At 72.5% G+C, this 694,788-nt stretch carries 630 protein-coding genes, 46 pseudogenes and 1 riboswitch; of the genes and pseudogenes, 302 read left to right on the plus strand and 374 right to left on the minus strand.

Going from position 1 to position 694,788, the window contains the following annotated elements; genetic code table 11:
- Window positions 1–223 precede the first annotated feature (223 nt).
- The 5 genes from Prum_RS45175 to Prum_RS45195 all read left to right on the plus strand — a co-directional run bounded on the left by Prum_RS45175 (window position 224) and on the right by Prum_RS45195 (window position 5,689).
- Complete coding sequence (locus Prum_RS45175) at window positions 224–1,039, plus strand: matrixin family metalloprotease (protein WP_173085355.1); 816 nt, start codon at window positions 224–226, stop codon at window positions 1,037–1,039.
- A 23-nt stretch (window positions 1,040–1,062) separates the two neighbouring features.
- Window positions 1,063–1,533: a hypothetical protein gene (locus Prum_RS45180; RefSeq protein WP_173085357.1), complete on the plus strand. Its 471-nt coding sequence runs from the start codon at window positions 1,063–1,065 to the stop codon at window positions 1,531–1,533.
- A gap of 76 nt (window positions 1,534–1,609) precedes the next feature.
- Entirely contained in the window at window positions 1,610–2,350 is a 741-nt protein-coding gene (locus tag Prum_RS45185; RefSeq protein WP_173085359.1) for an ABC transporter ATP-binding protein, read from the plus strand.
- Entirely contained in the window at window positions 2,347–4,806 is a 2,460-nt protein-coding gene (locus Prum_RS45190; RefSeq protein ID WP_173085360.1) for an FtsX-like permease family protein, read from the plus strand. The genes Prum_RS45185 and Prum_RS45190 overlap by 4 nt, the downstream gene beginning before the upstream one ends.
- Before the next feature lie 22 nt (window positions 4,807–4,828).
- Window positions 4,829–5,689 carry an aminoglycoside phosphotransferase family protein gene (locus Prum_RS45195; protein ID WP_173085361.1) on the plus strand — a complete coding sequence of 287 codons (861 nt, stop codon included), beginning with the start codon at window positions 4,829–4,831 and terminating at the stop codon, window positions 5,687–5,689.
- A gap of 66 nt (window positions 5,690–5,755) precedes the next feature.
- Here the strand turns inward: Prum_RS45195 and Prum_RS54260 are convergent, their stop codons facing one another.
- On the minus strand, window positions 5,756–5,890 hold the full coding sequence (locus tag Prum_RS54260) for a hypothetical protein (RefSeq protein ID WP_281369163.1): 135 nt from the start codon (window positions 5,888–5,890) through the stop codon (window positions 5,756–5,758).
- A 60-nt stretch (window positions 5,891–5,950) separates the two neighbouring features.
- Between Prum_RS54260 and Prum_RS45200 the strand changes: the two genes are divergently transcribed.
- Complete coding sequence (locus Prum_RS45200) at window positions 5,951–6,790, plus strand: PhzF family phenazine biosynthesis isomerase (protein ID WP_173085362.1); 840 nt, start codon at window positions 5,951–5,953, stop codon at window positions 6,788–6,790.
- Window positions 6,791–7,590: 800 nt separating this feature from the next.
- Here the strand turns inward: Prum_RS45200 and Prum_RS45205 are convergent.
- The 7 genes from Prum_RS45205 to Prum_RS45235 form a co-directional block, all read right to left on the minus strand.
- The gene (locus Prum_RS45205) at window positions 7,591–8,583 is read right to left on the minus strand and encodes a zinc-dependent alcohol dehydrogenase family protein (protein WP_173085363.1); all 993 of its coding nucleotides are present in this window, start codon (window positions 8,581–8,583) and stop codon (window positions 7,591–7,593) included.
- Window positions 8,580–9,371 carry a carbohydrate ABC transporter permease gene (locus Prum_RS45210; RefSeq protein ID WP_173085364.1) on the minus strand — a complete coding sequence of 264 codons (792 nt, stop codon included), beginning with the start codon at window positions 9,369–9,371 and terminating at the stop codon, window positions 8,580–8,582. The genes Prum_RS45205 and Prum_RS45210 overlap by 4 nt, the downstream gene beginning before the upstream one ends.
- The gene (locus Prum_RS45215) at window positions 9,368–10,300 is read right to left on the minus strand and encodes a carbohydrate ABC transporter permease (RefSeq protein WP_173085365.1); all 933 of its coding nucleotides are present in this window, start codon (window positions 10,298–10,300) and stop codon (window positions 9,368–9,370) included. Before Prum_RS45215 ends, Prum_RS45210 begins: the two co-directional genes overlap by 4 nt.
- The gene (locus Prum_RS45220; protein ID WP_173085366.1) at window positions 10,297–11,646 is read right to left on the minus strand and encodes an ABC transporter substrate-binding protein; all 1,350 of its coding nucleotides are present in this window, start codon (window positions 11,644–11,646) and stop codon (window positions 10,297–10,299) included. The genes Prum_RS45215 and Prum_RS45220 overlap by 4 nt, the downstream gene beginning before the upstream one ends.
- Window positions 11,647–11,680: 34 nt before the next feature.
- Window positions 11,681–12,442: a DeoR/GlpR family DNA-binding transcription regulator gene (locus Prum_RS45225; RefSeq protein ID WP_218577891.1), complete on the minus strand. Its 762-nt coding sequence runs from the start codon at window positions 12,440–12,442 to the stop codon at window positions 11,681–11,683.
- A gap of 229 nt (window positions 12,443–12,671) precedes the next feature.
- On the minus strand, window positions 12,672–13,703 hold the full coding sequence (locus Prum_RS45230) for a FecCD family ABC transporter permease (protein WP_173085368.1): 1,032 nt from the start codon (window positions 13,701–13,703) through the stop codon (window positions 12,672–12,674).
- Window positions 13,700–14,710, minus strand: a complete 1,011-nt coding sequence (locus Prum_RS45235; protein ID WP_173085369.1) for a FecCD family ABC transporter permease — start codon at window positions 14,708–14,710, stop codon at window positions 13,700–13,702. Before Prum_RS45235 ends, Prum_RS45230 begins: the two co-directional genes overlap by 4 nt.
- 26 nt (window positions 14,711–14,736) lie before the next feature.
- Here Prum_RS45235 and Prum_RS45240 point away from each other — a divergent pair, with 26 nt between their 5' ends.
- From Prum_RS45240 to Prum_RS45260, 5 genes are all read left to right on the plus strand, one after another.
- Window positions 14,737–16,407 carry an ABC transporter ATP-binding protein gene (locus tag Prum_RS45240; RefSeq protein WP_173085370.1) on the plus strand — a complete coding sequence of 557 codons (1,671 nt, stop codon included), beginning with the start codon at window positions 14,737–14,739 and terminating at the stop codon, window positions 16,405–16,407.
- On the plus strand, window positions 16,404–18,146 hold the full coding sequence (locus Prum_RS45245; protein WP_218577892.1) for an ABC transporter ATP-binding protein: 1,743 nt from the start codon (window positions 16,404–16,406) through the stop codon (window positions 18,144–18,146). Before Prum_RS45240 ends, Prum_RS45245 begins: the two co-directional genes overlap by 4 nt.
- 123 nt (window positions 18,147–18,269) lie before the next feature.
- Window positions 18,270–18,434 carry a hypothetical protein gene (locus Prum_RS45250; RefSeq protein ID WP_173085371.1) on the plus strand — a complete coding sequence of 55 codons (165 nt, stop codon included), beginning with the start codon at window positions 18,270–18,272 and terminating at the stop codon, window positions 18,432–18,434.
- Window positions 18,435–18,489: 55 nt separating this feature from the next.
- Entirely contained in the window at window positions 18,490–19,266 is a 777-nt protein-coding gene (locus Prum_RS45255) for an AfsR/SARP family transcriptional regulator (RefSeq protein WP_173085372.1), read from the plus strand.
- Between the two features lie 149 nt (window positions 19,267–19,415).
- Window positions 19,416–22,247 (plus strand): immune inhibitor A domain-containing protein, encoded by a 2,832-nt coding sequence (locus Prum_RS45260; protein ID WP_173085373.1) that lies wholly within the window; start codon window positions 19,416–19,418, stop codon window positions 22,245–22,247.
- Here Prum_RS45260 and Prum_RS55600 read toward each other — a convergent pair.
- Window positions 22,177–22,530, minus strand: a complete 354-nt coding sequence (locus Prum_RS55600; protein ID WP_371871440.1) for a TetR-like C-terminal domain-containing protein — start codon at window positions 22,528–22,530, stop codon at window positions 22,177–22,179. The genes Prum_RS45260 and Prum_RS55600 overlap by 71 nt on opposite strands.
- Window positions 22,413–22,907 carry a TetR/AcrR family transcriptional regulator gene (locus tag Prum_RS55605; RefSeq protein WP_371871433.1) on the minus strand — a complete coding sequence of 165 codons (495 nt, stop codon included), beginning with the start codon at window positions 22,905–22,907 and terminating at the stop codon, window positions 22,413–22,415. The genes Prum_RS55600 and Prum_RS55605 overlap by 118 nt, the downstream gene beginning before the upstream one ends.
- Window positions 22,908–22,965: 58 nt before the next feature.
- Between Prum_RS55605 and Prum_RS45270 the strand changes: the two genes are divergently transcribed.
- Window positions 22,966–24,447: an MDR family MFS transporter gene (locus Prum_RS45270; protein WP_173085375.1), complete on the plus strand. Its 1,482-nt coding sequence runs from the start codon at window positions 22,966–22,968 to the stop codon at window positions 24,445–24,447.
- On the opposite strand, the gene Prum_RS45275 is transcribed toward Prum_RS45270, so the two are convergent.
- From Prum_RS45275 to Prum_RS45285, 3 genes are read right to left on the minus strand one after another with little or no spacing between them, the layout of a single operon-like run.
- Window positions 24,416–25,054: a response regulator transcription factor gene (locus tag Prum_RS45275; RefSeq protein ID WP_173085377.1), complete on the minus strand. Its 639-nt coding sequence runs from the start codon at window positions 25,052–25,054 to the stop codon at window positions 24,416–24,418. The genes Prum_RS45270 and Prum_RS45275 overlap by 32 nt on opposite strands.
- The gene (locus Prum_RS45280; protein WP_173085379.1) at window positions 25,051–26,289 is read right to left on the minus strand and encodes a sensor histidine kinase; all 1,239 of its coding nucleotides are present in this window, start codon (window positions 26,287–26,289) and stop codon (window positions 25,051–25,053) included. The genes Prum_RS45275 and Prum_RS45280 overlap by 4 nt, the downstream gene beginning before the upstream one ends.
- Complete coding sequence (locus Prum_RS45285) at window positions 26,199–27,038, minus strand: hypothetical protein (protein WP_173085381.1); 840 nt, start codon at window positions 27,036–27,038, stop codon at window positions 26,199–26,201. Before Prum_RS45285 ends, Prum_RS45280 begins: the two co-directional genes overlap by 91 nt.
- Before the next feature lie 131 nt (window positions 27,039–27,169).
- Between Prum_RS45285 and Prum_RS45290 the strand changes: the two genes are divergently transcribed.
- Window positions 27,170–27,829, plus strand: a complete 660-nt coding sequence (locus Prum_RS45290; protein WP_173085383.1) for a DUF4386 family protein — start codon at window positions 27,170–27,172, stop codon at window positions 27,827–27,829.
- A gap of 65 nt (window positions 27,830–27,894) precedes the next feature.
- On the opposite strand, the gene Prum_RS45295 is transcribed toward Prum_RS45290, so the two are convergent.
- The 12 genes from Prum_RS45295 to Prum_RS45350 form a co-directional block, all read right to left on the minus strand.
- Window positions 27,895–28,053 carry a hypothetical protein gene (locus Prum_RS45295; RefSeq protein WP_173085385.1) on the minus strand — a complete coding sequence of 53 codons (159 nt, stop codon included), beginning with the start codon at window positions 28,051–28,053 and terminating at the stop codon, window positions 27,895–27,897.
- A complete protein-coding gene (locus tag Prum_RS45300) occupies window positions 28,050–29,192 on the minus strand; it encodes a hypothetical protein (RefSeq protein ID WP_173085387.1) in 1,143 nt (380 codons plus the stop codon). The genes Prum_RS45295 and Prum_RS45300 overlap by 4 nt, the downstream gene beginning before the upstream one ends.
- A gap of 10 nt (window positions 29,193–29,202) precedes the next feature.
- Window positions 29,203–30,264, minus strand: coding sequence for a hypothetical protein (locus Prum_RS45305; protein ID WP_173085389.1), 1,062 nt, complete (start codon window positions 30,262–30,264; stop codon window positions 29,203–29,205).
- A 291-nt stretch (window positions 30,265–30,555) separates the two neighbouring features.
- Window positions 30,556–31,308, minus strand: a complete 753-nt coding sequence (locus tag Prum_RS45310) for a hypothetical protein (protein ID WP_218577893.1) — start codon at window positions 31,306–31,308, stop codon at window positions 30,556–30,558.
- Window positions 31,309–31,320: 12 nt separating this feature from the next.
- On the minus strand, window positions 31,321–32,202 hold the full coding sequence (locus Prum_RS45315) for a phage distal tail protein (RefSeq protein ID WP_173085391.1): 882 nt from the start codon (window positions 32,200–32,202) through the stop codon (window positions 31,321–31,323).
- Window positions 32,199–33,167, minus strand: a complete 969-nt coding sequence (locus Prum_RS45320) for a hypothetical protein (RefSeq protein WP_173085393.1) — start codon at window positions 33,165–33,167, stop codon at window positions 32,199–32,201. Before Prum_RS45320 ends, Prum_RS45315 begins: the two co-directional genes overlap by 4 nt.
- Window positions 33,168–33,192: 25 nt before the next feature.
- On the minus strand, window positions 33,193–33,834 hold the full coding sequence (locus Prum_RS45325; RefSeq protein WP_173085395.1) for a hypothetical protein: 642 nt from the start codon (window positions 33,832–33,834) through the stop codon (window positions 33,193–33,195).
- 11 nt (window positions 33,835–33,845) lie between these two features.
- Window positions 33,846–34,124 (minus strand): DUF5361 domain-containing protein, encoded by a 279-nt coding sequence (locus Prum_RS45330; RefSeq protein ID WP_218577894.1) that lies wholly within the window; start codon window positions 34,122–34,124, stop codon window positions 33,846–33,848.
- A 106-nt stretch (window positions 34,125–34,230) separates the two neighbouring features.
- On the minus strand, window positions 34,231–34,530 hold the full coding sequence (locus Prum_RS45335) for a hypothetical protein (RefSeq protein WP_173085397.1): 300 nt from the start codon (window positions 34,528–34,530) through the stop codon (window positions 34,231–34,233).
- Window positions 34,531–34,539: 9 nt separating this feature from the next.
- A complete protein-coding gene (locus tag Prum_RS45340; protein ID WP_173085399.1) occupies window positions 34,540–35,112 on the minus strand; it encodes a phage tail tube protein in 573 nt (190 codons plus the stop codon).
- Between the two features lie 21 nt (window positions 35,113–35,133).
- Window positions 35,134–35,541, minus strand: a complete 408-nt coding sequence (locus Prum_RS45345) for a hypothetical protein (protein WP_173085401.1) — start codon at window positions 35,539–35,541, stop codon at window positions 35,134–35,136.
- 81 nt (window positions 35,542–35,622) lie between these two features.
- Window positions 35,623–37,425 carry an AfsR/SARP family transcriptional regulator gene (locus tag Prum_RS45350; protein WP_173085403.1) on the minus strand — a complete coding sequence of 601 codons (1,803 nt, stop codon included), beginning with the start codon at window positions 37,423–37,425 and terminating at the stop codon, window positions 35,623–35,625.
- A gap of 200 nt (window positions 37,426–37,625) precedes the next feature.
- Between Prum_RS45350 and Prum_RS45355 the strand changes: the two genes are divergently transcribed.
- On the plus strand, window positions 37,626–38,594 hold the full coding sequence (locus Prum_RS45355) for a DUF4386 domain-containing protein (RefSeq protein ID WP_173085406.1): 969 nt from the start codon (window positions 37,626–37,628) through the stop codon (window positions 38,592–38,594).
- Here the strand turns inward: Prum_RS45355 and Prum_RS45360 are convergent.
- The 4 genes from Prum_RS45360 to Prum_RS45375 all read right to left on the minus strand — a co-directional run bounded on the left by Prum_RS45360 (window position 38,539) and on the right by Prum_RS45375 (window position 42,047).
- A complete protein-coding gene (locus Prum_RS45360; protein ID WP_173085408.1) occupies window positions 38,539–38,799 on the minus strand; it encodes a hypothetical protein in 261 nt (86 codons plus the stop codon). The genes Prum_RS45355 and Prum_RS45360 overlap by 56 nt on opposite strands.
- A 215-nt stretch (window positions 38,800–39,014) precedes the next feature.
- A complete protein-coding gene (locus Prum_RS45365; RefSeq protein ID WP_173085410.1) occupies window positions 39,015–40,250 on the minus strand; it encodes an HNH endonuclease signature motif containing protein in 1,236 nt (411 codons plus the stop codon).
- Between the two features lie 113 nt (window positions 40,251–40,363).
- Window positions 40,364–40,753 (minus strand): hypothetical protein, encoded by a 390-nt coding sequence (locus tag Prum_RS45370; RefSeq protein WP_173085412.1) that lies wholly within the window; start codon window positions 40,751–40,753, stop codon window positions 40,364–40,366.
- Between the two features lie 409 nt (window positions 40,754–41,162).
- Window positions 41,163–42,047 (minus strand): dihydrodipicolinate synthase family protein, encoded by an 885-nt coding sequence (locus tag Prum_RS45375; protein WP_173085414.1) that lies wholly within the window; start codon window positions 42,045–42,047, stop codon window positions 41,163–41,165.
- Window positions 42,048–42,118: 71 nt separating this feature from the next.
- Between Prum_RS45375 and Prum_RS45380 the strand changes: the two genes are divergently transcribed.
- On the plus strand, window positions 42,119–43,003 hold the full coding sequence (locus tag Prum_RS45380) for a LysR family transcriptional regulator (protein ID WP_173085416.1): 885 nt from the start codon (window positions 42,119–42,121) through the stop codon (window positions 43,001–43,003).
- Between the two features lie 34 nt (window positions 43,004–43,037).
- Window positions 43,038–43,592 carry a GNAT family N-acetyltransferase gene (locus Prum_RS45385; protein WP_173085417.1) on the plus strand — a complete coding sequence of 185 codons (555 nt, stop codon included), beginning with the start codon at window positions 43,038–43,040 and terminating at the stop codon, window positions 43,590–43,592.
- Between the two features lie 8 nt (window positions 43,593–43,600).
- Here Prum_RS45385 and Prum_RS45390 read toward each other — a convergent pair whose 3' ends face one another.
- From Prum_RS45390 to Prum_RS55610, 12 genes and pseudogenes are all read right to left on the minus strand, one after another.
- Entirely contained in the window at window positions 43,601–45,202 is a 1,602-nt protein-coding gene (locus tag Prum_RS45390; RefSeq protein ID WP_173085419.1) for an FAD-dependent oxidoreductase, read from the minus strand.
- 3 nt (window positions 45,203–45,205) lie between these two features.
- Window positions 45,206–45,982: an ABC transporter ATP-binding protein gene (locus tag Prum_RS45395; RefSeq protein ID WP_173085421.1), complete on the minus strand. Its 777-nt coding sequence runs from the start codon at window positions 45,980–45,982 to the stop codon at window positions 45,206–45,208.
- A complete protein-coding gene (locus Prum_RS45400; RefSeq protein ID WP_218577895.1) occupies window positions 45,975–47,066 on the minus strand; it encodes an ABC transporter ATP-binding protein in 1,092 nt (363 codons plus the stop codon). Before Prum_RS45400 ends, Prum_RS45395 begins: the two co-directional genes overlap by 8 nt.
- On the minus strand, window positions 47,063–48,562 hold the full coding sequence (locus tag Prum_RS45405) for an ABC transporter substrate-binding protein (RefSeq protein WP_173085423.1): 1,500 nt from the start codon (window positions 48,560–48,562) through the stop codon (window positions 47,063–47,065). Before Prum_RS45405 ends, Prum_RS45400 begins: the two co-directional genes overlap by 4 nt.
- Window positions 48,563–48,589: 27 nt before the next feature.
- Window positions 48,590–49,225: an ABC transporter permease gene (locus Prum_RS45410; protein ID WP_173085425.1), complete on the minus strand. Its 636-nt coding sequence runs from the start codon at window positions 49,223–49,225 to the stop codon at window positions 48,590–48,592.
- A complete protein-coding gene (locus Prum_RS45415; RefSeq protein WP_173085427.1) occupies window positions 49,186–49,425 on the minus strand; it encodes a hypothetical protein in 240 nt (79 codons plus the stop codon). The genes Prum_RS45410 and Prum_RS45415 overlap by 40 nt, the downstream gene beginning before the upstream one ends.
- Window positions 49,422–49,916: an ABC transporter permease gene (locus tag Prum_RS45420; protein ID WP_173086517.1), complete on the minus strand. Its 495-nt coding sequence runs from the start codon at window positions 49,914–49,916 to the stop codon at window positions 49,422–49,424. The genes Prum_RS45415 and Prum_RS45420 overlap by 4 nt, the downstream gene beginning before the upstream one ends.
- On the minus strand, window positions 49,897–50,349 hold the full coding sequence (locus Prum_RS45425; protein WP_173085429.1) for an ABC transporter permease: 453 nt from the start codon (window positions 50,347–50,349) through the stop codon (window positions 49,897–49,899). Before Prum_RS45425 ends, Prum_RS45420 begins: the two co-directional genes overlap by 20 nt.
- Complete coding sequence (locus Prum_RS45430; protein ID WP_173085431.1) at window positions 50,346–51,593, minus strand: MGH1-like glycoside hydrolase domain-containing protein; 1,248 nt, start codon at window positions 51,591–51,593, stop codon at window positions 50,346–50,348. The genes Prum_RS45425 and Prum_RS45430 overlap by 4 nt, the downstream gene beginning before the upstream one ends.
- Window positions 51,515–52,372, minus strand: coding sequence for a hypothetical protein (locus tag Prum_RS45435; RefSeq protein WP_173085433.1), 858 nt, complete (start codon window positions 52,370–52,372; stop codon window positions 51,515–51,517). The genes Prum_RS45430 and Prum_RS45435 overlap by 79 nt, the downstream gene beginning before the upstream one ends.
- Window positions 52,369–53,259, minus strand: a complete 891-nt coding sequence (locus Prum_RS45440; RefSeq protein ID WP_173085435.1) for a LacI family DNA-binding transcriptional regulator — start codon at window positions 53,257–53,259, stop codon at window positions 52,369–52,371. The genes Prum_RS45435 and Prum_RS45440 overlap by 4 nt, the downstream gene beginning before the upstream one ends.
- A 41-nt stretch (window positions 53,260–53,300) precedes the next feature.
- A pseudogene (locus tag Prum_RS55610) lies at window positions 53,301–53,414 on the minus strand (LacI family DNA-binding transcriptional regulator); the annotation flags it as partial.
- A 217-nt stretch (window positions 53,415–53,631) separates the two neighbouring features.
- On the opposite strand from Prum_RS55610, the gene Prum_RS45450 reads away from it, so the two are divergent.
- From Prum_RS45450 to Prum_RS45460, 3 genes are read left to right on the plus strand one after another with little or no spacing between them, the layout of a single operon-like run.
- Complete coding sequence (locus Prum_RS45450; RefSeq protein WP_173085437.1) at window positions 53,632–54,585, plus strand: dihydrodipicolinate synthase family protein; 954 nt, start codon at window positions 53,632–53,634, stop codon at window positions 54,583–54,585.
- Complete coding sequence (locus Prum_RS45455) at window positions 54,563–56,653, plus strand: golvesin C-terminal-like domain-containing protein (RefSeq protein WP_173085440.1); 2,091 nt, start codon at window positions 54,563–54,565, stop codon at window positions 56,651–56,653. Before Prum_RS45450 ends, Prum_RS45455 begins: the two co-directional genes overlap by 23 nt.
- Window positions 56,650–58,527, plus strand: coding sequence for a glycoside hydrolase family 127 protein (locus Prum_RS45460; RefSeq protein ID WP_173085442.1), 1,878 nt, complete (start codon window positions 56,650–56,652; stop codon window positions 58,525–58,527). Before Prum_RS45455 ends, Prum_RS45460 begins: the two co-directional genes overlap by 4 nt.
- A 221-nt stretch (window positions 58,528–58,748) precedes the next feature.
- Here Prum_RS45460 and Prum_RS50390 read toward each other — a convergent pair whose 3' ends face one another.
- Both Prum_RS50390 and Prum_RS45465 read right to left on the minus strand, forming a co-directional pair.
- The gene (locus Prum_RS50390; protein ID WP_218577896.1) at window positions 58,749–59,645 is read right to left on the minus strand and encodes a hypothetical protein; all 897 of its coding nucleotides are present in this window, start codon (window positions 59,643–59,645) and stop codon (window positions 58,749–58,751) included.
- Window positions 59,645–62,437 carry an ATP-binding protein gene (locus Prum_RS45465; protein ID WP_218577897.1) on the minus strand — a complete coding sequence of 931 codons (2,793 nt, stop codon included), beginning with the start codon at window positions 62,435–62,437 and terminating at the stop codon, window positions 59,645–59,647. Before Prum_RS45465 ends, Prum_RS50390 begins: the two co-directional genes overlap by 1 nt.
- 211 nt (window positions 62,438–62,648) lie before the next feature.
- Between Prum_RS45465 and Prum_RS45470 the strand changes: the two genes are divergently transcribed.
- The 7 genes from Prum_RS45470 to Prum_RS45500 all read left to right on the plus strand — a co-directional run bounded on the left by Prum_RS45470 (window position 62,649) and on the right by Prum_RS45500 (window position 78,235).
- The gene (locus Prum_RS45470) at window positions 62,649–63,101 is read left to right on the plus strand and encodes a hypothetical protein (protein WP_173085444.1); all 453 of its coding nucleotides are present in this window, start codon (window positions 62,649–62,651) and stop codon (window positions 63,099–63,101) included.
- On the plus strand, window positions 63,008–64,900 hold the full coding sequence (locus tag Prum_RS45475; RefSeq protein WP_173085446.1) for a metallophosphoesterase family protein: 1,893 nt from the start codon (window positions 63,008–63,010) through the stop codon (window positions 64,898–64,900). The genes Prum_RS45470 and Prum_RS45475 overlap by 94 nt, the downstream gene beginning before the upstream one ends.
- Before the next feature lie 208 nt (window positions 64,901–65,108).
- Window positions 65,109–66,380, plus strand: a complete 1,272-nt coding sequence (locus tag Prum_RS45480) for a hypothetical protein (protein ID WP_173085448.1) — start codon at window positions 65,109–65,111, stop codon at window positions 66,378–66,380.
- Window positions 66,381–66,433: 53 nt separating this feature from the next.
- Entirely contained in the window at window positions 66,434–68,641 is a 2,208-nt protein-coding gene (locus Prum_RS45485) for a DUF6603 domain-containing protein (RefSeq protein ID WP_308785462.1), read from the plus strand.
- Window positions 68,638–72,255: a hypothetical protein gene (locus Prum_RS45490; RefSeq protein ID WP_173085452.1), complete on the plus strand. Its 3,618-nt coding sequence runs from the start codon at window positions 68,638–68,640 to the stop codon at window positions 72,253–72,255. The genes Prum_RS45485 and Prum_RS45490 overlap by 4 nt, the downstream gene beginning before the upstream one ends.
- On the plus strand, window positions 72,252–76,562 hold the full coding sequence (locus Prum_RS45495; RefSeq protein ID WP_173085454.1) for a hypothetical protein: 4,311 nt from the start codon (window positions 72,252–72,254) through the stop codon (window positions 76,560–76,562). The genes Prum_RS45490 and Prum_RS45495 overlap by 4 nt, the downstream gene beginning before the upstream one ends.
- 2 nt (window positions 76,563–76,564) lie before the next feature.
- Window positions 76,565–78,235, plus strand: a complete 1,671-nt coding sequence (locus Prum_RS45500) for a hypothetical protein (protein WP_173085456.1) — start codon at window positions 76,565–76,567, stop codon at window positions 78,233–78,235.
- Window positions 78,236–78,290: 55 nt separating this feature from the next.
- Here the strand turns inward: Prum_RS45500 and Prum_RS45505 are convergent, their stop codons facing one another.
- Together Prum_RS45505 and Prum_RS45510 are read right to left on the minus strand one after the other, a co-directional pair.
- Window positions 78,291–78,899, minus strand: a complete 609-nt coding sequence (locus Prum_RS45505; RefSeq protein ID WP_173085458.1) for an alpha/beta hydrolase — start codon at window positions 78,897–78,899, stop codon at window positions 78,291–78,293.
- The gene (locus tag Prum_RS45510) at window positions 78,827–79,507 is read right to left on the minus strand and encodes an alpha/beta fold hydrolase (RefSeq protein WP_173085460.1); all 681 of its coding nucleotides are present in this window, start codon (window positions 79,505–79,507) and stop codon (window positions 78,827–78,829) included. Before Prum_RS45510 ends, Prum_RS45505 begins: the two co-directional genes overlap by 73 nt.
- A gap of 259 nt (window positions 79,508–79,766) precedes the next feature.
- On the opposite strand from Prum_RS45510, the gene Prum_RS45515 reads away from it, so the two are divergent.
- From Prum_RS45515 to Prum_RS45525, 3 genes are all read left to right on the plus strand, one after another.
- Window positions 79,767–80,603 (plus strand): helix-turn-helix transcriptional regulator, encoded by an 837-nt coding sequence (locus Prum_RS45515; protein WP_173085462.1) that lies wholly within the window; start codon window positions 79,767–79,769, stop codon window positions 80,601–80,603.
- A 100-nt stretch (window positions 80,604–80,703) separates the two neighbouring features.
- Window positions 80,704–82,101 (plus strand): family 43 glycosylhydrolase, encoded by a 1,398-nt coding sequence (locus Prum_RS45520; RefSeq protein ID WP_218577898.1) that lies wholly within the window; start codon window positions 80,704–80,706, stop codon window positions 82,099–82,101.
- A 10-nt stretch (window positions 82,102–82,111) separates the two neighbouring features.
- Window positions 82,112–83,566, plus strand: a complete 1,455-nt coding sequence (locus Prum_RS45525) for a glycoside hydrolase family 43 protein (protein ID WP_173085464.1) — start codon at window positions 82,112–82,114, stop codon at window positions 83,564–83,566.
- Here Prum_RS45525 and Prum_RS45530 read toward each other — a convergent pair.
- Window positions 83,561–84,436: a sigma-70 family RNA polymerase sigma factor gene (locus Prum_RS45530; RefSeq protein ID WP_173085466.1), complete on the minus strand. Its 876-nt coding sequence runs from the start codon at window positions 84,434–84,436 to the stop codon at window positions 83,561–83,563. The two genes, Prum_RS45525 and Prum_RS45530, sit on opposite strands and share 6 nt — an antisense overlap.
- A gap of 42 nt (window positions 84,437–84,478) precedes the next feature.
- Here Prum_RS45530 and Prum_RS45535 point away from each other — a divergent pair, with 42 nt between their 5' ends.
- On the plus strand, window positions 84,479–85,240 hold the full coding sequence (locus tag Prum_RS45535; RefSeq protein ID WP_173085468.1) for an SDR family oxidoreductase: 762 nt from the start codon (window positions 84,479–84,481) through the stop codon (window positions 85,238–85,240).
- A 3-nt stretch (window positions 85,241–85,243) separates the two neighbouring features.
- A complete protein-coding gene (locus tag Prum_RS45540) occupies window positions 85,244–86,026 on the plus strand; it encodes a class I SAM-dependent methyltransferase (RefSeq protein WP_173085470.1) in 783 nt (260 codons plus the stop codon).
- Between the two features lie 50 nt (window positions 86,027–86,076).
- On the opposite strand, the gene Prum_RS45545 is transcribed toward Prum_RS45540, so the two are convergent.
- The 3 genes from Prum_RS45545 to Prum_RS45555 are packed head-to-tail and all read right to left on the minus strand — an operon-like array spanning window position 86,077 to window position 87,198.
- Entirely contained in the window at window positions 86,077–86,616 is a 540-nt protein-coding gene (locus Prum_RS45545; RefSeq protein ID WP_173085472.1) for an alpha/beta fold hydrolase, read from the minus strand.
- Between the two features lie 44 nt (window positions 86,617–86,660).
- Complete coding sequence (locus tag Prum_RS45550; RefSeq protein WP_173085474.1) at window positions 86,661–86,873, minus strand: hypothetical protein; 213 nt, start codon at window positions 86,871–86,873, stop codon at window positions 86,661–86,663.
- 19 nt (window positions 86,874–86,892) lie between these two features.
- Window positions 86,893–87,198 (minus strand): hypothetical protein, encoded by a 306-nt coding sequence (locus tag Prum_RS45555; RefSeq protein WP_173085476.1) that lies wholly within the window; start codon window positions 87,196–87,198, stop codon window positions 86,893–86,895.
- Window positions 87,199–87,521: 323 nt separating this feature from the next.
- On the opposite strand from Prum_RS45555, the gene Prum_RS45560 reads away from it, so the two are divergent.
- On the plus strand, window positions 87,522–88,736 hold the full coding sequence (locus Prum_RS45560; protein ID WP_173085478.1) for an MFS transporter: 1,215 nt from the start codon (window positions 87,522–87,524) through the stop codon (window positions 88,734–88,736).
- Between the two features lie 50 nt (window positions 88,737–88,786).
- Here Prum_RS45560 and Prum_RS45565 read toward each other — a convergent pair whose 3' ends face one another.
- Entirely contained in the window at window positions 88,787–88,945 is a 159-nt protein-coding gene (locus tag Prum_RS45565; protein WP_173085480.1) for a hypothetical protein, read from the minus strand.
- A gap of 282 nt (window positions 88,946–89,227) precedes the next feature.
- Between Prum_RS45565 and Prum_RS45570 the strand changes: the two genes are divergently transcribed.
- The 3 genes from Prum_RS45570 (at window position 89,228) to Prum_RS45580 (ending at window position 90,830) form a co-directional block, all read left to right on the plus strand.
- The gene (locus Prum_RS45570; RefSeq protein WP_371871441.1) at window positions 89,228–89,443 is read left to right on the plus strand and encodes a three-helix bundle dimerization domain-containing protein; all 216 of its coding nucleotides are present in this window, start codon (window positions 89,228–89,230) and stop codon (window positions 89,441–89,443) included.
- Window positions 89,444–89,578: 135 nt separating this feature from the next.
- Window positions 89,579–89,851 (plus strand): GlsB/YeaQ/YmgE family stress response membrane protein, encoded by a 273-nt coding sequence (locus Prum_RS45575; RefSeq protein WP_173085483.1) that lies wholly within the window; start codon window positions 89,579–89,581, stop codon window positions 89,849–89,851.
- 91 nt (window positions 89,852–89,942) lie between these two features.
- Entirely contained in the window at window positions 89,943–90,830 is an 888-nt protein-coding gene (locus tag Prum_RS45580) for a mechanosensitive ion channel family protein (protein ID WP_173085485.1), read from the plus strand.
- 89 nt (window positions 90,831–90,919) lie between these two features.
- Here Prum_RS45580 and Prum_RS45585 read toward each other — a convergent pair.
- The 5 genes from Prum_RS45585 to Prum_RS45605 all read right to left on the minus strand — a co-directional run bounded on the left by Prum_RS45585 (window position 90,920) and on the right by Prum_RS45605 (window position 94,620).
- A protein-coding gene (locus Prum_RS45585) for an IS3 family transposase (protein ID WP_173079142.1) occupies window positions 90,920–92,127 on the minus strand; the annotation gives its coding sequence in 2 pieces (ribosomal slippage) (window positions 90,920–91,830 and window positions 91,830–92,127; 1,209 coding nt in all).
- 333 nt (window positions 92,128–92,460) lie between these two features.
- The gene (locus Prum_RS45590) at window positions 92,461–92,658 is read right to left on the minus strand and encodes a hypothetical protein (protein WP_173085488.1); all 198 of its coding nucleotides are present in this window, start codon (window positions 92,656–92,658) and stop codon (window positions 92,461–92,463) included.
- 147 nt (window positions 92,659–92,805) lie between these two features.
- Window positions 92,806–93,138: a DUF3887 domain-containing protein gene (locus tag Prum_RS45595; protein ID WP_173085490.1), complete on the minus strand. Its 333-nt coding sequence runs from the start codon at window positions 93,136–93,138 to the stop codon at window positions 92,806–92,808.
- 109 nt (window positions 93,139–93,247) lie between these two features.
- Window positions 93,248–93,973 carry a hypothetical protein gene (locus Prum_RS45600; RefSeq protein WP_173085492.1) on the minus strand — a complete coding sequence of 242 codons (726 nt, stop codon included), beginning with the start codon at window positions 93,971–93,973 and terminating at the stop codon, window positions 93,248–93,250.
- Window positions 93,970–94,620: a hypothetical protein gene (locus Prum_RS45605; RefSeq protein ID WP_308785455.1), complete on the minus strand. Its 651-nt coding sequence runs from the start codon at window positions 94,618–94,620 to the stop codon at window positions 93,970–93,972. The genes Prum_RS45600 and Prum_RS45605 overlap by 4 nt, the downstream gene beginning before the upstream one ends.
- 154 nt (window positions 94,621–94,774) lie before the next feature.
- On the opposite strand from Prum_RS45605, the gene Prum_RS54265 reads away from it, so the two are divergent.
- Window positions 94,775–95,002: a DUF6458 family protein gene (locus tag Prum_RS54265; protein WP_173085494.1), complete on the plus strand. Its 228-nt coding sequence runs from the start codon at window positions 94,775–94,777 to the stop codon at window positions 95,000–95,002.
- A 93-nt stretch (window positions 95,003–95,095) separates the two neighbouring features.
- Window positions 95,096–96,094, plus strand: coding sequence for a magnesium transporter CorA family protein (locus Prum_RS45615; protein ID WP_173085496.1), 999 nt, complete (start codon window positions 95,096–95,098; stop codon window positions 96,092–96,094).
- A 37-nt stretch (window positions 96,095–96,131) separates the two neighbouring features.
- On the opposite strand, the gene Prum_RS45620 is transcribed toward Prum_RS45615, so the two are convergent.
- Window positions 96,132–96,710 carry a DUF5994 family protein gene (locus Prum_RS45620; RefSeq protein ID WP_173085498.1) on the minus strand — a complete coding sequence of 193 codons (579 nt, stop codon included), beginning with the start codon at window positions 96,708–96,710 and terminating at the stop codon, window positions 96,132–96,134.
- Window positions 96,711–96,801: 91 nt separating this feature from the next.
- On the minus strand, window positions 96,802–97,155 hold the full coding sequence (locus Prum_RS45625) for a lipopolysaccharide assembly protein LapA domain-containing protein (RefSeq protein WP_173085500.1): 354 nt from the start codon (window positions 97,153–97,155) through the stop codon (window positions 96,802–96,804).
- Between the two features lie 226 nt (window positions 97,156–97,381).
- Here Prum_RS45625 and Prum_RS45630 point away from each other — a divergent pair, with 226 nt between their 5' ends.
- Window positions 97,382–97,705, plus strand: coding sequence for a GlsB/YeaQ/YmgE family stress response membrane protein (locus Prum_RS45630; RefSeq protein ID WP_173085502.1), 324 nt, complete (start codon window positions 97,382–97,384; stop codon window positions 97,703–97,705).
- 487 nt (window positions 97,706–98,192) lie between these two features.
- On the opposite strand, the gene Prum_RS45635 is transcribed toward Prum_RS45630, so the two are convergent.
- The gene (locus Prum_RS45635; RefSeq protein WP_173085504.1) at window positions 98,193–98,576 is read right to left on the minus strand and encodes a hypothetical protein; all 384 of its coding nucleotides are present in this window, start codon (window positions 98,574–98,576) and stop codon (window positions 98,193–98,195) included.
- A gap of 291 nt (window positions 98,577–98,867) precedes the next feature.
- Between Prum_RS45635 and Prum_RS45640 the strand changes: the two genes are divergently transcribed.
- The 3 genes from Prum_RS45640 (at window position 98,868) to Prum_RS45650 (ending at window position 101,623) form a co-directional block, all read left to right on the plus strand.
- On the plus strand, window positions 98,868–99,683 hold the full coding sequence (locus Prum_RS45640; protein WP_218577900.1) for a SigB/SigF/SigG family RNA polymerase sigma factor: 816 nt from the start codon (window positions 98,868–98,870) through the stop codon (window positions 99,681–99,683).
- A 309-nt stretch (window positions 99,684–99,992) separates the two neighbouring features.
- Window positions 99,993–100,373 carry a YciI family protein gene (locus Prum_RS45645; protein ID WP_173085508.1) on the plus strand — a complete coding sequence of 127 codons (381 nt, stop codon included), beginning with the start codon at window positions 99,993–99,995 and terminating at the stop codon, window positions 100,371–100,373.
- Between the two features lie 8 nt (window positions 100,374–100,381).
- Window positions 100,382–101,623: an RNA polymerase sigma factor gene (locus Prum_RS45650; RefSeq protein ID WP_173085510.1), complete on the plus strand. Its 1,242-nt coding sequence runs from the start codon at window positions 100,382–100,384 to the stop codon at window positions 101,621–101,623.
- Here the strand turns inward: Prum_RS45650 and Prum_RS55960 are convergent.
- The 7 genes and pseudogenes from Prum_RS55960 to Prum_RS45680 form a co-directional block, all read right to left on the minus strand.
- Window positions 101,592–101,978: a phospholipase domain-containing protein gene (locus Prum_RS55960; RefSeq protein ID WP_486357952.1), complete on the minus strand. Its 387-nt coding sequence runs from the start codon at window positions 101,976–101,978 to the stop codon at window positions 101,592–101,594. The genes Prum_RS45650 and Prum_RS55960 overlap by 32 nt on opposite strands.
- A gap of 92 nt (window positions 101,979–102,070) precedes the next feature.
- Window positions 102,071–103,450 (minus strand): annotated as a pseudogene (locus Prum_RS45655) (phosphocholine-specific phospholipase C); the annotation flags it as partial.
- A gap of 150 nt (window positions 103,451–103,600) precedes the next feature.
- Window positions 103,601–105,544 (minus strand): potassium transporter Kup, encoded by a 1,944-nt coding sequence (locus Prum_RS45660; protein ID WP_246278770.1) that lies wholly within the window; start codon window positions 105,542–105,544, stop codon window positions 103,601–103,603.
- Between the two features lie 215 nt (window positions 105,545–105,759).
- Window positions 105,760–108,090, minus strand: coding sequence for an alpha/beta hydrolase family protein (locus tag Prum_RS45665; protein WP_173085514.1), 2,331 nt, complete (start codon window positions 108,088–108,090; stop codon window positions 105,760–105,762).
- Between the two features lie 249 nt (window positions 108,091–108,339).
- On the minus strand, window positions 108,340–108,837 hold the full coding sequence (locus Prum_RS45670; protein WP_218577901.1) for a hypothetical protein: 498 nt from the start codon (window positions 108,835–108,837) through the stop codon (window positions 108,340–108,342).
- Window positions 108,834–109,853: an RHS repeat-associated core domain-containing protein gene (locus Prum_RS45675; RefSeq protein WP_173085518.1), complete on the minus strand. Its 1,020-nt coding sequence runs from the start codon at window positions 109,851–109,853 to the stop codon at window positions 108,834–108,836. The genes Prum_RS45670 and Prum_RS45675 overlap by 4 nt, the downstream gene beginning before the upstream one ends.
- Window positions 109,850–112,501 (minus strand): DUF6531 domain-containing protein, encoded by a 2,652-nt coding sequence (locus Prum_RS45680; protein WP_173085520.1) that lies wholly within the window; start codon window positions 112,499–112,501, stop codon window positions 109,850–109,852. Before Prum_RS45680 ends, Prum_RS45675 begins: the two co-directional genes overlap by 4 nt.
- Before the next feature lie 276 nt (window positions 112,502–112,777).
- Between Prum_RS45680 and fxsT (Prum_RS55615) the strand changes: the two are divergent.
- A pseudogene (gene fxsT / locus Prum_RS55615) lies at window positions 112,778–114,841 on the plus strand (FxSxx-COOH system tetratricopeptide repeat protein); the annotation flags it as partial.
- A 98-nt stretch (window positions 114,842–114,939) separates the two neighbouring features.
- Window positions 114,940–115,731, plus strand: a complete 792-nt coding sequence (locus tag Prum_RS45705) for a tetratricopeptide repeat protein (protein WP_281369172.1) — start codon at window positions 114,940–114,942, stop codon at window positions 115,729–115,731.
- On the opposite strand, the gene Prum_RS45710 is transcribed toward Prum_RS45705, so the two are convergent.
- Together Prum_RS45710 and Prum_RS45715 are read right to left on the minus strand one after the other, a co-directional pair.
- Window positions 115,721–117,310: a xylulokinase gene (locus Prum_RS45710; RefSeq protein ID WP_173085528.1), complete on the minus strand. Its 1,590-nt coding sequence runs from the start codon at window positions 117,308–117,310 to the stop codon at window positions 115,721–115,723. The two genes, Prum_RS45705 and Prum_RS45710, sit on opposite strands and share 11 nt — an antisense overlap.
- A gap of 4 nt (window positions 117,311–117,314) precedes the next feature.
- Entirely contained in the window at window positions 117,315–119,531 is a 2,217-nt protein-coding gene (locus Prum_RS45715; RefSeq protein ID WP_173085530.1) for an aminotransferase class III-fold pyridoxal phosphate-dependent enzyme, read from the minus strand.
- A 94-nt stretch (window positions 119,532–119,625) separates the two neighbouring features.
- Here Prum_RS45715 and Prum_RS45720 point away from each other — a divergent pair, with 94 nt between their 5' ends.
- Window positions 119,626–120,777 carry a PucR family transcriptional regulator gene (locus tag Prum_RS45720; RefSeq protein ID WP_173085532.1) on the plus strand — a complete coding sequence of 384 codons (1,152 nt, stop codon included), beginning with the start codon at window positions 119,626–119,628 and terminating at the stop codon, window positions 120,775–120,777.
- 6 nt (window positions 120,778–120,783) lie between these two features.
- On the opposite strand, the gene cobF is transcribed toward Prum_RS45720, so the two are convergent.
- On the minus strand, window positions 120,784–121,557 hold the full coding sequence (cobF, locus tag Prum_RS45725) for a precorrin-6A synthase (deacetylating) (RefSeq protein ID WP_173085534.1): 774 nt from the start codon (window positions 121,555–121,557) through the stop codon (window positions 120,784–120,786).
- A 93-nt stretch (window positions 121,558–121,650) separates the two neighbouring features.
- Here cobF and Prum_RS55845 point away from each other — a divergent pair.
- From Prum_RS55845 to Prum_RS45750, 5 genes and pseudogenes are all read left to right on the plus strand, one after another.
- Window positions 121,651–122,997, plus strand: a pseudogene (locus tag Prum_RS55845) (methylmalonyl-CoA mutase subunit beta); the annotation flags it as partial.
- A 63-nt stretch (window positions 122,998–123,060) separates the two neighbouring features.
- On the plus strand, window positions 123,061–125,697 hold the full coding sequence (gene scpA, locus Prum_RS50400; RefSeq protein ID WP_443094372.1) for a methylmalonyl-CoA mutase: 2,637 nt from the start codon (window positions 123,061–123,063) through the stop codon (window positions 125,695–125,697).
- On the plus strand, window positions 125,694–126,683 hold the full coding sequence (gene meaB / locus Prum_RS45740; protein ID WP_173085538.1) for a methylmalonyl Co-A mutase-associated GTPase MeaB: 990 nt from the start codon (window positions 125,694–125,696) through the stop codon (window positions 126,681–126,683). The genes scpA and meaB overlap by 4 nt, the downstream gene beginning before the upstream one ends.
- A 62-nt stretch (window positions 126,684–126,745) precedes the next feature.
- Window positions 126,746–129,094, plus strand: coding sequence for a ribonucleoside-diphosphate reductase subunit alpha (locus Prum_RS45745; RefSeq protein ID WP_173085540.1), 2,349 nt, complete (start codon window positions 126,746–126,748; stop codon window positions 129,092–129,094).
- A complete protein-coding gene (locus Prum_RS45750; RefSeq protein WP_173085542.1) occupies window positions 129,091–130,089 on the plus strand; it encodes a ribonucleotide-diphosphate reductase subunit beta in 999 nt (332 codons plus the stop codon). Before Prum_RS45745 ends, Prum_RS45750 begins: the two co-directional genes overlap by 4 nt.
- A 7-nt stretch (window positions 130,090–130,096) precedes the next feature.
- On the opposite strand, the gene Prum_RS45755 is transcribed toward Prum_RS45750, so the two are convergent.
- From Prum_RS45755 to Prum_RS45765, 3 genes are all read right to left on the minus strand, one after another.
- Window positions 130,097–131,482, minus strand: coding sequence for a M1 family metallopeptidase (locus Prum_RS45755; protein WP_218577903.1), 1,386 nt, complete (start codon window positions 131,480–131,482; stop codon window positions 130,097–130,099).
- Window positions 131,483–131,560: 78 nt separating this feature from the next.
- The gene (locus Prum_RS45760; RefSeq protein WP_173085544.1) at window positions 131,561–131,776 is read right to left on the minus strand and encodes a DUF8691 family protein; all 216 of its coding nucleotides are present in this window, start codon (window positions 131,774–131,776) and stop codon (window positions 131,561–131,563) included.
- A gap of 75 nt (window positions 131,777–131,851) precedes the next feature.
- Window positions 131,852–134,476 (minus strand): winged helix-turn-helix domain-containing protein, encoded by a 2,625-nt coding sequence (locus tag Prum_RS45765; RefSeq protein WP_246278773.1) that lies wholly within the window; start codon window positions 134,474–134,476, stop codon window positions 131,852–131,854.
- Between the two features lie 83 nt (window positions 134,477–134,559).
- Here Prum_RS45765 and Prum_RS45770 point away from each other — a divergent pair, with 83 nt between their 5' ends.
- Entirely contained in the window at window positions 134,560–135,435 is an 876-nt protein-coding gene (locus tag Prum_RS45770; protein WP_246278774.1) for a class II glutamine amidotransferase, read from the plus strand.
- Here the strand turns inward: Prum_RS45770 and Prum_RS45775 are convergent.
- The 7 genes from Prum_RS45775 to Prum_RS45805 all read right to left on the minus strand — a co-directional run bounded on the left by Prum_RS45775 (window position 135,375) and on the right by Prum_RS45805 (window position 141,791).
- The gene (locus Prum_RS45775; RefSeq protein ID WP_173085548.1) at window positions 135,375–135,860 is read right to left on the minus strand and encodes an RDD family protein; all 486 of its coding nucleotides are present in this window, start codon (window positions 135,858–135,860) and stop codon (window positions 135,375–135,377) included. The two genes, Prum_RS45770 and Prum_RS45775, sit on opposite strands and share 61 nt — an antisense overlap.
- Complete coding sequence (locus tag Prum_RS45780) at window positions 135,857–136,384, minus strand: hypothetical protein (protein ID WP_173085550.1); 528 nt, start codon at window positions 136,382–136,384, stop codon at window positions 135,857–135,859. The genes Prum_RS45775 and Prum_RS45780 overlap by 4 nt, the downstream gene beginning before the upstream one ends.
- Before the next feature lie 125 nt (window positions 136,385–136,509).
- Window positions 136,510–137,049 carry a hypothetical protein gene (locus tag Prum_RS45785; RefSeq protein WP_173085552.1) on the minus strand — a complete coding sequence of 180 codons (540 nt, stop codon included), beginning with the start codon at window positions 137,047–137,049 and terminating at the stop codon, window positions 136,510–136,512.
- A gap of 3 nt (window positions 137,050–137,052) precedes the next feature.
- Window positions 137,053–137,292: a DUF8691 family protein gene (locus Prum_RS45790; RefSeq protein WP_173085554.1), complete on the minus strand. Its 240-nt coding sequence runs from the start codon at window positions 137,290–137,292 to the stop codon at window positions 137,053–137,055.
- 69 nt (window positions 137,293–137,361) lie between these two features.
- Window positions 137,362–137,868, minus strand: a complete 507-nt coding sequence (locus Prum_RS45795) for a hypothetical protein (RefSeq protein ID WP_246278775.1) — start codon at window positions 137,866–137,868, stop codon at window positions 137,362–137,364.
- Window positions 137,865–138,338 (minus strand): DUF6069 family protein, encoded by a 474-nt coding sequence (locus tag Prum_RS45800; protein ID WP_173085556.1) that lies wholly within the window; start codon window positions 138,336–138,338, stop codon window positions 137,865–137,867. Before Prum_RS45800 ends, Prum_RS45795 begins: the two co-directional genes overlap by 4 nt.
- A 201-nt stretch (window positions 138,339–138,539) precedes the next feature.
- Entirely contained in the window at window positions 138,540–141,791 is a 3,252-nt protein-coding gene (locus Prum_RS45805; RefSeq protein ID WP_173085558.1) for an AfsR/SARP family transcriptional regulator, read from the minus strand.
- 17 nt (window positions 141,792–141,808) lie between these two features.
- On the opposite strand from Prum_RS45805, the gene Prum_RS45810 reads away from it, so the two are divergent.
- The 3 genes from Prum_RS45810 to Prum_RS45820 all read left to right on the plus strand — a co-directional run bounded on the left by Prum_RS45810 (window position 141,809) and on the right by Prum_RS45820 (window position 146,147).
- Complete coding sequence (locus Prum_RS45810; protein ID WP_173085560.1) at window positions 141,809–142,840, plus strand: ADP-ribosylglycohydrolase family protein; 1,032 nt, start codon at window positions 141,809–141,811, stop codon at window positions 142,838–142,840.
- A 516-nt stretch (window positions 142,841–143,356) separates the two neighbouring features.
- On the plus strand, window positions 143,357–145,294 hold the full coding sequence (locus tag Prum_RS45815) for a fibronectin type III domain-containing protein (protein ID WP_173085563.1): 1,938 nt from the start codon (window positions 143,357–143,359) through the stop codon (window positions 145,292–145,294).
- 4 nt (window positions 145,295–145,298) lie between these two features.
- Entirely contained in the window at window positions 145,299–146,147 is an 849-nt protein-coding gene (locus Prum_RS45820; RefSeq protein WP_173085565.1) for a cyclase family protein, read from the plus strand.
- A gap of 6 nt (window positions 146,148–146,153) precedes the next feature.
- On the opposite strand, the gene Prum_RS45825 is transcribed toward Prum_RS45820, so the two are convergent.
- Both Prum_RS45825 and Prum_RS45830 read right to left on the minus strand, forming a co-directional pair.
- Window positions 146,154–146,624 (minus strand): hypothetical protein, encoded by a 471-nt coding sequence (locus Prum_RS45825; RefSeq protein ID WP_173085567.1) that lies wholly within the window; start codon window positions 146,622–146,624, stop codon window positions 146,154–146,156.
- Window positions 146,621–147,415 carry a hypothetical protein gene (locus Prum_RS45830; RefSeq protein ID WP_173085569.1) on the minus strand — a complete coding sequence of 265 codons (795 nt, stop codon included), beginning with the start codon at window positions 147,413–147,415 and terminating at the stop codon, window positions 146,621–146,623. The genes Prum_RS45825 and Prum_RS45830 overlap by 4 nt, the downstream gene beginning before the upstream one ends.
- A 30-nt stretch (window positions 147,416–147,445) precedes the next feature.
- Between Prum_RS45830 and Prum_RS45835 the strand changes: the two genes are divergently transcribed.
- Window positions 147,446–147,838 (plus strand): MmcQ/YjbR family DNA-binding protein, encoded by a 393-nt coding sequence (locus Prum_RS45835; RefSeq protein WP_173085571.1) that lies wholly within the window; start codon window positions 147,446–147,448, stop codon window positions 147,836–147,838.
- On the plus strand, window positions 147,835–149,040 hold the full coding sequence (locus Prum_RS45840; RefSeq protein WP_173085573.1) for a hypothetical protein: 1,206 nt from the start codon (window positions 147,835–147,837) through the stop codon (window positions 149,038–149,040). Before Prum_RS45835 ends, Prum_RS45840 begins: the two co-directional genes overlap by 4 nt.
- On the opposite strand, the gene Prum_RS45845 is transcribed toward Prum_RS45840, so the two are convergent.
- On the minus strand, window positions 149,003–149,431 hold the full coding sequence (locus tag Prum_RS45845; protein WP_173085575.1) for a hypothetical protein: 429 nt from the start codon (window positions 149,429–149,431) through the stop codon (window positions 149,003–149,005). The genes Prum_RS45840 and Prum_RS45845 overlap by 38 nt on opposite strands.
- A 48-nt stretch (window positions 149,432–149,479) precedes the next feature.
- Complete coding sequence (locus Prum_RS45850; protein WP_173085577.1) at window positions 149,480–150,361, minus strand: oxidoreductase; 882 nt, start codon at window positions 150,359–150,361, stop codon at window positions 149,480–149,482.
- Between the two features lie 81 nt (window positions 150,362–150,442).
- Here Prum_RS45850 and Prum_RS53210 point away from each other — a divergent pair.
- A pseudogene (locus tag Prum_RS53210) lies at window positions 150,443–150,601 on the plus strand (TetR/AcrR family transcriptional regulator); the annotation flags it as partial.
- Between the two features lie 122 nt (window positions 150,602–150,723).
- Window positions 150,724–150,984: a hypothetical protein gene (locus Prum_RS53215; RefSeq protein WP_246278776.1), complete on the plus strand. Its 261-nt coding sequence runs from the start codon at window positions 150,724–150,726 to the stop codon at window positions 150,982–150,984.
- 7 nt (window positions 150,985–150,991) lie between these two features.
- Here the strand turns inward: Prum_RS53215 and Prum_RS45860 are convergent, their stop codons facing one another.
- The 5 genes from Prum_RS45860 to Prum_RS45880 form a co-directional block, all read right to left on the minus strand.
- Window positions 150,992–151,963: an alpha/beta hydrolase gene (locus Prum_RS45860; RefSeq protein ID WP_173085579.1), complete on the minus strand. Its 972-nt coding sequence runs from the start codon at window positions 151,961–151,963 to the stop codon at window positions 150,992–150,994.
- Window positions 151,861–152,274 carry a hypothetical protein gene (locus Prum_RS45865; protein WP_173085581.1) on the minus strand — a complete coding sequence of 138 codons (414 nt, stop codon included), beginning with the start codon at window positions 152,272–152,274 and terminating at the stop codon, window positions 151,861–151,863. Before Prum_RS45865 ends, Prum_RS45860 begins: the two co-directional genes overlap by 103 nt.
- A gap of 111 nt (window positions 152,275–152,385) precedes the next feature.
- Window positions 152,386–153,039 (minus strand): response regulator, encoded by a 654-nt coding sequence (locus Prum_RS45870; RefSeq protein WP_173085583.1) that lies wholly within the window; start codon window positions 153,037–153,039, stop codon window positions 152,386–152,388.
- A 7-nt stretch (window positions 153,040–153,046) separates the two neighbouring features.
- Window positions 153,047–153,601 (minus strand): hypothetical protein, encoded by a 555-nt coding sequence (locus tag Prum_RS45875; RefSeq protein ID WP_173085585.1) that lies wholly within the window; start codon window positions 153,599–153,601, stop codon window positions 153,047–153,049.
- A gap of 91 nt (window positions 153,602–153,692) precedes the next feature.
- Window positions 153,693–155,177 (minus strand): histidine kinase, encoded by a 1,485-nt coding sequence (locus tag Prum_RS45880; protein WP_173085587.1) that lies wholly within the window; start codon window positions 155,175–155,177, stop codon window positions 153,693–153,695.
- Between the two features lie 34 nt (window positions 155,178–155,211).
- Here Prum_RS45880 and Prum_RS45885 point away from each other — a divergent pair, with 34 nt between their 5' ends.
- Together Prum_RS45885 and Prum_RS45890 are read left to right on the plus strand one after the other, a co-directional pair.
- Window positions 155,212–156,219: an NAD(P)-dependent alcohol dehydrogenase gene (locus Prum_RS45885; protein WP_173085589.1), complete on the plus strand. Its 1,008-nt coding sequence runs from the start codon at window positions 155,212–155,214 to the stop codon at window positions 156,217–156,219.
- A gap of 175 nt (window positions 156,220–156,394) precedes the next feature.
- The gene (locus Prum_RS45890; protein WP_246278777.1) at window positions 156,395–157,201 is read left to right on the plus strand and encodes a polysaccharide deacetylase family protein; all 807 of its coding nucleotides are present in this window, start codon (window positions 156,395–156,397) and stop codon (window positions 157,199–157,201) included.
- Window positions 157,202–157,278: 77 nt separating this feature from the next.
- On the opposite strand, the gene Prum_RS45895 is transcribed toward Prum_RS45890, so the two are convergent.
- Genes Prum_RS45895 through Prum_RS45910 form a run of 4 tightly spaced genes read right to left on the minus strand, consistent with a single transcriptional unit; the run spans window position 157,279 to window position 160,770 of the window.
- Window positions 157,279–157,551 (minus strand): amphi-Trp domain-containing protein, encoded by a 273-nt coding sequence (locus tag Prum_RS45895; protein WP_173085593.1) that lies wholly within the window; start codon window positions 157,549–157,551, stop codon window positions 157,279–157,281.
- Between the two features lie 14 nt (window positions 157,552–157,565).
- A complete protein-coding gene (locus Prum_RS45900; RefSeq protein WP_173085595.1) occupies window positions 157,566–158,831 on the minus strand; it encodes a diacylglycerol/lipid kinase family protein in 1,266 nt (421 codons plus the stop codon).
- A gap of 7 nt (window positions 158,832–158,838) precedes the next feature.
- Window positions 158,839–160,230, minus strand: coding sequence for a DUF2252 domain-containing protein (locus Prum_RS45905; RefSeq protein WP_173085597.1), 1,392 nt, complete (start codon window positions 160,228–160,230; stop codon window positions 158,839–158,841).
- A 30-nt stretch (window positions 160,231–160,260) separates the two neighbouring features.
- The gene (locus Prum_RS45910; protein ID WP_173085599.1) at window positions 160,261–160,770 is read right to left on the minus strand and encodes a DUF1269 domain-containing protein; all 510 of its coding nucleotides are present in this window, start codon (window positions 160,768–160,770) and stop codon (window positions 160,261–160,263) included.
- A 171-nt stretch (window positions 160,771–160,941) separates the two neighbouring features.
- Between Prum_RS45910 and Prum_RS45915 the strand changes: the two genes are divergently transcribed.
- From Prum_RS45915 to Prum_RS45925, 3 genes are read left to right on the plus strand one after another with little or no spacing between them, the layout of a single operon-like run.
- On the plus strand, window positions 160,942–163,515 hold the full coding sequence (locus Prum_RS45915) for a winged helix-turn-helix domain-containing protein (protein WP_173085601.1): 2,574 nt from the start codon (window positions 160,942–160,944) through the stop codon (window positions 163,513–163,515).
- Window positions 163,516–163,531: 16 nt separating this feature from the next.
- Window positions 163,532–164,080: a hypothetical protein gene (locus Prum_RS45920; protein WP_173085603.1), complete on the plus strand. Its 549-nt coding sequence runs from the start codon at window positions 163,532–163,534 to the stop codon at window positions 164,078–164,080.
- The gene (locus Prum_RS45925) at window positions 163,969–164,865 is read left to right on the plus strand and encodes a hypothetical protein (RefSeq protein WP_173085605.1); all 897 of its coding nucleotides are present in this window, start codon (window positions 163,969–163,971) and stop codon (window positions 164,863–164,865) included. Before Prum_RS45920 ends, Prum_RS45925 begins: the two co-directional genes overlap by 112 nt.
- On the opposite strand, the gene Prum_RS45930 is transcribed toward Prum_RS45925, so the two are convergent.
- From Prum_RS45930 to Prum_RS45945, 4 genes are all read right to left on the minus strand, one after another.
- On the minus strand, window positions 164,862–165,728 hold the full coding sequence (locus tag Prum_RS45930) for a hypothetical protein (RefSeq protein WP_173085607.1): 867 nt from the start codon (window positions 165,726–165,728) through the stop codon (window positions 164,862–164,864). The genes Prum_RS45925 and Prum_RS45930 overlap by 4 nt on opposite strands.
- Window positions 165,729–165,788: 60 nt before the next feature.
- On the minus strand, window positions 165,789–166,940 hold the full coding sequence (locus tag Prum_RS45935) for a cellulose binding domain-containing protein (protein WP_173085612.1): 1,152 nt from the start codon (window positions 166,938–166,940) through the stop codon (window positions 165,789–165,791).
- Between the two features lie 60 nt (window positions 166,941–167,000).
- The gene (locus Prum_RS45940) at window positions 167,001–168,647 is read right to left on the minus strand and encodes a pectinesterase family protein (RefSeq protein ID WP_173085613.1); all 1,647 of its coding nucleotides are present in this window, start codon (window positions 168,645–168,647) and stop codon (window positions 167,001–167,003) included.
- A 103-nt stretch (window positions 168,648–168,750) separates the two neighbouring features.
- Window positions 168,751–169,851 carry a DUF4429 domain-containing protein gene (locus tag Prum_RS45945; RefSeq protein WP_173085616.1) on the minus strand — a complete coding sequence of 367 codons (1,101 nt, stop codon included), beginning with the start codon at window positions 169,849–169,851 and terminating at the stop codon, window positions 168,751–168,753.
- A gap of 25 nt (window positions 169,852–169,876) precedes the next feature.
- Here Prum_RS45945 and Prum_RS45950 point away from each other — a divergent pair, with 25 nt between their 5' ends.
- Complete coding sequence (locus tag Prum_RS45950) at window positions 169,877–170,386, plus strand: GNAT family N-acetyltransferase (RefSeq protein WP_173085619.1); 510 nt, start codon at window positions 169,877–169,879, stop codon at window positions 170,384–170,386.
- A 10-nt stretch (window positions 170,387–170,396) separates the two neighbouring features.
- Here the strand turns inward: Prum_RS45950 and Prum_RS45955 are convergent, their stop codons facing one another.
- Window positions 170,397–171,095 (minus strand): UCP032817 domain-containing protein, encoded by a 699-nt coding sequence (locus Prum_RS45955; RefSeq protein ID WP_173084851.1) that lies wholly within the window; start codon window positions 171,093–171,095, stop codon window positions 170,397–170,399.
- 126 nt (window positions 171,096–171,221) lie between these two features.
- Window positions 171,222–172,262 (minus strand): phosphotransferase enzyme family protein, encoded by a 1,041-nt coding sequence (locus Prum_RS45960; protein ID WP_173085620.1) that lies wholly within the window; start codon window positions 172,260–172,262, stop codon window positions 171,222–171,224.
- A 462-nt stretch (window positions 172,263–172,724) separates the two neighbouring features.
- On the opposite strand from Prum_RS45960, the gene Prum_RS45965 reads away from it, so the two are divergent.
- Window positions 172,725–173,960, plus strand: a complete 1,236-nt coding sequence (locus tag Prum_RS45965; RefSeq protein WP_173085621.1) for an HNH endonuclease signature motif containing protein — start codon at window positions 172,725–172,727, stop codon at window positions 173,958–173,960.
- A gap of 267 nt (window positions 173,961–174,227) precedes the next feature.
- On the opposite strand, the gene Prum_RS45970 is transcribed toward Prum_RS45965, so the two are convergent.
- Together Prum_RS45970 and Prum_RS45975 are read right to left on the minus strand one after the other, a co-directional pair.
- Window positions 174,228–175,100 (minus strand): alpha/beta fold hydrolase, encoded by an 873-nt coding sequence (locus Prum_RS45970; protein ID WP_173085622.1) that lies wholly within the window; start codon window positions 175,098–175,100, stop codon window positions 174,228–174,230.
- A 69-nt stretch (window positions 175,101–175,169) separates the two neighbouring features.
- Window positions 175,170–175,763 (minus strand): TetR/AcrR family transcriptional regulator, encoded by a 594-nt coding sequence (locus Prum_RS45975; protein ID WP_173085623.1) that lies wholly within the window; start codon window positions 175,761–175,763, stop codon window positions 175,170–175,172.
- Between the two features lie 66 nt (window positions 175,764–175,829).
- On the opposite strand from Prum_RS45975, the gene Prum_RS45980 reads away from it, so the two are divergent.
- The 8 genes from Prum_RS45980 (at window position 175,830) to Prum_RS46015 (ending at window position 184,079) form a co-directional block, all read left to right on the plus strand.
- Window positions 175,830–177,500 (plus strand): FAD-binding dehydrogenase, encoded by a 1,671-nt coding sequence (locus tag Prum_RS45980; protein ID WP_173085624.1) that lies wholly within the window; start codon window positions 175,830–175,832, stop codon window positions 177,498–177,500.
- A gap of 99 nt (window positions 177,501–177,599) precedes the next feature.
- Entirely contained in the window at window positions 177,600–178,373 is a 774-nt protein-coding gene (locus Prum_RS45985) for a DUF1932 domain-containing protein (protein ID WP_173085625.1), read from the plus strand.
- Between the two features lie 35 nt (window positions 178,374–178,408).
- Window positions 178,409–179,125, plus strand: a complete 717-nt coding sequence (locus Prum_RS45990) for a PIG-L deacetylase family protein (protein WP_173085627.1) — start codon at window positions 178,409–178,411, stop codon at window positions 179,123–179,125.
- Complete coding sequence (locus Prum_RS45995; protein WP_173085629.1) at window positions 179,122–179,739, plus strand: RraA family protein; 618 nt, start codon at window positions 179,122–179,124, stop codon at window positions 179,737–179,739. Before Prum_RS45990 ends, Prum_RS45995 begins: the two co-directional genes overlap by 4 nt.
- 54 nt (window positions 179,740–179,793) lie before the next feature.
- Window positions 179,794–180,480 carry a response regulator transcription factor gene (locus Prum_RS50410; protein WP_218577905.1) on the plus strand — a complete coding sequence of 229 codons (687 nt, stop codon included), beginning with the start codon at window positions 179,794–179,796 and terminating at the stop codon, window positions 180,478–180,480.
- A gap of 94 nt (window positions 180,481–180,574) precedes the next feature.
- On the plus strand, window positions 180,575–181,366 hold the full coding sequence (locus Prum_RS46005) for a patatin-like phospholipase family protein (RefSeq protein ID WP_246278778.1): 792 nt from the start codon (window positions 180,575–180,577) through the stop codon (window positions 181,364–181,366).
- A gap of 78 nt (window positions 181,367–181,444) precedes the next feature.
- Window positions 181,445–182,260, plus strand: a complete 816-nt coding sequence (locus Prum_RS46010) for a class I SAM-dependent methyltransferase (protein ID WP_173085631.1) — start codon at window positions 181,445–181,447, stop codon at window positions 182,258–182,260.
- 205 nt (window positions 182,261–182,465) lie between these two features.
- Entirely contained in the window at window positions 182,466–184,079 is a 1,614-nt protein-coding gene (locus tag Prum_RS46015; protein WP_173085633.1) for an AfsR/SARP family transcriptional regulator, read from the plus strand.
- A gap of 17 nt (window positions 184,080–184,096) precedes the next feature.
- Here the strand turns inward: Prum_RS46015 and Prum_RS46020 are convergent, their stop codons facing one another.
- The 3 genes from Prum_RS46020 to Prum_RS46030 all read right to left on the minus strand — a co-directional run bounded on the left by Prum_RS46020 (window position 184,097) and on the right by Prum_RS46030 (window position 186,208).
- Window positions 184,097–184,285, minus strand: a complete 189-nt coding sequence (locus Prum_RS46020) for a hypothetical protein (RefSeq protein WP_173084853.1) — start codon at window positions 184,283–184,285, stop codon at window positions 184,097–184,099.
- A gap of 82 nt (window positions 184,286–184,367) precedes the next feature.
- Window positions 184,368–185,024, minus strand: coding sequence for a response regulator transcription factor (locus tag Prum_RS46025; protein ID WP_173085635.1), 657 nt, complete (start codon window positions 185,022–185,024; stop codon window positions 184,368–184,370).
- The gene (locus tag Prum_RS46030; protein WP_173085637.1) at window positions 185,024–186,208 is read right to left on the minus strand and encodes a sensor histidine kinase; all 1,185 of its coding nucleotides are present in this window, start codon (window positions 186,206–186,208) and stop codon (window positions 185,024–185,026) included. The genes Prum_RS46025 and Prum_RS46030 overlap by 1 nt, the downstream gene beginning before the upstream one ends.
- Window positions 186,209–186,329: 121 nt before the next feature.
- Here Prum_RS46030 and Prum_RS50415 point away from each other — a divergent pair, with 121 nt between their 5' ends.
- Window positions 186,330–186,653 carry a hypothetical protein gene (locus Prum_RS50415; RefSeq protein WP_218577906.1) on the plus strand — a complete coding sequence of 108 codons (324 nt, stop codon included), beginning with the start codon at window positions 186,330–186,332 and terminating at the stop codon, window positions 186,651–186,653.
- On the plus strand, window positions 186,650–187,867 hold the full coding sequence (locus tag Prum_RS46035) for an alpha/beta hydrolase (protein ID WP_218577907.1): 1,218 nt from the start codon (window positions 186,650–186,652) through the stop codon (window positions 187,865–187,867). The genes Prum_RS50415 and Prum_RS46035 overlap by 4 nt, the downstream gene beginning before the upstream one ends.
- A gap of 4 nt (window positions 187,868–187,871) precedes the next feature.
- Here Prum_RS46035 and Prum_RS46040 read toward each other — a convergent pair whose 3' ends face one another.
- Genes Prum_RS46040 through Prum_RS46045 form a run of 3 tightly spaced genes read right to left on the minus strand, consistent with a single transcriptional unit; the run spans window position 187,872 to window position 190,880 of the window.
- Window positions 187,872–188,915: a LacI family DNA-binding transcriptional regulator gene (locus Prum_RS46040; RefSeq protein ID WP_246278779.1), complete on the minus strand. Its 1,044-nt coding sequence runs from the start codon at window positions 188,913–188,915 to the stop codon at window positions 187,872–187,874.
- A 58-nt stretch (window positions 188,916–188,973) separates the two neighbouring features.
- Window positions 188,974–189,477 carry a hypothetical protein gene (locus Prum_RS50420; RefSeq protein WP_218577908.1) on the minus strand — a complete coding sequence of 168 codons (504 nt, stop codon included), beginning with the start codon at window positions 189,475–189,477 and terminating at the stop codon, window positions 188,974–188,976.
- Entirely contained in the window at window positions 189,417–190,880 is a 1,464-nt protein-coding gene (locus Prum_RS46045; protein WP_218577909.1) for a DUF2264 domain-containing protein, read from the minus strand. Before Prum_RS46045 ends, Prum_RS50420 begins: the two co-directional genes overlap by 61 nt.
- Before the next feature lie 150 nt (window positions 190,881–191,030).
- Here Prum_RS46045 and Prum_RS46050 point away from each other — a divergent pair, with 150 nt between their 5' ends.
- From Prum_RS46050 to Prum_RS55620, 3 genes and pseudogenes are all read left to right on the plus strand, one after another.
- Window positions 191,031–193,754: an exo-rhamnogalacturonan lyase family protein gene (locus Prum_RS46050; protein ID WP_173085639.1), complete on the plus strand. Its 2,724-nt coding sequence runs from the start codon at window positions 191,031–191,033 to the stop codon at window positions 193,752–193,754.
- Window positions 193,751–195,502, plus strand: a pseudogene (locus tag Prum_RS50425) (rhamnogalacturonan lyase family protein); the annotation flags it as partial. The gene Prum_RS46050 and the pseudogene Prum_RS50425, both read left to right, overlap by 4 nt.
- Window positions 195,503–195,594: 92 nt before the next feature.
- Window positions 195,595–195,969: a rhamnogalacturonan lyase family protein gene (locus Prum_RS55620; RefSeq protein WP_371871434.1), complete on the plus strand. Its 375-nt coding sequence runs from the start codon at window positions 195,595–195,597 to the stop codon at window positions 195,967–195,969.
- 65 nt (window positions 195,970–196,034) lie between these two features.
- On the opposite strand, the gene Prum_RS46060 is transcribed toward Prum_RS55620, so the two are convergent.
- Window positions 196,035–196,256, minus strand: a complete 222-nt coding sequence (locus Prum_RS46060; protein ID WP_173085641.1) for a hypothetical protein — start codon at window positions 196,254–196,256, stop codon at window positions 196,035–196,037.
- Window positions 196,257–196,720: 464 nt separating this feature from the next.
- Window positions 196,721–197,092, minus strand: coding sequence for a hypothetical protein (locus Prum_RS46065; RefSeq protein WP_173085643.1), 372 nt, complete (start codon window positions 197,090–197,092; stop codon window positions 196,721–196,723).
- A gap of 432 nt (window positions 197,093–197,524) precedes the next feature.
- Between Prum_RS46065 and Prum_RS46070 the strand changes: the two genes are divergently transcribed.
- Window positions 197,525–198,970, plus strand: coding sequence for an NsdA family TPR-like regulatory protein (locus Prum_RS46070; protein WP_173085645.1), 1,446 nt, complete (start codon window positions 197,525–197,527; stop codon window positions 198,968–198,970).
- A gap of 96 nt (window positions 198,971–199,066) precedes the next feature.
- Here Prum_RS46070 and Prum_RS46075 read toward each other — a convergent pair whose 3' ends face one another.
- Together Prum_RS46075 and Prum_RS46080 are read right to left on the minus strand one after the other, a co-directional pair.
- Complete coding sequence (locus Prum_RS46075) at window positions 199,067–199,441, minus strand: VOC family protein (protein ID WP_173085647.1); 375 nt, start codon at window positions 199,439–199,441, stop codon at window positions 199,067–199,069.
- 191 nt (window positions 199,442–199,632) lie between these two features.
- On the minus strand, window positions 199,633–200,304 hold the full coding sequence (locus tag Prum_RS46080) for a siderophore-interacting protein (protein ID WP_218577911.1): 672 nt from the start codon (window positions 200,302–200,304) through the stop codon (window positions 199,633–199,635).
- Window positions 200,305–200,390: 86 nt separating this feature from the next.
- Between Prum_RS46080 and Prum_RS46085 the strand changes: the two genes are divergently transcribed.
- Genes Prum_RS46085 through Prum_RS46095 form a run of 3 tightly spaced genes read left to right on the plus strand, consistent with a single transcriptional unit; the run spans window position 200,391 to window position 202,173 of the window.
- Window positions 200,391–200,903 (plus strand): SigE family RNA polymerase sigma factor, encoded by a 513-nt coding sequence (locus Prum_RS46085; protein ID WP_173085649.1) that lies wholly within the window; start codon window positions 200,391–200,393, stop codon window positions 200,901–200,903.
- Complete coding sequence (locus Prum_RS46090; RefSeq protein ID WP_173085651.1) at window positions 200,900–201,673, plus strand: hypothetical protein; 774 nt, start codon at window positions 200,900–200,902, stop codon at window positions 201,671–201,673. Before Prum_RS46085 ends, Prum_RS46090 begins: the two co-directional genes overlap by 4 nt.
- The gene (locus Prum_RS46095) at window positions 201,598–202,173 is read left to right on the plus strand and encodes a hypothetical protein (RefSeq protein ID WP_173085653.1); all 576 of its coding nucleotides are present in this window, start codon (window positions 201,598–201,600) and stop codon (window positions 202,171–202,173) included. The genes Prum_RS46090 and Prum_RS46095 overlap by 76 nt, the downstream gene beginning before the upstream one ends.
- A gap of 42 nt (window positions 202,174–202,215) precedes the next feature.
- On the opposite strand, the gene Prum_RS46100 is transcribed toward Prum_RS46095, so the two are convergent.
- From Prum_RS46100 to Prum_RS46120, 5 genes are all read right to left on the minus strand, one after another.
- A complete protein-coding gene (locus Prum_RS46100; RefSeq protein ID WP_173085655.1) occupies window positions 202,216–203,082 on the minus strand; it encodes an ABC transporter ATP-binding protein in 867 nt (288 codons plus the stop codon).
- Between the two features lie 9 nt (window positions 203,083–203,091).
- Entirely contained in the window at window positions 203,092–203,574 is a 483-nt protein-coding gene (locus Prum_RS46105) for a hypothetical protein (protein ID WP_173085657.1), read from the minus strand.
- Between the two features lie 301 nt (window positions 203,575–203,875).
- The gene (locus Prum_RS46110; protein ID WP_173085659.1) at window positions 203,876–204,574 is read right to left on the minus strand and encodes a hypothetical protein; all 699 of its coding nucleotides are present in this window, start codon (window positions 204,572–204,574) and stop codon (window positions 203,876–203,878) included.
- Complete coding sequence (locus Prum_RS46115; RefSeq protein WP_173085661.1) at window positions 204,571–205,458, minus strand: anti-sigma factor family protein; 888 nt, start codon at window positions 205,456–205,458, stop codon at window positions 204,571–204,573. The genes Prum_RS46110 and Prum_RS46115 overlap by 4 nt, the downstream gene beginning before the upstream one ends.
- A complete protein-coding gene (locus Prum_RS46120) occupies window positions 205,455–206,003 on the minus strand; it encodes an RNA polymerase sigma factor (RefSeq protein WP_173085663.1) in 549 nt (182 codons plus the stop codon). Before Prum_RS46120 ends, Prum_RS46115 begins: the two co-directional genes overlap by 4 nt.
- A gap of 58 nt (window positions 206,004–206,061) precedes the next feature.
- Between Prum_RS46120 and Prum_RS46125 the strand changes: the two genes are divergently transcribed.
- On the plus strand, window positions 206,062–207,087 hold the full coding sequence (locus tag Prum_RS46125) for an NADPH:quinone reductase (RefSeq protein ID WP_173085665.1): 1,026 nt from the start codon (window positions 206,062–206,064) through the stop codon (window positions 207,085–207,087).
- Between the two features lie 10 nt (window positions 207,088–207,097).
- Window positions 207,098–208,042 (plus strand): glycerophosphodiester phosphodiesterase family protein, encoded by a 945-nt coding sequence (locus Prum_RS46130; RefSeq protein ID WP_173085667.1) that lies wholly within the window; start codon window positions 207,098–207,100, stop codon window positions 208,040–208,042.
- A gap of 79 nt (window positions 208,043–208,121) precedes the next feature.
- Here Prum_RS46130 and Prum_RS46135 read toward each other — a convergent pair whose 3' ends face one another.
- The 3 genes from Prum_RS46135 to Prum_RS46145 are packed head-to-tail and all read right to left on the minus strand — an operon-like array spanning window position 208,122 to window position 215,169.
- Window positions 208,122–208,442: an ankyrin repeat domain-containing protein gene (locus Prum_RS46135; protein WP_218577912.1), complete on the minus strand. Its 321-nt coding sequence runs from the start codon at window positions 208,440–208,442 to the stop codon at window positions 208,122–208,124.
- Window positions 208,443–208,459: 17 nt separating this feature from the next.
- The gene (locus Prum_RS54270) at window positions 208,460–212,752 is read right to left on the minus strand and encodes a polymorphic toxin-type HINT domain-containing protein (RefSeq protein WP_281369173.1); all 4,293 of its coding nucleotides are present in this window, start codon (window positions 212,750–212,752) and stop codon (window positions 208,460–208,462) included.
- 8 nt (window positions 212,753–212,760) lie between these two features.
- On the minus strand, window positions 212,761–215,169 hold the full coding sequence (locus tag Prum_RS46145) for a S1 family peptidase (RefSeq protein WP_173085673.1): 2,409 nt from the start codon (window positions 215,167–215,169) through the stop codon (window positions 212,761–212,763).
- A 928-nt stretch (window positions 215,170–216,097) separates the two neighbouring features.
- Here Prum_RS46145 and Prum_RS46150 point away from each other — a divergent pair.
- Window positions 216,098–217,492: a cellulase family glycosylhydrolase gene (locus Prum_RS46150; protein WP_173085675.1), complete on the plus strand. Its 1,395-nt coding sequence runs from the start codon at window positions 216,098–216,100 to the stop codon at window positions 217,490–217,492.
- 21 nt (window positions 217,493–217,513) lie between these two features.
- Here Prum_RS46150 and Prum_RS46155 read toward each other — a convergent pair whose 3' ends face one another.
- From Prum_RS46155 to Prum_RS46180, 8 genes are read right to left on the minus strand one after another with little or no spacing between them, the layout of a single operon-like run.
- Window positions 217,514–218,614 (minus strand): hypothetical protein, encoded by a 1,101-nt coding sequence (locus Prum_RS46155; protein ID WP_173085677.1) that lies wholly within the window; start codon window positions 218,612–218,614, stop codon window positions 217,514–217,516.
- Window positions 218,608–219,549: an enolase C-terminal domain-like protein gene (locus tag Prum_RS46160; RefSeq protein WP_218577913.1), complete on the minus strand. Its 942-nt coding sequence runs from the start codon at window positions 219,547–219,549 to the stop codon at window positions 218,608–218,610. The genes Prum_RS46155 and Prum_RS46160 overlap by 7 nt, the downstream gene beginning before the upstream one ends.
- Window positions 219,550–219,566: 17 nt before the next feature.
- A complete protein-coding gene (locus tag Prum_RS50430; protein ID WP_218577914.1) occupies window positions 219,567–219,845 on the minus strand; it encodes an enolase-like domain-containing protein in 279 nt (92 codons plus the stop codon).
- The gene (locus Prum_RS46165) at window positions 219,842–220,768 is read right to left on the minus strand and encodes a 5-dehydro-4-deoxyglucarate dehydratase (RefSeq protein ID WP_173085679.1); all 927 of its coding nucleotides are present in this window, start codon (window positions 220,766–220,768) and stop codon (window positions 219,842–219,844) included. The genes Prum_RS50430 and Prum_RS46165 overlap by 4 nt, the downstream gene beginning before the upstream one ends.
- Window positions 220,769–220,770: 2 nt before the next feature.
- Complete coding sequence (locus Prum_RS46170; protein ID WP_173085681.1) at window positions 220,771–221,643, minus strand: carbohydrate ABC transporter permease; 873 nt, start codon at window positions 221,641–221,643, stop codon at window positions 220,771–220,773.
- Window positions 221,644–221,673: 30 nt separating this feature from the next.
- Entirely contained in the window at window positions 221,674–222,552 is an 879-nt protein-coding gene (locus Prum_RS46175; RefSeq protein ID WP_173085683.1) for a carbohydrate ABC transporter permease, read from the minus strand.
- Window positions 222,552–222,911: a type 2 periplasmic-binding domain-containing protein gene (locus Prum_RS50435; RefSeq protein WP_218577915.1), complete on the minus strand. Its 360-nt coding sequence runs from the start codon at window positions 222,909–222,911 to the stop codon at window positions 222,552–222,554. The genes Prum_RS46175 and Prum_RS50435 overlap by 1 nt, the downstream gene beginning before the upstream one ends.
- On the minus strand, window positions 222,830–223,882 hold the full coding sequence (locus tag Prum_RS46180; protein WP_218577916.1) for an ABC transporter substrate-binding protein: 1,053 nt from the start codon (window positions 223,880–223,882) through the stop codon (window positions 222,830–222,832). Before Prum_RS46180 ends, Prum_RS50435 begins: the two co-directional genes overlap by 82 nt.
- A 117-nt stretch (window positions 223,883–223,999) precedes the next feature.
- On the opposite strand from Prum_RS46180, the gene Prum_RS46185 reads away from it, so the two are divergent.
- The 8 genes from Prum_RS46185 (at window position 224,000) to Prum_RS46215 (ending at window position 232,812) form a co-directional block, all read left to right on the plus strand.
- The gene (locus Prum_RS46185) at window positions 224,000–224,773 is read left to right on the plus strand and encodes an IclR family transcriptional regulator (protein ID WP_246278780.1); all 774 of its coding nucleotides are present in this window, start codon (window positions 224,000–224,002) and stop codon (window positions 224,771–224,773) included.
- The gene (locus Prum_RS46190; RefSeq protein WP_173085687.1) at window positions 224,773–225,567 is read left to right on the plus strand and encodes an NAD-dependent epimerase/dehydratase family protein; all 795 of its coding nucleotides are present in this window, start codon (window positions 224,773–224,775) and stop codon (window positions 225,565–225,567) included. The genes Prum_RS46185 and Prum_RS46190 overlap by 1 nt, the downstream gene beginning before the upstream one ends.
- 9 nt (window positions 225,568–225,576) lie before the next feature.
- Window positions 225,577–227,007, plus strand: a complete 1,431-nt coding sequence (locus Prum_RS46195; protein WP_173085689.1) for an aldehyde dehydrogenase family protein — start codon at window positions 225,577–225,579, stop codon at window positions 227,005–227,007.
- Window positions 227,008–227,054: 47 nt separating this feature from the next.
- The gene (locus Prum_RS46200) at window positions 227,055–228,110 is read left to right on the plus strand and encodes an aldo/keto reductase (RefSeq protein WP_173085691.1); all 1,056 of its coding nucleotides are present in this window, start codon (window positions 227,055–227,057) and stop codon (window positions 228,108–228,110) included.
- A 589-nt stretch (window positions 228,111–228,699) separates the two neighbouring features.
- On the plus strand, window positions 228,700–230,766 hold the full coding sequence (locus Prum_RS46205) for a glycoside hydrolase domain-containing protein (RefSeq protein ID WP_246278851.1): 2,067 nt from the start codon (window positions 228,700–228,702) through the stop codon (window positions 230,764–230,766).
- 334 nt (window positions 230,767–231,100) lie between these two features.
- Window positions 231,101–231,670 carry a hypothetical protein gene (locus Prum_RS53230; protein ID WP_246278781.1) on the plus strand — a complete coding sequence of 190 codons (570 nt, stop codon included), beginning with the start codon at window positions 231,101–231,103 and terminating at the stop codon, window positions 231,668–231,670.
- Window positions 231,667–232,164, plus strand: coding sequence for a glycosyltransferase (locus tag Prum_RS53235; RefSeq protein WP_246278782.1), 498 nt, complete (start codon window positions 231,667–231,669; stop codon window positions 232,162–232,164). The genes Prum_RS53230 and Prum_RS53235 overlap by 4 nt, the downstream gene beginning before the upstream one ends.
- A 9-nt stretch (window positions 232,165–232,173) precedes the next feature.
- Window positions 232,174–232,812 (plus strand): LysE family translocator, encoded by a 639-nt coding sequence (locus tag Prum_RS46215; RefSeq protein WP_173085693.1) that lies wholly within the window; start codon window positions 232,174–232,176, stop codon window positions 232,810–232,812.
- 6 nt (window positions 232,813–232,818) lie between these two features.
- Here the strand turns inward: Prum_RS46215 and Prum_RS46220 are convergent, their stop codons facing one another.
- The 14 genes from Prum_RS46220 to Prum_RS46275 form a co-directional block, all read right to left on the minus strand.
- A complete protein-coding gene (locus tag Prum_RS46220) occupies window positions 232,819–234,264 on the minus strand; it encodes a cellulose binding domain-containing protein (protein WP_246278783.1) in 1,446 nt (481 codons plus the stop codon).
- An 8-nt stretch (window positions 234,265–234,272) separates the two neighbouring features.
- The gene (locus Prum_RS54275) at window positions 234,273–234,395 is read right to left on the minus strand and encodes a hypothetical protein (protein WP_281369165.1); all 123 of its coding nucleotides are present in this window, start codon (window positions 234,393–234,395) and stop codon (window positions 234,273–234,275) included.
- A 121-nt stretch (window positions 234,396–234,516) separates the two neighbouring features.
- Complete coding sequence (locus Prum_RS54770) at window positions 234,517–235,494, minus strand: cellulose binding domain-containing protein (RefSeq protein WP_173085695.1); 978 nt, start codon at window positions 235,492–235,494, stop codon at window positions 234,517–234,519.
- Window positions 235,495–236,225: 731 nt separating this feature from the next.
- Window positions 236,226–237,755: a phenylacetic acid degradation bifunctional protein PaaZ gene (gene paaZ, locus Prum_RS46230; RefSeq protein ID WP_173085697.1), complete on the minus strand. Its 1,530-nt coding sequence runs from the start codon at window positions 237,753–237,755 to the stop codon at window positions 236,226–236,228.
- A gap of 29 nt (window positions 237,756–237,784) precedes the next feature.
- Window positions 237,785–238,303, minus strand: a complete 519-nt coding sequence (locus tag Prum_RS46235) for a gamma carbonic anhydrase family protein (protein ID WP_173085699.1) — start codon at window positions 238,301–238,303, stop codon at window positions 237,785–237,787.
- A complete protein-coding gene (locus Prum_RS46240; protein ID WP_173085701.1) occupies window positions 238,303–239,163 on the minus strand; it encodes an amidohydrolase family protein in 861 nt (286 codons plus the stop codon). The genes Prum_RS46235 and Prum_RS46240 overlap by 1 nt, the downstream gene beginning before the upstream one ends.
- Window positions 239,163–239,498: a ferredoxin gene (gene fdxA, locus Prum_RS54280; RefSeq protein WP_173085702.1), complete on the minus strand. Its 336-nt coding sequence runs from the start codon at window positions 239,496–239,498 to the stop codon at window positions 239,163–239,165. The genes Prum_RS46240 and fdxA overlap by 1 nt, the downstream gene beginning before the upstream one ends.
- A gap of 15 nt (window positions 239,499–239,513) precedes the next feature.
- A complete protein-coding gene (locus Prum_RS46250; protein ID WP_218577917.1) occupies window positions 239,514–240,305 on the minus strand; it encodes an NAD(P)/FAD-dependent oxidoreductase in 792 nt (263 codons plus the stop codon).
- Window positions 240,302–241,816 (minus strand): benzoate-CoA ligase family protein, encoded by a 1,515-nt coding sequence (locus tag Prum_RS46255; RefSeq protein WP_173085704.1) that lies wholly within the window; start codon window positions 241,814–241,816, stop codon window positions 240,302–240,304. Before Prum_RS46255 ends, Prum_RS46250 begins: the two co-directional genes overlap by 4 nt.
- Window positions 241,817–241,836: 20 nt before the next feature.
- Window positions 241,837–243,255 carry a benzoyl-CoA 2,3-epoxidase subunit BoxB gene (boxB, locus tag Prum_RS46260; protein ID WP_173085706.1) on the minus strand — a complete coding sequence of 473 codons (1,419 nt, stop codon included), beginning with the start codon at window positions 243,253–243,255 and terminating at the stop codon, window positions 241,837–241,839.
- Window positions 243,256–243,258: 3 nt separating this feature from the next.
- Complete coding sequence (gene boxC / locus Prum_RS46265; RefSeq protein ID WP_173085708.1) at window positions 243,259–244,944, minus strand: 2,3-epoxybenzoyl-CoA dihydrolase; 1,686 nt, start codon at window positions 244,942–244,944, stop codon at window positions 243,259–243,261.
- 49 nt (window positions 244,945–244,993) lie between these two features.
- Window positions 244,994–245,884: an aldehyde dehydrogenase family protein gene (locus Prum_RS53250; protein ID WP_246278784.1), complete on the minus strand. Its 891-nt coding sequence runs from the start codon at window positions 245,882–245,884 to the stop codon at window positions 244,994–244,996.
- On the minus strand, window positions 245,800–246,456 hold the full coding sequence (locus Prum_RS53255; protein ID WP_246278785.1) for an aldehyde dehydrogenase family protein: 657 nt from the start codon (window positions 246,454–246,456) through the stop codon (window positions 245,800–245,802). The genes Prum_RS53250 and Prum_RS53255 overlap by 85 nt, the downstream gene beginning before the upstream one ends.
- Window positions 246,457–246,467: 11 nt before the next feature.
- The gene (locus tag Prum_RS46275) at window positions 246,468–247,994 is read right to left on the minus strand and encodes a GMC family oxidoreductase (RefSeq protein WP_173085710.1); all 1,527 of its coding nucleotides are present in this window, start codon (window positions 247,992–247,994) and stop codon (window positions 246,468–246,470) included.
- A 121-nt stretch (window positions 247,995–248,115) separates the two neighbouring features.
- Between Prum_RS46275 and Prum_RS46280 the strand changes: the two genes are divergently transcribed.
- The gene (locus tag Prum_RS46280; RefSeq protein WP_173085712.1) at window positions 248,116–249,054 is read left to right on the plus strand and encodes an AraC-like ligand-binding domain-containing protein; all 939 of its coding nucleotides are present in this window, start codon (window positions 248,116–248,118) and stop codon (window positions 249,052–249,054) included.
- 9 nt (window positions 249,055–249,063) lie between these two features.
- Here the strand turns inward: Prum_RS46280 and Prum_RS46285 are convergent, their stop codons facing one another.
- From Prum_RS46285 to Prum_RS46310, 6 genes are read right to left on the minus strand one after another with little or no spacing between them, the layout of a single operon-like run.
- The gene (locus Prum_RS46285; protein WP_218577918.1) at window positions 249,064–249,771 is read right to left on the minus strand and encodes an ABC transporter ATP-binding protein; all 708 of its coding nucleotides are present in this window, start codon (window positions 249,769–249,771) and stop codon (window positions 249,064–249,066) included.
- Window positions 249,768–250,535, minus strand: a complete 768-nt coding sequence (locus Prum_RS46290) for an ABC transporter ATP-binding protein (protein WP_218577919.1) — start codon at window positions 250,533–250,535, stop codon at window positions 249,768–249,770. Before Prum_RS46290 ends, Prum_RS46285 begins: the two co-directional genes overlap by 4 nt.
- Complete coding sequence (locus Prum_RS46295; protein ID WP_173085714.1) at window positions 250,532–251,128, minus strand: branched-chain amino acid ABC transporter permease; 597 nt, start codon at window positions 251,126–251,128, stop codon at window positions 250,532–250,534. The genes Prum_RS46290 and Prum_RS46295 overlap by 4 nt, the downstream gene beginning before the upstream one ends.
- Window positions 251,128–251,517 carry an ABC transporter permease subunit gene (locus Prum_RS46300; protein ID WP_173085716.1) on the minus strand — a complete coding sequence of 130 codons (390 nt, stop codon included), beginning with the start codon at window positions 251,515–251,517 and terminating at the stop codon, window positions 251,128–251,130. Before Prum_RS46300 ends, Prum_RS46295 begins: the two co-directional genes overlap by 1 nt.
- A complete protein-coding gene (locus tag Prum_RS46305; RefSeq protein WP_173085718.1) occupies window positions 251,514–252,398 on the minus strand; it encodes a branched-chain amino acid ABC transporter permease in 885 nt (294 codons plus the stop codon). The genes Prum_RS46300 and Prum_RS46305 overlap by 4 nt, the downstream gene beginning before the upstream one ends.
- A gap of 13 nt (window positions 252,399–252,411) precedes the next feature.
- A complete protein-coding gene (locus tag Prum_RS46310) occupies window positions 252,412–253,599 on the minus strand; it encodes an ABC transporter substrate-binding protein (protein WP_173085720.1) in 1,188 nt (395 codons plus the stop codon).
- A 185-nt stretch (window positions 253,600–253,784) separates the two neighbouring features.
- On the opposite strand from Prum_RS46310, the gene Prum_RS46315 reads away from it, so the two are divergent.
- Window positions 253,785–254,642, plus strand: coding sequence for a PaaX family transcriptional regulator (locus Prum_RS46315; protein WP_173085722.1), 858 nt, complete (start codon window positions 253,785–253,787; stop codon window positions 254,640–254,642).
- 3 nt (window positions 254,643–254,645) lie between these two features.
- Here the strand turns inward: Prum_RS46315 and Prum_RS46320 are convergent, their stop codons facing one another.
- Window positions 254,646–255,557 (minus strand): PaaX family transcriptional regulator, encoded by a 912-nt coding sequence (locus tag Prum_RS46320; RefSeq protein ID WP_173085724.1) that lies wholly within the window; start codon window positions 255,555–255,557, stop codon window positions 254,646–254,648.
- A gap of 179 nt (window positions 255,558–255,736) precedes the next feature.
- Between Prum_RS46320 and Prum_RS46325 the strand changes: the two genes are divergently transcribed.
- The 5 genes from Prum_RS46325 to Prum_RS46345 are packed head-to-tail and all read left to right on the plus strand — an operon-like array spanning window position 255,737 to window position 260,169.
- Window positions 255,737–256,927, plus strand: coding sequence for an ABC transporter substrate-binding protein (locus tag Prum_RS46325; RefSeq protein ID WP_246278786.1), 1,191 nt, complete (start codon window positions 255,737–255,739; stop codon window positions 256,925–256,927).
- On the plus strand, window positions 256,924–257,706 hold the full coding sequence (locus Prum_RS46330; RefSeq protein WP_246278787.1) for an ABC transporter ATP-binding protein: 783 nt from the start codon (window positions 256,924–256,926) through the stop codon (window positions 257,704–257,706). The genes Prum_RS46325 and Prum_RS46330 overlap by 4 nt, the downstream gene beginning before the upstream one ends.
- A complete protein-coding gene (locus tag Prum_RS46335; RefSeq protein ID WP_173085726.1) occupies window positions 257,703–258,359 on the plus strand; it encodes an ABC transporter ATP-binding protein in 657 nt (218 codons plus the stop codon). The genes Prum_RS46330 and Prum_RS46335 overlap by 4 nt, the downstream gene beginning before the upstream one ends.
- Window positions 258,356–259,216 (plus strand): branched-chain amino acid ABC transporter permease, encoded by an 861-nt coding sequence (locus Prum_RS46340; RefSeq protein WP_173085728.1) that lies wholly within the window; start codon window positions 258,356–258,358, stop codon window positions 259,214–259,216. The genes Prum_RS46335 and Prum_RS46340 overlap by 4 nt, the downstream gene beginning before the upstream one ends.
- A complete protein-coding gene (locus Prum_RS46345; protein ID WP_173085730.1) occupies window positions 259,213–260,169 on the plus strand; it encodes a branched-chain amino acid ABC transporter permease in 957 nt (318 codons plus the stop codon). Before Prum_RS46340 ends, Prum_RS46345 begins: the two co-directional genes overlap by 4 nt.
- A gap of 37 nt (window positions 260,170–260,206) precedes the next feature.
- Here the strand turns inward: Prum_RS46345 and Prum_RS46350 are convergent, their stop codons facing one another.
- From Prum_RS46350 to Prum_RS54785, 4 genes are all read right to left on the minus strand, one after another.
- On the minus strand, window positions 260,207–261,259 hold the full coding sequence (locus tag Prum_RS46350; RefSeq protein WP_173085732.1) for a S1C family serine protease: 1,053 nt from the start codon (window positions 261,257–261,259) through the stop codon (window positions 260,207–260,209).
- A gap of 73 nt (window positions 261,260–261,332) precedes the next feature.
- Entirely contained in the window at window positions 261,333–261,455 is a 123-nt protein-coding gene (locus tag Prum_RS54775; RefSeq protein WP_308785464.1) for a hypothetical protein, read from the minus strand.
- A gap of 167 nt (window positions 261,456–261,622) precedes the next feature.
- Window positions 261,623–262,051 (minus strand): DUF222 domain-containing protein, encoded by a 429-nt coding sequence (locus Prum_RS54780; RefSeq protein WP_371871435.1) that lies wholly within the window; start codon window positions 262,049–262,051, stop codon window positions 261,623–261,625.
- Window positions 262,012–262,566: a DUF222 domain-containing protein gene (locus Prum_RS54785; RefSeq protein ID WP_308785456.1), complete on the minus strand. Its 555-nt coding sequence runs from the start codon at window positions 262,564–262,566 to the stop codon at window positions 262,012–262,014. Before Prum_RS54785 ends, Prum_RS54780 begins: the two co-directional genes overlap by 40 nt.
- Window positions 262,567–262,754: 188 nt before the next feature.
- On the opposite strand from Prum_RS54785, the pseudogene Prum_RS53260 reads away from it, so the two are divergent.
- Window positions 262,755–263,105, plus strand: a pseudogene (locus Prum_RS53260) (toll/interleukin-1 receptor domain-containing protein); the annotation flags it as partial.
- Between the two features lie 277 nt (window positions 263,106–263,382).
- Entirely contained in the window at window positions 263,383–264,546 is a 1,164-nt protein-coding gene (fxsT, locus tag Prum_RS46365; protein WP_246278788.1) for an FxSxx-COOH system tetratricopeptide repeat protein, read from the plus strand.
- Between the two features lie 31 nt (window positions 264,547–264,577).
- On the opposite strand, the gene Prum_RS46370 is transcribed toward fxsT (Prum_RS46365), so the two are convergent.
- Genes Prum_RS46370 through Prum_RS46385 form a run of 4 tightly spaced genes read right to left on the minus strand, consistent with a single transcriptional unit; the run spans window position 264,578 to window position 268,277 of the window.
- Window positions 264,578–264,970 carry a YbjQ family protein gene (locus Prum_RS46370; RefSeq protein WP_173085738.1) on the minus strand — a complete coding sequence of 131 codons (393 nt, stop codon included), beginning with the start codon at window positions 264,968–264,970 and terminating at the stop codon, window positions 264,578–264,580.
- 15 nt (window positions 264,971–264,985) lie between these two features.
- Complete coding sequence (locus Prum_RS46375; protein ID WP_173085740.1) at window positions 264,986–266,320, minus strand: MBL fold metallo-hydrolase; 1,335 nt, start codon at window positions 266,318–266,320, stop codon at window positions 264,986–264,988.
- Window positions 266,321–266,328: 8 nt separating this feature from the next.
- Window positions 266,329–267,327: an LLM class flavin-dependent oxidoreductase gene (locus Prum_RS46380; RefSeq protein ID WP_173085742.1), complete on the minus strand. Its 999-nt coding sequence runs from the start codon at window positions 267,325–267,327 to the stop codon at window positions 266,329–266,331.
- A complete protein-coding gene (locus Prum_RS46385; RefSeq protein ID WP_173085744.1) occupies window positions 267,324–268,277 on the minus strand; it encodes an NAD(P)/FAD-dependent oxidoreductase in 954 nt (317 codons plus the stop codon). Before Prum_RS46385 ends, Prum_RS46380 begins: the two co-directional genes overlap by 4 nt.
- Before the next feature lie 51 nt (window positions 268,278–268,328).
- On the opposite strand from Prum_RS46385, the gene Prum_RS46390 reads away from it, so the two are divergent.
- Both Prum_RS46390 and Prum_RS46395 read left to right on the plus strand, forming a co-directional pair.
- Window positions 268,329–268,907: a helix-turn-helix domain-containing protein gene (locus Prum_RS46390; RefSeq protein WP_173085746.1), complete on the plus strand. Its 579-nt coding sequence runs from the start codon at window positions 268,329–268,331 to the stop codon at window positions 268,905–268,907.
- Between the two features lie 16 nt (window positions 268,908–268,923).
- Window positions 268,924–269,607: a maleylpyruvate isomerase family mycothiol-dependent enzyme gene (locus Prum_RS46395; protein ID WP_173085748.1), complete on the plus strand. Its 684-nt coding sequence runs from the start codon at window positions 268,924–268,926 to the stop codon at window positions 269,605–269,607.
- A 115-nt stretch (window positions 269,608–269,722) separates the two neighbouring features.
- Here the strand turns inward: Prum_RS46395 and Prum_RS46400 are convergent, their stop codons facing one another.
- The gene (locus Prum_RS46400; protein ID WP_246278789.1) at window positions 269,723–270,853 is read right to left on the minus strand and encodes a LacI family DNA-binding transcriptional regulator; all 1,131 of its coding nucleotides are present in this window, start codon (window positions 270,851–270,853) and stop codon (window positions 269,723–269,725) included.
- Window positions 270,854–271,077: 224 nt separating this feature from the next.
- Between Prum_RS46400 and Prum_RS46405 the strand changes: the two are divergent.
- The 11 genes and pseudogenes from Prum_RS46405 to Prum_RS46440 all read left to right on the plus strand — a co-directional run.
- Window positions 271,078–272,711 (plus strand): annotated as a pseudogene (locus Prum_RS46405) (beta-galactosidase); the annotation flags it as partial.
- A gap of 99 nt (window positions 272,712–272,810) precedes the next feature.
- Window positions 272,811–272,978 carry a Beta-galactosidase C-terminal domain gene (locus Prum_RS53265; protein WP_246278852.1) on the plus strand — a complete coding sequence of 56 codons (168 nt, stop codon included), beginning with the start codon at window positions 272,811–272,813 and terminating at the stop codon, window positions 272,976–272,978.
- Complete coding sequence (locus Prum_RS53270; RefSeq protein ID WP_246278790.1) at window positions 272,975–273,268, plus strand: ABC transporter permease family protein; 294 nt, start codon at window positions 272,975–272,977, stop codon at window positions 273,266–273,268. Before Prum_RS53265 ends, Prum_RS53270 begins: the two co-directional genes overlap by 4 nt.
- Entirely contained in the window at window positions 273,256–273,861 is a 606-nt protein-coding gene (locus Prum_RS46410; RefSeq protein ID WP_246278791.1) for a carbohydrate ABC transporter permease, read from the plus strand. Before Prum_RS53270 ends, Prum_RS46410 begins: the two co-directional genes overlap by 13 nt.
- A gap of 13 nt (window positions 273,862–273,874) precedes the next feature.
- A complete protein-coding gene (locus Prum_RS46415; RefSeq protein WP_246278792.1) occupies window positions 273,875–274,702 on the plus strand; it encodes a carbohydrate ABC transporter permease in 828 nt (275 codons plus the stop codon).
- A gap of 19 nt (window positions 274,703–274,721) precedes the next feature.
- A complete protein-coding gene (locus Prum_RS54285; protein WP_281369166.1) occupies window positions 274,722–275,333 on the plus strand; it encodes an ABC transporter substrate-binding protein in 612 nt (203 codons plus the stop codon).
- Window positions 275,237–276,052, plus strand: coding sequence for an extracellular solute-binding protein (locus Prum_RS54290; RefSeq protein WP_281369175.1), 816 nt, complete (start codon window positions 275,237–275,239; stop codon window positions 276,050–276,052). The genes Prum_RS54285 and Prum_RS54290 overlap by 97 nt, the downstream gene beginning before the upstream one ends.
- A gap of 154 nt (window positions 276,053–276,206) precedes the next feature.
- Entirely contained in the window at window positions 276,207–277,697 is a 1,491-nt protein-coding gene (locus tag Prum_RS46425) for a cellulose binding domain-containing protein (protein WP_173085750.1), read from the plus strand.
- A 48-nt stretch (window positions 277,698–277,745) separates the two neighbouring features.
- Window positions 277,746–278,723, plus strand: a complete 978-nt coding sequence (locus tag Prum_RS46430; RefSeq protein WP_218577920.1) for a Gfo/Idh/MocA family protein — start codon at window positions 277,746–277,748, stop codon at window positions 278,721–278,723.
- Window positions 278,724–278,790: 67 nt separating this feature from the next.
- Window positions 278,791–279,609: a maleylpyruvate isomerase family mycothiol-dependent enzyme gene (locus Prum_RS46435; RefSeq protein WP_173085752.1), complete on the plus strand. Its 819-nt coding sequence runs from the start codon at window positions 278,791–278,793 to the stop codon at window positions 279,607–279,609.
- A 9-nt stretch (window positions 279,610–279,618) separates the two neighbouring features.
- A complete protein-coding gene (locus Prum_RS46440) occupies window positions 279,619–280,104 on the plus strand; it encodes a VOC family protein (RefSeq protein WP_173085754.1) in 486 nt (161 codons plus the stop codon).
- On the opposite strand, the gene Prum_RS46445 is transcribed toward Prum_RS46440, so the two are convergent.
- On the minus strand, window positions 280,029–280,712 hold the full coding sequence (locus tag Prum_RS46445; protein ID WP_246278853.1) for a helix-turn-helix transcriptional regulator: 684 nt from the start codon (window positions 280,710–280,712) through the stop codon (window positions 280,029–280,031). The genes Prum_RS46440 and Prum_RS46445 overlap by 76 nt on opposite strands.
- 146 nt (window positions 280,713–280,858) lie before the next feature.
- Between Prum_RS46445 and folE the strand changes: the two genes are divergently transcribed.
- Both folE and Prum_RS46455 read left to right on the plus strand, forming a co-directional pair.
- Entirely contained in the window at window positions 280,859–281,452 is a 594-nt protein-coding gene (gene folE / locus Prum_RS46450) for a GTP cyclohydrolase I FolE (RefSeq protein ID WP_173085756.1), read from the plus strand.
- 25 nt (window positions 281,453–281,477) lie between these two features.
- Window positions 281,478–282,671, plus strand: coding sequence for an NAD(P)/FAD-dependent oxidoreductase (locus Prum_RS46455; protein WP_173085758.1), 1,194 nt, complete (start codon window positions 281,478–281,480; stop codon window positions 282,669–282,671).
- A gap of 563 nt (window positions 282,672–283,234) precedes the next feature.
- Here the strand turns inward: Prum_RS46455 and Prum_RS53275 are convergent.
- On the minus strand, window positions 283,235–283,606 hold the full coding sequence (locus Prum_RS53275) for a YcxB family protein (RefSeq protein ID WP_173085760.1): 372 nt from the start codon (window positions 283,604–283,606) through the stop codon (window positions 283,235–283,237).
- A 26-nt stretch (window positions 283,607–283,632) separates the two neighbouring features.
- Between Prum_RS53275 and Prum_RS53280 the strand changes: the two genes are divergently transcribed.
- The gene (locus Prum_RS53280) at window positions 283,633–284,025 is read left to right on the plus strand and encodes a hypothetical protein (RefSeq protein WP_246278793.1); all 393 of its coding nucleotides are present in this window, start codon (window positions 283,633–283,635) and stop codon (window positions 284,023–284,025) included.
- A gap of 53 nt (window positions 284,026–284,078) precedes the next feature.
- Here Prum_RS53280 and Prum_RS55625 read toward each other — a convergent pair.
- From Prum_RS55625 to Prum_RS55630, 4 genes and pseudogenes are all read right to left on the minus strand, one after another.
- A pseudogene (locus Prum_RS55625) lies at window positions 284,079–284,489 on the minus strand (FAD-dependent oxidoreductase); the annotation flags it as partial.
- 65 nt (window positions 284,490–284,554) lie between these two features.
- The gene (locus tag Prum_RS50445; RefSeq protein ID WP_218577923.1) at window positions 284,555–284,950 is read right to left on the minus strand and encodes an FAD-dependent oxidoreductase; all 396 of its coding nucleotides are present in this window, start codon (window positions 284,948–284,950) and stop codon (window positions 284,555–284,557) included.
- A complete protein-coding gene (locus Prum_RS46470) occupies window positions 284,943–285,131 on the minus strand; it encodes a ferredoxin (RefSeq protein ID WP_173085762.1) in 189 nt (62 codons plus the stop codon). Before Prum_RS46470 ends, Prum_RS50445 begins: the two co-directional genes overlap by 8 nt.
- A 184-nt stretch (window positions 285,132–285,315) precedes the next feature.
- A pseudogene (locus Prum_RS55630) lies at window positions 285,316–285,798 on the minus strand (fumarylacetoacetate hydrolase family protein); the annotation flags it as partial.
- On the opposite strand from Prum_RS55630, the gene Prum_RS53290 reads away from it, so the two are divergent.
- On the plus strand, window positions 285,763–286,062 hold the full coding sequence (locus Prum_RS53290) for a hypothetical protein (RefSeq protein ID WP_246278795.1): 300 nt from the start codon (window positions 285,763–285,765) through the stop codon (window positions 286,060–286,062). The pseudogene Prum_RS55630 and the gene Prum_RS53290 overlap by 36 nt on opposite strands.
- On the opposite strand, the gene Prum_RS46480 is transcribed toward Prum_RS53290, so the two are convergent.
- Window positions 285,984–286,859, minus strand: a complete 876-nt coding sequence (locus Prum_RS46480; RefSeq protein ID WP_173085764.1) for a 3,4-dihydroxyphenylacetate 2,3-dioxygenase — start codon at window positions 286,857–286,859, stop codon at window positions 285,984–285,986. The genes Prum_RS53290 and Prum_RS46480 overlap by 79 nt on opposite strands.
- Window positions 286,852–288,312 (minus strand): aldehyde dehydrogenase, encoded by a 1,461-nt coding sequence (locus Prum_RS46485; RefSeq protein WP_173085766.1) that lies wholly within the window; start codon window positions 288,310–288,312, stop codon window positions 286,852–286,854. Before Prum_RS46485 ends, Prum_RS46480 begins: the two co-directional genes overlap by 8 nt.
- An 80-nt stretch (window positions 288,313–288,392) precedes the next feature.
- Between Prum_RS46485 and Prum_RS46490 the strand changes: the two genes are divergently transcribed.
- A complete protein-coding gene (locus tag Prum_RS46490) occupies window positions 288,393–289,853 on the plus strand; it encodes an aldehyde dehydrogenase (protein ID WP_173085768.1) in 1,461 nt (486 codons plus the stop codon).
- The gene (locus Prum_RS46495) at window positions 289,850–290,509 is read left to right on the plus strand and encodes a gamma-glutamyl-gamma-aminobutyrate hydrolase family protein (protein ID WP_173085770.1); all 660 of its coding nucleotides are present in this window, start codon (window positions 289,850–289,852) and stop codon (window positions 290,507–290,509) included. Before Prum_RS46490 ends, Prum_RS46495 begins: the two co-directional genes overlap by 4 nt.
- Before the next feature lie 40 nt (window positions 290,510–290,549).
- On the opposite strand, the gene Prum_RS46500 is transcribed toward Prum_RS46495, so the two are convergent.
- Window positions 290,550–291,128 carry a MarR family winged helix-turn-helix transcriptional regulator gene (locus tag Prum_RS46500; RefSeq protein WP_173085772.1) on the minus strand — a complete coding sequence of 193 codons (579 nt, stop codon included), beginning with the start codon at window positions 291,126–291,128 and terminating at the stop codon, window positions 290,550–290,552.
- Between the two features lie 27 nt (window positions 291,129–291,155).
- Complete coding sequence (locus Prum_RS46505; protein WP_218577924.1) at window positions 291,156–291,782, minus strand: acetoacetate decarboxylase family protein; 627 nt, start codon at window positions 291,780–291,782, stop codon at window positions 291,156–291,158.
- A 293-nt stretch (window positions 291,783–292,075) separates the two neighbouring features.
- On the opposite strand from Prum_RS46505, the gene Prum_RS46510 reads away from it, so the two are divergent.
- From Prum_RS46510 to Prum_RS53300, 4 genes and pseudogenes are all read left to right on the plus strand, one after another.
- Window positions 292,076–293,413 carry a glutamine synthetase family protein gene (locus Prum_RS46510; protein ID WP_246278796.1) on the plus strand — a complete coding sequence of 446 codons (1,338 nt, stop codon included), beginning with the start codon at window positions 292,076–292,078 and terminating at the stop codon, window positions 293,411–293,413.
- 3 nt (window positions 293,414–293,416) lie between these two features.
- Window positions 293,417–294,673 carry a cytochrome P450 gene (locus tag Prum_RS46515; protein WP_246278797.1) on the plus strand — a complete coding sequence of 419 codons (1,257 nt, stop codon included), beginning with the start codon at window positions 293,417–293,419 and terminating at the stop codon, window positions 294,671–294,673.
- A gap of 256 nt (window positions 294,674–294,929) precedes the next feature.
- Window positions 294,930–295,127 (plus strand): annotated as a pseudogene (locus Prum_RS55635) (LLM class flavin-dependent oxidoreductase); the annotation flags it as partial.
- 47 nt (window positions 295,128–295,174) lie between these two features.
- Window positions 295,175–295,615, plus strand: coding sequence for an LLM class oxidoreductase (locus tag Prum_RS53300; RefSeq protein ID WP_246278799.1), 441 nt, complete (start codon window positions 295,175–295,177; stop codon window positions 295,613–295,615).
- A gap of 480 nt (window positions 295,616–296,095) precedes the next feature.
- On the opposite strand, the gene Prum_RS46525 is transcribed toward Prum_RS53300, so the two are convergent.
- Window positions 296,096–296,932 carry a Sco1979 family transcriptional regulator gene (locus Prum_RS46525; protein WP_503826949.1) on the minus strand — a complete coding sequence of 279 codons (837 nt, stop codon included), beginning with the start codon at window positions 296,930–296,932 and terminating at the stop codon, window positions 296,096–296,098.
- A 55-nt stretch (window positions 296,933–296,987) separates the two neighbouring features.
- Window positions 296,988–297,803, minus strand: a complete 816-nt coding sequence (locus Prum_RS46530; RefSeq protein WP_173085776.1) for an SAM-dependent methyltransferase — start codon at window positions 297,801–297,803, stop codon at window positions 296,988–296,990.
- A gap of 176 nt (window positions 297,804–297,979) precedes the next feature.
- On the opposite strand from Prum_RS46530, the gene Prum_RS46535 reads away from it, so the two are divergent.
- Window positions 297,980–298,147 carry a hypothetical protein gene (locus Prum_RS46535; protein ID WP_173085778.1) on the plus strand — a complete coding sequence of 56 codons (168 nt, stop codon included), beginning with the start codon at window positions 297,980–297,982 and terminating at the stop codon, window positions 298,145–298,147.
- Between the two features lie 28 nt (window positions 298,148–298,175).
- Here Prum_RS46535 and Prum_RS46540 read toward each other — a convergent pair whose 3' ends face one another.
- A complete protein-coding gene (locus Prum_RS46540) occupies window positions 298,176–299,642 on the minus strand; it encodes an APC family permease (RefSeq protein WP_173085780.1) in 1,467 nt (488 codons plus the stop codon).
- A 139-nt stretch (window positions 299,643–299,781) separates the two neighbouring features.
- Here Prum_RS46540 and gabT point away from each other — a divergent pair, with 139 nt between their 5' ends.
- Both gabT and Prum_RS46550 read left to right on the plus strand, forming a co-directional pair.
- Entirely contained in the window at window positions 299,782–301,053 is a 1,272-nt protein-coding gene (gabT, locus tag Prum_RS46545; RefSeq protein ID WP_173085782.1) for a 4-aminobutyrate--2-oxoglutarate transaminase, read from the plus strand.
- Window positions 301,046–302,428 (plus strand): NAD-dependent succinate-semialdehyde dehydrogenase, encoded by a 1,383-nt coding sequence (locus Prum_RS46550; protein WP_173085784.1) that lies wholly within the window; start codon window positions 301,046–301,048, stop codon window positions 302,426–302,428. Before gabT ends, Prum_RS46550 begins: the two co-directional genes overlap by 8 nt.
- A gap of 59 nt (window positions 302,429–302,487) precedes the next feature.
- Here Prum_RS46550 and Prum_RS46555 read toward each other — a convergent pair whose 3' ends face one another.
- The 3 genes from Prum_RS46555 to Prum_RS46565 form a co-directional block, all read right to left on the minus strand.
- Complete coding sequence (locus Prum_RS46555) at window positions 302,488–304,374, minus strand: amidohydrolase (RefSeq protein ID WP_173085786.1); 1,887 nt, start codon at window positions 304,372–304,374, stop codon at window positions 302,488–302,490.
- A gap of 562 nt (window positions 304,375–304,936) precedes the next feature.
- Window positions 304,937–305,923 carry an intradiol ring-cleavage dioxygenase gene (locus Prum_RS46560; RefSeq protein ID WP_173085788.1) on the minus strand — a complete coding sequence of 329 codons (987 nt, stop codon included), beginning with the start codon at window positions 305,921–305,923 and terminating at the stop codon, window positions 304,937–304,939.
- A gap of 127 nt (window positions 305,924–306,050) precedes the next feature.
- The gene (locus tag Prum_RS46565; protein WP_173085790.1) at window positions 306,051–306,674 is read right to left on the minus strand and encodes a TetR/AcrR family transcriptional regulator; all 624 of its coding nucleotides are present in this window, start codon (window positions 306,672–306,674) and stop codon (window positions 306,051–306,053) included.
- 101 nt (window positions 306,675–306,775) lie between these two features.
- Between Prum_RS46565 and Prum_RS46570 the strand changes: the two genes are divergently transcribed.
- Window positions 306,776–307,327, plus strand: a complete 552-nt coding sequence (locus tag Prum_RS46570; RefSeq protein ID WP_173085792.1) for a cysteine hydrolase family protein — start codon at window positions 306,776–306,778, stop codon at window positions 307,325–307,327.
- A gap of 186 nt (window positions 307,328–307,513) precedes the next feature.
- A complete protein-coding gene (locus Prum_RS46575) occupies window positions 307,514–308,749 on the plus strand; it encodes an HNH endonuclease signature motif containing protein (protein ID WP_173085794.1) in 1,236 nt (411 codons plus the stop codon).
- 48 nt (window positions 308,750–308,797) lie between these two features.
- On the opposite strand, the gene Prum_RS46580 is transcribed toward Prum_RS46575, so the two are convergent.
- On the minus strand, window positions 308,798–309,610 hold the full coding sequence (locus Prum_RS46580) for an alpha/beta fold hydrolase (RefSeq protein WP_173085796.1): 813 nt from the start codon (window positions 309,608–309,610) through the stop codon (window positions 308,798–308,800).
- A gap of 123 nt (window positions 309,611–309,733) precedes the next feature.
- Between Prum_RS46580 and Prum_RS46585 the strand changes: the two genes are divergently transcribed.
- Window positions 309,734–310,030, plus strand: coding sequence for a hypothetical protein (locus tag Prum_RS46585; protein ID WP_173085798.1), 297 nt, complete (start codon window positions 309,734–309,736; stop codon window positions 310,028–310,030).
- Between the two features lie 128 nt (window positions 310,031–310,158).
- On the opposite strand, the gene Prum_RS46590 is transcribed toward Prum_RS46585, so the two are convergent.
- The 3 genes from Prum_RS46590 to Prum_RS46600 are packed head-to-tail and all read right to left on the minus strand — an operon-like array spanning window position 310,159 to window position 312,610.
- Window positions 310,159–310,467, minus strand: coding sequence for a hypothetical protein (locus tag Prum_RS46590; RefSeq protein WP_173085801.1), 309 nt, complete (start codon window positions 310,465–310,467; stop codon window positions 310,159–310,161).
- Entirely contained in the window at window positions 310,464–311,537 is a 1,074-nt protein-coding gene (locus tag Prum_RS46595; RefSeq protein ID WP_173085803.1) for a CHAT domain-containing protein, read from the minus strand. The genes Prum_RS46590 and Prum_RS46595 overlap by 4 nt, the downstream gene beginning before the upstream one ends.
- Entirely contained in the window at window positions 311,444–312,610 is a 1,167-nt protein-coding gene (locus tag Prum_RS46600) for a CATRA system-associated protein (protein ID WP_173085805.1), read from the minus strand. Before Prum_RS46600 ends, Prum_RS46595 begins: the two co-directional genes overlap by 94 nt.
- 110 nt (window positions 312,611–312,720) lie before the next feature.
- Between Prum_RS46600 and Prum_RS46605 the strand changes: the two genes are divergently transcribed.
- The gene (locus tag Prum_RS46605; RefSeq protein ID WP_173085807.1) at window positions 312,721–314,094 is read left to right on the plus strand and encodes a hypothetical protein; all 1,374 of its coding nucleotides are present in this window, start codon (window positions 312,721–312,723) and stop codon (window positions 314,092–314,094) included.
- On the opposite strand, the gene Prum_RS46610 is transcribed toward Prum_RS46605, so the two are convergent.
- Genes Prum_RS46610 through Prum_RS46620 form a run of 3 tightly spaced genes read right to left on the minus strand, consistent with a single transcriptional unit; the run spans window position 314,095 to window position 318,493 of the window.
- On the minus strand, window positions 314,095–316,533 hold the full coding sequence (locus tag Prum_RS46610; protein WP_173085809.1) for a CHAT domain-containing protein: 2,439 nt from the start codon (window positions 316,531–316,533) through the stop codon (window positions 314,095–314,097).
- Window positions 316,530–317,621, minus strand: a complete 1,092-nt coding sequence (locus Prum_RS46615; protein ID WP_173085811.1) for a VWA domain-containing protein — start codon at window positions 317,619–317,621, stop codon at window positions 316,530–316,532. The genes Prum_RS46610 and Prum_RS46615 overlap by 4 nt, the downstream gene beginning before the upstream one ends.
- Window positions 317,618–318,493: an AAA family ATPase gene (locus Prum_RS46620; RefSeq protein ID WP_246278800.1), complete on the minus strand. Its 876-nt coding sequence runs from the start codon at window positions 318,491–318,493 to the stop codon at window positions 317,618–317,620. Before Prum_RS46620 ends, Prum_RS46615 begins: the two co-directional genes overlap by 4 nt.
- A 318-nt stretch (window positions 318,494–318,811) precedes the next feature.
- On the opposite strand from Prum_RS46620, the gene Prum_RS46625 reads away from it, so the two are divergent.
- Genes Prum_RS46625 through Prum_RS46655 form a run of 7 tightly spaced genes read left to right on the plus strand, consistent with a single transcriptional unit; the run spans window position 318,812 to window position 325,640 of the window.
- A complete protein-coding gene (locus tag Prum_RS46625; protein WP_173085815.1) occupies window positions 318,812–319,063 on the plus strand; it encodes a hypothetical protein in 252 nt (83 codons plus the stop codon).
- 11 nt (window positions 319,064–319,074) lie between these two features.
- On the plus strand, window positions 319,075–320,844 hold the full coding sequence (locus tag Prum_RS46630; protein ID WP_173085817.1) for a ThiF family adenylyltransferase: 1,770 nt from the start codon (window positions 319,075–319,077) through the stop codon (window positions 320,842–320,844).
- Complete coding sequence (locus Prum_RS46635; protein WP_173085819.1) at window positions 320,844–321,272, plus strand: hypothetical protein; 429 nt, start codon at window positions 320,844–320,846, stop codon at window positions 321,270–321,272. The genes Prum_RS46630 and Prum_RS46635 overlap by 1 nt, the downstream gene beginning before the upstream one ends.
- A 2-nt stretch (window positions 321,273–321,274) precedes the next feature.
- Entirely contained in the window at window positions 321,275–321,772 is a 498-nt protein-coding gene (locus tag Prum_RS46640; protein WP_173085821.1) for a hypothetical protein, read from the plus strand.
- Window positions 321,753–322,853 carry an MPN domain-containing protein gene (locus Prum_RS46645; RefSeq protein ID WP_173085823.1) on the plus strand — a complete coding sequence of 367 codons (1,101 nt, stop codon included), beginning with the start codon at window positions 321,753–321,755 and terminating at the stop codon, window positions 322,851–322,853. The genes Prum_RS46640 and Prum_RS46645 overlap by 20 nt, the downstream gene beginning before the upstream one ends.
- A 13-nt stretch (window positions 322,854–322,866) precedes the next feature.
- On the plus strand, window positions 322,867–323,541 hold the full coding sequence (locus tag Prum_RS46650; RefSeq protein ID WP_173085825.1) for a Mov34/MPN/PAD-1 family protein: 675 nt from the start codon (window positions 322,867–322,869) through the stop codon (window positions 323,539–323,541).
- Window positions 323,535–325,640, plus strand: a complete 2,106-nt coding sequence (locus Prum_RS46655; RefSeq protein WP_173085827.1) for an AAA family ATPase — start codon at window positions 323,535–323,537, stop codon at window positions 325,638–325,640. Before Prum_RS46650 ends, Prum_RS46655 begins: the two co-directional genes overlap by 7 nt.
- Here Prum_RS46655 and Prum_RS46660 read toward each other — a convergent pair.
- From Prum_RS46660 to Prum_RS46685, 7 genes are read right to left on the minus strand one after another with little or no spacing between them, the layout of a single operon-like run.
- Entirely contained in the window at window positions 325,624–325,971 is a 348-nt protein-coding gene (locus Prum_RS46660; protein WP_173085830.1) for a hypothetical protein, read from the minus strand. The genes Prum_RS46655 and Prum_RS46660 overlap by 17 nt on opposite strands.
- A gap of 3 nt (window positions 325,972–325,974) precedes the next feature.
- A complete protein-coding gene (locus Prum_RS46665) occupies window positions 325,975–327,348 on the minus strand; it encodes a hypothetical protein (protein WP_173085832.1) in 1,374 nt (457 codons plus the stop codon).
- Complete coding sequence (locus Prum_RS46670) at window positions 327,345–328,049, minus strand: ABC transporter ATP-binding protein (protein WP_173085834.1); 705 nt, start codon at window positions 328,047–328,049, stop codon at window positions 327,345–327,347. Before Prum_RS46670 ends, Prum_RS46665 begins: the two co-directional genes overlap by 4 nt.
- Window positions 328,046–328,783 carry an ABC transporter ATP-binding protein gene (locus Prum_RS46675; RefSeq protein ID WP_173085836.1) on the minus strand — a complete coding sequence of 246 codons (738 nt, stop codon included), beginning with the start codon at window positions 328,781–328,783 and terminating at the stop codon, window positions 328,046–328,048. Before Prum_RS46675 ends, Prum_RS46670 begins: the two co-directional genes overlap by 4 nt.
- A complete protein-coding gene (locus tag Prum_RS46680; protein WP_218577926.1) occupies window positions 328,780–330,360 on the minus strand; it encodes an ABC transporter permease in 1,581 nt (526 codons plus the stop codon). Before Prum_RS46680 ends, Prum_RS46675 begins: the two co-directional genes overlap by 4 nt.
- On the minus strand, window positions 330,345–330,659 hold the full coding sequence (locus tag Prum_RS50450) for an ABC transporter permease (protein WP_218577927.1): 315 nt from the start codon (window positions 330,657–330,659) through the stop codon (window positions 330,345–330,347). The genes Prum_RS46680 and Prum_RS50450 overlap by 16 nt, the downstream gene beginning before the upstream one ends.
- A complete protein-coding gene (locus tag Prum_RS46685) occupies window positions 330,656–332,044 on the minus strand; it encodes an ABC transporter substrate-binding protein (RefSeq protein ID WP_173085838.1) in 1,389 nt (462 codons plus the stop codon). The genes Prum_RS50450 and Prum_RS46685 overlap by 4 nt, the downstream gene beginning before the upstream one ends.
- 184 nt (window positions 332,045–332,228) lie before the next feature.
- Between Prum_RS46685 and Prum_RS46690 the strand changes: the two genes are divergently transcribed.
- Window positions 332,229–332,816, plus strand: coding sequence for a hypothetical protein (locus Prum_RS46690; protein ID WP_173085840.1), 588 nt, complete (start codon window positions 332,229–332,231; stop codon window positions 332,814–332,816).
- Between the two features lie 21 nt (window positions 332,817–332,837).
- Here the strand turns inward: Prum_RS46690 and Prum_RS46695 are convergent, their stop codons facing one another.
- Both Prum_RS46695 and Prum_RS46700 read right to left on the minus strand, forming a co-directional pair.
- Window positions 332,838–334,283, minus strand: coding sequence for a hypothetical protein (locus Prum_RS46695; protein ID WP_218577928.1), 1,446 nt, complete (start codon window positions 334,281–334,283; stop codon window positions 332,838–332,840).
- Between the two features lie 477 nt (window positions 334,284–334,760).
- Window positions 334,761–336,998, minus strand: a complete 2,238-nt coding sequence (locus Prum_RS46700; RefSeq protein ID WP_246278801.1) for an MDR family MFS transporter — start codon at window positions 336,996–336,998, stop codon at window positions 334,761–334,763.
- 92 nt (window positions 336,999–337,090) lie between these two features.
- On the opposite strand from Prum_RS46700, the gene Prum_RS46705 reads away from it, so the two are divergent.
- Window positions 337,091–338,161 (plus strand): LacI family DNA-binding transcriptional regulator, encoded by a 1,071-nt coding sequence (locus Prum_RS46705; RefSeq protein ID WP_173085842.1) that lies wholly within the window; start codon window positions 337,091–337,093, stop codon window positions 338,159–338,161.
- 85 nt (window positions 338,162–338,246) lie between these two features.
- Window positions 338,247–339,707 carry an RICIN domain-containing protein gene (locus tag Prum_RS53305; RefSeq protein WP_173085844.1) on the plus strand — a complete coding sequence of 487 codons (1,461 nt, stop codon included), beginning with the start codon at window positions 338,247–338,249 and terminating at the stop codon, window positions 339,705–339,707.
- A gap of 18 nt (window positions 339,708–339,725) precedes the next feature.
- Here Prum_RS53305 and Prum_RS50465 read toward each other — a convergent pair whose 3' ends face one another.
- The 4 genes and pseudogenes from Prum_RS50465 to Prum_RS46730 all read right to left on the minus strand — a co-directional run bounded on the left by Prum_RS50465 (window position 339,726) and on the right by Prum_RS46730 (window position 343,927).
- Window positions 339,726–340,859 carry an NAD(P)/FAD-dependent oxidoreductase gene (locus Prum_RS50465; RefSeq protein ID WP_246278802.1) on the minus strand — a complete coding sequence of 378 codons (1,134 nt, stop codon included), beginning with the start codon at window positions 340,857–340,859 and terminating at the stop codon, window positions 339,726–339,728.
- 164 nt (window positions 340,860–341,023) lie between these two features.
- A pseudogene (locus Prum_RS53310) lies at window positions 341,024–342,742 on the minus strand (FHA domain-containing protein); the annotation flags it as partial.
- On the minus strand, window positions 342,742–343,191 hold the full coding sequence (locus Prum_RS46725; protein ID WP_173085848.1) for a Crp/Fnr family transcriptional regulator: 450 nt from the start codon (window positions 343,189–343,191) through the stop codon (window positions 342,742–342,744). The gene Prum_RS46725 and the pseudogene Prum_RS53310, both read right to left, overlap by 1 nt.
- 58 nt (window positions 343,192–343,249) lie before the next feature.
- Entirely contained in the window at window positions 343,250–343,927 is a 678-nt protein-coding gene (locus Prum_RS46730; RefSeq protein ID WP_173085863.1) for an aggregation-promoting factor C-terminal-like domain-containing protein, read from the minus strand.
- Window positions 343,928–344,189: 262 nt separating this feature from the next.
- Between Prum_RS46730 and Prum_RS46735 the strand changes: the two genes are divergently transcribed.
- Complete coding sequence (locus Prum_RS46735) at window positions 344,190–345,572, plus strand: IS1380 family transposase (RefSeq protein ID WP_173074717.1); 1,383 nt, start codon at window positions 344,190–344,192, stop codon at window positions 345,570–345,572.
- 157 nt (window positions 345,573–345,729) lie between these two features.
- On the opposite strand, the gene Prum_RS46740 is transcribed toward Prum_RS46735, so the two are convergent.
- On the minus strand, window positions 345,730–347,064 hold the full coding sequence (locus Prum_RS46740; RefSeq protein ID WP_173085865.1) for a GH25 family lysozyme: 1,335 nt from the start codon (window positions 347,062–347,064) through the stop codon (window positions 345,730–345,732).
- Between the two features lie 82 nt (window positions 347,065–347,146).
- Complete coding sequence (locus Prum_RS46745) at window positions 347,147–347,572, minus strand: calcium-binding protein (RefSeq protein ID WP_173085867.1); 426 nt, start codon at window positions 347,570–347,572, stop codon at window positions 347,147–347,149.
- A 187-nt stretch (window positions 347,573–347,759) separates the two neighbouring features.
- Here Prum_RS46745 and Prum_RS46750 point away from each other — a divergent pair, with 187 nt between their 5' ends.
- Window positions 347,760–348,362: a hypothetical protein gene (locus Prum_RS46750; protein ID WP_173085869.1), complete on the plus strand. Its 603-nt coding sequence runs from the start codon at window positions 347,760–347,762 to the stop codon at window positions 348,360–348,362.
- 17 nt (window positions 348,363–348,379) lie between these two features.
- On the opposite strand, the gene Prum_RS46755 is transcribed toward Prum_RS46750, so the two are convergent.
- The 3 genes and pseudogenes from Prum_RS46755 to Prum_RS46765 form a co-directional block, all read right to left on the minus strand.
- On the minus strand, window positions 348,380–349,786 hold the full coding sequence (locus Prum_RS46755; RefSeq protein ID WP_173085871.1) for an alpha-galactosidase: 1,407 nt from the start codon (window positions 349,784–349,786) through the stop codon (window positions 348,380–348,382).
- Window positions 349,768–350,187: a hypothetical protein gene (locus Prum_RS46760; RefSeq protein WP_173085873.1), complete on the minus strand. Its 420-nt coding sequence runs from the start codon at window positions 350,185–350,187 to the stop codon at window positions 349,768–349,770. The genes Prum_RS46755 and Prum_RS46760 overlap by 19 nt, the downstream gene beginning before the upstream one ends.
- Window positions 350,188–350,393: 206 nt before the next feature.
- A pseudogene (locus Prum_RS46765) lies at window positions 350,394–351,217 on the minus strand (hypothetical protein); the annotation flags it as partial.
- A gap of 466 nt (window positions 351,218–351,683) precedes the next feature.
- On the opposite strand from Prum_RS46765, the gene Prum_RS46770 reads away from it, so the two are divergent.
- Window positions 351,684–352,415, plus strand: coding sequence for a DUF4118 domain-containing protein (locus tag Prum_RS46770; RefSeq protein WP_173085875.1), 732 nt, complete (start codon window positions 351,684–351,686; stop codon window positions 352,413–352,415).
- Window position 352,416: 1 nt separating this feature from the next.
- Here Prum_RS46770 and Prum_RS46775 read toward each other — a convergent pair whose 3' ends face one another.
- The 8 genes from Prum_RS46775 to Prum_RS46805 are packed head-to-tail and all read right to left on the minus strand — an operon-like array spanning window position 352,417 to window position 362,095.
- Window positions 352,417–353,781, minus strand: coding sequence for an outer membrane protein assembly factor BamB family protein (locus Prum_RS46775; protein WP_218577931.1), 1,365 nt, complete (start codon window positions 353,779–353,781; stop codon window positions 352,417–352,419).
- Window positions 353,664–354,281, minus strand: coding sequence for an outer membrane protein assembly factor BamB family protein (locus Prum_RS50475; protein ID WP_218577932.1), 618 nt, complete (start codon window positions 354,279–354,281; stop codon window positions 353,664–353,666). The genes Prum_RS46775 and Prum_RS50475 overlap by 118 nt, the downstream gene beginning before the upstream one ends.
- A gap of 8 nt (window positions 354,282–354,289) precedes the next feature.
- Window positions 354,290–355,000 carry an ABC transporter ATP-binding protein gene (locus Prum_RS46780; protein WP_173085877.1) on the minus strand — a complete coding sequence of 237 codons (711 nt, stop codon included), beginning with the start codon at window positions 354,998–355,000 and terminating at the stop codon, window positions 354,290–354,292.
- The gene (locus Prum_RS46785) at window positions 354,997–356,814 is read right to left on the minus strand and encodes a branched-chain amino acid ABC transporter ATP-binding protein/permease (RefSeq protein WP_173085879.1); all 1,818 of its coding nucleotides are present in this window, start codon (window positions 356,812–356,814) and stop codon (window positions 354,997–354,999) included. The genes Prum_RS46780 and Prum_RS46785 overlap by 4 nt, the downstream gene beginning before the upstream one ends.
- Complete coding sequence (locus Prum_RS46790) at window positions 356,811–357,680, minus strand: branched-chain amino acid ABC transporter permease (protein WP_173085881.1); 870 nt, start codon at window positions 357,678–357,680, stop codon at window positions 356,811–356,813. The genes Prum_RS46785 and Prum_RS46790 overlap by 4 nt, the downstream gene beginning before the upstream one ends.
- Before the next feature lie 57 nt (window positions 357,681–357,737).
- Window positions 357,738–358,895, minus strand: coding sequence for an ABC transporter substrate-binding protein (locus Prum_RS46795; protein ID WP_173085883.1), 1,158 nt, complete (start codon window positions 358,893–358,895; stop codon window positions 357,738–357,740).
- Window positions 358,896–358,901: 6 nt separating this feature from the next.
- On the minus strand, window positions 358,902–360,632 hold the full coding sequence (locus Prum_RS46800) for a thiamine pyrophosphate-binding protein (RefSeq protein ID WP_173085885.1): 1,731 nt from the start codon (window positions 360,630–360,632) through the stop codon (window positions 358,902–358,904).
- Entirely contained in the window at window positions 360,629–362,095 is a 1,467-nt protein-coding gene (locus Prum_RS46805; RefSeq protein ID WP_173085887.1) for an aldehyde dehydrogenase family protein, read from the minus strand. Before Prum_RS46805 ends, Prum_RS46800 begins: the two co-directional genes overlap by 4 nt.
- A 169-nt stretch (window positions 362,096–362,264) precedes the next feature.
- Between Prum_RS46805 and Prum_RS46810 the strand changes: the two genes are divergently transcribed.
- The 4 genes and pseudogenes from Prum_RS46810 (at window position 362,265) to Prum_RS46825 (ending at window position 366,028) form a co-directional block, all read left to right on the plus strand.
- Complete coding sequence (locus Prum_RS46810) at window positions 362,265–363,065, plus strand: IclR family transcriptional regulator (RefSeq protein ID WP_246278803.1); 801 nt, start codon at window positions 362,265–362,267, stop codon at window positions 363,063–363,065.
- Window positions 363,066–363,077: 12 nt separating this feature from the next.
- Window positions 363,078–364,253 carry a CaiB/BaiF CoA transferase family protein gene (locus Prum_RS46815; protein ID WP_173085891.1) on the plus strand — a complete coding sequence of 392 codons (1,176 nt, stop codon included), beginning with the start codon at window positions 363,078–363,080 and terminating at the stop codon, window positions 364,251–364,253.
- The gene (locus tag Prum_RS46820; RefSeq protein ID WP_173085893.1) at window positions 364,250–365,038 is read left to right on the plus strand and encodes a citryl-CoA lyase; all 789 of its coding nucleotides are present in this window, start codon (window positions 364,250–364,252) and stop codon (window positions 365,036–365,038) included. Before Prum_RS46815 ends, Prum_RS46820 begins: the two co-directional genes overlap by 4 nt.
- Before the next feature lie 36 nt (window positions 365,039–365,074).
- Window positions 365,075–366,028 (plus strand): annotated as a pseudogene (locus Prum_RS46825) (ThuA domain-containing protein).
- Window positions 366,029–366,053: 25 nt separating this feature from the next.
- Here the strand turns inward: Prum_RS46825 and Prum_RS46830 are convergent.
- On the minus strand, window positions 366,054–366,947 hold the full coding sequence (locus Prum_RS46830) for a shikimate dehydrogenase (RefSeq protein WP_173085895.1): 894 nt from the start codon (window positions 366,945–366,947) through the stop codon (window positions 366,054–366,056).
- A 143-nt stretch (window positions 366,948–367,090) separates the two neighbouring features.
- Between Prum_RS46830 and Prum_RS55640 the strand changes: the two are divergent.
- The 4 genes and pseudogenes from Prum_RS55640 to Prum_RS46845 form a co-directional block, all read left to right on the plus strand.
- A pseudogene (locus Prum_RS55640) lies at window positions 367,091–367,465 on the plus strand (sugar phosphate isomerase/epimerase family protein); the annotation flags it as partial.
- A 143-nt stretch (window positions 367,466–367,608) separates the two neighbouring features.
- Window positions 367,609–367,728 (plus strand): annotated as a pseudogene (locus Prum_RS55645) (hypothetical protein); the annotation flags it as partial.
- A gap of 202 nt (window positions 367,729–367,930) precedes the next feature.
- A complete protein-coding gene (locus tag Prum_RS46840) occupies window positions 367,931–368,584 on the plus strand; it encodes a sugar phosphate isomerase/epimerase family protein (RefSeq protein WP_173085897.1) in 654 nt (217 codons plus the stop codon).
- 4 nt (window positions 368,585–368,588) lie between these two features.
- Window positions 368,589–369,239 carry a TetR/AcrR family transcriptional regulator gene (locus Prum_RS46845; protein ID WP_173085899.1) on the plus strand — a complete coding sequence of 217 codons (651 nt, stop codon included), beginning with the start codon at window positions 368,589–368,591 and terminating at the stop codon, window positions 369,237–369,239.
- Window positions 369,240–369,251: 12 nt separating this feature from the next.
- On the opposite strand, the gene Prum_RS46850 is transcribed toward Prum_RS46845, so the two are convergent.
- The gene (locus tag Prum_RS46850) at window positions 369,252–370,697 is read right to left on the minus strand and encodes an amidohydrolase (RefSeq protein ID WP_218577935.1); all 1,446 of its coding nucleotides are present in this window, start codon (window positions 370,695–370,697) and stop codon (window positions 369,252–369,254) included.
- Between the two features lie 84 nt (window positions 370,698–370,781).
- Here Prum_RS46850 and Prum_RS46855 point away from each other — a divergent pair, with 84 nt between their 5' ends.
- From Prum_RS46855 to Prum_RS54295, 3 genes are all read left to right on the plus strand, one after another.
- The gene (locus Prum_RS46855; RefSeq protein WP_173085901.1) at window positions 370,782–371,564 is read left to right on the plus strand and encodes a class I SAM-dependent methyltransferase; all 783 of its coding nucleotides are present in this window, start codon (window positions 370,782–370,784) and stop codon (window positions 371,562–371,564) included.
- Between the two features lie 106 nt (window positions 371,565–371,670).
- Window positions 371,671–372,513: a GNAT family N-acetyltransferase gene (locus Prum_RS46860; RefSeq protein ID WP_173085903.1), complete on the plus strand. Its 843-nt coding sequence runs from the start codon at window positions 371,671–371,673 to the stop codon at window positions 372,511–372,513.
- On the plus strand, window positions 372,513–374,192 hold the full coding sequence (locus Prum_RS54295) for a PucR family transcriptional regulator (RefSeq protein WP_173085906.1): 1,680 nt from the start codon (window positions 372,513–372,515) through the stop codon (window positions 374,190–374,192). Before Prum_RS46860 ends, Prum_RS54295 begins: the two co-directional genes overlap by 1 nt.
- Before the next feature lie 4 nt (window positions 374,193–374,196).
- Here the strand turns inward: Prum_RS54295 and Prum_RS46870 are convergent.
- From Prum_RS46870 to Prum_RS46890, 4 genes and pseudogenes are all read right to left on the minus strand, one after another.
- A pseudogene (locus Prum_RS46870) lies at window positions 374,197–375,794 on the minus strand (ABC transporter substrate-binding protein).
- A 22-nt stretch (window positions 375,795–375,816) separates the two neighbouring features.
- A complete protein-coding gene (locus Prum_RS46880; protein WP_173085912.1) occupies window positions 375,817–376,551 on the minus strand; it encodes an ABC transporter ATP-binding protein in 735 nt (244 codons plus the stop codon).
- Window positions 376,548–378,371 carry a dipeptide/oligopeptide/nickel ABC transporter permease/ATP-binding protein gene (locus Prum_RS46885; protein ID WP_173085914.1) on the minus strand — a complete coding sequence of 608 codons (1,824 nt, stop codon included), beginning with the start codon at window positions 378,369–378,371 and terminating at the stop codon, window positions 376,548–376,550. The genes Prum_RS46880 and Prum_RS46885 overlap by 4 nt, the downstream gene beginning before the upstream one ends.
- A gap of 1 nt (window position 378,372) precedes the next feature.
- Window positions 378,373–379,338 carry an ABC transporter permease gene (locus tag Prum_RS46890; protein ID WP_173085916.1) on the minus strand — a complete coding sequence of 322 codons (966 nt, stop codon included), beginning with the start codon at window positions 379,336–379,338 and terminating at the stop codon, window positions 378,373–378,375.
- Between the two features lie 118 nt (window positions 379,339–379,456).
- Here Prum_RS46890 and Prum_RS46895 point away from each other — a divergent pair, with 118 nt between their 5' ends.
- Together Prum_RS46895 and Prum_RS46900 are read left to right on the plus strand one after the other, a co-directional pair.
- On the plus strand, window positions 379,457–381,007 hold the full coding sequence (locus Prum_RS46895) for an N-acyl-D-amino-acid deacylase family protein (protein ID WP_246278805.1): 1,551 nt from the start codon (window positions 379,457–379,459) through the stop codon (window positions 381,005–381,007).
- On the plus strand, window positions 381,004–381,801 hold the full coding sequence (locus tag Prum_RS46900; RefSeq protein WP_218577936.1) for a serine hydrolase: 798 nt from the start codon (window positions 381,004–381,006) through the stop codon (window positions 381,799–381,801). Before Prum_RS46895 ends, Prum_RS46900 begins: the two co-directional genes overlap by 4 nt.
- A gap of 186 nt (window positions 381,802–381,987) precedes the next feature.
- On the opposite strand, the gene Prum_RS46905 is transcribed toward Prum_RS46900, so the two are convergent.
- From Prum_RS46905 to Prum_RS46915, 3 genes are all read right to left on the minus strand, one after another.
- On the minus strand, window positions 381,988–383,094 hold the full coding sequence (locus Prum_RS46905; RefSeq protein WP_173085918.1) for a DmpA family aminopeptidase: 1,107 nt from the start codon (window positions 383,092–383,094) through the stop codon (window positions 381,988–381,990).
- Window positions 383,091–384,572 (minus strand): amidohydrolase family protein, encoded by a 1,482-nt coding sequence (locus tag Prum_RS46910; RefSeq protein WP_173085921.1) that lies wholly within the window; start codon window positions 384,570–384,572, stop codon window positions 383,091–383,093. The genes Prum_RS46905 and Prum_RS46910 overlap by 4 nt, the downstream gene beginning before the upstream one ends.
- Before the next feature lie 80 nt (window positions 384,573–384,652).
- A complete protein-coding gene (locus tag Prum_RS46915; protein ID WP_173085924.1) occupies window positions 384,653–385,858 on the minus strand; it encodes an NAD(P)/FAD-dependent oxidoreductase in 1,206 nt (401 codons plus the stop codon).
- 365 nt (window positions 385,859–386,223) lie between these two features.
- On the opposite strand from Prum_RS46915, the gene Prum_RS46920 reads away from it, so the two are divergent.
- Window positions 386,224–387,459 (plus strand): HNH endonuclease signature motif containing protein, encoded by a 1,236-nt coding sequence (locus tag Prum_RS46920; protein WP_173085926.1) that lies wholly within the window; start codon window positions 386,224–386,226, stop codon window positions 387,457–387,459.
- 273 nt (window positions 387,460–387,732) lie between these two features.
- Here Prum_RS46920 and Prum_RS46925 read toward each other — a convergent pair whose 3' ends face one another.
- The 4 genes and pseudogenes from Prum_RS46925 to rho all read right to left on the minus strand — a co-directional run.
- Entirely contained in the window at window positions 387,733–388,155 is a 423-nt protein-coding gene (locus Prum_RS46925; protein ID WP_173085928.1) for an SSI family serine proteinase inhibitor, read from the minus strand.
- Window positions 388,156–388,243: 88 nt separating this feature from the next.
- Window positions 388,244–389,155 (minus strand): hypothetical protein, encoded by a 912-nt coding sequence (locus Prum_RS46930; RefSeq protein WP_173085930.1) that lies wholly within the window; start codon window positions 389,153–389,155, stop codon window positions 388,244–388,246.
- Window positions 389,156–389,227: 72 nt separating this feature from the next.
- Complete coding sequence (locus Prum_RS46935; RefSeq protein WP_173085932.1) at window positions 389,228–389,368, minus strand: hypothetical protein; 141 nt, start codon at window positions 389,366–389,368, stop codon at window positions 389,228–389,230.
- Window positions 389,369–389,377: 9 nt separating this feature from the next.
- A pseudogene (rho, locus tag Prum_RS46940) lies at window positions 389,378–390,481 on the minus strand (transcription termination factor Rho); the annotation flags it as partial.
- 191 nt (window positions 390,482–390,672) lie between these two features.
- Between rho and Prum_RS46945 the strand changes: the two are divergent.
- Window positions 390,673–391,617: an ABC transporter permease gene (locus Prum_RS46945; RefSeq protein WP_173085935.1), complete on the plus strand. Its 945-nt coding sequence runs from the start codon at window positions 390,673–390,675 to the stop codon at window positions 391,615–391,617.
- Here Prum_RS46945 and Prum_RS46950 read toward each other — a convergent pair.
- Window positions 391,614–392,542, minus strand: a pseudogene (locus Prum_RS46950) (phosphatase PAP2 family protein). The gene Prum_RS46945 and the pseudogene Prum_RS46950 sit on opposite strands and share 4 nt — an antisense overlap.
- Window positions 392,543–392,660: 118 nt before the next feature.
- Here Prum_RS46950 and Prum_RS46955 point away from each other — a divergent pair.
- The 7 genes and pseudogenes from Prum_RS46955 (at window position 392,661) to Prum_RS46985 (ending at window position 401,420) form a co-directional block, all read left to right on the plus strand.
- A complete protein-coding gene (locus Prum_RS46955) occupies window positions 392,661–394,397 on the plus strand; it encodes an ABC transporter substrate-binding protein (protein ID WP_246278806.1) in 1,737 nt (578 codons plus the stop codon).
- Window positions 394,394–395,376: pseudogene (locus tag Prum_RS46960) on the plus strand (ABC transporter ATP-binding protein). The gene Prum_RS46955 and the pseudogene Prum_RS46960 overlap by 4 nt, the downstream one beginning before the upstream one ends.
- Entirely contained in the window at window positions 395,373–396,362 is a 990-nt protein-coding gene (locus Prum_RS46965; protein ID WP_173085939.1) for an ABC transporter ATP-binding protein, read from the plus strand. The pseudogene Prum_RS46960 and the gene Prum_RS46965 overlap by 4 nt, the downstream one beginning before the upstream one ends.
- Window positions 396,359–397,330: an ABC transporter permease gene (locus tag Prum_RS46970; RefSeq protein ID WP_246278807.1), complete on the plus strand. Its 972-nt coding sequence runs from the start codon at window positions 396,359–396,361 to the stop codon at window positions 397,328–397,330. Before Prum_RS46965 ends, Prum_RS46970 begins: the two co-directional genes overlap by 4 nt.
- Before the next feature lie 3 nt (window positions 397,331–397,333).
- Window positions 397,334–398,293 carry an ABC transporter permease gene (locus Prum_RS46975; RefSeq protein ID WP_173085941.1) on the plus strand — a complete coding sequence of 320 codons (960 nt, stop codon included), beginning with the start codon at window positions 397,334–397,336 and terminating at the stop codon, window positions 398,291–398,293.
- 8 nt (window positions 398,294–398,301) lie between these two features.
- Window positions 398,302–398,380: riboswitch (S-adenosyl-L-homocysteine riboswitch) on the plus strand.
- 17 nt (window positions 398,381–398,397) lie between these two features.
- On the plus strand, window positions 398,398–399,858 hold the full coding sequence (gene ahcY / locus Prum_RS46980) for an adenosylhomocysteinase (protein WP_173085943.1): 1,461 nt from the start codon (window positions 398,398–398,400) through the stop codon (window positions 399,856–399,858).
- Window positions 399,859–399,962: 104 nt separating this feature from the next.
- Window positions 399,963–401,420: a family 43 glycosylhydrolase gene (locus tag Prum_RS46985; protein ID WP_173085945.1), complete on the plus strand. Its 1,458-nt coding sequence runs from the start codon at window positions 399,963–399,965 to the stop codon at window positions 401,418–401,420.
- 13 nt (window positions 401,421–401,433) lie between these two features.
- Here the strand turns inward: Prum_RS46985 and Prum_RS46990 are convergent, their stop codons facing one another.
- Entirely contained in the window at window positions 401,434–402,606 is a 1,173-nt protein-coding gene (locus Prum_RS46990; protein WP_173085947.1) for a hypothetical protein, read from the minus strand.
- Between the two features lie 99 nt (window positions 402,607–402,705).
- Between Prum_RS46990 and Prum_RS46995 the strand changes: the two genes are divergently transcribed.
- The 3 genes and pseudogenes from Prum_RS46995 (at window position 402,706) to Prum_RS53325 (ending at window position 405,261) form a co-directional block, all read left to right on the plus strand.
- Window positions 402,706–403,683, plus strand: coding sequence for an ABC transporter ATP-binding protein (locus Prum_RS46995; protein ID WP_173085950.1), 978 nt, complete (start codon window positions 402,706–402,708; stop codon window positions 403,681–403,683).
- Window positions 403,680–404,468 carry an ABC transporter permease gene (locus tag Prum_RS47000; RefSeq protein WP_218577937.1) on the plus strand — a complete coding sequence of 263 codons (789 nt, stop codon included), beginning with the start codon at window positions 403,680–403,682 and terminating at the stop codon, window positions 404,466–404,468. Before Prum_RS46995 ends, Prum_RS47000 begins: the two co-directional genes overlap by 4 nt.
- A 128-nt stretch (window positions 404,469–404,596) precedes the next feature.
- Window positions 404,597–405,261 (plus strand): annotated as a pseudogene (locus tag Prum_RS53325) (ABC transporter permease).
- Here the strand turns inward: Prum_RS53325 and Prum_RS47010 are convergent.
- The 3 genes from Prum_RS47010 to Prum_RS47020 are packed head-to-tail and all read right to left on the minus strand — an operon-like array spanning window position 405,258 to window position 409,256.
- The gene (locus tag Prum_RS47010) at window positions 405,258–405,902 is read right to left on the minus strand and encodes a LuxR C-terminal-related transcriptional regulator (protein ID WP_173085952.1); all 645 of its coding nucleotides are present in this window, start codon (window positions 405,900–405,902) and stop codon (window positions 405,258–405,260) included. The pseudogene Prum_RS53325 and the gene Prum_RS47010 sit on opposite strands and share 4 nt — an antisense overlap.
- A complete protein-coding gene (locus tag Prum_RS47015; RefSeq protein WP_218577992.1) occupies window positions 405,890–407,101 on the minus strand; it encodes a sensor histidine kinase in 1,212 nt (403 codons plus the stop codon). The genes Prum_RS47010 and Prum_RS47015 overlap by 13 nt, the downstream gene beginning before the upstream one ends.
- A 43-nt stretch (window positions 407,102–407,144) precedes the next feature.
- On the minus strand, window positions 407,145–409,256 hold the full coding sequence (locus Prum_RS47020) for an MMPL family transporter (RefSeq protein ID WP_173085956.1): 2,112 nt from the start codon (window positions 409,254–409,256) through the stop codon (window positions 407,145–407,147).
- Window positions 409,257–410,118: 862 nt separating this feature from the next.
- On the opposite strand from Prum_RS47020, the gene Prum_RS47025 reads away from it, so the two are divergent.
- Window positions 410,119–410,961 (plus strand): ROK family protein, encoded by an 843-nt coding sequence (locus tag Prum_RS47025; RefSeq protein ID WP_173085958.1) that lies wholly within the window; start codon window positions 410,119–410,121, stop codon window positions 410,959–410,961.
- Here Prum_RS47025 and Prum_RS47030 read toward each other — a convergent pair.
- Complete coding sequence (locus Prum_RS47030; protein WP_173085960.1) at window positions 410,942–411,748, minus strand: hypothetical protein; 807 nt, start codon at window positions 411,746–411,748, stop codon at window positions 410,942–410,944. The genes Prum_RS47025 and Prum_RS47030 overlap by 20 nt on opposite strands.
- Window positions 411,749–411,849: 101 nt before the next feature.
- Here Prum_RS47030 and Prum_RS47035 point away from each other — a divergent pair, with 101 nt between their 5' ends.
- Together Prum_RS47035 and Prum_RS47040 are read left to right on the plus strand one after the other, a co-directional pair.
- Window positions 411,850–412,170: a YciI family protein gene (locus tag Prum_RS47035; protein ID WP_173085962.1), complete on the plus strand. Its 321-nt coding sequence runs from the start codon at window positions 411,850–411,852 to the stop codon at window positions 412,168–412,170.
- Between the two features lie 26 nt (window positions 412,171–412,196).
- Window positions 412,197–412,772 (plus strand): cadmium resistance transporter, encoded by a 576-nt coding sequence (locus Prum_RS47040; RefSeq protein ID WP_173085964.1) that lies wholly within the window; start codon window positions 412,197–412,199, stop codon window positions 412,770–412,772.
- Between the two features lie 25 nt (window positions 412,773–412,797).
- Here the strand turns inward: Prum_RS47040 and Prum_RS47045 are convergent, their stop codons facing one another.
- Genes Prum_RS47045 through Prum_RS53335 form a run of 3 tightly spaced genes read right to left on the minus strand, consistent with a single transcriptional unit; the run spans window position 412,798 to window position 414,682 of the window.
- Complete coding sequence (locus Prum_RS47045) at window positions 412,798–413,454, minus strand: response regulator transcription factor (protein ID WP_173085966.1); 657 nt, start codon at window positions 413,452–413,454, stop codon at window positions 412,798–412,800.
- Window positions 413,436–414,023: a sensor histidine kinase gene (locus Prum_RS53330; RefSeq protein ID WP_246278808.1), complete on the minus strand. Its 588-nt coding sequence runs from the start codon at window positions 414,021–414,023 to the stop codon at window positions 413,436–413,438. The genes Prum_RS47045 and Prum_RS53330 overlap by 19 nt, the downstream gene beginning before the upstream one ends.
- A 35-nt stretch (window positions 414,024–414,058) precedes the next feature.
- Window positions 414,059–414,682 carry a sensor domain-containing protein gene (locus Prum_RS53335; protein ID WP_246278809.1) on the minus strand — a complete coding sequence of 208 codons (624 nt, stop codon included), beginning with the start codon at window positions 414,680–414,682 and terminating at the stop codon, window positions 414,059–414,061.
- Window positions 414,683–414,772: 90 nt separating this feature from the next.
- On the opposite strand from Prum_RS53335, the gene Prum_RS47055 reads away from it, so the two are divergent.
- The 3 genes from Prum_RS47055 to Prum_RS47065 are packed head-to-tail and all read left to right on the plus strand — an operon-like array spanning window position 414,773 to window position 417,556.
- Window positions 414,773–415,513, plus strand: a complete 741-nt coding sequence (locus tag Prum_RS47055) for an ABC transporter ATP-binding protein (RefSeq protein ID WP_173085968.1) — start codon at window positions 414,773–414,775, stop codon at window positions 415,511–415,513.
- Entirely contained in the window at window positions 415,510–416,886 is a 1,377-nt protein-coding gene (locus tag Prum_RS47060) for a DUF1349 domain-containing protein (RefSeq protein WP_173085970.1), read from the plus strand. Before Prum_RS47055 ends, Prum_RS47060 begins: the two co-directional genes overlap by 4 nt.
- Window position 416,887: 1 nt before the next feature.
- Entirely contained in the window at window positions 416,888–417,556 is a 669-nt protein-coding gene (locus Prum_RS47065; RefSeq protein ID WP_173085972.1) for an ABC transporter permease, read from the plus strand.
- On the opposite strand, the gene Prum_RS47070 is transcribed toward Prum_RS47065, so the two are convergent.
- From Prum_RS47070 to Prum_RS47080, 3 genes are all read right to left on the minus strand, one after another.
- Window positions 417,534–417,887, minus strand: coding sequence for a hypothetical protein (locus Prum_RS47070; protein ID WP_173085974.1), 354 nt, complete (start codon window positions 417,885–417,887; stop codon window positions 417,534–417,536). The two genes, Prum_RS47065 and Prum_RS47070, sit on opposite strands and share 23 nt — an antisense overlap.
- Window positions 417,888–417,895: 8 nt before the next feature.
- The gene (locus tag Prum_RS47075; RefSeq protein ID WP_173085976.1) at window positions 417,896–418,684 is read right to left on the minus strand and encodes a hypothetical protein; all 789 of its coding nucleotides are present in this window, start codon (window positions 418,682–418,684) and stop codon (window positions 417,896–417,898) included.
- A gap of 80 nt (window positions 418,685–418,764) precedes the next feature.
- The gene (locus tag Prum_RS47080) at window positions 418,765–420,150 is read right to left on the minus strand and encodes a hypothetical protein (RefSeq protein ID WP_173085978.1); all 1,386 of its coding nucleotides are present in this window, start codon (window positions 420,148–420,150) and stop codon (window positions 418,765–418,767) included.
- Between the two features lie 61 nt (window positions 420,151–420,211).
- Here Prum_RS47080 and Prum_RS47085 point away from each other — a divergent pair, with 61 nt between their 5' ends.
- Both Prum_RS47085 and Prum_RS47090 read left to right on the plus strand, forming a co-directional pair.
- Window positions 420,212–420,661, plus strand: a complete 450-nt coding sequence (locus Prum_RS47085; RefSeq protein WP_173085980.1) for a bleomycin resistance family protein — start codon at window positions 420,212–420,214, stop codon at window positions 420,659–420,661.
- Window positions 420,662–420,988: 327 nt separating this feature from the next.
- Window positions 420,989–421,657: a phytanoyl-CoA dioxygenase family protein gene (locus tag Prum_RS47090; RefSeq protein ID WP_173085982.1), complete on the plus strand. Its 669-nt coding sequence runs from the start codon at window positions 420,989–420,991 to the stop codon at window positions 421,655–421,657.
- 11 nt (window positions 421,658–421,668) lie between these two features.
- Here the strand turns inward: Prum_RS47090 and Prum_RS47095 are convergent, their stop codons facing one another.
- The 3 genes from Prum_RS47095 to Prum_RS47105 form a co-directional block, all read right to left on the minus strand.
- Complete coding sequence (locus Prum_RS47095) at window positions 421,669–421,950, minus strand: hypothetical protein (RefSeq protein WP_173085984.1); 282 nt, start codon at window positions 421,948–421,950, stop codon at window positions 421,669–421,671.
- Window positions 421,947–422,639 (minus strand): SanA/YdcF family protein, encoded by a 693-nt coding sequence (locus Prum_RS47100; protein ID WP_173085986.1) that lies wholly within the window; start codon window positions 422,637–422,639, stop codon window positions 421,947–421,949. The genes Prum_RS47095 and Prum_RS47100 overlap by 4 nt, the downstream gene beginning before the upstream one ends.
- A gap of 606 nt (window positions 422,640–423,245) precedes the next feature.
- Window positions 423,246–424,145, minus strand: coding sequence for a TIGR04222 domain-containing membrane protein (locus Prum_RS47105; protein ID WP_173085988.1), 900 nt, complete (start codon window positions 424,143–424,145; stop codon window positions 423,246–423,248).
- Window positions 424,146–424,293: 148 nt separating this feature from the next.
- On the opposite strand from Prum_RS47105, the gene Prum_RS53340 reads away from it, so the two are divergent.
- The 3 genes from Prum_RS53340 to Prum_RS47115 are packed head-to-tail and all read left to right on the plus strand — an operon-like array spanning window position 424,294 to window position 425,262.
- Window positions 424,294–424,605: an anthrone oxygenase family protein gene (locus tag Prum_RS53340; protein WP_246278810.1), complete on the plus strand. Its 312-nt coding sequence runs from the start codon at window positions 424,294–424,296 to the stop codon at window positions 424,603–424,605.
- Complete coding sequence (locus Prum_RS53345; RefSeq protein WP_246278811.1) at window positions 424,554–424,766, plus strand: anthrone oxygenase family protein; 213 nt, start codon at window positions 424,554–424,556, stop codon at window positions 424,764–424,766. The genes Prum_RS53340 and Prum_RS53345 overlap by 52 nt, the downstream gene beginning before the upstream one ends.
- 37 nt (window positions 424,767–424,803) lie before the next feature.
- Window positions 424,804–425,262, plus strand: coding sequence for a hypothetical protein (locus tag Prum_RS47115; RefSeq protein ID WP_173085990.1), 459 nt, complete (start codon window positions 424,804–424,806; stop codon window positions 425,260–425,262).
- On the opposite strand, the gene Prum_RS47120 is transcribed toward Prum_RS47115, so the two are convergent.
- On the minus strand, window positions 425,249–426,538 hold the full coding sequence (locus Prum_RS47120) for a hypothetical protein (protein WP_173085992.1): 1,290 nt from the start codon (window positions 426,536–426,538) through the stop codon (window positions 425,249–425,251). The genes Prum_RS47115 and Prum_RS47120 overlap by 14 nt on opposite strands.
- Window positions 426,539–426,563: 25 nt before the next feature.
- A pseudogene (locus Prum_RS47125) lies at window positions 426,564–427,087 on the minus strand (DNA mismatch repair protein MutL).
- 35 nt (window positions 427,088–427,122) lie between these two features.
- On the opposite strand from Prum_RS47125, the pseudogene Prum_RS47130 reads away from it, so the two are divergent.
- The 7 genes and pseudogenes from Prum_RS47130 to Prum_RS47160 all read left to right on the plus strand — a co-directional run bounded on the left by Prum_RS47130 (window position 427,123) and on the right by Prum_RS47160 (window position 432,316).
- Window positions 427,123–427,805, plus strand: a pseudogene (locus Prum_RS47130) (response regulator transcription factor).
- Window positions 427,802–429,085, plus strand: coding sequence for a sensor histidine kinase (locus Prum_RS47135; RefSeq protein ID WP_173085994.1), 1,284 nt, complete (start codon window positions 427,802–427,804; stop codon window positions 429,083–429,085). Before Prum_RS47130 ends, Prum_RS47135 begins: the two are co-directional and overlap by 4 nt.
- Before the next feature lie 69 nt (window positions 429,086–429,154).
- Window positions 429,155–429,907 carry a lytic polysaccharide monooxygenase gene (locus tag Prum_RS47140; protein ID WP_173085996.1) on the plus strand — a complete coding sequence of 251 codons (753 nt, stop codon included), beginning with the start codon at window positions 429,155–429,157 and terminating at the stop codon, window positions 429,905–429,907.
- Window positions 429,908–429,951: 44 nt separating this feature from the next.
- A complete protein-coding gene (locus Prum_RS47145) occupies window positions 429,952–430,476 on the plus strand; it encodes a DUF305 domain-containing protein (protein WP_371871442.1) in 525 nt (174 codons plus the stop codon).
- Window positions 430,473–431,198: an SDR family oxidoreductase gene (locus Prum_RS47150; protein WP_173086000.1), complete on the plus strand. Its 726-nt coding sequence runs from the start codon at window positions 430,473–430,475 to the stop codon at window positions 431,196–431,198. Before Prum_RS47145 ends, Prum_RS47150 begins: the two co-directional genes overlap by 4 nt.
- 18 nt (window positions 431,199–431,216) lie before the next feature.
- Complete coding sequence (locus tag Prum_RS47155) at window positions 431,217–431,888, plus strand: hypothetical protein (RefSeq protein ID WP_173086002.1); 672 nt, start codon at window positions 431,217–431,219, stop codon at window positions 431,886–431,888.
- A gap of 20 nt (window positions 431,889–431,908) precedes the next feature.
- Window positions 431,909–432,316, plus strand: coding sequence for a hypothetical protein (locus tag Prum_RS47160; protein WP_173086004.1), 408 nt, complete (start codon window positions 431,909–431,911; stop codon window positions 432,314–432,316).
- Window positions 432,317–432,329: 13 nt separating this feature from the next.
- On the opposite strand, the gene Prum_RS47165 is transcribed toward Prum_RS47160, so the two are convergent.
- A complete protein-coding gene (locus Prum_RS47165) occupies window positions 432,330–433,103 on the minus strand; it encodes an aminoglycoside phosphotransferase/kinase family protein (protein ID WP_173086006.1) in 774 nt (257 codons plus the stop codon).
- Window positions 433,104–433,122: 19 nt separating this feature from the next.
- Between Prum_RS47165 and Prum_RS47170 the strand changes: the two genes are divergently transcribed.
- Together Prum_RS47170 and Prum_RS47175 are read left to right on the plus strand one after the other, a co-directional pair.
- Window positions 433,123–434,469, plus strand: coding sequence for an ankyrin repeat domain-containing protein (locus Prum_RS47170; protein ID WP_173086008.1), 1,347 nt, complete (start codon window positions 433,123–433,125; stop codon window positions 434,467–434,469).
- Between the two features lie 315 nt (window positions 434,470–434,784).
- Window positions 434,785–436,137, plus strand: a complete 1,353-nt coding sequence (locus tag Prum_RS47175) for a carbohydrate-binding protein (RefSeq protein WP_173086010.1) — start codon at window positions 434,785–434,787, stop codon at window positions 436,135–436,137.
- A gap of 4 nt (window positions 436,138–436,141) precedes the next feature.
- Here the strand turns inward: Prum_RS47175 and Prum_RS47180 are convergent, their stop codons facing one another.
- Both Prum_RS47180 and Prum_RS47185 read right to left on the minus strand, forming a co-directional pair.
- Complete coding sequence (locus tag Prum_RS47180) at window positions 436,142–437,143, minus strand: NAD(P)-dependent alcohol dehydrogenase (RefSeq protein ID WP_173086012.1); 1,002 nt, start codon at window positions 437,141–437,143, stop codon at window positions 436,142–436,144.
- Window positions 437,106–437,765 carry a DUF2306 domain-containing protein gene (locus tag Prum_RS47185; protein ID WP_246278812.1) on the minus strand — a complete coding sequence of 220 codons (660 nt, stop codon included), beginning with the start codon at window positions 437,763–437,765 and terminating at the stop codon, window positions 437,106–437,108. The genes Prum_RS47180 and Prum_RS47185 overlap by 38 nt, the downstream gene beginning before the upstream one ends.
- Before the next feature lie 97 nt (window positions 437,766–437,862).
- Here Prum_RS47185 and Prum_RS47190 point away from each other — a divergent pair, with 97 nt between their 5' ends.
- The gene (locus Prum_RS47190) at window positions 437,863–438,603 is read left to right on the plus strand and encodes an alpha/beta fold hydrolase (protein ID WP_173086016.1); all 741 of its coding nucleotides are present in this window, start codon (window positions 437,863–437,865) and stop codon (window positions 438,601–438,603) included.
- On the opposite strand, the gene Prum_RS47195 is transcribed toward Prum_RS47190, so the two are convergent.
- Window positions 438,581–439,162 carry a TetR/AcrR family transcriptional regulator gene (locus tag Prum_RS47195; protein ID WP_173086018.1) on the minus strand — a complete coding sequence of 194 codons (582 nt, stop codon included), beginning with the start codon at window positions 439,160–439,162 and terminating at the stop codon, window positions 438,581–438,583. The genes Prum_RS47190 and Prum_RS47195 overlap by 23 nt on opposite strands.
- 68 nt (window positions 439,163–439,230) lie before the next feature.
- Between Prum_RS47195 and Prum_RS47200 the strand changes: the two genes are divergently transcribed.
- Together Prum_RS47200 and Prum_RS47205 are read left to right on the plus strand one after the other, a co-directional pair.
- Window positions 439,231–440,067: an NAD(P)/FAD-dependent oxidoreductase gene (locus tag Prum_RS47200; protein WP_173086020.1), complete on the plus strand. Its 837-nt coding sequence runs from the start codon at window positions 439,231–439,233 to the stop codon at window positions 440,065–440,067.
- Window positions 440,068–440,088: 21 nt separating this feature from the next.
- Window positions 440,089–440,496 (plus strand): FAD-dependent monooxygenase family protein, encoded by a 408-nt coding sequence (locus Prum_RS47205; RefSeq protein ID WP_218577939.1) that lies wholly within the window; start codon window positions 440,089–440,091, stop codon window positions 440,494–440,496.
- On the opposite strand, the gene Prum_RS47210 is transcribed toward Prum_RS47205, so the two are convergent.
- Both Prum_RS47210 and Prum_RS47215 read right to left on the minus strand, forming a co-directional pair.
- Complete coding sequence (locus Prum_RS47210; protein WP_246278813.1) at window positions 440,438–441,505, minus strand: LLM class F420-dependent oxidoreductase; 1,068 nt, start codon at window positions 441,503–441,505, stop codon at window positions 440,438–440,440. The two genes, Prum_RS47205 and Prum_RS47210, sit on opposite strands and share 59 nt — an antisense overlap.
- Window positions 441,502–442,590, minus strand: a complete 1,089-nt coding sequence (locus tag Prum_RS47215) for a Zn-dependent alcohol dehydrogenase (RefSeq protein WP_173086024.1) — start codon at window positions 442,588–442,590, stop codon at window positions 441,502–441,504. The genes Prum_RS47210 and Prum_RS47215 overlap by 4 nt, the downstream gene beginning before the upstream one ends.
- A 102-nt stretch (window positions 442,591–442,692) precedes the next feature.
- Here Prum_RS47215 and Prum_RS47220 point away from each other — a divergent pair, with 102 nt between their 5' ends.
- The 4 genes from Prum_RS47220 to Prum_RS47235 are packed head-to-tail and all read left to right on the plus strand — an operon-like array spanning window position 442,693 to window position 445,487.
- On the plus strand, window positions 442,693–443,313 hold the full coding sequence (locus Prum_RS47220) for a TetR/AcrR family transcriptional regulator (protein WP_173086026.1): 621 nt from the start codon (window positions 442,693–442,695) through the stop codon (window positions 443,311–443,313).
- A 43-nt stretch (window positions 443,314–443,356) separates the two neighbouring features.
- Window positions 443,357–444,118 (plus strand): glucose 1-dehydrogenase, encoded by a 762-nt coding sequence (locus Prum_RS47225; RefSeq protein WP_173086029.1) that lies wholly within the window; start codon window positions 443,357–443,359, stop codon window positions 444,116–444,118.
- An 11-nt stretch (window positions 444,119–444,129) separates the two neighbouring features.
- Window positions 444,130–445,038 carry an SDR family NAD(P)-dependent oxidoreductase gene (locus tag Prum_RS47230; protein ID WP_173086031.1) on the plus strand — a complete coding sequence of 303 codons (909 nt, stop codon included), beginning with the start codon at window positions 444,130–444,132 and terminating at the stop codon, window positions 445,036–445,038.
- Complete coding sequence (locus Prum_RS47235) at window positions 445,035–445,487, plus strand: pyridoxamine 5'-phosphate oxidase family protein (protein WP_173086033.1); 453 nt, start codon at window positions 445,035–445,037, stop codon at window positions 445,485–445,487. Before Prum_RS47230 ends, Prum_RS47235 begins: the two co-directional genes overlap by 4 nt.
- A gap of 183 nt (window positions 445,488–445,670) precedes the next feature.
- On the opposite strand, the gene Prum_RS47240 is transcribed toward Prum_RS47235, so the two are convergent.
- On the minus strand, window positions 445,671–447,179 hold the full coding sequence (locus Prum_RS47240; protein ID WP_173086035.1) for an aldehyde dehydrogenase family protein: 1,509 nt from the start codon (window positions 447,177–447,179) through the stop codon (window positions 445,671–445,673).
- Window positions 447,180–447,212: 33 nt separating this feature from the next.
- Entirely contained in the window at window positions 447,213–447,974 is a 762-nt protein-coding gene (locus Prum_RS47245; RefSeq protein ID WP_173086037.1) for an SDR family oxidoreductase, read from the minus strand.
- A 46-nt stretch (window positions 447,975–448,020) separates the two neighbouring features.
- Between Prum_RS47245 and Prum_RS47250 the strand changes: the two genes are divergently transcribed.
- The 4 genes and pseudogenes from Prum_RS47250 to Prum_RS47265 all read left to right on the plus strand — a co-directional run bounded on the left by Prum_RS47250 (window position 448,021) and on the right by Prum_RS47265 (window position 451,388).
- Window positions 448,021–448,776: an enoyl-CoA hydratase family protein gene (locus Prum_RS47250; RefSeq protein WP_173086039.1), complete on the plus strand. Its 756-nt coding sequence runs from the start codon at window positions 448,021–448,023 to the stop codon at window positions 448,774–448,776.
- Between the two features lie 5 nt (window positions 448,777–448,781).
- Complete coding sequence (locus Prum_RS47255) at window positions 448,782–449,624, plus strand: CoA transferase subunit A (protein WP_173086041.1); 843 nt, start codon at window positions 448,782–448,784, stop codon at window positions 449,622–449,624.
- Window positions 449,625–449,635: 11 nt separating this feature from the next.
- Window positions 449,636–450,342: pseudogene (locus tag Prum_RS47260) on the plus strand (CoA-transferase subunit beta).
- Window positions 450,339–451,388, plus strand: coding sequence for an NAD(P)H-dependent flavin oxidoreductase (locus Prum_RS47265; protein WP_173086043.1), 1,050 nt, complete (start codon window positions 450,339–450,341; stop codon window positions 451,386–451,388). The pseudogene Prum_RS47260 and the gene Prum_RS47265 overlap by 4 nt, the downstream one beginning before the upstream one ends.
- Here the strand turns inward: Prum_RS47265 and Prum_RS47270 are convergent.
- A complete protein-coding gene (locus tag Prum_RS47270; protein ID WP_173086045.1) occupies window positions 451,372–452,523 on the minus strand; it encodes an acetyl-CoA C-acetyltransferase in 1,152 nt (383 codons plus the stop codon). The two genes, Prum_RS47265 and Prum_RS47270, sit on opposite strands and share 17 nt — an antisense overlap.
- A 16-nt stretch (window positions 452,524–452,539) precedes the next feature.
- Here Prum_RS47270 and Prum_RS47275 point away from each other — a divergent pair, with 16 nt between their 5' ends.
- Together Prum_RS47275 and Prum_RS47280 are read left to right on the plus strand one after the other, a co-directional pair.
- Window positions 452,540–453,721: an acyl-CoA dehydrogenase family protein gene (locus tag Prum_RS47275; RefSeq protein ID WP_173086047.1), complete on the plus strand. Its 1,182-nt coding sequence runs from the start codon at window positions 452,540–452,542 to the stop codon at window positions 453,719–453,721.
- A 19-nt stretch (window positions 453,722–453,740) separates the two neighbouring features.
- Window positions 453,741–454,775 carry an acyl-CoA dehydrogenase family protein gene (locus Prum_RS47280; protein ID WP_173086049.1) on the plus strand — a complete coding sequence of 345 codons (1,035 nt, stop codon included), beginning with the start codon at window positions 453,741–453,743 and terminating at the stop codon, window positions 454,773–454,775.
- Window positions 454,776–454,784: 9 nt separating this feature from the next.
- Here the strand turns inward: Prum_RS47280 and Prum_RS47285 are convergent, their stop codons facing one another.
- Both Prum_RS47285 and Prum_RS47290 read right to left on the minus strand, forming a co-directional pair.
- A complete protein-coding gene (locus tag Prum_RS47285) occupies window positions 454,785–455,885 on the minus strand; it encodes an NAD(P)H-dependent flavin oxidoreductase (RefSeq protein ID WP_173086051.1) in 1,101 nt (366 codons plus the stop codon).
- A gap of 12 nt (window positions 455,886–455,897) precedes the next feature.
- On the minus strand, window positions 455,898–457,487 hold the full coding sequence (locus Prum_RS47290; protein ID WP_173086053.1) for an acyl-CoA synthetase: 1,590 nt from the start codon (window positions 457,485–457,487) through the stop codon (window positions 455,898–455,900).
- A gap of 63 nt (window positions 457,488–457,550) precedes the next feature.
- On the opposite strand from Prum_RS47290, the gene Prum_RS47295 reads away from it, so the two are divergent.
- Window positions 457,551–458,339 (plus strand): crotonase/enoyl-CoA hydratase family protein, encoded by a 789-nt coding sequence (locus Prum_RS47295; RefSeq protein ID WP_173086055.1) that lies wholly within the window; start codon window positions 457,551–457,553, stop codon window positions 458,337–458,339.
- A gap of 298 nt (window positions 458,340–458,637) precedes the next feature.
- Here Prum_RS47295 and Prum_RS47300 read toward each other — a convergent pair.
- A pseudogene (locus Prum_RS47300) lies at window positions 458,638–460,182 on the minus strand (acyl-CoA synthetase).
- Between the two features lie 89 nt (window positions 460,183–460,271).
- On the opposite strand from Prum_RS47300, the pseudogene Prum_RS53350 reads away from it, so the two are divergent.
- The 4 genes and pseudogenes from Prum_RS53350 (at window position 460,272) to Prum_RS47325 (ending at window position 465,093) form a co-directional block, all read left to right on the plus strand.
- Window positions 460,272–461,229, plus strand: a pseudogene (locus Prum_RS53350) (Zn-ribbon domain-containing OB-fold protein).
- Between the two features lie 7 nt (window positions 461,230–461,236).
- On the plus strand, window positions 461,237–462,304 hold the full coding sequence (locus tag Prum_RS47315) for a thiolase family protein (protein ID WP_173086060.1): 1,068 nt from the start codon (window positions 461,237–461,239) through the stop codon (window positions 462,302–462,304).
- On the plus strand, window positions 462,301–463,455 hold the full coding sequence (locus tag Prum_RS47320; RefSeq protein WP_246278814.1) for a thiolase family protein: 1,155 nt from the start codon (window positions 462,301–462,303) through the stop codon (window positions 463,453–463,455). The genes Prum_RS47315 and Prum_RS47320 overlap by 4 nt, the downstream gene beginning before the upstream one ends.
- 12 nt (window positions 463,456–463,467) lie before the next feature.
- On the plus strand, window positions 463,468–465,093 hold the full coding sequence (locus tag Prum_RS47325) for a GMC oxidoreductase (protein ID WP_173086062.1): 1,626 nt from the start codon (window positions 463,468–463,470) through the stop codon (window positions 465,091–465,093).
- Window positions 465,094–465,343: 250 nt separating this feature from the next.
- Here the strand turns inward: Prum_RS47325 and Prum_RS47330 are convergent, their stop codons facing one another.
- Window positions 465,344–466,570 carry a cytochrome P450 gene (locus Prum_RS47330; RefSeq protein WP_173086064.1) on the minus strand — a complete coding sequence of 409 codons (1,227 nt, stop codon included), beginning with the start codon at window positions 466,568–466,570 and terminating at the stop codon, window positions 465,344–465,346.
- 109 nt (window positions 466,571–466,679) lie between these two features.
- Here Prum_RS47330 and Prum_RS47335 point away from each other — a divergent pair, with 109 nt between their 5' ends.
- Both Prum_RS47335 and Prum_RS47340 read left to right on the plus strand, forming a co-directional pair.
- Window positions 466,680–467,843, plus strand: a complete 1,164-nt coding sequence (locus Prum_RS47335; protein WP_173086067.1) for a steroid 3-ketoacyl-CoA thiolase — start codon at window positions 466,680–466,682, stop codon at window positions 467,841–467,843.
- Window positions 467,844–467,861: 18 nt separating this feature from the next.
- Complete coding sequence (locus tag Prum_RS47340; RefSeq protein WP_173086069.1) at window positions 467,862–468,029, plus strand: hypothetical protein; 168 nt, start codon at window positions 467,862–467,864, stop codon at window positions 468,027–468,029.
- On the opposite strand, the gene Prum_RS47345 is transcribed toward Prum_RS47340, so the two are convergent.
- Window positions 468,014–469,135: a glycosyltransferase family 4 protein gene (locus tag Prum_RS47345; protein ID WP_173086567.1), complete on the minus strand. Its 1,122-nt coding sequence runs from the start codon at window positions 469,133–469,135 to the stop codon at window positions 468,014–468,016. The two genes, Prum_RS47340 and Prum_RS47345, sit on opposite strands and share 16 nt — an antisense overlap.
- Window positions 469,136–469,236: 101 nt before the next feature.
- Between Prum_RS47345 and pgfA the strand changes: the two genes are divergently transcribed.
- Complete coding sequence (gene pgfA / locus Prum_RS47350; RefSeq protein ID WP_173086071.1) at window positions 469,237–470,286, plus strand: cell envelope lipid trafficking protein PgfA; 1,050 nt, start codon at window positions 469,237–469,239, stop codon at window positions 470,284–470,286.
- Window positions 470,287–470,344: 58 nt separating this feature from the next.
- Here the strand turns inward: pgfA and Prum_RS47355 are convergent, their stop codons facing one another.
- Together Prum_RS47355 and Prum_RS47360 are read right to left on the minus strand one after the other, a co-directional pair.
- Window positions 470,345–471,106, minus strand: a complete 762-nt coding sequence (locus Prum_RS47355; RefSeq protein ID WP_173086073.1) for an SDR family oxidoreductase — start codon at window positions 471,104–471,106, stop codon at window positions 470,345–470,347.
- Window positions 471,103–472,242: an acyl-CoA dehydrogenase family protein gene (locus tag Prum_RS47360; RefSeq protein ID WP_173086075.1), complete on the minus strand. Its 1,140-nt coding sequence runs from the start codon at window positions 472,240–472,242 to the stop codon at window positions 471,103–471,105. The genes Prum_RS47355 and Prum_RS47360 overlap by 4 nt, the downstream gene beginning before the upstream one ends.
- A 66-nt stretch (window positions 472,243–472,308) precedes the next feature.
- Here Prum_RS47360 and Prum_RS47365 point away from each other — a divergent pair, with 66 nt between their 5' ends.
- The 7 genes from Prum_RS47365 to Prum_RS47395 all read left to right on the plus strand — a co-directional run bounded on the left by Prum_RS47365 (window position 472,309) and on the right by Prum_RS47395 (window position 479,554).
- The gene (locus tag Prum_RS47365; RefSeq protein WP_173086077.1) at window positions 472,309–473,829 is read left to right on the plus strand and encodes a FadD3 family acyl-CoA ligase; all 1,521 of its coding nucleotides are present in this window, start codon (window positions 472,309–472,311) and stop codon (window positions 473,827–473,829) included.
- On the plus strand, window positions 473,826–474,665 hold the full coding sequence (locus Prum_RS47370) for an enoyl-CoA hydratase (RefSeq protein WP_173086079.1): 840 nt from the start codon (window positions 473,826–473,828) through the stop codon (window positions 474,663–474,665). The genes Prum_RS47365 and Prum_RS47370 overlap by 4 nt, the downstream gene beginning before the upstream one ends.
- Window positions 474,662–475,780 carry an acyl-CoA dehydrogenase family protein gene (locus tag Prum_RS47375; protein WP_173086081.1) on the plus strand — a complete coding sequence of 373 codons (1,119 nt, stop codon included), beginning with the start codon at window positions 474,662–474,664 and terminating at the stop codon, window positions 475,778–475,780. The genes Prum_RS47370 and Prum_RS47375 overlap by 4 nt, the downstream gene beginning before the upstream one ends.
- Window positions 475,777–476,736, plus strand: coding sequence for an acyl-CoA dehydrogenase family protein (locus Prum_RS47380; protein ID WP_173086083.1), 960 nt, complete (start codon window positions 475,777–475,779; stop codon window positions 476,734–476,736). The genes Prum_RS47375 and Prum_RS47380 overlap by 4 nt, the downstream gene beginning before the upstream one ends.
- A 2-nt stretch (window positions 476,737–476,738) precedes the next feature.
- Window positions 476,739–477,776: an acyl-CoA dehydrogenase family protein gene (locus tag Prum_RS47385; protein WP_371871443.1), complete on the plus strand. Its 1,038-nt coding sequence runs from the start codon at window positions 476,739–476,741 to the stop codon at window positions 477,774–477,776.
- A gap of 206 nt (window positions 477,777–477,982) precedes the next feature.
- Complete coding sequence (locus Prum_RS47390; RefSeq protein WP_218577940.1) at window positions 477,983–479,053, plus strand: ArsR/SmtB family transcription factor; 1,071 nt, start codon at window positions 477,983–477,985, stop codon at window positions 479,051–479,053.
- Window positions 479,054–479,095: 42 nt separating this feature from the next.
- Complete coding sequence (locus tag Prum_RS47395; protein ID WP_173086087.1) at window positions 479,096–479,554, plus strand: hypothetical protein; 459 nt, start codon at window positions 479,096–479,098, stop codon at window positions 479,552–479,554.
- Window positions 479,555–479,643: 89 nt separating this feature from the next.
- Here the strand turns inward: Prum_RS47395 and hsaB are convergent, their stop codons facing one another.
- The 4 genes and pseudogenes from hsaB to hsaA all read right to left on the minus strand — a co-directional run bounded on the left by hsaB (window position 479,644) and on the right by hsaA (window position 483,117).
- On the minus strand, window positions 479,644–480,183 hold the full coding sequence (gene hsaB, locus Prum_RS47400) for a 3-hydroxy-9,10-secoandrosta-1,3,5(10)-triene-9,17-dione monooxygenase reductase subunit (protein ID WP_178132700.1): 540 nt from the start codon (window positions 480,181–480,183) through the stop codon (window positions 479,644–479,646).
- Window positions 480,180–481,082, minus strand: coding sequence for an iron-dependent extradiol dioxygenase HsaC (hsaC, locus tag Prum_RS47405; RefSeq protein WP_173086089.1), 903 nt, complete (start codon window positions 481,080–481,082; stop codon window positions 480,180–480,182). Before hsaC ends, hsaB begins: the two co-directional genes overlap by 4 nt.
- The gene (hsaD, locus tag Prum_RS47410) at window positions 481,079–481,945 is read right to left on the minus strand and encodes a 4,5:9,10-diseco-3-hydroxy-5,9,17-trioxoandrosta-1(10),2-diene-4-oate hydrolase (protein WP_173086091.1); all 867 of its coding nucleotides are present in this window, start codon (window positions 481,943–481,945) and stop codon (window positions 481,079–481,081) included. Before hsaD ends, hsaC begins: the two co-directional genes overlap by 4 nt.
- 3 nt (window positions 481,946–481,948) lie before the next feature.
- Window positions 481,949–483,117: pseudogene (hsaA, locus tag Prum_RS47415) on the minus strand (3-hydroxy-9,10-secoandrosta-1,3,5(10)-triene-9,17-dione monooxygenase oxygenase subunit).
- A gap of 182 nt (window positions 483,118–483,299) precedes the next feature.
- Here hsaA and Prum_RS47420 point away from each other — a divergent pair.
- The 3 genes and pseudogenes from Prum_RS47420 to Prum_RS47430 all read left to right on the plus strand — a co-directional run bounded on the left by Prum_RS47420 (window position 483,300) and on the right by Prum_RS47430 (window position 485,696).
- A complete protein-coding gene (locus Prum_RS47420; RefSeq protein ID WP_173086093.1) occupies window positions 483,300–484,445 on the plus strand; it encodes a 3-ketosteroid-9-alpha-monooxygenase, oxygenase component in 1,146 nt (381 codons plus the stop codon).
- The gene (locus tag Prum_RS47425; RefSeq protein WP_173086095.1) at window positions 484,442–484,705 is read left to right on the plus strand and encodes a hypothetical protein; all 264 of its coding nucleotides are present in this window, start codon (window positions 484,442–484,444) and stop codon (window positions 484,703–484,705) included. Before Prum_RS47420 ends, Prum_RS47425 begins: the two co-directional genes overlap by 4 nt.
- Window positions 484,702–485,696, plus strand: a pseudogene (locus Prum_RS47430) (2Fe-2S iron-sulfur cluster-binding protein). Before Prum_RS47425 ends, Prum_RS47430 begins: the two are co-directional and overlap by 4 nt.
- Before the next feature lie 12 nt (window positions 485,697–485,708).
- Here the strand turns inward: Prum_RS47430 and dmpG are convergent.
- The 5 genes and pseudogenes from dmpG to Prum_RS47450 form a co-directional block, all read right to left on the minus strand.
- Window positions 485,709–486,743 carry a 4-hydroxy-2-oxovalerate aldolase gene (gene dmpG / locus Prum_RS47435; protein WP_173086097.1) on the minus strand — a complete coding sequence of 345 codons (1,035 nt, stop codon included), beginning with the start codon at window positions 486,741–486,743 and terminating at the stop codon, window positions 485,709–485,711.
- On the minus strand, window positions 486,712–487,629 hold the full coding sequence (locus Prum_RS47440; protein ID WP_173086099.1) for an acetaldehyde dehydrogenase (acetylating): 918 nt from the start codon (window positions 487,627–487,629) through the stop codon (window positions 486,712–486,714). The genes dmpG and Prum_RS47440 overlap by 32 nt, the downstream gene beginning before the upstream one ends.
- Window positions 487,630–487,640: 11 nt before the next feature.
- On the minus strand, window positions 487,641–488,111 hold the full coding sequence (locus Prum_RS53355) for a 2-keto-4-pentenoate hydratase (protein ID WP_246278815.1): 471 nt from the start codon (window positions 488,109–488,111) through the stop codon (window positions 487,641–487,643).
- A complete protein-coding gene (locus tag Prum_RS53360; RefSeq protein WP_246278816.1) occupies window positions 488,003–488,413 on the minus strand; it encodes a 2-keto-4-pentenoate hydratase in 411 nt (136 codons plus the stop codon). Before Prum_RS53360 ends, Prum_RS53355 begins: the two co-directional genes overlap by 109 nt.
- Window positions 488,407–490,013 (minus strand): annotated as a pseudogene (locus Prum_RS47450) (FAD-binding protein). Before Prum_RS47450 ends, Prum_RS53360 begins: the two are co-directional and overlap by 7 nt.
- 24 nt (window positions 490,014–490,037) lie before the next feature.
- On the opposite strand from Prum_RS47450, the gene kstD (Prum_RS47455) reads away from it, so the two are divergent.
- Window positions 490,038–491,678: a 3-oxosteroid 1-dehydrogenase gene (gene kstD / locus Prum_RS47455; protein ID WP_173086101.1), complete on the plus strand. Its 1,641-nt coding sequence runs from the start codon at window positions 490,038–490,040 to the stop codon at window positions 491,676–491,678.
- 1 nt (window position 491,679) lies between these two features.
- Window positions 491,680–492,507, plus strand: a complete 828-nt coding sequence (gene chsH3 / locus Prum_RS47460) for an enoyl-CoA hydratase ChsH3 (protein ID WP_173086103.1) — start codon at window positions 491,680–491,682, stop codon at window positions 492,505–492,507.
- Window positions 492,508–492,626: 119 nt separating this feature from the next.
- On the opposite strand, the gene Prum_RS47465 is transcribed toward chsH3, so the two are convergent.
- The 6 genes and pseudogenes from Prum_RS47465 to Prum_RS47490 form a co-directional block, all read right to left on the minus strand.
- Window positions 492,627–493,790, minus strand: a complete 1,164-nt coding sequence (locus tag Prum_RS47465) for a lipid-transfer protein (protein WP_173086106.1) — start codon at window positions 493,788–493,790, stop codon at window positions 492,627–492,629.
- Window positions 493,787–494,176, minus strand: coding sequence for a MaoC family dehydratase (locus tag Prum_RS47470; protein WP_173086108.1), 390 nt, complete (start codon window positions 494,174–494,176; stop codon window positions 493,787–493,789). The genes Prum_RS47465 and Prum_RS47470 overlap by 4 nt, the downstream gene beginning before the upstream one ends.
- Window positions 494,161–495,053, minus strand: a pseudogene (locus Prum_RS47475) (bifunctional MaoC family dehydratase N-terminal/OB-fold nucleic acid binding domain-containing protein). Before Prum_RS47475 ends, Prum_RS47470 begins: the two are co-directional and overlap by 16 nt.
- Before the next feature lie 10 nt (window positions 495,054–495,063).
- Window positions 495,064–496,209, minus strand: a complete 1,146-nt coding sequence (locus tag Prum_RS47480) for an acyl-CoA dehydrogenase family protein (RefSeq protein WP_173086110.1) — start codon at window positions 496,207–496,209, stop codon at window positions 495,064–495,066.
- Complete coding sequence (locus Prum_RS47485; RefSeq protein ID WP_173086112.1) at window positions 496,194–497,219, minus strand: acyl-CoA dehydrogenase family protein; 1,026 nt, start codon at window positions 497,217–497,219, stop codon at window positions 496,194–496,196. The genes Prum_RS47480 and Prum_RS47485 overlap by 16 nt, the downstream gene beginning before the upstream one ends.
- Window positions 497,219–499,285: an acyl-CoA dehydrogenase family protein gene (locus Prum_RS47490; RefSeq protein ID WP_173086114.1), complete on the minus strand. Its 2,067-nt coding sequence runs from the start codon at window positions 499,283–499,285 to the stop codon at window positions 497,219–497,221. Before Prum_RS47490 ends, Prum_RS47485 begins: the two co-directional genes overlap by 1 nt.
- Before the next feature lie 163 nt (window positions 499,286–499,448).
- Between Prum_RS47490 and kstR the strand changes: the two genes are divergently transcribed.
- On the plus strand, window positions 499,449–500,078 hold the full coding sequence (gene kstR / locus Prum_RS47495; protein WP_173086117.1) for a cholesterol catabolism transcriptional regulator KstR: 630 nt from the start codon (window positions 499,449–499,451) through the stop codon (window positions 500,076–500,078).
- Between the two features lie 10 nt (window positions 500,079–500,088).
- Here the strand turns inward: kstR and Prum_RS47500 are convergent, their stop codons facing one another.
- On the minus strand, window positions 500,089–500,523 hold the full coding sequence (locus Prum_RS47500; RefSeq protein ID WP_173086119.1) for a type II toxin-antitoxin system Rv0910 family toxin: 435 nt from the start codon (window positions 500,521–500,523) through the stop codon (window positions 500,089–500,091).
- A 67-nt stretch (window positions 500,524–500,590) separates the two neighbouring features.
- Window positions 500,591–502,246, minus strand: coding sequence for a 3-oxosteroid 1-dehydrogenase (kstD, locus tag Prum_RS47505; protein WP_173086121.1), 1,656 nt, complete (start codon window positions 502,244–502,246; stop codon window positions 500,591–500,593).
- 127 nt (window positions 502,247–502,373) lie between these two features.
- On the opposite strand from kstD (Prum_RS47505), the gene Prum_RS47510 reads away from it, so the two are divergent.
- Together Prum_RS47510 and Prum_RS47515 are read left to right on the plus strand one after the other, a co-directional pair.
- Complete coding sequence (locus Prum_RS47510; RefSeq protein ID WP_173086123.1) at window positions 502,374–503,096, plus strand: PaaI family thioesterase; 723 nt, start codon at window positions 502,374–502,376, stop codon at window positions 503,094–503,096.
- Window positions 503,097–503,306: 210 nt separating this feature from the next.
- Entirely contained in the window at window positions 503,307–504,176 is an 870-nt protein-coding gene (locus Prum_RS47515) for a TIGR03619 family F420-dependent LLM class oxidoreductase (RefSeq protein WP_173086125.1), read from the plus strand.
- Between the two features lie 365 nt (window positions 504,177–504,541).
- Here the strand turns inward: Prum_RS47515 and Prum_RS47520 are convergent, their stop codons facing one another.
- The 3 genes and pseudogenes from Prum_RS47520 to Prum_RS47530 all read right to left on the minus strand — a co-directional run bounded on the left by Prum_RS47520 (window position 504,542) and on the right by Prum_RS47530 (window position 507,632).
- The gene (locus Prum_RS47520) at window positions 504,542–505,678 is read right to left on the minus strand and encodes a sulfotransferase family protein (RefSeq protein ID WP_173086127.1); all 1,137 of its coding nucleotides are present in this window, start codon (window positions 505,676–505,678) and stop codon (window positions 504,542–504,544) included.
- A 16-nt stretch (window positions 505,679–505,694) separates the two neighbouring features.
- Window positions 505,695–506,470 (minus strand): annotated as a pseudogene (locus tag Prum_RS47525) (SDR family oxidoreductase).
- A 4-nt stretch (window positions 506,471–506,474) separates the two neighbouring features.
- Window positions 506,475–507,632, minus strand: coding sequence for a hypothetical protein (locus tag Prum_RS47530; protein ID WP_173086129.1), 1,158 nt, complete (start codon window positions 507,630–507,632; stop codon window positions 506,475–506,477).
- A 54-nt stretch (window positions 507,633–507,686) separates the two neighbouring features.
- Here Prum_RS47530 and Prum_RS47535 point away from each other — a divergent pair, with 54 nt between their 5' ends.
- From Prum_RS47535 to Prum_RS47550, 4 genes are all read left to right on the plus strand, one after another.
- Window positions 507,687–508,736: an alcohol dehydrogenase catalytic domain-containing protein gene (locus Prum_RS47535; RefSeq protein ID WP_246278817.1), complete on the plus strand. Its 1,050-nt coding sequence runs from the start codon at window positions 507,687–507,689 to the stop codon at window positions 508,734–508,736.
- A 136-nt stretch (window positions 508,737–508,872) separates the two neighbouring features.
- Complete coding sequence (locus Prum_RS47540; protein WP_173086131.1) at window positions 508,873–509,970, plus strand: Gfo/Idh/MocA family protein; 1,098 nt, start codon at window positions 508,873–508,875, stop codon at window positions 509,968–509,970.
- Complete coding sequence (locus Prum_RS47545) at window positions 509,967–510,878, plus strand: DUF6807 domain-containing protein (RefSeq protein WP_218577941.1); 912 nt, start codon at window positions 509,967–509,969, stop codon at window positions 510,876–510,878. The genes Prum_RS47540 and Prum_RS47545 overlap by 4 nt, the downstream gene beginning before the upstream one ends.
- On the plus strand, window positions 510,875–511,594 hold the full coding sequence (locus tag Prum_RS47550; protein WP_218577942.1) for a cupin domain-containing protein: 720 nt from the start codon (window positions 510,875–510,877) through the stop codon (window positions 511,592–511,594). Before Prum_RS47545 ends, Prum_RS47550 begins: the two co-directional genes overlap by 4 nt.
- Here Prum_RS47550 and Prum_RS55650 read toward each other — a convergent pair.
- Window positions 511,568–512,103 (minus strand): annotated as a pseudogene (locus Prum_RS55650) (DinB family protein). The gene Prum_RS47550 and the pseudogene Prum_RS55650 sit on opposite strands and share 27 nt — an antisense overlap.
- 11 nt (window positions 512,104–512,114) lie before the next feature.
- Window positions 512,115–513,071: a TetR/AcrR family transcriptional regulator C-terminal domain-containing protein gene (locus Prum_RS47560; RefSeq protein WP_173086135.1), complete on the minus strand. Its 957-nt coding sequence runs from the start codon at window positions 513,069–513,071 to the stop codon at window positions 512,115–512,117.
- 125 nt (window positions 513,072–513,196) lie between these two features.
- On the opposite strand from Prum_RS47560, the gene Prum_RS47565 reads away from it, so the two are divergent.
- Window positions 513,197–514,300, plus strand: coding sequence for an FAD-dependent monooxygenase (locus Prum_RS47565; protein WP_173086137.1), 1,104 nt, complete (start codon window positions 513,197–513,199; stop codon window positions 514,298–514,300).
- A 19-nt stretch (window positions 514,301–514,319) separates the two neighbouring features.
- Here the strand turns inward: Prum_RS47565 and Prum_RS47570 are convergent, their stop codons facing one another.
- Window positions 514,320–515,378 (minus strand): porin PorA family protein, encoded by a 1,059-nt coding sequence (locus tag Prum_RS47570; RefSeq protein ID WP_173086139.1) that lies wholly within the window; start codon window positions 515,376–515,378, stop codon window positions 514,320–514,322.
- A gap of 78 nt (window positions 515,379–515,456) precedes the next feature.
- Between Prum_RS47570 and Prum_RS47575 the strand changes: the two genes are divergently transcribed.
- Window positions 515,457–515,861 carry a DUF1622 domain-containing protein gene (locus Prum_RS47575; protein ID WP_218577943.1) on the plus strand — a complete coding sequence of 135 codons (405 nt, stop codon included), beginning with the start codon at window positions 515,457–515,459 and terminating at the stop codon, window positions 515,859–515,861.
- Here Prum_RS47575 and Prum_RS47580 read toward each other — a convergent pair.
- The 3 genes from Prum_RS47580 to Prum_RS47590 all read right to left on the minus strand — a co-directional run bounded on the left by Prum_RS47580 (window position 515,858) and on the right by Prum_RS47590 (window position 518,666).
- Window positions 515,858–516,430: an AI-2E family transporter gene (locus tag Prum_RS47580; RefSeq protein ID WP_173086141.1), complete on the minus strand. Its 573-nt coding sequence runs from the start codon at window positions 516,428–516,430 to the stop codon at window positions 515,858–515,860. The genes Prum_RS47575 and Prum_RS47580 overlap by 4 nt on opposite strands.
- A 65-nt stretch (window positions 516,431–516,495) precedes the next feature.
- The gene (locus tag Prum_RS47585; RefSeq protein WP_173086143.1) at window positions 516,496–517,560 is read right to left on the minus strand and encodes a molecular chaperone DnaJ; all 1,065 of its coding nucleotides are present in this window, start codon (window positions 517,558–517,560) and stop codon (window positions 516,496–516,498) included.
- On the minus strand, window positions 517,557–518,666 hold the full coding sequence (locus Prum_RS47590) for an SPFH domain-containing protein (protein ID WP_173086146.1): 1,110 nt from the start codon (window positions 518,664–518,666) through the stop codon (window positions 517,557–517,559). Before Prum_RS47590 ends, Prum_RS47585 begins: the two co-directional genes overlap by 4 nt.
- Before the next feature lie 133 nt (window positions 518,667–518,799).
- Between Prum_RS47590 and Prum_RS47595 the strand changes: the two genes are divergently transcribed.
- The gene (locus tag Prum_RS47595; protein WP_173086148.1) at window positions 518,800–519,558 is read left to right on the plus strand and encodes a GNAT family N-acetyltransferase; all 759 of its coding nucleotides are present in this window, start codon (window positions 518,800–518,802) and stop codon (window positions 519,556–519,558) included.
- A gap of 74 nt (window positions 519,559–519,632) precedes the next feature.
- On the opposite strand, the gene Prum_RS47600 is transcribed toward Prum_RS47595, so the two are convergent.
- A complete protein-coding gene (locus Prum_RS47600) occupies window positions 519,633–520,085 on the minus strand; it encodes a hypothetical protein (RefSeq protein ID WP_173086150.1) in 453 nt (150 codons plus the stop codon).
- 91 nt (window positions 520,086–520,176) lie between these two features.
- The gene (locus Prum_RS47605) at window positions 520,177–520,998 is read right to left on the minus strand and encodes a hypothetical protein (RefSeq protein WP_173086152.1); all 822 of its coding nucleotides are present in this window, start codon (window positions 520,996–520,998) and stop codon (window positions 520,177–520,179) included.
- Between the two features lie 218 nt (window positions 520,999–521,216).
- Between Prum_RS47605 and Prum_RS47610 the strand changes: the two genes are divergently transcribed.
- The gene (locus Prum_RS47610) at window positions 521,217–523,508 is read left to right on the plus strand and encodes an ATP-dependent Clp protease ATP-binding subunit (RefSeq protein ID WP_173086579.1); all 2,292 of its coding nucleotides are present in this window, start codon (window positions 521,217–521,219) and stop codon (window positions 523,506–523,508) included.
- 4 nt (window positions 523,509–523,512) lie between these two features.
- On the opposite strand, the gene Prum_RS47615 is transcribed toward Prum_RS47610, so the two are convergent.
- From Prum_RS47615 to Prum_RS47665, 13 genes and pseudogenes are all read right to left on the minus strand, one after another.
- Window positions 523,513–524,742, minus strand: coding sequence for a lactate racemase domain-containing protein (locus tag Prum_RS47615; RefSeq protein WP_173086154.1), 1,230 nt, complete (start codon window positions 524,740–524,742; stop codon window positions 523,513–523,515).
- 35 nt (window positions 524,743–524,777) lie between these two features.
- Window positions 524,778–525,755: a 2-hydroxyacid dehydrogenase gene (locus Prum_RS47620; RefSeq protein WP_173086156.1), complete on the minus strand. Its 978-nt coding sequence runs from the start codon at window positions 525,753–525,755 to the stop codon at window positions 524,778–524,780.
- Between the two features lie 17 nt (window positions 525,756–525,772).
- Window positions 525,773–526,540 carry an IclR family transcriptional regulator gene (locus Prum_RS47625; protein ID WP_173086159.1) on the minus strand — a complete coding sequence of 256 codons (768 nt, stop codon included), beginning with the start codon at window positions 526,538–526,540 and terminating at the stop codon, window positions 525,773–525,775.
- A 60-nt stretch (window positions 526,541–526,600) separates the two neighbouring features.
- Window positions 526,601–527,650, minus strand: coding sequence for an L-idonate 5-dehydrogenase (locus Prum_RS47630; RefSeq protein WP_173086161.1), 1,050 nt, complete (start codon window positions 527,648–527,650; stop codon window positions 526,601–526,603).
- Window position 527,651: 1 nt separating this feature from the next.
- A pseudogene (locus Prum_RS50495) lies at window positions 527,652–528,403 on the minus strand (SDR family oxidoreductase).
- Window positions 528,400–529,281, minus strand: coding sequence for an NAD(P)-dependent oxidoreductase (locus Prum_RS53375; RefSeq protein ID WP_173086163.1), 882 nt, complete (start codon window positions 529,279–529,281; stop codon window positions 528,400–528,402). Before Prum_RS53375 ends, Prum_RS50495 begins: the two are co-directional and overlap by 4 nt.
- On the minus strand, window positions 529,278–530,150 hold the full coding sequence (locus Prum_RS47645; RefSeq protein WP_218577945.1) for an NAD(P)-dependent oxidoreductase: 873 nt from the start codon (window positions 530,148–530,150) through the stop codon (window positions 529,278–529,280). Before Prum_RS47645 ends, Prum_RS53375 begins: the two co-directional genes overlap by 4 nt.
- Window positions 530,147–531,322, minus strand: coding sequence for a substrate-binding domain-containing protein (locus Prum_RS47650; RefSeq protein ID WP_173086165.1), 1,176 nt, complete (start codon window positions 531,320–531,322; stop codon window positions 530,147–530,149). The genes Prum_RS47645 and Prum_RS47650 overlap by 4 nt, the downstream gene beginning before the upstream one ends.
- Window positions 531,319–532,410: an ABC transporter permease gene (locus Prum_RS47655; RefSeq protein ID WP_173086168.1), complete on the minus strand. Its 1,092-nt coding sequence runs from the start codon at window positions 532,408–532,410 to the stop codon at window positions 531,319–531,321. Before Prum_RS47655 ends, Prum_RS47650 begins: the two co-directional genes overlap by 4 nt.
- 33 nt (window positions 532,411–532,443) lie before the next feature.
- The gene (locus tag Prum_RS50500) at window positions 532,444–532,719 is read right to left on the minus strand and encodes a hypothetical protein (RefSeq protein ID WP_218577946.1); all 276 of its coding nucleotides are present in this window, start codon (window positions 532,717–532,719) and stop codon (window positions 532,444–532,446) included.
- Entirely contained in the window at window positions 532,716–533,117 is a 402-nt protein-coding gene (locus Prum_RS55655; RefSeq protein ID WP_371871436.1) for an ATP-binding cassette domain-containing protein, read from the minus strand. The genes Prum_RS50500 and Prum_RS55655 overlap by 4 nt, the downstream gene beginning before the upstream one ends.
- 305 nt (window positions 533,118–533,422) lie before the next feature.
- Window positions 533,423–533,917: pseudogene (locus Prum_RS55660) on the minus strand (ATP-binding cassette domain-containing protein); the annotation flags it as partial.
- Window positions 533,914–534,804 carry an SMP-30/gluconolactonase/LRE family protein gene (locus Prum_RS47665; RefSeq protein WP_173086170.1) on the minus strand — a complete coding sequence of 297 codons (891 nt, stop codon included), beginning with the start codon at window positions 534,802–534,804 and terminating at the stop codon, window positions 533,914–533,916. The pseudogene Prum_RS55660 and the gene Prum_RS47665, both read right to left, overlap by 4 nt.
- A gap of 399 nt (window positions 534,805–535,203) precedes the next feature.
- Between Prum_RS47665 and Prum_RS53380 the strand changes: the two genes are divergently transcribed.
- The 4 genes from Prum_RS53380 to Prum_RS47685 all read left to right on the plus strand — a co-directional run bounded on the left by Prum_RS53380 (window position 535,204) and on the right by Prum_RS47685 (window position 539,187).
- Window positions 535,204–536,355 (plus strand): fibronectin type III domain-containing protein, encoded by a 1,152-nt coding sequence (locus Prum_RS53380; RefSeq protein WP_173086172.1) that lies wholly within the window; start codon window positions 535,204–535,206, stop codon window positions 536,353–536,355.
- Window positions 536,340–537,089, plus strand: coding sequence for a hypothetical protein (locus Prum_RS53385; RefSeq protein ID WP_173086174.1), 750 nt, complete (start codon window positions 536,340–536,342; stop codon window positions 537,087–537,089). Before Prum_RS53380 ends, Prum_RS53385 begins: the two co-directional genes overlap by 16 nt.
- Window positions 536,999–538,486: a choice-of-anchor L domain-containing protein gene (locus Prum_RS55965; RefSeq protein WP_503826951.1), complete on the plus strand. Its 1,488-nt coding sequence runs from the start codon at window positions 536,999–537,001 to the stop codon at window positions 538,484–538,486. Before Prum_RS53385 ends, Prum_RS55965 begins: the two co-directional genes overlap by 91 nt.
- Window positions 538,487–538,878: 392 nt before the next feature.
- Window positions 538,879–539,187, plus strand: coding sequence for a hypothetical protein (locus Prum_RS47685; RefSeq protein WP_218577948.1), 309 nt, complete (start codon window positions 538,879–538,881; stop codon window positions 539,185–539,187).
- A 120-nt stretch (window positions 539,188–539,307) separates the two neighbouring features.
- On the opposite strand, the gene Prum_RS47690 is transcribed toward Prum_RS47685, so the two are convergent.
- The 11 genes and pseudogenes from Prum_RS47690 to Prum_RS47740 form a co-directional block, all read right to left on the minus strand.
- Window positions 539,308–539,520 carry a hypothetical protein gene (locus Prum_RS47690; protein WP_173086186.1) on the minus strand — a complete coding sequence of 71 codons (213 nt, stop codon included), beginning with the start codon at window positions 539,518–539,520 and terminating at the stop codon, window positions 539,308–539,310.
- A gap of 14 nt (window positions 539,521–539,534) precedes the next feature.
- Complete coding sequence (locus Prum_RS47695; RefSeq protein WP_173086188.1) at window positions 539,535–540,020, minus strand: aromatic-ring-hydroxylating dioxygenase subunit beta; 486 nt, start codon at window positions 540,018–540,020, stop codon at window positions 539,535–539,537.
- Window positions 540,020–541,297, minus strand: a complete 1,278-nt coding sequence (locus tag Prum_RS47700; RefSeq protein WP_173086191.1) for an aromatic ring-hydroxylating oxygenase subunit alpha — start codon at window positions 541,295–541,297, stop codon at window positions 540,020–540,022. Before Prum_RS47700 ends, Prum_RS47695 begins: the two co-directional genes overlap by 1 nt.
- Before the next feature lie 24 nt (window positions 541,298–541,321).
- Window positions 541,322–542,509, minus strand: coding sequence for an NAD(P)/FAD-dependent oxidoreductase (locus Prum_RS47705; protein ID WP_173086192.1), 1,188 nt, complete (start codon window positions 542,507–542,509; stop codon window positions 541,322–541,324).
- Window positions 542,506–542,700, minus strand: a complete 195-nt coding sequence (locus Prum_RS47710) for a ferredoxin (RefSeq protein WP_173086194.1) — start codon at window positions 542,698–542,700, stop codon at window positions 542,506–542,508. The genes Prum_RS47705 and Prum_RS47710 overlap by 4 nt, the downstream gene beginning before the upstream one ends.
- A 15-nt stretch (window positions 542,701–542,715) precedes the next feature.
- A complete protein-coding gene (locus Prum_RS47715; protein ID WP_173086196.1) occupies window positions 542,716–544,491 on the minus strand; it encodes a thiamine pyrophosphate-binding protein in 1,776 nt (591 codons plus the stop codon).
- A complete protein-coding gene (locus Prum_RS47720; protein WP_218577949.1) occupies window positions 544,484–545,935 on the minus strand; it encodes an aldehyde dehydrogenase family protein in 1,452 nt (483 codons plus the stop codon). Before Prum_RS47720 ends, Prum_RS47715 begins: the two co-directional genes overlap by 8 nt.
- A 33-nt stretch (window positions 545,936–545,968) precedes the next feature.
- Window positions 545,969–547,009, minus strand: a complete 1,041-nt coding sequence (locus Prum_RS47725; RefSeq protein WP_173086198.1) for an ABC transporter substrate-binding protein — start codon at window positions 547,007–547,009, stop codon at window positions 545,969–545,971.
- A complete protein-coding gene (locus Prum_RS47730; RefSeq protein ID WP_173086200.1) occupies window positions 547,006–547,857 on the minus strand; it encodes an ABC transporter permease in 852 nt (283 codons plus the stop codon). Before Prum_RS47730 ends, Prum_RS47725 begins: the two co-directional genes overlap by 4 nt.
- 418 nt (window positions 547,858–548,275) lie before the next feature.
- Window positions 548,276–548,677: pseudogene (locus tag Prum_RS55670) on the minus strand (ATP-binding cassette domain-containing protein); the annotation flags it as partial.
- A gap of 175 nt (window positions 548,678–548,852) precedes the next feature.
- Entirely contained in the window at window positions 548,853–549,770 is a 918-nt protein-coding gene (locus Prum_RS47740; protein ID WP_173086202.1) for a VOC family protein, read from the minus strand.
- 109 nt (window positions 549,771–549,879) lie between these two features.
- Between Prum_RS47740 and Prum_RS47745 the strand changes: the two genes are divergently transcribed.
- The 3 genes from Prum_RS47745 to Prum_RS47755 are packed head-to-tail and all read left to right on the plus strand — an operon-like array spanning window position 549,880 to window position 552,633.
- Entirely contained in the window at window positions 549,880–550,869 is a 990-nt protein-coding gene (locus Prum_RS47745; RefSeq protein WP_173086204.1) for an ornithine cyclodeaminase family protein, read from the plus strand.
- A 21-nt stretch (window positions 550,870–550,890) separates the two neighbouring features.
- Window positions 550,891–551,895: a dihydrodipicolinate synthase family protein gene (locus Prum_RS47750; protein WP_173086206.1), complete on the plus strand. Its 1,005-nt coding sequence runs from the start codon at window positions 550,891–550,893 to the stop codon at window positions 551,893–551,895.
- Between the two features lie 36 nt (window positions 551,896–551,931).
- Entirely contained in the window at window positions 551,932–552,633 is a 702-nt protein-coding gene (locus Prum_RS47755; protein ID WP_173086208.1) for a GntR family transcriptional regulator, read from the plus strand.
- 3 nt (window positions 552,634–552,636) lie between these two features.
- Here the strand turns inward: Prum_RS47755 and Prum_RS47760 are convergent, their stop codons facing one another.
- From Prum_RS47760 to Prum_RS47785, 6 genes are read right to left on the minus strand one after another with little or no spacing between them, the layout of a single operon-like run.
- Window positions 552,637–553,989, minus strand: coding sequence for a carboxyl transferase domain-containing protein (locus Prum_RS47760; protein WP_218577950.1), 1,353 nt, complete (start codon window positions 553,987–553,989; stop codon window positions 552,637–552,639).
- On the minus strand, window positions 553,989–555,140 hold the full coding sequence (locus Prum_RS47765) for a CaiB/BaiF CoA transferase family protein (protein ID WP_173086210.1): 1,152 nt from the start codon (window positions 555,138–555,140) through the stop codon (window positions 553,989–553,991). Before Prum_RS47765 ends, Prum_RS47760 begins: the two co-directional genes overlap by 1 nt.
- The gene (locus Prum_RS47770; RefSeq protein WP_173086212.1) at window positions 555,137–555,967 is read right to left on the minus strand and encodes a fumarylacetoacetate hydrolase family protein; all 831 of its coding nucleotides are present in this window, start codon (window positions 555,965–555,967) and stop codon (window positions 555,137–555,139) included. Before Prum_RS47770 ends, Prum_RS47765 begins: the two co-directional genes overlap by 4 nt.
- 11 nt (window positions 555,968–555,978) lie before the next feature.
- On the minus strand, window positions 555,979–557,424 hold the full coding sequence (locus Prum_RS47775; protein WP_246278821.1) for an NAD-dependent succinate-semialdehyde dehydrogenase: 1,446 nt from the start codon (window positions 557,422–557,424) through the stop codon (window positions 555,979–555,981).
- Complete coding sequence (locus Prum_RS47780; RefSeq protein ID WP_173086214.1) at window positions 557,421–558,383, minus strand: cyclase family protein; 963 nt, start codon at window positions 558,381–558,383, stop codon at window positions 557,421–557,423. The genes Prum_RS47775 and Prum_RS47780 overlap by 4 nt, the downstream gene beginning before the upstream one ends.
- A 1-nt stretch (window position 558,384) precedes the next feature.
- Window positions 558,385–559,203, minus strand: coding sequence for a prephenate dehydratase domain-containing protein (locus Prum_RS47785; protein ID WP_173086216.1), 819 nt, complete (start codon window positions 559,201–559,203; stop codon window positions 558,385–558,387).
- Between the two features lie 86 nt (window positions 559,204–559,289).
- Between Prum_RS47785 and Prum_RS47790 the strand changes: the two genes are divergently transcribed.
- Together Prum_RS47790 and Prum_RS53400 are read left to right on the plus strand one after the other, a co-directional pair.
- Window positions 559,290–559,508: a hypothetical protein gene (locus tag Prum_RS47790; RefSeq protein WP_173086218.1), complete on the plus strand. Its 219-nt coding sequence runs from the start codon at window positions 559,290–559,292 to the stop codon at window positions 559,506–559,508.
- Between the two features lie 538 nt (window positions 559,509–560,046).
- Window positions 560,047–561,420 (plus strand): MFS transporter, encoded by a 1,374-nt coding sequence (locus tag Prum_RS53400; protein ID WP_173086220.1) that lies wholly within the window; start codon window positions 560,047–560,049, stop codon window positions 561,418–561,420.
- Between the two features lie 27 nt (window positions 561,421–561,447).
- Here the strand turns inward: Prum_RS53400 and Prum_RS47800 are convergent.
- A pseudogene (locus Prum_RS47800) lies at window positions 561,448–562,605 on the minus strand (MFS transporter); the annotation flags it as partial.
- Window positions 562,606–562,710: 105 nt separating this feature from the next.
- On the opposite strand from Prum_RS47800, the gene Prum_RS47805 reads away from it, so the two are divergent.
- A complete protein-coding gene (locus Prum_RS47805) occupies window positions 562,711–563,928 on the plus strand; it encodes a S8 family peptidase (protein WP_173086222.1) in 1,218 nt (405 codons plus the stop codon).
- Window positions 563,929–563,932: 4 nt separating this feature from the next.
- On the opposite strand, the gene Prum_RS47810 is transcribed toward Prum_RS47805, so the two are convergent.
- Window positions 563,933–564,811 (minus strand): maleylpyruvate isomerase N-terminal domain-containing protein, encoded by an 879-nt coding sequence (locus Prum_RS47810; protein WP_173086589.1) that lies wholly within the window; start codon window positions 564,809–564,811, stop codon window positions 563,933–563,935.
- 192 nt (window positions 564,812–565,003) lie between these two features.
- On the opposite strand from Prum_RS47810, the gene Prum_RS47815 reads away from it, so the two are divergent.
- Genes Prum_RS47815 through Prum_RS47825 form a run of 3 tightly spaced genes read left to right on the plus strand, consistent with a single transcriptional unit; the run spans window position 565,004 to window position 567,165 of the window.
- The gene (locus Prum_RS47815; RefSeq protein WP_173086232.1) at window positions 565,004–565,438 is read left to right on the plus strand and encodes an SgcJ/EcaC family oxidoreductase; all 435 of its coding nucleotides are present in this window, start codon (window positions 565,004–565,006) and stop codon (window positions 565,436–565,438) included.
- A 2-nt stretch (window positions 565,439–565,440) separates the two neighbouring features.
- Complete coding sequence (locus tag Prum_RS47820; protein ID WP_173086234.1) at window positions 565,441–566,403, plus strand: LLM class flavin-dependent oxidoreductase; 963 nt, start codon at window positions 565,441–565,443, stop codon at window positions 566,401–566,403.
- 12 nt (window positions 566,404–566,415) lie between these two features.
- Window positions 566,416–567,165, plus strand: a complete 750-nt coding sequence (locus tag Prum_RS47825; protein WP_173086236.1) for an SDR family NAD(P)-dependent oxidoreductase — start codon at window positions 566,416–566,418, stop codon at window positions 567,163–567,165.
- A 65-nt stretch (window positions 567,166–567,230) separates the two neighbouring features.
- On the opposite strand, the gene Prum_RS47830 is transcribed toward Prum_RS47825, so the two are convergent.
- On the minus strand, window positions 567,231–568,100 hold the full coding sequence (locus tag Prum_RS47830; RefSeq protein WP_173086238.1) for an NAD(P)H-binding protein: 870 nt from the start codon (window positions 568,098–568,100) through the stop codon (window positions 567,231–567,233).
- A gap of 24 nt (window positions 568,101–568,124) precedes the next feature.
- Window positions 568,125–568,667 carry a thiol peroxidase gene (gene tpx / locus Prum_RS47835; RefSeq protein ID WP_173086240.1) on the minus strand — a complete coding sequence of 181 codons (543 nt, stop codon included), beginning with the start codon at window positions 568,665–568,667 and terminating at the stop codon, window positions 568,125–568,127.
- Window positions 568,668–568,834: 167 nt separating this feature from the next.
- Between tpx and Prum_RS47840 the strand changes: the two genes are divergently transcribed.
- From Prum_RS47840 to Prum_RS47850, 3 genes are all read left to right on the plus strand, one after another.
- The gene (locus Prum_RS47840) at window positions 568,835–569,803 is read left to right on the plus strand and encodes a sigma-70 family RNA polymerase sigma factor (protein WP_173086242.1); all 969 of its coding nucleotides are present in this window, start codon (window positions 568,835–568,837) and stop codon (window positions 569,801–569,803) included.
- Between the two features lie 240 nt (window positions 569,804–570,043).
- On the plus strand, window positions 570,044–571,486 hold the full coding sequence (locus tag Prum_RS47845; protein ID WP_173086244.1) for an MFS transporter: 1,443 nt from the start codon (window positions 570,044–570,046) through the stop codon (window positions 571,484–571,486).
- A gap of 18 nt (window positions 571,487–571,504) precedes the next feature.
- The gene (locus Prum_RS47850; protein ID WP_173086246.1) at window positions 571,505–572,749 is read left to right on the plus strand and encodes a glycosyltransferase; all 1,245 of its coding nucleotides are present in this window, start codon (window positions 571,505–571,507) and stop codon (window positions 572,747–572,749) included.
- A 60-nt stretch (window positions 572,750–572,809) separates the two neighbouring features.
- Here the strand turns inward: Prum_RS47850 and Prum_RS47855 are convergent, their stop codons facing one another.
- The 4 genes and pseudogenes from Prum_RS47855 to Prum_RS47870 form a co-directional block, all read right to left on the minus strand.
- Window positions 572,810–573,565, minus strand: a complete 756-nt coding sequence (locus Prum_RS47855; RefSeq protein ID WP_173086248.1) for a VOC family protein — start codon at window positions 573,563–573,565, stop codon at window positions 572,810–572,812.
- Between the two features lie 82 nt (window positions 573,566–573,647).
- Window positions 573,648–574,418 carry an SDR family NAD(P)-dependent oxidoreductase gene (locus Prum_RS47860; protein WP_173086250.1) on the minus strand — a complete coding sequence of 257 codons (771 nt, stop codon included), beginning with the start codon at window positions 574,416–574,418 and terminating at the stop codon, window positions 573,648–573,650.
- A 96-nt stretch (window positions 574,419–574,514) separates the two neighbouring features.
- Window positions 574,515–575,680: pseudogene (locus Prum_RS47865) on the minus strand (acyl-CoA dehydrogenase family protein).
- Between the two features lie 109 nt (window positions 575,681–575,789).
- Complete coding sequence (locus Prum_RS47870) at window positions 575,790–576,596, minus strand: SDR family NAD(P)-dependent oxidoreductase (RefSeq protein WP_173086252.1); 807 nt, start codon at window positions 576,594–576,596, stop codon at window positions 575,790–575,792.
- A 162-nt stretch (window positions 576,597–576,758) separates the two neighbouring features.
- Here Prum_RS47870 and Prum_RS47875 point away from each other — a divergent pair, with 162 nt between their 5' ends.
- The 4 genes from Prum_RS47875 (at window position 576,759) to Prum_RS47890 (ending at window position 580,280) form a co-directional block, all read left to right on the plus strand.
- A complete protein-coding gene (locus Prum_RS47875; RefSeq protein ID WP_173086262.1) occupies window positions 576,759–577,199 on the plus strand; it encodes an SgcJ/EcaC family oxidoreductase in 441 nt (146 codons plus the stop codon).
- 8 nt (window positions 577,200–577,207) lie between these two features.
- Window positions 577,208–578,587 carry an FAD-dependent monooxygenase family protein gene (locus Prum_RS47880; RefSeq protein ID WP_246278822.1) on the plus strand — a complete coding sequence of 460 codons (1,380 nt, stop codon included), beginning with the start codon at window positions 577,208–577,210 and terminating at the stop codon, window positions 578,585–578,587.
- A gap of 19 nt (window positions 578,588–578,606) precedes the next feature.
- The gene (locus tag Prum_RS47885; RefSeq protein WP_173086264.1) at window positions 578,607–579,842 is read left to right on the plus strand and encodes a cytochrome P450 family protein; all 1,236 of its coding nucleotides are present in this window, start codon (window positions 578,607–578,609) and stop codon (window positions 579,840–579,842) included.
- Between the two features lie 63 nt (window positions 579,843–579,905).
- Complete coding sequence (locus Prum_RS47890) at window positions 579,906–580,280, plus strand: peptidase inhibitor family I36 protein (RefSeq protein WP_173086266.1); 375 nt, start codon at window positions 579,906–579,908, stop codon at window positions 580,278–580,280.
- Window positions 580,281–580,430: 150 nt separating this feature from the next.
- On the opposite strand, the gene Prum_RS47895 is transcribed toward Prum_RS47890, so the two are convergent.
- From Prum_RS47895 to Prum_RS47915, 6 genes and pseudogenes are all read right to left on the minus strand, one after another.
- A complete protein-coding gene (locus tag Prum_RS47895) occupies window positions 580,431–581,597 on the minus strand; it encodes an epoxide hydrolase family protein (RefSeq protein WP_173086268.1) in 1,167 nt (388 codons plus the stop codon).
- A gap of 27 nt (window positions 581,598–581,624) precedes the next feature.
- A pseudogene (locus Prum_RS54800) lies at window positions 581,625–582,988 on the minus strand (FAD-dependent oxidoreductase).
- A gap of 333 nt (window positions 582,989–583,321) precedes the next feature.
- A pseudogene (locus Prum_RS54805) lies at window positions 583,322–584,350 on the minus strand (FAD-dependent oxidoreductase); the annotation flags it as partial.
- A 33-nt stretch (window positions 584,351–584,383) separates the two neighbouring features.
- Window positions 584,384–585,978, minus strand: a pseudogene (locus tag Prum_RS47905) (GMC family oxidoreductase).
- A 5-nt stretch (window positions 585,979–585,983) separates the two neighbouring features.
- Window positions 585,984–587,186 (minus strand): epoxide hydrolase family protein, encoded by a 1,203-nt coding sequence (locus tag Prum_RS47910; protein ID WP_173086272.1) that lies wholly within the window; start codon window positions 587,184–587,186, stop codon window positions 585,984–585,986.
- A complete protein-coding gene (locus Prum_RS47915; RefSeq protein WP_173086274.1) occupies window positions 587,183–588,565 on the minus strand; it encodes an aminotransferase family protein in 1,383 nt (460 codons plus the stop codon). Before Prum_RS47915 ends, Prum_RS47910 begins: the two co-directional genes overlap by 4 nt.
- Window positions 588,566–588,741: 176 nt before the next feature.
- Between Prum_RS47915 and Prum_RS47920 the strand changes: the two genes are divergently transcribed.
- Window positions 588,742–589,407, plus strand: coding sequence for a cyclase family protein (locus Prum_RS47920; RefSeq protein ID WP_173086276.1), 666 nt, complete (start codon window positions 588,742–588,744; stop codon window positions 589,405–589,407).
- A 106-nt stretch (window positions 589,408–589,513) separates the two neighbouring features.
- Window positions 589,514–590,164 carry a response regulator transcription factor gene (locus Prum_RS47925; RefSeq protein ID WP_173086278.1) on the plus strand — a complete coding sequence of 217 codons (651 nt, stop codon included), beginning with the start codon at window positions 589,514–589,516 and terminating at the stop codon, window positions 590,162–590,164.
- A 6-nt stretch (window positions 590,165–590,170) separates the two neighbouring features.
- Here Prum_RS47925 and Prum_RS47930 read toward each other — a convergent pair whose 3' ends face one another.
- The 5 genes from Prum_RS47930 to Prum_RS47950 form a co-directional block, all read right to left on the minus strand.
- Window positions 590,171–591,949 carry an ABC transporter ATP-binding protein gene (locus tag Prum_RS47930; protein ID WP_173086280.1) on the minus strand — a complete coding sequence of 593 codons (1,779 nt, stop codon included), beginning with the start codon at window positions 591,947–591,949 and terminating at the stop codon, window positions 590,171–590,173.
- A complete protein-coding gene (locus Prum_RS47935) occupies window positions 591,946–593,838 on the minus strand; it encodes an ABC transporter ATP-binding protein (RefSeq protein WP_173086282.1) in 1,893 nt (630 codons plus the stop codon). Before Prum_RS47935 ends, Prum_RS47930 begins: the two co-directional genes overlap by 4 nt.
- Entirely contained in the window at window positions 593,835–594,752 is a 918-nt protein-coding gene (locus tag Prum_RS47940) for a glycosyltransferase (RefSeq protein WP_173086284.1), read from the minus strand. The genes Prum_RS47935 and Prum_RS47940 overlap by 4 nt, the downstream gene beginning before the upstream one ends.
- Before the next feature lie 71 nt (window positions 594,753–594,823).
- Entirely contained in the window at window positions 594,824–596,164 is a 1,341-nt protein-coding gene (locus Prum_RS47945) for an ATP-grasp domain-containing protein (protein ID WP_173086286.1), read from the minus strand.
- Window positions 596,161–597,588, minus strand: coding sequence for an MFS transporter (locus tag Prum_RS47950; protein WP_173086288.1), 1,428 nt, complete (start codon window positions 597,586–597,588; stop codon window positions 596,161–596,163). Before Prum_RS47950 ends, Prum_RS47945 begins: the two co-directional genes overlap by 4 nt.
- A gap of 319 nt (window positions 597,589–597,907) precedes the next feature.
- On the opposite strand from Prum_RS47950, the gene Prum_RS47955 reads away from it, so the two are divergent.
- The 14 genes from Prum_RS47955 (at window position 597,908) to Prum_RS48020 (ending at window position 612,552) form a co-directional block, all read left to right on the plus strand.
- Window positions 597,908–599,164, plus strand: coding sequence for a glycosyltransferase (locus tag Prum_RS47955; protein ID WP_173086290.1), 1,257 nt, complete (start codon window positions 597,908–597,910; stop codon window positions 599,162–599,164).
- 11 nt (window positions 599,165–599,175) lie between these two features.
- On the plus strand, window positions 599,176–599,538 hold the full coding sequence (locus Prum_RS47960) for a VOC family protein (protein WP_173086292.1): 363 nt from the start codon (window positions 599,176–599,178) through the stop codon (window positions 599,536–599,538).
- A 189-nt stretch (window positions 599,539–599,727) separates the two neighbouring features.
- Complete coding sequence (locus tag Prum_RS47965) at window positions 599,728–601,008, plus strand: glycoside hydrolase family 6 protein (protein WP_173086294.1); 1,281 nt, start codon at window positions 599,728–599,730, stop codon at window positions 601,006–601,008.
- Between the two features lie 343 nt (window positions 601,009–601,351).
- Window positions 601,352–602,563, plus strand: coding sequence for an aspartate aminotransferase family protein (locus Prum_RS47970; protein WP_173086593.1), 1,212 nt, complete (start codon window positions 601,352–601,354; stop codon window positions 602,561–602,563).
- Entirely contained in the window at window positions 602,560–603,510 is a 951-nt protein-coding gene (locus Prum_RS47975; protein WP_173086296.1) for an inositol monophosphatase family protein, read from the plus strand. The genes Prum_RS47970 and Prum_RS47975 overlap by 4 nt, the downstream gene beginning before the upstream one ends.
- Complete coding sequence (locus Prum_RS47980; protein WP_173086298.1) at window positions 603,507–604,526, plus strand: zinc-dependent alcohol dehydrogenase; 1,020 nt, start codon at window positions 603,507–603,509, stop codon at window positions 604,524–604,526. Before Prum_RS47975 ends, Prum_RS47980 begins: the two co-directional genes overlap by 4 nt.
- Window positions 604,523–606,469, plus strand: a complete 1,947-nt coding sequence (locus Prum_RS54300) for a beta-galactosidase (RefSeq protein WP_173086300.1) — start codon at window positions 604,523–604,525, stop codon at window positions 606,467–606,469. The genes Prum_RS47980 and Prum_RS54300 overlap by 4 nt, the downstream gene beginning before the upstream one ends.
- The gene (locus Prum_RS47990; protein ID WP_173086302.1) at window positions 606,466–607,359 is read left to right on the plus strand and encodes a ScbA/BarX family gamma-butyrolactone biosynthesis protein; all 894 of its coding nucleotides are present in this window, start codon (window positions 606,466–606,468) and stop codon (window positions 607,357–607,359) included. Before Prum_RS54300 ends, Prum_RS47990 begins: the two co-directional genes overlap by 4 nt.
- Window positions 607,352–608,254 (plus strand): amidase, encoded by a 903-nt coding sequence (locus Prum_RS47995; protein ID WP_173086304.1) that lies wholly within the window; start codon window positions 607,352–607,354, stop codon window positions 608,252–608,254. The genes Prum_RS47990 and Prum_RS47995 overlap by 8 nt, the downstream gene beginning before the upstream one ends.
- Window positions 608,251–608,727: an amidase family protein gene (locus Prum_RS48000; RefSeq protein ID WP_173086306.1), complete on the plus strand. Its 477-nt coding sequence runs from the start codon at window positions 608,251–608,253 to the stop codon at window positions 608,725–608,727. Before Prum_RS47995 ends, Prum_RS48000 begins: the two co-directional genes overlap by 4 nt.
- The gene (locus tag Prum_RS48005; RefSeq protein WP_173086308.1) at window positions 608,724–609,935 is read left to right on the plus strand and encodes a cytochrome P450; all 1,212 of its coding nucleotides are present in this window, start codon (window positions 608,724–608,726) and stop codon (window positions 609,933–609,935) included. Before Prum_RS48000 ends, Prum_RS48005 begins: the two co-directional genes overlap by 4 nt.
- 27 nt (window positions 609,936–609,962) lie before the next feature.
- Window positions 609,963–610,340, plus strand: coding sequence for a nuclear transport factor 2 family protein (locus Prum_RS48010; protein WP_173086310.1), 378 nt, complete (start codon window positions 609,963–609,965; stop codon window positions 610,338–610,340).
- Window positions 610,341–610,381: 41 nt separating this feature from the next.
- Window positions 610,382–611,146 carry a helix-turn-helix domain-containing protein gene (locus Prum_RS48015; RefSeq protein WP_173086312.1) on the plus strand — a complete coding sequence of 255 codons (765 nt, stop codon included), beginning with the start codon at window positions 610,382–610,384 and terminating at the stop codon, window positions 611,144–611,146.
- Window positions 611,146–612,552: an NAD(P)/FAD-dependent oxidoreductase gene (locus Prum_RS48020; protein ID WP_173086314.1), complete on the plus strand. Its 1,407-nt coding sequence runs from the start codon at window positions 611,146–611,148 to the stop codon at window positions 612,550–612,552. Before Prum_RS48015 ends, Prum_RS48020 begins: the two co-directional genes overlap by 1 nt.
- A gap of 14 nt (window positions 612,553–612,566) precedes the next feature.
- On the opposite strand, the gene Prum_RS48025 is transcribed toward Prum_RS48020, so the two are convergent.
- From Prum_RS48025 to Prum_RS53415, 10 genes and pseudogenes are all read right to left on the minus strand, one after another.
- A complete protein-coding gene (locus Prum_RS48025) occupies window positions 612,567–613,922 on the minus strand; it encodes a cytochrome P450 (RefSeq protein ID WP_173086316.1) in 1,356 nt (451 codons plus the stop codon).
- Window positions 613,923–613,929: 7 nt separating this feature from the next.
- A complete protein-coding gene (locus Prum_RS48030) occupies window positions 613,930–614,463 on the minus strand; it encodes a flavin reductase family protein (protein ID WP_173086318.1) in 534 nt (177 codons plus the stop codon).
- Between the two features lie 2 nt (window positions 614,464–614,465).
- Window positions 614,466–614,903: an acyl-CoA thioesterase gene (locus tag Prum_RS48035; protein ID WP_173086320.1), complete on the minus strand. Its 438-nt coding sequence runs from the start codon at window positions 614,901–614,903 to the stop codon at window positions 614,466–614,468.
- Window positions 614,904–614,905: 2 nt separating this feature from the next.
- A complete protein-coding gene (locus Prum_RS48040) occupies window positions 614,906–620,668 on the minus strand; it encodes a type I polyketide synthase (protein ID WP_173086322.1) in 5,763 nt (1,920 codons plus the stop codon).
- Window positions 620,665–621,666, minus strand: a complete 1,002-nt coding sequence (locus tag Prum_RS48045; protein ID WP_173086324.1) for an RnfABCDGE type electron transport complex subunit D — start codon at window positions 621,664–621,666, stop codon at window positions 620,665–620,667. The genes Prum_RS48040 and Prum_RS48045 overlap by 4 nt, the downstream gene beginning before the upstream one ends.
- Before the next feature lie 6 nt (window positions 621,667–621,672).
- A pseudogene (locus Prum_RS48050) lies at window positions 621,673–623,690 on the minus strand (CRTAC1 family protein).
- Window positions 623,691–623,693: 3 nt separating this feature from the next.
- Window positions 623,694–624,713: a DUF1702 family protein gene (locus Prum_RS48055; RefSeq protein WP_173086326.1), complete on the minus strand. Its 1,020-nt coding sequence runs from the start codon at window positions 624,711–624,713 to the stop codon at window positions 623,694–623,696.
- 98 nt (window positions 624,714–624,811) lie between these two features.
- Window positions 624,812–625,879, minus strand: coding sequence for a carboxymuconolactone decarboxylase family protein (locus Prum_RS48060; protein ID WP_218577954.1), 1,068 nt, complete (start codon window positions 625,877–625,879; stop codon window positions 624,812–624,814).
- Window positions 625,880–625,913: 34 nt separating this feature from the next.
- Window positions 625,914–626,375, minus strand: a complete 462-nt coding sequence (locus Prum_RS53410) for a hypothetical protein (protein ID WP_246278824.1) — start codon at window positions 626,373–626,375, stop codon at window positions 625,914–625,916.
- Window positions 626,342–626,899 (minus strand): hypothetical protein, encoded by a 558-nt coding sequence (locus tag Prum_RS53415; RefSeq protein ID WP_246278825.1) that lies wholly within the window; start codon window positions 626,897–626,899, stop codon window positions 626,342–626,344. The genes Prum_RS53410 and Prum_RS53415 overlap by 34 nt, the downstream gene beginning before the upstream one ends.
- Before the next feature lie 204 nt (window positions 626,900–627,103).
- Between Prum_RS53415 and Prum_RS48070 the strand changes: the two genes are divergently transcribed.
- Window positions 627,104–627,697, plus strand: a complete 594-nt coding sequence (locus Prum_RS48070) for a hypothetical protein (RefSeq protein ID WP_173086327.1) — start codon at window positions 627,104–627,106, stop codon at window positions 627,695–627,697.
- Window positions 627,698–627,701: 4 nt separating this feature from the next.
- Window positions 627,702–628,238 carry a copper resistance CopC family protein gene (locus Prum_RS48075; RefSeq protein WP_173086329.1) on the plus strand — a complete coding sequence of 179 codons (537 nt, stop codon included), beginning with the start codon at window positions 627,702–627,704 and terminating at the stop codon, window positions 628,236–628,238.
- On the opposite strand, the pseudogene Prum_RS48080 reads toward Prum_RS48075, so the two are convergent.
- Window positions 628,233–629,230: pseudogene (locus tag Prum_RS48080) on the minus strand (DUF1702 family protein). The gene Prum_RS48075 and the pseudogene Prum_RS48080 sit on opposite strands and share 6 nt — an antisense overlap.
- Window positions 629,231–629,493: 263 nt before the next feature.
- On the opposite strand from Prum_RS48080, the gene Prum_RS48085 reads away from it, so the two are divergent.
- The 5 genes from Prum_RS48085 to Prum_RS48105 all read left to right on the plus strand — a co-directional run bounded on the left by Prum_RS48085 (window position 629,494) and on the right by Prum_RS48105 (window position 634,744).
- Window positions 629,494–630,063: a DUF5987 family protein gene (locus Prum_RS48085; protein WP_173086331.1), complete on the plus strand. Its 570-nt coding sequence runs from the start codon at window positions 629,494–629,496 to the stop codon at window positions 630,061–630,063.
- Window positions 630,060–631,697: an FAD-dependent oxidoreductase gene (locus tag Prum_RS48090; protein WP_173086333.1), complete on the plus strand. Its 1,638-nt coding sequence runs from the start codon at window positions 630,060–630,062 to the stop codon at window positions 631,695–631,697. Before Prum_RS48085 ends, Prum_RS48090 begins: the two co-directional genes overlap by 4 nt.
- 61 nt (window positions 631,698–631,758) lie before the next feature.
- On the plus strand, window positions 631,759–632,853 hold the full coding sequence (locus tag Prum_RS48095; protein ID WP_173086335.1) for a carboxymuconolactone decarboxylase family protein: 1,095 nt from the start codon (window positions 631,759–631,761) through the stop codon (window positions 632,851–632,853).
- A 382-nt stretch (window positions 632,854–633,235) separates the two neighbouring features.
- Window positions 633,236–633,982 (plus strand): helix-turn-helix domain-containing protein, encoded by a 747-nt coding sequence (locus Prum_RS48100; RefSeq protein WP_173086337.1) that lies wholly within the window; start codon window positions 633,236–633,238, stop codon window positions 633,980–633,982.
- 126 nt (window positions 633,983–634,108) lie between these two features.
- A complete protein-coding gene (locus Prum_RS48105) occupies window positions 634,109–634,744 on the plus strand; it encodes a MerR family transcriptional regulator (RefSeq protein WP_173086339.1) in 636 nt (211 codons plus the stop codon).
- A 36-nt stretch (window positions 634,745–634,780) separates the two neighbouring features.
- On the opposite strand, the gene Prum_RS48110 is transcribed toward Prum_RS48105, so the two are convergent.
- The 3 genes from Prum_RS48110 to Prum_RS48120 all read right to left on the minus strand — a co-directional run bounded on the left by Prum_RS48110 (window position 634,781) and on the right by Prum_RS48120 (window position 636,888).
- Window positions 634,781–635,584, minus strand: coding sequence for a TIGR03084 family metal-binding protein (locus tag Prum_RS48110; RefSeq protein ID WP_173086341.1), 804 nt, complete (start codon window positions 635,582–635,584; stop codon window positions 634,781–634,783).
- 119 nt (window positions 635,585–635,703) lie between these two features.
- Entirely contained in the window at window positions 635,704–636,153 is a 450-nt protein-coding gene (locus Prum_RS48115) for an SCP2 sterol-binding domain-containing protein (protein WP_173086343.1), read from the minus strand.
- A 114-nt stretch (window positions 636,154–636,267) separates the two neighbouring features.
- Window positions 636,268–636,888: a DUF3267 domain-containing protein gene (locus Prum_RS48120; protein ID WP_173086345.1), complete on the minus strand. Its 621-nt coding sequence runs from the start codon at window positions 636,886–636,888 to the stop codon at window positions 636,268–636,270.
- Between the two features lie 71 nt (window positions 636,889–636,959).
- Here Prum_RS48120 and Prum_RS48125 point away from each other — a divergent pair, with 71 nt between their 5' ends.
- Both Prum_RS48125 and Prum_RS48130 read left to right on the plus strand, forming a co-directional pair.
- Window positions 636,960–637,304, plus strand: coding sequence for a PadR family transcriptional regulator (locus Prum_RS48125; protein ID WP_371871437.1), 345 nt, complete (start codon window positions 636,960–636,962; stop codon window positions 637,302–637,304).
- Window positions 637,301–638,701 (plus strand): hypothetical protein, encoded by a 1,401-nt coding sequence (locus Prum_RS48130; RefSeq protein WP_173086349.1) that lies wholly within the window; start codon window positions 637,301–637,303, stop codon window positions 638,699–638,701. Before Prum_RS48125 ends, Prum_RS48130 begins: the two co-directional genes overlap by 4 nt.
- On the opposite strand, the gene Prum_RS50515 is transcribed toward Prum_RS48130, so the two are convergent.
- The 5 genes from Prum_RS50515 to Prum_RS48155 all read right to left on the minus strand — a co-directional run bounded on the left by Prum_RS50515 (window position 638,698) and on the right by Prum_RS48155 (window position 643,173).
- Window positions 638,698–638,961 carry a haloacid dehalogenase-like hydrolase gene (locus Prum_RS50515; RefSeq protein WP_218577955.1) on the minus strand — a complete coding sequence of 88 codons (264 nt, stop codon included), beginning with the start codon at window positions 638,959–638,961 and terminating at the stop codon, window positions 638,698–638,700. The two genes, Prum_RS48130 and Prum_RS50515, sit on opposite strands and share 4 nt — an antisense overlap.
- Window positions 638,962–639,207: 246 nt before the next feature.
- Window positions 639,208–640,620: an HNH endonuclease signature motif containing protein gene (locus tag Prum_RS48140; RefSeq protein ID WP_308785463.1), complete on the minus strand. Its 1,413-nt coding sequence runs from the start codon at window positions 640,618–640,620 to the stop codon at window positions 639,208–639,210.
- A 171-nt stretch (window positions 640,621–640,791) separates the two neighbouring features.
- A complete protein-coding gene (locus Prum_RS48145) occupies window positions 640,792–641,052 on the minus strand; it encodes an NUDIX hydrolase (protein WP_173086351.1) in 261 nt (86 codons plus the stop codon).
- Between the two features lie 37 nt (window positions 641,053–641,089).
- The gene (locus tag Prum_RS48150; RefSeq protein ID WP_173086353.1) at window positions 641,090–641,938 is read right to left on the minus strand and encodes an alpha/beta fold hydrolase; all 849 of its coding nucleotides are present in this window, start codon (window positions 641,936–641,938) and stop codon (window positions 641,090–641,092) included.
- A 32-nt stretch (window positions 641,939–641,970) separates the two neighbouring features.
- A complete protein-coding gene (locus Prum_RS48155; RefSeq protein WP_218577956.1) occupies window positions 641,971–643,173 on the minus strand; it encodes a PucR family transcriptional regulator in 1,203 nt (400 codons plus the stop codon).
- Between the two features lie 33 nt (window positions 643,174–643,206).
- On the opposite strand from Prum_RS48155, the pseudogene Prum_RS55675 reads away from it, so the two are divergent.
- Window positions 643,207–643,290 (plus strand): annotated as a pseudogene (locus Prum_RS55675) (hypothetical protein); the annotation flags it as partial.
- A 106-nt stretch (window positions 643,291–643,396) separates the two neighbouring features.
- Complete coding sequence (locus tag Prum_RS50525; RefSeq protein ID WP_218577998.1) at window positions 643,397–643,864, plus strand: SDR family NAD(P)-dependent oxidoreductase; 468 nt, start codon at window positions 643,397–643,399, stop codon at window positions 643,862–643,864.
- Between the two features lie 20 nt (window positions 643,865–643,884).
- Here the strand turns inward: Prum_RS50525 and Prum_RS48165 are convergent, their stop codons facing one another.
- The 9 genes from Prum_RS48165 to Prum_RS48195 all read right to left on the minus strand — a co-directional run bounded on the left by Prum_RS48165 (window position 643,885) and on the right by Prum_RS48195 (window position 655,735).
- Window positions 643,885–647,775, minus strand: a complete 3,891-nt coding sequence (locus Prum_RS48165) for an NIDO-like domain-containing protein (RefSeq protein ID WP_173086357.1) — start codon at window positions 647,773–647,775, stop codon at window positions 643,885–643,887.
- A complete protein-coding gene (locus Prum_RS48170; RefSeq protein WP_173086359.1) occupies window positions 647,772–650,321 on the minus strand; it encodes a M4 family metallopeptidase in 2,550 nt (849 codons plus the stop codon). Before Prum_RS48170 ends, Prum_RS48165 begins: the two co-directional genes overlap by 4 nt.
- A 98-nt stretch (window positions 650,322–650,419) precedes the next feature.
- A complete protein-coding gene (locus Prum_RS54310; RefSeq protein ID WP_218577958.1) occupies window positions 650,420–651,049 on the minus strand; it encodes a sulfatase/phosphatase domain-containing protein in 630 nt (209 codons plus the stop codon).
- Window positions 651,001–651,720, minus strand: coding sequence for a sulfatase-like hydrolase/transferase (locus Prum_RS54315; RefSeq protein WP_218577999.1), 720 nt, complete (start codon window positions 651,718–651,720; stop codon window positions 651,001–651,003). Before Prum_RS54315 ends, Prum_RS54310 begins: the two co-directional genes overlap by 49 nt.
- Window positions 651,721–651,736: 16 nt before the next feature.
- The gene (locus Prum_RS48180) at window positions 651,737–652,546 is read right to left on the minus strand and encodes a carbohydrate ABC transporter permease (protein WP_218577959.1); all 810 of its coding nucleotides are present in this window, start codon (window positions 652,544–652,546) and stop codon (window positions 651,737–651,739) included.
- Window positions 652,536–653,213 carry a carbohydrate ABC transporter permease gene (locus Prum_RS48185; RefSeq protein WP_218577960.1) on the minus strand — a complete coding sequence of 226 codons (678 nt, stop codon included), beginning with the start codon at window positions 653,211–653,213 and terminating at the stop codon, window positions 652,536–652,538. Before Prum_RS48185 ends, Prum_RS48180 begins: the two co-directional genes overlap by 11 nt.
- A gap of 80 nt (window positions 653,214–653,293) precedes the next feature.
- On the minus strand, window positions 653,294–653,419 hold the full coding sequence (locus Prum_RS54320) for a hypothetical protein (RefSeq protein WP_281369168.1): 126 nt from the start codon (window positions 653,417–653,419) through the stop codon (window positions 653,294–653,296).
- Complete coding sequence (locus Prum_RS48190; RefSeq protein ID WP_173086597.1) at window positions 653,412–654,749, minus strand: sugar ABC transporter substrate-binding protein; 1,338 nt, start codon at window positions 654,747–654,749, stop codon at window positions 653,412–653,414. Before Prum_RS48190 ends, Prum_RS54320 begins: the two co-directional genes overlap by 8 nt.
- A complete protein-coding gene (locus Prum_RS48195; protein WP_173086361.1) occupies window positions 654,719–655,735 on the minus strand; it encodes a LacI family DNA-binding transcriptional regulator in 1,017 nt (338 codons plus the stop codon). The genes Prum_RS48190 and Prum_RS48195 overlap by 31 nt, the downstream gene beginning before the upstream one ends.
- A 192-nt stretch (window positions 655,736–655,927) precedes the next feature.
- Between Prum_RS48195 and Prum_RS48200 the strand changes: the two genes are divergently transcribed.
- On the plus strand, window positions 655,928–656,362 hold the full coding sequence (locus Prum_RS48200; RefSeq protein ID WP_173086363.1) for a CBS domain-containing protein: 435 nt from the start codon (window positions 655,928–655,930) through the stop codon (window positions 656,360–656,362).
- Here the strand turns inward: Prum_RS48200 and Prum_RS48205 are convergent.
- On the minus strand, window positions 656,348–657,079 hold the full coding sequence (locus Prum_RS48205) for an HAD family hydrolase (protein ID WP_178132701.1): 732 nt from the start codon (window positions 657,077–657,079) through the stop codon (window positions 656,348–656,350). The genes Prum_RS48200 and Prum_RS48205 overlap by 15 nt on opposite strands.
- A gap of 107 nt (window positions 657,080–657,186) precedes the next feature.
- On the opposite strand from Prum_RS48205, the gene Prum_RS48210 reads away from it, so the two are divergent.
- The 5 genes from Prum_RS48210 (at window position 657,187) to Prum_RS48230 (ending at window position 662,249) form a co-directional block, all read left to right on the plus strand.
- Entirely contained in the window at window positions 657,187–658,158 is a 972-nt protein-coding gene (locus tag Prum_RS48210; protein WP_246278826.1) for an alpha/beta hydrolase, read from the plus strand.
- A complete protein-coding gene (locus Prum_RS48215; protein ID WP_173086365.1) occupies window positions 658,151–659,281 on the plus strand; it encodes an acyltransferase family protein in 1,131 nt (376 codons plus the stop codon). Before Prum_RS48210 ends, Prum_RS48215 begins: the two co-directional genes overlap by 8 nt.
- 10 nt (window positions 659,282–659,291) lie before the next feature.
- Window positions 659,292–660,548 carry an ATP-binding protein gene (locus tag Prum_RS48220; RefSeq protein WP_218577961.1) on the plus strand — a complete coding sequence of 419 codons (1,257 nt, stop codon included), beginning with the start codon at window positions 659,292–659,294 and terminating at the stop codon, window positions 660,546–660,548.
- Window positions 660,545–661,213 (plus strand): response regulator, encoded by a 669-nt coding sequence (locus Prum_RS48225; RefSeq protein WP_173086369.1) that lies wholly within the window; start codon window positions 660,545–660,547, stop codon window positions 661,211–661,213. The genes Prum_RS48220 and Prum_RS48225 overlap by 4 nt, the downstream gene beginning before the upstream one ends.
- A 67-nt stretch (window positions 661,214–661,280) precedes the next feature.
- A complete protein-coding gene (locus tag Prum_RS48230; protein ID WP_173086371.1) occupies window positions 661,281–662,249 on the plus strand; it encodes a tetratricopeptide repeat protein in 969 nt (322 codons plus the stop codon).
- Window positions 662,250–662,277: 28 nt separating this feature from the next.
- Here Prum_RS48230 and Prum_RS48235 read toward each other — a convergent pair whose 3' ends face one another.
- Window positions 662,278–662,874 carry an MBL fold metallo-hydrolase gene (locus Prum_RS48235; RefSeq protein WP_173086373.1) on the minus strand — a complete coding sequence of 199 codons (597 nt, stop codon included), beginning with the start codon at window positions 662,872–662,874 and terminating at the stop codon, window positions 662,278–662,280.
- A gap of 40 nt (window positions 662,875–662,914) precedes the next feature.
- On the opposite strand from Prum_RS48235, the gene Prum_RS48240 reads away from it, so the two are divergent.
- A complete protein-coding gene (locus tag Prum_RS48240) occupies window positions 662,915–664,012 on the plus strand; it encodes a hypothetical protein (protein ID WP_173086375.1) in 1,098 nt (365 codons plus the stop codon).
- Here the strand turns inward: Prum_RS48240 and Prum_RS48245 are convergent.
- The gene (locus tag Prum_RS48245; RefSeq protein WP_173086377.1) at window positions 664,009–664,206 is read right to left on the minus strand and encodes an alpha-amylase inhibitor; all 198 of its coding nucleotides are present in this window, start codon (window positions 664,204–664,206) and stop codon (window positions 664,009–664,011) included. The two genes, Prum_RS48240 and Prum_RS48245, sit on opposite strands and share 4 nt — an antisense overlap.
- Window positions 664,207–664,531: 325 nt before the next feature.
- Here Prum_RS48245 and Prum_RS48250 point away from each other — a divergent pair, with 325 nt between their 5' ends.
- Entirely contained in the window at window positions 664,532–665,077 is a 546-nt protein-coding gene (locus Prum_RS48250; protein ID WP_173086378.1) for a hypothetical protein, read from the plus strand.
- 288 nt (window positions 665,078–665,365) lie between these two features.
- Here the strand turns inward: Prum_RS48250 and Prum_RS48255 are convergent, their stop codons facing one another.
- Together Prum_RS48255 and Prum_RS48260 are read right to left on the minus strand one after the other, a co-directional pair.
- Complete coding sequence (locus Prum_RS48255; protein ID WP_173086380.1) at window positions 665,366–665,893, minus strand: hypothetical protein; 528 nt, start codon at window positions 665,891–665,893, stop codon at window positions 665,366–665,368.
- Window positions 665,894–665,915: 22 nt separating this feature from the next.
- Window positions 665,916–666,428, minus strand: coding sequence for a cysteine dioxygenase family protein (locus Prum_RS48260; RefSeq protein WP_173086382.1), 513 nt, complete (start codon window positions 666,426–666,428; stop codon window positions 665,916–665,918).
- A 74-nt stretch (window positions 666,429–666,502) separates the two neighbouring features.
- Between Prum_RS48260 and Prum_RS48265 the strand changes: the two genes are divergently transcribed.
- On the plus strand, window positions 666,503–667,366 hold the full coding sequence (locus Prum_RS48265; protein WP_173086384.1) for a LysR family transcriptional regulator: 864 nt from the start codon (window positions 666,503–666,505) through the stop codon (window positions 667,364–667,366).
- A gap of 418 nt (window positions 667,367–667,784) precedes the next feature.
- Here the strand turns inward: Prum_RS48265 and Prum_RS48270 are convergent, their stop codons facing one another.
- Complete coding sequence (locus tag Prum_RS48270) at window positions 667,785–668,609, minus strand: TauD/TfdA family dioxygenase (RefSeq protein ID WP_218577962.1); 825 nt, start codon at window positions 668,607–668,609, stop codon at window positions 667,785–667,787.
- A gap of 299 nt (window positions 668,610–668,908) precedes the next feature.
- Here Prum_RS48270 and Prum_RS53425 point away from each other — a divergent pair.
- A pseudogene (locus Prum_RS53425) lies at window positions 668,909–670,008 on the plus strand (nitric oxide synthase oxygenase).
- 19 nt (window positions 670,009–670,027) lie between these two features.
- Window positions 670,028–670,582 (plus strand): GNAT family N-acetyltransferase, encoded by a 555-nt coding sequence (locus tag Prum_RS48280; protein ID WP_173086394.1) that lies wholly within the window; start codon window positions 670,028–670,030, stop codon window positions 670,580–670,582.
- Between the two features lie 38 nt (window positions 670,583–670,620).
- Here the strand turns inward: Prum_RS48280 and lexA are convergent, their stop codons facing one another.
- Window positions 670,621–671,265, minus strand: coding sequence for a transcriptional repressor LexA (gene lexA, locus Prum_RS48285; protein WP_246278827.1), 645 nt, complete (start codon window positions 671,263–671,265; stop codon window positions 670,621–670,623).
- A gap of 28 nt (window positions 671,266–671,293) precedes the next feature.
- Here lexA and Prum_RS48290 point away from each other — a divergent pair, with 28 nt between their 5' ends.
- Window positions 671,294–671,854 (plus strand): SHOCT domain-containing protein, encoded by a 561-nt coding sequence (locus Prum_RS48290; RefSeq protein WP_218577965.1) that lies wholly within the window; start codon window positions 671,294–671,296, stop codon window positions 671,852–671,854.
- A 27-nt stretch (window positions 671,855–671,881) separates the two neighbouring features.
- Window positions 671,882–672,295 (plus strand): spore germination protein GerW family protein, encoded by a 414-nt coding sequence (locus tag Prum_RS48295; RefSeq protein ID WP_173086398.1) that lies wholly within the window; start codon window positions 671,882–671,884, stop codon window positions 672,293–672,295.
- On the opposite strand, the gene Prum_RS48300 is transcribed toward Prum_RS48295, so the two are convergent.
- From Prum_RS48300 to Prum_RS55680, 8 genes and pseudogenes are all read right to left on the minus strand, one after another.
- Window positions 672,249–672,722, minus strand: a complete 474-nt coding sequence (locus Prum_RS48300; protein ID WP_173086400.1) for a cytidine/deoxycytidylate deaminase family protein — start codon at window positions 672,720–672,722, stop codon at window positions 672,249–672,251. The genes Prum_RS48295 and Prum_RS48300 overlap by 47 nt on opposite strands.
- Window positions 672,723–672,724: 2 nt before the next feature.
- Window positions 672,725–673,327, minus strand: a complete 603-nt coding sequence (locus Prum_RS48305; RefSeq protein ID WP_173086402.1) for a nitroreductase family protein — start codon at window positions 673,325–673,327, stop codon at window positions 672,725–672,727.
- 17 nt (window positions 673,328–673,344) lie between these two features.
- Window positions 673,345–673,995, minus strand: a complete 651-nt coding sequence (locus Prum_RS48310) for a GTP cyclohydrolase II (RefSeq protein WP_246278828.1) — start codon at window positions 673,993–673,995, stop codon at window positions 673,345–673,347.
- Between the two features lie 89 nt (window positions 673,996–674,084).
- A complete protein-coding gene (locus Prum_RS48315; protein WP_173086404.1) occupies window positions 674,085–675,683 on the minus strand; it encodes a pectate lyase family protein in 1,599 nt (532 codons plus the stop codon).
- A gap of 15 nt (window positions 675,684–675,698) precedes the next feature.
- A complete protein-coding gene (locus Prum_RS48320) occupies window positions 675,699–676,694 on the minus strand; it encodes a pectate lyase family protein (protein WP_173086406.1) in 996 nt (331 codons plus the stop codon).
- A gap of 815 nt (window positions 676,695–677,509) precedes the next feature.
- Window positions 677,510–678,742 carry an MMPL family transporter gene (locus tag Prum_RS48325; protein ID WP_173086408.1) on the minus strand — a complete coding sequence of 411 codons (1,233 nt, stop codon included), beginning with the start codon at window positions 678,740–678,742 and terminating at the stop codon, window positions 677,510–677,512.
- Window positions 678,697–679,806, minus strand: coding sequence for an MMPL family transporter (locus Prum_RS48330; RefSeq protein WP_173086410.1), 1,110 nt, complete (start codon window positions 679,804–679,806; stop codon window positions 678,697–678,699). The genes Prum_RS48325 and Prum_RS48330 overlap by 46 nt, the downstream gene beginning before the upstream one ends.
- Window positions 679,807–680,132: 326 nt before the next feature.
- Window positions 680,133–682,936 (minus strand): annotated as a pseudogene (locus Prum_RS55680) (penicillin acylase family protein).
- Between the two features lie 70 nt (window positions 682,937–683,006).
- Between Prum_RS55680 and Prum_RS50550 the strand changes: the two are divergent.
- Both Prum_RS50550 and Prum_RS48340 read left to right on the plus strand, forming a co-directional pair.
- Window positions 683,007–683,264 carry a hypothetical protein gene (locus tag Prum_RS50550; protein ID WP_218577966.1) on the plus strand — a complete coding sequence of 86 codons (258 nt, stop codon included), beginning with the start codon at window positions 683,007–683,009 and terminating at the stop codon, window positions 683,262–683,264.
- The gene (locus Prum_RS48340) at window positions 683,234–683,965 is read left to right on the plus strand and encodes a glutamate ABC transporter substrate-binding protein (protein ID WP_218577967.1); all 732 of its coding nucleotides are present in this window, start codon (window positions 683,234–683,236) and stop codon (window positions 683,963–683,965) included. The genes Prum_RS50550 and Prum_RS48340 overlap by 31 nt, the downstream gene beginning before the upstream one ends.
- On the opposite strand, the gene Prum_RS48345 is transcribed toward Prum_RS48340, so the two are convergent.
- Entirely contained in the window at window positions 683,953–684,582 is a 630-nt protein-coding gene (locus Prum_RS48345; RefSeq protein ID WP_173086414.1) for a TetR/AcrR family transcriptional regulator, read from the minus strand. The two genes, Prum_RS48340 and Prum_RS48345, sit on opposite strands and share 13 nt — an antisense overlap.
- Before the next feature lie 56 nt (window positions 684,583–684,638).
- Here Prum_RS48345 and Prum_RS48350 point away from each other — a divergent pair, with 56 nt between their 5' ends.
- The 4 genes and pseudogenes from Prum_RS48350 (at window position 684,639) to Prum_RS48360 (ending at window position 687,863) form a co-directional block, all read left to right on the plus strand.
- Window positions 684,639–685,556, plus strand: coding sequence for a carbohydrate kinase family protein (locus tag Prum_RS48350; protein ID WP_173086416.1), 918 nt, complete (start codon window positions 684,639–684,641; stop codon window positions 685,554–685,556).
- Between the two features lie 165 nt (window positions 685,557–685,721).
- A pseudogene (locus Prum_RS48355) lies at window positions 685,722–686,560 on the plus strand (Dyp-type peroxidase); the annotation flags it as partial.
- 92 nt (window positions 686,561–686,652) lie between these two features.
- Window positions 686,653–687,588: a hypothetical protein gene (locus Prum_RS53435; protein ID WP_246278829.1), complete on the plus strand. Its 936-nt coding sequence runs from the start codon at window positions 686,653–686,655 to the stop codon at window positions 687,586–687,588.
- A complete protein-coding gene (locus tag Prum_RS48360) occupies window positions 687,549–687,863 on the plus strand; it encodes a hypothetical protein (protein ID WP_173086418.1) in 315 nt (104 codons plus the stop codon). The genes Prum_RS53435 and Prum_RS48360 overlap by 40 nt, the downstream gene beginning before the upstream one ends.
- Window position 687,864: 1 nt before the next feature.
- On the opposite strand, the gene Prum_RS48365 is transcribed toward Prum_RS48360, so the two are convergent.
- From Prum_RS48365 to Prum_RS48375, 3 genes are read right to left on the minus strand one after another with little or no spacing between them, the layout of a single operon-like run.
- A complete protein-coding gene (locus tag Prum_RS48365) occupies window positions 687,865–688,242 on the minus strand; it encodes a RidA family protein (RefSeq protein ID WP_173086419.1) in 378 nt (125 codons plus the stop codon).
- Window positions 688,243–688,244: 2 nt separating this feature from the next.
- The gene (locus Prum_RS48370; RefSeq protein ID WP_173086421.1) at window positions 688,245–689,552 is read right to left on the minus strand and encodes an amidohydrolase/deacetylase family metallohydrolase; all 1,308 of its coding nucleotides are present in this window, start codon (window positions 689,550–689,552) and stop codon (window positions 688,245–688,247) included.
- Between the two features lie 4 nt (window positions 689,553–689,556).
- Window positions 689,557–690,867: a helix-turn-helix domain-containing protein gene (locus Prum_RS48375; protein ID WP_246278830.1), complete on the minus strand. Its 1,311-nt coding sequence runs from the start codon at window positions 690,865–690,867 to the stop codon at window positions 689,557–689,559.
- A 148-nt stretch (window positions 690,868–691,015) separates the two neighbouring features.
- Here Prum_RS48375 and Prum_RS48380 point away from each other — a divergent pair, with 148 nt between their 5' ends.
- From Prum_RS48380 to Prum_RS48390, 3 genes are read left to right on the plus strand one after another with little or no spacing between them, the layout of a single operon-like run.
- Window positions 691,016–692,077 (plus strand): ABC transporter substrate-binding protein, encoded by a 1,062-nt coding sequence (locus Prum_RS48380; RefSeq protein WP_173086423.1) that lies wholly within the window; start codon window positions 691,016–691,018, stop codon window positions 692,075–692,077.
- A 3-nt stretch (window positions 692,078–692,080) separates the two neighbouring features.
- A complete protein-coding gene (locus Prum_RS48385; protein WP_173086425.1) occupies window positions 692,081–693,721 on the plus strand; it encodes a sugar ABC transporter ATP-binding protein in 1,641 nt (546 codons plus the stop codon).
- Window positions 693,714–694,655, plus strand: a complete 942-nt coding sequence (locus Prum_RS48390; RefSeq protein ID WP_173086427.1) for an ABC transporter permease — start codon at window positions 693,714–693,716, stop codon at window positions 694,653–694,655. Before Prum_RS48385 ends, Prum_RS48390 begins: the two co-directional genes overlap by 8 nt.
- Window positions 694,656–694,788 lie beyond the last annotated feature (133 nt).

Here is a 694,788-nt window from a genome sequence, read left to right on the forward strand (position 1 = left end):
CTTCCATCAAATCGCTTTTGTCAGGGGTGCCGCTGCGAAGCGGGAACCGCCGGCGCCGCAGAGCCGTCAAACCGGGTGGCCAGGAATCTCTGTCCATGATCGACAGTCCCTGATGAACATGGCTCTGCCCGAAAGCTGACATACACCGATCCTGTTGTCGCACCGAACCCCTTGGTAACACTCGGCGCTTGTAGTCACTACAACCGCAGGAAGAAGGGGAATGATGCGACACCGCATCGTCACGTACGGGGGCCTTCTGATGGCTTCGGCACTACTCGCTACGGTGGCCGGCGCACCCGCCGCGTCCGCGAACCCGACGACGCCCATGCCCGCGACCGAGAAGCTCGTGGTGGTGTCCGGCGACGAGGTGATGATCCGCACGCCGCGCCCTGGCGGCGGGCTGATCATCAATCTCTACCGGGCGCCGGAGCAGTCCAGCGGCCTCCAGATGCTGGCCCGGCTCAAGGCCAAGGGCCTCGTGCCGGCCGGCGTAACGACCCAGGTCGAAGCCGACCCCATGGAGTGCACCACCATCTACGCCCAGGCGAAGTACCTCTGCCTCAAGACCGTGCCGCACTACTGGTTCAACTGGCGCTGGAACGGCTTCTCCGATCCGCAGATCTACTTCCGTGACCACACGCCGGCGGCGTGGCCGGTGCGGGCCTCGGTGACCGAGTGGAACAGGGCGGTCGGCGTCGACTCGTACTGGACCACCGGCGCCTGCCCGACCGGTGGCCGCCACTGCGTCCACGTGTGGAACGCCGACTACGGCGACGACTGGGTCGGCCACACCTACATGGAGGTCGACAGCATCGGCTTCTTCATCGACGGCCTGGTGTGGGTCGAGCTCAACGACCGCTTCTCGTCCGCCGAGGACAACCGCAGCACCGCCTGCCACGAGTTGGGTCACGCGCTCGGGCTGGCGCACAACGGATCCGTGTCGAGCTGCATGTACTGGCAGGCCATCGCCGGGCCTGACCCACGGCTCCCGCTCCAGACCGACTACCAGGTGCTCACCAACATCCTCTACCGCGACTAGCGCACGACCCCGCAGGAGGCGGCATGCGTACCACCACCGTGATCGTCACGGTCCTGACCGGAGCGGTCGGCCTGCTGGCCGGCTGCGCGGGTGAGGGACCGGTACGCCAGCCGCCTCCTGCGGCCGAAGGCACCGCGAGCACCACGGCCGCCGTCCCGCCGGCCTCGGTCGCTCCGGTCGACCCGCAACGCCCCCGCGGCGGGCCCGCGGACGCGACCGTCGGCACGCGCTACCCGTTCGACCTGTACGTACACTGCGGCGGCGAGTTCACCCGGTTCGCCGGCAAGGTGTGGCAGACCGACACACCACCCGGCAACCTCGCGCCGCGGCCGGACGCCGAAGGCCGGACCCGGGTCACCGGCTACCTTCCCGGGACGATGGAGCTGGTCCGTACCGACCAGGCCCGGTTCGTCATCGACCTGCACTACGTCGCCGCCGCATCCCCGGTCGTCGCGTTCCACCCGGCCACCACCGCACCGCCGCTCTGCAAGTGAGCGGGGGCTATCCCTACCGTCAGGACGCCGGGCAGCGGGAGTGATTCCGGCACGCCGGGACGGTTCGCTGTAGAGCATGGATCAGTCAGTCGCTCTCCGCGCGGTGCGCAAGGTGTACGGCACCCGGGCCGCCACCGTGACCGCCCTCGACGGGGTCACGCTCGACTTCGCACCGGGCACGTTCACGGCCGTCATGGGGCCGTCCGGCTCGGGCAAGTCCACATTGCTCCAATGCGCGGCGGGCCTCGACCGGCCCACCTCGGGCGAGGTCTTCGTGGCCGGCCAGGACCTGGGCAAGCTCGACGAGACCCGGCTGACCGTGCTGCGCCGGGACCGGATCGGGTTCGTGTTCCAGTCGTTCAACCTGCTGCCGTCGCTGACCGCGGAGCTCAACGTGGCGCTGCCGCTGCGCCTGGCCGGGCGGCGGCCGTCACGCCGGCAGGTGCGCGACGTGCTGGCGTCGGTCGGGCTCGCCGACCGCGGCCGGCACCGCCCGGCCGAGCTGTCCGGCGGCCAGCAGCAGCGGGTGGCCATCGCACGGGCCCTGATCACCCGGCCTGCGGTGCTCTTCGCCGACGAGCCGACCGGGGCGCTGGACTCCACGACCGGCCGCGAGGTGCTGGCCATGCTGCGCGGACTGGTCGACCGGGACGGGCAGACCATCGTGATGGTGACCCACGACCCGCTCGCCGCGTCGCACGCCGACCAGGTCGTGTTCCTGGCCGACGGCCGGGTGGCCGGCGAGCTGCACGCCCCCACGCCGGAGTCGGTCGCCGCGCGGATGACCCACCTCGAGGTCGCCGGCGGTGCGCGGTGACCGGCCTGGCCTGGCACACGATCCGGGCCCGCAAGAGCAGCCTGGCCGGTTCGTTCATCGCGCTCGCGCTGGGCGTGGCCCTGCTCGCCGCCATGGCGCTCACCCTCGCCAGCACCATCGGCGCCGGCCGGGGCGGCCCGGACTGGTACGTCACGCCGGACGTCGTGGTGGCCGGCACCAACACCGTCAGCGTCACCACCGGCTCCGGCGAGGACCGGGAGACCGAGTCGCTGCGCACCACCGCCTCCCGGGCGCTGCCCGCCGACCTACCCGACCGGCTGTCCACGATGGACGCCGACGTCGTCGTGGACTACGCGGGCCCCGCGACGGCCGACGGTGCACCGGGCGACACCGTGCACCCGTGGTCGGCGGCGACGCTGCACCCGTACACCTGGAGCGCGGGCGGACCGCCGCGCGCCCCGACGGACATCGCGCTCAGCGGACCGTCGGGGCACCGCCCCGGCGACCGGATCACGGTCCACACCCTGCGCGGCACCGAGGAGTTCACCGTCAGCGGCGTGCTGGACAGCGCCGCACCGCCCGCCCTCTACGCCACCGACGCCGTCGCCGCCACCCTCGCCAGTGGACGGATCCACGCCGTGGCGCTGACCGCCCGCTCAGGCGACGCCGGCGCGCTGGCCGGCCGGGTACGCGCCGCGGTCGGCGACGCCCCCGCGCAGGTGCTCACCGGCAACGACCGCCGCAAGGCCGAACCGGACCCGGACGGGGAGAAGCTGGAGGTCGCCATCTCCCTGCTCGCGACCACCTGCGGCCTGGCCGGGTTCGTGTCCATCTTCGTGGTGTCCGGCACCTTCGGGTACGCGGTGGCGGCCCGGCGGCGCGAGTTCGGGCTGCTGCGCACGGCCGGCGCCACGCCCCGGCAGGTCCGCCGGCTGGTGCTGGGCGAGGCCCTCGCGGTGGGCGTGCTCGCCTCGCTCGCCGGCGGCGCCCTCGGCACCGTGCTGGCCCCGCCGTTCGCGCACTGGCTGGCCCGGATCGAGTTCGCGCCGAGCAACTTCACCGCGCACTTCATCTTCTGGCCGGTCGCCTCCGCGTTCGGCGTGGGACTCGCGGTCGCGCTGACCGGCGCCTGGCTGGCCGCCCGGCGCGCCGGCCGGGTCCGGCCGGTGGAGGCGCTGCGCGAGGCCGCCCTGGACCGCCGGCCGATGACGCTGGCCCGCTGGGTCGTCGGGCTGGCCGCGATCGGCGGGGCGGTGCCGATGATCGCGGTCTTCTCCAGCATGCGCTCGGCCGACGCGACCGCGCTCGTGCTGCTCGTCGGGATGATGCTGATCGTCGCCTGCGCGATGTTCGCGCCGCTGCTGATCCCGCCGCTGGTCGGGCTGCTCACCGCGCCGCTGTCCGCCGCCCGCGGCGCCGCCGGCATGCTGGCCCGGCACGGCGCCCGCACCTCGGTCCGGCGCACCGCCGCCACCGCGGCGCCCATCCTGGTCACCGTCGGCATCGCCGGGTCCACATTGGTCTCCCTCGGCACCCTGTACGCCGCCCTGGAAAGCGCCGCCCGGGACCGGATCGTCGCCGAGGCGATCGCCGTCCCCGACGGCTCCCCGGGCCTGTCCGACCCGGCCATCGCGGCACTGCGGGCCACACCGGGCATCACCGCCGCCGTCCCCACGACCGACACTCCCGTGTACGTCAGGGACGGTGACAGCCCGGAGGACTGGTCCGGCCGGTACATCAGCGGACCCGACGCGGCCAGCGTGCTCAACCTCCCCCTCGTGGCGGGCGACCTGACCGCCCTGGTCGGCACCGACACGATCGCCGTGCCGGAGGGCCGGTGGGGTCTCGGCGACACGGCCGACCTGTGGCTCGGCGACTCGACGCCGGTCCGGCTGCGCGTGGTCGCGGTCCTCGCCCCGCAGCTCGACCTGGCCGACACCGTGCTGTTGCCGTGGGACCTACGCGCCTCGCACGGGCAGCCGCTCGCCTCCACCGTGTACCTGCGCGGCACACCTCCGGCCACAGTGGATGGTGCCGTCGTCGTCGCGACCGGCAACTACGTCTCCGCCGCCGACGAGGAACAGGCCCGGATCAACCGGCTCGCCTCCATCGCCGTGCTCGGCATGGCGCTGCTCTACACGGGCATCGCGATCGCCAACACGCTCGTCATGGCCACCGCCGACCGGTCCCGGGAGCTCGCCACCCTCCGCCTCACCGGCGCCACCCCGCGCCAGCTACTGCGGATGATCGGCATCGAGGCGGTCCTGGTCACCTGCGTCGGCGTCCTGCTCGCCGGCGTGGTGACCCTGGTCACCGTCGCCGGCATGCGCTCGGGCCTGGCCGGGCTGGCCCCGTCCGTACCCATCACCGCGCCCTGGCCGGCCCTCGCCGGAATCGCCCTGGCCTGCCTGGTCACCGCGGTGCTGGGCAGCCTGATCCCGGCGACGCTGCTGCTGCGCCGCCGCCCGATCGAGCTGGCCGGCATCCGCGAGTAATCCCTCTCTATATGATCAAGGCATGGTCACCACCGCCCCGGACGGCCGCGCCGGGATCGACGCCACCCTGGTGCGGCGCCTGCTCGCCGCCCAGTTTCCACAGTGGAGCGACCTGCCGGTGACACCGGTGGCGGCCGACGGCTGGGACAACCGCACGTACCGCCTGGGCGAGGACATGACGGTACGCCTGCCCACCGCGCCCGGGTACGTCCCGGCCGTGGCCAAGGAGCACGAGTGGCTGCCCCGGCTGGCGCCCGCCCTGCCCGTCGCGGTCCCGCCGGTCCTGGCCATGGGCGAGCCCGGTGCGGGATACCCGTTCCCGTGGTCGGTCCGCGGCTGGCTGCCCGGGGAGCCGGCCGACCCGGCCAGGATCGACGACATGCCGGGGCTCGCGGTGGCGGTGGCGGAGTTCATCCGGGCCCTGCAGCGCTGCGACACCAACAGTGGCCCGCTCGCCGGCGCGCACAGCTTCTACCGCGGCACCCCGCCGGCCCACTACGACGAGGAGACCCGCCGCTGCCTGGTCGAGCTGGCCGGGCAGGTCGACACCGCCCGCGCCGCCGCCGTCTGGGACGCCGCCCTGGCCGCCGAGTCGCGCGGTACGCCGGTGTGGTTCCACGGCGACATCGCCTCCGGAAACCTGCTGGTCGACGGCGGCAAGCTGGCGGCCGTCATCGACTTCGGCACGTCGGGCGTCGGCGACCCGGCCTGCGACCTGGTGATCACCTGGACGATGTTCACCGGGGCCAGCCGCGACGCGTTCCGGGAGGCGGTCGGTCAGGACGAGGGCACCTGGGCCCGGGCGCGCGGCTGGGCCTTGTGGAAGGCGCTGCTGGTCCGGGATTTCCGCGTCCTCGGCGAGGTGCTCGCTAGCGAGGGCTGATCACCTGACGGGAACGGGCCCCGGACGATCCCGTTGAGCGTGATCCGGCCCACCAGGTCATCCGCGTCATCGACGATGAACGCCCGTGAAATAGTCCTCGGCCGGCAGCGGCTCCCAGGGCGCCATGAACGCCCGGTTGGCGCGTGCCAGCTCCGCCAGCGCGACGGCGTCGTCGACGGCGATCAGTCGGGTGTCACTCACCGGCCAAGTCTGCCGGATTGGCCCGCGACGGCCAGCGCGCCCTCGCCGTACGGTCGCGGTGTGGAGATCCTGCGCTACACCGCGTTCAGCACCGACCCGGCCGGCGGCAACCCGGCCGGGGTCGTCCTCGACGCCACCGGAGCCGGCGACGCCGCCATGCAGCGCGTCGCGGCCGACGTCGGGTACTCAGAGACCGCGTTCCTCATCCCGCGCGGCGACCGGCGCTTCGACGTCCGCTACTTCAGCCCCAAGGCCGAGGTGCCGTTCTGCGGCCACGCCACGATCGCCTCCGCCGCCGCGTACGCCGACCGGCACGGACCCGGCGTCCTGCGCTTCGACACCCGGGCCGGCGCGGTGCAGGTGTCCACGGCGGTGACGCCGGACGGCGCGACCACCGCCACCCTGACCAGCGTCCCGCCCAAGACCGCTCCGCTGCCCGACGCCGACCTGGCGGCTCTGCTCGCCGCGCTGCGCTGGGCGCCCGGCGACCTCGACCCCGCGCTGCCGCCCCGGGTCGCCTTCGCCGGTGCCTGGCACCCCGTCATCGCCGCCGCCACCCGCGCGCGCCTCGCCGACCTGGCGTACGACATGGACGCGCTCGCCGCGCTCATGGCCCGCCGCGACTGGACCACCATCGACCTGGTGTACCGCGAGTCTCCGGACGTGTTCCACGCGCGCAACCCGTTCCCGCCCGGCGGCGTCGTCGAAGACCCCGCGACCGGAGCCGCGGCCGCCGCGTTCGGCGGCTACCTGCGCGAGCTCGGCCTGGTGGAGCCGCCCGCGACGGTGACCGTCCACCAGGGCGTCGACATGGGCCGCCCCAGCACCCTGACCCTCACCATCCCCGCCGCACCCACCTCCGGCATCTCCGTAACCGGCCCCGCCATCCCCCTCCCCTAGCCACCCCCGCCGCGACGCCCGCCCCATCGTCGAGCTCGCCCCTCTTGCGCGTCGATCAAGGGCATATGGTCGTGGTTTGATCTCTTTTCCACGACCGTTTGCCCTTGATCGGCGCAGAAGTCCTTGATCGACGCACGAGGCGCGCGGCGGGCGCTTTGCCGGCCCCCGCACGGCAGCGAGGGCACGCGGACAGGCCGGGCGACCCCGCGACTGGAACACCAGTGCTGCCATCCGCACCTCATAACAACACTGGTGTTCCAGTCGCGGGGTCGAAGCGCTTCCCGCCGGTGCCCCGCAGTCCTCCCGACGTGGCGAATCCGGGTGATCAGCAGCAAAGCATCCGGATTCGCCCGCACCTGCCCGGATTCACCGCGCGGCGCTCGGCGGGGCGGCCCTGCATGGGCTGCGGCGTGAGAAGGGGTCCCCTGTTCACGGCATACGGAGCCCTACTCACGCCACAAGCTCCCAAAGGGGGTCCCCTACTGGGGAGTAACGAGCCCACCAACCGCGCCGCCCGCGCCCCGCCAAGCCGGGCCGGCCCACACCGCCGCGCCCCGCCGCCGCAGCGCCCACCATGGCCCGTCGCGCCCGCCGCCGCCGCGTCCGGTCGCGCCGCGCCCCGCCGATCAAGGACTTCCGCGCCGATCAAGGGCAAACGGTCGTGGAAAAGAGATCAAACCACGACCATATGCCCTTGATCGACGGGGACGAGCCCGACGGGGACGAGCCCGACGGGGGCGAGGCCCACGACGAGCGAGACCCACGACGAGCGAGGCCCACGACGAGCGAGGCCCGGGGGGCTAGGGGACTACGGCGATTTTGCGGCCTACGCCCTCGCGGAACTGGGTCATGGCGGCGGCGTAGTCGTCCAGCTTGTAGCGGTGGCTGATGAAGACGTCGGGCGGGAGGATGCCGGTCGCGAACAGTTCCCCCGCGCGGTCGAAGCTCTGCAGCACCGCCATCGACCCGGTAATCGTGATCTCCTGGTTGTAGATCTTGTACGGCTCGATGGTGGCGCGGGCGCCGTACGAGGCGACGCCGAACTGGAGGAACGTGCCGGCCTTGCCGACCCGGCCCAGCCCGTCGGTGATGGCCGCCTCGACGCCGGTGCAGTCGATGACGACATCCCAGCCTCGCGGGAAGCCGTCAAGCGACGAAGCCGACTCGACCGCGTGCGTGCAGCCGAGCAGGCGAGCGGTCGCCAGCCGCGAAGGGTTGATGTCCACCATGGACACCGAGGCGGCACCGGCCCGCTTGGCCAGCTCCATCATCATCAGCCCCATCGTGCCGGCGCCGTAGATGAGGTAGTGGTCGGCCAGGTTTCGGGGCAGCCGGTCGAAGCCCCGCACCGCACAGGACAGCGGCTCGATGAGGGCGGCGTCGGCGACGTTCACGGATGGGGGCAGGCGGAAGCAGTTCGCGGCCGGGGCGAGCGCGTACTGGGCGGCGCCGCCGGGGCGGGTGACGCCGATGGCGTTCCAGTTCTCGCACAGGTTGCCGCGGGCCCGCTTGCACTGGTAGCACTCGCCGCAGTACAACGACGGGTCCACGGCGACCTGGTCCCCCACGGAAACGTCGGTCACGTCGGCGCCGACCTCGACGACCCGGCCGGCGAACTCGTGCCCCGGCACGATCGGGTACGCGGGCGCGAACTCGCCGTCCATGATGTGCAGGTCGGTGCCGCAGATCCCGCAGCTGGCGACCTCGACGACCACCTCCCGGGGGCCCGGGGTCGGGTCGGGCACCTCCTGGACGGCGATCTGCCCGGGGGTGACGATCACAGCGGCCTTCACTTGACGGCTCCCATCGACAGACCCCGCACAAGCTGTTTCTGCGCCAGCCAGCCGGCCAGCACCACGGGCAGGGACACCAGCGTGGCGGCGGCACACAGCCGGGCCAGGAACAGCCCCTCGGAGGAGATGAACCCGACCAGGAAGATCGGCGACGTGCCGGCGCGGGTCGCGGTCAGGTTGACCGCGAAGAAGAACTCGTTCCAGGAGAAGATGAAGCAGATCAGCGCGGTGGCGGCCAGTCCGGGCGAGACGATCGGCAGCAGCACCCGCCGGATGGTCAGCAGCAGCCCGGCGCCGTCCATCTCGGCGGCCTCCAGCACCGAGCGCGGTACCTCCAGCAGGAACGAGCGCATCATCCAGATGGCCAGCGGCAGGTTCATGGCGGTGTAGAGCAGGACCATCGTCCAGATGTTGTCCAGCATGCCCAGCTCTTTGACGACGAGGTAGATGGGCAGCAGGGCGGCGACGGCCGGCAGCATCTTGGTGGAGATGAAGAAGAACAGCACGTCCCGCCACTTCTCCACGGGCCGCAGCGACAGCGCGTACGCCGCCGGGGTGGCCAGCACGAGCACCAGCAGCGTGGAGAACAGGCTGGCCATCAGCGAGTTGAGCAGGTACGGGGTGATGTCCCGGTCGAACACCTGCCGGTACCCGTCCAGGGTGGGGGTGAAGACCCAGGAGGTGGCGTCGACCTCTCGCTTGAACCCGGTCAGCACCATCCACAGCACCGGAAAGAAGAACACCAATCCCGCGAACCACGCGGCGACGGTGGCCAGGGACCGCCTCATCTCGTCACCTCCATCCGGAACAGGCCGGATATGACCCGCAGCGCGAACGTGGCGACCACGATCGTGCCGAACACCACGACCACGCCGGCCGCGGCGGCCTCGCCGTACTCGAACTTGCGGAACGTGGTCAGGTAGATCTCGTACGGCAGGTTCGTGGTCGCGGTGCCCGGTCCGCCCTGGGTGATGGTGAAGACCGCGTCGAACGTCTGCACCAGGTAGATCGAGCCGAGCAGCGCGCTCAGCTCCAGGTACGGCCGCAGGTACGGCAGCGTCACGTACACGAACGTCTGCCAACCGGTGGCCCCGTCCACCCGGGCCGCTTCGAGCGTCTCCAGGGACTGCGCCTGGAGCCCGGCCAGGATGATCAGCATCATGAAGGGGGTCCACTGCCACACCAGCGTGGCGACGACGGCGACCATCGGGTACTGCGAGACCCAGTCGGTGCTGCCGCCCAGGACGCCGTTGATGAGGCCGTAGGCGGGGTTGTAGAAGGCGTGCTTCCACAGCAGCGCCGCCGCCATCGGCATCACCAGGAACGGGGTGATCAGCAGGGTACGCACGACCCCGCGGCCCGGAAACCTACGGTCCAGCAGGATCGCCAGGCCCAGCCCGAGCAGCACCGACACGATGACCGCGCTGGCGGTCAGCACCACCGTGTTGACGAGCGCCGCCCGCAGCCGCTCGTCGGACAGCACGGTGCCGTAGTTGGACAGGCCCACAAAGGACCGTGAGCCCGGCCGCAGCGCGTTCCAGCTCACTGTGGACAGGTAGAGCGTGACCAGGAACGGCACCTGCGTCACCACGATCGCGAACACCAGGGCCGGCAGCAGCGGCGCCCTTCGGGACCACCGGTCCCGCCGGGAGGGCGCCGGCCCGACCCGCCGTGCGGCGTGTCGAGCGGGCGCCTTCACCATCGTGGCGGAGCTCATTTGCGGTACTTCTTCGCCACGTCCTCGGCGAGCTTCTGCCCGTCGGCGAGTGCCTTGTCCACTGTGGTCTTTCCGGCGATGGCGGCCGACACCTCCTGGGACACCTTCGTGCCCAGGTCGGCGAACTCGGGTATGCCGACGAACTGCACGCCGATCGCCGGTCGTGGCTGTACGCCGGGGTTGGTCGGGTCGGCCTCTTCGATCGCCTTGAGCGTGATGTCCGCGAACGCCCCGGCCGACTGCTTGTACTCGGGGATGTTGTACGTCGAGGCGCGTTTGCCGGCCGGCAACCGGGACCAGCCCAGCTTCTCCCCCACCAGCTTCTCGTACTCCTTGCCGGTGGCCCAGGAGATGAACTTCCACGCCGCGTCGGCCTGCTTTGTCGTCTTCGGCATCGCCCACGCCCAGGCCCACAGCCAGCCGGACGACTTCGTCTTGACCACCGGGGCGTACACGTAGCCGACCTTGCCGGCCACCTTGGACGCGGACGCGTCCTCCAGGGTGCCCGCCGCGGACGTCGCGTCGTACCACATCGCGGCCTTGCCCTGCCCGAACGTGTTCAGGCACTCGGTGAACCCGGCCTGCGGCGCGCCCGCCTCCCCGTGCTGGCGCACCAGGTCGACGTAGAATTTCGTCGCTTCGGCGAAGGGTGCCGCGCTCACCTGCGGGTTCCAGTCCTTGTCGAACCAGGTGCCGCCGAACGTGTTCACCACTGTCGTGAGTGGAGCGAAGACCTCACCCCAGCCGGGCAGCCCGCGCAGGCAGATCCCGGCGACGCCGGCCTGCTTGTCGTCGAGCTTGGCGGCGAAGTCGGCGACCTGCTGCCAGGTCGGCCGCTCGGGCATCGTCAAACCCTTCGCCGCGAACAGTTCCTTGTTGTACATCAGGAACGACGACTCGCCGTAGAACGGTGCGGCGTACAGCTTTCCGTCCTCACCGGACAGTGACTGCACCATCGGTTGCAGCAGGTCGGCCTTGTCGTACGCGGAGTCCGCGTCGGCGTACGACGACAGCTCGTGCAGCCAGCCGTTCTTGGCCCAGATCGGCGCCTCGTACGCGCCGATGGTCGCCACGTCGTACTGGCCGCCCTGGGTGGCCACGTCCTGGGTCACCTTGTCGCGCAGTTCGTTCTCCGGCAGGATCGTGAACTTCACCGTGATGCCGGTGGCCTTGGTGAAGTTGTCCGCGGTGAGCTTGGCGATGTCTTCCATCTGCGGGTTGCCCACCATCAGCGCGGTGATCGTCTTGCTGTCACCACCGCCGCCGTCGCTGGAACCACCGCCGGCGCCGGAGCACCCACTGAGGACAAGTACGGATATAACAGCAAATATACGGAGACGCGACACAGCAACCTCCCACGAAAGAGCGTCGCGATGCGATTCAGACCCGGATGATCTGCGGTCCGAGCATGGAATAGCGGTGCGCCTCGGACGCCGGCAGCGCGGTGTCCGTGACGATGGTCTCGAAGTCCCCGACCTCGGCGAAGCGGCAGAAGCTGCTCACCCCGAACTTCGTGTGCACCCCGGCGAACACGCGGCGCCGGGCCACCCGCATGACCTGGGCCTTGACGTCGGCCACGGCCGGATCGGGGGTGGTCAGGCCGTGTTCCCGGGAGATCCCGTTGGCGCCGACGTACGCCAGGTCGATGACGAAGCCGGCGAGCATCCTGGTGGCCCAGTGGTCCACGGTGGCGAGGGTGCGGCCACGCACCCGGCCGCCGAGCAGCAGGACGGTGGTGGACGTGTTCGTGGCGAGGACGGCCGCGGTGCTCAGCGACGCGGTCACCACGGTCAGCGGCCGGTCCGTCGGCAGCGCCTCGGCGATGAGCTGCGGGGTGAACCCCTCGTCCACGAAGACGGTCTCGGCGTCGCCGAGCAGGTCGACGCAGGCGGCCGCGATCCGCCGCTTCTCCGGCACCCGCCGCGTGGTCCGCATCGCGAGGGTGGTCTCGAAGCGGGCCGTCTCGACCGGGTGCGCCCCGCCGTGCGTCCGCTTGACCAGCCCGTGCTGCTCCAGCGTGCGCAGGTCGCGGCGGATGGTCTCGGGCGCCACGGCCAGGTCGGCGGCGAGCTTGCCGACGTCCACGTCGCCGTTGCTGCGCGCCAGGATCAGGATCCGGTGTTGCCGTTCCTCGGCGTTCACGCCCGCCACCTCCCCCCTTTTCTTGCTCCCCTAACCGCGGGGGGCCCGGAAAGCCCCCGATTCGGTAACCACTTTCTAACACCGTCGAAACGGTGTGAGCCGGTTCACAGCCGAGCTTCCTACGCCTGACTTTGCCCGTTCGGGCCACGAGGATCAACGCTTGCTGTGGGATAGATAGGGCACTAAGCCTCTATTCGGTCGCCCGGGTGGGCACAGGGGCCTGCCCGTTTCACGCCCGCGTGTGCCGCCACTCGTGCATGAGCAGCCAGGCCAGGTAGACGCCGCCGACCGCGGCGGTCGCGAGGCCCACCGGCAGCGGCGTCGGCGCGAAGAGCCGCTGGGTGGCCAGGTCACTGCCGGTCAGCAGCAGCGCGCCCATCAACGCCGCCGGCCACAGGCCGGGCCCGGCCGACCGGGTCAGCCGCCGCGCGAGCTGCGGCGCCGCGAGCGCCACGAAGCCGATCGGCCCGGCGGCCGCCGTCGCGACCGCGCTCAGCGCGACGCTCACCACAATCAAGATCGCCCGGGTACGCCCAACGGGCACCCCGAGTGCCCGCGCCGCGTCATCGCCCATCTCCATCATGGACAGTCGCCGCGCGAGGAGGAACGCGATCGGCAGCAGCACCGCCATGGCGAGCGCGACCGGCCGTACGTGGTCCCAGCGGCGCCCGTTGAGGCTGCCGATCAGCCATACCTGGGCGGACATGGCGTCGTCCAGGCTGGCGCGGGCGATCAGGTAGTTGTTCAGCGCCAGGAACATCGCGCTGAGCCCGATGCCGATGAGGATGAGCCGGATCCCGGACAGCGACCGCCGGAACGCCACCCCGTACACCAGCAGCAGCGTGCCCAGCCCGCCGACCACGGCGCCGGCGGCGACCTCGTACATGCCGCCGTCGAAGAGCAGGATGACGATGACCGCGCCGGCCGCCGACCCGTTCGTGAAGCCGATGATGTCCGGGCTGCCCAGCGGGTTGCCGGACAGCCGTTGCATGACCGCGCCGCTGACCCCGAGGGCGGCGCCGACCAGCAGCCCGGTGAGCAGCCGCGGCAGCCGCAGCGTCAGGACGATGAAGTCGGTGCCGGGCGGCCCGTGCCCGGCGATCGCCTTGAGCACGTCGAGCAGCGGCACCGGGTAGTCGCCGGTGGTCATGGTGACCGCGCCGACGCCGGCCGCGGCGACGGCGAGCGCCACGCACACGGCGAGGACCCGGCCGTGCACCCGCATCGACAGCCTGTCCCCCGGCGTCCGCACAACCGTCATAGCCTGGCCAGCTTCCGCCGCCGGCACAGGGCGATGAACGCCGGCGCGCCCACGAACGCGGTCACCACGCCGACCTGCAGCTCCGCCGGCGCGATCAGCACGCGGCCCAGCACGTCCGCGCTCACCAGCAGGATCGGGGCCAGGACCATCGAGTACGGCAGCACCCAGCGCTGGTCCGGTCCGGCGATCATGCGGGCGACGTGTGGCACGGCGAGCCCCACGAAGCCGATCGGCCCGGCCGCGGCGGTGGCCGCCCCGCACAGCAGCGTGACCGCCACCGCGCCCAGCACCCGGGTACGGCCGACGTGCGCCCCCAGGGCCCGGCCCGCCTCGTCGCCGAGCGCCAGCGCGTTCAGCGGCCGGGCCAGCAGCAGCGCGATCACGATGCCCACCACGATGAACGGCGCCACCTGCGCCAGCACGTCCGAGCGCCGGCCGGCCAGCGAGCCCACCACCCAGAACCGGAACTGGTTGAACGCCTGCGGGTCGAGCAGCAGCACCGCGTACGTGAACGCGCCGAGCGCCGCGCTCACCGCCGCACCGGCCAATACGAGCCGCTCCGGCGTGGCGGCGCCCCGCCCGGCCGACCCGATCACGTACACGATCACCGAGACCGCGGCGGCGCCGAGGAACGCGAACCAGACGTACCCGATGACGCTGGTGACCCCGAGGTAGGCGATGGCGACGGCTACCGCGGCGGCCGCGCCGACGCCGACGCCGAGCAGCCCCGGGTCGGCCAAGGGGTTGCGCGTCACGCCCTGCATGAGCGCCCCGGCAAGGCCCAGGGCGGCGCCGACGAGCACGCCGAGGATGGTGCGCGGGATGCGCAGGTCGTGGATGATCGCCGCGTCGCGGGAGCCGTCGTCGTGCCACAGCACGCCCCACACCGCCGCGAACGGGATCTGCTTCGAGCCGATCCAGACGCTGAGCAGGAAGACGAGCAGCAGCGCGCCGCCGGCGATCAGCAGCCCGGCGGCGCGCGTGGCATCCCGTCTTCCCACGGTCACGAGCGTTAGATTAGCCTGCCCTTACTATGCGAGATGATCGAGGAACCGTTCTGGGACGGGCGATCGGCGGGCAGTCGCGCCAGGTGCTCCTCGCCGGCGCCCTCGCGGCCGGCCACCAGGCCGGCGAGGCGCTGGTCCCGGTGCTGATCGGCGTGGTGATCGACCGGGCCGTCAGCACCGGCTCCAGCACCGAACTGCTGCTGTGGCTCGCGGCGCTGGCCGCCGTCTTCGCCGGCCTCTCCGCCAGCTTCCGGTTCGGCGCCCGTGCCGCCGAGCGGGCCTCCCAGCAGGCCGGGCACGAGATCCGGGTACGCCTGACGCGGCGCGTCCTGCACCCGGGCGGCGGCGCCGAGGCGGACCGGCTGTCCGGCGCCCTGGTCAACATCGCGACCGGCGACGCGCGCCGGGTCGGCGGCGTCAACACCGTCGTCTCCGCCGGCATCGCGGCGCTCACCGGGCTGCTGGTCAGCGCGGTCGCGCTGCTGTGGATCTCCGTACCGCTCGGCCTGGTGGTGCTGCTCGGCGCCCCGCCGGTGCTGTGGCTCGGCGGGCTCCTCGGCCGCCCTCTGGAACGCCGCAGCGCCGTCGAGCAGGAGCGCGCCGCGCACGCCTCCGGGCTGGCCACCGACCTGGTCGCCGGGCTGCGGGTGCTCAAGGGCATCGGCGCCGAGTCCGCCGCGGTCGCCCGCTACCGACGTACCAGTCAGGAGTCCTTGGCCGCGACCCTGCGCGCGTCCCGGGCGCAGGCGTGGCACGACGGCGCCATCCTCGCGCTGACCGGGGTGTTCATCGCGGCGGTCGCGCTGGTCGGCGGCCGGCTCGCCGCGCAGGGCGAGATCAGCGTCGGCGACCTCGTCGCCGCGGTCGGGCTGGCGCTGTTCCTGCTCGCGCCGCTGCAGCTGTTCGCGTGGGTCAACGGCGAGTTCGCGCGGGGCCGCGCCTCCGCGGCCCGCATCGGCGAGGTGCTGTCCGCGCCGCCGGCGGTCGCTGCCGGTCCGGGGCAGTTTCCTTCCGTGGTACGCGGGCAGGTGGCACTGGCCGGTGTCACGCACGGGCCGCTGCGGGGCGTCGACCTCGACGTCGCGCCCGGCGAACTGCTCGGCGTGGTGACCCCGGACCCGGCCGCCGCGACCGCGCTGCTGGCCTGCCTGGCCCGCGAGGTGGACCCGGCGGCCGGCGCGGTCACCCTCGACGGCGTGCCACTGTCCACGGTGGACCCGGCCGAGGTGCGGGGCGCGATCCTGCACGCCGCCCACCACGCGGACCTCTTCGCGGGCACCCTCGCCGCGAACGTGGCCCTCGACGACCGCGACGTGCTCCCCGCGATGTCGGCGGCGGCCGCCGACGAGGTGGCGCTTTCGCTTCCGGAGGGCGCCGTCCTCACCGAGCGGGCCCGGTCGCTGTCCGGCGGCCAGCGGCAGCGGGTGGCGCTGGCCCGCGCGCTCGCCGCCGACCCGCCCGTGCTGCTGTTGCACGACCCGACCACCGCCGTCGACACGGTCACCGAGGCCCGCATCGCCACCGGCATCCGCGACGTCCGGCACGGCCGCACCACCATCCTGGTCACCACCAGCCCGGCCCTCCTCGCGGCGGTGGACCGCGTGGTCCTCCTCGATGACGGCACGGTACGTGCCCAGGGCACCCACGAGTCCCTCGTCGCGACGGACCCCGGCTACCGGAAGGCGGTGCTCTCGTGACCGTGTTGTTGCCCACCGCGACGGGGCGGGAGACGTGGGCGGCCGTGCGGGACCTGCTCCGGCCGCGGCGCGCCCTGGCGGTCCTCGCGTTCGGGGTGCTGGTGGCGGCGACGGCGGCGGGGTTGGTCACGGCGCCGCTGCTGGGGCACATCGTGGACCTCGTCGCGGACGGCAAGCCGGCCGGGGCGATCACCACCCCCGTCGTACTCATCGCCGTCGTGGCGGTCGTGCAGGGCCTGTTGACCGCGGTCGGCGTGTCCCTGGTGGCCCGGCTCGGCGAGGGGATGCTGGCGGCGCTGCGCGAGCGCTTCGTGGCGCGGGCCCTGCGGCTGCCGCTGGAACGGGTCGAACAGGCCGGCTCCGGCGACCTGACCGCCCGGGTCACCGCCGACGTGTCCACTGTGGCCGACGCGGTACGCCGCGCGCTGCCGCAGCTGGCCCGCTCCGCGCTGGCCATCGCACTGACCCTCGTGGGGCTGGCCGTGCTGGACTGGCGCTTCCTGCTCGCCGCCCTGCTGGCCGCCCCCATCCAGGTCCACACCGTACGGTGGTACGGCCGCCGCGCGATCCCGCTCTACGCCGAGCAGCGCGTCGCCGTGGGCGCCCAGCAACAGCAACTGCTGGACACCGTGGGCGGCGCCGCGACGGTACGGGCGTTCCGCCAGGCCGACCGCCACGTCGGGCTGGTGACCGAGCGCTCCCGGGCCGCCGTCACGCTGGCCCTGCGCGCGATGGGGCTGCTGACCCGCTTCTACGGCCGCCTCAACCTGGCCGAGTACGTGGGCCTGTCCGCCGTCCTGGTCACCGGCTTCGTGCTGGTACGCGCCGACGCCGCCACGATCGGCACGGCCACGGCCGCGGCGCTGTACTTCCACAACCTGTTCGGCCCCATCAACATCGCGCTCGGTCTGGTCGACGACGCCCAGGTGGCCGCCGCCGGACTGGCCCGCCTGGTCGGCGTGGCGTCGCTGCCGTCCACCGTGGACACGGCGGCACCGTCCCTGGTGGACGCGTCGGTGAAGGCCACCGGCCTCAGTCACGCGTACGTGCCCGGCCGGGTCGTGCTGCACGACGTCGACCTGCACGTCGAGCCCGGCGAGCGGGTCGCGCTCGTCGGGGCCAGCGGCGCCGGCAAGACCACGGTCGCCAAGCTGATCGCCGGCGTCCACCGCCCCACCGGCGGCACCGTGCACCTCGGCGGCGTCGCCTTGGACGAGCTGGGCCTGGCCGCGACCGGCCGTACCGTCGCGCTGATCACCCAGGAGGTGCACGTGTTCGCCGGGCGGCTCGACGACGACCTGCGCCTGGCCCGCCCGGAGGCGACCGGAGAGCAGCTGCGCGCCGCGCTGGACCGGGTGGGCGCCCTCGGCTGGGCCCAGGCCCTGCCGGACGGTCTGTCCACCGTGGTCGGCGAGGGCGGGCACCGGCTCACCGTCGCCCAGGCCCAGCAGCTGGCGCTGGCCCGGCTGGTCCTGGCCGACCCGCCGATCGCCGTACTGGACGAGGCCACCGCCGACGCCGGCAGCGCGGGTGCCCGGCTCCTGGAGGAGGCGGCCGCGAGCGCGCTGGCCGGCCGCACCGCCATCGTGGTGGCCCACCGCCTGACCCAGGCCGCGTCCGCCGACCGGGTCGTCGTCCTGGACGCCGGCCGGGTGGTCGAGTCCGGCACGCACGAGGACCTGATCGCGTCCGGCGGCGCGTACGCCCGGCTGTGGCACACCTGGTCCGCCACCAGGTGACCGCGCTCGAAGGCCAGCCCGGGTGAACATTCGGCGCTGGCCGAATGACGTAGACACCGCCGCTGCCACCGCCTTGCATGGTGGATATCCCACCCTGGAGAGGGGAGCCACATGCCAAGCGAAATGAGCTTGTCCGTCCTGACCGAGATGCTCGGTCTCGGCGAGGACCAGCAAGAAGCGGTGTTGGCCTGGACCGGCGAGCAACCCGGGAAGACCTGGACGCAGGAGGAGGCAGCCGCCCTGGTGGAGAGATGGCAGGCCGAACACCCCGACAACGAACAGGCATAACTGGGTAGTGGTGGTACTCAAGACAGCTGGGCGCCTCGCGCGTAGGACTGGGGGCATGCGGTTTCGGGTGCTGGGGCCGGTGCAGGTCCGTGGAACGGCGGGGTGGTCCACGATCAGGACGACCAAACAGCGGCAGGTGCTCGCCATCCTGCTGGCGCGGGCCGGCTACGCCGTGTCGGCGGACCGGATCGCCACCGAGATCTGGGGCGAGCACCCGCCGCCCACCGTCATCCCCGCCATCCGGGTGTACGTCATGCACCTGCGCCGCACGATCGGCGCCGGCGCCGCCCGCACGCTCGTGACCCGGAACCGCGGGTACGAGATGGCGATCGACGAGTCCGACCTCGACGCCTGGGTGTTCGATCGGCTGCTGCGGTCCGCCCGGCACCGCATGGCCCAGGGCGATCGTCCGGCGGCGGCCGCGACGCTGTCCGAGGCGCTCGCGCTGTGGCAGGGCCCGGCGATGGCCGACGTGCCGTCCGGCGGTACGCCGGCGGTGGCCGCCGAGGTGACGCGCCTGGAGCACCGCCGACTCAGCGCCGCCGACCTGTATTTCGCGGCGCAGCTTGACCTCGGCCGGCACGCCGAGGTGGTGGACGACCTCGCCGAGGCGGTCGCCCGGCACCCGCTGCGCGAACCCCTGCGCGAGCAGCTCATGCTGGCCCTCTACCGGTGCGGCCGGCGGGTCGAGGCGCTGCATTCGTACCGCCGGGGCCGGGAACTGCTGGTGGCCGAGCTCGGCCTCGAACCCGGCCGCCGCCTACACGACCTGCACCAGGCCATCCTGGCCGACCGCGCCCCGTCCGCCCGCGACCTCGCCGCCCGTCCGTGATCGCGTGGACATGGCCTTGACACGTCTTTGGCAGTGGTGGTTGTCCATGGCCCGGGTGTGGCATAGCGTCCCCTGTGGTCACTGCCGTGTCCGGACGGATACGCGGTGTAGTTCATCTCGCTCGAAGACGCGCGGGAAAAGGGGAGGACGTGACAAGCACGAGGATCCGGGCGCTGCTTTCGGTGCCGGTCCTGGTCATCGCGGCGGCGGGGGTCTCGGCCAGCAGCGCCGCGTCGGCGGCCGCCGACCGGCCGGCCAGGTACACGCCGACGGACCGGGACTGGTACATCAACTACGTGGAGCCGAAGGTGGAGCGCCCCACCGACGGCCGGGAAGTGGTCGCCGACGGCGCCAAGGGCAAGCTCAAGCAGGCCCAGCCGGACCCGGTCGCGGCGTACGGACGCAAGTTCTCCGAGGGTAACCCGGTCACGGCGCGCGGCCTGGCCAAGACCGAGGCCGAGGCGATCCGCACCGGCAAGAACCCCCGGCACATCCGCTACAAGCAGGCCGACCAGACGCAGGTCGCGAAGCTGCTGACCATCCTGGTCGAGTTCAACCCCAACGCGAACGACGACTTCAGCGGCGTCATGGTGCCGCAGGCGACGTTCGACGACGCGACCACCCCGCAGAACGAGCGGGCGTGCGTACCCGGCAGCGCGCAGAACGGGCCGCTGCACAACAACATCCCGAACCCGGCGCAGGCGTCGCACCCGGACAACAACTCGATGTGGGTGCCCGACTTCTCGACGGACTTCTACAACAAGATCCTCTACACCAAGGACGGCTACACCCAGCGGGTACGCCCGGACCTGCGTGGTCCGGACGGCAAGCGCGGCATCAGCCTGCGCGGCTACACGATGCGCAACATGTACCAGGAGATGTCCAAGGGCGCGTACACGGTGGACGGACAGGCCACCCCGTGGGTGACCGTCCCGCACTCCGAGGCGTGGTACGGCGCGAACACCTGCACCCTGGTCGACGGCGTCTGGGACGCCGGCGTCAGCCAGAGCATGAACGGGCACCCGGACAACCCGGCGGGCGCGGCGACGCTCGGCGTGGACGCGGTGAACGTGCTGGCCGCGCAGAACCCGAGCTTCCCGTGGGCCGACTACGACATCGAGGACCCGGCGGACGCCGACGGCGACGGCAACATCCTGGAGCCGGACGGCGTGGTCGACCACCTCGTGCTGGTGCACGCCGGTGAGGACAAGTCGGGCGGCGGCGGGGCGCAGGGCCCGTACGCGATCTGGGCGCACTCGTCCTCGATCGTGCCCGGCCACACCATCCCCGGCACCGACAAGATGATCAGCAACTACATCGTCCAGCCGGAGGACTCCGGCGTCGGCGTGTTCGCCCACGAGTACGGCCACGACCTGGGCCTGCCCGACCTGTACGACATCGCCTCCGGCGGCGACTCGGACGTCGACTTCTGGGACCTGATGTCGTCCGGCTCGCACACCGGGCCGATCTTCCAGGGCATCCCCACGCACATGGGCCTGTGGGACAAGTTCGTGCTGGGCTGGGCCGACCCGCTGATCCTCAACCCCGGTGACGCCGCGGCCAAGGTCAAGCTCGGGCAGACGTCCCGCACCCCGGTCGGCACCGAGGACGGCGTACGGGTCAACCTGCCGGCCAAGAACGTGACCCTCTCCGTGCCGCACAGCGGGGACGGCCAGTGGTGGAGCGGCAACGACCAGAGCTGGGCCGACGTACGGCTGACCCGCACGGTCGACGTGCCGGCCGGCGGCGACGTGCGGTTCTGGCTGTGGAACAACTACGTCATCGAGGAGGACTGGGACTTCGGCTTCGTCGAGGTGTCCACCGACGGCGGCGCCACCTGGACCGAGCAGAAGATCTTCAACGCGGCTGGCGCCCTGGTCTCCACCGACGACGGCTACCCCGACCCGAACGGCCGGATGCACGACTACGGCGACAAGAAGTACGGCCTGACCGGCGACACCGGCGGGCAGTACCGGCACGACTACGTCAGCCTGACGCCGTTCGCCGGCCAGAGTGTCCAACTGCGGCTGCGGTACGCCACCGACGCCGCCTTCGAGGCCACCGGCTGGTTCGCCGACGACTTCTCGGTCACCGCCGACGGCGCGACCGTGTGGTCCGACGACGTCGAGGGCGGCGCGAACGGCTGGACGCCGACCGTGTCGACGTTCACCAACACCACCGGCGGCGGCTGGGGCATCTCCCCCGGGCAGTTCACGTTCGCGCACTACTACCTCGCCGAGTGGCGCAACCACGACGGCTTCGACGAGGGCCTGAAGTACGCCTACAACACGAACTACCTGCGGGACGGGGCGTGGAAGGTCAACCGGGTGCCGTACAACGCCCCCGGCATGCTGGTGTGGTACCGCGACACCAGCTACGGCAACCTCAACCTGACCCTGAACAACCTGTTCGACCCGCCCAGCATCGGCACCAAGGGCGGTCTGCTGATCGTCGACTCGCACTTCGACCCGCTCCGGCGGGCCGGCACCGCGGCGGACAAGGACCCGTCGCTGCTGAACAACCTGCCGTCGCGGCCGCAGTCGTCCAACGCGGCGTTCGGGTTCGGTCGCACGTACCCGTTCACGGACTGCTACGAGGCGCCGAACGAGCCGTTCAGCGCGTACTGCACGAACCACAAGTCCCAGTCCGGCAAGACCGCGTTCTCGGACGCGAAGGGCTGGTACCCCGGCATCGAGTACCGGCCGGACCTCAACCCGGCCAACCCGCTGTTCTTCCGCGACGCCGACGCCTCCGTCGTGCTGCCGTCGAAGGGCGGCGCGCCGTACTCGGTGCGGATCGTCGACCAGAACGGCCGGCCGGCGACCGACGTGTACGGCATCGACCTGGGCGGCGGTGTCCTGACCGGTACCGGCAACCCGGGTGACGTCGCGCTGAACTTCGGCGTCCAGTTCAAGCTGCTCTACCCCGGCTACCGCAACCAGTGGGCCACCGTCCAGGTGGTCCCGCCCGCCACACCGTAGATCTTGCAAGGAAGGGCACCTTGTTATGCAAAAAGCGATAACAAGGTGCCCTTCCTTGCACCTGAAGCTCACCGGGGGCGGACCAGGGGAGGAAGATGTCGTCGACGATTTCGGCGATGACCTCCTCCGGCACGGGGTGCAGGGTCATGACCATCTCGTGGCGCATCAGGTCCAGCGCCACGCTGCTGATGCGCGGGGTGAGCCGCTCCGGGTCGATCTCGCCACGCTCGACCCCACGCCGGAGCACCTCGTCGATGCCGAACGGCTGCCGCCGGCCCCGCAGGAACTCCGCCCGCAGGTCGGCGGGGGTCCGGCCGGTCTCCGCGTAGTACTCCCCATCTGCACGCTGAACAGGGCCGCCAGCACGATCCGGCTGGCCGACGCGTCGCGCAGCAGCACGATCATGTCCTCGCGCACCGAGCCGGTGTCGGGCGTGGCCACCGGCTGTCGCGCGCCGTAGTGCCGGATCGCCGCGATCGCCAGCTCCGCGCGGTTGGGCCAGCGGCGGTAGATCACCGGCCGGCTGGTGCCGGCGCGGGCCGCCACGCCCTCCATCGTGAACCGGGCGTACCCGACCGCGGCCAGCTCGTCCCAGGCCGCGTCGAGCAGCGCGTCCTCCAGCTCCTGCCCGCGCCGGCGGGTCGGTGTGACGCCAACCATAGAGTACACCTCTGTATCTTATTGACGGTGACCCCGCGGCGGGAGTACGTCTAGATGCATGAGTGTATCTAAAGTCGCGGAGCGGGAACGCCTCGACCCGGCGTTCATCCGGCTCGCACTCGTCCTGATCACCGGCGTACTCGCCGTCGTCTTCGACACCACCGTCGTCAACGTCGCCCTCGACACCCTCGCCCGCGACCTGCACGTCGGCGTCGCCACCGTCCAGTGGGTCACCACCGGATACCTGCTGGCGCTCGGCATGGCCGTACCGGTGACCGGCTGGCTCATCCACCGGCTCGGCGGCAAGCGCGTCTGGCTGTGCGCCCTGGCGCTCTTCCTCGCCGGCTCGGTCGGCGCCAGCCTCGCCTGGGACGCACCGAGCCTGGTCGCCTGGCGCGTCGTCCAGGGCATCGGCGGCGGCCTCATGCTGCCGGTCCTGACCACACTGCTGGTCCAGGCCGCCGGCGGCCGCTCGCTCGGCCGGGTCACCGCGCTCGTCACGTTCCCGGCCCTGCTCGGCCCGATCTTCGGCCCACTCCTCGGCGGCCTGATCGTGCAGCACACCAGCTGGCGCTGGATCTTCTGGGTGAACGTCCCGTTCTGCGTCGTGGGCCTGCTCCTGGCCTGGCGGCTGATGCCCGCGTTCCCCGGCACCGGCCGGTCGCGGGGCCGGCAGACTCCGGAGCTTGGCGCGGAGCGACAAGCCCGGAATCTGCCGGCAGCCGCGACCGAAGCGAGCGAAGCGAGCCAGCCAGCAGAGTCCCGCCTCGACGCCGCCGGCCTCGCACTCGCCTCACCCGGCATCGCCGCCATCGTGTACGCCCTGGCGCAGGTCGGCGCGGACGGCGGCTTCGGGCACCCGACCGTGCTGGTCCCGCTGCTCGGTGGGCTCGCGCTGCTGGTCGCCTTCACCGTCCGGTCGACGAGCATCGGCGACCGCGCACTCGTCGACCTGCGCCTGCTCCGGGTCACCTCGTTCAGCGCCGCCACCGGGCTGCTCTTCCTGTCCGGCTTCGCCCTCTACGGCGCCATGCTCCTCGTGCCGCTGTACTTCCAGCAGGTCCGCGGCCAGGACCCGTTCGCGGCCGGCCTGCTGATCGCGGCCCAGGGCGTCGGCGTGCTGGCCAGCCGCGGGATCGCCGGCCGGCTCACCGACCGGATCGGCGCCCGGCCGGTCACCAGCGCCGGCCTGGTGGTGGTCGCGCTCGCCACCGTGCCGTTCGCGCTGGCCACCGCCCATACGCCGGAATGGTGGCTGGTCGCGGCGCTGGTCGTGCGCGGCATCGGGCTCGGCGCGGTCACCATTCCGGTGATGGCCAGCGCCTACCTCGGCCTGGACCGGGCCGCGGTGCCGCACGCCAGCATCATCACCCGCACGGCGCAACAGATCGGCGGCTCGTTCGGCACGGCCGTCCTCGCCGTGGCCCTCGAACGCACGACGTTCGACGCGGCGTTCTGGTGGTCGATCGGGTTCACGGTGGCGGCCGTCGTGCTGGCCCGGTGGCTGCCTAACCGCCCAGCCCAGCCGAGCGCGCCTTGACGATCGCCTCGGCCCGGCTGGCCACCTGGAGCTTGGCGAAGATGTTCGAGATGTGGTTGCTGACCGTGTTCGGCGCGAGGCCGAGCCGCGCCGCGATCGCCGCGTTGGCCAGGCCGCCGGCGATCAGGCCGAGCACCTCCCGCTCGCGCGCGGTCAGCTCCGGGAACGCCGCCGCGTCCGAACGCGGCCGGCTCAGGTACGCCAGGGCCCGGCGCGCCACCCCGGAACCGAAGATGGCCTCGCCGGCCGCGACCGAGGCGATCGCCCGGATCATGTCGGCCGGCGCGGCGCCCTTGAGCACGTAGCCCAGGGCGCCCGCGCGCATCGCCGCGAACACGGACTCGTCGTCCTCGAACATGGTCAGCATGAGCACGGCCACCTCCGGCGCGGCCCGAGCGATCTCGCGGGTGGCCTCGATGCCGGTCATCTCCGGCATCTGGATGTCCATGACCACCACGTCGGGCCGGAGCGTGACGGCGGCGCGGACCGCGTCCCGGCCGGTGCCGACCACGTCGACCAGCTCGTAACCGTCCACAGCGGACAGCAGGGCGCGCAGCCCTTCCTGGACGACCGTGTGGTCGTCGGCGACGACGATGCGCAGGCTCATGCGGGCTCCTCCGCGGTCGACCTCACCGGTACCGGCAACGGCAGGTCGACGTCGACCCGGCCGCCGGTCCGGTCGAGCTGGATCACGCAGCGGCCGCCCAGCTCCGCGGCCCGTTCCCGGATCGAGGTCAGCCCGACCCCGGGCTGCCAGCCGTCGCCGACGTTCACCCCGTCATCATGCACCGAGACGCGCAGCTGCCCGTCGCGCACCGCCAGCCCGACCACGGCCGAGCCGGCGCTGGAGTGCCGGGTCACGTTCGTCAACGCCTCGGTGACGATCCGGTACGCGGCGACCTCGACCGCCGCCGGCAGGTCGCTCAGCGGGTCCGGCGCGTCGATCGACACGGTCAGGGGCTCGGCGTCCGCGCGGCGGCCCAGCACCATCGCGTACTCCCGGAGAGCGCCGACGAGGCCGAGGCTGTCCAGCGCGGGCGGGCGCAGCTCGTACACCAGGCGCCGGATGTCGTCGAGCGCGGCGGTGGTGTTCTCGCGCAGCTCGCGCAGCAGCGCCTCGCTGCGGTCCGGCGCGCTGCGCACCAGGCGCAGCGCCGCCTCGGCGTTGAGCACCACCCCGGTCAGCACCGGGCCCAGGCCGTCGTGCAGGTCGCGGCGGATCCGCCGGCGTTCCTCCTCGCGCCCGCTGATCACCAGCTCCCGCGACCGGCTCAGATCCTGCGCCAGGCGGGTGGCGTGCACGGCGACCGCGATCGGCGCGGCGAGCAAGGCGAGCACCCGCTCGTCGTCCGTGTCCAACGTGGACTCCCCGGACCGCAGCCCGACGACCAGCTCGCCGATCCGCTCCTCGCCGCGGCGCAGCGGGATCGCGCGCAGCACCGCCGGCGCCTCGCCGTGGCTGGCCAGCTGCGCGCCGTGCGCCACGATCGCCGCGGACGGGAAGCGCATCACGTCGCACAGCGCCTCCAGCACCCCGTCGAGCCCCTCGCCGCCCAGCCGGGCGCCCACCTCGACCATCGCCCGCACCGGATCGCGGCGGGCGCCGTACACGGCCCGGTCGACGCGGCGCTGCAACCACACCCGGACCGGGTTGAACGCCGCCGCGACCGCCAGCGTGGCCACCACCTCCACTTTGACCAGTCCACTGAGGACCGCCACGATCGCGAGGTACGCGCCGACGGTGATCGCGGTCAGCACCACGTACAGCAGCGAGCGCGAGAACACCAGCCGGATGTCGAACAGCTGGTACCGGAAGATGGCGAGCAGGATGGCCAGCGGCACGAGGGCATCGGGTAGATGCTCAGCACGCTGTCCGGCAGCAGCGGGTCCAGCGCGAAGACCACCACGACCACGAGCAGCGCGAGCATCACCCACAGCAGCTGCCGGCGTACGGCCTCGGAGCCGCGCCGGAAGCGGACCACGATGGCGACCAGCACGCCGACGTACGAGACCAGCAGCCCGACCGCCGACGCGAGACCGATCGGCGCCACCCGCTCCTCGGTCAGTGTCAGGTAGCCCAGCACGCCGACCTCGCCGCTGAAGCCGGACGTGACGCCGAGCGCGAAGAACAGCGGGCCGTTGACCGCCATGACGCCCACCAGCCAGCGCCACCGGCGGCTCGGCAGGTGCCCGTCCGGGAAGAACAGCAGGGCCATCGGGATGAAGAACGCGATCGCCCCGGCCCAGCCGCCACTGACCACGGTCGCCACCGCCCGCCACGCCGGGTGGTCCGCCCCGCCGGCGTTGGCGACGGCGTGCAGCAGCGCCAGCCCGCCCCCGGTCGACGCGTACGTGACGCCGCCGCCCAGCAGCAGCCAGCCGATCCGGTTGCCCGGCCGGTACGCCGCGATCGGCCAGCCGGCCAGCGCCAACGCCAGGCCGAGGGTGGCGTTGGAGAGCACCAGCAGGTCGTTCAGCTCACGGGCGGTCAGCCCGGACAGCGGTCCCAGCACGTACGCCGCGAGCGCCTCGACCACCACCAGGCCGAGCAGCGCGGTGGCGGCGACGCCGGCCCGCCGTGATCTCGTCATGCCCTCCATGGTGGCGGCCCGGCGCCCCCAGGGCGGTAGGGGCGCGCCACCACTCGGCTCGGGAAAACTCCCCGACCGGATGGTTGCCCGCTCCCTGGGCCGGCACCCCCGCCGCGCCGCACGCTGTGCCCATGACAACCATCCAGGCCACTGCGGCCACTGTGGACACCCCGCGCGGCTCCGGCACCCGCGGGCTCCTGCTGCTCGTCGCGATCGTGCTCGGCGGGCTCGGCAACCTGGCCAACCTCCTGGCCGGCTACAACGGCGACCACGTGAGGATCGCGTGGCTCGCGGACCACCAGTCGGCGTGGATCGCCGCGACGTACGGCACCGCGCTCAACGTGCTGGGCATCCTCGCGCTGCTGGCCGCGGTGTGCACCCTGGTCCGCGGGCGCGGCGCGGCCTGGGCCACGGTGAGCCTCGCCGTGGGTGCCCTCGGCACCGCCCTGTACGCGGTCAGCGCCGCTATCCCGATGGCCCTGCTCGGTCTGGGCACGCAGACCACGGTGCCCGCCGCCGACGCGGAGGCCCTGCTCGAGTACGTCCGCGACCAGGACCTGACCCAGGTGGGCGTCGCGTTTCCCGGCTTCCTGCTCCTGCTGGTCGCCCAGATCACCATCACGGTCGCGCTGGTGCGCTCGCGGGCGCTGCCGGCGTGGGTGCCGATCCTGTTCATCGTCGGCGGCGTACTGGCCGTGCTCTTCGCCGGCGGCGGCCCCCTGTCCGCCCTGCTCGCCCTGCCCCAGTACGTCGCGATGGTCGCCATCGGCTGGCACGCCCACCGTTCCTAACCCCGCACGGGCAAACGGTCGTGGTTGGATCGCCAATCCACGACCGTTTGCCCTTGATCGAGGCCCTACCGCTTCGGCGGGGAGTCGTCCGGCTCTTGATCCGTCCTCGTCGCGGCGGCGGTCCGGGCGCTCACCGCGCCGAGCGCCGTCTCCAGCGCGTGCAGCCGCCGCTTGATGTCACGCAGCTCGCTGGCGATGGAGTCCACCCGGCTGACCCTGGTCATGACAGCTCCTCCCGGACCGGCGAGACGGTCAACGCGACCAGTTCCTCGCCCGCGTCGTTGCCCGGCGTGACCTCGATGCCGAGGATCCGCACCCGAAACTCCTTCCCGCCCGGGAAGAAACCGTCCTTCACGACCACCTGGGCGTGGTCACCCACCTGGTACGAGCCGAGCACCGGCTCCCGGTCGGCGCGAACCACCAGCTCGGGCAGGACCACGGGACCGGCCACCGTGCTCAGCTGCGCCGAGGCGATCGAGCCGAGCAGCCCTCGGTCCGCGACGTCGACGTGCGACACCTCGGCCTCGGCGAGGGGCCAGCCGGCGCCGAGCCGCAAGGCATCGTCCGCGACCTCGATCAGCTGCCCCGCGTCGCCGCCGGCGCCGACCGCGTACACCCGGTTCGCCATCGACGCGCCGTCCCACGGCCAGGTGTACGAGACCAGGTTCGCGCCGTACTCCCACAGGTGCGGCGAGCCGTCCTGGCCGAGCTGCGGTTCGCCGACCTGGAGCCGGCGCATCGGGCGACCGGCCGGCCCGAACGTCACGTCGATGAGGAAGTCCGGGCCGCCGTCGAGCGCGGCCAACTCGCGCAGCGCCTCGCCCACGCTCTTCAACTGACTCCCCGGGTACGTCAGCGACCGCGGGCGCCCCGCGACCTGGGACGGCGTCACCGGATCGACCTGCACACCGATGTCCCCGCCCGGGTGAGCTTGCGCGGTGCGGATCAACGACCGGGCGATCTGGGCCTGCTCGACGTCCGTATACGTCGTGACGAGCGTGGCGACGTCGTCCCGCGCGGGGTCGTACGTCGCCGGCAGCACGCGCCGCCGGTCGAAGTAGGACAGGAACCCCGCCGCACCGATCTCCAGCGTCCGGTCCGGCGAGCTGTACTTGATCGTCCAGATGACACCGCCCCACACCAGCACGCCGTCCCGGGCGACGTACAAGGCGGTGCGGCCGGGCTCGGTGACCCGCTGCGGCTCGCGGATGCCGATCCGCCGGTCGCCGATCGCCAGCATTCCGCGGAACTCGCCCGCGTCGTTGAGCACCGTGCCGAACGAGACGCCGTGCAGCGGCAACTCGTCCACCACCGCGCCCGTACGCAGGTCAGCCACGAGGTACGCGTACCGGGAGCCAGACACCCGACACCCCCTACGCCGGTATCGCGAGTACGTTGATCGACGTGTACGGCAGCGCGTGGCCGCCGTTGACCGCCCCGGCGCCGCCCGCCCGAACCAGGTAGAGGTCGAGCACGAGGGCCCTGTTGGCGGGCTGGGCCATGACCGTGGTGACGCCGGCGCTGTTGTAGGCGTCGCCGGCGGCCGGCTGGATGACCGAAATAGCCTTCGCCGGGCCGGTTTCCCCGCTGACCTGGATGCCCAGGTCGTACCGGCCGGTGTGTGCCGTGTAGGTGATCATCGCGTGGCCGGTGACGAAGAGCGTGCGGGTGTACGGCGTGGCCGGCACGGTGACCTTGTTGATCACCAGTTGGGTGGCGGCCGACGTCGGAGCGAGCTTCGGCCAGCCCGGGTCGGCCGGGCCGTAGATCGCCACGCCGCCGCGCACGATCGGGTACCAGTTGGTGCCGTCGGACACCTCGGCGATGTCGTTCTCCCGCACGTAGACGGCCTGTCCGGGGTGTGGCGCCGGGGGGCGGCTCGCGCGGTTCGCCACCGGGATGATGCCACCGGACGCCGCCGTGAACACCCGCAGGTCCGCGATGTTCCCCGCGGTGATCGAGGTCGCGTTCGCGGCGACCGCGACCCTCGCGAGCGGGAGGTAGTCGCCGCTCACAGCCGGGTCGACCGGGGTAGCGGACGCCTCGCCGGGCACGTGCCGGATCTCCAAACCGGTGCGCTGGTCGCCGTACTGCGCGTCGCTCTGGACGGCGACGATGAGATCCCGGCGTGCGTTCGACGGATGCGGAGGCACGGCGAGCACATTGATGCTCTTCACGGCGTCCAGCGTCACGAGGTACGGGCCGGCGGCAGCGGTGCGCGTGCCCTGGATCACGGCCTGGAACGGTTCGACGGTGACCGACCCGGACGGCGTCGGCGTCGGCCGGACGAAGCCGGGCGAGCCCGCGGCCACCTTGATCCCCGACCGGGACTGGATCGGGCCGCTGCCGGGGGCGGCGAGGACACCGGTCGCCAACCGGGCGTCCTCCGCGTCGACGACACCGCCCGACACCCACCCGGAGTCTCGTTCTGCCATGGTTCTTCTCCTCCTCCGGTCGCGGTCAGGGTTCGAGCAGCCAAGAGGTGTTTACGAAGACCAATTCGTTGATGGGCATGGTCCCCTCCGGGAAGATCCACGCTCTGCCGTCGGGCAGAAGACCCCACTCGTAGAACTGCGGTGCGTTGGCTAGGGCTCCCAACCTGCACCCGCCCACCCAGCGGTGTGCCCAGAGCGGACGGAACGGCGCCGGCACCGTGGCGACCACGGCTCCCTGCGACAACACCGTGTTTCGCCGGGTGACCGCGCCGCGCAGGTAGACGGCACGCCCTACTCGCCGGACGCTGACCACCGGGTCGTCGTCGCCCCCGGGGCCGGCCGCGGTCCAGTCGGCCGTGACCGGGACCTCGACCCATCCGGTGTCGTCCTCCAGGGGTGCCCGCCAGGTCCCCCGTCCCAGACCTCGAGCCGGCTGGTGTCCAGGCGGTGCACGTAGAAACCCCAGTACGGGTTGAGCGGCCGGTCCGTCGCGTTGCGGGCCAGCATGATGCCGCCGAGCGCGCTGGTGTACGCGCGGAGGTCCGAGATGTCCGCCTCGGTGATGGTCGTGGCGCCGGCGCGCACCCGGATCCGGGCCAGCTTCAGGTGATCGCCGGGGACGGCGGGGTCCACGGGCGTGGTGCCGGCCGTACCGGTCACCCGCTCCACGACCATGCCGGAACGGGAGTCGGCGTACTGCGGATCGAACTGGCGCGCCACGATCAGGTCGAAGCGTTCGTTGGAGCCGTGCGCCGGTGCCGCGCCAAGCACGTCGACCGTCTTGACCGCATCGAGCGTCACCAGGTACGAGCCCGCGGCCGTCGATCTCGTCCCCTGGATCACCGCCTGGAACGGCCGTACGGTCACGTCCTTCGACGGCGTCGACGTGGCCTCCACGCGTGCCGGGTGACCGCCTGACGGCCGGATACCGCCGCGGCTCTGGAGCGGGGTCGCCCCGGGCGCCGCGAGCAGTCCGGTGGCGAGCCGGGCGTCCTCCGCGTCGACGACACCGCCGGACATCCAGCCCGAATCACGTTCTGCCATCGCTGCCTTCCTTCATGTCCACGCGTCCCGCCACTCGGCGGTAAGCCGGGCCGCCGGCTCGGTCTGAGCCGCGCGGAAGCCGATCCTGTTGCTGCCGGGTCGCAACGCGAACCACTCGGAGTCCGGGAGCAGGAACGAGCGCCGGGACGCGGTGCCCTGGAGCAGCACCGTGCGGGCATCGGTGTCGACCACCAGCACCTCACCCGACTGCACGGTCAACCCGAACGCCAGTTGCTCGCCGGTCTCCGGGTTGATCACGACCGGGTCTGTGCACGGTCCGGCGATGCGCCACACCGGCCAGGTCGGTACGCTGCCGCGGTTCTCCAGCTGGAGCCGGCCACCGGAGGAACCCTGGCCGAAGTCGAGCGGGAAGGTGAGCGGGAACGTGACGCCACCGCTGGACGTCGGCAGCGAGCAGCTCGCCGCGTTGAGCGCCGCGCTGTATCGCAACGGATCGGGCGCGGTCATCTGGAGGGAGAAGTCGAACACACCGTTCTTGCGGTCGCTGATCTTGGTCTCCGCGGAGAGCCGGACCAGCGACTGCCGGGTCAGGTGCGGCTCGGTCACCACCAGCGGCAGCAGAAGAGCGCCGTCGTTGAGGACGGCCGCGAGCCGATCCTTCGCGTACTCCTTGGTCGAGCGATCCGGGGCCACCGCGCTGCCTTCGAGCGTGACCACCCGCGGGCCCCGGTACGACGGCGAGTCGAACGTCCCGTCGCGCTCCGGACGGTCCACAAGGGACAGCCGCAGCGGCGGCGCCGACGACCAGCCCTCCTCCTTCGTCACCCACCACTCGACGCCGAGGTCGTCAACGGCGTTGCCGGCCCAGCCGTCGACGGCGAACACGGGCTCCTGAAGAGTGCTGCCGGGCGCCCGGCCGAGGATCGTGGTCATCGCTTCCCCGCCCAGGCCAGCTCACGGGCGACGATCCGACCGATCTCGTACTCGGACTGCCGCGCCTGCGGATAGACGTTCACGGTGATGGGCTGCTCGGCGCCGCGCCGGGGTCGAAGATCGAGCAGGTCCGGCAGCTTGGACAGCGGCACGATCGCCTCCGGCTGACCCGCTTCGGCGACCGTCACCAGCCGGCCGCCGACCGCGGGCATCGCGATGCCGCCCGCCGCGAGCTGCGGGATCAGCGCCAGGTTGACGCCGAACGTCTTGCCGCCGACACCCGGCACCCAGTCCGGGATCGAGACCCGAACGCTGTTCAGACCGCGGATGGCCGAGTTGACCAGCCCGATGACCGCGTTGATCGGACCCCGGACGGCGGAGAGCACCGCCTCGAACGCCGACCTCGCGAACCCGGACAGGCCGTCCCAGGCGGCCTTCAGCCTGCCCGTGATCTGGTTCCACTTGTCCTGGAGCCAGTCGCCCAGCCGGCCGATCACCTCCACCACGTCGGCTCGGATCCTGTTCCACTTTCCGAACTCCTTGGTGACGAAGTCCATGGCCCAGCCGACGGCCTCGCCGATCTTCTTGAACACCGCCTGCATGACCTTGCGTACGGTCTCCGACTGCATCGCCATGTCGATCAGCTTCGTCACCAGCATCATGACGATGGCGATAATCGCGCCGAGGATGTTGGCCTTCATCGCGGTGTTGAGGCCCCGCTGTGCCACCGTCGCGCCTTCGAGTCCCTTGCGGAATCCACCCATGAGGCCGCCGCTGGTGGCCGCGTTCCGGCCCGCGCGCTGCACCGCGCCCGCCGCCTGGTCCGCCGACGAGCGGAGCTGGCTCGCCGCCGTACCGGCCAGCTGTGCCGACGTACGCAACCTGCCGGCGGCGGTGCTGGCCTGGGTCAGCGCGGTACTCAGCCGGCCCAGCGACGCGGTGACCACCGTAATGTTCCTGTTCACGGACGCTCGACCCTCCTACCCATCGTCATCTGCCCAACGCGGTGTTGAGCACCTCGACCTCGTGCCGCAGCCGCTTGATGGCGCCGCCCGCGACGTCGGCTTGGCCGTACAGCGCCTTCACCTCACGCATGGCATGGTCGGCCCGACCCTTCGCACCGTCCGCGATGGATTTCGCCAGGCCCGCGCGGGTCCATGCCTGGTTCGCCCGCTGCATCGCGTTTTCTGCTCGGCGTTTGCCGTCCTCCGCAACGTTGCGCGCCGCCAGCGCCTTTAGATCCAGTTGCTCGGGCAACTGTTGGAGGGCGGACAGTCTCCGCTTCTCCCTGCGCTCCTCCAGGATCTTGTCCAAGTCCCACTTGACGAACTCGACCTTGAACAGACCCGCGCTGACGTCTGCCAGCCTCCCTTCGAGCTTGACTCCGGTCGCCTCGCCCAGGACCCCGGCAGCCGTGCTGGTCTCGGCGAACGCCTCGTTCTTCGTCCAGCCCCGGTCCTTCTTGAAGAGACTCGCTGCGTCTGTCTCGATCTTCGCGATCCGGGTCGTCAGGTCTGTGATCGCCGGCTGCAATACGTCCTTGAAGCGCGTGCCGGCGTCCGCCTCGACCCGCGCGATCTGCTCCTTCAGGTCCCTGACCGCGTTCTGGAGCTCCTCGATCGGGTTGCCCATGCGTCCTCATCTCATCCAGGCAAGCCAAAGAAGGCCGCTATCTCCGCGGGTGATGCGCCGTCCGGTGTGGGCTCCTCGGGCGATGTCTCCAGGCCCGGTCGGGCCAGTGGCTCGGGGTACGGGATCTGTTCGGCGTCTTCGTCGCGGTTCACCGTGGCGAACATCCAGTTGGCCACGGCCAGCTGGTCCACCACGGCCGCCAGCAGGTGCTCGGTGACGCCCCAGTCCGCCGCCTCGCCGTGCACCGCTCGGGCGAACGACGAGTCGGCCGGGAGGCGTTCGACCAGCACGCGCAGCCGGCGCGAGGAGAGCCGGCCCCGGTACCAGTCGAGGAGGTCGACGCCGTAGTGGCGCAGCAGGTCGGCCTCGAGAGCCTCGGCATGCTCCTCGACGAGGTCACCGAGGCTCAGCCTTCCCCAGGCTCAGCCCGGTCTCGCTGCCGTACGCCTCCAGGACGGCGGCCACGTCCTGGACGCTGAGGTCGTGCGCGGCGAACCGCTCGAACTGCTCCGGGCCGAGCAACAGCTCCAGCAGGCCGTCGACGTCCTGCTCGTCGAGCTGTTGCATCCTCTTCGCGGCGTTCCGCGGAAACTCGGTGGGCAGGCTGTAGATCTCGCCGTCCAGCTCGAACTTCCACTCCCGGCCCAGCGTTTCCAGGCGCTGCGCGCGTGCCGCGTTGACGTTGAAGGTTGGCATCTCGTACTCCTATACCGCGAACGCGGGGTCCTTCATGAGGAAGGTGACCAGTGGGGCAGCCGAGTCGACCGCCAGCGCGGTGAACGTGATGCCGAGCTTGATCGGCGCGGTACGGACCAGCGCGACCTCCTCGGTCTCGGTGACCTGGCCGCGCGCGACGACGAGCCGGTACTTCACGTCGCCGCCATCGGTGAACTCGACGCCGAGCATCCGCTCGTCGAACGACGGGTCAGCGGCCAGGTTGTACTTGAAGTTGCCGGCGACCGCGCCGTTCGCTTCGACCGCGCCGCCGCCGAAGAAGAACGGCAGCGTGTCCTCGTTCAGCTGGAGCAGCTGGAACTTCAGGGTCAGATCGCGGTCGGAGTAGACGAACCTGGCGGCGCTGACGCTCTGCCAGGTGTCGATCGGATCGATCTTGTCCTTCTTCGCCAGCTTGACGCCGTCGGTCGTGGTGTATCCCAGGTCCTTCCAGGCGGCGGCCCACGCGACGGTCGTGTCCGTCGGCGCCGCCGTGTTGAGCGGTGCGACGAGGATCCGGCCGCTGCCAGCGACCCGGATCTCCCTGGCGTTGTTGCCAGCCATGTGTGGCTCCTTCGAGACGTGTCAGGCCGGTCGAATGACGAGCCGGACCGTGGACAGGTACCGGTTGCTGCCGGGGTGGTGATAGTCGGGCAGCCAGCGCGGCCCGTCCTCCTCGACGACGTCGACGACGAGCGCACCGCCGTAGGAGACGCCGCGGAGGCTGATCGTGAGCGCGCGGGCGGCGAGGGCGACGGCGTGCGTCGCCGACTTGTCCGGCCCGTACACCTCGAAGTCGACCAGCGGTTGATCCAGGTGCTCGTCGTCGATCCACGCGCCACCGACCCGGGAGACCAGCACGGCCTTCTGGGTGCCGTTGAAGCCCGGTGGCGGGCGGTTGTCGACGACCACGCCGGCCAGCTCCGGCCGGTCCTTCAGCGTGTCGACGACAAGCCGCTCGACATCCGTGAACGTGACGAGCGGGTCCGGCATGGCGCTCCCTCCTCCGCTGCTTTCCCTCATGACCAGCGTGGCCATCGTGGGTGCAGCGCCGGTGCAGCGCCGGTGCAGTCCTCAGTAGATGTTGGTGGCCGCCTCCCCGCGCTCACGAGCATAAAGCCTGGTCAGCTCGTGGAACTGATACTGGAGCTGGCCGTCCGCCCCGGCCACGACGAGGTCCACGAGCCGGGTCTCGGCGAGGCGGTCGAGCCGCCGCTCGGCCTCCACAGTGGAGACCGATAGCACCCGCGCGGCCACTGATGGCGTGAGGCTGGGCAGTCCGGCGGTGCCGAGGAGCGTGAAGGCGCGGCGCTCCGGCTCGTTCAGGTTGAGATAGCTGGCCTCGAGGCGGACGCGAAGGCACAGGTCGCCGACCGTGAGCTCGTCCAGGCGCCGCGATTCGTCCCGCAGCCGACCGGCTAACGCGGACAGCGACCATCGCGGCCGCGCCGCGAGCCGCGCGCCGGCCGCCCGCAGAGCGAGCGGCAGGTGGCCGCAGTGGACGGCGATCTCCCGCGCCGCGGTGGGATCGGCCCGGACCCGGTCGGCGCCCGCCAGGTGCGCGAGCAGGCGCACGGACTCGGCGGGTGCCAGCACATCGAGGGGTACGTGGCGGGCGCACTCCAGCCCCGCCAGCCTGGCCCGGCTCGCGACGAGGACGGCACTCCCGGGCGTGCCGGGCAGCAGCGGCCGGACCTGGCACTCCGAGCGCACACCGTCGAGCAGGATCAACACCCGCCGGGAGGCCAGGGCGCTGCGGAACAGCGCGGTGCGCTCGGCCGTCGACGCCGGTATGTCCGGGTCGTGGTAGCCGAGCGCCCTGAGGAACCGCGCCAGGAGTTCGCCGGGTTCGACCGCCCGCCCGCCCGCGTCGAACGTCGCGTAGAGCTGGCCGCCCGGAAAGTGGGCGCGCGCGGCGTGTGCCGAGTGGACGGCGAGCGCCGACTTTCCGACGCCCGCAATGCCAGAGATCGCGATCGTCGTCGCGGCACCGCCGACAGTCGCCGCGTCGCGCAGCGCCACGCGGACCGCCTCGACGACGGCATCCCGGCCGGTCAGGTCGATGGTGTCCGGTGGCAACTGGGCGGGGCACGCCGGTCGGGCGGAGATCCGCTCGGGCTGCGCGGTTTCCCGTCCGGTCAGCACCGCCTGGTGTAGGCGTTGCAGCTCGGGACCCGGGTCGAGGCCGAAGTTCTCGTTCAAGAGGGTGCGCCCCCGCCGGTACACGTCGAGCGCGTCGGCCTGCCGTCCCACCCGGGCGAGCGCGACCATGAGCTGGCCGCGCAGCCTCTCCCGCAGCGGATCGGCCGCGACGAGCCCGATCAGCTCGGGCAGTACGGCCGCGGCACGGCCCAACGCGAGATCCGCGGCGATCCTGTCCTCGACCGCGGCGCGGCGTAACTCCTCCAGCCGCTCCCCCTCGGCCAGCAGGTACGACCCGCCGAGCCCGCCGAGCGCCGGGCCCTGCCAGAGCTGGAGCGCGGACTGCAACGCGCGGCTGGCGTCCTCCGGCCGGCCGGCAGACCCGGCCCGCCGCCCCTCCGCCACCAGTGACTCGAACTGATGCAGGTCGAGCGCGCCGGGCCCGACCTGGAAAAGGTAGCCCGGCGGGCGGGTGAGGATGACCGGCGCCGCCCCCCGCAGGTGCAGGACCCGCCGCAGGGCGGAGACGTAGCTCTTGATCAAACCGGGCGCGGTCGCCGGGGCCGCGCCATCCCACAGCGCATCGACGAACCGGTACACCGGGACGGTGCGGCCCGTACTCAGCAGACCGGCGGCGAGCAGCGCCTGCTGTTTCGCCGCCGGCAACGCTAACTGGCGCCCGTCCACCCATGCGCTGACCGGACCCAGGATCCGGAATTGAACAATTTCCTCCATTGCTGTCCCCCGTGCCAACAAAGTGCGTTCGTATCCTCAACAGTCCGTCGCCGCGACGCTTGTCGTGTGGTACGAGCGCTCTCTCGTTGTTACGCCGAACGGGCGGACCCACTCGCCCGAATGGCCATGGATTCCGGGTCCGCGTTCAGCTCTTTCGATGGACGTCACGGCGGCGCCTCGGCCGGGGTAGCGGCCGCGTCATGGGTGGCGGCGACCCCCACTTCTGGATCTACGACACGGACCCCAGCACGTACCCCGGCCAGGACTCCGGGCCCCGCAGCGATGTCCAACAGTTCCGGGCGAGCTTCGCCGATCACGGGCGGGCGACCCACTACTTCAAAGCCGGCCTGTACGGCCGTGCCGGGATGTCCGCGCGGTGCGACGCGTACCTGAAGAACATCAGGATCTACCGCAAGTGGACGTTGCCCGGCCGTTGGACACTCGTACCCATGGCGCAGGCTCGCGCGACGGTGCTGGCCCGGATCGCGGGCGTGTCCTACCTTCTGGTGATCGTGGGTGGGCTCTTCGCCGAAGGGGTGGCCCGGGGATCGCTGATCGTGCCCGGTGACGCGGCCGCGACGGCCGACGCGATCGCCGACGGCGAGTCGCTGTGGCGGTGGGGCCTGGCGGTCCACCTGGTTTACCTGATACCCGCGGTCGTGGTGAACGTCCTCGTCTGCCACCTGTTCAAGCCCGTCGGGCCCACGCTGGCGCGGCTCGCGCTCGTGTTCAGCCTCGTGAGCGTGACGATCGAGGGCGCGAGCCTGCTCCAGCTGTACGTCCCGCTGCTGATGCTCGAGGAGGGCGACGCACTCGCCGCGCTGGACGACCCGCAGCGGCAGGCGCTGTCCTATCTGGCCGTACGGCTGTTCTCCGCCGGCTTCGGCCTCGCGCTGGCCTTCTTCGCGGGTTTCTGCGCGCTGATCGGCGTGCTGATCCTGCGTTCCCAGCTCGTCCCGCGGGTCATCGGCGCGTTGATGGTCGCGGCGGGCGGGTGCTACTTCCTCAACACCCTCGCGCTGGTCGTCTCCCCCAGGCTGTCGGATCTGATCTTCCCGGCCATCCTGCTGCCCTGCCTGTTGGGCGAGCTGTCCCTGGCGCTGTGGTTCGTGGTCAAGGGCGTGCGGACGAATCTCGTCGCGGGCCGCGGGCCGGCTCACGCACCATGAACACGTCCACCGGATCCTCGGTCTCGACGGTGAATCCGTACCGCTCGTACAGCCGCCGGGCCGCACTGCCCCGCAGCACGTGTTCCAGCCAGTGGGCGTCCTCCGCCGGCCGCAGCGACACGCAACCGGCGAACGCGCCGCCCACCTCGATCACCCAGGTGTGCGCCGCCGCCACCGAAGCCGGTCGAATCCCCCAGTCCGCCATGATCGCCAAACTACGCGGCCACGGTCCGGCCCGACCTGCGGGTGTTGGTGGTGAAGCAGGTGATCCGCCGCCGTCGTGGTCGCTCAGGTGCGGTCGCGTCCCCGGGGTGGGGACGTTCCCGACCGCCGATGATCCGCATCGCTGCAGCCCCGGGGTGGCCCGTGTCGGCGCGGGCATCCACGTGCTCACGAAATCTTGAGGCAACGCCGGAGGGGTCATTCGCGTTGGTGGTAGGTGTTGCGGCGTGGTCGGCGCTCCAAATCCACGTACGCGGGTGGGATGAACTCGGGCATCCCGTCCACGGCGATCCGAACCGTCCAATGCCCACGATGGATCAACCGATGGTGATAGCCGCACAACATGACGCTGTTGTCCAACGTGGTGGGTCCGCCGTCGGCCCACGACACGATGTGGTGCCCGTGACACCAGCGCGGTGGCCGATCACAGCCGGGGAACGCGCACCCCTTGTCCCGCAACTCCAGCGCCCGCCGCAACGGCCCGCTGATCAACCGACGGGTACGGCCCAAGTCGAGGATCTGCCCATCGCCACCCAACACGGCCGGAATGATCTTTGCGTCACAGGCCAACCGGCGCACCTGCTCCGGACTGAGCCGCTCACCGGTGTCCAACGTGCCGACACCAAGCGCCAAGCGCAGCACATCGAACGACACCGTCACCACCACATGCGGCCGCTCCCCACCGCTCTCCGGCAAGTCCTCGGTCCGCATCGCCAGGTCGCAGATCTCGACCAACGCGTCGGCCCGGCGCTGGGCCGGGGTGCGCACATCCACGTCATGCCGCGGCGCGCACAACGGATCCAACGCCGCGTTGACGGTAGCGGCGCCGTCCTCGTCCAACCAGCCCGTCAACCGCACCCGACCGTCCCCGTGCCGGGTCAGGTGAAACGCCCGCGTCTGCCGCGCCCGCGCCTCCATCCGCTCCAACGCCTCCGCGTCAGCGGCCTCCGCAAGCTCCGGCGCCACATACGCCAGGATGCCCTCGCCGTAACGGCGCAGCGTGTTCGGCTCAAACTCGGCGGCCCGACCGATCATCGCCTTCTCCGCCTTACCCACCACCTCAGCCGGAAGACGCCGCAACGCGGCCGCGATCACCTGAGCCTGCTCGGTATTGACCAGACCGTCGGCAACCGCCTTGGCCAACACCGGCCGCGCATCCAACGCCTGGGCCAGCTCCAGCATCCGCTTGGCCGCGTGCGGACTGACCCGCAAATGCTCACGCAGCCACGCTTTCGTGCTGGACGCGTGCCGCGTGATGGCCAGGCCCCGGCTGTCGATCTCCCGAACCAGCCGCGACTGCAACGCCGCCACCGCCTGCGTGATCGCGTGCACAGCGTCCAAACACTCGACCAGATCCTCGTCGCGCAACGACCACGTGGGTGTGCTGACGCTCGCGTCGGCCGTGGCCTTGAGCTGCGTCAACACATCCGGCATCACCCAACCATCGTCATACGCGCGTGCGAAGATCACTGTCCCATCCGGCGGCCAATTTGTTGATCAGGGAGCAGCTCGCGCGGGTCGCCGGCGGGTCGGCGAGGATTCTGGGATCAGGGAGTTGACGCGTTGACGGCTGGATGGCTGGTGTCGCCGACTAGCACGGCGTCGACTTTGCGGGTGAACGCCACCAGCTTGTCCGGGCCGATCCCAACCGCCAGGTCGAGGGCGGGCCCGACCGCCGTGCACCACGCCTCGTAGTCGCGAAGGAACGCCCGGAACTCCGCCACCCGCGCGTCGTCCAGCAGGTACTCGTCCGCGCGCAGGTCGCTGCAGCCGTTGCCCTGCGCTCCCGTCGCGTCGAGCCAGAACGCCTGCCAGTCGCGTAGCCAGGCCACCTGCCGGTACCGAGGCTCGGCCTCGACGTACATGGCGGCGAGCGCCATGAAGTGATCCTGCTCGACGTCGTGGGCGTGCGCCCAGTGGCCGCGGAAGACAAACATGGACCAGCTGATCGCGGCCCTCCCTGCACGTGATGGAAAGATCGCGGCACGGCTTCGCCGCCTCAACCCGAGAAGCTGCCGCAACCCGAGGACCTGACGTCACTGGTCCTGCTGACCGACTCTATAGAGCGTTCGGAGTTGGGGTGGCTTCGGTCTCTGCGGCCTCCGACTGCCGATTGAAGATGGAGATTTGAGCTACCGCGAGGTCCGTCGCGGTCCGAGCCGTTGCTCCCGCGGCCGCACCCTCCGCGGTTCACGACCCACGTACCCCCGGGCGGGCTTGTCTCGCGGACCCGGCAGCGTAGGTCGGGGATCTCGGCTCGCTCCGCGAGCCGCCGACCTGCGCGGTGCCCGCGGGAGCATCCGGCCCGCAGGTGACACGGACCGGGGTAAATCTGCCTGAGAATCGCTACGACGCACCGGACCGCGGGTGGGGCGACGACGCGAGCTGAAGCGCCGTCCGTACCAGCTCGGGGTCGGCGGGCAGGAGCGGGAGGCGTACCGATGGGGTCGGGATGCGGCCGTGCGCGTGCAGGACGGCCTTGATGACGGTGGGGTTGGGCGCGGCGAACAGGGCGCCGGACAGGGTGGCGAGGCGGCCGCCGAGGGTTCGCGCGGTGGTGGTGTCGCCGGCCCGCCATGCCGCCGCCAGGTCGACGAAGGCGGCCGTGTCGACGTGCGCCGAGGCGAGGATGCCGCCGTGCGCGCCGAGCGCCAGCAGCGGGGAGATGAACGCGTCGTCGCCGCCCAGCACGGCGAGGCCGGCCGGCGGGTCGGCGAGCAGCCGCACGGCGGTGGCGTCGATGCCGCCGGTGGCGTACTTGATGCCGGCCACGCCGGGCAGCTCGGCCAGTCGGCGGATGCTGCCGGCGGACAGTTCCTGCCCGGTGCGGTACGGGACGTGGTAGACGACGAGCGGGACCGGGCTGGCCGCGGTGAGCGCGGTGAAGTGCGCGATCACGCCCGCTTCGCCGGGGCGTAGGAAGGGTGGCACCAGGCTGAGCGCGGCCACCACCTCGGGCCTGCCGGCCAGCGCGGCGACGGCGTCGGCGGAGCTGGCGCCGACCACGAGCGGGGCCGACCGGTCGCGGCACACCTGCGCGATCGTGTCGAGGGCGGCGCGCTGCTCCGCGACGGTCAGCGACGCCGGTTCCGCGGTGGTGCCGAGCGCCACGATGCCCGCCGCGCCGGCGTCCAGCACGTCGTTTGCCAGGGTGCGCAGCGCGTCGAGGGCGACGGCGCCGGCATCGTCGAACGGGGTGATCAGGGGCACGTACACACCGGAGAGCGTCATAGAACGCAGCGTCCGGCACCCGAACGGTTAGATCCAGTTCAGCTTGCTCACGGTAAACGTAAGCTGGCCTAATGCTTGACGTGCGCCGGCTGCGGCTGCTGTGTGACCTGTCCCGCCTCGGCACGATCGCCGCCGTGGCCCAGGCGCACACGTACACGCCGTCGGCCGTCTCCCAGCAACTGTCCATATTGGAACGCGAGGTCGGCGTACCCCTGCTGGAACGCGCGGGCCGGCGGGTGGTCCTGACCGGGGCCGGGCGGGTCCTGGTGCGGCACGCCGAGACGGTGCTCGCGGCCCTGGAGCGCACGACGGCCGCGGTCGCCGCGCTGGCGGCGGGGGTGTCCGGTCCGCTGCGCATCGGCGCGTTCCCCACCGCGGTTCGCACGCTGCTGCCGGCGACGCTGGTCGCGCTGGGACGCGAGCATCCGGGGCTGGAGCTGCTGGTCACCGAGCTGGATCCGGTGGCGGTGCCGGCCGCGCTGCGCGAGCGCCGCCTCGACGTCGGGCTGCTGCACGACTACGACGCCGTCCCGGTGGAGCCGGATCCGGCACTGGACACCGTGCCGCTGCTGGACGAGACGGTCTTCCTGGCGATGCCGGCGGGGCAGGGCGACGGCGGGCTGGCCGCCGCGAAAGACGCCAGCTGGATCATGGCCACGCCCGGCACGCTCTGCCACACCGCGACGCTGCAGGTCTGCCGCGCCGCCGGCTACACCCCGCGGGTACGCCACCACGCCGACGACTTCGCCACCGTCCTCGCCCTGGTGGCGGCCGACCAGGGAGTATCTCTGGTGCCGCAGCTCGCCGCCGCCCAGCCGCCCGCCGGGGTACGGCTCGTGCCGCTCCCGACCCGCCGGCGTACCCGCGTCGCGTACCGGCGGGGCGCGGCCCGGCACCCGGCCGTCGCCGCGTTCGTCACGGCGATGCACGCCGCCGCGGGCGCGGTCCGGTCGTGAGGCGCCGCTGGACCGGTGTCCATAAGATCGACTGGTGCACCGGCCAGCAGTTCCCCTCACCACCGCCCGCCTGCTCCTGCGCCCGTTCACCGCGGCGGACGTGGACGACGTCTGGGCCTACCAGCGCCTGCCGGAGGTGGCCCGCTTCCTGCTGTGGGAGCCGCGGAACCGGGAGCAGACCCGGGCGGCGGTGCGCCAGATGGCCACCGAGACCGGCCTGGCCCGCGAGGGCGACTGCCTCAGCCTGGCCGCCGTCTGGCCCGAGGCCGGCCACGTGGTGGGCCAGGTCGAGCTGGTGTGGCGCAGCGAGCTCAGCCGGCAGGGCGAGGTCGGATACGTCTTCCACCCCGGGTACCAGGGCAAGGGGCTGGCGACCGAGGCCGCCCGCGCGGTGCTGCGGTGGGGCTTCGAGGAGGTCGGCCTGCACCGGATCGTCGGCCGCTGCCACGCCCGCAACACCGCCTCCGCCGCCCTCCTGGAACGGCTGGGCATGCGCCGCGAGGCGCACTTCGTGGACAGCGCGCTCGTCAAGGGCGCCTGGCGCGGGGAGTACGTCTACGCGATGCTGCACCGCGAGTGGCGCGGGTAGCAGCCGGCTCAGTACCCCTTGACCTCCGGCCAGGCCAGCTCGACGCCGTCGCGTACCAGCTCGTCCTGGAACGCCCGGAGCCGGCCTTCGGCGGCGTGCACCTGGTGCGGCTCGGTGCCGTTGTCCAGGCAGTGCGCGGCGAGCGCGCCGGCGACCTCGCCGACGTTCCACTCCACCGGGTGCAGCCGGTAGCAGCCGTTGGTGATATGGGTGGTGCCGATGTTCTTGCCGGCCGGCAGCAGGTTGCGCAGCCGCACCGGGATCAGCGCGCCGAGCGGGATCTGGAACGGGCAGCTCGCCACGTCGATGTAGGTGTCGCCGCCGGTCGACGGGTGCAGGTCGACGCGGTACATGCCGACGCCGATCGAGTCCGGGTACGCCACCGCGCCGCGGGTGCCCCGGACGGCGAACGACAGGTCCTGCTCGACCACCGTACGCTGGGCCTGGATGCGCCGGGACTCGCGGATGTACGGCGCCTTGGCCAGGCCGTCCGCGGTGCCCATCACGTCGCCGCGCAGCCGCAGCCCGGGCCAGCCGGTGCCGCCGTCCGGGCGGGGCGCCTCGGTCTGTAGCCAGTAGAGCATGCTCAGGCTCAGCTCCCGGGCGCCGTCGAGGTGCTTGGCCCGCTCCTCCTCGCTGACCCCGATGAGGGGGCCGGGCAGGTAGTCGATCATCGGCCAGTTGACGATGGTGATGTCGCTGGCCGCGAAGCCGGGGCGCAGCACGGCCCGGGACAGGATCCGCCGGAAGATCCACAGGTCCTTGTCGCCGGCGTCCTTGCTCTGGTCGGCGACCACCGGCCCGGTGTCGGCGTTGGGCACGAAGGTGCGCCGGACCGGCTGCAGCGTGCGCGGGTCGGGGGCGGTCAGGCTGAGCAGCCGGTCAGGCCACTGTGGTGGCTGGTAGCGCGCCCACGCGGAGTAGCCCGGCGGCCGGGCGATGGTGTGGTCCTCGCCGGCCCGGTGGTCGACCGCGAAGACCCAGGAGAACGCCTGCATGTTGTCCGGCTGGGCCGCGTCCGGCGCGCTGGGCTCGCCGGTCTGCGTACGGGACTCGAAGCCGGTGACGTGCTCGACGCCGGCCAGCGGGAGCAGGTCGCCCAGCTCGGTGGCGTCGATGACGTACGGCGCGGTCAGTTCGACGGTCTGCCCGGCGGCGTCCGCGACGGTGACGCCGGTGATCCGGTCACCGTCCACAGTGGCGCCGACCGGCCGGTGTCCATACAGGACACGTAGCTGCCCGGCGGCCAGGTACGGCCCGAGCATGGCGTGCAGCACCGCGGCGCCGATCCGGGGCTCGTGGCAGAGCCGGCTCACCCGCCCCTGTCCCGGGTTGAGGTCCGGCCGGGCGCGGGCCTCGTCGGTGAGCGGGTACCAGGTGCGGTAGTAGTCGCGGATCGCGTCGCGCAGGGCGCGGTAGCTGCGGGTACAACCGAACTGCTCGATCCACGGGTGTTCGTCCGGCGGGACGCCCTGGCTGGTCAGCTGGCCGCCGAGCCAGTCGGTCTCCTCGGTCACCAGCACGGACCGGCCGCGCCGCAGCGCCGCCAGCGCGGCCGCGGCACCGCCCAGGCCGCCGCCGACCACGAGCACCTCGGTGGATGTCTTCACGGGCTACCTCTCTGCCATGTCGGTGTTCAGCTCCAGGGCCGCGTCGAGCAGGCTCCGGGTGTACTCGTGTTGGGGCGAGCCGAGGACGGCGGTGGCCGGCCCCTGTTCCACCAGCACGCCGCGGCGCATGACGGCGATCCGGTCCGCGATCTGGTGCACCACCCCGAGGTCGTGGGAGATGAACAGCATCGCCAGGTGGTGGCGCTCGCGCAGGTCGACCAGCAGGCGCAGGATCTGCGCCTGGACCGACACGTCGAGCGCGGAAACGGCCTCGTCGCACACCAGCAGCCGCGGCTTGACGGCCAGCGCGCGGGCGATGCTGACCCGCTGGCACTGCCCGCCGGACAGCTCGTCCGCGCGCTGCCCGGCCACGCTCGCGTCCAGGCCGACGTCGTCGAGCAGCCGGTGCAGCGCCGTGGTGCGGTCGCCGGCCGGGGCCGAACTCGGGTGGGTACGCCACGCCTCGTTGACGATCGTGGCGACGGTCATCAGCGGGTTGAGGGACGAGCGCGGGTCCTGGAACACCATCTGCACCGCACGCTGCTGGACCGCCGGGCGCCGGCCGACCGGCCCGAGGCGTACCCCGTCGAGGGTGACGGCGCCGGCGTCCGGCCGGACCAGGCCGACGACCGCGCGCGCGACGGTGGTCTTGCCCGATCCTGACTCGCCCACCAGCCCGACCGTCTCGTCGGCGGCCACGGCGAGGCTGACGTTGTCGACTGCGACGAACCGGGAGCGGCGCCGTCCAAACGCGACGGTGAGGTCGCGGACCTCAAGCATGTGACACCTCTTCGGCGAAGTGGCAGGCGCTCCACCGGCCGGGCGCGACCTGCCGGGCCTGCGGCTGCTCGGTGCGGCACCGGTCGCGGGCCAGCGGGCAGCGCGGGTGGAACGCGCATCCGGGCGGCCGGCGCGCCGGGGTGGCCGGCGTGCCCGGGAGCGGATGCGCGAGGGCGGTCCGGGTCCGCACCGCCGGCACGCTGTCGACCAGCGCCCGGGTGTACGGGTGGGCCGGCCGGCTCAGCACGGCGGGGGTGGGCCCGCGCTCGGCGACCCGGCCGGCGTACATGACGACGACCTGGTGCGCGACGTGCGCGACCACCCGCAGGTCATGGCTGACCAGCAGCATCGCCAGCCCTTCGTCCTGCTGGATCGAGCGCAGCAGCCGCAGGATCCGCGCCTGCACGGTGACGTCCAGGGCGGTGGTCGGCTCGTCGGCGAGCAGCAGCGCCGGGCTGCCGGCCAGGGCCAGGGCGATCATCGCCCGCTGCCGCATCCCGCCCGAGAACTCGTGCGGGTAGTCGCCGGCCCGGCGCTCCGGCTCCGGGATGCCGACCCGGTCGAGCAGTTCGAGGACCCGGCGGCGTACCTCGGCGCGGGGCCGGCCGGCGCGGCGGAGGATCTCCCCCACCTGCCGGCCGATCCGCTGGGTCGGGTTGAGGGCGGCGAGCGGGTCCTGGAAGATCATCGCGATCTCCCGGCCGCGCAGCCGCCGGCGCCGCGCGGCGCCGGCCGGCAGCAGGTCCTCGCCCCGCCAGCGCAGCGCGCCCGCGGTACCGGCGCCGGCGGGGAGCAGGCCGATGATCGCGTTCGCCGTCATCGTCTTGCCGCTGCCTGACTCGCCGATCAGCCCGACGGTGGTCGCCGGCGGGATGTCGAACGACACCCCGTCGACGACCCGGACCGGTCCCGCCGGGCTGCGCTGGCTGGCTCGCTTCGGCCCCGGGAGTGGCCAGCGACGGCCATCCTCGTCGCTACGCTCCTCGGACTGGACGCCGCTGCCCCCGGGGCCGGGCAGGTCGACGACCAGCCCGTCCACGGCCAGCAGGTGGTCCACCGACACCGGCGTCTTCGTGGAGATCAAGAGCCGACCTGCAGACCGGCGAAGCCGGGCAGCCCGTTCGGGTCCGGCGTGAAGCCGGACAGGCGCTTGTTCCAGGCGTACGCGTACTTGACGGCCATCGGGAACATGCCGACCGCGTCCTGCCAGATGATCTTGCTGGCCTCGCCGTACAGCCGGACCCGTTCCTGCTCGTCCGCGCTGGCGCCGGCCTGGGCCAGGATCTGGTCGAGCTGCTGGTTGCAGTAGCCGTTGCGCTTCGCGGCGCACGGGTACAGGCGGCCGATGGTGTTGGCCGCGTCGTACGTCGGGTTGGACAGCTGCTGGAAGTTGATGTCCCAGTTCAGCGCCAGCAGGTCCTTGGTGAACACCGCCTGCTCCTTCTCCAGCAGGTCCACCTGCACGCCGATCTTCTGCAGGTCGGACACGACGGCCTGGTTGAACGGGCGGAACTCGGCGTTGGCGAACTGCAGCCGCAGCTTCTTGGAGAAGTCGAAGCCGGCCGCGGTCAGCGCCGCCTTCGCCGCCGCCGGGTCGTACTTGACCGGCTGCTGGGGCACGTAGCCGAGCGTCTGCGGCGACACCACCGACTCCGACAGCGTGCCGGTCTGCGGGTACAGCTGCTTGATGATGGTCTGGAAGTCGACCGCCTGCCACAGCGCCCGGCGCACCGCGGCGTCCTTGAGCGACGGCGTGGAGGAGTTGAACCACATCGTGAACACGGCCGTGCTCTGTACGGTTTGGACGGTCAGGTTGGACTCGCTCTGCAGCGTCGGGAGCTGGTCGTCGGGGATGCCCCAGGCCACGTCGACCTCACCGGTGCGCAGGGCGGTGAGCCGGGCGGCCAGCTCCGGCATCTTGCGGACCGTCACCTTCGACACCTTCGGCGCGCCGCCGTAGTAGTTGGCGTTGGGCACGAACACGATCTCGTTGGGGCTGAACTTCTCCAGCTTGAACGGCCCGGAGCCGACCGGGTGCTCGAAGAACGCGGTGTCGTTGGCCCCGACGCCGGACGGGAGCACGAAGAAGACCGCGAGCTTGCGCGGGATCGCCGCGTCCGGCCTGGACGCCGTCAGCACCACCTCGGTCTCCGACGTGGCGGTCATCGTGTACCCGGGGAAGTTGGCGGAGTTGGTGCCCTTGAGGTCGATGAACCGCTTGAACGAGTCGACGATGTCCTTGGCGGTCACCGGCTTGCCGTCGTTGAACTTCACGCCCTGCCGGAGCGTGAACGTCCACTGTGTCGCGGTCGCGTCCGGCTTCCACGCGGTGGCGAGGTCGCCGTCCACGGTGCCGTCCGGCTTCGGCCGGACCAGGCGGCTGAAGATGGCCTGTTCGGCCATCTGCGGGCCGGTGCCGCCGCCCTGCGGGCCGTGCGGGTCGATGCTGTCGATCGGGTACGTGCCGGCGACGACGACCTCGCCGCCGCCGGATCCGGACTCGCCGCCGGTGGTGGTCGAGCACCCGCCGAGGGCGACGGACGCGGCGACGACTATGGCTAGTGCGAGCGATCTGCGCATTGTGGGGTTCCCGTCTGTCGAGGGGTGTTAGGACGTGCGTCCGCGCCCGTACCGGGCGGTGAGCTGGTCCCCCAGGATTCCGATGTTGATGATCAGCAGTGACAGTGCGAAACCGGGCAGTGCCGAGATCCACCAGGCGGTGGCCAGGTACTGCTTGCCGTTGGCGATGGTCTGGCCCCACGACACGGCGGAGTTCGGCAGGCCGATGCCGAGGAAGCTCAGCCCCGCCTCGGCCAGCACGACGAGCGCGAACTCCAACGTGGCCAGAGCGACCACCGGACCGGCGGTGAACGGCAGGATGTGCCGCACGATGACGTGGATCCGTGGTACGCCGAGCACCCGGGCCGAATCCACCCAGGCGCGCTCCCTTGTGGACAGGGCGACGCCGCGGGTGACGCGGGCGAAGGAGATCCAGGCGGTCGCGGACAGGGCCGCCACGACGACGGTGACGCTGCGCTGGAACGCGCCCGCGATGACGATGGTGAGCAGGATGGATGGGAAGGCGAGCAGGATGTCGATGCCGCGGGCCAGGACGGTGTCGAGCCAGCCGCGGAAGTAGCCGGCGACGATGCCGACGGCGACGCCGATGACGGCCGCGACGACCACGGTGGACACTCCGATGATCACCGAGGTGCGGGCGCCGTACACGACCTGGGCGAGCACGTCGCGGCCGAGGCCGTCGGTGCCCAGCCACGCGGTCCCGCCGGTCGAGACCCGCGAGCCCGGAGCGAGCAGCCGGTCCTCAAGGGGGTGCGGACCGGGTTGTAGTCGATCAGCAGCGGGCCGATCCCGCCGATCAGCGCGTACGCGGCGAGCACCAGGTACGGGACGCGGCGCAGCACGCGCCGGCGGGCGGCCGTCATGCCGCGCCATCCAGCCGGATGCGCGGGTCCAATTGGGAGTACAGCAGGTCCGCGGCGAGGTTGAACACCATCACGATGCCGGCGATCAGGAAGGTGGCCGCCTGCACCATCGCGTAGTCGCGGGTGGACACCGCGTCCACCACGAGCGAGCCGAGGCCGGGCCAGGCGAAGACGTTCTCGACGATGACCGCGCCGCCCATGAGCCCGCCCATGTGCAGCCCGATGACCGTGACCACCGGGATGAGCGAGTTGCGCAGCGTGTGCCCGGTCAGCACCTGCCGCTCGGTGAGCCCCTTCGACCGGGCCGTCTGGATGTACGGCTCGCGCATCGTCTCGGCGACGCTGGTGCGGGTCAGCCGGGCGACGATGGCGGTGAACGGCAGCGCCAGCGTGACCGCCGGCAGCAGGATGTGCGCGGGCGTGCCGGCCCCGCGCTGGGCAGCATCCGCAGCACCAGCGCGAAGACGAGGATCAGCATGATGCCGACCCAGAACGTGGGAACGACTGCAGCGCGATCGTGGCCGCCGACACCACCCGGTCGACGGCGCTGCCGGGGCGGCCGCCGGCCAGCAGCCCGAGCGTGATGCCGAGGACGACGGCGATGGTGGTGGCCGTGAGCATCAGCTCGGCGCTGGCCGGCAGCCGCTCCAGCACCTCCGGCATCGCCGGCCGGCCGAGCAGGTACGAGTTGCCGAAGTCGAACCGGGCCGCGTCGGCGAGGTAGTTGGCGTACTGGACGATCAGCGGCCGGTCCAGGCCGAGCGACGCGGTCAGCTCGGCGACCTGTTCCCGGCTCGCGTCCGGCCCCAGCAGGATCAACGCCGGGTCGCCGGGGGCGACCCGCACGATGAGGAAGATGAGCGAGGCCGCGCCCCACATCACCAGCACGCCGGTGAGCAGCCGCGTGACGATGACCCGGATCATGATGTGAGCTCCACCGGCGTGCGGCCCTCGGCGGCGACCTCGACGGTGCCGCCCCCCGGCACGCCGATCAGCACCCGACCGGATCCCCGGAGCACGGCCCGCACGCTGTCCGCCGTGCGCGTGTAGTCCTCGACGACGACCTCCGGTGGGGCGTCGAGGAGGACCGCACCGTCCAGGGTGACCAAGAGCCGGTCGGCCGCGACGACGCTGAGCTTCCCCTCGGTCAGCACGAGGTTGGTCAGCTCGGCCGGCCGCCCCGGATGGGCGAACCGCCAGCCGCCGGGCCGGGCGTCGACCAGCTCCTGCATCGCCAGGTACGCCAGCAGGTTGCCCCAGCCCATCAGGAAATCCGAGCGGGCCGCGAACGGGTGGATGTCCTCCTCCGGGTCGGAGAAGTAGTTCTCGTGCACGTGGCTGTGCTGCTCCCACTCGAGCCGGAAGATGGCCAGCAGCTCGTCGACGATCTGCCGGACCCGGTCGTCCATCTCGTACCGGCGCAGCCCCTCTACGACGAGGAACGCGTGCGGCCCCCAGACCCGCCCGCGGCAGTAGTGCCGGTTGTACCCGGGGTCGCTGCGCGAGACGCTGGGCAGCGGCGGCGACCCGCCGAGCAGCTCGGGCACCAGGAGCGTGTCCACCATGCGCCGGGCCCGGTCCGGGTCGGGGATCCGGGCCAGCAGCGGCCACAGCATGGTCGGCGCGAGGTGCACGTCGAACGTGCCGTCGGCGCGGCGGTTGCGGTAGTGGCCGGCGTCCTCGTCCCAGAAGACCTCGTCCATCCGCCGGCCGGCCTCGGCCAGCTCGGCACGCAGCCGCGCGGCGGTGCCGGCGTTTGCGAGCCGGTCGGCGATCAGGGCGAGGGCCTCGCTGTCGACGGCGTGCAGCGCGTTGAGCCCGACGTCGGCCAGGTCCATCGTGTGCGTTCGCGGGTCGTACTGGATCTCGTCGTACATCGGGGAGTCGTCCAGGCCGGACTCCCGGCGGGTGCTGTCCACAGTGGCCGACTTCGGGTCGTCGGTCGGGTCGGAGCCGTAGGCGAGCGCGCCGTGCGGCCCGCGCCGGGCCCTCGTCCACCAGTCGTGCCAGCCCAGCAGCAGCGGGTACGCGTCGGCGAGCAGCCGCCGGTCGCGCGTCTCGTCGGACAGCCCGGTGCTCAGATACGACTTCAGCATCGTGTACGCGCCGACCGGCGGCTGGGACCGGTCGTCGGTGCGGCCCCGCTCGTCGGAGACCCGGTTGGGCACGAAGCCGCCGGGGTGATCTGCTCCAGGATCTGGTCGTAGATGCCGCGTGAGTAGTCGTGGTCGATCCAGGTCGCGGCCAGCCCGCAGAAGAACGTGTCCCAGCCGTGCAGCGCCCAGGTGCCGTAGAAGCCGTCGCGCGCCTGGCTGACGAAGTCGCGCGAGGTGGGCGTGATGACCCGGCCCAGGTCGCTGCGGATGACCGTGTTCCAGGTCAGGGCGCGCTGGTAGCCCTCGGCGGACCGGCCGAGCCAGCCGGAGCTGCCGATCGCCGCCGACTCGGCCCGCTCGCGCGCCGCGTCGAAGTCGAACGCGAGGTCCCCCTCGTCGCCGCCCACCACGAACCGGCACGCCTTCGCGTCCGGCGGGAAGCTCAGCCGTCGCGCTCCGGCATCGGTTACCTCGGCGGTGACCGGCGCGGAGAAGGCGTACGGCCACTCGACGCCGTCGCCGGCGGGCGCGCCGGGCAGCGTGTCCACGATCAGGTGGACCGATCCCGCGCCGTCCAGCTCGGCCAGTCCACACAGGACATCCGGGCGCGGCCGGGCGAAGACGAGCCGCAGCAGCGTCTCCTCGTGGCGCACGGTCACCTCGGCGTACTCGCCGTCGACGGTGTGGTGGCCGAGCCGCTCCAGCCCGCGCCGCCAGGTGAAGTCGTCGACCAGCGCCCCGTCCGGGGTGCCGAGGGCGACGCGTACCCGGGTGCCGGAGGGCAGATGGGCCGCGGCGGTGTGGTACTGGACGTCCCAGGTGTTCCAGTCGGCGGGTACGGGCTGGATCATCGTGACACTCCGGGTTCTCGTGGGCTCGCTACGGTGGCGCCCGGTATCAGGGGGCACGCGACGCTCTCGCTCCGGGTGGGCGCGTCGGGGTCTTCCAACTGCTGGATGAGCAGGCGGGTGGCCTCGCGGCCCATCTGCTCGCGCGGCACGGCCAGGCCGGTCCAGGGAATCTCGCCGCCGCGCGCCCCGGTGGAGTCGCCGAGCACGACCACGCTCAGGTCGTCGGGGACGGACAGCCCGCGCCGCTGGAGGCTGGCCAGGATCTGCTCGGCGAGCAGCTCCTGCTCCGCGACGACGCCGGTGACGCCGCCGTGCAGGATCTCCGCGACGAGACCGTCCACTTCGGTCTCCGCCGCGAGTGTCCACACCGGACCGGCGAGGCGGCCCGGCATGGCCTTGCGGAAGCCCTTCTCGCGGTCGCGGCTGGGCTGCGCGTCGCCGTCTCCGAGCCGCGCGTACGCCACCCGCTCGTGGCCCAGCGCGAAGAGCCGCTCGGTGAGCCGCTGCGTGGTGCTGGCGTAGTCGGCGGCGACGTACGAGATCGGGGCGCCGGAGACCTCGCGGTGCCCGACGTAGACGAACGGGAAGCCGGAGTCGCGCAGCCGCTCGATCTCCTCGACGTTGGGGTCGCGGCCGAGCAGCAGCGCGCCGTCGGCCAGCGCGAGCCGGGTGGCCCCTCGCGGAAGATCTGCCGCTGGCCGCCCGCGCTGGTGAACAGCAGCAGGTCGTAGCCGAGCTCGGCGGCCTCCTGCTCCATGCCGAGCAGGAACGGGAAGTAGAAGTCGACGCTGGTGGTCGGGAACACCGGCTCGAACGTGTAGACACCGATGATCTTGTTGCTCCCGCCGGCCAGCGACCGGGCCGAGGCGTTGGCGACGTAGCCCCACTCGCGCATCACGGTCAGCACCCGCTCGCGGGTCGCCGGGCTGATCCGCACGTCGGCGTCGCGTTCGTTGAGCACGAGCGAGACGGTGGCCTGGCTGACGCCGGCGAGGCGCGCGATGTCGGCCTGCGTCGGCCGTCTCGCCGGTCGTCGAGTCATCGAAGCCCCTCTGCTCGTTCAGTCCAGTGCTCTTTCAGTCCAGTGCTCATTCAGTCCAGCGCTCATGCGGTGCTAATGCGTCCTAGCTCGGATGGCTCAACAGTTTCGGCCCAGGGCTTCGCAACTGTCAATAGGCAACTCATCGGTAACGGCGGCGAATTACTAATACCTATTAGCGTCTGGTGCGCTGATCATGTTGGCGGTAGCGTCCGGGGCCATGCCGACCGCTGACCCCCACGCCGGCCACCCGGTCGCCGGGGTGACCATCCCGCTCGTCACCGCGCTGGACGCGCACGGCCGGCCCGACGCGGCGGCCGTCCAACCGCTGCTGGCGCACCTCGCGGCCGCCGGGATCACCACGCTGATGCTGGCCGGCACCAACGGTGAGGGCCCCGCGCTGTCCGCGAACGCCGTGCGGGCGTACGCCGAAGACGTGTCGGCGCGGTGGCGCGAACTGGCCGGGGCGCCCGCCCGGATCACGGTCACCGTGGCCGGCGCCGGCACCCGCGAAACGCTGGACCGCGTGGCGGCGCTCGCCGACGTCGACCTGGACGCCGTCGTGGCGCTGGCCCCGTTCTACTTTCGACACACGCAACCCGAGCTGTACGCACACTTCCGCGCCGTCGTCGCATGCGGCCGGCCGGTCGTGGTCTACAACAGCCCGCTGTACACCGGCAACGCGCTCACCGTGGACACCGTCGGCCGCCTGCTCGACGAGCCGGGCGTCATCGGACTCAAGGACAGCTCCGCCGACGACGAGCTCCTGGCGAAGCTCTGCGACCTGGCCCGGGACCGGGACGACGTGCATGTGGCCCAGGGCGTGGAGTGGCGGATGGCCAGCGCGCTGCACGCCGGCGCGACCGGGGTGGTGCCCGGCGTCGCCATGCTCGCCCCCGCGCTCTGCCTCGACCTGTTCCGGCTCGGGCTACGCGGCGAGCACGCGGCCGCCGCCGAGCGCCAGCGCGACGTCGACCGGCTACGCGCCCTCTTCGGCGTACGGCCGGGCGCCAGCGGCGTCGTAGCCATGAAGACCGCCCTGCACCTGCTCGGGCTCTGCCCGCCGCACGCCGTACCGCCGTTCCTGCCGTACTCCGACGACGAACTGGCCGCCCTCCGCGCCGTACTCGCCGAGACTTTAGGAGAAGCCCATGACCTCGTCCCCCATCAGTAGACGAACCTTCACCCTCGGGCTCGCCGCCGGCGCCGCCGCGGTCGCCCTGCCGTCCCCGGCCTCCGCGTCCGGCCCGCCCGCCGCGCCGTTCTTCGAGGAGAACACCCTCTGGGACTCGGCCGTCGACCCGCTGTCCAGCTACTTCGTGCACGGGCTGGCCGTACTGCCGGACGACACCATCCTGGTGTGCGTCGAGGGCCGGCACGAGACGTGCGACGCCGGCCCGCACGACCTGCTGCTGCGGCGCAGCACCGACGGCGGGCGCACCTGGACCCCGCAGCAGGTGCTGGCGGAGGCGGTCAACGGCGAGACCTTCGCCAACCCCACCTTCGTCGTCGACCACGTCACCGGCGAGGTGTTCCTGTTCCACAACAACTGCGTCCGGCTGCCGGAGAACACCACCTGCTCGGCCGACTCCAGCACGTTCTACGTCACGTCCAGCACCGACGGCGGCGCCACCTGGAGCGAGCGCCAGGACCTGACCGGCCTGTTCGCCCACTTCTCCTACAACTGGGCGATGCACGGGCCGGGCCCCGGCCACGGCATCCAGCTCCGCAATGGACGGTTGCTGGTCGCCGTCTCGCACCGCACCATCATCACCGGCGTACCGACCGCCGAGCGTAACTACGGCGTCTCCACCGTCTACAGCGACGACCACGGCCGCACCTGGCTGTCCGGCGGCGCGGTGCCGATGAGCCCGGACACCCCCACCGTGGGCGAGGCCCGGGTGGTCGAGCGCGCCGACGGCACCATCGTCATGAACAGCCGGCCCGGCTCCGGGCAGGACTGGCCGCGCAGCATCTCGGTCAGCGACGACGGCGGCATCACCTGGTCGCCGACCCGCAACGACAACGGCGCCGGGCTGTTCAACGGCTGCGACGCCAGCCTCATCCGGTACACCGGCGGCCCGCGCAGCCGGGACGTGGACCGGATGCTCTTCAGCCGCCCGGACGCGCCGATGCGGTGGAACATGACCGTGTCGGTCAGCTACGACGAGGGCAACTCGTTCCGGTACAGCCGGGTCGTCAATCCGGGCCGGTCGTACTACTCGGACCTGGCGCGCATGTCCGACGGCACCATCGTCCTGGCGTACGGCTGCGACGGCGACCTCGACGGCAGCCCGCGCCGGCTGGCCGTCGCCCGCTTCAACCTGGAGTGGCTCACACAGGGCCGGGACACCCCGCGGTCCGGCCCACGCCTGACCGAGGACGCACACGACCTGGGCTGCCCCGCGCCCCGAGCGCGTGTCTCCGGCGGCACCGTGAGCTTCGTCAAGGAGGCCACCGCGCGCGGCGGCGCCCGCGCCGCGTACACGCCCGCGGCAACCGGGGACTTCATCGAGTACCCCTTCGTCGTCGGCCGGGGCGGCGAGTACGAACTGTGGCTGCGCTACTTCCGCACGCTCGACGGCGGGGTCGTCCGGATCACCGTCGACGGCCAGACCCCGCGGGTCTCCACACTGGACATGACCGCCTGGCGCAACAACGGGTACGACGTGGCGCGGCTGGACCAGCTGCGGCTGCGGCCCGGCCGGCACACCATCCGGTTCACGCTCGCCGGCCCCGGACGCGGCGGCGGCACGGCCATCGGGCTCGACGAGCTGAGCCTCGTACAGGCCCCCACCCCGGCCGACGTCCGCGAGGAAATCACCGTCGACAATGGAAACTTCGGCTTCCAGGTGGTGTCCGGCACCTGGCCCAGCAGCCGGGGCGTCGCCGGATACTACGGCTTCAACTACCTCTCGCACGCCGCCGGCACCGGCGCGAGCGCGGTCCGCTGGTGGCCGGCGCTGCCCGGCGACGACCGGTACGAGGTGCTCGTCTCGTACTCACCGGGGACCAACCGGGCGACGAACGCGACGTACACCGTCAACCACGCGGACGGCAGCACCCCGGTGGCGGTCAACCAGAAGCTCGCCGGTACCCCGGACCCGCGCAGCGGCCAGTGGGTCTCGCTCGGCGTGTTCCGCTTCGACGGCGGCGTCGGCGGGGACGTGGTGCTCACCGACGCCGCCGACGCGGTCGTCATCGCCGACGGGGTCCGGTTCGTGCGGCAGGCCGCCGCATGACGCCGGTCTCCCCCAGCCCCGCGGCGACGGTGGCCCTGCGGCCGCTGGACGGCGCCCGCCTCGCGGACGGCTTCTGGGCGCGCCGGGCCGTCACCAACCGCGCCGCGATCCCGGTCGGGTACGACCGGCTCGCCAAGGTCGGCAGCATCGCGAACCTGCGGATAGCGGCCGGTTCACAGGCCGGCGAGGCGGCCGGGCAGAGCTTCCGGGACTCCGACGTGTACAAGTGGCTGGAGGCGGTCGCGTGGGAGCACGGCCGTGATCCCGACCCGGCCCTGCTGGCGTGGCTGCGCGAGTTCGGCGGCACCCTCGCCGCCGCGCAGCGCAAGGACGGCTACCTCAACTCCGCCATCCAGATCTGCGGCGAGGAGCCGTACGCGGCGCTGTGGATGAGCCACGAACACTATTGCGCCGGGCACCTCTTCCAGGCCGCCGTGGCGGCGGCCCGGGCCACCGGCGAGACCGGGCTGCTGGAGGTCGCCACCCGGTTCGGCGACCACCTCGCCGACACGTTCGGTCCCGGCGCCGACCTGCGGCCCGAACTGGACGGGCACCCGGTCGTCGAGATGGGCCTCGTGGAGCTGTACCGGCAGACCGGCGAGCGGCGCTACCTCGACCTGGCCCGGCACTTCGTCGACGCCCGCGGGCACGGCTGGGCCGCCAAGTCCGGCTTCGACCCCTCGCACTACGGCGACCCCGCCCACTACTCCGACCGGGTACCCGTGCGCGAGGCGTCCACGGTGGAGGGTCACGCGGTGCGGGCCATCTACTTCGCCGCGGGCGCCACCGACGTCGCCATCGAGACCGGCGACGCCGAGTTGCTCGCCGCGGTGCGCCGCCAGTACGACGCGATGCGCCGGGGCAAGCAACACGTCACCGGCGCGGTCGGCTCCCGGTGGGACGGCGAGGCGTTCGGCGAGGCGTACGAGCTGCCGCCGGACCGGGCGTACGCGGAGACGTGCGCGGCGATCGGTGCGATGCAGTGGGCGTGGCGGCTGCTGCTGGCCACCGGCGAGCCGCAGTACGCCGACCAGATCGAGCTGCTGCTGTACAACGCCGTCCTGCCCGGGGTGTCGCTGACCGACGCCGACTACTTCTACGTGAACACGCTGCACCGGCGCACCGGCGCCCGGGGCGACCTGGAGCGCTCCCCCGCACACGGCCGGCGGCCCTGGTTCAACTGCGCCTGCTGCCCGCCCAACGTGATGCGCACCCTGGCCAGCCTGCCCGCCTACCTGGCCACCGGCACCGCGGACGGACTCCAGGTGCACCAGTACGCCCCGGCCTCCCTGCGCGCCGGCGAGTTCGCCGTGGACGTCGACACCGCATACCCGTGGGACGGCCAGGTGACCGTGACCGTGCGGGAGGCGCCACCACGGGAGGTGGAGCTGGCGCTGCGGGTGCCGGACTGGGCCCAAGGGTCCACTCTGGACGGACGACCGGTGCCGGCCGGCGCGTACGCCCGGGTCCGGCGGGTGTTCCGCGCGGGCGAGCAGGTGTCGCTGGACCTGCCCATGCCCGCCCGCCTGCTGGTGGCCGACGACCGGGTGGACGCCACCCGCGGCTGCGTCGCGGTCGCCCGCGGCCCGCTGGTGTACACCATCGAGCAGCCCGACCAGCCGGACGGCGCTGTCCTGGAGGACCTGCGCATCGACCCGTCCGCACCACTGCACCCCGAGCACCGGTCGGACCTGCTCGACGGCGTCACCGTCCTGCACGCCGAGGGCGCGGTCCTGGAGCCCGCCGGCTCGCCGTACCGGGCGTACGGCGCACCGGCGCCGCGGACGCGACCCGCGGCGCTCACCCTCGTCCCGTACTACGCCTGGGCCAACCGCGGCCCGCACCCCATGCGGGTGTGGATCCCCACGATCTGAGGGAGCCGCCGGGCGCTCCAGCCCGCGCGGCGCGTTCGCCGCGTCGTCGATCAAGAAGTTCAGCGTCGATCAAGGGCATATGGCCGTGCTTTGATCTCCGATCCACGACCGTTTGCCCTTGATCGACGCACGATCCCTTGATCGAGGTGACGCAGACCGGCGCGAGCTCAAGGTCGCCGTGCCACCCCGCCGCGTCCGTCGATCAAGGACTTCCCCGCCGATCAAGGGCAAAGGGTCGCGGAAAAGAGATCCAAGCACGGCCATATGCCCTTGATCGACGCAGAGGTCCTTGATCGCCGCGGAGAGCGGCGGGCGGGGAGAATGGCGGGAGGGTTAGTCGGCGCCGAGGGCGGCGCGCAGGTCATGGCGGGTGCCGGCGCCCAGGCGCTCACGGATCGTGTCCAGGGTCCGGCCCACCGCGCGGGAGTGAGGAAGAGCGCCTCGGCGATCTCGTGCTCGTCGGCGCCGTCGGCGTACCGTGCCGCGATCCGCTGCTCGCTCGTCGTGAGCGGGGCCGGCGCGGGCGGCGCGGCGGCGCCGTCGTGGCGCAGCGCGTCGGAGATCTGGCCGCACAGCGCCTCGGCGCCGCAGCGCCGCGCCACCTCGTACGCCCGGTACAGCAGCGAGGTCCGCTCCGCCGTGGCGGTCGCGGCGTGCGTGGCGAGCGCGTGCAGAGCCCGGGCGTACTCCAGCCGGCCGTGCGAGCCGGCGAGCAGCGCGACCGCCTCGCGCAGGTGCGGGACGCCCGCGGCGCCGCGCAGCACGCCGAGCTGGCACAGGGTGCGGCCGAGCAGCGCCGGCGCGCCCCACCGGCGGGCCACGGCCAGTTCGTCCGACATAACGTCGATCGCCTCGGCGCGGCGCCCGATGCCGGCGAGCGCCCGGGCCCGCAGCGACCGCGCCGGCCGCCACGTCGGGTTCGCCATCCCGGGTACGAGATGGGCCACCGCGTCCAGCCGGGCCAGCGCCTCGGCGTGCCGGTGCTCGGCGATCAGCACCGCCGCCTCGGCCTCACCGAACAGCCGCGCGCCGTCGGCGATGCGCGGCCGCGGCCGGACCCGCTCCACGAGGGCCCGCGCGCCGCCGAGGTCGCCGCGGTCCACCAGGATGTCGATCATCAGCGCCTCGACGAACGCGTGGGCGAAGGTGGAGCCCCACTCGCGGACTGCTCGTACGAGGTGACGAGCGACTGGTACGCCTCCCGCAGGTCGCCGCGCAGCCACTCGGCGTGCCCGCGCCAGAGGTGGGCGGCGAGCGCCGCGAAGAGCGAGCCCTTGCGATGGGCGTGCGCCTGGGCCGCCTCCCAGAACGCGAACGTGTCCTCCTCAGCGAGGTTCAACGCCGTCCCGGCGGCCGCCCACAGCAGCCCGTTGTCGGCGTCCAAGAGCACACCGTCAGCGATCGCGAACCGCGCCAGCGCCACCGCCCGCTCCCGGTCAGCACTGTCCATCACCGCCTCCCAGGCGAGGTCGGCGGCCAGCATCCGGGCGCCGGGTCCGTCGCCGTGTACGGCCGGTGCCGGCCCGCGCCATCGGCGCTGGTCGACGTCGTGCAGGTAGCCGCCGATCCGGGCCAGGGCGAGCAGCCCCTGCTTGTCGTCGTCGCGCCCGTCGCCGGGCTCGCCGAACAGTTCCGCCGTCGCCCCGCGCGCGAACGTGGACGCCTCGCCGACCGGCCCGGCGAAGACCAGCGTGCGGGCGAGCATCAGCGCCGCCCGGATCCGCGCCGCCCGGTCCGGCAGCGTCTCGTACGCCTCCCGCAGGTGACGAAGGGCGGCCTGGCCGTCCCTGGACGCTTGCACCCGGCCCAGCTCGAGCAGCACCAGCGGGCGCCGGTCCGGCGCGGGCGGCTCGGCGAGCGCCCGGGTCAGATAGGTGGCCGCGGCGTCGGCCGCGCCCCGGTCGCCGGCCCGTGCTGCGGCCCGGCCGAGCACCCGCACCACCCACGGATCGCCGCGGTGCGGCACGTGCAGCAGTTGGGCGCCCACCTGCTCGGCGCTGGCGCCGACCGCATCGAGGGCCCGGGCCGCCCGGTCGTGGTGCATCTGGCGCTCGCCGGGCGGCAGGTCGCGGTAGACCGCGTCGGCCACGAGCGGATGCACGAAGCCCAGCGGGTAGTCGTCGCGGAGCACCTCGGCTCGGGCCAGGGCGGCGACGGCCGCCGCCGCGGCGTCCTCGGGCAGCTCGGCCAGCGCCGCCACGGCGGGGAGCGCGGCGCCGTTGCCGAGCACGGCGACCGCCCGCGCCACCGCGGTCGCGTCCGGCAGCAGCTGGGCGAGCCGGGTCAGCACCAGGCTGGACACGGCTCGCGAACCGATCGCGGTCACCGTTCCGGCGTGTGCCGCGTCCGGGCGTACCCCCTGCGCCTGCACGGCCCGCAGGAGCTGGCGCAGCAGCAGCGGATTGCCCGAGGTGGCGCGGTAACACGCGTTGACGAACGCGCCGTGGGCGCCGGCGAGCCGGCGGCGGACCAGGTCGCCGGTGCCGTCGACGGTGAGCGGGCCCGGCCGCACGGAGGTGGTCTCCGGGCTGTGCGCCAGCTCGGCCAGGAGCGCCTCGTCGTCGTACGGGCCACCGGTCCGCAGCGCCGCGACGATCACGACGGGCAGCCCTTCCATGCGGTGCGCCAGGTAGGCCAGGTACCGCAGCGACGCGGTGTCGCACCACTGCAGGTCGTCGACGGTCAGCAGCAGCGGCCCGTCGCCGGACAGGCGCACGGTGAGCCAGTACAAGCCGTGCAGGACGGCGAGCGAGCCGTCCGGGGCGGCGGCGACGTCGAAGACCGCCTCGGCGGCCCGGGCGGCGCCGGTCAGCAGCCGGGCGCCGCGCTCCGGTTCGGCGACGGCCGGCTCGAAGAGCTGCCGCACCGCGCCGAACCCGTACTCGCGTTCCAGGTGGCCGCCGCGGGCCGCCAGCGTCTCGAACCCGAGGCCGGCGGCCAGCCGCCGGGCCTCGCCCAGCAACCGGGTCTTGCCGATCCCGGCGGGTCCTTCGACCAGCATCAGCCGCGCCCGCCCCTCCAGCGCACCGGCGAGGCAGCCGCGCAGCTCCGCCACCTCGCGTTCGCGCTCGACGAGGTCGTCCACTACCGGCGGCTCCGCCACGGCGTACCCGGGACTGCCGGACCCCGGCGGCGCCGGCACCGGGAGCGACTGGGCCCGGACCTCCTCCTCCAAGGCCCGCAGCGCGGGCCCGGGGTCGACGCCGAGCTCGTCGGCGAGCGTCCGGCGGGCGCGGCTCAGCGCCGCGAGCGCGTCGCCCTGCCGGTGCGCCCGGTAGAGCGCGAGCACGAGCAGCCGCCAGCGCTCCTCGCGCAGCGGCTGCTCGCCCACCAGGGCCTCGATCTCGGGTACGACCACCGCCGCCTCGCCGCAGCACAGGCGCGCCGCCACCAGCTGCTCGCGGGCCACCTCCCGCAGCTCGTGCAGGCGGGCGATCTCGGCGGCTGCCCACGGCTCCCCCGCGTAGTCGGCGAAGGCCGGCCCGCGCCACAGGGCCAGGGCACGGGTCAGCACGGCGACGGCCTCGACCGCGTCGGCGGCGCCGGCCGCCCGCAGCAGGTCTTCGAACTGGCTGGCGTCGACGGTGTCCGGGGCGATCCGCAGGGCGTATCCGGTGCCCTGGCTGACGATGACGGAGCCGCGCGAGCGGGCCGCGCGCCCGGGCTCCAGCACCCGTCGCAGGTGCGAGACGTACGACTGGAGCGCCGCCAGTGGCCGGGGCGGCGGTTCGTCACCCCACAGGCAGTCGATCAGGCGATCGCTGGAGACAGCGTCGCCGCGGGCCGTCACGAGCACGGCGAGCACCGCCCGCTGCCGGCGCCCGCCCAGCTCCAACGGGTGCCCGGCGCGGGTGGCGGTGACCGGGCCGAGCACGTTGAGCCGCAGCTCGTCGTCGAGGCCCGCACGCACAGACGCCGTCCCCCAATCGCCCCCCGCAGCGCCAGACCCAAAAACCTTATGCCACCGGGCGAACGGCGACTGTCGGCCAAGCGACGCTCCGGCTCGGCCGATCGTCCACATCTGACTTGAGCCGCGGCTCAAGTCGCGGTTAACCGTCCACAAAGTACCCCGCAAGTCGGACGCAAGTGGGCCGCAAGTGGGCCGGGGCACGCTGGCGGCCATGACTGACCTGTCGCCGGCGGCCACGGAGCCGCCCTGGAAGCTCGCGCAGCGGCTGGAGAACCTGCCGATCGTGCTCGCCGGGCCGATCGTGCGGCACGCCACCGACACCGAGGTCACCGTGTGGCTGGCGCTCCGGCAGCGGCAACGGGTGCGGCTCGTGGTCTACCGGAATCGGGACGGCTCGGGCGATCCGATCGCCGAGGGCACACGGACGACCGTGGCGGTGGGCGCGCACCTGCACATCGTCGCGGTCACGGCGCGGGTCTCCGGTGACGACGAGATGACGGCGGGCGTCAGCTACCGCTACGACGTACGGCTGGGCGACGGTGCCGGTCAGGGGCTCACGGATCCGGGATCGTGTCGTGCGACGAGGACGACGAGGTACGCCGGCAGGTGCTCGGGTTCGGCGACGAGACGCTGCCCAGCTTCGCCCTCCCGCCCGGCGACCTGAGCCGGCTGCGGATCGTCCACGGCTCGTGCCGCAAGCTGCACGGCAAATTCAACGACGGGTTGGCCACCGTCGGGTACCTCATCGACAAGGCGCGGGCGGAGAGCACCGCCGAGGACCCGTGGTCGCTGATCCGCCCGCACCTGCTCCTGCTCACCGGCGACCAGATCTACGCCGACGACGTCGCCGACAGCGTGCTCGCCATGTGTACGGACTTCGGCGACACCCTGCTCGGCTGGCCGGTACCCGGTGAGTGGCTGCCCGGCGTACCCCTGCCGAACTGGCCGACGGCACTGCCCCCGGGCACCCGCACCGACCTGGCGCTCGACGCCGCCGGCTTCACCGGCGGGCTGAAACACCCGGAACTGGCCAAGAGCCATCTCATGGGACTCGGCGAGTTTCTGGCGATGTACCTGCTCGCCTGGTCACCGACGCTGTGGCCGGACGAGCTGCCGGTCAGCGAGGGCGGTGACTGGTGGGAACGCCAGTGGGTGCAGCAGCTCAGGCAGACCTTGCCACGGGTCCGGCGCGCGCTCGCGAACGTCGTCACCTACATGATCCTGGACGACCACGAGGTCACCGACGACTGGAACCTGAGCCGGGACTGGTGCCGGCGGGTCTGGGGCGAGGAGGAGCACGAGTCCACGCCCAAGCCGCTCGCCCGGCGCATCGTCACCAACGCCCTGCTGGCGTACGCGCTGTGCCAGGCGTGGGGCAACACCCCCGACCGGTTCACCGCCGCGGGCGCGGCCGGCACCCAGATCCTGACCGAGGTCGAGGGCTCGCCGGGCGCGCCGGACCGGCCCGGCTGGAACGGCCAGCCGTACCGGCAGCCGGTGCTCGACCGGATCGCCGACCTGCTGGGCGTGCCGACCGGCCGGCTCCCGGCGGCCCGGCGCGGAGCCTCCGTGCTGCCCAAACACACCAGTGCCCTGCGGTACGACTACAGCGTCACCTGGCCCGGCCGGCCGTTCGAGCTGATCGTGACCGACCCGCGCACGGCGCGCATGTTCGACCCGGACCCGCAGGCGGCGCCCGGTGTGCTCTCGGACGACGCCCTGGTCGCGCAGCTGCCGGCGCCGGCGGCGGCCCCGTACCTGACGATCGTCGTCATCCCGGGACCGGTGCTCGGCGTGCCGGTTGCGGAGCGGCTCCAGCGGAAGCTGACCAGCGAGCTGAACAACTACTATCTGGACGACGAGGCGTGGGCGCTGCGCCCGAAGACCTACCACCGGCTGCTCGGACGGCTGGCGCACCGGCCCCGCGTGCTGATGCTGTCCGGCGACGTCCACATGGGATTCACCATCAAGGCGGGCCTGTGGGCCCGCCAGCCCTACGGCGAGCCCGCTCCGGTGGCCACCCCGCTGCGCAGCGACATCGCTCAGCTCACCGCCAGCTCGTTCCGTCACCCGGCCGGGCACACGTTCGCCCTCACTGCCACCGGCTGGCGGGCGCTGCCCTTGCGGGAACTCTTCCAGGAGAACCTGGAAGACGCGGCGTGCTGGCCCGCGAAGCTGACACCCGAGGTCGACTGGGCCTTCCACCCGGCCGGCATCGGCAACTCCTGGCAGGACTCGTTCAAGCAGGAACCGGCCTGGCTGGACGTGACGGCAGGCCGGCAGCGCCCGCGGGTCTTCGTGCCCGAACACTGGCGGGTGCGGCTGCGGTACATCACGGGCTGGCGGCACAGCCCGGCCGTCATCTCCCCGGTGCGCCGACCCCGGAGGGTGCGACCGCCGGCGCCGTCATCGGCTGGGTCGGGGACGTCCTCGGCGTCGCCGTCACCGCGGCGGAACGCCTAGTCGGTACCGAGGTCGTCGGCTTCAACAACGTCGGCGAGATCCGGCTGGCCTCCGGTGACGGCACCGCGTACGGCGCGCTGCGCGTCACCCACCACCTGTGGTGGGACATCTCGGACACCGGCCGGCCGACCCAATGCACCATCGCGCCGGTGGTCCTGAACCCGACCGACTACTCCGACATCCCCGCGCAGGTCTGGGAGCCCAAGCCATGAGCGACTTCGACGCCGGCCGCGCGCTGGCCCGCGAGATCGGCCTGCTGCTGGAACCGATCCGGGCCGCCACCGACGACCCGATCCGGCTGGCCCGGCTGCTCACCGAGCTGGGCTGGGACCTGAGCAGCCTGACGAACTTCCCGGTGGACCGGTTCCGGCAACTGCTGGACAACGTCCGCGCCGCGGTCGAGCAGTTGCGCAAGCTCGCCGACAACCCGACCACCGACCTGGCCGCGTACAAGCCGCTGCTCGGGCAGCTGCGCACCTGCTTCACCGCGGTCAAGGACCTGCGCAAGGCCCTCGACGGCATCGCCGGCATCGAGCTGCCGGACGCCCCGAAGCTGGGCACCGACCTGGTCAACTGGCTGGTCGTCACGTACCTGCGGCAGCAGCGGCCCACGCTGGGCACGGTGCTGTGGGCGCTCGCGCTGATCGACGGGCCGGCTCCGGCGTCCGCCGTGGTGCTGGACCCGCAGTCCAAGTTCCCGGTGCGGTACGCCTCCTCGGTGCCCCGGGTCCGCCTCGACCGCCTGCCCGACCTGCTCCGCGACCCGCTGGACACGCTGCACGAGCGGTACGTCGGGCCGGACGGCCTGGCCACCCGGGAGCTCACCGACGCGGTAGCCGACCGGGTCCTGCCCGCCCTGGCGGACCTCCTCAACGAGATCGGCGCCGTCGCCACGTACGGGTACGACGTCCCCGAGCTCGGCGAGAGCGCGGAGGCGGCCCGGCACCTGCTGCACGTACGGATGCCCGGCGCCGAGGACCCCGCGGTCCCACCGCTGTTCGAGCTGGTCGCCGGGCTTCTCGGGGACGAGGACGCGGGACTCGGCCTGGTGCTGTCGCCGCGCGGGACGCTCGCGCTGGACCGCGAGTCCGAGGACTGGCGGGTCACACTGACCACCGCGCTGCAGGCGGCCACCGTCATCGCGGTCGGGCCGGACGGCCTGCACACCGACCTGGACAGCACGGACGTCCGGCTGCGCGCCGACCTGCGCGTCGTGCGCACCGTGTCGGCCGGCAAGACGCTGCGCATCGGCGCCGTCGACGGTACCCGCCTGGAGATCAAGGGCCCGTTCACCGTCACCGCGTACGCCGACCTGAGCCGGGACAACCAGGACTTCGGGGTCGAGCTCAGCGCGGGGCGGCCAGGCTGGTCGTCGCCGCCGCCGACGCCGGCGGCTTCCTGCGGGAGGTCCTGCCCGCCGGCGCCAAGCTGGACTTCCAGCTCGGCATCGGCTGGTCGCGGCGGCGCGGGCTGTACCTGACCGGGTCCGGCTCGCTGAAGGCGCGCTTCGACGTCCCCGCCGCCCTCGGCGACATCGCCCGCCTCGACCAGGTGGTCGTCGCGGTCGACGTGCCCAGCGACGACGCCGACCGCGCCATCGGCCTGTCCGCCGTCGCGTCCGGAGAGGTCAAGCTGGGCCCGGTCACGGTACGGGTGGAGGGCGTCGGCGTCGGCGGCCGGCTGGACTTTCCCGAAGGCGGCGGCAACCTCGGCTTCGCCGACCTGGACGTCGGCTTCCGGCCGCCGACCGGGCTCTCGCTGCGCGTCGACTCCCGCGCCGTCAGCGGGGCCGGCTTCCTGTCGTACGACCCGAAGGACGAGTCGTACAGCGGCGGCGTCGACCTGGAGTTCACGAAGCTGCGGCTGTCCGCGCTGGGGTTGCTGGCCACCCGGATGCCGGACGGCCGCAAGGGCTTCTCCCTGCTCGTCGTCGTGAACGCCCGTTTCCCCGAGCCGATCCCGCTGGGCCTCGGCTTCCGCCTGGCCGGGGTCGGTGGCCTGGTCGGCATCAACCGCGCGGTCGACGTGGCGAAGCTGCGCGACGGCCTGCGTACCGGCGCCCTGTCCGCGATCCTGGCGCCCGGCGAGGCGGTCCGCGAGGAGCCGGGGCAACTGCTGCGCGACCTGGCCGGCTTCTTCCCGGTCACGCCGGGGCGGCACGTCTTCGGCCCGACCGCCCGGCTCACCTGGGGCCTGCCGACGGTCGCCACGTTGGACCTCGGCCTCGCGTTGGAGCTGCCGCAGCCGCTGCGGTTCATCGCCGCCGGCCGGGTACGCGTCGCCCTGCCGGACGAGCGCGCGCCCATCGCCCTGCTCAACATGGACGCGTTCGGCGTCCTGGACACCGGCGAGGGCACCCTCGCACTGGACGCCACGCTCTACGACTCGCAGATCGCCGGCTGGCAGCTGTCCGGCGACATGGCGCTGCGGGCGCGGTGGAGCGGCGAGTCGGAGTTCGTGCTGAGCGTCGGCGGGTTCCATCCGCGCTTCACCCCGCCGCCCGGCTTCCCGGCCCTGCGGCGGGTGACGATGGCACTCGGCGATGGCGACGTCCGGCTGCGCCTGGAGGCGTACCTGGCGCTCACGCCCAACACGCTGCAGCTGGGTGCGCGGGTCGAGGTGGCGGCCCGGATGGGCGACGTCACCGCTGACGGGCACTTCTCCTTCGACGCGCTGGTCCGGTTCGTGCCGTTCGGCTTCGAGCTCGACCTGAGCCTGGCCGTACAGGTGCGCTGGAAGGGCAAGCTCCTGTTTGGACTCACCGCCGACCTGCACGTCGAGGGGCCGGGCCGCTGGCACGTGCGCGGCCAGGTCACCATCGAGCTGCTGGGCCTCAAGGCGACCAAGCGCTTCACCGCCACCTTCGGCCAGGCCCAGGAGGTGCCGGCCGCCCCGCCGCAGAACGTCGCGCACCTGATCCGCACCGCCCTCGCCGAGCGCGGCGCGTGGCAGGTCGAGGAGCGCGCGGCGCTGCCCGCGCTGACCATGCGCACCGGCATCACCCTGTCGGACCTGCTGGTCTCGCCGTCGGCGCGGGTCACCGTACGGCAGAAGGTGGCTCCGGTCGGCGGCATCCGCCTCGACCGCGTGGGCCAGGCCCGGATCGAGGGCGACCGCCAGGTACGCATCCAGGGCGCCCGGCTCGGCGGTGCCGCGACGGACTGGTCCGACGTGCACGACGCGTTCTCCCCGGGGCAGTTCCTCGACCTGGACGACGAGGAGAAGCTGGCCCGCCAGTCGTTCGAGGCGATGCCCTCGGGCGTGGCGTTCGACGCGACCGACGCGATCCACTTCGAGCCCGGCGGGCGCACGGTGGAGATCAGATACGAAACGTTCGTGGTGGACGAGCCGAACGCGCCGGCCCGCCGGGTGGACGGCGCCGCCGCGCTGGCCGCCGCCGTCCCGGGCGTCCCGCTCAGCGGCGCGGACCTGGATCGCCTGGCGTACTCCGGAGCGGCCGCGCGGGCCGCCACCCGGTCGACCGGTTCCGCCCGGTTCGACGCGCCGGGCCTGCGGGTCGGCGTCGCGCCGGAGTCCTATGTGGTCGTCGACGCCGCGACGCTGGCGCCGGCCGGACCGCGGCCGGGGCCGGGCCAGCGGTGGAGCCGCACCGAGGCCACCGAGCACCGGCGCCGGTGGCTGGCCGAGCACCCCGCCGGCCCCGAGCTGATCGTCGTCCCCGCCACCGCCGCGCAGGCGGCCCCCGTCCGTACCTCATGGAAAGGTCTGGTGCCCGCATGACCACAGTGGACGACGCCCCGGCGGTGGCCCGGCGGCACTACCTGTCGTGGGTCCGCGACGGGCTCGGCGGAAAGATCACCGGTCCGGACGCCGGCCAGGGAGCCTTGCCCGCACGGGCGAAGGTGAGCACCGGCCTGACCGTGAACGGCGAGGACTTCGACGGGCCCACCCTGGCGCTGCACGGGCCCGGCGACGTCACCGGCCTCGACCCGCGCCAGGTGGTGCGCATGGACCCGACGCCCGGGGCCACCGCGTTCGAGCCGGAGCACCTCGCACTGGTCGAGTTCGACGACCCGGGGCTGCCGTGGCGGCTGACCACCGCGGCGCCCACCGGCCGCGGGCTGCGCCCGTGGCTGGTGCTGGTCGTGGTGGACACGGGCGTACGCGGCGTCGCCCTGTCGACCCGGCCGGGCCACCCGCTGCCGGTGCTGACCTGCCCGATGTCCGAGCTGCCGGACCTTTCCGGCTCGGCGTCGTGGGCGCACGCGGAGGTGGTCGTCGCCGACGACAAGGAGGACCTCGCCACCCTGCTGACCACCCGGCCCGAGCGCAACGTGTCCCGGCTCATCGCGCCCCGCGTGCTCGATCCAGGGCGCCCCTACCTGGCCTGCGTCGTCCCGGCCTTCGAGCACGGCCGCGTCGCCGGGCTGGGCGATGTGCCGGCCGGCGAGACCACGGAGCCGGCATGGAAGTGGGCGCCCACCGGCGGCGGCACGGTGGAGCTGCCGGTCTACCACCATTGGACGTTCAGCACCGGTCCGGACGGCGACTTCGCGGCGCTGGCACGGCGGCTGCGCGCGGCGGTCGCCGACCCGGGCCAGCGGGTACTGTCCTATAAGGACGCCGCCCCGGAGCTGACCGAGGTGCTCGGCGACCACCCCGGCCAGCTGCCGGTGCTGCCCGCGCTGACGGCGCTCGGCGCGGGCCAGGACGGCGACGTCCACCCCGGCTACATCTCCGCCATGGAGGCCATCCTCCGCCGGGCGGGCGCCGAGGTGACGCCGCCGTTCTACCTGGCCGCCCACGCCGGCCGCGGACCGGCATGGGGCTACGGCGAGCCGGGCTGGCTGCGCGAGCTCAACCTCGACCCGCGGCTGCGCGCCGCGGCCGGCCTCGGCGCCGAGGTGGTGCGGATCCACCAGGAGGCGTTGATGTCGTCCGCCTGGCGCCAGGCCGCCGAGCTGGAACGCGCCAACCGTGAGCTGCGTCAGGGCCAGCTCGCCCGGGAGGTCAGCAGGAGCCTGTACCGGCGGCACTTCACGCCACCGCCGGGCACCGGCCGCGCGGCGGCGGCCGAGAAATCCGACGTGGTCGTCCAGCGCGCCGCCACCGCGCTGCGCCGGCTGAAGACCGAGCACGGCACCCTCGCCGGGGAGCTGGCGACCCACCAGCCGACCGCGGACGTCGCCTCGCCCGACGTGCAGCGGGCCGCCCGCCCCACCGGTACGGCCGCGAAGGTCGCCGGGGCGACGGCGAACAAGCCGCTGCCGTCCGCGGTGACGCCGGTGGCGCTGAAGACCATCGTCCCCACGCCGCCGGTCGCGGCCAGCCCGGACACCGGGGTCCTGGACCGCCACACGGGTACGCCCACCGGCTACCGCAGCATCACGGCCGAGCTCGTCGACGCGGCGGCCCCGTGGTGGCGGAACGCGTCGACCCGGCCCATCCTGACCCCGGGACCGGTCGGCTACCTGACCGACGTGGTGCTGATCCGCGAGCAGGCGGCGCCCGCCTGGACGCTCAGCACCGAGGTGCGCCTGGGCATGGACTTCGACGGCCGTACCCGCTGGGGAGGCTGGGCCGTCACGCAGACGCTGCCGGTGGTCGCGCGGCGGCCGAAGTGGATCGGCGCCCTGCTGGCCCGCACGGCGGCCGCGGCCGCTCCCGGCCTGATGCTCGTGGGCCTGCGCCGGGCGACCCAGAACAACGCCTGGGAGCCGGTCTACTGCTCGGTACCGGCGCAGGGCGGCCCGGTCCCGGCGGCCAAGGTGCTCGCGCCGTTCGGTGGCATCGGGACGCGACTGGCCGCCGCCACGATGCGGCCGGGCGCGAGCGGCAGCACGGAGCTTGTCGTGCTCTGGGAGGACTCGTTCGAGCCCACCCTGCGGATCCGCGCCAACTACCTCGCGAACCCGGCCGCGACGACGGACTGGGTGACCAGCCTCGACAAGCGCCCGACGGCGTCGGCCTACGCCGTGTCGACGGTGCCGGCCCTGCCCTCCGGCCAGCCGGGCGACCTGCTGGTCGCCGCCCTCGGCGTGGAGAACGTCCCGCACCCGGTGTGGAAGCTGTCCTGGGCCACCGGTACGCCGCACGGGACCTGGTCGCCGTGGCGGCGGCTCGAGGTCGGCCGGGCAGCCACCGGCACGGCCCCGCTGCCGGCCGACGTGGCCGTCTCGGTGACCGACCTGGACGGCGACGGCAATCTGGACCTGATCGTGACGATGACCTTCGACGACCCGGCACCGGACGGGACGCCGCAGACCCGGGTCACCCGACAGCTGATCGGCTGGGGCCTGCGGCCGGACGGCACGGTGGAGCGCTGGCAGACCGCCCGGGTGCTGAGCACCGAGCCGGCGGGCTCGACCGACCGGGTCCTCAGCGTGGTGGGCGACCTGTCCGACCACCGCCTCGCCCGGCTGGCCGGGCTGGGCGACCGGTTCCAGTCGGCCGCGCTGAGCCACCAGAGCAGGTTGGTGAGCGACGCCACGCTCGGCCAGGCGCAACCCGTCAAAGCCACGTACGACGTGGCCGAGGTGGCCGCGTCGGTCGCGGCGGCCCTGGACCCGGCCACCACGGTCCCGGCCGCGGTGGCGGCCCGCGTGTCCATAGGGGACGGTCCGCTGCCGGCGGAACCCGCGCGGCTCGACGGCACCGGCGACCCGCTGCGCCCCCGGCTGTTCGAGCCGAGCTTCCCGCAGGCGATGGCCGATCCGCTCCGGGAGCTGTTCCCGGACCTGGTTTTCCCCGCCGTGGACGGGCTGCCGGACAACAGCGTGGCCCTGCTGGCCGGCAACGGCACGCTGATCGCGGCGTACCTCGCCGGCCTGAACCACGAGTTCGGCCGGGAGCTGCTCTGGCGCGGGTTCCCGACCACCGGCCGGGCCACCTGGTTCCGGCACTTCTTCGACGGTCGGGGCGCGGCCGGCGGGGCCTCGCCGGGCGACATCGCCGACATCGCGGACTGGGACCCGGACAAGGGCCTGGCCGGGCAGGTCATCGGACCGGCCGCGGCGGACAGCGTGATCCTGGTGGTCCGGGGCGAACTGCTGCGCCGCTACCCCGACCTGGTGGTGCAGGCGGTACGGGGCGTCGCCACCCCGGCGGGCCGGCAGCCGGCCGGCCGGGTGGAGCTGCCCGCGTTCGTCGGGCGGGTCGGCGCCGACGTGAGCCTGTTCAGCTTCCCCATCCCGCGCGGGGAGGTACGCGGGGACCCCGGCTGGTACTTCGCGTTCGCCGAGGCACCCACGGGCTCCCGGTTCGCCGCCCCAGCGGATCCACAGTGGACCGAGGCGGGCGGGCACACCGCGGCCGGGCTGGTCCGCATGCCGTTCCGGATCGCCATCCACGCCTCCGACCTCGTCGCACCGCAGACCCTGGGAGCTTCCGCATGACCACGCCCACCCTCGGCACGCCGCCGCCGCCGCTGCACGTCCCGGCCGGCGTACCCATCGCGCTGCTGCCGGTCCGGCTGGAGACCCGCTACCACGACGGCGTGCTGAAGATCAGGATCTATCCGGACCGGCTGCACGTCGACGCCCACGAGCCGGGCCTGACGGCCGCGGAGGCCGACAACGGCCTGCGGTACTGGGCCGCGGTGGCGCGGGCCGGCGCCGGCGCCACCGCCCTGGCCGGCGCCTGGGCCGGGCTGGCGGCGCAGTACGGCCCGGAGCGGGCGGCGTGGGTGGCCCGCCGCACGCGGGACGGGCGGCCGCCCGGCGCCCCGAAGGCCCTCGAATGGGCCAGCCCTCCGCTCGCGCGGCTGCTGCCCACCCGGTGGCGGGCCGCCGGTTGGGCCCGGCAGATGTCCGAGGACGTGTACACACAGCTGGTGTTCGACGTGGCGGGCCGGAACATCCCGCCCGACCTCGCCGTGGGTCCCGACCCGGCCAGCACCCAGGACCCCGATCCGGACGCGCTGACCGACCCCGGCATGGCCTGGCTGGTCGACTACGCGGAAGCCGAGGCCGCGGGCATGGCCATCACCATCACCCCCGAGCACTACGATCTCGTCGGTTCCCAGAACCTCGACCGGCTCATCGTGTACGGCGTGGACGAGACCGCCGACCAGCCCGGCGCCACGCTGGCCGCCCCGGGTCGGCTGGCCGCGCTGCTGCAGGCGCACCACTACACCGACGGGCTCGGCTTCGTGGCGCCCGGTACGCCCACCAACAACACCGCCACCGAGCGCTCGGGGTACGCCGCGGCCGGCGCCGACCTCGACGAGCATTACCGGCGGACCGACGGCAGCCGTACCCCGGTGCCCCCGATCGGCTCCGGCACCGTCGCCCGCGACCTGGCCCACGCGCTGGGTCTCGGCCCCGCCCGCGCGGTGCTCGCGCTGGCCGGCGGCGGCGACCGGGTCGACACGCAGGCCGCGATGAACACCGCCGTATGGGCCTCCACCTGGGGGTACTTCCTGTTCCACATCCTCGACGGCGTCGGCCTGGACACGATCGGCAAGGTCCGGCGGCACTTCATCGACCACGTCCGGGCCGGCGGCGCGCTGCCGGTGCTGCGGGTCGGGGACCAGCCGTACGGGGTGCTGCCGGTGCTGGCCATCCCGCTGGCCGGGGACGGCGGGCCGCGCCCGATGACCGAGCAGCTGCGCGACCTGCTGACCCAGTGGACCGCGGCGAGCCGGCGCGCCACCGTGGGCGCCACCTGGCCCGACCCGCCCAACAGCACGCCCGACCTGGAGCGCTACTACCAGCTGCTGACCCGGCAGCCGATGGCCACCGCGTACGCCGGCCGCAGCACGATCGGGCCGGAGTACATGAGCGGCCTGTGGCGGTTCCTGCGGCTCGACCTGGCCGACAGCTGGCGGGACGCGCCCCGCGACACGGCGAACGGTCAGCTGTGGCGGTACGGCCTGCCGCTGGACCAGCGGCACACCGGCACCGTCTTCGCCGAGGAGGCGTTCGACATCGACGCCCCGGTGGCCGGCCCGGACACTGCCGCGTTCCTGGACCGGCTGCGCACGCTCGACCCTGCCGCCATCGCCGCCGAGGCGGTGGCCCCGGGCACGCCGCTGCTGCACCGGGTGCTGCGCAACTCCGCGCTGCAAGAGTTCTGGAACGCGGCCCTGCGCGTCAAGGGCGGCGGCCGGGAGCTGGTCGAGGACGAGCTGGTCGACCTGGACACCGAGGCGCCGCCCACGCCGACGATGTGGCGGCTGCTGGCAGAGCCGTACGGCCCGGGCACCCTCGGCGAGTACATCGCCGCCGCCCCGGCCGACGACCCCGCGGTCGCCGACCTGCACGAGTTCCGCGCCGCCCTGGCCACGCTCGCCGGGCAGACCGCGGACGTGCTGGAGACGCTGCTGCGCGGCAGCCTGGACCTGGCGGCGCACCGCCTCGACGCGTGGGTGACGTCGTACGCCAACGAGCGGCTCGCGGCCGTGCGCGGCGCCAGCCCCGACACGCTCGCGATCGGCGGCTTCGGATGGCTGACCAACGTCGGCCCGGCGGAACTGACCGCCGTACCGAAGCCGCCGCGCGACGAGCCCGCGCCGCTGTACCACGACAAGGCCAACGCCGGGCACATTCTGGCGCCGTCGATGCAGCACGCCGCCACCGCGGCGGTCCTGCACGCCGGGTACGTCGCGCGCGGCGGGCGCGAACGCCGGGAGGAGGCGGTCGCCGTCAACCTGGGGGCGTCCCGGGTGCGGCTGGCCCGGCACCTCGCCGAGGGCGTACGCGCCGGCCAGCCGCTCGGCGCCCTGCTCGGCTACCGGTTCGAGCGGGAGCTGACCAGCAACCCAGGCGCGGGCGTGCCGGGGCTGGTCACGGCGTTCCGGCTGCTGGCCCCGTCCACCGCGCAGGTCCTGACGCCCGGCGGGCCGGCCGGCGAGGTGACCCGGCAGGCCGCCGTCGCCGACGGCGTCGCGCTGGTCGAGCGCTGGCGGGTGGGCGGCATCCCGTGGGGTACGGCGCCGGACCCGGACAACCATCCGGACGCCGTGCTGCCGGCGACCGGCACCGAGCCGCACCGGGTCGCGCTGAACGCGCTGGAGACGGCGGCGGACGCCATCGACGCGCTCGCCGACGCCGGCCTCGCCGAGGGCGTACACCAGCTTGTCGGCGGCAACCACGCGCGGGCCGGCGCCGTGCTCGACGCGCTGGCCAAGGGCGAGGCGCCGCCGCCGGACCTGGAGGTCGTCCAGACCCCGCGCACCGGCGCCGTGCACACCCACCGGCTGATCCTGCTCGGCAGCGAGGACCAGGCCGCGGACCTCGCCGTGTGGCCCACCGACGGGTACCAGTTCCGCGCGAACGTCGAACCCACGCTCAACGGCTGGGCCGGGCGGATGCTCGGCGACCCGGCGCGGGTGCGCTGCCGGGGCGTGTGGCGGGCCGGCGACGGCACCGTGCTGGCGTCCGCCGAAATCACCCTCGACCAGCTCCGGCTCTCGCCGCTGGACCTGGTGGCGCTGTGCGGCGCGGACCGGGACGGCGCCGAGTGGGAGCTGCGCCAGCGGTTCGTCAGCCGGTTGCGGCTGGAGCGTCCGGCCCACGTACCGGACTTGATCATGCCCGAGCCGGACTTCGGCCGCCAGCCGGCGTGGCCGCGGGACGTGCTCAGCGTCGCCGAGTTCCGGGAGCTGGCCGGCGCGGTCCGGGCGGTGCTGCTCGGCGCGCGCCCGGTGCGCGGTGCCGACCTCGCCGGTCCGGGCGAGGAGGTCGCCGTGCGGTGGGACGTCGCGGGCGCGGCCAACGGGGTCATCGCCGCCACCCACGCGCTCACCCGGCACCGCGCCGCACTCGCCGTGGCCGCCGACACCGGCGACATCGGGGCGATGGGCGGGCAGCTGACCACCCTGTCGTATTTCGGCGTGACCGGCGCGTACCCCGAGGTGGGACGGGTCTGGACGGACGCGTGGCGGGAGGAGCTGCGGATCGCCGCGAAGTCCACGATCGCCGAGGTCGACCGGCGGCTGGCGGAGCGGGCCGAGCTCGCGGCCGGGTTCGACGACCGGAACGCCACCGACCGGGACCGCGCCGAGCACCAGGCGGCCCAGCTGCGCTGCCTGATCGGGCCGGACTTCCCCGCCGTACCCCGCTTCGTCCCGGTGCGGCCGGCGGAGGTCACCGAGCTGCTGAGCCACTCCGCCGCGCTGCTCGGCGAGGACCCGCTGTCGCCGGCCACCTGGCTGGACCGGCTGGCCCGGGTACGCCCGGCCGCCGACCGCCTGCGCCGCGTGTTCGCGTACGCCGAGGCAACGGGTGTGACGGCGGCGACCGACCTGCTCGTGGCGCAGCTGCCGTACGACGCGCGGGAAGGCTGGGTCGCGCTGCCGCCCCGCGAAGGGCGCGTGCCGGGCCGGACCGCGCTGGCCGTCCACAGTGTCCGGCCGGTCGACCCGTCCCGGCCGCTGACCGGGCTGCTCCTGGACGAGTGGACCGAGCTGGTGCCGAACGACAAGGAGGTCGCCGGGTTGGCGTTCCACTACGACGCTCCGAGCTCGCGGGCACCGCAGGCGATCCTGCTGGCCCTGGCCGACCGGGATCGCGAGTGGGAGCCGAACCGGCTGCTCGACACCATCGCGCAGGCCATGGACGTGGCCCAGGCGCGTGCGGTGGACCTGCAGACGCTCGACCAGTACGGCCACTTCCTGCCCGCGCTGTACTTCGCGTTCAACGAGAGCGGCGCGACGGTCTCCACCGACTTCACCCGGGCCCTCCAGCTGGAAGGAAAGTAGCGATGACGGCGCACGGCGCACCCTCGGTCACCACCTGGACCCGGCTCGAACCGCTACACGGCTCCACCGCCGGCGAGGGCGCCGCCGCCCGGATCGCCGACCCGGCCTGGCTGCTGGCCCGACAGTGGCAGCTCGGCGAGTTCCACGGCAGCGACGGCGGTTCGCCCGCGTCGGCCAGGCTGCGCCTCGACGCCGGCGCGCTGTCCGCCTACCGCGGCCGGGGTCCCGGCTACGATGCCGGGACCCCGCTGCCGTACGACCACGCGGTGACCCCGCTGGAGACGCTGGTCGAGCGCGAGCCGGCGGGCACCGTGGAGCTGGATCTGCGAGCGGATGGCGGACGCCGGTTCCTGCGGCTGCTGACCCGGTACGGCGCGGGCAAGTACCGCGCCGCGTACACGCAGGGGTTCGCCCTGCCGGACCCCGGCGCCGGCGGTCAGAGTGTGTCTGTCCTTTCCGGACGGTTGCCGGACGCGGCGGCGCTGGCCGCGGCGTTCCGGGCGCCGAACGGGACGGTCACCGTGCCGGCGCAACCGCCGGTCTCCGCGGCCGACCGGCCCAGGGTGCTCGGCGCCGCGACGGAGTTCGTGCGGTGGTGGGACTCCTTTGTGGACCGCGGCACGGCGGCGCCCAACGGCCAGGCGTGGGAGCCGACCCGGCTGGAGCACCGGTTCACGCTGGGCACGAACCTCGGCCCGGCGAACGAGGGTTTCTCGGTGGCCGCCGAGGAGTATCCCGGTGGCTCGCTGGAGTGGTACGACCTGGACGAGGCCCCGGACACGTCGTCCGTCTACGCCGAGCGTCCGGGCTCGGAGATCGTCCGCACGGTGCTGCCCACGCCGATCGGCTTCGCCGGCATGCCGGCCAACCGCTGGTGGGAGTTCGAGGACGCCCGGGTGCACCTGGGCGGCATCGAGTCCGGCGCGACCGACCTCGGCCGGATGCTGCTCGGCGAGTTCGCGCTGCTGTACTCGTGCGACTGGTTCTCGATCCCGGTCGAGCTGCCGGTGGGCACGGTGGCCCGGGTGGCGTCCCTGGTGGTGACCGACACGTTCAACGTGCGCACCCTGGTCGGTCCCGCCGGCAACGAGGAGTGGGGCATGTTCGGGCTGACCGGGCACAGCTACTACAACCCGGTCTTCGTGCTGCCGCCCACGCTGGCGCACGGCTTCGAGAGCGGCCCCGTCGAGGAGGTCCTCCTGCTGCGGGACGAGGCGGCCAACCTCGCCTGGGCCGTGGAGTCCATCGTGGAGGATCCGGACGGGAGGCCGGTCGACCGGCACGAGCGCCATCTGGCCACGCTGCGCGAGCCCCGCGCGGCCCCGCCCGCGCCGGCCGGGGCGGACTTCGACTACCGCCTGACCGAGGCCCAGCCGCCCGCGCACTGGATCCCGTTCGTACAGGCGGCCGATGCCGAGCGCGGCCTTCAGCTACGCCGCTCGGCGCTGCCCGGCCCGGACCGCGCCCCACTGGGCGACCTGCTGCGCGAGACGGAGTGGATCGCCGCGGAGGAGTTGGCCGGCGAGGGCGTCCGGGTGGTACGGCACTGGCAGCTGGCCCGGTGGAGCGACGGCTCCACCCACCTGTGGCTGTCCCGCCGCAAGTACGCCGGCCGCGGCCAGGCCTCGTCCGGCTTCCGCCACGACGTCCTCCACCGGGTGACGGGCCGGTAGCGGTCGAGAAACCCCGTGGGTGTGCGCCGCCCCCGTGCCGGCGCACACCCACGGCTCAACCGAGCAGGAAGTCGCGTACCGCCTGGTCGCCGGCGGCGTTCCGGCCCTGGATCGAGTGGCCCATGCCGGGGACGATGACGAGCGTGCCGTGCGGCGTCCGCGCCGCCTGCTCGATCGCCCACTCCACCGGGGTGGACAGATCCCGGTCGCCGTTGATCAGCAGCACCGGCATGGCCAGCCACTCGTGCGGCGCGCGCGGGTTCGGCCGGGACGGCGGCCAATGCCGGCAGCCCTGGATGACGCCCTGTTCGACGGCGGTACGCGGCTCGAAGGGCCATACGTCCTCTGTGGACAGCTTGCGCAGCGCCCGGTCGACGGCGGCGTCGCGCTGCCACAGGGGCGCCGCCGAGTCGCCCCAGGGTGCGTGGGTCAGGTCCGCGCAGAGGGTCGCCACGTGCAGTCCCGCGCTGTACTCGGCGGCCGGGGTGTCCGCACCGCCCTGCAGTGCGTCGACGGCCTCGTTGAGCGGGCCCGGATCGCCGTCCGCGGCCTGGCGCAGTAGGCGCAGGACCGGAAAGAAGCCGTCTCCGGTCAGCTTCGGGTCGACGATGCTGGCGATGACGACCAGGTCGAAGACGCCGACGCCGTTGCCGTGGCGGCGCACGACACCGGCGAGTGCCGCCGCCGGGTCGAAGCCGCAGTTCTGTTCCTGGCACGCCTGGCGCAGGACAAAGGCGGTGCGGCGCAGGCCGGCCACGTACAGCGCGTCCGGGTCGTCCTGCGGGACCACGGAGTCGAGCACCATCCGGCGCACCCGCCCGGGAACGTCAGCCCGTACCGCTGGGCCGTGAACGTGCCGTACGAGACGCCGTCGAGGGTCCACCGTGGAACGCCGAGCGCCCGGCGCAGGTCCTCCAGGTCCGCGACGGTGTCCGCGGTGGTGTAGTGGTGCCGGGTCCGGCCGAGCGTGCGGGCGCACTCGCGGATGGCGTCCGCCGACGGCGGTGTGATGTCGGACGAGCCCACCTCGACCTGCAGCCGCGGGCAGTCGATCGCACCCTCGCCCGTGCCGCGCTGGTCGATCAGGACCAGGCGGTACTCGTTCATCAGGAATGAGAACCGCTGCCGCAGCCGCGGCAGCAGGCCCGGGCCCGGCTGGCCGGGGCCGCCGGTGAGCAGCAGCAGCGTGCCGCGCGGGGCAGCCGCGTTGTCGGCCACCGCGACCCGCAGCCGCAGTTGGCCCGGCAGGCTCCCGCGTCGGTCCAGCGGCACCGTCAGGTACGAGCAGGTGAAGCCCGGCTGCCCGGGACAGGGAGCAGAGCCGGCGAGCCGCGGCCGGCTCCCGGCCGTTGCCTGCGCCGGATTCAATGTCACGCACATGGCGCCGGCCAACACGATGCCCAGCCAGCGCCTCAGCTTGGTTGCTCGCATGCCTCATGCTGCGCCTACCGGACCGCGCCGGCGTTGAACTTTCCTGCCCGGCTTCGGCGTCTACCTCGATGGGAAGGGAGGGCGCGGCGTGGGATTGGGGATGGGCCGGCGACTGGGCAGCCCGGACGGGATGCACCTGTACGAGGCTCGCTGTCTGGTCGACCATGCGGGGTGGCTGGGGCCGGTCCCCGAGTCCGCGTTCCGCGCCATCCTCGCCCGCTCCGGGGCGTACCTGAGCAGGGTCAACGGCCGCGAGACCTTCACCGACGCCCTGTCGGTCCTGCTCACCCGCCCGGGTGACGACCTGAGCGTCGCCCACCCGCTCGGCTGGGGCGACGTGTTCACCGGGCTGGTCGTGCCCACCGAGATGCTCGCCGAGCGCCCGGACGGGCAGGTGTGGCTGGGCCGCACGGGCTGGCAGGGCGCCGTCGACGACCGACTGGACCTGCGCCACCGCGCGCTGGTCGCGGCCTGCCGGCGCGGCATCGACGGATTCGAGACGGCAGAGCGCGTGCACAGCCTCCTGACCGGGCTGCTCGCCGCGTCCGGACAGGACCGCGATGATCAGGCCCGTGCGGCCCGGCGGAGGCCAGCGACCCATGCCGCGCACCGGCGGCTCGCGCACCGGGCCCGCGAGGTGTTTGCTACCGGCGGGTTCCGGCTCGGCCTGGACGACGTGGCCCGCGCTGTGCACTCCTCGCCGTACCACCTCAGCCGCGTCTTCCACGCCGTCACGGGGCAGACCCTGACCGCGTACCGGAACCGGCTGCGGGTGCGTGCGGTCCTCAGCGACCTGCAGGAGGGCGCGCCGTGCCTGCGCGAGCTCGCCGCCGCGTACGGCTTCGCCGACCAGGCCCACCTGACCCGCGTGGTCCGCCGGCACGTCGGCGAACCGCCGGCCGCCGTCCGACGCGCGTTGGCGCCCCCGACCTCTTGACAACCGGCGTCGATGCCTTAACACTTCGACACAATCTCGAAACAGAACGCACACGGGGATATCGCAGGGGCTATGTGAACGCTAACATTGGAGGGTAGCGATGCGTCTCCGCGTGGTGTCAACCCTGTCCGCTCTGGCGGCCGGCTTCGTGGTGGTGCTGACCGGTTCGCCGGCCCAGGCGGCGACCCTGCCGGCCGGCGCGGCGTCCCTGGAGTCGGTCAACTACCCCGGCCGGTACGCCCGCCATCTGAACGCCCTCGGCCAACTGGAGGCGGTGACCTCGGCCAGCGCGGCGCAGACCAAGCTGGACGCCACGTTCACCGTCGTCAACGGGCTCGCCTCGCCGGCGTGTTACTCGTTCCAGACCAAGGCCGGGCTGTTCCTGCGGCACTACAACTACCGGCTGCGGGTCGACGCCAACGCCGGCGACGCGACGTTCCGCGGCGACGCCACGTTCTGCGCGGTCGACGGTTCGGTCGCCGGCTCGGTGTCGCTGGTCTCGTACAACTATCCGGCGCGGCGGATCCGGCACCGGGACTTCGCGCTGTGGCTGGACGCCTACCAGGACACCGCGGCGTTCCGGGCGGACAGCTCGTTCCGGATCACCGCGCCCTGGGCGCCGAAGACGACCGCGAACCCGGTGCTCCCGGGCCTGTTCGCCGACCCGCACATCGCCAACTTCAACGGCCGGTACTACCTGTACCCGACCACCGACGGGTACGCGAGCTGGAGCGGCACGTACTACAAGGCGTTCTCCTCCACCGACCTGGTCAACTGGACCGACCACGGCGTCATCCTCGACCACGGGCCGGACGTGTCCTGGGCCGACAACTCCGCCTGGGCGCCGGCCGTCACCGCCAAGAACGGCCAGTACTACCTGTACTTCAGCGGCGGGCTGGCCAGCGGCAACACCGCCAAGCAGCTCGGCGTGGCCGTCTCCGCCTCGCCCACCGGGCCGTTCCGCGACGCCCTGGGCCGGCCGCTGGTCACCAGTGGACAGTTCTCCGGCGGCCAGGCCATCGACCCGATGGTGTTCACCGACGACAGTGGACAGTCCTACCTGTACTGGGGCCAGGGCGTGGCCCGCGTGGTCCCGCTGAACGCCGACATGGTCTCGTACGACGCGGCGCAGGTGCGCACCATCACGCCGTCCGGCTACAACGAGGCCCCGTTCGTGTTCAAGCGCAACGGCACCTACTACCTCATGTGGTCCGAGAACGACACCCGCAGCGAGGACTACCGGATCGCGTACGCCACCGGAACGTCGCCGTACGGGCCGTGGACCAACCGCGGCGTCGTGCTGCAGAAGCGCCTGGACGCGGGGATCCGCGGCCCCGGCCACCACTCCGTCGTGCGCGCCCCCGGCACCGACACCTGGTACATCGCCTACCACCGCTTCGCCGTGCCCGCCGGCAACGGGACCAACCGGGAGACCGCCATCGACCCGATGCGGTTCAACGCCGACGGCACCATCGCCCCGATCGTCCCCACCCTCTGAGGAGGCCGCCATGTCCCGAGCCCTGACCCGGGTGAGCGCGCTGCTCACCGCCGTGTTCCTGATAGTCGCCTCGTGGGCGGTGACCACCCGGCGCGAGGCCGCCGCGCTCGACCCGTTCACCGGCTACCTGATGGCCCACTTCACCGGTGAGACGGCGGCCGGCGAGCAGATCTACCTCGCCTACAGCACCAACGGGTTGAACTGGACCGACCTGAACTACGGCGGACCGGTGCTCTACTCCACGATCGGCACGAGGGGCGTGCGCGACCCCGCCATCGTCCGCTCCCCCGCCGGCGACCGCTACTGGATCATCGCCACCGACCTGCGCATCGCCAGCGGTACGTCGTGGAGCGACGCCGCGAACGCCGGCAGCAAGTCGCTGGTCGTGTGGGAGTCGACCGACCTGGTGAACTGGTCCGCCCCCTGGCTCATCAACGTCGCCGGCGGCATCTCCGGCGCCGGCAACGCCTGGGCGCCCGAGGCGATCTACAACCCGGCGACCGGCGACTACGTCGTGTACTGGGCGACGAACTCGGCCCGCAACGGCGTCACCAAGCACCGCATCTGGTACGTGCGCACCAGCGACTTCCGCAGCTTCACCGCCCCGCAGCTCTACATCGAGCGCGGCGGCACCCAGGGCATGATCGACACGCAGATCATCGAGGTGGCCAACAGCGTCGGCGGGTACCGCTACTACCGCGCCTCGGCCGACGGGCACATCACCATCGAGGCCAGCAACTCGGTCCTCGGCACCTGGACGACCATCGGGAACCTGTCGCACATGGGCATCTCCAACGGGACCGGCGGCGGCAACGTCGTCGAGGGTCCGATGTGGGCGCAGTTCAACGGCCGCGACGAGTGGAACCTGTGGCTCGACCAGTTCGCCACCGGCCGCGGGTACATGCCCATCACGTCCAGCAACCTCGGCAGCACCGCGAACTTCCGGACCCGCACCGACTACAGCATGGGCACCAACCGCAAGCGGCACGGCTCGATCCTCAACCTGACCGCCGCCGAGCAGAGCCGCGTGCTGGCCAAGTGGAACCTGTCCGCGCCGATCAACCGACTCCAGTCGTACAACTTCCAGGACCGGTACGTGCGGCACGCCAACCTCGACGTCCGCATCGACCCGAGCGTCAGCCCGGCCGCCGACGCCCAGTTCCGGCTCGTGCCGGGCCTGGCCAACAGCTCCGGGTACGTCTCGATCCAGTCGGTCAACTACCCCGGCTACTACCTGCGGCACTACGGGTTCGACTTCGTGCTGGCACCCAACGACGGCACGTCGGCGTTCGCCGGTGACGCCACCTTCCGCCGCGTCGCCGGGCTGGCCGACTCGACCTGGAGCTCGTTCCAGTCGTACAACTATCCCGACCGGTACATCCGGCACTACAACTACCTGCTGCGGCTGGACCCGATCAGCACCGCCACCGCCCGCAGCGACGCCACCTTCCGGGTGACGTCATAGCCGGCTGAGGTCGACGGCGGCGAGGCGGTCCGGATCGGCGAGCACGTCGATCGCCACCACCTTGCCGCCCTTGACGGTGAACGCCATGACGAACAGTGCCCGGCCCCGCGCGGCGACCACGACCCCGGCGGCGCCGTTGATCAGCGCCGGATGCACGAACGGGGACAGCCTGCCGGAGGTGAACGCCTGCTCGGCCACCGACCGCGGGCCGTGCATGGTGAAGGTGAACCGCGACCGCCCGCCGGCGTCGGAGCGCAGCACCACGTCCGGGTCGAGCACGGAGACCAGCGCCTCGAAGTCGCCGTCCCGGGAGGCGGCGAAGAACGCGTCGACCACCGCGCGCTGGCGGGCCAGGTCCGGGTCGGGGGCCGGTGCCTGGCCCTCCACCCGCCGCCGGGCGCGGCTGGCGAGCTGCCGCGTCGCGGTCGCTGACCGCTCGATCAGCGGGGCGATCTCCTCGAACGGCACCGCGAACATGTCGTGCAACACGAACGCGAGGCGCTCGTTCGGCGTCAGCGTCTCCAGGACCACCATCAGCGCGAGCCCGACCGAATCGGCCAGGACCGCCGCGTGCTCCGGGTCGGTCCCGCCGGCCGGGTCCAGGATCGGATCGGGTACGCGCACCTCCAGCGACTCCTCCGGGTGCCGCCGGCGGGCGCGCAGCGCGTTCAGGCACACCCGGCCGACCACCGTGGTCAGCCAGGCGCCGAGGTTGTCCACGCCGCCGGTGTCGGCGCGGGCCGCCCGCAGCCACGCCTCCTGGACGGCGTCGTCGGCCTCGCTGAGCGATCCGAGCATCCGGTACGCCACCGCCCGCAGGTGGGGGCGCTCCCGCTCGAAGCGCTCGGTGAGCTGCGTCACTCCCGTCACACTCCCTGCTCGCTCAGGTTCGAGCCAAGTATGGAGAACACGATGAACTTCCCCGTCCTGGTCACCGGCGGCACCGGCACGCTCGGGCGCCACGTCGTACCGCTGCTGCGCGACGCCGGCCACCCCGTTCGCGTGCTCAGCCGCCGCGGCGGCCCGTCCGGCGCGGGCGTCGAGCACGTCACCGCCGACCTGTCCACCGGCGCGGGCGTCGAGGCCGCGGTGTGCGGCACCGAGATCATCATGCACCTGGCCGGCGGGCAGAAGGGCGACGACGAGGCGACCCGCACCCTGGTCCGCGCCGCTCAGCGGGCCGGGGTCGGGCACCTGGTGTACATCTCGGTCATCGGTGCCGACCGGGTCCCGCTCGGCTGGCTCCACACGAAGCTGGCCGCGGAGCAGGCAGTTGCCGGCTCCGGCCTGCCGTGGACGACGCTGCGCGCCGCCCAGTTCCACGACCTGGTCCTGTCCATGGTGCGGGGGATGGCGAAGCTGCCCGTCGTCCCGGTGCCGGGCGGCCTGCGCCTGCAGCCCGTCGACGCGCGCGACGTGGCGGAACGGCTCGTCGAGCTGGCTCTCGACAAGCCCGCCGGCCAGGTGCCCGACCTCGCCGGGCCCACGGTGTACCCGATGGCCGACCTGATCCGCGGCTACCTGCGCGCGGCCGGCAAGCGCCGCCCGCTGCTCCCGGTCCGCCTGCCCGGCAAGGCCGGCCGCGCCTACCGCGCCGGCGACAACCTCACCCTCCACGGCGCCGACACCGGCACGCGTACGTGGGAGTCCTTCCTGGACGGACTAGGTTTGTGACCCGTGGATCGGCGCACACGACACAACCGTGCGGCCTGGGAGACGGCCTCGCAGAAGCACGTACGCGAGTACCAGGAGCTCCTGGACGAGGCCCGGGACGGCTCGTCCCTCGTTGCCCGGGAGGAGGAGTTGCTGCGCCCGCTCCTCGCGTCCGCGCCGACCGTCGTACACCTGCAGAGCGGCCACGGGCTGGACGACGTCGCGCTCGTCACGGCGGGCGCGCGGCGCGTGGTCGGCATCGACTTCAGCGAGGTGGCCGCCACCGCCGCGCAACGCCGGGCGGACGAGCTCGACGTGGCCTGCCGCTATCTGATCGCCGCGCTGCCCGGCGCGCCCCTGCGGGACGGGTGCGCCGACCTCGTCTACACCGGCAAGGGCGCGCTGATCTGGATGCCTGACCTCGGGGCCTGGGCCCGGGACGCCGCCCGCCTGCTGCGGCCGTCGGGGCACCTGTTCGTCTACGAGTCGCACCCGATGGTGCCGCTCTGGGCCTGGGACCCCGACGAGCCCCGGATCCGCCCCGACCGCAGCTACTTCGCGCGCGGCCACGTGAACGACACGTTCCCCGCCAACGGAGCGACGGAGTGGCAGGCCACCCTGGGAGAGATCATCAATGCGGTGATCTCGGCCGGCCTACAGATCCTGCACGTCGCGGAGTACCCGGAGCCGTTCTGGCGGCCCGGCGGCGTCGACGCGGCCGCCTGGCGAGGACAGCTCCCCAACACCTTCGCCCTGCTAGCCCGCCAGCCACCCACCGCCCCACCCACCGCCGCCCCACCCAGGTGATCATGAAGTTATCGCCCAAGGAGAGCGCTCTCACGACGACCACTTCATGATCACCGTGGGGGCCAGGCGATCTCGTCGAGGAACTCCTCCACGGCGACGACCATCCGGCCGAGCACCGCGATCGAGTCGGTGAGCGGGCCGGGCACGTACATGCCGTGGTCGGCGTCCGGCACCTCGAACACGTGCGGGGTGAGCCGGCGGGCCAGCGCGCCGTCCCAGAGCTTGTCGGCGGTGCCGCCCACCAGCAGCAACGGCGCGGTCGCGCGGGCCAGCGCGGCGGGCACCCACGACACGTTCAGCACCGGCGTGAGCCACACCGCGGGCAGCGAACGCTCGGCGGCCAGCGCGGCGGCGTTGCTGCCGAGCGACTTGGCGATCAGCAGCGGGCGCCCGCCCACCTTGTCCAGCAGCGGCGCGACCTCGTCGCGCACCCAGCGCTCGATCGGCGGGTCGAACGGCGACGGCGACTCCTTCGACCACCAGTGCCGGTGCAGGGTCCCGTCGCGGCGCTCCGCCACGTCGGCGGCGTACATGAGCATCCCCGATGCCGGGCCGAACATGCGGCCGGGAATCACGACAGCGTCAGCCATGGCGCAGACCCTACCGGCCCTCGCATGACCTCACCCTGAGCGCGCTACGCCTCGCCGATGACCACCACGATGCCCGCGAGCAGCATGAAGCCAGCGAAGACGAACAGCACGCCCAACCACCAGTCGGCGCTGCCCTTCTGCGCCAACCCGCCGCCGATCGGGCCCTTACGCACCCAGGTGATGATGCCCGCGACCAGGGCAACGCCCGACGCGACAACGCCGATCAACTGCCCCCACCAGTTCACGCCGTCCATCATGTGGGTACCAGGCAACCGGTCACTGCAGTTTGACCAGCACGGCGAACCCGACAAAGACGGCCAGGACGACCGCGATCCAGAATGGCCACCATTGCTGGAACACGTAAGCGCCGCCACAGGATGTGGCCGACCCGCCCGCGAGGACCAACAGGACGCCTCGTCCTGTTGATTCCGCCGCGTTGCCGACCATCCGGATCACGCCCCAGGCCAGGGCGATCAGTGCGATGCCTCCAACGATCATGGCGGCCACGATCAGCACGACGACCCCAAGGCTCCGGGCACGCCCGGCAGGGTCGTCAGCGATACCCAACGCGACGTCCAGCATGGATCTCTTGGTACTGCACCGCCGGCAACCTCGAATCCGACATCCAGGCGGGACCTCGGTCCGTGCGCACCGCGGCGCGCTCCGCACGGCCGACGCGTTCCCCGAACGGGGCAAGACCGGCGCGTCGATCAAGGAAACCCACGCGGATCAAGGGCATATGATCGCGGATCGGAGATCGAACCACGACCATATGCCCTTGATCGACGCGGGAGCCCTTGATCGACGGGGCGAGAGGGGGGCCACGTCACATGATCAAGAAATAACTGGCAGGAGTCCTTCCAGTAAGGGATGCTCGGCGTCGCGCCGCCGACCGGAAGGACCTCATGGCCACGCTCGCGCCACCCCGCACGCCGACCGGCCTGTGGACCCGAAACTTCGGCCTCTACTTCGTGGCCCGCTCGGTCGCACTGCTCGGCGACGCCATGCTGCCGGTGGCGGTGGCGCTGGCCGTCCGGGGCGCCGGCTTCGGGGACTCCGGCGTCGGTTTCGTGCTCGCCGCGTGGATGGCGCCGTTCGCCGCGCTGGTGCTCTTCGGCGGGGTGTTCGCCGACCGGTTCACCGCGCGGCGGATGATGGTCGCAGCCGACCTGGTCCGGGTCGGCAGCCAGACGGTCGTCGCGGCCGCGCTGTTCTCCGGCCATCCCCCGCTCTGGCTGCTGCTGGCGATGTCCGCCCTGGCCGGCTCGGCCGCCGCGATGTTCCAGCCCGGGGTGGCCAGCATGGTCCCCCGGGTCGCCGCCGACGTCCAACGGGCGAACGCCACCCTGCGGGTGGCCGACGCGGCGGCCCAGCTCATCGGCCCGGCGTTCGCGGCGACGCTCATCGCCGCGTTCCACACCGGCACCGTGTACGTCCTGAACGCCGGCACCTTCGCAGTGAGCGCGGCCTGCCTACTGGCCCTGCGCCTGCCCCCGGCGCCGCCGGTGGGCCGGGGCACCTCGATGGTCCGGAACCTGCGCGAGGGCTGGCACGAGTTCCGGGCCCGGACCTGGATGTGGTCGGTCATCCTGGTCTGGTCGGTGTACGGCGTGCTGCTGTTCGGGCCGATCTACCCGCTGGGCTCCGGGCTGGTCACCGAGCGGCTCGGCGCGCAGGCGTACGGCTTGACCATGTCGGCCCTGGGAGCCGGCACGGTCGTCGGGGGCATCGTCGCGATGCGGTACCGGCCGGCCCGGCCGCTGGCCGCCGGGGCGGTCGCGCTGTTCGGCTTCGCCCTGATCCCGCTCAGCTACGCCGCGCACGCCACGCTTCCCCTGCTGGTCGCCGGGCACGTGATCGGCGGCGGCGCCTGGGCGTTCTGGTCGGTGATGTGGGCGACCAGCGTGCAGACCCAGGTGCCGCCGGACGTGCTGAACAGGGTGAGCGCGTACGAGGTGGCCGGTTCGGTCGGCACCGTACCGATCGGCCAGGTCCTCGCGGGCCCGGCGGCCGGCGTACTCGGTGCGCAGACCGTGCTCGGCGCGGGCGCCGCGGTCGCGGTCGCCGGCTGCCTGGTGCTGCTCGCGGTGCCCGGCATCCGCGGCCTACGCCGGGCGTGAACCACAATGACCCGTCGAAAAAGCCACCGGGCAGCGGGCCGTTGCGCTGACTAGTGGCGCAGTGCCCTACGGCGAAGTCCGCCGATCACGGCAGTGCCGAGGAACAGAATGATCCCGATGATGCCGAGCCACAACAAGCCGTCGATGGCGATCCCGACGATTGCCAGGATGAGCCACAACACCATCAGCACAACGAAGAGTATGAGCATGACAACCTCCCGCGGCCGCAACCCAGCATAAACCCGCCGAGGCGCACACTGCTGGGCTGAACAGCAGCTCCAGCGCGCTCCACAATCAAACATTCATGATCGACTCCCGGGCGGCGGAGGGCTGGCATGCGATGATTGAATCCTTCCAGCTAAGGCCGTGACAGCCATGCCAACACCGCAGGGTCCCCAGCAAGGCTCCGCCCGGCTCGGTCTGCCAACTCCACCCCACGCGGAGACGCCCGCGCGGACGCGGCGGAGACCAGGTCTGCGTACGACGCGGAGATCGCGGGGATCGTCGACCGGATTCAGCAGCGGTACCCGCGCGAGGTGGTCTCCGCCTTTGACCTCGAAGGCCGGGTCCGGGGCGTCTACCGCCAGTTCAGCACCGCCCACCTGCGAACCTTCGTCGCTATCTTCGTTGAACGCCTCGTGCGGCGTTCCATTGAGGAGCCGTCCCCGGCCGTGCCCGACGCAGTCGCGGTGCAGAAGCGGGTATAGATCGCCCCAGCCGGTTGGTCGGCACCCGCAGTGGCGCGTCGTCGGCGGGGGCTGGTTTGGTAGATGTGCCAGAGGGGAAGCCATCGTTGTGGGCCGCCCACTGTGGGCATTGGCCCGCTAGCAATGGAGAAACTCATGGGCGTTATCGCCTGGATCGTGCTCGGCGCCGTCGCCGGTCTCATCGCCGAAAACCTCACCGGAAAGAAGACCGGCCTTCTGCTGGCCACCATCATCGGGATCGCCGGCGCCCTGCTTGGCGGGTTCGTGGCCAAGGAGCTGTTCGGGGTGAAGACGCTGGACACGTTCTTCAACCTGAGCACCTGGGTCACCGCGATCATCGGTGCCGTTGTGCTGTTCTTGCTGTTCGGGGCCGTCAGGGGTCGTGGCCGCCGCTCGCGGCGGGCGTAGCCGTGGGCCGCGCACCCCGCGCCGAGCTGATCGAACGCCGCGGCTACGACGACGCCGGCCGGCCGCCGGCGTGACTGTCGCGAGCCCGGTGATGACGGGTCTGGCAGTGGCTCCGATAACCGATATCACCACGTGGGCTCGCGGCAGCGGCTTGGAGATCGTGCTGTTCGTCAGCGGTGTGATCGTGTTGTCGCGGGCGACCAGGTGGGTGGGCTCCGCGATCACGGGCCGGATCGACGCGAGGTCCGCCCGCGGTGCCGGCTTGGTGCGCACGGAGTCCGCGAAACATGGCCACGTCCTTGTGCAGGTGGGCATGTGGGCGGTGATCGTGCTGCTCTACAGCGTGGCGGCGGTCCTCATCCTGCGGCGCCTCGGCGTGCCGTTCACCAGCCTGGTGGCGCCGGCGGCGGTGGTCGCGGTGGCCCTCGGGTTCGGCGCCCAACGGCTCGTCCAGGACATCCTGGCCGGACTGTTCATCATCGTCGAGCGTCAGTACGGCTTCGGTGACGTGGTACGCATCGCGGCGTTGGGCTCGGAGGTCGGCGTGAGCGGCACCGTCGAGGAGGTCACCTTGCGTGTCACGCGGCTGCGCACCGTCAACGGCGAGGTCGTCATCGTGCCCAACGGGCAGATTGTCCAGGTGACCAACCAGTCCCGCGACTGGGCCCGCGCGGTCGTCGACGTGCCGGTGCCGCGCACCGTCGACGTGAGCCGGGTCCGCGAGATCCTCAGCCGAGTCGGTCTGGACGCCCGCGACGATCCGACGTTGGGTGCGTTGCTGCTGGATCCGCCGTCGGTCCTGGGTGTGGAAAGCCTGGAGGTTGACACCCTCCACGTGCGCATGGTGGCCCGCACGCTACCCGGCAAACAGTTCACCGTCGGACGGGAACTGCGTGCCAGAGTCGCGCTGGCCCTGCAAGCGGAGGGCATCAACGTGCCGACCAGCCTCGACACCGTCGAGTCCGCCGGAGCAAGCTGATGCCCAAACACCTGCGTGGACATATCCGCCTGTCGACGGTGCTGATCGCGCTGGTGTTCGGGGCTTGACCCCTGATCTTGGACACGGGGTTATGCGGCTGATGCCAGGGTAGTTGATGTTGGTCGGAGTGTCTTCTCGTAGGCGATCGGGGATCGTTGTCCGAGCCGGGAGTGGCGGCGGACGGTGTTGTAGCGGTGCAGCCAGCGGAATGCGGTCAGGCGTCCCTCTCGTTCGTCGGTGAAGGCGCGGCGGCCTTGCAGGGTCTCGCGTTTGAAGGTGGCGTTGAAGGATTCGGCGGCGGCGTTGTCCGCGGAGCTGCCGACCGCGCTCATCGACTGGCGAACGCCGGCGGCACGGCAGGCGGCGGCGAACGCTCGGGAGGTGTACTGGGCGCCGTGGTCGGTGTGCAGGATCGCCCCGGCCAGGCTGCCCCGGGTGCGCTGTGCGGCGGCCAGGGCGTCCAGGACGAGGTCGGTGCGCATGTGGTCGGCGATCGCCCAGCCGGCCAGCCGGCGCGAGTGCAGGTCCAGCACGGTGGCCAGGTAAAGAAATCCGCGCTCGCCGACGGGCAGGTACGTGATGTCACCGACATAGCGCAGGTTCGGCGCTGGTGCGGTGAAGTCCCGGCCGATCAGGTCCGGCGCCTTCGCCGCGGCCGGGTCCGGGATCGTGGTGCGCTGCCGGCGACGCAGTCGCAGTCCTTGCAGGCCGATCCCGCGCATCACCCGGGCGATGCGCTTGTGGTTGACCCGCTCGCCGCGGTCGCGTAGCTCGGCGGTGATCCGCGGCACGCCGTAGGTGCCGTCGAAGTCGGCGTGCACGGTCCGGATCCGGGCCGCCAGGGCGGCGTCGTCGGCCTTACGGGCCGCCCGAGCCGCCGCGGTGGCCTTCCAGTGGTAGAAGCTGGACCGGGCCACGCCCAGGACCCGGCACAACCGCTTCACGCCGAAGCGCTGCTGGTGGTCCTCGACGAACTGGAAGCGGTTCACCAGCGCGTCTCCCCGGCGAAATACCGGGCCGCCTTACGCAGGATGTCGCGTTCCTCCTCCAGTTCCCGCACACGGCGACGCAACTGCGCGTTCTCCGCCTCCACCGACCCAGCCGGCGCCGGCGCGGCTTCCGGCCGGATCACCGCCGGGCCGCTGCGCCGCCCATCCGCTAGCCGAATCCAGTTACGGAGCGTCTCCGGGTTCACGCCCAGGTCGTCGGCGACCGACTTGATCGTCGCGTCCGGCCGGGACCGGTACAACGCCACCGCGTCGGCCTTGAACTCGGGCGGGTAGTGCTTCATCACCATCTGTCAGGGACTCCTGTCCACCTGGACCATCAAGATCCAAGTCTCAGGTGTCCAAGATCAGGGGGCAACTCCCTTCGTCGTCACGCTGGCGACCTACCTGCTCGTGCGGCCGGTACCGGCGTCCCTCGTCGTCCCGTCGAGGATCACGACGCCCACTATCCCGACGCGCACAAGCCAATCCTCGACGGAGCCGAGCCCCACCTCGAAACCCAGCCATACCCCACCGGCCACACCATCACCGTCGCGGGCGTCCGCATCGACGCCAACGCCGACCCCAACGTCGGCGCCAACGTCGGGGCGGTATCGGCGTCGGCGGACGGGTGAGCGCGGCGGTTACTGTGATGGTTGCGGCACGGTGCATGTGATCTTCGGGTTGACGCCTACGTAGTTCAGCGGTCCCGCGATGACCGTGACCACGATGTTTCCGGCTTCTGTGCAACTGCTGGAGGATCCGCCGAGGTATCCGCGTTGGCCGGCGGCTACCAGTCCGATGATCAGCCAGATCACGATGATTACTGCTCCGATGCGCACGGGTTGCCTCCTGATGCGGATCCGGACGGTGGTTCCGCGGTGGCCTCGTGCTGCCGCGACCGATGCCATACAGGTACCCAGACCGGCGGTGTTTTAACGGACGTCGATCGGTGCGGCGGTGGAAGCCCCGGCCTCCGGCTGTTCGGGTCAGCCGATATCGGGAACCAGAATGTATAGACCTGCGACCTGGCCTTGAGGGTTGTAGGCGACGCGGCCTTTCATCGGGCCGGTCTCGAAATCCAGCGGCAGGTCGACCATCGTGTGGTCGGCCTCCTGGTGCACGGACGGTTCTCCGGTGCGTCGGTGTGCGCCGACGAGGTCGACGACCTGGGTCCAGGCGTCCGCGATCGCTGCGGCGCTGAGCGTCTGGCTCAGGGTCGGGTCGAAGTCGCGTCGTACCTGCTCCCAGTTCCCGGCGGACCACTGGTCGAACAACGCGATCGCGTGCTCGGCTGCGCCGGGAGCCACTGTCTTGGGCATTGGCGCTCCTGTTGTTGTCGTATCGATTGAACCTGTAGGCGCGCCGGGCGTGCACGCCCGGCGCGCCGTCGAACTGCCGGAGGGCAGGTGTCCAGCGGTTGCCCGCCGCTTACATGGCGAGTAGACGGTCCACGAAGTCGCGGTAGTGGCGGACCGCGACCCGCAGCCGCTCGGTGTCCCCGAAATGCGCGTCGGAGCCGTTGTCGGACTGCCAGTCCTCCAGCCCTGTGCGGTGCTGGTCCACGGCGTCGCGCAGGGCGGTGACCACTTCGTCCGCCAGTGCGCCGGCTTGAGCGGCCGCGGTGTGCGGGTCGTCGATGAAGCGCAGCTGCAGTTGCTGCCACCGGTCCCGGAACCGGTCGGCCGTCGCGCCGTCGAACAACGCGACCGTCCCGGTCGGCACATCGCCGGGCAGTAGGTCGCCCGAGCCCGAGACGTCGTTGATGTCGTCCACCGGCCCGCCGGGGCCGGCCGCTACGGCGACGCCGTCCTGCTCCTGGGCCGCCTGCGAGTCGTCCCCCGGCTCGGCATGGTCAAGATCGGCATGGTCGGCTGCGACAGACCCGTCGACCGCATGCTCAGCGGCGGGCACGTCCGCCTCAGGATCATCGGCAGCGCTCTGCGCGTCCGGCTCGGCGAACGTCCGTTCGGGGACGACCTCGTCGTGTGTGGCACTGTGGTAAACCGCGCCGTCCTCGGCAAAGCGTTCCGTGACGGTCAGGTCCGGCGCCGTACTGTCCTGAGTGGATGATTCCGGTTCGGTTCGGTCCGGATCGGCCAGTTCCATCGTTCGAGTCGGCCGTGTCCACTGCTCACTGGTTCTCTGGTCGGTCATGAAAGGCTCCTCGGGGCGTTCCCAGGTACGGGCATCGGGACGGTGTTGTTGATGGCGTGGTCTGCGGCCGACCCGGTCGCGACCGATCCCACGCCGAGCGGCTCACCGGTCTGTGGAACGGGAGGGTCGCCGAGCAGTTCGGCGAACAGCGCCCGGTATTGCACCAGCGCTCGGCGCAACTGCTCGGTGCTCGCCTCGCCGCGGGCGTTGCGCAGGGAGATCTCGTGCGCGTCGCGGTAGCGGCCGAATGTACCGGCGTGTTCGACGGACAGCAGCGCGAGCCGTTCGTCGTCGCTGTCGGTCGGGTACCCGATGTCGCCGACCAGACGGGTGACCAACTCGTCGCCGTCGCGTACCGCGTCGCTGGGCGAGTCGACAAAGCGGGCCTGCACCTTCGCCCACTCGGCCGCGTACCGTGCCCGGGCGTCCGGCGCCAGTGGCTTCAACTCCAGTTCGGCGTGCTTGCGTTCGCGTTCACGCAGTTCCCGCTCGGCCGCGGCGCGGTTGGGCTGCTCGGCGACCACCCGGTCGTACTCCGGGCCGAACCTTCTCTGCAGGGTGCGTCGCCGGACGGGGCGCCAGCCGGCGACGGCGAGCGCGGCGACCACCACGACGATGATCAGGACGATGATTCCAGCAGTGGACATGATTGGGGTCCTCCTCCGCGGGGAGCTATTCCCTTACCGCGATGAATTCCAAACGGTTCCGCGTGCCAATTCGCGCATCGTCGTCAAATTCGCGAAATCAGATGTGGCACACCGGATGCGATTAGGATGCCTGCCCGGCGGGGACCCCACGGGTATGGGTATTGGTGTAGGCATGTTGCTGATCGTGGTCGGCGCGATCCTGACCTTCGCCGTGGAGACGACGATCGCCGGGCTGGACCTGGACGTGGTCGGCTGGATCCTCATGCTCGCCGGCGTGGCCGGGCTGATCCTGTTCTTCTACATGAGCCGGCGTCGCCGCCCCAATGGCGCGGTCGTGACCGAACGGCGCAGCTACGACGACGTCGGTCAGCCGCCGGCGTGACCCGCGCGGATCGCTCGCTAACGATGCCCGGGCGGGTGCGGGTCGCAGTCCGCGGTATGGGGTGCAGCCGGTGCCGTCAACGGCGACGCACCGGTGAACGGGTCCGGGTCGGACGCCCGGGCCCGTACCCGGCTGTACCGGGACGGCGCCTGCGCACTGGAAGACTTCCCGGTCGCCGACATCTCCGAACACCTGACCGATCCTGGGTCGGTGGTGTGGCTGGACCTGTGCCGGCCGACTGCGGCCGACTTCGACATGGTCAACACCGAGTTCGGGCTGCACGAGCTCGCCGTCGAAGACGCGCTGCGCGAGGCGCAGCGACCCAAACTGGACCACTACGCCACCCACCTGTTCCTGAGCGCCTACGCGGTCACCCTCGACCCCGACAGCGGCCGGTTGGACGTCAGCGAAATCGCGGTGTTCATCACCAAGCAGGCGCTGATCACCGTACGCAAGGACGACCGGTTCGACACCACACCCGTACGCACCCGCTGGGACGCCTCACCCGATCTGACCAAACACGGCGTCGCGTTCCTGCTGTACGGGCTGCTCGACGTTCTCGTCGACGGCCACTTCACCGCCGTGCAGCAACTCGACGCGGGCATCGAACGGCTCGAAGACGCCCTGTTCGACGAGCGCCGCGCCCAGATCCAGATGGTGCAGCGGCGCTCGTTCCAACTGCGCAGGAACCTTGTCGTGCTGCGCCGGCTGGTGCTGCCCATGCGGGAGGTCCTCAACACACTGTTGCGCCGCGACCTACCCACCGTCGGCGAGGCGATGGCACCGTACTACCAGGACGTCTACGACCACGTCCTACGCGCCACCGAGTGGACAGAATCCCTGCGCGACCTGGTCGCCACGACCGTGGAGACGAACCTGACCATCCAGGGCAACCGCATGAACCTGATCATGAAGAAGGTGACCAGCTGGGCCGCGATCATCGCCGTGCCCACCGCCGTCACCGGCTTCTACGGCCAGAACCTGCCCTACCCCGGCTCCGGCAGCCACTGGGGTGTCCTCACCTCAGCCGCCCTCATCGCCGGCCTATCCACCCTGCTCTACGCCACCTTCAAACGAAAGGACTGGCTCTGACCGGCCGATCCTGGGCGCGAAGGCTGCGGCACCGAGGCTAAGCCTCACCGCGTCCTGCGCTCTGGCCGGCTGGTGCACGGTGCCCTGCCGGAGCAAGGACGGGGCCGATCTGGCCGCCTTCGGTCTCCCACTCCTCTTCGGCGGCGTCGACCGGGCGTGGGGTTGGTGTGCTGACGGCGAGAAGGATGTGTTGGGCGTGGACCTTGTTGGTGGTGGCGGCGGCGAGGACCATCGCCGCGTCGGCGGTGCCGGTGGCGGTGCGGGGTGGGACGACAAGCAGGTCGATGCGTTCGTTGGTGCCGCAGATCGCGGTCAATAGGCTGACGGGTTGGCTGGTGAAGTAGCCCAGCCGCAGGACCCGGCCGTTCACGCCGAGGCGGCGCGGGTGGCTGTCCCAGCCCGCCGCGGCCAGGACCAGCCGGGTTACCGGTCCGCGGAGTTTGTCGATGGCCAGGATCAATCCGGGTAGTTCGGCGACCGGGTCGGTCGAGCGGGGCCACCAGGCGCCGTCCAGGAGGGTGCGGCGCGAGCCGGTGGATTCCATCCGCAGCCGCGGGGTGGAGGGCGGCGTCAGCGAAATGACCGGCCTGCGGTCGGCCGTCGTCGTGAGTTTCATGATCGGCTCCTCCGCCCGTCACCGGTCGAGACCGGCGACGGGCTGGTTGGGGGTGCGGTGGCTTAGTGGTGCCGAGGTCCAGGGGCGCGGGTCAGTGGCGCTGGCGGCGGGATTGGCGGCGCAGCTGGGTGATCCGGGCCGCGCCGACCACCATGGTCAGGATCGCGGCGCCCACGCCCGCGATCAGCAACGCCAGAGCCAGCGGCAGGCTGCCGTCCATCCACAGGAAGCTGACCTCCACGCTGCCAGGGTTCTGCAGCATGAACACAATCAGCACCAGGAACAGCAGCGCGGCGACACAGATACCGAACCACGTCGCGCGGATGCGGGTGCGCGGCACCCGACCCGTCCGCGACATGGCTGGCGGGGCGACCGGAACCTGCGGCGGCACCGCGGCGGTCGGGTCGGCCGGTACGTTACGGGTGACGTGTAGGTCGTTGGACATGACATCCCCCTCAAGGGGGTGGGCCGGTGTGGCGGGCACCTCAGGGGTGGGATGTCGTCGAATCCGGGATTACCTTCATCGTACGCCCGTTCGGCCCAGCACGCTTGCCAGCCGACGACCGCCTGATTCGCCGGCGCGCAACCCGTTTAGGGATACGTCGATGAGGGAACCCGCCAGGGTGGGTCGCCCCGCTTCGGGACATCGGCCCACCATCAAGGAGAGCGTCATGGGCGTTATCGCCTGGATCGTGCTCGGTGCCGTCGCCGGTCTCATCGCCGAAAACCTCACCGGAAAGAAGGCCGGCCTGCTGCTGGCCACCGTCATCGGGATCGCCGGTGCCCTGCTGGGTGGGTTCCTGGGCAGGGAACTGTTCGGCGTTCAGACGCTGGACACATTCTTCGACCTGAGCACGTGGATCACCGCGATCATCGGAGCCGTGGTGCTGTTCCTGCTTTTCGGCGCTGTCCGGGGTCGCGGCGGACGCACGCGGCGCACCGGCAGCGGGTGGCGCCGCCGAAGTAGGGCAGGTTCCGGCCGTCGCAACCGGTAACAGCAGGAACGGCCACCGCCCGGCACCGTCCCGACTGTGCCGGGCGTCGCTGCTGGTTGAATCGGCTCGACGCCTACCTCGTCTTGGCACGCAGTCGCGGCGTCCGAAGTAGACACCCTTGGCGGTGGATGTGACACGGCGCGATGGGTACGCCTGGTTGCCGGGTCCCCAAACCCACGATGCATGGCGAAATCCCGCCGACACCGACCGCTCGCAGGTGCAGCTGAACCAAGACTTTCCAGGGGCCGGGGGAAGGGTCCCGGGCGGTTTCCGCCCGGGACCCCACCACGACCGCCCGCATCCGCCCCGATGCCGGTTACCAAGGCCGGTGGAGCCGTTCGGCCAGGACACCCTTAGCCTGCTCGATCAACCGCGGCGAAACCGACCTCAGCGGCGGCGGCGAATCTAGGCCAGCGGCCGGCCACCACGGTCTCCGTCAGGTTTGGGGTGGGGTCGCAGGCGTCGGGCGACCACGTCCGTGGCGACGTCATGCAGCCGCCGCCGCGTTCACCCCCAGCTGCACGGTGACCATCCCGGTGGCCTGGTGCACCTGCGGATACGCGAGGGAGGCCGGCTCCGGCCGGCGCCCATCCGGGTGCGGCCGCTCGTGCTGCACCGCGTCCAGCACCAGCGCGCAGGCGATGTCAGCCAACAGCAGCCCGTCGGCGAGCTGGTCACCATCCAGGCCACCGGGCCGCGCGCGGTAAAGGTCCAGGACACCGACCCGGACCGCGCCGACGTGCAGCGGCAGCGCGAACACCGCACCCGCGCCGGCGGATGCTGCCGCGGGCGCGAACATCGGCCACCGGGCCAGGCAGTCCGCGCCCGTCAGGTCGGTAACCAGCGCCGGACCGCCGTCAACAGCGTCCACACCCGGGCGACTGGCTCCTCGGGCGGCTTGTCACCGCACACCCTACGCCCGCACCCCGGCCTCCGCGCAGCCACCGCCACAGCAGCCCCTGGTGCCTACCGGACATCGGCGTAGAGTGATCCGCAGGACCGCCCCTCTCCTCTACACCGACGCGCCTGTCAGCGTTCACGCTGGCACACCAACGCCGCCCGGACCCCGCGGTCACACCCCAGCAACTTCCCGGCGCTCCATCACGAGCGCAGCTCCTTTGCCGGCACACCGCGGCGACTCCCCTATAGGGCGTTGATCACCATGACCATCCTCGCCGAACCAGCCCCGACTACCGCGCCCACCACCGAACAACTGCTGCACCAGCGCGACGACCTGCCGACCGGACATCCCGACCGGGCCCTACTACGCGCCCGGGCCATCGAGGAGAACCTGCCACTGGCCAACCGACTGGCCCGCCGATACGCCGGCCGCGGTGAACCCCTCGAAGACCTGTCCCAGGTCGCCGCCCTCGCCCTGATCACCGCCGTCGACCGCTACGACCCCCGCCGCGCCGTCCCCTTCACCGCCTACGCCGTCCCGACCATCCTCGGCACCCTCAAACGCCACTTCCGCGACACCGCCTGGGCCATCCGGGTACCGCGCTCGACCCAGGAACTAACCCGCGAGATCGTCACCGCCACCGGCGAACTCAGCCAGCTACAGGGCCGCCAGCCAACCCCCGCCGAACTCGCCGACCACCTCCACGTGACCCTCGACGACCTGCAGGCCACGATCGGCGCCCGGCACGCCTACCACCTAGCGTCGCTGAACACGCCACACACCACCGCAGCCGGCATCGACCTCATCGACCTAATCGGCGGCATCGACCCGCGCTACACCGGCGTGGACGAGCACCTGACGCTGCGGCCGCTCCTGGCAGCGCTTCCCACACGGGAACAGCGCATCCTCACCATGCGATTCTTCGGCCACATGACCCAGACCCAGATCGCCGCCGAAATCGGCCTATCCCAGATGCACGTGTCCCGACTGCTGAAGCAAACCCTTACCCGACTTCGGACCGCAATCACCGCCCCGACCGCCGAACCCCCGGCCGGAACAACACATACGCATTCGTGACGCCCGGCCGCTCGCGCACGCCGCCGCCCGTCACACCACACCCGACGGTCGCGAACCCACAACGGGCGCCGAGGTCAAACCCGATGCGGGCAGACCGAAGAAGGCTGCGTAGCAGTAACAGGCCGCGATGGGTCTTGGCGCCAACATCGGTACGCTGCCACCACCATGGCACCTCGACGCACCGCCAAAGCAGCAACGCGACGATCGCGACGGAGGTCAGGACACCGTGGCTGTCGATCCGGGCGGAAGCTGTTCGTATAGGGGGTGAGAGGCCGGTACGGCGCCGGCCCGGCACGGAGGGAGACGACGATGAAGCAGTACCTGCTCAGCATCTACCAACCGGACGGCGATCCGCCCGCACCCGAGATCCTCGAACCGGTAATCCGGGAGGTGGCGGCCGTCAGGCAGGCGATGAAGGACGCCGGGGTGTGGGTGTTCGCCGCCGCGCTGCACCCGCCGAGCACGGCCACCGTCGTCCAGGCCAAGGGCGGCGACATGCTGACCACCGACGGCCCGTACACCGAGGGCAAGGAGCACCTGGGCGGCATCACGATCATCAGGGTGCCCGACCTGGACGCCGCGCTGGAGTGGGCGCGCGCGCTCGCCCGGGCGGTCCAGCTGCCCGAGGAGTACGGCGGGTTCAGCCTGCCGATCGAGGTACGCCCGTTCGAGGACGACGCGGAGCACTGACAGCCGTCATGCCGGCCGCCAGCACCACCGAGATCGACCGGGTGTTCCGGGCGGAGTACGGCCGCGCGGTGGCCGTCCTGGTCCGCGTCTTCGGCGACATCGACATCGCCGAGGAGGCGGTCCAGGACGCGTTCACGATGGCGGTGCAGCGCTGGCCGTCCGCCGGACTGCCGCCGAGCCCGGCGGGCTGGATCATCACCACGGCCCGCAACCGGGCCATCGACCGGCTCCGCCGGGACGCCTCCCGCCAGGACCGGCACGCCCAGGCCGCCCTGCTGTACGGCGCCGGCGAACCGGAGCAGGAGGGTCCCGTGCGCGACGACCGGCTCCGCCTCATCTTCACCTGCTGCCACCCCGCGCTCGCCGTCAACGCCCAGGTCGCGCTCACGCTGCGGCTGCTGGGCGGGCTGACGACCGCGGAGATCGCACGCGCCTTCCTGGTGCCCGAGCCGACCATGGCGCAGCGCCTCGTCCGCGCCAAGGGCAAGATCCGGGACGCGCGGATCCCGTACCGGGTGCCCCGGGACGCCGACCTGCCGGACCGGCTCCGACCCGTGCTGACCGTCGTCTATCTGATCTTCAACGAGGGCTACGCGGCCAGCTCCGGCGACCGGCTCGTGCGCGAGGACCTCTGCGCCGAGGCCATCCGGCTGGGCCGGCTGCTGGCCGACCTGATGCCCGACGAGCCGGAGGTGCTGGGGCTGCTCGCGCTCATGCTGCTGGTCGAGGCGCGCCGGCCCACCCGCACCACGCCGGACGGCGCGCTGGTCCTGCTGGCCGACCAGGACCGCGCCCGCTGGGACCGGGGCCTCATCGCCGAGGGGCAGGCCATCGTGCGCCAATGCTTGCGGCGCAACCGGCCCGGCCCGTACCAGATCCAGGCGGCCATCAACGCCGTGCACAGCGACGCCCCGACGGCGGCGGACACCGACTGGGGCCAGATTCTCCAGCTGTACGACCAGCTCCTCGCCGTCGACCCCAGCCCGGTCGTGGCGCTGCACCGGGCGGTGGCGGTGGCCGAGGTCGACGGCCCGGCGGCGGCGCTCGACCTCGTCGACGGCCTCGACCTCGACGGATACCACGTGTTCCACGCGGTCCGCGCCGACCTGTTGCGCCGCCTGGGCCGGGGCAGGCAAGCCGCGGAGGCGTACGAGGCGGCGATCGCCCGCACCGACAGCACCGCCGAACGCGACTTCCTGCGCCGACAAGCGGACAGTCTCAGACGAGGCCACCCATCGCGGGGTCGCTGATGCTGTCCTCGCCGTCCTCCAGGTGGCCGGCGTAGCGGTACTCGAACGCCGCGTCGCCCTGGACGGTGACGGTGAGGTCGTACCAGCCGCGGGTGCGGGCCGGCGACCAGGTCCGGCGCTCGGTCTGCTGTGGACGCAGCGACAGCCGCACCGGCCGCGAGCCGTACCGGTCCCGCACGGTCACCTCGACGCGCTCCTGTCCTCCATTGTGGAGTTTGAGGCAGACCGCGCCGTCGTCGTACGACGGCCGGACGTCGAGCGCGGCCGGCCCGCCGGCCTTGAACCGGCGGAAGAACCCGTTCGGGCCGTGTACGGACAGGTCGTACCCGGGCGCGAGCGGCCAGGTGTCGGCCAGTCCCCAGCCGGGTTCGACGGTGTAGCACCGCGGGCCCGCGCCGGGCGTACCCCTCGCTCCTGCGCGGGAAGGCGCTGGTCGACCGGCGGGACCGGCGGCTGGTCGGGGTGCCGCACGAGGTCTTCGGGCTTGAAGTCGTCGGTGTCCGGTAGGTCCAGGCGCCGCGAGCGGTTGGGCGTCTTGAAGTCGAACGCGCTCGTCAGGTCGCCGGCGACCGCGCGCCGCCACGGGGTGATGTTCGACTCGACCAGGTCGGGCCGCCCGGCGGCGAAGCGCGCCTCCAGGAACCTGATCAGCGAGGTGTGGTCGAACAGCTGGGAGTTCACCCAGCCGCCCCGGGTCCACGGCGAGACGACGATCATCGGGACGCGGATGCCGAGGCCGTACGGGCCGGGCGCGTACTTGGCGCTGCCGGGGAAGATCTCGTTCGTGACCGGGACGGTCGACAGCCCGTGTGCGCGGGTCTGCGGCGGCGTCGGCGGCACCATGTGGTCGAAGAAGCCGCCCTCCTCGTCGTACGTGACGAACAGGGCCATCTTGCTCCACACCTCGGGGTTGGCCGCGAGGATGTCGATGACGCGGGAGACGTACCAGGAGCCGAACGACGGCTCCCAGTTCGGGTGCTCGGTGTACGCCTCGGGGGCCGCGATCCACGACACCTGCGGCAGCCGGCCCCGCTCGACGTCCGCCCGGAAGTCGGCCAGCAGCCCGTCCGGGTCGCGGCCGAGCGCCTTGATCTGCGTGCCGGTCTTGGCCTTGTCGGCCAGCGGCGTGCCGGGCACGGCGTGCTGGTACTGGTGGAAGTACAGCAGCGAGTTGTCGCCGTAGTTGCCGATGTACGGGTCGCCGGTCCAGCCCCACGACCCGGCGGCGTCGAGGCCGTCGCCGATGTCCTGGTAGACCTTCCAGGAGATGCCGTTGCGCTCCAGCCGCTCCGGGTACGTCGACCAGTCGTACCCGGCCTCGGCGTTGTCGACGACGGGGCCGCCGCCGTTGCCGTCGTTGCCCACCCAGCCGGTCCACATGTGGTACCGGTTGGGGTCCGTCGAGCCCAGCAGCGAGCAGTGGTAGTTGTCGCACACCGTGAACGCGTCGGCGAGCGCGAACTGGTACGGCAGGTCGGCCCGCGTGTGGTACGTCATCGCCGTGACGCCCTTGTTCGGCACCCAGCGGTCGAACCGGCCGCCGTTCCACGCCGCGTGCCCGTCGGTCCAGCCGTGCGGCGGGTCCGGCAGGTAGGTCTGACCGAGGTCCGGCACGTCCGGCCGGAACGGCAGCAGCTCCCCCGCGCCGTTCGGCTGGTGCCAGACGCTCTTGCCGGACGGCAGCGTCACCGGGTGCGGGTCGCCGAACCCGCGGACGCCGCGCAGCGTACCGAAGTAGTGGTCGAACGACCGGTTCTCCCGCATCAGGAAGATGACGTGCTCCACGTCGCGGATCGACCCGGTGCGGTTGTTGGCGGGGATGGCCAGGGCCCGGCTGAGGTCCGCGGGAAGCGCCGCACCGACCGCGGGGCGCCGACCATCTTCAGAAACGTACGGCGGTTGAGCGCGTCCATGGCGCGGACGCTATCGGCGGCCGGTGGACGCCACATGGCTGGCGGTGGATGGTTCTCCGAACGCCTACACCTCGATGTGGGAACCCATGATGACCGTCCGGTCGCGCGGCAGGCCGAAGTGCTCGGCGGCGTCCGCCGTGATGTACGACGTCGCGATGAACAGCCGCTTGCGCCACGGTGCCATCGTCGGCGCGCTCCCCCGCCGCAGCTCGATCTTCGACAGGAAGTAGGACGCCCGGTCCAGCTGTGGCCGCCCCTCGGCCGTGGCCGGATCCAGCCTCCGCAGCGCGCCGGGCACGTCCGGCGTCTCCATGTACCCGAACCGGGCGATGACGTGGGTGATCCCGTCGTCGGCGTAGCCGAGGTCGTCGACGACGATCCGCTCGTCCGGCGGGACGCGGGGCACCGGCTCGGTCTGGATCGACAAGATCAGGACGTGCTCGTGGCGTACCCCGTTGTGCTCGACGTTGGCCCGCATGGCCAGCGGCGCGGTCTCCTTGCCGCGGTTGAGGAAGACGGCCGTGCCCGGCACCCGGACCGTGGCCAGCTCGCCGGCCTGTAGCTGGTCCACGAACTCGCGCAGCGAGCCCTCGCGCCGGGCGCGCGCCGCCGTGACGATGCGGCGTCCGCGCTGCCAGGTCGTCATGACCGTGAACGCGGTCAGGCCGATCAGCAGCGGCAGCCACGCCCCGTGTACCAGCTTGGTGAGGTTGGCCGCGACGAAGAGCAGGTCCACCAGCAGCAGCACGGCGGCGCCGGCGCCGATCAGCCATACCGGCGTGCGCCACCGCGTGCGGGCGACGTAGAAGAACATCAGCGTGGTGATGGTGATCGTCCCGGTCACCGCCATGCCGAACGCGTACGCCAGCGCCGCGCTGCTGCGGAAGGCGAAGACCAGGGTGAGCACCGAGACCATCAGTAGCCAGTTGATCCACGGGACGTAGATCTGGCCGATGGTCGACTCCGAGGTGTGGGTGACCCGCAGCCGGGGCAGGTAGCCGAGCTGGGCGGCCTGGGACGCGACCGAGTACGCCCCGGTGATCACCGCCTGGGAGGCGATCACCGTCGCCGCCGTGGCCAGCAGGACGAGCGGCAGCCGCGCCCATCCCGGCGCGAGGAGGAAGAACGGGCTGCTGATGTGGGCCGGATCCTCGAGGATCAGCGCGCCCTGGCCGAGGTAGCTGAGCACGCACGCGGGAAACACCAGGATCAGCCAGCCCCGGGTGATCGCCCGGCGGCCGAAGTGGCCCATGTCGGCGTACAGCGCCTCGGCGCCGGTGACCGCGAGCACGATCGCGGCCAGCGCGAAGAACGCGACGCCGAAGTGGCCGGCCAGGAAGCCCAGCGCGTACGTCGGCGACAGCGCCTTGAGGATGCCCGGGTGGTCGGCGATGCCGGCGACGCCGCAGGTGCCGATGGCCGCGAACCAGAGGATCATGATGGGGCCGAACAGCCGGCCGACGGCCGCGGTCCCCCGCCGCTGCACCAGGAACAGCAGCACGATGATCACCGCGGTGACCGGCACGACCAGGTCTTCTAGGGACGGCTCGACGACCTTGACGCCCTCGACCGCGGACAGCACCGAGATCGCCGGGGTGATCATGCTGTCGCCGAAGAACAGCGCGGCGCCGAAGATCCCCAGTCCGGCCAGCACCCCCGCGGCGCGCCGGCCCCGCAGCCCCGTCGACCGCCGCAGCAGCGTGATCAGTGCCATGATCCCGCCCTCGCCGTTGTTGTCGGCGCGCATCGCGAGCAGCACGTAGGTCACCGTCACGATGATCATCACCGACCAGAACACGAGCGACACCACGCCGAACACGTTCTCCGTGCTGACCGGGACGGGGTGCGGGTCGCTCGGGTTGAAGACGGTCTGGAGGGTGTAGATCGGGCTGGTCCCGATGTCGCCGAACACCACGCCGAGCGCGCCGACCACCACCGCGAGGCGCACCGTGTCGTGCGCACCCGGCGCTTGGGCGGCCGGCCCGGCCGGTTCCTGCCGATCGGTCACGGCGCTACTCCCTCCGAGCGGATCGCCACGGACACATGATCCATGGCGCATCCTGCCCGGACGGTACCGACCCGGCGAGCGCTCTGACCTGCGACTCGTCGATCAAGGATTTCCGTGTCGATCAAGGGCGAAAGGTCGTGGATCGGAGATCAAACCACGGCCGTTCGCCCTTGATCGGCGGCAAGAGGGGCCGGGCGCGGGGCCCGGCGGTGGGGCTAGGCGTCGTCGTCTTGGACGGTTAGTTGGCCGTAGGCGTCGCCTACCGCGGCGCCGGTGACGGCCTTGACGGCGACGACGTACGACCGGGTGTCACCGGCCTGCGTGTTGCCGGTCACCTGGATGGGGATGGCGATGGTGGTGCTGCCCGGCGGGACCGACACCACGCTCGCCGACGCGACGCCGGTCAGCGGGTCCACCACGAACACCCGCACCTGGCCGTTGCCGCTGCCGGTGACCCGCGCCGGCACCTGGTACGTCGTGGTCCCGGAGTTGCCCTCCGCGACGGTCAGCTCGCCCAGGTCGACGCGCGGCAGGGACAGCGGCTGCGGCGCCGGCAGGCCGGGCCGCCAGCCCCAGGCGTCGATCAGCCAGATCCGGGTCCAGGTCTGGCCGGTACGCGGGATCAGCTCCAGCGTCGCGATCTGGGCCAGGTTGAGGCCGGCCGCCGTGGCGTTGGTCAGCGGCATCCGGATCTCCTGGGCCCACTCCGAGTTGGTCTGCGTCGGGTACGGCAGCGCGTCCAGGGTCGCGCTGCCGAGGACCGCCCGCCGGCCGGCCGAGTCGGTGATCGCCACGTCGAGGCCCACGCCCGTGTTGTTTCCGGCCAGGGCGACCCGCAGCGCCACCTGCTGGGCGTTCGAGATGGAGACCGGCACCGGCGGCCGGATCGTCACCGGCGTGCCCGGCGCGTCCCAGTTCACCTGGACGGCGTACCGGCCGGCCTCCGGGCGGATCCGCTCGAACCGCGCGAAGTGCGGCGACACCGAGCTGTCACAGGTGGTCGGGCTCGAGTCCGTGGTGGCCACCTGCTCGCACAGCCGGCCGCCGGTGCCACTGACCACGGTGGACGCGTCGGGCACCACCAGGCGCGTCCGGTTGGCGCCCGCGGCGTCGCTGAGCACGACGGCCGGGTCCACCGAGGGCGCGCGCACGCCCGAGCCGTCCAGCAGCGGGCGTACCTGGTCGTTGCCGGCCACGAAGGTGGCCGCGGCCGCGGCGGCGTAGGTGGCGCCGACCTTCTGCTGCTGGTCCGGCGTCAGCCGCAGCGGCGAGACCGCCCGGCAGGTCGGGTCGTGCGGGCTCGGGTAGTCGTCGAACGACGGTGCCGCCGAGAGTCCCGGCGTCCACTCGGTGTTGAAGTAGTTGTGGTTGGCGCCGATCACGTAGATCGCGCCGTGCAGGGCGAATCCGCGGCTCACCGCGCGGGTCGCGTCGACGTACAGCTGCCCTTCCAGGTCGGAGATGTCCCCGTCGCAGCCGGGCAGGATCGTCATCGACGGCACGTCGGGGGCCGGGTTCTGCCCGTTGATGGTCGGGCCGATGAGCGCCAGGCCGCGGATCTGCCAGCGCACCGTCCCGGTGTACCCGTCCTGGCCGGCCGGCGGCGGGGTGAGGCTGTCGACGGCGGCGCGGCTGACGCCTTCCCCGCCCCGGGAGTGGCCGACCAGCAGGACCCGGGTCATGTCGGTCACCGGGGCCGACCGCACGATGGCCGGGGCGCTGGGACGGCCCGAGCCGGCCCAGTCGGCCCAGCGCGCCAGGTGCGTGCGGACCAGCGACGAGCGGGCCTGCGCACCGCCGTCCGCGGGTGGCAGGCCGACGCCGTCCTGGGCGTTGATGCCGTTCGCGGAGATCGACACGGTCACGTATCCCTGCGAGGCCAGCAGCTGCTGCGCCCGCTGGTAGCCGCGGTAGCTGGGCAGCGAGGTCCAGCCGGCCGGGCACGGCCAGGCCAGCGTCGGCTCCGCGGTGCCCTGGTAGCAGGTGGCGTGCCGGCCGTGCAGGAAGAGCACGAGCGGCCGCGACCCGGACGTGCCCTGCGGGGCGATGACCAGGCCGCGCATCTCCACCGGCGCCGGGAACCCGGGCAGAGGCACGTCGGACAGGGCGTACTCGCCGGAGATGGTGGAATACGGACCGGCCACGCCCGGATCGACCGCGTTCGGCGGCAGTTGAGCCGCCGCCAGGGCCGGCTGCGCGGTGCCCGCGCGCGGCGCCGCCGCCTCGACGTCGAGGCGCCGCCCGCCCGCGTGGACCTGCAGGTCGGTCAGGCTCCGCCCGGCGACGCCGTCGACGCTCAAGTGGAAACCGCGCTGGTCCGGCTCCGCCGACGGTCGGCCCAGCAGCCGGTCACCGGCGTAGAACTCGACCATCGCGTCGCCGATCGGCACCCGCTTCGGCGCGTGCCAGCTCACTTCGTACCCTGTCGTGGTTTTGCGCAGCTCCCAGCCGGCCGGCGGATCGGGATCCGCCTGTGCGGCGCTGCCGCCGCCGATCACCAACGCGAGTGCCAACCCAGCCGTCATCGCGGCTCTGCCGACGCGCATCGACGTCCTCCCCCGTGTATTCCGTTGTGGTCGGGGCGCGCCCACCGCTTCGGGAGCGCTCCCACGCCCGCCGATTCTAGGCGCCGGCGCGCACACCGATCAATGCCGATGAGCTCAACGGACGGCGATCAAGGACTTTCCCGCCGATCAAGGGCAAACGGTCGTGGATCCGAGATCAAAGCACGACCGTTCGCCCTTGATCGACGCGGGAGTCCTTGATCGACGCGGGAGGCCCGATCGACGCGGACGTCACAGGGTCTCGCGCCAGCGGACGCTCTGCTTGGTCCAGTGCTCCAGCGGGGCCGCGTCGTGCCCGTCGCCGGCGTTGCCGTCCTTGTAGGTGAAGACCTTCGCCGGGTTGATGCTGCCCGATGCCTGGGTCGAGGCGTTGGTGAGGTTGAACTCGACCACCCATCGGGCGTCCTGGTCGATGCCCACGACCTTCCAATTCAGCTCGTACGAGCCGAGGAACGCCTGCGCCAGCGGCATCCCGAACTGACCGTAGGTCAGGACCGACGTCAGGTTGTCGATCGCGGAGCGTGCGCGCTCGCGCGGCGACTGATGCGCGTAGCGGAACGGCTGCTCGTCCTCGAAGATACAATTCTCGATCTTCGATCGGATGATTCCGCGGGCGGCGGCGACGTGGGGCAGTGCCTGGATCAGCGTCGTGAAGTAGTCGCCGTCGCGGAAATACTCGATGTCGTAGCAGGAGTAGTTCGGCCCGGGATGCGGCAGGAGCGGCATCACGGTGGCAAGACCGCAGCCTTGCGCCTCGGCCTGCACCCACTGCAATCCCAACTCGTACGGCCCGAGGTTGTTGGAACCCGGTGGGTTGCAGTACTCGGGGGTGGCGTCGGAGCAGGTGGGCGGCGCGGGGATGCCGAACTGGGCGCCGCACGGGGGCTTGCCGAGGGCGGCCACCGCCCCCAACAGGCCCCCTGCATGATCGCCCCGCCAATCCCGGCCACGGCCACGCCGACGGCCTCTCCGATCGCCGCGCCGGCCTCGTCACCCAGGGTCGGCACCAGCTGGCCGATCAGCTCGCCCAGACCGCCGAGCACGTCCGGGAACGGCCGGGTGCCCTGCGGATCGACCATGTTTACCGGGTCGTTGTCGGCGTACGCGTACGGGCTTGTCACGTCGCCTTCGCCGAGGCGCGCCACGACCGGGTCCCGGGTACGGAACCGGCCGATCGTCGGGTCGTACGTGCGGGCGCGCAGGTAGACGATCGAGTCGAAGGCCAGTTCGCCACGGTAGCCGAAGCGCGGCGTCCAGGCATCGTCCACATTGGGCTGACCGAAGGCGTCGAAGGCCGACGCCCGCGCCCACGCCGCCGTCTGTTCCGTACGGATGGTGGAGCCGAAGGCGTCGCGGGCGAAGGTCGCCGAGCCGCCGTCCGAGTGTGCGAACAGCCGGCTGTACCCGTAGACGAAATCCGCGTCCCGTTCGCCGTTGTCGTTGCCGCCGTCGACCTCCACGCGCTGGGTGAGGATCTGCGGCGTCGGCTCGGCCACGTTCCACCGGTACCGGAATGTGCGCCGGCGCTCGGGCCGCTGCCGCCCGAGGTCCGTCAGGACAAGGCGGGCGAGCAGGCCGTCACCGTCGTAGGTCGCGTCGACCGTGCGGGTGCGGCCGGCGTGGCCGCCGGGTCCAAAGTGGTCGATCCGGACCGGCAGGCCGAACGCGTCGTACCCGATCGTGAGCCGGCCTTCCGGCCCCACCTGCTCGACCAGCCGACCCAGCTCGTCATGTCGATAGGTCACCCGTTCGGCCCACCGTGGTCGGCGTCGTCCGCGCGGTCGCGATCCCGGTCCGTCTCCGCGGCCTGGATCTGGTCCGCCGCGTCGTAGCTGAGCCGGGTGGTGGTGCGGCGGCGGCCGATCCTGGTCCGGTTGCCCGCCGGATCGTACGCGCAACGGAGCGTGCCGTCGGGCTGGCCGGTCGCGGATATCAGCTGTCCGGCCGGGTCGTACTCGAAGCGCTGCTCACGGCCGTGCTCGGTGACGGCGACGATCCGGCCGTCGGCGTCCCGCGCGACGACCGCGTCGACCTGCGTGCGCTGGCCGCGCCGTTCCTCGTACCGGGCCAGCAGGCCGCCCGCGTCGTACCGGTAGTGGCGGGACCAGCCGTCCGGCAGCCACTCGTGCAGCAGGCGACCGGCGGCGTCCAATGTGTACTCGACCGCGCCGGCCAGCGGGTCCCGCAGCCAGATCAGCCGGTCGTTCGGGTCGTAACGGTAGTCGACCTTCAGGCCGTTCGGGTACTGCAACGCGACCCGCCGGCCGGCGGCATCGTACGTCCACGACAGCACGGACGAGTCCGGACCCACGACCGTGAGGAGCCGCCCGGCCGGGTCGTACGCGTACCTGGTGGTGCCCGTCTGGTCGGTCATCAGCGTGCGGCGACCGAGCGCGTCGTGCTGGAACGACACCTCGGCCGCGCCCTCGGCGAACCGGCGCACGAGGTTCCCCGTGAGGTCGTACGCCATCCGCACCATGGCCCCGGTCGGATCGGTGACGGCGGTCAACCGGTCGCCGCCGGTCGGGTCGGTTCGGGAGATCACCCGGCCGGCGGTGTCATAGGCCGTACGCCAAAGGGCCCCGCTCGCGTCGATCCGCACCGTCATCCGGTCGGCGTCGTCGTACTCGTACCGGGTGGTGCCGCCGGCCGCGTCGACCACCTCCACTACGTTGCCCCGCGCGTCGTACCGCATGGACTCGGCGCCGTCCGGGCCGCCGACGCCGTTACGCCGGCCCGCGCCGTCGTAGGTGTACGTCGTCACGATGCCGGTCGGGTCGGTCACGCTGGTCAGCCGGTCCAGGTCGTCGTAGGCGTACGTCACGACGCCGCCGGACGCGCTCGTGGCGGTGGCGAGCCGGCCCGCGCCGTCGTACCCGTAGCTCGTCGTCCCGCCCAGCTCGTCGACGCGGGCGACCAGGCGATCCTCGGCGTCGAACTCGTGGTGCCTCACCGCGCCGCTCGGGTCGGTGCTGCTCAGCAACATCCCCGACGCGGTGTACGCGTACTGCGTGACCCCACCGGTCGGATCCACCGCCGCGGCCAGCCGGCCGGCGGCGTCATAGCGGTAGCGCGTGGTCGCGCCCAGCGGAGTGATCACCGCGGCGTGCCGGCCCGTCGCGTCGTACTCGTGACGGGTCGTGTCCCCGGCCGGGTTGGTCACCGCCACGAGCCGCCGGCCGCTGTCGTACTCCAGCGTCGTCTTCGCACCCTCGGCGTCGATCACCTCGGTGATCAGGTCGTCCACCACGGTCAGCCGGGTGGTCGCACCGGTCGGATCGACGACCCGCGACGGCAGTCGGTTGCCGGCGTCATAGGCGTGCCGGATCACGGCTCCCGTCGGATCCGTGCGGCTCGTCACCCGGTCCTGTTCGTCATAGGAGTACGCGGTGACGCGACCCCCGTCCGTCTGGCGCAGGACGTTGCCGCGCGGGTCGTACGTCCGGGTGAGCAGCCGCCCGTCCGGCAGCTCGACCGCGGCCAACCGGCCGTCGCCGTCGAACACCTGCCGACGAGCGCGTCCACTCTGATCCACGACGGCCAGCAACCGGCCATCGGCGTCGTGCCGGTACGTGCTCCGGGTGCCGCCGGGCGCGACCGTGACGGTCGTGACACCGTCGCCGCCGTAGTCTAAGTCCAGCGTCCGGCCCCCGAAGCTCTGCCGCGCCACCTGCCCCGAGGCGTCGTACGCGGTCACGACGGCGTCCCGCCCGCCCGGGTCGACCACCCGCTCGAGCTGACCGGCCGGCGTCGTCACGTACCGGCTCACCCCACCGTCCGCACCGGTCACCGCGGACAGCACACCGGCGTCGGTGTAGCTGTACGTGACGATGCGCCCGTCCGAAGCCTCGGCGGCGGCCAGCCGGCCCGCGGCATCGTAGGACAGCCCCAACCGGTGGCCGGTCGAGTGCGCGGCGGACACGAGGCGGCCGGCCGGGTCGTACTCCAGCGCGAGGCGGCCGCCCTGGCCGGCACGCTCGGTCACCCGCCCCGATGCCGCGACCGTCCACGTCTGTCCTGATCGGAACCGCAGCCGGAAACCGTCGCCGTCGTGGCTCAGGTCGGCGTCCAGATCGGCCGGCCGCCGGTAGCCGTCGCCGTCCGGCGCGAACGTGAGGACACGCCCGTCGTCGTCGTGGAACTGCACCGCGCCCTCCTCCTGCACGGCGAGGTGGGCACTGAGTGAAGCCGTCCACCCCACACCGAACAGGCGGCCCGTGAGGTCCCGCGAATTGTACGTGCGCCCCCACACCAGCAGCGCCACCGGAAATCGAAGGTCGGTTATCGCCTTGGTGTAGTTGCCGATCGCCGTGTTGACGCCGTCACCGGCGAAGCCGCAGCTGACATGCGCGCCGAACAATTCCACAGCCGGCCGCGCGAGCAATGATGTCATGAGTTTTCCCCGTGCCTCAGGCCATCAGAAAAGCGAAGGCTATCAATTGACCACAAGGTCGTTCAACGTATTGACGCTTTTACGACCCGCGCGGTTCCCGCGTCGATCAAGGACTTTCGCGTCGATCAAGGGCGAATGGCCGCGGAAAAGAGATCCAACCACGGCCGTTTGCCCTTGATCGACGCGAAAGGGGCCCTGGCGCGGGGAAAGGCGTGTCGCTAAGTGGACAGTGGGGTGTCGGGCGCGGGTGGTGGGCGGTACGGCATGGTGTTGTCCATGTCGCGTACCGAGCCCGTCGACGTGTTCGTCAGCTACGCGGGTCCGGATCGGCCGTGGGCCGAGTGGGTCGCCGCGCAGGTTATCGGTGCCGGGCTGTCGGTCGAGCTGGACGTGTGGGACTGGGCCGCCGGCAGCAACGCGGTGCTGAACATGAACGACGCGCTGGCCCGGGCCGACCGGGTGGTCGCGCTGTACTCGGCGGCCTACTTCGACCGGACCCGGTTCACTGTGGACGAGTGGCCGGCCGTCATGGCGCAGCGCGCCGACGCCAACGGCCGGCGCCGGCTGGTGCCGCTGCGGGTCGAGGAGGTCGCGCCGCCGCCGATCCTCGCGCCGCTGGTGTACAAGGACCTGTTCGGACTGGACGAGCAGCGGGCGCGCGAGCAGGTGCGCACGGCCGTACTCGGTCCGGAGCGCCCGCAGGGGCCGGTCCGCTTCCCCGGCGCGTCCGACGGCGTGCGGGTGCCGGGCACGCGCCCGGCGGTGTGGAACGTGCCGCGGCGGCTGGCCGCGTTCACCGGCCGCACCGCGTTGCTGGCCGGGCTGCGGGAGCGGCTGACCGGCGGGGAGCGGGCCGTCGTGCAGGCGCTGCACGGCATGGGCGGCGTCGGCAAGACGCAGCTGGCCATCGAGTACGCCCACCTGTTCGCCGGGGACTACGAGCTGGTGTGGTGGATCGACGCCGAGCAGCCGGAACTGATCGGCGAGCAGATCAACGCGCTCGCGGTGCGGGCGGGGTGGGTGGACCCGGGAACGCCGGACGCCGCCGCCACCGCGACCGCCGTGGAGCGGTTGCGGGCGCTCTCCCGGTGGCTGGTGGTCTTCGACAACGCCGACTCGGCCGCCCATCTGGGGCCGTGGTTGCCGCCGCAGACCGGCCACACCGTGATCACCTCGCGGAGCGCGGCGTTCGCGGGCGTGGCGGTGCCGGTGGAGGTGGACGTGTTCACCCGCGGCGAGTCGGTGAGCCTGGTCCGGCAGTACCTGCCGGCGCTGTCCGACCGCGAGGCCGGCCGGTTGGCCGAGGCCGTGGGCGATCTGCCGCTGGCCCTGGCGCAGGCGGTCGGGTTGATGGACGAGACCCGGATGCCGGTGACCGACTACCTGACCGAGCTGGTGGCGCACGCCGGGGCCCTGCTGGCCGAGGGCAAGCCGTTGGGGTATCCGGCCCCGCTGGCGGCCGCGGTCGAGATGTCGGCCAGCCGCCTGGAGGTCGAGGATCCCGCCGCCGCCGACCTGCTGCGCATGTCCGCGCACCTGGCGCCCGAACCCATCCCGCTGGCCTGGTTCAGCGCGGCACCCGCCGACGCGCTGGACGAGCCGCTGGCCGCCGTCGTGTCCGCGCCGCTGGCGTTCCGCCGCAGCCTGGGCCGGCTGTCCCGGCTGGGGCTGGCCCGGGTGACCGCGGACACGATCCAGCTGCACCGGCTCACCCAGGCGGTCCTGCGCGACGGGCGCCCGGCGGCGGACCGGCAGCGGGACCGGCAGCGGGCCGAACGCCTGCTCGCCGCGAACGCGCCCGGGGACGACGGCACCGACCCGCAAGCCTGGCCGGCCTGGTCCGCGCTGCTGCCGCACCTGCTGGCCCTCGACCCCGCCACGGTCGGCAGAGCCCTGCGCGGCACCGCCTGCGTCGCGTTGTGGTACCTGCTGATGCGCGGCGACTACCGCGTCGTGCTGCCGCTGGCGCAGTCGTGGCACCCCGAATGGCTGGAGCGGCACGGCCCCGACAACAACCACACCCTCTGGGCCGCCGGCGTGATCGCCACGGCGCACGACTTCCTCGGCCACTACGAGCAGGCCCGCGCCATCAACGCGGACCTCCTGGCGCGCCGCCGCCAGATGCTCGGCGACGACCACATCGACACCCTGTCCGCGGCCAACAACCTGGCCAACAACCTGCACGCGCTGCGGGACTACGAGCAGGCCCGCACGCTGGACGAGGACACCCTGGCCCGCCGGCGCCGCGCCCTCGGCGAGGACCACGCGCACACCTTGACCTCCGCCAGCAATCTCGCCAACGACATGCGGGCGCTGGGCAACGCCGAGCAGGCCCGCGCCCTGGACGAGGACACCCTGGCCCGGCGCCGCAGCGCCCTGGGCGACGACCACCCGACACGCTGTCGTCGGCCAACAACCTGGCCATCAACCTGCGCCGGCTGGGCGATGCCGAGCAGGCCCAGGCGCTGGACGAGGAGACCCTGGCCCGGCGCCGCCGCGTCCTCGGCGACGATCATCCCAGCACTCTCACGTCGGCCAACAACCTCGCCATCAACCTGCGGGCGTTGGGCGATCCCGAGCAGGCGCGCGCCCTGGACGAGGAGACCCTGGCCCGCCGCCGCCGCGTCCTCGGCGACGACCACCCCGACACCCTCTCCACGGCCAACAACCTCGCCGTCGACCTGTACCAGGTGGGTGACTACGAGGGGGCCCGCGCGCTGGACGAGGACACCCTGGCCCGCCGCCGCCGGACCCTGGGCGACGACCACCCGCACACCCTGTCGTCGGCCAACAACCTCGCCATCAACCTGCGCCGGGTGGGCGATCCCGAGCGGGCCCGCGCGCTGGACGAGGACACCCTGGCCCGCCGCCGCCGCGTCCTCGGCGAGGACCACCCGGACACCCTGGCCTCCGCCAGCAAGCTGGCCAACGACCTGCGCCAGGTGGGCGACCACGAGGGGGCGCGGGTCCTGGACGAGGAGGCTCTGGCCGGCCGCCGCCGCAAGCTCGGCGAGGACCACCCGGACACCCTGCATTCGGCCAACAACCTCGCCGTCGACCTGTACCACCTCGGGGACCACGAGGGGGCCTGCGCCCTGGACGAGGACACCCTGGAGCGCCGGCGCCGGACCCTCGGCGAGGACCACCCGGACACCCGCACCTCCGAGAGCAACCTGGCCATCAACCGGCGGAAGCTGGGTCGCGGCGGCCCCGCGGGGGTCAGCGGTTGAGGCGGCGGTAGATCGGGGCCAGCCGCTTGTGCAGGTCCTGGTACACCGCGAAGATCTCGTCGTACGTGGCGTGGGCGGCCGTGCCGGGCTCGAAGACGTGGTCGTTACGCATCAGGCCGGGGATGTCGGCGTACGAGATCATGCCGGCGCCCACCGCGCCGATCCAGCCGGCGCCGCGGGCGTTGACGGCCACGGGCCGGGCGTCCCGGCGCATCTCGATGCCGAGCACGTCGGCGAAGATCTGGCACCACGAGTCCGACCGCGCGCCGCCGCCGGTGATGACCATCGAGGTGACCGGCGTGCCGAGGAACCGGTCCACGGCCTTGGCCAGCCAGCGGGTGTTCAGCGCGACCCCCTCGAATACCGCGCGCAGCAGGTCCGAGCGGCTGGTGTCGAGCGAGATGTTGAAGAAGCCGGCGCGCAGGTTGGGGTCGTCGACGGGGGCGCGCTCGCCGTACAGCCACGGGGTGTAGAGCACGCCGTTGGCGCCGGGCGGCACGGTCGGCAGGATCTTGTCGAACGCGTCGAAGATGGAGCCCTCGTCGCGGCTGATGTGCCCGGCGCCGACCAGCGGGTCGTCCCACTCCACGACCTTGTCGCGCAGCCAGGTCAGGTTGGCGCCGGCGGTCGCCTGCAGGGCGGTCATCAGGTACCGGCCGGGCACCGCGCACGGCAGCGCCGCGATCTGGGCGCGCACGTCGGTCTTCTTGCGCGGCACGTGCGCCGCGATCCAGGACGAGGTGCCCAGGTACAGGTGCGGCTCGTTGTCGCCGACCGTGCCGGCGCCGACCGCGGCGGCGGTGTTGTCGATGGCGCCGGCCACCACCTGGACGGACGGCGGCAGTCCCAGATGCGCGGCGGCGGACGGGGACAGCGTGCCGATCACCTCGGTGCAGGCGACGATCGGGGGCAGCTTGCCGGCGTCGATCCCGCAGTCGGCGACCAGCGCCGGCGCGTACCGGATGTCGCCGGGCCGCCGGTTGTCGGTGACCCACGAGGTGAGGATCGAGTCCACCGTGGCCACCGTGCGGCCGGTCAGCTTGAGGTTGATCCAGTCCAGCACGTTCAGGAACGTGGCGGTCCGCTCGTACACCTCGGGCATCTCGTCCCGGACGAGCAGCATGTGCGCGGCGGGGTCCTTGCCGGTCGTGGACGGCACGCCGCCGGTCAGGCGCAGCCAGCGCGCGACCCGGCGCGCCGACATGCCGCCCACCGACGGGGTCCCGCCGAACTGCTTGCGCAGGTGCGGCGCCCCGCGCATGTCGAGCCAGGTGATGCACCGGGTCAGCGGCGCGCCGTGCGCGTCGACGGCGATGGTGCCCTCGCCCTGGGTGGAGGAGCACACGGTGGTGACGGCCCGCAGGTGGTCGGGGTGGGCCCGGCCGAGGTCGGCCACCGCCTCGCCCAGCGCGTCCCACCACGCGAGCGGGTCCTGCTCGGCGCCGCCGCCCGGCAGCACATGCAGCGGGACCGCCCGCTCGGCCCACCCGGTGACCGTGCCGTCGGCCGCGACCAGGGCGGCCTTCATACCCGAGGTGCCCAGATCGATCGCGAGGATCTGCGGTGCCGTCACTCCCACCCGGTCAGACCCCCTCGACCTGCGCGAACACCTGGTCGAAGCGGTCCAGCGCCGCGTCGATGACCGCGTCGGTGTCGGCCATCGACGTGTACATCCGGGAGCCGGCGAGGGTGATGATGCCGTGCGCGGTGTACGCGGCGCCCATCTGCTCCATCAGCCGCTTGCGGGCCTTGTTCTCCTTGAGGAGCTTGAGCGGGCTGCGCATGTCCAGCAGCATGACGCCGCTGCACTCCAGGTGCACGATCGACCCCTGGTTGTACGCGACGTACGGCAGGCCGTACTTGTCGATGAGGCGCCGCAGGCCGCGGGTGAGCCGGTCGCCGGCCCGGCCGGCGATGACCGGCGCGTTGGTGCGGGCCATCTCCTGGATCGCGAAGTAGCCGGCGGCGCACGAGAGCGGGTTGGCCGACAGCGTGCCGCCGACCTGGATGTGCGCGCCGCTCTTGCCGTCGAGCCCGGAGCCGAACGCGTTCATGATCTCGGCGCGGCCGCCGACCCCGCCGGCCATCGGGTAGCCGCCGGACACCGCCTTGCCGAAGACGGTCAGGTCAGGGGTGACGCCGAAGTAGCCGGCCGCGCCGCCGAGGCCCACCCGGAACCCGGTGACCACCTCGTCGAAGACCAGCATGGCGCCGAACTCGTCGCACAGCGCCCGGACCTTCGCGTTGAAGTCGCGCGGCACCGGTCGGGTGCCGGACTCGGGCCCGAGCGGCTCCACGATGACCGCCGCGGTGCCGCCGCGCAGCCTGTTCTCGATCAGCTTGCGGCGCAGTTCCCCCACGCTGTGCGGGAACGCCTCCCGGGTGCGGGCGGTGGCGCCGAACGGGATGCCCTTGGCGTTCATCCGGAACGAGCCGGGGACGCGCAGGCCGTACACCATGGTGTCGGACCAGCCGTGGTAGGCGCCGCCCACCTTGATCACCATCTTGTGGCCGGTGACCGCGCGGGCGGCGCGGACGGCCGCCATCACGGCCTCCGTCCCGGAGCCGAGCGACCGGTACATCTCCACGTGCGGCATGTACTGGTTGATAATCTCGGCGAGCTTCAGCTCGTACTCGTGGAACAGGCCGGTCACCGGGCCGGACTCCCGGATGACGGCCGCCACCTGCTCGTTCACCGGGGCGTAGTTGCTGCCGAGGATCGTCGGCCCGCCGGCCTGCAGGAAGTCGATGTACGTGTTGCCGTCGCGGTCGGTCAGGTAGGCGCCCTCGGCCCGGTCGATCGCGAGCGGGAACGGGTAGTTGAACGCCAGGTTGTGCTGCACGCCGCCGGGGATGCGCTGCTTGGCCCGGTCGGTGATCTCCTTGCTGCCCCGGCACTTGGTCTCGAAGTAGTTCAGCACGTCGAGCAGAGCGTCGTGCCGCAGCCCGCGCACCGGCTGCGCCACGAGCGCCTTCAGCCGCCGCATGGTGTCCGGCACGTCGAGGTACTCGCTGATGGCATAGCCCGGCGTTTCGCCGGGGTCGGCCTCTTCGGCCGCCACGGCGTCCGCGCTGGGCGGTGCCTCATCATCGGGTACGCGCAGAGGGGTCACCGCCTCGGTGATCTGCGCCGCGATGCGCCGCTCGTCCTTGCGCAGCTTGCTGAAGGCGATCTCCCGGATGGCGGTCGGGATGGTGTAGACCTTCCCGGTCTCGGTGGTGAGCGCCAGCAGGTAGGCGATGGACACCTTCTCCAGCAGCGCCATGTTGAACACGGCCCGGTCCGGGTCGGTGCCGAGGGCGATGATGCCGTGGTTGGCGATGATGAACGCATTGTCGCCGTTGGCGACCTTCTTCTGGACGTTCTTGGCCAGGAACCCGGTGCCGGACGGGGCGTAGTCGACGATCGCGACCCGCTTGCCGAGGAAGCGCACCTGCTCGTCGGTCAGCGCCGGGATCTCCTTGCGCAGGAAGGCCAGCGCCGACGCGTACGGCTGGTGGGTGTGCACGATCGCGTTGACGTCCGGCCGGTCGCGGTAGACGTTGGCGTGCATCCCGCACTCGATCGACGGCTTGAGCTCCACGCCGGAGCCGTCGGGCACGTGCTTGCCGGCGAAGTCGACGATGCAGATGTCCTCCACCCGCATCTTGTCGTAGTCGTAGTTGCTCGGCGTGACCGCGTACAGCTGGTGGCCGGGGACGCGGACCGAGACGTTGCCCTCGGTGGCCTTGAGGTAGCCGCGCTCGAGCATGGTGCGGCACATGTCGACGACGTGCTGGCGGGAGGTGCGGTGCTCCATGAAAGGTATGGTCTCCGCTCTCCGGCCACAAATCACCGTCCCCGGCACCGGAAGAACTCGCCTTCTGTTTAGCACCACGTGACAAAATTGACGAATGACCCCCTGGCAGCGCCTCCCCACCGACCTGGCCACCGCGATGCGCCCCCGCCTGCCGGCGACCGTGCAGGCGGTCGTCACCGCGGTCACCGAGGCGTCGCCGGTGTTCGCGACGATCGAGGACGCCAAGTTCCGGCGCGACGTGCGCACCGCCGTACAGGTGGCGCTGGAACGCTTCCTGGACCTGGTGGGCACCGACGAGCCCGCGCTGCCGCCGCGCTTCCGGGACGTGTTCGTCAGCCTGGGCGCCGCCGAGGCGCGCGAGGACCGCGGGCCGGAGGCGCTGCTGGCGTCGCTGCGGACCGCGTCCCGGCTGCTGCTGCGGATGGCCTGCGAGGCGCTCGCCCAGACCCGCCCGGTCGGCGCCGACGAGCTGATCGACCTGTCCGACGCGGTCAGCGCGTACGTCGACGAGCTGGCCGCGGCGAGCACCGACGGCTACGCGCTGCAGGTGCGCGAGCAGGCCGGCGAGGGCGACCGGCGCCGGCGCCGGCTGGCCGAGCTGCTGCTGCGCGGCGGCGCGCCGGACAGCGTCGCCCGCTCCGCGGCACACGGGGTGGGCTGGAGGGAACTGGACACCGTCGTACCCGTGCTGTTGCCGCTGGCGCAGGCGCGCGACGCGCGGTTCCGGTACGGCGGCGAGGGCGTGGTGATGGAGCGCGGGCAGGACGCCGTGCTGCTGTTGCCGGCCGGCCCGCGCGCGACCCGGCCGGCCCTGGCGGGGGCGCTGCGCGGGCACGGCGCCGTGGTGGGGCCGGCGCTGGGGTGGGCCCAGGTGCCCGAGGCGGTACGCCTGACCGAGCTGGTCTTCGGTGGCGAGCTGGTTCTTGCCGGCCAGCCCGACCCGGTCTTCGTCGACGACCACCTGGCCGCGCTGGCGCTGCGCGGCGAGCCGGGTGCCCTGGCGGTGCTGGCCGCCCGCCGGCTGGCGCCGCTCGCGCCGCTGCGCCCGAACCAGCGCGAGATCCTGCTGGCCACCCTGCACAGCTGGCTGCGCCACTGGGGCTCGCGGGCCGAGGTGTCGGCGGAGCTGTTCGTGCACCCGCAGACGGTCAGCTACCGGCTCGGCCGGCTGCGCGAGCTGCTCGGCGCCGACCTGGACGACCCGGCCGCCCGCTTCGAGCTCCTCCTGGTCCTAACCTCGCGCTGAGTGTGGTTATTGGAACGGCGGTACGGGGTGGCGGCGCAGGAGGTAGGTGTCCATGATCCAGCCCTTGCGCTGGCGCAGGTCGGCGCGGGTCTGTGCAATGTGGTCGATGACCTCGCCGAGCCTGCCCGCGACGAGGATCTCGTCCGCGGTGCCGAGGTAGGCGCCCCAGTAGATGTCGATGTCCTCGTCCCGGTACGCGGCACAGGCCAGGTCGGCGTCGAGCATGACGACAACGTCGTCCGCGTCGTCCGGCAGGCCCTGACTGATCCGGCGGCCGGTGGTGACGTGCACCGCGCCCGCGACCCGGTTGACGGCGATCCGGTGCCGGGCGGCGAGCGCCTGGACGCTGCTGATGCCGGGGATGACCTCGTAGTCGACGGTCAGCGCGCCGCGATCGATGATCGTCTCGATGACCCGGATGGTGCCGTCGTACAGCGACGGGTCGCCCCAGACGAGGAAGCCGCCGACGCCGTGCGCGTCGAGCTCGGCGTCGATGACCTTCTCGAGGCGTTCGGCGCGTTCGTCGCGCCACCGGCGTACCGCGTCGGGGTAGTCGGCGGCGCCACGGTCGCGCACCGGGTCGGTGACGGTGACGGTCCGGTACCGGTCGTGGGTGATGAACTTCTCGCAGATGGCCTGCCTGGCCCGCGCGAGGTCGGCGGCGGCCGGTCCCTTGTCCAGGACGAAGAACACATCGACCGCATTGAGTGCGTTGACCGCCTGGACGGTGACGAAGTCGGGATCGCCGACACCGACACCGATGACCATCAGCTTGCGCACGGACGGAATTGTCACACGACGCCCATCCACCGCCGGCGGTGGATATGGTCACACCCCGGCGGGACTCCGGCGTTACGTGCTTAGGATCCGTTCATGTCCACTCGCGAGTTCCCGCTCGCCGCCGATTTCCCGGCCGCCACGGCCGAGCAGTGGCGGCGGCTGGCGCTGGGAGTGCTCCGCAAGACCGGTGCCGCCGGCGAGGACGCCGGCCCGGAGGCGGTCGACGACCGGCTGGCGACGACGAGCTACGACGGCGTCCGGTCCGCGCCCCTGTACACCCGCGCCGGCGGCCAACCGGTCGCCGGCCCGCCCGGGCTCTTCCCGTACACCCGGGGAGGGCGCGCGGCCGGCGCCGTGGTGTCCGGGTGGGACGTACGGCAGCGGCACGCCGACCCGGATCCGAAGGTCACGAACGACGCGATCCACGCCGACCTGGAGAACGGCGCGACCTCCCTGTGGCTCGTCCTCGGTGACGGCGCACTGCCGGCCGACGCGCTGCCGGAGGTCCTGGCCGGCGTCTACCTCGATCTGGCGGGCGTGGTGCTGGAGCCGGGCGACCGCGCGGTCGAGGCGACCGATGCGTGGTTCGCCGTACTGGGCGCGCACCGGACTCCGGCGGCGGACGTCAGCGGGAGCCTGGGATTGGACCCGCTGGGCTGGCGCGCCCGCACCGGCGCCGAGCCGGACGGTGGGCTCACGACGGCCGCGTCGCTGGCCGGCCGGTGCGCCGAGGGATACCCGCGGCTGCGCGCGATCACCGTGGACGCGACGGTCTACCACGACGCCGGTGGGGCCGACGCGCAGGAGCTGGGTTGCGCCGCCGCCACCGGCGTGGCCTACCTGCGGGCCTTGGCGGGCACCGGGCTGGACGCGGCCACCGCGCTCGGCCAGCTGGAGTTCCGGTACGCGGCCACGGCCGACCAGTTCGCCACGATCGCGAAGCTGCGCGCGGCCCGCCGGATCTGGGCCCGGGTGGCGCAGCTGTGCGGCGTACCGGAGGCGGGGGCGCAGCGGCAGCACGCGGTCACCTCGGCGGCGATGATGACCGCCCGCGACCCGTGGGTGAACATGCTGCGCACGACCCTCGCCTGTTTCGCGGCCGGGGTGGGCGGCGCCGACGCGGTGACGGTGCGGCCGTTCGACGAGCGGCTGGGCCTGCCGGACGGCTTCTCCCGGCGGATCGCCCGCAACACCCAGGCGCTGCTGCTGGAGGAGGCGCACGTGGGCCGGGTCGTCGACCCGGCCGGCGGGTCCTGGTACGTGGAGCAGCTCACCGAGCAGACGGCCCGCGCGGCGTGGGACTGGTTCACGCGGATCGAGCGGGCCGGCGGGATGGCCGCCGCCCTCGACAGCGGGCTGGTCGCCGACCGGCTCGCCGAGACCAGGCAACGACGGGCGGCCGGCATCGCGCACCGGCGCGACCCGATCACCGGCGTCAGCGAGTTCCCGCACCTGGACGAGCGGCTCCCCGCCCGCCGGGCCCGGCGCCCGCGGCACGGCCGGGTGGGCTGCCCCGGTACCACCACGCGCAGGCGTTCGAGCGGCTGCGGGACCGCTGCGACGCGCACACCGCCGCCACCGGTACCCGGCCGACCGTGTACCTGGCGGCGCTGGGGCCGCCCGCGGTGCATACCGCGCGGGCCACGTTCGCGGCGAACCTGTTCGCCGCCGGGGCATCGCCACCGTCACCGGCGAGGGCGCCGGATCGTTCGCCGCCAGCGGCGCGACGGTCGCCTGCCTGTGCTCCTCCGACCGGATGTACGCCGAGGCCGCCGCACCGGCCGCGGCCGAGCTCGCCGGCGCCGGTGCGCGCCGGATCTGGCTGGCCGGCCGGCCCGCCGGGTACGACGGCGTGGACGGCTACCTGTACAGCGGCTGCGACGCCGTACAGGTGCTGGAGACGGCGCTGGGCGACCTGGGGGTGCCGTGACGATCCCGGACTTCTCGCACGCCGAGCTCGGCCCGCCCGCCGCCGGCGCAGACGCTGATCGGTGGGCCGCCGCGGTCCGTGCCGAGACCGGCAAGGACCCGGACGCGTTCACCTGGCACACCCCGGAGGGGATCGCGGTCGCGCCGCTCTATACGGCCGACGACCTGGCCGGGCTGGACTTCCTGGACACCTATCCGGGCATCGCGCCGTTCCTGCGCGGGCCCTATCCGACGATGTACACCACCCAGCCGTGGACCGTCCGCCAGTACGCCGGCTTCTCCACGGCGCAGGAGTCCAACGCGTTCTACCGGCGCAACCTCGCCGCCGGGCAGAAGGGGCTGTCGATCGCCTTCGACCTGCCCACGCACCGGGGCTACGACTCGGACCATCCGCGGGTGGCCGGGGATGTCGGCATGGCCGGCGTGGCCATCGACTCGATCTACGACATGCGGCAGCTGTTCGACGGCATACCGCTGGACCGGATGAGCGTGTCGATGACGATGAACGGCGCGGTGCTGCCGGTGCTGGCGCTGTACATCGTGGCCGCGCAGGAGCAGGGGGTGGCGCCGGAACAGCTGTCCGGGACCATCCAGAACGACATCCTCAAAGAGTTCATGGTCCGCAACACGTACATCTACCCGCCGCAGCCGTCGATGCGGATCATCTCCGACATCTTCGCGTTCACCTCGCAGCGGATGCCGCGCTTCAACTCGATCTCGATCTCCGGCTACCACATCCAGGAGGCGGGGGCGACGGCCGACCTGGAGCTGGCCTACACGCTCGCCGACGGGGTCGAGTACCTGCGCGCCGGGCGGGACGCGGGCCTTTCCATCGACGCGTTCGCGCCCCGGTTGTCGTTCTTCTGGGCCATCGGGATGAACTTCTTCATGGAGGTCGCCAAGCTGCGCGCGGCCCGGCTGCTGTGGGCCCGGCTGGTCCGCGACTTCGGCCCGCAGAACCCGAAGTCGCTGAGCCTGCGCGCGCACTGCCAGACCTCCGGCTGGTCGCTGACCGCGCAGGACGTGTTCAACAACGTGGTACGTACCTGTGTCGAGGCGATGGCCGCGACGCAGGGGCACACCCAGTCACTGCACACCAACGCGCTGGACGAGGCGCTCGCCCTGCCCACCGACTTCTCCGCCCGGATCGCCCGCAACACCCAGCTGGTGCTCCAGCAGGAGTCCGGCACGACCCGGGTGATCGACCCGTGGGGCGGCAGCGCGTACCTCGAACGGCTCACCCATGACCTGGCCCGCCGCGCATGGGAGCACATCGCCGAGGTCGAGGCCGCCGGCGGGATGGCGCGCGCCATCGACGAGGGCATCCCGAAGCTGCGCGTGGAGGAGGCCGCCGCCCGTACCCAGGCGCGGATCGACTCCGGCCGGCAGCCGGTGATCGGGGTGAACAAGTACCGCCCGGACGCCGACCAGCCGATCGACGTACTGAAGGTGGACAACGGCGCGGTCCGGGCGCAGCAGCTGGAGAAGCTGCGCCGCCTGCGCGCCGACCGCGACGAACCGGCCTGCGCGGCGGCGCTGGACGCGCTCACCCGGGCGGCCGGCGCGGCGCTGGCGGGGTCGCGCGGGCCGGGCCTGGAGCAGAACCTGCTCGCGGTGGCCATCGACGCCGCCCGGGCGAAGGCGACCGTCGGCGAGATCTCCGACGCGCTGGAGAAGGTGTACGGCAGGCACGCCGCCCGGATCCGTACGATTACCGGCGTGTACCGCGACGAGGCCGGCCCGGGCACCAGCATCGACCGCGTCCGCGAGGCCGCCTCGGCGTTCGCCGCCGCCGAGGGGCGCCAGCCGCGGATCCTCGTCGCCAAGATGGGGCAGGACGGTCACGACCGGGGCCAGAAGGTGATCGCCACCGCCTTCGCCGACCTCGGCTTCGACGTCGACGTCGGGCCGCTGTTCCAGACGCCGGGCGAGGTCGCCCGCCAGGCCGTCGAGGCCGACGTGCACATCGTCGGCGTCTCCAGCCTCGCCGCCGGACACCTGACCCTCGTGCCGGCCCTGCGGCACGAGCTCGCCGACCTCGGCCGCGACGACATCATGATCATCGTCGGGGGTGTCATCCCGCCGCAGGATCACGACGCGCTGCACGCCGCCGGGGCCGCCGCCATCTTCCCGCCCGGCACCGTCATCGCGGACGCCGCGCTGGACCTGCTCACGCAGCTGTCCACCCGCCTCGGCCACCCCACGGCATGAGGAGCACGGTCGACGTCGAGGAGTACGCCGCCGGGGTCCGGTCCGGCTCACGCTCCTGGATCGGCCGCGCCATCACGCTGGTCGAGTCGACCCGCCCCGAGCACCGCGCGTTGGCCCAGCGGCTGCTGGTCGCGCTCGGCCCGGCCACGCCGGACACCCGCCGGATCGGCATCAGCGGCGTGCCCGGCGTGGGCAAGTCCACCTTCATCGACGCGCTCGGCAGCCGGCTCACCGCCGACGGGCACCGGGTGGCGGTCCTGGCCGTCGACCCGTCGTCGACCCGGACCGGCGGCAGCATCCTGGGCGACAAGACCCGCATGACGCGCCTGGCCGTCGACCCGAACGCGTTCGTCCGCCCGTCGCCGACCGCCGGCACCCTGGGCGGCGTGGCCGCCGCCACCCGCGAGGCGATCGTGGTCGTCGAGGCGGCCGGCTACGACATCGTGATCGTCGAGACGGTCGGCGTCGGGCAGTCCGAGACCACCGTGGCCGACATGGTCGACACGTTCCTGCTTCTCGCGCTCGCCCGCACCGGCGACCAGCTGCAAGGGATCAAGAAGGGCGTCCTGGAGATCGCCGACGTGATCGCCGTCAACAAGGCCGACGGCCCGCACGCCGCCGACGCCCGCCGGGCCGCCCGCGAGCTCGCCGGCGCCCTGCGCCTGCTGCGCGGTTCCGACCGGGGCTGGCAGCCACCGGTGCTGACCTGCAGCGCGCTGGACGGCACCGGCCTGTCCGACGTGTGGCAGCAGCTGACCGGCCACCAGAACGCCCTCGCCGCCTCGGGCGAATTGCAGCGGCGCCGCCACCGCCAGCAGGTCGGTTGGATCTGGGCGACGGTACGCCGCGACCTGATCGAACGCCTGCGGGCGCACCCGGCCGTGACGGCGTTGGCGCCCGCCGTCGAGCGGGCGGTGATCGACGGCGAGCTCACCCCGGCCGCGGCCGCCGAGCGGATACTGGCCGCCTTCACCGACGACGTGTGACCTGGGTCGCACGACACGCCGACACACCATCTGGTGTTGCCACTTTGAACGGACACCCATATATGGTGTTGCCTCCGAAAGAGGGGGACACAGTCATGCAGGTGCGCAAGCGCAACGGTGACACCGAACCGGTCGACGTCAACAAGATCGTTCGGGCGGTCGAGCGGTGGGTGGACGACCTGGACGAGGTCGATCCGCTGCGGGTGGCGACCAAGACCATCAGCGGGCTGTACGACGGGGCGACCACGGCGGAGCTGGACCGGCTCTCGATCCAGACGGCGGCGGAGCTGATCAGTGAGGAGCCGCAGTACTCGAAGCTGGCGGCCCGGCTGCTGGCCGCGTTCGTGGACAAGGAGGTCCGCGGCCAGGGCGTGGCGAGCTTCAGCCAGTCGATCCGGCACGCGCACCAGCAGGGGCTGATCGGGGACCAGACCGCGGCGTTCGTGGCGCGCAACGCGCGCAAGCTCGACGACGCCGTCGATCCGAACGGGGATCTGCGGTTCGAGTACTTCGGGCTGCGCACGGTCGCCGACCGCTACCTGCTGCGCCATCCGCAGACCCGGCTGGTGACCGAGACGCCGCAGTACTGGCTGCTGCGGGTGGCCTGCGGCCTGTCCGAGACGCCGGCCGAGGCGATCGGCTTCTACCGGCTGATGTCCAGCCTGGCCTACCTGCCCAGCTCGCCCACGCTGTTCAACTCCGGCAGCCGGCACACCCAGATGTCCTCCTGCTTCCTGGTCGACTCGCCGCGCGACGAGCTGGACTCGATCTACGAGCGCTACCACCAGGTCGCGAAGCTGTCGAAGTTCTCCGGCGGCATCGGCATCTCCTGGTCCCGGATCCGCGGCCGGGGCGCGCTGATCCGCGGCACGAACGGGAAGTCCAACGGCATCGTGCCGTTCCTCAAGACCCTCGACGCCGGCGTGGCCGCGGTCAACCAGGGCGGCCGGCGCAAGGGCGCCGCCTGCGTCTATCTCGAACCCTGGCACCCGGACGTCGAGGAGTTCCTCGAACTGCGGGACAACACCGGCGAGGACGCCCGCCGCACGCACAACCTGAACCTGGCGAACTGGATCCCGGACGAGTTCATGCGGCGGGTCGAGGCCGACGCCGACTGGTCCCTGATCGACCCGAGCGACGCCCCGGAGCTGCCCGACCTGTACGGCGAGGCGTTCGATGAGGCGTACCGGGCGGCCGAGAAGAAGGCGGTCAAGACGGTCAAGGCCCGCGACCTGTACGGGCGGATGATGCGCACCCTGGCGCAGACCGGCAACGGGTGGATGACGTTCAAGGACCCGTCCAACCGGCTGTCCAACCAGACCGGCGCCCCCGGCAACACGATTCACCTGTCGAACCTGTGCACCGAGATCCTCGAGGTCAACTCGGACGACGAGACGGCGGTCTGCAACCTGGGCTCGATCAACCTGGGCGCGCACGTGGGCGCCGACGGCGTCGACTGGGAGAGGCTGCGGGCGACGGTGCGCACCGCGGTGGTCTTCCTGGACCGGGTCATCGACATCAACTACTACCCGTCCCCGCAGGCCGCGGCCTCGAACCCGCGGTGGCGACCGGTCGGCCTGGGGTTGATGGGCCTGCAGGACGCGTTCTTCACGCTCCGGCTGCCGTTCGACTCCGACGCCGCCCGGGAGCTGTCCACCCGGGTACAGGAGGAGATCTTCCTGACCGCGTTGGAGACCTCGGCCGGGCTCGCCGAGCGATTCGGTGCGCATCCGGCGTACCCGCAAACCCGCGCCGCCCAGGGTGACCTGCACCCGGACCTGTGGGGCGTCGAACCGTCGCAGACCGATCGGTGGGCGGCGCTGCGCTCGACGATCGCGGCGACCGGCCTGCGCAACTCCCTGGTGGTCGCGATCGCGCCGACCGCCACCATCGCCTCGATCGCCGGCTGCTACGAGTGCATCGAGCCGCAGGTGTCCAACCTGTTCAAGCGCGAGACCATGTCGGGCGAGTTCCTACAGATCAACACCTATCTGGTACGCGAGCTGAAGGCGCGCGGGCTGTGGACGGCGCCGATCCGCGAGCAGATCAAGCGGGCCGAGGGATCCGTGCAGGGCATCGCGGACCTGCCCGCCGACGTCCGCGAACTGTTCCGCACCGCCTGGGAGCTGCCGCAGCGGGCCCTGATCGACCTGGCCGGCGCCCGCGCGCCCTACGTCGACCAGTCGCAGTCGCTGAACCTGTTCCTGAGCGCGCCGACCATCGGCAAGCTCTCCTCGATGTACCTGTACGCCTGGAAAGCCGGACTGAAGACGACCTATTATCTGCGGTCGCGTCCGGCGACCCGGATCCAGCAGGCCACCGTCGCCATCACACCGGTGGCGACCGTCACCGACGAGGATGCGCTGGCCTGCTCCCTGGAGAACCCCGAGAGCTGCGAGGCGTGCCAATGAGGTTGCTCGACCCCGGAATGGACCTGACCCTGCGGCCCATGCGGTACCCGCACTTCTTCGACCGCTTCAAGGACGCCATCAAGAACACCTGGACGGTGGAGGAGGTGGACCTGCACTCCGACCTCGCCGACCTGTCCAAGCTCTCCGCCGCGGAGAAGCATCTGGTCGGCCGCCTGGTCGCGTTCTTCGCCACCGGCGACACCATCGTCGCCAACAACCTCGTGCTCAACCTCTACCAGCACGTCAACTCGCCCGAGGGACGCCTCTACCTGTCCCGGCAGCTGTTCGAGGAGGCGGTGCACGTCCAGTTCTACCTGAACCTGCTCGACACGTACGTGCCGGACGAGCAGGAGCGGTTCGAGGCGTTCGCCGCGGTGGAGAACATTCCCTCGATCGCCCGCAAGGCCGAGTTCTGCTTCCGGTGGATCAACTCGATCCACGAGCTGCGCGAGCTGAGGACCCGGGACGACCGGCGGGCGTTCCTGCTCAACCTGATCTGCTTCGCCGCCTGCATCGAGGGGCTGTTCTTCTACGGCGCCTTCGCGTACGTCTACTACCTGCGCTCCCGTGGCCTGCTGCACGGCCTCGCGAGCGGCACCAACTGGGTGTTCCGCGACGAGTCCATGCATATGGCGTTCGCCTTCGACGTGGTGCACACCGTGCGTCAGGAGGAGCCCGACCTGTTCGACGCCGAGATGGCGCAGCAGGTCAAGGACATGCTCGCCGAGGCCGTCGAGTGCGAGGTGCAGTTCGCGGCCGACCTGCTCGAACAGGGCGTGTCCGGGATGTCGCTGGGCGACATGCGCGAGTACCTGCAGCACGTCGCCGACCGGCGGCTCGCCGTGCTGGGCATCGAGCCGATGTACGACAGCAAGAACCCGTTCGCGTTCATGGAACTGCAGGACGTGCAGGAGCTGTCGAACTTCTTCGAGCGGCGGGTCTCGGCCTACCAGGTGGGGGTCAGCGGCACGGTCAGCTTCGACGACGACTTCTGACCCGTCGCTACCAGGTGGTCGGCTTGACCGGCTGGTAGAGCCACACGTCGAAGAACGCGTCGAGTTGGGTGCCGCTGCGCTTCTCGGCCAGCCGGATGAAGTCGGCGGTGGTGACGTTCCCGTCGCGGTTGCGGGCGTACCAGTCGCGCATGATGCGGAAGAACGTCCTGTCGCCGACCTTCACCCGCAGCGCCTGCAGCGTCGCCGCGCCGCGGTCGTAGACGGTGCCGGTGAACAGGAACGCCGGTCCGCCCACATTGGCCGGCGGCCGGGTCCAGATGGAGTTGGTCGGCGGGCGCGCGTACACCTGGTCGAACGACTGCTGCGCGGTCGGCCCGCCGTGCCGCTCGTCGTAGATCCACTCGGAGTACGTCGCGAAGCCCTCGTTGAGCCAGATGTCGGGCCACACGGTCAGGCTGACGCTGTTGCCGAACCACTGGTGCGCGATCTCGTGCACCACGGTGGACGGGTCGGGCGTGTTGTCGTACTGCGACTTGGTCTGCGACTCCAGGGCATACCCGACCTCGGGCGCGTGGTCGACCACGCCGCCGCCGCTGCTGAACGGGTACGGGCCCCACAGGCCGGAGAAGAAGCGGATGACCTCCGCCTCCGCCGCCAGCCGGTCGAACGCGCCGTTGGGCGCCTCGACCGGGTCCACCGCGTGGTACAGCGGGATCTTGCCCACCTTGCTGACCCGCAGCTCGAACACGCCGTTGGTGGCCGTCGCGAGGTACGGCGCCATCGGCGAGTCCTCGTACCAGCGCCAGGTCGTCCTGCCGCCGTGGTCGCGCCGGGACAGCAGCCGGCCGTTGCCGATGGCGGTGATGCCCTTCGGCACGGTGATGGCCATGTCGTAGGTCGCCTTGTCGCGCGGGTTGTCGTTCGCCGCGTACCAGCCCGGCGAGCCCTGCGGCTCGTTGACGACGAAGGCGCCGTCCGCGGTGGTCACCCACCCCTCGCTGCTGCCGTCGGGGTCGATGACCTCGGTCGGCTCGCCGTGGTAGCGCACCTTGACGGTGAACGGCTTGCCGCGCCGCACCGGGACGCGCGGCGTGATGATCAGCTCCTGGCCGTCCCGCTGGAACGCGGCCGGCAGCAGGTTCACCGTCACGCCGGTGATCGTGAACCCGCGCAGGTCCAGGTCGAAGCGCCGCAGGTCCTGCGTCGCCGTCGCGAGGATCGTGGTGGTGCCGTCGAGCTGGTTGCCCGCGCGTACGTAGTCCAGGTCCAGCGAGTAGTGCCGCACGTCGTAGCCGCCGTTGCCGGCGAGCGGGAAGTACGGGTCACCCAGCCCCGGCGAGCCGACGGCGGGACCGCCGGCGCTGGCCGGCGCGGCGACGGCGAGAACGGTGGCGGCGCCCACGGCGGCACCCAGCAGACGGCTTCGCGACACGTCGACTCCTCTCCGCGGCCCGGCCAGCCGATGGTCCCAAAAACAGCGGCACCGGCGCCACGACTCGGCCGAAAAGCGTCAACGGGGATCGGCGGGCACCTGCCGGACCTCGATCAGGCGTAGACCGAGCCCGTGGATGCGGGACAGCAGGCCGAACAGCGCCGACTGGTCGGGCAGCGAGCCGTGCAGCACGGTCTGCGGGGGCTCCACGGTGACGGTCAGATCGCGCAGTTCGCGCAGGAGCTCGTCGGGCAGCGCCCCGGCGACCCGCACCTCGTACGTCGCCTCGCTCATCGGTCCAGCCTTCCCACACCGGCCCGTCCCGCACGTCATCCCGGGCGGGTGACAGTACCCCGGGCGGGTGAGAAGTCAGATGAGCCCGAGGGCGCGGGCCCGCCGGACCGCCTCGTTGCGCCGGGACGCGGACAGCTTGCGCAGGATGCTGCGGATGTGGGTCTTGACGGTGTTGACCGAGACGTACATCGAGGCCGCGATCTCCTCGGTCGGCAGCATCTCCGCCATCCTGCCGAGCACCTCCAGCTCCCGCTGGCTCAGCGGGTCGACGACCAGCACGCCGGACGGGTCGGCACCGACCGACGGGCCCGCACGGTCCGGCCCGCGGCCCAGCGCCCGGTACTGCTCGGCCAGCTCGTCGTCCTCGCGCACCACCCGGCGTACCTGCGACCAGACCTGGTGCGGGGCGCGCCGCTGGCCCTGCGGGGCGGCCAGCCGCAGCGCCCGGCGCAGCGCCTCCCGTGCCCGGCCGACGTCGCCGGCGCCGGCCGCGACGCTGGCGCGCAGCAGCCAGGCGTCCACCGCGACCGGGGTCGGGACGCCCGCCGCCTCGGTGACCGGTGTGACGGCGTCATCGGCCCGCTCCGGCTGCCCCTGGGCCAGCAGCGCGGCGGCCCGCACGACGGTGGCGTCCGCGCGGCTGGGGTCGGGCAGCCCGTCCACCAGCGCCAGGGCCTCGTCCGGGTGTCCGGTCATGGCGAGCAGGCGCGCCTCGCCCAGCGCGATCTCCCGGTCCAGCCAGGCCGGGTGCGCCGGGTGGGCCGGGTCGCCGGGCTCCCCGCGTACCTCCTGGAGGACCCGCAGCGCGCCGCGCAGCTCGCCGCGGGCCTGCAGGCGGCGCGACTTCACCACGGCGTACCCGGCGGCCGCCAGACCGTCCGGCGGGCCGTCGCCGGCGGGTTCGGCGGCGCGCAGGTGCCGCCCCGCGGCGTGCATGTCGTACCGCTCGACGGCGACCCACGCCAGGGCCACCGCCGCCGCGGCCGGCGGGTGGTCCCGCCCGTACGCCTCGGCGAGCCGGACGGCCTCGTGCGCCAACCGCTCGGCGTGGCCCAGCCGGCCCCGGTGCGCCTCGATCACGGCCAGGTGCCCCAGCGCCTCGATCCGCGGGTACTCGCACCCGGCGGCGGCCTGCGCGCCCGCCTCGGCCAGGGTGGCCACCGCGTCGTCGACCGCGCCGAGCCAGCTCTGCGCGGTCCCCCGCGCGGTGCGCACCAGCGCCCGCAGCTCCGGGTGCCGCTCCAGCCGGTCCGCCGGCACCCGGTCGAGCAGCCGCTCGGCGTCCGCCGCCGCGCGCAGCGTCCCGGTGGCGTCCCGGCGGGCCCGGGCCAGCGACATCTCGACGAGCCGGCCGGCCAGCGCGGTGGCGTCGTCGTACCCGCTGGTGGCGGCGCCCGTGCGGGCCAGGCACGCCGCGCCGCGGTCCGGGTCGCCGGCGGCGACCGCGAGGGCCGCCGCGACCAGCGCGGCCGCCGCGCCGTCGGCGTGCTCCGGCAGGTCGCGCAGCAGCGCGCCGAGGCGGCCGGCGCCGCCCTCCAGCAGCAGCCGGCCCACCGCGTGGTCCGCGACGAGCAGCGCGGCGGCGGTGTCCCAGTCACCGGCCTGGACCGCGTGGGCGACCGCGTCCGCGGTCCGGCCGTGCTCGGCCAGCCAGGCGGCCGCGCGGTAGTGCAGCTTGGGCACCTGGTCCGGCTCCTCGAACGCCAGTTGGGCGCGCAGCAGCTCGGCGAAGAGCCGGTGGTACCGGTAGGAGTGCGGCTCCTCGCCGGTACGCCGCACGAACGCGTTCCGGTGCTCCAGGTCGGCCAGGATCCGGTGCGCGTCCGGGCTCCCGGTCAGGGCCTGGGCCAGCTCCGGCGTGAAGGTGCCCAGGACGCTGGTGTGCAGCAGGAAGTCGCGCACCTGCGGGGGCTGCGCCCGCAGCACCTCGCTGGCGAAGTACTCGGCGATGGTCGCCTCTTCGCCGGTGGTGGTCTCGACGAGGCGGTCGGCGTCCCCGTGGCCCGCCAGCGCCAGCGCGAACAGGCGCAGGCCGGCGGCCCAGCCCTCGGTGTGTTCCAGCAGCGCGGCGAACGCGGGCGGGCTCAGCGTGATGCCGTGCCAGGCGAGCAGCTCGGCGGCCTCCTGGCGGGTGAAGGCGAGGTCGCCGCCGCGCACCTCGACGAGCCGGCCGGCCAGCCGGTACCGGTGCAGCGGCATGGGCGGGTCGAAGCGGCCGACCAGGACCAGCCGCAGCCGCTGGCCGGCGTGCCGGGCGACGAACTCCAGTTCGGTGGCCCAGCGCGGGTCGGTGAGGGCGGAGACGTCGTCCAGGACCAGGACGGCCGGGTCGGGCTGCTCGGCGATCTGCGCGGCCAGCCGGGTCAGGAAGGACCGGCTGGGCGCGGACGGCGGCACGGGCGGGGTGACCGCCGGCAACGACATCCCGACGGCCCGCAGCCCGGCCACGACGTATGTCCAGAACATGCCTGTTCTGGCGTCCTCGTCCTCGAGCGTCACCCAAGCGACGTGGTCGGCCGGTCCGGTCTCCCGGGCCCACTGCGCCACCAGTTGGGTCTTGCCGGTGCCGGCGGGCCCGGTCACGACGACCACCGGCGGGGCCCGGTCCGGCGCGAGCGCCCGGATCAGCCTGGGCCGGGCCACCATGAACGGCGGCGGCTCCGGTATCGCGAACTTCGACGCCAGCAGGTCGGTCGTCACGCGAGCAGCGTCGCCGCCGGGCCGGGCGGGGCGCATTACACACACCGGGTAGTTCGCCGTGGAGCCCGATTCACCTGCGCCGGATGATGCGGAAGAGCCGGGCGGCGGGTGTGCTGACCCACATGTGTCGCTGGCTGGCCTACTCGGGCTCCCCCATCCTGCTCGACGATCTGCTGTACAAGCCGCAGCCCTCGCTGATCGACCAGAGCTTGCACGCGCGCCTGGGCGTCGAGACCACCAACGGCGACGGGTTCGGCGTCGGCTGGTACGGCGTGGACGCCCCGCCGGCCCCGATCCTATTCCGCGGCGTCGGCCCGGCCTGGGGCGACCTGAACCTGCGGGAGCTGGCCCGGTCGATCTCCTCGCCGCTGTTCGTGGCGCACATCCGGGCGAGCACCGGCACGCCGGTGGAGCAGACCAACTGCCACCCGTTCCGGCACGGCCGGTGGCTGTGGGCGCACAACGGCGCGATCCGGGAGTTCGCGCTGCTCAAGCGGGACCTGGTCCTGGCCGTCGACCCGAGCCTGTACCCGTCGATCGCCGGCTCCACCGACTCCGAGGTGATGTTCTACCTCGCCCTCACCTTCGGCCTGCACAACGACCCGGTCGCGGCCGTGGAACGGATGGTGGGCTTCGTGGAGTCGGTCGGGCACCGGCGCGGGGTGGCCGATCCCGTCCAGATGACGGTGGCGACCAGCGACGGCGACCGGTTGTGGGCCTTCCGGTACTCCAGCGAGCGGGACAGCCGCTCCCTGTACGTGAGCACCGAGATGTCCACCCTGCACGAGATGTACCCGGACAACGAGAACCTGCACCGGCTCTCCGACGAGACCCGGGCCGTGGTGTCCGAGCCGCTCGGCGACCTGGCCGGCGCCTGGCACCCGGTGCCCGAGTCCAGCTACGCGGTCGTCCAGAAGGGCGCGGACGCGGTCGGCGCGTTCCGGCCCAGAACGTCCTGAACGCGTACCACGGTGGTCCGGGCGAGCTTGTCGTGCACGCCCTGGCCGCGCCGGTCGACCACCGCCCACAGGGCGCCGACCGGGAAGTACGCCAGCACGACCGCGCGGACCAGCGCCGCCAGCCAGGACACCCGCCCGCCGTCGACGGTGACCACCCGCACGCCGAGCAGCGCCATCCCGGGCGTGCGCCCGGCGAGGGTCCAGAAGCACCAGTCGTACAGCGTCAGGACGGCCGGCAGGGCGGCCAGGGTGAGCGGCACGAGGGTCTGCGCGAAGTCGCCCGCCGTGGTGCTCACGGCGGCGCCGACCAGCACCACGACGACCACGGCCCCGCCGGTGGCGACCGTGACCAGGAGCGCGTCGAGCACGTACGCGACCGCCCGGCTGACCACCCCGGCGTACTCCCGGTGCGCCGGCGCGGTCACGGGTGGTCGGGCTGGGCCGGCGCCGGTTGCAGGGTGCGCCGGAACACCCGCGCCGTCCAGCGGTCGACCGCGGCGTCACTGACCGCGGCACCGGTCCTGATGCGCCCGACGAGCTCGTCGACCATGCTCTCGCGCTGCCCCTTGATCAGCGACCGGATCCGCTCCGGTTCCGCCTCCAGCAGCGCGAGCACCTCGTCCAGCACGGCGCCGACCAGCGGCCGCAGCACCCGGTCGACCTGCACGTCGACCACCCGGTCGACGACCGGGGAGGCGGCCACCATGGCGGCCAGCGCGTCGACCAGTTCGGCCGTGCGGCGCTGGCCCCGCGCGTACTCCACGGCACCGCGCTCGGCCGTGGTGACGAGCCGCCGCCGCGCCGCGGCCGCCAGTTCGGCGTACCGCGTCGCGGGGATCGCGGCCCGCCGCCGGGCGGCGGTGAGCAGCACGGCGGCGGCGTCCTCGGCCTCCAGCACCGCGCCGATGGCCACGTGCCGCCAGGACAGCGGCGGCCCGCCGGTCGTCATGGGGTCACCCGCGCGTGCCTACCGGCGGCGGCGCGACACGCGACGCGCCGTCCGGCGGCTGGTCCGCCGGGCGATCCTGCGGGATCCGAACATGTCTGCCTCCGATGGTGTGTTCGCCGCCAACGTCACCGGGCGGCGGAGATTTCCAGGTCGTGTAGTTCCTTGGCCTCTTCCGCACTCACCAGGCCGATGGTGACCAGGTCGAGAGGGCTGATGAAGCCGTCCGCGAGCCGGAAGCCGCCGGCCCGGGCGACGGCGTCGCGCAGCGGCACCGCCCAGTTGTGCTCGATCAGCAGCAGCGCGGCGGCCGTGTCGTTCGGGATCTCGGACAGGACGTCCCAGGCGTCCTCGTCGTCGAAGACCTGCAGGCCCTGCGCGCCCATCTCGGCGCCCACCTCGGCGCCGGCCTCCATGCCTTCCTCGCCGTCGACGCCGAGCCCGATCAGCGCGCCGACCTTGCTGCCGAGCTCGACGGCCTCCTCGGTGGTCAGGTTGCTGAGGTGCTCGACCTCGAATTCGCCGTCGCCGCCCTTGTAGACCGCGAGTGCGTCGATGACCCGGATGGTGTCGCTCTGGCGCAGCCGTTCCAACTCGGCGATGATCTCGCCGTGGAAGTCCGGGTGCCGGAATCCGAGCACGATGAGCTGGACCGGTCCGATGGACATCATTCACCGCCCTTCCTGCGGTTGCGTTGGCGCCGTCCCGCGCGGGTCGTCGGGGCGGCTCACCTGGATGAGCTCGATGCCGAACTGGTCGAACCGCCGGAACAGGTGCCCCAGGTCGTCGGCCGAGAGCCGGCCGCGGATCGTGGTCTGGCGCGGCACGACCTCGCACCGCATGCCCGCGAAGGCGGCCCGCAGGTGCGGTCCCAGAGACCCGAAGACCCGGATCTCGTACGTCTCACCCATGCCGACACCCTCGCCGCCCGGCCGCGGGTCCGCTTCATCCAACCGGGGTGGTTCGGCGCCAGACCCGCCCTAGTGCAGCAGCATTTTGAGCACGATGAACACGACGCCGAACAGGCCGGCCACCGTCGCCGCGGCCAGCCGCTCCACGAGGGCCAGCTCGCCGTGCCGGCCCATGTCCCATCCCGCCCGCCACAGCAGCAGGGTGCTACACACCAGCGCCACGTCGATCGCCACGCCCAGGTCCGTACCCAGCAGCCGGAGCGCCACCAGGACGAGCAGCGGCAGCGCCGAGGCGGTCACGATCTCCCAGCCGGCGGTCAGCTGCCGCCGTACCTGGGACCAGGCCGGCCGCCGCCGGCCGGAGTGCAGCCGCTCGGCCATCAGCCGGGCGAAGCGCTCGGCCGACCAGTAGACCACCAGCGTGCCGAGCACCGCGCCGACGACCGCCATCGCCGTGGCCGCGTGCGAGGCGGCCATCACGGCCGCGCCGACGATGATGCCGTAGATGCCGGCGGCCGTCGCTTCCTTCGTCTTCCCGATCGGGCTCAGCAGGGCACGGCCCGCCCGTCCCGTCACGGATACGTCCGGGGGACCGGCCGGGTCGTCGGCGGCCGCAGGGCGGCGCGGGCGGTGCCGGCGATCAGGGTCCCGATCGCGATGCCGAGGATCAGGTTGAGGCCGGCGGTGCACACCCGCGACGCGAGGCTGGCGTCGCTCATGAACGGCGCCAGGACCCCGACCACGGTGGCGAGCGCCAGCACCCAGCCGAAGAACCGCATCGGCTTGGGCGTGAACAGCAGCAGCACGTGGACCAGCCCGGTGGCGGCCAGGCCGGCCAGGGCGGCGCCGAAGGCGTACCAGCCGGTGCTGGCGTCACCCCACGTGCCCTCCCCCTTCGGCGCGAGGACCGGCACGTCGAACAGGCCGCGGGTCAGCAGGATCCCGACGACCGCGATCAGCGCGGCGACCAGGGCGGTCGCCAGGCCGCCCGCCCACAGCCGGCCGGCGTTCACGGCGGGACGGTTCGGCGCCGTCGACTGGTACATACCGGTCATCCTGTCGACACTCGCCGACGCCGCTGGCCGGCGCCTCATCCGGCGCGGATGAACGGAGCCGGGGCGGGGCGGCGCCAAGGGGGGGTGGGCGCCACCCCGTCCACCGGGGTGATCCTCAGGGCGGTGAGGAACACGGCGGACGGTACCGGCCCGCGCTGATCCGGCGCTGAAACCGCGCTGAATCGCCGCTCCCTACCCCAGCAGGGCGGCGGTGTCCGCGCGTTCCGGGGCACCGATCTGCTCGAAGAGCCGGTCGGCCCGGCGCCACTGGCTCAGCGCCAGGTCGCCCTTGCCCAGGCGCTGGTACGCGTGGCCCATGGTGAGCAGGGTACGGGCGAACGCCAGCCGCTGTCCGGCCCGCCGCTGGGTGGCCACCGCCCGACGGCACTGCTCCAGGCAGCCGGCCGCGTCGTCCACCTGCAGGCAGCCCGCGGCGAGGCGGCTGTGCGCCTGCGCGGACAGCAGCACGTACCCGGACGCACGGGCCAGCTCCAGCGCCCGCCGGGCCCGGTCGGACGCGCCGCCGGGCTCCTTGCGCGCCACGGCCAGGTCGGCCAGGCCGAGCAGCGCCTCGATGGTGCCGCGCTGGTGGCTGGTTTGGTGGGCCAGGTCGAGGGCGGCGTCGAGGCGTTCGGCCGCCTCCTCCAGGCCGCACTGTCTGATCCGGACGGCGGCGAGGCCGGTGTGGGCGTGGATCTCCAGCCGGCTGTCGCCGAGCCGGCGGGCGATCTCGAGGGCGGCGCTGAACGCGGCGGCGGCCTCCTCGTACCGGCCGGTGTCGTGGTGGACGAGGCCGAGGATGTTCAGCGTCGACGCCTCCTCGTGCCCGGCGCCGATGCTCCGGCTGATGGCCAGCGCCCGCTCCAGCGCCTCGCGCGCCTCGACCGGACGGCCCTGCTCCCGCCGTACCACGCCGAGGTTCTCGGTCGCGACCGCCTCGCCCTGGCGGCGGCCGGTCTGGCGCAGCAGCGGCAGCGCCAGCTCGCTGAGCCGGGCCGCCCGCGACAGCTCGCCGACCTGCTCGTACGCGGCGGCCAGGTTGGTCAGCATGACCGCCTGGCCGGTCGCGTCGCCGAGCTCCCGGTCGATGGCCAGCGACCGCTCCATCCGGTGGATCGCGCGCCGGGTCTGGCCCAGCTCGGCGAGCGCGATCCCGCCGTTGCACAGGGCCGCCGACTCGCCCTTGCGCCACCCGGCCCGCCGCGCCAGGGTCGCCGTCATCTCGTACTGCTCGATGGCCGCCGCGTAGTCCGCGGTCCGCCAGTGCAGGAACCCCAGGCTGTGCCGCATCGCGGCCTGGCCGAGCACGTCACCGGCCCGGTGCGCGGCGGCGAGCCCGGTCTGCACGACGGACAGCCACTGCGCCGGCGACGCCTGCAGGCGCATGACGTCGCGCAGCGCGTCCGCCAGGTGCCAGACCACGCGGTCCCGGCCGGACGCCGCCGCGAACTCGACCGCCGCGGTCAGGTTCGGCCACTCCGCGGCGACCCACCGCCGGGCCTCGCCCTCGCCGGCGAAGTCCGCCACCCGCACGCCGGGCGGCAGCGGGTCGCGCGGCAGCCGCAGTCGGGACGCTCCATTGAGGACGGTGGCCGCCCGTTCGACGGAGTGCAGATACCAGTGCAGCAGCCGGTCGGCGGCGGCGCCGTCCCGCTCGTGCGTGACTGCCAGTTCCGCCGCGTACTCCAGCAGCAGGTCGTGGCAGACCACCCGGCCCTGCGCGGTGAGCTTCACCAGGTGGAACCGGGCCAGCGCGTCCACCAGCGGCTCCGCCTCGTCCGCGGTCAGGCCGGCGAGCGTCGCCACCGCCGCCGTGGTCCACCCCGCCGGGGCCGGCACCAGACTCAGCAGCCGGAACACCAGCCGGGCCGGCGGCGCGAGCGCCTGGTACGACAGGTCGAACGCGCCCCGTACCGTGGCGGTGTCGTCGCCGTCGACCCGCAGCCCGGCCATCCGGCCGCGCGCGGCCAACTCCTCGGCGTGCCGGCGGACACCCAGGTGGGCCCGGTCGGCCAGGCGCGCCCCGGCGATGCGCAGCGCCAGCGGCAGATACCCGCACAGCTTCGCCAGCTCCACCGCGGCCTCGGGGTCCGCGCCGACCCGCTCCGGGCCGGCCGCGCGGGCCAGCACCTCCACGGCGTCCGCGGCGGCCAGAACGTCGAGCGTGAGCCGGTGCGCGCCGGTCAGCGCCACCAGCCCGCTGAGCCGGTCGCGGCTGGTCACCACGACCAGGCACCCGGGCTCGCCGGGGATCAGCGGCCGCACCTGCTCCGCGTCCGCGACGTTGTCCACGATCACCAGGACCCGCCGCCCGGCCAGCACCGACCGGTACAGCGCGGTCTGCGCCGCTACGCCCACCGGTATCCGCTCGGCGGCCACCCCGAGCGTCACCAGCACCAGCGGCAGCGCCTCGGCCGGCGACATCCGCGGTCCGGTGTGGAAGCCGCGCATGTCCACGAACAACTGTCCATCGGGGAAGTGCTCGGCGGCCCGGTGCGCCCAGTGCACGGCGAGGGTGGTCTTGCCCGCGCCCGCCGGCCCGACCACCGTCACGATGGCCGGCGCGTTCCGCTCCGCACCGGGGTGCGGCAGCAGCCCGTCGAGGAAGCCCAGCGCCTCCTGGCGACCGACGAACCCCCCGACGTCCGCCGGCAGCTGCCGGGGTACGACCGCGGCCGGCTCGGCATGCGGCGCCGCCTGCGGTCCGGAGCTGTCCGCCAGGATCTGCCGGTGCAGCCCGGTCAACGCGTCCCCCGGCTCGATGCCGAAGTGGTCGACGAGCCGCCGCCGGGTGTCCCGGAACAGCGTCAGCGCCTCCGCGGTCCGCCCGTCCCGGTGCAGGGCCGTCATCAGCAGCACGACCAGGCGCTCCCGGAACGGCTGCTCGGCGACGGCCGTGGACAGCTCGGTGACGCATTCGTGGTTTCGCCCGCGGGCCAGCTCGCCGGCCATCAGCTGCTCGAACGCGCCGAGCCGCTCCTCCTCCAGGGCCGGGCCCATCGTGGCGGGCAGCCAGTCCGCGGCGACGTCGGTCAGGGCGGCGTCGCGCCACAGCGCGAGCGCCCCCCGCAGCCGGGTCGCGGCCCGCTCGTCGCCGCCGTCGGCGGCCTCCGCCACCAGGGCTCTGAACTGGTAGAGGTCGACGTCCCGCCGGTCCACCGAGAGCAGATAGCCGGGGCCCGACGTGGCCAGCACCCCGGCCGGATACGCCTCGGCGAGCAGCCGGCGGAGCTTCGCGACGTACCCCTGGATGGCGTTGCGGGCGGACGCCGGAGCGGTGGCGCCCCACAGCGCCGTGGTGAGCCGCTCCACCGAGACGACCTTGTCGAGGTTGAGTAGCAGCATCGCCAGCAGACTCCGCTGCTGCGCCGTGACCGGACCGAGTCGCCGATCGTCCCGCCAGACACCGACGGGACCCAGGAGGCGGAACTCCACGTCGTTCATCGCTCCACAGGCTAACTATGATCCACGTCGGACGGAGGGGGTGGGCCGTGTCCACTGCTGCGACCGCGTGTCTGTTCGGGCTGGCGTACGGCGACGCGCTGGGCAAACCGACCGAGTTCCTGACGGTCGCCGCCATCCGCGAGCGGTACGGCGACGGCGGCCCGCGCGAGTTGGTCGGCGCTCCCGCCCTGGTCACGGACGACACCCAGATGACGATCGCGGTCGGCAAGGCGTTGCTGGACGCGCCCGCGCCGACCCCGGGTGTCCTGGAGCCGTTGCTGCGCGAGCGGTTCCTGGCCTGGGCCGCCAGCCCGGACAACAACCGCGCACCGGGCATGACCTGCCTGCGCGCCTGCGCCGAACTGTCCCTGGGCGTCCCGTGGACGCGGGCCACGGTCGCCGGCTCCAAGGGCTGCGGCGCGAACATGCGGGTCGCGCCGGTCGGCCTGGTCACCGGGTACGACCTGGACACCCTCGCCGGGGTGGCGCAACTCCAGGCGGGCCTGACCCACGGCCACCCCACCGCGCTCGCGGCCAGCGAGCTCACCGCGTACGCGATCCGGCTGCTGCGCGACGGCGCGGAACCGGCGGCGCTGCCCGCCCTCCTGCGGGCCCGCTGCCACGACCAGCGCGCCACCTACCGCGGCGAATGGCTCGACGACCTGTGGCAGCGGTCCGACGCGGCCGGCGTCACGGACCCGGCCGGGTTCATCGGCCGCGGCTGGGACGAGTGCCTCGACGCGCTGGACCGCCTCGACCTGGCCCTCGGCCTGCCCGACGACGGCGACGACGCGTGCCGGATCACCGGCGAAGGCTGGATCGCCGAGGAGGCCCTGGCCACCGCCCTACTGTGCGCCATCCGGCACGCCGACGACCCGGTGTCCGCGCTGGCCCGCGCCGCCACCACCTCGGGCGACTCCGACTCCATCGCCTGCCTGGCCGGCGCGTTCCTCGGCGCCTGGCAGGGCATGGACGCCTGGCCCGCCCACTGGCGCCACCAAATCGAATACGCCCCCGACCTAGCCGCATTGGGCCGAGCCTGGGACTAACCCCGCCTTTCTCGCCCCCTCTCCTCGCCCTTCCCCTCGTCGATCAAGGGCATATGGTCGTGCTTGGATCTCTTTTCCACGGCCGTTTGCCCTTGATCGGCGAGAAAGTCCTTGATCGGCGCTCGCCTCGCGGTGGCGGCGCGGCGCACGGCCGACCACACACGCTTGCGACCGGACGTCCCCTGACCGCGGTGATCATGAAGTTAGCCTCCGAGAGAGCGCTCTCCCCCGATGCTAACTTCATGATCACCGCGTGGGCCCGCCCAACCCCGCTCGGCGCGACCCGCTCCTCGTTCCCCGCTCGCCGCCACCCCCGTCGATCAAGGACTTCGGCGCCGATCAAGGGCAAAGGGTCGTGGATCGGAGATCGAAGCACGGCCGTTTGCCCTTGATCGACGGGGAGAGCGGGGCAGGAAGGGGCGGGCGGGCGGAGGAACGGCGGAGGAATGGCGGAGGAGTCGGTGGGCGGGGGCGCACGGGGACGTGGGGATCGATTGGAGCCGATATGATTTCGGGATGCTACGGCGATCTGGGGTTTTGCGACTGTGCCTCGTGGCGGCGCTGGTGCTTCCGGCGCAGCCCGCGTCCGCCGCGCCGGGCGGAGGGCGGCCCGACCGCCGACCTCCTGCCGCGCCGACCGGGCTGGCGGCCGCCGCCGTGACCGGCACGAGCGTGACGCTCACCTGGCACCCCGGGACCGACGACGTGGGCGTCGCCGGCTACGACCTCTACCTGCGCGGGGCGCTGGTCCGCTCGGTCGCCGGCACCAGCACGACCGTCGCCGACCTGGTCACCGGGGTGACGTACGCCTTCACGGTGCGGGCGCGCGACGCGGCGGGCAACGTGTCCGCGGCGAGCGCCCCGGCGCTGGCGACCGCCGGCGTGGTCCGCGCGGCCGACTTCGCGGTCTTCGGGTTCAGCCAGTCCGATGTGCACGACGAGGATCCGCAGGTCTACGAGCTGGACCCGGACGTCACCATCCGGGCCATCGGGAAGTGGTCCACCAGCGGCGACGAGGCGGCCGACTACAACTTCGCCCAGATCGCGCGCTACCACGACAAGGGCATCGCGTTCATGGGCAGCGGGACGGCCAGCGTCATCTTCCCGCACGACTTCGCCACGACGGAGATCTTCGACGACATGTCGACGCGCGACGCGGACAACAGCCCGGTGCCGCACGACGAGTTCGGGTTCCCCATCCCCGCGCGCCGGGGCAACATGTTCAACCCGAAGTACCGCCAGTACCTGCTCGGCTGGGCCAAGATCCAGATCGACGGCGGCGTGGACGGCGTCAACCTCGACGAGGTGAACGCCGGGTTCAGCGGCGGCGCGAAGTACGGCTTCAACGGCAACGAGGGGTTCGACGACTACGCCATCGCGGACTTCAACCGGTACCTGCTGGCGAAATACCCCGCGTTCACGGCGGCGGACTGGAAGTCCCGGTTCGGGATGACCGACGACAACATCGTCCGCCGCGACGTGCCGGCCGGCGACCTGGAGCGCAACTTCAACTACCGCACCTACCTGCGGACCAACGGCTGGAACCTCAACCCGCTGGCCGGCGCCAACCCGATGGCCGCCGAGTGGGGCCGGGTGGTCGCCAACCGGATGTACGCCGACGACATGTCCTTCACCGTCACCTACCTGCGGCGGTACTGGAAGCAGATGGTGGACGAGCTGCGGGCGTACGCGTGGCGCACCGCCCACCGGCAGATCCTGATCAGTTCCAACGGCCTGCTGCCCTATGTGGACTTCAACAGCGTCGGGATGTACCCGTGGAACCCGGACGAGCAGACGCCCGACTTCCGGGGCGCCGACTACGTGCCGGTGGTCGACGGCCACCTCAACGGCGCCAAGTCGCTGCAGGCCAACTACCGGTACCTGAAGGACAAGAGCCGCCAGATCGCGGGCGACGTGCCGGTCGCGGTGTTCATCGACTGGCCGAACGACATGATGACCAACTACCTCAACCTGCCGCTGTCCGAGAAGAAGGACTACTGGCAGATCTTCGGCGCGGAGGCGTACGCCAACGGCCTGTTCCCGTCGTTCCACCTCAAGGACACGGTCGGCAGCCCCACCGCCGAGCAGCAGGGGATGCTGGGCTTCTTCCAGACGTACAGCCAGTTCTACAAGGACCACCGGTCGTTGTTCCGCGCGAACACCCCCGCCCCCCAGGCCGTACGCGTCGGGCCGGCCAACGTCGCGGGGAGCCTGCTCGTCCAGCGCGGCACCGGCGCGCGGACACTGCACCTGGTCAACCACAACTACGCCGGGGCGATCGTCCCGCAGACCGGGTTCACAGTGGAGGTTGACGTGGCCTCCTGCCCGCGGCGGGTCACCGTGGTGTCCCCCGACTTCACCGGGTCCCGGGCGGTCGCGTTCGCCTGCCGGAACGACACGCTGTCGGTAACCGTCGACAGGCTCGACTACTACGACGTGCTCGTGCTGAGATAACGCAATGTGTACCGAGGAGTGCCTTCGGCAAAGCCAGCGCGGCGGCAGCCTGACCCGGCGGGTGGCCCTGTTCGGCGCCGCGGCGGTCGCGACGACCGCCGCCACCACGGCGCTGGACGGTCCGGCCCAGGCCAGCGCCCCCGTGGCCACCACGCTGACCGGCGGCCGGCGCGGCCTGCGTGACCTCACGTACCCGCTGACGACGACGTTCCCCGCCTTCGCACCCGGCGAGGAGGCGAGCCGCAGCACGTTCGCGACGATCGAGGACGACGGCTACTACATGCAGCAGTGGCTCGTCCTCGAGCACTACGGCACGCACGTCGACGCACCCGGCCACTTCACCGCCGGCGGCCGCCTGTCCGACGAGATGCACCTGTCCGAGCTCATCACCCCGGCCGTCGTCATCGACATCGCCGACCGCGCGGCCCACGAGCCCGACACCGTCGTGACCGTCGACGACCTGCGCCGGTTCGAGCGCCGCTACGACCGCATCCCCGCCGACGCCGCCGTGCTCATGTACTCCGGCTGGGGCGCCAAGGTCAACGACGCGGACGCGTACCGGGGCACCGACGCGGCCGGCACGCTGCACTTCCCCGGCTTCAGCGCGGACGCGTGCGAGTGGCTGCTGCGCCGCCGCCGGATCCGCAGCCTCGGGGTCGACACGCTCAGCATCGACCCGGGCGACTCCACCACCTTCGACACCCACCTTATCCTGACCGGCGCCGACCGGTACGGCCTGGAAAACCTCGCCAACCTCGACCGCGTCCCCCGCTACGGCGCCACCGTCGTGGTGGGGCTCATCCCGTTCCAGCAGGGCTCCGGCGGCCAGGCCCGGATCTTCGCCACCTGGTAGCTACGGTCAGCTGGTAATCACCCACCACCAACCGTCACCGAGCGCCGCCGTCGCGGTCACGGTGGTCGCCGACATGACGATCGCCTGGCCGCGCTTGGCCGACGGCGCGTACGCGTAGCCGTAGCCGATCCCACTGGTGAGGCTCATCCAGCGCACCTCGCCGCGGTCGCCGGACGCGAACGCGGGGCGGTGCGTCCAGTAGTACGCCTGCGGGTAGGCCAGGTGCAGGTCGGTCCGGGCGATCCAGGTGAACCCGAGGGCCGCGATCGCGAGCAGCAGGGCCGCCGGGCGCCAGCCGCGCCGCCAGAACTCGAACAGCAGGCTCGCCACGGCCGCGGCCAGGCCCGCCGCCCACACGCCGAGCACGACGACCAGCGCGAGCAGCCACAGGGCGATGTCCAGCGGGTAGTACAGGAACTCCACCGTGGCCGTCGCGACGAGAGCGGCCCCGACCAGCAGGACCGGCCAGCGGCTCACCGCGCCACCGGCGGGATGCGGCCGCCCTCGGTGACCAGCCACTCGCCGGTCTCCCACGGCCCGGGGCCGTGGTCCAGGCGGTAGCACAGGTCGAAGCGGATGCTGAGCCCCGGCCACGGGTGGTGCACGCGGACGACCCGGAAGACGTCGGCCAGCTCCGCGAACGTGACGCCCTCCGGCTCGGGAAACAGCCGCTCCAGCTCGGCGCGGGTCAGGTCGGTGCCCAGCGCGAACTGCCACTCCGGCTGCGCCAGCCAGTCGTCGTGGACCAGCTCGAACCGGGGCTCGCGGCCGGCGACGAAGTCGCCGATGCCGCTGTCGAACTCCTCCGCTGTGGACGGCAGCACGAACGGCCACTCCTCGCCGGTCGGGTAGCGGTACATGGTGGACACCGCGGCGACGGAGCCCACCAGGGCGTGCCACTGCTCCGTGGAGGTGGTGGTGGCTGGGAGGTTGACGCCGGTGTGGTCGACCCGGTCGACGTGGCCGGCGAGGCGCCGGGTCAGGTCGGCCATCTCGACTCGGGCCGGCGCGCTGGGCGTACCCGTGATGTCGCCGGACCGGCCGATGACCTGGCCGGTGTCGAGGGTGATCTCGGGCGCGGACACCGGGGCCAGCGCGAAGGTCGTCACCGGAAGGGCGCCGGGCGGACGCGCCGGGGTGAGGGTCAGGCGGTCCGCCGCCTCCCCTGGCGCGGCCACGCCGCGCAGCAGCGTGCGCAGGTCGGCGAGGAAGGCGCGCGATTCCGGCGTCTCGGGCAGGCGAAAGGTGATCTCGGTCAGGCGATCCACCCACCAGACCGTAGGCGCTACGGTACGAGAATGGCCACTCTGGAAGAGACGGCCCGGCTCGCGCTGGCGCTGCCCGAGGTCTCCGAAGGCGAACGGCACGGCCACCGGACCTGGTCGGTTGCCGGCAAGGGGTTCGCGTGGGAGCGACCGTTCAGCAAGGCGGATATCCGGCGATTCGGCGACGAAGCGCCGCCGGAGGGCCCGATCCTGGCGGTCCGGGTCGAGGACCTCGGGGAGAAGGAGGCGGTGCTCGCCGCGCAACCCGCGGCGTTCTTCACGATCCCGCACTTCAACGGGTACGCGGCGGTCCTCATCCAGCTCCGCAAGGTCACCAAGGCGGCGCTGCGCGACGCGCTGGTCGACGGCTGGCTGGCCTGCGCGCCGCCGAAGCTGGCCGACGAGTTCCTCAAGGGACGCTCGTGACGGCGGACCTGCTGGCCAGGTACGCCGAGCGGTTCCACGCCGCCGTGGGTGGCGGGCACCACGTCGCGTCGCCGCTGGGGGCGTGGCTGCTGCTGGCGCTGTGCGCGCCGGCGGCCACGGGTGCGGCACGCGACGAGTTGGCCGAGGTCCTGGGCACGGATCCGGCGACCGCCGCCGCCACGGCGGGCGCCCTGCTCGACCACCCGCACCCGCTGGTGGCCGCGGCGAGCGCGGTCTGGCACCGCCCGGCCGCCGCTGGCGACGGGCTGGCCGGCTGGACGGCCACGCTGCCCGCCTCGACGCGGACCGGTCCGATGCCCGACCAGGCCCAGGCCGACGCCTGGGCGCGCGAGCACACCTTCGGCCTCATCGAGCGGTTTCCGCTGGCGGTGACGCCGGAGGTGGTGCTGCTCCTGGCCAGCGCGCTGGCGACGAAGGTGTCCTGGGAGGTGCCGTTCGAGGTCGCCCCGGCCGCCGCGCTGGGGCCGGGCAGCCCGTGGGCCGGCCGGCTGACCCGGGTGCTGCGCACCCCCGAGCAGGGCCACTGGACGTACGTCGCGGCGACCAAGCGGGCCGGCGACGTCATCGTGCACGTCGCGTCCGCTGACCCGGTGTGGTCCGAGTTCACCTACCTCGGGGGCCTGCACGTCGTCTCGGTCGCCGCCGCGCCGGACGTCGCGCCGGCCGACGTCCTGGCCGCCGCGTACGAGATCGCCCCGATCGCCAACGACCAACGCCGGGCGGGCCGGCGCTCCCTGTACGACCTGCCGCTCGGCGACGGCCCACTGTGGACGATCCGGGACGAGCAGCTGGTCAGCCGCGACGCGGAGCGCTGCACGGCGGTGCTGCCCAGCTGGTCCGCCGGCGGCGAGCACGACCTGCGCGCCCCCGGCCTCGGCTTCGCCACCGCGGGCCGGGTGGTGGCGGACATGCTCGGCCTGCCCAGCCTCGGCTTTGAGGCCCGGCAGGCCGCGGTGGCCGCGTACAGCCGGTACGGGTTCGAGGCCGCCGCCGTCACCGGGTTCGCCAGCGTGACGAGCGCGCCGTCGCTGCGCGCCGTCCGGGTCGCCGAGCTGCGGTTCGGCCACCCGTACGCGGTCGTCGCCGTCGCCACCCAGCGGGACGATGGGCCGTGGGGCGGCGTGCCGGTGTTCTCGGCGTGGGTCAGCGAGCCCGACGACGTGCCCGAATCGCCAGCGTGAGGGCGCGGACCAGGTAGGCGCCGCCGCCCAGGGTGAGGGCGAGGCCGACCGCGAGGGCGGCGTAGCCGGCCCAGGCCGGGCCGTCGAGGGCCGCCGAGTCGCCGCGCACCCGCAGGGTGACCGGTGCGCCGGTGGACTGCGCGTCCCGGCCGAAGTCGACCGACGCGGTGCGCTGCCGGGCCCCATCCGTCCAGGTCACCACGCAGTCATAGTGAATGCGCCGGTCGCGGCCGGTGCCCACCCAGTCGGTCGTGCACGACTGCACCGTGCCGGTCGCCGTGGGCCAGGTCCGGCTCACCGTGAGCTGGACGCCGGTGACCAGCACGATCACGCCAACGAAGACCGCGACGAAGCCCGCGGCCCGCTTGAAGAGCCGCCGCGGGTCGATCATGGCGCTGACGTTAGGGCCCGCCGGTGGCGCTGTCGTCGGGCGTAAGGATTAGCCGCGCTGGTCGGCCAGGCGGCGTTCACGGGCCGCCTGGCGGGTGGCGACCCGCGACAGGTTGCGCAGCACGGCGTCCATGAGGCGGTCGAAGGCGCGGTCGGGCAGGACGCGGCGGGCCGCCAGGATCGGCTTGGCGCCGCGGCCCACGGCGTACCGGGTGCGCGGGCGGCGCGCGGTGGCGGCCTTGGCGACGGCGTTGGCGATCACCGATGGCGGGGACGCCTGCCCGGTCGGGTCGGCCATGAAGAACGCCGCCGCCCGCTCGGCCTGGTCGGCGTACGCGCCCTGGCCGGAGGTGGCGAGCAGGTGCTGGCCGGCGATGCCGGACCACTCGGTGGCGATCGCGCCGGGCTGGATGACGACCACGTGGATGCCGAGCGGGGCGAGTTCCATGCGCATCGAGTCGCTGAGCCCTTCGACGGCGAACTTGGTGGCGTGGTACCACCCGCCGAGCGGCTCGTAGATCTTCCCTCCGATGGAGGAGATGTTGACGATCCGGCCGGAGCCCTGCCGGCGCATGTGCGGCAGGACGAGCTGGGTGAGCCGGGCCAGGCCGAACACGTTGACCTCGAACTGGCGGCGGGCCTCGTCCAGCGGCACGTCCTCGACCGCGCCGTACGAGCCGTAGCCGGCGTTGTTGACCAGGACGTCGACCCGCCCGGACTCGGCGACGACCTGCTCGACGAAGCCGACCATGGAGGCGTCGTCGGTCACGTCGACGCGCACCGGGCGGATGCCGACCTCGGCCAGCGGGGCCATCCGGTCCACCCGGCGGGCGGCGGCGTACACGGTGAAGCCCTGGGTCCGCAGCTTGCGGGCGGTGGCCTCGCCGATCCCCGAGGACGCGCCGGTCACGATGGCAACTTTGTCAGTCATCAGATCCCCATCCAACTAGTTGGTTACCCCAGTGTCGACACCCACCCGCCCGTTGTCAACTAAACAGTTAGAATCCGGATCATGCCGCGCGACTCCACCGCCACCCGGGCCCGGATCCTCGACGCCGCGACCGCCGAGTTCGCCGCCTACGGGCTGGCCGGCGCCCGCGTCGACCGGTTGGCCGAGCGCGCCGGCGCCAACAAGCAGCTCATCTACGCGTACTTCGGCGGCAAGGAGAAGCTCTTCGACGCGACCCTCGAACGGCACATCGAGCAGCTCCTCGACGCGGTGCCGTTCACCGCCGACGACCTCCCGGGTACGCCGCGGCGCTGTTCGACTTCGGCGTGGCCCACCCGGAGCTGGTGCGGCTGCTGCGCTGGCACACCCTCGAACGCCCCGGCGAGCTGGCCCGGCTGGAGCAGACCATGGGCTCGACCGCGCGCAAGCTGGCCGCGCTGGCGCAGGCGCAGGAGGCCGGCAAGGTGGACGCCACGCTCCCGCCGGCCGAGCTGCTGGCCGTGATCGTCAGCCTGGCGCAGGCCGTCGACGACCCGGCCCCGGCGGCCCTCGCCGTACGGCGGGAGACGGTGGCGACCACCGTACGGCGGCTGGTCACGCCGTGACGGCCGGCTACTTCGGCGGCTCGGCGGAGGTCCAGGCCGGCAGCGGGAGCGGCCGGTCCAGCAGGAACGACCGCAGCAGGCTCAGGTACAGCTCCGGCCGGTCGCTGGAGATCGCGTGGCCGGCACCCTTGACGTACACCAGCGTGGCCCGCGGCAGCGTGCGCTTGTAGTCGTAGGTCACGGCCCACTTCTTGTAGTCGCCCTCGGCGCGGACGACCAGCGCCGGCACGGGTACGGAGCGCAGCGCCGGCCGCGGGTCCGGCACCTGCTCGGCGTCCAGGCTGGTGTACTGGTTGACCCAGAACCCGGCCGCGTTGTCCGGGGCGTGCAGCGGCGGGGCACCCGGGTACTGGGCGGCCGGCGCGGCGGTCAGCAGGATCTGGCGCAGCAGCTCGTCGGCCTCGGCGTCGCCGAGCAGCGCGTGCGCGGCCCGCGGGTTGATCGCCTGTAGCAGCGTGGCGGCGATGAAGCGAGGCCGGTACGCCAGCGCGTCGATCGCGTCCTCCTGCGCGGGCGTGAGGCGGTCCCAGATGTCGCCGGTGTTCCCGTCCGGGAACGCGCCCTCCCACAGCGCGCCCGGCGAGGTGAACACCACCCGGGCCACCCGGTCGGGGTGGGCGGCCAGGTAGTACGCGGCCAGGATGCCGCCCCACGACTGTCCGATGAGGACCACCTGCTCGGCGCCGATGGCCTGGCGTACGGCCTCCAGGTCGGCGACGTGCCGGGCGACCGTGTACCCGGTCACGTCCGCCAGCCGGGTGGAGCGGCCGGCGCCGAGCTGGTCGTACTCGTACACGTCGAACCCGTCGGCGGCCAGGGCCCGGCCGGTGGCGTCGATGCCGTCGCCGGGCGTGCCCGGCCCGCCGTGCAGGAAGATCACCGGCGTCGGCCGGGGCGTGCCGCGCGCGGGCGCCTTCGTGTACGCCAGACGCGAGCCGGTGGGCAGGTCCCAGTAGCGGGTGCCGGGCGGCGCGGGCACGGCGGTGGCGGTGGCAGCGGCTGGAAGACCGTCACGGCCGCGAGGCCCGCGGTGGCCAGCGCGAGGACGCCGGCCAGCACGCCGGCCGCGCGGAACGGGCGGCGGCCGGGGCGCAGCAGCGCGAACACCGGCCAGCCGAGCAGGAACGCGACGGCGGCCAGCGCGGCGAGGCCGGCGGCGGACAGCAGCGGGATGGTGGCGGTGGCCGCGGCGGTGCCCAGGAACGCCAGGGCGCCCGCGCCGAGGGCCAGCGGGACGGTCAGGAGCAGCAGCATGCCGCCGGCGGTGCGGCGGAGAAGGGTGCGTGGCATGTGGACCACGCTATGCGGACGAAACAGACTTTCCGTCCTTCCGTGGGACGGTTCTCCGGCGCCTCGGAACACCCGCGCGGCGGGCCCGCTCCCCCGCCGTACGGCGGGGTGTCAGCGCACGCCGGGGCGGATCAGGCCGGCCTCGTACGCGGCGATGGTGGCCTGCACGCGGTCCCGGACGCCGAGCTTGCCGAGGATGACCGCGACGTGGTCCTTGACCGTGGCCGGGCTGATCCCGAGCGCCCCGGCGACCTCCACGTTGGACAGTCCACGCGCGACCTGGCGGAGCACGTCCGTCTCCCGGGGGGTGAGCGCGGCCAGCCGTTCGGCGTCCCCCGGGCCCGGACCGGCCGCGAACCGGTCGATCAGCCGCCGCGTGACCCCCGGGTCGAGCAGCGCGTCGCCGCCCGCCACCACCCGCACCGCGTCGACCACCCGCTCCGGGTCCGCGTCCTTGAGCACGAACCCGGCGGCGCCGGCCCGCAGCGCGGCGAAGACGTACTCGTCCAGGCCGAAGGTGGTCAGCACCACCACCCGGGTGGCCGGCACCTCGGCGATGATCCGCGCGGTCGCGGTCAGCCCGTCGAGGCCCGGCATCCGGATGTCGAGCACGGCCACGTCCGGCCGCAGCGCGCGGACCTGCGCCACGGCGGCCGCGCCGTCGGCGCTCTGCCCGACCACCTCGATGTCGGGCTCGGCGGCGAGCACGGCCGCGATGCCGGCCCGCACAATGGCCTGGTCGTCGGCAACCAAGACACGGATCATGCGCCCATCATCCCGGCAGCCAGACCGTGGCCGCCTCCGGTACGGACCGGGTGACCGCGCCGCCGGCCGCGTCTGCCAGCTCCCGCAGCCGCCCGCCGTCCATGCCGCCGCCCGGCCACGTCGCGGACAGCCGCACGCCGTCCGGCAGGTACGTCACCGCGAGCGCGCCCTCCTCCCGCAGCAGCGCGTCGGCCAGCCGGTAGCCGGCCACCTCCACCTCCCCGGGCAGCGCCCGCCGCTGCCCCGCGTACCGGATCGCGGCCCGGCGCCGGGCGGCCAGCACCGCGGCACCGGCCAGGGTGGGCGGCGGCTCGTCGTCGACGCCGTCCGCGCGCAACTCGGTCAGCAGCTCCCGCATCGCGGCGAGCCCGGCCCGCGCCCCGGCCAGCACCTCCGGCAGCCGCCCCGCCTCCGCCGCCGCCACCGCGGCCGCCGCGTGCCGCCGGGCCGTGCCGCGCAGCCCGGCCGCGATCCGCGCCCGCTCGGCCCGCGCCGCCGCCGCGGCCTCCCCTCGGTCGCCGCCCGCCCCGCCGCGCGCCGGCCCCGCCGGGCCCGCGCCCACACCCCGAGCGCCCAGGCCAGCAGCGCGGGTACGGCCAGCACCGCCGAGAAGATCGCCCAGCCGGCCACGACGTCCCCGGTGATGCCGTTGATCAGGACGAAGCCGTCCACCGCGCCGATCGCGAGCGGCGCCGGCCAGCCGCGCCGCGGAAGGTGAGCCCCACCGAGTACGCCAGCACGAGTTGCACCCACAGCGTGAAGATCAGCAGGTCGGTGCCCTCGTACGGGGTCCAGCCGGCCCGCTCGGCGCCCAGCCAGGCCAGCAGCACCGCCAGGTTGGCGAGCGTGGCGCGCATCGGGGCCACCCGCCGCCAGCGCAGCGGGGCGGCGAAGAGCACCAGCAGGAGCAGCAGCAGCGCGGTCCCCGGCGCGGGCCGCCCCAGCGGGTCGGGGTCGTTGCCGGGCAGCAGGCCGGCTCCGGCCGGCAGCGCCACGGCCAGCACGGTCAGCGCCCAGTCCAGCGCCGCCGGCCCCCGCCAGGCCGGCCGGCGCCCGGCCGCCGGCGCGTCCATCGGCAGGTCGGCCCGCACCGCCCAGCCGCCGTCGCGCGGGCCGGCCGCCAGGGTGCCGCCGGCCGCCTCGACCGCCCCGCGCAGTCCGGAAAGGCCCGCGCCGCTGCCCACGTCCGGCGCGGCCGCCGAGCCGCCACCGTCCACGACGGACACGGTCAGGCGGTCGCCGTCCGGGGCGAGGCGGACGGCGACCGGGGCGCCGCCGGCGTACCGGGCCGTGTTGGTCAGCGCCTCCCGCACCACCCGGTACGCGATCGCCGCCACGTCCGGCGGCACGGTCCCGGCCGGACGGGCGTACGCCACCTCGGGCCGCTCGGCCACCAGCGCGTCGATCCCGTCCAGCCCCGCCGCCTCGCCTTCCCCCGCTTCCTCGACCTCGATCAGGCGGTCCAGCTCGGCCAGCGCCAGCGTGCCGGCCCGCACCGCGTGGTCGGCCGCCTCCGCCGCCAGGTCCGGGTCGCCGAGCCGGGCCGCCGCGGCCGCCGACACCACGATCCCGGTCAGCCGGTGGGCGGCCACGTCGTGCAGCTCGGCGGCCAGCCGGCGGCGCTCCCCCGCCGCCGCGTGCCGCGCGATCGCCGCCGACCCCGCCGCGAACGCCGCCCGCGCGGCCCGATCGGCGCGCCTCCGCCGCCGCGAGCGCCCCCACACCCACACCACCGCCGCACCGGCGACCGCCATCACCCCGTACCCGATGACCGCGCGGACCGACGTGGCACGGACGGCGACGGTCGCGCCGAGCGCGAGCACCGTGGCCGCGGCGCCGGCGACCGCGCGACCGGCCGTGCGCGCGGCGGCGAGCCCGAAGAGCGCGACGCCCGCCGCCGCGAAGCCGACGGGCGCCCGCCACCCCAGGCCCGCGCCGAGCGGCACGGCGGCCGCCAGGGTGGCCGCGAGCGCCAGGCCGGGCGCGGCGCGGCGGCGCACGAGCGCGCCGCACGCCACCGCCGTGCCGAGCACCACCAGCGCCACCCCCGCCGGGGACGCGGGCTCGTCCAGGAGTACGGGGACCACCGGCCACCAGGCGAACTGCAGCACCGCGAACGCGGCCGGGAGCCTCCACACACCACCGATTGTCCGCCCCGCCTATCGTGAACGCGTGCGAGCGGTCATCCAGGATCGGTACGGTGCCCCGGACGCGCTGCGCGTCGACGACGTCGAAACGCCCGTGCCCCGCGACGACGAGGTGCTGGTCCAGGTGCGGGCCGCGTCGGTCCACCCGGACGTGTGGCACGTGGTGACCGGGCGCCCGGCCGCCCTCCGGCTGATGGGCTCGGGCCTGCTCCGTCCACAGTGTAGAGTCCCGGGCACCGATCTGGCCGGCGTCGTGGCCGCGGTCGGCGCGCGCGTGACCGGCTTCCGGCCCGGCGACGAGGTCTTCGGCGACAGCCTGCGCGGGTTCTCCTGGCGCAACGGCGGCGCCTACGCCGAGTACGCGGCCGCCCCGGAGGACGGGCTCGCGCACAAGCCCGCCAACGTCACGTTCGAGCAGGCGGCCGCGGTGCCGACGACCGGGTACATCGCGCTGCTCAACCTCCCGGCCGGCCGGCTGCGACCGGGCCAGCGGGTGCTCGTCAACGGGGCCGCCGGCGGGGTCGGGGCCATCGTCGTGCAGATCCTCAGATCGCACGGCGCGCACGTGACCGGCGTCGAGCACACCCGCAAGCTGGACCTGCTCCGGTCGTTGGGCGCCGACGCGGTCGTCGACTACACCACGGACGACTTCACCCGCGGCGACCAGCGGTACGACCTGATCGTCGACATCCCCGGCAACCACCCGTACGCGGCCGTCCGGCGGGCGCTGGCCCCGGACGGCACGTATGTCCTCATCGGACACGACCACTTCGGCCAGGTGGGCCGGCGCTGGCTGGGCAGCCTGCCCCGGTTCGGCGGGCTGGCCCTGCGGTCGCTGTTCGCACCCCAGCTGCGCAAGGGCGAGCCGGCCAGCCGGCGCAAGAAGGAGGCGATGGCGGCCCTGCGCGGCTACCTCGAGTCCGGGGCGCTCACCCCGGTCATCGACCGCGCGTACCCCCTCGCCGAGGCGGGCGAGGCCATCCGCCACCTGGCCGAGGACGAACCCCTCGGCCGCGTCGTCCTGACGGTGTGACCACGGCCATATGCCCTTGATCGACGGGCAATCCCTTGATCGGCGCGGGCCAGCTCACCGCCGCCCGCCCGGCCCCCTACCCAGGGGTAGGTCTGTGGGGCGATGCGCGGAACATGATCTACCACCTATCCTCGCTCCGCATGGGGAAGATCGACGGGGGCTGCTGCGGCGCGCGTTGACGGTCGCGGCGGGGATTTCGGCGGGTGCGGCGCTCACCCGGATACCGGACCTGGTCACGTCGGACCGGTTGCCGCTGGGCGGCGGCTACGCGCCGGCGGGTGTCGCCAGTGGATGGTCGCCGCGCGGCGGGCTGAACGTGCGCTGGCATGTGCCGACGGAGCAGCCGTTCGTGGCGCTGACGTTCGACGACGGCCCGGGGCCACAGTGGACGCCGATGGTGCTGGACGTGCTCGACCGGCACCGGGCGCCGGCGACGTTCTTCGTGGTCGGGGAGCGGCTGACCCGGCACGAGGACCTGATGCGGCACCGGATCGGCCGGCACGAGTTGGGCAACCACACCTGGGCGCACCGCGACCTGGGCAAGCTTGACGAGGCGGGGGTGCGCGACCAGCTGCTGCGTACCCACGTGGCCATCCGCCGGGTCGCCGGCTACCCGCCGACCCTCATGCGGCCGCCGTGGGGCCACCTGGGCGGCAGCACGCTCGTCATCGCCGACGAGTTCGAGTACGACGTGGTGATGTGGTCGCACCAGATGCGCGAGAAGCGGTACGCCCACAATCCGCCGGCGCAGGCGCGGGACATCGTCGACAACGTCCAGCCGGGCTCCATCGTGCTGGCCCACGACATCGGGGCCCGGCACCGCCTGGTCGCCCTCAACCAGCTCGACGCCATCCTCAATGGACTGCACCGGCGCGGCCTGCGCCCGGTCACCGTGTCCACGCTGATCGCCGCCGCCGCCGCGGGCCGCGCGTCGATCAAGGACTTTCGCGCCGATCAAGGGCAAATGGCCGCGGAAAAGTGATCAAACCACGACCGTTCGCCCTTGATCGGCGAGCGAGCCCTTGATCGACGCGCGGCCCGCGGCGCCCGAGCGGGCCCCTAGCGGGCGCGGCGGCGGGCGGGGCGGGGGTTTGGCCGGGCCGTCGGGGCGGTCGACCACTTCAGTTCCAGCTCGATCTCGATCTCGTCGCCGTCGACCTCCACCTCGAACTCGGTGTGCAGCTCGTCCGGGACGACCAGCTTCACCTCGAGCCCGGCGACCTTCACCTCGACCTCCGGGCCCTCGTCGAGCGCGCTCGCGAGCGCGGACAGCGCCTCTGCCACCTGCTTGCGGGTCAGGCTGGCCTTGCGTTCCACCTTGACGTTCGCCACCGCGGTGCCTCCTGTCACACGACGTAGCGGTCGACCGAATCGCGACCGAGGGCGATCTGGGCGAGGGCCCGGGCGGCGTCCCAGGCACCGGCGGGGGCCGCGGCGGACGGGGAGGCGCCCGGATGCTGGCGCGCCACCCGTACGCGCAGCACGCCGGGCCGGACGCGGAAGCAGAGCGGCGGTTGCAGCACGGCGGCCTCGCCGTCGATGCCGGCCGGCACCGGGGCGCTGGCCTGCACGTCGAACTCCGGCGCGGACCATTCGCGCAAGGGCCGCGCCATCGCTGAGGTGCCGACCACGGTCACGCCCAACACGCCCTCGTCGACGCGTGGCCGGGTGCCGGAGCCGATCGCGTTGCCGAGCCGGTACCGGTTGTTGGAGACCAGGATGGCCGCGCCCAGGTCGTGCTCGTGCCCGTCCGGCTCGGTCCAGCGCAGGGCGACCGGGCGTTCCGGGTCGAGCACCTCCGGCGCCGTCGCGAGCAGCGTACGGATCTTGGTGTCACGGTACTCGGCGCGCTGGACCGCTTCGGCGTACAGGCCCAGCGAGACGTTGTTGACGAACACCTCGCCGTTCACCTCGCCCAGGTCGACGCGGTGTTCGCTGCCGTCGACGAACGCGTCGAGGGCGCCCACCACGTCGTTGCGGTCGACGCCGAGGTCCAGCGCGAAGTGGTTGCGGGTGCCGGCCGGGACGCAGGCGTACGGCAGCCGGGCCTCGGCGGCGATCGACGCGACGACGGCCTGCGAGCCGTCGCCCCCGGCCATGGCGAGCGCGTCGGCGCCGCGCGAGATCGCGGCGCGTACCAGGGCCCGCAGGTCGTCCCCCGGGTGCAACTCGACCGGCTCGATGCCGCGCCGGCGGGCCTCGGCGGCGAGCCCGAAGCGCTCGGCCTTGCCGCCCCCGGACCGGGGGTTGAGGAAGAGCACCGGGTGGCGCGGCCGGTCCGCCGCCGGGCGGCGCACGTGGACCGTGAACGCCACGCGGGCCGCCGCGAGGGCGAGCGCCACCCCGGCCACGACCACGACCAGCACCGGGATCCGGCCGGTGAGCAGCAGCACGGCCGCGACGATCAGCGCCACCAGCGCGACCGCGAGCGCGACCGCCCGGCGGGCGCCGCGGCGCAGGACGCCGTACCAGCCGCTGACCACCGCGAGGACGACGCAGCCGAGCACGGCCAGCCCGCGCGGCAGCTCCTCGACCACGGCGACCAGCGCCACGATGAGCGTGGCCGGCGCGGCCAGCAGAGCCACGATCGCCGCTACCCGCCTGCGGGCCATCGGGGCGTCACGCGGCTTCGGCGGTGATCCGGCCGCTGGACAGGGCCGCCCCGAACGCCTCGAAGTCGCGCTCGTTCTGGTCGGCGTACGCCTCCGCGTACTGGACCAGGGCCCGGTCGAAGGCGTCGCTGGAGCCGAGGTACGCGGCGATCTCGACCGGGTCGCCGGCGCGGGCGTGGGCGCGGGCCAGGCAGTTCCCGCACAGCTGGGCGTAGGCCCGCATGGTGTTCGCCGACATCGTGTCCGGCCGCGCGCTGCCCTTCCAGTCGCGCAGCTGCCGGACGTAGAAGTCGCGCTGGCGGTTGTCGATGCCGGTGATGCGGTCCCAGCCGAGGAAGATGTCGCTGGCGGCCTGCATCAGCCGCTGTCCGGACACGACCCGCTGCCCGTGGTTGGGGTACCCGCTGGCTCCGGCGTACGGGGCGAGCACCGACGCCGCGGCCTCCTTGGCCTGCAGGATGAGCGGGTCACCGTCGTCCCGGCCGAGCAGAAGGATCACCCAGCAGCGGGTGCCCACGCTGCCTACGCCGACCACCTTGCGGGCCATGTCGACCACCCGGAACCGCGCGAGCAGGTCCTGCCGGTCGGCGCCGAGGCTGCGGCTGTACGTGCCGATCAGCCCGCGGAGCCGCCCTTCGAGCTGCTCGCGCCGGGCGTCCGGGAGCAGGTCACCGAGCGGGGTGATCAGTGGCGGGTCGGTGACGATGCGGCGCTCGCCGTCGACGACGTGGGTCAGCTTCGCGAACGCCTCGAGCTGGCCCCGGCCGCGCGCCGCGGCGGTGACCTTCTCGGCCTTCTTCCGGGCCGTGGTGTGCGCCGGCAGCAGGTCCTGCAGCTCGTCCGCCTCGTCGCGGGCGTACCAGATGTCGAGGGTCCGCATCGCGGCCAGCGTGGCCATCCGTTCCCGGTACGACAGGACCGACTCCCGCACGATCGTGGCGCGGCGCTTGTCGTCGAAGCCCCGCGCGCGCCCGGCGACCGCGAAGCTGGCGGCGAGGCGCTTGACGTCCCACTCGAACGGGCCGGGCAGGGTCTCGTCGAAGTCGTTGACGTCGAAGACCAGGCGCCGTTCGGGCGAGGCGAAGAGCCCGAAGTTCAGCAGGTGGGCGTCGCCGCACAGCTGGGTGGTGACGCCGGTGTCCGGCTCCCGGCCGAGGTCGGACGCCATGACGGCGGCGGCGCCGCGGTAGAACGCGAACGGCGACTGCGCCATCCGGCCGTGGCGGATCGGCACCAGTTCGGGTACGCGGGTGGTCGCCTGTTCCTCCAGGATGCTCACGGGGTCGGGCCGCTGGTCGCTGGGGGCGATCCGGGCGTGGGTCGACCGCGGGACTCGGGAGCGCGCCGCCTTGCCACGGGCGGCGCGTTCACCCGCTGTAAGCAGAGCTTGCCCAGTCATCTCAGTTGCCCTGTCCTCTCCGTGGCCCAGTCACCTCGCGACGGCCATCCGGGCCTTCTCGACCGCGTCGCGCAGCTGCTGCTCGGCCTCCGAGCTGAGCGAGCTGCGGATCAGCCGGCCCTCGAACCGCTCGTGGGTCATCTTTTCCACGACCTTGTCGAGCGTGACCTGTTCGACCAGCAGGAACAGCGCGGCGGTGCCGGGCTGCAGCGCCTGGCCGACGTCCTTCATGAACTTGTCGTCCACGCCGACGTCGGTCATCTTGCCGCCGATCGCGCCGCCCGCCGCGCCGAGCGCCATGCCGAGGAAGGGCGCGAAGAACAGCAGCCCGATCAGGCCGCCCCACAGCGCGCCACCGGCGGCGCCCATGCCGGTCAGGCTGGTGCCCTGGTGCAGCTTGACCTTGCCGTTCGGGGTGGCTTCCACGACGGCCGCGTCCTGCAGCTTGATCAGGCCCTGACGCTGCAGCTCGAGCAGCTTGTCGCGGGCGGCCTGCGCCGTGTTGAGGTCCGCGTACCCGATTGCGATCAGATCGCTCATTTCGTCTTCCCCTCAGCTTCGCCAGACTGCGCCCTGGCGCCATGGTGACCCCGAACCACAGAGTCCCGCCGGGGTCAGCTTCGGCCATTACCCGTCGCGGGTAGTGGGATTCCCGCAAAAAGGGCGAACTGGACGTCCACCGCGCCTACTCTGGCCCGGGGTAAGTGCCCGATGACCTGGACACCGTTGACTTCTGCCCGGCTCGCACCGCCGCCTTGCGCGGCGCCGGTGGTCGCCCGCCCACGGCTGTCCCGCCTGCTCAGCCGGTCGGCCGCCGCCGCGGTGACGCTGCTGAGCGCCGGCGCCGGCTGCGGCAAGACGCTCGCGGCGGCCGGCTGGCTCGCCGGCGGCGCGGACGGGCGCTGCGCCGCCTGGCTCACCCTCGACGAGACCGACAACGACCCGGCCACCTTCTGGTACGACGTGCTGCTCGCGCTGCAGGTCGCGGACGCGGTCCCGGCGGGTAGCCAGCTCGGCCTGGGCGCCGTGACCCGGCCGTCGGTGCTGGTCCTGGACGACGTGCACGAGCTGCGCGAGCCGGCCGCCCTCGACGCGCTCGGCCGGCTGGTCGAGCACCGCGGGCCGGCGCTGCGGCTGGTGCTCGCCACCCGGGCCGATCCGGCGATCCGGCTGCACCGGCTGCGGGTCAGCGGCCGGCTCGCCGAGATCCGCGCCGACGCCCTCGCGTTCGACGCGGCCGAGGCCCGGCAGCTGTTCGCGCGGCACGGGCTGCGGCTGACCACGCCGCAGCTGCGGGCGCTGCTGGAGCGTACCCAGGGCTGGGCGGTGGGCCTGCGCCTCGCGGCGATGTCGGTGGACCCGGCCGACGTCGGCGGCGGCATCGCCGGCTTCACCGGCGACCAGCCGCCGGTGGCGGACTACCTGGCCGCCGAGGTGCTCGACCGGCACCCGCCGGAGGTGCAGGAGTTCCTGCTGCGCACCAGCGTGGCGGAGCGGATCAGCGGGGCGCTCGCGGACACGCTCACGGACGGCACCCGCGGCCGCCACACCCTCGAACGGCTGGCCGGCGACGACGGCCTCGTAGTGGCGCTCGACCGCCGGCGCGAGTGGTACCGGTACCACCCCCTGCTGCGCCAGATGCTCCACCACCGGCTCAGCACCGACAACCCGCCACTCGCCGCCGAGATGGAGCGGCGGCAGGCGATCTGGTACGGCCAGCACGGCGCGCCGGTCGAGGCGGTCCGCCGGGCGTCGGTGGCCCGGGACTGGGACCTGGTGGCCCGGCTGCTGGTGGACGCCGCCCTGCCGCGGCTGCTGTCCCCGGAGGCGCCCGCCCTGGTCGCGGCCGTACAGCCGGTGGCCGAGCAGGCGCTGCGGGACCCCTCGATGGCACGCCTGATCTGCTCGGCGGCGGTGCGGTTCCACCGGCACGAGTACGCCGCGATGGACCGGGACGTCGGCGACGCCCGCCGGCGCCTCGGCTCGGTCCCCGCCGACCTGCGGGTCTCCGCCGACGTCGCGCTCACCGTCTTCGAGGCGGCCGCCGCCCGCGCCCGGGGCCGGCCGAGCGACCTGGTCGGCGCCGGCGCGCACGCGCTGGCGCTGCTGGAGCACGCCGCCGCGCCCGACTTCGCGGCGGCCCCGGAGTACCGCGTGATCGTGCTCAACGGCCTCGGCATCGGGCACCTGTGGTGCGGGCACCGGCAGGAGGCCAACGAGTACCTGCTCGCCGCGGCCGGCGAGGCGGAACGGCTCGACTTCGAGCTGCCGTACGTCAGCGCGCTGTCCCACCTCGCCGTCGCCGACGCCGTCCACGGCGAACTGGACACGGCGGCCGAACGGGCCCGGCACGCCGTCGCCCTCGCCGAACGCCACCCACCGGCGCTGCCGGCGAACACCAGCGCCGCCTACCTGTCGCTGGCACTGGTGCACCTGCAGCGGGCCGAGTGGCGCGACGCGGGCCGCGCGATCGCGCTGGCCGCCGCCGCCAGCGATGACGAGAGCGACCGGTCGGCGCGCCTCGCGGTGGCCGCCATCCAGATGCGCCTGCTCGTGGAGGAGGGGCACACCGGCCAGGCACTGGCGATCGGCGCCCGGCTCCGCGAGCAGATGCTGGCCGGCGACGCGTACACCGGTCTGCTGGCCGGCTGGGTCGTCGCGGCGGAGGCGGAGGCGCTGGTCGCGGCGGGGCGGCTGCCGGCCGTGCTCGACGGCCCGGCGCCCGGCGGCCGGGCCCAGCTGTGCGTGGCCCGGGCCCGGCTCGTGGCCGGCCAGTCCGGCCAGGCCGAGACGATGGCCCGCGCGCTCGCCGGCGACCCGGCGGCCGACCTGGAGACGTCCGTGGAGGCGCGGGTGCTGCTGGCGCTGATCGCGGAGCACCGCCGGCACGACCACGCCGCCGTCGAGGCGCTCACCGAGGCGCTGGCGCTGGCCGAGCCGGAGCACGTACGGCGCCCGTTCCTGATCCTGCGGGACCGGCTCGGCGCCCTGCTGCGGCGGCAGCAACAGCTCGTCGGCGGCAGCGCCGACTTCGTCGAGGACCTGCTCGCCCACCTGGTGCCGCCGGACGGACCGGCCGGTTCGCCGCTGGCCGAGCCGCTCACCGACCGGGAGCTCATCGTCCTGCGCTACCTGCCCACCCTGCGCAGCAACAGCGAGATCGGTGAGGACCTCTTCGTGACCGTGAACACGGTCAAGGCCCACCTCAAGAGCCTGTACCGCAAGCTCGGCGTCGCCAACCGGCGGGACGCGGTCAGGCGCGGGCGCGCACTGGGATTCCTATGACGAGTGGGGGGCAGCCATGACGGCACAGAACGAAGCCGCGCCGCTCAGCGGCGACGAGCGCAGCGAACTGGACCGCCTGCGGGCCGAGGTCGCCACCCTCCGCGCCGCGGGGCACCGCCCGCGCCGGCCCGGCCGCGGCCGGCGGTGGGGCCGGACCACCGCGGCGGTCCTGCTCATCGTGCTGGGCTGCGCGCTCGCGCCGGTCTCCGTCGTCTCGGTGTGGGCGAACAGCATGGTCGAGGACACCGACCGGTACGTCGACACCGTCGCGCCGCTGGCCGAGGACCCGGCCATCCAGCAAGCGGTCACCGACAACATCACCCGGGAGATCTTCAAGTACATCGACGTCAAGGGGATCACCACCCAGGCGCTGGCCGCCCTCGGTGAACGGGGCACCCTGCCCCCAACCTGGCCACCCAGTTGCAGTCGCTGGCCGGCCCGATCGCCAGCGGCGTGGAGAACTTCACCGAGGGCCAGGTCAGCTCGGTGGTGCACAGCGACACCTTCGCCCAGGCGTGGGAGACGGCGAACCGCGCCGCGCACGAGCAGCTGGTGGCGGCCCTGACCGGCGAATCCTCCGGCGCCGTCGCGGTCGACAACAACACCGTCTCGGTCAACCTCGGGCCGCTCGTCGACATCGTCAAGCAGCGGCTGGTCGCCGCCGGCCTGGAGATCGCCGCCCGGATCCCCGCCGTCAACACGTCCTTCGTCGTCTACCAGTCCGACGACATCCGCAAGGTGCAGAACGGCGTGGACCTGCTCAAGACGCTGGGCACCTGGATGCCGTTCGTGTGCCTGGTGCTGCTCGGGCTGGGCGTCTTCATCGCCCGCGACCACCGGCTGGCCTTCATCGGCGCCGGCCTCGGCGTGGCGTTCGCGGCGCTGTTGGTCGCCATCGCGTTGCAGGTCGCCCGCGCGATCTACCTCGACTCCGTACCCACGGACGTGCTGCCGGCGGACGCCGCCGCCGTCATGTACGACAACCTGGTCCGCTTCCTGCGCGAGGCCGTCCGGGCCGGCATCCTGCTCGGGCTCGTGGTCGCCGCCGGGGCGTTCCTGACCGGCCCGTCGGTCACCGCGCGGGCGATCCGGCGGGTGCTGGCGGCCGGCATCGCCTGGCCGCGCCGCGGCCTGGACCGGCTGGGCCTGCGGATGGAACGGCTGACCGGCTGGGTCGCCGGCCACGCCACCCTCCTGCGCGGCATCGCCGTGGCGCTCGCGTTCCTGATCCTCATGCTCGTGACCTACAAGACCCCGGCGCTGGTGGCGTGGCTGACGGTCGGCGTCCTCGGCGCGATGTTGGTCATCCAGTTCTTCGCCACCAGGACGACCCAGCAGGAGGCCACTTAGTCCAGCCGCGGGCGCGGCAACGGGAAGTACGGGCCCATCTCGGGCCGGTACCAGTAGGTCGGCGTCTGGAACACGCAGCCGATCTCCCAGTAGAGGTCGTTGAGCGACGCCGCCCGCTTGTCCTCCCACTGCACGCGGGTCGGGTCGTCGTCGCTGCGCCGCGCGTCCACGACGGAGACGTACCCGCCGTCGGGGTGCCGGCGGACGAAGATCAGGTTGGAGTTCTTCTCCGGGAAGACCTGGATCAGGCGGCGCAGCTCGCCGTCGTCGAGGTCGGGGATCGGCGCCTGCTCCGGGCTCGGCTTCGGCCGGCCGGTCAGCCACCGCTCGTCATCGCCCTTGACGCTGAGCCAGTACCGCCACTCGTACCCCTTCACGAGCAGGTTCGGCACGCCGCGCTCGCGCAGGAAGTTCAGGGCCGCGCCGAGCAGCTCGTCGTGGACGGGGTGCTCCCGCTGCTCGCTGGTGAGGACCTCCCACAGCACGCGGGACGCGCCCAGCACCGCCCACCCGCCGACCGGCATCACCTTGTCGCGCAGGGCGACCAGGAAGCCGTCGGGGTCGGCCTGGGCGATCACGTAGAGCGGCGCGATGATCTCGTCGTAGATCGCCGACGGGTCCTCGCCCTGTGCGTTCGGCGGCTCCATCGTGTACCGGCCGAACCGCGCCACCATCGAGATGACGTTCACCGGCAGCCCGTCCGCGCCGCGCGGCTGCGCGGCGTACGACGGCTCCTCGTCCGGCCACGACGCGGTGCCCGACCCGGTGGAATCGTTCTGCCGCAGGAAGTACACGAACGCGCCCACGACCACGGCGACGATCACCAGCACGCAGCACACATTTCCGGTGTCCACGCGCGCCATGAGACCACTCCCCCGGCGGCCGCGCGGCGCTCATGTCGTGTGTGCGACAGGGGTGGCTGGCTATCCGGTGGCGCAGGCGGCGCCGTTCAGGGTGAAGGCCGCCGGCGGCGCGTTGCTCGCCGTCCAGGAGCCCTGCATCCCGAACGTCGTGCTGCCGCCGGCCGGGATGACCCTGTTCCAGTCCGCGTTGCGCGCGGTCACGACGGCGCCGGACTGGGTGTACGCGGCGTTCCACGCGTTCGTGATCCGCTGGTCGCCGGCGAAGGTGAACGCGAGCGTCCAGCCGTCGATCGCCGTGGTGCCCGTGTTGTGCACCGTCACCGACGCCACGAAGCCGCCCGTCCACTGTGACTGCGTCGTGTACGTGACCCGGCACGGCCGGGGCGGGGGTGTCGACGGCGTACCCGTGACATAGACGGTGACCGGGCCGGCGGAGGCCGACAGGTTGCCTACCGCGTCCCGGGCCCGCACGTGGAAGAAGTTGTACGTGGCCGGCAGCGGCACCGTGTAGCTGGTCCCGGTCACGGTGGCCAGCAGGGTGGAGATGTACAGGCCGTCGAACCTGTACACGTTGTAGCCGGTCACGCCCACGTTGTCGGTCGACGGCGACCAGGTCAACAGCGCGCTGGCGCCGGTCTGGGTGGCGGTCAGGTCGGTCGGGGCCTGCGGCGGCACGGTGTCCGGGCCGGTGTCGGTGACCGGGGTGACGACGCGGACGCTGTTCGACTGGTTCGACCGGCGGCCCTGGTCGTCGCGGGCGGTCACGACGAACCGGTACTCCGACGCCCGCGTGAGGGTGTTGATGGTGGCCGTGGTGACATTGCCGAGGCTGACCTGCCAGACGATGTCGTTGAACGCCTGGGTGTACTGGATGTCGTACCCGACGATGGTGCAGCAGCCGCGGACGGAGGCGGTCCAGGTCAGCGTGACCGACCCGGTCGTCACGGCGGTGGCCGCCAGGTTGGTCGGCGGGCCGGGCGGGAACGGCGTCGTGCTCAGCGTCGGCGACGAGGTGGGCGTCGGGGTGGCGGGCAGCGTGCACCCGACCCCGCTCGGGACCGGCGGGCAGGTGTCCAGCAGCGCCGGCGGCGCGGTGCCGGCCGCGGCCGGGATCGTGACGAGGACCGCGCCCATGACCGCCGCGGGCAGTGCCACGACGGCCAGGAGTGCCGGCAAGAGACGACGTGTGTGCTTGGAGAGTCCGCCCACCATGCCCCCGACAATGCGCTAGACATCGACATTCGTCAAGATAGACGAACGTCTAACACACTGTCAGAAGATCGGGTTCCAGCCGTCGCCGCCGGCCAGGTAGCGCTGGGCCGTGTAGGTCGGCGCCTGGGCGTCCGCGAGCTGCGGCCGGTCCGCGGTGACGGTGGCGCCCGCGCCGGTGTTGCGGTACTCGGTGAACCGCGCGTCCCGCCAGGAGAAGCCGGACATGTCGGTCCACGGGGCATCCTTGATGTGGGCGCCCATCGCCGTCTCCCGGTACAGCACCTGCGCGATCGCGTTCACGTCGCCGCCCGGGTGCCACGGCCGTCCAAGGTGGACACTCTTGGCCGCCACGCCGGACGCCGCGGTGAGGCTGCACTGGGTGAACAGGTAGCCGTACGGGTTCGTGTTCGTGGTCGACGCGGCCGTCACGTACCCGTTGTTGCTGGTCGAACCGCGATTGAGCGAGCGGATCTCGCAGCGGTCGAAGACGGCGGTGCCGCGCCCGAAGATGAAGTCGACGTCGCCCTCGATGTAGCAGTTGCGGTAGTACGCCCGGCTGACGGTCGCGGTGCCGGGGCTGCTGGGCTGCAGCGTGTCCTGGTTGCCCAGGATCCGGACGTTGTCGAAGACGAGCCGGTCGCCGCGCGTGGTCACCGCGACCGCCTGCTCCGCGCTGTAGTCGTGCGCGGCCTCGTCGAAGCTGTTGGCGAACGTCAGGTTCCGCGCGATGAAGTCGTTTCCGTCGACGAAGACCGACGAACTGCCGGTCGTGCCGTACGTGCCGCTGCCGTCCGGCTTCGGGGTGCCGCTGGCGTTGTCGTACGTGATCACGACGTCGGCGGCGTTGCCCGTGCTGCCGACGATCGACACGAACGGCTTGTTCGACGGGATGGTGACCAGTTCCCGGTACGTGCCGGGCTTGACGCTGATGGTGCGGCGCTGGGTGTTGTTCGCCGGGACCGCGTTCACCGCCGCCTGGACCGTCGTGTACTGGCCACTACCGTCCTTCGCGACGACCACTGTGGACCCGGCGGGCGGCGGCGTGGTGGCCGCCGGCGTCGTCGGCGGTGGCGTGGGGCTCGCCGTGGGGCCCGCGGTCGAGTCGACGAGCACGTCGTCGAAGGAGGCGCTGGCGTAGTACGTCGCCAGGCCGATCCCGCCGGCCGCGTACTGCGTGTCGGTGGCGGTCAGCGCCGTACCCCCGTTGACGGTGCCGCGCAGCGTGCTGCCCGCGACGGACAGCGACAGGGTGTACCAGGTCCCGGCGGACACCGTCACCGCGGCGGTGGCCAGCGTGGCGGACGAGCCGTTGGTGAGCCGCTTCAGCTCGACGGTGTTGTTCGACCGCAGGGCCAGGTAGTAGTAGCTGGTGGCGGACTGCGCCCGCGCCAGCACCGCGACGAACCGGTTGCTGCCGTTGAACGCCAGCGGCTTGACCCGCGCCGTGACCGTGTAGTCGGTCCACGACGCCGAGCCCGCCCGCGACCGGGCGTCGCTGCTCGTACCGGCCTGGCGCAGCACCCCCGTGCCGTCGCTCACGACCGACCACGTACCACCGGAAGGCGTCCACCCGGCGGAGTCGCCGTCGTCGAAGGTGTCGGCCATGATCGTCGCGGCCTGGGCGCCGCCGGCGAAGCCGGCGAACGCGGCGGTCAGGCCGGCCACGAGTACGGCGGCCAGGGCGGCGACGAGGGCGTGTCGGCGCATGGTGGGTCCTGCCCTTCCACAGGCGGGGTGGCAGACCCCTGGGGAACGCGCTTTCCGACGAACATATGATCCACGATCACGGATGTCAATGTCTGTTGGTTTGCTACCAGCGCCCGAGGAGGTCCCGCTTCTTCGCCTCGTACTCCGCGTCGGTGAGGATGCCCTCGGCCCGCAGCCGGGCCAGCTCCCGCAACTGCCCCGGAACGTCACCCGTCTCACCCTCAGCCGTGTCGGCCTCGGCCGGCCGGGTAAGCCCCTCGTGGGCGCCGGCCGGCCAGTGCGCCGGATCGTTGCCCGGCAGCAAGCCCGGCTCCACCACGCGCGGCCCGGTGATCCGGGCGGCGACATGGGCGGCGAGGTCCTCGCCTTCGCCCTCCTCCCGCCCGGGCTCGATCACGAACGCGTCGTGGTCCCGCTTCGGCTCGGGCGGCCGGTACCCGGCCGGCAGGCCCGCCAGGACGAACCGGACGCTGCCCGCGCGCCACCGGCCCGGCGTGGTGAACTCCACGGCCGCGATGGCGGTCAGCGGCAGCCAGCGGCGCGTGTCCCGCTTCGGACCGCGCTGGAAGTCGAGCAGGACGCCGTTCTCGTCGAGGGTGACCGTGCCCTCGAACGTCCGCAGCTGGACGAACAGCTCGCCCCGCGGCGGCGGCGCGAGCCCCGGCACCCGGGCCTGCGGCGGCAGGAGCTGCGGATCGGGCGTACGCGGTTCGAGCAGGATCCGTTGCCGCACCTCGGCCACGAACGCCTCGGCCTCCTCGCGGCGGTCCGACCAGAGCGTCACCGTGTTGGCGTCGCGTTCGGGATCCCGCCGCCGGTAGTCCGGCGCCTCGCCCACGAGCCGGAACCGGACGTGAACGCCGCTCCGCTTCGGCTCGTACTCCACCGACGCGATGGCCGGCAACGGAATCACCCGCGGGCTACGGGCCTTCTTGACCGACTGCGTCAACGCCCGGTCGAACTGGAGCACGATCCGGTCCCGCTCCAGCACCGCGGTGCCCTCGGCGCCGCTGACCTCCATCCGGAACGGCCCGACCGGCAGCTCGGACGTGAGCCGCTCGATCTCCTCGAGCCGATCCGCGTGCAGGACCGCGGCAAGGAGCCGGTCAAACCCGGCCAGATCCAGCGAGCCCGCCGCCACGGCGTCGTGCAATGCGCGCGCGTAGTGCTGCCGCTCCGCGTCGGTGGGTTGGCGGGTGGTCACGGCGCCAAACAGTACCGTTGATCACGTGACCGCCCCACCCGCGACGCCACGGCTGACGTTCCGCGAGATGACCGCCGACGACCTGGAAGACATGGCCGCTCTCCTCGGTGACCCGGACGTCATGCGTTACTACCCGCGCCCGAAGGGTCGGGACGAGGCGCTGGGCTGGATCCACTGGAACCAGGGCCTGTACCGGCAGGAAGGCTTCGGCCTCTGGGTGCTCACCCTGCGGGCCACCGGCGAGTTCGTCGGCGACTGCGGCCTGACCCCGCAGAACGTCGAGGGCACAGTGGACATCGAGGTCGGCTACCGCGTCCGCGCCCACCTGCAGGGCCGCGGCTACGCCAGCGAGGCCGCGGCCGCCTGCCGCGACCACGCCCGCGACGCACTGGGCGTCCAGCGGCTGATCGCGATCATCCATCCGGCGAACGTGCCGTCCCAGCGCGTCGCCGAGAAGATCGGCCTGCGCCACGAACGCGACGCCCTCGTCAAGACGGGACCGGTCCGTGTCTACGCCGCCGCACTCGGCCGGTGAGCCATCGGTCTCAGCCCCCGCCCCCATCGCCGCCGCCGCCACCGTCGCCGCCACCACCGCCACCACCGTCGCCGCCTCCGCCTTGCGCAGCCGCCCCACCGGCGTAGCCGTAGCGGCCGTCGTTGAACGGAAGGTCGCCGCGAATGCCGGGCGCGCGGAGCCGCTTGCCCGGCCCTGCGAGGTGTTGCAGGCAGACGAGGCCGGGAGCCCGGAAGCATTCGCCGCGGCCGCCGCAGTCGGACAGGTAACGGTTGCCGTCCCGGATGTGGAGATTCTCGTCAACCATGAACAGCAAGGGAAGCCCTGTTGAGCCACCACCCTCGTCCCAGCGGGCGTAGCTGAGCGTGGCCAGCAGCGAGGCGGTGCGGTTGGTATCGGCCGTGTCAGCGTTCATCGCGGACCCCGGCGGGCGGGACAGGGGGCGCCCGAACGCGGCGTCGCAGAATGCGGCGTAATCGCGAGTGTGCAGAGCCAGTTCCTGCCATAGATCGTCCACCACCACCGATGGCATCGACAGCGTTGCCCTGGGACTGCGGGCGACGAGCCGGAACCACTGCCGAGCTGCGGTTTCGACCAGACGATAATCGTCGCCGCTGAGTTGGGGATGCCGATTTCCGAGACGCTGACGCCCACTGGCGGGGAATTGCAGGTCGTCAACGGTGGCAATTCGATGAGCTGTGTGGCGGTTACTCTTTCTGATCCACAACATAACGGCTACTTCTATCCGCCCGGTATCCGAGCGTTCGGGCCCGACTAGCCAAAACGGCGTCGCGGCTTCCTCAGAGTACGCCCACCGGCAAGCCCAGAACCGCGCCAACAATCCGGCCGTACCCGTTCATGTGCCGTCGGCGAGCACGTCCTGAACCTGAGCGATCCGGCTGGTAAGTCGCCGCGCCCATTCGAGCTCTTGTGCGGTGGCGGCGAGGTGGCGCCGGGCCGCGTCCGGGTCGTCGAGCAGGGCCACCCAGACCGAGACGGACCACAGTGGCTGCCGTGCCATGGCCAGCGGTATGGCGGCCCGCTCGTACGGTGACAGCCTCGCGCCGAGGCCGGATTCGTAGGCGCCGACCAGGTCGGTGAGTGGCGTCGGGTCGGTGGTGATGTCGGTGATGTCGACGCTGGTGAAGTACAGGGTGAGCGCGAGATCATCGGTTCGCGGGCGGTCGGCGAGGAAGTCGAAGTCGGTGACCAGGGCGACCTGCCCGTGACGGAACCGGACGTTGTTGTCCCAGAAGTCGCCGTGCACGAGCTGACGGCGGGGCTGGACGGGGCCGTCCCGCTCGTGCTGGGCGAGGGTTTCGGCGAGCTCGTCGGCCAGGTCGGCCAGCCGCGCCTCGGCAGGAGTCGGCTGCCAGCCGCGGATGCGGCCGGTCCCAGCGGCGACGGCCTCCACGAGGCCATCGACGTCGACGTAGTTGGCGAACCGGGCTGCCGCCGTGGCCGGGCTGGACGGGAACGCCCGCAGCAGCGCGTGGATGCGCCCCAGCACCGCCAGCCCCGTTCGTACGCTGGTCAGCGTGTTCATCGTGGCCGGCGCGGCCACGTACGGTTCAACCTCCACGACCCGGCCCTCGAAGGTCTCCCAGCCGCGGCCGCCGGCCGCCGGGATGGGCTCAGCGCAGGGCACGCCATGGCTGGCGAGATGCTGACGGACCGCGTGGAGGGCGGCCACCCGCCGGCCGGTCACAAACGGCCGGTAAACCCGCGCCACCCGCAGCGACCGGCCATCGGTGACCAGCAGGCTCAGATTGCACGAACCGCCCAGGTCCGGCGCCGGTCCGGCCAGCCACACGCCCCAGTTCGCCCGCAGGAACCCTTCGAGACCCGCCGAGACGACGGCCCTGGTACCCCGCTGGCCGCCTGCCGCGTCATCCACGGCCCGAAGCCTAGACCGGACGCGGTCAGGGTCGTCGGGCTTACTTGATCATCGACTGCTGCCGTTGGCGCCGCCTGTCCAACCCACGGCCGTTTGCCCTTGATCCGCGCGGGAGTCCTTGATCGACGACGGTGGGGACATCGCGGTCGGCCCCGAGCCCGCACCGGACCCGCTGGGCTGGATCCGCGCCCGCTATCGGTGATCGCCACGCCCCAGTAGGGACCCTCTTGAGAACGCGGAGCCGCGGGTGAACCCCGGCCACGGATGCGGGTCGCCGCACATGGGTCACCCGCAGCGAGTTCTGTCCGATGTGGACCTCAAGAGCTCCGGATGGCCGGGAGCGGCCCCGTGTCAGAAAGTTCGCCGACCCGCCGGCGACACGCGCGAGCTACTCCCTGATCAACAAATTGGCCGCTCGACAGGGCGGCGATCTTCGGACGCCTGTACGAGAATTGAGGAGTGATGCCGGACGTGTTGACGCAGCTCAAGGCCACGGCCGACGCGAGCGTCCACACACCAACCTGGTCGCTACGCGACGACGAACTCGTCGAATCCTTGGACGCCGTCCACGCCATCACCCAGGCCGTCGTGGCGTTGCAGTCGCGGCTGGTTCGGGAGATCGACAGCCGGGGTCTCGCGGTTGCGCAGCACGCCTCCAGCACGAAAGCATGGCTGCGCGAGCATTTGCGGATCAGTCCGCACGCGGCCAAGCGGATGCTGGAGCTGGCCCAGGCGTTGGACGCGCGGCCGGTGTTGGCCAAGGCGGTCGCCGACGGTCTGGTGAACACCGAGCAGGCGCAGGTGATCGCGGCCGCGCTACAGCGTCTTCCCGCCGACGTGGTGGGCAAGGCGGAGAAGGCCATGATTGGTCGGGCCGCCGAGTTCGAGCCGAACACGCTGCGCCGTTACGGCGAGGGCATCCTCGCGTATGTGGCGCCGGAGCTTGCCGAGGCTGCCGACGCGGAGGCGTTGGAGCGGATGGAGGCCAGGGCGCGGCAGACGCGGGCGTTCCATCTGACCCGGCACGGTGACGGACGGGTGCGGCTGACGGGCTGGCTGGACGAGGACGGCGCGGCGACGGTGAACGCAGCGTTGGATCCGTTGTGCGCTCCGCGTCATGACGTGGATGTGCGCACCCCGGCCCAACGTCGCGCTGATGCGTTGGTCGAGATCTGCGACCTGGCGATGCGGACCGAGGACCTGCCGGAGAACGGTGGGGAGCGGCCGCACGTGGTGGTCACGGTGTCGTTGGACGTGCTGCGCCTGGCCCTTGGCGTAGGCACCCTGGACACCGGTGAGCGGCTCAGTCCGGAGCAGGTGCGCCGGCTGGCCTGCGACGCCAAAATCATCCCCGCCATCCTGGGTGGCGATGGGCAGATCCTCGACCTGGGCCGCACCCGACGGTTGATCAGCGGACCGTTGCGGCGGGCGCTGGAGTTGCGGGACAAGGGCTGCGCGTTCCCCGGCTGCGACCGGCCACCGCGCTGGTGTCACGGGCACCACGTCCGGTCGTGGGCCGACGGCGGGCCTACCACGTTGGACAACAGCGTCATGCTCTGCGGCTACCACCATAGGCTGATCCACCGTGGACATTGGACGGTCCGGATCGCGGCGGACGGGATGCCCGAGTTCATCCCACCCGCCTATGTGGACCTGGAGCGCCGACCGCGGCGGAACACCTACCACCAACGCGAATGAGGGACCAGGCAGGTCGCTCGCTCGCACCCGTCCTCCGGGGCGACAACCACACCATGGCGCCCGAGCTGCTCCTCATCGGCGCGGCGGCCGCTCAGGGCGCCTACGAGCTCGACACGATCGTCGCCGTGGGCGACCGCGACCGGGGAGTTGTTCCCCGTGCGGCCGGTGCCGCCAGGTCCTGCTCGACTACTTCGCCGCCCTCAAGGTCATCGTCGGTGACGGCGACCGCGTCCGAACGGTCCACATCACCGACTTGCTGCCCGAAAGCTACGTCTGGGCCGACCACCAGCTCGACGCCGAGTAAGCCGAGTAAATCGAGCGGAGCCAGTCGAGGGCGGCCACGCCGGAGCCGAGGATCGAGATGTGGCCGTCGTCCGGGCGCAGCCACAGCTCCGCCGAGCGCCAGTGCCGTACCAGCCAGTCGGCGTGCGCCCGCGGCGCGACCCGGTCCTCGGCGCCGTGCACGAACAGGATCGGCGCGGTTGCCCGCTCGCGGTCGTACCCGACCGGCGCGACATAGGCCAGCTCGTCGTCCAGCATGCCGTCGGGGCCGCCCGCGAGGGCCTTCCCGGCGATGGCGCCGAGCCAGGACCAGTCGCCGTCGAGCGCGGCGTGATCCGCGGGCGTGAACTCCTCCGGATCCCACTCGGTGGCCGCCAGGTGGGCCACGAGCGCCGCCCGGCCCTCGGCCGCCGCGCGCAGCAGCGCCACGCACGCCGGGGCCATGCCGGCGTACCAGTCGAGCTCGCCGGCGTCGTACGGTGCCATGGCGGAGACGCACACCGCGGCGAGGACCCGGTCGGGCAGCAGGGCGGCGCAGGCCAGGGCGTGGGTGGCGCCGCCGGAGTGCCCCATCACCGCGAACCGGTCGATGCCCAGGGCGTCCGCGACCGCGGCGACGTCGGCGGCGGCCGCGGCGACGTTGCGGCCGGGGCGGGGCGTGGAACGGCCGTACCCGGGGCGGTCGTATGACACGAAGCGGAGGCCGCGCTCGGCGGCGGCGGGCAGCAGGGGCGCCGGCGGCTCGCCGGTGTTCGGCGTGCCGTGCAGCCAGACGACGGGCAGTTCGCCGTCCGTGGCCGTGTCGTGGACGTGCAGCCGGCGTCCGCCCGCCAGATCGAGATCGCTCTCCGTCGTCATCGGGCCAATCCTAGAAGCCGGCCAACGCCAGAAGTCGGGCCGACCCGAGGGCTAGGGCGTGTCTGGCCGTCAGCGGCTGAGCAGGGCGGCCAGCAGTTGGGCGAGCCAGGCGCGGGCGGCGGGTACGTCGCCGTCGAGGAGGAGTTGGACGGTGACGCCGTCGTAGGCGGCGACGACCGCGCGGGCCGCGGCCGGGATGTCGCCGATGGCGGGCGGCAGGGCGAGGCGGTCGTGGATGGCGTCGAGGCGGCGTTCGATCGCGGCGCGCAACTGGTCGCGGTGCGCGGCCAGCCGCTCAGCGGTCGCCGGGTAGCGGGCCGCGTGGAGCAGGAAGTCGTTCTTGATCAACAGCCAGTCGCGGTCCAGGAGCAGGGTGGCGGTGGCGCGTTCGATGACCACGGTCAAGGAATCGACGGACAGATCGTCGGCGGCGAGGGCCTCCGCGACCTGGCCGGCGATCAGGGCGGCGCGCTCGTCGTACAGGGCGAAGAAGAGCTCGTCGAGGCTGCCGAAGTTGGAGTAGAACGCCCCGCGCGTGTAGCCGGCGGCCTGGCAGACGTCTTCGACGCTGACGTGGCCGAAGCCCTTGTCGGCGAACACCCGGAACGCCGCGTCGAGCAGCCGGGCGCGGGTCTCGGCGCGCCGCTTCGTGACCCGGACCATGACGGAAAGCCTATCCGATACACAGATGTATCCGAGACGCAGATGTATCCGATACAGTTCTGTATCGTGGATGCGGATGTCATCGTCGTCGGCGCCGGCCTGGCAGGGCTGGTCGCCGCCCATGAGCTCACCAGCACCGGCCGTACGGTCGCCCTGGTCGACCAGGAGAACGCGGCCAACCTCGGCGGGCAGGCGTACTGGTCGTTCGGCGGCCTCTTCCTGGTCGACACGCCGGAGCAGCGCCGTCTGCGGGTCCGCGACTCGCTGGAGCTGGCCTGGAACGACTGGCAGGGCAGCGCCCAGTTCGACCGCCTGCACGACGAGGACGCCTGGGCGATCAAGTGGGCCCGCGCGTACGTCGAGTTCGCGGCCGGCGAGAAACGCGAATGGTTGCTCGCCCACGGCGTCCGGTTCCTGCCCACCGTCGGCTGGGCCGAGCGCGGCGACCTGCGCGCCAACGGCCACGGCAACTCCGTGCCGCGCTTCCACGTCGCCTGGGGTACGGGCACCGGCGTGGTCGAGCCGTTCGTCCGCTCCGCCCAGCGGGCCGCGGAGGCGGGCCTGCTCCGCTTCTACCACCGCCACCGGGTCGACGAGCTGGTCCTGACCGGCGGCGCGGCAACCGGCGTACGCGGCGCGGTGCTCGCCGCCGACGACGCGCCGCGCGGCGTCACGTCCAGCCGGGAGGCGGCCGGCGCGTTCGAGCTGTCCGCGCAGGCGGTCATCGTCACCACCGGTGGCATCGGCGCCAACCACGACATGGTCCGCAGCTTCTGGCCGGACCGCCTCGGCCGGCCGCCGGCCCACATGGTGACCGGCGTGCCCGCGTACGTCGACGGGCGGATGCTCGACATCGCGGCCGGCGCCGGCGTACGGCTGGTCAACCGGGACCGCATGTGGCACTACACCGAGGGCGTCCAGAACTGGAACCCGATCTGGCCCGGACACGGCATCCGCATCCTGCCCGGCCCCTCCTCGCTGTGGCTCGACGCCCTCGGCCGCCGCCTGCCGGCGCCATGCCTTCCCGGGTACGACACGCTCGGCACTCTGCGGCACCTGCGTACCGCGCCGGACCTCGCCGGGCACGACCACTCCTGGTTCATCCTCACCCAGAAGATCATCGAGAAGGAGTTCGCGCTGTCCGGGTCGGAGCAGAACCCGGACATCACCAGCAAGGACCGGCGTGCCTTCCTGCGCGAACGCGTCCTCGGCAAGGGCGCGCCCGGCCCGGTCGAGGCGTTCAAGCGGCACGGCGCGGACTTCGTCGTCGCGGACACCCTCGACGAGCTGGTGGCCCGGATGAACCAGCTCACCGACGAGCCGCTGCTGGACACCGCCGCGATCCGCGCCCAGATCGAGGCGCGCGACCTGCAGGTCGCCAACCCGTTCAGCAAGGACGCCCAGATCCAGGGCATCCGTAACGCCCGCCGGTACATCGGCGACCGGCTCGGCCGTACCGTCGCGCCGCACCGCCTGCTCGACCCGGCCGCCGGCCCGCTGATCGGCGTGAAGCTGCACGTGCTGACCCGCAAGACGCTCGGCGGCATCCAGACCGACCTGGACTCCCGCGCGCTCGGCGCGGACGGGCAGCCGATCCCCGGCCTCTACGCCGCGGGCGAGGTCGCCGGCTTCGGCGGTGGCGGCGCGCACGGCTACAACGCCCTGGAGGGCACCTTCCTCGGCGGTTGCCTCTTCTCCGGCCGTACCGCCGGCCGCGCCGCCACCCGCGCCCTTTGACGGCTGGGCCACGGCCGGGCCCAGCCACACCACACGGTTGACTTTGCCGACAAGATTGTCAACACTTTTGCCACCCATCTGTTGACAAGGGGAGCAACCGTGGCGGTGATCGCGATCTTAGGACTGGGCGAGGCCGGCCGGATCTACGCCCGCGACCTGCGGGCCGCCGGGTGCACCGTGCGGGGCTTCGACCCGTACGCGCGCCTCGACATCGAAGACGCCCCTGGCGTCGACCAGGTGCCGACCGCGCCAGACGCGATGGCCGGGGCGGACCTGGTCATCAGCCTGGTCGGCGCCCGCGCCGCCGAGGCGGTCGCCCGCGCGGCACTGCCGCACTGCCCGAGGCACGCCGTGTACGCCGACCTCAACACCGGTTCGCCGGCGTTGAAACGGACCGTGGCGGCGACGGCGGCCGCGCGGGGCGTCGCGTTCGCCGACGTCGCGGTCCTGGCACCGGTCCCCCGCCGGGGTGCCGGCACGCCGCTCATCGCCAGCGGCACCGGCGCCGGCGCCTTCGCCGACCTGGTCCGGCCCGTGGGCGTACCGGTGGAGACCATCCCCGGCGGGGCCGGCGCGGCGGCGTCCCGCAAGCTGCTGCGCAGCGTCTTCATGAAGGGCCTGGCGGCGGTGCTGCTGGAGTGCGAGGCCGCCGCCGTCGCCGCGGGGCAGGAGCCGTGGCTGCGCGGCCAGATCGTCGGCGAGCTGTCCGGCGACGCGGGCGCGCTGATCGACCGGCTGGTCGAGGGCAGCAGGACGCACGCCGCACGCCGGGTCCACGAGATCGACGACGCCGCGGCGTACCTGGACGAACTCGGCCAACCCGCCTGGGTCACGCGCGCCGCCCGCGCCTGGCTCGCCTCTCTCCTCGATTGACCCGCCCCACTCACGACCGGAAGGCACACCGCGACATGACCGTACGCAAGATGTTGGTGGTGGGCGCGCACAGCGCCGACTTCGTCTGGCGCGCCGCGGGCGCGATCGCCAAGCACACCGCGGCCGGCGGCGAAGCCCGGGTGGTGACACTGTCCTACGGCGAACGCGGCGAGTCCGGCGAACTGTGGAAGGAGCCCGGCCAGACGGTGGAGAACGTCAAGCGGATCCGGCACGCCGAGGCCACCGCGGCGGCGCAGGCGGTGGGGGCCAGCTTCACGTGCTTCGACCTCGGCGACTACCCGCTGCACGCCTCGCACCAGGACGTGGACCGGCTCGCCGAGCTGATGCGCGAGTTCGCCCCGCACGTCGTGCTCACCCACCCGCCGAGCGACCCGTTCAACCCGGACCACCCGGTGGCGTACCAGGTGGTCTCGCAGGCCCGGTTGCTCACCTCCGGCGCCGTCGTGGAGGCCGGGTTCCGCACCGCGCCGCCGTCGGAGTTCCTGGTGTTCGAGCCGCACCAGCCCGACCTGTGCGGCTTCGTCCCGTCGGTGTTCGTCGACATCACCGCGGTGTTCGAGGCGAAGGCCGCGGCCATGGCCGCGATGAGCGCGCAGGCGTACCTGCGGCAGTACTACACCGAACGCGCCGGGCACCGCGCCAACCACGCCCGCAAGGTCACCGGCGACAAGGCGATCCGGCACGCCGAGGCGTTCCAGCGGATCGTCCCGAACGTGGTGGGCGCGCTATGAGCCTCGGCGAGCTCGCCCGCCTCGGCGTGGCCACCGTGTACGAGGCGTCCGGCCGGCAGGGCCTGGTCGACGAGGACTTCATCCGGCTGATCCCGGGCAGCGCGGTGGCCGGCCCGGCCCGGATCGCCCGGTGCGGCCCGGCGGACAACCGCACCGTCCACGAGGTCGCGGCCCGCACCCGGCCCGGCGACGTCGTGGTGCTCACCATGGACAACCCGGTGCCGGTGGCGCTGATCGGCGACCTGCTGGCCACCCAGCTCCGGGCCCAGGGCGCCGCCGGGGTGCTGGTCAACGGCGCGGTCCGGGACGCGGACACGCTGCGGGAGCTGGGCCTGCCGGTGTGGACCCGGTGGGTCCGGGTGCGCGGCGCCGGCAAGACGCACCGCGGCACGGTGGACCGGCCCGCCATCGTGGGCGGCACCGGGATCCGGCCCGGCGACGTCGTGGTCATGGATGGCGACGGCGTGGTCGTCGTCGCCGCGGACCGGGTCGACGCGGTGCTGGCCGCCAGCCGGGCGCGGGCGGCGAAGGAGGCGACGGCCCGCGAGCGGTACCTGGCCGGCGGCCTCTCCTACGACCTGCACGGATTCCGCGCCGAGGACGAAGGTGGGTGAACGCAAGTCCCGCACCGCGCGTAAGTACGGGTACGGCGCGAGGAGGCACCTGCGATGAAGACGGACACGACGGTGGTCGAGCACGACCAGGTGTGCCTGGTGTCGACGGCCGAGGAGGCGGCGGCGCTCCCGTCGCTGTCGATCGCGCTGGTCAGCCACGACGGCGCGCAGCCACCGAGCCTGACCCCGCTGCGCCCGCGGGTGACCGGCAACCTGTCCGCCGTACGCGCCACCGACGACGTGGTCGTCTGCTACAGCGAGCGACCAGCCGCCGACGTCATGCACCTGTACCGGACGCTCGGCCGGGACATGCCGGCCGTGCTCGTCGCGGCGCGCGAGTTCGACGCGCAGGACGTGGTCGCCGCGTTCGACCACGGCGCGACCAGCTACCTGGTGCTCAGCCAGACGCCGGAGGTCTGCCTGGTCGGGGCCGCGATCACCACCGCCCGGGGCGAGAGCTGCCTGAGCCCGGTCGCGGCGACCGCCCTGCTGCGGCACGTGTTGCGGGCGCCGTTCGCCGCGTCGACCGAGCCGCTTTCCTCGGGCGACCTCACGCCCCGCGAGCGGCAAATCATGGAGCTGCTGGTCACCGGCCACACCGTCCTGGAGATAGCCGAGCACTTCACGCTGACCAGCAAGACGGTCCGCAACAACCTCAGCACCATCTACGCCAAGCTCCAGGTCCGCCGCCAGTCCGAGGCGATCCTGATGTGGCTCGGCTACCAACCCCAGTCAGCCTGACCTCCCGGCCACGTGACCGGCGGGTACGCTGCGGGCGAGGTGAGGCTCGCATGGCTGACAGGGCACTGGTTCTTGGCGGGGCGGCGTCACCGGGGTGGCGTGGGAGCTGGGTGTCCTGACCGGTCTCGCCGACGCCGGCGTCGACCTGGTGGCCGCCGACCTGTTCGTGGGCACGTCCGCCGGCTCGGTCGTCGCCGCGCAGGTCACCTCCGGGGTGCCCCTCGCGGAGCTGTACGACCTCCAGCTGGCCCCACCGCGGTCGGAGGTCGCGGCGCGGATCGGCGTGCGGACCCTCGCCGGCTGGGGGCTGGCGATGCTGCGTACCCGTGATGGGCGCTCCTTCCGGCGCCGTGTCGGCCGGGCGGCGCTGGCCGCGCGCACGATGCCCGAGGCCGAACGGCGGGCCGTCATCGCTAGCCGGCTGCGCGCGGACGCCTGGCCGGCGGCCCGGCTGCTGGTGACCGCGGTCGACACCGCGACCGGCGAGTTCGAGGTCTTCGACCGGGACGCGGGCGTCGACCTGCTCGACGCGGTCGGGGCGAGCTGCGCCGTGCCCGGGGTGTGGCCGCCGGTCACCATCGACGGCCGGCGGTTCATGGACGGCGGCATGCGGTCGCCGACCAACGCGGACCTGGCCCGGGGCGCGCGGCGGATCGTCGTCATCGCGCCGACCAGCACCGGCGGTGGCGCGTTCGGCCGCCTGTCCGACGAGGTGGCCGCCCTGCGCCGGACCGGCCAGGTGGTCGTCGTCCGGCCGGATCGGGCCGCCCGCCGGGCGATCGGCCGCAACGTGCTGGACCCGGCCCGCCGGGCACCGGCGGCACGGGCCGGGCGCGCCCAAGCGGCCGCCGTCGCCGCGGCCGTCGCCGAGATCTGGAACAGCTGACGGCTCTCACACGCGCTGTCACACGGTTGGGCGGTTTCCTTGCCTTCGAGCCGCCGCCGGCGGCGTGAGGGGACAGTTATGACGAGCACGGCGATCGACTTCGAGTCGATCAAAAATAAGCAGCGGGCGGGCTGGGAGACCGGCGACTACCCGCGGGTCGGCAACACCCTGCAGATCATCGCCGAGCTGCTGGTGGAGGCCGCGGACGTACGGGCCGGCCAGCGGGTGCTGGACGTAGCCAGCGGGCAGGGCAACGCGGCGCTGGCGGCCGCCCGCCGGTTCGCCGAGGCGACCGGCGTGGACTACGCCACGAACCTGCTCGCGCAGGGGCGGGACCGGGCCGCCGCCGAGTACCTGCCGGTGACGTTCACCGAGGGTGACGCGGAGCAGCTGCCGTTCCCGGACGCGTCGTTCGACCTGGTGCTGAGCACGGTGGGCGTGATGTTCGCCCCGGACCAGCAACGGGCCGCGGACGAGCTGGTCCGGGTCACCGCCCCGGGCGGCAAGATCGCGCTGGCGAGCTGGACGCCGGCCGGCATGGTGGGCCACCTGTTCAAGACCGTCGGCACCTGGGCGCCGCCGCCGGCCGGCGTACGGCCACCGACCTTGTGGGGGACGCCGGAACGCCTGACCGAGCTCTTCGGCGACCGGGTCGACTGGGTCAGCCTCACCAAGCGCGAGTACGTCTTCCGGTACCACTCACCCGCCCACTTCTCCCAGTGGTTCCGGGAGTTCTACGGGCCGATCACCAAGCTGTCCGGCACCCTGTCCGGCGCCGACACCGAGCGCTTCGCCGACGACCTGGCCGACGTCGCCCGGCAGTTCAACCGGGCCGACGACGGCACCGTCGCCGCACCCTCGGAGTACCTCGAAGCGATCGGGGTACGGCGCTAGTCATGAAACTGGCGCGGCATGACCACATGGTGACGATCCGGCTGCTCGGGCCGCCCACCATCGAGCGGGACGGCGAGCCGGTCCGCCCGCCTCGGGGCGCAAGGCGTGGGCGCTGCTGGCGTACCTGCTGCTGGCGGAACGGGCGCCGAGCCGCAAGCACCTGGCGGAGCTGTTCTTCGCCGAGGCCGACGACCCGCTGGGCGCGGTGCGGTGGACGCTCGCCGAGCTGCGCCGGGCCCTGACGCTGCCCGGCGCGTTCCAGGGTGACCCGGTGGCGGCGGCGCTCGGCGCCGGCGTGGTCGTCGACGCGCTGTGGGCGACCGGCGCGGACGCCATCGCCGGGCCGGCCGGCGAGGCGGGCGGCGAGCTGCTGGAGGGGGTGCAGCTGCCGTCCTGCCTGGAGTTCGAGTCGTGGCTGCTGGTGGCGCGGCACCGGGTGTCCGCGGCGGTCGAGGCCCGACTGCGGCAGGAGGCGGTCACGCTGCTCGCGGCCGGAGACGCGGACCAGGCGATCGGGTACGCCTCCCGCGCCGTCGCCCACAACCCGCTCGACGAGGGCAACCACGAGCTGCTGGTGCGCTGCCTCGCGGTCAGCGGCGACCAGGCGGCGGCGCTGCGGCAGGTCGAGGTCTGCGCCGACCTGCTGCGCCGGGAGCTGGGCATGGACCCGTCCCCCGCGCTGCGGGAGGCGGCCACCGCCGGCCCCGGCTCGGCGATGGCGTCCCCGCTGGGCGGCCGGGCGGCGGCCGTCAGCCAGCTCGACGCGGGCCGCGCCGCGATCGCCGCCGGCGCCGTGGACGCCGGCATGCAATGCCTGCGGCGGGCGGTCACCGAGGCGGCGCACTGCCGCGACGACGCGCTGCGGGCCCGGGCGCTGGCCACCCTGGGCGGCGCGCTGGTGCACGCCGTCCGGGGCCGCGACAACGAGGGCGCGGTGGTGCTGGAGGAGGCGATCCAGCTGGCCGGGCGGGCCGGTGACCGGGCCACGGCGGTCACCGCCCACCGCGAGCTCGGCTTCGTCGAGGTGCAGGCCGGCCGGCGCCGCACCGCCGACGCCTGGCTGGCCAAGGCGCAGGCGATCGCCGAGACCGACGCGGAGCTGGCCGCCATCTTCGGCGTACGCGGCATGAACGCCTCCGACGCCGGCGACTACCCGGCGGCGTTCGGGCATCTGGGTGAGTCGGTCGAGCGGGCCGCCGCCTGCGGCGACCACCGGCAGCGGGCGTGGTCGCTGTCGCTGCTGGCCCGCGCGTACCTGCTGCGCGGCGAGCGCGGCGAGGCCGCCCGCGCCGTGGGCGCCTCGCTGGAGCTGGTGCACGAGCAGCGGTGGCTGGCGTTCCTGCCGTGGCCGCAGTCGCTGCGCGCCGAGCTCGACCTGGACGCCGGCGACGTGGACGGCGCCGCCGACGGGCTGGCGCACGCCTGGGCGCTGGCCTGCCAGCTCGGCGACCCGTGCTGGGAGGGCATGGCCGCCCGCGGCCTCGGCCGGCTGCACGCCGCCCGCGCCGACGCGCCCGGCGCCACGCAGTGGCTCGGCGAGGCGTCCCGGCGGTGCAGCCGGGTGCCCGACCGGTACCAGTGGGTGCACGGGTACGTCCTGGACGCCGCGATCGGCGCCGCCCTGGACCAGGACCAGCCGGACCGGGCCCGGCCGCTGCTCGACGCGCTGGCCGCCCTGGCCGCCCGCTGCGACATGCGCGAACTGGTCGTCCGCGCCCACCTGCACCGGGCCCGCCTCGGCGACCCGACGGCCCGCGCCTCGGCCCGCCTGCTCGCCGCCGGCGTCGACAACCCCGCCCTCCACGACCTCCTGACCTAGGGGTCGGGGTGGTTGGGTTACAGCAGGGACGGGGCTCGGTCGGGGACCTGGACGTCGTCGCCGTGGGCGCACACGCAGACGCCCAGCTCGGCGACCAGCCTCGCGCGGATCGGGGTGTACTCGTTCTTGTGCAGGGCGGGCAGCGGGCGCCCGCACTGGTCGCAAAGGCGGACACCGAGGTCGGTACCGGCACGGATGTCAGTCATCGTGGCCTCCTCGTGGGGTATCCGTCCACGATTACCCTCCGCACGTCGACCGTGCCAGTCCGTGGAACACAGGTGAGGCAGCTCACCCACCGCCGGGGGATCCCAGATACCGCAGGACCGCGAGCACCCGACGGTGGTCGGCCGGCGAGGGTGGCAGCAGGAGCTTGGCGAAGATGCTCGTGACGTACTTCTCCACCGAGGCGTAGCTGAGGTGGAGGCTGCCGGCGATCGCCGTGTTGGAGCGGCCCTCGGCCATCAGGGCGAGCACGTGCCGTTCCCGTTCGGTCAGCGTCGCCAGGCCGACGGTGCGGCGGCTGGCGCCGATGACCTGGCTGACCACGTCGGGGTCGAGGACGATCTCGCCGCTCGCGACGCGGTGCACCGCCGCGACGAAGTCGGACACGTCGGCGACCCGGTCCTTGAGGAGGTAGCCGACGCCCGCGGCCGGTCCGGCGAGCAGCTGGGTCGCGTAGTGCGTCTCGACATACTGGGACAGGACCAGGATCGCGACGGCCGGGTGGTCACGCCGGATCGCCAGCGCGGCGCGCAGCCCTTCGTCGGTGTACGTCGGGGGCATCCGCACGTCGATCACGGCGACGTCGGGTGGCTCGGCGGCGACGGCCGCCAGGAGGGAGTCGGCGTCGCTGACGGCGGCGACGACCTGGTGGCCGCGCCGCTGGAGCAGGTGGGTCAGCCCGTCGCGGAGCAGCGCGGAGTCCTCGGCGACGACGACGCGCATCAGGCGTGCACCGGAACGTCGACGCTGACCGTGGTGGGGCCGCCGCCGGGGCTGGTCAGGGTGAGGGTGCCGTCGACGGTGCCGATCCGTTCGGTGAGGCCGGACAGGCCCGGTCCGGGGCGGGCGCCGCCGATCCCGTCGTCGCGGACGGTGAGCCGCAGCCAGCCCGGCCTGGGTACGGCCAGCACGAGGGTGACCTGCCGCGCACGGCTGTGCTTGGCCGCGTTGGCGAGCAGTTCGGCCGCGCTGAAGTACAGGATGACCTCGATCGCCGGTGACGGGCGTTCGGCCAGGGCGACCCGCGCGTGGACCGGGACCGCGCTGCGGGCGGCCAGCGACTCGATGGCCGGCTGGATGCCGCTGTCGAGGACCGGTGGATAGACCCCGCGGGCCAGGTCGCGCAGCTCGACGATGGCCCGCTTGGCGCCGGCGTGCGCGGTGTCCAGCAGGGCGAGGGCGGCCGGGGCGTCGCCGTCCGCGAGCTCCTCCCGCGCCAGGCCCAGGTGCATGGCGAGCGCGACGAGCTGGGCCTGGGCGCCGTCGTGCAGGTCGCGTTCGATGCGGCGCAGCCGGGCGGTGGCGTCGTCGACGGCGGCGGTGCGGCTGCGCCGCAGGCGGCTGGCTCGGGTCGGCCCGAGCAGCGAGCGCAACAGCCAACCGTCGAGCGCGGTCACGGCGGCGGTGGCCCGCGGCGCCGCGGCGAGCAGGCCGACGCCGACCAGCGCGAGGATCAGCAGCCGCGGCCAGGTGTCGAGCCCGAGGCCGCCGAGGGAGAACAGGTCGGCCGGGCGCCAGATCGGCGCGGTCACGAAGACCAGTCCGTACCCCCAGAACAGCAGGATCGTGGCCAGCCCCAGCAGGCCGTGCGGCAGCTTCAGCAACAGATACAGCGCAGCCCGCCACGCGTCGGCGTCGGTGAGGCGGGCACGGACCCAGCCGATCAGGCCGGGCCGGAGTACGGGCGGCGATGGCGGCGGCGTGACGTGGACATCGAGCAGCCGCCCGGCGAGGCGGACATGCACCCGGCCGAGGCGGCGCGCGCCGGCCAGCCCGGTGGCGAGCACCGGCAGGCCGACCAGCGTGACCAGCAGCACGCCGGCGGCGGCGATGACCACGTACAGGTAGCCGAAGCCCAGCACGCCCAGCGGCGCGCCGAGCACCAGGTGGAGCAGCCGTCCCCGCACCGGTCCAGCGTGCCGCACGCCAGCCGGGTGGCGGTACCGGGATATCCCGAAAGGACATCCCGAACCCGAGTCTCGGGTCGACCGGCTACCGGCGCGACCGTCCACTCGCGACCGTACTGCCATGACCGAATCACGCTATGCCGTCGCCGCCGTGGTCGCTCTGGCCACGTTCGTCACGGCGGGAGTCCACATCGCACACGCCGAGGTACGACCGGAGCGGATCGCCTGGCACGAGTGCCGGACCGGCCCGGAGGACGAGTACGGGGCGCAGCTGGACGCGGCCGGCGTCCGGTGCGGCGAGGTCACCGTGCCGCTGGACTACACGAGGCCGGCCGGGCGCACGATCACGGTGGCGGTCGCCCGGCGTACGGCGACCGATCCGGTGCGCCGGGTCGGGACGCTGGTGGTCAACACCGGCGGGCCTGGCGAGTCGCTGTCCGGGTGACCTGGCTGGTGCAAGGCATGCCGCCCTGGGTGCCGGGCGGCGCGCCCCAGGTCGCCGCCCGCTTCGACCTGGTGGCGATCGACCCGCGTTTCCACGGGCGCAGCACCCCGCTGGAGTGCGGCTGGCCGACCGCGACCGCCCAGAGCGCCGCCTGGGTGGGGCCGGATCGGCGCAGCTTCGAGGTGAGCGTGGCCCGCAACCGGGACCTGGCGAGCCGGTGCGCCGGGCAGGCGGCGCTCCTGCCGTACGCGTCGACCCGGAACGTGGCCCGCGACCTGGACGCGGTCCGCGCGGCCCTCGGCGAGCCGGCGGTGTCCTTTGTGGGCTGGTCGTGGGGCAGCTATCTGGGCGCGGTCTACGCGCAGCTGTTTCCCGGTCGGGTGGACCGGTTGGTGCTCGACAGCGCGGTGAACCCGGACACCTACGGTCCGGATGCCAGCGGCGCGGACTGGCCGGCGCAGATGGCGGAGCAGCGCAACTGGGCGCGCTGGGCGGCCGGGCACGACGACCGGTACCACCTGGGCGGCACCACGGCGCAGGCGCTGGCGTCCCTGGACGTCATCCGCCGGGCCGCCGACCGCGGCCGGACCCTGCGGGTCGGCCGGCACCGCCTCGACCCCAACGCGATCCGCCGGATCGTCCTCGGCACCGACACCGAGCAGATGTACGCCCAGTGGGGCCACCTGATGCGGCTGTTCTACGACGCGGCCCGCGGCGTGCCGGTGACGCCCACGGCGGAGCAGGACGCGATGTTCGACTGGGTCTCCTCGACCGAGGTGGCCGCCGGGGCGAGCGCGTTCGCCGCGAGCCTGTGCGCCGACCGGGCGGCCCGGTCCCGCGACCCCGAGGTCTACTACCGCGACATCCAGGCCCACCGGGCCGCCGAGCCGATGTACGGGCCGGCCAACCGCAACGTGACCTCGTGCACGTTCTGGCCCACCGAGCCCGCCGAGCCGCCCACAACGATCGGCACCACGGTGCCCGCGCTGATCGTCGGCGCGACCGGCGACCCGACCACCCCGTACGCCGGCCAGCTCGTGATGCGCCGGGCGATGGCCGGTGCCCGCCTGGTGACGCTGCGCGGCGCGTACCGGCATGGGGTGTATCTGTTCGACGGCGACGCCTGCGTCGACGGCGCGGTGAACCGCTACCTGCTCGACGGCGCCCTGCCACCGGCGGACATCACCTGCGCTCGGACCAGCCCGAAGCCCTGACCACCTACCCGACGCGGGGGCGGACCGAGTCCCGTACCACCAGGTGGGTGCCGAGGATGACGTGCGGCAGCGTGCCGCCGTGCGCCTCGTGCTCCAGCGCGAGGCGTACGGCGGTGCGCCCGGCCTCCTCGTGGGGCAGGTGCACGGTGGTCAGGTTGAGGTCGAGCGACGGCTGCAGGTCGTCGAAGCCCACCATGGACACGTCGTCGGGCACCCGCAGGCCGTGCTCGGCCAGCGCGCGGCGCGCCCCGCCGGCGACGAGGTCGTTGAGGGCGAACACCGCGGTGAAGTCCGGGGCGCCGGCGGCCAGCCGCTCCTTCATCATCCGGTAGCCCTCGTGCCACTCCATCGTGCCGTCGCGCTCCAGGCCCGGGTCGTGCGGCACGCGGTGGGCGGCCAGCGCCCGCCGGTACCCGGAGAGCCGGCCCTCGGCCGTGAGGTAGCCGGGGCGGCGACCCAGGCACAGGATCCGCTCGTGCCCGGCGGACAGCAGGTGGCTGGTGGCCGCGAACGCGCCCCCGGCGTTGTCGTACTCCACCACGACGGCCGGCACCTCGGGGCCGAGCGGCGGGCGCCCGCACAGCACCAGCCGGGAGCCGATCGCGGCCAGTGAGTGCGCGTACTGGCCCATCCGCTCGCGGTACTTCTCGTCGGCTATCACGTTGCCGACCAGGATGACCGCCTCGGCGTGCTGCTCCCGCATGAACTTGACCATGGCCAGCTCGCGCTCCGGGTCGCCGCCGGTGGTGCCGATCAGGCAGAGCCGGCCCTGCGCCGCCGCCTGGGTCTCCACGCCCTGGGCGACGCTGGCGTACGCCGGGGAGACGACCGAGTTGAGCACGATGGCGACGCTCTTGCTCGGCGTGCCGGCCAGCGCCCGGGCGTGGGCGTTGGCCACGTAGTCCAGGTCCTTGACGGCGCGCATGACCCGGGCCCGGGTGGCCGGCGCGGCCGGGTAGCTGCCGGTCAGGATCCGGGACACGGTCGCGACGGACACGCCGGCCCGGTCGGCCACCTCGCGGATCGTCGCGCGCCGCGCCATCGTCATCCCGTTCCTGTTCCCGCGGGCCAGTTTCGGAAAACGGTTACAGAAACAGATGGTGGTGTCAACCGGCGGGCCAGCGCACGGGTGTGCCGTCGGCCGGATAGCGGGCGTACGCGGGCTCGGCGCCGAGCGTGACCTCGACCCGCTCCCCGTCGGGGAAGGTCAGGGTCACCCGGTCTCCGTCGACCGCCACCGCGACCGACGCGCCGAGCGCGGCCGGGTCGACGCGGTCGCCGGTGAGCGCGACCAGCGAGACGTAGAACGCGGTGCCGCCGGGGTGGTCGGGCGCGGTCAGGTACGGGGTGGCCGAGCACACGCCGTACGCGTTGGCGTCCACCGCGCGGGCGGCGCCGGCGGCGTGGAAGCCGTGCAGGCCGACCGCCACGCTGGCCAGCCCGTCCGGCCGGACGGCGCGGGCCCACCGGGGTCCGGTATGGACGTCCGGCGGGTGGTCGCCGGCCAGCGCGTAGCCGCCGTCGCGCACCGCGCAGCCCTGCGGCGCGGTCACCCGGTGCACGCGCACCTCCCACGGCCCACGCACCACCGACGCCGTCTCCACGCGCACGGGGTCGTCCTCGTACGCCGAGGCGGCGAACCGGTCGTACGCGGCGACCGGCTCGATGCGGCGCCGCCGGGAGACCGTGCCGTCCGGCGCCACCACGGCGAGGTGGCCGTCCACGGCGCGTACCCGGGCCTGCTCGCCGGCCTCGGGGCGGCGTGCGAGGCGTACCCGAAGCGGGTGTAGTGCGGGTCTTCGAGGCCGTCGGCCGCGAGGTGCCGGGCCCGGTCGCTGCCGTGGTTGACCACCCGGACGACGCCGTCGTGCCGGGTGGCGTGCAGCAGCCAGCCGGGCCCGGACATCGCCACCACCTGGTCGCCCTCGTCGAGCGGCGCGGCGCTCTCCCGCACCGTCCACTCCGGATGGTCGGCGGGCAGCAGCAGGCCGAGGAACGCCTTGGCCGCCCAATACGGCGAGGCCGGCCCGGAGTAGAGCTGGGTGCTCGGCAGGAAGCGCTCGTACCAGCCGAGGCCGAGCAGCCCGCGCTCGTCCGGCGCGCCGCGCTCGGCGAAGTGCCGCAGCACGCCGCTGGCGATCCGCCGGGTACGCCCGGCCGGCAGCGGGCTCGCGTCCACCAGCTCGCCCAGCCACAGCGGGGCGACGCAGGCGAACCGGTAGCACAGCGACCGGCCCTGGTGCACCGGCGCCCCGTCCCGGGCGAACATGTGCTGGTACTGGCCCAGGAACGCGCGCAGCCGCTCCCGGTACTTCTCGCCCCGCTCCCGGTCGCCGGACATGCGCGCCCACAGCAGCGGGTACAGGTGCATCGCCCAGCCGGCGTAGTAGTCGAAGCACCGGCCGGCGCCGTCGGTGTACCAGCCGTCCCCGACGTACCACTGCTCGATCCGGTCCAGCCCGGCCTCGATCTGCGCCGGGTCGTGCGGGCCGCCGATGTCGGCCAGGAACTGCTGGACCATCACCGGGAACAGCACCCAGTTGCTCTGCCAGGTCCGCTTGCCGCCGAAGCCGGCCAGCCAGTCCACGACGCGCTCGCGCACCGCCGGGTCGAGCCGGTCGAACAGCCACGGCCGGGTTTCGTGCAGGGCGAGGGCGATCGAGGCGGCCTCCACGATCTGCTGCGAGCAGTCGGCCGCGGCCGGCCAGGCGTACCGGTGGGCGGGGTCGGTGCCGTGGGCGAGGCCCTGCGCGTACCGCTCGATGAGCGCCGCCGGCACCGCCCCGCCGGCACCGGCGATCCGGAACGCGGCGAGCAGGAACGTGCGGGCGAACCCCTCCAGCCCGTCGCTGGACAGGCCCGCGGTGCTGGGCCGGCCGGGCAGGCGGTACTGGGCGGCGCCGGGCACGGCGTACGGCACGACCGCGTCGAGCAGGTGGTCGGCGGCGGCCTCCCAGTGGGCGCGGGTCCACCCGGTGTACGGCGAGAGGAACCCGTCGCCCGGCGGGAGCACGTAAGTTAAAGCGTTTGCATTGATGATCCAGAGCCTAGAGCACGATCAACGCCAGGTACAGCATGGAAATCCGGGTATTGACAGTCGTGGTTGCGCCTGATTCCCTGCATGGCGTAGTAACCGTTTCCACACCTCACGTGGAGGGCCTCCATGCCCACGCTCCCCCGCCGCACCCTCCTGCTGGGAGCCGCGCTCGCCGGGGCGGCGAGCCAACTCCCGGCGCCATCCCGATCCGCCGCCGCGGCGCCGGCCCGCACCGCCACGGCCGCCCCCGCCGACGTACCCCTGCGCTGGCTCGACGGCGGCACGCCCGCCGCGCTGGCCGGCGCGACCTGGGGCGTGCCGTGGCCGCGCGGCACGCTCACCCGCGAGGCGGAGCTGTCCCTGTCCACGGTGGACGGCACGCCGGTGCCGGTGCAGTCCTGGCCGACCGGGTTCTGGCCGGACGGCAGCGTCAAGTGGACCGCGCACGCGATCGGCACCGAGGTGCCGCCGGCCGAGCGGTACGCGCTGCGCCCCGGCCCCGCGGCCGCGCCGGCCACCCCGCTGCGCGTCACCGAGACCGCCAAGGCGATCGACGTGGACACCGGCGTCATCCGCTGCCGGATCGCCCGCCGCGGCCCGGTGCTCGTGCCGTCGATCGCCCGCGGCGACCGCACCACCGCCACCAACGGCACGCTCGTGTGCCTGCGGACGGACACCGCCGACGACGCTCCCGCCGTCGTGCGGACCGAACGGTTCACCAGCACGATCCGCGCGGTGACCGTGGAGCAGCGCGGCCCCGTGCGCGCCGTGATCCGCGTCGAGGGCCGGCACCGCGCCGAGCGCGGACACCGCGAGTGGCTGCCGTTCACCATCCGGCTGTACCTCTACGCCGGCAGCGACGGCATCCGGATGGTGCACACGTTCGTCTTCGACGGCGACGAGCAGAAGGACTTCATCGGCGGCCTCGGCGTCCGCTTCCAGGTGCCGATGGCCGACGCGCCGCACGACCGGCACATCCGGTTCGCCGGGGACGGCGACGGCGTACTCGGTGAGGCCGTGCGCGGCATCACCGGACTGCGCCGCGACCCCGGCGCGGCGGCCCGCGAGGCACAGATCGCCGGCCGCGCCACCCCGGACCCAGCCACCTGGGACGCCCGCGTCACCAGCCGGCTGCACCTCATCCCGGCCTGGGGCGACTACAGCCTGCGGCAGCTGTCCGACGGCTGCTTCGACGTCCGCAAGCGCACCTCCGCCGGCCACGGCTGGGTCCAGGTCGACACCGGCCGCCGCGCCGGCGGGCTCGGGTACGTCGGCGGCGTCTCCGGCGGCCTCGCGTTCGGCATGAAGGACTTCTGGCAGTTGCACCCGACCCAGCTCGACGTCCGGGGCGCGGCCGGTGACACCGCCGAGGTGACCGCCTGGCTCTGGTCGCCCGACGCCACCCCGATGGACCTGCGCTTCTACCACGACGGCATGGGCCAGGACACGTACGCCGAGCAGCTCGAGGGGCTGGAGATCACGTACGAGGACTACGAGCCCGGCTTCGGCAGCCCGTACGGCATCGCGCGCACCACCGAGCTGTCCCTGTGGGCGCTGGACGCCACCCCGACCGCCGACCGGTTCGCCCAGCTGGCCGCCGCCGTCCGGACGCCGCCGCTGATCGTCGCCCCGCCCGAGCACCTGCACGCCGCCGGCGTCTTCGGCGACTGGAGCCCGGTCGACCGCGGCACCCCCGCCCGGCGCGAGATCGAAGACCGGCTGGACTTCCTCGTCGACTTCCACCGCCACCAGGTGGAGCAGCGCTCCTGGTACGGCTTCTGGAACTACGGCGACATCATGCACAGCTACGACCCGGACCGGCACGTCTGGCGGTACGACGTCGGCGGGTACGCCTGGGCCAACTCGGAGCTGTCCCCCGACCTGTGGCTGTGGTACCAGTACCTGCGCTCCGGGCGGGCCGACGTGTTCCGCTTCGCCGAGGCGATGACCCGGCACACCGGCGAGGTCGACGTCTACCACCTCGGCAAGTACCGCGACCTCGGCACCCGGCACGGCGTCCTGCACTGGGCCGACAGCGCCAAGCAGCTGCGCATCAGCACCGCCGTGTACCGGCGCTTCTACTACTTCCTCACCGCCGACGAGCGGACCGGCGACCTGATGCGCGACCTGGTCGACTCCGACCGGACGTTCCTGGTCCTCGACCCGATCCGCAAGATCCGCACCGAGCCGTACGAGCCGGACCCGCACGCGCTGAGCGTCGGCACCGGCACCGACTGGAGCGGCCTGGCCGCGGCCTGGCTCACCGAGTGGGAGCGCGGCGGAGACCCGATCGCCCGCACGAAGCTGCTCAACACGGCCCGCACCATCGCCGCCATGCCGAACGGCTTCATCCAGGGCAGCGGACTGTACGACCTGGACACCGGCGAGTTCGCACCCGCCGCGCCGGTCGTGTCGGTCGGATCGCTCGGCGCGGTGTTCGGCCTCGTCGAGATGTGCAGCGAGTTGATCGACCTGATCGACATGCCCGAATTCACCGACACCTGGCTGCAGTACTGCCGGCTCTACAACGGCACCGCCGCCCAGCAGATCGCCGAGACCGGCTCCTCGTTCGGCAACCTCAACCTGCGCCAGGCCCACTCCCGGCTCACCGCGTACGCCGCCGCCAAGACGGGCAACGCGACCCTGGCGGCGCGGGCCTGGCAGGAGTTCTACACCGGCCACGCCGGCTACCCGCGCAACGCTCCCTGGCGTTCCACGCGGGTCGAGGGCCCCGCCGTGCTCAAGCCGGTCGACGAGGCCAGCTTCGTGTCCACCAACGCCAGCGCCCAGTACGGCCTGGCCGCGATCCAGTGCCTGGCGCTGGTCGGCGACCACTTGGCGCAGTCGTGAAGCGGCTCGCGACGATCGCGTCGGCCGCGATCCTCCTCTCGGGCGCCGGGGTCTTCGTCGCGCTCACCGCGTCCGCCGCGACCACCCGGTACGAGGCCGAGACCGCGCCGGCCACCTGCGACGGCGCCATCGCCGCCAACCACTCCGGCTACTCCGGCACCGGGTTCTGCGACACCAACGCCGCGGTCGGCGCGGCAACGCAGTTCACCGTCACCGCGCCCAGCGCCGGCAGCGCCACTGTGGACATCCGATACGCCAACGGCGGCACCGCCGGCCGGCCCGCCGACGTCAGCGTCAACGGAACGGTCGTGCAGTCCGCGTTCGCGTTCGACGCCACCGGCGCGTGGAACGCGTGGGCCACGCGCACGCTGACCGTGACGCTGAACGCCGGCAGCAACACGATCCGGCTCGCCGCGACCACCGCCTCCGGGCTGGGCAACGTCGACTACGTCGACGTCACCACCGGCGGCACCACCCCCACGCCGACCGGCCGGGTGCTGGAGAACCTCGGCCGCGGCGTCGTGGCCGTACGGACCGGCACCAGCAGCGTCCTGGTCAGCTGGCGGCTGCTCGGGCTCGACCCGGCCGGCATCGGCTTCAACGTGTACCGGTCCACCGCCGGCGCCGCTGAGGTCAAACTCAACTCCGCGGTACTGACCGGCGGCACCAACTATGTGGACACCACGGCCAACCTGGCCCAGTCGAACGCGTACCGGGTCCGCCCGGTGATCGGCGGCGTCGAGCAGGCCGCCAGCGGGGCGTTCACGCTGACCGCCAACCACGCCACCGAGCCAGTCGTACGCCTGCCGCTGCGCGCCGGCGGGCCGGTGAAGTTCGTCTGGGTCGGCGACCTCGACGGCGACGGCGAGTACGACTTCGTCCTGGACCGGCAGACGTCCCCGCAGACCATCGAGGCGTACCGGAGCAACGGCCAGTTCCTCTGGTCGGTCAACATGGGCCCGAACAGCACCAACCAGGACAACATCGAGGGTGGATCGTCCACCATCGACGTCGGCCACAACGACGGCGTCACGGTGTACGACTTCGACAACGACGGCCTCGCCGAGGTCGCGCTGCGGATCGCCAACGGCGTCGTGTTCGGCAACGGAACCACGTTCACCAACAGCAACAACAACCTCCAGTTCATCGCCATCCTCAATGGACAGACCGGCGCGTTGCGGGCCACCGCTCCGGTGCCGACCGACTACCTGGCCGACGGCCCGCTGTACGCCCGCTTCGGCGTCGGCTACCTCGACGGCGTCAACCCGAGCCTGGTCGCGTTCATGAAGAACCGGATCGGCACCGGCGACTTCAACCTCGTGATGGCCGCCTGGCGGTTCACCGGCGGGGCCGTGACCCAGCAATGGAAGTGGCTGCGCGGCAGCCAGAACGCCCCCGACGGGCACAACACCCGCATCATCGACGTCGACGGCGACGGCCGCGACGAGGTCGCCGAGATCGGGTTCGTCCTCAACGGCAACGGCACTCTGAAGTACTCGCTGGGCCCGCAGGGCATCATCCACGGCGACCGCTTCCACATCGCGAAGATGGACCCCAACCGCGCCGGCCTGCAGGGGTACGGCGTCCAGCAGGACAACCCCAGCGGACTGCGCGAGTACTACTACGACGCGGGGACCGGCGCCATCATCTGGCGGCACGTCGAGGCCGGCGTCGGCGACGTCGGGCGCGGCATGGCCGGCGACATCGACCCGCGCTTCCCCGGCATGGAAGTGTGGTCGTTCTCGGGCCTCTACAACGCCCCACCAACCAGCTCGCCGAGCCGAACCCCACGCTGCGCCCCTGGCCGCACCTGGGCCTGTGGTGGGACGGCGACACCACAATGGAACTGCTCAACGACGGCAAAATCGAGAAGTGGAACCCGGCCGCCCCGACCGCGACCGGCAGCGTCCCCCGGCTGGTCAGCACCTGGAACTACGGCTCCGTCAACGCGTCCGGCGGCCCGAACCCGACGTTCCACGGCGACATCCTCGGCGACTGGCGCGAAGAAGTCGTATACACCAACGCCAGCTACAACGAGCTGATCATCTTCACCACGAACCAGCCGTCAAGCACCCGGCTCTACGCGCTCGCGCACAACCCCGCGTACCGCAACGCCATGACACTCAAGGGATACGTGCAGTCCCACCACGTCGACTACTTCCTCGGCGCCGGCATGGCCACGCCGCCACGCCCGAACATCACCTACGCCCCCTAGAACCGACTCCGACGACGCATGCGGCGTACCGGCGACACTCACGCCGGTACGCCGCGCCGAACTGGTCACTGTCCTCGTTCGAGGCTTGACTCGCCGCCCAGCCGCCCAGCCGCCCAGCCGCCCAGCCGCCCCGTCGCGACCACCGTCACGGTCGTACGCGGGTTGGCCCCGGCGGTCGGTTGGTGGATCCGCGAGGGTGACTGCCGACGGCGGGCGGATTCATCGGCGCCAGCGAGCGACCGCCCGGCCACGGCGGTGCGCCGATCAAGGACCAGGCCGTCGATCAAGGGCAAACGGTCGTGGATTGGAGATCAAAGCACGACCGTTCGTCCTTGATCGGCGGGCATTCCCTAGATCGGCGCCGCGCGGCGGCCCGGGTACAAGGCGCCGGGTTCTTGAATGCCTCAGTCCGCCTCGTCTCCATACCGACGGTGGATCGAGCCTCCAATGTGGACGTGGCCAACCTTCCTCTACGACACGCCCACGACACGCGCGAGATGCTCCCTGATCAACGGATTGGTCGCCGAACGGGGCCAGTGATCTTCGCACGCGTGTACGACAATGGATGGGTGATGCCGGATGTGTTGACGCAGCTCAAGGCCACGGCCGACGCTGCCGTCCACACGCCCACCTGGTCGTTACGCGACGAGGATCTGGTCGAGTGTTTGGACGCCCATGAGGTGCAAAAGCTCCTCCCGCCAGGCCGCCAGCCACGGGGTCAGGCCGAGTACGTGCGGTAACACTGTGGCTGTCATGCCCATGCCATGTACCCGTCAACGAGCGTCAGCAGTACCGGGCGGTCAGCGGCTACGACGACGACCGCTGCCATGCCCGGCATCACGACCAACCGCGTGACCATAGCTTGGGACGGCGCTCCAGCAAATGGCGTAGCGACCGCTTCGTTGGCGGAAGGGGCACCGTGCGCCCAGCCGGACACATGCGAGGGCGCCATGAAGCCAAGCTCGGCATCGGTTGTCACCCTGAGCACCGCGCGAAGGGCGGCGCGGTAGTCGGCCGTCGGATAGCGCCGAACGCCGCGCTCGAGGCGGCTGACATAGTGCGCATTCATGGCAGACACTCGCCCGGTGGCGAGGTAAACATGAGCGTTGACCGCCTCAGCCACCTCTTGACGCGACATTGGCCGCCCGGAGTCGGATGGTGACGGCGTCCTGAGTCGCGCTTGTCGCAACCAGGTATTGGGACGACGCACTCTGGGCCCTATATCGGCGCTACTGGAATCGATCTCGGCAACGGTCACAGAACCTCCTCCGACCTGCGCGGCCTTGCTGACGGCGGCACCCGGCCGGACGGAGTCCATGCGTCGCGTCCGGCCGGGGCCTTTCGGCGGCACCCGGCGGTGGGCGTCCCTGCTCGGAATAGGAACCCCTGGATGCCGTGAACCACTGTGAGTGGGTTGGCTGCCCCATACGGAGACCGAGGAATTCCTAGGCGGGGGTGCGCGAAAGGTGCGCGGCGATTCCCCGACCGCTGCGGCAGAGCTACCTTCTGCGCGACAATTGATATCTATGTCCGGCAAGAACCCCAGGAGGCTGCAGTGAAGCTGCCCAAGCAGGTCGCCAATCCAGGGCTTGCCGCGCTCATTCAGGGCTCAGGCTTTCCATCCCTGGAGCGGTTCGCCAACGCCGTCAACCTGCGCGGCTGGGAGATGCACGGCGTCAAGCTCAGCTACGACCACGTCAGCGTCAAACGCTGGCTGGGCGGAAGCGTCTGCCAGAACCCAGACGTGGTCGCCGCCGTGCTCAGCGACGCCTGGGGCATCACGGTGCCAGCGACCGTCGTCTGGCCCGAGTTGCGCAGTGGCGATGGGCCTACGCCCGCCCACTTACAGCCGTGGGCCACCGCCCGTACCCTGGAAAACCTAGGGGCGTTGATTGGATGCGACATGCTGACCAGGCGGGAAGCGCTAGCCGCAGCGGTCAGCGCTGCGACCGGCGCATCGTTCGTCGACCCGATCGCGCGCTGGCTCACCGTCCCTGTAGGTGGCGTTGACCCCAGCATCGGTAATGGCGGCCGTATCGGGACCGCCGACGTGAAGCGGATCGAGCAGTCGACACGCTACTTCGCGGCCACTGACGCTGAGGTCGGCGGCGGTCTGAGTCGCGAAGCAGCGGTCGGCCAACTCAAGTACGCCGTCGATCTCATGCAGCACGGCAGCTACACCGCGACCGTCGGAAACCAGCTACTCGCAGCCGTCGCCGGACTCGCCGGCATGGTCGGTTGGATGTGCCACGACTCCGGCATGAGCGGCCCAGCCCAGCGCTACCTCACCTACGGCCTCCAAGCGGCCCGGGAATCCACCGACCCCAGAGCACAACTCCTCGTCGTCGGAATCCTCGCCGACATGGCCCGTCACATGCGCTGGCTCGGCCGCCCGGACACCGCAGTCCGGCTCCTGGACCTCGCCCTCAACCAGCTCCCCCAGGACCGCAGCCGCTTCAACACGGTGCGAGCGATCCTCAGCAGCCAGAAAGCCTGGGCACTGGCCTATCACGGGCGCGGCTGCGTACCGGAAGTGGAGAATGCCCTCGCCCTGTCGTTCGACCTCTACGCCCAAGCCGACGACCACGATCGCCTCGCCGCCGATCCGCTCAACCTGGCACACGTACGGCCCTCCATCGACGCCTCCGAAGCCGAGCTGCTGTCGACCGCCTCCTGCGCATATCTCGTGCTGGCCAAGTACGACCGAAGCCTCGCGGGCAAGGCCGAGGACCGCACCCTCCAGACGCTGGCGAGGGCCGGCGAGGGCCGCGGCCGCAACGACGTACTCAACCAAATTCGGCTAGCCCGTGTGCGGTTCGTCGCCGGCGAGCCGGAACAAGCCTGCGACGACGGCGAGCGCGCGGTCGCCCTCGCCACGAACACCGCCTCTGTCATGGTGAGGGTTCGTCTACGCGAGTTGCTCGCCGACTCAGAGCCGTATCACGCTCTACCACGGGTGAACGACCTACGGACTGAGATTCAGACGGTGGCCGCGCGGTAGCGCGCCGAGAGCAAGTTGGTCCTGGATGGAAGTCGCTGCAAGCGGACACGAAGCTGGCCGGGCGCCGCGTGACGGCCGCCCGGCCCGAGGCTGCCGCTACACGTACGGGCGGGTGATCAGTTCGATCGCATGGCCCGCGGGGTCTTTGAAGTAGACTCCGCGGCCGCCATGCCCATTGTTGATTTCGCCGGGGCGGCGCATCTGCGGATCGGCCCAGTGCTCGATGCCGCGGTCGCTCAGTCGCGCGTACGCCCTATCGAAGAGATCGTCGTCGACCAGGAACGCGTAGTGCTGCATTTGAATCTCCACCGGCGGTTCGGCGAACTGGAGCAGCACGCCGTCGCTGAGTTGGACGTTGGTAAACACACCCCAGGACGGCGCTTCCGGAACTTCCAGCAGCTCGCGGTAGAACCGGGCCGATTCGTTGCGATCCTTGGCGGCGATGATGGTGTGGTTGAAACTGACTGCCATTCGGCTGACCTCCCTGTTGTTCGACACGACGATGACGGGACCTGGTGAGCGTCGATCGCTCGGAGGCCCGCGTGCCGAATCGGCCGGGTGCTCACGAAGCACCCGCCGGTCGATCAGCTGTCCACCGGGTCGCCAATCCGTGCGTGGCGTGGCGCCGGTCCGGTGTTCATGACGGCTGACGGTACCGGAGGCTAGTCGAGGCCGCGTTTTCCGGGTGCCCAGAACGCCTTCACGGTCACCGCCTCGCGCGGCCAGCCGCGCTCGGTCCGAAGGTGACGGCGTACCGCCTGGCAGGCGCGGGCCTCGCCGGCGACGTACGCCACGCCCGGTTCGGCGGGCAGGTCGAGGGCGCGGAGCGCGGCGACCAAACCGTCCCGGCCGATCCACTCGAACCCGTCGACGCGGGCCAGCGGCAGGCGGTCGTCCGGCCGTTCGGTCTCGATGACGCCGTACGCCCGGGCGTCCGCGGGCAGCGCGCACAGCATCGGCCCGAACGCCACCGAGGCCGTCTCGTCCCCGACGAACAGGTGGTACGGGGCGTCGTCGCGCAGCGTCAGCCGACCCTGGGGACGGGTGAACGCGACCGGGTCGCCGGCGCCGATACGCCGGGCCCAGCGGGCTCCGGGGCCGCCGGCCGGGTGGTCCAGCACGCACAGGTCCAGGTGCTCGCCGTCGGTGTAGTCCCAGACCGAATAGGAACGCAGGCGCAGGTCCTCGACGCGTACCCGGACGTGCTGGCCGGGGGTCCAGTCCAGACCGCGCAGCGCGTCCCCGACGACGCGGACGCGCCGCATCCGGGGCGTGACGGCCGCCACCTCGGCGACCGTCGCCCGGACAAGAAAGTGATCCATCAGGTTTCGCACGCCGGTAACCGTGCCGGTTCATGTGCGCATGAAGTCAAGTACCCCTCCATCCGGGGTCCGGCGCGCGTGTTCGTAGTGTGCCCGCCATGCCCCCGGCCCCCGAGGACTCGTTCCGCGACTACGTGCACGCACGGGTCGCGGCGCTGTCGCGCTCGGCGTACCTGCTGACCGGCGACCCCCACCTGGCCGAGGACCTGGTCCAGCAGACCCTGGTACGGGTCGCCGCGCACTGGGAGCGGATCCTGGCCGGCGGCGACCCCGACGCGTACGTGCGGCGAACCCTCTACCACCAGCACATCTCCTGGTGGCGGCGGTGGCGGCGGGAGCCGGTGCCGGTCGAGCGGCTGCCCGAGCCGGCCGCGGTCGAGCCGCACGGGCCGCTGGACACCGCGATCGCGGTCCGCGGCGCGCTGCGCCGGCTGGCCCCCAAGCAGCGGGCGGTGCTCGTGCTGCGCTACTTCGAGGACCTCACCGAGGCGCAGACCGCCGTGGCGCTCGGGGTCTCCATCGGGACCGTCAAGAGCCAGACCCGCGACGCCCTCGCCCGGCTCCGCACTCTCGCCCCCGACCTGGCCGAACTCCAGGAGGTGTCCCGATGACCACCCGCCTGTCCCAGGCGCTCGCCGACGCCGCCGAGTTGGCTGTCCGCGTACCCGTGCCGGATGACCTGTGGCGGCGCGGGCGCCGCAGCCGGCGGCGGCGCCGGGCCGCCGCGGCGCTGGCCTGCCTGGTGCTCGCCGCGGCGGTGGCCTGGCTGCCGGTACGCGCGGGGACCGCGCCCGAGCCGGTCGGCGCCGGACCGGAGGTGCTGCCCAGCGCGGTCGCTGATCCGCACCTGTGGCAGCAGACGTTCGTCGGCGACCCGAACGGCCCGGCGAAGCTCGTGTTCACCACCGGCCACAGCCTGAACCTGGAGACGGCGGTGGTGCTGATCGGGACCGACGACAGCTATCGGCTGATCTATCTGCCGCCGGGCGGGGAGCCGGGCTCGCTGTCGCCGGACGGGCGCTGGCTGCTGCGGCACGACCTGCTCGACCTGGCCACCGGCGAGACCCGCGGGCTGGAGCGGCGGCTCACCGGGTACCTGCCGGCGGTGTGGGCGGCGGACAGCCGCACCGCCCTGGGCGTCGTCGGCGGCGACGGCGGCACCTCCTACGGCCCGGACGGGAAGGAGATCCCACCCCGGACGAGGAGGTCGTGCTCGTCGACGTCGCTACCGGCGCGGTGCGGACGCTCACCACGATCCCCGGGAACTCCCGGTGGTGGGCGGCGTTCGCGCCGGACGGCCGCCGGGTGGCGGTCCAGGCGGCGGACGGCGGGGAGACCAGCTCGCTGCGGATCCTGGACACCGCCACCGGTACGACGCTGAGCACCGTCACCCTGACCACGCGGCAGCGGCTGGCCGGGCCGGCCGCGTGGACGCCCGACGGCACCCAACTCCTGCTCGCGGCCGGCGGCTGCGCGTGGACGGACTACTGCCCGGAGCAGACCTGGCGGGTGCAGCGCCTCGACGTCGCCACCGGCGCCGTCACCGACGGGACGGCCGGCGACCGGCCGGGCGACCCTTCCCTGGTCGCCTGGCGTGCGGGTGCACCCGTCATCCAGCAGGACCGCGGCGCCGGCCTCGGCTGCGACATGATCGTCCTCACCGCGGCCCACGCCGAGACCCTGCCGCTCACCGTGGCCGGCCACGGATGCGCCCAGTACGCCCGCGACCTGCTCGAAGAGGGCACGGTCGGCGGCACCGCGATCGAGCCGTCGCCCTGGCAGGCGCAATGGTGGGTGTACGTCCCGGCGTCCATGGTGCTCGCCGGGCTCGTCATGCTGGCCTGGCGCCTCGTACGCCATCGGCGCCGACCGACCCGCTGAGTACGCGGGCTCAGCCGGCGGTGGGTAGCGGCGGCGATCGGGTCAGGACCGGCTCTGGGCCAGCGCCAGGTATCCGTCCTCCAGGTTCGGCTCGACGGACTCCGCCGCGACGGCGGGCGGCGTGGGCGCGACGACGCGGTAGCGCATGCCGCCGTCGTGGGGGACCGCCGAGACGACCGTCCCGGCGGTGGGGGCCGGCCCGGCGGTGACGACCGTCCACACCCGACGCTCGGCCTGCCGGGTCAGCTCGTCCACCGTGCCGCGGAACGTGAGCCGACCGCGGGACAGCACGGCGAGCTCCCGGCAGGTCTGCGCGATGTCGTCGACGATGTGGGTGCTCAGCAGCACCGTACGGGCTCCGGCGAGCTGGGCGAGCAGGGTCCGGAACCGGATCCGCTCCTCGGGGTCGAGCCCGGCGGTGGGTTCGTCGACGATGAGCAGCCGCGGGTCGGCGAGCAGGGCCTGCGCGATGCCCACCCGCCGGCGCATGCCGCCGGAGTACCCGCGCAGCCGCCGGTCGGCGTCGGCGGTCAGCGCGACCACCTCGAGCAGCTCGCCCACCCGGCGCCGCCGGGCCGCCGTGTCGTCGACGCCCTTGAGCAACGCGATGTAGTCCAGGAACTCGCGGGCGGTCAGGTCGGGGTAGACGCCGAGATCCTGCGGCAGGTAGCCGAGCGTGCGCTGGACGGCCTGCCGCCCGGCCCGGGTGGTCACGTCGTGGTCGCCGATCCGGACCCGGCCGGCGGTGGGCCGCAGCAGTCCGGCGAGGATGCGCATCAGCGTGGTCTTGCCGGCGCCGTTCGCCCCGAGCAGCCCGAACATGCCGGTCGGCACGACCAGGTCCAGCCCGTCCAGCGCCGCCACGCCACCCTTGTAAAGCTTGGTCAGCCCGGTGATGTCGATTCGCAACGTGGTCTCCTATCGGGTGGTACGGGCGCGGGCCGCCTCGGCGGCGTACAGCACGAGCGCGGCGATGGCGAGCAGGATGGCGATGGACAGCCACGCGGTGAACGGGGTGGGGTCGGGGCGCAGGAAGTTCAGGCTGGCCCCCGGTTGCGGGCCGACGAGGGTGCCGTCGCGGCTGCTGAAGCCGAACAGCACCCGCATCGGGTAGTCGCCGATCGGCGCGATCACGGTCTGCGCCAGGGTGGGCATCGCGACCGGGCTGATCGCGTTGCCCCAGAACCAGTACCCGACGAACAGCACCCGGAACAGCGGCGCCGGCAGGAGGAGCGGGACGGCGAGCGCGAACGCGCCGACGAACAGCACCGCCGGCGCGACGACCGTGGCGAAGATGGCCAGCGCCCAGGGCAGCGCGGCGTACTCGCCGGAGACCGCCGCGTACACGGCGGCGAACCCGAAGAACAGCAGCGCGACGGGCACCGCGGCGGCGGCGCACACCCCGGCGTACTTGCCGACCAGGCGGCCCCCGGGGACGCGGGGGTGGCGTCCAGGATCGCCGCCACGCCGAGCTTCCGGTCGCGGATCAGCCGGTCGGCGAGCAGGCAGCCGTACCCGACCGGGAGGAACAGGTTGAGCAGCAGCGCGGCCTGCACCATGACGTACTTGGGGTCGTCGTCGCGCAGGAATTCGCGGAACTGCTCAAAGCTGATCACGCCCAGCAGGGCGACCATGATGCCCATGGTGATCCACATGGATCGCTTGCGCAGCATCATGCGCAGCTCGTAACGCGCGGTCGCGGTCACTCCGCCTCCTCACCGATGAGCCGTTCGGCGCGGCCGACCAGCAGCCATCCGGCGTACCCGAGCGCGACCCCGGTGGCGACGAGGGTCAGCCGGTTCGCCAGCCAGTCCCCGGGCACGGTGCCCCGGGTCGTCGCGAACAGGTACAGCAGCCGCGACCACTGGTGCTCCTGCCACCCGCCGGCGAAGAGCTGCTGCAGGATCCACAGCACGGCTACCAGCCCGCTGGCCGGCGCCGGCCCGCGGAACACCGCGCCGGCGAGGAAGCCGGCCGCGGCGAGCCACAGGGTGGGCGCGAGCCACACGAGCTGGCCGACGAACGCGCCGTGCGCCTCCGGCCAGCGCGCCCACCAGCCGGTGACCACGAGCACCGCGACGATGAGGACGGCCACCAGCGCGGTCCAGCCGACCGCGATGGCCAGCCGGCGCACCAGGGTCGCCCGGTACGGGGTCGGCAGGGTCAGGTGCAGTTCGGCGGCCGGGTCGCGGCCGATCAGCGACGCGGCGCCGATCCCGGCCACCAGCGGCATCGCCATCTCGACCGAGTTGAACAGGTTGCGCATGGCCTCGCTCTCGGCGCCGGCGGTGCCGTTGGCGAGGGTGACGGCGACGACGAGGCCGGCGACCAGCGGTGGGGCCAGTAGCGCGGCCCGCCCGGTGCGGCGCACCTCGTGCCGCCACAAAGACAGTGGTTTCACAGCAGGTGGGTAGCGCCGGAGCGCCGGACAGGTTCACCGCGGCCGGCGAGAATCACCGCGACGAGCGCCAGCGCCGCCGCCACCGCCGCGGTGCCCGCGTTGGTGGCCCACACCAGCCGGGACACCTCGACCAGCGCGGTCACGTCCGCGAACGCGCTGCCGGCCAGCACCCGCAGCGCCCACAGCGCCAGCGCCGCACCGATCGCGACGTCCGGGCCGACCCACACCACCAGCACCAGGCACAGCGCCGACAGCAGCGCCATCGGCCCCAGCCAGGCGACCACCAGCGCCCACAGGCCGCCCGCGTCGGCGCCGACCAGGGCCACCGCGCCGGACGCCGCCAAGGCCAGCAGCAGGTCGTACCCGAACACGAGGGTGATCCGCACGAGCAGGATCAGCCGCGGCGACGTCGGTGTCGCCGCGACCACCTCGAACGCCGGGTCGCGCTGCGGCCCGTACGCGCCGCTGATGCCGGCCGCCGCGACGAGCGGCGCGACGAGCGCGAGGATCTCTCCGGCCCAGCCGTCCGCCGTCGCGCCCTGGATGGCGGCCAGGACCACGCCGAGCGCCATCACCAGCGCCGACGCCACAAGCACCGACGGCCGCAGCAGCCGCGCCTCGGCACGTACCAGCGCAAAGGTGAACCACCGCGGGCGCCGCGCGATCGGCTGGGGCTCGGCCAGCGCGCTGCGCACCATCACCCGATACACCAGGTCGTCGGCCGGCGGCGCGCCGGCCGTGCCGGCGCGGGCCGCGGACGCCAGCCCGACCCAGCCGGCCAGGTCCGCGCGGCAGTCGGCGCAGACCGCCAGATGGTCTTCGACGTGGGTACGCTCCGCGGCCGTCAGCGTGCCGGCCGCGTACTCCGCCAGCCGTTCTTTCATTCCGGTACCCCCTGGGTGGCGAGCGTGCGGGCCAGCGCGGCTCGGGCGTGGTGCAGGCGGCTCTTGACCGTCCCCACCGGGACACCGAGGATCTCGGCGACGTCCGCCAACGGCAGTCCCGCGACGAACACCAGCCCGATCACCTCCCGGTGGTGGTCGGGCAGCCGGCGGACCGCCTCCGCGACCGGGGTGCCGCCGGCCGCGGCGATCGCCAGCTCGTCCGGGCCGGGCGCGTGGTCCGGGTGGTCCACGGGCTGCATCGGGGCGGGCGGCGGCGTGCCCCGCAGCCGGTAGTACGCCTGCCGCCGCGCCACCCCGAACAGCCAGGTGGTGACCCGCGACCCGCCCGCGTAGCCGCCGGCGGACCGCCACACCGCGAGCATGGTGTCCTGGAGGACCTCCTCGGCGGTCATCCGGTCACCGGTCAGTCGCAACAGGTAGCCGAACAGTCGCCCGGCGTGCGCCTCGTACAGCCGGGCCAGCGCGGCGCTGTCACCCTGCGCCACCCGCCCCAGCAGCGCGGCGTCCCCGTTCTCTGCCAGCATCACCTGGTGTGTAGCACTCCCGCCCCGGAAAGGTTCACGGCACGGCAAGATGGGTGGAATGCGAGCGGTCGTCTACACGCGCACCGGCGACGCGTCGGTGCTGGAACTGGTCGAACGCCCGGTGCCCCAGCCCGGCCCGGGTGAGGTGCTGGTCCGGGTCGCGGTCTCCGGGGTCAACCCGACCGACTGGAAGTCGCGCCGCGGCGACGGGTCGGGCGCCCCGCCGCCGGCCGGCTGGCAGATCCCCAACCAGGACGGCGCCGGCGTGATCGAGGCGGTCGGCGGGGGCGTCGACGCGGCCCTGATCGGCGAGCGGGTGTGGATCTGGGAGGCCGCCTGGCAGCGACCCTGGGGTACGGCGGCCGAGTACACGCTCGTGCCGGCCCGCCAGGTGGTCCGGCTCGGCGCGGCCTCGTTCGACCTGGGGGCGGGCCTCGGCATCCCGTTCCTGACCGCGCACCGCTGCCTGACCGCCGGCGAGACGCTGCCGGACCGCCTCAACCCCGGCGCGCTGGCCGGCCGGGTCGTGCTGGTGCAGGGCGGCGCCGGCGCGGTCGGCAACGCGGCGGTCCAGCTCGCGCGGTGGGCGGACGCCACGGTGATCGCGACGGTCAGCGGCCCGTCGAAGGCGCAGCTGGCGGCGGCCGCGGGCGCCGACCACGTGATCGACTACCGGCGGCAGGACGTCGTCGCCGAGGTCCACAAGGTCGCACCGCACGGGGTGGACGCCGTGGTCGAGGTCGCCCCCGCCACGAACGCCGAGGTCGACGCGCGGGTCGTGGCCCGCCACGCGGTGGTGTCGGTGTACGCCGACGACGGGCCGCTCACGCTGCCGGTGCGCGCGCTGATGGTGCCGAACGCACGGTGGCAGTTCGTGCTGGTCTACACCCTGCCCGAGGCGGCCAAGGCACACGCGGTCAACGACGTCGCCGACGCGGCCGCCGAGGGCGCGATCCGGGTCGGCCCGGAGGCGGGCCTGCCGCTGCACTACTACCCGCTGGACGAGACCGCGCGGGCGCACGCCGAGGTGCAGGCCGGCGCGGTCGGCAAGGTGCTGATCCTCACCAGCGACGTCAGAGGGTGATACTGGGTCGATGGGCGTTGATGGACACTTCCTCCGGCGCGCCGCCGCCGCCACGACGACCTCGATGACCTCGATGACCGTACTGGCTCTCGCCATCACGCCGGGTGGCCCGGCCCAGGCCGCCGCCGGGCCCGGCAATTCCTGGCTGGCCGAGCGGTTCCTGCACATCGCGCACCAGGGCGGTGAGAGCGAGGCACCGTCGAACACCATGTACGCGTACCGGCAGGCGGTCGCCGCCGGCGCCGACATGCTGGAACTGGACGTGCACTCGACCGCCGACGACGTCCTGGTCGCGATCCACGACGCCACCGTCAACCGCACCACCGGCGGGACCGGGCGGGTCCGCGACCAGACCTACCGCGAGGTGCGCGCCCTGGACGCCGCCTACAACTTCGTGCCAGGTCGCAACGCGGTCCCCGGGCTGCCGCCGGAGTCGTACCCGCTGCGGGGCGTGCGCACCCACGACCGCCGGCCGCCACGCGGCTACCAGGCAGCCGACTTCGCGATCCCGTCGCTGCGCCAGGTGCTCACCGGGTTCCGGCGGGTGCCGATCAGCATCGAGATCAAGGGTACGAGCGACGCCGACACCGAGTCGTTCCTGCACAACGCGCGGTTGCTCGCCGACCTGCTGACCCGCACCGGCCGTACGAAGGACGTCATCGTGACGTCGTTCAACGACGCGGCGATCGCCGAGTTCCACCGACTGGCGCCGCGGGTGCCGCTGGCACCCGGGCTGACCGGGCTGACCAACTACTTCCTCGCCGGCGTACGGCCGATCGACGGCACGGTCGCCCTCCAGGTGCCGATGACCTTCCAGGGCATCCCGGTCGTCACCCCGCAGTTCGTCGCCCGCGCGCACGCCGACGGGTACGCCGTGCACGTGTGGTTCAGCGGCACCGCCCCGAGGACGAGCCCACCTACAACGCGGTCATCGACGCGGGCGCGGACGGCCTGATGACCTCCTGGCCGACCGTGCTGGAGCGGATCCTCGACGAGCGCGGCATCCCCCGCCCCCGGCGCTGCCCGGCGCTGCGCTAGCCGCCGCCACGCCCCCAGCCTTCGAATAGGCATGAGGCGAGCCAGTGACCGTTGACGAAGGCAACGTGCTCGGCGGTGGGACCTACGCCGCCGGCCGACCCCCGGCGCGGGTCGGCGCCGAGAGCCAGCAGCAGCGCGGTCGTGTCGACGTGCAGCGGTCCACCGGTCTGGGTATGGGTGTCCAGCTCCACGTCGATGGCGTGGTGCAGCAAGGTGAGGCCGTCGAACTCCTCGTGGATGTTGGCCTCGCCGGTCCGCAGGAGGCGAGCGAGCGTCTCCAGGTCACCGGACTCGACGGCCTCGTGGGCCGCACTCATCTCCGCCACGACCGCGGCTATCCTCCTCCGGTAAGGACGGTCAGCTCGATGTGAGGGTATCTCTCTCTGAACTGGCGAATCACCCACTCACACGAGGGGCACACGATGCGTTCGGAGTACAGCACGATGGTGCCCCACACGTTCGGCGAGGGCCCGAGCTGGTGCGCGATGTAGTTCAGAATCTTGAACTCGGGTTCGCTCATCCTGTTGTTGTGATCGCCGACCTGCCAGGGAATGAAAATCTGCGGATTGTGCGGGCCGATCTCTGGCACGAACCCGTCACGCCGGCCCAGTCCGCTCACCGCGGACAGCAATTCGGGGATCCCACCGGCGATTTCGGTGCGGGCCACGGCGATGTTGCGTCCTGGTGCGACTGACCCTGAGGCGCGTATCCCGAACGCCTCCATGATTACCTGATCGCATCCGGTGTTGTGGACGAGCAACGGCGCGCGTCCCGCTATCACGTAGTAGGTGTGGGTGTTGGCGACCGTCAGGTCGTACATGATCTTCGAGCCGGTGTAGGAGCGCACGCCGGTGACCGTGACCGGCTCGGCATCTCGGCTCTGGAGTCGAGACCCGGACGCCAGCGCGCTCGCCTCGACCCAAGCGCCGGCCGCCGTCGCCCAGAAGGGATGGGTGGGCGTCGTACGGATCGTTGTCGACGCGCCAGCGCGATCGACGACCCGCACGTCCGTCAGGGCGGTGTCACGATTGCGCCACACACGTGTGACCCGCTCGCGAGTGGTCCGCCCAGAGGCCGGATCGGTCGCCAGGACCTGTTCGCCCACCTTGACGTCGACAATCCGACGACGGGTGCCGTCGGCCATCAGCACTGGGGTGCCCGGATCGAAGCTGTGTCGCCCCAGACAGGACGCCAGCCCGCCGAGGCGCAGCAGGGTGAGGTTGCCGGTTTCACGGAGTCCGGCCTCGGCGACCTTGAGGCCCTGCACGGCGAGGTACATCGCCTTGAGGGCCTGGAAGCCGACGCTGAGCAGCTTGCCCAGGCCGGCCAGGAGCAGCGTCTCCAGCGCGATCGCGCCGAGGTTGATGAGGGTCTGCAGCAGCGACTGGTCGCCGTTGAAGAACTTGAAGACGTTCAGCCCGACGTCGCCGATCGTGAGCAACGCGCCGGCCGCGAGCCCGCACGGGAGCACCAGAATGCAGCCGACGATGCTCGCTGCGGCGCCGACGAGGAATATGTTCTTCGCGAATTCGACCGCTACGAGGAGGAGTGAGATCTGCAGGTTGCCGGTGAACATCGGATCGAACACCGCGTTGGTGCAGTTTTCGTGGCCCTGGCTGCCGGGGGCGTACACGCCGTCGCAGATGACGCCGTGCTTGTACGCCCGGGTGAACATCTCCGTGGGATCGGCGAGCACGTTGCCGGCGCAGTTCGCGAACCACTGGTACTTGGTGCCGTCCATGTACTTTTCCAGGTCCGCCACCGGGCTGTCGGCGTACATCTCGAAGCAGTTATGGATCTCGATCTGCTGCTGGTAGATGTAGGCGTCGTAGGCGCTCTTGGCGGCGTTGGCCGCCGCCTCGGCGCTGGCGTTGGCGGCGACGGCCGAGTCGTACGCGCGCTTGGCCGCGTCGTACGCCTCCTTGGCGGCCTGCACGGCCCGGTCGTTCGAGGCGATGGCCCAGGCGGCGGACCGCACGGCGCTGCGGGCGGACGCGTTGGCCTGGGTGGCGGCGTTCCTGGCGGTGGCGACCGCGGCGGCCGCCTTCTCCACGGACCGCGCGGCGTCGTCGGCGTACGCGTCGGCCCGTTCGGCGGCCTCGGCGGCCTCCTCGGCCGACGCGGCGGCCTGGTTCGCGTAGTCCGCCGCCAGTTGGGCGTCCCCGTGGGCTTGCGCCGCCACGGCCTGCGCCTCCAGCGCGTGCTGCATGGCCGACTCGGCGGCCTGGTTGATCCTCTCCAGCAGGCCGCCGACGATGGCCAGGTGAGCCGCGCCCTCGTGGTCGCGCTCCGCCGCCGCGTACCGGCCGACCTGGAGGAACTCGCGCAGCGCGGTCGGCGGGCCGTCCAGCGCGACCTGGGCGGCCGCCTTGAGTTCCGGGCCGCTGGTGGGGTCGGCGAGGAGCTGGTTGACCCGTACCCGTTCGCCGACCGCGGCCGCGACGAACCGCCCGGTGTCCAGGAAGTCACGCAGCGCCTGCAGGGTCCCGGCGTCCAGCGCCTCCTGCGCCCGCTGCATCAGCACGGTGTCGCCGGCGGTCCGCGCCGCGGCCATGATCTGGTTGACCTTGACCCGGTCCTTCGTGAAGCGGCCAGGGTAGTTCTGGGTCCGCAGGAACGTCCGCACGTCGGCGTCGGTGCCGTCCAGCGCGGTCCGCGCGGCGGCCGACAGCGCGGCGTTGTCGGTCACGGCCAGGTCCATCACCGTCTGGCGGTCGTCCCGGGCGTTGGCCGCGGGCAGTCCGGTGTGGACGAACAGCAGGATCTGGGCGTCGCTGCCGCCGAGCGCGGCCAACGCGGCCTCCCGGGTGTACGTCCCCTGCGCCCCGGCCAGGCTGAGCGCGACCCGGCGGCCGGCGGCGACCGCCTCCGCGGGCGGCGTGGCCGGGTCCCGCGCGAGCGCCAGCAGCCGGTTGGTCTCCGCGGTCCGCTTGGTCGCCTCCTCGGCGTCCCAGTCGGCGATCTGTTGCTGCGCCTCGTACTGTGTCCGTCCGGCCCGAGCCGCCTCCAGCGCCTGGTCCTTGGCCACGGCGAGGCGCTCGTCGTCGGCCTGGCGGGCCGCCTGGAAGACCGCGACCGCCTGGGTCGCCGCGTTGACCGCGTCCTGCGCCGCCAGGGTGGCGGCCTCGGCGTGCGCGGTCGCCCGGCCGGCCGCCTCGGCGGCCTCCCCGGCGTGCTCGGCGGCCTCGATCGCGGCCTCGGCGGCGTCCTGGGCGTTCTCGGCGGCCCGGTTGGCGGCGTCCCGCGCGGCGATCGCGGAGGCGATCGCCACCCGCAGGTACCGCTCGGCCGCCTCGGCCGCACGTGTCGCGCGGGCCGCGTTGTCCCGGGCCCGCTGCGCGGCGGCCACCGCCTCCGACGTGTTGGCGCCCGCCGCGTTCGCGGCCGCAACGGCCTCGTCGTTGGCGGCCGCCGCCAGGTTGGCGTTGTGCGCGGCCGACTTGGCCGCGTCGATCGCGGCCAGACCCGCGCCGATCGCTTCACTGGCGGCGGCCGCCGTGCCGGCCAGGTCGCGCGCCTTCTCCGCCGCGGCGCTGGCGTTCTCCGCCGCGGTGCGCGCCTGGGCGGCCTTCGTCTCGTCCGTCGCCGCGTCCGCGGCCGCCTTGCGGGCGCGCGCCGCGGCGTCGCCCGCCTTCGCGGCCGCCGCGGCGGTACGCGCCGCCGCGTTCGCCGCCGCCCGCGCCGCCCGGGACGCCGCCGCCGCGGCCTGCACGGCCACCCGCGCCGCCTGGGCGGCCTGCTCGGCGGCGAACGCGGCGCGCTTCGCGTGCTCCCCCGCCTGTGCGGCGTTGTCCCGGGCGTCCTCCGTCGCCTGCGCGGCCGCGGCCGCCGCCCGGCGCGCGCCCTCGGCGGCTTCCTTCGCCCGCGCGCCGTCGTCCTTGGCGGCCTGCGTCTCCGCGGCGGCCAACGCGCCGGCCGCCTCCGCCTGCGCCGCCAGGTCGGTCAGCGTCGCGACCTCGTCGTCGCGCGCCGAAGCGACCGCCCAGCCGTACTCCAGGAACTGCTCCAGCGCCTCCGGCGTGCCGGCGTCCAGCGCCCGCTGGCCGGCGGCCTTCACCTGCGGCCCGCCGATGGCGACCGCCTGGTTGACCCGCAACCGCTGGTCGGTCAGCCACTGCGCCTGCCAGCCCGAGTCCGCGAACGCCCGCAGCGCCTCCGGGTCGTTCGAGTCCAGCGCCTCCTGGGCCACCTCGCGCACCTGCGGGCCGCCGGCCGCCATCAGCTGGTTGACGGTCACCCGGGCGTCGATGTCGGACGCGCCCTGCCAGCCGCTGGCCAGGAACCTGCCGATCGCGTCCGGGTCGCCGGCGTCCGCGGCGTCCAGCGCCTGCTTGGCCGCGGCCCGTACCGCCGGACCGCCCTCGCTGATCGCGCGGGCGACCGCGTCGCGCTCGTCCAGCCGCTGCGCCGCCTGCCACCCGCCGTCCAGGAACGCCCGTACCTGGTCGTCCGAGCCGATCAGGGCGGACTCGGCCGCGACCCGGACCTGCACACCGCCGGAACGCCACAGGTTGACCGCCATCGACCGGTCGACGGGCTCGGGCTCGTCCTGCGCCCGGGCCGGCACGGCGTACAGGAATCCCACGAGCAGGGTGAGCACCGTCAACGCGGCGAGCCGAGCACGCATCACCTGAATCACCCCGTCACGGTCAGGCGCAGCAGCATGGTGGGCGAGGCGTCCGGGTCCGTACCGAGACCGACCTGGGTGCTGCCGTCCGGGTCGACGTCGACGGTGATCTCCTCGCCGTCGTCGCTGATCAGCTCGGCGGTGACCTCGTGGCCGGTGCCGGTGCGCTGCCCGTCGCCGCGGATCTCGAACACGCCGGGGACTTCCAGGTTGAGAATCCCGGAGGGCGCCCGCACCTTGAAGCACACCAACCCGAGGCCGTCGGCGCCGATCGTCTGGTCGGTGGTGTAGACCTCCAGCAGCCCGATGTCGCCCTGCGCCGGGGTGTCACAGTCGGCCAGCACGATGTGCCCGTCGCCGGAGATCAGCCGCACGTTCAGGTCTTCCAGGATCTGCGCGGCGTTCGGGTACAGGTAGTCCTCGACCGTCGCACCCGGACTGTCCGCCGCCGCGACGGCGGCCTCCGCGACGGCCTCGTCGACCGGCGCCTCCGCGGTCGACGCTGTCGACGCCGTGGTGCCGACGGTGTCGCCGGGCAGCGGGTTCGCGTACCAGCCTTGCAGGTCCACCAGAATGTGGGCGGTGCCCGCGCTGACGTTCCGGATGCGGATCTTGCCGTCCGTGCCGACCCTGACCACGGCCAGGCCCGACCGGGCGGTCGTGTTCGGACCGGGGTAGTTCGTCAGCGACGCGGCCGGCTCGTTGCCGCCGACCGGCCACGCCTGGAAGTGCCCGTCCGCGTTGTTCTGGAAGACCGTGAGGTTGACCAGCGCAGCCGCGCCGGCGGGCACGCCCAAGGGGGCGTCCACGGTGGCGTCGGCCAGCACCGGCCCGCCCTCGCCGACCGTCCGGGTGTCCAGCTTGCGCGTCCCGGCCAGGGTACGCAGGCCCGCGCCGCCCGTCGCGCTCGTCGTGAAGTAGCCGGTCGCGGTGACGAGGAAGTGAACCGCGGTGGTGCCGTTGTTGGTGATCGTCGCCCGGCCGCTGGCGTCGAGCTTCACGGCGATGCCGTGCGACGTCTGGCCCGGCGCGTAGTCCATGACGCTGCGGTCGTTGGCCCCGCCCGCCGGGTACGCGCCGATCCACCCGTACCCGGTCGCGCCGACGACCACCAGGTCGACGAAGGCCGTGCCCGTGCCCGCCGGGATGACCCCGCCGGTGAGGGTGAACGTCCGGCTCCCCCAGGCCGGCACGACACCGGTGCTGCCGCCCAGCCCGGTACGGGTGTCGACCAACCGGGTGTAGTCGACCGGCACGAACCCGCCACCCGCCGTCGCCGTGCTGGTGTAGTAGCCCTGGACGTCGGCTACGACGTGCGTGCCGGCCACGTGGTTGTAGACGGCCAGCTTTCCGTTCGCGGGGACGGGCACCACCGCGGTGTTGGAGAGGAACTGGTTGGGGGCGGCGTTCACCATCGACAGCGCGGGGTTCAGCGGCGTCCCGTCCGGGAACACCGTCAGATAGGTGTACGCCGTGGTCACGGCCGTCACGTCGAGCAGGACCGCGGTGACGCCGCTGGCCGGTACGCCACCGACCCCGGTCACCTGGAACGATGTGGTGCTGCCGCCGGCCAGCGGTGCGGCGGGCGTACTTCCGGTGCCGCGGGTATCCAGCACCTGCGCGCTGGTGCCCAGCCGCACGAAGTTGCTGCCGCGCACCGTCCGGCGTACCCAATCCTTGATGTTGTCGAGCCGCGCCTCCGTCGCCAGATTGCGCGTCTCCGCGGCGTCCGCGCCGTGGCAGCGCGACTGCCAGGAGGCGCCGTTGACCGCGACCAGCTCGATGGCCGCGCCGGTGCCGCGCAACGCCGGCCCGCCGGCGTCGCCCTTGCAGACGCTGGCCGGCGTCGCCTGGTCGCCGGCGACGTCCAGCGCCGCGGTGGCGACCGACTGCACCGCGAACGACCCGAGGTGCAGCCGGTCCGGCACCCAGTCCGCCGCCGTCCGCCCGAACCCGGCCACCTGCAGCACGTCGCCGACCACCGGCGCGGTGGTGCCGATCTTGACGGGGGCCACGTCGATCACCGGGCTGGCCAGCTTCGCCAGCAGGAGGTCCCGGGCCACGTGCGGCACCACATGGATGACCGTGCGCACCTGCCCCTTCGTGGTGGTGGCCAGGTTCTCCCGGCCCACCGTGACCGTGGTCGGGTACACCGGCGGCCCGACCGGGATCGGCGCGGCACCCTGCGCGAAGCAGGACTTCGCCGTGACGATCCACTCCGGATCGACCAGCGCCCCGGAGCACCCGCGCACCCCGTCACCCACCTTGACGTCGGCCACGAAGCCGTACCCGTCGGCGGGCGCCGGCGCGCCGCCAGCGACCCCGAACGCCGGAGCGGCGGCCGCCAGGGACGCCACCGCCGCAACCACTCCGGCCAGCACACCCGCGGCCAAGCCGCGCCGAATCAGCACACGCATGTACGACCACTCCCCCGCTGCAGCCGACCGTCCACAGTCGGCACCGCACCCATCCGTGACCGCCATCGTGCCCAAGCCCGACTTCAAACCGGCTTCATTCCGCCTTCACCCACCCCACCCGCTCCCGCGCCCCGGCCTGCCCCGCCCCGCGCCCCGGCCCGCCCCGCGCCCGGGCCCGCTCTGCCCCGCGCCCGGGCCCGCGCTTCCCCGTCGATCAAGGGCATATGGTCGTGCTTTGATCTCTAAACCACGGCCATATGCCCTTGATCGACGGGGAAATCCTTGATCGGCGCGAGCGCCTCCACGGTGGTACCGCAGGTGTATGGGTGACCGTGGACGCGCCGTGCCGATCCGTCCACGGTGGTCACGCAGGCTCGCCTGGAACTCGGACCACTTCGGCTACCTGGTTCGCGTCCCGGTCTACTGCCCAGTAGGGGTCCCCTTTGGGGTATCCGCATGTGAGCAGGGCGCCCCTGTTCACGCCCTGGCAGGCAAAGGGGCGCCCCACTCATGTCCCAATTGCCCACAGGGGACCCTACTGGGCAGTAGACGCCCCCTCCGCCCGCCAGGAACCCCCCGCCCACCCGCGAGCCGCCCGTCGCCGCACCGACGCCCCTCCGCCCCGTCGATCAAGGGCTTCCGCGTCGATCAAGGGCAAAGGGTCGCGGATCGGAGATCAAACCACGACCGTTCGCCCTTGATCGACGGGAGAGCCCTTGATCGACGCGCGGGGCGCGGGGCGCACAGCGCACAGCGCGCAGCGCGGGGCGCATGGCGCGGTGGGCAGCGGTCGGGGGTGGACGTGGGGGAGGTATTGACCTAGGCTGATGCCGCTGCGAGCCGGGCAGTGATCGTCGGTCCATCTGGGCAGTGGTTCCGACGGGTCCCTGCCCCGATTCCCGGGCCTCCTTACATCTTGAGGTAGGTCATGCGCAGATTTCCCCGTCCGAGACGGCTCGCCGCCGTCGGCGTGGCGCTCGTCGCCGCCGCCGCTTCCATCCTGCTGTTCGTCAAGCCCGCCGACGCGGCCGTGGGCCTGCACATCAGCGGCACCAACATCGTCGAGGCCAACGGCAGCAACTTCATCATGCGCGGGGTCAACCACCCGCACGTCTGGTACACCGGCCAGACCAGCTCCTTCGCCAACGTCAAGGCGCTCGGCGCCAACACCGTGCGGGTCGTCCTGGGCAGCGGCAAGCGGTGGGGCCCGTCCAACGACGTCGCCGCCGTCATCACGCTGTGCAAGCAGAACAAGCTGATCTGCGTCCTGGAGGTGCACGACACCACCGGGTACGGCGAGGAGGGCGCGGCGGCCAGCCTCGACGAGGCGGTCAACTACTGGATCAGCCAGAAGAGCAACCTGGTCGGCCAGGAGAACTACGTCGTCATCAACATCGGCAACGAGCCGATCGGCAACACCAACGCCGGCCAGTGGACCGCCGCGACCGTGGCGGCGATCCAGAAGATGCGCACCAACGGCTTCGAGCACCTGCTCATGGTCGACGGGCCGAACTGGGGCCAGGACTGGCAGTTCGTCATGCGGGACAACGCGCAGACGATCCTGAACGCCGACACCCAGCGCAACACCGTGCTGTCCATCCACATGTACGCCGTGTTCAACACCGCCACGGCCATCACCGACTACCTGAACCGCTTCCGGACCAACGGGTGGCCGCTGGTGGTCGGCGAGTTCGGCTGGCGGTTCAACACCAACGAGGTGGACCACGACACGATCCTGGCCGAGGCGAACGCCCGCGGGCTCGGTTACCTCGGCTGGTCGTGGAGCGGCAACACGGATCCGATCCTGGACATGGCGACGAACTTCAACCCCAGCCAGCTCACCACCTGGGGGCAGCGGATCTTCAACGGCGCCAACGGGATCAAGGCCACCGCCAAGGAGGCCACCATCTACAGTGGAGTGACACCGACGACGCCGCCGGTGACCACGCCACCCGCCACCACGCCACCCGCTACCACGCCACCGGCCACGACGCCGCCGGTGACCACGCCGCCGGCCGGCACGCGCGCCTGCACCGCGACGTACGCGATCCTGGGCCAGTGGCCGGGCGGCTTCCAGGGTGACGTCCGGGTCACCGCGGGCGGCGCGGCGATCACGGGCTGGACCGTGACCTGGACGTTCGCCAACGGGCAGGCCGTCAGCCAGGCATGGAACGCCACCGTCACCAGCAGCGGGGCGAGCGTGACCGCCCGCAACGTGAGCTACAACGGCAGCCTCGGCGCCGGGGCGAGCACGACCTTCGGGTTCATCGGCTCGTGGAACGGCACCAACGGGGTACCCACGCTGTCCTGCAGCGCCACGTAAACCACCACGGGTCTGGCGCCGTCACCACACCGCGGCCAGGGACGCCAGCAGGCGTTGGCGGTCGGGCGGCGCCAGGCCCAGGTGGTACAGGCTGAGCCGGCTCGCACCGGCCTCGCGCAGGCGCTTGACCCGGCCGGGCAACTCCGCCGGGTCGGCGGGATCGAGCACGGTCACGTACGCGTCGACCGGCAGCCCGGTCGCGGTCGCGGCGGCCACCCGCTCCTCCCCCGCGCTCCAGCACGATACGAGCAGCCCGTCGACGTCCGGCGCCACGCCGGGGGCCAGTCCGGGCAACGGGCCGGTCGCCCATGGGTCCGGGTCGGCGTGCAGGACGATCCGGGCCCGCGGGGCCGCCTCGCGCAGCGCCGCCACCACGTGGGCGCGCAGCTCGGCGGCGATCCGGTGCCGGACGGCGAGCAGGGCCGCGAGGGCAGCCTCGTCCACAACTGAGGCGTCCACGGTGGACCGGCGCAACGCGGCCACGACCGCTGCGGGGTCCAGGCCCAGCGCGGCCCACGACGCGCGGCACGCCGTACAGCAGCACACCGACAGCAACTGGGCCTGCCGCGGCGACCAGGCGCCGCCGGTCTTGTCGTGGTGGCTCGCGTGGCCGGCGCCGAGTTGGCCGCACGCCTCCAGCGACACCTCGTCCGGGTCCGTCCCGTGGACGGCCTCGACGGCCAGGAGTGCGGCGTAGTCGCGTACCTCCGCGTGGGCGGGGCAGAGCGCGTACCGGTACGGCTCGCCGAAGCAGTTGACCACCGCCACGTCCGGGTTCAACGTACCCAGGCGGGTGTTGTGGGTGAGCACGACCCAGGCGGACACCCGCAGGCCGGCGGCCCGCAGCGCGGCGGCCGCCGCGCCGTAAGGGTCCTGATTGGACAGCCACACGGGTACGGCCGGCACCAGCCGCCGCCCGTGCCAGGCCGGCTCCCGCACCGGGCGGTAGAGGGCGGCGTACGGGGCGTCGACGATCCGCCGCGACGGGTGCAGCGGGGTGGCCGCCCGCACCGAGTGGTACGCGGCGGCGAGCACCACCGTGTCCACGCCGAGGTTCGCGACCCGGGCCGGGAAGGCGGGGTCGCCGAGCACGTCCCACGGGTACGCGTGCCCGCTCACCATCGCGGGATCAGCCTCCGGTAGTCGGGGTCGAACCGCTGGTAGTACCCGGTGTCGTCGCGCGCCCGGAGGCCGCAGCGCAGGTAGTCCTCGTGCATGCGGGCCAGCGCGTCGCGGTCCAGGCTGACCCCCAGGCCCGGCGTGGACGGCACGGGCACCGCGCCGTCCACGAAGGACAGTGGATGCTCGACCACGTCCGCGCCGCACTGCCACGGCGTGTGCGTGTCGCTCGCGTACGCCAGGGCCGGTGTGGCGGCGGCCACGTGGGTCATCGCGGCGAGGCTGATGCCCAGGTGGCTGTTGGAGTGCATGGACACGCCCACACCGTACGTCTCGCAGATGCCGGCCAGGCGCTGGGTGGCGCGCAGCCCGCCCCAGTAGTGGTGGTCGGCCAGCACCACGCCGACGGCCCGCTTGGCGAACGCCTCGGGGATGTCGTCGAAGGACACCACGCACATGTTGGTGGCCAGCGGCATCGGCGCCTTCTCGGCCACCCGCGCCATGCCGTCGATGCCCGGCGTCGGGTCCTCCAGGTACTCCAGCAGCCCGGCGGTCTGGTCGGCGACCCGGCGCGAGACCGGGACGCTCCAGGCGCAGTTGGGGTCCAGCCGCAGCGGCATGTCCGGGAACGCGTCGCGCAGCGCCTGGATCGCCTCGATCTCGACCTCCGGCGGGTGCACGCCGCCCTTGAGCTTGAGCGAGGTGAACCCGTACTTCTCCACCATCCGCCGGGCCTGCGCCACGATCCCGGAGGCGTCCACAGCGGAGTCCCACTGGTCGGGTGCGGCGCCGGGATGGGCGGCCCACTTGTAGAACAGGTACCCGGCGAACGGCACCGCGTCGCGCACCTTGCCGCCGAGCAGTGCGTGCACCGGCCGCCCGGTGGCCTGCCCCTGCAGGTCGAGCAGCGCCACCTCGTACGCGGCGAACACCCGCATGAGCGGGCTGTGCGCGCTCAGCCCCACCGTCGCCCGGCCGCGCTCGGGATCCCCGAGGAAGCCAGCCGCGCCCGCAGCCCATTGAGGTCGAACGGGTCCAGGCCGGCGAGGGCCGGGGCCACCTGGCGGACCATGTCCAGGTGGGCCTGGTCGCCGTACGTCTCGCCGAGGCCGACCAGCCCGCCGGCGGACACCTCCACGATCGTGCGCAGCGCCCACGGCTCGTGGATCCCGACCGAGTTCAGCAGCGGCGGGTCCGGGAAGGCGATCGGGGTGACGGAGACGTAGTCGATCACGGCACACCCACCAGCGACAGGGCCGCCCGGCCGCGGGCCAGGATCGCGGCGAGGGCCTCCTCGTGCGCCGGCGTGGTGTCGACCAGCGGCGGGCGCACCGGCCCGACGTCCAACCCGGACAGTCGGGCGCCGGCCTTGACGAGCGCCACCGCGTAGCCGGGGACGCGGTCGCGCAGCTCGACCAGCGGCAGGTAGAACTCGGCGAGCAGGGCGTTGGTGGTGCGCCGGTCGCCGGCCCGGTACGCCCGGTAGAACGCGGTCGCGATGTCCGGCGCGAAGCACAGGACGGCCGAGGAGTAGCTGTCCACGCCGATCGCCTCGTACGCGGCGACGGACATCTCGGCGGTCGGCAGTCCATTGAGGAACCCGAAGTCCTCGGCCCGCGGGTGCCCGCTGGCGCGGATCGCGGTCACCAGGCGCAGCATCGCGTCGACGTCGCCGCGCCCGTCCTTGATGCCCACCACCTGGTCTATGTCGAGCAGTTGCACGGCGGCGGCCGGAGTCAGCACCGCGTTGGCCCGCTGGTAGACCACCAGCGGCAGCGGCGCGCCCGCGGCGACGTACCGGATGTGGTTGACCAGGCCCTGCGCGGTGGACGTGACGAGGTACGGCGGCAGCAGGAGCAGGCCGTCGGCGCCGGCCACCGCGGCGGCGGCCGCGAACTCGCGGGCGACCCGCGGCCCGCCCCCGGCACCGGCGAAGACCGGCAGCCGGCCGGCGGCGACCCGGACCGCGGTGCCGACCACGTCGTGGTACTCCGGCACGGACAGGGCGGAGAATTCGCCGGTCCCGCACGCCACGAACAGGCCCGCCGGGCCGGCCGCGATCTGCCGTTCGACGTGCTCGGCGAAGACCTCCAGGTTGACCCGGTCGTCGGCCGTGAACGGCGTGAGCGGGAACGACAACAAACCTGACAAGCGCATCTCTACCCCTTGATGGCCCCGGACGTGAGGCCCCTCATGAACTGCCGCTGGAATGACAGGAACACCACAATGGACGGCAGCAGTGCCAGCACCGAGCCGGCCAGCAGGACGCCGATGCCCACCTCGGGGTCGTCGCGCAGGGTGCGCAGCGCGAGCGACAGCGTGTACTGGGCCGAGTCCCGGGCCACCAGCAGCGGCAGCATGTACTGGTCCCAGATCATGTTGAATCCGAAGATGCCGATGACGCCGAGCGCGGGCCGGCACAGCGGCAGCACCACCGACCAGAACAGCCGGAACTCCCCCGCGCCGTCGATGCGGGCGGCCTCCTCCAGCTCGATCGGGATCTCCTTCATGAACTCCGTCATGACGAGGATCGACATCCCCCACGCGCCGACCGGCACGATCATGCCGACCAGCGAGTTGAGCAGGCTGACGTGCAGCACCGGCAGGTCGCCCAGGATGAGCGACAGCGGGATCGCCAGCACCTCCTCCGGCAGCATCATGGTGGACAGGATCAGCAGCAGCACCAGCCGGGCACCGGGAAACCTCTTGCGCGCCAGGGCGTACGCCGCGGACACGCTGACCAGCACCTGCAGCAGCAGCCCGCCGCCGACCACGACGAGCGAGTTGAGCAGGTACTTGAAGACGCCGCGGTCGAACGCGACCCGGTAACTGTCAAAGGTGAAGTGCCGCGGGATGAACGACAGCTTGGTCGGGTCGGTGACCCGGTCCAGCGAGCTGACCAGCACCGCGATCAGTGGCCCGGCGAAGACGGCGACCAGCATGGCGTACACGAGGATTTTGGTCAGCGCGGCGACCGGGCCGCGCGGCGTGCCCAGGCCGAGCGCGGTGTCGGTGCGGCCGGAGGCCTTCATTGTCTCTCCTGTTTCACTGTCTCTCCTGCTTCATGATGTGGCCTCCCGGCGCCGGGCGGCCTGGACCGCGAGAGTGAGCACGGCGGTCGCGAGCAGCAGCAGGACCGAGCCGGCCGCGGCCACGCCCAGTTCGTTGCGCTCCAGGCCGAGCTTGTAGATGAGCGTCATGAGGGTCTCCGTCGAGGAGTCCGGGCCGCCGTTGGTGAGCAGGTACACCTCGGTGAAGATGCGCAGGCCGCGCAGCGCCGCCAGGGTGAAGAGGATGGCGAAGACCGGCCGCAGCGCGGGCAGCGTGATGTGCCAGATCCGCCGCGGGATCGAGGCGCCGTCGGCGGCGGCCGCCTCGTAGAGGCTGCGGTCCACGCCGGCCAGGCCGGCGAGGAAGATCATCATGTTGTACGGCGCGCCGTGCCAGACGATCACCGCGAGGATAGACGGCAGTGCGCTGTCGCTGGCGTTGAGGAACTGGCTCGGGCCCAGCCCCACCCAGGCGAGGACGCTGTTGACCGTCCCCTCCGGCGCCGGGTAGTACAGGATCCGCCACACCTCGGCGACGACCGCGCCGGCCGCGACGGTGGGCAGGAAAACCACCGTCCGGATGAACCACAGGTGCCGCGCGGTGCCCTCCAGCAGCAGGGCCAGCAGCAGGCCGAGCACGATGGAGCCGAACGTGCCCAGCACCGCGAACACAAGCGTGTGGCCCAGCGCCGCGAGCACGTCGTCGCTGGTCACCACCGTCTCGTAGTTGGCCCCGCCGACCCAGCGGTCGCCCAGGAACGGGCGTACCTCGTAGAAGCTCATCTCGATCGCCCGGGCCATCGGGATGAACTTGAAGTACGTGAACAACAGCAGGGCCGGCGCCAGGAAGAACCACGCGACGGCGTACCCGCGCAGCCGGGCACGCAGCATTACCCCAGTACCCCCTGCTTCTCCAGCTCCTGCTTGAAGGTGTCGGACAGCTTGGTCAGCTCGGCCTTCGGGTCCGCGGAGCAGTTCGACACGATCGAGTTGAACGAGTCTGCGGCGGTCTGCCGGAACGGCGTCCAGTTGGGCACCCGCGGGGCGAGCTTGCCGCTGTTGGTGTACACGTCGGCGAAGACCTGCCAGCGGGTGTCGGTACGGACGTCGCTCATCTTGACTTCGGTGTTCACCGGCAGCCGGACGAGGTTGCCCTCCTTGTCGCCGTTCATGCCGATGGTCTGGCCCTCGACGGAGGCGGCGAACCCGGCGAACTTGCGCTGCCCGGCCTGGTTGGGCGAGCCGGCCATGAGGTAGATGTTCTCCCCTCGGCCAGGGCCAGGGCCTTGCCGCCGCCGTTCGGGCCGGCTGGGACCGGTACGACCTCGACCTTGCCGGCGCCGACCTTGTCCGCGGCGGCCAGGTTGTACGGGCCGGTCAGGTAGATGCCGGCCTTGCCCGCCTGGAACGCGGCGATGGCGTCGCCGGTGCTCTGGGTCACCGAGCCGGGCATGACCACCTTGTCGGTGCAGAACAGCTGCTGGAACCAGGTGAGCGCGGCCACCGAGTTGTCGCTCGTGACGGCCGGGGTGAACTTGCCGTTGCTGCCGGTCAGGAACTCGGCGCCGTCGCTGAACAGGAAGTTGCTGAAGTACCAGGAGATGTAGCCGCGGGTGGTGGTGCCGGGGATGTCGAAGCCGTACGTGTCGGCCTTGCCGTTGCCGTCCGGGTCGCCGGTGGTGAACGCCTTGCCGAGCGCGACCAGGTCGTCCCAGCTCTTGGGCTCGGCCAGGCCGACCTTCTCCCGCCAGTCCTTGCGGATCAGGATCGCGTACGTCTGGGCGTTGAACGGCACGCCGTACTGCTTGCCGTCGGTGGCCGTGGCCGCGTCCCACGCGGTGGCCGACAGCTTGTCGGCGCCCTCGATGTCGGACTTGTTGACCTGCGTGACCAGCCCCTGGCTGACCAGGTTGCCGAGCTGGGCGACGTCGTTGACGACGATGTCGGGCAGGTCCTTGCTGGCCGCCGCCTGCTGGAGCTTGGTCTCCAGGTCGGTCGAGGCGGTGACATTGGTCGGTATGCCGGTCTTCTCGGTGAACTTGGCGGCGAGCGCCTTGGCGGTCGCCTCGCTCGGCGAGCCCGGCGCGAACCGGACCCAGATGTCCAGCGCGGCCTTCTCATCCTGCTTGGCGTCGGTCGTGGCGGCCGAGTTGCCGCCGCAGCCGGAAAGCGCGAGCGCCATGAGCGCCACGACGGCCACCGCTCTGCGGGTCCGGACCATGACGCCACCTCCTGTCTACATATGTGGACGGTATCTGTTAACCTGGACGGGGTTTAGCGGACAAGGTAGCGTCCGTTAACATGCCGGTCAACAGGTCGACAAAAAGTGGGGAGCGCCGTGCTGGACCAACCAACGCCGCTGGTGAAGTCGGCCGAGCGCACCGTGCGCATCCTGGAGACCCTCGCCTCCGCGCCCGGACTGCTGAGCATCGCGGAGCTCCAGACGCTCACCGGGTACCCCCGATCGAGCCTGCACGCGCTGATCCGGACGTTACGTGACCTGAAATGGGTGCAGGCCGACGAGACCGGCTCGGCCTTCGGGATCGGCCCGCACGCGCTGCTGTCCGGCACCGCCTACCTCGACAAGGACCCCGCGCTCGCGTACGCCGACGCGGCCCTGGAGGACCTGCGCGCCGAGATCGGCTACACCATCCACTTCGCCCGCCGCGACGACGGGCACGTGATCTACCTGGCCACCCGGTCGTCCCGCGACTCCATCCGGATCGTCTCCCGGGTCGGGCGCCGGCTGCCGGTGCACCTCACCGCGCTGGGCCAGGCGCTGCTCGCCGCGCTCACCCCGGCCGAGGCCGACGCGCTGCTGCCGGCCGAACTGGTCCGGTACACCCCGAACACCATCACGGACCGGGCCGCGCTGCACCGCGAGCTGGACGCCGTCCGGGAGCGGGGCTGGGCGTTCGAGCGGGAGCAGGGCACCGAGGGCGTCGCCTGCGTGGCCGTCGCGGTCGACTACCGCATCCCGCCCACCGACGCGATCAGTTGCTCGATGCCGGCCCACCTGGCCGTCGACGACGAGGTCGAGCGGGTGGCCACCGCGATGGTCGCGCACACCCGGCAGCTGGCCGTGTCGCTGCGCCGGGCCGGGATCCGCTGATGGCGCGGGTACTGCTCACCGGCGCCGCCGGCGGCATCGGACGCCTGCTCGTCCCCCGGCTGACCGGCCACGAGTTGCGCCTGCTGGACATCCGGCCACCCGCCGTCGACGGGTGGCTCGCCGCGTCCGCCACCGACCTGGACGCCATGACCGACGCCTGCGCCGGCGTGGACGCGGTCGTCCACCTCGGCGGGCAGAGCCGCGAGGCCCCCGCCGAGGAGGTGCTGCACCACAACGCCTTCGCGGCGTACGCCGTGCTGGAGGCGGCCCGCCGCGCAGGCGTGTCCCGGGTGGTGCTGGCCTCCTCCAACCACGCCGCCGGCTTCTACGAGCGCGGCGACGCGCCGCCCGGCGGGCTGCCGGCCGACGTACCGGTGCGGCCGGACACCCTGTACGGCTGGTCCAAGGCGGCCGTCGAGGCCGCCGGCCGGCTCTACGCGGACCGGTTCGGCATGGACGTGATCTGCCTGCGCATCGGCCTGTGCTGCGAGGTCCCGGACGGGCCGCGGCACCTGGCCATGTGGCTGTCCGCCGACGACTGCGCCCGGCTGGTGGAGGCGTGCCTGAGCGCGCCCGCGCCCGGCTACCGGATCGTCTGGGGGGTCAGCCGCAACAGCCGCCGCTGGTGGTCGCTCGCCGCCGGCGAGGCCATCGGCTACCACCCCAAGGACGACGCCGAGGAGTACGCCGAGCAGATCATCGCGGTGCACGGACCGCCCGACTACGACGGCGACCCGGTGCTGCGCCGCAGCGGCGGCCAGTGGTGCGACATCCCCCTCGGTGTACCGAACTAAGGAGTCACATTGACGCGCGAGGTGCGACACCTCATCGGCGGCGAACGGGTCGGCACGCCCACCGCCGTACGCGAAAACCCGGCCCGCCCCGGCGAGACCGTCGCGGTGTCCGCGGCCGCCGACACGGACCTGGCCGGTCTGGCCGTGGCCGCCGCCCAGAGCGCGCAGCCCGCCTGGGCCGCCACCCCGGCACCGGCCCGCGGCTCGATCCTCACCGAGGCCGCCGCGCTGCTGCTGGCCCGCGCCGACCAGGTCGCCACCGACCTGACCCGCGAGGAGGGCAAGACCCTCGCCGAGGCCCGCGGCGAGGTGCGCCGGGCCGTCGACATCCTGCGCTTCTTCGGCGGCGAGGGCTGGCGCGCGAACGGCCAGACGCTGCCCTCGTCGCTGCCCGACACGTTCGTGTACACCAAGCGCGAGCCGGTCGGCGTGGTCGCCACGATCACCCCGTGGAACTTCCCGATCGCGATCCCGGCGTGGAAGATCGCGCCCGCGCTGGTCTCCGGCAACGCCGTCGTGCTCAAGCCGGCCGAGCTGACCCCGGTCTCGGTGTGGCACCTGTCCGAGGCGCTGCGCGAAGCCGGGCTCCCGCCCGGCGTGCTCAACGTCGTGTACGGCGACGGCGCCGTCGCCGGCCGCGCGCTGGTCGAGGATCCGCGGGTCGGGGCCGTGTCGTTCACCGGCTCGGTCGAGGTGGGCCAGCTCATCCACGCCGCCGTGTCCGCCCGGCGGGCCCGGGTGCAACTGGAGATGGGCGGCAAGAATCCGCTGGTCGTGCTCGACGACGCCGACCCGGCGCGGGCCGCCCGCATCGCCGCCGCGGGCGGGTACGGGCTGACCGGCCAGGCGTGCACCGCCACCAGCCGGGTGATCTGCACGCCCGGCATCCACGACGCGTTCGTCGACGCGCTGCTGGCCGAGGCCGCGCGGTACCAGCCCGGCGACGGGCAGTCCCCCGGCACGCTCATGGGCCCGGTGGCGAGCGCCGAGCAGCTCGCCGTCGACCGCTCTTACCTGCGGATCGCGGCCGACCAGGGCGGCCAGGTGCTGGCCGGCGGCGCCGAGCCGGACGGCCTGCGCCAGAGCGCCGCCGTCGTGGTCGACGTCAAGCCGGACCACCGGATCGCCACCGAGGAGGTCTTCGGCCCGGTGATCGCGGTGCTGCGCGCCGACGACCTGGACGGCGCGGTCGCGGTCGCCAACGCGGTGCCGTTCGGGCTGGCCGCCGGCATCGTCACCAACGACCTGCGGGCCGCGCACCGGTTCGCCGACACCGTCCAGGCCGGCGTCGTCAAGGTCAACCGGCCCACCAGCGGCCTCGACCTCAACGTACCGTTCGGCGGCGTGAAGGGCTCGTCCACGAACACCTTCCGCGAGCAGGGCAGCGTGGCGACCGAGTTCTACACCTGGACCAAGTCCGTCTACATGGGAGTCGACTGAGGCGCAGGTTGACCTCGAGTGCGCTCGAAGTCGTACCGTAGGCCGCCATGCGTTACCGCGTCCTCGGCGGCACCGGAATCCAGGTGAGCGCCCACTGCCTCGGCACCATGATGTTCGGCTCAGTCGGCAACCCCGACCACGACGACTGCGTACGGATCATCCACGCCGCCCTCGACCAGGGGATCAACTTCGTGGACACCGCGGACATGTACTCCGCCGGCGAGTCCGAAGTGATCGTCGGCAAGGCACTGGCCGGCCGGCGCGACGACGTCGTGCTCGCCACGAAGGTGCACTTCCCGATGGGCGACGGCCCCGGGCCCAACCGCGGCGGAAACTCGCGGCGGTGGATCGTCCGCGAGGCCGAGGAGAGCCTGCGGCGGCTGGGCACCGACTGGATCGACCTGTACCAGATCCACCGCCCCGACCACAGCACCGACGTCGAGGAGACCCTGTCGGCGCTGACCGACCTGGTCCGCGCCGGCAAGATCCGGGCGTTCGGCTGCTCGACCTTCCCCGCCGAGGAGATCGTGGAGTCGCACCAGGTGGCCGAGCGGCGCGCCCTGGGCCGCTTCCGCACCGAGCAGCCGCCGTACTCGATCCTCGCCCGCGGCATCGAGTCCGCCGTCCTGCCGGTCTGCCAGCGGTACGGCATGGGCGTGCTCACCTGGAGCCCGCTCGCCTCCGGCTTCCTGTCCGGCGCGATCCGCAAGGACCGGCCGGTGGACCTGACCACCGGGCGGGCCCGGCTCACCCCGGGCCGGTTCGACCCGGCCATCCCCGAGAACGCCGCCAAGCTCGACGCCGTCGAGCGGCTCGTCGGGCTGGCCGACGAGGTGGGCTGCACCCTGCCGCAACTGGCCGTCGCGTTCGCCGCCGCCCACCCGGCGGTCACCTCCGTGATCATCGGGCCGCGCACGATGGAGCAGCTCGACGGGCTGCTCAAGGGCGCCACCGTCACCCTCGACGACGACGCCCTGGACCGGATCGACGAGATCGTCCCGCCCGGCACCAACACGTACCACCCGGACGGCGCCTGGCGCTCCCCGTACCTGGCCGACCCAACCCACCGCCGCCGCCCGCCAGCCGACCGCGCCGCCGCCTAGACGCCCGCCCCGTTACCGCCCGTACCTGGTCACGAGCCCCCGTACCCGGTCCCGCCCCCCCGCACTCTCGCGCGCCGGCCGGCCCGGCCGCGAGCGCGGGCCGTGGGCCGCCGGGCGCCGCCGATCAAGGACTGGTGCGTCGATCAAGGGCGAACGGCCGCGGTTTGATCTCCGATCCACGACCATATGCCCTTGATCGACGCACCAGTCCTTGATCGACGCGCGCCAGGCCGCAGCCGACGCGCACCAGGCCACAGCGGGACGCACGGGCCGACGCACGCCGGACCGCAGACCGGCCCGACCTGGGCGGCCGCCGCTGGACGACCACGCCCACTCGCGGACCGTCGATCAAGGAATTCCTCGCCGATCAAGGGCGAATGGTCGTGGATCGGAGATCAAACCACGGCCCTATGCCCTTGATCGACGCGCAGAGCCCTTGATCGGCGGGCGGGACCTTGATCGAGATCCCCCGGGGGTGGACCCCAGATCCTGGAGTTCATCTATCCGAAACCACGGGAGGGCTTCCACCAGGTAAAGTCCCGCCATTCTCGACGACGTTGACCCGTTCATCGGCACCGCCGCGACGGACCTGCCCAGGGCACATGGTCTCGCCGCCAGTTGGTGGTGGCCAAAACCGCAAGTCGGCAACACCCACCCGGGTGCCACGTCGCCCTTGGGCATGGTGTCGGCCTGCGCGTACTCCGGCGCCTACCCCACGGGGTACGGGCGGTACATGAAGAACACCGAGGGTGTCCCCGAGGTGATGTTCGACCGGCTGCAGGCGTCCGGTTTCACCCACTTCCAGCAGTCCGGTACCGGAGCCATCCGCAAGTACTACAACTACGTGCGGGTCACCCCGATGGTGCAGCCGCTGGACGACCTGGGGCAGGCGTGGCCGCTGTACGACGAGATGGCCGAGGCGGGCTACTACGCGGCCACGCTGGACACCGGGGTGCGCTGCGAGATCACCGTAGGCGCCAAGGTCGCCGTGCACCGGTACACGTTCCCGGAGCACAGCAGCGCCCGGGTGGTGGTCGACCTGTCCTGCGGCGGGCTGGCCATCGAGCTCGGCCGGACCGTGCCGCTGCGGGCCCAGGCGGAGAGCATGGGGCACGGCCGGGCCCAGGGCACGGTGGTGATGGAGGGCGTCCCGCTGTCGGTCTACCTGGAGGTCGACTCCCCCGGCTGGCGGCAGATGCTCTGGTACGACCGGCGGCTCATCCACGGCGGCACCCGCCTGGACTTCGACAGCATCCGGCACACCACGCTGCGCCCGTTCGGCATGATGTTCATGGGTCCGGCCGTGGCGGGGCAGACGATCGAGGTGCGGCTCGGGTTCTCGCTGCGCGGCTGCGAGCAGGCCCGGCAGAACCTGGAGCGCGAGTGCGGGCACGCCCAGCCGGCGTTCGACCGGGTGCACGCGCAGACCCGGGCCCGCTGGGGCGCGCACCTGGACCGGGTCCAGGTCGAGGGCGGTACGCCGGCCCGCCGCACGGTGTTCGCGACGGCCCTGTACCACGCGCTGATCAAGCCGTGCTTCGCCGACGACGAGAGCCCGTACTGGCCAACCTCCGGCCCGTACGCCTTCGACGTCTGCACCATGTGGGACATCTACAAGACGCAGCTGCCGCTGCTCACCGCGATCGTCCCGGACCGGGCGGTGGAGCTGCTGGAGTCGCTCATCCGGGTCTGCGAGGAGGAGGGCAACTTCCCGATCGGGTACCGGATGGCGCGCGGCGCCGACCGGTTCTTCCGCCAGGCCAGCGCGCTCGCGCACACCGTCCTGGCGGACGCCCACACGCTCGGCCTGCCGGGCCTGGACTGGAACTGGGCTCTGGTGCACATGGTCGACGACCTGCGCCGGCTGTACGGCGAGGACTTCTTCGAGCACGGCGTGGTGCACCCGATCAGCCACACCCTCGACCTCGCGTACGCCCACCACTGCACCGCGCAGGTGGCGCGGGCGCTGAACGACCGCCGCCTTGCCGACGACCTGGAGGCGCGCAGCCGGCACTGGGCCAACGCGTTCGACCCCCGCACCGGCCTGCTGCTCGACTCGGACTTCTACGAGGGCGGCAAGTGGAACTACTCGTTCCGGCTGCTGCACGACATGGCCGCGCGGATCAAGCTGGCCGGCGGCGACGAGGCGTTCATCGACAAGCTGGACCGGTTCTTCGGCTTCGGCGCCGCGCCGGTGACGCAGCCGGGCCGGCGCCCGTCGCCGGCCGAGATGGCCGCCGGGTACGCCCTGAACCGCTTCGAGGGGCTCAACAACGAGCCCGACATGGAGGCGCCGTGGGCGTACCACTACGCGGGCCGGCCCGACCGCACCGCGCAGGTGGTCAACGCGGCGCTGACCTGGCAGTTCGGCACCGGGCCGGGCGGGCTGCCGGGCAACGACGACTCCGGCGGCCTCAGCTCGTGGTACGTGTGGGCGTCGCTGGGCCTCTTCCCGGTCGTCGGGCAGAGCATGTTCCTGGTCAACGCGCCCGCGTTCGCCCGGTCGGCGCTGCGGGTCGGCGCCAACGAGTTCGTCATCGAGACCAGCGGTCACCGGGAGGCGCCGATCGGCGTCGACGGCATCGACCGTGACCCACCCACCCAGTACGTCCAGTCGGCGACCCTCAACGGCCGCCCCTGCACACCACCCACCTGAGCGCCGCCGACGTGCACCGCGGCGGCATCCTGCGGCTGCGGTTGGGGACGCGGCCGTCGACCTGGGGCAGCGAGCCCCGCCCCCGTCCCTCTCCGACCTTCCCCTGACCTAGGGAGAGCGCGATGAGCTACCCCCACCGCCGTCTCGTCATCGTGGTCCGGGCCGATCCGGTCATCTGCGGCCACTCCGGCGAGGCGCGCAACCTCGCCGAGGTGGCACTGACCCGCGGGTACGACGACGTCCGCCTGCTAACCTGGCCGATACCGACCCTGCAGGCGGCCGGGCTGCCGCTCAAGCCGCTGGACCGGCTGCTGCCGTACAGCCCGGGATCACGGTGGAGCGGCCCGAGGCGGTCGGCGACTACCGGGTGCCCGACGGGCGCCACCTCGCCGGGCTCACCGGGCGCCTCGTCGAACTGCTCGCCGAGCCGGTGCCGACGACCTGCCTGTCCATGTACCTCGTCCCGCACACCCAGGTGGTCACCGACGCGGTCGCCGCCGCGCGGGCGGCCGGGTTCGCGCCGGACGTGCACACGGTGGCCAAGGCGGTCGGCTCCGACGTGACCAACGTGATCCGGTCGTGCCTGCGGGAGGGGCGGTTCGGCGCGGCGACCGTCCTGTTCACCACGTTCCTGGCCAACGACGAGGTCGTCGCGGTCTCCGACTACACCCGGGACGAGATCGTCGCCTCGGCGCAGGAGGTCGACGCGCACTGCGGCACGACGTTCGCCGAACAGTGCCGGCGCCGGGTGGCGGTCAGCTACCCGCCGATCGACGCGTCGGCGTACCTCGATCTGGATCCGGCCGCCGTGGACGCCGCGCTGGCCCGGCGCGGCCTGGAGCGCGACGGATATGTCCTGTTCCTGTCCCGGGTCGCCCGGGCCAAGGGATCTACGACCTGGTGATCGCGTACGGCCAGATGGAGTGCCGGCCGCGGGTGAAGCTGGTCGTCGCCGGCACCGGGCCGGCGCTGGAGCACGTGCAGGCGATGGCCAAGGAGGACGACCGGATCATCTTCCTCACCGACGTCGACGACCGGGAAAAGCCGCTGCTCATGCGCGGCTGCGCGGCGTACGCCCTGCCCACCAAGCCGGAGCCCGACTTCGTGGAGACGTTCGGCATCGCCCTGGCCGAGAAGATGCTGGCCGGCGGCGGGCCGATCGTCACCACGCTGACCGGCGGGACCGGCGAGGCGGTCGGCGACACCGCGATCACCGTGGAGCCGGGCGACATCGCCGGCCTGGCCGCGGCGGTGGACCGGGTGGTGCTGGACATGTCCACCGCCGAGCGGCAGGCGTTGGAGGCGCGGGCCCGGGCTCGGGCGATGTCGTTCGACCGGGGCGCGGTGTTCGACGACCTGTTCCCGCAGGCGGCGTCGGCGGCCGGGGCGCGTGGATAGGGTAGGCGTATGCCGTCCCTTGATCACCTCTTGGCGTTCACCGTCGCCGCGTTCATCCTGATCGTCATCCCCGGCCCGTCGGTGCTCTTCACGGTGAGCCGGGCGCTGGCGTACGGGCGGCGGGTCGCGCTGACCACGGTCCTCGGCGGTGCGTTCGGCAGCTTCACCGCGGCCACCGCCGTCGCTGTCGGCGTGGGCGCCATCGTGCAGACCTCCGCCGTCGTCTACACGGCGATCAAGTTCGCCGGCGCGGCGTACCTGGTCTACCTCGGCGTCCAGGCCGTCCGGCACCGCCGGAGCCTGCGCGCCGCGTTCGAGGGCCAGACCGCGCCGCTCGGCGGCCGCCGCACCTGGCTACAGGGGTACGTCGTCGGCGTGACCAACCCGAAGACGATCGTGTTCTTCGCGGCGGTGCTACCCCAGTTCGTGGACCCGGCGGCCGGGCACCCGGGCCTGCAGATGGTGATCCTGGGCGCCATCTTCGCCGCGATCGCGCTCGCGTCGGACGCGGTCTGGGGCGTGGCGGCCGGCACGGCCCGATCCTGGTTCGCCCGGTCGGCGCGGCGCCTGGACCTGATCGGCGGCGCCGCCGGGCTCACCATGGTCGGGCTCGGCCTCGGGCTGGCGGTCCAGGGCCGCAAGGACTGATGTGGTCTAGGCGTTCGCGCAGGCGGCGCCGTTGAGGGTGAACGCGGTCGGCTTGGCGTTGGTGGTGGTGAACGTGCCGATGAAGCCGAAGCCGGCGCTGCCGCCCGCCGCGATCGTGCCGTTCCAACTGGCGTTGGTCGCCCGGACGGTCGCGCCGCTCTGCGTGTAGCCGGCGTTCCACGCCTGGGTGACGGTCTGGCCGTTGGCGAAGCTCCACTGCACCGTCCAGCCGTTGACCGCCGTGGAGCCGGCGTTGCGGACCGTCACGTCGGCCTGGAACCCGCCCGACCACTGGTTGGTAATCGCGTACGCCACCGCGCAGCCGCCGGCCGGGGCCGGGGTCGTGGGCGCCGCGGTGGTCGGCGCGGGCGTCGTCGGTGCCGGGGTGGTCGGGGCGGGCGTCGTGGGTGCCGGGGTCGGCGTCGAACCGGCCAGCCTCTGCGACACGATCGGGGCGAGCCGGTCGGTGATCGCGCGGTGGCCGGCGTCGTTGGGGTGCACCGAGTCGGACAGCCCGCCGGACGGGATCCAGCCGGTCGTGTCCACGTAGGACAGGTTCCGGTCGCCGCCGGCGACCACCGTGTTCACCGCCGCCTGGGTCTCCGTCGCGTACCGGCCGATGAACGTGCGCAGCACGACGATGGCCGCGTTCGGGTACTTGGCCCGCACGTTGCGCAGGAACGTCACGTACGTGCTCTGGAACGTCGCGCCGGACACGCCGTGGCTGGTGTCGTTCGTGCCGATGTTGATGACCACGGCGTCCGCCTGGTAGCGGCCGAAGTCCCAGGCCGGGCCGTCGGCGGCGGTGCTCATCTTGAAGAACTGGTTGCTCATCCCGTTGCACCCGTCCGCGGCCGCGACCAGGCAGCCCCCGCCGTACGCGATCTGGGTGTGTCGGGCACCGAGCCGCTCCCCCACCAGCCAGCCGTACGCGGTCAGCGCCGTCCTGCTGGACGTGCTGCCCAGCGTGATGGAGTCGCCGACGAACTCGACCAGCTTGGCCGGCGCCGGCCGCGCGTAGGTGCTCGCACCGGAGTCGAGAACGAGCCCCTGGAACACGGCGTCGCCGTGGTACGAGCCGGCGATCACCCGGTACGACACCCGCAGCGTGTGATTGCCGGCCGCGAGCGGGGTGGGCGTGAGGTTGACCGTGCCGGACACGTTGGTGATGTACACCTCCGGCTGCCCGTCGATGCTGTAGTACAGGTCGATCGCGTTGCGCTGCTTGAGCCGCACCGTCGTACCCGTGAAGCCGGTCTCGAAGTAGGTCCCGGCCCAATGCGGCACGTACGCCGCGCTGTTGGACGTGTCCCAGCGCCCGACGAACCGGATGTTCGGATCGGTGGGCGAGCCGTCCCCCGCCGCGGCGTGCGCGCCGGGCAAGGCGACGAGCGCGCCGGCCGTCAGGGCGACGGCGGCGAGGATGGGCAGGAGCAGGCGGCGGACGGACACGAGGACTCCTATCGCAGGTAGGCGCGCAGGGCGATGCCCTGCTCGCGGATCGCGCCGGCCACCACGCCGGCGATCTCGCGGGCACCGGCGGTCTCGAAGTGGGTGTGGTCGTTGCAGAAGAAGGCGCCCACGGCCCCTGCGTGTAGTCGCCGTTGTTCGGGCACAGCCCGAGCCGGTTGTACGCGGCGACGCTGCGCTGGTGCAGGTCGATCACCGGTACGCCGTTGGCGGTGCCGGCGTCGCGGGTCTCGGTCAGGAAGCCCGGTTGCCGGTGGCGGTGCTGCCGCTGCACGTGATGGCCGCGGCCGGGGTGAGGAAGACCGGGTAGGCGCCGCGGGCCTTGGCCGCGCTGGCCATCACGCCGAGCAGTTCCCGGTACTTCGCCGAGCCGACGTGCCGCGGGCAGGTGGTGGAGCCGTCGTTGATGCCGAACTGGATGAACAGGTAGTCGCCGGCCTTCATCCCGGTCGACGCGTTGAGCATCGCCTGCCAACGCGTCGAGTACGTCTGTGGGCTCACCACGCACTCGCCGGCCGAGTTCATCGTGCTGGTCACGTTCGGGTCGTACAGCCAGGTCTGGATGCTGCGGCCGCCGATCGCGCTGTTGACCACGGTCACGTTGCTGTTGAAGTACGAGGCGAACTGGTTGCCCCAGCCGACCGGGCACGCACCGCTGGACGCCGGGTTGGCCACCGTCGAGTCACCCGCCAGCCACACGGTCACCCGGCTCTGCGGGGCGCTCGTGGTCGGCGCCGGGGTAGGCGTCCCCGGGGTAGGTGTCACCGGGGCCGGGCACGGCGTGGCGTTCGGCGTGCCGGTGCAGGGCGTGCCGTTGACGGCGAACGCCGCCGGCACCGGGTTGCTGCTCGTCCAGGCGCCGTTGAAGCCGAAGCTCACACTGCCGTTGGTCGCGATCGCGCCGTTGTAGCTCACGTTCGTCGCGGTCACCGCCGTGCCGCTCTGCGCCACGGTCGCGTTCCACGCCTGCGTGACGCTCTGTCCCGCCGCGAACGTCCAGGTCAGCGCCCAGCCGGTGACGGGATCGCCGAGATTCGTGATGGCCACGTCGGCACCGAACCCGCCGGTCCACTGGTTCGTGATCCGGTAGTCGACCCGGCAACCGGTCACGGCGGCGCTGGCGACCGCCGTCGTCACCGCGAACCCGCCCATCGCCAACATCCCCGCGGCGAGCGCGCCCGCCACCGTCGTACGCCGCCGCGGTGCTCTCATGCGAACTCCTTAGGGAAGCGCTTTCCCATCCATTAGTAGGGAAAGCGTACGAACACCAATCGATCTCTGTCAACGCCTAGCGCATCGACCACCATCAACGAGCACCCTGATCACCCAACCGACCACCCCCACCACCGCGGTGATCACGGAGCCAGCCCGCCGATCAAGGGCCTCCGCGTCGATCGCGATCCCTCCCCGCCGATCAAGGGCCCTCCGCGCCGATCGCGGGCCTTCCCCGTCGATCAAGGTCCCTCTCCGTCGATCGAGGTCCCTCCCCGTCGATCAAGGGCAAATGGCCGTACTTCGATCTCCAATCCACGACCATTCGGCCTTGATCGGCGCAGAAGTCCTTGATCGACGAGGGCCGGCGCCGCTCCGCGTGCGCGCCGCCGCACGCGGTACGGCCGGACGGCACCGGCCACCCAAGGCACTCCCCTGTGGTGGACAGTCCTTCGTGGACGGTGCGGCCTGATCGCACCGCTACCGCACGGCCGCGGCCACCGCAGCCGCGCGAGCGCACGCCGATCAAGGGATTTCGCGGCGATCAAGGGCATACGGTCGCGGATTGGAGATCGAAGTACGGCCATTTGCCCTTGATCGACGGCGAGGGACCTTGATCGGCGGAGAGGCCCGCGATCAGCGCGGAAGGCCCGCGATCAGCGCGGAGGGACCGCGATCGACGGAGAGGGACCGCGATCGGCGGGGAGCGCGGCGGGGAGCGAGCCCGGGTGTCAGGTGGCGGCCAGGCTCCGTAGGAAGTCCGGATGGCCCTGGACGGCTGTGCGGTGCATGTGGTGCCGCACCGCGCGCAGGCCGCCGAGCTCCTCGCCGCCGCCGGCGCGGCCCGGTCCACCGTGCAGCAGCTGTGGCATGGCGATGCCGTGGCCGGTGGACTCGGCGGCGTCGTCACGGTCCAGGACCAGGAGCCGGCCGTGCCCGGACGCCAGCCCGGCGACCAGCCGCCGGGCGACGTCGGGGTCGTGGGTGACGATCGACCCGGCCAGGCTGCCGCCGCCACGCGCCGCCGCCGCGACGACGCCGTCCACATCGGAGTACGGCAGGAGCGTGCACACCGGACCGAACGCCTCGACCTCGTGCGGCGCGGCGGCGTCGGCGTCGTCGCAGCGCAGCAGCAGCGGGGACAGGAACGCGCCGCGCACCGCATCGGCGCCGGACACGTCCACCCGGTCGGGGTCGCCGAAGGCGAGCTTGGCGACCCGGGCCAGCCGGCCGGCGGCGGCCCGTACCTCGTCCCGCTGGGCGAGGCTGGCCAGCGGTCCCACGAGCGTGTCCGGCCGGCCCGGGTCGCCGACCACGGTCGCGGCGAGGCGGGCGGCGACCGCGTCGGTGACCGACTCGGCGAGGGCGGCGGGCACGAACGCGCGCCGGATGGCCGTGCACTTCTGCCCGGCCTTGACGGTCATCTCGGTGACCAGCTGGTCGACGTACAGGGTGAACTCGGGGTCGCCGGCGCGGACGTCGGGGCCGAGGATGGCGCAGTTGAGCGAGTCGGCCTCGGCGTTGAACCGCACCGACCGCCCGGCCACGACCGGATGGGTGCGCAGGGCGAACGCGGTGGCCGCCGACCCGGTGAAGCTCAGCGTGTCCTGCGCGGTCAGGGTGTCCAGGAGGCCGCCCGGTCCGGCGCACCACAGCGACAGCGCGCCGTCGGGTAGCAGGCCGGACTCGACGATGTGGCGGACGACCCGCTCGGTCAGGTACGCGGTCTGGCTGGCCGGCTTGACGACCGACGGCATGCCGGCGAGGAAGGCCGGCGCGAGCTTTTCCAGCATGCCCCACACCGGGAAGTTGAACGCGTTGACCTGGACGGCCGCGCCCAGCCGGGACGTGTAGACGTGCTGCCCGGCGAAGGTGCCGCCCTTGCCCAGCGGCTCGGCGTCCCCGTCCAGCAGCACGGTCGCGTCCGGCAGCTCGCGGGCGCCCTTGCCGGCGTACACGGCCAGGGTGCCGATGCCGCCGTCGACGTCCACGGCCGTGTCCCGGCGGGTGGCCCCGGTGCGGGTGCTCAGCGCGACGAGGTCGTCCAGTTGGGCGGCTAGGTGCCGGGCGAGCGCCTTGAGGATCGCGGCCCGCTGGGTGAACGTCAGCGCGCGCAGCGCGGGCCCGCCCACGTCACGGGCGTACGCCAGGGCGGCGGCCGGGTCCGGGCCGGTGCTGGGCAGCAGCGCCACGGTCTCGCCCGTGGTGGCGTCGGGCAGCGGCCGGGCCGGCCCGCCACCGTCCCGCCAGCGCCCTCCCAAAAACTCCGCAGATACACCCGAGCCCCCTTTCAGCCGATGCGGCGCAGCTCGGCCCGGTACCGCTGGGCCAGGTCGGCGTACAGGTCGACGGCCTCGGTGACCCAGGTGGCGAGGTCGGGGGCCGGCCGCGGGCGGGCCGGCACGCCGAGGGCGATGTGCCCGGACGGTACGACGGCGTCCTCGACCACCAGCGCCGCCGCGCCCACCGCGGCGCCGTCCTCGACGGTGGCGCGGTTGAGGACGACCGCGCCGGAGCCGATGAGGCAGTCGTCGCCGACCCGGCAGCCCTCCAGGTGGGCGTTGTGGCCGACCACGCAGCGGGCGCCGACGACGGTCGGCCACTGCGCGGTGGTGTGCACGACCGTCCCGTCCTGCACCGACGTGCGCGGCCCGATGGCGATGCGGCCGTAGTCGCCGCGCAGCACCGCGGCCGGCCACACCGACGCGCCGGCCGCGAGCGTGACCGCGCCGATGACGACCGCGTCGGGGTGCACGTAGGCGTCCGGGTCGATGGCGGGGACGAGGTCGCCGAGCGCGTAGACGGCCATCAGCCGGCCGCCTTCAGGCGGTAGACGTGCGCGGCGTTGCCGGCCAGGACGAGCCGGGTGGTCTCCTCGTCCGGGCACAGGTCGGCGACCGCCCGCGCGTTGCGGGCGATCCCGGGGACGCCCGGCCAGTCGGTACCGAAGATCATCTTGCGGGACAGCCGGGCCCAGTTGTGGCGGGCGTAGTACTCGCGCAGCCGGGACGGGGGCAGGCCGGACAGCTCGATCCAGACCCGCTCGTGGGACAGGGCCAGGAACGCGGCCGCGTCGTACCACCAGCCGCGGCCGCCGTGCGCCAGCACCACGGTCAGGTCGCGGAAGTCGTGCAGCACGTCGTCGAGCAGGACCGGGTCGGCGTAGCGGTTGGACGAGCCCGGGAAGCTGCTGGTGCCGCAGTGCACGACGACCGGGATGCCGGCCGACTGGCACACCTCGTACGCCGGGTACAGCCACCGGCTGTCCGCCGCCACCCCGGCGTGCACCGGATGGATCTTGCAGGCGACCGCGCCCAGGTCGAGCTGGCGGCGCAGCTCCTCGTCCACCGGGTAGTGCATGTGCGGGTTGATGTTGGCGACCAGCTTGACCCGGTCGGGGTTGTACGCGGTCAGCGGCAGCACGTCCTCGACCGGCTGGATGCCGGTGGTCTTCGGGCTGTACTCGGTCAGCACGAGCGCGGCGTCGACGCCCTCCTGCGCCAGGTACGCGTCGAAGCGGGCCGGGTCGACGGCCCCGTCGGCGCCGTACAGGCCGTCGAACGCCTCGGCGTCGCCGAACTCGCGGGCCCAGGCCAGCCACGCGGGTTTGAGGGTGGGCAGGCGCGCCGCGTGCACGTGCGCGTCGATGAGCGGGCGGCCGTCGAGCATCACGCCACCCAATACGCGACGAGGTCGGTGTCCACGCCGACGGTGCCGGTGACGCCGGCCCCGCCCGCGGCGCCGAGCGGCTGCTCGCGCCCGGGCAGCGGGTGGCTGAAGAAACGCGCGTTGTCCGCGACGAACGCGGCCTGGTCCTCCGGCACCCGGCGGTCCTGGCTGATCGCCTGCACCGGGCACGCCGGCTCGCAGGCGCCGCAGTCGATGCACTCGGCGGGGTTGATGTAGAGCTTGCGGTCGCCCTCGTAGATGCAGTCGACCGGGCACTCCTCCACGCACGAGCGGTCCATGACATCGATGCAGGCCGCGGCGATGACGTACGGCACGAATCCTCCCTAAGATCAGGCCGCGGCGGGCACGGCGTCGGACGAGTGGCCGGGAAACAGCTGCTCGTCCGGGTTGATCAGGACGGCGGCGTTGTTGACCGCGAGGGCGGCCTCGCCGAAGCCGACGGAGATGAGCCGCACCTTGCCGCGGTAGTCGGCGATGTCCCCGGCGGCGAAGACGCCCGGGATGTTCGTGGACATCGTGGTGTCCACCGGCAGGTAACGGTTGGCCACGACGTCGAGGCCCCACTCGCGGATCGGGCCGAGGTTCGCGGTGAAGCCGAGCGCCGCGATGACGGCCTGCGCGGGCCGGGCCAGCACCGTGCCGTCGCGCCGGGTGATCTCCACCCGTTCGACGTCTTCGGCGCCGAAGACGCCCGACACCTCGGCGTCCGTGACGACGTCCACCGTGGACGACAAGACCTCTTCGACGGTACGCGCGTGCGCGCGGAACGCCGTACGGCGGTGCACCAGGGTGACCGACCGGGCCAACGGCTCCAGCGAAAGCGCCCAGTCGCAGGCGCTGTCGCCGCCGCCGACGACCACCACGTCCTGGCCGGCGTGCGCCCCCAGCGAGGGCACGAAGAACGACAGCCCGCGCCCGGCCCAGCCGGCGGCGGCCGGCAGCGGGCGGGGCGTGAACGTCCCGATGCCGCCACTGATCACGACGGCCCGGCAGCGGAGGCCGGTGCCCGCGTCGGTGCCGACCGTGATGACGCCGTCCGGGTCGCGGGTCAGCGTCTGCGCGCGCTCGCCCAGCACGAACCTCGGCTGGTGCATGAGCAGGTCGCAGTCGATCGTGCTCACCCGAGCAGCCGTTCGGCGGTGCTGCGCAGCTCCACGCGGCGGATCTTCCCGGTGGCGGTGGTCGGGTACGCGTCGACGAACACCACCCGGCGCGGGCGCTTGTACGACTCGATGGCCGTCCGGCAGAACTCGATCAGCTCGTCCTCGGTCACGTCATGGCCGGTCCGGGGCACGACGAAGGCCACCGGCTTGTCCAGGCCGTCCGCGTCGGGCGCGCCGACGACCACGGCCTGCGCCACGGCCTCGTGGGTGAGCAGCCGGTTCTCCACTTCGGACGGTGCCACCCACATGCCGCTGACCTTCAGCACGTCGTCGGTGCGCCCGAGGCAGCGGTAGTAGCCCTCGCCGTCCCGGATGTACGTGTCGCCGGTGCGCAGCCACTCGCCCTGGAAGACTTGCCGGGAGGCGGCGTAGCGGGACCAGTAGCCGGTGGCGGTGGAGGCGCCGCGCACGAACAGCGTGCCGGGGCTGCCGACCGGCACCTCGTATCCCTGGTCGTCGAGGATGCGCAGGTCGTACCCGGGGACGGCGACGCCGGTGGTGCCCGGGTGCACCGCGCCCGGCCGGTTGGACAGGAAGATGTGCAGCATCTCGGTCATGCCGATGCCGTCGATGATGTCGACGCCGAAGTGCGCCGTCCAGCGCTGGTACAGCTCGGCCGGCAGCGGCTCGCCGGCGGACGCGGCCAGCCGTACCCCGGGCAGCGCGTCGGCGGGCAGCTCGGCCCGCAGCATGTTGGCGAAGAACGTCGGGCCGCCGAAGAACAGCGTGGCGCCGTACTTCTGGGCCCGCTCGGCGATCGTGTCCGGTTTGGACGGTCCGGGTTCGAGGATCGCGGACGCCCCGACGGACAGCGGGAAGAGCACCGAGTTGCCCAGCCCGTACGCGAAGAACGCCTTGGCGGCGGACAGGCACCGGTCGTCGCGGCGGATGCCGAGCACCTGCGTGCCGTACGTCTCGCAGACCACCCGGATGGAGCCGTGCCGGTGCATGGCGGCCTTGGGCTTGCCGGTGGTGCCGGAGGTGTAGAGCCAGAACGCCGGCGAGTCCTCGGTGGTGGGGTACACCTCGTCGTCCGGTTCGCCGTGGGCGAGCGCGTCCAGCTCGGCGGGGCCGAAGGTGGCGACCAGTTCGGGCGCGCCCGAGGCGGCGTCCGCGGCCAGGTCGCCGAACTCCGCGCTGACCGCGAGGAACCGGGCGCGGGAGTCGCGCAGCAGCCCGACCAGCCCTTCGGTGCGCAGCATCGTGGACACCGGTACGGGCACCGCGCCGGCGCGCAGCGCGGCGAGGAACACCACCACGAAGTCCGGGGTGTCCGACATGAACATGAGCAGCCGCTGCTCCGGCTGCACACCGGCGCGGCGCAGCCCGGCGGCGGTGCGGCGCACCCGGTCGTGCAGCCGGGCGTAGCTCACCTCGCCGTGCGGGCCGGTCAGGGCGAGGCGGTCGCCGCCGCCGCTGGCGACATGTCTGTCAAGCAGGTACGTGCTGGCGTTGAACGCTTCGGTCATGGCGCACCCCTGGGTCCCGGTCAGGCGAGGTGGACGTAGTCGTAGTCGAACGGCTTGCCGTTGATGCCCTGCCGGGGCGGGGCGATCCACGCGGCGATCTTGCCGCGCTCGTGCACCGGCCGCATCAGCGACCGGACGTGCGTCTTGTCCAGGTCGGTGGGCAGCCAGCCGCTCTTGCGCCGGGCCCATTCCTCGGCGGAGATCGGCGTCCCGTCCGGGGCCGCCTCGATGCCGGCGAACGCGCCGACCTTGCGGTTGAACGCGACGTGCGGCAGCCGAAGCCGCTGCGGCAGTCCGGCGCTGTCCAGGATCTTGTTCCACCGGTTGACGCCGTTCTGGCAGTCGCCGATGTACTCGCGGCGCAGGTCGGTGTTGAGCCCCACGAGCGCGGCGACCTCGGTCTGCCCGATGTCGCCCTCGTCGGTGACGGCGTCGACCATGATCGCCTCGCCGGTCAGCCGGTGGTCGTCCCGGCGCCGCTCCTCCAGCCAGCGCCCCTTCAGCCCGGAGGTGAAGTAGTTGGCGACGTTGGTGGAGGTCTCCGAGCCGAAGAGGTCCAGCGACACCGAGTAGTGGAAGTTCAGGTACTTCTGGATCACGGTGAGCGGGATGCCGCCGCGCGGGCCCACCTCGTCGGTGTCGTGCTCGATCATCAGCTGCACGGTGCGCTCCACCACCCGGTCGATGCCGGTCGTGCCCACGAACATGTGGTGCGACTCTTCCTTGAGCATGAACTCGCAGGTGCGCGACAGCGGGTCGAACGCCGATTCCTTCAGCGTGCCGAGCTGGTACTTGCCGTCCCGGTCGGTGAAGTAGGTGAACATGAAGAACGAGAGCCAGTCCGGGGTCTCCTCGTTGAACGCGCCGAGGATGCGCGGGGCGTCCTCGCTGCCGGAGTTGCGGTGCAGCAGCTCCTCGGCCTCCTCGCGCCCTTCCCGGCCGAAGTAGGCGTGCAGCAGGTACACCATCGCCCACAGGTGCCGCCCCTCCTCCACGTTCACCTGGAAGAGGTTGCGCAGGTCGTACAGGCTCGGCGCGGTGGCGCCGAGGTTGCGCTGCTGCTCCACGGAGGCCGGCTCGGTGTCGCCCTGGATGACGATCAGGCGCTGCAGGTCGGCCCGGTACTCCCCCGGCACCTTCTGCCACACCGGCTCGCCCTTGTGCTGGCCGAACGCGATCCGCCGGTCGCGGTCGCGCTCGGCGAGGAAGATGCCCCACCGGTAGTCGCGCATGGCGACGTGGTCGAAGTGCGCCCAGCCCTCGCGGCCGACGTTGACCGCGGTACGCAGGTACACCTCCTGGGTGGGCAGGCGCGGGCCCATGGACTCCCACCAGTTCAGGAAGTTGGGCTGCCAGGACTCCAGGGCGCGCTGCAGCCGGCGGTCCTCATGCAGGTCGACGTTGTTCGGGATCTTCTCGGTGTAGTCGGCGGTCGTCACGGCTCAGACTCGCTTCCGGTCGAAGTCGGCACGCTGCCCCGTGCCGAACTTGCGCAGCGCCCCGTCCGGCCCCGAGGCGTTGGGGCGGTAGAAGATCCAGTTCTGCCAGGCGGACAGCCGGCCGAAGATCTTCGTCTCGATCGTTTCCGGACCGGCGAAGCGGTAGTTCGCCTCCAGGCCGGTCAGCGCGTCCGGGCTGAAGCTGGACCGCTCCTCGATCGCGATACGGACCTCCTCGGCCCAGTCGATGTCGTCGGGGGCGAACGTCACCAGCCCCAGCTTCTCCGCCTCGTCGGCGGGCAGTGGCCGGCCGGCCTGGGCCTCGACGGCGGCGAGGCCGTCCGGGTCGCCGTAGAAGCGGGTCCGCAGCCGGGTCAGGTCGTTGCCCATGGGCAGCGGCCCGAGGTTCATCGGGCCGACCGTGACGGCGGCCGGCGCCGCGTCCGGATCGACGTCCTCGAAGACGCCGAACAGGTGGTACGACCGGTCGGCCGCCAGCGCCAGCTCCAGCAGCGAACCGGCGAAGCAGCTGCCCGGCTCGATCAGCGCCAGGATGCTGCGGCTGGTCACGTCGAGCCGCTTGAGGGTGCGCTTGAGATACAGGACGATCTCGCCCGCCAGCCAGTCGCCGGCGTGCTCCAGCAGCAGCGCGTCGTACGCCAGCACCCGCTCGGCGTCGCCCTCGGTGCGCAGCACCCAGGTGCCCAGCTCGGCCTCGTTGGTGCGCAGGTCGAGGATCAGGTCGTCCAGTTCCCGGGTGACCGCGAGGGTCCAGAAGTCGGCGCCCTGCCGGTGCACCTGCGCGATGCCGGTGGGCGCCGGTTCGGCCGGGCCGCGGACGGTCACCTCCACGCAGCCGCGGTCCCGGTCCAGCACGGCGTGCAGGTACCGGTAGGCGATGGCCTCGCCGGTGCGGGTCTTGGCCAGCGGCGGCAGCGCGATGCCGGTCGCGCCGTCGGGGCGGCTGGACCGGGCGGCGAACTCGGCGGCCCGGCTGGCGACCGACTCGCTCCACCGGGGCCGGGGCACCGCCTCGTCCACGAGCCGCCAGGCGACCGCCCGGCGGCCGCTGACGCCCTCGGACTTGGTGGAGAAGTAGTCGGCCAGGTCGCGGCGCACGTGCCGCTTGTCGACCACCCGGGTCAGCCCGCCGGTGCCGGGCAGCACGCCCAGCAGCGGCAGCTCGGGCAGCGACACCGCCGAGGAGCGGTCGTCCACCAGCATGATGTGCTCGCAGGCCAGGGCCAGCTCGTACCCGCCGCCGGACGCGGTGCCGTTGAGCGCCGCGATCCAGGTCTGTCCAGAGTGGGCGGTCGCGTCCTCCATGCCGTTGCGGGTCTCGTTGGTGAACTTGCAGAAGTTCACCTTCGTGGCGTGCGCGGCCGCGGCGAGCATCCGGATGTTGGCGCCGGCGCAGAAGATCTTCTCCTTGCCGCTGGTCAGCACGACCGTGCGCACCTCCGGGTGCTCGAACCGCAGCCGCTGCGCCGCGTCGTACAGCTCGATGTCGACGCCCAGGTCGTACGAGTTGAGCTTCAGCTCGTATCCGGGCACCAGGCCGCCCTGCTCGTCGACGTCCATCGTCAACGTCGCGACGGGGCCGTCGAAGGCCAGCCGCCAGTGCCGGTAGCGGCTCGGGTCCGTCCGGAACTCGACGTGGTCGCGGGTCGCGGCTGCCAGGCTGCTCATGCTTCAGACTCTACATCTCTGTCGTGGGTCGTCAAGGCTGTGTAGCACATTAGAACGGGAAGGCGTGCGCTTGCTCGCGGAAGGTGACCCACTGCCACTGGGTGAACTCGTCCCAGCTGCTCTGCGTGCCGAACCGGCTGCCGTTGCCGGACACGCCGGTGCCGCCGAACGGGGCGTACGCGTCGTTGTTGAGCGTCTGGTCGTTGATGTGCACGATGCCGGTGCGCAGCCGCCCCGCCAGCTCCCGGCCGCGCTCCGGCGAGCCGGTCTGCACGGCGGCCACCAGCCCGTACGCCGTGTCGTTGGCGACCGCGACCGCCTCGTCCTCGTCGCGGACGACGACGACCGGCGCGACCGGGCCGAAGATCTCCTCGCGGAACGCGGGCATCGACGGGGTGACGTCGGCGAGCACGGTGGGCCGGTAGAAGAGCCCTTCGTGGGTGCCGCCGGCGCGGACCTCGGCGCCCGCCGCGACCGTCTCCCGCACGATGCGGTCGACGTGGTCGCGCTGCCGCTCGTTGATCAGCGGTCCCAGAGCGACCTGCCCGGTGTACGGGTCGCCGACCGGCAGGCCCTGCGCCCGCTTGGCCAGCCGGCCGAGGTACTCCTCCGCGACCGACTCCAGCACGATGTGCCGGCCGGCGGTCATGCACACCTGCCCCTGGTGCAGGAACGCGCCCCACGCCCCGGCCGAGCTGGCGACGTCCAGGTCGGCGTCGTCGAGCACGATCAGCGCGTTGTTGCCGCCGAGCTCCAGGGACACGCGCTTGAGGGCGCGCCCGGCGGCCGCGCCGACCTCGCGGCCGACCGCCGTCGACCCGGTAAAGGCGATCATGGCGACGTGCGGGTCCACGGTCAGCGCCGCACCCGGCCCGGCGTCGCCCGGCAGCACGTGCAGCAGCCCGTCCGGCAGGCCCGCCGCCTCGAACAGCCGCGCCACCAGCGTGCCCCGGACACCGCCGTCTGCACGTCGGGCTTGAGGACCACGGCGTTGCCCAGCGCCAGCGCCGGGGCGACCGCCCGGATCGACAGGATCAGCGGGAAGTTCCACGGGCTGATCACGCCGACCACGCCGAGCGGCACCCGGCGGGCCACGCTCTCCCGGCCCGGCTCGCTGGCCGGCAGCAGGTGCCCCCACGGCTGGGTGGGCAGCGCGGCGGCCTCCCACAGCTCGCCCAGCGCCAGGTCCACCTCGAAGGCCGCCTTGCCCGGGACGGCACCGCCCTCGCGTACCAGCCAGCGCTCGAACTCGGCGCGGTTGTCGGACAGCACGGCGGCGGCCCTGCGCAGCACGGCGGCCCGCTCGGGGCCGATGGCCGCGGCCCAGCCCGGCTGGGCCGCGGCGGCCCGCGCGGTCGCCGCCGCGACGTCCGCCTCGTCGGCCAGCCCGACCTCGGCCAGCACCGCGCCGGTCGCCGGTTCGACGCTGTCCAGCACGCCGCCGTGCGCCGGCACCCACCCGCCGCTGTAGATCGCGCCCCGCCAGGGCACGCCGTCCAGAAGCTCGCTCATCGCAGATCCCTTCAGTTCACTGTGCCGCGGATGAGGTCCGCGGCCTTTTCGCCGATCATGATCGTGGCGGCGTTGGTGTTGACGCAGACGATCTTGGGCATGACCGACGCGTCCGCCACCCGGAGCCCGTCCAGGCCGTGTACGCGCAGGTCGGGTGCCACCACCGCGTCCGGGCCGGTGCCCATCGCGCACGACCCGACCGGGTGGTAGTAGGTGCCGGTACCGCGCGCCACGTACGCGCGCAGTCCGGCCTCGTCGGTGACGTCCGGGCCGGGCAGCACCTCGCGCGCCCGCCACGGCCCGAACGGCTCGGCGGCGGCGATCTCCCGGGCCACCGCGATGCCGTCCACCAGCCGCCGTACGTCGGAATCCGTCCCCAGGTAGTTGGGGTCGATCAGCGGCGCCGCCCGCGGGTCCGGGCCGGCCAGGCGGACCGAGCCGCGCGCGTCCGGCACGGTGGCCACGCCGAGGGTGAAGCTGTTCTCCGGTGCTTGGAGTGCCGGCGGGTGGAACGGCACGTGGATGAACATCAGCTGCATGTCCGGGCCGGCGAGGGCGGGGTCGCTGCGCCACAGCATCGACGTCTCGGCGTGGTTGGTCTGGCCGGGCGGAATGGGCTGGCTCGCCTCGTACACCACCGCGCACAGCGGGTGGTCGTGCAGGTTGCGCCCGACGCCCGGCAGGTCGTGCACGACGTCGACGCCCACCTCTTCGAGCTCGGCGGCGGCGCCCACGCCGGACAGCAGGAGCAGCCGGGGCGAGTCGACCGCGCCCGCGCTGACCACCACCTCCCGGGCCGCGTACGCGGTGCGCACCTCGCCGTCCTGCTCGTACGCGACGCCGGTGCACCGGGTGCCGGCGAACAGCAGCCGGTGCGCCCGCGCCCCGGTCGCCACCGTGAGGTTCAGGCGCTCGTCGCGCACCGGGTGCAGGTACGCCGCCGCCGTGCTCTGCCGGTGCCCGCCGGTGATGGACAGGTCGTGCCAGCCGGCGCCCTCCGCGGTGGCGCCGTTGAAGTCCGCGGTCAGCGGGTGCCCGACCGCCTCCGCCGCGTCCAGGAAGACCTGCGACAGCGGGTTGGCATGTCCCTGCCCAGCGGGTGCCGGGCGCATCGGCCCGCCGTCCCCGCGGTACCGCGGGTCGCGGCCGGTCACCGTCTCCATCCGGCGGAAGTACGGCAGCACCGACGCGAAGTCCCACCCGTCGGCGCCCGCCTTGGCCCACCCGTCGAAGTCGGCGCCGTGACCGCGCAGGTACACCATCGCGTTGATGCTGCTCGACCCGCCGAGGGTGCGACCCCGCGGCCAGTTGTGTACGACACCGCCGGTGCCCGCCTGCGGCACGGTGTCGTACGAGTAGTCCACGTCGGTGCCCCACAGCGACGGCCAGGCCGGCGGCACCGCGATCGCGGGCGCGTCGTCGGCGTGCCCGGCCTCGAGCAGCAGCACGCGGGTGTCCGGGTCCTCCGAAAGCCGTACGGCGAGCACGCACCCCGCCGACCCGGCACCGATCACGACGTAGTCGTAGGTACTGTCCATGGCCCACCTCTTCGGTTACTGACGTGCTACACACTCTTGTCAGATCGGTTGCCTAGCTGTTGACTATTAGCGCCACGACCCTTGTCGCTCGCTGACAAGTCCGGGGTGGGAGGCGAGCGCGATGGGCGCGACAACTGACACGGCCGCCGAGGTCTGGCGGGAGCAGCTCGGCGGCGCGTTCGGCCGGCTCGTCCCCGAGGCCATCGAGGCGCGGGCCTTGGCGGCGCGCGCGCCGACCGGCTGGATGGCCGGCACGCACCTCGGCGCGCTCGCCGCGTACGAGGTGAGCGGCACGCCCCAGGTGGTCCGGCGCACCCCGACCGCGGTCAAACGGATGCCGGTCGACCTGTTCAAGATCTGCGTCCAGGTGCGCGGGCGGGCCACCGTGTTCCAGGACGACCGGGAGATCGCCATCGAGCCCGGACAGATGGCGATCTACGACACGGGCCGCCCGTACCACCTGCGCCTGGAGCAGCACTGGACCTGTGCCGTGCTGGCCTTCCCGCGCGACGCCCTGAGCCTGCCCGAGCACGCCGTGCTCGCCTCGATGAACCGGCCGTACCCGCTGGCCGGCGGGCCGGGCGCGGTCCTGGCCGGCTTCGTCAACTCGGCCGTCCTGCAACGCCAGCCGGCCCGCGAGGCCGCGGCCGACCGGCTCGGCGAGGCCGGCCTGCACCTCATCGCCGGCACGCTGAGCGAAGCGGCCGTGCCGGACACCGACGCGGCCGCCGACGCGCTGCGGCTGCAGGTCCTCACCTACATCCGCACGCACCTCGGCGAGGCCGACCTGACGCACGCCCGGGTCGCGGCCGCGCACCACATGGCCCCGCGGACCCTGCACCGCCTCTTCGAGCACGAGCCGTGCACGGTCACCGACATCATCCGGGGCCGGCGGCTGGACGCGGTGCGGCGCGACCTGTCCGACCCGCTGCTGGCCCACCGCAGCATCGCGGCGGTCGCCGCGCGCTGGTGCTTCCCCGACCAGGCCCACTTCACGAGGGCCTTCCACGCCCGGTTCGGCATCAACCCGTCGGTCGCCCGCCGCAATGCTGTGAACTAGCCAGGCTGGCTAACCCACGCCGAGCAGGGCACGCGCCTGCCGCTCGTCGCGGCGGAAGTCGACAGTGGACGAACGGTGCACGATCCGGCCCTTGCGCATGACGGCGACCTCGCCGGCCAGTTGGAACGCCAGGTGCAGGTTCTGCTCCACGAGCAGCGTTGCCAGGCCCTGCTCCCGCAGCGTGCCCAGGACGCCGGCGACCTGGTCGACGACCGCCGGCGCGAGGCCGTCGGAGGGCTCGTCGAGCAGCAGCAGGCGCGGGTTGCCCAGCAGGGCCCGGCCGATGGCGAGCATCTGCTGCTCGCCGCCGGAGAGCTGGTCGCCGCGGTTGGCGTGGCGCTCGGCCAGCCGGGGCATCAGCTCGTAGACGCGCGGCACGGTCCATTCGCCGGTACGGCGGCGGGCCGCGATGCGCAGGTTCTCCTCGACGGTCAGCGGGGCGAACACCCGCCGCCCCTGTGGCACGATCGCCACGCCGTGCCGTGCCACCCGGTGCGCGGGCGCCCCGGCCAGTTCGACGCCGGCGACGGTGACGCTGCCGCCGTACGGCTTGAGCATGCCCATGACGGTGTGCACGAAGGTGCTCTTGCCGGCCCCGTTGCGCCCGAGCAGGGCCAGCACCGCCCCGGCCGGCACCGACAGGTCGACGCCGTCCAGGACGGTGGTGCCGGCGTACCCGGCGCGCAGGTCGCGTACGGACAGCAGCGTCTGGCTCATGGCGTGAACAGCTCCTCCGTGCGCGCGGTGCCCAGGTACGCGCGCTGGACCGACTCGTCGGCGCGGACCTGCTCGGCGGTGCCGGTGGCGAGCACCCGGCCCAGGTGCAGCACGCTCACCCGGGTGGCCAGCCGGAACACCACGTCCAGGTCGTGCTCCACGATGACCACGGTCAGCTCCGCCGGCAGCCCGGCCAGCAGCTGGACGAACCGCTCGGTCTCGGCGGCCGACATGCCCGCCGTCGGCTCGTCGAAGAGCACCAGCGACGGCTCGGTGGCCAGCACCATGGCGACCTCCAGCTGCCGCCGCTCGCCGTGCGAGAGCGCGGCCGCCTTGGCGCCGGCCCGCGTGAGCAGGCCCATCTCGGCCAAATGCCGCTCGGACCGCTCGGTGATCCGGCGGAACCGGCGGGCCGGCCGGTCCAGCCGGTGGGCGCGGCGGTGGACCCGCTGCACGGCCAGCGCCACGTTGTCCAGCACCGTGCAGTTCAGGAAGAGGCTGGAGTGCTGGTACGTGCGGACGAGGCCGAGCCGGGCGCGGGCCGACTCGGACAGCCCGGTCACGTCGCGCCCGGCGAAGCGGATCCGCCCGCCGGTGGCGCGCAGCGTGCCGGCGACCGTGGCGAAGAGGGTGGACTTGCCGGCGCCGTTCGGGCCGATGAGGGCGTGCCGGTGCCCCGGCAGGACGTCCATGCTCACCCGGTCGACGGCGGTGAGCGAGCCGTACGCGTGGGTCAGCCCGTCCAGCTCCAGGATCGGTGTCACGCCATTCTCCTTCGCCGCCGCAGGCCGGCGATGCCGCGCGGCATGAGAAACACGACGGCTACGAAGAGCACGCCGAGCAGCAGCGCGCCGCGGCCGGCGACGTACCCGGAAATGGTGTCCCGGACCAGCAGCGCGACCGCGGCGCCCAGGCACGGGCCCCAGAGGCTGCCGGCGCCGCCGATGACGACGCTGAGCAGCGCCAGCGCGGCCACCTCGAAGCCCAGGTCGCCAGGGGCGACGAAGCGGGCCTGCGCGGCCCAGAGCGCGCCGCCGGCGCCGGCCACCGCGCCGGCCAGGCAGAAGACGCCGAACTTGGCCAGCGCCGGGCGGTAGCCCAGGGCCCGCATCCGTGGCTCGTTGTCGCGGATACCGCGCAGGGTACGGCCGTACGGCGAGCTGGCGATCAGCGCGGTGACCGCGAAGACCGCGACGAAGACGGCGAGCACCCACCAGTAGACGTACCCGGCGGCGCGCAGCGGCGGCCCGCCGGCCACGGTGATGGGCGGCATCCCGACCAGGCCGTTGCTGCCGCCGACGACGGACCAGGTGTCGGCGATCTGGTGCAGCGACTCGCCGATGGCCAGCGTGAGCATCAGGAAGACGATCCCTTGGCCCGGATCGCCACCCATCCGGTCGCCGCGGCGGCGAGCAGGCCGGCGCCGACGGCGGCCAGCAGTTGGACGGCCGCGTCGCTGGTCACGTGGATGCCGACCAGGGCCGCGGTGTACGCGCCGACCCCGAAGTACGCCGCCTGGCCGAGCGTCGGCAGGCCGCAGACCCCGGTGAGCAGGTCGACGCTGAGCACCAGCACGGCGAACGCGAGGATCCGGGTGAGCGTGGAGATCGGATACGCCGCGAGTACGAGCGGAAGCGCCGCCAGCACCAGCAGGGCGAGCCCGGCGGCCGCCCCGCGTGCCCGGTTGCGCGGCGCCGGCGCGGTGACCGACGCCGCCACGGTCCGCTCCTTCTCCACAGTGGTCATGCGGGGACCGCCGATCGGGCGGGGAGCAGGCCGGCCGGGCGGATCAGCAGCACCGCCGCCATGGCCGCGAAGAGCAGGAACGAGGCGTACTCGGGGACGAGCGCCACGCCGAGCACCTGCACCTGGCCGATCAGCAGGGCGCCGATGAGGGCGCCGCGGATCGAGCCGAGCCCGCCGATCACCACCACGACGAGGGCCAGCAGCAGGACCTTCTCGTCCAGGCCCGGCTGGGCGCCGAGGATCGGCCCGGCGAGCACGCCGCCGACCGCGGCGAGCGCGGCGCCGCTGGCGAACACGCCGACCACGACCAGGCGGGTGTTGATGCCCAGCGCGCCGACCATGGCCCGGTCGGCGACGGTGGCCCGGATGACGGCGCCGAGCGCGCTGCGCTCGACGATCAGGTAGACCGCCACGGCGAGCGCCGCGCCGAACCCGATGACGAGCAGCCGGTACAGCGGGTACGTCTGCCCGGCGACCTGCACGCTGCCGGCCAGCGGCCGCGGCGCCGGCACGGAGTGCACGTCCGTGCCGAACACCGCGGCCAGCAGGTCGGCCACCACCAGGGCCACGCCCAGGGTGAGCAGCGCCTGGTCCAGGTGGTGCGGCGTGGCCTGGGTCATCCCGGCGAGCGCGCCGCCGAGCAGCGCCCCGACGGCGGCGGCGACCAGCACTGCGGCGACGAAGGCGGTGACCCCGCCGCCGCTGCCCACCAGGGCCACCGCGACGTACGCGCCGACCAGGTAGACCGCGCCGTGCGCCAGGTTGAGCACGTCCATCATCCCGAACACGAGGGACAGCCCCACCGAGATGGCGAACAGCAGCGAGCCGAGCGCCAGCCCGTTGAGCAGGCTCACCAGGTTCGCGTCGAGCCACGCCAGCATGCCCGCCGCCCCGTCAGCTCAGCTCGCGGACGACCGCGTTCACCATGGCACCGCCGCCGGCGCGGACCTCGCGCAGGTAGTACGGCTGCTGCGGGTCGTGGCTGGCGTCGAAGCTCCACTGCCCGCGCGGGCTGTCGACCGGCCCGATCTCGCCGAACGCCTTGACCACCGCCGCGCCGTCGCCGCCGGCCGCCTTGGTCAGTGCCTTGTCCAGCACCGCCGCGGCGTCGTACGCCTGCACCGCGTAGACGGTGGGCGGCGCGGTGAGCGCCTTCTGGTACGCGTCGACGAACTCCTTGTTGCGCGGGGTGTCCAACTCCGTGGAGTAGTGCAGCGAGGTCTTCACGCCGACCGCGGCCTGGCCCTGCGCCTTGAGCACGCCGCCCTCGGTGAGGAATCCGGTGCCGTACAAGGGGATCTTCCTGGCGAGGCCGAACTGCTGGTACTGCTGCACGAAGCTGACCGCCTCGGCGCCGGCGTAGAAGCTGTAGACGGCCTTCGCGCCGCTGGCGAGGATCTCCGACAGGTACGGCTGGAAGTCCTGGGTCTTGCCGAACGGCGTGTACTTCTCCCCCGCCACCGTGCCGCCGGCGGCCTGGAAGGTGCTCTTGAACCCGGCGACCATCTCCTTGCCGGCGGCGTAGTCGGCGGCGATCAGGTACACCTTGCCGCCCGCGACCTCCTGCGCCACGGCCGCGCCGAGCGCCGCGCTGACCTTGCCGTTGGAGAAGCTGGTCCGCCAGACGTAGTCGGACTTCTGCGCCCCGGTGATCGCGTCGGCGCCCGCGTTGGCGATCACCAGCGGCACCTTGGACTCGTCGAAGAGGTTGCGGACGCCGAGCGCGACCGCGGAGTTGACGATCCCGACCACCGCCGCGACCTGGTCCTGGGTGACCAGCTTCTGGGCGGCCGGTACGCCGGTCTGCGGGCCCTCGCCCTCGTCGGCGGTGACCAGCTTGACCGTGCGGCCGCCGAGCTTGCCGCCGTGCTGGTCGAGGTAGAGCTGGAAGCCGTTGCGCATGTCCTGCCCGAGTGGGGCGTAGACGCCGGACAGCGGTACCAGCAGGCCGATCTTCACGTCGCCGGTGGCCTCGGCGCCGCCGGATTCCTCCAGGCTCGAGCCGCCGCAGCCGGACAGCGCGAGGGCAACGGTCAGGAGTCCGGCGCCGGCGATCCGGCCGCCGAGGGGTGGAACGCCCATCGGGGTCCTCCTTCACCCATCGCCCGGCCGGTGCCTGGCCGGGACTGGTGGCCTGAGACTCTACAGAGCCAATACAGAACGTCAAGTAGATGTCGAAGATAGGCTCGTGGATCGTTATGACGTTCCTTGATCGCCACAGTGGAGCGCGGGGTAGGGCGCGGCCGCGTACCGCTACATTTGGCCGCATGGCAAGGGGTACCGACACCACCACCCGGCCGGTGCTGACCCGCCGGCACAGCGTTGGCGCGGCCAGCGCGCGGTCGCTGCTGCTGACCGTGCTCGGCGAGTTCGCGCTGCCGTCCGGCAAACCGGCCTGGACCTCGGCGCTGGTGCACGTCCTCGGCGGGCTCGGCGCCGAGGAGAAGTCCGCCCGGCAGGCGATCGCCCGTACGGCGGCCGACGGGTGGATCGTCTCCGAGCGGGACGGCCGGCGGGTGCGCTGGGTGCTCACCCCGGTGGGCCGCCGACTGCTCACCGAGGGCACCGAGCGGATCTACACCCACGGCGCGTCACGTCAGGTTTGGGACGGACGTTGGTTGATCGTCATGGCGACCGTGCCGGAGACCCAGCGCAAGCTGCGCCACAAGCTACAGACCCAGCTGGCCTGGGCCGGGTTCGGCAACCCGACGGCCGGGATGTGGGTCAGCCCGCACCCCGAGCGGGAGGCCGAGGTCAAGCAGATCATGCACGACCTCGGGCTGGACGCGACCGCGCTGTCGTTCACCGGCCCGTTCGCCGGCGTGGGCTCCGAGCGCTCCCTGGTGCAGCGGGCCTGGGACCTGGACGACGTCGAGGCGCATTACGAGGCGTTCATGGACGAGTTCTCCGGCGTACGCCCCGAGCCCGGCGACGCCACCCTGCTGGCCCAGGTGCGGCTCGTGCACGAGTGGCGCCGGTTCCCGTTCCTGGACCCGCTGCTGCCGGACGAACTGCTGCCGCCGCGGTGGCTGGGCCAGCGCGCCCGCACCCTCTTCGACACCCAGCACGCCGCCTGGCAGGACGGCGCCCGCCAGCGGTGGGAGGAGCTGTCCGCCGCGGGCTAGCCCTTAGGCACGGTCGCGGCTGGTGTGGCCGCGCACCAGGTCGGCCAGCGCCTCGTCGTACCCGGCGACCACCTGGACCACCCGCTGCACGGCCAGGGCGGCGAGGCCGTCGTACAACTCGATGAACAGCTCCCGGGCCCGTGCCCGCGGCCAGCCCGGCGGCAGCAGCGCGGCGGGTAGCTCCGGGTCGAGGCCGGGCATGGTGCGCCAGTCGTCCATCAGCGCGGTCCGCGCCACCAGGGCCTCCGCGGTGCCGACGCGCCCGCCGCGCCACCGCTGCCGGACCGGCTCGTACGCGCTCAGCAGCCGCTCGTACCCGCCCCGCAGCGCGTCGAGGTCCCAGGCCAGGGTGGGGTGGCCGGCGCCCGGACCGCCCCGCGCCAGCTCCGCGGTGAACACCGTTGCCCGGTCGATGCCGAGCTCGGACAGGATCGCGGTCACCTCGGCGATCCGCTCGTGCGGGCAGACCCAGAGCCCGTCGTAGAGCGGCGCGAAGCCGTACCAGCCGAGCCGGGTGCGCAGCGCGTGCCGCAGGTCCCGGCGGCCCTCGGGGACCGAGAAGGCGGCCATCGTCCACCGGCCGGACCACCGCCCCGCCTCGGCCCCGAACGACAGGATGTGCCCCCGACCCTCGGCGAGCACCGCGGCGGCGCGGGCGCTCAGCGCGTACGAGGTGTGCCGGCCCGACTTGGACAGCTCCAGCAGCCCGCGGCGGGCCAGCCGGCTCAGCGCGGCGCGGGCGCTGACCTCCGTGATGCCGAACTCGCCCAGGAGCGCCACGAGCGCGGCGGACGGCAGCGGCGCGCGCCGGCCGTACCAGTAGTCGCCGAGCAACGTCAGCAGCAGGTGCTGCGGGTTGCTGCCGGCCTGGGCGCGGGGAAGGTCCGAGGCGGGCGTCGCGGGCTGGACCGCCATGCGATCACTATACAGATTTCGCATCGCCCGCCAGCCATCGAGCCAACCGGGGAGAGCGGATGCGCACGTCTTTGACCCACTTCCGGTCGAGCAATATTCGGCATGAATGTTGACCAGCGTGCAATAGATGTCTAGCTTCGATGTAACACAACGCTGTCCCCTCGTGGTGGGAGGCACCCGTGCGAGGTACCGCCGTCTGCGTCGCCGCGCTCGCCATGGTGTGTGCCATGGCCGGCTGCGGCGACGACTCATCCACCGGTGACGACGAAGGCCCCATCAAGGTGGGCCAGATCGTGTCGCTGACCGGCAACTACGCACCGCTCGGCACCGAAAACGAGAAATCCGTGAAGCTCGCGGTGGAGCAGGTCAACGCGGCCGGCGGCGTGCTCGGCCGCCAGATCGAGCTGACCGTCCGCGACGACAAGAGCCAGCCCGACCAGTCGGTGCTGGCGTTCAACGACCTCAAGGGCCAGGACGTCGCCGCCGTGATCGGCTCGCCGTTCTCCAACTCCGCGCTGGCCACCATCCCGCTGGTCGACCGGGAGAAGATCCCGTACATCTCGCTGACCCCGGCCGACGAGCAGGTCAACCCCGTCCACCCGTACGTCTTCGTGGTCCCGGCGACCGCCGGCACGTACGCGGACCGGATCCTGCAGTACCTCAAGGCGCAGAACATCACCAAGGTCGCCGTGGCGTACGACGGCAAGAGCTCCTACGCCAAGGCCGGCTTCAACGGCACCAAGAGCAAGGCGTCCGGGCACGGCATCACGCTCACCGCCACCCCGGAGTTCCAGACCACCACCACGGAGTTCTCCGCGGTCTTCAACCAGGTGCGCTCCTCCGGGGCGCAGGCGCTGGTCGTCTGGGCCACCGGCGCGCCCGGCGTGGCCCTGGCCAAGCAGTACGCCACCGCCGGCCTCAACCTCCCGGTCGTGTTCACCGGGGCACAGGCCAGCAAGCTGTGGCTCGACCCGGTCGGCGCGGCCGCGGACGGCGTCCTCGTGGCCAGCTCCATCGGCGTCGTCGGGGCCAGCCTGCCCGACGGGGCGCAGAAGACGGCCATCAACGAGCTCGCCGGCCCGTTCCAGGAAAAGTACGGGTACGCCCCGCCGCAGTTCGCGCAGGACGGCTACACCGGCGTCAAGCTGCTCGTCGCCGCCATCGAGAAGGCCGGCAGCACCGACCCGGCGAAGATCCAGGCCGCGCTGGAAGGGCTCAGCGCCGTCACCCCGAACGGCGCCTACGCCTACAGCGCGACCGACCACGCCGGCCTCAAGGCCGACTACATCTCCATCAACGCCGTCCAGGGCGGCAAGTTCGTCCCCACCGAGTGGGCCATGCAGCAACTGACCGCGGTGGCCGGTAAGTGACCGAACCCCTGTTGCGGGTCGCCGGCGTGTCCCGCGCGTTCGGCGGCGTGTACGCCGTGCGCGACGTCAGCCTCGACGTCGCGCCCGGCGAACTGCGCGGCGTCATCGGGCCCAACGGCGCCGGCAAGTCCACATTGTTCAACCTCATCGGCGGCCAGCTCGCCGCCCAGTCCGGCACCATCGCGTACGCCGGCGGCCGGGTCGACCGGCTGCCGGCGCACCGGCGGGCCCGGCTCGGCATCGCGATCGTCTTCCAGGGCGCCCGCATCTTCCGCGGCATGACCGCCCTGGAGAACGTGATGGTCGGCGCGCACGCCACCACCCGCGGCGGCTTCGCCAGCGCCGTGCTGCGCCTGCCCGCGCACCGCCGGGCGGAACGCGAGATCCGGCACCAGGCCCGCGAGGCGCTGGACCGGGTCGGGCTCGCCGACTGGGCGGACCGGTCGGCCGAGGCGCTGCCGCTGGGCCAGCAGCGGGCGCTGCAGGTCGCCCGCGCGCTGTGCGGCCGGCCGCGCCTGCTGCTGCTCGACGAGCCCGCCGCCGGGCTGCGCGCCGCCGAGCGGGACGCCCTCGCCCAGCTCATCGAGGAGCTGAAGGCCGGCGGCCTCACCATGATCAAGATCGAGCACGACGTCGCCTTCGTGACCCGCCTCGCCGACCGGGTCACCGTGCTGGACCTCGGCCGCGTGATCGCCGAGGGCACGCCCGCCGAGATCCGCGCCCATCCCGCGGTCATCGCCGCGTACCTGGGCTCCTCGGCCGAGGAGGTGACGCCATGATCGAGGTCGTCGACCTCACCGTCCGATATGGAGCCGCGGTCGCCCTGGACCGCGTCAGCCTCACCGTCGGCGCCGGCGAGATGGTCGCGCTCATCGGACCCAACGGCGCCGGCAAGTCCACATTGGTCAACACGCTCTCCGGCATCCTGCGCCCGGCCGGCGGCACCGTACGCGTCCACGGCCGCCTCGCCCACGTGCCCGAGGGCCGCCAGATGTTCGCCGACCTGACCGTCGAGGACAACCTGCGGCTCGGCGGCTGGCGCGGCAGAAACCGGGACACCGCGCCGATCTACGAGATCCTGCCCGACCTCGGACCGCTGCGCCGCCGCCGCGCCGGCCTGCTGTCCGGCGGCCAGCAGCAGATGGTCGCCGTGGGCCGGGCGCTGATGGCCCGCCCGGAGGTCCTGGCCATCGACGAGCTGTCCCTGGGCCTCGCCCCGCTCGTCGTCGCCGACCTGGCCCGGCACCTGCGCGCGCTCAACGCCGGACGCGGCCTAGCCGTCCTGCTCATCGAGCAGAACGCCCGCCTCGCCCTCGACCTGTGCACCCGCGCGTACGTCCTGGAAGCGGGCCGCATCGTCGCCGCGGGTGACTCGGCCGAGCTGGCCGCCAGCCCGCGGGTCGCCGACGCGTATCTGGGAGTGGCGAGATGAGTGAACTGTTGCAGTACCTCATCACCGGGCTCGGCGGCGGCTGCGCGTTCGCGCTCGTCGGCAGCGGCCTCGTCGTCATCCACCGGGTCACCCGCGTGGTCAACTTCGCCCAGGGCTCGTTCGCCGTCATCGCCGCGATGACCGCCTCCACCCTGCTGGCCAGCGGCCTGCCGCACGGCGTGTCGGAGACCCTCGCCGTCGCGGTCGGCGCCGGCGCGGGCCTGCTGGTCGGACTCGTCGCGATCGGCAAGCCGGGCACGCCGCCCGGCGCCTCGCTCATCGTCACCCTCGGCCTCGGCGTCTTCGCGTACGCCGTCGAGGTCCTGATCTGGGGCGACCAGCCGCGCTCGTTCGGCGGCGTGCCCGGCGCGGTCGACGTCCTCGGCGCCCGCTTCCAGGCCCACTACCTGCTCATCATCGGCGCCACGCTGGCCGTGTTCGCCGGCATGGGCGTGCTGTTCGCCCGCACCGACGTGGGCCGCGCGCTGACCGCGTGCTCCGCCAACCCGTACGCCGCCAAGGTCGTGGGCATCGACGTACGCCGGATGGGCCTGCTGTCGTTCGTCATCGGCGGCGCGCTCGGCGGCCTCGCCGGCGTGCTGGTCACCCCCATCCAACTGGTGACCTTCGACTACGACGTCACCCTCATCGTCGGCGGCTTCGCCGCCGCCATCCTCGGCGGCCTGATGCGACCGGCGCTCACCCTGATCGGCGGGCTGCTGCTCGGCGTCGCGCAGGCCCTCGTCGCCGGGTACGGCAACGCCGCGTACCAGATGGAGGTCGCGCTGGTGCTGATGCTGGCCGTCATGATCGGGCAGGCCGCGCGGCGGCCGATCGTCCAGGAGGAGGTCGCTTGACCAGGTGGATCCCCGCGGCCGCCGCGGCCGCGCTCACCCTCGCGCTCCCGCCGCTGCTGTCCAGCAGCCACCTGACCATCTACATCCTGCTCGGCCTGGCCGCGATCGTCACCATCGGACTGTCGCTGCTCATGGGGTACGCCGGCCAGGTCAGCCTCGGCCAGGCGGCCTTCTACGCGATCGGCGGCTACACGGCCGGCCTGCTGAGCGTGCACAGCCTGCCACCCGTGCTCGGCCTGCTCGCCGCGCCGGTCGTGTCGGCCGCGTTCGCCGTCGTGGTGGGCGTGCCGATGCTGCGCCTGCGCGGCCACCACCTCGCCTTCGCCACCCTCGCCACGCAGCTCATCCTGCTCTCGCTCGTCGGCCAGGCCGACTGGGCCGGCGGCGCCATCGGCCTGCAGGGGATCCCCCGCCTGTCCGTCGGCGGCTACGAATTCGCCGAGGACATCTCGTACGCCTACCTGGTCTGGGCCGCCGTCGCCCTCACCATGCTGGTGGCCCGCAACGTCGTCGCCTCCCGCCCCGGCCGCGCGCTGCGCGCGCTCGCCACCAGCGAGACCGCGGCCGCCGCCAGCGGCGTACCGGTCGGCCGCTACCGGCTCACCGTCTTCGCGCTGTCCGCCGCGTTCGCCGGCCTCGCCGGCGGCATCTACGCCTTCTATCTCGGCTACATCGCGCCCGGCTCGTTCCCCGTCCTGCTGTCCATCGAGTACGTCGTGATGGCCGTCGTCGGCGGGCTCGGCACGCTGTGGGGCGCGCTCGTCGGCGCCACCGCCATCGTCCTGCTCGTCCAGGTGCTGAACACCGTCGGCACCCAACCGGGCATGCCGAGCTACGCGCCGAGCGTGCTGTCGTACGCCGTCTACGCGGTGCTGCTCGTCCTCGTCGTGCTCTTCCTCCCGCACGGCATCGTGCCCGCCTTACGGGTCAGAATGTCACGGGTTCGCGGATGATGGGGCAGGTCATGCAGTCGCCGCCGCCGGCTGGCCCTCAGGCCGCGGTCACCGCCGCGGTGCCGGTGCGCTCGACACCGCCGCGCACGTACGTCACCGGCACGGTCTGGCCCGGGTCGTGCCCGCGGATCGCGACCAGCATCTGGTCGACGCTGGTCACCACGGTGTCGCCGATCCGCGTGATGACGTCGCCCGACTGGAGGCCGGCGGCGGCCGCGCCGAGGCGGGGCAACACCTGCTCGACCAACGCACCCCGTGGCAATCCCGTCGCGGTGGCCATCTCGTCCGTCACGGTCACCGCGATGACGCCGATGACCGGGTGCGTGGCCCGGCCGTTCTCGATGAGCTGGCCCGCGACGGAGTAGGCGAACGTGATCGGGATGGCGAAGTTCAACCCGATGCTGCCGCCGCCACCGCCCGGCACCTGGGCGCCCGCCGCGTTGACGCCGACCTGATGCCCGGCGCAGTCCGTGAGCGGGCCGCCACTGTTGCCGGGATTGATGGCGGCGTCGGTCTGCACGGCGTTGATCAGGCTGGCCGGCTGCTGGCCCTGCCCGACGTCGATGTACCTGTTCAGGGCGCTCACGACACCGGCCGTGACGGTGCCGGTCAGGCCCAGCGGGGAACCCGCCGCGACGACCGGCTGCCCGACGACGAGCGCGGCCGAGTCGCCGACCGTGATCGGGGTCAGCGCGCCGTCGCCGGGCTGGGCCCGGACGACGGCCAGGTCGGTCGCCGGGTCGCGCCCGACGATCGTCGCGGGCACCTGAGTACGCCCGCGGGCGAAGTCGACCGTGACGGTACCGCCGGACGCCGCCGCGGCGACGACGTGGTCGTTGGTCAGGATGTTGCCCCGCCGGTCGAGCACCGACCCGGACCCGGTGCCGTCCCCGCCGGCACCGCGCACGTGGATCGTCACCAGCGAGGGCAGCACGCGGGACGAGACCTCGGTGACATCACAGCCCGCCGTCGGGCTCGGCGCGGCGTCCGGTTCGGACCGCAGACCCGCTCCGACCAGCCCGCCCACCAGACCCGCCACCGCCGCCAGCGCCACCGCCCCCAGCACGAGGCGTCCAGTCGTGACGTGCATGCGCAGCGCCCCTCCTCCGCAGGCTACAACCCGTGTCGGGAGGTATGAGGCGGTTTAGCTGGATCGCCGCTGGTCACTCCCGATGGTGGTAGGTGTTGCGGCGTGGTCGACGCTCCAGGTCCACATACGCGGGCGGGATGAACTCGGGCATCCCGTCCACGGCGATCCGAACCGTCCAATGCCCACGATGGATCAACCGATGATGGTAGCCGCACAACATGACGCTGTTGTCCAACGTGGTAGGCCCGCCGTCGGCCCACGACACGATGTGGTGCCCGTGACACCAGCGCGGCGGCCGATCACAGCCGGGGAACGCGCACCCCTTGTCCCGCAACTCCAGCGCCCGCCGCAACGGCCCGCTGATCAACCGTCGGGTGCGGCCCAGGTCCAGGATCTGCCCATCGCCACCCAGGATGGCGGGATGATTTTGGCGTCGCAGGCCAGCCGCCGTACCTGCTCCGGACTGAGCCGCTCACCCGTGTCCAAGGTGCCCACACCGAGCGCCAGGCGCAGCATGTCGAACGACACCGTCACCACCACATGCGGCCGCTCCCCACCGCTCTCCGGCAGGTCCTCGGTCCGCATCGCCAGGTCGCAGATCTCGACCAACGCGTCGGCCCGGCGCTGGGCCGGGGTGCGCACATCCACGTCATGCCGCGGCGCGCACAACGGATCCAACGCCGCGTTGACGGTAGCGGCGCCGTCCTCGTCCAACCAGCCCGTCAACCGCACCCGACCGTCCCCGTGCCGGGTCAGGTGAAACGCCCGCGTCTGCCGCGCCCTGGCCTCCATCCGCTCCAACGCCTCCGCGTCAGCGGCCTCGGCGAGCTCGGGGCCACGTAGGCGAGGATGCCCTCGCCGTAACGGCGCAGCGTGTTCGGCTCAAACTCGGCGGCCCGACCGATCATCGCCTTCTCCGCCTTACCCACCACCTCAGCCGGAAGACGCCGCAACGCGGCCGCGATCACCTGAGCCTGCTCGGTATTGACCAGACCGTCGGCGACGGCCTTGGCCAGCACCGGCCGCGCGTCCAACGCCTGGGCCAGCTCCAGCATCCGCTTGGCCGCGTGCGGACTGATCCGTAGGTGCTCGCGCAGCCACGCTTTCGTGCTGGACGCGTGCCGCGTGATGGCCAGGCCCCGGCTGTCGATCTCCCGAACCAGCCGGGACTGCACCGCTGCGACGGCCTGCACCACCGCGTGCACCAGGTCCAAACACTCGACCAGATCCTCGTCGCGCAACGACCACGTGGGCGTGCTGACGCTCGCGTCGGCCGTGGCCTTGAGCTCCGTCAACACATCCGGCATCACCCAACCATTGTCGTACAGATGTCCGAAGATCACCGCCCCGGTACGCGAGCAATCCGTTGATCAGGGAGTACCTCGCGCGTGTCGTGGGCGTGTCGGGCAGCGAGTCACCTCGCGATCTATGTGCCGGCTGGTGCAGGGTGTTACCCGTGACGGGAAGCGACGGACCGGACCGGCTCGACGCGTTCGTGAGTTACGCCGGCCCGCAGCGGCCGTGGGCGGAGTGGGTGGCCGACCAGTTGCGCAAGGCCGGGTTGACGGTCGAGCTGGACGTGTGGGACTGGGCGGCGGGCAGCAACGCGGTGTTGAACATGAACACGGCGTTGGCGCGGGCCGACCGGGTGGTGGCGCTGTACTCGGCGGCGTATTTCGAGCCGTCCCGGTTCACAACCGACGAGTGGACGGCGGTGCTGGCCGAACGGCCGGGCGCTGACGGGCGGCGCCGGCTGGTGCCGCTGCGGGTGGAGCGGGTGCAGCCGCCGCCGATCCTGGGGCCCCTGGTGTACCGGGATCTGTTCGACCTCGGCGAAGAGCAGGCTCGGCAGGCGTTGCTGTCGGCGGTCTTCGGCCCGCGCCGACCCGACAATGCGCCGTTCCCGGGTGAGCGGGCCACCGCCGCGGCGTCGGACGGCGTGCGGCTGCCCGGTTCGCGTCCCGGGCCGTGGAATGTGCCCCGGCGGCTGCTCGGGTTCACCGGCCGGACCGCGCTGCTCGCGCAACTGCGGGAGCAGCTGATCGCCGGGGAACGGACGGTGGTGCAGGCGCTGCACGGCATGGGCGGGGTCGGCGTGGCTGCCACCGCAGACCGGGCACACCGTGATCATCTCACGCAGCGCCGCGTTCAAGGGCGTCGCCGTGCCGGTTGGGATCCACGTGTTCAGCCGGGCCGAGTCGGTGGCCATGATTCGACAGAACCTGCCCACGCTGTCCGAAATGGACGCCGACCGGTTGGCCGACGCGCTGGGTGACCTGCCGCTGGCCTTGGCACAGGCGGTGGGCTACATGGACGAGACACGGATGCCGGTCCGGGACTACCTGGCCGAGATGTCCGGCCACGCCCGGGACGTGATGGGTCAGAACCGGGCGCCCGGCTACCCGGTGTCGCTGGCCGCGGCGATTGAGATCTCGGTAACCCGGCTGGAGACCGAGGATCCCGCCGGGGTGGCGCTGCTGCGCATGTGTGCACACTTGGCGCCGGAGCCGGTGCCGCTGACGTGGTTTACCCCGACCGCGATCGACGACGATCCCCTCGCCGCGGTGGTGGCCGCGCCGATGGCGTTCCGGCGGACCCTGAGCCGCCTGGCCCGGCTGGGACTGCTCCGGCTCACAGAGGAGACCATCCAGCTGCACCGGCTCACCCAGGCCGTGCTGCGCGACCTAGGCACGCCACAGCAGAACACCGCCACCCGGCAACAGGCCGAGGACCTGGTCGCCAGTGTGGCCGACGACAACGGCACCGATCCGCCCACCTGGCCGCGCTGGGCGGTGCTTCTGCCACATCTACTCGCTCTTGACCCGGCCGACCGTGGACCGGTCCTCCGAGACGCCGCCCATAACGCGGTGTGGTATTTGATCTCGCGTGCGGAGTACCGGACCGCGTTGCCACTCGCCGAGACGTGCCATCAACGCTGGTATACCGACCTTGGCCCGGACAACCTCGACACGCTACGTGCAGCGACAGATCTCGCAGTCGCCCTTTGGGGTATGGGTGAGAATGAACGGGCGCGGGCATTGGACGAGGACACCCTGACCCGCCGCCGCCGCGTACTCGGTGACGACCACCCCGACACCCTCACCTCAGCCAGCAACCTCGCCGCCGACCTGCGTTTGCTGGGAGAGCACGAGCAGGCGCGGGCATTGGACGAGGACACCCTGACCCGCCGCCGCCGCGTACTCGGTGACGACCACCCCGACACCCTCACCTCAGCCAACAACCTCGCCGAAGACCTCCGAGTCCTGAACGAGGACACGCCGGCGTAGCGGCCGGGCCGGCGCACCGCCCCGGCGTCGATCAAGGCTTTCCGCACAGATCAAGGGCATACGGCCGTGCTTCGACCTCCAATCCACGGCCATTCGCGCTTGATCGGCGGGGAAGTCCTTGATCGGCGGGGAAGGGCCGGCCGGGTGGGAAGGCCCAGCCGGGTGGGAGGCCCCTCAGCGGGTGGGGGGTGGGGAGGACGCGGACGGCGGTGCCGGTCATCACGCAGTGGGCGTTCTCGCCGCCGATCACGGTGCGCAGGTCGACGATGCCGTCGGCGCCGAACGCGGCCGCCTGCTCGATCAGCGACTTGACCATCTTCTGGGTGTTGCCTCCGCCGAGTGCGCCGAGGGTCGCCTGGGCGAAGACGAAGCCCCGCACCTCGAACGACCGGCCCGGCAGCTGCGGCAGCGTGGACAACAGCATGGCGCCCCCTTCCGTTCACCCGTCGTGTTCAAGGTAGCTGCCCACCATCACCGCGACCTGGCTATGGCCGGCGCGGCGCAGCAGGGTGGCGGCGGTCATCGCGCGCTCGCCGTGCCCGCACATCACCACCGTCGGCGCATCCTCCACATCGGACGCCCGGTCCGGCAGGTCGCCGAGTTCGATGTGGACGGCGCCGGGCAGGTGGCCCTCCGCGTACTCGCTGTCCTGGCGTACGTCCAAGACGGTGCCGGTTACCTCCTCGGGGCGTACCAGCGGAGTCGTGGCCACGTGTCCGCCGGCCGCGGTCCAGGCCGGGACGCCGCCGGCCAGTTCGCCGACGACGGTGTCGTAGCCGACGTTCAGCGCGGGCCACAGGATACCGCCGGGGTCCTGGTCGGGGTTGCGCACGACGACTATCGGGACGCCGGGGTCGACGACCCAGCCGAGCCAGGTGGCGAACGACGGGCGCAGCGCGATCGCGACCGCGCCGGGAATGTGCCCGGCGGCGACGTCGGCGGTCGGCCGCACGTCGACCAGGACGGCGCCGTACGCCAGCAGCTTGCGCACCTGGCCGGCGTCGAGGGCGGCCAGGACCGGCGGGCGGGTGTCCAGCTCGGGGCCGCGCCGGTTGACCTCGGCCAGCCGGTCGAAGTACGCCGGGTACGAGCCGAGGCCGGCGCGCAGCAGGGCGGTGAAGGTGTCCGCGTCGGGGGCGGCCAGCAGCGGGTTGGTGGCCTTCTCGGTGCCGATCGTCGTGGTGCGCCGCGCCCCGGCGGCGGTGGAGCAGAACGAGCCGGCGCCGTGGGTGGGCCACACCGCGGTGGCGTCCGGCAGCGTCGCGAGCCGGCGCACCGAGGCGTACTGGGCGTGGGCCAGCTCGTCGGCGCGGTCCGGGCCGAGCAGGTCGGTGCGGGCGGCGGAGCCGACGATAAGCGAACCGCCGGTGAACACGCCCACGGGTGCCGTCCCGTCCAGGATCAGGTAGCACAGGTGCTCGTCGGTGTGGCCGGGCGTGGCGAGGGCGCGCAGGGTGAGCCCGCCGAGGCCGATCTCGTCGCCGTCGGCCAGGCCGTGGTGGTCGAACTGGCGCCGGCCGGCCGCCGCGGCCAACACCGTCGCACCATCCTCATAGGACAATTGCCGGGCCGCGGACAGGAAGTCGGCGTGCAGGTGGGTGTCCGCCGCGTACGCCACGCGCAGCCCGCGCCGGTCCGCGGCGGCCCGCAGCGCCCGCAGGTCCCGGGGCGGGTCGACGGCCAGCGCCCGCCCGTCGCCGAGGTCGAGCAGGTAGGCGCTGTTGCCCAGGCCCTCGTCGACCAACGGGACCGGCTCGGTCGGCTCGCCCGCCACGGTTTCCACTATTCCAGCCGCGGGAGCACGTCGGCGCCGATCCGTTCGATCACTTCCAGGACGCGGTCCGGGCCGGCGCCCTCGACCACCAGCAGCACGTGCCGGACGCCGGTGGCGGCGAGCGTGCCGGCCAGCCGCTGGACGCACCGCTCGGGCGGCCCGATCGGGTGGATCGCGAGCAGGTGCTCGACGTACGCGTCGAGGTCGCGGTGCGCGGGCGGGCTGCCGTCCACGCGGACGTACTCGCGGGTGCGGGCCAGCCAGCCCGGCAGGGTCGCGCGCAGCTCGGCGTACGCCTGGGCGGCGGTGCCGGCGACGTGGACCAGGTGCGCCGAGGCGTGCCCGACCGCGCCGGGAGCGGCGGCTTCCGCGTACCGGCGCAGGGTGTCGGCCTTGGCGGCGTCGTCCTGGTGCATGCCGAGCAGCAGCGGCAGCCCGCGCCGGGCGGCGAGGTCCACGGTGGACGGTGAGGTGGCGGCCACCCACACGGGCATGGCCCGGACCGGCCGGGGCACGACGGGCACCGGCCGGAACCGGAAGCGCGGGCCGTCCGCGGCCACGGTCTCCCGACCGGACAGTGCGTCCAGCAGCAGGTCCAGCGACTCGGGAAAGCCGCTGGCGAACCGGTCCAGGCCGGTGCCGAAGACCTCCAGGTCGACCCACGGCCCGCCGCGCGCCACGCCGAGGTCGAACCGGCCCCCGCTGACCGCGTCGAGCAGCGCCGCCTCCTCGGCGAGGGCCACCGGGTGGCGGTTGGACAGGATGGCCGCCGCGGTGCCGACCCGCAGCCGGGTGGTGCGCCCGAGCAGGTACCCGGCCAGCGCCACCGCGGACGGGCACACGCCGTACGAGATGAAGTGGTGCTCGGCCAGCCACACGCCGTCGAGCCCGGCGGCCTCGGCGGCGATCGCGTAGTCGACGGCGTGCCGCAGCGTCGCCGCGTGGTCGGCGCCGGGAAACTGCCCCGCGAGCAGGAAGAGGTCGACCCGCGGCCGGCCAGCCGTCATCGCCGGCGGTACGCGTCGACGGCGATCCGGGTGTCCTCGGCGACGAGGTCGGCGTTGATCGCCGCGCCGGCACCGAGGCCCGCCGCCGCGGACACGACCACCTGGGCGCGTACGTCGGCGACGTTGCCGGCCACCCACACGCCGGGCACGGTGGTGGCCCCGGTCGGGTCGGCGGGGACCTGGCTGCCGACCACGTGCCCACCCATCTCCACGTCGACCGGCTTGATCCCGAGCGACTCCAGCACGCCCGAGCGGGCGGTGAACCGCGGGGCCACGACCACCGCGTCCAGCTCGACCGTCTCGCCGGACGCAAGTCGTACCCCGGTAAGGGTGTCGTCGACGACCGTGAGGCCGGCGACCGGGCCGGGCACGACGGCGATCCCGCGGGCCGCCAGCCGCTCGGCCGCCTCGGCGTCCGGCGGCGCCGCGTCGTGCCCCAGCAGGGTCATGTGCGGGCTCCACTGCCGCCACAGCTCGGCCTGGTGCGCGGCCAGCGGCCCGGTGGCCAGCACGCCGATCCGGCGGTCGCGGACCTCCCACCCGTGGCAGTACGGGCAGTGCAGCACATCCCGGCCGAACCGCTGCGCCAGCCCGGGTACGCCGGGCAGCTCGTCGACCAGGCCGGTGGCCACCAGCAGGCGCCGCGCCCGGACCGTGCGGCCACCGTCCAGCGTCACGGCGAACCCACCGTCCTCCTTGGTGGCGGCCTCGACCCGCCCGGTGACGACCGTGCCGCCGTAGCCGGTCACCTCGGCGCGGCCGGCGGCCAGCAGGTCGGCCGGCGGCGTGCCTTCCCGGGCCAGGTAGTTGTGCACGTGGCCGGCCGGAGCGTTGCGCGGCTGCCCGGCGTCGACCACCAGCACCGACCGGCGCGCCCGCGCCAACGCCACGGCGCCGCTCAGCCCGGCCGCGCCCCCACCGACCACCACCACGTCATACATCTCATCCATGTACGCCACGGTGCTCCGGGGGCCGCGATGGCGGCAAGTAACGTTGCCGGTATGGCAAACGACGAGGCGGCCCTGGCTTCCGTCGGCCCGCACCTGCGGACCCTGCGGCAGCGCCGTGGCCTGACGCTCACCCAGCTCGCCGAGGCCAGCGGCATCTCGGTCAGCACGCTGTCCCGGCTGGAGTCCGGCGGGCGCAAGCCGACCCTGGAGCTGCTGCTGCCGCTGGCCCGGGCGTACCAGGTCACGCTCGACGAACTGGTGGACGCCCCGGACACCGGCGACCCGCGCGTGCACGCCCGGCCGATCGTGCGGCACGGCAGCACGTTCCTGCCGCTGACCCGCCGGCCGGGCGGCGTGCGGGCGTACAAGCAGATCCTCCCGCCGCACAAGGGCGCCGACCCGGAGCCGCAGACCCACGAGGGGTACGAGTGGCTCTACGTGCTGTCCGGCCGGGTGCGCCTGGTGCTCGGCGCGCACGACATGATCCTGACCCCGGGCGAGGTGGCCGAGTTCGACACGCGGATCCCGCACCGCGTGGTGAACCCGGACCCGGTGCCGGCGGAGATCCTCAACCTGTTCGGCCCGCAGGGCGAGCGCATGCACGTACGCGCCCGCCCTGCCAAGGGCTAGCGGCTAACCTGGCGGGGTGATCGACACCGAGGTTGGCGTGGCGTTCGTTGCCGAGGCCACGGCGCTGACCGGTGCCCTGCGTGCGACACCGCTCGCCGGTCTGGACCGGCCCACCTGCTGTCCACCGTGGACCGTCAAGGACGAGTTCGCGCACACCGCCGTGGCCATCTCCCGGACCCTGGAGATGCTCGCCCTGCCGGCGCCGCCCGGCCCACCCGTCACCACCGCCGCCTACTTCGTCGCCGACCGGCGCTTCGAGCCGGCGGTGGACGCCGCGCGGGTCGACAGCGCCCAGCGGTTCGCCGCGGACCGGTCCCCCGGCGAGCTGATCGACTGGTTCGAGCAGCAGTGGCACGCGGTCGCCGCCGCGGTGGACGGCGTGCCGGGCGGCCGGCTCGTCACCACCCGCCACGGCGACCCGATGCGGCTCACCGACTTCCAGATCACCCGGGTCTTCGAGCTGGCCGTGCACGGTCTGGACCTCGCGGACGCGCTTGGCGTACCGCCGTGGCTGACGCCCGAGGCCGCCGCCGTCGTGGAGGGCCTGCTGCTCGGTCCGCACGCGCCGCGCGCCCGCCGGGCGCTGGACACGGACAGCGCCGGCCTGATCCGGTACGCCACCGGCCGCAACCCGCTGACCGCTCCCGCCCGCGACACCCTCGACCGCCTCGACATCACCTGGCTGACCCTCGCCCCGTAGCGCCCGGCCGCCCCTTCCACTCCGTCCGCGCCGTCCGCGCCGTCCGCGCCGTCCGCGCCGTCCGCGCCGTCCGCGCCGTCCGCGCCGTCCGCGCCGTCCGCCTCTTCCGCGCCGATCAAGGACTTCGGCGTCGATCAAGGGCGAATGGTCGTGGAAAAGAGATCCAAGCACGACCATATGCCCTTGATCGACGCGGAAGTCCTTGATCGACGTCGGGCCAGGGACGGCGGGCCAGGGACGGCGGGTCAGGGCCAGCGCGGTCAGGCGGAGGCGCGCCAGACGATGGGGTGGGTAGGAAGACGCCGGCGGTCTCGACGGACTTGCCGGCCAGTTGGCGCAGCACCAGGTCGGCGGCGCGGGCGCCGATCTCCTTGGCCGGTTGGTGCACGGTGGACAGGGCGGGCGCCGTGCGCTGGGCCCACGGGCTGTCGTCGAAACCGACGATGCCCACGTCGGCGGGGACGGCGCGGCCGGCCTCGCGCAGCGCCTGCATGGCGCCCGCGGCGACCGCGTCCGACGCGGCGAAGACGCCGTCGATGCCGGGCTCGCGCTGGAGCAGGGCGCGCATGCCGTCCATGCCGTCCGCGTAGTGGTAGAAGGCGACCTCGGCCACCAGGTCGGGGTCGAAGCGGTCGCCGAGCGCCTGCCGGAAGCCGGTGAGCCGGTCAGCGCCGGAATCGCGGTCCACGGCCGCGGCGATCATGCCGATCCGCCGGCGCCCGGTGCCGGCCAGCCGCTCGGTGATTGCCCGCGCGGAGCCGACGTTGTCGATCCCGACGAACGGGATGCCCTGCTCCAGGTCGGGCGGGTGGCCGACGAACGTGGCGGGCAGCCCGAGGTCGGCCACCAGCTGGGTGATCGGGTCGTGCGCCCGGGCCGACACGATGACGGCACCGTCGACGAAGCCGCCGCTGAGGTACTTGGTGATCCGCTCGGTGTCCCGGGCGGAGTCGATGACCAGGTTGACCATCTGGTAGTCGGCATCGGACAGCACGGCGTTGGCGCCGAGCATGATGGCGCCGATGTTGGGGTCCTCCAGCAGCAGGCTGTGTGGCTCGAGCACGAGGAAGCCGACGGCCTGGGACCGCTGCGTGACCAGGTTGCGCGCGGCGGTGTTGGGCACGTAGCCGACCTGCGCGATGGCGGCCTCGATGGCGGCGCGGGCGGTGGCGGAGACGTACCCGCCGTTGAGGACCCGGCTGACGGTGCCGCGGGATACGCCCGCGGCGGCCGCGACGTCATGCACCGTCGCTCGCTTCGACGCCCCCGCTGCCGGTACACGCGCACACTGTAGCGCCCCTCTTGACCTGAGCGAGCATCCGTGCCTAGTGTGTGCACGTTCACACATGTGCACGTGCACACACCACCTGACCTGGGAGGGAGCCGATGTTAGGTTCGGGCATCGTTCTGGGTTGCGACTACAACCCGGAACAGTGGTCCGCCGACGTCTGGCAGGAGGACGTACGGCTGATGCGACAGGCCGGCGTCGACCTCGTCGCGATCAACATCTTCGGCTGGTCCTACCTGGAGCCGCGGCCGGGCGAGTACGACTTCGCCGGGCTCGACCGCGTCGTGGAACTGCTGCACGAGCACGACATCAAGATCAATCTGGGTACGGGTACCTCGTCCCCGCCGCCCTGGCTGACCACCCTGCACCCGGAGATCCTGCCCACCGCGGCCGACGGCACCACGCGGTACCCGGGCGGGCGCCAGGCGTGGTGCCCCAGCTCGCCGATCTTCCGGCGCCGCGCGCTGGCGCTCGTCGAGCAGGTCGCCCGGCGGTACGGCGAGCACCCGGCCGTGGTGCTCTGGCACGTCTCCAACGAGCTGGGCTGCCACAACGCCCACTGCTACGACGAGGAGACCGCCGAGGCGTTCCGGCGCTGGCTGCGCAAGCGCTACGGCACGGTCGACGCCTTGAACGACGGGTGGGGCACCTCGTTCTGGAGCCAGCGGTACGGGGACTGGTCCGAGGTGGGCCTGCCCCGCCAGGCGCTGTCCGCCCGCAACCCCGGCCAGCAGCTCGACTTCCACCGGTTCAGCTCCGACGAGCTGCTGGACTACTACCGCGACGAGGTCGAGGTGCTGCGCCGGCACTCCACGGTGCCGATCACCACGAACTTCATGGTCACCGCCCACATCCGCAACCTGGACTACTGGACCTGGGCGCCGGAGATGGACGTCGTCGCCAACGACCACTACCTCGACCACCGGCTGGCGGCGCCCACCGCCGAGCTCGCCTTCGCCGCCGACCTCACCCGGGGTCTGGCCGGCGGGCAGCCGTGGATCCTCATGGAGCAGTCGGTCGGTGCGGTGAGCTGGCAGCCGCACAACCTGGCCAAGGCGCCGGGCGAGATGACCCGCAACTCGCTGACGCACGTCGCCCGCGGCGCCGACGCGGTGTGCTTCTTCCAGTGGCGCGCCTCGGCGCAGGGGGCGGAGAAGTTCCACTCGGCGCTGATCCCGCACGCCGGCACCGACACCGAAGCCTGGCGCGAGGTGCTGACCCTGTCGGCGACGCTGGACCGGCTGGACGAGGTCGCCGGCACCACCGTCGAGGCCGACGTGGCCGTCCTGTTCAGCTGGCAGTCGTGGTGGTCGTGCGACGGGGAGAGCCGCCCGTCGCACTCGGTGCGCTACCTGGACCAGGTGCACCGGGCGTACCAGGCGCTGCGCGACCTGGGGGTGACCGCCGACGTGCTGGCCCCGCCGCGGACCTGGACCGGTACCGGCTGGTCGTCGTGCCCTGCCTGCACCTGATCTCGGACCGCGAGGCGGCGGCCCTCGGCGCGTACGTGGCCGCCGGCGGGCACGTGCTCGTCACCTTCTACAGCGGCATCGTCGACCAGGACGACCGGGTACGCCTCGGCGGCTACCCCGGCGCGTTCCGCGACCTGCTGGGCGTCACGGTCGAGGAGTTCGGGCCGCTGCTGCCGGGCGACGAGGTGGCGCTGGACACCGGGGCGCGGGCCGGGCTGTGGACCGAGCGCCTGCGGACCACGACGGCCGAGCCGGTGGCCCGGTACGTCGACGGCCCGCTGCCCGGTGTCGCGGCCGTCACCCGCAACGCGTACGGCGCGGGCACGGCGTGGTACGTCGCCACCGAGCTGCGGCCCGACGCGCTGCGCGACGTGGTCCGCGATGCGGTCGGGGCGGCCGCCGTACGGCCGCTCGGCCCGGAGGGCGACGGCTCGGTGGAGGTGGTGCGCCGCAGCGACGGCCACCGCGGCTACCTGTTCGTCGTCAACCACGGCACCCATGACATCGAGTACGCGGTCACCGGCCAGGAACTGGTGACCGGCGACGCCGTGGACGGCCTGCTGCGGGTGCCGGCCGGCGCGGTCCGGGTGGTCCGGGAGGCGGTCCGATGACGGCGGCGGCGCGCCGGCGCCGGGTCTCGCATCCGGGCGCGATCGCCTTCTTCGTCCTGCCCTTCGGGGTGCTGTTCGCGCTGTTCTTCGTGCTGCCCATCGGGTACGCCGTCGTCCAGTCGCTGTACGTCGTGGAGCGCACCGGGACGTTCGGCCCGGCGCGGGAGGTGTTCGGCGGGCTGGCGCAGTACGCGCAGGTGTTCTCGAACGCGCCGTTCTGGCGGTCGGTCGGCCGGGTGCTGCTCTTCGGCGTCGTCCAGGTGCCGGTGATGCTGGGGTGGCCCTGCTGACCGCCCTGCTGCTGGACTCCGGGCTGGTCAAGGGCGGACGCTTCTTCCGGCTGGCGTTCTTCATGCCGTACGCGGTGCCCGGCGTGGTCGCGTCGATCATGTGGGGCTTCCTCTACTCGCCGAACCTGTCCCCGTTCACGGCGCTGACCCAGCGCGTCGACCTGCTCTCGGCGAACTACGTGCTGTGGGCGATGGCGAACGTCGTGACCTGGGTCTACGTCGGCTACAACATGATCATTATCTACTCGTACCTGCTGGCGATCCCGACGGAGATCTACGAGGCGGCCCGGCTCGACGGCGCCGGACCGGTCCGGGTCGCCTGGTCCATCAAGATTCCGCTGGTGGCGCCGGCCCTGGTGCTGACCACCGTGTTCTCCATCATCGGCACGCTGCAACTGCTGGCCGAGCCGCAGGTGTTCCGCAGCTTCAGCTCCGCGGTGTCCAGCACGTACACGCCCAACCTGACGGTCTACTCGACGTCCTCGATCCCGAACTTCCACCTGGCCGCCGCCTTCTCGGTCGTGCTGGCCCTGGCGACGTTCGCCCTGTCGTTCACCTTCCTCAAGATCACGCAACGAAAGGGGTTGCGGTGAAACCCGTGAGAGCGTGTTCACCCGGTCCGCGGCCATGGTGGTCATGGGGGTCTGCGCGGTCTACACCCTGCTGCCGGTGTGGTGGCTGATCGTCGCGGCGACCAAGAACCGGGCCCAGTTCACCGGCACCAGTCCCCTGTGGTTCGCCAACTTCGCGCTCGTCGACAACGTCCGCGAGCTGCTGACGTACCGCGACGGCGTGTTCCTGCGGTGGATGGCCAACAGCGTGGCCTACACCGGCGGCGCCGCCCTGTTCGGCACCCTGCTCGCGGCCATGTGCGGGTACGCGCTGTCGAAGTACCGCTTCCCCGGCCGGGAGGCGCTGTTCAACGTCGTACTCGGCGGCGTGCTCGTGCCGGCCACGGCGCTGGCCCTGCCGCTGTTCCTCATCTTCAGCTACGTCGGCGCGACCAACACGTTCTGGTCGGTGTTCCTGCCCAGCCTGGTCAACCCGTTCGGGGTCTACCTCGCGCAGATCTACGCCAGCGCCAGCGTGCCGGACGAACTGCTGGAGGCCGCGCGCATCGACGGCGCCGGCGAGGTGCGCACGTTCTTCACCGTCGGCAGCCGGCTGATGTTTCCGGGCCTCGTCACGATCTTCCTGTTCCACTTCGTCGCCGTCTGGAACAGCTTCCTGCTGCCACTGATCATGCTCGGCAACGAGCGGCTCTTCCCGGTCACCCTCGGCCTCTACACCTGGAACACGCAGGTCAACCAGCTCCCCGAGCTGCGCGGCCTGGTGCTCGTCGGCGCGCTGCTGTCCATCGCGCCCCTCGTCATCGCCTTCCTGCTGTTGGAGCGCTTCTGGCGCAACGGCCTCGCCACCGGGGCCGTGAAGTAGCACCCCCGAAAGGAACCCCATGAAACCCACGATCCGCTCGGTCAGCGTCCTGCTGGCCTCGACACTTGCCCTGGTCGCCTGCTCATCCGGCGGGGACGACTCCGCCTCCGGCGGCACCGCCGCGGGCGCCTGCGCGCCGTCCAGCGGCCCGGTCACGCTGACGTTCACCTCCTGGATCCCCGGCATCGAGGACGTGGTGAAGGTCTGGAACGCCAAGAACCCCAACATCCAGGTCACGGTGCAGACCGGCCCGAACGGCAACGGCGGCACGTACCAGAACTTCTTCAACCAGCTCAAGGCCGGCAACGCCCCCGACCTCGGCCAGATCGAGTACGACACGCTGCCGAGCTTCCGGGTCCAGGACGGCCTGGCGAACCTCGCCTCCTGCGACATCGTCACCGGCGCCAAGGACAAGTTCGTCGACTGGACCTGGAACCAGGTCACCTTCGGCGAGCAGAACTCCGTCTACGCCGTGCCCAGGACGCCGGCCCGATGGCGCTGTTCTACCGCGCCGACCTGTTCGAGAAGCACGGCATCGCGGTCCCCACCACGTGGGCGGAGTACGCCGCGGCGGCGGAGAAGGTCAAGGCCGCCGGCGGGTACATCACCAACTTCTCGCAGAGCGACGTGAACCAGTTCGCCGGGCTGGCCTGGCAGGCCGGCGGCCGCTGGTTCAGCAACGACGGTACACAGTGGAAGGTCGACTTCGCGGACGCGAAGACCACCGAGGTCGCCAACTACTGGCAGGACCTGCTCGACCGCAAGCTCGTCTCGGCCGTGCCGCCGTGGACCACCGAGTGGGACAACGCCTACAACACCGGCAAGGCGTGGACGTGGGTCTCCGCCGTCTGGGGCGCCAACTCGATCGCCAGCGGCGCGCCCGCCACCAAGGGCAAGTGGGCGGTGGCGCCGATGCCACAGTGGACCGCCGGCGACAAGTCCGCCGGCAACTGGGGCGGTTCGTCGACCGCTGTCTTCAAGAACTCCAAGCACGTGTACGAGGCGGCACAGTTCGCGCTGTGGCTCAACAGCTCCGACGAGGCGCTGACGCTGCTCAACCAGAAGGCGAACCTCTACCCGGCGACGAAGGCCGGCGCCACGCTGCCCGCGCTGACCAGCGGGGTGGAGTTCTACGGCGGCCAGAAGATCTACGAGGTCTTCGCCGAGGCGTCGGCGCAGGTGTCGCCCACGTTCGTCTGGGGCCCGATCATGACCAAGACGTACGCGGACGCCGCCGACGGCTTCAAGGCCGCCGTGTCCGGCCAGGGCACCCTCGCCGACGCTCTGAAGATCGCCCAGTCCTCCACCATCGAGGCCATGAAGTCCCAAGCCATCCCCGTCGCCGGCTAGCTCTCCCCGCCGCCGCGCCCCCTCGCCGGTAGATCGAGGGGGCGCGGCGCTACGCGCGGGCCACCTCCGATTCATCGAAGATGTTGACAGTCTAGGAAGGGACAGCAAAACTGGGAGCGCTTCCAATTCGTATTCTTCGATTCCTGGAGGGTCGATGAGACGTTTGCTCGCCGCACTGGCGGCCGGCACGGTGGCGGTCGGGCTCGTGTCGGTGGCGCTGCCCCGGGCGTTCGCGGCGGCCGGCTGCCGGGTCGACTACACGGTGATCAGCCAGTGGCAGGGCGGCTTCCAGGGCGACGTCAAGATAACCAACCTGGGCGACCCGGTCAGCAGTTGGTCGCTCGGCTTCGACTTCCCGACCGCGGCGCAGCGCGTCACGCAGGGCTGGAGCGCCACCTGGAGCCAGTCCGGCACCCGGGTCACGGCGACCAACATGTCCTGGAACGGCAGCCTCGCCACCAACGCGGCCACCACGCTCGGCTTCATCGGGGCCTGGTCGGGCACCAACCCGGTTCCCACCGCGTTCGCCCTCAACGGGGTGGCCTGCACCGGTGGCGTCAACCCGACCACGGCCCCGCCCACCTCGGTGCCGCCGACCACGGTGCCACCCACGACGGTGCCACCCACGACGACGCCGCCCGGCGGCCTCGCCCAGGCGCACACCGCCGGGCGGGTCAAGGTCTCCGCCGAGACCGCGCAGTTCAGCTGGCCGGGCGTCTACTTCGAGGGCCGGGTCCGCGGCACCGGCGTCGGTGTCGTGCTCAACGACCACAACAGCGACTACGAGATCCAGGTCGACGGCGCGACCGCCGCCACCCTGGCGTTGCCCGCCGCGGGCACCCACTGGGTCAACAACCTCACCAACACCGAGCACACGGTGCGCCTCGTCAAGCGGAACGAGAGCCCCTGGTCCACCGGCGCGTTCGGCGGCTTCGTCGCCGCGCCCGGCGGCGCGGTCCTGGCCAAGCCCACCGCGCGGACCCGACAGATCGAGTTCATCGGCGACTCGCACACCGCCGGGTACGGCAACATGTCCACCACCCGCGACTGCTCCGGCGACCAGGTCAACCGCACCACCAACGCGGACAAGAGCTTCGGCGCCATGACCGCCAAGCGGCTGAACGCCGACTACCAGGTCAACGCGTTCTCCGGCCGCGGCATGGTGCGCAACTACAACGGCGGCGAGCCCGGCACCGACTTCCGCACCTACTACGACCGCGCCCTGCTCGCCGTGCCCGGCGACGTCTGGACCGTGCCCGCCAGCTGGCGCCCGCAGCTGATCGTCGTCGGCCTCGGCATCAACGACTTCTCCACCGCCATCAACTCGGGCGAGCCGTGGACCGCCGCCAGCCTGATCACCGCGTACCGCACGGCGTACCACGGCTTCCTCGACAAGCTGCGCGCCCGGTACGGCAGCACCGCCGTCATCGTGGTGGTCGCCGCGTACATGTCCAACACGACGGCCCTGTCCGACGCCACCCAGCAGGTCGTCCGGGAGCGCAACACCCAGGGCGACAGCCGGGTGCGGCACTTCGCGTACGGCGAGACCGGCCTGGACCTGCTCGGCTGCCACTGGCATCCGTCGCTGCACGACCACCAGGTCATCTCCGACTCGCTCACCACCTTCGTCGGCACGCTCCCCTGACCTGGTAGCGCATGGCGGCCGGCCCGCAGCCGGGATAGCCTGCGGGCCGTGAGAATAGGTGTGCTCGGCGCCGCCCGCATCACCCCCGCGGCCCTGATGAGGCCCGCCCGGGTCGTCGGCGGCGTCGAGGTCGGAGCGGTCGCGGCCCGGGACCGCCGCCGGGCCGCGACCTTCGGCTCCCGGTACGGCGTCCAGGTGGTGCACGACTCGTACGCCGACGTGGTGGCCGATCCGTCGCTGGACGCGGTCTACATCCCGCTGCCCAACGGCAAGCACGCACAGTGGACACTGGCCGCGCTGGCGGCCGGCAAGCACGTGCTGTGCGAGAAGCCGTTCACCGCCAACGCGGCGCAGGCGCGCGAGGTGGCCGCCGCCGCGGAGCGCACCGGCCTGGTGGTGATGGAGGCGTTCCACTACCGGTACCACCCGGTGGCCCGGCGGATGCTCGAGATCCTCCACAGTGGTGAGTTGGGTGCGGTCCAGCGGGTGGACACGGCGCTGTGCTTCCCGCTGCCCCGGTTCTCCGACATCCGGTACGACTTCGGCCTGGCCGGCGGCGCGCTGATGGACGCCGGCTGCTACGCCGTACACTCGCTGCGCCTGCTGTCCCCCGGCGAGCCGGCGCTCAAGGCGGCGCGCGCCCTGACGCTGCGCCGGGACCGGCGGATCGACCGGGCGATGACCGCGCTGTTCGACCTTCCGGGCGGTGCCACCGGCCGCATCCGGGCCTCGATGTGGTCCTCGACGCTGCTGTCCATGCGGGCCACCGTCGTCGGCGAGCGCGGCACCATGACGGTCAACAACTACCTCGCCCCGCATCTGTGGTCGCGCTTCACGGTGACCGTCGACGGCCGGCGCCGCCGCGAGCCGGTCGACCGCGAGCCCACGTACGTCCACCAACTGCGCGCGTTCGCCGCCGCGGTCGGCGGCGAGCCGGCCAACCTCACCCCGCCCGCGGACTCGGTCGCCACGATGTCCCTGATCGACGACATCTACACGGCGGCCGGCCTCCCCTTGCGCACCTGACCCGGCGTGGACTAGCTTAAAATTTGAATGAACTGCGGAGCGTGACGACAGCCTTCCGGAGGTAGTCATGTCCACCTGGGACGCGACGACATACGAGGCCAAAGACAATCTGCTACGCGTGGTACGCGGTGAGGCCGAGCGCTTCTTCGCGCTCGCCTCCGACCCGGCCCGCTGGACGGCGCCCACCGCGTGCCCGGAGTGGGAGGTGCGGGACCTCGTCGGGCACCTGATCGACGTCACCGAGAGCTACTTCGTGTCCTTCGACGCCGCCCGGAGCGGCGGGCAGGTGCCCGACGCGCTCGGGACGCAGGCGATGCAGACGGGGCTGGACGACGGCGCGAAGGCGCTGCGGCCGCTGAGCCAGGAGGAGGCGGTCGGGCGGCTGCGCGGCGACTTCGCCAAGCTGATGGAGATGTGCGAGGCGCTCGGGCCGGACGAGTGGAGCGGGTTCCTCGTGCCGCACAAGTACATGGGGCCCCTGCCGGCCTACTTCTACCCGACCTTCCAGCTCATGGACTACGGCGTGCACTCCTGGGACATCCGGCAGGGCACCGGCCAGGCCCACGGCCTGTCCGCCGACGCCGCCGACCTGCTGGTGCCGTTCATGTTCATCCTCTGGCAGGCCACCACCAATCCGCCGGTCGAGGCCGAGAAGTGCCAGATCGGGGTACGCGTCAACGGCGGCAACAACGCCGGCTCCTGGCGGATCAGCGCCGGCCCGTCCGGGATGTCGTACGAGCCGGGGTCGGTCGACGACCTGCCCGCCGCGCTCGACTTCGACCCGGGCAGCTTCGTACTCACCACGTTCGGGCGCAGCAACTCGGGCACCATCAGCGGCGACATGGCGGTGGCCGAGCGCTACCTGAACCTCTTCTTCCGGATCTAGGGACCAGCCATGACCGACTACGCGGCGATCGACGCCGACCGGGACGAGATCCGCAAGGAACACCTGCGGACCGACCGGCCGCCGAGCAGCGCGCGGGGCGTGCACCACGTGGCACTGCTCAGCTCCGACGTGCGGCGGACGATCGAGTTCTACCAGGGCCTGCTGGAGTTCCCGCTCACCGAGATCTTCGAGAACCGCGACTACCGCGGCTCCAACCACTTCTTCTTCGACATCGGCAACGGCAACCTGCTCGCGTTCTTCGACTTCCCCGGCCTCGACCTCGGCCCGTACGCGGAGGTGCTGGGCGGCCTGCACCACGTCGCCATCTCCGTGGAGCCGGAGCGCTGGCAGAAGCTGCGCGACAAGCTCGACGCGGCGGCCGTGCCATACCTGCTGGAGAGTGGGTCGTCGATCTACTTTCAGGACCCGGACGGCGCCCGCGTCGAGCTGATCGCCGACCCGCTCGGCGAGATGTACGGCAACGCCGTGCTCTGACCCCACCGCAGCTGCACGCAGCAGGCGCCCGGCGCGGGTACCAGCAAGGCGTCGAGGTCGGCGTCGAGCCCGCGGGTCAGGCCGCGGAGGAAGGCGAGGTTCAGCCCGCAGACCAGGGCCGTCTGGCGGGCCGCGAGGGCGTGGAACGGACAGTTGCGTAGCAGGATACGGTCCGGTTGCGGCGCCGGCTCGTACCCGAGATCGACAAGGACCTCGACGGGGGTGGCGCGGCCGCGCAGGCCGCTCCCGACGGCCTGGCCGCGCTCTTGCGCCAGGCGCTCGGCGGCGCGCGCGCTGTCGTCCGGGTCGGCGGCGACGGCGTCGGCGAGGATCTCGGCGATGAGCTCGTAGCGGCGCTCCGGCACGGTGACCGCCACCCCGTCCCCGGCCGGCTCGTACACCTTCGGGGTGCGCCCGCGCCCGCGCGGCTGGCCGGCGGGGGTCTGATACCCGGCGCGCAGCAGCCCACCCTCCACCAGCTTGTCCAGGTGAAACGCGGCCAGGCCGCGGGACATGCCGGTGGCGTCGGCGGCCTCGTCCCGGCCGACCGGATGGTCCTGGTGCCGCACGTAGTCGTACAGGGCGCGCCGGGACCGGTCGGCCAGCATGGCCACGGCATCCCACCGTGCTCGGTCTTGAGGTGCGCGAGCCATGTGGCGAGAATATCACCAACGGGCGCTGTTGAAATTCCGCGGCGGAAGGGGCAGCATCACCATTAAGACCAACGTCCGTTGGCGGAAATGAGGTACCTGAGGTGACGCTGACGCCGCTGCGGGTCGTCCGGGACCAGGGCCGCGACCTGGAGGCCGCCGAGCGCGCGGCGGCCGACTTCCTCACCGCGCTCGGCGTCGAACTGGACTCCGACAGCCTGGCCGAGACCCCCGGGCGGATGGCGCGGGCCTACGCCGAACTGCTCAGCCCGCGCGAGTTCCGGCTCACCACCTTCCCCAACGACGAGGGGTACGACGAGCTGGTGCTCGCCCGCGCGATCCCGATCCGGTCGGTGTGCGAGCACCACCTGCTGCCGTTCGTCGGCGTCGCACACGTCGGCTACCTGCCCGGCACGCGCATCCTCGGCCTGTCCAAGCTCGCCCGCGTCGTCGAGCTCTTCGCCCACGGTCCCCAGGTGCAGGAGCGCCTCACCAAGCAGGTCGCGGACTGGCTGGCCGAACACCTGCGGCCCAAGGGCGTCGGCGTCGTCATCGAGGCCGAGCACCTGTGCATGACGCTGCGCGGCGTCCGTGCCGCCGGCGCCAGCACCATCACCTCCACCCTGCTCGGCGAGCTGCGCGAGGACCCCCGCTCGCGGGCCGAGTTCTTCATCCTGGCCGGACTGGGCCAGGGCTGACCGTGTTCATGGAACGGAGACCGGCATGGCTTTCGTGATCGTCGGTGCCGGGCTCGCCGGCGCCAAGGCCGCGCAGACACTGCGCGAAGAGGGCTTCGACGGCGACGTCACGCTCATCGGCACCGAGCCGGAGCGGCCGTACGAACGGCCGCCGCTGTCCAAGGGCGTCCTGCTCGGCGACGCCGAACGCGACAGCGTGTACGTGCACCCCGCCGACTGGTACGCCGCGCACGACATCGACCTGCGCGCCGGCACCACCGTCACCGGCATCGACCGGGCGCGGCGGCGCGTGCATCTGGAGGACGGCGAGTCACTGGTGTACGACCGGCTGCTGCTGGCCACCGGGTCGGCCCCGCGCCACCTGCCCGTGCCCGGCGCCGACCTCGACGGGGTGCTGTACCTGCGTACCCTCGCCGACATCGACCGCGTCGCCGCCGCCGCGGTCGACGGCGCCCGGCTCGTCATCGTCGGCGCCGGCTGGATCGGCCTGGAGGTCGCCGCCGCGGCCCGCCACCGCGGCGCCGCCGTCACCGTCGTGGAGGCCGCCGACCTGCCGCTGCAGCAGGTGCTCGGCACCCAGATCGCCGGCGTCTTCGCCGACCTGCACCGCGAGCACGACGTACGCTTCCACTTCGGCGTCCAGGTCGAGCGGCTGAACGGCACCGGCCACGTCACCTCCGTCCGGCTGACCGACGGCACCGACCTGCCCGCCGACGCGGTGCTCGTCGCCGTCGGCGCCCGGCCGCTCACCGACCTGGCCGAGGCCGCCGGCCTTTCGGTCGACAACGGCGTCACCGTGGACGCCAGCCTGCGCACCAGCGACCCGCACGTGTACGCCGCCGGCGACGTCGCGAACCTGCTCCACCCGCTACTCGGCGAGCGGATCCGTGTCGAGCACTGGTCCAACGCGCTGCACTCCGGGCCGGCCGCGGCGCGCGCGATGCTGGGCCAGGACGTGCGCTACGACCGGCTCCCGTACTTCTTCACCGACCAGTACGACCTGGGCATGGAGTACCGCGGCTGGGCCCCGCGCGGGACGTACGACCAGGTGGTGATCCGCGGCGACGGCGACAAGCGCGAGTTCCTCGCGTTCTGGTTGCGCGACAGCCGCGTCCTGGCCGCCATGAACGTCAACATCTGGGACGCCAACGACCACCTCGACGCCCTCGTCCGAGCCGGCCTATCCGGCACCCCCGCCAACCCCAACCTCCTCCCCTAGCCCCCGCCCTCCCCCGTCGCGCCCTCCTCCGTCGCGCGTGGCCCGCCGCGCCCCGCCGCGCCCGCGCCTCGCGCCCCGCCGCGCCCGCGCCTCGCGCCCCCTCTCCTCGTCGATCAAGGGCATATGGTCGTGCTTTGATCTCCGATCCACGACCATATGTCCTTGATCGACGGCCTTTTCCTTGATCGGCGCGGTGGCGGCGGCACCCCGCCGTGCGCCGGCACCCCGCCGTGCGCCGGCACCGCCGCACGCCGCCGCCCGGCCACGCCGTCGATCAAGGGCTTTCGCGTCGATCAAGGGCATATGGTCGTGGATCGGAGATCAAACCACGACCATTCGCCCTTGATCGACGGGCAAGCCCTTGATCGACGAGGGAGCCCTTGATCGGCGAGGGAAAGCGGCGGCCGGACGGCGTGGACCGGCGGTGGGGCGGCGGGATGGTAGGACGATGGGCGGTCAGGTCGAGACGGGTTGCAGTCCGGCGACGAAGGCGGCGAACTCGGCCCGCTGCGCCTCGGTCATCGGCTCCTTCGGGACCGTGATCGCCTGGATCTTGCTGAACATCACGTACCAGGCGTCCGGGTCTCGATGACCTTCCCGAGGCCGGCCCAGCGGAAGCGCGTCTCGGCGAGCGGGTAAGTCACCGTGATCCACTCGTCGTCCATGGTCAGGTGCAGGCCCTCCCGGATGACGTTCGACTGCATGCCCACCGCCCGGGACACCGTGATCGGCCCGATCGCCACCGCGAAGAACAACCCGAGGAAGACGACGCCGTAGGAGAGCACCACCGACGGGTCCAGGGCCACCAGGAGCAGGCCGAGGAGGACCAGCGCCACGCCGATGAGGCGGACGCGCTGCGTCTGCGGGCGCAGGACGAAGGTGAGCGTGCGCCGCAGCCGCGCCTCGTCGTACGGGACCCACACGGAAATCTGCATCCGCCGATCCTAGGGCCTGTGTCGCAGTGGATGACCGGGCTGCGGCGGACCCAGGCGGCGGTCCGGCCCCCACTGCGACACAGGCCCTAGAGAGCCCCACGGTACCGGGCGACGGCGGCGGTCGTCCGGCTGCCGCCGAGGCCGACGACGCCGACCAGGTCGCCGTCGCGGTGGTAGCCGACGACGACGTCGCCGTCCAGGTCGCCGTCCAGTACGCGGATGCCGCCGGCGCCGAGCGCGGGGCGCCGATGGCTTGCAGGCGCTCGGCGTACTGGTCGCTCCAGAAGGTCGGCAGCGGGGCGAACGGGGCGCCGTCGAGCGGCGTGCCGGACAGGCCCGCGACCAGCGTGCGGGCGGCACGCTTGGCGGTGTCGCCGGGGATGCTCCAGTGCTCGACCCGGCGGGGTACGCCGTCGTAGCGGGCGTTCGGGAACCGGGCGACGTCGCCGACCGCCACCGCGTACGGCAGTCCTTCGACGCGGAGGTGGCCGTCGCAGAGCACGCCGTCGGACAGGTCGAGGCCGTTGCCGGCGAGCCATTCGGTGTTGGACTGCGAGCCGACGGCCTCCACCACGACGTCGCAGGACAGCGCGGCGCCGTCGTCGAGGATCACCTTGCCGGTCTCGAACCGGTCCACGGTCCGTCCCAAGTGGAACCTCACGCCCCGGCTCTGGTGGCGGCGCAGCAGGGCGGCGGCCAGCGGCTCGCCGAGCGGGCCGACCATCGGCAGCGGCAGCGGGTCGACGACGGTCACCTCGGCGCCGAGGTGACGGGCCGTGGCGGCCACCTCGCAGCCGATGAACCCGGCGCCGACGACCACCAGCCGTACCCCCGGGGTGAGCGCGGCGCGCAGCCGCACAGCGTCGTCGAGCGTGCGCAGCACGAGCCCGCCGGGGCCTGCGCCCTGCTGGCCGGCTCGCTCCGCTCGCGTCGTCCCCGGCTGCCGGCTCAATTCGGGCTGATCGCTCCGCGCCCAGCCCTGAATTGATCCGGCCCCGGGACGGGCAGCCGGCGCGGCCGCAGCCCGGTCGCCACGACGAGCCCGTCGAACGGCAGCGGCTCACCGTCTCCGAGGGTCAGCACACGAGTAGTGAGGTCTACTGTGGACGCTTTAACACCGAGCCGCCAGGTCACGTCGGCGACGCTGGCCCGCGGCCGGAACGCCAGTGAGTCGAACGGCGCCGCGCCGGCGAGGGCCTCTTTGGACAGTGGCGGCCGGTTGTACGGCATGTACGGTTCGGCGCCGATGACCACAATCTCGCCGGTCCAGCCGGCGGCGCGCAGTTGCTCGGCCGCGCGCAGGCCACCCAGCGAGGCGCCGACGATCGCGATCCGCTCAGCCATCGATCCGGATCGCCTGCAGTGGACAGACGTCGGCGGCCTCCTCCACCGCGTCCCGCAGCGCCCCGTCCGGCTCGGCGACGAAGCCCAGCTTGCCGGCGTCGTCGAGGTGGAAGACCTCGGGCGCGGCGAACACGCACTGGCCGTGGTCCTGGCACTTGGCAAGGTCGACGACGACCCTCATTGCGACCCCCTACGAGGTGGGCGGACGCCGCGGAACTCCCAGTCACCGCCGAGCGCGGTGGACAGGACCTCCTCGGACTCGGTGGGTTGGGCTCCGCAGTCGGCGCGGACGGGCGTGGGCCGGTGACGATGTGGTTGGTCAGCTTCCCGAGGCCCTCGACCTCGACCTCGACCACGTCGCCGGGCTGGACGGGACGGGAGCGGGCCGGCGTGCCGGACAGCAGGACGTCGCCGGGGTACAGGGTGATGGTGCGGGCGATGTCGGCGACGAGGTAGTGCATGTCCCAGGTCATCTCGTCGGTCGAGCCGTCCTGGACGACGGCGCCGTTGACGTACGTGCGCAGCCGCTTGCCGCGGAAGTCCCAGTCGGTCACCAGGCCGGGCCCGAGCGGGCACAGCGTGTCCGAGCCCTTGACCCGCAGCATCGATCCGGCGTCGGTGTCACGGAAGTCGTGCAGGCCGTAGTCGTTCGCGATGGTGTAGCCGGCGATGTGGGCGCCGGCCTCGGCGGGCGCGACGTTGCGGCAGGTGCGGCCGATGACGATGGCGACCTCGCCCTCGTAGTTGAGGTACTTGCAGCCCGCCGGCCGCACGATCGCGCCGCCGTGGGCGTTGAGCGACGAGGTGGGCTTGTGGAAGTACGTGGGCGCGGCCGGCAGGGTGGTCATGAACTCCTCGACCCGGCTGCGGTGGTTGAGGTGCACCGCCACGATCTTGGTGGGCACCACGGGCGGCAGATGGGTGGCCGTTTCGGCGAGGACGCGGCGGCCGTCGCCGGCGACCAGTTCCTCGCCGTCGCGGACGACGTCGACGACGGCCCCGTCGAGCAGGATCCTGCGGTATTCGGGCATCCTCAGCTCCAGCCGTGCGGGGGGCGGTCGAACCAGACGTGCACCTGGCCGGTGCCGACCGCGTTCTCGTACTCGCTGTAGAGGCGGCCGGGCGCCGTGCACCGCTGCTCGCCGAGCGCGCCGATCATCATCAGGTAGTGGCCGAACCGGGCCTCCGGCTTGACCTTCAGAAACTCCGGCATGGTGGAAAGGACCAGGTCGTGCCGGCCCTGCTCGAACCAGCCGATGCGCCGCAGGTCGGCCTCGTGGGCGGCCGCGGTGAAGATGTGCCTGGGGTCGCTGGCCTCGTGGTCGCGGATCTGGCGCAGCGGCCAGAACGTGTGCGACAGCGCGCCGGACGCGATCAGCAGCACCTTGCGGTCGGTGGCGGCGATGCCGTCCGCGAGGGCGCGGCCCAGGCGAAGGCTGTCCTCGCTGTCCGCGGTCTGGCAGACGCCGATGGACATCCACCGCTTCTCCGGTACGCCCAGGTACGTCCACAGGTTCGTGGTGGCGTAGAAGATCGGCAGGTACGGGTCGTCGATCGGGGTGATCCAGGTGCCGTGCTTGTCGGCGTGCGCGGCGATCGCGTGGGCCAGCTCCGGGTCGCCGGGGAAGTCGTACGGCATGCGGCACATGCCGCGCGGCAGTTCCTCGGAGGTGAACAGGCCGGCGCGGCGGCTCTGCGCGGTCACCACGAACTCGACCGTGGTCGCCCAGTGCGAGTCGAGCACCACGACTGTGTCGTAGTCGAGGGTCTCGAACACCTCGGCGCGCAGCCGCTTCAGGCCCGGTACGAGGCTGATCTCCTTGCCCTCGTTGATCTCGCGCCGTTCGGCCTCGGGCAGCACGATCGTGGGTACGTGCGAGAGCAGGCCCGCACCGACGACCTCACCCATGGTTCCGCCATCCTTCCGGTGCCGTGACGGTGTTCTTGACGTCGCAGTAGAAGTCGAAGCTCCAGGTGCCGCCCTCGCGGCCGACGCCGGACTGCCGGGAGCCGCCGAACGGCGCCCGCAGGTCGCGGACGAAGAAGCAGTTGACCCAGACGGTGCCGGCGACCAACCGCGCGCTCACCCGGGCCGCCCGCGACGGATCCCCGGTGACGACCACGGCGGCGAGGCCGAACCGGGTGCCGTTGGCCAGCGCCACCGCCTCCTGCTCGGTGCCGAACGTCTGCAGGGTCAGCACCGGGCCGAAGATCTCCTCGGTGAGCGCCTCGGCGCCGGGTGGGAGCCCGGTCAGCAGCGTGGGCCGGTAGTACAGGCCGCCGAGGTCGGTGTTGGGGCCGCCGCCGACGGCCGCGCGGGCGCCGGAAGCGAGGGCCCGGCGTACGAAGCCGTCGACGCGGGCGAGGTGGTCGGCGTGGATGTTCGGGCCGATGTCGGTGTCCTCGTCGCGCGGGTCGCCCTGCCGCAGCGCGTGGACCCGGGCCACGAAGCGGGCGGTGAACTCGTCCGCGACCGCCGAGTCGACCAGCAGCCGGGTGCCGGACAGGCACACCTGCCCGGCGTTGTCGTACTGCTCGACGGCCAGGTCCACGGCCAGGTCGAGGTCGGCGTCGGCGAACACCAGCAGCGGCGACTTGCCACCCAGCTCGAAGCTGGTCGGCACCAGGTTCGCGGCGGCCGCGGCGGCGATGCGCCGGGCGGTCGGCACCGAGCCGGTGAAGCTGATCCGGCGTACGTCCGGGTGCCCGACCAGGGCGGCGCCGGCCTCCGCCCCGTACCCCTGGACCACGTTGAGCACGCCCGGCGGCAGGCCGGCCTCGGCGGCGATGTCGGCCAGCAGCGAGGCGGTCAGCGGCGACCATTCGGCCGGCTTGAGGACCACCGTGTTGCCGGCGGCCAGGGCCGGCGCGACCTTCCAGGTGGCCAGCATCAGCGGCGCGTTCCACGGCGTGATGAGCACGCACGGGCCGGCCGGGTCCCAGCTGACGTGGTTGGTGTGGCCGCGGGTGTCGAAGTCGTCGTGGCGCAGACCGGTGAGCCAGTCGGCGAAGAACCGGAAGTTGTGCGCGACCCGGGGCATCACTCCGCGCCGGTGCGAGCGCAGCAGCGCGCCGTTGTCGGTGGTCTCGACGATCGCGAGCTCCTCCAGGCGCTTGTCCACCCCGTCCGCGACGGCGTGCAGGATCCGGGCGCGCTCGTCGCGGCCGGTCGCCGCCCAGGCCGGGAACGCATCGCGAGCCGCGACGACCGCCGCGTGCGCCTCGTCCGCTCCGCCGCGCGCGACCTCGGCGAGCAGCGTGCCGTCGATCGGCGAACGGTCGGGGAACGTCTGCGCCGAGGCGACCCGTTCGCCCCCGATCCAGTGCCGCGTGTCCACCGCCACGCCTGCCACCGTGTTCATCCGCGCCTCCACATATCGTTTGGCTCCAAATAACATAGGCTAGAGTTTGGCTCCATAACAAGGAGGGGCTTCATGATCGATTGGATCCGGCTGGCCCGTACCCTCCAGCCGCCCACCAGCCACTACATCGACGGCGCCGACGAGGCCGGGGCGAACGGCGCCTTCGCCGTCGTCTCCCCCGCGACGGCCGCGCGGTCGCCGAGGTCGCGGACGCCGGCTCCGCCGAGGTCGACCTGGCGGTCGCCGCCGCCCGCCGCGCGTTCGACGCCGGCCCGTGGCCGCGCTGGTCACCCGCCGAGCGCGGCCGCGCCCTGCTCCGCCTCGCCGATCTCGTCGAGCGGGACCGGTCCGAGCTCGCGGTCACCATCAGCCTGGAGATGGGCAAGCCCATCACCGAGGCGTACGACATCGAGCTGCGCGCCGTCGTCAACACCTTCCGCTGGTACGGCCAGCTGGCCGACAAGCTGACCGACGAGTCCCCGCGTACGGCCGGCGACGCGCTCGCCCTGGTCACCCGGGAGCCCGCCGGGGTGGTCGCCGCCGTCGTGCCGTGGAACTTCCCGCTCACGCTGGCGTCCTGGAAGGTCGCGCCGGCCCTGGCCGCCGGCTGCACCGTCGTACTCAAGCCGTCCGAGCTGTCCCCGCTGTCCGCGCTGCGCCTGGCCCGGCTGGCCACCGAGGCGGGCCTGCCGCCCGGCGTGCTGAACGTCGTCGCCGGCGACGGGCCGACCGCCGGCCGCGCGCTGGGCCTGCACCCGGACGTCGACGTGCTCGCGTTCACCGGCTCGGCGGCGGTCGGCCGCCAGTTCCTGCGGTACGCCGCCGACTCCAACCTCAAGCGGGTCTGGCTGGAACTGGGCGGCAAGTCGCCCAACATCGTGCTGCCCGACGCGCCCGACCTGGACCGGGCCGCCGCGACCGCCGCCTGGGGCATCTTCTTCAACCAGGGCGAGATGTGCACCGCGCCGTCCCGGCTGCTCGTGCACCGTTCCATCGCGGAGCGGGTCACCGACGCCGTCGTCGCCCGCGCCGAGGCGCTGCGCATCGGCGACCCGCTGGACCCGGCCACCGAGCTCGGCGCGATGGTCGGCGAGGACCACCTGGCCCGGGTGCTCGGCCACGTCGCCGCCGGCCGGTCCGAGGGGGCCCGGCTGCGCACCGGCGGGACGCGGTGGGGCACGGCCGGCTCGTTCCTGCGGCCCACCGTGTTCGACCGGGTCGACCCCGGGATGCGGCTGGCCCGCGAGGAGATCTTCGGGCCGGTGCTGGCGGTGCTGGCGTTCGACACCGTCGAGGAGGCCGTACGCCTCGCCAACGCCACCGAGTACGGCCTGGCCGCGGCGGTGTGGACGGCGGACCTGTCCACCGCGCACCGGGTGTCCCGCGCGCTACGCGCCGGCACCGTGTGGGTCAACTGCTACGAGGAGGGCGACCTGAGCGTGCCGTTCGGCGGCGTGAAGCAGTCCGGCCACGGGCGGGACAAGTCGGCGCACGCCTTGGACAAGTACATGGACCTCAAGACGACATGGATCCAGCTGTGACCCGCCCTCTGGTCGCTATACCGGCCCGGTTCTCCGCGCACGCCTCCGCGCTGCGGTACCGCGCCGAGGTGGCCGCCCGCGCCCTGGTGGAGGCCGTCTACCGGGCCGGCGGCGAGCCGTGGATCATGCATCCGGACGCGGCGGAGGCGGAACAGCGGCTCGCCCGCGCCGACGCGCTGCTGCTGCCCGGCGGCGGCGACCTCGCGCCCCACCGGTACGGCGCCGCCGCCGTCCACGACACCGTGTACGACGTCGACGACGCGCAGGACGCCTTCGACCTCGCCGCCGCCCGGTACGCCCTCGCGGCCGGCCTGCCCACCCTCGCCATCTGCCGGGGCATGCAGGTCGTCAACGTCGCACTGGGCGGCACGCTGCGCCAGCACATGGACGGCGACCACCGGCACCTGGTCCAGCCCGTGGCGCTGGCCCCCGACTCGGCGCTGGCCGCGGCGGCCGGTGTGCCCAAAGTGGACGCCTCCTGCTACCACCACCAGTCCGTAGCCCGCCTGGGCACAGGGCTACGCCCGGTGGCCTGGGCCGCCGACGGCACCGTAGAAGCCCTGGAACTCCCCGGCACTCCCCTCCTCGCGGTGCAGTGGCACCCCGAGGACGCGCCGGACGCCTGGCTCTTCGACGCGTGGCTCCGTCGATCTTGAAGTTGTCATGCCCGAATGTCCGATATGGAACCTGACAACCTCAAGATCGACCGTTGGGGCGGCGGCCGCCCCGCCGCGGCATCGGCGACGCGCCCTTGAGGAGGGCTAGGCGGCGAGCCTCGCCTTCGTCTTCCAGTTGCGAGACGATCTTGCGGAGGGCGGTGGCTACGGCCTCGCACTCGTCGGCGCTCAGGCGGGAGGTGACGAAGGCTTCTTCGGCGTTGAAGGCCGGGAACAGGCGGTTCATCAGCTCCTCGCCCGCCTCGGTGAGCGAGAGCAGGACCATCCGGCCGTCGGACGGATGGTTGGAGCGGACCACGAGGCCGCGGGACTCCAGGGTGCGGGCGACGCCGGTGAGCGTGCCCTTGGAGATGCCGGCCTCGGCGGCGACGTGCCGGGTCTCCATCTCGCCGAAGATCCAGACCACCCACAGCACCACGAACCCGGTCCAGGTCAGCTCGGCCTCGCGCAGCACGGTGTTCTCCACGTGCTGCCGGGTGGCGGCGGCGGCCCGGTAGATGTTGGACACGGCCGCCATGGCCTCGCGGTGCAGCCGGATCGCGCCGAGCTTGGCCTGGACGGCCTTCTCGGTCTCGGTGATCGAACGATGCCCAGTCACCGGACAAGCGTACCGTTTGACTCCGAACTAGACCGCGCCGGACGTGCCGCTCTCCAGCAGGGCACCGCCGTTCCAGGTCACGCCCACCTGCCGGTAGTACGCGCCGATCAGCTCGTCGACCCGCAGGTCGGCCAGCTCCTCGGTGGGCGCGTCGAACAGGCGCAGCTCGGCGTCGGCCGCCCAGGGCGTGCCGCCCTCGAAGGAGGCGGCCCCGGAGGACACCAGCTCGTCCAGCGCCAGGCCCTGGCCCGGCTCGATGGACGGCAGCCAGCGGTGGTGGGCCATCGGGTGGGCGTTCACGAAGCCGTTGCTCTGCGCCGGCTCGCGCAGCGTGACGACGGCCTCGGCGAGCCGGCGGTCGCCCGCGGCCAGCGTCGCGCCGAACACCGCGCCCGCGGCGATCCGCGGCGCCGGGCCGTACGGGTGCGGCCGGGTCTGGTGGATCGACCCCAGCTTCTTCGGGTACCCCTGGTGGATCCCGCGCGCGATGGCGAAGTCCTTGTCCACCCAGATGTAGACGCAGCGGGAGAAGGTCCGGCCCCGGTACGCGCAGCGGACCACCGCGAAGCACTCCTTGTACTGCGCGCGCACCGGGTCCAGCAGTTCCTGCCGGGAGTCCGAGCAGGACTGCCAGTCCGCCCAGATGAGCGCCACCGCGCCCGGGTCGGTGTCGGCGGGCTCCAGCGGCGGGGCAGCAGCGCCGCCACCCGGGCCGGATCCGTCCGGTACTCGATGGTGAGCAGGTCACCGGAGTAGTGCCACGGCGGCGGCGGGACGAGGGCCGAACGGCCGGTGCCGGTCTTGGGTGGGAAAAACCCCCGCACGCTGGACATAAGCTCCCCTTAGCTGCCCCGTATGAACCGATCGTTTGGATCCGTACGATAACCCCTTGTCCAGCGTCGGGCAAGGCATATTGTTTGCACTCAAACGAGCTGAGGGAGGTCGCTGTGAGCGTGCACGACGTGGTCACCGCCCTCGCGGACCAGCGCATCGACGTCATCCGGCTGTCGTACCCGGATCTGATCGGCGTGGACCGCGGCCGCGACATCCTGGCGCACCACCTGCCCGCCGCCTGCGCCCACGGCCTGGCCTTCTGCCGGGCCGTGTACCACACGACGCCGCGCGGCGACGTCGTCGACGTCGCCGGCGGCCTGGACGCCGGACTGCCGGACGTCGTCGTCCGCCCCGACCTCGACACGCTGGTGCCGCTGCCGTGGGAGCCGGGCGTGGCCTGGTGCCTGGGCGACCCGGTGGACCCCGCGACCGGCCTGCCGTGCCCGGAGTCGCCGCGCGACCTGCTGCGCCGGGTCGTCGCCGACCTCGCGGCCGCCGGCCTGAGCGCCGTCGTCGGGCCGGAGCTGGAGTACTTCCTGCTGGACCGCGACGAGTCCGCCCCGGGCGGCTGGCGGCGGTACGCCGACGTGCCCGGCAACGTCTACACCGTGGGCCGCAAGAGCGACCCGGACGGTCACCTGACCCGCACTATGCGCCGGCTCGACGCGCTCGGCGTCGGCGCCATCGCCGGCAACCGCGAGTTCGACGGCGGCCAGTTCGAGATCAACCTGACCCACTCCCCGGCGCTGTCCGCAGCCGATCGGGCCTGGCGGTTCAAGGCCGCGATCAAGGAGCTGGCGCACGCCGAGGGCCGGCTGGCCACGTTCATGGCCAAGCCCTTCAACGACAGCGGTGGATCCGGCTTCCACCTGCACGTGTCGTGCACCGGCGCGGACGGCGGCAACGCCTTCGACGACCCGGCCGGCCCGCACGGCCTGTCCGATATCGCCCACCACGCCATCGCCGGCGTGCTCACCCACGCCCCCGCCATGGCCGCCCTGCTCAACCCGACCGTCAACTCGTACAAGCGGTTCGGGCCGGACACCCTCGCGCCCTGGCTGATCGACTGGGGCCTGGACAACCGCAGCGCGATGCTGCGCGTCCCGCCGGAACGCGGCCCCGGCGCCCGCTTCGAGCTACGCCTCGGCGACGCCTCCGCCAACCCGTACCTGGCCGTCGCCGCGGTCGTGGCCGCCATCGTGCTCGGCGTCCGCGCGCAGGCGCGACCACCGTCCCCGTTGCAGGGCTACGGGTACGACCGCAGCCGCGCCGCCCTGCTGCCGATGAACCTGACCGACGCCCTGGACGCGCTGACCGCCGACACCGCGCTGACCGAGGTGCTCGGCAAGGACTTCGTCACCGCCTTCGTCAGCTACAAGCGCGACGAGATCGAACGGTTCCGCCGGCACGTCACCGACTGGGAGTTCGGCGAGTACGCATACCACCTGTGAGGGGTGTTGACCTTGTTACTGTCCGATGTGGACCTCGCCGACAACGACCGCTTCCTGGACGGCGAGACGCCGTGGCGCATGTTCGACACGCTGCGCCGGCACGACCCCGTGCACTGGCAGCCCGAACCGGCCCCCAACAGCGGCTTCTGGGCCGTCACCCGGCACGCCGACATCGTGCGCGTCGACCGCGATCCGTCGACGTTCACCTCCAGCCGGTTCGTCAACCTGGAAGAGGTCGACGACGACCTGATGGCGATCCGGCGCTCCATGCTGGAGACCGACGGCGCCCGCCACCAGGTCCTGCGCAAGATACTCCAGCGGGACTTCTCGCACCGCGCCGTCGCCCAGTACGAGGTGTTCCTGCGCGGGCTGACCGGGCGCACGCTGGACGCCGCGCTCGCCAAGGGCCGCTTCGACTTCGTCAAGGAGGTCTCCGCCGACTTCCCCATCAACGTGCTCGCCCGCATGCTCGACGTGCCCGAGAGCGACACCCAGAAGCTCATCGACTGGGGCAACCGCATCATCGGCAACACCGACCCCGACTACGCCGACGTGCTGCTGCACAGCGAGGAGAGCGACCGCTACCGCGACCTGCCGTTCCGCAGCCCCGCCGCGCTGGAGGTCTTCGCGTACGGCCGGGAACTCGCCGCCGAACGCCGCGGCGGCACCGGCACCGACCTGGTCAGCAAGCTCGTCAACCAGCCCCCCTCGGACGGCGTGCCGCTGTCCGACACCGACTTCGACAACTACTTCCTGCTGCTCGTGGTCGCCGGCAACGAGACCACCCGGCACGCCATCTCGCACTCGATGCTGGCCCTGCTGCGCCACCCCGACCAGCTCGACCGGCTGCGCGCCGACCCGAGCCTCATCCCGGTCGCGGTGGAGGAGTTCCTGCGCTGGGCCTCACCGGTCTACCACTTCCGCCGTACCGCCACCCGCGACGTCGAACTCGGCGGCAAGCAGGTACGCGCGGGCGACAAGGTCGTGCTGTGGTTCGCCTCCGGCAACCGCGACGAGGACGTCTTCGCCGACCCGTACGCCTTCGACGTCACCCGCTCCCCCAACGACCACGTCACCTTCGGCAAGGGCAGCCCGCACTTCTGCCTGGGCAACACCCTCGCCCGGCTGGAGATCCGGGTCATGTTCTCCGAGCTGCTGCCCCGCCTGGCCGACATCCGCCTGACCGGCGACGTGCGGCGGGTCCGCTCCAACTTCGTCAACGGCATCAAGGAGCTCCCGGTCGAGGTGACGCTCGCGTGAGCCCCGCACCCGTCTCCGGCGCTCCCCGGATGCTGCTCATCCTGAGCGAGAACTGGACCATGACCGACGGGCGGGACCTGCCCCGCCTGGTCCGCTGGGCCCGCGAGGCCGAAGACGCCGGCTTCGACGCCGTCATGCTCAGCGAGCACATCGTGCTCGGCCCCGACGCCGGCGCGCACGGCCTCATGCCCAACCCCGCGAGTACGCCCTGCCCGGCAACCAGGACCCGCGCACACCCTGGCCCAGTTCGCTGCTGTTGCTGTCCGCGATCGCCGCCGCCACCCAGCGGGTACGCCTCGTCGCCGGCGCCGTCCTCGCCCCGCTGCGCCACCCGCTGCACCTGGCCAAGGACCTGGCCACCCTCGACCTGCTCGCCCAGGGACGGCTGGTCGTGCTGCCCAGCGTGAGCTGGAGCCGCGACGAGTACGCCGCGCTCGGCGTCCCGTTCGGCAAGCGCGGCCAACTCCTGGACGAGCACCTGGAGATCTGGCGGGCGGCCTGGTGCGACTCCCCGCCGCGTACGACGGCGCCCACTACCGGTTCGCCGACGTCTACTGCGAACCCAAGCCGTACCGGCCGGACGGCCCACCGCTGTGGTTCGGCGGGGCGGCCATGCACGACAAGCTGCTGTCCCGACTCGTCCGGTACGGCCAGGGCTTCAACCCCCTCGGCCGGCCCAGCCCGGACGACCTGCGCCGGCTGGCCGACGGCATGGCCGAAGCCGGCCGGGACGTACGCGAGCTGGAACTGGTGGGCGGCACCCGCGCGGTCTTCCCCGACGACCACTCCTGCGCCGACCTCGCCCAGGCGCTCGACACCATCCCCGCGCAACAGGCCGACGGCTTCACCACGTTCTGCATCAAGCCGTCCCAGTTCACCGACGACCCCGACGCCGTCGCCACCTTCTGCGCCGAAGTAATGCGCCGCCTCGCCCGCCTATAACCCCCGCCCTCTTCCCGCCCGCCCCCTCTTCCCGCCCCTCCCGCCCTCCCGCCCCCCTTCCCCGTCGATCAAGGGCGAATGGTCGTGCTTTGATCTCCAAACCACGACCATTCGCCCTTGATCGACGGGAAATCCCTTGATCGACGCAGCCTGGCCCCGGGCGCGGGTGGCGGGGTGGCGCGCGGTGTCCGGCCGTGACCTGGCGTCGGGTGGGGGCGAGGTTCGGGCGCGCTGAGGGCGGGCGGGACGGATCACCGCGCCGGGTCGGGACCCGGCTCGGCGCCCGCCGCCCGGCTCGGCGCCCGCCGCCCGGCTCGGCGCCCGCCGCCCGGCTCGGCGCGCGGCGCCCAGCGAGCGCCGATCAAGGAATTCCGCCTCGATCAAGGGCAAATGGTCGTGGGTTGGAGATCAAAGCACGACCATATGCCCTTGATCGACGGGGAAGGGGGGCGGGCGGACATCGCGGTAGCTCTGGGCCGTCTATTCGTCGAGGGCTCGGAGCGCCTTGTGGAGGATCTCCGGTGTGCGTGCGGGCGGTTCGGCCTCGATGAACAGGCGTCCCACGACCGCGGCGTAGGCGTCGATGTCTTCGCGTTTTTCCAGGTAGAGGGCGCTGGTGAGATGCTCGATGTAGACGACGTCCGGCAGTTCCTCGTCGGGGAAGCGCAGGATGCTGAACGCGCCGCCGGCGGCCGCGTGCCCGCCGGCCTCGAACGGCACCACCTGGAGCCGGACGCCGGGTAGCTCGCACGCCTGCGCCAGCGCGGCTATCTGGGCACGCATCACCTGGGGCCCGCCGATGGGTCGGCGCAGCACCGCCTCGTCGATCACCGCCCACAGGCGCGGCGGGTCCGGGCGGGTCAGGAGTTGCTTGCGGGCCATCCGCAACCCGACGCGGCGGTCGATCTCTGCGGCGCCGGCGTCACCGTGCCCGAGCATGATGACGGCACGGGCGTAGCCCTCAGTCTGCAACAGCCCAGGCACGAACTGGATCTCGTAGCTGCGGATCAGGGACGGCGCCGCCTCCAGGTCCAGGTAGTACTGGAACCGGGAGGAGAGAAGGTCACCGTACGGCTGCCACCAGCCAGGCGTGTTGGCCTCGTGCGCCAGCGCCACCAGCGCTGCCCGCTCCTCGTCGTCGACCTCGTACAGCGTGAGCAGATCGGCGATGTCGCGCTCCTTGAAGCCGACCCGGCCCAGCTCCATCCGGCTGATCTTGGATTCGGACGCACGGATGCGCCAGCCGGCGTCCTCCCGGCTGACCCCCTTGGCCTCCCGCAGCCGGCGCAGCCGCGCACCGAGCTGCATGCGCCGCACGGTGGGCCCGCCGGCGGATCCACCGTGCGGGCCTTCGGATCGGAGTCCGTCCGTGTTACGCCTTCCGTCCGACACCGCAGTACTGGTCGATCTCGGGAAGGTCGTCGTTGTCGAGGCCCGGCCGCCAGCGGGTCACCGAGACCACGCCGGGCTCGACCAGCTCCAGGCCGTCGAAGAACCGGGCGATCCGCTCCGGGCTGCGCAAATGGTACTGAGGGTTGGCGGACTGGTTCCAGATGCGGGCCGCCTCCACGACGCCCGGGCTGGTGTCCGTGCCGTCGTACATCGCCACGTAGCTGCCGGCCGGCAGGACGTCCATGATGCCGCGCACAATGGACTGTGCCTCGTCGTCCTCTTTGATGTGTCCGAGGATGCCCATCAGGATCAGCGCGGTCGGCTTGGTCAGGTCGAGCGTCCGCGACGCCTCCCGCACGATCTGATCAGCGTCGCGCATGTCGGCGTCGATGTAGTCGGTGGCGCCCTCCGGCGTGCTCGTCAGCAACGCCCGCGCGTGCACCAGCACCAGGGGATCGTTGTCGACGTACACGATGCGTGACTCTGGGGCCACGGACTGCGCGACCTCGTGCGTGTTATCGGCCGTCGGCAGCCCGGTGCCGATGTCGAGGAACTGGCGGACACCCGCCTCACCGGCCAGGTACCGCACCGCCCGGACCAGGTACGCCCGGGACAGCCGCGCGTTCTCCACGATCTGCGGAAAGGCACCGTAGATCTGGTCGCCGACCTCCCGGTCGACCGCGAAGTTGTCCTTGCCACCCAACCAGTAGTTCCAGATCCGGGCCGTCTGCGGCACCGTGGTGTCCAGGCTGGGCGCTTGCTTACCGTCGCCCCCGGCGGCCGAACTGTCCGACATGAGCGCGTCCTTCAACTCGATAGAAACGGTCGACTCGATCTTCACCGGAAGTCTAGCGATCTCCAATGTAGACCCGATGGGTGAGGCACCCCACTGACCGCGACGGCACCGCGGGATACGCTCCATCCCATGCGGAAAAAGGTGCGTATGGTCGCCCGCTTCTCGCAATCGCCGTCGTGAGCAGCGACTTCGCGTTTTGGAAGGTCGGTGCGGGCGACGCCGGTGAGATCTACGACGGCCTGGCCGACGGTGTCACCGACGCGCTCACGCCGCTTCAGCGGCGTGGCCGGCGAGGCGTTCCCGTAGCCGCGACGGCGCGGACGCGGGGTGGGCGCTCCGTCTGACTCGGGGCGCCCACCGGACCACGGACTCTCAGCTCAGCTCGGCGGCCAGGTCGACCGCGGCGGTCGGGGTGAGCCGGGCGCGGATCGCGCCGTACGCGCCGAAGCCGAGCACGAACGCCGCCGGTACCGTCAGGGCGAGCACCGCGGCCAGCCCGCCGGTGCCCCCGACGAGGGTGTCGAAGTTGGCCAGCACCAGGACCAGCGCGCCGGCCATCGCCACCGCGGAGGCCAGCGGCGCGACCAGGGTGTGCCACACCCGCGCGTCCCGCTCGGGGTGGACCCGGAAGTACCGGAACGTCGCGACCGAGCTGAGCCCGTAGAGCGCGACGATGCCGACCACCGCGACGCCGGAGCCCCAGAAGAACAGGGTGGTGACCGGGTCGGCGCCGGCGAGCATGAACGGCACCATGACCACCAGGATGGACACGGTCTGCGTCACGGAGGCCACGTGCGGCGCGCGGGTACGGTGATGCACTGTGGACAGTCGTGCCGGGAGTACGCCGTCCCGGCCCAGGGTGAAGAGGTACCGGGCGATTCCATTGTGGAACGCCAGGGCGGCGGCGAACATCGACGTGATGACGAAGACGCTCATCGCGTGCGGCGCCCACGCGCCCAGGAACGTGTCGCCGGCGCCGAAGACGTACGCGGCGGGGTCGCCGGATTCGAGCGCCGAGCCGGCCGCGCCGACGGCACCCGCGGGGCCGTGCCCGACGATCAGCGTCCACGACGTGAAGAGGAAGAAGCCGGTGATGAGCACGACCGACAGGTACGTCGCGCGGGCCACCGACTTCTTCGGGCTGCGCGCCTCTTCGCCGTAGATGGCACTGGACTCGAAGCCGAACATCGACGCGAACCCGAAGACCAGCGCCACCCCGGGCGCGCCGCTCATCAGCGAGTCGACGGAGAACACCTGCGAGAGGCCGAGCCCTTCGCCGGCGCCGCCCTTGGCGAGGATCACCAGGCCGAGCAGGAGCATCGTGCCCCACTCCACGATCATCAGCACGGCCAGCACGCGGGCGCCGAGCTCGATGTGCAGGTAGCCGAAGACCTGCACGAGCGCGACCAGGCCGAGGGTGAGCAGCCACCAGGGCACGTGCACGCCGGTCCACGAGTCGAGCGTGGCGCTGCCCACGACGCCGAAGAAGCCGTACACCGATGCCTGGATCGCGGTGTACGACCAGACGGCGACGCCGGCGGCGCCGAGTCCGGTGCGCAGGCCGAGCCCGCGACCGACGTACGCGTACAGGGCCCCGGCGTTGGTCACCTGGCGGGACATGGCGACGTAGCCGACACAGAACAGCAGCAGGACCAGGCCGACCGCGACGTACGCGAGGGGCGCGCCGAGGCCGTTGCCGACGACCATGGCGCTGGGCACGGCGCCGGTCAGCCCGATCAGCGGGCTGGCGGCGGCGAGGACGAGGAAGACGATCCCGGCGGCGGATATCGCGTCGCGTTTGAGACCAGCGCCTTGAGGGGCGGCTTCATGACTGGCCATGACATTCCTTCGGGGGTGGGGGTGACGCTCAGAACGTTTGCATCCGTACGACCTAGGTGGCCGTAACGTAACGGCGGTCACACCAACCCGTCAAGGGGCCGCTTGGCCAAACTCGTTTGGATCCGTACGATCACCTGCCATGGAACCCAGCCCGCGCTCAGCCGAACTACACGCGCGCCGGATCGACGCGGTCGCCCGGGGCGTCGGCAGCGTGCTGCCCGCCTACGTCGAGAGCGCCGGCGGCGGCATCGTCGTGGACGTCGACGGCAACCGCCTGATCGACTTCGGGTCGGGGATCGCGGTCACCTCGGTCGGCAACGCCGCACCCCGCGTCGTCGAAGCCGTCCAACGACAGGTCGAACGCTTCACCCACACCTGCTTCATGGTCGCCCCCTACGAGTCGTACGTCGCCGTCTGCGAAACACTGAACGGGCTGACGCCGGGCACGTTCGACAAACGGTCGGCCCTGTTCAACTCCGGCGCCGAAGCCGTCGAGAACGCCGTCAAGGTCGCCCGGCACGCGACCGGCCGGCCGGCTGTAGTGGTCTTCGACCACGCCTACCACGGCCGCACCAACCTCACCATGGCGCTCACCGCGAAAAACATGCCCTACAAACACCGCTTCGGCCCCTTCGCGCCGGAGATCTACCGGGTACCGATGTCGTACCCCTACCGGGACGGCGGCCTGACCGGGGGGCAGGCCGCCGCCCGCGCCCTGGAACAGATCGACAAACAAGTCGGCGCCGACAACGTCGCCGCCGTCCTCATCGAACCCATCCAAGGCGAAGGCGGCTTCGTCGTACCCGCCGAAGGTTTTCTCCCCGCCCTAGCCGACTGGACCCGACACGCCGGCGCCGTGTTCATCGCCGACGAAATCCAAACCGGCTTCTGCCGCACCGGAACATGGTTCGCGTGCGAGCGGGAGGCGGTGGTCCCCGACCTCGTCACCACCGCCAAGGGCATCGCCGGCGGCCTGCCGCTCGCCGCCGTCACCGGCCGAGCAGAACTCATGGACGCCGTCCACGTCGGCGGCCTCGGCGGCACCTACGGCGGCAACCCCATCGCCTGCGCCGCCGCGCTGGCCACCATCGACACCATGCGCGACCTCGACCTGTGCACCGCCGCCCGCCACATCGAAGCCGCCATGCTCCCCCGCCTACACGCACTGGCCGAGCGTGACCCCCGCATCGGCGACGTACGCGGACGCGGCGCCATGCTCGCCATCGAAACGGCGGCCGCCGACCCGGCGCTCGTGTCCACGGTCGCCCGCGCCTGCCACCGCGAAGGGCTGATCGTGCTGACCGCGGGCACGTACGGCAACGTGCTGCGCTTCCTCCCGCCGCTGGTCATCGACGACGAGACCCTCGCCCGCGGCATGGACATCCTGGAAGGGGCGTTCGCGGATGCCTGACGCGTTCCCGGTGCTCAACCCGTCCACCGGCGAGGTCATCACGGACGTGCCCCGCGCCGGCCGGGCCGACCTGGACCGGGCGCTCGCGGCGGCGCACGCGGCGCTGCCCGGGTGGGCCGGCGCGGCGCCCCGCGAACGCGGCGAGGTGCTGCGCCGGGCGTTCGAGCTGATGACCTCCCGGCACGCCGAGATCGCGCACCTGATCAGCCTGGAGATGGGCAAGGCCCTCCCGGACGCGCGCGCGGAGGTCACGTACGCGGCCGAGTTCTTCCGCTGGTTCGGCGAGGAGGCCGTCCGCGTCGACGGGCAGTTGCGCACGGCACCGTCCGGCGCGAACCGCATCCTGACGTTCCGCCGCCCGGTCGGCGTGGCGCTGCTGGTCACGCCGTGGAACTTCCCCGCCGCGATGGCCACCCGCAAGATCGCACCGGCGCTGGCGGCGGGCTGCCCGGTGATCCTCAAGCCGGCCGAGGACACCCCGCTGACCGCGCTGCTGCTCGCCGACCTGCTCGCCGCCGCCGGCGTACCCCCTGGTGTTGTGACGGTCCTGGCCACCGACCGGCCCGCCGAACTCGTGTCGGCCGCGCTGGCCGACCGGCGGGTGCGCAAGGTGTCGTTCACCGGCTCCACCGGCGTGGGCCGCGATCTGCTGAAGCTGGCCGCGGACCGGATCGTGAGCGCGTCGATGGAGCTCGGCGGCAACGACCCCTTCATCGTGCTCGACGACGCCGACCTCGACGCGGCCGTCGACGGCGCGCTGCTCGCCAAGATGCGCAACGGCGGCCAGGCGTGCACCGCCGCCAACCGCTTCCTGGTGCAGGACGCGGTCGCGGACGAGTTCGCGGCCCGGCTGGCCGGCGCCATGGCGGCGCTGCGCGTCGGGCCGGGCACCGACGAGCGCACCCAACTCGGCCCGATGGTCAACGCCCGCGCCGTCGACCGCATCGCGTCCACAGTGGAGCGCAGCGTCGCCGCGGGCGCGGTGCCACGCCTCGGCGGGACCCGGGCCGGCGGCCCGGGCTTCTACTACCCCGCCACAGTGCTGACCGACGTGCCGCGCGACGCACCCGCCGCGACGACCGAGATCTTCGGCCCGGTGGCACCCGTCATCCGGGTACGCGACGAGCGCGACGCCCTGGCCGTCGCGAACGACACCGAGCTGGGGCTGGCGGCGTACGTCTACACCGGCGACCTGGCCCGCGGGCTACGGGTGGCCGAGCGGCTGGAGGTCGGGATGGTCGGGCTCAACCGTGGGCTCGTCTCCGACCCGGCGGCGCCGTTCGGCGGCGTCAAGCAGTCCGGGCTGGGCCGCGAGGGCGGCTACGAGGGCATCGACGAATACCTGGAAACGACGTACGTCGCCACCACCTGGTAGCTGCAAGGAAGGGCACCTTGTTATCGCTTTCTGCATAACAAGGTGCCCTTCCTTGCACTTCAGGCGCGAAGCTCGTCCGCAAGGCGGCAGCAGCACTTGCCCGCGCGCAGGCAGGCCGCCCCGCGCTCGTGCCCGGCGGCGGCCTCGGTCGTCGCCACGGGGCCCGCGGAACGCTCGTACACGACGCGGCCACCCACGACCGTGGTGGTGACCGGCAGGTTGACCAGCTCGTGCGGGTCGACGCCGAGCACGTCGCCGCCCACCACGCAGACGTCCGCGACCATGCCTTCGGCCAGCGTGCCCTTCCAGCCGCCCGCGTGGTCCTGCCAGGCCGGCGTCCGGGTGTAGGTGGCCAGCGCCTCCGGCACCGTGATCCGCTCGGCCTCGCCCGCGACGCCGCCGCCCGCGCCGCCAAAAACCATGCCCTCGCGTAGCGCGGCCGCCATCACCCCCTGCAGCCAGTTCGGGTACGTCACCGGCGCGTCGGACGCGCTGGTCACCCGCACACCGAGGTCCAGCGCACTGCGGTACGGCCACTGGTAGTCGGTGCGGGCCGGCCCGAGCACCGGGTCGAGCGTGCGGCCGAGCAGGTACTTGATGGTCGCGTTCATGTTCGCGCCGATGTCGTGGCGCGCCATCGTCCGCAGCGTCGCGCGCGGCGTGAGGTCGGCGTGGATGACGTAGTGGCGCAGGTCGGCGCGGCGCCAGTCGCGCCCCATCGCCTTGAGGTAGCCGGCGACGACCGCGTCGATCGTCGCGTCCCCGGTCGCGTGCGTACCGACCTGGAACCCGGCCCGCACCGCGACCCGGATCATCTCGTGCAGGTTGGCGACCTGCTCGGCGACCGTCGTCCCGTCGATGACAAGGCTGCCGTTGGTGCCGTCGAGATAAGGCTCGTGCAGCCACGCCGTCTTGGCCGCGGTCGGGATGCCGTCGGCGAAGAGCTTCACGCCGGCCACCCGCAGCACCCGCGGGTCGATCCCCCGCAACGGCCGGTACGCGGCCAGGACGTCCCGCAGCTGCTGCGGCGCGGTCCCGCCGGACAGCAGCGCGCTGACGCGTACGCCGAGCGTGCCGGCCCGTACCTTGTCGGCGTAGAGCCCCAGCGTGGCCAGGGTGATGCCGGGATCGGTGACGCTGGTGATGCCCTGGGCGTGCAGCAGCGTGACGCCGGCGTCGATGCTGCGCGCCACCTCGTCCGCGGTGAACGCCGGCACCACCGCGCGCACCAGCCCTTGCGCGGTCTCGCGCAGCACGCCCGTCGGCTCGCCGTCGGCGTCCTTCTCGATCACGCCGCCGGGCGGCGGGACGGTGTCCCGGGTGATGCCGGCCAGCCGCAGCGCCGCCGTGTTGACCGCCATCGCGTGGAACGAGAAGTCGGTCAGCACGACCGGGTGGTCACCGGAGACCGGGTCGAGATCGGTACGCCGCGGCGGGCGCGGCAGCCGGTTGTCGTTCCACCCCTGGCCGCGGATCCAGCTGCCGGGCACGGACGCCGCCTCGACCGCCGTGCGCACCACGGCCACCAGCTCGTCGATCGTCGCGGTGTCCACACCGTACGAGAACGGCGGGAAGTTGAGGCCGAGCGCGTTGAGGTGCACGTGCGAGTCGTTGATGCCGGGCAGCACCGTGCCACCGCCGGCGTCGAGCACCTGGGTACGGCGGCCGACGAGCCGGCGTACGTCCCTGGCCCGGCCGACGGCCAGCACCCGCCCGCCGCGGATGGCCACCGCCTCGGCCGTACGGAACCGCTCGTCCAGAACGAGCACCCGTCCATTGTGGATGACGAGGTCCGCGCTCGTGCCGTGGGCGTACGCGGCTCCCGCCGGCAGCGCCCCTGCCGCCACGGTGCCGGCGGCCACGGCGGCCGCGCCGCGGAGCAGTTGCCGGCGATCCAGCTCATAGCCCATGTCCGCATAGCCCATATCGAGATCACCCCGGGTCATCGCCACTCCTCGAGATCGCAATCCGGGAGCCGGCATCACCCGCGGGCCGACACCGGCGTCGGTGACGGCAATACTGTTCGGACCCAAACGATATGTCAAGGGTGGTGGCGCCGCGGCTCGCGCCGACCAGGCTCGACACCGCGTACGCGGCGGTCAAAGCTCGCGCCGCGCGCGGCGCTCAAGACCCGCGGCGTGCGGCGCTCAAGGCCCGCGACGCTCAAGGCCCGCGACGCACGGCCCGCGACGCACGGCCCGCGGCGCACGGCGCACGACCCGCGGCGCACGACCCGCGGCGCACGACCCGCGGCGCACGACCCGCGGCGCTCAAGGCCCGCGGCGTGCGGCCCGCGGCGTGCGGCGCACGGCCCGCGGCGATCAAGGAAAAGGCCGTCGATCAAGGGCAAACGGCTGTGGATCGGAGATCCAAGCACGACCGTTCGCCCTTGATCGACGGCGAGGGCCGGGCGGCCCGGCGGCCAGGGCCCGGCGGGGCCTGGCGGCCGAGCCGGGCGGGGGGCGCCCGGCTCGGCCAGAGCCGGGCGGGGGCCCGGCGGGAGGAGGGTCAGGAGGTGGGCGGCGCGCCGCTCGGGGGTGTGCCGCCGGGGCCCTGGCCGCCGCCCGGGGCGCCGCCGCCGGCCGGGGCCGCGCCGCCCGTGGGGGTCGTGGTGGTGTCGACACCGACGGTCAAGGCCACCGTGTATCCGCTGGTGGCGTCGCCGGTGACGGTGGCGAGCTGCTTCACCCCGCCGTCGTCGCCGAACACGTTGTCGCTGTCCAGGCTGACCTGCGCGAAGGTGCTGACCGACTTCTCGTAGCCGCTCACCGCGTACGCCGTCTTGCAGACGTCGGCGGGCAGCGCCACCTGGGACGTGGCGATGGCCTTGGTGGAGTCGGTGATGCTCGCCTGGTCCGGGTAGACCTCGAAGTGGATGTGCGGCCACCGCCCCGAGTAGCAGGCCGGGAAGATGCTGGTGAAGGTCACCTTGCCGGAGGAGTCCGCGATCTGGACACCACGCAGGTAGTTCTCGTTGGTGATCCCCTCCGAGTACAGGGAGTAGTTGCCGTCACGGTCGCAGTGCCACACGTAGACGGCGGTGCCGGCGAAGGCGGCTCCACCGTTCGCCAGGTCCTGGATGGTCAGCTCCAGCGTCATCGGGATGCCCTCGGCCGTTCCGCTGGCGGAGCCGAAGCTGGACCGGATGTCCGACCGCACGACGCCGCTCTGCTCCAGCACGTCCGGGCCGTTCGACCCGTCGCCCGGGTACGGCCCGGCGGTCTCGTCCGGGATCTCGCCCGAGGAGGTGGAGCTCGACGACGAGGAGGAGCTCGCGGCCGTCGAGCCGCTGCTGGAACCGCTGCCGGAGTTGCCGCCGCACGCCGCCAGGCCGAGGCCGGCGGCGCCGATGCCGAGCGCGCGCAGGAACCTGCGGCGACCCATCAGGGTCCCGATGTCGAAGCCGAGACCCTGGTCGAAGATGTCCTCGTCGGGTTTGGCCAGAGGACGGCCTTCGTACGTCCGTGGCGGCCCAGACTGCCCGCTGCGCTCCATCTCGGGTTCTCCTATCGTGGCTGGTTTGACCTCTTGCCGATGACTCATCCTGGGAAAGGGTCCTAGGCGCCAGCCATGTGCCTTCTGAGAGCCGCCTGTGAAGATGGTGGGGGCCGCGACGGCCCGCTTATGGGCGTGGTGGCCCGAGTAGGGCATCGATGACCTCGTGCAGCGGGCCGGTCAGGTCCTCGGCGGTGGCGTCGCGCAACGGCCGCAGTCCGACGGTGGACCGCAGGACGGCGACGCCGACGCCGAGGGCGACCACCAGCTCCGCCCGCAGGAGGCGCTCGTCGTCGTCCCGCTCCGGCGGCGTACCCGAGGCGGCGAGCACCTGCTGGCTGAAGTCGTGCAGGGCCTGCCGGCGCAGGCTGTCGACCCGCTCGTCGCCGGAGACGCGCAGCAGCATCAGCACCGGGTGCTCGGCGAACTCCGACCAGGCGTGGCCGGACAGCTGGCGGCTGAGGGCCTCGGCGAGCGCGGCGCGATCCTGTGGTGGTTCGCCCGCGCCGCCGAGCGTCCGCGGCGTGGCCGCGAGCGCGGCCTTGAAGAGCCCCTCCTTGGAGTCGAAGTAGCGCTTGATGAGCGCCAGGTTGACCCCCACGTCGGCGGCGACGTCCCGCAGCGTCGTGCGGTCGTAGCCCATCCGGAGAAACCGGCTGCGCGCCGCCTCCAGCAGCTCCTGCCGGGTCGCCTCGGCGTCCCGGCGCCGGCGCTGCGGGGCGGGCTGCCCGGACGTCGTTCTCGTCGCCATGCCGCAGCATAGCCGACCAAGTAATCGCTCGTTGACATGCCTCGAACGGCCGAGCTAGGGTCCAAGTAATCACCTGATGACTTAGCTCTGGAAGGGCGACCGTGACCAAGCAGGCGCTCCTGGTAATGGATGTTCAACAGGTCGTGGTCGACCGCTACCCCGATCCCGGGTACCTGCCACGCCTGGGTACGGCGATCGACGCGGCCCGGACGGCCGGCGTTCCGGTGATCTACGCGGTCGTCGGGTTCCGCCCCGGCTACCCGGAGGTCAGCACCCGCAACAAGATGTTCGGTGCGCTCGCGCTGCGCGGGCCCGCGGCCGGCGGCGACGACGCCACCCGGATCCACCCCGACGTCGCACCCGAGCCGGGCGACGTCGTCGTCACCAAGCGCCGCGTCAGCGCCTTCGCCGGCAGCGACCTCGACCTGGTCCTGCGGGCCGGCGACATCGGCCACCTCGTGCTGACCGGCGTCGCCACGAGCGGCGTCGTGCTGTCCACCCTGCGCCAGGCCGCCGACCTCGACTTCGGCCTCACCGTCCTGTCCGACGGCTGCCTCGACGCCGACCCCGAGGTGCACCGGGTCCTCACCGAGAAGGTCTTCCCCCAGCAGGCGGACGTCACGACCGTGGCCGCCTGGGCGGCGGCAACCTAGCCGGGGCACTTCGATGCTGGCGGCAAAGGCATCCGGTGTTCATCAAGGCGATGCCCCTCGCGATTGTCCGATATGGACGGAGGAATTATTCCACCGCTCGGTGGCTGAAGGGACATTCGGAATACTGGTCTCATACCGCCGGACGGGACAGTGATCTTCGCACGCCTGTACGAGAATGTAGGAGTGATGCCGGATGTGTTGACGCAGCTCAAGGCCACGGCCGACGCGAGCGTCAGCACACCCACGTGGTCGTTGCGCGACGAGGATCTGGTCGAGTGTTTGGACGCCGTGCACGCGATCACGCAGGCGGTGGCGGCGTTGCAGGCCCGGCTGGTTCGGGAGATCGACAGCCGCGGCCTGGCCATCACGCAGCACGCCTCCAGCACCAAAGCCTGGCTCCGAGAGCATCTGCGGATCAGCCCGCACGCGGCCAAGCGGATGCTCGAGCTCGCTGAAGCTCTCGACGCGCGGCCCGTCCTGGCCAAGGCGGTTGCCGACGGTCTGGTCAACACCGAGCAGGCGCAGGTGATCGCGGCCGCGCTACAGCAGCTTCCCGCTGAGGTGGTGGGCAAGGCGGAGAAGGCCATGATTGGTCGGGCCGCCGAGTTCGAGCCGAACACGCTCCGCCGCTACGGCGAAGGCATCCTCGCCTACGTCGCCCCCGAACTCGCCGAGGCCGCCGACGCGGAGGCGTTGGAACGCATGGAGGCCAGAGCGCGGCAGACCAGGGCGTTCCACCTGACCCGGCACGGCGACGGACGGGTGCGGCTGACCGGATGGCTGGACGAAGACGGCGCCGCCACCGTCAACGCCGCCCTCGACCCGTTATGCGCACCACGCCACGACGTAGACGTCCGCACCCCGGCCCAACGCCGCGCCGACGCCCTGGTCGAGATCTGCGACCTGGCCATGCGGACCGAAGACCTACCGGAGAGCGGTGGGGAGCGGCCGCACGTGGTGGTCACCGTGTCGTTCGACCTGCTGCGCCTAGCCCTCGGTGTCGGCACGTTGGACACCGGTGAGCGGCTCAGTCCGGAGCAGGTGCGCCGGCTGGCCTGCGACGCCAAAATCATTCCCGCCGTGTTGGGTGGTGACGGGCAGATCCTGGACCTGGGCCGCACCCGCCGCCTCGTCAGCGGACCGTTGCGGCGGGCGCTGGAGTTGCGGGACAAGGGCTGCGCGTTCCCCGGCTGCGACCGGCCACCGCGCTGGTGTCACGGGCACCACATCGTGTCGTGGGCCGACGGCGGACCCACCACCTTGGACAACAGCGTCATGCTCTGCGGCTACCACCATAGGCTGATCCACCGTGGACATTGGATCGTCCGGATCGCCGCCGACGGGATGCCCGAGTTCATCCCACCCGCGTACGTGGACCTGGAGCGCCGACCACGGCGGAACACCTACCACCGCCGCGAATGACCGCTACGGTGGGGGCTCCACGACATCCCCAGGCCGATCGGCAGGATGCTATGGACGACTGGTCGCCTGCGTGGCGAAGGCCGCTACGTCGGCTGCCGCACGTGCCGGGTCTTCCCAGTAGAAGGCGTGCCCTGCTCCGGGGTAGATCAGTAGCCGGGCGCCTGGGATCGCCGATGTCAGTCGTTCCTGGTCGTGTCTGGTCAGGATGGAATCCTGATCGCCCCAGATCACGAGCGTCGGGGCAACGATCCGGTCGAGCTCGGCGAATGAATCGTCCTCGATCAGACCTTCGAACGTCGATCGCCAGACCCGCGCTGAAACCTTCAGGTTCTCCTGCACCATGGTCTCCATCAGCCCGGCAGGTAGGGCATGCACGACGACACTTTCGGCGAATCCGCGCACCCAGTCGGGATCAACGGGGTCGGTCAAGGTGGAGATGGTCGAGTCCCACAGCTGGCGCAGCGCTGGCTTGTTCGCCAACGTGTCCGGTGAACCCAGCAATACAAGCCCACGCGTGCTGTCCGGGTGATCGATCGCGAAGCGGCGAGCCACGACGCCACCGCTCGAACCCCCCACAACTACCGCCTCGTCAAGGTGCAAAGCATCGAAGAACGACCCCAGGTCAGCGGCGAAATCCTCGGGACGGTAGCCGTTGGTCGGCTCGCTTGCGCCGGCGGAACCACGCTGTGTGAGCGCGAAGGCATGGATTTCCGCGGGCAGGTGCGCCAAGAGTGGTTCAAACGCGCGCCACGAGTCGGCGACGGCGTGCACGAACACGACCGGCACCCCGTCGTGGTCCCCTTGCTCAACGAAGGGCAGCGTCACGCCGGAGGCCACCTTCACCGAGGTGGTAGCCACCACGTGTTGATCATAAGGTGCCCCGGACGCCGTCGGCATCGGCGACTCAGATTTCGCGGACCACGCGCCTCAAGCCCACATCGACGCCGACCCGACCGACTCGATCACGAGGATAGGCTTCGCCGGATGGAGGATCTCCTAGTGTTCCTGGCTGTCGCTGGCGGCTTCGCCGCCATCCTGGGAGCCGTCGCATGGTTAGGAACCCGGATTCGGAGACGCGGCATCGGCGGCGGTCTCATGGGCCCGATCGACGAGATCTACAACCCCGGCGCCCATCGGGCCCGCCTGGACGTCCAGACACACGAGGAACGCGTGGCGCCCATGCCGTCGCCCGACGACCGGTGGAGCCGCGTCCGCGCCCGTCATCCGAAACCAGGCGACGGACCCACCACGGGTGACCCGCCGCCACTGGATGCCGGCTGACCCCGGAACCGCAGCACCGCGATCCAACCGCCAACCGCAAGAGCCTCAGCCCCGTGGGCGGTTGGCACCCGGAGCGGGAGCCTGAGCCGGCGACGAAGACGGCGTCGGCTCTTCGGCGCGGACGCCCATCACCGCGGCCAACGGGGCCCCGCGTCCGTACCGGCCCGCTTCGCGCGGAAGCCGTTGAGCGCGCCGTACAGCACGAAGAACGCCACCATGCCGGCCAGCAGGCCGATGGCGTACAGGCCGAACAGTTCCGTCCCGGGCTCGAAGAGGCCGGTAACCGCGGCGCCGCCGACCACGCCGACCACGCTGGCCAGGTCGCCGATCGCGGCCCGCTCGGTGTTGCGGGCCAGGGTCCGGTAGGTGAGGTAGCCGATGACCAGGCCGAAGCATACGGCTCCGGCCTGGGCGAGCAGGCCCGGTTCGGGGTTCACGGTTCGGTCCTTTCCACAACGTCCTGGGCAGGAAGGCGGGCCGGACGGATCCGCAGGCCCGCCAGGCAGTACGGGGTGTAGGCGAGCCCCGTCACGTTGCCGCGGGCGACCAGGTCCCAGCGTGCCCGGCGCAGGGCGTCGCCGGCGGTCGCGCCGCGCATGAAGCGGGCCAGGAAGGACTCCATGAACAGGCTGGCCAGGCCCTGCTCGACGGCGACCTCGGTGCCGATCATCCCGGCCGCGCCGGCCCGCCGGACGAACGCCTCGACGAAGTTGCCGAGGGTGCCGCTGGTGACGTCGACCGTGTGGCAGCCGTTGAGCACCACCAGCGGCCGGCGGGTCGCCCAGTGCCGGCTCGGCCAGGGCGCGTACGTCCAGGCGTCGACGTCCAGCGGGTCGACGTGCCCGCCGCCGAACACCAGGTACGACGAGGGCGGCTCCCGGTCGCTGGTCTGCCGGTATCCACAGTGGCAGTACAGGTAGGCGACGTCCATCGACTCGCCGGCGAGGGCGTGCGCCAGTGCCGTGGAGGAGTCGATGGTCGGGCTCGCCACGGCCGCGGCGCCCAGGGCGGCGCGCAGCGCGGAGACGTGCCGGACGGTGATCTCCGGCTCCAGGTCGGAGCCGGCGGCGAGCAGCACGGACGCGGGCGGGTCGGTTTCGGTGACGACGGTCGCCGGGTCGCGGTCGCCGGTGGGCGGCTGCTCCAGTTCACAGGACAGTCCCCAGAAGCCGAACAGGCACAGGACGTTGGTCGGCTGCGGGTGCGGGAAGGGGCAGTGCGCCGGCGGCGGGCCGCCCTCACCGCCGGGGCCGAACCGGTACACCGACTCGCACACCTGGTACGTGTCCGGCTCCGAGCCCACCGGCAGGTCGTACAGCATGGCCCAGGGGACGAGGCGCTTGCCCTGGGCGGCGACGGCCTCGGCCACGCTGAGCACGGCGGGCCGGCCGCGCGCCCGCGCCTCCTGGCGGATCAGGTCCGGCAGCGCCCGCTCCACGTCCAGGTGCGGGAAGAGGCGGGTGTACACGCGCCGGCCGAACTCGGCCAGCTTGCGCAGGTCCGCCACGAACTCCTCGCGGGCTTGCGGTACTCCGCGTCGTACCGGCTGCTTTCGGCGCCGTTGGCCGCGGCGCTCAGGTGGGCGTCGTACAGCAGGTCGCGCTCGACGCGGACGGCCGCGTCGGCGAGGTTGGCTTCCACCGCGAACGGGTTGTCCACGAAGGACAGGCCGTTCACGATCAGCCGGGCGGCGGGGTCGTCGGGCACCAGGATGCTCGCGGTGCGCTCGGCGAGCGACCGCAGGTTCGCGAACGTGGTGGTCAGCCGGTAGATCAGGGTGGCGGTCGGGCCGCCGGCGGCGTCGCCGACGGGCAGCGCCAGCCGCTGCACGTGGACCGCGACGGCCTCGTAGTAGATGATCAGCTGGCCGCGCTCGGTGCCGCCGGCCGGCGTCGTCAGGCCGAAGCGCACCCACGGGCGGGGCGCGCACCGGGCGCCGTGCCCGCCGCCCGCGGGGCAGTCGCAGGCGAAGCTCTCCCCCTGTGCCGGCAGCGTGAACGCCGCGACCAGCGGCTGCGGCCGCGAGTCCAGCAGCAGCACCGCCCGCAGCGCCAGGTCGCCGTCCGGGAGCAGGTCGTCGGGCCACCCGCCGTCCGTCGTGGACAGCAGGCTGCCGCGCCGCGGGGCGCCGATGTTGACCAGCAGCTCGTAGCGCGCGTCCGGGTACAGCGGCCGGTCCGGCGGGACCGGCTCGTCGGTGCCGCCGGCGGCGAGCACCGTGTTGACGAACCGGACCGGCGGCGGCGCCACGCGCTCGGCCGACGACGACGGGACGTCCGGCCGGTGGGTGGAGCCCGGCGGCCGCACGACACCGCCGACCCAGGCGGCGTGGCGGCGCACCGGCTCCGGCGCGGATACGGTGCTGTGCGGCTCGAGCCTGCTGTCGCGGGGGCGCAGCCGGTCGAGCTCGTCGAGGGCCAGTGCGAGCGCTTCGACGTCGCCGGCTTCGGCGGCGCGGTCCACCTCGTCGAGGATCTCCTCCACCCGCAGCCAGGCCGCTGGCGTGAGCCTGGCCCTCGCCACCAGGTCGGCGACGGTCGCGCGCAGCAGGGCCAACGCCTTGGCACGGGACACGGTCACGGTGCCGTATGGTATCCGCACCTGGTGGCCGGCGCCGCAGTCGCGAACACGACAGGGGTACAGCACTTGAAAGCCGCCGCCGTGTGGGCTCAGCTAGTTCGATGATGTCTGTGGACGAGCTGCGGGAGCGTGCCGTCGCGTTGCGGGAGCGGCGGGCCGCCGCCGACGCCGACCTGGTCCGGCGGATCGCGTCCGATGTGGAGGAGTACCGCGGCCACGTCGGCGAGCGCCGCACGCCGGAGCCGCCGGAGGAACTGACCCAGCGGCTGTGGCTGATGGGCTGGCTGATCTACGAGGCGTCGTGGGAGGCGGTCCAGCGGGTCGAGCCGGCGTTCGAGTCGCTCGGCGGGCAGCGGCAGGAGGACAGCGCGGCCGCGTACGAGCTGATCGCCCGGACCGCCGACGCCGCGCGGGGGCTGCCGTGGCCGGAGTTCGCGCCCCGGGCGCTCGGCGCCGTCCGCGCCCAGGCGCTCGCCGCGTCCAAACGCGACACCCCCATCGGGTACGACGAAGCGTGGATCCTGCACGACGAGGCGCGCGAGACGCACGACAACTTCAGCGCGGCGCACGCCGGCGTGCGCGGCCCGAAGGACGAGTCCCCCGGGGACCCGGATCACCCGCGGGCCCGCTACCTGCTCGCGTTGGACGAGTTGGTGCTCCAGTTGGCGCTCGCCGAGACCGGCACGGCCTGCCGTACGGCGGAGCGGGTGATCGGCCGCTGGTCCGAGGAGGTGGCGGAGGCCGGCGGGGACTGGACCGAGAACGACGACGCGCTGTGGACCCAGAAGCTGTTCCGCCAGCTGCACCGCGGGCTGCGCTACGGCGAGCAGGCGCTGGAGATCGCCGACGAGATCCGCGACCGGCACCGCTTCGCGGCCAAGGTGGACGAGGACCGCCTCGCGTTGAAGACCGCCTACCAGAACCCGGGCATCATGACCGCCCGGGCGGGGCTGCTGGTGCTGGCGCTGTGCCCGGAGATGGAACGGCTGGGCCGCGACCCGGTGGATGGCTACGACACGTGGCAGCTGGCCCGCAAGGCCATGCTGGCGCGCGCCGCGCACGCGTACGCGAAGATCGGCGAGCGGGACGAGGACGGCGAACCGGTGCCGCTCAACAAGGCCCACCAGCGCTCGGCGGTGCAGCTGCGGCTCAACTTCGCGATCCAGGCCCCCGGGTACGCGCCGGCACGCGAGCCGCTCTTCGACCCGGATCTGGAGCGGGACCCGCTCGACGGCGCGGCCCTGGAGGCGCTGTCGGGGTGGCTCGCCGAGGAGGTCGACGGCCGGCAGCGCGGCGACGCGAACGTCATCGGCAGCGCCACCATGCCGAGCTTCATCCGTTCCGTGGAGGCCGGCCAGGTCGCGTTCGGCGCGCCGGCCGGATACCGGGACTGGCGGCGGCGCTGGCCCCAGCTCGACCGGTACGTCCACGAGTCCGGCCGGGCGGAGCGGGTGGCGCGGGCGCTGGACGCCAGCGCCGCCTGATCAGCGCACGTACGCGGCGAGCAGGGCCCACGCGTACTCGCTGCGCCACAGCATCGTGCGCTGGGCCCGGCGCAGCGCCACGTCCAGCCGTACCCCGCCGGCCCGGACCTGGACGACCAGGTCCGCGGCGAGGCCCGCCGTCGGACGGTCCCACACCGTGTCGATCGCGGCGACCACGCAGCGGCCACCGCCGGTGAGCACCGCCATCACGAAGCTGAGCGGTTCGGCGTCCTCCGGGTTGACCAGCCGGCCGATGTGGCAGGAGGCCATCAGCACCGACCCGGGCCAGGGCAGGGCCAGCGCGTGGCCGGCCGACAGCCGCTCCGGCAGCCGCACGTGCTGGCTCAGGTCCAGGCCGCCGCCGTGCGCGGCGACGTGCACGAACCCCCAGCCGGCCGCCGGATCCGCCAGGGCCTCGGCCAGCCCGCGACCCAATGCGACCGGCGCCGGGTTCGGGTCCGGGGCGACCGTGCAGTGGTGCGGCGGGACCCGACCGCCCGGCCGGATCCCCCAGGCGGCGCACTCGTCGTGGATGTCGATGGCCTTCAGGCCGGCATCCGCGTTCTCGTCGGCGCCGACCAGCCGCACCAGCGCCGGGCCGGTCACCGCCGGCGGGTACGCGTCGGACAGGCAGGTGAGCACCGGGGTCTGGGCCACCACGGCGCGGTCGATCAGGCGGGTGCCCGCGTCGAGCCGCAGCGCCGGCCACGGCAGCAGGCTCAGCGCCGAGTGGGCGCAGATGAGCAGCTCGGCAGGGTCGTCGTCGGTGCGCGCCAGCAGCTGGCCGGTCAGCGCGGCGGGCAGCAGCTCGCCGGCGAGCCCGCGCCAGTCCGGCCCGTCGCCGGGTGTGGCGTCCGCGAGCCGGTTCACCCACGGCCTCCGGCCGGGGGCGTCGTCGAAGTACGCCTCGAACGCGCCGCCGGGCTCGAAGCGCTCGAACGTCACGTCGCCGTCCGGGGTGATCAGGGTCCGGAACCAGTTCAGCGCCGCCGACCCTGCCCGGGGCGGGGTGAGCGTGTCGGGCAGGGCGGCGTAGTCCACCGCGTACCGGCGGCCGACCCGCTCCAGCAGCCGCGGCAGGTCGGCGGGCGTGGGCAGCACGGTGTCGGCGAGCATCGCGGAGAACGCGTTGCGCAGCTCCTGCCGGCGGTCGGCCAGCTCCTCCTCGGCCACCCGGGTCGACGCGCCGCTGGTACGGGGGTCGGCCAGCTCCTCCTCCGCCGTGATGATCTCGTCCAGCACGGTACGGACGCGGTCGTTGACGATCAGCGTCCTGCCTGTCCGCATCCGGCTGGCGAAGCCGGTCTGCTTGGCCGACAGGGTGACCCGCAGCCCCAGCTCGGCGGCCGCCCGGCCGGCCAGCCGCGAGGTGAGCAGGGCGATGTCGCCGTACAGCCGGCGGAAGGCGATCGCCAGCGGCCCCTGGGACCGGGCGATGACGCGCCAGCGGCCCCGGATGCGGTCGGCGATGGCCAGCGCCTCGTCGGCGAGGGCGACCACCGCCGCGGCCTGGGGCTCGTCGCGGGCCGCCAGGTACTCGCCGAGGGCAAGCGTGACCGACAGCAGCCGTACGTCGCGCTGCTCCTCCTGGCTGCGGGTGCGCCGCGGGGGCAGCCCCACGCCGGCCACCAGGTGCTCGCGGGCCTGCACCAGGCGGCCGAGGGCAGCATCGGGACCACCCGGGCCACGCTCGCCGTCCGCCCACGCCGCCAGCCCGAGTACGAAGTGGACGCGGTCCCGGGTGTCCAGGTTGGCCACCCGGTCCTGGGTCCAGTGCAGCTCGTCGGACTCGATCAGCGCCTGCCGCACCTGCGCCGGCTGTCCCTTGCGGATCAGGCAGACGCCCAGCTCGTACTCGTACATCGCCCGGTAGCGCTCGACGGCGCCGGCGAGGAAGTAGTCGTCCGGCCGGGTCGCCAGGTCCTGGGCGCCGTCCAGGTCGCCGCGCAGCCGGCGGTCCCGGACCGTCTCGTACGTGGTCATGACGCCGAGGCCCAGCGAGCGGTCCAGCGGGGCGTCCCACCGCCGGTCCGCGGGGTCGACCAGCTCGGCCGCGGCGCGCTCGTACAGCCGCTCGGTCTCCTCGTCGGGCACCGGCACGCCGTCGACGGTCGGCGTGATGCCGACCAGCCGGCAGAACCGGACGATCACGGCGGCGTGCCGGTAGGCGTGGTTGCGAACCGCCCACTCCTGGGAACTCTCGGCGAGGGTCAGTTGGCGCCGCAGGGCGTACCCGAAAAGGTCCTGCTCGCCGCCGATCACGCGCTCCAGGGCGGCGCGCTGAGCGGCGCCGGCGCCCAGCGGGCGCGCCGGGGCGTCCCGCTCCTGCACGATGCCCACCGCCGCCTCGGCGTCCTGGGCCAGCGACAGCAGGTCGTCGCGGGCCAGCACCCGGCGGACCGGGGCGGAGACGGGATCCTCCGGCGCCACCGCGGTCACCGGCGCGAGACCAGCTCGGCCAGCGATCGCAGCGCGGCGTAGCTGTGCCCCGGCACGACCTCGTGGATGTCGCGGCGGCCGTGCCGCAGCACCGGCGCGGCGTCCACGTGCCCGTGCCGGCCGGCCAGCGGGTTGACCCACACCAGCCGGTACGCCAGCCGGGACAGGCGGGCCACCCGGCGGATCAGGACGGCCGGCTGGCCGCCGTGGTCCCAGCCGTCCGAGGCGATCACGACGACCGCCGACCGGACCGCCCGCCGCCGGTCGCCGGGGCGCAGCAGGTCGGCGAGGCCCGCGCCGAGGCGAGTGCCGCCACCCCGGGGGCGCAACGCGAGCACGCCGCCGAGCGCGGCCTCCGGATCGGGGGTACGCAGCGCGGCGGTGATCGGGACGAGCCCGGTGCCGACCGTGAAGACCTCGGTCGTGGCCGGCCCGGTACGCACCGCCGCGTGGGCGAAGCGCAGCAGCGGGTCGGCGTACGCCGCCACGGACAGGCTGACGTCGATCAGCAGCACCAGGCGGCGGGGGCGGCGGGTCCGGCGCCGGTACCTCAGGCGGGCCGGCTCGCCGCAGGTGCGCAGCATGGCGCGGGCGGTGCGGCCCAGGTCGACGCGGTGCCGGCCGCCGGGCACCTGCCGTACCGCCCGGCGGGTCCCGGGCCTGGGCCGCAGGGCCGCGATCCAGGCGTTCGCCTCGGCGCGCTCGGCCGGCGCCAGTTCGGTCAGGTCGCGTTCGGCCCAGCCGGCGGTGCCTACGGGCGTGGGCTCGTCGGCGGCGGTTGCCGTGCCCGGGACGGGCGCGCCGCCGGCCGGCGGGGGCGCGGCGCCCTCCCCCGGCACCTGGACGGCGACCAGCGGCACCGGCTCGCCGAACCAGGCGCCGAAGACGGCGTCGAACACCGGCAGGTCGTCGCGCCGGGAGCAGAACGCGAGCCGGGTGGCCCAGTAGATGCCCGCCCGCCCACGCGGGCCGAGCTGCAGCAGCGCGCGGGCGGCCAGGCCCAGCCGCGCGAGGTCCGCCTTGAGGCCGGCCGCGCGCAGGGCGTTCGCGAACCCGGTCAGCTCGGCGGCCAGGTCGCCGCCGGTCATCCCGGCATCAGGCGGGGCAGCAGCGCGCGCACCTTCTCCCAGTCGTCGCGGTGCTTCACCACGGTGCCGAGGGCCGCCGCGGTGCGCCGCGGATCCAGCACGTCCGCGCCCAGGGCGAGCACGCCCTGGGCCAGGCAGACCGACTCGGCCACGCCGGGCTGCTTGACCAGCTCGACCCGGCGCAGCTCGACCATCAGGGTGGCGACCTGCCGGGCCAGCGGCTCGCAGCCGTCCGGCAGGTTACGGCGCACGATGTCGGTCTCCCGGTCCAGCTCCGGGTGGTCGATCCAGTGGTAGACGCACCGGCGTTTGATGGCGTCGTGGACGTCCCGCGTCTGGTTGGAGGTGAGGACGACCATCGGCGGCGCGGGCGCGCTGATCCGCTCCCCCAGTTCCGGAATGGACACCGCGTAGTCGTCGAGCACCTCGAGCAGGAACGCCTCGAACTCGTCGTCGGCCCGGTCGATCTCGTCGATGAGCAGTACCACGGCCGGGCTCTCCCGGATCGCCTTCAGGATCGGCCGTTCGATGAGAAACCGTTCCTCGTACAGCGAGGCGCTGGACGGCTTGCGGCCGCCCGCCTCGGCCGCGCGCAGTTCCAGGATCTGGCCGGGAAAGTTCCAGTCGTAAAGCGCCTGGGACGCCTCGATGCCGCCGTAGCACTGTAGGCGGCGAAACGGCACGCCCATCGCGGCGGCGAGGGTACGCGCGAAGACCGTCTTTCCGACGCCGGGCTCGCCCTCCAGGAATAGCGGACGGCCGAGCTTGCGCGCCACGAAGGCGGCGGTGGCGAGTCCTTCGTCGGCCAGATAGTTCTGCACGTCGAGAGCGGCCGCGAGCTCCTCGGGGCTGGCGAAGTCCGGCGCGGTCACCATCCGAGCATCGCGGGACGGAAAGACGATGTCGATCGGCTGGACGGCGGATCCCCGACGGGTACATTCTCCTCAGTGGACGGTGTGCGCAGTCGGGTTTTTGACACCCCGATGTCCGGCGCGTTCTCAAGGACCCCGAGCGGCTATTGCGGAACCTCTCCTCCGAACGTAGGAAATGGCGCTCGTCTTCTCCTTGATCGACAATAACAACGGCGGTAATCGCGGGGCAGCCAACGGGATTGACACGATAGGTAGCCTGTGCTCAATCTTTCGATACCGCGATTGTTCGCGATTCTCGCGTGCTCCAGAAAGGCATTGATGAGCGCTACCGTCACGTTCCGGAACGCGATCACGGACGCCCGCCAGGAGGTCCAGGTCGCCCCGGGACAGACCGTACGGCAAGCCGTGGAAAACAGCGGCTTCGTCGCCGCGGGCAGCGCGTTCAGCGTCCGCGACAAGAATGGCCAGGTAGTCGACGACCAGCCCGCGACCACGCACGCGAACACCGTGCTGTCGGTGGGCCTGCCCGGCGACCGGGTTGTCGGCGGCGGCCTCCGCCCACCCGACTGACAGCCGGGGCCATGGACAGATACGCACGCCAGCGCGGGCTGGTCGCGCAGGACCTCGTCGCCGACGCGGTCGTCGAGGTGCACGGCACCGGGCCGGCCCTGCCGTACCTGTTGCAGTGCCTGGCGCTGGTCGGTGCCGGCACCCGCCACGGCGGCATCCGGCTGCACGTCCCGGACCGGGTGGTCGAGGAGGCCGACCTCGCCCATCAGTTCCTGCTCGACCGCGCCGACGCCGGCCGCCCGCTCGCCGAGGCGCTGATCGACCGCGTCGAGCTGCTCAACCCCACGGTCGACCTCCGTACGGCGGACCACGGCTCGGCGCGTACCCGCGGGCGCGGTCTGGGCGTCGCGGTGCCCGGCGCCGCGGAACGGCCCGCGCTGGTCGCCGCCCTCGGCGCCGACCCGGCGATCGTCGCCTGGGGCGAGGTGCTGCCCACCGCCGTCTACGTGGGACCGGCGCCGCTGCGTGCCGGCACCGGCGGGCACCCGACGCTGCTGACCGCCGCGCTCGCCGCCACCTGCGGCGGCCTGCTCGCCCAGGTGCTGCTCGGCCAGCTCGGTGCGATCATCGACGGCCCCACCGTGCTGTCCCGGTGGTTCGAGGAGCGGCTCTGGATCGCGTACCCGGACATCGGCCGGCACGCGATGGCGGCCGAGGCCGAAGGGGCGCTGGCCCCGGCGCTGCGCGGGGTCCTGGAACGGTTCGACTCGCCCCGGGTGGCCGAGCGCTTCCAGATCCTGCTGGACGGGCGGACGGCCGACCCGCGGGTGACCACGGTCGTCGACCACGACGCCGTCGTCGTCACCGTGCCCGCCCCGCAGGCGAGCATGACCGGCGCCGCCGTCCGGCCAGGGCTGGCCGACCCGCCGCCGGTACGCCCGCTGCTCTGGTCCCCGGTGGACGGCCCCACGCTCGACGGCGGCACGGTCACCGGGATGGCCGCCGCGCCCGTGCCACCGCGGACACCGCCGCGCGTCGTCCTCTGCGGCGCCGGCGCGCTCGGCAGCTGGGCGGCGGCCGTCCTGGCCGCCTCCGGCCTGCCCGGACTGGATCTGTCCATCGTGGACATGGACGACACCGTCGAGAGCCACAACCTCAACCGGCAGGTGCTCTTCGACGACGCCGACGTGGGGCTGCCCAAGGCCGCGCAGGCGATGGCACGGCTCGGCAAGATCAACCCGCGGCTGGCGCTGCGCGCGCTGCCCGTGATGGTCAGCCCGGAGACCATCGAGGACCTGGTCGGCGGCGGCACGCAGTACGAGCTGCTCGCCGACGACCCGCGGTGGCGGGCGTACCGGGAGCAGGTCGACCAGCTCGCCGGTGCCCTGAAGGACGCCACCGCGATCCTGTCCTGCCCGGACAACCACCAGACCAGGTGGAGCCTCAACGTCATCGCCGAACGGCTCGGCATCCCCCTGGTCAACGGCGCGGTGGACGGCTTCGTGGGCCGGGTGCACGTCTGCGACCCGGGCGACCGCGGGCGCTGCCTGGTGTGCTGGCTCGGCGAGTCGATCGCCGACGAGCCGGAACGGCGTTCCTGCACCGACGTGGTGGGCACCGCCCCGGTCCCGTCGATCGTCACCAGCGCCGCGGTGATCGGCGCCGCGCAGGCCGCCACGCTCCTCGCCCAGCTCGGCGGGCCCGCGTCCCGGGTACGCCGGTTCCACGCGTTCGACGGACTGGCCGGCACGCTGGACGGCTACCGGGCCGCGGACCGCGACCCGGACGAATGCCCCGCCCATCTCGTCGGGGCCGGGCCCGACGGCCGGGAGGCGCGCTGATGGCCGTCACACCCGCCGACTTCCACGCCGTCAAGGGCCACTACCTGAGCCTGGACGCGCTGAGCACCGACCAGGACGGCTGGATCACCGCGATCGCGGTGACCGTGCAGGGCATCGTCGGCTCGGCGGCGGAGAAGCACCGGCGGGACCGCATGCAGTACCGATTGCTCGCCTCGGTACAGAACCTCCAATCGGGGCTGCCGGTGGTCTGGATCGCCTCGCCGGACGACAGCCAGATCAAGCACGTCAACATCTTCCGGCCCCGGGAGCGCTGCCCGTTCGTGGGCAAGAAGCTCCCGGACATCTGCTGGGGCACCAGCTCGGCCGCCTGGAAGGCGGCCAGCCCCGGCGAACGCACCCTGGCCAACCTCCTGGAGGCCGCCCGCCAGGTGCTCGACAACGCCAACCTCAACAGCCGAGCCCGCTGACGATGGGGGTGTCCGAAGCGTCCATCGCCCGCCTCCGCCGCGAGTACCCGGACATCGCCGTGCTGGCCCGCGCGAGCGGTCCGGCGCGTCCACGCGGCGGGTTCCGGGCCTGGCTGCACCGCACGTTCCCGAACTGGAGCGCCCGCCGGACCGGAGGCGGTCCGGTCCTCGCCGTCCGGGTCCGGGTCGAGGGCATCCGGGGCATGCGCAGCACCGCCCGCTGCCGGTACGACCTCATCGTCGACACCACCAACCTGACCGCGCTCCTGCCGGCGGTCTGGATCGCGGCGCCACCGGACCACGAGATCAGGCACGTCAACGTCTGGCCCGCCCGGAACAGCTTCTGCCGGTGGTCCGGGCGCAAACTGCCCAGCCTCTGCTGGCACACGTACGCCCGCGGCTGGGCCGAGGCACCGCCACACGCCCGCACGCTGGGCGCCGCCCTGGAGTACGCCAAGCAGCTACTCAATACGGAGAACCATGACAGCCCAGCCCGCTGAGGTCGCCCCTGTCCCCATCGGCCCGCCGTTCTGGCGCCTGGCCTTCGGCACGCTCGGCTGGGTGACGTACCTCGTCACCCTCATCGGGATCTACGCGCTCGCCTACCAACGCGACAGCATGCCCGGCCAGATCGCCGCCGGCTGGGCGCTGTCCATCTCGCTCTCGGTGGCGCTGCTGGTGTTGCCGGTCGCCGCCGGTCACGTGGACGGGCGCGGACTGCGCCTGGGCCGGATCACCCGCCGCGTACCCGAGGTGGTGGCCGTGCTCCTGCTCGCCGCCGGCTCGTTCGCGGTGATCTGGGTGGCGGTGAGCCTGACGCTCGCCGACGAGGCCGCCGGCGCCTGGACGCTCGCCGCGCCCGCGTCCGCGGCCCCCATCGCCGTACTCACCGCGGCGTCCGGGCGGCGACCGCGCAAGCGGGCGGCGCGGCCCGACGGCGCGACACCGCAGCCACCGCCGGACGAGGAGGACGCGCGGCCCCGCGGGCTGCTCGGCCGGGACTGGGCGGCCGGTTTCGCCGAACGCCAACTCTCGGTCGCCCTGGACGACGGCTTCTGGCAGGCGGCGATGGACGAGCTGGCCCTGGACGAGAAGGAACGCGGCGGAGTGGCGCTGCTGGTCCGCCGGGACGACGCCCTGCTCGTGCTCGGCGCGGTGTTCCCGCCGCAGGTGTCCGCCACGTCGGTGCGCTGCGAGTTCTCCACGGTCGACGTCGACCGGATGCGCCGGGCCATGGACACGATCGCCGACGATCTGGGCATCCGGCCCGGCGAGGTCATCGTCACCTGGGTGCACACCCATCCGGGGCTGAGCGTCTTCCTCTCCGGGACGGACGTCGCCACCGCCGACGATTGGCGGCAGCTCGACCCGGACTTCACGCCGATCGTCATCGACCCGCACAAGAGCCACCTGCGGCAACAGATCGCCGTCTTCGACGCCGGCGGCGAGCCGATCCGCCCGATGGGCGTGGTGAAGGGGCTCGTCGACGAGGCCGCGATGGCACGGCTGGCACGGGCGGTCCGGGGCACGTACCGGGCGGACGGGCTCGCCGCGCCCATGGTCCTCTTCGCGGGCGCGTAGGGTGCGTGCGGCGGTGGACGAGACGCGCGGGGACCAGCGCGCCATCGAGGTCCTGTTCGGCCCGGGGCTGGTGCGTTCGCTCCTCGCCTACATCGGCGGTGCCCGCCAGCACGAACGCGGCGGCGTGTTGCTCGGTCGCCGGGACGAGCGTGCCGTGCGGATCGGCGCCGCGGTCTTCCCGCCGCAGCTGGCCCAGGCCCGCGACCACTGCGCCTTCGACGTGACCAGCATCGATGTGATCCGCAAGGCGGTGACCGAGCTGCCCGACCGGCGTACCCGGGAGATGGTCGGCGCCATCGTCGGCTGGGTGCACAGCCATCCGGGCCACGGCCTGTTCCTGTCCCGCACCGACATGGTCACGCTGAGCGCGTGGGCGCAGCTCGACGAGCGGGCGATCGCGGTGGTGGTGGACCCGTTCCTGCACGGCCCGCCGGAGGAGCGGATCGCCTGGTGGCCCGCCGTAGGTGGGCGGGGGCGTACGGCCGGGACAAGCGGCGGAGAGGACGATGGCATGACCGTCACCATGGCGTCCGCCGTGGCCGACCAGATCGCGGACGCGCCGCGGGCGTCGTACGAGAGCTGGGACCTCGTCACGTCGTACTCCATCATCAGCGTGTTTCCGCGGCCGGCGGCGCCGGGTGGCGGCGGCCACCGCGCCACGCCGAAGCGGCGGGAGCCCCGGTGGTAGCCGCGACGGTGCAGGGCGCGGCCGCCGGCGACGTGCACCACGGGCACTGCTTCAGCAACGTGAACGGCCTGCGGGCCGGCGACCCGGTCAGCATCTCGACCGGCACCGCCACGATCTACACCCGGCTGGCCTGGGATTTCACCAACCGGTTCGGCGCGGCCGACCTGGTCGCCCTGGACGGGTGGCAGTGCGCGGCCCTGGGCGTGCAGGACGGCGCCCGCGTCGACGTGACCGGGCTGGACCCGGCCGACCTGCCCGTCGCCGACTTCGCCGAAGTGCAGCTCACCCGCTGGTCCGGGCCGCCGGTGGAGCACCGGGCCGGCCTGCCGGACTTCCTGCGGACCGGCAAGTACCTCCTGCACCCCGGACTGCGGTTCAGCTACACCCCGCTCGGCGGCACCGGCACGGGCGAGTTCCGGGTCACCAGGATCACCGCCGCCGGCGAGAACGCGCCGGTCGCGCTGATCGGCGACGGCCTGTCGCTGGCCGTACGGCGGCTCGCCGGCGTGGGCGACTGGCCACCGTCCTATGAGGACATTGGCGGCCTGGACGCGGTGATCGCCCTGCTGCGCCGGGAGATCGAGCTGCCGCTGCGCCGCCCGCAGGAGCTGCGCGAGATCGGCGTGACCGCGCCCTCCGGGGTGCTCCTGCACGGCCCGTCGGGCACCGGCAAGACGCTGCTGGCCCGCGCCGTCGCCTACCACAGCGGGGTACGCTCCACCGTCCTGCGCGGCGCGGAGATCGCCAGCTACTCGCTGGCGCAGGCCGAGCAGGTGCTCCGGGCCGCGCTCGCCCCCGACGGCGAAGCGGACGCGCCCCACCTGGTCATCATCGACGACCTGGATTTCCTCGCACCGAGCCGGACCCTGCCGCTCGCCTCCACGTCGCTGCTCGGGCTGGTCCAGAGCATGCTGGAGGGCTCGGGCCGGCCGCTCGTGATCGCCACGACCAGCCGCCGGGACGAGATCGACCCGGCCATCCGCCGGCTCGGCCGGATCGGCCACGAGATCCCGGTGCCCGCGCCGAGCGAGGGCGACCGCGCCGCGATCCTCGCCGTGCACACCCGCGGGCTGCCGCTGGCCGACGAGGCGGACGACCGCGACGCGCTCACCGCCGACCTGGCCCGCCGTACGGCCGGGTTCGTCGGCGCGGACCTCGCCGCGCTCTGCCAAGAGGCGGGCCGCCTGGCGCTGCGCCGCGCGTTCCCCGTCGAGACCCTGGAGTCGCAGTCGCCGCAGCCCCAGGCGCCGCTGGTGATCCGGGCCGAGGACTGGACGGAGGCGCTGCGCCTGGTCACCCCGTCGGCCGTCGGCGGCGTCGTCTCGGACGTACCGCCCACCAGCTTCGCCGACGTCGCCGGCCTCGACGCGACCGTCACCACGTTGCGGGAGCGCTTGGTCCTGCCGCTGTCGCGCCCGCACGTCTTCGCCGAGGCCGGGCTACGGATCGAGCGCGGCGTGCTCTTCTACGGCCCGCCCGGCACCGGCAAGACGCTGCTCGCCCGCGCGGTCGCCCACGAGTGCGGCGCGCGGTTCATCTCGGTACGCGGCCCGGAACTGCTCACCAAGTGGTTCGGCGAGTCCGAGCAGGCGGTCCGGGACCTGTTCGAGCGGGCCCGCTCGGTGGCCCCGTGCGTCATCTTCTTCGACGAGATCGAGGCGATCGCGCGCAGCCGCTCCCGCAACTCGCACGACTCCGGCGCCGCCGACCGGGTCGTCAACCAGCTCCTGGCCGAGATCGACGGCCTCGTCGACCTGGGCCAGGTCTCGATCATCGGCGCGACGAACAACCCCGCCAGCATCGACCCGGCGCTGCTGCGACCCGGCCGCCTCGGCCTGCACATCGAGGTCCCCCTCCCCGACGCCGGCGGCCGCCGCGACCTGTTCGCGATCTACCTGAACGCGGACGAGCTGGCCCCGCGGTACGCCGAGTACGCCGCGATGACCCCGGGCCGCTCGGGCGCGGACATCGCCATGATCGCCCGGGAGGCGAAGCTCAACGCCCTGCGCCGCGAGCGGTTCGAGCGGGCGGTGCCGGTGACACACGCCGACGTCGTGGCCGGCATCAACGCGCCGGCGCCGCTCACCGCGACGGACTAGCCGCGCTGCCGTTCTCGACGACCACGGGCAGCAGCTGGGTGGACGGCGGGTCGGCGGCCGGGATCCGGTCGAGCAGCCGCCGGATCAGCTCGGCCTGCTCGCGCTGGAGCTGGATGAGCCGGGCCAGCCACGAGCTGAAGAAGATCAGCGCGCCGCTGACGGTCAGCCCGAGCCCGAAGAGCCCGCCGGAGACCAGGTACGGGACCTGCTCGAACACGTACCCGGTGTGGGCCGTGCCGTACCAGCCGATGCCGATCACGGCGAGGCCGAGCGGCATGAGGAACCCGCCGGCGATCGTGAGGACCTGTTGCAGACGCTGCTCGGATCGCATGGCTCAGCTCTCCTTGGAAGGGTCTCGCAGGTCGGGGACGCCGGCGGGCACGCCGAGGTCGCACCCGCCGGCGCCGAACATGAGGGCCACATATCTACGCAGCCCGTACGAGACCGCGGCGGCCGCGGCGAAGCCGAGGACGAAGGCGTACCAGGGGACGCCCGGGAAGACCGGCCACTGGTGGCCCGCGACCGGCGTGACGGCCTCGCCGGCCGCGTCCCCGGACGGGGTGTCGCCGCCGGTGCCGCCGACGCCGGAGCCGCCGGCCGAGTCGCCCGTGCCACCGGCCGGACCGGCGGCGGGCGGCGCGGCCGGCGGCGGCGCGGCGGCGGCGGCCGCGGGGGTGGCCGTCGCCTGGCTGGTCGCGGTGCCCAGCACGAAGACGAACCGGGGCGCGAGGTTGAGCCATGGGGTCAGCTGGGTGCGCACGTCGGCCGGGAGCAGCGCGAGCAGCGGCTCCAGCAGCGTGGTCAGGTTGAGCCGGCGCAGCAGCGCGCCGGTGTCGAGGGTGACGGTCAGGCCGCGCCCGGTCGCCTTGGCGCCCGCGCCGTCCACCTTCTTGTCCACTGTGGGCACGTTGACGGCCAGGCCCAGGGTCGCCAGCTGCTTGGTGAGGTCGGCCGGCAGCGTCGGCAGCTTGGTCACACCGGTCGGGGCGGCCACGCCGTCCTGGTTGACCGCCACCTTCTGGCCGGCCAGGGTCAGCGACTGCCACACCACGGTGCCGGTGGTGGTGCCGCGGGCGCCGTCGCTGGCCGCCTCGGTGTCCACCCGCAACCCGTCCACCTTGACCAGCCCGCCCAGCAGCGAGACGGAGCCCGCGGTGGCGTACGAGACCGCGGTGGCCCGGTCGCCGGTGACGGTGGTCCTGCTCTGCGACGAGAAGCCCTCCATGGCGACCAGCACCGGCGGGATCGGCAGGCCGGGCACGGCGACGGCGGGGCTGGCGTGCTTGGCCCCGTGCGCCTCCGCCTGGACCGACGTGGCGTCCGCGTGCGAGGTCATCGCCGCACCCGGGGCGATCTCCTGCTTGGCGTCCTTGGGCCCGGACGGGTGTGCGGCGTCGACCTTGACCGGGTAGGTGGCGTCCGGGCTCTGCAGCAGCTCCGGCAGGCCGTACCCGACCGCGTCGCCGGGCCACATCAGGCTGGACACGGCCCGGCCGGTCGGGCCGCTGGACAGCTTCGCCCGGGAGTACGACAGGTTCAGCTCCAGCTGCGGCTCGGCCGGGATCGGGAGGGTCGGCTCGAAGATCTGCACGGCGATCGGCGCCGCGTCCGCGGTGAGGGTGAACCCACCGAGATCAGCGGCCTTGGCCGGTGCCGGCACGGCGAGCAGGGCGGCGCCGACGGAGATGGTCACAAAGAGGCTCTTCATACGGCGCTTCCCAGGTAGAGGTTGGCCAGTTCGTCGGCGATGTCGTCGGGCCCGCCGGCGGCGACGACCCGGCCGTGGACCAGCACGGCGGCGCGGTCGGCGACCGCGAGCGCGGCGTCGGCGAACTGCTCGACCACGAGCACGCTCACCCCGTCCGCGGCCAGCCCGGCGACCACCTCGTACAGCTCGCGCACGACCAGCGGGGCCAGGCCCATGGACAGCTCGTCGATCAGCAGCACGGCCGGGTTGGTGGCGAGCGCCCGGGCCATCGCCAGCATCTGCTGCTCGCCGCCGGACAGCGAGCCGGCGAGTTGGCCGGCGCGCTCGGCCAGCCGGGGAAACCGGTCGAACGCGGTCGCGTACACGTGCGCCGCGCTCACCCCGGCGTAGGAGGCGAGGCGCAGGTTCTCCCGCACGGTGAGGTTGGGGAAGACCGAGCGGCCCTCCGGGATGGTGCACAGCCCGGCCCGGGCCAGCGCGTCGGGTGCGGCGCCGTTCACGTGCGCCCCGCCCACGTGTACGTGGCCGGCGGTGGCCCGCACCTGTCCACTGGCGACCTTCAGCAGGGTGGTCTTGCCCGCGCCGTTCGGGCCGAGCAGCGCCATCACCGCGCCCCGGGGCAGCGTGAGGTCGACGCCGTGCAGCACCTCGATCCGGCCGTACCCGGCCGTGACGCCGACCAGCTCCAGGATGGGCGTCATTCGGCCCCGCCCAGGTACGCCCGCTGCACGTCCGTGTCGGCGCGGACCTCCGCGGGGGTGCCGGACGCGATGACCGCGCCGAAGTTGAGCACGGTGACCCGGTCGCAGACCCGCATGATGAGGTCCATGTCGTGCTCGACGATGAGCACCGCCTTCCCCTCCCCGGCCAGCTCCCGCAGCAGCTCGCCGAACGCCTCGGTCTCGGCCGTGCTCAACCCGGACGACGGCTCGTCCAGCAGCAGCAGGCGCGGGTCGAGGGCGAGCGCGCGGGCCAGCTCCAGCAGCCGGGCGATGCCGGTGGGCACGGTGTCGGCCGGCCGGTGCGCGTACCGGTCCAGGCCCACCCGCGCGATCAGCCGCTCGGCCACCTGCGCCGGCGACTGCTGGTGCCGCCGGCGGCGCCGCCCGTGCCGGTGGTGGATCTCCGCCGCCACGAGCACGTTCTCCCGGACCGACAGCGACCCGAACGCCTCCAGCCGCTGGAACGTGCGGGCGATGCCGCGCCGGGCCCGCTCGTGCGTGGCGCGCCGGGTGATGTCCTCGCCGGCGAACCGGACCGCGCCGCGGGTCGGCCGCTGCAGCCCGGTGATCACGTTGAACAGCGTGGTCTTGCCGGCGCCGTTGGGCCCGATCAGCCCGGTCACCTGGCCGGCCGCGGCGTCCACCGTGGCGGCGCGTACCGCGGTCACGCCGCCGAACCGCACGGTCACGTCGGCCGCCTCCAGCAGCGTCATGGTCGGGCTCCCGCGTTGGAGGGGCGCAGCGCGGGCTGGATGTCCCGCGAGCGCCAGCGGCCCAGCCTGAACAGGTGGCTGACCACGCCGTTCGGGTCCCGGCCGAGGCCGACCGAGGCGATGCCGACGCACAGGTAGACCAGCCCGCCCAGCGCCGGGAACTCGCTGGCCAGCACCGGCAGCAGCATCAGCGCCATCCCGCCCAGCGCCGCGCCGGAAACCGAGGTGACGCCGGCGACCACCGCGAGCAGCAACAGCGGCAGGCTGTTGAAGAGCTGGAAGTCGGTCGCCGCGACGGTCTGCCGCAGGCCGCCGTAGAGCCCGCCGGCGAAGCCGGCGATGCCCGCGGAGAGCGCGAACAGGCGCACCCGGGTCCACCGCATATTCAGGCCGAGGGTGGCGCAGCCGGCCGGGCTGTCGCGCATGGCGAGCAGGATCCGGCCGTACGCGCTGCGCCGCAACGCCAGCACGCCCAGCCCGACCAGGACGAACGCGGCTGCGCAGACCACCAGGTAGGCGCGCTCGCCGCGCAGGTCGAGGCCCGGCAAACCCAGCCGGGGTACGGAGCGGCTGCCGTTGAAGCCGAACGCGAAGCTGGACTGCAAGACGAGCTTGTCCATCAGCAGCCCGAACGCCAATGTGGACAGTGCGAGGTAGAGCCCGCGCAGGCGCAGCGCGGGCAGCGCCACCAGCGCGCCGACCACCGCCGCCACACCGGCCGCCGCCAGCAGGCCGAGCGGCGACGGGGTGCCCAGCCGCGCCACGGTGACCGCGCCGACGCCGACGAAGGTCAGCTGGGTGAGCGAGACGAAGCCGCCGTACCCGGTCAGCGGCACCAGCGACAGCAGCACGATGCCGTACACGAACCCGAGCGCCAGCCGGTCGCTCTGCGCGGCCGGGACGGCGAGCGAGGCGGCCGCGGCCGCGGCGACCACCGCCGCCCCGATGGCGGCGGCCCGCCGGGCGCCCGGCACCGGCACCCCCGCGACTCCCGTGATCTGGCCGACCCGCAGTGGCGCCTGCGGCGACAGCAGCAGCGCGGCGAACAGGAACAGGGCCGGAATCGCCGCGCGCAGTCCACTGAGGACCTCGGAGGGCGGCAGGTAGCCCACGGCGTACGACTGGGCCAGACCGAGCAGCAGCGCGCCTACGAACGTCCACGGCAGGCTGCGCAGCCGGCCCACCACGGCGGCGGCGTACGCGCTGATCACCAGCAGGGTGAGGTCGTAGTAGCTCAGGCCGACGACGGGCGTCAACAGGATGCCGGCGAGCGCCGCCAGCGCCGCGCCGATCGCCCAGCTCAGCGCGGAGATGAGCGAGGTGCGCCCGCCGTACAGGCGGAGCAGGTCGCGGTTGTCGACGGACGCGCGCATGGCCGCGCCGATCCGGGTGTAGGCGAGCAGTCCATAGAGGACACCGGCGGCGGCCACGGCCGCCGCGACCATCACCAGGTCGTGGAACGTGACGAACGCGCTGCCCACCCGGAAGCCGCGCTGGCCGAAGAACGGCTCGACCGGCCGGGCGGTCGCCGGCCAGATCGCCTGCGCCGCACCGATCAGCATCACCAGCAGCCCCACGGTGACAACCAGCGCGGTGCCGTCGGGGCGCCGGCCAGGTGCCGCATCATCACCCGTTCCGCGAACGCGCCGAGCAGCGGCGCCGCGACGCCGACGACCACCAGCACGGCCAGCCAGACCGGCAGTCCACGCTGGACGGTCAGCTCCCAGCACAGGAACGCCATCACCATGCCGATCGCGCCGTGCGCCACGTTGAAGACGCGGGACGTGCTGTACGTGAGCACCAGGCCGCTGGCGGCGACCGCGTACCCGGCGCCGGTGACGAGGCCGAGCACGGTGAACGCCAGGAATCCCGTCATGCGCCGACACCCGTGTTCATCAACTGCCCACAGCGGAACCCGGATCCGGGCGCCTCGCGGGACCACCGCCCGCCCTGGAGGCGGATGAACGCCCAGCACTTCGCGGTCCGCTTGCCGCCCACGTCCTGCGGCGAGAAGAGCCCGTTCGCGGTGTACGCGTGCACGCCCTTGACCGCGTCGAGCAGCGCCTTGCGGGTGAGGTTGGGGCCGATCTTCGCGGCCAACTCGACGAAGAGCTTGGCCGCGCCCCAGGCGAAGAAGCCGAAGTAGTCCGGCGCCGCGCCCGGCGCGACCCGGGCCAGCCAGGACCGGTAGAGCTTCATCTCGGCGTTCTTGCCGCCCTCTTCGAGCAGGGCGGTGTTGGTGAAGACCGCGACGCCGTCGGCCGCGTCGCCGGCCTGCTTGACGAAGTTGGCGTCGTACGCGACCGGGTCCATGACGAAGACGTCCGGCTTGAAGCCCTGCTGCTTCATCGCCTGCAGCAGCCGGGCCGCGTGCTGGTACGAGCCCAGCCACTGCACGTATCGCACGCCGCGGTCCTTCATCTGCACCACGTACGGCGCGTAGTTGAAGTCGGCCACGTCGATCGCCTGCTCGTACACGAAGGAGAAGCCGCGGGAGGTGAACGCCTTGACGAAGCTCGCCTCGTTCTGCTTGGTGACCTCGGAGTTGAGGTAGAGGAAAGCGGCCTTGGACGCGGCGGCCGGGAACTTGCTCTTGAAGTGGTCGGCGACCGCGGTGGACTGGAAGTTGACCTTGTTGGAGTTGACCCCGTACGTGACCGCCACCTTCTGGCGCTGGGCGGTCGTGGTCACCGCCCGCAGGTCGGGGATGCCGCAGCCGCCGGCCGTCGCGGCGCCGCCCTGGTCGTACGCCGACATCGAGCCGACCAGCGCGAACGCCTGGGAGCACGCCTGCGCGGTGCCCTCCTGGTCGCCCCGGGAGTCGGTGCGCGAGTCCAGCGCCATCAGCTCGAGGGTGCGCCCGCAGACCCCGCCGGTGCTGTTGACGTAGCCGACGTACGCCTTGACCGCCTGCTGCGCCGACTCGAACAGGCCCTGCACCGGGCCGCTGACGTCGGAGACGTTCGCAATCTTGATCTTGTTGGCCGTGACGCCCGGCGCGGTCGCGCCGCCGGTGCCCTGGCACTTGACCGGGGCGCCGCCGCCCCCTGGGCCGGCGCCCGGAGCGCCGGCCGGGCCACCGCCACCGGACGCGGGTCCATCGCCGGTGCCGGACCCGGCCACCGCGCCGCCGCCGTCACTCCCGGCACCCGACGCGGCGCCGTCACCGCCGCCGCCGGGCGCGCCGAGCACGTCGGCGCGCTGCTCCGGGGTCAGGGCGGACCCGCACCCCGGCAGCACGAGGCACAGCACAATAGCCATAAATACGCACGATCCTGGTCGCACTAGGACAGTAGAACAGGTTCTAAGAGCTAGAACAAGGGCTGAAGTGCGCCTTACTTAATGATCTAGAAACACGTTCTAGCTGCGCCTACGTCGCCGCCATCTATCTATCGCCGGCGCGGGCCGGAACGTTACCGACGACTTCGCGGATAAGGTGGCGCCCATGTTCGCGCAAGCCCTGAGGGACCTGCTGGCGGCGCTCGGCGAGCAGAGCCCGCCGCCGGACTGGCCCGGCGACCTGCGCGCCGCCGCGCGGCACGCCCTGCGCGGCCGGCCGGCGCGGGACGAGTGGTTCGCGCCCCTGGTGCGGGCCGCCGTCTACGACCCGAACCCGAGCTACAACCGCCGGCTGATCGAGCCGGCGCTGAAGGCGTTCGGCCGCCGCCGAGTGCAGGCCGCGGTGCTCGACTATCTCCGCACCGGCACCAACGCGGAACGCGCCGGCGCGGCCCGCGCCTGGTATTGGACGCAGGCGCCGCTGACCTACATCGGCAGGTCGCCCACGCCGACACCGGAGAGCCAAGCCGAGTACGACGCGGTCGCCGGCCTGCGGCAGCAGTGGCGCGACGCGGCGCTGCACCTGTTCGTCAGCACCGACGACCTCGGCCTGCGGCGGCAACTGTTGCCCGGACTGGACCTGCGCACGGCGCACTACCCCGCGGAACTGCGCGAGACGGTGGCGCAGGCGATCCACATCGCCCGGACCCACCCGGACGAGTACCTGCGCCACCGCGTCGAACAGCAAATCTAAGTAGCGGATCTGAGCATCGACTCAGCCGGCCGGCAATATCCGCGCGATCTTGATCGACGTGCCGCTGCCGGCCGCCGGATAGGCGACGCTCCCATCGGGGTACGCCTTGAACGCCTGGTAGCTGTGGTCCCGCACGCCGATCGTGAACTTGCTCCCCACCGTCTTGCCGGTGCCGGAGTCGTACACCTGGGCGGCCATCGACGAGCCCGACTCCCACGCCAGCAGCATCCGGCCGGTCCCGTAGCTGACCAGGTGCGGATGGCTCGACTTGGCCGCGGTCTTGACGGTGGAGTCGGACGCCCCGGTGGTGAAGTGCTCCAGGCGTACCTGGCCACCCTGGCTCCACGCGGTCCAGTAGCCCTTGGACTTGGCCAGCACGAGGTCGCCGCCGAAGAGCGTGCCGTCACAGGTGCCCGCGGCCACGCCGCGGTACGGGTTGGGCCGCGCGATCCGGCACGCGTTGTCCGTGGCGCAGACCATCACGTAGTGGCTGGTCCGCGGATCCCACACCACGCGCGACGTCCAGCTGTGACTGCACCCCACCTCGAAGCTGTCCCGGTGGTTCGAGGCCAGCGACCCGTTCGCGTTGACCACCTGCATCCGGTCGCCCTCGTGGATGTCGACGCAGTTGCCGTTCTTGACGGTGATCGCCACACCGAAGTACGCCGCGTAGCTCTTGCCGTCCGAGGCGAGCCTGCCGTGGTGCTGGTACCACCAGATGAACCGGGCCCCGTCGTCGTACCCCTGCCGGCTGCCGCTCAGGTTGGTGACCTGCCGCTCCCACACCTGCTTGCCGGAGTTGTCGAACCGGATCATGTGCATCGTGTTGCACGGGCTGGACGAGCCGCCGCACAGCGGCCCGGTGCCGCAGGTGCCCTTGCGGGTCAGCAGCACGACGCCGCCGTTGGCGTCCGCCTGCACGTCCTGCAGGTCGATGCCGACGAAGCTGGTGGGCGTGCCGACCAGCTTGTCGTTGCAGTCCAGCTTGCCCAGGTACACCCGGCCGTTGGTGCCCAGCCACGCCAGCCAGGAGCCGCCGGCCGGCCGGGACGCGATCGCCATCGGCAGCGGGTCGGTGTCCCCCTCCGACCCGTAGCCGGTCACCTTCACCCCCACCTTGACCTCGGTGACCTTCACCGCCGCGGCCGCGCCGACCGTCCGCCCGCACGGTCCCTCCGGCTTGGCCGCCGGCACGCTCGCGCTGGCCGTCGCGGTCGGGATGGGCGTCGCGGCGGCGGTCGCCAGCGTGCCACCCGGGGTGGGCGAGCCGCTGACCTCGGCGGCCGCGGGCGAGGTGGACCCGGACTCGCCGCCGGCCTTCTCGTCCGGGGCGACCGCGGAGAGAGCCGCCGCGGCGCCCAGGACCGTGGCGGCGGCGAGGCCGACCACGGCCGCGATCACGACCCGCCGCCGCGTCGGCACACGCCGTCTACGGCGGCCGGGTGGATTCTCCGGCGTTTCACTCATGTCAATGTCCTTCGCATTAAATTGTCTTTATGAGCGACTTAATTTGTCCTTACGAGCGCGAATTGAATTCACACCCGGAAAGACTTTACCTATCGCTCTCGCGCTTTTGTCGACTGGGTAACCGAGCGCCGGCCTCCGCCGACCTCTTGGCCGTGTCCTGGCCGTGTCCTGGCCGTGTCGATCAAGGACTTCCGCGTCGATCAAGGGCAAACGGCCGTGCTTCGATCTCTAAACCACGACCATATGCCCTTGATCGACGCGGAAGTCCTTGATCGAGAGGGCTCGGCGGTGCAGGCCCGTCCCGCCCGGTCCCGCCCGGTCCCCGGCCCAAAAGGGCCACCCTCTTGGGTGCCGCGACGTGAGTAGGGCTCCCCTATGCCTGCCAGAGCGTGCATAGGGGAGCCCTACTCACGCGAAACCAAGGCCGGCGCCGTGCCGTGGGGCGCCCGCCCACCCGTGAGTGGAACACCATTGCTGTCAAAGGGCGCCCATAACAGCCCTGGTGTTCCACTCACGTCGTCGCGATGCGCACGACCGTATGCCCTTGATCGACGGGGAAGCTCTCGATCGACGGGGAAGCCCTTGATCGGCGCGGCCGAGCCGGCCGAGGCCCGCCGGGGCCCGCCGTAGCCCGCGAGCCGGCCAGCGCGGCCGGGCCGTGGAGGCGGCGGGGTGGCGGGGGCTATGCGGAGTGGACCGGGTCGCGTTCGTGGATGACCAGGCGGCGGGCGATGTTGTCCAGGGCCTGGTCGAGGCGGGCCCGGTCCGCCGGGTCGGTGACGGACCAGTCGTCCAGTTGGCTGTCGAGCCAGCGCCGCCACGCCGAGTACAGCAGGCCGAGCTGGGCGCGCCCGTTCGGGGTGAGCTGGACCCGGTCGCCGTCGCGGGTGGCGTACCCGGCGGCGATGACCCCGGCGAACGTCGGCTCCAGCACGTCGGGGGCAGGTGGTGGGCGCGGGCGACGGCGCCGACGGTGGCCGGCACCTCGGCCCGCTCGCGCATGCGCAGCTGGTGCAGCGTCCACGCCTGGCCGGGGCTGAGCGCGGTACCCGCGTCGACGAAGATCTGGTGCCCGAACTCGGGGTCCCGCTGGGCGCGCCGCATCACCGCGCCGACCGCCCGTTCCAGTTGGGCCACGCGGTCCGCGGATTCCGGCGCGCCGAAGCCCTCGCCCAGGTCGGTGGCGGCGGCGCGGGCGGTGTCGCGCAACGGCACCTGCTTGAGGAACCAGGCGACGACGAAGCCGACCACCGCGACGGGTACGACCCAGCGGAACACGAAGGCGATCGTGTCCGCGTACGCCTGGACGATCGGCGCGGCGAGCTGGGCGGGCAGCGCGTTGAGCGCGGACGGGTTCTGCGCGACCTCGGCCGTCACGCCGGGTGCCTGGGCGAGCGCGGCGCGCAGGTTCGGCTCCAGCTCGTTGCCGTAGAGGGTGCCGAACACCGCCGTACCGAAGGAGCTGCCCAGCGTCCGGAAGAACGTCACGCCGGACGTGGCGGTGCCGAGCTGGGCGTACGGGACGGTGTTCTGCACGACGATGGTCAGCACCTGCATGGCCAGGCCGATGCCCGCGCCGAGCACCAGCATGTACAGCGACTCCAGCCACGCGCCGGTGTCGGTGTCCATGGTGGACATCAGGTACAGGCCGACGGCCATGACGGCCATGCCGGCGATCGGGAACGCCTTGTAGTACCCGGTGCGACTGACGACCGTGCCGGAGATCATCGAGGTGCCCAGCAGCCCGATCACCATCGGGACGGTGCGCAGCCCGGACTCGGTGGCGGACGCCCCGTCGACGAACTGGAGATACGTCGGCAGGTAGGTCATCGCGCCGAGCATCGCGAAGCCGACGATGAAGCTGAGCGTCCCGCAGACCACGAACACCGGGTTGCGGAAGAGCGTCATCGGCAGCATCGGCTCCCGGGCCCGCAGCTCCACCAGCACGAACGCCGCCAGCAGCAGCACCGACACGGCGAACAGTCCGAGGATGACGGGCGATCCCCACGCGTACTCGTTGCCGCCCCACTCCAAGGCCAGGATGAGGCCGGAGGCGCCGAGCGCGACGAGCGCGATGCCGGCGTAGTCGATGATGGGCCGCGTCGCGGCCCGGACCGACGGGATGGTGCGCGCCGCCATTGCGATCATGACAACCGCGATGGGTACGTTGACGTAGAAGCACCACCGCCAGCTCGCGTGGTCGGTGAAGAGCCCGCCCAGCGTCGGCCCGAGGACGGTGGTCACGCCGAACACGGCGCCCAGCGCGCCCTGGTACTTGCCGCGCTCGCGCAGCGGGATCGCGTCGGCGATCAGCGCCATCGCGGTGACCATCAACCCGCCCGCGCCCACGCCCTGGATGGCGCGCGCCACGATCAGCATCAGCATGCTGCCTGAGACACCGGCCAGGGCGGAGCCGGCGATGAACACCACCGCGCTGATCTGGAACACCCGCTTGCGGCCGAACAGATCGCCGAACTTGCCGGCCAGCACCGTCGACACGGTCTCGGCCAGCAGGTACGAGGTGACCACCCACGACATGTGCCCGGCGCCGCCCAGGTCGGCGACGATCGTGGGCAGGGCCGTCGACACGATCGTCTGGTCCAGCGCGGCCAGCAGCATGCCGAGCACGATCGTCACGAACACGACGTTGGTCTGGCGGCGGCTCAGCTCCGGCGGCGCCGGGGCGCTCGGTTCGAGCGTGGCGGTGGTGCTCATGGTGTAGATCTTCGTACCAGTACGCCCGCTATGCGGGGTTATTCGCCAAGGACGCACCCTCGACACCTCGACCTATGGGTCATCATCAATGCATGACGACCGGGCGGCTCTTCGGCGCGCAGCGCCAGGAACTGCTGCTCGCCGAGCTTCGCGGGCACGGCGCCGTACGGGTGCGGGACCTCGCCCGCGAGCTCGGCGTCAGCGAGCTGACCATCCGCCGGGACATCGCCGTCCTCGCCGAGCGCGGCCTGGTGTGCAAGGTCCACGGCGGCGCCACGCTGCCCGCCCGCGACGGCGCCGCGAGCCGGCTCCGGCGGGCCGCGATGCGGTTCACCATCGGCATGGTCGTGCCGTCGCTGGACTTCTACTGGCCGCCGATCGTGGCCGGCGCGCGGGCCGCCGCCGCGGCGCTCGGCGTGAGCATCCAGCTGCGCGGCTCCAGCTACGACCAGGACGAGGACCGCCGGCAGATCGGCCGCCTGGTCGACGCCCAGCAGGTGCAGGGGATGCTGCTGGCCCCGAGCCTGGAGGGGGAACGCGCCGACGAGGTGATCGAGTGGATCGGCCAGCTGCCGGTGCCCACCATCCTCGTCGAACGCCAGCCGCGCCGGTGGACGCCGGCCGCGCGCCACATCGAGTGCGTACGCAGCGACCACGCGCTCGGCATGGAGATCGCCGTGCACCACCTCCGGCAGCACGGGCACCGGCGCATCGGGCTGGTCCTGTCCCCCGGCAGCCCGACGTCGGCGTACCTGCTGCGCGGCTGGCACCGCGTCGCCGCCGATCTCGGCCTGCCGGACGCCCTGGTCGTACGGGAGGCGGTGGCCCCCGCCGTCCTACTCGGCGAGTGCCGGCGCTCGAAGATCACGGCGCTGGTCGTGCACAGCGACCCGGACGCCGTGGCGGTCGCCGAGTACTGCGCCGGACACGGCGTCGCCATCCCCGACGACCTGGCCATCGTGTCGTACGACGACGAGGTGGCCCATCTCGCGGAGCCCGCGCTCACCGCGGTCCGGCCGCCCAAGAGCCACGTCGGCCGGCTGGCCGTGGAGCTCATGGTCGGGCGCCTGCTCGGCGGGGAGCGCCGGCCCGCGCAGCGGGTACTCGTCGCCCCCGAACTGGTCGTGCGCGCCTCCTCGCTGCCACGCTCCCGCGTGCGGTAGCCGCCCGCCTGTTCGTTTGTGAACGTTCCTGAATGACCCGGAACGGATCGTGGTGTATCGATTCAATGTCGGCTACCAAGATGACGTGCGAACGAATAGACGGTTCCTTCCGTTCGGGGTGGCGCTCGCCGTGGCCGCGGGCGCGGTCGTCACGTGGGTAGCCGTGACCACCGCGCCCGCCCAAGCCGCGACCAACGACTTCCGCGGCGTCAACTGGGCCGACCAGCGCGACAACTTCGTCAACGACACCCTCGTACTCGGCGGTCTGGCCACCTCGGACAGCTACGCGACGACGCAGGCCAAGGCCGACCGGATCCTGTCCGGATTCCAGGCCAACCTGGGCGCCAACACGGTGCGCCTGCCGGTCAACTACCCCACCGTCTCGGGGTCCTACTGGAACTCCTACGTCGGCGCCATCGACATGGCCACCAGCAAGGGCATGAAGGTCATCCTCAGTTACTGGGAGGCCGACAACTCCCGGGACGGCCTGGTGGACAACACCACCCAGTTCTGGTCGATGTGGCAGACGATCGTCAACCGGTACGCCGGCAACGGCCTCGTCTACTTCGAGCCGATGAACGAGCCGCACGGCTACAGCGACGCGGACTGGAAGAACGTCGCCGCGCAGTGGCTGAGCAACTACCCGAGCGTGCCGCGCGGCCGGATCATCGTCAGCGGGGCCGGGTACAACACCCGGCTGATCACCATCGGCAGCGACAGCCGCTTCAACGGAACGCTGATCTCGCGCCACATCTACCGGTTCTTCAACAACAACCTCACCACCGAGGCACAGTTCCGGGCCGAGCTGCGCACCAGCGTCGGCAGCTACGCCAGCCGGGTCCTCATCACCGAGTGGGGCTCGTTCATGACCGACGGCCGCAACTACAACCAGCCCTCGGCCGGCGACGCCTTCGTCTCGTTCATCCGCGGCGTCGCCGCCGAGGCCCGGTCGCTGCAGCTGGGCACCGTCTACTGGCCGGGCGTACGCATCGCCGACCCGTACCGGCTGCAGGAGGTCAGCGGCAGCGGCACGAACCTGACGGTGTCGACCACCAACGCCTCCGGGCGCGACCAGCTGCGGTACTCCTGGGGCCTCAACGACAACCTGCCGCCGACGCCGCCCGCACCGACGTACTACCGGGTGGTCAACCGCAACAGCGGCCGGGTCATGGACGTCGTCGGCGCGTCGACCGCCAACAACGCCGAGGTCAAGCAGTACGCCTGGAACGGCGGCGGGAACCAGATGTGGGTCTTCGAGGACGCCGGCAGCGGGTACGTCCGGCTCGTCAACGCGGGCAGCGGCAAGTGCCTGGACGTGGCCGGCGCCGCCACCGCCGACGGCGCCAACATCATCCAGTACACCTGCGGCAGCGCCACCAACCAGCAGTGGCAGTGGCGCGCCACCGGCAGCTACTTCCAGCTGGTAGCCCGGCACAGCGGCAAGTGCCTGGACGTGGTCGGCGCCGGCACCGCCGACGGCGTCGACATCACCCAGTACACCTGCGGCAGCGGCACGAACCAGCAGTGGTCGCGGATCCAGTCGTGAACGGAGGCGACGCCGGGTTCAGGCCGTACGCCAGTGCGTGGAGCGCAGGGCCTCCAGGCCACGGCTGGGCGCGCCGCCCCGTACGGCGGTCACGATCGCCGGGGCCTCGCGGGGCAGGTTGAGCAGCACCGCGCCGGCCACCCGGCCGTCGGACACCACGAGCCGGCCGTACGCGTACCGGTCCGGGTCCTCGTGCGTGAGCACGGCGTCCCCGGCCGCCGGATGCACCCGGCCGACCGAGACGAGGTCGAGGCCGATGCCCTTCAGCAGCATCGGCGTCGCCGTGCCGGGCACCGTCTGATGCTCGCCGAGCGCGTTCGCCGCCGCGGCGGTCGCTTGCGCCACCGCGGCCGGCCATAGCCCGCTCACCTCGCCCCGCACCTCGGCGCAGTCGCCCGCCGCGTAGACGCCGGCACTGCTGGTACGCAGTTCGTCGTCGACGACGATGCCGTGCCGGACCGCGACCCCGGCAGCCCGCGCGAGGTCGGCTTCCGGGGTGGCCCCGATGGCGAGCAGCACCAGGTCGGTCGGCATCTGGCGGCCGTCGGCCAGCGTCGCCACGCGTACCCGATCGGGGCCGTGTATCGCGGCCATGGCCGCGCCCGGCACCAGTGCGATGCCGCGGGCCCGCAGGTAGCTGGTCAGCAGTTGCGCCGAGCGCTCGTCGACGTACCGCCGCAGGACGGCCGGCCCGCGTACCACGATGGACACCTTGAGACCCAGCTCGTGCAACGCGTACGCGCCCTCGACGGCGAGCGGTCCCGCGCCGACCACGACCGCCCGGGTGGCCCGGTGCTCCTGCACGTACGCCCGGATGCGCACGGCGTCGTCGGCGTCGCGGAGCGCGAAGCAGCCGGGCATGGCCACGCCCGGGATCGCGGGCACGTCGGCGCGGGCCCCGGTGGCCAGGATGAGCCGGTCGAAGGCCACCTGCTCGCCGGTGCCGAGCGCCACCGTGCGGCCGGCGAGGTCGATGCCGACCGCCCGGGTGTTGAGCCAGCAGGTGATGTCGTGCCGCTCGTACCAGTCTTCGGCGAGCAGAAACAGCCCGGCCATCGCCGAACGCCCGTAGACCACGCGCGAGATGCCCATCCGGTTGTACAGCGGGTGCGGTTCGCGGCCGACGACGTGCACCTCGCAGTCGGGGTCCATGCGGCGGATCTCCTGCGCGGCGGTGACGCCGGCGATGCCGTTGCCGACCACGACCACCCGCAGGGTGACCGGCCCTCGGCGGCGCACGGCGACGGAGTCCCCGTGGTGGCCGCGGTGCCGCGGGTGTCGAGCGAGACCGTGACCGGTCCCCGGACCCGGGCGCAGCAGGCCATCCGGACGTGTGGGCCGAGGTCGAGGCGCCGCAGCGTGGCCCGTTCGTCCTCGGTCGGCGGGGACAGCTCGTCCGCGCCGGCCAGGATGGCCACCGGATCCGCGCCGCAGACACCCATCCGGCAGCCTGCCTCGATCGGCAGCCCGTCCTTCTCCGCCAGGTCGAGGAGGCTCTCCCCGGCGGCGGCGACCACCTGCCGCCCCTGGGGTTGAAACACCACCTCGCATCCGGTGCCGCCGGCCAGCTTGGCCGAGCCAGCCGGCGCGAGCCGCACCGCCTGCGTCTGCACCGACCACTGCAGGAACAGCCGCCGGATGCCGAGCGTCCGGGCCACCCAGACGGCGGCGAGGCCGAACACCGCGACGCGCAGCGGCCAGGCGACCGCCGCCGGTGGCGCACCGGTGAGGTCGTGCACTGTCGCGCCGAGCACGGCGGCCGCGAACCAGTAGAACGTGGACAGTGCGACGGCCCCGTAGATGACCGCGAGCGCGCTGGCGGGCAGGCGCAGCAGCGCGTCGAGGGCGAAGAACGAGCCGGCGCTGGCCAGGACGGTGGCGAAGAAGATGAGGTAGAACCAGGCGGGCGCGATGGCCGGCGGGCCGGGGACGACGAAGAACCCGATGACGACCCCCGGGAAGCAGCCGGCGAAGAACGCGCGCGGCGCGGTCCACCGCGGGTCCGCGTCGTGCAGGTCCGCCTGGTACGCGACCCGGGGGTTGAAGTCGTAGCAGTTCTTCGCGCACCCCACGCAGGGCCGGCAGTGGCTGTTGGGCACCGTGACGAACGGCGTCTGCCCGTACAGCCGCTGGACCGGCAGCAGCGGGCACACGCTGGAGCACCAGCCGCTCTTGCCCCGGAAGAGCAGCCCGCCGGCGAGCGCGCCGGCCATGACCCCGGCCAGCAGGACGGCGGTTGCCGGGCCGCTGTGGTCGAAGAGCACGCGCCGGCTCGGCACCAGGACGAGGAACAGCACGACCGCCACGACGTACCCGCCGTTGCGCAGCCAGGCCGGCGGCGGCGCCGGACGACCGACGCCGGTCCGTCGCGGCAACTGGTTCGTGGCCGCGAGCGGGCAGCTGTTGCGCCACACGCCCGGCGCGACGACCCACAACAACGGCAGCAGCGGCACCACCAGCTGCCACATCACCCGCAGGCCGATGGCCGGCCGGAGCAGGAGTACGACGCACAGCCCGGCGACCGTGACCACGGCGACGGCCTGCGGCACGACCCAGGCGCCGGCCGGCACCCGGCGGCGCAACTGGAGATAGTTGGGGAACGGCCGGGTCACGGCAGGTGGCTCCGCGGGCGGTTCGGCCGGCCGCTCGGGAGGCTGCGTGGCGGCCTCATGCGAGGTCCGCGCGCCGACCACGACCATGCCGACCGACCCGAGCTTGACGGTGTCGCCGAGCGCCAACCGGGCCAGCCCGCTGACCCGTACGCCGTTGACCAGCGTGCCGTTCATGCTGCCGAGGTCCGTGATGGTCAGCTCGCCGCCGAACACCTGGAGCCGGGCGTGGCGGCGCGACACGCTCGGATGCCGCACCGTGAGCATCCCCGACGCCTCGTCCACCCGCCGCCGGCCCACCTCGACAAGGTCCTCGATCAGCACCCGCCGCGGGTCCCGACCGGGCTCGCGGACCTCCACGAAGTACTCGCGCCGCACGCCGGCCCGCAGGTCCAATGTAGACACCAGCGAGCCATGCGCGCTCATCAGCGCACCACCAGCCTCCGGAGCCGGTGCAGCCGGATCGCGAGCACCCGTGCGAGGTCGAACAGCAGATGCCGGGCGAGCGTCGGGTCCTTGCCGGCCAACACCTCGAAGCCGGCCAGGCTCAGGCGCAGGACCGTGACGTCCGTGCTGGCGTGCACCGTGGCCTGCGCCGGCTCGCCGGTGAGGAAGGTCAGCTCGCCGAACACCCCGCTGGGCCCCAGCTCGTCGACCACGTGCCGGCCCGCGGCGACGGTGACCCGGCCCGCCACCACGATCCACAGACACCGCTCGGCGTCGTTGGCCGCGAGGATCCGCTCTCCCGACTCGTACCGCCGCCGCTGCGCGTGCTCGCCGATCATCGTCCAGTCCGCCATGCTGGCCTCGCGCAGGAGCACGCCGGCGTCGGCGGCGGGCTCGCGGCCCGGGTAGTCGAACAGACCGGAGGCCATTGGCAGTCCTCAATTCGGCTGGACTACCGCAGTATACGAACGCCCCGCAAGGCGCCCCTTAGTAGGAGCCGACGTCCTGGAAGTGGCCCCACGCACCGCAGGGGTCGTCGTACTTGCCCTTGATGTAGCCCAGACCCCACTTGATCTGCGTCGCCGGGTTGTTACGCCAGTCGTCCGCGATCTTCCCCATCTTCTCCGGTGGGTACGCCTGCGGGATCCCGTAGGCACCGGACGACGAGTTGCGGGCCTTGTGGTTCCAGCCGCTCTCCTTCGTCCACAACTTCTCCAGGCACGGGAACTGGTCGATCGTGAAACCCGCGGCGATCATCAGCGCGCAGCCGGTCTTGCGGTTGCCGCTGAACTCGTTGCAGGACGCCGGGATCGGACCGGTGTACGGCGTCGCCGGCTCGTTCCCCGCCGCCTCCTCGCGCTTCTTGCGGCCGGCCGCCTCCTGCGCCTGGCGGGCCCGCTCGGCCTCCGCCCTGGCCGCCGCGGCCGCCTTCTCCGCGGCGATCCGCTCGGCCTCGCGCCGCTGCGCCGTGGCGGCCATGTACTCGCGCTGGCGGTCCTTGAGGTACTGCAATTCCTCCTGGTCCGCCTCGGCGACAAGCTGGGCGCTCACGCCTTGCTGCTCGATCTTCTGGTGCTGACCGAGGTAGACCCCGCCGGCAACGCCCATGAGGAGCAGCACGACGGCGAACGCTCGAAGGCCGAACCGGCTCCACAGCCGACTCACGAAGAGGTCCCTTCGTCGGGGCAAGGACACAATCCGAACCGACGAACGGTACCAGTGGTGCAGTGGTGCCCGCTGGGCACCACTGCGCACAGTGAGACGGATGAGGGTGCCTAGTGGTCGAGGGTGGCTAGCCTGGGTGATTCGTGGTGATCATCAAGATGGGCCGGTTGTCGGCGTGTAGATAAGCGGAAGTGCCTGTCCTGTAAGGGAAACTTGTGATTGCGACATCTACAGGTTTCTCTGTTAGGGAGGCACTTCCGAGGTGCAGTCTACGGCGTGGTCGAAGGATCTGCGGGTTACCGCGGACGGTTCGGGTGTGGTGTCGCACGTCGGTGCGGTGCTGCTGCGGATGCTGGCCGATCGGGCCGGCCTGACCGAGGCGGTCTCCGGTGTTTTGGCTCGACGTGGCTGGTGGCCGGGCCATGATCGAGGTCGGGTGTTGGTCGACCTGGCGGTGATGATCGCCGACGGTGGCGAGGCGATTTGCGACATCGACGTGCTGCGCCATCAGGGTGAGCTGTTCGGACCGGTCGCCTCACCGGCGACCTGCTGGCGGGCCCTGGACGAGGTCGGCGACCGCCAGCTGCGGCGGATCGCCGCGGCCCGTGCACAGGTCCGCGCCCGCGTGTGGGCGCTGCTCGGGCAGCTACCGCGAGCACGGGCCGCCGGCCGGGACATCGGCGACGGGGTAGTCGTGCTCGATGTCGACTCCACGATCGTGTTGGCGCATAGCGACAAGGAAGGCGCGGCGCCGACCTACAAGCACACGTTCGGGTTCCATCCGATCCTGGTCACCTGTGATAACACCGGCGAGTTGTTAGCGGTCAAGCTGCGGCCCGGCAACGCCGGCGCGAACACCGCCGCAGATCATCTCCAGGTCCTGGCGGAGGCGTTCGCGCAGATTCCCGCCGCCCATCGCAGGCACTTGCTGGTCCGTGGTGACTCGGCCGCCGCGACGCACGCCGTGCTGGACTGGTTGGTCGAGCAAGGCAAGCGTCGCGGCCGCGCCGTGGAGTACTCGATCGGCTGGGCGATCGGCGAAGCCGAGCGGACCGCTATCGCCGCCATCCCCACCTCGGGGTGGTCACCGGCCATCAACGCCGACGGCGGCATCCGCGAGGGTGCGCAGGTCGCCGAACTGACCGGCCTGCTCGATCTGCCCGGCTGGCCGGACGGGATGCGGGTGATCGTGCGCCGCGAACGCCCGCACCCCGGTGCACAGCTGACCCTCTTCGAGGAACGCGACGGCTGGCGCTACACCGCGTTCATCACCGGCACCCAGGTCGGTGCACTGCAATGGTTGGAGGCCCGCCACCGCGCCCACGCCCGCGTCGAGGACCGCATCCGCACCGGCAAAGACACCGGTCTTGGCCGACTGCCGTCCCGCGAGTTCGCGATCAACCAAGCCTGGTGCACCGCCGCAGCGATCGCCGTCGACCTGCTCCGCTGGCTCCAACTGCTCGGCCTGGACGGCGATCTCGCCCTGGCCGAACCCAAACGGCTGCGCTACCGCGTGCTGCACACCGCCGCCCGTCTGACCCGCGGCCAACGCCGCCGCTGGCTTCGCATCCCCGCCACCTGGCCCTGGGCCACCCAGATCACCGCCGCGTTCGACCGGATCGCGGCGATCCCCGCACCCGGCTGACCATCTCAGCCCTTATCCCGCCGACCGGAGGACCAAGGAGACCACGCCACCGCCGCGACAGACGGCCCACCACCATGCCCGGAACCTCATCGCATCGATCACCAGCGATCAACGCCACCGGGTCGCAACATCCGACCTCAGGCGCGAATGATCGAGGCTAGTGGAGGATCTTCTCCTTGGCCACGGTGAATTCCTCGTCGGTGAGCAGGCCCGAGTTCTTGAGCTCGCCGAGCCCGCGCAGTTCGGAGAGAAGTTCGGCGCCGTTGCCCGCGGTCACGTCCGCCGGCTCCATCATGCGCACCGGCACGGCCGGCGGCGCGGGCGGAGGCGGCGGTGGCGCCTCCTGGTATCCGGTCAGGTTGATCAGGTCGGCCAGCGAGCCGGCGAACCTGTTCGCGTCCGTGGTGGGCTGGGTGCCGGTCACCGCGTCGCTGGCGAACTGCAGGATGGTGGGCTTTCGCCCGCTGTACGCCGACCATGACGAGGCCGGCACGCCCCGATACTGATCCTTGAACGGCCGTGGAGCGCCGCTGCCGGTGTAGTTGCTCGCCCACAGGTCATAGGGGAACGGCTTGAGTGAATTCTCGTACAGCCAGCGCGGCGCGTAGGCGATGAGATATCCCTTGCCACCGGTGAGCTTCCGCAACTGGTCCATGAAGGTGATAATCTCCGCCCGGTTCGGCGCCCGGTCCATGTAGTCGAACTTTTCGGCGTCGCACTGCCAGATAAACGGGACGTCTTTGAACCAGGGCGTATTCGCCGCGACGTGGTCGAAAAACACCTTCGCTTCGCGTTTGGCGTCACCCGGATGCAGCACGTGATAGGCGCCGAGCACGGGAATCCGGGCGGCGCGGGCGCGGTTTAGCGCCTCTTTGTAGTGCTTGTCCTTGAACGTCACGCCCTCGGATGCCTTGTGCGTGAAGAAGCTGATGCCGGCCGCGCGTGCGGCGCCCATGTTCATCGGGCCACGGCCCCAGTCGTGGTTGCTGGCGTCCCATCCCCATACCGCGGTCGACGCCGCCGCCGCGGGCTGGGTCGCGGGTTGGACCGCCGGACCAGCGCCGCCGAGCTTCGCCAGGATGCGGTCCGCGCTGACCGCCGACATCGCCACGTGTACGTGGTTCAGGTGGGCCGCCATGGTGCCGGGGTCGAAGTTGTGCCACCGTCCGTTCTGGATGTAGAAACCGTTGTCATCCGGATACGGCGTGGTGTGGATCAGCTCGGCCAAATCACGCTTGAACTTGTCGAAAAGCCATTTCGCGAAGTCTCGCATGTCGGCCTGGTCCTTGGAGTTCGGCTCCGGATCGTCGTACGCGCCGAAGTCCAGCGCCGCCGTCGGTGAACCGCCCCAGGACAGCCCGTTGTGGTGCGATCCCGGCTCGTTTCGGAAAGCGCTGGTTACGTAGAGTTGCTTGGCCTTTGGGTACTTTTCTGCGACGGCGAGGATCTTTCGCCCTGTCGGACCAATCGTCACACCCGGTTTAATCTGCATGACCGCTCCTTAAGACCGGTTCCCCCTATAACGAGGCTAGGCCAGCGACACCGGGCGCGTTCGGCAAATCGAGACCCGCTCCTCAGCAGGGCAGGAAGTTGCTGAAGTAGACAATGTCCGGGTACGCGTTGTCGGAGCAGTAGTCATCGCCCTCCCCGCCGTCCAGCACGTCGTTGCCGGAACGGCCGCCCAGCTTGTCGCTGCCGTGGTTGCCGAACAGCCGGTCGCCGCACGCGCTGCCGAGCAGAATGTCGTGGCCCGGACCGCCGACGAGCACATCCCCGCCGCCGTTCCCGTCGATGATGTCGTCCCCCGCACCGCCGAAGATGATGTCGGCCCCCGGGGTGCCCAAGTAGAGGTCGTCGCCGTCCCCCAGGAACACGATCTCGCCCGGGCCCGGATTCTCGCACCCGACCGGGATGGCCTGGGCCGGCGTCGCGACGACCGTCTGCCCGGCGGACATCAGCAGGACCGCCGCCGCCGTCGCGATCAAGGATCGTGGTCGCATGATTCGTTCCCTCCGCTTCCTCCCCGGCCACCTGTTGCCGGCCACCGAACGGTCGCAGCCGGGCATCATCGTGGCGTCAGCGTCGAGGGTGTGAGGTCGCGCTGACGCCGCGCTGACGGCGCCCGCCGACCCTGTTGCCGAACCGCCGCCCCATCCCGTGGGCGGGAGTCGAACAGGGAGGCAACACATGAACATGACCCCCGTACGGCGTGCCGCAGCGTCGGCCGCCGCCATCGCGATCGCCGGGCTGGGAATCCAGGCGGTTCCGGCGCCGGCCCTGGCCAACCCGGAGGACGGCGGCCAGCACTGCGTCGCCCGGGTGACCACCGGAACGCCGGAGGCGGTGTGCTTCGACACCTTCGCCGAGGCGCTCAGCAGGGCCAGCGGCGGCCGGCTCACCTACGGACCGAAGAACGCCGAGGAGGCGGCGCGGACACCCGGGTTCGCGGCGCGGGTGAACGCGGCGAACGCGGCCAACCGGGTCAGCGCCGCCGCGGGGTACGACACCGTCCTCAGCATCCACTACACCGCCAGCAACTGGGGCGGCTCCGACCTGATCTGGGTCGGCACCAGCAACTGCAGCACGTCGACCAACAACACCGACTACGAGATCGACACCATGCCGGCGGGCTGGGTCAACGTCATCACGTCGTACCTGACGTTCGCCAACTGCTGGGTCCAGCACTGGGAGGACACCTTCCAGGGCGGCGACCACGTCGGCTACCACGGCAGCCGCAGCTACATCGGCTCCACCATGGACAACAGGACCAGCTCGCTACGCTGGTCCTGACGCCCGAGCCGCTGGCGCTACACCTGGGTGCGGAGCCAGTGTTGGTTGGTGGTGGTGCCGCAGGTCCATTGGACTACCTGGGCTCCGTCGGTGGTGGCGGAGTTCAGGACGGCGAGGCACTTGTTGCTGTGCCTGGCGATGAGCTGCACGTAGCCGCTGCCCACGTCCTGCAGGCGCCACTGCTGGTTGGTGCCGCCGTGGCAGGCCCACTGGGCCACCCGTACGCCGTCGCCGGTCGCGCCGGTGCCGCCGTACACGTCGAGGCACTTGCCGCTGTTGACGCTGACCACTGTGGAGTATCCACCGCCGGCGTCCTGGAAGCGCCACCGCTGGTTGGACTGCCCGTTCGCGGCCCACTGGACCACGTCCGCACCGTCCGCTGTGGACGCGTTGTAGACGTCGAGCAGCTTGCCGCTGTGCCGGGCCGCCACCGTGTACGTGGCCGGCGTCGGCGTGGTGGTCTGCGGCGCCAGCCGGTACAGGCCGGCGCCGTGGGCCGGGATCGAACGGCTGAACGTGCCGCTCACCGTGCCGAGTCCGGCGCCGGACCACAGGTCGGTCGCGGTGGCCGACCCGATGCCGAGGTCGGCGAGGTTCATCGACACGGTGGCGGCCGCCGCTTCGCGGTTGAACAGGGCGACGTACCGGTGGTTGGTGCCCGGCACGTCGGCGGTCCAGACCTGCCGCGTACCCCCGACGAGCTGGCGGTTGTTGGCGCTGGACTGGTCGACGGCGAGCACCGCGGCGTTGGTCATCAACGCCAGCTCCGCGGCGCGGTTCTCGACCAGGTTGCCGCCCCACATCAGCGGAGCCCGGTTGATCGCCCACAGCGTCATGAGCGTGCGCTGCTCGTCGGCGGTCAGGCCGGAGTAGCGCGGCGAGCCGACCGGCCCGTACTTGGACAGCCGGCCGATCGGGATCATGTCCGGGTCGGGCCAGGCGCCGGTCGCCCGGTACGGCGTCCAGTTGCGCAGTTGGTCGAAGAGGGCGTCGAGGGCGCCCCAGTTGTCCCACAGGTCGTTGACGATCCGCCACATGTGCGCGTTGGCCTGCACGTGCGAGCCGCTGGCCAGCGGCGTCGCGCCGGGCGAGAGGCTCAGCACCATAGGGCGGCCGCTGCGCTGGATCGCCAGCCGGTACCCGTCGACCTCCGCCTGCCGGTAGGTCGGTGCCGCGATGTCGTCGACCTTCACGTAGTCGACGCCCCAGCCGGCCAGCAGCGCGAACACCGAGTCCAGGTACGCCTGCGCGCACGAGTTGGACATGTTCAGGCCCCACATCAGGTTGAGCCAGGCCGCGGTGGTGCTGTTGTTGATCTGGTTGGCCCGGCAGCTGGTGCCGAGGATCGGCACGTTGTCGGCCACGGCCTGGCGCGGGATGCCGCGCATCAGGTGGACGCCGAACTTCAGCCCCTGGGCGTGCACGTAGTCCGCGAGGGCTTGAACCCGTTGCTGCCGGCCGCCGACGGGAAGCGGGTGGTGTCCGGCAGCAGCCGCCCGTTGGCGTCCATCCGCAGCCGCGGGTTGAGGTTGGCGTCCTGGTTGGGGCTGTTGTTGTGCCGGCCGGGGTAGTACCAGGCCCAGTCGATGACGACGTACTGCCAGCCGTGCTGGCGCAGGTTGTCGCGCATGTAGTCGGCGTTGGCCCGGACGTCCGCCTCGGTGACGCTCCAGTTGAACGAGTCGTAGCTGTTCCACCCCATCGGCGGGGTCGAGGCCGTGCCGTTGTCCCACGCCTGCGCCCGTTCCGGCGGGCCGACCGCGAGACCGAAGGCGAGCAGCAGCCACACGATGGCCACGGCCGGGCGTACCTTGACGAGCTTCATCTGACCCTCCAGAGAAGACATACACCCGGCTCTATGTCATTGGTTGGCGCCGATGTTACCGGTCACATCCGCACTGTCAAGCGCCCCCGAGGCGCACCACCCTGGTCCACTCGGGCGGCCACTCCGTCGCCGGGCCCTCCCGTGGAAACAGGCCCACCACGGTCCGGCAGGCCGGCCGCGCGGCGCGCGGCAGCCCGTACCCGGTCGGGCACCAGCGCCGCCGCGACCAGCGGATGGAGCCGGTCGGCGTCGATCAGCCCGGCGCGCAACAACTCCAGGTCGGGCAGCGTCCACGTCGCCGCGTCGGGCAGCACCGGCGCGGTGTCACCCCGTGCCGTGGCCGGCCCGACCCGCAGCAGCAGCCGCCGCCGGCCCCACAGCCGTACGGTCACCGTTCCCGCGGTGCGCCCCTGGGCGCGGAGCAGGATCGCCGCCTCGGCCGCCCACCTGTCGACGGCGCAGCCGCGTTCCCGCAACGGATCCGCGGACGGCACGGCCGGTCGGTCCGCACCGCACCGGGTCCGCAGCTCGTCGCTGCGGCGCGCGTCCCACAGATGGCGGTGCAGGTCGAGCCGGAACCGCCGGTCGGGATGCGGATGCGGGTGGCGGCACGGGCCGGCCCGGTCCCACAGCGCGAGGCTGATCCGCTGGCCGGCGTCCGCCCAGCCCGGCGGGGTCCGCACCACCAGGTGCACCACGCCGTCGCCCGTGTCGTACCGGGCCAGCGCAATAGTCACCCCGGGCGCAGCAACCCGTCGGGAGCGACCCGCGGCAGGTGCCAGCGCAACAGGTCGGGAGCCAGCTGCCGCAGGTCGGCCCGGACCATGGCAGCCAACTCCCGGCCATGGTCGCGCGCCAGCGAGCGCAGACTAAGATCGACATCGACGCGTGCGGCGGCGCACGCGCCCGCCCGGTCCCCGACGCGGCGGCGCGCGGTCGCGGACTCGACCATGGACGGCGGCACGGCGTACTCGCGCACGCGCAACCAGAATGAGAGGCGAGAATCCGCAGTCGCGGCCCGGGAGCGCATCAGCACTCACCTGTCGCGAGCGGGACCCCCAATCTGCGAACAGAAGGAGTCATCATCGCCGACCAGCATAGCGCAGAGGGCGGGCTCCGGCATGATCGTGAATGATTCGCGTCGTCCCAGCGACCCGAATCCTTCACGATGACGTCGCGACCGTCGACCTACGTGGCCGCGCTGGCCGACGCGCTGCTCGCCGAGCCCGACGTCGAGCCGCTGGCGCTTTCCAAGGCGCCATTGTGGCGCTGGCGCAGCCGCCACTATGGGTTGGATCTTACTTGGTGGGCCATACCGGGATCTTGTGCCCGGCTATGTCGGGCATTTCCACCCGCAAGATCTCTCTGTGCCCCACCAAGAAAGATCCGAAGGCAGCAAGGAACGCAAGCCGCTTCGGCGTCAAGATGGCGTCAGGATTTGGGCGTGCGGCGCGGATTCGCGGGCCACGTCGATGCCGGCGCCGTACCGTCGAGGTGTGCCCATCTGGTTGACCCGGGACCGGCTCGCCCTCCTGCTGGCCGGGCTCGCGCCGCTCGCCGTCGCCGCGGTGCTCCTGCCGTTGCGCGGCAGCTTGGAGAACACCCACGTCGCCCTCATCATGGTGGCCGTCGTGGTGGCGGTGGCGGCCTTGGGCAACCGGGTGGCCGGTTACCTGGCGGCGGGGTTCGCGGGGCTGTGGTTCGACTTCTTCTTCACCCAGCCGTACCAGCGTCTCACCATCGACGTACGGTCCGACGCCGAGACCCTCGTGCTCCTGCTGATCGTCGGGGTCGCGGTGACCGAGCTCGCGGTGTGGGGGCGCCGGCAGGCGGCCGCCGCCAGCCGCGACGCCGGTTACCTGGCCGGCATCCAGGCGGCCGCGACGGTCGGCGCCGTCGGTGGCTCGTCCCACGATCTCATCCGGCAGGTGTCCGACCAGCTGGTCACCACCCTGGAGCTGCGGGGCTGCCGCTTCCAGCGGGGCGTGGCCGGCCTGGGCAACCCGCCGAGGCTGCAGCGCGACGGCTCCGTCACCTGGCACCGCGCCGCGTGGGACGCCGACCGCGAGGGGCTGCCCGCCGAGGAAGAGACCGAGCTCCTGGTGGAGAGCGGAGGTCGCCTGCACGGCCGGTACCTGCTCACCGCGACCCCGCACCGGCCGCTGTCGCCGGAGCGGCGCCGGGTCGCGGTCACCCTCGCCGACCAGGTCGGCGCGGCCCTCGGGTGAGCTAGTACACCTCCACCTTGCCGGTGGGGCGAGGGCTGTAGGAGTCGTTGAAGAAGTACTCGCCCTTCTCGGTGAAGGTGTATTGGAACGACTCGCCGGGCCGCAGCCGTACGTCGAAGAGGCCCTCGAAGAACTGCGTCGCGCCGTGCTCGTTGGCGTTGTCGGCCGGGTTGACGAACGTGACCGTGGTGCCGACCGGTACCCGCAGGTGGGTCGGGGCCATCGCGTTCATGGCGGTGGACTCGGTGGTGCCGACCTGGCCGGTCGTCGCGTTGTATGTGCGGGCGAGCACCACCGTGTTGTTGACGGCGCTGCCCTCGACCGGTCCGCCGGCGACCGGCCGGCGGATGACCGGCGGTGGCGGGGTGGGGGCCGGCGGGACGGTGCCGCCGAGCCGGAACGCCCACAGGAAGTCGCCGCGGGGCGCCGACTCGCCGTACGGGATGCCGGTGCCGCCGGCGTACACGGCGATGTACTGGACACCGTCCACTTCGTACGCGATGGGGCTGCTGCTGATCGAGGCGCCGGTCTGGAAGCGCCACAGTTCCCGCCCGGTGCGGGCGTCCAGGCACAGCAGGTTGCCGTCCGGCTGTCCGATGTAGAGCAGGTCGCTGGCGGTGGTGAGGATGCCGTTGCCGTGCGCGAGGGAGTACGGCATGCGCTTCTTCCAGCGCACCTTGTTGGTGCCGGGGTCGACGGCGACGATGCCGCCGGTCTGGTATTCGCCGGGTGGCCGCAGCCCGTTGCTGGCCTCGGTGAGCGAGTGCGCGGCGGCGACGTACCCGAAGCCGGTGTAGACCAGTCCGGTGCTGTGGCTGAAGGACTGGTGGTTCCAGTCGGCGCCGCCGCCGTGGCCGGGGATGGACAGGATCGGTACGTCCCAGTGCGGGTCGTAGAGCGCGCCTTTCACGTAGTTGGGTACGGCCCGGTTGGGCTCGCCCGGTACGGAGGTGCCGAGCGGCTGGTCGACGACGCGCTGCTCGGTCCAGCCGCCCTGGCGCGGGAACGGCTGGGTGGGCCAGGTCTTCTGGCGCGGCTCCTGCGGGACGGGCACCTCGTCGATGCCGAGCGGGGCGGAGCCGTCGGTGCGGTCGAGGATGAAGTACATGCCGGACTTGCTGCCGTACACGACGAGCTTGCGCATCCGGCCGCGGACGCGCACGTCGACGAGGACCGGCGACATGCTGTTGTCCATGTCCCAGATGTCGTGGTGGACGGACTGGAAGTGCCAGCGGTACGCGCCGGTCTTCAGGTCCAGCGCGACGATGGAGTTGGCGAAGAGGTTCTGCCCGCCACGGCGCGAGCCGTCCTGGGAGGAGTTGCTGCCGTGAGCGCGGCGGCGCGCGGGCTGTCGTGCGTGCCGCAATAGAGCATGCCGTCGTGGTAGGTGACGGCGACCTTCTCCATGCTGCCGTAGCCGGTGACCTGCTTCTCCCACACGACCTGGCCGGTCTCCTGGTCGAGCGCGATGAGCCAGCTGCCCCGGCCGTGGGTGAAGACCATGCCCTGGCCGACGGCCACGCCGCGGCGGGTGAGCGTGCCGCGGGTCTGCTGGTACGTCCACTTCGTCGCGCCGGTGGCGCCGTCGACGGCGACGGCGGTGCTCTGGTTGGTGCCGGTGTCGACGCCGCCCTCGATCTGGTTGAGCCAGGCGCCGCCGAGGCGCGACACGTTGCCGCGGTGGACGCGGGACAGCGCGGAGTAGTTCTGGTTGCCGAGGTTGCCGCCGACCTTGGGGAAGTCGCGGCCGCCGGGGGTGCCGCAGGCCGGCATGCCGGAGGCGGCGGCCGCTGGCGAGGCGGGAGTGACGGACAGGCCGACCGCCGTCGCGGCGGCTCCTTTGAGGACGTGTCTACGTTGGACCATGGTTCCCCTTAGAGGCCGAGGTAGATCTGGCGGACCCGGGGGTCCTCGCGGAGTTGTGCGGAGGTGCCGGTCATCGCGACGGCGCCGTTCTCCATGACGAGGCACTCGGTGGTCACCTCGAAGGTGAGCTTGGCGTTCTGCTCGACCAGCAGGATGGCCAGGCCGTCGCGGTTGAGCTTCTGCAGCACGGCGACGATGTCCTCGACGAGCTTGGGCGACAGGCCCATGGAGGGTTCGTCGAGGAGCATCAGGCGGGGCGCGGACATGAGCGCGCGGCCGATGGCGAGCATCTGCTGCTGGCCGCCGGACAGTGCCCCGGCGAGCCGGTGGCGCATGTCCTTCAGGACGGGGAAGAGGGTGTAGACCTCGTCGAGGGTGTCGAGTGTGGACCCCTTCCAGGGCTTGATGTACGCGCCGAGCAGGAGGTTCTTCTCTACCGGCAGGCCCGGGAAGACGTGCCGTCCCTCGGGCACGTAGCCGATGCCGTACCGGACCATCTTGCGGCCGGGCACGCGGGTCAGGTCGTGCTCGCCGAAGCGGATGGAGCGGACGGTCCGCGGCACGAGGCCCATGAGCGCCTTGAGGGTGGAGGTCTTGCCCGCGCCGTTGGCGCCGATGATGCCGACGGACTGGCCGGCGGCCACGGTGAAGCCGATGTCGTGGGCGGCCCGAACTCCTCCATAGTGGACGGAGAGGCCATCCACGGCGAGCGCGGTCATGACGCCACCTCCGTCGGCACGTCGATGACGGTCGAGTCGCCCAGGTACGCCTCGACCACCTCCGGCTTGACGGCCACCTCGGCGGGCGGGCCGTCGGCGATCACGCGCCCGTTCGCGAACACGGTGACCCGGTCGCACAGCGACATGACCAGCCCCATGTTGTGCTCGATGACGACGACGGTGACGCCGGAGGCGCGGATCGACCGGACGATGTCGCCGAGCTGCCGTACCTCCTCGCCGTTGAGGCCGGCGGCCGGCTCGTCGAGCAGCAGCAGGCGGGGCGCGGCGGCCATCGCGCGGGCGATCTCGACCCGGCGCTGGATGCCGTACGGCAGGGCACCGGGCAGGCTGTGCGCGAAGGCAGTCAGGCCGAAGCGGGCCAGGATCGCGTCGGCGTCCGCGCGCAGCGCCCGGTCGTGCCGCCAGACGCCGACCTGCCACAGGGCGTACCGCCAGATGCTGCGGGTGCGGGTGCGGTCCAGGGCGACCAGGACGTTCTCCCGGACGCTGAGCGCGCCGAACAGCCGCAGGTTCTGGAACGTGCGGGCGATGCCGGCCTGCGCCAGCCGGTACGGCGGGGCCGCGGTCACGTCGTGTCCGGCCAGGAAGACGCGCCCGGCGGTCGGCTTGTAGAGGCCGCTGACCACGTTGAACAGCGTGGTCTTGCCGGACCCGTTGGGGCCGACGATGCCGCGGATCTGGCCGGCGTCGACCTCCAGCGAGACGTCCTGCAGCGCCTTGACGCCGCGGAAGTGCTTGCTCACCGCGTCGATCCGCAGCATCACGCCGGTGTCCGACGTGGACGCCTCGTCGTACGGCTGGAAGGGGCCGAGGGTGGCGGCGCCGGCCGGACCGCCGCGCAGCCAGCCGCGCCGGCGCAGCAGGGCCGCCAGCCGGGTCGGCAGGCCGGCCAGCCCGGTGGGCGCGAACACGACCGTCAGCACCACGATGGAGCCGTACGCGACCTGGGCGTACGTCGGGTAGTCGACGAGCAGCTCGCGGACCAGCGCCAGCCCGATCGCGCCGACGACGCAGCCGACCAGGCTCTGCCGCCCGCCGATGATCACCATCGCGAGCAGCAGGAACATGTTGGCGATACTGAACGTCTCCGGCGCCACGTACCGGATCAGCCCGGCGTAGAGCACGCCGGCCAGTCCACCGTAGACGCTGGCGAGCAGGAACGCGGTCATCCGCAGCATTGGCACCTCGACGCCGACCGCGCCGGCGGCGAGGTCGTCGTCGCGCATCGCCCGCATCCGCCGGCCCAGCGGCGTGCGGACCACGAACAGGCCGAACGCGAGCGCGAGCGCGAACACGACCAGTTCGACGTAGTAGAACAGGTACTCGCTGGAGAGGTCGACGCCGGGCAGCTCCGGGCGCGGGATGCCGGTGATGCCCTCCGCTCCCCCGGCGACCTGCGCGTTGGTGACCCAGTTGGTGAACGCCAGGGCCAGGCCGAGCGTGACGATGCCGAGGTAGTGCGACTGCATGCGCAGCGCCGGCGTACCCACGAGAAGGCCGACCGCGGCGGCGGCCAGGACGGCGACGGCGGCCGCGGTCCAGAAGCCCCATCCGCTCTTGGTGGTGAGGATGGCGGTGACGTAGGCGCCGACGCCGAAGAACGCGACCTGGGCCAGGTTGATCTGGCCGGCGATGCCCATCGCGAGGCCGAGCCCGACGGCCAGCAGGGCGTACAGGATCATCACGTTGACCACGTGGATCGCGTACGAGTCCAGTTGGTACGGCAGCAGCCAGGCGGCCACACCGAGCACGGCGATGCCGCCGCCGACCCGCCAAGAACTGTGGTACCTCACGCGCGGTTCACCGTCCTCTCGCCGAAGATGCCGGTCGGCCGGATCATGATGATCACGGTGAACACGAGGAACAGGACCAGTTCGGAGTACCCCTGGAAGTGGCCGGCCGCGTAGGAGTCGAGCACCCCGATGGCCAGGCCGCCGACGATGGCGCCGGGGATGCTGCCGAAGCCGCCGAGGATCGCCGCGGCGAAGCCCTTGATGCCCAGCGTGCCGCCCATGGCGGGGCTGACGTACAGCAGCGGGCCGACCAGCCCGCCGGCGAGCGCCGCCAGCCCTGCGCCGATCATGAACGCGACCGCGTTGCTGCGCCCGACGTGGATGCCGACGGCGGTGGCCGCCTGGTGGTCCATCGCGACGGCCTGCATGGCGGCGCCGCGCTTGGTGCGCTGCAGGAAGAGCACGAGCACGGCGGTCGCCGCCGCCGCGATGGCCAGCACCACCAGGTCGTACGTGCGGATCCGGATGCCGAACACGTCCAGCGGTGCGCCGGGCACCGGGGAGCGCACGGCCCGCCCGGTCGCGCCCCAGATGATGATCGCCAGGGCCTCCAGCACGATGCCGAACCCGATGGTGCCGATCAACATCAGGTCGAAGTCCTTGTTCTCCAGCGGGCGCAGCACCCGCTCGATGACGATGCCGATCAGGCCGGTCACGATCAGGGCGATCACCATCGCCACCGCGAACGGCAGCTTCGCGGACAGGTAGAAGGTGGAGGCGAAGTACGCGCCGATCATCACCACGTTGCCGTGCGCGAAGTTGACCAGGCCCATGGTGCGGTAGACGAGCGAGAAGCCCATCGCCACGAGCGCGTAGATCGCGCCGAGGCTGAGCCCGCCGATGAACGTCTGGATAGTGACTTGCATGGTTCTCCCTGTGGAGCCACCGGGGCGGCCGGGAGCCGGCCGCCCGCGGGGTTGACGTCAGCCGGCCGCGGCGACCAGCTTGCCGCCCGTGATGGTCCCGATCGAGGTGGCGAAGATGCCCACCCCGGTGTCGTCGTAGGCGAAGTCGCCCAGCAGGCCCTGGTGCTTGGTGGCCCGGATGGCGTCGGCGAGGGCCTTGCCGGTGGCCACGTTGCTGTTCTTCAGCGCGGTCAGCATGATCTGCGCCCCGTCGTACGCCTTGGCGCCGTGCATCTCCGCGTCCTCCCCATGGGCGGCCTGGTACGCGGCGGCGAACGTGCGGGAGGCGTCGTCGATGTCGTTGCTCAGGTACGGCGAGCTGACGATGGTGCCCTCGACGTTCGCGGCGCCGGCGGTGTCGAAGAAGACCGGGGTGCCCTGCGGCGCGGCCCCGGCGAACGGCACCTTGATGCCGAGGTCGCGAGCCTGCTTGACGATCAGCCCGGACTGCACCTCCTCGGCGCCGACGAAGATGACCTGCGGGTTCTTCTGCCGGATGTTGGTCAGCGCCGCGCTGAAGTCCTTCTGGTCGTTGGTGACGACCTGGTCGGTGACCGGCTTGACGCCCCGGGCCGCCAGCGCCTTGGTGAACGCGTCGTGCTCGCCCTTGCCGAACGAGCCGTTGTTGGTGATCATCGCGATGTTCTTGAGGCCCTTGGTGTCCACGATGTACTTGGCGAGCGTCTCGTCGTACGTCGTGCTCGTCGGGCCGTTCAGGAACAGGAACGGGCTCTTCACGGCCACCAGGCCCGGCGACTGCCCGGACGTGATGTTCGGGATCTCCTCCTGCTGCAGGATCGGCGCCATCGCGATGGTCACCGCGCTCTCGGCGGTGCCCAGCATCGCGATGTAGCCCTCGCTGGCTATCTTGCGGGCCAGGTTGGTGCCGACCGTCGGGTCACCCTGGTCGTCGAAGACGCCCAGCTCGATCTGCCGGCCGTTGATGCCGCCGGCCTTGTTCCACTCGTCGACGGCCAGCTTGACGCCTTTGAGCTCCCAGGCGCCCAGCGAGCTGAGCTGTCCACTTTGGGCGTTCACCACCGCGATCTTGATGGGGCCGTCGTTCGACGATCCGGACTCCTCGTCCTCGCCCGGGGCCGAGCAGGCCGGCAGCGCGAGCGTGGCGGCGGCCACAGTGGACAGTATGGCGAAACGTCGCCGGGTGAGCAGGGACATGACACATCACCTCTCGAAGACGCCTTGGTAGATGTCCTTGATGTTCCAGTGCCCGGGGGTCGGCACCGGCTCGTTGACCATCGGCACGTCCAGCACCGCCGTGCGGCGGGCGGATACGGCGGCGCGGAGCGCCGCGCCGAGCTCGTCCGCGGCGGCGACGGTGTACCCGTCGGCGCCGCAAGCCCGGCCGTATGCGGCGAAGTCGGGGCTGTACGGCTCACCGTCCGGCCCGACGAAGTCGCAGCCGAAGCTGCGACCGAAGTTGCTGGCTTGCAGGTCCGAGATGGTGCCGTGGGACCGGTTGTTCATCACTACGAAGATCACCGGGGCGCCCTGCTCGACGGCCATGGGTACGGCCGGCAGTTGGGCGCTCATCCCGCCGTCGCCGACGAGCGCGACGACCGTGCGCTCCGGCTGGGCGATCTGCACGCCGACCGCGGCCGCCGGGCCGAAGCCCATGGTGGACGCGCCGCCGGGCGTGACGAACCGGCCCGGCGCGGGCAACTCGTAGCACTGCGCCACGCCGTTCTTGTTCCAGCCGACGTCGGTGACGAGCACGGCGTCGGCGGGCAGGGCGGCGCGCAGGTCGGCGAGGATCCGCTCGGGCCGCAGCGGAAACTGGTCGCTGCGCCCGCGTTCGCGGCTGCCGGCGAACAGGTCCGTGCGGGCCGCGCGGATCCGCTCGCGCAGTTCGGGCCGGCACACCGGCTCGGGCTGCCGGGCGCGGACGGCGGTGCCGATCGCCTCGACGGCGTGGTTGACGTCGGCGACCGCGCCGATCTCGACCGGGTAGTTGCGGCCGATCTCGGCCGGGTCGAGGTCGACCTGGATCAGCCGGCTCGGCGGGAAGCGCCAGGTGTAGCGCGGATCCCAGGAGCTGGCGTCGGTCTCGGCGAAGCGGGTGGCGAGCGCCAGCACGACGTCGGCCTCCCGGGCGTACTCGTTGGTCAGGTCCAGGCCCCAGAAGCCGGTCATGCCGAGCACCAGCGGGTGCTCGTCGGGGATCGCGCCCTTGGCCATCAGCGAGTGGGCGACCGGGATGTCGAGGTGCTCGACCAGCGCGCGCAGGGCCGCGGCGCCGCGCTCGCGGCGCAGGCCACCGCCGAGGTAGACCAGCGGGCGCCGGGCGCCCACCAGGGCCGCCGCGATGCGGTCCGCGACACCCTCCGCCAGCGCCGGCGGCTCCGCGTCTTGCACCAAGGGGTACGGCGTGGCCGTCACCGGGCGCGAGAAGTGGTCCATCGGCACGGTGAGCAGGACGGCGCCGGGCCGCCCGGAGGTGGCGGTCCAGAACGCCCGCTCGGTGCAGCGGGCCAGGTCCTCCACCCGGTGCACGGTCCACGCGCGCTTGACGAACGGGCGGAAGATGGCCGCCTGGTCGGCGTCGGCGTGCAGGTTCACCTCCTGGTGCGGGTGCCGGCCGTAGAAGTAGGACGGGATGTCGCCGGAGATGACGACCAGCGGCACCGAGTCCAGGGCGGCGGTCAGCACGCCGGTGACCGCGTTGGTCAGGCCGGGGCCGACGTGGGTGAGCAGCACGCCGGGCCTGCCGGTGGCGCGGGCGTACCCGTCGGCGGCGTGCGCGGCGGCCTGCTCGTGGCGGCTGATGACGAACCGGATCTTGCTGCGGCCGAGCGCGTCCAGCAGGGCGATGTTGGTGTGCCCGCACAGGCCGAAGACGACCTCCACGCCGTACGACTCCAGCTGGGCAACCATCGCCTCGGCCCCAGTGGTCATGACTGTCCTTTCTGGCCGGTCCACAGCGAGATGTCGCGCAGCATCAGGGTTTTCACGACGGTGTATTCCTCGACCATGTGGCGGGGCGACTCGCGGCCGAAGCCGGAGTCCTTGACGCCGCCGAAGGGCACGTGGTCGAGGCGGAAGTTGGAGGAGCCGTTGACGACCAGGCCGCCGACCTCGAGGTCGCGCCAGGCGGCGACGATGCGCCGGACGTCGTGGGTGAACAGGCCCGCCTGCAGCCCGTACCGGCTCTCGTTGCAGGTCTCTACGACCGCGTCGAAGTCGTCGTACGGCAGGACGCTCACCAGGGCGCCGAAGACCTCCTCGGTGACCACCGCCGCGTCCGCGGGCGGCCCGGCCACCACCGTCGGGGTGACGGTGGCGCCGTCGCGCTTGCCGCCGGTGGTGACCACCGCGCCGCCGGCGGCCGCCGCCGCGGCCCAGCGGACCACCCGTTCGGCGGCCTCGTCGTCCACCATGGACCCGACGTCGGTGGCCGGGTCCAGCGGGTCGCCGACCACCAGCGTCCGGACGCCGTCGGTGAACGCGCCGACGAACTCGTCGTACCGGGAGCGCTGGACGTAGACCCGCTGCACGGAGATGCAGCTCTGCCCGGAGTTGCTGTACCCGGTCCGGGCGCAGACCCGCGCCGCGTACCCGATGTCGGCGTCCTCGCACACGATGGTGGCCGCGTTGCCGCCCAACTCCAGGACCAGGCGCTTGGCGCCGGCGGCCCGCGCCACCGCGGCGCCGGTCGCGGCGCTGCCGGTGAAGCTGATCACGGCGACCTCCGGCGCGGCGCACAGCGCGGCGCCGACCTGGGCGCCGCCGTGCAGCACCTGCACCGCCTCGGGCGGCATGCCGGCCTCCAGCAGCAGCGCGACCAGCGCGGCGGAGACCGCGGGCGCCTGCGGGGGCGGCTTGACGATGGTGCTGTTGCCGGCCGCGAACGAGGCGGCCAGCTTGTGCGCGAGCAGGTTGGCCGGCGCGTTGAACGGCGTGATCGCCAGGGCCACCCCGGCCGGCGCCCGGTACGTCAGGGCGGTGTTGCCGACGCCGCGCGCCCAGCCGGCGACCGGCAGCACCTCGCCGCCGATCCGGCGGGCCTCGGCGGCACAGACGGCGAACGTGTCGGCGACCCGGTCCATCTCCCCGCCGCCGTCCTTGACCGGCTTGCCCAGCTCCAGTGCCAGCAGCCGGGCGAACTCGTCGCGCCGGGTCGCCACCAGGGCCGCCGCGCGCTCCAGCACGTCGGCGCGGTCGGCAGGAGCGAGCCGGGCTACCGCCCTGGCGCCGCGCCGGGCGTACGCGCGGGCGGCCTCGACCTGGTCCAGGTCTGCCTGGCGGACCTTGCTTACCACCCTACGAACCCACGGGCCGGTCCGCTCGGACCACTCGCCGGTCGCGGTCCACTGGCCAGCGACCAGGCAACTGGCCTCGACGACCGAGCTGTCGGGCATCGTCGCCTCCTTTGGCATGGCCACTAGATGTGGTCCGCTAGATGGTACTCCTAGACCGTTCTCCGGACTAGGTGTAACGTACGGGCGGCAAGGCCCCCTGGCAATGGCCGGTTCCGAAACTGTTACGCGGACGTGAAGCCGTCCCGGGAGGCACGAGAGCATGGAGTCCGTGAGCAAACAGCAAGCACCGACGCAGCGGTCCGACGCCGCCGAGGCGTCCGAGACCGGCGGCGTGCGCAGCGTGCAGCGGGCCATGGACATCCTGTCGCTGCTGACCGAGACCCGCCCGGTGGTGAGCATCCGGGAGATCGTCGAGGCGACCGGGCTGGCCAAGACCACCGTGATCCGGCTGGTGCAGACCCTGGAGCAGGCCGGCCTGCTCTGGGCCACCGACAAGGGCTACACCGCCGGGCCGGGGCTGTGGCGCTGGGCGCACCTGGCCAAGCGGGCGTGGGAGCTGCCGCCGGAGACCCAGCAGATCATGCGCGACCTGGCCGCCCGGCAGCGGGAGACGGTCAACCTGTACGTCGCCCGCGACATCTACCGGGTGTGCGTGGCGCAGCAGGAGAGCCCGCAGCCGCTGCGGCACGTCGTGCAGGTCGGCGACGAGCTGCCGATGTGGGCCGGCGCCTCCTCCAAGGTGCTGCTGCGGGACGCCACGCCGGCGCTGCTGACCCGGGTGGCCCGCAGCTCCCCGTACGGGGAGTCGCATGTGGACACCCTGCGCGGCTGGGTCGACGCCGTCCTGACCACCGGCTACGCCACCAGCGCCGGCGAGCGCGAGGCGGGCCTGTCCGCCGTCGCCGTACCGGTCACCGGCCGGTCGGTGGCGGTGGTCGCCGCGCTGTCGCTGAGCGGCCCGACGATCCGCTTCACCGACGACCGGATCGCCGAGTTCGTCGACGACCTCAAACGCGTCGCGGCGCGCATGTCCGAGCGGGGCTTCGACCATCCCCTCGCGACGGTCTAAGGGAGTACGCGCATGCCTGACCGACCGCTCAGCGGTGTCCGGGTCCTCGACCTGACCAACGTCCTCGCCGGGCCGTACTGCAGCTATCAGCTGATGCTGCTCGGCGCGGAGGTGGTCAAGGTCGAGCTGCCGGGCCACGGCGACCTCGCCCGCGGCCTCGGCCCCGAGCCCGAGCTCAACGCCGCCGGCATCGGCGCCTCGTTCCTGGCCCAGAACGCCGGCAAGAAGTCGGTGGAGCTCGACCTCAAGGACGCCGGCGACCGGGCCCTCTTCGAGGACATGCTGCGCGGGGCGGACGTGCTGCTGGAGAACTTCCGGGCCGGGACGCTGGGCCGGATCGGCTACCCCTGGGAGCGCCTGCGCGACATCAACGACCGGCTGGTCTACTGCGCCATCTCCGGCTTCGGCCAGAGCGGCCCGATGAGCCAGGCACCGGCGTACGACCAGGTCATCCAGGGCCTGTCCGGGATGATGAGCATCACGGGTACGTCCGAGACCGCCCCGCTGCGGGTCGGCTTTCCGGTCTGCGACTCGGTCGGCGGGCTGGCCGCCGCGCTCGCGATCGCCGCGGCGCTCGCCGGCCGGGCCCGCACCGCGCGCGGCAGCTACCTGGACGTGTCCATGCTGGAGGCGTCCCTGTCCGCCATGGGCTGGACGGTCTCGAACTACCTCGTCAGCGGCGTGCCGCCCGAGCCCATGGGCGACCAGAACGCCACCGCCGCCCCCTCCGGCACGTTCGACACCGCCGACGGCCCGCTGAACATCGCGGCCAACAAGCAGGAGCAGTTCGCGACGCTCTGCCGCCTGGTGGGGCGCGAGGACCTGCTGACCGACGAGCGGTTCGCCGACCGCGACTCCCGCAAGCGGCACCGGGCCGCGCTCAACGAGCAGGTGAACGCCGCGCTGCGGCAGCGGTCCGCGGTCGAGTGGGAGAAGCTGCTGTCCCAGGCGGGTGTCCCGGCCGCGCGGATCCTGACCGTCCCGGAGGCGGTCGAGCTGGACCAGCTGCGGCACCGCGGCTTCCTCACCGACCTGGCCTTCCCGGACGGGTCCGGGCGCCGGCTGCGGGTCAGCGGCAACGGCGTCCTGGTCGACGGCGCGCCGCTGCGCCCCACCGGGCCGCCGCCGCTGCTGGGCGAGCACAACGCCGAGCTGCGTCATCCCGCCACCTCCGGGGAGCCGGCATGACCGAGATAAAGGACGTCGCGGACTGGTGGGCGACCGCGGTCTCCCGGGTCGAGCCCGGCGTGATCGAGCTGCGCGGACGGCCCATCCAGGAGCTGATCGGCACGGCCAGCTTCGTCTCGGTGATCTGGCTGCTGCTGCGCGGGCAGCCGCCCACCCCGGCACAGGAACGGCTGCTGGAGGCCGCCCTCGTCGCCTCCGTCGACCACGGCCCGCACGCCCCGTCGATCGCGGCGGCCCGGATCGCGGCGACCTGCGGCGTCGGCCTGAACAACGCGGTCGCGACCGGCGTCAACCTGCTCGGCGACACCCACGGCGGCGCCGGCCAGCAGTGCGTCGAGCTGCTGGAGGAGGTACGGCGGCGGGCCGCCGGCGGCGCGGACCTGGACGCGGCGGCCGCCGGCGCGGTGGCGGCCTGGCGCGCCCACACCCGCTACGTGCCCGGCTTCGGGCACCGCTTCCACCCGGTCGACCCGCGCCAGGAGCCGCTGCTGTCCCTTGTGGACGGCGCCGTCGCCGAGGGCACAGTGGACGGTGACTTCCTGCGCGCCGGCCGGGCGGTGGAGGCGGTCCTCAACCGGGGCCGGTCCCGCCGTATCCCGATGAACATCGACGGCTGCACCGCGATCATCTACGCCGAGCTGGGCTTTCCCGCCCCGCTCGCGCGGGGCCTGTTCGTGCTCGGGCGCACGGTCGGGATCCTGGCCCACGCCTGGGAGGAGACCGGCCAGGGCCGGCGCAACAAGGGCCCGATGCCACCGGCGATCCTGCCCACGTATCTCACCTAGCTGGAAGGAGCATCCATGCCGAAGCGCCGTTCCACCATGCTCAGCGCGGCCCTCGGCGCCGCGCTCACCGCCGCCGTCCTGCTGCTGAGCACGGCGATCCCCACCACCGCCAACAAAGCGGCCGACCGCCCCGAGGACCGGGGCGCGCAACACCTCGGCTACGCCGACTACGGCGTCTGCCGGGGCGTCAACCCCTCCTGCTACCACGACTGGGGCAACGTCGACCCGGCGGCCGGGTACCGGGTGCTGGTCTACAGCCGCACCGTCGGCCCGCGCCACGCCCACCTGGGCCCGGCGCTCGGCGCCGGCCTCAACCCCCCGACGACCGAGGCGCACGCCGCCGTCAACGCGCTGCGCAAACTCGGCGCCGACAACGGCTTCGCGGTCGACTGGACCGAGGACGTCACCCAGCTGTCCTCGGCCGGCTCGCTGCGCCGGTACAACGCCGTCATCTTCATGAGCACCACCCGCGACACCCTCGACGACAACGCCCAGACCGCGCTGATGCAGTACGTCCGGAGCGGCGGCGGCTTCGCCGGCGTCCACAACGCGTTCGGCACCGAGTACCACTGGAAGTACGAGGGGCTGCTCGGCGGCGCGAACTTCTACGACCACGGCCCGTACCAGCCGGGCGTGGTGCGGGTCGAGAGCCGCCGGGACGCGTCCACCGCCGGCCTGCCGCGCCGGTGAGACTTCGCCGACGAGTGGTACAACCTGGTGCCGTTCCCGTCGCAGGTGCGGGTGCTGGCCACTGTGGACGAGGACACGATGCTGCGCGGCACCCGGGGCAGCCTCGGCCACCCCGGGCACGGCGACAGCCACCCGGTCAGCTGGTGCCAGTACTACGACGGCGGCCGGTCCTGGGTCACCACGCTCGGCCACGCCGTCGACGCCTGGACCGACGCCCCGACCGAGGGCGACGCGTACTTCCTGGCCCACGTCCTCGGCGGCATCGAGTCCGCGATGGGCCGCGCGCCGTTCTGCCGTTAGCGCCCGTATCGACGAGGGGGTCGGCTCAGCCACGGCCGGCCCCCACGTCGGCGGAGGTGAGCACCTCGAAGTGGCGCAGCATCCGCTCGGCGTCCGGGGCCACCCCGGCGAAGAGCCGGAACGCCTCGGCGGCCTGGAAGACGACCATGCCGCCGCCGCCCAGGGTCCGGCAGCCGATCTCCCGCGCCCGGCGCAGCAATTCGGTCTCCAGCGGCCGGTAGATGATGTCCACGACCCACAGGTCCGGCCGCAGCAGCCGCACCGGCAGTGGCGTTCCCGGGTACGCCGCCATGCCCACCGGTGTCGCGTTGACCAGGCCGTCCGCGCCGGCGAGCCGCTCGGCCAGCAGCTCGGGCCCGCCGCCGTCGACCCGGTCGGCCCCGAACCGGTCGACCAGCGCCGTCACCAGGCGGCCGGCCCGACCGGCGTCCGCGTCGACGACGGTGAGCCGGTCGGTGCCGAGCCACAGCAGCGCGTGCGCGACGGCCGCGCCCGCCCCACCGGCACCGAGCAGCACCACCCGGCGCGCCGCCGCACCGGGCAGCCCCTGCTCGAAGCTCTTGGTGAAGCCGTACCAGTCGGTGTTGTAGCCGACCGACACGCCGCCGGACCACACCACCGTGTTCACCGCGCCGATCGCGGCCGCGTCCGGCGACATCTGGTCGAGGTGGTCGACGGCCGCCTGCTTGCACGGGTGGGTGATGTTCAGCCCGCGGAACCCGAACCGGCGCGCGGCGGCCATCAACTCCCCCACCGCCCCGGCGGGCAGCCCCAGGTCGGCGATGTCGATCACCTGGTACAGGTAGCGCAGCCCCTGGTGGTCCGCCTCCCGCTCGTGCAGCGGTGGACTCAGCGACGTGCCGATGCCGGCCCCGACCAGCCCGACCAGGAACCGCTCGCCCGTGCCCGGTGCGTCCAACGCGTCTCCAAACCGGTCAATGTACGAACCAGTACGTTAGTTATACTGCCCCGGTGAACCCGCACCTGTCCATCGCGACGGTCTGCCTGTCCGGGACCCTGGAGGACAAGCTGGCCGCCGCCGCGGCCGCCCGATTCCACGGCGTGGAGATCTTCGAGAACGACCTCGTCGCGTCGCCGTGGTCCCCGCGCCAGGTACGGCAGGAGTGCGCCCGCCGCGGCCTGTCGATCGACCTCTACCAGCCGTTCCGCGACTTCGAGGCGGTCCCGCCCGACGTGTTCGCGGCCAACCTGCGCCGGGCCGAGCGGAAGTTCGACGTACTGGAGCAGCTCGGCGCCACCACGATGCTGGTCTGCTCGTCGGTGTCGCGGGACGCCGTGGACGACGACGACCTCGCCACCGAGCAGCTGCACGCGCTGGCGACCCGGGCCGAGCGGCGCGGCCTGCGCATCGCCTACGAGGCCCTGGCGTGGGGCCGGTTCGTGAACACCTACGCGCACGCCTGGCGGATCGTGCGGCGCGCCGACCACCCCGCCCTCGGCCTGTGCCTGGACAGCTTCCACGTGCTGTCCCGGGCGACGACCCCGCCGGCATCCGGGTCGTGCCCGGCGCCAAGGTCTTCCACCTGCAACTGGCGGACGCGCCGCGCCTGTCCATCGACGTGGTCGAGTGGAGCCGGCACCACCGGCTGTTTCCCGGCCTCGGCTCGTTCAACCTGGCCGGCTTCGTCGGCCAGGTCCTGACCACCGGCTACGACGGCCCGCTGTCCCTTGAGGTGTTCAACGACGTCTACCGGCAGGCGGACCCCCGGCACGCCGCCATCGACGGGATGCGCTCGCTGCTCGCCCTCGAGGTCGTCGTATTCTTCGAGGTGGTCCAGCGCATCGGCGGGTACACCGGCTACGGCGACGCCGGCAGCGCCCCGGTACGCATGGCGGCCCACCGGGAGCGCCGGCTGCTCACGCTGCGGGACGCGCCCCAGGGTGCGCCTGGCCGCCACCGGCATCGAGGTGCTGGACGTCGAGCTGGCCCGGATCAGCCCGGAGCAGAACCCGCGCGACTTCCTGCGGTTCCTGGAGGCGGGCGCGGAGCTCGGCGCCCGGCACGTCATCACCCAGCTGCCCGATCCGGACCGGGTCCGCAAGATCGACCGGTTCGCGCAGCTGTGCGAGCTGGCCCGGCCGCTCGGCCTCACCGTCGACCTCGAGTTTCCCTCGTGGACCGAGACGCCCGACCTGCGCGAGGCCGTCCGCGTACTGCGCGGCGCCGACCAGCCCAACGCCGGCATCCTGGTGGACCTGTTGCACTTCGCGCGGTCCGGGTCCAGCGTGGCCGACCTGCGCCAACTGCCCACCGAGTGGTTCCACTTCGTCCACGTCTGCGACGCGCCGGCCGGGGTGCCCGCCACCAACGAGGGCCTCATCCACACCGCGCGCTTCGAGCGGCTGTTCCCCGGCGAGGGCGGCATCGACGTGCACGGGATCCTCGCCGCCCTGCCGCCCGGCCTGCCGTACGCCCTGGAGATCCCCCGGGCGACGCTCGTGGCGCAGGTCGGCGGGAAGGAACACGCCCGGCTGGCGATCGCCACCGCCCGCGGCGTCCTGGACCGTGCCACCCTCGAACGTGCGGCACAATGACCCGATGACGGCACCTGCCCCGCCCGACCGCCAGCGGGACGCCGAGCGCACCCGGGGCGAGATCCTCGCCGTCGCCACCCGCGAGTTCGCCGACCGCGGCTACAACGGCGCCCGGGTCGACGAGATCGCCGCCCGCACCCGCACCACCAAGCGGATGATCTACTACTACTTCGGCGGCAAGGAGCAGCTCTACGTCGCCGTGCTGGAACAGGCGTACGCCGAGATCCGCGAGGCCGAGCAGACCGTCGACGTCGGCCACCTCGACCCGGTCACCGCGATCCGCCGGCTCGCCGAGATCACCTTCGACCACCACGAGGCGCACCCGGACTTCATCCGGCTGGTGAGCACGGAGAACATCCACCGCGCCGAGCACCTGGCGCAGGCGCCGGGCCTGGTCACCCTGAACACGCCGGCCATCCGGCTCATCGGCGACATCCTCGAACGCGGCCGGGCCGCGCGGCTGTTCCGGTACGACGTGGACGCCATCGACGTACACATGATGATCAGCGCGTACTGCTTCTTCCGGGTCGCCAACCAGCACACGTTCGGCACCATCTTCGGCCGCGACCTCATGGCCCCGGCCGCCCGGGACCACTACCGCGCCATGGTCGGCGACATGATCGTCCGCTACCTCACCGACACCGGTGCCGGCTGACCACCCCTCACCCTAGGCGGCCAGGTGGGTCGGCCGGCCGGCCAGGAACGTGGCGGTGACCGGGATGTGCCGCAGGTCCTGCGGTGCCACCTCGCCGGGGTCGGTGCCGACCACGATCAGGTCGGCCGGGTCGCCGACCCGTACGCCCGCGCGCCCGCCGCTGGCCGCGCGCAGCGCCTCGGCGAGGGGGATCGCCTGCTCCGGATGCCACGACGGCCGGCCGTCGTCGGAGCGGGTGACCGCCGAGGCGATGCCGTCCCACGGGTCCAGCGGCGACACCGGCGCGTCCGAGCCGATCTCCAGCCGGGCGCCGGCGGCGAGCAGGTCGGCGTACGGGAAGGCGCGGCCGGTGCGCCCGGCCCAGTGCCGGTCGGCCACGTCGCGGTCGTCCGGGGCGTGCGCCGGCTGCACACCGACGGTCAGGTCGAGCGCCGCGAACCGGGCCAGGTCGCCGGGGTGGACCAGCTGGGCGTGCTCGATCCGGCCGGGACAGCCCACCCGGGCGAACGCGTCGAGGGCGATGGCGGTGGCATGGTCGCCGATCGCGTGCACCGCGGGCAGGATGCCGTGCCGGTACGCCCGGTCCATCAGCGGGACGAGCTCCTCCGGCGGCAGCTCCAGCCGCCCGTGGAAGGCCGTCCCCGGGTACGGGTCGTGGCAGTACGCGGTGCGGGTGTTGAGCGACCCGTCCACGAACAGCTTGTACGGCCCGACCGTGAGCAGCCCGTCCGTCTCCCCGATGGGGTCGCCGGTGCGGTGGCCGCGGGCGATGGCGTCGTCCAGCACCGGCCGGGCGATCACGCACTCCACCCGTACGGCGGGCGGGCCGGCCGCGAGCCGCCGGGTCCAGTCGGTGACCGTGTCGGCGTACTCGAAGTCGCGGATCCCGGTCACGCCGCGCGCCGCCGCCGCGGCCGCCGCCTCCAGGACCCAGCGGTCCAGCAGCTCCACCGGCGCCGCGGGCAGCGCCGACGTCGCCTCGTAGCAGTCGTTCTCGACCAGTACGCCGGTCGGGTGCTCCCACCCGATCAGCCGCAGCGCGGCCGGGCTGAGCCACAGCGTGTGCAGGTCGGCGCTGAACAGTGCCACCGGCTGGCCGGGCAGCGCCCGTTCCAGCAGGTCCTTGTGCGGCGCGTCGGGCCACAGCCCGTCCCGGAAGCCGGCGCCCATGAGCACCTCGCCGGGGCCGGCGGGCGGCTGGTTGGCCAGCAGGTCGACGACCGCCCGGGCGGAGGTCGCGGCGTCCAGCGGCACCCGGCGCCGGTGGCTGGCCCACTGCGCGGCGTGCACGTGCGCGTCGACCAGGCCCGGCAGCAGCGTCCCGCCGCGCGCGTCGATGACCCGGGCGCCGCCGGCCGGCTCGCCGGTGCCGATCGCGGCGACGACGCCGCCGGCCAGCCGCACGTCGACCAGCGGGCCGCCCAGCCCGGCCCGGACCCGGCGCAGCAGCACGTCCATCAGGTGCCCTCCCAGCCTCGAACGATCCGATGTCGATCTTTATTTGGTCGCACCACCATATGCGGGCCCGTTAGCGTGTGCGCCATGAGTGTTGATCCGGTGGCGCACAACCGGGCCGCCTGGGACCTTCAGGTCGAGCGGGGTAACGAGTGGTCGCGGCCGGTCTCGGCGCAGACGGTCGCGAAGGCGCGGGCCGGCGACTGGTCGGTCGTGCTGATCGGCTACGAGCCGGTGGACCGGTCCTGGTTCCCGGCCGAGCTGGCCGGCACGGACGTGCTGTGCCTGGCCTCCGGCGGCGGGCAGCAGGGGCCGACGCTGTCGGCGGCGGGCGCGCGGGTCACCGTCCTGGACAACTCGCCGCGCCAGCTCGAACAGGACGCGACGGTCGCCGCCCGGGACGACCTGCCGTTGCGCACCGTCCTCGGCGACATGAGTGACCTGTCGGCCTTCGCCGACGCCTCCTTCGACCTGGTCTTCAACCCGGTCTCGAACCTGTTCGTGCCGCGGCTCGCGCCGGTGTGGCGGGAGTGCTTCCGGGTGCTGCGCCCGGGTGGGGCGCTGCTGTGCGGCTTCGTCAACCCGGACGTCTACCTCTTCGACCACGAGTCCCTGGACACCCGGGGCGAGCTGGTGGTCCGGCACCGGTTGCCGTACAGCGACCTGACGCACGTCCCCGCCGACGAGCGCGAACGGCTGTGGGGCGCGGGCGCGCCGCTGGAGTACAGCCACACCATGGCCGAGCAGGTCGGCGGCCAGCTCGCCGCCGGCTTCGTGATCACCGGGTTCGCCGAGGCGCCGCACCACGCCGACGCCACCGCGGGCTGGCTGCCCGGCTACTTCGCCACCCGGGCGGTCAAGCCGGGCTGACCAGGGCCCCGCGGCCGTGCCGTGTCGTTCATGTCCACGAAACGGGGCGGGGGCGCTCTCGGCGCAGCACCATGCGGGCGGCCCGGCGGGTGCCGAGGATGGCGGCGTGCTTGTCGACACCATCAGCGCCGCCGCGCGCGAGGCGGCCGCGGCGGCCGAGCGCGCCGCCGGGGTACGCGTGCGCGAGCTGGCCGACCGGGCAGAGCTGCGCGCGGCGTCGGAGCTGCTGCGCGCCATCTGGCGGCCGGCGGGCGGCGAGCCGCTGCTGGCTCCGGACCTGATGCGGGCGATGGCGAAGGCCGGCTGCTACCTGGCCGGCGCGTACGACGGGCCGGCCCTGGTCGGCGTCTGCGTGGGCTTCTTCCACCCGCCCGCGGACGCCGCCCTGCACAGCCACGTGGCCGGGGTGGCGCCGCACGCCCAGGGCCGGGGCATCGGGTTCGCGCTCAAGGCGCACCAGCGGGCCTGGGCACTCGAACGCGGCGCCAGCACCGTCTCCTGGACCTTCGATCCGCTGGTACGCCGCAACGCGTACTTCAACATCGCGCGGCTCGGCGCCGGGGTCGCCGAGTACCTGACGAACTTCTACGGTCCGATGGAGGACGCGCTCAACCGGGGCGAGGAGTCGGACCGCGTACTCGTGCGCTGGGACCTGTCGGGCACGGGCCCGGCGGCGGTCGCGGACGGCGCGGACCCGGCGGTCGCGCTGTCCGAGGGGCCCGACGGGTGGCCGGTGCTGGGGCGGGTGGACGCCGCCCGGGTACGGGTCGGCGTGCCCTCGTCGATCGGCGCGCTGCGCCGCGACGAGCCCGGCGCGGCGCGGGCCTGGCGGGCGGCGCTGCGCGAGGTGCTCGGCGGCCTCCTGGCCGAAGGCGCGGCGGTCACCGGCTTCCACCGGGCCGGCTGGTACATGATCACTAAACCCGAGACAGGCCCTAACCTGGGGTGATGCAGCCCCAGACCGGGCCCGAGCGCCGGCTCGACCTCACCCGGATCCTCGACAACCTGGGCGCCACGCTGCTGGCGGCGGCCGGCGGCGACCCGCGCACGGCGGGCCCGGTCGGCGGTGTCGCGATCTACGACCCGGTCGACGAGCCGGTGCTGCCGCCCGGCGCGCTGGTGCTGGGCGTCGGCGTGACCGGCGCGGACCGGGTCGCGGACCTGCTGCGCCGGGTCGCCGCGCAGGGCGCCGCCGCGCTGGTGGTGCGCGCGCCGGTCGAGGTGGACGGCGGTGTGCGGCAGGCGGTCGCCGAGACCGGCGTGGTGCTGCTCGGGCTGGCGCCGGGCGCGTCGTGGGCGCAGATCCACGCGCTGCTGCGGTCGCTGACCGCCGAGGCCGAGCCGGCCGGCCTGGACGCGTTCGCCGGCGACGACCTCTTCGCGGTGGCGAACGCGATCTGCGCCCTCATCGACGCGCCGGTCACCATCGAGGACACCGAGTCGCGGGTGCTGGCGTTCTCCGCCCGGCAGGACGAGGCCGACCACATCCGGATCGAGACCATCCTGGGCCGCAAGGTGCCGGAGCCGTACGCCCAGAAGGACGCCGAGCGCGGCGCGTTCCAGCGGCTGTACCGCACGGACGGGCCGGTCTTCCTGCACGCGATCGAGTCGGGCCACCCGGACGGCACGCTGCCCCGGGTGGCCATCGCGGTCCGCGCCGGGCAGGAGCTGCTCGGCTCGATCTGGGCGGCGGTGCGCGGCCCGCTGACCGCCGACCAGGCGCAGGCGTTGTCCGACTCGGCCAAGCTGGTCGCCCTGCACCTGCTCAAGCTGCGGGCCGGCACCGGCGTCGGTCAGCGGCTGATGGCCGAGCTGGTCGCCGCGGTGCTGCAGGGCGGGCCGGAGGCGACGCGGGCGGCGGCCCGGCTGGGCCTGGAGGGCACGCCCGCGGTGGTGGCGGCCATGGGGCTCGCGGAGCCGGCCGACGCCGGGGCGCCGCTGGATCCCGTCCTGTCGGCGCGCCGCGCGACCGATCTGCAGCACGCCAGCGACGCGCTCGCGCTGCACCTGTCGGCGGTACGGCCGGGTGCGGCGGTGGCGCTGCTGGAGGGCGTGGTGTACGCCGTCCTGCCGGTGGGGCCGCGGGCCGCCCGACCGTCGTCCGGCTCGGGCGGCGACGGCGACCACGACGAGGCCGAGGAGCGGGCCGTACGGCTGTGCCAGGAGTTCCTGGACCGCACCGGCGCCCGGGTACCCACGCTGATCGGCGTCGGCCGGGTGGTGAGCACCGCGGTCGAGCTGCGCCGGTCCCGCGACGACGCCGAGCGGGCGCTGCGGGTGCTGCGTACCACCGGTGGCCGGAAGGTGGTGCGGGCGGCCGACGTGGAGGTGGACGGGCTGCTGCTGGACCTGCGGGACCTGGCCGAGGCGCGCGGCCGCGGCCCGGTCGGCCCGCTGGCCCGGCTGGCGGCGTACGACGCGGCGAAGGGCACCGCGCTGTTGCCCTCGCTGCGCGCCTGGCTGGACGCGCACGGCGACGTCATCGTGGCGAGCACCGCCGTGCACGTGCACGAGAACACGTTCCGGTACCGGTTGCGGCGCATCGCCGAGATCGGCCAGCTCGACCTGGCCGATCCCGAGGTGCGGTTCGCGACCGCCGTCCAGTTGCGCGTCTTCGAGCTGAGCTAGGCGGCTACTCCGCCAGCATGCGTACCGAGTCGGGGTGGATGCTGTCCGAGTACGCGTCGAACGTGGCGCCCTTGCCGAATACCGGCTGCAGGTTGTCCGCCATCGGCACCACGTCGGCCCGGTTCACCAGCGCCGCCTCGGCGGCCACCCACTTGGCGCACGCCTCCGGCTGCGGCAGCGCGGGCGCCTCGCCGACCAGCTTGGCGTACACCGGGTTGTCGATGAAGCCGTAGTTGAGGCCCTTCGGCGGGGTCGCCCCGGACAGGAACGGCACCAGCGTGGCGGGGATGAACACGCGCAGCGCGATCCAACCGGCGTCCCAGCTAGAGCTCTTGAAGAGCGTCTCGTTGAGCCCCGCGGACTGCTGGCCGGTGATCTTCACCTCGGCGCCGAGCGTGGTCCACGCCTTCGACACCAGTTCGGCCGCGGCCGGGTACGTGGAGGTCACATTGGTCTCGTAGATGAACGTCAGGGTCAGCCGCTTGCCGTCCTTGACCCGTACGCCGTCCGCGCCCGTGACCCAGCCGGCCTCGTCCAGCAGGGCGGCGGCGCCGGTCGCGTCGTACGCGGGCGGTGTCCACGGCGCCTGGGCCGGCAGGCACGGGTTGCCGGCCTTGCCGGCGAGCGTGGCGAGGCTGGTCGGCGCGGTGCCCTTGCCGTCGGTCAGCACGGTGCGGATCTCGTCGGCGTTCAACGCCATCGCCAGGGCCCGGCGGACCTTCTCGTCGGCGGCCGGGCGGCCCGGCTGCTCGTTGAAGGCCAGCTCGCCCACCGGCGTGACGCCGCCCTGCCGGAGCAGGTCCATCCGCTCCAGGCGCTGCCGGTCCGGGCCGGCCACCGCCGCCGCGTTGACCTCGCCGCCGAGCAGCAGGTTCGCCGCCGTGGTCTCGTTGGGGACCACGCGGACGACGACGGTGTCCGGCAGCCCGGCGGTGTCGCTGGTGACGCCGTCGACGCCCCACGTGTACCCGGTGCGCTTGCGGAACGTGTACCGGTCGTTGGGGCCACGGACGCCAGCTCGAACAGGCCGGTGCCGATCGTCTTGTCCGTCAACCCCTGCGGGTTGTCCAGCCCCTTGGCGCAGACGATCATCACGTTGCCGCTCTTGACCAGCAGGAACGAGTCCGGCGTCGGCGACGTGACGGTCACCGTGCGGGCCTGGTCGTCGGCGGTGGCCTTGGTGCCGGCGGTGACCTGGCCGCCGAGCTGCATGGCCGTGTTCTTCGGGTCGGCGATGTAGGTGAAGTTGCGGGCCACGTCCGAGGCGGTCAGCGGGCTGCCGTCCGAACAGGTGATCCCCGGCTTCAGCGTGTACGTGATGGCCGTCGGCGTGACGTCCCACTTCTGCGCCAGCCACGGCCGGACCGCGCCGGCGCCGTCGACGCTGATCAGGGTGTTGTACGCGTACGCCGCGACCACCTGGGTGACGGCCATCGGCGAGTGGAAGATGTCCAGGGTGCCCGGGTCGGCGGCGATGGCGTGGGTGAAGGTGCCGCCGCTTTTCACCTGCTGCCCGGTGCCGGAGTCGGAGTCGGATCCGCCGCACGCGGCGGTGCTGGCGGCGAGCGCGACGACACTGCCTATGACGATGTGCTTTCGCATGCTGTTTCCCTTCGATTGGCGGCTATGACGAGCGCAGCTTCGGCACCGCGTCCAGCAGCGCCCGGGTGTGCGCGTGGGCCGGTGCGGTGAGCACCTGGGCGGCCGGCCCGTGCTCGACGAGCCGCCCGCCGGCCATCACCGCGATCTCGTCGCTGACGTACCGGACCACGGCCAGGTTGTGCGAGATGAACAGGATCGTCAGGCCCAGGTCGCGCTGCAGCTCGCGGATCAGGTTGAGCACCGAGCCCTGCACGGACACGTCGAGCGCCGAGGTGATCTCGTCGGCGATCACCACCGCGGGCTCGGCGGCGAGGGCCCGGGCCAGCGCCACCCGCTGCCGCTGGCCGCCGGACAGCGCGCGGGGCAGCGCCCGCCGGACGTCCGGGTCGAGGTGGACGAGCTCCAGCAGGCGGCACACCCGGCCGTCCCGGGCGCCGCGCGGGCGGCGGCCCGGCAGGGCCTCGGCGATCGACGCGCCGACCGGCATCCGCGGGTCCAGCGACGAGTACGGGTCCTGGAAGACCAGCTGTACGGGGCGCCGGCCGCGCACCCGGGTGACATCGGCGCCGTCCAGCAGCACCCGCCCGCCGGCCACCCGGTGCAGGCCCACCGCGGCGGCGGCCAATGTGGACTTGCCGGAGCCGGACTCGCCGACCAGCCCGACGGTGGTGCCGGCGGGCACGGTGAGGCTGACTCCGTCCACCGCCGGGTGGCCGCCGAAGCGCACCGTCACGTCCTGGAATTCGAGCGCGCTCATGACGCGTTCCAGCAGGCGACCTTGTGCTGCCCACTGTGGACGGTCAATGGTGGACGGTCGGTGGCGCAGCGCTCGTCGGCCCGGTCGCAGCGGGGCGCGAACGCGCACCCCGGGGGCCGGCGGGCCGGATCCGGCGGCCGGCCCGGGATCGTCGCGAGTGGACGGTCGCGGTCGGTGTCCAGGTGCGGCACCGACGCGAGCAGCGCCCGGGTGTACGGATGCGCCGGCCCGGACAGCAGCCGCTCGACGGTCAGGTCCTCGACCACGGTGCCGCCGTACATGACCAGCACCCGATCGCACAGGCCGGACACCACCGCGATGTCGTGCGAGATGAACAGGATCGCGGCGCCGGCGTCCGCGCGGGCCCGGGCGAGCAGCTCCAGCACCTGCTTCTGCACGGTCACGTCCAGGGCGGTGGTCGGCTCGTCGGCGACGATGAGGCGCGGCGTGCCCATCAGCCCGGCGCCGATCATCGCGCGCTGCCGCATGCCGCCGGACAGCTCGTGCGGATGCTGGCGGGCCCGCCGCTCCGGGTCGGCGATGCGCACCGCACGCAACCGGTCCACCGCACGGGCCAGCGCCGCCCGCCGGGACAGCCCCTGGTGCACCTCGGCCACCTCGGCGAGCTGGCGGCCCACCCGCAGGGCCGGGTTGAGGGAGGTCATCGGGTCCTGGAAGACCACGGCGAGGCAGGTGCCCAGCAGCGAGCGGGGCGCCCGGTCGAGGTCGTGGCCGAGGAATTCCAGCCGGTCGGCCTCGACCCGGCCGGGCCGCTCGATGAGGCCGGCGCACGCCATCGCCGTGAGGCTCTTGCCCGAACCGGACTCGCCGACAACGCCGACCGCCTCGCCGGGGCGTACGTCGAAGTCCACCCCGTCGACCGGGGTCACCCAGCCGCCATCGGGGGCCGGAAAGGAGACGCGCAGCCCGCGTACCCGCAGAACGGTCTGCTCGGACGGCGCCGCCGGCCGGGCCGCGGCGCGCTGCGGCGCGGACGCCGGGGGTACGCGTGCGGTGCGGCGCCCCACCGCGGCCGCGAGCGCCTCCCCCAGCAGGTTGAACGTGAGGCCGGCGAGCACCACCGCGAGGCCCGGCGCCAGCGCGGCGGCCGGGTTGACGTAGATGCGGTCCAGGCCCTCGTTGAGCAGCCGGCCCCAGTCGTAGCCGGGCGGCTGGATGCCCAGGCCCAGGAAGGACAGGCCGGCGAACGCGAGCAGCGCGCCGCCGGCGCCGATGGTGGCGTTGACGATCAGCGGCTCGGCGATGTTCGGCAGCACGTGGCGGAAGAGGATCCGGGTCCGGCCGACGCCGACGACCCGGGCCGCGGCGATGTAGTCCTGCCCGGCGACCGAGGCGGCCAGGGTCTGGGTGAGCCGGGCGAACACCGGCGCGCCGGCCAACCCGATCGCGAGCACCGCGCCGCGCGCGCCGGCGCCCCAGACGATCGCGAAGAACAGCGCCAGCAGCAGCCCGGGGAACGCGACCAGCACGTTGATGGCGGCGGCGACGAACCGCCCGGAACGCCGGCCGAGCACCGACGGCAGCGCGCCGAGCAGCAGGCCCAGCGCCACCGCGAGCAGGGTGGCCAGCACCGCCAGCAGCACCGACAGGCGGGTCGCGGTGAGCACCCGGGCGAGCACGTCCCGGCCCACCTCGTCGGTGCCGAACGGGTGGGCGGCACTGGGCGGCTGGAGCCGGTCGACGACCGAGTCCCGGGCCGCCGCGTCGCCCCACACGAGCGGGCCTGCGACCACCAGGGCGAACAGCGCGGCCGTGGCGAGGGCGGCGGCGAGTCCGAGCGGGGTACGCGGCGCCCGCATGTCAGCCCTCCCGGATCGTGGAGCGCGGGTCGGCCTTGGACAGCACCAGGTCGACCAGGAAGTTCACCAGCAGCACGGCCGCGCCGTACACGAGCACGATGCCCTGGGCCAGCGAGTAGTCCTTCTGCGTGATCGCGTCGACGAACGCGGTGCCCAGGCCCGGCCAGGCGAAGATCGTCTCGACCAGCACGGTGCCGGCGATCATTCCGGTGAGCATCATGCCGGCGATGGTGAGCCCGGCGGTCAGCATGTTCGGCAGCGCGTGGCGCAGGTAGATCAGCCGGGCCGGCAGCCGCTTGGCCCGCGCGGTGCGCACGTAGTCCTGCCCCAGCACGGCCAGCCCCTCGACCCTGATCACCCGGGCCAGCGCCGCCGCCGGGGCGACCGCGAGCGCGGCGACCGGCAGCAGGTACGCGGCGGCGCCCGCGTTGCCGGCCACCGGCAGCACCGGCCAGGTCACCGCGAACGCGAACACCAGGCCCACCGCGAGCAGGAACTCCGGCACCGCCACCAGCACACCGGTGGCACCGGTGAAGGCCAGCTCGGCGCCGCGCCGCCGCCCGCCCCGGGTCAGCACCGCCATCGCCACCCCGAGCGGCACCGCGACCAGCAGGATCACCACGAACGCGGCGCCGGCCAGGGCGAGGGTGTCCGGCAGCCGCTGGCCGATCACGTCGGCCACCGGCAGCCCGGTCGCCGACGACACGCCCAGGTCACCGCGGAAGAGGCCGCTGACGTACGCCCAGAACTGCTCGTACAGGGGGCGGTCCAGGCCGAGCTGGGCGCGCCGGGCCGCGACCAGGTCTGCCGGCGCGGTCACGCCCAACGCCGCGCGGACCGGGTCCCCGGGGATCAGGTGGATCAGCGCGAACGCGGACGACACCAGCACGGCCAGGGACACCAGCAGCCGCACCGCGCGCCGGGCGACGAACCGCGTCCACGGGTTGTCTCGCCAGCCTGCCACCATCGCCGAAACGTACGGCGGGTCGTCGCGTGTGATCTTCGTCGGCGCGGATGAACGGACGGTCGCCGGGTCGTCGCGAGGCACCAATCATCGCCCGGCCCGGTGCGGTTGACTGGCGATCGTGATTGTTCTGCGTGGCGGCACCGTCTTCGACGGGCTCGGCGCGCCCGGCGTACGGGCGGACGTGCTGGTCGCCGACGGTGTGATTCGGGAGGTCGGTGACGTCCCCGCGGCCGCCCGCGAGATCGACTGCACCGGCCGGTACGTCGCGCCCGGCTTCGTCGACGCGCACGCGCACAGCGACCTGGTGCCGCTGCTGCCCGACCCGCAGCCGTTCAAGCTGCTGCAGGGCGTCACCACCGAGATCAACGGCAACTGCGGGATGAGCTTCGCGCCGGCCACGCCCTCGTCCGCGCCCGTGCTCGCCGCCACGTACGGCCAGATGCTGGCCGGGCCGGCGCCGATCGTGCCGTCCACGTTCGCCGAGCTGCTCGACCGGGTGGGGCGGGCCGGACCGACCAACCACGTGGCGTACCTGGTGGGGCACCACGCGCTGCGGCTGGCCGCGAACGGCCCCGACGCGGACCTGCGCCCCGGCGCCGCCGAGGAGATGGCGCGGCTCGCGGCCGAGGCGTTCGAGGCCGGCGCGCTCGGCTTCTCCACCGGGCTGATCTACCCGCCCGGCTCCTTCGCCGGCGTCGACGAGCTGACCGGGCTGGCCAAGGTCGCGGCCCGGTACGGCGCGGTCTACGCCACCCACATGCGCGACGAGGGCCGGCACGTCGAGGAGGCCATCGACGAGGCGGTCGCGGTGGCCCGGGCCGGCGGCATCCGGCTGCAGATCTCGCACTGCAAGGCCGCCGGCCGGGACAACCACGGCAAGGCGGGCGCCGTCCTGGCCAGGATCGCGGCGGCGCGGCTGGCCGGCGTCGACGCGTACGGCGACCAGTACCCGTACCGGGCGGCCGCCACCATGCTCGCGGCGCTGCTGCCCACCGCGGCCGGCGGCCCGGCGGCGATGGCGCGGCGGCTGGCCGACCCGGACCAGCGCGCCGCGCTGCGCGCCCAAGCGGCCCGCGGCGAGCCCGGCGACGGGATATGGGCGTCCAGCGAACCGGCCGGCGTGCACGTCGTCAAGCACGCCGACGCCTCCGTGGCCGGGCGCACCCTCGCCGACCTCGCCGGGGACGCCGACCCGTTCGACACGCTGTGCGACCTCGTACGCCGGGACAGCACCGCGGCCGTGGTGCTCGACCTGATGGCGGAGGACGACGTGCGGCGCATCATGGCCAGCCCGCTGGTCGGCGTCGGCTCGGACAGCGGACCCCCGTTCGGCCCCGCCCACCCGCGCACGTACGGCACGTTCCCCACCCTGCTCGGCCGGTACGTCCGCGAGACCGGCGTGCTCACCTGGCCGGAGGCGCTGCGCAAGGCGACCTCGCAGACCGCCCGCCACTTCGGCCTGCACGGGCGGGGCGCGGCGCTGCCCGGGTACCACGCCGACCTGGTGGTGTTCGACCCGGAGACGATCGGCCACCCCGGCTCGTACGTCACCCCTGACGAGCCGGTCACCGGCATCCACACCGTGCTGCTGGCCGGCGAGCCGGTGGTCGAGGACGGACAGTTCACCGGCCGGCGCGCCGGACGCGTACTGCGACGAGGAGGATCATGAACCCGGTCGAGAAGGTCTTCGCCGACGCCGGCGTGCGGGGCTGGCTGCACGCCGTCGACATCGACACCGGCGCCGAGGTCGGCGTCGACGCCGACGACGCGGTGGTGACGGCGAGCGTCTTCAAGGTGTTCACGCTGGTGGAGCTGTGCCGGCGGGCCGCGCTCGGCGCGCTGGACCTCACCACCCGGGTGCCGATCCCGGCCGGCGACCGCTCCGACGGCGGCCTCGGCCTGTCCGCGATGCGCGACGCCACCGAGCTGTCGCTGCGCGACCTCGCGTACCTGATGATCAGCATCAGCGACAACCACGCCGCGGACGTGCTGACCCAGCTGCTCGGCGAGGAGCCGATCAACGCGACGCTGCGGTCGCTGGGCCTGACCCGCAGCGGGGTCGTCGGCACCTGCCGCAGCTGGTTCGCCCAGATGCGCGAAGACCTGGGGATCGCCGCGTTCGAGGAGTTCAGCGCGTACGACGACGCGATGGTGGCCCGGCTCCGGGCGGCCCGCGGCCTGAACCCGGCGCACGCCTCGCACACCACCCCGCGCGAGATCACCACGCTGCTGTCCCGGATCTGGCGCGCCGACGGCCTGCCCGCCGACGCCTGCGCCGAGATACGCCACCAGCTGGGCCTGCAGGTGTGGCCGCAGCGGCTCACCTCCGGCTTCCCGCGCGACGACGTCAAGGTCAGCGGCAAGACCGGCACGGTCCCGTTCGTCTTCAACGAGGCCGGCGTCGTCGAATACCCGGACGGCGGCCGGTACGCCGTCGGCGTATTCCTCCGGCTCCCCGGATGACCTTCCGCGACCCGGTCGCCGACGCCGCCATCGGCGCTGCCGCCCGGGTGGCTGTTGATTCGCTTCGGTCGCGGTAGGGGGTTTTGGGGGCCGGGGTGCCTTGCGAAGCCCGTCAGGCTTGATGTCTTCGCAAGCCACCCCGGCCCCAAAACCTGACGTGGTCCATCGACTGCCGCGACTTTATGGCTAGGGTTTCGGGCCGGGGTGACCTGCGGAGACATCAAGCCTGACGGGCTCCGCGGGCACCCCGGCCCGAAACCCCCACACGTCGAGCAGCGCGGGAACGGAGTGATCAGCGCGGCCGGTCATCGCCGAGTTGGACACGAGCGCGTTGAGGACGGACTCCTCGACCGCCTCCACCACCGCGGTGAAGAACGGATCCATCGACTCCCACGGCACGAAGCGCAGCGTCCCGTACCCGCCGTCGCCGGGCCAGCCGTCCGCGTTCCCCACCGAGAACGCCAGGAAGATGTCCCCGGAGAAGTGCGACCCGGTCGTACCCGTGCGGGCCAGCCCGAGCGGCACCCGCCGGGCCAGGGCCCGGCACTGGTCGGGCAGCAGCGGCGCGTCGGTCGCCACCACCGCGATCACCGAGCCGGCGCCGGGCGGCAGTTCATCGAGTACGCGCGGCACGTCGCCGGGCAACCGGCGGCCCACCGGTACGCCGGCGATCACCAGCTCCTCCCGGGTGCCGAAGTTGGCCTGGACGTAGGCGCCCACCCGGTACGCGTCGGCGCCGTACCGCACCAGCCGGGACGCGGTGCCGGCGCCGCCCTTGAGGTCGTAGCAGGTCATGCCGGTGCCGCCGCCGACCGAGCCCTCCGCGACCGGCCCGCCGCGGGCGCCGTCCAGCGCCCGCACCACGTGCTCGCGCCGCACGTGGTCCCCGTTGACGTCGTTGAGGTACCCGTCGTAGGTCTCCGCGACCACCGGCAGCAGCCAGCGCCCCGCGGCGTCCGGGTGGGTGCGCACCGTCCAGTCGATGACGCCGCGGTGGCCGGCGCCGACCGCGTGCGTATTGGTGAGCACGATCGGGCTGCCGAGCGCGCCGGTCTCGGAGATCAGCGTGGTGCCGGTCATCTCGCCGTTGCCGTTCAGCGCGTACCAGCCGGCGGCGCACGGCCGCCACGCGCCGGCCCGGCCGCGCGGCAGCACGGCGGTGACGCCGGTACGCACGTCGTCGCCCTCGATCAGCGTCACGTGGCCGAGCTCCACGCCCGGCACGTCGGTGATCGCGTTCCACGGTCCCGGCTCGCCGCCCAGCGCGATGCCCAGGTCGCGCGCCCGGGTCACCAGCCCACCTCCGCCATCGCGCGGCGGATCGCGTCCGCCGTCGTACCCCAGGTGCGGGCCGCGGCGGACAGCACCGCGGCGGCGAAGCGCTCCCGCAGCTCGTCCTCGTCCACCTCGGTGGCGCGGCCGCCGGACAGCAGCACGCGCCCGCCCACGATCACGGTGTCCACGTCGGTGGAGCCGCCGAGCTGCAGGAACGCGGCCAGCGGGCGGGGCCGGAAGAGGTACCGCCAGTCGGTCGCCGGCACCAGCACCAGGTCGGCCTGCTTGCCCGGCTCCAGGCTGCCGATCTGGTCCGCCCAGCGCAGCCCGCGGGCGGCCAGCCGGGTGCCCATCGCCAGCGCCGTGCTGGGCCGTACGGCCGTGTCGTCCGACCACACCTCGTTGTGCCCGAGCCAGGCCAGCCGCATCGTCTCCGGCATCCCGCCGACCGCCTGCGCCTGCCCGTCGGTGGAGACGGACACGTCCAGCCCGGCGCGGAAGAGCTCGATGATCTGGCGGCTGCCGGACAGGCCGGACTCCCCCGACGTGCCGTACTTGGCCGGCGAGTGGCTGATGTGCACCCGCGCCTCGCGCAGCATCCGCCGCTCCTCCTCGTCGGCGAACGCGCAGTGCACCGCGATGAGCCGGTCGGTGAGCAGGCCGAGCTTGGCGAACCGGCGGATCGGCGTCTCCCCGAAGTACCCGCGCACCACGTCGGCCTCGTTGCGCAGCGCCCCGATGTGCGTGGCGAGCGGGGTGTCGAACCGCCGGGCCAGCTCCCCCAGGCCGGCGCCGAGTTCGTCGATCATGTTCGGCGAGTAGATCACCGACGGCATGGCCCGGATCCGCCCGGTGCCGTCCGCGGCGCAGTCGCGCAGCAGCGCCTCCACCCGCGCCAGCACCTCTCCGGCGTCCCGGGTACGCCGGAACCGGTCCTCGTCGGGCGGGCAGCAGGCGTCGCTGGCCCAGACGCTCAGCACCCCGCGCATGCCCAGCGCCCGCACCGCCGCCACCACCGCCTCCGGGCGGTTCATCGAGCCGACGTCGCCGATCGTGGTGGTGCCGCCGCGCAACTGGGTCCACAGCGAGTACCGCGCGATCGCCTCGGCCTCGTCCGGTTCCAGCGCCGTGGCCCGCTGGTACGCCCGGTCGAAGCGTACCGACATGTCCTGGATGTCCCCGCCGAGCGCCATCCACCCCGGACGGTCGTCGAGGTCGTACACCAGGCCACGCGGCGGCTGACCCGACGCGTACGGGTCAAGCACGGCCGCGAACTGCTCATGCCAGTGCGGGTTGACGAACCCGGGCAGCACCAGGTGGCCGCGCGCGTCGATGGTCCGCGGCCGCAGGCCGGCGGCCACCGCGTCGACCTCCCGCGTCGGGCCGACCGCCGCGATCCGCCCGTCCAGCGCGAGCACCGACCCGCGGACGTGAACGGTGTCGGCGGGGTCGGCGGTGTGGACGAATCCGTCGCGGATGAGTAGCGCCTCGGTCATGCCCGCACCGTATTGACCCGCCCGCCACCCGGTCTTCGTCGCCGCCCACGAACGCATGGCCGTACTCTGGCGGCCGCGGACTACCGCGCGGCGGCCGCCGCCATGATGCGCTGAACGTTGTCCGGCGAGAGGTACTCCCCCACCGGTGTGCTGCCCTGCAGCACGCCGAAGAAGCGGCTCGACTCGGCCGGATCGGCCGCGATCGCGGCGAGCAGGGCGACCCGCTCGGGCGGTGGCGGCTCCATCGCGGCCAACTGCGTGGTCAGATCCAGGTACGGAAGGAACCACCCGTCCCGGCGGGTCACGTAGTCGGCCAGCGCCGCCGCCATGGGCCGGTCCCCCGTCAGTCCGCTGTGGACCGACTCGGTCAGCAACTCCGCGCAGATGAACGCGTCCATGATGCCGGCGGCCAGGCACGGGTCCTTGTGGTAGCCGGCGTCGCCGACCAGCGCCCAGCCCGGCCCGCACGCCGTACGGAAGAAGTTGGGTAGGTCGGCGGTGGCCCGCATCCGCTCGACGCGCTCGCCGGCGCGGACCCGCGCGGCCAGGTCGGGCACCCGGTCGATCGCGGCGAGGTACTCACCCTCCACATCGGTGCGGAACCGCCCGAAATCCTTGGTGGGACAGGCCACGAAGACGCACGCGAGGTCGTCGTTGGTCGGGAAGACCACGACCGCCCGGTCGCCGAGGTTGTAGATCTCCGTGCCACGACCGGAGACGCCACGGTAGTACGCGTAGTAGGTCGCCGTCAGCGCCGGAGTCTCGTGGTAATAGCCGGCACCGACCGCGCGCGCCACCGTCGACCGCAGCCCGTCGGCGCCCACCACGAGCCGGGTCCGCTCGGTGACCAGCGTCCCCGACTGATCCCGACCCTGGATCCCCACCACGGCGCCGTCCTCGACGAGCAGACCCTCCACAGTGAACCGTTCCCGCACCTCGGCACCGGCCTCGGCGGCGGCGTCCACCAGGACCTTGTCCAGCACCGTCCGGCGCACGCAGTACGGGTACCGCTCGCCGTCCACGGCCGGTGGCGGGCCCGCGATGGCGAACGCGCCGAAGTCCATCCGGAAGAACTCGTGCGGCGGCGGACCCGAGGCGAGCACCCGCTCCAGCAGACCCCACCGGCGCAACGTCGCCACCGCCGGCACATGCAGCAGGTGCGTGGAGATGACGTCGCTGGGAAACTGCGCCCGATCCACCACCAGCACCCGATGCCCCTGGCGCGCCAGCAGCATGGCCGTCGGGGCACCGGCGACACGCGCGCCCACCACGATGACGTCAAACATCCACCCAGCTTGACAGATCCCGGGCTCAGCCCGCCGTCCCTCGAACGCGCGAAGCGGCCATAGCGCCGGCGCCCGGCCACCATCGACCTGGTGCTGGAGGCTGGTGACCTACCGTCGCCAGGGCAACAAAAAGTGAGCAAGATCTATGCGTGCGTCGAGGCGATCTGATCCGTAGTCCGTGGTCCGTCGGAGACCTTGATGGCTCTGTCCGATGTGGACCTCAGGACCTCCGGGAGGCCGGGAGCGGTCCCGTGCCAGAAAGTTCGCCGACACGCCGGCGACACGCGCGAACTGCTCCCTGATCAACAAACTGGCCGCCATACGGGGCAGTGATCTTCGCACGCCTGTACGACAATAGATGGGTGATGCCAGACGTGTTGACGCAGCTCAAGGCCACGGCCGACGCTGGCGTCAACACGCCCACCTGGTCGTTGCGCGACGAGGATCTGGTCGAGTGTTTGGACGCCGTGCACGCCATCACCCAGGCCGTCGTGGCGTTGCAGTCGCGGCTGGTTCGAGAGATCGACAGCCGCGGTCTGGCCATCACGCAGCACGCCTCCAGCACGAAAGCGTGGCTGCGTGAGCATTTGCGGATCAGTCCGCACGCGGCCAAGCGGATGCTGGAGCTGGCCCAAGCCCTCGACGCGCGGCCCGTCCTGGCCAAGGCGGTTGCCGACGGTCTGGTCAACACCGAGCAGGCGCAGGTGATCGCGGCCGCGCTACAGCAGCTTCCCGCTGAGGTGGTGGGCAAGGCGGAGAAGGCCATGATCGGTCGGGCCGCCGAGTTCGAGCCGAACACGCTGCGCCGCTACGGCGAAGGCATCCTCGCCTACGTCGCCCCCGAACTCGCCGAGGCCGCCGACGCCGACGCACTCGAACGCATGGAAGCCAGAGCGCGGCAGACCCGCGCGTTCCACCTGACCCGGCACGGTGACGGGCGCGTCCGGTTGACCGGCTGGCTGGACGAAGACGGCGCCGCCACCGTCAACGCCGCGTTGGATCCGTTGTGCGCACCCCGCCACGACGTAGACGTGCGCACCCCGGCGCAGCGCCGGGCTGATGCGTTGGTCGAGATCTGCGACCTGGCGATGCGCACCGAGGACTTGCCGGAGAGCGGTGGGGAGCGGCCGCACGTGGTGGTGACGGTGTCGTTCGACATGCTGCGCCTCGCTCTCGGTGTCGGCACCCTGGACACCGGTGAGCGGCTGAGCCCGGAGCAGGTGCGCCGGCTGGCCTGCGACGCCAAAATCATCCCCGCCGTCCTGGGTGGCGATGGGCAGATCCTCGACCTCGGCCGCACCCGCCGGCTGATCAACGGACCACTACGCCGGGCGCTGGAGTTGCGGGACAAGGGATGCGCGTTCCCCGGCTGCGACCGACCACCACGCTGGTGCCACGGACACCACATCCGGTCGTGGGCCGACGGCGGACCCACCACCTTGAACAACAGCGTCATGTTGTGCGGCCACCACCATCGGTTGATCCATCGTGGGCATTGGACGGTCCGGATCGCGGCGGACGGGATGCCCGAGTTCATCCCACCCGCGTACGTGGACCTGGAGCGCCGACCACGCCGCAACACCTACCACCACCGCGAGTGACACCGCGGCCTCGGCAAGACAATGGAATGTCCAATCGGGGCGATATTCCGTTGCTTGGCACCGGCGCTGTTTGTACCGTCGGCGCGACCAACCGGGAGGACCACCAGCATGAGCATCCATGTGCGCCGTCTCGGACCCGATGACTGGCAGACCTGGCGCGACGTCAGGCTCGCAGCACTCGCCGAGGCGCCGCACGCCTTCGCCTCGTCGTTGGCCAAGGAACAGGGCTACGACGGACGTGTGCAAGCGCATCATGACGCGAGACCTCAGGGGCTAGAACGTGAAGACCCAGCCGAGCTTCTTTCTGGCCTCGCACCAGTTGGCGTGCAGCTCGTCGTAGCTCACCGCTTGTCCGAACCAGTGGCCCGCGGCGGTGGTGCGGATCGCCCAGCCCTGCACGCCCTCACAGCTGAGCAGCCGCCCGGGTAGTGCCTCGAAGTCCCCGCCCGCCGCCGTGAGGTCCCCGCAGGCCAGTACCGGGTCCAGATACCACTCCTCGCCGCCGCCGGCCGGGTGGCAGGTCAAGGTGGTGGTGAACACCTGGTTCGAGGCCGCGGGCGCACTCCACGAAAGGTTCAAGACCGCTCCCGGCTCGTCGACCGACGAGGCGGAAGCACTGGCGGAGGCGGGCGACGCGACCGCCGCCGTGAGAAGCACCGCGGCCGCGTACGTGCTGACAACTCGTAGGAAACGCATACCTACAGCCTGCGCGCCGCGAATGCGGTGACATCGATGCCTGGGGATGACGATCCGGCGACATTCGTGCCAGGAAGTCGGCGAAGTCTCAGGCGTTCGGGACCAGAGCGGCCAGCACCGCGGTCACCAGGGGCGAGGCGACGCTCACCGCGGTGATGGGGCTCCGCAGCACGTTGGTGTCGAGGCGCAGGCGTGCCTCCAGCCGCTCCCGGCCGTCCAGCCAGGTCTGGTCGGGGATGCCGTGCCTCGGCTCGCCGAGCGCGGCCTCGACCAGGCGGAACGCGTGTGAGCGCCAGGCCAGCACGAGCGGCACGACCGCGAGGGCGAGTACGGCGGCGAAGAAGGCGCCGTAGCTGAGCACCGCGGACGCGGGAAAGACGTCGTCGGCCAGGGCGCGAGAGTTGATCAGTGCGAGACGCAGGGCGCCGCTGAGGAAGACGGCGGTGGACACCAGCAGGGCCAGCGACAGCGTGCACCGCTCGATGACCTTCCATACCGCCAGGCTGTGCGTGACGGCGGCCGAGATCGCGGCACCGTCCAGCTTGTCCACGGTGAGCTCTTCGATCAGCTCGGGAGGGCGGACCTTGTCGACCTCGGCGCGCAGGATCCGCAGTTGCTCGTGGGCCAGCCACACGGTCAGCACCCACGGCGCGGCGGCGGTGGCGGCGACCAGCACCAGCGTCCGGGTGATCGTCGGGAAGCCGTCGATCGGTACGACGATCTTCTCGCCGGCGTTGTTCAGCGTCAGCATGGCCAGCACGGACGCCACGAGCAGGGCGTACGCGCCGAAGTGCCAGGTCCACCAGACGCGCCCGCGGGGCCACATCCGGCGGAACTCGTGGACGGTGGACAGGCCCCGGGTGAACAGGGCGGACCAGATGCCCAGCGAGAGGACGGCGACCGCGACCCACCCGCGGAACTGATCGGCGAACTCGTCGTTGGTGGCGTAGCGGTCGGCGTACCGCAGCAGCGCACCGGCCACGATGGCGGCCAGTACCAATGAGCCCACTGTGGTCGTCGCCGGCGACCGCCACTTGCTTCGTCGGGGGAGGTCACCCGGCGTGCCTGCGAACTACCCGCTGCCCTGGATGCCGGCGTGGACGAGGGCCTGCGCGGCCGGGTTGGCGAGGAGGGCGACCGCGGCCGCCAGGACCAGGGCCACCGCGGTGATCACGGCGCGGCGCAGCCCGGGAGTGATTGACATCTGTCGCATAGACGCAGGCTACCGGAAGCGGGCCAGGAACTCGGCGTTGCCGCGGGTCTTGGTGAGCTGCTCGAGCAGCCGCGGCAGGGAGGGCTGGGCGTCCTGGGTGGACAGGGCGCGGCGCAGTTGGCCGATCGCCGCCAGCTCGTCCGGCGCCAGGAGCAGGTCGTCCTTGCGGGTGCCGGAGGCGTGCACGTCCACCGCGGGGAAGACGCGCTTGTCGGCCAGCCGGCGGTCCAGGCGCAGCTCGGCGTTGCCGGTCCCCTTGTACTCCTCGTAGATCAGGGTGTCGCCGGCCGAGCCGGTCTCGACCAGCGTGCTGGCGACGATGGTCAGCGAGCCGCCCTCTTCCAGGGCGCGGGCGGCGCCGAGCAGCCTCTTGGGCGGGTGCAGCGCGGTGGTGCTGATGCCGCCGGACAGGATCCGCCCGCTCGCGGGGGCGGCCAGGTTGTACGCGCGGCCGAGCCGGGTCAGCGAGTCCAGCAGCACCACCACGTCGTGGCCGAGCTCGGCGAGGCGCTTCGCGCGTTCGATGGCGAGCTCGGCGACGGCGGTGTGCTCGTGCGGCGGCCGGTCGAACGGCGAGGCGACGACCTCGCCCTTGACCGACCGGCGCATGTCGGTGACCTCCTCCGGGCGCTCGTCGACGAGCAGCACCATCAGGTGGCACTCGGGGTGGTTGCGGGTGATGGCGCTGGCGATGGCCTGCAGCACCATCGTCTTGCCGGCCTTGGGCGGTGAGACGATCAGCGCGCGCTGGCCCTTGCCGATCGGCATGAGCAGGTCGATGACGCGCGTGGTCAGGATGTGCGGTTCGGTCTCCAGCCGCAGCCGGTCCCGCGGGAAGATGGGGGTGAGCTGGTAGAAGTCGGGCCGGCCGCGGGCCTGTTCGGGGTCCATGCCGTTCACGGTGTCGAGGCGGGCCAGCGGCGCGGCCTTGCCGCCCCGCCCGGCGCCGCCGGCCGGCTCGCCGCCGGCGCGCACGGCGCCGGTGACCAGGTCGCCGGCGCGCAGTCCGTGCCGCCGGATCAGCCCGGCCGGCAGGTACGCGTCGCCGGGGCCGGGCGCGTAGCCGTCGGCGCGGACGAAGCCGGCCGGATCCACGATCCCGGAGATGGGTAGATCTGTCCATTGTGGACTCATAGGGAAACTCCCATGAAGTGAGGTCCGGAGTAAGGAAACCGGAGGAGAGAACCATGCGGGCGAGTCAGATATGCGGGCGGCGAAGCGTCAGCCGGCATCCGCGGATGCGATCAACCAACGGTAGCACGTACCCGCTATGTTCGGGGCCCCCAACCCCCGAAGGAGCGTTGATGTCCCGATACCGGGCGATCCTGCCTCACCTGGTCTGGGAAGGCGTGCTGTTCCTCGTCCTCCTGGTCGCCGTGCTCGTGGTGACCGCCACCGGCGACCTGTTCCGCGGCTCGTTCGTGTGGTTCAACCTGGCCAACGTCGGCCTGCTGGCCAGCGCGTTCGCCCTGTCGCTGCGGACCGCCACACCGAACCTGGCGATCGGCGGGATCGCCGTGCTGACCGGGTGCGTGTACGCCAAGCTCACGCAGGAGGACTGGTCCGGCGTGCTGGCCGGCGTCGCCGCGGTGGCCCTGGCGCTCCTCATCGGACTGGTGCTGGGCGTGCTGACCGGGCTCACCTCGGCCCCGGCGTGGGCGGTCACGCTCGGCGGGTTGGCGATCACGCAGGCAGCGACGTACGGGCTCACCGACGGCCTGGTCCTGCCGCTGGGCAGCGGGCCGCCCGGCACCGGCACCGCCGTGCTGTGGACGCTGCTGCTCCTGGTGATCTCCATCGGCGGCGGCCTGTTGTGGCAGGTGCCGGCCGTCCGGGCGGCGCTCGGCGCCAGCCGTACGCCGGCCGACCTGGGCGGTGACAAGGTTCGCTTCCAACCGTCGCGGCTGGTCGGCGCGCTGGTCGGGATCGGTGGCTCCAGCGTGCTCGCCGCGCTCGCCGGGCTGGTCATCGTGTCGTACCTGGCCGCCGCGGCGCCGGGCGACGACGGCGGGCGGCTCCTGATCGCGATCGGTGCGGCGCTGCTCGGCGGGGTCAGCGTGTTCGGCGGGCGCGGTGGCATCGCCGGCACCGTCCTGGCCAGCGCCGTGCTCGTCGTGGCCAACCACGGCCTGATCCAGACCGAGGCACCGCGCTGGATGACGATCTGGCTGATATCGATCGTGGCGATCCTGCTCGGTGTGCTGGTCAGCCGGACCCTGGAGGCGCTCAGGCCCAACCAGCTGACCTAGGCGGTCCGCCACGGCACGATGCGGTGCACGGTGGCCAGGGTCAGCGCCAGCACCGTGCAGGTGACGCCGGCGATGCCGGCGGCGGCCCCGGCGTACGCGGTCAGCAGCGTGGTCCGGCCCATCTCGTCGACCGGCGTCGTGCTCGCGGCGTCGGTGGCCCGGTACGCCCAGGCCGCCGCCGCGAGCAGCGCCAGCCCGGTGATCATCAGCGCCACCGCCGCGAACGGGTGGGCGTCCCCGGTCCGCACGTAGGCGTCCCGGCCCTGGGCCAGCACCAGCAGCAGCCCGGCCGCGGCCGCCCACCCGCCGACGATCAGCACCGCCCCGGCCACGTCGCTGGGGCGGTGCCAGCCGAGCGACATGGTGGCGACGCCGGCCACCGTGGCGTACCCGGCTCCGGCCACCGCCGCCAGCCCGCGTACCCGGGGCGGCAGCACCAGCACGAGCGCGACGACCACCGACATGGCCACCGTGGCGTGGCCGCTGGGGAAGCTGTTGCCGGCGCTCGCGCGTTCCGGATCGATGCCGAAGTCGGGCCGGTAGAGGCCGTGTTTGAGCACCTGGGTCGTCAGGTTGGCCCCACCACGAACGCGGTGGCCACCAGCGTCAGCAGCAGCCGGCCCCGGGCCAGCGCGACCACCGCGACGATCGCGGTCGCGACGGCCAGCGACGTCAGGGACACCGCGTTGAGTACGGTGTTGGCCAGCCCGTCGACCCGGTCCTGGCCGATGGTGTTGCCGGCCAGGGCGATCGTGTCGAGGAGTTGGCCCGGCTCGCCGCGCACGAAGAAGCGCCACAGCGCCACCAGCGCGGCGGCCTCCGCGGCACCCACCAGGAGCAGCCAAAACGCGGGGAACGCGACGGTACTGCCCCGGACCCGGGTCTGCGTCTCTACGGTCACGGAACCCCTTATTCCCGTTCTCATCGTCGTCTCATCATCCGGGGCGCAACGTCATCTCGTCACCCGATCGGGAAGGAGCGAGATGGCATCCCGGCGACGTGGCCCGGTAACAACCGCGGCCACCGTATCCATCCTGTCCGTCATGGCGGTCACCCTTGCCGCCTGCGGCAGCAGCAGCGGGGGCGGTGCGTCCTCCGGCGACCAGCCGGTCCAGGGCGGTACGCTCAAGCTGCTGGGCAGCAGCGACGTCGACCACCTCGACACCGCCAGCGCCTACTACACGGCAAGCTACACGCTGGTGCGGGCGTTCACCCGCCAGCTGTTCAGCTATCCCGCGACGACCGACACGACCGCGGCGAACACCCCGGTCGCGGACCTCGCCAGCGAACTGCCGACCAAGGACAACGGCGGCATCAGCGCGGACGGCAAGACGTACACGATCCATCTGCGCACGGGCGTCAAGTGGAACACGACGCCGGCGCGCGACGTGACCGCGCAGGACGCGGTGCTCGGCCTCAAGCGGCTGTGCAACCCGGTCAGCCCGGTCGGCGCGCCCGGCTACTACGAAAACACCATCGTCGGGATGACGGCGTACTGCGACGGCTTCGCCAAGGTGCCCGGCACGGCGTCGGCGATCGCGGCGTATGTCAACGGGCACGACATCTCCGGCGTCCGGGCCACCGACGACCACACGCTGGTGTTCACGCTGACCCAGCCGGCCAGCGACTTCGTCAACATCCTGGCGATGCCGTTCGCCTCGCCGGTGCCCAAGGAGTACCTGAACTACGTGCCCGACGACGCCACGTTCCGGCAGCACACCATCTCCGACGGCCCGTACCAGATCGTGAAGTACAAGGCCAACCAGGAGATCGACCTGGACCGGAACCCGGCGTGGGACCAGAGCACCGACCCGCTGCGCCACCAGTACGTCGACCACATCACGGTCACCATGGGCCAGGACGCCGGCCCGGTCCAGCAGCAGATCCAGGCCGGGACGGCGGACCTGGAATGGGACACCGTGGTGCCGACCGCGAACATCCCGGCGCTGCAGGCGGCCAAGGACGACCGGCTGGGCCTCTACCCGGCCCTGGACACCAACCCGTACCTGCTGTTCAACCTGCAGAGCCCGACGTCGAACAGCGCGCTGAAGAACGTCAAGGTGCGCCAGGCCATCGAGTACGCCATCGACAAGGTGGCGATCGGGCAGGTGTACGGCGGGCCGGCCGTCAACACGCCGCTCGGCCAGGTGATACCGCCCGGCAACGTGGGCTACCAGCAGTTCGACCCGTACGCGACGGCGGATAGCAAGGGCGACCCCGGCAAGTGCAAGCAGATGCTCGCCGACGCCGGCTACCCGAACGGGATCACGATCAAGGACGTCTACCGCAACGCCGGCAACCACCCGGCCGTGGCGCAGGCGGTGCAGGCCGACCTGAAGAAGTGCGGCATCACCGACAAGCTCATCCCGGTCAACCAGGGTGACTACTACGGCAAGTACCTCAACAGCCCGGATGCGGCCAGGCGCGGGGTCTGGGACATCACCGAGCCGGGCTGGGTCCCCGACTGGTACGGCAACAACGGGCGGGCCATCATCGAGCCGCTCTTCGACGGCCGGCACTACGGGCCCAACTCCGTCGACTACGGCGACTACGACAACCCGGCGGTCAACGCGCTGATCGACAAGGCGCTGTCCGCGCCCGACCAGGACACGGCCGCGACGTACTGGCACCAGGCCGACGAGCAGATCATGAACGACGCGGCGATCGTGCCGTTCCAGACGCAGAAGACCGCGCTGTTCCGCTCCTCGCGGGTGCACAACGCCATCTTCTGGCCGTTCGCCCAGGCGTACGACGTGACGCAGATCTGGCTGCAGCCATGAGCCTGCTCGACGTCAGCGACCTGTCCGTCTCGTTCGCCACGCCCGACGGCACGGTACAAGCGGTACGCGGAGTGTCGTTCGGCCTGGAGGCGGGCAGGACCCTGGGGATCGTGGGCGAGTCCGGTTCGGGCAAGAGCGTGGCCGCGCTCAGCCTGCTCGGGCTCGCCCGCGGGGCCACCGTCGGCGGCCGGGCGCTCTTCGCCGACCGGGACCTGCTGAGCATGCCGGAGCCCGAGTTGCGGGGCATCCGCGGCGCCCGGATCGCCATGGTGTTCCAGGACCCGCTGTCCAGCCTGCACCCGCTGTACACGGTGGGCTGGCAGATCGAGGAGGCGATCCGCGCACACGCCCCGGTCCGCCGCGCGGAGGCACACCGGCGGGCGATCGACCTGCTCGGCACGGTCGGCATCCCGAACGCGCGGGAGCGGGTCGACGACTACCCGCACAAGTTCTCCGGCGGCATGCGGCAGCGCGTGATGATCGCGATGGCGCTCGCTCTGGACCCGACGATCGTCATCGCCGACGAGCCCACCACGGCGCTGGACGCGACCGTGCAGGCGCAGATCCTGGACCTGTTGATGCGCCTGCGACGGGAACTCGGCATGGCTCTGATCATCATCACGCACGACCTGGGCGTCGTCGCCCAGTTGGCCGACGAGGTTCTCGTCATGTACGCGGGCCGAGTGGTGGAGGTGGCGGACCGGCACACTCTTTATTACCGGGCGCACCACCCGTACACGCTCGGCCTGCTCGGTTCGGTGCCGTCCACTGTGGGCGGTGGACGGCTCCGGCCGATTCCCGGGCAGCCGCCCAGCCCGATCCGCCTGCCGCGAGGGTGCCCCTTCCACCCCGCTGCGAGTACGTGCTGGATCGGTGCCGGGTGGACGAGCCCGGACTACTGCCGGTGGCCGGCGGTGCCGGCCACCGGTCAGCCTGCTGGCTGCCGGCGACGCGGGCACAGAGGAGCGTGGCGGCATGAATCTGCTCCAGGTCGACGAGGCCGTCCGGCACTTCCCGCTCAAGGGCCGCGCCGGCGCGGTACACGCCGTCGACGGGGTCAGCCTGACGGTACGCCGCGGCGAGACGCTCGGCCTGGTCGGCGAGACCGGCTGCGGCAAGTCCACGTTGGCCCGGCTCATCTGCCGGCTCGACGACCTGACCGGCGGGCGGATCGTCTTCGACGGCCGGGACATCACCCGGCTGTCCCGGCGGGAGCTCGCCCCGATCCGCCGCGACGTCCAGATGATCTTCCAGGACCCGTACGGCTCGCTGAACCCGCGCCGCCGGGTGGGGTCGATCATCGGCGATCCGTTCGCCATCCACCGCATCGCCGACGGCCGGGACCGGCGCCGCCGGGTCAAGGAGCTGATGGAGCTGGTCGGGCTGAACCCGGAGCACTACAACCGCTTCCCGGCCGAGTTCTCCGGCGGGCAGCGCCAGCGCATCGGCGTCGCCCGCGCGCTGGCCCTGCGCCCGAAGCTGCTGGTCTGCGACGAACCCGTGTCCGCCCTCGACGTGTCGATCCAGGCGCAGGTGATCAACCTGCTCGACGAGCTGCAGGACCTGCTGGGCCTCACGTACGTGTTCATCTCGCACGACCTGTCCGTGGTACGCCACGTCAGCGACCGGGTCGCGGTGATGTATCTGGGCCGGATCGTGGAGGTGGCGCCCGCGCCCGAGTTGTACGCCCGGCCGCGGCACCCGTACACGGCGGCGCTGCTGTCCGCGGCGCCGGTCGCCGACCCGGACCTGGCCGACCGGCGGCAGCGGATCCTGCTCAGCGGCGACGTGCCGTCCCCTGTGGACCCGCCGAAGGGCTGCCGGTTCCACCCGCGCTGTCCCAAGGCTCAGGATCGCTGCGCTCTGGAGGAGCCGCATCTGGTGTCCCGCGACGCGGATCCGGAAAGCCACGCCACCGCGTGCCACTTCCCGGTCGACTCGACGAGTGAACTGGTCGCGGCGTGAGCGAGCGAGCTGGCGCGGCGGCGTCTGGACTGAGGAGCGCAGCGACGAGGAAAGACGTCGCCTTCAGCGCCGCGCGAGCGAGCGAATCAGCAGGCACAGCCGCCGGCATCGAGGGCCGCGGCCCGCTGCGGCTCGCCTTCGCCCGGCTGCGCCACGACCGGGTGGCGATCGCCTCGGCCGCGGTCATCGTCACCCTCGTCGTGGTCGCGCTCGCCGCGCCGTTGATCGCCCACCTCGTCGGCCACGACCCGGACACCCAGTACCGGGACACCGGCCTGACGCCGGCCGGGCTCCCGGTCGGGCCGAGCCGCCACTTCCTGCTGGGCACCGACAACCTGGGCCGGGACGTGCTGGTCCGGATCGCCTACGGCACCCGGGTTTCGCTGATCGTCGGCGTACTGTCCACTGTGCTCGCCGTGGCGCTGGGTGTCGTGATAGGAGTGACCGCCGGCTACTTCCGCGGCGCCACCGACACCGTCCTGGCCCGGTTCATGGACGTGGTGCTGTCGTTCCCGTTCCTGCTCTTCGCGATCGCGCTGGTGTCGGTCGCGGGGCCGAGCCTGATCGTGTCGATCCTCGTCATCGCGTTCTTCTCGTGGGCCGCGGTGGGCCGGATCGTACGCGGGCAGACACTGTCCATCCGGGAGCGTGAGTACGTGGCGGCCGCCCGGTCGCTGGGCGCGAGCGACCTGCGCATCATGTTCGTCGACGTGCTGCCCAACCTGGTCGCGCCGGTGATCGTGTACACCACGCTGCTGATCCCGACCGCCATCGTCTTCGAGGCGACGCTGTCGTTTCTCGGCATGGGCGTGGTGCCGCCGACGCCGACCTGGGGCAACATGCTGTCCGACTCGTTGCAGTATTACCAGGTGGCCTGGTGGTTCGTGCTCTTTCCCGGGCTGGCGCTGCTGATTACCACCCTTGCCTTCAACCTGCTGGGCGACAGCGTCCGCGACGCACTGGGGTGAAAGATGGTCAGATTCATCGTCCGGCGGCTGCTCTTCGGCGTTCTGGTGCTGTGGCTGATCAGCGTGGCCGTGTTCGCGCTCTTCTTCGTCGCCCCGCACGACCCGGCACGGACGATCGCCGGCCGGCAGGCCACCCCGGAGACGGTCGCCCTCGTCCGGCACCGGCTCGGGCTGGACCAATCGGTGCTGTCCCAGTACGGCCACTTCCTGAGCCGGCTGCTGCACGGCGACCTCGGTTACTCGTACTACAACTCCGAGCCGGTGCGTTCGCTGATCGCCACCCGGCTCCCGGTCACCCTCTCGCTGACCCTCGGCGGCGCCGTACTGTGGCTGATCCTGGGTGTGGGCATCGGGGTGATGGCCGCGCGGCGCCCGCGCAGCCTCCTCGACCGCACGGCGACGGTCTTCGTGCTCGGCGGCCTGTCGATGCCCACGTTCCTGGTTGGACTGTTGCTTTTGTACTTTCTCTTCTTCCGGCTGCACCTGGCCGGCATCGACGCCTTCCCCGGCGGCGGGTACGTCCCGCTGACGCAGAGTCCCGGCCAGTGGGCGCAGCATCTCGTGCTGCCGTGGCTGACCCTCGCGCTGGTGTCCGCCGCCACCTACTCCCGGCTGACCCGGGCGGCGCTGCTGGAGGTGCTGGACGAGGACTACATCCGCACCGCGCGCTCCAAGGGCCTGTCGGAGCGGCGCGTCATCTACCGGCACGCGCTGCGCAGCGCGCTCACCCCGGTCGCCACCCAGCTGGGCATCGACGTGGGCGCGCTGCTCGGCGGCGCCATCATCACCGAGAACGTCTTCGGGCTGCCCGGCCTCGGCCAGCTCGCCGTCCAGTCGGTCACCACCCAGGACCTGCCGGTCATCGTGGGCATCGTCCTGGTGGCGTCGGCGTTCGTGGTGCTCGCCAACCTCGCGGTGGACCTCACGTACGCGGTGCTTGACCCGAGGGTGCGCCCGACGTAACGTCGAAACAGGCCGAGAGGCGCTGCAACGGGTTTCAACAACCCGCCACGCTCGGCCATGCGAAATCCGCAAGGGCGCCTCCTATTACAGGAGGTGCCTTCTTCGTGAGCACCCGTTTGCAACACGTCAATGGCCTCGACTTCGCGGTGGCGGACCTCTCGCTGGCCACCGCCGGCCGGCACCAGATCCGGCTGGCCGAGCACGAGATGCCCGGCCTGATGGAGCTGCGCCGCCGGTTCGCCGCGGACCAGCCGCTGCGCGGCGCCCGCGTCGCCGGCTCGCTGCACATGACCGTGCAGACCGCCGTCCTCATCGAGACCCTCGCCGCGCTGGGCGCGCAGGTCCGCTGGGTGTCCTGCAACATCTTCTCCACCCAGGACGAGGCCGCCGCGGCCGTCGTCGTCGGCCCGACCGGCACCGTCGAGCGGCCGGCGGGCAGCCCGGTGTTCGCCTGGAAGGGCGAGACGCTCGCCGAGTACTGGTGGTGCACCGACCAGCTCTTCGACTTCGGCGACGGGCAGGGGCCCAACATGCTGGTCGACGACGGCGGCGACGCCACCCTGCTGATCCACAAGGGCGTCGAGTTCGAGGCGGCCGGCGCGGTGCCGCAGGCCGGCGAGCACGACCACGAGGAGTACCGGCTGATCCTGGACACGCTGTCCGCCAGCCTGGCCGCGGACGGCCGCCGCTTCACCCGGATCGCCGCCGGCATGCGGGGCGTCTCCGAGGAGACCACCAACGGCGTCGGCCGCCTCTACAAGCTCGCCGCCGAGGGCCGCCTGCTCTTCCCGGCCATCAACGTCAACGACTCGGTCACGAAGTCGAAGTTCGACAACAAGTACGGCATCCGGCACTCGCTCGTGGACGGCATCAACCGCGCCACCGACGTCATGCTCGGCGGCAAGATCGTCGTCGTCTGCGGGTACGGCGACGTCGGCAAGGGAGCGGCGCAGTCGCTGCGCGGGCAGGGTGCCCGGGTCGTGGTCACCGAGATCGACCCGATCTGCGCGCTACAGGCCGCGATGGACGGCCTGCAGGTGGTGCTCCTCGACGACGTGGTCGCCGAGGCGGACCTGTTCATCACCACGACCGGTGGCACCGACATCATCAGCGCCGAGCAGATGGGCCGGATGAAGCACAACGCGATCGTCGGGAACGTGGGCCACTTCGACACCGAGATCGACATGGCGGGCCTGGCCCGCGTTCCCGGGATCGAACGGATCGAGGTCAAGCCGCAGGTGCACGAGTGGCGGTTCCCCGACGGGCACTCGATCCTGGTGCTGTCCGAGGGGCGGCTGCTCAACCTGGGCAACGCCACCGGGCACCCGAGCTTCGTCATGTCCAACTCGTTCGCCAACCAGACCCTCGCCCAGATCGAGCTGTTCACCAAGCCCGACGCGTACGAGAACCGGGTCTACATGCTGCCCAAGCACCTCGACGAGGAGGTCGCCCGGCTGCACCTGGACGCGCTCGGCGCGCGCCTGACCACGCTGACCAAGAAGCAGGCCGAGTACCTCGGCGTCGACGTCGCCGGGCCGTACAAGGCGGACCACTACCGCTACTGAGGCGCGCTTGCATCGATTGATCTGACTGTATAGTTTGAGACTCTCGCGAGTCGGCTCCCGGGCACCGCCTTCGCACCCATCGGCATACCCCCGGGAGTCCTGACATGCGCAAAGCGCGTCCTCGCGTCCTCCTCGCCGCGGCCACGGTGGTGGCCGTCGGCGTGGTGGGAAGCGTTACCGCCGTGACCGCCGCGTCCGCCGCGGCCGGCTGCTCCGTGGCATACACGGTCGGCTCGCAGTGGCCGAGCGGCTTCACCGGCAACGTCAACATCACCAACCTCGGCGACCCGATCAACGGGTGGACGCTGACCTGGTCGTACACCGCCGGGCAGACGGTCACCCAGGCATGGAACGCGACAGTGACGCAGAGCGGCGCCGCGGTGACCGCCCGGAACATGTCCTACAACGCCACCATCGCCACCAACGGCAGCACGGCGTTCGGCTTCAACGGCTCCTGGACCGGCAGCAACCCGGTGCCGACCAGCTTCGCCCTCAACGGCACCACCTGCACCGGCGGAGTTACCCCGACCACCGCGCCGACCACGGCCGCACCGACCACCGCGCCGCCCACCAGCGCCCCGCCGACCACGCCGCCGCCGAACAACCGGACCTTCAACAACCCGTTGAAGGCGCAAGGTCCGGATCCGTGGTTGACGTACTACAACGGCTTCTACTACCTGGCCACGACGACGTGGAACAACACGATCACGATGCGCAAGTCGGCCACGCTCGGTGGGCTGCGCACCGCCCCCGACACCCTGCTGTTCACCCTCACCCGGCCGAACGGTGCCGGCACGATGTGGGCGCCGGAGTTCCATCTGCTCAACGGGCCGAGCGGGCAACGCTGGTACTTCTACTACACCGCCGGCCAAGAGCCCTACAACCTGGGCACCCAACGCATCCACGTGCTGGAAAGCGCCGGCCTGGACCCGATGGGCCCCTACACGTTCAAGGCCGACATGCTCGACCCGACCGCGGACAACACCTGGGAACTCGACCCCGGCATCCTGCAACTCAACGGCCAACTCTATTTGCTCGGCACGTTCTACAACGGATCCCAACCCATGTTCATCCGCCCGCTGTCCAACCCCTGGACCGCCTCCGGCACCCGCCGGACCCTGTCCACCCCCACCTACTCGTGGGAAACCGTGGGTGGCGCGGTCAACGAAGGCGGCGAAGTCCTGCAACGCAACGGCAGAACCTTCATCATCTACTCCGCCTCACACTGCTCCACCCCCGACTACAAACTCGGCATGCTCACCTACAACGGCGGCGACCCACTCCTGTCCTCCTCCTGGACCAAATCAGCCAACCCCGTCTTCCAACGCTCCAACGCCAACGGCGTCTACGGACCCGGCCACAACGGCTTCTTCAAATCCCCCGACGGCACCGAAGACTGGATCGTCTACCACGCCAACAGCTCCACCAGCGGCGGCTGCGACATGAACCGCTCCACCCGCGCCCAAAAATTCACCTGGAACGCCGACGGCACCCCCAACTTCGGCACCCCCGCATCCCTGAACACCGCACTCGCCGTACCAAGCGGCGAACCCGCCTCCTAAGAGCACTCCGCGGCTAGCGCGCCCCGGTCCCGCAGGTCCAGCGGGCCGGGGTGCGCGCGCTGTCGCCGGCGATCAGGGTGCCGTCGGTGTTGAACGCGTTGGCGTTGCTGGGGCCGGAGCCGGCCAGGTGCGGCAGCGTGCGCCGCGTACCGTCCGGCGCTACCAGCGTCGCGGTGCCGTCGGACTGGTTGACCACGAGCAGCCCACCGGCGCTGATCGCACCCGTCCGGCCGGCGGCCACGGCGGTGGCTTCGCCGGTACGCAGGTTCCAGCGGACCGCGATGCGCCGCTCGGCGGGCCGCAGAACGCCGCCCAGCAGGTCCGGCGCCGGCCGGTCCGCGTCGTCGAGCTGCCCGTACGCCCAGTCGCCGCGCACGCCGAGCGCCTCCCCGCCGGCTGTTCCGGGCGGCTGGGCTAGCGGGCCGCCCCGCCCGTCGGCGTCCCACCGGTAGGGGCCGCCGCCGTTCCGCGCGCCGACGACCACCCCGGAGTCGGCGATGCCGAACGCCATCGCCTCGCCCTTCGCGGCCAGCACGACCACCCGGGCGTCCGCGGTGGCGCCGTACCAGACCGCCGCCGCCGTCCGGCCGCCGCCGAACAGCACGCCGGCGACGTGGCCGGCCTTGTTGATCGAGTACGCCGCGGCGCCGTCGAACCCCGCCGGGATGGGCAGTTCGGCGACCGTGTCGCCGGCGTACGCCCAGGCCGTCTGACGGCCATCGGCGCCCAGGGTCCGGCCGACCACGACTCCGCTGTCGTTCACGCCGGTGGCGATGCCCGCGCGGATGCCCCGGATCGGCTGGGGGCGCGGCCCCTCCCAGCGGACCGGCGTCGCCGTCCCGTCCCCGGCGGCGAAGCCGGCCAGGTAGCGGCCGTCCGGCGAGGCGGCGCTGACCGAGCCGTACCGGGTGCCGTCGGGCAGCGCCAGCCGTTCGACGGTGCAGCCGGGCGCGGGCCGCACGGCCGGTGGCCCGGTGTCGCCGCCGCGGGTCGCGCCGAGGCCGGTCACCGCGGCGAACGCGGCGAGCAGGACCGCGAACACGCCCACCACCGCCACGGCCGACCGGGTGCGGCGACGGGCGGCCCGCCGGCCGTTCCGCACCAACTCGGACAGGTCGATCCGGGTGGGTGGCGGGTCCACTGTCGACATCAGGTCGCGCATCATCGTCTCGTCGGACGCCGTCATCGCCGTCTCCTCAGGTTGGCCGCCGGCCCTCACCCATCTGTCGGGTCCAAGGGCCCCGCAGGTTGTCCCCGACCGGGAGAAATGGCAGGGTGTCCAGTCGTGTCGATCATCCGGGTGGAGGGGCTGGTCAAGGAGTTCCGCCGGCCCCGGCGGTACCGCGGCCCGCTCGGCGGGCTGCGTACGCTGTTCTCCCGCCAGTACACGGTGAACCGGGCGGTGGACGGGGTCACCTTCGCGATCGAGCCGGGCGAGCTGGTCGGCTACCTCGGCCCGAACGGTGCCGGCAAGTCCACGACCATCAAGATGCTCACCGGGATCCTGGTGCCGACGTCCGGCGTGGTCGAGGTGGCCGGCGTGACGCCGTGGCGGGACCGGGAGCGCAACGCCCGGCAGATCGGTGTGGTGTTCGGCCAGCGCAGCCAGCTGTGGTGGGATCTGCCGCTGCGCGACTCGCTCACGCTGATCGGCAAGCTGTACCAGGTGCCGGCGGACCGGTTCCGGCGCAACGAGGAACGCTTCACCGAGCTGCTCGGGCTGGGCGAGTTCCTGGACACGCCGGTGCGGCAGCTGTCGCTGGGGCAGCGGATGCGCGGGGACCTGGCGGCCGCGATGCTGTACGAGCCGCGCATCCTCTACCTGGATGAGCCGACGGTGGGCCTGGACGTGGTGGCCAAGGAACGGATCCGCGCGTTCGTGGGCCAGCTGAACGCCGACTCCGGCACCACGGTCATCCTGACCACCCACGACCTGGACGATGTGGAACGGCTGTGCCGGCGCATCATCCTGATCGACCACGGCACGGTCCTGTACGACGGCGACGTGGCGTCGTTGAAGGCCCGCTACGCGCCGTACCGGGAGCTGGTGGTGCACGCGGAGGAGCGGATCGAGGTGCCCGGCGCGCGGACCACCAAGCACGAGGACGGGCGGTCGTGGCTGCGCTTCGACCCGGCCCGCACGCAGGTTGCCGACCTGATCGGGGCGGTGCTCGCGGCGTACCCGGTCACCGATCTGTCCATCGTGGAGCCCGACCTGGAGGGCGTGATCCACCAGATCTACGCCGCCGGCGACCGCTCGTGAGCCGCTACCTGGCCTGCGCCCGGATGCAGTTCGCCACGGTGCTGACGTACCGCGCCGACTTCCTGCTCACGCTCGGCCTGCTGCTGGTGCAGATCTACCTGCTGCGGGTGGTGTGGACCGCGGTCTACGCGGACCGCGAGGTCGCCGCCGGCGTGTCCGTGCACACCATGATCGCGTACGCGACGCTGGTGTCGGTGCAGTATGCCCTGTTCACGTCGTGGCGGTTCTCCCAGATCCCGCAGCGGGTCCGCGAGGGCAAGGTCGCCATGGACCTGCTGCGACCGGTCGGCTTCTGCGGCCAGATGCTCGCCGGGCAGGTCGGCGGCACCGCGGCCACCCTGCCGTTCATCCTGGTGGTCCTGCCGTTCGCGCTGCTGGTGGGCGGCGCGGCGGCCCCGGCCTCGGCGCTCGCCGCGGTCTGCTACGCGGTGAGCCTGCTGCTCGCGTACGTGATCACGCAGTTGCTGGCGCTGACGGTGGGCATGGTCGCGTTCTGGACGCTGGAGACGACCGGCATGTTCATGATCTACCGGGTGGCGGCTCAGTTCCTGTCCGGCGCGCTGGTGCCGCTGTGGTTCATGCCGGAGCCGCTGCGGCTGGTGGCACAGCTGCTGCCGTTCCAGGCCACCGCGTACACGCCGACCGCCGCGTACCTCGGCCAACTGCACGGCTCGGGCTTGGCCGCCGCGCTGGGCGTCCAGGTGCTGTGGGTGGGCCTGCTCGCCGCCCTGGCCCGGCTGGTCTGGTCCCGCGCCGTCTACCGCGTCGTGGTGCAGGGCGGCTGACGGTGCGCGCGTATTGGATCCTGCTCGGGGCGGCCCTGCGCGCCGAGGTGCAGTACCGGGCGAACTTCCTCATCAACGTGATCGGCGGGATCTGCTACCAGGGCGTGGGGCTGGCGTTCATCTGGGCGGTGCTGAGCCGGTTCGGCACCGTCGGCGGCTGGACGCTGGGCGAGGTCGCCTTCCTGTACGCCATCCGGCTCACCGCCCACGGCCTGTGGATCGTGCCGTTCGGGCAGCTCATCAGCGTCGACGAGGTGGTACGCCAGGGCGAGTACGACCGGTACCTGGTCCGCCCCGCGAACCCCCTCGTCCAGCTCGTCACCCGGCGGATCCACCTGACCGCCACCGGCGACCTGGCCGGCGGCGTGCTGCTGCTGGCGGTCGCCTCGCTCCAGGCGCCGGTGGACTGGTCGCCGGCGGCCATGGCGTTCCTGCTGCTCGCGGTGCTCGGCGGGGCGATGGTCGAGCTGTCGCTGCAGCTGGCCGCGTCCGGGCTGGCGTTCCGGTTGCTGAGCACGATGTCGCTGAAGTTCGGCATCGACGCGGTGTTCAACGAGGTGGGCAGCTACCCCTGAAGATCTTCGGCGCGGCGGCCCGGTTCGGGCTGACGTTCGTGTTTCCGCTCGCGTTCGTGGCCTACCTGCCGGCCGCCGTGCTGCTGAACCGCACCGGCGAGTTGGCCGTGCCCGCCTGGCTGGCATGGGCCTCCCCCGCCGTCGGCGGCCTGCTGACGTTCCTGGCGTACCGGTTCTGGCGCTGGCAGTCGCGCTACTACACCAGCTCCGGGCACTAGCTCCCGAGGTACGCGAGCACCGCCAGTACCCGCCGGTGGTCGTCGTCGGCGGGCGGCAGGTCCAGCTTGGTCAGGATGTTGTTGATGTGCTTGCTGACCGCCTTCTCCGTGATCACCAGGCGGCCGGCGATGGCGCCGTTGGAACGCCCCTCGGCCATGACGGCCAGCACCTCCAGCTCACGCGGGGTCAGCGTGGCGAGCTGGGCGCCGCGGCCGCCGCTGCCCAGCAGCTGCGCCACCACGTCGGGGTCCATCACCGTGCCGCCGGCGGCCACCCGCCGGACCGCGTCGACGAAGTCCCGCACCTCGCCGACCCGGTCCTTGAGCAGGTAGCCCACCGCACCGGCCCGATCGGCGAGCAGCTCGCGGGCGTACACCTGCTCGACGTACTGGGAAAGGATCAGCACCGGCAGCGCGGGCACCGCGCGCCGCGCGGCGATCGCCGCCCGCAGTCCCTCGTCGCGGAACGTGGGCGGCAGCCGCACGTCCACGACCGCCACGTCCGGCCGCACGTCCACCAGCGTGTCGGCCAGGGTGGCGCCGTCGTCGACCGCGGCCACCACCTCGAAGCCGTACGCGGTCAGCATGCGGACCATCCCGTCGCGCAGCAGCACGAGGTCTTCGGCGATCACGACGCGCACGGCAGCTCCGCCTCCACGAGCGTGGGACCACCGGCCGGGCTGGTGACCCGCACGGTGCCGTCGAAGGGCGCCAGCCGCCGCTGGATGCCGCGCAGCCCGGTGCCGCCGGCCGGGTCCGCCCCACCAGATCCATCATCGTGTACGCGCAACCGCAGCGACCCCTCATCGTCCACAACGGACACGGCGATGCGGCTGGCTCCACTGTGCTTGATGGCGTTCGCGAGCGCCTCGGCCACCGTGAAGTACGCCGCGGACTCGACCGGCGCGGCGAGCCGCCGGTCCAGCCGCACGTCGAGGTCGACCGGGATCGAGCTGGCCAGCGCCAGCGCCTGCAGCGCCCCGGGCAGGCCGCGGTCGGCCAGCAGCGGCGGGTGGATCCCGCGTACCAGGTCGCGCAGCTCGCTGGTGGCCTGCCGGGCGCCGGCCCGCGCGTCGGCGAGCAGCGCCTTCGCGGCGTCCGGGTCGGTGTCGAACATGTCCTGCGCCATGCCCAGGTTCATGGTCAGCGCGACGAGCCGGGCCTGCGCGCCGTCGTGCAGGTCACGCTCGATGCGGCGCAGCTCGACGGCCGACGCGTCCACCGCCGCGGCCCGGGTCTGCGCCAGGTGCTCGACCTGGGCGGCCAGGCGTGCGGCAGTGGTCGGCGCGAGCAGCCGGCGGGCGAGCCTGCCCTCCCCCGCGAAGTACGCCCGCGGCCCCCAGTAGGCGGCGAGGACGGCCAGCACGCCGATCGGGATGACGAGGAACGCCGTCTTCCAGTCGGTGATCGGGATCCCCTGGTAGTCGAACCGGGTGTCCCGGGGCACCAGCGCGTAGATCAGCGGCATGAGGATGCCCTGCGCCCCGGTGAGCCACAGGCCGGCCAGCACGATCGCCAGGATGCCGGCCGGCACCTGGACCGCCAGCCAGGCCAGGTCGCGCCAGGTGGCCGGGTCGGTGAGGATCGTCCGGACCCGGCCCAGCACCCCGGCCGGCAGCGGCGCGTACGCCGAGGCGATGGCCGGGGTGCTCCGGCGCCGGCGCGCGCCGGCCATCCGGCGGGTCACCCCGACCACCTCGACCAGGACGGGCAGGCCGAGCCCGCCGACGAGGCACAGGACGAGCGCGACCGGCGTGAGCGGCAGCAGCAAGCTGGCCGCCAGGCCCATCCCGCCGCTGATCAGCAGCTCGCGCAGATCGCGCCCGACCCGCCGCCCCATCGTCCTCACCGAACCCATTCTCACCGAACCCGCCCGACACAGATCAGTGGACATCTACTAATTCATGTTGGATCCGATATTCCGGAGCCTGGACCTTTGCTGGCCAGAACGCGGCCCGGCCCAGCAGCGCCGTCAGCGCCGGCACCAGCAGCCAGCTCAGCACGAACGTGGACAGCAGGATCCCGACCGCCACCGCGAAGCCGACCTGCGCCAGCGTCGCCGACACCGTCAGCGCCCCGAACGACGCCGCCAGGATCACCCCGGCCGCGGCCACCGGCGGCCCGGCCCGGCGCAGCGCCACCGCGGCGGCCTCCCGCGCGGTGCGGCCCTCCCGCATCTCCTCGCGGATCCGGGCGATCATCAGGATGTTGTAGTCGGTGCCGATCGACGCCACGAACATGTAGACGATCAGCGGCATGGTGAAGTCCAGACCGGGCCGTCCGGCGGCGCCCTGGAAGACCAGCACGCACGCGCCCAGCGTGGCGAGGAACCCGCCGACCACCGCGCCGAGCAGGTACAGCGGCGCGAACAGCCCGCGCAGCATCACCAGCAGCACCAGGCCGATCAGCACCCCGGCAGCCGGCAGGATCACCGTCATGTCGGCGCTCACCACGTCCCGCACGTCCGCGAACGTCGACGTCTCGCCCCCGACGTACGCGGTGGTGCCGGGCGGGGCGGCGGCATGTGCGGCCGGGCGCAGCTGGTCCACCACCCCGTCGAGCGCCTCCTCGCTCAGCGGGTCCGCCGCCAGCAGCAGGTCGACCTGGGCGACGTCGCCGTTGACCCGTACGCCGCCGACCTCGCCGACGATGGACACCTCGGTGAGCTTGCGCGCGTACGCCACGGCGGCGTCCTCGGTGATGCCCGGCCCGGTCAGGTAGACCGAGGTAGGGCTCAGCGTGCCGGCCGGGAACCCGGCCTCCAGCTGGGTCATCGCGCGGGCGGACTCGGTGCCACCGGGGATGGATCCGATGTCGTAGCTGGCCTGGTATCCGAGCGCGCCCGCGCCGAGTGCCGCGAGGATCGCCACCGCGGCGAACGCCACCCGCACCGGACGGCGGGCCACCAGCGCACCCGTACGCGCCGCGAGCCCCTCCTTCGGCTCCCGCCGCCACGCCTTCGACGGCCAGAACGCCCGGTGCCCGAGCAGCGCGAACACCGCCGGGATCAGGGTCAGCCCGGCGAACACCATCACGAGTACGGCGATCGCCAGCGCCGGACCGAGGATCTGGAACGACCCGAACCCGGACAGCAGCAGCGCCCCGAACGACACCGCGACCGCGACGGCGGACACCGCGATGGCCTCGCCGACCCGGCCGAGCGCGGACACCATGGCGGTCCGCCGGTCCTCGCCGAGCCGCAGCCGCTCCCGGTACCGGAAGAGCAGGAACACCACGTAGTCCGTGCCCACGCCGAAGAGCACGACGGGCAGCAGGCCGCTGACTGACTCGTCAAGCAGGACGCCGGACGCCTTGGCGGCGAGCGCGAGGAGCGCCACCACGCCCTGGCCGACCAGCGCGATGATCAGGATGTTGAGCAACGCCACCCACGGGCTCCGGAAGATCACCACGAGCAGCACGATGATCATCACCAGCATGCCGGCACTGACCAAAATATCCAATATCTCGGTGTCTTTAGCCACCGCCGCCTCGCCCGTGTAGCCGGCGCGCAACCCCGTTCCCCGTACCAAATCCTGTGTCTTGGCGCGCAGGTCGCCGACGGCGGCCAGGGTCTGCTCGTGATAGGCGCCCTTGGTGAAGGCCACCTGCGCCAACTGCACCTTGCCGTTCGGCGACCGGGCCGCGTCCGACGTCGCCACCTCACGCACCCCGGCGACCCGGGCGTCACTCAGCGCCTGCACGACCTCCGCCGCCTTGGCCCGGTCGCGCCCGTCCAGCACCGCCCCGTCGGCCCGCGACAGCACAAGTACGGCGCTCCCGCCCCCGTCGTCCCCGGTCGGGAACGCCTTCTCGGCCAGCTTCATCGCCTGGGCCGACTCGTAGTGGTCCGGCAGGAAGTCCGCCTCGTTGCTGCCCGAGACCGCCGCCGGCCCCTCCTCCCCAGCACGGCGAAGCTCAGCCCACCCAGCGCGACGACCGCCACCACCCAGGCCAGGATCACCCGGACCGGATGGCGCACCACCGCCGATCCCCATCGCACGAACACTCTCCCGCTCCCTTCACATCGACAAGATCGACGCTAGGGATCGACGCCCGCCCGCTCGATGGTGCACGAACGCGTCTTCCTGGTAGTGCCAGCACCCCCACACCACTCCCCCACGCCGCTCCCCTTCTCCGCCCGCCGCCCAGGGCGGGCCCGCCGATCAAGGGCCTACCCCGCCGATCAAGGGCTTGCCCGCCGATCAAGGGCGAACGGTCGTGCTTCGATCTCCAATCCACGGCCATTTGCCCTTGATCGACGCCAAAGTCCTTGATCGACGGACCCCCGGCGAGCGCGGCGCAGGCCAGACGCGGGCCGAGCGCGAGCCGAGCGCGGGCCGAGCGCCGCGCCGCGCCGCGCCGATCAAGGCTTTTCCCGCCGATCAAGGGCGAACGGTCGTGCTTCGATCTCCGAACCACGGCCATTTGCCCTTGATCGACGCGGAAGTCCTTGATCGACGGACGGACGGACGGACGGGCGCGGCGCGGCCGGGCGCGGACTCCGCGGGCGCGGCGGGCGCGGGTGTGGGTGTGGGTGTGGGTGTGGGTTGGGGCCGTGTGGCGGTGGCGAGATCGGTTACCCACCGCGCTGACTCGCAGGGCCGATAATCGACAGATGGCAATGCATTCGGTACCCCTGGCGATCGGCCTGGACCTCGGCGGCTCAAAGGTCGCGGGCGGGGTGGTCGACGGCACCGGCGCGGTCGTGGAGCGGCTCGCGACCAGCCCCGCGGAGGCGCACACCCCGGAGGACGTGCTGCGTACCGTCCTCGACATCGTGGCCGGGGTGCGGCGACGCCACGCGGTCGACGGCATCGGGATCGGCGTCGCCGGGCTGGTCGACTGGCCGGCGGGCGGGTGCGATGGTCGTTCAACACCGGATACGACGGCATGGAGCTGCGCCGGCTGGTGGCGGACGCCACCGGGCTGCGGGTGGTGGTGGACAACGACGCCAACGCGGCGGCCTGGGGTGAGGCGTACCCGCCCGGCGGGGCCGGGCTGGCTGGCTCGCTGCGCTCGCTTCGGCCCCGGCTGCCGGCAGACTCCGCGCCTGTCGCTCCGCGCCAGACTCCGGACTCCGCCGGCCCCGGGGCCGCCGACGGGTACCTGGCGATGCTGTGCGTGGGCTCGGGCCTCGGCGGCGGCTTCGTCCTCGGTGGTGAGGTCTACCGCGGCGCCACCGGCATCGGGGCGGAAATCGGGCACCTGCCGGTCGACAGTGGCAGCACGGAGCTCTGCGGCTGCGGCTGCGGTCTGGCCGGCAACCTGGGCACGCTGGCCTGCGGGCCGGCGCTCGCCCGCGCGGCACGGCGCGCCGCGGCGGCGGACCCGGACGGCCTGATCGCGCGGCTGGGCCGTGGCCCGCAGGGGGTGACCGGCCAGACCGCCACCGAGGCCGCACGCCTGGGCGACCCGGCCGCCCGCGAACTGTTCGCGCGCATGGGCCACTGGCTGGGCGTCGGCGCGTCCGTCCTGGTGACGCTGCTGGATCTGCGCCGGATCGTGGTCGGCGGTGGCCTCGTCGCGGCCAGTGACCTGTACCTCGACCAGATGCGCGAGACGATGCGGCGACACACCTTCGCCCACGAGCATCGCGAGCTGCCGTCGATCACGCCGGCCCGCCTCGGCGCCGAGGCCGGGTGGGTCGGCGCGGGACTGCTCGCCCTGCACCGCCCACCGCCTACGACCGGCGAGCGGTGAGCAGCAGCGGCGTACTGACCCCGTGCCGTGCGCTCAGGTCGGCGAGGAAGCCGCCCAGCCAGCCGAGCGCGTCCAGCGACCACTCGGCGAGCGTGCCGTGAAAGGTCACCCGGTGCCGGGGCGGGCCGTTCCAGAACCAGTCGTCGAACGGGGGCGCCATCGGCGGCGGATCGGACAGGGAATGCGACTCGCACACGAACGTGTCCTGCTCCTGGCTCATCCACTCCCGCATCCCCGGCGCCGCCGAACGGATGGACGGATCCGTGCCACTGTCCAATGTGACCCGCACCGGCGTCCGCGACAGCGGGTCACCGTCGCCGTACCACGCGGCGGTCTGCAGCGACGGCATGTGGCCGTACGCCGGGCGCGACGACGGGTCGAGACCCTGGACGGGCAGCAACACCTGCACCGCCGTCAGCTCCAGGCGGCCCATCCGCGCCACCGCGTCACCCGCGCAGCGCAGGAACGGCTGCACCGGCAGCGGCCGGCCGGCGGGCACCTCCTCGGCCCCCACCTGAAACCACGCGACCAGTGACGCTCCGGCGTCAGCGAGCGGGTGCTCCCGGTCGGCGTCGTTCATGCCCCACAGGCCCGCCGCCCCGACCTCGTCGAGCCACCCCATGGCGAGCGACCGATGGTAGAACAGCCAGTACGCGTCCCGGTCCGTGTCCGGGTCCAGCCACGGATGCGGCACCAACTCGCCGTACAGCGCCGCGAACATGGTGCCCGCGAACGCGCGCGAACCGGGCGCCGATCCGGGGCGGGCCTCGTCGCTGTTGCCTGTCATCGGCTGTCTCTCCACTCCATGATCCATGCGAGAGGGTGTCCATCGCGGGGCATGTCGTTCGTCGTGGTGGTGAGGTAATCACACCGAACCGAGGAGAGGCGATGCGATATTTGATGCTGGTCTACGTGGACGAATCCGTGGATGAGGGCCCGTCGCAGGTCGTGCCCTGGGTGCAGGAGATGGACGACCGCGGCGTGCGGACGTTCGGTTCCCGGCTGCGCCCGGCCAGCGACACCACCACCATCGAGGTACGCGACGGCGAGGTGCTGCTGTCGGACGGGCCGTTCGCGGAGACGAAGGAGCAGATCGGCGGGTTCGACCTGCTCGAGTGCGCGGACCTGGACGAGGCGATCGAGGTGGCGGCCCGGCACCCCGGGGCCACCGGCGGGCGGATCGAGATCCGGCCGCTCTGGGAGGCGTGAGGCGCCGGCCCGTACGCTGACCGCTCGTGGGTGATCTGGTCGGCACCGTCGCGGCGGCGGTGGGGGTGTTCGCGGGTACGAACGTGGACGACCTGGTCGTGTTGACGGTGCTGTTCCTGGCGGCGCGCACGGCCGGGCGGCCCCGGCCCTGGCAGATCTGGGCCGGCCAGTACGCCGGGATCGGGGTGCTGGTCGCGGTCTCCGCCGTCGCGGCGCTGGGCCTGACGATCGTCCCCGACGGGTGGATCCGGCTGCTCGGGCTGATCCCGCTCGCCTTGGGCGTGCGCGGCCTGATCGCGGCGCTCCGCCACGACGACGACGCGCCGGAGCCGGTGACCGCCTCCGGGCTGCTTTCCGTCGCGGGAGTCACCATCGCCAACGGCGGCGACAACATCTCCGTCTACACCCCGCTGCTGCGCACTATCGGGCTCGCCGGCAGCCTGGTGACGGTCGCCGTGTTCGCCGTGTTGGTCGCGGTGTGGTGTGCGGCCGGGTCCCTGCTCGCCTCCCACCCGAAGGTGATCGCGGGCGCGCGCCGGTACGGCCATTGGATCGTCCCCGCCGTGTTCATCGCCGTCGGCGCGCTCATCCTGGCTGGCTGAGCGCACCGAATCGGACAAAGCCCAGTCAGGATGAGCGCAGGTACGCGAGCACGGCGCGTACCCGGCGGTGGTCGTCGGTGTTGTCGGCGGGCAGATCGAGCTTGGTGAAGATCGAGCTGATGTGCTTGCCGACCACCTTCTCGCTGACGATCAGCGCCCTGGTGATGGCCGCGTTGGAGCGGCCCTCGGCCATGAGGGCGAGCACCTCGCGTTCGCGCGGGGTGAGCCGGGCCAGCGGGCTGCGCCGCCGGGCCAGCAGGTGGCGTACGACCTCCGGGTCGATGACGCAGCCGCCGGCGGCCACCCGCTCGACGGCGTCGACGAAGTCGCGCACCTGCAGGACGCGGTCCTTGAGCAGGTAGCCGACGCCACCGTCCGGAGTGGACGCCAAGAGGGTGTCGGCGTACGCGGCGGCCACGTACTGGCTCAGGATCAGGATGGGCAGGCGGGGATGGTCGCGGCGCAGTGCGAGCGCGGCCCGCAGCCCTTCGTCGGCGAACGTCGGGGGCATGCGCACGTCGGTGACCACGATGTCCGGCGCGTGCTCGGCGACGGCGGCGGCGAGCCCGTCCGCGTCGCCGGCGACGGCGACCACCTCGTGGGAGAAGCGGGCCAGCAGCGCCACCAGTCCCTCGCGCAGCAGCACGGCGTCGTCGGCGATGACTAGGCGAAGCCGGGCCACGGCAGCTCCAGTCTGAGCACGGTCGGCCCGCCGACCGGGCTGGACAGGGTCAGCGCGCCGCCGTGCGCGTCGGCCCGGTCGGCGAGCCCGGTCAGCCCGGTGCCCCGGGCCGGGTCGGCACCGCCGCACCCGTCGTCGCGTACCTCGATGACGAGCCGCGCGCCGCGCCGGCCGCCGCGCACCGCGATCTGGGTGGCGCCGGCGTGCCTGGCGGCGTTGGTGAACGCCTCCGCGACCACGAAGTACGCCGTCGCCTCCACTGTGGACGGCGGCCGGTCGGGCAGGTCCACGGTCACGGTGACCGGCACGGTGGACCGGTCGGCCAGCTCGGCGATCGCGGCGGGCAGGCCGAGGTCGGTGAGGACCCGCGGGTGGATGCCCCGGACCAGCTCGCGCAGCTCGGCCAGGACCGCGCCGGCCTGGTCGGCGGCCCGCCGCACCAGCGGCTTGGCGGCCTCGGCGTCGCCGTCGTCCAGCTCCATCCGGACGGCGACCAGGGTCATGCCCAGTTCCAGCAGGCGCTGCTGGGCCCCGTCGTGCAGGTCCCGTTCGATGCGCCGCCGCTCCACCTCGAACGCGTCGACCAGCCGGGCCCGCGAGCGGGTCAGCGTACGGACCGCGGCCTCCTCCCCGGCGCGAGCAGCAGCCGGGCCAGTTCGCCGTGCGCCACCGCGGCGAGCGGCACGGCGTACAGCAGGAGCAGGGCGAACACCAGCAGGGCGAGCGCGGCCAGCGCCGCCACGACGAAGGCGGCCACCACGTCGGCCGGCTCGGCCGCAGCCGGACCGGAGCGGGCGAACGCGCCCGCCCCGATGAGCAGCACCGGCGCGCACACCAGCGCGACGGCGGCCGCGTCGAGCAGCAGGAGCACCGTGCCGTGCAGGACCAGGTAGGCCAGCTCCCGCCAGGTGACCGGCTCGGCGCGCCGGGTGCGCAGCCAGGCCACCGGCCCGGGACGGTCCGGGCGGCGGTGCGGGTCGGGCAGCGCCGGGCCGCCGAGCAGCCGCAGCCGGCGCCGTTCGAGGGCGACCAGCGGCGCGGTCAGCAGCGGCGTGCCCACCCCCAGGCCCAGCACCAGCGCCGCCGGGAGCCAGACCAGCGTGACGGCGCCGGCGACCGCCCCCGAGACGAGGTACGCCAGCGCGCGTGCCGGCCACGGCGAGGCCAGCAGGCGCCACGGTCCGTCACGCAGCGCCTGCCGCGCCGTGCTCGCCCCGGGCCGTGCCATGCCCGACACCGTACGCGGTAGGGCTAGCCCTCCCCCAAGATGCGGCCGCGGCCTCCTGTGCCGGCGGCGTGCGGCGGCTTCGATGAGCCGATGGACACGATCGAGCGGGTCAGCATCGAGTGCCGCGGCCTCCGCAAGGCGTACGGGCGGACGGTGGCCGTGGACGGGCTGTCGTTCACCGTCGAACCTGGCCGGGTGACCGGGTTCGTGGGGCCGAACGGGGCGGGCAAGTCCACCACGATGCGGATGATCCTCGGACTGGACCGGCCGGACGCCGGCGCCGCCCTGGTCGGCGGCCAGCCGTACCGGGACCTGCGGACCCCGCTGCGCCGGGTGGGCGCGCTGCTCGACGCGGGCGCGGTGCACCCCGGCCGGCGGGCCCGCGACCATCTACTGTGGATGGCCCAGTCGAACCGCCTGCCCGCCCGGCGCACCGACGAGGTGCTGGAGCTGGTCGGGCTCGCCACGGTCGCCCGGCGCCGGGCCGGCGACATGTCGCTGGGCATGCGGCAGCGCCTCGGGATCGCCGCGGCGCTGCTCGGCGACCCGCCGGTGCTGATGTTCGACGAGCCGGTCAACGGCCTCGACCCGCAGGGCGTGCACTGGGTCCGCGGCCTGCTGCGCGGGTTGGCGGCCCAGGGCCGGACGGTCTTCGTGTCCAGCCACCTGATGAGCGAGCTGGCCGACACCGCCGACCACCTCGTGGTCATCGGCCGGGGACGGCTGCTGGCCGACGCGAGTGTGCGCGACCTCACCGCCGGAGCGTCCACTTTGGAGCAGGCGTACCTGGAGCTGACCCGCGACGCGGTCGACTACGGGCGGGCGTCGTGAGCCTGCTGCGCGCCGAGTGGACCAAGCTGCGCACCGTACCGGGCCTGGCCTGGTGCCTGCTCGCCGCGGCCGGCGCCATCGCCGCGTTCGCGGTGGTGATCTCGTCCGGCAGCCCGGGGACCTTCGGTGGCGCGGCCTACGTCGACGAGTTCCGCTTCGTCCACCGGCCGCTGACCGGCGACGGCACGCTCGTGGCCCGCGTCCGCACCCAGGACGGCGGCCACCCGTGGGCGATGGCCGGCATCCTGCTCAAGCAGAGCGCCACCCCCGGGGCACCGTACGCGGCGCTGATGGTCACCCCCGGCCACGGCGTACGGCTCCAGTCGGGTTTCACCACCGACCTCGCCGGCAGCCGCCGCCCGGCCCCGCGCTGGCTCAGGCTCACCCGCGCCGGTGCCACCGTCACCGGGTACGAGTCGGCCGACGGCACCGCGTGGAGCACGGTCGGCACCGTCACGCTCGACGCGCTCGGGCCGAGCGCGCAGGCCGGCCTGTTCGTCACGTCGCCGGGCATGACGCGCGTCGTACCCATGCGTCCCGCTCTTGTGCGGATCCGGCCCGGCTCCGCGACGTTCGACTCGGTGCGCCTGGAGACCGAGACGCCGCAGCCGGCGGCGGCCTGGCGCGGCACGGACGTCGGCGGGCCCGCGGACCGGTCCGGTCCCGCCGCGCCCGACCCGGACGGCGCCTTCACGCTGACGGGGTCCGGCGACATCGTCGGCCGGACCGACGACGGCAGCCGGATCGTGGCCGCCACCGCCGGCACGATCTTCGGCGTGCTGCCCATCGTCGCGCTGGGCGCGCTGGTGACGACGTCGGAGTACCGGGGCCACGCGATCCGGACGACGCTGGCCGCCAGCCCCCGGCGCGGCCGGGTGCTCGCCGCGAAGGCGGTCGTGGCCGGCGGCGCCGCCTTCGCCGCCGGGCTCGCCGGCACCGCGCTGGCGCTGCTGGTGAGCCAGCCGCTGCTGCGGCGGCAGGGCTTCCGCCCGCCCGTCTATCCCGATCCGGCCCTGTCCGACCCGGCGGTCTGGCGGGTCGTCGCCGGGACCGCCGCGTTTCTCGCGCTGGTCGCCGTGCTCGGCGTCGGCCTCGGCGCGATCCTGCGGCGCGGCGCCGGCACGATCGCGGTGCTCGCCGGGGCACTGCTCGTCCCGCTGGTCGTCACGCCGTTCCTGCCGGCCGACGCCGGCCGGTGGGTGCAGCGGCTGGCGCCGCTCGCCGGGCTCTCCCTCCAGCAGGTCCGCGAGAGCGACGACGCGCTGCTGCTGCCCTGGGCAGGCCGTCCGTGGACCGGCCTCGCGGTCCTGTGCGGCTACGCCGGGCTCACACTCCTGCTCGGGTACGCCGTGCTGCGTCGCCGGGACGCGTGAGATGCACGCCGAGTGGACCAAGCTGCGTACCGCACCCGCCACGGCCCGGCTGCCGCTGGCCATCGCCGCCCTGACCATCGGGCTGACCCTCGCGGTCACCGCCCTCGCGGAGCCGGGCACCACGGCGTGTGCCGGCGGCTGCGACACCACCGCGCTCGTCCTCTCCGGTGTCCACCTTGGACATGCGCCGGCCGTCGCGCTGGCCGTCCTCGTCATCGCCGGCGAGTACGACAGCGGCCTGATCGCCACGACGCTCACCGCGACCCCGCGCCGGCTCACCGTGCTGGTGGCCAAGGCGGCCGCCGTCGCCGCGGCGGTGCTCCCCGGCGCCCTGGTGGGGGTGGCCGGCGCCCTGCTCGCCGGCCACTCGCACGGGTACGGCGTGCCCCTGCGCGCCGCCGCCACGGCGGTGCCGCACCTGGTGCTCGCCGCGCTGCTGAGTCTCGGCGCGGCGACCGCGCTCCGGCACACCGCGCCGGCCCTCACCACCGTCCTCGGCCTGCTCTACCTGCCGCCGATCCTGGCCCAGTTCGTCGCGGACGCGGCCTGGCGCGCGCGGATCGACGCGTACGCCCCGATGACCGCCGGCCTCGGCGTGCTCGCCGCCGAGGCGGCCGTCGCGCTGGCGGTGGGCGCCGCCTTCCTCCTCACGAGGTCCGCAACGCCCTGATGGCCAGGTCGCACTGGCCGATGACGGCGTAGTCCCACTCGTCCTTGGGCGCGCGGGCCCGGTACGCGCCACGCAGTCGGCGCAGCGGCGCCACGGCCCGCTGGTCGCCGATCCTGCCCAACACGAGTGCCAGGTAGGCCGCCACCTTGGCGGGCCGGCCTTCCAGGTGGCGAAGCAGGTCAGGTACGGCGGCCGGGCCCATTGCGACGAGCTCATCCACGGCCGCGCTCGGCACCAGCACCGGAGTGCCCAGTTCGGACGCGGGTGACTCCAGCCGGCCCAGCGTGTCGAGGAGCTCCTCGACGCGCCGGGGGTGCGCGGTGCCATCCATCGGGCCCGCTAGGAGACGGTCTTCCTGGTGACCGACCCGCTGGTGACCCTGATCGACAGCGACCAGGACACCGACTGGCGGCCGCCCGGGCCGATGAGCGAGGTCACGAAGTCCCGGTCCCACTCCGCGTTGGTGGTCGCGCCGTAGCCAATGCTCGGCGGGTCCGCCATCGAGATGTTGAGGCCGCCGCCGAGCCACTCCTGGCGGAACGGGGCTCGGGACGCGTCGCGGCCGGACTTGGCGATGTCGTCGAACGTCTGCCCCTCGGTGGGGTCGGTGACGCCGTTGATGCGGTCGCGGGTCCGGGTCACGGACTGGGCCAGCGAGAACTTCGACGAATCGCAGGGGCCCGAGATCGTCCCGAAGAGCTGTACCTTGGCCCCGACCCGGCGGCCCGTGTCGAAGGTGCCGGCGGTGCCCGCACCACCGCCCCAGTAGCCCTTGCCCACGAGGTCGGGATAGTAGTCGTCGAGCGAGAAACCGCCCTGGAACGACCCCGACACCACCTTGGTCATGCTGGTCGGCGCGGCGCAGGCGTCCCCGCCCGCTGCCGGCGCCTGGGCCAGTACCGGCCCAAGGCCCGCGTCGGGCGCCTCGACCTTCTCGTCGTCCTGGCCCAGGACGGGGATCGACGCCTCGCCGGGGTCGAGCACGGCGAAGCGGGAAAGGTCGTGTCCGGCGCCGGGCGATTCCGGCCGGCGGCCGGGCCAGACCGCCACCGGTGCCGAGCTCCGCCCGGCCGGTTGCCAGGTGTTGGCGGCTTTCCGGGAACGGCTTGAGGTGTCGAACGCGTACATGATGCCCACCGAAGGATCGGCTGTGTGGCCTCCAGGCTATGCCCGGAGGCCGTCCCGGCAAGGCAACTGTCCGTTCCGCGTCACCCGGGCAGCGCCGGGCCGGCACCGTTGTGGTGCGGCTCGGGCTCCGCCGGCACCGGTACGGGGACCGCCTCCGGCTGCCGCGCGGGCGGGCCGACGGGCAGTTCGGAGGTCACGTCCGCGGGCGGGGCGGCGGGCTGCCGGGCCGCCACCATCGGGAACTCGCCGGTCTGTACGTTCCCCGCGGCGGCGGCCATCACCGCGGCCGCGGCCAGGTCGGCCACCCGCTTCGCCTCGCGCTGCACCCGGGCCCGCACCTCCTTGGCGTGCCGGTCGGCGGACTCGGCCGCGCCCCGCACCTCCTCCAGCCGGGCGAGGTCCGTGGCCAGGTCCTCGCGGACCTCGCCGAGCCGCTGCTGGAACTGCCCGACCTCGTCTTCGAGGGCCGCGGCCTCCTGGCGGGTCTGCGCGAGCCGCTGCTGGGCGGACTCCGTCTCGCCCTGCAGCTGGGTCAGCGCCTGGCGCTGCGCGCGGATCTCCTGCTGGACGGACACGAGGTGCTGCTGGTGGGCGGCGGCCTGCTCCTCCGCGCGGCGCCGCACGTCGGCCGCGTGCTGCTGCGCCTCCGCCAGCAGGGTCGCGCTGCCCTGCTCGGCCACCGAGCGCTGCTGCGTGAGGTCCCGGTCGGCGGCCGCCCGGAACTCCCCGATCTCGTGCTCCACGGTGGCCTGCCACTGCGTCAGCTCCTGCTGGGCCTGGGCGCGGCCGGCGTCGACCTCCTGCTGAAGCTGCGCCCGGGTCGCCTCGATCATGGCCTCCAACTCGGCCCGCGCCTGCTCGGCCCGCTGCGCGCTCTCCTCGCTGATCCGCTGCGCCTCCTGCTGAGCGTGCTGCCGGGCGGCTTCCCCGTCCGCCCGCATCCGCTCCCCCAGCTCGCGCAGCTCGGCGAACTCGGCCTGGGCCGCGGCCCGGCGCTCCTCGCGCCGCTCCTGCTCCTCGGCGCGCCGCGCGGCCAGCTCCTCCTCCAGCTCGTGCAGGGTCTGGGCGGCCCGCTCCCGCGCGTCGACGAGCACCTTCTCGGCCTCGGCCTGCAGGTCGGCCGCCCGCTGCGCGGCGTTGTTGGTGATCGCGTCGGCCTGCTTCTCGGCGAGGGCCAGGATCTGGTCGACCATCGGGCCCAGGTCGCGGAACGACGCCCGGTCGATCTGCGGCGGCCGCTGGCGCAGCTCGTTGAGCTCCATGTGCAACTGCGGGACCTGCTGGTTCAGCTCCTGGAACTGGACCACCACGTGGTCCCGCTCGCCGGCCAGCGCCGCGTTCTCGCTCTCCAGCTGCGAGACGTACCGATCCACCTGCCGCTTGTCATAGCCGCGCATCGTGACGTCGAAGCTCGGCTGCGTCGTCATCCTTTCGGGTACCGCGAACAGCTCGCCACCACGGGACATGCCCATCCTCCATACGACCGCGCCGCCCTGAACCTGGCCACGCTACCGCTAGCCTCGAATCATGAAGGCGCTGGGACTCAACCCCATCCTCAACGTGACCAACTTGCAAGAAAGCTTCCGCTGGTTCGGCATGATCGGTTGGCAGAAGGCATGGGACTGGGGTGATCCACCGACCTTCGGCGCGGTCCGGTCCGGGCACTGCGAGATCTTCCTGTGCGAGGGCGGGCAGGGTGGACGCGGGCGCGGGGAGGCGACAGCGACGTTCGGGCCGGACGGCGACCAGACCGGCGACCGCGGCGTGTGGATGTCGATCTGGGTGGACGACGTCGACGCCGTCCACCAGCAGTGCCTCGCGGGCGGGATCGAGGTCACCTGGCCGCCCACCGATCACCCGTGGGGCGTACGCGAGATGCACATCCGGCATCCGGACGGGCACGTCTTCCGCATCAGCCGGGGCGCCCAGCACGATCATGACCATCCGCACGGTCACGATCATGGCCATGAGCACTAGCTTTTAGCCGCACTCCACCCGCATTCCAGTCGCCCGTCTTAGCCTGGGCCCGCGTACCCAGCAGCGACGAAGGGACAACGACGTGCTCTCGGGAACGGCGGGGCAGGACGTGGACGTCGCCATCTCAGCGCGGGAGCGGGCGTCGGGCGAGTTGTCCGCCGACAACGCCCGGCTGGCCACGCTGCTGTTGCACACCCGGGGGTGCGTGGTCCTGCGGGGCGCGCTGCCCACCGACGTCGTCGCGGCGACCGACGCGGCGTTCACCGATGTCTTTTCCGACTGCCTGGCCAGCGCGGACGGCGACAGCCTGCACATGGCCGGCATCCAGTGCCGGATCGCCCAGCGGACGCGGGCGGTGTTCTGGGAGCGCAACCGCCGCTGGCGCATCTTCCCCGGCTGCGCGCGCCGTTCGACAGCCCGTGGGTGCTGGCGAACCCGTTCGCCATGCAACTGCTGCGGGGAATGCTCGGCCCGAACTACCAGTGCAAGTTCGTCTCCAGCGACACCTGCCTCAACGGCGCGGAGATCCAGTCACCGCACCGGGAGATGGACCCCGGGCTGTCCTGGGAGCCGCGCGGCTACGTCGTCAACGTCCCGCTGCACCGCTGCGACCTGGACAACGGGCCGCTGGAGGTGTGGCCGTGCGGCAGCCACCTGTGGCGCGACGACGTGATCCGCGGGCAGCTGGGCTTCGACGACACCGTCCAAGATGGACGCAACCCGGACTTCGAGTGGCTGGCGTCGCTGTTTCCCTCGCGGCGGGTGGCGCTCGATCCCGGCGACGTGCTGATCCGCGACCCCGCGCTGATGCACCGCGGCACCGTCAACCACACCGACCGGCCGCGGACCATGCTGGCCATCTGCTACTTCCGCGACGGGCTCACGCACAACTACGGGCACCTCGACCTCAACCTGGACCGCGAGCTGTACGAAGGGCTGGCGCCGCACGTCCGGCACCTGTTCTCCGCCGCCCTGGAGGAGCCGGCGACCGTCTGACTCCTCTTTTTTTACAGCTTCTCGGTTAGCCACAGCGCCAGCAGCACCAGCGGGCCGAGCGCGAGGACGGCCAGCAGGAGCGTCCGGCGCCAGTCCCGCTTCGGCGTACGGATCGCGAAGTCCGCCATCTGGCCGTACGCCTCGACCTGGCCGGCGGGCGAGAACGGGTTCGTGGACCTCACCTCCGGCACCGCCTGCGGCGGGGTCACGTCCTGCTCGCTGCCCGTCGGGCGGATCCGCGGCGGCAACCGGCGGTACGGGTTGCCGTCCCGCTCGTCGTCCCCGGCGCTCATCGGGCCAGCGCCTCGTCGACTCCGGGCTCCAGCCGGCCCAGGTGGACCGGGTCGCGGCCGGACACCGCGTCGTACACGGCCTTGACGCAGGCGCCGTGCTCCCGGGTCGAGCTGATCAGCCACGGCACCCGGTACCGCTTGACCGAGTCGTCCCCGACCCCGTAGGCCGCCACGCCCAGCCGCCGGCACAGCGCGACCGCCCGCGGCAGGTGGTACGTCTGGGTCACCACGATCGCCTCCTGCACGCCGAAGATCCGGTGGGCGCGGGCGCACGAGTCGTACGTGTCGAACCCGGCGTGGTCCAGCACGACCTTCTCGGACGGTACGCCCGCGCTGGTCAGCCAGCGCAGCATCGCGCCCGGCTCGTTGTACTCCCAATGCATGTGGTCGCCGGAGACCAGGATCGCGCGCACCTTTCCGGTCTCCAGCAGCCGCTGGGCGACCTCCAGCCGGCCGGCCAGGAACGGCGAGGGCGTGCCGTCGTCGTACACCTGGGCGCCCAACACCAGCGCGACCGGCGCCTCCGGCACGCTCTGCTCGGTGTAGATGTGCCCGTCGGCGCTGATCCGCACCCAGGCCACGCTCGCGGCGGTGGCAGCGACCGCGAACGCCGTGCCGGCCACCCCCATCCGTACGGCCCGGCGCACCCAGCGCCGCACCCAAGGGCGTGCGCGAAGGATCTTCAGCATGGCCCTCACAATCGCACCCCCCGTCAACCCCGCCCCGCCGTGCGTCGATCAAAGGCTTCTCCGCGTCGATCAAGGGCATACGGCCGTGGTTTGATCTCTAATCCACGACCGTATGCCCTTGATCCGCACAGAAGTCCTTGATCGACGCACGCGGGCGGAGCACAGCGGACCGCCACACGCGGGGCGGAGGCGATCGACGCCAACCCGCGCGGTGATCATGAGGTTAGCGTTGGGGAGAGCGCTTGCCCTAACGCTAACCTCATGATCGCCGCAGCAATCGGGCTACCGTCCGAGCGGTCGGGGAACGACGCGGCCACCGGCGCGTCTTGCGCTGTACCGAGGTTCCCCTAACTACCCGGCCTCGGGCGCCCCACTCACGCAGCGGGCTGCCGTCCCACTTCCCCCGCGGCACCGCACTCCACCGATCAAGGAATTCCGCGTCGACCAAGGGCAAACGGTCGTGGATTGGAGATCAAAGCACGACCATTCGCCCTTGATCGACGGCGGGGAGGCGGGCGCGGCGCGCGGCGCGGGCGCGGCGCGGGGCGGGCGCGGGCGCGGGCGCGGGCGCGGGCGGACGAGGGTGGCTGGGAGGGGGAGGGGGTGTTAGCCGCCGCAGCCCCCACCGCCGCCGCCTCCGCCGCTGTCGCTGCCGGACGAGCCGCAGCTGCTGGAGCCTGAGCCGGCGCCGCAGCTGTATCCGCCGCTGGTGCTGCCGCTCGTGGCGCCGCCGGACGAGCCGGCGCCGACGTACGCGGCCGCGAACCGCCTGCGGACGTCGGCCTCGGCGGCGAACGCCGGGTCGGCCGCCCACAGCGCCGGCGTGCCGAAGAGCGCGACCGCCGTGGCAGCGCCGGTCGCGCCGTAGAGGGTCCAGGCCGGGTGCTGCGCGGGCGCCAGGTGCGTGTTGCCGCCGCGCAGCACCGTCAGGACGTGGTCGGCCGCTTGGGTACGCCGTGGCCGCCGGCGGTAGAGCAACACGATTACCACGGCCAGGGCAACCAGGGCCACCACGAGGTACCCGACCGGCCGGTCGTTGGCGATGCCGGCGAACAGCCGGGCCACGCCCAGCAGCAGCACGGCCAGCAGGACGCGCCGGCCGGTGCGCAGGGCACCGAACGCCGCCACGCCGGGCAGCAGGCCCATCTGCTCCAGGCGCTCGCGCAGGCGGGCCAGTTCGGCGGCGACCCCGGCGTCGGCGGCGAGCTGGCCGGTGCGCCGCGAGGTCCCGGCCGCGGCGTACACGGCACGTTCCAGCGGGCTGGCCCCGGCCGGCAGCGCCTCGGTCGGCACCAGGAACCGGTCCGGCGCCGGCGACGTACCGACCGCGCCGGCGCAGCGCAGCGCGGCCAGCGCGGAGTAGATCGCCAGCTCGGGCCCGCCCTGCAAGTAGGCGATCTCCTGCGCGGCCAGGGAGTTGGCGGACACGCCGGGAATGCCGGCGAGCACCCGGTGCCGGTGGACCAGCACCCCGACGACCGTGCCGATCGCCAGCACGAGATACATCACGAGGAACGCGGGCCCGCTGATCCCCAGGTGTTGCCTTCTACCGCGTACCCAATCATGGTGGTCAGTGTGAGTGCGGATCGCGCGATGGGCGCCGCGGGCGCCCCATTCTTGAGAGAATTTTGAAAGGTTCGGAGGAGGCAAGAAAGTGCTCACGGGTACGGTGCTCTTCGCGGCCACCATGACCACGGGGCTCATGGCCGGGGTGTTCTTCATCTACGCCAACGCCTACATGCCGGGGTTGGGGCGCACGGACGACCGGACGTTTGTCGGCGCGTTCCAGGCGACCGACCGGGCGATCATCAACCCGCTGTTCATGGGTCTTTTCTTCGGCTCGCTCGTCCTCATAGGGCTCGCCGCACTGCTGTATCTGGGGAAGGCGCCCTGCCCTGGATCGTCGTGGCGTTCGTGCTGTATCTGGTCACGGTCGGCATCACCGTGGCCATCAACGTGCCGCTGAACGACGCCCTCAAGGCGGCCGGCGACCCGGACACCATCGGCGATCTGGCGCGGGTCCGAAAGGACTTCAACGAGGCGCGCTGGGTGGCGTGGAATTGGGTCCGCGTCGTGTTGAGCACCGGGGCGTTCGGCTGTCTGGTCGCGGCGGTCCGGCAATCATGACAGAAGATGTCAGGGGTACGGCCCTACGGTGGCCGGCATGAGAAACAGTGATTTCGACTTCCTGACCGGTCATTGGACCAGCCGCCAGCGCCGGCTGGTCAAGGCGCTGGCCGGCAGCGACGAGTGGTACGAGTTCGACGCCACCCTCGACTGCCAGGTGCTGCTGGACGGCAACGGCGTCTTCGACGTCCTGCGCGCCCCGGAGCGCGACATGGAGGGCCTCACCCTGCGGCTGTACAACCCGGACGAGGGCGTGTGGCGGATCTGGTGGGCCGCCAAGACCAGCGGCGGGCAGCTCGACGTGCCGGTCGTCGGCCGCTTCGTGGACGGGGTCGGCACCTTCGAGTGCGACGACACCTGGGAGGGTACGCCGATCCGGGTGCGCTACCGGTGGTCCGAAGTGGACACCCCGCGGCCGCGGTGGGAGCAGGCGTTCTCGACCGACGGCGGGCAGACCTGGGAGGTCAACTGGGTGGCCACGTTCAGCCGCTCGTAACCGGCTTGCGGCGGATGGTGTAGTCCAGCACCAGGAACGGCAGCCCGAAGACCCAGAAGGCGTGTTCGGCACGCAGCTCGCCGCCCGCGACGTACACGTCGAGCTGCTCGGCGAAGCCGTGCACCGCCAGGGTGGTCAGCTGCCGGGAGTCCGGGTCGATGTACGTCAGGTAGTGACCGGGCTGGTCCAGGTCGCTGCGGCTGCTGAGCACCAGGCCGCCGTCCGGGCGCGGTCGGGGCTCCAGGGTGGCCGTGAAGCTGGCGTGCGGCAGCGGGAAGCCCACGCTGACGTACCCGCGACCGGCGTGCCGGTAGGTGGTGTAGATGCCGACGTAGATCGGCTCGTCGGTGTCCGCGAACGAGCGGATCCAGCCGCGGACGGCCACCGCACCGTCCTGGCCCGGGCTGATCGTGTCGATGCGGCTGCGCACGCCGCGCTGCGTCTCCTTCTGGTTCATCGGCACGTTGGCCTGCCCGAGCGGGCGCGCCAGCAGGCCGCGGTACAGCAGGTAGCCGGGGCGGACCCACAGCCGCCACCGGGGCACGATGTCCAGCGTGAAGCGGGTGGTGTGCTCGTAGAACTCCCGCACCCGCGGGTCGACGGCGGCCGGGTCGAACCCCGGCCCGGCCAGCTCGTCGAAGTCCGCGACGATGCCGACGTCGGGGGCGTCCGCCCGGTATCCGCCGCCGAGCACCTCGGCAAGCTCGCGCACGTAGCCGGTGCCGACATACGCGGTACGCGATTCCAGCGGCACCACGAACGGGAGCTCCTCCTGGTCGACCTCCTCGGCGAGCAGGCTCACCTGAGGGTCGCGGAAAATCAGGGCGGAAAGAGTCCGGAACGCGACCACCGTGGTGGCCGAGACGATCGCCGCCGGCGCCGCCCAGTCGCCGGCGGACAGCGCCCAGCCGATCGCGGCGCCGAGCACCGGGCCGAGCACCACCTTGTGCGGCCGGACACCCAGCAGCCCGACGACGGCGCCGGTGACCACGCCGACCAGCACCGGGCCCGCGCCGGTCAGCCACCCGGCGGCCCAGCCGAGCGGGGCCACCAGGGCCGCGCTCATGACGATCCGCGACCACAGCGCGGGGATCTCGCCGGGGCGCTGCCGGGCGCGGGCCACCGCCTCGGAAGCCACCAGGAGCGCGGCACCGGCGAGCGCCCCGAGCAGCGCGGCCCGCGTACCCCAGGAGGCCGTGACCGCGGCGCCGGCCAGGGCGCCGATCAGGCCGGCGAGGCCGACGGAGCCCCGGCGTTCGGAACGATCAGCTGGCACGCCCCGAAACCTACCCGGCGGCCCGTCAGCTCCCCACCTCGCTGACCTCGGCGAAGGGGCCGTTGTGCCAGACCGCGTGGATGATGAAGTAGTGGTTGGGCTCGGTGAACTGGACCGCGAGGTTGCCCGGCTCGTTCTGCACGGTGTCGACCGAGTAGCCCGGGTTCGGGTGGCGGTGACCAGCTGGACCCGGCCGGGGGTCATCCGGATCAGCGCCTGGCCGCCGCCCACCCGGAACGACCGGGTGTACGTCGTCTGCCCGTCCGCCCCGGTGGTCACCGTCCATCCGTCCACCGTGGCGGCGGCCGGCGCCGGGGTGGTGGCGGCCCGTGTGGCGGAGGGCTTCCGTGAGGGCGTAGGAGAAGGAGGCGTCACCGGTGGCGCGCCTGTCGTCACGGAGGGTGCCGCCGCGGGCCGTTCGACTGGCGGGGCGGCCACGCCGGGCGTGGCGGTACGCAGCACCGGCTGGAGCGCCACCGTGGCCACGCCGATGCTGGCCAGGGTGGCCGCGCACCAGCCGACCACCGGCACCCACCCACGCAGCCGCATGCGGCCATTGAACCACCGCGCCTATGGTGAACCGCATGGCCCGGATCCTGCTGGTCGAGGATGACCGCATCATCGTCGCGGCGCTGACCCGCGCGCTGGTCGACGCCGGACACGTCGTACGCGCCACGGCACAGGCCGCGGACGCGTTGCGCATCGTCACCGAGGACCGGCCCGACCTGGTGATCCTCGACCTGGGCCTGCCGGACATCGACGGCGCCGACGCGCTGCGCATGATGCGGGGCGTGTCCGACGTACCGGTGATCGTGGCGACCGCCCGGCGCTCCGAGGTCGACATCATCAACCTGCTCAACGCCGGCGCCGACGACTACGTGACCAAGCCGTTCTCCGGGGGCACCTGCTGGCCCGGATCGCCGCGGTGCAGCGGCGCGGGCGGGGCGCGCCCGAGGAGGTGCCGAGCATCACGGTCGGCTCCCTCGTGATCAACCCGCAGCAGCGGGACGTACGGCTGGACGGCGTGCCGATCCGGCTCACCCGGCGGGAGTTCGACGTGCTGGCGTACCTGGCCGGGCGGGTGGGGCGGGTGGTCAGCCGCCGGGAGCTGCTGACCCAGGTCTGGCAGCAGGACCGCATCGGCGAGGAGCAGACCATCGACGTACACATCTCGTGGCTGCGGCGCAAGCTGGGCGAGACCGCCGCGGCGCCGCGGTTCCTGCACACGGTACGGGGTGTGGGCGTGAAGCTGGTCGAGCCCGAATGAGGCTGACGCTGGGCCGGCTGGCGCTGGCCATCACGTCGATGGTGGCGCTGGCGTTCCTGGTGCCGCTGGCCGTGCTGACCCGGCAGATCGCGCACGACCGGGCCCTCGGCGAGGCGCGCCAGGAGGCGACCGCGATCGTGGTCGCCCTGGCCGTCGACACCGACACGCGCCTGCTCGACCAGGCCGTCGCGAGCACCGCCGCCGGCAGTGCCGGGCGGCTCGCCGTACACCTGCCCGGTCAGGCCGCGATCGGGGCGTCGCGCGCCGCGGCGGCCGATGTGGACGAATCGGCGCGCAGCCGGCGGCCGACCACTGTGGAGTACGCCGGCGGCGTGGCCTACCTGCAGCCGAGCCTGCTCGACGGCGGCCGCACCGCGGTGATCGAGGTGTTCGTGCCGGACGCCGAGATGTACCGCGGCGTGTGGCCGGCGTGGCTGGCGCTCGCCGCGCTGGCCGTGGTCCTCATCGCGGGGTCCACATTGGTCGCCGACCGGCTCGGCGGCCGGCTGGTACGCGCCACCCGAGAGCTGGCCGCGGGCGCCCGCCGCCTCGGCGAGGGCGACCTCAGTGTGCGGGTGGAGCCGGCCGGCCCGCCGGAGCTGAGCGACGCGGCGCGGTCGTTCAACACGATGGCCGACGGCATGCGGCGGCTCCTCGACGCCGAGCGGGAGCTGGCCGCCGACCTGTCGCACCGGCTGCGCACCCCGCTGACGGCGCTGCGGCTGGACGCCGAGGCGATCCCGCCGGGGCCGGTGGCGGACCGGATGCTGCAGGCGTTCGACCTGCTGGACGACGAGCTGGAGGCGATCATCACCGGCGCCCGGGCCAGCACCGGCACCCGCGCCGAGCACGCCACCGACCTGGTCGACGTGCTCGCCGACCGGCTGGCGTTCTGGTCGGTGCTGGCCGAGGACCAGGGGCGGCGGTCCACTGTGGTCGGTGGGGAGCAGCCGGTGCAGGTGCCGGTGCCGCGGGGCGAGCTGATTCTGGCCATCGACGCGTTGCTGGGCAACGTGTTCGCGCACACGCCGGAGGGCACCGCGTTTCTGGTCGACGTCTCCGCGCGCGGGCTCATTGTCGACGATGCCGGGCCGGGCATCGCCGACCCGGCCGCGGCGGTACGGCGGGGCGTGAGCGGCAGCGGCTCCACCGGGCTGGGCCTCGACATCGCGCAGCGGATCGCGCAGTCCGCGGGTGGCCGCCTGGAGATTGGCCGGGGACGGCTCGGCGGCGCCCGGGTGGCGCTGTTACTACCCGGCGTTCCGCGCCCCCGCGGTTAGGGGAGTAAGACAGAGATTTATAGGGTCGTTAAGGTCCCGTTATGGTGACCGTCCATAGCGTCCCCGGTCATGCGTAGAGTTCTCATCTATCCCCTCGTGGTCCTGGGCACCGCCGCCGCGGGCCTGGTCGCCACCGGCAGTGCCGCCTCCGCCCACGGGTACGTTTCCGCGCCGCCCAGCCGCCAGGCGCTGTGCGCGCAGCGGGCGGTCCCCGACTGTGGACAGATCCAGTTCGAGCCGCAGAGCGTCGAGGGGCCGAAGGGGCTGCGCAGCTGCGACGGCGGGCTCGCCCAGTTCGCCGTGCTGGGTGACGACAGCCGCGCGTGGCCGGCGCGTTCGGTGGGCTCGTCGGTGACGTTCACCTGGGTCTTCACCGCCCGGCACCGCACCGCGAACTGGGAGTACTTCATCGGGAACACCCGCGTGGCGGTGGTGGACGGCGGCAACCAGCAGCCCGACGCGGTGGTGTCGCACCAGATCGACCTGTCCCGGTTTCCCGGGCGCCGCACCGTGCTGGCGGTGTGGAACATCGGTGACACCGTGAACGCCTTCTACAGCTGCATCGACCTGAACGTCGGTGGCGGCGGAGGCGGCGTCACTCCCCCGCCGCCCACCCAGGCCCCGCCCACACCCGCACCGCCGACGACCGCGCCGCCGCCCACCAAGGCACCCAGCGGTACACAGTGGACCGCCAACCGCGCCTACCGGATCGGCGACGCGGTCACCTTCCAGGGCAAGCGGTACCGCTGCCGGCAGTCGCACACCTCGCTGACCGGCTGGGAGCCGTCCATCTTCACCCTCGCCCTCTGGCTGCCGGTCTGACGATGCGACGAATCCTCCTGCTGGCCGCCGTCGCGGCCCTGCTCCTGAGCGGCTGCTCAGGAAAGCCCGCACCTGAGGTACCGGCCGCGGCGTCCGAGCACAACGCCACCGACGTCATGTTCCTGCAGATGATGATCACCCAAAACCAGCAGGGGCTGGAGATGACCGCGCTGGCCGCCGACCGCGCTGGCCGCGAGGAGGTCAAGCTCCTCGCCGCCGCCATCGACACGACGCAGCGCGCGGAGGTCGGCATCATGCGGTCCTGGCTCCAGGGCTGGAACGAGGTCACCGCCGTCGCCCCGGACCCGGGCGCGCACGCCAACCACGGCGGACTGCCGGCGACCGGACCCGAGCAGATCGCCGCCCTGCGCGACACCGCGGACGCGGGGTTCGAGACCGCGTTCCTGAGCCTGCTCACCGGGCACCAGCACGCCGCCGTCGAGATGACCCAGCTCGTCGCGGCCGGCGGTGTGAACCCGGAGACCCGGGACCTCGCCCAGCGGATCAAGGAGTCCCGCGGCGAGCAGATCGCCCAGATGCTGCGGTTGATGAACGGGGAGAGCGCATGAAGGTCGCGATCGTCACCGGCGGCTCCCGCGGCATCGGCCGGCAGGTCGTCCGCTGGCTGGCCACCGAGGGCTTCGCCGTCGTGGTGAACTACGCCGCCAATCAGGACGACGCCGACCTGGCCGTCAAGGAGGTGGTGGAGGCCGGCCGCCGGGCCATCGCCGTACGCGCCGACGTGGCCGACGAGGTGGCCGTCGCCGCCCTCTTCGACCGCGCCGAGCAGGCGTACGGCGGGGTGGACGTCGTCGTGCACGCGGCCGGCCGCACGGTCCTCGCCCCGATCGCCGACCTCGACCTGGCGGACCTGGACGACCTGCTCCGCGTGAACGTGCGCGGCACGTTCGTGGTGAACCAGCAGGCCGCCCGCCGGGTACGGGCCGGCGGTGCGATCATCAACTTCTCCGCCTCCGCCGTGGCCCTCGCCGCCGAGGGCCACGGCGCGTACGCGGCCAGCAAGGGCGCGGTGGAGGCGATCACGCTGATCCTGGCCCGGGAGCTGCGCGGCCGGGACGTCACGGTGAACACCGTGGCGCCCGGCCCGACCGCGACGGACGGCATGATGGATGACCGGGACGACGTGGCGATCGCCCAACTCGCCACGCAGCCGCCGCTGCAACGGCTCGGCACCCCGGAGGACATCGCCGAGGTCGTCGCGTTTCTGGCCGGGCCGGCCAGCCGCTGGGTCAACGGCCAAGTGGTACGGGCCAACGGCGGGATCGTCTGAGGTCTAGGCTGCACCACTGTGGACGTTGACCTCGTCGCCAAGGCCGCACTCCTGGCGCCGGAGGCGGTGCTGCGGGCACTGGCCGCCGCCAGTGCCGGCACCGAGCTGTCGGAGCGCCCCGTCGTACGGCTGCGGCTTTCGTCCGGGCACGTCGAGGAGGGCCGGCTGATCGGCGTCGGCACCGACCGTACCGAGGAAGTGGTCGTGCTCGGCGCACCGGCGCACCGCTACCAGCTCCCCGAGCAGGCCGTCTACCTGCGGATGCGCGACGTCGTCTCGGCCGGCGTGTTCGAGGCCGAGCGGTTCCGCGACGTGCTCAGCGGCGGCGCGCTGCCGCTGCCGGTGGACGGCGACCCGGTCAGCCGGCTCGCGCTGCGCCGGGAGTACGCGCCGACGGACGAGCTGCCGGTGCACGTGGAGTGGGACGCGGTGCCCGGCTCGCCCGAGGCCACCGCCAACCTGGCGGCGCTGCTGGCCGCGCTGCGGGAGGCCGTGTCCCGGGTCCGGGCCGACGAGACGGGGCAGCGGGCCTGGTCGGCCGTCGCTACAGTGCGGGTCGAGCACCGGCCGGGCGAGATCCTGGCGGTGCGGCGGACGCCCGACGGCGTGGTGGTGTCGGCCGACCTGACCGCGGCCCTGCCGCGCCGCCTGGACGGCGAGGTCGGCCACCAGCTCGACGCCGTCTTGTAGCACCTACTGGAGGAGGACGCATGGGATTGGCCGAACGGCGCGCGGCGGAGCAGTTCAAGACCGAGGAGTTTCCCGGGTGGCAGCGCCAGATTGACGAGGCGGCCGGCTTCGAGGTGCCGGTCGAGGTCGAGTGGGCCGAGTTGGCCGTCGACGACTACGCCTCGCGCTACACCGAGTTCTTCCCCAAGGTCTACTTCCAGCCGCTGGTGCGCGCGTTGGCGGCCATCACCATCGACGACATGGGCAAGGACGCGCTGAAGGACTCGCTGACGAAGATCGTCATCCGGAACACCGACGCGTACGCCAGCGACACCGGCTTCAGCTTCACCGGCGGGGTGCTGACCATCGACCACCGCCCCGCCACCAACCTGGACCACGACGACGACCGCGCGAAGTGGCTGCAAGAGCTCCTCGAATCCGCTCTGTGAGCGGCCGCGGGAGCTAAATCGGGAAATCTTCGAGCTCCCGGACCGCCGCCGCCAGCGCGGCGTCCACACCGCGTTCCACCATCATCTGGTACGCCGGATCGCCGCTCGCCGCGATCCGGCGGATACCCGCGGCGGAGGCGGCGACCCGCTCCCGCACCGTGGCCACGAAGTCCCCGGGCGGCCCCGTCCACCCGTACCCGTCCAGGAAGAGCCGCAGCCGCCGCGGCCGGGCGGCGAAGTCGGTGAAGCCCTCGGCCGCCACGACGTGCCGCGCGTGCAGCGGCACCCAGGCGAACGCGGTGAAGGCCAGGTCCCAATCGGCGGTGACCGGCGCGGCGAAGTCCCAGTCGAAGAAGCCGACCAGGCGGCCGGCGGACCAGGCCGCGTTGTACGGGGCGGCGTCGTTGTGGCCCACGACCAGCCCCGGCTGCCAGGCACCGCCCTCGCGCCACACCGCGTCCGGCGCGGGCACGAAGTCGGCGACCGCGGCGTGCAGGTCCCGCACCCAGTGGGCCACCTGCGTCAGCGCGCCTTCGTCGTACACCCAGATGGGCCACGGCCTGGTCGTGCCGACCACCTCGCCCGGCAGATAGGACAGGACCTCCCGGCCCTGGTCGTCGAAGCCGAGCGCCCGCGGCGCGCCGGCGAACCCGCGACTCTCCAGGTGGCGCAGCAGCGCGTGCACCGACGGCGTCCATGGTCCCGGCGTCCGGCGCACGGTGTCGCCCACCCGGACCGCGCCGCCCGTGTTGCCGCCGGGCAACCTGACCTCCCGCACGCGCGCCATTCTGCTAGCGTCGGCTGCCGTGAAGCGAGCCGATTCCGCGCTCTTCGACGCGGTGCGCCCGAGCAACAAGTCTCGTCCGGAGAAGATCCGGTCCCTGATCGCGGACGGCGCGGACGTCGCCGCCCGGGACGAGGACGGCACCACTCCCCTGCACCACGCGGTCCAGGCGCGCTTCGCGGACGGCGATCCCAAGCCGTCCCCCGAGGTGGTGCGCGTGCTGTTGGAGTCCGGCGCCGACCCCAACGCCCTCGACGGGTACGGGCGGAGCCCGCTCAACGAGGCCATCCCGATCGGCGACAACCGGCCCGCCAAGCGCTCGCTGGCGATAGTGACCCTGCTGCTCGACCACGGCGCCCGGGTCGACGAGGACGGCAGCACGCTGGCGCGGTTCAACTCCACCACGGCCGCCATCTACGCGCTGCTGCTCGACCGCGGCGCCGACGTGACCCTGCGCGACGAGCGGGCCAACACCCCGCTGCACGCGGTGGCACGGTCCGGGCGGGCGCAGTTGATGGAGTTGCTGCTCGCACGCGGCGGCGTCGACCTCGGCGCCGTGAACGACCTGGGCCAGACCCCGCTGTGCGTCGCGCTTCGGCAGCCGCGGTCCGAGGTCGTCACCCTGCTGGAGGCGGCCGGCGCGCCGGTGCTGGCGGACTTCCCCACCGTCGAGGGTGGACCGCTGCCCATCGACATGCCGGCCGTACGCCAAGCCGCGGCGGAACGCGGTGGACCGAAGAAGTTCCTGAAGCCCGTGTACGCCAGCCACCAGGACCTCGTCAACGAGATGCGCTTCATCGACGACCCCGACCACTGCCTGCCCGTGCTGGCGGCCTGCGCGGCAGTCCTCGGCGACGACGGCCGCACGACCCTGACCCTGACCGGCGACCAGGTGTGGCGGCGGCCGTTCTTCCACCACGGCGACATCGTCGTCAAGGGCCACATCGACGTGCTTACCCCGTTCGCGGTCACCGGCTCCCTGCTCGTCGACGGCTGCGTCAGCGACGCCGGCCCCGACTCGTTCATGGTCATCGGCGGCGACGTGCGCGCGTGGGGCGTCAACACGGACGGGGAGTTGCAGGTCTCCGGCACCGTCGAGGCCGAGGTCGTCTACGGCTCGTACAACGACAACAGCCTCGTCGCCGACACGATCCGGGCCCGCCTGCTCATCGAGGACGACCACGCCGTCGAGGCCGACGTGGAGGCCGAGCACCACTTCGACATCGACACGTACCAGCAGGGCTACGGCGACGGCGTACCGGAACGGCTGCGCGCCATACTCATCGACGAGGTGTTCGACGAGGACTCCCAACTGGACCCCGCCGAACTCTTCGACCGCCTCCGCGACCGCCACCCCGTATTCCGCTAACCCCCTGCCGCTCCCCCTCCCCGCCGTGCGCTCCCCGCGCGCTCCCCGCGCGCCCGCCGCGCGGGTGCGTCGATCAAGGACTTGCACGTCGATCAAGGGCAAACGGCCGTGGATCGGAGATCAAAGCACGACCCTTCGCCCTTGATCGACGGGAAAAGCCTTGATCGGCGCGACGCCCGCAGGGCGAGCGCGCGGCGCCCGCGGAGTGCGAGGCGAGGGGCCCGCAGGGCATGGGGGCACGCATCGATGATGTACTTACTTTGAAGAAAGTTAACTGATAACATTCCTTCCCAATCGATGAGGATTGGGGTTCTCATGAGCGTGCGACGTCGGGCCATCGCCCTGGTCATCGGCGCGGCGACAGCCATCGCCACGGTTGTCGTCACCGCCCCAAGCGGCGGTGCGGCCACCCTGGGCGCCCCGACGGTGGCGCTCGTGGTCTGCTCGGCGCCGGCCTGGGCCGAGGGCGTCAGCTACGCCGCGGGCGCCCGCGTGACGTACGGCGGCCGGCTGTACGAGGCCATCGTGGCGCACACCCCGCCGGCCGGCGCCGGCTGGAACCCCGCGGCCGTACCCGCGCTCTGGCGCGACCTCGGCGCCTGCGACGGGACAACCAGCCCGAGCCCGACGCCGACGCCCACCGCCACGCGCACGCCGTCCCCGTCCCCGACCCCGTCCGTCTCCCCCACGCCCACGCCCACCGCCACGGGGAGCACGTGCGCGGTCAAGTCGCGGCCCGGCGGCAAGGTGCTGCACGGGTACTGGGAGAACTGGGACGGCGCGTCCAACGGCGTACACCCGCCACTGGGCTGGATCCCGATCACCGACGCCCGCATCCGCCAGCACGGGTACAACGTGATCAACGCCGCGTTCCCGGTGATCCGCTCGGACGGCACGGTGCTGTGGGAGGACGGCATGGACGCGACCGTGAAGGTCCCGACGCCGGCCGAGATGTGCCAGGCCAAGGCCGCCGGGCTGACGATCCTGCTGTCCATCGGCGGCGCCACGGCCGGCATCGACCTGAGCTCCAGCACCGTCGCCGACCGGTTCGTCGCTACCGTGGTGCCGATCCTCAAGCGGTTCAACTTCGACGGCATCGACATCGACATCGAGACCGGCCTGACCGGCAGCGGAAACATCAACCAGCTCTCCACCTCGCAGGCCAACCTCATCCGCATCATCGACGGCGTCCTGGCCCAGATGCCGGCGAACTTCGGCCTCACCATGGCGCCCGAGACCGCGTACGTCACCGGCGGCAGCGTCACGTACGGCTCGATCTGGGGCGCGTACCTGCCGATCGTGAAGAAGTACGCGGACAACGGCCGGCTCTGGTGGCTCAACATGCAGTACTACAACGGCAGCATGTACGGCTGCTCCGGCGACTCGTACGCGGCCGGCACCGTGCAAGGCTTCACCGCGCAGACCAACTGCCTCAACACCGGGCTGGTCATCCAGGGCACCACCATCCGGGTGCCGTTCGACAAGCAGGTGCCGGGCCTGCCGGCCCAGTCCGGCGCGGGCGGCGGCTACATGTCGACGGCCCTGGTGGCGCAGGCGTGGAACACCTACCAGAACGGGCTCAAGGGCCTCATGACCTGGTCGATCAACTGGGACGGGTCGCGCAACTGGACCTTCGGCGACAACGTCCGCTCGTTGCAGGGTCGCTAACCATTCACACGGTGATGACGACCTTCGCGCGGGCGTGGTCGACCTGCAGGTACCGGATGGCCTCGGGCACCTCCTTGAGCGGGTAGCTGCGGTCGATGACCGGCAGCACCTGCCCGGCCTCGATGAGCTCCCGCAGCGCCACCAGGGTCTGCCTGCCCAGCGGTACGTCGGTGAGCGGCACCAGCCGCTGGCGGGCGAAGCGCGAGCGCAGCATCGCGGCCATCGTGATGCCCATCGGCCCGACCAGGCTGGGGCGGGCACCGGACACGCCGCCGCCGGAGAGCACGAGGGTCCCGGTCGGCGTGAGCGCCCGGCGCAGGTCGGCCAGCTTCCGGTTCGCCACCAGGTCGAGCACCACGTCGTACCGGCCCGCGTCGCGGGTGAAGTCGTCCCGGGTGTAGTCGATGATGTGGTCGGCGCCCAGCGACCGCACCAGGTCCACGTTGCGGGTGCTGCACACGGCGGTGACCTCCGCGCCCAGCGCCTTGGCGATCTGGACGGCGAACGTGCCCACGCCGCCGGACGCGCCGTTGACGAGCACCCGCTGTCCAGCGTGGACCTTGCCGGCGTCGCGCAGCCCCGCCAGGGCGGTGGCCCCGGCCAGCGGCACCGCGGCGGCCTGCTCCGGCGTCAGGTTGGCCGGCATGCGGTCGACCGCCCCGCCCGGTACGCACACGTACTCGGCGAACGCCCCGTCGACGTCCGGGACGTGGCCGAACACCTCGTCGCCGACCCGGTAGCCGGTCACCGCGCGCCCCACCGCCTCCACCCGGCCGGCGAAGTCGCTGCCCCGGATCCTCCACTTCGGACCGCGGAACCCGATCACCTTGCGCAGCACCAGCCGCGCCAGGTACGGGTCGCCGCGCATGAGGTGCCAGTCGCGCGCGTTGACGGATGCCGCGCGCACCCGTACCAGCAGCTGCTGGTCGGCCGGCACCGGCGCGTCGACCTCTTCCAGCCGCAGCCGGTCAGGCGACCCGTACTTGTCCTGGACGATGGCTTTCATTGCGCCTCCTTGAAATTGTCCACTCCGCGATGGTCAGATTCAGCAGCCAGGCCACGGCGCTGAGCAGCGCCCGGGTGAGCGGGCTCATGTCGCCCGCGACCAGCAGCCAGCCGCCGAGGATGACCGCTTGCGTCCCCGCGCCCATCCCGATGGCGTACCCGCGTGCCATCCACGCGCGGTGCCGGGCGATGTCCCGGCGCCGGATGGCCGCGAAGCCGAGTCCGATCGACACCGCCATCGCCGAGCCGAACACCAGCCGGAAGCCGGTCAGCAGCGCGTTGTCGGCGGGCGGGTGCGGGTAGAACAGCGTCATCCACAGCCCGGAGCCGGCCGCGACCAGTCCACAAGGGACCAGCACCCGGCCGGCGGCGCGGTGCCAGCCCGGCCGCCGCCGGCGGAACCCGGCCGCGAACTGGAACGCGCCCAGCACGCAGTACAGGCTGGCGCCGACGATGTGCAGCACCACGGGTACGGGCGCGGCGACGAACCGGGCGTTGGCCGGGGTCACCTCCGGGCCAGCGCTCAGCTCGGCCACCCGGAAGGCGCCGGCGAGCACCGGAACGAGGCTCAACAGGATCAGCCCGGCGGGTACGAGCCAGCCGGCCTTGGCAGAACGGGTCACGACTCGATGGTGACGATCGGGACGCCCACCACTCATCGGCACATAGGCCCGCGCCCTCCCCGCCGGAAGTACGGGCCGCCGCCGTACTTTAGACGTGATGATTGCCTTCGACGCGGCCGGCAGCGGCCCGACTGTGCTCCTGCTGCACTCGACGGTCTGTGACCGGCGGATGTGGGACCCGCAGGTGCCGGCGCTGGTCGCCGCCGGCTACCGCACGCTGCGCTGCGACCTGCCCGGGTACGGCGAGACCCCGGTGCCCGACCGGCCGTACGACCGGGCCCGGGACGTCGTGGACCTGCTCGGCACGGAAACGGCGGCGATCGTCGGGGCGTCCGGCGGCGGCCGGGTGGCGCTGGAGATCGCGGCCCGCTGGCCGGATCGGGTGAGCGCGCTCGCGCTGCTCTGTACCGCGCTGGCCGGCCACCCGCCCAGCGCGGCGTTGGAAGCGTTCGGCGAGCGGGAGGACGCGCTGCTCGAGGCCGGCGACGTCGCCGGGGCGACCGAGCTGAACGTGGACACCTGGCTCGGCCCGGACGCGGACGAGGCGACCCGGGAGAAGGTCCGCCGGATGCAGCGGCACGCGTTCGAGGTGCAGTTGGCGGTGACGGACGAGCCCGAGCCGATCCGGGTCGAGGCCGACCTGTCCGCGATCACCGCCCCGAGCCTGCTCGTCTCCGGCGGCCACGACCTGCCGGACTTCGGGCGGATCGCCGACCAGTTGGCGACGCGCCTGCCCGGCGCCCGCCGGCTGGACCTGCCGTGGGCCGGTCACCTGCCCAGCCTGGAACGCCCGGACGAGGTCAACGAGCTGCTGATCAGGTTCCTGAAGGCCGGGTGAGCGCCGCCAGCACCTGATCCAGGTACGCCCGGCGCTCGTCCGCGGTCGCCGGGAGCAGCTGCGGGGTCGAGTGGGCCAGCTGCGCGTGGCCCAGGTACGCGCTGTACGCCAGCAGCGCCCGGGACCGCGCCTCGGCCAGCGGAAAGCCCAGCCGGGTGAACACCGTCTCGATCAGGCCGATCCGCGCCCGGGTAACCCGGTCCAGGGCGCGGGCGACGGCCGGGTGCGCGGCGCTGGCCTGCAGCGCGGGCTCGACCTGGTCGCGCTCGGCCAGCGAGATCACCCGGACGATCAGCCGGCGCAGCTGGCTGACCGGCTCGTCCGTCGCCTCGACGATCTCGCCGATGACCATGGTGGTGGTCTGCTTCTCCCAGCGCGCCAGGGCCGCGTCCAGCAGTGCCGCGCGGTTGGCGAAATGCCAGTAGAAGCTGCCCTTCGTGGTGCCGAGCTGGGCGGCGAGCGGCTCGACGGCGACCGCGGCCAGCCCGCCCTCGGCGATCGCGGCCAGGGCCGCCTCCGCCCAGTCGTCCGGGGTGAGCCGCCGCCGAGGTGTTGCCATGGCCGTACGCTATCGTATAGTCGAACATACGGTGGCGTATGGAGCGGGCGTATTCGGGTGAGGGCGGGATGAGCTACGACGTGATCGTGGTGGGCGCGCGGGTGGCCGGCGCCGCGACGGCAATGCTGCTGGCCCGGCGCGGGCTACGGGTCCTGGCGGTCGACCGGGCGTCCTTCCCCAGCGACACCATCTCCTCCCACCAGGTCCAGGTGCCGGGCGTCGCCCGGCTACACCGCTGGGGCCTGCTCGATCGGGTACGCGCCAGCGGCGCACCGCCGACCCGCCGGATGCGCGTCGACGCGGCGGGCGTCCTGCTCGAGGGCGACTTCCCGGCGTACGACGGTGTCGACGCGCTCTACAGCCCGCGTCGTACCCTGCTCGACGCCCTGCTGGTCGACGCGGCCAGGGCCGCGGGAGCCGAGGTCCGGGAGCACTTCCGGGTCGAGAAGCTGGTGTGGGACGGCGGCCGGGTCACCGGGATCGTCGGCCGCGAACGGGACGGGATGGCCCGCACCGAGACCGCGCGGCTCGTGGTCGGCGCGGACGGCAAGCGGTCGTTCGTCGCCCAGGCCGTCGGGGCGGCCCACTACCGGGAGTGGCCGGTGCGGGCGTTCGCCTGCTACGGCTACTGGGCCGGGGTGCCGGTCACCGGCGGCGCGCTGTACGACCGGCCCGGCCTCGCGGCGGCCGCCTTCCCCACCAACGACGACCTCACGCTGGTTTACCTGGCCCTGCCGATCGCCGGGTTCGACGCGTTCCGCGCCGACATCGAGGGCAACTACCTCAGGGCCCTGGACCGCTGCGGCGACCTCGGCGAGCGCGTGCGGTCCGGCACCCGCGTCGAGCGGCTACGGACCACGCCGGACCAGCCCAACACGTTCCGTCGCGCGCACGGCCCCGGCTGAGCGCTCGTCGGCGACGCCGGCGTGGTGATGGACTCGGTCACCGCGCAGGGCATCAGCAACGGGCTGCGCGACGCGGAACTGCTCGCCGACGCGCTCACCGCCGGCCTCGGTGGCGGCACGCCGCTGCCGGCCGCGCTCGCCGAGCACCAGGTCCGCCGGGACCGTGCCATCACGCCGATGTACGACTTCACGGTACGGCGCGCCGAGCTGCACAGCCGGCGGGCGTTGCGACTGTTCCTGCGTGCCGCCGCCGGGCGGCCGGAGGAGGTGACCCGGCTGCTGGGCGGGTTCGCCGGCGTCCTGCCGGTCGACGAGGTGTTCTCCACCCGCAACGGGCTGCGCGTCATCGGCGGGTACGGCCTGCGCCGGCTCACCGGCTGGCGACCGGCACCTCGTCCAGCAGACCGCGCAGCGCGCCGATCGCCCTGACCCGCTCCTCGCGGGTCGGCGCCAGCGGGGACGCGAGCAGCGTGGTCACTCCGGCGGCGGCGTACGCGGCGAGCCGCTCGCGCACGTATTCCTTCGGTCCGACGAGGGAGGTGGCCCGGACCAGCGGCTCGGGCACGGCGCCGATCGCCTCGACCTTGCGGCCGCTCAGGTACAGGTCCTGGATCAGGGTCGCCTCCCGCTCGTACCCGTAGCGGCGGACCAGCGCGTTGGAGAAGTTGCGGCTGCGCGCGCCCATCCCTCCGATGTAGAGGGCGAGCTGCGCGCGGTGCCGGACCAGCAGCGGATCGGGGTCGTCGGTGATGGCGAACGGCGCGGACGCCAGCACGTCCAGCGGGCCGAGCGCGGGGTCGCGCTTGGCGAGCCCGTCGGCCAGCGCGGCACCCCACACAGTGGACGCCAGGTCGGGGTCGAAGAACAGGGTGTGCCAGCCCTCGGCGATCTCGGCAGCGAGGGCCACGCTCTTCGGGCCGACCGCGCCGAGGAAGACCGGGATGCGGGACCGCACCGGCGTGTTGATTATCTTCAGCGGCTTACCCAGCCCGGTGCCCTCGCCCGGCGGCAGCGGCACCCGGTAGTGGCGGCCCTCGAAGGTCAGCGTCTCGCGCCGCCACACCCGGCGGCAGATCTCCACCACCTCGCGGGTACGCCCGAGCGGCGCGTCGTACGGCACGCCGTGGAAGCCCTCGATGACCTGCGGGCCGGAGGTGCCCAGGCCGAGCGAGAACCGGCCGCCGGACACGTAGTCCAGCCCGGCCGCGGTCATCGCGGTCAGCGTGGGCGTGCGGGTGTAGAGCTGCATGATGCCGGAGGCGATCAGCAGTTGGTCGGTCCGGGCGGCCACGAAGCCGAGCTGGCTGACCGCGTCGAAGCTGTACGCCTCCGGGACCACGACCATGTCCAGGCCGGCGGCCTCGTGCTCGACCAGTTCGTCGACCGCCTCGGTGAAGCCGCCGCTGTAGCCGAGCGTCATCCCCAGCCGCACGGTCATTCCGTCCCGTGGACGATGACCTGCCGGATCACGTCCCCGCGCCCGAGCGCGGCCAGCGCGTCGGGCAGGTCGTCCAGGCGCAGCCGGTGGCTAATCATGCCTTCGAGGTCGAGCCGGCCGGCCCGCCACAGGTCCAGCAGCCGGCCGTAGTCCCGGTGCGGGTGTGCCGAGCCGTACATCGACGACAGGATCCGCTTGCCCTCGAAGAGCAGCTCGAAGGGGCTGAAGTCGACGTGCACGTCCGCGCGTCCGGCGCCGACGACGACCACCGCGCCGCCCCGGCGCGCGGCGACCCACGCGCTGCGCAGCGTCTGCGGTGCGGCGACGACGTCGAAGACGTAGTCGAAGCCCTCGCCGCCGGTGACCTCTGTGGACAGATCGCTCAGTCCGTTCGGCGTGACCGCGTGCGTGGCTCCGAAGCGGCGGGCCACGTCGAGCTTCGCCGCCGCGGTGTCCACGCCGACGATGACCGCCGCGCCCGCGACCCGGGCGCCCTGGATGGCCGCGAGGCCCACGCCGCCGCAGCCGATGACCGCGACCTTCGCGCCCGGCCGGACGTCGGCGGTGTTGATGACCGCGCCGACGCCCGTCATCACGCCGCAGCCGATCAATGCGCCCACCTCGTACGGCACGTCGTCGCCGATCTTCACGGCGCCCTGCCGGTGCACGACCACCTCTTCGGCGAACGCCCCGGTGCCGGCCATCCCGAACACCGGCGTGTCGCCGACCATGAACCGCGGCTGGACGTAGCCGAGCAATACGTGCGCCATGCACAGGTACGGCTCACCGCGCAGGCAGAAGGAGCAGGACCCGCACGACGGCAGCCAGTTGACGATGACGCGGTCGCCCACGGCCAGGTCCTCGACCCCGTCGCCGACCTCGACCACGTCGCCCGCGGCCTCGTGGCCCAGCACGGCGGGCACGGGTTGCGGCAGCACGCCGTCGCGGGCGGACAGGTCGGAGTGGCACACGCCGGCCGCCCGGACCTGGATCCGGACCTCGCCGGGGCCCGGCGGGATCACTATCACGTCGTCGCGGATCTCGATCTTCTCGTCGCCCACCGTCTGGAGCACCGCTGCCCGCACCACGCACCCCCTGGGAAATTGAAACCTGTTCTACTCTAGGGCGGCACCGACTTGCCGAGCAAGCGTTTGGGCAACACCGTGCCGGCCAGCCATAATGCGCGGGTGAGCACGACGAGATCCACGCTGCCCTCGGAGCGCCGGGCGCACCTGGTGCACCTGGCCGGGGAGCTGTTCGCCGAGAAGGGCTTCCGGGCCACGACCGTACGCGAGATCGCGGACGCCGCGGGCATCCTGTCCGGCAGCCTCTACCACCACTTCGACTCCAAGGAGTCGATCGGCGACGAGATCCTCACCGGCTTCCTGGACGACGTGCTCGCCGGCTACCGCGGCGCGGACGCCGACGACCCGCGCGCCGCGATCGAGCAGATCGTGCGTACCAGCAGCGCCACCCTCACCCGGCACCGGGCCGCGCTGACCATGCTGCAGCGGGACTGGAACCACTTCGGCGCGCAGCCACGCTTCGCGTACCTGCGGGACGCGATGCGCGAGATCGAAAAGACCTGGATAACCCATCTGGAACGCGGTAAGAAGGCCGGCCTCTTCCGCGCCGACCTGGACGCGAAGCTCACCTACCGGCTGCTGCGGGACGTGCTGTGGATGCCGACCTCGTGGCGGCAGGGCGAGGGCGGCTGGGGCACCGACGAGGTGGTCGACGCGTTCCTGCGCCTGCTTTTCGAGGGCATCAACGCACCAAAGCGTCGGCGGATCACCAGTAAAAACTGAAACCTGTTACACTCCCCGAGCAAGCGCTTGGTGGGAGGTGGCTGTGGGCCGACTCGACGGAAAAGTAGCGCTCATCACCGGCGGCGCGCGGGGCATGGGCAAGGCACACGCCCGGCTCTTCGTGGCCGAGGGCGCGCGGGTGGTCATCGGTGACGTGCTCGACGACCGGGGCGCCGCGGTGGCCGACAAGCTCGGCGCCGACGCCTGCCGGTACGTGCACCACGACGTGACCAGCGAGAGCGACTGGGCGGCGGCCGTCGACCTGGCCGTGGAGGAATTCGGCCACCTCGACGTGCTCGTCAACAACGCCGGGATCCTGCAGCCCGCGCCGATCGCCCAGATGTCGCCCGACGACTTCCGCCGGGTACTGGACGTCAACCTCGTCGGGTGCTGGCTCGGCATCCGGCAGGCCATCGCGCCGATGACGGCGGCCGGCGGCGGGTCGATCATCAACATCTCCTCCATCGAGGGCTTCGTCGGCGCGGCCGGGCTGTCGGCGTACAGCGCCAGCAAGTTCGGCATCCGCGGGGTCACCAAGTCCGCCGCCCAGGAGCTCGGCCAGTACGGCATCCGGGTCAACTCGGTGCACCCGGGCGGGGTCATGACCACGATGGCGGTCAGCGCGGCGCAGGCGTTCAGCCACGTCGACCCGGAGGCGTTCCTCAAGGCGCAGCCCATCGCCCGGTTCGCCGAGCCGGTGGAGGTCTCCCGGCTGGTCGCGTTCCTCGCCTCCGACGACTCCTCGTACGCCACCGGCGCCGAGTTCGTCGTCGACGGCGGGCTGCTCAGCGGCCCCAACTACTGATGGAGGCGGGCATGGACGGCCGGGTCGCGATCGTCACCGGCGCCGGCAACGGCTTGGGGCGCGCGGAGGCGCTCTCGCTCGCCGCCGCCGGCGCCCGGCTCGTGCTCAATGACCTGCCGGGCCACGCGCTGGACGCGGTGGCCGCCGAGATCAAGGCGGCCGGCGGCGAGGCGATCGCCTGCCCGGGCGACGTCGGCGAGTGGGCCACCGGCGAGGCGCTGCTGGCCGCCGCCCGCGCGACGTACGGCGGGCTGGACGTGCTGGTCAACAACGCCGGGGTGCTGCGCGACCGGACCATCTTCAACATGACCGCCGACGAGTGGGATCTCGTCCTGCGCGTGCACCTGCGCGGGCACTTCGTCACCACCCGGATGGCCACGGCGTACTGGCGGGCGCTGAGCAAGGAGCGCGGCGGTCCGGTGTACGGCCGGATCGTCAACACCTCCTCCGAGGCGTGGCTGCTCGGCTCGGCGGGGCAGCCCAACTACGCCGCCGCCAAGGCCGGCATCGTGGCGCTGACCGTGGCCACCGCGCGCGCCTGCGCCCGTTACGGCGTACGCGCCAACGCCATCTGCCCGCGCGCCCGCACCACCATGACCGCGGAGCTGATGGGGGACGCGCCGGACGACGTACCCGATCCGATGTCGCCCGACCGGGTGGCGCCGCTGGTGACCTACCTGGCGAGCCCGGCGGGCGGGCGGTTCACCGGCGAGGTGTTCGTCGTGCACAGCGACGTGGTCGCGCTCCTCGGGCCGCCGACCGTACGCGCCGCATTCCACACAGTGGACGGTGCGGGATGGACGGTCGACGGACTGCGTGACGTACTCGGTGATGTCGCGGCGGACGACCCGCCGCAGCCCGGCTTCGTGTGCGAGGAGACGCTGCCGCTGGCGGCCGCGACCTTCGGCGAGGAACGGTGAACGAGCGCGGGCGGGTCGCGATGACCCCCGAAGAGGTCACCGATCTGCTGGCCAAGGCGCGCAAGGTGCAGATCGCCACCATCAACCGGGACGGCACCCCGCACCTGGTCGCCATGTTCTACGCGCTGCTCGACGGCCGGATCGCGTTCTGGACGTACCGGGCCTCACAGAAGGCCCGCAACCTGGCCCGCGACCCGCGGCTGACCTGCCTGGTCGAGGACGGCGAGGACTACTTCGAGCTGCGCGGCGTCCAGATGGCCGGCGTGGTACGGCGGGTCGACGACACGCCCGCGGTGGCGCAGGTCGGGCAGCTGATCGCCGCCCGCCTCACCGGCGTGCCCGCCGGGACGGTGGACGACTACGTGCTGCAGGCGGCCCGCAAGCGGGCCGCCTACTTCGTGGAGCCTGAGCGGATCACCAGCTGGGATCACCGCAAGCTGCTCGCCTGAGCGCCGCCCGCACGGCAGCCCCGCCGCGCCCGATCGGCGGCCCCGCCGCACGCCGATCAAGGACTTTGCCGCCGATCAAGGGCAAATGGCCGTGCTTTGATCTCCAAACCACGACCACTTGCCCTTGATCGGCGGGGAAAGCCTTGATCGGTGCGCGGCGAGCCACGCCCTGGGGGGCGCGTGTCACATCAGCTCTTCGGTCGTGGGGATCAGGACCGTCTTCAGCTCGGTGTACGCCTCGATCGAGGCGCGCCCGCCCTCCCGGCCCAAACCGGAGCGCCCGAAGCCGCCGAACGACGCGTGCGGCTCCAGCTGGTAGCCGTTGATGCCCACGGTGCCGGCCCGCACCGACCGCGCCAGCCGCATGGCCCGCTTCACGTCGGTGGTCCACACGGTGGCGCCGAGTCCATACTGGACGTCGTTGGCCAGCCGGAGCGCCTCGTCCTCCTCGGTGAACGGCACGACGGCCAGCACCGGGCCGAAGATCTCCTCCTGGGCGATCGTCGAACTGTTGTCGACGTCGGCGAAGAGCGTGGGCGCGACGAAGTTGCCGGCGGCGAGGTCGCCGTCGATCCGCTGCCCGCCGCACACCAGCCGGGCGCCCTCCTCCTGGCCCTTGGCGATGTAGCCGAGCACCCGGTCGAGCTGCCGCGGGTTGATCAGCGCGGACGCGGTGGTCTCCGGGTCGAACGGGTCGCCGTAGTTGACGATCGCGGTCAGGCCCTCGGCCACGGCCAGGAACTGGTCGTACACGTCGCGGTGCACCAGCGCGCGGCTGTGCGCGACGCACGCCTGCCCGGACAGCCCCATCGTGACGGTGCCCATGGTGATGGCCGCGGCCGCGTACACGTCGGCGTCGGCGAACACGAGGGACGGGCTCTTGCCGCCGAGCTCCAGACTGACCCGCTTGATGCCGTTGGCGGCGGCCGCCATCACCCGCTGCCCGACGGCGCGGCTGCCGGTAAAGCTGATCTTGTCGACGAGCGGGTGGTTGATCAGCGCGTCGCCGGTGGGCTCGCCGGGGCCGGTGACGACGTTGAGCACGCCCGGCGGCAGGCCGGCCTCCTCGATGAGGCGGGCCAGGCGCAGCGCGGAGAACGTCGCGTACTCCGACGGCTTGAGCACCACCGTGCACCCCGCGGCCAGGGCCGGCGCGACCTTCTGCGCGGTCAGCAGCAGCGGCCCGTTCCACGGGACGATCGCGGCCACGACGCCCACCGGCTCGCGCAGCGTCATCACGAGGTGCTCGCCGCCCTGGTACCCCGGGAGCGTCTCGCCGCCGAGCTTGTCCACCCAGCCGGCGTGGTGGTCGAAGATGTCGGCCACGCAGTCCGTGGACAGCGCGTACTGCGTGCCGAAGCTCAGCGGCACGCCGTTGTCCAGCGCCTGCAGGGCCAGCAGTTCCTCGCTGTGCTCGCGGATCAGATCGCCGGCGCGGCGCAGCACCCGGATCCGCTCCTGCGCCCGGATGCGCGGCCACGGCCCCTCGTCGAACGCCTTGCGGGCGGCGCGCACCGCCTCGTCCACGTCGACCGGCTCGGCGACGGCGAACGCACCGACCTCCTCGCCGGTGGCCGGATGCGTGTGGCTCCAGGTGCGCCCGGCGCGCGGCGGGCGCCAGCCGCCCTCGATGAGCAGCTCACCCTGGGAAAGACCGATCGCGTCCCGCCGCGTCTTGATCGAAAGCACCATGCCGCCACCTCCGAAACTAGAACGTGTTCCACCTTACTGTACGCGCAGGTACGCGGGCCACTCCCCACCGCCATGGATGGTCAGAGTCGCGCCGGTGACGTACGACGCCAGCGGCGAGGCGAGGAACAGGCACGCGCCGGCCACGTCCTCGGGTGTGGCCATCCGGCCCAGCGGCACGGTACGCGCGACCGTCGCCACCCCGTCCGCGTCGCCGTAGTGCACAGTGGACAGCTCGGTGGCCACCATACCGACCGCCAGGCTGTTCAGCCGTACCTTCGGCGCCCACTCCACGGCCAGGCTGGCGGCCAGGTGGTGCAGTCCCGCCTTGGCCGCGCCGTACGCCGCCGTCCCCGGGGACGGGCGCACCCCGCTCACGCTCCCGATCATGACGATCGCGCCGCCCTCGGGCTGCTCCCGCATGACCGCGTTGGCCGCCTGGGATATGTGCAGCGGGGCGATCAGGTTGAGCTCGATCACCTTGGCGTGGAAGCGCGGCGAGACGCTCGCGGCGTCCGCGTACGGCGCGCCGCCGGCGTTGTTGACGACCACGTCCAGCCGGCCGAACTCCGCCACCGCGGCGTCGACCAGTCCGGCCGCCTGCGCGGGGTCCCGCACGTCGGCCGCGACGAACCGGGTCGCCCGGCCGTCCACATCGGGCAGTGCCGCCGGCTCCTTGCGGCCGCACACCATGACCTGCGCGCCCGCGGCCAGGAATGCCCGCGCGATGCCGGCGCCGATGCCGCGGGTGCCGCCGGTGACGAGCACCGCGCGGCCGGTGAAGTCGAGGGGGTCCATCGGCACATGCTAGCCCCCAAGCAAACGCTAGGTTAGTCTTGGCGGCGTGGGCATCCAGGTCCGTACCGACGGGTCCGGCGTCGCCGAGGTGATCATCGACTTCCCGCCGGTCAACGCGCTGCCGTCCGACGGCTGGTTCACCCTCGCCGACGCCTTGACCGCGACCGGCGCCGATCCGGCCGTGCACGCCGTCGTGCTGGCCGCCGAGGGCCGGGGGTTCTGCGCCGGCGTCGACATCAAGGAGATGCAGCGCACGCCCGGCCACGCGGCGCTGATCGCCGCCAACCGGGGCTGCTTCGCCGCCTTCGCCGCCGTGTACGACTGCGCGGTGCCGGTGATCGCGGCGGTGCACGGCTTCTGTCTCGGCGGCGGCGTCGGCCTGGCCGGCAACGCCGACCTGCTGGTCGCCGCCGAAGACTCCACCTTCGGGCTGCCGGAGGTCGACCGGGGCGCGCTCGGCGCCGCCACCCACCTGGCCCGCCTGGTCCCGCACCACCTGATGCGCGCGATGGTCTACACCTGCCGCACGGTCACCGGCGCCGACCTGCACCGCTACGGCTCGGTGCTGCAGGTCGTGCCCGCCGGCGGCGACGTACGCGCCGCCGCCCGCGCGGTGGCGGCCGAGATCGCCGCCAAGGACCCCACCGTCATCCGCCGGGCCAAGGAGTCGCTCAACGGCATCGACCCGATCGACGTGAAGCGGTCGTACCGGTTCGAGCAGGGCTTCACGTTCGAGCTCAACCTGGACGGGGTCGCCGACCGGGCCCGGCAGCGCTTCGTCGACGAGCGATCGGGCGGCTGACCGGCATGGCGGACAAGGTGATGGGCGTCGCCGACGTCATCGGGGAGCTGCGCTCCGGCATGACGATCGGCATCGGCGGCTGGGGCTCGCGCCGCAAGCCGATGGCGCTGGTGCGCGGCATCCTGCGATCCGACCTGACCGACCTGACCGTGGTGTCGTACGGCGGGCCGGATGTCGGCCTGCTGGTCGCCGCCGGGCGGGTGCGCCGGCTGGTGTGCGGCTTCGTCTCGCTGGACAGCATCCCGCTGGAGCCGCACTTCCGCCGGGCCCGCCAGGAGGGCGCCCTCCAACTGACCGAAGTGGACGAGGGCATGCTCTACTGGGGCCTGCTGGCCGCCGCCAACCGGCTGCCGTTCCTGCCGATCCGGGCCGGCCTCGGCTCCGACGTGCTGCGGGTCAACCCGGAGCTGCGGCTGGTGCGCTCGCCGTACGACGACGGCGAGGAACTGGTCGCCATGCCGGCACTGCGCCTGGACGCCGCCCTCATCCACCTCAACCGCGCCGACAGGTACGGCAACGGCCAGTACCTCGGGCCGGACCCGTACTTCGACGACCTGTTCTGCCTCGCCGCCACCCGGCGGTACCTGTCCTGCGAGCGACTGGTCGACACCAAGGAACTGCTCTCCGGAGGCCCGCCGCAGAGCCTGCTGGTCAACCGGATGATGGTCGACGGCGTCGTGGAGACCCCGCGCGGGGCGCACTTCACCAGCTGCGTGCCCGACTACGACCGGGACGAGGCGTTCCAGCGCGAGTACGCCGCCGCCGCGGCCGACCCCGAGGCGTGGGAACGGTTCCGGTCGACCTATCTGGACGGTGACGAGGCCGGCTACCAGGCGGCCCTGTCATGAGCACCCCACACATGACCGCGACCCGGGCGGAAGTCTGCGTGGTGGCGTGCGCCGAGGCGTGGCGCGGCGACGGCGAGATCCTGGCCAGCCCGATGGGCCTCATCCCCCGGATCGGCGCCGGGCTGGCCCGGCTGACCTTCTCCCCGAGCTGGTGCTCAGCGACGGCGAGGCGTACCTGATGGCCGGGGACACCGTGGAGGGCTGGCTGCCGTACCGCGCCGTCTTCGGAGTCGTCGCCGCCGGCACCCGGCACGTGATGATGGGCGCGAGCCAGGTCGACCGGTACGGCAACCAGAACATCTCCTGCATCGGCGACTGGGAACGCCCGCGCTCGCAACTGCTCGGCGTGCGCGGCGCACCCGGCAACACCGTCAACCACGCCACCAGCTACTGGGTGCCGCGGCACTCCCCCCGCGTTTTCGTCGAGCGGGTCGACATGGTGTGCGGCGTCGGCTACGACCGGCCGGGCGGCCGGTTCCACGAGATCCGGGTGGTGGTCACCAACCTGGCGGTACTGGACTTCGCCACACCGGACGGCGCCATGCGAGTGCGCTCCGTCCACCCGGGAGTGTCCGTTGCGGACGTTCGGGCGGCGACCGGGTTCCCGCTGGTCGTACCCGAGGATGTGCCGCAGACCCGGGCGCCGACGGACGAGGAGCTGGCGTTGATCCGCGACCGCCTCGACCCGGACGGCACCCGAGCGCGCGAAGTCCCGTGAAAACCCGTCTCACCGAGCTGTTCGGCGTCCGGCACCCGATCGTGCAGACCGGGATGGGGTACGTCGCCGGCGCCCGCCTCGTCGCGGCCACCTCGAAGGCGGGCGGCCTGGGAATCATCGCCTCCGCCACGATGAGCCTCGACGAGCTGCGCACCGCCGTCCGCGAGGTACGCGAGCGCACGGACGCGCCGTTCGGGGTGAACCTGCGCGCGGACGCACCGGACGCCGCCGAGCGGGTCGAGCTCATCATCGCCGAGCGGGTCCGGGTGGCCTCGTTCGCGCTGGCGCCCACCCGGGACCTGATCCGCAGGTGCGCCGACGCCGGCGTCCTGACTGTGCCGTCAGTCGGCGCGCTGCGGCACGCGGTGAAGGTGGCTGGCTGGGGCGTGGACGCGGTCATCGTGCAGGGCGGCGAGGGCGGTGGGCACACCGGCCCGATCCCGACCGGCCTGCTGCTGCCGCAGGTCGTCGACGCGGTGGACATCCCGGTGGTGGCGGCCGGCGGGTTCTTCGACGGGCGCGGGCTGGTGGCCGCCCTGGCGTACGGGGCGTCCGGGATCGCGATGGGCACCCGGTTCCTGCTGACCAGCGACAGCCCGGTCGCCGACGCCGTCAAGCAGGTCTACCTGAGCAAGTCGCTCACCGACACGGTGGTGACCACGCAGGTGGACGGCGTGCCGCACCGGGTGCTGCGTACCCCGTTCGTGGACCGGCTGGAACGCTCCGGCCGCGTCGCCGGGGCGGTCCGGGCGCTGCGCCACGCGGCGGGGTTCCGCAAGCTGTCCGGGCTGTCGTGGCCACAGCTGCTGCGCGCCGGGCGGGCCGCCCGGCACGGCCGCGAGCTGACGATGGGCCAGCTGCTGATGGCCGCCAACACCCCGATGCTGCTGCGCGCGGCCATGGTGGACGGTCGCCCCGACCTCGGCGTCATGTCTGCCGGTCAGGTGGTGGGGCTGATCGACGACCTGCCGTCCTGCGCGGAGCTCATCGAGCGCGTCATGCACGAGGCCGACGACTGCTTGGATCGCCTTAGAGCCGTTCGATGACGGTGACGTTGGCCTGGCCGCCGCCCTCGCACATGGTCTGCAGGCCGTACCGGCCGCCAGTGCGCTCCAGCTCGTGCAGCAGCGTCGTCATCAGCCGGGTGCCGGTCGAGCCGAGCGGGTGGCCGAGCGCGATCGCGCCGCCGTTGGCGTTGACCCGGTCCAGGTCGGCGCCCAGCTCCCGCTGCCATGCCAGTACGACGCTGGCGAACGCCTCGTTGATCTCGATCAGGTCCATGTCGTCGAGGCGCATCCCGGCCCGGCGCAGCGCGTGCTCGGTCGCCGGGATCGGCGCGGTGAGCATGAGCACGGGGTCGTCCCCGCGGGCGCTCAGGTGGTGTACGCGGGCGCGCGGACGCAAGCCGTACTCGCGCAGTGCCTTTTCGGAGGCCACGAGGACGGCGCTGGCGCCGTCCGAGATCTGGCTGGACACGGCGGCGGTGGTGACCCCGCCGGGGCGCAGCGGGGCGAGCGCGGCCATCTTCTCCGCCGAGGTGTCCCGGCGGGGGCACTCGTCCACCGTGCACTGTCCATAGGCGACGACCTCGGCGGCGAACCGGCCCTGGTCGATCGCGCGGACGGCCCGCCGGTGGCTGGCGAGCGCGTACGCCTCCAACTCGGCCCGCTCGATCCCCCACTTGGCCGCGATGAGGTCGGCGCTGCGGAACTGGGACACCTCCTGGTCCCCGTAGCGCGCCGCCCACCCGGCCGACCCGGCGTACGGCCCGGTCTCCCCCATCGCGCTGGCGATCGGCACCTGGCTCATGTTTTGCACGCCACCCGCGACGACGAGGTCGGCGGTGCCGCTCATGACCGCCTGGGCGGCGAAGTGCACGGCCTGCTGGGCGGAGCCGCACTGCCGGTCGACCGTCACCCCGGGCACGTGCTCCGGCAGGCCGGCCGCGAGCCAGCAGGTACGCGCGACGTCGCCGGACTGCGGGCCGAGCGTGTCGACGCAGCCGAAGATGACGTCGTCCACCGCCGCCGGATCCGCCCCGGCCCGCTCCAGCAGCGCCGCGATGACGTGCCCGCCCAGGTCCGCCGGGTGCGCCCCGGCCAATCCGCCACCGCGCTTGCCCACCGGTGTCCGGACCGCGCCGACGAGATACGCCTCGCCTCTCCCGCTATTGTAGAACACGTTCTAATATTAGCGTGTGGAGCTGCGCTACACACCCGAGCAGGAGCGGTTGCGCAAGGAGTTGCGCGGCTACTTCGCCGACCTCATGACACCGGAGCTGCGCGCGGCGTTCAGCTCTCCCGACGGCGAGTACGGCGGCGGCACCGCGTACCGCGACGTGGTGCGGCGTCTGGGCCGCGACGGCTGGCTGGCGCTGGGCTGGCCGACGGAGTATGGCGGCGGCGGCCGGTCCCGGCTGGACCAGCTCATCTTCCTGGACGAGGCGGCGACGGCCGGGGCGCCGATCCCGTTCCTGACCATCAACACCATCGGCCCGACCATCATGCGGTACGGCACGGAGGCGCAACGCGCCCACTTCCTGCCCCGGATCGCCGGCGGTGAGATCCACTTCGCCATCGGCTACTCCGAGCCGGACGCCGGCACCGACCTCGCGGCGCTGCGCACCCGCGCGGTGCGCGACGGCGACGAGTACGTCGTCACCGGGCAGAAGATGTGGACCAGCCTCATCCAGTACGCCGACTACGTGTGGCTCGCCTGCCGCACCGACCCGGACGCGCCACGCCACAAAGGACTGTCCATTCTCATCGTGCCGACCGACGCCCCGGGCTTCTCCTGGACGCCGGTGCGGACGGTGGCCGGCCCGACCACCAGCGCGACGTACTACTCCGACGTCCGGGTGCCCGCCACGGCGCTGATCGGCACGGAAAACGAGGGCTGGCCGCTGATCACCAACCAGCTCAACCACGAGCGGGTCGCGCTCACCTCGGCCGCCCCGATCCGTACCGCGCTGCGCGAGGTCACCGACTGGGCCCGGGAGACCGAGCTGTCCGGCGGCCGGCGGGTCATCGACCAGGAGTGGGTCCAGGTGCACCTGGCCCGGGTGCACGCCAAGACCGAGTTCCTCAAGCTGCTCAACTGGCGCGTCGCCGCCGACCGGGCCGACGCCCCCGGCCCCGCCGCCGCGTCGGCCAGCAAGGTGTACGGCACCGAGTTCGCCATCGAGGCGTACCGGCTGCTGATGGAGGTGCTCGGCGCCAACGCGTACGTCCGGCAGGGCTCGCGCGGTGCCCTGCTGCACGGCCGGGTCGAGCGCATGCACCGCGCGTCGCTGATCCTCACCTTCGGCGGTGGCACCAACGAGGTGCAGCGCGACATCATCGCCGCCGCCGGTCTCGGCCTGCCCGCCGCGCGCCGCTAGGCTCCTGAAGGAGTACGGGATGGACTTCGCACCCACCGCCGCCCAGCGCGACCTCGCCGAGCTGACCCGGGACATCCTCGCCGACGGCTTCGGGCCGGACGAGTTCGACAAGCCACTGTGGACGAAGCTGGCCAAGGCCGGCGTGCTGGCCGCGACGCTCCCGCCCAGCGCCGGCGGCGACGGGTACGGCGTGCTGGAGCGCTGCTCCGTGCTCGTGGAGCTGGGCCGGGCGGCGGCCCCGGTGCCGTTCCTGCCCTGCATCTCCACCGCCGCCGCGGCGCTGGGCCGCTTCGGCGACGCCGCCCAGATGGAGCGCTGGGTCGCCCCGGCCGGCCGCGGCGACCTGGTGCTCGCGGCGGCGCCGACCGGCTCGGTACGCGCCGACCGCGTCGACGGCCGCTGGGTGCTCACCGGCGACCTCACCGCCGTGCCCGCGGCGCCGTACGCGGATCTGATCCTGGTGCCGGCGGACGGCCCGGGGGTCTTCCTCGTCACGCCCGCGGACGACGGCGTGAGCGTGGAACGGCAACACGTCGCCGGCGGCGCGGGCGCCGGCTGGGTATCGCTCGCCGGCACCCGGCTGACCGACGACCGCCTGCTCGGCGGGGTCGACGTCGCGGACTGGCTGCGCGCGCACGCCACGGTCGGCGCGTGCGCGGCCCAGCTCGGCGTGACCGAGCGCGCCCTGGAGATGACCGCCGAGTACGCCCGCACCCGGGTCCAGTTCGGCCGCCCGATCGGGACCTTCCAGGCGGTGGCGCAGCGGCTCGCCGACGCGTACATCGACGTGGAGGCGATCCGGCTGACCATGTGGCAGGCGGCGTGGCTGCTGGGCGAGGGGTTGCCGTGCGCGGCCGAGGTGAGCACGGCGAAGTTCTGGGCCGCCGACGCGGGTCACCGGGTCGCCCACGCCGCCGTCCACGTCCACGGCGGCGTCGGCATCGACCTGGACGCCCCGCTGCACCGCTACTTCCTGGCCGCCAAGTACTACGAGTTCACCCTCGGCACCGCGACCGACCACCTCCGCGCGCTGGGCGCCACCCTCGCCGGCTAGCGGCCGCGCTCAGAGGGAGCCCAGGCGCTTGAGCGTCTCGTCGGCCTCGGTCACCAGGGCCGCCATCACGTCGGCGACCGGGCGGACCTTGTTCATGCGGCCGACGATCTGGCCCACCGGCATCGGGACCACCGTCGGGTCGCCGGCGCGCATGAGGCGGTTGTGCGCCTCGCTCACCAGCAGGTTCTGCAGCGGCATCGGCAGCGGCTCGGGGGCGCCGGACTCGGTCCACGCCTGCGTCCACCGGTTGCGCAGCAGCCGCGCCGGCTTGCCGGAGTAGACCCGGCTGCGGACCGTGTCGGCGGAGGTGGCGTCCAGCAGGGCCTGGCGCAGCGCCGGCTGGGCCGCGCCGAACGCGTACTCCTCGGTGATCAGCCAGGCCGACCCCATCCACACGCCCACGGCTCCGAGCGCCAGCGCGGCCGCGATCTGGCGGCCGCTGCCGATCCCGCCGGCCGCGAGCACCGGAGCCTGGTCGCCGACCGCGTCCACGACCTCGGGTACGAGGACCATGCTCGCGATCTCGCCGGTGTGCCCGCCGGCCTCGTAGCCCTGGGCCACCACGATGTCGACGCCGCCCGCCACATGGCTGCGGGCGTGGTCGGCACGCCCGGCCAGCGCGGCCACCAGCAGGCCGTGCTCGTGGGCCCGATCGATGACGTCGGCGGGCGGCGGGCCGAGCGCGTTGGCGATCAGCCGCGGCCGGTGCGCGAGCGCCACCTCGACGTGCGACCGGGCGACCGAGTGCAGCCAGCCGAGCACGCCGTCGCCGGCGGACTCCCCGTCGGGCAGCGGCGGCACGCCCAGCTTGAGCAGGGTGCGCTGGACGAAGTCGCGGTGCCCGTCCGGGATCAGCTTGTCCAGGTCGACCGTGGTGCCCTCGGCCGGCCCGTGGGTCGGCATGACGACGTCCACGCCGTACGGGCGGCCGCCGGTCTCTTCGTCCAACCAGGACAGTGTGGCGTCGAGTTCGTCCGGGTCGTTGAAGCGCACGCAGCCCAGCACGCCGAGCCCGCCGGCGCGACTGATGGCCGCGACGACGTGCTCGGACGGGCTGAATCCGACGATCGGGTGCTCGATGTCGAGCAGGTCGCACAGCGCGGTGTGCAAGGGGTGACTCCTTCAGTGTTCGGCGGCGTACCGGTGGGCCCAGCGGTAGTCGGCCTTGCCGGCGGGCGTGCGCCCGATCTCGTCCACGAACCACACGCTGCGCGGCACCTTGTATCCGGCGATGTGCGTGCGTAGGTGGGCGTCGAGACCGGCCTGGTCGACGGTGCGCCCGTCGCGCGGCTGGATCAGGGCGGCCACGCGCTGCCCGAGCCGCTCGTCCGGTACGCCGATGACGAGCGCGTCGAAGATGTCCGGGTGCGCCTTGAGCGCGCCCTCCACCTCCTCGGGATAGACCTTCTCGCCGCCGGTGTTGACGCACGTGTTGCCGCGGCCGAGCAGGGTGATCGTGCCGTCCTCCTCGATGCGGGCGAAGTCGCCGGGCATCGCGTACCGGACGCCGTCCACCTCGATCAGCAGCGCGGCCGTCTTGTCCGGGTCCTTGTAGTAGCCGAGCGGGATGTGCCCGCCGCGGGCCAGCCGGCCGACGACGCCGGGTGGCGCCTTTTGGCCGTGGTCGTCGACCACGATGATGTTCGGGCCGGGCATCACGCGGGGCCCATCCGCCTTTTCGCCATCGCCGGTGACCAGCCCGATCCCGGCGAAGCCGACCTCCGACGCCCCGATCGAGTCCGTGATCATGACGGCGGGGAACGCGTCGACGTACTGCTGCTTGACCGCCGGGGAGAACAGGGCCGCGCTGCTGGAGATGGCGAACAGCGACGAGGCGTCGTACTCGCCGGCGAGGTAGGTCTCGATCATCGGCCGGGCCATCGCGTCGCCGATGAGCACCACCACGTTCACCTTGCGCCGCTCGATGACCCGCCAGATCTCGGCCGGGTCGAACTGCGGCACCAGCACCACCGTGTCGCCGCCGAACATGGCCGCCAGCGCCGCCCACTGCGCGTTGCCGTGGATCAGCGGGGCGAGGCACAGCCGCGCCATCCCGCCCAGCTCCGCGCCGCGCTTGATCTGCGCCCACTCGTCCTCGACCGGGATGCCGGTCATGAAGTCGATGCCGCCGCCCAGCACGCGCCAGACGTCCTCGTGGCGCCAGATCACGCCCTTCGGGTACCCCGTCGTGCCGCCCGTGTAGAGCATGTAGATGTCCTCGGGCGAGCGCTCGCCGAAGTCGCGCACGGGCGATCCGGCGGCCAGCGCGTCCTCGTACGTCACGCCGCCGTAGCGGGCGATGTCGGCGTCGCTGCCGTCGGGGATCGCGACAGCGGTGCGGACGGTGGGCGCCTCCGGCAGGACGGCCGCGACGCGGTCGGCGTATTGCCGGTCGTGCACCAGCGCGGCGACCTCCGCGTCGTCGAAAAGGTACTGCAACTCGTTCTCGACGTACCGATAGTTGACGTTGATGACCACGGCGCGCAGCTTGTACACCGCGATCATGGTCGTTACCGCCTCGATCGAGTTGCGCACGTAGAGACCCACGTGCGTGCCCGGACCGACGCCATGGTCACTCAGGTAGTGGGCCAGGCGGTTGGCGTGGTCCTCCAGCTCGGCATAGGTCACCGCACGCTCGCCGCAGGCCACCGCGAGGCGTTCGGGGAACGCGTCGACGGCGTGCTCGAAGAGGTCGGCTATGTTGGCCACCATCACTAGAAAGTAGAACGTGTTATCGTCCGGGGCAAGGCCCAGCACCGACTGAGGAGAGCGCGCGTGGAAGAGCCTCATGCCCTTGTCGAGCGCCGGGGGCACGTCCTCGTCGTCACGATGAACCGGCCGCATGCCCGCAACGCGCTCTCCGCGCCGATGATGGCCATCATGCGCGAGGCGTGGGACCAGGTCGACAGCGATCCGGACATCCGGGTGTGCATCCTGACCGGCGCGGGCGGCGCCTTCTGCGCGGGCGCCGACCTCAAGGCGATGACGGCCAGCCACCCCGGCGACGGGTTCCGCGCCAACGGCACCGACCTGACCGTCATCGAGCCGCTGCTCAAGGGCCGCCGGCTGACCAAGCCGCTGATCGCCGCCGTGGAGGGGCCGGCGATCGCGGGCGGCACCGAGATCCTGCAGGCGACCGACGTACGCGTCGCCGGCGCGAGCGCCCGCTTCGGCGTCTCCGAGGCGCGGTGGGGCCTGTTCCCGCTGGGCGGTTCGGCGGTGCGGCTGCCCCGCCAGGTGCCCTACACGGTGGCCGCCGACATCCTGCTCACCGGCCGGCACCTGACCGCCGCCGAGGCAAAGGAAATCGGGTTGATCGGTCACGTCGTACCCGATGGGCAGGCGCTGGCGAAGGCGCTGGAGCTGGCCGAGATGATCGCGGCCAACGGTCCGCTGGCCGTGCAGGCGATCCTGCGCACCATCCGGGAGACCGAGGGCATGCCGGAGAACGAGGCGTTCACAGTGGAGGCTCGGCTCGGGATCTCGGTCTTCCAGAGCCGGGACGCGAAGGAGGGCCCACGCGCGTTCGCCGAGAAGCGCACCCCTCTCTTTGAGGGGCGCTGAGGTTGAGTTTTGGGGGGCCAGGGTGCCCAGCGAAGCCCGTCAGGCTTGATGTCTTCGCAGGTCACCCTGGCCCCCCAAAACTGACGTGGTCGAGCACGACCGACAGTCAAGCTTTAACAAGGGAGTTACCGCCGGGGTTTGAGTCCCCGGGGTAGTAAAGGTCGGCGGTAACTCCAGAGCTTTTAAGAGCTTGACTGTCGGTGTTTGCTTGACCGGGTCGGGTTTTGGGGCCGGGGTGACTCGCGAAGACATCAAGCCTGACGGGCTTCGCGAGGCACCCCGGCCCCAAAACCGCTCTTTAGATGGCCCGCTCGCGCCCGACCCAATAGGGGTCGCGCAGCAGGCGCTTGTAGAGCTTGCCGTTGGGATCGCGAGGCAGTTCGGCGACGTAGTCGACACTGCGGGGCAGCTTGAAGCGGGCCAGCCGCCCGGACAGGAAGGCGAGCAGCTCCTCGGTCAGCTCCGGTCCGGGCTCGGCGTCGGCGACCGGCTGCACGACGGCCTTGATCTCCTCGCCCCACTCCTCGTGCGGGATGCCGAAGACCGCGACGTCCTCCACCTTCGGGTGGCAGGCCAGCTCCGACTCGATCTCCGCGGGGTAGATGTTGACCCCACCCGAGATGATCATGTCGCTGCGCCGGTCGCACAGGTGCAGGTAGCCCTCGTCGTCGAGGTAGCCGAGGTCGCCGACGGTGAACATCTTGCCGACCCGCGAGGCGCGGGTCTTCTCCGCGTCGTGGTGGTACTCGAACGTCGCGTCGCCCATCTGGAGATACACCTGGCCGGTCTCGCCGACGGGCACCTGCTCGCCCTGCGCGTCCAGGACGCGCACGGTGGAGCCCGGCCACGCCCGCCCGACGGAGGTGGGGTGGCGCAGCCACTCGTCGGCGGTGATCAGCGTGCCGCCGCCCTCGGAGGCGGCGTAGTACTCCACCACCACCGGCCCCACCACTCGAGCATCCGCCGCTTGACCTCCTGCGGGCACGGCGCGGCGCCGTGGATCATCATCCGCATCGAGGACAGGTCGTACGCCTTGCGCACCGGCTCCGGCAGCGCCAGCAGCCGGCGGAACTGGGTGGGCACCATATGGCTGTGGGTAACCCGGTGCCGCTCGATGAGGCGCAGCATCTCCTCCGCATCCCAGCGGTCCATCACGGCGACCGGGTGTCCAAGTTGGAGGGAGATGGCGGCGAAGTTCAGCACGGCGGTGTGGTAGAGCGGTGAGCAGCACAGGTGCACGTGCCCGTCGAAGGGGCGCAGCCCGAACAGCCCGAAGAACCACGTCGCCACCGGCGGCACCTGGTCCGGGTCGCCGCCGGTCAGCGGGCGGCGTACCCCTTGGGCCGGCCGGACGTACCGGAGGTGTAGGTCATCAGCGCGCCCGGTGTGCGCTCGTCCGGGCGCCCGGACCCGCCGGCGCCGAGGTCGGTCAGCGGGGCGAAGCCGGGAATTGCGCCGACCGCGTACCGTGCCCCGCCGGCACGCCCGCGGCGTCCGCCGCCTCGACCGCACTCGCGGCGAACCGCTCGTGCGCCACGAACGCCCGCGCCCCGCAGTCCTTCAGGATGTACGCCAGCTCCGCCCCCACCAGGTGCCAGTTCAGGGGTACGACGTACAGCCCGGTCTGCAACGCGGCGAAGTGGACGGTCAGCAGGTCGGCCCCGTTGGGCAGCAACATGGCGACGCTGTCCCCAGGGCGCAGTCCGGCCTCTCGCAACCCGCGCGCGATCCGGTCGGCGTCGGCGGTCAGCTCCCCGTAGGTCACGGTCCGCCCGTCCGGCGCCACCACGGCGGTACGCTCCGGCGTCTGCTCGGCGATGGTCCACAGCCCGATGCTGGTCACCCCCGAACTCTATAACGTGTTCCAGTAGCTAGGAAGCGCTGGAGATACGAGCATTGCCCATCGTTCTAGAACGTGTTTCACTATTTCGCGTGGAGACCGCGCTGAGCGCCCCGCTGGAGATCGGCTTCGACTACACCCGCTCGCTCGGGCCGGTCCTGGGCCGGTTCATGACCGGGCTGGCGCAGCGCCGCATCTTCGGCTGCCGCGGCTCCGACGGCCGCGTGCACGCCCCACCGCTGGAGTACGACCCGGTCACGTACGAGCCGCTGACCGAACTGGTCGAGGTGTCCTGCGTGGGCACGGTCACCACGTGGAGCTGGCAGCCGCGCCCGCTGGACGGGCAGCCGCTGACCCATCCGTTCGCCTGGGCCCTGATCCGGCTCGACGGCGCGGACACCGCGATGCTGCACACGGTCGACGCCGGCTCCGCCGACCGGATGCGCACCGGGATGCGGGTGCGCGTGCGGTGGGCGGACAGCCCGATCGGCCACATCCGCGACATCGCGTGCTTCGAGCCGCTGGCCGACGACTCACCGCCCCGGCCGCCGACCCGGTGCGCGCCGCCAGCCCGGTGACCATGGTGACGACGCCGATCCACCTGCACTACACGCACACCACCTCGCCAGAGGAGACCCGCTACCTGCGCGGGCTGGCCGCCGGCAAGCTGCTCGGGCAGCGCTGCCCGTCGTGCGGCAAGGTCTACCTCCCGCCGCGCGGCGCCTGCCCCACCTGCGGGGTACCGACGACCGACGAGGTGGACCTGCCCGGCACCGGCACGGTCACCACGTTCTGCGTCGTCAACGTGCCGTTTCCCGGGCAGCGCATCCCCCGCCATACGTCGTGGCGTACGTGCTCGTGGACGGCGCGGACATCCCGATGCAGCACCTGATCCTGGGCTGCCCGGCCGAGGAGGTCCGGATGGGCATGCGGGTGGCGGCGGTGTGGCGGCCCCGCGAGCAGTGGGGCACCACCCCGCAGAACATCGACCACTTCCGGCCGACCGGCGAGCCGGACGCGCCGTTCGAGTCGTACGCGCAGCACCTGTGAGCCGGCGATGAACCAGGTGGCGGTCGTCGGGTTCGCCCAGTACCCCAACGTGCCCAGCGCGGGCACGACCAGCGGGGTGGAGTTGCTGGTGCCGGTCTTCCAGGAGGTGCTGGCGGACCTCGCGATGTCCAAGCAGGACATCGACTTCTGGTGCTCCGGCTCGTCCGACTACCTGGCCGGCCGGGCGTTCTCGTTCGTCAACGCGGTGGACGCGATCGGCGCCTATCCCCCGATCGTCGAGTCCCATGTGGAGATGGACGCGGCCTGGGCGCTCTACGAGGCGTACGTGAAGCTGCTGACCGGCGAGGCGGAAACCGCGCTGGTGTACGGCTTCGGCAAGTCCTCGGCGGGCCAGCTGCGCCGGATCCTGGCGTTGCAGCTCGACCCGTACCTGCATGCCCCGCTGTGGCCGGACTCGGTGAGCGTCGCCGCCCTGCAGGCCCGGCTCGGCATCGAGGCCGGCCTGTACGGCGAGCGGGACATGGCCGAGGTGGCGGCCGCCAGCCGCGCCGCCGCCCGGGACAACCCGAAGGCCCAGGTGTCCGGCGTGGACAGTCCGGACACGCTCCTCAAGGCGCCGTACGTCGCTGATCCGCTGCGCGCGCACGACTGCGCGCCGGTCACCGACGGCGCCGCCGCGGTCGTGCTGGCGGCCGGCGACCGGGCCCGGGCCCTGCGCGAGCGCCCGGCCTGGATCACCGGCTTCGCACACCGGGTCGACTCCCCCGCGCTGGGCGCGCGCGACCTGACGACGGTGCCGTCCGCGACCGCGGCGGCCGAGGCGGCCGGGCTGCGCGGCGACGACGTGGACGTCGTCGAGCTGCACGCGCCGTTCACCCACCAGCAACTGCTGCTGACCCGGGCGCTCGGCCTCGGCGAGAGCGACGGCGGCGGCGCGCGAATCAACCCGTCCGGCGGGGTGCTGTGCGGCAACCCGATGTTCTCCGCCGGGCTGTCCCGGATCGGCGCGGCGGCCGAGCAGGTGATGTCCGGGCGGGCCGGGCGCGCGGCGGCCCACGCCACCAGCGGCCCGGCCCTGCAACAAAACCTCGTGTGTGTGCTGGAGGGGGCGTGAGAAGGGCAGCCGTGCTGGGCACCGGGCAGACGGAGCACCGCACCCGGCGCACCGACGTGACCATGGCCGGGCTGTGCCGGGAGGCCATCGACCGGGCGCTCGCCGACGCGGACACCGACTGGTCGCAGATCGACGCGGTGGTGCTGGGCAAGGCGCCGGACCTGTTCGAGGGCGTGATGATGCCCGAGCTGTTCCTCGCGGACGCGCTCGGCGCGACCGGCCGCCCGCTGCTGCGCGTGCACACGGCCGGCTCGGTCGGCGGCACGACCGCCATCGTGGCCAGCAGCCTGGTCCGGGCCGGCGTACACAAGCGGGTGCTCGCGATCGCGTTCGAGAAGCAGTCCGAGTCCAACGCGATGTGGGCACTGTCCATCCAGCCGCCGTTCACGATGCCGGTCGGCGCGGGCGCGGGCGGCTACTTCGCGCCGCACATCCGCTCGTACATCCGCCGGTCCGGGGCGCCGCCGCACGTCGGCGCGCTCGTCGCGGTCAAGGACCGCCGCAACGGCGCCCTCAACCCGCACGCCCACCTGCGCCAGCCGGACATCACCCTGGAGTCGGTGCAGGCGTCGCCGATGCTGTGGGACCCGATCCGGTACGACGAGACGTGTCCGTCCTCCGACGGCGCGTGCGCGGTGGTCATCGGCGACCAGGAGGCGGCGGAGGCGAGCGCGCGACCGGTGGCCTGGATCCGGGCGACCGCGATGCGCACCGAACCGACCTCGTTCGCCGGCAAGGACCACGTGAACCCGCGGGCCGGGTACGAGGCGGCGCGGGCGTTGTGGCACGCGGCCGGCATCACCGACCCGCTGAGCCAGATCGACGCCGCGGAGATCTACGTGCCGTTCTCCTGGTTCGAGCCGATGTGGCTGGAGAACCTGGGCTTCGCCGAGCCGGGGCAGGGGTGGAAGCTCACCGAGGCCGGCGAGACCCGGCTCGACGGACTACTGCCGGTGAACCCGTCCGGCGGCGTGATGTGCTCCAACCCGATCGGCGCGTCCGGGCTGCTGCGGTTCGCCGAGGCCGCGATGCAGGTGATGGGCCGCGCGGGCGAGCACCAGGTGACCGGCGCGCGGACCGCGCTGGGTCACGCGTACGGCGGGGGTTCTCAGTTCTTCGCCATGTGGGTGGTGGGCACCACCCCAGCGTGAAAGGGGTCCACTATGGAGGTTTCCCGGCGCGGCGTACTGCGGATCACGGCCTTGGGCGCCGGGGCCGCGGTCGCCGGCGGGTTCCTGGGTACGGAGAAGGCGCTGGCCGAGTACGGCGTGGTGCCGAGCCTGGCCGGCAAGACCGCCGTGGTGGTGGGCAGCGGCTTCGGCGGGGCGGTCGCGGCGTACCGTCTCGGCCAGGCCGGCCTGGTCACCACCGTGATCGAACGCGGTCGCCGGTGGGACGTGGACGGCTCCGGCACGACGTTCTGCACGATCACCAACCCGGACTGGCGGTGTGCCTGGTTCGCCGACCATCCGCCGTTGGGCCTGGACGTGAGCAAGACGATCGAACGCCGGGCCGGCCTCATCGCCACCCACGCCGGCGATGGCATCAAGGTGCTCAGCGGCGCCGGTGTCGGCGGCGGCTCGCTGGTCATCGGGATGTTCCTGCCGCAGCCGCGGCGCGCCGACTGGTCCAAGGTGTACCCGACGGGCCTGAGCTACGACAGCTTCAACGACGTGTACTGGCCGCGGGCCCGGCAGAACCTGCGCGCCACCACACTGCCCGCCGACATCCAGAGTGGACCGAACTTCGCCGGGGCGCGGGCCTGGCTGGAGTACATCGCGGAGTTCGGCCAGACGGCGATACCGATCCCGTTCGCGGTGGACTGGGACCGGATCCGGGACGAGGTCGCCGGCCGGGCACCGGCCTGCCACACGATCGGCGAGGGCCCGTTCGGCAGCAACTCCGGCGCCAAGAACAGCGTCGACCGCAACTACCTCGCCTGGGCCGCGGCCACCGGCAACGTCAGCGTGCTGCCCCTGCACGAGGTGACCGAGATCCGCGAGGTATCCGGCCAGGACAAGTTCGAGGTGATCTGCCGGCAGATCGACGTGTACGGCACCGTCCTGTCGACCAAGACGCTGGTGTGCGACTACCTCTTCCTGGCGGCCGGCTCGGTCGGCACCACGTCGCTGCTGGTCACCTCGCGGGCCCGGGGCCGGCTGCCCCGCCTGGTCAGCACCGAGGTGGGCAAGGGCTGGGGCAACAACGGCGACTTCCTGGTCGCCCGGCTCAACCTGCGCAAGAACGTCGGGTACGCGCAGGGCGGGCCCGGCAACGTGAAGTTCATCGACGACGCCAACCCGTACGCGACCGCGTCGATGGCGTGGGAGAGCGCGCCGGTGCCGAGCTGGCTGACGCCGACGACGGCGCATCTGGTCACCAGCATCGCGTCCGAGCGCGGCGAGATCCGGTACGACGCGGCCTCCGGCGCCGGCAAGGTCTACTGGCCGTACGGGGTGATGGAGACCTCCTCGGAGAAGGCCGGCCGGGACCTGGTGACCCGGCTGTGGTGGCGCACCGAGGGCCGCTACGGGTACCTGTTCAACGGGCTGCCGGACTACGACCGCGGCACCGGCATGGGGCTCGGCTCGGCGAACACGTGGCACCCGCTGGGCGGCATGGTCATGGGCAAGGCGACCGACTTCGCCGGCAAAGTCGCGGGGTACTCCAACCTGTACTGTGTGGACGGCTCCGTGTTGCCTGGGTCCACGTGTCTCGCGAATCCCAGCCTCACTATCACTGCCAACGCGGAGCGCTGCTTGGATCTCTTTGTTGCTTCGGCTGCTTGAGAGTGGCTGAGGTGGGGGGTTTGGGGGCCGGGGTGCCTCGCGAAGCCCGTCAGGCTTGATGTCTTCGCGAGTCACCCCGGCCCCCAAACCCTGACCTGGTCGAGGAAGACCGACGGTTCAACCTTTAAAAAACTCTGACTGTCGGTGTTTCCTTGACCAGGTCAGGGTTTCCGGGGCAGGGTGAGATGCGAAGACATCAAGCCTGACGGGCTTCGCAGCTCGCCCTGCCCCGGAAACCCCCACAGCGCCCTCAGCGATACGTAACCTGGAGCTCCTTGATGCCATGGAGCCACCCACTACGCAGCGGCCGCGGAGAGGCGGCGGCGGCGATGTGCGGCATGTGATCCGCGATCGCGTTGAACATCAGGTCGATCTGCAGCCGAGCCAGGTTCGCGCCCAGGCAGTAGTGCGCGCCGCTGCCGCCGAAGCCGAGGTGCGGGTTGGGGCTGCGGGCCACGTTGAAGCGGTGCGGCTCCTCGAAGACCTCGTCGTCGTAGTTGGCCGACCCGTAGCAGATGGCCACCCGCTGCCCGGCCTTGATGTCCGCGCCGCCCAGCGTGGTGTCGACGGTCGCGGTGCGCTGGAAGGCGTTCACCGGGGTGGCCCATCGAATGATCTCGTCGACGGCGGTCTTGGGCCGCTCGCCCTTGAACAGCTCCCACTGGTCGGGGTGCTGCAGGAAGGCGTGCATCCCGTGCGAGATCGAGTTGCGCGTGGTCTCGTTGCCCGCGACGGCCAGCATCAGCACGAAGAAGCCGAACTCGTCCGTGGACAGGTCGTCGCCGTCGATCTGGGCGTTGACCAGCTTGGTGACGATGTCGTCCTTGGGGTCCTGCTTGCGCTCCTCGGCCAGCTGCATCGCGTACGCCAGCAGCTCGGTCGCCGCGGCGATCGGGTCCATGCCGTATTCGGGGTCGTCGTACCCGATCATCTCGTTGGACCAGTCGAAGATCTTCTGCCGGTCGTCCTGCGGGATGCCCAGCAGCTCGGCGATGGCCTGCAGCGGCAGCTCGCAGGCGACGTCGGTGACGAAGTCGCCGCCGCCCTTCTCCGCGGCGTCCCGCACGATCCGCTCGGCCCGGAGGGCGAGGGCGGTGCGCAGCGCGTTGATCGCCCGGGGGGTGAACCCGCGGGACACGATCGCGCGCAGCTTGGTGTGGTGCGGCGGGTCCATGTTCAGCATGATCAACCGCTGCCACTCGATCTGCTCTCGGGGGATGCCCGGCTGGAAGCGGACCAGCGCGGTGTTGGCCCACGACGAGTACGTCTCGCTGTCGCGGGACACCGCCATGACGTCGGCGTGCCGCGTCACCACCCAGTACCCGTCGTCGTCGAAGCCCGCGCTGCCGCGGACCTGCGGGTTCCACCAGACTGGGGCGGCACGCCGAAGCTCGGCGAACTGCTCGTGCGGGACTCCATGGACCAGGATGTCCGGATCGGTGAAGTCGAAGCCCTCGGGAATGCGCGGCTCGGCCACGGCGCCTCCTTCGATAACATGTTCTAGTTTATTCAAGCACAGGAACTATCGCTCTTGAAGCGCCCGACGTGCTACATATGAGAACGCGTTCTATCAAGGGAGGCTGCCGGTGGGCACTCCGGTGATCGTCGAGGCGGTGCGCACGCCGATCGGCAAGCGCGCCGGCTGGCTGTCCGGCCTGCACGCCGCCGAGTTGCTGGGTGCGGCTCAGCGCGGGCTGGTCGAGCGGGCCGGCATCGACCCGGCCCTCGTCGAGCAGGTCCTCGGCGGCTGCGTCACGCAGGGCGGCGAGCAGTCCAACAACGTGACCCGTACCGCGTGGCTGCACGCCGGACTGCCGTACCAGACGGGGTGCCTGACCCTGGACGCGCAGTGCGGCTCGGCGCAGCAGGCGGCGCATCTGGTCGCCGGCCTGATCGCGGCGGACGCGATCGAGGTCGGCATCGCCTGCGGTGTGGAGTCGATGAGCCGGGTGCCGCTGCGCGCCAATCTCGGCGTGAACGCCGGCATGCCGCGCCCGGACTCCTGGAGCATCGACCTGCCCAACCAGTACGTGGCCGCCGAGCGTATCGCGAAGCTGCGCGGCCTGACGCGCGACGACGTCGACCGGTTCGGGGCGCGCTCGCAGGCGAACGCCGCACACGCCTGGTCGCAGGGGCGGTACGTCCGCGAGGTCGTGCCGGTGCCCGCGCCGGTGCTGGACGCCGACGGCCAGCCGACCGGACAGATCCGCACCGTGGACCGCGACCAAGGGCTGCGGGAGACCACTGTGGAGGGTCTGGCCCGGCTCAAGCCGGTGGTGGAGGACGGCCTGCACACGGCCGGCACCTCCTCGCAGATCTCCGACGGCGCCGCCGCGGTGCTCCTCATGGACGCCGACCGGGCGCGCGCGCTGGGGCTGCGCCCGCGGGCCCGGATCGTCGCCCAGTGCCTGGTCGGCGCCGAGCCGTACTACCACCTGGACGGGCCGGTGGCGGCCACCGAGCGGGTGCTCGCGCGCAGCGGCATGAAGATCGACGACGTCGACCTCTTCGAGGTCAACGAGGCGTTCGCGGCCGTCGTACTGTCCTGGATGGGCGCGCACCGGCCGGACCCGGACCGGGTCAACGTCAACGGCGGCGCCATCGCGCTCGGCCATCCGGTCGGCAGCACCGGCGCCCGGCTGATCACCACCGCGCTGCACGAACTCGAGCGCGGCGACGCAAGTACCGCACTGATCACGATGTGCGCGGGCGGCGCTATGTCCACCGCGTCCATCATCGAGCGCCTCTAACCGAAGGAGACCATACCGATGAAGACGCTCCAGTCGCTGGTGGTGGGGGCCGCGGTCGGCGCGCTGCTCGCCGTCGTCGGCCTGGCCGCGCTGGCCAGCATCCTCGACCCGTCGGCGGCCGACGTCGCCAAGTCGGTCTCCAGCGACCGCGCCGACGTGCCGCCCGCCTTCTACGGCACCCGCTGACCGATCGGCTCGACCACCCGAGCGAAGGCGGCGCCGGCCGCGGCCCAGGTGAAGCTCGCCGCATGCGCGCGGGCCGCCTCGCCCAGCCGGCGCCGCAGCGCGCCGTCGGTCAACAGCCGGCGCAGCTGCGCGACGAAGTCGTCCGGGTCGCCGGCGAGCAGGCCGGTCCGGCCGTCCACCACGGCCTCGCGGACGCCGCCGGCGCCGCGGAAGGCCACCGCGGGCGTGCCGCGCGCGCCCGCCTCCACCACCGTCAGTCCCCAGCCTTCCTTGAGCGAGGGTACGACGACCGCCCACGCCGAGCCGAGCAGGGCGTGCTTGTCGGCCTCGCTCACGTAGCCGGTGAACCGGGTGCGGTCGGCGACGCCCAGCGCGGCGGCCTCCGCCCGCAGCCGGTCCGCCCACCAGCCCTGGCCGGCCACCACCAGCTCCAGGCCCGGCAGTTCCGCCGACAGCGTCGCCAGGGCGCGCAGCGCCAGCTCCACCCGCTTGTGCGGGACCAGCCGGCCGAGCACCAACAGCGACGGGTACGGCGTCTTGCGCACCGGCGCACCGATCACCTCGGGCGTTCCATTGTGGATGACCTCGATCCGGCTCTCCGCCACGCCCAGGCCGGCCAGCTCGTCCCGGGTGGCGGCCGAGACGGCGACGTACCGGCAGCGGCGGTAGACGCGCGGCGCCAGGGCGGACTCCAGCCACCAGCCGAACCGGGCGCGCCCGCGACCCAGCACGACCGGCCACTGCTCCCGGTGGACGTGGTGCACGAGCACGACGGTGGGGCGGCCGGCGTACAGCGGGGACAGGAAGGGCACGCCGTTGCAGACGTCGACGACGAGGTCCGGGCGGCGCCCCGCGAGGGGCCCCGTGCCGAGTCGCCCGGCCAGGAGGGTCAGCGCCGCCGCGGCGTACACGGTGCCGCGCCCGCCCCGGCGGATCAGCCGGATGCCGGACGCGGTGGTCTCTTCGGCGGACCCCTGATCGTGTGCCGCGCACAGTAGTGTCACCCGGTGCCCGCGGGCGACGAGTTCGCCGGCGACGCGCTCGACGTACACCTCGGAGCCGCCGCCTTCCGGGTGGCGGGTGTCCCGCCAGTTGAGGAACAAGATGTCCACACCGGCTCCCAGTTCGCGTCGAAGGGGTATCGCGCTGGATGTGACCGGACGGTAGATTGTAACGTGTTCTAAATCTAAAGGGTCAGGAGCAGATAATGAAGAAGCGCGTCGTGGGTGCCGCACTCTTCGGTACCGGCCTGTTCCTGTTGGTGGTCGCCGTCGCCCTGGCCTTCGTGGTGACGCCGCTCGCCAGCAAGATGCCGTTCGACCTGGAGCCCCCGGTGACCAATCTGGACGCTCCGAATGCGACGTTCGTGCAAGCACGGATGGAAGGCGGGGAGCCGACCATCGGGGTCCAGCAGGCCACCCTGCGCGCCAGCACCGGCATCCAGCCCGACGTGGGTGCCGCCGCCGAGCTTCCTGACTCGCTCGTCAACAAGACAGTGGTCTGGAACGTGTTCCAGAACATCAAGCGGACCGACAACGGTGAGGTCATCAACGCCACGGAGAGCCGGATCGCGCTCGACCGCAAGTCCGGCGCGGCGGCGAACTGGAGCGGCCAGTGCTACACCGACCAGGAGGACGAGCCCTGCCGCGGCGGCAACATCAACTACCGCGGCCAGCTCTACGCCTTCCCGTTCGGCACCGAGAAGAAGACGTACCAGTACTACGACAGCACCCTGCACACCGCGCTGCCCATCAACTATGAGGGCACCGAGACCGTCAACGGCCTAGAGGCGTACCGGTTCCGGCAGGTCGTGCCCGAGCAGCAGGCCACTATGGACGAAGAGCTGAAGGGCGTTCTGCTCGGCGTCTTCGCGCCCGGGTCCACCAGCGGCACCGTGCAGTACAACGCCGCCCGCACGCTCTGGGTGGAGCCGGTCACCGGCAGCATCATCGACTACCAGGAGGAGCAGCACCGCGTGCTGGTCTCCAACACCGGGGTGCGGACGACGCTGCTGGACGCGGTCTTCCGGTACACGCCGCAGACCCGCCAGACCGTCGTCGACAAGGCCGGCGACGGCCGCTCGACGCTGCTGCTGCTGGGCCGCTGGATCCCGATCGGCCTGACGGTACTGGCGCTCCTGCTGCTGGCGTTCGGCTACCTGCTGACCCGCGGGGCCGTGCGCGCCGGCGCCCCGGTCGCGGCCGTGCCCACGCAGCCGGCCACCGGCCCGGACCGCACGGCCGTACCCCAGACCTAACCCCTCCCATGATCAAGGTGTCCCTCAAGTCGTTCCCACGACTTGAGGGACGCCTTGATCATGGGTGCTGGCTGCTGACCGATACCACCTCACCGGTCAGGTAGGAGGCGTAGTCGCTGGCGAGGAAGACCATCACGTTGGCCACCTCCCACGGCTCCGCGGCTCGGCCGAACGCCTCCTGCCCGGCCAGCTTGGCCAGCAGCTCCTCGCTGGTCACCTTGGCCAGGAACGGGTGCATCGCCAGGCTGGGCGCCACCGCGTTCACCCGGATGCCGTGCGACGCCACGTCGAGCGCGGCGCACCGGGTGAACGCCATCACGCCGGCCTTCGCGGCGGCGTAGTGGGCCTGGCCGGGCTGGGCCCGCCAGCCCAGCACCGACGCGTTGTTGACCACGGCCCCGCCGCCGCCCTGCGCGAGCATCTGCCGCAGCGCGGCGCGGGTGCACCGGAACGTCCCGGTGAGCGTCACGTCCAGCACCCGGGACCACTCCTCGTCGGTCATCTCGACGACCGGGCGGGTGCCGCCGAGTCCGGCGTTGTTGATCATCACGTCGAGCCGTCCACAGTGGTCGACCGCGGCCGCGATCAGCGCCTGCACGGCGGATTCGTCGGTCACGTCGCACGGCGCCGCCCACACCCGGTCGCCGTACGCCTCGGCGAGCTGCTCGTGGGTCTCGGCCAGGCGGCGGGCGTGCTGGTCGCTGATCACCACCTCGGCGCCCTCCTCCAGGCACCGTTGGGCGGCCGCCGAGCCGATGCCGGTGCCGGCCGCGGCGGTGACCACGACGACCTTGCCGGCCAACAGGTCGTGGCCCTTCATCGGGACGTTCCCTTCGGTAGGCCGAGCACGCGGGTGGCAATGATGTTGCGCTGGATCTCGTCGGAGCCGCCGTAGATGGTGTCGGCCCGGCTGAACAGGAACAGCCGCTGCCACTCGTCCAGGTCGTACGGCTCGCCCCGCGCCACCGTCCCGGCCGCCCCCCGCACCTCCATGGCCAGTTCGCCGAGCCCGCGGTGCCAGCGGGACCACAGCACCTTCACCACCGAGGCGTCCTGGGGCGACGGCTCGCCGGCCAGCGCCCGCAGCGTGTGGCTGCGCAGCACGGACAGGCCGATCCAGGCTCGGGTGAGCCGGTCGCGGATCAGCGGGTCGGTGTCCGCGCCGGTACGCCGCGCGAGCGCCGCCACGGCGTCCCACTCGCGCTGGAAGCCGATCTGCTGGCCCACGGTGGCCGCGCCGCGCTCGAAGGCCAGCGTGCCCATGGCCACCCGCCACCCCTCCCCCACCTCGCCGACCACCAGGTCGCGCTCGGTGTACGCGTCGTCGAAGAACACCTCGTTGAACTCCGACGTGCCGGTCAGCTGCCGGATCGGGCGCACCGTGACGCCCGGCTGGCGCATCGGCACCAGCAGGTACGACAGGCCGGCGTGGCGTTCGCCGCCGGTACGGGCCAGCACGAAGCACCAGTCGGCGACGTGCGCCAGCGACGTCCAGGTCTTCTGCCCACCCAGCACCCAGCGGTCGCCGTCGAGCCGGGCCTTGGTGGACACCGCGGCGAGGTCGGAGCCGGCGCCCGGCTCGGAGTAGCCCTGGCACCACAGGTCCTCGACGGAGGCGATCCGGGGCAGGAACCGCCGCTGCTGCTCCGGCGTGCCGAAGGCGATGAGGGTCGGGCCGACCAGCGTCTCACCGATGTGGTCGACGCGGGCCGGGGCGCCGGCCCGCGCGTACTCCTCATGGAAGATCACTTGTCGGGCGAGCGGGGCGCCGCGGCCGCCGTACTCCTGGGGCCAGGCCAGGCAGGTCCAGCCGGCGGCGGCGAGCCGCCGGTTGAAGGCCAGCCGTCCCTCGAACGCCTCGTGCTCGCGCCCCGGGCCGCCGACACCGCGCAGCTCGGGGGTGACGTTGGCCGCCAGCCATTCGCGGATCTCGCTGCGGAAGTCATCATCGCGCAACTGGCGCCACCTCCTCGATCGCGCGTAGGCTCACCCTACCAAGCACTTGCTTTGTTGGGAGGATGCGTGACGCTCACCATCCCCTCCGCCGTGGCCGCCGCGGCCCGCGACCACGGCCGGGCACCCGCGCTCGTCCAGCCGGACGGGCCGCGACTGAGCTATGTGGACCTTCACGAACGGGTCCGCACCGTCGCCCGCGCGCTCATCGCCTCGGGCCTGGAGCCCGGCGACCGGATCGCCATCTGGGCGCCCAACACGCACCACTGGGTCGAGGCCGCGCTGGGCGCCAGCTATGCCGGCGCCACCCTCGTCCCGGTCAACACGCGGTTCACCGGCCCGGAGGCGCTGGACGTCATCACCCGCAGCGGGGCGCGCGGGCTCGTCGTGGCGGACCATTTCCTCGGCGTGGACCGGCTCGCGGCACTGCGGGCGGCCGCCGCCGAGGAGGGCGCCGAACTGCCCAAGCTCATCATCCGCACCCCCGGCCCGGACTGGTCCACACTGGACGAGCTGGCCGCCGCCGTGCCGGCCGCCGAGGCCGACGAGCGCGCCGCCGCGGTGTCCCCGGACGACGTCAGCGACATCCTCTACACCTCCGGGACCACCGGCCGCAGCAAGGGCGCGATGAGCGCGCACCGCCAGGCCCTGGCCGTCGCCGAGGACTGGGCGCGGATCGGCGGGCTCGGCCCGCACGACCGCTACCTCGTCATCAACCCGTTCTTCCACAACTTCGGGTTCAAGGCCGGCATCCTCGCGTGCCTGCGCAGCGGCGCCGCCATCGTGCCGCAGGCGGTCTTCGACATCGGCGAGGCGATGCGGCTGGTCGCCGAGGAACGGATCACAGTGCTGCCCGGCGCGCCGACCATCTACACGAGCATCCTCGACCACCCCGACCGCGCCAAGCACGACCTTTCCACACTGCGCCTGGCGGTGACCGGCGCGGCGACCGTGCCGGCCGCGCTGGTCGAGCGGATGCGCGACGAACTGACGTTCGACACGGTGCTGACGGCGTACGGGCTGACCGAGGCGGTCGTCGCCACGATGTGCCGGCCCGGCGACGACCCGCACACCGTCGCGCACACCTGCGGGCGGGCCGCCGCCGGCTTCGAGGTGCGGATCGCCCCGGACGGCGAGGTGCTGCTACGCGGGCCGAACGTGATGCTCGGCTACCTCGACGACCCGGAGGCCACCGCCGCCGCCATCGACGCGGACGGCTGGCTGCACACCGGCGACGCGGGCAGCCTCGACGAGCGCGGCTACCTCACCATCACCGACCGGCTCAAGGACATGTACATCTGCGGCGGCTTCAACGTGTACCCGGCCGAGGTCGAGAAGGCCCTGGCCCGGCTGCCCGGCGTGGCCGAGTCGGCGGTCGTCGGCGTGCCCGACCCGCGCCTCGGCGAGGTCGGCCGGGCGTACGTCGTGGCCCGGCCCGGCCACAAGCTGTCCACTGTGGAGGTCGTGGACTTCTGCAAACGGTCGCTCGCCAACTACAAGGTGCCGCGCTCGGTGGAGTTCCGCGCCGAGTTGCCCCGCAACGCGTCCGGGAAGGTCCTCAAGTACCTGCTCCGGGAGGAGACCCGATGACCGACGAACCCGTGGTGCGGTACGAGCGGCGGGGTGCGATCGCGCTGGTGACGATGAACCGGCCGCGCTACCGCAACGCGCAGAACTCCGCGATGACGTACGCCCTGGACGACGCGTTCACCCGTGCGGTCGACGACGCGGACGTCGCCGTGGTGGTCCTCGCCGGCGCGGGCGACCACTTCTCCGCCGGGCACGACATCGGCAGCCCCGGGCGGGACGTGGACAAATCATTTCCCCGCCGGGCCGTCATGTGGTGGGACCACGTCGACAAGCCCGGCGGCGACCTGCGGTACGCCCGCGAGATGGAGGTGTATCTGGGCATGTGCCGGCGCTGGCGGGAGATGCCCAAGCCGGCCATCGCGATGGTGCAGGGCGCCTGTGTGGCCGGCGGGCTCATGCTGGCCTGGGTGTGCGACCTGATCGTCGCCGCCGATGACGCGTTCTTCGCCGATCCGGTGGTGCGCATGGGCATCCCGGGCGTGGAGTACTTCGCGCACCCGTGGCTGCTCGGCTCCCGCTTCGCCAAGGAGGTGCTCTTCACCGGCGACCGCTTCGACGCCAAGCGGGCGTACGAGGTGGGCATGGTGAACCGGGTGGTGCCCCGCGCCGACTTGGCGGAGACGACGTTCGCGCTGGCGGAGCGGATCGCCACGATGCCACGGTTCGGGCTCGCCCTCACCAAGCGCGCCGTCAACCAGTGCGAGGACCTGATGGGCATGCGGTCCGCGATGGACTCCGTCTTCGGCCTGCACCACCTCGCGCACGCGCACAACGCCGAGGTGACCGGCAACCCGCTGGCCGGCCTGGACGCGCGCGGCATGCGGGACAAGGCATGAACCTCGACCTGGACGCCGACGCCCTCGCCTTCCGGGCCGAGGTGCGCGAATGGCTGGCCGCGCACGTGCCGGGCGTACCACTGCCCAGTGTGGACACCGCGGAGGGCGACGTGGCGCACCGCGAATGGGAGCGGGAGCTGGCCAAGGCGCGGCTGTCGGCGGTGTCCTGGCCCACCGGGTACGGCGGCCGGGACGCGCCGGCCCTGCACTGGCTGCTGTTCGAGGAGGAGTACCACGCGGCCGGCGCGCCCGTGCGGATCGGCCAGAACGGCCTCTTCCTGCTCGCGCCGACGCTGTTCGCGCACGGCACCGCCGAGCAGCGCGACCGGCTGCTGCCCCGGATGGCGCGGGCGGACGACGTGTGGGCACAGGCGTGGTCCGAGCCGGACGCCGGCAGCGACCTGGCCGCCATCCGGTCCCGCGGTACGCGTACCGATTGCGGGTGGCTGCTGTCCGGCACGAAGACGTGGAGCTCCCGGGCCGCGTTCGCCGACCGGGCGTTCGGCCTGTTCCGCACCGACCCACTGGCGGAGCGGCACCGCGGGCTCACCTACGTCATGTTCGACCTGCGCGCCGACGGCGTCACCGTCCGGCCGATCCGCCAGCTGAGCGGCGAGTCAGGCTTCGCGGAGATCTTCCTGGACGGGGTCTTCGTGCCGGACGCGGACGTGATCGGCGCTCCCGGCGAGGGCTGGCGGGTCGCGATGAGCACGGCCGGTCACGAGCGCGGCCTCACGCTGCGCAGCCCGGGACGGTTCCAGGCGGCCGCCGCCCGGCTGGTGCAGCTGTGGCGGGACGCCGGGGACCCGGACGACACCGCCCTGCGTGATCGCGTCGTGGACGCCTGGATCGCCGCGCAGGCGTACCGGATGCACGGTTTCGCGGCGCTGGACGGCACCGCGGCGGCGGCCACCGCGAGCATGGGCAAGGTCTTCTGGTCCGAACTGGACATCGCCCTGCACGAGACCGCGCTGGAGCTGCTGGGTCCGCACGGGGAGCTGCGCGGCGGCTGGCTCGACGGATACCTGTTCGCGCTCGCCGGCCCGATCTACGCCGGCACCAACGAGATCCAGCGCAGCATCATCGCCGAACGGCTGCTGGGGCTGCCGCGATGAGACTCGCACTGTCGGACGAGCAGACCCAGTTCGGCGCGGCCCTGCACGAGCTACTGGACGGGGCCGACGTGGCCGCCGCGGCGCGGGACTGGGCCACCGGAGACCACGCCCGCGGGCTGGCGCTCTGGCGCCGGCTCGCGGCGACCGGTGTGACGGCGCTGGCGATCCCCGAACGCCACGGCGGCGCCGGGGCGGACCCGGCCGACCTGGTCGTCGCGTGCGAGGAGTTGGGCCACCACGCCATGCCCGGTCCGGTGGCCGAATCGGTCGCGGCCGTCCCGACCCTGCTGGCGGCGCTCGGTGATCAGGGCTCGCTCCCCCGGCTCGCCGAGGGCGACCTCATCGCCACCCTCGCCGCGCCGCCCCAGCTCCCCTACGCCCTCGACGCCGACGCCGCTGGGCTCGTCCTGCTCGCCGCGGACGGCGCGTTGCGCATGGGAGTTCCCGGTGCCGCCCTGCGGTCGGTGGACGCCAGCCGGCGCCTCTTCGAGGTCGGTGCCGGCGCGCCCGTCGCCCCGGACGCGGCGGCGGCCATCGCCCGCGCCCTCGACCTGGGCGCGCTGGCCGGCGCCGCGCAGCTGCTCGGCGCCGGCCGGGCCCTGCTGGAGACGGCCGGCGACTACGCCCGGCAGCGCACCCAGTTCGGCCGGCCGGTCGGGCAGTTCCAGGCCGTCAAGCACCAGCTCGCCGACGTCGCGATCGGGCTGGAGTTCGCCCGCCCGCTGCTGTACGCCGCCGCCGTCACGCTCGCGCCCCGGGACATCTCGGCCGCCCGGGTCGCCTGCGCGGACGCCGCCGACCGGGCCGCCCGCACCGCACTGCAGGTGCACGGCGCGATGGGCTACACGCAGGAGTACGGCCTCGACCGCTGGCTGACCAAGGTGCGCGCGCTCCGATCGTCCTGGGGCACCCAGGCGGAGCACCGGGCCCGGGTGATGGCGGCGCTGGCGGGATGACCATGGAACTGACCGAGGAACGGCTGGCGCTGCGCGAGGTGGTCGGCGACCTGCTGGCTCTCACGCCGCCGGAAAAGGTCTGGCCCCGGCTGTGCGGGGAGATCGGCGCCGCCGGCCTGGCCATCCCGGAGCGGTACGGCGGTGCCGGCGCCAGCCTGCTGGAGACCCACATCGTGCTGGAGCAACTGGGCCGCACGCTCACCCCGACTCCCCTGCTCGGCTCGGCCGTGCTCGCCGCCCAGGCGCTGCTGCTCACCTCGCCCGCCGCCGCCGAACGCCTGCTGCCCGGCATCGCGGACGGCAGCCAGGTCGCCGCGCTCGCCTGGGCCGGCGCGGACGGCCGCTGGGACGTACCCGCGGTCACCGCCTCGGACGGCACGCTGCGCGGCACGGCACACTACGTGCTGGACGGCGACACCGCGGGCATCCTCCTCGTCGCGACCCGGGACGGCGCACTGTACGAAGTGGACACCGCCGATCCGGCCGTGACGCGTACCGCCGTCACCACCGTCGACCTGACCCGCCGGCTCGCCGTCGTCGAGCTGCGCGGCGCGGCCGGCCGGCGGCTGGGGCCGTGCCCGCTGGCACACCTGCGCGACATCGCCTGCGTCGCGCTGAGCGCCGAGCAGGTGGGCGCCGCCGCGCGGGCACTGGAGCTGACGGTCGAGTACACCCGCACCCGGGTGCAGTTCGGCCAGCCGATCGGCGCGTTCCAGGCACTCCAGCACCGGCTGGCCGACCTGCACATACTGGTGGAAAGCGCCCGGTCCGCCTCGTACGCCGCGGCGTCGGCGCTGGTGGCCGGCGCCCCGGAAACGCCGGCGCTGGCCGCGGTGGCCAAGGTGCACTGCTCGGAGACGCTACAGGCGGTGGCCGCCGAGATGATCCAGCTGCACGGCGGGATCGGCATCACCTGGGAACACGACGCGCACCGCTACTTCAAGCGGGCGCACGGCGCCGCCCACCTCTTCGGCCACCCCCGCGACCACGTAACCCGCCTATCCACCCTCCTCCCCACCCCCACACCCGGAACGCCCTAGCCGAAGGACTTTCCCGTCGATCAAGGGCGAACGGTCGTGCTTTGATCTCCGATCCACGGCCATACGCCCTTGATCGGCGCGGAAGTCCTTGATCGGCGGGGCGCGGGATGCCGGGCAGCGTCGTCTAGGGGACAGAGGTGGACGATGGCAGTGGTTCTGGTCAATGATGGGAGCGCGAAAGCATCGGTATTCACGGGGGAATCGTGGTGCTTCGACTGCATCTCACGACGGACGACCTTGCCCAGATTCGAGTGGCCACCGCGCCCGATCCCATGTGGGAGATCCTGCTCAGCCTGCACCTGCTCAGGAGCCGCGCCGCACCGGTGGCCTTCGGCGCGTGGCGCCGGGCGATGCGCGGCCGGCTGGCCGGCGCGGAGCGGGCGCGGATCGAACCGCTGGTGCCGCTCGCGCCGCCGGTCGGATACTCGCCGGATTTCCTGACGCCGTCGCCGGGCGCGGCGGGCACGGCGGAGGGCATCGAGCGGGTCCTCGCCACGCCGCGGCGGCACCTGCGCGCCGATCTGACCCGGCTCGCCAGCCAGCGCCGGCTGCCCGGCTGGACCGGCGCGCTAGCCGACGGAGACCCGGCGACCCTACGCCGGCTCGGTACGGCGATCGCCGCCTATCACCAGGTCGCGGTCGCGCCGCACTGGCAGCAGATCCACGCCCGGTTCGACGCCGACCGGGCGCTGCGCGGACGGATGCTGCTCGACGGCGGCGTCGATCGCCTGCTGAACGGCCTCAACCCGGCCATCCGGTGGCGACCGCCGGTGCTGGAGATGCGGCACTACCGCGCGGACCGCGACGTCGTGCTGGACGGACGCCCGCTGCTGCTGGTGCCGTCGTTCTTCTGCTGGCAGCACCCGATCAGCCTCTACGACTGGGACCGCCCACCGACGCTCGTCTACCCGGTCAACCACGATGTGAGCTGGTTCGCCTCCGCCGCGCGCGGCGACCCGGAACGCCGGCTCAGCACGCTGCTCGGGCCGAGCCGCGCCGCCGTGCTCGACGCGATCGCCGCCGGCTGCACCACGACCGAGCTGGCGCGCCGGGTGGGGATCTCCCGGGCCGGCGCGAGCCAGCACGCCACCGCGCTGCGCGACGCCGGCCTGGTCGTGACGGCGCGGCTGGGCAAGGCCGTACAGCACACGCTCACGCCGCTCGGCGCGGCGCTCCTCGACGGTCCTGCCGCGACTAGCCACAGTGGACGAAAAGCCGGCTGCTTTCAGCGTGACGTGAAAGGAGTGGCCCGCTTCCGCGCCACCGGCGGAGGGTGACATCGACAAGAGCACATCGAGCACCGTTCAGAAAGGACGGCCATGTCACTCCTCCGTCGTCTCGGCACCCTTGGCGCCGCCCTCACCATGGGCGCGGTGGCCATGCTGGCCAACGCCGCGCCCGCCCAAGCCGCCGACGCGTACCCGTGCGGCCCGCAGTGGTGGCACTCCGGTCAGGGCCTGTACGTGCAGACCTGTCCCGACTGGTCGCCGAACAACTGGATCCCGGTCTACGAGTACAACGACGCGAACTCGCGCCAGGTGGGCCAGATCTACGCGCCCGGCGACGACTGGTACGTCTGCGACTACCCGGGCGCGTCGCTGACCCGGTACGGCCTCACCAACAACTGGTGGGCGTTGACCGTCGCGGACAACGGCGCGGCCGGCTGGGTCAACGAGATCTACTTCCGCGGTGGCGGCACCAACGAACCCGACGCCACGCTCCGGGTCTGCCCGTTCTTCGCCTCCGGCAAGACCCTGCTGGGCGCGTCCGCCCGCTGAGCCCCTGGCGTCTCGCCCCGTCGATCAAAGTCTTCCGCGTCGACGGGGAGAGGCGCCGGGCCCGCGTGGCGGGCGCACGCGGCCGGCGGCTAGATCCAGTCGTCGGGGCGGGGCCAGATGGGGTCTGGGGGGTCGTATGGGGAGGACTTGGCGGTGCCGGTGTAGCGGCCCTGGTAGAACAGCAGCGGGCGCGCGTCGCGGCACTCCCCCAGCGCCGCGACCCGGCCGATCACGATGTCGTGGTCGCCGCCCGGGTGCACCGCCTCGATGGCGCAGTCGGCCCAGGTCAGCACCCCGTCCAGGACCGGGTGCCCGCGCGGCGAGGGGGTCCAGCCGACCCCGGTGAACCGTTCCCCGCCGCCGGAGCCGAACGCGCGGGACAAGTCGCGCTGCTCCTCGGCGAGCACGTTGACGCAGAACCCGCCGGCCTGGCGGATGCCGCGCCAGGTCTCGGACGTGACGCGTGGGCAGAAGAGCACCAGCGGCGGGTCCAGCGACAGCGCGGCGAACGCCTGGCAGGCGAAGCCCACAGGTACGCCGTCCGCCGTCGCGGTCACCACGGTCACCCCGGTGCAGAAGTGGCCGAGCACCTGGCGGAACCGGTGCGTGTCGACGGTGGCCAGGCTCAATGCAGGCCCCGGGTGAACCGGTGCCCCCACACGCTGTGCGCGGTGGTCTGCCGCGCCACCCAGGTCGCGTCGTCGACGGACAGGCCGTCGGTGCCGTACTCGATGTCGAAGCCGCTCGGCGTCCGCAGGTAGAAGGAGACCATGAAGTCGTTGGCGTGCCGGCCGAGCGACGAGATGAGCGGGGCCTTGTGCTTGGCGCAGCGGTCCATCGCGCTGCCCACCTCGTCGAGCGAGGCCACCTCGATCATCAGGTGGATCAGGCCCGATCGTGCTGGGATCGGCGCGAGGGCGAGGCTGTGGTGGCGCGGGTTGCAGCCCAGGAAGCGCATCCACAGTGGAGTGTCGATGGCCGGCAGGCCGAGCGTCTCGGGGATCAGCCGCATCGAGTCGCGCAGCCGGAAGCCGAGCAGCTCGGTGTAGAAGCGCAGGGCGGCCGCGTCGTCGTTGGCCGGCAGCACCACGTGGCCCATGCCCTGCTCGGCGGTGACGAAGCGGGTGCCGTACGGCGTGATGGCCGGACGGCTGTCCAGGGCGGCGCCGCAGAAGAGCTCCAGCGTGTTGCCGAACGGGTCGTCGACGCTGACCATCTCGGCCACCCGCCGGTCGGCCAGCTCCGCCACGCCGGCCGGCTTGACGGCGACGCCGGCCTCCTCCAGGGTACGCACCGCGCGGGCGAGCGCGGGCGGGTCGGCCAGCTCCCAGCCGCTGGCGGCCAGCCGGTCCCGCTCGCCGGGCACGACGACGATCCGGGCCGGGAAGCCGTCCATGCGCAGGTACAGCGCGTTCGGGTCGGGGCCACGGCCTTCTACCATGCCGAGGACCTTGACGCCGAAGTCCCGCCACGCGCCGATGTCGGTGGCCTCCACCCGCAGGTAGCCCAGCGAACGGATGAGACTCATGCCCTCTCCCCTTCCAGGAAGTCGATGGCCAGCCGGTTGAACTCGTCGAAGCGCTCCAGCTGGGCCCAGTGCCCGCAGCCGCCGAAGATGTGCAGCCGGACCCGGCGGATCAGCTTGAGCGCGACCAGGGCACCGTCCACCGGGTTGACCCGGTCCTCGCGGCCCCAGATGAGCAGCACCTCGTTGGCCAAGCGGTGGGCCTCGCGCCACAGCAGCCCGTCTTCGAGCCGGGCCGGGTCCATGAACGAGGCGCCCATGGAACGCATGGCGCGCAGGCTCTCCACGTCGCTGGCCGCCGCGAACCGCTCGTCGATCAGCTCGTCGGTGACCAGGCGCTGGTCGTACACGAGGGTGCGCAGGAACGCGGCGAGCTTTTCCCGGCTCGGGCCGGGTGGCGCACCGAACTCCATCAGCCGCTTGACGCCCTCGGTCGGGTCGGGGGCGAAGACGTTCAGGCTCAGCCCGCCCGGCCCCATCAGCACCAGCTTGCCGGCGCGGTCGGGGTGGCGCAGCGCGAAGCGGACCGCCGTGCCGCCGCCGAGGGAGTTGCCGATCAGGTGTACGCGGTCGAGGCCGATCTCGTCGAGGAGGGGGGTGAGCGCGTCTGCGGCGTGGGTGAAGTAGTGGTCGGTGATCGACCCGGCTGGCGAGCGGCCGAAGCCGGGCTGGTCGACCGCGAGGGTACGGAAGTGGTGGGCGAGCACCGGCACGTTGCGCCCGAAGTTGCTCCACGCCGAGGCGCCGGGCCCGCCGCCGTGCAGCAGGACCACGGTGGGGGCGTCGTCCAAGCCGGCCTCGTGGTAGTGCAGGCCGCTCGCGGCGTACCGGCTGGTGGTCTCGAAGTCCACAGTAGACGTCGTCACGGCTCACACCATCGTGTCGGTGATCGGCAGGCCGAACTCCCCTTGCCGAACGCGCTCAGCGCCCGCTCCGGGTCGTTGATCGCGTGCACCCGGCCGGCGTGCGCGTCGCGCCAGAACCGCTGGATCGGCGTGCCGGCGGCGAGCGCTCTTCCGCCTGAGTTCTCGAACAGCCGGTCCACCGCCCGGATCGCCAGTTCGGTGCCGCGCACCTGGTCCCGGCGTACCCGAAGGCGCAGCGGCATCGGGAGTTTCTCGCCGGCGGTGGCCAACCTCATGAGCTCGCCCAGGTCGTACTCCAGCGCCAGCCACGCGGCGTCGAGGTCGGCCGCGGCCTCCGCGACCCGGACCTGCGAGTGCGGGTCCTCCGCCGCCTTCACGCCGACGTACGAGACGCGCACCCGCTCCCGGGTGTACGCCACGTGCGCGTCGTACGCCCCGGTGGCCATGCCGATGATCGGCGTGGTGATCGCGTACGAAAAGATGGAGGCGTACGGGATCCGGTACAGCGGGCCGGTGTTGAGCTCCTGGCCGGGGCACACGCAGCGGGCGGTGTCGTTGAAGCTCAGCGACCGGTACGCCGGCACGAACGCGTCCTCGATCACGATGTCGTTGCTGCCGGTGCCGCGCAGCCCGACCGTGTCCCACACGTCCACGATCGCATAGTCGCCCAGCGGCACCAGGAACGTCCGGAAGTCAGCCGGGGTCTCGCCGTCGGGCGGAACGATCCCGCCGAGCAGTACCCAGGTGGCGTGGTCGCAGCCGGAGGAGAAGCTCCACCGGCCACTGATCCGGTAGCCGCCGTCGACCGCGCTGACCCTGCCGGTCGGCGCGTACGACGAGGACATCCGGATACTCGTGTCGGCACCCCAGACGTCCTGCTGCGCCTGGTCGGGGAAGAGTCCGAGCTGCCAGTTGTGCACGCCGACCACCGAGGCGACCCACCCGGTCGAGCCGCACGCGCTGCCGATCAGCCGTACGGCGCGCAGGAACGTGACCGGATCCGCCTCGAGCCCGTCCCACCGGGACGGCTGCAGCAGCCGGAAGAACCCCGTCTCGGCCAGGGCCTTGACGGTCTCCGCGGACAGCGCCCGGCGGTCCTCGGTCTCCTGTGCGCGCTCGCGCAGCACGGGGAGTAGGTCCTGCACACCGGCGACGACACCTTCTGCACTCATCTCGCGCTCCGCCTGGCTAGAAACGAACGCTCCTGACTAGAAACGAACGCCTTGGTTGGTACGAACGCCCGCAGCCACTATAGTAGAACACGTTCTAGATTGGTCTGGCCACCGGCTACGTAGGAAGTCTAGCCGACGTAATAACGTGTTTCAGATCGATGAACAGGCATGTGGAGGAGCCCATGAACGACGGGGAGGCCGTACGCACCATCGACGCCGGCGCGCCGCCAGCCCGGTTCGCCCGGGGTTGGCACTGCCTCGGGCTCGCCGACACCTTCCGGGACGGCGTACCCCACGCCGTCGAGGCGTTCGGCACCAAGCTCGTCGTCTTCGCCGACTCCGGCGGTACGCTGCGCGTGCTCGACGCGTACTGCCGGCACATGGGCGGCGACCTGAGCATGGGCACCATCAAGGGCGACGCGGTGGCTTGCCCGTTCCACGACTGGCGGTGGGGTGGCGACGGCCGGTGTGCCAGCGTGCCGTACGCCAACCGGGTGCCGCCGCGGGCGCGTACCCGGTCGTGGATCACCTGCGAGGAGAACAAGCAGCTCTTCGTCTGGCACGACCCGCAGGGCGCGGCGCCCCCGCCGGAGGTGGCGATCCCGCGCATCGAGGGGTCGTTCTCCGACGAGTGGAGCCAGTGGACCTGGGACTCGGTGCGCATCGACGGGGCGAACTGCCGCGAGGTCATCGACAACGTGGTCGACATGGCGCACTTCTTCTACATCCACTTCGCCTTCCCGACGTACTTCAAGAACGTCATGGAGGGGCACGTGGCGACGCAGTTCCTCCAGACCCGGGGCCGGCCGGACGTGACCAACGGCTCCAACTACGCCGGCGACGCGCAGACCAAGCTGCGCTCGGAGGCGGCGTACTACGGGCCCTCGTACATGATCGACTACCTGTACCACGACTACCACGGCATCACCGTCGAGTCGGTCCTGATCAACTGCCACTACCCGGTCACGCCCACCTCGTTCGTGCTCCAGTGGGGCGTCATCGTCAAGCGGCTGCCCGGACTGACCAGCGAGCAGGCCGAGCGGGTGGCCGGCAAGTTCGCCAAGAGCGTCGGCGTCGGCTTCCTGCAGGACGTGGAGATCTGGAAGCACAAGAGCCGGATCGACAACCCGCTGCTGTGCGCCGAGGACGGCCCGGTCTACCAGCTGCGCCGCTGGTACGAACAGTTCTATGTGGACGTCGAGGACGTCACCGACGAGATGGTCGCGCGCTTCGAGTTCGAGGTCGACACCACCCGCGCGATCCAGGCGTGGGAGGCCGAGGTCGCCGGAAACCTCGCCCAGCGCGCGACGGCGGCGGAGGCACCGTGAGCGAAACGCGGACCTTGGACGATCGCCGCGCCTACCTGGAGGGCGGGCTGGTCGACCTCGCCTGCGGGCACTGCAGCGCGTGGGTGCGGGTGAAGAAGAGCAGCCCGCCGCACACCAGCGTGCAGTGGAGCCGCGAGGCGGTGCGCGCGTGCGCCGAGTTCGCCGGCTCCGCCACCCCGAACGCCCTGATCCGCACCTGCGCGCGGCTGCGCGACAGCATCGAGCACGCGGCCCGCGCGGGCTACCTGGAGCAGGAGTGAAGGCGTACCGGCGGCTGCGCGTCGCCGAGGTCATCGCGGAGACACCCGACGCCTGCTCGCTGGTCCTGGAGGTGCCGCCCGCGCTGGCCGCGGAGTTCGCGTACAAGCCCGGACAGTTCCTGACCGTCCGGGTGCCGAAGGACGCCGGCGGGACGGTGTCCCGCTGCTACTCGCTGTCCAGCTCGCCGCACACGGGGGAGCCCCCAAGATCACAATCAAGCGGGTACGCGACGGGCACGCGTCCAACTGGATCTGCGACAACGTGCGGGCCGGCACCGAGCTGGACATGCTCCCGCCGGCCGGCGCGTTCACGCCTGGCTCGCTGGACGGCGACCTGCTCCTGCTGGCCGGCGGCAGCGGCATCACGCCGATGCTGTCCATCGTCAAGTCGGCGCTCGCGCACGGCACGGGCCGCTTGACCCTGGTGTACGCCAACCGCGACCCCGCGTCGGTCATCTTCGACGCGGAGCTGCGCGCCCTCGCCGTCCGGCACCCGGACCGGCTGTGCGTGGCGCACTGGCTGGACGGCGCGCAGGGGCCGCCCACGGCGGAGGGGCTGGCTCCCCTGCTGTCCGCGCACGCCGGACGGGACGCGTTCGTGTGCGGGCCGGAGCCGTTCGTCGCGGTGGCCTGCCGGTCCCTCGAAGCGGTCGGCCTGCCGGCGGACCGGATCCACATCGAACGGTGGGACTCCACCGTGGACGTGTCCGGCGAGCCGGTGGCCACCGCCGAGGTGGACCTGGACGGGCAGGTCCGCCGGCTGCCGTGGCCGGCCCAGACCCGCCTGCTCGACCTGCTCATCGCGGCCGGCCTGAACCCGCCGTACTCCTGCCGGCAGGGCACCTGCGGGGCCTGCGCGTGCCGCGTGGTCAGCGGCGAGGTGGAGCTGGTGCACAACGAGGTGCTGGAGGACGAGGACTTCGCCGAGGGCTACACGCTGGCCTGCCAGGCGCTGCCGCGCAGCGAGACGGTGGTCGTCACGTACTCGTGACGACCACCTCGCTCAGCGGGCTTCCGCCGCGAGCCCGACCGCGATGTCGATGAGCTGGTCCTCCTGGCCGCCGACCAGCTTGCGCTCGCCCGCCCGGACCAGGATCTCCGCGCCGGACACCTGGTACCGCTCGGCCAGGCTGTAGGCGTGCTTGAGGAAGCTGGAGTAGACGCCCGCGTACCCCATGATGAGCGCGAGCCGGTCGAGCCGGCACTCCTCCGGCATGGCCGGGCGCACCACGTCCTCGGCGGCGTCGACGATCGCGAAGAAGTCCACGCCGGTGCGGATGCCCAGCTTGTCGCAGACGCCGACGAACGCCTCGACCGGCGTGTTGCCCGCGCCAGCACCGAACCGGCGGGTGCTGCCGTCGATCTGGGTGGCGCCGGCGCGCGCGGCGAGCACCGAGTTGGCCACGCCGAGCCCGAGGTTCTCGTGCCCGTGGAAGCCGACCTGCGCGTCGTCGCCCAGCTCCGCGACCAGGGCGGCGACCCGGTCGCCCACCTGGTCGAGCACCAGCGCGCCGGCCGAGTCCACGACGTACACGCACTGGCAGCCGGCGTCGGCCATCAGCCGGCCCTGCTTCGCCAGGGCCTCCGGCGGCAGCGAGTGGGCCATCATGAGGAAGCCGACGGTCTCCAGGCCGCGGTCGCGGGCCAGCCCGAAGTGCTGCGCGGAGATGTCCGCCTCGGTGCAGTGGGTGGCGATGCGGCACACCGCCGCGCCGTGGTCGGCCGCCGCGAGGATGTCGTCCTTGACGCCCACGCCGGGCAGCATGAGGAACGCGATCTTCGCCCGCCGGGCCGCGCCCACCGCCGTGGCGATGAGCTCCTGCTCGGGCGTGTGGCTGAAGCCGTACGTGAACGACGAGCCGCCCAGCCCGTCGCCGTGGGTCACCTCGATCACGGGTACGCCGGCCGCGTCCAGCGCCTCCACAATGGAGCGCACCTCGGCGGCGGTGAACTGGTGGCGCTTGGCGTGCGAGCCGTCGCGCAGCGAGGAGTCGGTGATCCGCAGGTCAAGGTCGGCGGAGAAGCGGCGCGGCAGCATGGGACTCCTTCAGGGATCGGGCCAGTTCCTCGCCGACCCGGGTCGCGGCGGCGGTCATGATGTCGAGGTTGCCGGCGTACGCTGGCAGGAAGTCGCCGGCACCGGTGATCTCGACGAAGATGGCGACCCGCGTGCCGTCCCCGTACGGGTCGAACTGCGGCTCGTTGAGCAGCCGGTAGCCGGGCACGTAGCGGGCCACGTCGGCGGCCATGTCGGCGATCGAGGCGGCCACCGCGTCGGTGTCCGCGCCCGCGCCGATCGCGCAGAAGATGGTGTCGCGCATGACCATCGGCGGCTCGGCCGGGTTGAGCACGATGATGGCCTTGCCGCGCTCCGCGCCGCCGATCACCTCCAGCCCGCGGCTGGTGGTGCGGGTGAACTCGTCGATGTTGGCGCGGGTGCCCGGACCGGCGGACTTCGAGGCCACGGTGGCCACGATCTCGGCGTAGCTGACCGGGGTGACCCGGGACACCGCGTACACCATCGGGATGGTCGCCTGGCCGCCGCAGGTGATGAGGTTGACGTTCGGCGCGTCCAGGTGGGCTGCGAGGTTGACGTGCGGCACGACGGGCGGGCCGACCGCGGCCGGGGTGAGGTCCACGGCACGGATGCCGGCCTCGGCGTACCGGGGCGCGTTGTCCCGGTGCACGTACGCCGACGTGGCCTCGAAGACCAGGTCGGGCAGCGGGTCCTGGGCCAGCAGCCAGCCGGCGCCGTCCACAGTGGTCGAGAGGCCGAGGTCGGCGGCCCGGCGCAGCCCGGGGCTGTCCGGGTCGATGCCGACCATCCAGCGCGGCTCGATCAGGTCCGAGCGCAGCAGCTTGTACAGCAGGTCGGTGCCGATGTTGCCGGACCCGACGATGGCCGCGGTCGCCTTGGCCGCCATGCGCGCCTCCTTCAGAACGTCAGCGACACGTCGCCGAGACCGGTGAACGAGGCCCGGAACGCGTCGCCCGGCCGGGCGTCGACCGCGCGGGCACACGCCCCGGGCAGGATCAGGTGGCCGGCGCGCAGCCGCACGCCGAAGCCCGCGACCGTGCGGGCCAGCCAGGCCACGGCGGTGACCGGGTTGCCGAGCACCGCGTCGGAGCGGCCCTGCGCCACCGGCTCGTCGCCCTTGTAGAGCACGGCGTCGATGGCGCGGATGTCCACCGTGGCGGGGTCGACCCGGGCGGCGCCGACCACGAACCCGGCCGACGAGGCGTTGTCCGCGATCGTGTCCGCCAGGCTGATCCGCCAGTCAAGGATCCGGCTGTCGATCAGCTCGATGGACGGCGCGTACGCCTCCGTGGCGGCGAGCACGTCCTCCTCGGTGCAGCCCGCGCCGGGCAGGTCGGCGCCGAGGATGAAGGCGACCTCGATCTCCACCCGGGATAGCAGTAGCGGCCGGCGTCCACCGGCACGCTCTCGGACAGCCGCATGTCGGCGAGCAGGTGCCCGTAGTCGGGCTCGTCGACGCCCATCATCTGCTGCATCGCCTTGGAGGACAGCCCCACCTTGTGGCCCACCACCTCGGCCGTGCGGCGCCTGATGTTGCGCAGCTGGATCTCGTACGCGTCGGCCGCCCCGAGCTCGGGGTGCGACTCGGTTAGGGGCGGGATCGGCGCCCGGTCCCGCTCGGCGGCGTGGAGCAGGTCGGCCAGTGTGGACTGTTGCACCTCGGTCAGCACTCGGCCTCCTCGGTAGACAGAGCGGCGTGCCGGCCCGCGCGCCGGCCGGAGAAGACGCAGTCGGCGAGCGAGAGCCCGCTGACGTACGAGTTCGAGCAGATGCCCACCGCGGTACGGCCGGCGGCGTACAGGCCGGGCAGGATCGCGCCGCCGGCCCGGCGTACCCCTCCGGTGTCCTCGTCGACCAGCAGGCCGCCCAGGGTGAGCATCGGCGCGGGCTGGGCCGGCCGTGGCCGTACCGAACAGTCGATGAGCGAGAACGGCGGCCGCGCGAGCGGGCGGACCAGGTCGGCGGGCTTGCCCGCCGGGTCGCGCTCGCCGGCCTCGGCGGCGGCGTGGTACGCCTTGACCGTCGCGGCCAGGCCCGCCGGGTCGACGCCGGCGCGGGCCGCGACCGCGGCGAGCGTCGGGGCGCTGACCCGGTCGAACGTGAGCAGCCAGCGGGCCTGCACGCGTTGAAACCACAGCGTCTGCTCGGGCACCTGGGCCCGCGCCTCGGCGAGCACCTCGGCGTCCACGAGCAGCCAGGCCCGCTGCCCCTCGCGCCGCACCACCGCCTCGCCGATCGCGGCGCCGTAGCGGGACTCGTCGCAGACCCGCTCGCCGGCGCGGTCGACCAGCAGGCCCTGGAGCAGGGCCGCGGGCGGGGTGAGGAAGCGCCAGATCGAGACCCGGTCGAGGTGGCCGGTGCCGGCGCCGAGGTCGGTGCCGAGCCGGATGCCGGTGCCGTCGTCGCCGGGCGTGCCCAGGCGCAGGCCGCCCCGGTACGCGGGCGCGTGCTCGGCCAGCATCCGCCGGTTCATCACGAAACCGCCGGCGGCGAGCACCACGCCGCGCCGGGCCGCGACGCGCAGCGGGCGGGCGTACCGGCGCTCCAGCCACGCCACCGGCCGGTGCAGCGCGCGGCCGAGCGCGGGCAGGTACAGGCCGGGCTTGACCGACCAGCGGTGCAGGGCCCGGTGCGCGAACCGGGCCCAGGCCGGGGCTTGCTTGAGGGTGGCGCACTCGATCCCGACCACCCGGCCGCCGCCGTCGGTGAGCAGCCGCCGTGCGCTCGTCTGGGTGTGGACCCGGACCCCGCGGTCGTGGGCGGCGGCGGCGAGCCGGTTGTGCAGCAGCCGGCCGGACGTGCCGCGGCCGTGCGCCCGGTGCCCGCGTGGCGCCGGCGGCGCGGTGTCCGCATAGGACGCCTCGTTGCCGGAGTAGTACAGGTAGTGCCGGTCGGTCGGGTAGGACGTCTTGTACGGGCAGAGGCTGGCGTCGAACGGCACCCCGCGCTCCTCCAGCCAGGCCAGCATGGCGGCGCTGCCGTCGCAGAACCGGCGCAGGGTGGCCGGCGACACGGCATCGCCCACCTCGCGGCTCAGGTACGCGAACATCGCCTCCGGGTGTCCACCACGCCGGCCGCCCGCTGCTGGGCGGTGCCGCCGCCCGCGTACACGACGCCGCCGGACAGCGCGGTCGCGCCGCCGCCGTCGAAGCGGTCGACCACCGTGACGCTGGCGCCCGCCTCGGCCGCCTCGATCGCGGCGCACGCCCCGGCGGCGCCGAAGCCCACGACCACGACGTCGGCCCACTCGTCCCACGGGTAGGAATTCATCGCACAAAACTATAACCTGTTCTAGTGACTGAGGACGAGGCCGAGTTCGATGTCGTCGTGGTGGGCAGTGGCGCCGCTGGTATGACCGCCGCCCTCACCGCGGCGCACTCCGGACTGACCGCCGTGGTGGTCGAAAAAGAGAACGTGTTCGGCGGCTCCACCGCGCGCTCCGGCGGCGGCCTGTGGCTGCCCGGCAACGAGGTGCTGCGCCGCGCCGGGGTCGCCGACACGGCCGAGCGGGCGCAGGCGTACCTGGCGCACGTGGTCGGCCCGGAGGTGCCGCCGGCGCGGCAGCGCGCGCTGATCGAGCACGGGCCGGCGATGCTGGCCTTCGTGCGGGCGCACACGCCGCTCGCCTTCTCCTGGGTGCCCGGCTACGCCGACTACTACCCGGAGGCGCCCGGCGGCCTGCCCGGCGGCCGCACGATCGAGCCGGTGCCGCTGGACGGCCGGCTGCTCGGCCCGGACCTGGCCACCCTCGCCCCGCCGTACGTGCCCGTGCCGGACGGCGTGGTCGTCACCGCACGCGACTACAAGTGGTTGTCGCTGGGTACCCGGCACCGGCGCGCCCTGCTCACCGGCGCCCGGGTGTTCACCCGCGCCGTGGTCAACCGCGCGCTGGGGCGCCGGATGCTCGGCCTGGGCCAGGCCCTCGCCGCCGGGCTGCGGGCCGGCCTGCGCGACGCCGGGGTCCCGGTCCGATTGGGTACACCGATGACGGACCTGGTCGTCGACGGCGAGCGGGTCACCGGGGTACGGGTGAACGGCGGGCATGTGGTACGAGCCCGGCGGGGCGTGGTACTCGGGTCGGGCGGATTCGAGCACAACGAGGCGATGCGCAAGCTGCACCAGCGGGCCCCGATCGGCACGGACTGGACGGTGGGCGCGTCCGGCAACACCGGCGACGGCATCGAGGCCGGCCGCCGGCTCGGCGCGGCCCTGGACCTGATGGACGACGCCTGGTGGGGCCCGGCCATCCCGCTGCCGCACGGCCCGTACTTCTGCCTCGCCGAACGCAGCCTGCCCGGCTCCCTGATCGTGAACACCGCCGGGCAGCGGTTCGTCAACGAGGCGGCGCCCTATGTGGACGCCGTGCACGCTATGTACGACACCGGCAGCATCCCGGCCTGGCTGATCGCCGACCAGACGTACCGGGACCGCTACCTGTTCGCCGGCCGCGGCCCGCGCGCCCCGCTCCCCCGCCGCTGGTACGCCTCGGGCGCCGTCCAGCGCGCCGTCACCCTGGACGAGCTGGCCGTCCGGATCGGCGTGGACGGGGCGGCGTTGCAGGCCACCGTCGAGCGGTTCAACGACTTCGCGGCGGCCGGCCGGGACGAGGACTTCGGGCGCGGCGACTCGGCCTACGACCGGTATTACGGCGACCCGCGCAACCGCCCCAACCCGTGCCTCGCGCCGCTGCGCAAGCCGCCGTTCCACGCGTTCCGGATGGTCCCCGGCGACCTGGGCACCAAGGGCGGGCTGCGCACCGACGACCGGGCCCGGGTGCTGCGCGACGACGGCACCCGGATCGCCGGCCTGTACGCCGCCGGCAACGCCAGCGCCTCGGTCATGGGCCACAGCTACGCCGGCGCCGGCGCCACCATCGGCCCGGCCATGACGTTCGCCTACCTGGCCGCCCTCGACGCCGCCACCCCGGAGGACTGATATGCCCATCGACCCCGCCGTCGCGATCGGTGCCGAGCTGCCCGGCCGCGACCTGTCCTGGACCACCACCGACGTGCTGCTCTACCACCTCACGCTCGGCGCCCGCGCCACCGAGCTGCGGTACGTCTACGAGCGCGACCTGACGGTCCTGCCCACGTTCGCGGTGGTGACCGGCACGCTCGGCGAGACCGAGCCGCCCGCGCTCGACATGCCCGGCGTGGACATCAGCCTCGCCAGCACCCTGCACGGCGGCGAGGAGCTCGTCGTGCACAAGCCGTTGCCGCCCTCCGGCACCGCCCAGTCCCGGTCCCGGATCGCCGACGTGTACGACAAGGGCAGCTCGGCCATCATCGTGATCGAGACCGTCACCGACTACTTCACCATCCGCAGGAGCGTCTTCGTCCGCGGCGAGGGTGGCTTCGGCGGCGACCGTGGCCCGTCCAGCCGGGTGCCCCCGCCGGACCGCGCGCCGGACACCGTCACGCTCAGCCCCACCTGGGCGGAGCAGGCGCTGTGGTACCGGCTCTGCGGCGACCGCAACCCCCTGCACGCCGACCCGGCGTTCGCCGCCATGGCCGGCTTTCCCGCCCCGATCCTGCACGGCCTGTGCACGTACGGGATGGTGTGCAAGGCGGTCGTGGACACGGTGCTGGACGGCGACCCGACCCGCGTGGCCGGCTTCAGCGCCCGCTTCTCCGGCGTCGTCTACCCCGGCGAGACCCTGCGCACCAGCATCTGGCGCCAGGACGACCGCCTGCTCGTCAACGCCACGGTGGTCGAGCGCGACGCCCCCGCCCTCTCCGACGCGGTCCTCACCATCCACGGGTAGCCGTCGGCATGGTTCGATCAAGGGATTCGACGTCGATCAAGGGCATACGGTCGTGGTTTAGAGATCAAAGCACGACCATATGCCCTTGATCGACGGGAAAGGGGCGGCCTGGACCGTGACTATGCGCTGAGGATCAGGCCGCTGGTGGGGACGCCGGTGCCGGCGGTTACCAGGACCGGGCCGGCGCCGGCGACCTGGTTGGCGGCGGTGCCGCGGACCTGGCGTACCGCCTCGGCGATGCCGTTCATGCCGTGGATGTACGCCTCGCCGAGCTGCCCGCCGTGCGGGTTGATCGGCAGCCGGCCGCCCAGCTCGATGGCGCCGTCGGCGATGAAGTGCCGGGCCTCGCCGCGCGGGCAGAACCCCAGCTCCTCCAGCTGGATCAGCACGTACGGGGTGAAGTGGTCGTACAGCACAGCCACCCGGACGTCGTCGGGTGCGAAGCCGGACTGCCGCCACAGCTGCTGGGCCACCACCCCCATCTCCGGCAGGCCGGGCAGGTCGTCGCGGTAGTAGCTGGTCATCACGTACTGGTCGGGCCCGCTGCCCTGGGCCGCGGCGCACACGAGCGCCGGCGGCCGGGGCAGGTCGCGGGCGCGCGCCGCGCTCGTCACCACCAGCGCGACCGCGCCGTCGCTCTCCTGGCAGCAGTCCAGCAGCCGCAGCGGCTCGGCGATCCACCGCGACGCCTGGTGGTCGGCCAGCGTGATGGGCCGCCCGTAGAACCAGGCGTGCGGGTTCGTGGCGGCGTGCCGGCGGTCGGCCACCGCCACCCGGCCGAAGTCCTCGCTGCCGGCCCCGTACTCGTGCTGGTAGCGGCGGGCCACCATGGCGACCATCGCGGCCGGGGTGGCGAGGCCCATCGGGTAGTGCCAGCCGGCGTCCACACCGGACGATGTGGGCGCCCCGGCCACGGCCCGCGACACCTGGCCGAAGCGGCGGCCGGACCGCTCGTTGAGGGCGCGGTAGCAGACGACCACCTCCGCCACACCGGTCGCGACGGCCATCGCCGCCTGCTGCACGACCGCGCACGCCGCTCCCCCGCCGTAGCCGATCTGGCTGAAGAAGGTCAACTGCGGCAGGCCGAGCTCGCGCGCCACCGCGATCTCCAGGTTGCTGTCCATGGTGAACGTCGCGAGCCCGTCCACATCGGATGGCGAGAGTCCGGCGTCGGCGAGGGCGGCCCGTACCGCCTCCACCGCGAGGCGCAGCTCGCTGCGGCCGGAGTCCTTGCTGAACTCGGTCGCCCCGATGCCGGCGATCGCGGCCGTCCGGGCGATCACGCGGGGCCCCGGAGGAGCCGCACTGTCCCGGTCACGTGCGCGCCCAGGCTGTTGCGCCCCACCACTTCCACCACACACTCACCGCCGTCGTCGGAGGCCACACGGCCGGTGAAGGTGAGTGTCTCGTACGGGTAGCACGGCACGCCCAGCCGGATCGCGATGCGGCCCACCGTCGCCTCGGGGCCGGCCCAGTCGGTCACGTACCGCTGCACCAGCCCGGTGGTCGTCAGGATGTTGAGGAAGATGTCCTTCCCGCCCCGGCGTACCGCCCGGTCCCGGTCGTGGTGCACGTCCTGGAAGTCGCGGGTGGCGATGGCGGTGCTGACCACGAGGGTCGGCGTCACCTCGACTGTCCACACAGGTAGCTCGGTCACGACAGCCGCCACGCGGGCAGCGTCAGCTCGTCGTCCACGCGGACGAAGTCGACCCGTACCGGGTCGCCGATCCGCACCAACGCCGGGTCGCAGCCGAGCAGTTCGCCGGTCATGCGTACCCCCTCGGGCAGTTCCACCAGGACGACCACGACGGGCGGTTCGCGGCCGGGCAGTGGCGGATGGTGGTGCACCACATAGCTGTAGATCTCGCCACGGCCGGACGCCACGACGTACTCGGGTCGCAGGGCGCCGCAGTGCGGGCAGGACGGGCCGGGCGGGTGGCGCAGCGCGCCGCACGCGCCGCAGCTCTGGACGCGCAGCTCGCCGACGGCCGTGCCCGCCCAGAAGAAAGCGGTGTCCGCGCTGACGACCGGCCGCAGCACGTCGGCGGGGGCGCGGTCGCCACCGGCGTCTCGGCCGGGCGAAACTTCAGGACGCGGAAGAGCATGGTGGCGACCGGCTCGGCGTCGACGTACCAGGTGCTCTCGGTGGTGACGAACCAGCCTTCGCCGAGCGAGGTGCGCTTCGGCCCGGCCACGTCGGTGAGCCGGCTGCGCACCGCCACCCGCTCGCCGTCGCGCAGATACCGGTGGTACGTCTGCTCGCAGTCGGTCGCCACCACGGAGGTGAACCCGGCCTCGTCCAGCACGGTGGACATGGCGGCCAGCCGGTCTCCGGGATCGGCGACGGGGTGCAGGCCGCGCATCGTCCACACCTGGGTCATCGCCGGCGGGGCGAGGCCGTCCCTTTCGTACACCGGGTTGGCGTCGCCCATGGCCTCCAGCCAGTTGCGGACCATCGGCAGGTTGACCGGGTCGCGGGCCAGCCGGGGCGGCCCCTCGCCCAGGGCCTTGATGCGCTCGGCCGCCGCCGTGATGGTCTCCGCCACACCAGCCTCCCTATCGGGGTACGCGCGGCAGGTGCAGCCCGGCCGTCGCGATGAGCTCCCGCTGGATCTCGTTGGCCCCGCCGCCGAAGGTGAGCACCAGGTTGCGCTTGCTCTGGATGTCCAACCAGGACAGCAGCTCGGCGGTGTCCTGCTCGGCGGGGTCGCCGTACCGGCCGACGATTTCCTCCAGCGCCCGCCCGAGCTCCTGCAGCCGCTCGGAGGCGAACACCTTGGTGGCGGAGGCGTCCGCGACGCGCACCGGGTCGACGGCGGCCACCTGCCAGTTGAGCAGCTCGTTGACGCGCAGGACGGCGTACGCGCGGGCCAGCGCCCGGCGCACGTCCGGCTCGTCCACAAGGGAGCGTGCCGACGCCCAGGCGTGCACCCGTTGGTAGAGCGCGCCCAGCCGGCCGGCCGGGCCGAGCATCACCCGCTCGTGGTTGAGCTGCGTGGTGATCAGGCGCCAGCCGTCGTTCTCGGCGCCGACCCGCATGCCCACCGGCACCCGCACGTCGCTGTAGTAGGTCGCGTTGACGTGGTGGGCGCCGTCGCAGGTGATGATGGGTGTCCACGAGTAGCCGGGGTCCGTGGTGTCGACGATGAGGATCGAGATGCCCTTGTGCTTGGGCGCGTCGGGGTCGGTACGGCAGGCCAGCCAGACGTAGTCCGCGTCGTGCGCCCCGGTGGTGAACGTCTTCTGCCCGTCGACGACGTACGCGTCGCCCGCGCGTACCGCGCGGGTCCGCAGCGCGGCCAGGTCGGTGCCGGCGCCCGGCTCGGTGTATCCGATCGCGAAGTGCACCTCGCCGGCCAGGATCCGGGGCAGGAAGCGCTCCTTCTGCTCCGCCGTGCCGAACGTCATCAGGGTCGGCCCCACGGTTTGCAGCGTCACGGCGGGCAGCGGCACGTCGGCGCGGGCCGCCTCGTTGACGAAGATCTGCTGCTCGACCGGGCCTAGGCCGCGGCCGCCGTACTCGACCGGCCAGCCCACGCCGAGCCAGCCGTCGCGGCCCATCCGGCGGACCACCTCGCGCAGCACCGGGCCGTGCCGTTCGCGCAGCAGCGTGGTGCGCTCCGCGGCGGTCATCAGGCCGGCGAAGTACGCCCGCAGCTCGGCCCGCAGCGCGTGCTGGGCCGGGGTCAGGTCGAGGAACACGGCACCCTCCCGAGCAGGTGCTCGGCCCCGCCGAGCAGGCGCACCAGGTCCTTGATGGTGGACGAGTGCCGGTGCAGCGGGTACGTGACGTCCAGGCCGAGCCCGCCGTGCAGGTGGTGGCAGGCTTGGACGGCCGCGGGCGCCTCGCTCGCCAGCCAGTACGCCGCCACGGCCAGGTCGTCGTCGGCCGGCAGCCCGGCGCCCAACCGCCAGGACGCCGACAGGGCGGCCAGCTCCATCGTGCGGGACACCACGTACGCGTCGGCGATCTGCTGGGCGACCGCCTGGAACCGGGCCAGCGGCCGGCCGAACTGCTCCCGGGTGCCGACGTGCGCGGCGGTCAGCGCGAGCGCCCCGGCCAGCGCCCCGGCGCCGGCCGCGCACGCCCCGGCGATGGCGCACCGGTAGAGGTCGGCAACCGAGCCGCCGATCAGTTGCGGCTGGACGCCGTCCAGCCGCACGGTGTACTCGGGCTCGCCGGTGGCGCTGGGCGTGCGATGCATCCTCAAGCCGGGCGCGGCCGGGTCGACCACGGCGACGGCCGTGCCTCCACTGTCGAGGGTCACGGGCACGAGGATGCGGTGCGCCTGCTCGGCGTACGGGACGCCGACCTTCGTGCCGGTGACGAGCGGCGACGCCGTGGTGCGCGGTACGAGCGGCAGCGGGTCGCCCGGCTCGCGCAGGGCCGCGGTCAGCACGGTGTCGCCAGCGGCCACACCGGCCAACAGCTGCGGCGCGGGGTCGGCCCAGCGCACCACCGGCAGCACGCCGAGCGCCAGAGTGGACAGTGCCGGTACGGCGGCGGCGCGCCGGCCGACCTCGGTCAGCACGAGGCTGGTCTCCAGCACGCCGAGCCCGGAGCCGCCCAGCCCAGGTGGGAGCGCCAGAGCCAGCAGCCCGGCCTGGGCCAGCGCCTTCCAGGCCCGCTCGGGCGCGTCGCCGGCGCCCTCCAGTACGTCGGCCGCGAGGCGTACCACCGCCTCCTGTGCCTCGTCCGGTGTGAAGTCCATCAGCGCTCCTTGTCCCGAGGGAGCCCGAGCACCCGTTCGGCGACCACCGACAGCAGGATCTGCGTGGTGCCGCCGGCGATGCTCAAGCACCGGGTGAGCAGGAACTCGTACGCCGCACCGCCGTCGGCCGCGCCGTCCGGGCCGAGCGCCAGCAGGGCGGCCTCGGCGACCGCCTGCCGGTGCGCGACGCCGACCAGCTTGGCCACCGCCGACTCGGGCCCGCCCGCCTGGCCGTCGAGGCGGCGCAGCATGCCCCGCAGGTCCAGAAGGGACACCGCGAGGCCGTCGGCCACCAGCCCGCCGAGCCGGTCCCGCTGTACCGCGTCCCCGGCGGCGAGCAGCTTCTCGACGCCCTCGCCCAGGGACGAGCCGCGCCCCATGGCCACCCGCTCGTACGCCAGCGTGCCGCGGGCCAGCCGCCACCCGTCGCCGGGCGCGCCGACCACGCAGTCGTCCGGCACGAGGACGTCGTCGAGGAAGACCTCGTTGAAGACCGCTCGCCCGGTGATCTCGCGCAGCGGGCGCACTTCGATGCCCGGCGTGCGCATCGACACCAGGAAGTACGTCAGGCCGCGGTGCTTGGGCGCGTCCGGGTCGGTGCGGGCCAGGCAGATGGCCCAGTCCGCCTCGGCCGCCAGCGAGGTCCACACCTTCTGGCCGGTCAGCCGCCAGCCGCCCGGCACGCGGACCGCCCGGGTGCGCAGCGAGGCGAGGTCGGAGCCCGCTTCCGGCTCGCTGAAGAGCTGGCACCAGGTGAGCTCGCCGCGCAGCGACGGGCCGGTGAAGCGTTCCTGCTGCTCGGCGGTGCCGTGCGCGAGGATGGTGGGCACCGCCCAGCCGGCGATCGCCAGGTCCGGCCGGGTCACGCCGGCCCGGCTCAGCTCCCCGTCGATGGCGAGCTGCTCGGCGGGTGCGGCGCCCAACCCGTACAGGCCGGCGTCGGCCAGCGCGGCGCGCTGCCGCTCCGCGGGGAGGGCGGCGATCTGCTCGACCTTGGCGCGTACGTCCGGGGACGCCGGTGCCTGCCCATCCGGGGCGCGCAGCGTGCGGCGTACCCCGGAAAGGGCCAGCGCGGCGGCGCGCTCGCGCCAGACCGCGCCGTCGCCGAAGAGCTGGCGCAGTGCGACCGCCCGGCGCAGGTAGAGGTGGGCGTCGTGCTCCCAGGTGAAGCCGATGCCGCCGAGCACCTGGACGCAGTCCTTGGCGGTGTCGACGGCGGCGTCGAGCGCGATGGCCGCCGCGGCCGCGACGGCGAGGGGGAATTCGTCCGGCGCCTCGTCGTACGCCCGGGCGGCGTCCCAGGTGGTGGCGGTGGCCCGTTCGAGCCGGCACAGCATCTGCGCGCACAGGTGCTTGACCGCCTGGAACGTGCCGATCGCCCGGCCGAACTGGTGACGCACCTTGGCGTACTCGCTCGCGGTGCGAACACACCAGCCGGCGACGGCGGTGGCCTCGACGGCGGCCAGTAGCGCCGCGGTGTCTTTGACCTGTCCCGTGACGAGCGGGACGCGGCGGTCTTCGGGCAGGGCCGCGGCGCCCGCGTGGACGTCGGCGAGCGGGCGGGAGAAGTCGACCGGCACGCGCGGCGCGACGTGCAGCCCGGGGTGGCCGGCCGCCAGCAGGTACCAGGCGTCGCCGGCGGGCAGCAGCAGGTGGGATGTGCCGCCCGCGCCGAGCACCGGCCCGTCCCCGGTCCTTACGGCCACGGACGCGTCGCCGGCCGCGAGGGCCGGCAGCAGCTCCTTCACCGCCGGTACGTCGGCGTGCACGGCGAGGATCAGCTCGGCGAGGAACGTGGGCAGCAGCGGGCCGGGCACGAGGGCGTCCGCGAGCTGCTCGACGGCGGCGGCCAGGTCGAGCGTGGTGCCGCCCGCGCCGCCGGCCGAGACGGGCACCGCGATGGCGAAAACGCCCAGATCGGCCGCCTCGGCCCAGTGCCGCCGCCAGGAGTCCGGCTCGCGGCCGGATTCGAGGGCGCGCACGGCCGCCACGGTGCCCGCGCCGCCGGCCCAGCGGCGGATCGACTCCTGTAGGGCCCGTTGCTCCTCGGAGATGGCGATCGGCACGGCAAAATTGAAACACGTTTCACCATGGGTATGCCAGCCCGGCTTCCGGCCGGTAACGACCGCCGCGTTGGTAGTCTTGAAGACAACAGGCACTTCACGAGCGTGAAACTTCTTCGCGAGATGATGAAGGGGACGCTCCGAGGCAGGACGACGAGAGGGAAAGATGGCAGCGCCGAGAACAAATACCAGCAGCAACACCGGACTGGTCACGCTCACCGGCGCCGACTCCGAGCAGGGTTCGGCCGCGCAGCGTGACCGCCGCCGCCGGATCCTCGACGCCACCCTGCAGCTGGCCTCCAAGGGTGGGTACGACGCGGTGCAGATGCGGGCCGTGGCGGAGAAGGCCGACGTGGCGCTCGGCACGCTGTACCGCTACTTCCCCTCCAAGATCCACCTGCTGGTGTCGGCGCTGGCGCGGGAGCTGGAGCGCATCCAGGAGCGGCTCGACCGCACCGCCATCACCGGAGACACGCCGCATGAGCGGATGCTCTTCGTGCTCGGCCGGGTCACCCGGTCGATGCAGCGCGAGCCGCTGCTCACCGAGGCGATGACGCGGGCGTTCATGTTCGCCGACCCGTCGGCCGCGGCCGAGGTCAACGCGGTGGCGCAGCTGATGGAAGACATGTTCACCCGGGCCATGCACGACAGCGACCCCACGGCGGACGACCGCGCCAAGGCACGCGTCATCGGCGACGTCTGGCTCTCCAACCTCGTCGCCTGGGTGACCAGGCGCGCCTCCGCGAACGACGTGATAAACCACCTCGAACTGGCGGCGCGCCTGCTGCTGCGTTAGCTAAATCCGGTCACCCGAGCAACGCGGTGAACTTCTCCAGGGAAGCCTTCGCCGCGGTGCCGGCCTGCTTTTCCAGCATCGTCGCCATCGGGCCGGCGAGCGCCGGTCCGGCGAACTCCATCTCGTACGTGATCTGCGAGCCGGCGTCGGCCGGCTCGATGATGAAGCGGTTCTTGGCCTTGACGCCCATCGGGCCGTCACCGGCCAACTCCAGGCGCCCCGTCGGCTCGTCGGCCGTGACGACCTGCCAGGCCATCTCGGCCGGCATGCCCATGAGCTTGACCCGCTGCCGGTACGCCGTGCCCTCGCTCAGCGTCGCCGGCACGTCACCGGTAAAGCCCTCGTGCATGGTGAGCCACTCGGCGTACCTGGGTAGATCTATGACCAGCTTCCACACCTGCTCGGGCCCTGCCGCAGCAACGGCGGACACGCTGACCTTCGCCATAACGAACCTCCTAGGTGCCGGCTCCCGGCAGTGTAACGTGTTCTAGTTCTCGTGGATAGCAACACAATCACGACGCGGCGATGTCCCGGCCGGCGACGTACGCGAATGTCATGGCCGGACCCAGCGTGGAGCCGGCGCCGGCGTAGCTGCGCCCCATCACCGCGCCGCTGGCGTTTCCGGCGGCGTACAGGCCGGGGATCACGGTGCCGTCCGGGCGCAGCGCGCGGGCGCGGGCGTCGGTGCGGATGCCACCCTTGGTGCCCAGGTCACCGGGCACGATCTTGAACGCGTAGTACGGCGGCAGCCACAGCGGCGCCAGGCACGGGCTGGGCTGGTTGGTCGGGTCGGCGAAGTACGCGTCGTACGTGCTGTCGCCGCGGTGGAAGTCGGTGTCCTGCCCGGCGCGGGCCATCGCGTTGAACCGGTTGATCGTCGCGCGCAGCGCCGCCGGCGGCACCCCGATCTTCGTGGCGAGCCCCTCGATGGTCCAGTCCCGGTGTAGCGCGCCGCTGTTGTACCAGGCGTCCGGGTACGGCAGGGCCGGCGAGACGTCCTTGAACAGGTACCGGTTGCGGTACTGCTGGTCGGTGACCATCCAGCACGGGATGTGCGGCGCCTGCGGGGTGTCCTTCTCGTACATCACGTGCACCACGTCGCTGTACGGCGCGGCCTCGTTGACGAACCGGTTGCCGGCGGCGTTGACGAAGATGTTGCCCGGCAGGGTGCGCTCGGACAGGCAGAAGTAGGGCCCCTCGGGCAGCGGGATCATCGGCCCCCACCACGCGTCGTCCATCAACTCCAGCGCGGCGCCGGCCCGCGCGCCGGCCTCGATCCCGTCGCCGGTGTTGGACGCGGCGCCGACCGTCCAGTTCACGCCGATCGGCTCCTGCTGGAACTGCTTGCGCATGCGCTCGTTGTGCTCGAAGCCGCCGGACGCGACGAGCACGCCGCGCCGGGCCCGGACGAGGATCTCGGCGCCGTCCCGGATCGCCCGCACGCCGGCCACCCGGCCGCCCTCGACGTACAGGTCGGTGAGTGGGGTGTTGAGCCAGACCGGCACGTCCGCGGCGATCAGCCCGGCGCGCAGACCGCCGGCCAGCGCCTGCCCCATCGTGATGGGCTTCTGCCCGAGGAACGCGGCCGCCAGGTACCGCCGGACGATCTCGGTGGCGGTGGCCAGGCCGCGCGGGTGGCGCGCGATGAGGGCGAGCCACTTGTAGTCCACCGCCATGACCACGGTGCCGGCCGGGACCGCCAGGTAGGCCGGGTTCAGGTTCGCGTACTCGGTGCCGAGGATGTTGGCGTCCAGCGGCGCCGGCTCGATGGAGCGGCCGTTCGGCATCCCGCCGTACAGCTCGGGATAGTAGTCGGGGTAGCTCTCCATGAAGGAGAACCGCAGCGGCGTCTCGCGCAGCAGAAACGAGATCATCGCCGGCCCGTTGGCCAGGTACGCCTGCTGCCGCGCGGCGGGCACGTCCGGGCCCACCACGGCCGACAGGTACGCCGCGGCCTTGGCGGGCGTGTCCGGCACACCGGCGGCGAGGACGACCTCGTTGCCGGGCACCCAGATGCCGGCGCCGGAACGGGCGGCCGAGCCGCCGTACTTCGCCGCCTTTTCGATGACGAGGGTCCGCAATCCCTGCTTCGCGGCGGCCAGCGCGCCGACCATGCCCGCTCCGCCGGCACCGACCACGACGACGTCGTACTCCACCACGGCTGCCATCGCGCCTCCTTTGTAAACTAGAACAGGTTATAGCGCGTAACACCATGTACACCAGTCGTCTCGCCTCTTCTGTTAGAACGTGATACAGCTCGCTGCCCGACCCCGGGACGGCTGTGATAATCAACAGATGACCGACAGCGGGCGCAGCTACCACACCATCGGGGACCCGGCCGAGGTGGAGGCCGAGACCGAGTCGCTGCGCGACCGGCGCGCGGCGATCACGGAGCTGGGCGACGCGCTGCGCACCCTGGTCGAGCAGGCGGCGGCCACCGAAGCCCCGGCCGACGAGCTGCGTCGCGCGGCGGCGCTCGTCCGGGAGGCGACCATTCCGGTCGGCAAGCAGCAGCGGGAACGCGGTCAGATGCCGACCGCCGACGACCTGCTCGGCGGCGTGCGGATGTACAACCCGGTGTGCGGGTCCGGCAGCGCGCTCGCACCGCCGCTGCTCATCGAGCTGGGCGCCGGCGGCGTCACCGGCAGCTGCACGCTCGGCCTGGCGTACGAGGGGCCGCCGATGTACGCCCACGGCGGCGTCAGCGCACTCCTGCTCGACCAGATCCTCGGGTACGCCACGAGCGCGTCCGGGCACCCCGGCATGACGGTGCGGCTGGACACCGAGTATCGGGCGCCGGTGCCCCTGCAAACCGAGCTGCGGCTGAGCGCCGAAGTAGTCAACGTGGACGGTCGCAAGGTCACCGCCCGAGCGACCATCGCCACCGCCGCCGAGCCCGACCGCGAGTTGGTGGTGGCGACCGGGCTCTTCATCGCGCTGCGCGCCGACCAAGCCATCCGCCTCTTCGGCACCGTACTGCACCCAGACGCCTCAAACCCCGCGGTCGCCCACGACTGACCCCGCCCCTCGCGCGCCCGCGCCGCTCCCTCTGTGCGTCGATCAAGGACTTCGCCGTCGATCAAGGGCATATGGTCGTGCTTTGATCTCTTTTCCACGACCGTTTGCCCTTGATCGACGGCGAATCCCTTGATCGACGCGGGCGGTGCGCGGGCGGACGCGGCGGCGCGGGCGGTGCGCGACGGGAGTAGAACCTGTTACAGTTTTTCTATGAGGTTCACGCTGGGGATCGCGCTCAACCCGCTTGACCAGCTCATTGAACTGGCACGTACGGCCGAGGAGTGCGGCTACTCCGCCATCGCGCTGCCGGACTCGATCTTCTACTCCGAGCAGGTCGCGGCCGCGTACCCGTACACCAAGGACGGCAGCCGGTTCTGGGGCGCCGACACGCCGTGGGCCGACCCGCTGGTCGCCGCGGCCGCGATGGGTGCCGCCACCACCCGGATCCGCTTCTACACCCAGGTGCTCAAGCTCGGCCCGCGCAACCCGGTGCTGCTGGCCCGGCAGGTCGGCTCGGTGGCCGTCCTGACCGGCAACCGCTTCGGCCTCGGCGTCGGGCTCGGCTGGACCCCCGAGGAGTTCGAGTGGTGCGGCGCGCCGTTCACCGACAAGGGCGCCCGGGCCGACGAGTCCATCGAGGTGCTCCGGCTCATCCTCGGCGGCGGCATGGTCGCGTACGACGGCCGGCACTTCCGCTTCGACAAGCTGCAGATGAGCCCGGCGCCGACCGCGCCGGTGCCGATCTACGTGGGCGGGCACACCGACGCCGCCCTGCGCCGGGCGGCCCGCACCGGGGACGGCTGGACGTCCGCCATGATGCGCTTCGACAAGCTGCGCGCGACCATCGCGCGCCTGGCGGAGCTGCGTGCGGAGTACGGCCGGGAGGCCACGCCGTTCGAGGTGCAGGCGGTGTGCGTGGACCGCTTCGGGCTGGACGGCTACCGCCAGCAGGCCGAGATCGGCGTCACCGACGCGATCGTGGTGCCCTGGCTCCTCTACGGCGCAGGCTTCGACGCCACCCTGGCCGAGAAGAAGGACGGCCTCCGCCGATTCGCCGACGACGTCATCGCCGCCCTCTGACCCCCGCGCTCCTCCCCGCGCTCCTCCCCCGCGCTCCTCCCCCGCGCTCCTCCCCCGTCGATCAAGGGCATATGGTCGTGCTTTGATCTCTAATCCATGACCTTTTGGCCTTGATCGACGCGAAAATCCTTGATCGACGGGCGCTCCCGCGACCGGACCGCTAGGCCCGGCCCTTCCGGCCCTCCCGGCCCGGCTCCGTCCCAAGAGGGCAGCCCTCTTGGGACGCAATACTGAGGAGGGGTCCCGCATACCCGTCTGGCGAGGCATACGGCTGCCCTTTGGGGACGCGCGCGCCGCACCCCGCACCGTGTGCGCTGCACCCTCCTGGCGAGCTAGGGGGTGTCCACCGGTCGGAGATCAACTAGCTATGGCATGAAGCGGGCGTCGACCTCGGCTGGGGTTAGGCCGAAGTCTTCCAAGGTGTAGCTGTGGGACGGGCGGTGGGTGCCGGTCTTGCTTTCCGCGTGCAGCGAGGTCATCGCCTCGCGCGCCGGGGCCGACATGGGCGTGTCGAGGCGGGCGTAGATCCGCTCGACCGTCCCCAGTGGATCGGCCACGAACTCTTCGTACTGGACGTCGACGAACTGAGCAGGGTCGTGCGACGCCCGTACCTTGGTGAAGCGCTCCAGGCCGCGCGCCCACAGGTCGAGCTGGGTACGCCCGACGACCTCCGGCGTGAACGCGGTGGACCAGCCCTCGGCGGCCTGCGCGTTGAGGCTGCACACGGAGGCGATCGCGGTGCGCGGGGCGCGATGGGTCTGCACCACGAGCGCGTCCGGGTACACCGCCAGCAGGGCGTCCAGCGCGAACAGGTGGCTCGGGTTCTTCAGCACCCAGCGCCGCCCGGCGTCCGGCAACCCGATGAGCTGCAGGTTGCGCCGGTGCCGGCGGTACGCCGCGGTCCAGTCCCGCTCCCGCAACCAGTCCGAGTACGACGGGACGTACGCGAGGCACTCGAACGAGATGGAGGTCAGCGACTGGCGCAGCAGTTGCCAGCACTCCTCCACCTGGTCCGCCGACGTGTAGTGCACGCCCATGAACTCCGGGTGGGTCACGTGGTGCCGGCGGTACCCCTCCTGGATGGCCGCGAAGATGGGGTTGTCGTCCCAGGTGTCCCGCGGCGGGCGGGGCTGCGGCACCTCGGTCAGCCACATCTCCAGGCCCTGGTGCGCCGGGTCGGCGGTGAGCAGCCGGTGCAGGGCCGTGGTGCCGGTGCGGGGCAGCCCGGTGACGAAGACGGGCCGGGTCACCGGCACGTCCGCGTGCTCCGGGTACTGCCGCCAGGCCGCCTCGCTGAGCAGCCGGGCGGTCAGGGCGCCGCGCAGGAACGCGCGCTTCGTCTTGCTGCCCGCCGGGGTGAGCGCGCTCTCGTGGGCGTACGAGTCGAGCAGCACCCGCAGTCCGTCGAGGTAGTCGTCGTCGCCGAAGTCGTCCAGCCCGGTCATCCTGGTGGCGGACGCGTGCAGGTCCTCGACCGTGCCAACGTCGGTACGAGTGTCCATTGTGACTCCCCGGGACTCAGTGGTGGAACTCGCCGGCGTTGACGTCGAGGCAGTGCCCGGTGATGGCGCGCGCCAGGTCGGAGGCGAGAAACACGACGGCGTCCGCGATCTCGTCGGGCACGGGCAGCCGGCGCAGGTCGGTAGTGGCGGCGATGTCGTCGTACACCTGTTCGGCCGTGACGCCGCGCTTGCTGGCCAGGTACGCGAAGTACATCTGGAGCGTGTCGGCCCAGATGTAGCTCGGCGCGACCGAGTTGACCCGGACGCCACGCGGGCCCAACTCGGTGGACAGGCTCTGGGCGAGCGCGAGCAGGCCGGACTTGGCCATCTTGTACGCGCCGAACGTGCGCCGCGAGTGCCGCAGCACCGCCGAATTGATCATCACGACCGAGCCGCCCGCCTCGACCAGCGCGGGCACGGCCAGCCGGGTCAGGCGCAGCGCGGCCAGCACGTTGATCTCGTGGCTCAGGCGCAGCGCGTCCAGGTCCACAGTGGTCAGCTTCTGCATGGGCGGCATCGCGAACGCGTTGTGCACCACCGTGTCCACCCGGCCGTACTCGGCCAGCGCGGCTTGGACGAGGCGCTCGGCGGCCGCGTCGTCGGTCACGTCGGTCGGGACGACCAGGGCGCGGCGGCCGGTCTCCGCCACCTTCTTGGCCACCTCGCCGAGGTACGACTCGGTGCGCGCGGCGAGCACCACGTCCGCCCCGCCGCCGCGCTGCGTACCGCGATCGCCTGACCGAGCCCCGGCCCGACGCCGGACACGAGCACCACTTTGCCGTCGAGCAGCATCACGTCACCCCAGCATCCGGTCGGCGACCGCCGCCTGCCGGGCGGCGATCCGGGCCTGGTACGTCGCCGGCTCGATCCGCTCGTGGAAGGGCAGCCGCTTGGGCAGTTCGTCGAGCGGCACGAGCTCCACCCGCGGCCCGTCCTCGGGCGTGAGCGCGCGCGCCAGCCGTTGCCAGCGGATCTGCACGTAGCCGCGCCGGTGGCCGGTGCGCTCCAGCCAGTTGGCCACCCCGGGGTCGCGTTCGCTGATGACGAACCGGATCATCCCGTCCGGGTCGGTCACCGCCTGGCGCGAGGTGAGGCTGGTCTGGTGGTTGATGTAGTCCAGCGACAGGTACCACATGCTGCCCAGCTGGATCCCCTGGTACGGCGCGTCGGAGGCCGGCACGGTGACCACCATCGCCCAGTCGTCGTCCAGGTCGTAGTGGCCCACCGAGGAGAACTGGGTGGCCAGGCCGCCCGGCGTACGGCGGGGCTCGGTAAGCGTGTTGACCGGCAGCTTGAGGTAGAACCACTCGGGGAACGCCAGGAACGTCTTGAGCCGGCTGATCAGGATCTTGCCGGCAACGGCGTACCGCTTGGCGGGTGTGCCCGGGGACGGCGCGGGCGGGCTGGCGCCGAGCCGGTCGGCGCGGTGGATGCGCAGGGTGCCGCGCCGCTCGGTGGCCCAGTCGCTGTAGACCTCCCGGACGACGAGCATCGCCGACCCGGGCGCGAGCGAGAACGCGTTCTTACCTTGCAGGCCCGGACCGAAGCGGATCTCGAAGTGGCCGTCGCCGTCGATCTCGATCTCGCGGTCGTCGAACGCGGCGAGGCTGCCCGGCACCTGGACCGGCGAGTAGTCCCCGTCGAGCACCTGGAAGCTCAGGTCGGAGGTGCTGCCCCGCTGTCCGGTCACCACGTACTCGGCGTCGTCGCGCAGGTAGGAGTGGAAATAGAGTGCGTCCGGGTTATCCAGCCCCATCTTGGTGTACGGCCCGGTGGACTGGACGAAGTACGGAAAGTCCCGCTCGTACGCCCAGGCAAGCTGGAGCGAGGCCCGGATGCTGCCGGCGAGGTAGTCGTACCCCTCCGCGAGGTCCTGCTCGGACCGCACGTGCGGCGCCGTCTTGATGATCTTCTCGGCTTCGGCTAATGCGTCGGCGAACGGCTCGGTGACCACCGACCCATGCTAGAACGTGTTCTAGAATCGGGTCAACGAGACAGGAGGATCCGCATGACGGAGACCATGCGCGCGTACCGGATGACGGAGTGGACGGCGCCGCCGCGTGCGGTGGAGGTCGACGTGCCGTCGCCGGGTCCCGGCCAGGTGCTGGTCCGGGTGGCGGGCTGCGGCCTGTGCCGCTCCGACCTGACCATGCGGCAGATCCCCCGGGTCGCCGGCGAGCGGCTGGGCTGGGCGATGCCGTTCACGCTCGGGCACGAGACCGCGGGCCGGATCGCGGCGCTCGGTGCGGGCGCCGGCGGTCTTTCCGAGGGCGACGCGGTCGCGCTCGTCTCCGCCACGTCGTGCGGCAGCTGCTGGTTCTGCGTGCGCGGCCTGGACAACTCCTGTCCACAGGGGACGACCGGCCGGGGGTACGGCCGGGACGGCGGGCTCGCCGACTACGTGCTGGCCGACCGGCGCGCCCTGCTCCCGCTGGGCTCGCTCGACCCGCGGCACGCCGGGCCGCTCACCGATGCGGGCGCGACCGCCTACCACGCCGTACGCCGGGCGCTGCCGCGCATCGCGCCGGGCGGCACCGCCGTGGTGCTCGGGGCCGGCGGACTCGGCGCGTTCGCGGTGCAGTTCCTGCGGGTGCTGACCGCGGCCCGGGTCGTCGCGGTCGATCCGAGCGAGGACCGCCTGGCGTACGCCCGCGCGATCGGGGCCCACGAGGCGCTGCCCGGTGTGGACGGGTCCACTGTGGGCCAGCTCCGCAGGCTCACCGAGCGGCGGGGCGCGGACGCCGTGCTGGACTTCGTCGGCACGGACGCGACGATCGCCGCCGGTGTCGCCTCGGTGCGGCCGGGTGGCGCGTTCGGGCTGGTCGGCTCGGCCGGCGGCGGCCTGGCCACGGGGTGGTTCGGCGCCCTACCGCGCGACGGCGAGGTGTACACGTTCCAGGGCGCCAGCATCGCCGACGCCCAGGAGGTGATCGGCCTGGCCGGCGCGGGCCTGATCCAGAACGAGGTCGAGGAGTTCTCGTTCGACCGTGCCGGCGACGCGTACGCCGGCCTGGCGGCCGGCACCCTGAAGGGCCGCGCCGTAGTGGTCCTCGACTAACGCGCTCCCCGTCGATCTTGAGGTTATCAGGTGCCATTTCGGGCATCCGGGCATGACAACTTCAAGATCGACGCTTGAAGAAGGCGCGGCGGCGTGGTGGAATACGCTTTCCCGAGCCAGATTGATGCCGCATAACATGACGCAACGCACTTACCGTACGGCCATTGTCGGCACCGGAGGGATCGCGGGGGCCCACGCGCGGGCCGTACGCGCGGCCGGCGACCGGGCCCACCTCGTCGCGGCCGTGGACGTCGACGTCGACCGGGCCCGGGCGTTCGCCGCGGAGTGGGGCGTGCCGCGCTCCTTCGCGAGCCTGGGCGAGCTGCTGCTGGAGGAGGAGGTGGACGTGGTGCACGTGTGCACCCCTCCCCGGCTGCACGCCCGGCTGGCGCTGGACTGCCTGGCCGCCGGCGTGACGGCGCTGGTGGAGAAGCCGCCGGCGCTGTCGCTCGCGGAGATGGACGAGCTGGTCGCGGCCGAACGGCGGTCGGCTGCCCACGTCGCCACCGTGTTCCAGCACCGCTTCGGCTCGGCCGCCGTCCGCCTGCGGCGGATGGCGGCCGCCGGGGAGCTGGGCCGGCCGCTGCTGGCCACCTGCGCCACGCAGTGGTACCGCGACGACGCGTACTTCGCGGTGCCGTGGCGCGGCTCCTGGGAGAACGAGGGCGGCGGGCCGACGATGGGGCACGGCATCCACCAGTTCGACCTGCTCTTCTCGGTGCTCGGGCCGTGGCGGGAGGTCACCGCCGTGGCCGCCCGCCAGGCCCGCCCCACGCAGACCGAGGACGTGTCGATGGCGCTCGTGACGTTCGACAACGGCGCGGTCGCGTCCATCGTCAACTCGGTGGTGTCGCCGCGGGAGACGTCCGTGCTGCGGTTCGACTACGAGCGCGCGACGGTGGAGGTGGAGCACCTGTACGGGTACACGGACGCCGACTGGACCGTCACGCCAGCGCCCGGACAGGACGGCGTCGCGAGCCGGTGGACCGCCGCCGGGGCCACCGAAACGGTCAGCGGTCACGACGGGCAGCTCGCGGCCGTGTACGACGCCCTCGACGCCGGCGATCCGCCGCCCGTCACGCTGGCCGACGCCCACCGCACGATGGAGTTCATCGCGGCGCTCTACGCGTCCGCCTTCACCGGTGAAAGAGTTCGATGTGGACAGATACCGCCCGAGTTCACCCAACGGATGGACGGCACCGGCGCGCCGTGGAGCGCGGTGAGCGCCCCGTGACACCGACCCTGCGGGCGAATCACCTCCTCGACCACTCGGTGACCGTCGCGGCTGGCGGCGTCGACCTGTTCACCTACACGTACCGGCCGGACACGCCCACGCTGGAGTCGCCGAAGCCGTACCTGCATCCAATGCGCACGCTGGCGGGTGAGCTGGTGACGCTGTACCGGCCGCACGACCACGTCTGGCACAAGGGGATCGCCTGGTCGCTGCCGCACGTGGGCGAGCACAACTTCTGGGGCGGCCCGACGTACGTGCACGGCCAGTTCTACGTGCAGCAGGACAACAACGGCAGCGCCGTACACCGGGAGCTGACCGCGCTGTCCGCGGGCGGCGACCGTGCGGAGGTCGCGCACCGGCTGGACTGGGTCTCCCAGGCCGGCCGGCCGGTCATCGACGAGCACCGGGCGCTCACCGCGGTCGTGCTGGACGACGCGACGTGGGTGCTCGTCTTCGACACCGCCATGACGAACGTGTCCGGGTCCACACTGGACATCGGCTCCCCCACCACCAAGGGGCGCCCGAACGCCGGCTACGGCGGGCTCTTCTGGCGCGGGCCGCGGTCGTTCACCGGCGGCCTGGTGCAGTCGCCGTACGGCACCGGCAGCGGAAACGACCTGCGCGGCACCCGGGCGGAGTGGCTCGCCTTCCGGGGGCGGCACGACGAGACCGAGACGCAGTCGACGGTCGTCATGGTGGACGACGTGGCCAACCCGCAGCACCCGCCGCTGTGGTTCACCCGCAGCGAGGAGTTCGCCTGCATCTGCCCCGCGCCGTTCTTCAGCGAGGAGGTCCCGGTGCCGGCCGGGAGCACGGTCCGCTTCCGGTACGCCGTCGTCGTGGCCGCCGGCGACCACGGCGACGAGGGCACCGTCGCGCTGGCCGAGAAGGGCCGGGCCCTGCTGTGAACGGGTTTCCCGGCGGCACCTCCGTCACCCGGCTGTCCGTCTACACCGGAGCGTGCGCCGACGGCCTCGAAGGCGGTACGCCGCACATGCACACCGCGTCGACCGAGGCGTACGTCGTGGTCGGTGGCGAGGGCGCGCTGCAGACCCTCGACGCGTCCGGCTTCCGGGAGACCCCGCTGCGGGCCGGCTCGACGGTGTGGTTCACCCCCGGCACCATCCACCGGGCGGTCAACCGGGACGGTCTCGAGGTCGTCGTGGTGATGCAGAACGCCGGCCTGCCGGAGGCCGGGGACGCGGTCATGACGTTCCCGCCGGAGGTGGTCGGGGACGGCGAGCGCTACCGGAACGCGGCGGTCCTGCCGGCGGGCGCCGAATCCACTGTGGAGGACGCCGTCCGGCGGCGCCGCGACCTCGCGGTCGAGGGGTTCCTCCGGCTGGCGGACAGCGCCCGGGCGGGCGACTTCGCGCCGCTGGAACGCTTCTACGACAGCGCTGTCGCGCTGGTGCGGCCGGCGGTCGCGGTGTGGCGCCAGATCTTCCAGGACACCGTCGCCCGCGAGACCCGGCACACCGCCGACGTGCTGGACGCCTTGGACCGCGGGGACGGGGGCCACCTGCGCCGCTCCGAGGTCCTTCTGTCGCCGCCCAGCCCCACGGCGAAGTTCGGCATGTGCGGGCGGCTGCGCCCGCTACTCCCCGGTGAGCCCGTCCACTGACTCGCGGATCAGGTCGGCGTGGCCGTTGTGCCGCGCGTACTCCTCGATCATGTGGCACAGGATCCAGCGCCGGCTCGGCGACCGGCCGTCCGGCCATGTCCACCGCGCGAGGCCGTCCAGGCCGCCGTCGGCCAGCGCCTCCGCGACCACGGCACGGGACCGGGCCACCGCGCCCTGCCACAGCGTGAAGAGCTGCTCGGGGTGTCGCGGGTGGCCGATTGCCAGTCCCAGTCGGGATCGGCGGCCCAGTCCACCGCGTCCCACGGCGGTTGCCGGTCTCCCCCGTGCCAACGGGAGAACCACGCGTCCTCCACGTAAGCCAGGTGCTTGAGCATCCCGCCGAGGGTCATCGACGAGGCGGCGACCGTCGCGTTCAGCCCGGCCGCGTCGAGCCCGCCGCACTTCCAGGCCAGGGTCGCCCGCTGCCAATCCAGGAAGCCCAGCAGGGTGCCGGCCTCGTCTGCCGCGAGCGGTGGCTCCGGGCGCCCGTGCTCGTCGATGTCGATCATGGCTGGAGAGTCTACCGGCGCTGCTCGACGAGCACGGCGAGACCGTCGAGGAGCATCCGCAGGCCGATCTCGAAGAGCTTGTCCAGGTCGAGGTCGTACCCGTCGTGGGCGAAGGTGGCCATGAGCTTGGCGAAGGTCGGGTAACGGCCGCTGCGGGCGATTGCGTTGAGCGCGTCGCCCTGCTGCTCCACCCACTCGTCGTCGGTCAGGCCGGTGGCCGCCTGCGCGTGGGCCTCGCGTTCCAGGTTGGCGGCCAGGCCCTGGATGTGGCTGTAGAGCACGACTTCCAGGTCGAGCGCGGCGGCGGGCTCGAATCCGAGCTCGTCCAGGGCCGCGAGGATCCACTCGCCGTGCAGCAGCAGGCTCGGCAGCGGCAGCGGCCGGGTGAGCGGGTTGAGCTGGGCGAGCCACGGATGCCGCCGGTACAGCGTCCACAGTGTACGGGCGGCGAGCTCGATCCGGGCCCGCCAGCCGGCCGGCGGCGGCTCCGCGTACCCCTGCTCGGCGAACGCGGCGTCGGCCATCAGCAGCACCAGTTCGTCCTTGCTGGCGACGTGGCGGTACATGGACATGGTGGCGGCGCCGAGCCGCGCCGCGACCGCTCGCATGGACACCGCGTCCAGCCCTTCGCTGTCCGCGATCTCGATCGCGGTCCGCACGACGCGCTCGCGGGTCAGCTCCTGCTCGGGCCGGGTGGAAGTGCGCGGCCGCGCCGGGCCGGACGGCGCCGCTTCGTCTTCGGGTACGGCCACCACCGTGCCGACCCGCGGGATGGCCTGGACCAGGCCCTCCTGCCGCAGCGCGTTCAGCGCCTTGGTGGCGGTGGCCAGCGCGACCCGCGACCGCCGGGCGATCTGCCGGGTCGACGGCAGCCGGTCCCCCGGGCCGAGCTCGCCGGCGGCTATCTGCCCGCGGATCTCCTCGACGATGCGCCGGTACGGCGGCTCGGCGGTCGTGGACACGCCCATCCCTCGCTCTCTGTCCTAGTACAAGCAGCTGCCTGTCCTAGCACACATTAGCAGCTCAGAGCGCTTGAATGCACTGTCTGTACGTCGTACATTCAGGTTGCGTACGACGTACCTAGGAGGATGAGATGACGACAGTACTGATCTCCGGCGCCAGCATCGCCGGGCCCGCCCTGGCGTACTGGCTGCGCCGGCACGGCCTCACCCCGACCATCGTGGAGCGGGCTCCCGCGCCCCGGATCGGCGGTCAGGCCATCGACATCCGCGGCGTGGCCCTGGACGTCGTCGACCGCATGGACCTGCTGGAGCCGCTGCGGCAGGTGCGCACCCGGATGCGCGGGATGTCCATGCTGGACGGTGACGGCAACGAGCTGATGCGCTCCACCGAGCACGCCATCAGCAGCGGCCGGCTGGACAGCGACGACATCGAGGTGCTGCGCGAGGACCTCACCCGGATGCTGTACGAGCGCACCGAAAGCGACGTCGAGTACCTCTTCGACGACTCAGTCACCGGCATCGAGCAGGACGCGCACGGCGTACACGTGCGGTTCGATCGGGCCGCGCCGCGCACCTTCGACCTGGTGGTGGGCGCCGACGGGCTGCACTCGACAGTGCGGCGGCTGGCGTTCGGCCCCGAGGCGCGGTTCGTGCACCACCTCGGCACCTACCTCGCGGTCTTCACCGCCGAGAACTTCCTGGACCTGGACAACTGGCAGGTCTGGTTCAACGACGGCGACGCCGGCGGCGGCCTCTACCCCGCCCGCGACAACACCCAACTACGGGTCAACCTCGGCTTCCGGTCCGAGCCGATCGCCTACGACTACCGCGACGTGGACGCCCAGCGCCGGCTGCTCGCCGAGCGGCTCGCCGGCCTGCGCTGGGAGACACCCCGGCTACTCAAGGCGATGTGGCAGGCGCCCGACTTCTACTTCGACGCGATGGCCCAGGTCCGCATGGACTCGTGGTCGCGCGGCCGGGTCACGCTCATCGGCGACGCAGGCTACTGCGCCTCGCCGCTGTCCGGCCAGGGCACCAGCCTCGCCCTGGTCGGCGCGTACGTCCTGGCCGCGGAACTGGCCGGCGCCGGCGGCGACCACCGGGCCGCCTTCGACCGGTACGAGCGGCGCATGCGCCCGTTCGTCGACCTCAACCAGGCCCTGGCCACCGAGAACCCCGGCGGCCCCGCCTCCGACGAATCCATCGATCGCGCCAAGCAAGCCATCGCCCTGTAAGTGTTAGGAAGGGCCCCTGCTATGCAAAAAGCGTTAACAGGGTGCCCTTCCTTGCAGTTCGGGTCAGCAGGAATAGCACGACCGCGGCGAGGATCAGCAGGATGCCGACGATGAGCAGGATCAGCGGCAGCGTCGTATCGGCGAGGTCGAGCGTGTCCTTCTTGTCCTTCGCGTCGCTGGCCGCCTCACCGGCGCTCGCCGACGTGTACGCGACCGCGACGTCGAACACGGGCAGCACCGCCGCGATCGTCCTGCCCTGCACGGACAGCCCGGCCTTGCGGGTCTCCGCGCGCTGGACGTCGACCACGAGCCCGGTCCTCGGTTCCACCCAGTACGTGGTCTGGGCCTCGTAGGTGTAACTGAGCGGCACGGGCTGGGTCACCTGCGGCAGCAGCGCCGCCAGCTGGCTCTTGAGCTCCGGCGTCAGCGGCAGCACCGCCGAGAGCGCCTCCAGGGTGCTGACCGGCAGCGCCGTCGGCAGCGCCTGGAGCACCTGCGGGTCCTTGACCGGCGCGGCCTCCGCGTTGGCCTCGTAGACGTACGTGGTGAGGCCGTTCTTGGTCTCCTCGCGCAGGTACTTCAGCGGCGTGGTGGTCTGCGTCTCCTGCACCCAGCCGGTGTAGTCCTTCTTGTCCGCGCCGATCGGCCAACTCACCGTCAGCCCCTGCGCGGCGGTCACCTGCCAGTCGGACGGATGGTCGGAGGTGGCCTCCAGCGTCTTGCGGTCGACCGCGTAGCTCGCCTGGGTCTGCCCGACCGTCTGGCCGCTGGTGGTGGTCAGCGTGCGGCTGTCCTGCATCTGCGCGGTATCGCCGCTGGTGGCGAGGGTCTTGACCGTGCGGGTGGCCGCCACCGGCGTGTTGACCAGGAGTGCCGACTGCAGGTCGCCGGTGTTCAACGCCTGCGGGTTGAGCAGGACCTTCGCCGTTCCGTCGAACTGGCGGGTCGTGCTCTCGTCGGACGGCACCCGGGCCTGGTTCGGCACGACGACCCACTTGAGGATGGCCGCGGCCGCCAGGCACAGCACGCCCAGAACAGCGAGGCCCACGACGAGCACACGCCGGGAGCTCGATGACATGCCTGAGTCAACCATGATGAAGCGGTGGAAAATGGCGGTTTTGAGATATAGGCGCTAATGGCGGCTTTTACTCGGTTCATGGCTGACGTGGCGGGGCTGACGTTCACCGAGCTGATGGAGCACGTGGCACAGGGCTTCGAGGCGTTCGGCGTACTGGTGCTGATCGTGGGGTTGATCTGGTCGCTCACCGTGGCGGCCCGGATCCGCCGCGCGGAGGGCAACCAGCCCGCGTACCGCGCGATCCGGCGGCTCTTCGGCGGGGTGCTGCTGCTGGGCCTGGAGATCCTGGTCGCCGCCGACCTCATCCGCACCGTGGCGGTTTCCCCGACGCTGGAGAGCGTGGCGATCCTCGGCCTGATCGTGGTGATCCGGACGTTCCTCAGCTTCTCCCTCGAGATCGAGATCGAGGGCGTGGTGCCCTGGCGGCGCGCCCTGATGGGCAGCGGCGCGCGCGGCGATCCGACCCGACGCCCGGACGGCTAGGACGGGCCGGCATCGGTGGCACGGTTCGCCTGCCGTACCCGCCGGACGCTGTGCACCACCACCGCGGTCGCCGGCGTGGCCAGCGCCATCCCCGCGACCCCCGGCCACGGCACCACCCAGGAGCTGTACAGGCCGAGCGCGACGCCGACGACGGTGCCGAGCAGGTTGCTCAGCACGGGCGCCAGGCCGGCCAGGAGAACGTCCGCCGAGCCGTACACCGATTGCGGGTCAACGTCACCGAGCTCGCTGGCGGCCGCGTCGACGTTCGCCCTGATCTCGTCCTTCTGCCGGAGCACTCCCCAGACGACGAGCGCGGTCGCGCCGGCGGCCAGCGCGATCACGATCAGCAGGGCGGCGACGGCGCCGGCCGCCCGGGGAACGCCGCGGTGGTCCACCGCGTCGACGACCGGCATGAACGCGATGGCCAGGAACAACGCCACCACCAGGGCGAGCAGGATCGGCCGCAGCACGACGACGAGGAGCCCCGCCGCGGCGAGCAGCAGGACCACCCCGACGAGCGACCAGGCCACGGCGCCCGCGGCGCGCAGCCGGTCCGCCATCCCCGCCATGCCGGTAAGCATGCCGCCAGACCACGGCCCGCACGCGTCGATCGGCGGGAACGGGGGGCTTGGTGCTACTGGCGGGTGGCGATCAGGGTCACGATCGCGGCGATCACCAGGAGCGCGGCGAGCACGGCGGCAATGATCTTGGGAACGCTGTACGGGCGCTCGCCGGCGACCTCGCCGCTGCGCCCGTTGACCAGGACGGTGTACGTCTTGCCGGCATGCAGGTAGCAGGCGACCCAGACCGGCAGCAGCATGAGCTTGAACATGACGTCGTGGTACGCGGTGTCGACCTGGTGCAGCCGCTGCTCGTCGCCGCCGATGTCGCGCTCGCAGTCGTCCCGGATCACCGAGGCCATGTGGGCCTTCGCCGTCTCCAGACCGCTTTCCGGCTCGACGTCGTAGCGCAGCGTCTCGTGGCCGGCGAGGTATTCGGGCCGGTACGCCTCGGCGTTGCGCAGCGGCCACGGCTCCAGCGCGTCCAGGTGCTTGGGGGTCACCCGGGTCGTACCGGCCACCAGCAGGTCGTCGAAGTCGCGGGACACCGTGCCGCGCGCGGCCCGCCACCGGGTCTTGCGCACCTTGCGGGACTTGGTCTGGCCGTTCTCGGTGTAGTTCTCGGTGTCCCAGTAGTGGTCGCCGCGCTCACCGGAGTAGTCGGAGACGGTCCCGGCGTCGTACGTCCAGTGCGGCAGGTAGGTGCCGCGCGACGACTCGGCCTCGGTGACCTTCTTCAGCCCGTTCGGCGCGAACCAGCGCGACGAGGCCCATCCGCGCAGCGCGGAGCGCATCTGGCCGCGGTCGACGGCGAACGGCAGCACCGCCTCGGGCGTCACCATGTCGCCGTGCGGGCCGCCGCTGACCAGCGGCGCGCCGCAGAACTGGCAGCGGTCGGAGATCTTGTCGGTCTCGGTCACCGCACCGCAGCCCCGGCAGGTGAACGCCTGCGGTGCGAGCGCGCTCACCGGCTTGCGCGGCAGTTGGGCGAACTCGGCGTACGCGTGCTCGCGCACCCGCAGCCCGGTCGGTTGCAGTGGCGTGCTCGCGCCGCAGTACGGGCAGGCCAGGACCGTGGTGCCCGGCGCGTATTCGACGTTGGCCCCGCAACTCCCGCAGGGGTACTGGGTTGGGCTCATGCCTGCGGCGGCAGCGGCGGCGGTACGGCGGCGAAGACGCCGCCGAGCTCGGGCACCTGGCCGGCCGCGGTCCACCCGGCCATGCCGTCGGCCCAGACCAGCGTCTCCCGGGTCAGCGTGCCGGCCCGGGCCTGTCCGGCCAACCCGGCCGCGTCGAACGGGCCGAGTTGCTGCCCGTTGGCGCCGACGAACCACTGCTTGACCGGCAACGGCGGCGGCCCGGCTGTCGGGACCGGTGGCGGTGCCGGCGCCGGCGGGTTGAGCGACTGGCCGGCCCGCTGGGCGGCGGCCATGCCGAGCCCGAAGCCGAACGCCTCGCCGGCGCCGCCCGGGTTGTTCGCCGCGTCCTCCACGGCGTTGGCCGTCTGGAACTTCGCGTACTGGTCCAGGTCGCCGAGCACCCCGATCGAGGCGCGCTTGTCCAGCGCCTCCTCCACCTCGGGCGGCACGGAGATGTTCTCGATCACGAACTTCGGGATCGCGATGCCGGAGCTGGACAGCTCGTCACCGAGCACCGCGGCCAGCGCGTTGCCGATGCTCAGCTGCTGCGCGGCCAGCTCGAGCAGTGGCACGTTGGCGGTGGCCAGCGCGCTGCCGAGGTGGCTGACGACCAGCTGCCGCAGGTACTCGTGCACCTCCTCGGTGCGAAACTGCGCGTCGGTGCCGACCAACTCGCGCAGCAGCGCCGCCGGGTCGGTCACCCGCAGCGTGAACGAGCCGAACGCGCGCAGCCGGACCGCGCCGAACTCCGCGTCCCGCACGATCACCGGGTTCTGCGTGCCCCACTTCAGCCCGGGAAACTGCCGGGTGTTGACGAAGTAGACCTCGGCCTTCCAGGGCGACTCGAAGCCGTACTTCCAACCCTTGAGGGTGCTCAGGATCGGCAGATTCTTCGTGGTCAACGTGTAGGTGCCCGGCGTGAACACGTCGGCGATCGAACCCTCGTTGACGAAGACCGCCGCCTGCGACTCGCGGACGATGAGCTTGGCGCCCATCTTTATCTCGTTCTCGTACCGGGGGAACCGCCACACGATGGTGTCCCGGCTGTCGTCGGTCCACTCGATGACATCGATCAGCTCACCCTTGAGCTTGTCCCACAGACCCACGGCGCCCCTGACGGTCCCCCGACGACTTGATCGACGCGGCGGCAGCGACGCTAGCAACCCTCCGCCACCGTGACCACCCCGGCCGGCGATCCAGAACCCGGCCGGGCCGGGTCCGCCCAGTAGGTTTGCCCGCATGGCACACATCCTCGACCGCGCGCTCTGGGCATCGCTGTCCGGCCCGCACGCACACCTCGCCGAGGTCAACGGGCAGGCCATGCGCTACGCCCCGGACGTCGCGCCGTTCGCCGTACTGCGGCCGGACCACGACGGCCGGGCCTGGGACGACCTGGCCGAGCTGGTCGGGCCGGGTGAGCGGACCGCGCTGGCCGGTGCCGACCCGACCGCCCCGCCGGCCGGCTGGGAGGTGGACGACGCGATCGACGGCGTCCAACTCGTGGACAGCACGCTGCGGGCCACTCCCGACCCGGAGGCCGTCCCGCTGGGCCCGGACGACCTGCCCGAGATGCTCGACCTGGTAGCGCGCACCGAGCCCGGCCCGTTCCGGCAACGGGCCATCGAACTCGGCGCGTACCTGGGCATCCGCCGCGACGGGCAGCTCGTCGCCATGGCCGGCGAACGCCTGCACCCACCCGGCTGGACCGAGATCAGCGCGGTCTGCACCGACCCCGCGTACCGCCGGCTCGGCCTCGCCACCCGCCTGATCCGCGCGGTGGCCGCCGGGATCCGCGGCCGCGGCGAGACCCCGTTCCTACACGCGGCGGCCTCGAACACGACCGGGATCCGGCTCTACGAGTCGATCGGGTTCACCCTGCGCCGCAAGACCGTGTTCCTGTCCGTCCGCGCACCGGGCACACCGTCCACAAGGACTTTCGCGTCGATCAAGGGCAAACGGTCGTGGATCGGAGATCAAAGCACGACCGTTCGCCCTTGATCGGCGGGCATTCCCTTGATCGGCGGGCATTCCCTTGATCGGCGCGGCGCCGGGCCGCCGGGCCGCCGGAACCGCTACCACCGCCGCGAGTAGCGGCGCGCCCCGAAGGTAACGGTGGCGCTGCGTGCGCCGGCTGCGAGCATGTCGTCCAGGACCAGTTCGGCGGCCAGTGCCTGGGCGGCGGCGCCGGGGTCCAGGGCCCGGTCGCCGCGGCGACCCACCGTGCTGTGCCGGGCGTCCACGAGCACGTCGCTGGTGGCCAGCCGGGTGGCGAGCCGGACGGTGTCGGCGCAGACCGGCAGCATCACGCCGGGGTACGCGTTGAGGCGGGCGATCTCGCTGCGCCGGCCGTGCGGGGACCACTTCTCGGACAGCTCGGTCAGCCGGTCGCGGCCGGTGCGGAGCGGGTCGCCGTCGTCGGCGAGCGCCACCAGGCTGACCCGCTCGCCCAGCGCGACGCCGTACCAGCGGAAGGGGTGCGGACGCCGGCTGGCGACAGTCGGTGCGGCGGGCGTCACGATGGTCATGGTTCTGAGCATCGAAGCGGATCCTGTGCCCACCGCGAGTCGCCGCTGTGTGGCGCCTGTGCGGTCAGGAAGCGGTGCCCGGGGGCGCCGGCTATCCGGGCACGATGTGGACGGTCGGGTCGCCGTCGAGGCGCACCTCGTACCCCGTGGGTGGGCCGGTCCGCGACCAGCGGACGCCGACGACGGTGGCGGCCAGATCGCCGACGCGCACCCGCGCGCCCGGCGGGTGCCCCTCGTACGCCTCGACGAGCAGGGCGTCGAGGATGTGCCGGACGCCGTCGACGGAGCCGCGCAGGCTGACCGCGCGCAGCTCCCGGCCGAGGGTGATCGCCACGTCCCGGACCCGCCGGTCGGGCCCGGCCTCGCCGGCCGTGAGCGCGGCCTCGACGCGGGTCCACAGCCGCCAGCGGTCGTCGTCCAGCAGCAGCCGGGCGGCCCGGTCGAGCGCGGCGCAGGGGATGTCGACGGCCGCCTCCTCGCCCAGCTCGGCGACCCAGGTGAGCTCCCCCGCGGTGGGCAGCAGTTGCGGCGACTCGTGGGCGAGCACGGCGTACAGCATGGCGAGGGTCGTCTGACGGCCCGGGCCGTCGTAGAGCGGGTCGACGCCGGCGGCGCGCAGCCGCGGGTATCGGGCGGTCAGGTGCGCGGCCCGGCCCAGCGGCAGGTCGGTGGCCTGGCGGGTGTCGCGGACGCGGGCGTGGAACGGGCGCTGTTCGCGCAGAGCGAACAACCACGCGCGGTGCTCGTCGGTGCCTGCGGGCGGAGCGGTCCAGCGGTGCCCGCCCGCCGGCGTCTGGTCCGTGAGCAGGCGCGCGGCGACCGAGTACGCCACGCCGAGCCGGGTGGCGAGCGCACGGATCGCGCGCCTGCGGGCCCGATCTGGCACGGAGCGTCGGCGCTCGGTAGTGGTCATCGCAGTCCTCCCTCGGCCCATCGTAAGTGTGCCCATCCGGGTTCGTTGTACCCTGGACGGGCAGCGCGCCTGCACGAGCGTAGCGAGGCCCCCCACGCGGGTCGCGTGTCAACGCCAAGAGGCTCCGACTCAGCGCATTCACCCCCTTTCGTTTCCGCGCGCACGCGTGCGTCTGTCGGGTGGGGTGCGTGGGGCCTCGCCGCGAGGACGTGAGTGTCGTGTTCGAACGGTTCACCGACCGGGCCCGCCGGGTTGTCGTCCTGGCTCAGGAAGAAGCCCGGATGCTCAACCACAACCACATCGGCACGGAGCACCTCCTGCTTGGTCTCGTCCACGAGGGCGAGGGGGTGGCGGCCAAGGCATTGGAGAGTCTGGGTATCTCCCTGGAGGGCGTCCGCCAGCAGGTCGAGGAGATCATCGGCCAGGGCCAGCCGGCGCCGAGCCTGCACCTCCCGTTCACGCCGCGGGCCAAGAAGGTGCTGGAGCTGTCGCTGCGCGAGGCGTTGCAGCTCGGGCACAACTACATCGGTACCGAGCACATTCTCCTTGGCCTCCTCCGGGAGGGTGCGGGCGCGGCGGCCCAGGTGCTGGTCAAGCTGGGCGCCGACCGCAACCGGGTACGCCAGCAGGTGATCCAGCTCCTGTCCGGCCACCCGAGCACGGACCCGGTCGAGCCGGGCCCCGGCGTGGTCATGCCCGCGACCTCCGCGCTGCTGGAGCAGTACGGCCAGAACCTGACCCAGCGGGCGCGGGACGGCGGCCTCGACCCGGTCATCGGGCGGGACCGGGAGATCGAGCGGGTCATGGTGGTGCTGTCCTGCCGTACGAAGAACAACCCGGTGCTCATCGGTGAGCCGGGCGTCGGCAAGACGGCCGTGGTCGAAGGGTTGTGCCAATGGATCGTCAAGGAAGCGGTGCCGGAGTCGCTGCGGGCCAAGCAGGTGTACACATTGGACCTCGGCTCGCTCGTGGCCGGCTCCCGCTACCGCGGTGACTTCGAGGAGCGGCTGAAGAAGGTCGTGAAGGAGTGCCGCACCCGGGGCGACATCATCCTGTTCATCGACGAGATTCACACGCTGGTGGGTGCCGGCGCGGCCGAGGGCGCGATCGACGCGGCGAGCATCCTCAAGCCGATGCTGGCCCGCGGCGAGCTGCAGACCATCGGCGCCACGACCACGGCCGAGTATCGCAAGTACTTCGAGAAGGACGCCGCGCTCGCCCGCCGGTTCCAGGCCGTGCGGGTCGACGAGCCGACGCACGCCCAGGCGATCGCCATCCTCCAGGGGCTGCGGGACCAGTACGAGGCGCACCACCGGGTGTCCTACAGCGACGCGGCCCTGTCCACCGCGGTCACCCTGGCCGACCGGTACGTCTCGGACCGCTACCTGCCGGACAAGGCGATCGACCTGATCGACGAGGCGGGCGCTCGGATGCGGATCCGAAACCTGGACGTGGTGTCCGAGGTGGACGACGAGCAGATCGCTGAGGTCCTGGCGAACTGGACCGGGATCCCGGTGTACAAGCTGACCGAGGAGGAGACGTCCCGGCTGCTGCGGATGGAGGACGAGCTGCACAAGCGGGTCGTCGGCCAGGAAGACGCGGTCAAGGCGGTCTCCAAGGCGATCCGGCGTACCCGGGCCGGTCTGAAGGACCCGAAGCGGCCGTCCGGTTCGTTCATCTTCGCCGGTCCGTCCGGGGTGGGTAAGACCGAGCTGTCCAAGGCGCTGGCGGAGTTCCTGTTCGGTAGCGAGGACGCGCTGATCCAGCTGGACATGTCCGAGTTCCACGACCGGTACACGGTGTCCCGGCTGGTCGGTGCCCCGCCCGGGTACGTCGGTTACGACGAGGGTGGCCAGCTGACCGAGAAGGTGCGCCGGCGGCCGTTCTCGGTGGTCCTGTTCGACGAGATCGAAAAGGCCCACCCGGACGTGTTCAACACCCTGCTGCAGATCCTGGAAGACGGTCGGCTCACCGACGGTCAGGGCCGCATCGTGGACTTCAAGAACACGGTGATCATCCTGACCACCAACCTCGGCACGGCGGACATCACGCGGAGCGTACCGGTCGGGTTCCAGCCGTCCCACGGGGCCGGCACGACGTACGAGCGGATGAAGCAGAAGGTCACCGACGCGCTGCAGCGCCACTTCCGTCCCGAGTTCCTGAACCGGATCGACGACACCATCGTCTTCCCGCGGCTGACCGAGGTGGACATGCTCTCCATTGTGGACATGATGGTGGCGCGGATCGACGGCCAGCTACGCCACAAGGACATGAGCGTGGAGCTGACCGAGGCGGCCCGCCGGTACCTGGCCAGGAAGGGCTTCGATCCGGCGCTCGGTGCCCGGCCGCTGCGCCGTACCATCCAGCGCGAGGTCGAGGACAGCCTGGCCGAGCGGATCCTGTTCCAGGAGCTGCGCCCCGGCCAGCGCGTGGTGGTCGACTGCGAAGGCGACCCGGACGACGTCGACGGCGCGCGCCTCGTCTTCGGCGAGCGCGCGCCGGTCGGCTAGCCCTTTACCGCAGGCGGAAGAGGACCTCGCCGGCCTGCGGTACGACCAAGGTGTGCGGGTCGGTGGCGGAAACGTCCACAGTGGATGGCTCGAGATAGTCGAGGTTGGCGCCGCGGACCACGTCTTCGGGGATGCCGGTGGCGAGCGTGACCGTGACCCGGTTGCGCTCGCCGTCCTCGGCGGTCCAGGTGCCGGCGCCGCGCAGGTGGGTGGAGTGCCCGAGGACGCCCCAGTGCTCGTCCCGGAACCGGTCCCACTGCCCGACGAAGTAGTCACGGCAGTGGTAGCCGATGCGCTCGATCTCCGGGTGCATCGCGGACAGCCGGGTGATGTGCGGGGCGTACAGGATGACCTGGCCACCGTCGGCGACGACGGGCTCGACCTTGTAGAAGCCCTTCGCGCCGGTCCACATGTCGTCGTACTTGGCCGGCAGGACCGACAGCACCCGGCGGACCGGGGCGTCCAGGTAGCGGATGTGGGTCTGGGCGGACACCTCGGCGCAGGCGGCCCACGCCTCCTCCGGCGGGCCGAACGACGCGGCGTGCAGGGCGCCGGTGCCGGACTGGACCACCAGGCACAGGGCGAGCCGGCGGGTGGGGATCATGGCGGCGGCCTGGTCGATCAGGGCGCGGACCGGGGTGGTGCCCGGGGTGCCGATGATCTGCCAGCTGGTGATCAGGGCACCGAGCCAGTGCGACAGGTCGATGATGTCCGGCCCGGCCACGCCGGGGAAGAAGTACTTGTTGCCGCCGGAGAAGCCGACCACCTCGTGCGGGAAGACCGGCCCGAGCACCAGGCACACGTCGTGCTCGACCGCGGCCCGGTTGAGCACCACGTCCACCGGCTGGCGCAGGCGGCCCTCGGAGAGCTTGTCCACCTCGTCGGCGCCGATCGTGCCGACCGGGACCAGCGCCTCCGGCCGCCACCACTCGTGGTTGACGACGGTGAAGCCCGGGTACGGGCCGCCGAGGTGGGCGCGTAGCTGCTGCTCGCTCATCGCCGCGTGGGTGCCGAGCGCGATGAGCACGGTGACCCGGGTGGCCCGGCCGGCGAGCGCCTCGTGCACCGCACCCATCAGCGGCGGCAGCGGGCAGCTGCGGGTGCCGTCCGGCACGATCACGCACACGCTGCGCCCGTCCAGGTCGGCCGCGGCCAGCCGGTCGGCGACGAACGCGCGTACCGTCGCATGGTCCAGGATCCGGTCCGCGCCGCCGATGAGGTGGGTGTCCGTCACCCTTGCACGATATGCGGCCCGGTGCCGTGCGGCGGTCAGCCGCGGCGGGCCGGGGTGCCGGGCAGCGGGGTGAGGGCGTCGTGCCCGTCCAGGACGGCGAGGATGTTGCGGGCGGCCAGGTCGACCATGGCGGCGCGGGTGGCCTCGGTGGCCGAGCCGATGTGTGGCAGGACGACCAGGTGCGGCTCGTGGAAGAGCGGGTCGGCCGGGTCGGCGCGCGGCTCGTCGACCATGACGTCGAGGCCGGCGGAGTGCAGGGTCCCGGCGCGCAGGGCGGCCACCAGGGCGACCTCGTCGACGATGCCGCCGCGGGAGGTGTTGACCAGGGTCGCGGTCGGCTTCATCCGGGCCAGCTCGGCGGCGCCGATGAGCCCGGCGGTGCGCCGGGTCAGCGGTACGTGCAGGGAGATGACGTCGCTCGTACGCAGCAGCTCGTCGAAGCCGACCGCGCGCGAGCCGACGGCGTCCTGCGCGTGGGACGGGTCGTGGTGCTGGATCCGCATGCCCAGTCCGGCGGCGCGGCGGGCCAGGGCCTGCCCGATCTGGCCGTAGCCGATCAGGCCCAGGGTGGCGCCGTGGACGTCGAGGCCGAGGAAGCCGTCCATGCGGAAGTGGGTCCACCCGCCGCCGCGCATGGTGTCCACGGCGGCGCCGATCCGGCGGCGGGCCAGGAGGATCAGCGCGAGTGCGACGTCGGCGGTGGTTTCGGCCAGGACGTGGGGAGTGTGGGTGACCAGCACGCCCCGATCGTTCGCGGTGGCCACGTCGACCGCGTCGTACCCCATCGAGGCGAGCGCGACCACGCGGAGCCGGGGCGCGGCGTCCAGCAGGGCGGCGTCGACCCGGTCGGTGCCGAGCACGAGCGCCGCGTCGCAGTCGCCGACCAGCCCGGCGAGCTGCGCCGGCGCGGGCGGGGCGTCGCCGTCCCAGACGGTCAGGCGGCACCGGTCGGCCAACTGGGCGAGGCCGGCGCCGGGCAGGTCGCGGCGGGAGACGGCGACGCGAGGCAGCATGGGTACTCCGTTCGAGCTTAGGGTCGGGCCAGTCGGGACAGGTCGGTGGCGAGCGTCGTCAGGTCCTTGGTCAGCGACTCGCGCAGGTCCGGCGTCACCCGGGCGGTGAGCATGGTGGCGCTGACCGCGGTCGGCGTGTCGGGGCCGCCGGGCAGGGCGACGCCGAAACAGGTGACGCCTTCGGTGTTCTGCTCGTCGTCGAGGGCGTACCCGCGCTGCCGGATCTCGTCCAGGTCGCGGCGCAGCGCGTCCATGGACCGGTGCGAGCGTGGCGTGTAGGCCGGCAGTTCGCCGATGGTCGCGAGCCGGCGGTCCTGCTCGGCCGGCGGCAGGCTGGCGAGCATCGCCTTGCCGAGGGCGGTCACGACGGCCGGCAGCCGGCGGCCGATGTCGCTGGCGAGCCGCACCGGCTGGTTGCCGTCGTGCCGGGCCAGGTAGACGACGTCGAGGTCGTCCAGGACGGCCAGCAGCAGGGTCTCCTGCGCCGCCACCGGCAGCAGCGTCGCCGCCCGGCGGAACTCGGTGACCAGGTCGGTGCCGGCCAGGAAGCCCTGGCCGAGCTCGACGACCTTGTAGCCCAGCGCCCACCGCTGGTCCATCCGGCGGATGAGGTGGCTGTCCTCCAGCGCGGCGCACAGGTTCGCCACGGTCGACTTCGCCAGGTCCAGCGACCGGGCGAGCTCGGTGAGGGAGAGCGGGCCGCGGCGGGCCAGCTCTTCCAGCATGGCCACCGCCCGGGTCACCGCGGGGGCACGGCTGTCGACGTCGCGGAGCGAGCGCGTCACGGTAGGACTCCTTAATTTTCAACGGCACGGCCGGGTGGTGACTTCCGCCAATCTTCGCAGTCAGGGCTTGCCCGCCGCGAAGTCCAGCAGCACCTTGCACGACCGTGCCGGATCGGCGGCCAGCGCGAACCCGTCCGCGACCGCGTCCAGCGGCACCACCTGCGTGACGACCGGCTCGACGGCGAGCCGGCCGGCGGCCAGCGCGTCCAGAACGGCCGCCGGCTCGTGGTCGAACCGGAACGACCCGACCACCCGCAGCTCGCGGGTGATGATCAGGTTCGCGGCGATCGGGCTGTCGCCCGGCGGCAGCAGCCCCAGACCGACCACCAGGCCGCCGCGGTCCACCGCGCGCAGGCAGGTGGAGAAGCCGGCCGGGCTGCCGGACGACTCGATCGCCGCGTCCGCGGCCAGGTCCGCGAGGTCACCGGCCCCGGGAGCACCCACCAGCACGGTACGCGTCGCGCCGGCCGCCGCCGCGACGGCCAGCGGCTGCGGGTGCACGTCGGTGACCACGATCTCGGCCGCGCCGGCCGCCCGCAGCGCGGACACCACGAGGCAGCCGATCGGGCCGGCGCCGGTGACCAGCACCCGCGCGCCGCGTACGTCGCCGCACCGCTGGACGGCGTGCCACGCCACGGAGGCCGGCTCGACCACCGCCGCGTGACGCAGGTCCAGCCCGGGTGGCAGCGCGATGACCTGGTCCGCCCGTACGACCAGCAGCTCGGCGAAGCCGCCCTGCACGTGCGGGAACCGGGCGGCGCTGCCGAGGTACCGGGCGTCGGGGCAGATGTTGGGCCGGCCGGCCTGGCACTGGCGGCAGGCCCCGCACGGGGTCGCGGGGTGGACGGTCACCGGCGCGCCGACGGTCACGGAGTCGACGCCGTCGCCGAGCGCGTGGACGGTGCCGGCGACCTCGTGCCCGAGCACCAGCGGCTCGCGCAGCCGGAACTCCCCGACCGCGCCGTGCCGCCAGTAGTGCAGGTCGGAGCCGCAGATGCCGCCGTAGCGGACCGCCACCGCCACCTCGCCGGGGCCCGGCTCGGGCGCGGGCCGGCGTTCCAGCCGCAGGTCGCCGGCGCCGTGCACCACCACCGCGCGAACGTCCGCCATGTCAGATCACCGCCGTGAGGCCACCGTCGACGGCGACCACCTGGCCGTTGACGAAATCGGAGGCCGGCGCGGCCAGCCAGATCAGGGTGCCCACCAGGTCGTCGGGGTTGGCCCAGCGCCCGGCCGGCGTACGCCCGCGGATCCACGCGTCGAACGCGGGATCGTCGACGAGCGGCTGGGTCAGCTCGGTCACCACGTACCCCGGGCGAGGCCGTTGGCGGTCACGCCGTGCGGGGCCCACTCGGCGCACATCGCCCGGGTCAGCATGGCGAGGGCGCCCTTCGAGGCGGTGTACGCGGCGATGCCCGGACGGGCCAGCCAGGTCTGCACCGAGCACACGTTGATGATCTTGCCGTGGCCGCGCGCGACCATGCCGGCCGCGACCGCCCGGCCGACCAGGAACGCGCTGGTGACGTTGGTGTCCAGCACCCGCCGGAAGGTGTCCACGCCGACGTCGAGCATCGGCTCGCGGTGCTGCACGCCGGTGTTGTTCACCAGGATGTCGACGGGGCCGAGCCGCTCGACTCCATCGTGGACGGCGGCGGCGTCGGTGACGTCGAAGGCGACCGCGTCCACGGTGGCGCCGGTGCGCTCGGCCAGGTCCCGCCGGGCGCGCTCCAGCGCCGCGCCGTCGCGCCCGTTGAGCACGACCCGCGCGCCGGCCCGCGCCAGGCCGGTGGCCAGCGCCGCGCCGATCCCCCGGCTGGAGCCGGTGACCAGCGCCCGGCGCCCAGTGAGGTCGAACAGCTTCATGGGACAGTCTCCTCGATGACCGTGATGACGGCGCAGTGGTCGATGTCCGGGGCGCGGGCGGCGAGCCGGTCGACGACCCGGCCGGCGGCGTCCAGCACCGGGGTGGCGAGCGCCGCGTCGCCGGCCAGCTCCCGGACGATCCGTACGTCCTTGGCGAGCAGGCCGGCCTTGCCCTGCCCGGCGAAGTCGCCGCGCAGCATCCGCCCGCCCTGCAGCTCCAGCACCCGGGATGCGGCGTACCCGCCCAGCAGGGCGCTGCGGACCAGGGCCGGGTCGACGCCGCTGCGCCGGGCCAGCGCCAGCGCCTCGGCGACGGCCACCAGCGTGCCGGCCACGACGAGCTGGTTGCACGCCTTGGCCACCTGGCCCGCGCCGGGCGGACCACAGTGGACGACCGTGCCGAGGTGCGCCAGGACCGGCGCGGCGGCCCGCAACGCGTCCACCGTGGCGCCGGCCATGATGGACAGTGTGCCGGCACGGGCGCCCGTGGGGCCGCCGGAGACGGGCGCGTCGATCGCGGCGTGCCCGCCGGCGCCGAGCCGGGCGTGCAGCTCGGCGGCCTCCCCCGGCGCCGTCGTGCTCAGGTCGACCAGCAGCAGCGACCGGCCGGGTGGCAGCCCGCCGACCAGGTCGGCGGCGACCTGCGCCACCTCGGCGCCGCTCGGCAGGCTGGTCAGCACCAGGACCGGGCCGGCCGCCGCGACCTGCGCCGGCGTACCCCTGATGGCAAGCTGAGGCACGGCGGCGGCCGCCGCGTCGCGCGTGGCCGGGGTCCGCGAGGTGGCGATCACCGGTACGCCGGCCTCGGCGAGCCGCGCGGCGACCGCCCGGCCCATGACGCCCAGCCCGACCAGCCCCACCGATCCGCGCACCGTCACGCCTCCGCACCGCCGGTGTAGTAGAGCATCAGCGCCGCGTTGTCCGAACCGCCGTGATCCCGGGCCACCAGCCAGCGGTGCAGTTCGGAGACCGCGGTGGTCATCGGCAGCGGCACGTTGCGGGTACGGGCGAAGTCGCGGGCGATCTCCAGGTCCTTGACCATGTTGGCGACCCGGCCGGTGGGCGACAGGTCGACCGCGGCGAACTTGGTGAAGAACTCCTGCAGCAGCGCGGAGTCGGCCCGCCCGCCGGTCAGCGCGGTAAGGATCTGCTCGGCGGGCAGGCCGGCGGCGCGGACCAGGGCGGCCGCCTCCGCCAGCGCCGCGAACCCGCAACCGACGAGCACCTGGTTGACCAGCTTGCCGAGCTGCCCGGCGCCGACCGGCCCGAGGTGCGTGGTACGCGAGGCGAGCACGCCCAGCACCGGCAGCGCCCGGGCCACGTCCTCGTCCCGACCGCCCAGCATCAGGGTCAGCTCGCCGCGCAGGGCGCCCGGCGCGCCGCCGGACAGCGGCGCGTCGACCCAGGCGGCGCCGCGGCGTTCGGCCCGGGTGGCCAGGTCGCGGGTGCTGGCCGGGTCGATGCTGGACATGTCCACCAGCAGCGTGCCGTCGGCCGGGTCGGCCAGCACACCGCCGGGGCCGAACACCGCCTGCTCGACGATCGTGGCGGTGTTCAGCGACAGCAGCACCGGCTCGCAGCCGGCCAGGTCGGCCGGGCGCGCGGCGGGCACCGCGCCCTCGGCGGCGAGCTCGGCGACGGCCTCGGGCCGTACGTCGTACACGTGGGTCCGGTGCCCGGCGGCCAGCAGCCGCCGGGCGATGGCCGAGCCCATCACGCCGAGCCCGATGACGGCAACGTCGGTCACTGGCCGGACCAGATCTTCTTGTAGATGTCCCGGTACCCCGACGGCGGGTCGAACACGTCGCCGTCCGGCACGTTCTGCTTGGTGATCAGCGCCGGCATCGGCACGAATCCGGACGGCTGCTGCCCGGCAATGGCCCGGTTCAGCTCGTCGACGAGCTGCCAGCCCTGCAACGGCATCGGCTCGGCGACCGTGGCGGCCTGGTAGTCGACGGTGCGGATGCGCTGGAACTCGGCCGCGTCGCCGTCCCCTGCTGCCACCGCCCACGGCGGGCCCGCCCCGGCCTTGCCGGCGTCGCGCAGCGCGCTCTTCGCACCGCCGAAGTAGTTGCCGTTGATGCCCAGCAGGAAGGTGAGCTTGTCGCCGTTCTGCTGCAGCAGGGACGAGATCAGGGCCGGCATCCGGGCGTCCGCCTCGGCGATCGGGGCGTCCTCATAGGACAGTACGGTGCAGCCGGTGCACAGCTTGACGTAGTCGCGCATGGCGTCCGCCTTGCGCACCGCGATCTGGTACTGGGAGTCGGTGAAGATGGCCACGCCCGCGGTGCCCTCGGACTGCGCCACGGCGTACGCGGCGGCCAGCCAGGAGACCTGCAGCGGGTCGGTGGTCACGTTGGTGAACAGGCCGGCGGACGCGATCGGGCCGGACTCCGGGCCGGCGTGCCAGCCCACCACCGGGATGGACAGGCTGGTCGCCTGCTTGATGGTGGCGGCCTGCTCGGTGGCGTCGAACCCGCCGAGGATGATGCCGGCCGGCTTGAGGGCGATCGCCTGGTTGAGCGCGTTCGTACGGCCCTGGGCGCTGCCCTTGCCGTCGATGACGTTCACCTTCCAGCCGATCGCGGCGCCCGCCTCGGTGACCGCCTTGGCGACCGTGTTGACGCCACCGTTGGTCAGGTCCGCGGCCACGTACGCGATGGTGCTGCCCTTCTTCTGGGCGGCCGGCCCGGTGCTGGACGGGGTGAAGCCCGCGCCGCCGGACAGGCTGTCGGCGACCCGCTTCTTGGCGTCCGCGAGCACGTCCGTGATGCCGGGCGGGACGAGCGCCTGCGCGGCGGCCGACGGGGTCGACCCGGTGGTGGCGGTGCCGGCCTGCTCCGCGGCGGTTTCGCTGGAACATCCGGCGGCGACGGCGAGGACGGCGGCGACTGAAACAACCGCCCGGAAGGTTCTCATACGGTGCTCCCAATGGTTGTCGACTGTGCGGTGTCGGGTGTGGACGGTGTGGCGGCGACCTGGTGCCGTTCGGCGCTGGCGAGCCGCTTGCGGCTGGCCAGGCTCGCGATCGTGATGGCGGCGACCAGGGTGAGCCCGTTGAAGAGCGGGTCGAGGTAGAACCGGCCGGGCAGCAGCTGCTGCAGGCCGGAGATGCCGATGGTGGTGACGACGACGCCGAGGACGGTGCCCCACGCGTTCACCCGTCCCGGCCGGATGGTGGTGGAGCCGAGGAACGCCGCGGCGAGCGCCGGCAGCAGGAAGTCCGGGCCGATGTTGGCCTGGGCCACGCCGCCCTGGCGGGCCGAGAGCAGGATGCCGCCGATCGCGCACAGCACGCCGGAGGTGACCATCGAGCCGACCACGTAGTGGCGGCGCCGGATGCCGGTCAGCTCCGCGGCCCGCGGGTTGGCGCCGACCGCGTACAGGTAGCGGCCGACGGGCAGGAACTCCAGCACCGCCCACAGCCCCACCGCGAGCACGACGGCGATCACGAACGGGCCCGGCACCGGCCCCAACGACCAGGTGGCCAGCGCGTCGAAGTTGGCCGCGCGGCGGCCGTCGCTGTCGACCACCTGCCGCCCGCCGGTGTGCCAGTAGGTGATCGCGAAGATGACCTGGCCGGTGGCCAGGGTGGCGATGAACGCGTCCACCTGCGCCAGTTCGACCAGCGCGGCGTTGACCAGCCCCACCACCGCGCCGCCGACCAGCACCAGCAGGATGACCAGCCGGTAGTCCAGGCCGTTCAGCTGCCACGACAGCGCCAGCACCTGCCACAGCCCCAGCGCGTAGCCGACGGACAGGTCGATCTTCCCGGCGACCATCGGCACGGTCACCGCGAGAGCCAGGATCAGGGGTACGGCGTTGCCGGCGGTGAGCAGCTTGAAGTTCAGCAGGGTGGGGAAGGTGTCCGGCTTCAACACCGCGAACAGCCCGAACAGCAGCACGGTGAGCAGCACCATGCCGTACACCGTGAGCAGCCGGCGCCCGGCGGACCCGCCCTTGCGGGGCTCCAGCGCGGTCGAGCGCACGGACGTGTGCAGAGCCATCTGTACTCCTCTGTCTTCTCTGGCCTGTCGGGGCTACAGGCCGGTCGCGGCGCTCATGAGGGCGGACACGGTCAGGTCGGCGCCGGCCAACTCCCGGCAGACCCGGCCGCGGTGGAAGACCAGGGCGCGGTGGCAGATCGCGGCGACCTCCTCCAGGTCGGTGGAGACCACCAGCGCCGCGGTGCCGCGCTCGCCGGCCTGCCGCAGCAGCGCGTAGATGTCGCTCTTGGCGCCGACGTCGACGCCCATGGTCGGCTCCTCCAGCACCGCCACCGCCCGGCCGACCCCGAACCAGCGGGCGACGATCACCTTCTGCTGGTTGCCGCCGGACAGCGTGTCGATGGGGCGTTCCGGGTCGGCGGGCGCACGTCGAACTCGCGCACCAGGCGCGCGGCCCAGGCCCGTTCCGTGCGGGTGAGGCCCGGCACGAGGAGCCGGCGGCCCCAGACGGACGGGTTCAGAAAGAGGTTCTCGCGCACCGACAGGCCGGCCGCGATGCCGTCGGACTCGCGGTTGGAGGTGGCGAACCCGACCCCGGCGCGTACCGCCATCGCGCTGTGCCGGGGCGCGAACGGGGCCCCGTCCAGCCGCATGGCGCCGCCCCGGGCCGGGAGCACGCCGGCCACCGCGCGGCCGACCTCCTCCTGCCCGGCGCCGCGCAGGCCGACCAGCCCGACCACCTCGCCGGCGCGTACCCGAAGATCCACCGGGCCGACGTCGCCGACCCGGACCCCGTCGAGCTCCAGCCGGACCCGCTCCCCACCGCGCCCGGCGCGCCCGGGCGGGTCTCCCGGCCGACGATGAGCCGGACCAGCTCGGCCGGGGTGAACCGCGCGGTCGGCGCCGCGCCGACGACCCGGCCGTTGCGCATCACCACCACGTCGTCGGCGATCTGGAAGATCTCGTCCAGCCGGTGCGACACGTAGATCATGCCGACGCCGTCCTCCCGGAGCCGGCGCAGGACCGCGAACAGCCGCTCCACGTCGGCCGCCGGCAGGCTCGCGGTGGGCTCATCGAGTACGAGTAGTTTGGCCCCGCCGACCAGGGCGCGCGCGATGGCCAGCAGCGAGCGCTCGGTCCGCGGCAGGTCGAAGATCCGGGTGTCCGGGTCGATGCCGCCGCCGATCAGCGCGAGGGTCTGCTCGGCCTGCCGGCGTACGGCCCGCCAGGAGACCAGCCGGCGCCGGCCGCCCGGAAAGCCGGTGGCCAGGGCGATGTTCTCCGCGACGGTCATCCACTCGACCAAGCCGAGGTCCTGGTGGATGAACGAGATGCCGTCCGGCTTGGTGATCTCCTGCCCGTCCAGGAAGATGTGGCCGGCGTCCCGCCCGTACACGCCGGCGAGCATCTTGATCACCGTGGACTTGCCGGCGCCGTTCTCGCCGAGCAGCGCCACCACCCGCCCGGCCGGTACGTCGAAGGAGACGTCGTCGACCGCCCGGTTGCCGTAGAAGGACTTGACCAGCCCCTGCACCCGCAGCAGCGGGGCGCTCACCGGCGCACTCATCGGGCCGCTCCCTGAGTGCGGGTGGGCAGGCGGTACAGGCCGGTGCCGGCGGCGATGAAGAGCACGTCCCCGTCCGGGCCGCCGAAGCACAGGTTGCCGACCTTCTCCGGCACCGGGATCTTGCCCAGGCGGGTGCCGTCCGGCGCGTACACCTGGATCGAGTCGGCGCTGGACGTCCAGACGTTGCCGTCGACGTCGACCTTGATCCCGTCCGCCAGGCCCGGCGTCACCTCGGCGAAGACCCGGCCGTTCTTGCACCGCCGGCCGTCGACCACGTCGTACACCCGGATCCAGTGGTTGCCCGTGCCGTCGGTGCGCAGGGCCGCCGACGTGTCGGTCACGTACAGCAGCGACCCGTCCGGCGAGAAGGCCAGCCCGTTGGGCTCCTCCACGTCCAGCACGGCCGGGGCCAGCTCGCCGGTGGCCGGGTCGAAGCGAAACACGTAGCAGTCGCCGTACTCCCGCTCCCCGGGGTGGCCCTCGTGCGGCTGCACGATCCCGTACGGCGGGTCGGTGAACCAGATCGCGCCGTCGGCGGCCACCACGACGTCGTTGGGCGAGTTGAGCCGGGCCGCGCCGAAGCGGTCGACGAGCACCTCGCCGGGCTCGCCGGCCGGGCCACCCTCGATCGCCCGCCGGCCGTGTGAGCAGGTCACCACCTGGCCGTCCCGGTCGAGGCAGCGCCCGTTGGTGAACTCCACCCCGGTACGGTCGACGGTCACGGCACCGGTGCCGGCGCTCCACCGCAGGATCCGGTTGCCGGGAATGTCCGACCAGATCACGGCGTCCTCGCCGGGCAGCCACAGCGGTCCCTCGCTCCAGGCGGCGTCGCCGCCGAGCCGCTCGGGCTGCGCGTACGGGTCGACCAGGTCGCCCAGCTTCACCATGTGCCCCTCCCTCTGTGGTGCCACATAGTGAACGCCGTACCACAGGTGGAACGCAAGAGGTCGGGGCGAAGATCTTTAACTCGGCGGAAACAACCGAGCAACCAGCGAGCGTTTCGCGACGATAGCCGGTCTTGGCCGATTTTGTCACCGGTAGCCCGGCCGGGCGGCGGTCGTGATCGATGATCGGGCATCCGCGCACATCCGTCGGTCCATCCGGCGTGTCCTCATTGGACGACCACGTACGTGGCGATCGCGCGGTGTTCCCCCGGATGAGCGAAGCCGTTCAGCTTGAGGTGCGCGCCGGTGGGGCAGGACGGCGAATTCACCATTCTCACCAACACGTAGCGCTGGAAATGTCACCGGTGTGCCGAGCCGCCATCGCCGCCGAGGAGTGACATCGTGAAGTATCCACCATGGACAAAGATCGTGCTGGGGTTGACCACGTCCGTCCTCATCGGACTGCCCGGGTTCGCGACGCCCGCGGGAGCCACGCCGAAAGGTGACCCGGCAACGGGCACCGTACAGGTGAAGATCCATACACCGGACGGCATTCCGGCGACCGTCACGCTGGCCGGCAAGACGCGGCAGGTCGCTGCCAAGGCCCCCACCGGCACGTCCACGCTGGTCTCCCTTTCCCTGCCGGCAGGGCTCTACCATGTGCCGCCGGTGAGCACCACGGTCGACGGCGTGCGGTACGTAGGCCACGCGTCGCCGCCGGTCGCCGTCGTGAAGTCAGGTGCGATGACGACCGTCAACGTGACCTACGCTCCGGATGGCGGGGCGCATCATCTGGTCGCCACGGACCTGACCCGGACCAGCCTGAAGCTCTCCTGGAACGCACCCGCCGGCGCCCGGTTCGTCCTGCGGCGTACGCCCGGTGGTACGCCGGTCTCGCTCAAGACCCTGGGCGTCGGCGTGCCGGTCAAAGGCACCTCGGCCGCCGACCAAGGGCTGAAGCCGGGAACGCGGTACACGTACTCACTGTTCACCCAGACCAAGCACGGCTGGACCGGCCCCCTGGTCAGCTCCATCAGCACCACGCCGCCGGTCGGATCCACGCAGGCCACCTACGTCGCCGCGCCGACGACGCTGCTCGCCGTGCCGGCCGACCTAGCCGCCGCGCAGACCACGGGAACGGGCGTCCAGGTCGTGCTGCGGAGCCAGGTACCGCCGCCGCTATTGGGTTCAGCCGTCGTCCTGCCGATCTCGGCCGCGCTTCCCGGCGGCTTCCTCGGCGTCGTCACCTCCATCACGCCCGACGGCCGCACCCTCGGCCTCGCGGCGGGCGCGCTGATCGACGCGTTCGACTACTACGAGCTCGACGTTCCGGAATTCTCTGTCGCCGCCGCCGGCGGCGGCGGCGCGCCCTCGGCCACGGCCAAGGCCGCGGCGGCCAAGGCGGCCGATGTCGACTGCGGGGGATCGGCGGAACCACCACGATCTCGTTCACGCCCACCGTCACGCTGGCGGGCCATTTCAGCACCAAGGTCGACAAGTACAAGTTCCTGGGCGTCGAGGTCCCCACCGGCGCGTCCGTGGACGTCGGGCTGACGGCCAAGGTGACCGGCGCCGCCCGCATCGAGACCAGTCAGGACCTCCAGTGCGCTCTGGGCCTGAGCAAGTTCTTCAAGACCTTGACGGCGTCGCCCGTGCCGATCTCCGTCTCGTTCGACGCCGCCGCGCAGTTCACCATCGGGGGCGGCCTCAAGATCGAGAACGTCGGGCTGACCGCGACCGGTGGTGTGCGGTTCGCGGGCTCGATGACCGTCAAGAACGGCCCATCGTTCACCGGCCATACGATCATGGAAGCGGCCCCCTTGACGCCGAAGGTGACCAAGAACGGGTCGGTGGGCTTCAAGGTCGGCGGCGAGCTGATCCTCGGGCCGGGTGTCGGAAGCACCGGGGCCGGCGTGATCGCCGGGATCAGCGGGGAGTTGTCTCCGCTCGACGCCAGCCTCAAGCCCTACCACTCCGAGCAGGACAGCCAGTTCAACAACTGCACGATCGCGGCCGCGGCGTTCACCCGCAGCCTTGGCTTGGTCGTCAAGGCGTGGTTGAGCAAATGGTCATTCAGTCAGAAGATCAGCTCGGACGCCCTCACCGGGTCAACACCGTACGGCGGCTCCCCGTGGTCGCTCCCGAAGGACTGCGACAAGAACACCCCCAGCCGGCAGACACGCTCCTCGGTCCCGGGGTGTCGAAGATCGAGGACGCGACGGTCGGTGGCCCAGACCAGTGGGGCCACGTGGACGGCTTCGTGCCGGGCAAGAAGACCTGGGTGCTGAGCACTGGACAGATCGCCGACGCGCTGGGGCCGCCGGAGAAGTTCGCCAGCACCGACCTCGGTCGCGAGGGCGACGCCGAGCTGACCACCCTCGCCGGCCATCCGACCTTCGACGCCGCCGCGTACACCGTCACCCTCAAGCCGGCCGGCTCGACGCTCCACGTCCGATACGTCTTCGCCAGCGAGGAGTACCCGGAGTACGTGGGAAGCGCCTACAACGACGTCATGGTCGTACGGGTCAACGGCAAGAACTGCGCCACCGTGCCCGGCGGCACCGAGGCGGTCTCCGTCAACACCATCAACGACAAGACCAACAACTCGTACTACGTCGACAACAGCGCCGGTGCCGCCGGCTACTCGACCAGCATGGACGGCCTCACCGTGCCGCTGACCTGCTCGGTGCCGGTAACCCCGGCCAGCCGGTCACCGTACAGATCGCCGTCGCGGACACCAGCGACCATGTGTACGACAGCGCGGTCGCGCTCGTCGACGGTGGCATCTGGACCGACTAACCACATGATCCACGCGCGGGGCCGGTGCCAGCACCGGCCCCGCGCTCATGAGCGCATAGTGTATACAGTGTGCAATACTGGGCTAGCCCGGTCCCGACTGGAGGTCAGGAATGTCTCTACACCTGCGCGGCGCCTTCTCCCCCAACCCGCGGGTGACGCCGCTCGTCGACGGCACGGTCCAGCCCACCGGGATCGAGATCTCCTGGGAGTCGGGCCCGCCCGGCGACCTGCACGAGAAGCACCTGCGCGACGGCGCGCACGACGTGTTCGAGTTCTCCATCTCGAACTACATCGTCACCCAGGAGCGGGCCAAGGCCCTGTGGGACTGGGTGCTGATCCCGGTCTTCGCCAGCAAGGCCACGCTCGGCCTGGCCACGCTGGTCAACGCCCACGCCGGCATCGACAGCGGCGCCGATCTGGCAGGGCGCGCGTTCGGCATCCCCGACTACACGATGACCGCTGGCCTGTGGTTCCGCGCCCAACTGCGGCAACTGTGGGGCATCCAGCCGCAGGACGTCGAGTGGTACGTCGCGCGCCAGGGCGATCAGAGCCACGGCCGGCAACTGGGCTTCGACACCGACCCGCCACGCGGCGTGACCCTGCACTGGGCCGGCGCCGGGCAGGTCAACCGGATGCTCCAAGCCGGCGAGCTGGACGCCGCCTTCCCGGCCGCCGACGTCCACATCGACACGTCGACGGGCAACGTACGGCGGCTCTTCCCGGACGGCGGTCGCCGGTTCATGGCGGACTTCAAGCGCCAGACCGGTTTCCTTCCGGTCAACCACGTCGTCCTCGTGAAGCGGCGCCTCGTCGAGAAGGAACCCTGGGTGGCCGAAGCCATCTTCGACGCGTTCGAGGCGGCCAAGCGCGAGGCGTACCGGCGTGACCCTTCGGCCGCCGGCGTCTTCCGCACCGGAAACGACGACCTGGACTGGCAGGCGGCGGAGTTCGGCACCGACCCATTCCCGTACGGCTTCGCCGCCAACAAGGCGATGCTGGAGATGGCGGCGCAACAGTCCAACCTGGACGGACTCACGGTACGGACCTGGCAGCCCGAAGACTCCGTCGCCGAATCGCTCCGCGGCACGTGAAGTCAAGTCTCGAACTTGATTAATTTCGATGCGAAGATAACGCATGCAGACACTTCGCTGGCGTATCGCTCGACGTGCCATCGCCGCTGTACTGGCGGCAATCTGCGCTCTGATCCCCGCCACGGCCGCACATGCCGACGTGATCGTGTCGCCGGGTGGGTCCGGCCACGTCTGCTCCAGTCCCTACGTGTACGTACACCCGGAGATCTACTTCCAGACCTGCGCCTGGGCCGACAACGACGAGGTCTGGTTCACGGTCCACGTCGGCAACACGGGGTCGTACGCCCCGGTGACCATCTGGCCGGGCTACGTCAGGAACGGCGTCTGGACCAGCTGTCCTACCGTCAATTTCAGTCTCGACGCCGGCGTCAAAAGTACGGCCAAGTCCAACTGCGACTTCTCCCGGACTACCGCCGCGTACCAGGCGTACGCGACCGTCCAGCACGATTCGACTGCTGAGTTCAGCATGAGCGACTCGCTCCAGGTGCAAGGGTAGCGGCCACGCCGATCAAGGAATTCGTCGCCGATCAAGGGCAAAGGGTCGTGGATCGGAGATCAAAGCACGGCCATATGCCCTTGATCGACGCGCGGGGCCTTGATCGACGCGACGAAAGAGTTAGTCGGAGACGATGAGGTTGGGGTCGGCCAGGGACTGCATGACGTCGTCGGGCATGTAGATGAGGGCTTCGAGGACCAGGGGGTCGATGTAGCGGGACTGTCCGGACACGACGTCCCGCAGGACGAGGCGAGCGCAGTGGCCGGACGTGTCGACGGACACCTCGATGGACGCGAACTCGTTGCCGACCACCACACCGTGGGCGAAAGCCATGGCGCACACCCCGCTCAGATGAGGAACGTCATGTTGCCCAGCGGTTCATCGGCGTCGAGCAGCAGCACCTTCTTGTGGCGCAGCTTGAAGCCCTCCGGGGTGCGCCGCAGCGTGTAGTGGACACGGGCGGCGTACACGGATTTGCGGCCCAACCGCAGCTCGACCAGGATCGTCCGGGCGGTGGCCTCGACGGTGTCGTCCTCGCCGTGCGGGTTGACGACGCGGATGTTGCCGACGACCCGGCACACCTTCGACCGCGGTTCCTGGGAGTGGGCGCCGCCGGCGGTCAGCCGGAAGCAGCGCTCCTCCAGGCGGGCGCGGTCGTCGTAGATGATCGACACGTGCTTGGTCGGGTCGTAGTCGTCGAGGTTGCAGGGCACCCAGTACGTGCACGGGTCGTCCCACAGCGCGAGCCACTCGTCGTACGCGCTGGCGTCGGCCAACTCGGCCTCCAGGAGGAGGAAGTCGGTCACGTCCCCCACCAGTTCCAGATCCTTCATCACGAAACCTCCGGGGAAGTCATGCTGCGCAGCCACGCCTTCATCTGGGCGCGCTGCGGTACCTCGTCGGTGACGTTGCCGACCGTCGAGCCGTCCTCCTGCGGCGCGACCGTCAGGCCGCGCGCGAGGACCAGCCACGGGATGTAGTCGGCCCGCAGCCCGATCTGGTTGCGCTCGAACACCTCGGTGTCGTCCGGGGTGCCGAAGCTGGCGACGCCGCTGAACCACTCGAACGAGCGGATCCGCTCGGTGTTGATGGAGTCCGGCACACCGTCCAACATGGCCGGATAGCTCATCACCTCGGTATGCCCCGCGGCCAGCGGCCGGATGACGCGTACCTGGGAGCCGATCAGCTGCAGGTTGGGCCAGACGTGGATGTGTACGTCCCGGGAGCGGCGGATGACCTCGTGCGCGCCGTCGCCGTACGCCTCGCTCATCAGGCGCATGTACTCGTGCCCGTCGGCGTTGTCGGGGATGCCGGCGGCGATGGACGTGTTGGACGCGGCCCCGATGGCGACCTTGTCCCGGCCGGTCAGGTCCAGCCGGCAGTGCCCGTTGCCCAGGTCCCAGCTCTCGTTGGCGGACTTGTCGGAGTTGCCGGCGCCCCGGTTGTACGATGCGCCCGCCTTGCGCTGCCGCAGGTCCAGGACCGTCTTGTGGGTGAAGTTGGTGTGGTACCCGTCCATGCCCACGAACTTCCAGTTGCCCCAGAACGCCGACTTGGACGTGCCCGCGGACAGCGAGACGGTGCCCAGCGGCGACGCCTTGACGAAGTCCGCCAGGAAGCCGGCCGCCTTGCCCAGGTGCTCGGCCAGCGGCGGACCGTCCGGCGCCATCGAGGCGAAGATGAAGCCCGCCGAAGTGTCGACGCGGGGCACCCGGGCCAGGCCCAGCGTGCTCTTGTCGAAGCCCTCGCCGTACCGGGACGGGTAGGGCACGCCGACCAGGTCGCCGGCGGAGTTGTACGTCCAGCCGTGGTACGGGCAGCGGAAGAAGTTCGCGTTGCCGTACTCGTCCATGCACACGGCGGCGCCGCGGTGCCGGCAGCGGTTGAAGAAGATGCCGATCGATCCGTCGGCGGCCCGCGAGACGATGAGCTGCTTCTCGCCGATCCACTTGGTGCAGTAGTCGCCGGGTCGCGGGATCTCCGACTCGTGCGCCACGTACACCCAGTACCGGTAGAAGATCTTCTCCAGCTCGTCCTTGTAGATGTCCTCGCTCGTGAAGACCGCGGAGTGCACGCGGTCCGGCTGAACGAGTGCGGCGTAGTCAGCCATCATCCCCACCTCTCTGCTGATCTCTCAAAGCGTGATCCCGTCAAGCCTGGTGCGCGCGGCCAGCGCGCGGCGCAGCGCGAGCACCTGCGACGGTGCGTTCAGCCCGAAGGCCCCGACCAGCTCATGATCACGAACGTACAGCGCGACAAAGCCGTCGTCGTCCAGAACCACCCGCACGTCGTCGGAGGGTCGCGGCCGTCCGACGATCTGCAGCCGGCTGCCGTACTGGTCGGACCAGACGTACGGGACGGGCGCGTAGGGGCGCGGCCGGTCCGGGTGCGCGATGTTCCACGCCACCACGCCGGCCTGCTCCACGGCGTTCGTCCAGTGCTCGACGCGCATCGCCTCGGCGAAGAGCGGGTTGGGCCAGCGGGCCACGTCGCCGACCGCGAAGACACCGGGCGCGCTGGCCCGGCAGAACTCGTCGCACACCACGCCGTCGGCCACGTCGAGCCCGGACCCGGCCAGCCAGTCCGTGGCCGGGACCGCGCCGATGCCGACGACCACCGCCTCGCACCCGAGCGTCGTACCGTCGTCGAGGACGACGCGCTGGCCGCCCGCGCGGTCCGCGCCGATCGCGCTCACCGAGCGGCCCAGGACGAGCTGGACGCCCTGGCTCTCGTGCAGCCGGGCCAGCCGCTTGCCGACGAGGTCGCCGAGCACCCGGCTCAGCGGAAACGCGTACGGCTCGACCACGGTGACGCTCGCGGACCGCGCCGCGGCCGCGGCGGCCACCTCCGAGCCGATGAAGCCGCCGCCCACGACCACGACCCGGACCGGCCCGTCGATGGCCTCGCGCAGCCGCTCGGCGTCCGCGAGCGTGCGCAGGTAGTGCACCCCGGCGCCCGCCGGGGCGGTGGCCAGCCGGCGGGGCGCCGCGCCCGTGGCGATGACGAGATTCGAGTACGCCAGGGTGCCGCCGCCGGCCAGCCGGACGGTACCCGCGTCCAGGTCGAGGCCGGCGGCGCGGCAGCCGCGGCGCAGCTCGATGCGGGCCTTGTCGAGGTCCGCCTGCGTGCGCAGCATGACCGACTCGGTGCTGTGGCCGGCGGCGAGCACCTGCTTGGACAGGGCGGGCCGGTCGTACGGCAGGTCCGGGCCGGCTTCGAGGATCGTGACGCGGCCGTCGAACCCGTGCCGGCGCAGCCCTTCGGCCGTCCGCACGCCGGCGATGGAACCGCCGACGATCAGCACGTCGTTAGACTCTGTCATTCGTCTATCCCGATGGCCTCCGCCGGGCAGGCGAAGGCGGCCGTACGCGCCGACTCCGCGTCGGCCTCCGCCACCGTCCCGTCGCCGAGCAACTGGGCCCGGTTGTCGTTGCCCATCCGAAACAGCGCGGGCGCGAGCGCGACGCACTCGCCGAACCCGCAGCACTTCTCGACCTCGACATACAGCTTCACGAGACCTCCTTGCGATCAGGCGCGGCCGTAGCCGTACGGATTGACCCGGACGTCGACGACGACCGTGCCGCCGGCGACGACCTCGGCGAACGCCTTGGCGAGCACCGGTTGCAGGTCATCGGGGTCCAGGACCGGCCCGTACGCGGTGAGCCCGTGACCGCGCGCGATCGTGGCCGGGTCCGGGTCGGGGTCGCGCAGGTGCTGGCCGACCGTCCGGTTCTCGACCGGGCGCGACCGCCGCTGCGCGACCTGCCGCTGGTGGCCCTCGTCGTTGAAGTACGAGCGGTTGTTGGCCACGACGACCAGCAGCGGGAGCCGGTAGTGGGCGGCCGTCCACAGTGCTGAGCCACCCATCAGGTAGTCGCCGTCGCCGAGCACCGCGACCGGGACGCGGCCCGTGCCGTCCAGCGCCAGCGCGGCCCCGACGGCGATGCCCGGCCCGGAGCCGACGCCGCCGCCCCCGTCCCGGCCGAGGTAGTCCAGCGGCCCGGTGAACACGGCGTCCTCGCCGGACCAGCCCAGCGGAAGCGTGGTGTAGGTGATGTCCCGGTCGCCGGCGGCCTGGCGGATCGCGGCGGCCAGGTCGGACATGAGGATGGGGTCGCCGTCGACCTCCGGGCGGGTGCCGGACCCGGTCGCCGGCAGCGCCGGCGGCCAGCCGGGCCGCTGGACCGCCGGCTGCTCTCCCACCCGGGCCAGCAGGGCCCCGACGACCTGGTCCGCGCCCGCGGTGACCTCCAGGTCGGCGGGGACCAGCGCGAAGTGGTCCTTCGTCCATCCATTGAGGAGGGCGCCGGAGTTCTTGCAGGCGATGACCGGGGGCCGCGGGCCGTCGCCGAACGCGGCGGCCAGCGGGCCGGACAGGTCCGTCCACTGAAGACTGAGGATCAGGTCGCTCTGCCGCATCAGCTCGACGCCGCTCGGGCTCAGCCGGCCCGCGGCGGGCCGGGCGGGATGCTGCGGGTGCGCGGTGGGAAACACGGCCGGCAGGCGCATGTCCGTCAGGCACGCCACGCCCAACGCCTCCACCAGCGCCACGCGCCGGTCCCACTCCTCCCGGGTACGCCCAGCGCGTCCCATGAGTACGAGCGGTCGCTGCGCGGCGGACAGCATCGCGAGGATCTGGTCCACAGTGGACGCGTCTGGCGCCGGCTCGGTCGGTGCCGGGTACCGCGCCGGATCCGGGACCGTCACCGCGTCGATCACGCCCTTCGAAATCTCTGTTTCCTGCAACTCCGAGTCGAGGCACACGTAGACCGGGGCGGACGGCTCGGTACGGGTCAGGCGGTAGCCGCGCAGCAGCGACTCCAGCGCCGCCGGCACCGAGCCGGGCTGGTCGTCCCACTTCACGTAGTGGCGCACGATCGCCGCCTGGTCGGCGGAGGTGTGCACCCAGTCGATCCACGGCCGGCGCTTGGCGGCGTCCAGCGGACCGGTCGCTCCGATGAGGACCATCGGGGCGCGGTCGCAGTACGCGTTGTAGATGGCCATCGCGGCGTGCATCAGGCCCACGTTGCTGTGCAGCCCGACGAGCATCGGCTCGCCGGTCACCTTGGCGTACCCCTGGGCGATGGCGACGGAGTGCTCCTCGTGCAGGCACACGACCAGCTTCGGACCGGTGTTGCCGAGGTAGTTCACGAGGCTGTCGTGCAGGCCCCGGTAGCTGGAGCCCGGAACCATCGCGATGTACGGCAGGTCGAGCCGGCTCAGCAGCTCCGCGATGGCGTCACTGCCCCACCGCATGGCCGGGCGCTCGGTGACCGGCACCGGCAACGGGTCGGCCTCATACATGGACGTGCACCGTCTTCGTCTCGGTGTAGCTGAGCATCTCGTCGAAGCACTCCTCGCGGCCCGTTCCGGAGTTCTTGAAGCCGCCGAAGCCGGTGCCGAGGAAGTGCCGGGACACGCCGTTCACCCAGACGTAGCCGGCGCGGACCTCGCGCGCGGCCCGCATGGCGAGCCTCAGGTCGTTGGTCCAGATGGACGCGGTCAGGCCGTACTCGACGTCGTTGGCGAGCCGCAAGACCTCGTCGATGTCGCCGTCCGGGTAGCGGACCAGCGACATGACCGGGCCGAAGATCTCCTCCCGGAAGATGCGCATGTCCCGGGTCACGTCGGCGAAGACCGTCGGGCGCAGCCAGTAGCCGCGCGCGAACTCGGGGCCCTCGGGCCGGCCGCCGCCGGCGACCAGGCGGGCGCCGTCCTCGATGCCCGCCTGGATGTAGCGCAGCGCCTTGTCGTACTGCGCCTTGGAGTTCATCGGGCCGGCGCCGGTCTCCTCCTTGCCGGGGTCGCCCTGGACGATCGCCTCGGCCTTGGCGACGATGCGGTCGAGCACCGCGTCGTACAGCGAGTCGGGCAGCAGGATCCGGCTCATCGAGCCGCAGGACTGGCCCATCCAGCCGAAGTTCATGCCATTGACCGCGTTGGCCGCGACCACGTCGGGGTCGGCGTCGGCGAACACGATCATCGGGTTCTTGCCGCCCAGTTCGAGGCTGACGTGCTTGACCGCCACGTCGGCGGCCAGGCGCTGGATCGCCATGCCGGTCGGCACCGAGCCGATGAACGAGATGCGCTTGACGAGCGGGTGGCTGACGAGGGGGACGCCGGCGCCGGCACCGTCGCCGGTGACGATGTTGACCACGCCGGGCGGGAGCGTCTCCCGCACGATCTCGGCCAGCACGGTGGCCGACAGCGGCGACTGCTCCGACGGCTTGATGACCACGCAGTTGCCGGCCATCAGCGGGGCCCCGAACTTGGCGGCGAACAGGATCGGGTGGTTGAACGGCACGATCCGGCCCACTACTCCGTACGGCTGGCGTACGGAGTAGTGCAGCGCGTCGGCGCTGGCCGGGATCGTCTCGCCCTTGAGCTCGGTGCCGAGACCGGCGAAGTACTCGATGCCGCGTACCGCGCTCGCCACGTCGTGGCGGAGCTTGGCGATGGTGTTACCGGTGTCGCGGACCTCGATGTCCAGGATCCGCTTGCCCTCCTCCCGCAGGCGCTGCGCGTAGCCGCGCAGGTATTGGGCGCGCTCGGCCATCGACAATCCGGCCCACGCGTCGAAGGCGCCCAGCGCGGCGTCGACCGCCGCGTGCACGTCCTCCGGTCCGGCGGCGGGCACCCGGCCAATGACCTCCTCATTGGCCGGGTTCACCGATTCCAACCAGTTCGCGGTGCGGCTCTGCACGAGCTCACCGCCGATGAGCATGCGCCCATCAACGAACTCCGACACCGGTACTCCTATCCAGCTCAGCGACAGTGCAACTCAGGCGGTGATGTCGACGAAGATCTTGCGCCAGTCGTCCGGTACGGGCTGGCCGGTCGCCTTCATGAAGTTGACCAGCCGTTCCGCGGCGGCGGGGTCGACGTCCGGCGTCTTGGCGATGGCGCCGCCCTCGCGCTGGTCGTTGACGCCCGCCAGCACGGCTTCCTTGGGGCTGCCCTTGAAGTGGTTGGTGTAGATCCACTCGTCGACGACCGAGGAGTTCTCGTAGACGAGCTTCTGCGCCTCGCCGAGCGCCTTCTTGAAGTCGGCGATGAGCTGCTTGTTGTTCTGGTAGAACTGCGGCGTCACGGCGACGACCGACGTCAGGGTGTTGGTCAGCTCGGGCACCTCGCCGCCGCTGACGTTGATGAAGAGCTTCGCGTAGCCCTCCGCCTCGGCCACCTGCGGGTACGGCGAGCCCATGCTGCCGGCGACGACCTTCTTGCTCTTCAGCGCGGCCAGGGTGCCGGTGGCGGAGCCCAGGGAGTTGATTTTGAAGTCCTTGTCGGACAGGCCGGCCAGCTGGAACATGTACTTGGCCATGTAGCTGCTGGAGCCCTGCGGGCTGGACACGCCCCACGCCTTGCCGGCCAGGAACGCCATCTTGTCCTTCAGCGGCGAGGCGTCCGTCAGGCCGCTCTGCTTCCAGGCGTCCGCGGTCACCAGGACCGACTCGGGGAAGCCGTTGCCGATCTGCGCGACGATCGGGAACTCCTGGCCCTGCTCCAGGGCGGCCACCGGGTTGACCGACGAGGTGATCGCCATGTCGGTGCTGCCGCCGAGGGTCGCCTGCAGGCCGCCCGCGCCGTTGATCTCGATGAATTCGGTCTCGATGTTGTATTTCGCGAAGATGCCGTTGCCCTGTGCGTACAGGACGGCCGAATTCATGGTGCTGATGAACGGTGCGGCGATCCGGATCTTCCGGTTGCCGGTCTGCGCGTCCGCCTGGATCGTCGCACCGTCGTCACCACAGGCGGTCAGTACCCCAGCCACGAGCACCGCGCCCACGGCGAGGCTCGTCAGCCGATATATCCCTCTCATCCGCGTACTCCTTCACCCTGCCACAGCGCCACCTTGCGCTGGATGGCTGCCAAAATTGAATCGATGGTCATCGCCGTGACGGTGATGGTCAGAACCGCCACGAGCACCCCCGCGGAGTCGTAACGCTGGCCGGAATCCAGGGCCAGGTATCCCAGGCCCTGCGAGGAAGCCACGAACTCGCCGACCACCGCGCCGATGAGCGCGACGGGGAAGGCGACCCGCAGGCTGGTGAGTAGCCAGGTCAACGCCGACGGCAGGTACAGGCCGACGATGATCTGACGCTGGTTGGCACCCATCAGGCGCATCTGGTCGAGCAGGTTGCGGTCGATGCGCCGGGTGGCGTTCCAGACGTTGTAGAAGATGACCCACATGCAGGCGAAGGTCGCGACGAACACCTTCATGGTCAGGTCCACGCCGACCCACACGACGATGAGCGGCGAGAGCATGATCTTCGGTGTCGAGTACAGCATCGCGGCGAACGGTGAGATCACCCGCGAGATGGACTCGTAGATGCCGAAGAGGAGGCCCAGCGTGCTGCCGATCAGCGCGCCGATGGCGAAGCCCATGCCGCAGGCGCGCATGGTGTAACCCAGGTGCGAGAACAGCTCCCCGCCCTGCATGAAGTCGCCGAAGCGCTCGACGACCAGCGTCGGGCTGGAGACGATGAACACCGGGAAGATCCGGCCGCTGGAGAACTGCCACGCCGAGCAGAAGACCACCACGATGGCGATCCGGATCGCCCAGAGCCGGACGAGGTCCACGACCTTGTCCCGCCGGTCTCCCGGCGTCTGCGCCGGCCTGGCGGGGGCGGCGGGCGCCGGCTTGGCCGCGACGGTCTGCGTCGTCATGAGATCCCCCTTGGCCGCTGACGGCGGGCGCCGCGGCGTCGTTGTGCAGGGCGTCGTTGTGCAGGGCACGGCCGTCGTCGGACAGGTTGCCGGCGATCGTCTTCCACAGCCGGGCCTCGTGCGCGGCGTACGCCGGCGACTGCCGGAGCTGGACGGGCGAGACGCCGCGCGGCAGGTCCTCCAGCTTGTCGATCTGGTCGATGCAGCCCGGCGCCCCGGCCATGGCCACCACCTCGTCGCCGAGGGTCAGCGCCTCGCTCAGGTCGTGCGTCACGAAGATCGTGGTGAGGTCGGTGCCCTCGATCCGCGACTTGAGGAACTCCTGCATCCGTACCCGCAGCACCGCGTCGAGCGCGCCGAACGGCTCGTCCATCAGCAGCAGCGTCGGGTCGGTGACCAGGACGCGCCCGAGCTGCACGCGCTGCCGCATGCCGCCGGACAGCTCCCGCGGGTACCGGTTGAGCCAGTCGCCGAGGCCGACGCTCGCGGCCATCTCGGCGGCCCGCTCGCGCCGCTCCACCCGCGGTACGCCCTGGATCTTGAGCGGAAGCGCGATGTTGCCCACGACCGTCTTCCAAGGCAGCAGGGTCTCCCGCTGGGTGACGTACCCGATGCCCGGATGCAGCTTGCGCCACTCCTTGCCGAGGTACCGGAACTGCCCGCCGGAGACCTTCAGCAGGCCGGAGCAGACGTGCAGGATCGTGGACTTGCCGCAGCCGCTGGGCCCGACCACGCAGACGAAGCTGCCCTTCTGGACGGCGAGGTCGATGCCCACCACCGCCGGACGGGTCACGTGCTTGCCCGGGTATGTGACCGTCACATCGTTGAACTCGACGACTGGCGAAGCGTCAGCCAATTCTCAGCCCTCCTCGCGTGAACTGTATACAGACTACTGACGCCTGCTTCCGCGTCAAGAGTTACAGCAAGATTGCTGTCCTGAGACGGATCATTACCGCGACCAGGCACGATGTGCCAGCGATCTCAGTGGTCAGGACTCAGGCAAGCGCGTTGGCCAGGTCGGCCAGGTCCGACGTGGCGCCCAGCGGCGCGTTCTTGCTCAGTCCCGGGCTGTACGCCTGCCACACGTCCCGGGTGATCGGCGAGCCCTCCAGCAGGCGGGGCCGGTGGTCCGGGTCGACGATGTCGTGCTCGGTGCAGAACTCGAACGAGATGCCGGTCATCGGGTCGGCGATGTACACGCTGATCGAGCCGGACGCGGCGTGCCGGAGCACGTCCTTCTGCAGCTGCGCACCCCGGCGCAGGGCGATGTTCCGGGCCCGCATCACATCGTCGACGTTCTCCACGAGGATGCAGAAGTGGTCCATGGAGGCGGCCCGCTGCGGGCTCGACTTGAAGATGCCCAGCGCGTGGTGGAAGTTGTTCGCCGACCGCATGAACACCGCGTTGCGCTTGATCCAGTCTGAGGCCCGGAAGCCCAGCACGTCGGCGTAGAACCGGTGCGCGGCGACCGGGTCCGCCGAGAACCACACCGCGTGCAGCATCTCGTTCATGCGTACGGCGTCCTGCGTCGGCTTCACCGCGCGGGAGAGCATGTCGGTGTAGACGTCGACCTCGACGCCGTCGGGGTCGGTGAACCGCAGGCCCCGGTCGATCCCGTCGCCGTCCAGGTCACCGATCTCGGCGAACCGGATGCCGCGCTGGTCCAGCCGGTCAGCGACGCCGGACAGGTCCTCCTCGCGGGCGAGCTGGAAGCCCACGCGCACCAGGCCGCGGCGCTGCTGGTGCTCCTCCAGCCGCAGCCAGTGGTGGTCGTAGCCGCCGCCGAGGAAGCTCGTCCCGCCCGCGGCGTCGTGCACGGTGAGGTGCCCGACGTTCGAGTAGAAGTTCGTCGACTCCGCGACGTCCGGGACGCCCAATACGACGTACCCGAGGCGCTGCACTGCCTGCTCCATGATTCCTCCGGGCTTGACGTGCACAAAGTTGCCACTAGAGTGTATACAGTAGCCGGGGCTGGTCAAGGACCGCTCCATCGCCGCTTCCGCTTCCGTGGGGACAGCCATCATGACTCTTCTGCTTGACGACCGTTCGGTCAGCAGCGTGCTCGACCCGGCCTCGCTCGTCGAGGCGATCGAACGCGCCATCCGGCTCGACGCGACCGTCCCGGCCGACGTGCCCGCCCGGCTGAACCTCGCCGGCGCCGGCAGGTTCTTACGCCTGATGCCCGCCGTGGTCCCCCAGTCCGGCGTCATGGGGCTCAAGACCTTCTTCGGCGGTGGCGGCGTCGGCGTCCGCTACCTGATCGTGCTCGCCTCCGTCGAGACCGGCGAGGTGCTCGCGGCCATGGACGCCTGTTACCTGACCGCGGCGCGCACCGCCGCGACGAGTGCGGTCGCCGCACGGGCCCTGGGCGTGAAGGCGACCCGCCTCGGCGTACTCGGATCCGGTCTGGAGGCCGAGACGCACCTGCGCACGTTCGCCGCGGTGGGTGACCTCGACGAGGTCAAGGTCTTCAGCCCGAACCCGGCGAGCCGCGCGCGGCTCGCGGCGCGGCTGCGCGACGAGCTCGGCCTGCCGGTGGTGCCGGCCGCGACGGCCGCGGACGCCTGCGCGGACGTCGACCACGTGATCACCGCGACGAACACCGGCTACGGCGGCCCGATCGCCTGCGAGTCCGGCTGGCTGCGGCCGGGCCTGCACATCAGCGCGATCGGCTCCACCCACCGCGACCTGCGCGAGCTCGACACCGACGTCTTCCGCCGCGCGGGAAACCTGGTCTTCGACGCCGACCCCGAGCAGATCGCCGACGAGTCCGGCGACATCCGGGAGTACGTCGACGAGGGCGGCGGCCTCGGCGGCGTCGTCCGGCTCAGTGACCTGCTCCAGGGCAAGGCGTCGCTGCCCGAGGACCCGCCGGGCGATCTCAGCGTCTTCAAGTCGGTGGGCACCGCCCTGCAGGACATGGTCGCCGCCGACCTCGCCTACCGCCGCGCGATCGAGGCCGGCCTCGGCACCGCCTGGGACGACCTGGCCCGGCCCAAGACCCGCCGCTGACTTTTGAGGAGAAGACCGACCATGACGAAGAACGACGTGCGCGACTGGGCCCTGGAGCACTTCCACGGGGTGAACAACGTGGTCATCCCGAGCTTCTCGGCCGACCTGACCCGGATCAACGAGCGCGGCATCCGGCACGACGTCCGCCGGGTGATCGAGCTCGGGTTCACCGGCACGCTGCTGGTCAGCGAGGTCAACATCACCCTCGACGAGTACGTGCGCTTCACCGAGATCGCGCACGACGAGGCCGGTGACCGGCTGAACCTGATCTTCCACGCGTCGTTCAACACGCTGGAGGAGAACATCGTCGCCGCCCGGCGCGCCGAGGCCGCGGGCGCCCGGCTCGCGCTGCTGTCGTACCCGCCGTGCTTCCACCCGCGGTCGCTGCAGGAGCTGTACGACTACACCAGGGCGTTCTGCGACGCGACCAACCTGGGCGTCATCCTCTTCCCGATGACCCACTGGGGCTTCGAGCGCCTGCACTCCGCGTCCATCCCGATCGACATGATCGAGGAGTTGGTCGACGCCGCGCCGAACGTCGTCTCGGTCAAGGCCGAGGGCGGCTTCCCGTCGGTCGCCGGCTTCGCGCACGCCTGGCACCGCCTGTCGGAGAAGGTGCTGATCACCATGCCGATCATCCAGGAGGCGATCGCCCTGGCGGCGCTCGTCCCGCTCCGGGTGATCGCGACCTCGAACACCGAGTACTACGGCGACACCGCACCGCGGATGCTGGCCCTGGCCCGCGAGGGCAAGGTCGACCAGGCCATGGACCTGCTCTGGAAGATCGCCCCGGCGTGGCGGGCCAACGGCAATGTCGCGCCGGTCCCCCACGCCCACTCGGTGAACAGGGCGGCGTGGAAGTATCAGGCATGGCTCGCCGGCTTCAACGGCGGTCCGCTGCGCGTACCGGCCAACCGGCTGCACAGCGGGGAGATGGCCGCGTTCCGGCGGGCGCTGCAGGCGTCGGAGCTGTGGGTGACGCAGGACCCCGACGAGGAGTACTTCGTGGGTCGCAACCCTGAGTAGTAGCGTTTGGCTACTGTATACTCCTATACTCTGTCTATGCCGAAGAAGCCGCCCACGCTCGAACCGATCGACCAGCCGTCCACGGTGTCGGGCATGGGCACCGTGTCGCGCGCGACGCTCGGCGACCGCGTGTACGAGCGGGTCCGCGACGCCATCATCCGCGGCGAGCTGGCGGCCGGCACCGAGATCAATCAGGTGGAGCTGGCCAGCAGCCTCGGCGTGAGCCGGGTGCCGGTGCGCGAGGCCCTGCGTCGCCTGCAGGCCGAGCGCCTGCTCGACGCGAATCCCTTCCAGCGCTTCGTCGTCACGAAGCTCTCCCAGGAGCAGGTGCTCGAGCTCTTCGACCTGCGCCAGGAGCTGGAGGTCTTCGCCGCGCTCCGGGCCCGGTCGCGTCCCACCTTCCTCGACGCCGACCTGCCGGCGGCCCGCGAGATCGCCAAGGCGATGAACCTGTCCATGTCCGCCGAGGAGTGGCTCCAGGCCGACATGGAGTTCCACCGCACCCTCAACGGCCGCGACTCCGCGGTGTCCTCGATCATCGACGAGGTCCGGTTCCGCATCTACCGGTACGTGCACCTGGCCGCGCCCGACCTGCCGCGCCGCAAGCAGGTGCTCGTCGAGCACCAGACCATCCTCAAGGCGGTCGAGCACGGCGACGAGGACGAGATCCGCACCGTGATCGAGGCGCACGTCGGCCACACCCGCGACCGCCTCGTCAGCATGGCCTGGGCTACCTAGGCCCTAGAGCTGGCGCACCAGCTGGGTGACGATCGCGGCGGACATCCGGCGGCAGAAGCCGTCCGGGTCCTCGTGCGCGGGCACCGGCTCGGGCACCACCTCCTGCACCACGCCGTCCGCCAGCAGCTCGTGCGCGCCGATACGTTGCCGGCGCGCCATCTCGGCCGCCCGCTCCGTGTCGCCGTACAGGATCACGCTCGCGCCCTCCGGCGGCAGCGGTGACAGCCACGCGTGTTCGGCGGCGACACGAACCCGGCTGGGCAGCAGGGCGAGCGCTCCCCCGCCGCAGCCCTGCCCGAGGAGCACGGACACCGACGGCACGGTGAGCTGGCCGAGGTCGGCCAGGCAGCGCGCGATCTCGCCGGCGAGGGCCCGCTCCTCCGCCTGCGGCGACAGCTCCGCGCCGAGGGTGTCGACCACGCACACCAGCGGGCGCCCGAGTTGCTGCGCGATGCTCATCCCGCGCCGCGCGGCCCGCAGGCCGTCGGGGCCGAGCGGGCCGCGCCGGTCCTGGCCGACGACCACGCACGGCATTCCCTGGAACGACGCCAGCGCGCACAGCATGCCGTTGCCCGGCTCTCCCGCCCCGGTCCCCGACAGCGGGAGTACGTCGTCGACGCCGATCCGCAGCAGCTCGCGCACGCCGGGACGAGCTGGGTGGCGACTGAGTTGGATGGACTCCCAGGGATCCGGACGGGCCGGCGGCGTTACCGGCCCAGCCAGCAGCGCGAGGGCCTTCGCGGCGACGGCGGCGAGCTGGTCCGGCTTCACCACCGCGTCGATGACGCCCTTGGCGACCAGGTTCTCGGCGACCTGCACACCGTCGGGAAACGCGTGCCCGTGCAGCGCCTCGTAGACCGAGGGGCCGAGGAAGCCGATCAGCGCGCCCGGCTCCGCCACGGTGACGTGCCCGAGCGACCCCCACGACGCGAACACCCCACCGGTGGTGGGGTGCCGCAGATACACCAGGTACGGCAGCCCGGCCGCCTTGTGCGCCACGACGGCCTGCGAGATGTCCACCATCGTGACGAACGCCGGCGTGCCCTCCTGCATCCGTGTGCCACCGGACGCGGTGGCGGCGATCAGGGGCAGCCGCTCAGCCGTCGCGCGCCGTACGGCCACCACGATGCGCGCGGCGGCGGCCCGGCCGATCGACCCGCCGAGGAAGCCGAACTCGCTGACGATGAGCGCCACCTCGTGGCCGTCGATCCGGGCCCGGCCGGTGACGACGGCCTCGTCCGTGCCGGCCTTCACCATCGCCTTCACGTAGTCCGGATCGGTGCTGGCGATGGGCTCGTCCCACGAGTGCCAGGAGCCCCGGTCGACGTTCGCCTCGATGAGCTCTTCGGCGCGCACTACTCGACCCAGTGCCGTATCGACCGCCCGTGCTGGTCGAGCACCGGTGGCGGGCGGTGCCCGGTCCGGGTGCGCTCCTGGCCGGACAGGTCGAAGAAGCGCAGCGGCGGCCCCGGCAGGCGCAGCGTCCCCAGCGTCTCGTGGGTGACCTCGATGAGCAGGCCCTGGCTCAGCGTCTGCTCCCAGGCGTAGACCTCGTCCAGCGAGCGCACCTTGCCGGCCGGCACGCCCAGCTCGTTCAGCCGGTCCAGGAGTGCGTCGGCCGTCCAGTCGGCGAACACCTTCTCGACCAGCTCGACGACGTCGGCGCGGGCGGCGGCGCGCTGCGGGTTCGTGGCCATGCCCGGCTCGTCGGGGTCGAGGCCGAAGCCGGCGCAGAACCGCCGCCACAGCCCTTCGCTGCCCACCGCGATCTGCACCGCCCCGTCGGCACAGCGGAAGAGCCCGTACGGCGAGATGGAGCTGTGGTGGTTGCCGGCGGCTCGGCCGACCTCGCCGGCGATCGTCCAGCGGGTGCCCTGGAAGCCGTGCACGCCGACGGCCGCGGCCAGCAGCGAGGTGCGCACGACCTGGCCCCGGCCGGTCGACTCGCGCTCCCGCAGCGCCGCCAGCACCCCGTACGCGCCGTACATGCCGGCGAGCAGGTCGCAGATCGGGGTGCCGAACTTCTGCGGGTCGTCCGGCGCCGGCCCGGTCACCGACATCAGCCCGCCCTCGCCCTGCGCGATCTGGTCGTACCCCGGCCGCCCGCCCTCCGGGCCGTCGTGGCCGAAGCCGGTGATGGACAGCTGCACCAGCCGCGGGTTGAGCGCGCCGAGCACGTCGGGGCCCAGCCCGAGCCGCTCCATCACGCCGGTCCGGAAGTTCTCCACCAGCACGTCCGCCCGGCGTACCAGGGCGAGCAGGACCGCGCGGTCGGCGTCGTCCCGCAGGTCCAGGCAGACGGACTCCTTGTTGCGGTTGGCCGACAGGAAGTACGTCGACTCACCGTCCACAAAGGGCGGCCCCCAGCCGCGGGTGTCGTCGCCGCGCCCGGGGGCCTCGACCTTGACCACGCGGGCGCCGAGGTCGCCGAGCATCATCGTCGCGTGCGGTCCGGCGAGCGCGCGGGACAGATCCACCACGAGTACGCCGTCGAGCGGTCCCTTCATGCGTGCCGTGCCTCGTTGGCCACCACCGGGTTGCGGATCGCGCCGAGCCGCTCCACCTCGACCTCCACCTCGTCGCCGGGGCGCAGCAGCCAGGGCGGCGTACGGGAGTAGCCGACCCCCGACGGCGTGCCGGTCGCGAGCAGGTCCCCCGGGTGCAGGGTCAGCGTGCGGCTGATCAGCGCGAGCGTCTCGCCGACGGGGTAGACCATCTCGTCGGTGCTGCCCTCCTGGACCACCGTGCCGTTGACCCGGGTGACCACCTTGAGCCCGTCGCGCAGGTCGCCCACCTCGGCGGCCGGCACGAGCGGCCCGAGCACGCCGGAGCGGTCGGCGTTCTTGCCGAGTGTCCACTGCGACGTGAGCTTCTGCGCCCGGCGGGCCGTCACGTCGTTGAACGCCGAGTAGCCGACCACGGCCGCCAAAGCCTCGTCCGGGGTGGCGTCGACGAGCGCCTCGCCGACCCAGGCCACCACCTCGCCCTCCCAGTCCACACCATCCTCATCGGACGGCACGGGGATGCCCGCCCCGCCGACGGTCAGCGAGCTCGGCCACCGGGCGAACAGCGTCGGGTACGGCGGCACCCCCTCGCCGGCGTACGAGCCCTCGGCGACGTGCTTGAGGTAGTTGAGCCCGATGCAGATGACCCGCGCGCCGGGCAGCACCGGGGGTACCAGCTCGCCCGCCACTACTGTCCTTTGTGGTCTTTCGGCAAGCCAATGCCGTGGTGCGGTCCAGAACTCCTCCACGGACGCGAGGATCCCGACGCCCTCGTCGGTGAGCTCCCCCACGAGAACGTTGCCGGCCTCACGCAGTCCCACGATGCGCATGTCTGTCTCCTTTAGACCGGGATGGCCGCGTAGGTGGTGTCGAGGTATTCCGCGATCCCCTCGAAGCCGCCCTCGCGGCCGAGCCCGGACTGCTTGACGCCGCCGAAGGGCGCCGCCGCGTTCGACACGACACCGGAGTTGACGCCGACCATGCCGGTGGCGAGGCTGCCGACCAGGCGCAGCGCGCGCCGCAGGTCGCGCGTGTAGACGTAGCTCACCAGGCCGTACGGGGTGCCGTTGGCGGCGCGTACCGCCTCCTCCTCGGCGCGGAAGGTGGTGATCGGGGCGAGCGGTCCGAAGATCTCCTCGTCGAGCAGCGCCGTGCCGGGCGCGACTCCACTCAGGACGGTCGGGGTCACGAAGCGGCCGATCGCCGGCACGGCCCCGGTTTCGACCGTGGCGCCGCGGTCGAGCGCGTCGCGTACCAGCCGGTCGAACTTCTCCACCGCCGCGTCGTCGATGAGCGGCCCGACCTGCGAGCCGTCGAGCCAACCGGCGGCGACCGTCAGCGCGCCCATCCGCTTCGCGAGCCGGCTCGTGAACTCGCCGGCCAGCGACTCCGCCACGATGAAGCGGTTGGCCGCCGTACACGCCTGGCCGATATTGCGCATCTTGGCCAGCAGCGCGCCCTCGACCGCCTCGTCCAGGTCGGCGTCCGCGCACACGATGAACGGTGCGTTCCCACCCAGCTCCATCGACGTACGCATGACCTGGGCCGCGCACCGGGCCAGCAGCAGCTTGCCGACCTCGGTCGAGCCGGTGAAGGACAGCTTGCGAGCCAGCCCGGAGTCGATGACCGCGCCGACGGCCTCGGCGGGCCGGGAGGTGGTGAGCACGTTGACCGCGCCGGGCGGGGCGCCGGACTCTTCGATGATCCGCGCGAGCAGCAGGCTGGTCAGCGGCGTCTGCTCGGCCGGCTTGAGCACGGACGGGCAGCCGGCCGCGATCGCCGGGGCTATCTTGCGGGCCCCCATGGCGAGCGGGAAGTTCCACGGCGTGATGAGCAGGCAGGGGCCGACCGCCTTGTGCTGCACCAGGATCCGGGTCAGCCCGGTCGGTGCCAGGCGGTAGTCGCCCCCGATGCGCAGGGCCTCGTCGGCGAACCAGCCGAAGAAGTCGGCGGCGTACCCGACCTCGCCGCGCGACTCGGCGATCGGCTTGCCCATCTCCAGCGTGATGAGCAGGGCGATCTCGTCGGTCCGGTCGCGCAGCGCGGCCTCGACGCGGCGCAGCAGCGCCGCCCGCTGAGCCGGCGAAAGGGCCGCGAGCGCTTGCTGCGCGTCGGCCGCGGCACGGATCGCGTCCAGCGCATCGGGTACGCCGGCGTCGGCGACCTCGATGAGCGCCTGGCCCGTGGCGGGGTTGTCGACCGGGAACGTCGCTCCCCCGGCCGCCGGACGCCAGCTCCCTCCAATGAGGAGGGTGGTCGGCACGTCGGGCAGGGCGGGCGCGCTCACAGGACCGCCACCGCGCCGACCGGGCAGCCGGACGCGCCCGTGATGGGCAGCGCCGGGGCGGTGAACAGGAACTCGTACTTGCCGTGCCGGGCGCAGGCGTCGCCCAGGTCGGCGAAGTCGAAGATCTCACCGATGGCCAGTCCCATGTGGACGAGCGCCACGACGTGGAACGGCTGGAAGCAGTCGATCTCGTTGGGGCGTACCTCGACGCCCCAGGTGTCCGAGGCGACGGCGGCGATCTCCCGCTCGTGGAACCACGGGGCGGTGTGCAGGGACACCCCCGGTGCGGGGCCGCCGGCGTAGTCGCCCCAGGCGTGCCGGCGCGCCTCCAGGAACCCCGTGCGGATCAGCACCGCGTCCCCGCGCCCGACCTGAACGCCCTGGGCGGCGGCGGTCGCCTCCAGTTCCTCGGCGGAGATGGCGTAGCCGGGTTCGAGGGAGTCGACCCCCAGGTGCCGGGCCACGTCGAGCAGCACGCCACGCATCACGAACCGGCCCGCGTAGTGCTCCACGCCGTTGCGGGCGGCGCCGTTGGAGGAGACCAGCCCCGCGGAGTAGCCGTTGTACATCTTCCCCTTCCAGAAGATGTGCGAGAGCGAGTCCCATTGGGTGCCGGCCTGGTTGGGCACGATGAGGATGTCGTCGGACCGCCCGTACCCCTTGGCGGGGCCGAACCCGGCGGGGAGGATGTCCTGCGCGCCGGCCAGGTGGTCGGCGCCGGTCGCGGTCATCACGTTGCGGGGGTTGTTGCGCAGGCTGCCGGTCTGCGGGCCGCGCTGGTCGTACGGCAGCGAGCAGGAGACGGTCACGCCGTGCTCGACGAGGGCCGCGGCGCGCCGTACCTGTTCGGGACCGACGTAGTTCATCGTCCCGAGCGAGTCGTCGTCGCCCCAGCGCCCCCAGTTGGTGCACTGCTTGATGTAGCGCTCCAGGACGTCCGCGCCACGAAAGTCGGACATGTCACCTCCAACTGCGGTAGATGCCGACGACCTGGGGGCCGAAGGCGTCGATGGCCTGGTCGCCGAGCGGCTCGCCAGCGGGGGTACGCAGCACCAGCAGGTACCGGTAGCGGAAGATCTCGCCGGTCGGCGCGTTCGTTATCGTGCGGACGACCAGTCCGAGCCGGGCCACGTGCGCGAGGGCCTCGTTGAGCGCGGCGCTGCCGTCGACGCGTACCGCGAGATGGTCGGCGCCCTGGGGCGCGGCCAGCGTGGCGGCGAGCGCCCACCAACCGCCGGCGCTGCCGCCGTCGACGTCCCGTTCGATGATGTCCAGGCCGAGCGCGGCGGCCGCCGCCTCGGTCCCGATGACGGCGGTGGAGCCGTCGCCGTCGAGCACCTCGCGCGCCGCCTCGACCGAGTTCTGCCGGTGGATCTCGACCGTCGCGTGCGGCAGGCGCTCGGCCAGGAAGCGGCGGCACTGGCGGATCGAGCCGTGCCCGCCCACGTGCGTGATGTCGGCCAGCCGGCTGCCCGGCTTGCCGAGCAGCGCGCAGTGGTACGGGACCACGATCTCCTCGGCGATGAAGAGCCGCTCCCCCGCCAGCAGGCGCGCGGCGGTCTCGGTGCACGCCGTGTGGGAGGTCTCCGACGTCAGCACGCCCACCTCGATCCGCCCGTCGAGCACGGCGGCGGCGACGTCGTCCATGGTCGGGAAGTACTCCGGCCCACCCAGGTCGGGCCGGCGCTCCAGCAGCGCCTGGGTGGCCTGCCCGGCGAACGTGAGCAGGCTGCCCAGCGTGCCGACCCGCCGTACCGGTTGGGGTTCGCTCGCGCCCACCGCACCTCCGCACATGGATAGTGTATTCAGTACGCAGCAATGTAGCACAGCTCCCGGCCTGCGGCGTACCGCGAGGACGGGCATCGATGACGGCGCATCTGGTCTTCGACGCGGCGCTGTACGCCAGCGCCCTGCCGACGCCGTCGATCAACGGCGCGCCCGTCGATCAAGGGCCTCCGCGCCGATCAAGGACCTTCCCTTCGATCAAGGGCTGGCCCGTCGATCAAGGGCTGGCCCGTCGATCAAGGGCTGGCCCGTCGATCAAGGGCTGGCCCGTCGATCAAGGGCGAACGGTCGTGCTTTGATCTCCGATCCGCGGCCATTTGCCCTTGATCGACGCAGAAATCCTTGATCGACGGGTGAGGGCGGCGCCTTCGCGTACGGATCGACCGGGAGTACGCACCGCCGCTCGACGTCGAGGCGTGCCAGCAGAGGTCGTCACAATCCGCGACGCGCTCCGCGAAGCGTGCAGGGCCCTCGCGCGCCGCGCCGGTCCGGGCGCACGCTCGTCGATCAAGGAAATGTGCGTCGATCAAGGACGAACGGTCGTGGATCGGAGATCAAAGCACGGCCGTTCGCCCTTGATCGACGGGGATGTCCTTGATCGGCGCGGAGGTCCTTGATCGGCGCGAGGACCTTGATCGGCGGGGGCGGCAGGGCGCGGGCGGGATCGGGCGTCGGTGGGACGGGCGCGGGCGGGGTTGTGGGATGCGGGGAAAGCGGGAGTGGACGGCGTGGGCGTCGTTTACGGTCGGGGCATGGCACGCTACCGGCGGCTGAGCTACCGTGCATCCCCCGGTTGAGAGCGGCCCTGACGGCCAGCGCTCGGGAGCACTGCGCCGCGTGCTTCTTCCGCTCGCCCTCGCCCAGTTCATCTGTAGCTTCGCCGGCTCCAACATGAACGTGATGATCAACGACATCAGCCAGGACCTGGATACCACGGTGCAGGGCGTACAGATCGCCATCACCAGTTTTCTCCTGGTGATGGCCGCGCTCATGATCCCGGGCGGCAAGCTCACCGACCGCTACGGCCGCAAGCGGTGCTTTACGGCGGGTCTCGTCCTCTTTGGGGCCGGTGCCCTGCTCTGCGCCGTCGCGCCGGGGCTCGGCGTACTCATGCTGGGCTACTCGATCCTCGAAGGGGTGGGCACGGCGCTGCTGATCCCGCCCGTCTACATCCTGACGACGCTGCTGTTCAGCGGGGTCGCCGGGCGGGCGCGCGCGTTCGGTGCGATCAGCGCGATGGGCGGCGTCGGCGCCGCGGCGGGCCCCCTGATCGGCGGGCTGATCACCTCGGCGCTCGGCTGGCGGTGGGCCTTCGTCTTCCAGGCGCTCATCGTCGCGGCGATCGTCTGGCTCAGCCGGCGGGTGCCCGACCCGTTGCCGCCGGATCCCACCAGGCACTTCGACACGCGTGGCGCCGTCCTCTCGGCCGCCGGCCTCGTCCTGGTGGTCACCGGCATCCTGGCGGCCGACAACAGCGGCTGGCTGATGATCGGCCTGATGGCCGCCGGGGCGCTCGTCCTGCTGCTGTTCTTCCGTTGGGTACGCGAGCAGGAGCGCGCCGGTGGGGAGCCGCTGCTGTCCACGGCGCTGTTCCAGAACCGCACGTCCAACCTCGGCCTGGTCACGCAGAACGCCCAGTGGCTGGTGCTGATGGGTTCGTCGTTCGTGGTCGCGGCGTACCTACAGGTCGTCCGCGGCTACAACGCCATCGAGACCGGCCTCATCTTCACCGCGGCGACCGCCGGACTCCTGACGTCCTCGCTGGCCGCCGGGCGCCTGGCGCGGCGGCGCCCACAGCGGAACTTGATCATGGCGGGCTTCGTCGTCACGGCCGCCGGCATCGGCACGCTCCTCGCCATGGTGATCGGCACGCCCAAGGTCTGGGCCTTCGCCCCCGGACTGCTCCTGATCGGGCTCGGGATCGGCCTGATGCTGACCCCGTCGGTCAACGTCGTGCAGTCCAGTTTCGGCGACGACCTGCAAGGCGAGATCTCCGGCCTGTCGCGCAGCGTGTCGAACCTCGGCTCCTCGCTCGGCACCGCCATCGCGGGCACCGTGATCGTCGCGGGAATCACCAAGACGCCCGAGCGCGCGTACGGGCTGGCGATGGTCGTCCTGGCGGTCGTCGCGCTGCTCGGCCTCGCCGCCGCCGCGTTCCTTCCGAAGCCCGGCCTCCCGGTGGCGGGGGCGCCGGTACCCGGCGAGCCGTGACCCCGTGAGCAGCAGGCCGATGAGGCCGAGCAGGCACAGGCCGGTGCACAGGGCGTACGCGAGCCGGTAGCCGTACCGCTGGGAGAGGCCGAGCAGCGGGCCGGCGAGGATCGCGCCGACCGTGTAGGAGTTCATCAACATGGTCGTGGCCTGGCCCGGCTGCCGTGGCCGCAGGTCCTGCATGTACGAGATGCCCACGCTGGACACCGCGGCGATGAAGGCCGCGTTGACGAGCTGCGCGGCGGCCAGCACCCAGACGCCCGACGCCGCGGTGGCCACCGCGTAGTACCCGACACCGCAGCCGGCGCCGGCGAGCACGAGCGTGCGCAGCGGCAGACGGGTGGTCAGGACGCCCAGGCCGAGCATCACCGGGATCTCCAGCGCGGCGCACAGGCCGAGCAGTAAGCCTGCGTCGCTGGCGTCGCCGCCGAGATCGGTGCTCAGGAACAGCGGCAGCGCCTGCAGCCCCAGCGTGAGCGGGCACTGCAGCAGCGTGAACGCGGCCGCGGTCAGCAGCAGGGTCGGCCGCGACACCGCGACCGGTTCGGGCCCGCCCGGCCCGGCCCGATCGCGGTCCGGCACGCCGGTCGGGCGGATCTCGTCGAGCGCGAGGATCGCCACCGCCGCGGTGACGGCGAACATCGCGGCGGCGGCGCCGTAGACGTACCGGAAGCCGCCGGCGTCCAGCAGGAACGCGCCCAGCGGCGGGCCGGCGACCCAGGCCAGCGAGTAGACGGTCCGCAGCGCGCTGATGCCCAGCGCGGCCCGGCCCGGGTCGTCGCGGGTCAGAGCCTCGCGGGCGTACGCGAACATCTGCGGGAACACCGCCCCCGCCAGCGCCATCGCGGTCATCGCGAGCGCGAGCAGGATCCAGTACTCGCGGACGACCGCCGTCGCCGCCGCCCCGGCCACGCCTGCCACCGCCGTGGTGACCAGCAGGGCCCGCCGCACCGGCCGCCGGTCGGACAGCCACCCGACCAGCGTGGTGACGACCAGCCCGGCTACCGGCGAGACGACCAGGAAAAGCGTGACCTGGAACGGGCTGGCGCGCACCGCCGCACTCAGAAACAGCGCCAGGAACGGGAGGGACACGGCGGCGGAGACACCGACGGCCAGCGCGGCCACGCCGAGCGGCAGCAGCGTGCGGGTGGCCCGCCGCCGGCGAAATACGACATCCACCGCCATGATTGGACTCTAGCCCTCGATCGGTTAGCCTGATCGTGATCGATGTTCGGCATGGACACGGACCGATCTGGAGGGACGGGGGAAATGACAGTTTCGCGTGTCATCATGCGCGTATCTCGCGCCATCACCGCAACGGCCGCCGTAGGGGCGGCCGTCGTCGTCGGCGTGGTCACACCGGCGGCAGCGGCACCCAACACCGCCACGCCGGCCGCGATCCGCAACGCGGGCGGGCCCACCGCGATCCCGGGCAGCTACCTGGTCGTCCTCAAGGACGGCACGGCCGCCAAGGCCCGGGTGAGCCTGGCAGCGGCGACCCTGACCGCGCGGTACGGCGGCGCGGTGGGCCACCGCTACAGCGCGGCGCTGCGTGGCTTCTCGGTACGCGCCAACGAGGCGACCGCGCGGCGGCTCGCGGCCGACCCAGCGGTGGCGTATGTCGAGCAGGACCACACCGTCCAGGCGGACAGCACGCAGGCCAACCCACCATCGTGGGGCCTGGACCGGATCGACCAGCGCAACCAACCGCTGGACGCCTCGTACACCTACCCCTCCTCGGGCGGCGCGGGCGTACGGGCATACGTCATCGACACCGGCATCCGGATGACCCACCAGGACGTGGTGGGCCGGGCGGTCACCGGCACCGACGTCATCGACGGCGGCTCCGCCGACGACTGTTACGGGCACGGCACCCACGTCGCCGGCTCGCTCGGCGGCACCGCGTACGGCGTGGCCAAGAGCGTCACGCTGGTCGCGGTGCGGGTGCTGGACTGCATCGGCAGCGGCAGCGTGTCCACAGTGGTCGCCGGGATCGACTGGGTGGCGGCCAACGCGGTCAAGCCGGCGGTGGCCAACATGAGCCTCGGCTTCTACCGCACCACGGACACCGCCGACGCGGTGGGCACGGCCACCCGGGGACTGATCGCGACCGGCGTCGCCACCGTGGTGTCCGCCGGAAACGACGCCTCGATCGCCTGCGACAAGACGCCGGCGTACGTGCCGGCGGCGCTGACCGTCGGCTACACCTGGTACGACGACGTGGTCGCGTACCGCAGCAACGAAGGCTCGTGTGTGGACCTGTTCGCACCAGGGCAGAACATCACGTCCATCGAGTCGGCGTCGGACACCGCGACCGGGATCCGCAGCGGCACCTCGATGGCGGCTCCGCACGTGGCCGGCGCCGCCGCGCTGCTGCTGGCCGCGAACCCGTCGTGGACTCCGGCGCAGGTGCACAGCGCGATCGTCGCCAACGCCACCACCGGCGTGGTCACGTCGCTGGACGACCCCACGTCACCGAACCGGCTGCTGTACGTGCCGCCGAGCTGATGTGTCAGTTGTTGGGCATGTGCAGGGTGCGCAGGAACGCGGGAAGCAGCCACGGGCGCGGACCCCAGACGACGACCTTGCCGGTCAAGGCCACCCGCGCGGCGCTGAGCCGGCCGAAGAGCATCAGGTTCAGCGACGGCGGGTGGAACGAGAGCCGCACATCGTTGTCGGGCCGCGGCGCCTCGACGGTCACCCGGTCGCGATTTCCCGGGCCGTCCAGCGACCCGTCCAGGACGATCGTCGCCGGTGTGGTGTACCGCGAGCGGAACTGCACCGTGATGCGCCGCCGGCTCGCCCGCGGTGTGCTGTCCAGCAGCCCGCCGTAGCCGAAGTGTATGACGCCGAGCAGGAACAGCTCGAAGAACATTCCGGCGTCCGCCGGCGGGATCGTCCACGGTGCACGGATGCCGCGGGCGATGTCCCACCCGTGGATGTGCAGCTCGTTGGTCAGGTGGGCGAGCAGCCCGGCGAGCGGCAGCCGGGAGCCGCCCAGCCAGTCCACCGCCTCGGTCGGGTCGCGTCCGTCGGTCGTTTCGAGCACCGTGGTGACGTCCCGAAGCAGCTGGTCGGTCAGCGCCGCCAGGTCGCGCTCCTCGACGTACTGCCGCAGCAGCAGGTCGTTGAAGTCCCGCACGTTGTCCACATTGGTCGCCCCGAACTGCTTGTCCAGGACGTCGTCGCGGGTGGCGTCCGGGCCGGTACCCGCGATCGTCGTACAGGCCCAGGCGAGCGAGGCCATGTGCGCCGCGGTCTGCGCCACCGACCACGATCTGGTCGCCGGCACCTCGGGATCCGGCACTGCCGAAAGTAGCTCGGCGAACCGGTTGGCCGCGTGGCGGAGCGCGACCCGTGCCTCGACCCATTTCCCGGGCGCGACGTGCATATCCACCAGCATGACTGTGCGACACCTTGCTCCGATAGGGGGTCGAGGCGGGTTGAGCACGATGGAAGACGCCGCGCCAGCCACATTCCCGATGTGTCGGCAACCTCAAAGTTGCCCCGGTACTTCGTGCGTCGCACGATCGGACCAACAGCCCGTTTCACGCCAGTGGGACGCGAGGATTGTGAGGACCAGATGACAACCAGCATCACCGATCTACGCACCGCGGAAGAGGCGGCGCGGGGCGTCGTGAAGGCGGTCGGAAAGGCTTGGGGAGACAACAACCCGGACGGGTTCGCCGACGCGTACACCGAGGACGCCACCATGATCCTGTCTGGCGACCGGTTCTTCCGGGGCCGCGAGGTCATCCGGAAGGTGGCGCAGCAACAGTTCAGCTCCGCCCACAAGGGCACCACCCTCCTGCAGAACGTCGTCGACCTGCGGTTCGTCGGGACGGACACGGCGGTCATCATCACCGAGGGTGGCGTGCTCGCCCCCGGCGAGACCGAGCCGGCTCCGGACCGGGCCATCCGGGCCACGTGGGTGCTGGCCAAGAAGCCGGACCAGAAGTGGTACATCGCCGCCTACCAGAACACCCGCAACGCGGACACCCAACTACCGGGCGCCTAGCTATGCCTGTGCGAATTGGCATCGCGCTGCCGGTGCGGGAGCTGGCGATCCTGGGGAACAACGACGCCGCCCCGCTCATGAAGATGAGCCAACAGGTCGAGGAGCTCGGTTTCGACTCGGTGTGGGTGGGTGACTCGTTCGTCGCACGGCACCGGCTGGAGCCGTTGACCCTGCTGGCCGCCATGGCCATGGTGACCGACCGGGTGACCATCGGCACGGCGGCGCTGACCGTCGCGCTCCGCGAGCCGCTGACCCTCGCCCACACCATCGTCACGCTCGACCAGTTGGCCGGTGGCCGGCTGACCCTGGCCTTCGGCACCGGCGCCCCGCTGCCGGTGCAGGCCGAGTACGACGCGGTGACCATGCCGTACCGGGAACGGGCCGGCCGGGTCGACGAAGCGGTCAAGGCATTCAAGCGGGTCTGGCGCCAGGAGGAAGGCGACCTGGCCGGGGAGTACTACGACCTGTCCGGGCTGCGCCTGCAGTCGCCGCCGACCCAGGTCGGCGGGCCCGACCTGTGGTTGGCCAGCAACGGCAAGCCGGGCGCTGTGGCCCGGACCGCCACGCTGTACGACGGCTGGATGCCCATCAAGATCACGCCGGACGAGTACCGGCAGTCGCTACAGGCGATCCGGGACGCCACCCGGGCCGCCGGGCGCGACCCGGCCGCCATCAGCACGGCGCTGTACGTGACGGTGAACATGAACCAGGACGCGGAGCGGGCCGAGGCGGGACTCAACGACTACACCCACCGCTACAACGAGCTGCCGCTGTCCGCGATGACCCCGTACCAGCTCTACTACGGCGGCTCCGCCGAGGACTTCGCCGCCTGGCTGGGCGAGTACGCCGCCGCCGGCGCACGCCACTTCGTGCTGCGGATCGGCTCGTTCGTCGACTACGAGACACAGGTGCACACGATCGCCGACGGCGTCGTGCCTCGGGTGCACGAGATGACTGCTGACTGAGTGGGGTGGCGGATGCGCTTTACCGACAAGGTGGCCCTGGTCACCGGCGGCGGCACCGGCATCGGCAAGGCGGCCGCGCTCGCCTTCGCGGATGAGGGCGCCACCGTCCTCGTCACCGGGTTCGACGAGGAACCGTTGCGGGAGACGGTCAAGGAGATCGAAGCAAACGGCGGCGGGGCCAGCTGGATGGTCGCGGACGTCCGTCAGGAGGCCGAGGCGCGGAGCCTGGTGGCCACCACTGTGGACCGGCACGGCGGGCTGGACATCGCGTTCAACAACGCCGGGCTCATGGTCGGCGGTCAGGTCGCCGACCTGAACCTGGAGCAGTGGTCGACCGCGCTGTCGGTGGCGACCGGCACGTGGCTGTCGATGAAGCACGAGATCGCCCACATGCGCGAGCACGGTGGCGGCGTCATCGTCAACATGTCCTCGCTCATCGGCCCCCACCGGGCCATCCCCGGGACCGGCGCGTACGGCGCGGCCAAGGCTGCGATCAGCGCGCTGACCCGGACCGCCGCGGTGGAGAACATCGGCCGGGGTATCCGGATCAACGCGCTCAGCCCCGGGCCGGTGGCCGGCCCGTTCTCGCTGATCCGCGGCGAGACACCGGACCAGCAGGCGCAACGGATGAAAACGACGCTGCCGATCGGGCGGGTGGCCAGCCTGGCCGAGGTGACCGGCACCGTGCTGTGGCTCGCGTCGCCCGACTCCGGGTTCGTCGTCGGCGCCGATATCGTCATCGACGGCGGCGCCACCGCCTGACCTACTTCGCGGGTACGCACAAGGCGGCTGCCGTTTCGTACGGCGGCCGCCTCGTTTGTCGGGGGTCAGCGGAAGATGTCGAGATGGTCGTTCACCCATTCGTCGAACGTCCCCGGGCGGCGGCCGACCAATTGCTCGAACGTGGGCAGCGGGTTGGCCGCGTGCCGGCGGAACTCCTCCCGGCCCAGGTTGCCCAGCGTCGTCTCGACCACCAGCGGCTGCCGGCCGGCGCGCGCCGCGGCGTCCCGGGCGTCCGCGATGGGCACCTCGACGAGCTGCAGCGGCTTGCCGAGGGCCTTGCCGAGCTTCTCCACCCGCTCCGGCACGCTGAGCGCCTCGGGCCCGCTGATCCGGTAGGTCTGGGACTCGTGCCCGGGTGAGGTCAACGCGGTGACCGCCACCGCGGCGACGTCGCGCGGGTCGATGACCGCCACTTTCGGCTCCACTTGGGACCAGAAGACCATCCCGCGGCTCTTGATCGGCGCCGCCCAGAGGCGGGCGTTCGACATGAACTCGCCCGGCCGGATGAACGTCCACGCTGGACCGTCGGGCCGGGCGGCGAGCTGCCGCAGCGTCCGCTCGCCGGCCAGGTGCCAAGTGCTGACCAGATCGTCGAACCCGTACTCGGCGCCGATGATGGACAGCTTGACGATGTGCGAGACGTTCGCCTCGTTCGCGGCCAGCGCGAGGTTGGCGTCGTGCAGTGGTGTCTCCGGTCCGCCACCGGAGAGCAGGAACACCTTGTCCACTCCGGCCACTGCCGCGGGCAGCGTCTCCGGCCGTCCCAGGTCGCCGCCCACCACCTTGACCTCGGCGCCCAACCCGGCGTCGCGGCCGGGGTCACGGGTCAGCGCCCGGACGTCCTGGCCCGCCTCGACGAGTTGCTTGACTACCTCTCGACCGACCGTTCCGGTCGCTCCGGTCACCAGGATCACGAGTCCTCCTCCTTTTCGGATCCGCTATCGGGTCGCGTTCTGCGCGGCCGCGGCCAGGCCGGCCGCGGACAGCGCGGCCGGGTAGTCCGGATGCTCGCCCACCTCGGGCACGTACTGGGCGTACGCGATCCGGTCATTCGCGTCGACCACGAAGACGGCGCGGGCCAGCAACCGGAACTCCGAAATCACCACGCCATAGGCCAGCCCGAAGGACAGCTCGCGGTGATCGGAGAGGGTGACCACATTGTCCAGGTCGGCAGCACCGCACCAGCGGCGCTGCGCGAAGGGCAGGTCGACCGAGATGGTCAGCACCGGCACACCGGCCATGCCGGCGGCCTCTTCGTTGAACCGGCGGGTCTGCCGGTCGCACACCTCGGTGTCCAGGGAAGGCACCACCGAAAGGATGCGCACGGTGCCGGCGGACGCGGCCAGCGTCACCGGGGCGAAGTCGTTTCCCACCACGACGAAGTCGGGCGCCCGGTCACCCACGCTGACTTCGGTGCCGATCAGCGTGACCGGCCGCCCCCGGAAGGTCACCACACCGGCGCGCTCGACCGCGATCGTCATGGAAGTCTCCTGTCGCTCGAAAGTGTGGTTCGACGGCCTTAGCATCCCGGGTACGGCGGGCCTACGGCATCTTCAGGATTGGCAAGAATGATGACCAAGAATGATGACGTAGACTCGCGCAGGAGGAGCGCAGGAAGTTGTAATGCAGCACCAGGAAGGCGCCGCATTTGGACAACGACGAGTTCATCCGCCTCACCGATCCGTTCCGGCGTGAGCTGCTGGCCCATTGCTACCGCCTACTGGGCTCGGTGGACGACGCCGAAGATCTGGTACAGGAGACCTACCTGCGCGCCTGGCGCTCGTACGGTGGGTTCGAGGGCCGGTCGTCGCTGCGCACCTGGCTCTATCGGATCGCGACCAACGCCTGCCTGACGGCGCTGCAAAGTCGCAGCCGGCGGGTGCTGCCGTCCGGCATCGGCGACCCTTGCGACGACCCCGACGCCCCGGCCGCCGAGGCCGGGTCGGAGATCCGGTGGCTACAGCCGCTGCCGGACGCGATGGTGAGCACCGACTCGGGGGATCCCGCCGCGATCGTCGCGTCGCGCGACCAGCTGCGGCTCGCGCTCATCGCATGCCTGCAACTGCTGCCACCGCAGCAGCGAGCGGTCCTCATTTTGCGGGACGTGCTCGCGTTTCCGGCGGCCGAGGTCGCCGCGATGCTCGACACCACGACCGCAGCCGTCCAGAGCGCGCTGCAACGGGCCCGGGCCCGGATCGACGACGTCGCGCCGGTCGCCGAGGAGGTCACCCCGCCCGAGGAGCCCCAACTGCGCGCGCTGCTCGACCAGTACGTCGCCGCGTTCGAGAACTCCGACCTGCCGGCCCTGGAAAAGGCGCTGCGCAAAGACGCCACCCTTGAAATGGTCGGGTCCACCACCTGGTTCAGCGGCAACGACACGTGCCTGCGGTTCGTCTCGCGGGTCCTCGGGTCCGCCGGCGACTGGCGGATGCTGCGGACCACGCTCAACGGACAGCCCGGCGTCGCCGCGTACCTCCGCGGTGCGGACGGCGCACTCCGCGCGTTCGGCGTCGCGGTGCTGGACATCACCCCCACCGGCATCGCCGGCATCGTGGTGTTCGGCGATCCACAATTGGTGACCCGTCTCGGGTTCCCGCCGGTGCCGCCGGCGGCCTGACGACCGGCCGGCCCGCACGCCCGGCGTGCCTGGGGAAATGCGCACCTTGAAAGTCGAGCGGGCGGCGCCGCGTGCGGCACGCTGGCGTCAACCTCGCGCGTTCCAATAATTCCGGCCGCCTCGTGGCGATGCGTTTCGGCGTCGGATCCGGTCTGTATTGGTGGGCCAGGTGGCGACGTCCCGTTGCCAGCTGTCCCCACCAACAGAACCGGTCAACCGGCCGAATACGGAAGGACAGCTATGCAGAACCATCGCGCCACCTGGACGCTCGTACTCGCGGCGTTCGGCGCGTTCCTGACCGCGCTGGACGTCGTCGTGGTGACCATGGCACTGCCAACGATCCAGACCCAGTTCGACGCCAGCCTGGCCGAGCTCGACTGGATCGTCAACGCGTACGCGCTGTCCTTCGCGGCCCTGCTGCTCATCGGCGCGGCGCTGGGCGACCGCTTCGGACGCCGCCGCATGTACGTGGTCGGCATCGTGATCTTCACCCTCGCCTCGGTGCTGGCCGCGCTGTCGACGAACGCCGGCATGTTGATCACCGCCCGCCTGGTGCAGGGCGTCGGGGCCGCGGTGCTCGCGCCGCTCTCGCTGACCCTCATCGTCGTCGCGTTCCCGCCGGCGAAGCTGAGCGGCGCGATCGGGATCTGGGCCGGCATCATGGGGCTGGGCGTGGCGATCGGCCCGGTAGTCGGCGGCGCGGTCGTCCAGGGCTTCGCCTGGGAGGCGATCTTCTGGCTGAACGTGCCCATCGGCGCCGTGGTCGCCGTGCTGTGCATGATGTTCCTGACCGAGAGCCACGGCGGCGCCCAGAGGCTGGACATCGTCGGCGTGGTACTGGCCGGTCTCGGCCTGCTCGGGCTGGCCTGGGCACCGGTGCGGGCGCCCGACGCCGGCTGGGGCAGCCTCGAGGTCATCGGCAGCCTCGCCGGCGGCGCCGTGCTGATGGTGCTGTTCGTCCTCTGGGAGCGGCGCTCGGACCATGCGATGCTCCCGGTCGCCTATTTCAAGATCCGCGGCTTCGTCGTAGCCAACACGGTGAGCTTCCTGCAGAACGTGTCGCTCATCGGTGCGGTATTCATGATCACGCAACTGATCCAGATCGGGCTCGGCCACGACCCGCTGTCGGCCGGGGCACGCATGCTGCCGTTGAGCCTCACGCCCCTGGTGGTCTCGCCCATCGCCGGGATGCTGGCCGGGCGATTGGGCGATCGACCGTTCCTCATCCTCAGCATGGCGCTGCACACGATCGGCCTGGTCTGGCTGGCGATCGTCGTGCAGGCCGGAGTCGACTACGTGTACCTGGTGCCGCCGTTCATCGTGGCCGGGGTCGGGCTGTCCATGGGCTTCCCGTCCATCGCGGCCATGGTGACCGGTTCCGTGCCACCGGAGGGGCAAGGCATCGCCTCGGGCACCCAGCGGGCGCTGGCCCAGGCCGGTGGCCTCTTCGGCGTGGCGATCGTCTCGGCGGTCTTCGCCTCGGCAGGTGGCTACGGGTCGGCGCAGAGCTTCATCGACGGATTCACCAAGGCCATGTGGGTGGCCGCGCTGGTGCCGGCCCTCGGGCTGCTCGTGGCGTTGTTCGCCCCGCGGCCCGCTCAAGTCGCGGCGCAGGCGGTGACGCCGCAGGCGGAGCCGGTGCGAAAGGAGGCGGTGTCGCCGCAGGCAAAACAGACGACGTAAGCAGAAAGGTGGAGCGCAATGGCAGGTACGGGCCGGCCGAGGGTCTCGGTCGTCATTCCCACGTACAACCGTCGTGATCTGCTCATCGAGACCCTGGGACACTTCACGCGGCAGAGCATTCCCGCCGACGAGTTCGAGGTCATCGTGGCGGACGACGGGTCGACCGACGACACGAAGGCCGTGGTGGATTCGTTCGCGGACCGGCTGAACATGAAATACACCTTCCAGGAGGATCAGGGGTTCCGGGCCGGCACGGCGCGCAACGCCGGGGCACGGCTGGCCGACGCACCGGTGCTGGTTTTCCTGGACACCGGGGAGATGGCCGGCCCGGACTACCTGAAACACCACCTCGCGGTGTACGCCGACGGGGGACGCCGGGCGGTGGTCGGGTACGGGTACGGCTACCAGTACGTGGAGTCGCTGTCGACCGTTCGCGAGATACTCGACCGGATGTCCCCCGAGGAGGTGATCGCCCACTTCAAGGACGACCCCACCTTCCTCGACGTGCGGCACGAGGAGTGGGCGAAGACCGGCTTCGAGCTGGGCGGCCGACCGATGCCGTGGCTGTACTACTGGTCGCTGAACTGCTCGGCGCGGCGCGACGACTTCTGGGCCGTGGGCGGGTTCGACGAGGAACTGCGGGGCTGGGGACCGGAGGATTTCGAGCTCGGCTACCGGCTGTACCGAAGCGGTGTGGAGCTGGTGCTGTCGCGCGACGCATGGGTGGTCGCCGCGCCGCACGAGCGGGACTGGCCGCGCAACTACCAGGAGGCCATGGTCAACCTGCAACGGATGATGCGCAGGTACGCCGATCCGGTCATGGAGGTCGGCTGGGGCATCACCAGCACTCAGACCGCGGGTGTGCTCTTCCCCTGGGAAGAGGAGTACCACGCGCTGACGGTCTGGCGCCGGAAGGTCCAGGACCTGGACGTCCACGACGAGATCGAGCAGGCGTTGCGGCAGATCCAGCCGGTCGGCCGGGTGGCCGTGCTGGGCTCGGGCGGCCGGGTGCCCGATGCGCTGCCGGCGGGCTCGATACTGCTGGACTTCGACAAGCAGCTGGCGGACCAGGCGGCCAGCGGCACCCCGCACTCCCGGTACCACACGATGGGGCTGCACGTACCGCTGGCGGACCAGAGCGCCGACACGGTCATCATCACCTCCCGGATGGCCGGGCTGTGGGACAAGTGGGGTGAGTTGGTGCTCGCCGAGGCTCGCCGCATCGGCCGCACCGTGCACACCGTCGACTTCGTCCACAAGTGACGGTGGACCGGCGGGCGGCCCGGGACCTAACGGTCCCGGGCTACCCGTACGCGCTGGTTCTCACTCGCTCGTCATGATGGAGAACAGCGCGCCGTGCGGGTCGGTCAGGGTGGCGAGGCGGCCGATGCCCGGCATGCTCTGCGCCGGGCTGACCACGGTGCCGCCCAGCTCGACCGCCTTGGCGACGGTCGCGTCCGTGTCCGGTGACTCGAAGTACGGCCGCCAGCCGACCGCCTCGCCGCCCTCCACCGGGGTGATGCCGCCGAACATGTCGTCCTCGCCGCCGGTGCTCGCGACGGCGTAGATGACGTCACCGATGGGCATGTCCTGGTAGGTCCAGCCGAGCACGCTCTGGTAGAAGGACCGCGCCCCGCCGGTGTCGGCGGTGTGCAGCTCGACCCAGCGCAGCGTGCCGGCCTCGTTCACCACGCCCACGCCGGGGACATCGCCCGGCTGCCACAGCGCGAAGGGGGCCCCGCCCGGGTCGGCGAACAGGCCCATGCGGCCCGCGGTCAGCACGTCGTACGGCTCGGTGAGGATCGCGCCGCCGGCCTGTGTCACGGCCTTCGCGCTGGCGTCCACGTCGCTGGTCGTGAAATACATCGTCCAGGACGGGGTGCCGCCCTCGGCGACCGGGCCGCCGGCGGCGACCGTACGGCCGTCGAGGTGGTAGAAGACGTACTCGGGCGCGTCCGGCCCGCCCGGCACCTCCCGCCAGCCGAAAAGGCCGGTGTAGAAGCGCGTGGTGGCCGCCGTGTCGGGCGAGCTGACGTCCAGCCAGTTCGGGCTGCCGGGGACGAACGAAGTGGTCAGCATGTCTGCTCCTCAAGGACTCGTGAATCGGCTCCATAAGGACAGACCAGGGCCGGGCCCGGAATTAATCGCGGACCGCGGAACCTCACTGCGCGGTGAACCCACCGTCCAGCGCGTACGCCTGCCCGGTGATGTATCCGGCCGAGTCGGACAGCAGGAAAGCCACCAGATCGGCGACCTCGGCGAGGGTGCACATCCGCGGGATCGGGTGGCCCTGCACCGCGCCGTTGAGCAACTCCTCGGGCAGCGGGTCGAGCAGTGCCGTGCGCACCATGCTCGGGCAGACCGCGTTGACCCGGATGTTGTCCCGCGCGTGCTCCAGCGCCGCGGCCTTGGTCAGCCCGACGATGGCGTGCTTGGTCGCGGTGTACAGCGACATCCCGGGCACCGCGATCAGGCTCATCACCGACGCGCAGTTGACGATCGCGCCGCCGCCGGACCGGGCCATCGCGGGCAGCTCGTACCGCAGGCTGTGCCAGCAGCTCTTCAGGTTCGTGTCGACCATCGCGCTCCACTCGGCCTCGTCGGTGGCCGCCAGCGGGACCGCGCCGCTGGCCATCGTGCCGGCGTTGTTGAACGCCAGGTCCAGGTGGCCGAACGTGTCCACGGCGGTGTCCACCACGGCGCGGACCGCGTCCCCGTCGGTGGCGTCCGCGACCACGAACACCGCCCGCCCCGGCTTTCCGGTCTCCTCCTCCACCTGCCGCACCAGCTCGGCGCCGCGGTCCTCGCGCCGGCCGCACGCCACGATCGAGGCACCGGAACGCGCCAGCAACAGCGCCGTCTCCCAGCCGATACCCGACGTCGCTCCGGTCACCAGGGCAACCTTGTCATCGAACGTGAATTGGGCCCTCATCCCACTGCTCCTTAGTTGTCGAGTGGTGTCGTGCCGGCACCGGTATTGGTGGGTCCCCCGCCACCGCGGCGTGGCGGGGGACCCGGGGGAAGGTGGTCAGAGATAGAACGTGTTGGGTTCGAGGCCGCACAGGACCCGGCCGTACAGCTCGTCGTTGGTGTCGGGATTCAGCAGCGCGTGCGTGTTCACCGCCTGGACGTCCCGGGCGATGCGCTGGATCGGCACGTCCGCGTAGATGGACGAGCCGCCGCTGGCCCGCGCGTAGAGGTCCACGGCGTCGCGGGCCAGCCGGCACACCGCGCCGAGGTCGGCTCGCGCCTGGGCCCGCTCCAGCAGCGTCCACGGCGCCGACGCGGCGCACTTGCTGTCCACCAGATCCGCCAGCCGGTGCGCGTGGAAGTCCGCCTCGTCGACGCGGTGCGCGGCCTCGGCCACGTGCAGGTGGGTCACCGGCGCCTCGCGCTGGCTCTCGTACGCGGTGTAGGTGATTTTGCGGTCGGGCAGCCGCTCGAAGAACGCCTCGCGGGCGGCGCGGGCCAGGCCGAGCACGGTGCCGACCGACGAGGCCGCGGCCACCGGCAGTAAGGGTGCCCGGAGCATCGCGATATCGCTGGCCAGATGTCCAGAAAGGACGGTGGGCAGCGGGAGCACCCGCTCGGCGGGGACGAACACGTCCTCGGCCACCGTGGTGACGCTGCCGGTGCCGCGCATGCCCGAGGTGTGCCAGTCGTCGACGATGCGCAGATCCGACATCGGCACCAACGCCATGACCGGCCGCGGCTCCCCTCCGGACCCGGGACGACGGCGATGATCTCCTGCCAGTGGCTGTGCAGCGCGCCGGTGATGAATCCCCACTTGCCGTTGACCCGGAAGCCGCCGTCGACCGGGATCGCCATGCCGCCGGGGCTCAGCGTCCCGCACACCCGCACGTCCGCGGTGCCGAAGACCTCCTTCTGCACCGGCTCCGGGAACAGACACACCATCCAGGTGGGGATCCAGTACACCGCGGCCGTCCAGGCCAGCGATCCGTCCGCCCGGCCCAGCTCGACGGCCACGTCGACCAGGGTGGCGGTGTCCGACTCGTACCCGCCGTGCCTGGCCGGCACCCTCATCTTGAACAGTCCGGCCTCGGCCAGCGCCTCGACCTGCTCGTCATGCAGCCGGCGATGCTCCTCCGTCCAAGCGGCGTGCTTGCCGAGCACCGGCACCAGCTCGGATATCCGCCGGACGAGGTCCTGGCGGGCGGGTACGTCCGCGGTCAACACAACTTGCCTCCCGGATAAGAGACTTGCGAACTTCGACTGGTCAGACCGTCCCATCTGGACCCGGTCACCGGCATCTCTGACGTTGCCCGGTTGAACGGGGATCTAGCTACACCGGGATCCGGCCGACGTTCAGCATGTCGATCATCGCGGGACCGGTGTCGTACGCGGTGACGCCGCCGTCCACGGTCAGGCAGGCGCCGGTGACCATCCGGGCGGCGTCGCTGGCCAGGTAGACGGCGGCGCCCGCGAGGTCGGCCGGCTCGCCCCAGCGGCCCGCGGGCACGCTGCGGATCAGCTCGTCGGCCAGGCCGGGGTTGCCGGCGAAGCTGCGGGTCAGCTGCGTCCGGGTCCAGCCCGGTGCGATCACGTTCACCCGTACGCCGTGGGCCGCCCACTCCACCGCGAGCGTGCGGGTCAGCGAGATGACCCCGGCCTTGGCCACCGCGTACGGCGAGAGCATCGGGACACCGTTGTAGCCACCCACCGACGCCACGTTGATCACCGAACCGCCGCCGCGGCCGGTCAGGTGCCCGCCGACCGCCCGGCACATGTGCGCCACCGAGTCCAGGTTGGTGCGCAGGATCTGCGTCCAGTCCTCCGGCGTCATGTCCAGGAACGGTCCGACGTGCGCGAAGCCGCCGGCGTTGTTGACCACGATGGCGATGTCGCCGAGTTCGTCCCGCGCCGCGGTGACGGCCTGCTCGATCTCCTCGGGGCGGTCGATGTCGCAGGTGAGCACCGCGGCCCGCCGGCCCAGCGCCTGAATCTCCTTCGCCACCTCGGTCAGCGCGTCGGTGCCGCGGGCCAGCACGGCGACGTCGGCGCCCGCCTCGGCCAGCCCCAGCGCGATGGCCCGGCCGATGCCCCGGGACGCGCCGGTGACGATCGCGGTCTTGCCGTCCAAATTGAACACGTGGGTACTCCCTTCCGTCGATCGATTGTCGCCTCGCGCGCCCCAGGCGCCACGTCTTCGTGCATGCGCGGCCACGCACGCTCGGAGATGCACGGCGGCGCGCCGGAACAGCAAGATTCAGGGTGCGCACCCTCCGAAACCGCCATCCGAAGGGAAAGCACCATGACCAACGCCGTCTCCGCCATCCGCCCGGAAGATGAGAAGGCAGTACGCGAAATCGTCCAACGCATCACCCTGTCGTGGAACGAGAACGACGCCGACCGGCTGTCCACCGTCTACACCGAGGACGCCTCCATCGTGTTACCCGGCGCCCATCTGAAGGGCCGCTCGAACATCCGCGACTGGATGGCCGAGGCGTTCGACGGCAAGTGGAAGGGCACCCGCGTGCTCGGCTCCCCGCTGGAGCTGCGGTACATCCGGGACGACGTCATGCTGCTCATCTCACAGGGCGGCGCGTACCCGCCGGGCGCCACCGAGGTCCCGGTCGAGCACGCGATCCGCGGCATCTGGGTGTTCGTCAAGCAGGACGGTGAGTGGATCATCACGGGCTACGGGAACACGCCGGTACGCGCCGCGATCCCGCTGCCGGACGGGCACAAGTGAGCCAGCCGGTGGGCAGTGTCCACGTGGGTGAGCGGGCCCTGGTCCTGGGCGGCAGCATCGCCGGGCTGTTCGCCGGCCAGGCGCTCGCCGAGGCGTACCGGGAGGTTGTCGTCGTCGACCGGGACCGGCCGACGGCCGCGACCGGGACGCGGCGCGCGACCCCGCAGGCGTTTCACGCGCACGCGCTGCTCGCCCGCGGGCAGCGCGCCATCGAGGACCTGTTCCCCGGCATCACGCAGGAGTGCCAGGCGGCCGGGGTGCCGACCGGCGACGTGGGGGCCGATCTGCGCTGGGTGATCAACGGCCGGCGGCTCCCGCCGATGCGTACCGGGTTGGTCTGCCTGGCCACCCCGCGGACCGTGCTGGAGCAGCACGTCCGGGCCCGGGTGCTGGCCCTGCCCAACGTCACCCTGCGCGAGGGCCACGAGGTGCAGGAACTGGTCACCACCCCGGACGGCCGCCGGGTGACCGGGGCACGGCTGTTCGACTTGGTCGGCGGGGAGTCGCGGGTGCTCCCCGCCGACCTCGTCGTCGAGGCCACCGGCCGGGGCTCGCGGCTGCCGCTGTGGCTGGCGGGGCTGGGCTACCGGCCGCCGGCGGAAGAACGGATCAAGATCGGGCTCGGGTACGCGACCCGCCACTACCGGCTGCCGCTGGGCCTGCTCGGCACGGATCTGGCGTACATCGTGGCGCAGACGCCGAGCCATCCGCGCGGCGCGGTGCTCGCCCGGGAGCGGGCCCTGCCGGACGGCGGCGAGCGGTACGTGCTCTCGCTCAACGCCCACCTCGGCGACCATCCGCCGACCGACCCGGACGGCTTCCTGGCGTACGCCCGGACGGTGCCGGTGCCGGAGATCTACGAGGCGGTACGCGGGGCGGAACCGCTCGACGAGATCCGCTCCTACCGCTTCCCGAGCAGCCTGTGGCGGCACTACGAGCGGCTGACCCGGTTTCCGGACGGCCTGCTCGTCATGGGCGACGCGCTGGCCAGCCCCAACCCGGTGTACGCACAGGGCAACACGATCACCGCCGTGGAGGCGCTCGTGCTGCGCGGCCAGTTGCGCCGCGGCGGCGAGCCCCGGCCGGTCGAGTTCTTCGCCGAGGCCGCCCCGATCGTCCGGGCCGCCTGGGACGTCAACGTCTTCGGCGACCTGGCGTACCCCGGGATCCCCGGCCGCCGTACCCCGAAGACCCGGCTGGCCTCCGCGTACCTGTCTCATGTGCACCGCGCGGCCGTGCACGACCCGGCGGTGGCGGAGTCGTTCCTGCGGGTGGCCGGCCTGATCGACGGACCGCAGGCCCTGCTGGGACCGCGCATGGTGGCGCGGGTGCTGCGCCGCAGCCGCCGCCCGGGACCGCGCCCTACCCCCGCCGCCATCCACTCGTGACACTCGCGAAAGGTGAGCCATGGAGAGCAACGGCTGCCCGTACGTCATCGACCGTACCGGGAGCGATGTCCAAGCCGAGGCGGCGCGGCTGCGCGAGCTCGGCCCGGCGGTCCAGGTCGAGCTGCCCGGTGGGGTGCTGGCCTGGTCGGTCACCAGCTACGCGCTGGCCAAACAACTCTTCGCCGACCCGCGGGTGGCCAAGGACCCGCGCCGGCACTGGCCGGCGTTCATCGACGGCGAGATCGGCGACGACTGGCCCCTGATCAGCTGGGTGAAGATGGACAGCATGACCCTTGTGGACGGTGAGGATCACCGCCGCCTGCGGGGGTTGGTGGCGCCGGACTTCGGCCCGCGCCGCATCGAGGCGCAGCGCCCGCTGGTCGAGCGCATCGTCGCCGACCTGCTCGACCGGCTCGCCGAACACCCCGCCGGCCATCCGGTCGACCTGCGGGCGAACTTCGCCGCGCAGCTGCCGGCGCGGATGATCTGCGAGATCTTCGGCGTGCCCGAGGAGGCCCGGCCCGAGGTGCTGCGCGGCCTGGAACTCGCCGTCGACACCACGCTGCCGCCCGAGCAGGCGGCGGCCAACGTCCGCAACTGGCACCTGGCGCTGCAGCAGCTGGCCGCCGCCAAGCGCGCGGCCCCGGCCGACGACATGACCAGCCGCCTCGTGCAGGCCCGCGACGAACGGGCCCAGCTCAACGACTCGGAACTGGTCGGCACGATGTTCAACGTCCTCGGCGCGGGTTCGGAGACGGTGATGAACCTGCTGACCAAGGCCGTCGTCGCGCTGCTGACCCTGCCGGAGCAGCGGGAGCTGCTGGCGACCGGCAAGGCGTCCTGGTCCGACGTCATCGAGGAGACGCTGCGGGTGGAGGCGCCGATCGCCCAGCTCCCGCTACGCTTCGCCGCCGACGACATCGAGCTCGACGGCATCACCATCCACAAGGGAACGCCGATCCTGATGTGCCTGGCCGGCGCCGGCCGCGATCCGCACCGGTACGGCGCCGGCGCGGACGAGTTCGACCTGACGAGGGCCGACAAGGAGCACCTGTCGTTCGGGTACGGCGCCCACTTCTGCATCGGCGCCGCGCTGGCCCGGCTGGAGGCGTCGGTGGCGCTGCCCGCACTCTTCGACCGCTTTCCGGAGCTGACCCTCGCGGTCCCGCCGGACCAGCTGGAGCCGCCCGGCACCTTCATCATGAACGGGCTCCGGTCGCTGCCGGTGTACCTGGCCGGACAGCCTGTTGGCTGATTCTGACACACGGTCATCGATGCACATCCGGTCATCGATTCACGTCCGACATTAGGAGGAAACGTGTCCGTCAACCGCCTGCGTTCGGCCCTCGTGGTCGCCGGTGCCGCCACGGCGCTGCTGATCGGCGCGGCCGGGGTCGCGCCCGCCGCCAGCGCGGCCGCCTGCCCATCGCGCTCCCTGTGCCTGTACGAGGGCACCAACTTCACCGGTGACATGTTTCCGGTGACCTCGCTCAACCCGAGCGGGACCTGCGTCAGCCTGGTCGACCACGGGTGGGGCGACCGCGCCCACTCCGCGGTCAACACGCACAACAACAGCGCCGCCATGTTCATGAACGACGACTGCATCGGCGGCCCGTACCAGGTGCCCGGCAAATCCAGCCTGCCCAACTTCGGCAGCTTCACCCCGGAGAGCGTCTGGGTCCCGTTCTCCTGACACAGCGACAATGCCGCCGCGGAGCCGATCGGCTCCGCGGCGGTTCTCTGTGGCGGAAAGAGAGATGCGGGCCGGTCCGCGCCTGCGTTACGCGGACCGGCCCGCTCGCCGCGGCCCGGGGCGGTAGAAGCTCCGGGCGCGGCGTACCGGTCAAAGCTGGGATGACGAGCCGAGCATGCGGGCGAAGGCGCGCACGTCGGCGATGTACAGGTCCGGCTCCTCCAGCGCGGCGAAGTGCCCGCCCCGGCTGAACTCGCTCCACCGCACGATGGTGGCCAGGTAGTGCTCGGCCAGGCGGCGCAGCGGCTGGAACGGGTCGTGCGGGAACACGGCCACGCCGGCCGGCACCCGCACCGGCTCCGGCCGCTGGCCGGCGGCGGCCGCGCGCATGCCGGCGGCGCCCTCGTAGTAGAGCGCCGCGGAGCTGCCGGCCGTCGCGGTGAACCAGTAGATCGCCACCGTGGTCAGCAGGCGGTCCCGGTCGACCGCGTCCTCCGGCACCTCCTTGGCGTCGGTCCACTCCTTGAACCGCTCCACGATCCAGGCCAGCTGGCCCACCGGCGAGTCGGTCAGCGCGTACGCCAGCGTCTGCGGCCGGGTGGCTTGCAGCTTCATGTAGCCGGACAGTTCCGCGTCGAACCGCCCCATGCGGGCCAGCCGCTCCTGATCCGACTCGGAGAGGTAGGCCAGCTCGGTCGGGTCACCGGAGGGAAACGTCATGAGCATGTTGACGTGCAGACCCGCGACGTGGTCCGGGGCGATCCGGGCCAGTTCCTGCGAGATGACCGCGCCGGCGTCGCCGCCCTGGGCGATGTAGCGGTCGTAGCCCAGCCGCCGCATCAGCTCCGCCCAGGCGGGCGCGATGCGCCCGGCGTGCCAGCCCGGCGCCGCGGGCCCGGAGAAGCCGAAGCCGGGCGGGCTGGCGATGACCAGATGGAACGCGTCGGCCGGGTCGCCGCCGTGCGCGGCCGGGTCGGTCAACGGCCCGATCACGTCGAGGAACTCGGCGACCGAGCCCGGCCAGCCATGGGTGATGATCATGGGTCGGGCGTCCGGTTCGGGCGAGCGCACGTGCAGGAAGTGCACGGTCGCGCCGTCGATCTCGGTGACGAACTGGGGGTACCGGTTCAGCTCCGCCTCGGCGGCCCGCCAGTCGTACCGGGTGCGCCAGTACTCGGCCAGCTCGCGCAGGTAGGCCACCGGCACCCCGCGGTCCCAGGTGTCGTCGCCGAGCGGTTCCGGCCACCGCGTGTTCGCCAGCCGGCGCGCGAGGTCGTCGAGGTCCGCCTGCGGGATGTCGATTGTGTACGGTCGCATGGGTGTCCTCTCTGGACGGTCGGTCTGTCAGGTGGACGCGGTGACCCGCCCGGCCGGCGTGGCGGGCCGCGCGGACCTTAGCTCGCGGGACAGCCGGAGCACCCGGCGGACCAGTCCCGGCCGCATCAGCGCGGTGGGCGGGTCGACGAGGCCGGCCACGCGCATGAACGCCGTGGTGATCGAGGGTTCCTGGGTCGCCGCGTACTGCAGGCGGGCCATGTACTTGTTGCCGAACCGCACCATCGCCGGGCGCTTCCCGGGCACCTCGGGGAAGTCCAGGTCGCCGCTGGTGGAGATCTGCCACGGCACGTCCACGATCTTGCCGATCCGGCGCAGGAACTCGCGCGAGTCCGGCGGCTCGTTGCGCAGCAGCAGCGTGCGCAGCGCCATGACCTCCATCGCCGCGACGGTCATCCCCTGGCCGTACACCGGGTTGAAGCTGCACACCGCGTCGCCGAGGACGAGCAGCCGGTCCGGGAACCGGGACAGCTTCTCGTACCGCCGGCGCACGCTGGCGGGGAACGTGAAGCTCACCGGGTCGGTGAGCGGCTCGGCGTCGTGCACCGCGTCGTAGATGTCGGGCACCGGCAGCGAGCGCACGAACTCCAGGAAGCCATCCGGGTCGGACGGTGGTTGGTCGCCCAGGATGCCGGTGAGGGACAGGATGCACTCGTCCTGGCTGACCTGGCCGAAGAAGGCGCCGCGCGGATGCGCGGGGGAAGCCACCGGGTTGATGGACTGCGTGCCGCCGAACATCTCCGGCCGCTTGCGGTACAGCCTGGTCGTGTACGCCAGCCCGATCTTCATGCGCTCCTCGGCGGGCCGGGCGTACCCCAACTGCTCCAGCCACACCGGGGTACGCGAGCCGCGCCCGGTGGTGTCGACGACGAGGTCCGCGTCGAGGGTGCTCTCCTGCTCCGTCACCGCGTCGCGCAGCGCCACCCCGGTGACCCGGCTGTTGTCGGCGGTGACCAGGTAGCGGGTCAGCTCGGTGCGCTGCAGGTACCGCACGTTGGGCAGCGCGGCCACCCGGGAGCGCAGGTAGTCCTCCAGCACCGGACGCTGGGCGGTGATCGACAGCAGGCCGGTGCGCGCCGGTTGGAGCAGGCGCGCGTCGAAGTACCAGCGCATCTCGCCCAGGTCGCCCACCGGCACTCCCTGGTCTGCAGGTCGGCCCGCAGCCCGGGGAAGAGCTCGGCGAGGATGAGGTAGCCGCGCCCGTGCAGGCCGTGGGCGTGGGCGGTGTGCGGGGTGCCGCGGCGGGGCTGGCTGATCCCGAGCACCTCGTCGCGGTCGACGACGACCACCTCGCGGTAGTGGTCGGCGAGCACGCGGGCGGTGAGCGTGCCGGCGATGCTGCCGCCGACCACGACGGCCCGCTCGCCGACCACGGCGTCCGGCGCGGTCGCCGGGACCGCCTCGGCGTCGACCTGGCGGGCGGTGCGCAGCGCGCGGATGGCCAGGCCCGGCTTCATCAGCGCCTGCGGCGGGTCGAGCAGGCCGGCGACGCGGAAGAACGCGCTGGTGAGGCTGCCGTCGCGCTGCGCCGCGGTGTGCAGGCGGCCGATGAACGCGCCGCCGAACTTGTCCTTGGCGGTGCGCCGCCCCTCGACGCCGGGCAGCGCCAGGTCGCCGCCGACGGAGGTCTCCCAGGGGATGTCCACGATGGACTCGATCGCGCGGAAGAACTCCTTGGGCCGTACGGCTCCCCCGGCGAGGTGCCCCGCCAGCGCCTCGGCCTCCATCGTGGCCACCGTCATCCCCTGGCCGTACACCGGGTTGAAGGCGCACACCCCGTCGCCGATGACCAGCAGGCCATCCGGGAAGCGGGCCAGCTTCTCGTACCGGCGGCGAACGCTGGCCGGCACCCGGAACGACACCGGCTCGGTCATCGGCTCGGCGACGCGTACCGCCTCGTAGATCTCCGGGGCGTCCAGCGTCCGGGCGTACTCCAGGAACCCCTCCGGGTCGCGCGGCGGATGGTCGCCGAGCATCCCGGTCAGGGACAGTAGGGCCACGCTGTCGGGGAACCGGCCGAAGAAGGCGCCGCGCAGGTTCTCCGGGTGCGGCACGGTGTTGATGGCCAGGTCGAGGCCGAACGGGTCGGTGGTGAGCTTGAAGTACCGCGACGTGTAGGCGAGGTCGATCTTCACCTTCTCCTCGTCCGGCCGCTCGTACCCGAACTCGGCCAGCCAGGCCGGTGTCCGGCTGCCCCGGCCGGTGGCGTCGACCACCAGGTCCGCGGCGAGCGTCTCGGGCCGCGGGTCGGCGTCGTCGCCGACCAGGAGTACGCCGGTGACCCGGCCGTGGCCGGGGGTCGTCGTCAGTCCACGTACGATAGTGCGCTCACGAAGTACCACGTTGGACAGTCCGAGGACCCGGGACCGGATGTACGCCTCCAGCGTGGGCCTGTTCGCGGACACGTTGATGGCTCCCGAGTACGCCTGTTGCAGCGCGCGCCCGCGGAAGTACCAGCGCAGGTCGCCGGACAGGTCGCCGACGAGCGCGCCGTTCGCGGTCAGGTCGTCCTGCATGCCGGGAAACAGCTGCTCCATGACCTCGTGGCCGCGGGCCAGCAGGGCGTGCGCGTGGTGGCCCTGCGGGACGCCCTGCCGCTCGCCGGTCACCCCGGTGATGGCGTCCCGCTCGACGAGGACGACCTCGGCGTACCGGTCCGCCAGCACCCGGGCCGCGGTCAGGCCCGCCATTCCACCGCCGAGCACGACGGCACGTGCGCCGAGGTTTGCACCCATGGGATCCTCCAGAAAGGGGTCGTGCGGTGACGGCTACGGGGACTCGGCGCCGGTGGCGGCGAGCGCGGGTTCGGACGCGGCAGCGCGGATGAGGTCGGCCGCGCGCTCGGCGACGGCGACGGTCGGCGCGTTGGTGTTGCCGCGCGGCACCAGGGGCATGACCGACGCGTCCACCACCCGCAGACCGGCCACGCCGTGCACGCGCAGCTCCGGGTCGAGCACCGGACCGATCGCGCACGTCCCGGCCGGGTGGAAGATCGACTGCGTGTGCGCCCGGACGAACGCCGTCAGGTCGGCGTCGGAGTCGGACGCCGGATAGGCCCACGGCCGCACCGTGTACGGGGACAGGGCGCTCTGCCGGGCGATCGCCAGCGCGGTCCGCACGCCCGCGAGCATGGTCGAAAGGTCCGACGCGTCGGTGTAGTAGCGGCACCGGATGCGCGGCTTCGCGGTGGGGTCGTCGGACGCGAGGCTGACCTCGCCCCGGCTGTACGGCCGCAGCACGCACGGACCGAACGAGATGCCGTGCTCGGTCGGCACGCCGAGGGCGCAGTCGACGAACATCACCGGCAGCACGTGGAACTGCACGTCCGGGGCGAGCAGGTCCGGCCGCGTGCGGACGAACCCGCCGGCCTCCGGCACGTTGGACGACAGCGGTCCCGATCCGTCCACTTCGAACTGCCGGACGTAGCGTTCCTGTCCGGCGGCGAGCAGGCTGACCGGCTCGTCGTGGGTGAAGACGAGATAGGTGGCCGGGTGGTCCTGCAGGTTGCGCCCGACGTCGGGCAGGTCGGCCAGGACCGGGATGCCGAGCGCGGCGAGCCGGTCGGCCGGGCCGATGCCGGAGAGCATCAGCAGTTGCGGCGAGTTGTACGCCCCGCCGACACGATGACCTCGCGGCCGGCGCGTACGTCGATGGTCTCGTCCAGCCGCTGGCAGCGCACGCCGCGGGCCACGCCGTCCTGGAGGAGGATCCGGTGCACCTGCAGGTGCGTGCGCACGGTCAGGTTCGGCCGGCCGGAAACCGGGTGCAGGTACGCCGCCGCGGCGCTGCACCGGCGCCCGTCGCGCTGGTTGACCTGATAGCGGCCGAAGCCGTCCTGGGTCGGGCCGTTGAAGTCGTCGTTGGCGGCGAAGCCGGCCTCGATGGCGGCCTGGACGAACGCGGTCGCCATCGGGTTGTGCGAGCGGCCCTCGGCGACCGGCAGCGGGCCACCCACGCCGTGGTACGCCGACGCGCCGCGCTCGTTGTCCTCGCTGCGCAGGAAGTACGGCAGCATGGCGTCGTACGTCCAGCCCGGCTGGCACCACTCGTCGAAGTCCAGCGGGTTGCCCCGGATGTGCACCATGCCGTTCATCGCGCTCGTGCCGCCGAGCACGTGCCCGCGCGGCAGGTACAGCCGGCGGCCGTTCAGGGTCGGCTCGTCGTGGCTGTCGTAGTCCCAGTCGTATTGGGAGCGGCACAGCTTGCCGCCGGCCGCCGGGATGCGGATGCTGTCCGTGTCGTCGGTCGGGCCCGCCTCGATCAGGCACACCGTCACGTCCGGGTCCTCGGTGAGCCGGGCGGCGAGCACGCAGCCCGCCGTCCCGGCCCCCACGATCACGTAGTCGTACTCCTCGGCGTCCACCGTGGTCACCTCCCCGCCTCGGCGGCCGGGGTCAGCTCCCGCCGGAAGAACGCGCGCACGTCGTCGACCAGCACGTCGGGCCGCTCCATCGCGGGGAAGTGGCCGCCGCGGTCGTACTCGGTCCACTGCTGGATGTTCGGGAACTCGCGGTCGGCGAAGCGGCGTACCGGCAGCACCACGTCGCGGCCGAACACCGCGACGCCCAGCGGCACCGGGTTGGCGACCGGGCGGGCGAGCACGTCGCTGACCGGCAGCGTCGCGGCTTCCTCCCGGTAGATCTGGGCCGAGGAGCCGGCGGTCGCGGTGAACCAGTACAGGCTCACGTTGGTGAGCATCTGGTCGCGGTCCAGCGCCTCCTCGGGCGAGTCGGCGCAGTCGCTCCACTCCTTGAACAGATCCACGACCCAGGCCAGCTGGCCGACCGGCGAGTCGGTCAGCGCGTACGCCATCGTCTGCGGCCGGGTGATCTGGACCTTCTGGTAGCCGGACAGCTCCTCGTTGAAGCGCGCCAGCCGGGCCATCCGCGCCTGGTCGGCCTCGTCCAGCTCGGCCAGCTCCGCCGGGTCGGCGGGCCCGGTCATCAGCATGTTGATGTGCGCGCCGACGATGTGCTCGGGGTCGACGAAGCCGAGCTCGAGGGCCACCGCCGAGCCGAAGTCGCCGCCCTGCGCGCCGTACCGGTCGTAGCCGAGCCGGCGCATCACCTCGGCCACCGCCCGCGTCATCCGGGTGACGTTCCAGCCCGTCTCGCGCAGCGGGCCGGTGTACGCGAACCCGGGCAGCGACGGGACGACCAGGTGGAACGCGTCGGCCGGGTCGCCGCCGCACGCCCGCGGATCGGTCAGCGGCTTGATCACCTTGACGAACTCCGCGATCGACCCCGGCCACCCGTGCGCCAGCACCAGCGGCAACGCGTCCGGCTCCGGCGACCGGACGTGCAGGAAGTGCATGGTGACGCCGTCAACGTGCGTGGTGAACTGCGGAAACTGGTTCAGCTCCGCCTCCGCGGCGCGCCAGTCGTAGCCGGTGCGCCAGTGCTCGGCCAGCTCCCGCAGGTATCCGCCCGGCACGCCGCGGCTCCAGCCGCCGCCGTACGGCTCGGCCGGCCAGCGGGTCGCCGCGATCCGGTCGCGCAGGTCGTCGACGGCCTCCTGCGGCACGTCGATCCGGAACGGCGTGACGGACGTGTCTGTCGACTGTGGATTCATCTCGACCTCCCGGCGAGTTCGCCACCGGCCCCGAGCCGGGAGATCACCTCGGCCACCGCCTCGGCGGCCCGGGTGACCTGCGGCTGCGAGATGACCAGCGGCGGGGCCATCACGAGCGTGTTGCCGTAGTCGCGCGCCACCACCCGGTGCACGTCGCGCAGCTCGCGGGCCACCGCGCCGGCCATCAGCGGCTCCCGGGTGCCGCGGTCGGCGACCAGTTCGATGCCCACGGTCGCCCCGGCGATCCGCACCTCACCGACGTGGGGCCGGTCGCCCAGCGGCGCCAGCGCGGCGCCGAACCACTCCCCCACCGTCGCGGACCGGCCCACCAACTGCTCGCGGTCCACGAGGTCGAGGTTGGCCAGCGCGACCGCGCACGCGGTGGCGTGGCCCGAGTACGTGTGCCCGTGGAAGAGGTAGGCGTCCCCACCGGCGACGGTCTCCCCGATCTCGTCGCGCACCAGCACCGCGCCCAACGGGGCGTACCCGCTGGTCAGGCCCTTGGCCACGACGGCGATGTCGGCGCGCATGCCGCGCACGGCGGAGTCGAACCAGGCGCCGGTACGGCCGAAGCCGGTCACCACCTCGTCGGCGATCAGCAGGATGCCGTGGCGGGCCAACAGCTCGCGCACTCGCGGCCAGTAGTCCGCCGGTGGGATGAGGATTCCCGCGCCGCCCATCACCGGCTCGCCGATCATCGCGGCGATGTTGCCGGCCCCGATCTGGTCGATGGTGCCGGCCAACTCGTCCAGCAGGAAGTCCGTGAGGTCCCGGCCGGGAGCCAGATCCGGCGCCCGGTAGGGGTGGGCCGGCGACACCTTGGCCACGTGCGGCAGCCCCAGGCCGATCCCCTGGTGCATGCCGGGAAAGCCGGTGGCGGTGCCGCTGCCGTACGTGGTGCCGTGGTAGGCGAAGTGCCGGGAGATGACCCAGGTCCGGTCGGGTTCGCCGCGGTGGTGATGGTAGAGCCGGGCGAACTTGATGGCGGTCTCCACGCCCTCCGAGCCGCCGTTGGTGAAGAACACCCGATCCAGCCCGTCCGGCGCCAGCGCGACCAGGCGCTCGGCGAGCATGAGGGACTGGTCGTTGGCGAAGATGTCGAAGCCGGTGAAGTACTCCAGCGTGCCCATCTGCCGGGCCGCGGCCTCGGCCAGCTCGGTACGGCCGTGGCCCACCTGGGCGACCCAGTTGCCGCCGCCCATCACGTCCAGCAGCTCGACGCCACGCGCGTCCCATACCAGGCAGCCGGAGCCACGCACCATCGTCCTGCGTTCGTGCTGCGCCCCGTTCTGATGGGGGTGCAGCAACACCCGCCGGTCGAGCTCCTCCAGCTCGGCGGCGGACCGGGTCACGGCCGGCGTCTCGTTGACGGTGGTCATCTCGGTCCATCCTCTTCGGCGGGCCGGCTCTTCGGCGGGGCCGGGTATCAACGCCAGTCAAACTCCCGCGCCCCCGCGGCGTCTGCCTGCCTTTGCGACCTGGCCAGGTGGCTAGGTCGAGATGCCGGACATCCTGGCCTTCCGCCGGCCGGGCACGGTCGCGCAAGGTGACAGCTATGAGCGTCCTGGTCGAGCTCTCCCACGTGGTCCGGCACGGGATGACGACGTACCCCGGCCTGCCCGGCCCGTACATCGAGGACCACCTGTCCCGTACGGCGTCGCGCGAGCGGTACGCGCCGGGCACCGAGTTCCAGATCGGCCGGATCACCCTGGTGGCCAACACCGGCACGTACCTGGACACCCCCTTTCACCGGTACGCCGGCGGCGACGACCTTGCCCGGGTGTCGCTGTCCCGGCTGGTCGACGTGCCGGGCGTCCTGGTCGACGCCGTCGACGCGGACCCGCCCGGGATCTCCGCGAAGTGGTTCGCCGACCTGGATGTCACCGGCCGGGCGGTGCTCGTGCGCACCGGGTGGGACCGGCACTGGGACACCCCGGCGTACGGCGCGGCCGGGCACCCGTTCCTCCGCGCGGACGCGGTCGACTGGCTGGTCGCGCGGCAGCCGGCCGTGGTGGGCATCGACTCGGTCAACATCGACGACATGGCCGACCTGACCCGCCCGGCGCACACCGGCCTGCTGGCCGCCGGCATCCCGATCCTGGAGCACATGTGCGGGCTGGATCGCTTGCCACCGGCGGGTTTCCGGCTGCACGCCGCGCCGGTCGCGGTCGCCGGGATGGGCACCTTCCCGGTCCGAGCGTACGCGCTGGTCGGCGCCTAACGCAGACCGTCCACTGTATACCTACCAGGTCGCGCACTACAGGAGATGAGGTGCACGGCCGGCGATAGCACGATGATTATGTCGCCGAATACCTGGGAGGTCGCCAGTGGACAGCAGCCTGGACGTGGTCGGTGACGCGATCAGCGTCGCCATCCTGGTGCACAACGAGGTGCTCGGCCGGGGCATCGAGGCGATCCTGGACGGCGTGCCGGACGTGAAGATGGTGTACCGCTGCGGCTCCCCGGAGGAGTACGCGGAGTTGCTGGGCATCGGCGGCGCCGACTGCCTCGTCGTCGCCGTCCCGGCGGCGCCCTGGCTGGCGGCGGGCCGTCCGGGGCGGGTCATCGTCCTGGTCGACGAGGCGTCCACGGCCGAACTGGTGCGCTACGCGTCGATCCCCGCCGACGGGTACGTCTCGCAGCAGCACCTGAGCGCGGAGCTGCTGGTCGACACGCTGCGCCGCAGCCGGCGCGGCGAGCTGCCGATGCCGCCCGCGCTGACCCAGGCCCTGCTCGCCCAGGCCGACGATCCGGGCCTCGGCGCCCACGGCTGCACGGTCAGCCTGACCGTCCGGGAGACCGAGGCGCTCACCCTGCTGGTCGAAGGGCTCAGCAACAAGCAGATCGCCCGCCGGCTCGCCATCTCCAGCCACGGCGCCAAGCGCCTGGTCGCCAGCATCATGCTCAAGCTGCACTCGCCGAACCGGACGACCGCCGCCATCAACGCCATCCGCGCCGGCCTGGTGGACGCCCGCTAGCGGCTGTTACCGGTACGCCTGGGCCTGCAGGGCGTACAGCTCGGCGTACTGCCCGCCGCGGCGCACCAACTCCGCGTGGCTGCCCACCTCGGCGACCCGCCCGTCCCGCACGACGACGATCTGGTCCGCCATCCGCACGGTCGAGAACCGGTGCGACACCAGGACCGTGATCGCGCCGGTCGTCTCGCCCACCCGGCGGGCCTGCTCGGCGTACCGCTCGAAAAGGGCGTGCTCGGCCTGCGGGTCCAGCGCGGACGTCGGCTCGTCCAGCACCAGCAGCAGCGGGGTGTCGCGCATCAGCGCGCGGCCCAGCGCGATCTTCTGCCACTGGCCGCCGGACAGCTCCGCCCCGTCGGCGTGGCTCTTGCCCAGCTGGCTCCGCAGGCCGTCTGGAAGGTGGTCGAGCACGTCGGCGGAGCGGGCGCGGTCCAGGGCCGCCCGCACCGCGCCGGCGTCGTCGATCCGCGCCAGGTCGCCGACTCCCACCGCCTGCTGGACCAGGAACTCGTACCGGACGAAGTCCTGGAATCCGGCCGCGATCCGCTGCCGCCAGGCCGGCATCGGCAGCGCGCGCAGGTCGACACCGTCGACGAGCACCCGGCCGCCGGTCGGCTGGTAGAACCCGCACAGCAGCTTGACCAGGGTGGTCTTGCCGGCCCCGTTTTCGCCGACGAACGCCACGATGGAGCCGGCCGGGAGGGTGAGGTCGACGTCGCGGAGCGCGGTGGCCTCGCTGGCCGGATAGCTGAAGGCGACGCCGGAAAGGACGATTCCCTCGCGCAGCCGGTCCGGCGGCGGCTGCTCGGCGAGGCCCGGCGCGCCCACCGCGGCTCGGATGTGGTCCATCCGGCGGTATGCGCTGGCCATCCGCTGCAGGTCCTGCATCAGCGCGACCGCCAACGTGACCTGCTGGTTGACCTGGGCGGCCAGGGCGACGGCCAGGACCACGTCGCCGACGCTGTGCCGGCCGTTCGCCGCGTCCCGCAGGATCAGGAGCACCCCACCGACGTACGCGGCCGCGAAGACCAGCTGGCCGGCGACCCGGATCCCGGCCGCGGCCAGCTGCGCGCGATGCAGCCCGCCGGTGGCCTGCTCCCACAGCTCGGCCCGCCGGCGGCGCAGCTCGTCCTCCAGCCGGAAGACCCGGACCTCCCCGGCGTGGCGGGACGAGGTGGCCAGCCCGAAGAGGTTCAGCGCCAGGCGGACCGGCTCGGCGGTCTTGGTCTTGGCGGCGTCGAGGCGCCCCTCGGCGACGCGGCCGGTGAACAGCGGCGGGATCGCGGCGAGCGGCAGCAGCAGGAGCAGCGGGTGCAGCCGGGCCAGCAGCACGGCGGTGAGCACCATGGCGAGGGCCAGGCCCATCCCGTTGAGCAGCGCCTCCAGCCCGGTGCGGAACCGCCGGCTCTCGTGCTGCAGGACGGTCAGCGAGTCGGCCTGCTCGGCCCGCTCGTGGTGCGCGATGCCCACGGTCCCGTTGGAGAGGGCGATCAGCTGCTTGTCGAAGTCGATCTCGGCCAGTTCGGACAGTTCGAAGTAGAGGATGTGCGCGAAGTGGCTGAAGGTGAGCGACACGATGCCCAGCACGGCGACGAGCGCGCCGTTCCAGGCGGCCTCCCGCCACCGGCCGCCCACGACCGCGTCGGTCATCCACCCGAGGCCGACGGCCAGCAGCGGGGCGGCGACCGCGCCGCAGACCATGAGGATGATCGAGAAGACCGTCCGGGCGCGGTCCATCCGCCACGCGGTGTGCAGCAGCTGCCGGCACCCGGCGAGCACGTTGATCACGTCGCCACTCCCTCGGTCTGGTCGACGTCGCTGAACCGGTCCGCTTGCAGCCGGAACAGCTCCGCGTATCGCCCGGCGTGTGCCATCAGCTCCTCGTGGCTGCCCTGCTCGGCGACCTTGCCCTCGTCGAGCACGACGATGAGGTCGGCCCGCCGCACCGTGGAGAACCGGTGGGAGATCAGCAGCGTGGTGGCGCCCTGGGTCAGCTCGGCGAACTCGTCGAAGAAGCGCGCCTCGGCACGCACGTCGAGGCTCGCGGTCGGCTCGTCCAGTACGACGACGGGCGAACCGTGCCGCAGCGCGAACACGGCCCGGGCCAGGGCGACCCGCTGCCACTGGCCGCCGGACAGGTCGGTGCCGCCGGCCGCCTGCTTGGTCAGCGGCGTGTCCAGGCCACGCGGTAGCCGTTCCAGATCGTCGGCGATGTTGGCGGCGGCGGCCGCGGCCCGGATCCCGGCCTGGTCGGCGGCCTCGCCGACCGCGCCGTAGCCGATGTTGGCCGCGGCGGAGATCTCGTAGCGGGCGAAGTCCTGGAAGATCACGCCGAGCTTGCCGCGCCAGTCCGCGACCGGGTACGTGCGGATGTCGACGCCGTCGACCCGGATCGCGCCGCCGGTCGGCTCGTACAGCCTCGCCAGCAGCTTGACCAGCGTGGTCTTGCCGGCTCCGTTCAGGCCGACGATCGCGGTGCAGCGCCCCACCGGGATCGTGAGGTCGAATCCGTCGAAGATCAGCCGGTCGCGCTGCGGGTAGGCGAAGGACACCCGGTCGAAGTGGATCGTGGAGACCGGGTCGGGCACCGCGCCCGTGCCGGCGGGACCGTTGTGCCCCGACGCGCCGTCGCGCACCTCGGCCGGGTACGCGTCGACCCGCGCCGCGAAGCTCTGGACCGACTCGTACGCGGTCATCCCGATCGCGATCTGGTTGTCCACCTCGGGGTAGAACTCGGAGAGCCGCAGCGCCCCGAGACCGGCCTGCATGACCAGCGCGAAGCCGGTGAGGGTGAGCTCGTCGGCCGCGGTGGCCCCGGTGACGGCGAAGACGAGGCCGCACAGCAGCAGCCCGACCACCGCGTACCGGAAGAACGGCCACAGATAGAGGCGCCGGCGCTCCACCCACAGCGGGGCCAGCCAGTCCCGGTACGCCCGTTCGAGCGTCGACGCGAGCCAGCCGGCCAGCCCGAAGATCCGGATCTCCTTGCCGGCGGCCGGCTGGATGCCCAGGTCGCGCAGGTAGTCGATCGTGCGTTCGGGTCCGTCGAGAGCGACCCGCAGCCGCGCGTACTCGCGGATGCCGTTGCGCTGGCCGTACCGGAACAGCAGGACCACGAGGACCAGCGCGAGCGCCGCCCACCAGGCGAACGCCACGGCGATGACCAGCCCGTAGCCGATCAGCTGCACGTATCGGGCGCCGAGCGCCAGCAGCCCGGCGCATGCCTGCCCGGGGCTCTGGAAGCCGTACTGCACATCGTCGACGGCGATCCGCAGGTCGTGCAGCGCCTGCTGGTCCTCCAGCGGGGCGATCCCCCGCGAGCGCAGGGCGGCGGCCATCAGGTCGTCGAACATCTGCCCGTCCACCCGGCGGGCCATCAGCTCGCCGAGGGCGCCTTGGAACGGCGCGACGACCTGCTGGCCGACGAACGCCGCCGCGGCCACCCCGAACATGACGAGCATCTCCCGCCAGGCCGAAGACCGCGGCCCACCGGTGACCGCGTCCGGCACCTGCCCGAGCACCACGCTGGTGGCGACCACGAACACCACCGGCAGGACACCCAGCAGTACGTTGATCGCCGCGAGGCCGGCGACGAGGCCGAGGCCGGCGCGCGGCAGCATCCGGACGATGCTCCACCTGCTGGCGAATCCCGCGAGCGCGGTCTTCACCCAGGTCATGACGCGGCCCGCGGCCGGTCCGCCAGGCCGGCGTCCGGCGGAAGGTCGAGCACCGGAATGACGTCGTTGATATTGAATGGGTTGATCGTCGGCATGGCCAGCAACAACGGCATGATCGGGGAACGGTATTTCTTGATCATGTATTGGTAGTTGACCAGCGCGGTGTCGAGCGCCTGCGCGAAGTCCTTCGGGTGCGGGTGGTGCACGCCGCTGGCGGCCCGGTTGACCACGAATCGGGCGCCCGCGCAGTGCAACCGGTACGCCAGGTCGAGGTCCTCGCCACCCCAGGTGCGGAAGTGTTCGTCGAACATGCCGACCTCGCGCACCTGGGCGGTGCGGGCCGAGACGTTGCACGACCAATACATCACCCAGGGGGCCGGCAGGTCGGCGAAGTCGTCGTCGTACCGCTCGTAGAACTCGTCGCGGACGTCGGGGTAGAGCTGCTTGGCCGTCATCCGCTCGATGGTGGCGTCGGCGTCCCACGGATCGATGACCTGATCGATCTCGCGGGCGTCGTCGTCGCGGAGGGCGAACCCGTAGACATAGCCGATCACCGCGAGCGGGCCCGGTGAGGCGTCGTTGCTGGCCACGTGGGCGGCCAGGCACCCGGAGTGCGCCAGCACCCCGGAATCGAGCATGACGCAGATGTCGCCGGCCGCCTGCCTGATGCACTCGTTGCGGGACCGGGCGGCACCAAAGCCGTCATGCTCGTGGAAGAAACGCTTGACGTCAATACGATCCCGGTAGCGGTCGACGACGGAAGCGGTGTCGTCGGTGGAACCGTCATCGCCGATCAGGACCTCGAATTGGTCGGTACGCAGGCTTTGCCGCGCCAGCGACTCCAACGTGTACGCCAAGAGATCGGCTCGGTTGTACGTCGGAATAATCACGCTGCATCGCAGCGAGTTGCCCATGTCGTCTCCTCGGTCGGGGTGAATCCCGATATCGACGGCAGCCGCTTGAGGCTATCACGATGGCGTGTTTCCTATGAGCTGTGGCTGACCGAGTTCACCAGGGGAATACCCGCCGAGGCGTTGATCTCGGCGAGGATCTCGCGGACGATCCGCTCGGCCTCGGCCGCACTGGCGCCGGCCGCGACCAGTGCCATGAGCGGATGCGGGAACGACAGCCCGCGCACCGCCGTCGGGTACACGCGCGCCCCGGCCGCCCACGCGCGCCGGAAGGCCGGCCGCACCCGGTCGCGGTACGACACCGGACTAGCCCCCGTGACACCCGCCATGTCGTGCGACGACATGGTCAGTTCCTGTTCGGCCCGCCACGAGGTCAGCAGCCCGATCGAGTGCATCGCGCCGCTGCGCCCCGCGTTGATCTCGGACAGGTAGATGTCGCCGTCGGCGCCGGCGATCAGGTCGACGCACAGCCAGCCGCGGAACCCCAGGGCGCCCGCCTCCGCGCCGATGCGATGGCCGAGCGGCACGATGCGGTCGGCCATTTCCGCCGGCATCGACCCCACACCGACGTTGACGCTGTGGAAGAGGTGTCCCTCCACAGTGGTCACCGCGCTGAGCACCAGGTCCGAAACGCCGTTCTCGTGGACGCGGAAGTCCAGCGCCGGGCAGCCCAGACCCGGGGCGTGCGTGACGAACTCCTGCACGATCAGCGGGTACGAGCGGAAGTAGGGGTCGTCGTGCATGGTGCTCCAGAAGCGCGCCACGCTGTCCCCGCGGGCGTCCACCACGGCCGACCCCTGCCCGGCGACGCCGTACGGGCTCTTGACGATGGCGCGCGGGTGCCGGCGCAGCATCGCGGCGAGCGCGCCGCGCAGCTCGTCCCGACTCGTCACGGTGATCGAGCGGGCCACCTTGATCCCGAGGTCGCGGGCCAGGTCCAGGCAGCTCAGCTTCGAGTCGAGGTAGACGCTGGCCCAGTGGTTGTCCTCGGTGACGCCGTCGACCTCCACCGTCTGCCCCCAGCTGCGGATCGTGTTCACCAGCAGGAACAGTTCGGCGGTCGCGCCCCAGGACAGCAGCCGTACGGGCCGGCCGCCGAGCACCTCGCGCAGCGCCGCCAGCGCGGACGGGTCGTGCAGCAGGTCGGTCAGCAGCCGTTTCGTGCGCGGCCGCGGCGACACGACGGGCGGGGGCGCCATCCGCAGCGCCTTGTGCACGTCCGCGAACCACAGCGGGTCGTACCCGGCCGGCAGGAGCAGCACCCGGTCCGCGGTGCTCCAGAAGACGGCCTGGTCGGCCAGGTAGTTGCCGAACTCCAGATATTCGCCGCCGCCCCGCGGGCCCAGGTCGACGGCGAGGTTGCGCACGTTGAACTCGCCGTTGTTGGGAACGACCAGATCGATGGGCTCGGTCATGGCGTCACCTTTCGGTTTGGCTGCAACGACTCGGTTGACTGAAACGACTCGGTTGACTGAAGCGACGGCAGATCGGTGTCGCCGGACCGAGGCTGGGGAATGGTGAGCGGGACGCCCGTGGTCCGGCTCCCGCGCCGCCGGGAGCCGAGCAGCGCCACGGCGAGCACCAGTCCCACGGCGGATATCACGACGCTGGCGGTGAACCCGGCCCGGAAGCCCTCGGTGAGCGCCTCGGGCGAGGTCGCGTCGCCGGTCCGCGACGCCGCGATGGTCGCCACCACGGCCACGCCGAGCCCGCCGCCGATCATGACCGTGGCGGCGTTGACGCCCGATGCCAGGCCGGCCTCCCGGGCGTCCACATCGGTCAGTGCGGCAGCCGAGGCGGCCAGCGTGCCGGTGCCCAGGCCCGCGCCGAGCAGGACCAGGCCGAAGAAGCTCAGCCCGAAGTACGGCGAGTCCACGGCCACCCGGGTGAACAGGAGCGAACCGGCGCCGAACAGCAGCGTCCCGAGCACCGCGATCGGGCGGTACCCGACGCGGTGCAGCACCAGCTGGCCGAGGTACGCCGCCACGATGACGGTGAGCGGGAAGACCGCGCCCGCGATGGCGTACCGCAGCGGCGAATACCCCAGGACCTGCTGGGCGTAGAGCGCGTACAGATACGTCATCGAGAAGGCGATCGCGGTGACGACGAAAATGACCACGTTGCCGCCGAGCCGCAGCCGGGACCGCAGCATCCGCAACGGCAACAGCGGCGCCGCCGACCGCGACTCGACGACCACGAACAGGGCCAGGGCGGCCAGCGCGACGGCGGTCATGCCGAGGGTCCGCGCGCTGGTCCAGCCCACCGCGGGTGCCTCGGCGACCGTGTAAACGATCAAGCCGAGGCCGGCCGTGACGGTCAGCGCGCCGGCGATGTCCATCGTCCGGGGCCGGTCGGTCGCGCGGTCGGCGGGCAGCAGGACCACGCACAACACCAGCATCGTCGCGGTGATCGGCACCTGCAGGAGGAAGCCCCAGTGCCAGCCGATCCGGTCGACCACCGCCCCGCCCAGCAACAGGCCCAGGGTGGATCCGACGCCTCCCATGCCCGCCCAGAACGCCAGCGCCCGGTTGCGCGGCCGGCCCTCGGTGAACGTGTTCGCCAGTATCGACAGCGCCGTCGGATACATCAGGGCCGCGGACACGCCGTGCAGCGCCCGCATCGCGATCAGCACGCCGCCGTTCCACGCCAGGCCGGACAGCAGCGAGGTGACGAGGAACAGGGCGAGGCCGAGCATGAAGACCCGGCGCCGGCCGAAGTAGTCGGCGGTGCGCCCGCCAAGCAGCAGCAGCCCGCCCCAGGCGAGCAGGGCGGCGCTGACTATCCACTGTGTATCGGTGGCGGACAGGCCGAAATCGCGCTGGATGGACGGCAGGCCCACCCCACGATCTCGGTGTCGAAGATGGCCAGCAGGTTCGCGGCGCACATCAACGCCAGGACCGCGCCCGCGCGCGTCGAGCGATGATGCATGGGCACTCCTTCCTTGTCGTGGCGCCAAACGGCGGCCGGTGCTCGGAACCGGAGTGCATCGCAGCGTGACAAACTCGTCACTGTTCACGCATCTTCACGAATGCGGGACTCGCCGAAGCCGCCGGTCGCGGGCGGATGAGAGCAATCTGGAAGATGCGCCACCTCCGGCCGGCCACCAGGCTTGCTCTTGACGACCTGCCCCGAAGGACTTCCCAGCGCGAAGGATCTCGATGTCGACCTCAGGTGAGGACGCTCCGGAGCTGTCGGTCATCGTCCCGACGTACAACCGCAGCGCGCTGCTGCGGCAGACACTGGAGAACCTGGCCCGGCAACGGCTGCCGGCGGACCGGTTCGAGGTGATCGTCTCGGACGACGGCTCCTCCGACGACACCCGGGCGGTCGTCGAAGACGCGGCGTCCGCGTTGCGGATGCGGTACCACTTCCAGCCGGACGAGGGATTCCGTGCTGGGGCCGCGCGCAACGCGGGCGCTCGCCTGGCGCGGGCGCCGATCCTGGTGTTCCTCGACACCGGGGCGCTGGTCGGCCCAGACCATCTGGAGCGGCACCTCGCCGAGCACGCCGGCGGCGCCCGGGTGGCCGTGGTGGGGTACGCGCACGGCTACGAGGTCGAGTCGGTCATGCCGGGACTGTCCGAGGCGCTCCTCGCGACCCGGCCCGAGGACGTGGTCGCCACGTTCCGGGACCAGCCGCAGTTCGCCGACGCCCGGCACCCCCAGTTCGCCGCGTGCGACTTCGACCTGACCCGGCTGGCCGCGCCATGGCTGCTGTTCTGGACGCTCAACTGCTCGCTACGGGCCGACGACTTCTGGGCCGTGGGCGGGTTCGACGAGGACTACCGCGGCTGGGGGCTGGAAGACCTGGACCTGGGCTACCGGATGCACCGGGACGGGGTCGGGTTCCGGCTGACCCGGTCCGCGTGGGTGGTGCACGCGCCGCACGAGCGCGACCTGGACGCGATCATGGCGGAATGCATGGTCAACCTCGGCCGGCTGCTCAGCAAGCACCCGGAGCCGGCCATGGAGCTCGTCTGGCAGCTGTTGCGCAGCGGCGACCTGCTCGACCTGGAGGAGTGCTACCAGGTCCTGCTGTCCTGGACGGAGCGGGCCAGGACGGTCGACACCGCGCCGGAGCTGGCCGAGACGCTGCGCCGGCTAGCCCCGGCGGGCCGGGTGGCGGTCGTCGGCGCGGGCCCCGCGCGGCCTGAAACGCAGCCCGCCGCGGTGCTGCTGGACTTCGACGCCGCAGTGCTGGCCGCCGGTCACGAGGCCGTCGGTCACCACGCCATCGGCATCCGTACGCCGCTGGCGGACCAGAGCGTCGACGCCGTGATCATCACGTCCCGGTTGGCCGGCCTGTGGCCACGATGGGGTGACGACGTGCTCGCCGAGGCCCGCCGCATCGGGCGTGCTGTCCATCTCACCGATCCGCTGGCCCGGCAGACCACGTCCGCGCCGGCGCACTCGTAACAGGAGGGGCGATGCTCGCGGGATCCAAGGCGTTCAGCGGATTCTCGGTCGACGACATCTCGGCCGCCAAGGCGTTCTACGGCGAGACGCTCGGGCTCGACGTGTACGAGCAGTACGGCATGCTCCACCTGCGCCTGGCCGGAGACCGCGAGGTGCTGGTGTATCCCAAGCCGGACCACCAGCCGGCCACGTACACGATGTTGAACTTTCCGGTCGACGACATCGAGGAGGCCGTCGACGGCCTCACCGAGCGGGGCGTGCGCTTCGAGAAGTACGACCACGTCGACGTCAAGGGCGTCTACCGCGGCGAGGGCCCGCCGATCGCGTGGTTCCGGGACCCGGCCGGCAACATCCTCTCCGTCCTCCAGGAGTGATCACCGCTCGAGCCCGGCCTCTTCGATCGTGCTCACACGCCCGGCGACAGCACTCTCGAAGAACACACCAAGCGTGCCAGTGCTCAATCATGTGGACGTGATCGCGCCGGTGACCGATGGTACCCGCGATATCACACAGTGGTGTCGGCGGCCGCCATCCGCATCAGCCCCTTCACGCATGGAGACATGATGACCCGCACAGCGTTCCGGCGTGCCCTGCCTGTCCTCGGCATGGCCGCGCTCTTGTTGATGTCGCCGGAGGTGGGACCGGGCGCGTACGCCAGCCCCGCCCACCTCGCGGGCAACGCCCGGCTCTACACCCCGCCGCCCAACGCCGGGGCGGTCACCCACATCGCCGAGCTGGCCCGCGCCGGCCGGACCCGCGACGCCGCGCTGCTGGCCACGATGGTCGGAACCCCGCAGGCGGTGTGGTTCACCGGCGGCACTCCGGCACAGGTCAAGGCCGAGGTCCGGAACACCGTCCGGGCCGCCGCCAGACGCGACACCGTCCCGGTGCTGGTGGCGTACAACCTGCCGTTCCGCGACTGCTCCCAGTACAACGCCGGCGGGGCCCTGAACCGGGCCGACTACCTTGCCTGGATCGACGCGTTCGCCAGCGGCATCGGCCACCACCGCGCCATCGTCCTGCTGGAGCCGAACGGGCTGGGCCTCATCCCGTTCTACACCGACCTCTGGGGCGTGCAGGAGTGGTGCCGGCCGGCCGACGACGCCGGGAACCCGCAGCCAGGCGCCTCCCCGGCAGAGCGCTTCGCCGCGCTCAACGGCGCCGTCGACCGGATCGGCCGGCAGCCGGGCGCCCGCCTGTACCTGGACGCCACGCACAGCGACTGGCTGGGCACCGAGGAGGCGACCGACCGGCTGCTCAAGGCCGGCCTCAAGCGGGCGCGGGGGTTCTTCCTCAACGTCTCCAACTTCCAGCCGACGCCGCACGAGCTGAAGTTCGGCACCTGGATCTCCAACTGCCTGGCGTTCGCGGAGAACCCGGAGGACGGCGGCTGGCGGCTCGGGCAGCACAAGCTGTGCGCCAGCCAGTACAACCCCGCCGACCACACCGACTTCAGCACCTGGTGGAAGACCGATGAGTGGTACGCCCAGAACATGGGCGGCGCGGTGCCGACCACCCCGTTCGTCCTGGACACAAGCCGCAACGCGCTGGGCCCGAACTGGATGAGGGCGTACGCGGGCCCGCCGTACCACCAGCCACCCGACGTGGTGAACCTGCTCGCCGAGGGGAACTGGTGCAACCCGCCCGGCCGAGGGCTGGGCCTGCGGCCGACCACGAACACCCGGGTGCCGCTGCTCGACGCGTACCTGTGGGTGAAGAACCCCGGCGAGTCCGACGGCGCCTGTGCCATCACGGGGGCGCACGGGCGTGGGACTTCTCCGCCTACAACCCGTGGCAGGTGCCGGCCGAGCGGCAGCCGACGTTCGATCCACTGTGGGGGATGACGGATCCCGACTCCCGCCAGTGGTTCCGGGAGTCCGCGCTGGAACTCGCGCGGCTGGCCGACCCGCCGCTGAACCGCCGCTGACCCGATACGATCCGTCCCCGCGCGCCGCCCCTGGCGGCGCGCGGGTTTTTGCGTTCCTTCCTGCCTGGCGGAAAAACGCGCACAATTCTGTCGCCACACAAGAAAGCGCGACGGAAAGCAATTGAAGCTTGACTTTGGGTTTGGCCGCTCCAGATGATTGGAGCCGTAGATCACTACGGGCTCGCCAGGAACTCACCAACGGGGTTTTCATGACGCCATCCATCCATGACCAGATCTACTACCCGGTCAGCGCCGAGCGCATGGTACGTGGCGAGGGAGTTTACCTGTACGACGAGCACGGAAGGCAGTACATAGACTGCGCCTCGGCCACATTCAACCTCAGTCTCGGATATTCTCATCCGGCCGTTGTCAAAGCGATCCAAAAGCAAGCGGAATTGCTTATTCATACGACGTCGGCATTTCAGACCGATCCCGTCAACCAGGTCGTTGCGCGGCTCATTGGAGAATCGCCGGCGAATCTGGTCAAGGCCCATCTGAAGGTCGGCGGCGGGTCGGAGGCCAACGAGGGCGCGATCAAGATGGCCCAGTTCGCCACCGGGCGGCGCGAGGTCGTCTCGCTGTTCCGCAGCCACCACGGCCAGACCATGATGATGGCGTCCTACTCCGGCAACGCGTTCCGCAAGGCCCCGTTCCCGATGCCGTACCCCGGCTCGCTGCAGGTGCCGGACCCGTACTGCTTCCGCTGCTTCTACGGCCAGCAGCGCCAGACCTGCGGCCTCATGTGCGTGGAACGCATCGACGACTTCCTGGAGTACGCCAGCGGCGGCCAGGTCGCGGCGATGATCGTGGAGCCGATCTCCGGCAACGGCGGCAACATCGTCGCCCCGGACGGCTACCTGCCCCGGCTGCGGCGGTTCTGCGACGAGCACGACATCGTGCTGATCCTGGACGAGGTGCAGACCGGGATCGGGCGCACCGGCCAGATGTTCGCCGCCCAGCACTTCGGCGTCGAACCGGACGCCATCACCCTCGGCAAGGGACTTGGCGGCAGCGGCGCGCAGGTCGCCGCCATCCTCACCAACGACCGGCTCGCCGGGCTGCCCGCGCACCACCACTCGTTCACGTACGGCGGGAACTCCCTCGCGGCCGCGGCGGCGGTCGCCACGCTGGACATCGTCGCCGAGCCCGCGTTCCTGGCGAACGTCCGCGCGACCGGCGCGCACATCCTCGCCCGGCTGGGCGACCTGCGCGGGCGGCACCGCGCCATCGGCGACGTCCGCGGCGTGGGCCTGATGATCGGCGTGGAGCTGGTGGAGCCGGACGGCGCGCCCGCGGTGGCGCTCACCAACGAGATCGCGCGCCGCGGCATGGCGCACGGCCTGGTGCTGCGTACGTCCCGGTACGGCTACGGGAACGTCCTGAAGATCCGGCCGCCGCTCATCCTCACCCACAGCCAGGCCGACGACATCTGCGACCGGCTCGACGCCCTGCTACGCGAGGTGGCCGCATGAGATCGCTGATCCTGAGCACCGCGCGGGCGGTACGCCAGGCCCTGGGCGCGCACGGCACGCGCCCCGGCGGGCGGCGGGTGCACGGCGACGCGCCCGGCGGCGACGCGCAGTTCGACATCGACAAGGTCGCCGAGCGCGCGGTGTGGGACCACCTGTGGCGGCACGCGCCGGTCCCGGTCGCGGTCTACACCGAGGACGAGGGCCTGCGCTGCACCGGCGCGAAGCCGGAGCACGTCCTCGTCATCGACCCGATCGACGGCACCCGACCGGCGTCCGCCGGGCTGGAGATGGCCACCGTGTCGATCGCCGCCGCGCCGATGGGCGACGGCCGGCCCACGCTCGGCGAGGTCTGCGCGGCGCACGTGCTGGAGCTCAAGAGCGGCGCGTGGCTCTACGCCGACGACAGCCGGCCGGCGATCGCGTCGTCCGGGTACGCGTGGCCGGTGCCGGCGCCCAGCGCCACCACCGACCTGACCCGGATGTTCTGGTCGCTGGAGCTCAACGGGCACCCGATGCGGCTGATGGACGGCGCGTACGGGCACCTGGTGGACGCGTCGGCGAACACCGGCGGCGTGTTCGTGTTCAACAGCGCCTCGTACTCCATCACCCGGATCCTCACCGGCCAGCTCGACGCGTTCGTCGACATCGGAAACCGGCTGCTGCGCGACCATCCCTGGACCGAGCCGGCGTTCCGGCGCGCCGGCCGCGGCAACATCCTGCACCTGTTCGGATACGACATCGCCGCGAGCGTGTACCTGGCCCGCCGGGCCGGGATCACCATCACCGACGCGTACGGCGAGCCGCTGGACGCCATGCCGCTGCTCGCCGTCGACCCCGCCAGCCAGCGGTCCTGCGTCGCGGCGTCCACGCCCCAACTGCACCGCGCCCTGCTGCGCACCATCCGCTGGGACGCAACGGCCCAGCCGACGACCGGAGGAACATCGTGAAGGCACTCGTGTTGCAGGACGACCGGTCGCTGCGCCTCGTGGACCGGCCCCGCCCGGTCTGCGCCGCCCCGACCGACGTCCTGGTACGCGTCGCGCAGACCGGCGTGTGCGGCACCGACCGCGGCGTGCTGCTGGGCAAGTTTCCGGCCCGGCCGGGCGTGGTCATGGGCCACGAGGCGATCGGCGAGGTCGCCGAGATCGGCACCGGCGTGACCACCCTCAAGCCCGGCGACCGGGTCGTCGTCGACCCGACGTTCTACTGTGGACTGTGTGCGCGCTGCCGGCGCGGCGCGCTCAACTTCTGCCTCCACAAGGAGGGCAACGAGCTGGGCATCGACCGGGACGGGGCGTTCGCGCCGTACCTGGCGCTGGACGAGCGCTTCCTGCACCCGGTCCCGGACGGGCTGCCCGACGACCGGGCCGTGCTGATCGAGCCGCTCGCCTGCGTACTCAACAACCTGGAGGCGGCGCGGCTGCGGCCGGCGGACGACGTGCTGGTGCTCGGCGGCGGCCCGATCGGCGTGCTGACCGCGCTGGTCGCGGACCACCTCGCCAGCAAGGTCCGGCTGGTGGAGCGGGACCCGTTCCGCCGGTCCATCGCGGCGCGGTACTTCGCCGGCGTCCCGGGCTGCGCCGTACGGCTGTGCGAGCCGGACGCGGTCGACGGACCGACCGCCTCGGTGGTCGTGGACACCGTCGGCTCGCTGCTGGAGCGGGCCTGCGCGCTGGCTCAGCCGATGGGGCGCGTCGTCGTGATGGGCTTCGACGGCAACGCGCGCGGCGAGCTGCGCCCCCTGGAGCTGCTCCAACGTGGACTGTCCATCGTAGGCGCCGGCGACTACAACGGCCTGATCTTCCCGCGCGCCATCGAGCTGGCCCAGCGCCTGCCGCTGGAGGGCATCGTCACCCACCACGTGCCGATCGACGACTTCCCCCGCGCGCTCGACGCCCTCGGCCTGACCACCGGGTACGCCGGCCTCAAGGTCGTCATCCAGCTAGCCGAGGTGACCCAATGAGCGGTGGCCGCCTGATTAACACTTTCCCGTACGGCTTCACGAGGCCGATCGTGTACGGCGAGTACCCGTACTACCGCGCCGCCCCCGACCGGTGGGGCCCGAACCTGGCCGCCCTCGCCCAGGCCGGCGTCGACGTGGTCACCTGCTACGTGCCGTGGCGCTTCCACGAGATCGCCCCCCGGCGGTACGACTTCACCGGCGCCCGCGACGGGCAGCGCGACCTGCCGCGCCTGCTGGACCTGGCCGCCGCCGAAGGGCTGCGAGTGATGCTGAAGCCCGGCCCGTTCATCCACGCGGAGGTGCAGCTCGGCGGCCTGCCGGACCGGGTGAGCCCCGGCGTCGACGGGCGGTACGCCGCCGTGCTCGACGCGTGGGGCAAGCCGGTCATGTCGCAGGGGTTGCCGCTGCCCAGCCTCTTCGACGCGCGGTACCGGGCGGAGGTCGGCCACTGGCTGGCGGCGGTCCAGGAGTTGGTGCTGCGGCGGGCCCTCGCCCCGCACGGCCCGGTCGTCGCCGTCCAGCTCGGCAACGAGGGCATCTACAGCGACGGCAACCGGCCGGCCGCCGCGCACGACTTCGCCGCGCCCGCCGTCGAGGCGTTCGAGGCCCGGCTGGCCGCCGCCGGGTCGCCGCTCGCGGGCACCATGCCGGCCGGGCCGGCGGCGGACTGGCCGGCCGGCCTCAAGGCGGCCTGGGCCGAGCACAGCGGCGCGGTCCTGCGCGACCAGTACCTGGCGCTGGCCGCCGGCCTGGTGCCGGAGGTCCGGCGGGTGGCCACGGTCAACCTGCCGCTGCCGGCGCTGGCCGGGCCGCCCGAGTCCGGCGCCTCGTGGCTGCTGCGCACCGGCCGGCTCGCCGAGACCGGGCTGGCCGAGGGCTACACGGCCTGGGTCGGCAACGCGGCCCGGTCCCGGACCGCGTTCGGCGCGCACTGGTTCGGCGTCCGCGCCCGCCGGTCCGACAACGTCGAGGAGAACTGGGGCTTCACCTGGACCGATCCGGCGTTCGGGCAGCCCGCCAACGCGCTGTTCCACGCGCTGCTGGCGCTGGCGCTCGGCTCGCGCAGTTGCAGCGTCTACACCGCCTGCGCGACCGAGCACTGGGGGCCGCTGGTCGACCTCGACCCCGAAGGGGTACGGGCGGACGGCGCGGACCCGCAGGACTTCGCGCCGCCGTACTGCCCGGGGGCGCCGCTGCGGGAGGACGGCGGCGCTGGCGCCAACCTCGCAGCGCTGCACGCCCTGCGGGACCTCGTCCGGACCGCGCCCGGCCGGCTGGGCGGTCACTTCCTGGCCGACGCGGCGCTGGTCGTACCCGAGTCTGTGGCCCTGGCCGAGGCGTGGCCGGACGGCGAGCGGCCGGCGGAGGCCGCCGTGCCCGCCGCCGTGCGCACCGCGCTGGAGCTGATGGAGCGCCACCAGTTCCAGATCGAGGTGCTGACCGAGGCGGCGACCGCCGAGGCGGTGCCAGATGGCTCGCTGCGCTCGCGTCGGACCCAGATGCCGTGGCTCGTCGTCTTCGGCCCGGACGGGCCGGGCGCGCGGCTCGCCGCCCGGCTCGACGCGCACCGCCGCAGCGGCGGGACGGTCGTGCCGCTGCCCGCCGGCGGCGCCATGCCGGCCGACGCGCTGGCGCGCCTGCTGCCGGCGCCGCGGTACGCCCACCCGGCCACCGATCCGGCGGTGGTGCTCGTCCACGCCGACGCGGCGGGCGAGCCGGCCGCGGTGTTCGCCTTCAACCTGGCCGCCGAGCACCACACGGTCCGCCGCACGGTGCGCGGCCGGCAGGTGTGCGTCGAGCTGCCGCCCCGGGGAGCGGCCTGCCTGTGGTGGACCGGCGACGCGTTCGCGGTGGCCGCCGGCACGGCCGGGCTCGAACCGCTCCCGCCGCCACCGGTGTCGGCCTTCCCCTCCCGCCCGCACGCCACCAAGGAGACCGCATGAACCCGACCGGGATCACCTTCGACCAGACCGTGCCGCGCGCGCTCGTCGACCGGGGCGACGCGACCACCGTGCTGATCACCAGCTGGGTGAAGGAGGGCAACCGGCTCACCGCGGGCGCGGTGTGGCCCCGGCTGGGCGGCTACTACCGGCTGCTGGACGAGGAACGGCACGACCCGCTGCTGGTGCTGGAGACGTTCCGCCAGGCGGCGCTGCTGCTCGCCCACGTGGTGGACGACGTGCCGCTGGCCACGATGCAGATCCTGCGCTCGACGCACTTCGAGGCGGACCCCGCCGGGCTCAAGGTCACCGACGCGCCGACCGAGGTGGTGGCGACCATCGAGTCCGGCCGCCAGGAGCCGACCGGCCAGTCAATCCTGCAGACGTCCATGGTGTGCCGCCTGTACCGGGACGGCAGCCTCGTCGGCACCGGCGGCGGCCTGGCCGTCATCCCGCCCGCCGACCGCTACCTGAAGGTACGCGGGCGCGACCCGGACAGCGTGGACCTCGGCGGCCGGCCGGGCGCGGGCGTGCCGGCGCGTACCGCGGGCAAGGCGTCCGGCCGCGACGTCGTCATCGCGCCCGGCGACCGGGCCGGCGCGTACCGCCTGCGCATCGACACCGGCCACCCGAACTTCTTCGACAACCCGACCGACCACACCCCCGGCATGCTGCTCATCGAGGCGATGCGGCAGGCGGTGGTGGCCGAGTCCGGCGACCCGGGCTTCGCGCCGCTGGCCATGGGCGTGCGGTTCCACCGGTTCGTCGAGCTGGACCACCCCGGCGAGGTGCTGGTACGGCGCACGGCCGGCGGGTTCCAGACCGACGTACGGCAGTTCGACCGGCAGGCCGCGCGGGCGGAATGGCGGCTGGCGGGCGAGACACATGGATAGCGTCCTGCGGCGCAGCGCGGTGCAGGCGGTCCGGGCGCTGCGGCGCGGCGAGGTGAGCCCGCTCGAACTCGTCGACGCCGCAGCGGACCGGATCGCCGAGACGGAGCCCACGGTGCACGCCCTCGTCGCGCGGTGCCTGGACCGGGCCCGGGACCGGGCCCGCCGGCTACCGGCCGCCCGGAGCGCGGCGGCGGACCACCCGGCCTGGCTCGCCGGGCTGCCGGTGACCGTCAAGGACGTCGTGGACGTCGCCGGCCTGCCGACCACGTTCGGCTCGCCGGTGCGTCGGCAGCCCGCCGGCCGGACCGACCCGCTGGTGGCCCGGATCGAACGGCGCGGCGCGATCGTGGTGGGCAAGACGAACCTGCCGGAGTTCTGCTCCGGCGCGGACACCGTCAGCCCGGTCGCCGGCCGGACCGCGAACCCGCTCGATCCGTCGCTGTCCTGCGGCGCCTCCAGCGGCGGCGCCGCCGCGTCCGTGGCCGCCGGCCAGGCGTGGTGCGCGCACGGCACCGACACCGCCGGGTCGATCCGCATCCCGGCCGCCTTCTGCGGCGCCGTCGGCCTGCGCCCCACGCCCGGACTGGTACCCGCCGGCCACCCCGACCCGGCCGGCTTCGAGGTACACGGCCCGCTCGCCCGCGACGTCGCCGACGCCGCGCTGTTCTTCGCCGCCATGGTCGGCCAGCCGCCACCGGACCGGCCGGGCGGCCCGTTCCCGCGCCGGCTCGCCGCGGTCAGCCTCGACCTCGGCGGCACGGTCCCGGTCGACAGCGAGATCCGGCAGTCCTGCGCGCGGGCCGCCGCGCTGCTGGAGGGCTCGGCTGCGCGGTCGAGGAGGCGGTGCCGGCGCTGGACGTACCCGAATTGCGAACCGTCCACGAGGCCGCCGTGACGCTGCTCGGCCACCGCGCGGCGGTCCTGCACGGCGACCGCGTCGACCGGCACGGGGACGCCATCGGCCCGGCGCTGCGCGCCGAGGTCGCCGCCGGGCGGCGGATCCCGCCGGACCTGCTCGACGCCGCCCGGAGCACGCGGGAACGCTTCCGGCACGCCGTGGTCCGGTTCTTCGACCGGTACGACGTGCTGGTCACGCCGGCGTTCGGGGTGCCGCCCTGGCCGGTGCCGGACGGCGCCGGCCCGTACCCGGACGAGCCGCAGCTGTCCCGGATCGCGGCGGTGTGGCCGCTGACGACGCTCGCGCCGATGGCCGGCTGCCCGGCGATCACCGTGCCGGTGGGCCGGACCGCCGCGGGCCACCCGGTCGGGCTGCAACTGACCGGCCCGCCGATGAGCGACCTGCGCCTGCTGCGCGCGGCGCGGGCGCTGGAAGCGGCCGGTACGCACGCCGGGCAGGCCGCGCGATGAACCGCTACCCGGCCGACCGGTCGTGCCCGTACGAGCCGCCAGAGCAGTACGCGCGGTGGCGCGAGGCCGAGCCGGTCACCCGGGTCGTGCTGCCCAGCGGCGCCGCGGCCTGGCTGGTGACCCGGTACGCCGACGTGCGCCGCCTGCTGCGCGACCCGGCGCTGGCCTCGGACTCCACCCGCCCCGGCTACCCGAGGTTCGGTGCGGCCGTCGAGGTGCCGCCGCTCAACCGCACCTTCATCGGCCTGGACGGGCCCGCGCACCGGCGGCTGCGCCGGATGTTCGCCGACGCGTTCGCCGTGCCCGCGGTGGCCCGGTTCGAGCCGCGCATGACCGCCATCGTGGACGCCTGCCTCGACGACCTCGCTGAGGGCCGAAACGAGCCCGCCGGCCCGGCCCCGGGGTCGGCCGCGGCCGACCTTGTTTCCCGGTTCGCGCTGCCGGTCGCCTCGCGGATCATCTGCGAGGTGCTGGGCCTGGGCTACGAGGCGCACGAACTCTTCGAGCGCAGCACCCACGTGCTCACCGACGGCGCCAGCACCGGCGCGCAGAAGGCCGCCGCCGGCGCGGCGATCATCGAGCTGGTGGCCGACCTGGTACGCGAGCGGCTGCGCCACCCGCGCGCGGACCTGGCCAGCCGGATCGCCACCCGGCATGTACGCGCCGGCGAGCTGAGCGAACCGGAGGCGGTGCACAACCTGGCGCTGGTGCTCGGCGCCGGGCACCACACGTCGGCCAACATGATCTCGCTGGGCGCGCTGGCGCTGCTGCGCGAGCCGGCGTGGGCGGACCGGTTCCGGGGCGAACCGCAACTGCGCGCCAACGCCACCGAGGAGCTGCTGCGGTACCTCACCATCGTGCAGCTCGGGCTGGCCCGGGTGGCGACGGCGGACATCGCGGTCGGCGACCGGCTGGTACGCGCCGGCGACGGCGTGGTGCTCAGCGTGCTGGCGGCCAACCGGGACGCCCGGCGCTTCGCCGGCCCCGACCGGCTCGACCTGGCCCGCGCGGACGCCCGGCACCACCTCGCGTTCGGCTTCGGCCCGCACCAGTGCGTCGGGCACTTCCTGGCCCGTACGACCGTCCGCGTCGCCCTGGCCAGGTTGGTGACGCGACTGCCCGGACTGCGCCTGGCCGGCACGGCGGACCTGAGCTTCACCGAGGCCACGGACTTCCACGGACTGCACCGGCTGCCGGTGACCTGGTGACCCACCCCATCGAACGGAAGGACAGACATGACCGACGCGGAGCGCAACAAGGAGATCGTGCGCGGCTGCTACGAGCAGTTCTTCGTACACCGGCGGCTGGACGCCGTCGCCGACGCCATCCACGAGAAGTTCGTCCAGCACAGCCCCGACGCGCCATCCGGCCGCGACGCGTACCTGGCCCACCTGCGGGAGGCGGCGTTCGCGGGCGGCACCTGCGACATCAAGCGGATCATCGCAGACGGCGACTTCGTGGCGGTGCACCACCACATGACGCTGCGCGACGACGACGGGCCGGGCCTCGCCGTCGTCGACCTCTGGCGCCTGGAGGACGGCAAGCTCGTCGAGCATTGGGACGTGGAGCAGCCGGTACCCGCGGCATCCAGAGTGCCGAACGGCATGTTCTGACACCGCACAGTACCTGCGCACACCGTGAGGAGACCGTCGGCGTGACGATCGACCTGCATGTTGAACGCACCTCCAGTGACCGGGTCTTCGAACTACTCGACGCGCTGGCGTCGCTCGGTCCCGGGCCGCACCGGCTCCAGGACGTGGCCGCGCACGCCAAGCTCGGCGCGTCGACCGCGCACCGCATCCTGCAGGCCGGCATCCGCGCCGGCCGGGTGTCCAAGGCGCAGCGCGGCCGGTACCTGCTCACCAGCCCGGCCGAGCCGCGCGCCGCGACGCCGGCGCCGCCACCCGAACCGGTGCTCCCGGCGAGCCAGCCGCTGGCGGTATCCCGGCGGATCCGGCTCGGCCTGGCCGCGCTGCAGAAGGCCACCGAACAGCCGGTGCTGCTGTATGTCCCACTCATCCTGGACACCCCGATGCGGTACTGCCTGGCGTACGTCCCGCCGCGGCAGGACGAGCTGCTCAGCGACGCGGAACGGCTGCTGGCCGCGGACATGGTGTTCTGCGCACCGCTCACCGTGGACGCGCCGGGGCGGCTCATCATGGCCCACATGGCGCCGCAGCGCGAAAGCGTGCAGGCTCGCGCGATCGTCGGTGCCGGCTACACGTACGGCCCGTCCCCGGTCGCCGGCTGGAACACCCTCGCCGCGCCGCTGCGCCGGTTCGGCCAGATCGCCGGCGTCATCTGCATTACCGCCCGGGCGTCCTGGATGGGCCGGTACCGCGAGCATGGCCTGGGCCGGCTGCTGAGCCTGGCCCGCGAGCTCGGCGACGAGCTGCCGACCGGGGCGGGGCGGTCGTGATGGCTGTACTCCCCCAAACCGGGCACACGGGCGCGGTGGTCCTCGGCGCCGGGCTGGCCGGCATGCTCGCGGCTGCCGCGCTCGCCCGCCACCCCGAGATCGGCGCGGTGACGGTCGTCGACCGGGACCGCCTGGAGCCCGGACCGGCACCCCGGCGCGGCCTGCCGCAGGGCCGGCACGCACACGTGCTCATGTCCAGCGGCGTACGGGCGATCGAGGCGCTGCTGCCCGGCACCACAGACCGATGGCTCGCCGCGGGGGCGCACCGGATCGGCCTACCCGACGGGTACGTGATGCTGCTGCCGCAGGGCTGGCTGCCGCGCTGGCCGGGCGAGCAGTTCGTGATCAGTTGCAGCCGCGGGCTGCTGGACTGGGTGGTCCGGCAGCGGCTGCTCGAACTGCCCGGGGTACGCCTGCTCGCGCGGACCGAGGCCAGCGGGCTGTGCGGCGACACCCGGGCGGTCACCGGCGTCCGCGTTCGGGACGAGACCGGCGCCACGCGCGTACTCGACGCCGCGCTGGTGGTCGACGCGACCGGGCGCGGCTCGCGGGCGCCACGGTGGCTGGCCGCGCTCGGCGCCCCGCCGGTCGCGGAGGACGTGGTGGACTCGGGGCTGCGGTACGCCACCCGGATCTTCCGCGCGCCGCCCGCCGCCGCGCGGGACTTCCCGGTGGTGAACGTGCAGGCCGATCCCGCGCAGGACCGGCCCGGGCAGACCGCCGCGCTCATGCCGATCGAGGACGGCCGGTGGCTGGTCACCCTCTCCGGCACCCGCGGCGGGCAGCCGTCGTCGGACGAGCGGGAGTTCGCGCGGTTCGCCGCCGGGATGCGGCACCCGATCGTGGCCGAGCTCATCGCCGGCGCCGAGCCGCTGGGGCCGGTCGCGGTCACCAACGGCACGGCCAACCGCCGGCGGCACTTCGACCGGCTGCCCGGCTGGCCGGACGGCCTGGTGGTGTGCGGCGACGCGGTCGCGACGTACAACCCGGTGTACGGGCACGGCATGACGGTGGCGGCGCTCGGCGCGACCATCCTCGGCGCCGAGGTGGCCCGCCACGGGCTCGGGCCGGGCCTCGCGGCCGCCGTACAGCACCGGTTGGCCGGCGCCGCGACCGCCGCGTGGGGCCACGCCACCGGCACCGACATCCGGTTCCCGGAGGCCGTCGGGCGGTCACCCACCCGGGCCGAGCGGCTGCTCTGGCGGTACCAGAGCCGGCTGATGCGTACCGCGCTGGACCGGCCGGAGATCGCGCGCGAGGTCATCGAGGTGTTCACGCTGTCGGCGCCGGCGGGCCGGCTGCTGCGGCCGCGGGTGGCGTGGGCGACCCTGCGCGGGCCGCGCCGGCCGCCGCTGGCCAGCCCGCCGATCACCGGAGTGGAACGCGCGATGGTGGACCGGTCGTGATCGGGCTGAAGGGATCAGGCGGGGTGCACGGTCATCGGCAGGCCGCCGCGGATGCGCAGCGACAGCATCGGCTCCGGCACCACCTCGTAGTCCGGCACGCCGGTCAGCCGCAGCTCGCGGGCGACCATGGCGATGACGAACACCGCCTCCATCATGCCGAGGTGGTTGCCGACGCAGAACCGGGGACCGGCGCCGAACGGGATGTACGCGTACCGCGGCCGGCGCCCGTCCTGGGCGCGGGCCGGGTCGAAGCGTTCCGGGTCGAACCGGGCCGGCTCCTCCCAGAAGTCCGGGTGCCGGTGCAGCGTGAACGGGCAGATCAGCACGTCGGAGCCGGCCGGCACGCGGTAGCCGCCCACCTCGTCGGCCTCCTGCGCCAGCCGGGACAGCATCCACACCGGCGGGTACAGCCGCATGACCTCCTCCACGACCATCGTGGTGTACCGCAGCCCGTGCAGGTCCTCGTACGCCGGCGGCCGGTCGCCGAGCACCTCCTGGGCCTCGGCGCGCACCTTCTCCCGTACCTCCGGATGCCGGTCGAGCATGTGGAACGTCCAACCGAGCGTGCTGGCCGTGGTCTCGTGGCCGGCGAGCAGCAGGGTGACCAGCTCGTCGCGCATCCGCTGCCGGCCGACCGCGGGGTCGCTCTCCGACGCGGTCGAGGCGATCAGCCGGGACAGCGCGTCGTCGCCGTCCGGGCGCTGGCCGCGGTCGCGGACCAGCTCGTCGACGATCTGCTGCAACTGGCGGCGGGCGCGCCGGAAGCGGAGCTGGTGCGGCAGCGGCAGCCACATCGGGACGGCGCCCATCGACACCATCTCGAACATCGCCTGGTCCTGCATCGCCTCGAAGGACTGGCCCAGCGAACGGAACGCGCCCAGGTCGGTGTCCAGCAGCGTACGGCCGAGCACGCCGAGGGTCAGCCCGGTCATCTCGCGTACCACGTCGAGCGGCTCGCCGCCCTGGTGGGCGCGCAGGCGGGCGACCAGCCCGGCCGCCTCCTCGGCGATCACGCCGGCCTGTTCGGCGATGCGCCGGTGCTGGAACACCGGCTGGATCACCTTGCGCTGCTTGCGCCACAGCTCGCCCTCGCTGGTCAGCAGGCCGTCGCCGAGGGCGCGTTTGGCCTGGGCGAGGCCGACTCCCTTGTGGTAGTTGCCGGGGTTGTCGGCGAGCACGTGCTTGGCGTGGTCGGGATGGTTGAAGAAGTAGAGGACCTTGGGGCCCATCGCGATGCGCACGGCGTCGCCGTACTCCGCGGCCGCCGCGGTCATCAGCCCGAGCCGGTCCTTGTTCAGCTTCCACAGCAGGCGGGGCGCGGAACGGGCGGGCGGGCCGGGCGGCACCCGGACGGGAACGTTCAGAGACATGGGCGGGTCACCTCGCTGACGTCGGGCGGCGGGCGTCCGGCGAGGTCCGGGCGAACCGGCCCCGCACGAACAGCAGCGCGTCGGCGGTGTCCGGCTGGTCGACGGACAGCACGCTACCAAGGACGATGATGTGGTCGCCGCCGTCGTATGTGCGCCATTTGGCGCACTCGAAGTGCGCGACCGCGCCGGTGATCAGCGGTGTGCCGGTCACCGGTCCGGGCATCCAGTCCACGCTGTCGAACTGGGCCGCGCCCAGCGGCCGCCGCCGGTCGGCGAAGTGCCGGGCGACGTCCTCCTGGTGGGCGCCGAGCACGGACACCCCGAACGTCTTCGCGCCGCCGATGCACTCGTGCATGACCGCCTCGCGGTCGACGCAGATCAGTAGCAGCGGCGGGTGCAGCGACACCGAGGTGAACGAGTTGGCGGTCATCGCGTGGGGCGTGCCGCCGCCGACGGTCACCACCGTCACGCCCGTCGCGAACGCACCGAAGCAGGTGCGCAGCGACTGGACGTCGACGGTTTCACTGGCCTCCAGCGTCATCGCTAGCTCCTCGCCGGCAGGTACGGTTCGAGCGCCCGGGACAGCGACTCCGGCACCCGGGCCGGCGTGGTACGGCCGTTCGGCCCGCGCATGCAGGCCACCCGCTGCCGGCCCCGGGCGACCTGGGTCTCGGTGCCGTCCGGGTCCAGCCGTACGTAGTCGAAACCGAACTCGAGTTGGGTGTGCGCCAGGTCGAGCAGCCGCATCCGGATGGCGATCTCGTCGAAGGCGGTGATCTCCGCGAAGAACTCGCAGTCGACCTTCAGCGTGAACAGCTTGAGGTCGGCCTGCACGTCCGCCAGCACGTCCGGGGCCCGCTGCTTGAGGAACATCTCCCGGCACCGGCCCTGCCAGCGCAGGTAGTTGACGTAGTAGACGTTCCCCACGAGGTTCGTCTCCTCGAACCCGACGGTGTGCAGGTACTCGAAGTACTTGTCCATCGCTACGACCACCCGTCCGTCAGCAAGGCCACCACGACCGGTTCCGGCACCCCGTGCAGTCGGGTGGCGAGCGTGGCGATCCGCAGGGTGCCGGACGCGAGGACCAGCCACCCGTCCCGGCGTACCCCGGTCACGGTGAGCGGGGCGTGCGCCGGCAGGCCGGCCTTGCCGAGGCATTCGACGGCCGCCCAGATCCGGGTGCCGGCGGTGTCCAGGGCCTCGCCCAGCTCCCGCGCGGCGAGTTCGGCCAGGCTGGCGTGCTGGCCGAGCAGGCCCCGCCAGACCGCCGGTTCCCGTTCGGTCACCGGTTCGATGTCGCAGGCGACGGTCCCCGCGGCGGCGGCGCACAGGGTCACGCCCGCGCCGTGCGAGACGGAGATCGCCCGGTCGCCGGCGACCTCCGGCCGCCCGTCCGGCCGGTACCGCACCTCGGTCGGGGCGCCGAGTGCCCGGCCGGCCGCCGTCGCGGTCCGGCTGCGGTCCCGGGCGTCCTGGTCCGGCTCGACCGCGACCGCGATCCGGGCGCCGATCACGTCTTCGAGGGCCCTTTCCAGGTACGGACCGAGCAGCGGCGCCACCCACGGTCCCCGGCCGTCCTTCTTGCGGACGGCGTGCAGCCGCAGGCCGTCCCAGCGTTCGACGACGGTGCCGTCCTGGTCCCGCACCGCGATGTCGTAGACGTACGTGTCGCCGTCGCGGCTGCGTTCGGTGGCGCAGAAGCGCACCTCGGCGGCGCCGTCCACGGCCCGGCCGGCCGGGTGGACCCGCTCGATGCCGGCCGGCAGCAGCGTCGCGTGCGGCACGCAGACCTGGTTGCCGTGCATGAGCGCGTCCCGCATCCCGGGGTCGGCCAGCAGCCGCTCGCCGGGCAGGAACAGCGCGAACCAGTCCACGGCCGGCTTGACCGCCAGGTCGGCGTCGACGTGCCGGGCGGCGGCCCGGTGGTAGCGCCGCAGCCGGTGGAAGCGCCCACCCTGGAAGAGCGTGTCGCCGTACAGCTCGCGGTCCGGGTCCAGCGGCACCGCCGGCAGCCCTTCGGGGGTCTGCCCCGGCGGGCCGTCCGGCACGGCGGCGCCGGTGAAGCGCAGCCGAGCGTGGAAGTGGTCGGCGGAGAAGTCGGTCTCCGCGCTGCGGATGGCCACCGCCACGGTGTCGTCGTCGACGACGGTCGCGGCGATCCGGATCGTGGTGCTGCCGTCCGGCGGCACCACGATGGGCCGCGGGAACTCGACCTGTTCCAGCACCGGCACGGTGTCCCGCCCGGTGACGGCGGTCGCGACCTGCGCCATGGCCTCCATGCCGAAGACGGCCGGGAAGAGCAGGTTGCCGTCCAGCAGGTGGTCGCCCAGGTACAGGTCGGTGGCGGGGTCCAGGTCGACCTCGGTCACCAGTTCGACGCCGTGGTAGCGCACCAGCGGGCGGTCCAGGAACCGCAGGAGCGGCAGGTCGGGGACCTCCCGCCGGACGGTGTCCACGCCGTCCGTGCGGCCGCTCACCACGACCACGCCGGGCGCGTCCGGGTCGGACAGCAGGCGCCGCATCAGCCGTACGCCGTCGTCCGGCGTGATCGGGGTGATGCCGTCCCGGTACAGACCCTCCACAACGGACAGCCGCTCCCCCATCCCGACGCCGGACCACACGGACCACTCCAGGCACAGGGCACGGCATCCGGGGTACGCGTCGGCGAACTCGCCGGTGAGGCCGGCGAGCCACTCGTTGGCGGTGGCGTAGTGCGCCTCACCGCGCAGCCCCGCCCGGCCGATGATGCTGCCGAACGTCACCAGCAGCCGCAGCCGGTCGCGGTCCACCGCGTCGAGGACGGCCCGCAGCCCGTCGACCTTCGGCGCGAAGGTGCGGCGGAACGCGGCGGCGTCCAGGTTGGACAGTGCGGCGGGCTCGTTGCGTCCGGCGCCGTGCAGGACGGCGGTGACCGGCCCGAGCGCCTCCGTCACCTCGGCGACCGCGCGGCGTACCTGGGCAGCGTCGGTCACGTCGGCGCGGGCGTAGTGCACCGGTACGCCGGCGGCCGCCATCCGGCTCAGGTTCGCCGCCAGCTCGGCGTCGCCGACCGGGTCGGAGCGGCCGAGCACGGCCAGCCGCGCCCCGGTGTCGGTGGCCAGGGCGAGCGCGCACTCCGCCGTGATGCCCTTGCCGCCGCCGGTGACCAGCAGCACGTCCGTGCCGTCCAGGGGCGGGGCGGTACGGGCCGGGTGCACCGGCATCGGGCGCAGGGTGGGCACGCGGCGCACCCCGGCGCCGTCGTAGTACGCCTCGGTGAACGTGACGGTGCCGGCCACCTCGGCCACGACCCGGTCGACCGCGGCCGGGGTCGGTGCGGTGTGCACGATCGTGGTGCGGATGTGCGGCGCCTCCAGCCGGAGCGTCTTCACCAACCCCGCCGCGCCGCGGCCGGGCGGCTGGACGAGCACGAACCGGGTCCCGGCCGGCGCGGTCGTCGCCTCCTGGGCGACCCGCAGCACCGGCGCCAGGTGCTCCTCGGCGCAGTTCTCCGGCAGGCACACCAGCACACCGGCGCCCACGCCGGCGCGTTCCAGGGCGTGCCGCAGCGGTTGCGCGAGCGGGCTCTCGCCCGGCGCGTACACCTGCCACGCCCCGCCGGCCTCGGGCTCGCCGCGCCGGGGCGGCGCGGACTCGTCCAGGTCGACCCGGAACGCCCGGGCCCAGGGCGCGGCGCCGGCGACGAACGCGGCCGGCGGGCCGTCCCCAGCCGGCGCGGTCTGCGCCAGCTCGGCCATCGTGTCGGCCAGCTCGCGCACCGTCGCGGTCGCGAAGTTCGTCGGCGCCTGGGGCGCGGACAGGCCGACGTGCTGGGCGAGCTGGTTGACCAGCTGCCCGACGGTGATGGAGCTCAGGTGCAGGTCGTCGAGCAGCCGGCTGTCCTCGCGGACCATGTCCAGCGGCAGCTCCGCGCGCTCCGCGGCCAGCCGCCGCAGGGTGTCCAGAGTGGACTCGCCGGGCCGACCGGACTCTACCGGCGACGCCGGTGGCGGGTTGGCCGGGGCCCGGCGGGCGCCGTGCAGGTCCATCGGCGGCGCCGCCTCGCACGGGTTGGCGAAGAAGGTGAACTCCGCACCGACCTTGAGCGGGCGGATCAGCCGGCCGTGGAAGAGTCCGACGTGGACCGGTGCCGCGCCCACCACGTACGCCGCGGCCACCACGCCGAGCAGGCCGGCGAGCGACTCGCTGTCCGTGTCCAGCGCCACGGCCGGTACGTCGGCGGCGTCGGCCGCCAGCCCGCTGAGCACCCGACCCGGACCGACCTCGACGAACAGGTCGATGTCCTTGGCCGCCAGCGTCACCGCCTGGGTGAAGAGCACCGGGTCGGTGATCTGGCGGCGCAGCAGTGCGGGCACGTCGGTGTCCGGCGCCAGCGGCTCGCCGGTGACGGTCGAGACGACCCGGCCGCCGACCGGGCCGATCCGTTCGTCGGCCAGCCGGCCGGCGAAGACATCCGCGGCCGGCGCGACCAGCGGCGAGTGGAAGGCGTGCGAGACCGGCAGGATCCGCCAGGCGATCCCGGCGAGCGCGGCGCGGCGGCCCACCTCCTCGACGTCCGCGACGGCGCCGGCGACAACCGTCTGGTGTGGACCGTTGAAGCCGCCGATCACGACCGGGAGGCCGTCCAGCAGCGGGCGTACGGCGTCCGGGGACTCGCTGATCCCGGCCATCGTGCCGGACGAGCTGTGCTCGGCCATGGTGCGGCCACGGACCGCGGCGATCCGCAGCAGCGTGTCCTCGTCCAGCGCGCCGGCCCAGTGCAGCGCCGAGAGCTCGCCGAGGCTGTGGCCGACCGCCACCGTCGCCTCGATGCCCAATATGGACAGTGCGCGCAGGCCGGCCATCGAGCCGGTGACGATGCGCGGCTGGGCCACCACGGTGGCCACCATGTCGCCGCTGTTCGGCAGCGCCGCCGCCGCGTACACCTCGGCCACCTCGGCGAAGCGCCGGCGCAGCGCGCCGCCGCTCGTGCCGCGGCCGGACCCCTGCCCGGGGAAGAGGAACGCGACCCGGCCGGGGCCGCTGGCGTGGCCGAGGAAGCCGCGCCCGTCCGAGGTGAACAGCGTGGTCTCGCCGGCGTCCAGCGCCTCGCACAGGCGGCGCAGCCGCTGCTCGGCGTCCTCCGGCGAGGAGACCACGACCGCCGCCCGGTAGGGCCCGCCGCGCAGCTCCCGCTGCAGGGTGGCGCCCAGGTCGCCCAGCTGGGCGTACGCCAGGCTGGGCACGAAGTCGAGCACCAGGCCCAGCCGCGCGCGCAGCTCCGCCGGGGTGACGCCGTCGACGACCAGCAGCTCCACGTCCTGCACCGAGGCTGCCAGCGCGCGGGTACGGGTGTCGAAGGGCACCCGGCGCGGCCGCCCGGTCCGCTCCAGGACGATGTGCGTGTTGATGCCGCCGAACCCCATGGCCGTGACGCCGGCCCGCACCGGGACGCCGGACGGCCAGGCTTCGGCCGTGCGCAGCACCCGCAGCGGCGCCGACTCCTCGCCGAGCAGTTCGTGCGGCTCGACGCAGCCGACGGCCGGCGGGAGCACCTGGTGGTGCACGGCCATCGCGGCCTTGATGAGGCCGGCCACGCCGGCGGCCGCCTTGGTGTGCCCGATCATCGCCTTGATCGAGCTGATCGCGGCCGGCGCGGCGTCCGGGTCGGCCGCGCGCCGGGCCAGCGAGAGCGCCTTGAGCTCGGTGGCGTCGCCGACCGCGGTGCCGGTGCCGTGGCCCTCGAACAGGGACACGGTCTCGATGCCGAAGCCGGCCCGCTCGTACGCGCGGCGCAGCGCGAGCTGGTAGCCGCTGACCTCGGGGCGGGTGATGCCGCCCTTGCCGTCGGAGGAGATGCCCCAGCCGGCGACGGTGGCGTAGATGCGGTGCCCGGCCTGCCGGGCCTCCTTCTCGCGCATCAGGACCACCATCCCGCAGCCCTCGCCCGGCCAGAAGCCGTTGGAGCCGCGGTCGTACACCCGCATCTCGCCGCGGGCCAGCGCGCCGGTCTTGGCGAACCCGATGATCTCGAACGGGTCGATGGACAGGTCCACGCCGCCGGCCACCGCGACGTCCAGTTCGCCGTCGACCAGCGTCTTGCAGGCGGTGGCCACCGACAGCAGCGACGACGAGCAGGCACCGTCCACGGTGTACCCGCCGCCCTTGAGGTCGAAGTGGTTGCAGATCCGCCCGGCGATGGTGTTGGACAGCCCGCCGGCGAGGGTGTCCTCGTCGACCTCCGGGAACGGGCTCTTGAAGGTGGCCTCGAAGTCGTCCAGGAACGTGGTGAGCTGGTCGTCGTCCCAGTCCTGCTCCTTGAGCGCGGCGGCGACCATGCGGCGGACGAACGGCCACCGCAGGCGCAGCTGGTTGGCGCGGGAAAACTCGCCGGTCAGCGTGTTGCCGACGACCACGCCGGTGCGCTCGCGGGGCAACCCTTCGGCCATCGGGAAGCCCGCGTCGGCCAGCGCCAGCGCCGCGACGTCCAGCGCCAGCCAGTGGGTCAGGTCCGTGGAGCGGTACGTGCTCCCGGCGATCTTGTAGGCGATGCGGTCGAACCGGTACCCCTCGATGACGGCGGCGTTGCGGGCGTAGAACTTGTCCGGGGCGGACGGGTCCGCGTCCCAGTAGTCCGCCAGCCGCATCCGCTGATCGGGCAGGCGCCGGAAGGCACGCCGGCCGGCGAGGGCGTTCTCCCACAGCTCCTTCGGCGAGGTGGCGTCCGGGTAGCGGCAGGCCATGCCGACGACGGCGATGCGGGTCATGCGGTCACCACTTCCTTGCCGCTGTGCTCGCGGCCATTGGGCGAGGTGGGCACCTCGATGGCCGGCGCCGGAGAGACCGGTACGGCGGCGGCCGCCTCACGCTGCTCGCGGGCCTTGTTGACGAAGTGGACGGCCCAGTGGAAGCCGCCGCGGATCAGGCAGACGATCGCGGTGGCGAAGAAGATCCCGTACGCGATGCCGGCGCCGGTGATGAGGGCGTAGAGCAGTGCCACGCTGGCGCCGAATATCATCTGCGCGGCCGGGCGCGACGGGCTCGTGCCCGGGTCGGTGACCATGTAGTTGGTGAACAGGACGAACGCGACGCCGGTCATCATCGCCAGCGCGGCCGGGATCGAGGTGTCCAGGATGACGCCGCGGATGATCGCCTGGAGCGCGAACGCGGTCAGCCACCCCAGGATCAGGAACATCCGGCCGGTGAGCATCCCGTTGATCATGGTGCCGCCGAGGATGATGACCGCCGGGATGATCCAGTCCACCGGGCCGCCGACGTGCTCCGTGAAGTGGTACGGCGGCGCGACGCTGGCCCACGGGAAGACCAGCAGGATGACGGCGATGCCGAAGTTCGACGGGTTCATGTAGTGCCGCAGCCGGCCGCGGACCGGTGCGCGCAGCACCCACTTGGCGCCGATGGCGACGGCGATGCCGAAGATCATCGGCAGCAGGCGGTCGTTGACGTAGATCAGCATGTTGAGCGCGAGGCTCGTGATGTGCGCCGGGTAGAGGAACTCGACCATGCCGCGTACGCCGTTGCCGCGGAACCGTGGCGTCCGCCGCTCGGCCCGGGCACCGATGATCTCCAGGCCGATCTCGATCGTGTACCCGGTGAGGATCGCGATGAACGGCCAGGTCCACGCCTGCTCGAAGCCGAAGATCGTGAAGCCGAGGATGTTGAACACGGTGATCGAGATGGCGAAGTTGCGCAGCGCCATTGTCACCTTGGGGTCGTGCCGTGGCGGGGTGATGGTCTTCTCGGCCATGTCCGTTTACCTCTCCAGCGCCTGCGTGCCGAGCTCGAGCGTGTGCCAGCCCGGGTTCAGTCGAAGATCCGTTTGGTGCAGCTGCCCGGTGCGGTCCCGCCATTGCAGGTGGACCTGGACCGGCCCGGTGACGTCGTGGCCCAGCCCGATGTGCACTTCCTGGCTGCGCTTGCCGGAGTGGCCGCTGCCGCCATCCACTCGGCCGAGGAGCTTGCGACCGTCCTGCGTGGTCACCGTCACCTGGGCGCCCACGACCGGGGAGCCGGGTGCCGGCAACGCGCCAACCGTCGGGGCCAGCGCCGGCGTGGTACCCGATGCCGGCGGCGTGCCCTCGTCGCCGGTCGCCGGTGCGGCCGGGTGGATCAGGCGCAGGCCCAGGTAGGCGCCGGTCGACGGGCTCTCATTGTGGTAGTAGACCGGCGCGTCCCACTGCCGGGCGACCGCGAAGTCCAGGCGGCCGTCGCCGTCCGCGTCGCCGGTGGCGATGCCGCGGGTCGGCACCGGTACGGCCAGGCCGAGCGGCTCGGCCAGGTCGCAGTAGCGCCCGGTCGGGTCCTTCACGAAGAAGTGCAGGCGCTGGCTACCCCCGATGTCGTCGCCGGCGACCACCTTCGGCCAGAAGTACGGGTGCTCCAGCAGCCCGTCGTTGGTCATGGCCAGTTCCTGCAGCTGCGGCCAGCGGTTGACCTCGCCCTTGACGAAGCCGGTGGTCTGCGCCACCTGCAGTACGCCGCTGTTGTTGAAGTCGGCCATCTTCACGTCCCAGCCCCACCCGGACCAGGCCAGCCCCAGCGGGGCGCTGCGGTCCTCGAAGGGGGCCTTGCCGTCGCCGAGCCGCGCGCGCAGGTCGTCGACGTCGTTCGCGGTGTTGACGAACGCGAAGTGGCTCTCCTCCAGCCCGAAGGTGGTGGTGATGTTGCTGACGTACATGTCGTAGAGGCCGTCGCCGTCGAGGTCGCCGAAGTCCACGCCCATGCCCTTGAACGAGTCCGCGCCGACCCGCTTGGACTTGGGCACGAACGGCTCGCGTACGCCCTTGACCGCGGCGAACTTGAACTGGCCCGGCGTCGACTGGTTGTACAGCAGCCGGTCCGGTCCGAAGTCGTGGGCCAGGTACACCTCCGGCAGGCCGTCACCGTCGAGGTCGTTGGCCGCGGCGGCGAGCGCCCAGCCCTTCGAGATCTCGCGCGGCAGGGCGTTCGAGACCATCTCGTACGTCGCGGTCGGCCGCGTGCCCGACGTGGCGCCGGTCCACCGGAACAGGTAGTCCTCGCCGCCGTTGTACGCCTTGGACATCGAGCGGTTCATCGAGACACCGGTGTCCTTGGTGTCGTCCAGGACGGGCCCGTGCGGGAAGTAGTTGCCGATGTAGATGTCCATGTGGCCGTCGCCGTCGAAGTCGTCGACCGCGGCCGCGTTGGTGTTCCACAGTGGACCGGTGTAGTCCGCGCCGGTGCCGCCGGGCACCAGCTCGACAGCCTGGTACGCGTTCGGGGCCAGCGCCGTGGCGTCGGCCCGCGCCAGGTAGAGGATCGGGGTACGCCCCACAGGTAGACGAGCAGGTCGGTCCGCCCGTCCTCGTTGAAGTCGTTGGGCACGCAGCCCATCGGGGCGGTCGCCGTGTGCGTCGGCAGCGCCCGCAGGTCCACGGCGAACGGCTCGTACCGGTCCTCGCGCGCGCCGGGCACCGGGGTGACCACCACCTGGTCGATGCGCGGGTCGGTGATGCACAGGTCGTTGGACAGCCCGTCACCGTCGAGGTCGTTCATCGCGACGCCGGCGCCCACCGAGGAGATCCAGGCGTCGATGTGCTTGTAGTCCTTGTTCACCTTGCGGATCGTCTGCTGGTCGAAGCCGCCCGGCATCGAGATGGACAGCGGCGTGAACTCGAACGCGCTCGCCATGCTCTGCAGCCCGGCCGCGGAGGCGGTGGGCAGCCGCGCCGCCTGGAAGAGCGACACCATCAGGATCAGCGCGATGATCCCGGGTAGCTGCCTGCGCAGCCAGCCGACATTCTGGGCCATGTCCTAGCACCTTCCAATAGAGACGAACTCGTTGGCGATGCGCCGCCGCCACACCTCGTACGCGGGCTCGTCGCCGCGGACCGGCCCGTCCGGGCGGTTCCGCTCGCTCAGCTCCGCGGCCTCGGTGGCGGACATGCCGCAGAACACCTGGGCGGCGAGCTCGTTGTGCGGCACCATCAGGCCGGCGCGCAGCCGGGCGGCCGCGCCGAACGCGGCGCCCTGCGCGACCTGGGGCCGGCAGTCACCGGCCGCGTCCCACAGGGCCCGCAGCTCGGACTCGTCCGCGCCGCCCGCGTAGGTGGCCGCCAAGCCGGCGCCGGCGTACAGGTCCGGCCACCGGTGCGCCGGGAACCTCGCGATGGTCTTGGCGAGCAGCGCCGGGTCGGTGCCGCAGACGAACCACATCGCCCGGCCCACGCCCTGGTCCAGCACCCGGCTGGCGTACCAGCTCGGGCCGTCCACGGGCCACGGGAACCGGTCGTGGTGGTACCGCTCGTGCACGTACCGCTGGGTGCGGAAGTACGCCTGGTGGAAGCCGTAGCCGTCCAGCGCGAGCCAGCGCAGGACCGGGTCGGCCGGTGCGATCCGCGACCAGAGCATGCGCGGCAGCCGAGCCATCGCCCAGCCGACGCCGACGTAGACCATGTAGACGTGCGCCTGTCCGCGGCCGGCGAGGAACTTGGCAATGTTGCCCCCGCCGAACGGCAACGCGTCACGAATGGCGAAGCCCATCGCGGCGCCCTCGTACGCGAATCCCCGAAAGCGCGTAGCGATCTGTTCGAGTCGCATTTCGGCGTCGTCGGTGGTGCGCGCTTCCGCGGCATAGGAGAAGCCCGCCAAAAACGTATGGCCGACCCTCTCCAGGACTTCTTTGGAGGCTGCGTCCTTCTCGTGGAAGCCACGCACGTCCAGCCTGGTCTCGGCGGTGTTCGGGGTCAGGATGCGGCGCCGCAGCGCCCGCAATGCACTAGACAACTCTGCTCCCCCAAGGCATTGGCGGCCCCATCGGGCGGTGGTTTGCATTTGAGCTTCGCAGGAGGGCCGATGCGTGTCTTCTTCGGCAGTGCTCCGCTGTTTCTTCAAAATTGCTACTGTTCTTCATAATTGCTGCTTCTACACAATCAAGAAGCGCATTCGATCAAGTGGAAGCTGCCGACCCGGCGGGCGGCCGCGTAGCTCGCCCACGCGGTCACCTCCACCAGGGCGGCGTCCCGGGGCTCACCGCCGCGGAACTCGCGCACGGTGTCCTCGTCGACCTGATGGGAGGCGAACGCGGTCAGCAGCGCCAGGCGCCCGGCGGCCTGGTCCGGCGCGGGCAGGTCGGCGACGAGCCGTTCGCACCACTCCCGGCTCAAGCCCGCCTCCTCGCCCCGCCACTGCGCGAGCCGCTCCTGCACGAGCTGCCGCACCGCGGGTGGGACGGACCGCGCGCCGGCCCGCTCGAACGCGGCGAAGGATCGCGCCGCCGCGGCGGCGACCCCCGGGTGCCCGCGCGCCCAGGCGACATCCGCCGGCAACGGCGCGTCGGGCAGCAGCGCGACGGCCCGGCCCACCGGGCGTATCTCCCGGAGCGTGGGGCTCAGCGCCAGGCTCAGGCCCTGCTTGACCCGGCGCCGGGCGCGCGGGCCGAGCCGGGGCGGCAGGAGGAAGTTCGACAGGAAGACGTTCACCATGCGGCCGAGGTAGTGGAAGCTCACCGCCACCCCTACCAGCTCGGCGCGCTCGGCCTCCGCGAACGGCGGCTTGCGGTGCACCGCCGCGTCCGGCTGGTGGGCGACGCGCGCCCACGCCGCCAGGTCCCGGACGCGGGGATCGGCCACCTCGTCCACCCGGTCGCCGGCGACGGCCTCGGCGTCGTGCTCGTTGGCGAGGTCGTACATGCCGATGCTGTGCATGTCGACGCAGTACGGGCAGATGTTCGCCACCGACACGGCCGCCGCGACCGCCTCCTTCGCCAGCCGGTCGGCGGCGCCCGCGGTCATCAGCGTCTCGCGCATCAGCATCCAGTACGCGGCCAGCGTCTGCGGCGACGGCGAGTGCAGCAGGACCGGCGGCACCACCAGCCGCATCTCGTCCGCCGCCTGCCGGTACACCGCCGCCACCAGGTCGCCGGCGGTGGCGACCGGGACGGTCTTGACGTACTTGACCTGTCGTTGGACCACGGACGCGATGACCCGACGGGCAACCATGTCCCGACTCCTCCCCGTGCGTGTTGTCAGCGGGTCATGACCACGGCGCGGTCGGGTACCACGGGATGATCTCGCGGCGGGCCAGCAGCCGCACGTCCCAGTACAGGAACGTGAAGACGCCGGCCACGATGAGGGCGACCGCGGTGATGACGGCGATCCGGGCCGGCCGGGCGGCGAGCCAGCGGCGCAGGCGCGTCCCGCTCACCAGCGCGAGCGCGGCGAAGATCACCGCCATGATCAGGATGTTGCCGAGCGACTGCAGGATGAACGCGGCCGCGCCGTAGAGCGGGTTGCCGCTCTCCGCCGCGTCCCGGAACAACTGCCGGAACAGCCCGAACGGCCGTCCGATGAGGAACCCGCCGATCAGCACGCCGAGGAACACCATGGGCGCGTTCGGGTACCGCCGCGCGATGCGCTCGAACGGATCCCGCACCAGCCCGAGCGCGGCGAGCCCCAGGTACGTCATGGCCAGGCCGATGACGCCGAACACCACCATCGACTGGATGCTGCGGGCGGACAGCGTGCCGGCGGTGCTCTGCGCGGTCGAGAACTGGGCATGTCGGTGCCCACCAGCCCGACGACGGCGCCGTACGTGGCGGACACCGCGGTCATCCCCACCGCGAGCCAGAGCAGCGGCGTGAACGTGTGCCGGACCCGGCTCCAGCGCCCCTCGGTGCCCAGCATCGGCGCCATCGCGCCGAACGCGGCGATGTTGCAGGCGGTGAACGTGCCGGCGAGTCCGGAGACGAACGCGAACGCGATCCCGGCGCCGATGCCCGCGATCGGCGTCTCCTTGGCGTCGTGCCCGAGCAGGGTGTTGGCCACGTTGTCGCCGATCGTGCTGTCGACGAACTCCGCGGACCAGACGATGGTGAGCAGGAACCCGCCGAGCGCGCTCAACCCGAGCACCAGCCACCGCCGCCGCGGGAAGTGGCCGTTGACCAATGTGGATGTCGCGCGCGGAGCCCGGCGGTTCTCGCCGGTCTCCGGTCGCTGTTCGGCGGTGACCGGACGCGTCATCTCTGCCTCCCCGTGCAGGACCGACTTGCTCGTACCTGGCCAGGATGCGTCGGCGGGGTGTGGCGGGGGTTCTCCTAAGGTGCGGTGACCTTCCGGAAACTGAAGACCCACCCGGAAACTGAGCAATCTGAAAGAACTGTCCAACACCGGGCCACGGTTACGGTCTGGCGGAAGCGGTTGCGCACCCGCGGATGGGAGAAATCCATGGTTAGTGTCCCGGCGGCCGTGCCGTCACCCGGCCTCATCGCGCGAATCAACGGACGGCACCATCGTGCCGCCCTGAACGTGTTCCTGTTCGTCGTCATCGCCCACTGGGCGGAGCACCTCGTGCAGGCGTACCAGATCTGGGTGCTCGGGACAGCGCGGCCGCAGTCCCGCGGCGTGCTCGGCCAGTTCTTCCCCTGGCTGGTCAAGTCCGAGTGGCTGCACTACGGCTACGCGATCGTCATGCTGGTCGCCCTGTTCCTGTTGCGACCCGGCTTCGTCGGGCGCGCGCGGGCCTGGTGGACGGTGGCCCTGGTCATCCAGTTCTGGCACCACATCGAGCATCTGCTGCTGCTCATCCAGGCCCAGGCGGGCGTCACGTTCTTCGGCGCCGCGCAGCCGACGAGCATCCTCCAACTCGCCTTCATGCGGGTGGAGCTGCACCTGTTCTACAACTCCATCGTGTTCATCCCCATGATGATCGCGATGTACCTGCACCTGCGGCCGAACCGCACCGAGCTGGCCGACAGCACGTGCAACTGTGTCGCCAAGTCCAAGTCCACGTCCGTCCGGTCCGCGACATCGGTCGCCTGACCCCATGACCCGCCGCGGTGCCGCGCGTCTCGCGTCGGTTCTCCTCGGTTTCGCCGCCGCCGGTGCCCTGTTGGGGGGCCCGGCGGCGGCCGTCGCGCAGGATGGCCTCGTCGCCAGCGACCCGCGCGACCAGGCGGTGCTCGCCGCCGGGCCGAGCGGCGTCCGATTGACCTTCTCCAGCACGCCCACCGCGGATTCTCACGTGTCCATCGTGGACGGCAACGGGTCGGCGGTGACCACCGGCCCGCTGTCGGCCGCGCCCGGCCGGGCGCTGTGGCAACCGATCGCGATCGACGCGCCGTCCGACGTGATCGTCGCCTACCACGTCGAGCTCGACGGCGGCGGCGAGGCATCCGGCGTGCTGCGGTTCAGCGTCGGCACCGGCAAGCCGCCCGCGCTCACCGGTGCCGTCCCGGACGCCGACCCGCACGCGCACAGCGTCGATCCGCTCAGCGCGTTTCTGCTCGTGGTCGACGGGCTGGTCGTCCTCGGCGTGCTGGCGATGCTGTGGCTGCGCCGGCCCATCCCGCCCTCGTCATGAGGGCGGGTTCGCCAGCCGCAGATCGGCGCCCACGCGCGCCTCGACCCGCTGCCGCCAGACCTCGTAGTCGGGCTCGGCGGACTGCCCGAACCCGTCCGCCGCGACGTCGTCGGCCAGGATCGCGGCGGCACTGACCGAGATGCCGGCGAGGATCTCGGTCGCCAGTTCGGTGTGTGGCGGCACGAACCCCGCGAAGTCCCGGGCCTTGGCCGCGAACACCACGCCCTGTGCCACCTGCGGCAGGCAGGCGCCGGCCTCCCGGCGCAGCACCGCCAGACCCTCCGCGTCGCTGCCGCCGGCGAACGTCGCCGCCAGGCCGACCCCGCTCCAGAGGTCGGCGTGGCGCTCCGTGGCGAAGCGGCCCACCGCCGCGGCCACGTCCGGCGACTGTCCACCATGGATGAACCAGAGCGCACGGCCGATGCCTTGGTCCACCGCACGCGGGAAGTAGTCGGCCCGCCCTGCCACGGGTACGGCGCGGGCCGCTGCTGCCGGGTGACCCAGCGGTCCATCTCGAAGTAGGCGCGGTCGAACCCGTACCCGTCCACGGCCAGCCAGCTCATCGTCGGGTAGTACGGCACGCCGGTCAGGTCGGGAAGCACCTTGCGCCACAACGGTCGCGGCAGCCGGGCCATCGCGAACCCGATGCCGATGTACGTCAGGAAGGTGTGCGGCCGACCCGGTCCGCGCAGCAGATCCCGCGCCCGGTTTCCACGGCCGCCCGCCATCGCGTCGCGCACCGTGTACGCCATCGCCGCACCCTCGTACGCGAACCCGCGCATCTCCGGCTCCACGAGCTCGAGCCGGCGCTCCACCTCCCATTGGTCCCGCACCTCGATCCCCCACTCGAAGCCACACAGGACGGACTGGGGTATGGCCTCCAGCCGCCGGGTCGCGTCGGTGGGGCGGACGGGAAAGCCGCGCTTCGCGAACGACACGTCGGTGAACGACGGGGTCAGCGCCAGGCGGCGAAGCGAACCGAGCATCGGCATACCGGCCTCCTCAATCCTCAGTCGACATCTCATCTCATCGTGCCGTCCTTCAGGAAGGTTGCCGTCTTTTGGCGTGCGCTGATCGGGCCGTGTCTATTTCGTACGCGACGCCACCGCAATGCGGAAGATGCGTTGCGGCGTCGGCCCCGAGAGAATTGTCAGGTAACCGATCTGAAATCTTCCGACCGATCCGCGCGCCTTTCGCCGCGATAACCGATCCGCCGGATTTCACCAATGTGGTCCATCAGTAAGGAGGCGATGCCGTGCAACCCGACAACCACGACGTTGACCCGGCCCGGACCGCCACCATTGAGGCGTACGCCGATACGGTCGTCCCCGGTGCGAAGCGGTCACCGGACGACCGGGCCGTGGCGGGCGCCGCCCTGGGCGGCGGCGCGGTCGCGGCGGGCGCCGTCGAACTGCTCGAACAGCCCGGTGGCGGGCTGGCGGAAGCGTTGGACTCGATGGTCTACACGCTGAACGACCACGCCGCCGGATACGCCACGGCACACGGTCTCGCGCTCGACGACGGCGTACCCGCATTCGTCGCGCTTCCCTTCGAGCACCGCACCGCGCTGGTACTGGAACTCACCGCGCCGGAACACCCCGAAAAGCAGATGTGGGTGGCACTGGCACTGTTCAGCAACATGGCGTTTGACAGCGCCGCCCATCTCACCACCGCGGACGCGTTCGCGAACCGCCATCCCGGACTGTTGACGATCGGCTATTTCCCGCCGGACGCCGATGGGCTTTTCCGCTTTCCCCAGTACTCGTACGGGCGGGCCTTGGCCCCACTCCACCCACAGACCACGGTGACAGGTGATCCAGCATGACTTCCACGGAGTCGACAGACGTCGTCGTGATCGGCAGCGGGTTCGGCGGCGCCATCGCGGCCTACCATCTCGCCGCCGGCGGTGCCCGCGTGTTGGTCCTGGAGCGCGGACCGTGGCTCCAGGCCGAGGAGTTCGAGCACGACTTCAAGCTGGGTTCGTCGTACACCCGGGTCTTCGACTTCGTGGTGGGCGACGGAATGAGCATCCTCGGCGGCAACTGCGTCGGCGGCGGCAGCGTGGTGTATTTCGCCACCATGCCGCGCGCGCCGCGGTTCGTGTTCGAGCGGCGCGGCAGCATCGGCCGTCGCATGTGGCCGGCCAGCATCACCCGGGACACATTGGATCCCTGGTACGACCGGGTCACCGAGGCGCTGCCGGTCACCCGGCAGTCCTGGGAAAAGGTGCCGTACGCGGGCGGCCTGTTCGCGGCTGCCTGCGCGCACGCCGGCCGCACCGCCAACCCGTCACCGTCCGCCGTCGACGTGGACGAGTGCGTCAACTGCAACTGGATGATGGCCGGCTGCCGGTTCGACGCCAAGCGCTCGTTGTTGCTCAACTACCTTCCCGCCGCCGTCGCGCACGGCGCCGAGATCCGGCCGCTGCACGAGGTCCAGCGGTTGACCCGGTTGGCCGACGGCGGCTACCGGGTGCACTACCGGGTCGTCGACGAGGAGGACTACCGGATCCTGCACGACAGCGGCGAGATCGACGCCAAGCTGGTGATCCTCGCGGCGGGCTCGGGCGCGACCCCGGTGATCCTGCAGCGCTCGGAGCCCGACCTCGGCCGGATGCCGCACGCGGTGGGCCGGTACTTCTCCGGAAATGGCGAACGCCTCAACACCGCGATCCTCGACGAGGACAAAGTGCGGGACGTCCTGGGCCTGTCCCGCCCGGACGGTTCCGCCTATGCCGCGTACCAGATCGGTCGCGGACCGACGGTCGCGAGCTGGGACCGGCTGGACGGCAGCCTGCCCGAGTACGAGCGGTTCTCGCTCGAGCAGCTGTACTTCCCGCCGGGCCTCGGCACGATCCTGGCCCAGGTGCCCGGCGCCACCGGCCCGTCGTGGTTCGGCCTGGAGAAGAAGGAGATGCTGCGGCAGTGGCAGTCGTGGCTGACCATCTTCACGATGTCCGAAGACGACAACGAGGGCGTCTTCGGGCCACCGCCGGAGACGGGCAACGCGCACCGGCTCTCCATGCAGATGCTGGGCGACGGCCCGCTGCGGTACCGGCCGACGGCCAACACGTGGCGCGGCTGGTCGTTGTCGGACGCCGCGGTCAAGGACATCCTGGAACGCGACGGGCTGGCCCGGGTGGCGCCATGGACCAACGATCTGGTCGGCGCGTACACGGTGCACCCGTTGGCATCCTGCCGGATCGGCGACGACCCGGCGACGTCGGCGCTGGACGACCGGCACGAGCTGCGCGGGCATCCGGGCATCTTCGTCACCGACGGCTCGGCGGTGCCGGGAGCGCTGACGGTCAACCCGGCGCTCACGATCGCGGCGCTCGCCGAGCGGGCCATGCCCGGCATCGTGCGCGCGGCGCGCGAACGGGGCGTGGCCGTCCAGTACGGCGCGCCCGCGCCGGACGGCTCGACGGCCGCCCGGGTCGCGGTAGCCCCAACAGTCTGACCGTGTTACCAAAAAGACCGTGTTACCGAGAGACCGTGTGACCTAAAAGGAGTGTGGGGTCGTGGGATCGTTGTTCGCACGCGTCGCGCGCCGGATCTCCGCGACGCACATCCGGCACGTCGCCCCGGTCGCACCGGGTACCGAGACCGGCCTGGTGGCGCAGGTGTACCGGCAGATGGAGGCCGACTTCGGCATGGTCGCGCCGCCGATGGCCCTGCACACGCCGGCCCCCACGGCCCTCGCGGCGACCTGGCTGATCCTGCGGGAGACGCTGCTGGCCGGTCCCGCGGTAGGCCGGCCGGCGAAGGAGGCGGTGGCGGCCGCGGTGTCCCTGGCCAACCGGTGTCCGTACTGCGCCGAGGTGCACGGCGCCGCGCTGCTGGGCCTGTCGCCCGGACCGGACGCGACCGCGGTCGCCGCCGGCCGGTTCGACGCCGTCGCGGACCAGGGGCTGCGGGAGTTGGCCGCCTGGGCCGCGGCGACCGCGAGCCAGCAGGCCACCGGCGGGCCGGTACCGTTCCCGGCCCGCCAGGCCCCGGAGATCATCGGTGTGGCGGTGACCTTCCACTACATCAACCGGATGGTCAGCGTCTTTCTCACCGAGTCACCGCTGCCTCCCGTACCGGCGGCGGCGCTACCGGTCGCCCGGCGAGCTGCCCGGCTCATGATGGGCCGCATGGCCCGGCGGCGTCCCGCACCGGGTACGGCGCTGGCGCTCCTGCCGGACGCACCGCTGCCGCCGGACCTGTCCTGGGCGGCCGGCCAGCCGCCCATCGCGGCGGCCTTCGCGCGGGCCAGCGCGGCCTTCGAGGCCGGTGGCCGGCGCTCGGTTCCCGAAGGCGTACGCGCGGTGGTGCTGGCCACGCTGTCCCGCCGCGCCGGTGTCGAGCCGGGGCTCGGTGAGCCGGCCTGGCTGAGCGAGGCGGTCGACGGCCGGCCGGCACGGGAGCGGCCGGCCGCGCGGCTGGCGCTGCTCACCGCGTTCGCGCCGTACCGGGTGACCGCCGAGCTGGTCGCGGAGGTCCGGGCCGGCCTCGACGACGCGGGATTGATCGATCTCACATCCTGGGCCAGCTTCACGGCGGCACGCGCGCTCGGCGCCCGGCTCGGGCGGGCCGAGGAGGCGCCGCCGGCGCCTCAGAACGAGCCGGCATAGCGCGGAAAGAGACTTTTCCCCTGGCGCAGACCAGGTAGCGATACTATCCAAAGCAGTGCGCACCGCTATCCGAATCCCACTTCACGATTGCGCTCCGCATCGGCTTGGTGATTGTCGGCATTGCTACGGGGCGCGGGGTCGGCTAACCTCGACCTGGTCGGGAACGCATCGGCCGGGACGAGAGCGCGAAGCAGCGGGGAAGCGCAACGAGGCATCTAGCTTCGACAGTTTCTATTTTACACATGATTAAGGGCCTATGCCTACGGGACCGGGGCATTCTGGTAGGCATTTCCTTCTCCCGCTTCGTTTTACTCGACCACAGGCACGATTCCAGTGAACCGGTCAAGGCGACTCCGGTTCCTCGAGACACACGGGAGCAGGTGTGGACGAATCGATTCAGCAGGCCGTGAACCGCGCCATCATCGCCATGCGGGAGAACCTGGGAGAACAGCTCACCGTGGACGACATCGCGCGGGCCGCGATGTTCAGCAAGTTCCACTTTACGCGAATCTTCCAACGCGCCACTGGCGTATCTCCGGGGCGCTTTCTCTCGGCACTTCGACTGCAGCGGGCCAAGCATTTGTTGGTATCGACATCGCTCAACGTCGCCGATATCAGCCTGCGCGTTGGATACAACAGCGTAGGCACCTTCAGTACGCGATTCAGCAAGAGCGTCGGCATGTCGCCGACGGCTTATCGGAAACGGGCCGGATTCGCGCCCCATATTCCACTGGATCCGTACTTCGGGCGGGAGCATCGGTCGGCTTCCCACGTTTACGGACGGGTGTGGTCGGCGCAAGCGGAGGCTACTGTTTTCGTCGGCCTCTTTCCCGATCGCATTCCGCAGGGACGGCCGGTGCGGTGCACCATCCTGCCCGGCCGGGGCCAGTACCGCTTCGACAGCGTCCCGCCCGGCACGTGGTACCTGCTCGCACAGGCGGTGACCGGCGCCCTGGACGGCGCGGACGACACGATCTCCGTCGCCACGCGAGGCCCACTGACGATCGGCCGCGATACGGTCGTCCAGGCGGACCTTGGACTCAAGCCGGCGGACACCCTTGACCCGCCGGTGCTGCTCGCCCTGCTCGACGCCCGAAAGCTGGCGCTGGCCAGGACGACCGCTGCGTGATCCGGCCGCGCGCGTCGGCACCCCGCCGGCCGATGCGCCGCTCACGCAGGTCGACGGAGATTGACACCTTCGCATTTGCCGATGCGACACTCTTTCGGAACGAGGGCCACAACCGCGGGGGGTTTGATGCGCATATCCGTTCTCAGCCGACAAACCGGAGTCCCCGTCGCCACGATCAAGTTCTACCTGCGCGAGGGACTCCTTCCCCGAGGCACGCCGATCAGCCGCAACCAGGCCGAGTACGGCGATCTGCACCTGCACCGCCTCCGCCTCATCAGGGCCTTCACGAACGTCGCCCAGCTCGATCTGTCCACCGTGCGGGAGTTGCTGGCGGCCATCGAGGACGAGCGGGTGCCGCTACGCGACCTGTACGAGGTTGTCAACACCGCGCTCTATCCCGAGCACAACGCCGCCGACGACCCCGACGGGGTCGACGGCGTCCGCACGGATGTGGACGAGTTCCTCCAGCAGCTGGGCTGGCAGGTCGATCCGAAAGGGGCCGGGCGGCTGGCGCACGTGGTGGCCACGCTGCGTCACCTCGGCTGCGAATGTGACATGGATTTCTTCGGCTCGTATGCGGACGCGGCCGAACGCCTCGCCATTCAGGAGCTTGACCTGCTCAAGCCGGAGGGCACCGTCGCCGACCGGGCCGCCGCCGTCGTACGCACGGTGCTGCTCGACGTGGCGCTGGCGACCATGCGCCGGATGGCGCAGGAACACCTGGTCGCCCAGCGGTTCGGCGAGCCCTCCGAGCATCGGTAAGGCCCGCCGACCGCTTGCTGGTGCCGGAATCTGGTGCTACCGCACCTGTGCCGCGAACTGACCGGGACGCCGCCCGGGACCGGCCGGCCCACGGTATGCCTGGGCGAGGTCGAGCCAACGGTCGGCCTCGTCGCCCGTCGCCGTGAGCCGGAGGTCGTCGCGGTGCCGGCGCCGGGTTACCAGCAGACAGAAATCGACCGCCGGGCCGCTGATGCGTTGGGTACTGTCGGCCGGCCCGAACGTCCAGACCGCGCCCGACGGCGCGGTGATCTCGAACCGGAAGTCGACATCCGGCGTGGCCAGGCCGCGCGCCTGGTAGCCGAAGTCCCAGGTACGGACCGCGAAGGCGACCAGGTGGCCGATGCTGTCACTGTGCTCGCGCCGCACCCCGAGCGCGTCGGCGACGTCCTGGCCGTGCCCGAACAACTCCATGATGCCGGCGGCCGCCAGCACGGCCACCGGCAGCGGGCGGACCAGCCAGGGCACGATGCGGTCCGGCGGCAGCGCGCCGAGAACCTGCTCGGCCCGACCGCGTTCGGCACGCCATCGGGTCAGCAGGACCGGCGGCGGCTCCGCGAGGAAGTCCGCCATGGCGTTGTCCACGTTCGCGTTGAAGTCGCTGCTCAGCTGCGCCGTGATCGCCGCGAACCGCTCCGCGCTGGACGCCGCCAGCGCGGCTAGCCGGAAGGTGGCGCTCAAGTGGGCGATCTGGTGGGCGATGGTCCAGCCGAGCGCCGGCGTGGGCAGTGCCCATTGGGCCGGGTCGAGGTCGGCAACCATACGGTCCACCTCGTCACCCGCCGCGCTCAGGTCCACGACCACATTTGCTTGATTCATCATCTTCTAGCCCTTCTCGTAAACCGCCGAAATCTCGTCGCGGTCCTTCCGGTACCTGCCGGGCAGAATGAGAAACCGGCGCCATTTCCGCACCGGGCTGGTACGACCTGCCGAAGGGGTCCCTAGACCCGAGGAATATCGAAAAGTTGCGGAAACTTCGCGGTCAGCGCGAGGTCGCCTTTTGTCTTCAACTTCCCCTTCATCGCGAGCGCTATGGGATGGGCGTTTCCGGTCACCATGCGAAGGAAGTCGACGGCGCCGATCGTGAGGGTGAGCTTCGGCTGCCGCCGCGGTGCGGCCGACAGCGCGCACGTCCCGCCCTCGATCACGATCTCGTAGACGTCCACCCCGCCGCCCGGGCCGTCGCCGATCCGCCAGTGCACGACGGCCGACATGGCGCCGGCTCGATCGCCCCGGAAGACGCCGGGCATCCGCCCGACGACCGTGTCCAGCACGGCCGAGCGCCGGCTTCCGGTCATGAGGCCGCGCAGCTCACCGGCAGGGGTGGCCTTGACCAGCAGGGCTAGCTCGCGGGCATCCAGCTTCGCGGGATCGAGATCCTCGATGGGCATCCTGTCGTCCTCCCGTACGGCGGTGCGTGCCCATCGTGGCCGTCGCCGGAACCGCCGCTCAACTTCGTGGTTGCGCCCTTGCCCCGGGCGGACGGACGGGAGCGCTCGACCGGGTTACGACCGGGCCGGCACGTACCAGCTACCGGCCTCGCCGGGCCTGGCCCCCGGCGTGTCGCCGAAGTAGACCGGCCCGCGGACCCGCGCTACAACGCCCATCATGTAGACGTCGGCGATGGCCGCCACGGCGTTGACGATCAGCCCGAAGAGGACGAACATCGACAACCCCGCCGGCCCGAGCGCGACCAGCGGCAGGCCGAGCACCGGCAGCACGACCAGCGGCGCCGCCAGCGCCGCCACCATGGACCAGCGCGGCAGGTACCAGCCGGGCGCGTCGGCGTAGGCGTACCAGCCCTTGAACCCGAACATCGGGCGCGCGCCGGTGAGCGCCCACAACACCGCCCCGTGCGCGGCCTCGTGCGCGACCAGGGTGAGCACCGGCGTGAGGATCAGCCCGCCGGCGAACGCCACCAGGACCACGGCCGCCGGCACGTCCCGCATGTCCAGCGTCCAGCCCTGCGGGCGGACCAGCGCGGCGAGCAGCGCGACGCCGAAGATCGACGCGATCCCCCACGGCACGGACAGCAGCGACAGCGTGCGCCGCAGGCCGCGGTTGCCCTGCAGGCGGACCGTCCCGCCGAGTACGAACCCCTCCGGCAGTGATCGACGCGCACGCATGCCGGAGGGTACCACCGCATCGTCCGAGTGCCGATTGACGGCATATACCGATGACCGGTACGTTGTCCGGCGTGGCACTCCAGGAACCGACGTTCTTCATCCTCACCGCACTGGCCGACCAGCCCTTACACGGGTACGGCGTGATGCAGGCCGTGGGCGAGTTGTCCGGCGGGCGGCTGCGGCTGCGCGCCGGCACGCTGTACGCGGCGCTGGACCGGCTGGCCGACGACGGCCTCGTCGTGGTCGACCGGGAGGAGGCCGTCGACGGGCGGCTCCGCCGGTACTACCGGCTCACCGACCACGGCGTGGTGGAGCTCCAGGCCGAGGTGGATCGGCTGCGGGCCAACGCGAGCCTGGCCGCCGCCCGGCTGCGCAAGGCCGGCCGCCTGCGCCCGGCACCCGGCGGTGTCGGGTGACCCGGGGCTCACACCAGGACGCGCTGGAGCGGTGGTACCGCTGGCTGCTGCGCGCCTACCCGCGCCGGTACCGCAGCCTGCGCGGCACGGAGATGCTGACCACGCTGCTCGACGCGGCCGAGCCGGGCCAGCGCCGGCCGCACCCGCGGGACGCGGTCGACCTGCTCCTGGGCGGCGCCCGCTGCCGGTTCGCGGTCCCGCGCGGCCAGGCGTACCTGGCGGTCGCGGTCGTCGTGGCGGCCTTCGCCGGCCTCACCGCGGCGGCCGCCGCGGGCCGGCTCGCCTGGCCCGCCGCCGCACCCGAGCCCAGCCTGGCGGCGGCCCAGGCCGCGGCGGCCGTCGCGATGCCGCTGCCCCAGTCCGGCCCACCCAGCCGGTACGACGACCCGCTCGCCCTCGACCAGGGCTCGGCCCGAGTGGAGTTTTCCTACGTGGCGCCGGCCGACCGGCCCGTGGCGGACGTCGTCCGGCAGTCCCACGGGCGGCTGGCCGCGGACGGCTGGCGGGTCGGGCCGCTGGAGCCCGGCGACCACCTCATCGAGTTCTCGGCCAGCAAGGGCGACCACCTCGTCCAGGTGCGCGGATACTTTGGACTATCCAATGTAGACTCTCTCACCGTCTGGGTGTCCGGCCGGGTCGCCCACTGGCTCGCACCAGCCGTCGGTGGCGCGCTGTGCGCCGGCGCCGCCGCCGGCTGGCTGCTGGCCGCATGGGCACTGCGCCGATTCCGGCGGCACGGCCTGCGCGCCCGCCTGGCGGCCGGCGTCCTCGCCGCGCCCGGCCTCCTCGCCACCGGCTCCGCGCTGTTCGCGGGCGCCTACCAGGCCCTGGCGGTCGGGCCGAAGGACGGCTGGACGCCCCACGACTCCCTGTTCGCCGCGGCCGCGCTCGCCGCGGTCGGACCGCTGGCCGGGCTCGCCGCCGCCGCGCTGGCGCTGGCCGCCGTCGTGGTCGCCCTCCCGGTCCGGCCCGACCCGCCAGCGCCCACGCCACCCGAGCGGGCCTGGCGCTACCGTCTCTGGGGCATGGCCGGCACCCACCTGGCATTCGCCGCCGCCTGGTGCACGGTGGTCGTCCTGTTCCTGGTACGCGGCCAGCACCTGCTCGGCCCGGTCAACGACCCCAAGGAGCTCATCCCGTTCGGCTACCACCCGATGAACCCGTTCATGTGGCTGTACGCCGCCCTCGCGTTGCTCTACCTGTTCGGCTTCATGGCCAGCCCGGTGCTGCTGTCGATCTCCGTGCCGCTGCTGGTCACCGGCCGGCGGGTGGCCCGCCGAGCCGGCCTGTGGGCCGCCTGGCGGACGCTGCTCCTGGCCGCCGCCACCGCGGTGCTGCTCCCGATCATGACCTTCACCCCGCTCGGCCAGGAGGCGACCACGTGGTGGCTCGACTAGCTCAATGGCAGGTCCGACCGGCTGTCTCCGACCGCCGCGCACAGGCGGAGATCCAACTGCAGCTCTCGTGCCTGCGCGATGGCGAAGTCCCGCTTGTCGTACTCGTCGAAGTGGCGGGCGACGCGGCCCGTGAACCGCCCACCGGCGGTCTCCAACTGCGGCCCACTGAACGAATGGAACCCGAACCGGTCGGCCAGGTAGCCGCCGACCGGGACCAGGCCAGGGTCGCCAGCACGGGCACCAAACCATTGCGCCGACACCACGACACGGTCTCCGCGATGCCAGCAACCAGAGGAAGCCCGGCGAGCCAGCCACGAACCCGCTCCTCGGGCGCCCCTGCCCACCCGGCGGCATCCAGCTCCGAGACCTGCCGGTTGTCCAGCACGCCAGCGGCGTACGCGTCCTCAGCCTCGGCCAACTCCTCGCGATGCCCGAGGAAGCCCGCCAGGAAGACCGACGAGCTCGCCCCGGGACGAGGGTGCCATCGACATCGAGAAAGACAGCGCCTACCTGATCAGATGAGGACACCGGCCAAGGATGCCAGACGGGTCAGGGTGCCCTCGATAACTGGCAGGCCGCCGACGTGGTCGATCCAGCAGGTGCGGTGTGCCCGAGCCCTCCACACCCAGCCAGGTCGTGATATCCATTGACGGCGAGGCCGTTCGCTCGGCACGCCCAGCCCTTACTCGCGATGGTGGTAGGTGTTGCGGCGTGGCCGGCGCTCCAGGTCCACGTACGCGGGCGGGATGAACTCGGGCATCCCGTCCGCGGCGATCTGGACCGTCCAGTGTCCACGATGGATCAGCCGATGGTGGAAGCCGCACAACATGACGCTGTTGCCCAAACGTGGTCGGACCACCATCAGCCCACGACCGGATGTGGTGCCCGTAACACCAGCGCGGTGGCCGATCACAGCCAGGGAACGCGCAGCCCTTGTCCCGCAACTCCAGCGCCCGGCGCAACGGTCCGCTGATGAGCCGGCGGGTGCGGCCGAGGTCGAGGATCTGCCCGTCACCACCCAGGACGGCGGGGATGATTTTGGCGTCGCAGGCCAGCCGGCGCACCTGCTCCGGACTGAGCCGCTCACCCGTGTCCAAAGTGCCCACACCAAGCGCCAAGCGCAGCACATCGAACGACACCGTCACCACCACATGCGGCCGCTCCCCACCGCTCTCCGGCAAATCCTCGGTCCGCATCGCCAGGTCGCAGATCTCAACCAACGCATCAGCCCGTCGCTGCGCCGGGGTACGGACGTCCACGTCATGACGCGGAGCGCACAACGGATCCAACGCCGCGTTCACCGTCGCCGCGCCGTCCTCGTCCAGCCAGCCCGTCAACCGCACCCGCCCGTCACCGTGCCGGGTCAGATGGAACGCCCGCGTCTGACGCGCCCTGGCCTCCATCCGCTCCAACGCCTCCGCGTCGGCAGCCTCCGCGAGCTCCGGCGCCACATACGCGAGGATGCCCTCGCCGTAACGGCGCAGCGTGTTCGGCTCAAACTCGGCCGCCCGACTGATCATGGCCTTCTCCGCCTTGCCCACCACGTCGGCGGGAAGCTGCTGTATTGCGGCGGCGATGATCTGGGCCTGCTCGGTATTCACCAGACCGTCGGCGACCGCCTTGGCCAGGACGGGCCGCGCGTCGAGGGCCTGGGCCAGCTCGAGCATCCGCTTGGCCGCGTGTGGGCTGATCCGCAAATGCTCACGCAGCCACGCTTTCGTGCTGGACGCGTGCTGCGTGATGGCCAGACCGCGGCTGTCGATCTCCCGAACCAGCCGCGACTGCAACGCCGCCACCGCCTGCGTGATCGCGTGCACGGCGTCCAAACACTCGACCAGATCCTCGTCGCGTAACGACCACGTGGGTGTGCTGACGCTCGCGTCGGCCGTGGCCTTGAGCTGCGTCAACACATCCGGCATCACCCATCCATTGTCGTACAGGCGTGCGAAGATCACCGCCCCGTCTGACGGTATGGGGCCACTGTTCCGAATGTCCATTCAGGCGTCGAGCGAGCACCATCACGTCTGTCCAAATCGGACAGTCAGGGAGACCAGAGAGCCACCACGGGCGGACGGCCGCCCACGCCGCAATCACTCGCCCGCCAGAGCGGCGTCGGCGCCGATGGCGAGCGCCAACTGGACGGCCGCGATCGTCCGCGCGTCGCATACCAGGCCGGATCGGAGCGCGGCGCCGAACTCGTCCACCGGCAGCGTCACCACCGAGCTGAGCGACTCTTCCACATCGTCGGGGTCGTCGCTTTCCGGCCGCCCGTCCAGCTTCGTCGGGCCGTCCGCGCGGTAGACGTGCAGCACCTGGTCCATCCATCCGGGGCGGGACGGCAGGCGGCCCACCGGAACGCAGCGCGCGGCCCGTCGGGGGTCTGGAGCGTCATGGACCCAAGGCTACGGAGCGGAGGAACTCGGTCAGGACGCCCGCGAAGTCCTTGGGCGACTCGAAGAACGGGAAGTGTGCGCCGCCCTCGGCGCGGGCGAAGACGCGCAGCCGCGCGCCGGGAATCTGGCTGGCGCTCCACGCCTGGGACGCGGGCGCCACGTGGCTGACCTCGCCACCGACCACCAGCGTCGGTACGTCGATGCGGCGCAGCACGCCGCGCCAGTCCTGCATCACGTGGTCGATCAGCAGCATGGCGCCGTACGGCATCGGGAGCTTGAGGTTCTCCGCGTAGAGCCAGGCGAAATCGTCGTCCGAAACGTCCGGGGTGAGCATCGAGGTGAGGAAGGAGCGGCGGGCGGCGGCCGAGTCGGGGCCCAGCAGGGTCTGGGCGAAGCCCGCGGCGCCGGGGAAGTCGAGGATCGCGCCGGCGTCGGTGGCCTCGGCCGGGTCCATCCAGGGCATGACGGTGCAGACGCTTGGCTGGTCGACGACGACGAGCGACCGGATGCGGGCGGTGCCGTACTGGTCGGCGTACGACCACAGCACGGAGGCGCCCATCGAGTGCCCGAGCAGGTGGGCCCGGTCGATGCCGAGGTGGTCGAGCAGCTCGTGCAGATCGGCGGCCAGCGAGGCGATCCGCGCGCCGTCACCGGTCCGCCCGGACTCGCCGTGGTTGCGCATGTCGTACGTGACGACGCGCAGCTCCGCGTCGAGCAGGCCGGTCAGCCGGCCGAACATCGCCTGCGACTGCGACCAGCCGTGCAGCAGGACGAGGGTGTCGTCGCCGGCGCCGGTGTCGCGGTACTTGATCGTGCACCCGTCACAGGTGGTGAACTCGCCCATGCCCAAGCTTTGGCCTCCTGCCGAGCCGCTCTCTACGGCTCGCTGACGGGATTTCGACGACGGGTTTCCTCTATCTGTATGAAGTCGAGGAGTTGGAGACCCATATGCAGCGTCAGCCGGGTCCGGCCGTCGGACAGGTCCAGCCCGGTCAGCTCCGCGATGCGGTCGAGGCGGTAGTACAGCGTGGTGCGGTGGATATGCAGCGCCACGGAGGCCGCCGGCCCGGAGCCGCCGGTGTCAAGGTACGCCCGCAGTGTGGCGGTCAGGCGCCGGTTGCGGTCCACGGCCAGCAGCCGCCGCAGCTCGTCGGGGAGCATCTCGATCCGCAGCTCCTCGGGCGGCAGCCGCAGCAGGATGCCGAGCGTGCCGAGCTCGGACCAGCGCACCACCGGGGACGGGAGCAGCTGCCCGGCGGCGCGGCAGGCCAGCCGCGCCTGGCGGTACGACGACCAGGCGGCGGACAGCCCGGCGACCGCCGACCCGATGCCGGCCACGCAGGTGAACCGCCCGTCGGAGACGTCTTCGACCCGGTGGATCAACTGGGCGGCGAAGCGGTCCACGTCGTGTTCCGTGGCCGGCGAACTCGTACACAGGACGAGGGCGACCCCGCGGGCGCGTACCCGATAAAGGGCCTTGTGCCCCAGGTCGGTCGCGGCCTGCGCGGACAGCGCGTGGCGCAGGGCGATGGTGACGTGCGACGGTCCGGGCTCGCCGCGGTCCCGGACCTCGGCGGCCACCGCCCGCACGTGCCGGCCGAGCGGTCCGGGCTCGCCGTCCGCCAGCGCCTGGATCGCCGCCCGGCGGACCTCGGGCTCGCCGGCCAGCAGGTCGTCCACCGCGGCCTCCCGGGCGCGGTCCGCGGCCGCCACCGGCGGCCCGTGCACGGCGATCATCAGCGCCGCCAGCTCCTGCGCCGAGGCGGTCATCGCGGCCAGCTCGGAGGTGGTGAGGGCGCCGTCCGCGTCGAGCACGATGAGCAGCCCCAGCAGCCCGCCGCGCCAGCGGATCGGCACGCACACCCGGGCCTTGAACCCGATCTCGGGTTTGGCCGGGATGGTGCCGGCGGTGGTCCAGTTCGTCACGCCCTGGGCCAGCACGTGGCCGACCGCCTTGCCGTCGGCCTGGCGCGTTCCCATGAGGCCCGTCCGGAGCGCGGAGCTGTCGGGTACGGCGGCGGTCGTCTTCGGCGCCGGGTCGAGCGGCCCGGGCTGAGCATCGGGGAGGCGACGGCGCACGCCTACGCGGCGGCGGGCGCGCTGGTCGCCTGCGTGGACCGGGACCACGCCGAGGCCACCCGCGTGGCCGCGGCGATCGTCGCCGAGGGCGGCACGGCGATGGCGGTACGGGCGGACGTGACCGACGAGGCGGACGTGGCCCGGGCGGTGACGGCGGTGGTCGACGCCTGGGGCCGCCCGGGATCCTGCACAACAACGTGGGCCTCCCCGGCGGGGCACGGTCCTGGACCTGTCCCGGGCCGACTGGGACGCGGCGGTGGCGGCCAACCTCACCGGCTGCTACCTGACGGTCCGGCACGCGCTGCCCCACCTGCTGCGGCGGGGCAAGGGCGCCATCGTGAACGTGTCGTCGCTGGCGAGCATCCGGGCGACCGGCTACGTGTACCCCGTGTACAGCGCGGCGAAGGCGGCGGTCAACCAGCTGACCGTCTCGCTCGCGCTCACGTACGCCGACCGCGGCCTGCGGGCCAACGCGATCCTGCCGGGACTCATCGACACCCCGCTCGTGGCCCGGCAGGTGGTCGACGACCCGGCCGAGGTGGTGGCCCGGCACGCGCGCAGCCCCACCGGCCGGATGGGCAGCCCCTGGGACGTCGCCCACGCGGTCGTGTTCCTGGCCTCGGACCGGGCCGCGTACGTCAACGGGGTGTGCCTGCCGGTGGACGGCGGCCTGGCGGCCCGGGCCGGCTGACCCGGGCGGTCACCGGTGCGTCAGGGCGACGTCGCGGGTGACGGTGGCGTACGGGGTGTCCGCGACCACCGGACCGGCCTCGCCGGGTAGTGGTCGGCGTGCGTCACCGCCAGCGTGTACGCGCCCAGCGGCGTCCGCACCGTGTACGTCCCCGACGCGTCCGTCGTGACTTCCTCCTCCACGTCGTCCAGGCGCAGCAGTTGGACGGTCGCGCCGGCCACCGGGGCGCCGGTCCCGGCGGTGGTCACCCGGCCGCTGATGGTGCCCGGCGGCGCGTACGTGATCGCACCGCCCGGCCGCAGCAGATCGGTCTCGACGTCGTCGAACAGGTAGTACCAGTACTCGTTGACGTAGTCGCCGGCGTGGCTCTCCAGCCCCACCGTCGCCGAGGAGCCGCGGGCCCGCGGGTCGTCCGGCAGCGACTGGTACTCGATGGCGATCCGCCCGTTCTCGTGCAGCACGATGTCGAAGCTGATCCGCGTGGCCGTACCGGTGATCAGCACGTCCTGCCACGCGACCGTGAAGCGGCGGTTCGGCGCGGTGCCGCTCGTGCCGGTACGCACGCCGGCGGTCGCGTCGACGGTGAGGTCGTCCCAGAACCCGTAGATGGCCGCGTCCGGGTCGTAGCTGCTCTGCGAGGGCAGCCCGCTGTTCGACGCGGTCTGCCACTCCTGCGGCTCGAACGTCAGGTACCCGTGGGTGGCCACGTACGCGGTCGGGTAGCTGCGGCCGTAGAACGGGAACGCGAACGGCAACGCCACCGCCGTCGACGGACCGATGGCCGCGACCGCGACCGGGGCGCTCGCGGTGACCGGGCTCGCCGCGGTGACCCGGCACTGGTAGCCGTAGCCGTCCGCGCCGTCCACCACGCCCGCCGGGGCGATGACCGTGATGTCGGCGGTCACGTCGCCGCCGAGGATCTCGTCGATGTACACGCGGCCGTCCCGCATGCACTTGGGCACGTCGGCGGACAGGACCGCGGTGATGTCGGTCTCCGGGACCTTCTCGAAGCGGTACGCCCCATCGGGTCCGGTGCGCGGATAGGTCAGGTAGCCGGACGTGCCCATCAGCACCAGCCGCACCTCGGCGCCCTCGACCGGGTTGCCCAGGTCGTCGCGGACCACGCCGCTGACCGTCCGCTCGTTGAGCGCCAGGCGTACGTCGTGCACCACGGTGGCGCCGTCGGTATCCAGGACGAGCGTGGTCCGGTACAGGCCGAAGGTGACCAGCGACGCCTCGAAGGTGAACGTGCCCAGCGGCAGGTGCAGCACGTAGGTGCCGTCGGCGGCGGTGGTCGTGGCGATGGCGGGCGCGTCGCCGGCGCGTACCTGCACCGTCGCGCCGCTCGCGGGCGAGCCGTCCGGCTTGGTGACGGTGCCGCGCAGGGTCGCCGAGGTGCGGAACGCGACGGCTGAGTTGGGGCTCAGCACCTGGACGTCGCGGGCGTACTCCAGGCCGGTGGTGGCCGCCATGTTCTCGATGCCGATGGTGGCGCCGGCACCGCGGGCCACCGGGTCGGCGCTGAGAGCTCCGAAGTGGACGGTGATGCCGCCGTGCTCGGACAGCTCCGCGGAGAACGTGGCCCGGCCGGGCGCGTCGTAGAAGGCCACGTTGCGCCACTCCACCACGAACCGGCGGTCCGGCGCCGTGCCGAGCGTCGCGGTGCGCACGCTGGCGGCGGCGTCCACGATCAGGTCGTCCCAGAGCGCGAAGATGGCCGCGTTCGGGTACGACGAGTTCGGCACCTCGCGGTTGATGGAGTTGTCCGCGGCCCGGTCGAAGGTGAGGAAGCCGTTGGTGGCGATCCACGCCTTGGTGTAGCGGGCGCCGTAGAACGGCATCTCGAACGGCAGCGCGACCTCCAGCGACTCGTCGTCGCCGGTCAGCGGGAGCACGGTGGTGCCGGCGGCGTACGGCGTGGTGGCCCCGTGGCAGTGGTAGCCGGCGGCGTCCACCCGCGCGCTGGGGCGCAGGTCGATCAGCTCGTCACCGTCCACCGTGACCTGTCGCGAGCCGGCGGTGAGGCACCGGCCGGCCCCGAACGACAGCGGGTAGGTGCCGGCGGGTACGCCGTCGAAGCGGTACGCGCCGTCGATCCCGGTGGTGACGGAGGCGAGCGGCGTGCGCAGCAACCGGAGCGTGATGCCCGCGGCCGGCACCCCGTTGGTGTCCAGCACCGCGCCGCTGATCGAGTGCCGGGCCAGCTCGGCCATGGCGAGGTCGACGGTGACCGTGGCGTCGGCGGTGACAGTCACCGGCCCGGCCGAGGCGGACGTGTAGCCGAACGCGGTCCCGGAGACCTGGTACGCGCCGACCGGCACCCGAGCGCTGTACTGCCCGTCGGCGTCCGTGACGGCCACCCGCTCGACCCGGTTGGCGCCGACGAGGCGTAGCCGCGCTCCGGCGACGGCCGTGCCGCCGGCGCGTACCGTGCCGCTGACCGTCCCGAATGGACCGAGCGGTGCCCGGCCCACGGCGGCGCGGATATCGAGCTTGCCCTCGCCCCAGACGCGGTTGTCGTCGGCGGTGCCGCCGCAGGTGGTGTCGTCGACGTCCACGGCGGTGTCGTCGAACAGCGCCCGGGTGCCGGCCACGTCGCCGATGAGGCTGGGCGCGGCCGACCACAGCAGCGCCACCGCCCCGGCGACGTGCGGGGTGGCCATCGAGGTGCCGCTGTAGGAGTCGTACCGGCTGCCGGGCAGGCTGGAGCGCACGGCGACACCGGGCGCGGCGATGTCCGGCTTGATCAGGGCGTTGCTGGTCGAGCCCCGGCTGGAGAAGTCGGCGATCGCGCCGGCGGAGTCGTACGCGCCGACCGCGTACGTGTTGGCGTAGTCGGCCGGGGAGCCGACGGTGCCGCAGGACGGCCCGTCGTTGCCGGCGGCGAAGACCGGCATGATGCCCATCTGCACCCAGCGGTCGACCGCGTCGGTGTAGAACGGGTCGCTGTAGGCGGCGCCCCAGGAGTTGTTGACGACGTGCGGGGCGAGGTCGGGCCGCGGGTTGGACCAGTTCTCGTCGAACGGCGCGACGATCCACTGTGCCGCGAGGAGCAGGGCGAGGATGGCGCAGCCGTTGCCCTGGCAGCCGCGGGCGGCCATCCAGCGCGCGCCCGGGGCCACGCCGATCCGGTTGCCCGCGCCGTCGTCGCCGACCATCGTGCCCATGGTGTGGGTGCCGTGGCCGTTGGTGTCGCAGGGGCCGACGTCCAGTCCACACTGGCCGTACGGGTCGTACCAGTTGTAGCGGTGGTCGTACGTCCCGTCGCCGGTGTTGCCGCGGTACTGCTCGACGAGGGCCGGGTGGTCGTACTGGACGCCGCTGTCGATGCTCGCGACCACGATGCCCTCGCCGCGCACGCCGTACCCGGACCACACCTGGTCCGCGCCGGTGCTCGACACGTTCCACTCCACGCCGCCCGCGGCCGCGGCCACCGCGGCGGCCGGCTGCGCCACCGGCTCCGGCAGGGCGTACGTGCGGGCCGGGGTGACCGACCGCACGTCGGGGCGGGCGGCCAGTTCGGCGGCGAGCTTCGCGTCCGCGCCGCTGATGTGCACGGCGTTGACGATCCACAGTGACCGGTGCCGCACACCGCGCAGGGTGAGCAGGTCGCGCAGCCCGCGCTGGCTGCGCTCGGCCACGTCGACCAGCCGCTGCCGGCCGTACCCGGTGCGCTTGCCGGGCACCTGGCGAGCGCTGGGAAGGGCGCGGGCGCCGCTGAGGTCGGCGCGCTCCTTGAGGGCGACCAGCAGGTCGGCGCGGCGGCCGCCGGCGAGCGCCTGGGCGGTCTCCGGAGCGAGCCCGGCGCCCGGCGCCGCCGTGGCCGGGGGTGCCGGCACGGTGGCGCCGGCCACCACGAGGAGCAGGGCGAGCAGGTATCTTGATCGAGAGAGCCGACGCACTCCGGTCACCCGACCCGGGTGTCGAGGAACGCGAGCGCCTGGTTGACGGTCTTCCCGGCCATCTGGTCGAACGCCGCCCGGTCCAGCTCCTGGCCGATCCGCTCGGCGAAGCCGCCCCCGCCGGCGGCGACGTCGGCCGCGGCGTAGTCGGTGAACAGGTCGCGCAGCTCGTCCAGCATGGCCTGGGTGACCACTGTGGAGTCGCCGTCGGCGGTGCCGACCGTGCGCAGCGCCGGTTCCAGGGTCTGCACCGCGTGCGCGGTGCGCTTGCGCAGCTCGTCGTCGGTGCTCATCAACTCGATCGCGCGCTGGCCGTAGGTGACGTACACGACCTCGTAGTACGCCAGGGCCGGCGTGCGCGCGGATGAGAACAGGTCGCGCACGTGCAGTAGCGCGGCGAGCACCGCGTCGACGCCCGGTCCCAGCGGGTCGAGGCCGTCGAGCCCCGACCCGGCCAGCGACTCGTCCGCGAAGCACGCGCAGTCCTGGCGCGGCTGCTCGTAGACGCCGTCCACGCCGACGGCGGTCCACGCGGCGGCGGTCTCCTTCGCCTCGGTGGAGCCCTTGCCGTAGAGCTTGTTCGCCGACTCGATGAACCCGACCCGCGAGTCGGTGAAGCGCGCCCGCTCGCCCAGGTACGTGGTCAGCGTCCGGTACGCGATCGCCGCCGCCTTGGTGATGCCGATCTGCTGGGACAGCAGGTAGAACGCCTTGTTCTGGATGCCGCTGTTGGTGTGCACGCCGCCCCAGTCCGAGCAGCTGGACTCGAAGTCGCTGTAGTGCGCCGGGTCGCCGTAGAGCGTGGGGTCCGCCATGCTGCGCAGCGCGCCGCCGGGGATCTGCGCGCCGACCAGCCAGTCGACCGCGCCCGTCGCGTGGTGCTCCACCTTCTCGCCGAAGATGTCGGAGAAGCTCTCGTTCAGCGCGCCGGACTGGTACATGTACCACAGGCCCGCGCTGTTGAACGTCACGCCGTGGGTCAGCTCGTGCGCGACCACGTCCACCTTGGTCAGGCCCTCGCCGAACACCATCGTGTCGATGTCGTCGGGGATGAAGGCGGCGTTGCGCATCGGCTCGTCCTTCTTGTTCCGCACCCGGACGAACGCGCGGAGCTTGCCGCCCTTGCCGTCGTAGCTGTCCCGCCCGAACGCGGAGTTGTAGTAGTCGTAGGTGGCGCCGAGGTAGTCGTACGCGTCGTCGACGTCCTCGATGCCGGTCGCCCCCTCCCCCTCGGACCGCTTGGGCAGCACCGGCAGCTCGGTGAGCTTGTTCGCGTCGTAGATGAGGCGCTCCTTGGCGTGCGCGGCCTTCGGCAGCGCGTACACCAGCCGCCCGTCGCGGGCGTCCACGAAGTAGGCGTTGGACACGCCGCTGTCCAGATCGGACAGCCACACGTGCCAGGCCAGCACCGTCGGCGTGGCCCTGTTCGGCGCGGCGGCCGCGGGCAGCAGGTACAGCTTCGCCGGCTCCACCAGGCGCCCGTTCGGCATGGCCAGCCGCGCGGTGCGCAGCGCGTCACCGGCGGCCACCGTCGCCTGGGTGCTGGCCACGTCGAGCGCGGGCTCGGCGCCGTTGGTGACGAACTCGACGTACTGGCCGGTGGGGTCGAGGTGGATACCCACCTTGGAGCCGTAGACCGGCACGCCGCCGACGTGCTGCTCGTACCACAGATGCCGTTCGCCGGTGCGGTCGCGCTCCTCCTTGACGGAGCGCAGCGACCCGACCGGGTCGGCGAGGCCGAACAGGCCGGCGTGCTGGCGCAGCCAGCCGGGCACGCCACCGGTCACCTTGCTGCGGGTGCCCACCATGGACGGTGTGCCGCGCCAGGGATCGTTGGCCACCAACGGTTCCCCGCCCTGCTCCGCGCGGAGCTTGGTCAGCTCGGCGGAGACGCCGGCCCGCTTGTATCCGATCCGCGGCTGGCTCGCGTCGCCGCCGAACGGCTTCACGCGGTCGCCCGGCGGTGGCTCGGCGGACGCCGGCACCGCGATCAGCGCGCCGGCCGCCACCACCGCGGCGACCACGGCGGCCCGGCTCAGCCGGAACGTCCCCGCGATCAGGATCCCGACCAGCGCCCAGACCGCCGCCGCGCCCGCGACCAGCAGCGCGGGTGCGGCCAGGTGTACCAGCGGGTCGGCGGCGAGCGCGCCGCCCGCCGCGACGAAGCCGGCCAGCGCGACCGCATAAGTACCGGCTGCGACGGCCGCGCCGTCCGCGGTCAGTTCTTTGCGGGTACGCGCGCCGAGCACCACGGCGCCCACGAGCGGCCCGGCGACCAGCAGCGCCAGCGGCGAACCGCTCAGCAGCAGCGTCACCGGGTAGAGGCGGCCGTCGAGCCCGGCCACGCTCCAGTCCAGGGGCACACCCAGGCTGGCGGCCACGGCGGCGGCGGTGCCGCCCAGGTCGGCGCCGAGGAACCGGCCGATCAGGCCGGTGGCGGTCGAGTCGCCCGCGAGCAGCGCCAGGATCGCCCAGCACACTGCGACGGTGAGGATGGCCGCGCCGACCGCTTCGAGGGCGAGGCGACGCAGACGTGACCAGCGACGAGCGGACATGGTTGGCCCCGTGGATCAGGTCGGATGATCATTGATGGGCCAGAATGTTCCACCTTTCGATCTTCACGTGCAAGACTTGTTGTCGCGCTCGCGGCGTGCTATCTGTCCACTGTGACCGGGCTGATCACCGGAGCGGGCTCACCGGCGGCCACCATGCGGGCGATCAGGCGGCGGCGCAGGTCCGCGGCGACATCCGCGTACTCCGGGCGCCCGGCGAGGTTGGTCAGCTCGTGCGGGTCGGCGTCCAGGTCGTAGAGCAGGTCCTCGCCGTACTCGGACGCGCCCGGGTCGTCCCAGCCGTCGGCGTCGCGCGCGACGACCGCGTACGTCCACCGCCGGGTCCGGAGCGCCCGGCCCACCTGGGACTCGCTGATCTGCACGAAGACGTCGTCGTCATGGTCGTCGTCGTCCGGCTCACCGGCTTCGGCCAGGATGGACCGGCCCTGCATCTGCGCCGGCACCGGCAGGCCGGCGGCGTCCAGCAGGGTGGGCGGCAGGTCGATGAGGCTGACCAGCCGCCGCGGTGCCGGGCCGGTGCGGCCGGGTACGGACAGCACCAGCGGCACCCGGATCGACGCGTCGTGTGCGGAGCGCTTGTACTCCCCGTTGCGGGTCTTGAAATGGCAGCCGTGGTCGGAGGTGTACGCGACGACCGTGTTGTCGCGCAGGCCGAGGCTGGTCAGCGCGTCCAGCAGCCGGCCGAACGCCTCGTCCACCCGCTTGACCATGCCCAGTACCCGGCCAGGTGCTCCGATGTGGACCCGCCGAGCGCCGCCAGGTCCGGTGGGGTCCAGCGGTCCGCGTACCGGTCCGCGTAGCCGGCCGGTGCGGGATAGTCGTCGCGGGTGTTCTGGTGGTGCGGCTCGATCAGCGACAGGAAGAGGAAGAACGGCGCCTGCCGGGGCTGGGCCAGCCACCGGATGGCGGCGTCCACATAGGCGTCGGCCCGGTAGCCTGGCAACCGCACCTCGGCGCCGTCGCCGTCGTAGAGCCGGGCGTCGTACGCGTCGGAGATGAACTCCACCACGTCGGCGGCCAGCCAGTAGTCGTACCCGCCGCGCAGGTGGGGCGGGACCGGCGCGGAGTCGGTGCCGGCCAGGTGCCACTTTCCGATGTAGCCGGTCTGGTAGCCGGCGGCCGTGAAGTGGTGGGCCAGCGTGGGCACGTCCGGCGGCAGCGGGATGCCGTTGCGGTAGACGCCCGTGCGGTTCTGGTACTGGCCGGTCTGCAGCATCGCCCGCGCCGGCGCGCAGACCGGCTGCGGCGTGAACGCGTGGCTGACCAGCATGCCGCCGGCGGCCGCCCGGTCCAGTTCCGGGGTGAGGTCGAGCGGGTTGCCGTACGCGCCGACCGAGTCGAAGCGCTGCTGGTCGCTCAGGAAGACGAGGACGTTGGTTATTTCAGGCCGGTCAGGGCTATCCCCGCACCAGGTACCGCTGGGTCAGGGCGAACAGCAGAGCCGTGGGCAGGAAGAGCAGGACGGCGCCCGCGGCGGTCAGGTTCCACTGGGTGAAGTACTCCTCGTTGAACAGGGTCAGCCCGATCGGCATCGTCCGCATCTCGGTGCGTGACGTGGCGATGAGCGGCCACAGGAAGTTGTTCCACTGGTACACGAACGTGAAGAGGGCGAGGACGGCCAGCGCGGGCCGGGTCTGGGGCAGGATGATGCGGGCGTAGATGCGCAGCTCCGACGCGCCGTCGACGCGGGCGGCCTCGATCAGCTCGTCCGGCAGCGGCGCGATGTACTGCCGCATCAGGAAGATGCCGAACGCGTCGATGAGGAACGGCGCCACCAGCCCTTGGTAGCTGTCCAGCCAACCGATCTGCGAGAACATCGTGTAGATCGGGATCATCCGCACGAAGAACGGGATCATCAATGTGGACAGTACGGCCAGGAAGATGGTGCGCCGGAACGGGAAGTCGAACTTGGCGAAGACGTAGCCGACCAGCGGGTCGAAGACCAGGTGCGACAGCGTGATGAGGGTGGCCACGACGAGGCTGTTGACGAAGAACCGGCCGAACGGCGCCCGGTCGAACAGCGCGGCGAAGTTGTCGAACCGGAGCGTCTTCGGCCACAGCACCGGGTCGCCGGCGTAGATCTCGGCGTCGGACTGCAGGGCCAGCGACACCATGTAGAGCAGCGGCAGCACGGTCAGCGCGCACAGCAGCAGCACGAACAGGTACGCCACCACCCGGTCGCCGGGAAACAGACGGTCACGCGTCATGCTCTTGCCTTCCCGCCCGCAACTGCACCACCGAGAGCGCGAGGATCACGATCAGCAGCAGGTACGACAGCGCCGAGGCGTAGCCGAAGTCCCGGAAGTCGAACGCGGTCTGGTAGACGCGGAACACGTACAGGTCGCTGGCGTTGCCCGGACCGCCGTCGGTCACCAGGTACGGCAGCGCGAACTCCTGCAGGGCCGAGATGGTGCCGATGATGGAGACGAACACCGTGGTGGGCGCCAGCTGCGGCAGGGTCACGTGCCGGAAGCGCTGCCACGGCGTCGCGCCGTCGACCTTCGCCGCCTCGTAGTACATCTCCCCGATCCCCTGTAACCCGGCGATGAACAGCAGCGTCGCGTACCCGACGTCCTTCCAGACCGCGATCGCGGTGATGGTGGCCACCGGGTGCTCGTTGAGCCAGTTCTGCCCGGGTAGGCCGGCCGCGAGGAGCAACCTGTTCAGGATGCCGAGTTGGGGGTCGAGGATGTTTCTCCACAGGAGACCGACGATGGCGATCGAGGTCAGGTACGGCACGAGCAGGACGCCGCGGAAGACCATCCGCCCGCGCATCCGCTGGTTGAGGATGACGGCGGTGACCAGCCCGAGCACCAGGCTGGCCAGCACCGTACCGACCGCGAACCGCAGCGTCACTCCGAACGCGTGCCGCACCGCCGGGTCGCCGAACGCCTTGACGTAGTTGTCCAGGCCGGCGAACTCGTCGGCGCGTACCCCGGTGAAGGCGCTGGTGGTCAGCTCGCTGCCCAGGGGTAGAAGAACATCAGCGCGAAGAACGCCAGCGCCGGGGTGAGCAGCAGGTACGCGGTGCGGGCGCGCTGGCGGGCCAGCCGGGAGGGCCGCCGTGCCGACCTAGCCAACGGCCCGCTTGGCCGCGTCGGCGAAGGACTTCACCGCCGCGTCCACCGGCTTGTCGCTCAGCACGACCGACTGGTAGAGCGTCTTGTACGCGTCGTCCACTTCGGACTTCTTGCCGGTCTGCGGGAGACCGGCGTTCCAGTCCGTGGCGAACGGCAGCGCCTGCGCCACCGCGTTCATCGTCGCGTCGGCCTTGACCTCGGCGTCGGCCGCCCACGACTTGCGCGGTGCGGTCAGGCCCGCCTCCTTGCTCACCTTGAGCTGGGTTTGCAGGCTGACGATCCGCTTGAGCAGATCCCAGGCGAGATCGGCCTTGCTGGCCTTGGCCGGGATGAAGAACCCGGCGCCGGCCAGGTTGGTGCTGCGCCGCACCTTCCGCAGCGGCAGCGTGAGGCCGAAGTCGAGGTCGGGGGCGCCCTCGCGGATCGGCTTGAGGTCCCACGGTCCACTGAGGATCATCGCGGCGCGCTTGGCGGTGAAGAGCTTCTGCGGGCCGGAATAGTCGGTGCCGGCGGTCGGCACCGGTGCCACCTTGTGCTTGTGCACCAGGTCGGCCTGGAACTGGAGCGCCTCGATCGCCGCCGGGCCCGGCACCAGGAAGTCCTTGGCGGCCGGGTCGTAGTAGCGCACGCCGTTTTCCAGCAGCCACGGCGTGGAGTAGGAGTAGTCCTGGTTGGCCGCGAAGCCGTGTACGCCGCCGCGGGTCAGCTCCTTCGCCGCGGCCAGGAACTCGTCCCAGGTGTCCGGTGGCCGGGTGATCCCGGCCGCGGCGAACATCTGCCGGTTGTAGAAGAGCAGGTTGCAGGTCAGGGCCATCTGGACGCCGTACGTCTTGCCCTGCGACTGCCAGGATTCGACCGCCGCCGCCTGCCAGTCGTCGGGGTACCCGATGGCCGCGCCGTCCTTGGCGATGTAGTCGTCGAGCGCGCGCACGTCGCCGGCGGCCGCCAGGGCGACGGTGGCGGCGCCGCCGGGCTGCTCCACGAGGTCGGCCGGGGTGCCGGCGGCGAAGTCGGTCTGCAGCTTGGTGGCCAGGTCCGGCCACTGGAACTTCTGCCAGTTGACCGTGACGCCGTGGTCATTCTCGAACTGGGCGATGACCTCCTGCCACGCCGCGTACGCGTGGCCGGCGTTGGTGTAGAGCGTGAGCGTGCCGGCGCCGGACCCGCTGGCCTCGGGGCGCGGGAGCAGGCCGACAGCATCGGTCCGGCGGTGGCGGCGGCGCCGATTTGCAGCACGCGCCGGCGGGAGAGGTTGGGCATGGCGTGCCCTTTCGTCGCGGGGGATGGTGTCGCAGGGGCCTATGTGGACTGGCGGACGATCAGTTCCCAGGGCTGGTGCAGGACGGTGCCGGTGCCCGGCTGGTGGATCCGCTCGAAGAGCCGGTCCACCACGGCCGTGAAGTCGAAGCGCGGGGTGCCGACGCTGGTCAGGGCGGGGCTGACGACCGCGCCCTCGTCGGTGTTGCCGACGCCCACCACGGCCACGTCGTCGGGCACCCGCAGGCCGAGCCGGATCGCGGCCCAGATGGCGGCGAGGGCGCCGCGGTCGGAGCCGGAGAAGATGGCGTCCGGCCGGTCGGGGCGGCTCAGCATGGCGGTGGCGGCCTGGTAGGCCGCCGACCGGGAGTCGGCCGCCGCGCGCACCAGCGAGTCGTCACGCTCCAGGCCGCGGTCGGCCAGGACCGTCCGGTACGCGGCGAAGCGCAGGTCGTCTTCGGGCGGCTCGCCCGGCTGGCCGTGGCCGAGGTAGGCGATGCGCCGGCGGCCGGAGTCGACCAGGTGGCTCACGGCGGCGTGGCAGGCGGCCGTCTGGTCCTGCCGGACGACGTCGAAGCCGGCCGGCGGGGTCTCGTCGTCGTACACCACCAGCGCGAGGCCGTGCTGGGCGAGGGCGGCCAGTTCGCTGTCCGGCACCGAGTGGTTGGGCAGCATGAGCGCGCCGTCGACGTATTGCTCGCGCAGCACCCGCAGGACGTTGCCGGTGCGGTCGTCCGGCCCGGCCGGCAGCACGATCACCGAGTACCCCTGCCCGCGCGCGGCCTCGTGGAGCTGGTCGACGAGGCGCTCGCCCCACGGGCTGGACGGCGGCCGGTAGACGACCGCGACGAACTCGGTGCGCTGCCGGCGCAGGCTCCGCGCGGCGTGGTTGCGCTGGTAGCCAAGCGTCCGCACGGCGCTGAGGACGCGCTCGCGGGTCTGTTCCGTGACCGGGTTCGCCCGGTCCCGGCGGCCGCTGAGGATGTACGACACGGTCGCCGTGGACACGCCGGCGTACCGCGCCACATCGCGCTGCGTCGGTGGCTTGGTCGAGCTCATGGTTATACGATTACCCGCTTTGGCCATGATCGTCAAGACGCTCTGAGCAGGGACTACTCGCCGTAATATCTATCGGGTTGATGGGATTAGCAGGCCGCGCATACGCTCCGGCACGGCTGCGCGCCGGCCGCCCATCCCCTACGCTGGTGCACAGCACGATCACATCCCACGGCAGCGCCCTGCGAGGTATAGATGCGGATCAGCGACGTACTGCGGTTCAAGGGCGACCGGGTGCTCACGGTCAGTCCGGACAGCGACGTTCGGCACCTGGTGACGGTGCTCGCCGAGCACCGGATCGGTGCCGTCGTGGTGTCCACCGACGGCACCACGGTCGACGGGATCGCCAGCGAGCGGGACGTCGTGCGGGCGCTGGCCGAGCGCGGCGCCGCCGTGCTCGCCGAGCCGATCACCGCCATCCACACGGCGGAGGTGCACGTCGCGGCGCCGGATACCCACCTCGAGGAGCTGATGCGGCTGATGACCGACCGCCGCATCCGGCACGTGCCGGTGGTGGCGGACGGCGTCCTGTGCGGGATCGTCAGCATCGGCGACGTGGTGAAGAACCGGATCGACGAGCTGGAGACCGAGCGCACCGCCCTGGCCGACTACATCTCAGGCGCCCGCTGACCCTGCCGCCTGCGCCCGCAACCGCGCGGGCAGGTCCACGACCGAGTCCAGGCGGCGGTCGCCGGGCACCGGCGCCCGGCGGTCCGGGTCGATCAGAAACGCGGTCATTCCCGCGCGCTCCGGCCCGGCGAAGTCCGGCTCGAAGGAGTCGCCCACGAACACCGCGTCCCCGGCGTCGATGCCGAGCGCGTCCAGCGCGACTGCGTAGATCTTGGGGTGCGGTTTGCGCCAGCCCACGTCCACCGAGGTGACCACGGCGTCGAAGGAGGACCACAGCCCCATGGCGCGCAGGTGGTTGGGGACCAGATCGGACTGGTGAGTGTTGCTGACCACCGCGAGCCGGTGGTCGCGGGCCAGGTCGCGCACGCACGCGGCGACGCCGTCCTGGTACGTCACGCCGGTGTTCCACTCGTCGACGTACTCGACCACGAACGTCTCGACCTCGGTCGGTGCCGGTGCGCGTCCCAGCACGCCGGCCAGGAACACGGTGCCGACCTCGGTCATCGAGAACTCGTGGTCGTCCCGGTCGCTGAGCCGGTCGAACTGGTCGGTGGTCCGCGACCAGGCACCGAGGAAGTCCGGGTAGCTCAGGTCGGCGCCCCACCGCACCAGCAGGGCGTGCGACCGGGCGTACCCCTGCTCGACGCGGCTGGCGTTGTACGCGACCAGCGTGCCGAAGAAGTCGAACAGGACGTGCGAGTGGCGGGTACCAGGCATCGCTGCATCATCGCTCATGGCCGTACCCGTAGTCCTGTGGAGCTACGCCCGCGGTGCGCTCCGCGGCGGGACGCGGACCACATCGGGTAATCCGTAGCTTCGGTGCCGTGGCAACCCGTACCCAATTCGGCAGACTGCGCCGTACCCTGCTGGCCGCGCTCGTCGGTGCGGCGGTGGTCGTACCGATGTCCGGCGCGGCCCGGTCCGAGTCCGTGCCGGCACCGGCGCCCGCGGCCCTCGGCCCGTTGCGGGCCGCGACCTGCGCGTCCGACGTGGCGGCGCGGTACGCCGCCGACCGGGACGGCGTCCGCGCCGCCGAGCGGATGGCCGCCGGCCACGGCGACCGGCGGCGGGCCGCCGCGCTGCGCGCGCTGGCCGACCCCGCGCGGCGGCTGCTGTGGTTCGACGGCCGCGACGGCGGCCGAAGCGCCGAGGTGCTCGGCGACCTGTGCCGGGCCGACCGGATCGCCGTGCTGGTGCCCGGCTCGGACACCAGCTTCGAGGAGTACGGGCGGCTCCGCGACGGCGCGGTGGCGCTGCACCGGGAGCTGGGCGGCCGATCCGCCGTGATCGCCTGGCTCGGCTACCCGACGCCCAGCATGCTGAGCCTGTCGGTGCTGACGCCGTCGCGCGCCGGCGCCGCCGCCCCGGCGCTGCGCGCGTTCGTCGACGAGGTGAACGCGGCCAGGCCGGCGGCCCGGATTTCCGTGCTGTGCCACTCGTACGGGTCGGTGGTCTGCGCCCGGGCCGCCGCCGGACTGCCGGTGTCCGGCATCGTGCTGTACGGCAGCCCGGGCACCGGCTTCGACGACGTCGCCGCCCTGCGCACCACGGCGACGGTGTGGGCCGGCCTGGGCGCCCGCGACCCGATCGGCCGGGTGCCGCACGTGCGGCTGCGCCTGCCGTTCGTCACCCTCGGGTTCGGCACCGATCCGGTCTCGCCCCGGTTCGGCGCCCGGACCTTCCCGGCCGGCGACGCCGGCCACAGCGACTACCTGGAGCCGGGCTCGGTGTCGCTGGCGAACATCGCCCGGATCGTCCAGGGCCGGTCACCGTCCGAAGGGGACACCCATGCGTGAGCTCGTCTGGCGGATCGAGGCCGCCACCCCGCCGGATCGGGACCGGGCCGTCGACGCGCTGCGCGCGTTCGCCATCGCGGGCGTCGTGCTCGGGCACTGGCTGGTCACCGCGCTGGTCGTGGACAGCGGCGCGGTACGCGGGGCGAGCCCGCTGCGGTACCTGCCGCTCGCCCCGGTGTCCTGGCTGTTCCAGACGCTCGCGGTGTTCTTCCTCGTCGGCGGGCTGGCCGCGGCCTGCGGTTACGCGCGTTCCGGTACCCGCGGCCTGCCGTACCGGACATGGCTGGCGGCCCGGATGGCGCGGCTGTGGCGGCCGGTGGCGGCCGTGCTCGTGGTGTGGACGGTGGTCGCCGGGGCGCTGCTCGCGTCCGGTGTGGACCCGCAGACGGTACGCACGCCGCTGCGGCTGGTGCTCTCGCCGCTGTGGTTCCTGCTGGTGTTCGCCGTGTTGACGGCCGCGACACCGCTGGTCGCCCGGCTGCATCCCGGGTGGCCGCTGGCCGTCGTGGTGCTCGTCGACGTGGTACGGCTCGGCCTCGACGGCCCGGCCTGGCTCGGTTGGGCCAACGTGGCGGCCGGATGGCTGGTCCCCTTCACGCTCGGTGCCGCCTGGGCGCGGGGCCGGCTGCGCGACCGTACGACGTTGTGGGCGCTGGCGATCGGCGGGGCCACGGCGACGGTCGCCCTCGTACGGTGGGCCGGCTATCCGGCGTCGATGGTCGGCGTACCCGGGGAAGGCTTCTCGAACCTGGACCCGCCGAGCCTCGCCGCCGTCACGTTCGGCCTCGCGCAGTGCGGCGCCGCCGGCCTGCTGCTGGGTCCGCTGCGCCGGCTGACGCGGCGCCCGCGCCCCTGGGCGGCGGTGGCGCTGGCCAACCTGTCCGCGATGACGATCTTCCTGTGGCACCAGACCGCGATGATCGCGGTCACCGCGCTGGGCCTGCTCGCCGGCCGCCCCCTGCCCGGCCTGCACACCGTGCCGGACGGCGCGGCCTGGGTGGCCGCCCGGTTCGGCTGGTTGCCACTGTTCGCGCTGGCGCTGCTGGTGTGCTGCGCGGCGTTCCACGCCCACGAGCGGGCCGCGCCCGCCAAGGTCAAGATCACGACTACCGGGAGTACCTAAGATGGACGCGATGAACACGCACGGTGCCATGGGTGCCGTCCGCGCCGTGCCCCGAGCCCTGCGCGACGACCTGTGGACGGTCGCCGCCGACCCGCTGCCGCCCATGGCGCGGCCGCGCTGGCTTGCCCGCCTGCCGCACGTCGCGGTCGTGCTCTGCGCCGTGCTGCTGTTCGCCTCGTTCGAAGGCGGGCGCCCGCTCTCCCTGGTGCTCGCCGCGATCCAGGCCGCCGCGCTGGTCATGGCGCTGTTCCGGCCCGTGCTGGCGTGGTGGATCGTCACGCTCGCCATGGTCGCCGGCGCGCTCACCCACGGCGACCCGTACCCGTGGAGCCCCGCCACGGTCGCCGCCATGGCCGGAGTGCTCTTCCTGCTGGCGCTGCGCGCCCGGGCCCGGGTGGTGGTCGAGGCGCTGGCGGTCACCGTGCTGGTCGGCCTGGTGAGCACCGGGCTGCACATCGACATCAAGAACCCGAACGCCGGCTGGACGGTGGTGTTCTTCTACACCGACGTCGGGCAGACCGTCGCGCTCTGGATCCTGCCCGCGGTGCTGGGCGCGGTGCGGCGGGCCCGGCGGGAGTCCCGGACCAAGCTGGCGGCGCAGGAGCGGATCTCGGCCGAGGAACGGGCCCGGCGCACCCTGCTGGAGGAGCGCACCCGGATCGCCCGCGAACTGCACGACGTGGTCGCCCACCACCTGTCGGTCATCTCCATCCAGGCGCAGGTCGCCCCGCACCTGGTCGCCGACCCGCCCGAGGAACTACGGCAGAACCTCGCCGGCATCCGCGGCAACGCCCTGGAGGCGCTATCCGAGCTGCGCCGGGTGCTGGGCGTACTGCGGGTGGAACGGGAGTCCGCGCACGCGCCGCAGCCCACTTTGGACGTGTTGGACGAACTGGTCGGCAACGTCCGCGACGCCGGGCTCGCCGTGACCGCCCGGACCACCGGCGAGGTGCGCCCGCTGCCACCCGGGGTCGAGCTGTCCGCGTACCGGATCGTGCAGGAGGCGCTGAGCAACGCGATCCGGCACGCGCCCGGCGCCACCGTCACCGTCGAGGTCGCCTACCGCCCGGCGGACCTGGTCATCCGGGTCGTCAACACCGCGCCGACCGCACCGGCACCGTCCCCTTCGGACGGCGGCCACGGCCTGCTCGGCATGCGCGAACGGGTCGCCATGCTCGGCGGGACGCTGGCCACCGGGCCGACCCCGGACCGCGGGTACGAGGTGACCGCGACCCTGCCCGCACCGTCCACTGGGGATACGACATGACGAACATCCGCGTCCTGATCGCCGACGACCAGATCATGGTCCGTCAGGGGTTCACTGTGCTGCTCAACCTCGAACCCGGCATCGAGGTGGTCGGCCAGGCCGTCGACGGCCAGGACGCCGTGGCCAAGGTCGCCGAGCTGGCGCCGGACGTGGTGCTGATGGACATCCGCATGCCGGTCCTCGACGGCATCGAGGCCACCCGCCGGATCACCGGGTCCGCCGGCGCCGCCAAGGTGCTGGTCCTGACCACATTCGACCTGGACGAGTACGTCTACGAGGCGCTGCGCGCCGGCGCTTCCGGGTTCCTGCTCAAGGACGCGTCGGCGCAGGAGCTGGCGCACGCCGTACGGGTGGTGGCGGCCGGCGACGCGCTGCTCGCCCCGGCCCTGACCAAGCGGCTGATCGTCGAGTTCTCCCGGCTGGCCGGCGCGCCGCGTGCCCCGCTCAAGGAACGGGCCGGCGCGCTGACCGAACGCGAGACCGAGGTGCTCGCCCTCATCGCCCAGGGCCTGTCCAACGCGGAGATCGCCGACCATCTCGTGGTGGCCGAGCAGACCGTGAAGACCCACGTGAGCCGCATCCTGACCAAGCTCGACCTGCGCGACCGCACCCAGGCGGCGGTCTTCGCGTACGAGACCGGTGTCGTGCGCCCCGGCGGCGGCTGAGCGGTGGTCCCGAGGCTCGCGCCCACCTGCCAGACTTTGGGGCGGCCGGCGCTGGGGAGGGGACGCGGTGATCGGACGCGATTCGGACGGTGACCTGGAGCAGCGGGTCAACGACCTGCTCGCCGGCGCCCGCGCCGCCGGCGCCCGCCGGGACGTGCGGGAACAGGCCCGCTACTCCGGCGAGGCCATGGACGTGTGCCGAGTGCTGGTCGGGCGCCATCCCGGCAACACCCGGCACGTCGCCGCGCTCGCCGGCGGCCTGTACAACCACGCCTACCGCCTCATCCAGGCGGGCCGCCCGGCGCAGGCCCGCGACACGCTGACCGAGGCGGTGGGACACTACACCACGCTGGTGGCGGCCGACCGGCGGCGCTATACGGTCCGGCTGTGCGACGTACGGCTCCGTGTCGCCCTCACGTACATCATGGAGGGTGGGTACGACGAGGCGGTGCGCGCCGGCCGCGCGGCGCTCGCCGGCTACGAGGCCGTGGCCGGCGGCGACCGGCTGGAGCGGGAGTTCGGGCTAGTCCGGACACACACGCTGATCGGCCGGGCCCTGCTGCTCGGCGGCCAGCCCGGCACCGCCCTGGACGAGTTCGACACGGCGCTGTTCGCCGCGGAGCGGCTGCGCGAGGAGGCCGGCATCGCGGGCACCGACTTCTCCTGGCTGGCGTCCGCGCCGGAGAGCTTCCGGCAGGCGGCGCCGGAATGGCTGGGCGCCGCGGTAGCCGCGATGGAACTGCACGACGCCGCCGGCAAGTGGAGCGTCGCCGCCGGCGCCGCCAACATCGCGATGCGCGTCGCGGGCGGCCTCGCCGCGATCGGCGACGACACCGCGTACCGGCGCTTCGAGGCCATCATGGCGCGGGCCAAGGAGATCTGGTGGGCGGCGGAGCACCCGGTTCAGGCCGCGGCCCGGCGCACCGGCCCCACCGAGGAGTTCATGATCGGCGGTGGCGGGCTCCTCCACGGCCCACGCCTGGAGCCCAACCTCACCGTGATTTCCCGGCTGGCCGGCTGGGGCGACCCTAGCTGAGCGCGGCAGCCAGGTCGTCGCGCGCTGCTTACCCGATCGCCTCACCGGGGGCCAGGTACCGGTAGCCGTCCGTCTCCTGGTCGAGCCAGCCGTTGACGCTGCCCAGGCCGCGATCGTTGATCTGGGCGTCGTGGATCGGGAAGGCCAGCCGCGGTTTGATGGCCTTGACGAAGTCGATCGCCTCGTCCAACTTCATCCACGATCCGTGCGCCGGCACCAGCAGCGTCTCGACCGGCTGCTCCGGGACGTGCAGCGAGTCGCCGGGGTGGTAGACCGCCTCGTCCACGAGGTAGCCCAGGTTCGCGCAGTCCGGTTGGCCGCCGTAGATGAGGGCGTGCCGACCGCCGACCGCGCGCACCGTGAACCCCGCCGCGGTGAACTCGTCGCCGGAGGCCACGCCCGTGGTCTCCAGTCCCGGGATGCTCGCTTCGGCGGGGGCGTAGACGGGCACGTCCAGCCCGGCCAGGCGGTCGACGTCGACGTGGTCGGCGTGTTCGTGCGTCACGAGCACCGCGTCCGCGCCGTCGAGGGCGGCGGGCTCGCTCCACACTCCGGGGTCGATGACGAGCACCCGCCCGCCGAGCTCGAGCCGTACGCACGCGTGGGTGAACTTAATGATCCGCATCGCGTCGTACCGTACCCGACCTGTCTGGCACGCTCAGGGGATGGGCGAGGCGGCAATCTTCGTCGTGGTGGTCGGCGCGCGGTTCCTGGTGCCGCTGCTCATCCCCCGCTTTCCGCTGCCCGCGATCCTCGCCTGCCTGGTCCTCGACGCCGCCGACCAAACCATCTTCCAGTCGTTCGGCTACGACCCGCCCGGCTACCAGGGCTACGACAAGGCGATGGACATGTACTACCTCGCCATCGCCTACCTCGCCACGATGCGCAACTGGACCAGCGAGCCGGCCGTACGCGTCGCCAAGTTCCTCTACTTCTACCGGCTGGCGGGCGTGGTCGCGTTCGAGCTGACACACTGGCGCGCCCTCCTGCTGATCTTCCCGAACACGTTCGAGTACTTCTTCATCGCGTACGAGGTCATCCGGCTGCGCTGGAACCCGGCGCGGTACGGGATGCGCTTCTGGGTGCTGGCCGCGGCCACCATCTGGGTGGTCGTCAAGCTGCCGCAGGAGTACTGGGTCCACATCGCGCAGTTGGACGTCACCGAGACGCTCGACGCGTACCCGTGGCTGGGCCCGCTCGTGGTGCTGGCGCTGCTCGGCCTGGCCGTGGCGGCGTGGATCTGGCTTCGGCCGCGCGTGCCCGCGGTCGACTGGTCGTGGCACGTCGCCGCCGACCCGCTGCCCACCCAGATGGACACGGCGGCCGAACGCGACCACTGGATCGCCACCCACGGCCGGGTGCTGTCCGCCGCCACGCTGGAGAAGGTGCTGCTCGTCGGCCTCCTCTGCGTGATCTACGCGCAGGTGGTGCCGGACCGCGAGTCCTCGAACCTCGACCTCTTCCTCGGCATCGCGGTCTTCGTGGTGGTGAACGCGGCGATCAGCCTCTGGGCCGCCAAGGGGGCGCGCGGCGTCGAGTCGATGCTGCTCGCGTTCGGCGCCCGGGTGCTGCTGAACGTCGGCCTCGTCGTGCTGAGCAGTTGGCTGCTGCGGCGCGGCGACGGCGACCTCCCCCAGGGCGACGCCCTGTTCTTCGTCCTGCTGCTGAGCCTCATCACGCTGCTCGACGACCGCTTCCGCCCCGTACACGACGCACGGCGGGCCGCTCCCGCCGAACAGAGCGGCCCGCCGGGGGTGACCTAGCAGGAGGCGGTGCTCTCGTACTGGTTGATGCGGTACCCAGCGGTGTTGGACTCGTACTTGCTATAGGTGCGGGTGCCCCGGGGGGCGATCGTGTAGCAGGGGCTGTCCGAGCCGTTGTTCACGACGACCTTGCGGTGCACGGTACCCGAGCTGCAGTTGAAGTAGTTCCACGTCCACTTCCGCTGCCAGGTCAACGTGTCCGGGATGTGCGTCCACGAGCCATAGGTGACGCTGGTCCCGCAGGCATACGCAGGGCTCGGAATGACAAGCGCGCCAGCGATGGCGACCGCACTGAACACGAGAGCCAACGACTTTCGACCAATCTTTGGCACGGTAGTTCCTCTCTTCGCTACTGGCCTCCGGTGATCACCGAACTTGTCGCATACACTCGCATCCATGCCCAGCTCCCCCAATCACTTGGTGCGGATCTTGCGGGAATCTTGAGGTTGGCCGGGAAATGGAATGCTTGACACGGCGAGAAATACTGTTATAGCAGCGGTATTACCAAGGGAGATCGACGTGTCGAGCGCGTTGGAAGGTCAGAGCAAAACGGTCGATGTTGTCCTCGCCGAGTTCGTGGCCCTCCGGGCCGAGGTCACCCAGCACCTGGCGGCACGGTTCACAGTCATCGGGCTCAACGTCACGGGCGTCGCGGCCATCGGCGGCATCGTCATCGCCAACCGGGCGGACACCCGTCTGCTGCTACTTCTGCCGTTCCTGTCCGGCGCGCTGGGCCTCTGGTTTCACATCCTCACGATCGACGTCATGGTGATAGCGAGCTACGTCGAAAACGTTCAGCGACCCATTCTCGTCGAACAGCTCGGCGAGGACCGACTCTTTCAATACGAGCATTACTTCCGGTCCCGGATGAAGGGGCGGCGCCTGATACAGGCCATCACGGCAGGGCTGATGTTTCCCGCAGTGTCACTGGCGGCGCTCACCATGACAATAGGTTCGCTTCATTCGCTCTTTGACTGGTCGGTTTGGATTCTCGGCGTCGTGCTATTACTCCTGCAGAACGCCGTTTGGGCAACACGACTGCGCCGGCAACCGGCACCCGACTAAAGAAGGAGGACGACGTGGCCGTGTTTGCGGCTGAACGGCCACGTCGCCGTACAAAACCGTACCCCGCTCGCGTCCGCACAGACCGCGACGCGCGGACGCGGACCTCACGCCACTCAAGGACTCGCCCGTCGATCAAGGCCGCGCCCGCCACTCAAGGGCTTGCCCCTCGATCAAGGGCTTGCCCCTCGATCAAGGGCAGATGGCCGTGCTTTGATCTCAAAACCACGACCATTCGCCCTTGATCGACGCACAAAGCCTTGATCGACGGGCACGGCCTTGATCGGCGGCTCAATCGGCGAACAGGTCGGGTTGCTCGTCGGCCTTGAGGGTGGCGGCGGTGTGCGCCGGTGCCGGTAGGTCGCGGGCCGAGAGCCGGCTGTACCGGTGGTCCTTGTCCGCCGGCCCGCGGCGGGCCGTCACCGCGCACGTCACCATCGTGATCGGGGGTGGCGGGGCCGCGAACTTGCCGGTCCCCCACCGTACCCAGATCGCGACCCGGCCGGCCTCGGCCTCCGCCAGGAGCTTGTCGACGGTGCGCTGGCGGTCGGTGCGGTCGATCTCGACGGCGATCGGCGCGCCGGCCGGCCGGGCGCAGCCGACGTCTATCCACGAGTGACGGTGCGCGTACGGCGGCGGCAGCGCCATGACGCTGGGTGCCCGGCGGTAGGCCCGCCAGCCCTGATCCTCCGCCCACGCCACCACCGAGTCCGCGAGCAGCGCGGTGACCTCGTCGGCGCCCAGGTCGGAAAACGTCAGCGCGGTGAGCCGGTCCGCGAGCGAGGCGGCCACCTGCTCGTCATCAACCGCACGGTCCATGACCGCACGGTACGCCGGGAGTTCAGTTGTAGTAGCGCCGGACACTGGAGCCGATGCGCGTCACGTCGGTGCCGTAGATGTGGATCGAGATCGCGGTCGTGCCGGCCGTGTTGTGGACCCGGTGGATGTCGCCGGGCGGCGCGAACCCGCTGACGTCGCCGGCGTGGTTGTCGTTGCGGCCGACCAGGTTGAGGTCGGCGTCGTACAGTTCCTCGTGCTCGACCCCCTGGATGACGCCGAACACGCACCAGGTCAGGTGGTCGTGGATGCGGGTGATCTGCCCGGGCCGCCACACCACGGCGATGACCGAGAACGAGCCGTCGGGCTCGACGTACAGGGTGTGGCTGCGGTAGCCGTCGGGCGAGCCGAGGCGCTGCTCGGCGGTCAGCACGTCCGGGCTGGGCAGGTGGCGGCGCAGGTGTTCGGCGACGAGCCGCGCGGTGGCCGGCCAGTCGACGTGCGCGGCGACGGCGGCGCGGACCCCGTCGACCAGATCGGTGAGTTCGGTGACGGTGCGGATCTGTGTCGTACCCATGCCCTGAGCGTGCGCCCGATCGACTCATACGTCTAATGCAAAGCTTCGTGCTGATCCATAGATATGCTCGATGCATGCTGGACGTCACGCGGCTGCGCGTCCTCGACGCGCTGGCCCGGCACGGATCGGTCACCGCGGCGGCGAAGGAGCTGCACTACTCGCAGCCGACCGTCAGCCACCACCTGGCCCGGCTCGAGGCCGAGACCGGAGCGCAGCTGCTGCAACGGGTCGGGCGCGGCCTCCGGCTCACCCAGACCGGACAGTTGCTGGCCGACCGGGCGGCCGAGATCATCGGGCGGATCGACGCCGCGGGCGCGGAGCTCGCCGCCCACGTCGGGCTGACCGCCGGACGGGTACGCCTGGCCGGCTTCTCGTCCGCGATCGGGGCGCTGGTGCCGCGGGCCGTGGCGGCGCTGGCCGGCAAGCATCCCGACCTGCGGATCAGCCTGATCGACACGCACCCGCCCGAGGCCTTGGAGCTGCTGCGGGCCGGCAAGATCGACGTCGCGGTCATCTTCCGCTACGACGAGACCGCGCCCGAGCCGGACGGCGTCCGCCTGCACCACCTGCTCGACGATCCGGTGTACCTGCTGTCCACCCGGCGCGGGCACAAGCTGGCCGCGCTGCGGGACGCGACGTGGATCGCCGGTTGCGAGCGGTGCCGCAGCCACCTGCTGGCGCTGTGCGCCGACGAGGGATTCCAGCCGCGGATCGGCTACACGTCCGACGACATGGTGGTCATGCAGGCGCTCGTGGCGGCCGGGCTCGGCGCGACGATCATCCCCGGGCTGGCCCTGCGCACCCACCGCGCCAAGGGCATCGTCGCGACCGAGCTGCCGGGCTCGCGCCGGCACGTGTACGCGGCGACGTACGGCGAGCCGCCCGACCCGCCCGCCACCGCAGCCCTGCTCGCGGCGCTCGCCGACGCCGCGATCTAGGCACGGCCCGGCGCGCACGGAGTGCACCCCGCAGGCATGGACGCGCACCGCGCCTCGGCCACCCCGCGCCGCCCGGCCCACCCCGGCGCCGTCCGGGCCCGGCCCGCGCCGTCCGGGCCCACCCCGCGCCGTCCGGGCCCGGCCCGCGCCGTCCGGGCTCGGCGAACTCCGCGCCGATCAAGGACTTTCGCGTCGATCAAGGGCAAAGGGCCGTGGATCGGAGATCAAACCACGACCATTCGCCCTTGATCGACGGCAAAGCCCTTGATCGGCGCGGACGGCGCGGACCGCGCGCACGGCGCGCACCGCACACACGGCGCGGACCGCACGCACGGCGCGGACGGCGCGGACCGCGCGCCACAGCGCGGACGGCGCGCACGGCGCGGACCCGGCGTAGCCGCTGGCGGTGGCGGGGAGGTCAGCTCACCGCGTACACCGGGTTCTGGTGGTAGCCGTGCTCGCGCCGTTCGCCTGCCGGACGGGGACGCGGCAGCCGGACCAGCGCCCGCTTGACCCATCGGTCCGTGCCGTCGTACCGGGCGCGGAAGGCGACGCGCCCGTGCACCATCGCGTCATTGTCCACAATGAGCAGGTCGCCGGGCGCGAGGTCCACGGTGAACCCACACTCCTCGAAGGCGCCGTCCAGCCGCCGGAAGGCCGCGACGAACCGCGCGTCGTCGGTCATCACGCGGGTGTACGAGGGGTCGTAGCGGACGCAGCGCCCCGCGGCGGTGTGCCAGACCGTGGACATGCCGATCTGCTCGGCCCCCGCCGGTACGCCGCCGCCGTAGCTGTCGTCCGGCTCGATGGTGAGCAGGGGCCGGGCGAGCTGCGCCAGATCCGCCTCGGTGAGTGCGGCGTCCCGGATGCCGGCGAGCCGGGTGCCGATCCGGTCCGGGTTGCGGACGCAGGCCAGCAGCACCAGGTCGGCCCGTTCCGGGTGAAACGCGTCCTCGGTGTGCCAGGCGAGCGGCACGGCGCTGCTGGCGCCCACCTGCTCGTGGCTGTGCTCCGGGCTGGGCAGGATGTTGTGGACGATCCGCCCCGCCTGCTGGTTGGTCCAGCTGTGCACCTGGCCCAGCGCCGCGGCGACCAGGGCCAGCGCCACGTCGATGTGGGCGGTCCGCTCCGGGTCGGCCTCCGCCCAGTGCCGGGGCGTCGGGCCGGGCTCATCCAGGGGCTCATCCAGGCCGCCGAACAGGCCGGGCGCCAATGCGAAGCCACGCGACAGCGCGGGCGCCACGAGGATTTGGCTGAGTGTCGCGGCAAAAGGCTGGGGTAAACGCCAATCAGGCCGGTTGAGGACGGTTTCTCCTAACGCTCCGGCCCCGACCCGATCGCGTACGGCGTGGCTCAGCGCCACTTTTACCTGCTCAGGAACGGGTGCCGCTTGGCTGGTCACCATATAAGTCCCTTTGGCGTAAAGTGCCAGCTCAGGCATCAATCGACGCGCATGGCTGCGGAAATCGCCATTGCAGCACAGATGCCAGGGGAGATCAAGTCTTGTTGGCCACGTATCGGCGCACTACACTGCCCAGGGAAATGAACAAAAGGAGATCAGTGTCGATCGACAAAGTACGGCAAGGTGCGGAGCATTTCTTTGGTCTCCCCGACCTTTCGCACGTGCCGGCAGAGCGCAAAGCGCAGGTGCTGCTCGACATCGAGGAAACCGGCACCTACACGCACACCGCCGAGGAACTGCTCATCGGTGCGCGACTCGCCTGGCGCAACCACGCGCGCTGCGTCGGACGCATGCACTGGCGCTCGCTGAAGCTCCTTGATTTCCGGGACCGCACGAGCGCGGACAGCATCGCGGACGCCTGCTGGGAGCACGTTCGCACCTCGACCAACGCGGGAAAGATCGAGGCCGTCATCTCGGTTTTTCCACCGTGCACTCCGGACGGCGGCGCCATCCGGATCAGCAATCCGCACCTGTTGCGCTATGCCGGATATCGGCAGCCCGACGGCAGCGTCATCGGCGACCCGGCGACCGCCGACCTCACCGATCAGGTCCAGCGCCTGGGCTGGCAGGGCGCGGGCACCCCGTTCGATTTCCTGCCGCTTGTCATCAGCACACCCGACGACGGGTGAAATGGTACGACGTCCCGGCCGACGCGGTGCTGGAAATTCCGATCCGCCACCCGGACCTGCCGTGGTTCGAGGAGCTCGAGCTCAAATGGTACGCCAATCCAGCGCTCTCCGAAATGGCGCTTGAGCTCGGCGGACTCACTTATACCTGCGCGCCATTCACCGGCTGGTATCTGAATACCGAAATAGGTGCCCGGAATTTCAGCGACGAAGACCGGTACAACAAGTTGCCGATCGTCGCCGAGAAGATGGGACTCGACACCTCCAGCGACCGCACCATGTGGAAGGACCGGGCGTTGGTCGAGCTCACCTACGCCGTCATGCACAGCTTCGACCGGGCCGGCGTACGCATGTACGACCACCACACCGCGGCCCGGCACTTCGTGCAGTACGTCGAGCGGGAGGAGCGGCAGGGGCGTACGGTGCCGACCGACTGGTCCTGGGTCAACCCGCCGCTGTCCAGCAGCACGACGCCGGCGTTCCACCGGACCTTCGACGCTCCGGACTTCGACGTTCGGCCCAACTTCGTCCGCCAGCAGCGGCCGGAGATCTGATGCCGGCGGGGAGGCTTCGATGAGGTACGAGTGGCCGAAGGAACTGTCCATCAAGGACATCCGCGAGATGCTCAGCCTGATGAACGGCGTGGCCGTCCGGGAGCGAAACCTCGGCTTCAACGAACCGCTCAGCGACGAGGAAGGGCTCGCGTTGATGCGGGCCTTCGACGACGAGTTGCGCCGCGGCGCGGTGAGGCTGCTGGTCGCCCGCACCGAGAGCGAGCGGATCGTCGGCATGGTCACCCTCGCGCGGGCACCGCAGCCCGGCCGCCGGCACGTCGTGGACCTGCGGCGGTGCGTCATCCACCCGGATTACCGCGGCCGCTTCCTCACCGCCGGCTTCGAGGAGGTCCTCCGGGCGGCCGCCGAGATGGGCTGCGACATCCTCACGCTCGAGGTCCGCGACGACGGCCCGATGCGGCTCTGGTGCCGCATGGGTTTCGAGGAGTACGGGCGGCTGCACGACTACGCACGCAAGGACGGCCGGTCGGTCACCGGCTATTTCCTGTACGCCCGGCGGCCCGACCTCGAAGAACACTTCCGCCGCACGGGCCGATGGTCGTACCGTCGATAGGCTCGACAGCGATGGCGCCGGACGCCGGCTGATCCGGCCTACATCCGGCGCAGCACCGAGACGACCTTGCCGAGCACCACCGCGCGGTCGCCGTCGATCACGTCGTACGCCGGATTGCGCGGCTCAAGCAGGACGTGGCCGCCGCGGCGGCGGAACACCTTGACCGTCGCCTCCTCGTCGATCATCGCGGCGACGATGTCGCCGTTGTACGCCTCGGGCTGCTGGCGCACCACCACGATGTCGCCGTCGCAGATCGCCGCTTCGATCATCGAATCGCCCTGTACCCGCAGGCAGAACAGGGTGCCCCGGCCGACCAGGTCCCGCGGCAGCGTGAGCGTCTCCTCGGACATCTCCTCGGCGAGGATGGGACTGCCGGCGGCGATGGCGCCGACCAGCGGAACGCCCACCGTGCTCGGGTCGCGCTCCTCACGGGTGACCGTGTCCAGGAACATGCGCACGTCGACCGGGCGGGTGACCGTACGGCCCCGGCGCAGGAAGCCGTAGTCCTCCAGCGTGCGCAGGTGCCGGCTGACCGACGACGTCGACGCCAACCCGACCGCGTCGCCGATCTCCCGGGTGGACGGCGGATAGCCGTACCGGACCACCCAGTCCCGGATGACCGTCAGAATCCGCCGCTGCCGGGAGGTCAGCGTGGACGTGTCGAGATCCTCAGCCAGTACCACCGTCAGATCTTGACTCATCGTCCGCCCGGTGGCGGCCAGGCACGCCGACCAGCCGGGTCCTCACCTCGGCCTCGCCTCGACCGGTGGCACCGAAAAATCATCCGCAGCGAACGAGGCGCGCGCCTTCGGCAGCGGCTGTGCTGGATCCGCCGGAGGCACCAATACGGCGCGGAGAGGAGAAAGCGTCATGTATCTCGCCTACGACTACCCGCTTCTGGGCGCGTTCTGGACCATGCTGTGGTTTTTCCTGTGGATCCTGTGGCTCATACTGCTCTTCCGGATCATTCTCGACATCTTCCGGGACGATTCACTGGGCGGATGGGGCAAGGCGGGCTGGCTCGCCTTCGTGATCCTGCTTCCCTTCCTGGGCGTCTTCGTCTACCTCATCGCCCGGGGCCGGAAGATGGGCGAACGCGAGGTGCAGCGCACCCAGGCCCAGCAGCGCGATTTCGACACCTACATCCGCGAGACCGCGGGCACGTCCGGCTCCCACGAGGTCGCCGAGCTCGAACGACTCTCCGAGATCCGGGCCCGCGGCGACCTGTCGGACGAGGAGTTCCAGCGCGCCAAGGAGAAGATCCTGCACTGACAGGTCACCCGGTGGAGGTGGAAGGGCATGAAAGACGCGGCCGCGAGGACGCTGGACCTGCTGAGCAATGTGCGGGAGAGCATGACGGCACGGTCCGTGGTGGCGGAGCCGATCGTGCGGGACGGCCTGACCGTCGTCCCGGTCGCCCGCATCTCGGGCGGTGGCGGCGGAGGCGGCGGCACCGGACCGGGTACGGCCGGCGAGGAGGGCACCGGCACCGGAGCGGGCTTCGGGATCTCCTCCCGGCCGGTTGGCGCGTTCATCATCAAGGACGGCGCGGTGCGGTGGCGCCCGGCGATCGACGTCAATCGCATCATCATCGGCGCTCAGGTCGTCGCCGTCGTCGCCCTCTTGACGTTCCGGGCGATCGTCAAGGCCCGCCGCACTGCGGGCGTCACCGGCCGGACGCGGCGGTCGCGAGACGGAGGACGTGGGCATTGATCTTGGCGACGAGATGGCCGAGTTCGCCGATCTCGGCGACGTCGACGCCGCCCTGGCGCAGGGTTTCCGCGCCGTGGCAGTCGGCGAAGATCGGCGGCTCGCGCAGGGCGAACGCCACACGCCGGATGCCGGCGGCGAGGATGAGGTCGGTGCAGGAGGCCGGCCGCGATTTGCGGGCCGTGCACGGCTCCAGCGAGCTGAAAATGGTGGCGCGCGCGAGGTCGCGGCCGGCCAGCTTCGCCAGGGCGGCCTCCTCCGCGTGCTCGTGGGGGTCGGTCTCACCGGTGTAGCCGGTGGCCAGCACGACACCGTGGTGGTCGACGACGATCGCCCCGACGGCGTAGCGGGTGTGCGAGGGCGGCGACAGCCGGGACAGCTCGATCGCCGCGCTCAGCCACCGGCGGTCCGGCTCGGTGTCCGCGGTCATGGCTAGGCGGCGGCCGGGACCGGAGCCGGCCGCACGGGCAGGAGCAGGGCCTGGATCGGCAGCCGGTCGCGGGCGGCGGCCTCCCGGCCGACGAACGGCTCCTGGAGCCGGACGGCGTGGTCGCGGCGACCGACGGCGACGACGACCATGGGCGTGACGCCGGGTGCGGCCAGCACGGCGGCGATCCTCTCGCGGTCGAAGCCGCCCATCTGGTGTACGGCCAGGCCCTCGTGCTGGGCCTGCACGGACAGGTGGGCGACGGCCTGGCCGGTGTCGTAGGCGGCCCAGGGCTGGGCCTTGCCGTCCGGGCCGGCGGTCTCGGCGGCGACGACGATGAGCGCGGAGGCCGCGTGCGCCCACGCCTGGTTGCCCGGCGCGAGCGCGTCCAGGATGGCGGCGTGCTCGGCGCTGCCGCGCAGCGTGACGGCGAACCGCCACGGCTGCGTGTTCGACGCGCTTGGAGCCCAGCGGGCGGCCTCCAGCAGCGCCGTCACCTGCTGCTCGGTGAGCTGGTGGTCCGGCGCGAAGGCGCGCGGGCTCCACCGCTGGGCGAGCAGCGGGTGCAGCGGTTCGGCCGTGGTGGCGGTCTTGGTGGCGATGCTCATGTGAGGCTCCATGGTGGTCAGGCGGCGAGCGGCAGGTCAAGGGTGTGGCGGGTGTGGCTGACCTTGGCGGCCAGGTAGCGGGCGTTGGCCGCCGACAGGTGCACACCGGTGGGGATCCGCTCGGCGACGTCCACGCCGAGGGCGTCCAGCTGCAGCGCCTTGTCGGGGTTGTTGCTCAGCAGGCGGATGCGGTCGGCGCCGAGCGCGCGCAGCATCTGGGCCGCGGCGGTGTAGTCCCGCTCGTCCTCGCCGCGCCCGAGCGCGAGGTTGGCCTGGTAGGTGTCCAGCCCGGCGTCCTGCAGGGCGTACGCGTCGAGCTTGGCGTACAGGCCGATGCCCCGCCCCTCCTGGCGCAGGTAGAGCAGGAACCCGCCGGCGTCGGTGATGCGTTCGACCGCCTCGCGCAGTTGCGGGCCGCAGTCGCAGCGCTGGCTGCCGAACACGTCCCCGGTCAGGCACTCGCTGTGCGGCCGGACCAGCGGCACCGCGGTGCGCCAGTCGCCGAGGCCCAGGGCCAGGTGCTCCTTGCCGTCCGCGAGCCCGTCGAAGGTGAACACCTCGGCCGTGGTGGCGTACCCGTCCGGGAAGGCCAGCGGCACCACCACCCGGGTACGCACCGCGGCCGGGCGCACGCCGAGGGTCGCCGTGCCGCGCATCATCTCCGTCATCCCAGCCCCCAAGTTGTTGAAGGTTCATCAACAACGTACGCCGACTGAAGTTGAACCTTCAACAACCTGAGGTCCAGGTCACTTATTGATCAGATACGCCCCACGCCGGCCGCCGCCGACACGATGGCCTTGATGTCACATTGCGGTGCCAAGGTGTACGCGTACGACGGGTTGGACACGCTGCCGCCGGTCTCCCCCGCGCCGGAGTTGACCAAGCAGTTGTTGCGGGCCACCAGCCGCCCGTCGCTCGACGAGCCCTCGGCCAGGTGGTACGGGTCGTCGACGTTCTCGAAGTAGTTGCCCTCGACGATGACGCCGGCGTTCTGCGTGGACGCCACGCCGTAGTTGCCGGTGTTGAGGTAGTAGTTGCTGTAGACGTGCACCTGGTCGCCGAAGCGTACGCGCGGGTTGCGCTGGTTGGTGTTGTCGAAGAAGTTGTGGTGGTACGACACCTTCAGCCGGCCGACGTCCTGGGCGCTGTTGTCGTCGTCGTGACCGAGCAGCATGTCCTTGTCGGTGCCGTCGGCGTGGTTGTAGGACACCGTCACGTACGACGAGCCGCGCTTGATGTCGACGCCGCCGTCGACACCCGTCGTCCAGGTGTTGTGGTCGACCCAGACATGGTGCGAGAACATCTGCACGTTGATCGCGTCATCGTCCCAACTGCGGAAGTTCAGGTTGCGGATGATGACGTTGCGCACGGCGTTCGCGGGCGGCGAGGTGATGCTGTCGCTCAGCGGCAGGCCGACGTTGAGCCCGCCGCCGGTGAAGCCGGAGCTCGCCCCCACGCCGATGATCGTCTTGTCGGACGTGACGTCGTGCATCGGACCCGGCAGGTCGATCATGCCCTGCACCCGGATGATCCGCGCGCCCGCGGTGGCCACCTCGGCGAGGAACTCCGCGGCGGTGTCGACGGTCACGGTCGGGCCGCCGGTGCCGCCGGTGGTGCCGTTCTGGCCCCAGGCGTTGACCGAGGCCCACCCGTCCGCCTGGTTCGGCCCGGGGTCCACGGGCGGGGTGGTGGGTGGCGTGGTCGGTGGCGGCGTGGTCGTCGGCGGTGTGGTGACCGAGTCGCTCACCAGAACGTCGTCGAAGTTGGCGCTGCCGTAGAACGTGGCGACGCCCACCCGGCCCGCGCCGTACTGGCTGTCGGTGGCCTCGCCGACCAGCGTCCCGTTGACGTACCCGCGCAGCGTCGTACCGGAGAGGTCCAGACGCAGCGTGTACCAGGTGTTCGTCGCCACCGTCCAGCTAGCAGTGTCCAATGTGGTCGACGACCCACCGACCAGCTTCTTCAGCTCCACCGTGTTGTTGCTGCGCAGCGCGAGATAGTAGTAGCTGGTGTTGCTCTGCACCCTTGCCAGCACGGCGACGAAGCGGTTGCTGCCGTTCCAGCCGGTGGGCTTGACGCGGGCCTGCACGGAGTACGCGGTCCAACTCGCCGTGCCGGCCAGGGCGCGCGCGTCGCTGCTGGTGCCGCCCTGCCGGTACACGCCGGAGCCGTCGGTGGCCACCGACCAACTGCCACCGGACGTGGTCCAGCCGGTGCTGTTGCCGTCCTCGAAGTCGTCGGACAGGAGCGTGGCGGCGTAGGCGTTCGCGCCCATGGCGACGACGAGACCGACGGCGGCCAACGCCGCACCGATGGCCGCGAGGAGTCCCCGGCGCCGAGCCTGAAGTGGTTGCATGCTGCCTCCTCGGAATCAGATCCTGCCGACGCCCGCGCCGGCGGTGACCAATGACGGGACGGACGTGGCGCTGTCGGCCCGGTAGGAGTAGTAGGAGCTCGGTTCGCCGACGGCGCCGTTGGTCTCGCAGGTGCCGGAACGGACGAACGCGTTGCCGCGCTGGACCAGCCGGCCGGGTCCCGAGTCGTCGTAGCCGCTGGCCGAGTGGCAGGCGTGCGCGGTGTCCTCGAAGTAGTTGGCCTCCACCAGCACGCCGGCGTTCTCGGTCGAGGCGACGCCGTACAGGCCCACGCCCCGGTAGTAGTTGTTGTAGACATGCACCGGATCGCCGAACCGTACCCGCGGGTGGCGCTGGTTTGAGCCGTCGAACAGGTTGTGGTGGTACGTAACCTTCAGGTACCCGATGTCGGCGGTGTAGGTGTCGGAGTGGCCGAGCAGCATGCTCTTGTCGGTACCGTGAAACCTGTTCCACGACACGGTGACGTACGTCGACTGGTGCTTGACGTCGACCGACCCGTCGTACGCCGGGTAGAAGTCGTTGTGGTCGATCCACACGTGGTGCGCACCATTGTGGACACTGATCGAGTCGTCCGACGCGCCCCGGAACGTGATATTGCGGATGATGACGTTGTTGCCCGGCCGGGTGGTGCTGCCGAGCACGAGACCGCCGCCGGCGATCTCCGCCGTGGCGCCGACCCCGATGATCGACTTGTTCGCCACCACGCGGACCAGGCCGCTGACCTGGATCCGACCCGAGACCAGGATGGTGTACGGCGTGTTCGCGCCGGCGTACTGGGCCAGTTGCTGGCTCGTGGTCACGGTGACGGTGGGGCCGGCGACCCCACCCGTCGTGCCGTTGATGCCGAGGGCGGAGACGCTGGCGTAGCCGTCCGCCACGCCGGCCATCGCCAGGACATCACCGCCCGCGGCGGCCCCCGCCCCGGTGACGGAGCCGGCGAGTACGGCGGTGAGCCCGGCCGCGAACAGGGCGGCGGAGCGTCGTCTGAACATGGTGGTCCTGCCTCTCCGGACTGCGTGACACAGTCGGGGTGGCAGACCCCGAGCACTGGAAAGCGCTTTCCGGCAGCCTAAGACCGACCACGACAGATGTCAATGTCCAGCCCCATCCCCACCCTGCCGCACCCATCCCCACCCTGCCGCGCCCCGTCCGCGGCGCACGGGGCCGCGCTCTGCGCGTTCCGCGCTCTGCGCTCTACGCTCTGCGCGTCGATCAAGGATTTCTCCGCCGATCAAGGGCAAACGGCCGTGCTTTGATCTCTAAACCACGACCGTTTGCCCTTGATCGACGCGCAAGCCCTTGATCGGCACGCAGAGCGCAGCACACGCAGAGCGCAGCGCGACGTCGCGCGGGGCGCGGGGCGCGGGGCGCGGGGCGCAGGGCCGCACATGGCGCCATGCGCCGGACGCGCCGTCGCACACCGCGCCGACGGCGCACGTCGATCGAGAACCTCTGCGTTGATCAACGGCATACGGTCGTGGATTGGAGGCCGGCTCCAGTGGTCAGTGCACGGCCGTGCGGCGACGACGTGAGTGGAACACCAGTGCTGTTATGAGTGCTCCTTAACAGCACTGGTGTTCCACTCACGGTGGACGGGCACCCCGCGACACGGCGCCGACCTGGTTTCGCGTGAGTAGGGCTCCCCTATGCACGCCCTGGCAGGCATAGGGGCGCCCCACTCATGTCGCGGCCCCCAAATGGGCAGCCCTCTTGGGAGTGGGGACCGGGCGGGAACAGGCCCGCACCGCCGAGCCCACCGATCAAGGACTTTCGCGTCGATCAAGGGCATATGGCCGTGGTTTAGAGATCAAAGCACGGCCATATGCCCTTGATCGACGCGGAGAACGCGCAAGCCCTTGATCGACGCAGCGAGCGCAGCGGACGCGGAGAGCGCGACCGCGCGGGGCAAGGGCAGGGCAGGGCAGGGCAGGGGGTCAGGGTACGGGGATTGCGGGTTTGGGGGTGGGTGGGTGGATGTCGGCGCCCTCGATGTCGAGGCGTGGGAGGATCTTGGCCAGCCACCGGGGATCCACCAGGCGCGGTCGCCGAGGATCGACATCACCGACGGTACGAGGACCATCCGGACGATGCTGGCGTCGATCAGGACGGAGGCGGCCATGCCGACCGCGAGCATTTTGACGGTCGGGTCGGGGTCGATGACGAAGCTGGTGAAGACCACGATCATGATGGCGGCGGCGGTCGTGATCACGCGTGCGGTGCTGCCGATGCCGATGGCCACGCTGCGGTGGGAGTCCTTTGTGGACAGGTACGCCTCGTGCACGCGGGAGAGCAGGAACACCTCGTAGTCGGTGGACAGGCCGAAGATGATCGCGAACATGAGCATCGGTACGAAGGCCGGGATCGGCACGGTCTCGTCCACTCCGACGAGGCTCGATCCCCAGCCCCACTGGAAGACGGCCACCACCACGCCGTACGCGGCGGCGACCGACAGCAGGTTCATGGCGGCCGCCTTCAGCCCGATGGACAGCGAGCGGAACGCCGCGGTGAGCAGTAGCAGCGCGAGGAATACGACGGCGGCGATGAGCAGCGGCATGCGGCTCACCACGCGGTCGGTGAAGTCGACGTTGCCGGCAGTCGAGCCGGTGACGTACGTCGTCAGCTTGGTCGGCGGCAGCACGTCGTCGCGGATGTCGCCGACGAGGTCGGTGGTGGCGGCGTCCTGCGGCCCGGTGGTCGGGATGACGTTGAGGACGGCCGTCGTTCCGGCCTGGTTGACCTGGGGCGTGGACACCGAGGCGACGCCCGCCGTCTTCGCGAGCGTCTGCTGGAGGCTGCTGAGCGTGTTCTGGGTGTCGGTCGAGGACTGGCCGGACGGGAGCGACACGACGACGGTGAGCGGGCCGTTGGCGCCGGGCCCGAAGCCGCTGGCGATGAGGTCGTACGCGCGGCGGTCGGTCTGGCTGGTCGGGTCGGTGCCGGCGTCGACCTGGCCGAACCGGATGGAGAACAGCGGCACGGCCAGCAGCCCGAGAATCACCAGGGCCGCGATGCCCCATGGCCACGGGTGGGAGCTGACCATGCGCCCCAGCGGGCGAACGCGCTGTGCTCGTGGGCCTGCTCCCGAGCCGCCCGGTCAGGGAGGGCGCCACCGGCGCGGCGGGCGCGGCGCTCGGCGAGCCGCTCGCGCAGCGAGCGGACGTTGCCGCGGGCGACGCCCAGGAACGCCGGCACGAGGGTCAGCGACACCAGCATCGTGATGGCGACGACGACGGCCGCGGCCGTACCCATGGCGCTGACGAACGGGACGCCCGCGACGAACAGGCCGAGGATCGCGATGACCACCGTGCTTCCGGCGACGATGATGGCGCTGCCCGACGTGGCGTTCGAGGCGCCCGCCGCGTCCACCGGCGCGAGGCCGGCGTCGAGGCTCTCCCGGTGCCGCGCGACCAGGAAGAGGCCGTAGTCCACGGCGACGCCGAGCCCCAGCAGCGTGGCGACCGTGGGCGCGGTGGTGGGGAACGTGAACGCCGCCGCCAGCAACCCCAGCACCGACAGCCCCGCCATGACGCTGAACACGGCGGACAGCAGCGGGATGGCGGCCGCCACGACGGAGCCGAACATGAAGATCAACAGGAGCAGCGCGCACGCCAGGCCCAGGACCTCGGAGTTGAGGTCCTCGGTGCGTTGGCCGATCTGGCCGGCGGCGCCGCCGTACTCGACCTGGAGGCCGGCCGCCCGCGCCGGTTGCACCGCGGCGTCGAACTGGTCCAGGTAGTCCTGCTCCAGGGTGTTGGTCACCACGTCGAAGTTGACCGTCCCGTACGCGACGGCGCCGTCCTTGGCGACCAAAGGCGAGTTCGCGGCGGCGAACGGGCTGACCGCGCTCAGCACGTGGTCGAGCTTGCCGACGTTGCCCATCGCCTGGTTGATCGCGTCGCTGGCCGCGGAGACCTGCTTGCCGGCCGCCGCGGCGAAGACGACCTGGCCGGCGTTGCCGCTCTGCGCCGGGAACTCCTTCTTGAGCACGTCCGCGCCGCGCTGGGACTCGGTGCCCGGCACGGTGTAGTCGTTGGCGAAGTCGCCGCCCCACGTCGCCCGCGCCAGCAGGAGACCGGCGAGGATCACCAACCACGCGCCGATCACGGCCCAATGCCAGTGGGCGCATCTCCGGCCGACGGACCTGAGGAACGCATGCATGGCGACCCCGACGCAAATGAGCAGTTTCGCCCGATTCTAGGGTCCCGCCGGGTGCCCGGGCCGAAGAACGGCGTTTTCGGGTCGCGTCAGTGGATGTCGACCGGGCCCGGTGCGGCCTTCGTGACGTACCGGAGCTGTTCCTCCCCTGCCGGTCCGAGGCCGGGCGCTACGGCGTACAACAGGCGGACCTCCCGGAACAGACCCGGGCAGTTCGCCTCCGTCGTCGTGACCCAGCTCAGAGAAGCGCCGCCAACGTCGTGGGACCGTCACGATCAGGCATTGGCGCGCCGTTCAGGCAGGTAGTGGGTGACCGAGGCGGTGGCTCTGGCCAGGTCCGCCCGGTCCAGCCGCACCGGGTACGTCTCGTTGGTGAGCCAGCGGGGCAGCAGGTTCTGGTAGTACGGGCTGCCGAGCCACTCGCTGGTGCCGCCCGGCAGTGACGACTCCGCGCGCATCACGCCGCGCGCCGGCTGGGCCACGAACCGCCGTACCGGGCCACCGCCGAACGTGAACTCGCCGGCGGCGTCCGCGCGCACCCCGTGGTTCGCGACGTCGACGGTGCCGAACCCGCCGTCGGTCGGCAACCCCGGCAGGCCGGGCAGCGGGCCGCCGGTGGCCGGGATCGTCCAGGGTGGACCGAGGACCGCGTCGAACGTGACCCGGTGCAGCCGGCCCCAGCGGTAGTCGTCCTGGTCCGTGGAGCCGCCGAACGCCGCGGCGAACGGCGGGCCGGCGAGCAGGTCGAGCGCGCCGGCCAGGCTGCGCAGCACCAGCAGGTCCCGCCGGTCTGCCGGGTCGCTGATTCCGGGTACGGCGAAGAAGTCCACACCGGACACCCCGACGCCGTGCCGCTGGTCGTACGTCTCCAGCAGGTGGCGCAGTGCCTTGAGGGCCTCGCTGCCGCCCGGTTGCGGCAGCCCGTACGGCGCCAGGCGCGCGTCGACGACGTTCCCGACGAACTGGCCGCGCCAGACCGCGTAGATGGTGGCCGCGACGCTGTTGGCGATCTCCCGCGCGCCTGGGCGCGCCAGCCGTCCGTCCACGTCGGACGCGTCGTAGCCCTGCGGTATGCCGGTCGGGGTGGTCCGGTCCCAGCGGGCCAGGCGCCCGACCGCCTCGGTCACCCGCGGGTCGGCGGCCAGCGCGGCCAGGGCCGGCGTGTGGCTGGAGCGGGCCCGCGCCAGGGCGGAGACGAGGTACGGGGTGAAGAACTCGGCGTCGAGCAGCGTCACGTCCGCCTGCTGTGCCTTGACGTCCGCCACCGTCAGCTTGCGGTGCCGGGCGATGTCGGCGCGCAGCCGTTCGGTGATCCGGCCCGCCCGGAACCCGTCGTACCCGACGTTGAGGTAGTAGATGCCGCCGGTGGCCCGGCGCTGGTTGAGCGGGTCGTTGTCGAGGGTGGTGCCGGCGGGGTCGTTGTTGGCGTTGACGAAGAACCCGGCCGGCGGGTCGACGACCTGCGGCATCTCGCCCGGCGGCAGGATCTCGTACGGCAGCGCCTGGCCCGGGTACCGGCGGGTGGCGGGCAGCCACTCGTTGCCGCCGGTGCCGTCCCGCAGCAGGTACGGCGGCGCGCCCCGGACCGCGCCGGCCTCCAGGTCCTCGCGCAGCGGCAGCTCGGCGCTGGTGAAGTACGCGATGTGGCCGTCCACGTCGACGTACGCCCAGTTTTGCGAGCCGACGTCGAACACGTTCAGCGCGGCCCGGAAGTCACGCAGGTCGCGGGACAGGTCCAGCTGCCGGAACGTGTCCAGCTCGCGGGTCGCGGAGAACCCGGTGTACTGCACGGACAGGGCGACGCCGGCGGCGCTGTCGGCGGCGACGATCGGGCCGTTGTTGCGGCGCGGCACGATCAGCGTGGCGGCCGGGATCGCTCCCCCGGGCGGGACGGTGGCGATCGCGTCCGGCTGGCCGGGCGTGCGCAGGTTGACCCGGTACGTCTGCGGGATGGCGAGCACGTGCTCCAGCCCGCCGCGGTAGACAGTGGACAGTCCGCTGGGCGAGGTGGGATCGGGGCGCAGCTGTTCGACGTACGTGTCGGTGACGTCCATCGGGTTCGTGGTCGCCCCCAGGCGATCCGCCGGTTCTGGCCCAGAATCACGTACGGCACCCCGGCGAAGCCCTCCCCCTGCACGTCGAACCCGCCGCCGCGCAATGCCACCGGGTAGAACGTGGACGGTGCGTCCAGGCTCAGGTGCGGGTCGTTGGCGAGGATCGGTTTGCCGGTCGCGGTGTGCCGGCCGCTGATCGCCCACTCGTTGGAGCCGAGCGCGAAGTCGCGGTCCGCGGCCCGGGACAGGAACGGCACCGCCGCCACCCGCGCCTGGTAGTCGCGCGCCAGCCCGATCGCAGAGCTGGCTGGCACCGCCTCTCCTCGCGCAGGCCCTGCCGCAAAAGCAGAGGCCGTCGCGTCCGGGACGGTGCTCGCCGCGCTGAACGGCTGGGTCCGGAACAGGTCCTGGCTGAACAGGGCGGCGCCGTCGAAGCCGCCCGCCGCGCCCGCCTCCCGGTACGCCTGCGCGATGACGGTCAGCTCGGTGTCCAGGTCGAAGGAGAGGCTGAACGCGATGGCCTTGCCGATGACCAGGCTGTCCACCGGCGTCCACGGCGCGAACCGGGTGATGCCCAGCGCGGCGTACTGGGCCGGCAGGCGGTTGCGGGACACCCAGGCGTTGACGCCGTCGGCGTACGCGGACAGGGATTTGCGCCCGGCGGGCGACTGCGCCGGCAGGCTCCGCTCGGCGGCCCGGCGCAGCCCGATGGTGCGGGCCTCCACGTCGCCGGGCAGCGCGGCCTGGCCGAGCAGCTCGGCCAGGGTCCCGGACGCCTGCCGGCGGGTGATGTCCATCTGGAAGAGCCGGTCGCCGGCGTGCAGCCAGCCCTGCAGGAAGATCAGGTCGTGCTCGTTGGCGGCGGCGATGTGGGCGATGCCGTCGACGTCGCGGGTCAGCGACGCGGGCGCGGACAGTTCCGGCAACCGGACGGCGTGGCTGGCGCCACCGCCGTACGCGGGTCGCCCGGGCGCCAGCGGCGCCAGCAGCAGGAGTACGAACACGGCGGACCAACGGGCACGCATGCCCGCAACCTATGACCGGTGGGATGCCGGCACAAGGCGTTGACAGGGTTCATTACGGTGCTCGTTGATGATGTCGTGGCGGCAAGTACGTGGTCCGGTCGCGGGAATGCTGCTCGCCGCGCTGGTCGTACCCGCTGGATGTGTGGCGCAAGGCCCGGCGGAGCGCGACCGGCCGGCGGGCGTCGAGGCCCCCCGCCCGGCCGGCGTGCGTGACCCGGCGTCGCCGCCGGCTGCGGACGACGACCAGTCCTGCGACCCCGGGCGAGCCTGCGGCCGGCCGGCGGCGACGGCCCGGCCGTGGCGCGGATCCGCGCGCGGGGCCGGCTGATCGCGGGCGTCAGCCAGAACGCGTACCGGGTGGGGTTCCGCGACCCCGCGACCGGGCAGCTGGCCGGCTTCGAGATCGACCTGGTCCGGGAGATCGCCCGCGACCTGCTCGGCAGCCCCGACCGGGTGCAGTTCGTGGCGCTCAGCGCCGCCGACCGGATCCCGAGCCTGACCAACGGCTCGGTCGACCTGGTGGTGCGCACGATGACCATGACCTGCCGGGACTGGCAGCAGGTCGCGTTCTCCACCGAGTACTACCGCGCGGCGCAGCGGCTGCTGGTGCCGCGTGACTCCGGCGTGACGAACCTGGCGCAGCTCGCCGGGTCCAAGGTGTGCGCCGCCACGGGCAGCACCTCGATCAGCAACATCGCCGCGTACCCCGGCGTGATCCCGGTGTCCGCGGCCGAGGTGCTCGACTGCCTGGTGCTGCTGCAACAGCAGCAGGTCGCCGCCGTGTCCACATCGGACATCCTGCTCGCCGGCCTGGCCGCGCAGGACCCCACCACCGTCGTGGTCGGCCCGCCGGTCAAGGCGCAGCCGTACGGCGTCGCCGTCGCCCCGGCCGCCACCGATCTCGTCCGCTTCGTCAACCGGGTGCTGGAACGGGTGCGGCGGGACGGCACTTGGCGGGCCAGCTACCAGCGGTGGCTGTCCATCCTGGGCCCCGCGCCGGCGCCGCCGCCGGCCCGCTACCGCCGCTGAGCCGTACCGGTGATCTCGGCGAGGTAGCCACGCAGCATGACCTTGGCGGCGGCGAGCAGGCCCGGGTCGCCGTCGGGGTCGCGCCGGAACGCCTCCTGGGTCAGCGCGTCGGCGGCCAGGACCGCCGCGTCGCACGCGGTCGCCAGGTCGGGGCCGTCCCGGGCGAGGCCGAGGACGAGCAGGACGCGGCGCACGCCCGCGGCCATCCGGCGCTTGTGCTCGCGGTCCGCCGCCCGGGTCTGCTCGGTCAGCCCGCTGGCGAACCACAGCGCGCGGAAGCCGTGCCCGGTGCGGTAGATGTCGGCGAAGCCGTCGATCAGCACGCCGACCGGGTCCGTCCAGCGCTCGGCCGCGGCCACCGAGACGAACGCGTCCATGAGGCGTTCGAGCCGGGTCAGGTACGCGGCGGCGAGCGCGTCGACGATCGCACCCCGGTCCGGCAGGTACTGGTACAGCGAGCCGACCGACATGCCGGCCTCGGCGGCCACCCGGCTGGTGGTCAGCGCCGGTACGCCGTCGCGGACGAGGACCCGCTCGGCGGCTTCGAGCAGCAGGGCGACCCGCGCCTTGCTGCGCGCCTGCTGCGGGGTACGGCGCAATGGTGCGGCTTCGACCACGGCCCATCCAAAGGTGAACGTGACTTTGTTTCAGATTTAACCTAGCATCGTCGCGCATGAAGGTCATCACGATGGGCGCGCACGTGCTGGACGTGCTGGTCCACCCGGTCGAGTCCATCCCGGACGGCCAGGGCGCGCACCTGGTCGAGCAGATCAAGGTCACCGCCGCGGGTGCCGCCGGCGGCACCGCGCTCACGCTGGCCAAGCTCGGCGCGAGCGTGCGCACCGCGGGGGCGATCGGCACCGACGCGGCCGGCGACATGTTGCTGATGCTGCTGGGCCAGGCCGGCGTCGACGGGTCCCTGCTGGTCCGCCGCGACGGCATCCAGACGTCCGCCAGCGTGCTGCCGATCCGTCCGGACGGATCCCGTCCGGCATTCCACGTGATCGGCGCCAACGCCGCGTACGGCGCCGACGACGTGCCCTGGGACGCCCTCGCCGACGCCACCCACCTGCACATCGGCGGGCCCGAGTTCATGGGCGGCGACGCCGCCGCGCGGATCCTGTCGTACGCGCGCGAGCGCGGCGTGGTCACCTCGGCGGACATCCTCGCGCCGGGCGACCCCGGCCTGCTGGAGTGGATCGCGCCCGCCCTGCCCTACCTGGACTACCTGCTGCCCAACGACGAGCAGGTGCTCGGCTTCACCGGCGCCGCCGACCTGGCCGCCGGCTGCCGCGCCCTGCTGGACCGCGGGGTCGGCTGCGTGGCCGCCACCGCCGGCGCCGAGGGCGCGCTGGTCGTCGACGCGCACGGCGCCTCGCCGGTGCCGGCGTACCCGGTCGACGTGGTCGACACCACCGGCTGCGGCGACGCGTTCTCCGCCGGGTTCCTGCGCGGCGTCGCACTCGGCCGCGACCCGCGGGCCGCCGCGGCGCTCGGCTGCGCCGCCGCCGCGCTGGTGGCGCAGGGCCTGGGCAGCGACCACGGCGACTTCGACCTGGCCGCCGCCGACGCCTTCGCCGCCCGCCCTTAAGGGGCTTGTGCGTCGATCAGGGGCTTGTGCGTCGATCAAGGGCAAATGGTCGTGCTTTGATCTCCAAACCACGGCCGTATGCCCTTGATCGGCGCGAAAGTCCTTGATCGGCGCGCGGCCGCGCGCAGGGGGCCGCGCGAGGGACTGCCGCTACGCTCGGCAGCCATGGGGAACGCCGTGCCGCAGCCGGTTCTGAGTCCACTCACGACCGCGGCCATCTTCCTGGTGCTGACCGTCGACCCGGGCGGCGAGGACACCGTCCGCGACCTGCTGGCCGACCTGCCCGGGTTGCAGCGCTCGGTCGGCTTCCGGGTGCCCGAGGAGCGGCTCAGCTGCGTGGTGGGCATCGGGTCGGACGCCTGGGACCGGCTGTTCGCCGGGCCGCGGCCGGCGGCGCTGCACCCGTTCCGGGAGCTGACCGGTCCGGTGCACCGCGCGCCCTCGACCCCGGCGACCTGCTCTTCCACCTGCGCGCCACGCAGTTGTACCCGTGCTTCGAGCTGGCCGGCCAGATCATGGACCGGCTGCGCGGCGCGGCGACCGCCCGGGACGAGGTGCACGGCTTCAAGTACTTCGACATGCGCGACCTGCTCGGCTTCGTCGACGGCACGGAGAACCCGGTCGGGTCCACCGCGGAGCGGGCGGTGCTGGTCGGCGACGAGGATCCCGCCTTCGCCGGCGGCAGCTACGTGATCGTCCAGAAGTACCTGCACGACCTGCGGGCGTGGAACGCCTTGCCGGTGGAGGCGCAGGAGCGGATCGTCGGGCGTACCAAGCTGACCAACATCGAGCTCGACGACGCCGTCAAGCCGGCCAACTCGCACGTCGCGCTCACCGTCATCACCGAGCCGGACGGCACCGAACGCAAGATCCTGCGGGACAACATGCCGTTCGGCACCGTCGGGCGCGGCGAATTCGGCACCTACTTCATCGGGTACGCCCGTACGCCGGCGGTGACCGAGACGATGCTGGAGAACATGTTCCTGGGTGACCCGCCCGGCAACACCGACCGCATCCTGGAGTTCTCCACCGCGGTGACCGGCACGCTCTTCTTCGCCCCGCGCTGGACTTCCTGGACGGGTTGTAGCCTCCCCACGTGCTCACCACCAGCCTGTACGCCTTCCCGTCCGACCTGGTCGCCGAGGGGGTGGACACCGTGCTGCGCCGCGTCCGGGAGCGGGGCGTGGACGCGGTCACGCTCGCCGTCGCGTACCACCGGGCCCGCGACGTGACCCCGCACGGCCCGGCCCGGCTGGTGCACCGGCGGGACGGGCTGTTCCTACCGCACCCGGACGAGCTGCCGGACATCTGGGACGGTGTACGGCTGCGCCCGCCGGTGCAGGATCCGGCCGAGGTCGCCGCCGCGGCCCGGCTGTTCGAGCTGGCCGGTCCGGGCGGGGCGCTGGCGTGGACGGTGTTCCTGCACAACACCACGCTGGGCGCCGAGCACCCGGACGCGGCGGGCGTCAACTGCTTCGGCGACCCGCTGCGGGCCGACCTGTGCCCGGCGCACCCGGACGCCGGCGCGTACGCGGTGGCGCTGGCGCGGACCGTCGTGCGGGTGACCGGCGCGCCGGTCGTCGCCGAGGCGCTGAGCTACGGCACGTTCGACCACGGCCACCACCACGAGCGGTGCTTCGTGCCGCTGGGCGACGGCGAGCGGGCGCTGCTCGGCCTGTGCTTCTGCGCGCACTGCCGGCGCGCGGTCGCCGGGCAGGGCGCGGACCCGGAACGCTTGCGCGCCCGGATCGCCACCCACCTGGAACGGGCGTTGGACGGCGCACCGGCGACGCCGGGCGAGCCGGCCGCCCTGGCCGCGGCGGTCGGCGACGACGTGGTCGCGATGCTGCGGGCCCGGCAGGCCGTGGTCGCCGCGCTCACCGGCCGGGTCGCCGACGCGGTCCACGCCGAGGGCGGCCGGCTGATATTCCTGGACCTCACCGGGCGGTGCTCGGCTACGCCGGTGGCGAGCCGGCCGGCGGTCCGGTGGCCGTGCAGGGCTGGCGTCTCGGCGTCGACCCGGCCGCGCTGAGCGGGCTGGTCGACGGGTACGCCTGCCTGGCGTACGCCCGCGACCCGCAGCGACTGCGGGCGGACGTCGCCTCGGTCGTCGAGGCGGTCGGCGGCCGCTGCCCGGTGCGGGTGGTGCTGCGCCCGGGGTGGCCGGACACCGACGACGCCGGGCACCTCGCCGGCAAGGTCGCCGCGGCCACCCTGCCCGGGGTGGCCGCGGTCGACTTCTACCACTACGGCCTGTACCCGTGGCCGGTGCTGGACCGCATCCCAGCCGCGTTGATCAGGGACTAAGTCACCCCGTGTAGAGGACGGCGTCCACCTCTATGTCGAAGCCACTTAGGGCGACGGGGATGGTGGTGCGGGCCGGGAGGGCATCCGGGCCGAAGAATTCGGCGTAGATCTCGTTCAGCTCGGGGAAGTGGGCGAAGTCGCGCAGGTAGATGCCTACCCGGACGGCTTGGGTGAGGTTGGCGCCGGCGGCCTCGGCGACGCTGGCCAGGTTGGTGAAGCACAGGCGGGCCTGCTCGGCGAACGTGCCGCGTACCCAGGTGCCGTCCGGCAGGACCGGGCAGGCGCCGGCCAGGTAGACGAAGTCGCCGGCGACGACGGCCTGCGAGTACGGGCCGCCGGGCGGTGCGGCCGCCGGGGTAGAAATGATCTTCTTGGGCACGGTCAGCAATCTCCTTCAAACGACGGAACAGACGACGGAACGGACGACGAAACGCGCGGGAACTGCTCGGCGAGCCCGTCCGGGCCGACGAGCGGGGTGGTGAGCAGGTCGCGGATCTCGCGGTCGCGCCGGGCGAGCTCGTCGCGCTGCGCGCCGGTGAGCGGGATCCACGGCTTGGGCGCGGCCGGCAGCCGCGGCGGCAGTGGGCGCCCGGCGACGTAGGTGACCTCGTTGACCAGGCGGCGCTCCGCGGTCCGGTGCTGCTGGTGCGCGTCGGCCAGCTCGAAGGGGCCCTCCGCCAGACGGAAGACCGCGATGTCGGCGGGCGCGCCGACGGCGAGGGTGCCGACGCCGCCGGGCAGGCTCAGCGCCCGGGCCGGGTGGACGGTGGCGGCCGCGACGACGTACTCCAAAGGCAGGCCGACGGCGAGCAGCTTGGTCATGGTCGTCGGCAGGTCGAAGACCGGGCCGAACAGGCAGCGCGCGTGCAGGTCCGACGAGATCGTGTAGGGCAGGACGCCGGCCTTGAGCTGCGCCTCCAGCACGTCGAACGCGAAGCCGCCGGAGCCGTGCCCGATGTCGAAGCGGACGCCGTCGGCGTGGGCGCGGACGACGGCGGGGGCGAGGTCGCCGCCGTCCAGCATGCCGGCCGCGAGGCCGCTGGCGCAGTGCGTGACGATGTCGCCGGGTTGCAGCAGCCCCAGCACCTCGCCCACGGTGGGCGGCGGCACTCCGATGTGGACCATCACCGGCACGCCGGCGGCGTCGGCCACCTCCTGCGCGCGGCGCAGCGGTTCCAGGCCGTGCGTGCCGATCGTCTTGCCGTCCATCCGGACCTTGACGCCGGCGATCAGGTCGCGGTTGGCCGCCACGGTGGCGGTGGCGAGGTCGACGTCGCACAGGTCGAGGTCGCGGCATTCGCCGTGCGGCGCGGTCAGCCCGACCGCCGAGATGTTGAGCAGCGCCTTGACCCGGACCCGGGCCTCGCGCGCCGCCGCGCGCAAGGAGTCGATCGTGTACGCGCCGGCGGAGCCGGCGTCGACCCAGGTGGTGACCCCGGAGTACCACGCCACCGGGTCGGGGTCGATGCCCCAGTAGGTGGCCTCGGGATGCACGTGCGTGTGCATGTCGACCAGGCCCGGGGTGACCAGCCTGCCGCCGGCGTCGACGACCTCGCGGGCCGCGTCGCGGGGCAGGTCCGGCGCGACGGCGGCGATCCGCCCGCCGCGCACGGCGACGTCGTAGCGGCCGACGTGGCCGCCGCCCACGTCGATGACCTCGCCGCCGGCCAGCAGCAGATCGTAGGTCATGCCGCTACGACGTCTCGCCGGTGACGGCGGGGCTGATCGCGAGGCGGTAGAGGCGGGTGGGCCGCCCCTTGCGGTGCATCTGCGCGCTGCCTTCCTCGGTGACCAGGCCGGACTCCCCCAGCTTGCGGATCAGGCGCCGGCCGCTGGGGTCGGTGATGCCCAGCGAGCTGGCCAGGTCGCTGGGTGAGATGGCCCGGCCGGCGAGGGTGCGTTCGAGGGCGGCCAGGCGGGACAGGGTGGCCGCGCTCAGCCCGGCGCGGCGGGCCAGGTCTTCCAGGTCGTCGCCGTGCCCGCGGTAGGTGTACGCGAGCGGGGACGCCGAGCCGCTCATCGGGCCGATGATCACACCGCTGTCCTCGACCAGGTACGCCGACGGCGTGTCCTCCTGCTCGGCCCGCGCCGCCGCCCACTCGGCCAGTTGCACGCAGGTACGCGCGGAGGCGCCGACGCCGAACCCGGCGGCCAGCCGTACCCCGAGGGTCTCCTGGGCCTGGGCGAGCGTGGGCAGCGAGACCCAGCTGTGGGTGGCCTGCTCGAAGAGCGCCTTGTGGGCGAAGACGACCACGCCGCGGCGGTCCCGGTTCTCGATCCAGGCGTCGCTGAACTCGGGGGTGTTGACGAGCAGGTTCATCAGGCCGATCCGGGTGCGGTCCAGGTCGGCCTGGGCCTCCTGGTTGACCACGAGGAAGACGCCGGCCGCGAAGCGCGACGCGGTGGCCTGCCGGGACTGGATGCGCAGGGCCAGCTCGTGCAGGTTGGCCCGGATGGTCGCGGTGCCGGGCAGGGCGTTGAGGACCGGCATCGCGGCGCGCAGTTCGGCGGTGACCGCGGTCCGCAGGCTGATCGCGTAGTCGGCGCCGGTGCGCTCGCGGGCCTGCCGGTGGAACTCGACGATCTGCGCCACGCTCTGCTCCGGGTCGTACGGCAGGCAGGTGACCTGGCGGCGGTCGAGGTCGAGGGCGCGGGTGATCTCGTCGACGGCCTCCGGGTCGAAGGTGTCGATGCTGACCGGGGTGGGGCGCCAGCCGCGGGCGGCGGCGCGGAAGAACGCGATCGACAGGTCGAGGTCGGCGGACCGGACCACGGCCACGGGCAGGTCGGCCGGGAGCAGGTCGCGGGACTTGGCGTACGGGACTGGGCCGAGCAGCAGGCCGTGCACGTGCTCGCGGCCCAGCATCTCCTCGACCCGCGGCCGGATCTCGTCCTCGTGCCGGTAGGCGACCCAGGCCAGCCGTACGCCGGACAGGGTCCGGGTGGCCTCCTCGAAGAGCGACTGATGGCTGGCGTGGACGACGAGCCCGATCACGATCGGCATGGCACCTCATACGGCATGGGTTCGGAAGTAGCTCGTTGCATAAACATTTTACGAACCCCCTGTTGACCGAAGCAGCCCTGCCAGCGCATCCTGATCGCACCCTACTACTACGAACTACTTACGAACATAGCTCGTTAGGGAGATTGTTATGAGAGGCAAGCTCAGCAGACGTGCGTTGGTCGCCGCCGCAGCCCTCGCGGCCGTACTGACCACCGGTGCCTGCAACGTCGACTCGGGCAACGACACGCCCAGCGGCAGCACGACGAGCGCCGCCGCGAAGGCGCTGAAGGTGGGCTGGTCCACCATCTACCTGGCCCCGTCCTGGATGCAGCAGACCCTGAAGATGCTCGAGGACGACGTCGCGACGCTGAAGAGCGCCGGCAAGGTGGCCAGCTACGAGACGTTCAACGCCAACGGCGACACCTCGCAGCAGATCGCCCAGATCCGCGCCATGATCCAGCAGAAGTACGACGTCATCCTCGTCGACGCCGGCTCGTCCACGGCGCTCAACCCGGTGCTGGAGCAGGCCGTCGACGCCGGCATCGTGGTGGTCAACTTCGACAGCCTGGTGACCAGCGAGAAGGTCATCCGGGTCGGCACCGACCAGGTCGAGTGGGGCCGGATGATGGGCCAGTGGCTGGCCGACAAGCTCGGCGGCAAGGGCGAGATCATCGCGATGAACGGCCCGGCCGGCGTCTCGGTCAGCGAGGACCGCTGGAAGGGCGCCGAGGAGGTGTTCAAGAAGTACCCGGACATCAAGATCGTCGCGAACGTGCACAGCGAGTACAACCTCGCGCCGGCGTCCCAGGCGTTCGCCTCCGCGTACTCCGCGCACCCGGGCATCACCGGCGTCTTCTCCCAGGGCGGCGCGCTGTCGGCGGCGGCCCTTTCGACCCTGGTCAAGCAGAACAAAAAGCTCGTGCCGATCACCGGCGAGAACTACAACGGGTTCCTGAAGATGTGGGCGGACAAGAAGTCGGCCGGGTTCTCCTCGCTGGCCACCGCGCAGCCCAACTACCTGTCCGTGATCGCGCTGGAGGCGGCCGTCGCCAAGGCCGGCGGCAAGGCGGTCCCGACGACCATCACGGTGCCGCTGCCCGAGATCACCGACGAGAACCTGGACCAGTACGTCAAGACCGACCAGCCCGACGACTCGTACCCGATCCAGCCGATCGCGCAGAGCGAGATCGACAAGCTCATCGGCGCCTGACAGATGACACTGCTGAGCGTCGAACGGGTGTCGAAGTCCTTCGCCGGCGTGCGGGTGCTGCACGAGGTGAGCTTCGACGTCCGCGCCGGCGAAGTGCTGGCCCTGGTCGGCGAGAACGGCGCCGGCAAGAGCACCGTGCTCTCGCTGGTCACCGGCCTGCTCACCGCGGACTCCGGCACGATCCGGTACGACGGTCAACCGGTTCGGGGTGGGTTCCGGGCGTGGTCACCGCACCGCGCCCGGGCCGCCGGCATCGCCTCGGTGCACCAGGAGCTGAGCCTCAACCCGCACCAGAGCGTGGCCGAGAACGTGTTCCTGGGTTCCTGGCCAAGCAGGCGAGGGCTGGTGCGCCACCGTGACCTGGCGGCGCGCGCCCGCCCGCTGCTGGAACGGGTCGGCCTCGACGTCGACCCGCGCACCCCGGCGGGCCGGCTGCCGCTCGGCGCCCAGCAGCTCGTGGAGCTGGCCAAGGCGCTGAGCGGCGACCCGCGCCTGCTGATCCTCGACGAGGCGACCAGCGCGCTCGACGAGGACCAGGTGCGCGCGGTCTTCCAGGTGGTCGGCGAGCTGCGCGGGCGCGGGCGTTCGGTGATCATCGTCAGCCACCGGATGGCGGAACTGTTCGCCGTCGGCGACCGGCTGACCGTACTCAAGGACGGTGCAGTGGTGGCCACCCGCGAACGTGCGGAGACCGACCACGACGACCTGGTCCGGCTCATGGTCGGCCGGGAACTGACGGACATGTTCCCGGCCAAGGCGTCGGCGGCCGCGCTTGCGGCGCCGGCGCTGGCCGTCCGCGGCCTGTTGGTCTCGGGGCCGGATCAATCCGGAGCTGGGCGCGGAGCGACCAGCTCGGATTGCGCCGGCAGCCGAGGCCGAAGCGAGCGGAGCGAGCCAACCGGCACAGTGCCGCGCGCGTGTGCCGGCGTCGACCTGGAGCTGGCACCGGGCCGGATCGTGGGCCTCGGCGGCCTGCAGGGACAGGGGCAGCGGGAGGTGCTGCGCGCGCTGTTCGGCCTGGCCCGCCACAGTGGACAGATCGAAGTGGACGGCCGGCCGTGCCGCCTCGCGACGCCCCGCGAGGCGATCCGCCGGGGCATCGGCTACGTGCCGGAGGACCGCAAGACCGAGGGGCTGCACGTGGCGCAGAGCGTCCGCGCCAACCTGGCGCTGACCAGCCTGCGCGCGCTGGCCCCGGCCCGCGCGCTGACCACCGTCTCCCGGCGGCGCGAGGCCGCCCTCGTCGAGGAGCTGATGCGCCGGATGCGGGTCAAGGCCGCCTCACCGGCCCAGGAGGTACGCCGGCTGTCCGGCGGCAACCAGCAGAAGGTGGCCCTGGCCAAGTGGCTGCCGTTGCGTCCCCGGGTGCTGCTGCTGGCCGAGCCGACCCGCGGCATCGACGTGGGCACCAAGCGCGAGATCTACCACCTGCTGCGCGAGCTGGCCGGCGAGGGGATGGCCGTGCTGGTCACCTCCGGCGACACGATGGAGCTGGTCGGGCTGTGCGACGAGGTGGTCGTGCTGTACGAGGGCGCGGTCGTGGACCGGTTGGCCGGCGCCGACCTGACCGAGGAACGCCTGGTGCACGCCTCCGTCGTGGGTCACACCGTCGTCGAACACACCGAGGAGGTCACCCATGCGTGACTGGGCCGGGCGCAACCTGGACCTGGTCGGGTTGGGCGCGCTGCTGGCGGTGGTGCTCGTGGCGTACCAGCGGCTGGACCCGACGCTGCTGGAGCCGGCCACCGTCACCATCCTGTCCGCGCAGTTCCTGCCGCTGATCCTGGCCGCGGTGGCGCAGACCATCGTGATGCTCACCGGCGGGATCGACCTGTCGCTCGGGGCGGTGCTCGCGCTGGGCATGGCGGTGTTCGCGGTCACCGCGCCGGACAGCACCGGCGGCGTGCTGGCCGCCATGGCGCTGGCGCTGGTTGTCACCATGCTCGCCGGGGCGGCCAACGGCGCCCTGGTGGCGTTCGCCGGGCTGCCGCCGATCATCGTCACGCTGGCCGCGTCGTTCCTGTGGGGCGGCGTCACCCTGATCGTGCTGCCGCAGCCCGGCGGGCACGTCCCGGCCGGGCTGGTACGGGCGTACAACCAGGGCTGGTACGGCCTGGCGCTGCCCGCGGTCGCGGTGCTGCTGGCCCTGGGCCTGTGGAAGCTGGTCAAGACGACCCGCTTCGGGCTGGCCCTGTACGCGGTCGGCGGCAACGAGCACGGCGCGTTCGCCAGCGGCATCGACACCCGCCGGACCAAGATCCTCGGGTACGCCCTGGCGGGCCTGTTCACCGGGCTGGCCGGCATCGGGCTGGCCATCCAGACCGGCTCCGGCGACCCGACGATCGGCGCGCCGTACACGCTGAACTCGATCGCGGTCGCGGTGCTCGGCGGGATCAGCTTCTTCGGCGGGGTGGGACGGATGCGCGGCACCCTGCTGGGCGCGCTGCTGCTCGGCCTGCTGACCAACCTGCTGCTGTTCACCGGGATCTCGACCTTCTACCAGATGATCCTGCAGGGCGTCGTGCTCGTCGTCGCGGTCGCGATCAAGACCCTGGCGACCAGGGAAAGGGTGGCGTGATGACCACGATCCGGGCCGGACTGCGGCACAACCGGGCCGCGTGGGCGTTCGGCGTGCTGGCGCTGACCTGGCTGGCCGCGATCCTGTTCGCGAACGGGTTCGGCAGCGTCTCCAGCGTGCGCTACCTGGTGCA

Source organism: Phytohabitans rumicis (genome assembly GCF_011764445.1).
Taxonomy (GTDB): domain Bacteria; phylum Actinomycetota; class Actinomycetes; order Mycobacteriales; family Micromonosporaceae; genus Phytohabitans; species Phytohabitans rumicis.

What these genes read in the sequence shown, in the direction of transcription:
- Prum_RS45940 (WP_173085613.1), bottom strand. Translation starts at nt 168,647, where the DNA reads ATGCGCCGACACGCCCTCGTCGCCGCCCTGGCCGCCGTACTCGTGGCC.
- Prum_RS45250 (WP_173085371.1), top strand. Translation starts at nt 18,270, where the DNA reads ATGAGCTTGTCCGTCCTGACCGAGATGCTCGGTCTCGGCGAGGACCAG.
- Prum_RS47910 (WP_173086272.1), bottom strand. Translation starts at nt 587,186, where the DNA reads ATGAATCCACAGTCGACAGACACGTCCGTCACGCCGTTCCGGATCGAC.
- Prum_RS45865 (WP_173085581.1), bottom strand. Translation starts at nt 152,274, where the DNA reads ATGCCACGCACCCTTCTCCGCCGCACCGCCGGCGGCATGCTGCTGCTC.
- Prum_RS54295 (WP_173085906.1), top strand. Translation starts at nt 372,513, where the DNA reads ATGCAGCCCCAGACCGGGCCCGAGCGCCGGCTCGACCTCACCCGGATC.
- Prum_RS53270 (WP_246278790.1), top strand. Translation starts at nt 272,975, where the DNA reads ATGACGGCGGCGGCGCGCCGGCGCCGGGTCTCGCATCCGGGCGCGATC.
- Prum_RS46445 (WP_246278853.1), bottom strand. Translation starts at nt 280,712, where the DNA reads ATGCTGGCCGACCGGTCCCGGCGCGCCCTGTACGACTACGTGCGGCAC.
- Prum_RS45375 (WP_173085414.1), bottom strand. Translation starts at nt 42,047, where the DNA reads ATGACGCTCTCCGGTGTGTACGTGCCCCTGATCACCCCGTTCGACGAT.
- Prum_RS45535 (WP_173085468.1), top strand. Translation starts at nt 84,479, where the DNA reads ATGAACTTCCCCGTCCTGGTCACCGGCGGCACCGGCACGCTCGGGCGC.
- Prum_RS53415 (WP_246278825.1), bottom strand. Translation starts at nt 626,899, where the DNA reads ATGACGCGTCCGGTCACCGCCGAACAGCGACCGGAGACCGGCGAGAAC.
- Prum_RS47920 (WP_173086276.1), top strand. Translation starts at nt 588,742, where the DNA reads ATGAGCGTCCTGGTCGAGCTCTCCCACGTGGTCCGGCACGGGATGACG.
- Prum_RS47715 (WP_173086196.1), bottom strand. Translation starts at nt 544,491, where the DNA reads ATGTATGAGGCCGACCCGTTGCCGGTGCCGGTCACCGAGCGCCCGGCC.
- Prum_RS48310 (WP_246278828.1), bottom strand. Translation starts at nt 673,995, where the DNA reads ATGACGGAGATGATGCGCGGCACGGCGACCCTCGGCGTGCGCCCGGCC.
- Prum_RS46560 (WP_173085788.1), bottom strand. Translation starts at nt 305,923, where the DNA reads ATGGAGCGCAGCGGGCAGTCTGGGCCGCCACGGACGTACGAAGGCCGT.
- Prum_RS46160 (WP_218577913.1), bottom strand. Translation starts at nt 219,549, where the DNA reads ATGCGGGTGTTCGCCGCGTACGAGGTGGCGCTGCTCGACCTGCAGGGG.
- Prum_RS47770 (WP_173086212.1), bottom strand. Translation starts at nt 555,967, where the DNA reads ATGCGCATCGTGGGACTGCGTGAGGCCGGCAACGTTCTCGTGGGGGAG.
- Prum_RS46315 (WP_173085722.1), top strand. Translation starts at nt 253,785, where the DNA reads ATGGCAAGGGGTACCGACACCACCACCCGGCCGGTGCTGACCCGCCGG.
- Prum_RS45815 (WP_173085563.1), top strand. Translation starts at nt 143,357, where the DNA reads ATGCTACGGCGATCTGGGGTTTTGCGACTGTGCCTCGTGGCGGCGCTG.
- Prum_RS47725 (WP_173086198.1), bottom strand. Translation starts at nt 547,009, where the DNA reads ATGAGAGGGATATATCGGCTGACGAGCCTCGCCGTGGGCGCGGTGCTC.
- Prum_RS45805 (WP_173085558.1), bottom strand. Translation starts at nt 141,791, where the DNA reads ATGAACGACGTGGAGTTCCGCCTCCTGGGTCCCGTCGGTGTCTGGCGG.
- Prum_RS45620 (WP_173085498.1), bottom strand. Translation starts at nt 96,710, where the DNA reads ATGAAACTCACGACGACGGCCGACCGCAGGCCGGTCATTTCGCTGACG.
- Prum_RS46985 (WP_173085945.1), top strand. Translation starts at nt 399,963, where the DNA reads ATGCGCAAAGCGCGTCCTCGCGTCCTCCTCGCCGCGGCCACGGTGGTG.
- Prum_RS45185 (WP_173085359.1), top strand. Translation starts at nt 1,610, where the DNA reads ATGGATCAGTCAGTCGCTCTCCGCGCGGTGCGCAAGGTGTACGGCACC.
- Prum_RS48255 (WP_173086380.1), bottom strand. Translation starts at nt 665,893, where the DNA reads ATGGACCGTGCGGTTGATGACGAGCAGGTGGCCGCCTCGCTCGCGGAC.
- Prum_RS48225 (WP_173086369.1), top strand. Translation starts at nt 660,545, where the DNA reads ATGACGAACATCCGCGTCCTGATCGCCGACGACCAGATCATGGTCCGT.
- Prum_RS45335 (WP_173085397.1), bottom strand. Translation starts at nt 34,530, where the DNA reads ATGCCAACCTTCAACGTCAACGCGGCACGCGCGCAGCGCCTGGAAACG.
- Prum_RS46900 (WP_218577936.1), top strand. Translation starts at nt 381,004, where the DNA reads ATGAACCCGGTCGAGAAGGTCTTCGCCGACGCCGGCGTGCGGGGCTGG.
- Prum_RS45560 (WP_173085478.1), top strand. Translation starts at nt 87,522, where the DNA reads ATGGCCACGCTCGCGCCACCCCGCACGCCGACCGGCCTGTGGACCCGA.
- Prum_RS46575 (WP_173085794.1), top strand. Translation starts at nt 307,514, where the DNA reads ATGCCGGATGTGTTGACGCAGCTCAAGGCCACGGCCGACGCGAGCGTC.
- Prum_RS47180 (WP_173086012.1), bottom strand. Translation starts at nt 437,143, where the DNA reads ATGAAAGCCATCGTCCAGGACAAGTACGGGTCGCCTGACCGGCTGCGG.
- Prum_RS47845 (WP_173086244.1), top strand. Translation starts at nt 570,044, where the DNA reads ATGCAGAACCATCGCGCCACCTGGACGCTCGTACTCGCGGCGTTCGGC.
- Prum_RS46040 (WP_246278779.1), bottom strand. Translation starts at nt 188,915, where the DNA reads ATGACGATGGCGCGGCGCGCGACGATCCGCGAGGTGGCCGACCGGGCC.
- Prum_RS45310 (WP_218577893.1), bottom strand. Translation starts at nt 31,308, where the DNA reads ATGGCAGAACGTGATTCGGGCTGGATGTCCGGCGGTGTCGTCGACGCG.
- Prum_RS46745 (WP_173085867.1), bottom strand. Translation starts at nt 347,572, where the DNA reads ATGCGACCACGATCCTTGATCGCGACGGCGGCGGCGGTCCTGCTGATG.
- Prum_RS45345 (WP_173085401.1), bottom strand. Translation starts at nt 35,541, where the DNA reads ATGCCGGACCCGCTCGTCACGTTCACGGATGTCGAGCGGCTTGTCGTC.
- Prum_RS46615 (WP_173085811.1), bottom strand. Translation starts at nt 317,621, where the DNA reads ATGACCGGCGGCGACCTGGCCGCCGAGCTGACCGGGTTCGCGAACGCC.
- Prum_RS47140 (WP_173085996.1), top strand. Translation starts at nt 429,155, where the DNA reads ATGCGTAGAGTTCTCATCTATCCCCTCGTGGTCCTGGGCACCGCCGCC.
- Prum_RS46795 (WP_173085883.1), bottom strand. Translation starts at nt 358,895, where the DNA reads ATGTCCCTGCTCACCCGGCGACGTTTCGCCATACTGTCCACTGTGGCC.
- Prum_RS47810 (WP_173086589.1), bottom strand. Translation starts at nt 564,811, where the DNA reads ATGCACGTCGCGCCCGGGAAATGGGTCGAGGCACGGGTCGCGCTCCGC.
- Prum_RS47540 (WP_173086131.1), top strand. Translation starts at nt 508,873, where the DNA reads ATGACGCAACGCACTTACCGTACGGCCATTGTCGGCACCGGAGGGATC.
- Prum_RS47240 (WP_173086035.1), bottom strand. Translation starts at nt 447,179, where the DNA reads ATGGTGCTTTCGATCAAGACGCGGCGGGACGCGATCGGTCTTTCCCAG.
- Prum_RS47945 (WP_173086286.1), bottom strand. Translation starts at nt 596,164, where the DNA reads ATGACCGAGCCCATCGATCTGGTCGTTCCCAACAACGGCGAGTTCAAC.
- Prum_RS46380 (WP_173085742.1), bottom strand. Translation starts at nt 267,327, where the DNA reads ATGACGGCTGGCCGGCCGCGGGTCGACCTCTTCCTGCTCGCGGGGCAG.
- Prum_RS47580 (WP_173086141.1), bottom strand. Translation starts at nt 516,430, where the DNA reads ATGGCGGGGATGGCGGACCGGCTGCGCGCCGCGGGCGCCGTGGCCTGG.
- Prum_RS46885 (WP_173085914.1), bottom strand. Translation starts at nt 378,371, where the DNA reads ATGCGGGCGCCGCGTACCCCGCTCGGACTCGCCGCCGCCCTCGCCACG.
- Prum_RS47100 (WP_173085986.1), bottom strand. Translation starts at nt 422,639, where the DNA reads ATGCTGAAGATCCTTCGCGCACGCCCTTGGGTGCGGCGCTGGGTGCGC.
- Prum_RS48325 (WP_173086408.1), bottom strand. Translation starts at nt 678,742, where the DNA reads ATGGTCAGCTCCCACCCGTGGCCATGGGGCATCGCGGCCCTGGTGATT.
- Prum_RS53275 (WP_173085760.1), bottom strand. Translation starts at nt 283,606, where the DNA reads ATGCAGATTTCCGTGTGGGTCCCGTACGACGAGGCGCGGCTGCGGCGC.
- Prum_RS45490 (WP_173085452.1), top strand. Translation starts at nt 68,638, where the DNA reads ATGACCACAGTGGACGACGCCCCGGCGGTGGCCCGGCGGCACTACCTG.
- Prum_RS48140 (WP_308785463.1), bottom strand. Translation starts at nt 640,620, where the DNA reads ATGCCGGATGTGTTGACGCAGCTCAAGGCCACGGCCGACGCGAGCGTC.
- Prum_RS47695 (WP_173086188.1), bottom strand. Translation starts at nt 540,020, where the DNA reads ATGAAGGATCTGGAACTGGTGGGGGACGTGACCGACTTCCTCCTCCTG.
- Prum_RS46780 (WP_173085877.1), bottom strand. Translation starts at nt 355,000, where the DNA reads ATGACCGCGCTCGCCGTGGATGGCCTCTCCGTCCACTATGGAGGAGTT.
- Prum_RS47965 (WP_173086294.1), top strand. Translation starts at nt 599,728, where the DNA reads ATGACCCGCACAGCGTTCCGGCGTGCCCTGCCTGTCCTCGGCATGGCC.
- Prum_RS48035 (WP_173086320.1), bottom strand. Translation starts at nt 614,903, where the DNA reads ATGGACAAGTACTTCGAGTACCTGCACACCGTCGGGTTCGAGGAGACG.
- kstD (WP_173086121.1), bottom strand. Translation starts at nt 502,246, where the DNA reads ATGGCAGCCGTGGTGGAGTACGACGTCGTCGTGGTCGGTGCCGGCGGA.
- Prum_RS45315 (WP_173085391.1), bottom strand. Translation starts at nt 32,202, where the DNA reads ATGACCACGATCCTCGGCCGGGCGCCCGGCAGCACTCTTCAGGAGCCC.
- Prum_RS45845 (WP_173085575.1), bottom strand. Translation starts at nt 149,431, where the DNA reads ATGATCGACCCGCGGCGGCTCTTCAAGCGGGCCGCGGGCTTCGTCGCG.
- Prum_RS45340 (WP_173085399.1), bottom strand. Translation starts at nt 35,112, where the DNA reads ATGGCTGGCAACAACGCCAGGGAGATCCGGGTCGCTGGCAGCGGCCGG.
- Prum_RS48170 (WP_173086359.1), bottom strand. Translation starts at nt 650,321, where the DNA reads ATGTCCGCTCGTCGCTGGTCACGTCTGCGTCGCCTCGCCCTCGAAGCG.
- Prum_RS48105 (WP_173086339.1), top strand. Translation starts at nt 634,109, where the DNA reads ATGCGCATATCCGTTCTCAGCCGACAAACCGGAGTCCCCGTCGCCACG.
- Prum_RS48010 (WP_173086310.1), top strand. Translation starts at nt 609,963, where the DNA reads ATGACCGACGCGGAGCGCAACAAGGAGATCGTGCGCGGCTGCTACGAG.
- Prum_RS45995 (WP_173085629.1), top strand. Translation starts at nt 179,122, where the DNA reads ATGAGCCTCGGCGAGCTCGCCCGCCTCGGCGTGGCCACCGTGTACGAG.
- Prum_RS45455 (WP_173085440.1), top strand. Translation starts at nt 54,563, where the DNA reads ATGACCTCGTCCCCCATCAGTAGACGAACCTTCACCCTCGGGCTCGCC.
- Prum_RS46480 (WP_173085764.1), bottom strand. Translation starts at nt 286,859, where the DNA reads ATGGGTGAGGTCGTCGGTGCGGGCCTGCTCTCGCACGTACCCACGATC.
- Prum_RS47280 (WP_173086049.1), top strand. Translation starts at nt 453,741, where the DNA reads ATGGACTTCGCACCCACCGCCGCCCAGCGCGACCTCGCCGAGCTGACC.
- Prum_RS46370 (WP_173085738.1), bottom strand. Translation starts at nt 264,970, where the DNA reads ATGCTGTTGTCCACGCTGCCGCAGCTGCCGGGCCGGTCGTTCGAGGTG.
- Prum_RS47150 (WP_173086000.1), top strand. Translation starts at nt 430,473, where the DNA reads ATGAAGGTCGCGATCGTCACCGGCGGCTCCCGCGGCATCGGCCGGCAG.
- Prum_RS47955 (WP_173086290.1), top strand. Translation starts at nt 597,908, where the DNA reads ATGTCGACCTCAGGTGAGGACGCTCCGGAGCTGTCGGTCATCGTCCCG.
- Prum_RS46010 (WP_173085631.1), top strand. Translation starts at nt 181,445, where the DNA reads ATGACGAGCACGGCGATCGACTTCGAGTCGATCAAAAATAAGCAGCGG.
- Prum_RS50475 (WP_218577932.1), bottom strand. Translation starts at nt 354,281, where the DNA reads ATGGTCCAACGTAGACACGTCCTCAAAGGAGCCGCCGCGACGGCGGTC.
- Prum_RS46700 (WP_246278801.1), bottom strand. Translation starts at nt 336,998, where the DNA reads ATGAGCACCACCGCCACGCTCGAACCGAGCGCCCCGGCGCCGCCGGAG.
- Prum_RS46180 (WP_218577916.1), bottom strand. Translation starts at nt 223,882, where the DNA reads ATGGTCCGGACCCGCAGAGCGGTGGCCGTCGTGGCGCTCATGGCGCTC.
- Prum_RS46910 (WP_173085921.1), bottom strand. Translation starts at nt 384,572, where the DNA reads ATGACCGAGGCGCTACTCATCCGCGACGGATTCGTCCACACCGCCGAC.
- Prum_RS46805 (WP_173085887.1), bottom strand. Translation starts at nt 362,095, where the DNA reads ATGCCCGACAGCTCGGTCGTCGAGGCCAGTTGCCTGGTCGCTGGCCAG.
- Prum_RS45215 (WP_173085365.1), bottom strand. Translation starts at nt 10,300, where the DNA reads ATGAGCTCCGCCACGATGGTGAAGGCGCCCGCTCGACACGCCGCACGG.
- Prum_RS45575 (WP_173085483.1), top strand. Translation starts at nt 89,579, where the DNA reads ATGGGCGTTATCGCCTGGATCGTGCTCGGCGCCGTCGCCGGTCTCATC.
- Prum_RS45800 (WP_173085556.1), bottom strand. Translation starts at nt 138,338, where the DNA reads ATGTACCAGTCGACGGCGCCGAACCGTCCCGCCGTGAACGCCGGCCGG.
- Prum_RS50450 (WP_218577927.1), bottom strand. Translation starts at nt 330,659, where the DNA reads ATGACGGGATTCCTGGCGTTCACCGTGCTCGGCCTCGTCACCGGCGCC.
- Prum_RS47665 (WP_173086170.1), bottom strand. Translation starts at nt 534,804, where the DNA reads ATGGTGAAGCTGGGCGACCTGGTCGACCCGTACGCGCAGCCCGAGCGG.
- Prum_RS45360 (WP_173085408.1), bottom strand. Translation starts at nt 38,799, where the DNA reads ATGGCGGACTGGGGGATTCGACCGGCTTCGGTGGCGGCGGCGCACACC.
- Prum_RS45370 (WP_173085412.1), bottom strand. Translation starts at nt 40,753, where the DNA reads ATGTTTGTCTTCCGCGGCCACTGGGCGCACGCCCACGACGTCGAGCAG.
- Prum_RS47620 (WP_173086156.1), bottom strand. Translation starts at nt 525,755, where the DNA reads ATGCTGCCTCGCGTCGCCGTCTCCCGCCGCGACCTGCCCGGCGCCGGC.
- Prum_RS47690 (WP_173086186.1), bottom strand. Translation starts at nt 539,520, where the DNA reads ATGGCTTTCGCCCACGGTGTGGTGGTCGGCAACGAGTTCGCGTCCATC.
- Prum_RS48380 (WP_173086423.1), top strand. Translation starts at nt 691,016, where the DNA reads ATGAGAGGCAAGCTCAGCAGACGTGCGTTGGTCGCCGCCGCAGCCCTC.
- Prum_RS45850 (WP_173085577.1), bottom strand. Translation starts at nt 150,361, where the DNA reads ATGACTGACAAAGTTGCCATCGTGACCGGCGCGTCCTCGGGGATCGGC.
- Prum_RS48300 (WP_173086400.1), bottom strand. Translation starts at nt 672,722, where the DNA reads ATGACCGCGGACACCGAGCCGGACCGCCGGTGGCTGAGCGCGGCGATC.
- Prum_RS48315 (WP_173086404.1), bottom strand. Translation starts at nt 675,683, where the DNA reads ATGCAACCACTTCAGGCTCGGCGCCGGGGACTCCTCGCGGCCATCGGT.
- Prum_RS47585 (WP_173086143.1), bottom strand. Translation starts at nt 517,560, where the DNA reads ATGAGCCCAACCCAGTACCCCTGCGGGAGTTGCGGGGCCAACGTCGAA.
- Prum_RS46440 (WP_173085754.1), top strand. Translation starts at nt 279,619, where the DNA reads ATGACCGACTACGCGGCGATCGACGCCGACCGGGACGAGATCCGCAAG.
- Prum_RS48045 (WP_173086324.1), bottom strand. Translation starts at nt 621,666, where the DNA reads ATGGCCGAGAAGACCATCACCCCGCCACGGCACGACCCCAAGGTGACA.
- Prum_RS46760 (WP_173085873.1), bottom strand. Translation starts at nt 350,187, where the DNA reads ATGAAGCTCGTCAAGGTACGCCCGGCCGTGGCCATCGTGTGGCTGCTG.
- Prum_RS47030 (WP_173085960.1), bottom strand. Translation starts at nt 411,748, where the DNA reads ATGACAGGCAACAGCGACGAGGCCCGCCCCGGATCGGCGCCCGGTTCG.
- Prum_RS48280 (WP_173086394.1), top strand. Translation starts at nt 670,028, where the DNA reads ATGAGGTACGAGTGGCCGAAGGAACTGTCCATCAAGGACATCCGCGAG.
- Prum_RS45970 (WP_173085622.1), bottom strand. Translation starts at nt 175,100, where the DNA reads ATGACGACGGAGAGCGATCTCGATCTGGCGGGCGGACGCCGGCTGCAC.
- gabT (WP_173085782.1), top strand. Translation starts at nt 299,782, where the DNA reads ATGGAACCCAGCCCGCGCTCAGCCGAACTACACGCGCGCCGGATCGAC.
- Prum_RS46965 (WP_173085939.1), top strand. Translation starts at nt 395,373, where the DNA reads ATGAATCTGCTCCAGGTCGACGAGGCCGTCCGGCACTTCCCGCTCAAG.
- Prum_RS46750 (WP_173085869.1), top strand. Translation starts at nt 347,760, where the DNA reads ATGAACATGACCCCCGTACGGCGTGCCGCAGCGTCGGCCGCCGCCATC.
- Prum_RS47115 (WP_173085990.1), top strand. Translation starts at nt 424,804, where the DNA reads ATGAGAAACAGTGATTTCGACTTCCTGACCGGTCATTGGACCAGCCGC.
- Prum_RS47535 (WP_246278817.1), top strand. Translation starts at nt 507,687, where the DNA reads ATGACGGAGACCATGCGCGCGTACCGGATGACGGAGTGGACGGCGCCG.
- Prum_RS45785 (WP_173085552.1), bottom strand. Translation starts at nt 137,049, where the DNA reads ATGTCCATCGGACCGGTCCAGCTCATCGTGCTCGGATTCCGGCACCCG.
- Prum_RS48240 (WP_173086375.1), top strand. Translation starts at nt 662,915, where the DNA reads ATGGGCGAGGCGGCAATCTTCGTCGTGGTGGTCGGCGCGCGGTTCCTG.
- Prum_RS45975 (WP_173085623.1), bottom strand. Translation starts at nt 175,763, where the DNA reads ATGGTCCGGGTCACGAAGCGGCGCGCCGAGACCCGCGCCCGGCTGCTC.
- Prum_RS47015 (WP_218577992.1), bottom strand. Translation starts at nt 407,101, where the DNA reads ATGGGGCGGCGGGTCGGGCGCGATCTGCGCGAGCTGCTGATCAGCGGC.
- Prum_RS45645 (WP_173085508.1), top strand. Translation starts at nt 99,993, where the DNA reads ATGAAGCAGTACCTGCTCAGCATCTACCAACCGGACGGCGATCCGCCC.
- Prum_RS45965 (WP_173085621.1), top strand. Translation starts at nt 172,725, where the DNA reads ATGCCGGACGTGTTGACGCAGCTCAAGGCCACGGCCGACGCGAGCGTC.
- Prum_RS47085 (WP_173085980.1), top strand. Translation starts at nt 420,212, where the DNA reads ATGAAGGCGCTGGGACTCAACCCCATCCTCAACGTGACCAACTTGCAA.
- Prum_RS47805 (WP_173086222.1), top strand. Translation starts at nt 562,711, where the DNA reads ATGCGCGTATCTCGCGCCATCACCGCAACGGCCGCCGTAGGGGCGGCC.
- Prum_RS46890 (WP_173085916.1), bottom strand. Translation starts at nt 379,338, where the DNA reads ATGGTGGCAGGCTGGCGAGACAACCCGTGGACGCGGTTCGTCGCCCGG.
- Prum_RS47815 (WP_173086232.1), top strand. Translation starts at nt 565,004, where the DNA reads ATGACAACCAGCATCACCGATCTACGCACCGCGGAAGAGGCGGCGCGG.
- Prum_RS47175 (WP_173086010.1), top strand. Translation starts at nt 434,785, where the DNA reads ATGAGCGTGCGACGTCGGGCCATCGCCCTGGTCATCGGCGCGGCGACA.
- Prum_RS45355 (WP_173085406.1), top strand. Translation starts at nt 37,626, where the DNA reads ATGGGTGGCGGCGACCCCCACTTCTGGATCTACGACACGGACCCCAGC.
- Prum_RS48060 (WP_218577954.1), bottom strand. Translation starts at nt 625,879, where the DNA reads ATGGTTGCCCGTCGGGTCATCGCGTCCGTGGTCCAACGACAGGTCAAG.
- Prum_RS46335 (WP_173085726.1), top strand. Translation starts at nt 257,703, where the DNA reads ATGATCGAGGTCGTCGACCTCACCGTCCGATATGGAGCCGCGGTCGCC.
- Prum_RS48115 (WP_173086343.1), bottom strand. Translation starts at nt 636,153, where the DNA reads ATGCCCATCGAGGATCTCGATCCCGCGAAGCTGGATGCCCGCGAGCTA.
- Prum_RS47385 (WP_371871443.1), top strand. Translation starts at nt 476,739, where the DNA reads ATGGAACTGACCGAGGAACGGCTGGCGCTGCGCGAGGTGGTCGGCGAC.
- Prum_RS45470 (WP_173085444.1), top strand. Translation starts at nt 62,649, where the DNA reads ATGACTGACCTGTCGCCGGCGGCCACGGAGCCGCCCTGGAAGCTCGCG.
- Prum_RS47875 (WP_173086262.1), top strand. Translation starts at nt 576,759, where the DNA reads ATGACCAACGCCGTCTCCGCCATCCGCCCGGAAGATGAGAAGGCAGTA.
- Prum_RS45930 (WP_173085607.1), bottom strand. Translation starts at nt 165,728, where the DNA reads ATGGCGCGCGTGGACACCGGAAATGTGTGCTGCGTGCTGGTGATCGTC.
- Prum_RS47380 (WP_173086083.1), top strand. Translation starts at nt 475,777, where the DNA reads ATGAGACTCGCACTGTCGGACGAGCAGACCCAGTTCGGCGCGGCCCTG.
- Prum_RS46385 (WP_173085744.1), bottom strand. Translation starts at nt 268,277, where the DNA reads ATGGATGAGATGTATGACGTGGTGGTGGTCGGTGGGGGCGCGGCCGGG.
- Prum_RS46975 (WP_173085941.1), top strand. Translation starts at nt 397,334, where the DNA reads ATGGTCAGATTCATCGTCCGGCGGCTGCTCTTCGGCGTTCTGGTGCTG.
- Prum_RS47080 (WP_173085978.1), bottom strand. Translation starts at nt 420,150, where the DNA reads ATGTCCCGTGGTGGCGAGCTGTTCGCGGTACCCGAAAGGATGACGACG.
- Prum_RS45835 (WP_173085571.1), top strand. Translation starts at nt 147,446, where the DNA reads ATGGCCACTCTGGAAGAGACGGCCCGGCTCGCGCTGGCGCTGCCCGAG.
- Prum_RS46920 (WP_173085926.1), top strand. Translation starts at nt 386,224, where the DNA reads ATGCCAGACGTGTTGACGCAGCTCAAGGCCACGGCCGACGCTGGCGTC.
- Prum_RS53410 (WP_246278824.1), bottom strand. Translation starts at nt 626,375, where the DNA reads ATGGTGGTGTTCGGCGTCATCGGCCTGGCCATGACGTACCTGGGGCTC.
- Prum_RS47915 (WP_173086274.1), bottom strand. Translation starts at nt 588,565, where the DNA reads ATGACCACCGTCAACGAGACGCCGGCCGTGACCCGGTCCGCCGCCGAG.
- Prum_RS45500 (WP_173085456.1), top strand. Translation starts at nt 76,565, where the DNA reads ATGACGGCGCACGGCGCACCCTCGGTCACCACCTGGACCCGGCTCGAA.
- Prum_RS46050 (WP_173085639.1), top strand. Translation starts at nt 191,031, where the DNA reads ATGCCCACGCTCCCCCGCCGCACCCTCCTGCTGGGAGCCGCGCTCGCC.
- Prum_RS45770 (WP_246278774.1), top strand. Translation starts at nt 134,560, where the DNA reads ATGATGCGGAAGAGCCGGGCGGCGGGTGTGCTGACCCACATGTGTCGC.
- Prum_RS48350 (WP_173086416.1), top strand. Translation starts at nt 684,639, where the DNA reads ATGAAGGTCATCACGATGGGCGCGCACGTGCTGGACGTGCTGGTCCAC.
- Prum_RS45295 (WP_173085385.1), bottom strand. Translation starts at nt 28,053, where the DNA reads ATGACCAGGGTCAGCCGGGTGGACTCCATCGCCAGCGAGCTGCGTGAC.
- Prum_RS46880 (WP_173085912.1), bottom strand. Translation starts at nt 376,551, where the DNA reads ATGAGCGCGCTCGAATTCCAGGACGTGACGGTGCGCTTCGGCGGCCAC.
- Prum_RS46555 (WP_173085786.1), bottom strand. Translation starts at nt 304,374, where the DNA reads ATGACCCGGGGTGATCTCGATATGGGCTATGCGGACATGGGCTATGAG.
- Prum_RS46350 (WP_173085732.1), bottom strand. Translation starts at nt 261,259, where the DNA reads ATGCACGTCACGACTGGACGCCTCGTGCTGGGGGCGGTGGCGCTGGCG.
- Prum_RS46690 (WP_173085840.1), top strand. Translation starts at nt 332,229, where the DNA reads ATGTTCGCGCAAGCCCTGAGGGACCTGCTGGCGGCGCTCGGCGAGCAG.
- Prum_RS50390 (WP_218577896.1), bottom strand. Translation starts at nt 59,645, where the DNA reads ATGATCGACATCCTGGTGGACCGCGGCGACCTCGGCGGCGCGCGGGCC.
- Prum_RS46635 (WP_173085819.1), top strand. Translation starts at nt 320,844, where the DNA reads ATGGCCGTCACACCCGCCGACTTCCACGCCGTCAAGGGCCACTACCTG.
- Prum_RS47020 (WP_173085956.1), bottom strand. Translation starts at nt 409,256, where the DNA reads ATGGGGATCGGCGGTGGTGCGCCATCCGGTCCGGGTGATCCTGGCCTG.
- Prum_RS46855 (WP_173085901.1), top strand. Translation starts at nt 370,782, where the DNA reads ATGAGTGTTGATCCGGTGGCGCACAACCGGGCCGCCTGGGACCTTCAG.
- Prum_RS46190 (WP_173085687.1), top strand. Translation starts at nt 224,773, where the DNA reads ATGGCGCGGGTACTGCTCACCGGCGCCGCCGGCGGCATCGGACGCCTG.
- Prum_RS46455 (WP_173085758.1), top strand. Translation starts at nt 281,478, where the DNA reads ATGGCTTTCGTGATCGTCGGTGCCGGGCTCGCCGGCGCCAAGGCCGCG.
- Prum_RS46255 (WP_173085704.1), bottom strand. Translation starts at nt 241,816, where the DNA reads ATGACCGAAGCGTTCAACGCCAGCACGTACCTGCTTGACAGACATGTC.
- Prum_RS45600 (WP_173085492.1), bottom strand. Translation starts at nt 93,973, where the DNA reads ATGACCGACCAGAGAACCAGTGAGCAGTGGACACGGCCGACTCGAACG.
- Prum_RS45820 (WP_173085565.1), top strand. Translation starts at nt 145,299, where the DNA reads ATGTGTACCGAGGAGTGCCTTCGGCAAAGCCAGCGCGGCGGCAGCCTG.
- Prum_RS46320 (WP_173085724.1), bottom strand. Translation starts at nt 255,557, where the DNA reads ATGGCGGTCCAGCCCGCGACGCCCGCCTCGGACCTTCCCCGCGCCCAG.
- Prum_RS48215 (WP_173086365.1), top strand. Translation starts at nt 658,151, where the DNA reads ATGCGTGAGCTCGTCTGGCGGATCGAGGCCGCCACCCCGCCGGATCGG.
- Prum_RS46485 (WP_173085766.1), bottom strand. Translation starts at nt 288,312, where the DNA reads ATGAACACGGTGGCAGGCGTGGCGGTGGACACGCGGCACTGGATCGGG.
- Prum_RS47160 (WP_173086004.1), top strand. Translation starts at nt 431,909, where the DNA reads ATGGGATTGGCCGAACGGCGCGCGGCGGAGCAGTTCAAGACCGAGGAG.
- Prum_RS46165 (WP_173085679.1), bottom strand. Translation starts at nt 220,768, where the DNA reads ATGCGCTTGTCAGGTTTGTTGTCGTTCCCGCTCACGCCGTTCACGGCC.
- Prum_RS45750 (WP_173085542.1), top strand. Translation starts at nt 129,091, where the DNA reads ATGAGGTTGCTCGACCCCGGAATGGACCTGACCCTGCGGCCCATGCGG.
- Prum_RS47375 (WP_173086081.1), top strand. Translation starts at nt 474,662, where the DNA reads ATGAACCTCGACCTGGACGCCGACGCCCTCGCCTTCCGGGCCGAGGTG.
- Prum_RS47355 (WP_173086073.1), bottom strand. Translation starts at nt 471,106, where the DNA reads ATGAAGGGCCACGACCTGTTGGCCGGCAAGGTCGTCGTGGTCACCGCC.
- Prum_RS48235 (WP_173086373.1), bottom strand. Translation starts at nt 662,874, where the DNA reads ATGCGGATCATTAAGTTCACCCACGCGTGCGTACGGCTCGAGCTCGGC.
- Prum_RS47825 (WP_173086236.1), top strand. Translation starts at nt 566,416, where the DNA reads ATGCGCTTTACCGACAAGGTGGCCCTGGTCACCGGCGGCGGCACCGGC.
- Prum_RS45790 (WP_173085554.1), bottom strand. Translation starts at nt 137,292, where the DNA reads ATGGGTGAGACGTACGAGATCCGGGTCTTCGGGTCTCTGGGACCGCAC.
- Prum_RS45745 (WP_173085540.1), top strand. Translation starts at nt 126,746, where the DNA reads ATGGTGTTGCCTCCGAAAGAGGGGGACACAGTCATGCAGGTGCGCAAG.
- Prum_RS45435 (WP_173085433.1), bottom strand. Translation starts at nt 52,372, where the DNA reads ATGATCCAGCCCGTACCCGCCGACTGGAACACCTGGGACGTCCAGTAC.
- Prum_RS45520 (WP_218577898.1), top strand. Translation starts at nt 80,704, where the DNA reads ATGCGTCTCCGCGTGGTGTCAACCCTGTCCGCTCTGGCGGCCGGCTTC.
- Prum_RS46540 (WP_173085780.1), bottom strand. Translation starts at nt 299,642, where the DNA reads ATGGCCAGTCATGAAGCCGCCCCTCAAGGCGCTGGTCTCAAACGCGAC.
- Prum_RS47650 (WP_173086165.1), bottom strand. Translation starts at nt 531,322, where the DNA reads ATGAGAACCTTCCGGGCGGTTGTTTCAGTCGCCGCCGTCCTCGCCGTC.
- Prum_RS45665 (WP_173085514.1), bottom strand. Translation starts at nt 108,090, where the DNA reads ATGCGCGTCGGCAGAGCCGCGATGACGGCTGGGTTGGCACTCGCGTTG.
- Prum_RS45415 (WP_173085427.1), bottom strand. Translation starts at nt 49,425, where the DNA reads ATGACGGCCGCCCGCCGGCGCGTGCTGCGCCGCGTCCCGTACCTGGTG.
- Prum_RS45365 (WP_173085410.1), bottom strand. Translation starts at nt 40,250, where the DNA reads ATGCCGGATGTGTTGACGCAGCTCAAGGCCACGGCCGACGCGAGCGTC.
- Prum_RS47730 (WP_173086200.1), bottom strand. Translation starts at nt 547,857, where the DNA reads ATGACGACGCAGACCGTCGCGGCCAAGCCGGCGCCCGCCGCCCCCGCC.
- Prum_RS46565 (WP_173085790.1), bottom strand. Translation starts at nt 306,674, where the DNA reads ATGGCGACGAGAACGACGTCCGGGCAGCCCGCCCCGCAGCGCCGGCGC.
- Prum_RS46390 (WP_173085746.1), top strand. Translation starts at nt 268,329, where the DNA reads ATGGCAAACGACGAGGCGGCCCTGGCTTCCGTCGGCCCGCACCTGCGG.
- Prum_RS45255 (WP_173085372.1), top strand. Translation starts at nt 18,490, where the DNA reads ATGCGGTTTCGGGTGCTGGGGCCGGTGCAGGTCCGTGGAACGGCGGGG.
- Prum_RS46130 (WP_173085667.1), top strand. Translation starts at nt 207,098, where the DNA reads ATGGGCGTTGATGGACACTTCCTCCGGCGCGCCGCCGCCGCCACGACG.
- Prum_RS48385 (WP_173086425.1), top strand. Translation starts at nt 692,081, where the DNA reads ATGACACTGCTGAGCGTCGAACGGGTGTCGAAGTCCTTCGCCGGCGTG.
- Prum_RS45810 (WP_173085560.1), top strand. Translation starts at nt 141,809, where the DNA reads ATGATCCACGTCGGACGGAGGGGGTGGGCCGTGTCCACTGCTGCGACC.
- Prum_RS48220 (WP_218577961.1), top strand. Translation starts at nt 659,292, where the DNA reads ATGAACACGCACGGTGCCATGGGTGCCGTCCGCGCCGTGCCCCGAGCC.
- Prum_RS47370 (WP_173086079.1), top strand. Translation starts at nt 473,826, where the DNA reads ATGACCGACGAACCCGTGGTGCGGTACGAGCGGCGGGGTGCGATCGCG.
- Prum_RS47165 (WP_173086006.1), bottom strand. Translation starts at nt 433,103, where the DNA reads ATGGCGCGCGTGCGGGAGGTCAGGTTGCCCGGCGGCAACACGGGCGGC.
- Prum_RS48180 (WP_218577959.1), bottom strand. Translation starts at nt 652,546, where the DNA reads ATGACGCGTGACCGTCTGTTTCCCGGCGACCGGGTGGTGGCGTACCTG.
- Prum_RS46025 (WP_173085635.1), bottom strand. Translation starts at nt 185,024, where the DNA reads ATGCGCGTCGTCGTCGCCGAGGACTCCGCGCTGCTCCGCGACGGGCTG.
- Prum_RS46955 (WP_246278806.1), top strand. Translation starts at nt 392,661, where the DNA reads ATGGCGGTCACCCTTGCCGCCTGCGGCAGCAGCAGCGGGGGCGGTGCG.
- Prum_RS48020 (WP_173086314.1), top strand. Translation starts at nt 611,146, where the DNA reads ATGGCTGTACTCCCCCAAACCGGGCACACGGGCGCGGTGGTCCTCGGC.
- Prum_RS45425 (WP_173085429.1), bottom strand. Translation starts at nt 50,349, where the DNA reads ATGATCCGGGTCATCGTCACGCGGCTGCTCACCGGCGTGCTGGTGATG.
- Prum_RS50415 (WP_218577906.1), top strand. Translation starts at nt 186,330, where the DNA reads ATGACCGAATCACGCTATGCCGTCGCCGCCGTGGTCGCTCTGGCCACG.
- Prum_RS48320 (WP_173086406.1), bottom strand. Translation starts at nt 676,694, where the DNA reads ATGTTCAGACGACGCTCCGCCGCCCTGTTCGCGGCCGGGCTCACCGCC.
- Prum_RS47755 (WP_173086208.1), top strand. Translation starts at nt 551,932, where the DNA reads ATGCCGAAGAAGCCGCCCACGCTCGAACCGATCGACCAGCCGTCCACG.
- Prum_RS47790 (WP_173086218.1), top strand. Translation starts at nt 559,290, where the DNA reads ATGACGGCGCATCTGGTCTTCGACGCGGCGCTGTACGCCAGCGCCCTG.
- Prum_RS47340 (WP_173086069.1), top strand. Translation starts at nt 467,862, where the DNA reads ATGAAGACGCTCCAGTCGCTGGTGGTGGGGGCCGCGGTCGGCGCGCTG.
- Prum_RS45990 (WP_173085627.1), top strand. Translation starts at nt 178,409, where the DNA reads ATGACCGTACGCAAGATGTTGGTGGTGGGCGCGCACAGCGCCGACTTC.
- Prum_RS53255 (WP_246278785.1), bottom strand. Translation starts at nt 246,456, where the DNA reads ATGAGCGAGCTTCTGGACGGCGTGCCCTGGCGGGGCGCGATCTACAGC.
- Prum_RS48055 (WP_173086326.1), bottom strand. Translation starts at nt 624,713, where the DNA reads ATGCAAACCACCGCCCGATGGGGCCGCCAATGCCTTGGGGGAGCAGAG.
- Prum_RS48070 (WP_173086327.1), top strand. Translation starts at nt 627,104, where the DNA reads ATGGTTAGTGTCCCGGCGGCCGTGCCGTCACCCGGCCTCATCGCGCGA.
- Prum_RS46530 (WP_173085776.1), bottom strand. Translation starts at nt 297,803, where the DNA reads ATGTCGGACAGTTCGGCCGCCGGGGGCGACGGTAAGCAAGCGCCCAGC.
- Prum_RS45595 (WP_173085490.1), bottom strand. Translation starts at nt 93,138, where the DNA reads ATGCCCAAGACAGTGGCTCCCGGCGCAGCCGAGCACGCGATCGCGTTG.
- Prum_RS46115 (WP_173085661.1), bottom strand. Translation starts at nt 205,458, where the DNA reads ATGAAAGAACGGCTGGCGGAGTACGCGGCCGGCACGCTGACGGCCGCG.
- Prum_RS47995 (WP_173086304.1), top strand. Translation starts at nt 607,352, where the DNA reads ATGGATAGCGTCCTGCGGCGCAGCGCGGTGCAGGCGGTCCGGGCGCTG.
- Prum_RS47485 (WP_173086112.1), bottom strand. Translation starts at nt 497,219, where the DNA reads ATGGACTTCACACCGGACGAGGCACAGGAGGCGGTGGTACGCCTCGCG.
- Prum_RS54310 (WP_218577958.1), bottom strand. Translation starts at nt 651,049, where the DNA reads ATGGTCAAGCGGGTGGACGAGGCGTTCGGCCGGCTGCTGGACGCGCTG.
- Prum_RS46085 (WP_173085649.1), top strand. Translation starts at nt 200,391, where the DNA reads ATGCCCCCGGCCCCCGAGGACTCGTTCCGCGACTACGTGCACGCACGG.
- Prum_RS47860 (WP_173086250.1), bottom strand. Translation starts at nt 574,418, where the DNA reads ATGAGGGCCCAATTCACGTTCGATGACAAGGTTGCCCTGGTGACCGGA.
- Prum_RS47960 (WP_173086292.1), top strand. Translation starts at nt 599,176, where the DNA reads ATGCTCGCGGGATCCAAGGCGTTCAGCGGATTCTCGGTCGACGACATC.
- Prum_RS54265 (WP_173085494.1), top strand. Translation starts at nt 94,775, where the DNA reads ATGGGTATTGGTGTAGGCATGTTGCTGATCGTGGTCGGCGCGATCCTG.
- Prum_RS45605 (WP_308785455.1), bottom strand. Translation starts at nt 94,620, where the DNA reads ATGTCCACTGCTGGAATCATCGTCCTGATCATCGTCGTGGTGGTCGCC.
- Prum_RS50465 (WP_246278802.1), bottom strand. Translation starts at nt 340,859, where the DNA reads ATGGACCCCGACTGCGAGGTGCACGTCGTCGGCCGCGAACCGCACCCG.
- Prum_RS46850 (WP_218577935.1), bottom strand. Translation starts at nt 370,697, where the DNA reads ATGGACGTGCTGCTGCGCCGGGTCCGGGCCGGGCTGGGCGGCCCGCTG.
- Prum_RS48150 (WP_173086353.1), bottom strand. Translation starts at nt 641,938, where the DNA reads ATGGGCGAGTTCACCACCTGTGACGGGTGCACGATCAAGTACCGCGAC.
- Prum_RS45630 (WP_173085502.1), top strand. Translation starts at nt 97,382, where the DNA reads ATGGGCGTTATCGCCTGGATCGTGCTCGGTGCCGTCGCCGGTCTCATC.
- Prum_RS46705 (WP_173085842.1), top strand. Translation starts at nt 337,091, where the DNA reads ATGACGACCGGGCGGCTCTTCGGCGCGCAGCGCCAGGAACTGCTGCTC.
- Prum_RS45285 (WP_173085381.1), bottom strand. Translation starts at nt 27,038, where the DNA reads ATGACGAGATCACGGCGGGCCGGCGTCGCCGCCACCGCGCTGCTCGGC.
- Prum_RS45405 (WP_173085423.1), bottom strand. Translation starts at nt 48,562, where the DNA reads ATGCGCAGATCGCTCGCACTAGCCATAGTCGTCGCCGCGTCCGTCGCC.
- Prum_RS45325 (WP_173085395.1), bottom strand. Translation starts at nt 33,834, where the DNA reads ATGGGCAACCCGATCGAGGAGCTCCAGAACGCGGTCAGGGACCTGAAG.
- Prum_RS45955 (WP_173084851.1), bottom strand. Translation starts at nt 171,095, where the DNA reads ATGTTGTGGATCAGAAAGAGTAACCGCCACACAGCTCATCGAATTGCC.
- Prum_RS45460 (WP_173085442.1), top strand. Translation starts at nt 56,650, where the DNA reads ATGACGCCGGTCTCCCCCAGCCCCGCGGCGACGGTGGCCCTGCGGCCG.
- Prum_RS45640 (WP_218577900.1), top strand. Translation starts at nt 98,868, where the DNA reads ATGACCATCCTCGCCGAACCAGCCCCGACTACCGCGCCCACCACCGAA.
- Prum_RS45545 (WP_173085472.1), bottom strand. Translation starts at nt 86,616, where the DNA reads ATGGCTGACGCTGTCGTGATTCCCGGCCGCATGTTCGGCCCGGCATCG.
- Prum_RS46145 (WP_173085673.1), bottom strand. Translation starts at nt 215,169, where the DNA reads ATGCGTGTGCTGATTCGGCGCGGCTTGGCCGCGGGTGTGCTGGCCGGA.
- Prum_RS47245 (WP_173086037.1), bottom strand. Translation starts at nt 447,974, where the DNA reads ATGGACCCCCTCGACTTCACCGGCCGCGCGGTGCTCGTCACCGGCGGC.
- Prum_RS47500 (WP_173086119.1), bottom strand. Translation starts at nt 500,523, where the DNA reads ATGGCGAAGGTCAGCGTGTCCGCCGTTGCTGCGGCAGGGCCCGAGCAG.
- Prum_RS45195 (WP_173085361.1), top strand. Translation starts at nt 4,829, where the DNA reads ATGGTCACCACCGCCCCGGACGGCCGCGCCGGGATCGACGCCACCCTG.
- Prum_RS46675 (WP_173085836.1), bottom strand. Translation starts at nt 328,783, where the DNA reads ATGACGCTGCTGGAGGCGGCCGACGTGACCGTGCGGTTCGGCGGCGTG.
- Prum_RS47750 (WP_173086206.1), top strand. Translation starts at nt 550,891, where the DNA reads ATGACGAAGAACGACGTGCGCGACTGGGCCCTGGAGCACTTCCACGGG.
- Prum_RS47605 (WP_173086152.1), bottom strand. Translation starts at nt 520,998, where the DNA reads ATGACCACTACCGAGCGCCGACGCTCCGTGCCAGATCGGGCCCGCAGG.
- Prum_RS48195 (WP_173086361.1), bottom strand. Translation starts at nt 655,735, where the DNA reads ATGAGCTCGACCAAGCCACCGACGCAGCGCGATGTGGCGCGGTACGCC.
- Prum_RS46275 (WP_173085710.1), bottom strand. Translation starts at nt 247,994, where the DNA reads ATGGACAGTACCTACGACTACGTCGTGATCGGTGCCGGGTCGGCGGGG.
- Prum_RS47065 (WP_173085972.1), top strand. Translation starts at nt 416,888, where the DNA reads ATGCACGCCGAGTGGACCAAGCTGCGTACCGCACCCGCCACGGCCCGG.
- Prum_RS45240 (WP_173085370.1), top strand. Translation starts at nt 14,737, where the DNA reads ATGCGAGATGATCGAGGAACCGTTCTGGGACGGGCGATCGGCGGGCAG.
- Prum_RS45920 (WP_173085603.1), top strand. Translation starts at nt 163,532, where the DNA reads ATGACGGCACAGAACGAAGCCGCGCCGCTCAGCGGCGACGAGCGCAGC.
- Prum_RS55605 (WP_371871433.1), bottom strand. Translation starts at nt 22,907, where the DNA reads ATGGTTGGCGTCACACCGACCCGCCGGCGCGGGCAGGAGCTGGAGGAC.
- Prum_RS46640 (WP_173085821.1), top strand. Translation starts at nt 321,275, where the DNA reads ATGGGGGTGTCCGAAGCGTCCATCGCCCGCCTCCGCCGCGAGTACCCG.
- Prum_RS46120 (WP_173085663.1), bottom strand. Translation starts at nt 206,003, where the DNA reads ATGCTGGCAGAGAACGGGGACGCCGCGCTGCTGGGGCGGGTGGCGCAG.
- Prum_RS48265 (WP_173086384.1), top strand. Translation starts at nt 666,503, where the DNA reads ATGCTGGACGTCACGCGGCTGCGCGTCCTCGACGCGCTGGCCCGGCAC.
- Prum_RS47105 (WP_173085988.1), bottom strand. Translation starts at nt 424,145, where the DNA reads ATGTATCTCGTGCTGGCGATCGGCACGGTCGTCGGGGTGCTGGTCCAC.
- Prum_RS45290 (WP_173085383.1), top strand. Translation starts at nt 27,170, where the DNA reads ATGACAACCATCCAGGCCACTGCGGCCACTGTGGACACCCCGCGCGGC.
- Prum_RS45525 (WP_173085464.1), top strand. Translation starts at nt 82,112, where the DNA reads ATGTCCCGAGCCCTGACCCGGGTGAGCGCGCTGCTCACCGCCGTGTTC.
- Prum_RS45270 (WP_173085375.1), top strand. Translation starts at nt 22,966, where the DNA reads ATGAGTGTATCTAAAGTCGCGGAGCGGGAACGCCTCGACCCGGCGTTC.
- Prum_RS47420 (WP_173086093.1), top strand. Translation starts at nt 483,300, where the DNA reads ATGAACGACGGGGAGGCCGTACGCACCATCGACGCCGGCGCGCCGCCA.
- Prum_RS45515 (WP_173085462.1), top strand. Translation starts at nt 79,767, where the DNA reads ATGGGCCGGCGACTGGGCAGCCCGGACGGGATGCACCTGTACGAGGCT.
- Prum_RS54270 (WP_281369173.1), bottom strand. Translation starts at nt 212,752, where the DNA reads ATGCGTGCTCGGCTCGCCGCGTTGACGGTGCTCACCCTGCTCGTGGGA.
- Prum_RS48030 (WP_173086318.1), bottom strand. Translation starts at nt 614,463, where the DNA reads ATGACGCTGGAGGCCAGTGAAACCGTCGACGTCCAGTCGCTGCGCACC.
- Prum_RS46235 (WP_173085699.1), bottom strand. Translation starts at nt 238,303, where the DNA reads ATGGCCGTCTACGCGCTCGGCGACCTCGTCCCCGCCATCGACCCGGAC.
- Prum_RS46125 (WP_173085665.1), top strand. Translation starts at nt 206,062, where the DNA reads ATGCGAGCGGTCGTCTACACGCGCACCGGCGACGCGTCGGTGCTGGAA.
- Prum_RS47600 (WP_173086150.1), bottom strand. Translation starts at nt 520,085, where the DNA reads ATGACCATCGTGACGCCCGCCGCACCGACTGTCGCCAGCCGGCGTCCG.
- Prum_RS45720 (WP_173085532.1), top strand. Translation starts at nt 119,626, where the DNA reads ATGACCCCCTGGCAGCGCCTCCCCACCGACCTGGCCACCGCGATGCGC.
- Prum_RS46170 (WP_173085681.1), bottom strand. Translation starts at nt 221,643, where the DNA reads ATGAAGGCCTCCGGCCGCACCGACACCGCGCTCGGCCTGGGCACGCCG.
- Prum_RS47975 (WP_173086296.1), top strand. Translation starts at nt 602,560, where the DNA reads ATGAGATCGCTGATCCTGAGCACCGCGCGGGCGGTACGCCAGGCCCTG.
- Prum_RS46990 (WP_173085947.1), bottom strand. Translation starts at nt 402,606, where the DNA reads ATGACGGCGTCCGACGAGACGATGATGCGCGACCTGATGTCGACAGTG.
- Prum_RS47560 (WP_173086135.1), bottom strand. Translation starts at nt 513,071, where the DNA reads ATGGGCGTGTCCACGACCGCCGAGCCGCCGTACCGGCGCATCGTCGAG.
- Prum_RS48305 (WP_173086402.1), bottom strand. Translation starts at nt 673,327, where the DNA reads ATGAGCATCGCCACCAAGACCGCCACCACGGCCGAACCGCTGCACCCG.
- Prum_RS46800 (WP_173085885.1), bottom strand. Translation starts at nt 360,632, where the DNA reads ATGACCACTGGGGCCGAGGCGATGGTTGCCCAGCTGGAGTCGTACGGC.
- Prum_RS47655 (WP_173086168.1), bottom strand. Translation starts at nt 532,410, where the DNA reads ATGGCTCTGCACACGTCCGTGCGCTCGACCGCGCTGGAGCCCCGCAAG.
- Prum_RS45450 (WP_173085437.1), top strand. Translation starts at nt 53,632, where the DNA reads ATGCCGACCGCTGACCCCCACGCCGGCCACCCGGTCGCCGGGGTGACC.
- Prum_RS45625 (WP_173085500.1), bottom strand. Translation starts at nt 97,155, where the DNA reads ATGTCCAACGACCTACACGTCACCCGTAACGTACCGGCCGACCCGACC.
- Prum_RS46550 (WP_173085784.1), top strand. Translation starts at nt 301,046, where the DNA reads ATGCCTGACGCGTTCCCGGTGCTCAACCCGTCCACCGGCGAGGTCATC.
- Prum_RS45305 (WP_173085389.1), bottom strand. Translation starts at nt 30,264, where the DNA reads ATGGCAGAACGAGACTCCGGGTGGGTGTCGGGCGGTGTCGTCGACGCG.
- Prum_RS47990 (WP_173086302.1), top strand. Translation starts at nt 606,466, where the DNA reads ATGAACCCGACCGGGATCACCTTCGACCAGACCGTGCCGCGCGCGCTC.
- Prum_RS48260 (WP_173086382.1), bottom strand. Translation starts at nt 666,428, where the DNA reads ATGGGTACGACACAGATCCGCACCGTCACCGAACTCACCGATCTGGTC.
- Prum_RS54785 (WP_308785456.1), bottom strand. Translation starts at nt 262,566, where the DNA reads ATGCCGGATGTGTTGACGGAGCTCAAGGCCACGGCCGACGCGAGCGTC.
- Prum_RS46285 (WP_218577918.1), bottom strand. Translation starts at nt 249,771, where the DNA reads ATGAGCCAGACGCTGCTGTCCGTACGCGACCTGCGCGCCGGGTACGCC.
- Prum_RS47190 (WP_173086016.1), top strand. Translation starts at nt 437,863, where the DNA reads ATGATTGCCTTCGACGCGGCCGGCAGCGGCCCGACTGTGCTCCTGCTG.
- Prum_RS47570 (WP_173086139.1), bottom strand. Translation starts at nt 515,378, where the DNA reads ATGTCATCGAGCTCCCGGCGTGTGCTCGTCGTGGGCCTCGCTGTTCTG.
- Prum_RS45915 (WP_173085601.1), top strand. Translation starts at nt 160,942, where the DNA reads ATGACCTGGACACCGTTGACTTCTGCCCGGCTCGCACCGCCGCCTTGC.
- Prum_RS46630 (WP_173085817.1), top strand. Translation starts at nt 319,075, where the DNA reads ATGGACAGATACGCACGCCAGCGCGGGCTGGTCGCGCAGGACCTCGTC.
- Prum_RS46935 (WP_173085932.1), bottom strand. Translation starts at nt 389,368, where the DNA reads ATGCGACAGATGTCAATCACTCCCGGGCTGCGCCGCGCCGTGATCACC.
- Prum_RS48295 (WP_173086398.1), top strand. Translation starts at nt 671,882, where the DNA reads ATGAAAGACGCGGCCGCGAGGACGCTGGACCTGCTGAGCAATGTGCGG.
- Prum_RS46135 (WP_218577912.1), bottom strand. Translation starts at nt 208,442, where the DNA reads ATGAGTGCGGCCCACGAGGCCGTCGAGTCCGGTGACCTGGAGACGCTC.
- Prum_RS47200 (WP_173086020.1), top strand. Translation starts at nt 439,231, where the DNA reads ATGAGCTACGACGTGATCGTGGTGGGCGCGCGGGTGGCCGGCGCCGCG.
- Prum_RS46815 (WP_173085891.1), top strand. Translation starts at nt 363,078, where the DNA reads ATGCCTGACCGACCGCTCAGCGGTGTCCGGGTCCTCGACCTGACCAAC.
- Prum_RS48040 (WP_173086322.1), bottom strand. Translation starts at nt 620,668, where the DNA reads ATGACCCGCATCGCCGTCGTCGGCATGGCCTGCCGCTACCCGGACGCC.
- Prum_RS45900 (WP_173085595.1), bottom strand. Translation starts at nt 158,831, where the DNA reads ATGGCCCGCAGGCGGGTAGCGGCGATCGTGGCTCTGCTGGCCGCGCCG.
- Prum_RS46075 (WP_173085647.1), bottom strand. Translation starts at nt 199,441, where the DNA reads ATGGCAGTCAGTTTCAACCACACCATCATCGCCGCCAAGGATCGCAAC.
- Prum_RS45870 (WP_173085583.1), bottom strand. Translation starts at nt 153,039, where the DNA reads ATGATCCGTGTCTTGGTTGCCGACGACCAGGCCATTGTGCGGGCCGGC.
- Prum_RS45395 (WP_173085421.1), bottom strand. Translation starts at nt 45,982, where the DNA reads ATGCTTGAGGTCCGCGACCTCACCGTCGCGTTTGGACGGCGCCGCTCC.
- Prum_RS46645 (WP_173085823.1), top strand. Translation starts at nt 321,753, where the DNA reads ATGACAGCCCAGCCCGCTGAGGTCGCCCCTGTCCCCATCGGCCCGCCG.
- Prum_RS47095 (WP_173085984.1), bottom strand. Translation starts at nt 421,950, where the DNA reads ATGAGCGCCGGGGACGACGAGCGGGACGGCAACCCGTACCGCCGGTTG.
- Prum_RS48205 (WP_178132701.1), bottom strand. Translation starts at nt 657,079, where the DNA reads ATGCCTGGTACCCGCCACTCGCACGTCCTGTTCGACTTCTTCGGCACG.
- Prum_RS48025 (WP_173086316.1), bottom strand. Translation starts at nt 613,922, where the DNA reads ATGTCTCTGAACGTTCCCGTCCGGGTGCCGCCCGGCCCGCCCGCCCGT.
- Prum_RS47255 (WP_173086041.1), top strand. Translation starts at nt 448,782, where the DNA reads ATGGCGGACAAGGTGATGGGCGTCGCCGACGTCATCGGGGAGCTGCGC.
- Prum_RS46915 (WP_173085924.1), bottom strand. Translation starts at nt 385,858, where the DNA reads ATGTTTGACGTCATCGTGGTGGGCGCGCGTGTCGCCGGTGCCCCGACG.
- Prum_RS47325 (WP_173086062.1), top strand. Translation starts at nt 463,468, where the DNA reads ATGGAGGTTTCCCGGCGCGGCGTACTGCGGATCACGGCCTTGGGCGCC.
- Prum_RS45380 (WP_173085416.1), top strand. Translation starts at nt 42,119, where the DNA reads ATGCTTGACGTGCGCCGGCTGCGGCTGCTGTGTGACCTGTCCCGCCTC.
- Prum_RS48110 (WP_173086341.1), bottom strand. Translation starts at nt 635,584, where the DNA reads ATGATGAATCAAGCAAATGTGGTCGTGGACCTGAGCGCGGCGGGTGAC.
- Prum_RS50410 (WP_218577905.1), top strand. Translation starts at nt 179,794, where the DNA reads ATGAAGACGGACACGACGGTGGTCGAGCACGACCAGGTGTGCCTGGTG.
- Prum_RS46435 (WP_173085752.1), top strand. Translation starts at nt 278,791, where the DNA reads ATGTCCACCTGGGACGCGACGACATACGAGGCCAAAGACAATCTGCTA.
- Prum_RS46240 (WP_173085701.1), bottom strand. Translation starts at nt 239,163, where the DNA reads ATGCTCGACGGCCGCCCGCTCATCGACGCGCACGTGCACGCGGCGCGC.
- chsH3 (WP_173086103.1), top strand. Translation starts at nt 491,680, where the DNA reads ATGCCCATCGACCCCGCCGTCGCGATCGGTGCCGAGCTGCCCGGCCGC.
- Prum_RS46670 (WP_173085834.1), bottom strand. Translation starts at nt 328,049, where the DNA reads ATGACGCCCATCCTGGAGCTGGTCGGCGTCACGGCCGGGTACGGCCGG.
- Prum_RS46925 (WP_173085928.1), bottom strand. Translation starts at nt 388,155, where the DNA reads ATGCGTTTCCTACGAGTTGTCAGCACGTACGCGGCCGCGGTGCTTCTC.
- hsaC (WP_173086089.1), bottom strand. Translation starts at nt 481,082, where the DNA reads ATGAGTCTCATCCGTTCGCTGGGCTACCTGCGGGTGGAGGCCACCGAC.
- Prum_RS45715 (WP_173085530.1), bottom strand. Translation starts at nt 119,531, where the DNA reads ATGGAGCACCGCACCTCCCGCCAGCACGTCGTCGACATGTGCCGCACC.
- Prum_RS47895 (WP_173086268.1), bottom strand. Translation starts at nt 581,597, where the DNA reads ATGCGACCGTACACAATCGACATCCCGCAGGCGGACCTCGACGACCTC.
- Prum_RS46665 (WP_173085832.1), bottom strand. Translation starts at nt 327,348, where the DNA reads ATGAAGAGCCTCTTTGTGACCATCTCCGTCGGCGCCGCCCTGCTCGCC.
- boxC (WP_173085708.1), bottom strand. Translation starts at nt 244,944, where the DNA reads ATGAGCAGCCTGGCAGCCGCGACCCGCGACCACGTCGAGTTCCGGACG.
- Prum_RS48090 (WP_173086333.1), top strand. Translation starts at nt 630,060, where the DNA reads ATGACTTCCACGGAGTCGACAGACGTCGTCGTGATCGGCAGCGGGTTC.
- Prum_RS47070 (WP_173085974.1), bottom strand. Translation starts at nt 417,887, where the DNA reads ATGGATGGCACCGCGCACCCCCGGCGCGTCGAGGAGCTCCTCGACACG.
- Prum_RS47970 (WP_173086593.1), top strand. Translation starts at nt 601,352, where the DNA reads ATGGTACGTGGCGAGGGAGTTTACCTGTACGACGAGCACGGAAGGCAG.
- Prum_RS46295 (WP_173085714.1), bottom strand. Translation starts at nt 251,128, where the DNA reads ATGCTCACGCTGGCCATCGGCGAGTCGCTGCACCAGATCGCCGACACC.
- Prum_RS46200 (WP_173085691.1), top strand. Translation starts at nt 227,055, where the DNA reads ATGCGTTACCGCGTCCTCGGCGGCACCGGAATCCAGGTGAGCGCCCAC.
- pgfA (WP_173086071.1), top strand. Translation starts at nt 469,237, where the DNA reads ATGAAGAAGCGCGTCGTGGGTGCCGCACTCTTCGGTACCGGCCTGTTC.
- Prum_RS47630 (WP_173086161.1), bottom strand. Translation starts at nt 527,650, where the DNA reads ATGGCGGACGTTCGCGCGGTGGTGGTGCACGGCGCCGGCGACCTGCGG.
- Prum_RS55620 (WP_371871434.1), top strand. Translation starts at nt 195,595, where the DNA reads ATGGAACTGCTCAACGACGGCAAAATCGAGAAGTGGAACCCGGCCGCC.
- Prum_RS47565 (WP_173086137.1), top strand. Translation starts at nt 513,197, where the DNA reads ATGACGACAGTACTGATCTCCGGCGCCAGCATCGCCGGGCCCGCCCTG.
- Prum_RS46660 (WP_173085830.1), bottom strand. Translation starts at nt 325,971, where the DNA reads ATGCGATCCGAGCAGCGTCTGCAACAGGTCCTCACGATCGCCGGCGGG.
- Prum_RS48075 (WP_173086329.1), top strand. Translation starts at nt 627,702, where the DNA reads ATGACCCGCCGCGGTGCCGCGCGTCTCGCGTCGGTTCTCCTCGGTTTC.
- Prum_RS46020 (WP_173084853.1), bottom strand. Translation starts at nt 184,285, where the DNA reads ATGACTGACATCCGTGCCGGTACCGACCTCGGTGTCCGCCTTTGCGAC.
- Prum_RS45580 (WP_173085485.1), top strand. Translation starts at nt 89,943, where the DNA reads ATGACGGGTCTGGCAGTGGCTCCGATAACCGATATCACCACGTGGGCT.
- Prum_RS45555 (WP_173085476.1), bottom strand. Translation starts at nt 87,198, where the DNA reads ATGCTGGACGTCGCGTTGGGTATCGCTGACGACCCTGCCGGGCGTGCC.
- Prum_RS45350 (WP_173085403.1), bottom strand. Translation starts at nt 37,425, where the DNA reads ATGGAGGAAATTGTTCAATTCCGGATCCTGGGTCCGGTCAGCGCATGG.
- Prum_RS47035 (WP_173085962.1), top strand. Translation starts at nt 411,850, where the DNA reads ATGCGATATTTGATGCTGGTCTACGTGGACGAATCCGTGGATGAGGGC.
- Prum_RS47440 (WP_173086099.1), bottom strand. Translation starts at nt 487,629, where the DNA reads ATGGCGGCCAAGGCGACCGCGGCCATCGTCGGGTCCGGCAACATCGGC.
- Prum_RS47075 (WP_173085976.1), bottom strand. Translation starts at nt 418,684, where the DNA reads ATGTACGCGTTCGACACCTCAAGCCGTTCCCGGAAAGCCGCCAACACC.
- Prum_RS46625 (WP_173085815.1), top strand. Translation starts at nt 318,812, where the DNA reads ATGAGCGCTACCGTCACGTTCCGGAACGCGATCACGGACGCCCGCCAG.
- Prum_RS47745 (WP_173086204.1), top strand. Translation starts at nt 549,880, where the DNA reads ATGACTCTTCTGCTTGACGACCGTTCGGTCAGCAGCGTGCTCGACCCG.
- kstR (WP_173086117.1), top strand. Translation starts at nt 499,449, where the DNA reads ATGGCAGCGCCGAGAACAAATACCAGCAGCAACACCGGACTGGTCACG.
- Prum_RS46215 (WP_173085693.1), top strand. Translation starts at nt 232,174, where the DNA reads ATGCCGTCCCTTGATCACCTCTTGGCGTTCACCGTCGCCGCGTTCATC.
- Prum_RS45495 (WP_173085454.1), top strand. Translation starts at nt 72,252, where the DNA reads ATGACCACGCCCACCCTCGGCACGCCGCCGCCGCCGCTGCACGTCCCG.
- Prum_RS46300 (WP_173085716.1), bottom strand. Translation starts at nt 251,517, where the DNA reads ATGACCACTGTGGAGAAGGAGCGGACCGTGGCGGCGTCGGTCACCGCG.
- Prum_RS46340 (WP_173085728.1), top strand. Translation starts at nt 258,356, where the DNA reads ATGAGTGAACTGTTGCAGTACCTCATCACCGGGCTCGGCGGCGGCTGC.
- Prum_RS48390 (WP_173086427.1), top strand. Translation starts at nt 693,714, where the DNA reads ATGCGTGACTGGGCCGGGCGCAACCTGGACCTGGTCGGGTTGGGCGCG.
- Prum_RS45275 (WP_173085377.1), bottom strand. Translation starts at nt 25,054, where the DNA reads ATGAGCCTGCGCATCGTCGTCGCCGACGACCACACGGTCGTCCAGGAA.
- Prum_RS47885 (WP_173086264.1), top strand. Translation starts at nt 578,607, where the DNA reads ATGGAGAGCAACGGCTGCCCGTACGTCATCGACCGTACCGGGAGCGAT.
- dmpG (WP_173086097.1), bottom strand. Translation starts at nt 486,743, where the DNA reads ATGCTGCCGCGCCGCTTCTCCGCCGACCTTGACCTGCGGATCACCGAC.
- Prum_RS45565 (WP_173085480.1), bottom strand. Translation starts at nt 88,945, where the DNA reads ATGCTCATACTCTTCGTTGTGCTGATGGTGTTGTGGCTCATCCTGGCA.
- Prum_RS45210 (WP_173085364.1), bottom strand. Translation starts at nt 9,371, where the DNA reads ATGAGGCGGTCCCTGGCCACCGTCGCCGCGTGGTTCGCGGGATTGGTG.
- Prum_RS46175 (WP_173085683.1), bottom strand. Translation starts at nt 222,552, where the DNA reads ATGCTGCGTGCCCGGCTGCGCGGGTACGCCGTCGCGTGGTTCTTCCTG.
- Prum_RS45550 (WP_173085474.1), bottom strand. Translation starts at nt 86,873, where the DNA reads ATGATGGACGGCGTGAACTGGTGGGGGCAGTTGATCGGCGTTGTCGCG.
- Prum_RS47740 (WP_173086202.1), bottom strand. Translation starts at nt 549,770, where the DNA reads ATGGAGCAGGCAGTGCAGCGCCTCGGGTACGTCGTATTGGGCGTCCCG.
- Prum_RS47395 (WP_173086087.1), top strand. Translation starts at nt 479,096, where the DNA reads ATGTCACTCCTCCGTCGTCTCGGCACCCTTGGCGCCGCCCTCACCATG.
- Prum_RS53335 (WP_246278809.1), bottom strand. Translation starts at nt 414,682, where the DNA reads ATGGCACGGCCCGGGGCGAGCACGGCGCGGCAGGCGCTGCGTGACGGA.
- Prum_RS47195 (WP_173086018.1), bottom strand. Translation starts at nt 439,162, where the DNA reads ATGGCAACACCTCGGCGGCGGCTCACCCCGGACGACTGGGCGGAGGCG.
- Prum_RS47055 (WP_173085968.1), top strand. Translation starts at nt 414,773, where the DNA reads ATGGACACGATCGAGCGGGTCAGCATCGAGTGCCGCGGCCTCCGCAAG.
- Prum_RS45650 (WP_173085510.1), top strand. Translation starts at nt 100,382, where the DNA reads ATGCCGGCCGCCAGCACCACCGAGATCGACCGGGTGTTCCGGGCGGAG.
- Prum_RS47575 (WP_218577943.1), top strand. Translation starts at nt 515,457, where the DNA reads ATGGCTGACGTGGCGGGGCTGACGTTCACCGAGCTGATGGAGCACGTG.
- Prum_RS47595 (WP_173086148.1), top strand. Translation starts at nt 518,800, where the DNA reads ATGGCACACATCCTCGACCGCGCGCTCTGGGCATCGCTGTCCGGCCCG.
- Prum_RS45910 (WP_173085599.1), bottom strand. Translation starts at nt 160,770, where the DNA reads ATGAGCGATCTGATCGCAATCGGGTACGCGGACCTCAACACGGCGCAG.
- Prum_RS46585 (WP_173085798.1), top strand. Translation starts at nt 309,734, where the DNA reads ATGGAGGATCTCCTAGTGTTCCTGGCTGTCGCTGGCGGCTTCGCCGCC.
- Prum_RS46280 (WP_173085712.1), top strand. Translation starts at nt 248,116, where the DNA reads ATGGGCGCGACAACTGACACGGCCGCCGAGGTCTGGCGGGAGCAGCTC.
- Prum_RS47940 (WP_173086284.1), bottom strand. Translation starts at nt 594,752, where the DNA reads ATGGGCAACTCGCTGCGATGCAGCGTGATTATTCCGACGTACAACCGA.
- meaB (WP_173085538.1), top strand. Translation starts at nt 125,694, where the DNA reads ATGAGGAGCACGGTCGACGTCGAGGAGTACGCCGCCGGGGTCCGGTCC.
- Prum_RS50435 (WP_218577915.1), bottom strand. Translation starts at nt 222,911, where the DNA reads ATGGCCGGCTCGCCCAACCAGGCCGGGCAGCGCAAGTTCGCCGGGTTC.
- Prum_RS46695 (WP_218577928.1), bottom strand. Translation starts at nt 334,283, where the DNA reads ATGAGTGAAACGCCGGAGAATCCACCCGGCCGCCGTAGACGGCGTGTG.
- Prum_RS47780 (WP_173086214.1), bottom strand. Translation starts at nt 558,383, where the DNA reads ATGTCCGACTTTCGTGGCGCGGACGTCCTGGAGCGCTACATCAAGCAG.
- Prum_RS45680 (WP_173085520.1), bottom strand. Translation starts at nt 112,501, where the DNA reads ATGACATCATTGCTCGCGCGGCCGGCTGTGGAATTGTTCGGCGCGCAT.
- Prum_RS54770 (WP_173085695.1), bottom strand. Translation starts at nt 235,494, where the DNA reads ATGAGAGCACCGCGGCGGCGTACGACGGTGGCGGGCGCGCTCGCCGCG.
- Prum_RS47705 (WP_173086192.1), bottom strand. Translation starts at nt 542,509, where the DNA reads ATGACAGAGTCTAACGACGTGCTGATCGTCGGCGGTTCCATCGCCGGC.
- Prum_RS45905 (WP_173085597.1), bottom strand. Translation starts at nt 160,230, where the DNA reads ATGACTGGGCAAGCTCTGCTTACAGCGGGTGAACGCGCCGCCCGTGGC.
- Prum_RS46150 (WP_173085675.1), top strand. Translation starts at nt 216,098, where the DNA reads ATGCGCAGATTTCCCCGTCCGAGACGGCTCGCCGCCGTCGGCGTGGCG.
- Prum_RS46740 (WP_173085865.1), bottom strand. Translation starts at nt 347,064, where the DNA reads ATGCAGATTAAACCGGGTGTGACGATTGGTCCGACAGGGCGAAAGATC.
- Prum_RS45780 (WP_173085550.1), bottom strand. Translation starts at nt 136,384, where the DNA reads ATGACGACCGGCGGGCCGCCGCTGTCCTGGCGGCACGTGGCCATCGGC.
- Prum_RS45180 (WP_173085357.1), top strand. Translation starts at nt 1,063, where the DNA reads ATGCGTACCACCACCGTGATCGTCACGGTCCTGACCGGAGCGGTCGGC.
- Prum_RS48005 (WP_173086308.1), top strand. Translation starts at nt 608,724, where the DNA reads ATGAACCGCTACCCGGCCGACCGGTCGTGCCCGTACGAGCCGCCAGAG.
- Prum_RS50445 (WP_218577923.1), bottom strand. Translation starts at nt 284,950, where the DNA reads ATGGCTGAGCGGATCGCGATCGTCGGCGCCTCGCTGGGTGGCCTGCGC.
- Prum_RS50550 (WP_218577966.1), top strand. Translation starts at nt 683,007, where the DNA reads ATGTCGTGGCGGCAAGTACGTGGTCCGGTCGCGGGAATGCTGCTCGCC.
- Prum_RS46310 (WP_173085720.1), bottom strand. Translation starts at nt 253,599, where the DNA reads ATGGGCGTTCCACCCCTCGGCGGCCGGATCGCCGGCGCCGGACTCCTG.
- Prum_RS54300 (WP_173086300.1), top strand. Translation starts at nt 604,523, where the DNA reads ATGAGCGGTGGCCGCCTGATTAACACTTTCCCGTACGGCTTCACGAGG.
- Prum_RS45935 (WP_173085612.1), bottom strand. Translation starts at nt 166,940, where the DNA reads ATGGTGGGCGGACTCTCCAAGCACACACGTCGTCTCTTGCCGGCACTC.
- Prum_RS47765 (WP_173086210.1), bottom strand. Translation starts at nt 555,140, where the DNA reads ATGAAGGGACCGCTCGACGGCGTACTCGTGGTGGATCTGTCCCGCGCG.
- tpx (WP_173086240.1), bottom strand. Translation starts at nt 568,667, where the DNA reads ATGACGATCGCGGTCGAGCGCGCCGGTGTGGTGACCTTCCGGGGGCGG.
- Prum_RS47850 (WP_173086246.1), top strand. Translation starts at nt 571,505, where the DNA reads ATGGCAGGTACGGGCCGGCCGAGGGTCTCGGTCGTCATTCCCACGTAC.
- Prum_RS45760 (WP_173085544.1), bottom strand. Translation starts at nt 131,776, where the DNA reads ATGAGCGAGGCGACGTACGAGGTGCGGGTCGCCGGGGCGCTGCCCGAC.
- Prum_RS47230 (WP_173086031.1), top strand. Translation starts at nt 444,130, where the DNA reads ATGGACGGCCGGGTCGCGATCGTCACCGGCGCCGGCAACGGCTTGGGG.
- Prum_RS47290 (WP_173086053.1), bottom strand. Translation starts at nt 457,487, where the DNA reads ATGGTGGCCAACATAGCCGACCTCTTCGAGCACGCCGTCGACGCGTTC.
- Prum_RS46425 (WP_173085750.1), top strand. Translation starts at nt 276,207, where the DNA reads ATGAGACGTTTGCTCGCCGCACTGGCGGCCGGCACGGTGGCGGTCGGG.
- Prum_RS47510 (WP_173086123.1), top strand. Translation starts at nt 502,374, where the DNA reads ATGACCGACAGCGGGCGCAGCTACCACACCATCGGGGACCCGGCCGAG.
- Prum_RS45480 (WP_173085448.1), top strand. Translation starts at nt 65,109, where the DNA reads ATGAGCGACTTCGACGCCGGCCGCGCGCTGGCCCGCGAGATCGGCCTG.
- Prum_RS46820 (WP_173085893.1), top strand. Translation starts at nt 364,250, where the DNA reads ATGACCGAGATAAAGGACGTCGCGGACTGGTGGGCGACCGCGGTCTCC.
- Prum_RS48120 (WP_173086345.1), bottom strand. Translation starts at nt 636,888, where the DNA reads ATGCGTGCGCGTCGATCACTGCCGGAGGGGTTCGTACTCGGCGGGACG.
- Prum_RS47210 (WP_246278813.1), bottom strand. Translation starts at nt 441,505, where the DNA reads ATGACCGTGCGGCTGGGGATGACGCTCGGCTACAGCGGCGGCTTCACC.
- Prum_RS46155 (WP_173085677.1), bottom strand. Translation starts at nt 218,614, where the DNA reads ATGGTGAGCGGGCACGCGTACCCGTGGGACGTGCTCGGCGACCCCGCC.
- Prum_RS47820 (WP_173086234.1), top strand. Translation starts at nt 565,441, where the DNA reads ATGCCTGTGCGAATTGGCATCGCGCTGCCGGTGCGGGAGCTGGCGATC.
- Prum_RS46305 (WP_173085718.1), bottom strand. Translation starts at nt 252,398, where the DNA reads ATGCTGGCGTGGCTCGACGCGAACCTGGTGAGCCTGCTCAACGGGCTG.
- Prum_RS47315 (WP_173086060.1), top strand. Translation starts at nt 461,237, where the DNA reads ATGAACCAGGTGGCGGTCGTCGGGTTCGCCCAGTACCCCAACGTGCCC.
- Prum_RS45175 (WP_173085355.1), top strand. Translation starts at nt 224, where the DNA reads ATGCGACACCGCATCGTCACGTACGGGGGCCTTCTGATGGCTTCGGCA.
- Prum_RS46945 (WP_173085935.1), top strand. Translation starts at nt 390,673, where the DNA reads ATGTCCCGATACCGGGCGATCCTGCCTCACCTGGTCTGGGAAGGCGTG.
- Prum_RS47520 (WP_173086127.1), bottom strand. Translation starts at nt 505,678, where the DNA reads ATGGACACTCGTACCGACGTTGGCACGGTCGAGGACCTGCACGCGTCC.
- Prum_RS47855 (WP_173086248.1), bottom strand. Translation starts at nt 573,565, where the DNA reads ATGCTGACCACTTCGTTCGTCCCCGGCAGCCCGAACTGGCTGGACGTC.
- Prum_RS47515 (WP_173086125.1), top strand. Translation starts at nt 503,307, where the DNA reads ATGAGGTTCACGCTGGGGATCGCGCTCAACCCGCTTGACCAGCTCATT.
- Prum_RS48200 (WP_173086363.1), top strand. Translation starts at nt 655,928, where the DNA reads ATGCGGATCAGCGACGTACTGCGGTTCAAGGGCGACCGGGTGCTCACG.
- Prum_RS48370 (WP_173086421.1), bottom strand. Translation starts at nt 689,552, where the DNA reads ATGACCTACGATCTGCTGCTGGCCGGCGGCGAGGTCATCGACGTGGGC.
- Prum_RS54285 (WP_281369166.1), top strand. Translation starts at nt 274,722, where the DNA reads ATGAAACCCACGATCCGCTCGGTCAGCGTCCTGCTGGCCTCGACACTT.
- Prum_RS46685 (WP_173085838.1), bottom strand. Translation starts at nt 332,044, where the DNA reads ATGGCTATTGTGCTGTGCCTCGTGCTGCCGGGGTGCGGGTCCGCCCTG.
- Prum_RS46845 (WP_173085899.1), top strand. Translation starts at nt 368,589, where the DNA reads ATGACGGCACCTGCCCCGCCCGACCGCCAGCGGGACGCCGAGCGCACC.
- Prum_RS46725 (WP_173085848.1), bottom strand. Translation starts at nt 343,191, where the DNA reads ATGGCCTCCGGTCTGTTCGACTACCCGGGCCGCGAGCCCGCCGCCGAC.
- Prum_RS54780 (WP_371871435.1), bottom strand. Translation starts at nt 262,051, where the DNA reads ATGGAGGCCAGGGCGCGGCAGACGCGGGCGTTTCACCTGACCCGGCAC.
- Prum_RS46790 (WP_173085881.1), bottom strand. Translation starts at nt 357,680, where the DNA reads ATGCAAGTCACTATCCAGACGTTCATCGGCGGGCTCAGCCTCGGCGCG.
- Prum_RS46470 (WP_173085762.1), bottom strand. Translation starts at nt 285,131, where the DNA reads ATGAGGGTCGTCGTCGACCTTGCCAAGTGCCAGGACCACGGCCAGTGC.
- Prum_RS47935 (WP_173086282.1), bottom strand. Translation starts at nt 593,838, where the DNA reads ATGACCTGGGTGAAGACCGCGCTCGCGGGATTCGCCAGCAGGTGGAGC.
- Prum_RS45230 (WP_173085368.1), bottom strand. Translation starts at nt 13,703, where the DNA reads ATGACGGTTGTGCGGACGCCGGGGGACAGGCTGTCGATGCGGGTGCAC.
- Prum_RS47135 (WP_173085994.1), top strand. Translation starts at nt 427,802, where the DNA reads ATGAGGCTGACGCTGGGCCGGCTGGCGCTGGCCATCACGTCGATGGTG.
- Prum_RS48375 (WP_246278830.1), bottom strand. Translation starts at nt 690,867, where the DNA reads ATGCCGATCGTGATCGGGCTCGTCGTCCACGCCAGCCATCAGTCGCTC.
- Prum_RS46090 (WP_173085651.1), top strand. Translation starts at nt 200,900, where the DNA reads ATGACCACCCGCCTGTCCCAGGCGCTCGCCGACGCCGCCGAGTTGGCT.
- Prum_RS47700 (WP_173086191.1), bottom strand. Translation starts at nt 541,297, where the DNA reads ATGGCTGACTACGCCGCACTCGTTCAGCCGGACCGCGTGCACTCCGCG.